The organism is Vibrio tubiashii ATCC 19109, from assembly GCF_000772105.1.
GTDB lineage: Bacteria > Pseudomonadota > Gammaproteobacteria > Enterobacterales > Vibrionaceae > Vibrio > Vibrio tubiashii.
Genome location: NZ_CP009354.1, coordinates 1,843,079 through 2,765,824, shown reverse-complemented (window position 1 = coordinate 2,765,824; position 922,746 = coordinate 1,843,079). Strand labels below are relative to the sequence as shown.

General features: G+C 45.1%; 813 protein-coding genes, 31 tRNA genes, 2 other RNA genes, 2 pseudogenes, 2 riboswitches and 2 other annotated features (2 of these 852 only partly in view). Of the genes and pseudogenes, 496 read left to right on the top strand and 352 right to left on the bottom strand.

Features of this window, described 5'->3' with window-relative positions:
* The 4 genes from era to acpS form a co-directional block, all read left to right on the top strand.
* Positions 1-396, top strand: the 3' end of a protein-coding gene (gene era / locus IX91_RS12555) for a GTPase Era (RefSeq protein WP_004744755.1). Its footprint begins 582 nt before the window's first position; only the last 396 of its 978 coding nucleotides appear in the window; the start codon falls outside the window, past its left edge; the stop codon is at positions 394-396.
* Between the two features lie 151 nt (positions 397-547).
* Positions 548-1,270 (top strand): DNA repair protein RecO, encoded by a 723-nt coding sequence (recO, locus tag IX91_RS12550; protein ID WP_038197915.1) that lies wholly within the window; start codon positions 548-550, stop codon positions 1,268-1,270.
* On the top strand, positions 1,267-1,998 hold the full coding sequence (pdxJ, locus tag IX91_RS12545; protein WP_004744753.1) for a pyridoxine 5'-phosphate synthase: 732 nt from the start codon (positions 1,267-1,269) through the stop codon (positions 1,996-1,998). The genes recO and pdxJ overlap by 4 nt, the downstream gene beginning before the upstream one ends.
* Positions 1,999-2,000: 2 nt before the next feature.
* A complete protein-coding gene (gene acpS / locus IX91_RS12540; protein ID WP_004744752.1) occupies positions 2,001-2,381 on the top strand; it encodes a holo-ACP synthase in 381 nt (126 codons plus the stop codon).
* 35 nt (positions 2,382-2,416) lie between these two features.
* On the opposite strand, the gene barA is transcribed toward acpS, so the two are convergent.
* Complete coding sequence (gene barA, locus IX91_RS12535) at positions 2,417-5,206, bottom strand: two-component sensor histidine kinase BarA (RefSeq protein WP_004744751.1); 2,790 nt, start codon at positions 5,204-5,206, stop codon at positions 2,417-2,419.
* Between the two features lie 374 nt (positions 5,207-5,580).
* Between barA and rlmD the strand changes: the two genes are divergently transcribed.
* The 5 genes from rlmD to eno all read left to right on the top strand — a co-directional run bounded on the left by rlmD (position 5,581) and on the right by eno (position 13,488).
* Positions 5,581-6,900: a 23S rRNA (uracil(1939)-C(5))-methyltransferase RlmD gene (gene rlmD / locus IX91_RS12530; RefSeq protein WP_004744750.1), complete on the top strand. Its 1,320-nt coding sequence runs from the start codon at positions 5,581-5,583 to the stop codon at positions 6,898-6,900.
* Between the two features lie 72 nt (positions 6,901-6,972).
* Positions 6,973-9,192 (top strand): GTP diphosphokinase, encoded by a 2,220-nt coding sequence (relA, locus tag IX91_RS12525; RefSeq protein ID WP_004744749.1) that lies wholly within the window; start codon positions 6,973-6,975, stop codon positions 9,190-9,192.
* 320 nt (positions 9,193-9,512) lie between these two features.
* Entirely contained in the window at positions 9,513-10,325 is an 813-nt protein-coding gene (gene mazG / locus IX91_RS12520) for a nucleoside triphosphate pyrophosphohydrolase (RefSeq protein WP_004744748.1), read from the top strand.
* 146 nt (positions 10,326-10,471) lie between these two features.
* Positions 10,472-12,112, top strand: coding sequence for a CTP synthase (locus tag IX91_RS12515; protein WP_004744747.1), 1,641 nt, complete (start codon positions 10,472-10,474; stop codon positions 12,110-12,112).
* A 77-nt stretch (positions 12,113-12,189) separates the two neighbouring features.
* Positions 12,190-13,488: a phosphopyruvate hydratase gene (gene eno, locus IX91_RS12510; RefSeq protein ID WP_004744746.1), complete on the top strand. Its 1,299-nt coding sequence runs from the start codon at positions 12,190-12,192 to the stop codon at positions 13,486-13,488.
* 278 nt (positions 13,489-13,766) lie between these two features.
* Here the strand turns inward: eno and IX91_RS12505 are convergent, their stop codons facing one another.
* Positions 13,767-14,975 (bottom strand): multifunctional CCA addition/repair protein, encoded by a 1,209-nt coding sequence (locus IX91_RS12505; protein WP_004744745.1) that lies wholly within the window; start codon positions 14,973-14,975, stop codon positions 13,767-13,769.
* Between the two features lie 88 nt (positions 14,976-15,063).
* Between IX91_RS12505 and IX91_RS12500 the strand changes: the two genes are divergently transcribed.
* Positions 15,064-16,686, top strand: a complete 1,623-nt coding sequence (locus IX91_RS12500; protein WP_004744744.1) for an ExeA family protein — start codon at positions 15,064-15,066, stop codon at positions 16,684-16,686.
* Positions 16,679-17,482 carry a general secretion pathway protein GspB gene (locus IX91_RS12495; RefSeq protein ID WP_004744743.1) on the top strand — a complete coding sequence of 268 codons (804 nt, stop codon included), beginning with the start codon at positions 16,679-16,681 and terminating at the stop codon, positions 17,480-17,482. Before IX91_RS12500 ends, IX91_RS12495 begins: the two co-directional genes overlap by 8 nt.
* 65 nt (positions 17,483-17,547) lie before the next feature.
* On the opposite strand, the gene IX91_RS12490 is transcribed toward IX91_RS12495, so the two are convergent.
* From IX91_RS12490 to IX91_RS12480, 3 genes are all read right to left on the bottom strand, one after another.
* On the bottom strand, positions 17,548-18,159 hold the full coding sequence (locus IX91_RS12490; protein WP_004744742.1) for a TIGR04211 family SH3 domain-containing protein: 612 nt from the start codon (positions 18,157-18,159) through the stop codon (positions 17,548-17,550).
* A 174-nt stretch (positions 18,160-18,333) separates the two neighbouring features.
* Positions 18,334-19,593, bottom strand: a complete 1,260-nt coding sequence (locus IX91_RS12485; protein WP_004744741.1) for an inorganic phosphate transporter — start codon at positions 19,591-19,593, stop codon at positions 18,334-18,336.
* 132 nt (positions 19,594-19,725) lie between these two features.
* The gene (locus IX91_RS12480) at positions 19,726-20,406 is read right to left on the bottom strand and encodes a TIGR00153 family protein (protein WP_004744740.1); all 681 of its coding nucleotides are present in this window, start codon (positions 20,404-20,406) and stop codon (positions 19,726-19,728) included.
* Between the two features lie 206 nt (positions 20,407-20,612).
* On the opposite strand from IX91_RS12480, the gene IX91_RS12475 reads away from it, so the two are divergent.
* Positions 20,613-22,130, top strand: a complete 1,518-nt coding sequence (locus IX91_RS12475; RefSeq protein ID WP_004744739.1) for a CYTH and CHAD domain-containing protein — start codon at positions 20,613-20,615, stop codon at positions 22,128-22,130.
* Between the two features lie 15 nt (positions 22,131-22,145).
* On the opposite strand, the gene IX91_RS12470 is transcribed toward IX91_RS12475, so the two are convergent.
* Complete coding sequence (locus IX91_RS12470) at positions 22,146-22,913, bottom strand: potassium channel family protein (protein ID WP_004744738.1); 768 nt, start codon at positions 22,911-22,913, stop codon at positions 22,146-22,148.
* A 111-nt stretch (positions 22,914-23,024) separates the two neighbouring features.
* Here IX91_RS12470 and IX91_RS12465 point away from each other — a divergent pair, with 111 nt between their 5' ends.
* The 3 genes from IX91_RS12465 (at position 23,025) to hldE (ending at position 28,716) form a co-directional block, all read left to right on the top strand.
* Entirely contained in the window at positions 23,025-24,281 is a 1,257-nt protein-coding gene (locus tag IX91_RS12465) for a methyl-accepting chemotaxis protein (RefSeq protein WP_004744737.1), read from the top strand.
* Positions 24,282-24,392: 111 nt separating this feature from the next.
* A complete protein-coding gene (gene glnE, locus IX91_RS12460; RefSeq protein ID WP_004744736.1) occupies positions 24,393-27,233 on the top strand; it encodes a bifunctional [glutamate--ammonia ligase]-adenylyl-L-tyrosine phosphorylase/[glutamate--ammonia-ligase] adenylyltransferase in 2,841 nt (946 codons plus the stop codon).
* Between the two features lie 52 nt (positions 27,234-27,285).
* Positions 27,286-28,716, top strand: coding sequence for a bifunctional D-glycero-beta-D-manno-heptose-7-phosphate kinase/D-glycero-beta-D-manno-heptose 1-phosphate adenylyltransferase HldE (gene hldE / locus IX91_RS12455; RefSeq protein WP_004744735.1), 1,431 nt, complete (start codon positions 27,286-27,288; stop codon positions 28,714-28,716).
* A gap of 117 nt (positions 28,717-28,833) precedes the next feature.
* Here the strand turns inward: hldE and arcA are convergent, their stop codons facing one another.
* The gene (gene arcA, locus IX91_RS12450; RefSeq protein WP_004744734.1) at positions 28,834-29,550 is read right to left on the bottom strand and encodes a two-component system response regulator ArcA; all 717 of its coding nucleotides are present in this window, start codon (positions 29,548-29,550) and stop codon (positions 28,834-28,836) included.
* 326 nt (positions 29,551-29,876) lie between these two features.
* Here arcA and IX91_RS12445 point away from each other — a divergent pair, with 326 nt between their 5' ends.
* Together IX91_RS12445 and IX91_RS12440 are read left to right on the top strand one after the other, a co-directional pair.
* Positions 29,877-30,266 (top strand): DUF3293 domain-containing protein, encoded by a 390-nt coding sequence (locus IX91_RS12445; protein WP_004744733.1) that lies wholly within the window; start codon positions 29,877-29,879, stop codon positions 30,264-30,266.
* 37 nt (positions 30,267-30,303) lie between these two features.
* Positions 30,304-30,789 (top strand): putative 4-hydroxy-4-methyl-2-oxoglutarate aldolase, encoded by a 486-nt coding sequence (locus IX91_RS12440; RefSeq protein WP_004744732.1) that lies wholly within the window; start codon positions 30,304-30,306, stop codon positions 30,787-30,789.
* On the opposite strand, the gene IX91_RS12435 is transcribed toward IX91_RS12440, so the two are convergent.
* Positions 30,786-31,247: a hypothetical protein gene (locus IX91_RS12435; RefSeq protein WP_004744731.1), complete on the bottom strand. Its 462-nt coding sequence runs from the start codon at positions 31,245-31,247 to the stop codon at positions 30,786-30,788. The genes IX91_RS12440 and IX91_RS12435 overlap by 4 nt on opposite strands.
* Positions 31,248-31,531: 284 nt before the next feature.
* Positions 31,532-31,651, top strand: a sequence feature (Thr leader region).
* Between the two features lie 30 nt (positions 31,652-31,681).
* Here IX91_RS12435 and thrA point away from each other — a divergent pair.
* From thrA to thrC, 3 genes are read left to right on the top strand one after another with little or no spacing between them, the layout of a single operon-like run.
* Entirely contained in the window at positions 31,682-34,141 is a 2,460-nt protein-coding gene (gene thrA / locus IX91_RS12430; RefSeq protein WP_004749916.1) for a bifunctional aspartate kinase/homoserine dehydrogenase I, read from the top strand.
* A gap of 15 nt (positions 34,142-34,156) precedes the next feature.
* Positions 34,157-35,113 (top strand): homoserine kinase, encoded by a 957-nt coding sequence (thrB, locus tag IX91_RS12425; protein ID WP_004743205.1) that lies wholly within the window; start codon positions 34,157-34,159, stop codon positions 35,111-35,113.
* Complete coding sequence (thrC, locus tag IX91_RS12420; protein WP_004743206.1) at positions 35,110-36,393, top strand: threonine synthase; 1,284 nt, start codon at positions 35,110-35,112, stop codon at positions 36,391-36,393. Before thrB ends, thrC begins: the two co-directional genes overlap by 4 nt.
* A 224-nt stretch (positions 36,394-36,617) precedes the next feature.
* Here thrC and IX91_RS12415 read toward each other — a convergent pair whose 3' ends face one another.
* The 5 genes from IX91_RS12415 to IX91_RS12395 all read right to left on the bottom strand — a co-directional run bounded on the left by IX91_RS12415 (position 36,618) and on the right by IX91_RS12395 (position 40,254).
* The gene (locus IX91_RS12415; protein WP_004743207.1) at positions 36,618-37,238 is read right to left on the bottom strand and encodes a TRIC cation channel family protein; all 621 of its coding nucleotides are present in this window, start codon (positions 37,236-37,238) and stop codon (positions 36,618-36,620) included.
* Positions 37,239-37,312: 74 nt separating this feature from the next.
* Complete coding sequence (gene btuF / locus IX91_RS12410; protein ID WP_004743208.1) at positions 37,313-38,134, bottom strand: vitamin B12 ABC transporter substrate-binding protein BtuF; 822 nt, start codon at positions 38,132-38,134, stop codon at positions 37,313-37,315.
* Positions 38,135-39,088: a cobalamin biosynthesis family protein gene (locus tag IX91_RS12405; protein ID WP_004743210.1), complete on the bottom strand. Its 954-nt coding sequence runs from the start codon at positions 39,086-39,088 to the stop codon at positions 38,135-38,137.
* Between the two features lie 14 nt (positions 39,089-39,102).
* Positions 39,103-39,798 (bottom strand): 5'-methylthioadenosine/S-adenosylhomocysteine nucleosidase, encoded by a 696-nt coding sequence (gene mtnN, locus IX91_RS12400; RefSeq protein ID WP_004743211.1) that lies wholly within the window; start codon positions 39,796-39,798, stop codon positions 39,103-39,105.
* 234 nt (positions 39,799-40,032) lie between these two features.
* The gene (locus IX91_RS12395; RefSeq protein WP_038550558.1) at positions 40,033-40,254 is read right to left on the bottom strand and encodes a hypothetical protein; all 222 of its coding nucleotides are present in this window, start codon (positions 40,252-40,254) and stop codon (positions 40,033-40,035) included.
* Between the two features lie 134 nt (positions 40,255-40,388).
* On the opposite strand from IX91_RS12395, the gene rpsO reads away from it, so the two are divergent.
* From rpsO to IX91_RS12370, 5 genes are all read left to right on the top strand, one after another.
* A complete protein-coding gene (gene rpsO, locus IX91_RS12390) occupies positions 40,389-40,658 on the top strand; it encodes a 30S ribosomal protein S15 (RefSeq protein ID WP_004745010.1) in 270 nt (89 codons plus the stop codon).
* A 332-nt stretch (positions 40,659-40,990) separates the two neighbouring features.
* Entirely contained in the window at positions 40,991-43,123 is a 2,133-nt protein-coding gene (pnp, locus tag IX91_RS12385) for a polyribonucleotide nucleotidyltransferase (RefSeq protein WP_004745009.1), read from the top strand.
* Between the two features lie 133 nt (positions 43,124-43,256).
* The gene (nlpI, locus tag IX91_RS12380; RefSeq protein WP_004745008.1) at positions 43,257-44,186 is read left to right on the top strand and encodes a lipoprotein NlpI; all 930 of its coding nucleotides are present in this window, start codon (positions 43,257-43,259) and stop codon (positions 44,184-44,186) included.
* 107 nt (positions 44,187-44,293) lie between these two features.
* Complete coding sequence (locus tag IX91_RS12375) at positions 44,294-44,707, top strand: MarR family winged helix-turn-helix transcriptional regulator (RefSeq protein WP_004745007.1); 414 nt, start codon at positions 44,294-44,296, stop codon at positions 44,705-44,707.
* Between the two features lie 44 nt (positions 44,708-44,751).
* Positions 44,752-46,089, top strand: a complete 1,338-nt coding sequence (locus IX91_RS12370; protein ID WP_004745006.1) for an MATE family efflux transporter — start codon at positions 44,752-44,754, stop codon at positions 46,087-46,089.
* 49 nt (positions 46,090-46,138) lie between these two features.
* On the opposite strand, the gene IX91_RS12365 is transcribed toward IX91_RS12370, so the two are convergent.
* The 3 genes from IX91_RS12365 to IX91_RS12355 form a co-directional block, all read right to left on the bottom strand.
* Positions 46,139-47,017, bottom strand: a complete 879-nt coding sequence (locus IX91_RS12365; RefSeq protein ID WP_004745005.1) for a U32 family peptidase — start codon at positions 47,015-47,017, stop codon at positions 46,139-46,141.
* 34 nt (positions 47,018-47,051) lie between these two features.
* Entirely contained in the window at positions 47,052-48,065 is a 1,014-nt protein-coding gene (gene ubiU / locus IX91_RS12360) for a ubiquinone anaerobic biosynthesis protein UbiU (RefSeq protein ID WP_004745004.1), read from the bottom strand.
* A gap of 117 nt (positions 48,066-48,182) precedes the next feature.
* Entirely contained in the window at positions 48,183-50,222 is a 2,040-nt protein-coding gene (locus tag IX91_RS12355; protein WP_004749090.1) for a sensor domain-containing protein, read from the bottom strand.
* Positions 50,223-50,417: 195 nt separating this feature from the next.
* Between IX91_RS12355 and ubiT the strand changes: the two genes are divergently transcribed.
* The 10 genes from ubiT to truB all read left to right on the top strand — a co-directional run bounded on the left by ubiT (position 50,418) and on the right by truB (position 58,603).
* Entirely contained in the window at positions 50,418-50,945 is a 528-nt protein-coding gene (gene ubiT / locus IX91_RS12350) for a ubiquinone anaerobic biosynthesis accessory factor UbiT (RefSeq protein ID WP_004745002.1), read from the top strand.
* Positions 50,929-51,432, top strand: a complete 504-nt coding sequence (locus tag IX91_RS12345) for a GNAT family N-acetyltransferase (RefSeq protein ID WP_004745001.1) — start codon at positions 50,929-50,931, stop codon at positions 51,430-51,432. The genes ubiT and IX91_RS12345 overlap by 17 nt, the downstream gene beginning before the upstream one ends.
* A gap of 223 nt (positions 51,433-51,655) precedes the next feature.
* Positions 51,656-51,988 carry a preprotein translocase subunit SecG gene (gene secG / locus IX91_RS12340; protein ID WP_004744999.1) on the top strand — a complete coding sequence of 111 codons (333 nt, stop codon included), beginning with the start codon at positions 51,656-51,658 and terminating at the stop codon, positions 51,986-51,988.
* Positions 51,989-52,019: 31 nt separating this feature from the next.
* A tRNA-Leu gene (locus IX91_RS12335) sits at positions 52,020-52,103 on the top strand.
* Positions 52,104-52,159: 56 nt separating this feature from the next.
* Positions 52,160-52,236: transfer RNA gene (locus tag IX91_RS12330), tRNA-Met, on the top strand.
* A gap of 221 nt (positions 52,237-52,457) precedes the next feature.
* On the top strand, positions 52,458-52,913 hold the full coding sequence (gene rimP / locus IX91_RS12325) for a ribosome maturation factor RimP (RefSeq protein WP_004744998.1): 456 nt from the start codon (positions 52,458-52,460) through the stop codon (positions 52,911-52,913).
* A gap of 24 nt (positions 52,914-52,937) precedes the next feature.
* Positions 52,938-54,425, top strand: coding sequence for a transcription termination factor NusA (nusA, locus tag IX91_RS12320; protein WP_004744997.1), 1,488 nt, complete (start codon positions 52,938-52,940; stop codon positions 54,423-54,425).
* Between the two features lie 21 nt (positions 54,426-54,446).
* Positions 54,447-57,134: a translation initiation factor IF-2 gene (gene infB, locus IX91_RS12315; RefSeq protein WP_004744996.1), complete on the top strand. Its 2,688-nt coding sequence runs from the start codon at positions 54,447-54,449 to the stop codon at positions 57,132-57,134.
* Between the two features lie 114 nt (positions 57,135-57,248).
* A complete protein-coding gene (gene rbfA / locus IX91_RS12310; protein ID WP_004744995.1) occupies positions 57,249-57,656 on the top strand; it encodes a 30S ribosome-binding factor RbfA in 408 nt (135 codons plus the stop codon).
* On the top strand, positions 57,656-58,603 hold the full coding sequence (gene truB, locus IX91_RS12305; protein WP_004744994.1) for a tRNA pseudouridine(55) synthase TruB: 948 nt from the start codon (positions 57,656-57,658) through the stop codon (positions 58,601-58,603). Before rbfA ends, truB begins: the two co-directional genes overlap by 1 nt.
* A 197-nt stretch (positions 58,604-58,800) precedes the next feature.
* Here the strand turns inward: truB and IX91_RS12300 are convergent, their stop codons facing one another.
* The 5 genes from IX91_RS12300 to gltB (IX91_RS12280) form a co-directional block, all read right to left on the bottom strand.
* Positions 58,801-59,229: a DUF1499 domain-containing protein gene (locus tag IX91_RS12300; protein WP_004744993.1), complete on the bottom strand. Its 429-nt coding sequence runs from the start codon at positions 59,227-59,229 to the stop codon at positions 58,801-58,803.
* A 95-nt stretch (positions 59,230-59,324) separates the two neighbouring features.
* A complete protein-coding gene (locus IX91_RS12295; protein ID WP_004744992.1) occupies positions 59,325-60,737 on the bottom strand; it encodes an FAD-dependent oxidoreductase in 1,413 nt (470 codons plus the stop codon).
* A gap of 21 nt (positions 60,738-60,758) precedes the next feature.
* Entirely contained in the window at positions 60,759-65,222 is a 4,464-nt protein-coding gene (gene gltB / locus IX91_RS12290; RefSeq protein WP_004744991.1) for a glutamate synthase large subunit, read from the bottom strand.
* Between the two features lie 429 nt (positions 65,223-65,651).
* On the bottom strand, positions 65,652-67,121 hold the full coding sequence (locus tag IX91_RS12285; protein WP_004744989.1) for a glutamate synthase subunit beta: 1,470 nt from the start codon (positions 67,119-67,121) through the stop codon (positions 65,652-65,654).
* Positions 67,121-71,668: a glutamate synthase large subunit gene (gltB, locus tag IX91_RS12280; RefSeq protein ID WP_004744988.1), complete on the bottom strand. Its 4,548-nt coding sequence runs from the start codon at positions 71,666-71,668 to the stop codon at positions 67,121-67,123. The genes IX91_RS12285 and gltB (IX91_RS12280) overlap by 1 nt, the downstream gene beginning before the upstream one ends.
* A 532-nt stretch (positions 71,669-72,200) precedes the next feature.
* Between gltB (IX91_RS12280) and IX91_RS12275 the strand changes: the two genes are divergently transcribed.
* From IX91_RS12275 to IX91_RS12260, 4 genes are all read left to right on the top strand, one after another.
* A complete protein-coding gene (locus tag IX91_RS12275) occupies positions 72,201-73,148 on the top strand; it encodes a TIGR01212 family radical SAM protein (protein WP_004744987.1) in 948 nt (315 codons plus the stop codon).
* A 64-nt stretch (positions 73,149-73,212) separates the two neighbouring features.
* Positions 73,213-74,961 (top strand): diguanylate cyclase domain-containing protein, encoded by a 1,749-nt coding sequence (locus IX91_RS12270; RefSeq protein ID WP_004744986.1) that lies wholly within the window; start codon positions 73,213-73,215, stop codon positions 74,959-74,961.
* An 83-nt stretch (positions 74,962-75,044) separates the two neighbouring features.
* Positions 75,045-77,390 (top strand): aerobic respiration two-component sensor histidine kinase ArcB, encoded by a 2,346-nt coding sequence (gene arcB / locus IX91_RS12265; protein ID WP_004744985.1) that lies wholly within the window; start codon positions 75,045-75,047, stop codon positions 77,388-77,390.
* A gap of 17 nt (positions 77,391-77,407) precedes the next feature.
* On the top strand, positions 77,408-77,854 hold the full coding sequence (locus IX91_RS12260; protein ID WP_004744984.1) for a hypothetical protein: 447 nt from the start codon (positions 77,408-77,410) through the stop codon (positions 77,852-77,854).
* Between the two features lie 76 nt (positions 77,855-77,930).
* Here the strand turns inward: IX91_RS12260 and tolC are convergent, their stop codons facing one another.
* Positions 77,931-79,256, bottom strand: coding sequence for an outer membrane channel protein TolC (gene tolC / locus IX91_RS12255; protein ID WP_004744983.1), 1,326 nt, complete (start codon positions 79,254-79,256; stop codon positions 77,931-77,933).
* Positions 79,257-79,488: 232 nt separating this feature from the next.
* Here tolC and nudF point away from each other — a divergent pair, with 232 nt between their 5' ends.
* The 6 genes from nudF (at position 79,489) to parC (ending at position 86,362) form a co-directional block, all read left to right on the top strand.
* Complete coding sequence (gene nudF, locus IX91_RS12250) at positions 79,489-80,118, top strand: ADP-ribose diphosphatase (protein ID WP_004744982.1); 630 nt, start codon at positions 79,489-79,491, stop codon at positions 80,116-80,118.
* On the top strand, positions 80,106-80,546 hold the full coding sequence (locus IX91_RS12245) for a DUF1249 family protein (protein WP_004744981.1): 441 nt from the start codon (positions 80,106-80,108) through the stop codon (positions 80,544-80,546). The genes nudF and IX91_RS12245 overlap by 13 nt, the downstream gene beginning before the upstream one ends.
* 11 nt (positions 80,547-80,557) lie before the next feature.
* Positions 80,558-81,379: a 3',5'-cyclic-AMP phosphodiesterase gene (gene cpdA, locus IX91_RS12240; protein ID WP_004744980.1), complete on the top strand. Its 822-nt coding sequence runs from the start codon at positions 80,558-80,560 to the stop codon at positions 81,377-81,379.
* A gap of 9 nt (positions 81,380-81,388) precedes the next feature.
* On the top strand, positions 81,389-81,970 hold the full coding sequence (yqiA, locus tag IX91_RS12235; RefSeq protein ID WP_004744979.1) for an esterase YqiA: 582 nt from the start codon (positions 81,389-81,391) through the stop codon (positions 81,968-81,970).
* A gap of 225 nt (positions 81,971-82,195) precedes the next feature.
* Positions 82,196-84,076: a DNA topoisomerase IV subunit B gene (parE, locus tag IX91_RS12230; RefSeq protein ID WP_004744978.1), complete on the top strand. Its 1,881-nt coding sequence runs from the start codon at positions 82,196-82,198 to the stop codon at positions 84,074-84,076.
* A gap of 3 nt (positions 84,077-84,079) precedes the next feature.
* Positions 84,080-86,362 carry a DNA topoisomerase IV subunit A gene (parC, locus tag IX91_RS12225; protein WP_004744977.1) on the top strand — a complete coding sequence of 761 codons (2,283 nt, stop codon included), beginning with the start codon at positions 84,080-84,082 and terminating at the stop codon, positions 86,360-86,362.
* A gap of 52 nt (positions 86,363-86,414) precedes the next feature.
* Here parC and degS read toward each other — a convergent pair whose 3' ends face one another.
* The 3 genes from degS to zapG all read right to left on the bottom strand — a co-directional run bounded on the left by degS (position 86,415) and on the right by zapG (position 89,557).
* A complete protein-coding gene (gene degS / locus IX91_RS12220; RefSeq protein WP_004744976.1) occupies positions 86,415-87,479 on the bottom strand; it encodes an outer membrane-stress sensor serine endopeptidase DegS in 1,065 nt (354 codons plus the stop codon).
* Positions 87,480-87,607: 128 nt separating this feature from the next.
* The gene (locus IX91_RS12215; protein ID WP_004744975.1) at positions 87,608-88,975 is read right to left on the bottom strand and encodes a DegQ family serine endoprotease; all 1,368 of its coding nucleotides are present in this window, start codon (positions 88,973-88,975) and stop codon (positions 87,608-87,610) included.
* Positions 88,976-89,098: 123 nt separating this feature from the next.
* Positions 89,099-89,557 carry a Z-ring associated protein ZapG gene (zapG, locus tag IX91_RS12210; RefSeq protein WP_004744974.1) on the bottom strand — a complete coding sequence of 153 codons (459 nt, stop codon included), beginning with the start codon at positions 89,555-89,557 and terminating at the stop codon, positions 89,099-89,101.
* Between the two features lie 152 nt (positions 89,558-89,709).
* Between zapG and zapE the strand changes: the two genes are divergently transcribed.
* The 8 genes from zapE (at position 89,710) to sspB (ending at position 96,061) form a co-directional block, all read left to right on the top strand.
* Positions 89,710-90,816 (top strand): cell division protein ZapE, encoded by a 1,107-nt coding sequence (zapE, locus tag IX91_RS12205; RefSeq protein WP_004744973.1) that lies wholly within the window; start codon positions 89,710-89,712, stop codon positions 90,814-90,816.
* Positions 90,817-91,061: 245 nt separating this feature from the next.
* Entirely contained in the window at positions 91,062-91,490 is a 429-nt protein-coding gene (rplM, locus tag IX91_RS12200; RefSeq protein ID WP_004744972.1) for a 50S ribosomal protein L13, read from the top strand.
* 16 nt (positions 91,491-91,506) lie between these two features.
* Positions 91,507-91,899 carry a 30S ribosomal protein S9 gene (gene rpsI, locus IX91_RS12195; protein ID WP_004415472.1) on the top strand — a complete coding sequence of 131 codons (393 nt, stop codon included), beginning with the start codon at positions 91,507-91,509 and terminating at the stop codon, positions 91,897-91,899.
* 330 nt (positions 91,900-92,229) lie between these two features.
* Positions 92,230-92,823 (top strand): ubiquinol-cytochrome c reductase iron-sulfur subunit, encoded by a 594-nt coding sequence (gene petA / locus IX91_RS12190; protein WP_004744971.1) that lies wholly within the window; start codon positions 92,230-92,232, stop codon positions 92,821-92,823.
* Positions 92,823-94,088 carry a cytochrome b gene (locus tag IX91_RS12185; RefSeq protein ID WP_004744970.1) on the top strand — a complete coding sequence of 422 codons (1,266 nt, stop codon included), beginning with the start codon at positions 92,823-92,825 and terminating at the stop codon, positions 94,086-94,088. The genes petA and IX91_RS12185 overlap by 1 nt, the downstream gene beginning before the upstream one ends.
* Complete coding sequence (locus IX91_RS12180) at positions 94,085-94,822, top strand: cytochrome c1 (protein WP_004744969.1); 738 nt, start codon at positions 94,085-94,087, stop codon at positions 94,820-94,822. The genes IX91_RS12185 and IX91_RS12180 overlap by 4 nt, the downstream gene beginning before the upstream one ends.
* A gap of 97 nt (positions 94,823-94,919) precedes the next feature.
* Entirely contained in the window at positions 94,920-95,555 is a 636-nt protein-coding gene (gene sspA / locus IX91_RS12175; RefSeq protein WP_004744968.1) for a stringent starvation protein SspA, read from the top strand.
* 11 nt (positions 95,556-95,566) lie between these two features.
* A complete protein-coding gene (sspB, locus tag IX91_RS12170; RefSeq protein WP_004749088.1) occupies positions 95,567-96,061 on the top strand; it encodes a ClpXP protease specificity-enhancing factor in 495 nt (164 codons plus the stop codon).
* Positions 96,062-96,106: 45 nt separating this feature from the next.
* On the opposite strand, the gene IX91_RS12165 is transcribed toward sspB, so the two are convergent.
* From IX91_RS12165 to IX91_RS12150, 4 genes are read right to left on the bottom strand one after another with little or no spacing between them, the layout of a single operon-like run.
* A complete protein-coding gene (locus IX91_RS12165; protein WP_004744966.1) occupies positions 96,107-96,676 on the bottom strand; it encodes a BON domain-containing protein in 570 nt (189 codons plus the stop codon).
* A gap of 3 nt (positions 96,677-96,679) precedes the next feature.
* Entirely contained in the window at positions 96,680-97,270 is a 591-nt protein-coding gene (locus tag IX91_RS12160; RefSeq protein ID WP_004744965.1) for a phosphoheptose isomerase, read from the bottom strand.
* A gap of 3 nt (positions 97,271-97,273) precedes the next feature.
* On the bottom strand, positions 97,274-97,684 hold the full coding sequence (locus IX91_RS12155) for a YraN family protein (RefSeq protein ID WP_050809762.1): 411 nt from the start codon (positions 97,682-97,684) through the stop codon (positions 97,274-97,276).
* Positions 97,626-99,440 carry a penicillin-binding protein activator gene (locus tag IX91_RS12150; protein ID WP_038197144.1) on the bottom strand — a complete coding sequence of 605 codons (1,815 nt, stop codon included), beginning with the start codon at positions 99,438-99,440 and terminating at the stop codon, positions 97,626-97,628. Before IX91_RS12150 ends, IX91_RS12155 begins: the two co-directional genes overlap by 59 nt.
* 63 nt (positions 99,441-99,503) lie before the next feature.
* Here IX91_RS12150 and rsmI point away from each other — a divergent pair, with 63 nt between their 5' ends.
* From rsmI to lpxC, 16 genes are all read left to right on the top strand, one after another.
* Complete coding sequence (gene rsmI, locus IX91_RS12145; protein ID WP_004744962.1) at positions 99,504-100,367, top strand: 16S rRNA (cytidine(1402)-2'-O)-methyltransferase; 864 nt, start codon at positions 99,504-99,506, stop codon at positions 100,365-100,367.
* Between the two features lie 202 nt (positions 100,368-100,569).
* Positions 100,570-101,000, top strand: an RNA gene (rnpB, locus tag IX91_RS25590) — RNase P RNA component class A.
* A gap of 183 nt (positions 101,001-101,183) precedes the next feature.
* Positions 101,184-102,134, top strand: a complete 951-nt coding sequence (gene rsmH / locus IX91_RS12140; protein WP_004744961.1) for a 16S rRNA (cytosine(1402)-N(4))-methyltransferase RsmH — start codon at positions 101,184-101,186, stop codon at positions 102,132-102,134.
* A gap of 3 nt (positions 102,135-102,137) precedes the next feature.
* Positions 102,138-102,455, top strand: coding sequence for a cell division protein FtsL (gene ftsL, locus IX91_RS12135; RefSeq protein WP_004744960.1), 318 nt, complete (start codon positions 102,138-102,140; stop codon positions 102,453-102,455).
* Complete coding sequence (locus IX91_RS12130; RefSeq protein ID WP_004744959.1) at positions 102,452-104,176, top strand: peptidoglycan glycosyltransferase FtsI; 1,725 nt, start codon at positions 102,452-102,454, stop codon at positions 104,174-104,176. The genes ftsL and IX91_RS12130 overlap by 4 nt, the downstream gene beginning before the upstream one ends.
* Positions 104,177-104,187: 11 nt before the next feature.
* On the top strand, positions 104,188-105,672 hold the full coding sequence (gene murE, locus IX91_RS12125) for a UDP-N-acetylmuramoyl-L-alanyl-D-glutamate--2,6-diaminopimelate ligase (protein ID WP_038197142.1): 1,485 nt from the start codon (positions 104,188-104,190) through the stop codon (positions 105,670-105,672).
* A complete protein-coding gene (locus IX91_RS12120) occupies positions 105,669-107,027 on the top strand; it encodes a UDP-N-acetylmuramoyl-tripeptide--D-alanyl-D-alanine ligase (protein ID WP_004744957.1) in 1,359 nt (452 codons plus the stop codon). Before murE ends, IX91_RS12120 begins: the two co-directional genes overlap by 4 nt.
* Complete coding sequence (mraY, locus tag IX91_RS12115) at positions 107,024-108,106, top strand: phospho-N-acetylmuramoyl-pentapeptide-transferase (RefSeq protein ID WP_004744956.1); 1,083 nt, start codon at positions 107,024-107,026, stop codon at positions 108,104-108,106. The genes IX91_RS12120 and mraY overlap by 4 nt, the downstream gene beginning before the upstream one ends.
* A gap of 14 nt (positions 108,107-108,120) precedes the next feature.
* Positions 108,121-109,443, top strand: coding sequence for a UDP-N-acetylmuramoyl-L-alanine--D-glutamate ligase (gene murD, locus IX91_RS12110; protein WP_004744955.1), 1,323 nt, complete (start codon positions 108,121-108,123; stop codon positions 109,441-109,443).
* A 14-nt stretch (positions 109,444-109,457) separates the two neighbouring features.
* Positions 109,458-110,654: a cell division protein FtsW gene (gene ftsW, locus IX91_RS12105; RefSeq protein ID WP_004744954.1), complete on the top strand. Its 1,197-nt coding sequence runs from the start codon at positions 109,458-109,460 to the stop codon at positions 110,652-110,654.
* Positions 110,641-111,702, top strand: coding sequence for an undecaprenyldiphospho-muramoylpentapeptide beta-N-acetylglucosaminyltransferase (gene murG / locus IX91_RS12100; RefSeq protein WP_004744953.1), 1,062 nt, complete (start codon positions 110,641-110,643; stop codon positions 111,700-111,702). The genes ftsW and murG overlap by 14 nt, the downstream gene beginning before the upstream one ends.
* An 11-nt stretch (positions 111,703-111,713) precedes the next feature.
* Positions 111,714-113,174 carry a UDP-N-acetylmuramate--L-alanine ligase gene (gene murC / locus IX91_RS12095; RefSeq protein WP_004744952.1) on the top strand — a complete coding sequence of 487 codons (1,461 nt, stop codon included), beginning with the start codon at positions 111,714-111,716 and terminating at the stop codon, positions 113,172-113,174.
* A 185-nt stretch (positions 113,175-113,359) separates the two neighbouring features.
* Positions 113,360-114,142, top strand: coding sequence for a cell division protein FtsQ/DivIB (locus IX91_RS12090; RefSeq protein ID WP_004744951.1), 783 nt, complete (start codon positions 113,360-113,362; stop codon positions 114,140-114,142).
* Positions 114,135-115,397 carry a cell division protein FtsA gene (gene ftsA, locus IX91_RS12085; RefSeq protein WP_004744950.1) on the top strand — a complete coding sequence of 421 codons (1,263 nt, stop codon included), beginning with the start codon at positions 114,135-114,137 and terminating at the stop codon, positions 115,395-115,397. Before IX91_RS12090 ends, ftsA begins: the two co-directional genes overlap by 8 nt.
* A 30-nt stretch (positions 115,398-115,427) precedes the next feature.
* The gene (gene ftsZ, locus IX91_RS12080; RefSeq protein WP_004744949.1) at positions 115,428-116,663 is read left to right on the top strand and encodes a cell division protein FtsZ; all 1,236 of its coding nucleotides are present in this window, start codon (positions 115,428-115,430) and stop codon (positions 116,661-116,663) included.
* Between the two features lie 97 nt (positions 116,664-116,760).
* The gene (lpxC, locus tag IX91_RS12075) at positions 116,761-117,678 is read left to right on the top strand and encodes a UDP-3-O-acyl-N-acetylglucosamine deacetylase (RefSeq protein ID WP_004744948.1); all 918 of its coding nucleotides are present in this window, start codon (positions 116,761-116,763) and stop codon (positions 117,676-117,678) included.
* A 91-nt stretch (positions 117,679-117,769) separates the two neighbouring features.
* Here lpxC and IX91_RS12070 read toward each other — a convergent pair whose 3' ends face one another.
* Positions 117,770-118,228 (bottom strand): DUF721 domain-containing protein, encoded by a 459-nt coding sequence (locus IX91_RS12070; RefSeq protein ID WP_004744947.1) that lies wholly within the window; start codon positions 118,226-118,228, stop codon positions 117,770-117,772.
* A gap of 585 nt (positions 118,229-118,813) precedes the next feature.
* Here IX91_RS12070 and secA point away from each other — a divergent pair.
* The 6 genes from secA to IX91_RS12040 all read left to right on the top strand — a co-directional run bounded on the left by secA (position 118,814) and on the right by IX91_RS12040 (position 128,815).
* Positions 118,814-121,543, top strand: a complete 2,730-nt coding sequence (gene secA / locus IX91_RS12065; RefSeq protein WP_004744946.1) for a preprotein translocase subunit SecA — start codon at positions 118,814-118,816, stop codon at positions 121,541-121,543.
* 123 nt (positions 121,544-121,666) lie between these two features.
* A complete protein-coding gene (gene mutT, locus IX91_RS12060; protein ID WP_004744945.1) occupies positions 121,667-122,065 on the top strand; it encodes an 8-oxo-dGTP diphosphatase MutT in 399 nt (132 codons plus the stop codon).
* Positions 122,066-122,172: 107 nt separating this feature from the next.
* Positions 122,173-122,982, top strand: coding sequence for a 4-hydroxy-tetrahydrodipicolinate reductase (gene dapB / locus IX91_RS12055; RefSeq protein ID WP_004744944.1), 810 nt, complete (start codon positions 122,173-122,175; stop codon positions 122,980-122,982).
* Between the two features lie 482 nt (positions 122,983-123,464).
* The gene (gene carA / locus IX91_RS12050) at positions 123,465-124,604 is read left to right on the top strand and encodes a glutamine-hydrolyzing carbamoyl-phosphate synthase small subunit (protein ID WP_004744942.1); all 1,140 of its coding nucleotides are present in this window, start codon (positions 123,465-123,467) and stop codon (positions 124,602-124,604) included.
* A gap of 16 nt (positions 124,605-124,620) precedes the next feature.
* The gene (gene carB, locus IX91_RS12045) at positions 124,621-127,851 is read left to right on the top strand and encodes a carbamoyl-phosphate synthase large subunit (RefSeq protein WP_004744941.1); all 3,231 of its coding nucleotides are present in this window, start codon (positions 124,621-124,623) and stop codon (positions 127,849-127,851) included.
* A gap of 181 nt (positions 127,852-128,032) precedes the next feature.
* Positions 128,033-128,815, top strand: coding sequence for a TSUP family transporter (locus IX91_RS12040; protein ID WP_004744940.1), 783 nt, complete (start codon positions 128,033-128,035; stop codon positions 128,813-128,815).
* An 8-nt stretch (positions 128,816-128,823) separates the two neighbouring features.
* Here the strand turns inward: IX91_RS12040 and IX91_RS12035 are convergent, their stop codons facing one another.
* Together IX91_RS12035 and grcA are read right to left on the bottom strand one after the other, a co-directional pair.
* Positions 128,824-129,690 (bottom strand): LysR family transcriptional regulator, encoded by an 867-nt coding sequence (locus IX91_RS12035; protein ID WP_004744939.1) that lies wholly within the window; start codon positions 129,688-129,690, stop codon positions 128,824-128,826.
* A 96-nt stretch (positions 129,691-129,786) separates the two neighbouring features.
* A complete protein-coding gene (grcA, locus tag IX91_RS12030; protein WP_004744938.1) occupies positions 129,787-130,164 on the bottom strand; it encodes an autonomous glycyl radical cofactor GrcA in 378 nt (125 codons plus the stop codon).
* 323 nt (positions 130,165-130,487) lie between these two features.
* Here grcA and nfo point away from each other — a divergent pair.
* The 3 genes and pseudogenes from nfo to IX91_RS12015 all read left to right on the top strand — a co-directional run bounded on the left by nfo (position 130,488) and on the right by IX91_RS12015 (position 132,964).
* Positions 130,488-131,372: pseudogene (gene nfo, locus IX91_RS12025) on the top strand (deoxyribonuclease IV).
* A 253-nt stretch (positions 131,373-131,625) separates the two neighbouring features.
* On the top strand, positions 131,626-132,312 hold the full coding sequence (gene ung / locus IX91_RS12020) for a uracil-DNA glycosylase (RefSeq protein ID WP_004744937.1): 687 nt from the start codon (positions 131,626-131,628) through the stop codon (positions 132,310-132,312).
* Between the two features lie 100 nt (positions 132,313-132,412).
* Positions 132,413-132,964, top strand: a complete 552-nt coding sequence (locus IX91_RS12015) for a hemerythrin domain-containing protein (RefSeq protein WP_004744936.1) — start codon at positions 132,413-132,415, stop codon at positions 132,962-132,964.
* A 36-nt stretch (positions 132,965-133,000) separates the two neighbouring features.
* Here the strand turns inward: IX91_RS12015 and IX91_RS12010 are convergent, their stop codons facing one another.
* On the bottom strand, positions 133,001-133,183 hold the full coding sequence (locus IX91_RS12010) for a DUF3545 family protein (protein ID WP_004744935.1): 183 nt from the start codon (positions 133,181-133,183) through the stop codon (positions 133,001-133,003).
* A gap of 707 nt (positions 133,184-133,890) precedes the next feature.
* On the opposite strand from IX91_RS12010, the gene IX91_RS12005 reads away from it, so the two are divergent.
* The 10 genes from IX91_RS12005 (at position 133,891) to deoD (ending at position 144,018) form a co-directional block, all read left to right on the top strand.
* The gene (locus tag IX91_RS12005) at positions 133,891-135,321 is read left to right on the top strand and encodes an alanine/glycine:cation symporter family protein (protein ID WP_004744933.1); all 1,431 of its coding nucleotides are present in this window, start codon (positions 133,891-133,893) and stop codon (positions 135,319-135,321) included.
* 243 nt (positions 135,322-135,564) lie between these two features.
* The gene (gene yaaA / locus IX91_RS12000) at positions 135,565-136,338 is read left to right on the top strand and encodes a peroxide stress protein YaaA (RefSeq protein WP_004744932.1); all 774 of its coding nucleotides are present in this window, start codon (positions 135,565-135,567) and stop codon (positions 136,336-136,338) included.
* Between the two features lie 16 nt (positions 136,339-136,354).
* Entirely contained in the window at positions 136,355-136,501 is a 147-nt protein-coding gene (locus IX91_RS26485) for a DUF5363 family protein (RefSeq protein WP_004744931.1), read from the top strand.
* Positions 136,501-137,274 (top strand): TatD family hydrolase, encoded by a 774-nt coding sequence (locus IX91_RS11995; RefSeq protein ID WP_004744930.1) that lies wholly within the window; start codon positions 136,501-136,503, stop codon positions 137,272-137,274. The genes IX91_RS26485 and IX91_RS11995 overlap by 1 nt, the downstream gene beginning before the upstream one ends.
* 204 nt (positions 137,275-137,478) lie before the next feature.
* Positions 137,479-138,741 (top strand): NupC/NupG family nucleoside CNT transporter, encoded by a 1,263-nt coding sequence (locus IX91_RS11990; RefSeq protein WP_004744929.1) that lies wholly within the window; start codon positions 137,479-137,481, stop codon positions 138,739-138,741.
* Between the two features lie 358 nt (positions 138,742-139,099).
* The gene (locus tag IX91_RS11985) at positions 139,100-139,270 is read left to right on the top strand and encodes a XapX domain-containing protein (protein WP_004744928.1); all 171 of its coding nucleotides are present in this window, start codon (positions 139,100-139,102) and stop codon (positions 139,268-139,270) included.
* A 265-nt stretch (positions 139,271-139,535) separates the two neighbouring features.
* On the top strand, positions 139,536-140,312 hold the full coding sequence (gene deoC / locus IX91_RS11980) for a deoxyribose-phosphate aldolase (RefSeq protein ID WP_004744927.1): 777 nt from the start codon (positions 139,536-139,538) through the stop codon (positions 140,310-140,312).
* A 159-nt stretch (positions 140,313-140,471) separates the two neighbouring features.
* Entirely contained in the window at positions 140,472-141,800 is a 1,329-nt protein-coding gene (deoA, locus tag IX91_RS11975; RefSeq protein WP_004744926.1) for a thymidine phosphorylase, read from the top strand.
* 188 nt (positions 141,801-141,988) lie between these two features.
* Positions 141,989-143,209 carry a phosphopentomutase gene (locus tag IX91_RS11970; protein ID WP_004744925.1) on the top strand — a complete coding sequence of 407 codons (1,221 nt, stop codon included), beginning with the start codon at positions 141,989-141,991 and terminating at the stop codon, positions 143,207-143,209.
* Between the two features lie 89 nt (positions 143,210-143,298).
* Entirely contained in the window at positions 143,299-144,018 is a 720-nt protein-coding gene (gene deoD / locus IX91_RS11965) for a purine-nucleoside phosphorylase (protein WP_004744924.1), read from the top strand.
* Between the two features lie 247 nt (positions 144,019-144,265).
* On the opposite strand, the gene IX91_RS11960 is transcribed toward deoD, so the two are convergent.
* Positions 144,266-144,871, bottom strand: coding sequence for a YtjB family periplasmic protein (locus IX91_RS11960; RefSeq protein ID WP_004744923.1), 606 nt, complete (start codon positions 144,869-144,871; stop codon positions 144,266-144,268).
* A gap of 104 nt (positions 144,872-144,975) precedes the next feature.
* Between IX91_RS11960 and serB the strand changes: the two genes are divergently transcribed.
* Complete coding sequence (gene serB / locus IX91_RS11955; RefSeq protein ID WP_004744922.1) at positions 144,976-145,956, top strand: phosphoserine phosphatase; 981 nt, start codon at positions 144,976-144,978, stop codon at positions 145,954-145,956.
* A gap of 34 nt (positions 145,957-145,990) precedes the next feature.
* On the opposite strand, the gene IX91_RS11950 is transcribed toward serB, so the two are convergent.
* Positions 145,991-148,336 carry a PilZ domain-containing protein gene (locus IX91_RS11950; RefSeq protein WP_004744921.1) on the bottom strand — a complete coding sequence of 782 codons (2,346 nt, stop codon included), beginning with the start codon at positions 148,334-148,336 and terminating at the stop codon, positions 145,991-145,993.
* 154 nt (positions 148,337-148,490) lie between these two features.
* Between IX91_RS11950 and radA the strand changes: the two genes are divergently transcribed.
* Positions 148,491-149,870: a DNA repair protein RadA gene (radA, locus tag IX91_RS11945; protein ID WP_004744920.1), complete on the top strand. Its 1,380-nt coding sequence runs from the start codon at positions 148,491-148,493 to the stop codon at positions 149,868-149,870.
* Between the two features lie 194 nt (positions 149,871-150,064).
* On the opposite strand, the gene csdA is transcribed toward radA, so the two are convergent.
* From csdA to IX91_RS11925, 4 genes are all read right to left on the bottom strand, one after another.
* Positions 150,065-151,276 (bottom strand): cysteine desulfurase CsdA, encoded by a 1,212-nt coding sequence (csdA, locus tag IX91_RS11940; RefSeq protein WP_004744919.1) that lies wholly within the window; start codon positions 151,274-151,276, stop codon positions 150,065-150,067.
* A complete protein-coding gene (locus IX91_RS11935; RefSeq protein ID WP_004744918.1) occupies positions 151,276-151,875 on the bottom strand; it encodes a DJ-1 family glyoxalase III in 600 nt (199 codons plus the stop codon). Before IX91_RS11935 ends, csdA begins: the two co-directional genes overlap by 1 nt.
* Positions 151,875-152,762, bottom strand: coding sequence for a 2-dehydropantoate 2-reductase (gene panE, locus IX91_RS11930; protein ID WP_174329857.1), 888 nt, complete (start codon positions 152,760-152,762; stop codon positions 151,875-151,877). Before panE ends, IX91_RS11935 begins: the two co-directional genes overlap by 1 nt.
* Positions 152,763-152,867: 105 nt before the next feature.
* Positions 152,868-153,644, bottom strand: coding sequence for an outer membrane protein OmpK (locus tag IX91_RS11925; RefSeq protein WP_004744916.1), 777 nt, complete (start codon positions 153,642-153,644; stop codon positions 152,868-152,870).
* A 344-nt stretch (positions 153,645-153,988) separates the two neighbouring features.
* Here IX91_RS11925 and IX91_RS11920 point away from each other — a divergent pair, with 344 nt between their 5' ends.
* Genes IX91_RS11920 through IX91_RS11910 form a run of 3 tightly spaced genes read left to right on the top strand, consistent with a single transcriptional unit; the run spans position 153,989 to position 155,870 of the window.
* Positions 153,989-154,570, top strand: a complete 582-nt coding sequence (locus IX91_RS11920; protein WP_004744915.1) for an LON peptidase substrate-binding domain-containing protein — start codon at positions 153,989-153,991, stop codon at positions 154,568-154,570.
* A gap of 57 nt (positions 154,571-154,627) precedes the next feature.
* Positions 154,628-155,206, top strand: a complete 579-nt coding sequence (locus IX91_RS11915; protein WP_004744914.1) for a sigma-70 family RNA polymerase sigma factor — start codon at positions 154,628-154,630, stop codon at positions 155,204-155,206.
* 1 nt (position 155,207) lies between these two features.
* On the top strand, positions 155,208-155,870 hold the full coding sequence (locus IX91_RS11910) for a ChrR family anti-sigma-E factor (protein ID WP_004744912.1): 663 nt from the start codon (positions 155,208-155,210) through the stop codon (positions 155,868-155,870).
* Positions 155,871-155,920: 50 nt separating this feature from the next.
* Here the strand turns inward: IX91_RS11910 and IX91_RS11905 are convergent, their stop codons facing one another.
* From IX91_RS11905 to IX91_RS11890, 4 genes are all read right to left on the bottom strand, one after another.
* Entirely contained in the window at positions 155,921-157,312 is a 1,392-nt protein-coding gene (locus IX91_RS11905; RefSeq protein WP_004744911.1) for an AmpG family muropeptide MFS transporter, read from the bottom strand.
* Positions 157,313-157,385: 73 nt separating this feature from the next.
* Positions 157,386-157,931, bottom strand: coding sequence for a peptidylprolyl isomerase (locus IX91_RS11900; protein ID WP_004744910.1), 546 nt, complete (start codon positions 157,929-157,931; stop codon positions 157,386-157,388).
* Positions 157,931-158,500 (bottom strand): YajG family lipoprotein, encoded by a 570-nt coding sequence (locus IX91_RS11895; RefSeq protein WP_004744909.1) that lies wholly within the window; start codon positions 158,498-158,500, stop codon positions 157,931-157,933. The genes IX91_RS11900 and IX91_RS11895 overlap by 1 nt, the downstream gene beginning before the upstream one ends.
* Before the next feature lie 62 nt (positions 158,501-158,562).
* Positions 158,563-159,693: a methyltransferase gene (locus IX91_RS11890; RefSeq protein ID WP_004744908.1), complete on the bottom strand. Its 1,131-nt coding sequence runs from the start codon at positions 159,691-159,693 to the stop codon at positions 158,563-158,565.
* A gap of 137 nt (positions 159,694-159,830) precedes the next feature.
* Between IX91_RS11890 and bolA the strand changes: the two genes are divergently transcribed.
* The 9 genes from bolA to nqrM all read left to right on the top strand — a co-directional run bounded on the left by bolA (position 159,831) and on the right by nqrM (position 167,870).
* Positions 159,831-160,139: a transcriptional regulator BolA gene (gene bolA / locus IX91_RS11885; protein ID WP_004744907.1), complete on the top strand. Its 309-nt coding sequence runs from the start codon at positions 159,831-159,833 to the stop codon at positions 160,137-160,139.
* Positions 160,140-160,573: 434 nt separating this feature from the next.
* Entirely contained in the window at positions 160,574-161,914 is a 1,341-nt protein-coding gene (locus IX91_RS11880; RefSeq protein WP_004744906.1) for a Na(+)-translocating NADH-quinone reductase subunit A, read from the top strand.
* 5 nt (positions 161,915-161,919) lie between these two features.
* Positions 161,920-163,164: an NADH:ubiquinone reductase (Na(+)-transporting) subunit B gene (locus IX91_RS11875; protein WP_004744905.1), complete on the top strand. Its 1,245-nt coding sequence runs from the start codon at positions 161,920-161,922 to the stop codon at positions 163,162-163,164.
* A complete protein-coding gene (locus IX91_RS11870; RefSeq protein ID WP_004744904.1) occupies positions 163,154-163,924 on the top strand; it encodes a Na(+)-translocating NADH-quinone reductase subunit C in 771 nt (256 codons plus the stop codon). The genes IX91_RS11875 and IX91_RS11870 overlap by 11 nt, the downstream gene beginning before the upstream one ends.
* Entirely contained in the window at positions 163,924-164,556 is a 633-nt protein-coding gene (locus tag IX91_RS11865) for an NADH:ubiquinone reductase (Na(+)-transporting) subunit D (protein ID WP_004415330.1), read from the top strand. The genes IX91_RS11870 and IX91_RS11865 overlap by 1 nt, the downstream gene beginning before the upstream one ends.
* 7 nt (positions 164,557-164,563) lie before the next feature.
* Positions 164,564-165,160, top strand: a complete 597-nt coding sequence (gene nqrE, locus IX91_RS11860; RefSeq protein ID WP_004744903.1) for an NADH:ubiquinone reductase (Na(+)-transporting) subunit E — start codon at positions 164,564-164,566, stop codon at positions 165,158-165,160.
* A 33-nt stretch (positions 165,161-165,193) separates the two neighbouring features.
* Entirely contained in the window at positions 165,194-166,420 is a 1,227-nt protein-coding gene (gene nqrF / locus IX91_RS11855; protein ID WP_004744902.1) for an NADH:ubiquinone reductase (Na(+)-transporting) subunit F, read from the top strand.
* A 190-nt stretch (positions 166,421-166,610) separates the two neighbouring features.
* The gene (locus IX91_RS11850) at positions 166,611-167,615 is read left to right on the top strand and encodes an FAD:protein FMN transferase (RefSeq protein ID WP_004744901.1); all 1,005 of its coding nucleotides are present in this window, start codon (positions 166,611-166,613) and stop codon (positions 167,613-167,615) included.
* Positions 167,616-167,636: 21 nt separating this feature from the next.
* The gene (gene nqrM / locus IX91_RS11845; protein WP_004744900.1) at positions 167,637-167,870 is read left to right on the top strand and encodes a (Na+)-NQR maturation NqrM; all 234 of its coding nucleotides are present in this window, start codon (positions 167,637-167,639) and stop codon (positions 167,868-167,870) included.
* A 68-nt stretch (positions 167,871-167,938) separates the two neighbouring features.
* Here the strand turns inward: nqrM and IX91_RS11840 are convergent, their stop codons facing one another.
* Positions 167,939-169,153, bottom strand: a complete 1,215-nt coding sequence (locus IX91_RS11840) for a GGDEF domain-containing response regulator (protein ID WP_004744899.1) — start codon at positions 169,151-169,153, stop codon at positions 167,939-167,941.
* 153 nt (positions 169,154-169,306) lie between these two features.
* Here IX91_RS11840 and dinB point away from each other — a divergent pair, with 153 nt between their 5' ends.
* The gene (gene dinB, locus IX91_RS11835) at positions 169,307-170,374 is read left to right on the top strand and encodes a DNA polymerase IV (RefSeq protein ID WP_004744898.1); all 1,068 of its coding nucleotides are present in this window, start codon (positions 169,307-169,309) and stop codon (positions 170,372-170,374) included.
* Positions 170,375-170,386: 12 nt separating this feature from the next.
* Here dinB and IX91_RS11830 read toward each other — a convergent pair whose 3' ends face one another.
* On the bottom strand, positions 170,387-172,324 hold the full coding sequence (locus IX91_RS11830) for a RecQ family ATP-dependent DNA helicase (protein WP_004744897.1): 1,938 nt from the start codon (positions 172,322-172,324) through the stop codon (positions 170,387-170,389).
* Between the two features lie 79 nt (positions 172,325-172,403).
* Between IX91_RS11830 and IX91_RS11825 the strand changes: the two genes are divergently transcribed.
* The 4 genes from IX91_RS11825 to IX91_RS11810 all read left to right on the top strand — a co-directional run bounded on the left by IX91_RS11825 (position 172,404) and on the right by IX91_RS11810 (position 176,828).
* The gene (locus IX91_RS11825) at positions 172,404-172,880 is read left to right on the top strand and encodes a GreA/GreB family elongation factor (RefSeq protein ID WP_004744896.1); all 477 of its coding nucleotides are present in this window, start codon (positions 172,404-172,406) and stop codon (positions 172,878-172,880) included.
* Positions 172,881-172,935: 55 nt separating this feature from the next.
* Positions 172,936-173,679, top strand: a complete 744-nt coding sequence (locus IX91_RS11820) for a YggN family protein (protein WP_004744895.1) — start codon at positions 172,936-172,938, stop codon at positions 173,677-173,679.
* 119 nt (positions 173,680-173,798) lie between these two features.
* On the top strand, positions 173,799-175,352 hold the full coding sequence (locus IX91_RS11815) for a sensor domain-containing diguanylate cyclase (protein WP_004749087.1): 1,554 nt from the start codon (positions 173,799-173,801) through the stop codon (positions 175,350-175,352).
* Positions 175,353-175,463: 111 nt separating this feature from the next.
* Complete coding sequence (locus tag IX91_RS11810) at positions 175,464-176,828, top strand: sodium-dependent transporter (RefSeq protein WP_004744893.1); 1,365 nt, start codon at positions 175,464-175,466, stop codon at positions 176,826-176,828.
* Positions 176,829-176,903: 75 nt separating this feature from the next.
* Here IX91_RS11810 and IX91_RS11805 read toward each other — a convergent pair whose 3' ends face one another.
* The 4 genes from IX91_RS11805 to IX91_RS11790 form a co-directional block, all read right to left on the bottom strand.
* Positions 176,904-177,995 (bottom strand): succinylglutamate desuccinylase/aspartoacylase family protein, encoded by a 1,092-nt coding sequence (locus IX91_RS11805; protein ID WP_004744892.1) that lies wholly within the window; start codon positions 177,993-177,995, stop codon positions 176,904-176,906.
* Positions 177,955-178,860 carry a 30S ribosomal protein S6--L-glutamate ligase gene (gene rimK / locus IX91_RS11800; RefSeq protein WP_004744891.1) on the bottom strand — a complete coding sequence of 302 codons (906 nt, stop codon included), beginning with the start codon at positions 178,858-178,860 and terminating at the stop codon, positions 177,955-177,957. The genes IX91_RS11805 and rimK overlap by 41 nt, the downstream gene beginning before the upstream one ends.
* Entirely contained in the window at positions 178,860-179,300 is a 441-nt protein-coding gene (locus IX91_RS11795) for an ATP-dependent zinc protease family protein (protein ID WP_004744890.1), read from the bottom strand. Before IX91_RS11795 ends, rimK begins: the two co-directional genes overlap by 1 nt.
* Before the next feature lie 276 nt (positions 179,301-179,576).
* Entirely contained in the window at positions 179,577-181,049 is a 1,473-nt protein-coding gene (locus IX91_RS11790) for an aminoacyl-histidine dipeptidase (protein WP_004744889.1), read from the bottom strand.
* Between the two features lie 1,032 nt (positions 181,050-182,081).
* On the opposite strand from IX91_RS11790, the gene IX91_RS11785 reads away from it, so the two are divergent.
* The 14 genes from IX91_RS11785 to pgpA all read left to right on the top strand — a co-directional run bounded on the left by IX91_RS11785 (position 182,082) and on the right by pgpA (position 194,684).
* The gene (locus IX91_RS11785; protein ID WP_004744888.1) at positions 182,082-183,371 is read left to right on the top strand and encodes an NCS2 family permease; all 1,290 of its coding nucleotides are present in this window, start codon (positions 182,082-182,084) and stop codon (positions 183,369-183,371) included.
* A 237-nt stretch (positions 183,372-183,608) separates the two neighbouring features.
* The gene (gpt, locus tag IX91_RS11780; protein WP_004744887.1) at positions 183,609-184,073 is read left to right on the top strand and encodes a xanthine phosphoribosyltransferase; all 465 of its coding nucleotides are present in this window, start codon (positions 183,609-183,611) and stop codon (positions 184,071-184,073) included.
* Positions 184,074-184,173: 100 nt separating this feature from the next.
* Entirely contained in the window at positions 184,174-185,421 is a 1,248-nt protein-coding gene (gene frsA / locus IX91_RS11775) for an esterase FrsA (RefSeq protein ID WP_004744886.1), read from the top strand.
* A 103-nt stretch (positions 185,422-185,524) separates the two neighbouring features.
* Complete coding sequence (gene crl / locus IX91_RS11770) at positions 185,525-185,914, top strand: sigma factor-binding protein Crl (RefSeq protein ID WP_004744885.1); 390 nt, start codon at positions 185,525-185,527, stop codon at positions 185,912-185,914.
* A gap of 167 nt (positions 185,915-186,081) precedes the next feature.
* Positions 186,082-187,215, top strand: coding sequence for a glutamate 5-kinase (gene proB / locus IX91_RS11765; RefSeq protein WP_004744884.1), 1,134 nt, complete (start codon positions 186,082-186,084; stop codon positions 187,213-187,215).
* An 11-nt stretch (positions 187,216-187,226) separates the two neighbouring features.
* Positions 187,227-188,477, top strand: coding sequence for a glutamate-5-semialdehyde dehydrogenase (locus tag IX91_RS11760; RefSeq protein ID WP_004744883.1), 1,251 nt, complete (start codon positions 187,227-187,229; stop codon positions 188,475-188,477).
* 104 nt (positions 188,478-188,581) lie between these two features.
* Complete coding sequence (nrdR, locus tag IX91_RS11755; protein ID WP_004744882.1) at positions 188,582-189,031, top strand: transcriptional regulator NrdR; 450 nt, start codon at positions 188,582-188,584, stop codon at positions 189,029-189,031.
* 12 nt (positions 189,032-189,043) lie between these two features.
* A complete protein-coding gene (gene ribD, locus IX91_RS11750; RefSeq protein ID WP_004744881.1) occupies positions 189,044-190,150 on the top strand; it encodes a bifunctional diaminohydroxyphosphoribosylaminopyrimidine deaminase/5-amino-6-(5-phosphoribosylamino)uracil reductase RibD in 1,107 nt (368 codons plus the stop codon).
* 2 nt (positions 190,151-190,152) lie between these two features.
* Positions 190,153-190,803, top strand: a complete 651-nt coding sequence (locus tag IX91_RS11745; protein WP_004744880.1) for a riboflavin synthase — start codon at positions 190,153-190,155, stop codon at positions 190,801-190,803.
* A gap of 66 nt (positions 190,804-190,869) precedes the next feature.
* The gene (gene ribBA / locus IX91_RS11740) at positions 190,870-191,979 is read left to right on the top strand and encodes a bifunctional 3,4-dihydroxy-2-butanone-4-phosphate synthase/GTP cyclohydrolase II (RefSeq protein WP_004744879.1); all 1,110 of its coding nucleotides are present in this window, start codon (positions 190,870-190,872) and stop codon (positions 191,977-191,979) included.
* Positions 191,980-192,187: 208 nt separating this feature from the next.
* A complete protein-coding gene (gene ribH / locus IX91_RS11735; RefSeq protein ID WP_004415274.1) occupies positions 192,188-192,658 on the top strand; it encodes a 6,7-dimethyl-8-ribityllumazine synthase in 471 nt (156 codons plus the stop codon).
* Complete coding sequence (gene nusB, locus IX91_RS11730) at positions 192,658-193,125, top strand: transcription antitermination factor NusB (RefSeq protein ID WP_004744878.1); 468 nt, start codon at positions 192,658-192,660, stop codon at positions 193,123-193,125. The genes ribH and nusB overlap by 1 nt, the downstream gene beginning before the upstream one ends.
* A 74-nt stretch (positions 193,126-193,199) precedes the next feature.
* Positions 193,200-194,165: a thiamine-phosphate kinase gene (gene thiL, locus IX91_RS11725; RefSeq protein ID WP_004749086.1), complete on the top strand. Its 966-nt coding sequence runs from the start codon at positions 193,200-193,202 to the stop codon at positions 194,163-194,165.
* Between the two features lie 12 nt (positions 194,166-194,177).
* Entirely contained in the window at positions 194,178-194,684 is a 507-nt protein-coding gene (gene pgpA / locus IX91_RS11720; RefSeq protein WP_004744782.1) for a phosphatidylglycerophosphatase A, read from the top strand.
* Between the two features lie 264 nt (positions 194,685-194,948).
* Here the strand turns inward: pgpA and IX91_RS11715 are convergent, their stop codons facing one another.
* The 3 genes from IX91_RS11715 to map all read right to left on the bottom strand — a co-directional run bounded on the left by IX91_RS11715 (position 194,949) and on the right by map (position 199,072).
* Complete coding sequence (locus IX91_RS11715; protein ID WP_004744783.1) at positions 194,949-195,332, bottom strand: DUF3461 family protein; 384 nt, start codon at positions 195,330-195,332, stop codon at positions 194,949-194,951.
* 141 nt (positions 195,333-195,473) lie between these two features.
* Positions 195,474-198,095 carry a bifunctional uridylyltransferase/uridylyl-removing protein GlnD gene (gene glnD, locus IX91_RS11710; RefSeq protein ID WP_004744784.1) on the bottom strand — a complete coding sequence of 874 codons (2,622 nt, stop codon included), beginning with the start codon at positions 198,093-198,095 and terminating at the stop codon, positions 195,474-195,476.
* 98 nt (positions 198,096-198,193) lie between these two features.
* Entirely contained in the window at positions 198,194-199,072 is an 879-nt protein-coding gene (gene map / locus IX91_RS11705; RefSeq protein WP_004744785.1) for a type I methionyl aminopeptidase, read from the bottom strand.
* A gap of 352 nt (positions 199,073-199,424) precedes the next feature.
* Here map and rpsB point away from each other — a divergent pair, with 352 nt between their 5' ends.
* The 21 genes from rpsB to IX91_RS11600 all read left to right on the top strand — a co-directional run bounded on the left by rpsB (position 199,425) and on the right by IX91_RS11600 (position 221,883).
* The gene (gene rpsB / locus IX91_RS11700) at positions 199,425-200,153 is read left to right on the top strand and encodes a 30S ribosomal protein S2 (protein WP_004744786.1); all 729 of its coding nucleotides are present in this window, start codon (positions 199,425-199,427) and stop codon (positions 200,151-200,153) included.
* 131 nt (positions 200,154-200,284) lie between these two features.
* Positions 200,285-201,127, top strand: a complete 843-nt coding sequence (gene tsf / locus IX91_RS11695; protein WP_004744787.1) for a translation elongation factor Ts — start codon at positions 200,285-200,287, stop codon at positions 201,125-201,127.
* A gap of 152 nt (positions 201,128-201,279) precedes the next feature.
* On the top strand, positions 201,280-202,011 hold the full coding sequence (gene pyrH / locus IX91_RS11690; RefSeq protein WP_004744788.1) for a UMP kinase: 732 nt from the start codon (positions 201,280-201,282) through the stop codon (positions 202,009-202,011).
* 100 nt (positions 202,012-202,111) lie between these two features.
* Positions 202,112-202,669 carry a ribosome recycling factor gene (gene frr, locus IX91_RS11685; protein WP_004744789.1) on the top strand — a complete coding sequence of 186 codons (558 nt, stop codon included), beginning with the start codon at positions 202,112-202,114 and terminating at the stop codon, positions 202,667-202,669.
* A 96-nt stretch (positions 202,670-202,765) separates the two neighbouring features.
* Positions 202,766-203,521 carry an isoprenyl transferase gene (locus IX91_RS11680; RefSeq protein ID WP_004744790.1) on the top strand — a complete coding sequence of 252 codons (756 nt, stop codon included), beginning with the start codon at positions 202,766-202,768 and terminating at the stop codon, positions 203,519-203,521.
* Positions 203,522-203,532: 11 nt separating this feature from the next.
* A complete protein-coding gene (locus IX91_RS11675; RefSeq protein ID WP_004744791.1) occupies positions 203,533-204,375 on the top strand; it encodes a phosphatidate cytidylyltransferase in 843 nt (280 codons plus the stop codon).
* A 41-nt stretch (positions 204,376-204,416) separates the two neighbouring features.
* Positions 204,417-205,625, top strand: a complete 1,209-nt coding sequence (gene ispC, locus IX91_RS11670) for a 1-deoxy-D-xylulose-5-phosphate reductoisomerase (RefSeq protein ID WP_004744792.1) — start codon at positions 204,417-204,419, stop codon at positions 205,623-205,625.
* The gene (gene rseP, locus IX91_RS11665) at positions 205,622-206,980 is read left to right on the top strand and encodes a sigma E protease regulator RseP (protein WP_004744793.1); all 1,359 of its coding nucleotides are present in this window, start codon (positions 205,622-205,624) and stop codon (positions 206,978-206,980) included. The genes ispC and rseP overlap by 4 nt, the downstream gene beginning before the upstream one ends.
* 37 nt (positions 206,981-207,017) lie before the next feature.
* Complete coding sequence (gene bamA, locus IX91_RS11660) at positions 207,018-209,429, top strand: outer membrane protein assembly factor BamA (RefSeq protein ID WP_004744794.1); 2,412 nt, start codon at positions 207,018-207,020, stop codon at positions 209,427-209,429.
* 17 nt (positions 209,430-209,446) lie between these two features.
* Positions 209,447-209,956 carry an OmpH family outer membrane protein gene (locus tag IX91_RS11655; RefSeq protein ID WP_004744795.1) on the top strand — a complete coding sequence of 170 codons (510 nt, stop codon included), beginning with the start codon at positions 209,447-209,449 and terminating at the stop codon, positions 209,954-209,956.
* Between the two features lie 7 nt (positions 209,957-209,963).
* On the top strand, positions 209,964-210,995 hold the full coding sequence (gene lpxD / locus IX91_RS11650) for a UDP-3-O-(3-hydroxymyristoyl)glucosamine N-acyltransferase (protein ID WP_004744796.1): 1,032 nt from the start codon (positions 209,964-209,966) through the stop codon (positions 210,993-210,995).
* Positions 210,996-211,091: 96 nt separating this feature from the next.
* Positions 211,092-211,544, top strand: coding sequence for a 3-hydroxyacyl-ACP dehydratase FabZ (gene fabZ, locus IX91_RS11645; RefSeq protein WP_004744797.1), 453 nt, complete (start codon positions 211,092-211,094; stop codon positions 211,542-211,544).
* 1 nt (position 211,545) lies between these two features.
* Positions 211,546-212,334: an acyl-ACP--UDP-N-acetylglucosamine O-acyltransferase gene (gene lpxA, locus IX91_RS11640; RefSeq protein WP_004744798.1), complete on the top strand. Its 789-nt coding sequence runs from the start codon at positions 211,546-211,548 to the stop codon at positions 212,332-212,334.
* 91 nt (positions 212,335-212,425) lie between these two features.
* Complete coding sequence (gene lpxB / locus IX91_RS11635; protein WP_004744799.1) at positions 212,426-213,580, top strand: lipid-A-disaccharide synthase; 1,155 nt, start codon at positions 212,426-212,428, stop codon at positions 213,578-213,580.
* Positions 213,573-214,190, top strand: coding sequence for a ribonuclease HII (gene rnhB / locus IX91_RS11630; RefSeq protein WP_004744800.1), 618 nt, complete (start codon positions 213,573-213,575; stop codon positions 214,188-214,190). Before lpxB ends, rnhB begins: the two co-directional genes overlap by 8 nt.
* A 90-nt stretch (positions 214,191-214,280) precedes the next feature.
* The gene (gene dnaE / locus IX91_RS11625) at positions 214,281-217,760 is read left to right on the top strand and encodes a DNA polymerase III subunit alpha (RefSeq protein WP_004744801.1); all 3,480 of its coding nucleotides are present in this window, start codon (positions 214,281-214,283) and stop codon (positions 217,758-217,760) included.
* 38 nt (positions 217,761-217,798) lie between these two features.
* Positions 217,799-218,758, top strand: coding sequence for an acetyl-CoA carboxylase carboxyl transferase subunit alpha (gene accA, locus IX91_RS11620; RefSeq protein WP_004744802.1), 960 nt, complete (start codon positions 217,799-217,801; stop codon positions 218,756-218,758).
* Between the two features lie 93 nt (positions 218,759-218,851).
* Entirely contained in the window at positions 218,852-220,171 is a 1,320-nt protein-coding gene (gene tilS, locus IX91_RS11615; RefSeq protein ID WP_174329856.1) for a tRNA lysidine(34) synthetase TilS, read from the top strand.
* A 50-nt stretch (positions 220,172-220,221) separates the two neighbouring features.
* Entirely contained in the window at positions 220,222-220,536 is a 315-nt protein-coding gene (locus IX91_RS11610) for a c-type cytochrome (protein WP_004744804.1), read from the top strand.
* A gap of 101 nt (positions 220,537-220,637) precedes the next feature.
* Positions 220,638-220,976: a nitrogen regulatory protein P-II gene (gene glnB / locus IX91_RS11605; RefSeq protein ID WP_004744805.1), complete on the top strand. Its 339-nt coding sequence runs from the start codon at positions 220,638-220,640 to the stop codon at positions 220,974-220,976.
* Between the two features lie 55 nt (positions 220,977-221,031).
* Positions 221,032-221,883 (top strand): endonuclease/exonuclease/phosphatase family protein, encoded by an 852-nt coding sequence (locus tag IX91_RS11600; protein ID WP_004744806.1) that lies wholly within the window; start codon positions 221,032-221,034, stop codon positions 221,881-221,883.
* On the opposite strand, the gene IX91_RS11595 is transcribed toward IX91_RS11600, so the two are convergent.
* The 3 genes from IX91_RS11595 to gloB form a co-directional block, all read right to left on the bottom strand.
* On the bottom strand, positions 221,880-222,566 hold the full coding sequence (locus IX91_RS11595; protein ID WP_004744807.1) for a YIP1 family protein: 687 nt from the start codon (positions 222,564-222,566) through the stop codon (positions 221,880-221,882). The genes IX91_RS11600 and IX91_RS11595 overlap by 4 nt on opposite strands.
* Entirely contained in the window at positions 222,563-224,125 is a 1,563-nt protein-coding gene (locus tag IX91_RS11590; RefSeq protein WP_004744808.1) for a LysM peptidoglycan-binding domain-containing protein, read from the bottom strand. The genes IX91_RS11595 and IX91_RS11590 overlap by 4 nt, the downstream gene beginning before the upstream one ends.
* 70 nt (positions 224,126-224,195) lie before the next feature.
* Positions 224,196-224,954: a hydroxyacylglutathione hydrolase gene (gloB, locus tag IX91_RS11585; protein ID WP_004744809.1), complete on the bottom strand. Its 759-nt coding sequence runs from the start codon at positions 224,952-224,954 to the stop codon at positions 224,196-224,198.
* A 52-nt stretch (positions 224,955-225,006) separates the two neighbouring features.
* On the opposite strand from gloB, the gene IX91_RS11580 reads away from it, so the two are divergent.
* The gene (locus IX91_RS11580; protein WP_004744810.1) at positions 225,007-225,744 is read left to right on the top strand and encodes a class I SAM-dependent methyltransferase; all 738 of its coding nucleotides are present in this window, start codon (positions 225,007-225,009) and stop codon (positions 225,742-225,744) included.
* On the opposite strand, the gene rnhA is transcribed toward IX91_RS11580, so the two are convergent.
* Positions 225,741-226,205 carry a ribonuclease HI gene (gene rnhA, locus IX91_RS11575; protein WP_004744811.1) on the bottom strand — a complete coding sequence of 155 codons (465 nt, stop codon included), beginning with the start codon at positions 226,203-226,205 and terminating at the stop codon, positions 225,741-225,743. The two genes, IX91_RS11580 and rnhA, sit on opposite strands and share 4 nt — an antisense overlap.
* A gap of 56 nt (positions 226,206-226,261) precedes the next feature.
* Between rnhA and dnaQ the strand changes: the two genes are divergently transcribed.
* Complete coding sequence (gene dnaQ, locus IX91_RS11570) at positions 226,262-226,999, top strand: DNA polymerase III subunit epsilon (protein ID WP_004744812.1); 738 nt, start codon at positions 226,262-226,264, stop codon at positions 226,997-226,999.
* A gap of 8 nt (positions 227,000-227,007) precedes the next feature.
* Positions 227,008-228,258 (top strand): TIGR03503 family protein, encoded by a 1,251-nt coding sequence (locus IX91_RS11565; RefSeq protein ID WP_004744813.1) that lies wholly within the window; start codon positions 227,008-227,010, stop codon positions 228,256-228,258.
* 158 nt (positions 228,259-228,416) lie between these two features.
* On the opposite strand, the gene fadE is transcribed toward IX91_RS11565, so the two are convergent.
* Entirely contained in the window at positions 228,417-230,870 is a 2,454-nt protein-coding gene (fadE, locus tag IX91_RS11560; protein ID WP_004744814.1) for an acyl-CoA dehydrogenase FadE, read from the bottom strand.
* Between the two features lie 307 nt (positions 230,871-231,177).
* Here fadE and lpcA point away from each other — a divergent pair, with 307 nt between their 5' ends.
* The 3 genes from lpcA to IX91_RS11545 all read left to right on the top strand — a co-directional run bounded on the left by lpcA (position 231,178) and on the right by IX91_RS11545 (position 234,227).
* Positions 231,178-231,759 carry a D-sedoheptulose 7-phosphate isomerase gene (gene lpcA / locus IX91_RS11555; RefSeq protein WP_004744815.1) on the top strand — a complete coding sequence of 194 codons (582 nt, stop codon included), beginning with the start codon at positions 231,178-231,180 and terminating at the stop codon, positions 231,757-231,759.
* Between the two features lie 107 nt (positions 231,760-231,866).
* Positions 231,867-232,712: a class II glutamine amidotransferase gene (locus tag IX91_RS11550; protein WP_004744816.1), complete on the top strand. Its 846-nt coding sequence runs from the start codon at positions 231,867-231,869 to the stop codon at positions 232,710-232,712.
* Between the two features lie 117 nt (positions 232,713-232,829).
* Positions 232,830-234,227 carry a serine hydrolase domain-containing protein gene (locus IX91_RS11545; protein ID WP_004744817.1) on the top strand — a complete coding sequence of 466 codons (1,398 nt, stop codon included), beginning with the start codon at positions 232,830-232,832 and terminating at the stop codon, positions 234,225-234,227.
* 48 nt (positions 234,228-234,275) lie between these two features.
* Here IX91_RS11545 and IX91_RS11540 read toward each other — a convergent pair whose 3' ends face one another.
* Entirely contained in the window at positions 234,276-235,991 is a 1,716-nt protein-coding gene (locus IX91_RS11540; RefSeq protein WP_004744818.1) for a proline--tRNA ligase, read from the bottom strand.
* Between the two features lie 111 nt (positions 235,992-236,102).
* Positions 236,103-236,798 carry a tRNA (N6-threonylcarbamoyladenosine(37)-N6)-methyltransferase TrmO gene (tsaA, locus tag IX91_RS11535; protein ID WP_004744819.1) on the bottom strand — a complete coding sequence of 232 codons (696 nt, stop codon included), beginning with the start codon at positions 236,796-236,798 and terminating at the stop codon, positions 236,103-236,105.
* Between the two features lie 116 nt (positions 236,799-236,914).
* Here tsaA and IX91_RS11530 point away from each other — a divergent pair, with 116 nt between their 5' ends.
* The 4 genes from IX91_RS11530 (at position 236,915) to IX91_RS11520 (ending at position 240,281) form a co-directional block, all read left to right on the top strand.
* Positions 236,915-237,175: a type B 50S ribosomal protein L31 gene (locus tag IX91_RS11530; protein WP_004744820.1), complete on the top strand. Its 261-nt coding sequence runs from the start codon at positions 236,915-236,917 to the stop codon at positions 237,173-237,175.
* Positions 237,176-237,301, top strand: coding sequence for a type B 50S ribosomal protein L36 (gene ykgO / locus IX91_RS25830; RefSeq protein ID WP_004744821.1), 126 nt, complete (start codon positions 237,176-237,178; stop codon positions 237,299-237,301).
* Between the two features lie 388 nt (positions 237,302-237,689).
* Complete coding sequence (locus tag IX91_RS11525; RefSeq protein ID WP_004744822.1) at positions 237,690-239,276, top strand: AbgT family transporter; 1,587 nt, start codon at positions 237,690-237,692, stop codon at positions 239,274-239,276.
* A gap of 222 nt (positions 239,277-239,498) precedes the next feature.
* Positions 239,499-240,281 carry a substrate-binding periplasmic protein gene (locus tag IX91_RS11520; RefSeq protein WP_004744823.1) on the top strand — a complete coding sequence of 261 codons (783 nt, stop codon included), beginning with the start codon at positions 239,499-239,501 and terminating at the stop codon, positions 240,279-240,281.
* Between the two features lie 44 nt (positions 240,282-240,325).
* Here IX91_RS11520 and IX91_RS11515 read toward each other — a convergent pair whose 3' ends face one another.
* The 3 genes from IX91_RS11515 to metN are packed head-to-tail and all read right to left on the bottom strand — an operon-like array spanning position 240,326 to position 242,884.
* Positions 240,326-241,135, bottom strand: coding sequence for a MetQ/NlpA family lipoprotein (locus IX91_RS11515; protein ID WP_004744824.1), 810 nt, complete (start codon positions 241,133-241,135; stop codon positions 240,326-240,328).
* A 47-nt stretch (positions 241,136-241,182) separates the two neighbouring features.
* Positions 241,183-241,860: a methionine ABC transporter permease gene (locus IX91_RS11510; protein ID WP_004744825.1), complete on the bottom strand. Its 678-nt coding sequence runs from the start codon at positions 241,858-241,860 to the stop codon at positions 241,183-241,185.
* A complete protein-coding gene (gene metN, locus IX91_RS11505; protein WP_004744826.1) occupies positions 241,850-242,884 on the bottom strand; it encodes a methionine ABC transporter ATP-binding protein MetN in 1,035 nt (344 codons plus the stop codon). Before metN ends, IX91_RS11510 begins: the two co-directional genes overlap by 11 nt.
* A gap of 222 nt (positions 242,885-243,106) precedes the next feature.
* Here metN and gmhB point away from each other — a divergent pair, with 222 nt between their 5' ends.
* From gmhB to treC, 5 genes are all read left to right on the top strand, one after another.
* Complete coding sequence (gene gmhB / locus IX91_RS11500; protein WP_004744827.1) at positions 243,107-243,658, top strand: D-glycero-beta-D-manno-heptose 1,7-bisphosphate 7-phosphatase; 552 nt, start codon at positions 243,107-243,109, stop codon at positions 243,656-243,658.
* A 48-nt stretch (positions 243,659-243,706) separates the two neighbouring features.
* A complete protein-coding gene (locus tag IX91_RS11495; protein WP_004744828.1) occupies positions 243,707-244,051 on the top strand; it encodes an MliC family protein in 345 nt (114 codons plus the stop codon).
* A gap of 70 nt (positions 244,052-244,121) precedes the next feature.
* Positions 244,122-245,069, top strand: coding sequence for a trehalose operon repressor TreR (gene treR / locus IX91_RS11490; protein WP_004744829.1), 948 nt, complete (start codon positions 244,122-244,124; stop codon positions 245,067-245,069).
* 209 nt (positions 245,070-245,278) lie between these two features.
* On the top strand, positions 245,279-246,703 hold the full coding sequence (gene treB / locus IX91_RS11485) for a PTS trehalose transporter subunit IIBC (RefSeq protein WP_004744830.1): 1,425 nt from the start codon (positions 245,279-245,281) through the stop codon (positions 246,701-246,703).
* 74 nt (positions 246,704-246,777) lie between these two features.
* Complete coding sequence (gene treC, locus IX91_RS11480; protein ID WP_004744831.1) at positions 246,778-248,460, top strand: alpha,alpha-phosphotrehalase; 1,683 nt, start codon at positions 246,778-246,780, stop codon at positions 248,458-248,460.
* 306 nt (positions 248,461-248,766) lie between these two features.
* Here the strand turns inward: treC and IX91_RS11475 are convergent.
* The 4 genes from IX91_RS11475 to IX91_RS11460 form a co-directional block, all read right to left on the bottom strand.
* A tRNA-Tyr gene (locus tag IX91_RS11475) sits at positions 248,767-248,851 on the bottom strand.
* A 103-nt stretch (positions 248,852-248,954) separates the two neighbouring features.
* Positions 248,955-249,039: transfer RNA gene (locus IX91_RS11470), tRNA-Tyr, on the bottom strand.
* Between the two features lie 102 nt (positions 249,040-249,141).
* Positions 249,142-249,226 (bottom strand) — tRNA-Tyr (locus IX91_RS11465).
* 102 nt (positions 249,227-249,328) lie between these two features.
* A tRNA-Tyr gene (locus IX91_RS11460) sits at positions 249,329-249,413 on the bottom strand.
* A gap of 287 nt (positions 249,414-249,700) precedes the next feature.
* Here IX91_RS11460 and IX91_RS11455 point away from each other — a divergent pair.
* On the top strand, positions 249,701-250,771 hold the full coding sequence (locus IX91_RS11455; protein ID WP_004746255.1) for an efflux RND transporter periplasmic adaptor subunit: 1,071 nt from the start codon (positions 249,701-249,703) through the stop codon (positions 250,769-250,771).
* On the top strand, positions 250,771-253,893 hold the full coding sequence (vexH, locus tag IX91_RS11450; protein WP_004746254.1) for a vibriobactin export RND transporter permease subunit VexH: 3,123 nt from the start codon (positions 250,771-250,773) through the stop codon (positions 253,891-253,893). Before IX91_RS11455 ends, vexH begins: the two co-directional genes overlap by 1 nt.
* Before the next feature lie 260 nt (positions 253,894-254,153).
* Here vexH and IX91_RS11445 read toward each other — a convergent pair whose 3' ends face one another.
* A complete protein-coding gene (locus IX91_RS11445; protein ID WP_004746253.1) occupies positions 254,154-254,753 on the bottom strand; it encodes a YitT family protein in 600 nt (199 codons plus the stop codon).
* Between the two features lie 363 nt (positions 254,754-255,116).
* Between IX91_RS11445 and glyA the strand changes: the two genes are divergently transcribed.
* Positions 255,117-256,367 carry a serine hydroxymethyltransferase gene (glyA, locus tag IX91_RS11440; RefSeq protein WP_004746252.1) on the top strand — a complete coding sequence of 417 codons (1,251 nt, stop codon included), beginning with the start codon at positions 255,117-255,119 and terminating at the stop codon, positions 256,365-256,367.
* A gap of 154 nt (positions 256,368-256,521) precedes the next feature.
* Here the strand turns inward: glyA and IX91_RS11435 are convergent, their stop codons facing one another.
* From IX91_RS11435 to leuS, 13 genes are all read right to left on the bottom strand, one after another.
* Positions 256,522-256,848 carry a hypothetical protein gene (locus tag IX91_RS11435; RefSeq protein ID WP_004746251.1) on the bottom strand — a complete coding sequence of 109 codons (327 nt, stop codon included), beginning with the start codon at positions 256,846-256,848 and terminating at the stop codon, positions 256,522-256,524.
* A gap of 242 nt (positions 256,849-257,090) precedes the next feature.
* Positions 257,091-258,056, bottom strand: coding sequence for a lipoyl synthase (gene lipA, locus IX91_RS11430; RefSeq protein ID WP_004746250.1), 966 nt, complete (start codon positions 258,054-258,056; stop codon positions 257,091-257,093).
* A gap of 7 nt (positions 258,057-258,063) precedes the next feature.
* Positions 258,064-258,732: a lipoyl(octanoyl) transferase LipB gene (lipB, locus tag IX91_RS11425; RefSeq protein ID WP_004746249.1), complete on the bottom strand. Its 669-nt coding sequence runs from the start codon at positions 258,730-258,732 to the stop codon at positions 258,064-258,066.
* Between the two features lie 178 nt (positions 258,733-258,910).
* A complete protein-coding gene (ybeD, locus tag IX91_RS11420) occupies positions 258,911-259,189 on the bottom strand; it encodes a DUF493 family protein YbeD (RefSeq protein WP_004415161.1) in 279 nt (92 codons plus the stop codon).
* Between the two features lie 148 nt (positions 259,190-259,337).
* Positions 259,338-260,516, bottom strand: a complete 1,179-nt coding sequence (locus IX91_RS11415) for a serine hydrolase (protein ID WP_004746248.1) — start codon at positions 260,514-260,516, stop codon at positions 259,338-259,340.
* 90 nt (positions 260,517-260,606) lie between these two features.
* A complete protein-coding gene (locus IX91_RS11410; protein WP_004746247.1) occupies positions 260,607-261,389 on the bottom strand; it encodes a septal ring lytic transglycosylase RlpA family protein in 783 nt (260 codons plus the stop codon).
* Positions 261,390-262,511 (bottom strand): rod shape-determining protein RodA, encoded by a 1,122-nt coding sequence (gene rodA / locus IX91_RS11405; RefSeq protein WP_004746246.1) that lies wholly within the window; start codon positions 262,509-262,511, stop codon positions 261,390-261,392.
* 2 nt (positions 262,512-262,513) lie between these two features.
* Positions 262,514-264,400 carry a penicillin-binding protein 2 gene (mrdA, locus tag IX91_RS11400; protein ID WP_004746245.1) on the bottom strand — a complete coding sequence of 629 codons (1,887 nt, stop codon included), beginning with the start codon at positions 264,398-264,400 and terminating at the stop codon, positions 262,514-262,516.
* Positions 264,401-264,406: 6 nt separating this feature from the next.
* Positions 264,407-264,877 carry a 23S rRNA (pseudouridine(1915)-N(3))-methyltransferase RlmH gene (gene rlmH, locus IX91_RS11395; protein WP_004746244.1) on the bottom strand — a complete coding sequence of 157 codons (471 nt, stop codon included), beginning with the start codon at positions 264,875-264,877 and terminating at the stop codon, positions 264,407-264,409.
* A gap of 3 nt (positions 264,878-264,880) precedes the next feature.
* On the bottom strand, positions 264,881-265,225 hold the full coding sequence (gene rsfS, locus IX91_RS11390; RefSeq protein WP_408068355.1) for a ribosome silencing factor: 345 nt from the start codon (positions 265,223-265,225) through the stop codon (positions 264,881-264,883).
* Positions 265,226-265,270: 45 nt separating this feature from the next.
* Positions 265,271-266,284: a DNA polymerase III subunit delta gene (holA, locus tag IX91_RS11385; RefSeq protein ID WP_004746242.1), complete on the bottom strand. Its 1,014-nt coding sequence runs from the start codon at positions 266,282-266,284 to the stop codon at positions 265,271-265,273.
* A gap of 8 nt (positions 266,285-266,292) precedes the next feature.
* Complete coding sequence (locus tag IX91_RS11380) at positions 266,293-266,940, bottom strand: LPS-assembly lipoprotein LptE (protein WP_004746241.1); 648 nt, start codon at positions 266,938-266,940, stop codon at positions 266,293-266,295.
* 126 nt (positions 266,941-267,066) lie between these two features.
* Positions 267,067-269,640, bottom strand: coding sequence for a leucine--tRNA ligase (leuS, locus tag IX91_RS11375; RefSeq protein WP_004746240.1), 2,574 nt, complete (start codon positions 269,638-269,640; stop codon positions 267,067-267,069).
* 189 nt (positions 269,641-269,829) lie between these two features.
* On the opposite strand from leuS, the gene IX91_RS11370 reads away from it, so the two are divergent.
* Entirely contained in the window at positions 269,830-270,300 is a 471-nt protein-coding gene (locus tag IX91_RS11370) for a zinc ribbon-containing protein (protein ID WP_004746239.1), read from the top strand.
* 365 nt (positions 270,301-270,665) lie between these two features.
* On the opposite strand, the gene lnt is transcribed toward IX91_RS11370, so the two are convergent.
* The 5 genes from lnt to miaB all read right to left on the bottom strand — a co-directional run bounded on the left by lnt (position 270,666) and on the right by miaB (position 276,299).
* Positions 270,666-272,183, bottom strand: a complete 1,518-nt coding sequence (gene lnt / locus IX91_RS11365; protein WP_004746238.1) for an apolipoprotein N-acyltransferase — start codon at positions 272,181-272,183, stop codon at positions 270,666-270,668.
* Between the two features lie 36 nt (positions 272,184-272,219).
* On the bottom strand, positions 272,220-273,119 hold the full coding sequence (gene corC, locus IX91_RS11360) for a CNNM family magnesium/cobalt transport protein CorC (protein ID WP_004746237.1): 900 nt from the start codon (positions 273,117-273,119) through the stop codon (positions 272,220-272,222).
* Positions 273,120-273,195: 76 nt separating this feature from the next.
* Positions 273,196-273,660, bottom strand: coding sequence for an rRNA maturation RNase YbeY (ybeY, locus tag IX91_RS11355; RefSeq protein WP_004746236.1), 465 nt, complete (start codon positions 273,658-273,660; stop codon positions 273,196-273,198).
* Entirely contained in the window at positions 273,657-274,766 is a 1,110-nt protein-coding gene (locus IX91_RS11350) for a PhoH family protein (RefSeq protein WP_004746235.1), read from the bottom strand. The genes ybeY and IX91_RS11350 overlap by 4 nt, the downstream gene beginning before the upstream one ends.
* 108 nt (positions 274,767-274,874) lie before the next feature.
* A complete protein-coding gene (gene miaB, locus IX91_RS11345; RefSeq protein WP_004746234.1) occupies positions 274,875-276,299 on the bottom strand; it encodes a tRNA (N6-isopentenyl adenosine(37)-C2)-methylthiotransferase MiaB in 1,425 nt (474 codons plus the stop codon).
* A 286-nt stretch (positions 276,300-276,585) separates the two neighbouring features.
* Between miaB and IX91_RS11340 the strand changes: the two genes are divergently transcribed.
* On the top strand, positions 276,586-277,764 hold the full coding sequence (locus IX91_RS11340) for a 2-octaprenyl-3-methyl-6-methoxy-1,4-benzoquinol hydroxylase (RefSeq protein ID WP_004746233.1): 1,179 nt from the start codon (positions 276,586-276,588) through the stop codon (positions 277,762-277,764).
* A 62-nt stretch (positions 277,765-277,826) separates the two neighbouring features.
* On the opposite strand, the gene crr is transcribed toward IX91_RS11340, so the two are convergent.
* The 5 genes from crr to cysZ form a co-directional block, all read right to left on the bottom strand.
* The gene (gene crr / locus IX91_RS11335; RefSeq protein ID WP_004746232.1) at positions 277,827-278,336 is read right to left on the bottom strand and encodes a PTS glucose transporter subunit IIA; all 510 of its coding nucleotides are present in this window, start codon (positions 278,334-278,336) and stop codon (positions 277,827-277,829) included.
* A 104-nt stretch (positions 278,337-278,440) separates the two neighbouring features.
* Positions 278,441-280,165, bottom strand: coding sequence for a phosphoenolpyruvate-protein phosphotransferase PtsI (ptsI, locus tag IX91_RS11330; protein ID WP_004746231.1), 1,725 nt, complete (start codon positions 280,163-280,165; stop codon positions 278,441-278,443).
* Between the two features lie 137 nt (positions 280,166-280,302).
* Positions 280,303-280,560: an HPr family phosphocarrier protein gene (locus tag IX91_RS11325; protein WP_004415108.1), complete on the bottom strand. Its 258-nt coding sequence runs from the start codon at positions 280,558-280,560 to the stop codon at positions 280,303-280,305.
* 300 nt (positions 280,561-280,860) lie between these two features.
* The gene (gene cysK / locus IX91_RS11320) at positions 280,861-281,829 is read right to left on the bottom strand and encodes a cysteine synthase A (RefSeq protein ID WP_004746230.1); all 969 of its coding nucleotides are present in this window, start codon (positions 281,827-281,829) and stop codon (positions 280,861-280,863) included.
* Between the two features lie 333 nt (positions 281,830-282,162).
* Positions 282,163-282,900 carry a sulfate transporter CysZ gene (gene cysZ / locus IX91_RS11315; RefSeq protein ID WP_004746229.1) on the bottom strand — a complete coding sequence of 246 codons (738 nt, stop codon included), beginning with the start codon at positions 282,898-282,900 and terminating at the stop codon, positions 282,163-282,165.
* Positions 282,901-283,094: 194 nt separating this feature from the next.
* Here cysZ and zipA point away from each other — a divergent pair, with 194 nt between their 5' ends.
* The 4 genes from zipA to IX91_RS11295 all read left to right on the top strand — a co-directional run bounded on the left by zipA (position 283,095) and on the right by IX91_RS11295 (position 288,571).
* The gene (gene zipA / locus IX91_RS11310; protein WP_004746228.1) at positions 283,095-283,985 is read left to right on the top strand and encodes a cell division protein ZipA; all 891 of its coding nucleotides are present in this window, start codon (positions 283,095-283,097) and stop codon (positions 283,983-283,985) included.
* 151 nt (positions 283,986-284,136) lie between these two features.
* Positions 284,137-286,146 (top strand): NAD-dependent DNA ligase LigA, encoded by a 2,010-nt coding sequence (gene ligA, locus IX91_RS11305; RefSeq protein WP_004746227.1) that lies wholly within the window; start codon positions 284,137-284,139, stop codon positions 286,144-286,146.
* 497 nt (positions 286,147-286,643) lie between these two features.
* Positions 286,644-287,747, top strand: a complete 1,104-nt coding sequence (locus IX91_RS11300) for a porin (RefSeq protein ID WP_004749085.1) — start codon at positions 286,644-286,646, stop codon at positions 287,745-287,747.
* Between the two features lie 83 nt (positions 287,748-287,830).
* Complete coding sequence (locus IX91_RS11295; RefSeq protein ID WP_004748994.1) at positions 287,831-288,571, top strand: YccT family protein; 741 nt, start codon at positions 287,831-287,833, stop codon at positions 288,569-288,571.
* A 45-nt stretch (positions 288,572-288,616) separates the two neighbouring features.
* Here the strand turns inward: IX91_RS11295 and IX91_RS26655 are convergent, their stop codons facing one another.
* The 6 genes from IX91_RS26655 to IX91_RS11270 form a co-directional block, all read right to left on the bottom strand.
* Positions 288,617-288,790 (bottom strand): hypothetical protein, encoded by a 174-nt coding sequence (locus IX91_RS26655; RefSeq protein ID WP_004748993.1) that lies wholly within the window; start codon positions 288,788-288,790, stop codon positions 288,617-288,619.
* A gap of 329 nt (positions 288,791-289,119) precedes the next feature.
* On the bottom strand, positions 289,120-289,575 hold the full coding sequence (locus tag IX91_RS11290; protein WP_004748992.1) for an NfeD family protein: 456 nt from the start codon (positions 289,573-289,575) through the stop codon (positions 289,120-289,122).
* Positions 289,576-289,583: 8 nt separating this feature from the next.
* Complete coding sequence (locus IX91_RS11285; RefSeq protein WP_004748991.1) at positions 289,584-290,507, bottom strand: SPFH domain-containing protein; 924 nt, start codon at positions 290,505-290,507, stop codon at positions 289,584-289,586.
* Positions 290,508-290,648: 141 nt separating this feature from the next.
* Complete coding sequence (locus IX91_RS11280; RefSeq protein WP_004748990.1) at positions 290,649-291,503, bottom strand: co-chaperone YbbN; 855 nt, start codon at positions 291,501-291,503, stop codon at positions 290,649-290,651.
* 330 nt (positions 291,504-291,833) lie between these two features.
* Complete coding sequence (locus IX91_RS11275) at positions 291,834-292,661, bottom strand: SDR family oxidoreductase (RefSeq protein WP_004748989.1); 828 nt, start codon at positions 292,659-292,661, stop codon at positions 291,834-291,836.
* Between the two features lie 46 nt (positions 292,662-292,707).
* Complete coding sequence (locus tag IX91_RS11270; RefSeq protein ID WP_004748988.1) at positions 292,708-293,622, bottom strand: TIGR01777 family oxidoreductase; 915 nt, start codon at positions 293,620-293,622, stop codon at positions 292,708-292,710.
* Positions 293,623-293,852: 230 nt separating this feature from the next.
* On the opposite strand from IX91_RS11270, the gene IX91_RS11265 reads away from it, so the two are divergent.
* From IX91_RS11265 to yfcE, 5 genes are read left to right on the top strand one after another with little or no spacing between them, the layout of a single operon-like run.
* On the top strand, positions 293,853-294,587 hold the full coding sequence (locus tag IX91_RS11265; RefSeq protein ID WP_004748987.1) for a DUF1538 domain-containing protein: 735 nt from the start codon (positions 293,853-293,855) through the stop codon (positions 294,585-294,587).
* Positions 294,584-295,378 (top strand): DUF1538 domain-containing protein, encoded by a 795-nt coding sequence (locus IX91_RS11260; protein WP_004748986.1) that lies wholly within the window; start codon positions 294,584-294,586, stop codon positions 295,376-295,378. Before IX91_RS11265 ends, IX91_RS11260 begins: the two co-directional genes overlap by 4 nt.
* Complete coding sequence (locus tag IX91_RS11255) at positions 295,368-295,718, top strand: P-II family nitrogen regulator (protein ID WP_004748985.1); 351 nt, start codon at positions 295,368-295,370, stop codon at positions 295,716-295,718. The genes IX91_RS11260 and IX91_RS11255 overlap by 11 nt, the downstream gene beginning before the upstream one ends.
* The gene (locus IX91_RS11250) at positions 295,715-296,119 is read left to right on the top strand and encodes a CBS domain-containing protein (protein WP_004748984.1); all 405 of its coding nucleotides are present in this window, start codon (positions 295,715-295,717) and stop codon (positions 296,117-296,119) included. Before IX91_RS11255 ends, IX91_RS11250 begins: the two co-directional genes overlap by 4 nt.
* Before the next feature lie 50 nt (positions 296,120-296,169).
* A complete protein-coding gene (gene yfcE, locus IX91_RS11245; protein WP_004748983.1) occupies positions 296,170-296,718 on the top strand; it encodes a phosphodiesterase in 549 nt (182 codons plus the stop codon).
* Positions 296,719-296,778: 60 nt separating this feature from the next.
* Here the strand turns inward: yfcE and IX91_RS11240 are convergent, their stop codons facing one another.
* Genes IX91_RS11240 through IX91_RS11225 form a run of 4 tightly spaced genes read right to left on the bottom strand, consistent with a single transcriptional unit; the run spans position 296,779 to position 299,256 of the window.
* Positions 296,779-297,057 (bottom strand): SelT/SelW/SelH family protein, encoded by a 279-nt coding sequence (locus IX91_RS11240; protein ID WP_004748982.1) that lies wholly within the window; start codon positions 297,055-297,057, stop codon positions 296,779-296,781.
* 10 nt (positions 297,058-297,067) lie between these two features.
* A complete protein-coding gene (locus tag IX91_RS11235) occupies positions 297,068-297,823 on the bottom strand; it encodes a sulfite exporter TauE/SafE family protein (protein ID WP_004749084.1) in 756 nt (251 codons plus the stop codon).
* Positions 297,824-297,862: 39 nt separating this feature from the next.
* A complete protein-coding gene (locus IX91_RS11230; RefSeq protein WP_004748980.1) occupies positions 297,863-298,378 on the bottom strand; it encodes a regulatory protein ToxS in 516 nt (171 codons plus the stop codon).
* A gap of 11 nt (positions 298,379-298,389) precedes the next feature.
* On the bottom strand, positions 298,390-299,256 hold the full coding sequence (locus IX91_RS11225; protein ID WP_004748979.1) for a transcriptional regulator: 867 nt from the start codon (positions 299,254-299,256) through the stop codon (positions 298,390-298,392).
* Between the two features lie 265 nt (positions 299,257-299,521).
* Between IX91_RS11225 and htpG the strand changes: the two genes are divergently transcribed.
* The 4 genes from htpG to IX91_RS11205 all read left to right on the top strand — a co-directional run bounded on the left by htpG (position 299,522) and on the right by IX91_RS11205 (position 304,642).
* Positions 299,522-301,426, top strand: a complete 1,905-nt coding sequence (gene htpG / locus IX91_RS11220) for a molecular chaperone HtpG (RefSeq protein WP_004748978.1) — start codon at positions 299,522-299,524, stop codon at positions 301,424-301,426.
* Positions 301,427-301,742: 316 nt separating this feature from the next.
* Positions 301,743-302,387 carry an adenylate kinase gene (gene adk, locus IX91_RS11215; protein ID WP_004748977.1) on the top strand — a complete coding sequence of 215 codons (645 nt, stop codon included), beginning with the start codon at positions 301,743-301,745 and terminating at the stop codon, positions 302,385-302,387.
* Between the two features lie 133 nt (positions 302,388-302,520).
* Complete coding sequence (gene hemH / locus IX91_RS11210) at positions 302,521-303,480, top strand: ferrochelatase (protein WP_004748976.1); 960 nt, start codon at positions 302,521-302,523, stop codon at positions 303,478-303,480.
* Positions 303,481-303,958: 478 nt separating this feature from the next.
* Positions 303,959-304,642 (top strand): oligogalacturonate-specific porin KdgM family protein, encoded by a 684-nt coding sequence (locus IX91_RS11205; RefSeq protein WP_004746805.1) that lies wholly within the window; start codon positions 303,959-303,961, stop codon positions 304,640-304,642.
* A gap of 59 nt (positions 304,643-304,701) precedes the next feature.
* Here the strand turns inward: IX91_RS11205 and IX91_RS11200 are convergent, their stop codons facing one another.
* The 4 genes from IX91_RS11200 to IX91_RS11185 form a co-directional block, all read right to left on the bottom strand.
* Positions 304,702-306,201, bottom strand: coding sequence for a winged helix-turn-helix domain-containing protein (locus IX91_RS11200; protein ID WP_236642808.1), 1,500 nt, complete (start codon positions 306,199-306,201; stop codon positions 304,702-304,704).
* 145 nt (positions 306,202-306,346) lie between these two features.
* Positions 306,347-306,973 (bottom strand): outer membrane beta-barrel protein, encoded by a 627-nt coding sequence (locus IX91_RS11195; protein WP_004749083.1) that lies wholly within the window; start codon positions 306,971-306,973, stop codon positions 306,347-306,349.
* A 276-nt stretch (positions 306,974-307,249) separates the two neighbouring features.
* A complete protein-coding gene (locus IX91_RS11190) occupies positions 307,250-307,693 on the bottom strand; it encodes a DUF411 domain-containing protein (RefSeq protein ID WP_004746799.1) in 444 nt (147 codons plus the stop codon).
* Complete coding sequence (locus IX91_RS11185) at positions 307,690-310,386, bottom strand: heavy metal translocating P-type ATPase (RefSeq protein ID WP_038197128.1); 2,697 nt, start codon at positions 310,384-310,386, stop codon at positions 307,690-307,692. The genes IX91_RS11190 and IX91_RS11185 overlap by 4 nt, the downstream gene beginning before the upstream one ends.
* Before the next feature lie 479 nt (positions 310,387-310,865).
* On the opposite strand from IX91_RS11185, the gene IX91_RS11180 reads away from it, so the two are divergent.
* From IX91_RS11180 to IX91_RS11160, 5 genes are all read left to right on the top strand, one after another.
* Positions 310,866-312,011 carry a porin gene (locus tag IX91_RS11180; protein WP_004746795.1) on the top strand — a complete coding sequence of 382 codons (1,146 nt, stop codon included), beginning with the start codon at positions 310,866-310,868 and terminating at the stop codon, positions 312,009-312,011.
* 75 nt (positions 312,012-312,086) lie between these two features.
* A complete protein-coding gene (locus tag IX91_RS11175; RefSeq protein WP_004746792.1) occupies positions 312,087-312,728 on the top strand; it encodes a YccT family protein in 642 nt (213 codons plus the stop codon).
* A gap of 120 nt (positions 312,729-312,848) precedes the next feature.
* The gene (gene gltX, locus IX91_RS11170; protein WP_004746791.1) at positions 312,849-314,276 is read left to right on the top strand and encodes a glutamate--tRNA ligase; all 1,428 of its coding nucleotides are present in this window, start codon (positions 312,849-312,851) and stop codon (positions 314,274-314,276) included.
* Between the two features lie 270 nt (positions 314,277-314,546).
* Positions 314,547-315,515, top strand: a complete 969-nt coding sequence (locus IX91_RS11165; protein WP_004746790.1) for an OmpA family protein — start codon at positions 314,547-314,549, stop codon at positions 315,513-315,515.
* A 221-nt stretch (positions 315,516-315,736) separates the two neighbouring features.
* Positions 315,737-316,711, top strand: coding sequence for an OmpA family protein (locus IX91_RS11160; RefSeq protein ID WP_004746787.1), 975 nt, complete (start codon positions 315,737-315,739; stop codon positions 316,709-316,711).
* Between the two features lie 64 nt (positions 316,712-316,775).
* Here the strand turns inward: IX91_RS11160 and IX91_RS11155 are convergent, their stop codons facing one another.
* The 3 genes from IX91_RS11155 to IX91_RS11145 form a co-directional block, all read right to left on the bottom strand.
* Complete coding sequence (locus tag IX91_RS11155; RefSeq protein ID WP_004746786.1) at positions 316,776-317,282, bottom strand: hypothetical protein; 507 nt, start codon at positions 317,280-317,282, stop codon at positions 316,776-316,778.
* A 187-nt stretch (positions 317,283-317,469) separates the two neighbouring features.
* A tRNA-Arg gene (locus IX91_RS11150) sits at positions 317,470-317,546 on the bottom strand.
* 52 nt (positions 317,547-317,598) lie between these two features.
* Positions 317,599-318,735 carry a flagellar assembly protein FlgT gene (locus tag IX91_RS11145; protein ID WP_004746785.1) on the bottom strand — a complete coding sequence of 379 codons (1,137 nt, stop codon included), beginning with the start codon at positions 318,733-318,735 and terminating at the stop codon, positions 317,599-317,601.
* Positions 318,736-318,898: 163 nt separating this feature from the next.
* Here IX91_RS11145 and IX91_RS11140 point away from each other — a divergent pair, with 163 nt between their 5' ends.
* Both IX91_RS11140 and flgP read left to right on the top strand, forming a co-directional pair.
* A complete protein-coding gene (locus tag IX91_RS11140; RefSeq protein ID WP_004746784.1) occupies positions 318,899-319,534 on the top strand; it encodes a FlgO family outer membrane protein in 636 nt (211 codons plus the stop codon).
* An 8-nt stretch (positions 319,535-319,542) separates the two neighbouring features.
* Positions 319,543-319,974, top strand: coding sequence for a flagellar assembly lipoprotein FlgP (flgP, locus tag IX91_RS11135; protein WP_004746782.1), 432 nt, complete (start codon positions 319,543-319,545; stop codon positions 319,972-319,974).
* Positions 319,975-320,038: 64 nt separating this feature from the next.
* Here the strand turns inward: flgP and IX91_RS11130 are convergent, their stop codons facing one another.
* The 3 genes from IX91_RS11130 to flgA all read right to left on the bottom strand — a co-directional run bounded on the left by IX91_RS11130 (position 320,039) and on the right by flgA (position 321,629).
* Positions 320,039-320,464 (bottom strand): flagella synthesis protein FlgN, encoded by a 426-nt coding sequence (locus tag IX91_RS11130; protein WP_004746781.1) that lies wholly within the window; start codon positions 320,462-320,464, stop codon positions 320,039-320,041.
* A gap of 18 nt (positions 320,465-320,482) precedes the next feature.
* Positions 320,483-320,797: a flagellar biosynthesis anti-sigma factor FlgM gene (gene flgM / locus IX91_RS11125; protein ID WP_004746778.1), complete on the bottom strand. Its 315-nt coding sequence runs from the start codon at positions 320,795-320,797 to the stop codon at positions 320,483-320,485.
* 85 nt (positions 320,798-320,882) lie between these two features.
* Positions 320,883-321,629, bottom strand: coding sequence for a flagellar basal body P-ring formation chaperone FlgA (flgA, locus tag IX91_RS11120; RefSeq protein ID WP_004746776.1), 747 nt, complete (start codon positions 321,627-321,629; stop codon positions 320,883-320,885).
* Positions 321,630-321,709: 80 nt separating this feature from the next.
* Here flgA and IX91_RS11115 point away from each other — a divergent pair, with 80 nt between their 5' ends.
* The 15 genes from IX91_RS11115 (at position 321,710) to IX91_RS11040 (ending at position 337,969) form a co-directional block, all read left to right on the top strand.
* Complete coding sequence (locus tag IX91_RS11115; RefSeq protein WP_004746774.1) at positions 321,710-322,636, top strand: chemotaxis protein CheV; 927 nt, start codon at positions 321,710-321,712, stop codon at positions 322,634-322,636.
* A 12-nt stretch (positions 322,637-322,648) separates the two neighbouring features.
* Complete coding sequence (locus IX91_RS11110; protein ID WP_004746773.1) at positions 322,649-323,476, top strand: protein-glutamate O-methyltransferase; 828 nt, start codon at positions 322,649-322,651, stop codon at positions 323,474-323,476.
* A gap of 242 nt (positions 323,477-323,718) precedes the next feature.
* On the top strand, positions 323,719-324,117 hold the full coding sequence (flgB, locus tag IX91_RS11105) for a flagellar basal body rod protein FlgB (protein WP_004746771.1): 399 nt from the start codon (positions 323,719-323,721) through the stop codon (positions 324,115-324,117).
* Positions 324,117-324,533, top strand: coding sequence for a flagellar basal body rod protein FlgC (gene flgC / locus IX91_RS11100; protein ID WP_004746770.1), 417 nt, complete (start codon positions 324,117-324,119; stop codon positions 324,531-324,533). The genes flgB and flgC overlap by 1 nt, the downstream gene beginning before the upstream one ends.
* A gap of 15 nt (positions 324,534-324,548) precedes the next feature.
* Positions 324,549-325,259: a flagellar hook assembly protein FlgD gene (gene flgD, locus IX91_RS11095; protein ID WP_004746769.1), complete on the top strand. Its 711-nt coding sequence runs from the start codon at positions 324,549-324,551 to the stop codon at positions 325,257-325,259.
* Between the two features lie 39 nt (positions 325,260-325,298).
* The gene (gene flgE, locus IX91_RS11090; RefSeq protein WP_004746766.1) at positions 325,299-326,603 is read left to right on the top strand and encodes a flagellar hook protein FlgE; all 1,305 of its coding nucleotides are present in this window, start codon (positions 325,299-325,301) and stop codon (positions 326,601-326,603) included.
* Between the two features lie 215 nt (positions 326,604-326,818).
* Positions 326,819-327,568, top strand: a complete 750-nt coding sequence (gene flgF, locus IX91_RS11085; RefSeq protein ID WP_004746765.1) for a flagellar basal-body rod protein FlgF — start codon at positions 326,819-326,821, stop codon at positions 327,566-327,568.
* A gap of 19 nt (positions 327,569-327,587) precedes the next feature.
* Positions 327,588-328,376: a flagellar basal-body rod protein FlgG gene (gene flgG, locus IX91_RS11080; protein WP_004746763.1), complete on the top strand. Its 789-nt coding sequence runs from the start codon at positions 327,588-327,590 to the stop codon at positions 328,374-328,376.
* A gap of 25 nt (positions 328,377-328,401) precedes the next feature.
* On the top strand, positions 328,402-329,181 hold the full coding sequence (gene flgH / locus IX91_RS11075) for a flagellar basal body L-ring protein FlgH (RefSeq protein WP_004746762.1): 780 nt from the start codon (positions 328,402-328,404) through the stop codon (positions 329,179-329,181).
* 67 nt (positions 329,182-329,248) lie between these two features.
* Complete coding sequence (locus tag IX91_RS11070; protein WP_004746760.1) at positions 329,249-330,340, top strand: flagellar basal body P-ring protein FlgI; 1,092 nt, start codon at positions 329,249-329,251, stop codon at positions 330,338-330,340.
* Between the two features lie 10 nt (positions 330,341-330,350).
* Positions 330,351-331,259, top strand: coding sequence for a flagellar assembly peptidoglycan hydrolase FlgJ (gene flgJ / locus IX91_RS11065; protein WP_004746759.1), 909 nt, complete (start codon positions 330,351-330,353; stop codon positions 331,257-331,259).
* A 483-nt stretch (positions 331,260-331,742) separates the two neighbouring features.
* Entirely contained in the window at positions 331,743-333,617 is a 1,875-nt protein-coding gene (gene flgK / locus IX91_RS11055) for a flagellar hook-associated protein FlgK (protein WP_004746756.1), read from the top strand.
* Between the two features lie 10 nt (positions 333,618-333,627).
* Positions 333,628-334,821: a flagellar hook-associated protein FlgL gene (gene flgL, locus IX91_RS11050; protein ID WP_004746753.1), complete on the top strand. Its 1,194-nt coding sequence runs from the start codon at positions 333,628-333,630 to the stop codon at positions 334,819-334,821.
* Between the two features lie 370 nt (positions 334,822-335,191).
* Positions 335,192-336,337, top strand: coding sequence for a flagellin (locus IX91_RS11045; protein WP_004746752.1), 1,146 nt, complete (start codon positions 335,192-335,194; stop codon positions 336,335-336,337).
* A 498-nt stretch (positions 336,338-336,835) separates the two neighbouring features.
* Positions 336,836-337,969, top strand: coding sequence for a flagellin (locus IX91_RS11040; RefSeq protein WP_004746749.1), 1,134 nt, complete (start codon positions 336,836-336,838; stop codon positions 337,967-337,969).
* Between the two features lie 243 nt (positions 337,970-338,212).
* On the opposite strand, the gene IX91_RS11035 is transcribed toward IX91_RS11040, so the two are convergent.
* The 25 genes from IX91_RS11035 to lolB all read right to left on the bottom strand — a co-directional run bounded on the left by IX91_RS11035 (position 338,213) and on the right by lolB (position 345,269).
* Positions 338,213-338,297, bottom strand: a tRNA-Leu gene (locus IX91_RS11035).
* Positions 338,298-338,349: 52 nt separating this feature from the next.
* Positions 338,350-338,426: transfer RNA gene (locus tag IX91_RS11030), tRNA-Met, on the bottom strand.
* A gap of 2 nt (positions 338,427-338,428) precedes the next feature.
* Positions 338,429-338,513 (bottom strand) — tRNA-Leu (locus IX91_RS11025).
* A 25-nt stretch (positions 338,514-338,538) separates the two neighbouring features.
* Positions 338,539-338,623 (bottom strand) — tRNA-Leu (locus tag IX91_RS11020).
* A 49-nt stretch (positions 338,624-338,672) separates the two neighbouring features.
* Positions 338,673-338,749: transfer RNA gene (locus IX91_RS11015), tRNA-Met, on the bottom strand.
* A 3-nt stretch (positions 338,750-338,752) separates the two neighbouring features.
* Positions 338,753-338,837 (bottom strand) — tRNA-Leu (locus tag IX91_RS11010).
* Positions 338,838-338,963: 126 nt separating this feature from the next.
* Positions 338,964-339,038: transfer RNA gene (locus IX91_RS11005), tRNA-Gln, on the bottom strand.
* Between the two features lie 31 nt (positions 339,039-339,069).
* Positions 339,070-339,154: transfer RNA gene (locus IX91_RS11000), tRNA-Leu, on the bottom strand.
* A gap of 52 nt (positions 339,155-339,206) precedes the next feature.
* Positions 339,207-339,281 (bottom strand) — tRNA-Gln (locus tag IX91_RS10995).
* Positions 339,282-339,312: 31 nt separating this feature from the next.
* Positions 339,313-339,397: transfer RNA gene (locus IX91_RS10990), tRNA-Leu, on the bottom strand.
* Positions 339,398-339,524: 127 nt separating this feature from the next.
* Positions 339,525-339,599, bottom strand: a tRNA-Gln gene (locus IX91_RS10985).
* Positions 339,600-339,630: 31 nt separating this feature from the next.
* A tRNA-Leu gene (locus IX91_RS10980) sits at positions 339,631-339,715 on the bottom strand.
* 50 nt (positions 339,716-339,765) lie between these two features.
* Positions 339,766-339,840, bottom strand: a tRNA-Gln gene (locus tag IX91_RS10975).
* 31 nt (positions 339,841-339,871) lie between these two features.
* A tRNA-Leu gene (locus IX91_RS10970) sits at positions 339,872-339,956 on the bottom strand.
* Between the two features lie 51 nt (positions 339,957-340,007).
* Positions 340,008-340,082: transfer RNA gene (locus IX91_RS10965), tRNA-Gln, on the bottom strand.
* A gap of 31 nt (positions 340,083-340,113) precedes the next feature.
* Positions 340,114-340,198: transfer RNA gene (locus tag IX91_RS10960), tRNA-Leu, on the bottom strand.
* A 52-nt stretch (positions 340,199-340,250) separates the two neighbouring features.
* Positions 340,251-340,327: transfer RNA gene (locus IX91_RS10955), tRNA-Met, on the bottom strand.
* 78 nt (positions 340,328-340,405) lie between these two features.
* A tRNA-Gln gene (locus tag IX91_RS10950) sits at positions 340,406-340,480 on the bottom strand.
* A gap of 29 nt (positions 340,481-340,509) precedes the next feature.
* Positions 340,510-340,594, bottom strand: a tRNA-Leu gene (locus tag IX91_RS10945).
* A 39-nt stretch (positions 340,595-340,633) separates the two neighbouring features.
* Positions 340,634-340,710, bottom strand: a tRNA-Met gene (locus IX91_RS10940).
* 269 nt (positions 340,711-340,979) lie between these two features.
* A complete protein-coding gene (gene ychF / locus IX91_RS10935; RefSeq protein WP_004747089.1) occupies positions 340,980-342,071 on the bottom strand; it encodes a redox-regulated ATPase YchF in 1,092 nt (363 codons plus the stop codon).
* A 10-nt stretch (positions 342,072-342,081) separates the two neighbouring features.
* Entirely contained in the window at positions 342,082-342,672 is a 591-nt protein-coding gene (gene pth, locus IX91_RS10930) for an aminoacyl-tRNA hydrolase (RefSeq protein ID WP_004747087.1), read from the bottom strand.
* 139 nt (positions 342,673-342,811) lie between these two features.
* Positions 342,812-343,756 (bottom strand): ribose-phosphate pyrophosphokinase, encoded by a 945-nt coding sequence (locus IX91_RS10925; RefSeq protein WP_004747085.1) that lies wholly within the window; start codon positions 343,754-343,756, stop codon positions 342,812-342,814.
* Between the two features lie 29 nt (positions 343,757-343,785).
* Complete coding sequence (gene ispE / locus IX91_RS10920) at positions 343,786-344,658, bottom strand: 4-(cytidine 5'-diphospho)-2-C-methyl-D-erythritol kinase (RefSeq protein ID WP_004747084.1); 873 nt, start codon at positions 344,656-344,658, stop codon at positions 343,786-343,788.
* Entirely contained in the window at positions 344,655-345,269 is a 615-nt protein-coding gene (lolB, locus tag IX91_RS10915) for a lipoprotein insertase outer membrane protein LolB (RefSeq protein ID WP_004747082.1), read from the bottom strand. The genes ispE and lolB overlap by 4 nt, the downstream gene beginning before the upstream one ends.
* Positions 345,270-345,430: 161 nt before the next feature.
* On the opposite strand from lolB, the gene hemA reads away from it, so the two are divergent.
* The 8 genes from hemA (at position 345,431) to ybaK (ending at position 353,612) form a co-directional block, all read left to right on the top strand.
* Positions 345,431-346,687: a glutamyl-tRNA reductase gene (gene hemA / locus IX91_RS10910; protein ID WP_004747080.1), complete on the top strand. Its 1,257-nt coding sequence runs from the start codon at positions 345,431-345,433 to the stop codon at positions 346,685-346,687.
* A gap of 46 nt (positions 346,688-346,733) precedes the next feature.
* A complete protein-coding gene (prfA, locus tag IX91_RS10905) occupies positions 346,734-347,822 on the top strand; it encodes a peptide chain release factor 1 (protein WP_004747078.1) in 1,089 nt (362 codons plus the stop codon).
* Between the two features lie 4 nt (positions 347,823-347,826).
* Positions 347,827-348,681, top strand: a complete 855-nt coding sequence (gene prmC, locus IX91_RS10900) for a peptide chain release factor N(5)-glutamine methyltransferase (protein WP_004747077.1) — start codon at positions 347,827-347,829, stop codon at positions 348,679-348,681.
* 17 nt (positions 348,682-348,698) lie between these two features.
* Positions 348,699-349,082, top strand: a complete 384-nt coding sequence (locus IX91_RS10895; protein WP_004747076.1) for a SirB2 family protein — start codon at positions 348,699-348,701, stop codon at positions 349,080-349,082.
* 33 nt (positions 349,083-349,115) lie between these two features.
* Positions 349,116-349,925 carry a SirB1 family protein gene (locus IX91_RS10890; RefSeq protein ID WP_004747075.1) on the top strand — a complete coding sequence of 270 codons (810 nt, stop codon included), beginning with the start codon at positions 349,116-349,118 and terminating at the stop codon, positions 349,923-349,925.
* A 46-nt stretch (positions 349,926-349,971) separates the two neighbouring features.
* Positions 349,972-350,823 (top strand): 3-deoxy-8-phosphooctulonate synthase, encoded by an 852-nt coding sequence (gene kdsA, locus IX91_RS10885; protein WP_004747073.1) that lies wholly within the window; start codon positions 349,972-349,974, stop codon positions 350,821-350,823.
* Positions 350,824-351,392: 569 nt separating this feature from the next.
* Positions 351,393-353,054, top strand: a complete 1,662-nt coding sequence (gene ushA, locus IX91_RS10880; protein WP_004747071.1) for a bifunctional UDP-sugar hydrolase/5'-nucleotidase UshA — start codon at positions 351,393-351,395, stop codon at positions 353,052-353,054.
* An 84-nt stretch (positions 353,055-353,138) separates the two neighbouring features.
* Positions 353,139-353,612: a Cys-tRNA(Pro) deacylase gene (gene ybaK / locus IX91_RS10875; protein WP_004747069.1), complete on the top strand. Its 474-nt coding sequence runs from the start codon at positions 353,139-353,141 to the stop codon at positions 353,610-353,612.
* A gap of 221 nt (positions 353,613-353,833) precedes the next feature.
* Here the strand turns inward: ybaK and IX91_RS10870 are convergent, their stop codons facing one another.
* Positions 353,834-355,078: a uracil-xanthine permease family protein gene (locus tag IX91_RS10870; protein WP_004747066.1), complete on the bottom strand. Its 1,245-nt coding sequence runs from the start codon at positions 355,076-355,078 to the stop codon at positions 353,834-353,836.
* 260 nt (positions 355,079-355,338) lie between these two features.
* Between IX91_RS10870 and IX91_RS10865 the strand changes: the two genes are divergently transcribed.
* On the top strand, positions 355,339-356,598 hold the full coding sequence (locus IX91_RS10865) for a DUF2066 domain-containing protein (protein ID WP_004747064.1): 1,260 nt from the start codon (positions 355,339-355,341) through the stop codon (positions 356,596-356,598).
* Between the two features lie 177 nt (positions 356,599-356,775).
* Here IX91_RS10865 and IX91_RS10860 read toward each other — a convergent pair whose 3' ends face one another.
* The 10 genes from IX91_RS10860 to bepA all read right to left on the bottom strand — a co-directional run bounded on the left by IX91_RS10860 (position 356,776) and on the right by bepA (position 367,625).
* Entirely contained in the window at positions 356,776-357,273 is a 498-nt protein-coding gene (locus IX91_RS10860; protein ID WP_004747062.1) for a nitrous oxide reductase accessory protein NosL, read from the bottom strand.
* Between the two features lie 12 nt (positions 357,274-357,285).
* Positions 357,286-358,104 carry an ABC transporter permease gene (locus tag IX91_RS10855; protein ID WP_004747060.1) on the bottom strand — a complete coding sequence of 273 codons (819 nt, stop codon included), beginning with the start codon at positions 358,102-358,104 and terminating at the stop codon, positions 357,286-357,288.
* A complete protein-coding gene (locus IX91_RS10850; RefSeq protein ID WP_004747059.1) occupies positions 358,101-359,018 on the bottom strand; it encodes an ABC transporter ATP-binding protein in 918 nt (305 codons plus the stop codon). The genes IX91_RS10855 and IX91_RS10850 overlap by 4 nt, the downstream gene beginning before the upstream one ends.
* On the bottom strand, positions 359,015-360,388 hold the full coding sequence (locus IX91_RS10845) for a nitrous oxide reductase family maturation protein NosD (RefSeq protein ID WP_236642804.1): 1,374 nt from the start codon (positions 360,386-360,388) through the stop codon (positions 359,015-359,017). Before IX91_RS10845 ends, IX91_RS10850 begins: the two co-directional genes overlap by 4 nt.
* Before the next feature lie 70 nt (positions 360,389-360,458).
* Positions 360,459-362,351 carry a TAT-dependent nitrous-oxide reductase gene (nosZ, locus tag IX91_RS10840; RefSeq protein ID WP_004747054.1) on the bottom strand — a complete coding sequence of 631 codons (1,893 nt, stop codon included), beginning with the start codon at positions 362,349-362,351 and terminating at the stop codon, positions 360,459-360,461.
* A gap of 82 nt (positions 362,352-362,433) precedes the next feature.
* On the bottom strand, positions 362,434-364,581 hold the full coding sequence (nosR, locus tag IX91_RS10835) for a transcriptional regulator NosR (RefSeq protein WP_004747053.1): 2,148 nt from the start codon (positions 364,579-364,581) through the stop codon (positions 362,434-362,436).
* A gap of 230 nt (positions 364,582-364,811) precedes the next feature.
* Positions 364,812-365,240: a DUF2069 domain-containing protein gene (locus IX91_RS10830; protein ID WP_004747052.1), complete on the bottom strand. Its 429-nt coding sequence runs from the start codon at positions 365,238-365,240 to the stop codon at positions 364,812-364,814.
* A gap of 2 nt (positions 365,241-365,242) precedes the next feature.
* The gene (wrbA, locus tag IX91_RS10825) at positions 365,243-365,812 is read right to left on the bottom strand and encodes an NAD(P)H:quinone oxidoreductase (protein ID WP_004747051.1); all 570 of its coding nucleotides are present in this window, start codon (positions 365,810-365,812) and stop codon (positions 365,243-365,245) included.
* On the bottom strand, positions 365,809-366,153 hold the full coding sequence (gene arsC / locus IX91_RS10820) for an arsenate reductase (glutaredoxin) (protein ID WP_004747050.1): 345 nt from the start codon (positions 366,151-366,153) through the stop codon (positions 365,809-365,811). Before arsC ends, wrbA begins: the two co-directional genes overlap by 4 nt.
* Before the next feature lie 17 nt (positions 366,154-366,170).
* A complete protein-coding gene (bepA, locus tag IX91_RS10815; RefSeq protein ID WP_004747049.1) occupies positions 366,171-367,625 on the bottom strand; it encodes a beta-barrel assembly-enhancing protease in 1,455 nt (484 codons plus the stop codon).
* A gap of 245 nt (positions 367,626-367,870) precedes the next feature.
* On the opposite strand from bepA, the gene IX91_RS10810 reads away from it, so the two are divergent.
* The 3 genes from IX91_RS10810 to IX91_RS10800 all read left to right on the top strand — a co-directional run bounded on the left by IX91_RS10810 (position 367,871) and on the right by IX91_RS10800 (position 371,257).
* The gene (locus IX91_RS10810) at positions 367,871-368,113 is read left to right on the top strand and encodes a sulfurtransferase TusA family protein (protein ID WP_004747047.1); all 243 of its coding nucleotides are present in this window, start codon (positions 367,871-367,873) and stop codon (positions 368,111-368,113) included.
* The gene (locus IX91_RS10805) at positions 368,114-369,178 is read left to right on the top strand and encodes an AI-2E family transporter (RefSeq protein ID WP_004747045.1); all 1,065 of its coding nucleotides are present in this window, start codon (positions 368,114-368,116) and stop codon (positions 369,176-369,178) included.
* 207 nt (positions 369,179-369,385) lie between these two features.
* Positions 369,386-371,257, top strand: coding sequence for a methyl-accepting chemotaxis protein (locus tag IX91_RS10800; protein ID WP_004747042.1), 1,872 nt, complete (start codon positions 369,386-369,388; stop codon positions 371,255-371,257).
* 63 nt (positions 371,258-371,320) lie between these two features.
* Here IX91_RS10800 and bcp read toward each other — a convergent pair whose 3' ends face one another.
* Both bcp and IX91_RS10790 read right to left on the bottom strand, forming a co-directional pair.
* On the bottom strand, positions 371,321-371,791 hold the full coding sequence (bcp, locus tag IX91_RS10795) for a thioredoxin-dependent thiol peroxidase (protein ID WP_004747041.1): 471 nt from the start codon (positions 371,789-371,791) through the stop codon (positions 371,321-371,323).
* A gap of 12 nt (positions 371,792-371,803) precedes the next feature.
* Entirely contained in the window at positions 371,804-372,346 is a 543-nt protein-coding gene (locus IX91_RS10790; protein WP_004747040.1) for a glycine cleavage system protein R, read from the bottom strand.
* Positions 372,347-372,645: 299 nt separating this feature from the next.
* On the opposite strand from IX91_RS10790, the gene dapA reads away from it, so the two are divergent.
* Positions 372,646-373,524: a 4-hydroxy-tetrahydrodipicolinate synthase gene (dapA, locus tag IX91_RS10785; protein ID WP_004747039.1), complete on the top strand. Its 879-nt coding sequence runs from the start codon at positions 372,646-372,648 to the stop codon at positions 373,522-373,524.
* 58 nt (positions 373,525-373,582) lie between these two features.
* A complete protein-coding gene (bamC, locus tag IX91_RS10780) occupies positions 373,583-374,608 on the top strand; it encodes an outer membrane protein assembly factor BamC (RefSeq protein WP_004749442.1) in 1,026 nt (341 codons plus the stop codon).
* Positions 374,609-374,689: 81 nt separating this feature from the next.
* On the opposite strand, the gene IX91_RS10775 is transcribed toward bamC, so the two are convergent.
* Together IX91_RS10775 and rnt are read right to left on the bottom strand one after the other, a co-directional pair.
* Complete coding sequence (locus IX91_RS10775) at positions 374,690-376,015, bottom strand: Na+/H+ antiporter family protein (protein WP_004743388.1); 1,326 nt, start codon at positions 376,013-376,015, stop codon at positions 374,690-374,692.
* A gap of 26 nt (positions 376,016-376,041) precedes the next feature.
* On the bottom strand, positions 376,042-376,704 hold the full coding sequence (rnt, locus tag IX91_RS10770) for a ribonuclease T (protein ID WP_004743387.1): 663 nt from the start codon (positions 376,702-376,704) through the stop codon (positions 376,042-376,044).
* A 228-nt stretch (positions 376,705-376,932) separates the two neighbouring features.
* On the opposite strand from rnt, the gene motY reads away from it, so the two are divergent.
* Entirely contained in the window at positions 376,933-377,784 is an 852-nt protein-coding gene (gene motY, locus IX91_RS10765) for a flagellar protein MotY (RefSeq protein ID WP_415668817.1), read from the top strand.
* Positions 377,785-377,846: 62 nt separating this feature from the next.
* Here the strand turns inward: motY and IX91_RS10760 are convergent, their stop codons facing one another.
* The 14 genes from IX91_RS10760 to IX91_RS10690 form a co-directional block, all read right to left on the bottom strand.
* Complete coding sequence (locus tag IX91_RS10760; RefSeq protein WP_004743385.1) at positions 377,847-378,284, bottom strand: DUF2753 domain-containing protein; 438 nt, start codon at positions 378,282-378,284, stop codon at positions 377,847-377,849.
* 134 nt (positions 378,285-378,418) lie between these two features.
* Positions 378,419-378,835: a lactoylglutathione lyase gene (gene gloA / locus IX91_RS10755; protein WP_004743384.1), complete on the bottom strand. Its 417-nt coding sequence runs from the start codon at positions 378,833-378,835 to the stop codon at positions 378,419-378,421.
* A gap of 12 nt (positions 378,836-378,847) precedes the next feature.
* Entirely contained in the window at positions 378,848-379,489 is a 642-nt protein-coding gene (gene nth, locus IX91_RS10750) for an endonuclease III (RefSeq protein WP_004743383.1), read from the bottom strand.
* Positions 379,490-379,539: 50 nt separating this feature from the next.
* Complete coding sequence (locus IX91_RS10745) at positions 379,540-380,232, bottom strand: electron transport complex subunit E (RefSeq protein ID WP_004743382.1); 693 nt, start codon at positions 380,230-380,232, stop codon at positions 379,540-379,542.
* Positions 380,225-380,860 carry an electron transport complex subunit RsxG gene (gene rsxG / locus IX91_RS10740; protein WP_004743381.1) on the bottom strand — a complete coding sequence of 212 codons (636 nt, stop codon included), beginning with the start codon at positions 380,858-380,860 and terminating at the stop codon, positions 380,225-380,227. The genes IX91_RS10745 and rsxG overlap by 8 nt, the downstream gene beginning before the upstream one ends.
* 9 nt (positions 380,861-380,869) lie before the next feature.
* Positions 380,870-381,916 carry an electron transport complex subunit RsxD gene (gene rsxD, locus IX91_RS10735; protein ID WP_004743380.1) on the bottom strand — a complete coding sequence of 349 codons (1,047 nt, stop codon included), beginning with the start codon at positions 381,914-381,916 and terminating at the stop codon, positions 380,870-380,872.
* Positions 381,916-384,654, bottom strand: a complete 2,739-nt coding sequence (rsxC, locus tag IX91_RS10730) for an electron transport complex subunit RsxC (RefSeq protein WP_038550522.1) — start codon at positions 384,652-384,654, stop codon at positions 381,916-381,918. Before rsxC ends, rsxD begins: the two co-directional genes overlap by 1 nt.
* A gap of 8 nt (positions 384,655-384,662) precedes the next feature.
* A complete protein-coding gene (rsxB, locus tag IX91_RS10725) occupies positions 384,663-385,247 on the bottom strand; it encodes an electron transport complex subunit RsxB (protein WP_004748402.1) in 585 nt (194 codons plus the stop codon).
* Complete coding sequence (gene rsxA / locus IX91_RS10720; RefSeq protein WP_004748403.1) at positions 385,247-385,828, bottom strand: electron transport complex subunit RsxA; 582 nt, start codon at positions 385,826-385,828, stop codon at positions 385,247-385,249. The genes rsxB and rsxA overlap by 1 nt, the downstream gene beginning before the upstream one ends.
* Before the next feature lie 267 nt (positions 385,829-386,095).
* On the bottom strand, positions 386,096-386,755 hold the full coding sequence (locus IX91_RS10715; RefSeq protein ID WP_004748405.1) for an HAD family hydrolase: 660 nt from the start codon (positions 386,753-386,755) through the stop codon (positions 386,096-386,098).
* 75 nt (positions 386,756-386,830) lie between these two features.
* Positions 386,831-387,577, bottom strand: coding sequence for an SDR family oxidoreductase (locus IX91_RS10710; protein ID WP_004748407.1), 747 nt, complete (start codon positions 387,575-387,577; stop codon positions 386,831-386,833).
* A 2-nt stretch (positions 387,578-387,579) separates the two neighbouring features.
* Entirely contained in the window at positions 387,580-388,563 is a 984-nt protein-coding gene (locus IX91_RS10705) for a hypothetical protein (RefSeq protein ID WP_004748408.1), read from the bottom strand.
* A complete protein-coding gene (locus IX91_RS10700) occupies positions 388,556-389,605 on the bottom strand; it encodes an ABC transporter substrate-binding protein (RefSeq protein WP_236642802.1) in 1,050 nt (349 codons plus the stop codon). The genes IX91_RS10705 and IX91_RS10700 overlap by 8 nt, the downstream gene beginning before the upstream one ends.
* Positions 389,606-390,472: 867 nt before the next feature.
* A tRNA-Asn gene (locus IX91_RS10690) sits at positions 390,473-390,548 on the bottom strand.
* Between the two features lie 548 nt (positions 390,549-391,096).
* Here IX91_RS10690 and uvrB point away from each other — a divergent pair.
* The 3 genes from uvrB (at position 391,097) to luxU (ending at position 395,124) form a co-directional block, all read left to right on the top strand.
* Positions 391,097-393,127, top strand: coding sequence for an excinuclease ABC subunit UvrB (gene uvrB, locus IX91_RS10685; RefSeq protein ID WP_004748411.1), 2,031 nt, complete (start codon positions 391,097-391,099; stop codon positions 393,125-393,127).
* A 261-nt stretch (positions 393,128-393,388) separates the two neighbouring features.
* Positions 393,389-394,783, top strand: a complete 1,395-nt coding sequence (gene luxO, locus IX91_RS10680; RefSeq protein ID WP_038550519.1) for a quorum-sensing sigma-54 dependent transcriptional regulator LuxO — start codon at positions 393,389-393,391, stop codon at positions 394,781-394,783.
* The gene (gene luxU / locus IX91_RS10675) at positions 394,783-395,124 is read left to right on the top strand and encodes a quorum-sensing phosphorelay protein LuxU (RefSeq protein WP_004748414.1); all 342 of its coding nucleotides are present in this window, start codon (positions 394,783-394,785) and stop codon (positions 395,122-395,124) included. Before luxO ends, luxU begins: the two co-directional genes overlap by 1 nt.
* On the opposite strand, the gene IX91_RS10670 is transcribed toward luxU, so the two are convergent.
* Positions 395,110-395,997, bottom strand: coding sequence for a YvcK family protein (locus IX91_RS10670; protein WP_004748415.1), 888 nt, complete (start codon positions 395,995-395,997; stop codon positions 395,110-395,112). The two genes, luxU and IX91_RS10670, sit on opposite strands and share 15 nt — an antisense overlap.
* Positions 395,998-396,164: 167 nt before the next feature.
* Positions 396,165-396,300: riboswitch (molybdenum cofactor riboswitch) on the top strand.
* Between IX91_RS10670 and moaA the strand changes: the two genes are divergently transcribed.
* The 5 genes from moaA (at position 396,289) to moaE (ending at position 399,068) form a co-directional block, all read left to right on the top strand.
* The gene (gene moaA / locus IX91_RS10665; RefSeq protein WP_004748418.1) at positions 396,289-397,278 is read left to right on the top strand and encodes a GTP 3',8-cyclase MoaA; all 990 of its coding nucleotides are present in this window, start codon (positions 396,289-396,291) and stop codon (positions 397,276-397,278) included. It overlaps the preceding riboswitch by 12 nt.
* 76 nt (positions 397,279-397,354) lie before the next feature.
* Entirely contained in the window at positions 397,355-397,867 is a 513-nt protein-coding gene (gene moaB / locus IX91_RS10660) for a molybdenum cofactor biosynthesis protein B (protein ID WP_004748419.1), read from the top strand.
* Between the two features lie 15 nt (positions 397,868-397,882).
* Entirely contained in the window at positions 397,883-398,362 is a 480-nt protein-coding gene (gene moaC / locus IX91_RS10655) for a cyclic pyranopterin monophosphate synthase MoaC (RefSeq protein ID WP_004748421.1), read from the top strand.
* Positions 398,359-398,604, top strand: coding sequence for a molybdopterin synthase sulfur carrier subunit (gene moaD / locus IX91_RS10650; protein WP_004748423.1), 246 nt, complete (start codon positions 398,359-398,361; stop codon positions 398,602-398,604). The genes moaC and moaD overlap by 4 nt, the downstream gene beginning before the upstream one ends.
* 2 nt (positions 398,605-398,606) lie before the next feature.
* Positions 398,607-399,068, top strand: a complete 462-nt coding sequence (gene moaE / locus IX91_RS10645) for a molybdopterin synthase catalytic subunit MoaE (RefSeq protein ID WP_004748425.1) — start codon at positions 398,607-398,609, stop codon at positions 399,066-399,068.
* Between the two features lie 24 nt (positions 399,069-399,092).
* Here moaE and IX91_RS10640 read toward each other — a convergent pair whose 3' ends face one another.
* The gene (locus IX91_RS10640) at positions 399,093-400,070 is read right to left on the bottom strand and encodes a sensor domain-containing diguanylate cyclase (RefSeq protein WP_004748426.1); all 978 of its coding nucleotides are present in this window, start codon (positions 400,068-400,070) and stop codon (positions 399,093-399,095) included.
* Between the two features lie 84 nt (positions 400,071-400,154).
* Here IX91_RS10640 and nrtS point away from each other — a divergent pair, with 84 nt between their 5' ends.
* The 5 genes from nrtS (at position 400,155) to udp (ending at position 405,831) form a co-directional block, all read left to right on the top strand.
* Positions 400,155-400,358 carry a nitrate/nitrite transporter NrtS gene (gene nrtS, locus IX91_RS10635; protein ID WP_004748429.1) on the top strand — a complete coding sequence of 68 codons (204 nt, stop codon included), beginning with the start codon at positions 400,155-400,157 and terminating at the stop codon, positions 400,356-400,358.
* A gap of 126 nt (positions 400,359-400,484) precedes the next feature.
* Entirely contained in the window at positions 400,485-400,901 is a 417-nt protein-coding gene (locus IX91_RS10630; RefSeq protein WP_004748430.1) for a CBS domain-containing protein, read from the top strand.
* An 86-nt stretch (positions 400,902-400,987) separates the two neighbouring features.
* A complete protein-coding gene (locus IX91_RS10625) occupies positions 400,988-402,454 on the top strand; it encodes an MATE family efflux transporter (RefSeq protein WP_004748432.1) in 1,467 nt (488 codons plus the stop codon).
* 57 nt (positions 402,455-402,511) lie between these two features.
* Positions 402,512-404,812, top strand: coding sequence for a zinc/cadmium/mercury/lead-transporting ATPase (locus IX91_RS10620; RefSeq protein ID WP_004748433.1), 2,301 nt, complete (start codon positions 402,512-402,514; stop codon positions 404,810-404,812).
* Between the two features lie 260 nt (positions 404,813-405,072).
* Entirely contained in the window at positions 405,073-405,831 is a 759-nt protein-coding gene (gene udp / locus IX91_RS10615) for a uridine phosphorylase (protein ID WP_004748435.1), read from the top strand.
* Positions 405,832-405,918: 87 nt separating this feature from the next.
* Here the strand turns inward: udp and IX91_RS10610 are convergent, their stop codons facing one another.
* From IX91_RS10610 to metG, 3 genes are all read right to left on the bottom strand, one after another.
* Positions 405,919-406,398: a YehS family protein gene (locus IX91_RS10610; protein ID WP_004748436.1), complete on the bottom strand. Its 480-nt coding sequence runs from the start codon at positions 406,396-406,398 to the stop codon at positions 405,919-405,921.
* A gap of 176 nt (positions 406,399-406,574) precedes the next feature.
* Positions 406,575-407,387 carry a hypothetical protein gene (locus IX91_RS10605; protein WP_004748438.1) on the bottom strand — a complete coding sequence of 271 codons (813 nt, stop codon included), beginning with the start codon at positions 407,385-407,387 and terminating at the stop codon, positions 406,575-406,577.
* A gap of 200 nt (positions 407,388-407,587) precedes the next feature.
* Positions 407,588-409,648 carry a methionine--tRNA ligase gene (gene metG, locus IX91_RS10600; protein WP_004748441.1) on the bottom strand — a complete coding sequence of 687 codons (2,061 nt, stop codon included), beginning with the start codon at positions 409,646-409,648 and terminating at the stop codon, positions 407,588-407,590.
* A gap of 155 nt (positions 409,649-409,803) precedes the next feature.
* On the opposite strand from metG, the gene apbC reads away from it, so the two are divergent.
* The 4 genes from apbC (at position 409,804) to IX91_RS10580 (ending at position 415,035) form a co-directional block, all read left to right on the top strand.
* On the top strand, positions 409,804-410,877 hold the full coding sequence (gene apbC, locus IX91_RS10595; RefSeq protein WP_004748443.1) for an iron-sulfur cluster carrier protein ApbC: 1,074 nt from the start codon (positions 409,804-409,806) through the stop codon (positions 410,875-410,877).
* Positions 410,878-411,125: 248 nt separating this feature from the next.
* Positions 411,126-411,767 (top strand): uridine kinase, encoded by a 642-nt coding sequence (gene udk, locus IX91_RS10590; RefSeq protein ID WP_004748444.1) that lies wholly within the window; start codon positions 411,126-411,128, stop codon positions 411,765-411,767.
* A gap of 156 nt (positions 411,768-411,923) precedes the next feature.
* Positions 411,924-414,086 (top strand): AsmA family protein, encoded by a 2,163-nt coding sequence (locus tag IX91_RS10585; RefSeq protein ID WP_004748446.1) that lies wholly within the window; start codon positions 411,924-411,926, stop codon positions 414,084-414,086.
* A gap of 157 nt (positions 414,087-414,243) precedes the next feature.
* Positions 414,244-415,035, top strand: a complete 792-nt coding sequence (locus tag IX91_RS10580; protein ID WP_004748448.1) for a hypothetical protein — start codon at positions 414,244-414,246, stop codon at positions 415,033-415,035.
* A 48-nt stretch (positions 415,036-415,083) separates the two neighbouring features.
* Here the strand turns inward: IX91_RS10580 and cobO are convergent, their stop codons facing one another.
* Positions 415,084-415,689, bottom strand: a complete 606-nt coding sequence (gene cobO, locus IX91_RS10575; RefSeq protein WP_004748450.1) for a cob(I)yrinic acid a,c-diamide adenosyltransferase — start codon at positions 415,687-415,689, stop codon at positions 415,084-415,086.
* 111 nt (positions 415,690-415,800) lie between these two features.
* Between cobO and IX91_RS10570 the strand changes: the two genes are divergently transcribed.
* Positions 415,801-416,250 carry a low molecular weight protein-tyrosine-phosphatase gene (locus IX91_RS10570; protein WP_004748451.1) on the top strand — a complete coding sequence of 150 codons (450 nt, stop codon included), beginning with the start codon at positions 415,801-415,803 and terminating at the stop codon, positions 416,248-416,250.
* Positions 416,251-416,276: 26 nt separating this feature from the next.
* Here IX91_RS10570 and IX91_RS10565 read toward each other — a convergent pair whose 3' ends face one another.
* From IX91_RS10565 to sodB, 3 genes are all read right to left on the bottom strand, one after another.
* Positions 416,277-416,939, bottom strand: coding sequence for an SDR family oxidoreductase (locus IX91_RS10565; protein WP_004748453.1), 663 nt, complete (start codon positions 416,937-416,939; stop codon positions 416,277-416,279).
* Positions 416,940-417,143: 204 nt separating this feature from the next.
* Complete coding sequence (locus IX91_RS10560; protein WP_004748454.1) at positions 417,144-417,647, bottom strand: VC2046/SO_2500 family protein; 504 nt, start codon at positions 417,645-417,647, stop codon at positions 417,144-417,146.
* A gap of 132 nt (positions 417,648-417,779) precedes the next feature.
* Positions 417,780-418,364, bottom strand: a complete 585-nt coding sequence (gene sodB / locus IX91_RS10555; RefSeq protein ID WP_004748456.1) for a superoxide dismutase [Fe] — start codon at positions 418,362-418,364, stop codon at positions 417,780-417,782.
* Between the two features lie 303 nt (positions 418,365-418,667).
* On the opposite strand from sodB, the gene IX91_RS10550 reads away from it, so the two are divergent.
* Both IX91_RS10550 and IX91_RS10545 read left to right on the top strand, forming a co-directional pair.
* Complete coding sequence (locus IX91_RS10550) at positions 418,668-419,003, top strand: Grx4 family monothiol glutaredoxin (RefSeq protein WP_004748458.1); 336 nt, start codon at positions 418,668-418,670, stop codon at positions 419,001-419,003.
* A gap of 296 nt (positions 419,004-419,299) precedes the next feature.
* Positions 419,300-421,273, top strand: a complete 1,974-nt coding sequence (locus IX91_RS10545) for a DNA topoisomerase III (protein ID WP_004748460.1) — start codon at positions 419,300-419,302, stop codon at positions 421,271-421,273.
* Positions 421,274-421,300: 27 nt separating this feature from the next.
* Here the strand turns inward: IX91_RS10545 and IX91_RS10540 are convergent, their stop codons facing one another.
* The 12 genes from IX91_RS10540 to IX91_RS10485 form a co-directional block, all read right to left on the bottom strand.
* Positions 421,301-422,278 carry a DUF3080 domain-containing protein gene (locus tag IX91_RS10540; protein ID WP_004748461.1) on the bottom strand — a complete coding sequence of 326 codons (978 nt, stop codon included), beginning with the start codon at positions 422,276-422,278 and terminating at the stop codon, positions 421,301-421,303.
* Positions 422,275-423,093 carry an AraC family transcriptional regulator gene (locus IX91_RS10535; RefSeq protein WP_004748463.1) on the bottom strand — a complete coding sequence of 273 codons (819 nt, stop codon included), beginning with the start codon at positions 423,091-423,093 and terminating at the stop codon, positions 422,275-422,277. The genes IX91_RS10540 and IX91_RS10535 overlap by 4 nt, the downstream gene beginning before the upstream one ends.
* Positions 423,094-423,109: 16 nt before the next feature.
* Positions 423,110-423,658 carry a YbhB/YbcL family Raf kinase inhibitor-like protein gene (locus tag IX91_RS10530; RefSeq protein ID WP_004748465.1) on the bottom strand — a complete coding sequence of 183 codons (549 nt, stop codon included), beginning with the start codon at positions 423,656-423,658 and terminating at the stop codon, positions 423,110-423,112.
* A 175-nt stretch (positions 423,659-423,833) separates the two neighbouring features.
* Positions 423,834-424,514 carry an SDR family oxidoreductase gene (locus tag IX91_RS10525; RefSeq protein ID WP_004748467.1) on the bottom strand — a complete coding sequence of 227 codons (681 nt, stop codon included), beginning with the start codon at positions 424,512-424,514 and terminating at the stop codon, positions 423,834-423,836.
* 50 nt (positions 424,515-424,564) lie between these two features.
* Entirely contained in the window at positions 424,565-425,584 is a 1,020-nt protein-coding gene (locus IX91_RS10520) for a substrate-binding domain-containing protein (protein WP_004748469.1), read from the bottom strand.
* 130 nt (positions 425,585-425,714) lie between these two features.
* Complete coding sequence (locus IX91_RS10515; protein WP_004748470.1) at positions 425,715-426,809, bottom strand: ABC transporter ATP-binding protein; 1,095 nt, start codon at positions 426,807-426,809, stop codon at positions 425,715-425,717.
* Entirely contained in the window at positions 426,809-428,158 is a 1,350-nt protein-coding gene (locus tag IX91_RS10510) for a GH1 family beta-glucosidase (RefSeq protein ID WP_004748471.1), read from the bottom strand. The genes IX91_RS10515 and IX91_RS10510 overlap by 1 nt, the downstream gene beginning before the upstream one ends.
* 16 nt (positions 428,159-428,174) lie before the next feature.
* Positions 428,175-429,056, bottom strand: a complete 882-nt coding sequence (locus IX91_RS10505; RefSeq protein ID WP_004748472.1) for a carbohydrate ABC transporter permease — start codon at positions 429,054-429,056, stop codon at positions 428,175-428,177.
* A gap of 1 nt (position 429,057) precedes the next feature.
* Positions 429,058-430,047, bottom strand: a complete 990-nt coding sequence (locus IX91_RS10500; RefSeq protein WP_004748474.1) for a carbohydrate ABC transporter permease — start codon at positions 430,045-430,047, stop codon at positions 429,058-429,060.
* Between the two features lie 62 nt (positions 430,048-430,109).
* Complete coding sequence (locus IX91_RS10495) at positions 430,110-431,354, bottom strand: ABC transporter substrate-binding protein (RefSeq protein WP_004748475.1); 1,245 nt, start codon at positions 431,352-431,354, stop codon at positions 430,110-430,112.
* A 24-nt stretch (positions 431,355-431,378) separates the two neighbouring features.
* A complete protein-coding gene (locus IX91_RS10490; RefSeq protein WP_004748476.1) occupies positions 431,379-432,374 on the bottom strand; it encodes a LacI family DNA-binding transcriptional regulator in 996 nt (331 codons plus the stop codon).
* Between the two features lie 361 nt (positions 432,375-432,735).
* The gene (locus tag IX91_RS10485; RefSeq protein ID WP_004748478.1) at positions 432,736-434,064 is read right to left on the bottom strand and encodes a carbohydrate porin; all 1,329 of its coding nucleotides are present in this window, start codon (positions 434,062-434,064) and stop codon (positions 432,736-432,738) included.
* Positions 434,065-434,629: 565 nt separating this feature from the next.
* Here IX91_RS10485 and IX91_RS10475 point away from each other — a divergent pair.
* Positions 434,630-435,553: a histone deacetylase family protein gene (locus tag IX91_RS10475; protein ID WP_004748480.1), complete on the top strand. Its 924-nt coding sequence runs from the start codon at positions 434,630-434,632 to the stop codon at positions 435,551-435,553.
* Between the two features lie 10 nt (positions 435,554-435,563).
* A complete protein-coding gene (locus IX91_RS10470) occupies positions 435,564-436,046 on the top strand; it encodes an NUDIX domain-containing protein (protein WP_004748482.1) in 483 nt (160 codons plus the stop codon).
* Between the two features lie 160 nt (positions 436,047-436,206).
* Here the strand turns inward: IX91_RS10470 and IX91_RS10465 are convergent.
* From IX91_RS10465 to IX91_RS10450, 4 genes are all read right to left on the bottom strand, one after another.
* Positions 436,207-436,297: transfer RNA gene (locus tag IX91_RS10465), tRNA-Ser, on the bottom strand.
* Between the two features lie 260 nt (positions 436,298-436,557).
* Positions 436,558-436,634 (bottom strand) — tRNA-Pro (locus tag IX91_RS10460).
* A 54-nt stretch (positions 436,635-436,688) separates the two neighbouring features.
* Positions 436,689-438,494, bottom strand: a complete 1,806-nt coding sequence (locus IX91_RS10455) for a DUF3413 domain-containing protein (protein WP_004748484.1) — start codon at positions 438,492-438,494, stop codon at positions 436,689-436,691.
* 28 nt (positions 438,495-438,522) lie between these two features.
* The gene (locus IX91_RS10450; RefSeq protein ID WP_004748486.1) at positions 438,523-438,747 is read right to left on the bottom strand and encodes a YejL family protein; all 225 of its coding nucleotides are present in this window, start codon (positions 438,745-438,747) and stop codon (positions 438,523-438,525) included.
* Positions 438,748-438,831: 84 nt separating this feature from the next.
* Between IX91_RS10450 and yejK the strand changes: the two genes are divergently transcribed.
* From yejK to IX91_RS10435, 3 genes are all read left to right on the top strand, one after another.
* A complete protein-coding gene (yejK, locus tag IX91_RS10445; protein ID WP_004748487.1) occupies positions 438,832-439,833 on the top strand; it encodes a nucleoid-associated protein YejK in 1,002 nt (333 codons plus the stop codon).
* A 105-nt stretch (positions 439,834-439,938) separates the two neighbouring features.
* A complete protein-coding gene (locus tag IX91_RS10440; RefSeq protein ID WP_004748488.1) occupies positions 439,939-441,240 on the top strand; it encodes an Hpt domain-containing protein in 1,302 nt (433 codons plus the stop codon).
* A 68-nt stretch (positions 441,241-441,308) separates the two neighbouring features.
* On the top strand, positions 441,309-442,457 hold the full coding sequence (locus IX91_RS10435) for an MPN domain-containing protein (protein WP_004748490.1): 1,149 nt from the start codon (positions 441,309-441,311) through the stop codon (positions 442,455-442,457).
* Positions 442,458-442,512: 55 nt separating this feature from the next.
* Here the strand turns inward: IX91_RS10435 and nhaC are convergent, their stop codons facing one another.
* The gene (nhaC, locus tag IX91_RS10430; protein WP_004748491.1) at positions 442,513-443,949 is read right to left on the bottom strand and encodes a Na+/H+ antiporter NhaC; all 1,437 of its coding nucleotides are present in this window, start codon (positions 443,947-443,949) and stop codon (positions 442,513-442,515) included.
* Between the two features lie 448 nt (positions 443,950-444,397).
* On the opposite strand from nhaC, the gene asd reads away from it, so the two are divergent.
* Together asd and IX91_RS10420 are read left to right on the top strand one after the other, a co-directional pair.
* Positions 444,398-445,513, top strand: a complete 1,116-nt coding sequence (asd, locus tag IX91_RS10425; RefSeq protein ID WP_004748493.1) for an aspartate-semialdehyde dehydrogenase — start codon at positions 444,398-444,400, stop codon at positions 445,511-445,513.
* A 71-nt stretch (positions 445,514-445,584) separates the two neighbouring features.
* On the top strand, positions 445,585-445,995 hold the full coding sequence (locus IX91_RS10420; protein ID WP_004748495.1) for a hypothetical protein: 411 nt from the start codon (positions 445,585-445,587) through the stop codon (positions 445,993-445,995).
* Here IX91_RS10420 and IX91_RS10415 read toward each other — a convergent pair.
* Positions 445,992-446,840 carry an ion transporter gene (locus tag IX91_RS10415; RefSeq protein WP_004748496.1) on the bottom strand — a complete coding sequence of 283 codons (849 nt, stop codon included), beginning with the start codon at positions 446,838-446,840 and terminating at the stop codon, positions 445,992-445,994. The genes IX91_RS10420 and IX91_RS10415 overlap by 4 nt on opposite strands.
* 49 nt (positions 446,841-446,889) lie before the next feature.
* Positions 446,890-447,528, bottom strand: a complete 639-nt coding sequence (locus IX91_RS10410; RefSeq protein ID WP_004748498.1) for a YchE family NAAT transporter — start codon at positions 447,526-447,528, stop codon at positions 446,890-446,892.
* Positions 447,529-448,140: 612 nt separating this feature from the next.
* On the opposite strand from IX91_RS10410, the gene adhE reads away from it, so the two are divergent.
* Entirely contained in the window at positions 448,141-450,843 is a 2,703-nt protein-coding gene (adhE, locus tag IX91_RS10405; protein WP_004748499.1) for a bifunctional acetaldehyde-CoA/alcohol dehydrogenase, read from the top strand.
* A gap of 201 nt (positions 450,844-451,044) precedes the next feature.
* Positions 451,045-453,219, top strand: coding sequence for a CHASE3 domain-containing protein (locus IX91_RS10400; RefSeq protein WP_004748500.1), 2,175 nt, complete (start codon positions 451,045-451,047; stop codon positions 453,217-453,219).
* 709 nt (positions 453,220-453,928) lie between these two features.
* On the opposite strand, the gene minE is transcribed toward IX91_RS10400, so the two are convergent.
* The 3 genes from minE to minC are packed head-to-tail and all read right to left on the bottom strand — an operon-like array spanning position 453,929 to position 455,686.
* Positions 453,929-454,192 carry a cell division topological specificity factor MinE gene (gene minE, locus IX91_RS10395; RefSeq protein WP_004748503.1) on the bottom strand — a complete coding sequence of 88 codons (264 nt, stop codon included), beginning with the start codon at positions 454,190-454,192 and terminating at the stop codon, positions 453,929-453,931.
* Positions 454,193-455,005 carry a septum site-determining protein MinD gene (gene minD / locus IX91_RS10390; RefSeq protein WP_004748505.1) on the bottom strand — a complete coding sequence of 271 codons (813 nt, stop codon included), beginning with the start codon at positions 455,003-455,005 and terminating at the stop codon, positions 454,193-454,195.
* An 18-nt stretch (positions 455,006-455,023) separates the two neighbouring features.
* Entirely contained in the window at positions 455,024-455,686 is a 663-nt protein-coding gene (minC, locus tag IX91_RS10385; RefSeq protein WP_004748506.1) for a septum site-determining protein MinC, read from the bottom strand.
* A gap of 161 nt (positions 455,687-455,847) precedes the next feature.
* On the opposite strand from minC, the gene IX91_RS10380 reads away from it, so the two are divergent.
* The 4 genes from IX91_RS10380 to IX91_RS10365 all read left to right on the top strand — a co-directional run bounded on the left by IX91_RS10380 (position 455,848) and on the right by IX91_RS10365 (position 459,570).
* Positions 455,848-456,135, top strand: coding sequence for a YcgL domain-containing protein (locus tag IX91_RS10380; protein ID WP_004748507.1), 288 nt, complete (start codon positions 455,848-455,850; stop codon positions 456,133-456,135).
* Between the two features lie 43 nt (positions 456,136-456,178).
* Complete coding sequence (locus IX91_RS10375; RefSeq protein WP_004748508.1) at positions 456,179-457,144, top strand: lytic murein transglycosylase; 966 nt, start codon at positions 456,179-456,181, stop codon at positions 457,142-457,144.
* A gap of 56 nt (positions 457,145-457,200) precedes the next feature.
* Positions 457,201-458,142, top strand: a complete 942-nt coding sequence (locus tag IX91_RS10370; protein WP_004748509.1) for a LysR family transcriptional regulator — start codon at positions 457,201-457,203, stop codon at positions 458,140-458,142.
* A gap of 228 nt (positions 458,143-458,370) precedes the next feature.
* A complete protein-coding gene (locus IX91_RS10365) occupies positions 458,371-459,570 on the top strand; it encodes a NupC/NupG family nucleoside CNT transporter (protein WP_004748510.1) in 1,200 nt (399 codons plus the stop codon).
* A gap of 164 nt (positions 459,571-459,734) precedes the next feature.
* Here IX91_RS10365 and folD read toward each other — a convergent pair whose 3' ends face one another.
* Positions 459,735-460,595 (bottom strand): bifunctional methylenetetrahydrofolate dehydrogenase/methenyltetrahydrofolate cyclohydrolase FolD, encoded by an 861-nt coding sequence (folD, locus tag IX91_RS10360; RefSeq protein WP_004748512.1) that lies wholly within the window; start codon positions 460,593-460,595, stop codon positions 459,735-459,737.
* A 201-nt stretch (positions 460,596-460,796) separates the two neighbouring features.
* On the opposite strand from folD, the gene IX91_RS10355 reads away from it, so the two are divergent.
* The 4 genes from IX91_RS10355 to IX91_RS10340 all read left to right on the top strand — a co-directional run bounded on the left by IX91_RS10355 (position 460,797) and on the right by IX91_RS10340 (position 466,405).
* Positions 460,797-460,873 (top strand) — tRNA-Arg (locus IX91_RS10355).
* Positions 460,874-461,280: 407 nt separating this feature from the next.
* Positions 461,281-462,915: a response regulator gene (locus IX91_RS10350; protein ID WP_004749652.1), complete on the top strand. Its 1,635-nt coding sequence runs from the start codon at positions 461,281-461,283 to the stop codon at positions 462,913-462,915.
* 134 nt (positions 462,916-463,049) lie between these two features.
* Positions 463,050-463,658, top strand: a complete 609-nt coding sequence (locus IX91_RS10345; protein ID WP_004748517.1) for a DUF2913 family protein — start codon at positions 463,050-463,052, stop codon at positions 463,656-463,658.
* Between the two features lie 206 nt (positions 463,659-463,864).
* Positions 463,865-466,405 carry a beta-prism lectin domain-containing protein gene (locus IX91_RS10340; RefSeq protein WP_004748518.1) on the top strand — a complete coding sequence of 847 codons (2,541 nt, stop codon included), beginning with the start codon at positions 463,865-463,867 and terminating at the stop codon, positions 466,403-466,405.
* A gap of 74 nt (positions 466,406-466,479) precedes the next feature.
* Here the strand turns inward: IX91_RS10340 and IX91_RS10335 are convergent, their stop codons facing one another.
* Positions 466,480-468,477, bottom strand: a complete 1,998-nt coding sequence (locus IX91_RS10335; RefSeq protein ID WP_004748519.1) for a methyl-accepting chemotaxis protein — start codon at positions 468,475-468,477, stop codon at positions 466,480-466,482.
* A gap of 650 nt (positions 468,478-469,127) precedes the next feature.
* Here IX91_RS10335 and IX91_RS10330 point away from each other — a divergent pair.
* The 9 genes from IX91_RS10330 to IX91_RS10290 all read left to right on the top strand — a co-directional run bounded on the left by IX91_RS10330 (position 469,128) and on the right by IX91_RS10290 (position 479,234).
* Positions 469,128-469,850 carry a response regulator gene (locus IX91_RS10330; RefSeq protein ID WP_004748522.1) on the top strand — a complete coding sequence of 241 codons (723 nt, stop codon included), beginning with the start codon at positions 469,128-469,130 and terminating at the stop codon, positions 469,848-469,850.
* Positions 469,840-471,300, top strand: a complete 1,461-nt coding sequence (locus IX91_RS10325; RefSeq protein WP_004748524.1) for an ATP-binding protein — start codon at positions 469,840-469,842, stop codon at positions 471,298-471,300. The genes IX91_RS10330 and IX91_RS10325 overlap by 11 nt, the downstream gene beginning before the upstream one ends.
* A gap of 143 nt (positions 471,301-471,443) precedes the next feature.
* The gene (locus IX91_RS10320; protein ID WP_004748526.1) at positions 471,444-472,691 is read left to right on the top strand and encodes an ABC transporter substrate-binding protein; all 1,248 of its coding nucleotides are present in this window, start codon (positions 471,444-471,446) and stop codon (positions 472,689-472,691) included.
* Between the two features lie 117 nt (positions 472,692-472,808).
* Positions 472,809-473,732 (top strand): carbohydrate ABC transporter permease, encoded by a 924-nt coding sequence (locus tag IX91_RS10315; protein WP_004748527.1) that lies wholly within the window; start codon positions 472,809-472,811, stop codon positions 473,730-473,732.
* The gene (locus IX91_RS10310) at positions 473,729-474,586 is read left to right on the top strand and encodes a carbohydrate ABC transporter permease (protein ID WP_004748529.1); all 858 of its coding nucleotides are present in this window, start codon (positions 473,729-473,731) and stop codon (positions 474,584-474,586) included. The genes IX91_RS10315 and IX91_RS10310 overlap by 4 nt, the downstream gene beginning before the upstream one ends.
* Before the next feature lie 5 nt (positions 474,587-474,591).
* Entirely contained in the window at positions 474,592-475,707 is a 1,116-nt protein-coding gene (locus IX91_RS10305) for an ABC transporter ATP-binding protein (protein ID WP_004748530.1), read from the top strand.
* A 416-nt stretch (positions 475,708-476,123) separates the two neighbouring features.
* Complete coding sequence (locus IX91_RS10300) at positions 476,124-477,119, top strand: TRAP transporter substrate-binding protein (protein WP_004748532.1); 996 nt, start codon at positions 476,124-476,126, stop codon at positions 477,117-477,119.
* 78 nt (positions 477,120-477,197) lie between these two features.
* Entirely contained in the window at positions 477,198-477,869 is a 672-nt protein-coding gene (locus IX91_RS10295) for a TRAP transporter small permease (RefSeq protein ID WP_004748534.1), read from the top strand.
* 3 nt (positions 477,870-477,872) lie between these two features.
* Positions 477,873-479,234 carry a TRAP transporter large permease gene (locus tag IX91_RS10290; protein ID WP_004748535.1) on the top strand — a complete coding sequence of 454 codons (1,362 nt, stop codon included), beginning with the start codon at positions 477,873-477,875 and terminating at the stop codon, positions 479,232-479,234.
* A 326-nt stretch (positions 479,235-479,560) separates the two neighbouring features.
* On the opposite strand, the gene IX91_RS10285 is transcribed toward IX91_RS10290, so the two are convergent.
* Positions 479,561-480,907, bottom strand: a complete 1,347-nt coding sequence (locus IX91_RS10285) for a sigma-54-dependent transcriptional regulator (RefSeq protein WP_004748536.1) — start codon at positions 480,905-480,907, stop codon at positions 479,561-479,563.
* Between the two features lie 12 nt (positions 480,908-480,919).
* Positions 480,920-482,698 (bottom strand): ATP-binding protein, encoded by a 1,779-nt coding sequence (locus IX91_RS10280; RefSeq protein ID WP_004748537.1) that lies wholly within the window; start codon positions 482,696-482,698, stop codon positions 480,920-480,922.
* 514 nt (positions 482,699-483,212) lie between these two features.
* Here IX91_RS10280 and tig point away from each other — a divergent pair.
* From tig to pyrF, 13 genes are all read left to right on the top strand, one after another.
* Positions 483,213-484,517, top strand: a complete 1,305-nt coding sequence (tig, locus tag IX91_RS10275; protein WP_004748538.1) for a trigger factor — start codon at positions 483,213-483,215, stop codon at positions 484,515-484,517.
* Positions 484,518-484,622: 105 nt separating this feature from the next.
* A complete protein-coding gene (gene clpP / locus IX91_RS10270) occupies positions 484,623-485,249 on the top strand; it encodes an ATP-dependent Clp endopeptidase proteolytic subunit ClpP (protein ID WP_004748540.1) in 627 nt (208 codons plus the stop codon).
* An 89-nt stretch (positions 485,250-485,338) separates the two neighbouring features.
* Positions 485,339-486,622, top strand: a complete 1,284-nt coding sequence (clpX, locus tag IX91_RS10265) for an ATP-dependent protease ATP-binding subunit ClpX (protein WP_004748541.1) — start codon at positions 485,339-485,341, stop codon at positions 486,620-486,622.
* Between the two features lie 129 nt (positions 486,623-486,751).
* On the top strand, positions 486,752-489,103 hold the full coding sequence (gene lon / locus IX91_RS10260) for an endopeptidase La (RefSeq protein ID WP_004748542.1): 2,352 nt from the start codon (positions 486,752-486,754) through the stop codon (positions 489,101-489,103).
* 193 nt (positions 489,104-489,296) lie between these two features.
* A complete protein-coding gene (locus tag IX91_RS10255; RefSeq protein WP_004414742.1) occupies positions 489,297-489,569 on the top strand; it encodes an HU family DNA-binding protein in 273 nt (90 codons plus the stop codon).
* A 174-nt stretch (positions 489,570-489,743) separates the two neighbouring features.
* On the top strand, positions 489,744-491,603 hold the full coding sequence (gene ppiD / locus IX91_RS10250) for a peptidylprolyl isomerase (RefSeq protein WP_004748543.1): 1,860 nt from the start codon (positions 489,744-489,746) through the stop codon (positions 491,601-491,603).
* Positions 491,604-491,738: 135 nt separating this feature from the next.
* The gene (locus IX91_RS10245) at positions 491,739-492,032 is read left to right on the top strand and encodes a ComEA family DNA-binding protein (RefSeq protein ID WP_004748544.1); all 294 of its coding nucleotides are present in this window, start codon (positions 491,739-491,741) and stop codon (positions 492,030-492,032) included.
* 152 nt (positions 492,033-492,184) lie between these two features.
* A complete protein-coding gene (cmk, locus tag IX91_RS10240; protein WP_004748545.1) occupies positions 492,185-492,865 on the top strand; it encodes a (d)CMP kinase in 681 nt (226 codons plus the stop codon).
* 103 nt (positions 492,866-492,968) lie between these two features.
* Positions 492,969-494,639, top strand: coding sequence for a 30S ribosomal protein S1 (gene rpsA / locus IX91_RS10235; protein WP_004748546.1), 1,671 nt, complete (start codon positions 492,969-492,971; stop codon positions 494,637-494,639).
* 211 nt (positions 494,640-494,850) lie between these two features.
* Entirely contained in the window at positions 494,851-495,132 is a 282-nt protein-coding gene (gene ihfB / locus IX91_RS10230) for an integration host factor subunit beta (protein ID WP_004748547.1), read from the top strand.
* 141 nt (positions 495,133-495,273) lie between these two features.
* Positions 495,274-495,552 carry a LapA family protein gene (locus IX91_RS10225; RefSeq protein ID WP_004743675.1) on the top strand — a complete coding sequence of 93 codons (279 nt, stop codon included), beginning with the start codon at positions 495,274-495,276 and terminating at the stop codon, positions 495,550-495,552.
* Positions 495,553-495,578: 26 nt separating this feature from the next.
* Complete coding sequence (lapB, locus tag IX91_RS10220) at positions 495,579-496,748, top strand: lipopolysaccharide assembly protein LapB (RefSeq protein WP_004743674.1); 1,170 nt, start codon at positions 495,579-495,581, stop codon at positions 496,746-496,748.
* Positions 496,749-496,833: 85 nt separating this feature from the next.
* Positions 496,834-497,529, top strand: a complete 696-nt coding sequence (gene pyrF, locus IX91_RS10215) for an orotidine-5'-phosphate decarboxylase (RefSeq protein ID WP_004743673.1) — start codon at positions 496,834-496,836, stop codon at positions 497,527-497,529.
* A gap of 69 nt (positions 497,530-497,598) precedes the next feature.
* Here the strand turns inward: pyrF and miaE are convergent, their stop codons facing one another.
* Together miaE and IX91_RS10205 are read right to left on the bottom strand one after the other, a co-directional pair.
* Positions 497,599-498,411 (bottom strand): tRNA isopentenyl-2-thiomethyl-A-37 hydroxylase MiaE, encoded by an 813-nt coding sequence (gene miaE / locus IX91_RS10210; protein ID WP_004743672.1) that lies wholly within the window; start codon positions 498,409-498,411, stop codon positions 497,599-497,601.
* Positions 498,412-498,483: 72 nt separating this feature from the next.
* Positions 498,484-499,248: a hypothetical protein gene (locus IX91_RS10205; RefSeq protein WP_004743671.1), complete on the bottom strand. Its 765-nt coding sequence runs from the start codon at positions 499,246-499,248 to the stop codon at positions 498,484-498,486.
* Between the two features lie 297 nt (positions 499,249-499,545).
* Between IX91_RS10205 and cysB the strand changes: the two genes are divergently transcribed.
* From cysB to IX91_RS10175, 6 genes are all read left to right on the top strand, one after another.
* Positions 499,546-500,520, top strand: a complete 975-nt coding sequence (cysB, locus tag IX91_RS10200; RefSeq protein ID WP_004749651.1) for an HTH-type transcriptional regulator CysB — start codon at positions 499,546-499,548, stop codon at positions 500,518-500,520.
* Between the two features lie 45 nt (positions 500,521-500,565).
* Complete coding sequence (locus tag IX91_RS10195) at positions 500,566-501,759, top strand: methyltransferase (RefSeq protein ID WP_004748920.1); 1,194 nt, start codon at positions 500,566-500,568, stop codon at positions 501,757-501,759.
* A gap of 270 nt (positions 501,760-502,029) precedes the next feature.
* Entirely contained in the window at positions 502,030-502,995 is a 966-nt protein-coding gene (locus IX91_RS10190; RefSeq protein ID WP_004748919.1) for an ABC transporter substrate-binding protein, read from the top strand.
* Positions 502,996-503,063: 68 nt separating this feature from the next.
* Entirely contained in the window at positions 503,064-504,008 is a 945-nt protein-coding gene (locus tag IX91_RS10185) for an ABC transporter permease (protein WP_004748918.1), read from the top strand.
* Positions 504,005-504,799, top strand: coding sequence for an ABC transporter ATP-binding protein (locus tag IX91_RS10180; protein ID WP_004748917.1), 795 nt, complete (start codon positions 504,005-504,007; stop codon positions 504,797-504,799). The genes IX91_RS10185 and IX91_RS10180 overlap by 4 nt, the downstream gene beginning before the upstream one ends.
* A 140-nt stretch (positions 504,800-504,939) precedes the next feature.
* On the top strand, positions 504,940-506,400 hold the full coding sequence (locus IX91_RS10175) for a GGDEF domain-containing protein (RefSeq protein WP_004748916.1): 1,461 nt from the start codon (positions 504,940-504,942) through the stop codon (positions 506,398-506,400).
* On the opposite strand, the gene dusC is transcribed toward IX91_RS10175, so the two are convergent.
* Both dusC and IX91_RS10165 read right to left on the bottom strand, forming a co-directional pair.
* Positions 506,397-507,347, bottom strand: coding sequence for a tRNA dihydrouridine(16) synthase DusC (gene dusC, locus IX91_RS10170; protein WP_004748915.1), 951 nt, complete (start codon positions 507,345-507,347; stop codon positions 506,397-506,399). The two genes, IX91_RS10175 and dusC, sit on opposite strands and share 4 nt — an antisense overlap.
* Positions 507,348-507,415: 68 nt before the next feature.
* Positions 507,416-507,967: a prepilin-type N-terminal cleavage/methylation domain-containing protein gene (locus IX91_RS10165; protein WP_004748914.1), complete on the bottom strand. Its 552-nt coding sequence runs from the start codon at positions 507,965-507,967 to the stop codon at positions 507,416-507,418.
* 262 nt (positions 507,968-508,229) lie between these two features.
* Here IX91_RS10165 and IX91_RS10160 point away from each other — a divergent pair, with 262 nt between their 5' ends.
* From IX91_RS10160 to IX91_RS10140, 5 genes are all read left to right on the top strand, one after another.
* A complete protein-coding gene (locus tag IX91_RS10160) occupies positions 508,230-508,844 on the top strand; it encodes an SEC-C metal-binding domain-containing protein (RefSeq protein ID WP_004748913.1) in 615 nt (204 codons plus the stop codon).
* A gap of 103 nt (positions 508,845-508,947) precedes the next feature.
* Positions 508,948-509,544 carry an outer membrane lipoprotein chaperone LolA gene (lolA, locus tag IX91_RS10155; RefSeq protein ID WP_004748912.1) on the top strand — a complete coding sequence of 199 codons (597 nt, stop codon included), beginning with the start codon at positions 508,948-508,950 and terminating at the stop codon, positions 509,542-509,544.
* Between the two features lie 2 nt (positions 509,545-509,546).
* A complete protein-coding gene (locus IX91_RS10150; protein ID WP_004748911.1) occupies positions 509,547-510,893 on the top strand; it encodes a replication-associated recombination protein A in 1,347 nt (448 codons plus the stop codon).
* 219 nt (positions 510,894-511,112) lie between these two features.
* A complete protein-coding gene (gene serS, locus IX91_RS10145) occupies positions 511,113-512,420 on the top strand; it encodes a serine--tRNA ligase (protein WP_004748910.1) in 1,308 nt (435 codons plus the stop codon).
* Positions 512,421-512,638: 218 nt separating this feature from the next.
* On the top strand, positions 512,639-514,126 hold the full coding sequence (locus IX91_RS10140; RefSeq protein WP_174329878.1) for a M28 family metallopeptidase: 1,488 nt from the start codon (positions 512,639-512,641) through the stop codon (positions 514,124-514,126).
* A 57-nt stretch (positions 514,127-514,183) separates the two neighbouring features.
* On the opposite strand, the gene IX91_RS10135 is transcribed toward IX91_RS10140, so the two are convergent.
* The 3 genes from IX91_RS10135 to IX91_RS10125 are packed head-to-tail and all read right to left on the bottom strand — an operon-like array spanning position 514,184 to position 516,892.
* Positions 514,184-514,969: a sulfite exporter TauE/SafE family protein gene (locus tag IX91_RS10135; RefSeq protein ID WP_004748908.1), complete on the bottom strand. Its 786-nt coding sequence runs from the start codon at positions 514,967-514,969 to the stop codon at positions 514,184-514,186.
* A 13-nt stretch (positions 514,970-514,982) separates the two neighbouring features.
* Positions 514,983-515,858: an NAD(P)-dependent oxidoreductase gene (locus IX91_RS10130; RefSeq protein ID WP_004748907.1), complete on the bottom strand. Its 876-nt coding sequence runs from the start codon at positions 515,856-515,858 to the stop codon at positions 514,983-514,985.
* 14 nt (positions 515,859-515,872) lie between these two features.
* Entirely contained in the window at positions 515,873-516,892 is a 1,020-nt protein-coding gene (locus tag IX91_RS10125; protein ID WP_004748906.1) for a TauD/TfdA family dioxygenase, read from the bottom strand.
* Positions 516,893-517,052: 160 nt separating this feature from the next.
* Here IX91_RS10125 and IX91_RS10120 point away from each other — a divergent pair, with 160 nt between their 5' ends.
* Positions 517,053-518,393, top strand: a complete 1,341-nt coding sequence (locus tag IX91_RS10120; RefSeq protein ID WP_004748905.1) for an aminotransferase-like domain-containing protein — start codon at positions 517,053-517,055, stop codon at positions 518,391-518,393.
* 64 nt (positions 518,394-518,457) lie between these two features.
* On the opposite strand, the gene ansA is transcribed toward IX91_RS10120, so the two are convergent.
* The 5 genes from ansA to sppA form a co-directional block, all read right to left on the bottom strand.
* Positions 518,458-519,474, bottom strand: a complete 1,017-nt coding sequence (ansA, locus tag IX91_RS10115) for an asparaginase (protein WP_004749650.1) — start codon at positions 519,472-519,474, stop codon at positions 518,458-518,460.
* 257 nt (positions 519,475-519,731) lie between these two features.
* Positions 519,732-520,928, bottom strand: a complete 1,197-nt coding sequence (locus tag IX91_RS10110; protein ID WP_004746510.1) for an MFS transporter — start codon at positions 520,926-520,928, stop codon at positions 519,732-519,734.
* A 6-nt stretch (positions 520,929-520,934) separates the two neighbouring features.
* Positions 520,935-521,318, bottom strand: a complete 384-nt coding sequence (locus tag IX91_RS10105) for a VOC family protein (RefSeq protein WP_004746512.1) — start codon at positions 521,316-521,318, stop codon at positions 520,935-520,937.
* Entirely contained in the window at positions 521,288-521,803 is a 516-nt protein-coding gene (locus IX91_RS10100; RefSeq protein ID WP_236642799.1) for a hypothetical protein, read from the bottom strand. The genes IX91_RS10105 and IX91_RS10100 overlap by 31 nt, the downstream gene beginning before the upstream one ends.
* 355 nt (positions 521,804-522,158) lie before the next feature.
* Positions 522,159-524,009: a signal peptide peptidase SppA gene (gene sppA, locus IX91_RS10095; RefSeq protein WP_004746516.1), complete on the bottom strand. Its 1,851-nt coding sequence runs from the start codon at positions 524,007-524,009 to the stop codon at positions 522,159-522,161.
* Positions 524,010-524,209: 200 nt separating this feature from the next.
* On the opposite strand from sppA, the gene IX91_RS10090 reads away from it, so the two are divergent.
* On the top strand, positions 524,210-526,222 hold the full coding sequence (locus IX91_RS10090) for an NADPH-dependent 2,4-dienoyl-CoA reductase (protein ID WP_004746517.1): 2,013 nt from the start codon (positions 524,210-524,212) through the stop codon (positions 526,220-526,222).
* 65 nt (positions 526,223-526,287) lie between these two features.
* Here IX91_RS10090 and purU read toward each other — a convergent pair whose 3' ends face one another.
* Positions 526,288-527,121, bottom strand: a complete 834-nt coding sequence (gene purU / locus IX91_RS10085; RefSeq protein WP_038197727.1) for a formyltetrahydrofolate deformylase — start codon at positions 527,119-527,121, stop codon at positions 526,288-526,290.
* Positions 527,122-527,318: 197 nt separating this feature from the next.
* On the opposite strand from purU, the gene IX91_RS10080 reads away from it, so the two are divergent.
* From IX91_RS10080 to rnd, 8 genes are all read left to right on the top strand, one after another.
* Positions 527,319-527,522, top strand: coding sequence for a hypothetical protein (locus IX91_RS10080; protein WP_004746521.1), 204 nt, complete (start codon positions 527,319-527,321; stop codon positions 527,520-527,522).
* 91 nt (positions 527,523-527,613) lie between these two features.
* Positions 527,614-529,527, top strand: a complete 1,914-nt coding sequence (locus tag IX91_RS10075; RefSeq protein WP_004746523.1) for an ATP-dependent DNA helicase — start codon at positions 527,614-527,616, stop codon at positions 529,525-529,527.
* A gap of 84 nt (positions 529,528-529,611) precedes the next feature.
* Positions 529,612-530,313: a tRNA (adenosine(37)-N6)-threonylcarbamoyltransferase complex dimerization subunit type 1 TsaB gene (gene tsaB / locus IX91_RS10070; protein WP_004746525.1), complete on the top strand. Its 702-nt coding sequence runs from the start codon at positions 529,612-529,614 to the stop codon at positions 530,311-530,313.
* A 34-nt stretch (positions 530,314-530,347) separates the two neighbouring features.
* Positions 530,348-530,650, top strand: coding sequence for a hypothetical protein (locus IX91_RS10065; RefSeq protein ID WP_004746527.1), 303 nt, complete (start codon positions 530,348-530,350; stop codon positions 530,648-530,650).
* Positions 530,651-530,671: 21 nt separating this feature from the next.
* The gene (locus IX91_RS10060) at positions 530,672-531,226 is read left to right on the top strand and encodes a Slp family lipoprotein (protein ID WP_004746528.1); all 555 of its coding nucleotides are present in this window, start codon (positions 530,672-530,674) and stop codon (positions 531,224-531,226) included.
* Entirely contained in the window at positions 531,226-532,080 is an 855-nt protein-coding gene (locus IX91_RS10055; RefSeq protein WP_004749648.1) for an alpha/beta fold hydrolase, read from the top strand. Before IX91_RS10060 ends, IX91_RS10055 begins: the two co-directional genes overlap by 1 nt.
* A gap of 112 nt (positions 532,081-532,192) precedes the next feature.
* The gene (gene fadD, locus IX91_RS10050) at positions 532,193-533,881 is read left to right on the top strand and encodes a long-chain-fatty-acid--CoA ligase FadD (protein ID WP_004746532.1); all 1,689 of its coding nucleotides are present in this window, start codon (positions 532,193-532,195) and stop codon (positions 533,879-533,881) included.
* Between the two features lie 103 nt (positions 533,882-533,984).
* On the top strand, positions 533,985-535,100 hold the full coding sequence (rnd, locus tag IX91_RS10045; RefSeq protein WP_038197732.1) for a ribonuclease D: 1,116 nt from the start codon (positions 533,985-533,987) through the stop codon (positions 535,098-535,100).
* A 49-nt stretch (positions 535,101-535,149) separates the two neighbouring features.
* Here rnd and IX91_RS10040 read toward each other — a convergent pair whose 3' ends face one another.
* Positions 535,150-536,709, bottom strand: a complete 1,560-nt coding sequence (locus tag IX91_RS10040; RefSeq protein ID WP_004746536.1) for a SulP family inorganic anion transporter — start codon at positions 536,707-536,709, stop codon at positions 535,150-535,152.
* A 298-nt stretch (positions 536,710-537,007) separates the two neighbouring features.
* On the bottom strand, positions 537,008-539,959 hold the full coding sequence (rne, locus tag IX91_RS10035) for a ribonuclease E (protein WP_004746538.1): 2,952 nt from the start codon (positions 539,957-539,959) through the stop codon (positions 537,008-537,010).
* Between the two features lie 570 nt (positions 539,960-540,529).
* On the opposite strand from rne, the gene rluC reads away from it, so the two are divergent.
* Positions 540,530-541,474, top strand: coding sequence for a 23S rRNA pseudouridine(955/2504/2580) synthase RluC (gene rluC, locus IX91_RS10030; RefSeq protein WP_004746539.1), 945 nt, complete (start codon positions 540,530-540,532; stop codon positions 541,472-541,474).
* Positions 541,475-541,709: 235 nt separating this feature from the next.
* Here the strand turns inward: rluC and IX91_RS10025 are convergent, their stop codons facing one another.
* Positions 541,710-542,291 (bottom strand): Maf family protein, encoded by a 582-nt coding sequence (locus IX91_RS10025; protein ID WP_004746540.1) that lies wholly within the window; start codon positions 542,289-542,291, stop codon positions 541,710-541,712.
* Positions 542,292-542,439: 148 nt separating this feature from the next.
* Here IX91_RS10025 and yceD point away from each other — a divergent pair, with 148 nt between their 5' ends.
* From yceD to IX91_RS09945, 15 genes are all read left to right on the top strand, one after another.
* A complete protein-coding gene (gene yceD / locus IX91_RS10020; RefSeq protein WP_004746543.1) occupies positions 542,440-542,970 on the top strand; it encodes a 23S rRNA accumulation protein YceD in 531 nt (176 codons plus the stop codon).
* Positions 542,971-543,000: 30 nt separating this feature from the next.
* Complete coding sequence (gene rpmF / locus IX91_RS10015) at positions 543,001-543,171, top strand: 50S ribosomal protein L32 (RefSeq protein ID WP_004414666.1); 171 nt, start codon at positions 543,001-543,003, stop codon at positions 543,169-543,171.
* Between the two features lie 9 nt (positions 543,172-543,180).
* Positions 543,181-544,206 (top strand): phosphate acyltransferase PlsX, encoded by a 1,026-nt coding sequence (gene plsX, locus IX91_RS10010; RefSeq protein WP_004746545.1) that lies wholly within the window; start codon positions 543,181-543,183, stop codon positions 544,204-544,206.
* Positions 544,207-544,211: 5 nt separating this feature from the next.
* Positions 544,212-545,192, top strand: coding sequence for a beta-ketoacyl-ACP synthase III (locus IX91_RS10005; RefSeq protein ID WP_004746547.1), 981 nt, complete (start codon positions 544,212-544,214; stop codon positions 545,190-545,192).
* An 84-nt stretch (positions 545,193-545,276) separates the two neighbouring features.
* Positions 545,277-546,200: an ACP S-malonyltransferase gene (gene fabD / locus IX91_RS10000; protein WP_004746549.1), complete on the top strand. Its 924-nt coding sequence runs from the start codon at positions 545,277-545,279 to the stop codon at positions 546,198-546,200.
* A 27-nt stretch (positions 546,201-546,227) separates the two neighbouring features.
* A complete protein-coding gene (fabG, locus tag IX91_RS09995) occupies positions 546,228-546,962 on the top strand; it encodes a 3-oxoacyl-ACP reductase FabG (RefSeq protein WP_004746550.1) in 735 nt (244 codons plus the stop codon).
* Positions 546,963-547,268: 306 nt separating this feature from the next.
* Positions 547,269-547,502: an acyl carrier protein gene (gene acpP / locus IX91_RS09990; RefSeq protein ID WP_004406112.1), complete on the top strand. Its 234-nt coding sequence runs from the start codon at positions 547,269-547,271 to the stop codon at positions 547,500-547,502.
* 90 nt (positions 547,503-547,592) lie between these two features.
* Positions 547,593-548,834 carry a beta-ketoacyl-ACP synthase II gene (gene fabF, locus IX91_RS09985; protein WP_004746552.1) on the top strand — a complete coding sequence of 414 codons (1,242 nt, stop codon included), beginning with the start codon at positions 547,593-547,595 and terminating at the stop codon, positions 548,832-548,834.
* A 116-nt stretch (positions 548,835-548,950) separates the two neighbouring features.
* A complete protein-coding gene (gene pabC, locus IX91_RS09980; RefSeq protein ID WP_004746554.1) occupies positions 548,951-549,754 on the top strand; it encodes an aminodeoxychorismate lyase in 804 nt (267 codons plus the stop codon).
* Positions 549,751-550,767: an endolytic transglycosylase MltG gene (mltG, locus tag IX91_RS09975; RefSeq protein WP_004746556.1), complete on the top strand. Its 1,017-nt coding sequence runs from the start codon at positions 549,751-549,753 to the stop codon at positions 550,765-550,767. Before pabC ends, mltG begins: the two co-directional genes overlap by 4 nt.
* Positions 550,764-551,393 (top strand): dTMP kinase, encoded by a 630-nt coding sequence (gene tmk, locus IX91_RS09970; protein ID WP_004746558.1) that lies wholly within the window; start codon positions 550,764-550,766, stop codon positions 551,391-551,393. Before mltG ends, tmk begins: the two co-directional genes overlap by 4 nt.
* A 1-nt stretch (position 551,394) precedes the next feature.
* Entirely contained in the window at positions 551,395-552,357 is a 963-nt protein-coding gene (locus tag IX91_RS09965) for a DNA polymerase III subunit delta' (protein ID WP_004746560.1), read from the top strand.
* Entirely contained in the window at positions 552,348-553,115 is a 768-nt protein-coding gene (locus IX91_RS09960) for a TatD family hydrolase (RefSeq protein ID WP_004746561.1), read from the top strand. Before IX91_RS09965 ends, IX91_RS09960 begins: the two co-directional genes overlap by 10 nt.
* A 444-nt stretch (positions 553,116-553,559) precedes the next feature.
* The gene (gene ptsG, locus IX91_RS09955; RefSeq protein WP_004746563.1) at positions 553,560-554,990 is read left to right on the top strand and encodes a PTS glucose transporter subunit IIBC; all 1,431 of its coding nucleotides are present in this window, start codon (positions 553,560-553,562) and stop codon (positions 554,988-554,990) included.
* Positions 554,991-555,367: 377 nt separating this feature from the next.
* Positions 555,368-555,790, top strand: a complete 423-nt coding sequence (locus tag IX91_RS09945) for a hypothetical protein (RefSeq protein WP_004749335.1) — start codon at positions 555,368-555,370, stop codon at positions 555,788-555,790.
* 43 nt (positions 555,791-555,833) lie between these two features.
* Here the strand turns inward: IX91_RS09945 and IX91_RS09940 are convergent, their stop codons facing one another.
* A complete protein-coding gene (locus IX91_RS09940) occupies positions 555,834-556,427 on the bottom strand; it encodes an outer membrane beta-barrel protein (RefSeq protein WP_004746618.1) in 594 nt (197 codons plus the stop codon).
* A gap of 133 nt (positions 556,428-556,560) precedes the next feature.
* Between IX91_RS09940 and cydH the strand changes: the two genes are divergently transcribed.
* Complete coding sequence (gene cydH, locus IX91_RS26380; protein WP_004746619.1) at positions 556,561-556,653, top strand: cytochrome bd-I oxidase subunit CydH; 93 nt, start codon at positions 556,561-556,563, stop codon at positions 556,651-556,653.
* A gap of 7 nt (positions 556,654-556,660) precedes the next feature.
* Positions 556,661-557,812: a patatin-like phospholipase family protein gene (locus IX91_RS09930; RefSeq protein ID WP_004749334.1), complete on the top strand. Its 1,152-nt coding sequence runs from the start codon at positions 556,661-556,663 to the stop codon at positions 557,810-557,812.
* Between the two features lie 40 nt (positions 557,813-557,852).
* On the opposite strand, the gene pyk is transcribed toward IX91_RS09930, so the two are convergent.
* Positions 557,853-559,295, bottom strand: coding sequence for a pyruvate kinase (gene pyk / locus IX91_RS09925; protein ID WP_004746621.1), 1,443 nt, complete (start codon positions 559,293-559,295; stop codon positions 557,853-557,855).
* Between the two features lie 337 nt (positions 559,296-559,632).
* On the opposite strand from pyk, the gene mlc reads away from it, so the two are divergent.
* Both mlc and IX91_RS09915 read left to right on the top strand, forming a co-directional pair.
* Positions 559,633-560,850 (top strand): sugar metabolism global transcriptional regulator Mlc, encoded by a 1,218-nt coding sequence (gene mlc, locus IX91_RS09920; protein ID WP_004746625.1) that lies wholly within the window; start codon positions 559,633-559,635, stop codon positions 560,848-560,850.
* 131 nt (positions 560,851-560,981) lie between these two features.
* Positions 560,982-561,926: a chemotaxis protein CheV gene (locus IX91_RS09915; RefSeq protein ID WP_004746626.1), complete on the top strand. Its 945-nt coding sequence runs from the start codon at positions 560,982-560,984 to the stop codon at positions 561,924-561,926.
* A 284-nt stretch (positions 561,927-562,210) separates the two neighbouring features.
* Here the strand turns inward: IX91_RS09915 and IX91_RS09910 are convergent, their stop codons facing one another.
* The 4 genes from IX91_RS09910 to IX91_RS09895 form a co-directional block, all read right to left on the bottom strand.
* Positions 562,211-565,282 carry an error-prone DNA polymerase gene (locus tag IX91_RS09910; protein WP_004746628.1) on the bottom strand — a complete coding sequence of 1,024 codons (3,072 nt, stop codon included), beginning with the start codon at positions 565,280-565,282 and terminating at the stop codon, positions 562,211-562,213.
* 15 nt (positions 565,283-565,297) lie between these two features.
* Complete coding sequence (locus tag IX91_RS09905; RefSeq protein WP_004746629.1) at positions 565,298-566,698, bottom strand: Y-family DNA polymerase; 1,401 nt, start codon at positions 566,696-566,698, stop codon at positions 565,298-565,300.
* A gap of 2 nt (positions 566,699-566,700) precedes the next feature.
* On the bottom strand, positions 566,701-567,378 hold the full coding sequence (gene imuA / locus IX91_RS09900) for a translesion DNA synthesis-associated protein ImuA (protein WP_004746630.1): 678 nt from the start codon (positions 567,376-567,378) through the stop codon (positions 566,701-566,703).
* A 152-nt stretch (positions 567,379-567,530) separates the two neighbouring features.
* On the bottom strand, positions 567,531-568,274 hold the full coding sequence (locus IX91_RS09895; RefSeq protein ID WP_004746632.1) for a YciK family oxidoreductase: 744 nt from the start codon (positions 568,272-568,274) through the stop codon (positions 567,531-567,533).
* Positions 568,275-568,363: 89 nt separating this feature from the next.
* On the opposite strand from IX91_RS09895, the gene sohB reads away from it, so the two are divergent.
* Positions 568,364-569,425 carry a protease SohB gene (gene sohB / locus IX91_RS09890; protein WP_004746633.1) on the top strand — a complete coding sequence of 354 codons (1,062 nt, stop codon included), beginning with the start codon at positions 568,364-568,366 and terminating at the stop codon, positions 569,423-569,425.
* An 83-nt stretch (positions 569,426-569,508) separates the two neighbouring features.
* Here sohB and IX91_RS09885 read toward each other — a convergent pair whose 3' ends face one another.
* From IX91_RS09885 to IX91_RS09875, 3 genes are all read right to left on the bottom strand, one after another.
* Positions 569,509-570,135, bottom strand: a complete 627-nt coding sequence (locus IX91_RS09885) for a bifunctional 4-hydroxy-2-oxoglutarate aldolase/2-dehydro-3-deoxy-phosphogluconate aldolase (RefSeq protein ID WP_004746635.1) — start codon at positions 570,133-570,135, stop codon at positions 569,509-569,511.
* Between the two features lie 9 nt (positions 570,136-570,144).
* Entirely contained in the window at positions 570,145-571,101 is a 957-nt protein-coding gene (locus tag IX91_RS09880) for a sugar kinase (protein WP_004746637.1), read from the bottom strand.
* Positions 571,102-571,173: 72 nt separating this feature from the next.
* Complete coding sequence (locus tag IX91_RS09875) at positions 571,174-572,580, bottom strand: PTS transporter subunit EIIC (RefSeq protein ID WP_408068354.1); 1,407 nt, start codon at positions 572,578-572,580, stop codon at positions 571,174-571,176.
* A 285-nt stretch (positions 572,581-572,865) separates the two neighbouring features.
* Between IX91_RS09875 and IX91_RS09870 the strand changes: the two genes are divergently transcribed.
* Positions 572,866-574,065, top strand: a complete 1,200-nt coding sequence (locus IX91_RS09870; protein WP_004746639.1) for an enolase C-terminal domain-like protein — start codon at positions 572,866-572,868, stop codon at positions 574,063-574,065.
* Between the two features lie 34 nt (positions 574,066-574,099).
* On the opposite strand, the gene IX91_RS09865 is transcribed toward IX91_RS09870, so the two are convergent.
* The 3 genes from IX91_RS09865 to rrtA all read right to left on the bottom strand — a co-directional run bounded on the left by IX91_RS09865 (position 574,100) and on the right by rrtA (position 577,148).
* The gene (locus tag IX91_RS09865) at positions 574,100-574,816 is read right to left on the bottom strand and encodes a GntR family transcriptional regulator (RefSeq protein ID WP_004746641.1); all 717 of its coding nucleotides are present in this window, start codon (positions 574,814-574,816) and stop codon (positions 574,100-574,102) included.
* 222 nt (positions 574,817-575,038) lie between these two features.
* Entirely contained in the window at positions 575,039-576,475 is a 1,437-nt protein-coding gene (locus IX91_RS09860) for a DEAD/DEAH box helicase (protein WP_004746642.1), read from the bottom strand.
* A 106-nt stretch (positions 576,476-576,581) separates the two neighbouring features.
* On the bottom strand, positions 576,582-577,148 hold the full coding sequence (gene rrtA, locus IX91_RS09855) for a rhombosortase (protein ID WP_004746643.1): 567 nt from the start codon (positions 577,146-577,148) through the stop codon (positions 576,582-576,584).
* Positions 577,149-577,151: 3 nt separating this feature from the next.
* Here rrtA and IX91_RS09850 point away from each other — a divergent pair, with 3 nt between their 5' ends.
* Together IX91_RS09850 and IX91_RS09845 are read left to right on the top strand one after the other, a co-directional pair.
* Positions 577,152-577,763 (top strand): tRNA-uridine aminocarboxypropyltransferase, encoded by a 612-nt coding sequence (locus IX91_RS09850; RefSeq protein ID WP_004746645.1) that lies wholly within the window; start codon positions 577,152-577,154, stop codon positions 577,761-577,763.
* Positions 577,764-577,872: 109 nt separating this feature from the next.
* Positions 577,873-577,972, top strand: a riboswitch (purine riboswitch).
* 217 nt (positions 577,973-578,189) lie between these two features.
* Entirely contained in the window at positions 578,190-579,203 is a 1,014-nt protein-coding gene (locus tag IX91_RS09845; protein ID WP_004746647.1) for an adenosine deaminase, read from the top strand.
* Positions 579,204-579,250: 47 nt separating this feature from the next.
* Here the strand turns inward: IX91_RS09845 and IX91_RS09840 are convergent, their stop codons facing one another.
* From IX91_RS09840 to IX91_RS09830, 3 genes are read right to left on the bottom strand one after another with little or no spacing between them, the layout of a single operon-like run.
* Positions 579,251-580,567, bottom strand: a complete 1,317-nt coding sequence (locus tag IX91_RS09840; RefSeq protein ID WP_004746649.1) for an anti-phage deoxyguanosine triphosphatase — start codon at positions 580,565-580,567, stop codon at positions 579,251-579,253.
* 56 nt (positions 580,568-580,623) lie between these two features.
* Positions 580,624-582,171: a DHA2 family efflux MFS transporter permease subunit gene (locus tag IX91_RS09835; protein WP_004746650.1), complete on the bottom strand. Its 1,548-nt coding sequence runs from the start codon at positions 582,169-582,171 to the stop codon at positions 580,624-580,626.
* A 2-nt stretch (positions 582,172-582,173) separates the two neighbouring features.
* Entirely contained in the window at positions 582,174-583,232 is a 1,059-nt protein-coding gene (locus IX91_RS09830) for an HlyD family secretion protein (protein WP_004746652.1), read from the bottom strand.
* Positions 583,233-583,354: 122 nt separating this feature from the next.
* Here IX91_RS09830 and IX91_RS09825 point away from each other — a divergent pair, with 122 nt between their 5' ends.
* Complete coding sequence (locus tag IX91_RS09825; protein WP_004746654.1) at positions 583,355-584,263, top strand: LysR family transcriptional regulator; 909 nt, start codon at positions 583,355-583,357, stop codon at positions 584,261-584,263.
* On the opposite strand, the gene yfbR is transcribed toward IX91_RS09825, so the two are convergent.
* Positions 584,256-584,855, bottom strand: coding sequence for a 5'-deoxynucleotidase (gene yfbR / locus IX91_RS09820; RefSeq protein ID WP_004749332.1), 600 nt, complete (start codon positions 584,853-584,855; stop codon positions 584,256-584,258). The genes IX91_RS09825 and yfbR overlap by 8 nt on opposite strands.
* 71 nt (positions 584,856-584,926) lie before the next feature.
* Positions 584,927-586,141, bottom strand: a complete 1,215-nt coding sequence (locus IX91_RS09815; protein ID WP_004746660.1) for a pyridoxal phosphate-dependent aminotransferase — start codon at positions 586,139-586,141, stop codon at positions 584,927-584,929.
* Between the two features lie 220 nt (positions 586,142-586,361).
* Between IX91_RS09815 and IX91_RS09810 the strand changes: the two genes are divergently transcribed.
* From IX91_RS09810 to menE, 6 genes are all read left to right on the top strand, one after another.
* Complete coding sequence (locus IX91_RS09810) at positions 586,362-587,669, top strand: isochorismate synthase (RefSeq protein ID WP_004746662.1); 1,308 nt, start codon at positions 586,362-586,364, stop codon at positions 587,667-587,669.
* On the top strand, positions 587,670-589,400 hold the full coding sequence (menD, locus tag IX91_RS09805; RefSeq protein ID WP_004746664.1) for a 2-succinyl-5-enolpyruvyl-6-hydroxy-3-cyclohexene-1-carboxylic-acid synthase: 1,731 nt from the start codon (positions 587,670-587,672) through the stop codon (positions 589,398-589,400).
* Positions 589,390-590,169, top strand: coding sequence for a 2-succinyl-6-hydroxy-2,4-cyclohexadiene-1-carboxylate synthase (gene menH / locus IX91_RS09800; protein ID WP_004746665.1), 780 nt, complete (start codon positions 589,390-589,392; stop codon positions 590,167-590,169). The genes menD and menH overlap by 11 nt, the downstream gene beginning before the upstream one ends.
* 37 nt (positions 590,170-590,206) lie before the next feature.
* Complete coding sequence (menB, locus tag IX91_RS09795; RefSeq protein ID WP_004746667.1) at positions 590,207-591,073, top strand: 1,4-dihydroxy-2-naphthoyl-CoA synthase; 867 nt, start codon at positions 590,207-590,209, stop codon at positions 591,071-591,073.
* A 175-nt stretch (positions 591,074-591,248) separates the two neighbouring features.
* Complete coding sequence (menC, locus tag IX91_RS09790) at positions 591,249-592,235, top strand: o-succinylbenzoate synthase (RefSeq protein WP_004749327.1); 987 nt, start codon at positions 591,249-591,251, stop codon at positions 592,233-592,235.
* The gene (gene menE, locus IX91_RS09785) at positions 592,235-593,605 is read left to right on the top strand and encodes an o-succinylbenzoate--CoA ligase (protein WP_004748267.1); all 1,371 of its coding nucleotides are present in this window, start codon (positions 592,235-592,237) and stop codon (positions 593,603-593,605) included. The genes menC and menE overlap by 1 nt, the downstream gene beginning before the upstream one ends.
* A gap of 109 nt (positions 593,606-593,714) precedes the next feature.
* On the opposite strand, the gene nagE is transcribed toward menE, so the two are convergent.
* Entirely contained in the window at positions 593,715-595,169 is a 1,455-nt protein-coding gene (gene nagE / locus IX91_RS09780; protein WP_004748266.1) for an N-acetylglucosamine-specific PTS transporter subunit IIBC, read from the bottom strand.
* Between the two features lie 172 nt (positions 595,170-595,341).
* Here nagE and IX91_RS09775 point away from each other — a divergent pair, with 172 nt between their 5' ends.
* Both IX91_RS09775 and IX91_RS26650 read left to right on the top strand, forming a co-directional pair.
* Positions 595,342-596,220 carry a LysR substrate-binding domain-containing protein gene (locus tag IX91_RS09775; protein ID WP_004748264.1) on the top strand — a complete coding sequence of 293 codons (879 nt, stop codon included), beginning with the start codon at positions 595,342-595,344 and terminating at the stop codon, positions 596,218-596,220.
* A gap of 113 nt (positions 596,221-596,333) precedes the next feature.
* Positions 596,334-596,510: a hypothetical protein gene (locus IX91_RS26650; RefSeq protein WP_004748262.1), complete on the top strand. Its 177-nt coding sequence runs from the start codon at positions 596,334-596,336 to the stop codon at positions 596,508-596,510.
* Here IX91_RS26650 and IX91_RS09770 read toward each other — a convergent pair.
* From IX91_RS09770 to IX91_RS09760, 3 genes are all read right to left on the bottom strand, one after another.
* Positions 596,502-597,425, bottom strand: coding sequence for a YeiH family protein (locus IX91_RS09770; protein WP_004748261.1), 924 nt, complete (start codon positions 597,423-597,425; stop codon positions 596,502-596,504). The two genes, IX91_RS26650 and IX91_RS09770, sit on opposite strands and share 9 nt — an antisense overlap.
* A 133-nt stretch (positions 597,426-597,558) precedes the next feature.
* Positions 597,559-599,430 carry an MFS transporter gene (locus IX91_RS09765; RefSeq protein ID WP_004748259.1) on the bottom strand — a complete coding sequence of 624 codons (1,872 nt, stop codon included), beginning with the start codon at positions 599,428-599,430 and terminating at the stop codon, positions 597,559-597,561.
* Between the two features lie 7 nt (positions 599,431-599,437).
* Positions 599,438-600,028 carry a TetR/AcrR family transcriptional regulator gene (locus tag IX91_RS09760; protein ID WP_004748257.1) on the bottom strand — a complete coding sequence of 197 codons (591 nt, stop codon included), beginning with the start codon at positions 600,026-600,028 and terminating at the stop codon, positions 599,438-599,440.
* Positions 600,029-600,222: 194 nt separating this feature from the next.
* On the opposite strand from IX91_RS09760, the gene IX91_RS09755 reads away from it, so the two are divergent.
* Both IX91_RS09755 and IX91_RS09750 read left to right on the top strand, forming a co-directional pair.
* Positions 600,223-601,107, top strand: coding sequence for a Tim44 domain-containing protein (locus IX91_RS09755; protein ID WP_004749324.1), 885 nt, complete (start codon positions 600,223-600,225; stop codon positions 601,105-601,107).
* Between the two features lie 124 nt (positions 601,108-601,231).
* Positions 601,232-601,552 carry a DUF1244 domain-containing protein gene (locus IX91_RS09750; protein WP_004748255.1) on the top strand — a complete coding sequence of 107 codons (321 nt, stop codon included), beginning with the start codon at positions 601,232-601,234 and terminating at the stop codon, positions 601,550-601,552.
* Between the two features lie 95 nt (positions 601,553-601,647).
* Here the strand turns inward: IX91_RS09750 and IX91_RS09745 are convergent, their stop codons facing one another.
* Positions 601,648-602,715, bottom strand: coding sequence for a PLP-dependent cysteine synthase family protein (locus tag IX91_RS09745; protein ID WP_004748254.1), 1,068 nt, complete (start codon positions 602,713-602,715; stop codon positions 601,648-601,650).
* 123 nt (positions 602,716-602,838) lie between these two features.
* On the opposite strand from IX91_RS09745, the gene IX91_RS09740 reads away from it, so the two are divergent.
* Both IX91_RS09740 and IX91_RS09735 read left to right on the top strand, forming a co-directional pair.
* A complete protein-coding gene (locus IX91_RS09740; protein ID WP_004748252.1) occupies positions 602,839-603,306 on the top strand; it encodes an Lrp/AsnC family transcriptional regulator in 468 nt (155 codons plus the stop codon).
* A 97-nt stretch (positions 603,307-603,403) separates the two neighbouring features.
* On the top strand, positions 603,404-604,435 hold the full coding sequence (locus IX91_RS09735) for a YHYH protein (RefSeq protein WP_004748251.1): 1,032 nt from the start codon (positions 603,404-603,406) through the stop codon (positions 604,433-604,435).
* A gap of 41 nt (positions 604,436-604,476) precedes the next feature.
* On the opposite strand, the gene tesB is transcribed toward IX91_RS09735, so the two are convergent.
* On the bottom strand, positions 604,477-605,337 hold the full coding sequence (gene tesB / locus IX91_RS09730) for an acyl-CoA thioesterase II (RefSeq protein WP_004748249.1): 861 nt from the start codon (positions 605,335-605,337) through the stop codon (positions 604,477-604,479).
* A 194-nt stretch (positions 605,338-605,531) separates the two neighbouring features.
* Here tesB and IX91_RS09725 point away from each other — a divergent pair, with 194 nt between their 5' ends.
* Complete coding sequence (locus tag IX91_RS09725; RefSeq protein ID WP_004748247.1) at positions 605,532-605,960, top strand: YbaY family lipoprotein; 429 nt, start codon at positions 605,532-605,534, stop codon at positions 605,958-605,960.
* Positions 605,961-605,992: 32 nt separating this feature from the next.
* On the opposite strand, the gene IX91_RS09720 is transcribed toward IX91_RS09725, so the two are convergent.
* Entirely contained in the window at positions 605,993-606,295 is a 303-nt protein-coding gene (locus IX91_RS09720; RefSeq protein WP_004748245.1) for a DNA base-flipping protein, read from the bottom strand.
* Positions 606,296-606,344: 49 nt separating this feature from the next.
* On the opposite strand from IX91_RS09720, the gene IX91_RS09715 reads away from it, so the two are divergent.
* The 5 genes from IX91_RS09715 to IX91_RS09700 all read left to right on the top strand — a co-directional run bounded on the left by IX91_RS09715 (position 606,345) and on the right by IX91_RS09700 (position 611,978).
* Positions 606,345-607,085, top strand: a complete 741-nt coding sequence (locus tag IX91_RS09715; RefSeq protein ID WP_004748243.1) for a VP0952 family biofilm-associated protein — start codon at positions 606,345-606,347, stop codon at positions 607,083-607,085.
* A gap of 155 nt (positions 607,086-607,240) precedes the next feature.
* The gene (locus IX91_RS09710; protein ID WP_004748241.1) at positions 607,241-609,250 is read left to right on the top strand and encodes a GGDEF domain-containing protein; all 2,010 of its coding nucleotides are present in this window, start codon (positions 607,241-607,243) and stop codon (positions 609,248-609,250) included.
* Positions 609,251-609,377: 127 nt separating this feature from the next.
* An RNA gene (ffs, locus tag IX91_RS25640) (signal recognition particle sRNA small type) lies at positions 609,378-609,474 on the top strand.
* 181 nt (positions 609,475-609,655) lie between these two features.
* Positions 609,656-610,546, top strand: coding sequence for a LysR family transcriptional regulator (locus IX91_RS09705; RefSeq protein WP_004748239.1), 891 nt, complete (start codon positions 609,656-609,658; stop codon positions 610,544-610,546).
* Between the two features lie 58 nt (positions 610,547-610,604).
* Entirely contained in the window at positions 610,605-611,978 is a 1,374-nt protein-coding gene (locus IX91_RS09700) for a serine hydrolase domain-containing protein (RefSeq protein WP_004748238.1), read from the top strand.
* 64 nt (positions 611,979-612,042) lie between these two features.
* On the opposite strand, the gene IX91_RS09695 is transcribed toward IX91_RS09700, so the two are convergent.
* The gene (locus tag IX91_RS09695) at positions 612,043-613,020 is read right to left on the bottom strand and encodes a DUF6929 family protein (RefSeq protein ID WP_004748237.1); all 978 of its coding nucleotides are present in this window, start codon (positions 613,018-613,020) and stop codon (positions 612,043-612,045) included.
* 72 nt (positions 613,021-613,092) lie between these two features.
* Positions 613,093-613,866, bottom strand: coding sequence for a substrate-binding periplasmic protein (locus IX91_RS09690; protein ID WP_004748235.1), 774 nt, complete (start codon positions 613,864-613,866; stop codon positions 613,093-613,095).
* 221 nt (positions 613,867-614,087) lie between these two features.
* On the opposite strand from IX91_RS09690, the gene IX91_RS09685 reads away from it, so the two are divergent.
* The 10 genes from IX91_RS09685 to IX91_RS09640 all read left to right on the top strand — a co-directional run bounded on the left by IX91_RS09685 (position 614,088) and on the right by IX91_RS09640 (position 627,237).
* Entirely contained in the window at positions 614,088-614,465 is a 378-nt protein-coding gene (locus tag IX91_RS09685; protein ID WP_004749321.1) for a hypothetical protein, read from the top strand.
* A gap of 147 nt (positions 614,466-614,612) precedes the next feature.
* Positions 614,613-615,902 (top strand): TolC family protein, encoded by a 1,290-nt coding sequence (locus IX91_RS09680; RefSeq protein WP_236642878.1) that lies wholly within the window; start codon positions 614,613-614,615, stop codon positions 615,900-615,902.
* A gap of 17 nt (positions 615,903-615,919) precedes the next feature.
* On the top strand, positions 615,920-617,632 hold the full coding sequence (locus IX91_RS09675) for an efflux RND transporter periplasmic adaptor subunit (RefSeq protein ID WP_004749318.1): 1,713 nt from the start codon (positions 615,920-615,922) through the stop codon (positions 617,630-617,632).
* Entirely contained in the window at positions 617,629-620,799 is a 3,171-nt protein-coding gene (locus IX91_RS09670; RefSeq protein ID WP_004747449.1) for an efflux RND transporter permease subunit, read from the top strand. The genes IX91_RS09675 and IX91_RS09670 overlap by 4 nt, the downstream gene beginning before the upstream one ends.
* Before the next feature lie 62 nt (positions 620,800-620,861).
* Positions 620,862-621,398, top strand: a complete 537-nt coding sequence (gene copI, locus IX91_RS09665) for a copper-resistant cuproprotein CopI (RefSeq protein WP_004747450.1) — start codon at positions 620,862-620,864, stop codon at positions 621,396-621,398.
* A 220-nt stretch (positions 621,399-621,618) separates the two neighbouring features.
* Complete coding sequence (locus IX91_RS09660) at positions 621,619-622,752, top strand: efflux RND transporter periplasmic adaptor subunit (RefSeq protein ID WP_004747453.1); 1,134 nt, start codon at positions 621,619-621,621, stop codon at positions 622,750-622,752.
* Positions 622,745-624,016 (top strand): TolC family protein, encoded by a 1,272-nt coding sequence (locus tag IX91_RS09655; RefSeq protein WP_004747455.1) that lies wholly within the window; start codon positions 622,745-622,747, stop codon positions 624,014-624,016. The genes IX91_RS09660 and IX91_RS09655 overlap by 8 nt, the downstream gene beginning before the upstream one ends.
* Positions 624,013-625,227: an ABC transporter permease gene (locus IX91_RS09650; RefSeq protein WP_004747456.1), complete on the top strand. Its 1,215-nt coding sequence runs from the start codon at positions 624,013-624,015 to the stop codon at positions 625,225-625,227. The genes IX91_RS09655 and IX91_RS09650 overlap by 4 nt, the downstream gene beginning before the upstream one ends.
* Positions 625,228-625,229: 2 nt before the next feature.
* Complete coding sequence (locus tag IX91_RS09645; RefSeq protein WP_004747458.1) at positions 625,230-626,513, top strand: ABC transporter permease; 1,284 nt, start codon at positions 625,230-625,232, stop codon at positions 626,511-626,513.
* 19 nt (positions 626,514-626,532) lie between these two features.
* Positions 626,533-627,237: an ABC transporter ATP-binding protein gene (locus IX91_RS09640; protein WP_086017200.1), complete on the top strand. Its 705-nt coding sequence runs from the start codon at positions 626,533-626,535 to the stop codon at positions 627,235-627,237.
* Between the two features lie 26 nt (positions 627,238-627,263).
* Here the strand turns inward: IX91_RS09640 and IX91_RS09635 are convergent, their stop codons facing one another.
* The 4 genes from IX91_RS09635 to IX91_RS09620 form a co-directional block, all read right to left on the bottom strand.
* Entirely contained in the window at positions 627,264-627,494 is a 231-nt protein-coding gene (locus IX91_RS09635) for a hypothetical protein (RefSeq protein WP_004749316.1), read from the bottom strand.
* 10 nt (positions 627,495-627,504) lie between these two features.
* On the bottom strand, positions 627,505-629,547 hold the full coding sequence (locus tag IX91_RS09630) for an NHL repeat-containing protein (RefSeq protein ID WP_004747462.1): 2,043 nt from the start codon (positions 629,545-629,547) through the stop codon (positions 627,505-627,507).
* 172 nt (positions 629,548-629,719) lie between these two features.
* On the bottom strand, positions 629,720-630,928 hold the full coding sequence (locus IX91_RS09625) for an outer membrane protein transport protein (protein ID WP_004747463.1): 1,209 nt from the start codon (positions 630,926-630,928) through the stop codon (positions 629,720-629,722).
* Positions 630,928-633,237 carry a lipase gene (locus IX91_RS09620; RefSeq protein WP_236642796.1) on the bottom strand — a complete coding sequence of 770 codons (2,310 nt, stop codon included), beginning with the start codon at positions 633,235-633,237 and terminating at the stop codon, positions 630,928-630,930. The genes IX91_RS09625 and IX91_RS09620 overlap by 1 nt, the downstream gene beginning before the upstream one ends.
* A 618-nt stretch (positions 633,238-633,855) precedes the next feature.
* On the opposite strand from IX91_RS09620, the gene IX91_RS09615 reads away from it, so the two are divergent.
* The 6 genes from IX91_RS09615 to IX91_RS09590 all read left to right on the top strand — a co-directional run bounded on the left by IX91_RS09615 (position 633,856) and on the right by IX91_RS09590 (position 640,639).
* Positions 633,856-635,526 carry an ABC transporter substrate-binding protein gene (locus IX91_RS09615; protein WP_004747466.1) on the top strand — a complete coding sequence of 557 codons (1,671 nt, stop codon included), beginning with the start codon at positions 633,856-633,858 and terminating at the stop codon, positions 635,524-635,526.
* Positions 635,527-635,661: 135 nt separating this feature from the next.
* Positions 635,662-636,582 (top strand): oligopeptide ABC transporter permease OppB, encoded by a 921-nt coding sequence (gene oppB, locus IX91_RS09610; protein WP_004747468.1) that lies wholly within the window; start codon positions 635,662-635,664, stop codon positions 636,580-636,582.
* A gap of 15 nt (positions 636,583-636,597) precedes the next feature.
* Positions 636,598-637,500, top strand: a complete 903-nt coding sequence (gene oppC, locus IX91_RS09605) for an oligopeptide ABC transporter permease OppC (RefSeq protein ID WP_004747469.1) — start codon at positions 636,598-636,600, stop codon at positions 637,498-637,500.
* A 50-nt stretch (positions 637,501-637,550) separates the two neighbouring features.
* Entirely contained in the window at positions 637,551-638,522 is a 972-nt protein-coding gene (gene oppD, locus IX91_RS09600; protein ID WP_004747472.1) for an ABC transporter ATP-binding protein, read from the top strand.
* Positions 638,519-639,511 (top strand): murein tripeptide/oligopeptide ABC transporter ATP binding protein OppF, encoded by a 993-nt coding sequence (oppF, locus tag IX91_RS09595; protein WP_004747474.1) that lies wholly within the window; start codon positions 638,519-638,521, stop codon positions 639,509-639,511. Before oppD ends, oppF begins: the two co-directional genes overlap by 4 nt.
* Before the next feature lie 174 nt (positions 639,512-639,685).
* Complete coding sequence (locus IX91_RS09590) at positions 639,686-640,639, top strand: glutathione S-transferase family protein (RefSeq protein WP_004747476.1); 954 nt, start codon at positions 639,686-639,688, stop codon at positions 640,637-640,639.
* On the opposite strand, the gene IX91_RS09585 is transcribed toward IX91_RS09590, so the two are convergent.
* The 3 genes from IX91_RS09585 to IX91_RS09575 form a co-directional block, all read right to left on the bottom strand.
* On the bottom strand, positions 640,604-641,641 hold the full coding sequence (locus tag IX91_RS09585; RefSeq protein WP_004747477.1) for a GGDEF domain-containing protein: 1,038 nt from the start codon (positions 641,639-641,641) through the stop codon (positions 640,604-640,606). The two genes, IX91_RS09590 and IX91_RS09585, sit on opposite strands and share 36 nt — an antisense overlap.
* A gap of 139 nt (positions 641,642-641,780) precedes the next feature.
* Positions 641,781-643,946, bottom strand: coding sequence for a phosphate acetyltransferase (gene pta, locus IX91_RS09580; RefSeq protein ID WP_004747478.1), 2,166 nt, complete (start codon positions 643,944-643,946; stop codon positions 641,781-641,783).
* 119 nt (positions 643,947-644,065) lie between these two features.
* A complete protein-coding gene (locus tag IX91_RS09575; RefSeq protein ID WP_004747487.1) occupies positions 644,066-645,262 on the bottom strand; it encodes an acetate kinase in 1,197 nt (398 codons plus the stop codon).
* A 346-nt stretch (positions 645,263-645,608) separates the two neighbouring features.
* Between IX91_RS09575 and yfbV the strand changes: the two genes are divergently transcribed.
* Complete coding sequence (gene yfbV / locus IX91_RS09570; protein ID WP_004747489.1) at positions 645,609-646,061, top strand: terminus macrodomain insulation protein YfbV; 453 nt, start codon at positions 645,609-645,611, stop codon at positions 646,059-646,061.
* Positions 646,062-646,355: 294 nt separating this feature from the next.
* On the opposite strand, the gene ald is transcribed toward yfbV, so the two are convergent.
* Positions 646,356-647,480 carry an alanine dehydrogenase gene (gene ald, locus IX91_RS09565; RefSeq protein ID WP_004747491.1) on the bottom strand — a complete coding sequence of 375 codons (1,125 nt, stop codon included), beginning with the start codon at positions 647,478-647,480 and terminating at the stop codon, positions 646,356-646,358.
* 174 nt (positions 647,481-647,654) lie between these two features.
* Here ald and lrp point away from each other — a divergent pair, with 174 nt between their 5' ends.
* Positions 647,655-648,149 carry a leucine-responsive transcriptional regulator Lrp gene (gene lrp, locus IX91_RS09560; protein ID WP_004414493.1) on the top strand — a complete coding sequence of 165 codons (495 nt, stop codon included), beginning with the start codon at positions 647,655-647,657 and terminating at the stop codon, positions 648,147-648,149.
* 183 nt (positions 648,150-648,332) lie between these two features.
* Positions 648,333-651,278 (top strand): DNA translocase FtsK, encoded by a 2,946-nt coding sequence (locus tag IX91_RS09555; protein ID WP_004743166.1) that lies wholly within the window; start codon positions 648,333-648,335, stop codon positions 651,276-651,278.
* A 303-nt stretch (positions 651,279-651,581) separates the two neighbouring features.
* On the opposite strand, the gene dsbB is transcribed toward IX91_RS09555, so the two are convergent.
* Entirely contained in the window at positions 651,582-652,100 is a 519-nt protein-coding gene (gene dsbB, locus IX91_RS09550) for a disulfide bond formation protein DsbB (protein WP_004743164.1), read from the bottom strand.
* A 92-nt stretch (positions 652,101-652,192) separates the two neighbouring features.
* Positions 652,193-653,782 (bottom strand): Na(+)/H(+) antiporter NhaB, encoded by a 1,590-nt coding sequence (gene nhaB / locus IX91_RS09545; RefSeq protein WP_004743163.1) that lies wholly within the window; start codon positions 653,780-653,782, stop codon positions 652,193-652,195.
* 673 nt (positions 653,783-654,455) lie between these two features.
* Here nhaB and fadR point away from each other — a divergent pair.
* Positions 654,456-655,295, top strand: coding sequence for a fatty acid metabolism transcriptional regulator FadR (fadR, locus tag IX91_RS09540; protein ID WP_004743162.1), 840 nt, complete (start codon positions 654,456-654,458; stop codon positions 655,293-655,295).
* 69 nt (positions 655,296-655,364) lie between these two features.
* Here fadR and IX91_RS09535 read toward each other — a convergent pair whose 3' ends face one another.
* Entirely contained in the window at positions 655,365-656,537 is a 1,173-nt protein-coding gene (locus tag IX91_RS09535; protein WP_004743161.1) for a DUF1887 family protein, read from the bottom strand.
* Positions 656,538-656,680: 143 nt separating this feature from the next.
* On the bottom strand, positions 656,681-658,672 hold the full coding sequence (locus IX91_RS09530) for a methyl-accepting chemotaxis protein (RefSeq protein WP_004749314.1): 1,992 nt from the start codon (positions 658,670-658,672) through the stop codon (positions 656,681-656,683).
* Between the two features lie 224 nt (positions 658,673-658,896).
* Between IX91_RS09530 and hinT the strand changes: the two genes are divergently transcribed.
* From hinT to IX91_RS09495, 7 genes are all read left to right on the top strand, one after another.
* A complete protein-coding gene (hinT, locus tag IX91_RS09525; RefSeq protein WP_004746983.1) occupies positions 658,897-659,247 on the top strand; it encodes a purine nucleoside phosphoramidase in 351 nt (116 codons plus the stop codon).
* A 109-nt stretch (positions 659,248-659,356) separates the two neighbouring features.
* Positions 659,357-660,754, top strand: a complete 1,398-nt coding sequence (locus IX91_RS09520) for a COG3014 family protein (RefSeq protein ID WP_236642794.1) — start codon at positions 659,357-659,359, stop codon at positions 660,752-660,754.
* Positions 660,751-661,146 carry a YcfL family protein gene (locus IX91_RS09515; RefSeq protein WP_004746985.1) on the top strand — a complete coding sequence of 132 codons (396 nt, stop codon included), beginning with the start codon at positions 660,751-660,753 and terminating at the stop codon, positions 661,144-661,146. The genes IX91_RS09520 and IX91_RS09515 overlap by 4 nt, the downstream gene beginning before the upstream one ends.
* 39 nt (positions 661,147-661,185) lie before the next feature.
* Positions 661,186-661,776 carry a penicillin-binding protein activator LpoB gene (lpoB, locus tag IX91_RS09510; protein ID WP_004746988.1) on the top strand — a complete coding sequence of 197 codons (591 nt, stop codon included), beginning with the start codon at positions 661,186-661,188 and terminating at the stop codon, positions 661,774-661,776.
* 31 nt (positions 661,777-661,807) lie between these two features.
* The gene (locus IX91_RS09505) at positions 661,808-662,662 is read left to right on the top strand and encodes a phosphotransferase (RefSeq protein WP_004746991.1); all 855 of its coding nucleotides are present in this window, start codon (positions 661,808-661,810) and stop codon (positions 662,660-662,662) included.
* A gap of 100 nt (positions 662,663-662,762) precedes the next feature.
* Complete coding sequence (ycfP, locus tag IX91_RS09500; protein ID WP_004746992.1) at positions 662,763-663,305, top strand: alpha/beta hydrolase YcfP; 543 nt, start codon at positions 662,763-662,765, stop codon at positions 663,303-663,305.
* 397 nt (positions 663,306-663,702) lie between these two features.
* Entirely contained in the window at positions 663,703-664,992 is a 1,290-nt protein-coding gene (locus IX91_RS09495; protein WP_004746993.1) for an NAD(P)/FAD-dependent oxidoreductase, read from the top strand.
* Between the two features lie 56 nt (positions 664,993-665,048).
* Here the strand turns inward: IX91_RS09495 and IX91_RS09490 are convergent, their stop codons facing one another.
* From IX91_RS09490 to IX91_RS09475, 4 genes are read right to left on the bottom strand one after another with little or no spacing between them, the layout of a single operon-like run.
* Complete coding sequence (locus IX91_RS09490) at positions 665,049-665,588, bottom strand: GNAT family N-acetyltransferase (RefSeq protein ID WP_004746994.1); 540 nt, start codon at positions 665,586-665,588, stop codon at positions 665,049-665,051.
* Between the two features lie 33 nt (positions 665,589-665,621).
* Positions 665,622-666,392 (bottom strand): peptidoglycan binding protein CsiV, encoded by a 771-nt coding sequence (locus tag IX91_RS09485; RefSeq protein ID WP_004746998.1) that lies wholly within the window; start codon positions 666,390-666,392, stop codon positions 665,622-665,624.
* Positions 666,393-666,438: 46 nt separating this feature from the next.
* The gene (gene mfd, locus IX91_RS09480) at positions 666,439-669,900 is read right to left on the bottom strand and encodes a transcription-repair coupling factor (protein ID WP_004747002.1); all 3,462 of its coding nucleotides are present in this window, start codon (positions 669,898-669,900) and stop codon (positions 666,439-666,441) included.
* 8 nt (positions 669,901-669,908) lie between these two features.
* Entirely contained in the window at positions 669,909-670,475 is a 567-nt protein-coding gene (locus tag IX91_RS09475; protein WP_004747005.1) for a hypothetical protein, read from the bottom strand.
* A gap of 197 nt (positions 670,476-670,672) precedes the next feature.
* On the opposite strand from IX91_RS09475, the gene lolC reads away from it, so the two are divergent.
* From lolC to IX91_RS09445, 6 genes are all read left to right on the top strand, one after another.
* Positions 670,673-671,881, top strand: coding sequence for a lipoprotein-releasing ABC transporter permease subunit LolC (gene lolC, locus IX91_RS09470; protein ID WP_004749312.1), 1,209 nt, complete (start codon positions 670,673-670,675; stop codon positions 671,879-671,881).
* On the top strand, positions 671,874-672,560 hold the full coding sequence (gene lolD, locus IX91_RS09465) for a lipoprotein-releasing ABC transporter ATP-binding protein LolD (RefSeq protein ID WP_004747008.1): 687 nt from the start codon (positions 671,874-671,876) through the stop codon (positions 672,558-672,560). The genes lolC and lolD overlap by 8 nt, the downstream gene beginning before the upstream one ends.
* On the top strand, positions 672,561-673,805 hold the full coding sequence (gene lolE, locus IX91_RS09460) for a lipoprotein-releasing ABC transporter permease subunit LolE (RefSeq protein WP_004747010.1): 1,245 nt from the start codon (positions 672,561-672,563) through the stop codon (positions 673,803-673,805).
* Between the two features lie 108 nt (positions 673,806-673,913).
* On the top strand, positions 673,914-674,879 hold the full coding sequence (locus IX91_RS09455; RefSeq protein ID WP_004747012.1) for a DUF2157 domain-containing protein: 966 nt from the start codon (positions 673,914-673,916) through the stop codon (positions 674,877-674,879).
* Positions 674,876-675,919: a DUF4401 domain-containing protein gene (locus IX91_RS09450; RefSeq protein WP_004747014.1), complete on the top strand. Its 1,044-nt coding sequence runs from the start codon at positions 674,876-674,878 to the stop codon at positions 675,917-675,919. The genes IX91_RS09455 and IX91_RS09450 overlap by 4 nt, the downstream gene beginning before the upstream one ends.
* A 4-nt stretch (positions 675,920-675,923) precedes the next feature.
* Entirely contained in the window at positions 675,924-676,421 is a 498-nt protein-coding gene (locus IX91_RS09445; RefSeq protein ID WP_004747016.1) for a GDYXXLXY domain-containing protein, read from the top strand.
* A gap of 146 nt (positions 676,422-676,567) precedes the next feature.
* On the opposite strand, the gene IX91_RS09440 is transcribed toward IX91_RS09445, so the two are convergent.
* Entirely contained in the window at positions 676,568-677,098 is a 531-nt protein-coding gene (locus IX91_RS09440) for a DUF2062 domain-containing protein (protein ID WP_004747017.1), read from the bottom strand.
* Positions 677,099-677,179: 81 nt separating this feature from the next.
* Here IX91_RS09440 and IX91_RS09435 point away from each other — a divergent pair, with 81 nt between their 5' ends.
* Genes IX91_RS09435 through kdsB form a run of 5 tightly spaced genes read left to right on the top strand, consistent with a single transcriptional unit; the run spans position 677,180 to position 683,052 of the window.
* Complete coding sequence (locus IX91_RS09435; RefSeq protein WP_236642792.1) at positions 677,180-679,345, top strand: DNA internalization-related competence protein ComEC/Rec2; 2,166 nt, start codon at positions 677,180-677,182, stop codon at positions 679,343-679,345.
* A 33-nt stretch (positions 679,346-679,378) separates the two neighbouring features.
* Entirely contained in the window at positions 679,379-681,127 is a 1,749-nt protein-coding gene (gene msbA / locus IX91_RS09430) for a lipid A ABC transporter ATP-binding protein/permease MsbA (protein ID WP_004747020.1), read from the top strand.
* Positions 681,128-681,129: 2 nt separating this feature from the next.
* On the top strand, positions 681,130-682,140 hold the full coding sequence (gene lpxK, locus IX91_RS09425) for a tetraacyldisaccharide 4'-kinase (RefSeq protein ID WP_004747021.1): 1,011 nt from the start codon (positions 681,130-681,132) through the stop codon (positions 682,138-682,140).
* Positions 682,121-682,300, top strand: coding sequence for a Trm112 family protein (locus IX91_RS09420; protein WP_004747022.1), 180 nt, complete (start codon positions 682,121-682,123; stop codon positions 682,298-682,300). The genes lpxK and IX91_RS09420 overlap by 20 nt, the downstream gene beginning before the upstream one ends.
* On the top strand, positions 682,300-683,052 hold the full coding sequence (gene kdsB / locus IX91_RS09415) for a 3-deoxy-manno-octulosonate cytidylyltransferase (RefSeq protein WP_004747024.1): 753 nt from the start codon (positions 682,300-682,302) through the stop codon (positions 683,050-683,052). Before IX91_RS09420 ends, kdsB begins: the two co-directional genes overlap by 1 nt.
* A 48-nt stretch (positions 683,053-683,100) precedes the next feature.
* Here kdsB and IX91_RS09410 read toward each other — a convergent pair whose 3' ends face one another.
* The 3 genes from IX91_RS09410 to IX91_RS09400 form a co-directional block, all read right to left on the bottom strand.
* Positions 683,101-684,639: a SpoVR family protein gene (locus tag IX91_RS09410; RefSeq protein ID WP_004747026.1), complete on the bottom strand. Its 1,539-nt coding sequence runs from the start codon at positions 684,637-684,639 to the stop codon at positions 683,101-683,103.
* A gap of 9 nt (positions 684,640-684,648) precedes the next feature.
* Positions 684,649-685,920: a YeaH/YhbH family protein gene (locus tag IX91_RS09405; protein WP_004747028.1), complete on the bottom strand. Its 1,272-nt coding sequence runs from the start codon at positions 685,918-685,920 to the stop codon at positions 684,649-684,651.
* Between the two features lie 116 nt (positions 685,921-686,036).
* Positions 686,037-687,971, bottom strand: a complete 1,935-nt coding sequence (locus IX91_RS09400) for a PrkA family serine protein kinase (RefSeq protein ID WP_004747033.1) — start codon at positions 687,969-687,971, stop codon at positions 686,037-686,039.
* Between the two features lie 435 nt (positions 687,972-688,406).
* Here IX91_RS09400 and IX91_RS09395 point away from each other — a divergent pair, with 435 nt between their 5' ends.
* Positions 688,407-689,099 (top strand): MipA/OmpV family protein, encoded by a 693-nt coding sequence (locus tag IX91_RS09395; RefSeq protein ID WP_408068353.1) that lies wholly within the window; start codon positions 688,407-688,409, stop codon positions 689,097-689,099.
* Between the two features lie 182 nt (positions 689,100-689,281).
* Positions 689,282-691,168, top strand: coding sequence for a methyl-accepting chemotaxis protein (locus IX91_RS09390; protein WP_004749311.1), 1,887 nt, complete (start codon positions 689,282-689,284; stop codon positions 691,166-691,168).
* 60 nt (positions 691,169-691,228) lie between these two features.
* Here IX91_RS09390 and IX91_RS09385 read toward each other — a convergent pair whose 3' ends face one another.
* From IX91_RS09385 to pflA, 3 genes are all read right to left on the bottom strand, one after another.
* Positions 691,229-691,729 (bottom strand): YfbU family protein, encoded by a 501-nt coding sequence (locus tag IX91_RS09385; RefSeq protein WP_004743860.1) that lies wholly within the window; start codon positions 691,727-691,729, stop codon positions 691,229-691,231.
* Between the two features lie 128 nt (positions 691,730-691,857).
* Entirely contained in the window at positions 691,858-692,520 is a 663-nt protein-coding gene (locus tag IX91_RS09380; RefSeq protein ID WP_004743859.1) for an energy-coupling factor ABC transporter permease, read from the bottom strand.
* Between the two features lie 65 nt (positions 692,521-692,585).
* Positions 692,586-693,326 (bottom strand): pyruvate formate lyase 1-activating protein, encoded by a 741-nt coding sequence (gene pflA / locus IX91_RS09375; RefSeq protein ID WP_004743858.1) that lies wholly within the window; start codon positions 693,324-693,326, stop codon positions 692,586-692,588.
* 228 nt (positions 693,327-693,554) lie between these two features.
* Here pflA and IX91_RS09370 point away from each other — a divergent pair, with 228 nt between their 5' ends.
* Complete coding sequence (locus IX91_RS09370) at positions 693,555-695,435, top strand: methyl-accepting chemotaxis protein (protein ID WP_004749310.1); 1,881 nt, start codon at positions 693,555-693,557, stop codon at positions 695,433-695,435.
* A 4-nt stretch (positions 695,436-695,439) separates the two neighbouring features.
* Here IX91_RS09370 and IX91_RS09365 read toward each other — a convergent pair whose 3' ends face one another.
* The 3 genes from IX91_RS09365 to IX91_RS09355 all read right to left on the bottom strand — a co-directional run bounded on the left by IX91_RS09365 (position 695,440) and on the right by IX91_RS09355 (position 700,778).
* The gene (locus tag IX91_RS09365) at positions 695,440-696,447 is read right to left on the bottom strand and encodes a lipid A deacylase LpxR family protein (RefSeq protein WP_004748996.1); all 1,008 of its coding nucleotides are present in this window, start codon (positions 696,445-696,447) and stop codon (positions 695,440-695,442) included.
* Positions 696,448-696,629: 182 nt separating this feature from the next.
* The gene (gene pflB / locus IX91_RS09360; RefSeq protein WP_004748997.1) at positions 696,630-698,906 is read right to left on the bottom strand and encodes a formate C-acetyltransferase; all 2,277 of its coding nucleotides are present in this window, start codon (positions 698,904-698,906) and stop codon (positions 696,630-696,632) included.
* Between the two features lie 324 nt (positions 698,907-699,230).
* Complete coding sequence (locus tag IX91_RS09355; RefSeq protein ID WP_004748998.1) at positions 699,231-700,778, bottom strand: DUF3360 family protein; 1,548 nt, start codon at positions 700,776-700,778, stop codon at positions 699,231-699,233.
* 671 nt (positions 700,779-701,449) lie between these two features.
* Between IX91_RS09355 and IX91_RS09350 the strand changes: the two genes are divergently transcribed.
* The 4 genes from IX91_RS09350 (at position 701,450) to IX91_RS09335 (ending at position 704,570) form a co-directional block, all read left to right on the top strand.
* Entirely contained in the window at positions 701,450-702,220 is a 771-nt protein-coding gene (locus IX91_RS09350) for an ABC transporter ATP-binding protein (RefSeq protein ID WP_004748999.1), read from the top strand.
* Positions 702,221-702,290: 70 nt separating this feature from the next.
* Positions 702,291-703,061: an ABC transporter substrate-binding protein gene (locus IX91_RS09345; RefSeq protein ID WP_004749307.1), complete on the top strand. Its 771-nt coding sequence runs from the start codon at positions 702,291-702,293 to the stop codon at positions 703,059-703,061.
* 87 nt (positions 703,062-703,148) lie between these two features.
* Positions 703,149-703,889, top strand: coding sequence for an ABC transporter permease (locus IX91_RS09340; protein ID WP_004749001.1), 741 nt, complete (start codon positions 703,149-703,151; stop codon positions 703,887-703,889).
* A 3-nt stretch (positions 703,890-703,892) separates the two neighbouring features.
* Positions 703,893-704,570 carry an ABC transporter permease gene (locus IX91_RS09335; protein ID WP_004749002.1) on the top strand — a complete coding sequence of 226 codons (678 nt, stop codon included), beginning with the start codon at positions 703,893-703,895 and terminating at the stop codon, positions 704,568-704,570.
* 71 nt (positions 704,571-704,641) lie between these two features.
* On the opposite strand, the gene IX91_RS09330 is transcribed toward IX91_RS09335, so the two are convergent.
* The gene (locus IX91_RS09330) at positions 704,642-706,324 is read right to left on the bottom strand and encodes an aspartate:alanine antiporter (protein ID WP_004749305.1); all 1,683 of its coding nucleotides are present in this window, start codon (positions 706,322-706,324) and stop codon (positions 704,642-704,644) included.
* Positions 706,325-706,513: 189 nt separating this feature from the next.
* The gene (locus IX91_RS09325) at positions 706,514-706,780 is read right to left on the bottom strand and encodes a GrxA family glutaredoxin (RefSeq protein ID WP_004749003.1); all 267 of its coding nucleotides are present in this window, start codon (positions 706,778-706,780) and stop codon (positions 706,514-706,516) included.
* 267 nt (positions 706,781-707,047) lie between these two features.
* Here IX91_RS09325 and IX91_RS09320 point away from each other — a divergent pair.
* Positions 707,048-708,200: pseudogene (locus IX91_RS09320) on the top strand (iron-containing alcohol dehydrogenase); the annotation flags it as partial.
* Between the two features lie 155 nt (positions 708,201-708,355).
* Here the strand turns inward: IX91_RS09320 and IX91_RS09315 are convergent.
* The 5 genes from IX91_RS09315 to IX91_RS09295 all read right to left on the bottom strand — a co-directional run bounded on the left by IX91_RS09315 (position 708,356) and on the right by IX91_RS09295 (position 713,786).
* Entirely contained in the window at positions 708,356-709,210 is an 855-nt protein-coding gene (locus tag IX91_RS09315) for a MurR/RpiR family transcriptional regulator (RefSeq protein ID WP_004749005.1), read from the bottom strand.
* Positions 709,211-709,503: 293 nt separating this feature from the next.
* Entirely contained in the window at positions 709,504-711,150 is a 1,647-nt protein-coding gene (gene panP, locus IX91_RS09310) for a pyridoxal-dependent aspartate 1-decarboxylase PanP (RefSeq protein ID WP_004749304.1), read from the bottom strand.
* 142 nt (positions 711,151-711,292) lie between these two features.
* Complete coding sequence (locus IX91_RS09305) at positions 711,293-711,805, bottom strand: hypothetical protein (RefSeq protein WP_004749042.1); 513 nt, start codon at positions 711,803-711,805, stop codon at positions 711,293-711,295.
* 116 nt (positions 711,806-711,921) lie between these two features.
* Entirely contained in the window at positions 711,922-712,827 is a 906-nt protein-coding gene (locus IX91_RS09300; protein WP_004749041.1) for a lysine exporter LysO family protein, read from the bottom strand.
* Positions 712,828-712,865: 38 nt separating this feature from the next.
* Complete coding sequence (locus IX91_RS09295; RefSeq protein ID WP_004749040.1) at positions 712,866-713,786, bottom strand: HDOD domain-containing protein; 921 nt, start codon at positions 713,784-713,786, stop codon at positions 712,866-712,868.
* 355 nt (positions 713,787-714,141) lie between these two features.
* Here IX91_RS09295 and IX91_RS09290 point away from each other — a divergent pair, with 355 nt between their 5' ends.
* Positions 714,142-714,729 (top strand): TfoX/Sxy family DNA transformation protein, encoded by a 588-nt coding sequence (locus IX91_RS09290; RefSeq protein ID WP_004749039.1) that lies wholly within the window; start codon positions 714,142-714,144, stop codon positions 714,727-714,729.
* 107 nt (positions 714,730-714,836) lie between these two features.
* On the opposite strand, the gene IX91_RS09285 is transcribed toward IX91_RS09290, so the two are convergent.
* From IX91_RS09285 to IX91_RS09275, 3 genes are all read right to left on the bottom strand, one after another.
* Positions 714,837-715,403, bottom strand: a complete 567-nt coding sequence (locus IX91_RS09285) for a hypothetical protein (protein WP_004749038.1) — start codon at positions 715,401-715,403, stop codon at positions 714,837-714,839.
* Positions 715,404-715,569: 166 nt separating this feature from the next.
* On the bottom strand, positions 715,570-716,067 hold the full coding sequence (locus IX91_RS09280; protein ID WP_004749037.1) for a response regulator: 498 nt from the start codon (positions 716,065-716,067) through the stop codon (positions 715,570-715,572).
* Complete coding sequence (locus IX91_RS09275) at positions 716,068-718,017, bottom strand: ATP-binding protein (protein ID WP_004749036.1); 1,950 nt, start codon at positions 718,015-718,017, stop codon at positions 716,068-716,070. It abuts the gene before it with no gap.
* Positions 718,018-718,190: 173 nt separating this feature from the next.
* On the opposite strand from IX91_RS09275, the gene IX91_RS09270 reads away from it, so the two are divergent.
* Both IX91_RS09270 and serC read left to right on the top strand, forming a co-directional pair.
* On the top strand, positions 718,191-719,456 hold the full coding sequence (locus IX91_RS09270; RefSeq protein ID WP_004749035.1) for a DUF945 family protein: 1,266 nt from the start codon (positions 718,191-718,193) through the stop codon (positions 719,454-719,456).
* A gap of 123 nt (positions 719,457-719,579) precedes the next feature.
* Positions 719,580-720,662 carry a 3-phosphoserine/phosphohydroxythreonine transaminase gene (gene serC / locus IX91_RS09265; RefSeq protein WP_004749034.1) on the top strand — a complete coding sequence of 361 codons (1,083 nt, stop codon included), beginning with the start codon at positions 719,580-719,582 and terminating at the stop codon, positions 720,660-720,662.
* A 106-nt stretch (positions 720,663-720,768) separates the two neighbouring features.
* On the opposite strand, the gene IX91_RS09260 is transcribed toward serC, so the two are convergent.
* The gene (locus IX91_RS09260) at positions 720,769-723,063 is read right to left on the bottom strand and encodes a YgiQ family radical SAM protein (RefSeq protein ID WP_004749033.1); all 2,295 of its coding nucleotides are present in this window, start codon (positions 723,061-723,063) and stop codon (positions 720,769-720,771) included.
* A 206-nt stretch (positions 723,064-723,269) separates the two neighbouring features.
* Here IX91_RS09260 and IX91_RS09255 point away from each other — a divergent pair, with 206 nt between their 5' ends.
* The 5 genes from IX91_RS09255 to IX91_RS09235 all read left to right on the top strand — a co-directional run bounded on the left by IX91_RS09255 (position 723,270) and on the right by IX91_RS09235 (position 730,728).
* The gene (locus IX91_RS09255; RefSeq protein ID WP_004749299.1) at positions 723,270-725,735 is read left to right on the top strand and encodes a bifunctional diguanylate cyclase/phosphodiesterase; all 2,466 of its coding nucleotides are present in this window, start codon (positions 723,270-723,272) and stop codon (positions 725,733-725,735) included.
* 53 nt (positions 725,736-725,788) lie between these two features.
* The gene (locus IX91_RS09250) at positions 725,789-728,263 is read left to right on the top strand and encodes an EAL domain-containing protein (protein ID WP_004742978.1); all 2,475 of its coding nucleotides are present in this window, start codon (positions 725,789-725,791) and stop codon (positions 728,261-728,263) included.
* Positions 728,264-728,318: 55 nt separating this feature from the next.
* Positions 728,319-728,999: a hypothetical protein gene (locus IX91_RS09245; RefSeq protein WP_004742977.1), complete on the top strand. Its 681-nt coding sequence runs from the start codon at positions 728,319-728,321 to the stop codon at positions 728,997-728,999.
* An 86-nt stretch (positions 729,000-729,085) separates the two neighbouring features.
* Positions 729,086-729,286 carry a DUF4250 domain-containing protein gene (locus IX91_RS09240; protein WP_004742976.1) on the top strand — a complete coding sequence of 67 codons (201 nt, stop codon included), beginning with the start codon at positions 729,086-729,088 and terminating at the stop codon, positions 729,284-729,286.
* Between the two features lie 113 nt (positions 729,287-729,399).
* Positions 729,400-730,728 carry an IS4 family transposase gene (locus IX91_RS09235; protein ID WP_004742975.1) on the top strand — a complete coding sequence of 443 codons (1,329 nt, stop codon included), beginning with the start codon at positions 729,400-729,402 and terminating at the stop codon, positions 730,726-730,728.
* Between the two features lie 35 nt (positions 730,729-730,763).
* Here IX91_RS09235 and metR read toward each other — a convergent pair whose 3' ends face one another.
* On the bottom strand, positions 730,764-731,675 hold the full coding sequence (gene metR / locus IX91_RS09230; protein ID WP_004742974.1) for an HTH-type transcriptional regulator MetR: 912 nt from the start codon (positions 731,673-731,675) through the stop codon (positions 730,764-730,766).
* Between the two features lie 281 nt (positions 731,676-731,956).
* On the opposite strand from metR, the gene metE reads away from it, so the two are divergent.
* The gene (gene metE, locus IX91_RS09225; protein ID WP_004742973.1) at positions 731,957-734,242 is read left to right on the top strand and encodes a 5-methyltetrahydropteroyltriglutamate--homocysteine S-methyltransferase; all 2,286 of its coding nucleotides are present in this window, start codon (positions 731,957-731,959) and stop codon (positions 734,240-734,242) included.
* A 70-nt stretch (positions 734,243-734,312) separates the two neighbouring features.
* On the opposite strand, the gene IX91_RS09220 is transcribed toward metE, so the two are convergent.
* Entirely contained in the window at positions 734,313-734,735 is a 423-nt protein-coding gene (locus IX91_RS09220; RefSeq protein WP_004742972.1) for an organic hydroperoxide resistance protein, read from the bottom strand.
* Positions 734,736-734,846: 111 nt separating this feature from the next.
* Here IX91_RS09220 and IX91_RS09215 point away from each other — a divergent pair, with 111 nt between their 5' ends.
* Complete coding sequence (locus tag IX91_RS09215) at positions 734,847-735,308, top strand: MarR family winged helix-turn-helix transcriptional regulator (protein ID WP_004742971.1); 462 nt, start codon at positions 734,847-734,849, stop codon at positions 735,306-735,308.
* A 41-nt stretch (positions 735,309-735,349) separates the two neighbouring features.
* Positions 735,350-735,901 (top strand): GNAT family N-acetyltransferase, encoded by a 552-nt coding sequence (locus tag IX91_RS09210; protein WP_004749296.1) that lies wholly within the window; start codon positions 735,350-735,352, stop codon positions 735,899-735,901.
* An 11-nt stretch (positions 735,902-735,912) separates the two neighbouring features.
* Here the strand turns inward: IX91_RS09210 and IX91_RS09205 are convergent, their stop codons facing one another.
* Positions 735,913-736,599, bottom strand: coding sequence for a DNA-3-methyladenine glycosylase I (locus IX91_RS09205; RefSeq protein ID WP_038197449.1), 687 nt, complete (start codon positions 736,597-736,599; stop codon positions 735,913-735,915).
* Between the two features lie 97 nt (positions 736,600-736,696).
* On the bottom strand, positions 736,697-737,563 hold the full coding sequence (locus tag IX91_RS09200; protein WP_004743006.1) for a LysR family transcriptional regulator: 867 nt from the start codon (positions 737,561-737,563) through the stop codon (positions 736,697-736,699).
* Positions 737,564-737,668: 105 nt separating this feature from the next.
* On the opposite strand from IX91_RS09200, the gene IX91_RS09195 reads away from it, so the two are divergent.
* The 3 genes from IX91_RS09195 (at position 737,669) to IX91_RS09185 (ending at position 739,848) form a co-directional block, all read left to right on the top strand.
* Positions 737,669-737,965 carry a putative quinol monooxygenase gene (locus IX91_RS09195; RefSeq protein ID WP_004743005.1) on the top strand — a complete coding sequence of 99 codons (297 nt, stop codon included), beginning with the start codon at positions 737,669-737,671 and terminating at the stop codon, positions 737,963-737,965.
* Entirely contained in the window at positions 737,965-738,945 is a 981-nt protein-coding gene (locus IX91_RS09190; RefSeq protein WP_004749295.1) for a Gfo/Idh/MocA family protein, read from the top strand. The genes IX91_RS09195 and IX91_RS09190 overlap by 1 nt, the downstream gene beginning before the upstream one ends.
* Before the next feature lie 282 nt (positions 738,946-739,227).
* Positions 739,228-739,848, top strand: a complete 621-nt coding sequence (locus IX91_RS09185; protein ID WP_081469086.1) for a substrate-binding periplasmic protein — start codon at positions 739,228-739,230, stop codon at positions 739,846-739,848.
* Positions 739,849-739,916: 68 nt separating this feature from the next.
* Here the strand turns inward: IX91_RS09185 and IX91_RS09180 are convergent, their stop codons facing one another.
* The 9 genes from IX91_RS09180 to IX91_RS09140 all read right to left on the bottom strand — a co-directional run bounded on the left by IX91_RS09180 (position 739,917) and on the right by IX91_RS09140 (position 745,589).
* Positions 739,917-740,516 (bottom strand): thiol:disulfide interchange protein DsbA/DsbL, encoded by a 600-nt coding sequence (locus IX91_RS09180; RefSeq protein ID WP_004743003.1) that lies wholly within the window; start codon positions 740,514-740,516, stop codon positions 739,917-739,919.
* 89 nt (positions 740,517-740,605) lie between these two features.
* The gene (locus IX91_RS09175) at positions 740,606-740,977 is read right to left on the bottom strand and encodes a hypothetical protein (RefSeq protein ID WP_004743002.1); all 372 of its coding nucleotides are present in this window, start codon (positions 740,975-740,977) and stop codon (positions 740,606-740,608) included.
* Positions 740,978-741,055: 78 nt separating this feature from the next.
* Positions 741,056-741,355: a DUF2834 domain-containing protein gene (locus IX91_RS09170; RefSeq protein ID WP_004743001.1), complete on the bottom strand. Its 300-nt coding sequence runs from the start codon at positions 741,353-741,355 to the stop codon at positions 741,056-741,058.
* Positions 741,356-741,366: 11 nt separating this feature from the next.
* The gene (locus IX91_RS09165) at positions 741,367-741,963 is read right to left on the bottom strand and encodes a LysE/ArgO family amino acid transporter (protein ID WP_004743000.1); all 597 of its coding nucleotides are present in this window, start codon (positions 741,961-741,963) and stop codon (positions 741,367-741,369) included.
* 47 nt (positions 741,964-742,010) lie between these two features.
* Positions 742,011-742,559, bottom strand: coding sequence for a DinB family protein (locus IX91_RS09160; RefSeq protein WP_004742999.1), 549 nt, complete (start codon positions 742,557-742,559; stop codon positions 742,011-742,013).
* 65 nt (positions 742,560-742,624) lie between these two features.
* Complete coding sequence (locus IX91_RS09155) at positions 742,625-743,470, bottom strand: DMT family transporter (RefSeq protein WP_004742998.1); 846 nt, start codon at positions 743,468-743,470, stop codon at positions 742,625-742,627.
* Between the two features lie 105 nt (positions 743,471-743,575).
* Positions 743,576-744,553, bottom strand: a complete 978-nt coding sequence (gene trhO / locus IX91_RS09150; RefSeq protein WP_004742997.1) for an oxygen-dependent tRNA uridine(34) hydroxylase TrhO — start codon at positions 744,551-744,553, stop codon at positions 743,576-743,578.
* A gap of 306 nt (positions 744,554-744,859) precedes the next feature.
* A complete protein-coding gene (exsE2, locus tag IX91_RS09145; protein ID WP_004742996.1) occupies positions 744,860-745,135 on the bottom strand; it encodes a T3SS regulon translocated regulator ExsE2 in 276 nt (91 codons plus the stop codon).
* 7 nt (positions 745,136-745,142) lie between these two features.
* Positions 745,143-745,589, bottom strand: coding sequence for a CesT family type III secretion system chaperone (locus IX91_RS09140; protein ID WP_004742995.1), 447 nt, complete (start codon positions 745,587-745,589; stop codon positions 745,143-745,145).
* A gap of 473 nt (positions 745,590-746,062) precedes the next feature.
* On the opposite strand from IX91_RS09140, the gene IX91_RS09135 reads away from it, so the two are divergent.
* From IX91_RS09135 to IX91_RS09050, 18 genes are all read left to right on the top strand, one after another.
* The gene (locus tag IX91_RS09135) at positions 746,063-746,464 is read left to right on the top strand and encodes a YscW family type III secretion system pilotin (RefSeq protein WP_004742994.1); all 402 of its coding nucleotides are present in this window, start codon (positions 746,063-746,065) and stop codon (positions 746,462-746,464) included.
* 645 nt (positions 746,465-747,109) lie between these two features.
* Positions 747,110-747,970, top strand: a complete 861-nt coding sequence (locus IX91_RS09130) for a helix-turn-helix transcriptional regulator (protein WP_004749294.1) — start codon at positions 747,110-747,112, stop codon at positions 747,968-747,970.
* 150 nt (positions 747,971-748,120) lie between these two features.
* Positions 748,121-749,101 (top strand): T3SS regulon anti-activator ExsD domain-containing protein, encoded by a 981-nt coding sequence (locus IX91_RS09125; RefSeq protein WP_004745585.1) that lies wholly within the window; start codon positions 748,121-748,123, stop codon positions 749,099-749,101.
* A 13-nt stretch (positions 749,102-749,114) separates the two neighbouring features.
* A complete protein-coding gene (locus IX91_RS09120; RefSeq protein ID WP_004745584.1) occupies positions 749,115-749,543 on the top strand; it encodes a YscB family type III secretion system chaperone in 429 nt (142 codons plus the stop codon).
* Positions 749,540-751,393 (top strand): type III secretion system outer membrane ring subunit SctC, encoded by a 1,854-nt coding sequence (sctC, locus tag IX91_RS09115; RefSeq protein ID WP_004745583.1) that lies wholly within the window; start codon positions 749,540-749,542, stop codon positions 751,391-751,393. Before IX91_RS09120 ends, sctC begins: the two co-directional genes overlap by 4 nt.
* Positions 751,394-751,398: 5 nt before the next feature.
* Positions 751,399-752,700 (top strand): type III secretion system inner membrane ring subunit SctD, encoded by a 1,302-nt coding sequence (gene sctD, locus IX91_RS09110; protein WP_004745582.1) that lies wholly within the window; start codon positions 751,399-751,401, stop codon positions 752,698-752,700.
* Positions 752,687-752,896 (top strand): EscE/YscE/SsaE family type III secretion system needle protein co-chaperone, encoded by a 210-nt coding sequence (locus IX91_RS09105; RefSeq protein WP_004745581.1) that lies wholly within the window; start codon positions 752,687-752,689, stop codon positions 752,894-752,896. Before sctD ends, IX91_RS09105 begins: the two co-directional genes overlap by 14 nt.
* Positions 752,897-752,907: 11 nt before the next feature.
* Positions 752,908-753,159, top strand: a complete 252-nt coding sequence (gene sctF, locus IX91_RS09100) for a type III secretion system needle filament subunit SctF (protein ID WP_004745580.1) — start codon at positions 752,908-752,910, stop codon at positions 753,157-753,159.
* Positions 753,160-753,162: 3 nt separating this feature from the next.
* On the top strand, positions 753,163-753,522 hold the full coding sequence (locus IX91_RS09095) for a YscG family type III secretion system chaperone (RefSeq protein ID WP_004745579.1): 360 nt from the start codon (positions 753,163-753,165) through the stop codon (positions 753,520-753,522).
* A gap of 80 nt (positions 753,523-753,602) precedes the next feature.
* On the top strand, positions 753,603-754,148 hold the full coding sequence (locus IX91_RS09090; protein ID WP_236642791.1) for a YopR family T3SS polymerization control protein: 546 nt from the start codon (positions 753,603-753,605) through the stop codon (positions 754,146-754,148).
* An 8-nt stretch (positions 754,149-754,156) separates the two neighbouring features.
* Entirely contained in the window at positions 754,157-754,501 is a 345-nt protein-coding gene (gene sctI, locus IX91_RS09085) for a type III secretion system inner rod subunit SctI (RefSeq protein ID WP_004745577.1), read from the top strand.
* 3 nt (positions 754,502-754,504) lie between these two features.
* The gene (gene sctJ / locus IX91_RS09080) at positions 754,505-755,248 is read left to right on the top strand and encodes a type III secretion system inner membrane ring lipoprotein SctJ (RefSeq protein ID WP_004745576.1); all 744 of its coding nucleotides are present in this window, start codon (positions 754,505-754,507) and stop codon (positions 755,246-755,248) included.
* Positions 755,241-755,906 carry a SctK family type III secretion system sorting platform protein VscK gene (vscK, locus tag IX91_RS09075; RefSeq protein ID WP_004745575.1) on the top strand — a complete coding sequence of 222 codons (666 nt, stop codon included), beginning with the start codon at positions 755,241-755,243 and terminating at the stop codon, positions 755,904-755,906. The genes sctJ and vscK overlap by 8 nt, the downstream gene beginning before the upstream one ends.
* Positions 755,885-756,517 (top strand): HrpE/YscL family type III secretion apparatus protein, encoded by a 633-nt coding sequence (locus IX91_RS09070; protein ID WP_004745574.1) that lies wholly within the window; start codon positions 755,885-755,887, stop codon positions 756,515-756,517. The genes vscK and IX91_RS09070 overlap by 22 nt, the downstream gene beginning before the upstream one ends.
* 355 nt (positions 756,518-756,872) lie before the next feature.
* Positions 756,873-757,256: a type III secretion system chaperone gene (locus IX91_RS09065; protein WP_004745573.1), complete on the top strand. Its 384-nt coding sequence runs from the start codon at positions 756,873-756,875 to the stop codon at positions 757,254-757,256.
* A gap of 14 nt (positions 757,257-757,270) precedes the next feature.
* Positions 757,271-760,048 (top strand): ADP-ribosyltransferase domain-containing protein, encoded by a 2,778-nt coding sequence (locus IX91_RS09060; protein ID WP_004745572.1) that lies wholly within the window; start codon positions 757,271-757,273, stop codon positions 760,046-760,048.
* Between the two features lie 390 nt (positions 760,049-760,438).
* Complete coding sequence (locus tag IX91_RS09055; RefSeq protein ID WP_004745571.1) at positions 760,439-760,897, top strand: type III secretion system chaperone; 459 nt, start codon at positions 760,439-760,441, stop codon at positions 760,895-760,897.
* Positions 760,898-760,908: 11 nt separating this feature from the next.
* Positions 760,909-762,384, top strand: coding sequence for a hypothetical protein (locus tag IX91_RS09050; RefSeq protein ID WP_004745570.1), 1,476 nt, complete (start codon positions 760,909-760,911; stop codon positions 762,382-762,384).
* 54 nt (positions 762,385-762,438) lie between these two features.
* On the opposite strand, the gene sctU is transcribed toward IX91_RS09050, so the two are convergent.
* Genes sctU through sctN form a run of 8 tightly spaced genes read right to left on the bottom strand, consistent with a single transcriptional unit; the run spans position 762,439 to position 769,109 of the window.
* On the bottom strand, positions 762,439-763,494 hold the full coding sequence (gene sctU, locus IX91_RS09045) for a type III secretion system export apparatus subunit SctU (RefSeq protein ID WP_004745569.1): 1,056 nt from the start codon (positions 763,492-763,494) through the stop codon (positions 762,439-762,441).
* A gap of 9 nt (positions 763,495-763,503) precedes the next feature.
* On the bottom strand, positions 763,504-764,295 hold the full coding sequence (gene sctT, locus IX91_RS09040) for a type III secretion system export apparatus subunit SctT (protein WP_004745568.1): 792 nt from the start codon (positions 764,293-764,295) through the stop codon (positions 763,504-763,506).
* Positions 764,292-764,558 carry a type III secretion system export apparatus subunit SctS gene (sctS, locus tag IX91_RS09035; protein WP_004745567.1) on the bottom strand — a complete coding sequence of 89 codons (267 nt, stop codon included), beginning with the start codon at positions 764,556-764,558 and terminating at the stop codon, positions 764,292-764,294. The genes sctT and sctS overlap by 4 nt, the downstream gene beginning before the upstream one ends.
* A 14-nt stretch (positions 764,559-764,572) precedes the next feature.
* On the bottom strand, positions 764,573-765,223 hold the full coding sequence (gene vscR, locus IX91_RS09030; protein WP_004749292.1) for a SctR family type III secretion system export apparatus subunit VscR: 651 nt from the start codon (positions 765,221-765,223) through the stop codon (positions 764,573-764,575).
* A gap of 1 nt (position 765,224) precedes the next feature.
* Positions 765,225-766,184, bottom strand: a complete 960-nt coding sequence (gene sctQ, locus IX91_RS09025) for a type III secretion system cytoplasmic ring protein SctQ (protein ID WP_004745564.1) — start codon at positions 766,182-766,184, stop codon at positions 765,225-765,227.
* The gene (locus IX91_RS09020) at positions 766,184-767,320 is read right to left on the bottom strand and encodes a type III secretion system needle length determinant (protein ID WP_004745563.1); all 1,137 of its coding nucleotides are present in this window, start codon (positions 767,318-767,320) and stop codon (positions 766,184-766,186) included. Before IX91_RS09020 ends, sctQ begins: the two co-directional genes overlap by 1 nt.
* Positions 767,321-767,328: 8 nt before the next feature.
* The gene (sctO, locus tag IX91_RS09015; RefSeq protein ID WP_004745562.1) at positions 767,329-767,790 is read right to left on the bottom strand and encodes a type III secretion system stalk subunit SctO; all 462 of its coding nucleotides are present in this window, start codon (positions 767,788-767,790) and stop codon (positions 767,329-767,331) included.
* A complete protein-coding gene (gene sctN, locus IX91_RS09010; protein ID WP_038197446.1) occupies positions 767,787-769,109 on the bottom strand; it encodes a type III secretion system ATPase SctN in 1,323 nt (440 codons plus the stop codon). The genes sctO and sctN overlap by 4 nt, the downstream gene beginning before the upstream one ends.
* A gap of 190 nt (positions 769,110-769,299) precedes the next feature.
* Between sctN and sctW the strand changes: the two genes are divergently transcribed.
* From sctW to sctB, 12 genes are read left to right on the top strand one after another with little or no spacing between them, the layout of a single operon-like run.
* Complete coding sequence (gene sctW, locus IX91_RS09005; RefSeq protein ID WP_004745560.1) at positions 769,300-770,196, top strand: type III secretion system gatekeeper subunit SctW; 897 nt, start codon at positions 769,300-769,302, stop codon at positions 770,194-770,196.
* Entirely contained in the window at positions 770,177-770,461 is a 285-nt protein-coding gene (locus IX91_RS09000) for a TyeA family type III secretion system gatekeeper subunit (protein ID WP_004745559.1), read from the top strand. Before sctW ends, IX91_RS09000 begins: the two co-directional genes overlap by 20 nt.
* Positions 770,448-770,822, top strand: coding sequence for a type III secretion chaperone SycN (sycN, locus tag IX91_RS08995; RefSeq protein ID WP_004745558.1), 375 nt, complete (start codon positions 770,448-770,450; stop codon positions 770,820-770,822). Before IX91_RS09000 ends, sycN begins: the two co-directional genes overlap by 14 nt.
* Entirely contained in the window at positions 770,819-771,196 is a 378-nt protein-coding gene (gene vscX, locus IX91_RS08990) for a type III secretion system protein VscX (RefSeq protein ID WP_004745557.1), read from the top strand. Before sycN ends, vscX begins: the two co-directional genes overlap by 4 nt.
* A 6-nt stretch (positions 771,197-771,202) precedes the next feature.
* Positions 771,203-771,544, top strand: a complete 342-nt coding sequence (sctY, locus tag IX91_RS08985) for a type III secretion apparatus assembly chaperone SctY (RefSeq protein WP_004745556.1) — start codon at positions 771,203-771,205, stop codon at positions 771,542-771,544.
* Positions 771,528-773,654 (top strand): type III secretion system export apparatus subunit SctV, encoded by a 2,127-nt coding sequence (gene sctV / locus IX91_RS08980; RefSeq protein WP_086017193.1) that lies wholly within the window; start codon positions 771,528-771,530, stop codon positions 773,652-773,654. Before sctY ends, sctV begins: the two co-directional genes overlap by 17 nt.
* Positions 773,654-774,064, top strand: a complete 411-nt coding sequence (locus IX91_RS08975; protein ID WP_004745554.1) for an LcrR family type III secretion system chaperone — start codon at positions 773,654-773,656, stop codon at positions 774,062-774,064. Before sctV ends, IX91_RS08975 begins: the two co-directional genes overlap by 1 nt.
* A gap of 60 nt (positions 774,065-774,124) precedes the next feature.
* Positions 774,125-774,415, top strand: a complete 291-nt coding sequence (locus IX91_RS08970; RefSeq protein WP_004745553.1) for an LcrG family type III secretion system chaperone — start codon at positions 774,125-774,127, stop codon at positions 774,413-774,415.
* 11 nt (positions 774,416-774,426) lie between these two features.
* Positions 774,427-776,325 (top strand): virulence-associated V antigen, encoded by a 1,899-nt coding sequence (locus IX91_RS08965; RefSeq protein WP_004745552.1) that lies wholly within the window; start codon positions 774,427-774,429, stop codon positions 776,323-776,325.
* 11 nt (positions 776,326-776,336) lie between these two features.
* Positions 776,337-776,828: a SycD/LcrH family type III secretion system chaperone gene (locus tag IX91_RS08960; RefSeq protein ID WP_004745551.1), complete on the top strand. Its 492-nt coding sequence runs from the start codon at positions 776,337-776,339 to the stop codon at positions 776,826-776,828.
* Positions 776,829-776,831: 3 nt separating this feature from the next.
* Complete coding sequence (gene sctE / locus IX91_RS08955) at positions 776,832-777,947, top strand: type III secretion system translocon subunit SctE (RefSeq protein WP_004745550.1); 1,116 nt, start codon at positions 776,832-776,834, stop codon at positions 777,945-777,947.
* A gap of 12 nt (positions 777,948-777,959) precedes the next feature.
* On the top strand, positions 777,960-779,300 hold the full coding sequence (sctB, locus tag IX91_RS08950) for a type III secretion system translocon subunit SctB (protein WP_004745549.1): 1,341 nt from the start codon (positions 777,960-777,962) through the stop codon (positions 779,298-779,300).
* Positions 779,301-779,439: 139 nt separating this feature from the next.
* Here the strand turns inward: sctB and IX91_RS08945 are convergent, their stop codons facing one another.
* Positions 779,440-779,871, bottom strand: coding sequence for a CesT family type III secretion system chaperone (locus IX91_RS08945; RefSeq protein ID WP_004745548.1), 432 nt, complete (start codon positions 779,869-779,871; stop codon positions 779,440-779,442).
* A gap of 218 nt (positions 779,872-780,089) precedes the next feature.
* On the opposite strand from IX91_RS08945, the gene IX91_RS08940 reads away from it, so the two are divergent.
* Positions 780,090-781,631, top strand: coding sequence for a hypothetical protein (locus IX91_RS08940; RefSeq protein WP_004745547.1), 1,542 nt, complete (start codon positions 780,090-780,092; stop codon positions 781,629-781,631).
* An 86-nt stretch (positions 781,632-781,717) separates the two neighbouring features.
* Here the strand turns inward: IX91_RS08940 and IX91_RS08935 are convergent, their stop codons facing one another.
* Genes IX91_RS08935 through IX91_RS08925 form a run of 3 tightly spaced genes read right to left on the bottom strand, consistent with a single transcriptional unit; the run spans position 781,718 to position 787,146 of the window.
* Positions 781,718-784,525 carry an Hsp70 family protein gene (locus IX91_RS08935; protein WP_004745546.1) on the bottom strand — a complete coding sequence of 936 codons (2,808 nt, stop codon included), beginning with the start codon at positions 784,523-784,525 and terminating at the stop codon, positions 781,718-781,720.
* A gap of 57 nt (positions 784,526-784,582) precedes the next feature.
* Positions 784,583-786,514: an Hsp70 family protein gene (locus IX91_RS08930; protein WP_004745545.1), complete on the bottom strand. Its 1,932-nt coding sequence runs from the start codon at positions 786,512-786,514 to the stop codon at positions 784,583-784,585.
* Entirely contained in the window at positions 786,514-787,146 is a 633-nt protein-coding gene (locus IX91_RS08925) for a DUF2760 domain-containing protein (RefSeq protein WP_004745544.1), read from the bottom strand. Before IX91_RS08925 ends, IX91_RS08930 begins: the two co-directional genes overlap by 1 nt.
* A 321-nt stretch (positions 787,147-787,467) precedes the next feature.
* Here IX91_RS08925 and IX91_RS08920 point away from each other — a divergent pair, with 321 nt between their 5' ends.
* Positions 787,468-788,997 carry a sensor domain-containing diguanylate cyclase gene (locus tag IX91_RS08920; protein WP_004745543.1) on the top strand — a complete coding sequence of 510 codons (1,530 nt, stop codon included), beginning with the start codon at positions 787,468-787,470 and terminating at the stop codon, positions 788,995-788,997.
* A gap of 88 nt (positions 788,998-789,085) precedes the next feature.
* Complete coding sequence (locus tag IX91_RS08915) at positions 789,086-789,616, top strand: 3'-5' exonuclease (RefSeq protein ID WP_004745542.1); 531 nt, start codon at positions 789,086-789,088, stop codon at positions 789,614-789,616.
* A 50-nt stretch (positions 789,617-789,666) separates the two neighbouring features.
* Here the strand turns inward: IX91_RS08915 and IX91_RS08910 are convergent, their stop codons facing one another.
* The 4 genes from IX91_RS08910 to IX91_RS08895 all read right to left on the bottom strand — a co-directional run bounded on the left by IX91_RS08910 (position 789,667) and on the right by IX91_RS08895 (position 794,065).
* Complete coding sequence (locus IX91_RS08910) at positions 789,667-791,115, bottom strand: AGE family epimerase/isomerase (protein WP_004745541.1); 1,449 nt, start codon at positions 791,113-791,115, stop codon at positions 789,667-789,669.
* A gap of 134 nt (positions 791,116-791,249) precedes the next feature.
* Positions 791,250-791,717, bottom strand: a complete 468-nt coding sequence (locus tag IX91_RS08905) for a tellurite resistance TerB family protein (protein ID WP_004745540.1) — start codon at positions 791,715-791,717, stop codon at positions 791,250-791,252.
* A gap of 77 nt (positions 791,718-791,794) precedes the next feature.
* Positions 791,795-793,696: an alkaline phosphatase D family protein gene (locus IX91_RS08900; RefSeq protein WP_004749290.1), complete on the bottom strand. Its 1,902-nt coding sequence runs from the start codon at positions 793,694-793,696 to the stop codon at positions 791,795-791,797.
* Positions 793,697-793,699: 3 nt separating this feature from the next.
* Positions 793,700-794,065 carry a VC1380 family protein gene (locus IX91_RS08895; protein ID WP_004743343.1) on the bottom strand — a complete coding sequence of 122 codons (366 nt, stop codon included), beginning with the start codon at positions 794,063-794,065 and terminating at the stop codon, positions 793,700-793,702.
* 118 nt (positions 794,066-794,183) lie between these two features.
* On the opposite strand from IX91_RS08895, the gene IX91_RS08890 reads away from it, so the two are divergent.
* From IX91_RS08890 to IX91_RS08870, 5 genes are all read left to right on the top strand, one after another.
* Positions 794,184-795,509 (top strand): MipA/OmpV family protein, encoded by a 1,326-nt coding sequence (locus IX91_RS08890; RefSeq protein ID WP_004743344.1) that lies wholly within the window; start codon positions 794,184-794,186, stop codon positions 795,507-795,509.
* A 266-nt stretch (positions 795,510-795,775) separates the two neighbouring features.
* Complete coding sequence (gene hrpA / locus IX91_RS08885; RefSeq protein WP_004743345.1) at positions 795,776-799,612, top strand: ATP-dependent RNA helicase HrpA; 3,837 nt, start codon at positions 795,776-795,778, stop codon at positions 799,610-799,612.
* A gap of 102 nt (positions 799,613-799,714) precedes the next feature.
* Positions 799,715-800,206, top strand: a complete 492-nt coding sequence (locus IX91_RS08880) for a porin family protein (RefSeq protein WP_004743346.1) — start codon at positions 799,715-799,717, stop codon at positions 800,204-800,206.
* Between the two features lie 157 nt (positions 800,207-800,363).
* Positions 800,364-802,175: an ABC transporter ATP-binding protein/permease gene (locus tag IX91_RS08875; RefSeq protein WP_004749289.1), complete on the top strand. Its 1,812-nt coding sequence runs from the start codon at positions 800,364-800,366 to the stop codon at positions 802,173-802,175.
* A gap of 31 nt (positions 802,176-802,206) precedes the next feature.
* Positions 802,207-802,560 (top strand): VOC family protein, encoded by a 354-nt coding sequence (locus IX91_RS08870; RefSeq protein ID WP_004744048.1) that lies wholly within the window; start codon positions 802,207-802,209, stop codon positions 802,558-802,560.
* A 45-nt stretch (positions 802,561-802,605) separates the two neighbouring features.
* Here the strand turns inward: IX91_RS08870 and IX91_RS08865 are convergent, their stop codons facing one another.
* From IX91_RS08865 to IX91_RS08830, 8 genes are all read right to left on the bottom strand, one after another.
* Entirely contained in the window at positions 802,606-803,865 is a 1,260-nt protein-coding gene (locus IX91_RS08865) for a dicarboxylate/amino acid:cation symporter (RefSeq protein ID WP_004749288.1), read from the bottom strand.
* A 339-nt stretch (positions 803,866-804,204) separates the two neighbouring features.
* Positions 804,205-805,011 carry a tryptophan synthase subunit alpha gene (gene trpA, locus IX91_RS08860; RefSeq protein WP_004743949.1) on the bottom strand — a complete coding sequence of 269 codons (807 nt, stop codon included), beginning with the start codon at positions 805,009-805,011 and terminating at the stop codon, positions 804,205-804,207.
* Complete coding sequence (gene trpB, locus IX91_RS08855; protein ID WP_004743950.1) at positions 805,011-806,201, bottom strand: tryptophan synthase subunit beta; 1,191 nt, start codon at positions 806,199-806,201, stop codon at positions 805,011-805,013. Before trpB ends, trpA begins: the two co-directional genes overlap by 1 nt.
* A 50-nt stretch (positions 806,202-806,251) precedes the next feature.
* Positions 806,252-807,679 (bottom strand): bifunctional indole-3-glycerol-phosphate synthase TrpC/phosphoribosylanthranilate isomerase TrpF, encoded by a 1,428-nt coding sequence (gene trpCF / locus IX91_RS08850; RefSeq protein WP_004749287.1) that lies wholly within the window; start codon positions 807,677-807,679, stop codon positions 806,252-806,254.
* A 25-nt stretch (positions 807,680-807,704) separates the two neighbouring features.
* The gene (gene trpD / locus IX91_RS08845; RefSeq protein ID WP_004743557.1) at positions 807,705-808,703 is read right to left on the bottom strand and encodes an anthranilate phosphoribosyltransferase; all 999 of its coding nucleotides are present in this window, start codon (positions 808,701-808,703) and stop codon (positions 807,705-807,707) included.
* An 11-nt stretch (positions 808,704-808,714) separates the two neighbouring features.
* Positions 808,715-809,305 (bottom strand): aminodeoxychorismate/anthranilate synthase component II, encoded by a 591-nt coding sequence (locus tag IX91_RS08840; RefSeq protein ID WP_004743556.1) that lies wholly within the window; start codon positions 809,303-809,305, stop codon positions 808,715-808,717.
* Between the two features lie 7 nt (positions 809,306-809,312).
* Positions 809,313-810,875 carry an anthranilate synthase component 1 gene (locus IX91_RS08835; RefSeq protein WP_004743555.1) on the bottom strand — a complete coding sequence of 521 codons (1,563 nt, stop codon included), beginning with the start codon at positions 810,873-810,875 and terminating at the stop codon, positions 809,313-809,315.
* Positions 810,876-811,003: 128 nt separating this feature from the next.
* Positions 811,004-811,107: a sequence feature (Trp leader region), on the bottom strand.
* Positions 811,054-811,179, bottom strand: a complete 126-nt coding sequence (locus tag IX91_RS08830) for a hypothetical protein (RefSeq protein WP_004743554.1) — start codon at positions 811,177-811,179, stop codon at positions 811,054-811,056. It overlaps the preceding feature by 54 nt.
* Positions 811,180-811,261: 82 nt before the next feature.
* On the opposite strand from IX91_RS08830, the gene rnm reads away from it, so the two are divergent.
* The 3 genes from rnm to rluB all read left to right on the top strand — a co-directional run bounded on the left by rnm (position 811,262) and on the right by rluB (position 813,830).
* Positions 811,262-812,128: an RNase RNM gene (rnm, locus tag IX91_RS08825; RefSeq protein WP_004743553.1), complete on the top strand. Its 867-nt coding sequence runs from the start codon at positions 811,262-811,264 to the stop codon at positions 812,126-812,128.
* Positions 812,129-812,164: 36 nt separating this feature from the next.
* Positions 812,165-812,785: an L-threonylcarbamoyladenylate synthase gene (locus tag IX91_RS08820; RefSeq protein ID WP_004743552.1), complete on the top strand. Its 621-nt coding sequence runs from the start codon at positions 812,165-812,167 to the stop codon at positions 812,783-812,785.
* A gap of 106 nt (positions 812,786-812,891) precedes the next feature.
* Positions 812,892-813,830 (top strand): 23S rRNA pseudouridine(2605) synthase RluB, encoded by a 939-nt coding sequence (rluB, locus tag IX91_RS08815; RefSeq protein WP_004749286.1) that lies wholly within the window; start codon positions 812,892-812,894, stop codon positions 813,828-813,830.
* A 60-nt stretch (positions 813,831-813,890) separates the two neighbouring features.
* On the opposite strand, the gene IX91_RS25810 is transcribed toward rluB, so the two are convergent.
* The 4 genes from IX91_RS25810 to trxB all read right to left on the bottom strand — a co-directional run bounded on the left by IX91_RS25810 (position 813,891) and on the right by trxB (position 818,931).
* Positions 813,891-814,100, bottom strand: coding sequence for a DUF1289 domain-containing protein (locus IX91_RS25810; RefSeq protein ID WP_004749030.1), 210 nt, complete (start codon positions 814,098-814,100; stop codon positions 813,891-813,893).
* Positions 814,101-814,354: 254 nt separating this feature from the next.
* Positions 814,355-816,076 carry a heme ABC transporter ATP-binding protein/permease CydC gene (gene cydC, locus IX91_RS08810; protein WP_004749029.1) on the bottom strand — a complete coding sequence of 574 codons (1,722 nt, stop codon included), beginning with the start codon at positions 816,074-816,076 and terminating at the stop codon, positions 814,355-814,357.
* Positions 816,069-817,856 carry a heme ABC transporter permease/ATP-binding protein CydD gene (gene cydD / locus IX91_RS08805; RefSeq protein ID WP_004749028.1) on the bottom strand — a complete coding sequence of 596 codons (1,788 nt, stop codon included), beginning with the start codon at positions 817,854-817,856 and terminating at the stop codon, positions 816,069-816,071. Before cydD ends, cydC begins: the two co-directional genes overlap by 8 nt.
* A gap of 112 nt (positions 817,857-817,968) precedes the next feature.
* Complete coding sequence (gene trxB, locus IX91_RS08800; protein WP_004749027.1) at positions 817,969-818,931, bottom strand: thioredoxin-disulfide reductase; 963 nt, start codon at positions 818,929-818,931, stop codon at positions 817,969-817,971.
* A gap of 402 nt (positions 818,932-819,333) precedes the next feature.
* On the opposite strand from trxB, the gene IX91_RS08795 reads away from it, so the two are divergent.
* Both IX91_RS08795 and IX91_RS08790 read left to right on the top strand, forming a co-directional pair.
* Entirely contained in the window at positions 819,334-819,990 is a 657-nt protein-coding gene (locus IX91_RS08795; RefSeq protein WP_174329880.1) for a 2OG-Fe dioxygenase family protein, read from the top strand.
* Complete coding sequence (locus IX91_RS08790; RefSeq protein WP_004749025.1) at positions 819,974-821,206, top strand: cysteine desulfurase-like protein; 1,233 nt, start codon at positions 819,974-819,976, stop codon at positions 821,204-821,206. Before IX91_RS08795 ends, IX91_RS08790 begins: the two co-directional genes overlap by 17 nt.
* Before the next feature lie 47 nt (positions 821,207-821,253).
* Here the strand turns inward: IX91_RS08790 and IX91_RS08785 are convergent, their stop codons facing one another.
* On the bottom strand, positions 821,254-822,078 hold the full coding sequence (locus IX91_RS08785) for a DUF2797 domain-containing protein (protein WP_004749024.1): 825 nt from the start codon (positions 822,076-822,078) through the stop codon (positions 821,254-821,256).
* Positions 822,079-822,395: 317 nt separating this feature from the next.
* Here IX91_RS08785 and IX91_RS08780 point away from each other — a divergent pair, with 317 nt between their 5' ends.
* A complete protein-coding gene (locus tag IX91_RS08780) occupies positions 822,396-823,676 on the top strand; it encodes a GGDEF domain-containing protein (protein ID WP_004749023.1) in 1,281 nt (426 codons plus the stop codon).
* Here the strand turns inward: IX91_RS08780 and IX91_RS08775 are convergent.
* The 3 genes from IX91_RS08775 to IX91_RS08765 form a co-directional block, all read right to left on the bottom strand.
* Entirely contained in the window at positions 823,657-824,439 is a 783-nt protein-coding gene (locus tag IX91_RS08775; RefSeq protein ID WP_236642788.1) for a SanA/YdcF family protein, read from the bottom strand. The two genes, IX91_RS08780 and IX91_RS08775, sit on opposite strands and share 20 nt — an antisense overlap.
* On the bottom strand, positions 824,412-824,732 hold the full coding sequence (locus tag IX91_RS08770) for a DUF3392 domain-containing protein (RefSeq protein ID WP_038197444.1): 321 nt from the start codon (positions 824,730-824,732) through the stop codon (positions 824,412-824,414). Before IX91_RS08770 ends, IX91_RS08775 begins: the two co-directional genes overlap by 28 nt.
* Before the next feature lie 138 nt (positions 824,733-824,870).
* On the bottom strand, positions 824,871-826,559 hold the full coding sequence (locus tag IX91_RS08765) for an NAD-dependent malic enzyme (protein WP_004749020.1): 1,689 nt from the start codon (positions 826,557-826,559) through the stop codon (positions 824,871-824,873).
* A gap of 156 nt (positions 826,560-826,715) precedes the next feature.
* Between IX91_RS08765 and IX91_RS08760 the strand changes: the two genes are divergently transcribed.
* From IX91_RS08760 to IX91_RS08750, 3 genes are all read left to right on the top strand, one after another.
* The gene (locus IX91_RS08760; protein WP_038197424.1) at positions 826,716-829,061 is read left to right on the top strand and encodes a helicase-related protein; all 2,346 of its coding nucleotides are present in this window, start codon (positions 826,716-826,718) and stop codon (positions 829,059-829,061) included.
* Positions 829,062-829,276: 215 nt separating this feature from the next.
* The gene (locus IX91_RS08755) at positions 829,277-829,654 is read left to right on the top strand and encodes a hypothetical protein (RefSeq protein WP_004746154.1); all 378 of its coding nucleotides are present in this window, start codon (positions 829,277-829,279) and stop codon (positions 829,652-829,654) included.
* Between the two features lie 293 nt (positions 829,655-829,947).
* On the top strand, positions 829,948-830,601 hold the full coding sequence (locus IX91_RS08750) for an outer membrane beta-barrel protein (protein ID WP_004746155.1): 654 nt from the start codon (positions 829,948-829,950) through the stop codon (positions 830,599-830,601).
* Positions 830,602-830,660: 59 nt separating this feature from the next.
* On the opposite strand, the gene IX91_RS08745 is transcribed toward IX91_RS08750, so the two are convergent.
* The 3 genes from IX91_RS08745 to IX91_RS08735 all read right to left on the bottom strand — a co-directional run bounded on the left by IX91_RS08745 (position 830,661) and on the right by IX91_RS08735 (position 834,067).
* On the bottom strand, positions 830,661-831,851 hold the full coding sequence (locus tag IX91_RS08745) for an amino acid aminotransferase (RefSeq protein WP_004746156.1): 1,191 nt from the start codon (positions 831,849-831,851) through the stop codon (positions 830,661-830,663).
* A gap of 217 nt (positions 831,852-832,068) precedes the next feature.
* Entirely contained in the window at positions 832,069-833,559 is a 1,491-nt protein-coding gene (locus IX91_RS08740; protein ID WP_004746157.1) for an HD-GYP domain-containing protein, read from the bottom strand.
* A 208-nt stretch (positions 833,560-833,767) separates the two neighbouring features.
* Positions 833,768-834,067 carry a hypothetical protein gene (locus IX91_RS08735; protein ID WP_004746158.1) on the bottom strand — a complete coding sequence of 100 codons (300 nt, stop codon included), beginning with the start codon at positions 834,065-834,067 and terminating at the stop codon, positions 833,768-833,770.
* A gap of 187 nt (positions 834,068-834,254) precedes the next feature.
* On the opposite strand from IX91_RS08735, the gene IX91_RS08730 reads away from it, so the two are divergent.
* Together IX91_RS08730 and IX91_RS08725 are read left to right on the top strand one after the other, a co-directional pair.
* A complete protein-coding gene (locus tag IX91_RS08730) occupies positions 834,255-835,643 on the top strand; it encodes an aminotransferase-like domain-containing protein (protein ID WP_038197442.1) in 1,389 nt (462 codons plus the stop codon).
* Between the two features lie 81 nt (positions 835,644-835,724).
* Complete coding sequence (locus IX91_RS08725) at positions 835,725-835,934, top strand: hypothetical protein (RefSeq protein WP_004746160.1); 210 nt, start codon at positions 835,725-835,727, stop codon at positions 835,932-835,934.
* Between the two features lie 46 nt (positions 835,935-835,980).
* Here IX91_RS08725 and IX91_RS26375 read toward each other — a convergent pair whose 3' ends face one another.
* The 3 genes from IX91_RS26375 to IX91_RS08715 all read right to left on the bottom strand — a co-directional run bounded on the left by IX91_RS26375 (position 835,981) and on the right by IX91_RS08715 (position 839,496).
* Positions 835,981-836,172 (bottom strand): hypothetical protein, encoded by a 192-nt coding sequence (locus IX91_RS26375; protein ID WP_138922207.1) that lies wholly within the window; start codon positions 836,170-836,172, stop codon positions 835,981-835,983.
* A gap of 129 nt (positions 836,173-836,301) precedes the next feature.
* Positions 836,302-837,702 (bottom strand): asparagine--tRNA ligase, encoded by a 1,401-nt coding sequence (gene asnS / locus IX91_RS08720; RefSeq protein WP_004746161.1) that lies wholly within the window; start codon positions 837,700-837,702, stop codon positions 836,302-836,304.
* Between the two features lie 180 nt (positions 837,703-837,882).
* Positions 837,883-839,496, bottom strand: a complete 1,614-nt coding sequence (locus IX91_RS08715) for a methyl-accepting chemotaxis protein (RefSeq protein WP_004749284.1) — start codon at positions 839,494-839,496, stop codon at positions 837,883-837,885.
* Positions 839,497-840,253: 757 nt separating this feature from the next.
* On the opposite strand from IX91_RS08715, the gene IX91_RS08710 reads away from it, so the two are divergent.
* The 4 genes from IX91_RS08710 to IX91_RS08695 all read left to right on the top strand — a co-directional run bounded on the left by IX91_RS08710 (position 840,254) and on the right by IX91_RS08695 (position 844,710).
* A complete protein-coding gene (locus IX91_RS08710) occupies positions 840,254-840,721 on the top strand; it encodes a hypothetical protein (protein ID WP_004746163.1) in 468 nt (155 codons plus the stop codon).
* A 175-nt stretch (positions 840,722-840,896) separates the two neighbouring features.
* Positions 840,897-842,387, top strand: coding sequence for a SulP family inorganic anion transporter (locus tag IX91_RS08705; protein WP_004746164.1), 1,491 nt, complete (start codon positions 840,897-840,899; stop codon positions 842,385-842,387).
* A 125-nt stretch (positions 842,388-842,512) separates the two neighbouring features.
* On the top strand, positions 842,513-843,139 hold the full coding sequence (locus tag IX91_RS08700; protein WP_004746165.1) for a hypothetical protein: 627 nt from the start codon (positions 842,513-842,515) through the stop codon (positions 843,137-843,139).
* Between the two features lie 416 nt (positions 843,140-843,555).
* A complete protein-coding gene (locus IX91_RS08695) occupies positions 843,556-844,710 on the top strand; it encodes an amino acid permease (protein WP_004746166.1) in 1,155 nt (384 codons plus the stop codon).
* A 56-nt stretch (positions 844,711-844,766) separates the two neighbouring features.
* Here the strand turns inward: IX91_RS08695 and IX91_RS08690 are convergent, their stop codons facing one another.
* From IX91_RS08690 to IX91_RS08670, 5 genes are all read right to left on the bottom strand, one after another.
* The gene (locus IX91_RS08690; protein WP_004746167.1) at positions 844,767-846,374 is read right to left on the bottom strand and encodes an endonuclease; all 1,608 of its coding nucleotides are present in this window, start codon (positions 846,372-846,374) and stop codon (positions 844,767-844,769) included.
* A gap of 249 nt (positions 846,375-846,623) precedes the next feature.
* Complete coding sequence (tpdA, locus tag IX91_RS08685; protein ID WP_004746168.1) at positions 846,624-848,336, bottom strand: cyclic di-GMP phosphodiesterase TpdA; 1,713 nt, start codon at positions 848,334-848,336, stop codon at positions 846,624-846,626.
* A gap of 227 nt (positions 848,337-848,563) precedes the next feature.
* Positions 848,564-849,925 carry an L-serine ammonia-lyase gene (locus IX91_RS08680; RefSeq protein WP_004746169.1) on the bottom strand — a complete coding sequence of 454 codons (1,362 nt, stop codon included), beginning with the start codon at positions 849,923-849,925 and terminating at the stop codon, positions 848,564-848,566.
* Between the two features lie 94 nt (positions 849,926-850,019).
* Entirely contained in the window at positions 850,020-851,273 is a 1,254-nt protein-coding gene (locus tag IX91_RS08675) for an aromatic amino acid transport family protein (RefSeq protein ID WP_004746170.1), read from the bottom strand.
* Between the two features lie 289 nt (positions 851,274-851,562).
* Complete coding sequence (locus IX91_RS08670) at positions 851,563-852,171, bottom strand: CoA pyrophosphatase (RefSeq protein WP_004746171.1); 609 nt, start codon at positions 852,169-852,171, stop codon at positions 851,563-851,565.
* Between the two features lie 84 nt (positions 852,172-852,255).
* Here IX91_RS08670 and IX91_RS08665 point away from each other — a divergent pair, with 84 nt between their 5' ends.
* Positions 852,256-852,798: a heme NO-binding domain-containing protein gene (locus IX91_RS08665; protein ID WP_004746172.1), complete on the top strand. Its 543-nt coding sequence runs from the start codon at positions 852,256-852,258 to the stop codon at positions 852,796-852,798.
* A 5-nt stretch (positions 852,799-852,803) separates the two neighbouring features.
* The gene (locus IX91_RS08660; RefSeq protein ID WP_004746173.1) at positions 852,804-854,501 is read left to right on the top strand and encodes an ATP-binding protein; all 1,698 of its coding nucleotides are present in this window, start codon (positions 852,804-852,806) and stop codon (positions 854,499-854,501) included.
* A gap of 300 nt (positions 854,502-854,801) precedes the next feature.
* Here IX91_RS08660 and pabB read toward each other — a convergent pair whose 3' ends face one another.
* Complete coding sequence (gene pabB, locus IX91_RS08655; RefSeq protein WP_004746175.1) at positions 854,802-856,166, bottom strand: aminodeoxychorismate synthase component 1; 1,365 nt, start codon at positions 856,164-856,166, stop codon at positions 854,802-854,804.
* A gap of 169 nt (positions 856,167-856,335) precedes the next feature.
* Between pabB and IX91_RS08650 the strand changes: the two genes are divergently transcribed.
* From IX91_RS08650 to IX91_RS08565, 18 genes are all read left to right on the top strand, one after another.
* Positions 856,336-857,859, top strand: a complete 1,524-nt coding sequence (locus IX91_RS08650; protein ID WP_004746176.1) for a fumarate hydratase — start codon at positions 856,336-856,338, stop codon at positions 857,857-857,859.
* A gap of 122 nt (positions 857,860-857,981) precedes the next feature.
* Positions 857,982-858,167 (top strand): hypothetical protein, encoded by a 186-nt coding sequence (locus IX91_RS08645; RefSeq protein WP_004746177.1) that lies wholly within the window; start codon positions 857,982-857,984, stop codon positions 858,165-858,167.
* Between the two features lie 119 nt (positions 858,168-858,286).
* On the top strand, positions 858,287-859,663 hold the full coding sequence (locus tag IX91_RS08640; RefSeq protein WP_004746178.1) for a YcjX family GTP-binding protein: 1,377 nt from the start codon (positions 858,287-858,289) through the stop codon (positions 859,661-859,663).
* A complete protein-coding gene (locus IX91_RS08635; protein WP_004746179.1) occupies positions 859,660-860,709 on the top strand; it encodes a YcjF family protein in 1,050 nt (349 codons plus the stop codon). The genes IX91_RS08640 and IX91_RS08635 overlap by 4 nt, the downstream gene beginning before the upstream one ends.
* Before the next feature lie 100 nt (positions 860,710-860,809).
* Positions 860,810-862,354, top strand: a complete 1,545-nt coding sequence (gene tyrR / locus IX91_RS08630) for a transcriptional regulator TyrR (protein WP_004746180.1) — start codon at positions 860,810-860,812, stop codon at positions 862,352-862,354.
* Positions 862,355-862,933 (top strand): ribosomal protein S5-alanine N-acetyltransferase, encoded by a 579-nt coding sequence (gene rimJ / locus IX91_RS08625; protein ID WP_004746181.1) that lies wholly within the window; start codon positions 862,355-862,357, stop codon positions 862,931-862,933.
* Between the two features lie 2 nt (positions 862,934-862,935).
* On the top strand, positions 862,936-863,523 hold the full coding sequence (locus IX91_RS08620) for an HD domain-containing protein (RefSeq protein ID WP_004746182.1): 588 nt from the start codon (positions 862,936-862,938) through the stop codon (positions 863,521-863,523).
* A 19-nt stretch (positions 863,524-863,542) separates the two neighbouring features.
* Positions 863,543-864,016, top strand: a complete 474-nt coding sequence (locus IX91_RS08615; protein ID WP_004746183.1) for a DUF2947 domain-containing protein — start codon at positions 863,543-863,545, stop codon at positions 864,014-864,016.
* A 109-nt stretch (positions 864,017-864,125) separates the two neighbouring features.
* Entirely contained in the window at positions 864,126-865,085 is a 960-nt protein-coding gene (locus tag IX91_RS08610; protein ID WP_004746184.1) for a GGDEF domain-containing protein, read from the top strand.
* Between the two features lie 178 nt (positions 865,086-865,263).
* Positions 865,264-865,437, top strand: coding sequence for a hypothetical protein (locus IX91_RS26645; protein ID WP_004746185.1), 174 nt, complete (start codon positions 865,264-865,266; stop codon positions 865,435-865,437).
* A 160-nt stretch (positions 865,438-865,597) separates the two neighbouring features.
* Positions 865,598-866,245, top strand: a complete 648-nt coding sequence (locus IX91_RS08600; RefSeq protein WP_038197419.1) for a GTP cyclohydrolase II — start codon at positions 865,598-865,600, stop codon at positions 866,243-866,245.
* 168 nt (positions 866,246-866,413) lie between these two features.
* Entirely contained in the window at positions 866,414-867,676 is a 1,263-nt protein-coding gene (locus IX91_RS08595) for an imelysin family protein (RefSeq protein WP_004746187.1), read from the top strand.
* Between the two features lie 121 nt (positions 867,677-867,797).
* Positions 867,798-869,189 carry a di-heme oxidoreductase family protein gene (locus tag IX91_RS08590; RefSeq protein ID WP_004749282.1) on the top strand — a complete coding sequence of 464 codons (1,392 nt, stop codon included), beginning with the start codon at positions 867,798-867,800 and terminating at the stop codon, positions 869,187-869,189.
* Between the two features lie 9 nt (positions 869,190-869,198).
* Positions 869,199-870,230, top strand: a complete 1,032-nt coding sequence (locus IX91_RS08585) for an imelysin family protein (protein ID WP_004743662.1) — start codon at positions 869,199-869,201, stop codon at positions 870,228-870,230.
* Complete coding sequence (locus IX91_RS08580; protein ID WP_004743661.1) at positions 870,220-871,296, top strand: DUF1513 domain-containing protein; 1,077 nt, start codon at positions 870,220-870,222, stop codon at positions 871,294-871,296. The genes IX91_RS08585 and IX91_RS08580 overlap by 11 nt, the downstream gene beginning before the upstream one ends.
* A 108-nt stretch (positions 871,297-871,404) precedes the next feature.
* The gene (locus tag IX91_RS08575; protein WP_004743660.1) at positions 871,405-872,976 is read left to right on the top strand and encodes a L,D-transpeptidase family protein; all 1,572 of its coding nucleotides are present in this window, start codon (positions 871,405-871,407) and stop codon (positions 872,974-872,976) included.
* Positions 872,977-873,159: 183 nt separating this feature from the next.
* The gene (locus IX91_RS08570; RefSeq protein WP_004749281.1) at positions 873,160-873,702 is read left to right on the top strand and encodes a DUF882 domain-containing protein; all 543 of its coding nucleotides are present in this window, start codon (positions 873,160-873,162) and stop codon (positions 873,700-873,702) included.
* 77 nt (positions 873,703-873,779) lie between these two features.
* Positions 873,780-874,436 (top strand): MBL fold metallo-hydrolase, encoded by a 657-nt coding sequence (locus IX91_RS08565; RefSeq protein WP_004743871.1) that lies wholly within the window; start codon positions 873,780-873,782, stop codon positions 874,434-874,436.
* Positions 874,437-874,482: 46 nt separating this feature from the next.
* Here IX91_RS08565 and IX91_RS08560 read toward each other — a convergent pair whose 3' ends face one another.
* Positions 874,483-875,151, bottom strand: coding sequence for a DUF2982 domain-containing protein (locus IX91_RS08560; protein WP_004743872.1), 669 nt, complete (start codon positions 875,149-875,151; stop codon positions 874,483-874,485).
* 221 nt (positions 875,152-875,372) lie between these two features.
* On the opposite strand from IX91_RS08560, the gene IX91_RS08555 reads away from it, so the two are divergent.
* The 8 genes from IX91_RS08555 (at position 875,373) to IX91_RS08520 (ending at position 882,386) form a co-directional block, all read left to right on the top strand.
* Positions 875,373-875,747, top strand: coding sequence for a hypothetical protein (locus IX91_RS08555; protein WP_004743873.1), 375 nt, complete (start codon positions 875,373-875,375; stop codon positions 875,745-875,747).
* A 375-nt stretch (positions 875,748-876,122) separates the two neighbouring features.
* Positions 876,123-877,211 (top strand): TRAP transporter substrate-binding protein, encoded by a 1,089-nt coding sequence (locus tag IX91_RS08550; RefSeq protein ID WP_004749280.1) that lies wholly within the window; start codon positions 876,123-876,125, stop codon positions 877,209-877,211.
* Positions 877,212-877,322: 111 nt separating this feature from the next.
* Positions 877,323-877,856 carry a TRAP transporter small permease subunit gene (locus tag IX91_RS26755; RefSeq protein WP_004743974.1) on the top strand — a complete coding sequence of 178 codons (534 nt, stop codon included), beginning with the start codon at positions 877,323-877,325 and terminating at the stop codon, positions 877,854-877,856.
* 12 nt (positions 877,857-877,868) lie between these two features.
* Positions 877,869-879,152 (top strand): TRAP transporter large permease, encoded by a 1,284-nt coding sequence (locus IX91_RS08540; RefSeq protein WP_004743973.1) that lies wholly within the window; start codon positions 877,869-877,871, stop codon positions 879,150-879,152.
* Between the two features lie 89 nt (positions 879,153-879,241).
* Entirely contained in the window at positions 879,242-880,603 is a 1,362-nt protein-coding gene (locus tag IX91_RS08535; RefSeq protein WP_004749279.1) for a cache domain-containing protein, read from the top strand.
* Complete coding sequence (locus tag IX91_RS08530) at positions 880,596-881,234, top strand: response regulator (protein ID WP_004746224.1); 639 nt, start codon at positions 880,596-880,598, stop codon at positions 881,232-881,234. The genes IX91_RS08535 and IX91_RS08530 overlap by 8 nt, the downstream gene beginning before the upstream one ends.
* A 97-nt stretch (positions 881,235-881,331) precedes the next feature.
* Positions 881,332-881,670: a DOPA 4,5-dioxygenase family protein gene (locus IX91_RS08525; RefSeq protein ID WP_004746223.1), complete on the top strand. Its 339-nt coding sequence runs from the start codon at positions 881,332-881,334 to the stop codon at positions 881,668-881,670.
* A gap of 113 nt (positions 881,671-881,783) precedes the next feature.
* On the top strand, positions 881,784-882,386 hold the full coding sequence (locus IX91_RS08520) for a 2OG-Fe(II) oxygenase (RefSeq protein WP_004746222.1): 603 nt from the start codon (positions 881,784-881,786) through the stop codon (positions 882,384-882,386).
* 339 nt (positions 882,387-882,725) lie between these two features.
* Here IX91_RS08520 and IX91_RS08510 read toward each other — a convergent pair whose 3' ends face one another.
* Positions 882,726-883,592 (bottom strand): patatin-like phospholipase family protein, encoded by an 867-nt coding sequence (locus IX91_RS08510; RefSeq protein WP_004746220.1) that lies wholly within the window; start codon positions 883,590-883,592, stop codon positions 882,726-882,728.
* Positions 883,593-883,885: 293 nt separating this feature from the next.
* Here IX91_RS08510 and IX91_RS08505 point away from each other — a divergent pair, with 293 nt between their 5' ends.
* Both IX91_RS08505 and IX91_RS08500 read left to right on the top strand, forming a co-directional pair.
* Positions 883,886-884,107 (top strand): hypothetical protein, encoded by a 222-nt coding sequence (locus IX91_RS08505; protein WP_004746219.1) that lies wholly within the window; start codon positions 883,886-883,888, stop codon positions 884,105-884,107.
* A gap of 497 nt (positions 884,108-884,604) precedes the next feature.
* Complete coding sequence (locus IX91_RS08500) at positions 884,605-886,023, top strand: basic amino acid/polyamine antiporter (protein WP_004746218.1); 1,419 nt, start codon at positions 884,605-884,607, stop codon at positions 886,021-886,023.
* A gap of 46 nt (positions 886,024-886,069) precedes the next feature.
* Here the strand turns inward: IX91_RS08500 and rarD are convergent, their stop codons facing one another.
* Positions 886,070-886,960: an EamA family transporter RarD gene (rarD, locus tag IX91_RS08495; RefSeq protein ID WP_004746217.1), complete on the bottom strand. Its 891-nt coding sequence runs from the start codon at positions 886,958-886,960 to the stop codon at positions 886,070-886,072.
* A 123-nt stretch (positions 886,961-887,083) separates the two neighbouring features.
* Positions 887,084-888,043: an AEC family transporter gene (locus tag IX91_RS08490; protein ID WP_004746216.1), complete on the bottom strand. Its 960-nt coding sequence runs from the start codon at positions 888,041-888,043 to the stop codon at positions 887,084-887,086.
* Positions 888,044-888,281: 238 nt separating this feature from the next.
* On the opposite strand from IX91_RS08490, the gene IX91_RS08485 reads away from it, so the two are divergent.
* Positions 888,282-888,638, top strand: coding sequence for a PilZ domain-containing protein (locus IX91_RS08485; protein WP_004746215.1), 357 nt, complete (start codon positions 888,282-888,284; stop codon positions 888,636-888,638).
* Between the two features lie 77 nt (positions 888,639-888,715).
* Here the strand turns inward: IX91_RS08485 and IX91_RS08480 are convergent, their stop codons facing one another.
* Entirely contained in the window at positions 888,716-891,049 is a 2,334-nt protein-coding gene (locus IX91_RS08480; RefSeq protein ID WP_004746214.1) for an ATP-binding protein, read from the bottom strand.
* Positions 891,036-892,097: a cytochrome-c peroxidase gene (locus tag IX91_RS08475; protein ID WP_004746213.1), complete on the bottom strand. Its 1,062-nt coding sequence runs from the start codon at positions 892,095-892,097 to the stop codon at positions 891,036-891,038. The genes IX91_RS08480 and IX91_RS08475 overlap by 14 nt, the downstream gene beginning before the upstream one ends.
* Before the next feature lie 185 nt (positions 892,098-892,282).
* Here IX91_RS08475 and IX91_RS08470 point away from each other — a divergent pair, with 185 nt between their 5' ends.
* On the top strand, positions 892,283-892,834 hold the full coding sequence (locus tag IX91_RS08470) for a sugar O-acetyltransferase (RefSeq protein WP_004746212.1): 552 nt from the start codon (positions 892,283-892,285) through the stop codon (positions 892,832-892,834).
* A gap of 83 nt (positions 892,835-892,917) precedes the next feature.
* Positions 892,918-893,286: a VOC family protein gene (locus IX91_RS08465; RefSeq protein ID WP_004746211.1), complete on the top strand. Its 369-nt coding sequence runs from the start codon at positions 892,918-892,920 to the stop codon at positions 893,284-893,286.
* A 76-nt stretch (positions 893,287-893,362) separates the two neighbouring features.
* Here the strand turns inward: IX91_RS08465 and IX91_RS08460 are convergent, their stop codons facing one another.
* The gene (locus tag IX91_RS08460) at positions 893,363-895,261 is read right to left on the bottom strand and encodes a PLP-dependent aminotransferase family protein (protein WP_004746210.1); all 1,899 of its coding nucleotides are present in this window, start codon (positions 895,259-895,261) and stop codon (positions 893,363-893,365) included.
* 415 nt (positions 895,262-895,676) lie between these two features.
* Here IX91_RS08460 and IX91_RS08455 point away from each other — a divergent pair, with 415 nt between their 5' ends.
* Positions 895,677-897,569, top strand: a complete 1,893-nt coding sequence (locus IX91_RS08455; RefSeq protein ID WP_004746209.1) for a methyl-accepting chemotaxis protein — start codon at positions 895,677-895,679, stop codon at positions 897,567-897,569.
* A gap of 89 nt (positions 897,570-897,658) precedes the next feature.
* Here IX91_RS08455 and azu read toward each other — a convergent pair whose 3' ends face one another.
* The 7 genes from azu to IX91_RS08420 all read right to left on the bottom strand — a co-directional run bounded on the left by azu (position 897,659) and on the right by IX91_RS08420 (position 903,725).
* Positions 897,659-898,111: an azurin gene (gene azu, locus IX91_RS08450; RefSeq protein WP_004746208.1), complete on the bottom strand. Its 453-nt coding sequence runs from the start codon at positions 898,109-898,111 to the stop codon at positions 897,659-897,661.
* A gap of 126 nt (positions 898,112-898,237) precedes the next feature.
* Positions 898,238-898,663 carry a cysteine desulfuration protein SufE gene (gene sufE / locus IX91_RS08445; protein WP_004746207.1) on the bottom strand — a complete coding sequence of 142 codons (426 nt, stop codon included), beginning with the start codon at positions 898,661-898,663 and terminating at the stop codon, positions 898,238-898,240.
* A 5-nt stretch (positions 898,664-898,668) separates the two neighbouring features.
* On the bottom strand, positions 898,669-899,901 hold the full coding sequence (locus IX91_RS08440) for an aminotransferase class V-fold PLP-dependent enzyme (RefSeq protein WP_004746206.1): 1,233 nt from the start codon (positions 899,899-899,901) through the stop codon (positions 898,669-898,671).
* Positions 899,894-901,165: a Fe-S cluster assembly protein SufD gene (gene sufD / locus IX91_RS08435; RefSeq protein WP_004746205.1), complete on the bottom strand. Its 1,272-nt coding sequence runs from the start codon at positions 901,163-901,165 to the stop codon at positions 899,894-899,896. The genes IX91_RS08440 and sufD overlap by 8 nt, the downstream gene beginning before the upstream one ends.
* Positions 901,140-901,886 (bottom strand): Fe-S cluster assembly ATPase SufC, encoded by a 747-nt coding sequence (gene sufC, locus IX91_RS08430; protein WP_004746204.1) that lies wholly within the window; start codon positions 901,884-901,886, stop codon positions 901,140-901,142. Before sufC ends, sufD begins: the two co-directional genes overlap by 26 nt.
* Positions 901,887-901,890: 4 nt before the next feature.
* A complete protein-coding gene (gene sufB / locus IX91_RS08425) occupies positions 901,891-903,354 on the bottom strand; it encodes a Fe-S cluster assembly protein SufB (RefSeq protein WP_004746203.1) in 1,464 nt (487 codons plus the stop codon).
* Positions 903,355-903,356: 2 nt separating this feature from the next.
* Positions 903,357-903,725, bottom strand: coding sequence for a HesB/IscA family protein (locus IX91_RS08420; protein ID WP_004746202.1), 369 nt, complete (start codon positions 903,723-903,725; stop codon positions 903,357-903,359).
* 186 nt (positions 903,726-903,911) lie between these two features.
* On the opposite strand from IX91_RS08420, the gene nrdH reads away from it, so the two are divergent.
* From nrdH to IX91_RS08395, 5 genes are all read left to right on the top strand, one after another.
* The gene (nrdH, locus tag IX91_RS08415; RefSeq protein ID WP_004746201.1) at positions 903,912-904,133 is read left to right on the top strand and encodes a glutaredoxin-like protein NrdH; all 222 of its coding nucleotides are present in this window, start codon (positions 903,912-903,914) and stop codon (positions 904,131-904,133) included.
* Positions 904,133-904,531 carry a class Ib ribonucleoside-diphosphate reductase assembly flavoprotein NrdI gene (nrdI, locus tag IX91_RS08410; RefSeq protein ID WP_004746200.1) on the top strand — a complete coding sequence of 133 codons (399 nt, stop codon included), beginning with the start codon at positions 904,133-904,135 and terminating at the stop codon, positions 904,529-904,531. Before nrdH ends, nrdI begins: the two co-directional genes overlap by 1 nt.
* Positions 904,524-906,656 (top strand): class 1b ribonucleoside-diphosphate reductase subunit alpha, encoded by a 2,133-nt coding sequence (gene nrdE / locus IX91_RS08405; RefSeq protein ID WP_050809767.1) that lies wholly within the window; start codon positions 904,524-904,526, stop codon positions 906,654-906,656. The genes nrdI and nrdE overlap by 8 nt, the downstream gene beginning before the upstream one ends.
* A 13-nt stretch (positions 906,657-906,669) precedes the next feature.
* A complete protein-coding gene (gene nrdF / locus IX91_RS08400) occupies positions 906,670-907,641 on the top strand; it encodes a class 1b ribonucleoside-diphosphate reductase subunit beta (RefSeq protein ID WP_004746198.1) in 972 nt (323 codons plus the stop codon).
* Positions 907,642-907,981: 340 nt separating this feature from the next.
* Positions 907,982-909,523 carry an EAL domain-containing protein gene (locus tag IX91_RS08395; protein WP_004746197.1) on the top strand — a complete coding sequence of 514 codons (1,542 nt, stop codon included), beginning with the start codon at positions 907,982-907,984 and terminating at the stop codon, positions 909,521-909,523.
* A gap of 55 nt (positions 909,524-909,578) precedes the next feature.
* On the opposite strand, the gene IX91_RS08390 is transcribed toward IX91_RS08395, so the two are convergent.
* Complete coding sequence (locus IX91_RS08390; protein WP_004746196.1) at positions 909,579-910,793, bottom strand: CobW family GTP-binding protein; 1,215 nt, start codon at positions 910,791-910,793, stop codon at positions 909,579-909,581.
* A 341-nt stretch (positions 910,794-911,134) separates the two neighbouring features.
* On the opposite strand from IX91_RS08390, the gene IX91_RS08385 reads away from it, so the two are divergent.
* Positions 911,135-912,013 (top strand): 6-pyruvoyl trahydropterin synthase family protein, encoded by an 879-nt coding sequence (locus IX91_RS08385; protein ID WP_004746195.1) that lies wholly within the window; start codon positions 911,135-911,137, stop codon positions 912,011-912,013.
* An 84-nt stretch (positions 912,014-912,097) separates the two neighbouring features.
* Positions 912,098-913,807: a protein adenylyltransferase SelO gene (locus tag IX91_RS08380; RefSeq protein WP_004746194.1), complete on the top strand. Its 1,710-nt coding sequence runs from the start codon at positions 912,098-912,100 to the stop codon at positions 913,805-913,807.
* Between the two features lie 62 nt (positions 913,808-913,869).
* Here IX91_RS08380 and accD read toward each other — a convergent pair whose 3' ends face one another.
* Positions 913,870-914,739, bottom strand: coding sequence for an acetyl-CoA carboxylase, carboxyltransferase subunit beta (gene accD, locus IX91_RS08375; protein WP_004746193.1), 870 nt, complete (start codon positions 914,737-914,739; stop codon positions 913,870-913,872).
* Positions 914,740-914,842: 103 nt separating this feature from the next.
* Between accD and IX91_RS08370 the strand changes: the two genes are divergently transcribed.
* Complete coding sequence (locus IX91_RS08370; protein WP_004746192.1) at positions 914,843-915,742, top strand: LysR family transcriptional regulator; 900 nt, start codon at positions 914,843-914,845, stop codon at positions 915,740-915,742.
* A 143-nt stretch (positions 915,743-915,885) separates the two neighbouring features.
* Here the strand turns inward: IX91_RS08370 and rplY are convergent, their stop codons facing one another.
* Positions 915,886-916,164, bottom strand: a complete 279-nt coding sequence (gene rplY / locus IX91_RS08365; RefSeq protein WP_004746191.1) for a 50S ribosomal protein L25 — start codon at positions 916,162-916,164, stop codon at positions 915,886-915,888.
* A gap of 345 nt (positions 916,165-916,509) precedes the next feature.
* Between rplY and IX91_RS08360 the strand changes: the two genes are divergently transcribed.
* From IX91_RS08360 to IX91_RS08335, 6 genes are all read left to right on the top strand, one after another.
* On the top strand, positions 916,510-917,241 hold the full coding sequence (locus IX91_RS08360) for a glycosyltransferase family 2 protein (RefSeq protein ID WP_004746190.1): 732 nt from the start codon (positions 916,510-916,512) through the stop codon (positions 917,239-917,241).
* A 14-nt stretch (positions 917,242-917,255) separates the two neighbouring features.
* Positions 917,256-918,548, top strand: a complete 1,293-nt coding sequence (locus IX91_RS08355) for an LssY C-terminal domain-containing protein (RefSeq protein WP_004749276.1) — start codon at positions 917,256-917,258, stop codon at positions 918,546-918,548.
* A 137-nt stretch (positions 918,549-918,685) separates the two neighbouring features.
* A complete protein-coding gene (locus tag IX91_RS08350) occupies positions 918,686-919,336 on the top strand; it encodes a winged helix-turn-helix domain-containing protein (protein ID WP_004743961.1) in 651 nt (216 codons plus the stop codon).
* Positions 919,329-919,778, top strand: coding sequence for a hypothetical protein (locus tag IX91_RS08345; protein WP_004743962.1), 450 nt, complete (start codon positions 919,329-919,331; stop codon positions 919,776-919,778). The genes IX91_RS08350 and IX91_RS08345 overlap by 8 nt, the downstream gene beginning before the upstream one ends.
* Before the next feature lie 199 nt (positions 919,779-919,977).
* Positions 919,978-921,168 (top strand): efflux RND transporter periplasmic adaptor subunit, encoded by a 1,191-nt coding sequence (locus tag IX91_RS08340; protein ID WP_004749275.1) that lies wholly within the window; start codon positions 919,978-919,980, stop codon positions 921,166-921,168.
* Positions 921,155-922,746 carry the 5' portion of an efflux RND transporter permease subunit gene (locus IX91_RS08335; RefSeq protein WP_004749274.1) on the top strand. 1,477 nt of this gene lie beyond the right edge of the window, so 1,592 of the gene's 3,069 nt are visible here — the first part of the coding sequence; it begins with the start codon at positions 921,155-921,157; its stop codon lies beyond the right edge, outside the window. Before IX91_RS08340 ends, IX91_RS08335 begins: the two co-directional genes overlap by 14 nt.

The following is a 922,746-nucleotide window of genomic DNA, read 5'->3' as shown; positions in this document are numbered from 1 at the left end:
CATCTACCTAAAGCGACGCACCATTTCCCTGAAGAGTACGTGACTGACCGCTCTCAGCGCTTTATGGCTTCAGAGATTGTGCGTGAAAAGCTGATGCGCTTTACTGGCGAAGAACTGCCTTACTCGGTAACGGTTGAAATCGAGCGTTTCGATTACAACCCGGAGACTGACGGCTTCCACATCAATGCCCTAATTTTGGTTGAGCGTCTTGGTCAGAAGAAGATGGTGATTGGTAAGGGCGGCGAGAAGATCAAAACGATTGGTCGTGAAGCACGCCTAGATATGGAAGAACTGTTCGGCCGTAAGGTTTACCTAGAGACTTGGGTAAAAGTGAAATCAGGTTGGGCGGATGACGAGCGAGCACTACGCTCTCTTGGCTACATTGACGATCTATAAGGTTTGCGAGGCTCGTGCTTCGCTCCGAATAAGAAGAAATAAGGAGCCCTATGGCTCCTTATTTTTATTATGCTGATTATTTAGTAATTATTTAAGATACGATTAAGTCATCTCTCGTTAATATTGGTTTCATATTTGTCTGGCAGATTTTATGTCCTCTGAAGGTTTACAGCGTTGCTTTGTGTTACACCGCCGTCCTTACAGCGAATCGAGCTTAATTCTTGATGTGTTTAGTGAGGAGTATGGGCGGGTGACTTTAATGTCAAAGGGGGCTCGTAGCAAACGCTCGAACCTCAAAGGCGCATTGCAACCTTTTACCCCGTTGTTACTTAAATGGTCGGGGAATGGTTCAATGAAGACCTTGCGCCAAGCCGAGCCAATAAGCCTTGGGTTACCTCTGACCGGCATCAATCTCTATTCAGGTATGTACGTGAATGAGCTGGTTGGGCGAGTGCTGATGGCAGAAGTGGCCATGCCAGCGCTATTTCATGATTATCTACACGCCTTGACGGAGCTGGCACAGTGTGAAAACCCTGAACCCGCCCTGAGAAGATTTGAACTCGCACTGCTATCTGCGATGGGCTATGGCGTTGATTTCATGCACTGTGCTGGGACGGGAGAGCCAGTAGAAGCCAGCATGACTTATCGCTACCGCGAGCAAAAAGGTTTTATCGCTTCTGTGCGCAAGGACAACCTTACCTTCTATGGCAGTGAACTGATTGCAATCAGTGAACGTCGATTTACCACAAAAGAACAACTTAAAGCGGCAAAACGCTTTACACGTATAGCATTAAAGCCGTATCTTGGCGGCAAACCATTAAAAAGCAGGGAACTCTTTCTTAGCATGGTTCCCAAACGGAGTATTGGAAAATGAGCTCAATCTACCTAGGTGTTAATATCGACCACATCGCGACGTTACGTAACGCACGTGGTACTAAGTATCCAGATCCTGTGCATGCCGCTGAAATTGCAGAGCGTGCTGGCGCGGATGGTATTACGATTCACCTGCGTGAAGACCGTCGTCATATTGTTGATCGCGATGTTCGTATTCTGCGTGAAACGCTACAAACGCGTATGAATCTCGAAATGGCAGTAACTGACGAAATGGTTGAGATTGCGCTTAAGACCAAGCCTGAGTACGTATGTTTGGTACCTGAAAAACGTGAAGAGCTAACGACAGAAGGTGGTTTAGATGTTGCTGGGCATCTTGAGAAAGTAAAAGCGGCGACTCAAACACTCACTGAAGCTGGCATTAAAGTGTCTCTGTTCATTGATGCAGACCGCGAGCAAATTGATGCAGCAAAAGCGTGTGGCGCACCGTTTATTGAACTGCACACTGGTCACTATGCAGACGCAGAAACTGAAGAAGATCAGCAAGATGAGCTGAAGAAGATCGCAGCAGGTGCAAGCTATGCTGATGATCTAGGTATCACAGTAAATGCTGGGCACGGTCTGACTTACCACAATGTGGCGCCAATTGCTGCTATTCCGGAAATATTTGAGCTTAACATCGGTCACTCGATTATTGGCCGAGCAGTGTTCGACGGTTTACACAAAGCAGTGGCGGACATGAAAGCCATCATGGTTGAAGCGCGTCGCTAAACATGGCAATTGTAGGTCTAGGAACAGACATCGCGGAGATTGAACGAGTTGAAAAGGCTCTGGATCGAAGTGGTGAGCCATTTGCTAAGCGTATCTTGACTCAAGCTGAATTAGAGAAGTTTTCGACGCTTAAGCAGCAAGGAAGATTTCTTGCAAAACGCTTCGCAGCGAAAGAGGCTGCATCCAAAGCGCTTGGCACTGGGATTGCGTTGGGTGTGAGTTTCCATGACTTTGAAATAACCAACGACGAGTTGGGTAAACCAGTGTTAAACCTTACAGGTAAGGCACTGGAAATTGCCAAACAAAAACAGGTGGATCATATCCACCTGTCTATTTCTGATGAACGGCACTACGCAGTCGCAACGGTTATTCTAGAGAGTTAAATTTTAGCTCTCTAGCTTTCTAGCTTTCTAGCTTTCTAATTCTCCAAATAGGGCTGTGCGCTCGCAACCACTTTTTCCATCTCATCTTGCAGCTCGAATAACTCAGGTTCAATGTCCTCAACCGCAGCACCTGAACGAAGAGTTTTCTCTATCGTAGCACAGACATTTTTTAAGCGCGGAACTCCACAATAAGAGCTGCTGCCATGTAGCTTGTGTACGTGATGAATGAGCTGTTCGGTATCAAAATGATCATCTTCAAGAGCGCCTTCAACAATCGCGTTCACTTCAGGAATGTAATCAACCAACATCTTGAGCATGTCACGTGCTAGATCTTCTTTATTGGCAGACTGTTTAAGGGCGGCTTGCCAATCAATGATCATATTGCTGTGCTCAATTTGAGTCGTTTCTTCCTCCTGTGCTTCGATAGTCACAGGGCTTGAAGTAATTTCGAGTTTCTCAAGCTCTTGCTCGTTGGTATGAGGGTTCCAATGCATCAAGACTTGTTGCAGCACATGCTCTTCGATCGGCTTGGTGAGGTAGTCATCCATACCTGCCTGAAGTAAGCGGTCGCGCTCACCACTCATCGCATGAGCGGTTACCGCTATAACAGGCGTATATGCGTTGAGCTCAGTTTGTTTGATCTTGCCACACGCGGTCACACCATCCATATGCGGCATTTGGATGTCCATCAAGATGATATCAAAATGCTGAACTTCCGCTTGCTTGACCGCATCGACACCATTAGTGCAAGTAATCACACTTTCCACTCGCTCTTGGAGTAGGGCGCTGATCAGCTTCAAGTTAGCTGGGTTATCGTCGACTGCCATCACTCGCAGTGGCAATGTTTCGCGGTTTTCTTGTGGGCTTTCAAGCAGAGGAATACTCTCTTGATTAGCCGCTAGGGTTTGCAGCAGTTTTCGACGCGATAACGGTTTAGTAATACAGTGAATGTGGTATTTCTGAATCAAATGATCTGACAGTGCAAGCGTGGTACTTGGTGTACCCACGACCACATGAGGTGCGCAGCGCATGGCTTGCTCAACCATCAATTGAACTGACGAAGTATCGTTGTCTTTGCTTGGTGAAAGGTTGAGAAGCACATAGTCAAAGCTTTCCGCCTCTTCTGGCAAAGATGAGCGATAGGTCACTACCAAGCCCTCTTGTACCAAGGTTTGCTGAATAACAGACGCCGCTTGCATATTTGGCTCAACCAACAGCAAGGTGCGTTGGCGTAGCACTTGAGTTTCAATCAGGTCGCTGACAGGCATGTCTGTAGAAGAGAGTCGTAGCGTAAACCAGAACGTCGAACCTTGATGCAATCGGCTCGTTAGGCTGATTTCGCCCCCCATTTGGCTGACCAGTTTCTGGGTGATTACAAGGCCTAGCCCTGTACCGCCATAGCGTCTTGAAATGCTGGCGTCAGCTTGGCTAAAGGCTTGGAATAGCTGCGATTGCTGGCGTTCGGAAATACCGATACCTGTGTCGCGTACCATAAATTGCAGTTCAACCGAGTCATCTCTTTGTGAGCGTAGTTCGACGCTAATATCGATATTGCCGCGTTCAGTAAATTTAATCGAGTTACCGACAAGGTTAGTCAGAACTTGTTGAATACGTAATGGGTCGCCAACCAGTCCGGTTGGGATCTTAGGATCAACTTTCAGTGTCAGTTCGAGCCCTTTTTCATGGGCGCTGGTGGCTTGCAAGCTAACCACTTCTTCAAGCGAGCCTTGGAAATCAAATGGGATATTTTCCAGAGCCAGTTTACCCGCCTCAAGCTTCGAAAAGTCGAGAATATCATTGATGATATTGAGTAGGTTATTGGCCGATTTCTCGATCGTTTGTAGATAATCCGTTTGGCTATTAGTCAGGGTCGTTTTCAGCATTTGACGAGTGAAACCAATCACACCGTTAAGTGGCGTGCGTAGCTCATGAGACATGTTAGCTAAGAACTCTGATTTAACCCTTGCCGCTTCTTGGGCGCGCTTTTTCGCGATATCTAGCTCGACGTTTTGAATTTCCAACTGCTCTAAGGTTTCTCGCAAATCAGAAGTCGCTTGGTCAATACTGTGCTGCATTTCCACATGGTACTCTGATAGCGACACTGCCATCGCGTTGATACCGTTTTTCAGCGAGTCTAGCTCCCCGTGCATCTTGCCTTCGATACGTACATCGAGGTGACCACGACGAATCCGGTCAACCATGTTTTTCATATGCGAAATTGGTCGTGTCACGTCATACATCAAGCGATAAGCAAAGACGGCAGATAAACCTAAGCCAATCAGCAAGACTAAAAACGCAGAGAAAATTTCTTGATACTGTTGTAAACGCAGCGAGGATAAATCGAGCTCAATAGCCACATAGCCGAGAGCTGGGTTGGCGTTTGGCCCTTTCATCGTCGCGACAAGCCCTGATTCAGCAATGACAGGGGCGCGAAGAATGAGAGTGTTTTCTTGTAAATCTGAACTGACTAACAACGGAATAGGCGCATTGCGCGGAAACGTCAGTAATTCAAAGTTTGGATGGAAGTTAGAAGTAACAAACAGTTCGTGGTTGTAGTCAAACACCGCGATACTGCGAACAAATTTAGAATTCTTACGATGGGCGTAGCTTATGATGCGGCGTACCGATTCGCGGCTGTTATTCTTTAATCCATCTTCACTGGCGATCGCCAGCGGTTCGATAATACTTAATCCTGAATTGATAACCTGCTTTTCTAAGTCGTGATAGCGGTTGAAAGAGAAAAAAGCACTCAGAAGCAGTCCGATAATTAGCGTCGGCGCTAAGGTAAGAGTAATAACGCGGGCGCGTAAGCCATATCTTGTCATTATTGTCTAAACATCGTGGTGTGGATATGGGAAAATAACTTCCAAAATAAAAGAAGCCGTCGAATCGATAACCTTAGCTTGGGATAAGAAAGTCATAGAGATTTTCTTCCGTGAGCCCATGTTCTTACAGGCTAGTACGATAATTTTAGATGCATAACGAGGAAAAATCACAAGTCAATAGCTGGTCTATTGCGGTGATTTTGACAAAGTTAGGCGCTAAAAGGAGCGTGCTAGCAGGCTTAGGTTATTCCAAGCTAAGGTTACTAAGCATAATCAACTCAGTCGGCTCAGACAATGATTCAAGCGTAAAAGCTTGGGACACAAGCAGCAATTCGAGCAATAGGCCGTAAGGTCATCAATAGTAGGCACAAAGCATGGCGCGTTTTTTCCAACCAAAGAAGAAAACTCAACTGAATACCAAACACCAATCGCTGACGATTGAAAAGTTGGATCATCACGGCGCAGGTATGGCCTACCAGAATAAAAAGCCCATTTTTATAGAAGGTGCTTTGCCAGGTGAACAAGTTCTTGCTCAGCTGACAGAAAGTAAGAGCAAGTTTGCCCGTGCCAAGTTAATTAAGATTCAAAAAGCTAGCGAACAACGCATAGCGCCATTTTGCCAACATTACGCAGAGTGTGGCGGCTGTAATATGCAGCATTTATCTGTAGAGGCGCAGCAAGAGTACAAGCAGCAAACGCTGAGTCAATTGATGAGTAAATTTGCTGGGCAAAGCGTCGCACTAAGCGCGCCTGTTGTGGGAGATGAGCGTGGTTATCGCCGCCGTGCCCGCGTTAGCATCAAGCTGAACAAGAAAACTCGTCAGCTTGAGTTTGGCTTTCGCAAGAAGCAAAGCAAAGACATTGTCACTGTAACCCATTGTCCTGTTTTAGATACCGAACTGGATAATTTATTAGCGCCACTTTATGACCTGCTCAGTGGTTTCTCCAACCAAGAGAACATCGGTCATGTGGAACTAGTTAAAGGCGACAATACCAAAGTGATTGTACTGCGCCATCTAAAAGCCCTCAAAGAGAGTGAGAAAAAACTGCTGGAGCAGTTCGCGGCAGAAAATCAGGCGAGTTTATATCTGATGCCGGAAAGCGATCAGCTTAATCGAGTGGTGGGTGAATCGGCTCATTATATAGAAGCGGGTGTGACAATACCGTTTGAGCCAAACAACTTTATTCAAGTAAACCGGAACGTCAATCAAGCCATGGTAGAGCAAGCGTTGTCTTGGCTTGAGTTGAGTGAGCAAGATAGAGTATTAGACCTGTTTTGTGGTTTGGGTAATTTTAGTTTGCCAATGGCAAAACAAGTGGCGAGTGTCGTCGGGGTGGAAGGCGTCGATGTCATGGTTGAAAAAGCCGCCAACAATGCCCAAGTTAACGGTATCAATAACACCGCTTTCTACCAGGCCAATTTGGAACAAGATGTGTCTGGTCAGCCCTGGGCAGCCGAAAAATTTGATAAAATACTGCTTGATCCAGCAAGAGCAGGGGCAAGCGGTATCATCGAACAGATTTCTGTTTTGGGTGCGAGCCGAGTGGTATATGTGTCGTGTAATCCAGCGACGCTTGCCAGAGACTCACAAAGCTTGCTCAATCAAGGCTACAAATTACAAAAATTAGGTATGCTCGATATGTTTCCGCATACAAGCCATTTAGAATCTATGGCGCTCTTTGTAAAGGATTAAAACGAACTTCCCTACTAGTCGGCAGTCTGAACAGGGGCAGTTCGAAAATAGAAAAATAACAGGACGAAAATAATGGTTGCGGTAAGAAGCGCACATTTAAATCAAGACGAACAGTTTGAGCTAGATAAGTGGATTTCTAGCTTAGGGCAAGACCCTAAAGTGGCTAAGCGCTTAAAAGAAGTTTACCTCCAGGGTGAGGCGATTTTACAAGATAACGATCAAGGCCAGCTACTCTTGTGGCGCGGGCGTGAAATGATCGAAATCCTTATTACTCTGTCGATGGACAAAGCGACCCTTGTCGCTGCATTGTTGTTTCCGCTCGTGTCGAGCGGCGCGTATAGCCGAGAGCAGTTCGAAGAAGATTTCGGTAAAGAGACCATTAAGCTGATTGATGGTGTTGAAGAGATGGCCGCACTTGGTCAACTGAACGTGACCCTTGAAGGCAGTGCTGCCTCTTCTCAGGTCGACAACGTACGTCGCATGCTACTTGCGATGGTGGATGATTTCCGCTGCGTCGTTATCAAACTTGCTGAGCGCATCTGTAATCTGATTGAAGTGAAGAAAGCGCCAGATGAGGTACGCCGAGCAGCTGCTCAAGAGTGTACCAACATCTATGCCCCACTAGCGAACCGCCTTGGTATCGGTCAGTTAAAGTGGGAAATCGAAGATTACGCTTTCCGTTACCAACAACCTGATACCTACAAACAGATCGCTAAGCAGCTGTCTGAGCGTCGCATTGTCCGTGAGCAGTACATCAAAGACTTTGTCGATGACCTGACGTCTGAAATGAAAGGCTCTTCTATTAATGCAGAGGTAAGTGGGCGTCCTAAGCACATCTACAGCATCTGGCGCAAAATGCAAAAGAAAGGCCTCGCGTTTGATGAGCTATTCGATGTACGAGCGGTGCGCATTATCGCCGACAAACTGCAAGATTGTTACGCGGCACTCGGGACTGTGCATACCAAGTATAAGCACCTGCCGAGTGAATTTGATGACTACGTGGCTAACCCTAAACCTAACGGTTACCAGTCAATTCATACCGTGATTCTTGGCCCAGAAGGCAAGACGATTGAGATTCAGATTCGTACTAAAGACATGCACGAAGATTCTGAGCTAGGTGTTGCTGCGCACTGGAAATACAAAGAAGGTGGCGGCGGCCGCAGTGGTTACGACGAGAAAATCACTTGGCTGCGTAAGCTACTCGATTGGCAAGAAGAGATGTCTGACTCAGGTGAAATGCTTGATGAGCTGCGTAGTCAGGTATTTGATGACCGTGTGTATGCCTTTACCCCGCGTGGTGATGTGGTCGACCTACCAATGGGAGCAACACCACTCGATTTTGCTTACCACATTCACTCTGAAGTCGGTCACCGCTGTATTGGGGCCAAGGTCGCTGGGCGCATTGTTCCGTTTACCCACAAACTGGCAATGGGTGATCAAGTTGAGATCATCACCTCTAAAGAGCCCAATCCATCTCGCGATTGGCTAAATCCTTCGATGGGCTTTGTGACTTCAGGTCGAGCACGCGCGAAAATCAATGCGTGGTTCCGTAAACAAAGCCGCGAGAAAAACGTCGAAGCTGGGCGCGATATTCTCGAAGTAGAATTGCAGAAAATTGGTGCAACTTTAAAAGACGCCGAGCAGTATGCGTTGAAGCGCTTTAATGTCAACAGTACTGATGAGCTGTACGTTGGCATCGGAAGCGGTGATTTACGTATCAACCAAGTGATCAACCACATCAATGCCTTGGTCAATAAGCCAACCGCAGAAGAAGAAGATCAGCAAGCACTTGAGAAGCTTCAAGAGGCAGAAAGCAAAGCACCAGCGCAAAGTCGTCCAAAGAAAGATGCCGTTGTGGTGGAAGGGGTCGATAACTTAATGACCCACCTTGCCCGTTGTTGTCAGCCGATCCCAGGTGATGAGATCGCAGGTTACATCACACAGGGGCGCGGTATTTCAGTACACCGGGCAGACTGTGAGCAGCTTGAAGAACTGCGTCATCATGCACCAGAGCGTATTATCGATACGGTGTGGGGCAGTGGCTTTGTTGGCTCTTACATCTTAACCGTTCGCGTTGAAGCGATGGAACGCGGTGGGCTGCTTAAAGACATCACGACTTTGTTTGCTAACGAGAAGATCAAAGTGACCAGTATGAAGAGTCGCGTTGATTATCGTACTCAAATGTCGATCATGGACTTTGACTTGGAAGTGACCAACGTTGAGATTCTGCAGCGCGTTTCTAAACGAGTGGAACAGATTAAAGATGTTATGTCGGTCAAGCGCCTAGGCTAATTTTTACGTTGTATTTGGCTTTCTAGCGGCGTTAGTTGCACTTATATCGCTCCATCACATAGGCAAGCTATGCTCAGGAGTCTCATAAGTTTACTGCCTTGCTAGAATAACCAACTACTTAGTAAAAAAACAAACATCGTCATTCCCTATAGAGTGGGACGAACGTGATAGGGAATCTCTTCAAGTGATTAGATACTCCCAACTTGTTCAGTTTCATTCGTGAGGATGACAGATAAAAATGAAAGGTGAGTGGTTTGTACTGCTCACCTTTTTATTTGAATGAAAGTTCTTTAGACAGAAGATTTAAAGGAAGAAGGAATATGAGTCACCCGATTGAACAGTTAGAACAGATTATGGCGCAGCTTCGTGACCCAGAAAGTGGTTGTCCTTGGGATCTAAAACAAAGTTTCGACACTATTGTTCCTCACACCATTGAAGAGACCTATGAAGTTGTTGATGCGATTCAAAATCGCGATTGGTCAAACCTAAAAGAAGAGCTTGGGGATCTGCTCTTTCAAGTTATCTTCTACAGTCAACTGGCTAAAGAGCAGCAGCTGTTTGATTTCTCGGAAGTGGTTGAAACCGTCAATGAGAAGCTGACTCGTCGTCATCCGCATGTTTTCTCTGATGTCGAGTTTGAGTCAGATGAGCAGATCAATGCCAACTGGGAAGCAGAAAAAGCAAAAGAAAAAGCTCAAGTAGGCAAAAAAGAACAAAGTATTCTAGACTCAATACCAAATTCTCTACCTGCGTTATCTCGTGCCACAAAGATGCAAAAGAAATGCGCTAAATATGGTTTTGATTGGGACTCGCTTGGCCCGGTAGTCGGTAAGGTTCAGGAAGAGATTGAAGAGGTAATGGAAGAGGCACTGCAAGTCGCTCCTGATGAAGAAAAAATTGAACTTGAGCTCGGAGACCTGCTGTTTGCAACGGTCAACTTATCGCGTCATTTAGGAAAAGACCCAGAGGTCGCGCTGAGTAAAGCCAACCTAAAGTTTGCTAAACGATTTAAAGGTGTCGAAGCCATGGTCGCAGAGCAAGGCAAACAGCTAACAGATTACGATTTAGATCAGTTAGATGCGTTTTGGGACAGAGTAAAAGCGCTAGAAGTAGATAAAGGTAGTGGCAACTAATCCGTTACTCGAATTTGATTTGAAGCAAAAAATAAAAAATTGCAGTGTGATAGATTTCACGTTGTGGCGGTTAAGGGCTTCTGGTATATTTATATCCCGTCCAGAAGAAATCCATTTTCCCTCATTCAACCAATTTCAGGTTAAACATGACGACAAATTACATTTTTGTTACTGGCGGGGTTGTATCCTCTCTAGGTAAAGGTATTGCAGCAGCATCGCTTGCAGCTATTTTAGAAGCTCGTGGTCTTAAAGTGACTATGATGAAGCTTGACCCTTACATCAACGTTGATCCAGGCACGATGAGCCCGACTCAACACGGTGAGGTGTTCGTCACTGAAGATGGCGCTGAAACTGACCTAGACCTTGGTCACTACGAGCGTTTCATCCGCACCAAAATGACTAAGCGTAACAACTTCACTGCAGGTCGTGTTTACTCAGACGTTCTAGCTAAAGAGCGTCGTGGTGATTACCTAGGTGCAACAATTCAGGTTATCCCTCACATCACTAACTCTATCAAAGACCGCGTAATCGCAGGTTCTGAAGGTCATGATGTTGCTATCGTTGAAGTGGGCGGTACGGTAGGTGATATCGAGTCTCTGCCATTTATGGAAGCTATTCGTCAGCTAGCAGTAGAGCTAGGCCGTGAACGCGCAATGTTCATGCACCTAACTCTAGTTCCTTACCTAGCAGCAGCGGGCGAAGTGAAAACTAAACCGACTCAGCACTCTGTAAAAGAGCTGCTTTCTATCGGTATCCAGCCAGATATTCTTGTTTGTCGCTCTGATCGCATGATCCCAGCGAATGAACGTAAGAAGATCGCTCTTTTCTGTAACGTACAAGAGAAAGCGGTTATCTCTATGAAGGACGTAGATTCAATCTACAAGATCCCTCAACTAATCAAATCTCAAGGTTTAGACGACCTAGTATGTTCTCGTTTCGGTATTACTGCTCCTGAAGCAGATCTGTCAGAATGGGAACAGGTAATCTACGAAGAAGCGAACCCAACGGGTGAAGTGACTATCGGTATGGTTGGTAAGTACATCGAACTACCAGATGCTTACAAATCAGTAAACGAAGCACTTAAGCACGCAGGTCTTAAGAACCGTCTAAGCGTTAAGATTAAGTACGTTGATTCACAAGACGTAGAAAGCAAAGGTAATGAAGCGCTAGAAGGTCTAGACGCTATCTTAGTACCAGGTGGCTTCGGTGACCGTGGCGTAGAAGGTAAGATCCTTGCGGCTAAATACGCTCGTGAAAACAAAGTACCTTACCTAGGTATTTGTCTAGGTATGCAAGTGGCACTGATCGAATACGCGCGCAACGTTGCGGGTATGGAAGGTGCACACTCAACAGAATTTAATAAAGAGACTAAATACCCTGTAGTTGGTCTGATTACTGAGTGGGTAGACGGCGAAGGTAACGTTGAAGAGCGTACTGAGAAGTCTGACCTAGGCGGTACAATGCGTCTTGGTTCACAGCTATGTCACCTTGAGAAAGGGACGAAAGCGCGTGAACTATACGGTAGCGCGACAATCCACGAACGTCACCGTCACCGTTACGAAGTGAACAACAACCTACGTCCACAGATTGAAAAAGCAGGCCTGAAAGTTTCTGGTCTATCTGCTGACAAGAAACTGGTTGAAGTAATTGAGAACCCAGCTCACCCATGGTTTGTAGCGGCTCAATTCCACCCAGAGTTCACTTCAACACCTCGCGATGGTCACCCACTGTTTGCAGGTTTCGTGAAAGCGGCTGGTGAATACCAACGCGACGAATTAGAGAAGTAAAGGATACGGGCAGTAGCGTTAGTAGTGCTGCTGCCCTTAATTTTGACATTATATATTCAACGAGAAGGAAACATTCAATGTCTAAGATCGTTAAAGTTCTAGGTCGTGAAATCATCGATTCACGTGGTAACCCAACTGTAGAAGCTGAAGTACACCTAGAAGGCGGTTTCGTAGGTATGGCTGCTGCTCCATCTGGCGCATCAACTGGTTCACGTGAAGCTCTTGAGCTACGTGACGGCGACAAAGCTCGTTTCCTAGGTAAAGGTGTTCTTAAAGCTGTTGAAGCTGTAAACGGCGAAATCGCTGAAGCTCTAGTTGGTAAAGACGCTAAAGACCAAGCTGCAATCGACGCAGTAATGATCGAGCTAGACGGTACTGAAAACAAATCTAAGTTTGGTGCTAACGCAATCCTAGCTGTTTCTCTAGCTAACGCTAAAGCTGCTGCAGCGGCTAAAGGCATGCCTCTATACGAGCACATTGCAGAACTAAACGGTACTGCAGGTCAGTTCTCTATGCCTCTACCAATGATGAACATCATCAACGGTGGTGAGCACGCAGACAACAACGTTGACATCCAAGAGTTCATGATCCAACCAGTTGGTGCTAAGACTCTTAAAGAAGGTCTACGTATCGGTGCTGAAGTATTCCACAACCTAGCTAAAGTTCTTAAGTCTAAAGGCTACAGCACTGCAGTTGGTGACGAAGGTGGTTTCGCTCCTAACCTTAAGTCTAACGCTGAAGCTCTAGAAGTTATCGCAGAAGCTGTTGCTGCTGCAGGTTACGAACTAGGTAAAGACGTAACTCTAGCTATGGACTGTGCTGCATCTGAGTTCTTCGACAAAGAAGCAGGCATCTACAACATGAAGGGCGAAGGTAAAACTTTCTCTTCTGAAGAGTTCAACCACTACCTAGCTGAGCTAGCTAACCAGTTCCCAATCGTTTCTATCGAAGACGGTCTAGACGAGTCTGATTGGGCTGGCTTCAAGCACCAAACTGAACTACTAGGTGACAAGCTTCAACTAGTAGGTGACGACCTATTCGTTACTAACACTAAGATCCTTGCTGAAGGTATCGAGAAAGGCGTAGCTAACTCTATCCTTATCAAGTTCAACCAAATCGGTTCTCTAACTGAGACTCTAGCTGCAATCAAGATGGCTAAAGATGCAGGTTACACAGCAGTAATCTCTCACCGTTCTGGCGAAACTGAAGATGCAACTATCGCTGACCTAGCAGTAGGTACAGCTGCAGGTCAAATCAAGACTGGTTCTATGAGCCGTTCTGACCGTGTTGCTAAGTACAACCAGCTAATCCGTATCGAAGAAGCTCTAGGCGCTAAAGCTCCTTACAACGGTCTTAAAGAAGTTAAAGGTCAGTAATTCATAGCAATTTGCTGAATTATTCGCTTTAAAGCTTTCGAAGCGCTCCACTTAGGTGGGGCGCTTTTTTTATGGGAGATGAGAACGGGCTTCGCCCTATAGAACACTTCGTTTCGGGAAAACGGGATCGGGCTGCGCCCTGCTAGAAAACTGAGTTGCTCTCTCAATAATAGAGCAGTAATTTAGTTCTCCAGTTCTCCAGTTCTCCAGTTCTCCAGTTCTCCAGTTCTCCAGTTCTCCAGTTCTCCAGTTCTCCAGTTCTCCAGTTCTCCAGTTCTCTAGCCCTTTATCGCCTCAACCCGACGCTTTTCCATTTCTTCTTTTATTCCCGCGCCCTTAAACCCATCTTTGATAATGTCTTGCACATTCACAGCTAAAGCCGCTTGGTAAGCTTGCTCAAAGAGAGCTTTTTGCGGGTAGTCGATATCTTCAAACCCAGTGCGCCCACGGCTATCGGCCATACAGCAAACCAGAATGTCTTCTAAGCGCTCTGGCTTACGCCAAACATCAAACTTATTAAGAACCTTCAGCTTGGTTTCTGGGCGAAGCTCAGCAGCTCGATGAATATTGGAGTGCTGCTCACAGACCATCAATGCGAGGTCACGATATTCATTAGGAACTCTGACACGCTCGCACAGTGCTTTAATCAGCTTCAGCCCTGTATGACAGTGCATTTTATGACTTGGCCATTCAGACTCTGGCGTGACGCCTTTGCCAAGATCATGAACTTGAGAGGCAAATCTTACTGGAAGAGACTCGCTAAGCAGTGCAGATTGCTTTGCGACCATCAGCGTGTGGATACCTGTATCAATCTCGGGGTGCCACTTTTCGGGTTGCGGAACACCGAACAAAGCATCGAGCTCAGGCAAGACAACTTTTAGAGCATCACACTGCTTTAAGACGGATAGAAATACTTGCGGATTTTGGGTTGATAACGACTTATGCCACTCTTGCCAAACCCGTTCAGCGGTTAAGTGCTCTAGCTCACCAGACTCGGCAATGTGGCGCATTAACTCAATAGTTTCATCGGCAATGCTAAAGCCTAAGTGGTGAAGTTTAGCGGCAAAGCGCGCGACTCGCAGTACACGGAGAGGATCTTCAGTAAACGCCTGAGAAACATGGCGCAAGATCCGATCGTTGAGATCTCGTTGGCCATTAAAGGGATCGATAATATTGCCATCAGAATCTTGCGCCATCGCATTGATGGTCAAATCGCGTCTGAGCAGATCTTCTTCTAAGGTGACATCGGCGGCAAAGTAACATTCAAACCCGGTGTAGCCAGAGCCAACTTTACGTTCAGTTCTTGCCAATGCATGTTCTTCTTTACTCTCTGGGTGAAGAAATACTGGGAAGTCTTTACCAACCGCGGTATAGCCTTTGTTAAGTAGCTCTTCTGGGGTTGAACCGACAACAACCCAGTCTCTATCATAGACTTCAATATCTAGCAGTTGATCGCGAACTGCGCCGCCAACAAGGTATCTTTGCACCTAGCTCTCCCTTTTCATCAGTTTGGCATTGGCTAATTGTGCCAGCAATGGTACTTTTCTTAGCACTAAATTCCCAGAGAAGAGAGTTATGTATCAACAACATTTTGCACTGACAGAATTGCCATTTTCTATTGTGCCTAATTCTCGTTTCCTCTATCAGAGTCGACGCCATAAAGAAGCTATCTTCCAAATCCAAGCTGGGCTAGGTGAAGGTGGCGGCTTCGCTATGCTGACGGGTGAAGTGGGAACCGGTAAAACGACCATTGCAAAATCGATACTTAAAACTCTAGCAGACAACACGCGAGCAGGGCTGATCTTAAATCCGACTTTCTCAAATATTGAGTTGTTAGAAGCGGTGTGCGATGAGTTCGATATTGGTTATCAGGAAAACGCTTCTCTAAAGCAACTTAATCAGTTGATTCATCAATTTCTATTGGATAACCATGCTAATCGGGTTCAAACCCTATTGGTTATTGATGAAGCTCAGCATTTATCAGCAGATGTCCTCGAACAACTACGCTTACTGACCAACCTTGAAACGGAAAGCCAAAAGTTACTTAAGGTGCTGTTGATTGGCCAGCCCGAGTTACAGCAGAAACTGCAAATGCCACAGTTAAGGCAGTTAGCGCAGCGAATTACCGGTCGATATCATTTGTTGCCCCTCAATCAAGATGAGACCAGAGACTATATTAAGTTTCGTCTCGCTTTGGCTGGTGGTAATCCTGAGCTCTTCTCGGTTCAATCGATTAAGTATATTGCCCGGCAAACGCAGGGTATTCCACGTCTTATTAACTTGGTGTGTGATGCGAGCCTTAAGCAAGCTTATAGCATTGGAGAAGCGCAGCCGACGCACAATATCGTTGTGGCAGCCTGCGATGATGTGATGAGCTTTCAAACTGGCTCAGTGCCGCCTGCTGTGAGTCGGGCTTCTAGCAAAAAAGTTTCCCTTTCTCCGAGCGTACTTTCTATTCTCGTCGGGAGTATCTTGGCGATTGGTGGATACTACGCGACGCCGACACTTGTTACACCCGTTGTCGTTAATCAATTACAACAGCAATACCCAGCCGTTGAAAACGTACAGCAGCAAGAAGAGGTGTTCCCTCAAGCCTTGAAGGCGCAACTTAATCAAGCCAACAATCAAGAAGTAGCGATTGCCGCTTTATATAAAGTGTGGGGATATCGAGCTTCAGTGTTGGACCAGTTGTGTCTTGATAATGGCGAAGCTCTGTTTCGCTGTGCGCTTGAGAGCGGCTCTCTGGAACAGCTTGCTGAGAAAAATGTGCCTGTTGTGCTGACATTGAATATTGATCAACAACCTCGTTTCGCTGTGTTGTTAGGGTTATCTGGCACCCATGTTCAGCTCTTGGCTAACGATCAAGTATTCGAGTTTGAGCGTGAATGGCTAAGTAGTATTTGGCAGGGCGAATATCGCGAGATATGGCAGGGCTATTGGAACCAAACCTTAAAGCCGGGTATGAGTGGCGAAGCCATCGCGGTGTTGGATCAGCACCTTTCCCAAGTCTTAGGGGAACAATCTTCAGGAAAAACTCAATTTAATGAGCAGCTTAAACATAAAGTGGAGTTGTTCCAACGTTGGCAAGGGTTAACGGTGGATGGTATTGCGGGGCGTAAAACATTACGCCTTTTGGAAAAGCTTTCTCAGCCACAAGCGCCTACATTAACGTCTCGTGAGGTCAGTTCTAATGTCTAAAGTCATGCAAGCCTTAGAGCACTCTGAGCGCAGTCATCAAAATCTTTCATCTCTCCATCAAGCACCTGCTCATGCTGTCGAGCAACAGATAGAATCTCGCCGAGGACGCAACATCGCAATCGTGCTGCTTCCGCCTATATTGGTAGCAGGGGTCATGGCATTTCAAACCTATCAAGCAGAGAAACAGCGTTGGTTGGAGCATAATGTTGCCGAAACCGTTCTAGTTGAAATCCCTTTTGAATACACGGCTAGTCAAGCTCCTGATTTTGGCCCTTTGGCTGTCACTTATCGTGACAATAGCAGTTCGGCGCAGAGTGATTGGTTAAACCAGATTGAGCAGGATAACAGTTCGTTACCTCAAGAAGTTTTAGAGCAAGCGAGCACTGTTGGTAGTCAGGTTGATAGCAATGCAACAGAGAGTTATGGCTCTGAAGGCAGTGATGACCTGCTGTCTGGGCTTGATCTTTCGCAGCTCTCTCCTGAGCTAGCGCAACGGTTTGAATCTGCGCTGAGTAGTAATGCTAAACCAGAATCAGACAGACAAAACAGTGAAGCTTCGAACCTGTCTCAACAGGCGGAACGTTGGTATGGCAAGCTGCCAGCCTTAAATTTCCAAACTCACGTCTATTCGAGCAAATCAAGCAAACGATGGGTCAAGATCAACGGTGTTGAGTATAACCAAGGTGATTGGGTGAGTGACAATATTGAGCTGGTGGCCATTGAGCAGCAATCTTGCCTGATACGCTTTAAAGGCGAGTTAATAGAAGTGCCTGCTCTGTATGATTGGCAAGGATAGGATTTCAATGGATCAAAAAAGGTCACCTCGGTGACCTTTTTCGTATCTAACGTTTGTTGCAGCGATTACGCCCAGCCATTGTGAGAACGCTTTTTACGTGGAATGATGCTCGGTAGAATCAAACCGAATAGTAGACCTAGGCCAGCGACACCGCCGCCGTACATAAAGTATTTAAGTAGTAGGTCATCTTTTTGCGTATCTAGCTTAGCACGTAGTTTACGAACCTCTTCCTGAGATGCAGACAACTGCTTACTCATGTCGTTGTAGCCTTGCTCAAGCTCGCCAATCTGATTATTACGCGTAGCGAGAGAATCAATCAGACCCGCTTTTTCTTGGTCTGCATTTGAACGTGCATTGGCAAGCTTCTCTTTTACATCAGCTAGCTCTTTTTCTAGCTTAGGTAGACGGAGTGCCATGCTCTCTTGACGAGTAACGAAGCGGCTCTCAACCCAACCTTTACGACCTTTAGCATCTTCAATTTGTGTGTAGCCAGTATCACGATTTGTTGAAACTTGCTTCACCTTATCACCGGCATCGACACTGCCGATGATGCGGAATTGGTTGCTAGGACCAGAGTGCATGTAGGTAAATAGCTTATCAGAGATATAACGGTCTTGAGCCATTGCTGCAGGAACAGCAAGCATTGATGCTAGAACGAAGCAAACCAGTTTTTTCACGGTAAATCCTTTAACAGTCTAAGAGGGTCTGCAAACCCATAATCTATTTCTTTGCTAACGCCAAATAGTAAGTAGTTTCTAGGTTGACTGCAACAAAGAAGGGAGGCTGAGCCTCCCTTTATGCGGTTTTGAGTCAATAATGACAGTGAGTTAACACATCACTGACCTTATTGATTAAACGAACATTGCTTGAATCGCGTAGAAGAACACAACTGCAAGTAGTGCACCTGCCGGTAGCGTAACAATCCATGAAGCGACAATGTTACGTACCACGCCTAGGTTTAGCGCTGCGATACCGCGAGCAAAACCAACACCAAGAACCGCACCAACTAGAGTTTGTGTGGTCGAGATAGGAAGACCAGTACCAGAAGCGAGAACTACAGTACATGCCGTTGCTAGCTGTGCAGCAAAACCACGGCTTGGCGTAAGTTCAGTGATACCAGTACCTACGGTAGCCATTACTTTATGACCTAGAGTCGCAAGACCAACAACAATACCGAAACCACCTAGAGGTAGAATCCACCAAGCGATTGTGCTCTTACCTGTGATTTCACCCATGTGTTCAACAGTAGATACTACCGCTGACAGTGGACCAATCGCGTTTGCTACGTCGTTCGAACCGTGTGCAAAGGCCATCGCACACGCGGTGATAACCATAAGTACGCTGAAGATACCTTCTACACCAGCAAAGCCGTGATCATCTTCGCGGCTAGCGAATTTCTTCTGAATGTAGAAGTAACCACCTGCCATAACGAGTGCAGAGACAGCGGCAGCCCACATCCAAGCTTCACCATTTGAAAGGTGAAGACCTACGTGTTTTAGGCCTTTTTTGATGGTTACCAGAGCGATAACCATAGTGGTGATAAACATGTATACAGGCACAAAGCGCTTAGCATTAAATAGCGGCTTTTCAGTGTCGAAAATCAAACGTTGTGCGCTGACAAAGATTACGTAAGCAAAGAAACCTGAGATAACTGGGGTAATAATCCAGCTACCGACGATGCCTTGTACTGAGCCCCAGTCCACAGCTTCGGTACCAACAGATACACACGCAAAACCGATGATCGCACCGATGATTGAGTGAGTCGTTGATACAGGCCACCCCATGTAAGAGGCAAGCAGTAGCCAAGTACCCGCTGCAAGAAGTGCTGACATCATGCCGTAGACAAGTACGTCAGGTTGATGAGCAAATAGGGACGTTTCAATTACGCCTTTACGGATAGTGTCGGTTACTTCACCGCCTGCAAGATATGCACCCGCAAATTCAAAGATCATTGCGATAATGATCGCTTGTTTCACGGTTAATGCTTTTGAACCTACTGATGTACCCATCGCATTGGCAACGTCATTCGCGCCAATACCAATCGCCATCAGAAAACCGAAAGCTGCTGCAATAATGATCAGGACAGTGCCGTAGTTCGCAAGGATATCCATCGTAATACCTAGTTGTTGATAACAAGCGGAGCAAAAATTCAGCACGACAAAACCCCTTCAGCGAATCAGTATTTATCGCCTAGCAGGGGTGTGAACTAGTTAGATGCTCTTCGTTATTTGGTTAACTTATGTTTATGAGCGAGACAGCATCACTTCCAGACGCGCACCAACACGTTGCGCCTGATCAGCAATACCACCTACCCACTCTAGAATTTTGTAAAGGAACATCACGTCAATCGGATTCAGATCCGCTTCAATCGCCATTAGGTCTTGGCGAAGTTGAATCTGCATCGCGTCGGTGTCGTCCTCAATCACATCCAGTTGGTGGATCATTTCAGCCACAAGTGTTACTTCACGGCCTTTAAATCCAGTTTCCAATAACTCATCAAGCTCATTGATAACTTTTTGCGCTTGTTCTGCTGCGTCTAAACAACGTTTTACGTACGCAATGAAGTTTTCTTGAAGAGGTGCAGGGATAGTCAATTGGCGGCCATATACTCGGCCAGCAATGTCTTTTGCAAGGTTTGCTAGTTTGTCTTGCTGAGTAAGTAGTTCAAGCATATCGCTACGATCTACAGGCATAAACAAACCGCGAGGAAGTTTAAGACGAATTTCGCGCTTTAGTACGTCTGCTTCTTTCTCTAGGTGAGAAATCTGTGCACGAATTTCAGATGCTTTTTCCCAGTCTCCCGTTGAACTTACTTCAAAAAAGTTGACTAGGTGCGAGCAACATTCGTTTACACACACAACGTGGCGCTGCAAAGGTTTAATAGGGGACTTTGCAAATAACCCCATAATTGTATTTACTGGCATGGTCATTCAACCCAATTAATATAACCTAAAAACTAACATACACCATTTCATGGCGAAATGTTGAACGATGGCTATAAAGGCGCGCATGTTAACCCATTAAATCACTCATTAAAACTGTTTTAGATCATCATTAGCGCGATATTTCTTTCTTGCCGAGTAAGAAAATTGGCAATATCCTGTCTCTATCTGCTTTGAAAGGTATAACTATGGAAACCGAGATAGAACTGAAGTTTTTTGTTTCTCCCGAATTTTCAGAGACTTTGCGTCAGAAAATATCAGAAACCAAGGTACTTCAGCACAGTTGTCGAGAGTTAGGTAACACCTATTTCGATACGCCTGACCAATGGTTGCGTCAACACGATATTGGCCTTCGTATTCGTCGTTTTGACGATGTCTATGTGCAAACGGTGAAAACCGCCGGACGCGTAGTTGCGGGTCTACATCAGAGACCGGAATTCAACGCTGAACACGACAGCAACGATCCAGAGCTTACCCTTCATCCGCTAGATATTTGGCCAGCAGGAAAAGATGTAGCGACGTTACAAGCTGAGCTACAGCCACTGTTTGCCACTAACTTTACCCGTGAGCAATGGCTTATTGGTATGCCTGACGGCAGCCAAGTTGAAGTAGCCTTTGACCAAGGTAAAGTAGAAGCAAATGGTAAAGAAGACCCTATTTGTGAAGTGGAGCTTGAGCTGAAGTCGGGTCAAACCGATGCCTTATTTACGTTGGCAAGAAGTTTCTCTGAGCAAGGTGGGATGCGTCTCGGCAACTTAAGTAAAGCTGCTAAGGGCTACCGTTTGGCGATGGATTACCAAGGTGACGAAGTTAAGCCACTGCCTTTGGTTAAGACTGACAAAAGCGATACGGTTGAATCTTGCTTTATCAACTCTCTAGAGCATGCGCTATCTCATTGGCATTACCACGAGCAGATTTTTTCAGAGCGTGACTCTATTGAAGCGGTTCATGAAATCAAAAACTCGATCAGCTTTATTCGTCAGATCTTGACCGTTTATGGTGGTGTCGTCCCTCGTCGAGCCAGCGCCATCTTACGCCAAGAGTTGAAATGGCTAGAGCAAGACCTCGAATGGTTGCATGACTACGACTATTTAGATGACCTTCTAGATGACAAAGGCCATGCGTTGCGTAAATTAGATGCACGCAAATTCCTTGTTGGTGAGCTCAAACTGATGCAAGAGCAGTTACCAAGTCGCGAACAGATTTTAGAGCTGCTTAATTCTGCGCGCTACACTGGTCTACTACTTGATTTGAGTCGTTGGATCCTGACGCGCGGTTGGCAGCCTTTCTTAGATGAAAAATCCCGTGAGAAGATGTCACTTAATATTGAACACTTTTCCGTTCAGCAATTGGACCGTACTTGGGCTGAGTTAATGGAAGCGTTTCCGCCAGAAACAAGCCTAACGAGTGCCGACTATATAGAGCAGCAATACCGCTTGATGCGTAACCTTTATACTGGGGTGAGTTTTGCGAGTCTGTTTGATTTTGATGAGCGCGATAGTTTCCGCTTACCGTGGAGTGACTTGCTGCATGGTACTGACGATCTGCTTAAGCTAAAAACCTTAGAACAACTGGTTGAGAAGCTTGAAGGTGAAGAGCGTGAGCAATTAGAGCGCTGGTTAGCAAGACAAGAAAGCTCAATCTTACATGCGATGGAGCAGACGCGAGTCATCTGTATTGAAGCCGAACCATACTGGCAAGATTAATTGATAACGGGAACCTCAGGGTTCCCGTTTTTGTTTGTCTTGATTTCTTTCCAACCGATCTAAACGTTCAAGTATTTGGTTTTGTTTTTCGACTAACTCAAGCAGCAAGCGTTCTTTATTTTCCGAACGAGTGGTCTGTACTTTAGAGGGGGAGGTAATCATCGAGGTAACTAGGCCAGAAATCATACCAAACAAACCTACACCACAGATGATCAACCCCGCCGCTAAAATTCGCCCTGCGTTGGTGACGGGGTAGTGATCCCCATAGCCCACCGTTGAAATCGTCACTAGCGCCCACCACATCGCATCGCCACCATCATGAATATTGGCATCCGGTGAGTGGCCTTCAATAAACAGCATCATGCTTGATCCCGCAGTCAGTAAGATCACCATCAGCAATAAGATCGACGCTAATGTCGTTTCATGTTTGTTCTTGAGCAGTTGTTTGATCACGCTGCGGCTCGATCGAATAACTAAGATCACTCGCAAAATTGAAAATAACCTTGCATAGCGCAAAGGTTCAATCATCGGGATACTTGCCACAAAGTCTATCCAGTGGCGTTTCATAAATTGCACACGATCTGTAGAACGGATCAAATCTACACCGAGTTGCAGTAGGAATATGCTACAGATTATAAAGTCGAGGCCGATAAGGACTTGTCGAGTTTCAGCGCGCAATGGAAAAAACAGTAAGCCAGAGATCACAAATAGCGCCATAAAAGACAAGATTAGTGATAGCAAGCTCATCGGTTTTGTATCGTCTTTGATATTATCTCTATTCATACGAGGCTCGAAATAAATAAAATGCAGTGAAACCAGAGGATTGGGTCTCAGTTACGCTCACTCTAGTACAAAGCGCTGCAAAGATAAAATTGACGAAATGGAGAATGGACAATGACCAAGATGGCATTTAAGCCATGGGAACGCGTGATCACGGATATTCGCCTTGTTCCTAAAATGGTAATGCTGATGGTGTTCAGTACGTTATTGATCATCGGCAAGCAGTTGTGGGATGCGAGTACATTTTATGATGCATTGCTAGCAGCGACACAAAATGCGCAAGTAGCACAACAGCACTATGAAGCCTATTTAGTCCAGGTTGTATGGCAAACCGTCATCATGATCGTGGTCTTCGTTATCCTTCTGTTATTTGCTGCGCGCGTGATGCTGCGCCAGACCCAATACCTTAGCGACTCGATTAAAACCATGGCAGAGAAAGATTTATCAGTGCCAATCGAAATGGAATGTAAAGATGAGTATGGTGATGTCGCGCGCGAGCTAGAAAAAACACGAGTACAGCTGCAAGAGATGATCAAACTGCAGGTCGATGCTTCTCAAGAGCTTGCGGGACTGACTGAGGTGATGACGCTTAGCATGTCTGAAACCAAAGAATCAGCGCAGGAAGAATTCAATGAGATCGATCAGCTTGCAACGGCGATGAGTGAAATGAGCTCGACAGTGCAAACCGTCGCGGATCATGCTCAAAACGCGTCAACATTAACGGAAAGCGCGTCAGGACAGGCGGCAACAGGTCAGCGTTTTGTTCAAGATACTGTAGTTAAGATTAGTGAGCTGTCACAAGACATTTCGGCTTCTGCCCAAGCGGTGAACCAAGTCGAAGAGAGCGTTGACTCTATCGGTAGCGTGGTCGGCACCATTCAAGGTATTTCAGAGCAGACTAACCTATTGGCTTTGAATGCCGCTATTGAGGCTGCCCGTGCAGGTGAGGCTGGTCGCGGCTTTGCTGTGGTGGCCGATGAAGTGCGTAACCTTGCACAGCGAACTCAGCAAGCAACCGTAGAGATTCAAGAGATGATTACTCAGCTACAGTCGAGCGCAAACTCGGCAGTTGAGTTGATGGAGAAAAGCGTAGTAGAAGCGGCAGAAGGGGTAGAACTTGTTACTAATGCAGGCAGCGAACTGGATGGCATTGTTGGTCAAGTAAACCAGATCAATGATATGAACTTCCAAATCGCAACCGCAGCAGGCCAACAAAGTAGTGTGGCTGGTGAGATGAACCAAAACCTAACCAATGTTCGTGAGTTAGTTGAAGCCTCGGTTACTGTGGTTTCTGAGCTACTTGAAACGTCTGAAATTATGCAGCAAAACGCGGAAGAGTTAGATAAAAAGATCACTTCATTTAAAGTCTAGCTTCTCAACTTACTCCTAATAAACGCTCACTGGCTACTAGTGGGCGTTTTTTATTGGTATAAATAAGGGGTTACCCTTCTCTCGATTGGTATTTTTCTACAAGGAAGAATCATGCAACTGCCCGAAAGTCTTACTGCAATTTCTCACTCTGCTCTGGAATCACTCTCTACCTCTCAAGCGTTAAATAGCTGGCCAACGGATCTAAAAGAACAGCTTGGTTATGTGACTGGCTTGAGTAAGTTTATTAGCCAGACTTTAAGTAGCGATGAAGAACTGGTGCAAGCGCTTCCTGGCATGTTGGCTGAAGAGTCACGTTGCGAACAGTACCGACAACGTTTATCTCAGTTACTTGAATCGTGTAGTGATGAAATGCAGGGTCACCGTGTGTTAAGGCAGTTTCGCAACCGAGAGATGACTTACATTGCCTGGCGAGATTTCACCGCGTCATGGTCATTAGAGCAGAGCCTAGAGCATCTATCACAGCTTGCAGAAGCGATGATTTTTGAAACCTACCAATGGCAGTACAAAGCGTGTTGTGAGTTGTGGGGTACGCCGACCAATGCGCAAGGTGAAGCGCAACCTATGCTAATCATTGGTATGGGTAAACTCGGTGGTGGTGAACTTAACTTCTCATCGGATATCGATCTGATCTTTACCTATCCAGAAAACGGTGAAACCCAAGGTGCTCGTCGCAGTATCGCTAATGCTCAATTTTTTACTCGACTAGGTCAGAGAATCATCAAAGCGCTCGATCAGCAGACTTTCGATGGTTTCTGTTACCGAGTCGATATGCGCCTGCGCCCGTTTGGAGATAGCGGGCCACTGGTGATGAGTTACGCGGCACTAGAAGATTACTACCAAGAGCAAGGGCGCGATTGGGAACGTTATGCGATGATCAAAGCTCGTGTGATGGGGCGTGAGATGTACCCTGAATACCAAGAACTGCGCCAGATGCTACGCCCATTTGTGTTTCGTCGCTACATCGATTTTAGTGCGATTCAATCTTTGCGCCGCATGAAATCGATGATCAGTAGCGAAGTGCGTCGCCGCGGGCTAAGCAATAATATTAAGCTCGGTGCGGGCGGCATACGTGAAATTGAATTTATTGCTCAAGTATTCCAGCTTATCCGCGGTGGACGCGAACCAAGCTTACGCCAACGTGGCTTGTTAGATACACTTGATGCGATTGAAGAGTTAGAACAGCTTAGTGCCGAAGAAACAGACCACTTACGTATTGCGTATAAGTTTTTACGTCGCTTAGAAAACTTACTGCAGGCAATGGCAGATAAGCAAACACAGACCTTGCCAGAATCGGATAGTGAACAGCTTCAGCTAGCGGTGGCGATGGGCTATAGCCAGTGGCAAGATCTTATTGCTGAAGTGCAACAGCATATGGCCAATGTTCATGCCGTTTTTGCCACATTGATCGGTGAAGAAGAGGAAGAGCAGCAAGACATTGCCAAGCACTTTACCGAGCTGTGGGATATGGCGGCTAAGCAAGATGTAATTGAGCATATCTTAGAGCATGATATTCAAGCCGATGATCCGCAGCAAATGGCGCAAACCATTATCCAATTTAAGCAAGACCTGGCTAAGAAAACTCTCGGTCCGCGTGGCCGTGAAGTGCTTAACAAGCTGATGCCGAAGATCTTCTCGGCTATCTATAGCCATCAAGATGCCAAGTTTGGCCTGCCGCGCGTGTTGCATTTACTGCATAAGATTGTCACTCGAACAACGTATTTAGAGCTACTCGATGAGCACCAAGCGGCTCTAGTCCAGCTAGTTCGTTTGTGTACCGCAAGCCCGATGATTTCTGAGCAACTGGGTCGTTATCCAATCTTGCTTGATGAGCTTATTGACCCGCAGCAGCTATATAACCCAGTCCCACTTGAAAGTTATCGCACGGAACTGCGCGACTTCCTTGCTCGCATCCCAGAAGATGATATGGAGCAGCAGATGGAGGCGCTGCGCCAGTTTAAGCAGATCTGTATCTTAAGAATTGCAGCAGCAGATATTGCGGGTGTTTTACCTGTGATGAAAGTGAGTGATCACTTAACTTACCTTGCAGAAGCGATCGTTGAATCGGTAGTCAACCAAGCTTGGCTACAGATGACCGAGAAATATGGTGAACCGACTCATATTAAAGAGCGCGATGGCAAAGGCTTTGCAGTCGTGGGCTACGGTAAAGTAGGGGGTTGGGAGCTTGGCTATAACTCGGACTTAGATATCGTCTTTATGCATGACTGTCCGGTCCACGTTTATACCGACGGCAAGAAAGAGATTGATGGCCGACAGTTCTACTTACGCTTAGCGCAACGCGTGATTCATATCTTCTCTACACGAACCGCGTCAGGGATCTTGTATGAAGTCGACACGCGCTTACGCCCTTCTGGCGCTTCTGGCTTGTTGGTAAGCCCTACTGATGCATTTGATGAGTATCAGCGTGATGAGGCTTGGACTTGGGAGCATCAGGCACTTGTGCGGGCGCGTATGATTTATGGGGATGCTCCCCTGCAGCAAGCTTTTGCACAAACTCGCCACGATATTCTCTGCCTAGAGCGTGACGAAGCTAAACTGGTTAAAGATGTCTCTGAAATGCGGGTCAAAATGCGCGATCACTTGGGCGGCAAGAAAGCAGGGCGCTTTATGCTCAAACAAGATCCGGGCGGTATCACGGACGTTGAATTTTTAGCTCAATACCTTGTCTTACGCTACAGTCATCAAAAGCCTAAGCTTACTCGTTGGAGTGACAATGTACGTATATTTGAAAGCATGATGGCACAAGGCATTATGGATGAAGGCGCTGCGATGGCGCTCACTCATGCCTACACGACAATGCGAGATCAGATCCATCATCGCAACTTATTAAACCTCGATGCCGATGTGGCAGACGAAAAATTGGTCAAAGAGCGTGAGCTTGTGACTAAGCTATGGCACGAGTGGTTAGAATAACGTCGAGCCTTTATGCTAAACTCTTGCCCGAATTAGAATTTGGAGAACCACAATGAAGCCAATCCTACCGAACTACAGTGATTCTGGCGTGCTTATTATCGGCGACGTGATGTTAGATCGCTATTGGTATGGGCCGACAGGGCGCATTTCACCAGAAGCACCAGTGCCTGTAGTAAAAGTAGAAAACAATGAAGAGCGTCCTGGTGGTGCTGCCAACGTTGCGATGAATATCGCCTCTCTTGGTGGTCATGCTCATATTGTTGGTTTAACAGGGATTGATGAGCCTGCCAAAGTACTTAACGAGACGCTTTCAGCTCTAAAAGTAAAATGTGACTTTGTTGGACTGCCAAACTACCCAACAATTACTAAGCTGCGCGTATTAAGCCGTGGCCAGCAACTGATTCGTTTAGACTTTGAAGACAAATTTGAAAACGTTGATGCTGAGCTGATTCTCGATCGTATGGAACAAGCGTTACCAAAAGTGAAGTCAGTGGTGCTATCTGATTACGCTAAAGGTGCACTAGAGCATGTTCAGCAGTTCATCCAAAAAGCACGCGCCGCTAAAGTGCCGGTATTCATCGACCCTAAAGGTGCAGACTTTGAACGTTACCGTGGTGCGACGCTATTGACGCCAAACATGGCGGAATTTGAGCATGTTGTTGGTAAGGTAAAAACGGATGAAGAGCTAGTCGAAAAAGGCTTAGCACTGATTGAAGAATTTGACTTCGAAGCACTACTGGTGACTCGCAGTGAGCATGGCATGACACTACTACGCCGTGGTCAAGAGCCTTTCCACCTCCCAACTCAAGCGAAAGAAGTCTACGACGTAACGGGTGCCGGTGATACGGTTATTTCGGTACTGGCTGCCTCTGTCGCAGCGGGTAAGCCGTTGGATCAAGCTTGTGCACTTGCGAATGCTGCCGCTGGCGTTGTTGTTGGTAAGCTAGGTACATCAACCGTTTCAACTATTGAACTTGCTGAAGCGGTACATGGTAGTCAAGACACCGACTTTGGGGTGATTGGTGAGCAGGCGCTGATTGAGGCGGTTAAGAAAGCACAGTCAAAAGGCGAGAAGGTTGTCATGACTAATGGCTGTTTTGATATTCTTCACGCAGGCCATGTCTCTTACCTAAACCACGCTGCTGAGCTAGGCGATCGATTGATTGTTGCTGTTAATACCGATGAATCAGTGAAACGCCTTAAAGGTCCAGGCCGCCCGGTGAACCCTACCGATCGTCGTATGGCAGTATTAGCAGGTCTTGGTGCGGTTGATTGGGTAGTGCCTTTCGGTGAAGACACACCACAGCGCTTGATCTCTGAAGTTCTACCTGACTTGCTAGTAAAAGGCGGAGACTACAAACCTGAAGAGATTGCGGGTGGCAAAGAAGTGATCGCTAATGGTGGTGAAGTTAAAGTGCTTAACTTTGAAGATGGTTGTTCAACGACTGAGATCATCGATGCTATCAAAGGTGGTCGCGGCTAACCTAGGTCAACAGACCCTAACAACGAATGAACAAATGCTCGCTAAATAGCGAGCATTTTTATATCCAATACATACAAAAATGGAGCCGATTGGCTCCATTTTCTGATAAAGAGTCGATTACTCTTCTAGATCACCACAGAAGCGGTAGCCTTCACCGTGAATCGTTGCAATGATTTCTGGTGTACCAGAAACTGATTCAAAGTGCTTACGAATACGACGAATCGTTACGTCAACAGTACGGTCGTGTGGCTTAAGTTCGCGACCTGTCATTTTCTTCAGCAGGTCTGCACGTGTCTGAATCTTGCCTGGGTTTTCACAGAAGTGAAGTAGAGCACGGAACTCAGAACGCGGTAGCTTGTAGCCATCGCCGCTCGGGCTAACCAGTGAGCGACTGTTGATATCAAGTACCCAACCATTGAACTCGTATTTCTCTACGCTGCGCTTGTCTTCGCTAACTGCGCTTGAATTCATCGAGCGATTCAGTAGGTTGCGAGCACGGATAGTCAGTTCACGTGGGTTAAACGGTTTAGTGATGTAATCGTCAGCACCGATTTCTAGACCAAGAATCTTATCAACTTCATTGTCACGGCCTGTTAAGAACATTAGTGCAACGTTAGCTTGCTCACGCAGTTCGCGAGCGAGCAGTAGACCATTCTTGCCTGGTAGGTTGATGTCCATAATGACCAAGTTCACTTGGTTGTCAGACAGCACCTGGTGCATCTCTTCACCGTCACTGGCCTCAAAAACAGCGTATCCCTCTGCTTCAAAAATACTCTTTAGAGTGTTACGAGTTACTTGCTCATCTTCAACAATAAGAATGTGCGGGGTTTGCATTGGCGGTACCTAAACTTGTGAAAAATTTGTGCTAATAGAATAAATTCTAGGCAAAAACATAACATACAGGTAATGTGATGTTGATAATAAACCAAAGACTGTAAAAATACACTCTCTTTGATCGCCCGCCATCCTTGGTGCTGCTTTTCTACGCTGAAGAGGTCCCTAATCCTCTACATTCTACTAGTCTTTGAGGCGGATTCTATAATGTTAACAGCATGCTAACAACGTAGAAATGTTAATTCCAATCACTTTGTTGATTTATATCAAGAGTTAGAATGTAACAAATATTAATAGTATCTATTAAATGTATAACTTGTGGTTTTATGGCAATTGATTCTGACCTCTGGCAAGCCTACTGCGATCCTTACTTTCGTTTTGAGCGACAACTAATGTGCAGCCAGTTTGCTATTATTACAGCTTGGAACCCGAAAAGTATTTGGCTGTCAAAAAGTGATAATGACAGAAATAATCAACACTTAGCTCAAGAAGTGAGCCATACTTGTTGGTGTGGTGTCCAAGTGGGCAATAAGGATTTTACTTGGTTTGAAGAGAGTTTTGCTGTTCAAATTAGCCAACACGAGGCGTTAGAGTTAGGGCGAAAATACCAACAAAACGCCATCTATTATGTCGAAGGAGAGAGGCTATTTCTCCTTTCCTGCTTAGAAGAACAAAGCAAGGTCGCGCTAGGCAATTGGCGCAGCCGCTGTCGATAGGATTCGATTTTTAATTTTGGAAGTTCATGGAGGAAAAATGAAAGATATAACCCCTGATATTTGTGATAAGCATGAAGATAAGGTTACTCTGCTAGAGTTACCTCTACACAGCTTTGGTCAAAAGTTTGCCTTTTACGGTGAAATTGTCACGGTGCGCTGCTATCACGATAATTCAAAAGTTAGAGAAATGCTGAGCCAAGATGGTACGGGAAAAGTACTGGTTGTCGATGGACATGGCTCTTGCCAGAAAGCCTTGTTGGGCGATCAACTGGCGATCTTGGCTATCGATAATAACTGGGAAGGTGTGATCGTCAATGGTGCCGTTCGAGATGTCGGCATGATGGCCGAAATGGAGCTGGGTATTAAAGCCTTGGGGACTTGCCCATTTAAGACAGAGAAACGTGGAGCTGGCGAAGTGAATGTCACACTGACAATACACAATCAAATGATTCAGCCGGGTGATTATATCTATGCGGATTGGAATGGCGTTTTGATGTCAACTGAACTGCTAGATTGGAGTTAGAATCTAAAGCCCAGTCCTACTTCAACTCCTTTTTGCCACTCTTGATAGTCGAGAGTGGCATGCACATCCAAGTTATCAGTTAACTTCATACGGCTTGATACTTCTGCCGCAATACTGGATTCTCTTCCTTCTGATAAGGTCTCATCGCTGTAGGAATGCAAGGTACTTTGTACTGAGACTCTTGGTGTCAATTGGTAACTCACGCCACTAAGAAAACCTGTCTCATTGATCTTATCGTTATTGTTAAGTCGTGCCCCGACATAAAGATCGACTTTGTCGAACAGATTGTAAGAGTAGCCACCATCAATTTTCCAAGAATCAAAATCATACTGATCGTTTTCTGTCGATAAAAAGATCTTATGTGGCGAAGTGGATTGCTGAGAAGGTAAGGGAGGCAGTTCGGTTGCAAACAACGGGCAGGCGCATAGTAGCGCTGATAGGCTTAGGATTATTTTCATATGCCACTCCTTTGTTATTGTCTGCTTTCCACTGCAAAACTAATTAAAGCATAAAACGAACGAACTAGTTGCAAGTTTTATATAGCAATTAGTTATTATGATATGTGCTAATGGTTTCATTGGTTGTTGCAATCAATGATTAACATGGTGAGATGTTGTGAATGCGAGTGAGCCTGAGTGTGAACAAAAAATAGTAACTTTTCGTTGACGAGAGTGGGAAAAATAAGGTAAACGTATAAGTAAGCAAACACACATCGTAAAGATAATTAAGAATATGCAGCACCAACGCCTAGTAATGACCACAACCATTATTATTACCGACATCGCTATTGTTGGGGCAGGCTGCTAAGCGAAAGAAATTTTAAAAAAAGGCCTGTATCCCACCAGATACAGGCCTTTTTTTATGTCAATTTATGACCTATTTGGAGGAAGGGATGCGAGTTTTAAAGTTTGGAGGTTCATCATTAGCGGATGCTGATCGTTTTTTAAGAGCGGCAGATATCATTGCTAATAATGCCCAGCAAGAAGAAGTGGCGGTTGTGCTTTCAGCACCGGGTAAAACCACCAATAAGTTAGTTTCTGTAATTGAAGGCGCGTTAAAAAATGGTGAGGCTGAGCTGCAAATTGCCGAGCTCGAAGATTCTTTCCGCGACCTTTTCCAAGATATCAAACAAGTGCTGCCAAACATTGATGGCAGTGGTTACGACAACCAAGTTAAAACTTCTCTAACTCAGTTACGTCAGTTCGTTCATGGCATCAACCTTTTAGGCATGTGCCCAGACAACGTTAATGCTCGCATTATCAGTAAAGGTGAGCGCGTTTCTATCCAACTAATGAAGGCGGTATTGGAAGCGAAAGGACAAGCGGCAAGTCTGATTGATCCTGTTCAGTACTTATTTGCTCGCGGTGAGCATTTAGAAGCGATGGTTGATGTTGAAGTTTCAACGCAAAACTTCCGTCAAACCCCTCTTCCTCAAGGTCACGTTAACATCATGCCTGGTTTTACTGCGGGTAATGAAGATGGCGAATTAGTTACGCTAGGTCGAAACGGCTCAGATTACTCAGCTGCAGTATTGGCTGCATGTCTGCGCGCCGATTGCTGTGAGATTTGGACTGACGTAGATGGCGTCTACAACTGTGACCCTCGCCTAGTAGATGATGCGCGTCTACTTAAATCGCTCAGTTACCAAGAGGCAATGGAACTCTCTTACTTTGGTGCTTCCGTTTTACACCCTAAAACCATTGCACCTATCGCTCAGTTCCACATTCCTTGTTTGATTAAAAACAGCTTTAACCCACAAGGAGCGGGGACTTTAATCGGTCAAGATACAGGTGAAGATAATCTAGCGATTAAAGGCATCACGACGCTTAGCGACTTAACAATGGTTAACGTGTCTGGCCCAGGTATGAAAGGCATGGTTGGCATGGCGAGCCGAGTCTTCGGTGCAATGTCTTCAGCAGGTGTCTCTATTGTGCTGATTACTCAGTCTTCTTCTGAATACAGCATCAGTTTCTGTATTGAAGCACAAGACAAAGAAATTGCTGAGCAAGCACTGAGCGAGACTTTCGAGCTTGAGCTTAAAGACGGTCTACTAGAGCCTGTCGAATTTATCAGTGACGTGGCTATCGTAACGCTAGTGGGTGACGGTATGCGCACATCACGTGGTGTGGCTTCGCAATTCTTCTCTTCCCTAGCAGAAGTGAACGTCAATATCGTCGCTATTGCCCAAGGTTCTTCGGAGCGTGCTATCTCTGCGGTGATTCCGGAAGATAAGATCTCTGAAGCGATCAAAGCGTGTCATGAAAATCTATTTAACTCGAAACACTTCCTCGATGTGTTTGTTGTTGGTGTTGGTGGTGTTGGTGGTGAGCTGGTGGATCAGATTCAGCGTCAGCAAGCTAAATTGGCAGAAAAAGGCATTATCCTTCGAGTATGTGGTCTAGCGAACAGCAAGGGGCTACTGCTAGATAGCGAAGGGCTACCACTCGATCATTGGCGCGATCGCATGAAAGATGCTTCCGAAGAGTTTACTTTGGCTCGCTTGATCTCTCTTGTTCAACGTAACCATATCATCAACCCTGTGCTGGTGGATTGTACTTCAAGTGAATCTATCGCCAATCAGTACGCAGATTTCTTGGCAGCAGGCTTCCACGTTGTCACACCAAACAAGAAAGCCAATACGTCGAGCATGGCTTACTACCACCAATTGCGCGATGTTGCGCGTAGCTCTCGCCGCAAATTGATGTACGAAACAACGGTAGGTGCTGGTCTGCCAGTTATCGAAAACCTACAGAACCTTATTTCTGCAGGTGATGAACTTGAACGTTTTAGTGGCATTTTATCTGGTTCACTTTCTTACATCTTCGGCAAGCTTGATGAAGGCATGACACTAAGCCAAGCGACCAACATTGCTAAAGACAATGGCTTTACAGAGCCTGACCCACGTGATGATCTTTCAGGTATGGATGTCGCGCGTAAGCTACTTATTCTTGCGCGTGAAGCGGGTATGAACCTCGAGCTTGAAGATGTGATCGTCGATCAAGCACTGCCACCTGGCTTTGATGATTCAGGCAGCGTAGAAGAGTTTATGGCTCGCCTTCCAGAAGCGGACGCTTACTTTAAGGAGCAATCTGCTCAAGCCGCTGAAGAGGGCAAAGTACTGCGTTATGTGGGTGAAATTGCAGATGGCCAGTGCCGCGTAAGCATTGCTGCAGTAGATGAAAACGATCCAATGTTTAAGATTAAAGATGGTGAGAACGCACTGGCATTCTACAGCCGCTACTACCAACCTATTCCGCTTGTATTACGCGGTTACGGTGCGGGTACTGAAGTAACAGCGGCAGGCGTTTTCTCAGACGTGATGCGTACATTAGGTTGGAAGCTAGGAGTTTAGAATATGAGCCGTGGTATGGATGTAGCAGTTTACGCTCCAGCATCAATTGGTAATGTTAGTGTCGGTTTCGACGTGTTGGGGGCGGCTGTGTCCCCAATTGATGGCACTCTACTCGGTGATCGAGTTTTAGTGAAATCAGGTAGCGAACCATTCAGTTTGAAAACAGCAGGTAACTTTGTTTCTAAGCTGCCTGCTGATCCAAAAGAAAATATCGTTTATGACTGTTGGCGAGTATTTGCCAGAGAGCTAGACAAAAAAGGTGAAGCGCTGCTAGCGTTGGAAATGACGTTAGAAAAGAACATGCCAATCGGCTCTGGATTAGGTTCTAGCGCCTGTTCGATTGTTGCCGCGCTTGATGCACTAAACCGTTTTCATGGTGAGCCGTTAAATGAGACAGAACTGCTCGCACTCATGGGTGAAATGGAAGGCCAAATTTCTGGTGGCATCCACTATGATAACGTTGCGCCATGTTACTTAGGTGGCGTTCAGCTTATGCTAGAAGAGCTTGGGATTATCAGCCAAGAAGTACCATGCTTTGACGATTGGTACTGGGTAATGGCGTACCCAGGGATCAAGGTTTCAACCGCTGAAGCACGCGAGATCTTACCCTCTCAATATCGCCGTCAAGATATCATTGCTCACGGTCGTCACCTTGCTGGTTTTATCCATGCGTGTCATTCAAATCAACCTGAATTGGCAGCGAAGATGATCAAAGACGTGATCGCTGAACCGTATCGTGAGAAACTGCTACCAGGCTTTGCTGACGCACGTAAATATGCAGCTACAGCCGGGGCTTTAGCTACTGGTATTTCTGGTAGTGGCCCAACACTATTTAGTATTTGTAAAGATAAAGATGTCGCTGAGCGAGTTGCTCGCTGGCTTGAACAAAACTACGTACAAAATGAAGAAGGATTCGTCCATGTTTGTCGCCTCAACAAGCAAGGTTCGAACGTAACAGGAAGTGAGCTATGAAGCTGTACAACATAAAAGAAAATGATGAACAAGTATCCTTTGGCCAAGCCGTTCGCCAAGGGTTAGGTCGTAACCAAGGCCTTTTTTTCCCACAAGAGTTGCCTAAGTTCGATGATATCGACGCCCTGTTAGCAGAAGATTTTATTTCACGTAGTACAAAGATTCTTTCTGCGTTAATTGGTGATGAACTTGCGGAAGAGAAAGTGAACTCGCTAGTGGATGCTGCTTTCCAATTCCCAGCTCCAATTAACAAAGTTAAAGAGGGCGTATACGCGCTAGAGTTATTCCATGGTCCGACATTAGCGTTTAAAGACTTTGGTGGTCGTTTTATGGCGCAGTCACTCGCGGCTGTTTCTGATGGCGGTAAAATCACCATCCTAACCGCAACTTCGGGTGATACGGGTGCAGCAGTTGCTCATGCCTTCTATGGAATGGAAGACATCAATGTCGTTATCCTATATCCAAAAGGTAAGATCAGTCCGCTACAAGAAAAGCTGTTCTGTACGCTTGGTAAGAACATTCACACAGTAGCCATTGATGGTGACTTCGATGCTTGTCAGGCTTTGGTTAAGCAAGCATTTGATGATGCGGCACTGCGTGAAGAGATTGGCCTTAACTCAGCGAACTCCATCAACATCTCACGTCTAATGGCGCAAATCTGTTACTACTTTGAAGCGGCTTCACAGCTAAGCAAAGAGCAGCGTGAGAATCTTGTTGTTTCTGTACCAAGTGGCAACTTCGGTAACTTGACTGCAGGTCTATTGGCTAAAGCTCTGGGTTTGCCAATCAAACGTTTCATTGCAGCGACTAACGCTAATGATACTGTGCCGCGCTACCTAGAAACAGGTAACTGGGATCCTAAGCCAACAGTGGCGACAACTTCGAATGCGATGGATGTTAGTCAACCAAACAACTGGCCACGTATCGAAGAGCTATGCCGCGTAAAAGAGTGGGGCTTAGAGGCGCTTGGTAAAGGTGCGGTCACTGATGCGCAAAGTGCGGAATCAGTCAAAGAGCTGCATGAGCAAGGTTACCTGTGTGAGCCACACGGTGCGATCGCTTACCGCGTTCTAGACGAGCAGCTTCAAGAGGGCGAAACTGGCCTATTCCTATGTACCGCTCACCCAGCCAAGTTCAAAGAAGTGGTCGATGATATTCTCGGTTCAGATATCGAATTACCAGGACCACTCGCTAAGCACGCTGCAATGGAGCTTCTATCTGAAGACCTAGCTAACGACTTTGACTTGCTAAAACAAGTACTGCGTCGAGTGCAGAAATAATCCGCGCTTATTGAATACGAAAAAGGTCACTTCGGTGACCTTTTTTATTTGGGTCGTTACCTACTTGTCATTCCTAGACGTGTTATTACTGTCATCCTCAAGAGTGAGGAACGAACGAGTTGGGGATCTCTTAAAGCAAGTCGAATTGGATTTGGAGATTCCTTACTCACTCATTCTTCGTTCTAAGGAATGACAATTAAAGTAAACCTTTGGAAATAATCCCGCTATCGATTCAAAGCAAACGTTGGCAGTGACAAGTGCCAGCGAATGGCGCCAAGTCTAATGAGTAGAGTCGAGGCTACACCTGCGAGAAATGCGCTATCGCTACTGTGACCCATGGCTAAAGCGGCGGTGTGGAATGCTCCACCAATGATACATGCGGTCGCGTACACTTCACTTCTAAGAACCATAGGTACTTCACGGGCAAGTACGTCACGGATAATACCGCCACCGCAGCCTGTTATTACACCCATAATGATCGCTACAAGGGCAGAGTCTTGATAAGCCATGGTCTTTTCAACGCCAATGCCGACAAACACCGCGAGACCAATGGCATCACAGACAGGTAATATCCACCATGCGAGACGCTTAGGTCTTCTGACTATAAGCATGGTGAGCAAGCAAGTAATCAGGATGGTCCACAAATAGTTGGTATCGGTGATCCAGAAAACCGGCGTCGCACCCAGGGCCATATCACGGATGGTGCCTCCGCCTATTGCAGTGACACTACCAAGTACAGCAACACCAAAAGGGTCCATTTTTAATCGACCCGCTAATAGAACACCTGAAATTGCAAAAATAGCCGTACCGAACAAGTCGACGACATAAAGCAGCATGGAATCCATGACACTAAAATCTCTTACTTAAAAAAGGGAACAGAAAACGAAAAGGGATTGTACGAGATATCATCGTTTAACCGTTAGCGATTTCGCCTTACTGTTTCGAAATGCTCACAAACTTGCTCGATAGCTTTGAGCGTTCTTGGCGTTGGGCGATTTATCCAGTCTGAATTTAAAGACCAGATGTAGTTGTTCTTTACCGCCGAAAGTTGCTCACTCCACTGCGCCCAAATATTGCCATTGGCGATGGCATGCTGAGAAGTAAACATCACTTCTGGGTTCTGCAAGATGACTTGCTCTTTCCCTACTTGCGGGTAAGGCGCAGCACTGCTCTCAAAGATATTTTCACCGCCACAGAATGAAAACACTTCACTAGGCCATTTGCCTTGCGCCAAAGTGATAACAGGTTGCTCACTCAGTTGGTAGAAGTAACGAACTTTAGACTCTGTATCGTAACGATTTTTGAGTTCTGCTAGCTGATTTCTAAAGTCCTGCGCGTTCTTTCTTCCGACATTTGGATCTTGCGCATACTCGCTTAGCTGCTCAATGTTAGCGGCAATATCTTCTAGTGAATGAGTTTGAGAGTAGTAAATATTGAGGCCAAATTGCTTAAGCTTGTCGAGCTCTCCATTAGGATTACCAGAAGGCCACGCGATAATGAGATCCGGTTGTAGGGCGATGATACGTTCTATCTTGATCCCTTGATAGTTAGCGACTTTTTCTATTTTTTGCGCTTGTTCCGGGTAATCACTTCGTTCACTGACGGCGACGAGTTTGTCTCCAAGCCCTGCGGCAAACGCGAGTTCAGTCGCGTGTGGTGCCAAGCTGATCACACGCTCGGCAGGAGCTGAAACAGCAAAGTGAGAAACAAAAGCCGTCAGAAGCAATAAGGTGAAACGCATTTAGATTCCTTGATAGATTAAGCCCATGATAAGGCTTTGGATAATAATCCAAGCGAACATTCGCCACGCCAGAGTTTTTTGTACCTGAGCAATATGAATGGCTGATGGTGCAATGCGACCACCAAGTTTAGCGCGTACCGCTTTGTGACCATCATAAATCGCCGGACCACCTAGTGAGAGTTCAAGCTTGGCACCGACGGAAACCAATAGCCAGGCAGGTCCAGGAAGAGGCCACGATTTGGCTTGTTCTTGAAGTAGGTGAGCGGTTGCTTGTGCCCGATGACCTAATGTGATCATGATGGCAAACAGCCTCAGTGGGATAAAGTCTAATACTGCTACCGCACGAACTGCGGGAATACCGAATGGTGAAAAGCGTTGTCTGCTTGGTGACCATGCCCGAGCCAACTCTACACTCATGCGATACATGAACGCTCCGATGCCACCGCCAATGGCATACCAGAACAGCACGCCGATGACATTACGGCCGTAAGACATGATCAGAGTTTCTGCGCCCGCTTTACCTAGCCCTAATATTGATAAAGGCGCGGTCGAGCGATTGATGAGTGGCTTGATGAGCATTTTGGCATGCTCTTTATCTTCGCGTGCCATCGCAGCGACAAATTGGGCGGTAAATTTGTCGGTATTACGCCAATCAATCGCGAGCAGTAAAAAGGCCAATTCGAACAGTTCTGGCTGCCAAACCAGCGGTTTTAGTGCAATCAAGACAGCGAGCATCGGGAATAGCATGAGCAGCCAAGCTAGAGTGCCAGAGATAATGCTTTGCGAGTAATTGGAATTAACGTTGACCTTGTCCGCTAACTGTTCAGCAAACTTATGCCACAAGATGGCGGGATGTGCCTCACGTGGGAAGGGTAGGATTAGATGAAATAACAATGCGCCCCACAATACGAGGAGCGCGCCATTTGAGTAAAATTGATTGAAAATATCTTCCATGATATCGCTTCAGCTTACTTCAGCAGGTCAACCATTTTTACCACCATCTCTGATGAACTCTTAGCAGCTAGCGGTAGGAACTCATCAAAGCTCATGCCTGCTTCTTTATCGGCTACGTCAGAGATAGCACGTACGACAACGAATGGGACCTTGAATTGGTGACAGGTTTGAGCGATAGCTGAAGCTTCCATTTCAACGGCGATAACTGATGGGAAGTGCTTACGAATGAAGGCTTGACGCTCTGCGCTTGCTACAAATGCATCACCAGTACAGATTAGTCCACGTACCGCGTGTTTGTCTTCCATTTGCGCCAGTGCTTTTTCAGCCACATCCATCAGTTTTTCATCTGCCATGAAAGCCGCTGGTTGCTGTGCCATTTGCCCCATTTCATAACCAAATGCTGTTACGTCTGCATCGTGGTGACGAACTTCAGTTGAAATAACAACGTCGCCAAGGTTTAGGCTAGAGTCAAAGCCACCTGCAGAACCTGTGTTAATCACGACATCAGGCTTGTATTCGTCAAGAAGAATCGTCGTGCCTACCGCAGCAGCAACTTTACCGATACCTGATTGAAGCAGTACCACGTCTACACCATTAAGCTGACCCGCGTAGAAAGTACAACCTGCTTTAGAGACTTCTTGGCAGTTTTCAATAGCTTGCTTAAGAATAGAGACTTCTTGCTCCATTGCACCGATGATGCCGATTTTCATAAGGAATCCTGTTAATTCAAATAGGTAGGTTTGGATAAGCTAAGTGTAACAGAAAAGGGAAGGATGGGAACGGGCTGCGCCCTACGGAATTGGGAACGGACTTTGTCCTATGGAACACTTCGTTTCGGGAAAACGGGATCGGGCTTCGCCCTACGAGAGGTGACTGTTGAGACTAAGTTGATAGAGCCGATGGTTTGGAAGGTGTTGACAGAACTTGTCTTCTAGAAGACACAATCATCCAGTTTTCCAGTTTTCCAGTTTTCCAGTTTTCCAGTTTTCCAGTTTTCCAGTTTTCCAGTTTTCCAGTTTTCCAGTTTTCCAGTTTTCCAGTTTTCCAGTTTTCCAGTTTTCCAGTTTTCCAGTTTTCCAGTTTTCCAGTTTTCCAGTTTTCCAGTTTTCCAGTTTTCCAGTTTTCCAGTTTTCCAGCTTCCCGTAGGACGAAGTCCGTTCCCGCATCCGCCTCCCACGCGAAGCGCGCAAATACCTATTGCTTAACCTGTGTACATCCCCTATAATTCGCGCTTCTCGTGTCGGCTGAATCAGAGATTGGCTGGCACAAATATCAACCTACTCTTATTTAGGAGAGAATTATGTCTCTGAATGCAGAAACTAAAGCAGCAATCGTTGCAGAATACGCGCGCTCTGAAGGCGACACTGGTTCACCAGAAGTACAAGTAGCTCTACTGACTGCTTCTATTAACCACCTACAAGGTCACTTCAAAGCTCACAAAGGCGATCACCACAGCCGTCGTGGTCTTCTACGCATGGTTTCTAGCCGTCGTAAGCTTCTTGACTACCTGAAAGGCAAAAACCTTTCTCGTTACCAAGACCTAATCAAGCGTCTAGGCCTACGTCGCTAATCAGCGGCTGCATAGAACAGTTTGTCGAAAAAGGGGCTTTTAGCCCCTTTTTTGTTGCCCGTTAGTTATTTTGGTTGCTATAGCTTAGCCAAACCGAATTAATCCCGCTATACTACGGCGGCCGATATCTATCGGCATTTTCTATTTGCTCATTGCATTACAATTATATCGTATGCAGTTATAGAATTTAGTTTCTAGCTTCTCGTTTGATTCCGGTCGTAAGTGGTCGATTGGGAGCTACAAACTAAACTCTAGACTGTTTAAGCATCATGTAATGCCTTGGGCTAACACAATTGCTCTTATTAAACAGAGCTATCCCAAAAGGAATAACAATGTTCGAAAAACCAGTTGTTAAAACGTTCCAGTACGGTAACCACACAGTTACTCTAGAAACTGGCGTTATTGCACGTCAAGCTACGGCAGCAGTTATGGTTACTATGGACGATACGTCAGTATTCGTTTCTGTAGTGGGTAAAAAAGAAGCGGTAGAAGGTCAAGACTTCTTCCCTCTAACGGTTAACTACCAAGAGCGTACTTACGCAGCAGGTAAAATCCCTGGTGGTTTCTTCAAGCGTGAAGGTCGTCCTTCTGAAGGCGAAACGCTAACGGCTCGTCTAATCGACCGTCCGATTCGTCCACTATTCCCAGATGCATTCAAAAACGAAGTTCAGGTTATCGCGACAGTAATGTCTGTAAACCCAGACGTTCAACCAGACATGGTAACAATGATCGGTACTTCTGCGGCTCTTGCTATCTCTGGTATCCCGTTCAACGGTCCTATCGGTGCAGCACGCGTTGGTCACATCGACGGTCAACTAGTTCTGAACCCAAGCAACACTGAGCTAGAAACATCTAAGCTAGACCTAGTTGTTGCTGGTACTGAAGGCGCTGTTCTTATGGTTGAGTCTGAAGCAGACAACCTAACTGAAGAAGAGATGCTTTCTGCGGTTGTATTTGGTCACGATCAACAGCAAGTAGTAATCAAAGCGATCAACGAGTTCGCAGCTGAAGTTGCCACTCCTGCATGGGATTGGGTTGCTCCAGAAGAGAACACGACGCTTGTAAACAAGATTGCTGAGCTAGCAGAAGCGAAGCTTGTAGAAGCTTACCAAATCACTGAGAAGATGGCTCGTTACGACCGTATTCACGCGATTGCTGCTGAAGTAAACGAAGTGCTACTTGCTGAAGATCCAGAAGCAAACACAAAAGAAATCCACACTATCTTCCACGATCTAGAGAAGACAGTGGTTCGTCGTAGCATCATCGCGGGTAACCCACGTATCGATGGTCGTGAAAAAGACATGGTTCGTGCGCTAGACGTACGTACTGGCGTTCTTCCGCGTACGCACGGCAGCTCATTATTCACTCGTGGTGAAACTCAGGCAATCGTAACAGCGACTCTAGGTACGCAACGCGATGCTCAAATCATTGATGAGCTAACAGGTGAGCGTAAAGATCACTTCCTACTACACTACAACTTCCCTCCATACTGTGTTGGTGAAACAGGTTTTGTTGGTTCTCCTAAGCGTCGTGAAATCGGCCACGGTAAACTAGCTAAGCGTGGTATTGCTGCAGTAATGCCTTCTGTTGATGAGTTCCCATACACAGTACGTGTTGTATCGGAAATCACAGAATCTAACGGTTCTTCTTCAATGGCTTCTGTATGTGGTACTTCTCTAGCACTTATGGACGCTGGCGTGCCAATCAAGTCTTCTGTTGCGGGTATCGCAATGGGTCTTGTTAAAGAAGGCGACGATTTCGTTGTTCTTTCTGACATCCTTGGTGACGAAGACCACCTAGGCGACATGGACTTTAAAGTAGCAGGTACTAACACTGGTATCACTGCACTTCAGATGGATATCAAGATCGAAGGTATCACTAAAGAGATCATGCAGATTGCTCTTAACCAAGCGCAAGGTGCACGTAAGCACATCCTATCTGTGATGGATGAAGCAATCTCTGGTGCTCGTGAAGATATTTCTGAGTTCGCTCCGCGTATTCACACAATGAAGATCAGCGCTGAGAAGATCAAAGACGTTATCGGTAAAGGTGGTGCAGTTATCCGTGCTCTAACTGAAGAGACAGGTACAACTATCGAAATCGAAGACGACGGTACAATCAAGATTGCTGCAACTGAAGGTACAGCTGCGAAAGAAGCAATCCGTCGTATCGAAGAGATCACTGCAGAAGTTGAAGTAGGCCGCATCTACACAGGTAAAGTAGCGCGTCTAGCAGACTTCGGTGCATTCGTAACTATCCTGCCAGGTAAAGATGGTCTAGTACACATCTCGCAAATCGCTGACAAGCGTGTAGAGAAAGTGTCTGACTACCTAGCTGAAGGTCAAGAAGTTCAAGTGAAAGTTCTTGAGATTGACCGTCAAGGCCGTGTACGTCTAAGCATGAAAGAAGCAGTTGAAAAGACTGAAGAAGCAGCTTCAGAAGAGAAGCCAGCAACTGACGCATAATGCGAATTAAGTGAATAGGCAGGTTCTGTGAATTAGCCTATTTTGCTAAAAGCATGTTATAAAGGGAGCATTAGGCTCCCTTTTTTTATGCGGAAGACGCTAGCTAGCAGCCTAGCAACAGGAGTATTTATTTGTGAAATGGTTTCAAACCGCAACGCTTAGCCTTGCCTTGTTAGTGACAGCAGGCTGTGCATCAACATCGAACCAACAAGCTGAGTGGGTGCTGCCGCCTATGGTAGAAGCGCTTCAGCCTAGCTTGCAGCAAGAGGTTCAGATCGCACGTTTAAGCCAACTACTTGGCAGAACAGATCTACCTAATGAAACACGCGCTAAAATACTCTATGAACGCGGCAACTACTATGACAGTGTAGGTTTACGCAATCTAGCGAGATTAGACTACGAACAGTCTCTTGCTATTTATCCAGCGCAAGCGGATCTGTTCAACTTACTGGGTGTCTACTTTACTGAAAAGCGTAATTTCGATGCAGCTTACGATGCCTTTGATTCGGCTTTAGAGTTGGCGCCAGATAATAGCTATGCGGCACGTAACAGAGCCATTGCGCTCTATTATGGTGGTCGTTTTGATCTCGCTTTAGAAGAGATGCAGCAGCATTATAATCAAGAACCGAGTGATCCATTCAGCGCGCTGTGGCTCTACATAATTAAGTCAGAGATTTCACCGGAAATCGCTAGGCAAGAGCTTGAGCAGAGCTACCAAAATCGCAATGACAAGTGGGGTTGGATTATGGTCGCGATTACTTTGGGTGAGATTTCTGAAAAGCAAGCATTCAAAGCAATTGTCGAAAGCACACGCGATAAAGTTGTGCTTGCCCAACACCTGACGGAAGCATACTTCTATCTAGGTAAGCGCTACCAAGAAAGCGACTCAGAGCAAGATATCGCCAAAGCGATTTCGTTCTACCGTCTTGCTATCTCGTTCAACGTTTTTGAGTATGTCGAGCACAGATACGCAATACTAGAATTGACCAATATCTATGAAGACCTGCAAGCGCAAGTGATTGCTAGAGCGAAAGCGCAGCAAGCGGCAAATCCAACTCAATAGAACTATTGAACCTACGTAAAGAAAAGCGCTGATTCAGCGCTTTTTTATTGCTTGTTAATTAAACTGTCGTTAATATTGTTAGCTTGGCTAACTAAGTGAGCTTTCCTATGAATCTAGAAACTAGCCTGATTGAGCTTGAACGATTTTGTTCTAAAGCTTGGCGTATTTATGGAAAAGAAGATCCTTTGTCGCTGTTGAGCTTTAATGAGTTCGACTATTTGCGTGTCGTTCAAGCCTTTCCTGAAGGGATACGTATTACAGATTTAGCTGATGAAATGAAAGTGACCAAACCTTCTGCTTCAAACATGGTTGTACGACTAGAAAAGAAAGGATTGGTAAAACGCATCTCATGTATTGAAGATGCGCGTTCAAAGAAAGTCGTCTTAACCGAGAATGCGATACAAGATATGTCTCTTGAGCAGGTTGTCTATAAAGAGGTCGCTGAGGTGATGAACTCTAAGCTTTCTGAGCAAGAAGCTGAGCAACTCGTTAGCTTATTGAAAAAGTCGTTATCGACTTAAAATTTTAACTATTTAGTTAGCCTTGCTAACTAGAGCAGAGAAACATGCAAACATCCATTTATAAACAGTTTTGGAAATACACCATCCCAACCGTCGCAGCAATGCTAGTCAATGGTTTGTATCAGGTGGTGGATGGAATCTTTATTGGTCGCTATGTCGCTGCAGATGGCCTCGCAGGTATTAACGTAGCTTGGCCTGTTATTGGTTCAATTCTTGGTATTGGTATGTTGTTGGGCGTTGGAACAGGCGCTTTGGTATCCATCCGCCAAGGCGAAGGAGACACTCAAGGCGCGAAAAAGATACTAGCAACAGGTTTGCTTCTATTACTTGTTTTGGCACCTCTTGTTTCAGGCATCTTGTATTTCTGTTCAGAGTATTTCTTGCGCTGGCAGGGTGCTGATGGAAAAGTTTATGAACTAGGACTGCAATACCTACACGTGTTAATCGGCGCTTGTATCTTTACCTTAGGTTCCATCGCGATGCCATTTTTACTGCGTAATGATGATAACCCGAACTTAGCGACGATTTTGATGGTAATCGGCGCTGTGATTAACATTGCGCTAGATTACTTAATGATTGCAGTGTGGGACTGGGAGCTTACAGGAGCTGCGTTGGCGACCGCTATTGCTCAGGCCGTGGTGACATTACTTGGCCTTGCGTACTTCTTCTCATCTAGAGCCAACTTAAGGCTTAAGTTGAGTGATGTTCGTTTGAGCTTACCTGTCATTCCACAAATATTTGCCATAGGCACGTCAAGCTTCTTTATGTATGCCTATGGTGCAGTGATGGTCGCGCTACACAATAATTTATTCGCCCAGTATGGCGATGTGATGATGATTGGAGCCTATGCGATTCTTGGCTATATAGTGACTGTTTATTACCTTACTGTAGAAGGTGTCGCAAACGGTATGCAGCCATTGGTCAGCTATAACCATGGTGCGCGAAACAAAGAGAACATCCGAGCATTACTTAAAATTGCTATGACAACGGCTATCTTGATTGGTGTTGCCTTTGTATTGGTGATTAACTTGTTCCCAAGAGAGTTTGTCTCGGTGTTTAACTCAACCGATGAAAAGTTAATAGAGAACACAATACTAGGCTTTAGATTGCATCTATTCGCGCTTTTCTTAGATGGTTTCCTAGTGGTTGCGGGTGCTTATTACCAGGCAATTAATAAAGGCACTAAGGCGATGTTGGTGAATATTGGCAATATCTTAGTTCAATTACCTTTCTTGTACATCATGCCGAAGTTGCTTGGTGTTTCTGGAGTTTGGATTGCTTTCCCGCTTTCCAATATTGCACTGAGTGCCGTCGTTATAGTAATTCTGATGAAAGACCTGCGTCGTTATCGGACTCACCAAGCGGAACAAGCGATTGCTTAATAGAAAAGGGCTCAGTTGAGCCCTTTGTTGTATTTGTGACAATCGAGAACTAGAGAGTTTTCACTTCTAAACCGGCGAGTTGGTGCCAGTAGCCATTACACTGTCTGCTTTCGATTTGGCTAGGGTTGGCTCCTTGTTCATTCGCTCGGAATTTATCTACTTGCGAGAAGGTATCAAGACCAAGTGGACTTAAGCGAACCACGTCGACCAATCCTTGCATACTTGGTAAATCATTGATGAGGTTGTAACAGTAGCCTGACTGAGTCTGAATACCGTTGAGATTAAACACCTCTTGTCCTTCTTGGCTGCTTACCTGAATGCCCGTTGGGTATTTGATACAGCAAGTCTCGCAATCATCCTTGGCTTTATTTTCAGCTCGGGCAGTGAAGCAGCGCGCAGAGTAGGCAAGGGGGAGATAACCGTGGCTGAATACCTCAACTTCAAATTTGCCTTTAATACCGATCTCATCACATTGGTTAAGCACATTACCTAGCCACTCACGAGATAGCTCTACCGGCATACACCAACGAGTCATGCCTTGTTTTAAGAACAAGTTTAAGGTGTGCGCATTGTAGGTATTAACAGCAGGGCCGACAACGAAAGGTACTTTACGCTCAGAGGCAAGTTGAATCGCAGAGACATCGTTGGCTTCAATGGCGAAATCACCATTGTCGATGTACTTCTTCATCACGTTGACTTCGCTTGGGGCTTCGAGCAATGCCATTGTCGACAACACGACTTGCTTACCAGTCTTGCTGAGTTCCTTTGCAATCTCAAACCAGTGCGCTGGTTTCATCTCGCGGCGCTTTGAACAGACACTCTCACCTAGATAGATAATATCTGCCGAGCTGGTTTTCGCTTGCTCATAAAACGCTTCGACATCTTGCTTTGGCCAGAGGTAGAGTAGTGGGCCGAGTGCATATTTCATGTTGTTTTCCATTGTTATCTCTACAAGTAAAGCTCTACTGCCATTTACGGTGGTATGCGCCAAGTGTGGTTTGCGTACCTTCTGATACATTAGCGAGTGTTGCATTCCAGCTTGGCTCTACTTGATAGCCTTCTGGGTTCGCCAAGTAACGATCGATTGCGGCTCGCCAAGTTCGGGTCACTTGCTCAACGTAAGCTGGGCTGCGTTGGCGACCTTCAATCTTGACGGAAGCAACATTAGCGGCAAAGAGCTCGGGCAGCATAGATAGCGTATTCAAGCTGGTCGGCTCTTCCAGTGTATGATAAGCCTTAGTTTGCTCATCCAAGTCCGCAGTGAATCGCCCTTTACATAAAGTAGGGTAGCCCGCATTTTCACCGTCACTGTAGCGATCAATCAAGATGTCATTAAGGCGAGATTCGAGGCCGTTTTCCGTTTCTTGCCAGCGAACGTATTTAGCAGGAGAGCAAGCACCCACGGTATTAGGGGACTCACCTGTCATGTACGACGACAGATAACAGCGGCCTTCAGACATAATGCACAGGCTGCCAAAAGCGAATACTTCTAGCTCGACGTCACTGGTGATGTTGCGTGATAGCTGTTTTACCTGATGAATGGAAAGGACGCGTGGCAGGACAACACGCTTTACATTGAAATTCTGTTTGTAGAAATCAATGGCAGCGACATTGGTTGCCGAGGCTTGCACTGATAAATGAAGTTCAAGCTGTGGGTATTTTCGCGCGGCATATTCGAGTACGGCAATGTCTGCCACGATCAGAGCATCAACACCACTTTGCGCCGCTCGGTCGACTGCTTCTGTCCAGCGTTCGAATCCATCTGGATGAGCAAAGGTGTTTAAGGCAACGTGTATTTTCTTGTTGTTGTCGTGAACGTATTGAACGGCTTTTTCGAGTTTCTTACCCGTAAAGTTCAAACCAGCGAAGTGGCGGGCATTGGTGTCATCTTTAAATCCGATGTACACCGCATCAGCACCACAATCAATCGCCGTTTTTAAGGCAGGTAAGTTACCTGCTGGGCATAGGAGTTCCATTGCTCGCACCATGACTGTCTGTTCTAAATTTGCTGAGCATTTTATGAAGAAATATGAACGGCAAATTTGATGTACAGCAGGTTTGCGTGACTTTCTGGCCTAATTACTCAAATAGGGTTAGTTTTTGTGGCGGCGATTTTGTGCAAATAACTCTTCAACCTCTTGTCTAGGCTGAGGACGGTAGAAATGGAAACCCTGAATAGAGTGACAGTTGAGGTTAGACAGCAGGGTGGCTTGCTGCTGAGTTTCGACACCCTCAGCGACCACAGTGAGGTCAAGTGACTTACCAAGGTTGATAATGTTTTCGATAACAGTGATTTGTTTAGGAAGCGTATCAATATCAGAGATAAACGCGCGGTCGATTTTTAGCTCATCAATAGGGAAGCGAGCTAAGTAGGAAAGCGAGGAGTAGCCTGTACCGAAGTCATCAATTGACAACGCAAAGCCGAGCTTCTTAATTGCGTTTAGCATTTGTACGGTATGTTCGCTGTCACTCATGACCGCACTTTCTGTCAGTTCGAAAGTGATGCAACTTGGGTCAAGTTCAGTGGTACGTAGCAGTTTTTCCATGTAGTCGATAAGCTTTGGGTTACCGAACTGTTCTGGAGATAAGTTGATAGCCACGCGCCCAGGTAATATACCTTGTAGCTTCCAGCGCTTAACCGTGCTAAATACATCACGCATTACTACGCGACCTAAGTGCTCGATCAATCCTGCTCGTTCAGCTACTGGAATGAAAGCACCAGGGCTGATATAGCCTTCGACTGGGTGTTTCCAACGGATCAGGGCTTCAGCGCCATTGATGCTAAAATCACGAGCATTAACTTTCGGCTGATACCAAACCTCTAGGCCATTTTGCTGCAATGCTTTTTGCAGCTCGATTTCCAGCCACAGACGCATGCGAGCCTCTTTGTTCATCTGATCATTGAATTTAATCAGACGGTTACGACCGCGATCTTTCGCTTCATACATGGCCGTGTCGGCATTCTGCAGCAAAATGCGTGCGTCATTGCCATCTCCCGGATAAGCCACACTACCAATTGAACACGCTAAGCGTTTGCTAAAGTGGTGTAGATCAAAGGGCTGATTAATCAGAGAGATAATTCGCTCAGACAGCATTTCTGCCATGCGATTGTTTTCAGGCTCAGGCAAGATAATGCCGAATTCATCGCCACCTAAATGTCCTAACACGGCTTGTTGTGGTAGCAAACGTTTCAAGCGCGAAGAGACTTCTTTAATCACTTTGTCGCCAATATGGTGACCTAATGAGTCATTGATATTTTTGAAGTTATCAATGTCGAGGTAGAGCATGATTAAAGGGGTTTCGTTGTGGATCAGTTGTTCCAAACGCTTGGTAAAGCCAAAACGATTGTACAACCCTGTTAGCGAGTCAAGGTGGATATCTTCCTGTTTATTGGTTGCAAGCGTTGTAGGTGCTGCTTCCGCATCATGAATCAATATCAACTGTGAATCGCTACCCAGAATCATGGCAGCATCTGCCTGAAGTTGAACCTTACGCTCAAAACCACAGCGAGGACTCGTTAAACAAGTCAGTGGCGTTTCTCCAAGCATACTGGCTAACGATTCAGAAAAGACAGTCTTGGTTTTCTCATCAACAAATAAGCGCGATAGGCTTTCACCTAACACATCTTGAATCGAATCAAAGCCTAGTAATCGCAAAGCGGATGGGTTGGCTGACAGAATACAATCATCTTCAACAAGGAAGATGCCTTCTGGCAATAAGCTAGTCAATGTTGAAAATTTGCCTTCCGATTCCTCCAGAGAGCGAATCAGAATTTGTTTTTCAGAGGTATCAAGAGCGTGGAAAATGACATGCTCAATCTTGCCTTCGTTTTCGATAGGCGAGATGTTGAAATGGAGGCTCGTCTCTAGGTCGAGATCGCCCATGGTCATTTCAGCTTCGATGGATTCGCCTTTAAAGGCTCTATCGTAGTAGGGCTTGAGGTGGTCATAGAACTGCTGTCCCATGATCTGGTTGTCGCACATACCAACAAGTTCAGTCGGAGTTAGCCCTGCGATATCGCAATAGCGGCCATTAACCATTGCATAGTTATGCTGGTTATCCAAAATGGCGAAAAAAAACGGACTATTGGCCGTGATTTTTGTAAACCAGTGCTGTAATTGTTGCGATAGCATCAAGTTTTTTCCGACTCTCCAAAGAGCAACTATCCACGAAGTAGTGAATTTGAGTGATGTATTAACTATAACTGTCCTTGCCCAGACTTTAAAGAGTTAAGGCTTAGCGTAGATTCTTTGATAAATAACAGGAATCTCCAGTTAAACATCCTTTATGATGAGTAATTCTAGCTAACAAAGTAACGGATATCTCGCGTGATTAACAAGATTCGCACTCAACTAGTTCAAAATGCCGCATCAATTTTGCGATCTCCAGTCCACTTCTTACCTCAAACTGTTCAAAAAAAAGCCTTGCTTGAAGGGCTTAAAACTGTTTTTAAAGAAGCACTTGAGGAAGGCGATTTTGATTTTCTTGAAGATAAGTGGTTAAAAGTTGAGGTAAAAGATCTGCAACTAAGTTGGCTGATAAGTTATGAGGATGACCAAATTGTTGTCGCGGATAAGCCAGTTAAAGAAGATGTCTTGTTTAGCGGTAACCTCAATGACCTGGTATTGATTGCCGGACGCAAAGAAGATCCAGATACACTATTTTTTCAACGTCGCTTGACGATTGAAGGAGATACCGAGCTAGGCCTAGAAGTGAAGAACTTGATGGACAGTGTTGAGCTGGAGTCTTTACCTAAACCTCTACAAACCTTGTTAAATCAACTAGCCGATTTTGTGCAAAAAGGATTACAATCGCCTGCAACACATAATGAGGTTGTAAATGCTTATTCGAACTGAAGCGCCGGCAGACATACTTGCCATTGATCGATTACTGAAATCAACGTTTGAAACCGAAGCGGAAGCTGACTTGGTCATGAAGCTAAGAGAAAACGGTCGTCGTACCTTATCTCTGGTTGCTTGTAATGACGAAGGAGAGGTGGTTGGTTACGTTCTGTTTAGTCCAGTGACATTAGACGGTAATGACTATAATTGGCAGGGGCTTGCACCGCTAGCTGTCGATGAAAAGTATCGCAGACAAGGTCTGGCGGCTGACATGGTTAAGGAAGGGCTAGCTTCATTACGTGAGTTCGGCTACCCAGCTTGTGTTGTGCTAGGTGATCCTGCGTATTATGGCCGTTTTGGATTTGTGGATAGCGCAAATCAGCAAATGCATTGCCAATGGGAAGTCCCTCAAGGGGCATTCCAAGTCCTAGCGCTAGAAGAGAGCGAGTTTGACGGACGCTCTGGTTTGATAGAGTACAGCCCTGAATTTTCAGAGCTTTAATTTCAAATTCACCAATATAGAGTGCTTAATGTGTGGTTTTGTCCTTTTTTTGACCGCTTAGCTCTCAAGGTGTACTTTTTTGAAAAAATCTACTTGTCAGCGTAATCGGCTTTCGCTAGTATTGCTCGGCCTTCGGTAAGGAGGTCGCTAGCCTTGTTCAAAAACATCAATAAAAAGTTTTCGAGCGGCGCTGGCTCAACAATTTGGAACATAGGTGGAAATTATGTTTACAGTTCTACTTGTGATTTACCTGTTGGCAGCGGTTGGTGTAATCGGCCTAGTGCTGATTCAACAAGGTAAAGGCGCAGATATGGGAGCCTCATTCGGTGCAGGCGCATCAAACACAGTGTTTGGCGCAGGCGGCTCAGGTAACTTCCTAACTCGAATGACTGCAATTTTTGCAACAGTATTTTTCATCGTCAGCTTAGTGCTAGGCAACATGTCTACACACAAAACTGAATCTCAATGGGTTGACCCTTCACAAGGTCAAGTGATTCAGCAAGCGGATGATGCGAGTGAAATTCCAGCCCCTCAAGGCGACGAAATTCCTCAATAAGCTATTTTCTAGCTGATAAATAGAATTAGCTGCCGAGATGGTGAAATTGGTAGACACGCTAGCATGAGGTGCTAGTGCCTTAGGTGTGAGGGTTCGAGTCCCTCTCTCGGCACCATTGATTTACAAACTTGTAAAACACCTTGGAGAGCGTATAATGCTCGACAAGTCGGACGCGGGGTGGAGCAGCTTGGTAGCTCGTCGGGCTCATAACCCGAAGGTCGTCGGTTCAAATCCGGCCCCCGCAACCAAATCCCTTCTCTTCTATAGAGAGTGGATGTGGCAAGTTTGCGCAATAGCGATATTGCGAGTTAAGTGGCATCGATATCACTTAACGTATCAGGGTCCAGCAACAAAAAACCCCGACTTTTCGGGGTTTTTTGTTATCTAAATTTTCTCATTGAGAATTTAGAGCTTTGCTTGGAATTTAAATTGGGCTCTGAGCCCTTTTTTTGTTTCTGGAGTGGTTTAAATGACTGGTTTAGAAAGACAACTTACTGAAATGCTTGAAGCTCCTGTAGCGGCATCAGGTTATGAGTTAGTTGGATTAGAATTTGTTCGCGCAGGTGAACACTCAACATTACGTATCTTCATCGATCACGAGAATGGTATTAATGTTGAAGATTGTGCTGAAGTTAGCCGCCAGGTTAGCGCGGTAATGGACGTTGAAGATCCAATCACAGTGGCTTACAACCTTGAAGTGTCTTCACCAGGTTTAGAAAGACCACTATTCAAAGCTGCACACTATGAACAGTTTATTGGTCACGAGGTAAGCATCGTTTTGAAGATGGCTGTAGGCAACCGTCGTAAGTGGAAAGGTGTAATCCACTCAGTAGATGGTGAAACTATCTCAGTTACTGTTGAAGGTAACGAAGAAGAGTTTGCCCTAAGCAACATTTCAAAAGCTAACCTGATCCCTAAATTTTAATTAAAGTCTTAGAGGCTATTTAAAATGAGTAAAGAAATTTTAGCGGTAGTAGAAGCGGTATCGAACGAGAAAGCGGTACCTCGTGAGCGTATCTTTGAAGCCCTAGAAATTGCTCTAGCTACTTCTACCAAGAAGAAGCACGAAATGGAAATTGATGTTCGTGTTGAAATTGACCGTAAAACTGGCGAGTTTGAAACATTCCGCCGTTGGTTGATTGTTGAAGAAGTTGAGAGCCCAACCAAAGAAATCTCTCTAGAAGCAGCGAAATTCGAAAACGAAGAGCTGGACCTAGGTGATTACGTTGAAGACGACATCGAATCAGTAACGTTTGACCGTATTACGACTCAAACGGCTAAGCAAGTTATCGTACAGAAAGTACGTGAAGCTGAGCGCGCGCAAATCGTAGAACAGTTCATCGACAACGAAGGTGAGCTAGTGACTGGCGTGGTTAAGAAAGTTAACCGTGAAACAGTGGTACTAGACCTAGGTAACAATGCAGAAGCGGTCATCCTACGTGACGACCAACTACCTCGTGAAAACTTCCGTCCAGGCGACCGTGTTCGTGGCCTACTTTACAAAGTGGCGCCAGAAGCACGTGGCTTCCAGCTATTCGTAACTCGCTCTAAGCCTGAAATGCTAGCAGAGCTATTCCGTGTAGAAGTACCTGAAATCGCTGAAGAGATCATCGAACTTAAAGGTGCAGCTCGCGATCCTGGTTCTCGCGCGAAAATTGCGGTTAAAACTAACGACAAGCGTATCGACCCAGTTGGTGCGTGTGTTGGTATGCGTGGTGCACGTGTACAAGCTGTTTCTGGCGAGCTTGGTGGTGAGCGTATCGATATCGTTCTTTGGGACGATAACCCAGCGCAATTTGTTATCAACGCAATGGCACCTGCTGATGTTGCTTCTATCATCGTTGATGAAGACGCAAACGCAATGGACATCGCTGTTGAAGCAGACAACCTAGCACAAGCTATCGGCCGTAACGGTCAAAACGTACGTCTTGCATCTCAACTAACTGGTTGGGAACTAAACGTAATGACAGTTGAAGATCTTCACAAGAAACACGCTGAAGAATCTCAAGCTGCAATCGAAAGCTTCATGAAGCACCTAGACATCGAAGAAGACTTTGCTCAACTGCTTGTTGAAGAAGGTTTCTCTACTCTAGAAGAAGTGGCTTACGTACCTGTAAACGAGCTTCTTGAAGTTGACGGTCTAGATGAAGATCTAGTCGAAGAACTACGCAGTCGTGCTAAGAATGCACTAACGACTCTTGCTCTTGCACAAGAAGAATCTTTCGAAGGTGTTGAGCCTGCTGAAGACCTACTTGGTCTAGAAGGTCTAGAGCGCGAGATGGCATTTAAACTGGCAGCTAAAGGTGTTGCAACACTAGAAGACCTTGCTGATCAGGGTATCGATGATATCGAAGGTATTGAAGGTCTAACCGAAGAACGTGCGGGTGAGCTAATTATGGCAGCTCGTAACATTTGTTGGTTCGGCGACGACGAATAATTTTCAGCAAGGAGAAAGCGGATGACACAAATTACTGTTAAGGCACTGAGTGAAGAAATTGGTACACCAGTGGACCGCTTGGTTGAACAACTTGCTGACGCTGGTATGAAGAAAGCGAGTAGTGATCAAGTTACTGATGAAGAAAAGCAGAAACTTTTGACTCACCTTAAGAAAGAGCACGGCGACACTTCAGGTGACGCGGAGCCAACTCGCTTAACGCTACAGCGTAAAACTCGCAGCACACTAAGCGTTAACGCTGGTGGTGGCAAGAGTAAGGATGTTCAAGTAGAAGTGCGTAAGAAGCGCACTTATGTGAAGCGCAGCATTATCGAAGACGACGCGAAACGCGAGGCTGAGGAAGCAGCAAAGCGTGAAGCTGAAGAGCTTGCGAAGCGTGAGGCTGAAGAGCAAGCGAAACGTGAAGCTGCAGAGAAAGCAAAACGCGAGGCCGAAGAGAAAGCGAAGCAAGAAGCGGATGCAAAACGCGACGCTGAAGATAAGGCTAAACGCGCCCAAGCTGATAAGGCTAAGAAAGACATGAATGCAAAAAATGCGGAAGCTAATACGCAAGCGAAGAAAGAAGCTGACGAGCTGAAGCGTCGTCAGGAAGAAGAAGCCCAACGTAAAGCGGAACAAGAAGCAGCTAAGCTTGTTGAAGAAGCTCGTAAACTTGCTGAAGAAAATGAAGCTCGTTGGACTGAAGAAGAGAAGAAGAAGAAAGAGCTTGAAAACTCTGACTACCATGTAACTACTTCTACTTACGCTCGTGAAGCTGAAGATGCGGCTGACCGTAAAGAAGAAGGTGGCCGTCGTAAGAAGAAGAAAAAAGCTTCTAACAACGATGACCAAAATCGTGGTGGCCGTAACCAGCGTGGCGGCAGAAACCGCAACAAAGGTAAGCTAGCTAAACCAACTTCAATGCAGCAAGGTTTCGATAAGACAGCAACAGTTGCTAAAGCTGATGTTGTAATCGGCGAAACTATCGTGGTTTCTGAACTGGCAAGCAAAATGTCAGTGAAAGGCACGGAAGTTATCAAAGTAATGATGAAGATGGGCGCAATGGCGACTATCAACCAGGTTATCGACCAAGAAACAGCACAGCTTGTTGCTGAAGAGATGGGTCACAAGGTAATCCTGCGTAAAGAGAACGAGCTAGAAGAAGCGGTACTATCAGATCGTGATAACAACGCTGAAGCAGTTCCTCGTGCTCCTGTTGTTACTATCATGGGTCACGTTGACCACGGTAAAACGTCTACGCTTGACTACATCCGTAAAGCACACGTTGCATCGGGTGAAGCCGGTGGTATTACACAGCACATTGGTGCTTACCACGTTGAAACTGACAACGGCATGATCACTTTCCTTGATACTCCTGGACACGCGGCGTTTACAGCAATGCGTGCTCGTGGTGCTCAAGCGACAGATATCGTTGTTCTAGTAGTAGCAGCAGATGATGGCGTAATGCCACAAACAATCGAAGCGATCCAACACGCGAAAGCAGCTGGCGTTCCTCTGATTGTTGCTGTGAACAAGATCGATAAAGAAGACGCGAACCCAGATAACGTTAAGAATGAGCTAGCTCAGTACGACGTTATTCCTGAGGAGTGGGGCGGTGAGAACATGTTCGTTCACATCTCTGCAAAACAGGGTACAAACATCGAAGGCCTGCTAGAAACTATCCTTCTACAATCTGAAGTTCTTGAACTTACAGCGGTTGAAGAAGGCATGGCGTCTGGTGTGGTTGTTGAATCTCGCCTAGATAAAGGCCGCGGTCCAGTTGCTACTGTACTTGTTCAATCTGGTACGCTAAACAAAGGCGATATCGTTCTTTGTGGTCAAGAGTACGGCCGTGTTCGTGCAATGCGCGATGAGAACGGCCAAGAAGTGACTACTGCTGGTCCTTCTATCCCAGTAGAGATCCTAGGTCTTTCTGGTGTACCTGCTTCAGGTGATGAAGCAACAGTAGTACGTGATGAGCGTAAAGCACGTGAAGTAGCGAACTACCGTCAAGGTAAATTCCGTGAAGTGAAACTGGCTCGTCAGCAGAAAGCGAAACTAGAGAACATGTTCTCTAACATGGCTGCTGGTGAAGTTGCTGAACTAAACGTTGTTCTTAAAGCTGACGTACAGGGCTCTGTGGAAGCAATCTCTGACTCGCTACTTAAACTTTCAACTGATGAAGTGAAAGTGAACATCGTAGGTTCTGGTGTTGGTGGTATTACTGAAACTGATGCCGTACTAGCAGCAGCTTCTAACGCTATCATCCTAGGCTTCAACGTACGTGCTGATGCAACTGCTCGTCGTACTGTTGAAAACGAAAACCTAGACCTTCGTTACTACTCAATCATTTACCAATTGATTGATGAAGTGAAACAAGCAATGGGCGGTATGCTTGCTCCAGAATTCAAGCAAGAGATCATTGGTCTTGCTGAAGTTCGTGACGTATTTAAGTCACCGAAACTGGGCGCAATCGCAGGTTGTATGGTTACTGAAGGTATCATCAAGCGTAACAACCCAATCCGTGTACTACGTGATAACGTTGTTATCTACGAAGGTGAACTAGAGTCACTACGTCGCTTTAAAGATGACGTACAAGAAGTTAAGAACGGCTACGAATGTGGTATCGGCGTTAAGAACTACAATGATGTTCGCGTTGGTGACCAAATCGAAGTCTTTGAAATCGTTGAAGTTAAACGTACTCTAGACTAATTGACTAACATTGCTGGCTTACTTATTGATAGATAAGCAGTAATTGGTTGTTGAATACGCCATGGGGGGCTGGAATTTATCCATCCCCCCATTCTTTCTAATAAGAGAAAAGATATGTCAAAAGAATTTAGCCGCACGCAGCGTGTTGCACAGCAGCTGCAAAAAGAACTCGCAATGATCCTTCAACGCGAAGTTCGTGATTCTCGCCTAGGCATGGTGACGATTTCTGATGTGGAAGTGTCACGTGATTTAGCATACGCGAAAGTTTTCGTTACTTTCCTATGTGTTGGTGAGCAAACGCCAGAGTCTTGCCTAGAAGCACTACGTGAGCATGAAGTCCATATCCGTATGATGCTAGGCAAACGCATTCGCCTACGTCTAACACCTGAAGTACGTTTCCACTACGACAATACACTTGTCGAGGGTATGCGTATGTCAAACCTAGTGTCAGAGGTAGTTAACGAAGATAAGCGTAAACAGCATGACGCTGGCCGTGAAGAAGATCAGACAGGTGAAGAGTAATGGCTCGTCGTCGTAAAGGTCGTCCAATTAATGGTGTTGTCCTTTTAGACAAGCCAACAGGCATTTCATCTAATGATGCACTGCAGAAAGTAAAACGCATTTACTTTGCAGAGAAAGCAGGTCATACCGGTGCTCTGGATCCCCTAGCGACAGGTATGCTGCCAATCTGTCTTGGTGAAGCCACCAAGTTTTCTCAGTTCTTGTTGGATTCTGATAAACGCTACCGAGTGATCGCCAAGTTAGGTGAACGCACGGATACTTCGGATTCTGATGGTGAAGTGGTTGAGACTCGCCCGGTAGACGTTTCTCTCGACAAGCTTGAAGCCTGCATTGATAAGTTCCGTGGTGAATCTGATCAAGTGCCTTCGATGTTTTCGGCATTGAAATACCAAGGTAAGCCTTTGTATGAGTATGCACGAAAAGGTATTGAAGTGCCGCGTGAATCACGCAAAATTACGGTTTATGAAATCGTCCTGCATCGCTTTGAAGGTGATGAAGTCGAGATGGAAGTCCATTGTTCTAAAGGCACTTACATCCGCACTATCGTTGATGATCTTGGTGAGATGCTAGGCTGTGGTGCTCATGTTACTATGCTTCGTCGTACTGGGGTTGCTAAATATCCATACGAGAAAATGGTGACTCTAGAGCAACTTAACGAGCTGTTAGAGCAAGCACATCGTGATGAAATCGCACCAAAAGAGCTACTTGATCCGCTGTTGTTACCAATGGATACCGCGGTAGAAGATTTACCAGAAGTAAATCTTAATGCTGAACTGACCAACTTGGTTCAACACGGCATGCCAGTACAAGTGTTTGGTGCACCAGAAGGCACACCGCTGCGTATGACTTCCGGTGAAGAGAAGCTGTTCATTGGTGTTGCTGAAGTGAATGATGATGGCAAGGTGGCACCAAAGCGCCTAGTTGTCTTCCGCGAAGAAGCTGAGTAACAGACTATCGTTACTGAATACATTAAACCGAAGCTCAATGCTTCGGTTTTTTTATGCCAGTGTAGAGTAATGTCCGCGTATACATGGCCGCAATAGCAACAAAGTTCATCTCATCCAGTTGTTACCCTGTTGTAAGGTTTGCCAAGGCGTCGAAATCTCAAGCCTTGGCAAAGGAGCCTGGACACTAGTGTAAGAGGCTACTTAACCAGCTTAGCCTCAGTCAGTGCGGCTCTCAGTGTGTCAGCGCGTTTGCGGTTAACGCCAAAATCAGAGTGACCGGTGCGAGACTCAGAGCGAACAATCAGACTATTCCCTTCTATTCTTAATTCCAAATCATCGACGAAACGCATGATCTTACTGGTAAATTCTACTCGTAAATAATCAGCGCTTTTTTCCGCAGTTTTGGTTCTTGGCTCTTTTAGTACTACAGCTTCGATCTGATCTAAGGTCACGCCGTCATTGAGTTCAAACGGGGCGAGTTTATGCTCTGGTCGAGTGTCTTGTGTTGAAACGCAGTTAGGTTTGTCACCGCAAGGTGAAGCTGTACGATCTTGCATTTCTTGAACTCCTTGGCTACAAGCGGTTAAACCCAATAGGGTGATTGAAAGGAGAGCAGCGTTCTTCATTTTGAATACCTTGTCTTACTCTAATTGAATTCAATTATATGTTTTAAATAAAAAAAGGATCCAATTAATGGATCCTTTTGTGAGTTGAGCTAAGGCTATACCTCAAGGTAATCAAGTATGCCTTCAGCAGCTTTACGTCCTTCATCAATCGCAGTGACAACAAGATCAGACCCTCGAACGGCATCTCCTCCGGCAAAGATTTTCTTGTTGCTCGTCTGGAACATAAACTCTTGATCAGATGGTGCTTTGATACGTCCCCATTGATCGAGTTCTACGCCATATGGTTCAAGCCAACTCATCTGGTGGGGTTGGAAACCAAACGCCATGATAACGGCATCGGCTTCCAATACATGTTCACTGCCTTCTACAGGTTCAGGGCGACGGCGCCCCGCTTCATCTGGTTCACCCAATGCCGTTTTGACCACTTTGACACCGCTGACTTTGCCTGAAGTGTCGATTTCAAGTCCTAGTGGCTGAAGGTTAAACATAAAGTTTACCCCTTCTTCTTTGGCATTTTTTACCTCACGACGAGAGCCCGGCATGTTGGCTTCATCACGGCGGTAAGCACAAATGACGTTATCAGCACCTTGACGAATCGATGTACGTACACAGTCCATTGCGGTATCACCACCACCAAGGACGACCACTTTTTGCCCTGCCATATCAATAAATGGCTGGTCATCTTCCAAGTTCATTACCTTATAGGTATTTGATACTAAGAAAGGTAGAGCATCATACACACCTGGAGCATCCTCGTTGTCTAGACCCGCACGCATATTCTTGTAGGTGCCTACGCCAAGGAAGACCGCATCATACTCATCGACAAGCTCCTGCATTTGGATGTCTTTCCCCACCTCAATGTTGAGCTTGAACTCGACGCCCATTTCGCTAAAGACTCGACGGCGATTTTCCATCACCCCTTTTTCCAACTTAAACGACGGAATACCGAAAGTGAGTAGACCACCGATTTCAGGGTAGCGGTCGAAAACAACTGGCTTGACGCCGTTACGAACTAAGATGTCTGCCGCAGCAAGGCCCGCTGGCCCTGCACCGATAATGGCAACCTTCTTATCTGTCCACTCTACTTTAGACATGTCTGGTTTCCAGCCCATCTCAAACGCTTTATCGGTAATGTACTTTTCAATATTACCAATTGTCACGGCACCAAAGTCGTCGCTTAAGGTACAAGAACCTTCACACAGCCTATCTTGAGGACATACTCGACCGCACACTTCAGGCAAGCTGTTAGTTTGGTGAGAAAGCTCAACGGCTTCTAAGATGCGTCCTTCATTGGCAAGCTTTAGCCATTGAGGGATATAGTTGTGAACAGGACATTTCCATTCACAGTAAGGGTTACCACAATCTAAGCAGCGATCCGCTTGCGCTGTGGCTTGCTGCTTAGTAAAGGGTTCATAAATTTCGACGAACTCAATCTTACGAGTTTTAATTGGCTTTTTTGCAGGATCTACGCGTTGTACGTCGATGAATTGGTATACGTTCTGACTCATGATTCAAACATCCTCCATGAATTATTGGACTTGAACGCGCAGTTCTGCGGCACTGCGGCTTTGATGGCCTAGCAGGGTGTTTAAGTCTGCTGCTTGAGGTTTCACTAAGTAGAACTTTGGAATCCATTCATCAAAGTTCGCTAAGATATTTTCTGCGTGAGCAGATCCTGTCTCTTCTAAGTGTTCTGCAATTAAGCCACGTAAATGTTCCTGATGAATATAGAGTTCAGAAAGGGCAACTGCCTCTACCGATTCTTGGTTCACGCGACCTTGGAAGTCGTCGTTTTCATCCAAGACGTAGGCAAAGCCGCCAGTCATACCTGCGCCAAAGTTCACGCCAGTCGCCCCAAGAATGGCAACAATACCGCCTGTCATGTATTCACAAGCATTATCGCCAGCGCCTTCAATCACAGAGATGGTGCCAGAATTACGTACTCCGAAGCGCTCGCCTGCAGTACCTGCGGCAAATAGCTTGCCGCCTGTTGCGCCATACAAACAGGTGTTGCCTATGATGGTCGCCTCATTACATCTAAAGGCGGTACCTTGGTGCGGCTTGATAACAATCTTACCGCCAGCCATGCCTTTACCGACATAGTCATTAGCATCACCCGTCAGATAGAGTTCAACACCGCCCGCATTCCAGACGCCAAATGACTGACCTGCCGTACCATCGAGATGGAGTTTAATCGGTGTGGCAGCCATACCTTGGTTACCATAGCGTTTGGCGATTTCACCAGAAAGACGAGCACCAATTGAACGGTCAGTGTTAATGACGTTATAGAAGAGGTCTGCCCCTTGCTTGGCTTCTACAGCTGCTAAGGTATCTTCGACGATCTTTTGGTTGAGTTCTGCTTTATCAAATGGAGCGTTTGGCTCGGTCCAATACAGCGGATGGTTTTGTGGTGACACTGGTGCTTCAAGGATACTAGATAGATCGAGCTTGCTCTGTTTGGCTGTCATTCCTTCTACTGCTTCAAGTAGATCGGTACGACCAATGAGATCAGTTAGCTTTTCAACACCGAGTTCCGCTAACAGCTCGCGCACTTCATCAGCAAGACCGACAAAGTAGTTCATCACCATCTCAGGTAGACCTTTGAAGTATTCTTTACGTAAGGTGTCATCTTGCGTAGCAACGCCTGTCGCACAGTTATTTAAGTGACAAATACGTAAGAACTTACAACCCATCGCGACCATTGGAGCGGTACCAAAACCGAAGCTTTCTGCACCAAGAATTGCCGCTTTGACTACATCTAAGCCAGTTTTCAAGCCACCATCAACTTGGAGGCGAATCTTGTGGCGAAGACCATTGGTAACTAGAGCCTGTTGAGTTTCGGCAAGGCCGAGTTCCCAAGGGCTACCTGCATATTTTACTGAGGTGAGTGGGCTTGCTGCCGTACCGCCGTCATAGCCAGAAATGGTAATCAGATCGGCGTAAGCCTTGGCAACCCCTGTTGCGATAGTGCCGACACCAGGTTCTGAAACCAATTTCACCGATACCAGTGCACTCGGATTGACCTGCTTAAGGTCGAAAATAAGCTGAGCCAAATCCTCAATCGAATAGATATCGTGATGAGGAGGAGGGGAGATAAGGGTTACCCCTTGCACTGAATAACGAAGTTTAGCGATTTCAGCCGTGACCTTATGCCCCGGCAATTGACCGCCTTCACCGGGCTTCGCCCCTTGTGCGACCTTGATTTGCAAGACATCAGCATTAGTTAAGTAGTGAGGTGTTACACCAAAACGTCCTGAGGCAATCTGCTTGATACGAGAGTTACGTTCAGTACCAAAACGGCGTGGATCTTCACCACCTTCACCTGAGTTTGAGTAGCCACCCAGTCGGTTCATGGCGGCTGCCAGTGCTTCATGAGCCTCAGGGCTTAAAGCGCCGATAGACATCGCTGCTGAATCAAATCGTTTGAACAGTTCAGTGCTTGGTTCGATCTGTTCCAGTGGTAGCGGGGAATCAGACTTTTTCAACTGCATTAGGTCACGCAGCATCGCGACAGGGCGATCATTGACCTGTTTGGCAAAACTCTTATAGTCGGAAGAGTCACCGGACTTAACTGCGGTTTGCAATGTTCCTACAACATCTGGGTTGTAGGCGTGGTACTCACCACCATGGACATATTTGAGTAGCCCACCATGTTCGATAGGTTTACGCTTCGCCCAAGCTTTGCGAGAAAGGTTATATAGGTCTTGCTCAAAGTCTTCAAAGTTTGCACCTTGAATTCGGGTTGTAACACCATTAAAGCACAGTTCGACGACTTCCTGACTTAGGCCGACAGCTTCAAACAACTGCGAACAACGGTATGAAGCGACCGTTGAAATGCCCATCTTAGACATAATCTTGTACAGGCCTTTGTTGATGCCGTACTGGTAGTTCTGCATCACTTCGCGATAGCTCTTATCGATCGCACCATCGTCAATCACTTTGCCTAAGGCTTCATAGGCGAGATACGGGTAAACCGCGGTTGCTCCGAAGCCGAGCAGAACCGCAAATTGATGCGGATCACGCACCGTTCCTGTTTCGGCAATGATGTTAGCGTCACAGCGTAAGTTAGCTTCTATCAAGCGGCTTTGCACTGCGCCAACTGCCATCGCGGCTGGGATAGGTAACATGCCTTTGCGTAATGCTCGGTCAGAAAGAACCACGAGCACAGAGCCTTCTTTTACCGCCTGCTCGGCTTGAACACAAAGATCTAAGATGGCCTTTTCGAGATCTTTCTCTTGAGGATCGTAGTTAATATCCAGTACTGAGTTGCCATAATGTTGATCGTTTAGCTCAAGCAACTGCTTCATATCTGAGTAAAGCAGAACAGGAGAATCAAAGGTAACTCGGTGGGCGTGACCATCGGTTTCACAGAAGACATTCATCTCCTGACCAATACTGGTTGCAAGTGACATGACGTGTTTTTCACGCAATGGATCGATTGGTGGGTTGGTCACTTGAGCGAATTTTTGACGGAAGTAGTCAGTGACAAGGCGTTCTTTGGAAGAGAGCACTGCCATTGGCGTGTCATCACCCATTGAGCCAACGGCTTCTTGTCCCATATCACCCAGAACACGAAGGACCTGATCGACTTCCTCGTTGCTCATCGCAAACTGTTTTTGGTAGGTCTTGAGTTGGTCATCGTCAAAGCTACGTTCCCCAACCTGATCCTCTGCCAACTGCGAGAATGGTGTAAGTTTATGAACATTGCTATCCATCCACTCTTTATATGGATGGCGACCTTTAAGATCATTATCAATTTCGCTTGATTGCCATAGCTTGCCTTGGCGAGTATCCACTACGAGCAGTTCACCGGGGCCTACGCGGCCTTTTTCCGCGACTTCATCCGGTGCGTAATCCCAAATACCAACTTCTGATGCAAGAGTGATCAGCTTGTCTTTAGTGATCACATAACGAGCAGGGCGCAGGCCATTTCTATCTAAGTTACATGCCGCATATCGGCCATCGGACAGTACGATCCCCGCTGGGCCGTCCCACGGTTCCATATGTTTCGAGTTGAAGTCGTAGAAGGCGCGTAGATCTGGGTCCATATCCGGGTGGTTTTGCCACGCTGGTGGAACGAGCATACGCATAGCGCGGAAGATATCCATGCCCCCGGCTAAGAACAGGTCGAGCATATTATCTAAGCTTGATGAATCTGATCCCGTTTCATTGACGAAAGGTGCGGCCGTTTGCAGGTCGGGTAGGAGCGGCGAAGCAAATTTATAAGCACGCGCTCGCGCCCACTGCCTATTGCCTTGAATCGTATTGATCTCACCATTATGGGCGAGATACCTGAATGGCTGAGCCAGAGGCCAACGCGGTTGAGTGTTAGTCGAAAAACGCTGGTGGAACAGGCAGATAGCTGATTCCATTCGTAGATCGGCGAGGTCTAAGTAGAACCTAGGTAAGTCTGCGGGCATACACAGACCTTTGTACACCATGACTTGAGTCGATAAGCTACAAATATAAAACTCGTTATCGTCAACGATCTGTTTTTCAATTCGGCGGCGAGCGATATACAGGCGTCGTTCAATGTCGCGCTCACGCCACCCGGCAGGTGCTGAGATAAAAACTTGCTGAATATTGGGCAGTGAATCAGCCGCAATTGGGCCTAACACTGCCGAGTTGGTCGGCACTTCTCGCCAACCTGAGACGGTCAATGTCTCTTTTGCAAGCTCTTGATTAATAATGTCTTTAGCTTGTTGAGTTTTAAGAGGGTCTTGATTAAAAAAAATCATACCAACGGCATATTGTTTGCCGAGGTTGAAACCATTTTCTTCAGCGATAAGACGAAGATATGAGTCGGGCTTTTGTAATAAAAGACCACAGCCATCACCCGTTTTACCGTCTGCGGCGATACCACCACGGTGGGTCATGCGGTCAAGTGCTGAAATTGCGGTGCGTACCAGTTTATGGCTTGGCTCACCTTCCATATGTGCAATCAAGCCAAATCCACAGTTGTCTTTTTCAAGACGAGGATCATATAAAGCCATTGCAATTCTCCCTTTGCTTCTCTGTCATCCCGACAGAACTACCAACATCAAAAGGGTTGGTATGTATGACTAACTATGCGTTCTAATTGTTATATATCGGATAGATATGCAGTAAATGTTCTTAAAATATTTAACAAAATTGGACGAATTCATTTTCATCGACTTCACAACGTATAGGTTATTGTAAAAAAGGTCAAGTTCTTGGTGGAATATCACGTCAATATGCGATTTACCACTGAATACGCTGTAATAACCTATATAATTCAGAAGCTTAAGGTTTTTATTGTTACAATTTTGCAACAAAGGGTGTTTTGGAAAAATAAAAAAGACCAGCACAATGTACTGGTCAATCGGAAAAGTTTGGAAGGAATGATTGTTTATGCTTAACCACCTAGAATCTACTAAATGAGCTTCTTAGGTGGCTAATCATTATGCTGAGAGCATCAGTGAGTCAGCTTTTGCTTCAAGATTAGAATTACCCATTAGGTAATCATCAATCGCAATTGCACATTCACGTCCCTCATTGATGCAACGTACCACCAGAGACTGGCCAGTACGCATATCACCGGCTGCAAAGACACCTTTCTGGTTAGTTGCAAAGCCTTCAGTTGCTACGTTACCACGCTCATCAAGTTTGATATCAAGTTGAGCAAGCACACCTGTTGGTTCTGGGTGTAAGAAGCCCATTGCTAGGAAGGCCATATCACATGGGATAACACGCTCCGAGTTTGCTACTTCTTCAAAAGTAGGGCGCTCGCCTGGCGCTGCATCTTTCCATACGATATCAGCTATGCGTAGACCTGTTACCTGACCTTCATCGTTACCGATGAACTCTTTAGTCAGGATGTTCCAGTGGCGATCACAACCTTCTTCGTGAGAAGTGGTTGTTTTCATGATCATTGGGTATTGAGGCCAAGGCATGTTCGCAGGGCGTTTTTCTGGTGGGATCGGCATAATCTCAACCTGAGTAACGCTCGCGGCTTTATGGCGATTAGAGGTACCAACACAGTCAGAACCCGTATCACCACCACCGATAACCACAACATGTTTGTCTTTGGCGTGAATTTCTTCACCTTTAAGATCCATATCGTTGGCACGGCGGTTGTTTTGGCCTAGGAATTCCATTGCGAAATGAACGCCTTTCAGCTCACGACCAGGAACCGGGAGATCGCGTGGAACCGTTGAACCACCTGTTAGTAGCACGACATCATATTCTTGGCGTAATTGCTGAGCATTTACATCAACACCGATGTGTTGGTTTACTTTGAATTCAACGCCCGCTTCAGCCATTAGGTTGATCTTACGATCAATCACATCCATGCCCAATTTGAAATCAGGAATACCGAAGCGTAGTAGACCACCGACTTTCTCGTCACGCTCAAATACTGTCACTGAGTGACCGGCACTATTGAGCTGCTCAGCGGCTGCAAGGCCCGCAGGCCCAGAACCTATGATTGCAATAGTTTTACCTGTACGAGAACGAGGCGTTTTAGGTTTTGCGTACCCTTCACGGTACGCAGTTTCTACAATGGTTTTCTCGATGTTACAGATAGTGATTGGATCTTGGTTGATACCAAGTACACATGCACTTTCACACGGAGAAGGGCAGACACGACCTGTAAACTCAGGGAAGTTATTGGTAGAACTTAGAATGTTCCACGCTTCTTCCCAACTATCACGATAAACGGCATCGTTAAATTCTGGAATGATGTTGCCAATCGGACACCCGCTGTGACAGAAAGGAACACCACAGTCCATACAACGAGAAGCCTGAGTATTGATCTTATCGCCAAACTCTTCGTTTAAAACGAACTCTTTGTTGTCTTCAATACGAACCGATGGGTCGAGCTTCTTTGGAAGCTCGCGACCATGTTCTAAAAATCCAGTAGGCTTACCCATTATACTGCCTCCGCCTGTTCCGTTTGTGCTTGCTCTGCTTCAGCCTTACGCTTTTGAAGTACCGCTTTGTAGTCACGCGGCATCACCTTAACCATAGAGGCTAGGCTTGCTTCAAAGTTGTCTAGGAAAGACTGAGCAACTTCACTTCCTGTGAACTCAACATGCTTAGTAAGCATCTCTTTCAGTAATGCGCGATCTTCGGCTTCGATTGGATCGAGGTCGACAAGTTCTGGGTTGAGCTTAGTTTCAAAGTCTTCAGACTTATCCCAAACGTAAGCGACACCGCCACTCATACCTGCTGCAAAGTTGCGACCTGTTGAACCAAGGATTACTGCGACACCACCTGTCATGTATTCACAACCGTGGTCACCCACACCCTCAACAACCACTTTCGCGCCTGAGTTACGTACACAGAAACGTTCACCTGCCATACCGCGAATATAAGACTCGCCTGATGTTGCACCGTAGAAACAAACGTTACCCACTACGATGTTGTCTTCAGCAACGATGGTTGACTTCGCGTCAGGGTAAAGCACAAGCGTACCGCCAGATAAACCTTTACCCCAGTAGTCGTTCGCATCACCTTCCACTTCAAACTTCACGCCCTTAGCTAGGAAGGCACCGAATGACTGACCAGCAGAACCTGTGAACTTGACGTTCATCGGTTGTGGTAGACCTGTGTCTTTGTAAACCTTAGAGATTTCGTTCGACAGCATGGTACCTGCAGAGCGATCCGTATTGATAATAGGGAATTCAGCGTTAACTGCTTCGCCTTTTTCAAGGGCTGGGATAGCTGCTTGAATCAATTTACGGTCTAGAACTTCTTCTAGGTTGTGGTTTTGCTCTGTTTGGTTGTAGATGCCATCGCCTTCACGTGCTTGCTCAATGTGAAGCACAGGTGATAGGTCTAGGTTCTTGTATTTCCAGTGTTTGATGTCTTCACGAACTTTGAGTTTGTGCGACTGACCAACCATCTCATCGATAGTGCGGTAGCCAAGTTCAGCCATCACTTCACGTAGACCTTCAGCCATGTACTGGAAGAATGTCACTACGTCTTCTACGCGGCCATCAAAGCGCTCACGTAGAGTCTTGTTCTGGGTTGCGATACCAACAGGACAGGTGTTCTTGTGACACTTACGCATCATGATACAACCTTCAACAACCAATGCTGCTGTTGCCACACCCCACTCTTCAGCACCGAGTAGCGTTGCGACTGCAAGGTCGCGAGGTGTTTTCATCTGGCCATCAGACTGAACTACGATACGGTTACGTAGACCGTTCTTGATGAGAGTTTGGTGCGTTTCTGCTAGACCAAGTTCCCAAGGCAGACCTGTGTGTCGGATAGACGACATTGGTGATGCACCAGTACCGCCATCGAAACCAGCGATCAGGACAACGTCTGCTTTCGCTTTCGCTACACCTGAGGCGATGGTACCGACACCGGCTTCCGAAACGAGCTTAACGTTGACACGACCTGCGCGGTTGGCGTTCTTCAAGTCGTAGATTAGCTGAGCCAAATCTTCGATTGAGTAGATATCGTGGTGTGGCGGTGGTGAGATTAGACCAACACCCGGAGTCGAGTGACGTGTTGCACCGATCCAGTCATCAACCTTATCACCTGGTAGCTGACCACCTTCACCTGGTTTCGCGCCTTGAGCCATCTTGATCTGTAGCTCATCTGCGTTAGTGAGGTAGTAAGAAGTTACACCGAAGCGGCCTGAAGCAACCTGTTTGATTGCTGAGCGTTCCCAATCACCGTTCTCTTTACGCTCGAAACGAGTTGGGTCTTCACCACCTTCACCCGAGTTCGATTTCGCGCCAATGCGGTTCATCGCAACAGCCAGTGTTGAGTGTGCTTCGTACGAGATAGAGCCGAATGACATTGCACCTGTTGCGAAACGCTTAAGGATGTTTTCGATTGGCTCAACTTCTTCTAGCGGGATAGAACCTGCTGGGTTTTTAACAAAGTCTAGCTGGCTACGCAGTGTTGCTGCGTTATCGCCTTGGTCGTCTACCGCTTTCGCGTATTTCTTGAACTGAGAGTAGTCTTTGTTGCGCGTTGATTCTTGTAGCAGTGAGATAGTCTCAGGGTTAAACAGGTGTTTTTCACCACGCTGTTTCCACTGATAAACACCACCCACATCAAGCACTTGTACTGGGATTTCACGAGTAGGGAAACCAATGCGGTGACGCACTAGTACTTCTTTTGCGATATCGTCAATCGTTAGACCTTGGATGCGTGAAACCGTACCTGTGAAGTATTTATCGACAACGGACTTGCTGATACCTAGTGCTTCGAAGATCTGTGCACCGTGGTAAGACTGCAGCGTCGAGATACCCATCTTCGAGAAGATCTTCAGTAGACCACCGTTGATAGACTTACGGTAGTTCTCAAAGAGGTCGCGAATATTGGTTTCAGGATCAAGCTTCTTAGTGCGCTGCAGCTCAACCATAGTCTCGATAACTAGGTATGGGTTAATTGCATTAGCGCCGTAACCGACGAGTGTTGCGAAGTGGTGCGTTTCACGTGCATCACCTGTCTCAACTACGATGTCACACTTGGCACGTAGACCTTTACGGATCAGGTGGTGGTGAACAGCGCCAACCGCCAACATAGCTGGAATTGCGGCGTGGTTAGAGTTAACCGCACGGTCTGTCAGAAGGATGATTGAGTAACCATCGATGACGGCATCTTCTGCATACTGACAGATACGCTTAAGTGCGCGCTCTAGCTTGCCTTCGTCTTCGCTTGCTTGGAATACGATGTCTAGTGTCTTCGCTTGCAGGTGCTCGTTATCGATTGCACGTAGTTTCTCAAGCTCAGAGTTAGAAAGAACCGGAGACTCAAGCTCGACTTTTTGACAGTGTTCTGGTGACTCAGCGAGTAGGTTCTGATCTTTACCTAGGTAAGTGTTCAGAGACATAACCATGCGCTCACGAATCGGGTCGATTGGCGGGTTAGTTACCTGAGCAAATAGTTGTTTAAAGTAGTTTGATAGATGTTGTGACTGGTGCGAAAGAATCGCTAGCGGCCAGTCGGCACCCATTGCAGAAAGTGGTTCTTTGCCATCTTTCGCCATCGGTACGATGATCTCGTTAACTTCTTCAGAACTTACGCCAAATGCTTGTTGCTTGTGCAGTAGCTTCTCTGGCGATGGTTGGTTGAATTCGTTGCTTGCATCAGGCAGCTTCTTCAAGCTCAGGAGGTTTTCTTCAACCCACTTTTCGTAAGGCTGCGCCGACGCAATACCATCTTTCACTTCTTCATCAGAAATGATGCGACCTTGTTCTAGGTCAGCAACGAAGATACGACCTGGCTGAAGACGACCACGGAACTCAACGTTTTCTGGCTCAATCTCAACTACGCCAGATTCGGAAGCCATCACTAGGAAGTCATCTTTAGTTACTGTGTAGCGAGATGGGCGCAGACCGTTACGGTCAAGCGTTGCACCGACTTGTACGCCGTCGGTGAAACAGACTGATGCTGGGCCATCCCAAGGTTCCATCACATTGGCGTGGTATTGATAGAACGCGCGACGTGTTGGATCCATGTTTTTGTTTTCTTGCCATGCTTCAGGGATCATCATCATTAGCGCATGTGGCAGGCTGCGACCAGATAGAACTAGGAGCTCAAGTGCCATATCGAAGTTAGATGAATCCGAGCTACCTTCCTGACAGATAGGCAGTAGCATGTCGATCTCGGCCTGAGTGAACAGGTCAGATTCAATGATTGCTTCACGAGCTTTCATCCAGTTCAGGTTACCGCGAACTGTGTTGATTTCACCGTTGTGAGCAATGTAACGGAAAGGCTGTGCTAGACGCCATTTCGGGAATGTATTGGTAGAGAAACGAGAGTGAACCAGTGCCAGTGCGCTGACCATGGTTGGGTTCTGTAGATCTAGGAAGTACTGAGGTACTTGTTCCGTAGTTAGCTGACCCTTGTACACCACTGTCTTGTAAGACATAGAGTTGATGTAGAAGTCATCGCCAATGTTAGAAACGCTTTCCAGACATACGCGAACTGTGTAGTTTCGCAGTACGTAAAGTTTACGTTCTAGTTCTTCAGGTGTGATACCTGGACCGCCTGAGACAAATACATGCTCAAACTGAGGCTCGGTGCTTAGAGGATCTGCACCGATCATTGAGTTGTCAGTCGGTAGAACGCGGTAGCCAATAACGTCTAGCTCTAGACGCTTTGCATTACGTTCTAAAATATCGCGACATTGCGCGCGTTTGTGTTCATCTTTAGGGAAAAGTACAACACCGACACCGTATTTCTCAAAAGAAGGCAGCTTGATACCAAGCTTTACTGCTTCTTCTAACAGAAATTCATGGGGCTTTTGCAATAAGATACCTGCACCGTCACCACTACATGGGTCACAACCTTGACCACCGCGGTGTTCCATACGGGCTAGCATATCCAGTGCCTGAGTAACTACTTCGTGTGATTTACGGTTTTTAAGGTGAGCAACAAAACCGATACCACAAGCGTCATGCTCCAGTTCCGGAGTATATAGACCTTGGGCATTTTGCTCTCTATCTACCATAGATACATCCTTCCAGTTCAGTAGGCGCAAATGTGCTAGTCGAAACTAGTTCTACGTCCTGTCCTTTATAGTTTTGATTCGAAGTCAGCCTAGGTTGGCGACTTTGATTCCTTTCCGTATCTCGCAGAAAAATATTGCGAGAAAAACAATCCTTGGTGGAATCCCGTTTTTTAGTATCACAATCTAGTGATTTATATAGGTGGGAGTGGGATAACACCGACGTTTCACCGAGTTTTTATGTAAGTAAAATCACAAAAAACAGCGAAATCTGTAAGTATCCTACAATTTAGTAAGGATGAAATGCAATCAAAACTCGATGCTGTTGCCCACTTTTTTTGGGTTATAAATGAATATTATGTTTAACTTTTGCGTAACAATCTGGCTGAGGCACGTTATTTTTGCATGTTTATTGATATTGATTAATGCTTCGCCTGTTTGAAATCGCTACCTTTCCTCCTCCATTTTTTTCAGAATTGTAATTTAATTACATAGATCTTAATGAGATTCATTTCGATCTAATAAGAGGTTAGTCATGCAGCTTCACGAGTTGGTCAACACCATAGGGCAAGACCTTCAGCGCCGTTATGGAGAAAAAGTCCATAAGCTCACGTTACATGGTGGATTTAGTTGCCCAAATCGAGATGGGACGATTGGTCGTGGCGGCTGTACTTTCTGTAATGTTGCTTCTTTTGCTGACGAAGAGGCACAGATCAAAAGCATTCATGAACAGTTAACTGATAGGGCGGGAGAAATAGTTCGTGCCAAGCGCTATCTCGCCTATTTCCAAGCCTATACCAGTACATACGCTGAAGTTCAGGTGCTTAAGAGCATGTATGAAGAAGCACTTAAAGCGGCTGATATTGTCGGGCTCTGTGTCGGTACTCGACCTGACTGTGTGCCAGATGCTGTGTTGGAATTACTTTCTAGCTATGTAGAGCAGGGATATGAGATCTGGCTTGAGCTTGGGCTGCAAACCGCCAATAACCAAACTTTAAAACGCATTAATCGCGGTCACGATTTTGAGTGTTATGCTGAAATTACTCAGCGCGCGCGCGAGCTTGGTATTAAAGTTTGTACTCACCTTATTGTTGGATTGCCCAAAGAAACGCGTGAAGATAATATCGAGACGCTGAACAAGGTGCTTGACGTGGGAACCGATGGAATCAAGCTCCATGGGCTGCACATCGTTGAAGGTAGCACCATGGCTAAAGCGTGGAAAGCGGGTAAATTGGATGCGCCAGAGCTTGAAGAGTATGTCGCTATCGCGAGTGAAATGATCCGCATGACTCCCCCTGAGGTGGTTTATCATCGAGTCTCTTCTGCTGCTCGTAGGCCGACTTTACTCGCACCGCTTTGGTGTGAGAATCGCTGGTTAGCAATGACAGAAATTGGCCGAGCACTTAATCGTCAAGGTGCACAAGGGTCATTGTTAAATCAAACCTTTATATATACAAAACCAATATTAAAGGCTGATAATTAAGCAATAAGCTGATATCTTTTATACACTTACAAAAAGCGTGTCAAAGATAGGTTCGAGAAGCTGAATGGAGCAAGTATTAGTTTGGTTGTTGGACACCTCCCATGGGCATGGATTTGATCTTGTTGTCATTCTGCTCTCAATTCTTGCGGTCGTGTTTTTTTATAACCGCACTCAAACACATTTAGTTCAGCTTTTAAAAGACAATCCTACCGCCTTAATTATTGTCGACAGTAAAACTGGCGATCTTAAGTTAGCCAACGTAGCAGCAAATAAAGTCTTAGGTGTACGTAAAGTGGGCAAGAGTTATTTGTTGCCTGAAATGGTGACACCTCAATTCGTCCTTTCTATCTTTTCTCCTATCTCCGAAAATGTTTTCAAAGAGCAGAAACTAAGTTGGCCGATTTCACAAAGCCGCATCATTAAGTTAAAAGTCAGCGGTCGTAAAACCACTTACCGTCGACGAACCATGTGGTTACTCTACTTTACTCCCTCTCAAGTGACGGATCTTGAACTGAAGCGCGAGGTCGACTCACTTTCAATGATCAAAAGCGCATTCGATAATCTGTCGGAATTGGTGTTTATCAAAAACAACCAAGGTGAAATTATTTCCAGTAATCGCGCCTTTCAACGTTTCTGGAACAACAGGGAAGAGGAAGGAGCTGCAGATATCCAAAGTGTAATTAAAGGAAGAGCCAGTAAACGCCGCTGGACAACCAATCCTGATGGAAGAAGCTGTCTGTTAGAAAGCTACCAAAGGGTATTGATCTCTTCAGATGGGGAAAAGATTGGCACCTTGGGTATTAGCCATGATGTTACGGATTGGCACGATATGCAGCAAAACCTCCGCGATGAAATGGAGAAGCGTAAAGACACTGAAGTGGCGTTGGCACAAAGAGATACCATATTGCAGAACATCCTAGAATCGAGCCCAGACTCAATCGGGATTTTTAATGAGAATATGGTTTATCAAGCGTGTAACCCACCTTTTGTTAAAGCGTTAGGCATCGCCGATGTTGATGAGCTGATCGGTAAGCGATTGCAAGATGTGATTCCCAATGAAACTTATGCTCGTCTTTCTGAGACAGATAAGAAAGTGTTGTATGAAGGTAAGTCACTACGTTATATCGACCAAGTAATTAGTAGTTCAGGGCAATGCATTTGGTATGACGTCGTGAAATCACCTTTTAGAGATCCCGCATCGGGAACCAATGGTGTGCTGGTTATGGCGCGTGACGTCTCCGAGCGTTACCTTGCCGAGCAAAAACTAGAAGAGGCGAACCAAGAGCTTGAAAGGCTAAGCTTTGTTGATGGCTTAACCCAAATTTCTAATCGACGTCGATTTGATGAGCAGCTAGAAACATTGTGGTTCCTGCATATTCGTGAGCAGCAACCTTTAAGCGTGATGTTATGTGATATCGACTACTTTAAAGAGTACAACGATGCGTACGGACACCAAAGTGGTGATGAGGCTTTGATCAAAGTGGCTGAAGTGTTTAGAAAAGTATTGACCCGCTCCAGTGATTGTGTGGCGCGCTATGGAGGAGAAGAGTTTGGTTTTATTTTGCCAAACACAACCGTTGAAGGGGCGCTGCTGGTGGCTGAAAAAGTTCATGAGGAAGTGAAAAACTTAGCGCTTGAACATCACACTTCAAAAGTTTCTGATTTAGTGACGATAAGTATTGGCTTGGTATCCATCATTCCTCAACGTTTGGATCATAGCGACTCAATCGTCGCTTTGGCTGACAGCGCATTGTATCAAGCGAAAGCGGATGGTCGTAACCAAACCTGTGTGCATCACACATCCGAGAATTAAGCTTTTCTTATTTAAGGATTCTTTTAGCTGTCGTTTATGAAAACAGGTAGTATTTAGTCATATGTTTTCGTGCGGAGCTCTCAATGAAGCCGATTAAAAATCTTGCCCAATACTATGTCGATCTGCTAGTTAAGTTGGGCATCCTCCGTTTCTCTATTCTTCTCGCTCTAGCCCTCGTTGCTCTCGCTGTTGTGGTGCAGGTTGGTATTACCCTAGTCTTGAGTGGCCATGTCGATGATATTGATATTGTTCGCTCAGTATTCTTCGGTCTTCTGATTACCCCTTGGGCGGTCTACTTCTTATCCGTGGTCGTTGATCAACTGGAAGAGTCACGCCAACGACTTTCGAAGTTAGTGTCTAAGCTCAAAGATATGCGCTCGCGTGACCAAGAGCTCAACAATAAGCTGCAGCAAAATATCACTAAGCTCAATCAAGAGATCGAAGAAAGGATCAAGGCGGAAGAAGCTCGCGAAGAAGCGATGAAAGATCTTGAGAATGAGGTCTATCAACGTGAAAAAACTCAAGTCGAGCTTGCAGAAAGAACCGCACTGCTGCGTTCATTTATTGATGCCTCCCCCGATCTTATTTACTACCGTAATGCTGAGGGTGTTTTCTCCGGTTGTAACCGCGCAATGGAAGAGTTGACCGGCAAGAAAGAGAGTCAGCTGGTGGGCTTAACTCCTTGGGATGTCTACAGCAAAGAGGTCGCACAGCAAATTGTAGATACAGACCAAAAGGTCTTCTCCGATAATCAAGCCCTTACGTATGAACAGTGGCTTGAGTATCCAGATGGTCGCCGTAACTACTTCGAGCTGCGTAAGGTGCCGTTTTACAGCAAAGATGGTCGACATTTAGGGCTGGTTGGTTTTGGTCGTGATATTACCGAGCGTAAGCGTCATGAAGAGTCGCTTGAAAAGGCGAGCCGTGATAAGACCACCTTTATTTCTACAATCAGTCACGAACTAAGAACTCCGCTCAACGGCATTGTTGGTTTAAGCCGCATGCTACTCGATACTCAGTTGACTGCCGAGCAGCGCAATCATATGCAAACGATCAATGTCAGTGCGATTACGCTGGGTAACATTTTCAATGACATTATCGATATGGATAAATTCGATCGCCGTAAGCTAGAGCTTTTCCCTGCAGCGCTGAACTTCGAAGAGTTTGTCGCTGAAATGGAGAGTATTTCCGCACTTATGGCATCGCAAAAAGGGCTGAGATTTGATCTTGAGCGCTTGAGCGAATTGCCGACTGCGATTGAAGTTGACGCGACCCGTTTGCGCCAGGTGCTATGGAACTTGATCAGCAATGCGATGAAATTTACTAAAGAGGGCGGCGTTGTAATGACGGTCAGCTCTGAAGTAGATGAAGAGTATGCGCATATCACAATGGAAATCGAGGACAGTGGCATTGGTATCCCAGATGCTGAACTGGATAAGATCTTCGCGATGTATTATCAGGTGAAATCAGGCAAAGATAATCTTCATGCGGTTGGAACGGGGATTGGTTTAGCGGTTTCGAAACAGCTTATCAATATGATGGATGGTGACATTACCGTTTCAAGTGAAGAAGGCTTTGGCAGTACCTTCTCCGTCACGATTCGAGTGCCACTGGCAGAAAGCGAACAACCTACTGTGGATGTCGTCAATCAGTCGCAAGAGCTGAATATCTTTATGGTCGAGGATATTGAACTCAATATTACCGTCGCTCGTTCATTGCTTGAGAGTATGGGGCATGAAGTTTCCGTGGCGATGAATGGCGCTGAAGCGATGGAAATGTTCGACCCTGAAATCTATGACCTAGTGTTCCTTGATATTCAGCTACCAGATATGACAGGTTTCGATATTGCTGAGTACTTCAGACGTACCTATTCTGATTTACCGCCACTGGTTGCTCTAACTGCTAATGTGCTGAAAAACAAACGAGAATACCTTGATAGAGGAATGGACGATGCTATCAGTAAGCCGCTTTCGGTGACAGCGGTTCAAGACGTGTTAGCCAAATTTACTCAGCAAGAGGTGGCAGATAAGGTCGCTGAAGTTGTGATTGAGGAGCCTGTTACTGAGGGAGGAGAGATCTACTCTCGCGTACTTGACCTTGATATGCTTGAGTCGTACGTCGGCATTGTCGGTTCTCAGCCTGTGCTGGATAGCATCACTATGTTTGAAGAGATGATGCCTGACTACCTGCAAGTTCTCGACTCAAACATGATCGCTAAGCATCAAGAAGGCATTGTGTCTGAAGCGCATAAGATTAAAGGTGCGGCGGGTTCTATTGGGCTGAAGCACATTCAAAGCGTTGCTCAGAAAGCTCAATCACCTGATTTACCTGCTTGGTGGGAAAATATTGATGATTGGGTTGAAGAAATGAAGAATGAATATAAAAATGATATTCAAATACTTAAAGAATGGTTAGGACAACAGTCATAACGTCAGAGGTGAAAGAGATGAAAAAATTAGCATTGGTGTCATTAAGTGCCGCTCTACTAGCAGGTTGTGCTTCAGAGCCAGTTGGGTGGGAACAAGACAATCAAGTTGTTATTTCTGAGGCGACTGTATCGCTAAAAAGTAACCTTTGGCTGAATAAAATGCCAACCATAGGTGAGGTTCAAGATAACACCTTACATGGGGCTTTGTATCTTGAGTCTGATAAAACCCTTCCAGCTGAGCTTGATGTGGAAAGCATCTCTATTCAACAGGGTGAAGAAACGTGGCAGATTGATGGCGACTTACTTGAGCTACGTACACACAATCAAAATCAGTGGGAAGTCGCCTTTGTATGGCAGTTTCCTATTGATGCCGCTAAACCAGTTAATGTTGCTTTAATGCTCAACAATAACGGTCAAGTGGAATGGTTGGTAGAAAAGAACGTCAAGATTGATACGGTTTATTAGCGATTAACCTGTCCGCAGATAAATAAAAAGGCTTGCTCCAAATTGGAACAAGCCTTTTTTCATCCAATCAGCTAGATTAGTTGCTTGCTGTCTTTAGACCCGCATTCACATCTAGTACATCTTGCTCGCTCAGAGTACCGACAGCTTGACGTAGCTGCAGTACGCTTAGGATGTAATCGTAACGAGCGTTCGATAGGTTTTTGTTCGCATCGTATAGACGACGAGTTGAGTCTAGAACGTCAACGATAGTACGAGTACCTACATCGAAACCAGCTTCCGTAGCTTCAAGAGCTGACTGTGCAGAAACTACAGTTTGCTCGTAAGCGCGAAGTGCACCGATTGAAGCGCTGATGTTGTTGTTGAATGCGCGAACATCTTTAACAACGCTGCGGTAAGTTTTTTCTAGGTCTTGGCTTGCAGAGACATAGTTAAACTCAGCCTGTTTGGTTAGCGAGGTTGTTGCACCACCAGTGTATAGCGGAACATTTAGGTTTACGCCTACTTTGAAATCATTCGTCGTTGGATCTGAAGAAGTCGCGTTCGATACATCGCTATAGTTGTAACCACCATCGAGAGTTAGTTTCGGTAGGTGACCAGAACTTGCGTTAGAGATCTTATCTTTTGCGATATCTTGAGTGATTCGTGCAGACAGTAAGTTTAGGTTCTTTTCTTGAGCTTCGTTTACCAGTTCATCAATTGCTGCAGACGTTTTCTGTGCTGAGAAACGAGCAGTATCAAGAATATCTAAGTTAGAGTGTTCTTGACCTGTGATTTCGCGTAGACCTTCGTAGCTATTGACTAGGCTGTTTTGCGCTAGAACTTCATCGGCTAACACAGAATCGTATTGAGCTTGCGCGTCATGTACGTCGGTAATTGCAGATAGACCCACCTCAAAACGCTGCTTAGTTTGCTCTAGCTGACGGCCAACGGCGGCTTTTTCTGCTTGAACAAATACTAGATTATCTTGCGCGCGCAGTACGTCAAAGTAAGCTGTTGAAACGCGCAGAATGAGTGCTTGTTGTGCTGCTGCATAAGAAGCGTCGCTTTGACGAGCACTTTTTTCCGCTGTATCTAGCGTAATCCAGCTACTACGGTCATACAAAGCTTGAGAGAATGTCACACCAGCAGATAGTGCTTCGTTGTCATTATCAATTGTGCTGGTTGATTGTTCTGTTTCACCACGGGTAACGTTGTAACCAGCAGTTAAGTTAATTTGTGGCAATAGAGCTGCACGACTAGAAGTCACTGCTTCAAAGGCTTCATCACGCTTTGCTGCAGCGCTTAGTAGCGTTGGGTCGTTCTCTTTTGCTTGATTGTAGATGTCCGTCAGAGTGTCAGCGAAAGCGCTTGTGCTTAGGCTGCCTAGTGCTGCACTGATAATAAGTGGAAGCAGTTTTTTCATAGGTCCTATTCCTGCCAAATGCGAAAAATATTTGTCTTCAAGAGTTTAACTCAATTGATGGCAATTCACTCAAAAACTTTGCAAAGTTTTACACTTAACTGTCCGCTTGTGCAATAAAAATAATTCATCAATTTAACTTAAACTATAAAAATTGTATAAAAAGTTGAGCCATGTCCTTGGAAGTTAAGCTTTTGTCTGCGTAAACTATAAGATTCACTCAGAGAGGTGCCAAATGCAACAGTCTGACAACCAACATCAGCAGTTTACTCCCCAAGATGTGGAAATAATCTCAAAAGAAACACTGTTTCAGGGTTTTTTTAGAATGATTAAGTATCGCTTCAAGCATAAGCTGTTTGAAGGCGGGTGGAGTGAGCCGATAGAGCGCGAAATGTTCGAGCGTGGACATGCTGCTGCAATGTTGCCTTATGATCCAGTTCGGGATCAGGTTGTCATTATTGAACAGATCCGTGTTGGTGCCTTAGAGCACCGCAGTCCATGGCAGTTAGAAATTGTCGCGGGCATGATAGATAAAGGCGAAGAGGCCGAGGATGTTGTAAGGCGCGAAGCCGTAGAAGAAGCGGGCATTGAAGTGGGGAAACTGGAAAAAGTGACCTCTTACTACCCATCTTCGGGCGGCTGCTCTGAAAAATTAGATGTTTTTGTTGGTCAAGTGGATGCGAGTACAGCGTATGGCGTTCATGGTTTAGACTATGAAGGGGAAGATATTCGTGTACACGTTATTTCTCGCCAACAAGCGTATCAATGGGTAGTAGAAGGAAAATTTGAAAATGGTGCCTCTATCATTGCGTTGCAGTGGCTAGAGTTAAACCATCACAGATTACAGGAACAATGGCACAAGTAGCACTAAAGAAACCGTATCATGTTGATCTTGCTGATTTGATGCGGACATACGAAACAAATTACGCCAAGCTTAACGCTTTGTTGCCTAATCAACCGAGTGTGGGTGATGTACGTTGCTATCAAGCTGCTTATTTAACCTATCAGATTCAAGTGGTAGAAGTCACAAAGTACACAACTTTGGTCGATATTTGTCAAAGCGATGACGTTCCAGTATTTCCATTACCAACAATGTCTGTCAGGCTCTACCACGATGCTCGCGTAGCAGAAGTTTCTGCTTGTGACCACTTGAAACGTGTCAATGCCCGATATGATTACCCGAACGATAAAATGCTACAACAAGATGAGAAGGTACAACTTAACCGCTTTTTAGGTGATTGGCTTTCATTTTGTTTAAAGCAGGGTATTAGCCGCACTCCATTGAATATTTAGGTTTTTTTGTTTTGAAAGTAACGTCAAGTTCATCAAATAGCGACAGTATTAAGCTACTTCAGATTACTGACACTCATTTGTTTGAGCCAGTGGATGGTAGTCTGCTCAGCGTAAATACATTAGACAGTTTTAATGCTGTGGTAGCGGCGATCGTCGAAGAAAATCAAAGCTTTGATGCGGTTATCTCGACCGGAGATATCTCTCAAGATCACACCGCCGAGTCTTACCAGCGTTTTGAGCGCGGAATCGCTCCGCTGAAGAACACCTGTTTCTGGCTACCAGGTAATCATGACTTTAAGCCGAGCATGAGTTCCGTGTTGCCATCGACTCAAATTAAACAAGTTGAGCATGTTCTGCTTGGCGAGCATTGGCAAATGGTGCTGTTGGACTCTCAAGTCGTTGGCGTACCTCATGGTCGTTTAAGTGATCAACAGCTAGCTCTACTTGAAGATAAACTTTCTCAATACCCTGAAAGAAATACCTTGGTGCTGCTTCATCACCATCCAATCTTGGTAGGCAGCCGTTGGTTAGATCAGCACACACTAAAAGATGCTCATCATTTCTGGGAGGTGGTTGAAAAGCACAGCAACGTTAAGGCAGTACTGTGTGGCCATGTTCATCAAGATATGAATGTATTGCATCAGGGAGTGCGTGTTATGGCGACCCCTTCAACATGTGTGCAGTTTAAGCCAAATAGCGATGATTTTGCTCTGGATACGCTTTCTCCAGGTTGGAGAGAGCTAGAGCTGCATAGTGACGGCCAGTTAACCACGCAAGTCAAACGTCTGCCTTATGGCAGTTTTCAACCGGATTTTAACTCAGCGGGTTATTAAGGGAGCGCAATGAAACCGTCATTACTACTTTATATTCATGGTTTTAACAGCTCACCTTTATCGCATAAAGCCAATGTGATGAAGGAGTATTGCCTAGAAAATCGACCTGATATTAAATTAGTGACACCGCGTTTACCTTGCTTTCCACAGCAAGCTGCCCAGCACCTACTCGATATTGTAAATCAGTATAAAGATGACTATACCATTGGCTTGGTTGGCAGCTCTTTAGGCGGTTACATGTCAATGTGGCTCAATGCACAGTTTGGCTTTAAGGCCGTGGTGGTGAACCCTGCGGTGAAGCCCTATGAGCTGCTTGCCGACTACTTAGGTGAGCAAGAAAACCCATACACCAAAGAGCGCTATGTGCTTGAGGCGAAACATATCGAAGAGTTAAAAACACTTGATACGCCCAAAATAGCCACACCATCTGATTTTTGGTTGTTGCAACAAACTGAAGATGAAGTGTTAGATTATAAGCAAGCGGTTGAGCATTTTTATGGGGCAAAACAGAACGTCGAACAGGGCGGTGATCATAGCTTTGTTGATTTCGAACGCTATCCTGCTCAAATCATAGAATTCTTACAACTCTGACCCTCATTGAGGGAAGAGTCATAATTTTGCTTGTTACTTAGTTATCTCTCTTGACATAATTGGGTCTGTTCCAGACTATGTCTCACCAGTACTTGTGTGGGTTTGACGCAATTAGATAGTGGCCGCATGGACGACTGCCAACAGTCACTGCTTCCATTGTGAGCCAACGCCTTATCCATCACCCAACAAGTAACCTTTTTATTCTTTATAACGATATTCCGTATTATGACTGAACAATATAATGCTGGAGCCATTGAGGTTCTTAATGGTTTGGAGCCAGTACGTCGCCGACCAGGGATGTATACGGATACAGCGCGCCCAAACCATTTGGGCCAAGAAGTCATCGATAACAGTGTCGATGAAGCGCTCGCCGGACACGCTTCAAAGGTTCAAGTAATTTTGCATGCTGACCAATCACTCGAAGTGATCGATGATGGTCGTGGTATGCCTGTAGACATCCACCCAGAAGAGAAAGTCTCTGGTGTGGAGCTTATTCTATGTAAGCTTCACGCAGGGGGTAAGTTCTCGAATAAAAACTATCAGTTCTCTGGTGGTCTACACGGGGTCGGTATCTCCGTGGTAAACGCCTTGTCTAAGCGTGTGGAAGTGACGGTGCGTCGTGATGGTCAAGTGTACGAAATTGCATTTGAACACGGCGATAAAGTGTCTGACTTAACGGTTACCGGGACATGCGGCCGCCGCAATAAAGGCACCAGTGTTCATTTCTGGCCTGAGGCGAAGTATTTTGACTCGGCAAACTTCTCGGTTACTCGTTTAGTTAATAACTTACGCGCGAAAGCTGTCCTTTGTCCGGGCTTAGAAATTACCTTTACTGATAAAGTAAATGGCAATGACTACAAATGGCTGTATGAAGACGGTTTAAAAGATTACCTAGCGGAAGGCGTTAAAGGTTATACCGTTCTCCCAGAAGAACCATTTACGGGCGAATTCTCGGCAGAAACCGAAGCGGCTAACTGGGCAGTTATCTGGCAGCCAGAAGGCGGTGAGATGATCACCGAAAGCTACGTTAACCTGATCCCAACCGCGCAAGGTGGTACGCACGTTAATGGTCTGCGCCAAGGTTTGCTTGATGCTATGCGAGAGTTCTGTGAATTCCGCAACCTGCTGCCACGTGGTGTTAAGTTAACCGGTGACGATGTCTTCGACCGCTGTTCTTATGTTTTATCGGTTAAGATGCAAGATCCGCAGTTTGCCGGTCAGACGAAAGAGCGTTTGTCTTCTCGCCAAACCGCAGCCTTTGTTTCTGGTGTGGTTAAAGATGCCTTCAGTCTGTGGCTGAATGAAAAACCGCAATTGGCAGAGCAACTGGCTGAAGTGTGTATTGCAAACGCACACCGCCGAATGCGCGCAAGCAAAAAGGTGGTGCGTAAAAAAGTGGCTTCAGGCCCAGCTCTACCAGGTAAACTGACGGACTGTTCTGTTCAAGACTTAAACCGCACTGAAATCTTCTTCGTCGAGGGTGACTCGGCAGGTGGCTCAGCTAAGCAAGCTCGTGACCGTGAGTTCCAAGCGGTAATGCCACTACGCGGTAAGATTCTCAATACTTGGGAAGTCTCTCCTGATCAGGTGCTCGCTTCTCAAGAAGTTCACGATATCTCAGTGGCACTAGGTATTGACCCAGATAGCGAGAATCTTGAAGGCCTTCGCTACGGTAAGATCTGTATCCTTGCCGATGCGGACTCGGATGGTCTGCATATCGCAACGCTACTTTGTGCGCTATTTACGCGTCATTTCCGCTCTCTGGTTGAAGCGGGTCATATCTATGTAGCCATGCCTCCTCTCTATCGTATCGACTGTGGTAAGGAAGTGTTCTATGCCCTTGATGACGATGAGAAAGAGGGCATTTTAGAGCGCTTATCGAAGAAGAAAGCAAAAATCAACGTACAGCGATTCAAAGGTTTGGGTGAGATGAACCCACTGCAACTTCGCGAAACGACGATGGATCCAAATACTCGTCGCTTAGTTCAGCTAACCATTGATGACAACCAAGCGACCATGGAAATGATGGATATGCTGCTTGGTAAGAAGCGTGCTGATGATCGTCGCTCTTGGTTACAAAACAACGGCGACATGGCAGAGGTTTAACGGATGTCTACTGAAATTACATTTGATGGCGTTGAACAGTTGCCAATGCGCAAGTTCACCGAAGACGCTTATCTTAACTATTCGATGTACGTCATTATGGACCGTGCGTTGCCATATATTGGTGACGGTTTAAAACCGGTTCAGCGTCGTATTATCTACGCAATGTCGGAGCTTGGTCTTTCGGCAGCGGCAAAATACAAAAAATCGGCACGTACTGTTGGTGACGTATTAGGTAAGTACCACCCACACGGGGACTCGGCTTGTTACGAAGCAATGGTATTGATGGCTCAGCCATTCTCTTACCGTTATCCACTCGTAGATGGCCAAGGCAACTGGGGTGCGCCGGATGATCCTAAATCATTCGCGGCAATGCGTTATACCGAAGCAAAACTCTCTAAGTTTGCCGAAGTTCTGCTTGGCGAATTAGGCCAAGGCACCGTTGAATGGCAGCCTAACTTTGACGGCACGATGAAAGAGCCGCAAATGTTACCAGCGCGTTTACCTCACATCCTGCTTAATGGTGTGACAGGTATCGCGGTAGGTATGGCAACGGACATTCCGCCACACAACGTACGTGAAGTGGCAGAAGCAACGATTCATCTGATCGATAATCCAAAGTCTGAACTTGCGGATGTAATGAACTTTGTTCAAGGGCCAGATTACCCAACAGAAGCAGAGATCATTTCGCCTAAAGCGGATTTAGAAAAGATTTATCGTACTGGTCGTGGCAGCATTAAAATGCGTGCTGTATGGCACAAAGAAGGTTCAGAGATCGTCATTACCGCTCTGCCACACCAAGTGTCTGGCGCTAAGCTACTAGAGCAAATCGCTAACCAAATGCGCGCTAAAAAGCTACCTATGGTTGACGATCTGCGTGATGAATCCGATCACGAGAACCCAACTCGTATCGTCGTGGTACCGCGTTCAAACCGTGTTGACTGTGACCAGTTGATGAATCACCTATTTGCCTCGACCGATCTTGAAAAGAACTTCCGTGTAAACCTGAACATGATTGGTTTGGACAATCGTCCTCAGGTCAAAGGACTCGTTCAAATTCTCTCTGAATGGATCGAATTCCGCCGTGCGACTGTACGTCGTCGTTTGCAACACCGTTTAGATAAGGTCATGGCTCGCTTACACATCTTGGAAGGTTTGTTGGTCGCATACCTTAACCTTGATGAGGTGATTGAGATCATCCGTACTGAAGACGATCCTAAAGCGGTGCTTATGGAACGTTTTGGTATTACCGATATTCAAGCAGATGCGATTCTCGATACCAAACTTCGTCACTTAGCGAAATTGGAAGAGATGAAGATTCGCGGTGAGCAAGATGAGTTAGAGAAAGAACGTGAAAAGCTAGAGCAACTGCTAGGCTCAGAGCGTCGTCTTAATACGCTTCTGAAGAAAGAAATCAAAGCGGATGCTGACAAATACGGTGATGATCGCCGTTCACCAATGGTTGAGCGTGCAGAAGCTAAGGCACTAACAGAGCGTGACTTAGTTCCTAGCGAACCTATCACTGTTGTACTTTCTGAGAAAGGTTGGATTCGTCATGCTAAAGGGCATGAGGTTGATGCTGATGGCTTGAACTATAAGTCGGGCGATAAATACCTTGCTCATGCCCGTGGTAAGAGCAACCAGCAAGCGGTATTCCTTGGCAGTGATGGCCGCAGTTACTCGTTAGAGTCGCACTCATTACCCTCTGCGCGTAGCCAAGGTGAGCCAATTACAGGCCGCTTGAACATTAGCGCAGGCACTAATATTCGCCATGTTGTTATGGGTGAAGAAGAGCAACTGTGGCTAGTTGGTTCCGACGCGGGTTATGGTTTCGTTTGTAAGGGAAGTGACTTACTGTCGAAAAACCGCAGTGGTAAAGCTCTGGTGACACTGCCGCAGAACTCTGAAGTGCTTTCACCACAAACGGTGGGCAATTTAGATGCAGATGAAATCTTAGCGATTACTAACCAAGGTCGTATGTTGCTGTTCCCAATCAAGGATCTGCCGCAGCTTGGTAAAGGTAAGGGTAATAAGATCATCAACATTCCAGCGGCGAAAGCGAAAGAGCGTGAAGAGCTTGTTTCTCACCTTATTGCTTTGCCTCAGGGTAGTTCGGTAACTCTCTATGCGGGTAAACGTAAGCTTGGTCTAAAACCTGCTGACCTAGAGAACTTCCGCGGAGAGCGTGGGCGTCGAGGCGGCTTGTTGCCTAGAGGTCTTCAGCGCGTAACTCGTATTGAGGTTGAGTCTGGTTCAACCCCTGAGCCGGAAAACGAAGCGTCTGAATAGAACAAAAAACCCATGCCTAGCATGGGTTTTTTATTGTTCATCGTATTAAAGATTATTCGCGGGTATCTTCTTCAATGGTGACTTTAAGGACTTTTTCGACTCCTTTACGCAGTACTAGCACATCAACCGTTGTGCCTGGTCTTAACTCGGTCACTATGTCCATCACGCTTTGACGACCATTGATCTTCTGACCATCAATTTTCAAGATAATGTCTTGAGCTTCAAATCCAGCATCCGCCGCAGGGCCGTTGGGATCAATACCTAATACTACGATACCACCGAGATGTTCGTTACCTAATAGACGGGAGGTAACGGAGTTAATGTCTTGCCCATCAATTCCGATATAGCCGCGAATCACTCGACCGTCGGCAATGATTTTCTGCATGATTTTATTCGCGAGTGCATATGGAATGGCAAACGAAATACCGTAAGTTTCCAGCTCAGTGGCTTGTTGGAATGAAGCAGTGTTAATTCCAACTAGCTCGCCACGAGTATTGACCAAAGCGCCACCAGAGTTACCTTCATTGATTGCGGCATCGGTTTGGATAAACGCTTGGTGACCATCGGCGCTGATTGAAGAGCGGCCAGTGGCAGAGATAATACCGAAAGTGGTGGTTTGACCAAGGTTGTACGGGTTACCAATTGCCAGAACAATATCACCGACTTTCGGCGAGTATTCAGGATTAAGTGGAATAACAGGTAAGTTATCGCCTTCAACCCTCAGGATGGCGATATCGGTTCTACGGTCTTTACCAACTAATTGAGCGGCAGCCACTCGGCCATCTTGCAGCGCAACGATAATTTGATCGGCCTGTGCAACGACGTGGTAGTTGGTAATGATATAGCCTTTATCACTGACGATGACACCAGAGCCTAGCCCTTGGGTAAGCAGTTTGGAACGATCGCTCTCTTGGTACTTACGGCTATAAATATTCACCACAGCAGGAGCTGCTTTTCGAACGGCTTGATTGAATGACACCTGAACCTGTGAATAGTCAGTTACAGTGGATTGATTGGTTTGAGGAAGGATGTTGGACCGCAAAGACGGTACAGCGATTAATAACAGAGCAGCAGTTGCTAAGCCTAAGCCAATAGAACGCAACAAAAATTGCAGCATGCTTTCCTCGTCAAGGTCATAAAATGGATAAGTTGGTGAAGAATAGCACTAGATGAGAAAATAACAAAAGGACAGCGGGTTCTACCGCTATCCTTTCAAGCCAATATCGCGTTTTTTATCAATGGTGTTTATCGAATAACAAGATAGATACTACGCTCTCCTCGTTGGATATTGAGCGCAAGTACTCCCGATTGCTTCTCTACCACTTTTCTAAACTCTGCGAGATTCTTCACTCGTTGACGGTTAACGCCAATAATGATGTCATCTTTTTGCAGCTGATAAGCTTCTGCATTAGAGCCTTTTTCTACTGAGGTGACTTTAACACCTTGTACAGAGTCGCTGGCATTGGTGTTGGTTAGCTGCGCACCAGATAAGCCTTCATGTAGCTTATCAGCAGTCGTCTTGATGTTAGTCTGCTCACCTAAGGTGACATCGAATGATTTCTTCTTACCATCGCGCACGACGCCAAGTGAGATCTCTTTACCTGCCCCCAAAGTTGCCACCTTAGCTCTTAACTCACTAAATGAATTAATTGCTTTGCCGTTGACAGATACAATGACATCACCTGCCTCAAGGCCGGCTTTATCCGCTGCACTATCAGGTACAACTTGGCTAACAAAAGCACCTTTACTCGATTCGTATCCTAGGGCCTCGGCTAATTCAGAGGTGATTTCGCCACCTTGTACGCCGAGCATACCGCGTTTAACTTCGCCAAACTCTAGGATTTGCGCGGTCAAATTGGTCATCATGTTGGATGGGATCGCAAAGCCGATACCCACGTTACCGCCGTTAGGGCCTAAGATGGCGGTGTTAATACCAATCAGTTCACCATTTAGGTTCACCAGTGCGCCACCAGAGTTGCCGCTGTTGATCGCTGCGTCGGTTTGGATGAAGTTTTCAAAGTTCTCTAGGTTTAGACCACTACGACCTAGGGCAGACACAATCCCCGAAGTTACGGTTTGTCCGAGACCAAATGGGTTACCAATGGCTACGGTGAAATCACCGACGCGCAACTTGTCTGAGTCAGCGATCTTAATCTCGGTCAGGTTCTTCGCTTCTTCTAGCTTGAGCAGTGCCACGTCTGACATCTGGTCGCCGCCGACGAGTTCAGCATCGTACTCGCGACCATCTCGAAGTTTAACGCGGATTTTCTCTGCGCCGTTGATGACGTGGTAGTTAGTAACGATGTGGCCTTTCTTAGCGTCAACGATGACACCTGAGCCTAACCCACGGAATGGGCGTTCTTGGAGCTGTTCGGTTGGGAAATCAGGTCCAAAGAAAAAACGGAACTGATCAGGAATTTGTTGTTTGGATACTTGGGTGCCTTCCACTGAGATACTGACGACAGCAGGGGTCACTTTTTCAAGCATCGGAGCCAAGCTTGGTAACTGTTCGCCATCAACCGTAAACGGCAAAGCGGCCGTAGCCTGCATTGGTGTGATGATTGAACTTAGGCTTAATGACAGGACGGTTAAAGCAAGCAAAGGTTTTTTCATCGGATACTCCTAGTTGGTTAAGGACCTAATACTGACATTTGTACGAAAAATCAGATTTCAATGGTCACTTGTAGGAGTTATGACTTAAAAACCTTTGCAAAGTTCATCAAAGATAGATTTCAATTATGACGCTTTAGCTGAAACAACGTCTTGAGAATCTAAAATTTCTTTCTTCTGCTCTTTTAATAAACCCGTTGAACCTGACGCATAATCTTTAGGCGCTTCGCTTAACGGTTGAATATCAACATCGTTATTTTCAACTGATTCTGAATCAGACTGCTGAGCGATCTTCTTCACGAATGGGTTATCTTGCTCGGGAATGTTTGGTAAAAGTTCTGAAGACGTCTTCGCCATATGTTGATACAGCTTAGTGTACTCTTTACCTAGTGAATCCAACATTTCCGCTGTTTGCGCAAAGTGATCTGCAAGATCTTGTTTTTGCTGCTCTAATTCAAATTTTGCGTTGTCGAGATCTTTTTGAACGCTCTTTTGCTTCTTGTATCCTGGTGTTGTCAGGCGAGAAATCGCAACACCCAAAACCATACCAACAAGCAAACCTACGAGGGCATAAATCCAAGGCATAATTGCTCCTTATCATTGTTATTTAACATGTTTTTTACTGGTTAGTTACACATGTTCAAATGACATGGTACTATGAGAACTTAAGCCAATAAAGAAAAATGCATGTGCTCTACATAGCAGTTTGACAGTCTTCTTGAGTAGGTAAAGAAGCAATGACGCCATTAGAAATCTATAACAACGATATAAAACAACATGGTTTTCAAAAGGATGCCGCGCAGCTTCAAGCGGTTACAGCCTTAGATAACCTCTACCATGAATTCATCGACTACATTAACACGCCGGTAGAAAAGCCGAGCGGATGGAAAACTTGGTTTAGTAAAAAAGCGCCAGAGCTACCTCAAGCACCCCAAGGGCTCTATTTTTGGGGCGGAGTAGGGCGTGGTAAAACCTATCTGGTTGATACCTTCTTTGAGGCTTTACCCACAGAAAAGAAAATGCGCGTCCATTTTCACCGCTTTATGTATCGCGTCCACGATGAGTTAAATGCATTAGGTGATGTGAATGACCCACTAGAGTTGGTGGCTGACAAATTTAAGTCTGAGGCTGAGATCATCTGCTTCGATGAGTTTTTTGTTTCAGACATTACCGATGCCATGATTCTGGGCACTCTGTTCCAAGCTCTGTTTAAACGTGGTGTTATCTTAGTCGCGACTTCGAATATTCCACCGCAAGATTTGTATCGTAATGGATTGCAACGTGCTCGTTTTCTTCCTGCGATTGAATTGATCGAGAAAAACTGCCGCGTGTTGAATGTTGATAGTGGGATTGATTACCGCTTGAGAACTCTAGAACAAGCCGAGATCTACCACTCTCCGTTAGATGCGCAAGCCGATAAAAACCTTCGTCACTATTATGAACAGCTCGTTGGGGAAGGGAAGAAAGGGGCTAAGAGCATCGAAATCAACCATCGAGAGATTGACGTCATTCAAGCTTCTGAAGATGTGTTACATGCTAGCTTTGCACAGCTATGCCAATCTGCGCGCAGCCAAAATGACTACATAGAGATGTCGCGCATCTATCACACCGTACTGCTGGCGGATGTTCAAATAATGGATCGTACCATAGATGATGCTGCCAGACGTTTCATTGCTCTGGTCGATGAGTTCTATGAGCGTCATGTCAAACTAATTATATCTGCGCAAGTGCCGTTGGAAGCGCTTTATGCTGGTGGTCAATTGGAGTTTGAATTTAAACGCTGTCAGTCGCGTTTGATTGAAATGCAAAGCCATGATTACTTGGCGAAAGAACATTTAGCATAGCTGGCGGAAGCGAACTGTGCTCAATTGAAAAAAAATGAAATTTTCACGCGAAAAGAGGTGATTTTTTCTACTGACTTCTCTATAATCCTGCGACCCACCGTTACTGCAGACCTTATTATCGAAGGTATTTCGACATAACGGGTCGAGAGTGCCAATCACTCGAAGGGGTGTTAACTGGACTCTTAGTCAGTGGGAGCGAAAGCTCCTTAAGTGTAAATTTAATTATTGAACGGGTTATTATTAGCATGAAAACTTTCGTTGCTAAACCAGAAACTGTAAAACGCGACTGGTACGTTGTAGACGCTGAAGGTAAAACTCTTGGCCGTCTAGCAAGTGAAATTGCATCTCGCCTACGTGGCAAACACAAAGCTGAATACACTCCACACTGTGACACTGGTGATTACATCATCGTTGTTAACGCGGAGAAAGTTACTGTAACTGGTAACAAGGCTAAAGGTAAGATTTACTACCGTCACACTGAATTCCCTGGCGGCCTAAAATCAATCAGCTTCGAGAAGCTAATTGATCGCAAGCCAGAGATGGCTCTTGAGCTAGCAGTTAAAGGTATGCTACCACGTGGTCCTCTTGGCCGTGCTATGTACCGTAAGCTGAAAGTTTACGCTGGCGCTGAGCACAACCATGTTGCTCAACAACCTCAAGTACTAGACATCTAATCGGGGATTTCGAACAATGGCAGATAATCAATACTACGGTACTGGCCGTCGCAAAAGCTCAGCTGCACGTGTTTTTGTTAAACCAGGCAGCGGCAACATCGTAATCAACAAGCGTAGCCTTGATGAGTACTTCGGTCGTCCAACTTCTCGCATGGTTGTTAAACAGCCTCTAGAGCTAGTTGAACTAACTGAGAAACTAGACCTATACGTTACTGTTAAAGGTGGCGGTATTTCTGGTCAAGCAGGTGCTATCCGTCACGGTATCACTCGCGCTCTAATGGAATACGATGAGTCTCTACGTCCTACTCTACGTGCTGCGGGTTACGTTACTCGTGACGCTCGTTGCGTTGAACGTAAGAAAGTTGGTCTACGTAAAGCACGTCGTCGTCCACAGTTCTCTAAGCGTTAATCTTTTTTCGAAAAGATTCGCTTCCAATGTTTACATTGGAACGTGGTACCAAAAGCCTGGCTTCTTGCCAGGCTTTTTTGTTTCTGTCCGTTAAAAAAATCCTTTCCTAGCGCCACTTATCATTTGATTTCTCTTACTTATCCTCCTTTTGTGACCTCACTGGCGATTCGCTTCACAAATGTTACAAAAAGGTAGCTTTATCTTGTCAAAAAGTAGGGTTTTATTTATCATTTGGCATCAAATAAATACAACTAAATTCGTATTTTGTTAGCCATGCTCTTTAAGCGGAATAACAATAAATCCACAAGGAGCAAATGGGAGAATGTTTGGATGAGCAATGCGCCTTTAAATAACGGTCGCAGACGTTTCTTAACCGCTACAACAGCCGTTGTGGGTGGTTTAGGAGCAGCTGCTGTCGCCGTTCCTTTTATTAAATCTTGGAACCCAAGTGAAAAAGCCAAAGCTGCAGGTGCCCCTGTTGAAGTTGATATCGGTAAACTTGAAGAAGGGCAAATGGTACGTGTTGAATGGCGTGGTAAACCTGTATGGGTTGTCCGTCGTGCACAGTCTGTAGTTGAAGGATTAAAAGCTATCGATGGTCAGCTTCGTGACCCATCTTCAGCAGAAGAACAACAACCAACTTATGCTCAGAACGCTTATCGCTCAATTAAGCCAGAGTATTTTGTTGCGGTAGGTATCTGTACACACCTTGGTTGTTCTCCAACGTATTTGCCTGACAGTTTTAATGAGCAAGTTCAGGGTGTTAAATCAGGTTTCTTCTGTCCGTGTCACGGCTCTAAGTTCGACATGGCAGGTCGTGTTTTCCAAGGCGTACCAGCGCCATTAAACCTAGTTGTTCCAAAACACCAATACTTAAGTGATACCAAGATTATTATCGGTGTTGACGAAGAAGGGGAGGCATAATGCAAGCTCTACTTGATTGGGTAGAAAAACGCATACCCGCAATGAATGCGTACAAGAAGCACCTTTCTGAGTACCCGATGCCAAAGAACTTTAACTTCTGGTATCTATTTGGCTCGCTAGCGATGCTTGTCTTGGTTAACCAAATCCTAACCGGTATCTGGTTAACAATGAACTACGTTCCTTCTGGTGACGGAGCCTTTGCCTCAATCGAATACATCATGCGTGATGTTGAATACGGTTGGTTGCTGCGTTATATGCACTCTACAGGTGCGTCAGCCTTCTTCGTTGTTGTCTACCTGCACATGTTCCGCGGCCTTATCTACGGTTCATACCAGAAGCCTCGTGAGCTACTGTGGATCTTCGGTATGCTTATCTTCCTAGTGTTGATGGCAGAAGCGTTTATGGGCTACTTACTACCTTGGGGACAGATGTCTTACTGGGGTGCACAGGTAATCATCTCTCTATTTGGTGCGATTCCTGTTATTGGTGATGACCTAACGCTATGGATTCGTGGTGACTACGTTATCTCTGGTGCAACGCTAAACCGCTTCTTTGCACTACACGTAATTGCTCTGCCTATCGTTCTATTACTGCTAATCGTTCTTCACGTACTAGCACTGCACGAAGTAGGTTCAAACAACCCTGATGGTATCGAAACTAAGCTACCTAAAGGTACAATGGGCGATGACTACAAGACTCAGTTCCCATTCCATAACGATTACACTAAGAAATACGACATCATCGATTCTATTCCTTTCCACCCGTACGGGACTGTGAAAGATATGGTTGGTGTAGCCGGTTTCCTATTCTTCTTCTGTTATGTGCTGTTCTTCAACCCAGAGATGGGCGGTTACTTCCTTGAGCCACCTAACTTTGAAGCAGCAAACCCACTGAAAACACCTGAGCACATTGCTCCTGTATGGTACTTCACTCCGTTCTACGCGATTCTACGTGCGGTTCCGGATAAGCTACTAGGTGTTATCGCGATGGGTGCATCGATTGCGGTTCTATTTGTACTACCTTGGTTAGACCGTTGTCGTGTACGTTCTTACCGCTACCGCAGTAAGTTCCATTTATTCAATATCATCCAGTTCACGATCAGCTTTATCGCGTTGGGTATTCTTGGTGCGCTACCAGCAACACCAACATACACGCTATTAGCTCAGATCTTCAGCTTAGCTTACTTCATGTTCTTCGTACTGCTGTACTTCTACAGTAAGAACGAAGCGACTAAGCCACTACCAGAAAGGGTGACATTCAAATGAAAAAATGGATTGTAATTTTATTTGCAATGCTGCCTTCATTGGCGATGGCAGCGGGTGCGAACGTACCACTTGATAAAGCAAACAACGATCTGAGTGACCAAGCTTCACTGCAAAATGGCGCGAAACTGTTTATGAACTACTGTTTCGGTTGTCACTCAGCTCAATACCAACGTTATGAGCGTGTCGCTCGTGATATTGGTATCCCAGTTGAACTGCTTAAAGAAAACCTAATCTTTGACCCAGAAGCGAAAGTGGGTGACTTGATGGAAAACTCGATTCCTGAGAAGTCAGCAGCGAAATGGTTTGGTGCTCCACCGCCAGATCTAACACTGGTTGCTCGTGTCCGTGGTACGGATTGGCTATACACTTACCTACGTTCATTCTATGAGGACCCAAGCCGTCCGTTTGGCGTTAACAACATTGTTTTCCCAAGTGTTGGTATGCCTCATGTGCTAGAAGAGCTGCAAGGCATTCCTAAGCCAGTTTTTGAAACTCATGTCGTAGATGGCAAAGAAGTGACAAAAGTGGTTGGTATTGAAGCTGATGGAACCGGTGAGCTAAACAATGAAGAATACGACCAAGCAGTACGTGATTTGGTTAACTTCTTGGAGTACTCAGGTGACCCAGTGAAACTAGAGCGTCATGCGCTAGGTTGGTGGGTAATGGCTTTCCTAGTCATCTTCACGATTGTTGTTGTGCTACTGAAGAAAGAGTATTGGCGTGATGTGCACTAATTGTGCTATCATACTGTGCTAATTCCCAATTTTTGAACTTAACAATGGAGGCTTAGCCTCCATTGTTTTTATATTTGTAAGTGTGCTGGAGGGCTCCATGGCTGTAGCTGCCAATAAACGTTCTGTGATGACTCTATTTTCAAGTGCATCTGATATGTATAGCCATCAGGTACGTATTGTTCTAGCAGAGAAAGGTGTAAGCGTTGAAGTAGAACTCGTAGATGAAGCAAATCTACCTGCGGAGCTTATTGAACTTAACCCGTACAAGACAGTACCAACGTTAGTAGACCGTGAACTAGCGCTTTACGATTCAAAGATCATCATGGAATACCTAGATGAGCGTTTCCCTCATCCACCATTGATGCCAGTTTACCCAGTTGCTCGTGGTAACAGCCGTCTAATGATCTTCCGTATTGAGAAAAACTGGTACACGCTTGCTGAGAAAATCGTAAAAGGTAACGCAGAAGAAGCAGAAGCAGCACGTAACAAACTACGTAATGACCTGCTAACTCTAGGCCCAGTTTTTGCTGAGTACGAATATTTCATGAGCGAAGAGTTCAGCCTAATTGACTGTTACTTAGCACCGTTACTATGGCGTCTACCTCAACTTGGTATCGAGTTGGTAGGCCCAGGTTCTAAAGAACTAAAAGTTTACATGAACCGCGTATTCGAACGTGATTCATTCCTAGCTTCTCTAACTGAAGCTGAACGTGAAATGCGTCTAGCTCGTTAATTGGCGAGAAGATGGATATAGCAAACATGACACCACGCCGACCATACATGCTTCGTGCATTCTATGATTGGCTGGTGGATAACGATTTAACTCCACACTTGGTTGTGGCAGCAGAATTACCTGGTGTACGTGTACCTTTGGAGTTTGTTCAAGACGGTCAGATTATCCTTAATATCGCTCCGAGAGCGGTGGGTAATTTAGAGTTAGGCAACGAAGCGATTACCTTCAATGCTCGCTTTAGTGGTCGCCCTCACTCAGTGATTGTTCCTCTGTATGCAGTACAAGCTATCTACGCACGTGAAAACGGCGCAGGTACGATGTTTGAGCCTGAAGAGGCTTACATGGCTGAATACGAGGAAGAAGGCATTGAAGAGGTATCTGACGAGCCTCAACCATTGTCAGTTGCGACAGAGGTGGAGCCAGAACCAGAAACCGCAGATGCGACAGTGGGTGATGACGAGCCGCCAAGACCTAAAGGTCGACCGAGTCTTAGAGTCGTTAAATAATAAAAAAGCAGCGCCTAGCGCTGCTTTTTTGTATCTGCGATTCGCTTAGCTTCCCTGATGGAATGCTTTTACCACCTGTTTTACTCCAGATATATTGCGCGCCACATCGGTCGCGATATTCGCATGTTCATCTGAGACATAGCCAAGTAGGAAGACTTCTTTGTCTTCGGTGATGACCTTGATTTTAGTTCCACTTAATTCAGAGTTGGCAATTAAAGCGGATTTAACCTTAGTGGTGATCCAACTGTCGTGACTGATCTCGCCAACAGAGAGCGGCGCTTTAACGCGCAGCTGGTTATATATGTTCTCGACGCCTTTAATGTCACGCGCGCGACTTTCAATCTCACGCTTAAGCTGCTCGGTATTCGCTTGCCCCATTAAAACCACGTTGCCATTGTAAGAGCTAGCAGTAATACGTGCGTTGCCTCTGAACGGTGCTTTGTTGCCGATACCTGCAATTTCAAACTCAATGTTATTGTCGTCCCAGATCTCTTGAGTCGTTCTTGGATCAATCACAATGCTGGCTGTTGTTGCCGCACCTGCGACAAACAGACCTGCACAACCCGTCAGACTGAGGGCGAAAAATGACAGCAATAAGCCTTTAAACATCTTCATAACTTACTCTTCGTGCGCTGGGAACAATACTTGGTCGATAAGATCGCATAAGCAGTGTAGCGTCACCATATGAACTTCGTGAATTCTTGCGGTTCTGTGAGATGGGATACGAATCTCAACATCATTCTCACCTAACAAGCCAGCCATCTCGCCACCATCTTTACCAGTTAGGGCAATAATGGTCATATCTCGGGTTACCGCGGCTTCCATCGCTTTGATGATGTTTTTACTGTTACCACTGGTAGAGATAGCAAGTAGGATGTCACCCGTTTGACCAAAAGCACGCACCTGTTTGGAGAATATCTCTTCGTAGTGGTAGTCATTTGCCACTGCAGTTAAGGTGGTGTTATCCGCTGTCAGTGCCATCGCGGGTAAGCTTGGTCGCTCAGTTTCAAAACGGTTGAGAAGACAAGAAACAAACTGTTGCGCGTTTGAAGAAGAGCCACCGTTGCCGCAGCAAAGAATTTTGTTGCCGTTGAGTAGACTCGCTACCATAGCTTGCGCTGCATGAGTAATGGCATCAGGGAGCGCTTCGGCTGCTGCGATTTGAATTTGAATGCTTTCAGTAAAACTGTCTTTAATGCTATCTAGCATTGATTATCCTTGAGTAATTGCGTTTTTGATCCACTCGATTTGCTCGCCTTGCTGATGGATAGCCACTAAGTCAAAGCGAAAATCGGTTGAATAGATAGATAAGCCGTTTTTGCTCAGCCACAGCGTGGCGGTTTTGATGAGCTTTTTCATTTTGCTGGCGGTCACTGTTTCCGCAGCATGTCCATAAGTTTGGCTTTTACGGTAGCGAACTTCGACAAAAACGATCGTCTCGCCATCTTTCATAATCAGGTCGAGTTCGCCTCCTTTGATAAGGAAGTTTCTCTCAATTGGCGATAAGCCGCAACTGATAAGATGCTTTTCAGCTGCAGCTTCGTAATGTTGCCCCTGAGCGCGCTTACTGAGTAGCACTGTGCTCCGCCCAGCTGATTTCACGTTGGACGATGCAATCTTCATTGATGCTCAACACACCCGTGTTGCCATCAACCGTGTAATCATGCACGACTTTCATTTGTGGTAGGTGCTCCATTAAACGGTAAGCATCCATTCCCAATGCTTGAAGGCGCTTCTCGGCATTGGAATCTTTTGGCCAAAGTTGGTCTATTTGAGCTTTCAATGCGGCATCAGGTTGAATCAGTAGCGGGATATCGCTATACATCACACCCGAAAGATCTTCGTATTGCTGGCGACCACTGTTACTGCGTGAGTTCGAGTAGAGTTTAGGTGGCACTGTATCAGGGTTAATCGCTACTTCAATAAATGGCTTAATCAGCGTAAGTTCAGAGCCGTTTGCGACTATGTAAACCGCATCGATATCACGGCGGCTACGCGGTTGGCTTTCCAGTGGAATGCTGAGTAGTGATTCCATCTGAGCAATGTGTTGTTGGCTACTTTGCAAGCCAAATACTTTGTTGATATCGCGTTGGAGTTGACGCTTGTCACCGAAGAGGTTTACCGCAACCTTATTCTCACTGTGCTTATGCCACTCTTGCTCGAACGCTTCGACAACTCGTGACCCCAAACGCCCTTGTGGCGCAAGGATTAACGGGTATTGGTAGCCTTGCTGGGCTAAATGCTTAGCCGCTTGTGCCACTTCTTGCTCTGGCGATAGGGCTAAGTAGCAAGTGTTGTTACCCGCTTCAACTTCATCCGGAATGTTAAGTGCCAGCGTTGGGAGTGGGTTGGCAAAGCTGGCTTGAGCTTGCTGTAGTTTTTCTATGTTGCTTTTTAATAGCGGGCCGACCACTGAATCAATCTGTTTTTCTACCAATGTTGCTTCAAGCTCTTCGATAGAAGTAGCGTTGGTATCAATGACCGTTAGTGTGGCGTTTTCATCCCGCTCTCCGTCGTTCATCATTTCAAGGATAAATCCGTCGCGGATCAACTGAGCTTGCTTGGCAAACTTGCCAGAGAGTGGCAGTAGCAAGGCAGTGTTTACTGGTTTAGTGATTTCGAGCGCGAGAATATCAGTCACTGCTTGCGGTGTGTAGGTAGTGCCAGGGTGAGTTGGGTTGTCTAGCAGCCATTGTTCAAGGCCAGATTTTAGCTGTGGTAGATTGTTCGCCAAAGTCTTAGTCAGACCCGTTAACTCAAGCCAACCGGAGATTACCGGGTCAGACTCTTGTTGCTTTAGGGTTTCGATTTGCGAAGCGGAGTACTGAGTAAGGTTGTTCCAAATTCCTTGTGCAACAAAAGCTTGCTCACTTTCTGGAAGATATTGGCTACTCAACGAGAGCTCGCGTGTCGCGTTGAAGAAGTCACCCTGCTTGGTAAACAGTGAGGAGCGCAACTGGTGGTAGTTAAGCCATTGATCTTCGCCTAGCTGCCATGATGGTTTAAAGTTAAGTATTTGTAACGCTTCCGCATGGTTCCCTTGAGTGACTAGCAGTTCAGCACGGGCGAGTTGCCACTCAGCTTGTTGCATGTCGTTTAAAGACTGGCGAGCCAAACGCTTGATTAAAAGTTCAGATTGAACAAGGTCACCTGAGTCAATAGAGGCTTTAAGTGCCATGATTAGCCAATCATTTTGCAAGCTCCCCTGACTGCTGTCTGCGCGCATTAGATAGGTTTGCACCGATTGATTGGGATCTAAGGTAATATCGACACTTCGCGGCGTCTTAGGAGCAGAAGAACACGCTGCCAATGTGACAGCAAGTGCTACAGGAGTCAGTAAGCGTGTTACACTTAGACGCTTGTGGTTATTCATGGCCATGAGTTCTTTATTAATTCCGTATAAGATTGTGTCTATATTAATCGTTGAAGTGATGGTAAACAAATGACAGATAACAAAACCTTACCAACTGAGGTTCCAACTCTCTATATCGTGCCTACGCCGATTGGTAATTTAGGCGATATAACTCAACGAGCGATTGAAGTTTTATCCAATGTAGACCTCGTTGCTGCTGAAGATACTCGTCATACTGGTAAACTATTGTCTCACTTCAGTATTCAAACTAAAACTTTTGCCCTTCATGATCATAATGAACAGCAAAAAGCGCAAGTGTTAGTCGATAAATTGTTAGCTGGACACTCGATCGCATTAGTTTCTGATGCAGGTACACCTTTAATTAGTGATCCAGGTTACCATCTTGTGACTCAATGTCGTCAGGCGGGAGTAAAAGTTGTCCCTTTACCTGGTGCTTGTGCAGTTATCACCGCATTAAGTGCGTCAGGTTTACCTTCTGATCGTTTTAGCTTTGAAGGTTTTTTACCCGCTAAGAGTAAGGGCCGTAAGGACAAGTTCCTTGAAATCGCAAAAGTTGAGCGTACTTGTGTGTTCTATGAGTCTCCACACCGTATTTTAGACTCACTCGACGACATGCTTGAAATCTTAGGCCCAGACAGAGAAGTGGTATTAGCGCGAGAGCTGACTAAAACCTTCGAAACTATCCAAGGTATGCCGCTAGGTGAACTGGTTGAATGGGTCAAAGCGGACTCTAATCAGCAACGAGGTGAAATGGCGCTGCTGATTCATGGCTACCGCGCATCAGAAGATGACTCAATCCCTGAAGAAGTTAAGCGCACGGTGACCATTTTGACCAAAGAGTTGCCATTAAAGAAAGCGGCAGCGATGGCGGCAGAAATTTACAACCTGAAAAAGAATGCGCTGTATAAGTGGGGATTGGAGAACTTGGAATAAGATTCGAGAAATTAGAGTCGAGAATCGAGAAGATGTGTTCTCGGCTCTAATATCTACTTCTCGACTCTCGAAGGACGAAGCCCGATCCCGCTTTCCATAGCGCTAGCGTTCTCGTCTACTTTCTGACCACTTAACCCTCCGTTTGCAGCAAATCTGTGATCTCGCTAGACACTGCTCTCTGAACTCTATACAATCCGCCCTCGGAGTCGACTGGGTAGTCGCTGCTTTGTTGATGTCCTTCGGGAGACTGACGTTGAGGTCCTTTTAGGAGACTGACGTTGACGTCCTTCGGGAGACTGACAAAGGGGAGGAAAGTCCGGGCTTCATAGAGCAAGGTGCCAGGTAACGCCTGGGGGGCGCAAGCCCACGACAAGTGCAGCAGAGAGAAGACCGCCGATGGCCCGTAAGGGAACAGGTAAGGGTGAAAGGGTGCGGTAAGAGCGCACCGGACGACTAGCAATAGTTCGTAGCAGGGTAAACTCCACCTGAAGCAAGACCAAATAGGCCTCCACATTGCGTTGCTCGCGTAAGGAGGCGGGTAGGTTGCTCGAGCCAGTGAGTGATTGCTGGCCTAGACGAATGGCTACCGCCGCGCAAGCGGAACAGAACCCGGCTTATGTGTCGGCTCCACCTATTCGAGACCCATCGTAACTTTGTTATGATGGGTTTTTTGCTTTTTATTGACCAAATTTATTTTCTAACTATTAAACTTAGCGCAAAATCACGTGTTCTCACTCGCTAGTGGTGGCGATAAGCCATTAAATCAGTACACTGGAGAATCTGAATTCGTCAATGCGTCAGCCACATGAGATAACTATGACCGAAGCATTTAAACACATATCTGTACTCCTTCATGAATCGATCGATGGTTTAGCAATAAAACCAGACGGTATTTACATTGACGGTACATTCGGTCGCGGTGGTCACAGCCGTACAATTCTCTCAAAGCTCGGTGAAAACGGTCGCCTATACAGTATTGATCGCGACCCACAAGCTATCGCCGAAGCGAACAAGATTGATGATCCGCGTTTTACTATTATTCATGGTCCATTTTCGGGTATGGCTGAATATGCCGTTGAGTACGATCTGGTCGGTAAAGTTGATGGTGTATTGCTTGATCTTGGTGTGTCGTCACCCCAGTTGGACGACGCAGAGCGTGGCTTTAGTTTTATGAAAGACGGGCCGCTAGATATGCGCATGGACCCGACCTCAGGCATTCCAGTTTCTCAATGGCTATTGGAAGCTGACCTTGATGATATTACTTGGGTGATTCGTGAGTTTGGTGAAGATAAACATGCTCGCCGCATTGCTAAAGCGATTGTTGCTTACCGTGAAAACGAAGAGAACGAACCGTTAACTCGCACAGGTCAACTGGCTAAACTAATTTCTGAAGCTGCACCAAAGAGCTTTAAAGAGAAGAAACACCCAGCAACTCGTGCATTCCAAGCGTTCCGAATCTACATCAATAGTGAGTTAGAAGAGATTGATACGGCACTTAAAGGTGCAGCAAGTATATTGGCTCCTCAAGGTCGCCTATCAGTAATTAGCTTCCACTCGTTAGAAGATCGTATGGTTAAGCGCTTTATTCGCAAAGAGAGTAAAGGGCCTGAGGTACCTCATGGTATTCCTATGACGGAAGATCAAATTAAAGCGTTAGGCAGTGCCAACCTGAAACCTGTAGGCAAAGCGATCAAACCTTCTAAACAAGAAGTGGAAGTGAATGCTCGCTCACGTAGTTCAGTGCTTCGCTTGGCTGAAAAGCTATAAACCATGAGTAAGCCTGCTCCTAATCTCGCAAAACTGATAGCACTCGATCTTTTGAGTGTTGGTCGAGTGCCACTGATTTTATTGGTACTGATTTTTAGTAGCGCGATGGGGGTGGTTTTTACTACCCATCACACTCGTCAGGCAATTACCGAAAAGGATCAGGCACTGGTTGAGCGTGAAAGATTGGACAATGAGTGGCGTAATCTGCTTATCGAAGAAACAGCCTTAGCGGAGCATAGCCGCGTACAAGCTGTTGCTAAGAAGGAGCTAGAAATGAAGCGCCCAGATTCAGATAAAGAAGTCATTATCAACCTTCCATGAGCAAAAAAGTTAAACCTGTCGAGTCTAAAACCGAGCAGCCGCCAGCGACGTTAATCCGTTGGCGCTTCTACTTGGTGCTATTTTTCGTATTCTGTGCTTTCGCAGCGCTTGCTGGCCGTATTGCTTACATCCAAATAGTTGAACCAGACAACTTAATCAAGCAGGGTGATCTGCGCTCAATCCGAGCAAAGACACTCCATTCGGCACGAGGCATCATTTCAGATCGTAATGGCGAGCCTTTGGCAGTAAGTGTTCCGGTTGAAGCCGTTTGGGCTGATCCGGTTGCCATTTTTAAAGCTGGCGGGTTAGTAGATGTCGACCGCTGGCATGCTCTCGCAGATGTTCTTGGTCTAAAGCGCCAAGGCTTAATCGACAAAATAAACCGTAACAAGAGCAAGCGATTTATCTATCTGCAGCGTCAAGTAAGCCCTGCTATGGCGCACTACATTCGTGAGTTAAAGCTATCCGGCGTAGGTCTGAAAGCCGAATCGAGACGCTACTATCCAGCAGGTGAAGTTAGTGCTCACTTAGTTGGTGTGACAGGGATTGATGGCCATGGCCTTGAAGGCGTTGAGCGCAGTTACGATAAGTGGCTCACGGGCGAAGCGGGTAAGCGAATTATACGTAAAGATCGCTATGGTCGCGTAGTGGAGAACATCTCTCTTGAAGAGCGTGAAGAAGGCAAGCCGTTAGAGCTGACCATTGATCAGCGTATTCAGGCGATTGCTTACCGCGCGATAAAGCAAGCGGTCGCTGACTATCGAGCGACGTCTGGCTCTGCGGTAATTCTTGATGTAAAAACAGGTGCAGTGTTGGCGATGGTCAATGCTCCTTCATATAACCCAAACAACCGCGCAGACCTTCAGTCAGCAAAAATGCGTAACCGAGTGATTACCGATGCATTTGAGCCGGGTTCAACGGTTAAACCTTTTGTTGTGCTTGCTGCGTTAGAAAATGGTGTTGCTGATGATGATACGGTGATTGATACCGGCAACGGTATTATGCAAATTGGCGGAAGCCGTGTACGTGACACGTCCAAAGTCGGCAAAGCTGACCTAACAACCATTTTAAAGAAGTCGAGTAACATTGGTGTGGCGAAACTCGCCTTAGAGATGCCGCTTGAAGCTTTGCTAGGTATGTATAGCTCTGTCGGCTTTGGTGAAGTTTCTGGTCTGAACTTGGTCGGTGAAACGCAAGGTATTTTCCCTAATCGTCGCCGCTGGTCGAAGTTTGAAATTGCGACACTGTCGTTCGGCTACGGGTTGACCATTACTCCTCTTCAGCTTGCTCACGCCTATGCGACGCTAGGTAACCTTGGTGAGTACCAGCCAATTCATATCATCGAAAACAATCAGCAAGATTTATCTAAGCAGGTCATTGATCACGACAATGCGCAAAAAGTCCTCAATATGCTTGAGACAGTGACTCAACCGGGTGGTACTGCGACTAAGGCTGCGGTACCTGGCTACCGCGTTGCGGCGAAAACAGGTACTTCACGTAAAGCAATTGCTGGTGGCTATGGTGACGAGTACTTCGCCTATACCGCAGGTGTCGCTCCAGCGAGTGACCCGAGGGTAGCGCTAGTGGTGGTAGTCAATGAACCACAAGGTGATAACTACTATGGTGGTTCAGTGGCAGGCCCTGTCTTTGCTGAAATTTTGAAGGGCACGTTGCAAATTCTCAACGTGGCCCCTGATGAGAATAGATTTAAACAAGATTAAGTGAGTTTACTATGTCGAAGGAACTGACCTTAGCCATGTTACTTTCTCCGTGGGTGGATATCTCTAACCGCCCAGGGGCAAGTGTGATTGTTCAGAGCCTAGAACTTGATAGCCGAAATGTCTCGCAAGGTTCAACCTTTGTGGCGGTAAAAGGGCATGCAGTCGATGGACGACATTTTATTCCAATCGCTATCGAGCAAGGCGCAAATGCAATTATTGCTGAGGCGTGTGAGTCTCATCCACATGGTCAGGTTGAACTGCAAGGTGATGTTCCTGTGATCTATCTTGGCAACTTAGGGCAGCATTTATCTGCGCTTGCCAAGCGTTTGTATCCGTTGACTAACAATAAGCTCATTGGTGTCACTGGCACCAATGGTAAAACCACCATTACTCAGTTAATTGCTCAGTGGCTTGATCTTGTCGAGAAAAAAGCGGCGGTGATGGGTACCACAGGCAACGGTTTTCTTGCCGATCTTAAAGTGGCGAAAAACACCACGGGCAGTGCGATTGAGATTCTTCAAACGTTACATTCGTTGGAGCAACAAGGCGCTGACTATACCGCTTTAGAAGTCTCTTCTCATGGTTTGGTTCAAGGGCGTGTTAGAGCCGTGGAATTTGAGGTTGGTGCTTTTTCTAACTTAAGCCGTGATCACTTAGATTATCACGGTACGATGGAAGAGTACGCAGAAGCCAAGTTCTCGCTATTTAGCCAACATATCTGCAAGCAAGCGGTGCTCAATATTGATGATCCGGTTGGAGCAGAGTGGTTCAATCGCCTAGACAATGCCATTGCGGTTACCCTTAAGCCGAGTGATCATCCACGTACAGTGTGGGCAGAGCAAGTTAGTTACTCTGAATCGGGTATTACCCTCGATTTTGCAGGCGCATTTGGTTCAGGCACGATCAGTGTTCCTCTTATTGGGGAATTCAATGCCAATAATGTCTTACTCGCTATGGTGACTTTGCTTTGTCTTGGTATTGATAAGCAAAAGTTGATTGCAACGGCACGTTCACTAAAGCCTGTGATTGGCCGTATGGAGCTGTTTGCTAGCAAAGAAAAAGCCAAGGTTGTCGTTGATTACGCTCACACACCAGATGCACTTGAAAAAGCCCTGCAAGCACTCCGAGTTCACTGCCAAGGTAGGCTTTGGGCTATTTTTGGTTGTGGCGGTGATCGCGATACTGGTAAGCGCCCGATGATGGCGGAAATTGGTGAGCGCTTAGCGGACCATATCATTCTTACCGATGACAACCCTCGCAGTGAATCACCGCAACAGATTGTCCAAGATATGCTCGCAGGCATGACTAACCCTGACAGCGCAATCGTACAGCACAGCCGGTTTGATGCGCTGAAATATGCTTTAGAGAATAGTCAGTCTGATGACATCATTTTACTTGCGGGTAAAGGTCATGAAGATTATCAAGTAATGGCTAACGAAACGCTTCACTACTCCGATCGTGAATCAGCACAGCAACTGTTGGAGAACAATGCATGATTTCTTTGATGTTAAGCCAGATTGCCGAATCGCTGGACGCTGAACTGATCGGTAATGATTTAGTGATAAATTCAGTATCAACCGATACGCGCGCCATTGAAACTGGCGCATTGTTTATTGCTTTAGTTGGCGAGCGATTTGATGCGCACGATTTTGCCGCTCAGGCAGTGGAATCAGGTGCAGGAGCTCTATTGATGAGCCGCATTGTTGAAGCTGATGTACCTCAATTACTCGTTAAAGATACTAAGCTTGCTCTTGGTCAACTTGGTTCTCTGGTGCACCACACTTGCTCAACGCCAACCGTTGCTATTACGGGGAGCTGCGGTAAGACCACAGTAAAAGAAATGGTTGCCAGTATTATGGAGCAGAAAGGCCGCGTGTTATTCACGGCTGGAAACTTCAACAACGACATTGGTGTTCCGCTGACCTTGCTACGTTCAACGCCAGAAGATGATTTTGCTGTGATTGAGATGGGGGCAAATCACATTGGTGAAATTGCCTACACCACCCAACTGGTTCAGCCTGATGTCGCACTGGTTAATAATGTTGCCGCTGCTCACCTTGAGGGCTTTGGCTCGATGGATGGGGTAAAGCAAGCTAAAGGTGAAATCTACCAAGGTTTAAAAGCGGGTTCTGTTGCGATTGTTAACCTTGATAGTCATGGTGGTGACTATTGGCAAGCCGTATTAGCAGACAAAACCATCAAGACTTTCTCGGTCAAGGACGCTTCTGCGGACTACTTTGCCAGCAACATCTCACTCAATGAAGTGGGTGAGGCGCAGTTTACGCTTGTGGCACCGATTGGCAGTGTTGAAGTTAAGCTTGGCATTATTGGTCAGCACAATGTGGCGAATGCGCTATCTGCAACCGCACTAGCGTTAGAACTTGGTGCATCGCTTGAGTTGGTTAAAAGCGGGTTGGCTCAACTCAGCAAAGTAAAAGGCCGTGTTGAGTTAGTTGAGTTAAGTGAGACGGTCAAGCTTATCGATGACAGCTACAATGCCAGCGTACCTGCTATGAAAGCGGCTGCTGATCTCCTTTCTGGCTTTAGCGGAGAACGTTGGTTAATTTTGGGTAATATGGCCGAGTTAGGTGATGAAAGTCTTGCACTTCATCGTCAAGTCGGGGAACATGCTGCCCCATTCAAATTTGAACACGTGCTTACTTATGGTGCTGACGCAAAAGCGATCAGTGAAGAGTGTGGTGGGATTCATTTTGAAGATCACCAAAGCATGATTGATTATATAAAACAGCAGATTGAACAGAGTCAACAAGCTCAAACACTGTTAGTCAAAGGGGCTAATAGTGCAGGAATGAGCAAAATTGCTACTGCTGTCAAGGAGATGCATACATGATTATTTGGCTTGCTGAGCTGCTACAGCCATATTTTTCATTCTTCCGATTATTCGAATACCTGTCGTTCCGTGCGATTGTCAGTGTGTTAACCGCACTCGGCATTTCACTCTGGATGGGCCCGATTATGATCAGACGTTTGCAACTGCTGCAAATTGGTCAGGTTGTGCGTAACGAAGGGCCAGAATCTCACTTTAGTAAACGTGGTACGCCGACCATGGGCGGTATCATGATTTTGACCGCCATCGTGACCACGGCACTGCTTTGGGCTGATTTGTCGAACCCTTATGTTTGGGCTGTACTTGCGGTACTGCTTGGCTATGGGGCGATTGGTTTCGTTGATGATTATCGCAAAGTGGTGCGCAAGAATACCGATGGATTGATTGCCCGATGGAAGTACTTTTGGCAATCGGCGATTGCGCTAGTGGTAGCCTTTGCTCTATACGCTCACGGTAAAGATACCGCCGCGACTCAATTAGTGGTGCCTTTCTTTAAAGAAGTGATGCCTCAATTAGGACTGATGTACATCGTTCTTACCTACTTCGTTATCGTAGGTACCAGTAATGCAGTGAACTTAACCGATGGTCTCGATGGGCTAGCGATTATGCCGACCGTACTGGTTTCCGCAGGTTTTGCCGCCATTGCTTGGGCGACAGGTAACGTGAACTTTGCTAACTACCTGCATATACCACACATTCCGCAAGCCTCTGAATTGGTGGTTGTGTGTACGGCAATTGTTGGCGCCGGATTAGGGTTCTTATGGTTTAACACCTACCCAGCTCAAGTATTTATGGGTGATGTGGGTTCATTAGCCTTGGGCGGCGCACTAGGCACTATCGCGGTACTGGTTCGTCAAGAGTTTGTTTTGGTTATTATGGGCGGTGTTTTCGTTATGGAAACTCTGTCTGTGATTCTTCAGGTTGGTTCATACAAACTACGTGGTCAACGTATCTTCCGCATGGCGCCTATCCATCACCACTACGAGCTAAAAGGCTGGCCGGAACCACGAGTGATTGTACGTTTTTGGATCATCTCTATTGTTCTCGTGCTTATTGGTCTAGCGACTCTTAAAGTTCGATAAGGAAATCATACACAATGACCATTGACCGCTGGCAAGGTATTGAGAAAGTGGTGGTTGTAGGGCTCGGTATTACCGGGCTCTCTGTCGTTAAACACTTGCAAGAATTACCTAAAACACTTGATATTCGAGTTATCGATACCCGAGATAATCCTCCGGGCAGAGACTCTCTGCCTGAAGGTGTTGAACTGCACTCAGGGGGCTGGAATCAAGCGTGGTTGATGGCCGCAGATTTGGTAGTGACTAATCCAGGTATAGCGCTTGCGCTGCCAGAGATTGAGCAAGTCATTAATGCCAAGATTCTCGTCGTTGGTGATATCGAACTGTTTGCTTGGCAAGTCAACAAGCCAGTCATTGCGATTACTGGATCAAACGGTAAAAGCACTGTGACTGACTGGACTGGTCAAGTTGCTCAAGCGACTGGTTTAAAGGTTGGAGTTGGCGGCAATATTGGTGTGCCTGCTTTAGATTTGCTAAGGCAAGACGCTGACCTTTATGTATTGGAGCTTTCGAGCTTCCAACTTGAAACCACCTCATCTCTCGCTCCGAGAGCGGCGGCTTTCCTTAATCTTTCCGAAGACCACATGGATCGCTACCAAGGGATGGAGGATTACCGTCAAGCTAAGCTGCGTATTTTCAATCATGCTAGTGCTTGTATTGTGAATGCTGATGACCGAGCTACCTATCCTGAGCAGGCCAGTAATTTAGTCGAGTTTAGTCTTAACCAAGCGACGCGCTTCTCACTCCTAGAACACGAAAAGACAGAATATCTAGCCATCGATGGCAAGCCTATTTGTGCCAGTAGTGATCTTTCCTTAGTTGGTCGACATAACGTCGCCAATGCTTTAGTCGTTTTAGCTCTGCTGACCGAAGCTGGAGTTGATGTGGCGAAAGGGCTATCCGCACTTAAGTCTTACAACGGTTTGACACACAGATGCCAGGTTGTTGCCGATAATCAAGGTGTTAAGTGGGTCAATGATTCTAAGGCGACCAATGTTGCTAGCACAATGGCAGCGTTAGCAGGATTAGAGCTTGAAGGTAAACTCTACTTGTTAGTTGGTGGTGTCGGTAAAGGTGCTGATTTCTCTGAACTTGCCCCGATTTTAAAGTCGCTCAACGTACAGCTGTGCTGCTTTGGTGAAGATGGCGAACAGTTTATGCCGCTACACAGTAGTGCGAAACGTTTTGATACCATGCACGAAATCATCAAATGGGTTGCCACTCAAGTTTCATCCGGTGATATGGTGCTATTATCACCTGCTTGTGCGAGCTTTGATCAGTTTAATAATTTTATGGCTCGCGGCGATGCCTTTACCGAGCTTGCAAAAGCTTACGCTTAAATTCACCGAGATATATGCAGATTCAAAACGTCTTTGGCAGTATTAAACGTTGGGTGACTTCAGCTTCACCCGAGGCTTTGTATGACCGTCAATTGGTATGGATTTCATTAGGCCTAATGCTAACAGGTTTAGTGATGGTGACTTCTGCTTCTTTCCCAATTAGCTCACGCTTAACAGATCAACCGTTCCACTTTATGTTCCGCCACGCCATCTTTCTGGTTTTGGCGCTGTCGACATCTGCGGTAATCCTACAAGTACCTACTAAGCGGTGGGCGCAATACAGCACTTGGTTGTTGCTGCTATCGATATTCCTGCTCTTCGTTGTGCTGGTGGCGGGTAAATCGGTAAATGGGGCATCACGTTGGATCCCTCTTGGCTTGTTTAACTTACAACCCGCTGAGGTGGCTAAGTTATCGCTGTTTATCTTTATGTCCGGTTATCTGGTACGTAAAAATGAAGAAGTGAGGTCGAGCTTTTTCGGTGGCTTTATTAAACCTATTATTGTTTTTGCTACCTTAGCCAGTCTACTGCTACTGCAACCAGACTTAGGTACAGTGGTCGTAATGTTGGTGACTCTGTTTGGCATGCTGTTTATCGCCGGCGCTAAACTCACTCAGTTTCTGGCTTTGATGGTGGTTGGACTGCTCTCGGTTGCCACTCTGATTTACATCGAGCCCTATCGTATGCGCCGCGTCACCTCATTCCTCGACCCGTGGGAAGACCCGTTCGGCAGTGGCTACCAGTTGACCCAGTCGTTAATGGCGTTTGGTCGTGGAGAGTGGTTTGGTCAAGGTCTTGGTAACTCAATCCAAAAACTTGAGTACTTACCAGAAGCACATACTGACTTTGTATTCGCCGTTTTGGCCGAAGAGTTGGGTTATGTGGGTGTGGTTTTAATCTTGATGCTGATTTTTAGTTTGGTGCTGAAAGCGATATTTATTGGCCGCAAAGCTTTTGACAACAACCAGCTGTTTGGCGGTTACCTAGCATTTGGTATAGGTATTTGGTTTGCTTTTCAAACCTTAGTGAATGTTGGCGCTGCGGCAGGTATGGTGCCAACCAAAGGTTTAACACTACCACTGATCAGTTATGGTGGTTCAAGTTTGATCATTATGTCAGTCGCTGTATCGATATTGCTGCGCATTGATTATGAATGCCGTATAGCCAGTGCAGAAACACAACAAAACACAGATAACGATGAAAAAGAATAAACGATTAATGGTGATGGCTGGTGGTACTGGCGGTCACGTATTCCCAGGTCTTGCGGTTGCTAAACAACTTCAATCTCAAGGGTGGGAGATTCGCTGGTTAGGCACCGCAGACAGAATGGAAGCCGACCTAGTGCCCAAACATGGCATTGAGATCGACTTTATCAAGGTAAAAGGTCTACGAGGTCAAGGTATTGCTCGCTTGATTAAAGCACCCTTTCAGATCCTAAATGCAATTATGCAGGCTAGGGCGCATATGAAGCGTTGGCAGCCAGATGCTGTGCTAGGAATGGGCGGCTACGTTAGCGGGCCGGGTGGTATTGCTGCTTGGCTACTGGGTATTCCTGTGGTGCTGCATGAGCAGAATGCTGTCGCGGGTTTAACTAATCAGTGGTTGTCTAAGATTGCCAAGAAGGTTTTTCAAGCGTTCCCAGGAGCATTTCCTAATGCTGAGGTTGTTGGCAACCCAGTGAGAGAAGATTTGGTTGCAATTAGCGAGCCTGAGCAACGCATGGCTGAGCGTGATAGCAAAGTACGTATTCTAGTCATGGGTGGCAGCCAAGGCGCGCAAATACTTAACCGCACCTTACCTGATGTAATGGCTAAGCTAGGCGATGAGTTTGAGATTCGCCACCAAGCAGGCAAGAACAACCGCGATGAAGTGACGCAGGCATACCAAGCAAATAATGTGCAAAATGCACAAGTAACCGAGTTTATTGACGATGTCGCCAAGGCGTATGACTGGGCAGATTTACTGGTTTGCCGCTCAGGTGCGTTAACGGTATCAGAGGTCTCTGCTGCTGGGGTAGGTGCAATCTTTATCCCATTTATGCATAAAGACCGACAACAAGCTTTAAATGCTGACCACTTGGTAGAATGTGGCGCAGCAAAAATGATTGAGCAGCCTGAACTGACGGTTGACAAGCTAGTGTCTGAGATTAAGGCACTGGATCGAAGCAAACTAAAGGCTATGGCGAGCGAGGCTCGTAGGGCTGCTAAGTTAGATGCAGATAAAGTGGTGGCTGAAGCCATTGTTGCACTGACGAAATAACGAGAAGATTCATGACAATTCAACATACTCAAGATTTAGCTCAAATTCGCGCTATGGTGCCAGAGATGCGCCGCGTGAAATGTATTCACTTTATCGGCATTGGTGGTGCAGGGATGAGTGGCATTGCAGAAGTGCTGCTTAACGAAGGCTACCAAATCTCAGGTTCAGATATTGCTGAAAACCCGGTGACAGAGCGTTTAACGCAAAAAGGTGCCACTGTCTATATCGGCCATGCAGAAGAGAACGTTGCTAAAGCAAGCGTTGTTGTCGTCTCAACAGCGATAAACGAAGAGAACCCAGAGATTATTGCCGCGCGAGCAGCGCGTATTCCTGTGGTTCGCCGTGCTGAGATGTTGGCAGAGCTGATGCGATTCCGCCACGGTATTGCGGTTGCGGGGACGCATGGTAAAACCACCACCACAGCACTAGTTACTCAGATCTACTCAGAAGCTGGTCTCGATCCAACCTTCGTCAACGGCGGATTGGTTAAGAGTGCAGGTACCAATGCGCGCTTAGGTTCTAGCCGTATCTTGATTGCGGAAGCAGACGAGAGCGACGCGTCCTTCTTACACCTTCAACCTATGGTGAGCATCGTAACTAATATCGAAGCGGATCATATGGATACTTATGGTGGGGATTTCGAGACCTTAAAGCAAACTTTCATCGATTTCTTACATAATCTGCCATTTTACGGCCAAGCGATTGTTTGTATTGACGATCCTGTTGTACGAGAATTAGTGCCGAAGATCAGTCGCCAAGTGATTACCTATGGTTTCTCTGAAGATGCGGATGTACGCATTGATAACTACCGTCAGGAAGGTCAGCAAGGTAAGTTCACGGTTATCCGTCAAGGTAAAGCTGACCTCGATATTACGCTGAATATTCCGGGACGCCACAATGCCTTGAATGCTTCAGCCGCGATTGCGGTTGCGACCGAAGATGACATTGCAGACGAAGCGATTTTGAATGCGATGGCGGGCACACAAGGCACAGGCCGTCGATTTGACCATCTGGGCGAGTTTGACACGGGTAATGGTCAGGCAATGTTGGTTGATGACTACGGACACCACCCGACAGAAGTCGATGTGACCATTCAAGCAGCACGTAATGGTTGGAAAGATAAGCGTCTAGTGATGATCTTCCAACCTCACCGCTATAGCCGAACGCGCGATCTTTACGATGATTTCGCCAATGTTTTAGAGCAAGTGGATGTTCTGATCATGCTCGATGTTTATTCGGCAGGTGAGAAACCAATTGCAGGGGCAGATGGTCGGGCTCTATGCCGTACGATTCGCAGTCGTGGCAAGCTTGATCCAATTTTTGTCCCTGAAAGCAAGGCGTTACCTTCAGTTCTCGCTAATGTTTTACAAGATGGTGACTTAGTACTAACTCAGGGTGCGGGTGATGTCGGTAAAGTAGCTAAACAGCTTGCTGCTTTTGAGTTAAGTATCGATAAGATGACTCAGGCCTAGTTAAAACATCGAATTTTGGGTATTTGCGTCACTTATTGCATTTTAAGTAGCGATTTATCACTTTCAGTGTTTGATACTTTCTAGGACGCCAGTATAATCCGAAGGTTAAAGTAAGTGCTTTTGCCTCTATTATACGAATTGGGATAGGGAAAGAATAAGCGAGCTAATGGCAAGGACTATGGACTTTGATTAAAAGTGCTTTTAATGAAGGCCGTCGTTTAACCGCTATGCCACTAGTAAAAGAGCATGCCCTCGGTGGTAGTTTCTTGCTGGTGGTCTTGTTGTTAATTGGCTCTCTCCTCTACTCAACGATTACTTGGATGTGGGACGACCAACGTCTACCCCTTTCAAAAATCGTGCTTCAGGGCGAATTACACTATGTATCTGCTTTAGATGTTCAACGAGCTTTTGCTCGTCTTGAGCATGTCGGTACATTTATGTCTCAGGATGTGGATGTATTGCAGAACATGGCGGAATCGATCCCTTGGGTTTCTCATGCCTCTATTCGTAAGCAGTGGCCAGACACGGTTAAAGTTTTTCTGACAGAGCACCATGCAGAGGCGATCTGGAATGGGAATGCTTTGCTCAATGATTACGGTCAGGTTTTTGATGGTGATATGGGCAAACTGGAAGAAGAACGCGTCAAGCTATACGGCCCACAAGGCACTAGTGAAGAAGTTCTTCAGGTATGGCGAGACATTAGCCCGCGATTTGAAGCACTTAACCTAATGATCACATCGTTAGTTTTAAATGATCGTCGAGCGTGGCAAATCATCCTCGATAATGGCATTCGTTTAGAGCTAGGCAAAGAGTCGTTAGAAGAGCGGATAGAACGCTTTATTTCGCTTTACAAGAATTTGGGTAGTGACACTCAGCGAGTGAGCTACATAGACCTCAGGTATGATACGGGAGCATCAATAGGATGGTTCCCAGAACAAGAGTTAGCACAAGAGACTTCAGATGACTAAGACCGCTGATGACAACATTATTGTTGGTCTTGATATAGGCACTGCTACCGTATCGGCTCTCGTAGGCGAAGTATTGCCTGATGGTCAAATTAACATTATTGGCGCAGGCAGTTGCCTATCCCGTGGGATGGATAAAGGTGGCGTAAACGATCTTGAATCGGTGGTTAAGTCCGTCCAGCGAGCTGTAGATGAAGCTGAGCTGATGGCCGAGTGCCAAATTAGCAATGTTTTTATTTCGCTTTCAGGGCGCCACATTGCGAGCCGTATTGAAAAAGGCATGGGAACTATCTCTGATGAAGAGGTTTCTCAAGAAGATATGGATCGTGCAATCCATACGGCAAAATCGATCAAAATAGGTGACGAACAGCGCATTCTGCATGTAATTCCTCAAGAATTTACGATTGATTACCAAGAAGGGATTAAAAATCCGCTAGGTTTATCAGGAGTGCGCATGGAAGTCAGCGTACACCTAATTTCTTGTCACAATGATATGGCAAGAAATATTATTAAAGCGGTTGAGCGCTGCGGGCTTAAAGTTGAACACTTAGTTTATTCCGGTTTAGCAGCAAGCAATGCTGTGATTACCGAAGATGAGCGTGAGCTCGGTGTATGTGTGGTAGATATTGGCGCCGGTACGATGGATGTTTCCATTTGGACTGGCGGCGCGCTACGTCATACAGAAGTGTTCTCTTATGCCGGTAATGCGGTGACAAGCGATATCGCTTTTGCTTTCGGTACACCAGTGAGTGATGCGGAAGAGATTAAAGTTAACTATGGCTGTGCTCTTAGTGAGCTAGTCAGTAAAGATGACACGGTTAACGTTCCTAGCGTTGGCGGGCGCCCATCACGCAGTTTGCAAAGACAGACACTGTCTGAAGTGATTGAGCCTCGTTATACTGAGCTTATGGGACTGGTTAATCAAACCATCGATACAGTTCAAGAAAAGCTGCGCGAAGAAGGGATTAAACATCACCTAGCAGCAGGTGTGGTGCTCACCGGTGGAGCGGCAAAAACCGAAGGGCTTATCGAGTGTGCGGAACGCGTTTTCCGCAACCAAGTCAGAGTCGGCAAACCTCACGGGGTAATCGGCTTAACAGAGTATGTAAAAGAGCCGTATCATTCTACGGCAGTTGGTTTACTTCATTATGCGAGAGACAGTCAAATTGACGACGATACTGAGTACAACGAGCCAGCGCGTTCGTCAGTAACGGGGTTGTTTGGTCGTTTGCGTAATTGGATACAAAAAGAGTTTTAACCTGAGCGGCAGGAAAAACGGAGATAACACATGTTTGAACCGATGATGGAAATGTCTGACGACGCAGTTATTAAGGTCGTTGGGGTTGGTGGCGGTGGCGGTAACGCCGTTGAACACATGGTACGTGAATCCATCGAAGGTGTTGAGTTCATTAGTATTAATACTGATGCTCAGGCGCTTCGTAAAACCAGTGTGAATAGTGTTATTCAGATTGGTGGTGATATGACCAAAGGTCTTGGTGCTGGTGCGAACCCTCAAGTAGGACGTGACGCAGCTCTCGAAGATCGCGATCGCATTAAAGAAGAGCTAAACGGTGCCGATATGGTATTTATCGCAGCTGGTATGGGCGGTGGTACTGGTACAGGTGCAGCTCCTGTTATTGCAGAAGTGGCAAAAGAGCTAGGCATCCTAACGGTTGCTGTAGTTACTAAGCCATTTAGCTTCGAAGGCAAAAAGCGTTTAGCTTTTGCTGAGCAAGGTATCGAAGAGCTTTCTAAGCACGTGGACTCGTTAATTACGATTCCTAACGAGAAGCTTCTTAAAGTACTTGGCCGTGGTATTACACTACTTGAAGCCTTTGCTAGCGCGAACGATGTATTAAAGAATGCAGTACAAGGTATTGCAGAACTGATTACTCGTCCAGGCATGATTAACGTCGACTTTGCTGACGTAAGAACAGTGATGTCAGAAATGGGTCATGCCATGATGGGTAGCGGTGTTGCTAAAGGCGAAGATCGTGCTGAAGAAGCGGCAGAAATGGCAATTTCTAGCCCACTTCTAGAAGATATCGATCTTGCTGGAGCACGCGGTGTGTTGGTTAACATCACGGCAGGTCTAGACATGCGTCTAGATGAGTTCGAGACCGTAGGTAACACAGTTAAAGCGTTTGCTTCAGATAACGCAACAGTCGTAATCGGTACTTCATTAGATCCTGATATGGCTGATGAAATCCGTGTGACCGTTGTTGCTACTGGTATTGGCAACGAGAAGAAACCTGACATTACTTTAGTTGCGGGTGGCAAAGCGAAAGTCGCTCCTGTTGCCCAACCGCAGACTCAACCACAAACGGCACCTGCTCAGCAGACTGTCAATAAAGTGGAAGAAAAAGCGGCACCAACTTTGCAGGAAAAACCTCAGGTAACTCCTCAGCCAACGACATCAACACCGTCTGGTTCGGGTGCGGGTCAAAGTGCAGCAGCGCCTAAGGCAGATAAAGAAAGCGGCTATCTTGATATCCCTGCGTTCTTACGTCGTCAAGCTGACTAAAAAAACTACAATTTGACACTGTTCAATTTTGTGGTAGCATGCACGGTCAATGTCACAATTGACCGTGATTTGTAGCATTTTTACTGAGGCAAAGTAGATGATCAGACAACGTACTCTGAAAGAAATAGTGAAAACAACTGGTGTGGGTCTCCACTCTGGTCGTAAAGTCACGCTTACTCTGCGCCCTGCTGCTGCAAATACTGGCATCGTTTATCGCCGTACCGATGTGAATCCTCCAGTTGATTTTCCTGCGGATCCTGAGTCTGTACGCGATACAATGCTATGTACAGCACTGGTTAATGACGAAGGTGTACGTATTTCTACTGTTGAGCACTTAAACGCAGCTCTAGCGGGAATGGGTATCGATAACATCGTCGTAGAAGTTGATGCACCAGAAATTCCAATCATGGATGGCAGTGCTAGCCCGTTCGTATTCTTGCTTCAACAAGCAGGCATCGAAGAGCAAAATGCACCAAAACGCTTTATTCGAATTAAAAAGCCAGTGCGCTTTGAAGATGACGATAAATGGGCAGAGTTTGTACCATTCAACGGTTTCCGCATGGATTTCGAAATTGAGTTCAACCACCCAGCGATTGAATCTGATGAACAGCACCTACTGTTTGATTTCTCATCGCAAGGTTTTGTTAAAGACATCTCTCGTGCACGTACTTTTGGTTTCATGCGCGATATTGAGTACTTACAGTCACAAAACCTATGTCTAGGTGGTAGCTTCGATTGTGCAATTGTTTTGGATGAATACCGCATTCTTAACGAAGAAGGTCTGCGCTTTGACAATGAGTTTGTTACTCACAAAGTGTTGGATGCTATCGGCGACCTTTACATGTGCGGCCACCCAATCATTGGTGAGTTCCGTGCGTATAAATCAGGTCATGGCTTGAACAACCAATTGCTTCGTTCAGTACTTGCAGACCAAGAAGCATGGGAATGGGTAACCTTCGAAGAAGAAGCAACATCTCCAGTTGCATTTGCAGAACCAAACATGGTTATGGCATAACAAGATTGATTAAGAAAGCCAGACGAAAGTCTGGCTTTTTTGTTTTCTGGCCTTTCCTAAATAAACTTTAGGCTTTGCTTGCCTGTCTCGGCTACTCTTGATCTTTTTTAGCCAGTTTTGCCAAGCTCTCTAATCTCGCTTTGACTTTAGGCGACGCACCTGTTGCGATCATTTCTAGATACTGCGCTGCGGTACCGGATATTGGGTCACGAGGTTTTGGCTTATCTTCACTGCGATTCTTACTTCGATACAGTTCAGGGTTGATCTGAACGCTTACCGCAATCAAGCGAGCAAACCCTTTTGATCTTAGTTGATTCAAGATACTCAATCGCTCGTAATCAATTTTCATCTTGATCCCGGCGCTTGCTACTTCGAGGATCAATTGGTTATCGCGAATGTTTGCCACCCGGCAATGATCTTCCGTTCCTCTTGGTAGGATCGATTTTAGTTCTTTGTTGATCAACATGATCTCTTTGGCATGTTGTTGCAATTGAGATAGTCGCGAATCCCCGATTATCTCATCCCCTAACGTCGGGCGGTGATCTCTCATGTTGAGCCTCTAATCAAATCGACAACTCTATTTTAGTCAATGCTCTAGAGCGAAGATAGAGCTTAATGCGAATAAACTTCCATCATATAACGAGAAAAAATAAAGAATGCTTCAAACAAATCACCTTGTTATTGGTTGTAAGAGGCAAAATTTCATAAACTATGCGCCACTTATAGTGATATAAGCCTTGAAATCTATAGTTGTCATCACAATATCTGAGGAAAGTGATTTATCTCAGTATTGCAGGGCGAACTTACCTTTCGAGATGATTTTTGCAGTAGTTTGTAACTTTATTATGCAAGGCAGAGCTTGCGCATAGTAGCTAGCCTACATAAGCAAGCGATAACGCGGCAGAATGAAGTTACAAACACTGCCCAAAGGGTTCGGCTAAAAGCGTTTTATTCTTTGTTGCAAAAAACTAATTTAGAGTACTAAACTGCGTTTCTTGCGCCGCGACTAAAACGTTTTTAGCTCGAACAAAATTTTACCTCGAAAGGTAAGTTCGCCCTATGTTCAAAACTGTTAGAGACTGAAGGCATTAAAAGTAGATCGGGCCCGATCTGGATAAAGAGAGATTCATAGCAAATGATAACTAAGCTACTGACAAAAGTGATTGGTAGTCGCAATGACCGAACACTGCGCCGTCTGAGAAAGATTGTAAAAGAGATTAATAACTACGAACCAACATTTGAAGCACTTTCTGATGAAGAGCTAAAAGCGAAAACTGTTGAGTTCCGTCAGCGTTTAGAACAGGGTGAAACTCTAGATAAACTACTACCAGAAGCGTTCGCGACTGTGCGTGAAGCGTCTAAGCGTGTTTACGGCATGCGTCATTTCGACGTTCAGCTTATCGGTGGTATGGTACTGAACGCTGGTCAAATTGCAGAGATGCGTACAGGTGAAGGTAAAACGCTAACTGCAACACTTCCTGCTTATCTTAATGCGCTGCCTGGTAAAGGCGTGCATGTGGTTACCGTCAACGACTATCTAGCGAAGCGTGACGCGGAAACCAACCGCCCTCTATTCGAATTCTTAGGTATGTCCGTCGGTGTTAACGTACCTAACATGCCACCTCAAGAGAAGAAAGAAGCTTACCTAGCGGATATTCTTTACGGTACAAACAACGAATTTGGTTTCGACTACCTACGTGACAACATGGCATTCCGCGCTGAAGACCGTGTACAACGTGAACGTTTCTTCGCTGTAGTCGATGAAGTGGACTCGATTCTTATCGATGAAGCGCGTACTCCGCTAATTATCTCCGGCCCTGCCGAAGACAGCTCTGAGCTATACATTCGTATCAATACTTTGATTCCTCATCTGCAAAAGCAAGATCAGGAAGACTCAGAAGAGTACCGCGGTGATGGTCACTACACGGTTGATGAAAAATCAAAGCAAGTTCACCTGACAGAAACTGGTCAAGAGTTTGTTGAAGAGCTAATGATCAAAAATGGTCTGATGGAAGAGGGCGATACGCTTTACTCTCCAACAAACATCAGCCTACTGCATCACGTGAATGCAGCACTTCGCGCCCACGTACTGTTTGAAAAGAACGTAGATTATATCGTAAATGAAGACGGCGAAGTCGTTATCGTTGATGAACACACGGGCCGTACTATGCCTGGTCGTCGTTGGTCTGAAGGTCTTCACCAAGCGGTAGAAGCGAAAGAAGGCGTTAAGATCCAAAACGAAAACCAAACGTTGGCATCGATTACTTTCCAGAACTTCTTCCGTCTATACGAAAAACTGTCAGGTATGACAGGTACGGCAGATACAGAAGCGTTCGAATTCCAGTCTATCTACGGCTTGGAAACGGTTGTTATCCCAACCAACAAACCAATGGTTCGTAATGATATGCCAGATGTGGTTTATCGTACCGAAGCAGACAAGTTCAACGCGATTATTGAAGATATCAAAGATCGCGTTGCCAAAGGCCAGCCATCTCTAGTGGGTACAGTGTCTATCGAGAAATCTGAGCTTCTTTCTAATGCACTGAAGAAAGCCAAGATTAAACACAACGTACTTAACGCTAAGTTCCACGAGAAAGAAGCGGAAATCGTTGCAGAAGCAGGTACACCTGGCGCAGTAACGATTGCAACCAACATGGCCGGTCGTGGTACCGATATCGTGTTAGGTGGTAGCTGGCAGGCTCAGGTTGAGAAGCTAGATAACCCGACTCAAGAACAAATCGATAAGATTAAAGCTGACTGGAAAGTGGTTCATGACCAAGTGCTAGAAGCGGGTGGTTTGCACATTATTGGTACAGAGCGTCACGAATCTCGCCGTATCGATAACCAGCTACGTGGTCGTTCTGGTCGTCAAGGTGATGCGGGTTCATCTCGTTTCTACCTATCGATGGAAGACTCACTACTGCGTATCTTTACCTCTGATCGTATGGCAAGCTTGATTCAAAGCGGTATGGATGAGGGTGAGGCAATCGAATCTAAGATGCTGTCTCGCTCAATCGAAAAAGCACAACGTAAAGTAGAAGGTCGTAACTTCGACATTCGTAAACAGTTACTTGAATACGATGATGTTGCCAACGACCAACGTAAAGTAGTGTACGAGCTTCGTGATGAATTGATGGTAGTTGAAGACATCAGTGAGATGATCGAGCAGAACCGTCAAGATGTTCTAACTTCAGTTATCTATGAGTACATTCCGCCGCAATCTCTAGAAGATATGTGGGATGTTGAAGGTCTCCAAGAGCGCTTGAAGAACGACTTCGATCTTGATGCGCCAGTGAAACAGTGGCTTGAAGAAGATGACAAACTTTACGAAGAAGCACTGCGTGAGAAGATCATCGAAACAGCGATCACTGTTTACAAGCAGAAAGAAGAAGTGGTTGGCGAGCAAGTGCTGCGCAACTTCGAGAAATCTGTGATGCTACAAACGCTAGATACGCTTTGGAAAGAGCACCTAGCAGCAATGGACCACCTTCGCCAAGGTATTCACCTACGTGGTTACGCGCAGAAGAACCCGAAACAAGAGTACAAGCGCGAGTCGTTTGAACTGTTTGAAGGTCTACTTGATGCGTTGAAGTCAGATGTGATTACCATTCTGTCTAAAGTTCGCGTACAGCAGCAAGAAGAAGTAGAGCGCATGGAAGAGCAGCGCCGTGCTCAAGCTGAAGAGGCGGCTCGCCGTGCTCAAGCGCAACATGCATCAGCGCAAAGCCAGCTTGCAGATGGTGAAGAAGAGGCCGAAGGCGCGCACCAACCTATGGTTCGCGAAGAGCGTAAAGTTGGTCGTAACGAGCCTTGCCCATGCGGTAGCGGTAAGAAATACAAGCAGTGTCATGGTCAGATTAACTAATTAGATCATCACTGTATAGAGATTGAAGAGTCGCTTAGGCGGCTCTTTTTATATCTAATGGTTATCTTAAAAATAGTCAGCCACAATGCAGGGCATGACAATGGAAAGTAAATAGGAAGTCTGATGAAACGAATTCATATCGTCGCCGGAATTATCTTCAATCAAGATAAATCTCAGGTGTTTATTACTAAGCGCCCTGATGACAAACATAAAGGCGGCTTTTGGGAGTTTCCTGGTGGTAAGGTCGAGCAGGGCGAAACGATCGAGCAAGCCATGGTTCGCGAACTTGAAGAAGAGGTTGGTATTACCACGACTGAGCAAGCGCTGTTTGAACACCTTGAGTTTGACTACCCTGACAAGTCGTTGAAGTTTGATTTTATGACGGTGACACAGTTTGAAGGTCAGCCTTATGGCAAAGAAGGGCAACAAGGAGAGTGGGCGGCGATCGCTGATCTCTCTAACTATGCGTTTCCTGAGGCCAATGTACCGATCCTAGAGCGAGTGATTAAAGAGTTTTCCTAAACGATCAAATTTTCTTAAACGATCAAAGCCCCCTAGCCAGCGATAGTGAATGCTGTTAGTTTTAACGGATTGGCTAAAAAAACGATTATTCGAAACGGAGATATGCAATGGTACGTATTGCAGTTGCAGGAGCAGCAGGCCGAATGGGCCGTAACCTAGTTAAAGCAACTTACCTAAATCAGCAGGCGCATGTTGGCGCGGGTTCAGAGCGCCCAGAATCTTCACTCGTGGGTGTGGATGTCGGTGAACTGTGCGGCGAAGGTAAGTTTGATGTTGTTCTGACTGACGACCTAGCAAAAGAGATTGAAAACTTTGATGTCATCATCGACTTCACGGCGCCAGCAAGCACGCTTGTTAACTTGGAGCTGTGTCGTCAACACGGTAAGAGCATTGTTATTGGCACGACGGGTTTCACCGAGCAAGAGCGAGAGCTCATCGATACGATTGCCAAAGAAGTACCTGTAGTGATGGCACCGAACTACTCGGTTGGCGTTAACTTGGTCTTTAAGCTTCTTGAGAAAGCGGCCAAAGTGATGGGTGATTACTGCGATATTGAAATTGTCGAAGCACACCACCGTCATAAAGTAGATGCACCTTCTGGTACGGCTATTGGCATGGGTGAAGCGATTGCCGATGCGATGGGTAACAAGCTCAATGATGTGGCTGTCTATGCTCGTGAAGGTATTACCGGTGAGCGTACTAAAGATGAGATAGGCTTTGCGACGATTCGAGCGGGTGACATTATTGGTGAGCACACGGCAATGTTTGCTGATATCGGTGAGCGTGTTGAGGTGACCCATAAAGCGACTGACCGTATGACCTTTGCTAATGGTGCTGTTAAAGCCGCCGTTTGGCTAAATGAGAAGCCTGCAGGCTTCTATACCATGACCGATGTGTTAGGGCTCAATGAGCTGTAAATCAATAATTATGCGCTGGGCTTGCCCGGCGCTTTTTGTATCTAGCCAGTAATGCTCGTTCATTAAACCAGGTGGAGTACGCTGGTTATATGGTTTTTGAGTGCCTATTTTGGCTGTTCTGATGTGTTTTTTATTTTAACTGCTTAAAAGTCCAAGTTAACTTGGTTTGTTCAACGTTTGCGCAAAAAGTGAAAACAAAACTGTGATCTGTAATGAGTGAAAAATGACACAATTCATAAATTTTTCATCTCACCCTCCCAATGCTCTGACTAAACTTTGTTTTTTAGCCATCTAAAACCCTTTTTTGATTTAACTGCCCTAAATATCCAACTTATTTTCACGACTCTGTTGACACAAATCACAACCATCATTAGAATACCGCCAATTTGTCTAATTTCCATAAACACGCACTTTTGAGTGTTGCAGGAAGGTAGATTTGCAAATTAAATCAATTTTAATGCATTTTTATTCCGGAGGTTGTCTTGAGCAAGTCAGCACTGCTAGTCCTAGAAGATGGGACAGTATTTCACGGTGAATCCATTGGCGCAGATGGTTCTGCTGTCGGTGAAGTCGTTTTTAACACCTCGATGACGGGGTACCAAGAAATCCTCACTGATCCTTCCTATTCTCAACAAATTGTTACTCTTACTTACCCTCACATTGGCAATACCGGAACCAATTCCGAAGATGAAGAATCCTCTTCAATCCACGCACAAGGCCTTGTGATTCGCGACCTTCCTCTTATCGCTTCTAACTTCCGTAACGAACAATCCCTTTCTGACTACCTTAAATCGCAAAACATCGTCGGCATTGCTGATATCGATACGCGTAAGCTCACGCGCATTCTGCGTGAGAAAGGTGCACAGAACGGTTGTATCGTAGCAGGTAACAACCTAGACGAGGCTCTAGCGCTAGCTAAAGCGAAAGAATTCCCTGGCCTAAAAGGTATGGACCTTGCGAAAGAAGTTACAACAAAAGAAGCGTATCAATGGAAACAAGGTTCGTGGACGCTTGAGGGTGGACTTCCTGAGGCGAAAGACGACAGCGAACTGCCATATCACGTTGTTGCCTACGACTTCGGTGCAAAACGCAACATCCTGCGTATGCTTGTTGACCGCGGCTGCCGCCTAACGGTTGTTCCTGCTGAAACTTCAGCAGAAGAAGTATTGGCTCTTAACCCAGACGGTGTGTTCTTATCAAACGGCCCGGGTGACCCAGAACCATGTACTTACGCGATTGAGGCGACAAAAGTATTCCTTGAAAAAGGCCTACCAATTTTCGGTATCTGTCTTGGTCACCAAATCCTAGCGCTTGCTTCTGGCGCTCAAACGGTGAAGATGAAGTTTGGTCACCACGGTGCAAACCACCCAGTTAAAGACCTAGACCGTAACGTTGTAATGATTACTTCACAGAACCACGGTTTTGCTGCGGATGAAGCAACACTGCCTGAGAATCTACGTGCCACTCACGTATCGCTATTTGATGGTTCACTGCAAGGTATTCACCGTACAGACAAGCCAGCGTTTAGCTTCCAAGGTCACCCAGAGGCGAGCCCAGGTCCAGAAGATGCGGCACCGCTATTTGACCACTTTATCGAACTCATTAAACAACACAGCGCTTAATTCGGAGTAGTAGAGAATGCCAAAACGTACTGACTTAAAAAGTATTCTAATTCTAGGTGCAGGCCCGATTGTTATCGGTCAGGCATGTGAGTTTGACTACTCTGGTGCTCAAGCATGTAAAGCACTGCGTGAAGAGGGTTACCGAGTTATCCTTGTAAACTCTAACCCTGCAACCATCATGACTGACCCAGACATGGCGGATGCAACTTACATCGAACCAATCCAGTGGGAAGTAGTTCGCAAGATCATCGAGAAAGAGCGCCCAGATGCGGTTCTACCAACTATGGGTGGTCAGACTGCGCTTAACTGTGCTCTAGACCTAGAAAAGCACGGCGTACTTGAAGAGTTCGGCGTAGAGATGATTGGTGCAACGGCTGACGCTATAGATAAAGCAGAAGACCGTTCTCGTTTTGATAAAGCGATGAAGTCTATCGGCCTTGAGTGTCCTCGTGCTGATACGGCGAAAACCATGGAAGAAGCTTACGGCGTCCTAGAGATGGTTGGCTTCCCTTGTATCATTCGTCCTTCATTCACTATGGGTGGTACCGGTGGTGGTATCGCTTATAACAAAGAAGAGTTCGAAGAGATTTGTCGTCGCGGTCTAGACCTTTCGCCAACTAACGAGCTTCTCATCGATGAATCACTAATCGGTTGGAAAGAGTACGAGATGGAAGTGGTTCGCGACAAAGCGGATAACTGTATCATCGTATGTGCGATTGAAAACTTCGACCCAATGGGTATTCACACTGGTGACTCAATCACAGTAGCGCCTGCTCAGACTCTAACGGATAAAGAGTACCAGTTGATGCGTAATGCTTCTCTAGCGGTACTACGTGAGATCGGTGTAGAAACAGGTGGTTCAAACGTACAGTTTGGTATCAACCCGAAAGATGGCCGTATGGTTATCATCGAGATGAACCCTCGTGTATCTCGCTCTTCTGCACTAGCGTCTAAAGCGACAGGTTTCCCAATCGCTAAGATTGCAGCGAAACTGGCTGTAGGCTTTACTCTTGATGAGCTACAGAATGACATCACTGGTGGCGCAACTCCTGCATCATTCGAACCTACTATCGACTACGTAGTGACTAAGATTCCTCGCTTTAACTTCGAGAAATTTGCTGGCGCTAACGACCGTCTAACGACTCAGATGAAGTCAGTAGGTGAGGTTATGGCAATCGGTCGTAACCAACAAGAATCGCTACAAAAAGCACTTCGCGGCCTAGAAGTTGGCGCGACTGGCTTTGATGAAATGGTTGACCTAGATGCGCCAGACGCACTAACAACTATTCGCCACGAGTTAAAAGAAGCGGGCGCTGAGCGTATTTGGTACATCGCTGACGCATTCCGTGCAGGTATGTCAGTTGATGGTGTATTTAACCTAACGCAAATCGACCGTTGGTTCCTAGTTCAAATCGAAGACCTAGTTAAGCTTGAGCAAGAGCTTAAAGTGAAAGGCTTCGCTGGCTTGAACAAAGAAGAACTGAAAAAGCTTAAGCGTAAAGGTTTTGCAGATGCTCGCCTATCTAAGATTCTAGGTGTGTCTGAAAGCGAAATCCGTCGCCTACGTGACCAGTACGATATCCACCCAGTTTACAAGCGCGTAGATACCTGTGCGGCTGAATTCTCTTCTGATACCGCTTACATGTACTCATCTTACGATGATGAGTGTGAAGCGAACCCAACGGATAAAGAGAAGATCATGATTCTTGGCGGTGGTCCTAACCGTATCGGCCAAGGTATTGAATTCGACTACTGTTGTGTACACGCATCACTAGCGCTACGTGAAGATGGCTACGAAACCATCATGGTTAACTGTAACCCTGAGACAGTTTCAACAGACTACGATACTTCTGACCGTCTGTACTTCGAACCAGTAACACTGGAAGACGTACTCGCAATCGCTCGCGTCGAGAAACCAAAAGGCGTAATCGTTCAGTACGGTGGTCAAACGCCACTGAAACTGGCTCGCGCACTTGAAGCAGCAGGCGTGCCAATCATCGGTACTAGCCCAGATGCTATCGACCGTGCAGAAGACCGTGAACGCTTCCAAGTGGCTGTCGACCGTCTAGGTCTTCTACAGCCAGAGAACGCGACAGTAACGACAATGGAACAAGCGGTAGAGAAAGCGCGTGAAATTGGTTACCCATTAGTTGTACGTCCTTCATACGTACTGGGTGGTCGTGCGATGGAAATCGTATACGACGAGCAAGATTTACGTCGCTACTTCAACGAAGCGGTAAGCGTATCGAACGAATCTCCAGTTCTTCTTGATAGCTTCCTAGACGATGCAGTTGAAGTGGATATCGATGCTATCTGTGACGGTGAGCGCGTAGTTATCGGCGGTATCATGGAGCACATCGAGCAAGCGGGTGTTCACTCAGGTGACTCAGCATGTTCTCTTCCTGCATACACGCTAAGCCAAGAAATCCAAGACGTAATGCGTGAGCAAGTTGAAAAGCTAGCGTTCGAGTTGGGTGTTCGTGGTCTGATGAACACGCAGTTTGCCGTTAAGAACAACAAAGTATACCTAATCGAGGTTAACCCTCGTGCTGCACGTACTGTACCGTTCGTATCGAAAGCAACAGGCGCACCAATCGCTAAGATTGCGGCACGTGTTATGGCGGGTCAATCTCTAGAAGCTCAAGGCTTCACTAAAGAAATCATCCCACCATACTACTCTGTAAAAGAAGTGGTGTTACCGTTCAACAAGTTCCCAGGTGTTGACCCACTGTTAGGCCCAGAAATGCGCTCTACAGGTGAAGTAATGGGTGTCGGTGCAACATTCGCAGAAGCTTACGCAAAAGCAGAGCTAGGTTGTGGCAAGGTATACCCAGAAGGTGGTCGCGCACTACTGTCTGTTCGCGAAGGCGATAAAGAGCGTGTTGTAGACCTAGCGTCTAAGCTGTCTAAGCTTGGTTACCAGCTAGATGCTACTCACGGTACAGCGGTTATTCTAGGTGAAGCGGGTATCAACCCACGTCTAGTTAACAAGGTACACGAAGGTCGTCCACACATTCTTGACCGTATCAAGAACAATGAGTACACCTACATCGTTAACACGGCGGCAGGTCGTCAAGCGATTGAAGATTCAAAAGTCCTTCGCCGTGGCGCACTAGCAGAGAAAGTGAACTACACCACAACGCTAAACGCAGCATTTGCAGCTTCTATGGCTCATACTGCTGACGCGTGTGCATCTGTAGCATCGGTTCAAGAGCTACACGCAAAAGTGAAAGCGAACGAAGCGTAATAAAAATCAGTAAGCTCAACTGAGAGCTTATATGACAAACTCATCGCCCACTCATTTGAGTGGGCTTTTTTTACTCTTATCGATGAATAATTAGAATGAATTAAAGTCTAATCTTTCTCTAAGAGAATTATTAACTTAGTGATATTTTGGCTGATAGAAACTGATAACCGATTGATTGAGAATGGAACTGACACTCGAAATACTGACGATACTTTTCTTCGTGGCGACCGCAGCGGGATTCATTGATGCCATGGCTGGGGGAGGGGGGCTACTTACTCTGCCCGCGCTTCTCGCGGCTGGTGTCCCTCCGACTCAGGCGCTCGCGACAAACAAGCTGCAGAGTTCGTTTGGCAGCTTTTCTGCCAGTTGGTATTTCGTGTGCAATGGTATTGTCAGCATTAAAGAGATGCGCCTTGCGATCGTTTGTACTTTTATTGGCTCGGCGGTGGGTGCAGAAGCCGTCCAGTACATAGACGCTGGGGTACTGACGAGTCTAATTCCGATTTTGTTGGTTGCTATCTCGCTCTATTTCCTAATGATGCCTAAAGCGAAACAACATAAAGGTGAGGCAAAGCTATCTGAAGCCATGTTTGCTTTCTCGGTTGGTGGAGGTGTCGGCTTTTATGACGGCTTCTTTGGCCCGGGCACTGGGTCAATATTCACTGTCTGTTTTGTTGCACTAGGTCACTTCTCGCTGGTGGATGCGACAGCGCGTACTAAGGTACTTAACTTCACCTCTAACATTGCGGCGCTGCTGTTCTTTATTTTTGCCGGATTGCCGATTTGGGAGTTGGGGCTTGTGATGGCCGTCGGCGGATTCATTGGGGCGCGGCTCGGCGCTAAAGTTGTGGTGACTAAAGGACAGCAATGGATTCGCCCATTGGTGATTACGATGTCGATACTGATGGCAGCAAAGTTATTGTGGCAAGAGCATTCACAGTGGTTACTCTCTTTTATTGCTTAGTGTTTTAGTTAGTGAGTATTAGGTGATGTATTTGCTGACTTAGCTACCGAAGCAACCACTTTATCAACTAGGGCTTTGATTCGTTGATTCTTATACGAAGATGCGCGCAGGCATACATGCAGCGGGCGATAGAGTGGCTGCAACTGCTCAAAGTGATGGTAATGCTGTTGCTCGATCTTTAGCGTTTGGATGACGGATAAGGGCACCAAAGCAGGGGCAATGCCAGAAAGGGCAAGCTGGGCTGCCGCAGCATAAGAGTCCATCTCCATCACTGGTGTCATAGCCAGATTTTTGAGGATCTTTAGCTGATAGGTGTTGGCGGTATTGGCAAGATCATTGGTAATGATCTTGCTCGGCAGCTGCTTAAGAGGCGTATCGGCGACAATAAAAAACGGCTCGTCAACTAGGTGAAATGTTTTGAGTCCATGCTGCGGAGGAAGCAAACCCGCGCATATACCTAAGTGCGCTTTGCCAGACTGAACATGCTCAACGATACGCGGTGTATGATTGGTGGTGATGCGAATGTAAGGATCGGTTTTAAAGTGTTCGCCAAGGATATCCGCAAGGTAACTGGCAACTAACGTTTCAGAGCAATCGACGCTTATTGTGCTCTGCTCCTCCATTGATTGCTGCTCATAGATACGCCCTCTCAGTTCATTGAAGGTGGGGCCAATACTCTCGATAAGATTGAGCGCATCTTGTGTCAGCTGAACATTCCTTCCATCTGGAACAATCAGCTTTTTACCTAGTTTCTTCTCAAGGTTGGCAATGCGTTTGCTGACCGCTGATTGACTGATATAGAGTTGGCTACCAGTACGGCTCATGGTTTTGGCCTTACTGAGCGCTAACAGTGTTTCTATACCTTCTAACAGCATGTCATCGTATCCCTAAGAGTCGAACAGGTGTGATACTGTACCCAATAAAAAAGCGGCGCTCAATGAGCGCCGCTTTTAAAATCGATTATCTGAGAATTATAGAGACTCAGTAAAAGTACGTGCGATTACGTCGCGTTGCTGCTCTTGAGTTAGAGAGTTGAAACGTACTGCATAGCCAGAAACGCGGATAGTTAGCTGAGGGTAGTTTTCTGGGTTAGCCACTGCGTCTTCTAGAGTTTCACGCTTAAGAACGTTCACGTTTAGGTGCTGACCGCCTTCGATACGTGGTGCTGTTTCGATAGCAACTTCACGGCTTTCGTATTCGCCTAGCTCGTTGATCGCAACAACTTGATCAGCTTCGAAGCCAGAGTTCGCTGCTACACAACGCGCTTCGTTCTTCTCGCTGTCTAGAAGCCAGATTGAGTTCAGTAGATCGTCGTTAGCTGCTTTTGTAATTTGAATACCTTGGATCATCACTATCTCCTAGTCCACTTTAGTGGTTTATTGGTGTTAATTTTCGAATTTTATTGAGCTACGTATTATATAGCGAATATCCCTTATGATAATATTGATTTAAGTCAAAAAACAACCAAAAACATCAATTTTCTAAAGGTTATTTTCTTGTTCTAAATCAATAAAATCTTTGAAAACAATATAGTTACAATATATTTGATAATATAAAAAATATTTAATAACTCATTTTGTTGTAATTTTACTACAAAATGAGACTAAAAATTGAACTTGGTCATCTAAGTGACTGTAAATAGGTTCATAGTCTGAAAGTATAAAGTGATTAAATGACAATGCGTAAAAATCAGTTTGGTAATAAGTATATTGGTGCCCATGTTTCTGCTGCTGGTGGTGTCGATCAAGCGCCGCTAAGAGCGAGAGAAATTGGCGCGAATGCGTTTGCTTTATTTACTAAAAATCAACGCCAATGGGTGGCAAAACCGTTAGAAGAAAAAACCATCCGAGCATTTCGGGCAAATTGCCAAATGTTAGGTTTCAGTAGTGAGCAGATACTTCCGCACGATTCCTACCTCATTAACCTTGGTGCTCCCGAAGAAGAGAAACTAGCCAAGTCTCGCGCGGCTTTTATAGATGAAATGGAAAGGTGTAATTAGTTGGGTTTAACCCTGCTCAATTTTCATCCTGGGAGTCATTTAAAGAAGATATCTGAGAAAGAGTGCTTAGCGCGAATAGCGGAGTCGATTAATCTTGCCCATCAAGCGGTGCCTAATGTTATTGTTGTGATTGAGAACACCGCAGGACAGGGAACGAATCTTGGTTGGCGATTTGAACATCTGGCGGAGATTATCGAGCAGGTAGAGGATAAGTCTCGCGTCGGTGTTTGCATTGATACTTGCCATACCTTTGCCGCAGGCTATGACTTGAGCAGCTTTGATGCCTGCGAGGCAACATTTGCTGAGTTCGACCGAGTTGTCGGTATGCATTATTTAAGGGCAATGCACATTAACGACTCAAAGATTGCCTTAGGCGGCAAGGTCGATAGGCACCACGCACTAGGTAAAGGAGAGATTGGTTGGGACTGTTTTGAGTACATCGCAAAAGATCCTCGTTTTGATTCTATCCCATTGATCTTAGAAACAATTGAGCCTGAGCTTTGGCCTGATGAGATCGATCAATTACGTGCTTTTCACGCACAAGCGCAAGCAGAATAGCTATCTAAGTAAAAGGTGGCATCAATTTTTCATAGTCATTAATGAAGTTGATAATATGAGGATGCCACTATGCCATATTCATACCGAAATATTAGTGTACGCCCAGCGCGCTTACCTGCGCCGAATCGCCACATTACCGGTCAAGGTCACTATCGCACCCCACAGAGAAACTAGTTAATTTAGCTCTAAATACCTTGTTCCTTTTACATATTCTGCCAAAATCGAGGCTGGCATACAGTAAGAGGAACAGAACATGGGTGCGTCTTTAACTTGGCAAGATGTTATTGGAGCGGAAAAACAGCAGGAATACTTTCAGCAAACTCTGGCGTTTGTTGAGCAAGAAAGAGCTGCTGGTAAGGTCGTTTACCCGCCTGCGAAAGATGTCTTTAATGCGTTTCGTGCCACTGAGTTTGGAGACGTAAAGGTCGTAATCATCGGCCAAGATCCTTATCACGGCCCAAATCAAGCGCATGGGCTCTGTTTCTCGGTTCTACCTGGTGTTAAGACGCCACCATCTTTGGTCAATATGTACAAAGAACTCGCACAAGATATTGAAGGCTTTCAAATTCCGCAGCACGGCTATTTACAAAGTTGGGCTGAGCAAGGGGTGCTGTTGTTGAATACTGTCTTGACCGTAGAGCAGGGCAAAGCGCACTCACATTCTAAAACAGGCTGGGAAACCTTTACTGATAAAGTGATTGAAGCGCTTAATCAGCACCAATCGGGCGTGGTGTTTTTACTTTGGGGAGCGCATGCACAGAAAAAAGGGCGCTTTATCGATCGCGACAAACACTTTGTACTTGCAGGTCCTCATCCTTCTCCACTCTCTGCTCACAGAGGTTTCTTTGGTTGTCGTCATTTTTCGCAGACCAATCAAATTTTGCAGCAACAAGGTAAATCAATCATTGAATGGCGACTGCCTTTACATATAGAAGGGTAACTCGCTTTCTATGATGTTTGCCTAATTTTCGAACAAGCTCAAAGCACATCAGTAGTATCTCTTATACACTTAATAAAAGTAGGTGTTAAGGAGAAACGCTATGATGATTGAAAGGATTAGGCGTGAGCACGGTTATATGGTGCGTTTATTAGCCGTGTTACGCCATAAACTTACGATGCTCAAGAGTGAGCGTCAGGTGAATTATGGTGTGCTTAGAGAGCTGGTCGATTATCTCGCCAATCATTCTGAAAAAGTGCACCATCCTAAAGAGGACATCCTTTACCGCTATTATCTTGAGCACTATGGTCACCACCATGAGATTGATAATCTAGAGCTTGAGCATCAGACCCTATCGGAAAAGACTCATGGCTTTTTAAACGTGGTAGATATGGTGCTGCAAGATGCGGTTGTTCCACAAGATATGTTTATCGAACAACTTGAGCAGTTTTTAGAAGCACAGAAGCGCCACCTTGAGACCGAGGAACAACGTGTCTTTCCTTATTTAATAGAGAAGTTCACGGTCAAAGATTGGCAAGCAGTAGAAGAGCAATGGAGCGTTTGTGAAGACGACCCAGTGTTCGGTGAAACAATCGCAGAGCAATATGCTCAGCTAGCGGAGCGAGTCCACCAAACTGAGCATGAATGTATCTAGCGAAAACAAAAAAGAGGCGAACAATCGCCTCTTTTTTTAGTATTCGAGTTTATCTAGATCATCAAAGCCGATATCCATGTCCATCAGCTCTTTTTGAAGGCGCTGACGGTCTTTTATCGCCTCAATTTCGCGCCATTTGCGCTTCACGGGTTTCGAACGAGCCGTGCGTCCTTTGGGAAAGTCCTGTTCCAATAGTTCTTCAAAGTTTAAGCCTTCCATAAGCTACCTCTTTATGATTTTTATCCCTCTAAATGGGGTAGGTTTTTAATACCATATTCAAAACAACAGTAACTTTGATTCGTTTCTCATTTGTTACGTTTCAATGAAGTTTTTACGCATATTGTGCGAGCAAGTCACAAATTTTTGCTATCGGATTGGCGCTTTTTTGAACACTTGAACTGACGGAAACGATTAAATTGAACATTTGAGAATGTTAACTCAGTGTGCACATCACTATCACTATTGTGGATATTCAATCAGGCGAGCATCCTTGGTCATCAAGTTAGCCTATTTTACAGGCATTGGTTCTGTAATTGAGGTTTGACACCTTATCTAGCAAGGGGATTCGATTGGTTAGCGACGCATATGAAATTATGTTTCGTAATGTGCGTGATGTTGTAATCTCTTTTATTGTTTGTTTGTTGTTTGTTGGTTTTTTGTGTTGTTGCGTGTTAATTGGTGGTGATGATATGGTGAAAAATAACAATTATACGCAGTTATTTTCATATTGATTTTTCCACATCTTCACTGCATTATCCGCCCGTCAAAAAATACGCTGACACGTAAAATGGAAGCACGAAGCGAGTTTTACAGGTCTAAACTGCATAAAACAACAAAATCAATGCTAAGCAATCTTGACACTTAGTCGAGCAGTTAGATGGATGGCTTGGACGCAGAGGTCAGCGAAAACTCACTATGAGGATGTTATGACAGACTTAATCAATTTAATGAATGACCTTCTATGGGGTTCTATTCTTGTTTACCTTCTGGTCGGTGTGGGAATCTACTTTACAGTCCGTTTGGGCTTTATTCAGTTCCGCCACTTTGGCCATATGTTCTCTGTTCTAAAAAACAGCCGCAAAGCAGATAAAGCTGGTATCTCTTCTTTCCAAGCACTTTGTACAAGCTTAGCTGCACGTGTCGGTACTGGTAACATGGCAGGTGTTGCTGTCGCTCTGACCGCGGGTGGCCCAGGCGCCATTTTTTGGATGTGGCTAATTGCTATGTTAGGTATGGCAACATCATTCGCCGAAAGTACCTTAGCGCAGCTGTACAAAACCAAAGATGATGATGGCAACTACCGTGGTGGCCCAGCGTACTACATGGAGAAAGGTCTAGGTATGCGTTGGATGGGCGTACTGTTCTCAGTATTCCTAATTATCGCTTTTGGCCTTGTTTTCAATGCAGTACAAGCTAACTCAATTGCTAATGCGATGAACAATGCCTTCGGTTGGGAAGATACCTACGTAGGTATCGCAGTCGTGTTGCTTTCATCGATCGTGATTTTTGGTGGTATCAAGCGTATTGCTAGAGTGGCTGAGCTGGTTGTTCCGCTAATGGCACTGGCTTACTTACTACTAGCAATGTTCGTCATGCTGACCAACCTAGAGAAGCTTCCAGCCGTTCTTACTCTGATCTTTAAGAGTGCGTTTGGCCTGCAAGAAGCGGCCGCTGGTGGTCTTGGCTATGCAATCGCGCAGGCGATGATCAACGGTATTAAGCGCGGTCTATTCTCAAACGAGGCAGGTATGGGTTCAGCACCGAACGCAGCAGCTTCTGCGACGCCATATCCTCCACACCCGGCATCACAAGGTTACGTGCAGATGTTAGGTGTGTTCATGGATACTATCGTTATCTGTTCAGCAACCGTGGCTATCATCCTAATGTCAGGTGAATATGTACCACACGGTGAAGTAACAGGTATCGAACTAACGCAAACGGCTTTGAGTTCTCAAGTCGGTGAGTGGGGCGGTATTTTTGTTGCAGTGGCGATCTTCTTCTTTGCCTTTACCTCCATCATTGCTAACTACTCTTACGCAGAAACCAACCTAATCTTCTTAGAGCACAACCACAAAGCGGGTCTTGGTATCTTCCGCATCATCGTTTTGGGTATGGTGATGTTTGGTGCCGTGGCTTCTCTACCAGTTGTATGGGCTCTAGCAGACGTTTCTATGGGTCTAATGGCGATTGTTAACTTGGTGGCGATTATTCTGCTATCAGGCATCGTTATTAAACTAGCGAAAGACTACAACCGTCAGCTAGACGAAGGTAAAGTGCCGACGTTTGATTCAAACGATTTCCCAGAGCTGAAGTCTCAACTTGAGGATGGTATCTGGGATCAGAGCAAAAAAGATTAATATAACCGTCATACTTGAAGCCGTAGCGTCGTTGGCTGCATAAATCCACCGGAGCGCCGGCCGCCCTAATCACATAGGAACACTATGCTCATAGGGCTGAATTGATTTGCCGCCTAGCTACAGCTCCAATTATTTACGTTATAACTTTTGCCTATTAAAACGATTCAAAAAGCCATGCAGACATTGCATGGCTTTTTTTGTAACCTATATCTAACAACATAATTAAACAGATAGAGTTAAGTCATGCTAATCGTCGTTTCACCTGCGAAAACCTTAGATTATGAATCGCCACTGGCAACAGAGAAGTCTACTCAACCGGATTTAATTGAGTACTCTAAGCAGCTTATTGATGTTTGCCGTAAACTGACCCCGGCTGATGTTGCGAGCTTAATGAAGGTTAGCGATAAAATCGCCGATCTGAACGTTGGCCGTTTTCAAGAATGGAGCGAGACATTTACCCCAGACAACTCTCGCCAAGCGATCTTGGCTTTTAAGGGTGATGTCTACACAGGGTTAGATGCGCAGTCATTATCTGAGCAAGACTTTGATTACGCGCAGAATCATTTACGCATGCTATCTGGTTTGTACGGTTTACTTAAACCACTCGATTTAATGCAGCCTTACCGTCTTGAAATGGGGACTAAACTTGCTAACGATAAAGGCAGCAATCTCTACCATTTTTGGGGCAATGTGATCACCGATAAGCTTAACGAGGCGATTGCTGATCAAGGTGATAATGTATTGGTTAACCTAGCGTCGAATGAGTACTTCAAAGCGGTTAAACCCAAAAACCTCGATGCCCAAGTGATTACGCCGGTATTTAAAGACTGCAAAAATGGTCAATATAAGGTGATCAGCTTTTATGCCAAGAAAGCCCGCGGCATGATGGCGCGCTACATTATTGAAAATCGCATTTCGAGCGTCGCTGAACTGACTAAGTTTGATACTGCGGGATATTACTTTGTTGAAGAGGAATCGACACCGACAGAATTGGTCTTTAAGCGCGAAGAGCAATAATTGATAGGAGTAGATGATGCTCAAATGGTTTAAGCGATGGCTAGCGAAGTATGACGCTTGGTGTCAGTCAATGGGGCTAACACCAGAAAATAAACGCAGTTGTGTTCCCTATCGTAGCGACTCTACTTCATCAACAAGCAATAACAACAAGGCGCAGCGTTAATGCGCCTTTTTGATACCCACTGTCACCTCGACTTTGACGTATTCGCAAACGGTTTAGAGAATCATATCAAGTCAGCGAATCAAGTTGGGGTTGAGCGCTTTCTGATTCCCGCTATTGGTCCATCAAACTGGAACAGGGTTGAGGCCCTTGCACAGCAGTACTCCTCTATTTACTACGCATTAGGAATACATCCTTATTTTCTTAGTCCCGACAGCCACACTCATCGCGATCAGTTAGATGCACTGCTCAGTCAGCGCTCTGGACAATGTGTTGCGGTAGGGGAGTGTGGGCTAGATGCTATGGTTGATGTTGATAGCCAGATTCAAGAGCGTGTTTTTATTCAGCAGCTTGAGCTGGCGCAAACTTACCAACTGCCACTTATCCTTCATTCTCGGAAAACTCACAATCGCCTACTACAATTGCTTAAACAGAATCGTTTCTCGTATGGAGGTGTGTTACACGCTTTTTCTGGCAGTTTTCAACAAGCGAAACAGTTTACAGACTTGGGTTTTTACATTGGTGTTGGTGGAGGAATCACCTATCCAAGAGCGAATAAGACACGTCAAGCGATCACTCAGTTGCCGCTTGAATACATCGTCTTGGAAACCGATTCGCCAGACATGCCACTAAATGGGTATCAAGGCAAGATGAATCAGCCAAAGATGTTAGCTCAAATATTGTCCTGTCTCGCATCCTTGAAAGGAATGCCAGAGCAAACGATTGCTGAAAACGTTTGGAAAAATAGCAATTCAGCGTTCGGTATTTGTGAATAAATTCTAAATAAATTGTTCTTTTGATGATTACGAAGAGGATGAATGGTGATCGGCTTCACGTTAATGAGTGAACACATGATGAATCTTATTAGAAACTGTGAGGACGGCATTACTTTATCAATGGACGGATGAGTATAATTGCCTCCGCTTTTGAGCTCCATTTTGTAACACGCCAACAAATAACATATAAGGAAATCATAAACTATGAGCCTGTTTATGAGCCTAGTCGGTATGGCAGTATTGCTAGGAATTGCATTACTACTGTCTGATAACCGCAAAGCTATCAATCTAAGAACTGTGGGTGGCGCATTTGCTATCCAATTCATCATCGGTGGTTTCGTTCTTTACGTACCATGGGGTCGTGACCTTCTAGCTGGTTTCTCAGCTGGTGTACAAAACGTTATCGACTACGGTAAAGACGGTACTGGTTTTCTATTCGGAAGCCTAGTTAACTTCTCAGTTGACGGTATTGGTTTCATCTTTGCGTTCCAAGTACTTCCAACGCTAATCTTCTTCTCTGCACTTATCTCTGTACTTTACTACATTGGTGTAATGCAGTGGGTTATAAAGATTCTTGGTGGCGGTCTACAAAAAGCACTAGGTACTTCACGTGCCGAGTCTATGTCTGCAGCAGCTAACATTTTCGTAGGTCAAACAGAAGCGCCTCTAGTGGTTCGTCCGTTTGTTCCTAAAATGACTCAATCTGAGCTATTTGCAGTAATGTGTGGTGGTCTAGCGTCTGTTGCTGGTGGTGTACTAGCAGGTTACGCATCTATGGGTGTACCTCTAGAGTACCTTGTAGCAGCATCATTCATGGCAGCACCAGGTGGTCTACTGTTCGCTAAAATCATCAAGCCTGAAACAGAACAGGCTAACGAAGATCTAGGCGCAGACATCGACGGTGGTGACGACAAGCCTGCTAACGTTATTGACGCAGCAGCTGGCGGTGCTTCAGTTGGTCTACAACTAGCTCTAAACGTTGGTGCAATGCTTCTAGCGTTCATCGGTCTAATCGCTCTAATCAACGGTATCCTAGGTGGCGTTGGCGGTTGGTTCGGTATGCCAGAGCTAACTCTAGAAATTCTACTAGGTTACCTATTCTCACCTCTAGCATTCCTAATCGGTGTGCCATGGGCTGAAGCGACAGTAGCTGGCTCGTTCATCGGTCAGAAACTGGTTGTTAACGAATTCGTAGCTTACCTAAACTTTGTACCTTACGTTGGTGACGGCGCTCAAGTTGTTGCAGCAACAGGTCAAGTAATGTCTGAGAAGACTCAAGCAATCATCGCATTCGCTCTATGTGGTTTCGCAAACCTATCTTCTATTGCGATTCTACTAGGTGGTCTAGGTGGTCTAGCTCCAAACCGTCGTCACGACATCGCTCGTATGGGTGTGAAAGCGGTTTGTGCAGGTACACTGTCTAACCTAATGGCGGCGACAATCGCTGGCTTCTTCCTATCTTTCTAATTGATTAAGCGAAAGATTATATAGACGCCGTTTTATAAAGCCCCGTAGTTGCATAGCTTGCTATGTACTACGGGGCTTTTTCGTTTTTTCTTTCGTCGTCTTTTGCCCGCTAACTGCGTTAACTGCGAACAAATGACTTAGAAAGAATTAAACTTGACCTACGAAGAGTAGAGCTCTGTTTGATAGGTCTGGAATGAGTTCGGACAACGAGATTCATAACGTTTGTGCCGTCGATTAGATTGAGCAAACGTTAAGCAGAATCTTTTTTGAGATACAAACCGTTTGCGCTCTATGAGCCACTACAGTTCTGCGACAAATATCTATAATGTAGGTATCTATAGAAAGTAGGGTAAAACTCATGAATGAAGTTTTCCTCGCAACCTTAGCCGGTTTTGTCGTTGGAGTCCTGTTTTCCGCTATCAAGTTACCGATACCGGCCCCGCCTGTATTAGCAGGTGTTATGGGCATCGTTGGTGTTTATCTTGGTGGCGTAACTTATCAATGGATTATTGAGAAGTTTTTTAGCTAGCGATAATTAATACAAGGAGTATGATTGGCGCTGGCAGCAACGATACCGTTGCTTGGGCGTTTGCCCATATACGTTAGACACCGCAATCGCAGATTGTTGTGCCATAGACCAAACTGGTACTGTGCGGTGACAAGGATAGCAATTGGCATATTAAAACTCGCTGTATATGCCGAGTCTTCAGGGAACCAAGTCCGTTCATAAATGACTGCAGTTCTAAAAACGTTTTTAGAACAGTAACTTTTTTGAATATTGATCGGAGATAGAAATGAGCGATTTAAAAGCAGCAGCACTACGTGCACTTAAACTAATGGACCTAACTACGCTGAATGATGATGACACTGATGCGAAAGTTATTTCACTATGTCATGACGCAAAATCAGCAGTAGGTAACACAGCTGCAATTTGTATTTACCCTCGCTTTATTCCTATTGCTAAGAAGACACTTCGTGAGCAAGGTACGCCAGAAGTTCGCATCGCAACTGTAACTAACTTCCCACACGGTAACGACGATATCGAGATCGCTGTTGCTGAAACTAAAGCGGCAGTAGCTTACGGTGCAGATGAAGTAGACGTAGTATTCCCTTACCGTGCTCTAATGGCAGGTAACGAAGAAGTGGGCTTCGAGCTAGTTAAGCAATGTAAAGAAGCTTGTGGTGATATTCTTCTTAAAGTAATCATTGAAACTGGTGAACTAAAAGAAGAAGCACTAATCAAGAAAGCATCTGAAATCTGTATCAAAGCTGGCGCAGACTTCATTAAAACTTCAACGGGTAAAGTGCCAGTAAACGCAACACCTGAATACGCTCGTATGATGCTAGAAGTGATTCGTGATATGGGTGTTGCACAAACTGTTGGTTTCAAACCAGCTGGTGGCGTTCGTACTGCTGAAGATGCAGCGGACTACCTAGCAATGGCTGATGAAATCCTAGGCGATAACTGGGTTGATGCTCGTCACTACCGTTTCGGTGCGTCAAGCCTGCTAACAAACCTACTAAATACATTAGAAGTAACAGACGAAACTGCTGATCCAGCAGCATACTAATTTTCTCGTCATATTTGACGCCTCAGCGTTGTTGACTGCGTAACACCAAATATTTAGAGAAATGATAACAACAAAGTCTGTTTGGTGGAGTAGCGAGCCGCTGCTCCACATTACCTCTTTACCTTATAACCATCGCTTGCTAAAGCGTGGGAGGATCTAATGTACTTACCTCAAGAAATCATTCGTAAAAAACGCGATGGCGAAGTGCTTACCGCGGAAGAAATTAACTTCTTTATCCAAGGCGTAGCGAAAAACACTGTATCTGAAGGTCAGATTGCAGCGTTTGCTATGACTATCTTCTTTAATGAAATGACGATGCCTGAACGCATTGCACTCACTTGTGCCATGCGTGACTCTGGTATGGTTATTGATTGGAGCCACAAAGAGTTTGGCGGTCCTATCGTTGATAAACACTCAACGGGCGGTGTCGGCGATGTAACGTCTCTAATGCTTGGCCCTATGGTCGCTGCATGTGGTGGCTTTGTACCGATGATCTCAGGTCGTGGTCTTGGTCATACTGGCGGTACGCTAGATAAGCTTGAGTCTATTCCTGGCTACAACATTACCCCAACTAACGAAGTGTTTGGTGATGTAACCAAAGAAGCGGGTGTGGCAATCATCGGTCAAACCGGCGACTTAGCACCAGCCGATAAGCGCGTATACGCGACGCGTGATATTACTGCGACGGTTGATAACATCTCGTTGATCACCGCTTCAATTCTTTCTAAGAAACTAGCAGCAGGTCTTGAATCACTAGTGATGGATGTAAAAGTCGGCTCTGGTGCATTTATGCCAACTTACGAAGCGTCCGAAGAGCTAGCAAAATCTATTGTTGCCGTAGCAAACGGTGCAGGCACGAAGACAACGGCTATCCTTACCGATATGAACCAAGTATTGGCTTCTTCGGCGGGTAACGCAGTTGAAGTACGTGAAGCCGTTCAGTTCTTAACGGGTGAATACCGTAACCCTCGTCTACTTGAAGTGACTATGGCGTCATGTGCGGAGATGTTGGTTCTAGGCAAGCTTGCTGATAACACTGAAGATGCGCGCGCCAAGTTGATGGAAGTGCTCGACAACGGTAAAGCGGCAGAGTGTTTCGGCAAGATGGTTGCTGGCCTTGGTGGCCCTGCTGATTTTGTTGAAAACTACGATAACTACCTTGAAAAAGCGGACATCATCAAGCCTGTATACGCTGATCAAAACGGTACTGTCTCAGCGATGGATACTCGTGCAATTGGTATGGCTGTTGTGTCTATGGGTGGTGGTCGCCGTGTTGCAACAGACGTTATTGACTATGCCGTGGGCTTTGACAGCTTCATCCGCTTAGGTGAAGAGGCATCAAGTGACAAGCCTCTAGCGGTTATCCACGCTCGCAATGAAGAGCAGTGGCAAGAAGCAGCGCAAGCACTGAAAGCCGCGATCACGATTGGTGGTGAGTACACACCAACGCCAGAGGTGTATCGTCAGATTCGCGCTGAAGATCTTTAAACTCTTCATATTTGAACTTGCAGCGGCGTTAACTGCGCTCGCTCCCCCCAGTCACATAGACGAGCTATGCTCAGGGGATTCGCTTGCTTGTTGCCTTGCTGCAAGTCCAACTATTTTGAGTTGAATTACTATTATTATTAGATTGGTCGATTGAGCTGTTGTTCTTGACCAATCAAAGGAAGAGAGCAATGAAAAGAGCATTTATTTTAGTCTTAGACTCATTTGGTATCGGTGCGACAGCTGATGCGAAAGACTTTGGTGACGTTGGTTCAGATACCCTAGGTCATATTGCTGAACAGTGTGATAAAGGCTTAGCGGATAACGCTGATCGTAGCGGCGCACTAAAACTACCGAACTTATCTAAGCTTGGCCTAGCAATGGCACACAAAGAGTCGACAGGTAGCTTTGCACCAGGTCTTGATGCAGACGCGGAAATCATCGGTGCTTATGGCCACGCGGCTGAGCTTTCTTCTGGTAAAGATACGCCATCAGGCCACTGGGAGATTGCAGGTGTACCTGTACTGTTTGATTGGGGCTACTTCACTGACAAAGAGAACAGTTTCCCTAAAGAGCTAACTGACCGCATCCTTGAGCGTGCAGGTCTTGACGGTTTCCTAGGTAACTGTCACGCATCGGGTACTCAAGTTCTTGATGATTTGGGTGAAGAGCATATGAAGACTGGCCAGCCAATCTTTTACACTTCTGCTGACTCTGTATTCCAAATTGCTTGTCACGAAGAGACGTTTGGTCTTGATCGTCTACTCGAGCTTTGTCAAATCGCGCGTGAAGAACTTGAAGATTACAACATCGGTCGCGTTATCGCTCGTCCGTTTGTTGGTCCAGGTAAAGGTCAATTTGAGCGTACCGGTAACCGTCGTGATCTATCTGTTGAACCACCTTCAGCAACGATTCTTCAGAAGCTAGTTGATGAGAAGGGCGGTGAAGTTCACTCGATTGGTAAGATCTCTGATATTTACGCTGGCTGCGGTATTACTAAGAAGACCAAAGCAACAGGTATTCCTGCTCTATTTGAAGCAACAAAAGAGGCAATCAAAGAAGCGGGTGACAACACTATCGTATTCACCAACTTTGTTGACTTCGATTCTGCTTATGGTCACCGCCGTGACGTTGCGGGTTATGCAGCGGCGCTAGAGTACTTTGATGGCCGTATCCACGAAGTCATGGAGATGATGGAAGAGGACGATGTACTGATCCTAACTGCTGACCATGGCTGTGATCCTACTTGGCCAGGTACTGACCACACTCGTGAGCATATTCCAGTGATTGTTTACGGTCAGAAGGTGCCTGCAGGCTCGTTAGGTCTTCGTGAATCCTTTGCTGATATTGGCCAAACTTTGGCTAGCTACTTTGGTACTTCACCAATGGATTATGGCAAAAACTTCTTGTAATCAAAATCGACTAAATTAGATAGAGGGCTTAGCCCTCTATTATTTTGTCCATTCTCACTAATATCCGATTAATAAAAGGAAATTGAATCATGGCAACTCCACATATCAACGCAGAAATGGGTGCATTTGCAGACGTTGTACTCATGCCGGGTGACCCGCTACGCGCAAAATACATTGCAGAAACCTTCTTGGAAGAAGTTGTACAGGTATGTGATGTACGCAATATGTACGGTTTCACGGGCACTTACAAAGGCCGCAAAGTATCGGTAATGGGTCATGGTATGGGTATCCCATCATGTTCTATTTACGCCACTGAGCTAATCAAAGACTTCGGTGTGAAGAAGATCATTCGTGTCGGTAGCTGTGGTGCGGTAAGTGAAGATATCAAAGTGCGTGACGTAGTCATCGGCATGGGCGCATGTACCGATTCGAAAGTGAACCGTATTCGTTTCAAAGGTCATGACTTTGCGGCTATCGCTGACTACAAAATGGTTCGCGCAGCAGAAGATGCAGCAAAAGCACGCGGCATTGAAGTGAAAGTCGGTAACCTATTCTCGGCAGAGCTGTTCTACACGCCAGATCCAGAGATGTTCGACGTAATGGACAAATACGGCATCGTAGGTGTTGAAATGGAAGCGGCAGGCATCTACGGCGTATGTGCTGAGTACGGTGCAAAAGCGCTAACCATCTGTACTGTGTCTGACCATATTAAGACAGGCGAGCAAACTACATCTGATGAGCGCCAAACAACGTTCAACGATATGATGATCGTTGCTCTAGACTCTGTTCTTTTAGGTGATGCGGAGTAGGGGCGGACTACGTCCTTGAGATCGCTTCGCTCGGGAAAACGGGATCGGGCTTCGCCCTTCGAGAACACTGCGTTCCGAGAATTGAGATAGGGCTTCGCCCTTCGAGAGTTTTTGGTTCCCGCATCCATAGCGAATCGTTTCTAAATAAACAGGGTTGACGCATTCACGTCAACCCTGTTTATTTTATCCAGTTATCTGTAGGACGAAGTCCGTTCCCGCATCTAGGAGCGAAGCGTTCTAAAAATCTCTACATATCCTTAAGCAACAGATTCTCACCTTTTCGCTTGTTCGGCTTACGGCGAACAATCAGAGTAAGCAGTAAACCTGCGATAAAACTCAGGCCAACCATGGTGTACATGTATCGGTCACTCTTTCGGTAATAGTGATCGGAGAAGGCGGTAAGTTTACCGGTTTCAAAGGTAACTCGGACAAAGCCTATTACTGACCCATCGTGTAGAACAGGTTCCACCAATTGTTGCTTGCCGATGCGTGCGGTTTGTAGCGGGGTGTCTAGACCAAGCATCTCTCGTACGGATTTTGCTTCCTGACTGGCGGCCAGTTTCACCCCTTCAGAGTCATAGATGGTGGCATCGATTACCAGCTCATCTTTTGCCAGTTGATTCGATAGTTTGAGTAAGCGTTCTTGGTCTTGATTGATGATCATATCACTAGCCGAAAGTGATGCCTGTGAGATCAGAATATTGGTCAGCGTCTCTAGTTGGTTAGCCTGAATCTCTTCGTTCCCCTTCGTAATTTTGACGCTGTTAATCCCAATGGTTGCCACCATAGCAATCAAAGAGATAATCGCGAGTACTTTCATCGCAGTACGAAAAGAAAACAGAGATGAGTCCATTTTTCACCTAAATAGAGCTTAATTATATTTTAGAGCATATTGAGACTTGCGCACCCAAATTGCAATAGGTTAACGTGTTGAGAGACTTTTTAGGAATAGTAGACATGGACACGTTAAAGACTCTCTCTATACGTAAACACATCCCCCTCATTAACCGCCTACCAGAATCTCGACTTGCTACCCAGTTTGATAAAGCCAATGCAGGTTGGGTTGTTTTTGGTGAGTACCTCTGCCCAAGTCAGTTTGAAGACATCGACTTCTTCGTTGGTTACTACAATGCTGTGGTCGACGTTTGGAAGGTTGGGCGTTATGAAGTGGCCTTAATGGCTGGCGAACTAACGCCTGAGCATGAAGAGATTTTACAAGGCTTAGAGCTAGATTACTCAACACTGGTCGATATGCCAGACCTGTCTAAACCGGGTTTGATCGTATTGGATATGGATTCGACCGCGATTCAAATCGAGTGTATTGATGAGATCGCTAAACTCGCGGGTGTGGGTGAAGAAGTAGCGGAAGTCACTGAACGTGCGATGCAAGGAGAGCTTGATTTTGAGCAGAGCTTACGCCAACGTGTGGGCAAGCTTGCAGGCGCTGATGAGTCAATCTTGAGTGAAGTGCGCGCCGAGTTACCTCTGATGCCTGATTTACCCGAGCTGATTGGCACACTAAAACAGTATGGCTGGAAAACGGCGATTGCATCGGGCGGCTTTACCTATTTCTCAGACCACCTCAAGCAGATGTTAGCGCTTGACCATGCTCAGTCCAACCAACTTGAAATCGTTAAAGGTAAACTGACCGGTAAGGTGCTTGGTGACGTAGTCTCAGCGCAAACGAAAGCGGATATTCTGGTAGAGCTGGCAGAGCAATACGATATTGAGTCTCACAATACGATTGCTGTCGGCGATGGAGCCAATGATTTGGTGATGATGGAAGCGGCGGGCTTAGGCATTGCTTATCATGCGAAACCGAAAGTTGAGCAGCAAGCTAAGAGTGCCGTTCGCTATTCTGGCTTAGGTGGTATTGTGTGTATTCTTTCTGCACTGCTAGTGAAGCAAAAGCGGGTCAGCTTTAAACCTCAACCATAAGCATTCAAAGCGAGGCAGCCAATGCCTCGCTTTTTTATTGGGTTAAGCCTAAACGGATTAACACTTCTTCGGTGATGTCAGTCAGTTCGCCATAACCAACAATATTGTGGATGTCTTTTTCAAGGTTGCGTGCATGGTGCAAACTGATATGAGTTAGCTCGTCGAGGTCTTTGCGTACCAAGGCAGTAATCGGATCAAACACGGGTGCGCCACAGATTCTAATCGCGTAGAACTCTCCCATTGCTTGGGCATTTTTGACAAAGTTCATGCGCTCTTTCAGGCTATCGAAGTCGCTGCTCAATTTCGAATCAACCGATTGGATACGTGTTCCGAACTTAACTGCAGTGAGATAGAGCTCGTGATATTGAGGCTGAGCACCTTCAATCCGCTTCATCGGTTGAGCGAGCAGCGTATTGGTGCGGCCTTTGTATATTGGCCCAAGAGAGAAGTTTTTCTCATCACCCAGTTTGGCCAAAATGGTTAAGTAAGGTTTGAGCGGGTAGTTAATACCAATCGCTTTTGGTCTCAGGCTATTGCCTTTCTTCTCGATAAACAGTGGCGAGCTGACCATTTTATCGAGCAAGATATCATGCAGACCTTCGAGTAGCTCATTGCTTGGCAGCAGTTCTTTTTTAGCGATCAATTTATCTTGGTTATGATCGATCAAAGTGCCAAAGAAAGCGATAGTGCGCATAATCTGACTGTCTTCAATGATCGCCAGTTGCAACTGCTTCCCTCCGGGGCTCACTCTAATCACGCGATAAGGCACTTCGCCAAGAGGGAGCTTCTTGTCATAGAGTTGAAGCTCTTTGAAATTGACTGAACAAGTTTCGCCCGCTTTCAATTTACACGGCGCCGCCAGAGCGACGCTAATGCCATGTTTAGAGATATCTATGCTGATGCCTTCATAAGTCGTTGTGTCAGGCTCAGAGAGCATTATCGGCGATTTAAACTGGTATCGCGGTTCTCTACGACGCGACTGAGCATCGAAATAGATACATACCGGATTGTTTTCTGGGTTTCGGGCATGTCTAAATTGGTTAAGTTCACTGCTCGCTAAACGAGGTTTCTCTGCCAATAGATAGTCTTGGCGACTGGTGTCATCAGCGATTTCTTGCAAGATGCCACAATGAGTCAATGAAGAGGTTTCAAGCCCAAGTTCGTTGGTATGCTCTGAAAGTTCGAGCCTCTCTTCTGCAGACAGTTCAAACACCGACAATCGGAATACTTTCCAACTCTCTTTCTTTGCACCAATGTGCCAAAACAGCTGACGCAGTTCACGTGTCGCTTCCGGCATCATCATGGAGAAGAACAAGGTTTTGTCTTGATGCTCATGAGTGAAGGAGTAGATCACATTACTGCTTCCTCTCATGCCTTCCGTAGTGAGCAATGACATACGCTGGTTGTTGAATAAGTTAGTTAAGCTCTGCTGATTGCGCTCATCATGCCAGTACTGCCAAATCTTCTGGTTGTTTTCTGTCATTAGGGCAAGTTTTAACTCATTACCGCTAAAGAACACCGGTAGATTACAGGTGTGTTTTAAGTAGGTATGCTCAAAACCACGTGAACGAGCACGAATGATCTTATCTTGATTGTCGTGGCGAGTCTTTTGTCCTTCACTTTTTAGCAGTTGCTCAATCACATCTTCGATAATATTGGTGGTATCAAGCTTGAGTAGCCGTAGATACTTAACCGCATCGTTCTCGTAAGACTCATCGATGCCAACAATACGATAAGGAATGACGGAATGTATCCCTTCCACTTCAACGGTTTTGCTCAGTTCAACCAGACGAACGTCAATGACTTCACCAAGTTTGTAATTGAAGGCTGAGGGTACTTTAAATTTAGCGCCGGAAGGAGAGAGATCGACAGTCACGGCATGGACAATCTGTCCGCTCAGCAGTTCAATCTCGATCTGGGAAGAGATTTTTAGACGGTTCTCTTTGCGTTTCAGGTCATAACCCATTACTACCGCTTCGACATCAATACCATTGATATCGGTGGTGATCTCGGTTCCTAGTGGTTTGCCACGTTTTTGCATCACTCTGAAATTGTTATGAGTATTGCAAAGTGCTTCCCAAACCCCTTCGGTATAACCACCAAACTTGCGCGTGTTCTTGTGGTAGGCATTAAATGCAACGTCATCGAGCCAATGTTTAAGGCCATCGAGCTCGTATTCTCTACATTCACCTTTGACTCGTCCGCGGAGGTCGATAGGTTTAGTGCACGGTGCCATAACTCGGTTAAGTTCCATCTTAACTAAGATTTTGACAGACGGTGGGTCTCCCTCAGTCATTTGACCAAGAAGAAATTCGAAATCTTCCGAGTTGTAAGCAGGAATCAAACGTTCCGCAAGAGAGAGTATTTCTGGCTGCTGCATATTTTTTTGTTAGAGTATCCCTTACTCAAAATATCGACCTTGATATAAAGATCTTTAGTGATATGTTACTGCGAATCAAGTAGAGATGGTGAGATACGCAAGCGTAGACGATGTTTGCGTCACAAATACAATATTTTAAGAGGCCTGAGGTTACATGGCAAAAGCGAAGAGAGCATACGTTTGTAATGACTGCGGCGCAGATTTTCCCCGTTGGCAAGGACAGTGTAATGCGTGTGGAGCGTGGAATACCATCAGTGAGGTTCGTTTAGCGGCATCACCGACAGTAGCGCGCAACGAGCGTCTTGCAGGTTATGCAGGGACAAGTACAGAAGCGAAGGTTCAAACGCTTTCTGAGATTGATCTGCAAGAGGTTCCGCGTTTTACGAGTGGATTCAAAGAGCTCGACCGAGTGCTAGGCGGAGGTGTGGTTCCCGGTGCTGCGATTCTCATCGGTGGTAACCCCGGCGCAGGTAAATCGACACTCTTGCTACAAACCATGTGCTACTTGGCATCGCAAATGCCAACGCTTTATGTCACGGGTGAGGAATCTCTTCAGCAGGTTGCAATGCGCGCCTCTCGACTTGGCTTACCCAAAGACAATTTGAAGATGTTGTCAGAAACCAATGTTGATCGTATCTGTCAAATTGCTGAAAAAGAACAGCCTAAGATTATGGTGATTGACTCGATTCAGGTTATGCACGTCTCAGACGTTCAATCTTCACCGGGCAGTGTGGCTCAAGTAAGGGAAGCGGCAACGGCTCTGACTCGTTATGCCAAGCAAAATAACGTCTCGGTGTTTATTGTTGGTCACGTAACTAAAGATGGCACCTTGGCTGGCCCTAAGGTACTTGAACACATTATTGACTGTTCTGTGTTGCTAGACGGTGGTACAGACAGCCGTTTTCGTACCCTTCGCAGCCATAAAAACCGTTTCGGCGCAGTAAATGAACTGGGCGTATTTGCAATGACTGGCCAAGGACTCAAAGAGGTCAGCAACCCTTCGGCTATTTTCTTATCGCGCGGCGAGGAAGAAACTTCCGGCAGCTCGGTTATGGTGGTGTGGGAAGGTACGCGCCCATTGTTAGTAGAGATCCAAGCCTTAGTTGATTATTCGCAATTGGCTAACCCGCGCCGAGTCGCGGTTGGTCTAGAGCAAAACCGATTGTCGTTATTGCTTGCCGTACTGCACAAACATGGCGGTCTGCAAATGGCTGATCAAGACGTATTTGTTAATGTCGTCGGTGGGGTAAAAGTAACAGAAACCAGTGCTGACCTAGCCTTAGTGATGGCGCTACTATCAAGCTTTAGAGATAGACCACTACCTAAAGATGTAGTTGTGTTTGGAGAAGTTGGTCTAGCAGGAGAGATTCGCCCTGTACCAAGTGGACAAGAGCGTTTAAACGAAGCCTTCAAGCATGGTTTTAAAAAGGCAATAGTTCCTGCCGCTAACATGCCAAAAGGCGGTATCCCAGGTATGCAGATCCACGGCGTGAAAAAGCTCTCAGAGGCGATTGAAGCATTTGATGAGTTATAGGGAGGCGGGAACGGACTTCGTCCTATGGATCGCTTCGCTGCTGGAACGGGCGTTGCCCTATGGACACTTCATTTCGAGATAACTGGATCGGGCTTCGCCCTGCTTGAAAACTAGAGTTATCCAGCTCTCCGTAGGACGAAGTCCGTTCCCAAATCCCTAGTCCCGCATCCATAGCGAAGCGTTCCCGCTCTTGCCTAAAGCATATCCACTGCTTTCTCAACCGCAGCCACTAATCTATCAACGTCTTCCATGGTGTTGTATACCGCAAAAGAGGCGCGGATAGTGCCTTTCATACCTAACGCATCCATTAGCGGGTGAGCGCAGTGATTACCTGCTCGTACAGCGATACCTTGCTGATCTAACAAGGTGGCGACATCTTGATGATGTACACCGTCAATCACGAAAGAGATAACCGATGCGCCTTGCTGAAAGCCTAAGATTTGCACATCTTCGATTTGGCTGAGTTTTTGGTGTGCACGTTCGACAAGCTGGTGGATATGTTGCTCAACTTGACGCTGATCTAATGATGAATACCAATTGATCGCAGTAGCTAAAGCGATTGCTCCTGCCACATTTGGCGTTCCAGCCTCAAATTTCCCTGGAACACCAGTGAAGGTTGTGCCGCTGAAAGAGACTTTTTCAACCATCTTCCCGCCACCATGCCAAGGCGGCATGGACTCTAGTAAGCTAAGTTTACCGTAGAGCACGCCAATCCCCGCAGGAGCAAAGAGTTTGTGCCCTGAGAAGACATAGAAATCCGCACCAAGATTTTGCACATCAACTTTCTCATGCACGACTCCCTGTGCACCATCAACAACCACAATGGCATGGTGTTGGTGGGCAAGTTCAATGACTTGCTCGATAGGCTGTCTTGTTCCAGTTACATTGGTGATATGGGCGAGTGCAACGATTTTGGTTTTATCCGTAATCAGTTGTTGATACGCGGCAAAGTCAAACTCACATTCCTGAGTCATCGGTACTTTGACTACTTTTGCTCCGGTCTGCTCAGCAACAATTTGCCATGGTACTATGTTGGCGTGATGTTCCATTTCACTGACCAGTATCTCGTCATCTGGGTTTAGTATTGAACGAGCATAAGTCTGAGCAATCAGATTGAGGGCTTCTGTCGCACCGCGAGTCCATATAATCTCGTTAGCCGATGTGGCACCAACAAAGTTGGCTACTGTTTCGCGTGCGGCCTCAAATTCACTGGTCGCTTTGGCGGTCAAGCTATGACTGCCACGATGGACATTGGCATTTTGCTGGCTGTAGTAATCAGAAATCGCTTTGATAACACACTGAGGTTTTTGACTCGTCGCGGCGCTATCAAGGTAAACAAGTCTCTGGTCATTAATTTGTTGCTTTAAAGCGGGAAACTCATCGGCAATAAGCTTGGCGTCGAACATTATTCATCACCCAGTTTATGGTATTGCAGGGTAGGGATGGTGACCATAGGCTCTGCGACTGTCCACGCGTGAGCTTTGCCAGATAAATTAATGATAATCTCCATCGCAAATTCGAGAGCAGTGCCCGGCCCTTGGCTAGTCAGCAAATTATGGTTTACATCATAAGTGACGCGTTTAACTCGCCAGTTTTTCTTTTCAATATGACTTTCGAAGCTAGGGTGACAAGTCATTAAAGCTTCTGAGTACAGACCATGATGAGCTAACACTAAAGCAGGTGCCGCGCAGATTGCGGCGACCAGCTTGCCTTCGTACATCTGCTGACGAACTATCTCGACCAAAACGGTACTATCTCGGAATACCTCAGCGCCGCCAACGCCACCCGGTAAAATGACAGCATCAAATTCATCATCAGCAATGTCGACTAGCTTACAATCAGCACTAAGAGTGACATCTCGTGATGCTTTCATGGTGAGGTTGCCATCAAAATCAGCGCTAGCCACAACAACTTGATAGCCCGCGCGCACCATCATATCTATGATGGTAATAGCTTCCATTTCTTCACTACCGGGCGCGATTGGGACGAGTACTTTTTTAGTCATTATGAATTCCAACTTTGTTCTATGTTTTTGATGGCTTGATACAGTTTGCTGTTTTTGGGCGTCGAGATGCCATGGTGCTGCGCACGCTCAAGTAAGTATCCAGTAATAAAGTCTATCTCGCTTGGGCGGCGATGGAAAATATCTTGCTGCATAGAAGAGTGATTTGCAGCGGTTGCCTCTATAACGTGATTGACTGTTTGCGACAGTTGCTCACGTGAAAGCGGGATCTGTTCAGCGGCTAGCACTGGATAGATTTCATCCAGTAGCGCATTCACTTCAAGTAGGTGCTCTTGGGCGGCAAGCTGACCATTTTTGACTTGATGAATGGCCGTGAGAGGGTTTATTGCACAATTTATCGCGAGTTTAGTCCATAGCGCGTGGTGAATATTGTAATTCCAAGCTGTGACAGGAAGTGCATGAGTAAAGATTTCCTCCAGAAATGAACACTTGTTGCCGAGTGAATTGAAACCACCTAGCTGTGTTTGACCTATGCCTGTATGCAGAACTTGTTGTTTACTTGGCTTATACGCGCCGTGGGTGGTTGTAGCCAGTACTAACGGGTTGTTAGGCATTTTATGCACTACGGCTTCTGCTGTGCCCATGCCGTTATGCATTAGCGCTAGGATGGTCTCTGGGCTTATGTGTGGCATTAGTGGGGTCAGTGCTGCATCAACTTGCCACGCTTTTACCGTAATAAGAATCAGGTCGGCTTGCTCAATACTGTTAGTGTCGCGGTTAGAAAAGGTTTGCGGCGGTAGCTGATCAAGTTGAAGGGTGAGTCTTGGTTCGATAGAGGTCGACCAGAGAGAAACATTGTGCCCTGCTGCTTGAAACTTGGATGCCCACAATGAGCCAATTGCTCCCGGGCCTAGGATAAGAATATTCACTGAACGCTCGCAAGTAGATAACTTTGCACCAAGGATAATGTCAGCGAAGGGGAAAGCAATAAAAATGGCACCCAAAGGTGCCATTTTTAGTCAATACATCAACAATTAGAAGTTGTATTGTACGCGGTAGATTACAAGATCTTGGTAATCTTTACGTGCAAGTTTGTTAACTGTGTAACGGTATAGGATACCTGTTGACCAGTTTTGTGTGACATTCCACATTGCATTTAGGCTACCGTTTAGACCCCAGCTTTCTGAGCTTTCATTAGAGCCAGCAGTTGTGCTTTGAAGAGTAGAGTACGCATCGTTACGTGCAAATTCTAGCTCATTCCAAGTAGAGAAGGTAAAGTTTTGACCTGCAATATCTGTATTGTAGTAACCAACGTAGCCAAACATACCGCCGTTGCTGCCTTTGATATCACCAGAATTGATTTGGTGTACACCAATGAATGGAGTGAAGCCCCAACCATCGCCTTTAAGGCCTGTGTAACCTAGACCTAACACGCGGTTTTGCTCGTGGAAACCTTTGTCTGTATCTGTGTTGTATACTTGAGCGTATAGAGAGATACCTGAGTCAGTTAGGTTGTAGTGGATTGTACCTTTAGTAGATGCACCACGATCATCACCTGCACGATCTACACCTTCGTAATCGTAGAAGCCGTAGATTTGGCCCCAATCGAATACCGCACCACCTTCAATACCGATAACCGCTTGGTTACGATCTTCGATTTCGCCGCCAAAGTTGTCTTTATCGTTACCGATACCGTGGTTCCATGCTTGGTAGTCAACATACATACCACCGAAACCGAATAAGTATTCTGCTTGTGCTGGTACAGCTGATACCGCTGCAACAACACCTAGAGCTAAAAGTGATTTACGCATAATGGGAACTCTCTATGTTTGTTAATTTAAATATTCAGTAGATATTTACTTGGTTGCACAATCTTAGCTGTGCTTTATGGGAGGGAATAATATCGATAAAAATCTCAAAAGCCATGTGCAACCAATGTAAAAAAACATAAATCTGGTGATCGGGATCTCATTAACAGACTAAAATTTTAAATGTAACGGAACTTTCATTGCATTGCACAGAAAGTGATATAGGTATCGATTACGCAAACGTTGGCCTAAATTTTTATGCTTATCATGTATTCAACATATTCGGTGAATGATCGGGTTGGTGTGTTGTAACGTAACTGTTAATAAAAAGATGGGGAGTTACATTTATGCCTGAGATTATGCTTTTTCCTTTGAGCTCTTTTGTGTTGCCAGAAGGGAAAATGCGCTTAAGGATTTTTGAGCCACGATATAAAAGATTGGTTTCTCAAGCGATGAAAGCCGATGGAACCTTTGGTGTGTGTCTGTTTGAAAAGCGTGATGAGCCTGATGGCAGTGAATTGTCTAAAACCGGAACCCTAGTTAAGGTGATTGACTTTGAGCAACTTGACGATGGTTTACTCGGGATCTCAGTCACCGGTATAACTAAGTTCGAGATCAAGCATGTCAGAGTTGAATACGATGGTTTGCGATATGCCAGAGTAAAATGGCTACCAAGTTGGGAGTATTCTTCAGTTGATAAAGAGGTTGAGCCAATCTGTCATTATTTAAATCGCGTTTATCAGCAGTTCCCTGATATTGGCAATCTCTACGAGCAAAAGTTTTTTGATGATGCCAGTTGGGTCAGTCAACGTTGGTTAGAAATACTCCCTCTGACCAATCAGCAATTTGATCGTTTAGTCGGGCAAAAAGATTGCACAGGTGCTGTTCGTTTTCTTACAAAAACCTTAGGAGATGAGCTGACACAGTGATCCAAATAGTTTGTCAGACGTATTAATAAGTTCAGGGGCGTTATTAAGGATATCGAAATGGCCAACATAGATACCCAAGCTTTTAAAAAGAATGACTGGGCGTCGTGTATGGAGAAGGTGAAGCAACAAGACAAACAAGCATTTGCTCTAGTGTTTTCTCATTTCTCCCCACGTTTAAAACAGTTTGCCTATAGGCATATGGGCAATGAACAGGTGGCTTTAGAAATCGTGCAAGAAGCGATGGCAACCGTGTGGCAAAAAAGTGCATTGTTTGATGGTAGTAAAAGCTCGCTTTCTACTTGGATCTATACCATTGCTCGTAACCTCTGTTTCGATACCCTGCGCAAACAGAAGGGGAGAGAAGCGCATATCCACTCGGAAGATATTTGGCCTAATGACTACTGCCCACCTGATTTGGTTGAACACTACTCTCCTGAAACGGAGCGCTTGAAGCAGCAGATTATTAAGTATCTCGATATTCTGCCTGAAGCGCAGAAGAAGGTGGTCAAAGCCGTATATCTTGAGGAACTCCCCCATCAGCAAGTCGCAGATATGTTCGACATACCTTTAGGCACCGTTAAATCTAGATTGCGATTAGCGGTAGAGAAATTACGCAATTCAATTGAGGCAGAGTAGTATGAGTTTCCATCCACAAACATCAATGTTGCAGGCTTACGCTCAAGGCATTCTTGATGATGTGAGTGCCTTTACAATTGCCACTCATATCGAGAGTTGTCCTAAATGTAGGCAGCTAGTTCAACAGTTTGAAGCCGAGTGTGGAGAAGAGCTAGTTAGTGAAAGCGTTGATTCCAACTTAGATTTGGATTCAATGTTTGATCAGATTGTACGTTTAGAGCAGAACAGCGAGCCACTGAGACCGCCGCGATTACCAACTTTTATCGAAGTAAATGACAAAACGTTTAGGCTTCCTCTTTCGTTATCTCGCTTTAGAGACAAAATAGGCGAGTGGAAAAGCTATGGAGGTAAGGTCTACAGCGCTTCGATAGATATTTCCGAGCAAGCGCGAATCAATCTGATGTACATCGCAGAAGATGTCACCATCCCTCAGCATACGCACAAAGGTTTAGAATCAACACTAGTGCTGCATGGAGGTTTTAGTGATGAGGATGGCCACTATGAAGTGGGTGATTACTTACTTAAAGATGGTTCAGTGAAACACAGTCCGTTCACCCGCGTCGGCGAAGATTGCTTATGTTTGACCGTGCTTACAGAGCCGATGCTCTTTACCCAAGGTGTAGCAAGAGTGTTTAACCTGTTTGGCAAAGGTATGTATCCTTAAACGCAGATAGAATGAAAAAGGCTTGGTTTTTTGAACCAAGCCTTTTTTGATCAACTATTTTCTGTGCTTTGCGTCTCTAATTCCTGTTTGTCCCGTTCCCTTGCTTTATCCAACATATCTGAAAAATAATGCCTTAGTGAATAGAGCATAATTAGGCTTGGAATCACCATCACTGCGGTCAAGATAAAGAAGGTTGACCAGTCGTTGAGGTAATCGACCAACTCCCCCGAGAATGAAGCAAGTGTCGTTCGACCAAAATTGCCTAATGAAGCGAGCAGGGCGTACTGAGTCGCCGAGAAAGCTTGCCCTGTGACTACGGTTAAGAAAGAGACAAAGGCGACCGTCGAAAACGCTGAGGTAAAGTTATCGACTACTAGTGTGGCTAAGAACAGTTGCTCATTTGGTCCAACCTTAGCGATCCATGCAAACATCAGATTACTCGACGCCATAGCAATGCCGCCGATCATCAGACCGCGCACAATACCAAACTTCACATTGACCATACTGCCAACGAGAGTGAACAAGATTGTTAGTCCCCAGCCGATTAACTTAGAGTAATAACCGATCTGTTCGTTACTAAAGCCAATCTCTTTGTAGAAGGTAATTGACATTCGGCCAAGGAAAGCCTCACCAATCTTAAATAGGAAAACGAACAGTAGTAGTGTCAGTGCGACGCGGAAGCCATTTCTTTTGAAGAAATCTAAGAAGGGTTCCACCACGGTTACCGTTAGCCATGCAACGGCTCGATTGCCGACCACCTTGCTATGGCGTTGTTCCGCTTGCGCTTGCAATGAATCACGCTGGGTTTTTGGCTCACCGACGAGCAAGGTGAAGACCATCAGAATGGCGACAATGGCGGCCATACCGTAGTAAACGCCATTCCAACCGACGGAATCGGCATTGATAAAGGCAAGGTAACCAGGCACTGAGTAGCCCGTCCACCAACCAATCACTGCCATCGCAGAAGCTTGCGGCAGTTTTGAAGGTTCTGATTTAGGGAAAGTATCGATACGAAACGCATCGATAGCAATATCTTGCGTCGCTGACGAGATAGCAATCCCCAGAGCTAACATTGAAGTGAGCATCAGGTTTTGCGATGGATCGACACCCGCAATAAATAAGGTGCAAACGAGAACCACTGACTGACAGAGGAATATCCAACTTCGGCGCTGACCTAGCATTGCGTGCAATAGTGGCAAACGTACCCTGTCGACCAGCGGTGCCCAGAGAAAGTTAATTGCGTAGACAGCGAAAACACTACCAAAGTAGCCAATTGCTGCGCGAGTCAGCCCGGCATCTTTGAGCCAGCCTGACATATTCGAACCAATCAATACCCAGGGAAAACCACTTGAGCAGCCGAGCATGAACACCCACATCAGGCGTCTATCCATGTAGCTTTGAATTGTTTCTCGCCAAGACAGTGAAGGGGAGTCAGAAGACATACACTATTCCTTGTTTGAGTTTCCGGTATGCAAGAAGAAAGGCTCTAACCTTGGAGATTAGAGCCTAAGAGGATTATTTTAGAAGAGTTGCTTTTGTAATTATGATTGGCTCAACAGGAACGTCGCGGTAGCGTCCTACTGAGTGGGTCGGTTTTTTACCCATCTTTCTAATTACGTCAAAACCTTGCGTTACTTTACCAAACACTGCGTAACCTGGTGGGCGTTGGTCATAGTCAAGGAAGTTATTGTCGACGAAGTTGATAAAAAACTGACGAGTTGCAGAATTTGGGTTGTTGGTACGCGCCATTGCAATCGTTGCCGTATTGTTCTTCAACCCATTCGACGCTTCATTCTTAATCGGCGAGTAAGTCGCTAGCGGCTTCATCTCTTTATCAAAACCACCACCCTGAGCCATAAAGTTAGGGATCACGCGATGAAATTGAGAGCCAACATAACTGCCATCGTCGACATACTTTAAAAAGTTTGCCACCGTGATTGGGGCTTTCTCTTGGTTTAGCTCAACAGTGAAAGAGCCTAGGTTGGTTTCGAATTCTACCTTTGGACCTGCAAATGCGAGACTGCTAACTAACGCAAGTGAGGCAATTGCTGTTTTCCACATTAGAATCGCTCCTGCATGTAGTTTTGAAGTTCGCGGTCGTTAGAGACTTCTTGCAGCACTAGGTTGATGACATCATTAAGTACTTCTTCGATCTCTTCGTTTGAAGCGCTAAGTGCGCCTGTGCGTTTTGCTGTACCTGTGTAAGTCTTAACAAGTTTGCCCTGTGGTGTTTCTGCGGTAATTTCCAGAACGACTTTTCCATCCATCTGGTTTTCCATTACGGTGTGCTTAACAGACACTAGCGCTTCTTGAACTTCCACTTCCACGGAGTTTTCGCTGTTAACTGTGCTACGGAAACCTTGCGACTTGAACTGATCCAACAGTGCGTTTTCGATTGAGATGCGAACATTTTGCTTAGAGTGAATCGGTTCAATGTTTGAACGTCCACTGTCTACCAAAGCAACATATTGCGCGGAACGCATGTCTTTACTGGTCAGAGTAAAACTTGCATCTTGAACAATATCACTGTTGCTCAATACCGCTTTAGGCATGAAGTTGATTTGCTCTTGCTGCGGAGCTGAACACGCAGTGAGTAATGCCATTGACGCGGCTAGAACCAGTTTTCTCATTGTAATTTCCTTTCTTGTTAACTCTGCGAGCCTACTGAAACGTATAGACAGATAATAGTGGACTATTTAGTCGCTTGTAAAATAACAAATTTCTTATTGGAAGCGACAACTTTTACGTTCGACTTGCCAAACAGTCTAGATAGCTTTCCATCGTAGCCGAGGTGACGGTTACCGATAACTAATAATTGTCCACCGACACTAAGAATTTGCTTTGCATCACAGAACATCTGCCATGCAATGTGATCCGTAATCGCTTGTTGCTGATGAAAAGGGGGATTACACATTACCAAATCAACATCTTTCGCCGGCATTCCATCGAGGCAGTTATTGGCGATACAATCGATTTCTCTCTCTTTTCCTAAGTTTGCGATAAGGTTTTGTTGCGCGGATTCCACCGCCATAAAGCTCTCGTCGACACAGGTCAGTTTTATCTGAGGATTCAGTTGGCCCATTTTTACTGATAACACGCCATTACCACAGCCTAAATCGAGTACGTGTTTAAGTTGTGAATTTTGCGGTAAGTGTTCAAGCATAAAGCGAGCACCGAGATCTAGACTCTCTCCAGAATAAACATTTGGCAGATTGTTAAGCTCAATCTGTTCATTATCAACGGACCAACGAGTGTCAGGGGAGACTTTGATTGGTGTTTGACTGTTGGCATTGCTAAAGACAAGGCGGTGTTTTTTCCACGCCAACGATGTCTTGGTTTCGCCAAGGTATTTTTCGAACAGTTTGAGTGTCGAAGTGTGGATCTCTTTGGCCTTGTTGACCGCAATCACCGGGACAGAGCTCTTTAGCGAATCGCGCAACTGACTGAGTAGCCAGACTAAGTGGCGATTACTCTTAGGTAACTGAAACAGCACCAAATCGACGTCACTTGGAATCTTGTCCATGGTGGTCAAGTTAGTGATCGTCGGGCAGCTGTTTGCTTTGAGGTTGGCGTTTGCCCCTTGATGAGAGATAAACGAGTCACTCATCAATGTAACTTTATGTCGTTGGCTAAACCAACAGCTCAAAGCGCCGAAGTGATCGTTAATAATTAGAATGTTCTGATTACTTGGTAACTCTAACTCTTCAACATGATTGATGAGATATTCGTCTCCAGCATCCCATGCTTGCAGGGTTTCATTATTTCTTTTTGGGTATCGGTACAAAGAAAGAGTACGCTCGTGCAAAGTAAGCTCAGTTTTCATATTTGGAATGCTAGCTAGTCGTTAATCGCTAAATTGTCGCAAAACCGGAGGGGAGAGGAAACTAAAACCTTTAGCTTTATGATAGAGGCGATTATTATCTAACCTTATTAAGTTGTTCATATCTGATGGTGAAACAGATGATCCAAGAAGTCATTGAAAGCAAGCTCAAAGAGGCCTTCAATCCAGACCACTTAAGCGTGATTAACGAAAGTTACATGCATAACGTTCCGCCAGGCTCAGAAAGCCACTTTAAGGTGGTTATTGTCAGTGAAGCATTTGAAGGGGCGCGTTTGATTGCACGTCACCGCCAAGTGAATCAAGTGCTTGCTGAAGAGTTAGCCAACCAAATTCATGCTTTGTCTATGCACACCTATACGGCTGATGAATGGAAAGAGCAGAATCAGCTCGCGCCAGATAGCCCGATGTGTTTAGGCGGTTCAAAATAAGTCACAAAAAGGGGTAGCGTTTGCTACCCTTTTTATTGGTAGCGATAGTCTAGATGTTAACAAGGTAGAAACAAATAAATGCAATGGTTAGTTTTAAAACAGAATGTTTCACGATGTGAATGAATTAGAAAAATAGGAAATAGGGTGCGGATTTATGTTTGTGCGGTGGCTCAAAGTTATGACTATTCTATCGCCTTTTAAACCCTATTCACTCGAAATATCTCTGTTAATCATAGCATTCATCATGGCATCACCTTCTAAAAAGATGATAGACTACCGCACCTGATAAATCCCGCTTAATTCTTGTAGCGAGATTTTTAATAGGATGTTGCGATTTTGGTGTTTAAAACTTCACCAAAACCGGACACTAGTGTCGTGTCTAAAAGTTACGCAAACAAAGAATCTTTTTCCCGATAAAAGTAGTGCAAGTGCGTATGATTACAATAAAGAAGGGTTTGGACCTTCCTGTTGCAGGAACTCCTACCCAGGTGATTAATGATGGTAAGACCATCAAAAAAGTCGCCTTGCTTGGCGAAGAGTACGTCGGCATGCGTCCTACTATGCATGTCCGCGTAGGCGATGAAGTAAAGAAAGCTCAAGTTCTTTTTGAAGATAAGAAGAACCCAGGTGTGAAATTTACTTCACCAGCAGCTGGTAAAGTGATCGAGATTAACCGTGGTGCTAAGCGTGTACTTCAATCTGTAGTGATTGAAGTGGCAGGTGAAGAGCAGGTGACATTCGATAAGTTTGAAGCTGATAAACTAGCAGGTCTTGACCGTGAAACGGTGAAAACTCAACTAGTTGAATCAGGCCTTTGGACCGCTTTACGTACTCGTCCGTTCAGCAAGGTTCCAGCAATCGAATCTTCTACTAAGGCTATTTTCGTTACTGCTATGGATACCAATCCATTGGCGGCTCAGCCTGAGTTGATCATCAATGAGCAACAAGAAGCGTTCGTTGCAGGTTTAGATCTGCTTTCAACTCTGACTGATGGCAAGGTTTACGTATGTAAATCTGGCACAAGTCTTCCTCGTTCTTCTCAATCAAATGTTGAAGAGCATGTATTTGATGGCCCTCACCCAGCAGGTCTTGCTGGCACCCACATGCATTTCCTATACCCAGTGAATGCAGAAAATGTGGCGTGGAGTATCAACTACCAAGACGTTATCGCGTTCGGTAAGTTGTTCCTAACTGGTGAACTTTACACTGACCGTGTTATTTCTCTGGCTGGCCCAGTAGTGAATAACCCTCGTCTAGTTCGTACATCTCTAGGTGCATGCCTTGATGACGTAACGGACAGCGAGCTAATGCCAGGTGAAGTTCGTGTGATTTCTGGTTCAGTACTAACTGGTACTCATGCAATTGGTCCTCACGCATACCTTGGTCGTTACCACGTACAGGTTTCTGTATTACGTGAAGGCCGTGAAAAAGAACTGTTCGGTTGGGCAATGCCTGGTAAGAACAAGTTCTCAATTACTCGCTCATTCCTTGGTCACGTATTCAAAGGTCAGTTGTTCAACATGACAACGACGACTAACGGTAGTGATCGTTCAATGGTTCCAATCGGCAACTACGAACGCGTAATGCCTCTAGATATGGAGCCAACTCTGCTACTTCGTGATCTATGCGCAGGTGATACTGACAGTGCAGCAGCACTAGGTGCGCTAGAGCTAGATGAAGAAGATGTAGCATTGTGTACCTTTGTGTGTCCTGGTAAATACGAGTACGGTGAACTCCTTCGTGAATGCCTAGATACCATCGAGAAGGAAGGGTAATTTTCATGGCTCTTAAAAAGTTTATTGAAGACATCGAGCATCATTTTGAGCCAGGTGGTAAGCATGAGAAGTGGTTTGCTTTATATGAAGCAGCAGCAACACTTTTCTACACGCCAGGCTTGGTAACGAAAAAAAGCTCGCACGTTCGTGATAGCGTTGACCTAAAACGTATCATGATCATGGTTTGGTTCGCGGTATTCCCAGCAATGTTCTGGGGTATGTACAACGCGGGTGGCCAAGCTATCTCAGCACTTAATCACATGTATGCTGGTGATCAGCTAGCGGCTGTAGTTGTTGGCAACTGGCACTACTGGCTAACGGAAATGCTTGGGGGCACTTTAGCCGCCGATGCAGGCGTTGGCAGTAAGATGATCCTAGGTGCAACTTACTTCCTACCTATCTACGCAACGGTATTTATCGTTGGTGGTTTCTGGGAAGTACTGTTCTGTATGGTGCGTAAGCACGAAGTTAACGAAGGCTTCTTTGTTACTTCTATCCTATTTGCACTTATCGTTCCACCAACACTTCCTCTATGGCAAGCGGCGCTAGGTATTACCTTCGGTGTTGTAGTTGCCAAAGAGATCTTTGGTGGTACGGGTCGTAACTTCCTTAACCCAGCACTTGCTGGCCGTGCATTCCTATTCTTCGCTTACCCTGCGCAAATCTCAGGTGACGTAGTTTGGACTGCAGCTGATGGCTTCTCTGGTGCGACGGCGCTTAGCCAATGGGCACAAGGTGGTAACGGTGCACTAGTGAATACAGTGACAGGCGCTCCAATCACTTGGATGGACGCTTTCATCGGTAACATTCCTGGTTCTATTGGTGAAGTTTCGACACTGGCTCTAATGATCGGTGCAGCAATGATCGTGTACATGCGAATTGCTTCATGGCGCATTATTGCGGGTGTGATGATCGGTATGATTGCAACAGCGACTCTGTTCAATGTTATCGGTTCTGACACTAACCCAATGTTCAACATGCCATGGCACTGGCACCTAGTTCTAGGTGGTTTTGCATTCGGTATGTTCTTTATGGCAACGGACCCTGTATCCGCTTCATTTACTAACAAAGGTAAATGGTGGTACGGCGCGCTAATCGGCGTGATGTGTGTACTAATCCGTGTAGTAAACCCAGCTTACCCAGAAGGTATGATGCTGGCGATTCTATTCGCGAACCTGTTTGCACCTCTGTTCGACCATGTAGTTATCGAGAAGAACATCAAGCGGAGACTAGCACGCTATGGCAAGTAATAACGACAGCATTAAAAAGACGCTGGGTGTTGTTATCGGGTTGAGCCTTGTTTGTTCAATCATCGTATCAACAGCAGCTGTAGGTCTACGTGACAAGCAAAAAGCTAACGCTGTACTAGATAAGCAAACTAAGATCGTTGAAGTTGCAGGTATCGACGCTACAGGCAAGAAAGTACCAGAGCTATTCGCTGAGTACATCGAGCCTCGTCTAGTTGATTTCGATACTGGTGCTTTCGTTGAAGGTGACGCTGCGTCATACGACCAACGTAAAGCTGCAAAAGATCCTGCTGAGTCTATCAAGCTAACCGCTGACCAAGACAAAGCGAAGATCCTACGTCGCGCAAACACGGGTGTTATTTACCTAGTGAAAGATGGCGATGCAGTATCTAAGATCATCCTACCTGTTCACGGTACGGGTCTATGGTCAATGATGTACGCTTTTGTTGCAGTAGAAACTGACGGTAACACTGTCTCTGCAATCACTTACTACGAACAGGGTGAAACTCCTGGACTTGGTGGTGAAATTGAGAACCCTTCTTGGCGTGCTCAGTTTGAAGGCAAGAAACTGTTTGATGAGAACCACAAACCAGCAATCAAGATTGTTAAAGGTGGCGCTCCAGCAGGTTCTGAACACGGTGTTGATGGCCTATCAGGTGCGACACTAACAGGTAACGGTGTTCAAGGTACATTTGATTTCTGGTTAGGCGATATGGGCTTTGGTCCATTCCTAGCAAAAGTTCGTGACGGAGGTCTGAACTAATGTCTAGCGCACAAAACGTTAAGAAGAGTCTATTAGCGCCAGTATTGGATAACAACCCAATCGCGCTTCAGGTTCTTGGTGTTTGTTCTGCATTGGCAGTAACAACTAAACTAGAAACGGCTTTTGTAATGACACTAGCGGTTATCTTTGTAACTGCACTGTCTAACTTCTTCGTTTCAGTCATCCGTAACCACATTCCTAACAGTGTGCGTATCATCGTTCAAATGGCGATCATCGCATCTCTAGTAATCGTGGTAGACCAAGTGCTAAAAGCTTACCTATACGATATCTCTAAGCAGCTATCGGTATTCGTAGGTCTAATCATCACGAACTGTATCGTTATGGGTCGTGCTGAAGCATTCGCAATGAAGTCTGAGCCTCTTCCATCACTTATCGATGGTATTGGTAACGGTCTTGGTTACGGTTTCGTTCTTATCACTGTTGGTTTCTTCCGCGAGCTATTTGGCTCAGGCAAATTATTTGGCATGGAAGTTCTACCTCTAGTGAGCAATGGTGGTTGGTACCAGCCTAACGGTTTGATGCTACTAGCACCATCTGCATTCTTCCTAATCGGTTTCCTTATCTGGGCAATCCGTATTCTGAAACCAGAGCAAGTAGAAGCGAAGGAGTAAGGACGTCATGGAACACTACATTAGCTTGCTAGTTAAATCGATTTTCATCGAAAACTTAGCACTATCGTTCTTCTTAGGTATGTGTACATTCCTTGCTGTATCTAAGAAAGTTAAGACCTCTTTCGGTCTTGGCGTTGCCGTTGTTTTCGTACTGACTGTTGCAGTACCTGTGAACAACCTACTTTACAACCTAGTTCTTAAAGAGAATGCGTTACTTGAAGGTGTGGATCTTAGCTTCCTAAACTTCATTACCTTTATCGGTGTAATCGCGGCTCTTGTACAGATTCTAGAAATGATCTTAGACCGTTTCTTCCCACCTCTGTACAACGCACTAGGCATCTTCCTACCGCTGATTACAGTAAACTGTGCGATCTTCGGTGGCGTATCTTTCATGGTACAACGTGACTACAACTTTGCAGAGTCAGTAGTATACGGCTTTGGCTCAGGTGTGGGCTGGATGCTAGCTATCGTTGCTCTTGCAGGTATTCGTGAGAAGATGAAGTACTCTGATGTACCTCCAGGTCTACGTGGTCTTGGTATCACGTTCATCACAGTTGGTCTAATGGCGTTAGGCTTTATGTCTTTCTCTGGTGTTCAACTGTAAGTCGGGTAAACGGCAGCAATTAAAGGAATAGTCATGAATACTATTATTTTTGGTGTAGTGATGTTTACCCTGATTATCTTGGCGCTAGTTTTAGTGATTCTATTCGCTAAATCTAAACTAGTACCATCAGGTGACATTACAATCTCTGTGAATAACGACCCAAATCTGGCGATCGTTACACAACCAGGCAGTAAGCTTCTGGGTGCTCTAGCTGGTGCTGGTGTATTCGTATCTTCTGCTTGTGGTGGCGGTGGCTCATGTGGCCAGTGTCGCGTAAAAGTTAAATCAGGTGGTGGCGACATCCTACCTACCGAGCTTGACCACATTACTAAAGGTGAAGCGCGTGAAGGTGAGCGTCTAGCGTGTCAGGTTGCAATGAAAACTGACATGGACATCGAACTTCCTGAAGAGATCTTCGGCGTTAAGAAGTGGGAATGTTCAGTTATCTCTAACGATAACAAAGCAACATTCATCAAAGAGCTTAAGCTACAAATTCCAGATGGCGAATCAGTACCTTTCCGTGCTGGTGGCTACATCCAGATTGAAGCTCCTGCTCACCACGTGAAATACGCTGACTTCGATGTACCAGAAGAGTACCGCGAAGATTGGGACAAGTTTAACCTGTTCCGCTACGAGTCTAAGGTAAACGAAGAAACAATCCGCGCTTACTCTATGGCTAACTACCCAGAAGAAGAAGGTATTATTATGCTAAACGTGCGTATCGCTACGCCGCCGCCTAATAATCCTGACGTACCACCAGGTATCATGTCTTCGTTCATCTGGTCTCTTAAAGAGGGCGACAAGTGTACTATTTCTGGTCCATTTGGTGAGTTCTTTGCGAAAGACACAGACAACGAGATGGTCTTCGTTGGTGGTGGTGCTGGTATGGCGCCAATGCGTTCGCACATCTTCGACCAGCTTAAGCGTCTTAACTCTACTCGTAAGATGTCTTTCTGGTACGGTGCGCGTTCTAAGCGTGAGATGTTCTACGTTGAAGACTTCGATGGCCTACAAGCTGAAAACGAAAACTTCGTGTGGCACTGTGCACTGTCTGACCCTATGCCAGAAGATAACTGGGATGGTTACACAGGCTTCATCCACAACGTACTGTACGAAAACTACCTGAAGGATCACGAAGCGCCTGAAGATTGTGAGTACTACATGTGTGGTCCACCGATGATGAACGCAGCTGTTATCGGCATGCTGAAAGATCTCGGTGTTGAAGACGAAAATATCCTACTGGATGACTTCGGCGGCTAAATTTCGGTAAGTTGGGGCTGTAGCTTGATAAGTTAATCTGCTGAGCTACAACTCCAACTACTTGAAATTACGTATATAAGATGGCTGGCTGCTTTAAGTCAGCCATTATTTTTTAAAGAGTGGTAATAGTCGATACGTTCTATATAAAACGTATGTGCTATTCCCGTTTCGAATTTAAGGAGTCTAACAAGTGAAAAAGTGGCTTGTTGCATTTGCTTCTCTACTCGTTTTAGCTGGCTGTGAAAAGCCCGCAGAGCAGGTTCACCTAAGCGGCCCAACAATGGGGACGACTTACAATATTAAATATATCTCAGCGGAAGGTATCCCTTCTCCACAGGCGCTTCAGCAGGAAGTCGATCGTCTGCTTGAAGAGGTGAATGACCAGATGTCGACCTATCGCAAAGATTCTGAGTTAAGTCGCTTTAACCAACTGCAATCTTCTGAGTCATTCGAAGTGTCGCCTCAAACTGTCACTGTAGTGAAAGAAGCGATCCGTTTAAACGGTCTTACTCAAGGTGCGTTAGATGTGACAGTTGGTCCATTGGTTAACCTTTGGGGGTTTGGTCCTGAAGCTCGCCCTGAGGTAGTGCCAAGTGACGAAGAGTTGGCAGCACGTAAAGCGATGACGGGTATTGAACATCTTTCTGTTGAAGGCAATACACTCAGAAAAGATATTCCTAACCTTTATGTTGATCTATCGACAATTGCAAAAGGGTGGGGCGTAGATGTGGTTGCAGACTACATTCAATCTCAAGGCGTTAAGAACTACATGGTTGAAGTCGGCGGTGAAATGCGTCTGAAAGGTTTAAACCGTGAAGGCGTGAAATGGCGAATCGCCATTGAGAAACCATCGACTGACGAGCGTGCAATTCAAGAGATTATTGAACCAGGCGATATGGCGGTAGCGACATCGGGTGATTACCGTATCTATTTTGAGCGTGATGGCGTACGATACTCGCACATCATCAACCCGCAGACGGGTAAGCCTATTCGCCATAAGGTGGTGTCAGTCACTGTACTGGACAAGTCATCCATGACGGCAGATGGTTTGGCGACTGGCCTTATGGTTCTTGGTGAAGAGCTAGGTATGCAGGTGGCCAATGAAAACAATATTCCTGCGTTTATGATTGTTAAAACCCAAGATGGCTTTAAAGAGTTAGCTTCTGAAGCTTACAAGCCATTTATGAATCAATAATAAGATTACGAGCATGTCATTATGAGTACATTTTTAATTACCTTTGGTGTGTTTATGGCTGTGATTGCCGCTATGTCAATCGGCTATATTATCCAAAAGAAAGTGGTAAAAGGCAGCTGTGGCGGCCTGGGTGCAGTTGGTATCGACAAAGTATGTAATTGCCCTGAACCATGTGATGCACGTAAAAAGCGTGAAGCGCGTGAAGCGGCTAGAGCTGAAAAGCTAGCAGCATGGGAAAAAGATCGTATCGCCTAATGTAAGCGCTTTATTCCAAGTTAAACACCGACGTTATGTCGGTGTTTTTGTTTGTAGAGAAACTAGTTTTAGCTATAAATTGTGCAGTTTCTTCCTGCTGCTTTTGCTTCATAAAGCCTGTCATCTGCCAACTTTATTTGCTCGTTTAAGCTCGCGTTACTGTTACATACTCCAATACTGACAGTGACTTGAATACTATTGGAGTCATGCTTGATGAGCGTTTTTTCGATACGTAACCGCACATTTTCAATCCGGGTTATGAACTCATCAAAGGGGATATGAGATTGAATACAGAACTCTTCTCCACCGAATCTTGCCACTACTTCATCAGGGAAATAGATCTTTAGAATATTGGCAATGACTTTCAGTGCAGCATCTCCCCCGTCATGACCATAGGTATCATTAACTGCCTTGAAATGGTCAATATCCAGCATGGCGATGCAACGATCTGTGCACGTAGAGCAAGCTTGAGCAAACAGGAAACGTCGATTCCAAAGCCCGGTAAGCGCGTCTTGGTTGGCGAGCTTATACAGCTCTTCCGTAGCCTCTCGCATATTGAGCAGCTGATGTACCCGGCAATAAAACTCTTCTTGATTAAAAGGTTTAGTTAAAAAGTCATTGGCACCTGCTTTTAGAAACTGAGCTGTGAGGGTTTTAGAGTTGCTGCCCGATAAGCCTATGATGCCCAAACTATTGTTGTCATAAGATTGACGTATTTCTTGGATCATCTTGATGCCATCTTTTTCAGGCATATCATGATCTGTAATCACAAAGGTAATGGTAGGATCTTGCTTTAACCTTTCTAGTGCGATTTGGCCATTTTCCGCTTGAGTCGTTTTTATGTACTGGTGCTCTAATAGCTGGGTAACATGTGCACGAACGGTGGGAGAATCATCAACGATCAAAGCGTGATGCTTATCGTTGTTGAGTAGGCGTTTAGCGAGAGGAATTAGGTAAGCAACTGAAGCCATACTATTTTTCAGCAGGTAGTCGACAACGCCTTTTGCGAGAAAACGCTCTCTGGCATCTTCATTGAACGTAGCCGTAAGGACGATGGCTTTATGCTTGTGCTCCAGTACGAGGTCGATAACTTCTCCATCCTGAGCATCAGGTAAACAATAGTCTAAAACGGCAAAGCGGAACTCTCGGTGTTGCTGCAGGATATGCTTGGCTTCAGCTAGGGTTTCGGCGCTATAAACCTGACAACCAATAGCGGTTAACTGCTGTGTCAGGTAGTTTTGGTACGCACGGCTATCTTCCACAACCAGTACTTTATTGTTCAAAGTCGTGCCTCTTAATTTGTCGCTATAGTTTTAATAATAAACCCATCTATCGATCTTGCACGGGTAATTGATCGACAATTTTTTCTATGAGAACCAGCTAAGATAAATTAAACTGTTTTTATATACAGTTATCTTTCAGGTGTATTGTCGGTAATGTCAGGTGAAAAAGTACGAAAAATCATCCATGTCGATATGGATTGTTTTTATGCTGCGGTAGAAATGAGAGACAACCCTTCTTATCGTGGGCGACCGCTTGCTGTAGGTGGCCATGAGAAACAGCGTGGTGTCCTGAGTACCTGTAATTATGAGGCAAGAAAATTTGGTATTCGTAGCGCTATGCCAACGGCTCGTGCATTGCAACTATGCCCACAGTTACTTGTCGTGCCCGGTAGAATGCAAGTCTATAAAGAGGTTTCAAAACAGATCCGCGAAATCTTTTCCCGCTACACTTCATTGATCGAGCCTTTATCTCTGGATGAAGCCTTTCTCGACGTGACAGAAAGTACTCAGTGTCAGGGTTCAGCCACTCTGATTGCCGAAGCAATACGTCGTGACATCTGGCATGAACTTTCGTTAACCGCGTCGGCTGGTATTGCTCCAGTTAAATTCTTAGCCAAAGTCGCCTCTGACATGAATAAACCCAATGGACAATTTGTGATCCCGCCAGATAGCGTGCAAGAAGTGGTCGATAAACTTCCTTTAGAGAAGATACCTGGCGTCGGCAAAGTGAGTTTGGAAAAGCTACACCAAGCTGGCTTCTATACTGGTGAAGACATTAAAAACAGTAACTATCGCGATTTGCTACTTAGGTTTGGTCGATTGGGTGCTTCACTGTGGAATAAGAGCCACGGTATCGATAACCGCGAAGTGGTTGTCGAACGAGAGCGTAAATCGGTCGGCGTCGAGCGAACCTTTAGCCAAAATATTTCTTCCTATCAGGAGTGTTGGCAGGTGATCGAAGAAAAGCTCTTTCCGGAGCTCGAAAAACGTTTAGAAAAAGCCTCGCCTGACAAAGCCATCATTAAGCAAGGTATTAAGCTGAAGTTCGCTGATTTTCAATTAACCACCATTGAACATATTCACCCGCAGCTTGAACTGGAATATTTCAAGCAGCTATTGAGTGATATTTTGAAGCGCCAACAGGGCAGAGAGATTCGCCTGTTGGGTTTAAACGTTATGCTTAAACCGGAAGAGCAGGCGAAACAACTTAGCTTCTTTTAGTCTTAAATGCCTCTAGTTCTCTATGTGCTCAACTTGCGCTAGGACATCAGCGAATGGAGTCGACTCCAGTTTGGCAAATCCAGACAAAGAGCGAGCTTTGATCTTAGTGAATAGTGGCGTGGTGATGCCGCAAAGGAACTTAGTTTTCAGATGAGGTGAGAGTTTTTGTTTGGCTTTATCTTCGAGCGTCTTTAACCACGTCGATACCTGCTCAGGGTTGTACTCTTCTACGACTGGTTGAGGCAAAGTGGCGATAGCACCACGACAAACACTACAGTGACCGCATTCAGCAGGGGCATTGTAATCTGCGAAATAGTGTGCGAGTCCTGCACTTAAACATTGCTCAGATTGAAAGTAGTTAAGTAGATTGTGAATTCGCTCTACATCACTACGCTCTTTATCTTTAAACAGTGACCACAAGTTTTGAGAGAGCACATCGAGGCTCTGCTCGGGGCTATTGACTGTATAGACCTCGGTCATCAGCTTACTTTCGAGCTCAATCCATCCTTTTTCGTTAAAGTAGTCGAGGGCAGCAACCGCGCGATGGCGTTCACCTTGGAAGTGGTTCCATAAGGCATCAAAATCAACCTGACACCAGACCTTAGCTTGGCTTGAACAGTCAAACAGAGCGGAGACAAACTGCTGGCGAGTTGGATCAAACTGACTGATGATAAATTGTTTATCTTTAATAAATTTGAATCGATAATCGGCGAAGTAACTGAACTTGGCTTCTACAAGACCCGCCATCTCCATGTAAACCAACAGCGTTTTTAATGGCAACTGACGAATATTGGTTTCCGTAGACAGTCTCGAAAGGACCACTTCCCACTGTGGTGTATTCTCTATAGCCTGCTTGAGTACCGAGTCGATATCCCCGAGCTCTGGGGTATCACCGTAAACAAAGTTTTCTAGCGTGCTGAGACCGTTTTGATTGGCGAGCAAAATACACTGAGATGGCTTGCCATCTCGACCCGCTCGACCAATTTCTTGAGCGTAGTTCTCGATGGATTTTGGCAGATCAAAGTGGATGATACGGCGAATATCTGATTTATCGACACCCATGCCGAACGCTATAGTGGCAACAATGCAGTCGATCTCACCACGCATAAATTGGTCTTGGATAGATTCACGAACATCGGGTTTCATCCCCGCGTGATAAGCGTGAGCATTGACACCGCCTTTGAGTAGCTGTTTGGCAACTGTTTCTGCGGTTTGCTGTAAAGTCACATAAACCACCGTCGGTGCGGTAGGTTCAGGGCCAATAAGGTTGAGCAACTGCTCTGCTTTGTCGTCCTCTTCACAAGGAACAACGCTGATATCTAAGTTTGCTCGGTAGAAGCCAGTCACAACGAGATCTTGCTTAGCGATCGAAAACTTGTCTCGCATGTCCTCAATCACTGACTGAGTCGCCGTTGCAGTCAACAGCAAAGCTTGAGGAATTTGAAACTCTTTTAAGTACTGAGGCAGTTTTAGGTAATCGGGACGAAAGTTGTGACCCCATTCTGAAATACAGTGCGCTTCATCGACCACCAACAGCGAAATGGGTACTTGAGAGATAAACTGACGAAACCGCTCGTTCTTCAGTCTCTCAACAGAGATCATGAGGATTTTAATCTCACCACGCCTAACTTGTTCCATCACTTGCAGCGTCTCTTCGCGGCTTTGGCTTGAATCGATTGAAGCTGCGGGTATTTGCTTGCTGTGTAAAAAAGCGAGTTGGTCTTTCATTAGCGCGAGCAGAGGGGAGACGACCAAAGTTAGATTTGGCAGCAGGGTAGCCGGTAGCTGATAACACAGAGATTTCCCTGAGCCAGTAGGGAAAATCGCTGCGCAGGATCGTCCTTCTAAAATGGTCTCAATCGCTTGTTGCTGTCCGCCTCTTAGGCTATCGAAGCCAAATGTGTGTTGAAGGGTGTATGCTATGTCTGACTGGTGGGGCGAACTGTCCATCGGGCTATTCCTGCTATTCTCTTCTGCGTCGGTCACAGGTATTCTAATGGCTATCAGAGCAATGGAACACGATTTTAGTATGAATAAATTAGAGCTGCGGCAAGTAATACTCTCGCAACTGCAAAGTAAGTTAGAGATTGCAGTGAGCTCAGCACAAAGAGCGATCGAGTCCGCGACCGACGAAGAGACGGTCCCTGAGCACAAATATGATACGTTAGCTCTAGAGGCGTCTTATTTAGCGCATGGCCAAGCGATGCGGGTACAGGAGTGTGAACAAGAGATTCATGCTCTGACCAATTTGGTACTACCGCAGGAACCGCAAGCCGTCGGGTTGGGTTGTTTAGTGTCACTGCTTGATGTAGAAGATGATCGCCACTGGTTCTTTCTTTCCCCTTGTGCGGGTGGCCTCAAAGTCGAGTTTCAACAACATGTAATCGTGCTGGTTACATTTGACTCCCCGCTTGGACAGGCTCTAAAAGCGAAACAGGTGGAAGATGAAATCAGTTATAGAATTGGTGACATCGAGCATAGCTACGAGATAGAAACCATCTGCTGACAAACTTTGAGCCATTTTTGATATGCTCGTGACCAATCAATTGAGTGGGATGACAATGAAGAAAGTAATACTTGCCTTACCGATACTGCTTTCAAGCCAAGCGTATGCTGCGCAATGTAAAGTGGATTTAAAAAATGAGATTCATCTCAATGGTGAGCGAATTGAAATCGTGCAGACCAGTGGTGAGAAAGCGATTGTCGATGCTGACAATAACTTACTTATTCACGGTGAGAAGATAGAACTGAACAATGAGCAGCAACAAGCGATTGCTCAGTACCGTGACAATCTGAATGATTACTTACCGCGCGTGAGAAAGATCGCTCAGGACGGTTTAGCGCTTGCCAATGATATCGTTGATGACGTGGCGGTGAGCTTTGATGCTCCAGAAGCGTTTGATAGCGTGAAGCAATCTATGAAGCAATTTTATGCAGATATGGAAGCGCGCTACTACAATGATGGCGATCTCGTACTGCCAGCAGATACTTTTTCTTCACTACGCGAAACATGGGCTGAAGATTTTGAAAAAGCGAAAGCGCTGTTTAATGAAGAGTTTATAGCTAGCGCATTCAATGCGATGTCGGAAAAGATGAAGGCGGAAGGCGGCTTAAACTTAACTGAAATGGCGAATGCGATGAGTGAGCTGAAAGAGCGTATCGCGGAGCGCTTAAAGCAACATGCGGTTGAGGTTGAGCAGCAAAGCGAAGAATTTTGTGACTCGCTGGATCAGATGGCAGAACAAGAGCAGCAACTGCATAAGAAGATACCTGAACTTAAGGATTATCAGCTTTTTACGATCTAAGGTAACGATTGCTCAAGGTATGCGATCACATAACAGAGTGCTTATGGCACTCTTGTTATAGACAACTTGGTGAATAATGTGTTTAATTCTGGCTCTTGCTTTTAGGGTATGACGTTTAGATGCAGATATCCCACCTATCTCTCAAACAGTTAACGATTATTGCTTCGCTGATGATGGCGAGTGTTTTTGTTTTTTGTTATCTCTCTTTCCGCTATATCTGGACCTATGATGAGGCGGTTGAGCGTTTTGAGTTTCTGCAATCCGAGGAAGTGAATCGAGTTAAAACTGTCATCGATCTACAGAAATCTGAACTTGCCCGTTCGTTAATCAACTATGCGGCATGGGAAAGTATCACTGACTTTATTCATTCACCTAATCAAGCGTTTACCGATCGCAGTATCAGCCCTCATACCTTTACCTCTCAGCAACTGAGTGGTGTATTCATTTTTGACCCCAATGTGAGTTTAATCTGGGGTCGTCATTACGATGTAAAGGCCCAGCAGGATCGTTCTTACGATGAAATCCGTTATAAATTTGGTGCATTGTTAGCCGATAGTTTGAAATCCAGAACCGACAAGATCACTCCGTTTGTTAAGTTTCTTGTTTTTGATGATCAGCCCGCTCTCCTCGCAACGTCAAGGATCTGTGATAGCGATGGTGCGGACTGTGACCGCGGTTATATGATGTTTATAAAGCCGATTGGCGGTAGCTTTGTACGAATGCTAAAGCAAGCAACGGGCATCAATGTCGAAATTTACACCAAGCAACAAGCAGAAGCTGCGGAGGTTGCTAATCGAGAGAATATAACCATTCTCGAACGGTTGGATTATCAGAACAATTCAACGGTTTGTATTGTGATTAATCACTCGGTCACTATGCCTTCGTTTATCACATGGGGAGAGCTTTCTGCCGTTCTCGCGTTTGCCGTATTTATGTTTGGTTTTAATTTGTGTGTTGTGCATGTGATGATTAAACCGATCAAGCAAGCGAGATTTGCGCTGTGTAATCTCAATAAAGATAGCCAAACTATCACTGAAGAAGATCAGTTTATTTCCCATGAGATGCGTGATTTTGCTAGTCGAATCAATGAGGTTTTTGGTGAGTTAGAACAGAGTAGAAGTGAGCTGGAATGGTTATCGACTCATGATGCGTTAACTAAAGTAGGTAACCGACGCAAACTTCAAGCTTATTGGCAGCAACTCAAGTCATGTTCTCAAAATCAGCATGTGAGTGTTGTCTTGATCGATATCGACCACTTTAAATCTTTCAATGATAACTATGGTCACCTTGAAGGGGATTTTATTTTAAGTGAAGTGGCAACCCATTTATCTAACGCCAAATCGAGTTGTGACAAGTTTATTGCTAGGTACGGGGGAGAAGAATTTTGTATCCTCCTTTCCTCCGAGCAACCAATCAACAATAAGCGGGAAGCGGATGCGTTGCTCTCGGCGATAAATAGCCTCGCCATTACCCATGAACACTCGCCTACTGCGCAATATGTCACAATATCTGTGGGGGTTGCGGATTGTGCGAGTCAACCTCTCGACCGTCAGCACGATATTTTCCTTGTGGCCGACAGTGCGCTCTATGAAGCTAAACACAGTGGAAGAAATAGAGCGAAGATCAAGCCTTACTTAGTAGAGTCAACGCGTAAACTGAACGTTACGAGTTAAATCGGCTATAACGTAACCTTATCTACCTAACGATTTGCTATTTTAATTGTGAATATTGGTGTTTTGTATTAATGTACTAGCCAACTAGTTCATTGGTGCGATTTAAGTGGTATGGCACAAGTAGACAATTCTCAATCTCGCGAACATTTTGGTTCGCGTCTCGGATTTATTCTTGCCGCAGCAGGTGCCGCGGTTGGTTTAGGCAATATATGGGGTTTCCCAACTCAAGCAGCAAGCAACGGTGGCGGTGCCTTCTTACTGGTTTATCTAGTGATGATCCTAGTGGTCGCTTTTCCTATGTTGGTCGTTGAAATGGCGATAGGTCGTCATGGTCAGGCTAACCCTGTTGACAGTATGCGCTCTTTAACGGCGAATCCAGCAGGAAAAAGAGTAGGCGCAGCTGTTGGTTGGATTGGTTTGAGTGTGCCAAGTGCCGTGCTTGCCTTCTACAGTATCGTCGGCGGTTGGTTGATTTGCTTCTTACTTGGTGCCATTACAGATGTTTTAGGTATGGAAGCTGCGACTGCTTGGTTTAAAGGCTTTAGTGTCGAGCGCAATCTTTTCGGTACGATTACTTTTTACGTTCTCACTGTGCTCATTGTTCAAGGTGGTGTTAAGCAGGGGATCGAAAAGTGGTCAACTCGACTGATGCCCGCGCTATTTGTTTTGTTTGCTCTGCTATTCATTTACATCATGACGCAAAACGGTGCGACGGAAGGCTTGAAGCACTACTTGATTCCAGATTTTGAAAAAGTGATGGATCGTAAACTAATCTTAGCGGCGATGGGGCAGGGCTTCTTCTCGCTAACTATCGGTGGTTGTTCGATGCTGATCTACGGTTCTTATCTGAGCAAAAAAGAGAACCTGCCTAAGATGGCAATGAACGTTACCTTAGTAGATACCGCAGTCGCCTTTATTGCAGGTCTTGTTGTTATGCCTGCTATGTTTGTCGCGATGCAAAAAGGGGTAAAGATATACGCTGAAGATGGCTCATTGCTTAGTTCCGATACCCTAGTGTTTACCGTATTACCACTCATGTTCGATAGCTTAGGCTTGCTTGGCCAATTGTTTGCGATTGTATTTTTCTTACTACTGACCATTGCTGCACTAACATCATCTATCTCTATGCTGGAGTGTCCGGTTGCTTTAGTGAGTGAGCGTTTTAACACCAAGAGAACACCAACAAGCTGGGTGCTAGGTGGTTTGATTGCATTGTTCAGTGTGGTGATTGTCTACAACTTTGCGGCCATGTTTGGCTTGGTGGCGATGGTCGCAACCCAGTACCTTCAGCCAGCAGCAGCGCTGTTATTCTGCCTATTTGGCGGTTGGGTATGGAGTCGTCACTCTAAGATTAAAGAGCTAGAGCAAGGCTGTCCTGAATTTACTCAAGGCTGGTTTGGCAAACTGTGGCCTGCCTATGTGAAGTTCGTTTGTCCTATCTTAGTCGCCACAGTGATTTGGGCCTCTTTTGGCTAAATGAATCGAAATTAAGGTCAACAGACCCTAGATAGCCCGCAAAAATGCGGGCTATTTTTTTACTCATTACACAGATTAAGACGGTGAGTTAATCTGACCAGTGGTTAAGGGCTCCAAATCAGCATCGATCACTTCTTCGATAAACTCTTCAACCACTTGCTCAACTTCTTGATCGTCTTGTTCAAAGTAAGCCAAATGGAAGATGGCGTCACCTTCGTTAACCAAAGGTAAAGTTTGCTGACCGATAACAATCCCGCCTTTGCGTGCGGTGAGTTCAATCTCACTGTGGCCTAATGGCGCACTGATGTAAGCCAGCACCTGACCTTTTTCTACTTTTTCGCCTAACGTCACCACAGTCCGAAGAATACCGTCACTTTCCGCGCGCAACCAGCTGGTGGACTTAGCGATCATCGGTGTTGGCAACTTTTTGCGACTTGAACGCAGCATACCAATTGCCTGCATGACACGCTGAACCCCGATAAAGCCAGCACTGATACAAATAGGCTCAAACCTTAGCGCTTCTCCCGCTTCATAGGTTAAAACCGGAATGCCCAGGCGTTCAGCCTCGCTACGCAGAGAGCCGTCTCGTAGTGGAGCATCAACGATCACTGGCGTAGCGAACGCCTGAGCAATACGAAGTGTTTCTGGATTACTTAAATCTGCCCGAATCTGTGGCAGGTTGGTGCGGTGAATGGCACCTGTGTGTAAGTCCAAAATGTAGTCACAGCGCTTAGCGACCTGAGAGAAAAAGGTGTTCGCCATGCGTGAAGCAAGCGAACCCTTTTCGCTACCCGGGAAGCAGCGGTTTAAATCTCGTCTGTCTGGCAGATAACGAGACTTATGAATAAAGCCGAACACGTTAACAATGGGTACAGCAATGATGGTGCCTTTGAGCTTGTTAGCATCAAGGGTGTTGATTAACTGTCTAACAATCTCAACGCCGTTAAGCTCATCACCATGAATTGCTGCGTTGACCATAAGAACGGGCCCAGCTTGTTTACCGTTTATGATCTCGACCGGGATCGATAACGGTGAATGGGTGTAAAGCTTTGCCGCTTCTAACTCAATCACCTTACGCTCTCCCGGCGAGGTAAACTCGCCGAGAAATTCGAATGCGCTATTCTTTTTAGCCTTTGCCACGAGTTTTAGTCCTTTTGCTTGCCGCATTTTTCTCAATAAATTCGACAATCATTCCAGCAATGTCTTTACCAGTTGCGGCCTCAATACCTTCAAGACCTGGAGATGAGTTTACTTCCATGACTAATGGACCGCGTTCTGATCTTAGTAGATCAACCCCAGCCACATTTAGCCCCATTATTTTCGCAGCCGCGACCGCAGTGCGTCGCTCTTCTGGAGTAATCTTAATTAACGATGCGCTGCCACCACGGTGGAGGTTAGAGCGAAACTCGCCCTCTGCACCTTGACGTTTCATCGCAGCGATCACTTTGTCACCAATCACAAAGCAACGAATGTCAGCACCACCCGCTTCTTTAATGTATTCCTGAACCATGATATTGGCTTTCAGGCCCATAAAGGCTTCAACAACACTTTCTGCCGCCTTACGAGTCTCAGCCAGTACAACGCCGATGCCTTGAGTCCCTTCTAGTAGCTTAATTACAACAGGCGCACCGCCAACCATTTCAAGCAGGTCTTTCACGTCATCAGGTTTACTCGCAAAGCCAGTGATTGGCATGCCGATACCCTTGCGAGATAGCAGCTGCATAGAGCGTAACTTATCGCGAGAGCGAGTGATGGCTACCGACTCGTTGACGGGGTAAACGCCCATCATTTCAAATTGACGTAGTACCGCTGTGCCATAGAAAGTGACAGAAGCGCCAATACGAGGAATGATGGCATCGAAACCAGACAGCTCTTCACCTTTAAAGTGAATTTCAGGCGCGTCTGAGTTGATGTTCATGTAGCAACGAAGTGCATCGATGACTTTTACCTCATGGCCACGGTTTTTTGCCGCTTCAATTAAACGCTTGGTTGAGTACAAGCTAGCGTTACGAGATAAAATACCAATTTTCATTATTTGCTTTCCTCGAAAGGGACTAAAAACGATTCAACAGGGTCAACAACGATGCGGTTGTGCATTGCTGTACGGCCTAACAACATACGAAAAGCCATGTTTTCGCGATTGGTTAAAGTAATTTCAATTGGCCAAGTTTCGCCACCGATGCTCAAATCAGAGCTGATCACATAACGCGATTCTTCATGGCCACCTGAGTCGCGAACGATACGCTCATCAATGACTTCAGATTCACACATAATTTCTACGTCCGTATTATGCTGAATTGGGTGGATCCAGAAGCGAACCCATTGAGCTTCGTCCTTCTTAAAGCTCTCTACTTTGAATGCGTGTAAACACGAGGTCTTGGCTCCGGTATCGATTTTTGCATTAATTTTCTCAATACCAAGGCTCGGTAGGCTGAGGGTTTCTCGCCAACCAACAAGTAGTTTTTCTTTCATCGCAGTAATAATAATTTAGAGAGTATTTAAGATGCTCGATTGAAGTGAGCATCCCCAACTTAACACGGTCGTTTTATGCCGAGTGTAGTGCCTGAAGAGGGCAGAGAATTTACCCTTAGGTGCTTCAAGGAGGGCGACTGTAGCAACCATGATTCGCGCTGACTAACGAAAAGAAATCACCGTGACGACAAAAAATATTTATGGTTTAGTGAGGAGCGAAAATAAAAAAGCCAGCTAATGCTAGCTGGCTTTTAGGATTAGATTTAGTAATGGAAATTACGCTTTTTCAGGAATCGCTTCTAGTAGAGCAACCATTTGATCCCAGAATAGGGCAACCGTATCAATTTTCACTTTCTCATCTGGTGAGTGTGGGAACTTGATGGTTGGGCCAAATGATACCATGTCCATATTCGGGTAAGGTTCTTTGAACAGACCACATTCAAGACCAGCGTGAATAACCATGATGTTTGGCTTATGGCCGTAGATGCCTTCGTACATGTCACGGAAGATAGCCATGATCTCTGAGTCTGCGTCTGGTTTCCAACCTGGGTAAGCACCAGAGAACTCAATTTGAGCGCCTGCCAGTTCAGCAACAGAAGTCAGCATGCCTTCTACTTGTTGACGGCCAGAGTCAATCAAAGAGCGAACTAAGCACAACACTTGGATTTGGTTTGCTTCAGTGGTCACGACACCCACATTTAAAGACGTTTCAACTACGCCTTCAATTTCATCGCTCATGCGAATCACGCCGTTAGGGCATGCATTTAATGCGGCGATGAAACGTTGCTGGTCGGCAATCGCTAATACTTGTGTCTCTGTGTCGATCGCTTCGTTGAATGAAACGATGTCTGTTTCTACTTTACCTAGTTCAGTGCGAAGTAGGTTAGTGTAGAACTCGAACAACTCAGCAAGCTTAGCTTCATTTTCTGCTGGTACAGCTACTGTTACGAACGCTTCACGAGGAATAGCGTTACGCAGGCTACCACCGCGGAACTCGACAAGACGAAGGTCAAGTTCTTGTGCGTGACCTGCTAGGAATCGAGCAAGTAGTTTGTTGGCATTGCCACGACCAGTATGAATGTCACAGCCCGAGTGACCACCTTTTAAACCTTTTAGGATCAGTTGGCGAGTTGTAAAGCCTGCTGGAAGCGCTTCGCGTTTGATATCGAAAGTCATTTCACCATCAATACCGCCAGCACAGCCCATGTAGACTTCGCCTTCTTGCTCTGAGTCAGTGTTAAGAAGAATATCACCTTCTAACCAACCCGCTTCAAGACCGAATGCACCTGTCATACCTGCTTCTTCGTCTACCGTTAGCAGCACTTCAATTGGACCATGCTTGATTTCTGTTGAAGCCAGTACCGCAAGACAAGATGCCATACCCATACCATTGTCGGCACCGAGTGTGGTTCCTTTCGCTGTTACCCATTCACCGTCAATGTACGGTTGAATCGGATCTTTTGTGAAGTCATGATCTGTGTCTTCATTCTTCTGTGGCACCATATCGATGTGTGCTTGCAGAACGACACCTTTCTTATTTTCCATACCCGGTGTAGCTGGCTTCTTGATGAAAACGTTGCCTGTTGGATCACGGCGAACATCTAAGCCTTGCTCTTTAGCCCAATCAACGATGTATTGTGCTAGGGCTTCTTCGTGTTTTGAAGGGTGAGGGATAGAACAGATCTTATCGAAAAATTGCCAAATTGGAGCAGGTGATAAGCTGCTGATTTCAGAATGGAATTCAGACACGGATGACTCCTTAAAAAGAACAACGCCAGATTATGTGTTTGGTTTCTGCCATTAATCTGGCACAAAAACCTAAATCTGGCCTATTGGGTAGAGGAGCACAGAATAGCACTCCCTGACTAAAGGGTGTAGTAAAAGCGGCAAGCAAATGTTTCGGTGCAATCACAAATTGTAGATTCTGGTTGACACGCCCTGTGCAACTGAATGGGTAGTGTTTGTACTAAATCCAAACAATAAATTGATATAACTGTAATTAAATTACAATATTCATTTGATCTAAGTCAGTTTTTAAACTTTTTGTGACTTTTGTCACTTTAATGCTTGTAATTAAATTTCTTTGGGGTATATTTGTAACCAACTTCGAAAGCGAAGAGAAAATGCTCAAAGGATGAGTCCGATTTGTCGCCTCCACGGAACTGAGAAATCAATATTTGTAATCTGTTTTAATTGATTTAGAAGGTGATAGTTATGAAAGGTTTACCAAGTGCAGCGTTCTGGCTAAACAGCTCTGTTTACACAGGCAGCTTTACTTACCCAACAAGCTTCGGTTACTAAACTCTAGCTTGTGACACTCGAACAGTTTGTTCACCCCTATTATTGGAATTTTTTTACAGCCTTTAGTTGCTGACATGATTCAACCGCCACTCAAATTGAGTGGCGTTTTTTTATCTAAGCAAAAGTGCGCTCACAATTTGCCCACAAACTCTGTGGTTTCCCGTCGCTAACTCCTATCTCTCTATTTTATTCGCATAAACACATATTGCCTTACGCATAAATATCCCAAATGCCATTGAAAGTTTATGACATGGTATAAAAAAACACCTTTTTGAAATTCAAATCATCAATGATTTTACTTTATGAAATATAAAGTATTTTTCTTTATGCCATCATCTGGCACTTGTTTGAAAGCGGCAGTGAACAGCAGAAATATTGATTAGAGTCTTAATTCTATCTGGAATTTACTATTTGATGACTTTATAATTCGAGCCAATCGATTACGCAACCGTTTACTTTTTACCCTTTTAGGATTCGATTATGTTCGAAAAACTGTTCAAACTCAGTGAAAACGGCACAAACGTCAAAACTGAGATCATTGCAGGTGTGACCACCTTCTTGACGATGGCTTACATCATCTTTGTCAACCCTGCAATGCTTGCAGACGCTGGTATGGATAAAGGCGCTGTATTTGTTGCAACCTGTCTTGCTGCGGCGATTGGCTGTTTCATCATGGGCTTCGTTGCTAACTACCCAATTGCACTAGCACCTGGCATGGGACTGAACGCCTTCTTTACCTATGGCGTTGTTCTCGGTATGGGTCATTCATGGCAAGTCGCTTTAGGTGCCGTTTTTGTTTCCGGTATCATTTTCATGGCTTTGAGTATTTTCAAAGTTCGTGAGTGGATCATTAACTCGATTCCTATGTCATTACGTACGGGTATCTCGGCTGGTATCGGTTTGTTCCTTGCGTTTATTGGTCTACAAAACTCAGGCATTGTGGTTGATAACCCAGCGACTTTAGTTGGTCTTGGTCATATCACAGGCCTGCAACCTGCGTTAGCGGCATTAGGCTTCTTCCTAACGATTGGCTTGGTTTACCGTGGTGTACGTGGCGCGGTAATGATTGCGATCCTCGCGATCACAGCTTTGGGTTTGATCGTTGGTGACGTTCAATGGGGCGGTATTATGTCAGCGCCACCAAGTGTTGCTCCGACCTTTATGCAAATGAACATTGCTGACGTCTTCGAAGTTGGCATGATTTCAGTTGTATTCGCTTTCCTATTTGTTGACCTATTTGATACAGCGGGTACTTTAGTTGGCGTTGCGACAAAAGCGGATCTGATTAAAGAAGATGGCAAACTGCCTCGTCTAAGCAAAGCGCTACTTGCTGACTCGACTGCAACGTCTGTTGGCGCAATGATTGGTACCTCTAGCACCACTTCTTATGTTGAGTCTACGGCAGGTGTTGCCGCGGGTGGTCGTACGGGCCTGACTGCTGTTGTCGTTGGTGTACTATTCCTTCTGGCTCTGTTTTTCTCACCACTGGCTGGCATGATTCCAGCGTACGCAACCGCAGGCGCACTTTTCTACGTTGCTATTCTGATGATGTCTGGCCTGGTTAGTGTTGACTGGCGCGACTTAACAGAAGCGGCACCGGTTGTCGTGACCTGTTTACTTATGCCACTGACTTACTCAATTGCAGAAGGTATTGCGCTTGGCTTTATCTCTTACGCTGCAATCAAACTACTGAGTGGCCGTGGTCGCGAAGTATCAATCAGTGTATGGGTACTATCAGCAGTATTCATCATTAAGTATTTAGTGGCTTAATTTCCGCCTTAGCGAATTCGTTCGCTAAATGTCGGCAGTACACTATTTTTCGCCATAACGGAGTCTCTGTTATGGCGATTATTTTTGCCACAGGGATAAATTCCCCATTGGTATTGTATAGCGCCTGCGTTAAAATAAACGTTTGCGTAGCTTTTCCCCAGACTTGCCTGTTGCAATCGTCCAAACTTCAATGACGTGTTGAGGGGATGCAGATTTTAAAACTATTAGGTTATTACAATGAGTAAAAAATTCATTATCACTTGGGACCAAATGCACACACTTTGTCGTGAGTTGGCGGAAAAACAGATGCCAGCAGAGCAATGGAAAGGAATTTGGGCGGTTAGCCGTGGCGGTCTAGTACCGGGCGCAATCTTGGCTCGTGAGCTAGGTATTCGTCATGTAGATACTATCTGTATCTCAAGCTACGACCATGACCATCAACGTGATATGACTGTTGTAAAAGCGCCAGAGGGTGACGGTGAAGGCTTCCTAATCGTTGAAGACCTAGTAGATAGCGGTGATACAGCACGTAAACTGCGTGAAATGTACCCGAAGGCAAAACTGATCGCAGTATGTGCTAAGCCAGCAGGTGTTGAGCTACTTGACGACTACGTGGTTGATATTGCTCAAGACACATGGATCGAGCAGCCATGGGATATGTCAATTCAGTACATTGAGCCAATCAATCGCAAGCAAAAGTAACTGATTGAGCAACATAGCGACACTTTCTTGATAAATGACCCTTTCTTGGGTCATTTTTTTTATTACTATTTAATAAACGTAATTATTTAGGTCATCGCCCATGTCTGAGGAAGTCAGTAAGAACCTCTCGGAGTCTCTGTTTGCTAATCATAAACAAGCCAAGGAGACTTCGGCGCTCACGCAATATATGCCAACCAGTGAAACCTTCTTAGATCAAAAACGAGAAGAGGATGGCTTCAAGTGGTATCGCAATTTGCGTCGTATGCAATGGGCTTGGCAGGGCCTTGATCCTATCGAGATTGAAGCTGTGCTAGCTAAAATTGCCGCTTCCAAGCATTCACGTACCCATGATGAGTGGCTCGATACCGTGATGGGATACCACAGCGGTAACTGGACTTATGAGTGGATTAAACTGGGCATGCTGCACCAAAAGCGGTCCGCTAAGCTAAAAGGTGAAGAGGCCGCTGATGAAATGTTTAATGCTTCTTTGTGCTTTAGCATTGCTGGTTACCCACACTTAAAGAATGATAACTTGGCGATTCAGGCTCAAGTGTTGGCGAGCAGCGCTTACACTGAAGCGACAAATAGAACCAAGTACATCGTTAAACGCATTGAAATCCCTTATCAGCGTAAAACTATCGTCGCTCACTTGCACTTAACCAGTACAGATAAGCCTCAGCCTGTGGTTATGGTGAGTGCCGGCTTAGATAGCTTGCAAACGGATCTTTGGAACCTGTTTAAAAACTACCTCGCTGAAAAGAACATCGCGATGTTGACGGTTGATATGCCGTCGATAGGTCATAACACTCATTGGAATATGACCGAAGATACCTCATGTCTTCATCAAGTGGTATTAAACGAGTTGTACAATATCCCATGGGTTGATCACCATCGTGTAGGCTTGATTGGCTTTCGCTTTGGTGGCAATGCAATGGTGCGTCTATCGTTTATCGAGCAAGAGAAAATTAAAGCCTGTGTCTCCCTTGGCGCGCCTATTCATGATGTGCTCTCTTCACCAGAAAAACTTAAGAAAATGCCCAAAATGTATTTAGACATGTTGGCATCACGTATAGGTAAGAATGCGGTCGATATTCATAGCTTAGCTGGGCAGCTAATGGCTTGGTCACTCAAGGTGCAAGGCATTCTTGGTAGCCGTAAGACGCGCGTGCCGATCTTAGCGATGAGTTTAGAGAACGATCCTGTGTCACCCTACAGTGATAACCAAATGGTGGCGCTGTTTAGTGACTATGGTAAAGCGAAGAAAATTAGTTCCAAGACAATTACACAAGGATATGAGCAATCCCTCGATTTAGCGATCAAGTGGTTGGAGGAGGAGCTAATTAGATGACATTTCGACTAATTTAGACAACACTTAAATATACGAGCTACCCAGACTTTCTAGTCCTAAGTCGCTCTGTATAAAAATAAGTAAATGAATATGGAGATTCATTATGTCTGAACAGACGAAAAGTCCGACCCATTACCGCTTATTGTCGACACTGAGAGCTATTGGTCCTTACTTACGAGAATCACAAAGTAAGGAAGACGCGTATTTATTTGACTGCTTATCTGTATGCGTCAATGACAAAAAATCACCAGAGCAGCGTGAATTTTGGGGCTGGTGGTTAGAGCTGGAGCGCAATGGTGAAGCGTTTGAAGCGCGTTATCGCTCTGGCTTATACGATTCAACCGGTGAGTGGCAAGAGAAGTCTCTGCCCAAGAAAGCGGTTGAAGATGTGACTCGAACTCAAGAGGTGTTTCACCAGAAACTGGTTGATACACTAAATAGCGAGTTTGAAATCGCCGTCAATATGCACGAAGAATCTGTCGAATTCGTCTAAATTTCTTTGCTTATCATTCTTCTTGACCAAAAAGGCGCTTTTTAGCGCCTTTTCTGCTTGTGAATTTATCAGTAGATTGCTAAAACATCAGGTCTAATCAATCTTTCTCGCCAATGAATGCGATTCTTGATTGTGACGATTTTTATTTTTTTCATAGTAGAAAGGCAATGACTAAACAAAGCGGAAAAGCCTCTCAGTCTCAGACTGTGGTGGTTAAACTAGGTACTAGTGTTTTAACTGGTGGCACATTGGAGTTGGATCGCGCTCATATGGTTGAGTTGGTTCGTCAATGTGCTGAGCTGAAAAAACAAGGCCACTCAGTGGTTATGGTTTCGTCTGGTGCAATTGCAGCCGGACGTGAGCACCTAGGATACCCCGCACTGCCCAACTCTATGGCAAGTAAACAGTTATTGGCGGCGGTTGGCCAAAGCCAGTTGATTCAAACTTGGGAATCACTGTTTGCTATTTATGGTCTAAAAATCGGCCAAATGTTGCTAACTCGCGCCGATCTTGAAGATCGTGAGCGATTTTTGAATGCACGCGATACGATCAATGCACTGGTAGAAAATGACATTATTCCAGTAGTTAACGAAAATGATGCGGTCGCAACCAGTGAAATTAAGGTCGGTGACAACGACAACCTTTCTGCATTGGTTGGCATCTTATGCGGTGCAGACAAGCTGCTGTTGTTAACTGACCAGAAAGGGCTATTCACCGCGGATCCTCGTAAAGACCCGAATGCAGAGTTGATAAAGGAAGTAAAAACCATCGACGATACCTTACGCAAAATTGCCGGTGGTAGTGGTACTACGTTAGGTACAGGCGGTATGGCGACGAAACTGCAGGCGGCAGACATTGCGCGTCGTGCAGGGATTGAAGTGATTATCGCTGCGGGTAGTGCACCAAATGTGGTGTTTGACTCACTGGGTGACAATCCACAAGGTACACGCTTCTTGCCTTGTGCTGAAGCATTAGAAAACCGTAAACGCTGGATTCTTGCAGGCCCTGCGGCTTCGGGCGACATCGTGATTGACGATGGTGCGGTTAATGCTGTGGTGGGCAAAGGAAGTAGTTTACTTGCTAAAGGCCTAACTAAAGTCAGTGGACAGTTTGCTCGCGGTGATGTTGTACGTGTGACCGATAACAAAGGCACCTTGATCGCTCGCGGCATTGCAAGCTACTCAAGCCAAGATATGGCGAAGATAGTGGGTAAGCATAGTAAAGATATTATTGGAATTTTAGGATACGACTACGGCAATGAAGTGCTTCACCGTGATGATATGGTCGTAATCCAAGAGTAAGGAAAGAGAAAGTGGAACTGATTTCAATGGGTAAAGCGGCTAAAGAAGCGGCTTTCCAACTAGCAACAGCGTCAACAGCGCAAAAGAACCAAGCTCTGGCAATTATTGCTGATGAACTAGAAGCGAATGCTGAGACTATCTTAGCCGCTAACGCAAAAGATATTGAGAAAGGTCGAGAAGCAGGGCTGACGGAAGCGCTACTTGATCGCTTATTGTTAAATACAGAGCGTTTAACAGGCATCGCGAATGATGTGCGCAATGTAATTAGCTTAAATGACCCAGTAGGCAGTGAGCTAGACAGTAAAGTGCTTGAAAATGGCATGTCCTTGTCTCGCCGCCGCGTGCCACTTGGCGTGGTTGGGGTTATCTACGAAGCACGTCCAAATGTGACAATTGATATCGCGGCTCTGTGTTTGAAAACTGGTAACGCCAGTATTCTTCGTGGCGGCAAAGAGACCTTCTTCTCCAACATGGAGTTGGTTAAGGTTATTCAATCTGCTTTGGCAAAAGCGGAACTGCCAGCGGCTTCGGTTCAGTATATTGAGAAACCAGACCGTGAACTGGTGTCTCAGCTACTAAAACTGGATGACTACGTGGATATGATTATTCCGCGTGGCGGAGCAGGCCTGCACAAGATGTGTAAGGAAAACAGCACGATTCCGGTGATTATTGGTGGATTTGGTATCAGTCATATCTTCGTTGATGAAAGTGCTGATCTCGCTAAATCTTTAGAAGTGGTCGAGAACGCAAAAGTACAGCGTCCTTCAGCATGTAATGCACTCGATACCTTACTTGTTCATGAGCAAGTCGCGGTAGAGTTCTTATCTATGTTAGCGGCACGCTTAAATGACAAGGTGGCATTAGTCGCAGAGCCAAAAGCTAAGGCTCTACTTGGCGATGCGAAAGAGTTGCGTGATGCGGCTGAAGGTGACTTCGATACTGAATGGTTAAGTTTCACTTTAGGCGTAAAGGTCGTTTCTGGCGTTGAGGAAGCGATTGATCATATGCGCGTACACAATGCGAGCCACTCTGATGCGATCATGACTAACAGCCTAGAAAACTCAGAGCTGTTTATTAACTCGGTTGGTTCTGCTGCCGTTTATGTCAATGCATCAACACGTTTTACTGATGGTGCTCAATTCGGTTTAGGTGCTGAAGTCGCGGTATCTACTCAGAAGCTTCATGCTCGTGGTCCTATGGGTTTAGAAGAGTTAACCAGCTACAAGTGGGTAGGTAAAGCGAACTACTTGCCGCGCAGTTAACAAATCTTGCTACACATTGGTTGAAAAAGGGGCTATCTAGCCCCTTTTGCTTTTGCTAGCTTTGTTTAATCCGGTAAACTGTCTGTCACTTATATGGAGGTGATATGCATTGTCCTTTTTGTTCCGAGAATGACACCAAGGTGATCGATTCTCGTTTGGTGGCTGATGGCCATCAGGTTCGCCGTCGTCGTCAGTGCTTAGCGTGTAGTGAACGCTTTACGACTTTTGAAACGGCTGAATTAGTGATGCCAAGAGTGATCAAGTCTAATGGCAATCGCGAGCCGTTTAATGAAGATAAAATGGTCGGTGGTTTGCAGCGCGCTTTGGAAAAACGCCCTGTGAGTGCTGATGCTGTAGATGTTGCCATTAGCCTGATTAAATCTCAGCTACGAGCAACAGGTGAGCGTGAAGTGCCGAGTGAAATGATTGGCAACCTTGTGATGGATCAGCTTAAAGAGCTCGATAAAGTTGCCTATATTCGTTTTGCATCGGTATATCGTAGCTTTGAAGATATCCGCGAATTTGGTGAAGAGATCGCCCGACTCGAAGATTAGACACGGACTCTTATGGCACAGTTTACTCCCCAAGATATTCAAATGATGTCGCGCGCGATTGACCTTGCGAAAGGCGGCATTTATACCACTGCGCCTAACCCTAATGTGGGCTGCGTGATCGTTAATAATGATCAGATTGTTGGCGAGGGCTTCCACTTCCGAGCCGGTGAACCTCACGCCGAAGTCCATGCAATGCGAATGGCGGGTGAAAAAACAATTGGTGCAACTGCCTACGTGACTTTAGAGCCTTGTTCTCACTACGGACGTACTCCTCCATGTGCTGAAGGTTTGATCAAGGCGAAAGTGGCGAAAGTCATTTGCGCGATGCAAGACCCTAACCCTGTTGTTGCAGGACGTGGGATCAAAATGTTGCGCGATGCCGGTATCAAGGTTGAGGTTGGGCTTTTAGAGCAAGATGCACTGGCGCTTAATCCTGCTTTTATCAAGAAGATGAAAACAGGCATGCCATTTGTACAGCTAAAAATGGCTGCCAGCTTAGATGGTCAAACTGCTTTGAAAAATGGTCAAAGCCAGTGGATTACATCGCCTCAAGCGCGTCAAGATGTGCAAAAATTTCGTGCTCAAAGTGGCGCTATCTTATCGACGAGTAAAACAGTGATTGAAGATAATGCTTCACTCAATGTTCGTTGGGATGATTTATCTCCTTCTCTCCAATCTCATTATGACCAAGCAAACCTACGCCAACCTGTTCGTGTTATCTTGGATCGACAGCAAGCCCTGACTCCCGATCTAAAACTGTTTAAGGTCGATGGAGAGATCATCACAGTCGCACCAAAAGGAGAGCTCACACCTGAGCTTGACGCGAATCAGCAGTTGGATTTGAGCGCGACGTTTAAAGCACTTTCTCAGCAGCATAATATCAACCACTTATGGGTTGAGGCTGGGGCAACATTGGCAAGCAGCTTGATTAAACAGAACCTTGTTGATGAGCTAGTTATTTATCTCGCACCTAAAATAATGGGAAGCGATGGTCGAGGTCTATTTGGTGCTCTAGGCTTAGAGTCTATGGAGCATGTCCTTGACCTAAATATTCAAGATGTAAGGCAGGTGGGGAAAGATATCCGCATCATTGCCACGTTAAACAACAAAGAATCGTAATCATGTTTACAGGTATTGTAGAAGCAGTAGGCACTCTAACTGCGATAACGCCAAAAGGCGAAGACATCAGTGTGACGGTTGAAGTCGGCAAACTGGATATGTCAGATGTAAAATTGGGTGACAGTATCGCAACCAATGGCGTTTGCTTAACCGTGGTCGACTATAACGCAACAAGTTATAGCGCTGATTTGTCGCTCGAAACCTTGCAAAAAACAGGTTTTACTGACTATCAGGCCGGCGACAAAGTGAACCTTGAAAAAGCCATGCTGCCAACAACACGATTTGGTGGACACATTGTCTCTGGTCACGTTGATGGTGTGGGTGAAATTGTTGAACGTAATATGGTTGGCCGCGCGATTGAGTTTTGGGTTGCGATGCCAGCGGACATAGCTAAATACGTTGCCGAGAAAGGCTCAATCACTGTTGATGGTATCAGCCTGACGGTCAACGATTTACGTAAAAACGCGTTTAAGCTGACCATTGTTCCACACACTGGTGAAGAGACAACTATTGCGGACTTCCATGTTGGGCGTAAAGTTAATCTAGAAGTAGATGTACTTGCACGCTATATGGAGCGCCTGCTAACAAGCCAACAAGAACAATCTGAGTCCCGTATTACCATGGACTTCTTACAACAGAACGGTTTTGCGTAAAAGTCGGTGTAACTGCTGCCGACAATAAAACTTATTCGCTCAAGCTATAACAATAGGAATACCCAGATGCCAATTAGTACGCCGCAAGAAATTATCGAAGATATCCGCTTAGGGAAAATGGTCATCCTAATGGATGATGAAGATCGTGAAAACGAAGGCGATCTGATTATGGCTGCCGAGCATGTTACCCCAGAAGCGATTAACTTCATGGCGACCCATGGTCGTGGTTTGATTTGTTTAACCATGACTAAAGAGCGTTGTGAGCGTTTGGGCTTGCCGCCAATGGTGCAAGACAACAATGCTCAGTACACAACCAACTTTACGGTATCTATTGAAGCGGCTGAAGGTGTTACCACGGGTATTTCTGCTGCCGATCGCGCGCGTACTGTGCAAGCGGCCGTCGCGAAAGATGCGAAGGCTTCCGATCTTGTACAGCCGGGTCATATCTTCCCGTTAGCAGCGCAAGAAGGTGGCGTGCTAACTCGCGCAGGTCACACTGAAGCGGGCTGTGATCTGGCAAAACTTGCTGGTTTGGAGCCTTCAGGGGTGATTGTTGAAATCCTAAATGATGACGGCACTATGGCGCGTCGTCCTGACTTAGAGATCTTTGCAGAAAAGCATGACATTAAGCTCGGCACGATTGCTGACCTTATCGAGTACCGCAATAACACTGAAACAACCATTGAGCGCGTAGCAGAGTGTAAACTGCCAACAGAATATGGTGAGTTCGATCTTGTGACTTACCGTGACACTATTGATAACCAAGTTCACTACGCCCTGCGCAAAGGTGATGTGGAAAATGAAACACCACTAGTCCGTGTGCACCTGCAAGACACCTTTACTGATTTACTGCGTAGTGACCGCAATGCTGAGCGTAGCTGGACACTAGATAAAGCCATGACTCGTATTGGCAAAGAGGGTGGGGTACTGGTCATTCTTGGTAATGAAGAGTCAACGGATCTACTTATTCATCGCGTTAAGATGTTCGAAGCTCAAGATAAAGGCGAAGCGCCAACACTGGCTAAGAAACAAGGTACGTCACGTCGTGTCGGTGTCGGTTCGCAGATTCTGCAAGACCTTGGTGTACACGATATGCGTCTACTTTCGTCAACCAATAAGAAGTATCACGCATTGGGTGGCTTTGGTCTCAACGTTGTTGAGTACGTTTGCGAATAACAATTTACTTAAGGGAGCTTCGCGGAATCAAAACTTTAGCCGAAGCTCTAATTTTGTTGCTTCATTGTTAGGCAATGAAGCGAAACTTAATCTCTCGCTTGGAATTATTCGGCAACCCCATTTGTGCTAATTTCTATTAGATATTGCTCACAGATTTGTGCTAGAATCCGGCGATTCTCACTTGATGAACATAGTTAAAGGAAGGCTTATGAAAGTGATCGAGGGTGGCTTCCCAGCGCCAAACGCAAAAATTGCTATCGTTATTTCTCGTTTCAACAGTTTTATTAACGAAAGTCTATTGTCTGGTGCAATCGATACTTTAAAACGTCATGGCCAAGTTAGCGAAGACAACATCACTGTTGTTCGCTGCCCAGGTGCAGTAGAACTACCACTTGTTGCTCAACGCGTAGCTAAAACAGGCAAATTTGATGCAATCGTATCTCTTGGCACTGTTATTCGTGGCGGCACTCCACATTTCGACTATGTTTGTAGTGAATGTAACAAAGGTCTTGCGCAAGTTTCACTGGAATACTCTCTTCCAGTTGCTTTCGGCGTACTGACTGTTGATACAATTGACCAAGCAATTGAGCGCGCAGGAACCAAGGCTGGTAATAAAGGTGCAGAGGCTGCACTAAGCGCACTTGAGATGATTAACGTTCTTTCAGAAATCGATTCCTAATGGGGGCCAGTGTGAAACCAGCCGCACGTCGTAATGCACGTCGATTCGCTCTACAAGCGATCTACTCTTGGCAAATTACTAAAGAAAATGTTGCTACTATCGAGGAGCAATTTTTGTCAGGTGGTAAGTATGATGAAGAAGAACATCATGCTTCAGAGCCGGCACTTTCTACTCCAGACACAGACGTTGCATACTTCCGTGACCTGCTAACAGGTGTTGTGCTAAGTCACACAGAGCTAGATTGTAAGATTCGTCCATACACAGCGCGTCCAATGCAAGATTTGGACATGATGGAGCTAGCATTGCTTCGTCTTGCTATGTACGAAATGACTCGTCGTGAAGACGTACCTTACAAAGTGGTAATCAACGAAGCGATTGAACTTGCAAAAGTATTCGCTGCAGAAGAGAGCCACAAATTCGTCAATGGTGTGCTAGATAAAGCTGCGCCACACGTACGTAAGAAATAGTCGATTCAGATTATGAAAAGGTCAGCATTTGCTGACCTTTTTTATATGCAAAACTAATTCAGAAAAAGAAAGATATGTCAGGTGAGTTTAATTTAATCGACAAATACTTTGTTGGTCGCCAGAGTCAGCGTAAAGACGTCTTGCTGGCCGCAGGTGATGATTGCGCTTTGGTTAAAGTGCCACACGATCTTTCTGTCGCTATTAGTACCGATACTTTGGTGGCAGGAACTCATTTTCTTGCCAACGCAAACCCTGCATGGGTAGCGCACAAAGCACTTGCTTCAAATATTAGTGATTTAGCTGCGATGGGAGCGACGCCTGCTTGGGTTTCATTTGCCCTGACAATGCCTGAACCTGATGAAGCTTGGCTAGCGCCATTTTGTGACGCCTTCTTTGCGCTGGCTGATTATTTCGGTATTCAGCTGATAGGCGGTGATACGACCAAAGGCCCACTGAGCTTAACCTTAACGGTACAAGGCTTGGTTGATGCGGATAAAGCACTGCGCCGGGATGGGGCGCGAGTTGGCGACTGGGTTTATGTAACAGGAAATTTAGGTGATAGCCAAGCTGGGCTAGATGTTATTCTTGATTCCAACCTGCGCAGCAAGCCCTTTGCGCAAGAGCTAGAACAGCGTCATTACCTGTCTGAGCCAAGAGTGCTGGTCGGTCAGGCTCTGCTTGATCTAGCCAGTTCGGCGATCGACATTTCTGATGGTGTTATCTCAGACATCAAACACATTTTGCAACGCTCTCAGGTTGGCGTTAGTCTTGACGTTTCAAGCTTGCCTATTTCTAATGAACTTGTTCAATTCTTGGGTTCGGATTCTCAAGCTCAACAATATGCGCTGTCGAGCGGTGAAGAGTATGAGCTGTGTTTTACCGTACCAGAGCAGAACAAGGGTTCAATTGAGAGTGCTTTGGCTCACTGCGGCGCTAAGGTTACCTGTATTGGGCAAATTCGCCCACAAGGAACATTTGAACTCCATAACAGCGGCCAACCGATTGATTGGGATCTGAGTGGCTATGATCACTTCAAGTAAACAGTATTAACTATGACTAACCCTTTAACTCTTATTTCTCTAAAGAATCCGTGGCACTTATTGGCAACCGGATTTGGTAGCGGATTATCGCCAATTGTCCCAGGCACAATGGGTACCTTAGCAGCTATCCCTTTTTATTTACTACTTGTTCAGCTGCCACTGCCACTGTATGTAATTGCTGTTATTGCCTCCTGCTTTATTGGTATCAAGATTTGTCAAATCACCTCTGATGATATGGGCGTGCATGACCATGGCTCGATTGTCTGGGATGAATTCGCAGGGTTTTGGATCACTATGCTGGTGGTGCCACTGTTTAACCTTTCTGCGACTGATTGGAAGTGGTTACTGACAGGCTTTGTTTTCTTTCGTTTCTTCGATATGGTAAAACCTTGGCCTATTGGCTGGCTAGACAAGCGTGTTCACGGCGGTTTAGGCATTATGCTTGATGATATCGTCGCAGGCGTGATGGCAGGCGTGGCGCTTTATCTGGTCGGTAAATACGCGGGTTGGTTGGTTTAGACCGACGGAACGTCGGGAACGGACTGCGTCCTATGGAACGCTGCGCTTCGAGAATCGAGACCGGACTTCGCCCTGTTGGAAACTAGAGTTGATTCCTTAACAACATCGGAGCAACGTTAGTTATCCCGTTATCCCGTTATCCCGCTATCCATAGCGAAGCGTTCGCAAACAAAAAGGGTTGATGCTCTTACATCAACCCTCTGAAATAATTAGATTTCTCGAAGCGAAGCGCTCTCGAATCTCGGAGCGCAGCGTTCTTTCATCCTATTTTAGCTTATCTAAATCCGCTTCAATCTCTGCTATCTTACTTGAAACGACTTTCTCTAGATGACGTAGGTCAGACAGTATCTTCTCTTTAACATCAACTTCGACCGCTTTTTCAGGTTTCGTCAGTTTGTTTAGCTCATCGATAACGAGAGTGAGGTTACGGTTAATTTCCGTGACTTCTTTGTACTTGTGACTGCCGCTGTCGACGAGGACATTCTTCACCTGTCGCGGGTACTTGAACTTGACGCTTTTCGCAAACAGCTCACCTTTTTGCTTACGAAAATAGATTTTTAACACATCCTTGTGCGCTTCTTGACGAAGGGAATAGCGCTCAATTTGTTTAGGATCGTGAATACCTAAACCAGTGAGGTGTGGATACATAGGCTACCTCTATTGTGTTGCAGTAATTATCCCTACCCCAAAAATGAGCAGGGAATGAACAATTCACTATTAATGTAGCAGCCTATGATCGTGGTAGATAGCGCTTTTTGAAACAAGTTAGCAACTTGTGGTCGAGATCGCTTAAGGTGCTAGTTCTGCGACATTTTTTATGAGCTTATCTCTGAGCTCTTGTTGCTGCTCTTCACTCAACTTACCGCCACTTTCACTGGTGATGATAAATAAATCTTCAGCGCGTTCACCTATGGTGGTGATTTTCGCGGCATGCAGGTGAACGCCAGAGTCGGCAAATGTTGCACCCACAGTGGCCAGTAAGCCCGGTGTATCTAAGGCAACGAACTCAAGCAGGGTACGTTTCTTACTCTTAGTCGGTAAGAAATCGACCTGAGTTTTGACCTTAAAGTGCTGTAAGTTTCTAGGGACACGGCGTGTCTTGATTTTGGTAGGTCGACCATCTTCAAGCACATGAGCAAGATGTTTTATAACCGCTTTATGTCGGCTTTCATCAACCACATCACCATTTTGGTCGAGCACCATGAAAGTATCGAGGACATAGCCATCTTTACTGGTCATAACTTGTGCGTCATGGACGTTAAAGTTTCTTCGGTCGAGCTCTGCAACCACAGTGGCAAACAGCGCGTGCTGATCTTTGCTATAAACAAACACTTCCGTACCGCCGCGCGTCGCTTTCTTTGAAATTAAGATCAGAGGTTGTGAGTGATCGTCGTGGCGTAGTAGATGAGAACAGTGCCAAGCGATCTGCTTATGGGTATGGCGCAAGAAGTAATCAGCCTTAAACCTCTGCCACAGCACTTCAATTTCCCGCGCGTTAAAACCTTCTTTGCGTAATAGCGCAGAGGCTAAGTGCTGGTTGTGGCGAATACGCTCTCTAACATCAACAGGGTTTTCTAAGCCGCGGCGAAGCGCGCGTTGAGTTGAATAGAAGAGCTCTGCAAGCAAGGTTCGCTTCCAACTGTTCCACAGTTCAGGGTTGGTCGCGCAGATATCAGCAACAGTTAGACAGACCAGATACTCTAAGTATTCCTCATCGCGAACTTTTTTGGCGAACTCAGTAATCACCTCAGGATCGTAGATATCACGGCGTTGAGCGGTCACTGACATCAACAGGTGATGCCTAACCAACCAAGCGACTAACTTGGCTTCCGGTTTAGATAACCCATGCTCGATACAGAAATCGTAGGCTTCACCTTCACCAATCACCGAGTGGTCGCCGCCGCGACCTTTACCAATATCATGGAAAATAGCTGCGATGATCAGCAGTTCTTTTTTCTGAATACGCGGGTAGACCTCGCAACAGATAGGGTGCTTACCATGGTTGTTCGGATCGCTAAAAGTATTTATGTGTTTGAGCAGGCGAACACTGTGTTCATCTACGGTGTAAACATGGAACAGGTCGAACTGCATTTGACCGACGATTTGACTCCACTGAGGCAGGTAAGCAGCTAGCACCCCAAGTTTGTGCATCAAGCTAAAGGCTTTATGCAGCGCATTAGGGTGACGACACAGGTCGAGAAATTTCTCTCTCGCTTCAGGAATGGTATGCAGGAACTTATTCAGTCTTCGCCTTGCAGTACGTAGCTGACGCATAGTAGGAGGTGCGACCCCTTCTATGGTGGAATCGTTGGCAATATGTAGGAACATATCCAAAATTGTTTCCGGGCGAGCTTGGAACAAGGCAGGTTTGCGCGCTTCAATCAAATGACCACGGCGCTGGAAATCTTCGCTGAGAACGACTGGTTCTGCCTCGACGCCATTTTCTAAGATCGCTTGGTCAAACAGTTTGAGCAGCATTTTGTTGAGCTCTGCCACGCGGCGCAACGTGCGATAGAACTCTTTCATCATCATCTCAACGCCACGGTTTCCTTCACCAGCAAAGCCTAAGCTTTCGGCGACTTGTGCTTGGTGAGCGAAGGTAAGGCGATTATCGTAACGTTTAAGCTCAATGTGCAGTGCAAAACGGACTCGCCACAGGAAGTCCTGGCATTCAACGAGCTCACGATATTCTGCATCGGTTAGAAAGCCGTACTGGCTCATCTCAAGTAGTGATGTAGCCCCAAAATGGCGGCGTGCAACCCAGCTTAGCGTATGGATATCGCGTAAGCCTCCCGGCGTGGATTTGATGTCAGGCTCAAGGTTGTAGGTGGTGTCATGGTATCGCGCGTGACGGTCACGCTGCTCTCTGACCTTCGCTTTGTAAAACACCTCACTTGGCCAAAACGACTCAGAGTGAATAACCATCCTCAGCTGGTGGAAGGTATCTTCGCAACCACAGAGTAGGCGAGCTTCCTGTAAGTTAGTTGCTACGGTTAAGTCGTCTTTACCAATCTCGGCACACTCTTCAACGCTACGAACGGCGTGACCAACCTCTAGTCGCAAATCCCACAGTAAGGTGATGAACTCACTAACCTTGCCTTTTAGTGAGTCAGGAAGTGCTTTACGAGAGACGACAAGAATGTCGATGTCAGAAAGAGGGTGTAACTCACCTCGGCCATAGCCACCAACTGCAACAAGACTGATGTTCGGCAGGTTAGAAAAACCAAAGTGGTCCCAGAGGCGGTTGAGCAGTAAATCAATATATTCGGCCCGACCGAGCACTAAATTGGTCACAGGGTGATGAGCGAGAAACTCTTGCTTCTGATAGTTGGCAAAATTTTCGAGTTGGCTTTTTAGCTCACCAATTGAAATTTGTTGTTCTTCGAGTGTGAGAGGCGATTGAAAGGGCATACAGCGAATCCATGCAAAATAGTCCTAGTGAGAACTAATCTAACAAAATGGCATCAATAAAAAAATATCCCCGACGATGCGGGGATATTGAAAGGAGGTTAAGCGTTGTTCATCATTCGTGGGATAGTGTCATCGCTACGCAGCGTTAGTACTTCACAACCTGTCTTGGTGATGAGAATAGTGTGCTCATACTGAGCTGATTTCTTACCGTCGCCTGTGTAGACTGTCCAGTCATCTTCGGCATCTACGCTCACACCGAACTTACCTGCGTTAATCATTGGTTCAATGGTAAAGCACATGCCTTCTTTTAGAACGCGGCGGTCGTTGTTCTTGTAGTGAACGATTTGCGGTTCTTCATGGAACTCGTTACCAATGCCGTGACCACAGAAATCTTTAACAATAGAGAACTTATTACGTGGGTTCTTCTTGTTGTTTTCTTTGATGTACTTTTCAATCGCAGTGCCGATATCACCCACAGTTGCGCCAGGTTTTACCTTACGCATACCAACATACAGTGCCTCTTGAGTCACCAGACATAGGCGCTTATCTGCTGGAGAAACATCACCAACAAAGAACATCTTTGACGTGTCGCCGTGGTAACCTTGTGGACGAACACTTAGGTCTGCACCTTCTTCATCTGGAATGATAACCGTAATATCGACGTTGATGATGTCGCCATTTTTAAGGATCGCAGGCTTTAGTTGACCGTTGCTACCCACTTCATCCGCAGAGGCAGGGATTCCGTGGCAGACGATATGGTTGATTGAAGTACAGATTGATTTTGGAAATCCGTGGTAATCAAGTGGGGCAGAGTAGGCGCCTTTTTCAATCCCGTAATCGTGACAAATCTGGTTCAATTCATCTGTAGTCACACCCTCTTTGATGTGAGGTTCGATCATCTCTAGGATCTCAGCGGCCAAAGCGCCCGCGAGTCTCATACGTTCGATTTCTTCAGCTGTTTTAATCTTGATTGACATTGGCTTTCTCTACTTAATTTAGTTGCACTCTAAGGTGCGAATGGGCGCATTCTATCAGGAACACCTCATAATGAGAATGATTCTTCTAATACGTGCCGTATTGGCAATAGTGCACTCAATAGAGGTGGAAAAGTTTTTTTACTAGCCAGGATGGGTGAAAATATGGTATAAAGCGCGCCGGAAATGTGGTCAGTTCTCTCTGCTAAGTTTATCTCAGTGGCGAAGCTGGTTACTTCCAACTAACTTATATCTTTAAATCACACACATTCCGTCACATATTCCGGGGTGCTGGGCAGAAGCCTAGTCGGAGTTATGGGGGATGTGGAGGCCTAACCCCATAGAGGATTTTAAAATGGCAACTGTATCAATGCGCGATATGCTAAAAGCTGGTGTTCACTTCGGTCACCAGACTCGTTACTGGAACCCAAAAATGAAGCCATTCATCTTTGGTGCTCGTAACAAGGTTCATATCATCAACCTAGAAAAAACTGTACCAATGTTCAACGACGCTCTAGCTGAACTAGCTAAAGTTGGCGAGAAGAAAGGTAAAGTTCTATTCGTTGGTACTAAGCGCGCTGCATCTGAAGCTGTTAAAGAAGCTGCAATCGCAAGCAACCAGTTCTACGTAAACAACCGCTGGTTAGGCGGTATGCTTACAAACTACAAAACTGTTCGTCAGTCAATCAAGCGTCTAAAAGATCTTGAAGCTCAAGCTCAAGACGGTACTTTTGATAAGCTAACTAAGAAAGAAGCTCTAATGCGTACTCGTGAAATGGAGAAGCTAGAGAAATCTCTTGGTGGTATCAAAGACATGGGCGGCCTACCAGACGCTCTATTCGTAATCGACGCTGACCACGAGCACATTGCGATTAAAGAAGCGAACAACCTAGGTATTCCAGTTTACGCTGTAGTAGATACTAACTCTAACCCAGACGGCGTTGACTACATCATCCCAGGTAACGACGATGCGATCCGTGCAGTACAGCTTTACCTAAACGCTGCTGCAACTTCAGTAACTGAAGGTCGTAACAAAGACGTAGCTGTTGCTGCTGAAAAAGATGGTTTCGTAGAAGCTGAATAATAGCGGCTCCGAGTCACACTTAGATTATGTGCAACCCAGTTGTAGCATAAACTGAGTTATAGTTATCAGCAGGGGCCGAAAATGTAGGCCCCTGTTTTTTACCAAATACAGAATCAACTGAGGAATAGAGAATGGCTGTTACTGCTGCTCTAGTTAAAGAACTGCGCGAACGTACTGGCGCAGGCATGATGGAATGTAAGAAAGCGCTTGTTGAAGCAAACGCTGACATCGAACTAGCAATCGAAAACATGCGTAAATCAGGTGCTGCTAAAGCTGCTAAGAAAGCAGGTAACGTAGCTGCTGAAGGCGCAATCATCATCAAAGAAGAAAACGGTGTTGCTGTTCTTCTTGAAGTTAACTGCCAAACTGACTTCGTTGCTAAAGATGGTAACTTCACTGCATTTGCAGAGAAAGTTGCAGCTGACGCTCTAGCATCTAAAGCTTCTGTTGAAGAACTAGTAGCTAAATTCGAAGAAGAGCGTGTTGCTCTAGTTGCTAAGATCGGTGAAAACATCAACATCCGTCGCGTTCAATACGTTGAAGGTTCTGCTATCGCCTCTTACCGTCACGGCGAGAAGATCGGTGTAGTTGTTGCTGGTGAAGGCGATGCTGAAACTCTTAAGCACGTTGCAATGCACGTTGCTGCTTCTAAGCCAGAGTACGTTAACCCAGAAGACGTACCAGCTGACGTAGTTGCTAAAGAGAAAGAAGTTCAAGTTGAAATCGCTATGAACGAAGGCAAGCCTGCTGAGATCGCTGAGAAGATGGTTGTTGGCCGCATGAAGAAATTCACTGGCGAAATCTCTCTAACTGGTCAAGCGTTCATCATGGAGCCTAAGAAATCTGTTGGCGAAATGCTGAAAGAAAAAGGCGCTTCTGTTGCTACATTCGTTCGCCTAGAAGTAGGTGAAGGTATCGAGAAAGCAGAAGAAATGAGCTTCGCTGAAGAAGTAGCTGCTGCTCAAAAAGGTTAATCCTTAGAGATACGCACAAAGTTTAGACCGTAGCCAAGGCTGCGGTCTTTTTACGACTAAAGGCACCACCTTTAGCTGTGATGGATGCAGACTTTTGATAAGTCTTTATCCATGACTGTTAATCAACAACTCTCTTTTGGAAGGTAAACTCCATGACTACGAACCCTAAACCAGCATATCAACGTATTCTGTTAAAACTAAGTGGTGAAGCACTTCAAGGCGAAGAAGGTTTTGGCATCGATCCAGCAATCCTTGATCGTATGGCCCAAGAAGTAAAAGAGTTGGTTGAGCTTGGTGTTCAAGTTGGTGTTGTTATCGGTGGTGGTAACTTGTTCCGTGGTGCTGGCCTAGCTGAAGCGGGCATGAACCGTGTTGTTGGTGACCACATGGGTATGCTAGCGACGGTAATGAACGGTCTTGCGATGCGTGATGCGTTGCACCGTGCTTACGTAAACGCTCGTGTAATGTCAGCAATCCCTCTAAAAGGTGTCTGTGACGACTACAACTGGGCAGATGCGATTCGTGAACTGCGTCAAGGCCGCGTTGTTATCTTCTCTGCAGGTACTGGTAACCCATTCTTTACCACAGATTCTGCTGCATGTTTGCGCGGAATCGAGATCGAAGCGGACGTAGTTCTAAAAGCGACAAAAGTAGATGGCGTATTTACTGCTGACCCAGTAGCAAACCCAGACGCAGAGCTGTATGATAAGCTTTCGTTCAATGCTGTTCTTGAAAAAGAACTGAAAGTAATGGATTTGGCAGCATTTACACTAGCACGTGACCACAAAATGCCAATCCGTGTATTCAATATGAATAAGCCAGGCGCACTACGTCGCGTGGTGATGGGTGAAGCAGAAGGCACGCTAATCAGCGACGCTGAGTAATTCTAATCGCCGCAGCATAAATCAATTGTGCTGCGGTATTGCCTTTGAAGACTCCCTATTAAGCTTTCTTGAAGAAAGATTTACACATTAAGGTGATATTGTGATTAACGAAATCAAACAAGACGCTCAAGAGCGCATGGATAAGAGCGTTGAAGCGCTAAAAAACAACCTTTCTAAAGTTCGCACAGGCCGTGCACACCCAAGCCTACTTTCTGGCATTTCAGTCGAGTACTACGGTGCACCAACGCCTCTAAACCAGGTAGCAAACGTCGTTGCTGAAGATGCTCGTACGCTTGCAATCACAGTATTTGATAAAGAGCTAACGCCTAAAGTTGAAAAAGCGATCATGATGTCTGACCTAGGTCTAAACCCTATGTCTGCGGGTACTATCATTCGCGTTCCACTTCCACCGCTAACGGAAGAGCGTCGTAAAGACCTAGTTAAAATCGTTCGTGGCGAAGCTGAAGGTGGCCGTGTTGCTATCCGTAACATCCGTCGTGACGCTAACGGCGAGCTAAAAGCACTACTAAAAGACAAAGAAATCTCTGAAGACGAAGATCGTAAAGGTCAAGACGAAATCCAGAAAATCACTGACGCAGCTGTGAAACAAGTTGATGAAGTGTTAGCGGCAAAAGAAAAAGAGTTGATGGAAGTCTAATTCTCCATAAACTTTCTCCATATAGAGCGCTGTGCTCGCTGTACAGCGCTTTTTTATGCTACTCTCTGTCCCCTGCTGATTAATAATCAACGTTTTATGCAAAACTCACAACTCTCTCCTGATTTACTCCCGAAACATATCGCAATCATCATGGATGGCAATGGTCGTTGGGCAAAAGCTCAAGGTAAGCCGCGCGTCTTTGGTCACAAGAATGGTGTCGCTGCTGTTCGTAAAGCGATCTCGACGTCTGCAAAACTTGGTATCAAAGCGATCACACTGTTTGCGTTTAGTAGTGAAAACTGGCGACGTCCAGAAGAGGAAGTGGGTGTCTTGATGGAGCTGTTTATTACAGTTCTCTCTACAGAAGTTAAAAAACTGCACAAGAACAACTTACGCTTACGCGTTATTGGTGACACTTCGCGCTTTAATGAGCGCTTACAAAAGAAGATTGCTCAAGCTGAGGCTTTGACCGAAGGCAATACGGGCATGGTGATCAATATAGCAGCCAACTATGGTGGTAAGTGGGATATTATGCAGGCGACGAAAGCAATTTCAGCTAAGGTTGCCGCTGGTGAGCTCTCTCAAGATGAGATTAGTGAAGAACTCATCACAGAGCACCTCACAATGGCAGATTTACCTGAAGTTGATTTAATGATTCGAACCAGTGGCGAATGCCGCATTAGTAACTTTATGTTGTGGCAGATGGCTTACGCGGAAATGTATTTCACACCGATTTACTGGCCAGAGTTCGATGAAAATAGCTTGATAGAAGCTGTGACTTGGTTTGTTAACCGTGAGCGCCGTTTTGGCTGTACCGGTGAGCAAGTTAAAGCTCTAATGGAAAGCGAATAAAGGATCAAAGTTTGAAACAAAGAATTATAACGGCACTTATTTTAGCGCCATTGGTAATATTAGGGATATTCAAACTTTCTCTCCCTCTATTTATGATTGCCATCGCGGCAGTGACCTTGATTGGTTTTTGGGAATGGACTCAATTTGTTGACGCTCCTTCGCGAATGATCGCACTGATTCCAACCGTATTAGTGAGCGCTGCGACAATTTGGTTAGTGCCCTCAGATGCACTGAGTCTGAATCTTATCACTCAACCCCATTACATCATTTTAGCCTTGGGCTGCATTTGGTGGTTGGCTGCCAGTGCGCTTGCCATTACTTATCCTAAATCGTCGAGCCTATGGCAAAACTCCAACTTGCTTCGCTATAGCTTTGGTATTTTGACTCTATTGCCGTTTTTCTGGAGCGTACTCATGTTACGTGCAGAAGCGATTGAGGCTGATCCTTATCACGGTGCTAGACTGGTTTTATACGTTTGCTTTATCGTTTGGGCTGCAGACAGTGGTGCTTATTTTGCCGGTAAGAGTTTGGGCAAGAACAAAATGGCGCCACATGTAAGTCCAAATAAAACCATTGAAGGTTTAATCGGCGGGATTATTACGGCAATTCTCGTTGGTTGGGGAACGGCTTATTGGTTCGATATTCAGTTTGCCAATGGCTGGGTCATGGTCGGTATTACACTTGTAACTGTCGTGATTTCAGTGCTTGGAGACTTGGTTGAGAGTATGTTCAAGCGAGTGGCTGGTATTAAAGACAGCAGTAACATAATCCCAGGGCATGGTGGCGTTCTTGATCGTATAGACAGCTTAACCGCCGCTTTCCCTGTGTTTGCATTCCTCTACTTCACATTTTAAGGCAAGCTTCGGCTTGCCCTATTCATTAACGGTTTCTTGCTATGCGTAAGTTAACGATTTTAGGTGCGACAGGCTCAATTGGAGCAAGCACATTCAAAGTCATCGAGCAAAACCCTGAAAAGTTCTCTGTGGTAGCGCTTGCTGCTGGGCAGAACGTCGAAAAAATGCGTCAGCTGTGTCAGAAATGGCAACCTAAGTATGCAGTGATGGCTGATGAACAAGCTGCATTGAAACTAAAAGCTCAGTTAATCGATCTAAAAATTAACACCGAAGTGAGATCGGGTGTTGATGCCATGTGTGAGATTTCATCTTGTGATGAGGTTGATACCGTTATGGCGGCGATTGTCGGTGCGGCTGGCTTATTGCCGACTATGGCTGCGGTCAAAGCCGGTAAACGTGTACTGCTTGCAAACAAAGAAGCGCTAGTGATGTCTGGCAAGTTGTTTATCGATGCAGTTGAAAAGCATGGCGCTGAGCTTCTCCCTGTCGATAGCGAGCACAATGCTATTTTTCAGTGCTTACCTAGTGATATTCAAACCAATCTTGGCCGTTGCGATCTAAACGCACATGGTATCTCTCATATCTTGCTGACGGGCTCTGGTGGGCCATTCCGCTATAGCGATATTGATTCGCTGTCTAGTGTGACTCCGGAGCAGGCGATTGCTCACCCTAACTGGTCAATGGGGCCAAAGATCTCGGTAGATTCTGCGACCATGATGAATAAGGGTCTTGAGTACATTGAAGCTAAGTGGTTATTCAATACCGCTCGCGAGCAGCTTAAAGTCTTGATTCACCCTCAGTCAGTGATTCACTCTATGGTGCAGTATCGAGATGGCTCGGTACTCGCTCAAATGGGCGAGCCAGATATGGCAACACCTATTGCACTAACGCTCTCTTATCCTGAGCGCGTGAATGCAGGTGTAGCGCCATTAGATTTCACTAAAGTAGGTGATCTGACCTTCCTTGAGCCTGATTTCGCTCGTTACCCTTGCCTTAAACTGGCGATTGATGCTTGTTACGAAGGACAACATGCGACCACATTGCTCAATGCGGCGAATGAAGTGGCTGTTGAAGCTTTCTTACAACGCCAACTTAAATTTACCGATATCGCAGTGGTTAACGAACAAGTGTTAACCAAGCTGACCGCATCTGTTAGCCCGTCACACTGTCGTGACTTGGAAAGCATTGTTGAGCTAGATAGAATGGCAAGAGAGTTAGCAGCCAATACCATAAGTGAGCGTAAGCTATGACGGGTATCATCTGGAATTTTGTTTCTTTTATCATTGCTCTTGGCATTTTAGTTGCCGTGCATGAGTACGGTCACTTTTGGGTGGCCCGCCGCTGTGGAGTTAAAGTAGAAAAGTTCTCGATCGGTTTTGGTAAATCCATTTGGAGCAAGGTCGGGAAAGACGGTACTGAATACAGTATTTCAGTCATTCCGCTAGGCGGCTATGTAAAAATGCTCGATGGCCGTGTTGATGAGTTGGCACAAGGTGAGCATGAGTTTGCGTTTGACCGTAAACCACTTTGGAAACGTACGGCTATCGTTGCAGCAGGCCCTGTATTTAACTTTTTGTTTGCGATCTTTGCATACTGGCTAGTTTTCTTGATTGGCGTGCCTGCGGTTAAACCTGTGGTTGGCCAAGTGACCCCTTATTCAATAGCCGCTGAAGCAGGTTTAGAGTCTGGGATGGAACTAAAAGCGGTTTCTGGCGTCAAAACTGCGGATTGGGAATCGGTCAATATGGGTTTGATTTCTCATATTGGTGATAAACAGTTAACCATGACGGTTGCTCCGGCAGATGGTATCGGCGTCGAGCAAACTAAGGTTTTTAACTTAACCAATTGGAACTTTGACCCTGAGAAAGAGTCTGCTATGTCAGCGCTTGGGTTTGTTCCCTTTACACCGCAAATAACCGCTAAGCTGACCAATGTTTCAGAAGGTGGAGCAGGCGAAAGGGCGGGGCTGATGAGTGGTGACTTACTGACCAAGATCGATGGTGTAGAAATCACTCAGTGGCAGCAAGTGATTGAGAGCATTCAGAACAACCCTAACACTCCGCTATCGCTTGAAATTGAGCGTGACGGAGAGCGTTTAGACTTAACGATTACACCCGATAGCCGTGAGCTATCAAATGACCGAGTGATTGGTTTTGCTGGAATCACACCTGAGGTCGCAGAATGGCCAGAAAATTATCGCTTCGATCTTCAATTTGGTGTAATTGAATCAATCGGAAAGGCGGTTGAGAAAACTGGGCAAGTCATCGATTTAACCATCAGTATGTTGAAGAAACTGATTGTTGGGGATGTCGGACTGAATAATTTAAGTGGGCCTATTTCGATCGCGAAAGGAGCCGGAACAACAGCCGATTATGGCTTAGTTTACTTCCTAGGGTTCCTGGCATTAATCAGTGTGAACTTAGGGATTATTAACCTTGTACCGTTGCCAATGTTGGACGGCGGACATTTATTGTTTTTTGCTATTGAGGCTGTAATAAGACGTCCAGTTCCAGAAAAAATTCAGGAAATGGGTTACCGTGTAGGCGGTGCAATTATCTTCTCTCTTATGGCAGTGGCAATTTTCAATGATTTTGCCCGTCTGTAATCGGGTAAAGGTTGAAGAAAGGAATAACTAGAACAAAATGGCGATGAAAAATATTCTGTTTGCGACCCTGTTAGCGACAAGCGTGAGCGCAAACGGTGCCGAAAACTTTGTAATTCAAGATATTAAAATTGAAGGCTTACAGCGTGTGGCACTTGGTGCTGCGCTATTGAAAATGCCAGTACGTATTGGTGACTCTGTTGATAGCCAAGATGTCTCTGAGGTGATTAGAGCCCTGTATGCGACGGGTAACTTTGAAGACATTAAGGTACTTCGTGATAACGACGTGCTAGTTGTACAGGTCAAAGAGCGACCGACCATTGCCAGTATTTCATTTTCGGGCAACAAGGCAATCAAAGAAGAGCAGTTACAACAAAACCTCGATGCTTCCGGTATTCGTGTTGGTGAAGCGCTTGACCGTACAACGCTGTCGACAATTGAAAAAGGTCTAGAAGATTTCTACTACAGTGTGGGTAAGTACAATGCGACCGTTAAAGCGGTTGTAACGCCACTGCCTCGTAACCGTAGCGACCTGAAGTTTGTCTTCACTGAAGGCGTATCTGCCAAGATCAAACAAATCAACTTTATCGGCAATGAAAAATTTGCTGACGAAGAGCTACTAAGCCGATTTGAGCTGAATGTGGATGTGGCATGGTGGAACTTCCTTGCTGACGACAAGTACCAGAAGCAAGTCCTTGCGGGTGATATCGAAGCACTGAAATCCTACTACCTAGACCGCGGTTATCTTAAGTTTCAAATTGACTCAACTCAGGTTGCGATCTCGCCAGACAAGAAAGGTGTTTACATCACACTTGGTTTGAACGAAGGACTGCCTTACACAGTTGAGGATGTGAAATTCCGTGGTGAGCTGCTGGGTAAAGAAGCTGAATTTGAACAATTAGTGACGTTTGAGCCGGGTGAAACCTACAACGGCTCAGCGGTAACAAGCCTAGAAGAAAACGTTAAGCGACTGTTAGGCGAAGCGGGTTACGCATACCCTCAAGTACGTACTATCCCTGAGTTCGATGATGAAAACCAGTCAGTATCACTGGTGGTTAACGTTGAAGCGGGCAAGCGTATCTATGTGCGTGATATTCGTTTTGTGGGTAACAATGCCACCAAAGATGAAGTTCTGCGCCGTGAAATGCGTCAGATGGAAGGCAGTTGGTTAAACTCTAAATCGATCGAAACCGGTAAGAACCGTCTTAACCGTTTAGGTTACTTCGAAACCGTAGACGTACAAACCGTGCGAGTACCGGGTAGCGAAGACCAAGTAGATTTGGTTTACAACGTTAAAGAAGCCAACTCGGGTAGTATCAACTTTGGTGTTGGTTATGGTACTGAATCAGGTATCAGCTTCCAAGTTGGTCTACAGCAAGATAACTTTGCCGGTAGTGGTAACCGCGTAGGTATTAACGCGATGATGAACGACTACCAGAAAAACATCAGCTTAGACTACCGTGATCCATACTGGAACCTCGATGGTGTCAGCCTTGGTGGTAAGATCTTCTACAATCAGTTTGAAGCATCTGAGGCAAACATTGTTGACTATACCAATGAAAGTTATGGTGCGAGCTTAACTTGGGGCTTCCCATTCGATGAGCTAAACCGTTTTGAATTTGGTGTGGGCTTGACCCATAACAAGATCGGTAACGTACCAACATACGACCAAGCGCAACTGTTTGCACAAAGTATCGGCCAACCAAACGGCGATATCATTACCAACGACTTTGATGTGAACGTCTCATGGACACGTAACAACTTAAACCGTGGTTACTTCCCTACAGCAGGTAACTATCAGCGTGCCTTTGCTAAAGCGACTGTACCAAGCTCTGATGCGCAGTACTTCAAGCTGCAATATGATGTTAGACAATATGTACCGCTAACCAAGAAGCATGAGTTCACCTTACTGATGCGTGGTCGTTTAGGCTATGGTAATGGTTATGGCAAAACTGATGGCAACGATAACTTGTTCCCATTCTATGAAAACTACTACGCAGGTGGCTTTACTACACTACGTGGTTTCCGTTCCAATAGTGCTGGCCCTAAAGCGGTGTACACGGTTAACGGCAACCCAGGAAGTTGTAATACAGACTCTTGTTTGACCGCGACTGATGACTCAGTGGGTGGTAACGCAATCGCGTTGGCAAGTATGGAGCTGATTGTTCCAACTCCGTTTGTTTCGGATGACTTTAGAAGTCAGATTCGTACCAGTATGTTTGTTGACGCAGCAAGTGTTTGGGATACTGAATTTGTCTACGATCCTAAATACGCTGGTGATCGCTACTATAACGACTACTCAGATCCAATGAACTACCGCGCATCATACGGTGCTGCGCTACAGTGGATGTCTCCAATGGGGCCGTTAGTCTTCTCTATTGCGAAACCAATTAAATCTTACGAAGGTGATGATGAAGAGTTCTTCACTTTCACCATCGGCAGAACCTTCTAAATTTAAAGGAAAATACAGTGAATAAAACAATTAAAGCGGCTGGTCTTGGCCTTCTAGTAATGACGTCTTCTTTCTTTGCTAATGCTGCTGAAGCTGCGCAGAAAATTGGTTATGTAAACACTGCTCAAGTATTCCAAGCTCTTCCACAACGTGAAGTGGTAGCGCAAAAGCTTCAAGATGAGTTCAAAGACAAATCTTCAGAGCTTCAAGCGATTCAAGCTAAAGGTAAAAGCAAGGTTGAAAAGCTAAAGCGTGATGGTGAACTAATGAGCCAAGATGATATCGACAAGCTACGTCTAGAAATTGGTCAATTAGAGAATGAACTTAAGCTAAAAGCGCAGTCTTTCGAAAAGCTAAGACAGCGTCGCCAAGCAGAAGAAGAGCAAAAACTGTTTAAAACAATTCAAGATGCAATTAACAAAGTTGCTGAGAAAAAAGGCTTTGATATGGTTCTAGAGCAACAAGCAGTGCGCTTCTCTAAGCCAGAAAACGATATTTCTAAAGCTGTAATTGACTCACTAAAATAAACGATTTATGACGACTCTTTCTTTGGCCGAATTGGCTACAATTACTGGGGGCGAGCTACATGGTGACGCGACAGCCGTTGTCACTATGGTAGCGCCGATGGACGCTGCGCAGGAAGGTCATGTGACTTTCCTGTCCAATCCAAAATACGCCAAACATCTTGCTGAGTGTAAAGCGACACTTGTGATGGTGAAAGAAGCACAACGTGAGCTTTGTTCAGGTAATGTACTTGTGGTTGATGACCCTTACGTTGCTTTTGCTAAAGTAGCGCAAGCCCTTGATACTACACCATCGCCAGCCGAAAACATTACTCCTTCAGCGGTCATCGCTGCTGACGCTAAACTGGGCGAAAATGTTTCAATTGGTGCCAATGCCGTAATTGAATCGGGTGTCGAGCTAGGCGATAACGTTGTTATTGGTGCGGGCTGCTTTATTGGCAAGAATGCTAAGATCGGAGCTAACACCAAGCTGTGGTCAAATGTCTCGGTTTACCATCAAGTGTCGCTCGGGTCAGACTGTCTGGTTCAAGCGAACACAGTCATTGGCTCTGATGGCTTTGGTTACGCCAATGAAAAAGGCGAGTGGATTAAAATCCCTCAGCTTGGCTCTGTACGCATCGGTAATCGAGTAGAAATTGGCTCATGTACGACGATTGATCGCGGTGCGTTAGACGATACCGTAATTGAAGATAACGTTATTCTTGATAACCAACTGCAAATCGCTCACAACGTACACATCGGATATGGCACAGCTATGGCGGGTGGTACGATTGTCGCGGGCAGTACTAAGATTGGTAAGTACTGTATTATTGGTGGTGGTGCCGTGATCAATGGTCACATTGAGATTGCCGATGGTGTGACAATTACTGGCATGGGCATGGTCATGCGTGGCATTGAAGAGAAAGGCATGTACTCGTCTGGTATCCCACTACAGCCAAACAAAGAGTGGCGCAAAACAGCTGCGCGTGTTCATCGTATTGATGACATGAATAAACGTCTTAAGGCGCTTGAAAAGCAGCTTGAGAGCGATAAAGACGCTTAGCTCTAGGTTGGATCAAAAAGGCTCGCGTATTGCGGGTCTTTTTCATCTATAATGCCCGCCAGATACAAAATTAGCATTCAACATAGGAATATGACTTTGACTACTGAAAACAAAACGATGAACATCACTGAAATTCAGGAATTGTTGCCGCATCGCTACCCATTCTTACTAATTGATCGCGTGATTGATTTCCAAGAAGAGAAATACCTAACGGCGATTAAGAATGTTTCAGTGAATGAGCCTCAGTTTACAGGTCATTTCCCTCAACTACCTGTATTTCCAGGTGTACTGATCCTTGAAGCAATGGCACAGGCAACTGGTCTATTGGCATTCAAATCATTCGGTGCCCCTTCTGACAACGAGCTATACTATTTTGCAAGTGTAGACGGTGCTAAATTCCGCAAGCCAGTGGTTCCTGGTGACCAGTTGGTGATTGAAGTCGAATTCTTAAAAGAGCGCCGTGGCATTGCAGCATTCAAAGGCACAGCAAAAGTTGACGGTGATGTAGTATGTTCTGCTGAACTTAAATGTGCTCGTCGAGAGTTTTAATATGATTCATGAAACGGCTCAAATTCACTCTTCTGCTGTCATTGAAGGTGATGTAAAAATCGCAGCAAATGTGACTGTTGGTCCATTCACCTATATCTCGGGAACGATCGAGATCGGTGAAGGTACTGAAGTGATGTCACATGTTGTGATCAAAGGTCATACTACCATAGGTAAAGGGAACCGTATTTTCCCCCATGCTGTGATTGGTGAAGAGAACCAAGACAAGAAGTATGGTGGGGAAGAGACAACGGTAGTGATCGGTGATCGCAACGTAATCCGCGAAGCGGTACAAATCCACCGTGGTACAACTCAAGATAAAGCAACCACTGTGATTGGTAATGATAACCTGCTGTGTGTTAATGCGCACATCGCGCATGACGTTATTGTTGGTAACCATACTCACGTTGGCAACAATGCTATCCTTGGTGGTCACGTTACCCTTGGTGACTATGCCGGTGTTATGGCTCTTTCAGCGATTCATCCATTCTGTAATATTGGTGCTTACTCATACACAGGCGGCTGCTCTGCTGTTGTTCAAGACGTGCTTCCGTACGTACTTGCGCAAGGTAACCATGCAACACCATTTGGTTTAAACCTTGTTGGTCTTAAGCGTAACGGTTTTGAGAAGCCAGAAATTCGTGCTTTGCAGAAAGCGTATAAAGAAATTTACCGTTCGGGTAAAACGCTGGAAGACGCAAAAGCAAGCCTAGTTGAAATGGCGAAAGAGTTTGAATCAATCAAACCTATGCTAGAGATGCTAGAGATTTCTGAGCGCGGCATTATTCGCTAATAACACTTGTGAAGCTGCATAAAAGATCGCAATCTTACGGTTGCGGTCTTTTTTACTTTTTAAAGCAACATATTAGGTAGGTCATTCAGCAATGGAAAAACCACTACGTATTGGCATTATTGCCGGCGAGCTGTCAGGAGATACTTTGGGTGAAGGCTTCATCAAAGCGATAAAAGTACAATATCCAGATGCAGAGTTTGTTGGCATTGGAGGCCCGAAGATGATTGCTCAAGGCTGTGAGTCTCTTTTCGATATGGAAGAGCTCGCTGTTATGGGTTTGGTTGAAGTGTTGGGACGACTACCAAGGCTGTTAAAAGTGAAAGCTCAGTTGGTAAAGTATTTTAGCGATAATCCACCGGATGTCTTTGTCGGTATCGATGCGCCAGATTTCAACTTGCGCCTTGAACTAGATTTGAAGAAAAAAGGCATCAAAACCGTGCATTATGTCAGCCCTTCAGTCTGGGCATGGCGTCCAAAACGTATCTTCAAAATTGATGCAGCGACCGATCTTGTGCTGGCCTTTTTACCGTTTGAAAAAGCCTTCTACGATAAGTACCAAGTGGCGTGTGAGTTTGTTGGTCATACCTTAGCGGACGCTATCCCGCTTGTGCCGGATCAACAACAGGCGAGAGCCTTGCTTGGCATTGAGCAAAACAAGCAGTGGTTAGCGGTGCTGCCTGGCAGTCGTGGCGGTGAAGTCGGCCTAATTGCGGAACCCTTCATTCAAACCTGTCGTGAAATAAAGCAAAAGCATCCGGACATTGGCTTTGTCGTGGCTGCGGTGAATGATAAACGCCGTCAACAGTTTGAAGAGATATGGCGATCTGTGGCGCCAGAACTCGATTTCGTCATCGTACAAGATACAGCACGTAATGTTATCACTGCCTCTGATGCTGTGTTACTCGCCTCAGGTACTGTGGCACTGGAATGCATGCTGCTCAAGCGGCCGATGGTGGTGGGTTACAAAGTCAACCGCTTAACAGGTTGGTTAGTACAGAAACTGGCGATTACCAAATACGTTTCTTTGCCTAACATCTTGGCTGGAGAAGAGTTGGTGAAGGAATTCATTCTTGATGAATGTGAGCCTGAATACTTAGTTCCTGCCGTCGATAAGATGCTAAATAGTGATAACCAAGAACTTATCGATCGCTTTACTGATATGCACAAACTGATTCGCAAAGATGCCGATGTACAAGCCGCTAACGCTGTACTTAAGCTCATCGGCAGAGATAAACAAGATGACTAAACAAAACAAAGAATTACCGCCTTTTGAATGTCTTGAGGGATACCTTCATATCGCTGGTGTTGATGAAGTAGGGCGCGGTCCCTTGGTCGGTGATGTTGTGACCGCAGCGGTCATTCTAGATCCAAGTAATCCGATTGAAGGATTAAACGACTCGAAAAAATTGTCTGAGAAGAAACGTCTGGCGTTACTGCCTGAAATTAAGCAAAAAGCGCTAGCTTGGTCGGTAGGTCGTTGTTCTCCTGAGGAAATTGACGAACTGAATATTCTTCAAGCCACTATGGTCGCAATGCAAAGAGCTGTCGCAGGCCTAGAAGTTCAACCCGATTTGGTATTGATTGATGGCAATCGTTGCCCACAATTACCTATGCAATCGCAAGCGGTGGTTAAGGGAGATTTGCGCGTTGCGGAGATCAGTGCTGCTTCGATTATTGCTAAAGTGGTTCGTGATCAAGAGATGGAGGAGCTGGATAAGCTTCACCCTGAGTTTGGTTTCGCCAAGCACAAAGGCTACCCAACTAAGGCGCACTTTGAAGCGATTGAGCGGCACGGTGTTATTGAGCAGCACCGTAAGAGTTTCAAACCCGTTAAGCGTGCGCTTGGCATTGAGTAGCAATACTGTTTCAGGGGTATATAAGTCGAAGTTTTTCACTTAAAATACCCCAAATATCTCCATCAATTATAACCGTTCCGGACTCTATCCATGTCAGACCCTAAGTTTATCCACCTTCGAGTTCATAGTGACTTTTCCATGGTCGATGGCCTTTCAAAAGTGCCACCCTTGGTTAAGAAAGTGGCCGAGTTGGGCATGCCTGCGATGGGACTGACTGACTTTACTAACTTATGTGGTCTAGTGAAGTTTTATGGCACCGCCCACGGTTGTGGTATCAAGCCGATCATAGGTGCTGACTTCGTGATGCAATCACCGGAGTTTGGTGATGAGCTGACTAAGCTGACCGTGATTGCTGCGGATAACGTCGGTTATAAGAACCTGACTTTACTGATCTCAAAAGCCTACCTACGAGGCCACGTTCAGCATCAACCAGTGATTGATAAAGAGTGGCTGGCTGAGCTTTCCGAAGGGGTAATTATACTTTCCGGGGCTAAGAGTGGTGAAATAGGCAAAGCGCTGTTGAAAGGCAACCAGAATGTTGTCGAGCAGTGCGTTGAGTTCTATCAAACTCATTTTCCAGACCGTTTCTATCTTGAATTGGTTCGCACTGGCAGAGCTGATGAAGAAACCTATCTTCACTTTGCGTTAGAGCTGGCAGAGCAACATGACCTGCCGGTTGTTGCCACTAATGATGTGGTGATTCTTGATGAGACACTGTTTGATGCGCATGAGATTCGTGTTGCGATTCATGATGGTTACACGCTAGAAGATCCTCGTCGACCAAAAAACTACAGCGCTCAGCAATATCTTCGTACTGAAGAGGAGATGTGCGAGCTATTCTCAGACATCCCTGAAGCATTAGAAAATAGTGTAGAGATTGCTAAGCGTTGTAACGTGACAGTCCGCTTGGGTGAATACTTCCTGCCCGCGTTCCCAACCGAAGGGATGGAAGAAACCGAGTTCTTGGTTAAAAAATCTGAAGAAGGTCTGGAAGAGCGACTGGAATTCTTATTCCCCGATCCGGCGGTGCGTGCAGAAAGACGACCTGAATACGATGATCGTCTTAAAATTGAACTGGAAGTAATCAATAACATGGGATTCCCAGGTTACTTCTTGATCGTAATGGAGTTCATCCAGTGGTCAAAAGATAACGCCATCCCTGTAGGCCCTGGCCGTGGTTCAGGTGCCGGTTCTTTGGTGGCTTACGCGTTAAAAATCACTGACCTCGATCCACTAGAGTACGATCTTCTGTTTGAGCGATTCCTTAACCCAGAACGTGTTTCCATGCCCGATTTCGATGTCGACTTCTGTATGGATAAACGTGACCAAGTGATTGATCACGTTGCAGAAATGTATGGTCGTGATGCGGTATCGCAGATCATCACTTTCGGTACTATGGCAGCGAAGGCGGTAATTCGTGACGTAGGCCGTGTACTTGGTCATGGTTTTGGTTTTGTTGATCGCATCTCGAAACTGGTTCCGCCAGATCCGGGCATGACGCTAGAAAAAGCATTCAAAGCAGAACCTGCTTTACCTGAGCTGTACGAAAACGACGAAGAAATTAAAGAGCTGATCGATATGTGTCGCATCCTTGAAGGGTGTACACGTAACGCAGGTAAGCACGCGGGTGGTGTTGTAATATCGCCGACCACTATCACTGACTTTGCGCCGATTTATGCTGATGCGGAAGGTCACTTCCCGGTGACTCAGTTCGATAAAAACGACGTTGAAACCGCGGGTCTGGTTAAGTTTGACTTCTTGGGCTTGCGTACGCTGACCATTATTGACTGGGCGTTGGGCTTGATTAACCCACGCCTAGAGAAGGAAGGCAAAGACCCAGTCGCCATTGAGTCTATCCCTTTGGAAGACCAAGCTTCCTTCAATCTGCTGCAAAATTCAGAAACCACTGCGGTATTCCAGCTTGAATCGCGTGGTATGAAAGAGCTGATCAAACGCCTTCAGCCAGACTGTTTTGAAGATATTATCGCATTGGTTGCTCTGTTCCGTCCGGGGCCGCTTCAATCAGGCATGGTAGATAACTTTATCGACCGTAAACATGGACGCGAGGCGGTTTCTTACCCAGATGAGCAGTGGCAGCACGAGTCGCTAAAAGAGATTCTAGAGCCAACCTACGGCATTATCCTCTATCAGGAGCAGGTAATGCAGATCGCTCAGGTTCTTTCGGGTTATACGCTTGGCGGCGCTGACATGCTGCGTCGTGCGATGGGTAAGAAAAAGCCAGAAGAGATGGCCAAGCAGCGTGCGACGTTTGAAGAAGGCGCAGTCGCCAACGGCGTAGACGGCGAATTGGCGATGAAGATCTTCGACTTGGTAGAAAAGTTCGCAGGTTACGGCTTCAATAAATCGCACTCGGCTGCATACGCACTGGTTTCTTACCAAACGCTGTGGCTCAAAACTCACTTCCCAGCGGAATTTATGGCTGCGGTAATGACCGCCGATATGGATAACACTGAGAAAGTCGTCGGTCTGGTCGATGAGTGTTTCCGTATGAAACTCAAAGTGTTGCCGCCAGATATCAACGCAGGTTTGTATCGCTTTAATGTCGATGAAGATGGGGCGATTGTGTACGGTATCGGTGCTATCAAAGGGGTGGGTGAAGGTCCAATTGATGCCATTCTCGAAGCACGCAACAAAGACGGCCACTTTAAAGACCTATTCGATTTCTGTGCTCGCATCGACCTGAAAAAGGTTAATAAGCGAGTCATTGAGAAACTCATTTACGCAGGCGCGTTGGATCGCCTTGGTCCGCATCGTGCTGCAATGATGGCTTCACTGAACGATGCAGTTAAAGCGGCGAGCCAACATCACCAAGCAGAAGCCTTTGGTCAAACCGATTTGTTTGGCGTGTTGACCGAAGCACCTGAAGAAGTTGAGCACAAATACACCAAAGTTGAACCTTGGCCAGAAAAAGTGTGGCTCGAAGGTGAGCGCGATACTTTAGGTCTTTATTTGACCGGGCACCCAATAAATGCCTACATAAAGGAACTTGGTAAGTACACCAGTTGTCGATTAAAAGACGCAACACCAACCAGACGTGATCAAAGTGTTACTGTCGCAGGCCTGGTAATCGCGGCTCGTGTGATGACGACTAAGCGTGGAACACGTATTGGTATTATGACACTGGATGATCGAAGCGGGCGTATGGAGGTGATGTTATTCTCCGATGCGTTAGATCGATATGCAGAATTGTTAGAAAAAGATAAAATTTTGGTTGTTTCTGGACAGGTCAGCTTTGATGATTTCAATGGTGGTCTTAAAATGTCCGCGCGCGAGGTTATGGATCTCGGGACTGCTCGTGAAAAATATGCACGGGGATTATCAGTTTCCATCGATCAATCTCAAATCAATGACCGATTTTTTGAGCGTTTTAGTCAAATACTAGAGCCTCATCGGGCGGGGAGCGTTCCTGTCCATGTATACTACCAACGCTCTGATGCACGAGCGCGTTTGACGTTGGGTACAGAATGGCGAGTGACGCCAAGTGACGCATTATTAGATGATTTAAAACAACTACTTGGGAAAGGCCAGGTAGAACTCGAATTTAACTAAGTTCGGTAAAACGCCACCGAATCATAAAGGATCTATAGATGAGCCTGAATTTTTTAGAATTTGAAAAGCCAATCGCAGAGCTAGAAGCAAAAATTGAAGCACTTCGTGACGTATCTCGTCATGGCGGTGAGTCTGGTGTTGATCTTGAAAAAGAGATTGAACAGCTAGAGAAGAAAAGCCTAGAGCTTAAAAAGAAAACATTCAGCGATCTTGGTGCTTGGGAAACTGCCCAGCTTGCTCGTCACCCACAACGTCCTTACACGCTTGATTACATCGAGCACGTATTTACAGAGTTTGATGAGATGGCGGGTGACCGTCACTACGCAGATGACAAAGCGATCGTAGGTGGTATGGCACGTCTTAATGGCCGTCCAGTAATGATCATTGGTCATCAAAAAGGTCGTGAGACTAAAGAGAAAGTAAAACGTAACTTCGGCATGCCTAAGCCAGAAGGTTACCGTAAAGCACTACGTTTGATGCAAACGGCAGAGCGCTTTAACATGCCAATCATTACTTTCATCGATACAGCGGGTGCATACCCAGGTGTTGGTGCAGAAGAGCGTGGTCAATCAGAAGCTATCGCGACTAACCTAAAAGTGATGGCGGGTCTTAAAGTACCAGTTATCTGTAACGTTGTCGGTGAAGGCGGTTCTGGTGGTGCACTTGCTATCGGTGTAGGCGACTACGTCAACATGCTGCAATACTCAACCTATTCTGTTATCTCTCCAGAAGGCTGTGCTTCAATCCTATGGCGTGATTCAGATAAAGCGCCACAGGCAGCAGAAGCGATGGGTCTGATTGCTCCACGTCTTAAAGAGCTAGAGCTGATCGATGAGATCATCGACGAGCCTCTAGGTGGTGCACACCGTGATCACCTGCAGATGGCGCAGAACATGAAAGCGACCCTAGTTCGTCAGCTTGAAGAGCTAGAAGCGTTTGATAACGACACCTTGCTAGAGCGTCGTTACCAGCGTCTAATGAGCTACGGTTACTGTTAATCGGCACAAATGTTAGAAAAAGGCTGAACTTAGGTTCAGCCTTTTTTATTGCCAGTGATAAACTAGCGCTAACAACTACAAATGTTACTCGCTATGAAGCTCGAATCTATTTTTCAACACTCTCTAGACCAACACTATCAAGCCGGTAGCCGAATTGTCCTTGCCCTAAGTGGTGGGCTTGATTCTCGGGTTATGCTTGAACTGATGGCAAGCTACTGTAAATCGCGCAAGCTCGAATGTCTGGCTGTCCATGTTCACCATGGCCTAAGCGAGAATGCAGACAGTTGGGCTGAGCAATGTGAACATTGGTGTCAGGAGCTTGGTGTCGCATTCGTGTTAGAAAAGGTTCAACTGGCGACTCAAGGCAGAAGTATTGAAGAGAGTGCTCGTGAAGCTAGATATACAGCACTTAAAAAACATCTGCAGGATAATGATTTACTACTCACCGGTCAGCATGCTGATGATCAGCTCGAAACTTTTTTCCTTGCTCTCAAGCGCGGCAGCGGCCCGAAAGGTTTGTCCTCAATGGCGCAGAGTATGCCATTTGGTCACGCGAATTTGCTCCGTCCGCTGTTGACTATCTCACGTCACGAAATTGAAGAGTTTGCTCACGCTAAGCAATTGGCTTGGGTAGAAGACGAGAGTAATCAAGACCAGAGATTTGAGCGTAATTTTGTTCGTCACTCACTAACGCCATCTTTAGTGGAGCGTTGGCCTCATATTAGGCAAGCAGTTCAACGTACAGCCGAACTCTGCTCTGAACAGGAACAGTTGTTAGATGAACTCTTGGCTGAGAAGTACCAGCAATGTATATGTGACGATGGAAGCCTATCTATTGCGATGCTGGAAAGTGCCTCAACTCTGATCCGCAGTCGATTAATTCGCATGTGGCTTGAGCAAAATCACCTGCGTATGCCTACTCGTGAGCAATTGAGTAAGGTGTGGTTAGAGGTAGCGATGGCGAAAGCGGATGCCAATCCGCAGCTTCAGCTTCCTGAGGTGCAAGTACGCCGCTATTTAAACAAGCTCTACATCGTTAGAGATTGGCAATCACTGGCCGAGTGGCAGCAACCACTCGATATTGATAAGCCTTGTCCTTTGCCTGATGGATTAGGAAGCTTGGCGCTCGTCCCTTCGAGTAAGGGGAGATTGTCTCAACAGGCGTTAGCTCAGAGTCCGCTGCGCGTCACTTTTAACCCAGAAGGACTAAGCGCGCACCCAGCAGAGCGTGGGCATAGCCGTAAACTGAAAAAGCTGTTCCAAGAGTATGGTGTGCCAAGTTGGTTGCGACGTAGAACCCCTATCTTGATGTGTGGTGATAGGGTCGTTGCCGTAGGGGATTTGTTTATTGATCGCCACTTTATAGGTCAAGATTGTGAACTTGTCTGGGACAAGGGATCACGCTTTATGTAAAATTGTATACATAAAAACGCACAAATAGCATGGAATTATAAGGAAGAGCAATGAAGAAAATCGCTATAGGACTGGTAATTGGAATGGGTCTACTCAGTGGTAACGCGCTGGCTGCGGGTGATGTTGCAGCGGGTCAAGCAAAAGCGGCTATCTGCGCTGCTTGTCATGGTGCTGACGGTATCGCTGTGATCCCAGGTTATCCAAACCTAAAAGGTCAAAATGAGCAGTATCTTGTTACCTCGATCAACGCATATAAGAACAAAGAGCGTAACGGTGGTCTTGCGGCCGTAATGCAAGCGCAAGCAGCGATGCTAAGCGATGCCGATGTTGCTAACCTAGCGGCTTATTACGCTAGTTTGAAGTAGTCGATAAGATAGATTGCGAGCCCGAGCAACAAAGCTCGGGCTTTTTATTAGCCATTGAACATGGGATAATGACGCTAGTTACAATAGTTTAAGGGAAGAACATGAAAAAGATTGAAGCCATCATTAAGCCGTTTAAGTTAGACGACGTACGTGAAGCACTCGCTGAAGTGGGCATTACAGGTATGACAGTGTCTGAGGTTAAAGGCTTTGGTCGTCAGAAAGGTCATACAGAGCTATACCGTGGTGCCGAGTATATGGTTGATTTTCTACCTAAGGTTAAGCTTGAAATCGTAGTTACGGATGACGTGGCTGATCAATGTGTTGATACCATCATCGAAACGGCGCAAACTGGAAAAATCGGTGACGGTAAGATCTTTATCACTGATGTGGAGCGTATTGTCCGTATTCGTACTGGCGAAGAAGACGAAGACGCTATCTAACCCATAAGTATTGTTTAAAAAGAGCCGTAAGGCTCTTTTTTGTTTAGGTAATGCAATGAAGAAAAGCGCTTACTTCATCACCTTGTCTCTGGTCATATCCTTAGTGGTCGTTGTCGGCTATCAATCAATCTTTAGCTTTACTCAGCAAGCTCAGATCGCGTCTATTTCAGGCAACAATGTCGCGTTATCTTTGCAATGCTATCGTAATGAACAAGCGCCTGTTTTGGATAATCGCGGTGAGCTCGATCTACTGGTCTGGAACATCTATAAGCAAAATCGAGAAAACTGGCAGCAAAGCTTAACTGAACTGTCGGATGGAAAGCAGTTGGTCTTACTGCAAGAAGCCAGTATGACACCTGAACTCATCGATTGGGTGGCGACACAGGGTTGGTTTGGTAGTCAGGTTGATGCGTTTAAAGCGTTTGATACTTCCGCAGGGGTATTGAACCTGTCTATGAATACGCCAAGCAAAGCTTGCGCGTACACTGAACTAGAGCCGTGGCTACGTTTACCTAAATCGGCACTATACGCACTTTATCCACTCTCTTCTGGGGAGCAGTTAGCTGTGGTCAACATTCATGCGGTTAACTTCACCTACGGCACTAAAGAGTACCATCGTCAGTTAACGGCGTTGACTAAAGAGCTGAGTCAGCATCACGGCCCGATAATTGTTGCCGGAGACTTCAATAGTTGGAGCGAAGAGCGCTTTGCTGTGATGTCAAAAGCGCTAACGTCACTAGGATTAGAAGAAGTCGATTATCAACCAGACAATCGCACTCAGTTTGTGACTGGCTTGCCACTCGATCATGTCTTTTATCGTGGCTTAACGCTAGAAACAGCAGAGGCGCCAACCTCTGACGCCTCTGATCATAATCCAATTTTAGTTAGCTTTCGCTTAGCTCTTTAGAATATCAAATTGTAAAGTGCCCAAATTAGATAGTAAGCAAGCCAAGGCAGCGCGGAAATAACCAGTGCCTGACCGCGTTCAAATTCAGTCCAAGTTCCTACCGCGGCGTAACCTAAGGCAATGTACCAAGGCAGTAATAGTGGGAATGAGCTAGCAAACTGTGACCATTCGTTAGTCAGTGGCAGCTTTAACAACCCGTTGAGGCTATTTAAATCAGCGGCGTACACCATGACTTGGCCATGTTTTAGTAGCGCACTCACATAGCTTGCCAAGTCACCGATAATCGCAGGGAAAGTGATCACTGCGCTAGCGGCGAACCATTTCCAGAAACCGTGTTGGTGCTGGCTTGGTTTTGTCGCAAGGTTAAACCAGAAAGCGAGCATCAGAATGGTCAACGTTCTACCGGCAATATCACTAATGATTTCACTCGCCATCAAGGTATTGGCATCAAGCAGTTCTAACTGTTTTGGATTGGTTTCTGCCAGTTGCGCTGCAAGTCCTTGCCTTAGCCACTCGAAATCAACCATGTCGAAGTAAGCGCCCCAGAAAAGAAACGGCGAGAGCACTAAGAAAATGTACGGCTGCCAGCCCCAAGCTCCACGTTGGTAGAGGGCTAAGAAACAGGCGCTAGGCGAACGGAAAATGTCGACTAGCATAATTAACGGGTTACTTGACGGGTTCATACACTTACCTTAGTGACGTCTACATACAGCTTAAGTTTCTGACCTGGCTTAAGGTACTTTTGTCTGCTGAGATCGTTCCATTTTACGATGTCGTTCGATTTGACTTTAAATTTGCTCGCAATGCCACTGATAGTGTCACCAGTGCGTACATTGTAGAACACAGTGCGGATGATCGCGCCGTCAGAGCTGTTTTTCCAAATCACCAGCTTTTGACCAACGCGCAAGGTGTCTCTTGGCCCCATGCCATTCCACTTCGCCAATGATTGGTGTGATACCTTGTTGGCGCGAGCAATCGACCACAAGCTATCGCCAGAGCGAACTGTGTGCGTGAGCTTAAATTGACCACGAGACTTAGCTTGTGTCTTAGCTAAACGGTTCGAAGCGCTAAGAGCATAGGCTTTGTCGTCACGTGTCGAAGTTGGGATCATCAAGTGCTGGCCGACACGAATGTTGTTGCCACTGAGGTTATTCGCGGTGCGAATGACGTTAGCAGTGGTATTGTATTTTTGTGCCAAGACACTCAGGCTATCGCCGGACTTCACCTTATAGCGAACGACCTTCATTCCTTTACCACGGTTTTCTGTTACCGCTTTATTGAACTTAGCGACGCTATCTTTTGGAAGAAGCAATTGGTGAGGCCCGTCCGGTGCTGTCGCCCATTGGTTGTATGCTGGGTTGAGGCCTTGCAGCTCTTTAACACTGATCCCCGCGTAGTTAGCAGCTATGGCGAGGTCAAGTTGCTCTTTAGGGTCAACAAGTTCAACGACAGGCTTGTTAGCAATCGCTGGAATATTGATACCATACTTTTCTTGGTTAGCGACAACGTCTGCTAGAGCAAGCAGCTTTGGTACGTAACCACTGGTTTCTTTAGGCAAATCAAGCGAGAAGAAATCTGTAGGCTTGCCAAGTTTGGTGTTTTTGCGAATTGCACTAGACACTCGTCCGCCACCACTGTTGTAGGCAGCAATGGCGTGAGTCCATTCGCCATCAAAACGTTTGTTGAGATAGGTTAGGTAATCTAGCGCGGCATCAGTTGAGGCAGCGACATCACGACGTCCGTCATACCAAAAGTTTTGCTTAAGGCCTTGCTGTTTACCTGTTCCCGGTACGAATTGCCATAAACCCGCAGCACTGCCATGCGAGTAAGCGAAAGCATCAAAAGAGCTTTCTACCACAGGCAAAAGCGCGAGTTCTAACGGCATATCACGCTGCTCGATCTTCTCGGTAATAAGATACAAGAAAGGTTCGGCACGTTGTGAGACAGTTTTTAGGTGGTTAGGGTGTTTCAGATACCATGTACGGTAGTAATCAACGAGCTTGTGGTCAGGGATAGGCATCTCTAATTGCATAGCGATACGCTTCCAGACATCTTGTTGTGTCTGTGGAGTCACCACTGGCTCGGATTTGACGATAGGTTTTGCTGGTTGAGCGCTTGGCTCAGTTTGCTTAACTGTTGGATTGTTTGTTTCCGGAGAGACGGCTTCTCCAGAGTCAGTCGGCTGGGTAAGCTGACAACCTGATAATAATAGCGCTAATACCCAGCTGTGTTTCACTCGCATTGCACAGCCCTTTTTTTAATTGGCTGCTGATAATACTTGCCTCAATTAGTAGGTGACAAGCGGCAAAACGTTAAAATTCGTTCTTCCACTCACGTAATGCGCTAAAAATCGCGAGTGAGTCGCTTTGAACTGTACGATTTGCGACAGAACGGATGACAGTTTGCTGATCGGTACGCAGAAAAGGGTTGATCCATTTCTCGCGTCGAATCGTGGTCGGTAAGGTGGGCTTGTTCTGCGCTCTGAGTCGATTAACCTCGTCACGATACTGCTGTAGGAGCTCATTGTCTGGCTCTACCGCAAGAGCGAAAGCGAGGTTACTTGCAGTATATTCGTGTGCGCAGTAGACCTCGGTTTCTTCTGGCAGAGCGGCAAGTTTGGTGAGGGAAGTGTGCATCTGTTCCATCGTACCTTCAAAGACACGTCCACAACCGGCTGAAAACAGCACATCACCACAGAAAAGTTTACCATCCCCTACATAACCGATATGGCCGCGAGTATGACCTTCCAAGCCAAGCACAAAGAAGACCTCATCAAACAGCTCTATCTGGTCACCGGCATCAACGGCATGCGTCAAGGTAGGTACGGGCTCATTAGCTGGGCCGACAACGTCCACATCTGGAAACTGTCTTACTAGTTCCGGGACGCCGCCAATATGGTCATTGTGATGGTGGGTAATTAGAATCGCTTCTAAACTCAAGTTATGCGCTTTGAGATACGCCAAAACAGGCGCAGAGTCACCTGGATCGACAACAGCACAACGGCGATCGCTATTTTCGATCAGCCAGATGTAATTATCATTAAATGCAGGTATGCTTTTGATATTCAACATGGTTGTGTCTCCAGTATATCGGTCAACAGACGCTTGGGTGAAGCAGGTAACTATGAAGCCAGCACGTAGCAGCAAAAAGCTTGAAAAGCCTCATTCATGGTCTCAGCTAAAAAATGGTCAGTGGGTGAATGAATCGATTCAAACCCGCGTTGACGAATGGTGCCCTAAGCTGTTCGGTTATCATTTGCTAAAGCTGGGAGGCTTGAGCTGCGAGTTAACCAGTTTCAATTGTAATATTCAACATCAAGTTCATCTAGATATCCAGAACCCGTTGCATAATGTCATCGCAGATGGCTACGATTTGCCCTTTTTAGAAAAAAGTTTCGACGCGGTTTTGATGGCACACCAGCTCGATTACTGTAATGACCCGCATCGAATGTTACGCGAAGTTGATAGGGTGATGATTGATGATGGCTATTTGATTATCACTGGATTCAACCCAATCAGCTTTACCGGATTGGCGAGCTTGATGCCGTGGAGAAGGAACAACCTTCCGTGGAGTGGCAGGATGTTTACGCCAAATCGGATTAAGGACTGGTTAGGGTTACTTAATTATCAAGTGATTGAGTGCGATAGTTATGCCCTGTTCCCGATGCAGAAATATCGCACGATGTGGACATGGCTTGAGAATAGCTTGGGTGATTGGGCATCGCCGATGGGCAGTTTGTATTTTATCGTCGCACGTAAACGAACTTATCCACTTAAGCCGATTAAGCCACATTGGAAGTTAAAAAGAAAATTGACGCCAGTTAGCGTCAATTACAAAGTGTCGAATAAGCAGAGTCATTAGTTAGGCTTGTAGCCGCTGTCTTCTTCAGTCGGATTTTCTGCAGCAGCTCGCGCTAGCTCGTCACACATTTCGTTTTCGCGATGACCAGCGTGACCTTTAACCCAACGCCAGTCAACGCTGTGACGTTCGGTTTCTTTGTCGAGTGCTTGCCAAAGATCGGCGTTCTTGACGGGTTTTTTATCTGCAGTTTTCCAGCCGCGTTTTTTCCAGTTATGAATCCACTGGGTAATGCCTTGGCGAACATACTGGCTATCTGTGGTGAGAATCACATCGCATGGCTCTTTAAGAGCTTGCAGCGCAACAATGGTCGCCAACATCTCCATGCGGTTATTGGTCGTGAGCGTATAGCCTTTAGCCAAAGTTTTCTCGGTTTGCTTGTAGCGAAGAACCACACCGTAACCACCAGGGCCAGGATTGCCTAAGCAGGAACCATCAGTGAAAATTTCCACCTGTTTCGTCATGATTTGATACTATTGGGTTAAGCACATTATTGGCATAGTCTGACACACATTTTGTTATGAATACTAGCAACAATTCTAAGCAACACCGTATCGTGGTACTCGATACCGAAACAACCGGTATGAACCGCGAAGGCGGGCCTCATTACCAAGACCATCGTATTATCGAGATCGGTGCGGTTGAAATTATCGACCGCAAGCTGACTGGGCGACACTTTCATGTGTATATTAAGCCAGATCGAGACATTCAACCTGATGCGGTAGAAGTCCACGGTATTACCGATGAATTCTTGGTCGACAAGCCAGAGTACCAAGATGTTCACGCAGAGTTTCTTGAATTCATCAAAGATGCTGAGCTGGTGGCGCACAACGCGCCCTTCGACGTCGGCTTTATGGATTATGAGTTTGGAATGCTCGATCCGCAGATTGGTAAAACGGTCGACTACTGTAAGGTGACCGATACGCTCGCCATGGCGAAGAAGATCTTCCCAGGCAAGCGAAACAACCTTGATGTGTTATGTGATCGATACGGCATTGATAACTCGCACCGTACGCTCCACGGGGCTTTGCTCGATGCGGAGATTCTGGCCGACGTATACCTGTTAATGACAGGTGGGCAGACTTCTTTGCAATTTAATGCCGGAAATGGCAATGAAGAGGGCGGTGAAGCGATAAAACGTGCAGCAAGTGGACGAAAAGCGCTAAAGATTTTGCGTGCAAGCGCCGATGAAATAGAAGCCCATCAAAGTAGATTAGATATCGTCGAGAAAAGCGGAAGCTGCCTCTGGCGTCAATAGGAGAAAGGATGTTGAGGATTTGGATTGCCATAGTCGCTATGTTGTTTAGCGCGTTAGGTTATAGCGCTGAAGAGTCCTCAATGTCGTTATTGGATAACCGTTTTAGAGTTGATCCCTCGATCAAACAGATTACCTTTGTTATCTATCGCGCAAAAAGCTCTCAGCCAGTGGTCCTTGTTAGACCGGATGGTAAAAAGTATTACGCGTGGCGTAGCCCAGATAATGTCCGTTGGTATCAAGAGTCCTCAATGGATATCGTCTCGATTGATAATCCAATGCCAGGACCGTGGCAAGCGATTGGTCGAGTCACACCGAAGAATAAAATTAAGCTCATCTCTCACCTTGAGTTGACTACCGACCAACTCCCTAATCGCCTTTTCCAAGGGGAGTCGATTAAGTTTAACGCCAGATTGACGTCAGATGACCAACCTTTGGTACTGCGTGACTTTCTTGACCGGGTCAAACTTAAAGTGACCTTTACCAAATATATTGAAAATGAAGATGAGCTGATCAAAGAAGCTAAACCTATCCCAGAAGTGATTGGCGAATTTGCCGATGATGGGCAAGGGCTTGATGAAGTTGCGGGTGACGGTATATTCACTGTCTCTTTGCCGATTACGAGTGCTCCGGGTAAGTATCGGGTAAGAATTACTTCGGGCAATGGCGTATTTCTGCGTGCTCAAGAGCAAGAAGTGCTAGTTTATCCTACACCTTTGCAAACCACCTTTATCCAGTCTCGCGACGCAATGAGTCCTAACCGTATTGTTATGGCTGGCGAGCAGGGGATGATTTTGCCAGGTTCAATCGCAGGCCATGTTGAGCATACTTCCCCTAGTGGTGAGCTGACGTCAGTGCAAGGTTCAGCACAAGCGGAAAGCAATAAGCTTGAACTGGAAATTCCGTACAGTGAGGCGATCGGCCTTTACTCATGGACTGGCGAAGCGTTTGCGACGGAGATGGGGTCTGAGCGACCGCTGATTTTCCCTTTAACAGATCACACCTATAGTGTGGTGGCGGAAGTTGATATGGCGGAGACGCGCCGATTGCAGGAAGAAGAGCGCCTTAAGCAGCAGAAGCTGTTAGAGGAAATGCAACTGATTCAAATGCGCGAAGAAAAGCGTACTCGTACTATGATTGTTATTGGCGTCGGTAACGTTGTGGTGGTTATTCTCGGCTTAGTGGTCTGGTTTGTTAGACGTAAGCTTAAGGCGAGTAAGCAAGCGATACCTGAGATGCAATTGGAAATGCCGAAGAAGTAATCTGTTTAGCGACTCAAGCGCCGTGTTCAATAAGTAAAACCTGAAGTGGTTAGTTGCACGTTCAGTTGAAATGATAAACGTTAGGGTTTACTGACTAAAAAGGGCTGCAAAAAATGCAGCCCTTGTTCGTATTGATGTGTTTCGTTTTAAGTGAAGGTTTACGCGACTTCATCCATTGCTGAAGAAAGCTGCGGTTGAGGCTTTGCTGCTAATTCCTCAGGACTGAAGTCATCAACATTGATGACATATAGTCGTTGCTCTTCAGCTTCACGCAGCAGTTTCGCTTGGTTAGTATCGATAATCCCTTTTTCTAGCCCGATTGCTGCAACCTCATCTAGACGCAAGAATGGGCGGCGTTTACCTGTCTCTTTACAAATCTTATCGAAAACTGGCTCTGCTTTAAGGATGATTTCAAGCGCTTGCTCGATACGACCAACGGCATTGAATTCACTCGCTTCAAAATACTGGTAACGACCAATACGAGAGCGAGTTTCACTTGGCGTTTGTAGGATCTGAGCTACTTGGCTATCTAGCTTGTCGCTTGGCGCTTTGCGTACTCGACCAAATGGCATAATTAAAACGCGCAGTGCTTTGCCTAACCATTTATTCGGGAAGTTGGCTAAGAACTCATCGACAGCGATTTCAGTCTGTTTCAGGCTATCTTGTAGACCCCAATGTACTAGCGGAAGGTCTTCGCTAATACGACCGTCACTTTCATAGCGTTTTAGCGTTGCCGAGCTTAAGTACAGTTGGCTTAGAATGTCGCCTAAGCGTGCAGACAAGCGCTCTTTACGTTTCAGTGAGCCACCTAGAACAGCCATTGAAATATCAGATAGGAAAGCGATGTTAGCGCTGTAGCGGTTCAACTGCTGGTAGTAACGAGTGGTTGAATCTTTCACTGGCGCATCAGAGAAACGACCATCGGTCAGACCTAACCATAGGCTGCGAATAAGGTTACTCATGGTGAAGCTCACGTGGCCTGCTAACGCACTATCAAACTTGTCTAGGGCATCGGATGCATCTGAGTAGGCGGCATTCATTTCTTCGAGTACATATGGATGGCAGCGAATCGCGCCTTGACCATAGATAATCATAGAGCGGGTTAAGATATTTGCGCCTTCAACAGTAACGGCAATTGGTGCACCTTGATAGCCACGCGCAAGGAAGTTTGCTGGCCCCATACAGATACCTTTACCACCAACAATGTCCATCGCATCAATAACGCTACGCTGCATTCTGTGAGTACAGTGATATTTGACGATCGCTGAGATAACTGATGGTTTTTCGCCAAGGTCGATACCTGCAACGGTCAAAGTACTTGCTGCATCCATCACGTAGGCATTACCACCTAAACGTGCTAACGGCTCTTCAACCCCTTCCATGTGACCAATAGGTTGTTTGAACTGACGACGAATTCTTGCATAAGCTCCTGTTGCTAGTGCAGCTGTCTTAATCCCACCGGTAGAGTTTGACGGTAACGTAATACCACGACCTACTGACAGACACTCAACCAGCATACGCCAGCCTTGTCCGGCCATTTTGGGGCCGCCAATGATAAAGTCGAGTGGCACAAATAGGTCTTCACCGCGCGTTGGACCGTTTTGGAATGGAACGTTAAGCGGGAAGTGACGATTACCGATTTCAACACCTTTTAGATGAGTCGGGATCAAAGCACAGGTGATGCCTAGATCTTGTTGCTCGCCAAGTAATCCTTCAGGATCGCGCAGTTTAAAGGCTAGACCTAGAACAGTCGCAACAGGCGCTAAAGTAATGTAACGCTTGTTCCAAGTCAGGCGCATACCTAACACTTCTTTGCCTTCCCATTGTCCTTTACATACCACACCGAAATCAGGAATAGAGCCTGCGTCTGATCCAGCTTCAGGGCTGGTCAAAGCAAAACATGGAATCTCTTTACCTTCTGCAAGACGAGGTAGGTAGTAATCTTTTTGCTCTGTTGTACCGTAGTGTTGCAGCAGTTCGCCTGGGCCTAATGAGTTAGGTACACCAACTGTCGAAGAGAGCACGCTAGAGACACCTGTTAGCTTTTGCAGTACTAGAGACTGAGCGTAAGCAGAAAACTCTAGGCCGCCGTATTTCTTCTTAATGATCATCGCAAAGAACTTATTGTCTTTTAGGTATTGCCAAACTTCAGGCGGTAAGTCGGCTAGCTCGTGAGTCACTTTGTAGTCATTGACCATAGCGCAGACTTCGTTCACTGGGCCATCTAAGAAGGCTTGCTCTTCGGCGCTTAGCTGAGGCTTTTGAATGTCGTGCAGCTTTTTCCAGTCAGGCTTACCTTTGAACAGCTCTGCTTCCCACCAAACGGTACCGGCATCAAGCGCTTCTTTTTCTGTCTGCGACATAGCAGGAAGCACTTTCTTAAATAGAGCTAGGGCTTTTTTACTGATTAGTGACTGTCTGATGGATGGTACTGCTAGGGTCGCAATGGCAGCGATGAATAAGATCCAGCTAAGAGAGCCAGCACTACCAAAGATAGAGAGCACAACCATTGTGGCAGTTAATGCAGCGATGGAGAGCAGCAGTGAACTGCGGTGGTATAAGCAGATCGCGAGAACTGCGGTAAAGCCAAGTAGAGAGAGCAAGATGTCCATATTTATGTTCCTTATTACGGCGGAATTTAATCTGTTTTATGCCGATAACATGTAAGAGGTCTAACCAGTTAAGTGTAATCAAAATATTAATAAAATGTAAAACCGGTATTTGCTTAAAAAGTGATCTAAGTAGAGTGAAAAGTCTAAAAATGATGGGCTATGCGGTTTTTGTGAACCAAGATTTGCAACAAAGCGGGAATTGTTATCAGCAAGCTATCGACAGTGAGAATTGTTTGAGTAAACTCTGTAGGTAACGTTTTCTGTATTTCACACAGAACTATTTATTACAAAAATTAGAGATTAACCTATGTACCAGGACCTAATTAAAAACGAATTGACCGAAGCTGCTGACGTTCTGAATAAATTTTTAAGCGATGAAAACAACATTGCGCAAATAGAAGCGGCGGCGAAGATGCTGGCTGATTCATTTAAGCAAGGTGGTAAAGTGCTTTCTTGTGGTAACGGTGGTTCACATTGTGATGCTATGCATTTTGCAGAAGAGCTAACAGGTCGCTATCGCGAAAATCGTCCAGGTTTACCAGGTATCGCTATATCTGATCCAAGCCACCTATCATGTGTAAGTAATGACTTTGGTTACGACCACGTATTTTCTCGTTATGTTGAAGCCGTGGGTGCCAAAGGTGATGTGCTATTTGGCCTATCAACCTCGGGTAACTCAGGTAACATCTTAAAAGCGATAGATGCAGCTAAAGCAAAAGGCATGAAAACCATCGCCCTAACGGGTAAAGATGGCGGCAAAATGGCAGGCCTAGCGGACATTGAAATTCGTGTTCCTCATTTTGGTTACGCAGATCGAATTCAAGAGATTCACATTAAGATCATCCACATTGTGATTCAACTGATCGAAAAAGAGATGGAAAACGCTTAATTGCCGTTAATGTTTTTATCTTATAACTATAAGCGCTAGCGAATTCGCTGGCGCTTATGCTATTAAAGAAGAAACCGCACGCAAGGATTAAGGGAGTTTAGTAAACCATGTGTGAACTGCTCGGAATGAGCGCCAATGTGCCAACCGATATCTGTTTTAGTTTTACCGGGCTGATGCAGCGCGGCGGTAATACCGGTCCGCACCGTGATGGTTGGGGAATCACTTTCTACGAGGGCAAAGGCTTTCGTAATTTCAAAGATCCGAACCCAAGTTGCGATTCAAAGATCGCTGAGCTGGTACAGAATTATCCGATTAAAAGCTGTGCGGTGATAAGTCATATTCGTCAGGCGAATCGCGGTGCAGTGAATCTTGAAAATACCCACCCCTTTACCCGTGAACTGTGGGGACGTTATTGGACCTTTGCTCATAATGGTCAATTGAGCGATTACCAAAATTTAGTAACGGGTAGACATCGCCCCGTTGGGCAAACAGATAGTGAACTCTCATTTTGTTGGTTGCTTAAGCAGATGGAAGATGAGTATCCAGAACCACCGCAAGATATGGTGGGGGTGTTTCGTTTTGTTGCCGAGTGCTGCGACAAGCTGAGAGAGAAGGGCGTGTTTAACATGCTGCTTTCAGACGGTGAGTATGTCATGACCTACTGTACTAACCATCTTTATTGGATCACCCGTCGTGCGCCATTTGGTAAAGCTGCGTTACTTGATGAAGATGTGGAAATTAACTTCCAAGAAGAAACAACGCCCAATGACATTGTGTCTGTCATTGTGACTCAACCGCTGACGGGCAATGAAACTTGGCACCGAATGAAGCCGGGCGAGTTTGGCATTTTCCATTTTGGTGAGCTGATCGATGGTAATGCCGATGAACTGGCTGACGTCGCATATGCGCCCAAAAAAGTGGCCAGTCAGGCACCTACCGAACCGTTAGAGTAATAAACCAAATTTCGAGATGTGCTTCTAAAATCATTGAGAACAAGTCGAAAGTTTATATTTAACCCATTGATATAAAAATAATATCAATGGGTTTTTTATTATTTAAGGTAGGTGTTTATGAGAGGCTTTTTACTGTCCATTGTGCTGTTAAGCTCGTCGGTACTGGCACAGCAGCCAGAGGCATTTTCTAACTTAGTCGCCAGTTATAAGTATGCGTCTAATCCCGAGTTACGTTACTCATTAGATGAACGAATGGCGTTTTGGCAGATCCCCAGTGTGAGTGTTAGTACATTCAAAGAGGGTCAAAAAGAGTGGCAATTCAGCCATGGTTTGAGTCATGAATCAGGTCAACTAGTTAACACTGATACCAGGTATCAAGTGGCCTCAATGAGTAAGCCAGTCACCACTTTGATCACTTTGAGAGCCATGGAGAAAGGTTTACTAACATTAGATGAGTACATCCAACCTATGCTTGCACCAGAGTTTGCAAAAGTCGTGACGTCTCCTGTTACGCTGCGTCAGTTATTGTCACATAAAGCGGGTTTTAACCATACAGGTTATATGGGGGTCGATAGCGATCAAGCGCTCCCTAAGCTGAATATCTTTACTCGTAGCGATTCCAAGCTTGGTGTTTTAAAGCAAGAGTTTGTAGTGGGGGACTATCATTACTCCAATGGCGGTTACATTCTCGTCCAGCACATTCTTGAACAGGTTTACGATAAGCCGTTCGAAGTGATAGCGGATCAGGAGGTGTTTGAGCCATTAAAAATGGTCAACTCTAGTTTTGTTCAGCCTACAGAAAATCAAGAGAACACAAAGTTTGCCCACGCTCACCGATATGGCGAATGGGTTGCAAAAGGGTGGCACAAATACGCGGCTAAAAGTGCGGCTGGTTTGTGGACAACACCTACAGATCTGACTCGTATGCTTCTGGCTGTTCACCAAGCCTACATTAGAGACGATGAGTCCTGGCTAAGCCAAGAGAGTATCCAGCAAATTGATTACCCTGGGACAAGCTTTATGGGACTTGGCTTTTTCCGTAATCATAGTAGCAAAGAAGGCTATGTATTCCACGGCGGCATCAACCACGGCTTTGAAGGGCACTTTGTCCTCTATCCGAAGCTTGGTACCGGGGCGGTAGTTTTGACCAATGGTCAAAGAGGCGATCAGCTTGCGCAAGAGATATTACGCGCGGTTTCGCTTACAGAAGGTTGGATTGACTTTCCACTCTATCAAACTGAAGTGTTGAAAGTGGATCTTGAGGAGTTAAAGCCATTGATTGGAAGATATCAATACAGTGAGGACTTTTATGCTGATGTCTTTATTCGCAATGGGTTGCTCTATATTCAAGGTTACAAGCAAGACGCCTATGCGTTACACAAAGTAGCAGAAAACCATTTCAAGCCTTTGGAGTTTGAATCGACGTTTTACTTTAAGTTCAGCAAAACAGGCAAACTGACAGGGCTAACCCAAGAGGCGCCGTTTTATAATGGCTTTGCCAAGAAAGTAAAATAGAAAAAAGGCCGATGTCTCCATCGGCCTTCTGTATTTCTAGGGGCTAACTTACGCTAGCTGAGCTTTAACATGCTCAACGATATCAGCCATCGCGACAGCGGTTTTCTCACCAGAGCGGCGGTTCTTGTACTCGAAGTTGCCTTCTTTCATTGAACGATCGCCAATGACGATAGTGTGAGGAACGCCGATTAGCTCCATATCAGAGAACATTACGCCAGGGCGCTCTTTACGGTCGTCGAATAGAACTTCGATGCCCATTGCCGTCAGTTCAGCGTACAGCTTCTCAGCTGCTTCTTTCACTTCTTCTGACTTGTGCATGTTCATTGGTACGATCGCGACTTGGAAAGGTGCAAGTGCATCTGGCCAGATGATGCCGTACTTGTCGTGGTTCTGCTCAATTGCAGACGCAACAACACGAGAAACACCGATACCGTAACAACCCATCTCTAGGATAACGTTTTTACCGTCTGGACCAAGAACGCCACAGTTCATTGCTTGAGAGTAAACATTACCAAGTTGGAAGATGTGGCCTACTTCGATACCACGTTTCAGTGCGATGGTACCTTTACCACAAGGGCTTGGATCACCTTCAACCACATTACGTAAGTCTTCAACTTGGCCAAGCTCAACATCACGACCCCAGTTGATACCGAAGTAGTGCTTGTCGTCTACGTTAGCGCCTGCGCCAAAGTCACTCATTACAGCAACAGTGCGGTCAACGATGAATGGCAGTTTAAGACCAACAGGGCCTAGTGAGCCAGGGCCAGCGCCGATTAGGGCACGGATTTCTTCTTCTGTTGCCATCTCTAGAGGAGCTGCAACTTGAGGAAGGTTTTCCGCTTTCACTTCGTTCAGTTCGTGGTCGCCACGCATGATAAGCGCGATTAGGTCAGCGTCAACTTCATCAGATGCTTTAACAAATAGCGTCTTAACCGTCTTCTCGATTGGCAACTCAAACTGTTCAACAAGCTCAGCAATTGTCTTTGCGTTTGGCGTGTCAACTAACGTCATCTCTTGAGTTGGAGCCGCAGCTTCGTCAGCCAGAGCAAGTGCTTCGGCTTTTTCGATGTTCGCTGCGTAGTCAGACTCAGTAGAGAAGGCAATTAGGTCTTCACCACTTTCCGCAAGTACGTGGAACTCTTGAGAACCGCTACCACCGATAGCACCTGAGTCAGCCAGTACTGGGCGGTACTCAAGGCCCATACGGTCGAAGGCCTTACAGTAAGCATCGTGCATTGCATCGTAAGACTTCTGTAGACCTTCTTTATCAATATCAAAGCTGTACGCATCCATCATGCAGAATTCGCGTGCACGCATTACGCCAAAACGTGGGCGACGCTCATCACGGAACTTAGTTTGGATTTGGTACAGGTTTAGCGGTAGCTGTTTGTAAGAGCTCACTTCATTGCGTACTAGGCTAGTGATCACTTCTTCAGCTGTTGGGCTAAGAACAAACGGACGAGTATGTCGGTCAGTAAAGCGAAGCAGCTCAGGACCCATCTTCTCGCTGCGGCCTGTCTCTTCCCATAGTTCAAACGGCTGAACAACGGGCATCAATGTTTCGACTGCGCCTGCATTGTCGATCTCTTGACGAACGATGTTTTCGACTTTACGCAGTACACGTAGACCAGTAGGTAGCCAGGTGTAGAGACCTGAAGCCAGCTTACGGATCATACCTGCACGTAGCATGAGCTGGTGGCTCACTACTTCTGCGTCGTTTGGAGTCTCCTTCAGAGTAGAAAGAAGATAATTACTGGTACGCATTTAACTTATCCGTTTATTAAAGTTAGATACTCAAGCCGGAATGGACAGGAGTATGGAAGTCCCACGAGGGGAAAATTGTTAGCCGCTTATAATATCAGCCAAATGCCATTGTCAAAAGCTTTCAATCGCAGTAACCGTTATTAAGTTATCGTTAACGGTGAACTTCACATTCATATCGAACAAATTTACCGCATATTCTTTACTATCAGGCTTGTTCTTTTTGTACGCAGGGCGAGGGTCTTGTGCTAAAACCTGCTCAATTACCGTCTTTTGATAGTCAAGATATCCGCGGGTTTCTAACTGCTCTGTGGCTAATGGCGAGAATAGGACTTGAGACTTTTCAGGTTCCGCGTCTGCGTAGCTTCCTAGTGCTTGAGGAATCGAGTCGGAATAAGGGATATACGGCTTAATGTCGATGATGGGAGTGCCATCGACTAAATCGACATTGCCAAGATCGAGATAGATCTGATCGCCTTGTTTTGTGATCCCTTTAATTTCAACCGCAGACATACCAATCCCATTGGGTCTAAACGTCGAACGAGAAGCAAATACACCTACACGCTCATTGCCACCCAGTCGAGGTGGTCTGACAGTAGGCTTCCATCCTGCCGCTAAATTCTGGTCAAACAGAAACAACAACCAAGCATGGGAGAATTGCTCCAACCCGCGTACCGCTTCGGGACTATTCGCCTCTCCAACTAGTTTTACTCGCGAGCGAGCAGCTGGCACTAAGCTCGGCTGCCGAGGAACGGCGAACTTCTCTTTATATGGGCTTTCAATAAAACCGATTGGCTCTATGGAATACATCTCTTTTCTCTCAATTTGGTGATGAGGAAAAAGTATCACAAAAAAGAGTAGTAAAACTTGGTGATAATGATTATTATTTAAAATGTTATAACATAACAGTTTCTATTGAGGTAATTATGCAACCCAACATTCACCCTGAATACCGAACCGTGGTTTTCCATGATACAAGCATTGATGAGTACTTCCTTATCGGTTCAACATTGCAAACTGACCGCACTATTGAGTGGAAAGATGGCAAAACCTACCCGTACTTTACGATTGAAGTTTCTTCTAAATCTCACCCTTTCTACACAGGTAAGCAGCGTGTCATTCATCAGGAAGGTCGTGTCGCTAACTTTAAGCGTCGATTTGGTCAATTTTCTAAAGGGGACAAGTAAATGAAGGTCGTAAAATCTCTTAAGAGTGCTAAAAATCGCCATCCTGATTGTCAAATCGTCAAAAGAAGAGGGCGTTTGTACGTTATCTGCAAAACCAATCCAAGATTTAAAGCGGTGCAAAAGTAGCCTCCAATCTCAATCGGATAAAGCTCTCATTTTTGACTATCACAGTTTGAGGCGTTTCCCCCTCTCTTAAACCATCAGAGTGCTCGGTTATAGATAAGCGTAATTTATGCCTCTCTTTGGTGGTTGAGTTTCCTCCTTATACCAATCAACGACTTAAAGGTCATTAAATAAACAGAATGAATGTATTTATATAAATTATAATTCTGTTATTTGGTTTTGTTTTGGTGATATTTGCTAATTATTTGTGCAAAATGCGTTAAATGATATGATTTGTTACACACTTTGTAACATTTTGCATTTCTAATTGAGTATTTTGTCGAGTACCCTGCGCTGGCATTTGGAACATTTTTGTCACATTTGCGCAGGAATAACTACAAGGAGGGAACAGATGAGTTCATCTGCTTCAATTAAACAAAATTCACCTAAGAAGCCGCTATTTACGCGTTTCTTAGACGCTGTTGAATATTTGGGGAACCTATTACCCCATCCTATCACTCTATTCGCCATCTTCTGTTTAGCTATCTTAGTGCTATCTGGTATTGCAGGTTACTTTGAAGTATCTGTTATGGACCCGCGCCCTGAAGGTGCGAAAGGTCGTGCAGCAGACGGCATGATCCACGTTGTCAGCCTTTTAAATGCTGATGGTTTGGAGCTAATCGTTACTAACTTAGTGAAAAACTTTGTTGGTTTTGCACCGCTAGGTACTGTGCTAGTCGCTATGCTAGGTGTCGCTATTGCTGAACACTCTGGTCTATTGTCGGCAGCAATGCGCGGTATGGTAATGGGCGCATCTAAGCGCATGGTTACAGTAACGGTTGTATTCGCAGGTATCATTTCTAATACGGCATCTGAGCTAGGTTACGTGGTACTTATCCCGCTAGCGGCAATGCTATTCCACTCTTTAGGTCGTCACCCTCTAGCTGGTCTTGCTGCGGCATTCGCTGGTGTTTCAGGTGGCTACTCTGCAAACCTGCTAATCGGTACTGTTGATCCACTTCTGTCGGGTATTACAGAAACTGCTGCGCAAATGATTGACCCAACTTACACGGTTGGACCTGAAGTTAACTGGTACTTCATGTTTGTGTCGACTTTCTTCATTGCGATCACTGGTGCGTTTGTTACTGAAAAAATCGTTGAGCCTAAACTAGGTAAATACAATGATGAAGAAGCGTCAGAAGACCTATCTCAAGACAAGATGGGTGGTCTAACTGCTGTAGAGAAAAAAGGTCTTAAGCTTGCGGGTCTTGCGGTACTAGCGGTTTCAGCGCTTCTTGCATGGACAGTCGTTCCAGCTGACGGCATCCTTCGCTCTGACGCAGGTACCATTGCTGGTTCACCATTCCTGAAGAGTATCGTAGCCTTTATCTTTGTATTCTTTGCTGTACCTGGCTTTGTTTACGGTAAAGTTGTTGGCACGATGAAGACAGATCGCGATGTTATCGATGCAATGTCTAAGTCTATGTCTTCAATGGGCATGTACATTGTACTGGTATTCTTCGCTGCTCAATTTGTAGCATTCTTCAAGTGGACTAACTTTGGTCAAGTCTTCGCTGTTGCAGGGGCAAGCTTCCTACAAGAGATTGGTCTAACTGGCCCAATGCTGTTCTTCGCCTTCATTCTTATGTGTGGCTTCATCAACCTAATGATCGGTTCAGCGTCTGCACAATGGGCAGTAACAGCACCAATCTTTGTTCCTATGTTGATGCTAGTTGGCTACGCGCCAGAAACTATTCAGGCGGCTTACCGCATCGGTGATTCTACTACTAACATCATCACGCCTATGATGAGCTACTTCGGTCTTATCCTTGCTGTAGCAACGCGATACATGAAGAACCTAGGTATCGGTACGCTTATTGCGACCATGCTACCTTACTCAATTGTGTTCATCGTGGGTTGGAGTTTACTGTTCTACGTTTGGGTGTTTATCTTGGGTCTACCTGTAGGTCCTGGTGCGGCGACGTACTACACGCCTTAATCACACGTACTTTATTGAACGATTTAGCCGGAGCTCATTGCTCCGGCTTTTTTGTACCTATAGATTTTCTGAACAGTCTGAGGAGTTGACAAGTGGTAGGGGTGAACTTTACTTATCGGTAGAGCGCTATGCCTTGGAGGTAAAATGAATCAACAAACTCAGCTCTTTCCAATACAGAGCTTTCTTCAGGCTCATATCATTCCGTAATTCAAGCCAACGAGCATGGGTAAGCTTTGGGCTTTGACGCTATTGATATGGTTGTGCTCTCTTCCCGCAGTCAGTGCAACCACAGTGCAGTTAGTCACGCTTGACTATCCGCCCTATATCGTCCATCGCGAAGGGGAGTTATCTGGTGTGGCCGTCGAGCTTGTTGAGGCCGTGTTTGATGAACTCGATGTCCCGATATCAATAGAAGTTTTACCTTGGGCACGAGCTTTGAGTAATGTTCAGTTTGGTCGTGCTGACGCTATCTTTACCGCATTTAAAAATCCAACACGTGAAAAGTTTGCCGATTACTCTAATGAGATCTTGTTTACGCAGAATATAAGCTTAGTGGTAAAAAGAAGTAGTAAGATAAGTAGCTACGACTTTTTATCCCGTGATGTTTCGGCGGTCGCTATCTGCGCTGTCAATCGAGTCAGTTATGGTAAGCAGATGGATGCTTTATTGGCGGATGGGCGCTTTAGGCTAGTCTTTTGGCGCAACCGAACTGAAGATTGCGCTCGCTTGGTCAGGACGGGGCGTGCTGATGTGTGGGTAAATAATGATTTTGGTGCGCGAAGCATTCTGGCTAGTGAACAAATGGAACAAGCACTGGAAATACTCTCGCCGCCAATCGAGGCCACGCCCAGCTATATCGCGTTTTCTAAGCTGAAAGAGCATCAGTGGCTTAGAGACAGATTTGACCAAGTGCTAAGAGAAATGAAGGATGATGGACGCTATGAAGCCATCATTGATGACTACTTCGATAGTCTAAAAACAGTGCCACCAAAAGAAAAGGGCTGACATTACGTCAACCCTTGAGAGCTTATGTTAGCAAAAGTAAGTGATTACCAACCTTTAACTACGCCACCTTGGAAGATATCAGAAGCCGCTGTGTAAACTTCTTCAGTCTGGTAAGACTTAACAAAGTTTTGGACGTTTTCCGCTTGTGCGTTGTCTTCACGCGACACGATTAGGTTTACGTATGGAGACTCTTTGTCTTCAACAAATACACCGTCTTTTTGTGGTGTTAGGTTGATAGAGCTTGCGTAAGTTGTGTTGATAACAGAAAGCGCAACGTCATCTAGAGAGCGTGGTAGCTGCGCAGCATCTAGCTCTACGATAGTGATGTTTTTCGGGTTTTCAACGATGTCACGTACAGTTGCTAGCAGGCCAACGTTCTCACGAAGTTTCAGCAGTCCTTGTTGCTCAAGTAGAATCAGTGAACGACCTAGGTTTGTTGGATCGTTAGGTACAGCGATACGAGCACCTTCTTCAATTTCGTCGACCGCTTTCACTTGCTTAGAGTAACCCGCGATTGGGTAAACAAACGTGTTACCCGCGATAGTCAGTTTGTAACCACGGTCGGCAACTTGCTGATCTAGGTATGGCTTGTGTTGGAACGCATTGATGTCGATAGAGCCATCATCTAGTGCTGCGTTTGGTGTTACGTAATCAGTAAAAGTAACCAGCTCTACATCTAGGCCGTATTTTTCTTTAGCGACTTTAGCAGCCACTTCAGCCACTTGTGCTTCTGCACCAGCCATAACACCAACTTTGATCTTGCTAGTATCTGCTTCTTTTTCTCCACAACCTGCTAGTACCAATGCTGATGCAGCAGCTGCGATAGTTAATAGACCTTTAAGACTGAATTTCATCACTATCTCCTTATAAATTAAATCTGTGAGTATTCTTTATTGTATTCTTAGCGGTGATCGACACGACGAACAATCGCATCACCAATGGATTGAATGATCTGAACTAGTACGATAAGCATTACTACAGTCACGGCCATAATGACCACGTCATAGCGGTGGAAACCGTATCGAATGGCGACGTCACCTAGGCCGCCACCGCCAACCGTTCCTGCCATTGCTGAGTAACTGACAAGCGTGACGAGTGTAATGGTTACCGAGTTAACGATGGTTGGCATCGCTTCAGGAAGCAGTACCTTAGAAATAATTTGAATCGGGGTTGCGCCCATCGACTGTGCTGCTTCAACTAATCCCGTTGGGACTTCAAGTAGAGCACCTTCGATAAGACGAGCAACAAATGGGATGGCGCCGATTGTAAGAGGCACGATGGCTGCTGTTGTACCGATGAATGTGCCAACTAATAGCTTGGTAACTGGAATAATGGCGACCATCAGCACTAGGAAAGGTACGGAACGACCCACGTTAACAATAGCGCCGAGTACACTGTTTAGTTTCGTGTTCTCAAGTAAACCACCTTTCTTGGTGATATGCAGAATCACACCGAGTGGAATACCAACGGCAAAGCCAACAATGCCCGCCACAGCAACCATGTAGATAGTATCCCAAGTCGCGCCGATAAGTAGATTGCTGTTTAAGCTCAGCCACTGTGAAATTTCATTAAAGGACATAGCCTAGCACCTCTACTTTTACCTTGTGCTCACGCAGGAACTCAATCGCTGCATTGTCATCTTGTTCATTACCAAATAGTTCTGCGACCATCATGCCGAATTTCACACCACCGGCGTAATCGAGGTCAGAGCTGAGAATGCTGACATCAATGTTGAATTTACGGGCAATTTGCGTCATCAAAGGAGCATCGACTGTTGCGCCTGTGAACTCTAGACGAACCAATGGGTAACTGCCTTCAACACGCGTTGCTTGCAAGCGAACTTGGTAATCTTCTGGAATCGACAAGTCGAGTGTAGAACGAATGAATTGATGCGCCAGTTCTGTTTTAGGATGAGCGAAAATTTCACCGACAGTCCCTTTTTCGACCAGCTCGCCATCGCCAATGATCGCTACTTCGTGACAGATGCTTTTTACAACGTCCATTTCGTGAGTAATCAAAAGCATAGTGATGTTCAGCTTGCGGTTGATCTCTTTTAGCAGATCTAGAATCGACTGAGTGGTGGCTGGATCCAATGCGCTAGTCGCTTCATCACACAGAAGAACCTTTGGATCAGAAGCAAGAGCACGTGCGATCGCAACACGCTGCTTTTGACCACCACTTAGGTTTGAAGGGTAGCTTTCATGCTTATCTTCAAGGCCGACCAGTTTCAGCAGCTCAGTCACTTTAGTGCTGATGTGCGCTTTATCTTTGCCTGCTAACTCAAGTGGTAGAGCAACGTTGTCAAAAACCGTACGCGATGACAGTAGGTTGAAATGCTGGAAGATCATACCGATGTTACGGCGAGCTTCGCTAAGTTGCGATTTACTGAGTGTTGTGAGATCGACACCATCAACAACAATCGAGCCTGTTGTCGGTGCTTCTAACATGTTTACACAACGAATAAGCGTACTTTTCCCTGCTCCCGATGAGCCAATAACACCAAAGATTGTTCCTTGTGGAATATGAAGGTTGATCTCCTTTAAGGCATGTATTTCCTTACTGCCTTGGTAGAACACCTTATTTACTTGATTAATTTCAATCATCGAGAGACCCGCTATCAGATTAGATGAAGAGCAGCAGATAATGTTGAGCTACATCTCATTTAGTAGATGATGCTATGGTCTTACATGTTTTCTGTCAATAGATATTTTTACGTCTAGACGTCTAAACGTATCTTTTGCTCAATCGATTAGTAATTAGATAGTGATGAAAGAAATAAAGCGTGCAATAATTCTTGTAAAGCAAAGTACATAGAGAAGCATATTTTGGCAAAACCAGCAGTCTTTTTAGACCGAGATGGCGTGATTAACATCGATCACGGCTATGTTCATGATGAGCACGATTTTGAGTTTGTTGATGGCGTATTTGAAGCGACCAAGAAACTGAAAGATATGGGCTACCAACTGGTATTGGTGACAAACCAGTCGGGGATTGCTCGTGGTAAGTTCAGTGAAGATCGTTTCCTATCTTTGACCCAATGGATGGACTGGAACTTTGTCGATAACGGCGTTGAGTTTGATGGTATTTACTACTGTCCGCACCATGCTGAACACGGTCAAGGCAAATATAAGCAAGACTGTGACTGCCGCAAGCCAAAGCCTGGTATGTTTATCTCAGCGCGTGACTTCTTGAAAATTGATATGGCGAACTCTGTTATGGTGGGCGATAAAGCCGAAGACATGATGGCAGCCGAAGCAGCCGGTGTTGGCACCAAAATCCTTGTCCGTACAGGCAAACCTGTCACAGAGAAAGGCGAAGCTATCGCGTCTGTGGTACTCGACAGTATTAAAGAAGTCCCAGCGTATTTAGCAAAATAAACTGAAAAAGGCTGCCTAGGGCGGCCTTTGTTTTGTTTGGAGGGAATCATGAGATATCGGTTGTTAATTGCACTCGCAGTAGGGCTGAGCGTGTCAGCGTGCTCTTTTACTTCGATGGAACGTGAAAACCACTACCAAGGTGATTTTCTATTCTATCAATGTAGTGGTGGCGAAACCTTCAAGCTAGCCTTAATGCCCAATGATTATACGGCACTGCTAAGGTTACCAAAGAAAGATTATCGCATGATCCAGGTTCCCTCTGGCTCTGGCACTAAATACATTCTCGACGATGGCACCGCAGAAATACAAAACCCAGTGACCCTCTATACCAAAGGCAAAGAAGCCCGCTTAGAACTTAGCCACTTGGTGTATAAAAATTGCATTACCCAATAGATCTTTTACGATAGCGTGTCTGGAGGCGTATCGCCTCCTTGCAACGTTCAACTACTAGACCCACGACTTTATGAGCAAAAAACTAACCATTCTTGATATTGCCCGGTTATCCGGCGTAGGCAAATCGACCGTCTCTCGTGTTCTGACTAACGATCCTAAAGTTAAGCCAGAAACACGTGCTAAGGTCGAACGGGTGATTCAGGAATCTGGTTATGTTCCTTCAAAATCAGCACAAGCGATGCGTGGAGGAAGTCAAAAAGTGGTGGGGGTCATTATCTCTCGTCTCGATTCTCCATCAGAAAACAAAGCCGTGGGAAGTATGCTTAATACCTTATATAGCGCGGGCTATGATGTTGTCATTATGGAGAGCCAGTTCGACCGAGCAAAGACCAACGAGCATTTGGATGTGCTGAAAAAGCGTAATGTTGATGGCGTCATCGTGTTCGGCTTTAGTGACTTTGATATTGCTAAGCTCGCGAGCTGGCATAATCGCACTGTGGTTATCGCGATGGATACAGATAAAGTTTCGTCAATCAACTACGACAATAGACAAGTCATTGTTAAGGCGTTGCAATTCTTAGAACAAAAGAGCCTCAAGAACGTCGCATTTATTGGCGTCGATCCTAGTGATAAAACCACAGGTAAATTGCGTTTAGACGCTTATCTGGATTGGTGCCAATCTCACTCTATTTCACCAAACTATCAGACAGGTCAACTAAACCACGAGAGTGCTTATTTGCTGGTGGACGAAGTTTTGACTCAAGGCGTTCAAGCGATTGTTTGTGCCAGTGACACCTTAGCTTTAGGGGTCATTAAGCGTTTACAAGAGCTCAATCGTGAAGATGTGGTTGTCACTGGCGTGGGTGGAAATGAACTGCTTTCCTTCCTATTTCCCAAAGTATTTAGTATTGACCCAGGTTACTCTTTAGCCGGTGAAAGGGCTGCTAAGTTGCTGATTTCTCAAATTAATGGTGAGCTTGAGCAAGTTCATATCACTCAAGAACCTATCTCAATCTAAGCCATTATTTTCAAAGTGATTTAAAATTATACTGTGATCTCTTTCAATTAATGGGACTGTTCCCATTTTTATCTGTAAGTAGATCTGACAATATAATAAGTACATTTGGGAATGTTCCCATAAATAGAAAAACAACAAGCTTAGTCAGTTTGAATCGTCAACATTGTTGACAACAGATGAATGAGAATCCAATTAGGGTGGACATGGATATGAGTAAGATTGCGAAACAAGAAGTTGAGCGTCTGATTGAATTAGTTGGTGGCCGCGAAAACATCGCGAGTGTAAGCCACTGTCTAACTCGCCTTCGCTTTGTACTGAATGATACCGATAAAGCAGACGAGACAGCGCTAGAGGCGTTGCCAATCGTAAAAGGTTGCTTTACCAATGCGGGTCAGTTCCAGGTAGTGATCGGAACTGAAGTTGATGAAGTGTATAAAGTGCTGATTGAGCTATCAGGTAAGAGCGAAGCGTCAAAAGACGAAGCGAAGCTTGCTGCTCGCCAAAATATGAATGTATTGGAACGTGGTATTTCCCATCTTGCTGAAATCTTTGTACCGCTACTTCCAGCAATCATCACTGGTGGTTTGATTTTAGGTTTCCGTAATGTGATTGGTGACATCAAGATGTTTGATGGCCAGTCGCTAACTGAAATTAGTCAGTTCTGGGCAACGGTTCATAGCTTCTTATGGTTAATTGGCGAAGCAATCTTCTTCTTCCTGCCTGTTGGGGTATGTTGGTCAACAGTGAAGAAGCTAGGAGGCACACCAATTTTAGGTATCACTCTAGGTGTGACTCTGGTCTCTCCGCAGTTGATGAATGCCTATCTTATCGGTAAGCAAGCCCCAGAAGTGTGGGACTTTGGCCTGTTCGTGATTGAAAAAGTCGGTTATCAAGCTCAGGTGATTCCTGCGATGTTAGCGGGTATGGCGCTGGCGTTTATTGAGACTAACCTGAAACGTATTGTTCCTTCTTACCTTTACTTAGTTGTTGTTCCTTTCGTTTCTATCATTGTTTCTGTGGTATTGGCTCACTCTCTAATTGGTCCGTTTGGCCGTGTATTAGGCGATGGTGTGGCATTTGCAGCGAAAGCGGCGATGACTGGAGACTTCGCGGTAATAGGTTCGATGGTATTTGGTTTCCTATACGCACCACTTGTTATCACTGGCATTCACCACACGACTAACGCCGTCGATCTGCAACTAATGCAAGACCTAGGTGGTACGCCAATTTGGCCATTGATCGCTCTATCAAACATTGCTCAAGCTTCAGCGGTTGTCGGCATTATCATCATCAGTAAAAAACATGGTGAGCGCGATATTTCAGTTCCAGCGGCGATTTCTGCTTACTTAGGTGTAACTGAGCCTGCGATGTACGGTATTAACTTGAAGTACAAGTTCCCAATGCTAAGCGCAATGATTGGTAGTGCAATTGCAGCAGCGATCTGTGGTAGTGCGGGCGTTATGGCGAACGGTATTGGTGTGGGCGGTCTACCGGGTATCTTATCTATCCAACCACAGTTCTGGGGCATTTTTGCAATCGCAATGCTAGTGGCAATTGCCGTACCTGCCGCATTGACCCTGTTCTTCTACAAGCGTGCGCAAATGAAAGGCGAGTTAGAGCCAGCGAACGCGTAACCCATCATTTTTTGGAGCGGCATTCCGTCGCTCCTTTTTCAAAGTTTATTATTTTTTGGTAAGTGAGTTTAGCAATGACAACTATCGCTAATGATGCAAATTGGTGGAAAACCGCCTCGATCTATCAGATTTACCCTAAGAGCTTTTGCGACAGTGGCAGTAAAGGAACAGGGGATATTCAAGGCATTATTTCTAAGCTTGATTACTTGAAACTATTGGGTGTTGATGCGATTTGGCTAACACCTGTTTATCAGTCTCCAATGATTGATAATGGTTACGATATTTCGGACTACTACGCAATCAATCCAGATTTTGGCACCATGGATGATTTTGACCAGCTTCTCGCTGAAGCTCATCAGCGTGGTATTCGCATTATTATGGATATCGTAGTCAACCACACTTCGACTGAGCATGAGTGGTTCCAGTCTGCGCTCGGTGATAAAAACAGTCCTTATCGTGATTACTACATTTGGAAAGATCCGGTTGATGGCGGAATCCCTAACAACTGGCAATCAAAATTTGGTGGCAGTGCTTGGGAGCTTGATGAAAAAACGGGTCAGTACTTTTTGCATCTCTTCGCCAAAGAGCAGGCCGACCTAAACTGGGAAAACCCGAAAGTTCGCGGCGAAGTCAAAGAAGTGATCAGCTTCTGGGCTGAAAAAGGTGTAGATGGCTTCCGTCTGGATGTAATCAACCTAATTTCTAAACAGCAGGACTTCCCCAATGATCGCCTTGGCGATGGTCGATGCTTTTATACCGATGGACCTCGCGTACACGAATATCTGCAAGAGATCAGCGAAGCGGTATTCCAGAAGTACGGCAGTGTGACGGTGGGTGAAATGTCTTCAACGACCCTAGATCATTGTCAGCAATATTCATCGCTTGATAATAAAGAGCTGTCGATGGTGTTTAATTTCCACCACTTAAAGGTCGATTATCCAAATGGTGAAAAATGGACCAAAGCGCCATTCGATTTCTCTCAGTTGAAGCAGATCTTTAATCATTGGCAGACAGGTCTAAATGGCAAAGGGTGGGGCGCGCTATTCTGGTGTAACCATGACCAGCCACGAGTGGTAAGTCGATTGGGTGACGACAAACACTATCGTTTAGAATCCGCCAAAATGCTTGCAGCTTCTGTGCATATGATGCAAGGGACGCCATACATCTACCAAGGTGAAGAGATCGGTATGACCAACCCAGGTTATACCTCCATCGATCAATATCGTGATGTAGAAAGCACCAATATGTATGACATCATGGTGAATGAGCAAGGTGTTGAACATCAAGAAATGATGGCGATTCTGGCACAAAAATCTCGCGATAACTCTCGTACGCCGATGCAGTGGAATGGGGAGCAGTATGCTGGCTTCTCAAAAGCGCAACCTTGGCTTGAAGTGGCAAGTAACTATGCGGAAATTAACGCAGATAAAGCGGTAGCTGATAAAAACTCAGTATTCTATTTTTATCAGCAGTTGATTCAGCTACGTAAAGAGATTGAAGTGATCACTACAGGTAGCTATGTCGATCTCTATCCTGAGCATAAGGCGGTGTTCGGTTATCAGCGTCAGTCACAAAGTCAGACTCTAATTTGTTTGAATAACTATTACGCAGCCGAAACAGAGTGCGTCTTACCTGAAGAGTTTGATTGCGATAAAGCACAGTACGTTTTGGGTAACTATGAGCTTTCTGGTGACAAGGTATCTCAGCATCAAGTGCTTCGCCCTTATGAAACACGCATTATTCTTTTAGAAAACTAACCCCCCCTAATACCAACCAGAATAAATATGTGTTCATTCTTGCTGGTTAAAATCGCTTATAGCGTCGTTATAGATTTTGTAGGTAGAGCAACTAGCTAGCTGTAATCTATGCCTTGCTCTAAGCGATTTTTCCTGCGCAATTATTTGAACACCTATTCATCCCGATTGGTATCGTTGTTAGTTTAGCCCTGCTTTGCGGGGCTTTTTTATGCTTGCGAGAATAGAGAATAGAGAATAGAGAATAGAAGTGTGCTTAGATTTTCGATAGGTACAAAAAACCAGCTCAATGAGCTGGTTTTCTGTGTATGGTGGAGGGGGACGGATTCGAACCATCGAAGGCAGTGCCAGCAGATTTACAGTCTGATCCCTTTGGCCACTCGGGAACCCCTCCAGGGTATTTTTATACTTGGTAGCGTTTTCCCAACACACTATTCAAGTGTTTCTCACAACTTATTGAATGGGTTATCCACTCAGAGCAGTCATAAGAAGAAATATGGTGGAGGGGGACGGATTCGAACCATCGAAGGCAGTGCCAGCAGATTTACAGTCTGATCCCTTTGGCCACTCGGGAACCCCTCCAGGGTATTTTATACTTGGTAGTGTTTTCCCAACACACTATTCAAGTGTTTCTCACAACATATCTAACGGTTTATCCACCGAGCAGACTATTATAAGAAAATATGGTGGAGGGGGACGGATTCGAACCATCGAAGGCAGTGCCAGCAGATTTACAGTCTGATCCCTTTGGCCACTCGGGAACCCCTCCAGGGTATTTTATACTTGGTAATGTTTTCCCAACACATTATTCAAGTGTTTCTCACAACTTATTGAATGGGTTATCCACTCAGAGCAGTCATAAGAAGAAATATGGTGGAGGGGGACGGATTCGAACCATCGAAGGCAGTGCCAGCAGATTTACAGTCTGATCCCTTTGGCCACTCGGGAACCCCTCCAGGGTGTTTTCCTATTCTCAATCAAGGAATAGGCTTAAGTGATGTTTTCCCAACACATCTCTCAAGTGCGGAGCGCATCATAGCAAACTCGTAAAAGCTGTAAAGCGTTTTCTTATAATTTTGAATTGAATGATGCCTTTTTGGGCAAAGATGGCAGGAATTAACCATAAAGCTCAAACAATCAACGGCTTTACTTACATAATATTTCTCGCTCTTTACATTAGTTGACGTTCAGAATGCGAATTACCGGATACAATATGTCTAGTTTATCTATGCAGAATCTAACCATGAAAAATAAAATTGTTCTGAGTTTATTGTCTCTGTCTATTTTGGCTGCTGCTCCTGCATCGTATGCCAAGAGACAAGGTCCATCGAAGGTAACTGTTGTCACTGAGCAAGTACAAACCCATCAAGTATCCCAGTCTCTTGTACTCGTCGGTAAATTGGATGCAGAGCAGTCCGTTATCATTTCTCCTGAAGTGGCTGGTAAAGTTGACGTGATTGCCGTTAAAGCCAATCAAGTTGTTCGAGAAGGGCAACTGTTGATTCAACTTGATGATGACAGAGCTAAGGCTTCAGTGGCTGAAGCGAAAGCATATCTCAAAGATGAGCAACGTAAACTTAAAGAATTTGAGCGTTTGGTTAAGCGTAATGCGATTACTCAAACAGAGATCGATGCGCAAGAGGCAAGTGTCGACATCGCCAAAGCGCGTTTAGATGCTGCTAATGCTGATCTTAACGATTTACATATTAGCGCGCCGTTTTCAGGAACGGTGGGCTTTATTGATTTTAGCCGCGGTAAGATGGTGAGCGCGGGCACAGAGCTGTTGAGCTTAGATGATTTATCGATCATGCGCTTAGATCTGCAGGTGCCTGAGCGTTATTTGTCGCAACTTTCTAATGGTATGCAAGTCACCGCAACGACGGCAGCGTGGCAAGGCCAATCCTTCAGTGGTGAAGTGGTCGGTATAGACTCTCGAATTAACCAAGAAACCTTGAATCTTCGGGTTCGCATTCACTTCTCTAACCCAGAGCAGCAGTTAAAGCCGGGTATGCTAGTTTCGGCTGCAATGGACTTTCCTGCCATTGAAGCACCTATCATTCCGGTTCAAGCTCTCGAATATTCGGGAACCAAGCGTTTCGTCTATGTCGTAACTGAAGAGGGTACGGCGACACGCACAGAAGTTATTTTGGGTGCGCGTGTCGATAACCAAGTGGTGATTGAAGAAGGGCTTTCTATCGGCGATAAGATAGTTGTGCAAGGTATCGTCAATATGCGTGATGGTGTCGCTGTGTCTGAGTTAGGCAGCGATGGCCGCCCTAAAAACGCGCAAAAGAGCCAAGAAGGGTCTAACTAATGCTGTTATCTGATGTTTCAGTAAAGAGACCTGTTGCTGCGGTTGTACTCAGCCTTCTACTGTGTGTGTTTGGTATTGTCTCATTTAGCAAGCTTGCGGTACGTGAGATGCCAGATATCGAAAGCCCTGTAGTCTCGATCAATACGCGTTACGATGGGGCCTCGGCAACCATCATTGAAAGCCAAATAACGTCGGTACTTGAAGATCAGCTTTCGGGTATCAGTGGTATCGATGAAATTTCCTCAACAACGCGTAATAGTAGTTCGAGAATCACTATCACATTTGAGCTTGGCTACGATCTGAACACGGGTGTCAGTGACGTTCGAGATGCGGTAGCAAGGGCTCAGCGCGCATTGCCTGATGAAGCCGATGACCCAGTTGTTTTTAAGAACAATGGCTCCGGTGAAGCCTCTCTTTATATAAACCTAAGTTCATCGGAGATGGATCGGACTCAGCTAACCGATTACGTTGACCGAGTGCTACTTGACCGCTTTAGCCTTATCTCAGGGGTGAGCTCGGTTGATGTTTCCGGCGGCTTGTACAAAGTGATGTACGTCAAGCTTAAACCTGACCAAATGGCAGGGCGTGGTGTGACGGCATCGGATATTACAACCGCCTTACGCAGTGAAAACGTTGAAAATCCGGGTGGAGAAGTGCGTAACGATCAAATCGTTATGTCTGTACGTACTGCTCGCAGCTATAACCAAGCTGAAGACTTTGAGTATCTGGTCGTCAAGCGAGCTTCAGATAACTCGCCAATCTATCTGAAAGATGTGGCGGATGTTTTCATTGGCGCAGAGAACGAAAACTCGACCTTTAAAAGTGATGGTGTCGTTAACGTAAGTATGGGGATCGTACCTCAATCGGATGCGAACCCGCTTGAAGTTGCAACTAGAGTGCACAAAGAAGTCGAGAATATTCAACAGTTCTTGCCTGAAGGAACGCGCTTAGCCATCGATTATGATTCAACGGTGTTTATCGAGCGTTCAATTGCGGAAGTCTACAGCACGCTGTTTATTACCGGTGGTCTCGTTATCTTGGTGCTGTACATCTTTATCGGCCAAGCAAGAGCGACGTTAATCCCAGCGGTAACCGTTCCTGTTTCTTTGATCTCATCATTTATCGCCGCTTACTATTTTGGTTTTTCAATCAACCTGATCACTTTAATGGCCTTGATCCTATCGATTGGTCTGGTTGTGGATGATGCGATTGTGGTCGTCGAGAACATCTTCCACCATATTGAGCGTGGTGAGAAACCCCTGCTCGCTGCTTATAAAGGGACACGTGAAGTGGGTTTCGCAGTTGTAGCGACGACCTTGGTGCTAGTCATGGTTTTCCTGCCCATTTCCTTTATGGATGGCATGGTCGGCTTACTGTTCACGGAGTTCTCGGTACTGTTGGCGATGTCGGTGATTTTCTCCTCGTTGATCGCGTTAACCTTGACGCCAGTTTTAGGCAGCAAGCTGCTAAAAGCCAATGTTAAACCAAACCGCTTTAATCTGTTTATCGACAATATGTTTAGCCATCTTGAATCAGGCTATCGTAAGGTTCTGAAAGGAGCTCTGAGTTGGAAATGGGCGGCGCCTCTTGTCATCATGGCGTGTGTCGGTGGTAGTTGGGGACTCATGCAGCAGGTTCCTGCTCAATTAGCGCCTTCAGAGGACCGCGGCGTTATCTTTGCTTTTGCTCGCGGTGCTGATGCAACCAGTTACAACCGTATGGCAGCGAACATGGATATCATAGAGGAACGCTTGATGCCTCTGCTTGGGCAAGGTTTCCTCAAATCCTTTAGCATTCAATCGCCAGCATTTGGTGGTAATGCTGGCGACCAAACGGGCTTTGTTATCATGATCCTTGAAGATTGGAATGATCGTGATGTCACGGCACAGCAAGCTTTGGGCGAAGTTCGCAAAGCGCTAGCGGGTATCGCTGATGTTAGAGTATTCCCATTTATGCCAGGTTTCCGTGGTGGCTCTAGCGAACCTGTTCAGTTTGTTCTCGGTGGTTCTGATTATGCTGAACTTAAAACTTGGGCGGAAAAACTAGAGCAACTTGCTGAAGATTCGCCATTTATGGAAGGCGCAGACATTAACTACTCAGAAAGAACGCCAGAGCTGGTTGTGTCAGTAGATAAACAGCGCGCAGCCGAGCTTGGGATTAGCGTGGAAGCGATCTCTGAAACACTTGAGATTATGTTGGGTGGTAAGAGTGAGACGACCTTTGTTGAGCGCGGTGAAGAGTATGACGTTTACCTGCGTGGTGATGAGAACAGCTTTAACAATGCCGCGGATCTGAGCCAAATTTATATGCGTACGGCTTCTGGTGAATTGGTCACTCTTGATGCGGTCACTAAGATTGAAGAGGTTGCCTCATCGATTCGTTTATCGCACTACAACAAGCAGAAGGCAGTGACGATTACAGCCAACCTTTCTGACGGTTATACCTTAGGGGATGCGCTTGATTTCTTAGACCAACAAGCGATAGAGCTATTACCGGGTGACATTTCGGTGAGCTACTCTGGTGAGTCAAAAGACTATAAAGAGAACCAGTCGAGTATCTTAGTTGTGTTTGGTTTAGCGCTGCTGGTGGCTTATCTCGTTCTGGCTGCGCAGTTTGAAAGCTTTATCAACCCGTTAGTTGTTATGTTTACCGTCCCTATGGGGGTATTTGGTGGCTTCCTTGGGCTGTTTGTGATGGGACAAGGCCTCAACATCTATAGCCAGATTGGTATGATTATGTTGATCGGTATGGTAACTAAGAACGGTATCTTGATTGTCGAGTTTGCTAACCAACTTCGCGATCGCGGCATTGAGTTTGAGAAAGCTATTGTTGATGCGTCTGCGCGTCGCTTGCGCCCAATCATGATGACAGCATTTACCACTCTTGCTGGTGCTATACCGCTGATTATGTCGACGGGAGCGGGCTATGAAAGCCGCGTGGCTGTGGGCACGGTGATCTTCTTTGGTATGGGTTTTGCGACTTTAGTAACTCTGTTCGTTATCCCTGCCATGTACCGCTTGATTTCAGCAACGACTCAGTCGCCGGGTCATGTGGAAGCAGAGCTAAACAAAGAACTAAGCCACGATGTGAAAGCACGTGTCTCGCACGGGGAGTTGGAGTAAAGGGCCCGGAACGGGCGTTGCCTTCGGGAATTTGGAACGGGCTTCGCCCTTCGAGAGTTTTTCGTTCCCGCATCCCGAATCCATAGCGAAGCGTTCCTAAATAAAAAGGGTTGATACCATGTATCAACCCTCAAAAACTTTCCAGTTATCCAGTTATCCAGTTATCCAGTTATCCAGTTATCCAGTTATCCAGTTATCCAGTTATCCAGTTATCCAGTTATCCAGTTATCCAGTTATCCAGTTATCCAGTTATCCAGTTTCTAACCGTAATTCACACTATAACGCGTTGGTTTGTGGTTCATAGCCAACACTAGGTTTAACGCAATGGCACCAATGATTGAAAGCACGATGATTTGCGGTGACACGAAGAAAAACGATGCGACTAAAATAGTAAAATCGATAGCTAGCTGAGATTTTCCAACCGAAATGCCGAATTTATCTTGGATAAATAAGCAAAGTACATTGAAGCCGCCCAAACTAGAGCGATGACGGAAGAGAATCAACATCCCCAATCCCATCAAAAGACCACCGGCGACCGCACAGTAGACTTCGTTGATGGTATCTAAGCTAATCACTAAATAGAGGTGATCGGCAAATACAGAGACCAAGGCGCCAGAAATCGCACTATTAAAAGCAAAGCGCGAACCGAATCGTTTCCATGCCAAAAGGTAAAAAGGGCAATTGGCAATAAAGTAGAGAGTACCAAAAGAGAACGAAACAAATTGGCTAGCTAACAGTGCCAGTCCGGTAGTGCCGCCAGTGAGCAATGACGCTGATTGTAAAAAGAAAACCCCTTGGGCAACCAGAAAAGTCCCGGTCAAAATTGCGATCCAGTCTTCTCTTCTTGAGTGTTTTTCCATCAATTTAAAATTTAACTGCTGAATATTGGCGTGCATACTATTTAAAAAATGAGGATTTCGGTAGCTTGAGAGGGAAAATTAAGGTAAACCTATGTAATTATCGTTTTACGGAGTGTAAAGGATAAAATTGACACTTTTCTAAGTCATCATTTGGAGAAATGTTCAATATGACATTCCTTGTAAAGCATTATGAAAAAACTGCATGAGAAAAATTTCAATTTTCTCTTTATGACCTAGATCAAATTATGTAGAATGCGCGTCATTAGCTTAATGCAAACGTTTGCGTCAGGTAAAAACGTCGGTATTGAGGTCATAAATCAGTTTTTTAAAACTTTAAGTCTTAATCTGAGTCAGGAGATACAGATGCTAAAGCGTGATATGAACATCGCAGATTACGATGCGGAACTGTTCGCAGCAATCCAAGAAGAAACTCTTCGCCAGGAAGAACACATTGAACTAATCGCTTCTGAAAACTACACAAGCCCACGTGTAATGGAAGCTCAAGGTTCTCAGCTAACTAACAAATACGCTGAAGGTTACCCAGGCAAGCGTTACTACGGTGGTTGTGAGTACGTAGATAAAGCAGAAGCTCTTGCTATTGACCGTGCATGTGAGCTTTTCGGTTGTGAGTATGCAAACGTACAGCCACACTCTGGTTCTCAAGCAAACAGTGCTGTTTACATGGCACTTCTAAACCCAGGCGATACCGTTTTAGGTATGAGCCTAGCGCACGGTGGTCACCTGACTCACGGTTCACCAGTAAACTTCTCTGGTAAGCACTACAACGTTATTCCTTACGGTATCGACGAAGCGGGTCAAATCAACTACGACGAAATGGAGCAACTGGCTCTTGAGCACAAGCCTAAGATGATTATCGGTGGTTTCTCAGCTTACTCTCAAATCGTAGATTGGGCTCGCATGCGTGAAATCGCAGATAAAGCGGGTGCCTGGTTGTTTGTTGATATGGCTCACGTAGCAGGTCTCATTGCTGCAGGTGTATACCCAACGCCAGTGCCACACGCTCACGTTGTGACAACAACGACGCACAAAACGCTAGCAGGTCCACGTGGTGGTCTAATCCTGTCTAACGCTGGCGAAGAGATGTACAAGAAACTGAACTCTGCTGTATTCCCTGGTGGTCAAGGTGGCCCTCTAATGCACGTTATCGCGGGTAAAGCGGTTGCATTTAAAGAAGCAATGGAGCCAGAGTTCAAAGAGTACCAAGCACGCGTTGTTAAGAATGCGAAAGCGATGGTTGCTCAGTTCCAAGAGCGCGGTTACAAAATTGTTTCTAACGGTACAGAGAATCACCTGTTCCTAGTTGATCTGATCGACAAAGACATTACAGGTAAAGATGCAGATGCAGCACTAGGTGCAGCAAACATCACAGTAAACAAAAACTCAGTACCAAACGACCCACGTAGCCCATTCGTTACTTCTGGTATCCGTGTAGGTTCTCCAGCAATCACTCGCCGTGGTTTCACTGAAGACGATGCAAAAGATCTAGCGAACTGGATGTGTGACGTTCTAGACAACATCGGCAACGAAGAAGTTATCGAAGCGACTAAAGCTAAGGTTCTTGAAATTTGTAAGCGTCTACCAGTTTACGCTTAATCAGGTTTCTGCTTAATCAAAAACACCTCCAGCTTGGAGGTGTTTTTTTATGTCTCCAATACCAACCAGAATCAATGTCTTAGCACCTGTTTTTAGATAGGTATAAAACAAAAACGGCAGCCTTTTGGGCTGCCGTTTCAAATCTTAGTTCAGCTTATTTGTTTACGCTGATTGTCTCACCAGATTTACAACGGAATTGGTAGTACTTAGTGCTTTCGTTGAACTTAGATAGACCTTCACCACTACAGTAGTCTGCGTTGATATCACGCATGGTGTCTAGAGTTGCTTCAGTGCGAAGAGTAAACTTAGAGCCATCAGCACATACAATGCGTACACGACCATCGTCACTGACTGAGTAAGTCTTTACTTCTGTGTTGCAAAGTTCGAAAGAAGCGTCCATGTAGTTGTCTTGCTGAGTGGGTTCAGATGCACAACCTGCAAGAGTAATAGCCACAACAGCGGCAGCAAAAATGTTTTTCATGCGTCTATCCAATATTTCGAGTATTTAAAGCCAATCCCATCATTTATCTGAACATAACGTTATTGGTATGAATAAAGTTTGATTTAGGTATTATATCAAACCTAGAGTTTCGTTCTAGTATCAAAGTTGTTTCAATACTTGATATGGTAGTGGATTGTGGCGGGTGAGTAAAATCGCTACAAATAAAATATGCCTCACGTTCAAAAACGAGAGGCATAGATAAGTGATTGTCTTACTGTAATTTAGCTTACTTCTACGCCTTGAGCTTGTAAGTCAGCATGGTACGAAGAACGTACAAATGGACCACAAGCTGCGTGAGTAAAGCCAAGCTCTAGAGCGATTTCTTTTAGCTCATCAAACTCTGACGGTGGAACGTAACGTTCAACCGGTAGGTGATGACGGCTAGGTGCTAGGTATTGGCCTAACGTCAGCATGGTGACACCGTGAGCACGAAGATCTTTCAATACTTCGACGATCTCTTCTTTTGTTTCACCTAAGCCCATCATAATGCCTGACTTAGTCGGAATGTTTGGGTGCTGCTCTTTGAATTTTTGTAGCAGCTGCAATGACCACTTGTAGTTCGCGCCAGGGCGAGCTTTACGATACAGGCGAGGTGCTGTCTCTAAGTTGTGGTTGAAAACATCCGGCGGATTGTCTTTTAGCAGCTCAAGAGCCACGTCCATACGACCACGGAAGTCTGGTACAAGTGTTTCAATCTTAATGTTCGGATTTAGTTCGCGGATTTCACGGTTACAGTCGGCAAAATGCTGTGCACCACCATCACGAAGATCGTCACGGTCAACGGAAGTAATAACCACGTACTTCAGTTTCATGTCTTGAATAGTTTTAGCCAGTTTCTTCGGCTCGTCTGCTTCAGGAGTCAGTGGACGTCCATGAGCAACGTCGCAGAATGGGCAACGACGGGTACAAATTGCACCCAAAATCATAAAGGTTGCAGTACCGTGGTTAAAACATTCTGCAAGGTTAGGGCATGAAGCTTCTTCACAAACGGAGTGTAAGTTGTTTTTACGCATTGCCGATTTTATATCTTGAATGCGCTGGCTGTCCGCAGGTAGCTTGATCTTCATCCAGTCTGGTTTACGAAGAACTTCTTTTTGCTCTGTAGGCATGTTCTTTACTGGAATCAGTGCCATTTTATCAGCGTCGCGGTACTTAACGCCTTTTTCCATTTGGATTGGTTTACTCATGCTTCTCTTACTTCTCGTTATTGTTGGTCTTGTGGCCTGCTTGTGTGTCGACACTAACCTGTTCATAGTTAAGTAAATCAACCAGTTCTTCGACTAGTTTTGTCTCTACTTGAGTCATGTCGTCAGGTCCGCCAAGTTGGCTGACTTGAACCATTTCCATTCCAGCGTAACCACAAGGGTTGATACGTAGAAATGGCGTAAGATCCATATTCACATTTAGTGCTAAGCCGTGGAACGAACAACCTTTACGGATTCGTAATCCTAAGGAACAGATTTTCTTCCCATCTACATAGACACCTGGTGCATCAGGGCGTGCAGCTGAGTCGATATTGTATGCTTTTAGGGTATTAATTACGAGATTCTCAATATGAGTAACAAGATCTCGTACTCCCATTTTTTTACGACGAAGGTTAATCAGAAAGTACGCAACAAGCTGACCTGGCCCGTGGTAGGTGACTTGGCCACCACGATCGCTCTGAACAACGGGGATATCACCTGTATTAAGTAGGTGTTCCGCTTTGCCTGCTTGCCCTTGTGTGAAGACTGGATTGTGCTCAACAAGCCACACCTCGTCAGCGGTGTCTTCTGTCCGGTTATCTGTGAAGTCATGCATTGCTTGCCAAATTGGCTTGTAATCTTGTCTTCCTAGATGTTTCACAACAAGCTGGTTTTGCATTCCGCTTTCCATCGTCGGTTAATAAAGTTAACGGATTATAAACTGCTTCTGGTCAAGGGACTATATACCAGTAACACATTTTTAACCCTAGACTTTTTGCAGGATAATTATCTGTTTGATATCTAAAAAGAAAGCAGCTTTCGCTGCCTTCAAAAAAAATTGAATTAACTCAAATTTTTTATAGCACCATGCGTACAATGTCGATCTCACCGAGCTCTTTGTAAAGCGTTTCAACTTGCTCGATAGAAGTTGCGGTGATATTGACAGATACTGAGTGGTAATTGCCCTTAGCACTTGGCTTTACGGTTGGGCTGTAATCACCTGGAGCATGGCGTTGGATGACTTCAAGAACCTTTTCAGGAAGCTCAGGCTTAGCATAGCCCATTACCTTGTAGGTAAACGAACAAGGGAACTCAAGCAGGTCTTTCAGTTTTGCATCTGAATTAATGTTCAGCATTTTGAAACTCCAAGTTGGGAAGTCGTTGTTAGCAGCGCGGAATAGTACTGTCTATCGAGGATGAACTCAAGATACCCTCTGCGCTATGTCGAAAGCGTGAAAAACAAAAAAGCCGCACTAGGCGGCTTTTCAAAGCTAAGTACTCGAATTACAAGAAGCTTTTGAACAGCATTACAATGTAATCCCATAGGCGGCTGAATAGGCTACCTTCTTCCACATCCTCTAGAGCAAGAAGTGGGTACTCTGCAATATCTTCACCTTCTAGTTGATAGTATAGCTTACCAACTACGTCACCTTTCATAATTGGGGCTTCTAGCTCTTTTTCAAGGATGAAGCTTGCCTTAAGGTTTTTCGCTTGGCCGCGAGGTAGGGTTACATAGGTATCTTGGTCAAGACCTAGCGCCACCGTATCTTTGTTACCCATCCAGATCTTTTCTTCAACGAAGGTTTCACCGGCTTTGTGAGGAGCAACGGTTTCGAAGAAGCGGAAACCGTAGCTCAGAAGCTTTTTGCTTTCAGATTTACGCGCATTCGCATTTTTAGTTCCCATAACTACCGCAACTAGGCGCATTTTGCCTTCTGTCGCAGAGCTAACTAGGCTGTAACCTGCGTTGCTCGTGTGTCCAGTTTTGATACCGTCAACGTTCATGCTCTTATCCCAAAGCAGACCGTTACGGTTGTATTGGGTGATGCCGTTGTAAGTGAACTTTTTGTCGGAGTAGATACGGTACTCGTCTGGCACGTCACGGATCAGTGCGCTACCCAGTAAAGCCATATCGTAAGGCGTTGAGTATAGGTTCGGGTTATCTAGACCATGCACGTTAGCAAAGTGCGTGTCTTTCATGCCGATAGTGTCAGCCCAAGCGTTCATAAGATCGACAAATGCGTCTTCTGAACCAGCGATGTGCTCTGCCATGGCAACACAAGCATCATTACCAGACTGAACAATGATACCGCGGTTTAGGTCTTCTACTTTTACCGTAGTACCGACTTCGATAAACATCTTTGAAGAGTCAGGGAAGTTTTTCGCCCAAGCATTTTTACTGATAGTGACATCATCTTGAAGTGAGATGTTGCCACGCTCTAATTCTTGGCCGATGACATAACTGGTCATCATCTTAGTCAAGCTTGCTGGAGATAACTTAGTGTTCATCTCTTTTTCAGCAAGTACTTTACCTGAATGGTAATCCATCAATACGTAGCCTTTAGCTGCGATTTGAGGTGCGTCAGGAACCACAATTGGTGATGCGAATGCAGAAGATGCGAAAGTTGCAGAAAGCGCAATAGAAGACGCAAAAGCTGATTTAATTAGCGTTGTTTTTTTCATATTGACTACAGAATTATCGTTTACTGTCCATATCTTAACAGAATCAATCTCTCAAGCCAGTGTAGGTGTTTGGATACACTGGATTGAGGACTAGTGGGATTTTATGAAAGCACTGGTGTAACCCAAGTCTTTCACTTGCTCAAGTGCTTTTTGGCTATGCATATAGTCGCTAAATGGGCCTAAAAACACTCGGTGAAGCTTGTCGCCAGAACTGACATAACTCTTAACCGAAAGCTTTTGACTCAAATCTTGCGCTAAAGTTTCAACTCGGTCTTGATGTTGTGATGAAGCTACCTGAACGACAAACTTTGGTAAGGCCTCTTGTTTGTGTGCTTGGGTCGGTCTGTCGACAGTTATCACTTCAATGGCAACGTTGGCGGTGCCGGTGCGAATGACATCGAGTTTTAGCGCCGCCGCGTAGCTAAGGTCAATGATTCGCCCTTCATGAAAAGGACCGCGGTCATTGACTCGGACAATGGCAGTTTTGCCGTTATCCTTGTTGGTGACTTTGACGTAGCTCGGAATCGGCAACTCTTTATGCGCAGCCGACATTGAGTACATATCATAGATTTCACCGTTAGAGGTTAAATGGCCGTGGAATTTCTTGCCATACCAAGAGGCGATACCTTGTTGTTGAAAGCCTTTTGGCTCTTTTATGATGGTGTAATCTTTACCTCTTAGGGTGTAATTACTGTTCCCCCCAAGGCTGTATGATTCATACATAGGTGTGGCATCTTCAATATGCTCAACACTGATTGGTGCATCAGGGGCAATGTCGTCGTCAATGGTGTAGCGCTTTGACGGCGCTGAAGAGCAGCCAGCCAAAATGAAGCTGGTGGCTGCTGCTGTGAGCAATAATTGCTTGTTTATCATTTATATTGCCTTAGAGAATGCTTTTCTATGGGTATGGATCGACATCAAGATGCCAAAGCCTGCCATGAGGGTCACCATAGAGGTACCGCCATAGCTAATAAGAGGCAGTGGGACACCTACCACGGGTAATATGCCACTTACCATGCCGATGTTGACAAAAACATAGACGAAGAAGCTGAGAACGATACTGCCCGCCATCATACGACCAAATGCCGTTTGAGCTTTACTTGCGAGCACAAGTCCACGTCCAATGATAAATAGGTAGAGGCTAAGGAGAATAAGGATACCAATCAGTCCCCATTCTTCTGCTATCACTGCGAAAATAAAGTCGGTGTGGCGTTCAGGTAGAAACTCCAACTGGGATTGCGTCCCTTGAAGCCAGCCCTTTCCAGAGATACCGCCTGAGCCTATAGCGATTTTACTCTGGATAATATGGTAACCCGCGCCCAGAGGATCGGACTCTGGGTTAAACAGAGTCCTCACGCGAACTTTCTGATACTCGCGCATCAAGAAGAACCACAGAATAGGGAGGAAAGCGCCTAATCCACAAGCTGCAGCAAAGATGATTTTCCAGCTAATACCCGCTAAGAAAATAACGAAGATTCCCGATGCGGCAATAAGGATTGAAGTACCTAAATCTGGCTGCTTCGCAATCAAGATGGTAGGGACGAACACCATCACCAACGACATGACTAGAGTCTGGAAAGTTGGTGGAAGAGGGCGCTTACCAATGTAGCGCGCAATCATTAATGGCACCGCGAGCTTTAATAGCTCGGAGGGCTGAAAGCGAACAAAACCTAAGTTTAGCCAACGCTGTGCCCCTTTGGAGGCTTCACCAAAGAACAGCACCCCAAGTAGCAAAATAACGCCACCGACAAACATTAGGGGCGCAAGAGCCTCATAGGTTCTCGGCGGGATCTGAGCAAGGATTAACATGACACCAAGTGAAAGCGCCATACGCATAGCTTGTCGGTCCATCATGGCTAAACTCTGTCCGCTCGCACTGTACATAACGACAAGGCCAAAGCCCATTAGCACCAATATTCCCAGTAACAGAGGGAGATCGAGGTGGAAACGTTCAAATAGAGCGCGGTTTTGACCAGTTGCTGGGTTCAAATCCATGGTTATTTCGCCTCTTCATTATCTACGAGAACATGATCAAATATTCTTCTCACTACAGGAGCAGCTTGAGAAGAACCACCGCCGGCATTTTCTAAAACGATAGTGACGATTAGCTCTGGGTCTTCAATCGGAGCGAAGCCGGTAAATAGAGCGTGATCGCGTAGGTGCTCTGCAATTTCATCGGCGTTGTATTCTTCGTCTTCGCCGAGACCAAAGACCTGAGCTGTTCCCGACTTTCCTCCACTCATATAAGGTGTTTTGTAAAACGCCCTACGTGCCGTTCCTTTTTTGCCATGGTTTGCTAAGCGCATGCCTTCAATGGATAAGTCCCAAAAGCGATCTTTCACGCCTTCAATCGGAGGATAGGTATATGTTTCTAATGTAGACAGTTCGTGCTTATCGAACTTTTCACCATTAACTATGGTCGCCCTGAGAAGGTGTGGTGCAACGCGCGTTCCTCGGTTAACCAAAACAGACGTCGCTTTGGCTATCTGCATTGGTGTCGCAGTCCAATAGCCTTGCCCAATACCAACAGGAATAGTGTCACCTTGATACCATGGCACACGGTGGCGAGCCATTTTCCATTCACGGGTTGGCATATTGGCTTTGCTCTCTTCGTGGATATCAATGCCCGTATAGTCTCCAAAACCAAACATCATCATCCAACGAGATATACGGTCAATGCCCATGTCATAAGCGATTTGATAGTAGAAGGTATCGACAGATTCCTCGATCGACTTAACGATATCCACTTTGCCATGCCCCCAACGTAACCAGTCGCGGAAAGGTCTTGTTTTTGAGTTTGGTATTCTCCAATAACCAGGGTCGTTACGCGTTGTATAAGGCGTGATGACCCCTTCTTCCAAAGCTGCCACAGCCATAAACGGTTTGATGGTTGAGGCCGGAGGATAAATACCAAGCGTCGCGCGGTTAACCAGTGGACGGTTTTTGTCGTTTAAGAGAGCACTGTAGGCCTTACCCGAAATACCATGTACAAACGCATTAGGATCGTAGCTTGGGCTCGATACCATTGCTAAAACACCATTGTCTTTAGGATCTAAAACAATTGCGCTGCCACGACGATCGGCAAGCAGTTCATGAATATAGAGCTGTAAATCAATATCGAGGTTTAAAACGATATCTTTGCCTGGTACAGGAGGTTCATACTTAAGCGTTCGAATCACTCGGCCACGGCTGTTTACTTCAACTTCTTGGTAGCCAGCTGTTCCATGCAGTAAGTCTTCGTAGAAGCGTTCAATACCTAGCTTACCGATGTCACGTGTCGCTTGATAGTTTGCTTCTTTTTCTTCACGGATCAGGCGTTGAATGTCTCGGTCATTGATTCGAGAGACATAGCCAATCACATGAGTAAGTACTTCACCATAAGGGTAGTGACGCTTAAGGGCGGCATTTATCGATACCCCAGGGAAGTTGTGCTGATTGACCGAGAACTTCGCTGCCTGTTCTTGAGTCAACTGAGTCAGGATAGGAACGGATTTAAAGCGACGTGTCTGACGACGTTCACGCTTAAAACGTTCTATCTGCTCGGGGGTAATGGTTAGGATCTCTTGTAGACGACGGATTGTGTCGTCCATGTCCTTAACTTTCTCTGGGGTGATCTCAAGACTAAACACTGGGCGGTTTTCTGCCAGTAGCTTGCCGTTGCGATCATAGATCAGCCCTCGGTTAGGGGCGATAGGCACAACTTTAATGCGGTTGTCATTAGAGCGAGTTTTATAGTCTTGGTATTGATTTATCTGGATGTTGTATAGGTTAGTAATCAACACGCCAACTAATGCCACAATACCAATGAAAGCGACGATAGCACGACTTGTAAAAAGTCGTGCTTCTTCATGGTAATCCCTTATCCGGGTACGCTTCCTTAACATTAATCGTTATTCTCGATGGTAAGGGTGGTTAGCAGTGATGCTCCACGCTCTATATAAACTCTCAGCCATGACAATGCGTACTAATGGGTGAGGCAAAGTTAATGCTGATAAAGACCAGCTTTGATCGGCTGCTGCTTTACATGCTGGGGCGAGACCTTCAGGACCACCGATTAGAATCGACACATCTCTTCCGTCCAGCTTCCAGCTCTCTAGTTGCTGCGCTAATTGTGGGGTATCCCACTTTTTGCCAGGGATGTCGAGAGTAACAATTCGATTGCCTTTTGGCACGGCTGCCAACATGGCTTCGCCTTCTTTTTGCAGAATTCTTGCAATATCGGCATTTTTTCCGCGTTTTCCGGCGCTTATTTCGACAAGCTCTAGTAGCATATCATGAGGAAAACGGCGGCGATACTCTTGGAAGCCTTCTTCGACCCACTTGGGCATCTTGGTTCCAACGGCAACGAGCTGTATTTTCATCGCTTAGCCCCAAAGCTTTTCCAGTTGGTAAAGCTCACGATGCTCTTCTTGCATCACATGAACAATGGTGCTGCCCATATCTACTACGACCCATTCGCCTTCGGCTTCACCATCAATACCTAGTGGCTCCAGACCTGCTAGTTTTGATTCTTTAGCAACATGCTCGGCGATAGAAACAACGTGGCGCTTTGATGTGCCAGTACAAACGATCATGAAGTCTGTAATACTTGATTTGCCCTGAACATCGATGGTTTTGATATCTTGAGCTTTCATGTCGTCAGCTTTGTCAGCAAGGAAGTTGTTTAACTCTTCAAATTGCAAGGTGTTGTCCTCGTTGGTGTTGTGCATATACATAGGGTTGATTGTTTGCGGCGGCGAAGTATATCACGCTTTTTAAAGCTTCACTTGCGGCAAGCAAATCTCAGTACTCAACTGGTGTAATAGTGGCCAGCTAGACTGGTCGTATTGTGTTTTTACCAATAGCTCGATCTTGGCGAGCAACTGGAGAAGCTGCATGATTTTTTCGGGCTGCAAGCGGTTTAAAGCTGACGAGTACAGTGGGCGTTTTGATTGCCAAATACGGTAGCTTTCAAAAACTTGGCCGATTGGCTTAGTTTTAATTTGGGTCGCCATGTTGAGAAGCTGAGTGAGCTCTTTTTGTATCGTCCGCGCGAGTATCACGCTCTCAATTCCTTCCGCCTCAAGTTGGCGTAAAATACGTTGTGAGCGCTTGGCCTTACCCGCTAATAAGGCATCTACCCAATGAAAAGCGGTGAAGTGGTTGTGGCGGCTAAGAGATTCCTCTAAACGCACCAAATTCAACACGCCGTCAGGGTAAAGTAATGCGAGCTTATCGAGGCTTTGTGTCAAAGCAAACAGGTTGCCCTCATGCCATTGGGCGAGCATCTGTACTGCTTCTTGATCTGGCTTAAGGTTGAGTGCTCGGCAACGCGCTAGTACGAATTGCGGTAATCTTTGGATATCAGGAGTTAAGCAATTCACCCAGCAACCTTGGGTAGACAGCGCTTTAAACCATTTTGCGTTTTCTTGAGCTTTGGTCAGTTTGCTACCAATGACAACTAACAACACATCACTGTGAAGCAGTCCAGTAACAGCAACTAGCTCTTTAGCGATCGCGGCATTGACTCCTGACTCAGGCAGTTCCAGTTCAATGACTTGTCTGGCTGAAAACAAGCTCATGGCCTGACAGCTGTCATAAACAAGATTCCAGTCAAATGAACTATCGATAGCAAAGCGGTGTCTTTCTTCGAATCCTTGTGCAAAGGCGGCTTTTTGAATCGACTGGCGAGACTCTTGGATAAGGAGTGGTTCGTTGCCAAAGATAAGGTAAGTAGGGTGGAGCTGCTTGTTAAGCTGCTCCACTAAACGGTCGGCGAAGATTCGCATAATGGTAATTAGTTAGCTGGGACTTCAGAAGTGACGTTACCCTGAGCATCTTCAGCGTAAAATGTTTTTACGCGGTATTGCTCTTCTTCCACTTTGAGTAAAGCTTCTTGTTCTTCTTCCAACAGCTCGTTTGCTTCGATATCTGCTTTCAGGCGCGCCATTTGACGAATGATCTGTGAAGCGGCTAGCTTACGCATTTCATCTTCAATCATGTCTCGTTCTACCGACTTAGCAAGTGCGGTTAACGGGTTATCTAGGTAGCTACGCGTTACACTGGTAGAGAAGGTCTTTGAGCCTAGCTCTGGAACCGTCACGCGGTAAGAGGCACGGAAGGTAAGCTCGATTTCCGCTGCGCGAGTGTTTTGGTAAAGCGATAGTGTACGCTCACCCACACCTTCGCTAAGTAGGTGTAAGTTAGGGATATTAGCGGCTGGTGGAACGACATCAATTTCGCTCATACGCAGTTGCCCTTTCATCATACGTGTAAAGCTGCTGTATTGGTCGTAGCTGGTGAGAGACATGGTTTCTAACTCTTCAGGAACCGAGTAGTCACCACGTAGATGGAAACCACAAGCAGACAATAAACTTGCCATTAGAACAACACTGGTGAGTTTTACAGAAGAAAATGAAATAAGGCGCGACGCACTACGAAACATGGATTTAGGGCTCTCGATTATTGGAATACTTATCTTAGGGTTCTAATACCTAGAATAGCTGATAAAACACTAAGATAAGTAAAGCAGGGTAACAATATACCCTGCTTATGACTTAAGAAGCGACGATTAGTTCGCAACAATGTTTAGAAGTTTACCCGGTACGTAAATCACTTTACGAATCGTTTTATCTTCTGTGAACTTAGTAACGTTTTCATCGTTTAGACCTAGAGCTTCAATATCTTCTTTAGAGATATCCGCTGGTACAGTCAGTTTCGCACGTAGCTTGCCGTTTACTTGAACGATGATGAGCTTCTCGTCTTCAACCAGTGCTTTCTCGTCGTGAGTTGGCCATGCTGCGTTGTCGATATCTTCTTGACCCAACGCTGCCCACATTTCGAATGAGATGTGCGGAGTGATTGGGTAAAGCATTGCAACAACTGCTTTCAGAGCTTCGTCAAGGATTGCACGATCTTGCGCTGATTCTTGAGGCGCTTTCGCTAGCTTGTTCATCAGTTCCATGATTGCTGCGATTGCTGTGTTGAACGTTTGACGACGAGCGATATCGTCAGTCACTTTGGCGATAGTCTTGTGAACGTCACGACGAAGTGCTTTTTGGTCGCCAGACAGTGCCGATGCATCAACAGCTTCTGCAGCGCCTTTCGATGCGTGCTCGTTAACAAGTTTCCAAACACGTTTTAGGAAGCGGTTAGCACCTTCTACGCCAGATTCTTGCCACTCAAGCGTCATGTCTGCAGGTGAAGCAAACATCATAAATAGACGCACTGTGTCAGCACCGTACTTGTCTACCATCTCTTGTGGGTCGATACCGTTGTTCTTCGACTTAGACATCTTGATCATGCCTGAGTGTGTTACGTCACGGCCTTCGTTGTCTTTAGCAGAAGTGATGCGGCCTTTACCGTCACGCTCTACAGCAACGTCAGTTGGAGCAACCCACTCTTTACCGCCTTTGTCGTTCTCGTGGTAGAACGCATCTGCTAGTACCATGCCTTGACATAGTAGTTGCTTGAACGGCTCGTCAGATGTTACGTAACCTGCGTCACGTAGCAGTTTGTGGAAGAAGCGCGAGTACAGTAGGTGCATACAAGCGTGCTCGATACCACCGATGTACTGGTCTACTGGTAGCCAGTAGTTCGCTTTTTCTGGATCTAGAATGTCGTCAGCTTGTGGTGAACAGTAACGTGCGTAGTACCAAGAAGACTCCATGAAGGTATCGAACGTATCTGTTTCACGTAGAGCAGGTTCGCCGTTAAATGTTGTCTTCGCCCACTCTTTGTCTGCTTTGATTGGGCTTGTTACGCCGTCCATTACCACGTCTTCAGGAAGAATCACTGGTAGTTGGTCAGCTGGTACTGGGTGAACTTCACCATCTTCAGTGGTTACCATTGGGATTGGTGCGCCCCAGTAACGTTGACGAGATACCCCCCAGTCACGTAGACGGAAGTTAACTGTCTTAGTGCCTTTGCCTTCTGTTTCTAGCTTGGCTGCGATTGCATCGAATGCTGCTTGGAACTCAAGACCGTCGAACTCACCTGAATCGAACAGTACGCCTTTCTCGATGTACGCTTCTTCAGAGATGTTCAGCTCGCTGCCGTCAGCAGGCTTGATCACAGGTACGATATCTAGACCGTACTTAGTTGCGAATTCGTAATCACGTTGGTCGTGTGCAGGTACTGCCATTACAGCGCCTGTACCGTAGTCCATCAGTACGAAGTTAGCGACGTAAACTGGAACTTCACGACCGTTCAATGGGTGAATAGCAGTAAGGCCAGTCGCCATACCTTTCTTCTCCATTGTCGCAAGCTCAGCCTCTGCTACTTTATTGTTCTTACACTCTTCGATAAAGGCTGCAAGCTCAGGGTTGTTCTCAGCTGCGATTGCCGCTAGAGGGTGACCTGCTGCGATACCCACGTAAGTCACACCCATTAGTGTGTCAGGACGTGTGGTGTAAACTTCTAGGTCTTGTTGCCCCTTAACTTCAAACTTAAGCTCAACACCTTCAGAGCGACCGATCCAGTTGCGCTGCATGGTCTTAACCATTTCAGGCCAGCCATCTAGGTTGTCTAGATCGTCTAGAAGCTCTTGAGCGTATTCAGTGATCTTGATGAACCACTGTGGAATCTCTTTTTGCTCTACTGGAGTATCACAGCGCCAGCAGCAGCCATCTTCAACCTGCTCGTTTGCAAGAACAGTTTGGTCGTTTGGACACCAGTTAACTGAAGAAGTCTTCTTGTAAACTAAGCCTTTGTTGTAAAGCTTAGTGAAGAACTCTTGTTCCCAACGGTAGTACTCAGGCGTACAAGTAGCGAACTCACGGTTCCAGTCGTAACCAAAGCCTAGAAGCTTAAGCTGGTTTTTCATGTACTCGATGTTTTCGTAAGTCCACGGTGCTGGTGCCGTGTTGTTTTTCACAGCTGCGTTTTCTGCAGGTAGACCAAATGCATCCCAACCGATTGGTTGCATTACGTTTTTACCTTGTAGGCGTTGGAAACGAGAGACTACATCACCGATAGTGTAGTTACGCACGTGACCCATGTGCAGTCGGCCACTTGGGTAAGGGAACATGGATAGACAGTAGAATTTTTCTTTATTTGGGTCTTCACTTACAACAAAGGTCTTGTTGTTGTCCCAGTGCTGTTGAACTTTTTGTTCAATATCTTGCGGGTTGTATTGTTCTTGCATCGATGATGTCCGGTTATCTTGGAATTTGTGAGTTCGGTTAGAACAGACTTAAATAGATCGTCATAGAATACCTAAAGGAAAGGTGCACAACAATAGCCAATCCATACTCTCCTTAGCTTTAAATGGTTAGGGGGCGACCTTGAGTCGACATATCGAGTTTGTTTGTGAGATTCATTACGGAGGTCAGCGATGCCAAAAAGAAAAGCAGGTTATGAAGAGATGCTTGAAGACGTTGTGGAAACGCTCAAGCACAGCCCAGATGAAGTTAATCATGTTATTGAAACTTCAGGGAAAGTAGCGCAAGCCGCCAATGATCTCACCAAAGATGAGTTGGCTTTGGTTTCGGCGTACGTGAAGTCGGATTTAAAAGAGTTCGCTGATAACTACGAAGAATCCAAAGGTGGGCCATTCTATTTGATGGTCGCTGACTCGATTTGGCAGGGGCTGTTAGATATTACTGACCGGACGAAAGTGGAGTGGGTAGAGCTGTTCCAAGATCTCGAACACCAAGGGCTTTATCAGGCTGGTGAAGTGATTGGATTAGGGGTATTGGTCTGTGATGAATGTGGACATAAGACACAATATAACCACCCAACGGTGATCATCCCTTGTACCAATTGCGGACATAAAGGGTTTAGTCGTCAGGCGCTTAAGCCTTAGGTGGAGCCGGAAACGGACTTCGTCCTACGGGATGCGGGAACGCTGCGCTCGAGAGTCGAGACCGGGCTGCGCCCTTCGAGAGGGCAGCGACGCTATATACCGTCATTCCCTAGACTGACGAAGGAAGGAGTAGGGAATCCCTTAATGTATTCGACTCGCTTCTAGAGATCCCCAACTCGCTCGTCCCTCGCTCTTGAGGATGACAGAGTTATTTATTGAAAACAAAAAAGGGTTGACGCACGCGCCAACCCACAAAATTCTCTAGCTCTCTAGCTCTCTAGCTCTCTAGCTCTCTAGCTCTCTAGCTCTCTAGCTCTCTAGCTCTCTAGCTCTCTAGCTCTCTAGCTCTCTAGCTCTCTAGCTCTCTAGCTCTCTAGCTCTCTAGCTCTCCACCCAATAACCAAACTCAGCACTACCCAAAAATACATCGGCCATGTACCAAACTGACGGTAAGGGGTTTCGCCGGATGTCGATGGGATCTCGGCGCGTAAAACAGCGGTTTCGAATTGCGGTACTTGAGCTGTGATATGACCTTTATAGTCAGTCACTGCTGTGACACCGTTATTGGTGGCGCGAATAACAGGTTTACCAAGCTCAAGCGCACGCATACGGGCGATTTCCATATGTTGCAGCGGGCCAATTGAGTGCCCGAACCAAGCGTCGTTCGACAGAGTGAGTATAAAATCTGTGTCTTGATTGACGTTTTGTCTTACCTGCTCATTGAAGATGATTTCATAACAAAGAGCTGGGGCCATTTGTTTGCCATTGGCATCAATGTTGGGCTGGACAAAATCACCACGGCTAAATGAAGACATCGGTAGATTAAAAAACGGCGCGATCGGTCGCAGCACTTCTTCAAATGGGACAAACTCACCAAACGGCAGTAGGTGATGTTTATGGTAACGAAGGTTCATGTCGTAGCTGTAATCCCCATTCGGGTTTTTACCGAGTGTGAGAATGCTGTTGTAGAACTTCTTATCTTCGCCTTGATTGACGATTCCGGTTATCACTGCACTGTTATTCATACGCGCTGCGGAATCGAGATTACTTAGGAAAGAGGAAATCTCGTACTCAAGCGCTGGTATCGCAGCTTCCGGCCAAATGATGATGTCCGCATCCCAGTTCTCACGAGTAAGGTCGGTGTACTTCAGAATGGTTGGCCATCGTTGGCTTGGCTGCCACTTTAACTCTTGCGCGATGTTACCTTGAATGAGGGCAACTTTGGTGGTTTGCTCTGGGTTTGGTGTTACCCACTGAGCAGACTGCAAGCCAAAACCTGTCATAAAGATCACTGATGGGATGAGCAGCAGTAACCATTGGCGATGTAAGCTGGCATAAGCGATCGCTCCTGCGCTTACAACCATTAGTAAGGTTATAAACTCTACGCCGCCAAGTGGAGCGAAATTACCCAATGGGCTGTCTATTTGGCTGTAACCTAGCCATAACCACGGGAAACCCGTCATGACCCAACCACGGAGCCAGTCACAGATAAGCCAGAGAGCAGGTGCGACTAACATGTATCGAGTACGTGTTGACGCAGGGAAAAAGCGATTAAGACTCCAAGTGAATAGGGCTGAGTAGATGGCTAAGTAACCGACTAGCAGCGCCATGAGAAAGACACTAGCAATTTTCGGCATACCGCCAAAATTATCGATGCTGACATGAACCCAGCTGATGCCAGTCGCAAATTGACCAAGCCCCCATGCATAACCAATCCAAAGTGCACGTTTCGCTGATTGCTGGTGGATGAGTAAAAGAAGAATGGCAGGGCTAACAATCGCTAGCGGCCATAATTGATAAGGTGCAAATGCAAGTGTGGTTAAAGCGCCAACAAAAACGGCCGCAAGCGGCCGTTTTAGGCGATGAAAAAGGGAATTTATCATCGTATATATTATCTCTTCCCCTAAGGGAGGTTAGCGTTACTCTTCAGTAGAGTCTGCAATGAGCTCTTCGTCAGGAATGGTAACTTGTAGCTGCACAACACGACGGTTATCTGCTGAAGTCACTTTGAAGTTATACCCTTCAATTTCTACCACCTCGCCACGAGAAGGTAGATGACCAAATGCTGTCATAACCATACCACCTACAGTGTCGACTTCTTCGTCGCTGAAAGAGGTTCCAAACGTATCGTTAAATTCTTCGATAGTGGTTAGAGCCTTCACTGCAAAAGTGTGTTTGCTTAGCTTGCGAATATCCAGTTCTTCTTCATCGTCAAATTCATCTTCGATTTCTCCAACGATTTCCTCAAGGATGTCCTCGATGGTGACAAGACCAGATACGCCGCCAAATTCATCAACAACGATAGACATATGATAACGTTCCTCACGGAACTCTTTGAGTAGGCGATCGACACGCTTACTCTCAGGAACAACGACCGCTGGGCGGATAACTTGCTCGATATCAAATGGCTCGCTGCCAGAACCTAAGTATTTAAGTAAGTCCTTCGCTAACAGAATACCTTCAACATGGTCTTTATCTTCACTGATTACTGGGTAGCGAGAGTGCTGAGCATCAGTGATAAGGTTGATCAGTGCGTCTAAATCGTCACTGCGGTCAACCGTAACCATTTGCGAACGCGGTAACATGATGTCACGCACACGCATTTCAGAGATCTCCATAACACCTTCAAGCATGTCTCGGGTGTCGTGGTCGATCAGGTCATTTTCTTCAGAGTCACGGATCACATCCACAAGCTCTTGGCGATCTTTTGGTTCACCTTGAAAAAGTTGACCTAGGCGTCCGAAGAAGGACTTTCTACTCGGACCTTCAGATTTTTCTTTCTTACCTTCTAGAGAAGAGGGCGAATTGTCTTCGTTCATTGTTTCTCATTTAAGTAACGCTATCAGATGTGTGATAGCTCACGTTGGTAAAAGCGAGTTGAAAACAGTCTCGATTTTACGCTTTCTCATCAATGTAGGGGTCTTCGAAACCCATACCTTGCATGATTTCTGTTTCGAGTGACTCCATCTCTTCAGCTTCGTCATCATCGATATGATCATAACCTAGCAGATGCAGGCTACCATGTACAACCATATGCGCCCAGTGAGCCATTAGAGGTTTGTTTTGCTCTACCGCTTCACGTTCTACAACTTGTCGGCAGATGATCAGATCGCCGAGCAAATCCATCTCAATGCCTGGAGGCGCTTCAAATGGAAAAGAGAGCACATTGGTCGGTTTATCTTTGCCCCGATAGTCATGGTTAAGTTGGTGACTTTCTTGTTCATCAACCAAACGCACAGTAACTTCAGCTTGAGGTTGGAATTTTGTCACCGCTGAGCTTAACCAGAGATGAATATCATCAAAACTTGGTAAGCCTTTTTCATCTTCGACCGCTAATTGTAGATCTAGTTCGATACTCATGACTTACCTTCAGCGGTTTCTGCTTGTACTTTTTTTGAAAGCTCAGCTTTAGCCGTTTCGATCAATTGTGCTTCGCGCTCTTCACGACGTTTCTTTTCGAACTCTTTGCGTTCTTTTTGATCTTTCGCTTCCCATTTCTCATACGCGTTAACGATACGTGCAACAACTGGGTGGCGAACAACGTCGTCGGACTGGAAGAAGTTAAAGCTGATGTCATCGACTTCACTCAACACCTCAATAGCATGGCGTAGCCCAGATTTAGCACCACGCGGTAAGTCGATCTGGGTGATATCACCTGTGATCACGGCGCGAGAGTTAAAACCAATACGCGTTAGGAACATTTTCATCTGTTCCACTGTGGTGTTTTGGCTCTCGTCCAAAATGATGAAAGCATCATTGAGCGTACGACCACGCATATAAGCCAGTGGCGCAACTTCAATCACGTTGCGTTCAATCAGTTTTTCAACCTTCTCGAAGCCGAGCATTTCGAATAGGGCATCATAGAGCGGACGAAGGTACGGGTCGACTTTCTGGCTCAAATCACCCGGTAAGAAGCCGAGTTTCTCACCCGCTTCAACCGCAGGGCGAGTCAGTAAGATGCGACGAATTTCTTGACGCTCTAAAGCGTCTACCGCAGCCGCAACCGCCAGATAGGTTTTACCTGTACCCGCAGGACCAATGCCGAAAGAGATGTCATGAGTCACCATGTTCATCAGGTACTGACCTTGGTTTGGTGTACGTGGTTTGATGACACCCTTTTTGGTCTTGATGAACACTTCTTTACCGTGCTCGAAGCTTGACTCAAGGTCTTGCTCTAAAACACCTGTCTCTTTGATCGCAAGGTGAATTTCATCGGGTTCTACGTCTGGGATATTGCCACGAACAGGAGCGGTATTGACGTAGAGTGTTTTGATGATTTCAAGTGCTGCAGCGCTAGTATGTGGTTTACCAACGATAGTAAAGAAGTTGCCACGGTAGCTGATTTCGACGCCTAAACGACGCTCTAAGTGCTTGATATTGTCATCGAAAGGACCGCACAAACTGGCTAAGCGGCGGTTATCAGAAGGTTCTAGATTGATTTCTAGAGTTACAATTTTATTGCTCAAAGTTGCCTCTCAAAATATGCCATTCGAAAGAAGCCCGATTTAGACCGGGCTTCTAATGGCGATCGTTACCTATCTCTAAGATGGTAACTTATACAGCTATTTTCAAGCTTAAGGCGTAAAAGTCGCTACACCTAGCTCATCTTCACGTTTGGTGCGAGCCATCATTTGCGTTGGTGAAATGATAGATCGTAGGTCCATATCCTTTTCAGTACGAACCAATTCGCCACGTAGTGAGTTAGCGAAAACGTCAGTGATCTTCACATCAACGAATTGGCCGATTAGGTCTGCGCTGCCTTCGAAGTTAACCACGCGGTTGTTCTCTGTACGTGCGCGAAGTTCCATTAGATTCTTTTTCGATGGGCCTTCAACAAGAACGCGTTGTTCAGTATCGAGCATCAAGCGTGAGTAACGCATAGCTTGCGCGTTTACGGTTTGCTGCAGTTCGTATAGACGTTCTTTCTTTTCTTGCTCTGGTACGTCACATGGGTAGTCCGCCGCTGGCGTGCCCGGACGAGGAGAGAAGATAAAGCTAAAGCTCATATCAAAATCAACGTCTTTGATTAGCTTCATCGTATCTTGGTGGTCTTTCGCTGTTTCGCCAGGGAAGCCAACAATGAAGTCAGAACTGATCTGAATATCAGGACGCGCTTTACGCAGCTTACGAATGATCGACTTGTATTCAATCGCTGTGTGTGGACGCTTCATCATCGTCAGAATACGGTCACTACCACTTTGTACAGGTAGGTGCAGGAAGCTCACAAGCTCTGGTGTATCTTCGTAGACGGCGATGATGTCGTCAGTGAACTCTAGTGGGTGGCTAGTCGTAAAGCGAATACGGTCGATGCCATCAATAGAAGCAACAAGGCGCAGCAATTCTGCAAAAGAGCAAATATCGCCTTCATGGGTTGGACCACGGTACGCGTTAACGTTTTGACCTAGTAGGTTCACTTCACGTACGCCTTGATCAGCAAGCTGCGCGATTTCGAATAGTACGTCATCCATTGGACGGCTAACTTCTTCACCGCGAGTGTACGGTACTACGCAATAAGTACAGTACTTAGAACAGCCTTCCATAATTGAAACGAACGCTGTTGCACCTTCAGCACGAGGCTCTGGTAGACGGTCAAACTTCTCGATTTCAGGGAAAGAGATATCCATAACAGGCGCTTCATTTGACTGTGACTGTTTGATCATCTCTGGCAAACGGTGCAGTGTTTGTGGGCCAAAGATAACGTCAACAAATGGCGCACGCTCGCGGATGTGGTCACCTTCTTGAGTAGCAACACAGCCACCAACACCAATAACCACACCTTCTTTTTTATCTTTTAGCGTTTTCCAACGACCAAGCTGGTGGAATACTTTTTCTTGCGCTTTTTCGCGAATTGAACAGGTATTAAGAAGTAGTACATCTGCCTCTTCTGGTTCTTCCGTCAGCTCATAGCCGTTAGCCGCGTTCAGTAGATCCGCCATTTTTGATGAATCGTATTCGTTCATCTGGCAGCCCCAGGTTTTAATTAGCAGTTTCTTACTCATTTTGTTCGCTCGATCGTTAGTTTAAATTAAGGGAGCAAATCGCCCAATGTTTCCAGTAAGTCATCCATTTGAGTTTAATGTATGACTAAATTTTGTGCCTATAGATTGGCAAGCGGCGTATTGTACTGGTTTAAAAACCTACTGACTAGTGTTGCTGTAAAATCTATTCAAAGCGTTATCAATCAAGGGATTTGCCCATAGTGCGCTTGAGGTTTTTCGTTACATTTTAGTAATGAAAACGTACAATAAAAAACAGCCAAATAATCAATATGATGAAGTATAAATTATGACCAAGTTTGATGTTGCAGTGATTGGTGGTGGCATGGTTGGAGCGGCTACCGCTATCGGGTTTGCCAAGCAGGGTAGAAAAGTCGCGCTTGTAGAAGGTTACGCGCCAAAAGCTTTTTCTCCAGAGCAGCCAATGGATATTCGTGTTTCTGCTATCTCTGAGCACTCTGTTTCCATACTCGATGAACTTGGCGCTTGGCAAAAGATTGAGCAAATGCGCGTCTGCCCATATCGCCGCTTAGAAACGTGGGAACACCCTGAGTGCCGCACTCGTTTTCACTCTGATGCTCTAAACATGCAGCAACTTGGTTATATCGTTGAAAATCGACTGATCCAGCTTGGTTTGTGGCAACAACTAGATCAGTTCGAAAATATTACGCTGTATTGCCCAGATACGTTAGAAAGCATCAAGTTTGATGAGGTCAATCGAGTCGAACTCACTTCTGGAGAGTGCTTTGACGCCGAATTGATCGTTGGCGCTGATGGAGCTAATTCTAAAGTACGTCAATTGGCAGGAATCGGTGTTACCGCTTGGGATTACAGGCAGCATTGTATGTTGATTAATGTCGAAACGGAGCTTGCTCAGCAGGACATTACTTGGCAGCAGTTTACCCCCCATGGGCCTCGCTCCTTTTTGCCTTTAGCAACATTAGCTTCTCAATCACAGGGAACAGGACAAGGTTCATTAGTCTGGTATGACAGCCCGAAGCGCATAAAGCAGCTCTGTTCGCTGACGCCAGAACAATTGAGGGAAGAAGTCTTAACTCATTTTCCTGCTGAACTTGGCGATATTAAAGTGCTGCAGTTTGGCTCTTTTCCTTTAACTCGTCGTCATGCGCAAGCCTATTTCAATAAGAACTGTGTGCTGGTGGGTGACTCTGCACATACCATTAATCCATTGGCAGGGCAGGGCGTCAATCTTGGATTTAAAGATGTCGCAATCTTACTGGCGGAGTGTGAGGGTAAAACCTCTATTGATGGCTCTGTACTGAAACAGTATGAGCGCAAACGCCGACCAGATAATCTGTTGATGCAATCAGGAATGGATCTGTTCTACAAAGGGTTCAGTAACGATATTGGCCCACTAAAACTGGTTCGTAATGCGGCACTTAAAATCGCAGAGAATACCGGGCCTCTAAAAACACAGGTTCTCAAATATGCCTTGGGTTTGAAGTGAGAGAGATAGAAAACAAAAACGCAGCCATTTGGCTGCGTTTTTTGTGCGTTGCTAAGTAGGAATTACTTAGTTACACGTAGTACTGGAGTTTCACCAACAGTTACAGAACCAGAAAGCTTGTTCAGCTCTTTGATTTCGTCCATGTTAGAGATAACAACAGGAGTTAGAGTAGACTTTGCCTTCTCTTCTAGTAGCGCTAGATCAAACTCGATGATAGTGTCGCCAGCTTTAACTGATTGACCTTCTTCAGCGATACGCTTGAAGCCTTCGCCTTTTAGTTCAACTGTGTCGATACCGAAGTGAACGAATAGTTCAACGCCATCGTCAGACTCGATAGAGAATGCGTGGTTAGTTTCGAAGATCTTACCGATAGTACCGTTTACAGGAGCTACCATCTTGTTGCCAGCAGGCTTGATCGCGATACCGTCACCAACGATTTTCTCAGCGAAAACAACATCTGGCACATCTTCGATATTTACGATTTCACCAGATAGAGGTGCGATAATTTCGATTGCACCTGCTTCTGCGCTGTCGTCAGATACTAGCTTCTTAAGTTTGTCAAACAGACCCATTGTGTCATGCTCCTAACGTTTTATTTAATTCTGTCGAATTATAGTATACCAATCTCAGAAGATAGACGACAATTTTTGCCGCCTATCTTATTGGAATTAGCTGATTATTGAGTTTTCTCTGCGATGAATTTTTCTACAACCGCTTCAATCTCTGCTGCTGTTGGTAGTGAAAGCGCTTCTTCAGCCATTGCTTTCACTTCAGCAAAGTTAGAGTTACGGATGACTTTCTTCACTTTAGGAATAGAGATGCCGCTCATTGAGAACTCGTCTAGACCCATACCTAGTAGAAGAAGCGTTGCACGTTCATCACCTGCAAGCTCACCACACATACCAGTCCATTTACCTTCTGCGTGTGATGCGTCGATCACTTGCTTGATTACAGTTAGTACTGCTGGTGATAGTGGGTTGTAAAGGTGAGAGATCATCTCGTTACCACGGTCTACCGCTAGCGTGTACTGAGTTAGGTCGTTAGTACCGATAGAGAAGAATGCCACTTCTTTTGCTAGGTGGTGCGCGATAGCCGCTGCTGCTGGAGTTTCAACCATTACACCGATTTCGATTTCTTCATCGAATGCGTGGCCTTCAGCGCGAAGCTCTGCTTTGTACTCTTCGATTGCTTTCTTAAGCTCACGGATTTCTTCTACAGAGATAATCATTGGGAACATGATACGCAGTTTACCGTGTGCAGAAGCACGTAGGATGCCACGTAGCTGGTCACGAAGAATTTCACGACGGTCTAAGCTGATACGTACTGCACGCCAGCCTAGGAATGGGTTCATCTCTTGTGGAAGATCCATGTATGGAAGATCTTTATCACCACCGATGTCCATTGTACGGATGATTACTGATTCACCGTTCATTGCTTCCGCAACTTCTTTGTACGCGTGGTACTGCTCTTCTTCAGTTGGTAGAGCATCACGGTCCATAAATAGGAACTCAGTACGGTACAGACCAACACCTTCACCACCGTTACGGATGATACCGTCACAGTCTTTAACAGTACCGATGTTACCGCAAACTTCTACGCGGTGACCGTCAGTTGTTTCAGCGTGTAGGTCTTTCAGCTTCGCTAGCTCTTCTTTTTCAGCGATGAAGGCAGCTTTTACTGCTTTCGCTTCTGCTAGTTCGCCTTCAGAAGGGTTGATAACGATCTTGTTGTTCATCGCATCAAGAATCAGCATGTCGCCGTTCTTAACTTGTTTAGTGATGTCGTTAGTACCCACAATCGCTGGAAGCTCAAGAGAGCGTGCCATGATAGAAGTGTGAGAAGTGCGACCGCCGATATCACAAGCGAAACCAAGAACGTAGTCTAGGTTGATTTGTGCTGTTTCAGATGGCGTTAGGTCGTAAGCAACTAGGATAACTTCTTCGTTAATATCGCTTAGAGAAACGATATTGATACCTAGTGCGTTTTTAACAAAGCGCGTGCCGATATCACGGATATCTGTTGCACGTTCTTTTAGGTATTCGTCGTCTAGAGATTCTAGAGCAGATGCTTGCTCTTCGATAACTGTGTGGATAGCGTTATCTGCGTGCATCTTGTCATTTTTGATTAGCGCTAGGATTTCTTCCTCTAGCTCTTCGTCTTCAAGAAGCATGATGTGACCTTCAAAGATCGCTTCTTTTTCTTCACCGAAGGTTTCAAGTGCTTTCTGCTTGATAGTTTCAAGCTGAGCAGATGATTTGTTACGCGCGTCGAAGAAACGGGCAACTTCTGCTTCTACTTGATCATCAGAAATAGTATTTGTGTTTAGGACAATTTCATCTTCTTGAAGTAGTAGTGCTTTACCGATAGCAATACCAGGAGATGCTAGGATGCCTGAAATCATAGCCTTACCTTAAATTGGTCAACTTTAAAACGGGAGAATAATGAGTGCGCTAACGAATATTTGTAGCTTATATTTGGCCCTATTTCCAACAAAGCCATTTTGCTTTCACAAAATGGCTTTGAAAATAGGAGACCGGATTAGTGTAGTTGATCCATTAGAGCAACTAGGTGGTCAACAGCTTGTTGAGCTTGTGGGCCCTCAGCTGAGATAGAAACTACTGTACCTTTTACTAGGCCAAGAGTTTGTAGCTTGAAAAGGCTCTTCGCGCTAGCGCTTTTACCGTTAGAAGTCACAGTGATGTCCGCGTCGAATGCTTTAGCTTCTTTAACGAACTGTGCAGCTGGACGAGTGTGAAGACCGTTTTCTGCAGTGATTTCTACTTGCTTCTCGTACATGTTATATACCCCAATTGATTTATATTTTGATAGTTTCTTAACCAGATTTAGCTTAACGGTAAATGTACTATTCTGCTAGGCGCATAACGTTCATTTCGTGTCAGAACTGATACTGGTTGTAAATTTAACAATCGCGCCGCCAGTCTATGCTGTTGTTCGCCATTGAGAGAAATTCTCATCTAGCTCTTTATTTTGATGCTAGAAATAAAACAGTCCTGATATTACCAAAGGTGAGGCAGGGATCAACAAAAAAGCCCCTGAATGGGGCTTTTTTAGACGAAAAATTGATTTGAACACATATTACTGTTCGTTCTCTTTCTCGGTAAAGATGCCCGCAAACAGGGCTGTGCTTAGGTAACGTTCACCTGAACTTGGAAGAACTGTAACAATTGTTTTCCCAGCAAATTCAGGGAGTTCTGCTAAGCGGTTTGCTGCAACAACAGCTGCACCTGATGAGATACCGGCTAGGATACCTTCTTCCTCCATTAGGCGACGAGCCATCGCAATTGCTTCTTCTGATGTCACAGCCTCAACACGGTCTACAAGTTCTAAATCTAGGTTGCCAGGGATAAATCCAGCACCAATACCTTGGATTTTGTGCGGAGCAGGTTGAATTTCGTCGCCTGCAAGCGCTTGAGCAATCACTGGCGACTCTGCTGGCTCTACCGCAACAGAAACAATGTTTTTGCCTTTTTCGCCTTTAATATATCGGCTTGTACCTGTGATAGTACCACCTGTACCAACACCTGCTACGAATACGTCAACTTCACCGTCCGTTGCATCCCAGATTTCAGGACCAGTCGTCTTCTCATGAATTTGTGGGTTTGCAGGGTTGTTGAACTGTTGTAGTAGTAGGTATTTTTCAGGGTTGCTAGCAACAATCTCTTCTGCTTTAGCAATCGCGCCTTTCATACCTTTTGCTGCTTCTGTTAGCTCAAGGTTTGCACCTAGTGCTTTAAGTAGTTTACGACGCTCTAGGCTCATTGACTCAGGCATTGTTAGCGTTAGCTTGTAACCACGCGCAGCAGCAACGAAAGCCAGTGCCACACCAGTGTTACCACTTGTAGGTTCAACAAGCTCTACGCCAGGCTTAAGTGTGCCAGCCTTTTCCGCTTCCCAAATCATGTTGGCACCGATACGACATTTAACGCTGAAGCTTGGGTTACGTGCTTCAACTTTTGCTAGTACTTTGCCGTTACTAACTTTGTTTAGGCGTACAAGAGGTGTGTTACCAATAGTTTGAGAATTGTCTTCGTAGATTTTACTCATGGTGTGATCCTTCATCTCTGTTCTGTTTCAAATCTATTTCAAAGCAAACGCTTCAAATAGATGCAGTTCTAGTGAATTGATTTGTAGGGTAGAGATTAGGCTAGGTTAAAAAACGAGAAAAGGATTAAATAGTTATATGATATGAAAGGGTGGTGGCTGGGAACGGGCGTTGCCCTATAGAACACTTCGCTTCTGGAGAACGGGTTCGGGCTTCGCCCTGCAGGAAAACTAGAGTTGACTCCTTAACCATATCGGAGCAACTTTAGTTATCCAGTTATCCAGTTATCCAGTTATCCAGTTATCCAGTTATCCAGTTATCCAGTTATCCAGCTCTTACTTCTTAAACTCTGCAACCCACATTGAGGTAGCACCGCAGACGGCAATTGGCATCACAAACAAGTTCAAAATTGGAATTGTGGTGAAAACAGAGACCAAAGCACCAAAGCTATAGGCTTTGCCTTGTTTTTGTTTCAAATTGTTTCGCATGTCATTAAACGGCACTTTGTGATTATCAAATGGGTAGTCACAATATTGAATCGCCAAAATCCACGCCGTGAAGATAAACCATAGAAACGGACCGATGGTTTGACCTAACGCTGGGATTAGAAGTAGCAGAAAGAGACCAATGGCTTTAGGTAGAACGTACACCAGTTTGCGCCATTCACGAGCCATGATTCTTGGCGTGTCTTTAATGACGGCCATCATGCCATCTTCATTGACTTTCTGCTGGGTTAGATGCTCTTCAACTTTTTCAGCCAGTAATCCATTGAATGGGGCAGCAATAAAGTTGGCCAAGGTACTGAAGAAGTATGAAAACGTTGCGAGTATTGTCAGGACTAACAGAGGCCAGAGTAGGTAACTAAGCCAAGACAAAAACTCGGGTAACTGTCCCATCAGCTGTCCGATCCAAGCATCTAGGTTGGAGAACAAGTAGTAGAGAGCTCCACCAACTAGGATAATGTTGGCCAGTAGTGGCAATATAACAAATTGGCGAATGCCCGGAGTGCGTGCCAGTTCTAAACCGTGGAAGAAGTAGCCAAAGCCAGAACGCTGTCTAATCTGTGTATTCATATTTTGCTTTTGTGGTGTAAAAACGAACGTTTTCTATCTTAACAAGAAAAAAGCGTGTTCAAAATCACAACATTTCAGGAACTTCTCACATTAAGTTGTTCTAAAACAGGGGCGAGTTTTGGTAGAGTAACTCAAAGTTAGGTTTAAACAGATTCGATGTAACCCGTTTACTATCGAGCAAATGAGAGCTAAAAATGCAGGAACTGCGATTTGTACTCATAATTGTTGGAGCTTTGGCGATTGCCGCTTTGCTGTTCCACGGTTTATGGACGAGTAAAAAAGAAGGGAAAGCCAAGTTTGGTAGCAAACCGATTGGCAAGCTGGATGTCGACAATGAAGACTCGGACCTAGTCCCTGAGCGCGCTTTTGCTCCAGAAGATGATTTTGAAATCATCAAGAAAGAGCGTAAAGAGCCCGGCTTTATAGACCGAGATGAAGTCATCGCAGATCCGCTCATCGATACTTACCAAGAAGCATCACCAGAAGTTAATCCATCTACTACTGATAAAGATGACGTAGATTTGGATGTGCCTTCTTTCTCAAGTAAGTCATTGGATGAAGTTGAAGAGGTCGTCGAAGCCGCACACGAAGAAGTGCTTGAACCTATTGTCGAACCATCACCTATTCAAGAGCCTGAAACGCAACCAGCGGAAGAAGAAGCGCCGTTAGAAGTCATTGTCCTCAATGTACATTGCTCCGGTGAAGAGCCTTTTGTTGGCACTAAACTGTTCGACAGTATGCAACAAAACGGCTTGATCTACGGTGAAATGGATATCTTCCATCGCCATGCCGATCTATCAGGTACAGGCAAAGTCCTGTTTAGTGTTGCCAACATGATGCAGCCGGGCACGTTAAAGCATGATGACCCTGCTGAGTTCTCTACTAAGGGTATCTCTTTCTTTATGACGATGCCTTGTTTCGGCGATGCAGAACAAAACTTCAAGCTGATGCTTAAGACTGCTCAGCAAATTGCTGATGACTTAGGTGCCAATGTTTTAGATGATGCGCGTAACTTGATGACGCCAAATCGACTAGACAGCTACCGAGCTCAGATTCAAGAGTTTAAAGCGGCGCAACAAGCCTAATCATTCCTATTCGTTAGAAAGGCTCCGTACGGAGCCTTTTTTCATTCATTCTCAGTTGCGAACGTTGTAAGGCGTGTTCATACTGCCTGCATTGGCCGCTAAGAACGAGCCGTTCTTAGCACCGTTAGAAGTAATAATTATAGAGTTAGCTATGTCCACAGAGATTCAAGAGAAGCTTAATCAATTGCGTAAAACGCTTCACTACCATGGAGTGAAGTACTACGTCGAGGATAATCCAGAAATACCGGATGCTGAATATGACAGGCTCATGCGTGAGCTTATGGAGCTTGAGTCTCAAAATCCAAAACTTATCACCATAGACTCACCAAGCCAACGAGTCGGCGGAGCGCCATTAGACGGTTTTGACTCGGTCACGCACGAGATTCCAATGCTTTCATTAGATAATGCTTTTGATGATGGTGAGCTAGAAAGCTTCCATAAGCGTATGGGCGATCGTATTCCAAGCGCGAAGTTTGATGTTTTCTGCTGTGAACCAAAGCTAGATGGCCTTGCGGTTAGCCTGCTGTATGAAAACGGGGTACTGGTCCAAGCTGCCACTCGTGGCGATGGTGCAACAGGTGAAAATATCACCGAGAACGTTCGTACTATCAAAGCCATTCCATTGAAGCTTCAAGGTGAAGGTTGGCCAGCGCGCATTGAAGTGCGTGGTGAAGTATTTATGCCTAAAGCGGGTTTTGACAAACTTAACGAGCAAGCACTAAAGAAAGGCGAAAAAGTTTTCGTTAACCCGCGTAACGCAGCGGCAGGTAGTTTGCGTCAATTGGATTCACGTATAACAGCAACTCGCCCATTGAGCTTCTATGCCTACAGTGTCGGTGTGGTTGAAGGTGTTGAGCTCTCTTCGAGTCACTATCAACGATTCATCCAGCTGAAAGGCTGGGGATTGCCAATGTGTCCAGAGACGAAGCGCGTAAACAATCTCGATGAAGTGAAAGCTTATTATCAAGATATCCTCGAACGCCGTGAGTCATTAGCGTACGAAATCGATGGGGTGGTGATTAAAGTTGATCAGATCACTCTTCAAGAACAACTAGGCTTTGTCGCTAGAGCGCCACGTTGGGCGATTGCATACAAGTTCCCTGCTCAAGAAGAAATCACCACGCTAAATGATGTCGAGTTCCAAGTTGGACGTACAGGCGCTATCACGCCTGTTGCTAAGCTAGAGCCTGTCTTTGTGGGTGGCGTCACCGTCAGTAATGCAACCCTTCACAATGCCGATGAAATTGAGCGTTTGGGCGTCATGGTTGGCGATACGGTTGTGATACGAAGAGCGGGTGACGTGATCCCTCAAATTGTTTCTGTGGTGACTGATCGTCGTCCAGAGAGCGCTCGTGAGATTGTTTTCCCGGAAAACTGCCCTGTGTGTAAATCACAAGTGGAACGAGTAGAAGGTGAAGCGGTTGCTCGTTGTAGTGGTGGTCTCGTTTGTCAGGCGCAACGTAAAGAAGCGTTGAAGCACTTTGTATCGCGTAAGGCGCTAGATGTTGATGGGCTAGGTGAGAAAGTGATTGAGCAGCTTGTTGATCGCGAAATGGTAGAAACACCTGCCGACCTGTTTAAACTATCTGCTGGTGTGATTACTGTACTTGACCGAATGGGACCAAAATCTGCGCAAAATGTGGTTGATGCTTTGAACAAAGCTAAGCAAACAACCTTAGCTCGGTTCTTATATTCGTTAGGTATTCGTGAAGTAGGTGAAGCAACGGCGGCAAATCTTGCGCAACATTTTAAAACTTTGGACTTAGTTAAAGCTGCAAACCATGAAAAGCTGGTCGAAGTTCAAGATATTGGCGATATAGTTGCGAGCCATATCACGGCATTTTTTACTCAAGACAAAAACCAAAGCGTGATTGATGAACTGATCGAGCAAGGGGTGAGTTGGCCTGATATCGAAGAGAAAGATGAAGATGCTCCTCAGCCGCTAGAAGGTAAAACTGTGGTCTTAACTGGCTCACTATCTCAGCTTACTCGTTCAGATGCAAAAGCTGCTCTGCAAGCACTAGGTGCAAAAGTAACCGGTAGTGTTTCTAAGAAAACAGACATTCTTTTTGCTGGTGAAAATGCGGGCTCTAAGCTTGCTAAAGCGCAAGAGTTGGGCATTGAAATTCGTACCGAAGAAGACCTTATTTCGTTAATGTAACCGACTAAACCCTATCTTTAAGCCACCACTTTTGGTGGCTTTTTTTTGTCATGAATAAAGTGCTTTTTTGAACCTCATAATATGCTCAGATCTTCTGTGATGAGGATCTTGTTAGATGTAATTATGTGAATCTTAAATAAAATTATGCGACGCACTTCAATGTGATTTAGAAGTTTTTTATCTTTAAGTGTTTGTTTTTATTGTTTTAAATATTTTTTGAACTTGTAAGGAGAGTGATTGTCGATCTGGATCACTGGAATTATAAAAATTTGTAGCGGGTCATATTTTTTTACATGAAAATTAAGTTCTGGTTGATGTTTTTTGTCGCGAAGTTAGTCTGAGACACATGGATACACGGTGTGTATGCAGGAAATCGAAAACTAAGAATTAATGATTAATCCAAGGTTTTCACATAGGAAATGATTTCTCCCTTCGGCGGCCAACTTAAGGTGAGAAAAATAAAAAGACAGCTATATCCATTTTTAGGAGTTTTTTCCATGGACAAAATGTTTAAACGTACGCTTTTAGGTGCAGCAGTGGCAACAGCTGCGGTTTCAGGCTCAGCTAACGCAGCAATCGAACTAGCTGGTGAAGCGGTACAATTCTACGGTCAAGCAGCGGGTTTTATTCAGTTAGTTGATAACAATATCGATGATACAACGAGTGCGGGTTCTGTAATGGAGTCACGTGTTGGTTTCCGCGGTAAAGTTAACTTTGAAGACTTCGGCCCTACATTCCTTTGGCAAATTGAAGGTGGTAACGCTGACAACACTGCTAAATCAGGTCAGTTAGGTGCTCGTGATACATTTATCGGTCTTGAGTTTGACGGTGTTGGTCAGTTCAAATTTGGTCGTCAGTTAGTTGCTGCATACAACTACGTTGACTGGCCTCACACAAACCCTGGTCTAGGTAATGTGTTTGATTGGAACAACGATATTGGTGCATCATTCCAAGACCGTGCTGATAGCGTATTCCGTTACGATTCTGCGACTTGGAATGGATTTAACTTCCAAGCAACACTAAGCGGTATGACACAAAACACAGATCAGTTAGTGACAAGTTTAGGTACTTCTTTTACTCGTGATATGTTTAGCCTACATGCTGGTTACTACAAGCAAAAGTCTTACGAGCAAGGTGTGGATGAGCCAGAAAAATACGTACTAAACGATACTAACTCGTCAGTTATCGTTAACCCTGAGTGGACTAAATGGTACAACAACGGTGGTGCAAACCAGAAAGAAACTGTTGACTCACAAAGCTACTACATTGTCGGTGGTAGTGTCTTCCTAGGCGACTTGACTCTGACAGGTGCTGTGAAGAAGATGGAAAAAGGCAACGTTGACCAAACAGCTTACTCTACAACTGCTCAATATGTCATTGACGGTAAGTGGGTTCTTAAAGCAGGTTATGCAGCAACAAACGATGCTGATGGCCTTACAAACTCAGGTGATACAGCAGTTACTGCGCGTTTAGGTTACATTCTTCCAAGTGCTTACCTATATATAGATTCGCGTAACTACAAGATGTCTAACAAAGACAACAGCTACCAAACTAGTGACTGGAGTAACAACGTACTTGTTGGTGCTGAGTACTACTTCTAATTCGTTAGAATATACGATTTAAATAAGCCATATGGAGCATTCTTTAGCTAAAGAATGCTCTTTTCACTCAAGGAGAGCGATAAATGAAAGTAATGAATACGTTGTTAATGGTTGGTGCTGTGATTACTTCATTTGCTACCCAGGCTGATGTGGAATTAAAGTTCCACAGAGATATTTCACCTATCGTGATTGATGGCGAAGAGCTAGGTTATAGTCTCTTTTCTAAAGATAGCTACACTGTTCCAAATGGCGTCAACCAAGTGGTGTTTCGTGTCTCTAAGCTCGTTGAAAGACAGGGAGAGAGAGAGAAGTATAACTCACCAGCGTATGTGCTCACATTTGAACAATCAGATACTTCGTTGTTATTTGAGCCAGGGGTAAAGATTACTCGCTCTGAACATGTTGAAGCATTCAACGAATCCCCGAAATTTAATGTCATTGATAAAAATGGCCGCACTGTTAACTTTAAATATGCAGTTTTGCCAGCTTCTGACGGGTTGACTCGGGATTATGAAAAAGAGCTTGCTAAATACAACTCGAAACATTATCCAGACTTGGGAACAGCAGCTGTAGTTGCAACAAATAATGCACCAGCACCGAAGAAACAGTCATCGCAACAACAAAATATGTTTGACTACTGGCTAGAACAAGCTTCGTCAGATGAAATAAACATGTTTACAGAGTTAGCCTTTGATGCTCGTAATAAAGGTGGACTATCGGTACCAGAAAATGCTAGTCAGCCAGTCCAAATGTTAGGATATTGGTATAACAAGGCTAGTGTTGAACAGAGAAAACAAATTCTGTCACACCTAATTACCCTTTAAAGAATTCAGTGAATCGCACCCAATAAATAGGGTGCGATTTCAACATTAGTAGAGTTTCATTCCACCCTTCATTTTGCAAATCTCACTTGGGATATAATCCATCGAACCATCTTTAAATTTACAATCTACAAATGGCCCCATTTCTGTAGACCCAGTAGATCCCGCAAAAGCTGAAAAAGAAAGTAATCCGGCAACTGCTAGCGCTAGTAAAGTTCTCATAACATTTCTCCTTGTGTCTCTAAATCTCCTAGTCAGAGATATTGACTAGTATGGCAATAGACCACGAAGGATCAAAAATAATTGCAAGAAATCAAATTTTTTAAAGTTTATTAAGTTGAAGGTCTAAAGAAGAAGCTATTTTTAAATGTATGAAAGGTTTGGTTATTATTTTTAGGGCTTGATGGTTCTGAAAAATGTATTTATATGTTTTGGCAACTAGCTAAATACTTAATTTCTCGAATTAAACGTAAAAAATAGAGTTTCTTTAACTAGTTACCGATTTAATTTTACTTAAAAACGAATAAAACGCGTCAATTGAAGTGATTAGTCTAATTATCTCGTGGTTTTATGGTTAAAATAATTCCGCTCACTTTGGTAATTTCAACCTGTTGACCTGCACTAATCGCGCTTTCTGCCTGAGCACTCCATGTGGTGTCACCCACCTTTAAGCGTCCTTTCCCGGCTGGAAAATCCTCATCAAGACGAATGATTTGACCGACTAACTGCTTACTTTTCTGATTAAGTTCACGGTTAGCGTCGGATTGTCTGTCTGATCTAAATTGTCTGCGCCACCACAGCCAAGTGGTTACTAAAGTAAATGCTGCGAAAGCAACCCACTGTAGTTGCCAACTCAATGGAATAAATGTGAGCAAAATACCCACGATTAAGGCTGACAGCCCAAGCCATAAAAAATAGCCTGCGGTGCCAAGCAGCTCGATAGCAAGTAAAGCTAGCCCGAAGGCTAGCCAATGCCAATGATTGATACTGTCTAGTAATTCAAACACATTAGCCTCTACTTAGTTGACTCTTTCGACTGCTTAAACATTTCGGCGATACCTGCGACAGAGCCCATTAGGCCGGAAGCTTCAAGTGGAAGCATGATGATCTTGCCATTCTCAGCTTGGCCGATTGACTTAAGTGCGTCGGTATAGCCTTGCGCAATAAAGTAATTAACGGCTTGCATGTCACCCTTAGCGATCGCTTCTGACACCATAGTCGTTGCACGAGCCTCGGCTTCAGCCGCACGTTCCCGAGCTTCTGCTTGAAGAATTGCTGCTTGCTTGTCGCCTTCCGCTTTAAGGATCTCTGATTGCTTGTGACCCTCTGCTCTTAAAATCTCAGCCTGACGAATGCCTTCCGCTTCGAGTACTTCTGCACGCTTGTTTCGTTCTGCCTTCATTTGTGCGTTCATTGCTGCGGTAAGGTCTGACGGCGGCTGAACATCTTTGATTTCGATACGCGTGACTTTTACCCCCCAAGGGTTGGTCGCTTCATCAACAATAGAGAGCAGTTTGGTGTTGATCATATCGCGCTGACTGAGCATTTCATCGAGTTCCATGGAACCCAGCACTGTACGGATGTTCGTCAGCGTTAAGTTACGAATTGCATGCTCTAAGTCGTTAACCTCGTAAGCCGCTTGGGCTGCATCAATCACTTGAACAAAGCAGACCGCGTCGATAGTGACATTAGCGTTATCTTTAGAAATAACTTCTTGAGCGGGGATATCAAGTACTCGCTCCATCATATTGATTTTATGACCAATACCGTCAATAAATGGAATGATGATATTTAAGCCTGGCTTTAGGGTGTGGGTATAGCGACCAAATCGTTCAACGGTCCAGTTGTTGCCTTGAGGGACGGTTTTTACACCAGCGATAATCAGTGCAATCACAACAACGAGAAACACGCCGATAGTAATCAATGAGTCAATAGCCATATCTGAGTTCCTTATGAGAATAGTCTATTGATTGTTGCCTATAGAGTCGCTTATGACAATGGCAGAAATGAGAACTTTAGCGAAAATCGGATAAAATAAAAGCCGGTTACTACCGGCTTTAAGTCTATGATTTAGAATGAACTAATAAAGAATGGAGTAAAGTTGACGGCGGTATTTACCTGCGATCGGATTACCTTGCCCAAGCGCGGCAAGTATATCCATAAATGACTTTTTCATTTCGCCATCTAGCGCGTTCAAGTCAGTACGTAAGACGTTCCAAAGTATCTCAAGTGCTTCTTCGTCGCGATTCACTTGGTGGTAGTTAAGCGCCAGTTCGTTAGCCAGTTTTAGGTCACTTGGGTTTTGTGCCAACGCTTCTTCTAAAGATTGAATCTCAGGGCTGTTTGCTGCTTGTGCATGAAGCTCTAATTTAGCGACTAAGCCTTTGTAGTAATTATCTTGGTACTCAAGAGGAATATTTTCTAGCAGCAATTTAGCTTGGTCAAAATTCTGTGTTTCTAAATAGCAATCTGCTAGAGCAAGTTTTACATCGCCTTTTTGTTTCCATTCCTCGGCGATAGCTTCTAGAAGTGGCAGAGCCTGGGCATGTTGACCTGCTTGGATGAGCTCAAGCGCTTGCTTTAAGTTTAGTTCGTCTTGGCTAGGGAGATGTTTCGCTAGCATTTGTTGAATAGCAGCAATTGTTTGTGGACCACCAAGACCATCGACAGGCTGGCCATTTACGAATAGGGCAATGGTAGGCAAGGCTTGAACACCAAACTGGCTTGCAATCGCTTGTTCCTGCTCGCAGTTCAAAAGAGCTAATGTAAAGGCTCCGTTATATTGCTGCGCTAGCATTTGCAGGTCAGGTATCACTTGCGCACTTTCTTCGCTCATTGGCGCCCAAAAGTGGATTAGCACTGGGGTCTGCATTGACCCTTCTAGTACTTGGCGGAAGTTTTGTTCGTTTAGCTCAACAATAAATGGAGACTGCATCTATGAATTCCTTGCGACTTATTCTATGGATCAAAGATATGGGCTAGGAGAGGAGAGTTCAAGGTAAGAGCTTGAATTTGAGATTATATTGTTGGCAGAAACAAAAACACCGCCTGCTGTGGCGGTGTTAATGTTCTCCCGAAAGGGTAAGCGAAGGTGTCTATAAAACGATAAACAGCGTTAGCGCAACACCCACACTCAGCCAGTTTAACTGGTTTAAAGTCATATTATTATACCGAATGTAGCGCTTGAATTTTATAACTAGGGCTTGCCCTAAGTATTAATCTAACGTCTTATTGTTACGGAATAATTACAAACTTGCAGAAAATATCATGCAGCTTGTCGCAATATCTTATCCAGTACTCGTGTTGGCAGTAGGCGTTTTAAGACAGCAAACACCTTAGTCGGCGTAGTAATACGGTAACGAATCTTAGGCCTTTTCGCTTCTAGCGCATGAACAAGGGGATCTATGCACGATTCTGCTGGCAAAACAAACGCGTTGCTTGAGGTGTCGTTGTTCAGCCTTTCCATTTGCTGACGGTACTGTTTTTCGTGGGCGCTGCCTTCAACAGTGATCCATTTCTTAAAGGCGATAAGGGCATTAGAACGAAACTCGGTTTCAATTGGACCTGGTTCTATCAGGCTTATGTGGATATCGGTATCCATTAGTTCGAGTCTTAACGTGTCGCTCCAACCTTCAATCGCAAACTTAGAAGCATTGTATGCACCGCGATACTTCATCGCCGCAAAGCCGAGCACTGAACTGTTTTGAACAATTCGGCCATAACCTTGTTTGCGCATGGTTGGAAGGAGTTCGCATACCAATTGGTGCCAACCAAAAAAGTTGGTTTCGAACTGTTCTCTTAAACCATCGGTAGGCAGGTCTTCTAGAGCTCCAGGTTGGCCATAAGCCCCATTATTAAACAGAGCATCAAGCTTGCCATTGGTAAGTGCTAATGCTTGCTCTACCCCTTTGGTAATGCTCTGGCTGTCAGTGAGATCTATCTGGATGCAGGTGAGTCCTTCTGCTTGCAGTCTTTCAACGTCTTGTTGTTGGCGACAAGATGCAATGACTTGATAGCCTCGCTTATGTAGAGCGTGGGCACAGACATAGCCAATTCCGGTTGAACAGCCCGTAATTAATATCGATTTATCCATCGCTATCTAACCCATTGATTCTTTTAATTGGAGTTAGGTTACTGGATTATTCATGGTGTTGTAACAAGTTTTTTAGTGCAGGTTCAAGGCGTGAGTAACTGAAGCGAAATCCGAGCTCAGTTAACTTCTTCGGTTTGGCTCTAATACTGTCGAACAGTAGTACTGAGCTTTCTCCCATCGCCACTGACATTATCCATTTAGGCGTGAAAAGAAGGTGTGGACGCTTGAGTGTTTTAGCCAATGTTTGGCTGAACTGCTTATTCGACACAGGGTGCGGCGCACAGAGATTAAACTCCCCGTGAGCATGGGGGGTTTCGAGCAAGTAGATAATACCGCGGACCATATCCAACATATGAATCCAAGGCATATATTGGCGACCATGGCCCAATGGTCCACCTAAACCCAAACGGTAAGGAGGAAGCATTTTCAGCAGAGCTCCTCCTTGAGGAGCGAGTACCACACCTGTACGTAAAATGCAGACACGCGTCATCTCAGAGCGGGCACGGTTAGCAATTTGCTCCCATTTGCTGCACACATGGTGTGGAAAGCCTTGGCAATTCACATGAAGGCTTTCGTCGAAAGGATGTTCTTGTTGGTCTCCGTAGTAGCCTACCGCAGAACCACTGATAAAGACTTCAGGTGGGGTAGTACTGGCATGAACAAGTTCGACCAAAGTTTCGGTCAGTTTCCAGCGGCTATCACAGATGTTTTTTTTCTGCTTTTTAGTCCAACGCTTATTGGCTATTGGCTCGCCTGCGAGGTTGATGACGGCGTCAAAATCATTGAGGTGATGAAAATCATCCAGTGAAGAAATGTAAGTTACGTTGCCCATGTCGGTATGGCTTAGGAGCATTTTGGCATGTCTAGGCTCACGAGTAAGCAAGACTACTTCATGAGTAGTTAAATGCTTAAGCAACTCTCGGCCGATAAAACCGGTTCCTCCAGTGAGCAGTACCTTCATTTCTAATCCTCTTATTTATGCAGAGCAGACAAGTCCAATTTTAACCATAGTGAACTATTGTTACTAATTATAGTTACTTAGCAGCAAATGTGATCACTCGTGGCAATATCACAAAATTCACATTTTGTTACGTTTATCCTTATCGACGTTGCGAGTATCACATCCGAAAACGAAATTGTTTGCCATGCTAGATAAAAGATTAGCGATTAACTGACTTGCAAGGAGGTTCAGTGGAAGCAGCGACGGCGTTATTTAAAGCGCTACTAGGAAGTTTACGGGATCTTTTACCCATCATTGTTGTCATTGCTTTTTTTCAGCTTGTTGTTTTACAAGAGCCTCTCCCAAATTTACTGTCTATTTTGTTTGGTCTTGTATTAGTTGTCTTTGGCTTAACGTTTTTTATCTTTGGTTTAGAGATGGGCTTGTTCCCCATCGGTGAAACCATGGCTCAAGCTTTTGCTCGTAAGGGAAGCGTATTTTGGCTGCTCATCTTTGCATTTTGTTTAGGTTTTGGTACCACCGTCGCAGAGCCTGCATTAACTGCTGTTGCCGATGAAGCGGCAGAAGTGGCTGCAGAAGGAGGAATGATTGCCCACAATGAAGAGTCAATGGAGGACTACGCTAATGGACTTCGCTACACCGTCGCTTTATCCGTTGGGATAGCGATATTGCTGGGTGTGTTGCGTATTCTCAAAGGGTGGCCCATTCAATATATGATCATTGGCGGCTACATCGGTGTGGTGGTTCTTACTATGTTTGCGCCACAGAGCATTATTGGTGTGGCTTATGATTCTGGTGGAGTGACGACCTCAACCATTACTGTACCATTGGTGACAGCACTCGGTGTCGGTCTTGCTTCAGCGATTAAGGGGCGTAATCCAATGATAGATGGATTCGGTCTGATTGCTTTTGCCTCACTGTTACCCATGATGTTTGTAATGGTCTATGGAATGGTGGTGGCATGATCGAGTGGACTCATTTCTTAGATACCTTTGTTGGTACGATTACCGATGTTTTGCCGATAGCTACCATCATTTTTGGTTTTCAGTTTGCCGTTCTTAGACGCCCTGTAACCAACCTGCCGAAAGTGATTCTCGGTTTTTTCTATGTCATTCTTGGCTTATCGCTTTTTTTAATCGGCCTCGATTTGGCGTTGTTTCCTCTTGGCGAGACGATGGCTGAGCAGCTTACCGCTCCAAGCTTTATTCAGCAGTTCAAGCTCTCTGCTGGAACTGTGTTTGAATGGATGGATTACTACTGGGTTTATCTGTTTGCCTTCTTCATTGGCTTTAGCACCACGATTGCAGAACCCTCTCTGATAGCTGTTGCGATTAAAGCCAATCAGGTTTCTGGTGGGAGTATCAGTGTCAATGGATTGAGGATTGCAGTGGCGATTGGCGTTGCGGTGGGGATTTCTTTGGGCAGCTACCGGATTGTCGTTGGCGATCCCATTCATTACTACATTATCGTCGGTTACATCGTAGTAGTAATACAAACCTTTTATGCACCAAAGCTTATTATCCCACTTGCTTACGACTCCGGCGGAGTGACGACTTCTACGGTCACAGTTCCGTTAGTCGCGGCGTTAGGTTTAGGGTTAGCCTCGACGGTTCCGGGGCGTAACCCAATGATAGATGGTTTTGGATTGATAGCATTCGCTAGTTTATTTCCCATGATTTCGGTCATGGGGTATGCACAAATCACTCAGCGACTAAACAAAGGTGCTGAGCGGGAGGATGAAGAAAATGCGCTTTAAATTGTTATTGGCTTTCGTTGAAGACAGTAAAACAGACGTGGTGCTTGATGCCGCTCGTAAGGCTGGAGCGACAGGCGCAACAGTGATCAATAACGCGAGAGGGGAGGGGCTGAATCAAAAGAAAACCTTTTTTGGTCTCACCCTAGATGTACAGAAAGACGTTTTGTTGTTTGTTGTTGAAGAGCATTTATCCCGACACATTTTAGAGACGATTGGCGAAGTCGGAGAGTTTGACCAAGAGTCAGGCCAAGGGATTGCGGTTCAGATTGATATTGAAGATGCCGTTGGAGTCGCGCATCAAGTCGAGAAGTTAACCAAAGTGGTAGAGGATGAGTTATGAGCACACACAAGAAGGTTCGAGTTCGGGATGTAATGACCAACAACTATGTCGTCATTGATGGCTTAACAACGGTAAAAGAAGGGATTCAGCTAGCTCGTAGCCACGAAGTTAAAGCGCTGGTGGTGAATAAGCGTAATGAAGATGATGAATACGGATTGGTATTGATGAATGACATTGCTAAAAAAGTGCTTGCGCAAAACCGTTCGCCCGACCGTACTAACATTTATGAGATCATGACTAAGCCCGCATTATCGGTCGATCCTGATATGAATGTAAAATACTGCGCCCGTTTGTTTGAGCGCTTTGGTATTAGCCGAGCACCAGTGATTGAAGCAGGTAAAATCATCGGAATGGTCAGTTACAACAACATCGTCATTAACGGCATGGTACATGATGACTAACAGCCGAAGAGTGCGTAGAATCTCCTCATTATTTTTGAGGAGATGATGTCGTGAAACTCTTTTTTGCCTCTGACCTGCATGGCTGTTTGCCTGCAACCCAGCAAGTTCTTGCTGAATATGAAAAATCTGGAGCTGAGTCGTTAGTAATACTTGGTGACATACTAAACCATGGCCCACGTAATCCTGTCCCTGAAGGTTACAATCCGCCAGCGGTGAGTGAGCTGCTCAATCAATATGCTGATCAAATCATTGCGGTGCGTGGCAACTGTGACAGCGAAGTTGATCAGATGCTGCTCTCGTTCCCAATGATGATGGATTATGCTTGGGTGTTATTAGAATCCGGACAACGACTGTTTTTAACTCATGGTCATCTCTACAATTCCAGTAAGCGTCCTGCGCTAAAGCAGGGAGATGTGTTGGCTCACGGGCATACCCATATTCCTGTTGCTCAGCGAGAGGGGGAGCAGTTTATATTTAACCCGGGCTCAATAACCTTTCCGCGCAATGGTCATGCGCCGAGCTATGGCTTATTTGAAGGGAATGAGCTCAAAGTCGTGACTTTCTCCGGTGAGGTACTGGCCTCGGTACTAATTAATTAAGTACTCAGCCAAAATGAAACAAAGGCAGCTCAGTGAGCTGCCTTTGTATTTAACTTCGCACTATTTCGAATCTGAATGACCTAAGTCTCTTTCTGGGTCGATGATATCGCGCACTTTTTGCTTCAGTACTTTCGCTTCTGGGAATCCACCGTCGCGTTTGCGTTCCCATATAAGCTGACCATTACAATGAATTTCAAAGCGGCCCCCTGTGTCTGGGTGGAGAGAAACAGTCTCTATCTCTTCACTAAAAGTGTGCAGTAGCTCTTGAGATAGCCACGTTGAACGCAGCATCCAATTACATTGGCGGCAGTAGTAAATATCAATGATGGCTTTATCCATGAAAATTCCTTTAAAACAAAAGCTTGATACCAACGGCGAAGGTCAGTAATTCAAAGCATACCTTGATGAATTGGTTGCTGTAACGAGTGGTTAGGTAAGCCCCTAAACTACCGCCAATGAATGAGCCTAGTAGAAGAGCAGGTAACCAAGGCCAATATACGGGAGCGCCTGCCTGAACTATTGCAATACCGCCAATACCATTCCAGAACAGGCCGACACACAGCATGGTGAGCGCAACAGCCTGCTTATAGCTGTAACCGAACCAGCGCACTAGAAATAGTGTAACCAATAAGCCCGAGCCTGCCGTCAGTGAACCGTTAATCACCCCGATGAGCATTAAGCCTAATCCACCAATTATCCAACCCTTGGTGTCGCGATTTAACGGCAGTTCTTGTTGTCCAAGCTGCTTTTTAAAACGTGAATAGATACCAAGGCACAATATCATGCCACCAAGCAATTTCTCTGCAATATCACCGGGAATAAGCAAGACAATGTTAGCACCAATGATGACCCCTATGCTTCCCACACCAATAAGATACAAAGCTACTTGGTAGCTGAAGCTTTTCTGTTTGATGTGGGTGTAGGCAGCCCCGAGACCAAGGGCGACACTGGCGATCTTATGGGTGGCCAAAGCGATCGAGAAAGGTAGGCCAAAGAAAATCAGTAGTGGGAATTGCAGTAACCCGGCACCACCACCAGAGAGTGAGGCGAGCGTATTAGCAATAAGTGAGCCCAACAGCAGGCCGAGGGTGTTAATCCAATCCATATGAAAAAAGAAAAGGGGCATCATGCCCCTTTATTGAATCTAGTTAGAAAATAGAACGGTAGAACCGTGACTTAAGCTCGTCAGCAGCAGTGTTTTCTCGTTAACAATATCGATACGACGGCTTTGTTGAGCGTCCATCTTAAAGATCTGAGTAATCAAGTCTAACTGCTCTGCGGTAAAGTCTTTGCTTTGTGCAGAAGAAACATCTTTAAACTCTGTAGGAGAGACCAGCAGGTAGTTATCACTGATGTCCCACTCGCCAGTTTCGGAGATGTTTATCACGCTCTCTGTCTTAGCATCGAAAGGGTACAAACGCACTGTCGCAACACGAATGTAAGTGTTGTTTGGCAAGTACTTAACGTTTGACACCACGTCGACTTTACGAAGTGAGCCAACAGACTCTTCTTGAAGCGGCTCAGTGATAACAGTCACCATTTTAGATTGCCATTCTTTTGAAGTAAGAACCTGTTCAACTTTAAGATCGCTGCCCCAGTATAACCAAGCGCTAAATACAGCGGAGATAACAAGTAGGCTAGCTGCAATTTTTTGATTCATCGGTGTTCTTCCTACTGGCAAACTTTACTGAGATCTTGCTGCTCTGCGAATATTCGCAAAGTAATATTTTCACCTGAATTATCCAAAGAGTGGATGTAGTTCAGGATAAGTTGATTGTTCTGACCACCTGTTGCGATCACTTCCACTGGAGCCAGTGCTTCAACATGTGTTTCATTGTACTTCTTCACACACTGCTCGATGGACGGGTACCATTTGCTGAGATCTGGATGATTCATAGGTGCTTTGACAACCGTGTTATCGAACACAGCTAACTGTCTGAACTTAGACTCAGCTGGGTTAGTGAATAAGATGACACATAAAGGAATCAAGAACGCTACTACAACTAGTAGTTTAGATAGCAATGAGCTTGGCTTACGAACCTGAACTTGTGTTTCTGCTGTTTCATTGACGGAGCTAACTGCTTTTGGAGCGGCAGGTGCTTCAACTGTCTCTTCAACTTTGATTTGCTCGGTAACTTCAACAGCTTCAAGCTCTGAGTTTTCTTCCTCAAGGGATTCACCACTCATTAGTGTGGTTGCGCGCTCTACAGAACAAATCAATTGATAACCACGTTTTGGCACCGTTTTAACGAACATCGGTGACTTTGTAGAGTCTTTTAGTAGTTTTCGCAGCGTAGAGATTGCTTGAGTCAAGCTTGAGTCATCAACTTCGAAGCCTTGTTTACGCCAAACAAAGTCATGCAGATCGTTACGAGAGACAATCTCGCTTGGCTTCTCACACAACAACAGCAGGATACGGCTTTCGTTGCTACCTAAACGAATTAGCTCGTTGTTATTCTCTTTGTCGACGAGAGAGTTAGTGTTTGGGTCAAAGGTAAATCTATTATCAAGATTAAACTTAGTACCTATGTTACTCATTAATTGCGGCCACTATATTAGAGGTTTCAGACAGTTAAGTTGTTAAAGCGCTCAATACAACCAATTTCGGTGAAATCAGTTTATATTTTTTGATTTTTTGGCGTGGCAAAGGATAGTCAAAATAAAACAAAAAAAACACTGTTTTTATGATTCTTGACCTTGAATTTACATTTGTCACCCTCATGTTAATTGGCAGATTTAGGCCAAATAGACATCATTATTATGAATGTATTGGCTTGATAAGTATAGAACTTATGGAGTTATCATGAGCGATACAGCAACTCAAAACAAAGAAACTCGTGGCTTTCAGTCTGAAGTAAAACAATTACTTCACCTTATGATTCACTCTCTTTACTCAAACAAAGAGATTTTCCTTCGTGAGCTAATTTCAAATGCGTCTGACGCTTCTGACAAACTGCGCTTTCAAGCTTTGTCAAATTCAGAACTGTACCAAGGCGATGCAGACCTTGGTGTGAAACTTTCTTTCGACGAATCAGCGAATACACTGACAATCTCTGACAACGGTATTGGTATGAGCCGTGAGGATGTGATTGAGCATTTAGGTACTATCGCAAAATCAGGTACGGCTGAATTCTTCTCAAAGCTGTCTGAAGATCAATCGAAAGACTCGCAGCTAATTGGTCAGTTTGGTGTTGGCTTCTACTCTGCATTTATTGTGGCTGATGCAGTCACGGTTCGTACGCGCGCTGCAGGTTTAGATGCTCAAGAGGGTGTTCAATGGCACTCGGCGGGCGAAGGTGAATACACCATTGAAACTATCTCTAAAGAGAGCCGTGGTACAGACATCATTCTTCACATGCGTGAAGAGGGCAAAGAGTTCTTAAACGAGTGGCGTCTGCGTGAAGTGATCAGCAAGTATTCTGATCACATCGGTATTCCTGTGGCTATTCAGACCGCTGAGCGTGATGAAGAGGGCAAAGAAACCGGTGAGAAAAAGTGGGAGCAGATTAACAAAGCTCAGGCACTTTGGACGCGCAATAAATCGGATATCTCTGAAGAAGAATACCAAGAGTTTTACAAGCATGTTTCTCATGACTTCGCTGACCCATTGGTATGGAGCCACAACCGCGTAGAAGGTAAAAACGACTACACAAGCTTGCTGTACATCCCAGCGAAAGCACCTTGGGACATGATGAACCGCGACCACAAATCTGGTCTTAAACTGTATGTGCAGCGCGTATTCATTATGGATGATGCTGAGCAGTTTATGCCTTCATACTTACGCTTTGTTCGCGGTCTAATAGATTCAAACGACCTGCCACTCAACGTATCGCGCGAAATTCTGCAAGACAACAAAGTCACCCAATCGCTACGTAATGCTTGTACTAAGCGTGTTCTTACTATGCTTGAGCGTATGGCGAAAAACGATGAAGAGAAATACCAATCGTTTTGGAAAGAGTTTGGTCTGGTGCTAAAAGAAGGCCCAGCAGAAGACATGAGCAACAAAGAGAAAGTCGCAGCATTACTTCGTTTTGCGTCTACTGAAGTTGACTCTGCTGAGCAAACTGTTGGTCTAGCGTCTTATGTAGAACGCATGAAAGAAGGTCAAGACAAGATTTACTACTTGACTGCAGACAGCTACGCAGCGGCTAAGAACAGCCCGCACCTAGAGCAGTTCAAAGCCAAAGGCATCGAAGTCATTCTGATGTTTGACCGCATTGATGAGTGGCTGATGAACTACCTGACTGAGTTTGATGGCAAGCAGTTCCAATCAATCACTAAAGCGGGTCTTGATCTGAGCAAGTTTGAAGACGAAGCAGAGAAAGAAAAGCAGAAAGAGACGGAAGAAGAGTTTAAGTCTGTCGTTGAGCGTACCAAAGAGTACTTAGGTGAGCGCGTGAAAGAGGTTCGCACGACCTTTAAGCTAGCCAATACTCCAGCGGTTGTGGTAACGGATGACTTCGAGATGGGCACACAAATGGCTAAGCTACTTGAAGCAGCAGGTCAGGCAGCACCCGAAGTGAAGTACATCTTTGAAATTAACCCAGAGCATGCACTTGTTAAGCGTATGGCCGACGAAGTAGACGAAGAAGCGTTTGGTCGCTGGGTAGAACTGCTGTTAGGCCAAGCGATGTTGGCTGAACGCGGTTCGATGGAAGATCCTTCGCAGTTCTTAGGTGCAATCAACACGCTTTTGACTAAGGGCTAATAGCCTAAAAACACCAAAAAGCTCGCATCTTGCGGGCTTTTTGATTTATTTGCGTTAATCATGAATAAAACCGCGAGAAGTTGCAGACTTGTGTGAGTGTTTAAGCATTCTTTAGTCGTAATTCGCGCTTTGGTTTTAAATTGTATGATAGAATGCAACCTTGAAACCCAATGAGCAGGCGTGTAATGTGCACGCCTGCTTTATTGTTAACTGTAGAACAGTTATACCGAAACTTACCGTGAGCGCTAGATGTGTTCATTTGGTCACCCCATAGTGAGCTTCGGTATAAATCATTATTATCTTAAGAGGATTCAACATGCGCATCATTCTTCTAGGTGCTCCAGGTGCAGGTAAAGGCACACAAGCTAATTTCATCATGGAAAAATACGGTGTTCCGCAAATCTCTACTGGTGACATGCTACGTGCTGCTATCAAAGCAGGTACAGAGCTTGGTAAACAAGCTAAAGCTGTTATTGACGCTGGTCAGCTAGTTTCTGATGAAATCATCCTTGGTCTAATCAAAGAGCGCATCGCTCAAGATGACTGCGAAAAAGGTTTCCTACTAGATGGTTTCCCTCGCACTATTCCTCAGGCAGATGGCCTGAAAGAAATGGGTGTTGACGTAGACTACGTAATCGAATTTGATGTTGCTGACGACGTAATCGTTGAGCGCATGGCTGGTCGTCGTGCTCACCTACCTTCTGGTCGTACTTACCACGTTGTTTACAACCCGCCTAAAGTTGAAGGCAAAGACGACGTAACTGGTGAAGATCTAGTTGTTCGTGATGACGACAAAGAAGAGACAGTACGCGCTCGTCTAGGTGTATACCATGAGCAAACTGCACCGCTTATCTCTTACTACGGTAAAGAAGCAGAAGCAGGTAATACCAAGTACCTTAAGTTTGACGGTACTAAGCAAGTTGCTGAAGTTAGTGCAGATATCGAGAAAGCACTAGCATAAATAGCTAACTGCGAATTTTGAAAATTTGCTATAGTGAAGCGATCCTTTTTAGGGTCGCTTTTTTTTATGCTCTTAGTTTGATCCATTTCTGAGATAGGTACGTAGAGAGCCTTTTTAGTGTCGATAGGAAGCTATGCAAAATAACAAAAAACAAGGTGTACTCCTGGTTAACTTAGGTACGCCCGATGAGGCCACCGCACCTGCGGTTAAGCGCTTTTTAAGTCAGTTTCTGCATGACAAGCGTGTCGTCGATATGACGCGTTGGTTATGGTGTCCAATCTTGCATGGTGTGATTTTGCCAATTCGCGCACCAAAAGTAGCGAAGCTGTATCAAACCGTATGGATGGAAGAGGGCTCTCCACTTCTGGTTTACTCTAAGAAGCAAGCTGAAAAACTTCGCCAACAGGTTAGTATGCCTGTTGAGTTAGGGATGACTTATGGTAACCCTAGCCTAAAAGTTGGCGTAGAGGCATTACTGGCTCAAGGGGTAGAAGAGATTATCGTCTTGCCTTTATACCCTCAGTATTCCGGAACAACGTCGGCTGCGGTATCTGATGGATTGACTAAAGCATTCAAGCAGATTCCTGTAATGCCTAGTTTTCAGTTTATTCGTGATTACCACGAGCGCCCTTTGTATATCAAAGCACTGGCTGAGAGTGTTAAGCGTTCTTGGCAAGAGAACGGTCAAGGTGATTACCTGCTTTGCTCATACCATGGTATTCCTAAACGCTTTGCCGACAATGGCGATATTTATCCGCAACATTGTGAGCGAACGACTGCGCTTCTTGGCGAGGAACTCGGTTTGTCACCCGATAAAATTGGTATGACATATCAATCGCGTTTTGGTCGCGAGGAATGGTTGCAGCCTTATACAGACAAAACATTAGAAACCTTACCAGCCAAAGGGATCAAAAAACTCGACATTATGGCGCCGGCTTTCTCAGCAGACTGCTTAGAAACATTAGAAGAGATTTCAGAGCAGTGTTGTGAGCTGTTTATGGAGCATGGTGGGGAGAAGTTCACTTACGTCCCATGTCTTAATGACGATGAGCTGCATATTCAAATGATGGTGGACTTGATATCGAGCCGTTAAAGGCATGACTGGTCATCTCGAAAGGTCGCAAAAGCGGCCTTTTTTATTGCTCGCCCCTGCCTCTGTAACGTCAAACACACATAGAGCCCCGTTAAAACTCTCTGATTAAGTTATTCGTCTGATCGATATTTTGGTGATCAGGATCGGATTATTATTATCGAAAATTAATAAAAAGCTAAAAGCTGTGTGATCTCGATACTGTTAATCTGGTTAATAGGGAATCTCTAGGTGATAGGGATCACCAATTTCTATTTTATTAATTTTTTTGTTTTTGTAAGAGTATGAAAGTTAAGAATTAAATTACTTTTCTCTTTTTTACGTTGAAGTGCGTCGCACAAAAAATGGATTAATTTTTTATCGTGAATTAAATCCGACATTATGACTGCCAAGCCAGGGAGGCAAACCTATTTAGCGGTTAACGGTGAAGAACTACCAAGATACAGCCGCAACACATTTTAGTAATTAAAGGCAGACTATAATGAAAAAACTACTAACTCTTAGCGCAATCACGCTTGCTTTCGCATCAACTGCATATGCGGGTTCTTCTTACGTAACAGGTAACGTTCAGTTCCACAGTGAAAACAAAAACCCTAACGCGACTTCTACACTAGAAGCGGGCCACACATTTGATACTGGTACAACACTACTAACAGAGTTTGATGGTATTTCTCTAGGTAGCTACGAAGACAACTACCAAGGCGATAAGGCGACTCCATACATTACACTAGGTATCGAGCAAAGCTACTCAATTAATGACAACCTATGGGTTGCTGCGGGTTACCACCACCTGCTAAATGATGGTAAAACTGTTCAACATCGCCCTCTAGTTAAAATTGGTTACAACTTCGACAACGGTATTGCGATCAGCAACCGTACGCGTTACCACGACATGAAAGAAGGTGACAATGACCAACTGCGTTTTGACAACCGTATCGGTTACGCAATTGCGGATATGCCTCTAGCTCTTGCGTACAACAACGTATACGTACGTAACGACAAATCTGAAAACACAATGGACCACGAGTTCCGTGCAACTTGGACCCGCGAAGGCGTTCAACCATACTTCGAGCTACGTAGCCAAGGCCACGGTGCGAAAAATCTAGACGGTTCTGATAAGAAAGAGAACACTGCATTCGTATTCGGTGCTTCTTACGGTTTCTAAGCCAACCTAAAATTACTGTCCTAACACTAAGGCCCAGTTGTTACTGGGCCTTTTTCGTATCATGCTGTTTTGATTGGTGCGCAGAAGCGTTCTACACCTTGCCAAAGTATACTATCCGGCATTTGCATGTATTCTATGTTTGATAGGGCGTCTTTCCATAAACCTAAGCAGGCGGCTTGCTTATTGTCACTCGTATAGTGCGCTAAGACTTGCTTAGCCGAAATGCTACTGGTGAGCGCTGCTGTCGCTTTTAGGTAGTTACTTAAATATTGCTCTATATTGCGTTTTTTACGGCTAATATTGGCTTGCAGCATTAAAATAAGCGCGTTATTGGGAATTTCTGCCACATACTCCCGCTGTAGCATCTGTAAGCTTTTCTCTATCTCACCAGATCGATAGGTAAGTAGTGCTAGCAACATATGCAGCTCAGGAGAAGGTGTTGGCGTACTTTGTTTAACCTTGTCAATCCAATGGCGAAGCACATCAGAGGGTTGGTCGCTAAATAGTAGCTCTCGGGTATAGAAGCTAATCTCTGCGCCACTCATATTTTGCTCAATTAACTTATCGAACTCAGCTTCAGATAGTTGAGTTAGACTGGTTTTAAGTTCCTGATCGATGCGCAAAATAGGCGTTGGTAGCTTAAAGTATTCGGTCAAATCAGAGTTTAATTCGTTAACTGTTGCAACCAACTCACTGTCTTCAAGCGAATATAAGTTACGCCACGCAACACGAGCGGACGCCGAATGGTAAAGGATGACCTCTAGTGTATCTGTTGCCTCTTTGTCCTTTATCAGGTTAAACGTCAACTTATAATCCGAATCATTGATTGCATCTGAACCCGGGAAGTGATGGTGCTCGCTTAAGCTCATCAAGTAGTAACTCGGTGAGCGCATATTGGCCAAGTGGATATAAGGAGAATGGCTGTAAGCATGGAGTAACAATACTTTGAGCTTTAAAGCATCTTCCTGCATTGATTGTCGTGACGAAGAGATTTGATCGAGTAGCAAACGAACCTGAGGTACGTACAAAGCCTGATCTTTGGATTCGACCTTTACGTCAAAGAATGTATTGACCAAAGTTACTGCCGCTAAAAGAGCTGTAATAACAAAAGCAGAGCTCCAAAAAGCAAACTTTGATGGTTTTAGCTTTAGTTTATGATTTACAGAGGTCTGTTTGTCAGAATCTAGGTTTACGCGAGATGAACTGACCAGTTTCACATGACTATTGGGAATGTAATAGCCTCTTTTAGGATAGGTCACGATCAATTTGGTCGAATCAATTTCCGGGACATGTTCTCTTAGCAGGTTGCGCAGCAAACTGATGCGGTTTGTGACCACATTTTTTGAGATGTACTGGTTCTCCCAAACTTGCTCAATAAATTGCTCGATGGAGGTTGGCTCACCGACATTAGACAGCAATACTTCTAACAAGGCGACATTACGCGGCTCTAGCGCGATTTCATTGCTGCCATTGGTTAGCGTTTTATGTTCAGGATCATAGAGTAAGTGAGCAATAGCGATGAGTTGGCCGCTTTGCTTGGCTTGAGTGAGTAAATTCATACGAGTCACAGGGGAGCGAAAAGACGCCGCGCATTCTACAAAAATATTCTTTCGACTTATAGATCCCTTCATAAGTTAGCTTACTTGTATCATTTTTGAGAAACTCGGTGTGCAAGGGGAGTACACACCGAGTCAACTTCAATAATTAGAACTTGTAAGTAGCGTTGATGTAGCCTTGGTTTGAAGACTTAAACTTACCAAGCACTTCGTCATCTACTTTATGCTCGTTGCCGGTAAAGTAGTTGAATCGGTAGCCTGCTTCCATACCAAAATGGTCTGTAAACATGTAACCCAAACCTGTATTTAGACCATACGTTAAGCCTGAGTTTTTGCTCGTAGTTGAAGCGCTCAAGCCCATAGCTGGTGTCACTTTAGTTTCTAGCTCACTGTTGTAGTAACCTAATGAACCGCCAGCTAGGACATAGAAACTTTTGTCAATGTGATATACGTAGTCAGAGCCCGCACCAAATTGGTATCCATCTAACTGAAACTTAACTTGAGCATTTTCTTCAGTATCGATGATGCTTAGTTCTGACTCACCATTGTATTGCAAGTAACCATAAACACGTACATTCTCAGTTAGGTAAGAGCCGCCTTTAATTGCAAAAGAGCCTGCGTTATCAAGTTTATCAACGACAGTTTTGCTTTCGGCATCCGCTGCTGAGGTGCTGTATTTACCGCCAGCAAGTTCAACCGCAATGTAAGGTGAGTTAGCGAAAGTTGGTAGTGAAACCACAGCAGCCGTTGCTGCAATCAGTAGATGTTTACGCATAGTACTTCTCAGTTTTGTTAGGTAACGAGTACTCATTTGCTGCGTTTCTATTAAATAGGCGTAATGCAGCTAGAGTTGATTGAACGCCATTTGCTCGGCGTCGTTAAGTTGGTGAGAAAGTTATCTGAGAGAGAGAAATAATGCGAAAAACAAAAGTAAACGTAGTTACACTTGATGTTAATTTAGATCTATATCTATGATTTAGATGGATCTTTATTGCACTTTAATCCGCCAGAGTGGATTAAAGTGCAATACAAGTAGAATCAACAGAATCCGTTATTTGTTACCTTCGTAGTGTCGGTAAGTGAATACCTGCCCCTTCTCATTAAACGCATAGACGGAATACTCATCTTTGTCATTGCCATATTCCATACCTGGTGAACCCATCGGCATGCCTGGAACCGCGAGCCCTTTTGCATTACGTGGTGGGTTTTCTAAGAAGGCCTTAATGTCTTCGGCAGGGATATGCCCTTCAAACACATAACCATTGATCTCAGCAGTATGGCAAGAGGCAAGCTCTGGTGTAATCCCGAGTTTCTGTTTAATTGGGTTCATGTTTTCATGCAGTTTTTCATCGACATTAAACCCAGCATCTTGCATGTGTTTGGTCCACTCCGTACAGCAACCACAGTAAGGTGATTTATGGTTGATGACATCAGCAGCTAACGCTTGACCAGACAAAAGTGCAAGGGTAGCCAAAGTTAGAGCTTTTCTATTCATAGTGACCTCTCGGAAGTGTTAAATAGTCTTAGGCGGTTAGCGTTACTCACCACCGTTATTGATGATAGGGCCATTGCTGCACCTGCGATAACAGGGCTGAGCAAAAAGCCAAAAGCTGGATAAAGTACCCCAGCAGCAATTGGGATACCTAGTGAATTGTAGATGAATGCGCCAAACAGGTTCTGTTTCATGTTACGCAGTGTTGCTTTTGACAACTCAATAGCCTTGATAACAGAAACTGGCGATGAGTTGAGCAAGGTAATTTGCGCGCTTTCAATTGCGACGTCGCTGCCGCTGCCCATTGCTATACCGATATCAGCTAAAGCGAGAGCGGGTGCATCGTTGACACCATCACCAATCATGGCAACCTTACGGCCTTCACTTTTAAGCTGTTCAATATGGCTCGCTTTCTGATCTGGTAATACTTGGGCGATGACGCGTTCAATACCTAATTGAGTCGCGATGGCTTGTGCGACGGACTGGTTATCTCCCGTGAGCATAACAGGTGTAATACCCATTGCTTTTAACATGGATACCGCTTGCTTTGCGTCTTCTTTAATCGGATCGGCAATAGCGATCGTGCCGACGACTTCAGCGTTCACTGCGATAACAACTGGAGTCCAAGCATTGTTTAGGTAATGACGAATTTCTGCCTCTATTGAGGACATTTCCCACGACTGCGCCTGAGCATAGTTGAGTGAGACAATCGCAACTTCTTCCTGTTGATACTGGGCAAAAACACCTTGCCCACGGCGATTCTCAAAGTTCGCTACATCAACGAGAGTGAGTTGATTCTCGTTAGCTTGATTAACAATGGCTTTCGCCAGAGGATGCTCTGAGTGTTTTTCAACCGAAGCGGCCAAGGCAAGTAGGCGGTCAAGGTCATTGGAGACTGAATGAACGGCTTGAACTTGTGGCTTCCCTTTGGTCAAGGTTCCGGTCTTATCAAATACAACCGTATCTATTTTGCTTGCGGACTGAAGGACATCAGCATCTTTGATTAAAATACCCATCTCAGCAGCTTTACCTATTCCAACTGTAACTGACAATGGTGTTGCTAGCCCTAGCGCACAAGGGCAGGCGATGATCAGCACAGTGGTAGTCACTACTAACATATAACTGGCTTTTGGCTCTGGACCAAACATAAACCACACAAGTGCAGAGACAATAGCAATGGCAACCACAACCGGTACGAATATCGATGAAATTTGATCGGCGAGCTTGGCAATAGCCGGTTTACTGCTCTGAGCTTCTCGAACCATAGTGATGATTCGCGACAGCATGGTATCGCTACCGATGCCTGAAGCGGTTATCACTAAGCTGCCATCTTGATTGATGGTACCTGCTGACACTGTCTCACCTAATGCTTTGTATACTGGAACCGGCTCACCAGTGAGCATAGATTCATCCAGATAAGACTCGCCACTCTCGACCACACCATCTACGGGCACCTTCTCACCGGGTTTGACTCTTAATCTCATGCCTAAGGTGACTTGCTCAAGCGGAATCTCACGTTCACCATCCTCAGTGACTAGAGTGGCGTTCTGCGGTTGAAGGTTCACTAAGGCTTGAAGTGAGCGGGTCGTTTTGGCTTTGGCTTTGGCTTCTATATAGTGACCGAGTGAGATTAATCCGACGATCATCGCACTCGCTTCAAAGTAAACGTGCCTTGAAGCAAGTGGAAACCATTCGGGGATAGTGACTACTAACATGGAAAACAGCCAAGCTGCACCTGTACCAAGCGCGACTAAGGTATCCATCGTCGCTCGTTTGTGAGTAAGCGCTTGCCATGCATTAGTAAAGAAGCTTCGCCCTGCTGATGCTAATAGCCAAAAGCAGACGACACCAATGACTCCCCAAACCAGTTGATCTTGGCTGTTACGAATCATCATGTTGCCACCAAACACTCCCCAGAGCATCAGTGGTGCACCGACAACAATACCGGCTAACGCACTTTTTCTATGTTGTGCTTGCGCTTGCTCTTGTTGTTCAATCTGTTTTTGTTGCTGCGTTGCTGGGTCATCAATGATTTGTGCCTGAAAACCTGCTTCTTTGACTGTGGTAACAAGCTCGGCTTCAATCTGCTCTTTTGGTTCTGTACTAAAAACTGACGCGCTTTGCTCTGCTAAATTGACCTGAGCTTTTTGAACGCCTTTAACAGAAATCAGAGCCTTCTCCACGGACGATACGCAACTCGCACAGGTCATGCCGGAGATAATTAAATGAAAAGAGTGAGCCGATACTTCTTCTATCGGGCTGACAGGTTGAACTACCTCAGTGTTAGCAGGCTCAATTTCATCAAGTTCGATTGTCTCTTGGTTAGCTTGATAGCCAAGTGATGCAACTAACTGTGTAACTTCTTCAGCTGTTCGTAGGGTAGTAATGGCTAATTCTGTTTTCGAAACTGCAAATGTGCCATTGAGCGGATCTTGTGCCAATGCTTGCTCAAGCTTGGCCACGCATTTACCACAATTTAGTCCAGTTAAGAAAAAATGATGCTGATTGCCCGCTGAATAGCCAAGTTTCTCAACCACTTTTGCGATCGATGAAAATGAGCTGTCAGTTTCCAACGAGATAAAGGTTGGGGACAGTTGGTGAATCTGTACTTGGTGTTCTGCGGTAAGGGCTCGCTCTACATTACGTGCGCATCCCATGCAGTTTAATCCTGCCAATGGAATATCAAACTTAGACATATCAACACCTCGAAAAATGGAACTGTTGCTTAGCCTAAACCTTACCTCAAGGGTAAGGTCAAGCCTTTAAACCAAAACGTCAAAATTAGAATTATTTGAAACTTGTTAGCTCAGATGATTGCGAGAGATTTCAAACTTTTACTGGGAAACTTGTTAATACCTATAAAGGAATAAAAATTTACGGTGATCTGCGCCGAAAATTTCCCTGAGTTAACTGGGTAATTTGATTGTAACTGAGTGTTTTGACGTTTTTGTTTATTGATTTGTGATTTTAACCTGTTGTTTTTATTTGTTTTATCTTGTTTGTGTTTTTTTTGATTTGAACGTAGTCAGATTATTTTTCGCCTCATTTCTTGCAGCAAAAAAAGTTTGTCACCATGCCCCTGTCCATAAATAGTCCCCCTCGAACACCAATTGATAAGTGTGAGAGGGGTACTAAGAAAAACGACCAAAATGAATAATTACTAGGGGTTAATACTATGTCTATGTTCAAAAAGACACTTCTTGGCGCAGCGGTTTCGACCGTTGTATTAGGTTTCTCTGGCATGGCCGCCGCAGATACGAACCTGAATCCCGCAGAAGCTAAATATGAGCAAGGTATCTATGGTTTGATTGCTATGCAGGTAGCAAACCGTGATTACGACAACTCACCACAGAACGATGGTGTTCAGTTCAACAACGAGTCTCGCCTTGGTTGGCGTGGTACAGCGAAGTTCGATAGCTGGGATAACTGGACATTCTTGTGGCAAATCGAGTCAGGCTACGTTGATGAGTCATTTGCAGGTGAAGATGGTGGTAATGGCTATCTAGGTCGTCGTGATACCTTCGTCGGTTTTGAACATGACACGATTGGTAAAGTTCGCCTAGGCCGCGTACTAACGCCAATTTACGAATTGATTGACTGGCCTGCAACCAACCCTGGCATGGGTAACGTTTGGGACTGGGGTGGCAACATTGGCGGTAACAACTTTAACGACCGTCAATCCGATACCATTCGCTGGGATACGAATGAGTTGTGGAAAGGCTTCACCATGGATATCGCAGCGGGTGCAGGTCAAGACCGAGCGGGTGGTACAAGTAGCACAAAAGCGGGTAGCAACTACTGGCATGGTATGGCCGCGCACCAGCAGTTCAACGGTGACTGGGGTTGGGTTCAGCTCGATTTAGCATATGAAATGAACTACGACACAATGGAAGGCGATAATGCTAAATATTGGGACAACCAAACCTACCTATTGGGCTCTCAAGGTGGTTTCACTAACGGCTTAGGCTATTTCGCTTACTACCGTATTGCTGAAGCACAAGATACTAAAGGCAGCGATGAGACAGAGCACTCTTACTCTGTGGGTCTAACCTACAACTTTGGTGAAGGTAACAAGTGGCAAGCGAAGATCGCTCGCGCTGAAAACCTTGGCCTAGAAGTTGATGGCAAAGATATTGAAGGCACTAAAGATAAAGTGACTTCCATGCAGTTAATGTACTCGGTTGATACTAACGCGGTTGTGTACGCTCGTTACGCAATGAATGACCTAGAAAACACTGGAACTACTGGTGAAGGTTACCAAGGTCGTTGGAAGTCAGACAGCTTTGATGAAGCGTCTGTCGGTATCGAATACTGGTTCTAATTATTAATTAAAATTATATGGGCGGCTTTATGCCGCCCTTCGTTGTTTACTATTCGCTTTGACGTCGAGGAATCTATGAAAAAACTAACAAGCGCACTTTTATTCGCTGCGATGGCTCTGCCAGTGGGAGCGACCGAGCTTACCATTATTAACGAGATTGAGCCGTTAGTGCTAAATGGAAAAGAGCTGACTCGTAATGATTATAAAAGCGCCCAAGTGATTAATTTGAAAGAGGGTGAAAACCAGCTCTTATTCGCCCTTGACCAACTGGTTGTTGAAGATGGCCGTCGCAATAAATTGGTGTTTCCGTCAGTCGTAATTAAATTTGATGCAGCGTCTGCTCCGGCCACGCTTAGCTATCCGGTTTTCCGTCATGTTGATCAAGCGAAATCGTTCCGCAAAGCATTGGACTTCTCACTACTCGATGCTCAGGGTAAGGCTGTGGATTACCAGGTTGATCTGTTACACATCAAAGGCTTTTCCCAGTTCAATGATTATGAAGCGGCAGTGGCTGAGTATAACCAAGTTGGGGGCATTGCCTCTATCTCCCACACAGATGCTGTGACATCTCAAGTAGATAGCAATGAAAGTGCTCAAGCAGATATGAAGGCAGCTATTGCGACTTCAAGCGGCTCAATTAAAAGCGACTTTTTGTCTATGACGCCGACTCAGCGCCAAGAGTTTATCTCTTGGGCAGTCAAACACATCAATGAATAAATAAAACATGGTGTAGATGGATTGTAGATTTGCATATCGGTGCTAAAATAACGCGCAATTTTGGCACCATCCTCATTTGAATAGAGTGGTGCGGTCATTTAGACAATCAAGGTATTTTACATGACGGTTAAAACTCGTTTTGCTCCTAGCCCAACAGGCTACCTACACGTTGGTGGTGCTCGTACTGCACTTTACTCTTGGCTTTACGCTAAAAACCAAGGTGGTGAATTTGTTCTACGTATCGAAGATACAGACCTAGAACGTAACTCTCAGGAAGCGGTAGATGCGATCCTAGAAGGTATGCAGTGGATGGGTTTAGAGTGGAATGAAGGTCCTTACTTCCAATCTAAGCGTTTTGACCGTTACAACGAAATGGTTGATAAGCTGCTAGCTGAAGACAAAGCATACAAATGTTACGCATCTAAAGAACTATTAGATGAGATCCGTGCTGAGCAAGAAGCGGCGAAAGAGATGCCACGCTACGATGCAAACCATCCAAAAATCGTAGCTGCAAACACAGAAGCGAAAGAGGGTGATGCATTTGTTATCCGTTTCCGTAACCCTAAAGAAGGCAGCGTGGTATTTGATGACCAAATTCGTGGGCGCATTGAAATTGCTAACAGTCAGTTAGATGATTTGATTATTCGTCGTACAGACGGAGCTCCGACATACAACTTTGTTGTAGTGGTGGATGACTGGGATATGGGCATTACTCATGTTGTTCGCGGTGAAGACCACATCAACAACACGCCTCGTCAAATCAACATTTATGAAGCACTAGGTGCACCTGTACCAACATTTGCACACTGTGCGATGATTCTTGGTGATGATGGTGCCAAGCTGTCTAAGCGCCATGGTGCGGTCTCTGTGATGCAATACCGCGATGAAGGTTACCTACCGAATGCACTGAATAACTACCTAGTACGTCTAGGTTGGTCTCACGGTGACCAAGAGATCTTCTCAGAGCAAGAGATGATCGATCTATTTAGCTTGAACGCGATTTCGAAGTCAGCATCTGCCTTCAATACGGAAAAGCTACTTTGGTTGAACAACAATTACATCAAAACTTCAGCTCCTGAGTATGTAGCTGAGCATCTGCAATGGCACCTAGATAACCAAAACCTAAACGTTGAAAACGGCCCAGCAATTACGGAAGTGATCACCTTAGTAGGTGAGCGCTGTAATACACTTGTGGAGCTAGCTGAGCAAATCCGTTACTTCTACGAAGACTTTTCTGAGTTCGAAGCGGGTGCAGCGAAGAAGCACCTTCGCGGTGTAGCGAAAGAGCCACTAGCATTGGCACTCGCTAAAGTGGAAGCACTAGAAGAGTGGACAACGGACAACATCAAACAAGGCGTGATCGCTGCGGTTTGTGAAGAACTAGAGATCGGCATGGGCAAAATCGGTATGCCACTGCGTGTTGCGGTAACTGGCGGTGGTCAATCTCCATCAGTTGACGCAGTAATGGAACTCGTAGGCAAAGAGCGCGTTATTGCTCGCATCAAGATGGCACTAGAGTTTATTGCTGAGCGCGAAGCTAACGCATAACAAGTTCGCCTGAATCAAAACCGAAACCGCAGCAAATCGCTGCGGTTTTTTATTGCCTAAACATATTGCCTCAGCTTTCTAGTTAGCCGCATGTTTCCAGTTGATTTTCCTGAAAACCTATAAATCCATGAATTAAAATAAAAATTGGAAAAGAAAATTGTTATTGATTAAATATATGTGTATTTTTTGCTCCTTAATTACCGATTAAGTTATTGTTTTATTGGAATGTCAGCCAAGTAATGGCCACATTCAATAATTAAGGATTAGAGAATGAATAAAAAAGTGGTGGTTGCGTCTAGTCTTATCTTGCTTGTTTCAGCTTCCGCTAACGCTCAAATCTATCTTGGAGCGAAGGCAGGTGCAAGTTGGGTAGATGATCTATGTACTTCTGGAAGTCAGTGTGATGAAAATTCTTGGGCACTTGGTTCGTTTTTAGGTTATGAATTTAACGATCATTTTGCCTTAGAGGCAGGCTTAGATACGTTGGGTAAAACAACAGGTGCTGGATATACCGACGCTGGCCTAATTTCTTATTCTCTAGCGCCGCGTTTCAATATTCCGCTAACCAATAGTCTTGATGTGTTTGCAAAAGCTGGTGGTGCTTATGTGGAGTATGGAAATAAAAGTGACTCCACGTTGATGGGTTCTTTAGGTCTTAGCTACAACGTTCTACCAAACATCGATATTCAACTAGAATATCAACGTCTGGCGGATATAGATATCGAGTCTCATGGAATTTCAGGTAACGCGGTTACATTAGGCTTTACCACTAAATTTGGCAGCTCGGCAAATACGGTCAATGAGCCTGTTGTTCAAGAAGAGATGCAACTACAAAACGTTGCTGTTGAAGAAGTCATTGTTAAACCAGTGATGAAAACATACGAAACTCAGGTCGTGTACTCGGTCCAGTTTAAGTTTGATAGTGCAGAGTTGACGGATAGCAGCAAGGTTGCTCTACAAGAAGTGTCCGAGTTTATGCTTCAATATCCAGAATCGAGCGTTGATGTTATAGGGCATACAGATATCAGCGGACCAGCAAGTTATAACTTGACGCTGTCTGAACAAAGAGCGCAATCTGTCGCTGACGTGATTAATAGCTTTGGAGTGAACAACTCTCGCATTAACGTTAAAGGCGAAGGGGTAAGTAATCCGGTTGCCTCAAATGAAACCCGAGAAGGTCGAATTCAAAACAGACGTGCAGAGGTAGTTATCAACGAATTCGAGTATCAAGTGAACTAGCAGTTTCTCTTCCTCATGCAAAGCCTCAACCATTGGTTGGGGCTTTGTCTTATTTGTAAGACAGGTAAGCCCATTATAATGGCGCTTTCTATCTGGCTTGCGAAATATTTCGTTTGGCATATGCAATAGTAGTGCTATCTTCTAGTTCTAAGACTAAACTAGAGCTGTTGGTCTAAAGTAGTTTGACTAGCATAAACATAATGAAAAATGGGGAAGGACTCATGAAAAAGTTAGCAGTGGTAATTTCAAGTACGCTTGCACTGGCATCAATGAATGCAAACGCAGATTTCTATTTAGGTGGTAAAGTCGGTAAGTCATGGTTGGATGACGCTTGTACTTCAATTACGGCCAATTGTGATGATGATTCAATGGCGGTAGGTGTTTTAGCGGGTTACCAATTTATGGATTATTTGTCGCTGGAAGCGGGCTATGACTATCTGGGCGAGTTTACAGCAGATGGCTTAGCCGATGACAAAGTAAAAGCCTTCACTATTGCTCCAAAGCTAAACCTGTCTTTGACTGAAGATATTTCTCTTTACGGTAAGTTTGGTGGCGCACGAGTTGACTACGGCAACAAGAATGACAACTCATTTCTTGGTGCGGTTGGTTTTGAGGTAGATTCGCACAAAAATGTGTCAATTCGTCTTGAGTATCAGCGCCTGACTGACGTAAACAACGACTATGTACGTGCGGCAGTGAACTCAGCTACGTTAGGATTCGTCTATAAGTTTGGGGCAAGTGAGCAGCTAGCATCTGAGCCTTATGTGGCAGAAGAGAAAGTGGTAGAAGAAGTTGTCGTTGAAGAGGCTGTGGTTGTCACACCAGTGCTGAAGACTTTTGAAACTAAGGTTGTTGATTCTGGTGCTTTTGCTTTAAATAGCGCCGAACTAAAGCCTGAAAGCTTGCCAATGCTAGAGGAACTGGTTCAGTTTATGAAGCAGTACCCTCAGTCAAATGTAGAAATCACCGGTTACACAGACTCAAGTGGTGCGGCTGCATACAACCAGAAACTGTCTGAAAAGCGTGCTAAATCGATTGAGAGTGCATTGCTAGATGCAGGTGTTGATAGCTCACGTATCACGGCGAAAGGTGAAGGTGAGAATAATCCAGTCGCTTCAAATGACACCGCTGAAGGTCGAGCTCAAAACCGACGTGTTGAAATCATTGTCCCTGCGTTTGAATACGAAGTAGAGTAATCTCAATAAAATCCAAAAAGCCTTGGCGTTGTACCAAGGCTTTTTGATTGAACTTAGTTGGATATCACTTCAAATCGATACTATTTAATCGCCCCATAAACTCTAGAATTTCTAGATTCTCCTTGTTCGCTGCCAATAAGGCTTTTTTCGTTTTCGAGTAGGCGGCTAATCGACCATGTTTTTTGATTGAACAAACCACGCTCTTATAGATCAGCTTGCCGTTCTCATCATAATTACGCCAAGCAGCGATATAGCATTCGTCTTTCGCCGTTGGGTTCTCTTTCGTTGGTCTAGGTTTAAAGATGATCTTAGGCTCTAGCGAATGCGGCAAGCGAGTCATTAAATAAGGGTCTTTGAGTAACTTACGCCAAAACTTGCCCCACATTTCTGAACCAAGTTCGTTGCGAAGTTTGATCGCTTTCTTCAAGCCCTTTTTTTCACCAATACGTACGTATCCCACTGAGCGATGAAGAACTTTGTCATCAGGAGTGTGGATATGAATCTTAAATGCTGTCTTGGCTTTTGAAATAAAGCGGTGACCAGTGTTAGTGGTCAAGTTACTTTTGGTCATTCATTTTTTATAAATAGTTTTATTAATAGCTATTTTAGTTGAATGTCCACAAATGTAGAAGGTTTGATTTTTAATAGCCGCTTTTTTGTATCATCTTAGCTACGAACTTGCTCGCAAAATTGTCGTTGCTGCGCCTGACAAAAAGCAAAAGGGGCTAAATAGTGATTATTTAGCCCCTTATAAGTTCTGGCGCTCCCGACAGGATTCGAACCTGTGACCTATCCCTTAGGAGGGGACCGCGCTATCCAGCTGTGCCACGGGAGCTTTAATCTTATGATACTGATTTCAAATCATAAGTTAAGTCCGAAGTGGTTTTTTATAGTAGCTTGTGCATGACGTCGCCGATTTGAATGCTCCCTGAAAGCTCTGCTTGGTCAACAGTAAGCTCCGCTTCGTTTTCATACACGCGAGATACCGTTAGCGTAATATCGGTTTCAGTGACCTTGTTTCGTGGCAATCCACGTTGGTCGATGAACGAACCTGTATGCCACAATTGCAGTTTGTCGCCTTCCATCACACCATGAATGCGCCCGAGGTCGATTGTGATGGTGTTATCCCATTTGGCCACCACTTCTGGCAGCGTGATTTTACAAGAGACCTCTGACTCTAGGTCTAACATAATATTGCGGCTAACGCGCAGCATCATGTCGCCATAGGTCGAAGCCCAAAAGCGCGCACTACGAGTGTCGACTTGACTGGTTTTAGCAAACGGCCAACGTGCGACTTCGCGGTAATTGCGGTTATAGACTTCGTTGCCTGTCTTTCCATCAAATACTAGCATCTCTAAAGCAAACTGGCGGTTAATCACGTCATCACTGAGTAAACCACCTGCTTCAATGGTGGCAGTTAAATCTGTAATTACGCCCCCAATGATGTATTGAGCACCGGTATCTTCAGCGATCATTTTTAGCCGTTCTGGATAGCGCTTGTTAATTTCGAAATCGGTGGTACCGACAGAGACGAAGTTGGCAGACTGCTGATCTAGCTGACGATTGATTACGTTAGCGAAGTCATCGCCCACGCTATAGATTTGCCCCATTACCGCTTGTTGAGGAGAAGCAATATCGATATTGCCGACCAGAAAAGTCTTCTTATACTGGCTAACGTGGCAACCCGTTGCCGATGGGTAAATATCAATGCGGGCTTTGACAAACATGACGCCACTGCGAGTTTTCTGCTCATCAACCAAGATATAGCGCACTTCGCTGTTGGTAAATTGATATTCCTTTCTGTCGCTTTCTAAAAGAGGGCGTAGATTCGCAATACTGCCTATATCTGCACCAGAGAAGCTAACGGCTTTGAACAGAGCATCTTCCAAGGCATGGATACGTGCGACTTCTTCCGAAGAGACAACAGTGGCAGTCCCTGTCACTTCAAACCATGCCGCAGATGCCGTGGTAGCAAATACGCTTAGGTAAAGTGTGGAGAAGAAGAGAAGAAGCGATTTTTTCATATCTAGTTACCAAGTTGGTTCATTTCTTGCTTGTTAAATCTTAGCTGATTTAGGCATTGCCTTTCTAAATAGTTGCAAACTTAGAAAAGCAAGGAATGTTCCACTTTTAGAAGAGAGCTAAAAGATCTGACATTTTAAGCCTTAATGTATCGGAGATTTGAGAATGAAAAAATGGCTATCGCTAGTCCCAGTGGTGTTTCTCACTGCTTGTGCCTATGCTCCAATATATAACGGTAAAGAACCGTACCCAGGCTCGCAGTTTATGCTTATGGAGAGCCCGCGTCATACTCTTGACTTCTTTGTAGAGAGTATGACAGAAGACTTAATGGTTTCGAACACCAGTGTGTCTGCACGTACGCCAATTGCGGTTACCTCGTTTGTTGACCTACAAAACATGGATGCGACCAACTGGTTAGGTAACTCCGTGTCTGAAGGTTTTATCCATCAGTTCCAACGTCGCGGCTTTAAAGTGGTAGACTTCAAAACAACGGGGTCTATACAGGTAACGCATCAAGGTGATTTTGCCTTTAGTCGTGATTGGAAAGATTTGGCGCAAGAGCAAGATATTCAATACGTACTAACGGGTACGATGTTACGCCAAGAAGGCGGCGTATTGGTGAACGCTCGTGTTGTAGGCATGCAGTCGCGTGTTGTGGTTGCTACGGCGCAAGGCTTCTTACCAGCGGATCGTATTGGTCGAGATCTTGATACCCTTAATAGTATTCGTACCCAAGATGGTGTATTAATCCGTTCTGATCCAACGATTACTCAGCCTTACACGGTTATATTGCGTCCATAGGAGACAAGATGAAAAAGCTACTACTGCTGATTGTTGCTTTAGTTATGGTCGGTTGCCAACCTCTAACCGATATGCGTAAAGATGACTGGTTAACAGCCGTTGGTTATGCAAGCATCAGCGAACAAAAAGGCCGCAATGAAGAAGAAAAGCAAGTTCGTGCGATGCGTGCGTCTAAAATCGATGCTTATCGTGAGTTAGCCGAGCAAGTCTACGGGATGCGCGTAAGTGGCCGTGCTGACCTGCAAGACCAACGTCTAGGCACTGAACTGACATCTGGCGCTGTTGATGGTGTGATACGTGGTGCCGAAGTTGTGCGTAGTTATAAAGTCGGCGATAGCTATGTCACAGAGCTAAGACTAGATATTCAGAAAATGAATAAGCTACGTGATTATGGTGAGGTGCAAACCGTTCCTGAAAAACGTCAACAGACGCTCTTTTAAACCCCCAATCTCCGAACAAACAAAAAGCGGCAACCATTGGTTGCCGCTTTTTTGATTCCTATTGCTAAGCCTTGATATTAGTGCCTAACGTGGTGACATTCTTGGTTTGGCCTTCAGCAGTATAGGTCATACCTAATTTGCCTTGAGATTGCTGCATTAGGTTATTGAGTTTGTTAAAGCTAAGCTGTGCACGTTGCAGCGCTTGGCCATTTACTTCGTTGGCTTGTTGGCAATCACTGACTAAAGCGCGAATCTGATCAACCAGAGGGCTCAACTCTGGATCACTCGATAAGTTGTCTACTTCAGGGTGGCGACGAAGACGTTCGTCAGTGCTCTGCAACTGCTCAATTAACACTATCTTCTTTTTGGCGATGGCTTCGATATCTTTTGATACTCGATTCGCAATCGCAGCTCTTTCTTGCTCAAGAACTTCTGTCAGCTCTTGGGCATTTTTCAATTGAAATTCGATCAAACTTAGAATTGCAGCCATGGTCAACAATCTCGCAGATTACAGTCCGCCAAGCTCTTTTTCGAACTTAATCATATTGTCGGCGAGTTTTTGAGGATCGACATTGTATGAGCCGTTGGCAATCGCTTCTTTGATCGCGGCTACTTTTGCTTTGTCAAAGCTAGGTTGGCTAGCCATTTGATTATGCATTTCTCCCACCGCCTTGCCGTGTGAGCTGAGTGAAACTGAATCCTGAGCGACATCAGATTTTTTTGCTGAGTCTGAACTGCTTGTTGGACTGCTTTCGTTACGAACAGAACTACGCGTCGAAGTCGATAGCGTTTGCCCTGAGCGTATATTGTCAATACCTGCCATAATTGTTGAGCCTTTTGAAGATTTATCGATATGTACTGTCAATATCGACGAACACGGTTAAAACTTTAGCTTTTTTTAAAAAGTTCTAAAAGATGACCGTCACTTCTGAAATTCCAGTTACACGTCCTTCAATTATACGGTTGGATTTACTATTTTTCACCCTTATCTGTTCACCATGTGAACCATCTGTGAGCGCAACACCTTTTGTGGTAATCGTCATACCAGACTTGACGGCTTTAATTGTGACGGTTTCATTGCGACATACGACGCATATATCTCTAGCTTCTATAATGTCACCAGAGCGAAGGTTTTTCTTTGCTTTTGCGCCTATTACTGCATCAATTGTGGAAAAGCCTTGCCGCCTAAAGCGTTGTAAGTCTACCATATTAATAGTGATATCATGAGCAGCAATGATTTGCCCGCGTGATAGTGGCGTAGTGAGTACAACTTGGGGGCCTGTGCGAGTTAAACGTACAGGTACGTAGACTCGCCAGTCATCGTCGGGACATTCCACCAGTACGGTGATATTACTGGCGTTGGGGTTGGTCGATGAAGAAGAACTATTAAGTGCGGTAGGACAGTCAGTCGCAAAAATTCGGCTATCTAAATTTGCCGCTTTGGCCTCTAGTGTGCCACCTGAAGGCCACTCAATAGTTGCAAGAATGTACTCTTCTGCAGCTTGTTGAATAAGTTGAATTTGGTTTTCTGTTGCAGATGTCGCTGAAAAACTAAAGAAAAACAACAAAAAGCCGATAGACTTATAAAACTTTTTATAGAAAGCTCTACAATTAGTTATGGAAAATGAGCATAAGTGTGATTTGAAGTATGTCATTCTGTTTCTCTAAAGTTTTACATGGCCGTTAGTAGACTACCATTTTTTTTAGCATTAAAGTTTGAGATGGAGATGAGCTTATGTCGGGTATTCTTGATTCTGTGAATCAGCGTACGCAACTCGTCGGACAAAACCGATTAGAACTCCTAACTTTTCGCCTGATGGGGCGTCAACGTTATGGAATTAACGTATTTAAAGTAAAAGAGGTACTTCAGTGCCCTAAGCTTACTTCAATGCCAAACTTACACCGACTCGTCAAAGGTGTGGCTCATATTCGTGGCCATACTGTTTCTGTTATTGATTTAAGTCTGGCGGTGGGGGGCAGACCTACTACTGACGTCGAAAAAGCTTTTGTAGTTATTGCTGAATTTAACCGCACTATTCAGGCCTTTTTGGTTACTTCTGTCGAGCGTATTATTAATATGCACTGGGAAGCAATTTTGCCACCACCTGAAGGGGCTGGTAAATCCAATTACTTAACGGCTGTCACCAACATTGATAACGAGCTAGTTGAAATTCTCGATGTAGAAAAAATTCTTGCAGAAATCGCGCCAGTTGACGAGACAATGGATGCATCAATAGGCGAAGAGATTGCTCAGGTTGAGGCAGAAAAAGAGATTGTACGTCGTATTCTCATTGCGGATGACTCGACGGTTGCACGTAAGCAGGTTGAGCGCGCAATTACATCATTAGGATTTGAAGCCGTTGCTGTTATTGATGGTAAGCAAGCTTATGAGAAGCTAGTAGAAATGGCAGCTGAGGGCAGTATCTATGACCAGATTTCTTTGGTTATCTCAGATATCGAGATGCCGGAAATGGATGGCTATACACTAACAGCCGAAATAAGGCGTAACCCTGATCTTAAAGATCTTTATGTTATTCTTCACTCATCACTTAGTGGTGTATTTAACCAAGCGATGGTTGAGCGGGTAGGAGCTAACTCCTTTATTGCGAAATTCAACCCTGATGAGCTTGGTAATGCAGTAAAAGCTGCACTTACAGAATAAAAAGAGAAGTTAATGACAGCGATAACTATAAGCGATCAAGAGTATCGTGATTTCAGCCGATTCTTAGAGTCACAATGTGGTATTGTGCTTGGTGATAGTAAGCAGTACCTAGTCAGAAGCCGACTAAGCCCGCTCGTCACTAAGTTTAAGTTAGCGACTCTGTCTGACTTGCTTAGAGATGTGGTGACTGGGCGTAATCGTGAACTGCGTGTTGCCGCTGTTGATGCCATGACCACCAACGAGACACTGTGGTTTCGTGATACCTATCCATTTGAAGTGCTTGCTAACAAGTTGTTGCCAGAAGCGGCAGCCAATAAGCGCCCAATCAAAATTTGGTCAGCGGCAAGCTCTTCAGGTCAAGAGCCTTATTCTATGGCGATGACGATACTTGAGACTCAACAGCGCAAACCTGGCATGCTGCCTAGCGTGTCTATTACCGCTACTGATATCTCAGCGAGCATGCTTGATATGTGTCGTGCCGGTGTTTATGACAATTTGGCGTTAGGTCGAGGTCTTTCCCCTGAACGCCGACGCAACTTCTTTGAAGATGCCGGCGATGGCCGAATGAAGGTCAAAGACAATGTGAAGCGTCTGGTTAACTTCCGACCGCAGAACTTAATGGACAGTTATGCGTTACTGGGTAAGTTCGACATTATTTTCTGTCGTAACGTACTTATCTACTTTTCGCCAGATATGAAGTCGCAAGTATTGAACCAGATGGCAAATAGCTTAAACCCTGGTGGCTACTTGCTGTTGGGTGCGTCTGAATCTTTGACTGGCCTTACTGACCGGTTTGAGATGGTTCGATGTAACCCAGGTATTATTTACAAGCTCAAATAATCGAGTCTTAATCTTTCAAATGCCCAGCTTTATGCTGGGCATTTTTGTACTTAATCCCTATTTAACTTGTATACTTTTTTACGAGTCATTCCAAACTCTCTAGCATGATGTCGCCATATGAGTTGGCGTACTTATTGCTAATTATCCAATTGAAAGCAACCGCGGAACAAGTTTTTCTAAAGTTGGTACGCTAATTGCTTTTACATTTAATAGTAACGGTCAGTTCTTGAGTAGAGGTTAACATGGCTATTTCTTTCGACAACGCATTAGGTATCCACCAACACACGGTGGGCGTACGTGAGCGCAATGCTGAGGTGATTTCCACCAACATTGCTCAAGCGAACACTCCAGGCTACAAATCGAAAGGAATGGACTTCCAAAAGGCCTTGCAGGCGGCAACATCAGAGGCAAGCATCGGGCTTAGCCGTACTGATAGTCGGCATATTCCTGCCTCTACTAGGGTGACAGGGGAAGTAATGTATCGTCTTCCTACACAACCTGACACAGGTGACGGCAATACGGTTGATGTGGATTTAGAGCGTAACTTGTTTATGCAAAATCAAATCAGACACCAAGCCTCACTTGACTTCTTAGGAAGTAAATTCAAGAACTTAACTAAAGCAATTAAAGGTGGTAACTGATGAGCTTATTTAACGTTTTCAATGTAACTGGTTCTGCCATGAGCGCTGAATCTGTTCGTCTAAATACGACCTCAAGTAACTTAGCCAATGCGGACAGTGTCTCTAGTTCTGCGAAAGATACTTATAAAGCCCGCCATGCTGTGTTCGGTGCGGAGTTAAGTAAGGCAAAGTATGGCCGCGACCATACGGTGCCAGTGAAAGTGATGGGTATTGTAGAAAGCGATAAGCCGCTAGATGCGGAGTACAACCCTGACCATCCACTCGCAAATGATGAAGGGTATATCTACAAACCTAACGTTAATGTGATGGAAGAGATGGCTAACATGATTTCTGCTTCACGTTCTTACCAAACGAACGTTCAAGTAGCAGATGCAAGCAAACAAATGCTGCTGCGTACGCTGCAGATGGGTCAATAAGGATAGGAGGTAACTATGGCCGATGGCATTAATAATGTTGGTCAAAGCGGCTTGTCCTATGTAGACCAGCTTAAACAGCTTCAGGACAAGAACAAGCCCAACGAGACAACAGGTAAGCAGGATCTTAAACAAGAAGACTTCTTATCTCTGCTCACTAAGCAACTTGCCCAGCAAGACCCATTTAAGCCGGTTAGCAATGACCAGATGATTGCACAGATGGCGTCATTTGCGACGGTGGACGGAATCGGCAAGATGAACAATCAGTTTGAAACACTGAATGCGTCGATGACTTCTAACCAAGCACTTCAAGCCTCTTCTCTTGTCGGCCGAGACGTTCTCGTCCCAGGCGCAGCAGGGGTTAAGGCTGATGACGGCTCAATGGCTGCCATGGTGAAACTCCCTCAATCTGTCGATAACTTGATGGTGAGAGTGGAAGACCAAATGGGTCAGCTGATCCGCACCTTCGATGTAGGCTCTAAACCTCCGGGTGACAGCCGAATTGAATGGGACGGTAAAGATCAAAACGGTAATCCATTGCCGGCAGGTAAATACAATGTGAAAGCATCGGGTTTACTAGATGGCAAGGCCAAAGAGTTTGAGGTTTCGACCTACGCTAATGTAAACAGCGTTCTCTTAGGTAAAGGCGATGGTAACGTACTACTCAATCTGGCTGGCTTTGAGTCGCCAGTTCGACTTGCTGAAGTACTAGAAGTTGGCAAAGCGTAACTCTTAAGTAGATATGCTAGCTAGATAGGAGATTTTGGAATGTCATATGTTGCACTAAGCGGTTTGTCCGCAGCTCAGTTAGATCTGAACACAACCAGTAACAACATTGCGAACGCAAATACATTCGGCTTTAAAGAGTCACGTGCAGAGTTCGGCGATGTTTACTCAAATTCACTGTTTACTCATGCGAAGACAACTCCTGGACAAGGTGTTCAAGCGGCTAAGGTTGCTCAGCAGTTTCACGAGGGTTCTAGTATTTATACTAATAACCCGATGGATTTGCGGATTAGCGGCACTGGCTTCTTCGCGGTGGCAAAAGATCGCCTAACGCCAACGACCAATGAGTTAACCCGTAATGGTGCTTTCCATCTTAACCGTGATAACTATATGGTTACGGCGAACGATGAGTTTTTGCTAGGTTATCAGGTGAATAAAGATACTGGTGATGTTCTCTCTTACGAGCCATCGCCAATCAACATTCCAAAAGAGTTCGGTAAGCCAAAGCAGACATCAAACATTGATGTAGGTGTTAACCTTCCTGCTGGTGGTGATCTAAAAGATCCTGCGTTATTTGATTACACCGACCCTGAAACTTACAACCGTTCGACTTCATCGACTATTTATGACTCTATGGGTCAATCGTACAAGCTGACGACTTACTACCTAAAAGATCAAACTCAACCAAACACTTGGCAGACTTACTATACGGTCACCGACAGTGCGGGTGAGAAGCCGATCAATATTGTGGGTGGTGATGCGACAGCACCTACAGGTCATATTGGTCACACCATGAAGTTCAATAATGATGGTACCTTAGCCAGCCTTAACAATGGTCAAAACATTGTGTCTGAGGCGTTAGGCACAGGTGCTAACCCAATTGAACTGAATGGTGCGGATGTCAATCAGGTTCTGTCATTTGGCCTACAAGATGCGACTCAGTTCGCTGCTCCGTTTGAATTAACTAAGTTTGATGAAGATGGTGCAACGACAGGCTTCCTGACCAAGGTTGACTTTGATGAGAATGGTAGCGTTTTGGGTACATATTCTAATGGTGAAAACATCGTTCTTGGCCGTGTTTCATTGGTTCGTGTAGCGAATGAGCAAGGTCTAGATAAGAAGGGTGGCACTCAATGGGATTCTACTCAATTCTCTGGTGATAAGATCTGGGGTGAATCTAACAAAGGCTCTTTCGGTACGATCACTAGTGGTACTCTAGAGCAGTCGAATATCGACATGACCCAAGAGCTGGTTGACTTGATTTCTGCGCAACGCAACTTCCAAGCTAACTCTCGCTCGTTAGAAGTGCACAACCAAACGCAACAGAACATCCTACAGATTCGCTAATCTTTGTAAGGTATTCTTAGCGAGATGTCGCAATCATCTGAATAGCAAGCTGGTGGCAATGATCAGCTTGCTATTGTTGCCCCTACGGCAAATCCTTCCGAAAATCCTCTCATACCCTTGCCGTTTTTTTACTTAATGACTTGATTTTTAAGTAAAAATAAAACTGGCACGCCAATTGCTTTTATTGATCTGAATTGTGATTTTTGGAGCAAATTATGGATCGTGCACTGTTTCTCGCTATGAGCGGCGCCAAGCAAAATATGCAGGCTTTGCAGCTCAGAGCAAACAACTTGGCGAACGTCAGTACCACGGGCTTCCGTGCTGATTTGGCGCAAGCTCGCTCAATGCAAGCGTATGGCGATGGTCTACCAAGCCGTGTGTTTAGCATGACAGAGCGTCCGGGACATAATTTCCAACAAGGCAGCGTGATTACCACTGGGCGTGACTTAGACGTCACTCTCCAAGGTGATGGCTGGATCTCTGTACTGGATAAAACGGGTAAAGAAGGTCTTACGCGCAACGGTAACCTAAAGATTGATGTCAACGGCTTGTTGGTCAGCGGCAACGGTAATCTTGTTCTAGGTGAAACGGGTGCACCAATCACATTGCCAATCCCAATTAGTAAAGTTGAGATTGGTAACGACGGCACGATTTCTGTTGTTCCTCAAGGCGCTCCAGCCGATGCAATTGAAGTGGTTGACCGTATTAAACTCACTCGCACCAACAATCAATCACTATTCAAAGATATTAACGGCTTGTTCCGTGCAAAAGATCCTAATGCGGCATACGAAGCGGATGCCAGTGTAAAACTGCTCACAGGCGCAATTGAAGGTAGTAATGTCAATGCTATTGGCGAGATGACCAATTTAATTGACTTGCAACGTCAGTTTGAAATGCAAGTAAAAATGATGAGCACAGCAGAAGATATGGACAAAGCGTCTGATTCTCTGCTTCGTATGAGCTAACAGATTCTAGGAGAGAGCTATGCATCCGGCACTATGGGTAAGTAAAACGGGCTTAGACGCTCAACAAACCAACATTTCAACCATTTCAAACAACTTGGCGAACGCTTCAACCGTTGGTTATAAAAAGAGCCGTGCGGTTTTTGAAGATTTGTTTTATCAGAACATCAATCAGCCAGGTGGTCAGTCTTCTCAGAATACTGAATTGCCAAGCGGCTTGATGCTAGGCGCAGGTTCTAAAGTTGTCGCGACACAAAAAGTCCATACTCAAGGTAATACTCAAACAACTAACAATAGCCTTGATATGATGATTGAAGGTGACGGCTTCTTCCAGATTCTGATGCCAGACGGCAACATCGGCTATTCTCGTAACGGTCAATTTACTGTTAACGACGAAGGGGTCATTGTGACTTCAGGTGCAGGTTATGCCCTTGAGCCTGAAATTGCTATCCCAGAAGATGCGATTAGCATTACGGTGGGTACGGATGGTGAGGTATCTGTTCGCGTTCGTGGTCAGCAAGACAACCAAGTGGTTGGTCAGATTGCGACGGTCGATTTCATTAACCCAGGTGGTTTAGAGCCAATTGGTCAAAACCTTTACCTACCAACAGGTGCGAGTGGTGATCCACAAGAGGGCGTACCAGGCTTTGACGGTTTTGGTGAAGTCAGACAATCGATGCTAGAAACCTCCAACGTTAACGTGACCGAAGAGCTAGTGAATATGATCGAAGCTCAGCGTGTGTATGAAATGAATTCTAAGGTCATCTCTGCTGTCGATAAGATGATGAGCTTCGTGAATCAGCAGCTGTAATCACTGCTTAGGGTGGAGATAAAAAATGAAACGCATAATCGCACTTTTTACAGTGGCAGTGGTGTCTGGATGCTCGATGTTAGAGCCGCCAATTGAAACCCCAGATGTGACTCAAGGCACGACGACTGTCGATGCTGTTGAGGGGGATAAATCGGAGCAGGAAAGTTCTGGGCTAATTGATTCTCTACGTAATCGTACAGACCCTGTTTCAGGTGATCCAGCTTGGGCTCCAATTCACCCTAAGCACAAACCTGAGCACTATGCAGCGGAAACGGGCTCACTATTCAATACGGCAAGCACCAATAGCTTATATGATGACTCTAAACCGCGTGGCATCGGAGATATCATCACAGTAACACTTGATGAGAGCACCAAAGCGGCTAAAAGCTCTGATGCAGATCTATCGAAAAACAATGATGCGTCAATGGACCCATTAGAAGTTGGTGGGCAGCAACTGAATATTGGCGACTATAATTTTTCGTATAACTTAAGTAATGACAACAAGTTCAAGGGCAGTGCGGCAGCCAACCAGAGCAACAGTATTTCTGGCTCAATTACAGTTGAAGTTATCGAGGTACTGGCCAACGGCAACTTGATTATTCGCGGTGAAAAGTGGCTAACACTTAATACTGGCGATGAGTACATTCGCTTAAGTGGCACTATCCGTCCAGATGACATTAAGTACGATAATACAATTGCGTCGAATCGAATTTCTAATGCTCGTATTCAGTACTCAGGCACTGGAACGCAGCAAGATATGCAAGAACCGGGATTCTTGGCACGATTCTTTAATGTCTCCCTATAAATCCATCTGATGCCGCTTTTTTGGCAGCGTGTAAAGTGGGCATAGAGATTAGAGCAAGGGTATGATCATGAAAAAGTTGTTTCTCTTTTTAACCAGTATGATGTTTGTCGCGACGTCAGTTCAGGCCGCGCGTATCAAAGATGTTTCGCAAGTCGCTGGTGTGCGTAGTAACCAATTGGTTGGCTATGGTTTGGTCACAGGTTTACCTGGTACTGGAGAATCAACACCTTTTACCGATCAAAGCTTTAATGCAATGTTGCAAAACTTTGGCATTCAAATGCCACCGGGCACAAAGCCAAAAAGCAAGAACGTTGCTGCCGTGATTGTAACTGCTGAGCTGCCTGCCTTTTCAAAGCAAGGTCAAACCATTGATGTGACCGTGTCTTCGATAGGTTCGGCTAAAAGCCTACGAGGCGGGACGCTAATGCAAACAATGCTAAAAGGTCTCGATGGGCAAATCTATGCCGTAGCACAGGGCAACCTTGTCGTTAGTGGTTTTAGTGCAACAGGGGCGGACGGCTCAAAAATTGTCGGCAATAACCCGACAGCGGGCATGATTTCTAATGGCGCTATGGTTGAGCGTGAGATACCCACTCCGTTTAGCCGTGGTGACTACATCACGTTTAACCTGCTTGAATCTGATTTTACCACTGCGCAGCGCATGGCTGATGCGGTAAACAATTTCCTTGGTCCTCAAATGGCATCTGCGGTTGATGCGACGTCTGTGAAGGTTCGTGCACCGCGTGACATTACTCAACGCGTGGCTTTCTTATCTGCGATTGAAAATATCGAATTTAATCCTGCCGAAGGCTCGGCAAAAATCATTGTCAACTCACGCACTGGTACGATAGTGGTGGGTAAGCATGTGCGTTTGAAGCCTGCGGCGGTCACCCATGGCGGCATGACAGTGGCGATTAAAGAAAACCTCAATGTTAGTCAGCCTAACGCGTTTGGTGGCGGAGAGACTGTTGTCGTGCCAGATACGGATATCGAGGTAACGGAAGAGCAAGGTAAAATGTTTAAGTTTGAGCCGGGTCTGACATTGGATGATCTGGTTCGAGCGGTGAATGAAGTTGGTGCAGCACCTTCGGACTTAATGGCAATTCTGCAAGCGCTTAAGCAAGCAGGGGCGATTGAAGGTCAACTGATCGTTATCTAAGGAGTAGAGCATGATTAACAATGGCAATGACATCGGCTTTATTCACGATATTGCAGGTTTAGATAAATTACGTAAGCAAGCAGTGGAAGGTGACGAAGGTAGTGAAAAAGCAGCGCTAACCGCGGCAGCAAAGCAATTTGAAGCGATTTTTACCTCGATGCTGTTCAAATCCATGCGTGATGCCAACTCGACTTTTGAGTCTGGTTTGATGGACAGTCAAAACCAGCAGTTTTATCGACAAATGATGGACGAGCAGATGTCCAGTGAGCTAAGCGCTTCTGGCTCACTTGGCTTAGCCGATATGATTGTCGCTCAACTTTCTACAGGCAGCGTTGAAAATCAGAGTGCCAAAGCGCGCAATGAAGATTTTGAAGCTGTTATGGAGAAAATTGACCGTATTCGCCATGAACGCGCTGATGCAACCAGCGTTGAATTACCTTCACAGTCGCAACCTTCTCGCTTTGAGTCGCCGGAAACTTTCGTGACTTCAATGAAGCCTTATGCTGAAAAAGCGGCAAGAGCGCTTGGCATCGACTCATCGCTTCTATTAGCGCAGGCTGCGTTAGAAACGGGTTGGGGGCAGAAAGTAGTTAATAACTCTCGTGGCAGCAGTAATAACCTATTCAATATTAAGGCAGATCGAAGCTGGTCAGGTGATAAAGTCTCTACGCAAACTTTAGAGTATCATCAAGGCGTACCGGTTAAAGAGAACGCAGCTTTCCGCTCGTATGCTAACTATGAAGAGAGTTTTAACGACTACGTACGTTTTCTTAATGAAAACCCTCGCTATACCACAGCTTTACGTCATGGCGGCAACAACGAAGACTTTATTCGTGGTATCCATCAAGCAGGCTATGCAACCGATCCTAGATACGCAGATAAAGTTCTTAGCGTAAAAGCGCGTATTGATCAGATGTAAGGAAGGGGTGGACTTCGTCCTGAGATGCTGGAACGGGCTTCGCCCTGTGGATCGCTTCGCTGCTGGAAAACTAGATTGGCGAGCACAAACAAAGCAGTTTAAATTTTCTAGTTTTCCGTCATTTCCTAGACTGACGAAGGAAGTAGTAGTGAATCTCTACAGGTTTTCTACCTGCTTTTCGAGATCCCCAACTCGTTCGTGCCTCACTCTTGAGGATGACAAATTAACCTGTTGAAATAAAAGGGTTGACACTAATTGCCGACCCTCAAAAATTTCTCCAGCTCTCCAGCTCTCCAGCTCTCCAGCTCTCCAGCTCTCCAGCTCTCCAGCTCTCCAGCTCTCCAGCTCTCCAGCTCTCCAGCTCTCCAGCTCTCCAGCTCTCCAGCTCTCCAGCTCTCCAGCTCTCCAGTTTGGCATACATATTGCAAAATCTAAGTCAGATGTTCAGTTAACGCTGATTTTAAAAGGTTTCTTGGGGGCAATATGTCGTCTGATCTTCTGAATCTTGGTTCGCAAAGCGTTCTCACAGCTCAGAGACAACTAAACACCACCGGTCATAACATCTCTAATGTGAATACAGAGGGTTATAGCCGTCAGTCGGTGATACAAGGCACAAATATGCCACGCCAATATGGCGGGGAAACCTATGGTATGGGCGTTCATGTGGAAAAAGTTCGCCGCTCGTGGGATCAGTTTGCCGTTAATGAACTGAATGTTTCCACCACCAATTACGCCCATAAAGTCGATGACGAAGCTAATTTGGAAATGCTTTCCAATATGTTGTCGTCGGTTGCTTCGAAAAAAATTCCAGAAAACCTCAACGAGTGGTTTGATGCCGTGAAGTCATTGGCTGATAGCCCGAATGATGTGGGTGCGCGTAAAGTTGTGCTTGAAAAAGCAAACTTGATTACTCAGAACCTAAATGACTTCCATGAAACTGTTCGTCGTCAGTCGGATGTGACTAACAAGAAGCTTGATTTGGGTATCGAGCGTGTAAACCAGCTTGCATTAGAGATCAGAGATTTACATCGCCTTATGATGCGTACGCCTGGTCCGCATAATGACTTGATGGATACGCATGAGAAGCTTATCGCTGAACTCTCTGAGTACACCAAAGTTACCGTAACACCGCGCAAAAACGCAGAAGGTTTTAATGTTCATATTGGTAACGGGCATACCTTGGTGTCTGGTACCGAAGCCAGTGAACTAAAAATGATTGATGGCTATCCAGATGTTCATCAACGTCGCTTAGCCATGATTGAAGGTAAGGGCATCAAAGCGATCACCACCAAAGATATTGATGGAAAAATCGGTGCCATGCTAACAATGCGTGACGAGAAGATTCCTCAGTTAATGGATGAGCTTGGTAAGCTTGCAACTTCCTTCTCTTATGAAGTCAATAGCTTACAGTCCCAAGGTCTAGATTTACGCGGAAACATTGGTGGGTTGATGTTCACTGATGTGAACTCCGATTTTATTGCAGAGTCCCGTGTTGTCACGTCCTCTAACTCAAAAGCGGACTTGGCGGTTTATATCGAAGACACCAGTCAGCTCATTGGCGGGCAATACTCTTTGCAATATGTGGGGGGGGACTATTATGTCACTCGTCCATCAGGAGAGCAGTTTATTGTTCCGGTTGTCGATAATGCTATCGCTTTAGATGGTTTGAGAATTGATATTCGCAACGGTTTAGAGGCCGGTGAAAGAGTACTTATTCGCCCTACTCGAAGCGGTGCTGCTCAGATGCAAATGGCGACCAATGATCCTAGTGATATTGCCGCGCAAAGTTATGAAGCCTCTACAACCTTTGCTCAAGGTAGTGCGGAATTTAGCATTGCTAAAGCAGGTGATTTACGAGAGTTTGAAGTGATTATTTCACCTGATGGTCAGCAGTTTGCTGTAACGGATACTAAAGGGAATATTTTACTTCAACCACAAGCTTATCCACCTAGTGGTGCTGTAACAGTCCAGGGTACCTCATTTGAGCTTACTGGAGGCGCTCTGCCGAATGATAAGTTTACGGCAAACCTTGTCCCCTCTGAAGGTGACAACGGCAACCTACTAAAAATGCAAAACATCCAAACGGATAAAAAGCTTAATGATGGTGAGTCGACCATTCTCGACATTTACCACAACCTCAATACCGATGTCGGTCTTCAAATGTCTACGGCTTCGCGCTTAACCGATGTTTCTCGTTTGGAGAAAGAAGCCGCCCAAGAAAGAGTTGCATCGATTTCAGGTGTTAACTTGGATGAAGAAGCGGCCAACATGATGAAGTTTCAGCAAGCTTATATGGCGTCGTCGCGCATCATGCAGGCGGCTAACGACACTTTTAATACCATTCTTGCGCTGAGATAAGGAGGCATAAATGATGAATCGTATTTCTAGCTTCCATAATTATCAGTCGGTGCAGAACGACTTACGTCGCTCGGAAGCAAAAGTGCATCACAACCAAGCGCAATTAGCATCGGGTAAAAAATTAATGAAAGCGAGTGACGATCCACTCGCAACGCATTACATACAGAACATTGGTCAGCAGAAAGAGCAACTGCGTCAGTTTACTGATGCAATTACCCTTTCCCGTAATCGCCTAGAGCATCATGAAGTCATTATCTCTAATGCGGAAGATTATGCTGATGAAGCAAAACGAACCGTAATGGAAATGATCAATGGTTCACTATCACCGGAAGACCGTTTCGCTAAACGTCGTGAATTGCAGGAAATCGCGGATAACTTCTTGAATTTGGTAAACGTTCAGGATGAGTCTGGGAACTATATTTTTGCTGGAACTAAGCCAAAGAATCAGCCTTTCTTTCGTGATAAAGATGGTGATGTGGTGTATGCCGGCGATGATTATCAACGCAAGATGAAAATCTCTAACAGTTTAGAAATGCCAATTAACGATCCAGGCAGCAAATTGTTTATGGAGATTGATAACCCGTTTGGTGATTTCGAGCCTAAATACAATCTAAATGAGACTTCAGAGCTTTTACTCGAGCGCGCGAACAACATCAACCCAGATGACACCTCTACTTATAAGGTGACGTTTGTTGATATGCCCGATGGAAAATACGGTTATCAACTTGAGCGTGATGGTGCAGTGGTAAAAGCCGATACCTTCGACCCTGCCGTGGGTATTAAGTTCGAAGATGTGTCTATTCAGGTTAAAGGGCAAATTACTAAAGGTGATCAAATTACTTTAGAGCCCAAACGCACATATAGCATTTTTGAAACCTTTCAAGATGCGATGGCATTGTCGCAAGGTTCTGTGTCTGACACATCCAACACCGCCCAGTTACACCGAGTTGTGGAAGAATTTCACTCTGCTTTTATTCACTTGAACAAGGCACGTACAGATGTGGGTGCTCGATTAAGTACGCTAGACATTCAAGAAGAGCAGCATGATGACTTCAATATGACATTGGCCAAATCCAAAAGTAATTTTGAAGATCTTGATTATGCTGAAGCGATCATTGAGTTCAATGAGAACTCGCGTGCGCTTCAGGCATCTCAACAGGCATTTGGTAAAACCAAAGACCTAACACTATTTAATTACATCTAAGCTCAAAGCCTTATGTGCTATGCCGTAAGTGCGAGATAGAAACAGCTATTGGAAAAACGACCACAGTAGTAGTGGCAATCTAGTGGCAAAAGGGCGGCAATGAGTTTGCCGCTTTAAGTGGGTGATATTTGTTCAATGCGAGCAAATTATAAACTTACCTTTTAAGTTACTAATAAATATAAGGAAATTAATTTATTTAGTAACCATTTTAAAACTGGCACATAACTTGAATTGAGTTAGGGCAGAGTTAAACAAATTAGTTTTAAGTAGGCAATAGATCTACTTAGCAAGTCATTTACGGTCAGTGCTTCCAAATGAGACAAAGCTGGCCGCTTCGCAAGCACTTGCGAACTCAATAGGAGAGCAAAGTATGACCATTACAGTAAATACTAACGTGTCGGCGATGACCGCTCAGCGTTACCTGAATAAGGCGACTGGAGAGTTAAATACCTCCATGGAACGTCTATCTTCAGGTCAAAGAATTAACAGTGCGAAAGATGATGCGGCGGGCCTACAAATTTCGAACCGATTGACTGCTCAGTCTCGTGGTTTAGATGTGGCGATGCGCAATGCAAATGACGGCATCTCGATCGCTCAAACAGCGGAAGGTGCGATGAATGAGTCGACTTCGATTCTTCAACGTATTCGTGACTTGTCACTGCAATCGGCTAACGGTACTAACTCGGCATCTGAGCGCCAAGCATTGCATGAAGAAGTCTCTGCTCTGCAAGATGAGCTTAACCGAATCGCAGAAACAACGTCATTTGGTGGCCGGAAGCTACTAAATGGTTCATTTGGTGAAGCATCATTCCAAATCGGCGCAAGTTCTGGTGAGGCCATTATTATGGGCTTGACTAGTATCCGTGCGGATGATTTCCGTATGGGTGGTCAGTCTTTTATTTCTGCGCCTGAGCAGGCAAAAGATAAAGACTGGGGAGTTCCTCCAACGGCTAAAGATCTGAAGTTTGAGTTTACAACTAAAGATGGTGAAGCTGTGACGTTAGATGTTATTGCCAAAGAGGGTGATGATATTGAAGAGCTAGCAACCTACATCAATGGTCAAACAGACAAACTAAAAGCATCTGTAGACCAAGACGGTAGACTGCAAATCTTTGCCGCGGAACCAAACCTTCAGGGTAACTTGAATATTTCAGGTGGTCTTGCAGGGGAACTTGGTCTAAGTGGCGGGCCGGGTGTTCAAACCTCAGTACAGAACATTGATGTTCGCTCAGTAGGTGGTGCGCAAAATGCGGTCGGCATTATTGATGCGGCTCTTAAGTATGTGGATTCACAACGTGCGGACTTAGGTGCGAAACAAAACCGTCTGAGCCACAGTATCAACAACTTAGCTAACATCCAAGAAAACGTTGAAGCATCGAACAGTCGAATCCGCGATACAGACTTCGCGAAAGAGACGACGGCGATGACCAAAGCACAAATTCTGCAACAAGCGGGTACATCAATACTTGCTCAAGCAAAACAGTTGCCTAACTCTGCAATGTCACTATTGCAGTAATAGTCAAATTTTACACTGACAATAACCTAGACGTAGGGTCTGTGTGATTTTGACGGCAAACATAGGTGATCAGGTAATGGAGCTCTCTCTCACACCTGCTCCATAACTGGAGTCACTTATGTAGCACGGCAGCCAGGCTGTGATCATTTCTCTCGATCTCCATATTGGCATTGGCTACCAAATAGCCCCGGTTCTCTCAAAGGAAAGGGGCTTTTCTTTTGCCTAAAGAAAACTCTACCTCCTTTTTCTTACTCCCATCTATTTCAAAGTCGCGCATTATCGGCTGAAATCAAAAAATCTTTAGCAATTGATTTCATATCTGTCGGTTGTGTCAATATCTCCTTCTAATCGTTAGGTTTTTAAAATATTTGCCAATTTAGCTCTAAAGATAATCAATTTAACGTCGTTAATAAGGTTACTTTGAGAGAACTAATTGGTTTACCGAGACGTCGGAAACCCTTTACCTCCGGTGTACGGAAATCAATAGGAGAAACCACTATGGCGGTTAATGTAAATACAAACGTTTCGGCAATGACAGCACAACGTTATTTAAACAGTGCGACTACTGCCCAACAAACGTCGATGGAAAGACTTTCATCTGGCTTTAAGATTAACAGCGCAAAAGACGATGCGGCAGGTCTTCAGATCTCTAACCGTTTGAATGTGCAAAGCCGTGGCTTAGATGTCGCAGTACGTAACGCGAATGATGGTATTTCGATGGCACAAACCGCTGAAGGTGCGATGAACGAAACGACTAACATTCTGCAACGTATGCGTGACTTGTCACTTCAATCTGCTAACGGTTCTAACTCTAAGTCTGAGCGTGTTGCTATCCAAGAGGAAGTAACGGCTCTAAACGATGAGCTAAATCGTATTGCTGAAACCACTTCATTTGGTGGTAACAAGCTACTGAACGGTACATTTGCTACCAAATCATTCCAGATTGGTGCGGATAATGGTGAGGCAGTAATGCTAACCATGAACAACATGCGTAGTGATAACACTATGATGGGTGGTAACACCTACGTAGCGGCTAATGGTCAAGATAAAGATTGGGGGGTGACGGCCGGTTCAAATGATCTAACGATTGCACTTACTGACAAGTTCGGCCAAGCTCAAAACGTTACCATTAATGCCAAAGAAGGTGATGATATCGAAGAGCTAGCCACTTACATCAACGGTCAAACAGACCTAGTTACAGCATCTGTTGACGAAGATGGTAAGCTACAGTTGTTCACGGATAACAACCGAGTTGAAGGTGTTGCGACTTTTGGTGGCGCACTTGCTGGTGAGCTAAGTATTGGTGCAGCGCAAGCAGTTACAGTCGACACGATGGATGTGACAACTGTTGGTGGTTCGCAACAAGCCGTCGCGATTGTCGACTCAGCACTTAAGTTTGTTGATAGCCACCGTGCTGAGCTTGGTGCATTCCAAAACCGTTTCAACCATGCGATTAACAACTTAGACAACATCAACGAAAACGTGAACGCGTCTAAGAGCCGTATCAAGGATACAGACTTTGCGAAAGAGACAACGGCACTTACTAAGTCTCAGATCCTATCGCAAGCATCAAGTTCTGTTCTTGCACAAGCAAAGCAAGCGCCCAACTCAGCGTTGGGGCTTTTAGGCTAAAGAGTTAGTCTCTTAGCACAACAAAAGTCATGACTTAATTAAAATCCAGCTTCGGCTGGATTTTTTATGCTTGCAGTTGTTCAAAACGCGTTGTGTAGGATACGTAATGGCGGTTAGCAGAATAGTGGTGATACCAACCAGAATAAATATCTGATCATCTATCAGGAATAGGTCTGAAATGTAGCGGTGAGTATGTTGCAGATAAAGGAAAACCCAGCTAAATAGCCGGGTTTCTTTAAATAATGGTGCGGAAGGAGAGACTTGAACTCTCACACCTTGCGGCGCCAGAACCTAAATCTGGTGCGTCTACCAATTCCGCCACTTCCGCAACAAGTCTGTATTCATATTGCTAATTGGTAAAAGCAATACGAAGTTGTAAATGGTGGCTACGACGGGATTCGAACCTGTGACCCCATCATTATGAGTGATGTGCTCTAACCAGCTGAGCTACGTAGCCAATGGTGCGGAAGGAGAGACTTGAACTCTCACACCTTGCGGCGCCAGAACCTAAATCTGGTGCGTCTACCAATTCCGCCACTTCCGCATAAATATGGCTGTAGTCTTCAGGATGGTGCGGAAGGAGAGACTTGAACTCTCACACCTTGCGGCGCCAGAACCTAAATCTGGTGCGTCTACCAATTCCGCCACTTCCGCATCTTGAAACTACATGATCATGTGTATAACTACAGACGATCGAAATAAATGGTGGCTACGACGGGATTCGAACCTGTGACCCCATCATTATGAGTGATGTGCTCTAACCAGCTGAGCTACGTAGCCAAATGGTGCGGAAGGAGAGACTTGAACTCTCACACCTTGCGGCGCCAGAACCTAAATCTGGTGCGTCTACCAATTCCGCCACTTCCGCATCAATTTTGTGTTCATCCCGCTAATTGGTAAAAGCGTAATGAAGTTGTATGGCAGGCTACTTAGAGCCGAACCAGGGACAATAGACGAGGCATCAAAAGATGTTATCCACTGAACCTATAAATAGTGGCAGGTCTACCTGGATTCGAACCAGGGAATGGCGGCATCAAAAGCCGCTGCCTTACCGCTTGGCGATAGACCTGCAGTGCTCTAATTAAAGAGACTTCAAATAATGGTGCGGAAGGAGAGACTTGAACTCTCACACCTTGCGGCGCCAGAACCTAAATCTGGTGCGTCTACCAATTCCGCCACTTCCGCATCAATTTTGTGTTCATATCGTTCAATTGGTGAGAACCATATGAAGTTGTAGTGGCAGGTCTACCTGGATTCGAACCAGGGAATGGCGGCATCAAAAGCCGCTGCCTTACCGCTTGGCGATAGACCTGCAGTGCTCTAACTAAAGAGACTTCAAATAATGGTGCGGAAGGAGAGACTTGAACTCTCACACCTTGCGGCGCCAGAACCTAAATCTGGTGCGTCTACCAATTCCGCCACTTCCGCATCAATTTTGTGTTCATATCGTTCAATTGGTGAGAACCATATGAAGTTGTATGGCAGGCTACTTAGAGCCGAGCCAGGGACAATAGACGAGGCATCAAAAGATGTTATCCACTGTACCTATAAATAGTGGCAGGTCTACCTGGATTCGAACCAGGGAATGGCGGCATCAAAAGCCGCTGCCTTACCGCTTGGCGATAGACCTGCAGTGCTCTAATTAAAGAGATTTCAAATAATGGTGCGGAAGGAGAGACTTGAACTCTCACACCTTGCGGCGCCAGAACCTAAATCTGGTGCGTCTACCAATTCCGCCACTTCCGCATCAATTTTGTGTTCATCCCGCTAATTGGTAAAAGCGTAATGAAGTTGTATGGCAGGTCTACCTGGATTCGAACCAGGGAATGGCGGCATCAAAAGCCGCTGCCTTACCGCTTGGCGATAGACCTGCAGTGCTCTAACTAAAGAGACTTCAAATAATGGTGCGGAAGGAGAGACTTGAACTCTCACACCTTGCGGCGCCAGAACCTAAATCTGGTGCGTCTACCAATTCCGCCACTTCCGCAACAAGTTTGTGTTCATCCCGCTAATTGGTAAAAGCGTAATGAAGTTGTAATGGCAGGTCTACCTGGATTCGAACCAGGGAATGGCGGCATCAAAAGCCGCTGCCTTACCGCTTGGCGATAGACCTGCAGTGCTCTAACTAAAGAGACTTCAAATAATGGTGCGGAAGGAGAGACTTGAACTCTCACACCTTGCGGCGCCAGAACCTAAATCTGGTGCGTCTACCAATTCCGCCACTTCCGCATCAATTTTGTATTCATACCGCTAATTGGTAAAAGCCATATGAAATTGTAAATGGTGGCTACGACGGGATTCGAACCTGTGACCCCATCATTATGAGTGATGTGCTCTAACCAGCTGAGCTACGTAGCCACTCGTGAGCGAGACAATATAAACTCTCTAGCTCTTAGTGACAAGCCCTTTTTTAATTAGGCTCGACACCCTGAATAGTGGCAGGTCTACCTGGATTCGAACCAGGGAATGGCGGCATCAAAAGCCGCTGCCTTACCGCTTGGCGATAGACCTGCAGGTATAGCTATAAAAGCTATAAAATATGGTGCGGAAGGAGAGACTTGAACTCTCACACCTTGCGGCGCCAGAACCTAAATCTGGTGCGTCTACCAATTCCGCCACTTCCGCATCAATTCCTAACGACTTTAAAAGAAAAGTGTTTAGGAATGGTGGCTACGACGGGATTCGAACCTGTGACCCCATCATTATGAGTGATGTGCTCTAACCAGCTGAGCTACGTAGCCATACCATATTTTTGTTCTCTCCGATTCGTTGCCTTATCGTTGGGAACGGCGCGCATTATGCGAAGTTGAGGCAAAGCCGTCAATAGTTTTTTTGAATAAATCCTCAGAAATCAACCGTTCGGTTTCTTTTTAAACAAAGAGGCGTGTTAATGATCGAAAACTGATAACAAATTGACATCACTTGGAAGAGTTAATTTGTTTCTTTGTTAAAGGGCAATAAAAAAGCCAGCGTAAGTGCTGGCTTTTAAAGTCAATGACTTGGACGCAAATTAAACGTTGAAACGGAAGTGAACAACATCGCCATCTTTTACGATGTAATCTTTACCTTCTAAACGCCATTTACCTGCATCTTTCGCACCGCTTTCACCATTAAACTGGATAAAGTCATCGTAACCAACAACTTCAGCTCGAATGAAGCCTTTCTCGAAGTCAGTGTGGATCTTACCCGCTGCTTGAGGCGCTGTTGCACCTACAGGGATAGTCCATGCACGAACTTCTTTAACGCCAGCAGTAAAGTAAGTGTGTAGCGTTAATAGCTCGTAGCCTGAACGGATCACGCGGTTAAGGCCCGGTTCTTCAATGCCCATATCTGCAAGGAACTCTTCACGATCTTCATCGTCAAGCTCAGAAAGTTCAGATTCGATTGCTGCACATACTGCAACAACGACGTTGTTCTCTTTCTCTGCGTATTCACGTACAGCGTCTAGGTACGGGTTGTTCTCGAAACCATCTTCGTTAACGTTAGCGATGTACATGGTTGGCTTAAGCGTTAGGAAGTTTAGGTAACCCACTGCTGCAAGCTCTTCTTTTGATAGCTCAACGGTACGCGCCATGCCACCTTCAGTTAGAACTGGAAGTAGTTTCTCAAGTACGGTCAGTTCAAACTTCGCGTCTTTGTCGCCACCTTTGGCTTTCTTAGCATTACGCTGAATCGCGCGCTCACAAGAATCTAGGTCAGCCATTGCAAGTTCTAGGTTGATCACCTCGATGTCTTCGATTGGTGATACTTTACCTGCAACGTGAACGATGTTTTCATTTTCAAAACAGCGTACAACGTGACCGATCGCGTCAGTTTCGCGGATGTTTGCTAGGAATTTGTTACCTAAACCTTCACCACGTGAAGCACCAGCAACGAGGCCCGCGATATCAACGAATTCCATTGTGGTTGGTAGTACTTTTTGTGGGTTAACAATCTTTGCTAGTGCGTCTAAGCGCAGATCTGGCACAGGTACTACACCTGTGTTTGGCTCGATAGTACAAAACGGGAAGTTTGCCGCTTCGATACCTGCTTTAGTGAGTGCATTAAACAGAGTTGACTTACCTACGTTTGGTAGACCAACGATGCCACATTTAAAACCCATGATAGTAACCTTATTCAGCTTTGAACGTGTGTAAACGATTTTGCGCTTTTGATAGACCATCCTTAATCAGGATGTCTAAACAACGAACAGATTCATCTGCCGCTGCATCAAGAAGCTCTTGTTCTTTTGCTGGGGCTTTGCCTAAAACAAATCCAGCAACTTTGTCTTTGTGCCCAGGATGACCAATGCCGATCCTAAGGCGATAGAAATCTTTGCAATTACCAAGCTTACTAATGGTGTCGCGTAAGCCGTTATGTCCACCGTGGCCACCGCCTTTCTTAAACTTTGCGACACCTGGTGGTAGATCTAGCTCATCGTGCGCAACCATGATCTCTTCAGGTTTAATTTGATAAAACTTCGCTAAAGCAGCAATAGATTTACCTGAGAGGTTCATAAAAGTGGTTGGGATAAGCAAACGGAGATCCTGACCGTTAACCATAATTCGCCCTGTCATTCCAAAGTACTTGGCTTCGTTCTTTAGAGTGACGTTGTGAATACGTGCGAGTTCTTCTACTACCCATGCCCCCGCATTGTGACGGGTTCTGGCATATTCAGGCCCAGGATTAGCAAGGCCGACAAGAAGTTTAATTTGTTGACTCAAGGTTAGGATCTCTCTTGGAATCTCAAAAAGCGCAGTATGATAGCATACAATTCTTGTCTCGGGCGAGACGAGCAATAAGCACAAATAAAAAAACACCCCAAGAAGGGGTGTTTTCAATTCGATTTAACCGCAGTGGCGATTAGTTGAACATCGCTGAGATTGACTCTTCATTGCTGATGCGACGGATTGCTTCAGCAAGCATGCGAGAAAGGCTTAGACAAGTCACTTTACCTGTCGCTTCCATCTCTTTTGGTAGTGTGATTGAGTCAGTCACGATAACTTGGTCTAGCACTGAGTTACCGATGTTTTGAGCTGCGTTGCCTGAGAATACAGCGTGAGTTGCGTAAGCGAATACACGCTTAGCACCGCGCTCCTTTAGCGCTTCAGCTGCTTTACATAGCGTACCGCCTGTATCGATCATGTCATCAACGATCACACAGTCGCGACCTTCAACATCACCGATTAGGTTCATCACTTCAGAAACGTTAGCACGTGGACGGCGCTTATCAACGATAGCAATATCGATGTCACCTAGTGCTTTTGCAGTTGCACGAGCACGAACAACACCACCTAGGTCTGGAGATACCACTACTGGGTTCTCTAGGCCGCGAGCTTCCATGTCTTCTAGCAGTACAGGTGTACCGAAGATGTTGTCAACTGGAACATCGAAGAAGCCTTGGATTTGCTCAGCGTGAAGGTCGATTGTTAGAACGCGGTCAACGCCAACGTTAGAAAGGAAATCTGCAACAACTTTAGCAGTGATTGGCACACGAGCAGAACGTACACGACGGTCTTGGCGAGCGTAACCAAAGTAAGGGATAACTGCTGTAATACGGCCCGCTGAAGCGCGGCGCATTGCGTCAATCATCACTACAAGTTCCATTAGGTTGTCGTTAGTTGGTGCACAAGTAGATTGGATGATGAAAACATCACTACCACGTACGTTTTCGTTGATTTGAACAGCGACTTCGCCATCAGAAAAACGAGAAACAGTAGCATCACCAAGAGAGATGTATAGACGATCAGCAATACGTTGGGCTAGTTCAGGTGTAGCGTTACCAGCAAATAGCTTCATATCAGGCACGGTGGAAACCTCAGGGTTGCGTCCAGTTTTTAAATAGATTGTGAGTGGGCTAAGCGATACTTAGCCAGTGTCTCGTATAAAGGCGAAATATTCTTGCCTTTAGCGACAAATGCGGAGACAGTGTCTGGCAGTTTCCCGAGAGTAGTTTCAGCTTCATTTTTGCTCGAAAACTCGGCAAAAACGCATGATCCCGTCCCGGTCAACCGCGACGGCGCGTATTGTAGCAGCCAAGAAAGTTGCTTATCAACCTCTTGGTACAGCATTCGAACAATTTTTTCGCAATCGTTTCCGTAATTACCCTCAAGAAGGGCTGCTAGCGTACGTTTTGGCGTGTTTCGCGTTAAACCAGGGTGAGTGAAAATATCGACAGTGGCAATCGAAACATTAGGTCTGACGACTAAGTACCATTTTTCATCAGGCTGTGCAGGAGTCAGCTCTTCACCGACACCTTCCGCAAAGGCCGCAAATCCGCGTGTAAAGACGGGGACATCCGCCCCAAGCTTTAATCCGATCTCTGCCAGTTCATCTTCAGAGAGGTCTGTTTGCCAAAGATGATTCAGGGCGACAAGCGTCGTTGCAGCGTTTGATGACCCGCCACCAATACCGCCTCCCATTGGAAGGATTTTGTTAAGTTTAATATGAGCACCGAAAGGACAACCTGACTTTTGCTTCAGAGCGGTTGCGGCTTTCCAGATTAGATTATCTTCAAGCGCAACACCTGGTATCTGTGGGGATAGGGTAATGTCGCCCTTAATGTTGGCGGTGATGGTGAGATCGTCGCCATGATCAAGGAACTGAAATAAGGTTTGCAGTTCGTGATAGCCATTGTCACGGCGTCCGGTGATGTAAAGAAACAGATTGAGTTTTGCTGGAGAAGGCCAGTGAGTGGTTTCCGAGATCATTGGTTTGTATTCCACTTCGAAATAATGATGTTTATAGAGATATCGCCTTGTATGAGCTTCATCTTTTTCGGTAATGGGAGAGCAATACCGTCGATTAGCACATCTTGATAACTGGCGTAATTAAGCTGCCATACTTGGGCGCCCACTTGCTTGGTTAAAGATGCAAGGGTGTTGGTTTGGTTCAATTGGTAGTCATCGGCTTGAGTTGGTCGACCTAACATCCAATCATTGAGTTGCTCTACAGGAATGTTTAGCCCCGTCAGCTGCTTTATCAATGCTTCTGGGCTGGAAGCGTAAAAGGTTTGATCATCATAAGTTTCGACGCTAGCACCATCCAGAGTGGATTTTAGGTTAAGCGCAGTTTGACCGAGAAAGGTGGTCATTCTTAAATGGGTTAATGTCGGAGAGTGAGCCCATTGGAAGTTAAGTGACTGCCGTTGCTCAGGGGCAATGTAGCCGAGTTTGCCATTGGCTCGGTAATCTTGAATGGTGGCTAAACGTTGTTGGTGAGTTTGCCACTCGACATTGGTGGTGCTGTCAATGGTTGCACAACCATGCAAAAACAGTGTGCCGACGAGCAAGAGAAAAATAGATCGAAAATGTTTCACCATTGCTGATTATTTATCCAGTTTTAGCCAAAGTATCTGCTCACTATATCATTGAAATCACGAACTCAAGAAAACATATCCTGATTCCCCTTTCAATAAACGGGGGCATCAAGTAAAATTCCGACCTTATTTGTCCATTGTCTGATTCAGAGAACCAACGATACATGTCTTTGCTTGCTATAGGTATCAACCATAATACGGCCTCAGTCGAACTTCGTGAAAAAGTCGCGTTTGGTCCGGAAAAGTTACCTGAAGCGTTAGACCAGCTCGGCCAAAACCAAAACGTAAATGGAAGTGTGATTGTTTCTACATGTAATCGCACCGAAATCTATTGCGATGTGAAAAGTGGTGGCAAGAGCAAAATCATTGATTGGTTAAGTCAGTTTCATCAAGTTAGTCCTGAAGATCTCAAACCCAGTCTTTATATCCATGAAGAGCAAGCTGCGATTCGTCATTTAATGCGAGTCTCGTGTGGCTTGGACTCTTTGGTACTGGGTGAGCCTCAAATCTTAGGACAGGTGAAACAAGCCTATTCTGACTCAAGAGAGAGTAAAGCAGTGGATGCGGCAATGGAGAAGCTGTTTCAAAAAGCTTTCTCGGTTGCTAAGCGAGTTCGCACTGAAACAGACATTGGTGGCAACGCCGTTTCTGTTGCTTATGCAGCATGTACTCTCGCAAAGCATATTTTTGAATCGCTAGAGAAGTCAACAGTGTTACTGGTTGGCGCGGGTGAAACCATTGAATTGGTGGCCAAGCACCTTGCGGGCAATGGTTGTAGCAAGATGATCGTCGCAAACCGTACTAAGGAGCGCGCGCTTCCTTTAGCCGAGCAATTTGGCGCTGAAATTATTGGTTTGCCTGAAATTCCTGAGCATCTGCCTCGTGCAGATATCGTTATCAGTTCAACCGCCAGCCCACTACCTATTATTGGTAAAGGGATGGTCGAAACGGCATTAAAAGCGCGTCGTTTCCAACCTATGCTGTTGGTCGACATTGCTGTCCCTCGTGATATTGAATCGCAAGTGGGTGAGCTAAATGATGCTTACCTTTACTCTGTTGATGACCTGCAAACTATTGTTGATAGCAACATGGAGCAGAGAAAAATCGAAGCGATTCAGGCGGAAGCGATTGTCAGTGAAGAAAGTGCGGCATTTATGTCGTGGATGCGTTCTCTACAAGCTGTTGACAGTATTCGAGAGTACCGTCAGTCAGCGAACGACATTCGAGAAGAGCTTCTCAATAAAAGTTTACAGTCTCTCGCAGCGGGTGCGGATGCAGAAAAAGTTCTGCTAGAGCTAAGTAATAAATTAACTAACAAGTTGATTCATGCTCCAACCCGCGCACTGCAAAGTGCCGCCGAGAAAGGCGAGCCTGCAAGGCTTGCTACTATTAGACAAAGTTTAGGTCTTGATCATTCTTAGGCATAAGAGTGACAGACTTCATTAGACCCCTGAGTTAAAGAAAACTATGAAAGCCTCTATTTTAACTAAGCTAGAAACCCTGGTTGAGCGTTACGAAGAAGTTCAACATCTACTTGGCGATCCTGATGTGATCGGTGACCAAGATAAATTCCGCGCGTTATCAAAAGAGTACTCTCAGCTAGAGGAAGTCACTAAGTGTTTCCAAGCTTATCAGCAAGCCCAAGAAGATCTGGTCGCTGCTGAAGAGATGGCAAAAGAAGATGACGAAGAAATGCGTGAAATGGCTCAGGAAGAGATCAAAGAAGCGAAAGAGACGATTGAGCGTCTAAATGACGAACTGCAAATCTTACTGCTACCTAAAGATCCTAATGATGACCGTAACTGTTTCCTAGAAATCCGCGCGGGTGCGGGTGGTGACGAAGCGGGTATCTTCGCAGGCGACCTGTTCCGCATGTATAGCAAGTTTGCTGAAAAGAAAGGTTGGCGCGTCGAAGTGATGTCTTCAAATGAAGCAGAGCATGGCGGTTACAAAGAGATGATCGCGAAAGTCTCTGGTGATGGCGCTTATGGCGTATTGAAGTTTGAGTCAGGCGGTCACCGTGTACAACGTGTTCCAGCAACCGAATCGCAAGGCCGTGTTCATACTTCTGCGTGTACCGTAGCGGTTATGGCAGAGATTCCAGAAGCGGAAATCCCAGAAATCAAAGCAGCAGACCTTAAGATCGATACATTCCGTGCATCAGGCGCGGGTGGTCAGCACGTTAACACCACTGACTCGGCGATTCGTATTACTCACTTACCAACAGGTACAGTTGTAGAGTGTCAGGACGAACGTTCACAGCATAAGAACAAAGCGAAGGCGATGGCTGTTCTCGCGGCTCGTATTATTCAAGCAGAAGAAGCGAAACGCGCGGCTGAAGAGTCTGATACACGTCGTAATCTTCTAGGCTCTGGTGATCGTAGTGACCGTATTCGTACCTATAACTACCCTCAAGGCCGTGTTTCAGACCACCGTATTAACCTAACCATCTATCGCCTAAACGAAGTGATGGAAGGTGAGGTAGCAAGCTTGATTGATCCGGTTATTCAGGAGCACCAAGCGGATCAGTTAGCTGCGCTAGCAGAGAACAACTAAACCAATGTCGGCTGACAACAGTGTTGAAAGCACACTAAAAAAGGCCGTACAGCAACTTCAGGAGAGTGGCAGTGATTCGCCCTCTCTTGATGCCGCGGTGCTTCTTTGCCACGCCTTAGATAAACCCCGTTCGTTTCTGTTGACTTGGCCAGACAAAATTCTCGAGGCTGAGCAGCTTAGTGACTTTCAAAATCTATTGCAGCGTAGATTAAACGGTGAGCCGATTGCCTATATCACGGGTGAACGTGAATTTTGGTCATTGCCGTTAAAAGTCTCCCCGACGACTCTGATTCCAAGACCAGATACAGAGCGCTTGGTTGAGGTTGCTTTGGATAAAGCGTTATTAAATCAGGGTGATATCCTCGATTTAGGAACGGGGACAGGTGCGATCGCTTTGGCGTTAGCCTCTGAACTTCCAAGCCGGAATGTTTGGGGGGTAGATCTTAAAACAGATGCCCAGCAACTCGCTCAATCTAATGCAACAGCCCTCAACTTAACCAATACCCAATTCTTAGCCGGTAGTTGGTTTGAGCCTCTACCCAGTGGCACAGAGTTTGCTCTGATTGTATCCAATCCTCCTTATATTGAGAAAGAAGATCCGCATCTGACTCAAGGAGATGTGCGCTTTGAACCGTTAAGTGCTTTGGTGGCTGAAGAGAAAGGTCTCGCAGACATCAGACACATCGCAACACAAGCGAGATCCTATCTCATCAATGAGGGGTGGCTGATGTTCGAGCATGGATTTGAACAGGGTGAGGCGGTAAGGAACTTATTATTATCACTTGGCTACGACCAAGTGGAAACCTACAAGGACTATGGTGACAACGACCGAGTAACTATCGGCCAATACCACCACTGAAGTAAGAGAGACTATCAATGTACGAAGGTTTAAAACATTTTCACCTGCTCACTATCGCCATCAGCGCTACATTATTATCGGTACGATTTGCCATGATGATGGCGAATTCACAACTGTTAGAAAAGAAGTTCTTCAAAGTATTCCCGCACATTAATGATACGTGCTTACTGTTATCAGGTATTGGCTTGATCTTCATTACTGGTTTTATTCCATTTACCCCAGCTGCACCTTGGCTGACAGAAAAGATTACTTGTGTCTTGGCTTATATTGCACTTGGTTTCTTCGCCCTAAAACTTGGCAAGAATAAGCTGCTAAGAACCTTCTCATTCTTTGGTGCATTAGGATGGCTTGCGATGGCAGGTAAAGTTGCTGTCACTAAGACGCCGATGTTCTTTGGATAATATTTTTTGGTTAACGAGGTTATGACAACCCATATGCTTGAGTTATTTGATGAAGACTTTGACGCCATGGAGCTTGCTGAAGGTGCACTGGCGTTAAATAAAGCGATCAATCCTCAAACCCAAGTCCATTGGGCAGAAGCAGAGTTAAGTCGGCTGGTACAAGAAGCTGAACTTGCTCTGGTTCATGAAGTGAACGACAAGCAGCGCTTTGAATCCCTATTGCGTCTCTTCTACTACGAGTGGGGGTTCCAAGGGGATAGAGAAAGCTATTTTCATTCAGAAAATGGTTTTGTCGATAAAGTGCTTGAAACCCGTAAAGGCATTCCTGTCAGCTTAGGGGCAATTTTACTCTATATTGCCCGTAAACTCGGCTTTCCTCTGGTAGGGGTAACTTTCCCAACTCAGTTTCTTGTTAAGCTTGAGTGGTATGGTGAGAAGCCGCTGTACATTAATCCATTCAATGGGGAGTATGTGACGGAGCATACGCTTGGTGCTTGGTTAATCGGTCACAAAGGCCCTCTTGCTAAGCTAGAATCGAAGCACCTATTAGAGACGGATAACCCAACGGTCATTGGTCGATGGTTAGCCTTACTGAAAAGTGCTCTGCTTAGAGAAGAGCGCTATACTTTGGCGTTAAAGTGTACCGATCTTGCGCTGACCTTCGTCCCTGATGACCCATATGAAATTCGCGATCGTGGATTTATTTATCAGCAGCTTGATTGTCATCAAATTGCATTGAGTGATTATCAGTATTTTATCGACCAGTGCCCTGATGACCCAGCAGCCGAATTGCTCAAAAATCAAGTCAACGCCATGAGTGAAACTCAGGTGACCTTACATTAAGTCCATCTCTTCGGAGCTGGCACGACATCGAAATAGAGAGAAGAACATGGAACAGAAAATTGTTCACGTTGGTGATATTCCAGTAGCGAACGACAAGCCATTCACGCTGTTTGCAGGCATGAACGTTCTAGAATCGCGCGATCTTGCAATGCAGATTTGTGAGCACTACGTAAAAGTCACAGAAAAGCTAGGTATTCCTTACGTATTCAAAGCGTCATTTGATAAAGCAAACCGTAGCTCTGTGCACTCTTATCGTGGTCCTGGCTTAGAGGAAGGGATGAAAATCTTCCAAGAGCTGAAAGACACCTTTGGCGTTAAGATCATCACTGATGTTCACACTGAAGAACAAGCGCAGCCAGTGGCTGATGTGGTTGATGTTATTCAACTTCCTGCGTTCTTAGCTCGTCAAACTGACCTTGTTGAAGCAATGGCAAAAACAGGTGCAGTGATCAATGTTAAGAAGCCTCAGTTTATGAGCCCAGGTCAGGTTGGTAACATCGTCGACAAGTTCAGCGAGTGTGGTAATGAGAACATCATTCTATGTGAACGTGGCTCTTGCCATGGTTACGACAACCTAGTCGTTGATATGCTTGGCTTTGGCGTCATGAAGAAAGCGTCTAACGGTAGCCCAATCATCTTTGATGTAACACACTCACTTCAGATGCGTGACCCTTCTGGTGCTGCTTCTGGTGGCCGCCGTGAGCAAACTGTTGAGCTAGCAAAAGCGGGATTAGCGACAGGTATTGCAGGTCTGTTTATCGAAGCACACCCGAACCCAGATCAAGCCCGTTGTGATGGTCCATCTGCTTTGCCGCTGGATAAACTAGAGCCGTTCCTAGCGCAAATGAAAGCACTTGATGATCTGATCAAAGGTTTTGACCATATCGATATTAAGTAGTGCTCAATATTGAATTTAAACAAGCCAGCTAATTTGCTGGCTTTTTTGTTCTTGGTTCTTCATCAATTAATAGCCCATAATCACCTGTCTACAATCAAATAAATTAAAGTTGTTATAATATAACAATTGTGCGCTCGTTTAGCTCCTGATTATCCGATGAAAATTCTAATCCTGTTGCCCTTGCTAAATTAATTTCTCGATATTTGTTTTGTTATAACATAACGAAAAGTGGTCGTGTTTGGTTGTTAACATTCACGAAGTTCGCCTTTTATGTTGATTAAATAACCTAAGTCACAATAGCGCTTAAAACGTTATTTCTCTCAGACAAACGTTTGCTTGTGATCTTATATTTGCGCCTGTGTAATTCTGGGCATTTATTACATGATTAATGGTTATTAAGAGTGATCCAGTCATCATAAATATGAAATTCAAGTGTCACTTTCGTCACCTTAATTTAAACTAGTTCAAGTTTTACTGCTCTCTCAGCCTGTTATTTTCCAAGTCTGTCTATTCACAGAGAGCAGTATAAAAAAGCAGTGGAAACCCCTAAAAGTTCAAAAGGTATGACAATGAAGCAAGGCCTGATCGTAAAAAGCGCTATTAGCGCAGCTATCCTGGCAACTCTAGCTGGTTGTGCAACGGCACCACAACACGAGTGGGAAGCAGACAAAACTTATAAGTTGACTGTTCTACACACTAACGACCACCACGGTCGCTTCTGGCAGAACAAATACGGCGAGTACGGCATGGCTGCTCGTAAAACACTGATTGATGAGCTTCGCGCAGAGATCGCTGCAGAAGGTGGTAGCTCGCTATTGCTATCTGGTGGTGACATCAACACTGGTGTTCCAGAGTCAGATCTACAAGATGCTGAACCAGATTTCAAAGGTATGAGCAAAATTGGTTACGATGCAATGGCACTTGGTAACCACGAGTTTGATAACCCTCTTGAAGTTCTAATGAAACAGAAAGAGTGGGCGAACTTCCCAATGCTTTCTGCAAACATCTACGACAAAGAGACTGGCGAGCGTATGTTCCAGGCTTACGAGATGTTTGATCTACAGGGTATTAAAGTTGCCGTTATCGGTCTAACGACAGAAGATACGCAGAAAATCGGTAACCCAGAATTTATCGGTGGCATCGATTTCCGTGACCCGAAAGAAGAAGCGAAGCAGCTAATCGCTGAGCTTGAGAAAACTGAAAAACCAGATCTTATCTTCGCGGTTACTCATATGGGTCACTACGAAGATGGTAAGCGTGGCGTAAACGCACCTGGTGATGTAGCACTAGCTCGTTACCTAGATGAAGGTTCTCTAGATATGATCGTTGGTGGTCACTCGCAAGAACCTGTATGTATGGAAGCGCCAAACGTTGTTAAGAAAAACTTCAAGCCTTCTGATGAGTGTAAGCCAGACCTACAAAACGGCACCTACATTGTTCAGGCGCACGAGTGGGGTAAATATGTAGGCCGTGCTGATTACGAATTCCGTAACGGCGAGCTACAAATGGTGAGCTACGACCTAATCCCAGTTAACCTGAAGAAGAAGGTTAAAATTGACGGTAAGAAGCAGCGTGTTCTTATCGAAGATGAGATTGCAGAAGATACAGAACTGCTAGAATTCCTACGCCCTTACCAAGAGAAAGGTAAAGCGCAGCTAGACGTTAAGATTGCTGAAACTAACGGCAAGCTGGAAGGTGACCGTAACGTGGTTCGTTTCCAACAAACTAACCTAGGTCGTCTAATCGCAACGGCTCACATGGAGCGCGCGAAAGCTGACTTTGCTGTTATGAACTCTGGTGGTGTGCGTGATTCTATCGCTGCGGGTGAAGTGACATACAAAGACGTACTGACGGTACAACCATTTGGCAATATCCTGACTTACACAGACATGTCTGGTCAAGAAGTGATGGATTACCTAAACGTTGTTGCAACTAAGCCGGTAGACTCTGGTGCATATGCTCAGTTCGCAGGTATCTCGATGACAGTTGCTGATGGTAAAGTTTCAAACGTGTTCATCGGTGGCAAACAGCTTCGCCTAGATGAGACGTACCGCTTTACAGTGCCTAGCTTCAACGCATCAGGCGGTGACGGCTACCCTAAACTAATGGGTCACCCAGGTTTTGTTAACACTGGTTTCGTTGATGCAGAAGTACTAAAAGAGTACCTAGAGTCAAATAGCCCTATCGATGTGAACAAATACGCACCATCAGGTGAGATTGTTTACAAGTAAGTTGACACCAACTTATAACGGTCTTTAAGCTAAAGCGCTGCTCAAATGAGCAGCGCTTTTTGTTTGTCTAAAGTTGGAGGGAATATGACTCCTGCAATAAATCTCGCTAAGAAGAAAAAAATTGCTCACACCATTCACCAGTACCATCATGACCCTAGAGCTGTAAGCTATGGTTTAGAGGCGGTAGAGGCTCTTGGGCAAAACCCTGAACAGGTCTTCAAAACCTTGCTATTTTGCTTAAATGGAGAGCCGAAAAACCTCGCGGTGGCGGTGATCCCCGTTGACCAGAAGCTCAACCTAAAGCAGGCAGCCAAAGCGGCAAAAAGCAAAAAGGCAGAGATGGCTAATCCGGACATAGCGCAGAAAACCACAGGGTATGTCGTGGGGGGCATCAGCCCACTTGGACAAAAAAAGGCTCTACCAACGTTTATCCATCAAAGTGCCGTTGGACAAGAAACGATTTGTGTCAGTGCAGGTAAGCGAGGTTTGGAAATTGAATTATCACCGCAAGATTTAGCAAGCCTAACCCGCGGTCAGTTTGCCGAGTTGTGTGGGTAGGGGGTTAGGGAACGGACTTCGTCCTTCGGGATTTTGGAACGGGCTGCGCCCTATGGAACACTTCGTTTCGGGAAAGCGGGATCGGGCTTTGCCCTGCTAGAAGTTCTATAGAGTGTTGACAGGACTTGTCCTTTGGAAGACACAGTTTTCCAGTTTTCCAGTTTTCCAAAAAAGGGTTGACGCAAAATGCCAACCCTGAAAAAACTCTCCGATTCTCGAATCTACTTCGTTTCTTCTTCCATTTGCGCATTATCCACGACGTGGTTCTCGCCTAAATCTTTTGGTAGAACTAGGTTAAGTAGAATCGCCACGATACCACACAGGCTAACACCTTGTAGGCTGAACTCACCGATACCGAAAGCCATGCCACCGATACCAAACACCAGGGTAATTGCAACGATGACTAGGTTGCGAGACTTGTGAAGGTCAACATTGTTCTTAATCAGCGTGTTTAAACCTACCGTCGCAATCGAACCAAACAATAGGATCATGATGCCACCCATAACAGGCATAGGGATGGTTTGTAGCACAGCACCGAGTTTCCCAACTAACGCGAGAACAATGGCACTTACTGCAGCCCATGTCATGATGACTGGGTTAAACGCTTTGGTCAGCATGACTGCGCCAGTTACCTCAGAGTAGGTGGTATTTGGCGGAGCACCAACCATTGACGCAGCGATAGTCGCCACCCCGTCACCGGTAATCGTGCGATGTAAACCTGGTTTCTTAATGTAGTTTTTGCCCGTCACGTTCGAAATTGCCAGCATATCGCCAACGTGTTCTACAGCCGGAGCAATCGCGACCGGAATCATAAATAGGATCGCGTTGATGTTAAATTCAGGCGTTGTAAAGTTTGGTAGAGCAAACCAAGCCGCTTCATGTACTGGTGCAAAATCGACAATGCCGTAGCCAAGACTCAGTGTGTAGCCAACAACAATGCCGCCTAGAATAGGGGTTAGTTTTAGGAAACCTTTGGCGAACACACTTAAAACAATCGTGGTAAGCAGCGAAGCCACTGAAATAACCAGTGAAGCGTCTGCGTCGATCACTTGAGATCCGTCTACCTTACCCAGCGCCATGTTGACTGCGACTGGAGCCAGACCCAAACCGATAACCATGATTACAGGGCCGACCACAACCGGTGGAAGTAGTTTGTGAATGATTTCAACGCCACGTACTTTGATCAGTGCACCCATCGCAACGTAGACAAAACCTGCTGCCATTAGGCCACCCATGGTCGCAGGGACGCCCCAAGTTTGCACACCGTAAAGGATAGGAGCGATAAAAGCGAATGAAGAAGCAAGGAAGATAGGAACAGAGCGGCGGGTTACAAGTTGAAATAAAAGGGTTCCGACACCTGCACCAAATAGAGCAACACTAGGATCTAATCCTGTCAGCAATGGAACTAATACAAGAGCCCCAAATGCGACAAACAACATCTGAGCACCTTGAATGGCGTTTTTCATGGGTTATTCCTTTAAGTGGCAAAGCTAAAAGCAGTATGAAACTGCTCAACAAAAATAAAATTCGCGGGATTTTATCATTATGCCAAACGTTTGCAATCTGAACTGGATCAAATAATTCACTATTTATCTATTCGTCAATGTGATGGCTTTGTGAAGGGAAATTTAGAATCAAGCTAAGTTTCTAGACCTTTAGTTGCTCCGGTCTCGATAGTTGCTTATCATCAACGTTTAACGTGTAAGAAACTGATCTTAGGAAGTGTATGCGTCATCTAGCTTTGTTCATTTTGGGTCTGGTCGCTCTACCTGCATTGGCTTTAACCAATGTCAACCTATACCAAACGGAAGTTGTATTAGACCAAGCGGCTGACAATGCCGATGCCAAAGCGCGAGCTGAAGGCATGAAAGAAGTGATAGTGCGTGCTTCTGGCGACCGTAATGCGGTGTCTAATGAAGTGGTTCAAAAGGCGCTTAAACAGAGTTCTCAATACGTGGCTCAACTTAGCTACGGTCAAGTTAATGAGCAGCAATCATTACGCATGGTGTTTAGTGCGCCTCATATTCGTTCACTATTGAGTCAAGCTCAGTTGCCGATTTGGCCTGCCGCTCGTGCGAATTTATTGGTTTGGTTAGTCGAAGAAGGGCAAGCGGATCGCAACATCATTTGGGAGCACTCACCATCATTGGTGTTAGACCAAATGAAGCAGCAAGCAGCAAAGCGCGGCCTGCCACTCACCGTACCTGTCGGTGATTTCGATGATATCACTGGTGTTGCAGTCTCCGATTTGTGGGGTGGTTTCATCCAACCTGTTGGCCAAGCCAGTCAGCGTTATCCAGTTGATGGTGTGCTGGTGGTGAAAGCGCAAGGCAATAGCTTAAGATGGACCTTATATGATCAGCGTCCTGCTTCAATTGGTGTTACTCGTCAGGCTCCTTTAGCAGGGTCTAACAATGGTATCGATGCTGCGGATAAAATGATCAACCAGATCAGTGATTACTATGCTAAGAAGAGCGCGGTTGTTGTTGCAAGTGAGTCTTCTGAAGCGGTAAAAGTTCGCTTTACTGAACTCAATGATGCAGTGAGCTTTTTTACTTTAGAGAACCAACTGAAGAAGCTAAGTTCAGTGGCATCGATTGATATCCTTAAAATTCAAGGCAATCAAGTGACATTCAACGTGCACCTACTGTCTACTCAACAAGAGTTTGAACAAGAAGTGCGCCGTATGCGCGATGTGACTCAGCTAGAAAGTGTCACTGATGAGCCGCAAATTATCGCTCCTGAAGTGATTGAGCCTTCTATTGAGACATTACCTGTTGAAGGTGACAACTTAGCTCAAGGCAACGAGGTAGAACCTTTTGAGCCAGTACAGGCTATTGAAGCTGCGCCAGAAGTGATTCCAGCGGAGATGATTTTACTGTTTGAGTGGCAAGGTAAACCTTACGTTGCTCCAGTATCGGACACGTCAGATGTTACCGCACCTATTGAGAGTGAGACCTCTGAGGTAGAGGTTAGCACTCAGTAAGCTTACTAAGTATGATGTCCAGAGCCCGCTATTGAGCTTTCAATAGCGGGCTTTTGCTTATACCAAGCAGAATAAATATCTGATCACTTATTAGTCCTGATTAGCATTATTGTGGTTCACAATGTAAAAGAATTTTGTTGCTGTTTAGACCATAGACTCAGATATGTTGTACCTGAATTACATAATGAGTTCTAAGGTAATGTCTTCGTATTGGTAGACTTTCCCACCGAAGCTTTTGCTAAAAGCTTTGGCGTCATTTTCTTCACTAAAACTTGCGAGAGTACTTCCCATCGCGCCTTTTTGGTTTGACCCGATAACATACCAGGCTGTTTTAGCATCGATAAAGTGCTCATCATTGGGTTTATTCCAAGGTGACTGGCTCATATCATGTACATAGACTTCTTGTACTAGGCGAGCGTTTTCAGGCTGGAAAAGAAAAGCAAACAGATCCCTTGTGGAACAAAACTTGTTGATGTCTTGTTTATCCTTCTGATACGACTCACCTTTTGGCCCTGGGAAATTGCTGATAATCATCCCGCATAAATGGCACTCATCAGCACTTTCTATTGCTACTGCGTCGCGTAACATGGTTTGCTGCGGATCTTCACCACAGCCAATCAATAGTATCGGGAGAAGTAGCAATCCGCACCATTTGGTTAAAAAACGTTTGGTCATTGTTTGCCTCGCTTATAGTTTTTTCTGTCTAAAAATGGCCATGGCAATTCCTAGCGGAACGAGGACCCATGCCACCATAGTGATAAGTAAAGTTTGAGTGGAATAGCTAGAGTTTATTACCACGGCGAGTACGCCACTGACATCAGAGGTATTGAGTGCTGATAGGTTTACTAATCGAAATAGATCTGCCGGGTTCAGCATCATTATTTGGACAAGGCTATGTTGTGAAAATCCTTCATCAACGCCAACAAGTAAGGCAAGCAGAGTAAGGTCAAACACCAATACAAAGAATAGCCATACCAGCAGAGCGGCTCCTGCGGCTTTAGACTTTTCGGCGGAGAGTAAGCTAATCACATAGGCTAAGCAGATGAAAACTAGCCCAAGCAAAATCGAGCTAAGGATAAAAAGTGCAAACGCACTAACAACGGCTTGCAAAGAGCTCGATAGGCTAAGTAAGACACCGGCACTGCCAAAGCCGATAAAAGTTGCTAATGAAATTATGCTGCCTTGACCGAGAAACTTGCCCAGTAATAATTGCGAGTGGCTAATTGGATAGGTCATAAGCAACAACAAGGTTCCTGATTCTTGTTCCCCGACAAAACTGTCATAGCATAGCAGCAAGGCAATGAGTGGGATAATGAACACCGACAAACTCGACAGGCTTGCGATTGTGGTTGAAAGCGAAGGTGTGCTGATTTGACCAGACGCGGCACTGCCATAATAGCTAAGACCTATGGCCAGCAGTGAAAAAATCAATGTTATTGAAACTAACCAACGGTTTCGTAACCCATCTTGAAATTCTTTTATTCCAACGGCGATGATTGGGTTCATAGTTTTACCTCCTTTTGCAAGCTATCGGAATGGCTAAGAAAGTACTGATATATCTGCTCAAGATTGGCTGGGGTGACTTGAATATCTTGTAAGCTCTCGTGGTTTACCAACTCTTTCACTACGGTCATTGTCTCTGACTCTGGGATGTGTAGGCAGTTAGGAGTTGTCATAAAACCTGTAAGTCTTGGGTGAGCCGCCAACGCCCCATTTAGACCTTGGGTTTTGATCGTCACAGGGAGTTGAGCTTGCTGACGTAGACTTTCCAATGTACCAGTTGCAATGCATGTGCCTTGCGAAAGAATCATGGCTCGGTCGATATGCTTTTCAACACCGGGTAAAACATGTGAGCAAAGTAAAACGCTGGCACCTTTGTCTTTAAGTTGGTCAACACTGGTATAAAAGTCTTGTGTTGCTATGGGGTCCAAGCCTACGGTGGGCTCATCGAGCAGCAATAGTTTCGGCTCTCCCAAAAAGGCTTGCGCAAGACCAAGTCGTTGCCTCATACCTTTTGAGTAATGCTTAACCTTCTGATTTCTGGCGTCGTGCAGCCCAACGTCTTGAAGCAGAGATTTAACTTGTCCCTTAGGTACAGATTTAAGGCGAGAAAAATATGTCAGTACTTCTAAGCCAGTGAGCTGATCATAGAAAGAGACGTTTTCAGGAAGATAGCCAATTGATTTGCGACTATGCCAAGCCTGCTTCGAGCACGGATCAGTATCAAAAACGCGCGCGGTTCCAGAGGTCACATCAATAATCCCCAGAATGACCTTCATCATGGTTGTTTTCCCGGCGCCATTGTGACCGAAAAGCCCTAGCGCCTCTCCTGCCTTAAGGGTCAGATTCACTTGATTGAGTGCTCGAAGTTGTTTGTATTGCTTAGAAACATTGTCGAGTTGAACAATAGCTAGACTCATGAATGACTTTCCTCTTGGTCAGAGCAGGTGGAGATAAGTGTTGAACTTGATTCGGAATTAGTGAGACAGGCAACAGCGGGGTGGCTCTTTGTTTGTCCGTCTTTTTGGTGTATCGGAGACATGAGTGGGTGAGAATCTTTTACTCCGGCCGGTTTTAATAGGGGAAACTGCTTCTGAATCCAGCGCAGCATCAACACCGCAGGACTATCAAGCAGGACTCTAGATTCAGGGTATTGCCATACTAGCTTGTCGATACCATCATTTGGCTCAAAGGGAGTATCGCCGATATTGTCATTATCTAAGTCCCATCCAAGATAATTGCTCCAGAAGTTACCAACGCTTTGTTGACTCCACTCTTGCTCGCGGGTGGAGACGTATTTAACTTGTGTAGGGTTATTGATGAAACTGTTACCGAAAATTTTCCCATTCTCAGAACCCGCAGTGAGGTGAATGCCAATTTCTGCGGTGTTAATGGTGTTGTAGCTCAAGGTGTTGTAGCTCGAGTTGTAAACGAATATCCCTTTCCCTTCGCGACCAACCACTTTGTTTTCTGGTTTGGTCCAAACATTGTTTAGTGTGTTGTAGGAGATGTCTGAGTAAGTAATAAAATTCATCAAAATTCCGTAGTCCTCGCTACTCAGGCTACGGTTTCCTTTGACAGTTAGCTGTTTTGAACTCATTAGGGCATAGCCCGCTCGAGTATTGTAGGCCAGATTATCGATGACTTGATTGTGATGAGAGTACATATAGTGCACGCCGTAACGCAGGTCATGCATGGTATTGCTTCTAAGTTCGCTATCGGTACTTGATATGATGTATAAGCCATCTCGAGTCTGGCTAACTTGATTGCCAATAACGCGTGCGTTCTTCACGCCGGAGAGTTGGATACCATTACCGCGGTCAGCGGAGCGAAGCTGAGGGTTGCCAACAATGGTGTTGTTCTCAATCAAGATTTGTTGAGCACGTTGGGTCCAGATTCCAAACCCGTCACCTTGAAGGAGGTTATTGCGGATCACTAAGTGACTAAGAGACTTATCGCTATACACTCCGGCATTTTGCTCTGTTAGATCATCACCCCAGTTAACGATTTTTAAGCCATCGATGGTTACGTTTGAAGATAATAGTGTGAGGGCATTGCCCGTTCCCTGTGCATCAATGATAGCCTCATGAGTGCCGCGCAGAGTCATTCCATGCTTGATGGTGAAGTTGCCTAGATAGCGACCATTTGTCAGCGTGACTATATCGCCTTCGCTAAGGTTATTGAGCACACTCTGTAGGTCATCCTCGGTCGTGACGGTAAATTCACTACTGCGAGTAATGTGGCTAAAAAGTATTGCGATGAGGAACAATAGCGAACAAGTTATTTTCAATGGCTTTCCCTTCTGGACATTGGCATCGTGGGGGAGCCTTGCCTCTACTGCTAGAGGCAAGGACTTAGTGTTACGCTTCTACTAGCATTCGACCGCGCATCTCCATATGGAGAGCATGACAGAACCAGTTACAGTAGTACCACTGAACGCCCGGCTTATCAGCGACGAAGGTAATGGACGCGGTTTCCTGTGGACTGATCTCCATTTGAACACCGTGGTTCGTCATACAGAATCCATGGGTCACGTCTTCAATCATATCTAGGTTAGTGACGACTATGGTGACTTCATTACCCACTTTGACTTTAAACTCGTTCATGCCAAATGTTGGTGCCACTGAGGTCATGTAAACGCGTACCTTGTTACCATCGCGGATAACTTTGTTGTCTGTCATCACGTTCACGCCATCTTTTTTCGCCATTGCGACGGTTTCGGCGAAGATAGGGTCGTTACGATCCCAGATCTTATTAGGTTTCACTTTACTGCGATGAATAATGGTGCCGTCATGTGGTTCGGCAAAGGTAGGTCCATCGTGTACCAACTTCATTTCGTCGCCAGAGATATCAATCAACTGGTCATTTTCTGCTTTCAATGGCCCAACAGGTAAGAAGCGGTCTTTAGAGAATTTACATAATGATACCAGCCACTTACCATCAGCATCGCGTGTTTCACCGCTAGAAGTGCTGTTGTGTCCTGGTTGGTAATGAACATCGATTTTTTGACGGATGTAATTGACCTTTTCGCCGTTGTAAGCGCGGATTGCCTCTTCGATGTTCCATTTTGCCACCTGACTATCGAGGAACAGAGTGGTGTAAGCATAGCCATTTTGGTCAAATGCGGTATGCAGAGGACCTAAACCTAGCTCTGGTTCACCTACAATAGTGTCGCGAGGTTTAATTTTGTCTTCGAATAGATCGTCAAGCTTAGCGATAGAGATGATTGAAACTGTTGGCGAAAGCTTACCATTAGCCATGAAATACTTACCGTCTGGCGACGTGTTCATGCCGTGGGGTGATTTAGGTACTGGGATATAGCGAGTTAAATCTGAACCTTTTCGGCCGTCGAGGACAGGGACTTTGTTGCCATTGTAGGTTTGGAATTTACCCGCTTTAAGGGCTGCTTCACACCGAGCGAGGTTGAAAACCACCACATGATCGCGTTCGGCAGTGATCATTTCTCCAAGATTCATTCCCATTTCAGAGTTGTAACAAGTAGAGGCAAAGTATTTACCATCGTAGTCGGCATCGGTGTTATCCAAGTTACCGTCCACCATTACTTGGAAAGCCACTTCCATACTTTCGGCATCAATAACGTTAAATAGGGAGCGGTAGGTGCTGACATCTTCCAGTGTCGCCTTACCATCGTTGTTCATTGGAATCTCAAATTCACTATTGCAGATGACATACTTAGTTTCAGGGACTTTTTGTACACGTAAGCCATGAATCGCCTGCACATTTGGGATAGTAATCATCTTGTCGACTTTCATTACATCACAGCGAATGCGCGCCACTCGAGAATTTGCTTTGTCGTTGATGAATACATACTTTCCGTTATAACGGCCGTCCGTCATACTCATATGCGGGTGGTGAGAGTCTCCTGACATGATATGAGCGCTATCGCCTTTGATGCGTTTACTTTCATCGGTAAACCCCCAACCAGTGGCACTACAACTGTTGAATACGGGGATGCGCATTAACTCGCGCATAGAAGGAATACCCAGAATGCGAACTTCTCCGGAATGACCTCCACTCCAGAAACCATAGTATTCATCTTGTTCACCAGGGTGAACAAACGGGCTATTAGCCATCTCCTCAGCTTGGGCTTTGGCCATAGAAGCAAATACGGCTGCTGTCATAGGGGCCGTGGCAACGCCTAACCCCAGTGCCGCACTCTTACCGAAAAATTTTCGGCGCTCAGAGTTGATTGGCAAGTTGTTATCCTCATATTTACTCTTATCATCGCTCATTGGTAAATCTCCGTTTTACGTTATTGTTCACTGATATTGGGTAACGGCTAGAACTTGCTCACCAATCACTTCTCTTGGCGGTTTACAATTGTGTTACTGGTATATCAGAACTCATTTGTTGACGTTTTTTACGTGCCATTTTTTTCAATGGTGGGCACTTACCATCGTTGGAATAGGTAATTTGACAGTCGAGGCAATAGTGACATTCGCGCATGTTGATCACGCCATCTGGATGGATAGCTTGGATCTCGCACTCTTTCGCACATATTTTGCAGGGTGAGCCACATTCTGGACGACGCTTAAGCCAGTCAAACAGGCGAACGCTGTTAGAGATCGAAAGTGCAGCGCCCAAGGGGCAAAGGTAGCGGCAAAAAGTTTTTCGGTTAAAAAGGTTGAGAGTGAGCAAAAATACGGCCCATGCAATAAAAGGCCACTCTCGGTCAAACTTAAGTAAAAAGGTGGTTTTAAACGGTTCGATTTCAGCAAACTGCTCGGCCAAAGCGAGCGAATCCAGTGAAATGGCAAAGAGTGCCAGTAAGATTAAGTACTTTATGGCCCAGAGTCTTTCATGCACTGCCCAAGGCAGCTCAAATTGAGGGACTTTTGCGTAACGAGCCACTTGGTTGATGAGTTCTTGTAATGCACCAAAAGGGCATAGCCAGCCACAATAGACAGCACGTCCCCACAGCAGCATGGTTACGGCAGCCGCGCACCAAAGAATAAAGATAATCGGGTCGAGGAGGAATAAGTCCCACGAGAATCCTTTGAACAACGATTGTAAGAAAGTAAATACGTTTACGACAGAGAGTTGTCCTCCCCATGTCCAGCCTATGAAAACAACAGTAATGACTAGAAACCCATGGCGCAAGCGGTGCATAAAGGTCGGGTGTTTGACTAATATATCTTGGAAGAACAGGATCAGAATAAGCACGCCAATTAAGCTTAACAGTGTTACTACTTCCCACTGGCGCTCCTGCCAAACCTGTTCTGTTAGGCTGAGCGGTTTAGGTGGAACAATGGCTGGTGGTGTATCCACATAGTGTTCGAGAACATCATAGTCACCTTTAAAACTGGTAAAGACACTATCTATTGGACCGGTTTGTCTTCTGACTAACAACTCTATCTGCCAACTGGCACCAGGATCAAACTCGTGATGTGCTTGGACTTTGAAGATCGACATCTCCTTGAATCTGGGTACACCTAGTGCATACAAGTCCGTGACTCGGGTGTGGTCTAAGTCGCGAAATGAGATTTCATTGTCTTTCTGGTGTACTTGCAGACGATCGAAGATCCCACCGCGAACATATCCTGAACCTTTGTAAGAATACCCATTGCCGAATACGGCTATCAGGTGTTCGCCAGGTTGGAGATCTTTGGTCAGCCATTGGTACTCTGATTCGCCAAATAAGTTGATGCCTATGCTCGGGATATCAGCTAAGGCGTAATAGACTTCGGAAAACATATCCTTGCTTTCTGACTCTGGTACAGTGTCTATGTTTTCGGCTTTGGTACCATCAAACGCTTCCTGAACCGTTGCATTGGTCAGGTACAGTTTTCGAATTGAGCCATCGCCAGTGAGATCTAACCAGCTCTTTTTTTCGAAGATATCTTTTTTAATCGTCGAAATAGGCTGAATAATGCCGTTTGTGGGAGTGATGATCCCCAGTGATTCCGCCGCTTTAGTTGCCGCTTTAGTGATGGCAACGTTCATTACCATGACGGTTACCGTTGCACCTGACAAACCATCTATAGGGACATATCCTTGCTCGGTTTTTCCACCGACTTTGATTCTGTCTTTGACCGAAAGGCCGACATATTGATCGCTAAACTCCCCAAGTTTACTTTCAGGTATGCCCGCTAAGATTATCGGCTCATGATGCTCAAGCACTTTTGACGCAAGATACTTTCCTTCTGGGTCGATAACCACAAGCATATTGACAGGCTCGCCTGAGTAAGCTGGAATTCTCGCAATATCGTCGGTTTCAAATGCATAGCCTAAAACACCTTCGGCACCTTCTATAGTGCGGATTAGAGGTTCACCTTGCTTATCGGATATCGATGTTAAATTGGGAAAGACTTCTTGAATTAGTGGGATTGGATCTTTTGGCGGACTAACGAATAAAGCTTGAGCAGAGAGAGAGAAGAAAAACAGCGCGCAGCAACAGAGCGATATGATTCTGGAGACAAACCATGCTCGGCTCGCATTAACTAACTTAGCTTTGTGTTCCATTTCAGGCTCCCTGCGAAGCAGAACAAACAATGCACTGTAGGTTAATGTATGAACAGTAGAAGAAATTGATTTAAATCATTAATAGCTAATTAACGACTTATTGACTTGGTAAACTTTAAGCTTAGTCACGTAAACAAAATGTTTTTATTTGTTTAATAGAATGTCATTATTTTTTATTGTGGTTATTGCGTGCAGAGAAGCTATCTCTGCACTAAGTTTATCTAAAACGGTTACTCACTCTCGCCAAATCGAGCTTTTTCTTCTTTCTCGACTTTAGACAATCTTTTCAGTTTCATGCCCAGTTCTTTACCTCTTGCTCTGGCGTAAAGAATATTGCCGAAGAAAGCGAGTGTAGTAAGAACAAGCTCAACAACTGCTAACCAACGTTCACCGTCATCGACGTACAAAATCGTAAATCCATGCAGGAAGTAGAGCATTAAAACGAAGTTGGCCCATGCATGAGTGTATGGCTTTCCGGCTAAAATGCCTGGCAATGGAAGCAGAAGCGGCACTGCCCAAGCAATCGCTAGCGTAGTACTACTGATATGTGGATGCGGAGAAAGCGATAGCTGCCACATCATGATCCAAGCGAGTAGAGCAAGATTACCAAACAGAGCCAATAGGCGATAAAGCTTAGTTGTTGATTGCATCTCTTGCATGTTTATTGATCCTTCAATTTTAAAGCAGTTTGGGCTAAGCGCTTGCCGAGTTGTTGCGATAGTTCAATTTCATCTTCGCTGAGTGTCGAACCAGAAGAACTTACTGATGTTGCTCCGTAGGGAGTTCCACCGCTTTGCGTGGTATGAAGCTTAGGTTGCGAGTATGGGATCCCCATAATCATCATGCCGTGGTGCAACAACGGAAGCATCATGCTTTGCAGCGTAGTCTCTTGACCGCCATGCAGGCTAGATGAGGAGGTAAACACACACGCAGGCTTGTCGATCAGGTCTCCAGATATCCAAGCAGAGGTGGTTTTATCCCAGAAATGCTTAAGCGGAGCCGCCATATTGCCGAACCAAACTGGGCTACCCATTGCTAGGCCATGGCATTGCTTTAATTCGCTGAGTGTGATGATCGGATCATCCGCGGAGCTTTCGCCCTCAATTTCATCAACCGTGCGCAAAATCGCTTCACACTGAGGGATGGACTCCACCCCTCGCGCTATCTGCCGAGCAATAGCTTGTGTCGAACCATGTCGACTGTAATACAAGACGACGATTTGGCAACTCATAGAATGTCTAGTACTTGCTCCGGTGGTCGACCGTGCTTCGCCTTACCATTCGCAACAACAATCGGGCGCTCAATCAGTTTTGGGTTTTCAACCATGGCTTTAAACAAGGTCTCATCATCGGCAGACTTGAGTTCCAGTTCTTTGTAGATATCTTCTTTGGTGCGCATCATATCGCGGACTTCTGAAACACCTAGTTGAACCATCAGTGTTTTCAGTTCATCGATACTCGGTGGTGTCTCTAGATATTTAACGATTTCTGGCTGAATGTTTTTTTCTTCTAACAGAGCCAGTGTTTGACGGCTTTTAGAGCATCGAGGGTTGTGATAAATCACGACTGACATAGAGTTTTCTCCATTTATTATTGTAGAGCAAAGAAACGATCCCTTTGAACCATGAGCTGGTCAATGCGGGCATCATATCTTGCTTGCTTCAAGCTTCCTAGCTCAGCGATTTGGCTAGCTTGGGTGTAATACTGAATGGCTTTGTTCCAATTTGCTTTTAGCGCGAGGATTTCAGCGCGTGCGGCTAAGTCTTCGTCACTGACACCTAGGTGAATATTGGCTTCAGATAGTAAGTGCCAGCCATTCACATCTTTTGGATTATCATGGGTGTAACGCTGCAGTACTTTTATCGCTTCTTCGTTTTTATCTTGCTCCATCAAAACGTTAGCGTAGTTGATCGTCAGTACCGCATTGTTAGGTGCCGATTTTAAAGAGCGCTCAAGCATTTGTTCTGCTTTTTCTGGTTGTTTCATTGCGATGTAGAGATCAGACATCGCATCCAGATAAAAACGGTTATAAGCATCAAGCTTTAATAGGCTTTGTAAAATGGTGTGCGCTTCTTCGAGTTGATTATTGTCTAAGTAAACTAAGGCTTTACCATATTGAAGAGACGGCTTGATATTCTCTGGTGCTCTTTTCTCTTTACGATTCATCCAATCGAGGGCAGCTTTACCTTCGATACCCGTATAGCGAGCCACTACTCTAGCGCGGGCAAGGTGGTAATTTAACGAAGGGTCGACTCGACGAGCAGGGTAGTTTTGCGCGCGGGCACGGCTGTCGGTAATACGATCTTCAGGTAGTGGGTGGGTCAGCAGCATTGGCGGTGGCTTACTCGCGTAGCGGAACTCATCGGCTAGGCGGCCAAAAAATCTTGGCATGGCATTTACATCAAAGCCCGCTTTCGCCATGGTGCTGATGCCAAATCGGTCAGCCTCTTTTTCGTTGCTGCGAGTATAGTTGATTTGCCCCTGCATATTACCCGCGGTGGTTGCAGTAATTGCCGCCATACCGGCTTGCGGTGATGCGATCGCTAATAGTAAAGAACCCGCTAAAGCGGCTAACGTAGCAGGGGAACGTCTTGCTTGCTCTTCCATACTTCGCGCTAAGTGGCGTTGGGTTACGTGAGCAATTTCGTGTGCGACAACAGAAGCCAGTTCACTTTCACTTTGAGCGTAAAGAAACAGACCGGAATGAAGCGCGACATAACCACCGAAAAACGCAAATGCGTTGATATTACGGTCGCGAATCATAAAGAAGGTAAACGGCGTTTTCACATCTGACGCATTGGCGACAAGGCGATGGCCTAAGCTATCAACATATTCATTCAGTACCGGGTCATTAATGATTGGCGAACTGCTACGAAGCATACGCATATAGGCATCGCCGTATTGCAGCTCTTGAGCGATAGTCAAAGTGCCGCTAGCCGCCGTGCCGATATCGGGAAGATTGAGGTTGTCTGCTAGCGTTGGAGCCGGAGTGCTTAAAGCGGTGGCAAGACAAAGACAAACGAGTGAGCGCGTATGTTTAAACATATTGGACAGGTAATACTCCGTTGATTTTTTCATCCTTGCTAAGCTTATATTAGCAAGACGGGTATACGCTTGGACACCATATCGCAGAGATGGTTTCCAATTCGTTAAGTGATTCATTCAGTGAATGTAAATACAACCATTCACTGTTAGGTAACAGTCGTGAGCTTGCCGCCATTATTTGCACTGACGCCTGCAAAAAAACACTATACAATACCTACCCGTAATAATAAGCATCGAGCGAAAGAATGGAACCGAATATTTTGGATTTACGCCAAGAACGTTGCCCTATGGCACTGTTACTTGCTAAGCGTCACACAAAAGATTTGGTTGCTGGAGAGCAAACTCTACTGCTAGTTTCTGATTCAAGTTCTTTCGCAGATATTACTCAGTATCTTCAAAAACACTTATTTGAACTAATCTGTGAAGAGAAGGATGGTTATTATCGAATGCAAGTCAGTCGAGCTACAAAACCAAAGGAAGTATGTTGAATGTTTGAAATGGTAAGTCGCTGGTATAAGCGACGTTTTTCTGATCCACACGCCGTAAGTCTTGTTGCGATTCTTCTTTTCGGCTTTATTACGATCTACTTCTTCGGCAATTTAATTGCACCGTTGCTGGTGGCAATCGTGCTTGCTTATCTGCTTGAGTGGCCTGTGGTGCAGCTTTCTCGCTTAGGTATTCCAAGAACACTGGCGGTTATTCTTGTTATCCTCGGCTTTAGTAGCCTAATGCTAGTCGCCATTTTCGGTTTGGTGCCGACGATCTGGGAGCAGGTTGGTAACTTAATCAATGATATCCCAACCATGTACGGCGGGTTGCAAGCCTTTATCGCCGAGTTGCCACACCGTTACCCAGAACTAGAAAACTTTCAAATCGTAGAGTCACTTGTCACAAATGCCAAAAACCAAGTGATTGTGATGGGCGAGACTGTTGTGAAGGGCTCACTTGCGTCACTGGTAAGCTTGGCCACCTTGGCGGTTTATTTGATTTTAGTGCCACTTTTAGTCTTTTTCTTACTCAAAGATAAAGACGAAATGTTGGATATGACCAGTGGTGTTTTACCGCGCAACCGTCGTTTGGCAACTAAAGTTTGGGATGAGATGAACGAGCAAATCTCCAACTATATTCGCGGTAAGGTAATGGAGATTCTCATTGTCGGTGGTGTCAGTTATGTCACCTTTGCCATCCTTGACCTTCGCTACTCAGTACTACTGGCTGTTGCAGTCGGATTCTCTGTATTGATCCCTTATATTGGTGCTGCGGCGGTAACTGTGCCTGTGGCAATTGTAGGCCTGTTCCAATGGGGCTTAACGCCACAGTTTTATTGGCTGCTAATTGCTTATGGCATCATTCAGGCTCTTGATGGTAACGTTCTGGTTCCCGTTTTATTCTCAGAGGCGGTAAACCTCCACCCTGTGGCAATTATTGTTGCGGTCCTCGTATTCGGCGGTCTATGGGGATTCTGGGGTGTGTTCTTTGCTATTCCACTCGCAACTTTAGTTAAGGCGGTTTGGAATGCTCTTCCAAGCCACGATGATGAAGTCCCGACATAGATAGTTTTGGCAACTGCAAACGATTACATAAAAAGCCCTAAAGTTGACCCTTTAGGGCTTTTTGTTTGTGCGCTAGTTGGCATTTTTGCCAGTATTGGAATTTACTTAAGCAGAGAATTGTAAGAAATTTCTTAAGTAAACGTTATCCGGGACGATAACTATACTAATTACAATAACAAAAAGCTTGCTGACTAATTGAGGGAAAATATGAAATTTAGCCAAAAGATCGTTGCGGCTTCATCAGCGCTATTGCTGGTAACTGTAACCCTGTTGTCGATTCAACAGCTAAGCACGGTAAAGCAGGAAGTCGAGGCACTCGTCGATACTAGTCTCACAGAGATGGTAAAAGGGGTGAAAAATACAGTGGTGTCAGAGATGGAGAGTAAAAAATCTCTGGCTCAATCTACGACAGAGGTTCTTGAGCTCGATCCTCAGAATCGACAGCTTGTGAAACAGATTCTTGAAAAACCAGAGCTAAAGGGAAGTTTCCTCGCAGTGGGCTTTGGTTACGAGGCAGATGGCTTCGTTGTCGAAAATGATGATGGCTGGGAAGCTGGTCCTGACTATGACCCTCGTGTACGCCCTTGGTTTAAAGATGCGAAAGCACAAGGTAAGTTAGTTGTTACTGACCCATATGTAGATGTCTCGTCGAAGAAAGTGATCATTTCTATTGGTACGCCAGTGAAAGAGAATGGTCAGTTTATGGCTGGCATGTTCTACGACATGGAATTGGGTGGTTTGGCTGACCTTGTCAACAGCGTGAACCTCCTTGATGCCGGTTACCTATTCATTGTTACCGCAGACGGTACGACGATTGCTCACCCACAAGCGGAAAATAATGGTGAGAACCTAACCAAATACCTGCCGCAAGCAAAAGTTCAGGAAGGCAACCAGAAGTTTGAGCAAGATGGTCAACGCTTACTTGTTCACTTTACTAAAGTCCCTTCAGAGAACTGGTACATTGGTGCTGTGGTTGACGAAGACATCGCTTTTGCTGCCGTAGACGACATGCGTAACAGCTCAATCCTTTACGTCGTGATTGGCGTGATATTAAGTGTGGTTGTCTTAAGCTTCCTAATCAAAGCACTGATGAAACCACTTGCGACTCTAAACGATGCTATTCAGGATGTTGCATCAGGTCAAGGCGATCTAACTAAGCGTTTGGATACCAATACTGATCAAGAGTTCGCCCAGTTAGCGGAAGGATTTAACACCTTTACTGAAACTTTGCAGAAACAGATTCAACAATCGAAAGCGATTGGTGCAGAAATCTTACGTGGCACTGAGATGACCGTCGTCGGCGCGCAGCACTCTGCTGGGGCAATGCGTAGTCAACTTGAAGAGCTAGAGCAATTAGCGACCGCGATGAACGAGATGGCGGTAACGGCGACCGAAGTAGCAAATAATGCGCAAGGTGCAGCTGCTGCGGCAAAAGAGGCTGATGATGCGACTCAAGATGGCTCGTCAGTAGTGAGTGATACTACTAACTCGATAGATATGCTCTCCTCTCGTATTGACCAAGCTGTCGAAGAGGTTCAAGGCCTTGAGTCGGCAACTGCAAACATTGAGACCATCTTGAAAGTGATTAATGACATTGCTGACCAGACCAACCTATTGGCACTGAATGCGGCAATTGAGGCAGCTCGTGCCGGTGAATCAGGACGCGGATTTGCGGTAGTAGCAGATGAAGTTCGCACCCTAGCGCAGCGCACTCAAGAATCAACGACAGAAATTCGTAGCATGATCGAACAGCTCCAAGCAGGTGCGAGTTCGGTATCTGCCGCGATGAATGAAAGTAAAAACACTGCAGTGGATGCGGTAGATAAAGCGCAAGCGGCCGATGGTGCATTGCAGCGCATTCGTGAAGCGATTCAACGTATCAGTGACATGAACATGCAGATCGCATCTGCAGCTGAAGAGCAGAGCTTGGTTGCTGAAGAGATCAACAGCAATACGGTGAAGATTAAAGATCTATCCACTCAAGTCGCTGATTCAGCAGAAGAAGCGAACATGGCAATGCAGGTTCAAACAGAAAATGTTCGTGAGCAAGACGCCATCTTAAACAAGTTTATTGTCTAGCAAGTCTAATGCTCCCAAGAAGCAAAAACGCCAGCGATGCTGGCGTTTTTTATATCAAGTAATTTACTTGTTTTCGTTCAAGTAATCTAACACCACCTCATGGTGTGTCTTTGTCTTGAACTTATTGAAGACATGCTCAATGACGCCTTCTTCGTTGATCAGGAAGCTAATACGGTGCAGACCATCGTAAACCTTACCCATAAACTTCTTCTCGCCCCACACGCCAAACTGGTCGGCAACTGCATGGTCTTCATCAGAAAGAAGCGTGAAGTTAAGTTCATCGCGTTCAATAAACTTTCCTAAGCGTTTTACAGGGTCGATGCTAACACCTAAAACCACAACGTTGTGAGCGTCAAGCTCAGCTTTAACATCGCGTAGGCCTTGTGCTTGAACAGTACATCCCGGAGTCATGGCTTTAGGGTAAAAGTAAAACAGTACTTTTTTACCTTTGAAATCACCGAGAGAGATAGTTTCGCCATTTTGGTCAAGTAAAGAGAAGGCAGGCGCTGGTGCACCGGCTGTGAGCGTGTTCATTGAGATTCCTTTTTATTGGCTGTTTTTTAAGAAATTTAGCGAGCCTTGTACGTTTAGCTTTTGACAAAGAGTATCGAAGTCTTCTTGCAGCTGCATCAGATTGCAACCAGAGTCTACTGAAGCAGTAATCGCGATATGAAATTGGTCGTTATCTGAGCCGATTTTTTCTTTATCAATGGTTTGCGCACTGAGTGACGAAAGCCCAATGTTCTTCTCAGCGAAAAAATTGGTGAACTTTTCAGTCAGCCCGGGTCTGTCATCTGACTCGACAAACACTTCTAAGGTGTAGGTATTATCAAGATGAGCGTGAGTAGAAGTACGCTTCATAATGGTGATCAGATCATGCTCTTGACCAAGAAGTGGCAAAGTGGTTTCAACGCGAGTCACTGCCGCGTTGTTGCCCGTGAGTAACATGATAAGGGTAAATTCATTGCCAAATAGGGCGATACGACTGTCAACAATATTGCATCCAGACTGAGTGACCAGGTGTACAACTTGATTGCATACGCCTGGGCGATCTGTTCCTACCGCAGTAATCACCAGATGTTGAGTCATAAGGTCACTTCTATCAAAATTAGGTTTATTAATGAGATAGCTTAGCACAGTTGCTTGGCAGAAAAATGGCCTCTGTGCGCTTTTCTATCTAGCTTTGAACGTATTTTAGTCTAACTCGTCGCACTCGGTTAATTCCTAACTTGATACTGACACGGACTGAAATGAAAGGAGTAAGTTGCCAAAGTTCTAACATCTGATAAATATTCATTCATTTAGGTGATTTAAGCGGCTTTAAGTGCTTGTCTTCATCAATCGCCTTACAGTACCATGCGATTAGTATCTAAATTAGGGAGAAAGACATGTTTTCAGGAAGTATAGTAGCGTTAATTACACCGTTTAATCAGGATGGCGAAGTAGACTACGTGAGCCTGAAGAAACTGGTGGAGTATCATGTAGCAGCGGGCAGTGATGGCATCGTTGCAGTGGGTACCACTGGTGAATCGGCGACGCTGACGATTGAAGAGCATGTCAAGGTGGTAATGAAGACGGTTGAGTTTGCAGAAGGCCGTATTCCTGTTATTGCAGGAACAGGAGCAAATGCGACTCATGAATCGGTGACGTTCAGCCGCCTATTAAACAATTCTGGCATTGCAGGTTGTTTGAGCGTGACTCCTTACTACAACAAACCGACTCAAGAAGGTTTGTTCCAACATTACAAAGCGATCGCAGAAGAGAGCGATGTACCACAAATTTTGTACAACGTACCGGGCCGAACTGCGGTAGACTTACTGCCAGAAACAGTAGCTCGCCTTGCAGAGATTGATAGCATTGTTGCACTTAAAGATGCGACAGGTGATTTAAGCAGAATTGCAATTCATCGTGAACTTTGTGGCGAAGATTTTATCTTACTAAGTGGCGATGATTCTTCAGGTCTAGATTTTGTTAAGCAAGGTGGTAATGGTGTTATTTCTGTTACCAACAATATTGCCGCTGAAGATATGGCGAAAATGTTCAGACTTGCGAGCGAAGGTAAGTACGAAGAAGCGGAAATCATCAATCAGCGTTTGATGCCGCTGCATAAAAACCTGTTCGTTGAATCAAGCCCAATCCCAGTGAAATGGGCTGCGCACAAACTAGGCCTAATTGATCACGGTGGTCTGCGTTTACCACTGACAGAGCTATCTGAAAATGCTCGTCCAATTGTGGCTCAAGCAATGACGGAAGCTTGCATTTACTAAATTTAAAGATGGATTGCCGGAGTGAAACCACTCCGGCATGTACGTATCAGGAGTTTCAATGAAATTGTCTCACCAGCTAGTCGTCAGTTCACTAGCTGTTTTTGTTTTAAGTGCTTGCTCAGGCAGTGCAGCGCAGCGTCGTCAGGCGAAGGATGACTTCGAATATTTAAACACACCACCTTTGAAAGAGTGGCAGCTAGCCGAGGGCGCGACGCCTCAGTTCTACACCAACTATGATATCCCACAGGGGAACTTTACTGGTGGAGTTGGCACCGAGGTGGATATTCGTTCCCCTCAGCAAATTCTAGAGCTTATACCTGGCGCGCGTGCTGAACGCAAACAAGGTGAAACAACGCTTTGGTTACTTCGTGAAGATGAACTGAATAAAGTTTGGCAAACTGCATTGAAGATGCTTCAAGAGCAGGGAATTACGATTCGTGAACAGACAGACACACGCCTAGAAACGGATTGGGTGACATGGACGGGAGAAGACGAAGAGGTTGAAATCGGTTCACGTTATGCCATCGAACGTATCTTGGTTGGTGGTCGTCATGGTTTCAAGATTTCCCTGATCGATTGGCGTGAAGGTGGTAAACAGGTGCCTGTTACCGCGACTAACAAAGAGCGTTATAACGCGTTGATGACTAACTTAGTGACTGCACGCTATGACCAAGACCTTCGCGAAGAAGCGGCGCGTAAAGCTCAAGAGTTAGTGAAGCAGATCCCTATTTCTATGGGCTCTGACCGCAGTGGCTTCCCAGTTATTATTGCTCGTACACCATACAATGTACTTTGGTTACGTCTGCCAACGCTACTTCCTGAAATGGGCTTTACTATCGAAGAGCGTAATCAGTCTCAAGGTACAGTGAAAGCCAAGTACGCGGCACCAGACGACGAGTTCTGGACTAAAATTGGCGTTAAACCAATTGGACTTGAGTCGGGAACTTATACTTTCCTACTTGGTGACCTTGGTAACCGTACTTCAATTAACGTCACTGACTCAGCGGGTAAACCGGTAGAAGAAGCTTTACTAGAAGATATGGTCCCTGTTATTGCGGCAGTTGCTGAACAAACAGAACAGTAAAGCGCTGATAGAACCCACAAAAAAAGCTGACACGATGTCAGCTTTTTTTATACCTATCCACCACAAGGTGGAGAAGATGAATTACAGCACCATAGCGGCAATCCAGCCAAATACAATCAATGGAATATTGTAGTGGATAAAGGTAGGTACTACCGTTTCCCAAATGTGCTCGTGTTGACCATCAGCGTTTAGACCTGATGTTGGGCCTAGCGTTGAGTCTGAAGCTGGAGAGCCAGCATCACCAAGTGCTGCTGCTGTACCAACTAACGCGATGGTTGCCATTGGCGAGAAACCAAACGCTGCCGCTAGAGGCACATAGATGGTTGCAAGGATTGGAATGGTCGAAAATGAAGAACCAATACCCATAGTTACCAGTAGACCAACAACCAGCATTAGCAGAGCCGCTAACGGTTTGTTGTCACCAATGCTTGTCGATAGTGCTTCAACTAGCGACTCAACGCCACCTGTTTGCTTCATTACCGCGGCAAAACCCGCTGCTGCGATCATAATAAAGCCAATCATCGCCATCATGTGGACACCCTTGGTGAAGACATCGTGCGTCTCTTTCCACGCAATAACGCCACCAAAAGTAAATACCATAAAGCCTGCTAAGCCACCGATGATCATCGAGCCAGTAGAAAGCTGTACGCTCAATGCGGCGACAATACCTGCTGCTGCAACAAGAATGTTCTTCTTGTTGATTGATTTCGGGTTTTCTTCTACATGAGTCAGTTCCGTTTCTTGGTACTGACGAGGTTTACGGTAGCTAAAGAAAATCGCTGTAAGCAGACCAAAAATCATACCTGCAGCCGGCAGTAGCATCGCGACTGGTACTTGGCTAGCCACTACGTTGTCTAAACCGTTCTCGTGCAGGTTTTTTAGCAGAATGTTGTTGAGGAAAATACCACCGAAGCCAATTGGTAGAACCATATAAGGTGTCACCAAACCGAACGTGAGTACACACGCAATCATACGTCGGTCTAGGTTAAGCTTGGCAAACACGCCCAACAGTGGCGGAATAAGAATCGGGATAAAAGCAATATGGACAGGAATAACGTTTTGCGACGACATAGTGACAAGCACTAAAGCGATCAGCACTGCGTATTTTAGACCAGTAGAAGCTGATGCATTCTCTTTGCCGTGGATACGTTTGATAACGCTATTTGCTAAAAGGTCGGTAATTCCAGAGCGAGAGATAGCAACAGCGAAAGTACCAAGCATGGCGTAGCTAAGTGCGATAGTAGCACCGCCTCCAAGTCCGCTTTCGAAGGCTGCAACCGCTTGATTAAGTTCCATGCCAGAAACCAAACCACCTACAATTGCGCTAAATGTCAGTGCAACGACGACATTCACGCGCATCAGTGCTAAGGCAAGCATGACACATACAGAAATGACAACAGGGTTCATAATTTACTCGTGTGTTGTGTTTACATTTATTCTTTTATTTCTTCTTCAGTAGCATCAATCAACGGCCAACCACCTAGGGCTTTCCATTTGTTGACGATACCGCAGAAGAGCTCTGCCGTTTTTTGGGTATCATATAGAGCAGAGTGGGCTTCTTTATTGTCAAACTCCATCCCAGCGGTCTTGCATGCTTTAGCCAGTACTGTTTGACCATAGGCCAAACCACTTAACGTTGCAGTATCAAACGTTGCGAAGGGATGAAAAGGGACGCGTTTAAGCTTGCTACGCTCGCTCGCTTCCATCACGAAGCTGTGATCGAAATTTGCATTGTGAGCTACCATAATTGCACGGCTACAATCTGCGGCTTTTTGCTCTTTGCGCACCAACTTATAAATCTCTTTGAGAGCTTCAGATTCTGTCACTGCGCCACGAAGTGGGCTAAACGGGTCTCGAATACCGTTAAATTCGAGAGCTTCTTTTTCTAAGTTAGCGCCTTCAAATGGCTCGACATGAAAGTGAATGGTTGAGGCAGGGACAAGATCGCCGTTTTCGTCCATTTTTAAAGTAACGGCGCAGATTTCGAGTAGCGCATCGGTCTTAGCGTTGAACCCGGCAGTTTCTACGTCAATAACGACAGGAAAGTAGCCGCGAAATCGTTTTTTTAGCGTCAATGCTTCGTTTTCAATAGTCATGTGTGCTTAAAATTATGTGACAGGGCAGGCATTATTGCAGATTCTTTAAGCGAGAAAAACCGTTAATGCTGATTGAAAATGAATCATTGGTAATTTGTCCTATACAAATCAGTTGGCGGGATTTTTGCATTGATATTTGTGAAGGTAATCGGGTGGCAAAAATAGCGGCCCAAATAGAGTTAAGAGATGAAGTATTCTATGAAGAAGTGGTTGGCTCCTAGTATTGCAATGGCAATAACAGCGTTTACTCCCAATGCGTTAGCGTTGGAGAAACACTATGTGGCCAAACCTCAGCAGTCCATGTGGCAAATGGTTGCCAATACGCCACTAGAATGCCGTCTTGTTCATCCTATTCCGAATTATGGCGATGCGGTTTTTTCGTCGTATGCGAGCAAAAAAATCAACCTCGATTTTGAGCTTAAGATGAAGCGCCCAATGGGACAGACTCGCGATGTAAGCTTGATCTCCATGCCACCCGCTTGGAGACCTGGCGACAGTGCTGATAGATTGACCACCATCCGCTTCTTCCAACAGTTTGATGGCTATGTTGGTGGTCAAACCGCTTGGAACATTTTGGGTGAGCTGGAGAAAGGTCGTTATCCAACGTTCAGCTATCAAGAGTGGCGAAGTCGTGATCAACGTGTAGAAGTCGCACTTTCTTCAGTGCTGTTCCAACAATCGTATAATGTGTTTAGCGACTGTGTTGCCAACCTGCTTCCATACAGCTTTGAAGATATTGCCTTTACGATTCTTCACTATGATCGTACTAGTGTTGAGCTCAATAAACAGTCGCAGAAGCGATTGGCACAAATAGCCGAGTATATTAAGCATAATCAAGACATCGATCTGGTCTTGGTGTCGACCTATACCGATGCAGAAGATGGTAAAAGTGTCAGTCAAAGTCTTTCTGAGCGCCGCGCTGAAGTTCTAGAAGAGTACTTTAAATCTCTTGGTTTACCTGACGACCGAATTCAGGTCCAAGGCTATGGTCGTCGACGTCCAATCGATGACAATGCTTCACCAATTGGCAGAGATAAAAACCGACGAGTGGTTATTTCGCTCGGTAGAACGCAAATTTAATTTCTATCGGATATGAGAAAGGCCAGATACTCTCTGACCTTTTTTTATTCCGTTTGGCGTGCTTAGTTCAAACGGAATTTAGCAATGAGGTTACAGTTGGTCGCGGTATCGATATCTTGTACCAACTGGGCAATCTTGGGATTGGGATGTCTTTTCATAAACTCAATCAGAGCCTTCTTACAGCAGCCCATAGAGTCGATAAACGCGTCGCAGTCTGTATTCGGACATTGTGGTACTAGCGTCAAAACTTTCTCAGAAGCGAGTTGGAGATATTTTAGTTCATACTTTACATCACCGACGTTGCGCCAAAACATCGCCATATTGTGGCAAGAAATCACAGAAATCATCAGACGATCTTCGACATCGATCTCTTCAGTGTCTCCAATGCGTTCACTTAGCGTAAGCGCTTGCTGATAATGAAGGATACCTCTTAGGTGATCTTCATCGTTCATTGCCATGTCTGCTAGTAAGGTATGTTTCTCCCACTCTTGGATGCCCATTGTTCTAATCTCCTAACCGCGAATAGGCTTGAGATTAAATGATAATTATTATCAAGTAAAGCTAAAAAAATAGGACAGTGTGATACTGTCCCATTTTCAACATCACTTGAAGTGATAATTAGGGTCAACAGACCCTAGCCTTCTAAGCCCGCGGATGCTTGCTTGTTCTGAATAAGTTCTAACATGTAGCCATCAGGGTCTTTAACGAACGCAATATGAGTTGTGCCGCCTTTAACTGGGCCTGGCTCACGAGTCACATTACCACCCGCAGCTTTGATTGCGTCGCAAGTTGTGTAGATATCATCAACTCCAATAGCGATATGACCAAAGGCACTGCCTAAGTCATACTCTTTTGTACCCCAGTTATACGTTAGCTCAATGACTGCACCTTGAGACTCATCACCATAACCAAGAAAAGCCAGAGTGTATTCATACTCTTTGTTTTCGTTAGTACGAAGTAGCTGCATGCCCATCACATCAGTATAAAATTGAATTGATTTGTCTAGATCACCGACGCGAAGCATGGTGTGCAGGATACGTCCATTTGACATTGTCGTGCTCTCCTAATTTTCTGGATAAACTTTTTCTTTGTATTCGCAAAGGTCTTCAATGATGCAGCTGCCACAGCGAGGTTTACGCGCAACACACGTATAGCGACCATGTAGGATTAGCCAGTGGTGTACATCTAACTTAAACTCTTTAGGTACGACCTTAAGCAGTTTCTCTTCTACTTGGTCGACATTCTTACCCATTGCAAACTTAGTACGATTTGAAACGCGGTAGATATGCGTATCCACAGCGATAGTTGGCCAGCCAAAAGCGGTATTTAGCACCACGTTTGCGGTTTTACGTCCAACGCCGGGTAATGCTTCGAGAGCTTCACGGTTTTCAGGGACTTCGCCATTGTGTTGTTCGAGTATGATCTTACAGGTCTTAATGACGTTCTCAGCTTTTGAGTTAAATAGACCGATAGTTTTAATATACTCTTTGACACCATCAACCCCTAAGTCAAAAAGACCTTGTGGGGTGTTAGCGACAGGATAGAGCTTGTCTGTCGCTTTGTTCACGCTTACGTCAGTGGCTTGAGCTGAGAGAAGTACCGCAATCAGTAATTCGAAAGGTGTACTCCAATTTAATTCGGTTTGAGGGTTTGGGTTATTTTCCCTCAGTCGCTCCAGTATTAATCGTCGTTTATCTTTGTTCATTTGAGGCTGCTTTCCAGTGCTCCGTTTGATGCGATACGCTCAAACTGTTGTTATTGATTGGTCACCCGAGCTCGCTCAATGGCTTGTTTTTGTTGTTTCGGCTGGCGAGCTTCTAATTGTTTATCTATGACATTTTTCGCGGCAATGAGCAATCCGACGCCGATGAAAGCACCTGGTGGAAGCAGGGCGAGAAGGAAGCTGTTGTCGAACTGAAACACCTCGATTCGTAACGAGGTTGCCCATTCACCGAGTAATAGGTCAGCACCGTCAAATAGCGTTCCGTTCCCAATAACCTCACGCATTGCTCCTAAGACGACCAGTACGCTGGTCATTCCGAGTCCCATCCAAAAGCCGTCTTGTGCAGCAGGAAGTAGGTCGTTCTTAGACGCAAAGGCTTCGGCGCGACCAATGATGATACAGTTAGTTACGATCAAAGGAATAAAGATACCTAGAGAAAGGTACAGGCCGTACGCGTAGGCATTCATCAACAATTGAACGCAGGTAACCAGTGCGGCGATGATCATGACGAATACAGGGATACGTACTTCTTTCGGTACATAGTCACGCACCAATGAGACGGTCACATTTGAGCCGACCAGAACGAGTAGGGTAGCAATTCCCAACCCAAGTGCATTGGTAACGGTCGATGACACTGCAAGTAATGGACACAAGCCTAGTAATTGAACTAGAGCAGGGTTGTTGTCCCACATGCCGTTCTTAATTAAGGTCTTATGCTCACTCATGGTTGCCTCCACAGTTTAGTGGCTGTGCTAATATTTTTTCGCGATGGGTATTAACGTACTCAACAGTATTTTTTACCGCTTTTACCACAGCGCGAGGAGTAATGGTTGCCCCTGTGAATTGATCAAACTGACCACCATCTTTACGCACTTTCCAATCGGATAGATTATCTTCGCTGACAGTTTTACCTGCAAAACCGAGGATCCAGTCGGTAATACGTAAATCTATCTTATCACCTAATCCCGGTGTTTCCTGATGGCTTAAGACCCGCGTTCCGGTAATGGTTCCATCTTGCTGGATACCGACAATAATCTTGATAGCACCATTATAGCCGTCCGGTGCAATCGCTTCGATGGCTAAAGCCGATGGTTCATTATTGATGGTTGCCATATAAACAGGCATCGGTGAGTCGGTGCCAAGTGCTGGGTCACTGACTAAGGTACAAGCTTGATAAAGATCGTTATCGTGCATTTCGTGAGGAATCACTTGATTGAGCACCGAAAGCAGCTGCTTTTGTTCCTGCAGCTGAATCTGATCTTTAGTTAAATAGTTGGTCAGCGCTACTACACCTGTCGAAGCACAGGCAAACACCGCTAGAACCACACCATTTTTTCTAATCGCATTTAACATGATGAAACCTTAGTGACCGTACGTTCTTGGTTTGGTGTAGTAATCGATAAGAGGTACACACATATTACCCAGCAATACCGCAAAGGCCACACCATCAGGGAAGCCGCCCCAACTGCGGATGATAAATACCATTGCCCCAATAAATGCGCCAAACACCAATCGCCCTTTAACTGTCGTTGAAGCCGAGACTGGGTCAGTGGCTATAAAGAAGGCACCCAGCATGGTTGCACCAGACAGAAGATGAATAAGCGGTGACGCCGTCGTTCCTGGAGTCAAAATCATGAATAGGCTGCTGATTAGCGTCAGGCTCAGCAAAAAGCTCACCGGAATATGCCAATTGATCACTCGTACTTTGATCAGAATGAGACCACCAACAAGATAAGCAAGGTTGACCCACTCCCAGCCGATACCGGCTAGGCTACCAAATTGTGGCTGGGTTAAAGCTTCACTAGCTGTGTTGCCCGTCGTCAACGCGGTCTTAAAGGCATCCAAAGGTGTTGCCATGGTGATGCCATCAATGCCGGTGCGGATTTGCTGGAGAGAAAGCCCCTCTAGGTTAAATCCGGTAAAGATCAGCGAAAAAGCATCTCCACTCGAAATCGCCGTTGCTTGCAGTTCATTGGGAGAGATCCAGCTTGTCATCTGTACTGGGAAAGAGATCAGCAATACCACATAAGCGACCATCGCTGGGTTAAATAGGTTTTGACCAATACCACCATAGAGATGCTTGGCAATCACAATCGCGAAAATAAGCCCGATGGCAATGATCCACCAAGGTGACAGCGGAGGAATCGCAATAGCAAGCAACCAAGCAGTGACTAAGGCACTGTTATCGCGTAGTGCTGACATCGGGTGACGTTTTCTGGCCAGCATGACCAAGGCTTCTAAACCCAGACCGATCACAATCGCAAGAATAAGCTGGATTATTGTACCCCAGCCAAAGAAATAGGTTTGTGCTGCCAATCCTGGCAAAGCGCAAAGCGCTACCCATTTCATTAGATCAGGAGTGCTTCTGCGACTATGCGCATGGGGTGAGCTGGCAATAAAGAAGGCCACTACTCTTTCTCCTCAAATTGTTTTTGTTGTTCTTTTTCGGCTTTACGTGCTTTCGCGCGTGCAATAGCGGCGGCAACAGCAGCTTTCTTAGGATCTTCCTCGGTTGCCTCTGTAGTAGGCGCTTGCTCCACAGGCTCAGATTGAGCTTGCTGCTCGGCTTTGCGTGCTTTTGCTCGTGCAATAGCGGCGGCAACGGCAGCTTTCTTCGGATCGTCGTCAGTTTCTTCTGCAGCGGGCGCTTGTTCAACAGGCTCAGATTGCTCTTGCTGCTTGGCTTTACGTGCTTTAGCGCGAGCAATAGCGGCAGCAACGGCAGCTTTCTTAGGATCTTCCTCAGCTACTTCTGCAGTAGGTGCTTGCTCCACAGGCTCAGATTGAGCTTGCTGCTCGGCTTTACGTGCTTTTGCTCGGGCAATAGCAGCGGCAACTGCAGCTTTCTTCGGATCTTCTTCAGTTGCTTCTGCAGCAGGCGCTTGCTCAACAGGCTCAGATTGCTCTTGCTGCTTGGCTTTGCGTGCTTTTGCTCGTGCAATAGCGGCAGCAACGGCGGCTTTCTTAGGATCTTCCTCAGTTATCTCTGTAGCAGGTGCTTGTTCAACAGGCTCAGATTGCTCTTGCTGCTCAGCTTTACGCGCTTTTGCTCGGGCAATAGCAGCGGCAACGGCGGCTTTCTTCGGATCTTCTTCAGTTGCTTCTGCAGCAGGAGCTTGTTCAGTAGTTTCAGATTGAGCTTGCTGCTCGGCTTTGCGCGCTTTCGCTCGTGCAATAGCGGCAGCAACGGCGGCTTTCTTCGGATCTTCGTCAGTTGCTTCTGCAGCAGGCGCAGGCTCAACAGGTTCAGATTGAGTTTGTTGCTCGGCTTTACGTGCTTTCGCTCGCGCAATAGCGGCAGCAACAGCAGCTTTCTTATCTTCAACTGGTGGCGCTTGGTCAGTTTCTTCTGTTTGTGCTTTCTTCGCTTTAGCTCGCGCTATCGCAGCAGCGACGGCATCTTTTTTGTCGTCTGTTGACGTGTGTTCAGATTGCTGGGCTTTCTCTGCTTTGCGCTCTCTCGCTTGACGTTTACGCTCTTCACGCAGCTTGGCCATTTCACTGTTATCAGGTTCAGCTTGGCCGCTTTGCATCGCTTCAGCCTGTTTTGCTTTCGCTTTTGCAATTGCCGCTGCAACAGCAGGTTTAACGGCTTTCTCTTCTGTGGCAGGCTGGGCTTTTTGTGCCTTAACTCGTGCAATGGCGGCTGCAATCGCATCATCGCCACCAGAAGATTTCATCTCTTTACGGCGGTCATCTGCGGCTTTCTTGAAGCGATTTTCGCGAGCGGCTTTATCTCGCTCTAGACGCGCTTTCTTCTCTTCAAAACGAATCTTCGCGCGCTCTGCCGCTTCTGCTTCTTCTTTACGAGTACGGATCTCAGCTTTTGCCTGGCGATAGTATTGAACCAGTGGGATTTCACTCGGACAAACGAAGGCACAAGCACCACACTCGATACAATCTTTAATGTTCAGCTCTTCACATTTATCAAGCTCTTCTGCTTTGGCATGCCAAACCAGTTGCTGAGGGAGAAGAGAGGCAGGGCAGGCTTCGGCACACTGACCGCAGCGGATACACGCCATTTCATATTGATTTGGTGAAATCTCTTTGCGAGTGGGAGCCAGAATACAGTTGGACGTTTTGGTGATTGGCACCTGCGCATGAGGCAGAGTGAAGCCCATCATAGGACCACCCATAATTAGGCGCGGTAATTTCTTATCTGCTTTGTAACTAAATTCATCCAACAGAGCTTGCACTGGCGTGCCAAGTAGCGCCCAAACGTTTCTTGGCTGCTTAAAGGTATCACCGGTTAAAGTTACGATGCGTTCTACCAGTGGTTCGCCATCGCAAACTGCTCGTTTAATCGCATGCAATGAGCCAACGTTTTGCACCAATATCCCGATATCTGCAGGAATACCGCCGTTCGGCACTTCTTTGTTGGTCAGGATTTTGATCAGCTGCTTCTCACCACCTGAAGGGTATTTGGTCGGGATAACACGGATGACAATGTCTTTGTGCTCGGCGGCTTGTTGTAGCGCTTTGACTGCTTCAGGTTTGTTATCTTCAATGCCAATAACCGTTAGTTTCGGCTTGAGGATATGCTCAACGATCTCTATCCCTTGAATGATCTCTTCGGCATGTTCACGCATTAACATATCATCGGCAGTAATGTAGGGCTCACATTCTGCAGCGTTGATGATCAGAATCTCTGTTCTTGCCAGACCCGATTGAATTTTCTTCGCTGTTGGGAAGCCTGCGCCACCCATACCAGATACACCTGCTTGACGAATCTTTTCAATCAGCTCGTCAGGAGTGCGCTCAGCATAATTAGACCAGCCATCGCGTTCGATCCAGCTGTCTGCCATATCAGGCTTAATAACAATACAGGTTTCACTTAAACCAGAAGGGTGAGCAGTGGTTCTTGGTTCAATAGCAACCACAGTGCCTGAAGTTGGCGCATGCACAGGTAGCATAAAGCTAGTGTCGTACTTAGTCAGTGACTGACCTTTAAGTACTTGCTCGCCAACTTCAACCGTAATAGTGCCAGGCTTACCAATGTGTTGTTTGACCGGCAGGACAATTTCTTCGGCAATAGCCACGCGTGAAAGCGCATGACTGACCGACTGAGATTTGTTTTCAGCAGGGTGAACGCCACCAGGGAAAGTCCACAAGGCGCCAGTTTTGATTTGTTCGATTAATGACAGCATACCAGTCCTTAACTCCCGCTGTTCTGCTTGACGGCAGAATCGGTAATATCAACAACAGGAATGGCGTCCATCTGCCACTTCCAGCTCGCTGTAGTGGTTTCTACAGGAATCATTTCAATACAGTCTGTTGGGCAAGGAGCAACACATAAATCACACCCAGTACATTCGTCCTTAATCACGGTATGAAGTGCTTTTGTCCCACCCACAATGGCGTCTACTGGACAGGCTTGAATACACTTAGTACAACCAATGCACATATCTTCGTGGATATAGGCGACGGTTTTTACTGCGTTTTCAAGGTCGTGTGCCGAGTCGGTTGCTTCGACTCCCATTAGGTCCGCAAGCTTTTCTATTGTTGCCTGACCACCCGGAGGACATTTGTTGATTTCATCACCATTGGCGATAGCCTCAGCGTATGGTCGGCATCCTGGATAACCACATTGACCACATTGGGTTTGCGGTAGAATACTGTCGATTTGATCAACGATAGGATCCGCTTCTACTTTAAAGCGAATCGAAGCGAAACCAAGGATCGCACCGAAAATAGCGGCGAGAACCGCGATGGCGATAATTGCGATTACTATTGAGCTCATTACAGCTTCACCAAACCAGTAAAGCCCATGAATGCGAGAGACATTAATCCAGCGGTAATCATCGCAATTGATGCGCCTTTAAATGGCATAGGGACGTCAGCAGCGGCAAGGCGTTCGCGCATAGAGGCAAATAACACCAGCACCAATGAAAAGCCAACCGCTGCGCCGAAACCATAAATGATCGATTCGATAAAGTTATGGTTTTCGTTAATGTTTAGCAGTGCAACACCCAGAACCGCACAGTTAGTGGTGATCAGGGGAAGGAAAATACCCAATAAGCGATACAGAGTCGGGCTAGTTTTATGTACCACCATCTCTGTAAATTGAACCACAACCGCGATCACCAGAATAAAACTCATGGTGCGCAAGTATTGCAGGTTGAGTGGATCTAAAATGTAGTTCTCTACGAGATACGCGCACACGGAGGCTAAGGTCAAAACGAACGTTGTCGCTAACCCCATTCCAATAGCGGTTTCTAGTTTTTTAGAAACACCCATAAATGGACATAAGCCCAGAAACTTCACCAGTACAAAGTTGTTGACCAGCACAGTGCCGACCAACAACAAAAGATATTCGGTCATAGTTATATAATTTAGAAATTCCGATCCCGACATTATCCTGCTTTGCTTGTTCAATAACAACCAAGGAAAGATAAGGTTTTATATTGTTGAATAAAAATTATACGAGATTGTGCTAAAAAAGTTGAATAAATACTACTTAGTAAAGGAAAACCGGCATTTAGATTTTGCCTAGTGAATGTTTGGCTGAGGAGAGAGAAAAGAGCAACACTAGGTTGCTCTTTGAATTTGGGTTATTCCATTGTGATGTGTTCAAGCAAAACCTTGGCGTTAACCCCAATTAAGTATGGTCCAATTTGGTTGGTTCGCGTGTGCTTTCAAACGAGGGCATGGATTGACCAAATAAGCGTGATCCGCGTATTGGCACAGCGGCAAGTCATTGATTGAGTCAGTGAAAAAATGCAGTTCAGAATACGACTCAGAATGTTCTTTTAACCACTGTTTTAAGCGAGTGACTTTACCTTCACGATAACTTGGTACACCTCGTATCTTGGCGGTGTAATGATCGGCCTCTGAAACGAGATCGATACCAAGTGCGGTGTGAATGCCTAAGTGACGTCCCACCGCTTCAACTAAGAAAGTCACACTGGCAGAGATAATCAGCATATCAATACCATCACGAGATAGTTGCTCGATTAAGGTTTTAGACTGAGGAAACTGTTTATCTAGAATACGAGTTTTTACACATTCTTCTACCAACAGATTAACCTGTTCAACAGGTATGTCAGCTAACGGTGCCATAGAAAAGGTTAAGTAGTCTTGCATATCTAACTTGCCTTCGGCATACAAACTCATTAAACGTTGGTCTTCTTCGATGAAGTTCGGCTCAGTCGCGATACCCTTGTCAACCATAAACTCATTCCAAATCATCGCACAATCGGCATTGATTAAGGTCTCGTCTAGATCGAATACGTACAAAGGTTTGGACATGGTTAGGTTCCCTTATTCTGATACGGCAATTTCTCGCGACACTAGCAGCAAACAATGTCGAAAATGTGACAGACCCTAATAACCTTTGAAGAACCCGCCATCCAATAGAATATTCTGTCCTGTCATATGATTGCTTAGTGGGCCAAGTAAAGCGTTAACAGCGTCAACGACGTCTTGAACAGATGCGTATTTCTTTAGCGGAATATTGCTGACTTCTTGTGTTATTTGCTGGTCAAAACTGACACCGTTTTGTTGCGCTTTGTTGTGCATCTTATTGGTATAGCTTTCAGTCATAACTCCGCCTAGTGAGAGCGTATTGACTGATACTCCTTTTTCTCCGAGGACGAGCGCCATGGTTTTAGCTTGCCCTAGCCAAGCGGAGCGAAGACAGTTATTGGTACTATAGTTTGTAAGTGCGCTTTTGCTACTTAAACCCGATATCAGTACGATCTTAGCGCCATGATTAAGGCGATCATTTTCCACCAGATATTTTATTAAACTTAATGGGCGGATAAAGAAGTTTTGGTATAGGGTTTGCCAAGTCTCGTTGTCAGGAAATAGCTCTGAAGAGGGAGGGATTCTGGGGATGATAAACACGATCTGGTCGAGCTTCTCATGAGTTGAGATTGCGAAAGCCGCTTGCTTAATGCTCTCGTCACAAGTGAAATCCAGAGGCACCGCTTCACAAGGGGTCTTTAGACCAGAACTTAGTGCGCCTAGTTTTTCTTGATTTCTTCCAGTAAGAATGAGCTTTCCAGACATTGATTGAGCAATAGCGCTGCCCATTCCACTCGTCGCGCAAGTAATTAAGGTTGTTTTCAAGTTTAGGTTCCTCTTGAAATTAAATGCATTAGGTTGTCTTGATAGTGACTACTTACTTTAAGTTCATGTTCCTTACCTTTGATCCAAATGCTCACAGTGTGGCCATCTTTATTGGTTTTGATATCGATATTTTCATCGCTCTCAAAAAGCTCTTTCTTGACCAGAGTCGAGCGGTTTAGCCGAACCAAAGGAATTGGAAACGACTGCTCAAGATCGGTGAGTGAACATTTAATTTTGGTTGATAGACCCGATTTGTAGATCACCTCAGAGTAAGGATGCTTGTAGTTAACTAACGTAATGTCTTCGTTAATTGCGAAAGCCCGTTTGTTACTGTTAATTATCTTCAGTATGTTGTTTAGATTCTGCTTTTCACTCGGTGTGTCTAGGGGAGGAGCAGTCTCTTTTGGGCGGTTGTTGTTACCTTGACTGAGCAAACATTTTGCCACCCAAACCAATGAACCAATTAGCAGCATTTCAGCAAATACTATGGATGTGATAACTGAGCTGCTGACTCCTCTGTACGTCAAACCTTCACCTTGACTCAAGTAGTAGCTAACGGCAGCAAGCTGTTTGCTTGCGACAGTGATCGGAACGGAGCCTGAGTGAAGGGTTATCTGAGAGGCGTTCGAAGTAAGCTCAGCGATTGAGGTGCCTTTGGTACAGTGCTCAGAAACGTCCCGGTCATCAACAGAAAAGCTACTCACAGCGACCTGTATACACATCTTTGCATTGATGTTTGATTTCTCATAAGCGGTTAGGAAGTTTTTGAGGCTGGATTTAATACCAGGAATATTGAATGTATAAACATCATCTAAAAATGAATCTGTTTTTGTCCAAGCAACGATTAATGCGCCGGCTAAATCGTGATTAGGCGCTTGCTTTTTTGCTAGTTGTAAACTGCTGATTATCAGCCATAGTTGGCTGACTAAGATTAGAGTCCCAACGACTGCCAGCAATTGAGAAACCGTGAATCGTCTATTAATCATCTGAGCTCTCATTGACATAAAGTGTGGTTACTTTTTGATTGCCTTGGCTAGTAACCTGATAAAGGTACATTGGCTTTTTATTGTGGCCTGTGTTGCTAATATCAATGGATTTACCATCCATCGCGGTTTTGTATTTCGAACTTTTAAGCACACTTATTGCCTGTTTTTTATCTTGCAGTGTCGAGAGCTGGTCAATTTGGCTCTCGACGAGTTGGATTAGATCAAAAGAGTAGGCACTGAGAAATGACGTATATTCGAATGGACAGTAAGTATTGGCATAGGAATTAAACAGTTTTTCGTTGGGGCCTTTAACTTCTCCATCCCAGTTCTTTAGGAACTTTACGCTTATGTTCGGCGAAACTTGCTCAATGATGTCGTAAAACTCTTTCCTTCCGCCAATGGAGTCGGGCCCTAAAATAGTTAGGCTTTCTTTGTCGGTCACCGCCAGTTCATGATAGAAAGAGGCAATGTGTGGATTAAAGAGTGGAGCGAAAATAACATCTCCAGAGTCTATTTTCTGAGCAATCTCTTTTTGAGACTCAAAGGTAAACTGATGAACTTGTACATCTATTTCGGGATTTTGTGTCAGCACTAAGCGTAAGAACTCTTTTGATACCTCTGTTGAATATCGGTTCGCTTGAGCATTGACGATATGCAGAGTATTCATGTTGCTCTGAGCCAAGTAATAAGATGCTAGAACTTCTGCCTGATATAAGTTTGATGGCATTATAGACAGACCTAAACTCGTGTCTTTAATGACCTCCATTGCTGTTGCGGAAGTGATATATGGAATCTTAGCTTCAGTCAGAAAGGCTGTAGCCGCTTCAGCTTCTTTTGATAGCAGTGGAAGAACGGCTATATCCACATCTTTATCTATCAACTCTAAGGCAGCCTGCGCACTACCACTTGCTGAACGGTTGTTTTCTACAAATATTACAGAAATATCTCTAGACGTATTAGTTAACGTATCTGTTGTACTTTTAAGGATGCATATCTTTTCTGTGTTGGACTTGGAGCTGTTTTTTGAGGTATGTCCTACCATAACTCCAATTTTATATATGTCGTGTTGACTCGCGTGTGTATGAAAAGCAAGCAGAAAGAAACACATCAAACCCATAGCGTTGCATATTAGCCTGATGTGTAGAGGGGAGAATTTAATAAAATTCATCCAAGTGTCCCTGTATTTAGTTAAACTAAAACTTATGTGGTTTTAAGCTTATGTTTCTGTTTTAAAAAGGAATTGTTTTAGTTTTGATATTTTTTTATTTTTTTAATTAATATCGAGGATGATTATAATTGAACTTATTGCTGACTGAAATATTATTAGTGCACGCAATGAGACTGACTGATTAGTAATTAGTCACCTTTACAGGTCATATTTAAAATGCATTTTTACTGGTGATGTTTATACAAACACAAAAATGAACGACTGTTGCACCAAGATAATAAAAACACGTCTGGCTAGGCGTTAGACTGGGAAATAATTCTCAGCAAACAGATAAAGCCCGAACATATGTTCGGGCTTTATCTGTTTTGGGTGCTTTCGTGTATTCAGTTTGTTCAGAGCGGGCGGCCAGGTCTGAAGCATTGTTTGGCACAAACCGGGAGCAATAGATACGAAAAAGCTGCGTCTTACGACACGGCTTTTTCTAAATTTGGTGTTGTGCTGTCGGGACTCAACGCGGGCGGCCAGCTCTGAGACATTAGCTTGGAACAAGCAAGTCGCAGTTGAAAACGAAAAAAGCTCAACCTTTCGATTGAGCTTTTTTCTGAATTTGGCTCCCCTCTGGCGGGACTCAACGCGGCCGGCTAGGACGGTCCGACGCTTCGGCTGAGACATTGGTTTGGCACAAACCAGGAGCATTAGATACGAAAAAGCCGCGTCTTACGACACGGCTTTTTCTAAATTTGGCTCCCCCTGCGGGACTCGAACCTGCGACATACGGATTAACAGTCCGCCGTTCTACCAACTGAACTAAGGGGGAATTGCTTTGAGCGAGGCGAATATTAGCGATCAGCTAGAGTAGTGTCAACACGAAGAGTGCGATTGTAACGAAAAAAAACACATAAAAAATACTTTACTTTCCTGAAGCCCTTACCGAATAAGGGGTAGATTTACTTATCCACCAAAATTGTGGATAACTATGTGTGTGAAATTTGAGTAAGTCAGGGAATTGTAAAAATAGCAGTCATTCTCATTGAGCAGGGGTGGGGGATTCTGGCCAGTAAAGTGTTGTTATATAGCGGTTTAGGCGTGAAAATGATCACGAAGTTATCGACTCGACGATATTCGAATTGTGTGGATTAAACTAAAAATAAGATAAAAATGTGGATAAGCTGTGGGCTTGTTTTGGTCTGTTTTCGAGGTGGATCTCTAGCAGGGCGAAAGATAATATCAGGATTAAAGGTAATGATCTAGCGGCAAAATGCCACTTTATGCAAAACAGAGATTAATTTTTCCGTTATCGCTTGAGTCTGTATATATATACAGCCACAATAGAGTCTACAACGTATGACTAGACAGAGATGAAGTATGAGTAAAGTTTTTGATTTAGTGTCTGATTATAAGCCCTCTGGCGATCAGCCTACCGCGATTGAGCAACTGCTTGATGGTCTTGATTCAGGTTTAGCCCACCAAACTTTACTTGGCGTAACTGGTTCAGGAAAAACTTTTACACTTGCCAACGTAATTGCCAGCGCTCAGCGTCCAGCTATTCTACTTGCTCCGAATAAAACGCTAGCGGCTCAGCTTTATGGTGAGATGAAATCTTTCTTCCCTAATAATGCCGTTGAATACTTTGTTTCTTACTACGATTACTACCAGCCTGAAGCTTATGTGCCCACGACTGATACCTTTATTGAGAAAGATGCCTCCGTTAACGCGCATATTGAGCAGATGCGTCTCTCTGCGACCAAAGCCCTGTTAGAACGTAAAGATGCGATTATTGTCGCTTCTGTGTCGGCGATTTATGGTTTGGGTGATCCTGAATCTTATCTGCAAATGATGCTACATATCCGCCGTGGTGATGTGATGGATCAGCGCGATATTCTGCGCCGCCTAGCTGAGCTGCAATATAGCCGTAATGACGTCGCATTCGAGCGTGGTCAGTTCCGCGTGCGTGGCGAAGTGATTGATATTTTTCCGGCTGAATCCGATCAAGACGCAGTGCGTATCGAGATGTTCGATGATGAGATTGATTGTATTAGTGTGTTTGATCCGCTGACAGGAGCAGTCAAACAGCGTGACTTGGCACGTTACACGATTTATCCCAAAACCCACTATGTCACGCCAAGAGAGCGAATTCTTTCTGCGATAGAGAAAATTAAAGTGGAGCTTGAAGGGCGCAAGAAACACTTACTTGATAACAACAAACTACTTGAAGAGCAGCGTATTTCGCAGCGTACTCAGTTTGATATTGAGATGATGAACGAGCTGGGATTTTGTTCAGGTATCGAAAACTACTCACGTTATCTAAGTGGCCGTAGCGAGGGCGAGCCGCCACCAACCTTGTTTGATTACTTGCCTCACGATGGTTTGCTGATCATTGATGAATCCCACGTTACCGTGCCTCAGATTGGTGCCATGTACAAAGGTGACCGCTCGCGTAAAGAGACGCTGGTGGAGTTTGGTTTCCGTCTACCTTCCGCACTCGACAATCGACCAATGAAGTTTGAAGAGTTTGAATCCATTTCGCCTCAGACAATATTTGTCTCTGCAACGCCAGGAAACTATGAGCTAGAGAAGTCGGATGGTGAAATTGCGGATCAAGTTGTTCGTCCTACAGGCTTGCTCGACCCTCAACTTGAAGTGCGCCCAGTGGCAACTCAGGTGGATGATCTGCTGTCAGAAATTCGTATCCGCGCTGCTAAAGATGAGCGAGTTCTGGTGACTACTTTAACTAAGAGGATGGCGGAAGACTTAACCGAGTATCTCACTGAGCACGATGTTAAGGTTCGCTATCTTCACTCTGATATTGATACGGTCGAAAGGGTCGAAATCATTCGCGACTTGCGTCTTGGAGAGTTTGATGTGTTGGTGGGAATCAACTTACTCCGTGAAGGCTTAGATATGCCAGAAGTCTCCTTAGTGGCGATTTTGGATGCTGATAAAGAAGGTTTCTTGCGTTCAGAGCGATCGCTTATCCAGACGATTGGCCGTGCAGCACGTAATGTGGCGGGTAAAGCGATTCTTTACGCTGACAGCATTACTAAATCAATGGACAAAGCGATGGGAGAGACCAACCGTCGTCGTGAAAAACAGCAAGCTTACAACGAGAAGATGGGCATCGAGCCTCAAGCACTAAAACGTAATGTTAAAGACATTATGGAGCTAGGTGACATTACCAAGAGTAAGAAGCAGCGCGTTAGCAAGACTGTACCATTGTCTAAAGTGGCTGAGCCTTCGCAGAGCTATGATGTGATGACGCCTCAACAACTTGATAAAGAGATTAGCAAACTAGAAGCGCAGATGTATCAACATGCCCAAGACTTAGAGTTTGAACTTGCAGCGCAGAAGAGGGATGAGATAGATAAGCTTCGCAAGCAGTTTATTGTTAACAGCTAACACGAATTTAAGACGAAAAAATAGCCAGTAGAAACTTGGTTCTACTGGCTGTAATTTGTGAATACTAAGTTCACTAACAACGTCAGTTGGCTAGGTGACCCATGAGGGTCATAACAGATTTAGCATATAGCGTGCCAAATTAAACTGGCCTCAAAATGCGTTATTCATCACCCTATTCAGGTCTATTTCGTGTTTTAAATTGCATAATGCAAAGCGCAATGCGATTATTTATATAAATGCGAAGAAGACCTTGGCTAGGTTATGCAATATAATACACAAGCAAAAAACTCAAAGTATTTGTTGATGGTTGAAGATACCGCCTCTGTAGCGGCGTTGTATCGTTCTTATCTCACACCACTTCAAATTGATATCAATATCGTCGGCACTGGCCGTGATGCCATTGATAGCCTCAATTTCCGAACCCCTGACCTTATCCTGCTCGATCTACGATTACCTGATATGACAGGTATGGATGTCTTGCACGCGGTGAAAGAAAAGAACCCGGATGTGCCCGTTATTTTTATGACTGCGCATGGTTCGATTGATACCGCCGTAGAAGCAATGCGTCATGGCGCGCAAGACTTCCTAATTAAACCCTGTGAAGCTGATCGACTCCGTGTAACGGTTAACAACGCTCTGCGTAAAGCGAACAAGCTGAAAAACGATGGTGATAATCCGGGAAGTCAAGGATATCAAGGTTTTATCGGCAGTAGTCAAACGATGCAGGCGGTATACAGAACCATTGACTTGGCGGCGACGAGTAAAGCCAGTATCTTTATCACTGGTGAAAGTGGAACGGGTAAAGAAGTGTGTGCTGAAGCAATTCACGCGACCAGTAAACGTGGTGACAAACCGTTTATTGCCATCAACTGTGCTGCCATCCCAAAAGATCTGATTGAAAGTGAACTATTTGGTCACGTTAAAGGCGCATTTACCGGTGCTGCGACGGATCGACAAGGCGCGGCGGAGCTTGCTGATGGTGGTACGCTTTTCCTTGATGAGCTGTGTGAAATGGACTTAGATTTGCAGACTAAGCTGTTACGTTTTATTCAAACCGGTACCTTCCAGAAAGTTGGTTCGTCGAAGATGAAGAGCGTGGATGTACGTTTTGTTTGCGCAACCAATAAAGATCCTTGGAAAGAAGTCGAAGAAGGGCGCTTCCGCGAAGATTTGTACTATCGTTTGTATGTTATTCCTCTTCATTTGCCACCTTTGCGTGAGCGCGGTGACGATATTATTGAAATTGCCTACTCACTGCTGGGTTTCATGTCGAAGGAAGAGGGTAAAGATTTTGTTCGTTTGGCCGCTGAGGTCGTTGACCGTTTCTCGCGCTACGAATGGCCGGGCAATGTGCGTCAGTTGCAAAATGTCTTACGTAATGTGGTGGTGTTAAACAATGGCCGTGAGATTGATTTAGCCATGCTGCCACCGCCGCTCAATCAACCATCAAAAAATGAGATTCGAGTGACTAGACCGCAAAACGAAACAGTCTCAGTACAAGATATATTCCCTTTGTGGCTTACTGAGAAAAATGCCATTGAACAGGCAATAAAAGCGTGTGATGGTAACATACCGAAAGCCGCAGGCTATTTGGATGTAAGTCCATCAACCATATACAGAAAACTACAAGCGTGGAATGCCAAGGAAGTACAATAGTGGACATTTTAGATCAAAGTAAAATCGACCGACTCGCTAGTGAAATTGGTGCTGAAAATGTCCCTGTTTTGCTTGAGATATTTTTAAACGAGTTGCAAATGTATATCGATAAGCTCTCGCAAATCGAAGGCCAAGAGCAAGAGCAATACTTGAAAGAGATCAGTCACGCATTAAAAAGCAGTGCAGCCAGTTTTGGCGCAGAAGCACTGCGCGCGTATTCTGCAGAGGTGGACTCTAGTGCTAAGTCTGGTACTTCTCTTGAATCAGAAAGCAATAAACAGCAAATGTTATCTCTACTGAGTGAAACCCAGCAGAGATATCAGCAACTATTCAACCAGTAACCACTCAATCGCTTGTTGCAGCTTGGCCCTGTCGTGACGCCAGTCGCGATTGGGTGAGGCTAGCGGTGTTGTGACACAATTCCATTCTTCAAGCTCTGGATGAGGTGTTTCACCTAGAACCACGTCTATTTTGCGACCTTGGCAAGAGCGCTCACACCATTCCAATTTTTCTTGCAATGTCATTTGCCCAGCGGGGCCATACTCAGGTGAAAGGTTCTCGACAAACACTAGTTTAGCTTTGCGGTTATTGGCAATCGCCCGACCGATCTCTGGGAGCAGCAGTGGCGGCATAATACTGGTCAGAAAACTGCCCGGACCGAGAATAATCGCGTCAGCTTCCTCAATAGCTTGTACACCTTCTTTCGTGGCTGGGACTTCGGGTTCAAGATCGAGTCGAATCAACTTTTCGGGCATCTCATCAACACTGGTCTCTCCTGTAACCCAACGTCCATCTGGCGCAAGCGCTTTTAGATCTGAAGGGTGTTCTGACATCGGGATGATATTGACATCGACCTTAAGCATATTGCGAATTAGGTTTGTGGCATCTAGAGGGCGAACTGACAGGTTGTCGAGGGCGGTGAGCATCAAGTTACCCAGATTATGCCCATCAAGTTCTCCAGCACCTTTGAATCGGTATTCAAACATCATCGAACTGATGGAAGGGTCAGTGATAAGCTGATTGATACAGTTGCGTGTATCTCCCCATGCAATGCCGCCTTGGCAATTGCGAATGCGACCTGTTGAGCCGCCGTTATCTGTGGTAGCAACAATCCCCGTTGCATTTGAGCCAAAATCTTTGAGTGCCGCAAGCATACGTCCAAGGCCGTGGCCTCCACCGACAGCGACCACTTTATTGCTAGCGTAAATTGTCATGCTGAGCTTCTTTTTATTCATAACCAACTACAATTTAGATTATTGCATTAACAACCAATACTCAATATTGGGTAAATTGGGCTCCAAGCACGATTTTTTCAATTTGAGGGTAGAATCACACACAATTATTAAGTATTTTATTTATCAGCACTACCGAAAATGATAGGTAGTTGCCATAACTCCGAGCTCTATAAGCTAAGTCCAGAGTGATAAGCCTATTGAGCCAGTGACATGTTGTCACAAGGGCATACTTGGAAATGATTATGCCTCCCGTGTTTGGAAAGGTGTTCCGTGGCGCAACAATTCGAAGATAGATTCCATCGCAAGTTTTATTACTTGCGACTTTCCGTTACAGATGTCTGTAACTTCAAATGCACATATTGTCTGCCTGATGGCTATAAGCCTTCCGGGCAAAAAAACTCGTCTTTTTTAGCTCTACCAGAGATAAAACGTGTCGTTAGAGCGTTTGCTGATTGCGGTACCTCAAAAGTACGTATTACTGGCGGTGAGCCGAGCCTACGCAAAGATTTCAACGATATTATTCATACCGTTGCTTCAACACAGGGTATTCGTAAAGTCGCGACGACAACCAACGGCTACCGGATGGAAAAACAAGTCGCCGATTGGAAAGAGGCGGGGCTGACACATATTAATGTCAGTGTGGATAGCTTAGACCCACGCATGTTCCATCAAATCACAGGTGAAAATAAGTTTACCCAAGTGATGGCGGGCATCGACCGCGCGTTTGAAGTGGGTTACGATCAGGTCAAAGTCAACGTTGTATTGATGAAGGATCTGAATGCGCACGAGTTACCCGCCTTTCTAAACTGGATTAAAGACCGTCCAATCCAACTTCGCTTTATCGAGCTGATGCAAACCGGAGAAATGGATGAACTGTTCCAACGTCACCATGTTTCCGGTGTCGCGATTCGCAATCAGTTGATCGCCAATGGCTGGCTACTCAAAGTGCGAGATAAAAACGACGGTCCTGCTCAGGTTTTTGTCCATCCTGATTACCAAGGTGAGATCGGTTTGATCATGCCGTATGAAAAAGACTTTTGTGAAAGCTGTAACCGCTTGCGTGTATCCGCTAAAGGTAAGCTTCACTTATGTCTGTTTGGTGATCATGGCGTAGAGTTACGCGATTTACTTCAACAAGATGCTCAAGAACCAGAACTAATCGAACGAATTCAACAGCAGCTGCAAACCAAGTCGGTGAGCCATTTCCTCCATGATGGAAATTCAGGCATGACTCCGCACTTGGCCTCGATCGGCGGCTGATACACATCATTAATCAAACTTCGTGTTCACGTATGAGTGAGCATGAACTGACTTTGACAAAACTATAGGTGAACAAATGGGTCACGCAGAAAGCAAATTTCAACCAGCAAATATCGCAGTTCTAACCGTTTCTGACACGCGCACTGAAGAAAACGATACTTCAGGTGGCTACTTAGTTGAGAATGCTAAAGAAGCGGGTCATAACATAGTCGATAAGAAGATTGTTATTGATGATATGTACAAGATTCGCGCTATCGTCTCTCAGTGGATTGCGGATGAAAATGTACAAGCTGTAATGATTACTGGCGGTACAGGTTTTACTTCTCGCGACAGTACGCCTGAAGCGCTAAAACCTCTATTTGACAAAGAAGTCGAAGGCTTTGGTGAACTATTCCGCATGGTCTCTTATGAAGAGATTGGTACTTCTACCATTCAATCTCGCGCAATCGCGGGTTTTGCTAACCATACTGTAATTTTTGCGATGCCGGGTTCTACGGGCGCGTGCCGTACTGGTTGGACAAAGATCATCAAGCAACAACTTGATGCAAGTCACCGCCCATGTAACTTTATGCCTCATCTAGCGGTTTAATCTTAGGAGCAGCTAATGAGCGAATTCACTCATATCAACGCTTCTGGTGAAGCAAACATGGTAGATGTCTCGGCCAAAGCAGAGACGGTGCGCGAAGCTCGCGCTGAAGCTTTTGTGCATATGGCATCTGAGACATTGCAATTGATTGTCTCTGGCTCTCACCATAAAGGTGACGTGTTTGCGACCGCGCGTATTGCTGGTATTCAAGCAGCGAAGAAAACGTGGGACTTAATTCCACTTTGTCATCCGCTACTGCTATCTAAAGTTGAAGTACAGCTAGAGGCAATCGAAGCTGAAAATATGGTTCGTATCGAGTCTGTATGTAAGCTAGCGGGTAAAACTGGGGTTGAAATGGAAGCCCTGACTGCCGCTTCTGTTGCTGCGTTAACCATTTACGATATGTGTAAAGCAGTACAGAAAGATATGGTGATTGGCCAAATTCGTTTACTAGAAAAAACCGGTGGTAAATCTGGACACTTTAAGGTGGAGTCATGATTAAGGTTCTATTTTTCGCTCAAACTCGTGAATTGGTCGGGATGGACGAACTTCAGCTTGAAGGCGACTTCGCCACTGTGGAAGAGGTTCGTAGCCATCTAGTAGAGCAAGACGGTAAGTGGGATCTCGCTTTAGAGCCAGGAAAATTACTCGCTGCGGTGAACCAATCTATTGTTCCTCTAGAGCACCCAATTCAGTCAGGTGACGAAGTTGCGTTTTTCCCGCCGGTAACAGGGGGCTAGTCATGGACAATCGCGTTTCAGTTCAATTTGAAGACTTTTCTGTTGGCAGTGAGTATGAAGCTCTCGCGCAAGGTACGTCCGCAGGCGCTGTCGTCACGTTTACTGGTAAAGTACGTGATATGAACCTTGGTGATAACGTTACTGGTTTATCTCTTGAACACTACCCAGGCATGACAGAGAAAGCACTTGGTGAAATCTGTAATGAAGCGGAGCAGCGTTGGCCGCTTCTCAATATTCGAGTCATTCACCGTGTCGGCGACTTAGATATTGGCGACCAGATAGTCTTTGTTGGTGTTTCAAGTGCTCACCGAGGTGCGGCGTTTGAAGCGTGTGAATTCGTGATGGATTACCTAAAGACCAAAGCGCCATTTTGGAAGAAAGAGCGAACGACAGAATCGACTCGTTGGGTAGATTCGAGAGATTCAGATGCGAAGGCCGCTGAGCGTTGGCAACAGAAATCTTAAACAAGTTCAAATCAAAAGCTCCTATCAACAGGAGCTTTTTTCATTGTCTGTTAGTTGGTGAATTGAGCCACGCTGACGCCCTTTGGCGTAGAAGAGTGCTTTGTCCGCTATCGAGATAAATCTTTCTGCGTCCATATCTTGTGGAACTAAGTGACAGTGGCGAATGCCTATTGTGATTGAAAATTGCGAGCCGACGGAAGAGGAAGGGTGAGGGATTGCCAGTTGTTTTACCACCTCTTGCAGTAACTCTGCACGATCGATACTTTCGCACTCCGCCACGTTGGGCATAAACACCAAAAACTCATCCCCTCCGTAACGGAAGCAGAGATCATCATTTTTTGCCCAAGCCCGAATTGCACGGCTTAGTGCTTCAAGTGCTTTATCACCTTTCAAATGACCATAACTGTCGTTGTATTGCTTAAAACAGTCAATATCGATCATCAATACAGCTGAACCAATTAGCTTTAGCTTTGCCAGTTCAATCGCCTCAGGCAAAAGTACGTCTAACGCGTAACGGTTATACATTTGGGTGAGATGGTCGATGTAAGTCAGTCTTTCGAGCTCTAGCTGCTGGATAGCCAGTTTATCCAAAGCCCTTTTATATTCAGTGATGTTTCTGACTGTCCATAGCACTAATGAAGTATTCGGCAATGGGATCACAAGCGCACTAAAGTGTTGCACTTGTTGAGGACCTTCAACGCCATCAAAGCAGCGTAAATCTTTTGGGTCTAAACTGTATTCAAGTTCGGAGGCGGTTTGGCTGTCAATGACGTCAACAATAATTTGGCTAAACCAAATAGCTTTGTCTGCTGGAAGCACTTGGTACTGATTGAGACCGACCACTGCGGCAGGATCATGATGACGTTTTTTATCCCTTCCACCCCAAGCTTCAACATAGGTACCTGACTTGTCGATAAGAAATGTCGGTTCTGGGAGTGATTCAAACACCACGTGCATCATATCTGGGTTATTGGCGATCTGAGCTGAAAAAGTAGAGTTCACGTCTTATCCCCCGCGTATTTTATGATGCAACTACTTATAGTTTAGACAGTTAATCTTGGAACGCATGTCACTAAAGGATGAAAGATGAATTACATCGTGTTTAAAAGAGCCATCATCATTGCCTTGGTGGTGGGAACCTTGCTCAATATCATCAATCAATATGACGCCATTTTTGGAACCTCAAGCGTAAACTGGCTCAAGGCTTGTCTGACGTATTGTGTGCCTTTTAGTGTTTCATTGTTTAGTAGTTGGTTAGCGAATCGTGATGCTAAGGCTCAATGCGATTAGTGAGGGTTTGTGAAACGTGATAGTCAGCACCTATTGTAAAAATTGTTGTTTTCCATTTAGTAAAATCAAGAAATTAGACAACAATTACAATATATGCAGCGTAGCTTGCACGTTAAGGAGACACAGATGGAATCATTGAAAGTAAAAGACTATATGACATTGCAAGCGGTAACCTTTACGCCGGAGATGTCGCTCAGTGCCGCTTTAGATAAGGTTATGAACTCAAAATATTTGGGTGGTCCGGTTCTCAACGACAAAAAGGAAGTGATTGGTTTCCTCTCTGGTCAGGACTTGCTCGATAAACTCCTCAAGGTCAGCTATTACTGCCAAGACACCCATATCGTCTCGGACTGTATGCATCCAGAAGTGCTGTCAGTTACCTCAGAGACCTCGATTATTGAACTTGCAGAGATGATGAAAGTAGGCCGACCAAAAGTTTATCCTGTGATTGACTCCGGTAAGCTAGTAGGAATCATCACACGTAGAGATGTTTTGCGTGCTATTGGTAAAAATATCGAAGATTGCTTTAAGCATCCGGTGTGACATATTGATTTGCTAAACAGGTAAGAGGTGCAAATGAGCACCTCTTCTTTTTTGTTGCTAAGCGCAAAGCCTAACAGGAGAGCTGAATGTCTGAACAAAGTGCCAAATTTGTTGAAGGATCAACCATGCGACATATTTTGGTTATGTCGGGGGCAGGGTCGGTTGGTCTAATGGCACTATTTGTGGTCGACCTTATCGACATGTTGTTTATCAGTATGCTGGGGCAAGTGGAACTCGCCGCTGCGGTAGGCTTTGCAGGAACGTTAGTTTTCTTTTCAACCTCCATCTCGATCGGTACTTCTATTGCAATGGGGGCGCTGGTATCTAAAGCCATTGGTGCCAAGCAACAGCAACATGCGCGTGAACTGAGTACAAGTATTATGTTCACTGCGGTGACGATCAGTGTAATAGTCGCGGCGGTGATGTTTGCCTATATTCCAGAGCTGCTTCAAGCCATCGGTGCGCATGGTGTCGCCGCTGAGAGAGCAGAAGCCTACTTAAGAATAATCTTACCTAGCGGCCCTGTTATCGCAGTCGCTATGGCTGCGGGGGCGGGGTTACGTGCCGCGGGCGATGCAAAGCGTTCGATGTGGGCAACACTGGCTGGTGGCATTGTTAATGCGATTCTAGATCCAATATTCATCTTCGGTTTTGGTTGGAATGTAGAAGGTGCAGCACTTGCGTCTGTATTTGCTCGCTTTACTGTGCTGTTTTTCTCAATCTACCCACTTATCCGTGTACACAAACTCGCCGCGAGATTTAACTACGCAGTGTGGTTAAGCAACCTGAAGATTATTATCGCCATTGCGATACCCGCAATTATCACCAATATTGCAACGCCAATTGGTAATGCGATTGTTACCTCAGCTATTGCCCAATTCGGTGAGAACTATGTTGCTGGGTTTGCAGTGATAGGTCGACTCACACCAGTCTGTTTTGCGGTAATTTTTGCACTTTCAGGGGCAGTTGGGCCGATCATCGGTCAGAACTACGGCGCAGAGCGTATGGATCGAGTTAAAGAGACACTCAATAACTCTTTAATTGTCACAACTCTTTACACCATCGTTGTTTGTATCATTCTCTACTTCGCTCAAGATTTGATTATTCGTATGTTCAGCCTAAACGGTGATGCACAAGTAATCGTTGCGGCGTTTTGTACCTATGTCGCGGTGAGCTTTATTTTCAACGGTGCGCATTTCGTTGCCAATACCTCGTTCAACAATCTAGGTAAGCCGCTGTACTCAACGGCACTGAACTTAGGCAAAGCAACATTAGGCACTTTACCCTTTGTTCATTTAGGGGCGTTTTGGTTTGGCGCTCTTGGGGTGCTTTACGGTCAGGCAATTGGTACCGTGGTATTCGGTTTGATTGCGATTGTTGTGCTGCGTAAGCATATTTCGGACTTGATGCGTTCAAGTTGCCTTGAGCATGAAGCCTCAGATCCTTCGATTACCAGCGTAAACAGCCAGCCTTTCTGTAGTCATGATGCGGTATTGATTGATGACGTCGCTTCAACAACAGAAATTTCGCAACAAACGGCAGAAAAAGTTTGACCTTGGAGTAGGCTCCAAGGTTTACACTCATAGTGTACAGTGAATGGAGATAAACATATGTGCACTAAACATCAAGCATGCCGCTCAGACAAAGTCGCGGCTAACCCTTCTCAATCAGGCTCTTGCGCTAGCCCTAAAATCTCAACCATTAAAATGGCAGAGGTTGCCAGTGCCGAGTCGAGTTGTTGTAGCTCAAATAGTTGCAGTAGTGGTGCAGACCCTGCTGACGAAGAGGGCGAGCCCAGTTCCTCTGCGCGTTACACCCAAAGTTGGAAAATTGAGGGAATGGATTGCCCAGCCTGTGCTCGAAAGGTGGAAACAGCCGTTAATCGAGTCGATGGCATTGTTGAGGCTAAAGTCCTTTTTGCAACCGAAAAACTCATAATCACTTCTGATAATGTTGGTGTTGCCCAGTTAGTCGAACAAACAATTCTTGATACTGGATTTACCTTTACTAGCCCTAATTCAAAGTCTTCAAAACAAGTATCCACAGGTTGGAAGTCTGTGCTTCAACAGAATGCGCAGATTATCGCTATTGCTTCTGCTATGGCGATCGCCGCTGCGATTAAACCAGCACTTCCACAAATTAGTGAATGGATGTTTGTCATTACCTGCTTGGCGGGACTATACCCCATAGGTAAAAAAGCCATCAGCCTTGCGCGTTCAGGGACGCCTTTTGCGATAGAAACCTTGATGAGTGTTGCAGCACTTGGGGCGCTCTATTTGGGAGAAACCGTAGAGGCCGCAATGGTGTTGCTATTGTTCCTCATTGGTGAACGATTAGAAGCCTTTGCTGCTTCACGTGCCCGTAGTGGTGTCCAAGCATTAATGGAGTTGGTTCCTGAAAATGCGATTAAAATCGTTGACGGTCAGCGCGTTGAAGTCTCGGCAAGTGAGCTACACCCTGGTGATGTCATTGAAGTTTCACCGGGCGCAAGATTACCGGCTGACGGTAAGCTTATCGGTGATGTAGCGAGCTTTGATGAAAGTGCCCTCACAGGTGAGTCGATACCTGTTGAACGTTATCAAGGTGACTCAGTCATGGCAGGCGCCGTGGCGGTCGATAAAGTGGTGAGATTCACCATTACTTCAAAGCAGGGCGAGAATGCCATCGATCGTATTCTCCATTTGATCGAAGAAGCAGAATCTCGTAAAGCGCCATTAGAACGTTTTCTGGATAAATTTAGCCGCTGGTATACGCCTTTGATGATGCTGGTGTCACTACTGGTGATCATTACGCCGCCATTGTTGTTTGCTCAGCCTTGGGAAACTTGGGTTTATCGTGGCCTGGCACTGCTTCTGATTGCTTGTCCTTGTGCACTAGTGATTTCTACGCCAGCCGCGATCACTTCTGGCTTAGCCGCTGCCGCTCGTCGAGGAGCTCTGATTAAAGGTGGCGCAGCGTTAGAGCAGCTAGGCCGCGTTGAAACCATAGCTTTTGATAAAACAGGAACGCTAACCAAAGGCAAACCTGAAGTCACTGACATTATTGCGTTAGAGGGCTGGACAGAGCAGTCGCTATTGGAAAAAGTTGCCGCCATTGAAGTAGGTTCAAGCCATCCACTGGCGGTATCGCTAGTGAACAAAGCCAAACAACTTGAGTTAGAGATTGTTGAGGCAGAAGACAAGCAAGCTCTGGTTGGGAGTGGTGTGCGCGGTGTGGTATCAGGTGTTGAGTATCAGGTGAGCGCACCAAGTAAAGTGGATATCACGTTACCTAGTGCTTTGGTTGAGACTATTGAGCAACTCGAAGGTCAAGGAAAGACGGTTGTCGTTGCTATCGAAGCGAAGCATAAAGCGATCGGTCTGGTCGCGTGGCAAGATACTCTGCGTGACGATTCTGCCAAAGCAGTGAAAGCGCTTAATGAGTTGGGTATTCACTCGATTATGCTCACTGGAGATAATCCGCGCAGCGCGCTAGCCATCAGTTCTATGATTGGCATCGACTATAAGGCGAGTCTGCTTCCCCAAGATAAAGTCAGCTATGTCGAGCAACTTTCTGCAAACGGTAATGTGGCCATGGTCGGTGATGGCATCAATGATGCGCCTGCAATGAAAGCCTCAAGCATTGGTATTGCGATGGGAGGTGGTACTGACGTCGCGTTAGAAACCGCTGATGCAGCGATTACCCACAATCGCCTGATTGAACTTGCTGGAATGATAGAGCTTTCGCGGGCTACCTTGAACAACATTCGCCAGAATATTGCTCTCGCGCTTGGCTTGAAAGGCGTGTTCTTGGTAACGAGTTTGTTAGGTATTACTGGACTTTGGGTTGCGGTGTTGGCTGACAGTGGGGCGACTGCCATTGTGACTCTCAATGCATTAAGACTGCTGAAATTTAAGTCAAAGCAAGATTAGATAAATCTACCCAGTAAAAAGCCCCTGCATTGTTGATGTAGGGGCTGTTTTTTATGCAACTAATGAGTTTATATTGCGTAAAAGTGTGATGTAAACCGTTTTTATGTGCAATGGTGATGTTTGTTGCGGTTGTTGTTGTGAAGGTGATCACTCTAATGCTTCAAGGAGTTCGCTAGAGTATGTCCTGTACCCGATGAATTTTATAGAGCGTATCGGTTGTTTAATGTACAACCCAACTACGCCACAATAAGGAGCCCCCTATGTCTCAAGCTGTATTCCACCTTGGTGTTACTGAATCTGATCTTGCTGGCGCAACACTAGCGATCATTCCAGGTGACCCTGCGCGTGTACAAAAGATTGCAGAAGAAATGGAAAACCCAGTATTCCTAGCAAGTCACCGCGAATACACGCTTTACCGTGCTGAACTAGACGGCAAGCCAGTTGTTGTTTGTTCAACAGGTATCGGCGGCCCTTCTACTTCAATTGCAGTAGAAGAACTGGCGCAGCTTGGTGTTCGTACTTTCCTACGCGTTGGTACTACAGGTGCGATTCAACCACACGTAAATGTCGGTGATATGATCGTATCGACGGGTTCGGTTCGTCTAGATGGCGCGAGCCTGCACTTTGCTCCAATGGAGTTCCCAGCTGTGGCAGACTTTGAAGTGGCAACAGCTATGAAAGCGGCAGTAGAAGAGTCTGGTGCAACCGTTCACATGGGTGTTACGGCATCAAGTGACACTTTCTACCCAGGTCAAGAGCGTTACGATACCTTCTCTGGTCGTGTTGTTAAGCGTTTCCAAGGTTCTATGCAAGAGTGGCAAGACATGGGCGTTCTAAACTTCGAAATGGAGTCTGCAACGCTACTGACTATGTGTGCGAGCTCAGGTCTTAAAGCTGGCTGTGTAGCAGGTGTTATTATCAACCGTACACAGAAAGAGATTCCAGACCACTCTACGCTAAAAGAGACAGAAGCACGCTCTATTAAAGTGGTAGTTGAAGCAGCACGTAAAATGCTTTAACAATTCGCCTTCTTTAAAAGAACGGCCTTAGATACTAAAAACCTCAATCATAAGATTGAGGTTTTTTTGTGCGCTTAGCATTTATAGCTAGGCGATAAACTCTTCAGAATCAGGACGGTTGGTGAACTGTACGCCATTTAAGAAATCACAGAGCATTTGGTCTTCACACGCCTTGTAGTTCTTATTGTTTGGTTTACGGAAGTAAGCACCGATTTCATACTTACTCAGGCTAATACCAACGACTTCAAGCACATCCAAAACATCTTCAGCTTTCATGTTCAACGCAATTCGTAATTTCATGAAGATCATGTTGTTGGTTAGCTTCTGTTCTGGCTTAGGCTGTTCACCGTCCTTTTTGCCGCGTTTCAGGTTGATAAAACCATTGAGAAAAAGCGCCAGTTCCTTATCTTTCATTTTAGAGACTGACTTGTCAGAGTCGGCTTTCAGCCAGTCATTCACTTGGTTTGGAGCAACTGCGAAGTCTGCTTGCTCAAAAGCTTTAATAATTTGGCTGTTTTTTAGATTTAGCGAATGCTGGATACGACGCAAGATTTCATTGTTAGTCACTGGATCTGCTCTTTTTAACTAGGGTCAAGGTTGACCGGATATTGTCGAACGCGACTTTAGCAAATAAGCGCTATCGGTGATAGAAATAAAACGTCCTTGAGCAAATGACATGTCTATAGGCTCAACAGTTTAGTTAAGGGCACTTAGAGAGTGCCCATTTCAACTGATGATTTTCTTTATGCTAGGGCGACTTTAGGTAACGGCTGATACAAGCTTTCTGTCATATCTGACAGCATCTGATCGTAGACTTGCGAAATGATCAGTGAAATATCTGTCGTGAGCTGATAAAGCTCTTCATTCGTCATTAAAATGTCGTCGCTAGCATTAATTTCTGAAAGTGAATGCATTGCCTTTGAGCTTATTGGCGAAGCAATAGACAGCGGACTGATGAGTGATAGCTGATTAAGCTTGCGCCTAGTTTTATCGCAATAGTATTTAACTCTCAGCATACCTTCCGGATAGTGGAGGTCCTGAATCGAAATTCTTAGTTGGGTAAGTACCTCCATGCTATCGAGTACCTGCTGCCAATTCATATGGTACTCATCGCTGATATCTTCTCGCCCTGACTCGATCAACCAAGCAATGGCAATTTCATCCATTAAGAACATACAGTGTCTGATGGTTTTACCATGAATCACCTGATTACGAGCCACGGTCCGCTGATCCCATTCCTTGTGTAGCTTTTTCAGCTTCAATTGCAGAATCCGGTACATAGGCTTGTTTTCAAACTGAGCGCTGGCAATGAGTTCATTCGAACGTTCCATCATAGCGTCATAGCTTTCTTCTAGCTGACTCTGGTGCATGTCAAAGTGGTGATTGGTCAACGCCTGATGGGTGATTGCCCTGTGTTGACGACTCAGTAGCAGTAACTGGCGCAGCAGGATTAAAATCTCAAACTTTCTTTCTAAACCTGAATGACGCTTTTTGGAAAAGTAGAATAAAGTCGCTAGCACGACGAATGAAATGATGATTGAAATGAGCACAAACATAACCAACTCCTTGTTATGGATTACCTATAAAGTGGTAGAGCAGGTTTGATGCCAAAAATAATCCATATACAATTCAATGGTTTATGTTTTTAGTGTTCACGCATATGAACTTAACTGGTGCAAGATAGCACTGAAAGTGTGAAGAAGAACACAAAAAAGCCCCGCTGAATCAGCGGGGCTTTCGATAAGCGTAATGCTTTTTACATTACACGCATACCTGGCTGTGCGCCTTCGTGCGGCTCAAGAATCCATAGGTCGCTACCACCCGGGCCAGCTGCTAGGATCATGCCTTCAGACATACCAAACTTCATCTTACGCGGCTTAAGGTTTGCTACCATTACCGTTAGCTTGCCTTCTAGCTCTTCAGGTTTGTACGCTGACTTAATGCCAGAGAATACCTGACGAGTTTCGCCACCGATGTCGAGTTGGAACTTAAGCAGCTTGTTTGCTTTTGGCACTTCTTCACAAGAGATGATACGTGCGATACGCATATCAACGGCTGCGAAAGCGTCAAACTCAATCTCGTCTGCGATTGGATCTTTATCTAACTCCGTTTGGCTCGCTTTGTTCTTTTCAGCTTCAGCTTTTTCTTTCGCTGCAACTTCTGCTGCTGCATCTTCTTTAGATGCTTCAACCATAGCTTCAACCTTCTTCGGATCGATACGGTTGAATAACGCTTTGAACTTAGTGATTTCGTGATCAGTTAGTGGCGCAGCAATGCCTTCCCAAGTCAGCTCTTCGTTTAAGAATGCTTCAGTACGCGCAGCAAGCTCTGGCATCACTGGTTTTAGGTAAGTCATCAGAACGCGGAATAGGTTAATACCCACAGAACAGATATCTTGCAGTTCTTGGTCTTTACCTTCTTCTTTTGCTACAACCCACGGTGCTTTCTCATCAACGTATTGGTTCGCTTTGTCTGCTAGTGCAGTGATCTCACGGATTGCACGACCAAACTCACGAGTCTCAAAAAGCTCTGCGATACGATCAGCGGCAGCAGCGAACTCGTTGTAAAGTTCAGGCTCTGCGAATTCTGCAGATAGCTTGCCTTCAAAACGCTTAGTGATGAAGCCAGCGTTACGAGAGGCTAGGTTAACAATCTTGTTTACCACGTCAGCGTTTACGCGCTGAGTGAAGTCTTCAAGGTTAAGGTCTAGGTCATCGATACGGCTGTTTAGTTTTGCCGCGTAGTAGTAGCGTAGACATTCTGGATCTAGGTGATCTAGGTAAGTCGCTGCCTTGATGAATGTGCCTTTCGACTTAGACATCTTCGCGCCGTTTACGGTTACGTAGCCGTGGACGAATACGTTGTTTGGCTTACGGAATCCAGCACCTTCTAGCATTGCAGGCCAGAATAGTGAGTGGAAGTAAACAATGTCTTTACCAATGAAGTGGTAAAGCTCAGTGGTACTGTCTTTCTTCCAGTATTCGTCGAAATCTAGACCTTCAGTTTTGTTACATAGGTTCTTGAATGAAGCCATGTAACCAACAGGTGCGTCTAGCCATACGTAGAAGAATTTGTCTTTTTCACCTGGGATCTCGAAGCCGAAGTAAGGCGCATCACGAGAGATATCCCACTGCTGAAGGCCTGACTCAAACCACTCTTGCATCTTGTTTGCCGTTTCAGCTTGAAGTGAGCCAGAGCGTGTCCACTCTTGAAGCATGCTTTCAAACTGAGGTAGATCGAAGAAGAAGTGCTCAGAATCTTTCATTACTGGCGTCGCGCCAGAGACTGCTGATTTAGGTTCAATCAGTTCAGTTGGGCTGTACGTTTCACCACAGCTATCACAGTTGTCGCCGTATTGATCTTCTGACTTACACTTAGGACACGTACCTTTTACGAAACGATCCGGTAGGAACATCTCTTTCTCAGGGTCAAACAGCTGAGAAATTGTACGGCTAGAAATGAAGCCATTTTTCTTAAGTTCAAGGTAGATGTGCGAAGCCAGCTCGCGGTTCTCTTCAGAGTGCGTGCTGTGGTAGTTATCGAAGCTAATATCGAAGCCAGCGAAGTCTTTTTGGTGCTCTTCACTTACTGCAGCGATCATCTCTTCTGGCGTAATTCCCATCTGTTGTGCTTTTAGCATGATTGGCGTGCCGTGAGCATCGTCAGCACAGATGAAGTTTACAGTGTTGCCACGTAGGCGTTGGTAGCGAACCCAGATATCAGCTTGAATATGCTCAAGCATATGACCTAGGTGAATCGAACCGTTAGCGTACGGAAGGGCACAAGTGACCAGTAGTTTTCTTGGATCAGTCGCCATACTTAATATTCGCTTCTAATGATGTATAAAAAATAGAGAGTAATACTACCTCATCAGACTAGTGACTCCAAGACGGAACGACTGGAATACCTTAGTTTTTTCAGGGTTCAGTATCGGCTGGTGGAGTGTTACGATTAGATGCATAAGGAGGACCTATGCGTCAGTTCACTTCAAAGCAAGATTTCTGTGATTGGTTAAATCAATTTGAGCACCCAAGCCTCGCCCCAGATTGGGCGTTTACGGCAAACTTTGTTTCAGTTGAAGCCAATCAGTTTACTATTGAAATTCCTTTTGCAGCCAATACGTTAACTCAGGATTTGGCTGACTGGATTGAGGCTTCCCAAAGCAAAGGTGAGGTTGCTTCATTTTCGTACAAAATTGTAGTTGCGCCGAAACCTCTCGAAACCCATGTTTCTGCAACAGTTAAAGGGGTTAAGAACGTTATTGCGGTGACGTCAGCAAAAGGTGGGGTCGGCAAGTCGACAACCTCGGTTAACTTAGCACTGGCCTTGTCAAAGTCCGGAGCTAAAGTAGGGTTATTGGACGCCGATATTTATGGTCCTTCAGTGCCACTGATGCTTGGCCAAACCAATGCACAACCTGAAGTTCGCGATAACAAATGGATGCAGCCTATAGCGGCCCATGGGATTTATACCCATTCTATCGGCTACCTTGTGTCGAAAGATGAAGCGGCAATTTGGCGTGGACCGATGGCAGCTAAGGCGCTCGCTCAACTGCTGAATGAAACCGAGTGGCCTGAACTGGATTACCTAGTGATTGATATGCCACCGGGCACGGGTGATATTCAACTGACGCTAGCTCAGCAAGTTCCGGTTACCGGAGCGGTCATCGTGACAACGCCTCAAGACTTGGCTTTAGCCGATGCACGTAAAGGTGCGGCAATGTTTAACAAGGTTGATGTGCCTGTCGTTGGTCTTGTTGAAAACATGAGCTATCACATCTGCAGTCATTGTGGTGAAAAAGAACATATCTTTGGCGCGGGTGGTGCTGAGAAAATGGCTACTGAATATGGCCTTGACCTTTTGGCTCAAGTTCCACTTCATATTCAGATGCGTGAAGATATCGATAAAGGCATTCCAACGGTTGCTGCGAGACCAGAATCAGAACACGCTCAGCAATATCTTGCTTTGGCGGAAGCGGTCAGCTCCAGGTTGTATTGGCACGGGAAAGCTAAGCCAGACTCGATCATGTTTACCATGGTCGAATAACCACCTTTATGCACTGCAATTAGAGCGCCTAATGAGCGCTCTTTTTTATTCTTATTCTGTGTAATCGATTGCGCTGAAATCTTTTATTCCATTTAAGTAAATCAAGGCAATCGCGACTGGCAACCGATCGCTGAACTCCCTATAATCAGGCGGTTTATCTAAATTTATACTAATACGCAGGTCTCACTTCGAAAGGCACTGCTAGTATTAGCATATGACACCAATCTAAATCATCGGGTGCAAGAATAATGTCTGATAATAATCAATGCGTCATCGTAGGTATTGCTGGCGCGTCTGCTTCTGGAAAAAGTTTAATCGCGAGCACTATTTACAATGAACTACGTGAAAAAGTGGGCGATCATCAAATTGGTGTGATTACGGAAGATTGCTACTACAACGATCAAGGCCATCTTAGTATGGACGAGCGTGTAAAAACCAACTACGACCACCCAAGCGCACTAGACCATGATCTATTGTGTGAACATCTAGAGCAGTTAGTTAAGGGACAAGCGGTAGAAGTACCTGAGTACAGCTACACAGAACACACCCGAACTGACAACACAACGACAATGACACCGAAGAAAGTCATTATTCTTGAAGGTATTTTGCTGCTTACTGACCCACGTCTGCGTGACTTAATGCATGCGACGGTATTTATGGACACGCCACTGGATATCTGTCTGCTTCGTCGTGTTAAACGTGATGTTGAAGAGCGCGGCCGTACTATGGACTCTGTTCTGAAGCAGTACCAAGAAACGGTTCGTCCTATGTTTATGCAGTTTATCGAGCCTTCAAAGCAATACGCAGACATTATTGTTCCACGTGGTGGTAAAAACCGCATCGCGATCGATGTATTAAAAGCCCATATTGCAAAACTTTTGAAAGCTTAACGTTGAAAAGACGCTTAAGACTTTATTTTTTATGAGATAAGTGGCACTTTTAGTGCCACTTTCTTTTTATGGTCGCCATAAATATTTACCTGATCATTTATACTTGGAGCTAACCCTTAGCAGAAGAGGCGTGCTCACCAAGCAAGGATAATGCTGATGAAGAAACTGTTCCTAATCATAGCAATCCCAGTGGTTGTTATTCTCGGTGCTTTAATTGCACTGGTTACTTTAGTTAACCCAAACCAATTTAAACCACTTATCGTTGAACAAGCGAAAACCCATACTGGTCTTGATCTTGTTATCGATGGTGATATCAGTTGGCAATTTTTCCCGTCGATTGGTTTCGAGCTAGGTCAAACCGAGCTTCGTAACCCGAAAGGCTTTGAACAACTGAACATGTTCAAGGTGGATACGGTCGGTGTGGATGTCTCCGTGATGCCACTGTTCAGCCAACAGCTTGAAATTGGTAACATCACGCTTGATGGCGCAGCTTTCTCGCTGGAAACCTTACCTGATGGTAGTAAGAACATCGACGCGCTAACTCAAGCGCAAGCGGCTCAAGCTGAGACGACAACTGCGCCAGCAACTTCAGAAAGCAGTTCGCAGCCAGTAACAGAAGATGCGCCTCAAAGTAGTGGCGGCGCTTCGGCTTGGACAATCAACTTGGCTGGAGTCACTGTCTCTAATGCGTCGGTCGAAATTCAAGATAAACAAGCAGGGTCATTTACCAAGCTGTATGACGTTTCATTGAATCTGTCTCAGTTTGCTGTTGATACTTGGACTAAAGCGGACTTTGCCGCCAAAGGTGAAGCGAATCAGCAGAAATTTACCGCCAAAGGTGATGCTGAGTTTAAGCTAGCAAAGGGCTTTAAAGAGTACGCGCTACGCAACATTAACCTTGATGCGACATTTAGCGATCCTGCAACAAAAATCGATAGCGCTAAAATTGGGCTAGAAACGTTTGAGTTCGATAAAGCCAATGCGCTGAGCTATGCCGTTGTGGGTAATGCAGCTGGTCTGGATATCGATATGAAGGGTTCGGCGTCTTTGCAAGTCGATCAAGCGATCAGCAAAGTACTGATGAACCAAATGGTTCTAAATGCCACGTTCAAAGGAGACTCACTACCTCAGTCACCTATGAAGGTAGATATGGCATCTGACTTGACGTTTGACCTGACTAAGAACCACCTGAGCTTTGTGCTAGAAAAGCTAACCGCAAATGCATTGGCGTTTGATGGTAAAGCTGATGTGACGCTAGGTGATATTCCTAAAGTTCGATTTGCTTTGCATAGCCCGAATATAGATTTGGACGAGTTTTTAGGATTGGGCAAAGCGGCTCCGGCGCAAGCGCCATCTGACACAGATCCAGCTTCAGAAGCACCGCAGCAAAAGCCTGAACAAACTTCGCCACAGAAACCTGCTCAAGAAGTGGAACCTGATCTCTCTGCGCTGAAAACGTTGGATGTGAAAGGTCAGATTACTATCGACAAGTTCAAAGCTAACAACGCCAAAATGCAGAACGTAAAGGCGAGTTTCTCAGTTAACCGAGGAGTGGCAGAACTGACTTCATTTACATCAAACCTATATCAGGGCTCTATCAGCGCTACGGCTCGATTAGATGCGCGTAAGTCACCAGCAAGCTACACCGCGAAAAAACGTATCAAAGGTGTAAAAGTACAGCCTCTGCTGATTGATGTGGCAAACAACGATATGCTTGAAGGCACGGGCAATATTGATGTCGACGTTAAAGGTAGCAGCTTAACCCCAACAGGCATTAAGAAGAATCTAGTCGGTACAATAGTCATTAACTTTGAAGATGGCGCAGTGAACGGCATTAACGTTGCTCAGTTAATTCGTGAGAATTACTCCAAGATCAAAGGTGAGAAGCTAGAAGGTGGTGATGAAGTCCAGAAAACGGACTTTAGTGCAATGAAAGCAACCTTGAAGCTGAACAAAGGCAATGTGTCTACTAATGATCTTCATATGCAGTCACCACTATTACGCATCCGTGGTAACGGCAGTGCCAATTACCTCAACGAAACAGTCGATTTCACGGTCAGCACCTCTATCGTTGGTTCACTGAAAGGTCAAGGTGGCAAGGACATTGATGAACTGAAAGATGTGACAATTCCAATCAATATCTCGGGTTCTTGGGCACAACCTAAGTTCAAACTCATCTTTGATGATGTACTTAAGCAAAAAGCCGAGAAAGAGATCGATCGTGGATTGAAGAAACTCGATGAGAAACTTGGTGAAAAAATCAAAGATGAGAAGACCAAAGAAGCGGTTAATAGCTTAATCAAAGGGCTGTTTAACTAAACGTCTTTCCAATGACAACTTTAAACGCGCCATTTATGGCGCGTTTTTTTTAACTCTGTTTTTCCTCTGTCAGTCTCACTTGGACAAAGTTACGACACATTCATACAGTCAATGATTTTCGCCATTGATAAGGTGTACTTTCAATAGAGGAGGGAGCATGAAAGCATTAATATATTCATCACTACTGATGACAGCAGCGTTGACGTCTACTGCATCGGCAGGCGAGTTTGATACCACATCTGCACACGTCGATGGGTGCCCAGCAGCCTTTTTTACTCATAAAGCGATCGTATTTGATGCAGTCACTCTATGTGCAACGCAGAAAGTCAATTCAGAGAAGCTCGCTTATGCGGCAAGCGTAACTGCGCAATGGTTAGATAATGATCAGGATGGGGTTATCGATGAACCCGCTCTACTGGATCACTTACGCCGAAATCAAGCAGTTTTGGTCATGAGTAAAAGCGGATTTAGTGAAGAGGCTTTCGATGCAATGGATATTGAAGGGCGCGTTGGTCAAGATCTTTCAGCCGATGAGACCAATCCAAGCGATCGCCGTGATGCCTCGCAAGAAGAAATCCATCATCTAATCGTCAATGCGGGCTGGCAATCTTTGTATCCCAAACTGTTTAGCGATCAAAAGCGAACCAACAGTGTACTCTACAAACAGTGGAAAATTGCCGATGAGCACGGCTACTATCAGTATGATGATCCAACGTGTGATAGTGCATGTAAAACGGTTGAGTTTTTCTACTTGAGTACGGCAAGTTATTTGGGTTCAAAAGCCGATCTGTATTCCGATGAACTGAGCCTTAAGACAAGAGCAGAGCTCACAGATAAGCTACCTGGGGTGGTGGCCTTAATGGAATCTAAAGATTATCACTATCCGACGCATAAGTGGCCGGATGGACACTACCCCCACAAACAAAACATCAAAATCATAGGTCAGTAGTATCGGTGTAGCCACTAGAATAGTAAGCCTCTAGTGGCTAAAACTGGATTACCAATCAACACCTTTTAGAGCTTTCACACCCGACTCAAAAGCGTGCTTGACGTTACGAACTTCGGAGACAGTGTCAGCCAACTCGGTCAAGGTGCGATGAGCGCCGCGACCCGTGATGATGACTGATTGCATTTTAGGACGGTTGTTTAGCGCTTCGACCAGTTCATCTAATTCGATGTATCCATAGTTGACCATATAGGTCATCTCATCAAACAGTACGACATCAATCGATTCGTCTTGCAGCATACGTTTACACTCTTGCCACACTTTTTGCGCCGCTTCGGTATCTTGTGCTTTACTTTGGGTTTCCCAAGTAAAGCCAGTTCCCATGACTTGGAACTCAACCCCAAGTTTCTCCAGCAGATTACGTTCACCGTTGTCCCAGGTGCCTTTAATAAATTGAGCCACCGAACATTTCAAACCATGTCCAACAGCGCGTGCAACCGTGCCAAAGCCAGAAGTAGATTTGCCTTTACCGTTACCAGTGATTACTAGGAATAGGCCCTTCTCTTCTTGCGCAGCGGCAATTCGAGCATCGACTTGCTCTTTCACTTTTTGTTGTCGCTCTTTGTGACGCACTTCTTTGTTGGTTTCAGAGGTCATGGTAAATCCTTTTTTATTCAATAAATCTGTGTCTATGATAGCTCAATCAAAGTAGTGCAAAAACCTATGATTTTCATGGGAAAGCACCTGTAAATAGAGAGTGAATAGGAAATGAAGAAGCTATTGGTTGTGTGTATGGGAAATATCTGCCGCTCTCCTACCGGAGAAGCCATTCTTAGATCAAAATCTCAGCAACTCGGTATTCCTGTGGAGGTGGATTCGGCAGGAACAATTGGTTACCACCAAGGAAACCCACCAGATTCAAGAGCAAAAGCAGCAGGTGAGCACAGGGGGTACTCTTTTAAAGGGATTCGTTCGCGTAAAGTGGTTAGTGGTGATTTCGAAGATTTTGATTTGATTTTGGCAGCAGATAGAGACAACTTTGCCGATTTAATTCAACAATGTCCTCAGCATTTGCAGCACAAAGTAAAACTGTTTCTCGACTATTCCAATTCTGAATATGAAGAAATCCCCGACCCATACTATGGCGGGGATGCAGGATTTGAACTGGTATTGGATCTTATAGAAGAAGCTTCAGAGAATGTGTTGAAATCACTTTGAATGTGAGAGTCGAATGGCGGTGTCTGTTACGCCGCCATCACTCTGCCACTAAAGTAATCATTAGAGACGATATATTCCGTATTACGAATCAACTCATCCTGCACTTCTGCCCAGTGCGAGTTATCGTGTTCAATAGCAGGGACAACGCCTCCAACGCGAATGTTGAAAGGGGTGAGTTCTTTAGCCCAACTTTGGGTAAACCCTGCCACCATCGACGTTGCATTGTCGAAGCCTGACATATCCTGATAGTCAGGATTAGAAATTACATTAACAATTACACCGTTTTTCTGTTCTTCACGCATTCTTTCTGCGGTTGCTTGACCAAAGCTAAACAGTGTCGCAGCCATCAAAGAGAGCCTTTGGGTAAACAAGTCACTGCCTTGATGATCAAAAATATTCGGCATCGCTTCTGCGGTGAGCGTGTTGATCAAAACGTCGGGGGACCGCTTGATCGTTTGATCCATGAATGTGAATAAGTATTGGATAGAACTGAGTGAGTGATCATCTATAGGGCATTGATAGACGCTGTCTGATATCTCTCGGCACAGTTGATAGGTTTGCGCGAGTTGAGGTGTTTTTCTGTCACACAAAACCAGCGTCGCACCAAGCGAGGCAAAGTGATAAGCGAGCGTACTTCCGATCTGAGAACCGGCTGATGTCACTAAAATTACAGCATTTTTTATATCCATTGGCTTACCCCCATAAGCAATGCATGCTCTAAAAGATGTCCACATAGCATGGTAGATTAGCTGTGTTTTAGTTGTGAATAACGTCAAATAACTCTTCGCTCAGTATGACAATGTTCGATTATTTGGCGCTATTCACATTATGCAGGCCTATTGTTAAGCAAGTCCGAAAAATGAGACACGAAAAGTGTGATCAAAAACGATCCTTTAAGCTTGGGCTTGGATCTGGAAGGTGCGCTGAGCTTTTATGAGCTGATTATAAAGATCGATTGGCATCAACTCTTTTGGCTCTTTCTCTCCCATTGCACGACGTTGGTGTCCAGACAAGTTGTGATACACCTCTTCAGGAAGATTGTGTGTGTCTTCTGGCAGGTAAGTTAACGCGTCAGGGGTAAGGTAATGGCTCAGTTTGGTACTGGGGAGCCCTGAACTATGAAATAGGGAAGCTTGTGTTGCCGATACTTGGTAAGAGCTTTGATCGGAGCGAAGCTGTTGCGGCGCTTGCAACTCAAACTTTTTACGCAGTGCTTGTTCGCTCGTATCTATTTCATCGACCTTTTCAAGCGGGGTATTGTCACGAACATCGTCAGAAAACATCGACAAAATGAGCGCGAAGTCAGCTCTGCGTCCTTCATGTACGGCATGGTTAATACCCGTGCCAAACTGAAGCTCGCTGATGATGGCTGCTTTGTCTAAAGTGTGAATTTGCATGATGTTCCTCGTTCGTTGCTTTTATAGCGACTTAGTAGCGAGAAACTTTAGGTAAATCATAGCTTGAAATGAAAAAAAGCCAGCAAAGTGCTGGCTTTTAAAATGACTAAATTTAAATCCTAGGGAGGAGGATTATTTTGCTAGGTTTTCTGCAACGAAGTCCCAGTTAACTAGTGCCCAGAATGCATTCATGTAGTCTGGACGAACGTTACGGAAATCGATGTAGTAAGCGTGTTCCCATAGGTCAACAGTAAGAAGTGGAGTTGTACCTTCTTCTGTTAGAGGTGTTGCTGCGTTAGACGTGTTAACGATCTCTAGAGAACCGTCTGCTTTCTTAACAAGCCAAGTCCAAGAAGAACCGAAGTTGTTGATCGCTGAGTCTGTGAATTTCGCTTTGAACTCTTCGAAAGAACCGAATGCAGCGTTGATAGCGTCAGCTACTGCACCTGTTGGCTCGCCACCCGCGTTTGGCGCTAGACAGTGCCAGTAGAATGTGTGGTTCCAGATTTGTGCAGCGTTGTTGAATACACCACCAGTAGAAGTCTTGATGATTTCTTCTAGAGATTTGCCTTCAAACTCAGTGCCAGGAATAAGACCGTTTAGCTTAACAACGTAAGTGTTGTGGTGCTTACCGTGGTGGAAATCTAGAGTTTCAGCTGAGATATGTGGTTCTAGTGCGTCTTTCGCGTAAGGAAGAGCTGGTAGTTCAAATGCCATTGCTCGATTCTCCATTTATATGAAAGGGTTGCCCCTCTCGATTGCTTCCAGTGTTATTTATAATTCATGGCTCGCAGTGCCAACCATGGTCATTTTGCTGACTTGCGCTCTAGTTTAGCAAGTTTTTACTTTATTAAAAGCTCAGGCTGTAAATTTCTATATGAAAATTCTTTATTAGATAATGACAGTTAATCTCAAAAAAGCACGAAGTCGATTATAACCTTACTCATATTAGGCTTTTTATTCTGTGCTAATGGTTTAGAATGTGCAGAATATTTGCCGTAACTCCATTAAGAGGAAGCAATGGAAACTATCGATAAAATCAAACAGCAGATCGCAGAAAACTCGATCCTTCTTTACATGAAAGGTTCGCCTAAACTACCTAGCTGCGGTTTCTCTTCTCAAGCAGCTCAAGCTCTTATGGCTTGTGGTGAAAAATTCGCTTACGTAGATATTCTACAAAACCCTGATATCCGTGCAGAGCTACCAGCATACGCACAGTGGCCAACTTTCCCTCAACTATGGGTTGAAGGTGAGCTGATCGGTGGTTGTGACATTATCATCGAAATGTTCCAAAAAGGTGAACTGCAGCCTCTAGTTAAAGAAGCAGCAGAGCGCGCAGGAACAAGCGAAGAGTAATCTTTCTTCATTAGAAGTACTGTTTAAATTTACAGTTTTTCTTGATTTCTAAGGGCCACATTCGATAATGTGGCCCTTATTGTATCTGTCTGACTCTAGGGTCTGTTGACCTTTTGAGCTGATTTTTGCAGCAGAAAGGAACCACAAACGCTGCCCGAAGGGTTCGGCTAAAAGCGTTTTACTCTTTGTTGAGAGGTGTTTTGCTTAGAGTGACTAGGCGACAAACCTCTCGCCGCGACTAAAACGCTTTTATCTCGAACAAAATTTAACCGCAAAAGGCCAACAGACCCTATCTTATGTCTCGTCTCTTTATCGCTGAAAAACCAAGCCTTGGCCGCGCAATTGCCGCTGCACTCCCTGGACCGAAGAAAAATGATCAGGGTTTTATTCGTTGTGGTAATGGCGACGTAGTGACTTGGTGTATTGGGCACTTACTTGAGCAAGTTGAGCCTGATGCCTACGATGAGCGCTATAAGAAATGGAATCTGGCTGATTTACCTATTGTCCCTGAGCAATGGCAGCTAAGGCCAAGAAAGTCGGCGAGTAAGCAGCTTACAGTAGTACGAAAGCTTCTAAAGGAAGCGAATCATATCGTTCACGCCGGAGACCCTGATAGGGAAGGGCAACTGCTGGTGGATGAAGTGCTCGATTACTGCAAGGTAAGCAAAACGAAAAAAGAAACGACGCAGCGTTTGCTGATTAGCGACTTGAACTTGCCAGCGGTTAAGCGTGCTTTAAGCCAAATGCGCAGCAACCGTGACTTCGTGCCGCTGTCGGTTTCTGCCTTAGCGCGCTCTAGAGCAGACTGGTTGTATGGCATGAACATGTCTCGTGCCTATACGCTACTAGGCCAAAAGGCGGGCTATCAAGGCGTTTTGTCAGTCGGTCGAGTGCAAACTCCAGTGCTTGGCTTAGTGGTACGCCGTGATGAAGAGATAGAGAACTTTATCCCTCGTGATTATTTTACTCTTCACGCTCTTATTCCGTATCAAGATGGCTCAAGCGCGTTTGATATACGCGCTCGTTGGAAGCCGAGTGATGCGTGTAAACCTTGGCAAGACGAAGAGGGGAGAGTCCTCAATCGTAAGCTGGTGGAAAATGTCGCTAATCGAATCGCTAACCAACCAGCAAAAGTCGTTGAATCGGAGCAAAAGCAAACCAAGCAATCGGCGCTACTGCCCTATTCGTTATCTGCTCTGCAAATTGATGCTGCAAAGCGATTTGGTATGAGTGCGCAGCAGGTACTTGATACTTGTCAGTCTCTGTATGAAAAGCACAAGCTGATTACTTATCCGCGTTCTGATTGCCGCTATTTACCGCTGGAACATTATTCCCAAGCGAGTAGTGTTTGTGATGCGATCAGCAATAATGCCAAAGAACTTGGCAGTGCAGTATCAGGGGCGAATCTGAGCCTTAAATCCAAAGCATGGAATGATAAAAAAGTCGATGCTCACCATGCGATCATCCCGACACCGAAAAAAGCGTCGGTGAATGGGCTGTCTGGCAATGAGATGAAGATTTATCAGCAGATTGCGCGCCAATATTTGATGCAGTTCTATCCGGCAGCAGTGTATGCAGAAGCCAAGCTGGTATTTGATATCGCAGGTGGAACCTTCATTGCCAAGGGGCGTCAGCTTGTATCGGCAGGCTGGAAAGAACTGATGGGTAAAGTTGATGATGAAGACGCGAGTGTTGATGCGGTTCCTCCTTTACCTGAAGGGAGCGTTCTAACCTGCCGAGAAGGCGAGATTAAAGACCGCAAGACAGAGCCGCCGAAGCATTTTACTGAAGCGACATTACTTCAGGCAATGACGGGTATAGCCCGTTTTGTGGAAGACAAAGAGCTGAAAAAAATACTCAAAGAGACCGATGGCTTAGGGACTGAAGCGACGCGCGCAGGCATCCTTGATACTCTGTTTAAGCGTCAGCTTTTGCAGCGCCAAGGCAAGTCTATTCTCAGTACACCTGCTGGAAGAGGCTTGATACATGCACTGCCATCTGAATCGACCTTTCCAGATATGACAGCAAACTGGGAGCACCAGTTGCAGGGTATGGCAGAGCGTAACCAAGCCTACCAGCCTTTTATGCAGGCTCTACAGCAGCGAATTGATGGTTTAATGCATCAAGTCCGTAGCGGAGAGGTTCCTGAGTCTTTACGTCACCTACCTAAAGTAGAGCGCCCGGCATACAAGCGCAAAAAAGGTGGCTATCGTAAGAAATCTTCCGCCAAGTCGACATCTAAAAAGTCTTATAACAATCGGAATAAATAGCTGCTCAGATATTTATACTGCTTGGTATCAACCTACTTTGCGCCCACAGCGTTTAAACAGCTGTTGCCAATAATCGACGTGACGACGTATAGCTTGACGAAACTCCATATGGTGATTCTTTAGTGGATACACATACCTATGAATGTTTGGCTTGGGGTCAAACAGATTTAGGTTTGATGACAGGGTCTGATAATAGCCGTCGAGCTGAGCCATATAGGGTTGAACCTTACCCACAAATTGCTGTTCAAAGACATTGTTTAGATATTTGAACTTAGTGGTATCGCGATTTTGAGCGCAGATTATATTGTGGTCATATTCTGTGAGTTGCTGGGTGACGTGGTTTAGTTTGCTCGTTGCCATCGCGAGAGAGTAACTTAGATTGCCCACAATAACCTTTTTCTCAAGAACCTCTTGAACGTCAATCACTTGGTTACTTACGCTGTCAGAAGCGCGATTCAAAGTTGCTAACGCTTGATTGATTTCAACCACTGTTTGGCCAAGGTTGGGTTCTAGCCACTGAGTTCCGCTGAGCTGCTTTTGCATCGCATCACTAGCAAATATTAGGTTCCAGTGATGCACCTCAAACTGAGACTGCTTTTGTTGTTGAATCTCGACAAGTTTCATTACTAGATCTGGTTCTAGGCCGTTACTGTTTATGCACTGAGAGAGGCCATCCAATAACGCTGTTTGGTAGTCATAATTACGAAACTCGTCGGCAACTTTTCCTAAAACAGAGTTCTTCTCCGCTATCAGATTAAACAAACCACACTGCCTTAGTTGGTAACTGTCGAGCAGGCCGATAGAGACAGAAGGCACGTCAACGTATAAATCGCGCTTTCGGGGCAACTGAGCGTAGCTCACTGTATCTTTATTTACTTTGGGTGCGTCTTGCACTCTTGCAACGCGAGTTAAGTAGTCATCAAAAAGGTGGCTTGGGCTGTCTGTTTGACAAGCCACGAGAGTAAGCAAAATAACTGATATCAACACTGAGCGCGCTTTTGTCATACCAATGCTCCGTCAGTTACCTCTGATGGTTCTGCATGTCCTCGAATTGTTCGCATATACTCTATTGGTGTTAAACCGAACTTAGACCTAAAACGCTGGCTGAAGCGTTGCTCAGACTTATAGCCACACATATACGCTAATTGAAGCACACTTAATGATTGGTCTTGCATCAAACTGAGTGCATGACTAAGCCGTACATCACTAAGAACCTCTCTATATCGGACATCTTCTTTCTTGAGTCGGCGAATGAAAGTAGCTCGACTAACTGCAAAATGAGCCGCCACCTCTTCTAAAGGGTGAGCTTTACTAGGTGAAAGTGAGAGGTAGCGGGTAAGTTGTTCGCTAAAGGAAGTATGGTGGCTGACAAAAAGATGATGCAGAGCGCCGCGCTCAGCTAGTTGTTGATACAGAGGGGCTAACCAAAGACGTTGGGTCTCTGTGCTCATGGGCGACAGATTGAGTGAAAAGAGGATGTTCAAAGTCTGCTCAAGAGCTTTGTCGCTGTTAGTCCATTGCCTATTTTGTCCTGCTGAATTTTCCTGACTGAGCAATATTTGGCTTTCTTCTGGCGCTTGGTGAAAGCTGAACACCCGAGAAAGGAACGCGCCTTTTTCCGGGGAGTTCTCGAAACTAAAGCGCGATGAACGACTGCAAAGTAGCAGTTTCGAGTGAGTAAGTGCGATGTTTCCACCGCTCTGGAACAAACGTTTACTGCCAGAAATTATTTGGATGATGCTCGGAGAATGAATCGTCACATTGCGCAGTTTTTGTGAATGCTGAGCTCTAAATGTTGCAATTTGATATACGTGATTCATCACTTCTCCTGACTGTTTAACGTGTGTATGTTGCGGTCAAGGTTGCTTTGTCTAATGCAATACTATTAAGGGTAAACCCAACGACAGCAGCTGGTGTGTTTTTATCGAGTCCGAGTTTTGCTTTTGGCAGAGCCCACACTGTAAATTGGTAACGGTGCATACCGTCTGCAACAGGAGGACATGCACCTCCAAATCCAGCAGAACCATAATCTATACGAACTTCGCGACCACCAAGCTCAGTGATGTTTACGCCTCTTGGCAGTTGAGTTGTTTTGGCTGGAACATCTAATGCAATCCAATGCCAAAAGCCGCTTTCTGTTGGCGCATCAGGATCGTAGGCAGTAATTGCAAAGCTTTTTGTACCTTCCGGGATATCCTTCCAACTCAGTTGAGGCGATAAGTTATCTCCTGTGCATCCCCAACCTGAATATTCAAAGGTCTTAGCCATCGGATGGCCTTCTTGAATGTCATCACTATAGATTTGAAGTGCACTAGCTACGCCAGAAAAAGCGATGCCAGCAATAGATAGTAGTGTGAAACCAAGTTGTTGTTTGATCGTCTTCATTGTGACTTTCCTTATTTTTAATCTGTTTATCTAATAGCGTTAAGCCAATTCAGATTAAGGAAAGAACAGCAATTTTAATCAACAAAAAGTATCAAATTTGTCTTCAAAAGTAGTTTATTTGATACTTAGTGTTTTTGGGAGTTTTTATTAAACCAGTAAGTGGTCCACGTGTTGATTACCAAGGTAAACGATCACCGTTGTAGTTAATAAACTCACCAGAACAGGCTTGATCTGTTTGTTCAATCACTTTGATTAAACCCTTTGCGGAAGTGTCGGTATCAATCAACGCATTAGGCCCGCCCATTTCAGTTTGTACCCAGCCAGGGTGAAGTGCTAACACGGTAAAACCTTCAGCTGTCAGATCGTTGCTTAAGCTTTTAACTACAGAGTTGAGGGCTGCTTTTGATGAGCGGTAAATGTAGCCACCACCTGAAGTATTCTCAGTCATGCTGCCGACTTTAGACGAGAGGCAAGCAATTTTCTTTAGCTGTCCTTTTTGCAGGTTAGGGTATAAAGCCTCTACCAGTTTCAACGGCGCAATGGTGTTGATTTCAAAGACTTTTCGCCACTCATCAACATCGGTATTACCAAAGCCATAACCTTTTGGTCCGTAGTAGCCTGCGTTGTTGATCAGCAAATCGATAGCGGGTAATGCATTGGCAAATTCACTCAGTCCTTGATAATCCGTTATATCTAATGGGTGGCAGGTTAGGTTGTTACCTTCCAGTTCCAGAAGCTCCAGCGAACTACTTTCTGAGCGATAGGTGGCGTGGACTTGCCAGCCTAGAGCAAGATAGTTTTTCGCTAAGCTTAATCCTATACCACGGTTCGCTCCGGTGATTACAACAGTTTTCATCGCAAGTCCTTTAGATATTCTCAGAGTGTTTATTGAAGAATATCAGAAAGCTAACGGTAAAGGGACTTGGTCGATTGCCTGATAATAAGCTCGATAGGTGGCAGGCGAACTTGATGTCTGTTACCACTTAACAAGTTAAGAATTGACTCTGCACAGACAACGCCGACTTCTTCTACGGGTTGACGCATCGTGGTGAGCGCAGGGGTAAAGTAAAATGAGGTCGGGAGATCATCAAAGCCTACCACTGAGATATCTTCTGGTACTCGATAGCCGTGGTCATGCAGGGCTTTGATCGCCCCATAGGCCGTTTGGTCATTGGCAGCGAAAATGGCACTGAAGTGACTCTTAGAATCAATCAATTCCTTAGTCAGTTGATAGCCACATTCACTGCTGAAATCGCCTTGTTTAATCAGTTTTGGCTGAACCTTGATTCCTGCCTCTTGCAACGCTTTCTTGTAGCCAACAAAGCGTGCGACCGCGTCGGGTTGGTTGAGCAAACCTTTAATATGGGCAATGTTTAAGTGACCTTGTTGAAGTAGGTGTAAGGTCGCCATGTAACCACCAAGTACATTATCGATGTTAACGCAGCGCACCCGTTCGCCAATCACATCATAGCCAACAGCGACAACAGGGATGTTTTCTGCATATTCAAGGATTTGTTTCTCGGTGAGACTACCTGTGACAATGATGACGCCATCGACATTACTTTTGGACAAGTAGTCTAGAGCATGAGATTCAAGTTTGTTTTTCCAGTGTCCGGTCGCGATAACCAGAGAATAGCCTTGTGCATTGAGGACTTTCTCCATGTCATTCAGAATACGGCTTGTATGAGGGCTTTCGGGGTTTTGTACCAGAACGCCAATGGTCATGGAGCGTGTGTTGCTGCCCTGATTCATGGTGTAGTTAGGCTTATAGCTCAGCGTTTTTATTGCTTGCTCAATGTTGTAGCTTTTTTCATCAGAGACGTAAGTTGTCCGATTGAGAAAGCGGGAAACAGTACTGGGTGAGACACCAGCAAGTTTGGCGACATCATAGATCGAGGGGGATTTATTCTTCTTTTTTGATTTCATCGAACCAACAACAAAGCAAGCCAAATACTGAATATAGAAAACACCCAGTCAGAGCTCAATACAGCTGATAGGGAAGTGAGAGGTCTATTAATAAGCCGATGCTTAAGTGAGCATCGGCTTACTCACGCTTTTAGAAGGTGGCCAGTGAATTTTCACTCAAGGCATCAAACAGGTGAACCGCATCTAAATCGAGATACAGAGTCAGTTCATTGACATCAACTTCCGCCGCTTGTGTTTCTACCATCAGTGGCTGCCCCGCTATTTCCGTTTTTAGCAGTATGCTTGCGCCCAGCAGTTCTTTGTCCTTGATCTTGACCGGTAACGGCAGAACCCGATCATGGTCCACCTGTTCGGCACGCAGGTGGATATCCGTTGGTCTAACACCGAAGTGAAGTGATAGATTTTTAGAGGCATGCGCGTGGAAACGCTGTGGAAGCGGGATGCGCACATCACCAAGCTCTATCTGCCAATTGCCTTCATCGCCAACTAATTGTGCGTCAAGCATGTTCATCGATGGGTTACCAATGAACTGAGCAACAAACTTATTAGCAGGTTGCTGGAATACTTGTGTTGGTGTACCAACTTGTGCGACATAGCCATCTTTGAGAATGACAATACGATCAGCCAGTGTCATGGCTTCTATTTGGTCATGGGTGACGTAGATAGTGGTAGTTTGTAGTTCTCGATGAAGCTGCTTGATCTCTTCGCGCATGGTACCGCGCAGCTTGGCATCTAAGTTTGAAAGCGGCTCATCAAACAAGAACACTTTTGGTGTACGGACCATAGCTCGCCCCATTGCAACTCGCTGACGCTGTCCACCAGAAAGCTCTTTAGGTTTGCGATCGAGAAGTGGCTCTAGTTCCAACATTTTTGCTGCTTTACGCACTTCAACATCAATCTGGCTTTTTGCCATGCCTTTGAGCTTGAGGGCAAATGCGATGTTTTCGTATACCGTCATATGTGGGTAAAGTGCATAGCTCTGGAATACCATCGCTAAGTCTCTATCTTTAGCATCGATTTTATTCATCAGCTTATCGCCAACAAGTATCTCGCCAGCAGTGATGCTTTCTAGGCCAGCCAGCATGCGCAGCGTGGTTGACTTGCCGCAACCAGATGGACCGAGGAAAACCACAAACTCACCATCGTTGACGGTGAAATCGAAGTGTTTCACTACCTCGACATCGTCGTAAGATTTCTTGATGTTTTTGAATTCAACTTTAGCCATTACAAATTCTCCTCTCGGCGCTCAAGTAGCATGTTACGGTAAGCAATGGCGCTCTGTTTTAGCGTACGTTTTTGGGTTTCATACTCAACGTGCACGATACCGAAACGCTGCTTGTAACCAAATGCCCACTCGAAGTTATCCATTAGGCTCCATGCGAAGTAGCCTTGTACGTTGACACCAGATTTAATAGCGCTATCCACCGCTTCTAAGTGTGCTTGGAAATAGTTAACACGTTGGGTGTCATTCACTTCACCATTGATACAATCGTCTTCTCCTGCAGCCCCATTTTCAGTGATGTAAAGTGGCGGCAGGTTGTCGTAACGGTCGTTAAGACGGAGTAGTAGATCAGTGAGTGCTTGTGGGTAGATCTCCCAGCCGATAAAGGTATGTTCATTTTCTGGCTGAGGCACGTCTTTGATATCACCATTTTCATCAAAGCGAACCACGCAGCGGGTGTAGAAGTTAATACCGATAAAGTCCAAGTCGGTGCGGATAATGTCGAGATCGCCCTCTAAGATCATCGGCATATTGTGAGATTGACGCTCAAGAACTAACTGCGGATATTCACCTTTCAGCACTGGGTCCATAAACCAGTGGAAACCTTCTGCATCTGAATACTCGGCAGCAGCCACATCGCTATCATTTAAAGGGTACGCTGGTGTGGCATTGAACACACAACCATGCATGGCGTTAGGGGCATTCTTACGCATGTGAGGAATCGCTAAGCCATGAGCTAGCATTAGGTGGTGAGCCGACAAAAAGCCCTCGCGTTCGCCCTTTATACCCGGCGCATGGATTCCCCAACGATAACCTAGATACGAAGAGCAAAACGGTTCGTTAAGCGTGGCGTAGGAGTCGATTTTATCGCCGAAGTACTCACTGACTATGTTAGCGTACTGCTCAAATTTGTAAGCGGTTTCTCGGTTCAGCCAGCCCCCTTTATCTTCAAGGTACTGAGGAAGGTCCCAGTGATAAAGTGTGACAAAGACTTTTAAACCCCGCGCGTGACATTCATCGATGATCTGTTCATAGAACTTTAGCCCTTCTTGATTGACTACACCGTCTTGAGGAATGATGCGGGGCCATGCCATAGACAGTCGGTATGCGTCGACACCTAGCCCTTGAATCATCTCAATGTCTTGTTTCCAAAGATGGAAATGGTCACAGGCAACATCGCCGTTGTCTGCGTTATCTACTGCACCTGGCTTATTGCAGAAGGTGTCCCAGATAGATGGGCTTCGTCCACCAAGTTGAGCACCACCCTCAATCTGATAAGAAGACGTGGCGACGCCAAACAAGAACTCTGGGCTGCGTAATTTAGAATCAGTAGGAAGTTGGAATTTATTCATTGTTATTTAAACCTTTTTAGCCTTTAACAGCGCCTGACGTCAGGCCGCTAATCATTTGTTTCGACGCGAATAGATAAGTAACAACCAGTGGAAGAATCGAAATGGTTGTACCTAGCATGACCGCTCCCCAAGGGGTATTTGGGATACCTTGGACGCTGCGTAGCGCTTGGGTAATGACATAGTTTTCTGGAGTAGTGAGTACAACCAGAGGCTGCATAAACATGTTCCAGAAGAAAACGAATTGAACGATAGCAAGTGTTGCTAGAGCGGGTTTCATCAGTGGTAGGACAACACTCCAGTAGGTTCTAAACTCGCCTGCGCCATCGAGCTTAGCCGCTTCTAACAACTCCTTAGGTACTGACGCAACGACATGCTGTCGCATCAGGAAAATACCAAATGGTGTAGTGGTAAACGGCAGCCACACAGCTAGATGGTTATCGAGCAAGCCAAGGAATTTGACGATCATGAAGTAGGGGATCAAACTGAGCACTGGTGGGATCATCATCGAGCCGACCAACATACCAAACAGCAAGGTTTTGCCTTTGAACTTGTAGACAGCAAACGCATAGCCACCCATGCTACAAAACAGTAATGAAATCGTGGTGCCCAAAAACGCGATGTAGATTGAGTTAAACATCGCTTGCCAGAATGGCATGATTTCCAATAGCTTGGCGTAGTTAACCGCTAAGCTGTCGCCGATAGCGAAGCTGATCCCAGAGCCAAAGATCTCCGTTCTATCACGCGTGGATAGCAGTGCAGACCACAGGAAAGGGAACACGGTCATAATCGCAGAAACGATCAGGACTACAGCAAGTAATGCCATCAGCAGCTTGGTAAATATCTCTAGGCTACGATCACTTGGTCGCCAGCGAGGAGAAGTTATCGAGTTTGTCGTCATCTTATTGCTCTCCCAGACCTTTTTTACCGAAGAAGAAGAATTGAATTGCGGTACAGCCAGCAATCAACATAAACAGCAGCCAAGAGATCGCTGAAGCGGTGCCCATTTCAAGCCATTCCCAACCCACTTTGTATAAGTACATTGAGATGGTTAAGCCAGATTGGCCGGTACCACCCGTGCCACGTGTTAACACGAACGGTTCTTCAAACAGCTGCAGGTTGCCGATGATGGTCATGGTGACTGCAAAGAAGATAAATGGACGAATCATAGGTAATGAAATGCTCCAGAATCGACGCCAAGCGTTAGCACCATCCATACGGGCGGCTTCAAGAATATCTTTTGGAATTGTCATCAAACCGGTTGTGTAGAGCACAATGTTGAAGCCGGTGTATTTCCAGAACACCATAATTGCGATAGACGGTTTCACCATGGTGGCGTCATCAAGCCAACGGATTGGTTGGTAGTCATTTACCCAAGCAAATGCCCAGCCAAACAAAGAGCTATCCGCTAATGCCATCAAGCTTTGGTTAATGATTCCTGAGTTGGGCGAATACATGTTGAAAAAGATCAGCGATGCCGCAACCGTCGAGGTAATGAAAGGAAGAAAGTACGCGGATGTTAACCAGTGGCGAAGACGATCCCCCATCGAGACCAAAATGTAGGCAACGGGCAGAGCGACTAAGTGCTGTGCCACACCTGACGTAATCGCAAGCCAGAGTGTGTTTTTTAATGAGCGCCACAACCAAGGGTCGGTTAGGGCAATGTGGTAGTTCTCTAGCCCCACATAGTCCATAGCGCCAAGGCCTTCGACCGGGTTCCACTCATGAAAAGAGAGATAGATAGAAAAAAGCAGTGGGAAAATCCCAAATACCGAGAAAATAATCAAAAACGGCAGTAGGAATCCATACGGTGTAAGCGCTTTCAAACTCAGGCGAGAAAAAAGGCTTTCGCGTTGTGATGTTTCCATAACCTTGCTCGCTGCATGATTCATAGTAACGACCTCTAGTCAGGAAGGCGCAGTACGCCTTCCTTTCTTACCAAATATGTAACCAATTAAAGATTGCGTGTACGACGCTTAATCATGCGTTCTGCTTCTTTGAGTGCAGTTTTGATGTCTTTACCTTCATCAAGCACTTCCATCAGAGCATTTTCTAAGATTATCGAGCGAGCAACATGGTCACCTTTAGCCGGAGCGACAGGCTTGATGTTTTTCGCCACATCAGCAAACAGCAAACGGGCTTTTTGACCACCGAGGAATTCGACTTCCTCTTGGAACAAAGCGTCATCGTAGGTTTGGGTGTTGGCTGGGAATGCCGCAATGGTTTCAAAGTGCTTAAGTTGAATATCACGACGCGTTGTCATGTATTCAATCAGTTTCCACGCTTCATCTTGGTGTTTTGACTGAGTTGGAATTGAGAGGAAAGAGCCACCCCAGCTACCATAGATACCATCTGGTAGGTGAGAAACGCCCCAGTTACCTGCGGTTTCAGGTGCGATCCAGTTATTGAGGTGACCAAGCAGCCATGCACCAGATAATTGAGTGGCAAAGGTGCCATTGCGGAAACCTTCATACCATTCGTTTGACCACGCTAAGATTCGCGCATCTAAGCCTTTTTCACGGATCTCTTTTGCCACTTCGAATGCATGTACAAAGCGTTCAGAGGTGACCACAGGGTTACCGTCTGTATCGAAGTAGAGCCCTTCTCCCTCAGGCACAGTGGTGAAGATAATCGCTTGGGCAACGTCGGCCGCAGAGGCAATCAGGTAAACGTCTTTTTTCTTCAGCTCTTCACCCGCTTTGATGTAAGAATCCCAGTCTTTGATCGCTTGGTTTACATCAATGCCCGCTTTAGCAAACACATCACTGCGGTAGTACATTACCCCAGGGCCTAGGTCGACAGGCATACCATAAACATCACCGTCGGCACCTTTACCTTGCGCCCAAGCATAAGGAGCAAAACTCTCGGCAAACTTATCGGCACCATAGTTTTCAGATAGGTTAACTAAACCGCCAGAAGCGACAAAAGGGCCAATTTTTTCAACATCAACGACAATAACATCGCCTGCACCTGAGCCTGTCGCAAGGTTAGTGGTCAGTTTGGTGTGGTGGTCGCCATGATTGTTCATCAGATAATCGACCTTGATTCCTGTCTCCTTTTCGAAGTCAGGCAGTAGAACCTTGAGACTGCTATCGAAATCTGGGAAGCCGTCAAAGCGAATATTTGAGTCGGCGGCGTTGACTGTCGTAGCAAGTCCAAGTGCGGTGACAGTGGCAAGCGTCAAAGTTTTTAGTTTCATCTTCTTGTCCTTAAATGACTTTATTTAGAGTTGTTTTACTGAGCTTCGAGGCACTAGGGTAGGTGACAGTTTGAAGCTCACATCTCGCTTGTTTTTGTTGAGTATTTGAATAACCAGTTGAACCGCTTCGGCACTCATTTGCTCAATGGGAAAATTCACGGTTGTAAGAGGCGGCGAAATATAACGAGCGAACAAAATGTCATCGAAGCCAATCAGTGACACCTGTTCTGGGACCTGAATTTTGTGCTCTTTCAATACCTCAAAAGCGCCGAAAGCCATATGATCATTACTGGCAAAAACGGCTGTAAAAGGGCGTTCACGCTTGAGCAGCTTACGCATTGCGCTTATTCCAGACTCTTCGGTAAAACCGGCCTCTGAAATCAGTGCTTCGTCGAACAGGAGTCCCGCTTCTTCAATCGCTTTGCGGTAACCCTGCAGACGCCCCCGTGCATCTGATTTGTCCAGAGGGCCGGTAATACATGCAATGTCGCGATGCCCCATTCGCAACAAATATTCGGTTGCCAGTTGGCCCCCTAATTCGTTATCAATTTCGATACAGTTCTGCGCTAGTTCTGGTACGAAACGATTGACCAAAACCAAAGCCACTCCTTTTGCTTCAAGCTCTGTGAGGTAGTCATCTGAGAGGTGCTGAGTGTGCAAAATCATTGCATCGACTCTACGCCCAAGTAGAAATTCCACCGACTCACGTTGGCCCTGTTCGGTATTTGAGCCAGCAGTGACGATTACGTGATAGCCAAAACGGCGTAGCCTTTTTTCAATACTATGCAGGATGCCAGAATAAAACGGACCACCGAGCTCAGGGACTATGATGCCAATGCTGCCAGTGCGGCTAGATGCGAGTGCCTGAGCAATTGAGTTTGGGCGGTAACCCAGAACTTGAATGGCTTTCTCAACCTTGAGCTTTTTGTCATGGCTTACTCGACTCGTGCCATTGATGACGCGAGATACTGTCGCTTGAGAAACGCCTGCATACTCAGAAACATCTTTTATGGTTGCCACAACTTACCTCTACAACTGCTTTTCACCTAAACGCATGAACGTTTTCGAAACCGCTTTCATGAGGCTTAGTATTAAAGATCTTAGTTAAAGCCTATGTGAGAAAAATCACACTCAAATAAGCCCTGAAAAGCCTTATTGTTCAAAGGATGAAGCGGTATGCAGTTTCTATCTACCTCATGAAACTGTTTCATGAAATGGTTATTTGATGCACAAATGTATTGCTGAGATGATTGAATCTAGGTTTTGCTACCGACAAAAAAAGAGCCGCTAAAAAGCGGCTCAAATGGTTTGGAGTTAAGTTGAAGCGGCTAGCGGAATATTGTTAGATTGCTAGCGAAATAGTTGGACAGTATTGTGCTGATTACCACCAGGCTTCCCACATGGCGCCTAGGCTAAAGGTATCTTGCTTAGCGGTTGTTGTTGCGGTTGCTTTATTGTCGACTTCACCTGCTGTTGCGTAGAAGCGGAGCATTGGACGTGCACCAGATCCCCAATCAAAGGCGATGTTTTGTGAAAGCGTCACTTTCCAACCAGAGTTGTCATCAGAGGCTCTGGCGTAGTCTACTACTTGATAACCTGCTTCCAACCAAGTCGAGTGGACATCATTCCAGAAGTACATAGGGCGAACGATGGCACTGTAGTTGGTTCGCTCATCTTCGACCTTTGAAGAGCCATCGACTGAATAATCGTGGTAGGCAAGCAAGTACTCAACAGCGGCACTTTCACCAAGAGTAGAATTACCTTCAAAGCTCGCATAGAGCGTCGTCAGATTATCGGTTTTCCAGAAAACACCATTATCCGCGTTATCAGAGTATCTTAGTACCAGTCGGTTAGAGCCATTGTTATTTGGGCGAGAGAAAACCGCTCCTAGTTGGTACGCATTAATGCTCTTTGCATCATCAATCGCTTCTGAATCAAATCCGTAGTTAGCGTACAGCTCAAGGTCGGCGAAGCCAAGATTGATACCATGCAGTTTAGAAGTGAAAGCGTAAGCGCCACTGTCGCCAGTACCCGCACCACCAGTACAATTGATTGAAGGATTAGCACCTGGTTCTATCGTTGGGCTACAGCTGTCAACGGCACCGACTACGCCAAAATCAAGTTTGACCGAGCCAAGTTCTAGGTTGTTGATCCCCCCTCCTTGGCCATCGTGCATCATCCAGAAGTAATCATTAATGCCTTGTTGTGGACGCTGGTGGAAGTCACGCCCTGCCCATACATAAGCGTTGGGCTGGCTTTCAAATACATTGGTTGCACCTGCGTAGGCTTTTTTGATGTTTACCTCATCGCCCCAATGGTCGAACATCACTACAACATCCCAGATAGCGCCGTTGTCACTTTGAAAGACCTTTGCCAACTGGAACTCTCCGCCATTGCCTTCGTTGCCTAAACGACCAATCGCTGACGAGCCATTAAATGAACCATCGACCTGAACATATTTCTGGTCTCCGGATTGGTAATGTGCGCCATAGCGAGCATAGCCAGAGAAGACCACTCCAAGAGGAACCTCAATATCAGGTGATAGCACGGCAGGTTGCTGGTCATTGACGTAATCGGTCTGCATCCGGCTTTCCAGTTCTTGGATGCGTTGTTCGAGAGCCTGTAGTTCAGTTTCAGTAGCAAAAGAGGTGACGGAAGCAAGCGAAGCTGCCACTGCAATTGAAATAGGCAATAGCTTAAGTTTTTTCATGATAATTCCCTATATGACATTGTGTTTTTGTTCTATTGGGAATCTTAAAAAATGAAATGGATGAAAAGGTTTGAGCGCTTCACACCACGCCTAGGAGGAGACTGTCATGAAACTACACTCTAGAATTATGAGTCGTTTATTAATATTAAAAACAATTGGATATCTATTTTTCTCACCGGTGATGAATTCAATGAAATCGCTTTCATTTCATGATTTTCTATAAGGTATATCACGTTACATTCAAATGCTTTGCGCTTAAAAAAGCCTCTTGCTTTGAATGCTTTCACTATGCTGAAAGTTTTCATAGAACGTAAAATTCTTACAATCTAGGACGTTCTATACGGCTAGGAAAGAACCATTTTTATCAAAAACCAACTGCTTAATAACATCGCTAGAAACAAAAACAGGGCAGATAAAGTTCCAGCCGCAACCCCTAGTAACAAGTAGTATCGAGTATTCAAAATTAGCCCTCTACATGGTATTGGTAACCATTATCATTTAACTTGTTTTGCAACCGCAAATCAAGCTGATACCATGAATCCAACCTTATGGACTTTGTGTTGTTATGATTCCTCTGATTTACCACTCTCTCTATTCTGAGCTGCCGCTGCCTGACGGGCATCGCTATCCAATCAATAAATATCGACTGCTGTTTGAAGCAATAGAACAGCAGCGAGCTGTAAACCCGGTATGGCAGCAGGCTTTTCAATATGTGCAGCCAGCCCCAGTTGATCAGGTGGAAGTGAGTCAAGTTCATTGTCCTGACTACATACAACTTCTTACGTCAGGTGAACTACCTGCGCCAAAGATGCGTCGTATAGGGTTTCCATGGAGCGAGACACTGATTACTCGGACGCTGACGTCTGCTGGTGGAACCTGCGAAACGGTTCATCAGGCTGTTAAGCATGGTGTCGCTATCCATTTAAGCGGTGGATATCACCATGCGCACAGAGATTTTGGTAGTGGCTTCTGTTTAGTTAACGATCTGGTGTTGGCGGCCAAAAGGGCACTGACTTTTGAAGGGATAGATAAGGTTTTGATTGTTGACAGTGATGTACATCATGGAGATGGCACGGCAACACTGTGTGAAGAAGAGGACGCGATAGTTACGCTCTCTTTCCACTGTGAAAAGAACTTCCCTGCGCGTAAGCCAGATTCTGATCTCGATGTACCGTTAGGCAGGGATACGGGGGATGCTGAGTTTCTTGAGGCATTCACCTCGGTGGTTGAAATGGCTGTTAATCTACATCAGCCCGATCTCATTCTATATGACGCAGGCGTTGATATTCATGAAGATGACGAGCTAGGGTATTTGAGCATCTCTAGTGACGCTATCTACACGCGAGATGTGTTTATGTTTCAACTGGCTCGGAAAAAACAGTTACCGATAGCGTGTGTGGTTGGAGGTGGGTATTGTACAGAACATCAAGCGCTTGTCCCAATCCATATGCAGCTTATTCGCGCTGCGCTGAACGTATACGTAAGTTAAAGGATCTATCATGGAACACAGAATTCGCGCTGCAGGGATATTGATTAAAGACGGTGCAATGCTACTTGTTAAAGTGAAAGACTTTACCGGTGAGTATTGGATTCCACCCGGTGGTGGTATGGAGCCAAGCGATCAAAGCTCGAAAGCCTGTGTGGTTCGTGAGTTTAAAGAAGAGGCGGGCATAGATGTTCAAGTTGGCGAGCTTATCTGCGTAAGGGAGTTTCTCGAAACGCATAAACAGCGCTACCACGCTGAGTTCTTCTATTTGATCGAATCTTATAGCGGTGTTCCAAGTCTCGATAATCTATCGGGCTTGAACGATGAGGAATACATTCAGGATGTCGAGTGGCTACCACTCACTGAACTCGCAAGTAAAAGAATGTATCCGGCAGAACTCAAAGATAAGCTTATCGAGTTGATTGAGGCTAAACGCTTTTCAACTCACCTTGGCAGTTATGTTCAGGGAGAGCATGAAGATATCGATTATCTTTAGAATGATTTAAAACGAAAAAAGCCGCTAATTGCTTAGCGGCTTTTTTACAGAATGTGGCGAAGTGCCGGGGTTGCGCCCAACTAGGGATTTAATAAATCCCTATCGCGTTTTCTTGCTTAAAAACGAGAAAACCCCAGTCTTTCGACTAGGGTTTTGAATGTGGCGGAGAGATAGGGATTTGAACCCTAGATACGCTATTAACGTATGCCGGTTTTCAAGACCGGTGCTTTCAACCACTCAGCCATCTCTCCGTTGTTGAAGCGAATAATATAGAGGTTGAGAAAAGTTGTAAACCCCTAATTTTACTGTTTGCTTTAATAATGAGCGTTTGGCGGTAAAAACTTGAATAGACGACGATTTATTATGCTTTTATAACGTTTGGCAGAGTGAAAACAGCCATTTGCTAGCAAGCCTTTATGAGGAATGGGGAGGGCGTCAATTGCTACTAGAAGCGAATTACTAGGCAAAAGAAAAGCCTGTTGCTTATAAAAACAACAGGCTCTAGGTGTAATGGTCGGACTGACAAGATTTGAACTTGCGACCCCCGACACCCCATGACGGTGCGCTACCAAGCTGCGCTACAGTCCGATGCCTTTAATCTAAACTTAAATGATTAGAGGGTCAATCCTATAAGGCTATGATTTAGTTACTTTTTGCGTAAAAACGCTGCAGCTCAGTCAAACCTTGCATCAACACAGGTAGTGTCGGATTTTCATCTTTTAAGCGTTGGTAATTGGAATCGTACAGTTTGTAATTGCCAAATTTATCAATCACCGTGGTGTTTTTCGCCGTAATCAAAGCAAGTTCACGAGAATCACCCGCTAGAATCCAACGACGTTTGCGCTCATCGAATAGATTACGACCGCTGCTAAAGTCTGTTGGGTTAGATGAAACCCCAAGCAAATCTTGGAGTAGGGTCACTGACATATCTAGGTGGCTGGTTCTGTGCTTGTATTCACCTGCAAGCTTGCCAGGCCAATGAATAACCATAGGAACTTTTAGCTGGTACTGGCTGTAGTTGGTGTTTGAACCCCAGCTGTTAGTTTTGGTTTCATTAAACTCAGTGGCGTGGTTAGAGGTAATGACAATTACTGTCGACTCATCAAGCTCTAGCGCGTTTACTTGCTCAAGCAAATTGCTTAGCTCAGTGTCTGCTTGACCAACCGAGTTTTTGTATCCCGCTTTTAGCTTCTCACCAGTCGGTAGCTGTTGGTCACTGTCGTTGTAGGCGCTGAAATTATCTACGGTTGTCAGTTCAATATAACTAAACCAAGGTTTCTTACCTTGCTGCTGTACCCAATCAGACCACGCATCTATTGCTTGGTTATCAGCCGATTTAGCATCGTTAAACGCGATACCATTAAAGTTCATGCCGCGGAAAACGGTTTCACCGTATAGAGGCTCGTCGAAGTTATCTGCACTAAACAGACCAAATTGGTACTGTTTTTCAAGCAAGGTATCGATAAGGATTGGCTTTGAACCTTGAGCTTTAATGCTACTTGAGTAGCTGCTTGGTAAACCATAAAACAAGCCAAATACACCAAATGAGTCGTTGCTTGAACTGTAGTGGTTGGTGAAGTTCAGGTTGTTCTGCGCAAATTCGTAAGTTGCCGGCATGGCCTGTTCGGTCAGCATATCCGAGCGCAGATTATTAACACTTACGACTAGGATATTGAGCGGATTAGCACGGCGATTAAACTCGATGGTTTCGAGCGGGTAGCTTACCAACTCAATGCTATCTTGGCTTTGCTCAAGGCGTTTGAGGTATTCTTCGCGATCTAATAAGCCATGTCTTTCCATAAATGACTTAGCGGTCATTGGGTAGGAAAGTGGGAAATTGGCGCGCTGAGCGGTGATCGGATTGTAGAAATAAGCATCCGCCCACACATAAATAAGGTGGCTAGCAATAAAGCTAACAAAAAACAGCGCCGATAATGGGCGACCAACATGTTTGTGTGACAGTTTACGTTGTTTACGCCATACCCACTCAGACAACGCGAGTTGGAGTAAAAATATCAGCGGTAAGACAATAAACAAGTGCTGCAGATCAACGCTGATTGTCGAACTTTCATCACTAAACAACACTTCCCAAACTACGGGCGTTAGGTGCAAATTAATGGTTTGGTAGGCTTGCGTGTCGATAAGTAGGATCGTCAATCCTACAGTCGCAAAACAAACCGCCACTAAACGGAACAGTTTTCGTGACGGTATAACAAACGTGAGTGGAAATAGAACCAATAGGTATAAGGCGAAAACCAGGAAGCCAAAATGACCGACCCAAGAAATCATCAAGTAGAATTGACCAAGTAGGGTCTCTGGCCACGGAGACTGAGAGATATAACGGGTACCGATCAGCATTGCAGCGATGATGTTGAAAAAGGCGAACCAGTGTCCCCATCCCACTAAACGCGATACGCGTTCACCGTATGTATTTCCGTTATCGACCATGTAAGTGTTCTATTGTCCGTTATTATTTTTAGTGTTTTTTATCTTCAATTGAAGAAACAAGCGCTTCTGCAAATTTTTCAGCAATTGCTTTGCGTTGTGAAGCAGCAACATCTTGATTTAAGACATTGGTAGCGATATTTCCAGCAATCATTAACGCAAGCTCTGGACCCGCTGCATGTTTTTCAAGTACCGCAGCTACTTCAGTAAGGATTTGTTCTACTTGTTCGTCGCTGTATTTAGATGTAATCGGCATAAAGACTCTAATGATGATAGTAAAGCGGCTTATGATAACCTACAATGCCACGCAACTGAAACCTACGCGGCGATAAATTTCATCATGAGCCTTCATCTTTCAAACGTTATCCTACATCAATTACAGAAAAACGACGCAGATGAACTAGTTGTTAACTTTCGTTCAGAGTCTCTATCTAATGATACTTCGACCGAAGACCTAGTTGCCGAGCTTCATCGTGTGTTCAACTCGAAAGCCGGTAAAGGCTTTGGTTCTTTTAAGTCTGACAGCGAATTTAACAACTGGTTGCAAGATCTTCGTCAAGGAAATCAAAACTTTTACGATTTCTCACAGTTAAGTGCTAACCGCCTTAAAGATGAATTATCAAAATACCCGTTTGCTGACGAAGGTATCTTAGTTTTTGCTGAATATCAGTCACTGGCAACAGATTATCTTTTTGTGGCGATCATTCCATCAAATCAAAGCCTTAAGGTGACAGAAGGTCTAGAGATCAGCGCAACGGACTATCTTGACTTAAGCAAGATGGACATCGCAGCGCGAATCGACTTAACCAGCTTCGAGACTGACAAAGAGTCAAATCGCTACTTAGCTTACATCAAAGGTCGTGTCGGTCGTAAAGTGGCTGACTTTTTCCTCGATTTCTTACAAGCAGAAGTCGGTTTAGACACCAAAGTACAAAACCAAGTGTTGATGCAAGCGGTTGAAGATTTCTGTGCCGACTCTAAGTTAGAGAAAGACGAAGCTATCAGCTACAAAAAGCAAGTCGCTGATTACTGCAATGAGCAAATAAAATCAGGTGATGAAGTTCAAGTTCGTGAACTGTCCGGTGAACTGCCTCCTTCTCAAGATGGCACTAGCTTCTTGGATTACACTCAAGAACAAGGCTACGAACTAGAAGAGAGTTTCCCTGGTGATCGCACTGCCGTACGCAAGCTGACTAAGTATGTAGGTGCGGGCGGTGGCCTGAATGTAAGTTTTGATAGTTTATTGCTTGGTGAGCGTATTTTTTACGATCCAGAAACCGATACGTTAACGATCAAAGGCACACCACCAAATCTACGTGACCAGTTAACACGTAATAAATAGCCTCTCTAGAATAGGACTGACTGCAACATTTTGCTAGTTAGTCCTCCACTTCTGCTTGATAGTGTATATTCTTGTATTACTAGGGATTTATCTACAGGCAAGAGCATGGATGGGAAAGCGCTTAAAATTGGCTGGATATTGTTAGCAGTATGGGTTGTGAGTATTGCTGTAATCGCGAGCAGTTACCGTTCAATCGAATCTACTAAAGAACAGGTCTATGAATTAGGCACGAGCATCCAAGAATTGCGTGATGCTTTTTCTTTTGATTCGCCATATAGAGAAAACATGGCGGATTCTCAATCTCTTAACTTGCAGCTTATCTACGCCCTGCGTCTTCAGCTTGATGCCCACTATCAAAGCAGTTGGTTATTGCCAGACATTAACCGATTATTGTTTACCACTGATCGCTTTATCGAGCAGTCCCAAGTCTATCTAGATAACAACCTTGATCTCCTGAGCTTGGTCGACCAGATTGGTACCATGCGTGAGCGCTATCAGGGACAGAGCACAGAAGTGGTTTACTTCCGCCTTAGTACCAACATGCTTGAAGCCGTGTTTGGTGATAGCGCCTCTAGCCCCCAAGTTTATCGAGACCTCGACAATATATACTCTCAATCTAATCAATTATCGGCTAAAGAGCGCCAAGACCTACAACAGGTATTGGCACAAGTCTCTTCTGTCTTAGGTGGCTACGCGCAAGGTCGATATATTGTAGAGAAACTGCAAACTCACGATGTGCTGAATCAGATCAGTGTGCTACGTGGGGAGTTTGATCAACTGCTTATTCGACATGTTATTCTCGGGGTCTTACTGACCTTGGTTATTCTGGGCGGTTATTTATCACTCCTGCGTGCCAGTGAAACCAAACCAACTCGAATTCCAACTCTACAGGACGAAAAAGAGACAAAACCATCAACACCTGAACCTGAAGAAAGTGCAGCAAGTCCGTCACCAGTTGCCAACAGTGTCGTGACTGCACCGCAAGCGCCTATTGAGCCCGTTATCGAGAGTCCGAACGCTCAAGCGGAACCTATACCGCCAATATCGGAAGCGAACGAAAGTGAAATTGATTTCGACAAGATGCTTGAGTCGTTAAACAACGATATGGAATCGGTGTGTATGTTGCTTGAAGTCTTTATTGAAGATCACACCGGAGATGCGGATAAAATCGTTCAACTAGTTAACGAATCTCCTGAAGAAGCACAACGAAAAGCCCATAGTTTAAAAGGGGTAGGAGGCAACCTAGGTGCGACTAAGTTACGTGAAGCAGCGGGTAAAGTTGAAGTCGCGCTCAAAGATACCAAAAACGTCGAGGCAAGCACGGTTGAAGAGCTGAAAGTTCGCCTAGATCGCGCTATTGAAGAAGCCAGAGTTTTCTTAAAAGAGCGTAATACTATCAATAGTTAACTGTATTCTGACTTTTAAGGTATAGAATATCGCGCGTATTTTATGTCTATTTGAGGTTGAAAATTCAAATGAGCCGTTTTGCTAAAATTTGGCTTCTAACTGCTATTTTGTTGAGTGGTGGCTGTTCATTACTCGAGGTTAAGTTTGATAGCCAAACTACGCCGCTAACCCAACAAGAGCTGAACATGCGTTTGCTGACGCGTGAGTATACCCAACAGTTTTTTTCTCAAGTCGAGCAAGCCGCAGATGCTATCTCTGCCAGTTATGACTCACAGGATAAAGTGCACCAATCCTACGTCTTACTATGGAAAATAAATGCGGAAGAGGGTATCCAGCAATCGACTTACCAAGTCAATCCAACTGCCGCTCTGGTCGATGCTTGGGTGTTTACCGAGCAGATGAATCAGTTTTTCGCATCGGGTGCGGGTAAAGAGCTATTTAGCACACCACATGCTCAGCAAGTATCCAATCAGTTAACCAATGAAATCGATAAACTGGCGAAATCATTATTTAAAGGGACGCACTATAAATCGACGAAGCAGTTTGTGACGGATTTCGCTCGCGCTCATCCATTTGAAGATCTCTCTTTCATCCGTACTCCGGCTTATCGAGCTTGGTTACAAGCGCATGAAATTAGTGAAGATGAAGCGGTTTCAACCCTCGGGACTATGCCAGAAGCGTTAGGGGATGTGTCTGACCGATTAAGTTTAGTCTCTGAGCAGACGCCTAAACTCATGACTTGGAAGGCGCAGCTTATCGCGATGAACAGTAGCGTTAGTGGTGAACAACTGACAGAAACGCTTAAGAGTATTCAGCTCACGTCTGAGTCGTTCCAAGATTTCGTTAACAACAACCCTCAGTATATGGAAGACCTTGCTCGTCAAATGTCGATTCAACTTAAGCCGCTGGTGCAAGAGATTGACAATCGTACTGCAGATAGGTTGGAGCAATTAAGTTCTGAGCGTCAGGCGTTGGAGCAGATGGTCGCCCGTGAACGGGCTGAAATTGCTTTAATCATTAGTGCCGAAAGAGAAAAGTTTGCCCGAGATATTGATAAAGTTTCGCAAGACGTTGTTGCTCTTGCGATGGATAAGCTCGTGGTATTGATTAAGAGCACTATCATCTACTTTGTGTTGTTTATCGTTGCTATTTTCTTCGCGCCGTTAGGCTTAGGTTACCTGTTAGGTAAACGGAGCGCGGCCAAGAAGGTCGATTAGATAAGCAATAAAAAAGCGCCTCAGTTGAGGCGCTTTTGCTATTTGTTGAGTGGGTTTAAGCTGTTTGCTTAGCTAACTCTGTTTCTTCGTCAGCAACTTCTACGGTCGCCGTCGGTTCACACTTATCAACAAACCAACCCATGTAAGAAGTGATTATGGTGACGATGATACATACGAAGCTCAACCACATAAACGGCGCGTAAGAGAGGGTTGCGACACCAAGAATACTCGCCATGTAGATACCGTTGTCACTCCATGGCACCATACCTGAAGTCAATGTGCCACCAAACTCTGCATTACGTGACAGGTTCTTGCGTTTGTAACCCAAACGGTCGTAGTTCTTAGCACAGATCTTAGGCGTTAGGATAAGAGATACGTACATCGCTGAGCCAAATACGTTACCCATAAATGCAGTACCAATGGTGCTAGTTGCTAGAGAACCAGCGCTTTGAACGCGACGCTCAAACAGTTTAGCAATCGTTTCTAGTACACCGACTTTATCTAGTAGGCCGCCGAAACCTAAACCAAATACGATAACCGCCACTGAACCAAGCATTGATGACATGCCACCACGGTTAAGAATCGAATCTATGAAACCAACGCCTGATTCAATCTCAAAAGGTGCCCAAGCGGTATTGAATGCTTGTAGGAAGTCTACGTCTTGAATCATCACTGCCCAGATAATACCCAGCAGTGAGCCAAAGCTGATGACCGGGAAAGAAGGCATGCGCATCGCGAGTAAACCAAGCACGATAACCACAGGCACAAAAGAGTAAGGTGTAATGTAGAACTGTTGCTCCATCGCTTGGATAACAGATTGCACCTGAGACATATCAACATTACCCGCGTAGTGGAAGCCAAACGCAGTAAACATGATTCCGGTAATAATGTAACTGATCAGGGCAACTGGCAGCATGCCTTTAATGTGCTCAACTACTTCAACGTTAGACATTGATGAAGCCAAGATAACTGAGTCTGACAGCGGAGACATCTTATCGCCGAAGTAACAGCCTGATAGCACTGCACCTGCGGTAATTGGAGCAGGAACACCAAGACCTTGACCGATACCCATCATCGCGATACCAGCAGTACCCGCAGCGCCCCATGATGTGCCTGTCGCCAGAGCGGTTAGGGAACAGATGATCATCGTGGCTAAAAGGAAAATTGAAGGATGGATAGCTTTCAGACCATAGTAGATGATAGTTGGAACAATACCACCTGAGATCCAGGTACCGACCAAAGCACCAACGGCAAGTAAAATGAGTACGGCACCTAGTCCGTTAGAAATTCCGTTCAGAGCTGCTTTTTCTAACTCTTTGTATTTGTGACCTAAACGGATACCTAAAACGATGATAATGAACCAGCCAATGTATAGAGCTAGCTGAATGGGTAAATCAAGTTTGGCGGTGAACGAAAACGCCATTAGCAAGAATAACCCAAGGGAGACAACAACCTGCATCAAGCTTGGCAGACGGGGAGTATGTTGTGTCATACGGAGCCTCTTAATTGTTTATTAGCAAATGTAAACAGGGGAACAGTTCTGCTTACGAAGGAGTGTTAACCCCTTTTTAAGGACGTAGGGCACTCTACATTAGATAGAATAATATTTCGATAAATTGTCGCTTTCGTGTGAGTTGTGTCTGTTGATTAAATTATTGCTAGTTAAAAATGTGGTTAAACGTTAAATCTTATCGTGATAGTTGTTTCTAATTGTAAATATTGTGTGGCACGAACTTTTCGTTGTTGTTTTGTCTGTGGCGTGTTTTTGTAGAGGTAAATAACAAGTGGTGAAAAAGTCTACAAAACAAGGCTTCTGGTCGGCATTAAGGAAATAAGAAATAAAAGTTACAGATTTGATGCAATTTTCTCTTGAGATTTTGCTGCGAAAATTGAATATTGAGCTATTCCCTTTTTAAAATTGAATACACGGAGAGTTGAGAATGAGAGTAGGTTTAGTCGGTTGGCGTGGCATGGTGGGTTCTGTGCTAATGCAGCGAATGGTTGAAGAGAAAGATTTTGACCTTATTGAGCCAGTTTTTTACAGCACATCTCAGATCGGTATTCCTGCACCTAACTTAGGTAAAGAGGCAGGCCTACTTCAAGATGCTTTCGATATTGAGAGCCTAAAACAGCTAGATGCAGTGATCACTTGTCAAGGTGGTAGCTACACGGAAAAAGTCTACCCAGCACTACGCCAAGCAGGTTGGAAAGGCTACTGGATTGATGCCGCATCAACTTTACGTATGGCGCAAGATTCGATTATTACATTAGACCCTGTCAACCTAAGCCAGATCCAACAAGGTATCCACGGTGGTACAAATACCTTTGTTGGTGGTAACTGTACAGTGAGTTTGATGCTGATGGGTTTAGGTGGCCTATTTGAGAAAGGTCTGGTTGAGTGGACAAGCGCGATGACTTACCAAGCGGCTTCGGGTGCGGGCGCTCAAAACATGCGTGAGTTGATATCGCAAATGGGTGTGATCAATGATTCCGTCAGCTCTGAGCTAGCTAATCCTTCAAGTTCAATTCTAGATATCGACAAGAAAGTCGCTGACACCATGCGCGGCGGCTCTTTCCCAACAGATAAGTTCGGTGTGCCACTAGCAGGCTCTCTGATCCCTTGGATTGATGTTAAGCGCGACAATGGTCAAAGCAAAGAAGAGTGGAAAGCAGGAGTTGAAGCGAACAAGATTCTTGGTTTCAGTGATGCACCAGTGCCAATTGATGGAACCTGTGTTCGTATTGGCGCGATGCGTTGTCACTCTCAAGCTCTGACTATCAAGCTGAAGCAAAATGTGCCTATGGACGAGATCGAAGAGATGATCGCAACGCACAACGACTGGGTTAAAGTGATCCCGAATGATCGCGATATCACAGCGCAAGAGCTAACGCCTGCGAAAGTAACAGGTACCTTGTCAATTCCAGTAGGTCGTCTACGTAAGATGGCAATGGGAGATGATTTCCTAAACGCGTTTACGGTTGGTGACCAACTGCTGTGGGGCGCAGCTGAGCCGTTACGTCGTACGCTACGTATTATCTTGAATGAAATAGCTTAACCTCAATTAGATTTGCCTTTATCAATCAAGACCCTACTCTTTTAGTAGGGTCTTTTTTATTAAGGTAATCAATGAGTATCCCACGTATCTTTCTTGCTGTCGTTGCGGCGATCGCAGCATGGATCGTTACCCATATGTTGGTTGGCGAGTTAATCTCATGGGCCGCGATACTGTTCTGCCCAGAAGAGTTTGGCAGTGGTGGGGTTTGTTATGTCGGCTGGTGGACAGATGTCGTCTTCATTTCTGATGTAATCGGTGTTGGTCTGTCAGCATGTGCAACCATATTAGCGGCTGTGTGGGCTGCGAATAGTCATAGCCTAAGAGTGTCGAGGGTGACGTACTGCATAGGTATGCTACTGGCGAGCGGGCTTGTTATAAGCACTTGGTTAAGTTGGCTTGCCGTATCGTCATGGTTTAGCGCGCTGATCTTCGGTTGGTTAACCGTCAGATACTTAGACCAGCGATACGCTATTCAAAACTAAGTTGACTTTTCAACAGGCACCACACGCAGATCAGGGTCAGCTAATTCGCTACCACAGTGCTTACAGTGTAGGGCGTCACTATCATGTCCCGTTTGCATACAGTTCGGACATTTAACCAGTGTCTTGTGTGAGCTCATCTCTTGGTTTAGTTCAGCCGTAATAATACCAGTAGGTACCGCCAGTATTGAGTAACCCAACAGCATCGTCATCGAGGCGATGGCTTTACCCAGAGCGGTTTGCGGCACTAAATCACCATATCCGACCGTGGTAATGGTCACGATCGCCCAGTAGATGCTTTGTGGAATACTGGTAAAGCCGTTTTTTGGTCCTTCAATTACATAAATCAGTGCACCAAAAATAGTGACCAAAATGGCAACTGTGGTAAAGAAGATAAAAATCTTACGCTTTGCCATCAGCAGAGATCTAAGCAAGATATTCGAGTCTTGTAGATAACGCACCAGTTTTAAGATGCGGAAGATGCGCATTATCCTCAACGCTCGGATCACACCCATAAACGAAGCCGCCGGGAAGAAGAAGGCTAAATAGGTGGGGAGAATGGCCAGTAAATCAATCACACCGTAAAAGCTTTTCGCATAAGCGGCTGGCTTTGGAGAGCAGTAGAGTCTTAACAAGTACTCCAGTGTGAACAAAGCAGTAAAGGTGTACTCAACGTATCTAAGTTGTGTACCCCAGCTTGCTTTAACAGACGGAATGGACTCTAAGACCAGTACGATCAAAGAAGACAAAATCGCCACAATAAGCGCGAGATCAAATGCTCGCCCAGCTTTAGTGTGGGTACCAAAGATAATAACGTAAAGGTGATGCTTTAAAGAGTGTCTCGGCATGATAGAGCGATATTGATTTAGGTCGCTCTATCATACTCGATTAATTTGATTAGGCTAACCCAGGGAAGAGATTGCGTAGGCCGTTAGCAATAAACTCAATGCCTAGAGCGCCCAGAATAAGACCCATAATACGCGTGATGACGTTAATACCGGTTTGACCTAGGAAGCGCACGATAAGTGGTGCAGAGCGAAACAGAAGCCACGTGCATAGTGCGAACAGTACGATGGTGACTATGATTCCAACGGTATCAAACATACCTGGATAACGCGAGCCATAAACAATCGTTGAGCTGATTGCACCGGGGCCTGCCATAAGGGGCATCGCTAATGGCACAACACCAATCTGTTCGCGACTGACGTATTCCGACTTTTCTTGTTTGTTCTGTTTATCTTCACCGAGCTTACCACTCATCATCGAGAAGGCGATACTTAGCAGCAGCAACCCGCCTGCCACACGAAACGAGTCTAACGAGATGCTAAACATGTCGAGCAGCATTTGGCCTGCCATTAAAGAGACAACCAAAATAATAGCCACTGCTAAGTTGGCGGTCACTGCCGTTTTGTTTTTCTCTTCTTGAGTCATATGACCGGTTAAAGAAACGAACACAGGCATGATACCAACAGGGTTAACTGCTGCGACTAAGCCAAGAAAAAACTGCAAAAAGATTGCGATTTCGAACGTTTGCATTCGGTGTGCCTACACAAGTAAAAGAGGAAACGGATTACATGCGGAATATAGTTGAAAATTTGCCCATGAACGAATGAAAAAAACTAAAGTTAAAACGATGCCATTACTGAGAAAATCTTATTATTGAAAAAAACGTAAATACTAATGACATACTTTGTTACGTAGAATGTGGTTGAAAAAATGAGCGTTTTACATAAACGTTAACATTCGCACATTTTCAGTAAAAAATAAGTCCGATTATAGAGAGATAGTTCGCTTTGGATATACTCTCAGTAGCACAAAGTTTATGGATTACATGTAAGTCTGTGGTCAGAAAATGAAACTTTTTTACAAAATATGGTCAGATTGCAAGTTTAGTTGTTCAATTGATGCAAAAATGCTCAATGATATTTTGTGATTTAAGTCTATGATAAATATGGATTTAAACGAAAAATTGAGATTCTTGTACCACTAAGTGGGTAAATAGTTTTTCAGAACTGATCTGGGTCAATTTTTTTCATAACCTGAAATAATATACTCAGTCCTGAAAGCGATTTACTAAGAACTCTGTTCTAACAATCACAGTGGCCTTACTAAAAAGTTTTTAATATTTATCAATTTAGGAGATTCACTATGCCTGTAACTAATATGGCTGAACTAGATGCAATGGTTGCTCGCGTTAAAGCGGCACAAGCAGAGTTTGCAACCTTCTCTCAAGAGAAAGTAGACGCAATCTTCCGTGCAGCATCTTTAGCAGCTAACCACGCTCGTATCCCGCTAGCACAACAAGCGGTTGAAGAGTCTGGCATGGGTATTGTTGAAGACAAGGTTATCAAAAACCACTTCGCGTCAGAGTTCATCTACAACAAATACAAAGATGAAAAAACTTGTGGCATCTTAGAAGAAGACGACAACCTAGGTACAATGACTATCGCAGAACCTGTAGGTATCATCTGTGGTATCGTACCAACAACTAACCCAACATCTACTGCAATTTTTAAATCACTAATCTCACTAAAAACTCGTAACGGCATCATCTTCTCGCCACACCCACGTGCGAAAAACTCAACCAACGATGCAGCGAAACTGGTTCTAGATGCAGCAGTAGCAGCGGGTGCTCCAAAAGACATCATCGGTTGGATTGATCAGCCATCTGTAGAGCTTTCTAACGGTCTAATGAAGCACGACGACATCGCTCTTATCCTTGCAACTGGTGGTCCAGGTATGGTTAAGGCTGCTTACTCTTCTGGTAAGCCAGCAATCGGTGTTGGTGCAGGTAACGTTCCTGTAGTAATCGACGAAACTGCTGACGTTAAACGAGCAGTAGCTTCTATCCTAATGTCTAAGACTTTCGATAACGGCGTAGTATGTGCTTCTGAGCAGGCTGCAATCGTAGTTGACGAAGTATACGACGAAGTGAAAGAGCGTTTTGCAACTCACAAAGCCGTTGTACTTAGCAAAGCTGACGCAGATAAAGTACGTAAAGTCCTTCTTATCGACGGCGCACTTAACGCTAAAATCGTTGGTCAACCAGCAGCAGCAATCGCTGAGCTAGCAGGTGTTAAAGTTCCTGCAGACACTAAAGTTCTTGTTGGTGAAGGTCTAGGTAAAGTTTCTTACGATGACGCATTCGCTCACGAGAAGCTATCTCCAACGCTAGGTCTATTCCGCGCTGACGACTTCGAAGACGCAGTAGCTCAAGCGGTAACTATGGTTGAAATCGGCGGTATCGGTCACACATCTGGCCTATACACAAACCAAGACACAAACGCAGACCGCATCCGTTACTTCGGTGACAAGCTAAAAACTGCACGTATTCTTGTAAACATCCCAACGACTCACGGTGGTATCGGTGACCTTTACAACTTCAACGTTGCACCTTCGCTAACTCTAGGTTGTGGTTCATGGGGTGGTAACTCTATCTCTGAGAACGTAGGTCCTAAGCACCTTATCAACAAGAAAACTGTAGCGAAGCGAGCTGAAAACATGTTGTGGCACAAACTACCTAAGTCTATCTACTTCCGTCGTGGTAGCCTTCCAATCGCTCTTGGCGACCTAGAAGGTAAGAAACGCGCATTCCTAGTTACTGACCGTTTCCTATTCAACAACGGTTACGCTGATGAAGTAGTGAAACTACTGAAAGCTCAAGGCATCGAAGTTCAAGTATTCTTCGACGTAGAAGCGGATCCAACTCTATCTGTTGTTGAGAAAGGTGCTGAAGCAATGAAGAGCTTCCAGCCAGACGTTATCCTAGCGCTAGGTGGCGGTTCTCCAATGGATGCGGCTAAGATCATGTGGGTAATGTACGAGCACCCAGAAACGCACTTCGCTGAACTAGCAATGCGCTTCATGGATATCCGCAAACGTATCTACAAGTTCCCTAAAATGGGTAAAAAAGCTGAGCTTGTTTGTATCACTACCACTTCAGGTACGGGTTCAGAAGTTACTCCATTCGCTGTTGTTACCGACGACAAGACTGGTGCTAAGTACCCACTAGCTGACTACGAAATCACGCCAAACATGGCTATCGTAGATGCGAACCTAGTAATGAACATGCCTAAGTCTCTAACAGCGTTCGGTGGTTACGATGCAGTAACTCACGCTCTAGAAGCTTACGTATCTGTTCTAGCGAACGAATACTCAGATGGTCAAGCTCTACAAGCGCTTAAGATGCTTAAGGAATACCTACCATCAAGCTACGCGAACGGTGCAAACGACCCAATCGCTCGTGAAAAAGTACACAACGCAGCAACTATCGCTGGTGTGGCATTTGCGAACGCATTCCTAGGTGTTTGTCACTCTATGGCTCACAAGATTGGTGCTGAGTTCCACCTACCACACGGTCTGGCGAACGCACTACTAATCTCTAACGTTGTTCGTTACAACGCGAACGATAACCCAACTAAGCAAACTGCGTTCTCTCAATACGACCGCCCACAAGCACGTCGTCGTTACGCTGAAGTTGCTGACCACCTAGGCCTAAGCCAAGCTGGTGACCGCACTGCTCAGAAGATTGAACGTCTACTAGCATGGTTGGATGAGCTTAAAGGTAACCTAGACATTCCAATGTCTATCCAAGCGGCGGGTGTTTCGGAAGCTGATTTCGTAGCGAAACTAGACGAGCTAGCTGTTGAAGCGTTCGATGACCAGTGTACAGGTGCTAACCCACGTTACCCTCTAATCACTGAGCTGAAAGAAGTTCTACTTGCTTCTTACTACGGTAAAGCGTTCGTTGAAGGTGAAACTTTCGAAGGTACTACAGTTATCAAGAAGAAAGCAGACCAAGAAGCAGCGAAAGCAGCACCAAAAGCTAAGAAAGCAAAAGCTGAAGCATAATAAGTAAGATTCAGCATGAGATAAGTTTTCGCTAGCACGACACTTATCTATCGGGAAAAGACCAAAGCCCCAGTCGAAAGACTGGGGCTTTTTTCGTCTACTTGGTTAGGGTTAATTGTTCGATAAACTTTTTATTTATGTCTATACCTATAGTTAAGTAACGCTCCATATGGAAGAAGATTACTCGTCAAGGATAGAACCATGAATTTTAATAATATTCCCTTAAGGTTCAAAATCGCGCTAGGTACAGGGGCTCCGCTCATTCTCCTCGTGTTTTTGGCCTTTGTTGCAATCACAAGTTCACGTTCCCAGGTCCAAACTAATGCCATGGTTGACCATACTCACAATGTTATTCAGCAGGCGATGAGGATTGAAGCGGCTGCTGTGGATATGGAAACAGGTATGCGTGGGTTTCTTCTCGCAGGTAAGGAGGACTTTTTAGCTCCTTACCTGAATGGTCAACAGAGATTCACTAAGCTGGTGGCTGAGCTTAAGAGCACGGTTAATGACAACCCAGTTCAGGTCAAGCGTTTAGAGGATATTGAACAAACGATCAATGATTGGCGAGTCAATGTCACTGAACCTATCATCGAACTTAGGCGTGAGATTGGGCACGCTAAAACCATGGATGATGTGTCAGACCTCGTCGGGGAGGCGCGCGGAAAAGTCTATTTCGATAAGTTTCGCGGACAAATTGCTTTGTTTACGGAGCGTGAGGTTCAGCTCTTAGAGCAGCGACAAAAAAACAATAAAGATAAGTTTGATAACAGTGTTTTCTCCCTTGTCACCTTGAATGAGCAAGGTTATTTAGAAAAGTCAGAAACAGAAGAGCTGCTTAGTTCGTTTTCCCAACTCAGTGAATCTACAGATTGGGTCAACCATACCTATAAAGTGATGGCTTCTGCCCAAGACGTTCTTGCGGCCGCTGTTGATATGGAAACCGGAATGCGCGGTTATCTGCTCGCGGGCAGAGATGATTTTCTCACCCCGTATAACCAAGGCAGTGGAAAGTTTAAGCAACTGATGTTTAAACTTAAACAAACCGTCAGCGATAACCCTCAGCAAGTTAAGCTGTTAGAAGAGATGAACGAGACCATCAGTGAATGGCAAGCTGAGGTTGTTACCCCCATCATCAATTTGAGACGAGAGATTGGTGACGCCAAAACGATGAATGATATGGCAAAGCTTGTCGGTGAAGCGCGAGGCAAGGTCTATTTCGATCAATTTCGTAGCCAAATTGCTGAGTTTGTTGCAATGGAAGATGGCTTGATGGATGAGCGTCAAGCGGCGGCCGAGTCGGCTGCTAAAACAACAGAAACGACTTTAATGCTTGGTACGTTGATAGCGATTGGTTTAGGTTCTGTAATTGCTTGGGTGGTGCTTAAAGCGATAACTGTCCCGGTTAGACAAGTAGCAACCGGTCTTGAGCGTTTAGCCGAGGGGGATTTAACCAATACTATCGATATCGATTCTAAAGATGAATTAGGCGCGATGGCCGCTAGCTACAATCAGGCTGTGAAAAAAACCAATGGGGCGATTCTCGAAGTATTGCGCACTACGGACGAGGTAGTTGACGGCACAATGTCGATCACGCAGGCCAATACGAACATGTCACATGAGTTAGGGGTTCAATCTGAGAAGATTGCTCATATTTCATCATCTATTGAACAGATGAGCCACAGCATTCAAGAGGTGGCGACGAAATCTTCAGAAGCCACGGCAAATGCACAAGCTGCAGGTGTTACCGCTAACTCAGGTGGTGAAGTTGTTCAAAATACCATTGAGGGAATGAACGCCATCAATGAGGCGGTTACAGCGTCTTCGAATAGCGTTGCAGAACTAGGAAAACGCGGTTCTGAAATTGGCGAAATTATCAGCGTGATTAATGAAATTGCTGAGCAAACGAATTTGTTGGCACTTAATGCGGCAATAGAAGCTGCACGAGCTGGTGAAGCTGGGCGAGGTTTTGCTGTAGTTGCAGATGAAGTTCGTGCATTGGCAGATAGAACCACATCAGCAACGAAAGAGATCGGACAATCGATTGAAGCGATTCAAAACGAAACCTCACTTGCGGTTGAACGCATGGAGGTAGGGGCGACACAAGTCACTGAAGGACTAGAGTTAGTCAAAAGAGCTGGGGTCAGCCTTGATGAGATTGTCGATGGGGCGCAAACCGTGGCTAATATGATCGATAGTATTGCGGCGGCTGCCGAACAGCAATCAGTAGCCAGCGGGGAAGTCTCAAAGAACGTTGAAAGCGTGTCTGAAGTGTCTGTTGCTGCCAATGAACAAGCTAACTTGGCCGCGAGCTCTGCTCAAACTCTAGAGCAGAAGGCTGAATCTCTGAAACATCTTGTTAATCAATTCAAGGTGTAAGAAAGGGAACGGACTTCGTCCTCGGGAATCTGGAACGCTGCGCTTTTGGAAAGCGGGATCGGGCTTCGCCCTGCTAGAAAACGAGTGTTGAATCTATAAATAGTTATCCAGCTCTCTGTCATTTGATAGAACGACGAAGAAGTGAGTAGGGAATCTCTTTGGGTATTCGACTTGCTTCAAGAGATCCCCAACTCGCTCGTGCCTCACTCTTGAGGATGACAAAATAATTTAGTGAACAAGAGTTGTCAGTTGGTTCTAACCTAGCAAACTTTCTCCAGTTCTCTGTCATTCCATAGAACGACGAAGGTGTGAGTAGGTAATCTCTTTGGGTTCAAGAGATCCCCAATTCGCTCGTGCCTCGCTCTTGAGGATGACAAAATAATTTAATGAACAAGAGTTGCTAGTTGCTTCTAACCCCGCAAATTTTTTCCAGTTTTCCAGTTCTCCAGTTCTCCGTAGGACGAAGTCCGTTCCCGCACCCCGCATCCATAAGCGAAGCGTTCACAAATAAAAAGGGTTGATGCTCTCACATCAACCCTCGAAACTTCTCTAGCTCTCTAGCTCTCTAGCTCTCTAGCTCTCTAGCTCTCTAGCTCTCTAGCTCTCTAGCTCTCTAGCTCTCTAGCTCTCTAGCTCTCTAGCTCTCTAGCTCTCTAGCTCTCTAGCTCTCTAGCTCTCTAGCTCTCTAGCTCTCTAGCTCTCTAGCTCTCTAGCTCTCGTCTTCTGGTAACTTAACGTTGAGCTCTAGTACCGAGATGTCGTCATCTTTGTGCTCGAATGACAAATCAACCATAGAAGGGTCGACAGCGACGTACTTACTGATCACCTTAAGAATATCTTCTTTTAGCTGTGGTAAGTAAGACGGTGCAGGGTCACCTTGGCTACGGCGCTCGGCAACAATAATCTGTAGACGCTCTTTGGCTAAATTTGCAGAGCTTTTTTTCTGGGGACGGAAAAACTCAAGTAATGACATTTAGCCTCCGAATAGTCGTTTAAAGATTCCTTTCTTCTGTTCAGTCAGGAAGCGGAAATCCACTTGCTGACCTAGCAGGCGCTCAACGGTGTCGTTGTATGCCATACCTGCGTCAGACTGCTCGTCAAAAATGACTGGCACGCCTTTGTTCGAAGCATTCAGTACCGCTTGGCTCTCAGGGATAACACCCAGTAGAGAGATATGTAGAATCTCTTCAACGTCTTCGACGCTTAGCATCTCACCTTGGTTCACTCGCGCTGGGTTGTAGCGCGTTAGCAGTAGGTGCTGCTTCACTGGTTCTAAACCTTCTTCTGCTCGGCGAGACTTAGAGTCTAAGATGCCCAGAATGCGGTCAGAGTCGCGTACAGAAGAAACTTCAGGGTTAGTGGTAACTATCGCTTCATCTGCAAAGTATAGCGCCATTAATGCACCTTGCTCGATGCCTGCTGGAGAATCGCAGATAATAAAGTCAAAGCCCATTTCGTCTAATTCATCTAAGATGCGACGAACGCCTTCTTTCGTCAGTGCATCTTTATCGCGAGTTTGAGAGGCAGGGAGAATGAATAGGTTCTCTGTGCGCTTGTCTTTGATCATCGCTTGGTTCAATGTCGCTTCGCCGTTGATTACGTTGACGAAGTCGTAAACCACGCGGCGTTCACAGCCCATGATAAGATCTAGGTTACGCAAACCAATATCGAAATCGATAACTGCCGTTTTCTTTCCTTTTACAGCAAGGCCTGAAGCGATTGCGGCGCTTGAAGTGGTTTTACCCACACCACCTTTACCTGAAGTGACAACAATAACGCGTGCCATTATGTGTTCCTTATAAGATTAAATCGTTAACAACTCGAACTTAAGTGAGTCGTTTTGCAAGCTGAACATAACTTTTTGCTGCCAGAACTCGTCGGCGAACTGCTCAGTGAGCCAGTAGTGTCCTGCGATCGACATAAGTTCGGCATTGAGCTTATTGCAGATTATGACTGCGCCAGTGTTTCCACTCGCCCCTGCTATCGCGCGGCCGCGTAGAGTACCGTGGATATGAATAGATCCATCTGCAATGACCTCAGCTCCCTCGCTAACATGATTGAGTACCACAAGATCGCTGTCCTTGGCATATATCTGCTGCCCAGAACGCACCGGAGTACGAATGATTTTGGTTGGTGCCATTTTCGCAGGAGCTTGAGCTGGCGATTTACTTGCCGACATCACGGCAAACTTTGCTTCAGAAGCTAAGTTTTGTGTTCGCTTGTCTTTGCATCCTGTGACGCCTACCGGAATCATACCAGCTTGGGAAATACCTTCTTTCAGTCTCATAAAGTCAATGTCACCATCGACTTTTGAAATATTGATGACAACAGGTGCATGAGCAAAAAATGCCGGCGCTTGTTCTACCTTTTCTTGTAGGAAATGAATAGTTTTATCAATATTGTTGTCAGAAAGGTGCAAAACTGACAAAGTAAAGCTGCTGCCTTTTAGGTCTGGGGTCTGTGACATCTTTTACTTACAACCTCTTAAGGGCGTTGCCTGAGACTAGGGGTGTCATGTTATATTCCCAGAATAAGCACAGCAAGTTATCTTGCGCTCAATTGAGTGTTTTGCTTGAAAAAATAGCGAAACATTGACGTTCCAACGATTAAACGGACAAAAGGCTTCCAATGCTTTGTGCAATTTACAAAAGTTCTAAAAAAGAAGGCGCTTACTTATATATCCCGAAAAAGGATGATTTTTCACAAGTTCCTGACACTTTAATGCAGATGTTTGGCAAACCTATTATGGTTATGGTGGTCAAAATGGAAGGGCGCACACTGGCACAAGTTGATGTCGAGAAAGTAAAACAGTCTTTAATAGATGATGGCTTTTTCTTGCAGTTGCCACCGCCACCAAAAAACCTACTCGATGAATATAAAGAGCAAAAACAAGCTCGTCAGCAATCTGAAGAGTAAATAATAATTAGATTGTTGGTTTCTATTGCTCAAGGAGGGCAATGTGAAAAAACTACTGTCAGTCGTTCTAGGATTAACACTCTCTACCTCTATTTATGCGAATGAGGTCAGTTTTGAGCAATATGTTGAAGGCTTAAAACAAGAAGCTCGAACCAATGGTATTTCGGAGCAAATTATCAATCAGGCTTTTGACAATGTGACTCATAAGCCTCGTGCTGTAAAAGCGGATAAGAACCAACCGGAAAAGAAGTTAACACTGGATGAGTACATTCCTCGTGCAGTCCCTGATTGGAAGGTAAAACAAGCGAAAGCGCTATACAAAGAGCACTATGCTGAGTTAAGCCGAATTGGTGAAGAATACGGTGTACAGCCACGTTTTATTGTAGCGCTTTGGGGAGTTGAGAGTAACTTTGGTAAGTTCACTGGTAACTACCCAGTGATCGATGCACTATCGACGCTCGCTTACGACGGTCGCCGAGAAGCCTTTTTCCGCAAAGAAACCATGGCCGCGCTGCAAATCTTGCAAGAAGGACATATCTCAGTCGGCGACTTTAAAGGCTCTTGGGCCGGGGCGATGGGGCAATGTCAGTTTATGCCAAGCTCGTTCCTTTCTTATGCTGCTGACGGAAGCGGTGATGGTAAGAAAGACATTTGGAATACAGAAGCGGATGTATTTGCTTCAGCCGCTAATTATCTGAGTCAATCTGGTTGGAATGACAAGTTCACTTGGGGACGTCAGGTTAAGCTACCGCAAGGTTTTGACATGGACCTAGAAGGCCGTGTTGAAGGTAAAGAGAAAACCCTAGCGGAATGGAATCAACTTGGCATCACTAGATACGATGGCAGTTCACTGCCACAAGTGGATGTGGATGCATGGTTGACCGCGCCAGACAATGCCAACGGGCGAGTCTATCTGGTTTACAACAACTACAATGTACTGATGAAGTGGAATCGCTCTTACTACTTCGCTTTAGCTGTCAGTCATCTCGCTGATAGAATTACGTTGTAGACAAACAATTTAATCAAAAGGAGCTCTCTTGAGCTCCTTTTTCTTTTGGAGATCCTGTGCTTTCAGAACGTGCTGCGCAAATGGTAGTGTTTGCCGCTTTGCTCAAACATAAGAATTTTACCTTGGCTGCTAAAAGCTTAGGTGTCTCGGTATCTCATGTGAGTAAGCAATTAGCTCAGCTTGAATCATCGCTGGGTGTAAAGCTTGTACAACGTACCACGCGAAGCTTTACGCCTACCGAGGCTGGGCAAAAATTTTATAAACATTGTGCTCAGTTGGTTTCGATAGTTGGGGAGGCTCAGCTAGAGGTTGAAAGCCAGCGTGATGAGGTAGCAGGGCTAGTGAAAATTGGTTTGTCGCAATCTTTTGGTACTTTGCACATCATTCCTGCAATTGATGAACTGCGCCAGCAATATCCTAATCTTCAGGTTGAAGTGCATTTGTTCGACTACAAAGTAGATATGCTAGAAGAGGGGTTGGATCTGTGGATTACCAACAATGAACATCTTCCAGAAGGCTATGTGGCTCAGCGCTTAGCGGACTCGCAGTTTGTTGTGGCAGCCTCTCCTGATTATTTAGTTAAGCATCAAACCCCAAGTCACCCAAGTGAACTGACGGAGCATAATTGCCTGATTTATCGAAGCTGGGAAAGGGATTATACACGATGGTCATTTAGCAGCCCTCAAGAACAGTTGAGTATTAAAGTCTCTGGGAATTATTCGGTCGACTTAGCAGAAGCGGTACGTGATGCCGCGGTTGCAGGGTGGGGCATCGCTTATCTAGCGACTTATCTTATTGGTGATGAGTTTAAAACCGGGCAACTTATCCAGCTGTTTCCCGATTGGAACGCTTCGCAGAGCATGCCATTTTACGCAGTCTATCCAAGTCGTCGTTTCTTACCTAAGAAGACGGTAGCCGTGATCGATTTTATAAAGCAGAAAATTGGCAACCCGTGCCATTGGGATAAGAAACTAGCGCCCTATATTCAAAGGCCCTGACTGCGGCATCTTGGCAAGAATACTTTTTCGTACTCCATAAACATAATTTCCATTTGGAAAATATAGTAATAAGCAAACGTTTATATGCTTAACTATCAATGAGTTATCTGTGTGGTGGTTTTTTAAGCTATGCAGAATACATCCAGTTAACAACTGTGACTTGCATCTCATTTTTAGATGGCTAGACTCCGACGCCATTCTTGTTCCCCCTTCTGTCGGATTCATGTTATGAACTCAATTCTTGGTGTTGTAGCCATTCTATTTACCGCTTGGCTGCTCTCTACAAATAGAAAGAAAATTAATTTTAGAACAGTATCGCTCGCGTTTGCATTGCAAATTACCTTTGCGCTATTGGTGTTGTACGTACCAGCAGGCAAAGAAGCGCTGAACAGCGTGACAGGCGCCGTCTCCAACCTTATTAACTATGGTCAAGAAGGTATCGCTTTCTTGTTTGGCGGCTTGGCAACAGGTGGCTTTACGTTTGCAATCAACGTTCTTGGCATCATCATCTTTTTCTCGGCGCTGATTTCTGGCTTGTACCACATTGGGCTTATGCCAAAAGTGATCAACCTCATTGGTGGTGGGCTGCAAAAGCTATTGGGTATTGGTCGTGCTGAGTCTTTGTCTGCAACAGCAAACATTTTTGTCGGCATGATTGAAGCACCGCTAGTGGTAAAACCGTACTTAAAACAGATGACGGACTCGCAGTTTTTCGCTGTTATGTGTGGTGGTCTTGCTTCCGTCGCTGGTGGCACCTTAGTTGGTTACGCGTCGCTAGGTGTGGATCTCAACTACCTGATTGCCGCGGCGTTTATGTCGGCTCCGGCAGGTTTACTGATGGCAAAGATCTTAGTACCTGAAACGGAAACCATCAGCCCAAGCACTGAGCTTGATAATGCCGAGATGCCGAAAGCGACCAACGTCGTTGAAGCCATGGCTGACGGCGCAATGTCTGGTTTACGCATTGCCGTCGCTGTTGGCGCAACCTTACTTGCCTTTATCAGTGTGATAGCGATGCTTAACGGCATGCTAGGGTGGGTTGGCAGTCTAGTTGGAGTAGAGCTGAGTTTTGAGCTAATCCTTGGCTACCTGTTCGCGCCAGTGGCGTGGCTACTCGGCATTCCTTGGAATGAAGCAATCACTGCAGGTTCGTTAATCGGTAATAAAATTGTTGTGAACGAGTTTGTCGCCTTTATCCAATTAATGGATGTCAAAGCACAACTAAGTGAGCACTCACAAGCTATCGTAACCTTTGCACTGTGCGGCTTTGCTAACATCTCAACTATGGCTATGCTCATCGGTGGCTTAGGAAGCCTAGTGCCTGAAAAGCGTCCATTCATTTCCAAATACGGCTTCCGCGCCATTGCGGCAGGTGTCATGGCAAACCTAATGAGCGCATCAATTGCTGGTGTGATTCTTAGCCTTTAAGAGGCGAGGGCGGACTTCGTCCTTCGGGAACGGGCTTCGCCCTATGGAAAACTAGACGGGACTTATTAACCACAGCGGAACAACTTTAGTTATCCAGTTACCCAAAACAAAAAGGGCAGATATCACTCGATATCTGCCCTTTGATTATTTATGGCGTCTTAGTACTACTTCTTAGTATGAAACTGCTCACAAGCAAGCATGGTGTTCTCAATTAGGCTTGCTACCGTCATTGGTCCCACACCGCCTGGTACTGGGGTAATAAAGCTTGCGCGCTCTTTTGCGTTGTCATAATCAACATCACCAACTAGCTTGCCTGAATCTAAGCGGTTAATACCCACATCGACCACTACTGCACCTTCTTTGATCCAATTGCCAGGAATAAAGTTTGGTTTACCTACTGCAACCACAACTAAGTCAGCTTGGCGAACATGACCTTCTAAGTCTTTAGTGAATCGGTGACAGGTTGTGGTCGTGCAGCCTGCCAATAGTAGCTCAAGCGTCATAGGGCGGCCGACAATGTTTGACGCACCTACAACAACCGCATGCATACCACGTAGGTTGATGTTGTAGCGCTCTAGTAGAGTGATAATGCCTTTAGGCGTACAAGAGCGGAGTTTAGGAATACGTTGAGCCAAACGACCTACGTTGTATGGGTGGAAACCATCGACGTCTTTTTCAGGGTGAATACGCTCAAGGACATGTGTCGCATCAATACCAGCAGGAAGCGGTAGCTGAACAAGAATCCCGTCGATCTCAGCGTCACCGTTTAGCTCATCAATAAGAGCCAGTAGCTCTTCTTCTGTCGTCGTTGCAGGAAGGTCAAAAGATTTTGAGACAAAGCCAACTTCTTCACATGCACGACGCTTACTGCCGACATAAACTTGAGAAGCCGGATCTTCGCCGACAAGAACCACTGCTAGGCCAGGAGCACGCAAGCCAGCTTCTTTACGAGCTTTTACGCGGGCAGCAACTTCTGAGCGAACAGTTTGGGAAATTAGAGTTCCATCAATATTTTGAGCGGTCATGACTTTCCTTTAATAAGAATGGCGAATTATTTGCAGCGCATTGTCGCAAATTATTTGACGAACATCTATAAGCAAACGTTTGCTTTGTGGTGTTTTTAATCAAAATAGAATTCTGTGACCTTTTTTTAGTCAGTCAGATCATAATGTTACTAAAAGCCCTTGTTTTAAGAATTCGAACTCGTATAATCCTTTCCCTGTAGCGCGCCCTTAGCTCAGCTGGATAGAGCACGTCCCTTCTAAGGATGTGGTCGTAGGTTCGAATCCTACAGGGCGTGCCATTTATTCTAGAAACCCGATAGCTCATAGAGTTGTCGGGTTTTTTCGTTTTGGTGCTTTCCAACTTGTCTTTCTCACGTCATTAGGTAGTCGATTACCGCCATTTTCAGCGCTTGATATCGAGTCAATGTTGATACGTGAATGCTCTTATTTTTCAGTTGTTTGCTCAAGTATCGTTCAATGTACATCTCTTTAATGAATGTCTGCTGTTTTAGGTTTGGTTTTGTGAATGTTTATAAAGGTTTGTTTTTGTCAGTAATTGTTTGATATATAAGCATAAAATGGATTTTTATAATGATTAATTTGTAACAGCGTTTAGGCTCATGTATCTAATTCTGCGGCTAGTGATAGGCTTTAATATGTCAGCCTTTTAGCTTCCAATCGAAAATTAGATGACAGATGTAGTTAGATGGCGGACAAAAAAGATTTAAGTGACAAGCGAATACTTATCGTGGAAGAGAACAGTATGTTGTCCTCGTCGATAAAAAACATGCTGAAAAAAATGGGTGGTGCAGAAGATAAGTTGCACAAGGCACAAAATGTCATGACCTTTAAGCAGCTTGTTAACCAGCATCGCTTTGATCTGATCATCTGTTCTTACGCGAGTAAGAAAAAAATAGTCGGCCCTAAATATCACTACTTGTATCAGCAAAGCCGAGCTTACTCGCGTGACTGCTCATTTGTTGTGATTGCCAACAGTGGCGATGATGAACAAAGCCGAGGGGCAGAGGAGTTAGAGCCGGACAATATTCTTGGTCACCCTTTTAACTACAATCAGTTTAAGCACCTTATTGCTAGCAGCTTAATTAAACGCTCGATTTTGGCGACTGTGCATAAGAAGCTCGAAATTGGTTTATATGATGACGTGATTGAAATTTGCAACCGACAGTCAAAGCGTAAGGGGATTGAGTGGCTAGACTTTCACAAAGTCGTTGTTGATTGTTACGTAAAACAGAATAAATATGACTCAGCTTTACTTGTTCTTAAGCAGCTAAGCAAACAAGTAAAGCATCGTTGGCCACTTGTAAAACAGATTTCGCTTCATAATGAACTGGGAAATGAGGTGGAAGCGCTAACCTTAGCTCACGAATATGAGCTTCTTGGCTATCCTGATGACCCTTTGGTTTCGCAGATCACCGCTCGTCATTCATTGCTTGATTGTGATTTAGACAAAGCGGTTAGGGTAATGATCAAGCTTTCAATCCGCTACCCACATATTGTGCATCTAACACTTAAGTGCGTGATGCTATGTATTATGCTCTCGGACTATCGAAAAGCGTCGATGTTTCTCGCCAAAATTGACTATGACTCGGTGCTAGATGACGAAGAGTTGGTGTTTATTGAGGAACTGAGACTGTTTCTCGAAGCACTTATTGCCATCAAAACACGCAACAAAATGAATCCGGCGACATTGAAAACGTCTCTAAAGGCAATTTTGGCTATTCAAGAGAATGAGTTAATCGATAGCCATAAGTTTTCAAAAGGCCTGTATCAGCTCTTACTGCAAGTCAATGGATTGAATCCTGTTTGCTCGCCAAAGCGTCTTGAGTTGCTGTACAACCAAACTAAGCTAGAACATCGCAAGTTTGCTCTACTTGCAGTAGCACTTCATATTGGCTGCTTAGACTTAGCCAGAACTTGGTTGAATGAGCTAAGGCTACTCAATTCAAGCAAGAAAGATATTGCGATGACGATTAGCTGCATTGTGCTTGATAAAGCCGAAGCAATATTGAGTGTTAAGGCGCAAGCAATGCAGCAAGCGACAGAAAAGGCGTCGTTAGGTCGTGTGATTGATGCTTTAGCGATAAAGGCCAAAGAGGCGCCTTATTTTATCAACCATCACTCTCATTTTATTAACGCCATGCTGAAGTTTAAGGTGTCTGATAGCAGCAATATCGAGTTGCTTAAAGAGCAATTTCCTGTGAGTGTAGGGATTGTTATCGAGAACTTGATAAAGCAAGACCCGATGCACCCGAAAGTCACACAGATCCAAAAGGCAAAGCGTATTGTGCAGAAACGCCTTCAGACTCCGCTTCACGCTTAATCTTGAAGTTTGGTGAATAGTTGCTCAGACATCGATTGAATACTGTACTTACGTAAGGCTTTTCGGTAGCATGTCGTTCCTTTAACAAATTCTAATAGACTAAGCTCAAGCTTGGCACCTTACGCTCAGAGAACATGCGCAGTATCCATACCAAAATTAAACCTGAATTCGAGCCGTTACTGGCGGAGCTCGCTCTTCATGCTTTACTCCATTTGCGTACTAACCATACTGCGATCGTTTTAGGTAGCAAATCTCGCTCTCAAATCAACGATATTCTTTCTGCATGGCTAAACAAAGCCGCCAACAGCAAGAAATATAAGCCTTTCAAAAAGAAGGTGAAATCGCTGGTCAGTCATGCGCGTTCTCAGCGACTGGACATGGAAGCCATGTTGGGCAATTTGCTGACACCCATAGAAGGGGATGAACTGCCACACCTTGATAGCTTTTTGCTGTTGGTTAATACGCTCGAAAAAGAGCTCAACACCACAGTGCTTGTCTCAAGCCCTGAAGCTGTCGACTTACAACACAACAGCAAAGGGTGCTTGCTTTGTGTGCTTTCTGCTGATCTCAATGCCCATTTCAATAATCGTAATCGCTTAGTCGCGAATATTTCGATGCTGTTTCGTGGCACTCACGGAGAGAAGCACTCTTTCCTCCGCACAATATATTCTTCATCTCTGTTTGATCACCATATCGAGTTTGAAGATGGTGACTTTGTCAGAATTACCCTCTCGCTTCGCTAATCGCCTCTTTCTATTTTTAATAGTTCTAAAGTTTATAATTTCACGTATTAGAGACTTTTTTGTCCCTAATTAATCTCGTGACTTATTGAGATTTGTTTTAATAATGAGATATCTCATTATTGAACAGTTGATTTCTTTATAAGTTATTGAACTTATCAATTTGTAAGAAGATATTTAGCGCTCCAATAACTAGAGGGAAAAACCGTATGGAGCGCAAACTGATTTCATTGGCGACTGTGCTAGTGTCATTAAATGCAACATCCGCTTTCGCAAAAGCTGCGGAAGGAGAAGGGTGTATTGTTAGTTTAGAAACAGGTGAAAAGTATTGTTTAAAGGTTGGTGAACGTTCAGGTTACTCGTTACCAGCATTCATATATCAGCATGATATTGATGTTTATGCAGCTCCAGGTACAGCAGTCATGCTCAGCGACTGGGACAACCTGTCATACAATAGACTTGCCGTTTTTCAGGGCTTTACGCCTAATCAAGAGCTTGAGTCTGTTACTGCATACAATGGCAAGATCATCGACTTTTCCGCTCCGCGCTCAATGCGTGTTGTTGCAAAAGATGCAGAAGTAGAACCAGAACTAACGTGGTCGTGGCAAGAAAGTGACTTTATGCCGCAATATAACCAAGTTATGTCTTCACCAGTGATCGTTCAATTAAATGATGATAACGGTGATGGGAAAATTAATAACAGAGACATTGCCGATATTATTGTTACGACATTTTCTGGCTCCAATTATAGCCAGAATGGCATAGTTCGAGCGTTAAGTGGTAAAGATGGGGCTGAATTGTGGGATTATCGTGAGGGGTCAATTTTCGCTGACCCTCGTTATTCTGTTGCTGCCGCTGATCTCGATGGTGATGGAAAAATTGAGATTGTTTCTGGCGCGATTGACTCGAATTACATCACTATTCTTGATCATCAAGGTCACCAGAAAAAACAGATAGAAATTATTTCGACAGGCTATCCTGCTGGTCAATTTGCTATTGCAGATATTGATAATGATGGTAGTGCGGAAATATTAGGTGCTGACGGCGTATATAATTACCAAACAGGCTTATTAAAATTCTCATACGCTTGGAGTCCTGCCCCTATCCCAGTAGATGCTGATGGCGATGGAATCCAAGAAGTTTTCGCCGATACGTCATTATATGATGCGAATGGCGCCGAAGTTTGGTCTTACCCAACACCTTATCGTGCTTGGTTCTCATCGGTGGCAAATTTAGATGATGATGCGAGTCCAGAATTGATCGTTTCAATTCCAAGAACGGCAAGTGAGCCGGATAGAAGCTCATTCTCGGTATTGGAGCACGACGGCTCTGTTAAATGGAGTGTGACCAATGTAAGCAATCCAGGCGGTGGTGTTCAGGCTGTATCTAACTTTTTGGGTAAACCCAATACATCCGCAATCTCTCAGTCAGACACCTTTGGATTTAAACATCGTAAAAGTGCAAAACTCGCCGTTGAAGACGAGCAGCTTCTATACGTGAACTCAGGTTTAGCCATTGACGCAATTGGAACTAATGAGGGCAACTTGGTCGGTGGCGATGGTGGTCACGTCAATACGCCGATCGACCTCAGTAAAGTCACGGAAGTGGCCATTACCTCCGGTAAATACTTCTGGGGTGGAAAGCATCTATTGGCACTTGAGTTCTACTATGCAGATGGCTCATCAACAATGTTTGGGTCGAAGAGAGCCGCATTCTGGCAAAAAACTGAGCATTTCCAATTGCCTAAAGGCAAAACGATCAGTGCAGTCAATGTTTGGTCAAAAGGTTGGTTAGTGGAAGCGCTACAGTTTGAGCTGACCGAATCCGCGGGCAATGAAACGCTTGGGATTGTTTATGCCGGCTACAATGCCGTCGATATGTACAACCGTCATGGTGAACTTGTATGGACAGTACCAAATGATGACTCGACCAGTGGCAAGATTGGTGTTTCGGCATTTGATTTCACTGGCAACGGTATCGACGAAGTGCTTGTTCAGGACCAGTCTAAAGTACGAATCCTTGATGGTCGTAGTGGTTTAGCGCTTGCTGAAATAGCAAACTCAACTGGTAGTTTGTGGGAGTTCCCTGTGGTGGCCGACCTCGCCGGAGACAATGATGCTGAGCTGGTTATTGTTGCGAATGACTATGACGAAAGATACTCGACCAATCATGGTGTTTATGTTTACAACTCCGACGACGACGATAAGCCATGGAAGAATGCGACCCGTATTTGGAACCAACATGCATTCTATCTGAGCAATATTAACCAAGATGGAACACTGCCAGATAAGTATGAGCCTAGCTGGTTAACGCACAATACCTATCGCTCAAGTTCGTATATTGCTGAAGAAAGTGAAAGTTCTAAAATTTATGGTTTTCCAACTGGACAGGCTACTGAACTCAATCTAGATGACGAACTATTCGTTCGCTCTAGTTGGATGATCGACGCCCTAGGGGCTGATGAAGACGAGATGGTAGGTGGTCACGGTGGCGTGCTAGGAATTCCCGTTGATCTGGAACGAGTGGCATCTGTTGAAGTGACGTATGGCACCTTCTATTGGGGCGGCGATCATGTTGTCGCGCTTACCTTTATCTACCACGATGGTACGGTGCTATTTTATGGCTCTAAACACTATGCCTACGCGAAGAAAACAGGCAAGTTCGATGTACCTGAAGGTAAGGAAATTGAAGATATGAACGTATGGGCCACAGGCAACTACGTTGATGCGGTTCAATTTATATTTGATTAGAGTTTAACTCTCTAAATAGAGATAAAACGCCAACCGGTACTTTGTGAACCGATTGGCGTTTTTGTTTTGAACGATTATGCCAGCTTAAACTTCTCTAATTGGTCACTCACTTCACTCACTTCATGACGATAGCTTGTGACAATTTGGTTCATGCTATCGGCAAGTTGCCCTGTATTTTGCGCAATATCAGAGAGGACATCGACATCTTGGTCGACCGCTTCGCTGGCTTTAGACTGCTCGACCGTAGAGTTGGCGATACTGGTAATGTGTTCATTAACCGTTTCAATCAATACTTCAAGTTGAGAGACGCTATTGGTGACTTCAGAAACTGAGTTGAACGTTGAGTCGGTCGCTTCTCGGCTTTTATCCATATTACTCACCGCAGTTTGCGTATTATTGGTGATGTTTGAAAGCAACTGAGAGATGTGTTCGGTTGCTTCTTTACTGCGCTGAGCGAGATCTCTAACTTCAGAAGAGACAACGGCAAAGCCGCGGCCATGTTCACCAGCGCGAGCAGCCTCAATGGCAGCGTTCAATGCTAATAAGTTGGTTTGCTCGGAAATACCATTAATCGTTTCAACAATTTTACTGACACTTTGTGCGTCTTGCTCTAACTGCGACATACACTCTTGGGTTTGCTCTATTTGATTGACCAAGGCCTTCACAATCTCATAAGAATCTTGGCTTTGCTTTTGACACGTGAGCACCTTATTGGTCATTTGCTCCGTTTCTTCTAATGCGCGCTCAGAAGAAGAGGCGATCTCTAGACTTGATTGAGAGAGCTGAGTCATGGCGGCAGCGATGTTGCCACATTTGTCAGAGGTTGCTCGACTGCTGTCTCCAAGGTCATTGGCCCCTTGAACCATTTGATCGAGTCGCTGATGGCTGTGCTCATTGGTTTCGGTGACGTTAATCAACAACCGTTTAATGCTGGAAACCAAGCCATTCACACTTGATGATATTTGCGACAGTTCATTTTTTCCTTCATCTCTCAGCACCATGCTAAGGTCGTTAGATTTGGACATACTCGCTAAGTTGCTAGTGAGTTCACCTACTCGGTGCTTAATACTTGAAAGGCTGGTAACCAGTCCACCGACCAAAATAGCACCTAAACAGACAATCGCAGCGATCATCATACTGAGTGACCACTGCGCAGAGCTTGCTTGAGTTGAAACTACATCAGTCATTGTGGTCGCTAGCTGATTACGTATTTTATTAACCAGCTTGATTCTCTCCGTGGCTAAACCGAACCAATCTAAAGCAGAAGGACCTTGTAGGTTTTTTAGTTGATCTTTCTGACCTAAGTATTGGTTCTGAATATCAACAACCTGTTTCCAAGTTGGGCTGTTTTTTGCTCTATCGAGTTGGTTTAAGAACTCACTTGGCATGGCTAGGCTCGCTAGTCTTTCTGCGTATTCACCGGACTTGAGATAATTCTCTATTGCGGTGTACTGACCAAGCGAGGAGTTTTTACGAGCAAAAGCCCCGTTAAGTGCGCCGCGAACTTGTCCGGCCCTTTCTTTAATAACCATCACTGAGGTTAAAGAGTTACCTAGTCTGATAATCTCAGAGTTACTCACGCCAGAAACCAGCAGAACAGCATTGTCGATCGCGAGCTGATTAAGATTGGAGTAGTAAGCGAATGGAGAGCGCTGAGGTGAAAGTTGGTCAACTTGGTTGCGGATTTGATTGATATCCGCAAGCTGAGTAGCCAAAGACTGTTTCAAATTATTCGCCAGTTCTGAAGAGATATATTCAGGTTTAAATGCGTTAAATGCCGCGATGTGCTGATCGGCATTTTTGCGCTGCTCTTTGAGCTTAGCGACTTGCTCTTGTGCGCCTTTACTTCCAAGCACCCCAGCCGTTAACCCTCGTTCTACGGCAAGGTTATGTGCCAAGTTATCGTAGAGCAGTGTCAACTTGATGATCTCCTGATCGCGATTGGCCTGTTCTACGGTGGTCTTTTGAAAAACGGCGAGCTCTACGGCCATTAGCATAGCTAAGATTAAGGGAATGCCAGCTAGGGCGGTAAAGATATGGTGAAGTGAAAAGCGTTTTATGAGCGATCGCATAAATGGCCTCCTAACGTCGAATTTATAATTATGATGTATTGATAATAGTTGAAATGACTTGCCCGTAGAGTGACCAAAGCCAGATTGTGTGCGTTAAACTCAGGGTTATTGATTAATTTGGAAATAAAGCTAATCGTTGTCATAAAAATTTAATCTAAGTATGCATTGAGAAAGTCTCTAAATTTCATCATATTGTAATGACTATGTAACAAAAGAGAGACTAGCCTATGCAGCACCAAGAAATGATTCAACCTTCCAACTTTGGCCTAATAGGCCGTACTTGCTTATTTTCTTTGATCGGTATTGTGAGCGTTTTTACCTTGTTATAGAAATAAGCCCAGAGGCATGCCTTGGTTTGTGAATGAATGCTTATTTATGTTTACGCATTTCCAAGGTGCCCTCACTCTAGCGCAACGTCCAAATCCTTTTGACCTCGCTTGACTGCTCTGCTTGATTTCATGTTGTTCAACTAGATCAATCTTTCGGCTATATAACCTCGAGCGCCTTTGAATGATGGTTAATTGTTATTTTGTTAATAAGATGTGATGTGTGTCCGCAAGAGGTTCAAATTCTTTGGAATCTTCATTCATTACGACTATAAGAAGTGATTACACTCGCTCTATCAATACAGAGCAGTAATAGGTAAGGGTATGTCAGCTAAAATTCTCGTTGTCGATGACGATCAAGAAATTTGTGAGTTATTGGAAGAGTATCTGACCAAGCAAAGCTATCAGGTTTCGGCCGTTAATGATGGTGAGCAAATGAAAGCCTATATAGAGCAGCAAGGCTATCCAGACCTGATTTTACTCGATGTGATGCTACCTGGAGATGATGGGTTTACCCTGTGCCAGCAAGTGCGCCGTCACTCGTCTGTGCCTATTATTATGCTCACTGCGGTGTCTGATGATACTGACCAGATTATTGGTCTAGAGATCGGTGCAGATGACTATATCGCCAAGCCATTTAACCCTCGACACCTTAACGCACGTATCAAAGCGGTTTTGCGCCGCGTCAATGTAACGGAAGAGATCCCAGCTAGCGCCAATGCTAAGTCGATAGTGTTTGGTGACTGGCAGCTTGATCCGTTAGCGCACCGAATTACTCACTTGGAAACCCACCAATCGCATGATCTATCAGGGAGTGATTTCGCTTTGTTGATGCTGTTTCTCAAGCGTCCTAATGAAGTGTTAGATCGCGATACCATCTCTTTTGCGACTCGTGGGCGTGAAGCGCTCCCATTTGAACGTGGGATAGATGTTCAGCTCAGTCGATTAAGACAGCGACTGGGTGATAGTGCCAAGTTCCCTCATTATATTAAAACGATGCGTGGTAATGGCTATTTGTTGGCAGTACCGGTGAGCTATGAGAGCTAGAGTTTGGAACTGGTTTCGACAGTTTAAGCCCAACTCATTAGTCAGCCGAACATTAGGCTTAACCTTACTGGCAGTCATTCTCGCGCAAGGAGTTGCTACCAGCATCTGGTATACGGAATCGAAACACAAAGAGCTGGCAGGGATTCGGGACGCTTCAGAAAGCATGGCCAACATGTTCGCGTCTACAGTGACCTTTTTTCAATCTCTGCCTGTTCGCTACCGCCATATCGTGCTGGACCAAATCCGTAATATGGGCGGAACACGCTTTTTCGTTTCTTTCAATAAAGAGCAACTCATTGTAGAACCAATCGAAGATACGCCGTTGAAACTGGCATCAATTGAGGCGATTGAAGGGGTATTGCAAAACAAACTGCGCAAAGCAGAAAGTATCTCTGTCGATTTCTCCCATCCAGATAACCTACGTTTACTGAAAAACGATATCTATCTGCATGATCTACCAAAATCATGGGCGCACCATACCCTGACGTTAAATCCTATCGACCCGCCAATCTTAGTGGTGCAGATCGAGCTTGCCTCGCATGAGTGGGTTTACATAGCGGCTCTGCTGCCAGCGCCTTACGTTACGCTAGATGACACCTTAATTGGCCGTGAGCAGATTCTGTTTCTGATTTTCTCGACTACGATTTTGCTTGCTCTGACCTATCTATTGGTTCGCCGCCAAGTCAAGCCACTTAAGCGATTAGCCAAGGCCGCCAATGAAATGAGTATGGATATTGAACAGGCGCCGCTGCAAGAAGAGGGGGCAAGTGAGCTTATCACTGCCACCCGAGCATTTAATCGTATGCAGCAACGAATCCGACGCTATGTTGCCGATCGTGAACATCTTTTCTCGGCCATTTCACATGATTTAAAAACGCCTATCACACGTTTGAGGCTGCGCGCTGAGCTTCTGGAAAGTGATACCAAACGCGAGAAGTTCAATCGTGACCTTGATGAGTTAGAGATGATGGTGAAAGGGGCTCTGCAATGTGTCCGTGATACCGATCTGCATGAAAACAACGCCTATATTGATTTAAGTGAAATGATACAAAGCGTCGCGGAACCTTATAACCAGTATCAAACCCAAGTCGAGTTTAAGCCAAAAGAGATGGATCCGATTGTCGCTAAGCCACTTGCGATGAAACGTGTGCTAAGCAATTTGATTGAGAATGCGGTCAAGTATGGTCAACGTGCTGAAGTGAACGTCATGGTTGATGATGAATGGATAACAGTGGTCATCTGTGATCATGGCCCTGGTATTCCTGAAGAAAAGCTAGAAGCCGTGTTTGAGCCTTATTATCGCTTGGCAAATGATGAAGATGGGCATGGTTTAGGCTTAGGAATTTGCCGCAATATCCTCCATGGACATGGCGGAGATCTCATTATTGACAACTTGCCAAATAGAGGCTTAAGAGCGCAAGTCTTTATCCCACCGAGTCTTGAGGTGTAATGTAACATTGTTGTTACATTGGTTTTACGGTTTGTTTCAATCAAAAAATTCTAATTGGATAGACTCCCTTATGTACAAGCAAGAACGCTTGGGGTCATTAAGCAGTTGGCCTGAATGTCTAATCCAATACATGGAAGATAATAATGAAACTTAATAAAACCCTACTTACCCTCTCTCTACTTTCTGCTGCTAATTTTGCTAACGCTGGTGAAGTTGAAGTTCTTCACTGGTGGACAGCGGGTGGCGAAGCAAAGTCTGCCGCTGTACTTAAAGATATGCTAGAGCAGCAAAACCATACTTGGAAAGATTTCGCGGTTGCTGGTGGCGGCGGTGAGTCGGCAATGACTGTACTGAAAACGCGTGCCGTATCAGGTAACCCACCGTCTGCAGCGCAGATCAAAGGTCATGATATTCAAGAGTGGGGCGGTCTTGGCTTCCTAACGTCACTAGACAGCACGGGTCAGCAAGAGAAATGGGATGAAATCCTTCCTTCCGTTGTAACTAAAGTGATGAAGTTTGACGGCGAGTATGTAGCGGTTCCTGTTAACGTTCACCGTGTAAACTGGATTTGGGCAAACCCAGAAGTACTTAAGAAGTCGGGCGTAGAACTACCAACAACCCTTGATGAGTTCTTCGTAGCCGCAGACAAAATTAAAGCAGCAGGTTACGTGCCTTTAGCGCACGGTGGTCAGCCATGGCAAGACGCAACGGTATTTGAAGCAGTAGCACTAGACGTTCTAGGCAGTGAAGATTACAACAAGGCATTTGTTGAATTGGATATGGATACACTGTCTGGCGACAAAATGGTTGAAGTGTTCACTAAGTTTAAGAAAATTCGCGACTACATTGACGCCAACTCTCCGGGCCGTGACTGGAACGTAGCCACTTCAATGGTCATCAACGGTGAAGCGGCAATGCAAATCATGGGTGACTGGGCGAAAGGTGAGTTTACCGCTGCGGGTAAAGTCCCAGGTAAAGACTACATCTGTGCACCAGCACCAGGTACTAACGGCCAGTTCACGTTCAACATTGATAGCTTTGCGTTCTTTGAACTGAGCGATAAAGCAAACCAAAAAGCGCAGCAAGATCTAGCGCGCACCATCCTAACCAAAGACTTCCAAGAAGTGTTCAACCTAAACAAAGGTTCAATTCCAGTACGTTTAGATATGGACATGTCGAAGTTTGACCAATGTGCATTGGACTCAATGGCGACCTTCAAAGCGAGTGCTAAGTCAGGTGACCTAGTGCCAAGTATGGCGCATGGTCTATCGACTACAAGCTACGCTCAAGGCGCGATCTATGACGTCGTTACTAACTTCTTCAATGACGACAAAGCGGATCCACAACAGGCAGCACAAAAGCTAGCGAAAGCGGTTAAAGCTGCGATCTAACTTCTCGTAGTTAAATCACACCCCCAAAGGGCGTTCAGGCTTGTGGGGAGCCTGTTCGCCCTTTCCTCTATTTCCGATCAGGATATTGATCGGCGCGTTATGACGTAAGGACTCGTTATGGAGCATGTTGTAAATCGGTATGAAAAGAAGTCGACAACTAAGGTCAGTTTGGCCGACCGACTTCAACATTGGCTGCCGAAAATCGTTCTTGCCCCGACCGTTCTTGTAACTGTGGTTTGTATCTATGGTTATATTTTCTGGACAGCGGCACTCTCAATGACCAACTCCCGTTTTCTCCCTAGTTTTAATTTTGTTGGCTTCTCTCAATACGAAAAACTGATGGATAACGACCGTTGGATCACTTCTATTACCAACCTAGGTGTTTTTGGCCTGCTGTTCATGCTAGTGGCGATTGGACTTGGTGTTGGGCTAGCGATCCTTCTTGACCAAAATATCCGTCAAGAAGGGGCAATTCGTACCATCTATTTATACCCAATGGCCTTGTCATTCATTGTTACAGGTACGGCGTGGAAATGGATTCTTAACCCAGGTCTTGGTATCGAAAAACTGATGCAAGATTGGGGTTTTACTGACTTTAAATTTGATTGGCTAGTGAATTCCGATATGGCGGTCTACACCTTAGTGATTGCGGCTGTATGGCAATCTTCAGGTTTCGTCATGGCAATGTTCCTTGCAGGTCTGCGTGGTATAGATTCTTCGATTATCAAAGCTGCGCAGATTGACGGTGCGAACTTACCAACCATCTATTGGCGTATCATTATGCCGTGTCTAAGACCGGTGTTTTTTAGCGCCGTGATTATTACCTCCCACATTGCGATTAAGAGCTTTGACTTGGTCACAGCAATGACAGCTGGCGGGCCAGGGTACTCTTCCGACCTTCCTGCGCTGTTTATGTACGCGCACTCATTCACACGTGGTCAAATTGGTTTAGGTGCAGCCAGTGCGATGATGATGTTAGCGGGAATACTCGCGATTTTGGTGCCTTACCTCTATTCAGAACTTAGGGAGAAAAAGTCATGATGCAAGGAATCAATTTCTCTCGACTGTTTATCTACTCAACGCTGGCATTTTTCTGTGTGGTTTACTTGATGCCGCTGTTCGTGATGGTGATTACCTCTTTTAAAACTTTGCCAGATATTAAAGCCGGTAACTTAATGAGCTTACCAACCGAGTGGGTGTTCGATGCTTGGCTTAAAGCTTGGGACAGCGCTTGTACCGGTGTGAAGTGTGAAGGGGTGAAAGGGTATTTTTGGAATTCGTTCCAAATGGTGATACCTGCAGTAGCCATCTCTACCTTGCTCGGCGCGTTCAATGGTTACGTTGTGACCAAATGGCAATTCCGTGGCTCGAACCTGTTCTTTAGTTTGCTACTTTTTGGCTGCTTCATTCCGTTCCAAGTTGTTCTTTTACCAATGGCAACGGTATTAGGTAAGCTTGGCTTGGCGAATACTACTGCTGGACTGGTGATTGTTCATGTTATCTACGGTATGGCATTTACTACGCTCTTTTTCCGTAACTTCTACATCAGTATTCCGGATGAGTTAGTTAAAGCAGCCAAGCTTGATGGTGCCGGTTTCTTTACCATCTTCTTTAAGATTTTACTGCCAATATCGACGCCGATAATCATGGTGACCGTCATTTGGCAGTTCACCGCAATCTGGAATGATTTCTTATTCGGCGTCGTTTATTCAGGTTCAGAGACTCAGCCGATTACGGTGGCACTCAACAACTTGGTCAACACCAGTACTGGGGTGAAAGAGTACAACGTTGACATGGCAGCCGCGATCATTGCCGCACTGCCGACACTCTTAGTTTACGTATTAGCAGGGAAATACTTCGTTCGCGGCCTAACGGCTGGATCGGTAAAAGGATAATTATTATGGCAACACTAGAACTTAAACAAATCCGTAAAACCTATCCAAAGGCGGACCAAGAGACGCTGAAAGGCATCGACATCAATATCGACTCAGGAGAGTTCCTGATCTTAGTTGGGCCGTCGGGCTGTGGTAAATCAACTTTGATGAACACCATTGCGGGGCTAGAGAACATCAGCTCAGGTGAAATTGTGATTGATGGCAATGACGTGTCTGAAGTTGAACCGAAAGACCGTGATATCGCGATGGTATTCCAGTCTTACGCGCTGTATCCCAATATGACGGTGCGTGGCAATATCGAGTTTGGCCTCAAGATACGTAAAATGCCAAAGCAGGATATTGATGCAGAAGTAGAGCGCGTTGCGGCAATGCTGCAAATTGATCACCTGCTAGATAGAAAACCTTCGCAGCTATCCGGTGGTCAGCGCCAACGTGTGGCGATGGGGCGCGCTTTAGCTCGTCGACCTAAGCTCTATTTGTTTGATGAACCACTATCCAACCTTGATGCGAAACTGCGTGTTGAAATGCGTCATCAAATCAAACGTCTGCATCAGCAGCTCAACACCACCATTGTCTACGTGACTCACGATCAGATTGAAGCGATGACTCTGGCGGACAGAATCGCGGTAATGAAAGATGGTGAACTGCAGCAACTGGGTACACCGCAAGAAATCTACAATAAGCCCAACAACATGTTTGTGGCTGGCTTTATGGGGTCTCCTTCGATGAACTTTATTAAGACCATGGTGGATCTCGATGGCGAAGATAAGCCGGTTATTAAGGTTAAGGGCAGTAATGGGCAAGAACACCACATTAATTTACCTGCTTCAATGCGAGAGCAAGATGGCAAAGAAGTGGTGATTGGTCTTCGCCCTGAGCACATTACTGACAGTGAAAACCAAGAATCTGATGCGACGACTCAGTTAGATTTAACCTTAGAGGTGCTTGAACCAACCGGGCCAGATACTATCGCGATGATCAAGGTGAACGAGCAGGAAGTGGCATGCCGTCTCTCGCCTGAGTTTGATGTAACAGCGGGTCAAGTTGCGTCTTTACACTTTGATCTATCCAAAGCGGTATTTTTTGATGCGGCGACCGAGCAACGTATCGAATTTCACTAATGGGTGATTTAATTGATATGTTTATTAGTAACTTTGGGTGAAGTCGACTAAGCTTAGTAGCATAGCATGAAGTGAGTTTCATGCAGAGTGAGTCGAAGTGGGCAGTCATGTCTCCTTACTGCTCATCTCATCTCTAGTAACGAAAATGGCAGCTACTATAGCTGCCATTTGTTTTTCTATTTTTGCATGCTTGTTAAATATGTGTAAATTCACCCGTATTGAAATTTGTGATGGGTGGAATTCCCCCCATTTTAAAAATCTTAATGTGATCTCGATAACGTCATCGATTTATCAATAATCTTAACTATTTGAAAAATAAGAAATAATAATAAGTAATTCAATTTGGCGCGGTTATTGCCCTTATTAAGGTATCAACTCCCAGTGATGGGGTTGTTCATTTAACAAGGAGAATAATAATGTTTAAGCCATTGACCCTACTATCTGCATCGATTCTTGCTGTGACCAGTTTTAACGCTGCGGCGAACTGTGATCCGGGCGAGACAGTGATTAAGTTCAGTCACGTAACGAATACAGATAAACACCCGAAAGGTATCGCGGCTTCATTACTGGAAAAACGTGTTAATGAAGAGATGAACGGAAAAGTGTGTATGCAGGTTTTCCCTAACTCGACTCTTTATGATGATAACAAGGTTCTAGAAGCACTGCTCAACGGTGACGTGCAACTTGCTGCCCCTTCTCTATCAAAGTTTGAAAAGTTCACGAAAAAGTACCGTATTTTCGACCTGCCATTCCTATTTGAAGACGTAGAAGCGGTTGACCGTTTCCAAAACTCTCAGGCTGGTGAAAAGCTGAAGAATGCAATGCGCCGCCGTGGTCTGCAAGGTCTAGCGTTCTGGCACAATGGTATGAAGCAGATGTCAGCGAACAAGCCGCTTATCTCTCCTGATGACGCAAAAGGTCTTAAGTTCCGTGTTCAAGCCTCTGACGTACTGGTTGCTCAATTTGAACAGCTAGGTGCTAACCCACAGAAAATGTCGTTTAAAGAAGTGTACGGTGGCTTACAGACTAAAGTTATCGATGGTCAAGAGAACACTTGGTCAAACATCTACGGTAAGAAGTTCTTCGAGGTTCAAGACGGTATTACTGAAACGAACCACGGTATTCTCGATTACCTAGTCGTGACGTCTAAAGACTTCTGGAAAGGCCTACCGGATGACCAGCGTAAGCAGCTAAACAAGATCATCCAAGAAGTGACTGAAACGCGTAACTCTGAGTCTTCACGAGTTAACCTAGCGAACAAAAACAACATCATCGAAGCTGGTGGTGAAGTTCGTACGCTAACACCAGAGCAACGTCAGCAGTGGGTGACTGCGCTTCAACCAGTTTGGAAGAAGTTTGAAAAAGACATCGGCTCTGACCTCATTGAAGCGGCTCTAGCTTCAAACAAATAATAACTAAAACCTAGAAAAACATTGGCCCTCTTGTCGGGAGGAGGGCCTTTCTTTACCTGCGATATAGTGAAGTAACTTATGGAACAGTCAATTTTTGCCAGAATTGGGAAGGTGACAGACGCAATTGAAGAGACATTGATTGCGTTCTTTTTGGGAGCAATGACCTTGCTCACGTTCGCCAACGTTGTATTTAGATATGTCTTTAACGACAACATTTTATGGGCACTGGAACTTACCGTGTTCATGTTTGCTTGGATGGTTCTTGTCGGCGCTTCGTACGGCGTTAAAAAGCATTTTCACATCGGTGTCGATGTGGTGATTAACCTTGCTCCAGAGCAACTACGTAAAATCTATGCCTTGATTGCTGCGGCATGTTGTTTGGCTTTCTCAATTCTGCTGTTGATTGGTTCATGGAACTACTGGTATCCGTTTGCAACCGAGCGCGCTTGGTACGAAACAGACGATATTCCAATGCCAGAAATGCTGCAATTCCTTGCTGATTGGCTTAATGAAGGCGAGCGCTACGAAAAAATGCCGCGCTTTATTCCTTATATGGCGCTGCCGATTGGCATGGCGCTACTCACATTCCGTTTTGCTCAAATTACGCTGCAAATCATCTCAGGTAAATTGGACCGCTTAATTGCTGGTCATGAAGCGGAAGAAGAGTTAGAAGCGCTAAAAGAAGAGCTCAAGGATGCTGGTGAAGCGATGGAGCCGAAGAACAACAATAACCAGAACAAGGAAAGCTAAACCATGGAAATCTTATTCTTATTCGTCATGGTGATTGGTTTTATGCTTGTTGGCGTGCCAATCGCAATTTCACTGGGCCTATCAAGTATTGTCTTTTTGATGATGCATTCAGATGCGTCGTTAGCCTCTGTCGCTCAAACTCTATTTAATGCCTTTGCTGGACACTACACCTTATTGGCAATCCCGTTTTTCATTCTCGCTTCAAGCTTTATGTCTACCGGTGGGGTAGCAAAACGTATTATTCGTTTCGCTATCGCAATGGTGGGGTGGTTCCGCGGCGGTTTAGCCATGGCTTCTGTTGTGGCGTGTATGATGTTCGCCGCGCTATCTGGTTCATCACCTGCAACGGTAGTAGCAATCGGTAGTATCGTTATCGCTGGTATGATCAAAAATGGCTATTCAAAGGATTTTGCGGCTGGGGTTATTTGTAACGCTGGTACATTGGGTATCTTGATCCCGCCTTCAATCGTAATGGTTGTCTACGCCGCGGCGACGGATGTGTCTGTAGGGCGTATGTTCCTTGGTGGTGTGATTCCTGGTCTTCTTGCAGGTGTGATGTTGATGATTGCCATTTACATTGCAGCGCGGGTGAAGAACCTACCTAAACAGCCATTCGTTGGTTGGGGAGAAATGTTTGCAGCGGCAAAAGATGCGAGCTGGGGTCTATTGCTGGTGGTTATCATCCTCGGTGGTATCTATGGCGGTATCTTTACACCAACAGAAGCGGCAGCAGTAGCAGCTGTGTACTCTTTCCTTATCGCCAACTTTATCTACAAAGATATGGGGCCGTTTGCCGATAAGAAAAACACCAAACCTGCATTAGTGAAAATCTTCCAAGCGTTCATCCACAAAGACACAAAGCATACCTTGTATGAAGCAGGTAAACTGACCATTATGTTGCTGTTTATCATTGCTAACGCTCTGATTCTAAAGCATGTACTAACGGAAGAACGCATTCCACAAATGATCACCGAGTCTATGCTATCAGCAGGTCTTGGCCCGATTACCTTCTTGATTGTGGTTAACGTTCTACTACTGATTGGCGGTCAGTTCATGGAGCCATCGGGTCTGTTGATTATCGTTGCACCGTTAGTGTTCCCGATCGCTATCGCGCTCGGTATCGACCCAATCCACCTAGGTATCATGATGGTGGTGAACATGGAGATAGGTATGATTACTCCTCCGGTCGGGCTCAACCTATTTGTAACCGCTGGGGTAGCCAAGATGTCGATGATGCAAGTGGTTAAAGCCGCACTGCCTTGGGTAGCGGTGATGTTCCTCTTCCTCATTATCGTGACATACGTGCCTTGGGTTTCGACATGGCTTCCGACCACTCTGATGGGACCAGAGATAATAACCAAGTAACGTAATGAACATAAAAAGCCCCAGATAGGCAGTTATCTGGGGCTTTTGTTTTTAGGACATTTCTATTTATGGACAGTGGAGTTGATACCAACCAGAATAAATATCTGGTCATTCTTGCTGGTTAAAATCGCTGATAGCTGCGTTATAGATTTTGTAGGTAGAGAAACTAGCTAGCTGCAATCTATGCCTCGCTCTAAGCGATTTTTCCTGCGCAATTATCTGAGCCCCTATTTATCCCGATTGGTATAACAAGACAACTCCATTCATCACTTCCGTTTGATGAGTCCAATATAGGCGGTCAAAGATGAACTAAAGATGAATAGACCCTAATCACCTTTATAGTTACTCTTATCCAAGCCATATTTTTGCATTTTGTCGTACAGGGTTTTGCGGGCAAGTTGCAAATGATCCATCGTCTTCTTAATGCTGCCTTCATTCTGGTTGAGTGCTTGTTCAATGAGGCTTTTCTCAAACTCGGCAACTTGTTGGGCTAAGCCTAACTCTCGGTTGGTATTTTCAGCGCTATCAGAACCAAACTGAGACAGTCTACCAAGAAGCACAAACCGTTCGGCTGCGTTTCTTAGCTCCCGTACATTGCCCGGCCAGTCATGGCTCATGAGTTGATGAATTTGCTGTGATTCAATTGCTGGCGCTGACTTACCGTAGCGCGAAGCAGCAACCAGTAGAAAGTGGTGAAATAGAGTAGGGATATCCTCTTTACGTTGTCGCAACGGTGGTAAATCGAGAGTGACAACATTGAGTCGGTAGTAGAGATCTTCACGAAATGTCCCTTGTTCGGCAGCTTGTTTTAAATCGACCTTGGTGGCAGCGATGACGCGAATATCAATCGGGATAAGCTCATTGGAGCCAACTCTCTCAATAACGCGCTCTTGTAGTACGCGTAACAAACGAATTTGCGCCTGCAGAGGCATAGACTCGACTTCGTCTAAGAACAGTGTTCCCCCTTGAGCATGTTCAAATTTACCCACGCGTTTAACATCGGCCCCTGTAAAGGCGCCTTTTTCGTGACCATAGAGTTCACTTTCAATCAAATTCTCTGGCACCGCACCACAGTTGATGGCGACGAAGTTGTTATCTCTACGTGGGCTCTGCTCATGAATAGAACGAGCGAAGAGTTCTTTACCGGTTCCCGTTTCTCCAAACAGCAGTATGTCCGCATTGGTGTCAGAGATATGAACTATGGTATCGCGCAGCGCTTGAATAGAGGGCGTATCACCAATAATCCTAGGACCAAGGGTTTGACTCGCTTTCAGGCTACGTTTGAGCTCTTGGTTCTCTATCGTTAAGTCACGTTTCTCCAATGCTCGGCGCGTTGTATCGATCAGCCGATCGATTGGAAACGGCTTCTCGATAAAGTCATAGGCTCCGTTTCTCAGGGCGTTCACTGCCATAGAAATATCGCCGTGCCCGGTGATGAGTATCACCGGAATATCAGGGTCCTGGTGCAAAATACTCGATAGAATATTTTCGCCGGAAAGTCCGGGTAAACAGATATCCGTAATCACTACTTTTGGCAAGCCGTCTTGCTTGATCGCGAGCAGCGCTTCTTCGGCACTTGCAAAAAAGCGCGCTGGAATTTCTTCTAGTTCAAAACTCTGCTCTATCGCAAGGCGAATATCACTTTCGTCATCAATGAAGATTACATCGTACATCTGCATTCCTCGTTATTCCTTAATTGGCAGAGAGATAGCGAATCGCGCCCCGCCCATTGGGGACGTCGAAACCTGGAGTGTGCCACCCATAGCTTGGGTGATCTGCTGCGAAATCGACAACCCCAGACCTAGTCCGTTTTTCTTGGTGGTATAAAAAGGCTCGAACAGTGACTGCTGCTTGTTACTGTCAATTCCCGGACCATTGTCATCGACAAATATGGACAGCTCTTTACCGCCTACGGAGGTAGAAATGGCGACCTGACGCTGTGTTTGGTCTTCGACGGCTTGCATCGCATTGGTCATCAGATTGATAAGCACTTGCTCGAATTGAATGGGGTTCAGCTCCACTTCTGGCAAAGGTTGTTCGAGCTGAATCTCAAGCGCAACTTGTTTAGATTTAAATTGTGGTGCCAGTAACTCTTTAGCGGCGATGATCAGCGGCACAACATCTAGCTGGCTGGTCTCGTTACTGTCACTTTTACGTGCAAATGAACGTAGCTGATTGCTAATTTTGGCCATGCGTTCAGTTAAAGCTGAGATGCGCGACAAGTTATCTTCAACACGGTCATACTTATCTCTCTCTAAAAAGCGTCGACCATTGTCCGCAAAGCTACGAATTGCTGCGAGTGGATTGTTTAGCTCATGGCTAATGCTAGCTGACATCTGACCGAGTACAGCGAGTTTAGCGGCTTGAATTAGTTCATCTTGGGTCTGGCGTAGAGCGTACTCAGTTTTGCTGCGCTCATGGATTTCGGCTTGCAGTTCTGAAGTCCTCTCCATAACCAAGAACTCCAACTTTTGCTTTGCTTCTGATTGCAACTGCTCGAACTGGCGTTTCTTCAGGTGACGTTGATAAGTGAGCTGTAGTGAAAGATAAGCGATGACAAACAGCAGGGTCACAACCAAAGAGAAACTCAGTGTTGACCAAAGTAAGGTCGCTTTTGGAGTGAGTACACGCAATGTCAAATCGTGCTTGGTGAGTGGGCGTGATGAAACTAAGTATGAGTTCTCGAAACCAGAAGCGAGCGGGTTGCTAAGCTCGGTATGGGGTAGGTTCAACTCGCCATCTAGGCCAAAAGAGCGTATGGGTGAATCTAAATACTGGCGACTGTTCAGAATGGCTTGTCGCTGCGCCTCTGATAATGTCGTCAGGCTTTTAAATAGCCAATCATCATTGCTCGACATGAAAATTACGTTGTAGCTGTCGGTGGCGACAAAGGTGTTAGTTCTGTTTTGCCAGTTCGCTTCGATAGCGGTGAGATCCATTTTGATAACGATAACGCCAATGATCTCCGCCGCATAAGTCACCGGGTAAGAAAAGTAATACCCTCTCTGCTTCGAACTGGAGCCTAACGCGAAATACTGACTAGGTTTACCTTGAATCGCATTAGAAAAATAAGGGCGCCAAGCATAGTTCCGACCAAGAAATGAACGCTCGAGGTTCCAGTTGCTTGAAGCGATGGTGTTGCCGAACTCGTCTAACAAGTACGCATCTGTCGACTGAATGGTTTCGTTGACTTGCTCAAGGTAGCGATTGGTAAGCTCTATTTGAGCGCTATTGTGTGGGTGTTGTAGCGCTGCGATCAGCTCTTTATCTTTGGCTATCAGCTGAGGAAGGTGAGCGTACTTATCGAGCTTGCTTGAAATAAATTCTGCAAAACGTTCAAGCTGCTCTTTGTGTCTCGAAAATTGGCGGCTTTCGCTTGAATTCCATATCCAGCTCGAACCGACAAGAACGGTGAACAGGTAGAGTATGAGCAGATAAAACTTGCTGCGCCTGAACGTTAACATCACTTTCCCTGTGAAACTTCCTTAAACATCCATAGCGTAAAGGTTTTTGTTACAAATGTGTGTACTCTGCGCGACAAACTGAGGGATAAAACCGGACTTAGATCTTGTTTTGATCTTTAAATGAAAAAAAACATTAGTTTCTCTTGAAAAAGGCATTAATGTCCCCATTTCTGGAAACAAAGACTGCTTTATTGATGTTTTTTTTAGCAGTTAAGTGAGTTTTTAGGGTAATCCCGCAGTGATCGTGGGGATCGGCTCGACAGCTACCGATCTGCTCGGTAGAATGCTGCGTCTAAATTTTTATCCTGAGGCTAATCGGAGATACCTTTACCGGACTAGATTCTAAACAACTAGCTCGAAAGGATATCGCTAATTAGTCCGATAATTGAATTGCTCGGTTATCGATACTCGATTTACAAGAGTACTCATAGAGTACAAACAAGGATGGGTCCTTTTCCTGTTGATTAGGGCACATACGCTCAGTTATCTGAGCCAGTTTTGAGGTTAATGAATAATGCAAGTTACTGTTGAAACGCTAGAGGGCCTAGAGCGCCGTCTAAACATTACTGTTCCTGCTGCAAACATCGAAGATGCTGTAACAGCTGAACTACGCAACATCGCAAAAAACCGTCGTTTCGATGGTTTCCGTAAAGGCAAAGTGCCTCTAAAAATGGTTGCGAAGATGTACGGCAAAGCAGTACGTCAAGACGTAATGGGTGAAGTAATGCAACGTCACTTCATCGAAGCGATCGTTAAAGAGAAAATCAACCCAGCAGGCGCACCAACTTTCGCTCCAGTTGAGACTAAAGAAGGTGAAGACCTAGTATTCAACGCAACTTTTGAAGTTTACCCAGAAGTTGAACTAAAAGGCCTAGAGAACATCACTGTTGAAAAACCAACAACTGAAGTTCAAGACGCTGACGTTGAAGAGATGATTGAAACTCTACGTAAGCAACAAGCTGGTTGGGTTGAAGTAGAAGAAGCTGCTGAAGAAGGCAAGCGCGCTACTATCGATTTCGTTGGTTCTATCGACGGTGAAGAGTTCGAAGGCGGTAAAGCTGAGAACTTCCCTCTAGAAATGGGCGCAGGTCGTATGATCCCTGGTTTTGAAGACGGTATCGCAGGCAAGACTGCTGGTATGGAATTCGAAATCGACGTAACTTTCCCAGAAGATTACCACGCTGAGAACCTAAAAGGTAAAGCTGCGAAATTCTCTATCAAAGTAAACAAAGTTGAAGCGCGTGAGCTTCCAGAACTAAACGACGAGTTCGTTTCTAAGTTCGGTGTTGCTGAAGGTGGCGTTGACGCTCTTAAAGCTGAAGTTCGTAAGAACATGGAGCGTGAGCTTAAGCAAGCTGTTAAGAACCGTATCAAAGAGCAAGCGCTTGACGGTCTAGTTAAAGAAAACGAAATCGACGTACCTGCTGCACTAATCGATCAAGAAATCGGTACTCTACGTCAGCAAGCTGCACAACGTTTCGGTGGCAACCCAGAAGCAGCTGAGCAGCTTCCACGTGAGCTTTTCGAAGAGCAAGCTAAGCGTCGCGTAGTAGTAGGTCTTCTACTAGGTGAAGTAATCAAGTCTGAAGAGCTAAAAGCTGACGATGAGAAAGTGAAAGCACTTATCGAAGAAATGGCTACTGCATACGAAGATCCAACAGAAGTTGTTGCTTACTACGAGCAAAACGAGCAGATGATGAACAACATGCGCAACGTTGCTCTAGAAGAGCAAGCTATTGATGCAATCATCGCTAAAGCTCAGGTTTCTGAAACAGAAGTTAGCTTCAACGAGCTAATGAACCAGCAGCCAGCAGCGTAATAAGCAATAAAGTGCTTACAAGGTTGACTTAGCGTTAACTATTCTGCTAACAATGGTCCGTATGATAAGTATCATCCGGGCCATTTATTTTAGGGACATAAGAATATGAGCTACCAAGAAAAAAATGCAATGTCGCCAATCCTAAACGCGCTAGTACCAATGGTGGTTGAACAGACTTCCCGAGGTGAGCGTTCTTACGATATTTACTCTCGTTTACTTAAGGAACGTATCATCTTTCTGACAGGCCAAGTGGAAGACCAAATGGCTAACCTAGTTGTTGCTCAGCTGCTATTCCTAGAGTCAGAAAATCCTGATAAAGATATCTTCCTCTACATCAACTCACCGGGAGGTAGCGTGACTGCAGGTATGTCTATTTATGACACAATGCAGTACATCAAACCAAACGTAAGCACAGTATGTATGGGACAAGCTTGCTCTATGGGTGCATTCCTCCTTGCTGGTGGTGCTCCTGGTAAGCGTCATGTATTGCCAAACTCTCGTGTGATGATTCACCAACCGCTAGGTGGCTTCCAAGGTCAAGCATCGGATATTCAGATCCATGCGCAAGAAATTCTGACTATTAAGCAGAAGCTAAACAAGTTGCTTGCAGAGCACACAGGTCAGCCTCTAGAAGTGATCGAGCGTGATACAGACCGCGACAACTTTATGTCGTCAGATCAAGCGGTAGAGTACGGTTTGGTTGACTCAGTTTTGACTCATCACAAAGAGTAATACCATATCGCCAAAAGATGCAGGCGAAATTTGGTCAAAATTGATATAAACTCAAAGCAAGACAGTGAAAGCTAATAAGAGGTTAGCGAATGACAGATAAAAGCAAAGAGAGCGGTAGTAGTAAGCTTCTTTACTGCTCTTTCTGCGGCAAGAGCCAGCACGAAGTTCGCAAGTTAATCGCTGGTCCGTCAGTCTACATTTGTGATGAATGTGTCGATCTATGTAACGACATCATCCGTGAAGAAATCAAAGATGTTCTACCGAAAAAACAATCTGAAGCACTACCAGTGCCAAGAGAGATTCGTGAGCACCTTGACGACTATGTGATTGGCCAAGATTACGCTAAGAAAGTGTTAGCAGTAGCCGTTTATAACCACTATAAGCGTTTACGTAATGGGGACACCACCAGTGAAGGTGTTGAGCTTGGTAAGAGTAACATTCTACTCATTGGTCCTACTGGTAGTGGTAAGACGCTATTAGCAGAGACGCTAGCTCGTTTCCTAGACGTTCCATTTACAATGGCTGATGCGACAACGCTAACTGAAGCGGGTTACGTGGGTGAAGACGTTGAAAACATCATTCAAAAGCTTCTTCAGAAATGTGACTACGACGTAGCGAAAGCAGAGCGCGGCATAGTATACATCGATGAAATCGATAAGATTTCTCGTAAAGCTGAGAACCCATCTATTACACGCGATGTGTCAGGTGAAGGCGTTCAGCAAGCGTTGCTGAAATTGATTGAAGGTACGGTTGCTTCAGTACCGCCACAAGGTGGTCGTAAGCATCCACAGCAAGAATTCCTACAAGTAGATACTTCTAAGATTCTATTTATTTGTGGTGGTGCATTTGCTGGCCTAGATAAAGTGATTGAACAACGTGTTGCGACAGGCACGGGTATCGGCTTTGGTGCAGATATTCGCTCTAAAGACGAAACACGCACTATCGGTGAGCTGTTCTCTCAAGTTGAGCCAGAAGATCTTGTTAAGTACGGCCTGATTCCAGAGTTCATTGGTCGTCTACCAGTTACAACGACGCTAACTGAACTTGATGAAGACGCACTGATTCAAATCTTATGTGAGCCTAAGAACGCGCTAACTAAGCAGTATGCAGCGTTGTTTGAGCTTGAAGATTCTGAGCTAGAGTTCCGTGAAGATGCACTACGCGCAATTGCTAAGAAAGCGATGGAGCGTAAAACAGGTGCTCGTGGTCTACGCTCAATTCTTGAAGGCGTTCTACTTGAAACCATGTATGAACTGCCATCAATGGATGACGTGAGCAAAGTTGTTATCGACGAGTCAGTAATTAAGGGTGAATCTGATCCACTGCTTATTTACAGCAACTCTGACAACCAAGCAGCAGGTGCAGAATCATAATCTGATTCACATAAATTAATGTACGTAGAAAGGGGGTAATCAATTACTCCCTTTTTTTTATTCTTTCATTGAATCCAACCAATTAGCCCCCATATACTGCTCATAGGACAAAGCGGAAGAGAGAATAATATGAACTTGGAACGTTCCGAACGTATCGAGATCCCCGTACTACCTCTACGAGATGTAGTCGTTTACCCGCATATGGTTATTCCATTGTTTGTTGGACGTGAAAAATCTATTGCTTGTCTAGAAGCGGCAATGGACAACAACAAGCAAGTATTGTTGGTAGCCCAAAAAGAAGCGGATACTGATGAGCCAACTCAATCGGACTTATTTGAAGTTGGTACCGTAGCGACAATCCTGCAACTACTGAAACTTCCTGACGGCACAGTTAAAGTGCTGGTAGAAGGTCAGCAGCGCGCGAAAATTAACCACTTTATTGAAAATGAATTTTTCTTTGCTGATGCAGAGTATCTAACCACTTCTGAGTTAGATGAGCGTGAGCAAGAAGTTATCGTGCGCAGCGCTATCAACCAATTTGAAGGCTTCATTAAGCTCAACAAGAAGATTCCGCCAGAAGTTCTGACTTCGCTAAACGGAATTGATGAAGCTGCTCGTCTCGCTGATACCATTGCCGCGCATATGCCGCTTAAATTGGCAGAAAAGCAGAATGTGCTTGAGATTCTAGACGTAACAGAGCGTCTTGAGTTCCTAATGGGACAGATGGAATCTGAAATTGACTTGCTTCAAGTTGAAAAGCGCATCCGTACTCGCGTTAAAAAGCAGATGGAAAAATCTCAGCGTGAGTACTATCTGAATGAGCAAATGAAGGCAATTCAGAAAGAGCTGGGTGAAAGCGAAGACGGCGTCGATGAGTTTGAAACTCTGAAGCAGAAGATCCTCGATTCTAAAATGCCGCAAGAAGCGCGTGAGAAGACAGAACAAGAACTACAAAAGCTGAAAATGATGTCTCCTATGTCGGCAGAAGCGACGGTTGTACGTGGCTATATCGACTGGATGCTTGGTGTGCCTTGGGCTAAACGTTCTAAAGTTAAGAAAAATCTAGCTAAAGCTGAAGAGGTTCTTAACGAAGACCACTACGGCCTTGAGCGCGTTAAAGAACGTATCCTTGAGTACTTAGCGGTTCAAAACCGTATCAACAAGCTCAAAGGTCCGATCCTATGTCTTGTTGGTCCTCCTGGTGTAGGTAAAACCTCTCTTGGTCGCTCTATTGCGGCAGCGACAGGTCGTCAATACACGCGTATGGCATTGGGTGGCGTACGTGACGAAGCGGAAATCCGTGGTCACCGCCGTACTTACATTGGTTCAATGCCAGGTAAGCTTATCCAGAAAATGTCGAAAGTCGGTGTGAAAAACCCACTATTCCTGCTGGATGAAATCGATAAGATGTCTTCAGATATGCGTGGCGATCCATCGTCAGCATTACTGGAAGTGCTCGATCCAGAGCAGAACAACGCGTTTAACGATCACTATCTAGAAGTGGATTACGATCTGTCTGACGTTATGTTTGTCGCGACGTCGAACTCAATGAACATCCCAGGCCCACTACTAGACCGTATGGAAGTGATTCGTCTATCTGGCTATACAGAAGATGAAAAGCTGAATATCGCTAAGCGTCACTTAGTTGAGAAGCAAATTAAGCGCAATGGTCTTAAACTTGGCGAGATTGAGATCGAAGATTCGGCAATTATCGGCATTATCCGTTACTACACGCGAGAAGCAGGTGTACGTAGCCTAGAGCGTGAGATTTCTAAGATCTGTCGTAAAGCAGTGAAGAACATCCTGCTAGATAAAGAACTGAAGAGCGTGACAGTGACGATGGACAACCTGAAAGAATACTTGGGTGTGCAGCGATTTGATTACGGCAAAGCTGACGACAGCAACCGCATTGGCCAAGTTACAGGTCTTGCTTGGACGGAAGTAGGCGGTGACCTACTGACGATTGAAACCGAAGCAATGCCGGGCAAAGGTAAGCTAACGCAAACCGGTTCTCTAGGCGATGTGATGCAAGAGTCGATTCAAGCGGCAATGACAGTGGTACGTTCGCGCGCCGAGAAACTGGGCATTAACTCAGATTTCTATGAAAAACGCGATATTCACGTCCACGTGCCTGAGGGTGCAACGCCAAAAGATGGTCCAAGTGCAGGTATTGCGATGTGTACTGCCCTTGTTTCAAGCTTAACGGGTAACCCTGTAAAAGCCGAAGTGGCGATGACGGGTGAAATTACCCTGCGTGGTGAAGTTCTTCCGATCGGTGGCTTGAAAGAAAAACTGCTTGCAGCACACCGTGGTGGCATCAAAACGGTACTTATTCCGAAAGACAATGAACGTGATCTGGAAGAGATTCCTGATAATGTTATTGCAGATCTGAAGGTTATTCCGGTGCAATGGATCGATGAAGTATTGAAAGTTGCATTAGAAAAAGAGCCGTCAGGTGTCGAGTTTGCAGCCGTAAAATAGTGATGTGCAGCAAAAATAAGTAAAAGATTACGCTGATAAGCATAAAAAGGCTTGTCAGCGTTTTTTTTGGGCGCTAACTTTAGCGACTATAGCTTCAAGCCTTGTAATATAAGGGTTTGTCGCTAATTTGAAATGAAATGGAACGTAAAGCTACCGACAAAAATAAAATCAGGTGGCACAAAGGGGAATCACAGTGAATAAAACACAATTAGTAGAAAAAATCGCAGAAAATGCAGATCTATCAAAAGCGTCTGCTGGTCGTGCTCTAGACGCATTCATCGAAGCAGTAGGTGACACTCTACAGTCTGGTGACCAAGTTGCTCTAGTTGGCTTTGGTACATTCAGCGTACGTACTCGTGCAGCGCGCACAGGTCGTAACCCTAAGACTGGTGAAGAGATCCAAATCGCAGAAGCTAAAGTTCCTGCGTTCAAAGCTGGTAAAGCTCTGAAAGACTCTTGTAACTAATCAAAAAATCGCCAGTTAGGCGGATTTTTTCGAACCTTTTTAAATTATGCGCATCATACTGATGCGCATTTCTTTTTCTGGTATTATCGCGCTATTCAATTTTTATTTTAATGAAGTGTATCGTGCACAGCTGTTGGGCTTAAGTACGGTGCATAAGCGGAGAGTAGTTTAAGTATGATGGACCGATTACGCGAAGGCGTTAACAGCATCGCGGTTAAAATTATCCTAGGACTTATCATCCTATCTTTCGTATTTGCAGGTGTGGGCAGCTACATTGTGGGCGGTTCAAACAACTCTGCAGCGAAAGTAGGCAATGTGGAAATTGGTCGTGGTGAGTTTGAACAAGCTTACCAAAACGAACGTAATCGTATGCAAGCGCAATTGGGCGATTACTTCTCAAACCTACTGGCTGACCCAAGCTATGTAGAATCTTTCCGTAAATCTGTTCTTGACCGCATGGTGAATGACTTGCTTCTAGAACAACACGCAGAATCTTTAGGTCTACGTGTAAGTGATACGCAAGTGCGTACGCTGATTCTAGAAATGCCTCAGTTCCAAGTTGACGGTAAGTTCGACCAAGACATCTATCAAACCGCTCTTCGTCGTGCAGGCTTTTCGGCAGAGAGTTTTGCTGAGTACCTACGTCGTGACCTAGTTCGTAATCAGCTACTGACAGCAATTCAGGGCAGTGACTTTTCTCTACCGGGTGAAGTTGAAGCGCAAAGCAAGCTTCTGACTCAAACTCGCGATATCAAAAAAGTAACGCTATCTCTTGCAGATTTCGCAGCGAAAGCAGAATTGTCTGAAGAAGAGATTAACGACTACTACAAACAGAACCCTGAGCGTTATACGCGTCCAGAACAAGTGAAAGTAGCCTACATTGAGTTGTCAGCTCAGCAGCTTAAAGATTCGATTGAAATCTCAGATGAGCAAGCTAAGCAATACTACCAAGAGCACCTAGATAAGTACTCTTCGGAAGAGCAACGTCGTGTAAGCCATATCCTAGTTGAAGGTAATGATGAAGCGAAAGCTCAAGCAATTCTTGATGAGCTTAATGCTGGTGCTGACTTCGCTACGCTAGCGGAAGAGAAATCGGATGACTTTGGTAGTGCCTCTGAAGGTGGTTCTTTAGGTTGGATTGAACGTGACGTGATGGACCCAACATTTGAAGAAGCGGCGTTTGCTTTAACTAAAGTGGGTGAAACAACAGGTTTAGTTAAGTCTGAGTTCGGTTACCACATTATCAAGCTTGATGAGCTAAAAGATTCTGTAGCTAAGCCATATCAAGAAGTTGCTGCGGAAATTAAGCAAGAGCTTAAAGATCAGCAAGCGATCGATCAGTACTACGAGCTGCAAAGCGAGCTAGAGAAAGTGGCGTTTGAATACCCAGATTCGCTGGATGATGCAGCTAAAGCTATCAGCGCGAAGATTCAAACTACTGACTTTATCTCAGAGCGTGATGCTCCGGAACTGCTGAAAACGCCTGCTGTATTGCAAGCGATTGTTAGCCCTGAAGTGAAAGAAGACGGCCTAAACTCAGAAGCGATTGAAGTGGCTCCTGAGCATATCGTGGTAGTTCGTGTTGAAGATAGCCGCGATGAAACAGTACTTCCTTTAGAAGATGTTCGTAGTGATGTGGTTAAAGCACTGGCGAATGTTAAGGGCGAGCAAACGGCTATTGAACTAGCACAAAATCTGGTTGAAGAATTAAAGCAAGGTAAGCAAGAGCTACTTAGTGAAAATGGTTTGGCTTTTGGTGAAGTAGAAACACTTGACCGCAGCTCACCACTTGCTGATGTTGTGTTCTCGATGACAAAACCAGAAGAAGGCAAAGTTGGCTTTGCTCAAGCGAAAGATCTGAATGGTGATATCGTTGTGGTTGAACTGACAAAAGTTGCGTCGGATTTTGACCCTCAATACAACCAGCAAATCGGCTCTCAATTGACGCAGGTTAATGCTCAACAAGACCTATCTGGCCTAATCAATATCTTGCGTAAAACAATTGATATCGAGTACTACGTTGTGACTCAATAAGCACAGTTTGTGTAATTGATACATATCTTAAAACGGACTGCTTCTGCAGTCCGTTTTGTTTTTAGTGGTCTCTGATTGGCAGGTTGGCGTTTAAACGTATGCTGAGCAAGTCCCCCAATAAACTAGGAAGCCAATATGCTAAAACAGATAATTCTCATTGCGGCACTGATATGTGCTGCGCCTTTCTCTATTGCCAACGATGTTAAATCTGATCCCAAGTATGACGGCATTGAAATTACGGTGAACATAAACACCGCTAGTGCGCAGGAGTTGGCAGATTTACTCAATGGAATTGGCATAAAGAAAGCTCAAGCGATCGTCGAGCATCGAAAGCAACATGGTGAGTTTGCCAGTGCAGAGTCTTTAACCGAAGTGAAAGGAATTGGCGCTGCAATTGTTGCCAAAAATCAATCTCGGATCCAACTGTAATTTGCTATTTAGTTACGATAGAGCGCATCAGCGCTCTTTTTTCCAATTACTGTCATTCCCGCCTAGAACCAAATAGCGTTTCCCTCTATAATTTGTCGCCGAATTAAGGTCTACGCTTTGAGCGTTGATCTGCAACCAACACGGAGTAAAACATGTCGTCTCATACACCGGTTGTGACCGTTGATGGACCGAGTGGTGCGGGTAAAGGCACTCTTTGTATGCTTATAGCGAACAAGCTAGGCTTCCACCTATTAGACTCTGGCGCGATCTATCGCGTACTTGCACTTGCTGCAATCCACCATGGCGTGGACTTAGAGTCTGAAGATGCACTTGTTCCGCTCGCCACTCACCTTGATGTTCAATTTGTCGCTGAAGGTGACCTAGTTAAAGTGATCCTTGAAGGCGAAGACGTCTCCGGAGAGCTACGCAAAGAAGAAACGGGTATGGCAGCATCAAAAGTTGCAGCACTACCGCGAGTGCGTGAGGCTTTGTTGCGTCGCCAACGAGCATTTGCCGAAGGGCAGGGCTTGATTGCTGACGGTCGTGACATGGGCACGGTTGTTTTCCCTGAGGCTGAAGCGAAAATTTTCTTAGACGCAAGCGCTGAAGAACGCGCTCAGCGCCGCCTTAAACAGTTGCAAGGCAAAGGGTTAGATGTTAGATTTGACGACCTTTTGCGCGAGATCCAAGAGCGTGACGACCGAGATCGTAACCGCCCAGTGGCTCCATTACGCCCTGCTGAGGATGCGCTTTTGCTAGATTCTACTACGATGAGTATCGACGAAGTGGTAGAAAAAGCACTACAATATATCGAATCGAAGCTAGTCGCTTAGGCGGCTAGGTAAGAGCGTTGGTCGCAAGGATGATGACTGGCGAATTTAATAACCCCACGCGGTAGGACACCCGTGGACGTTTAATTTATTGAAGATTAAATAAATGACTGAATCTTTTGCTCAACTCTTTGAAGAGTTTCTAAACGAGACTGAATTCCAACAAGGTACTATCGTTAAAGGTACTGTAGTAGCTATCGAGAACGGTTTCGTTCTTGTTGACGCTGGTCTAAAGTCTGAGTCTGCAATCCCTGCTGAACAGTTCAAGAACGCTGCTGGCGAACTTGAAGTTGAAGTTGGTTCTGAAGTAGACGTAGCTCTAGACGCTGTAGAAGACGGTTTCGGTGAGACTCAACTTTCTCGTGAGAAAGCGAAGCGTCACGAAGCTTGGATCGTACTTGAGAAGGCTTACGAAGAAGCTGAAACTGTTGTTGGTATCATCAACGGTAAAGTTAAAGGCGGTTTCACTGTTGAACTAAACGGTATCCGTGCTTTCCTTCCAGGTTCACTAGTAGACGTGCGTCCTATCCGCGACACTGCTCACCTAGAAAACAAAGAGCTAGAGTTCAAAGTTATCAAACTTGACCAGAAGCGTAACAACGTAGTTGTTTCTCGTCGTGCAGTAATCGAGTCTGAGAACAGCGTTGAGCGTGATGAGCTTCTAGAAACTCTACAAGAAGGCGCAGAAGTTAAAGGTATCGTTAAGAACCTTACTGACTACGGTGCATTCGTAGACCTAGGTGGCGTTGACGGCCTACTACACATCACTGACATGGCTTGGAAGCGCGTTAAGCACCCTTCTGAGATCGTTAACGTTGGTGACGAGATCCAAGTTAAAGTTCTTAAGTTCGACCGTGAGCGTACTCGCGTATCACTAGGTCTTAAGCAGCTAGGCGAAGATCCATGGGTAGCAATCGCTAAGCGTTACCCAGAAGGTCACAAACTATCTGGTCGCGTTACTAACCTAACTGACTACGGCTGTTTCGTTGAAATCGAAGAAGGCGTTGAAGGTCTAGTACACGTTTCTGAAATGGATTGGACTAACAAGAACATCCACCCATCTAAAGTTGTTAATGTTGGCGACGAAGTTGAGGTTATGGTTCTTGAAATCGACGAAGAGCGTCGTCGTATCTCTCTAGGCCTAAAACAGTGTAAAGCTAACCCATGGCAATCTTTCGCTGAAGCGCAAGCTAAAGGCGACAAAGTTACTGGTAAGATCAAGTCTATCACTGACTTCGGTATCTTCATCGGTCTAGAAGGCGGCATCGACGGTCTAGTTCACCTATCTGACATTTCTTGGAATGTTGCTGGTGAAGAAGCGGTACGTGAGTACAAGAAAGGCGACGAAATCTCTGCAGTAGTACTAGCAGTAGACGCTGAGCGTGAGCGTATCTCTCTAGGCGTTAAGCAAATGGAAAACGACCCATTCAACGCTTACGTTGCTGAGAAGAAGAAAGGCACTCTAGTTAACGGTACTGTTGTTGCTGTTGACGCTAAAGGTGCAACTATCGAGCTTGAAGAAGGCGTAGAAGGTTACATCCGCGCTTCTGAAGTTTCTCGTGACCGCGTAGAAGACGCTTCTCTAATCCTAAGCGCTGGTGACAGTGTTGAAGCTAAGTTCACAGGTGTAGACCGTAAGAACCGCGTAATCAACCTATCTATCAAAGCTAAAGACGAAGCTGAAGAGCAAGAAGCAATGGCTTCACTGAACAAAGCAGACGATGCTTCATTCGGTAACGCTATGGCTGACGCTTTCAAAGCAGCTAAAGGCGAATAATTAAATCGCTTTTAAGAAAAAGGAGCCGAAAGGCTCCTTTTTTATGTTCGATAGATCACTAGTAGTAATACCAATCTCTTCAAAGTGTTCTAAAAAAAGCAATTTTTCATTACACATATTGCTCAATTATTGTCTAAAATTGAAAGCAAGTGTTTGTTGGAACTGGTATTACTTACTATAATAAGTGATAAATTACTCTACGAGGGCAACTATGACTAAGTCTGAATTGATTGAAAGACTGTGCGCAGAGCAGACGCACCTTTCAGCGAAAGAGATAGAAGATGCTGTAAAAGATATCTTAGAGCATATGGCGTCGACACTAGAAAGTGGTGACAGAATCGAGATTCGTGGCTTTGGTAGCTTCTCTTTACACTTCCGCGAGCCTCGTGTTGGCCGTAACCCTAAAACAGGCGACCGAGTGGAGCTAGAAGGAAAATTCGTTCCTCACTTCAAGCCAGGTAAAGAGTTACGTGAGCGAGTGAATATCGGTTAGATATTTGTAAAAGACTGATAAAAAAGCGGCATACATAGCGTATGCCGCTTTTTTATCATTGGAATAACCGAGATAACCATGGTTTGTTTGTAGCTTTTACTGCATAATCGTAACGGCAGAACTTATCTTAGGTGATGGACTATGAAAATTATAAAAATCGTTCTTGTACTGGCCCTATTCTTAATTGCATTGGCATTAGGCTCTCAAAATCAGGCAGTCGTTAATTTCAATTATCTAATTGCTCAAGGTGACTTCCACCTGTCTACGTTGCTTGGTGGCGTGTTTATTGGTGGCTTCGCAGTAGCATGGATCATTTTCGGCAGCTTGCACCTTAAATCTAAGTTGCAGGTGCGTAAACTGAAGAAGCAGCTTAACAAGTTATCTCCGTCAGTGAGTGAAGCAAGCCAAGGTAAAGCTTAAAGTAGTATTAGGTAGGCTGTTACTTGATGTTAGAAATTCTCTTCTTGTTATTGCCAATTGCCGCCGCTTACGGTTGGTATATGGGTAATCGAAGTGCCCAGCAAGACAAGCAGAAACAATCAAACCAAATATCACGTCAGTATGTGACGGGTTTGAACCTTCTTTTGTCAGATCAATCTGACAAGGCCGTTGATCACTTTATCGAACTTCTTCAAGTTGATAATGAAACGATCGATACCCACTTAGCGCTAGGCAACTTATTCCGTTCTAGAGGTGAAGTTGATCGCGCCATTCGTATCCACCAAAACTTAATTTCCCGATCTGGTTTGACGATTGACCAGAAAAACATCGCGCTTCAGCAGCTAGCAAAAGATTATATGGCGTCAGGTTTCCTTGACCGCGCGGAAAAAATCTTTGAGCAGTTGGTTGAAGAACCTGATCATCGTGAAGCGGCTTTACAACAACTTGTCGCGATTTATCAGCAGACACGTGAGTGGAACAAAGCCATTCATTATGCGTCTTTGTTGGTCAAGATGGGGCGCAAAAGGATGCGAACCAGTATTGGTCACTTTTGGTGTGAGCTGGCGATGCAAGAAAAAGCAGACGGCAATCATGCGGTCGCGATGCAGAATTTTAAGCGAGCACTGTCTGAAGATCCAAAGTGTGTCCGTGCAAGTATTGCTCTAGGTAAGTTGTATTTAGATGACGAAGATTACCACAATACCATTAAGTATATGGAGATGGTGTTAGAGCAAGACAGTGATTTTGTCAGTGAGGTATTACCTACCTTAGCAGAGTGTTACCATCACTTGGGTCAAGAAGACGAGTTACTTAATTTCTTACGCCAGTGCATTGTTAACAAAGCAGGAGTATCTGCTGAGTTGATGCTCGCACAACTTGTCGCACAACATGATGGTGCCGGTGCTGCTCAGGAGCTGTTGACTCGTCAGCTGGTTAAAAACCCAACCATGAAGGGCTTTTATCGCCTGATGGACTACCATTTAGCTGAGGCTGAAGAGGGTAGAGCTAAGGCCAGTCTTGGTACACTACAGAAACTGGTTGGGGAACAGCTTAAGGTTAAGCCTCACTATCGATGTCGTAAATGCGGTTTCTCGACCCATTCCATGTATTGGCACTGCCCTTCATGTAAAGGGTGGGGGACGATCAAGCCAATCCGAGGATTGGATGGTGAATAGTTTTTATGGGGTAATCCCATCACAAAATGGCAGCGGTGATCCCGCTGCTTTTTTTCGATTTGTTTAAAGTAAGTTAGGAGATGAAATGATCGACCAAAAAGTAATAGTTGCACTTGATTACGATAACCAAGCTGATGCACTCGCTTTTGTAGATAGAATTGACCCAAGCTCATGCCGACTAAAAGTAGGTAAAGAGATGTTTACGCTATTTGGTCCTGATTTCGTCAAAGAATTGCACAAGCGCGGCTTTTCAGTGTTCTTAGATCTTAAGTTCCACGATATCCCAAATACTTGTTCTAAAGCGGTTCGCGCTGCGGCAGAGCTTGGTGTGTGGATGGTAAACGTACATGCCAGTGGTGGCGAGCGCATGATGACAGCATCTCGCGAGATCCTAGAACCGTATGGTAAAGATCGTCCGCTGCTCATTGGTGTGACAGTGCTAACTAGTATGGAACAAAGTGATTTAGCAGGCATTGGCTTAAACATTGCGCCACAAGAGCAGGTTATTCGCCTAGCAAACCTGACCAAAAACTCAGGTCTAGATGGTGTGGTTTGTTCAGCACAAGAGTCTTCAATGCTTAAGAACGAGCTAGGTAAAGAGTTTAAACTGGTGACACCTGGCATTCGCCCGGCAGGCGCAGCGGTTGGTGACCAAAAACGAATTATGACGCCAGTTGATGCGATTCAAGCAGGGTCTGACTACTTAGTTATTGGCCGCCCGATTACTCAAGCTGCCGATCCAGCGGCGGTCTTAGCTGACATTAACGCGACTCTCGCGTAAGTCCCTTTCTAAAGCCAGCGCTCGCTGGCTTTTTTATCCCCAATTTGCAAATCAATTGAGGTAGCAACTTTAATCACTCTTTTTAGGTTGGTGAGGTGCTTTGTCAGGTTGTGATACCGGAACTCCGCTATGAAACTTAAAGTCGCTATCAGGTGAAGAAATTAACTCTGCTTCTAGTTTACCGAAGTAGTCAACGCGCTCAGTGATATCTTTTCCTGCTATATCTTCAGCGAGTGTGAGATAGTCTTGATAGTGCCTAGCCTCTGAGCGTAATAGGGATACGTAGAACTTAGCGATGTCTTCATCCATATGTGGTGCCAGCTTGGCAAAGCGTTCGCATGAACGAGCTTCTATGTAGGCGCCGATAATAAGCTTATCAATCAGGGTTTGTGGCTCGTGAGTAGCCATCTTAGCGATCAAGCCTTTGGCATAACGGCTAGCTTGAACTGGCTCATAGGCGATATTTCTGTTGTCCATGATTTCGAGCACCTGATAGAAGTGGTGGAGCTCTTCTTTAATCAACAAAACCATTTTATCGATCAGATCTTGGCTATATGGCGAGTCAGATTTCGCCATTATCGCTTTAGAGATATTGCTCTTACCTTTGAGCGTTTCTAGGCTGCCCGTCTTACGATAAGCAAAGTCTTCATAGGGTTTAAACCAATCAAGCAGACTATGCGCGCTTTGTTTATCTACTGCGTACTTGCGAATCAGGTACATGGCCGACTGACCAGCCTTAAGCTCACACAGCAAATGGTCAATCAAAACGACTTTAAGGTTTTCAGGCTTGCGAGCTTCTTCTACCCATTTATCTGGCGTTGAGCACTGTAGGAAACCATTAATCGGTTCCAGTAAGCTTTGATATTGTTCTAGTTCAATCATCGTGTTTTACAGCTTATTTAAAAACAAAAGGCCGCAATTGCGACCTTTTTTGATAGGTTGAGTGGGATTATATTACCACTTTTTCTTTTCGCCAAAGAGCGCATCCATATCGTCTTTGCGTTGATCTTCTTCAATTTGATGAAGCTCTTCAGCATTGCGACTTTGACGTTTTGTTTCAAGCTCATCGTACATGGTCTGTAGCTTCTCGCGAGCTTGTGTTGAGTAACTATCATTCTTGGTACTTAACGCATCAAGACCTTTTTTCAGCAACTGAATAGCGGTACCAGGCTGACCACGAACGATAGCATCATTGGAACGCTTAATGACGTTCTCAATATTGATGCGAATCTGAATGGTTTCTAGTCGAGCATTCTCAGCAACATACGCTTGAGTTTCGAAGCGACCTTTGTTGTGTTCGCTGCGAATAGTATCGCGCAAGCGCTTAACTAACTTGAGCATAACAATTGCTTGCTTATCACTTGAAGGAACTTTAAAGGTCGCGCTTTCGCCACCTTTGAAATTCTCTTCAAGCTGCTTGATCTGTTGCTTTACGTGTTCAACTCGTTGTTCTAATTGCTTATTTTTCGGGTCGAGTTCGTGCATACTCTGCAGTGCGTCTAGAATACGGGTATTGAGACACATCAGTAGCTCTTTACTGTAAGGCATATGATGTGCATGCCCAATGAGTTCTTCGGTCGCATCTATGATCTGTAAGTAGCGTGAACTTTCCTGTTTTCGTGCTGTTTCAGCTTTAACTTTATACTGGAGCATAATGTTATAGCCAAGGATCAAGACGAGTAAGATGGCAACTAAAGCTATGATTAAACCAATATTCATAAATTCCGTATCTTATGTTTTTTAATGGCTAGCAGATAAGCATACACGATTCCGCTAAGCTACTGCACCTGTTTTGTATTATCGCCCAATTGATAAATTTTATTAATGAAAACTCGGATTGAAAAGCTCATTCTGAGTAATTGATTGCAAAATGGGCAATCAAGCGCAAAAACAGCCTGTATTTCCTTACCTTAATCGCGATTGGACTATCAATTTAAACCTATTGGCGTTATAACTAAATATTATAAACTATATTTGCTCACTATGGGGCGTCGATAAGGGATTGCGAGGTCGAGAATGAAATTACAACAATTGAAGTATATTGTTGAGGTTGTTAATCATAACCTAAATGTATCAGCAACCGCAGAGAGCTTATATACCTCGCAACCGGGTATCAGTAAACAAGTACGTTTATTGGAAGATGAACTTGGTATTCAAATCTTTGAACGTAGTGGTAAACATTTAACCCAAGTGACCAGTGCAGGGCAAGATATTATTCGTATCTCCCAAGAGATCTTAGCTCGTGTAGAAAGCATTAAAGCGGTTGCAGGTGAGCATACTCACCCAGAGATGGGCACTCTCAATATTTCGACCACTCACACTCAAGCTCGTTACGCCTTACCAGATGTGATTAAAGGCTTTACTGCGCGCTATCCAAAAGTATCGCTGCACATGCACCAAGGTACGCCCTCGCAAATGTCTGAGGCCATTGCGAAAGGGACGGCAAACTTTGCTATCGCGACAGAAGCGCTGCACTTGTATCAAGACGCCATTATGTTGCCTTGTTACCACTGGAATCGTTCAATCGTTGTACCTAAGTCACACCCATTGGCGCAAAAAGAGAAGGTCACGATTCAAGATTTAGCCAGCTACCCGCTTGTCACCTACGTTTTTGGCTTTACTGGCCGCTCTGAGCTTGATACTGCCTTTAATAAATATGGCCTAACGCCGCGAGTGGTGTTTACTGCCACTGACGCTGACGTGATTAAAACCTACGTGCGCATGGGAATTGGTGTTGGTGTCATTGCGAGTATGGCGATTGACCAAGAACAAGACACTGATTTAGTCGCGATAGATGCAAGCCATATCTTTGGTGCGAGTACAACAAGCATTGGCTTTAGACGCGGTACTTTCTTGCGTTCTTACATGTTTGACTTTATGGAGCGATTTGCCCCTCACTTGACTCGACCTGTGGTAGAGCAAGCTTTATCACTTAAATCAAACGCCGAAATTGAAGAGATGTTTAAAGACATCGATCTACCGGTACGCTAGCATCTCGATTGGCTTCCCTCTAAAATACCCATTCAGGGGGAAGCCATGTTAAACCAATTCCAATTACTCAATCAGTTCTTGATTGAGCATCAAGCCTACTGGCGCTTCGAACCATTTTTTCTATCTGACCAACAATCTTTGCCTTGGCTTAGTCAAAGTTCCGCGTTGTGCGGCTGGTTAGAGAGTCTTTCCCCAGAGCAAATTACCTCCTATAAGCAAGACAACGCTTCATTGCTTAACGATATGTCATGCTACCTACCTTGTCTTGAGCAGATTAGTGGCTGGACAACATTGCCACAAATTGACAGCAAAGGTCTTGAGTTAGCGCGAGGGGTTGAAAGTGGCGTTCCCGGGCGGAAGTTAGCGCAAATTCTCTCGATGGGAGAAGCGGCTATCAACAACCATCATGGTGGTGAGTGGCTTGAGTGGTGCTCAGGCAAGGGGTTTCTAGGGCGAATTCTTGCTAGCCAAACTCAGCAAAAAGTCACTAGTTTTGAATATCAGCAAGCGTTGTGCGAGTCTGGCCAACGTGAGGCAGACAAACAAGGTCTCGCGATGCAATTCATTCAAGGTGATGCGCTGAGTGAGCAAGCCGAAGCGGCATTCAACAGTAATCAACATGCGGTTGCCTTGCATGCATGCGGTGATTTGCATGTTTCACTGATCAACCACGCAACGCGAAAGCAACTTCCTGCGGTGACCTTGTCGCCATGTTGCTATCACTTGGTAAACTGTGACACCTACCAAGCATTATCTGAGCTTGGTCGAGCTTCGATACTAACTCTAACGCGCCAAGAGCTAAGAATCCCTCTACAGGAAACGGTGACGGGTGGTGAGCGTGTCAAACGCCATCGTATAGAAGAGATGACTTTTCGTCTCGGCTTCGACCTATTGACGCGCGAAATCACGCAAACTGACAGGTATCAACCTGTTCCTAGTATTAAAAAGTCTCAGTTGGCAGAAGGGTTTGAAGCTTTTTGTCGCTGGGCCTGTGACCAGAAGGGAATCAATTTGCCCGAAGTAGATTTTGGCTACTACGAAAAGTTGGGCTTAAAAAGATACTGGCAGATGGAGCGTATCAGTTTGGTACAGCAACCTTTTCGCCGCGTGTTGGAACTCTGGCTGGTGCTAGATAAGGCGCTGTATCTGCAAGAACAAGGCTACACGGTGACTTTATCTGAGTTTTGCTCTAGAGAGACAACTCCGCGCAACTTATTGATTCATGCTGTGAAACAGTAAACGACAACGCGTCTCTCCTTTTGTTGCTTTAATGTTAAAAGTTGCTTTTCTTTTGAACAGCATGTTGGTAATAATATTGATGTGCACATAATTTGTGCAATAACAACAATACTAAATATACCCTCACACAACATTATTGCTTATACCAAGTTCAATGAATGGGCTCACGTTATAGCTTCTAAGAAAACGGCTGACTGGGTTAATGCCTAGCAGGCTTAGAGATAGATGTTTGAGCGAACAAGGACGTTGGTATTACATCAAGGAGTTAAGATGAAAGCAGCAAAAGTCATTGCAACAGCCGCTCTTGCAGGTGTCACATTACTCTCATCCGCTAGCATTATGGCGAAAACAGCGAAAGTTGCCGTGTCACAGATCGTTGAGCACCCAGCTTTGGATGCCACACGCCAAGGTCTAATCGATGGCTTAAAAGCTAAAGGTTACGAGCAGGGTAAGAACCTTGAGTTTGATTATAAAACTGCGCAAGGAAATCCAGCGATTGCAGTGCAGATTGCCCGCCAATATGTTGGAGAGAAACCTGATGTCTTAGTTGGTATTGCTACGCCAACTGCGCAAGCATTGGTTTCTGCAACGCGCTCTATTCCGGTTGTCTTTACAGCGGTAACTGACCCTGTAGGCGCGAAACTAGTTAAACAACTAGAGCAACCGGGCAAAAACGTTACCGGGCTTTCTGACCTCTCTCCAGTGAGCCAGCATGTCGAGCTGATCAAAGAAATTTTGCCAGACACCAAGTCTATCGGCGTGGTGTTTAACCCAGGTGAAGCGAACGCAGTCACACTGGTCGAGTTACTTAAACAAAGTGCATCTGCGCAGGGTATTGAAGTGATTGAAGCAACGGCGTTGAAAAGTGCTGATGTACAATCGGCGACTCAAGCCATTGCTGCAAAATCAGATGTTCTTTATGCGCCAACGGATAACACAGTCGCGAGTGCAATCGAAGGTATGATTGTTGCGGCGAACCAAGCGAAAACCCCAGTGCTTGGTGGTGCGACTTCTTATGTTGATAAAGGTGCCATTGCAAGCTTAGGCTTTGATTACTACCAAGTGGGTGTGCAAACCGCAGATTATGTCGCTGCTATTATAGAAGGTTCGAACCCAGGTTCACTGGACGTAAAAGTCGCTAAGGGTTCTGATCTTGTGGTCAATAAGAGCGCAGCAACTAAACTAGGTATTTCTATTCCTCAATCTGTTCTAGATCGTGCAACAAGCGTGAAATAAACCTCAGCCTCAAGTGTATTCAACACATGCTTGAGGCGTCTTGATCTCTAGCAGAAAAGGGAGTTGGTATGTCTGCTTTTGCATTTTTTGGCGCTCTAGAAATTGGCTTGCTATATGGCCTTGTTGCTCTGGGCGTTTATCTCACCTTTCGCGTACTTGATTTTCCAGACTTAAGTGTTGACGGTAGCTTTCCTATGGGGGCGGCTGTGGCTGCGACGGCGATAGTGGCGGGGATTAACCCTTGGCTCGCGACCCTTATGGCTATTTTAGCAGGGGCCGCAACGGGGTGGGTCACCGCGTTCTTAGCGGTTCGTTGCGGTATTCTACATTTACTTGCTTCTATCTTAACTATGATCGCAGCCTTCTCAATTAACATCAGAATTATGGGTAGGCCTAACGTTGCTTTACTTGGGGAAGAGACCATTTTGACCCCGTTTGAAGCCATCGGTGATCCTATGCTGATTCGCCCTTTGATTGTCGGAATCTTGGTTTTGATATCGGGCTGGCTAGTGGTGCGGTTGTTAAACAGTGATTTTGGCCTCGGGCTTAGAGCGACAGGTGTCAATGCACGTATGGTTTCGGCTCAAGGGGCGAGTACAGCGTTTTATACTTACTTTGGTTTAGCGCTATCAAACGGTTTTGTGGGTTTTGCGGGTGCCTTGTTTGCTCAAACCAATAGTTTCGCCGATGTCACGTCTGGGGTAGGTACTATCGTTGTTGGCCTAGCCGCAGTGATTCTTGGGCAAACTTTGATACCTGGCAGAAAAATATGGGTTGCAGTCGTTGCGGTTATTGTTGGCTCAGTTCTCTACCGCTTAGCGGTGGCCTTCGCGTTGAGTACTGGAATGTTTGGCTTACAAGCGTCGGATTTAAACTTAGTTACCGCAGTCTTGGTAGCGGCAGCCCTTATCGCACCAAAGATTAAAGGAAACCTCAAATCAAAAAAGCTTAGCCCTCCTGCTGATGGTCAAAGAGCAATCAAGCAGGATAAAGAGTCAGGAGAAGTAGCATGATTCGTTTAGAAGATATTCAGGTGACTTTTAATCCGGGCACTATCTTAGAAAATCGAGCCTTACGCGGCGTGAGCTTAGAGGTGCCAGAGCACCAGTTTTTAACCGTGATTGGCTCAAATGGTGCCGGTAAATCCACACTGCTTGGCGCGGTGACGGGAGAAACCCCAATGGTTGGCGGCAGCGTCATTATTGATGATTTAGATGTGACCAAGCGTACTGTTGACCAGCGAGCTCAGCAATGCGCTCGGGTTTTCCAAGATCCACTAGCAGGCACATGTGGTGATCTCACTATTGAAGAGAACATGGCACTTGCCTATATGCGTGGCAAAAAACGTGGCTGGAGCTTGTCGCTATCAACCAAGCGTCGCAAGTTGTTTCAAGAGCGGATCAGCATTTTAGGGCTAGGGCTAGAAGATCGTTTAGGTGACAGTATTGGTCTCCTTTCTGGTGGTCAACGACAAGCAGTGAGTCTAGTTATGGCGACCTTATCCGATAGTAAACTGCTGTTGCTCGATGAGCATACCGCCGCACTAGACCCTCGCATGGCTGCGTTTATTATTGATTTAACGAAGAAAATTGTTGCCGAGTTTAACTTGACGGTGATGATGGTGACGCACTCAATGAAGGATGCGTTAGCGTGTGGTGATCGCACTGTGATGCTCCATCAGGGTGAGATTGTGCTGGATGTGGCGGGTGAACAGCGCGCCAATATGCAGGTACCTGATCTACTTGAGATGTTCACCAAAGTGCGAGGAGAAGAACTGGCTGACGACAGTTTGTTACTAAATTAGGTATTTACTGACAGTCATTAACCAACTTATGATGCTGATTTGTGACACAATTAGCGTTAATTTGTCTACTAAGCCTATCTGCTGTTATACAGTATTGATGGGCTTTTTAATTTAAAATTTCTAATATGAGTGGTAAGGGAATGCAAGTTAACAGGCATTTCAGTTTAAAGTTTGTCTTCTTGATGCCCTTGGTCATCGCTTTGATCGTTTTGGCACTTACGATCAAAAACTACTACGACTCAGTAAATCGAGACATTAATGACGAGTATGAGCGAATTAATGCTGCTTTATCCAGAGCGGCGAAAGTTATTTCGGCTCTTGATTACAGTTTTTCCAACTACTCAAAATCCAACTATATTCTGTTAGTCGAGCATAATCGACAAATCAAAGGTGATTTATGTCAGATGTGGCCGATCGATGCTGCTTTGCTCTCTGATGGGCGTCATCAAGAAATACCAGCGGTAGATATCAACTACATGTTGGTGGGCGATGTGTCGTTGTGCGATCCGTCAAGCGCCGACTACCAAAGAGTCTCAGGTCAGGTCTCATTAGCGCCCGTACTTTCTTTCTTGCATGATATCGACTCCTATTTGTTGGGGATTCACTACATCGATAAACAGGGCTATATCATGTCCTCCCCAGACACCTACGCAAAGAGCATTACGTTAGAGCTACTCCAGACCATTAAAGCGCGTCCTTTCTGGCATCAAACGGCTCATAACCGAGACTTGGTGACGCTCACGGGCCCAGCCCCCATTGCCACGACGAGCGATTTAGTGATGAGTATGACCATGCCTGTGTTCAATAAAGGTGTTCATCAAGGGATGCTGTCTGTTGATATCGCTTATGATGAGTTGCTTGATAGCCAAGGAACACTGGCGGGAAATCTTAGTATTATTGATAGTGCGAGATTAGCGCCACCTCAGAATGCACTACGGCTAGAAACGATTGATATTGATGGAGTCGTTGGCGAGCACTCACTGTACTACTTGCTTGATTTACCGAAAGAAATTGGCAACTTTTTTTCATTTGAACGTTATAGTTTAATCGTCACTCTATTTATCTACGTTTTCTCGGTCATCGTTCTATTCTTCATTAATACACGAGTCGAGCACGGCTACTTTAAGGAGCTTGCTGCTAAAGACCCAATGACGGGTTTACTTAACCGCCGTGGCTTAGAAGATTTTCTGCAGGGTGGCTCCAATGCCTCGTATGCGGTTTTATCCGTGCTCGATATTGACGACTTTAAGGCCATCAATGATACCTATGGGCACGATGTCGGGGATCGTGTGATCACCTATATGGCAGAGACTATTTCACTCAGTATCCGGGATAGTGATGCCGCTGCGCGAATTGGTGGAGAAGAGTTTGTTATCTATTTATCTGGTAACAACATCGAGGCGCTGAAGAAGAGCATCAACCGAGTTCATCACGCCATTTGTTTTCAGTCTCATCAGGCTGTAGAAGGTGGCTTTACTGTATCTGGTGGTGTCGAAGTGATTCAGGGAGATGTACAAAGCAGCTTTGATAAATTGTTCAAAGCTGCGGATGAAAAGCTGTACCAGGCGAAAACCAGTGGTAAAAACAAGCTGGTGTTTTAAGCGGCTAGCTCGTCACGATAGCGAGTGATGTGTTCAACAATCGGAGCTGCCTTATTAAAAGTGCGAATCTCTCTAAACAGGGCATCGGCTTGTGGGTATTGGTGGCGCAGGTAAGAAAACCATTGCTTAACGCGGTTCGGGTAGTAGAGCCCTTTATCACCTTTCATCTCATATTGTGAGTAAACCAATAGTAGCTCAACAACTTCAGACCAAGGCATCACAGTATGGTTGTGTTTTACCACGTTCCCTAGATTCGGCACATTGAACGCGCCGCGACATACCATGAGTGAATCGACACCCGTCGTCTCCATACAAGCTTGACCATCTTGGTAATTCCAAATCTCGCCATTGGCGATCAACGGAATCGAAAAGCGCTCACGAATTTGATTGATGTATTCCCATTTGATTTCACTCGCTTTGTAACCACCGGTTTTGGTTCGAGCATGCACTGTTAATTCGTTGGCGCCCGCAGATTGGATAGCATCAACAATCTCAAAACAATCTTCAGGGTTGTCCCATCCTAGGCGGATTTTTGCAGTCACGGGAGTGTGTGACGGGACAGCGTTACGACAAGCTTTTACGACGTTGTGAATCAGTTCAGGGTGTTGCAATAGTGCCGCGCCACCTTTGCTCTTGTTGACTAACTTAGCAGGACAACCAAAGTTTAGGTCGATCCCTTTTGCGCCTAATTGCGCCGCTTTAATGGCATTTTCTGCCATCCAGTTTGGATCTTGTCCGAGCAATTGAACATGAACAGGTACACCAGACTTAGTTTGTGAGCCTTGTTCTAGTTCGGGACATAAGCGATGGAAAACATGATCTGGGAGTAGCTGATCAACAACGCGAACAAACTCAGTAACACATAAATCGTAGTCATTGATATCTGTTAAGATTTCGCGCATCAAATGATCTAACACGCCCTCCATTGGGCCCAACACTAGTCGCATAACGCTCTTCTCACAACATCAGTCTTCAAATTAAGAGGCGTGATTTTAGAGATTTAGTACTCAGAAGTCTAATTACTCGGCGCATTATTTCTGCCGGTGGTTTTTTCGATAACACCAGTTAGTGGAGAATAAAGCAATAGAGGCATTTCCTCACCATTACTATAGCCAGTGGTGTAATAGTAAGTGCATTGGTTGCTGGTGGTATACCAAGAGACGATATCGGTATCTGATGGGAGTATGGTGCCAGTTAACGGACGAATGGTTAGGTCGACTTGCATTAGTGCATTCCACATTGCAACACAGTCACTACCACGAACCGGCCCTACCGTTGGGTCAATGGGCGCACTACCGACTGACATTGGGTAGCCCGGAGTGGAAGGGTAAATAGTGCCAGAGCCATAGCTAACAGGTGTTTCTGGTTCACCCTGAGTTAACCATTTAGCTTGATAGAGTTGTACGGAGTTCGCAAAAGCGCCAAACGCAGCATCGGCACGGGCAACATGGGCATCACGCTGATAATTGAGGAATCTTGGTGCCGCTGTTACAGCCAGCACGCCCAAAATCACAATCACGACAACCAGTTCAATCAGCGTGAAACCGCGTATTCTAGATCTTTTCATATTGATGACCGCAACCTATCAATAGGATGTAAGGAAATGTTTCATTGGCGAATGATGCACCTAATGAGCAAATTCTCAAAGAGAAATAAGTGCTAGTAAGAAAAAGGGCTAGTTACTAAATCAAATAGCTAGCCGTGACGGGAAGAGTGTCGAATTACCACAAGGAGAGGTTATCAAATCAGGGAGTAAAGTATCGAAGTGACCCCAAGCCTTGCTTAGGGGTATAATGCGCCCAAACTATGGTTAAAACTAGATTAAGATAATGAAGTATCAATTACTGACACTCGAAGGCTCAATTACTGAAGAATCACCACTGTTTATTGAAGGTCTTACGCTGGCCGCAAACCTCGCAACTCAGCCTTTAGCACCTGAAACATGGCTGCCGTCTGTGTTTGCAGAGCAGGCTGATAAAGCACGAGCAGATGTCGAAACCCATATTAACCAGCAATATAGCTATTTAAAACGTAATGAGTACTCGCTTCTCGCTTTGTTGGATGAGTCGAGCCAGCGAGACCAGTTAGCCGATTTTGCAGAAGGGTTTATGACGCTTTGGCCTACGGTTGAAGAGCAGTGGGCAGAGGTGAACCTTGGCGATGGTACACTGCGGATGCTTCAAGCTCTGCTGACTACGTTAATGCTAGCCATTGATGAAGAACAAACTCACGAACAGATGAAAGCGTCAGGTATAGAAACACCACCAGCGCTTGAAGAGATGTCTCCGCAAATTGACTTGATGATATCTGAAGTCGCGCAAGCGGCAGACGAAGCAATGATGGGGGCTAAATCTCAAAGCGTTAACCCGTACAAAGACATTGGCCGTAACGATATTTGCCCGTGTGGCAGTGGTAAGAAGTTCAAACAGTGCTGCGGCTGTTAAGTTATTGAATTCTTAAATCGAACCAAGTTAACTTTATTCGGTCAAACTCGTTATTCAATTGCGATATAACAAAGCTAAACGCGCACAACTAGGAAGAGTTTTAATGAAAAAATTTGCCGCATTACTACTGATGAGTTTTTCAGTGATGGCAGCGCCAAAAGACGAATTGAGCCAACGATTACAGAAAAATGAAGGTTTTAGCGCTGACTTTTCTCAGCAGCTAATTAGCCCAGAAGGTGACGTCGTAATGGAAGGTGAGGGCAATGTTGAAATTGCTCGCCCAAGTTTGTTTCGTTGGACAACAACAACGCCTGACGAAAATGTCCTTGTTTCAGACGGTAAATCTTTGTGGTACTACAGCCCGTTTATCGAGCAAGTGAGCATTTACTGGCAAGAACAAGCAACCGAGCAAACGCCTTTTGTTCTGCTGACTCGTAATCGTGCCAGCGACTGGGATAACTACAACGTTGAACAGAACGGCGATACATTCACGCTAACGCCAAGCGCAGTGGACTCTAATCAAGGTCAATTCAAGCTGAAGATTGATGCCAAGGGCGCGGTACAAGGTTTTAGTGTTGTAGAGCAAGATGGTCAGCAAAGTAACTTTGTCTTCAACAACATTGTTCTTAGTAAGCCAAAACCAGAAAGATTTACTTTCGTTGTGCCAGAAGGTGTTGAGGTCGATGACCAAAGGAATTAAATGTGAGTAACTACTCATTGGACTTTTCTGGGGATGAAGATTTTCGTCCCCTTGCCGCAAGAATGCGCCCAGAAACGCTAGATCAATACATAGGTCAGCAACATATTCTGGGAGAGGGGAAGCCACTTAGACGAGCGCTAGAAGCGGGCCATATTCACTCAATGATCCTTTGGGGGCCACCTGGCACAGGAAAAACCACGCTGGCGGAAGTGGCTGCTAACTACGCCAATGCAGAAGTGGAGCGAGTCTCTGCTGTGACGTCTGGGGTTAAAGAGATTCGGGCAGCAATTGAAAAAGCGCGCGAAAACAAATTGGGTGGTCGTCGGACTATTTTGTTTGTAGACGAGGTACACCGTTTTAACAAGTCCCAACAAGATGCATTCCTTCCCCACATTGAAGATGGCACGGTAACCTTTATCGGCGCGACAACTGAAAACCCTTCCTTCGAGTTAAACAACGCACTGTTGTCTCGCGCTAGGGTGTATAAGCTTACCTCCCTATCGACAGAAGATATTCATTTGGCTTTGCAGCAAGCGATTTCCGACTCAAATCGTGGCTTAGGCAAGATATCGGCGAAATTTGCCGATAACGTTCTCGACAGACTAGCGGAGCTGGTTAATGGTGATGCGCGAATGTCTCTTAACTATCTTGAGCTGTTATACGATATGGCTCAAGAAGATGACCAAGGCGACAAAGAAATCACTTTGCAGCTATTGGCTGAAGTTGCCGGGGAAAAAGTCTCGCGTTTTGATAATAAAGGCGACATTTGGTACGACTTGATTTCCGCGGTGCATAAATCTATCCGCGGGTCAAATCCTGACGCTGCGCTTTACTGGTCAGCGAGGATGATTGCTGCAGGTTGTGACCCGCTTTATATTGCCCGTCGCTTGCTGGCGATTGCATCAGAAGATATTGGTAATGCAGATCCAAGAGCGATGCAGGTAGCACTATCGGCTTGGGATTGCTTTACTCGTGTTGGGCCTGCGGAAGGTGAACGAGCGATTGCACAAGCGATTGTGTACCTTGCCTGTGCACCAAAGAGTAATGCGGTCTACACGGCTTGGAAGCAAGCACTTCGCGACGCGCACAATGAGCCTGAATATGAAGTTCCGCCACACCTTCGCAATGCGCCTACCAATTTGATGAAAGATCTTGGCTATGGTGCCGAATATCGTTATGCCCATGATGAGCCAGGCGCGTATGCGGCGGGAGAGCGTTACCTACCACCTGAAATGGCAGCAACGCGCTACTATTATCCGACCAACCGCGGCTTAGAAACCAAAATTGGCGAAAAGTTAGATTACTTGGCTAGTTTAGACGCAAAAAGCCCACAAAAGCGCTATGAATAAGCTTCCATTTTAGATACATTTATCCAATTATCCCTTCATACTTGAAGCCGCAGCTTTGTTAACTGCATCAATTCACCCTAATCACATAGAGATCCTATGCTCATAGGGCTGAATTGGTTTGTTGCCGCGCTGCAACTCCAACTATTTTGGGAACTATTTTTGGCGCTTGAGCACGATGCTTAAGCGCGATTTCACTACTAAAAAAGCATAGGATTAACAATGCTGGATTCTAAATTACTTCGTACAGAGCTGGATGATACAGCTGCAAAACTAGCGCGTCGTGGCTTTAAGCTAGACGTAGAGACAATCCGTACACTTGAAGAGCAACGTAAGTCGATTCAAGTAGAAGTTGAAAATTTACAATCCACGCGTAACTCCATCTCCAAGCAAATCGGCAAAAAAATGGCGGCTGGCGACAAAGAAGGCGCTGAAGAGATCAAGAAGCAAATCGGTACTCTAGGTAGCGATCTTGACGCTAAAAAAGCTGAACTTGATGAAGTAATGGCTAAACTTGAAGAGATCACTCTTTCTGTTCCTAACCTACCAGCTGACGATGTGCCAGCAGGCAAAGACGAAGATGACAATGTTGAAATCTCTCGTTGGGGTGAGCCAAAAACTTACGATTTTGAACTGAAAGATCACGTTGATCTAGGTGAGCTTGGCGGTGGTCTAGATTTTGCTAGCGCGACAAAAATCACTGGTGCTCGTTTTATCGTGATGAAAGGTCAGTTTGCGCGTCTACACCGTGCAATCGCTCAGTTTATGCTTGATCTTCACACAGATGAGCATGGCTACACAGAAATGTACATGCCATACCTGGTGAACTCTGACAGCCTATTTGGTACTGGTCAGCTACCTAAGTTTGGTAAAGACCTGTTCCACACTGAGCCGCTAGAAGAGAAAGTAAACGATGAAGAGCCACGTAAACTGTCTCTAATCCCTACTGCTGAAGTGCCAGTGACGAACATGGTTCGTGACACTATTTCTGATGAAGCAGACTTGCCACTGAAGATGACGGCGCATACGCCATGTTTCCGTTCTGAAGCGGGCTCTTACGGTCGTGATACTCGTGGTCTGATTCGTATGCACCAGTTCGACAAAGTTGAGCTTGTACAAATCACTAAGCCAGAAGATTCAATGGATGCACTTGAAGAGCTAACTGGTCACGCTGAGAAAGTTCTGCAACTTCTAGAGCTTCCTTACCGTAAAGTGGTTCTATGTACGGGTGACATGGGCTTCGGCGCGCGTAAGACTTACGACCTAGAAGTTTGGGTTCCGGCTCAAGAGACTTACCGTGAGATCTCATCGTGTTCAAACATGTGGGACTTCCAAGCTCGCCGTATGCAAGCGCGTTTCCGTCGCAAGGGCGAGAAGAAGCCAGAGCTAGTGCACACACTAAACGGTTCAGGTCTAGCAGTAGGTCGTACAATGGTTGCTATTCTAGAAAACAATCAAGAGGCAGATGGTCGTATCGCAATCCCTGCTGTACTACAGAAGTACATGGGCGGCGCAACGCACATCGGCTAATAGCCAAAGTTAGTAATGAAAGGCGGCTCAATGAGTCGCCTTTTTTGTATCTATTTCATGTTAATTATTCAACTTATCTATTGATAAAACGGTGACAACTTTTCTCTACAAACTGATGAAAAAGCAATATTTCTCAATGTTTGAATAATTATTCTAACTTTTTAGGGCTTAAAACCCCTTTGGAGAGGATAATGAAATATACAAAAACGCTGTTGGCGATGGCATTAACTACGGCATGCTTAAATGTTTATGCAGAAGATAAAGTTTGGATTTCTATTGGTGCCGATGCTGCTAGTACCGTCGCGAAAGCGCAAGCAGAATCTATTCTGCCTCACTCAATTGCGAGCAGTGGTGACGTGTGGGTTGGTCAAGTTGAGACTGCTCAACTGGCTGAGCTTTCGCATAACATGCATGAAGAGCATCACCGATGTGGCGGCTATATGGTTCATGCTTCAGCGCAAAGCGCCATGGCCGCGAGCGCAATGCCACAAAGCAGGGCTCAGTTCATATTACCCAAGCCTTCTCAGCAGTCGACCCTTAATACTTGGATACCATTGGTCAGTGCATCGCAACTTACTAACACAATCCGCTCTTTAACAAGCTTCAATAACCGTTTTTACACTACAACATCAGGAGCGCAAGCCTCAGATTGGATAGCCAATGAATGGCGTAATTTGTCTTCGTCGATGACAAAGGCAAACGTAGAGCAAGTTGCTCACTCAGGATACAACCAAAAATCGGTTGTTCTAACTATCGAAGGTAGTGAAAAGCCAGATGAGTGGGTGATCGTTGGTGGACATCTAGATTCTACAATTGGCTCGCACACCGATGAACACACAATTGCTCCAGGGGCGGATGATGATGCTTCGGGGATCGCTAGTGTGAGTGAAATTATTCGAGTGTTAGCTGAGAACAACTTCAAGCCCAAACGTTCCGTTGCCTTTATGGCATATGCGGCAGAAGAGGTTGGTTTAAGAGGCTCGCAAGATATTGCAAATCACTATAAAGCTCAGGGCAAAAATGTCGTCTCTGTATTGCAGTTGGATATGACTAACTACAAAGGATCTGCAGAAGACATTGTCTTTATTACAGACTACACCGACAGTAACCTGACTCAGTTCTTAGCTAGCTTAATTGATACCTATATTCCAGATTTGACTTATGGATATGATCGATGTGGTTACGCATGTTCAGATCATGCCTCTTGGCATAATGCGGGTTACTCTGCGGCAATGCCTTTTGAATCTAAGTTCAATGATTACAACCCTAAGATTCATACTTCTCAAGATACATTAGAGAACTCTGACCCAACGGGTGGTCACGCGGTGAAGTTTACAAAGCTTGGACTGTCGTATGTGGTGGAACTAGCGAATGCCACCGATATTGAGCCTCCCGTTGACAATGTACTAAAAGATGGCGTGCCGAAAACAGGGTTGTCTGGAGCACGCTCAAGTCAGCAAAGTTACACCTTCGAACTTGCCACTCAAAAGAGCTTAACCTTTACAACTCAAGGAGGCAGCGGTGATGTTGACCTCTATGTTAAGTACGGCTCTCCTGCATCGAAGTCAAATTGGGATTGTCGACCTTATCGCAATGGCAACAGTGAGACTTGTCGCTTCGACCAAGCTGCGCCAGGCACTTACCATGTCATGCTTGATGCTTACAGTGCTTATACTGGTGTGACGCTGCAGGCATCTTCAAACTAGTTTCAAATTATAAGCGGCCGATGGGCCGCTTAGTTTGACGCGAACCTTATACATGGATTACGCGACTAAAAATTTATAGCCAAGTGAGCACATGAGAAGCGTCAACGAGAGTGAGATTGTTCGTTGGATAAGCTTTGCACCATATTTCATTGCAGAAGCGCTTCCAAAGTGATTTCCTAGTAAGTTCATTGCAACCAAAGGCAATGCCAACGCATAGAGGACGTTACCTGCCAGCATAAACGCAATCAGCGCACCAATATTGGAGGCAAAGTTGAACAACTTTGATGTTGCTGATGCAGAGACTAAGTCAAACCTTAAAAGGTAATGTAGCGCAAGGATTAAAAAGCTTCCGGTCCCTGGTCCGAAGAAGCCATCGTAAAAACCAATGACAAAAACAGCCGAAGGAACGCCGAACAAAATAACATGCTTATTGATTGGTTTCTCTTCAGATGAAGCGTTGTTTTTCTTGGGAATAAACGATAAAACGATACCAATAGGCAGCATTCCCAAAATGATTTTACCAATAGTCTCTGGCTCGAAATATAAAATAGCCTCAGCACCGAAGTAAGCCCCAGCAAGCCCTGCGGGGATACCCGTTGCAACAGCGGTCCAAACGACGCACTTATTTCGCATGAAATTACGTATCGCAGCTATAGTGCCTAGAGTGCTGACAATCTTCTCTTGGCCTAAAGCGATCTGAGGCGGTAACCCCGCCAATATAAAAGATGGAACTAATATAAGACCACCACCTCCCGCGACACTGTCAATGAAACCAGCAGCAAACGCTGAAATCATCAGAGCAATTAAAACCCAAAGGGTAATATCATTACCTAGCCATTCCATAGTATTTTGCTCCTTATTGTTTTTGGTATGCTTGTATTAAAACGGATGTATCCATTCGACCAAACCCTTGCTCTTGAAGTGTTTGATACATACCGTCCACCTCTTTAGTCATTGGGAGGCGAAGATCGTTTTTCTTTGCTTCGTTTAGGCAGATGCCTAAATCTTTGCGCATCCAGTCAATGGCAAAGCCAAAGTCGAATTCATTATTAGACATGGTGACTGCGCGGTTTTCCATTTGCCAAGAACCTGCAGCGCCATGCTTGAGTACATTGACGACTTGCTTTACGTCTAAATCTGACGATTGAGCAAGTTGAAGTGCTTCGCTTAAGCCTTGCAATATCCCAGCGATACAAACTTGATTCACCATTTTGCAACGCTGACCTTGCCCATTTTCTCCTAGCAACACAGATTGTTTGCCGTATGTATTAAGTAAGGGAGATAGGCTTTTGAACGTATTTGAATCTCCTCCGCACATAATGGTCAGCGCACCGTTCTCTGCACCTGCTTGACCACCTGAAACAGGAGCGTCAATGAACTGTACTCCTTTAGCCGAGCAGGCGTCTGCGAGTTCAAGGGCTAACTCAGCAGAAGTGGTTGTATGGTCAATCAGCACTGCCCCAGCTTCCATGCTGACTAGTACGCCATCTTTCCCAAAGACTACACTTCGAACGTCGTCGTCATTCCCTACACAGATTGCAACCACATCGCAGCCTTTCGCAGCCGCAGCGGGTGTAATGGCAAATTCACCAGAATATTCAGTCGCCCATTTTCTCGCTTTGGTTTCCGTACGGTTAAAAACGCGAGTGTTAAATCCGGCTTTAGAAATATGCCCGGCCATTGGGTAACCCATAACACCTAAGCCAACAAACGCTACATTTTTTATTTCCATGATAATTTTCCTTTTTAGTCTTTTCCTATGTGTTTTACGTCAGGGTAGGCTTGCACTAGTCGTGATAGTGACTTCATACCAAACAGACGCATTAGCCAGCGATCGGTACCGTCGTCACGTGGAGAGAATCCTTCTCTGCTATGAAGCAATCTTTGATTCTTAATAATCAGTAGGTCTCCTGGCTGATAAGTAATTGAATTTTGCAAGCTAGTCTCTTTCAGCTGTGCATCTAGCATCACCAATGCAGCAGCAGCTTGTTCATTGAGCGGCGTTGTATTTTCCTTGTCGTAACGGCAAAGTGCGATCCCAGACTTATCGTAAGTGAGGAGAGGCAATACAGTGCGAATGTCTTGTCCAAATGAATCAGGTCGAGCTATCTGGAATTGAGGTAAGCTCAGTGCCTCAATGACTCCTTGACTTAGGTTGCTCAGGATGTCGTCTAACAGCACGAAGTTAGAGCGAACTCTTAGATCTGTGCGAAGGGCCATAAGTGATAGGTATTCAGGACAACCACTTTTCTGACTTATGTTTTCACTCAATAAGGGGAGGTCTGGATTGTCTACATGATGGCCAAAAGTATGTGTTGAACCGTGAGAAGACTTTTCGTTCCTAGAATGAATGGAAGGAACAACATGCCTAAATAGAAATCCATTGTTTTCGGTCTTATAAGCAATAGGTTCGATTTTGGCCAATTGATATATGCCAATATGACAGGCACTTGCTAAAGGCGTTTTACTTGGAGGTAGGTAGCCTTGGTAAGGAGTTGAACACAGGTCAGCATCGACAGGAAGCCCTCGAATGATTAACGCTGACTGTTGTTCTGAGCGGGTGAAATCTTCAATGGTCTCCACAATATTATTGGGGAGGCTGTGTTTAACAGTACTTCCTAACCACTCTTTAGAATTTAACCATGCACTATCATCACTCATTCGTAGATGTGAAAATGCGCTTTTTAACCTCTGAGCAGAGTCGTATGGGATGTAGATTTCCTGTATTTCGAGCGTTTCTTGGGGCTCTTTTTGTAAATGTAACATTTTCCGTATGCCTAGTTTGACGTTGTTATTATTTATTTGGCTAATGTAATTGCTTGTAATGACATATGTCAATATTTTTGTTTTAAAATGTTAATTGAATTTCAATACCAATTAAACTAGGTCATAATGTTCTTAACCGTGAGACAGAGAGGAATTCAAGGTGAGTGAGAATAAGTTTAATCAGATAGCCGAGGCAATTGAGCTAAGAATTGACCGAGGTGAATATCCAGTTAACTTTAAATTGCCACCGCATCGTACTCTTGCTGATGAACTTGATACCACGCCAGCGACAGTAGCGAAGGCTTACAAGTTGCTTGCTGAAAAAGGAAGAGTGGAGTCTTTTGTAGGAAGAGGCACATTTGTGTGTGGTGATGTAACGCTAAATCAAGCGATTCAACCGCCAGAAGATGAGAAGGATTACAACTTTTCGATTCTTCAGCCTTGTCTATACAAAAATGTTCCACAACTAAAGAAGGCGCTAGAAGTGGCGAGTCAAACGCTGTCTGCTGATTTGATTGGTTATACGGAGCACTCGGGACATGAAGAACATAGGCGAGCAGGTGTTGAATGGGCGAAATACTTTGGGCTTGAGGGTGGAAACACGAAAAATACTCTGCTCACTAATGGGGCGCAGCATGCCTTATCTTTGCTAATAAACGCACTAACGAAACCTGGTGATGCAATTGCTGTTGAGGCGCTTACTTATCCGGGGATTTTAGCGATAGCCAGTTTGTCTGGAAGACAAGTGGTCGCCATACCTATGGATGAAGCAGGGATGTCGCCTACGGAACTAGAGAATTCAATTCTTCAGCATGATATCAAGGCTGTTATTGTCGTTCCTTCTCACCAAAACCCGACAGGGATAACAATGCCAGAGTCTCGCCGAAAAGAGATTGCTAAAGTAGTCAAAGACAATGAAGTTTGGCTTATAGAAGATGATATTTATTGTTTTTTGGATCAAATGACTTTGCCAGCAGTGAGTAACTTTGCACCAGATTATGCCTTTCATATTTCGGGACTTTCCAAAGCAATTAGTCCCGCAATGCGTTGTGGGTATGTCAAAGTGCCCGATAGACAGGTGGCGTTGATCAATGCTCATATACGCGCAAACATCTGGTTATCTTCTCCGATTAATTATATTGCTGCCACAAATATGATCGAATCTGGCGAGGCGTTCGAAATCGCTGCAACTCAAAGAAGCGTTGCCCAGAGGCGGCAAAAAATAGCACGAGAAATTTTGACTGACGTTGATAGCTCGGCGGCGGGGTATCATCTATGGGTCCCTTTGCCAAAATCGTGGCCACAGGAAAGGTTTATGATGGAAGCCAAAAATCGTGGTGTTATTGTTAGCAGTGGAAGTTACTTTGACGCGAGTGGAGAGGGGACAAACCATATACGTTTATCACTGATGTCGGTCAGTACTGATGAACGTTTAGAGGAAGGGCTCTTGAAGCTAAGAGATTTAATGTCATCCAATATGAATACGGTATTTCCTTTCTAGTATCGAGTTGACCTAACTACAAAAAAACCGGCATAGTCGCCGGTTTTTTTATAGAACTTGGTACCTAAATACTCATTTCACCGCGCAGAACTTGCTGCATCTTAACTTTAACTTGCTCGTAGCTAAGCCCTTGGCTGAGTAGGAAGTGAAGTTTTGCAAGCGCGGCTTCTGGTGTCATGTCGTAGCCGCTGATAACCCCTGCTTCTGCAAGAGCACAGCCTGTTGCATAACCACCCATGTTAACCTTACCCGCCAAACATTGAGTGAGGTTGACGACGATAACGCCACGTTCAGACGCATCCTTCAGGTGTCCTAACAGCTCAGGGTTCTGCGGTGCGTTACCTACCCCAAACGTTAAGAGAATCATGGCATTAACAGGTTGCAGTAGCGTATTGCGGATTACTTCGTGCGAAATGCCAGGGTACATAGTAATGACACCGATTGGCTGCGGTGTGATGTCATGAACTTTGAACTCACCTTCAGGCTTAGCACCCACCTCAATCTCACTACTAATTTGGATGTTGATACCCGCTTCAAGCAGTGGTGGAAGGTTTGGTGACGTAAAGGCGTTAAAACCATCAGCATGAGATTTAGTGCTGCGGTTGCCACGCATAAGCTTATTGTTGAAGAACAAGGTCACTTCATTGATCGGGTAGTTAGCAGCAATGTGCAGCGCGTTAAGCAGGTTTGCTTGACCATCAGAACGAAGTTCTGCCAGAGGAATCTGCGAGCCAGTGACGATAACAGGCTTGCCAAGGTTTTCGAGCATGAACGAAAGTGCAGAGGCGGTATACGCCATGGTATCGGTGCCATGCAAGATGACAAAACCATCGTACTTATCATAGTTAGCGCGGATGTCGTCAGCAATTTGCTGCCAATCTGCTGGTGTCATATCCGATGAGTCGATAAGTGGGTCATACTCATGAATGGTAAACTCAGGCATTTCTGGACGGTGGAACTCTGGCATACTTGCTAGTTGTTTTTCCATGAAGCCAGCTACTGGGACATAACCGTGATCATGGGATTTTTGCATACCAATGGTACCGCCAGTGTAGGCGATATAAATATGTTTTCTTGCCATTGCTTTGAAACCAGTTAATTGTAGGGGGAACAGAGCGTGGGATTATATATTAATCCAAGCCAATAAAAAGGGGGCTCCCGCACAGGAATCCCCCTATCTTGATACTCAGTATTGTAGTCGTTGCGAAACTAATCTAGGTCTGACCAGAGTTGGTCACTCTTTGTCTGGATGAAAAGAATAATCGTCAGACACACCAAGGCTCACGGATAAGACCGATGAGTCTAATAAGTTGATTAAACAATAGTGTGTCAGCGTTGCTATGCTTCTACTGGTTTCTGAAGCCTTTGGGTATTGAAACGATATAACACGGTTAATCCTGGTATTGTGGCTATCGCGACGTAAATACCTACATAGGCAGGGCTAAATAACATCGCTTCTGTGACGATCAATGGTGTGAGTCCTCCAAAAATAGACAGCGCGATATTGTAGCCAATACCTAAGCTCGTGGTTTGGTTGTCAGACTGCTGCCATAAAAGAGCCGCCAAGTTACCGAGTATGATAGCCGATAAACTGCTGATTCCTAACACCGCTAATGCTTGCCAGACAAATTGATTCGAACCAAGCAGAGCAAACAGTGGAACGGCAGAAAACAACATTAGCAGCGCACCGGTCTTAAATGCTTTTGTCGGCGAATAGCGTTTATCAACAAACACCGCAAAGGCAAATAGCATGACTACGAGGATTGAAGAGTTGATGAGTGCAAGGTTGTCGATGTTCATTGCTTTACCTAGAATTCCACTCGCTAAGTTTTGTACATAGAAGACCACCGCACCAAGAATTGAGATGCAAAATACTTTGGCAATGATTGCGCGGCTAGATTTACTTGCTACAGCGTGTGCTTTAGGCAGCTCAGGCAAAGAAAGGCGCAGATAGAGGCTAACTATGATGTTTGCTACTCCAACCAGCAATGGCACTCTCCAGCCCCATTCGCTCATCTCTTTTGCGCTTAACACACTCTCTAATCCCGCGACAATCAAGAGTGAGATGATAACGCCGACGATTGAGCTCGCCACTATTAAGCTACTCACTCGTGATCGCTCTGTTTTCTTTGCATCATACAGTAGGTAGTTAATCAGAGTAGGGTACTCGCCACCAAAGCTAAATGATTGAATCATCTGGAAGAACAGAAAAACCACAACCACATATTGTCCAACAATTTCGACAGGGACGAATGCCATGGCCACGGTTGCGATACCAGTGAGTAGGTTACAGAATACTAATGCTCTTTTACGTCCGTACTTATCAGCGTAGCGACCAATGATAATGCCACCAAACGGTCTAACCAAGAAACGTAGGGCAAACACTCCCCAAACTACAAATTCTGAATGCTCAATACCTTGAGTGGCAAACAACTGGGAAATGTAGATCGATATCGATGCGAATACCGCGATATCGTAGAACTCCATAGCATTTCCAAGTACAGTACTGCTGCGCTGTTTCCAAGTGAGTGACATTCTGTTTTACTCCTCTATAACTTCGATTTGATTTCCATCGGGATCTGAACAGAAAAAGTAACGGAAACTACCTAGCCTAGCGTTGTATATAGTAGTGATGTTGGTGACTTCCGATAATTTTCTATGAAAGGTTTCAAGTCCGCTCACTCGTAAAGCAAAATGAGTAATCCCCATTCTTCTTAAAGTCATGAGTGGCTCGGGTGTTGGGGTAAAGGCTTCCCCATTAAAATGAAAAAGCTCAATTCTTGAGCCTTGGTTTTCCAACATGTGAATAGTGACTTGTTCATCTTGGAAATTGCGCTCAAGCTGATAACCAAACAATGCGTAGAACTTTTGGCTCACGATCAAGTCGCTCACGGTTAGCGAGATATGATGAAACTGTCCAGACATGCGACGGTTACTCCTAGCTCTACCAGTTTGTTAAAAAAGAAGGAATCGGGCTGGTTTTCGCAGCCAAGTTTGTATCGGATAGTGTTAAGGCGGTGCGCTTCTTTCGCTTCGGTACAACCTCTAATGACTGAGACTTCATAACAGGTTTTCATTTCAAGAAAGTAACCTACGCTGGTGAGCTCGTCTTGAGTCAAAGTAATTTCACCAAATACATACTCTTTTGGTTCAGCAAGCACTGAGTTTGATGTCGATAGATTATCGATAGGAATCTGAATCTCTTTGTCGCTCCAGCACTCCAAAGCAAGTTGGTTAATCTTAGATCTGATAGCAATCGTCTGGCCGACCAAATCACATGGTTGGGGGGTCGTAGGAAGAGAAATTGAAAGAATGTCATAATCAAAACCGTTCTTGGTGACAATATCCACTCGATTGTGACTTGCTTTACACGAGCCACTAAAATTCTGCACTCTTTGACTGTTCCACATGTTTATCCCGGGTTTGAGCCGCGAATGGAGATTTTTGTACAGTTCATCTCCCCAATAAGCGAGATGCCAAGAATAGTTGGTGGATACGGTTTTGACTTGGTGAAGATGAGTGTCAACTCGAGAGTAAGATACGGTCTGATCAACCCCCATATATTCGACGTAGCGTCTGAATACATGGCAGATTGCCTCCATATCGCTATTGCGCACATCCATGGCTTGCGTTCGTTAAGATTAATAATGATATGCGCATTGTATACTATGTGATTTGTTGCATCATTAGAAAAAGCGAGCGGTTGATCTAAAAAGCGCACCTAGTGTTGCCAATAGGTGCGCTTTAATAGCTCAGTCTAAGGTTTTACTGAACCTGACAGTTTAAACAGAAAGCATACTGACCTTTAGGGTCGTTGTAGCTTTGCAGCATATTGGCATCTTGAATCACTTGTGTCGCAACAGGTTGCAATGCTGCGGGCAGTAACGCTGTTGCGTCGATACCTAATGATGCACTGACTTGGTTCATAAAGTCTTGTACAATTTGTTGCGCAGGTGAAAGTGGTTCTTCAACCCAGTACAAGTTGTAGTTCTCGACCTCTGCCATTTTAGCGGCTAATGCCACGGCATCATCAAAGTCGCCAATTTTATCTATTAAGCCAAGTTCTAATGCATCTTGTCCTGTCCAAACTCGACCTTGAGCAACACCATCTACTTTATCGAGAGGGATTTCGCGCGATTGACTCACTAAGCCGACAAATCGGTTGTAGCCATGCTCGATGCCCATTTGGAAGGCTTGCGAAGCACCTTTTGAAAGCCCGGTGGTAACACCAACGTCAGAGAATGGTGATGTGCCAACTCCGTCAGTGTAGATACCTAGCTTGTTAAGGCCTTTTTCAAAGGTAGTAATAACACTAAAGATACCAATGGAGCCGGTTAGCGTGGTTGGCTGTGCAACAATGCTGTCAGCACTCATCGAGATCCAGTAACCACCAGAGGCCGCTAAGCTCGACATAGAAACTACCACAGGTTTCCCTGCTTCTTTGAGCGCGTCTACTTCATTACGAATCACTTCGGAGGCAAATGCACTGCCTCCAGGGCTGTCTACACGAAGCACTACGGCTTTAACTTTGTCATCGTTGCGCGCTTGGCGCAGAAGGGCTGCTACCGTATCACCACCAACCGTACCGCGTGGCTGAGAACCATCCATAATAGAACCACTTGCCACTACCACAGCAATGTCGTCCGCTGCTAAGTCAAAGCTTGGGCTCATGGTTGATTGATACTCGTAATAATCAACGTAGTTGTAGCTGTCTTCTCCATTGCTACCGAAGACATCGATTAGCCGTTTACGAACTTGCTGGCGTGTTGCGAGCTCGTCAACTAAGCCGACGTTGAGTGACAGAGCAGCAAGGTCGCCTTGGTTTTCTTTGAGTAGAGCTAGGAACTCATCCATATCTGGAGTAAGCGCATCAGCAGAGAGCTGACGATTTGTTGCAACGTCATCTACATAGGCTCCCCAAAGCTGTCCAAGCCAACGCGAGGCTGACGCTTTGGCTTCTTTAGACATGTCGTCGCGGACAAACGGCTCGATAGCAGATTTGTAAGTACCGACTCGGAAGACATGCGTATTCACGTCCAGATTTTCTAGCAAGGTTTTATAGTACAGAGTATAAGCACTGTAGCCTTTGAGCATCACTGCGCCGTCTGGAGCGAGGTAGATTTTATCTGCGTAGCTTGCAAGGTAGTACTGGCTTTGGTTGTACATATCGCCCACGGCATAAATAGGTTTGCCTGAGGCTTTAAACTCATTCAATGCTTTCGCAATGTAACGTAGCTTAGTCAGGTTTGTTTCTGGCATATCACGCAGTGCTAGGACAATACCACTCACTTGTGAGTCATCTTTGGCGTGACGAATGGTGTCTACAATGTCGAACAAGACGTTTTCTTTAGGCAGGCTTTGACCAAAGAAAGATCCCGTTAATGAATCCATAGGGTTTACATAGGTTGGCTGTTCGACGATAGGCCCTGAAATATTCAGAATCAGTGCCGACTCTTTTGGCACTGTTGGCGTTGGTGTATCTGCACTGGTGTAGATGAAATAGATGACGCCGATACTCGCTAAAAAGATCAGGTTGACGAGGGCAAGACGAATGAAAGTGATGAGCTTCCAAATCCCTTTAAAAAACAGGCCAACGAATTTAAATATTTTTTTCATTTTTTCTCCGCTACGGAAACCGCAGATTAAGGCTTATCCGCTCTATGAGCATTTAAGTTCAGATAAGTTCCATCCTACTTAAACTAGTATACCCAAACAACCAGAAGATTGATCGGTGTTACAAAAATGTAAACAGGTGTTTGATTTTTATTTAAGCTCTTCATATTGTGGTCAGACCACAACAATAAAAGAGTAAAGTGATGTCTACCATGTACCCGAATTTACTTCAGCCACTGGATCTAGGATTTACCCAACTACGCAATCGAGTGTTAATGGGTTCTATGCACACCGGATTAGAAGAACATAAAGAAGGGCTGGGTAAGCTCGCAGCCTTTTACGCAGAACGTGCAAAAGGTGGAGTAGGGCTCATTGTAACAGGCGGATTTTCACCGAATCTACGTGGTAGATTACACCCGTTTAGTGCTGAATTTAGTAAAGCGAAACATGCAAAAGCACATAAAGTCGTTACTGAAGCCGTGCATCAACATGGTGGTAAAATCGCGCTTCAGTTACTTCATGCGGGCCGATACGCGATGCATCCTTTTGCCCAAAGCGCGTCTTCGATTAAGGCCCCAATTGCTCGCTTCGCCCCAAGTGAAATGAGTACTCGCCAAATCAAAAAGACCATTGATGCCTTTGCCAACAGTGCGGCCCTTGCGCAGCAAGCAGGTTACGATGGCGTTGAAGTCATGGGCTCAGAAGGTTATTTGCTGAACCAGTTTATCTGTAAGCGTACCAATACACGTTATGACGAATGGGGCGGCAGTTATGAAAATCGCATTCGTTTCCCTCTTGAGGTGGTGAAAGCGATACGCCAAGCAGCAGGAAAAGAGTTCATCATCATTTTCCGCCTTTCAATGCTGGATCTGGTTGAAGAAGGCAGTACTTTTGATGAAGTGGTTATGCTGGCAAAAGAGCTAGAAAATGCAGGTGTGACGATTATCAACACGGGTATTGGTTGGCATGAAGCTCGGATTCCAACCATCGCGACTCAGGTGCCTCGCGGGGCATTTACTTGGGTAACAGAAAAGGTACGCCCTCATGTCAATGTGCCTATCGTGACCTGTAACCGTATTAATACTCCAGAAGAAGCCGAAAATATTCTCGCCAGTGGCCATGCTGATATGGTTTCGATGGCACGACCGTTCCTCGCTGATCCACACTTTGTAATCAAAGCTGAGCAGAATCGCTCTCAAATGATTAATACGTGTATCGGTTGTAACCAAGCGTGTCTAGACAATGTGTTTAAAGGCAAGCGAGCTGGTTGCTTGGTGAATCCACTTGCCTGTCGAGAAACAGAACTAACGGTGACACCGACCGATGTGAAAAAGAACATTGCCGTTGTTGGTGCAGGACCAGCTGGATTGGCGTGTGCGACAACATTAGCTGAAAGAGGGCATCATGTTGACCTGTTTGAGCGTAATGACAGGATTGGTGGACAGTTCCGTTTAGCAATGCAAATTCCGGGTAAAGAAGAGTTCAGAGAAACGATTCGCTACTTTGCCAATAGAATTGATGAGACAGGGGTGAAGCTTCACCTTGAAACCGATGCTAATTACGACCTTCTTGCTGAATATGATGAAGTGGTGATGGCATCAGGGGTAGAGCCTCGTAAAGTCAATATTGATGGTATCGAAACGCCAGAAAAAGTGGTCGACTACCAAACGCTTATCAAAGAGAAGACTTACGTTGGTAACAAGGTTGCGATTGTTGGTGCTGGTGGTATCGGTGTTGATGTGGCGACCATGTTGACTGAACCTGCTGGACACAATTTGGATGATTGGTTGCATGAGTGGGGTATTGATAAAGAGATCTCTCACCCAGGGGGACTATTCCCTTATCCTGACTCAATGAGTGATAAAACCGTTTGGGTACTCCAGCGCCGCAAAGGTCGCGTAGGTAAAGGGCCGGGTAAAACAACGGGCTGGATTCATAAACGTACTTTAGAGAAACGTGGCGTGAACTTACTAGGCGGCGTGAGCTATGACAAAATAGATCAGCAAGGCTTACATATCAGTGTCGATGACAAGCAACAATTGCTAGATGCCGATACGGTTATCATTTGTGCGGGTCAGGAATCGGTTCGACCATTTGAAAATCAATGGCACCTATTAGGCGATAAACTCCATGTGATAGGTGGTGCTGATTACGCAGGTGAATTGGATGCGGTGCGTGCGATTAAGCAGGGTGTAGAGCTCGCAGTTAAGCTGTAATTTACGATCTGATTATCATAAAAAAAGGTCTCTTTTCGAAGAGACCTTTTTCGTATCTGTGCGTCTTAAAGGATTACGGTCTTATTGCCGTAAACAAAGACGTGATCATTGAGTACTTTGTTGAGGGCTTTGCTCAATACGTTCTTTTCAACGTCACGACCCGCTTGCGCCATATCTTGCGCGCTAAAGTTGTGATCCACTGGAATAACGTCTTGCTTGATGATTGGACCTTCATCGAGATCGTTAGTTACAAAGTGCGCTGTGGCGCCAATGATTTTTACGCCGCGCTCATAAGCTTGCTGGTATGGTTTAGCACCAATGAAAGCAGGCAAGAAACTATGGTGAATATTAATAATCTTGTGGTGGTACTTTTCGACAAAAGAAGGAGTCAGTACACGCATGTATTTAGCAAGAACTAAGTAATCTGCTTGGTACTGGTCGATAACTTCCAGCATCTTTTTCTCGTGCTCTTCACGATTCAACCCTTCATGAGAAACGTAGTGATAAGGGATATCAAATTTCTCAGTTAGGCTCTGCAAAGTATCGTAGTTACCCACGACAGCAGCGATTTCAACATCCAAGCTTCCGTCGTAATTCTTCATTAAGATATCACCCAAGCAGTGGGCTTCTTTGGTGACAAGAATGACGACTCGCTTGCGATTTGAACCTATCAATTTACGCTTAGCACCCTCTGGCAAAGCTTGGTCGAGGTCGGCTAAAAAGGTCTGATCATTGAAGTAACCTTCAAGCTCAGTACGCATAAAGAAGTGACCGCTAGTGTTATCTACAAACTCGTTGTTGTGAATAATATTGAGTTGGTGTTTGTAACAAATGTTGGTGATCTTTGAAATAAGACCTGGGGCGTCAGTGCAGTGTGTCAGTAGTGTTTTCTTTTCCATTAGGTTCAAACTTCCGTGAATTATTTTTTTTGTATTGTGAATTTTTTACGGGCATCCGAACGGTGAGGTCACCCGCAGTATTGAAGCTACAATTAAACTAATATCGAGTTGGTTTCAACAATTAATCTGAGTTAACCGATTGGCTGAGGTTATTTGAAGAGTGTTTGTTCTCTTAGCGTGTCTTTTAGGTGGTATGTATGGATAAAGAGCTACTAGCCCGTAAATTGTATTCTGAACGAGTAAGCGCCTTAACTGGTGGCAAAGAACTAGACGAAGAAATCTTAGATGAAATGTGGGAAAACCGTGCCTCCCCAAGTGAAGCCGCACGTGCCATGATGGATGACCAACAAGACGGATTTTCTGGTCCTGCTTGGTTAAACCGTTACCTCAATAAACGCTAATCTCTGAGGCTGCTTAGGCGCGAAAATCTCATTCGCGCCTTGGTGCAAAAACTGCCATAATCTCTCCCCCTTTATTAACTCTCTGTTGTGCATGATTTCAAAGACCTTCTCCTCTGAGGGAGCGCTAGGTAAAGCAATACCTGGCTTTCAACCGCGTCAAGCTCAGCTCGATATGGCTGAAGCGGTGGCAAGTGCAATCAAAAGCCAAAGTCAGGTGGTCGTTGAAGCCGGAACAGGGACAGGTAAAACTTTCGCCTATTTGGTGCCAGCTCTGTTAAGTGGTAAGAAAACCATTATCAGCACGGGCTCGAAAAACCTCCAAGAACAACTGTTTCACCGTGATTTGCCGTTAATGACTAATGCGTTAGGTTTTTACGGTCAGGTTGCATTGTTGAAAGGTCGGGCAAACTACCTTTGTTTAGACCGCTTGAGTCGTCAGATGGTTGAAAGCCACAACCAAAGTGCGGATCCAACTTTGCTTAGTCAATTGGTAAAGGTGCGCAGTTGGTCGTCAGAAACCAAAACTGGCGATCTTGGTGATTGTGATGCCATCGCTGAAGACAGTCCGGTTATTCCAACCATTACCTCAACCAACGACAATTGCCTAGGTAAAGAATGCCCGAGTTACCAAGAGTGCTTTGTACTTAAAGCGAGAAAAAAGGCGATGGATGCTGATGTAGTTGTGGTCAACCACCACTTGTTTCTAGCCGATCTAGCGATTAAAGAAACCGGCTTTGGTGAGTTGATTCCTGAAGCTGAAGTGTTTGTTTTCGACGAAGCGCACCAGCTCCCGGATATCGCCAGCCAATATTTTGGTCAGTCGCTGTCTAGCCGCCAGATTCAAGAGTTATGCAAAGATATTGAGATTGCTTACCGAACCGAAGTAAAAGACATGCGTCAATTGCAAAAAGCGGGAGAAAAGCTATATCAAACCGCAATGGATTTGAGAATCGTATTAGGAGAGCCAGGTTTTCGTGGCAACTGGCGTGAGGCGGTCACTTCTCCATCTATTGGCCGTGAGCTGCGACGTTTAGAAGACGCACTCGACTTTGTTATTGAGGTCGTCAAACTCGCTCTGGGTAGAAGCCAATTACTTGATAGTGCGTTTGAAAGAGCAAATACCATAAAGGCGCGACTGGATAGGGTATGTGATGTCTCCATTACAGGATATTCCTACTGGTACGAAACTACACCGCGCCATTTCACCTTGCACATTACGCCGCTTACGGTTGCCGATAAGTTCCATGAACAAATTGAGTTGAAGCAGGGAGCTTGGATATTTACTTCGGCGACGCTTGCTGTAAATGATGACTTCGGTCATTTCACGTCCCGTTTAGGTTTGAAACCTCAGGCGCAAATGTCACTGCCAAGCCCTTTTGACTATCAAACTCAAGCGCGTTTATGTGTACCAAGATACCTCCCAGAGCCCAATAGCCCAGGTATGGCGGATAAACTGGTCAATATGCTAACGCCAGTGATTGAGCAAAACCAAGGCCGATGTTTCTTCCTTTGCACGTCTCACAGCATGATGAAAGAGCTGGGAGAAAGATTCAGAGAACGCTTAACTGTTCCTGTATTGATGCAAGGGGAGACCAGCAAACAGAAAACCCTCGCTGAGTTTATGGAACTAGGTAATGCCTTGCTCGTTGCGACAGGCGCGTTTTGGGAAGGGATAGATGTTAGAGGTGACGCACTGAGCTGTGTTATCATCGACAAATTACCGTTTACTGCCCCCGATGACCCGCTGTTAAAGGCGCGAATCGAAGATTGTCAGCTTAAAGGCGGTGACCCGTTTTCTCAGGTACAAATTCCGGATGCGGTCATCACTTTGAAGCAGGGGGTAGGGCGACTTATTCGAGATAAGAACGATAAAGGGGCGCTAATTATCTGTGATAATCGGCTAGTGACCCGTGAATACGGTGGCGTTTTCCTTGCGAGTTTACCACCGATACCTCGTACCCGAGATTTAGCTTTGGTGCAGGATTTTCTCGAACATAATCAATGATGGTATGTGACATGCTAACGACTCGCTTGAGCCGTTTGTGCCCACAAGCCGACAACCAATACAAACGAATAACCAGAGATATCAATGAGTGTAAAGATCCTTGCTCTAGATACAGCAACCGAGAACTGTTCTGTTGCTCTTTTAGTTGACGATAAAGTTTACGTGCGCAGTGAAGTTGCACCTAGAGACCACACCAAAAAAGTACTCCCGATGGTGGATGAAGTACTAAAAGAAGCTGGGGTTAACCTTACTGAGTTGGACGCGCTCGCATTTGGTCGCGGCCCGGGCAGCTTTACGGGTGTTCGAATTGGCATTGGTATTGCACAAGGTTTAGCGTTCGGTGCAGATTTACCAATGATCGGTGTTTCTACGTTGGAAGCAATGGCACAAGGTGTATACCGAAAACAAGGTGTAAGCCATGTGGCAACAGCGATTGACGCACGTATGAGCGAGGTTTACTGGGGACGTTTTACTCGTCAAGAAGATGGCACTTGGCATGCTGTAGATGCTGAATGTGTCACTCCCCCTCAATTAGTTTCGGACAACAGTGCCGCGGATGACCAGCAATGGTTGACGGCAGGTACAGGTTGGGATGCGTATACAGAACAACTTGCTGGTGTAAAATTTACCACAGAGAAGAGTGATGTTTTATTCCCCGACGCGGAAGACATTGTTCAACTGGCGAAGTTTGAACTAGTGAAAGGCAATACGGTTGATGCGGAAGAGGCAAGCCCAGTTTATCTGCGTGATACGGTTGCTTGGAAAAAACTGCCAGGTAGAGAGTAGTTTAGACAGGACAAATAAGGCATAAGCGGAAAGTATGGTATCAATCAACGGATTACCTCCTTCGGTTCCCGGACCAAATAGGGCCAACAAAGCCAATAAGAAGAACGAGGTTAAAAAATCTGGCGATAAAGCTGCGGTTAGCCAACCCACTAAGGTGGCTAACGCGGTGGCGCACTCTATCCGTCATGTCAATGAATCCGAGATTCATAAAGCGCAAGTCCAATATGATCTTCCTGAAGGCCGCAGCCGTAAAGCGATGGAAGAATATATGGACGTGATGAACCAAGCTAAGCGCGAGGAACTTTCACAGCTGCTGGGTGTCGATATCTATATCTAAATTAAGACTTTGTGTGACGTTATGACTCAACGACCTTTTCGTTTTTTGTGTGCGCTGGCTGCCGTAGTTTTGCTTTCCGCTTGTAGCTCTCTACCTGAAAACCTCAAAACCGAAAACCCAGATGTTGTTACCAGTTATCAAGAGTGGCAACCGGAGGCTCAAGCTAACGCTGAGGTAAGACTGGGCGGATTGATCGCTGATGTAAAGAACCTTAAAGATCAAACTCGTATTGAAGTGGTTAATCTGCCGATAAATTCTGTGGGTAAACCAGATATCAACCAAGAGCCACAAGGCCGTTTTGTCGCCTATGTTGATGGTTTTGCTGATCCGGTAACCTTGTCTGAGGGGCGTCTTATCTCGTTACTTGGAAAAAGCCAAGGCCGAGAACAAGGTAAAGTTGGTGACTATTCTTATGACTTCCCAGTGATGAAGGCGAGTGGCTTTCATTTGTGGCGTATTGAAGAGCGTATCATAGTCCATGATTTCGACAGCTACCTCTATCCTTGTCGCGGTCTCTACTGTAGCGATGTTCGTTATGGAACCAGACAGGGCAAAGTGATTCAAGAAGTGAAGTAATGCGCGACGAACGAAAACGCGAGATCCTTAATGGACATATCGCAACCATCGAATATGGATACAGTGAAACGGCCGAACTTTCGGTCGTTTTTTTACATGGCTGGTTAGACAACGCGGCGAGTTTTGAATCCGTGATGGCCTCTCTCCACACTCTTAAACCGGATTGGCACTTATGCGCAATCGATTTACCGGGTCACGGCCTTTCTAGCCACAAGGAAGCCAGTAATTTCTATCCTTTTCACGACTATATTGACGATGTTTATCAGTTTTTGGCTAACTTATCACCAAACAGACTGGTACTAGTAGGGCATTCTCTTGGTGCTTTGATTGCAAGTTGCTATAGTGCCGCCTTTCCTGAACAAGTCAGTGGCTTGGTTCAGATAGAAGGATACGGACCTTTGGCTGAAAAAGCGCAAGATACGGTTTCTCGTTTAAGAGAAGGCGTGCTGAGTCGTCAAAGAATTCGTAGAAAGCCAACTCGCGTTATGTTGTCTGAACAAGAAGCGATAGAGAGGCGAGCAAAGGTAAATCAGATACAGTCTGAACTAATTGCTCCAATTATACTGCGTGGGCTTGAAGCTCATCAGTCTGGCTGGATATGGCGGCACGATGTAAAGCTGCAAAGCCAGTCTCTTTATCGAATGTCATTTGAACACGCCGAGTCTTTTCGCCTACAAGTGACTTGCCCACAACTTGTCATTCTAGGCAACGAAGGCTTTTCTTATTTGCAGTCTTTTCAGCTTGATGCTTCAGATTCCACTCATTTTGAGATGATCGAAGGAGGTCATCACTGTCATCTGCAAGCTCCTTCTAGAGTATCTAACCTAATTTTTGGTTTAGTTAACAAAATTTAAACAAGTGTTTGAGACTTTCGTGCTCAAGGGCTTCGCCTGTGCTGTAATAGACGACGTTGAAAATAGAGCTTTTCACTCAGATGACAGCCAGTTAATTTCGAGGAGTTTTACCGTGGATAAACCTTGGTTATCACGCTATCCAGAAGATGTGCCAGAGCATATCGACCCAGATCAATACCCATCATTAGTGGAAATGTTTGAACAGTCAGTTCAAAAGTATGCCGACCAGCCTGCTTTTATGAACATGGGCTCGGTGATGACATTTCGCAAACTGGAAGAGCGTAGCCGAGCGTTTGCAGCTTACTTGCAAAATGAACTGAAGTTACAAAAGGGTGATCGTGTCGCTTTGATGATGCCTAATCTGCTGCAATATCCAGTTGCCTTGTTTGGTGTGCTACGTGCAGGGTTAATTGCGGTCAACGTGAATCCGCTATACACCCCGCGTGAGCTAGAGCATCAGCTAAATGACTCCGGCGCAAAAGCGATTGTTATCGTATCGAATTTTGCCAATACGCTTGAACAAGTTGTTGATAACACGCCTGTTAAACATGTGGTGTTAACCAGTCTCGGGCAGATGTTACCTCGTGCAAAAGGTACTTTGGTCGACTTCGTCGTTAAGTATGTTAAAGGCATGGTGCCTAAGTATGACCTACCTGGCGCAATCTCCATGCGTAAGGCACTTCACAATGGTCGTCGTCTACAGTATGTGAAGCCTTTCATGTCTGGTGATGATATCGCCTTCTTGCAGTACACCGGTGGCACAACAGGGGTCGCAAAAGGTGCGATTCTGACTCATCGCAATATGATTGCTAACGTTTTACAAGCAAAAGGCGCTTATGGCCCTGTTTTATCTGAAGGTCGTGAACTGGTTGTTACTGCATTACCGCTCTATCATGTGTTTGCACTGACGGTAAACTGTTTGCTGTTTATTGAGATGGGTGGGCAGAACCTGCTGATCACTAACCCTCGTGATATTCCTGGCTTTATTAAAGAGCTACAGAAATACCCGTTTACGGCAATTACCGGCGTTAATACCCTGTTTAATGCACTTGTGAACAACGAAGATTTCCAAGAGCTCGACTTCAGCAAACTCAAACTTTCTGTGGGCGGTGGTATGGCTGTGCAGCGTGCAGTCGCAGAACAGTGGAAAAAGACCACAGGGATTCACTTACTTGAAGGTTACGGGCTAACAGAATGTTCTCCATTAGTTACAGGTAACCCGTACGATCTTACTGACTACACGGGAGCAATTGGCTTGCCGGTTCCTTCTACCGAAGTTCGTATTGTTGATGACGAGGGTAATCCAGTGGCAAATACTGAAGTCGGTGAACTTCAGGTTCGTGGACCTCAAGTTATGCAAGGTTATTGGCAGCGCCCAGAAGCGACCAAAGAGGTGATCAATGCCGAAGGTTGGTTATCGACGGGTGATATTGTTAAGTTTGACGATGAAGGCTTGATCCACATTGTTGATCGTAAGAAAGATATGATTCTTGTCTCTGGCTTCAACGTCTATCCAAACGAGATAGAAGATGTTGTCGCGCTTCATGGTAAAGTGCTAGAGGTCGCAGCCATCGGTCAGCCACATGAAGTGTCGGGTGAACTGGTTAAGATCTATGTGGTTAAGCGCGATCCTAGCTTAACTAAAGAAGAGATTATTGCTCACTGTCGCGAACATTTAACAGGCTACAAGGTGCCAAAAATCGTTGAGTTTAAAGATGACTTACCAAAGACCAATGTAGGCAAGATCCTACGCCGTGTATTGCGTGAAGAAAATGACGCAAACCTAGCTAAGTCAAAGTAACTCGATGAGAGTTAAGCACAGTTAAATGTTTGATGGTAGAATGCCGACTATATCCAGTCGGCATTTTTTATGGCCGCAAGAAATCGCTCATGGTGAGAAGTTAGTGAATTATCAGATTATTACTCAAACGGCGCAGCTCGATACCGTTTGTCAAAGTGCACGACAAGCTGATGTTGTTATGTTGGATACAGAGTTTGTCCGTACCCGTACATACTATCCACAGCTTGGCCTTATCCAGCTCTTTGATGGACAGAACCTTTCTCTTATCGATCCAACGGTAATAGAAGACATGGCTCCGTTTGTTGAGCTGCTTAAAGATACGTCTGTACTTAAGGTGCTTCATGCCTGCGGTGAAGACTTGGAAGTGTTCCATAACAGCTTTGAGTGCTTGCCATATCCTATGGTCGACACCCAACTTATGGCTGCTTTCCTTGGCCATGGTTTATCGACAGGTTTTGCCGCTTTAGTCGAAAGCTATTTAGGTGTTGAGCTAGATAAGAGTGAGTCTCGTACCGATTGGTTGGCGCGCCCACTCACAGACAAACAGCTAGAATATGCAGCCGCAGATGTTTATTACTTACAGCCTTTGTATGAGCAGTTATTTGAGAAAATTACTCAAGCTGGCTGGTGGGATGCCGCGCAGCAAGAGAGTGATTTACTCGCTTCCAAACGCATTAAAACTGTCAACCTAGAGATGGCGTATCTTGATGTGAAGGGCGCTTGGCAACTTAAACCAAAAGAGCTTTCAATTCTTAAGCCTTTGGCTACATGGCGTTTGAAAGAAGCATTGCGTCGAGATCTAGCACTTAACTTTATCTTTAAAGAAAACGACCTACTCACTGTGGCGCGTCTGGGTATTCAAAACCATAGCCAGATGGAACAAGAAGGGATGGATTACCGCTCGGTACAGCGTCACAGCGCACGTATTATCTCAATTGTAAAATCGGCCAAGAAGACACCCGTCGACGAGTATCCAGAGAAGATTGAACGCCTTATGGATATGCCGGGTTACAAACAGAAATTCAAAGTGTTGAAAGATGAAGTAAAACGCGTTTCGCAGGCTAGTGGATTAGCTACTGAGTTTCTAGCCTCTAAGAAGCAGCTTAATCAGCTAATGAGTTGGGTGTGGAAAAAGGACAGAGATCCCGCCAAGCTACCTGATGTGATGCAAAGCTGGCGATTAGAGCTGTTTGGTGAAAAACTAAATAAGCTTCTCTAGAAAACAAAAACGGGCTTCCAATTGGAAGCCCGTTTTATATTCGGTTTAATTAACCCGCCAGAACGTCGGTCGCTACCTTGTAGCTTGGATCTTCTTTAACGTTAATTTCTACTAAGCTGCCTGCTTTGTCGAGTAGTTTACGACAGTCTGGGCTTAGGTGACGCAAGTGAAGTGTCTTACCTTGAGCTGAGTAGCGCTCAGCAAGCGTTTCGATTGCTTCAATGGCTGAGTGGTCAGTCACACGAGAGTCAGCGAAATCGACAATCACATCGCTTGGGTCTTCGTGTGCGTCGAAGATCTCTAGGAAGTTAGCCACTGAGCCGAAGAAAACAGGACCGTGAATTTTGTACTCTTTTGAGCCTTCTTCATTGATGCTGGTATCAGCGTAGATGTGCTTAGCGTGTTGCCATGCAAACATAAGTGCAGAGGCGATAACACCAACGAATACCGCAATCGCAAGGTCAGTAAGAACTGTCACTACTGTTACTAGAACAATAACGAAGAAATCTTGTTTTGGTACGCGGCGAGCCAATTTGAATGTTGCCCACTCAAAGGTACCAATCACGACCATGAACATGACGCCCACTAGTGCTGCCAGAGGGATCATTTCTATCAGCGATGAAGCAAACAAGATAAACATCAGTAGTGCCACAGCAGCAACGATACCAGATAGACGACCACGACCACCTGAGTTTACGTTGATCATCGACTGACCAATCATCGCACAACCACCCATAGCGCCAAACACAGAACACGTCATGTTTGCCATACCCTGACCGATACATTCGCGGTTCGATTGACCACGAGTGTTAGTCATTTCATCAAGCACCGTTAGAGTCAATAGAGACTCAATTAAACCGATTGCAGCAAGAATAATCGCGTACGGAAGAATGATCTGTAGCGTTTCTAGTGTTAGTGGAACGGTAGGGATAGAGAACGTCGGTAATGAACCCGCAAGTGTTGCTGCTTCGTCACCTGACATAGTGCGTAGGAAGTCAACTACTGTACGAGTTTCTAGATCTAAACCAACCACTAGCGCAGTGACAGTTACGATAGCCACAAGAGATGACGGTACAGCAGTGGTGAACTTAGGTAAAAAGTGAATGATTGCCATGGTTAAAGCAACGAGACCAAGCATTAGCATCATTTGGTCTGCTGGTAGCCATGTTAATGCGCCAGTTAAGTCCGGTGCCTTAAATTGGCCTAACTGAGCGAGGAAAATAACGATCGCTAAGCCGTTAACGAAGCCAATCATAACTGGATGAGGCACGATACGGATGAATTTACCCAGTTTGAATATGCCTGCAGCTATCTGGAGGATACCCGCCAGCATAATTGCGGCAAACAGGTACTGTACGCCATGTGAAGCAACCAGTGACACCATAACAACAGCCATGGCACCCGTCGCACCTGAAATCATACCAGGGCGACCACCGAAGATTGAGGTAATCAAACCTACAATAAATGCAGCGTAAAGACCAACCATAGGGTCAACGCCAGCAACGAAGGCAAAAGCGACGGCTTCAGGGACAAGAGCGAGTGCAACGGTCAAACCTGACAACACATCGTTCTTCACAGAGTGTTTAGAAAATTGGGGAAATTCAAACATATTTGCTCAGTTTGGCTAAGTGTTTAAAAGTATTCTGAATTGTATTTAGTCCCCACCGGGCAAAAATGCAATGTAAAAGAGCAGAAAGACCAAATTCAACAATTCAGATCGAGTCGGCGCATGCTACCGAAAAGTGTGATTAAGTTCAAGATTGATACAGGTATTGACTAATATTTGTGACAAATAATTGCTCTCAATATAACTAGCAGCGTGATAACGGTGTGTTTACTTAATTGTTTTAAATAGACATAAAAAAACAGCCTCACGAGGAGGCTGTTTTTATTCGAAAAGCGAATGGCTAAAACTGAGGTTTAGTCATTGCTGCACCAGCTTGGTTGCGAGCGACTTGGCTACCAGCGCCGCGCGACTCGTAACGCTGCGCTTTAAACGGAGCTGCTATTACAGTGATCTCTTTCATCTCTGTGCTACCAGGCGCTTTTGCCATAGCGGCAGACGCGTGACCTTTAAAGCTTGGCGCAACAACAATGTCTGAAGTTTCAGCTTTTACTTCTTCAGTCGGCTGCTTAACGTCAGTTGCTTCAACTTTAACTTCAGCTTGAACTGGTTGCTCAACGGTTTCAGCTACCGCTGCAACAGGTTCTGAGACAACTGCCGCTTGTGGTACTTCTACCTGTTCAGGTTGAGTTGCCGCTACAGTTTCTTGTACAGGCTCTTCAATGATAGGCTGCTCACGACGGACAATCACTTTACCCATCGCCATTTCTGGACATGCAAAACCACCCAATGAAGTCACTGTCGTCTCTACAGGCGCTTCTACCTTGTCAGCTTTTGATTGCTGCTTCGGTGCTGGTTTAGTAATACCGTAACTTGGCATCACTTTACCCATCGCCATTTCAGGAGATGCAACACCACCTTTACGTAGACGGAATGGGTTAGGGCGACGATCACGACCACGACGGCGACGTTGACCACTTGCACGTAGGTGACGTGGAGAACGACGGTTGCGGCGTTGCTTCGGCTGTTCTTCAGCGTTATCCGCTTCAGTATTCAGTGCTTTTTCTTCAACCGCGTCTGCTTTAGCTTCTACTGCAACTTGCTTCGCTTCTTCATCCGCTTGAGCTTTTGCAGCTTGGTCTTTAACTCGAACCTGCTTAGACAGCTTGCGACGTTGACGGCGCTCTTTAACTTTTGCCGCTTTCTCTTCTGCGCGCTCTTTGCGTGCTTCAGGTTTGTCGCCTTGCTGAGCGTCAGCCGCTAACTTAAGACCTTCTTCAGCTACCTTACTCGGTTTAGCTTCGTCACGCTTATTACGGCGATCTTGCTTAGGTTTGCGATTCTGCTGCTTACGTTCGTTAGGTTTCGCTTCCGTTGCCGCTTCATCACGTGTGTTCTTACGCTTGTTATCGCGTTTGTCTTCACGGTTATCGTTGCGGTTGTCACGATTGCCACGACGGCGGTTATCGTTACGGTTGCGACGATTGCGGTTGTTACGGTTACCTTCTTTACGCTCTTTAGGTTTTTGCTCTTCTTGCTTCTCTTCTTCTTTGGCAGAACCAAATAGGAAGCCACCTAGAGCTTTGAAGAAGCGACTTACAAGACCTTCTTGAGGTTCTTGTGATTCTTTCTTCTTCTCTGGTGCTTTCGGCGCTGGTTTAGCCGGCGCTGGAGCAGAGTTGCTTGGAGACGCAAAGCCTTTTAGAGCTGGCTCTTCAATCTTCTTAGGTTTGGCTTCAGTTTCAACCGCTACCTCTTTACCTTCAGCTTCCTTCATCGCATCAAGCTTTTTAGGAAGTAGGTAAGAAAGTAGGTCAAACTCTTCACCTTCACGGACACGAATTACATCGAAATGCGGTGTTTCCATGTCTGAGTTTGGCACAACCGTGATCTTAACTTCTTGGATACGCTCAATGTGATTGATTGAACGACGCTTTTCGTTAAGTAGGTAAGAAGCAATAGGGACAGGCACAACTGCAAGAACTTGAGCTGTGTTGTCTTTTAGCGCTTCTTCTTCGATTAGGCGAAGTACAGAAAGTGCCAGAGATTCGTTGTCACGAACAACACCCGTACCACTACAACGCGGACAGATGTGGTGACTTGCTTCTGCCAGTGATGGACTTAGACGCTGACGAGACATTTCTAAAAGGCCAAAACGAGAAATTCGACCAATTTGTACTCTAGCGCGATCCATACGAACAGAATCACGTAAGCGGTTTTCAACTTCACGTTGGTGACGAACTGGCGTCATATCGATGAAGTCGATAACCACAAGACCACCTAAGTCACGCAGGCGAAGTTGACGTGCAATTTCTTCTGCTGCTTCTAGGTTAGTGTTTAAAGCGGTTTCCTCGATATCGCCACCCTTAGTTGCACGGGCAGAGTTGATATCGATAGAAGTCAGGGCTTCTGTTGGGTCAATAACGATAGAACCACCAGAAGGCAGACGAACTTCGCGTTGGAACGCAGATTCGATCTGACTTTCAATCTGGTAGTGGCTAAACAGCGGCACTTCACCATCGTATTTCTTAACACGGCTTACAAAATCAGGACGAACTAGGCGGATATGGTCTAGTGCGCGCTCGTAAATTGTATTGCTGTCGATAAGGATTTCGCCAATATCGCGACGTAGGTAGTCACGAATTGCACGAACAATCACGTTACTTTCTTGGTGAATCAAGAAAGGTGCAGCGTTTGAGTCAGAAGCTTGCTTGATTGCGCCCCAGTGGTTCAGAAGTACGTTTAAATCCCACTCTAGCTCTTCAGCACTTTTACCAACACCTGCAGTACGTACGATCAAACCCATACCTTGAGGTAGTTCTAATGTGCTTAGAGCTGCCTTAAGTTGAGTACGCTCGTCGCCTTCGATACGGCGAGAAATACCACCGGCACGAGGGTTGTTAGGCATAAGAACAAGGTAACTACCCGCAAGAGAAATAAACGTAGTTAGAGCTGCGCCCTTACTACCACGTTCTTCTTTCTCAACTTGTACGATTACTTCTTGGCCTTCAGTTAGCACTTCTTTAATGCTAGGACGGCCTTGGTAGGTGTAACCTTCAGGAAAGTATTCGCGGGCAATTTCTTTAAGAGGGAGGAAACCGTGTCTTTCTGCACCGTAGTCAACAAAAGCCGCTTCTAGGCTTGGTTCGATGCGTGTGATACGTCCTTTGTAGATATTTGCTTTTTTAGATTCATGTCCAGGGCTTTCGATATCCAAATCATATAAGCGCTGACCATCAACCAAAGCAACACGCAACTCTTCTTTTTGAGTTGCGTTAATTAACATTCTTTTCATTGATAAATCTCGTTGTCATTCTTTTGTTTTTCTTGTCACTGCGATCGCTTTCAAGGTGCCTGATCCCATGGCTTAATCGGTGCAGCCTCCCGGCTGGAGGGATGCTCTGGGGCACTTCAGTCTCACAAACTTTTCTCGTTCAGCTTGTGCGCCGCATCGGCGGCGGTAAACACTCAACATGATGAGCGACGAGTAGGGTGACAAGTTTGTTAATCCCGAAAATGTCTTACGCCGTGTGCTGCATTTTGGTAAATTAACGGGCTACTCAATTTATTGCTCAAATATGAGGTGGTTTGTATAAAATGCAACCAAATCATATATTGCAGGTGTGAACTATAGCAGTACCCACTAAACTCAGCAATCTGCTTTATAATAAAACGCTAAAAAAGCTGATTTTATTTTTTGTAAGTGACTGTTTTATTTGTTTAATTAGAGATATTTTTGAAAATTGTAATAAAACTGATGGATTTTTATTCGTAGCAGAATTTGAATCCACTCTTATCGAGCAATTTTCCATTTTGTTGCGAAGAAAATGTGAATCTGCGCAACTTAGAGTGTTAGAATAACTTCATGAGTGAAATTAGAACAAAAGTCCAATTCGTCGACATTGACGACGACATGGCAGGGCAGCGTATTGATAACTTCTTACGCAACCAATTGAAAAGTATCCCTAAAAGCATGGTTTACCGTATTTTGCGTAAAGGCGAAGTGCGAGTGAACAAAAAGCGCGTAAAAGCGGAATATAAGCTGCAGGCTGGTGATCTTGTCCGAATTCCACCGGTTACTATTGAAGAGAAGCCTGAAGAAGTCGCGCCGAGCACTAAGCTAAATAAGGTCGCAGAGCTTGAAAATATGATCATCTATGAAGACGATCATATGTTAATCCTTAACAAACCTTCAGGAACGGCTGTTCACGGTGGTAGTGGATTAAAGTTTGGTGCGATTGAAGCACTTCGTGCACTGCGCCCTCAAGCAAGGTTCCTAGAATTAGTGCATCGCATTGACCGAGACACATCAGGCATTTTACTGGTGGCAAAGAAGCGTTCGGCACTGCGTCACTTGCAAGCACAGTTTCGTGAAAAGACGGTACAGAAGTACTATTTTGCTTTGGTGATGGGCGAATGGAAAGCAAGCTGCAAAAAGGTCAATGCGCCATTACTTAAGAACGAAGTGAACAGTATTGTGCGAGTAAATCCTAATGGTAAAGCTTCGGAAACAAGATTTAAGATCATTGAGAAGTTTGCCAATGCAACGCTGATTCAGGCGAGTCCGATTACCGGTCGTACGCACCAAATTCGCGTTCATACCCAATACACGGGTCACCCAATTGCATGGGATGATCGCTATGGTGACCGACGTTTTGACGCCTATACGGGCAAAGTTGGCTTAGACCGCTTATTCCTTCATGCGGCTAACATTAAGTTCCAACACCCATCAAATGATGAGTGGATGGAAGTTAACGCGCCAATGGAGCCGAAGTTAGAGAAAGCGCTAGCGGGGCTGCGTAAGCTATAGGAATGGGAACGGACTTCGTCCTATGGTTCGCTTCGCTAATGGAACGGGCGTTGCCCTATGGAACACTTCGTTGCGAGAGGCGAGATCGGAGAGCTCCGCTCTAGGGAAAGCTAGATCGCTACGCTGCTGGAAAACTAGAGTTGCCCCCACAATAGAAGTGGAGCAGTTTTAGTTCTCCAGTTCTCCAGTTCTCCAGTTCTCCAGTTCTCCAGTTCTCCAGTTCTCCCGCATCCCGCTAAAGCACCTCTACCCCTTGTGCTGCGAGCATAGCAATCAAATCAATCAGTGGCAGTCCAACTAAGGTGTTTGGGTCTTTACCTTCCAATCGTTCAAATAGAGCAATACCCAAGCCTTCACTTTTAAAGCTTCCCGCACAGTAAAAAGGCTGCTCTTTATCTACATAGTTTTCGATCTGCTTTTTGCTTAGAGCTCTAAAGTGGACCGTGAAGGTATCGACTTTTATGTCGGTGAGCCCGGTATGAGTATTGTGCAGAGCTAAGCCGGTATAAAACTGAATAGACTGACCGCTTTGGTCAAGTAGCTGCTCAATCGCCTTTTCGCGTGTATGCGGTTTGCCGATGATGTTGCCGTTAATTACGCAAACCTGATCGCTACCGATAACTAAACTTGGCTGACTCACTGAACAAGACTCTGCTTTGCCTTTGGCGAGTCTTCTTACTAATTCGATAGGCGCTTCATTCTCTAGTGGAGTTTCATCGAAATCGGGAGAAGCTGTCACAAATTCTATCGCTAGTTTATTGAGCAGTTGTTTACGATATGGCGATGTAGAGGCTAAAACTAGTTGGTAATTCGGCATTTTTCTTTACAATCAAAACAAGAGTTGGTGAGAGCTTAATTCATATTATGTCTTCTATACTAGCTCTCAAGCTGATAAGGAAAAAAAGTACATTTTTTTGCCCTTTTTCTTTGACTATAAACGATTTGGAAGATAGAATTCGCGCCCTATGCAAAAGGTAAAAATACCGCGTACGATTGATCCGTCACGCGCTGCTCAGAAGCGACTAGATGTTGAAGGTATTATTCAAGTTAGTCTCTTTAAGCGCTTAGATGAATCAGTTGAAGGCGTTAAACGCGACGCCCAAGTGTCACTGTCATTTGACTTAGATGAGCAGCGACTCGTTGTTATCTCTGGTAAAGCTAACATCGAAGTCGACTTAGAGTGTCAGCGCTGTAATGAGGTTTTCGCACATGAGTGCGAGGTCCAATTCACTTATACACCTTACAAAGGTGAGAAGACTGAAGAGGAAGCACCGGAAGAGTACGATTTGGTAGATCTGAACGAGTACGGTGAGTTAGACCTAATACAGTTAGTTGAAGACGAGTTCATTCTAAACTTGCCTCAAATAGCAATGCACGATGAAGCGGACTGTAGCGTTGATTCAGATAATATGGTGTTTGGTGAACTTCCAGAAGAAATTGTGGAAGAAGAAAAGAAGCCGAATCCATTTGACGTTTTAAAAAGCTTAAAGAAGTAATTCTTTAATACTTACATAGGAGTAGGGTCAATGGCCGTACAAAAGAGCAAGAAATCTCGTTCAATGCGTGGTATGCGTCGTTCACACGATGCCCTAACTACAGCTGCACTTTCTGTAGACGCAACTTCAGGTGAAACTCACCTGCGTCACAACGTAACTGCTGAAGGTTACTACCGTGGCAAAAAGGTTATCAACAAGTAAGGTTGACCTTTGCAAAATATAACCGTTGCACTTGATGCAATGGGCGGGGATTTCGGTCCTCGCGTCACAGTGCCTGCCGCCGTGCAGGCACTGTCGCATTTCCCAGAGCTAAAAGTGATCCTTATTGGTGATCAAAACGCGATCACATCTCAATTATCTTCTCTTGGTTACCAGCCAGATGCTCGTTTGAGTATTGAGCACGCAGACCGAGTGATTTCCAACACAGAAAAACCTTCCCTCGCACTCCGTAACAATCAAGGCAGCTCTATGGGCATGGCTATTGATCTTGTCGCCGACAGTCAAGCCGATGCATGTGTTAGCTGTGGAAATACGGGTGCTTTGATGGCCTTATCGCGATTTAAGTTGAAGCTGTTACCGGGTATCGAACGCCCTGCGCTTATCTCTGCCTTACCGACAGCTTCCGGTGGTCGAACTTGGATGTTGGACTTAGGGGCCAATGTATCAAGTGATGCGGATTCGTTGTTTCAATTTGCCGTTATGGGTAGTGCACTTGTAGAGCAGTATGTAGGTAAGCCACCCCGAGTAGCCATTCTCAACATAGGCGCTGAAGAAATAAAAGGTAATGACCTCGTCAAGCGCTGTGCAGAAATGTTGGAAAATACTCGTTCGGTGAACTTTGTTGGCTATATTGAAGGTAATCAATTACTCCATGATGCCGCAGACGTCGTTGTTTGTGATGGTTTTGTGGGCAATGTTTGTCTAAAAGCATGTGAAGGCACAGCACAACTTTTTATCGATAAGTTGAAATCGAGTATGATGACCTCATCTATAAAGGGTTGGATTGCAAGAAAATTGTTTTCCGGACTATTTAATGAACTAAAAACATTGAACCCCGACCAGTATAACGGCGCAAGTTTGCTAGGATTGCGCGGCATTGTCATAAAAAGCCACGGAAGTGCTGATGTAGAGGCAGTCATCAATGCAATTGGTGAGGCACTACATGAGGTCAAACGACAAGTACCAAGCCGTATTAGCGATCGTTTGGAAGCGGTTTTACTCGAGAGGCATTATTAGTCTTCATGTATAGCAAAATTTTAGGTACTGGCAGCTACCTGCCATCTCAGGTGCGTTCAAACGCAGACTTAGAGAAAATGGTAGATACAAGTGATGAGTGGATTGTAACTCGTACTGGTATTAAAGAGCGTCGCATTGCAGCTGAAAACGAAACAGTTGCAGACATGGGCTACCAAGCGGCGAAGAATGCTATCGAGATGGCAGGTATCGATAAAGACGATATCGACATGATTCTTGTAGCGACGACTAGTGGTTCTCACGCATTCCCATCAGCGGCATGTCAGGTTCAAGCGCTTCTGGGCATTAAGCATTGTCCTGCGTTTGATATGGCGGCGGCATGTTCAGGGTTTGTATATGCCTTGTCGGTTGCCGATCAGTACATCAAAACAGGTCACTGTAAGAACATCCTAGTGATCGGTGCTGACGCTTTGTCTAAAACCTGTGACCCTAACGATCGTTCAACGATTATTCTCTTCGGGGATGCTGCGGGTGCCGTTGTCGTTGGTGCGAGTGAAGAGCCTGGTATCTTATCAACCACGATTAACTCTGATGGCCGCTTTGGTGAGCTATTAAGCCTCAAATTCCCAGATCGCCATGAGAAAGTACAAAGCGAATCTGAGCATAGCGAAGATATCAATAGCTGGCTGCATATGGCCGGTAACGAAGTATTTAAAGTTGCCGTTACTCAGCTTTCTCGCCTAGTTAAAGAGACACTTAAAGAGAATGATATGGACAAGTCAGAGTTAGACTGGCTAGTTCCTCATCAAGCAAACCTACGTATTATTTCCGCAACTGCTAAGAAGCTTTCAATGCCGATGGAACAAGTGGTCGTTACATTGGACCGTCATGGCAATACTTCTGCGGCAACCGTACCAACAGCACTGGATGAAGCGGTGCGTGATGGGCGAATTAAGCGTGGTCAAACACTGCTGCTTGAGGCATTTGGTGGTGGCTTTACTTGGGGCTCAGCTCTCGTTAAGTTCTAAGCTATAGAATTCAAAATTAAGATGCCTTGATAGGCATCTTTTCTTTCTTCTTTTAAATAAAGAAACGGTTTTAAGGAAAAGAAAATGAGCAAGTTTGCTATCGTATTTCCAGGTCAGGGCTCACAAGCTGTGGGTATGCTTGCTGAACTTGGCGAACAATTTGAAGTCGTTAATCAAACATTTGCAGAAGCATCGGAAGCACTAGGCTACGACCTATGGGCTCTAGTTCAGAATGGTCCTGCAGAAGATCTAAACCAAACACACCGTACTCAACCTGCATTGCTAGCATCTTCTGTAGCGATCTGGCGCGTATGGCAAGAGCAAGGCCTAGAGCAACCAGCTAATTTAGCGGGTCACAGTCTAGGTGAATACTCTGCATTAGTATGTGCTGGCGTGATTGACTTTAAGCAAGCGATCAAACTGGTTGAACTACGTGGTCAACTAATGCAAGAAGCGGTTCCGGCTGGAACAGGCGCAATGTATGCGATCATCGGTCTTGATGATGATGCTATCGCAAAAGCTTGTGAAGAAGCAGCGCAAGGCGAAGTGGTTTCACCAGTAAACTTCAACTCGCCTGGCCAAGTTGTGATTGCCGGTAGTAAAGATGCAGTAGAACGTGCGGGCGCACTATGTAAAGAAGCCGGTGCTAAGCGCGCGCTTCCACTTCCTGTTTCTGTACCTTCTCACTGTGCACTGATGAAACCTGCAGCAGACAAGCTAGCAGTGGCACTAGAAGAAATCGAATTCAACGCACCTCAGTTCCCTGTTATCAATAACGTTGACGTAGCTGCGGAAACCGATCCTGCGAAAATCAAAGATGCGCTTGTTCGTCAGCTTTACAGCCCAGTTCGTTGGACTGAGAGCGTGCAACTGATGAGCGAGCAAGGCGTAGAGAAGTTACTAGAGCTTGGCCCTGGTAAGGTTCTATCTGGCCTAACAAAACGAATTGTTAAGACACTAAGTGGCGCTGCAGTGAATGATACTGCATCTCTAGAAGCTGCTAAGTAATTAAAGGACATAGGAATAAAGAACATGATGAACCTAGAAGGTAAGATTGCTCTAGTCACTGGCGCAAGCCGTGGTATTGGTCGTGCAATTGCTGAACTATTGGTTGAGCGTGGCGCGACAGTAATCGGTACTGCGACTTCTGAAGGCGGCGCGGCTGCAATCAGCGAGTACCTTGGTGAAAATGGTAAAGGTCTAGCACTTAACGTTACTGACGTTGAGTCAATTGAAGCGACACTAAAAACAATCAACGATGAGTTTGGTGCAATTGATATCCTAGTAAATAACGCAGGCATCACTCGTGATAACCTTCTGATGCGTATGAAAGATTCAGAGTGGGATGACATCATTGATACCAACCTAACACCTATCTTCCGTATGTCTAAAGCTGTACTTCGCGGTATGATGAAGAAACGCGCTGGTCGTATCATCAACGTAGGTTCTGTTGTCGGTACTATGGGTAACGCAGGTCAAGCTAACTACGCAGCAGCAAAAGCGGGTGTTATTGGTTTCACTAAATCTATGGCACGTGAAGTTGCTTCACGTGGCGTAACAGTTAACACTGTTGCACCTGGCTTTATCGAAACAGACATGACTAAAGCGTTAAACGAAGAGCAACGTGCATCGACTCTTTCTGCAGTTCCTGCAGGTCGTTTAGGTGATCCACGTGAAATTGCATCGGCAGTGGTATTCCTTGCTTCTCCTGAAGCGGCATACATTACTGGCGAAACTTTGCATGTAAATGGCGGCATGTACATGGTGTAAATCGCTTACCTTGCAGAATTAGTGAACTTTTTCATTAAATTTCATTCAAATTTCTGCGGGTAGAGTGAATTTGCACTTAATGTCACCAACTTGGCTATTTATTGTCATTAAAATGGCCTATAGTTTGAGATTCTTGATATGAACGTGCGCAAGATTTGTGCATGATTTAAGTCAAAAATGTATTGAATTTCGGTTAAAATCGCTAAAATTGTGGTTTGACCAGCAAGGTCCCTCTTGCAACTTTTGGTAGTTCGAATAAACTACTGAATCATCGCATTAGGCGAAATCTGTAAAGGAAAAGAAAAAATGAGCAACATCGAAGAACGCGTAAAGAAAATCATTGTTGAACAGCTAGGTGTAGACGAAGCTGAAGTTAAGAACGAAGCTTCATTCGTTGACGACCTAGGTGCTGATTCTCTAGACACTGTTGAACTAGTAATGGCTCTAGAAGAAGAATTTGACACTGAGATTCCAGACGAAGAAGCTGAGAAAATCACTACTGTTCAAGCTGCAATCGACTACGTAAACAGCGCTCAGTAATATCTCTCCCAGGCGGCCTTCTGGCCGCCTGTGTTCTCTTTAACCCTTCTATCCTTCCATAGAATCATTTCAATTCCGGAGAATAATATCGTGTCCAAGCGTCGTGTTGTTGTCACTGGCATGGGTATGTTGTCACCGGTAGGCAACACCGTAGAATCATCTTGGAAAGCCCTGCTAGCAGGTCAAAGCGGTATCGTGAATATCGAGCACTTTGATGCTGAAAACTTTTCTACTCGCTTTGCGGGTCTAGTAAAAGATTTTGACTGTACTGAATACATGTCTAAAAAAGATGCACGTAAAATGGATCTATTTATCCAATACGGCATTGCAGCTGGTATCCAAGCTCTAGATGACTCTGGTTTACAAATTAACGAAGAAAACGCTCCTCGTGTTGGCGTTGCAATCGGTTCAGGCATTGGTGGCCTAGACCTTATCGAAGCAGGCCACACAGCGCTTGTTGAGAAAGGTCCACGTAAAGTGAGCCCATTCTTCGTACCATCAACCATCGTAAACATGGTTGCAGGTAACTTATCTATTATGCGTGGTCTTCGCGGTCCAAACATCGCGATCTCGACGGCGTGTACAACAGGTCTACATAACATCGGCCATGCGGCTCGTATGATTGCATACGGTGATGCAGAAGCTATGGTTGCAGGTGGTGCAGAGAAAGCATCTACACCTCTAGGTATGGCAGGCTTTGGTGCCGCGAAAGCACTTTCTACTCGTAACGACGAACCACAAAAAGCTTCTCGTCCATGGGATAAAGACCGCGATGGTTTTGTTCTTGGTGATGGCGCGGGCATGATGGTTCTTGAAGAATACGAACACGCAAAAGCTCGCGGTGCAAAAATTTACGCTGAGCTTGTCGGTTTCGGTATGTCTGGCGATGCTTACCATATGACGTCTCCAAGTGAAGACGGTTCAGGCGGTGCACTAGCGATGGAAGCGGCAATGCGTGATGCAGGTATCACTGGCACTCAAGTAGGCTATGTGAATGCTCACGGTACTTCTACACCAGCCGGTGATGTCGCTGAAATTAAAGGCGTTAAACGTGCGCTAGGTGAAGAAGGTTCTAAGCAAGTTAAAGTGTCTTCAACTAAGTCTATGACTGGTCACTTGCTTGGTGCTGCAGGTTCTGTAGAAGCGATCATCACGGTGATGTCTTTGGTTGACCAAATGGTTCCACCAACAATCAACCTAGACAACCCTGAAGAAGGTTTAGATATCGATTTAGTTCCGCATACTGCTAAAGAAGTTTCAATGGATTACGCAATCTGTAACTCATTCGGCTTCGGTGGCACTAACGGCTCACTAGTATTTAAAAAAATCTAAACAAGCGCCTGAATTAGACTAAATAAACGGCTTAATGCTTTGGCATTAAGCCGTTTTGTTATTTAATGGTCTCTCAAAACTCGGCGCTCAAGCAATGGTGATAAAAAGGAATTCGCATGTTCATAGTCAATGGTGTCTGTTGTGAGTCAATCTCGGTGACAGATCGTTCGTTTCAATATGGTGACGGCTGCTTCACCACTATGCTGACGCGAGAAGGGCACATTGCTCATTGGTCAAAGCATATTGACCGCATGAACGCTTGTTTGGACGCACTATTCATCTCTCGTCCTGATTGGACTCAAGTCGAAAGTTGGCTAGCTCAGGCAGTTCGCAACGACCGAAAAGCGGGGTTAAAACTGCATATCAGCCGAGGTGAGGGAGGAAGAGGATATAGCCCTACTCATGTAGCCTCACCAAATGTTACTATTAGCGACTTTATTTATCCTGCTCACTATGAACAATGGAGTGAGCAAGGCTTAAAACTGGGTGTCTGCGAGCGACGACTTGGTCATAGCCCTTTACTGGCGGGACACAAACATAACAACCGTCTTGAGCAAGTGTTGCTTAAAGCTGAGTTAGAGCAGCATTCGTTTGCTGACGGGATCGCGCTTGATATTGATGACAACGTGATTGAAACCACCATGGCAAACTTGTTTTGGGTAAAGGGGTCAACACTGTTCACCCCTAGCTTAGATAAAGCAGGTGTCAGCGGAGTTATACGACGCGTTGTATTGGAATGGGCGCAGGCAGAGGGGATTGAAACTCACATAGGGGAGTATAAACTCTCTGATTTGCTTAACGCTGATGAAGTGTTTATGACAAACTCTATCTTAGGCGTAGTGCCGATTTGTGCTATTGATTCACACCAGTTTGATATTGGAAAAACAACTAAACGAATTCAGGAGATGATCGACTCGTGATTAAAAAAATCACGCTCTTTTTGTTGTTAGTGGCTGCATTGGCAGCGGGCGGCTATGTGTATGTCGCTAAACAAGTAGAGCAGTATGTAAACCAACCTCTTCAAATCGAGCAGTCACAGATATTTACCATCGCTTCCGGAACGAGCTTTAATCGCGTCCTCGAACAGCTTACCGAGTCTAAAATGATCACTGGTAGTGATGTGGTTAAGCTTGTTCGTCGATTCCACCCTGAGCTGACACAATTACGCGCCGGAACCTATTTACTGGACTCAGGTTCGACTCTGAAATCGACACTAGAGCAATTTAAACAGGGTAAGGAGCACCAGTTTTCGATAACTTTCGTCGAAGGTTCTACGTTTAAAGAGTGGCAGCAAATCATCAACAATGCACCTTACTTGGAGCATGAGTTAGACGGATTAAGCGAAGCTCAGATCGCAGAAAAACTCGGCGTACCACACGAAAAGTTAGAAGGGTTATTGCTTGCCGAAACCTATCATTACACCTTCGGTGCATCTGATCTTGATATTTTGAAGCGCGCCGCTGACAAACTGCAAATGGTGCTTGATGAGCATTGGGCAACTCGCCAAGAGAAACTGCCACTAAAATCTTCTTATGAAGCGCTTATCTTAGCTTCCATCATTGAGAAAGAAACCGCAGTAGAGTCTGAACGTGAGCGTGTTGCGGCAGTATTCGTCAATCGTTTAAACAAGCGGATGCGTTTACAAACCGACCCAACCGTCATTTACGGAATGGGGGATAAGTACGATGGGAATATTCGTAAGAAAGATCTTCGTACGCCAACACCATACAATACCTATACGATTTTCGGCTTGCCACCAACACCTATCGCTATGCCAGGGGAAGCTTCAATTCAAGCTGCTCTTAACCCAGAAGACAGTAATTACCTTTACTTTGTCGCAAGTGGTAATGGTGGACATGTATTTTCTAAAACATTGGCTGAACACAACCGAGCAGTTCGTGCATATTTAAAGCAATTAAGAAGTAAGAAATGAAAAACGGCAAATTTATCGTCATTGAAGGCCTAGAAGGCGCAGGCAAAAGTACAGCGATTAAGGCAGTACTCGAAACGCTAACAAATGCCGGTGTTGAACGCATCCAAAACACACGTGAGCCGGGTGGAACCGCCTTAGCTGAACAACTACGTACTTTGGTTAAACAAGAGCACGAAGGCGAAGAGCTGCAAGATATGACAGAGCTGCTATTGATGTATGCAGCACGAGTTCAATTAGTTGAGAACGTGATTAAACCTGCACTTGCTTCTGGTAGCTGGGTAGTTGGTGATCGCCACGACATGTCTTCGCAAGCTTATCAAGGCGGCGGACGCCAGATCCCGCGAGAAACCATGACTGCGCTTAAGCAGACGACCTTAGGTGAATTTAAGCCTGATCTAACGATCTATCTTGATCTTGACCCGCGAGTTGGCCTAGAACGTGCTCGTGGCCGCGGAGAATTGGATCGTATAGAGAAAATGGACATGAGCTTTTTCGATCGTACACGTGCGCGTTACCTTGAACTTGCAGAGAGTGATGACTCCGTCGTTGTGGTCAACGCAGAGCAAAATATTGAGCAGGTTGCTGCAGATATCTCGGCTGTCGTGACCAATTGGGTGAGCGCATAGCATGAATGAGCTATACCCATGGCTCTCTCCATTATGGAAAGAGTGGCAATCAAACCTTCAAGCTGATCGGTTTTCCAATGCCGCTTTATTGATTTCTGATGAAGGGATGGGTTCTGAGCGCTTAGTCGAACATTTTAGCCGAGCGGTGATGTGTCAGAACTATCTCGCTGAAGCGTGTGGCTTTTGCCACGGTTGTCAACTGATGGAGTCTGAAAGTCACCCAGATTTCCATGTTGTTAAACCAGAGAAGCAGGGTAAGGCTATTACAGTCGAACAGATCCGCCAGTGCAATCGAATCGCTCAGGAGTCTTCACAGCTTTCCGGGTTAAGGCTATTTGTCATTGAACCAGCGGAAGCCATGAACGAATCGGCTGTAAACGCCTTGCTGAAAACGCTTGAGGAACCTTCGGCAACTTGTATGTTCCTACTGGTTACCCACCGTAACAACGCTTTGTTGCCAACGATTACTAGCCGATGCCAACAATGGCACCTTACTGCGCCCGAGTCCTCATCGGTGGCTAGTTGGTTAAGTGACCAAGCAAATAAGCCAGTGCCTGCTTACGCTTCTCATATAAATGGTAATGCGCCGTTAGCCACGCTTGATTTCGTTAATCAAGATAAAGTATCGCAGTATCTTTCAATCGAGTCGCAGCTTATCGCACATTGTCAGAATCAAGCGGATGTGACTAAGCTTGCTAAAGAGTTAGCGTCAGAGCCGACTGAATATTTAAGTTGGTTATGGTACTTACTCACTGATGCGCAGAAAGTGCACTACGGCTTGGCGATGCCATTCTTTACACCTGGCGCTGATCAGTTAGCTGAGGTTGTTGGTTACCAATCTTTGTATGTTCAAGCTCAGGAGTTGTTAAAGCTCTCCGAACAATTGAGAACACACACAGGGCTAAATGCAGAGCTTCTGATTTTAGATTGGCTTTTCAAATTTAACGGGGAAACATGTTTGTAGATTCTCACTGTCATCTAGACAAATTAGACTATCAAGAGCTTCATCAAGGTATAGAAGATGTGGTTGCTAAAGCCAAAGCGGCCAATGTCACGGAGTTGCTCTCGGTCGGCGTGACTCTAGATTCTTTTCCTAACATGCTGGAAATGATCGAACCTTATGACAACATTTACGCTTCGTGTGGTGTCCATCCTCTTGATGTGGAGAGTGACTTTGCTCTCGACCGCTTACATGAGTACGCATCAAATCCGAAAGTAGTGGCGGTAGGCGAGACAGGCCTCGATTACCACTACCAGCCAGAAACGGCGGAACTGCAAAAATTGAGGTTTGAGCAACAAGTCGATTTGGCAGTTAAGTTGAACAAGCCACTGATTATCCACACGCGCAATGCGCGACAAGATACGCTAGATATTCTAAAAAATGGTAATGCTGAACAGTGCGGTGGCGTGATTCATTGTTTTACAGAGGACTTAGCGTTTGCTGAAGCGGCAATGGATCTAGGGTTCTATATTTCAATTTCAGGGATTGTCACCTTTAGACAAGCAACTGAACTGAAAGAGGTAGTGAAAGCACTGCCGCTTGAAAGATTGCTTATTGAAACTGACTCGCCTTACCTTGCACCAGTGCCTCACCGCGGGAAACAGAACCAACCTGCGTATGTTGTCGAGGTTGCCGCCTATATTGCGCAGCTTAAAGGACGTTCTTTGGGCGAAGTTGGAGAAAAGACCAGCGAAAACTTCAGAAATCTTTTTTTGAGATAGAAAATGAGTTTTGGATAAAAAAGGAGCTTCGGCTCCTTTTTTTTGTAATCAGCATCACAGGCAAACGCTTTCTGGGCGTTGTTTACTAAAAATGTTGAAGTTGAGAGCTATAAAAAGTGCCTATGTAATTTTGTTACATAAAATAACAACTGCATCTATTTTATTTACCCATCAAAATTAATCGATAGATTTAATATTATCAATAAAAACAGCTGGTTGTAGGCTTGAAATGCATTTCACACTTCGTTTTTGATTGTGATCTAGCTATTAGTTTGAAACTAAATTTCGTAACTCGGTAGAAAGATTGATCACCAACAAGATATATTTAGAGGCAGAAAATATAGTGACATAAGTGGTTACATTTTTTCTGGGTGCTAACATTTAAGGCTACGGGGGTGTGCCGTTAGAGCCCAATAATTCTTATAACTTTTCAGGAGCATAAACATGTTTAAGAATCTTTTTGCTAACCTGCAAAAAGTTGGTAAAGCTCTGATGCTACCAGTATCGGTTCTACCAGTTGCAGGTATTTTACTAGGTGTCGGTGCTGCCGACCTAAGCTTCATTCCAGAGATCGTTTCGAACCTAATGGAACAAGCGGGTGGTTCAGTATTCGGTCAAATGGCACTGCTATTTGCTGTGGGTGTTGCACTTGGCTTTACTAACAACGACGGTGTAGCAGGTCTTGCTGCTATCGTTGGTTACGGCATCATGACTGCAACACTAGGCGTTATGGCTGGTGTTATGGGCGTTGAAAAAATCGATACAGGTGTACTAGGTGGTATCCTTGTCGGTGGTGTGGCTGCTTGGGCATTCAACCGTTTCTTCAAAATCCAACTTCCAGAATACCTTGGCTTCTTCGCTGGTAAGCGTGCTGTGCCAATCATCACTGGTTTCACTGCTATTGGTCTTGGTATCGTTCTTTCTATCGTTTGGCCACCAATTGGCGGCGCGATTGCATCTTTCTCTGATTGGGCTGCTCACCAGAACCCACAAGTTGCATTCGGTATCTACGGTATCGTTGAGCGTTCTCTAATTCCATTCGGTCTACACCACGTATGGAACGTACCATTCTTCTTCGAAGCAGGTACTTGTGTTAACGCTGCAGGCGAAACTCAAAACGGCGTACTTACTTGTTACCTAGTTGCTGATGAAGCATCTCGTGCTGCTGGTAATGGCTTCGGTCAGCTAGCGGGTGGTTACATGTTTAAGATGTTCGGTCTACCAGCTGCTGCTATCGCTATTGCTCACTCTGCTAAACCAGAGAACCGCGCGAAAGTAATGGGTATCATGGCTTCTGCTGCACTGACTTCATTCCTAACAGGTATCACTGAGCCAATCGAGTTCTCATTCCTATTCGTAGCTCCTGTACTATACGGTATCCACGCTCTTCTAGCGGGTTCTGCATACGTTGTTGCTAACACTCTAGGTTTTGTACACGGTACTTCATTCTCACACGGTCTAATCGACTTCCTAGTTCTTTCTGGTAACTCTCAGAAAATCGGCCTAATGGTTGTGACTGGTCTTGTTTACGCAGCAATCTACTACGTAGTATTCCGCGCTGTAATCAAGGCAATGGATCTTAAGACTCCTGGTCGTGAAGACGAATCTGAAGAAGCAGTTGTTGCTGCTGGTTCAGACATGGCAGGTGAGCTTGTTGCAGCATTCGGCGGCAAAGCAAACATCACAGGCCTAGACGCATGTATCACTCGTCTACGTGTCGCGGTTGCTGATACAGAAGCTGTTAACCAAGACAAGCTAAAACAGCTAGGCGCAGCAGGCGTAGTAGTTGTAGCAGGTGGTGTTCAGGCTATCTTCGGTACTAAGTCTGACAACCTGAAAACAGAAATGGATGAGTGGATCCGTAACCACGGTTAATTCCCACTGACTCATCTAATTTGATAAAGGAGGCTTCGGCCTCCTTTTTGTTTTTGGAACGGGAGCGCTTCGCTTATGGAACGGGCTGCGCCCTTCGGGAAAGCCGGATCGCTACGCTGCTGGAAAGCGAGATCGGGCTTTGCCCTTCTGGAAAATGAGAGTTGACCACTTAACTTCAGTGGAGCAACTTTAGTTCTCCAGTTCTCCAGTTCTCCAGTTCTCCAGTTCTCCAGTTCTCCAGTTCTCCAGTTCTCCAGTTCTCCAGTTCTCCAGTTCTCCAGCTCTCTATTTTTCCTCATCCTCACCTTTCTCTGACATCTTTTCCCTACAAATACGGACAATTGCACGCTGTTTTATTTGTATTAGATGGCATTAGCATGAAGAAATATGGAATCTCTGGTTTGGTTGGCGTTTTAGCGGTAGCAAGTGGTGTTGCTGTCGCGGCAGAAGAGCCTAAATCAACAGACTTGTCGGTAGGAATGGCATTGGACCAAGGGCTTAGTGTTGTTGTCGAACTTGATAATCAGTACCGCTTTATTGCCGGCAATGATGGCGGCGCATTTGATTATATTCTTAAACGTGGCTCTTTTGAGGCCAATACGCCGGTAACTTGGTATGTTGGCGCTGGTGCGTGGAGTGAGTGGGATGGTAAAGAGTTTGGTGCTCGCGTCCCTCTAGGGCTGAATTGGAACTTGAGCAAAGGCTGGAATATGTACGGTCAAGTACACCCCGAGCTAAACCTATATGGCGGCCCTGAGCTACAAATTGGTGGCGCACTTGGTGTGAAATACTCGTTCTAAGTACTAAAACAGGCGTAGGTTTAACGGTCTGAGCAGAGGAGACTCAAAAACGGACGGTTAAACCTAGGTTTGCTGAAAACTGATTCATCCAATCGGTTTTGAACTTGATGACACACGAACCCTCGCCAGTCGTTGGCAAATTACATACCCCGCTGGTGTCATTGTCAACGACCGTTCCCAACCAACGTAGCTGAGTATTCAGCGCGACCGTATCGGAAAACTTGTATTCAAAACCGCCAAAGATACTGGCTGAAAATCCTAGCTCCTTATCGACCCAATCTGCATCGATATACGATCCTCCCAAACCAATTCCTAAGTAAGAAGAAAACTTATCTTCGATGGGGTAATAGACACTACTCTGAAAGTGTAAGTAATGGATGGTGCTACTCGCATTGGTGTTTTCTACGTCTGTGCTTTGCGTAGAGTAGAATAAGCCAAGTCGCCCAGTATCAAAGTCGGTTTCAACTGACAGTGCCAAACTCTCAGAACCTTTCAGGTCGAGCTCTTGTTGATTTTGGGTTTCAACGCTGCCGCCAGCTGTGTATCCAACCCAAGGAGTGAGATAAACCTCGGCAACTGCCGTAGTGCTAATGGCCGATAAAGCTAACGTTAAAGATATATGCTTCGATGCGTTCATTTTATATCCTTTATTTGATAACCATATGCTACTAATTGTGACGCTAACGCCATAATTCCGCACGGAAAATAGGTATTAATTGAAGATATCTCACAAGGATGTTATTACTTTGTTACACAATAAGGAGGTGTCTATGGAACACAATCTAAAATTTGCGCTAGTGATTACGGCTGTTATCTTCGCTGTTTTACTAGGTTTTGGCATTACAGCGATTACTACTGCGTAGCCTATCAATGAAGAATTGCGGTGTTATTACCAACGCTGCTGTACAACTTGATGCTCAACGACTAAAAAAGTACACCGGCGGTAAAAATGCATTGGTTGCTCAAGGGGGCGGCCAAAGAGGGATTTTTACGTCTGGTGTGCTTGATGCATTCCTTCTCTCTAATTTCGATCCGTTTCATTCTTTCTATGGTACTTCGGCAGGCGCGCTTAATTTGTGTGCGTTTCTCTGTCGCCAAAGAGGAATAGGGCAGTCCTTCATTCTCGACCTCACCACTGATCCAGAGTTTTTCCATCTGTTTCGTTATATACGACATAAAAAATACATGGGACTGGACTGGGCGCTCGATAAAATTTGCGATTATCCCTATCGACTTGATATTGATATGGGTAAGAAAGTGCTTGCTAATCGTCAGGCTTATGCTGCAGTTACAGATACTAATAGGCTATCTGACCATTACCTCCCTATGCTGCAAGATGACTGGAAAAAAGTACTGATCGCCACCTGTGCGATTCCCCGCCTGTACGATCAACCCGTTCAGTTTGACCACGGGGAGTATGTAGACGGTGGTGTTTCTGCTTCGATTCCAGTTCAGGAGGCATGGCGTAAAGAAGCCCGTTGTATTGTCGTGATTCGTACCGAGGGAGAGGATTTGGCGACGGATACGGTTGAGGTGAATCAAGAGCCTCCTGTCGAGTGGTTACGTGATTCATTCAATGTGATCCAAGATCACTGGCAAGAAAAGTTAACTCGGTGGAAGCAAGACTGGAGTTTGTTTTTTAGTGACCAAGTACAGAAATCTCGGCAGGAAAAAACCGAACAAACACACCTAGAAGCCCTAAATGGCGGGCGCTGGTTGTTTGGTGCTGATGATATTTATCGTCTGAGTCATTTGCTGGGAGATAAGTTTGATTCCGGTTTAGCAGACATGCTGATGGTGCATTATCAGACTTATTCATTGACTCAAGACTTTTTGCACTCACCGCCAGATGATTGCTTTATTGTTCAGATCAAACCGGACCAACCTCTGCGTTCTAGCTCCTTGATGAGTGAGAGAGAGGATTTACTCCACGATTATCAAATGGGGCTCGATGCTGGTTTTCGTTTTGTCGAAACTTTCTCTCAGTGTATTGCTAAATCCACTTTCTCCCTAAAATGCTAAAGGGAGCACAATGCTCCCTTTGTTGTCTTGAGGCTTTAACTTATGCGGCAAGAATTCGCATACAGTTAGTCGAGCCGACGACGTCCATCACGTCCCCTTGGGTGATGATCACTAGATCGCCGTCATCCAGAAGTCCTTTCTGTTTTAGGGTTGCAACAGCCGCTTCGGCAGTTTCTAGCCCAATATCTGACTTATCATCAAAGAACACAGGGAAAACACCTCTATAAAGCGCTGAGAGGTTCAGTGTGCTCTCATTGCGAGATAAGGCAAAGATAGGTAGTCCTGAACTCAAACGCGACATCATTAGCGCTGTACGGCCTGATTCAGTGAGAGTAACGATCCCTTTAACTCCACGCATGTGGTTAGCGGCAAACATGGTCGACATGGCTATGGTTTCTTCGCCTGTTTCAAACACGGAATCCATTCGGTAGCCCGAGCGGTTAACGGCCGACATCTTCTCTGCGCCCAAGCAGACTTCTGCCATAGAACGTACTGTTTCCAATGGGTATTTGCCTGCTGCGGTTTCGCCAGAAAGCATCACCGCATCGGTGCCGTCCAATACCGCGTTGGCTACATCCATAACCTCTGCACGGGTCGGCATTGGGTTTTCCATCATCGACTCCATCATCTGAGTTGCGGTAATGACAGTTCGATTGAGGGCGCGAGCGCGGCGAATCAGCTGTTTTTGCACCCCGATAAGTTCTGGGTCACCAATTTCTACCCCCAAGTCGCCACGCGCAACCATCACAGAGTCTGAGGCAAGAATAATGTCGTCAATATTCTCTTGGCTTTCTACGGTCTCTGCGCGTTCTACTTTTGCAACCAATCGCGTTTGCAGCCCGGCATCTGTAGCTAATCTGCGTGCGTATTTCATGTCTTCGCCATTGCGTGGGAAAGAGACGGCCAGATAATCGACTTTGATTTCAGCCGCGAGCTTAATATCATTCTTATCTTTTTCGGTCAGGGCTTCTGCGGACAAGCCGCCGCCTTTTTTATTGATTCCTTTGTTGTTCGACAAAGGCCCGCCAATAATCACCTTAGTTCTTACTTGCGACTCGTTAACGCCCATGACCTGAAGCTGAACGCGGCCATCATCGAGTAGTAATATATCGCCCGCAGAGACATCGTTAGGTAGTTCTTTATAGTCGAGCCCGACGGCATCTTTATCGCCTTGACCGGCTTCGAGTTTATTATCTAGGGTGAAAATATCGCCAATGCTAAGCTGAACTTTACCCTCTTTGAACGTAGATACGCGGATTTTCGGGCCTTGAAGATCGCCAAGAATGGCGACATGAGTGCCTAATTTTGCGGCGATGTTGCGAACTCTCGTAGCACGTTCTCTATGATCATCAGCGGTTCCGTGAGAGAAGTTCATTCTTACCACGTTGACGCCAGCTTCGAGAATTGCTTCAAGTACACCAGGTTTATCGGTAGAAGGTCCAAGAGTAGAGACAATTTTTGTTCTTCTTTGGATTGAGGTCATTCGGATCTCCTTGATTGATATTGCCGCCAGATAAAATTGGGAGCGGCTATGATTCGGTTTCCATTCCTAAATGCATTAGCATTAAGTATATACTGGCGTAGCATCTGTGCTGATAATTCAGATGACATTCTTATGTGCGCCTTTGAAAAGGTGATGGAAGACATATTTATTAATGCAAAAAAATAGGAATGGATTTGTGATAAATCCTTCGCTATTTGATTAGGTACACAAACAAACATGTTTATACGTGACACTTGTCACGGCAATCTATCAAAGCTCTTCACAATTACTTCGCAAAGTAAAAAAATTACCAGGTTGTTGATATTCGGAGCACTCCATGTACATGGCTCAACCTGGCCATATTGATCATATCAAGCAGGTCAATGCTGGCCGTGTATATAAACTCATTGATCAAAAAGGCCCAATTTCTCGTATCGATCTCTCGAAACAGAGTGAGCTTGCGCCTGCAAGTATCACCAAAATTACCCGAGAGCTGATTGAGGCACACCTTATTCATGAAACGACGGTTCAGGAAGCGACCAGCCGTGGCCGTCCTGCTGTCGGTCTGCAAGTGAATAACGAAGGTTGGCAGTTTTTGTCGATGCGTCTGGGGCGCGGATATCTGACGATTGCACTGCACGAACTTGGTGGTGATGTACTGATTGATACCAAGATTGATATCCATGAAGTCGACCAAGATGATGTATTAGCCCGCCTATTGCATGAAATCGATGAGTTTTTTCAAACCTACTCAGAGCAACTTGACCGCGTGACCAGTATTGCGATTACGCTGCCTGGCTTGGTTAACTCAGAAAGTGGGGTTGTATTGCAAATGCCTCACTACAATGTAGAGAATCTACCCCTTGGCCCTGAGATCTACAAAGCGACAGGTCTTCCGGTCTTTATTGCTAACGATACGCGCGCTTGGGCATTAGCAGAGCGCCTATTTGGGCATTCACAAGAAAACGAAAACTCGGTACTTATTTCCATCCACCATGGTTTAGGTGCAGGTATTATTCTTGATGGCCGCGTTCTGCAAGGTCGCCACGGCAATATTGGTGAACTCGGGCATATCCAAATCGATCCGAATGGTAAGCAGTGCCACTGTGGTAACCGAGGTTGTTTGGAAACCGTCGCCAGTTCGCAAGCGATTCGAAATGAGGTCGCTGAACGAATTGCTCAAGGAGAGGCGTCATCATTGGCTGAAATTGAAGAAATTTCGGTAGAAGATATTTGTGAAGCGGCGGCGAATGGCGATCCATTAGCGGTTAACGTAATTGAAAAGCTGGGTGGTTATCTTGGCTCGGCCATTGCGATTGTGATTAACCTGTTTAACCCTGAGAAGGTGTTGATCGGCGGTGCGATTAATCAGGCCAAAGAGGTGCTCTATCCAGCTATTCAGACTTGTATCGAAGAGCAGTGCTTACCCGTTTACCATCAAGACTTAGAGCTGGTGGAGTCGCGTTTCTACAAACAAGCCACTATGCCTGGTGCTGCTTTGATTAAGCAAGCCTTGTATGACGGCCTGCTATTGATGAAAGTAATTGAAGGATAGTGTTTTCTGAGCTGTCGCTCTCCTTTATCTTTCTAGTAAACCCATATAATCTTGAATGATATATGGGTTTATTTTTATCTTAGTCTTGCTATAGACTACTTTTGTTATATACACATTTGTTGGGAAGCAGTATGTCTGGAGTATTAAATACCGTCGATCAGCGAACTAACCTTGTCGGTGAAAACCGTTTAGAGTTGTTGCTGTTTAGTTTGAATAGCCGACAGGTCTTCGCCATCAACGTATTTAAAGTGCGTGAGGTCATTAAAGTTCCACCACTGACTAAAATGCCAGGCTCTCACCACCATATCACTGGTGTTGCCTCTTTACGTGGCGTTTCTGTTCCTGTGATTGATTTACGTGCTGCAATCGGTTTTCCGCCATCTCGCCTAGATAACCAAGAAGAGAACCTAATCATCACTGAGTACAATCGTACCGTTCAGGGTTTTCTTGTGGGTCAGGTTCGAAACATCATCAATACTGCGTGGACAGAGATCCAGCCGCCGCCGAAAACAGCAGGAAGAGCGAACTATCTCACTGCAATTACGCAAATTAAAGACGGCAAAGGCTCTGAAATTGTCGAAATTATTGATGTAGAGAAGGTACTCGCACAGATTATTGATTACGATATTTCAATTTCTGAAGGCGTTTTAGACAACAACTTAGTCAATGAGATGGTAGGACGTAATGTCCTTATTGTTGATGATTCTTCAACAGCCCGCTCTCAGGTGAAGGGCACGCTTTCTCAGTTGGGGCTTAACATCATTGAGTGTCGAGATGGGCTTGAAGCTTTGAATTTGCTTAAGTCTTGGAGTGATGAAGGGAAGAATGTGGTCGAAGAGTTGCTACTTATGATCACCGATGCCGAAATGCCAGAAATGGATGGTTATAAGTTGACGCATGAAGTGCGCTCAGACCCTAGAATGAAAGACCTCTATATCACTCTCAATACGTCACTGAGTGGCAGCTTTAATGAGGCTATGGTAGAGAAGGTAGGCTGTGATCGCTTTATCTCGAAATTCCAGCCAGACTTGCTTGTAGAGGTCGCTCAGGATCGATTAAGAGATATATTATCCTGATAATACTTGTTAACACTTATTGCTGATGCTTATTCATTGCATTGCTGTTATAGTAACCAAGTTATTTTGCAGTGCGAAATGACTAGAACGATTAAATACAACTGTTCATCAGAATCTTAAGGTTGTTTCTATTCATGATATGGTTTACGTCTAAGGTTGTTATGACCTTATGCATGTTACTGTACAGGGAATACAAGAAAAGAAGTATGGAAGCTGAAGACGAGTTGTAACTTGTCAGCGTTAATTCAAAAGGGAGCCTTCGCTCCCTTTTTGCTTTTATCGCTCTAGTGAAAGTCGCGAGATTTACTTCTGAGCCCTTGCAGTTTATCTGTCATATCAATCAGCCTTCCTGCAATCACATGATGAACCTCGCCTTCTTTTTCCAAAATCCCTTTGACTTGCAAGATCTTGGCTGTGAGATAAGCTTCCTTTTGCGCCCGAGCCGTTGCTTTCCACACCACGACGTTGATGTTGCCAGTATCATCTTCTAGCGTGAAAAATGTCACGCCAGCAGCCGTCCCCGGCGCTTGTTTTCCAGTCACAACGCCAGTCACAGTGACTAAAGATTGGTGATCTTTTTGCACCAAATCTTTCATTCGCGTAAATCGCCCCAACTCACCGGCGTCATCGAGCAAAGTGACAGGGTGTTTAGCGAGTGACAATCCAGTGGCAGCATAATCTTCAAGTAATGTTTGGCTCTCTGAGGGAGTGGCAATAACTTGGCTTTCAGGCTCTTCGATGTCTTGAAACAGAGGTAAGTCCGAAAGCGAATCCATCATTGCCCAGCGGGTCTGATAACGATTGTGGCTAAGTGAATGCATGGCATTGGCTGAGGCGAGCAATTCGACATCTCGCTTGGATAAACCGATATGTTTGATTTGCCCTGCATGGGTAAATTGGCCTTTGTCTCTGGCGTGTAATAGTTGTTGTGCGCTCTGCTGACTGAGTCCTTTCACTTGTCTTAAACCCAATCGGATCGCCAATTTACCTTGCTGATGGACAACTTGGTGGTCGTACATGGAAGCATTAACGCAAACAGGTAACACGATGACCTTATGTCGCCGCGCATCCTGTACAAGCTGTGAGGCGCTATAAAAACCCATCGGTAGGCTATTGAGCAGTGAAGTATAAAAGGCTTCAGGGTAATAGTGTTTGAGCCAGGCGGAGCAATACGCGAGCACGGCAAAGGAAGCGGAATGACTTTCTGGAAAGCCATATTCACCAAAGCCTAAGATTTGGTCAAAGATGCGTTCAGCAAACTCCAGTTGATAGCCACGGCTGAGCATACCTTCTACCAGCTTGGTTTTAAATTTGACTAGGTCGCCACTCTTTTTCCAAGCTGCCATCGCTCGGCGCAGTTGATCCGCTTCACCGCCACTAAAACCGGCAGCAACCATGGCTATCTTGATCACTTGTTCTTGGAAAATAGGTACGCCAAGGGTGCGCTCTAGCACGGCACGAACCTCTTCGGAAGGGTAATCGACCGCTTCTTCTCCATTTCTCCGCTTCAGAAATGGGTGCACCATGTCCCCCTGAATCGGGCCTGGGCGGACAATGGCGATTTGAATCACTAAGTCATAGTAAGTGGCGGGTTTTAAGCGTGGCAGCATGCTCATCTGCGCTCGTGACTCTATTTGAAACACGCCGACCGTGTCTGCACGTTGGATCATCTTATACACCTGCTCGTCATCTTGGCGGCGAGTAATCTCAGCAATCGTTAGTGTTTGGTTATGCAGACGCTGCACTAAATCAAAGCATTTACGAATAGCCGTGAGCATGCCTAAAGCCAGTACATCGACTTTAAGCAGTTTGAGAGATTCGAGATCGTCCTTATCCCATTGAATGACGGTGCGATCGGGCATTGACGCATTTTCAACTGGAACTAGCTCATACAAAGGCCCTGCAGCAATGATAAAACCGCCGACATGCTGTGAAAGGTGACGCGGAAAGCCAAGAATCTCGTTAACTAGATTAATGAACTGTTCGCCTTTGAGAGAATCAGGCTGTAGCCCGAGTTCGACGATTTGAGCTTGCCAACCAAGTGCTCGGTCACGGCGATTAACATTTTTAATAAAGTAATCGAGCTGACTCTCTTCAATGCCTAGCGCTTTGCCCACATCACGCACCGCGCTTTTGAAGCGATAAGAGATCACGGTTGCTGCTAGAGCCGCACGCTCTCGACCATACTTTTGGTAAATGTACTGGATGACTTCTTCACGGCGTTCATGCTCAAAATCGACATCAATATCGGGCGGCTCATCGCGTTCGGCACTGATAAATCGCTCGAATAGCACTGAAATTTGTCTAGGGTCTACAGAGGTGATTTCAAGGCAATAACACACCACGGAGTTGGCCGCAGAACCGCGCCCTTGGTAGAGGATTCGGCGACGTTTAGCGAACATCACAATGTCGTGGATGGTGAGAAAATAAAACGGGTAGTTAAGCTCATCAATCAGCTTAAGTTCTTTGTCTATTGTTGCCTGAATATCGCTTGGAACGCCTTCAGGAAAGCGCAGTTTCTTGCCATATTCGACCAAAGCGGTGAGGTAGCTCATTGGAGTATAGCCATCGGGAACCAGCTCGCTAGGGTATTCGTATTGCAGATGGCCTAAGCTAAATTCGCAGCGCTCGGCGATTTTTACGCTCTCTTGCAGCCATTCAAGTTTAAATAGCTTGGCGAGTTTTTCCTGACTACGCAGGCTTCTCTCTGTATTGGTTAGTCGCTGTTCGCCTAATTCATTAACGCTACAACCGGACTGAATAGCGGTCAGCGTATGCTGTAGAGGCAAACGGGTTGCAGTATGCATGAGCACGCCACCGCAGGCGCTAATCGGTAGTTGTATCTCTTGAGCGAGTTGCTCACAGTGCTCAAGGTATCGCTTATCATCAGATTTGAGGTGACGCTGAATACCTAGCCACAGTCGGTGTTGATGATGCTGAGCAAGCCAGTTTCCCCATTTATGGTCACTGGATGTATGACTGGGTAACCAGAGAATGAGGCAGTGCTTGGCAGACATTAAGTCCCATTCAGAAAGTTGATAGCTGCCTTTCTCGGAACGCCTTCTCGCATTGGTGATGATACGGCAGAGCTCAGCGTAAGCCTCTCGGTTTGGGCACAACAACACGACCTGACACTCTTGGTTAAGCCAGAACATACTGCCGACAATAAGCTCAATATTAAGCTCATGCTTCTTGCTTGCCGTGTAAGCACGTACCACACCAGCAACTGAGCATTCATCTGTGATCGCTAAGGAGTGATAACGCAGAAAATCTGCTTGCAAGATCAGCTCTTCAGCATGTGAGGCGCCAGTGAGAAAAGAGAAGTTACTTTGACAAAAAAGCTCAGCGTAAGACATCACATTCGCTCCGGACTAACAAAACAATCCATGGACAAACCAGTGCTTGTCTTGATTACGAAATACCCATAACCAGCGCCCTTGCTCACTACGAGCGACAAAGTAATCGCGGGTCATATCATCACCGTCCCACCAGCCTGTTACGAAGCGTTCAGGGCCTTGCATGATGGAGACTTTCTCTTGTAAAGGTTCTGGCGCAGGCAAAACAATATTCGGTCGCAGTCTTTGGCTTGCTGCCTTGGTTGGAATAGGCAGGGTAGGGTCACAGAGAAAGGTGGCTTTTTCTGGACGAGGGTCGTGACTATGCGCCACTTTACGCACCTTATCTTTGCCCAATTTTGCCTGTAGTAAGCCAATTAGCTCTAACTCAGTTTGCTCGCCTTGAAAGCCTTTAAATAGGTCTGCGCTGGTGGACTCAAGCTCTCCACTGCGAATCAAACGCAGCGTCAGCCCCTGCACGGGAGCATCGAGCTTTAATGATTCCATTGTTAACTGGCAGAACGTCATCCAACGAGTGGCAAGGTAATCGCCACTGGCAGAGTAAAATGTCACCGACGCATCGTCTTTGTCTCTTTGATGTAAGATCAGCTCTAACTCATAGCCAACTTGGTTACGTAGTGTCAGAAACCATTCTAGCTTGGTGAGTAGTTTAGCGAGCGGTTTTTCTAGCCACTGAATGTTTTCAATATCAAAGAGCAACTCTTGATAGTTTTCGAAGTGCTCTGGTGGGTGGTAGAAATCAATAGGGTGCTTAAACTGTCCCATCAATTTGCCAACATAGTTGACCAAATCAATATCAAAGCGGCGAGCGAGATCTTTGATTGGGATATCGAGCAAGTCGCTTAGTGTTGTGATGCCAACCCGCTGGAGCTTTTCCACCGTCTTGTTATCAAGCTCGGTTGCCGTAAGAGGAAAAGGCTTGATGATCTTGATAAGTTGCTCTTTCTCTAGAGTCAGTAGCGCAGCATTGGCTTTTCCTAAGGCGATAGCCGAGAAAGGAGAGAAGCCGCTCGAATAAGAGTAGTTAAGCTGAAGTTGCGTTAAATGCTGTGAAACGCGTTGCCAATAGGGTTCTAGCCCACCGTAGAGTGACAACATATTGGTGGCTTTGAGTAACACGCCTTGCGGTGGCAACAGACAAATATCTGAGGTGACCATATATAGCCACTGGGCAATATCAAGCAGAGTTTGCTGCTCAACCTTTTCATCATAAGGGTGAACTTGAAGCTGGTGACACATCGCACTAGCGCTGCCTAACCCCATGCCCGTTTGTACCCCTTGTTGACGGGCGATCTCATTACATTGGACGATCTTAAAGCGCTTAGATTCAACAATCGCCAGTGGTAAAGATGCCTGCTCTGAGAAAAGTGCATCAAGTTGTAGAGTTGGAAAGTGTAGGTAGATCCAGCTTTGCATAACTACCCTTGCTGACGAATTGGGAAAGGGATAATTACAGGCGGTTTAGGTTGCAACGTAAGGCTAGGCCAAGCTGCACTCATATCAATCACAAAGCTGCCTTGAGGCCAACCACCTTTACGTTTGGTGATGGTAATTTCTACTCCCAACGCGTGTGGAAGGAGTGTCATACTTAAACTGACAGGCAGTGAAAACAGACTTTTTTTGGCCATTTTAAAGATAAAGTGCAGGCAGTTTCCATGTTCGCTGGCAACCTGTAGGCGTCTTGCTTGATGAACTTCTAATTCGGGATGCCAAAGCAATACATTGCTGCATGCACCGCTGCGTAAACATTGTTCGGCAGCCCAAAGTGCCTCTTTATCATTTTGTGGGTAGATGAGTAGGACTTTATTGTTATCTAAACCTTCATTATTAAGCTGCTCAGCACACAGGTAACCAGGAGGTTGAATGAAAACAGATAACCTCTCTTGGCTGGTGTTTTTTAGGTGCGGCAAAAGTAGGCGTAATTCACCAATACTGGAGGCACCTTGCAGTTCGACAACCCCATGCTTAGGAAAGCCGCCTTCAAGCTTTTGATCCAAAAGATCATGCCCAGTTGAGTAGTAGTCTCCGCTGTCAGGTGTTTGAGAACCCGACCAAAGCCATTGTTTTTGCTTAAGATGTTCGATTAATTCATACATAACAAAATACCTGTATATATATACAGTATAAATTATTATTAATTATCGGCAAGGGGATGAAAGATCGAATGGATAAAAAAACGCCTTGTGTTTCTATTTTGAAAACACAAGGCGTTGAATTTTATTGGGGTTTGTCACCTAGAAATTAGGAGCTATTTTTTAGGCTGAGCATCGATACACTCGCCATTGACTGCTTTACCTTCTGGTGCCATCAGGTAAAGGTAGAGAGGCATAATATCCTGTGGTGTTTTGAGCAAGTCTGCATCTTCAGCAGGGTAAGCTTTAGCACGCATACCTGTACGAGTTGCGCCAGGGTTAATCGCATTGACGCGGATTGTGGTATCGCTAAGCTCATCAGCAAGGATCTGCATCATGCCTTCAGTGGCAAATTTCGACATAGCATAAGTACCCCAGAAGGCACGACCACTGTGACCAACCGTTGATGAAGTAAAGACAATACGCGCGTCTTCAGATTTATGCAGTAGAGGCAGCAATGCTTGAGTCATCAGGAACTGAGCCTTGACGTTGACCTGCATAATATCGTCATAAGTATCTTCACCGATTTGATCGAATGGACTAATCACACCAAGTAGGCTTGCGTTGTGTAAAACGCCATCTAAGCGACCACATTGACCTTCAATGGTATCAACCATATCAAGGTAGTTTTGCTTAGTCGCGCCTTTCATATCGAGTGGGATAATTGCTGGCTGAGGGTATCCCGCCGCTTCAATTTCGTCGTAAGTCTGTTCCAGTTTTTTCACTGTACGACCAAGTAAAATCACTGTTGCACCGTGCTCAGCATAAGAGAGAGCAGCTTGCTTACCAATGCCAGCACCTGCGCCAGTCACCAGTATGACTTTACCTTTCAAGGCATCTGAAGAAACAGCATATTCCACGATGTGTATCCTTATTGTAATGATTTACTTTATGATTCCGTAAGATGGTGGTTACAATACACTAATTCGCACAATAGAGGATGCTCACATTGGAATTTTTGTTGGACTATGGGCTGTTTTTAGCCAAGATTGTGACTGTTGTGGTCGCGATTGTAGCGATTTTAGTGGTTGCTAAAGCCGTTGGTGGTAAAAGCGGTGGCGCGAAAGGTGAGTTGGAAATTACTAACTTAACGGATCAACACAAGCAGACCGTTGAGCAGTTAGAGCACCATCTGCATGATGAAGCGTTTATTAAAGCGCGTGATAAAGCAGAAAAGAAACAAGAGAAAGAGAAAAACAAATCTCGCGAGAAAGAGATCAAGAAAGCCTCAAAAGAGGGCGATCTTGATAGTAAACGTGAACCTCACCTGTTTGTTCTCGACTTTAAAGGCAGTATTGATGCTAAAGAAGTCGCTTCATTACGTGAAGAGGTGACGGCAATCTTAGCTGTGGCTCGTGAAGGTGATGAAGTGCTACTGCGTTTAGAGTCTGGTGGTGGCATGGTGCATGGTTATGGCCTTGCATCATCACAGCTAGATCGTATTAAAGCAGCCAATCTGCCCCTGACTATTGCGGTAGATAAAGTCGCGGCAAGTGGTGGTTATATGATGGCATGTATTGCAGACAAAATTGTGTCAGCACCCTTTGCCATTGTTGGCTCCATCGGTGTGATTGCCCAGCTACCAAACTTCAATAAAGTGCTGAAAAAGTATGATATTGAGTATGAGCAGCTCACAGCGGGTGAATATAAGCGTACTTTAACCATGTTTGGTGAGAACACGGACAAAGCGCGTGACAAGTTCAAACAAGAGCTAGAAGAAACACATGGCCTGTTTAAAGACTTTATTCGTGAACGTCGTCCTGACCTTGAGTTGGATAAAGTGGCAACAGGTGAGCACTGGTTTGGTACCCAAGCTCACGGTCTAGGCTTGGTTGATGAGATCAAAACTTCAGATGATCTTGTAGTTGAAGCGTGTAAAGACAAAACCGTACTTGCGATTCACTACGTAGAGAAAAAGAAACTGACCTCAAAGCTTGCTGGATTAGCAGGTGAAGCGGCAGACAATGTATTAATGAAGCTGATTGATCGCGGCCAACGTCCGATTGTCTAATTCACTGCATACTGAATACTAAAGCGCCCACCTATTTTGGTGGGCGCTTTTGGTTTTTCCGAGCTGAAGCAATAACAGGATAGTTATTTCACTAGTTCAACTGCTTCACGTGTGAGCTTGGCAAGCTCATCCCATCGACCTTCAGCGATAAGCTTTTTATCAACCATCCAAGTCCCACCGCATGCTAAGACGCGAGGAACAGCGAGATAATCTTTGATGTTGGAAGGGTTGATGCCACCTGTCGGCATAATATGAACGTCCCCGTAAGGAGCAAGCAGTGCTTTAACCATATTGATACCACCTGATGCTTCAGCAGGGAAAAACTTTAATGTAGTTAAGCCCATTTCGAGAGCGGCTTCAATAGTACTTGGATTGTTGACGCCAGGTACGATATCAATACCGATCTCTTGGCATGCGCGAACGGTATTTGGGTTAAAGCCCGGCGAGACAATAAAGGTAGCGCCGGCTTGTTGTGCTGCCAGTGCTTGCTCTTTATTTAACACTGTGCCTGCGCCAATTAACATCTCAGGTTGCGCTTCTCTTAGTAATCGAATTGCTTCAACCGCAGCATCGGAGCGGAAGGTAATTTCAGCGGCTGGTAAACCATTTTCAACTAACACCTTACCTAAAGGCAAAATATCCTCTGCGTTATCGACAGCGATGACTGGGATGACTTTGAGTGCTTTTAGCTGCTCGTTTAAGTTAGACATTGTTTTTTCCTATCTAAAGTTTTGCTTTGCGGTATTCGTATGTGATTTAGAAATGATAGCGCCTTTATGCTGAATGACTTCTCCAGCAAGTTGATTGCCATTGTGGCACGCACGTCTAACATCTCCATCTTCGAGATAAGTAGCAAGGAAGCCACCGTTAAATGAGTCTCCGGCAGAGGTAGTATCGACAACGTTTTCAATTAAAGTCGTTTCAACATGATAAGGTTCAAAAGTGCTGTGATCTGAGACTAAACAGCCTTTAGGCCCAAGTTTTATTACTACAGTTTTGACACCAAGAGACTGTATGCGAGTAATAGTGTCTAGTGGCGTTTGATCACCCCAGATGAGTTGTTCATCATCAAAGGTGACTAAAGCGAGATCTGTGGCTTGGTACATCGATTGGTATACAGACTTAACGGTTGAGTGTTTCTCACTTGACCACAATGAAGGGCGGTAGTTACTGTCAAACACCACTTCAGTTCCAGACGCTCTGAGCTCATTCAGCAGTTGGATCATTTGCTGCCTATCTTGAGTTGGCAATATGGCTAAGCTAATACCGCTTATCATTACCATATCAGCTAACTTAAGTGATTGTCGAACATAAGAAAAGTCTTGGTGCTGAAGTAGGTATTTTGCAGCAGACTGTTCACGCCAATACAGGAATGTTCTTTCACCCTTGTCATCCAGTTGAATCAGATAGAGTCCAGGAGAGCGATTGTTGTCTGTTAGCACCAAGTTAGTGTCGATACCTTCCTGCTCCCATCGAGCTTTCATTTCTTTGCTCAGCGGGTCACTTCCTAGCGCAGTGACATATTGTACTTTTGGAGCGGGCCTCAAGCCTTGATGGCTTCGGCAAAGATAAATGGCGGCATTGAGTGTGTCGCCACCGAACGTTTGTTGCATATGACTAAATGGTTTGCCATTGAGTTCAATCATACATTCGCCAATGATTGAGATTGTCTTCATAGTATAAATTCTTATAAAGCGCATCAGGCCTGCTTGTGTTGGGGGAGCAGACCTGATGGTGACTTGAAGCGATTACTTATTGTCTAAGCGAACGAACATCATAGTTAAAGCGAAAGATAAGGCGAAAACACCACATACACCAATAATCGCTTGAATGAAGTTTTGGGTACCACCTGCTAGGTAAGCCGGTAAGCTAAATACAGACGATAGAATATAGCTGGTTAGGTGAGTATCAATCGTCACTGAGATTGCGCCAAAGATACCCGCTGCCAAACTCGCCATGAACAGAGCTTTTGTGTATTTGGTTAAAACACCGAATAGAGCGGGTTCTGTAATACCGAGAATCGCAGTGATACCCGAGCCAGCCGTGATCGAAGATTGCTCTTTCGTTGCTGTTTTGCGTTGTTTGTACCAGATAGCCATAGTGGCTCCAGCAATAGCGAGGTTGCCAAGACACATGATTGGCATGAGTAAATCTTTGCCGTACAACGCGAAATTGTTCAAGCTGATTGGTGTCATGCTGTGGTGAATGCCGAATACAATAGTAATTGGTCGAGTTAAGCCAAATACAAAGCCAGTAAGCGTAGGTGAGACTTCCAGTAGGGAACTCACAACCCAGCCAGCACCATTACTAAGCCACATGCCTGCTGGAGCAACGACTGATAAAACAAGAGTTGAAGTCACGGTAAAGGCAAGTAGCGGCGTAAATACAGGCTTAGCAGAAGCAGGTACAAGCTTGTCGACCAACGGGGTTATTTTTGATAGAACCCAAACTGCTAGAATAGCCGGGACAATAGCGCCGCCGTAGTTAAGTAGTTCAATAGGCAGCATGCCGAACACATTAAGCTCTGCTTTGCCCCCAGCTTCTGTTAGCAGCGTGGCTTTTTCAAGTAGCTTTGGTGACATCATAGCAGCAGCAACAGCAAGCGCTATATACTCGTTGACCTTAAACACCTTCGCTGCCGAGAAAGAGACCAGCATAGGTAAGAAAAAGAAGACGGCAACGGAGATGGACCTGAAGAAAAACACCGTGTCAGAAGATTCAGAAATGACATTGGTTGCAATAAGCCCCGATAGCAGTCCCATTAACATCCCCGCACCTGCGATAGCAGGAACCACAGGGCCAAAGATTCCAGCCACTATGCGCATGGCGTTTTGAAACAGCTTGCCTTTCTCTTGTTCAATATCGGCGTCTATGGGGGCGGCACTTGCCCCGGAAAGAGCTAGATACCATTTCTCAACATCGACACCTATGATGACTTGAGTTTGTCCCTGTGCGAGAACAACGCCTTTCACCCCTTGGATAGCTTCAAGTTTGACTTTATCTGCTTTGGACTCATCGACCAGCTTAAAGCGTAGGCGAGTCATACAGTGGGTAATGTTTGCGATGTTCTCTTCACCACCAAGTGCGGCGACCAATTCTTGTAGTTTCATGCTAAAGCTGTCTGCTTTGTTTGGGGCATTATCGCCAATAGCCATGTTGGTTTCTGTCAATTGCATCATACTTTCCTATGTGCTTGTCTGCTCGTTTATTGCAATCATCTTAGCGGTTGAGGATTTTAAGCCAATCGACAAAAAAGTGATAAAACTCACATTAAAACAGCTGAAAAATTATTTTTGGCTATTTTGGGGCAATTGGTTCGTTTTTGTTTGCGAAAGTAAATCAGGAACGAACCAGTCATTTTTAAGTATAATTTACCCCTTGAAATCTGCATTTTTTCACTGTTAGATAAAATAAATCCTGTTATCTAGAGATAGTTCAAAGTGAACAAAAATATCATTTCAAATATTGAGTGTGTGATTACCAAACCTGACAGACATAACCTAATAACGGTAATTGTCGAAACTCAGTCAGGACTGACTGGTTATGGTTGTGCGACTTTTCAACAGCGACCTTTAGCCGTTAAGACAATGGTTGATGAATATATCAAGCCATTACTAATTGGAAAGGATGCTAATAATATTGAAGACCTATGGCAAATGATGATGGTTAATTCTTATTGGCGTAATGGACCTGTTATCAATAATGCTATTTCAGGTGTTGATATGGCACTTTGGGATATTAAAGCTAAGCAAGCTGGTATGCCGCTACATCAATTGTTCGGTGGTAAGTCTCGCGATGCTATTCAAGTATATACGCATGCTACTAGCGATACGATGGAAGGGTTATACGAGCAGATCGATAAATATCTAGATCAGGGCTACAAACATATTCGTTGCCAATTGGGTTTTTATGGTGGCGTCCCTGAAAATATTCATACAGCGCAAGTTCCAACATCTGGCTCATACTATGACCAAGATCAGTATGTTGATAACACGTTGGCAATGTTTAGGCAGTTACGTAGCAAATACGGAAATGCATTCCATATTCTGCATGACGTGCATGAAAGATTGTTCCCTAACCAAGCTGTTCAATTTGCCAAAGAGGTCGAAAAATACAAACCATATTTCATTGAAGATATTCTGCCACCAAACCAAACTGAGTGGTTGGATAACATTCGCAGTCAGTCTAGTGTTTCATTGGCGTTAGGGGAGCTATTTAACAACCCAGAAGAATGGAAAGCGTTGATTATTAACCGTCGGGTAGACTTCATTCGCTGCCATGTTTCGCAAATAGGGGGGATCACCCCAGCTCTGAAACTTGGCCATTTATGCCAGAGCTTTGGGGTACGTATTGCATGGCACTGTCCGCCAGATATGACACCCATTGGCGCCGCGGTAAATACACACCTTAATGTTCACTTGCACAATGCCGCAATTCAAGAACATGTTGAATACCAGCCAAATACCCAAGCAGTTTTTCCTAATGCTGCTGAACCGGACAACGGTTACTTGTATGCTTCGGAACGCCCTGGCATTGGTGTTGAGATGAATCTAGAAATGGCGAAAGAATTTCCAGTGACTTATCGACCACATGAATGGACACAAAGCCGTTTACCAGATGGTTCGATTCATACGCCGTAAGATAAAATTGTGTAAGACAGATAAGAAACGACCGCTACTCGCGGTCGTTTTGATCTCGGTAACTCAAGCTCTCAGAGTTAAATTTTGTGTGGTATGTGCACTGATAATCGATATCGATGATATCGCTGACGACGAATACTTCACCTGACTTTAAGAATCCACGATTGGTGATATTCATTGCCGATTTTGAACGTTTGCAACCAAGTAAATCGGCGTCTTCCTTAGATAAGTTGATGGCTCGGTAAGTGGTTAAGTAGCTGTCGATCTCCAGTCCTAGCGAGAGGACATGCTTTTGCAAAGAGCTTTCAATAACAGCTTCATCAATTTTAGGGAAAATGCGGACGGGTAGGCGAGTTTCTTCGACTTGAGTTACTTTTCCTTGAATTAACCGTAACCTTTTTATATGCCAAAGATATTCATCATCTTCAATTGAAAATACTTGAATTTCATGTGGGGTTGGTAACCTTTTATTCAGCTTTATTTTCTTATAAGAAATTTCACCAAATTTATTCTCAGTCACGGAATTATATATAAGTGGTGAGCCAATTATAGATGTATTAACGAAGTAACCAGAACCTACTTTTGATTTTACAATACCGATGGCTTCAAGTTTAGCAAGTGCTTTTCGTACTGAAAATCGAGATAGCTCATATTTGTCCGCCAATTCCCTCTCTGAAGGTAGCTTTACAGAAATAACACCTTGGCAAACTTTGCTTACTATATCTTGAACTAGTTCTTCATATTTTTTCATAATAATTAGGGGTGATTATTTTCTTCACAAGACCACTTTACTGGTTAATTGTAACCTAATTAAATACTTTTTATTGAGGTTTTGATGATCTTCAATTATTTCATCAGTTCAAGGCATATCAAATTGAAGCTATTGGAATGGCAAGTAACAACATGATATGTAGGTACTATGTATTCGATAAAACTAGCCCCACGGAATGTGGGGCTAGTTTATTCGTTGTTACTAAGCTTTGGGCTGCGCGCCTGTAGGCTTGCGATTAGCAGGACGGCGAGGCTTGTTATTCGCGTTGCCTGAACGAGGTTTCGCTTTACCTTCTCCGCGTTGGCTGTTGCCATTTTTGCTCTCGCCCTTTGGCTTACTGTGACCAAAGTGACGTTTGTTCTTGCTGGCTGGCTTATTACCGCGAGCGTTATCACCAGAGCGCTGACCGTCCTGATGTTCGGCTTTTGGTTGCTTAGGTTTTTTCGGCTTCTTAGGTTTCTTTGGCTTAATTGGGCGAGTATCTAGCTTTGACTCAGGCAGCTCGTTGACCGGTTTGAAGCCTTCTAGCTCTAGTCGAGGTAGCACTTGCTGAATTAGGCGCTCAATACCAAATAGCTCACTCGCTTCGGCAGCTTCAACCAATGAATATGCCTTACCGACTTCACCTGCACGGCCAGTGCGACCAATGCGGTGGACATAGTCTTCAGAGACGTGCGGCAGTTCGAAGTTGACCACCTGAGGAAGCTGAGGAATATCGATACCACGTGCGGCAATATCAGTCGCAACTAACACGCGAATATCGCCTGATTTAAAATCTGCTAACGCGCGAGTACGTGCGCCTTGGCTTTTGTTGCCGTGAATTGGCGCTGCTGTAATGCCTTCTTTATTGAGGAAGAAAGCTAAGCGGTTCGCACCATGCTTAGTGCGGCAAAAAACTAGCGTTTGTTGCCAATTACCATCTTGAATAAGCTTGGCTAGCATTGGCGCTTTCTTGCGTTTGTCTGCTGGGTAGATGCTTTGCTCGATGGTTACTGCTGTTGAGTTCTCTTTGCTCACTGAGACTTCTACTGGGTTGTTGACCAAGCCTTTTGCTAGCTCGCGGATCTCAGGTGAGAAAGTCGCAGAGAACAACAAGTTTTGGCGCTTCGCAGGCAGCAAGTTGAGAATCTTACGGATGTCACGAATAAAGCCCATATCCAACATGCGGTCGGCTTCATCGAGTACCAAGACTTCAAGTTGGTCGAACTTAATCGCATTCTGTTGGTAGAGGTCGAGTAGGCGACCCGGAGTGGCCACTAACACGTCACAGCCTTTACGCAGCTTCATCATTTGCGGATTAACTTTAACCCCACCAAACACAACTTGAGAGGTCAGTTTTTGGTGGCGACTGTATTTAAATACGTTTTCCTGGACCTGTGCGGCAAGCTCGCGTGTTGGGGTCAATACTAAGGCGCGAATATGATTGCCTTTCACGCGTAGACCATTGTCCAAACGTTCAAGGATCGGTAGTGTGAAGCCTGCGGTTTTACCTGTACCCGTCTGCGCTGCTGCCATAACATCTTTACCTGCTAGTACGGCAGGAATTGCTTGCTCCTGAATTGGAGACGGTTTGTCATAGCCTTGTTCTTCAATAGCTTTGAGGATTGGGGCAGAAAGGCCTAAAGAGGTAAAACCCATATATTGTTCTCTGTAAGTGGTGTGTGATCGGGCAAGACATCAACAAAAGGTGTCGCCACGAAAAAGGGCGCCATTCTGAGCCCTTTAGCGGTGAACATCAACCAAATTATGACTTGGTTGAAGAAAGTACGCCTTTTTTTGTTAGCAGAAAAACCGTCATCGCCAAGATAAGACCGGATAGAGCACCAAATAGGTGAGATTCCACTGCCACGCGTGCATTGATTATCTCACTTGTCGAAGCTGATGCACCCATTGTCATCTCCCAGCCAACTTTTGCTAGTACGCCAACGACCAACAGCCAGCTACTTTTTCTGTTGTTTAAAGCTTCCTGAAGGGCAAAATAAGCGAATAACCCATGCAGAACGCCAGAGAGACCGACATAACCATTCATGCTACTTAGGAAGTTCAGCCCGCCTATGGCTAGACTAACGATAATCAGGCAAAAAAGGAGTGCCTTGGGGGACGGCTTGAAGATAAAACTGATCACCCAAAGACCGGCGAGATTCATCCCTAGATGGGCAAAGTTGGTATGAGTGAAGTTTCCTGTTAGGATTCGCCACCACTGACCTTCAAGAATAAAATAGCGTTGCCAGTTAACTTGGGAAGCGAAAGGTTCGAACTGAAGGCCTAGGCAAACTAAGCTGATAGCAATTAACAGAAGTAATAAGCGCACACTATGTCCCGATACTGTTCTCAATGTGGAAAGTCACTCAAAGCTTGTATCTGTGAGTGGATACAAAGCCTAACATCGAATGTCGAGTTGGTCATCCTACAACACCACAGTGAAACAAACAGACCAATGGGAACGGCGCGAATACTCAAGCTGTCACTCGCCAATAGCTATTGCTTTGAAGGGGAAGACTTTTCTGTTCATGATAAGCTCAACCAATTGCTGTACGACGAGTCCTATCATCACTTTGTGCTCTATCCGGGAGAAGGCTCTGTGAGCCATACACAAGTCGCCGAAAAGTTATCTGCCGAGCAAAAGGTAAGGGTGATCCTGTTAGATGGCACTTGGAAAAAAGCCTATAAGATGTGGCAGCTATCAACCAATTTACACGCTCTGCCGTTAATTCACTTACCTGATGACTTGCAAGGTAATTACCGTATTCGCAAAGCGCCAAGCGATAATAGCCTCTCGACAGTCGAGGCAGGCTACCACATTCTATCGCTACTGGAACCAGAGACAGATTTCCTACCTTTAATCGATGCCTTCAACCAAATGATCGAGTTTCAAATTCAGCAAATGCCACCGGGCGTGTTTGAAAAAAACTATCGCGCGGATTGAACAGGCGAATTGGGAATAAGCGGCAAAACCCAACAAAGCGACTACACTTGATCCAAGTGCGATGTTGTCAATGAGTACTTTATCCAAGTACAATGCCGCGCAATCGTTTAGTTACTACTAGGCGAAGCTTCGTATAATCCCGCTGATAAGGTGTGGGAGTCTCTACCTGAAACCTCAAATTTCAGATTACGAAGAGTTAAGTGCATGGCGCTTTTCTCTTTGTATGTCAGAAAGCTAATTTAGAGAAAAGTGCTTGTTTACCCTTCATATTTGAAGCTGCAGCGTTGTTGACTGCATAAATTCACCGGAACGCCGGCCGCCCGAATCACATAGAACTTCTATGCTCATAGGGCTGAATTTATTGGTCGCCTAGCTGCAACTCCAACTATTTTGGGTATCTCGGTTGATATGAATGGAGAGACAAGCATGAACCAAACCCAATTTATCCAACAACTTCCAAAAGTTGAGCTGCATTTGCATATAGAAGGCTCCCTTGAGCCAGAAATGATGTTTGAACTCGCTCAGCGCAATAATATCGCGTTACCTTTTACTACCCCAGAGGAAGTGAAGGCCGCGTATCAGTTTACTAACCTTCAGTCCTTTTTAGACATCTATTATCAAGGTGCAAATGTTCTTATTCATGAGCAAGATTTCTATGATCTGACTTGGGCTTACTTGTTACGTTGTCAGCAAGATAATGTCATCCATACTGAGATATTCTTTGACCCGCAAACTCACACTGAGAGAGGGATTGCGTTTGAGACCGTGATCAGCGGTATTCACCGCGCACTAGAAGATGGCCGTGAGCAACTTGGTATTACTAGCCAGATCATCATGTGTTTCCTACGCCACTTAGACGAAGAAAGTGCCTTTGATACCTTATTCCAAGCCCTTGAGCATAAAAGCAAGATTGTTGGTGTCGGTTTGGATTCTTCGGAGCTTGGTCATCCGCCAGAGAAGTTTGCCCGCGTATTTGCTAAAGCGATAGAAGAAGGATTCTTAACGGTGGCTCATGCAGGGGAAGAAGGTCCTGTAAGTAATATCTATGATAGCTTAGAGCTATTGAAGGTAAGCCGTATTGATCATGGTGTGAGATGCTCTGATGACGAAAATTTATTGCACGCTTTAGCACAAAGCCATATGCCACTAACGGTATGCCCACTATCTAATACTAAGCTCAAGGTGTTTGAAGATATGCATGAGCACAATATTGTTGAGCTGCTAAGGCGTGGTATTTGCGTGACGATCAATTCTGATGACCCTGCTTACTTTGGAGGTTATATGACAGATAATTTCTTGGCTGTCGCCGAAGCACACTCAATGACCAATCAAGAGCTAGCGAAGTTTACCCGCAATGCGATTGCCGCCAGTTTCATCAGTGATGAAGAGAAGCAAAAACTAAGAGAAAAGCTGGGCGAATTTATTAGTTCGGTGAGTTAACTCGCTGGTATGAATCAAGAGGGCAGCGATAACGCTGCCCTTTATGTTTAGTGAGAGGAAAACAGTTGCTGGTGGAGCCTTTGTGCGTGTCCATCTGTCATCGAAGATATGTAATCAGCAATGACTCGAAAGCCCGCACTCTCACTCTCTTTGTCTAACCACTTCTGGCGTACATTGATGGGCAATAATCGCTCTGGGTCAGCGCTGAGTGCCTCGAAAATATCCATAATGATCTGCTGACCCTTGTATTCCACCACTTGAACGTGAGGCACTTGTATTACATAGTCACTGACAAACTTCTTCAATACATCGAGTGCTTTTGCCATCGAAGGTTCTAATACGGCATTGAAAGCCAACAGTTCGCTTTGGAACGGGGCATCAATTGGTTTGATGGAAATACTAGTCAGCAGCGCGTTAACCATGCCACCAATCGCATCTTTGCGCTGGTAATGAGTTCCGGCAAAAAGCATCTCGGTAATTGAGGCAATGTGTTTTTCAAACCAAGGATCACCGCATTCCGACAAGTGGCTAGAAGCACCTTCAATCCACTGGTGGCGATTAACCATTCCCAGAACAATCGCATCTTCAAGATCATGCACACCGTAAGCAATATCGTCCGCGAGTTCCATGATTGAACAATCAATCGATTTATAGCGAGTTTTGCTATGCTGGATGTCACTGACTTTCTCTTCACGCATCTGGCTGAATAGCAATTTATCTTGTTCACTTAAAGGCTCGACAACCCAGTCAAACAAGGTTTTATCGCAGTCGTACAGCCCTTTTGCCGGCGACCAATCTTTCGCTTTTAGCTTACGCTGGTGGGAAACACTGTCTGGAACCTTTGCGGCGCGAGTCTGGCTAATCATCGCAGGGTATTTGATTAAGCCAAGCAAAGTACGGCGCGCCAGATTCATACCAAATTGTTCGGTGTAAGGTTCCAGCTTGGTCACGATGCGAAAGGTTTGGGCATTGCCTTCAAAGCCGCCATGTTCCCGCATCATATAATTGAGTGCCACTTCGCCGCCGTGACCATAGGGTGGGTGACCAATGTCATGAGCAAGGCATAACGAATCGATCAGGCTGTCACTGGGTAATAAGTCTCTAAACTCCGGTTGTTTCTTTTTCAACTGGGCGACTATACCTGTGCCCAATTGAGCGGCCTCTAATGAGTGAGTTAAGCGAGTCCGGTGAAAGTCGTCGAAGCTATTACCATGTACTTGGGTTTTTGCTTGTAAGCGGCGAAAAGCGGCAGAGTGCAGGATGCGCGCCCGATCCCTTTGATATGGACTGCGGTGGTCATCACGACGGATTTTATGCTCATCATCGTGGCGTTCATGCCATAAATCGCTGATTTTAAACGTCATAGGCTACGCTCCCCTGTTTCTTCTTACCGTACACGTATACGCTAGTGACTGCAAGATCAGTCGCGCATCGTCAGAATCAGCATTGCTGCGACAGCGAGAAAGCCAGTCATCATCAGAAACACATCGTTATAAGCCATAATCGCCGCATCTCTTTGCATTGTAGCAACCAAACTGGCTTGAGCTTGCTGCAACGCTGTTGCGCTATCACTGCCTGCTTGAATAAAGAAGCTCTGTTGTTGTTGCAGAGTTTGCCAGCCTAACTGACTGACAGTGGGTAGCGACTCTTTGATATGAGCCAAATGTTCGCGCGTTTTGTTATCAAGCAAAGTAGCAATCACCGCGATACTGAAAGCACCACCCAAATTGCGCATAACGTTAGTGAGGGTGGAAGCATCAGGCGTCTCATGCTTGGCGATGTTCTTCATCGCGACTAAAGATAACGGGACCATGATAAATGGGCTACCAATGGCACGCAGTACCATGGATAAAATCAGTTGCTGACCACCAAAATCAACGGTCATATGAGTGTTGACGTAACAACTTAAGCCAAACATGGCAAAGCCAAATGTCACTAAGTATTTGGGCTTAATGATTTGGGTTAACTTTGGTACGAGCGGAAAAATCAGCAGCTGCGGAAAGCCCATCCACATCAACACTTCACCGATCTCCATCGCGTTGTATTGCTGAATCTGGGTGAGGTACATCGGCAGCACATAGATCGAACCTAATAGCGCCATACCAAGAATCAGATAAGCGATACAAGACATCGCAAACTGTCCATCACGTAGCAATCGTAAGTTAACTAATGGTTTTTTGTGCTGCAGTTCATTAATCACAAAATAGACTAAGCTCACGGCGGATATGATCGCCAAGGTGATGATAAAGCTAGAGCTGAACCACTCCTCGCGATTGCCTTCTTCAAGTACGACTTCTAGGCAACCTAAGCCCAGTGCCATAGTTGCTATACCAAACCAGTCTGCATTTTTGAGTGTTGCTAGCTCTAGAGGCTCATCATCCAAACCATAGCGAATCATTGCGATCACTAAGAAAGCGGGCGGAATGTTGATATAGAAGATGTAGTGCCAAGAGAGATTTTCCGTCAACCAGCCACCAAACGTTGGGCCGATAGAGGGTGCAAAAGTGGCAGTGACACCAAACAGTGCCATACCTACCGCCCGTTTATTGAGAGGCAAAAGCTGCACGACCAATGAAAAGGCAAGAGGGATCAGAGCGCCACCGCTAAAGCCTTGCATCGCGCGGAACACGATCATTGAGGTCATATTCCATGAGAAAGAACATAACAGTGACGAAAGGGTAAAGATCGCGGTTGTCCAAGTGAGATATCGGCGTTTTCCCAGTGCTTTTGATAGCCAACCGCTGAGCGGAATGGCGATCATTTCTGCCACGAGATAAGAGGTTGAGATCCAAGAACTCTCATCCAATGTCGCAGAAAGTGCTCCTTGAATATCTTTTAGCGAAGAGTTGGTGATTTGAATATCAAGAATTGCCATAAATGCGCCAATGAGACCACCAAACAGGGCGATCCAGTGGCGCGTCGGCACTTGTTGCTCTTCAACATTGGGACTAATTGCAGCATCTGCCATGACTAGCCTCGCGTATCAATGGTCGCGATAACAGACAAACCTGGAAGCAAGCGGCCTTTTAGCTCTTTAGCATCAGGAATCGTGATTTTGACGGGGACACGTTGAACGATTTTGGTGAAGTTGCCTGTCGCATTTTCAGGTGGCAGTAGAGCGAACTTCGCACCAGTGGCGGGAGAGAAGCTATCAACAACGCCTTCTAGATGCTTGCCAGGAAAAGCATCCAGCTCGACTTCGACTTTTTGCCCTTTATGAATGCCGCTCAGTTGAGTCTCCTTGAAGTTGGCTTCGATCCACACTGCGTTATTTGGTACTAGGCTCATCAATGGTGCGCCCGCCTGAACTAACAGACCTTCGCGAACGCTTCGTTTGCCTATGATGCCATCCGTTGGTGCGTAAACTTTGGTGTAATCCAAGTTTAACTGAGCTTGTTTTAGCCCTGCTTGCGCTTCTGTTACTGAAGCACGTGCTTGTTCAATTTCACTGGCAATGACATTCAATTGTTCGTTTGCTGCATCTAGGCTAGCTTTCGCTTCGTCAAGTTGTGCCATTGTAACTTTTTGCTGAGCGAGCATGCTGTCTACTTCATCTTGAGAAGCGTAGTTGCGTTTTAACAGGCTGCGTGAGCGTGCCACTTGCTGAACGGCGCGATCGTACTCTGCTTGCGCTGACTCAACTTGGCTCTCAGCTTGGTGAATTTGGCTGCGTTGCAGTTTTTGCTGAGCAACGAGGTTGTGCTCACTCGCTTCGGTGACGGTTAGGTGTGCTTTAGCTTGCTCTAGAGCCGCTTGATAATCGCGGTCATCTATTTGTACTAGTAGGTCACCCTGTTTTACCGCTTGGTTATCAGTGATGTAAGACTTAGCGATATAGCCTGAAACTTTAGGACTGATACTGGTGATATCACCTTGCAAATAGGCATTATCGGTAGACTCGAAGTATTGACCATAAGTGAGCCAGTAACCACCACCCAGCAAGCCTAGTGACAGCATAATTGCGGTGGCAATTAATGGGGCTTTGTTGCGTTTGCGAGGCATGGCTGGGGCGTTATGGTTTTCGGTCATAGTGATTCTCGTTGGGGGAATAAGGATGTAACAAATTGTAAAGGAATTGGATTGGTTGATAAGATAGGAAAAAATGAAAACACTGTTGCACAAATTGTTCTAATTAAGAGAGAGGAAATTCAATGGACTTAAACGCTATAACCGTTTTTGCACAAGTGGTTGAGTGTGGAAGTTTCACCCACGCGGCAGAGGCATTGAATATGACTAAATCCACGGTCAGTCGAAAGTTAGGGGAGTTAGAACAACACTTAGGTGTGAGATTGATCACTCGCTCCACACGTAGCCTAATGTTAACGCCGGAAGGGGAACGCTTTTATCAATCTAGCCAACAGATGCTGGAGCTTCTCAATCAGGCAGAGCTGGAAGTGAGTGCTAACCAAGACTTAATCAGAGGACCGCTCAATGTCGTCTTTCCCGTCGAGCTTGGTCAACAAGTGTTAAGTAAATACATTCACCAGTTCTTGGCCGATTATCCTCATGTAACGTTAAATCTGGAGCTGACGAATCGTGAAGTAGATATTATATCTGAGGGCATTGATCTTTATGCGCAAATCGGTGAGCTAGAAGACTCGAGTCTTATTTCAAGGTATCTGACATCATCAAAGCGGGTTTTGGTTGCTAGCCCAGAGTATCTAGGGAAATTTGGTCAGATTGATAGCCATCTCGATCTCACTGAGCCTCATCGAGTGATTGAGGTGTTTAACAAAGGTGCACGTTTACCAAAGTGGCAACTCAGTTTAGAAGATGGATTCTCTTATTTGATCGACTTACCGTATCAATTAAGAGTGAATACCATTACATCTTGCCTTAATGCCTGCATTGACGGATTAGGTATCGCAGTGCTTCCAGAGTTTATCTGTTTAGAGCATTTTAACAGTGGCAAATTAAAACATCTCCTGCCTCAATACTCGATGCCGGAAGTCAGTGTTAGCTTGGTTTATGCCGACCGACAGTTAATACCAAAGCGTAAGAAGGTGTTCATCGACTACTTGTTAGATGCTTTCCATAAAGAGCATCTACATACTAGCTGATTTCATCTAATGATAGCTCAAAGCTAGGCGCAAAGGTATGGAGGAAATAGTCCATCTCTGGTGTGCGGCGCTCTTGCAAAGTGATATCAAGACGCTTCTTGGCTAACGCATATTCATGGTTTCCTGCACTGAGTTCCTCTAGACACTTCAAGTAGGCACAGATGGTGTCTGCTTGCTTCACTATGGCGGCATCTTCGGTATGGGCAGACTGAGAGACTAGAAAGGGCGCGAAATCATCGCGAAACTCTTCAGGCAGCATAGAGAGCAGTTTTTGCTCTGCCGCAGCTTCGATCTTTTTGTATTCTTTGGCTATCTCTGGGTTGTAGTATTTGACGGGGGTCGGTAAATCCCCAGTAAGCACTTCACTGGTGTCGTGATACATACCAAGGATAGCGATTCGCTCCGGATTTAACGTTCCACCAAACTTTTTGTTTTTGATCACGGCTAGCGCGTGGGCAACAAACGCGACCTGCAAACTATGCTCTGAGATGTTTTCCGTCGAGACTGAACGCATCAAAGGCCAACGCTGAATCAGCTTCATACGCGCTAGGTGAGCAAAAAAGTGACTTTCCTTTGGATTACTGTTTGGCATTTGTTCCTCCCTAAACGAAAAAGGACACTCGATGAGTGTCCTTTAAGCATATGAAAGTTCAGCGCTAATTACTACTGACTATAAGTTGATAAGAAGCGTTCAAAACGACCTATCGCCATTTCCAAATCTTCGACATGCGGCAAGGTCACAATGCGGAAGTGATCCGGTTTCGGCCAGTTGAAGCCTGTTCCTTGGACCAGCAGTACTTTCTCTTGAATCAAGAAGTCGAGCACCATCTTTTGATCGTCTTTGATGTTGTACATCTTGGTGTCGATTTTCGGGAAAAGGTACATGGCACCTTTTGGCTTAATGCAAGAGACGCCAGGAATTTGATTGATTAGCTCAAAAGCTTTGTCTCGCTGCTCTAGCAAACGCCCACCAGGCAGGATCAGTTCGTTAATACTCTGATAGCCACCTAATGCGGTTTGGATAGCATGTTGCATCGGCACATTGGCACACAGGCGCATCGATGAAAGCATATCGAGACCATTGATGTACCCTTGAGCTTGATGCTTAGGTCCTGTAAGGAACATCCAACCGCCACGGAAACCACAAACACGATAAGCTTTTGATAAACCGTTAAAAGTCACGACTAGCACATCTTCTGTTAAGGTCGCTACCGATGTGTGTGTCGCACCATCATAGAGAACCTTGTCGTAAATTTCGTCGGCAAAAATGATCAGCTTGTGCTGGCGGGCAATCTCAATGACTTCTAGTAAGAAGTCACGACTGTAAACCGCACCTGTTGGGTTGTTTGGGTTGATCAGAACAATGCCGCGAGTTTTTGGCGTTATCTTGCTTTTAATGTCGTCTAGGTCTGGATACCAATCCGCTTCTTCATCACACATATAGTGAATGGCTTTACCACCGGATAAAGCAACAGATGCGGTCCAGAGTGGGTAGTCAGGCGCAGGGACGAGCATTTCGTCACCATTGTTTAGCAAAGCCTGCATTGCCATAACGATAAGCTCTGATGCACCGTTACCTACGTAGACGTCTTCGACATCAAGAGAGCGTATACCTTTACGTTGGTAATGTTGAACCACCGCTTTACGGGCAGAGTAGATACCTTTTGAATCACAGTAACCTTGCGAAGTTGGCAGATTACGGATTACATCAACCAAAATTTCGTCTGGGGCGTCGAAGCCAAATGGGGCAGGGTTACCGATGTTCAATTTCAGTATTTTATGCCCCTCTTCCTCCATGCGCTTAGCATGTTTGAGTACAGGACCCCTAATGTCATAGCAGACATTGTCGAGTTTTGACGACATCCCGATATTTTGCATTGATTAAAACCTAAATATTATTGAATTTCTTTATTAAAGTACCTGAAAAAGAGGTTCTTTAGAATAAAAATCTGATTAGATAACAACATTTAATGCCTTGTAGCACGCCCGTTATCACAGGATTTTGCAAAACATTGGTTTCAACCTTGATTTGAGTAGGGTCTATAAATAGAGTAGCGACATATAATAAAATAATAACCCCCATGCATACGAGGCTGATTTGTCATACTTTCATCAAGCCGTAGCTGAACTGATTGAACGCGTAAAGGAAGCAGAAGATGGTGTAAACCGTCTGGTTCAAGTTCTTGAGGAAAAACCTGACTTTGCATTTATAGATTGGCTGGAAGCGCAGCCGCTATTTCCAAAGTTTTACTGGCAATCTCGTGATACTAGAGAAGAGGTTGTTGCACTAGGACAGCTGCATACGTTTGTCGAACCTGCGCCTGCCTATACTATTCTCGCCGACGATCAGCGCATTTGGGGAGGTCGTTCCTTTGATGGTCATACAGGTAAGAATCACCGTTGTATGTCCTCTTTTTTCTTCTTACCGCAAATTGAACTGATCCGTTTTGATCAGCAATGGTCACTCGCGGTGAATCTTAACGCCGAAAAACATCGCACTTTGGCGAGCTTATATAAGCTGCAGCTTGAGGTTTCCCCTATATTGCCAGTCTCTTCGCATATAGAAACGATCCAGCATACGCCTGAAAAAGAGCAGTGGTCACAGTTGGTAGATAAGGTACTGACTGGCATCAAAAATGATGAATTCAAGAAAGTGGTTCTTGCGCGTAAAACCGAGGTGAATCTCGATAGACCGCTGTGCGCATCTCAGCTACTGAAGGCTAGCTATCTGCAAAACCATCACAGTTTTCACTTTCTACTCTCACTAGATAAGAAACACAGCTTTTTAGGCTCGACCCCAGAGCGTTTGTACGCGCGTCAAGGTCAGGAGCTTTATACTGAAGCGCTTGCAGGCACCATTGGGCGCGGCACTAATGCCAGTCAAGATATGGAGCTGGCGAACTGGTTGTCGAATGACATTAAGAACCTTAATGAAAATCAGTATGTGGTCGACGATATTATTGAGCGCCTAACTCCACATTCTGAGCATGTTGAAGTAGAGCAAGAAGCAAGGTTAGTTCGCTTACGTAAAGTGCAGCACTTAAAACGCAGTATTCATGCTCATCTCAATAAAGGGGTTAACGGGGTGCAATTGCTTAGCGCTTTGCAGCCAACTGCTGCCGTTGCCGGATTACCACGTGAAGAATCCATGGCGTTCATTCAAGAGCATGAACCGTTTGCTCGGGGCTGGTATGCAGGTTCAATGGGCTTTATTAGTCATCAAAGGGCGGAGTTTTGCGTCGCTATACGCAGTGCGCTAGTACTCAACGATCAAGTTCAGCTTTTTGCTGGAGCTGGAATTGTTCCTGGTTCTATTGCTGAAAATGAATGGCTGGAGCTCGATAAAAAAATGTCGACGTTACTGTCTTTAATTTCTGACAATCCTCCATTGGGAGTAGCTTCATAGATGAGTGGTAGTCCATACTCAATCGAGCAGGCGGTGGTAAATCGCATTTGGTGTCAGACTATTTTGGAAGAGCTATCGCGCTTTGGGGTCAGTGAGGTTTGCGTTGCTCCAGGCTCACGTTCAACTCCATTGACCTTAGAAGCCGATGAAAATCCTAATCTGACTTTGCATACCCATTTTGATGAGCGTGGTTTGGGCTTTCTTGCGCTTGGATTAGCGAAAGCAAGCCGAAAACCTGTTGCTGTGGTGGTAACTTCCGGTACAGCTGTCGCGAACTTGTTGCCAGCGATTGCAGAGGCGAAGCTCACTGGTGAAAAACTGGTGGTGTTAACGGCAGATAGACCGGTCGAGTTGGTTGGATGCGGAGCTAACCAAGCGATTAATCAATCGGGGATATTCTCGTCGCATGTCACTGCATCGCTTGAGTTGCCAAGTCCCTCTTTGACAACACCTCTGAAGTGGTTACTTACTTCCGTTGATAACGTCATGCACAGTCAAGCGAAGGTAGGCTGCGCAGTGCATATCAACTGTCCTTTTCCTGAGCCCTTGTATAGCGCTCAAGACAAATCAATTTATCAAGATTATATAGAAACGGTTTCGAGCTGGTGGCAGAGCAATACCACCTATACTCGCCAGTTGTCAGCTGGTATTGAACAACAGATCCACTTTAGTGATTTCGCTGATAAAAAAGGCGCGATTGTTCTTGGTAGCGTTACCTTAAGTGAAGCGCGATTAGCAAAGCAGTTAGCCGAAAAGTTAGGTTGGCCGCTATTGAGCGATCCTCAATCGGGGGTGACTTCCGCTTGGGCTCATTACGATCTATGGCTCCAAAATGGCGAACGCTCGGAACTACTTAATCAATGTGAATTGGTATTGCAGATCGGTTCAAGAATCGTGTCGAAGCGCTTAAACCAGTGGCTTGTTGATCAGGTTGAGCAGCGTAACGCGCAGTATCATTACCTTGCGCCAAGTGCCGATAGAAACAACCAATCGCATTTGATGCAAACTCATCATGTTGCTGATATTAAATCTTGGCTACAGGTCTGTATTGAGTCAATTCCAGTACTCTGTAACACGGAATCTGGTTGGGCGAATGAGCTGACGGAAGTGTCTCAGCAGGTTGCAAACCTAGCTGCGCTCCATCTCAATGCCGATTCCTCACTCGATGAGATTGAACTTGCGTTAAGCGTTAACCTAGTTGCCAAGCAGGCACAGATCTTTCTAGGCAATAGCTTGTTTGTACGTTTAGTCGACATGTTTAGTGGTCTTGATGATTATGCTGTCTATAGCAATCGCGGCGCTTCTGGCATAGATGGGCTAATTGCGACGGCATCAGGTGTAGTGCGAGCCAACCAACAACCGACCCTAGTGTATATTGGGGATACATCGCTGCTTTACGATATCAATTCACTTGCGCTGCTTACTCACGAAAAAACACCTGTTGTGGTGGTTGTGACTAACAATGATGGCGGTGCAATCTTTGATTTACTGCCTGTACCAGAGCAGCAAAAGCAGTCACTCTATCAAATGCCACATGGCTATGATTTTGAATGTGCCGCCAAGCAGTTCAAACTGAGTTACAGCAAGCCAGAAACCTTAGCTCACTACACGCATATGGTAAATGACCACTTACGTCATGGTGAGGGAGCATTGCTGGTTGAAGTGCAAACACCTCCAGAGCAAGCGTCTTCTCAATTGAAAGAGTTTATCCAACAAATTCATGCTTTATAGTCACGCTAGCTCAAACCTCAATCCAACAAGCACAGTGATCGTATTTTTACATGGCTTGCTGGGTTCTGGTTTGGACTGGAAAGAAACGCAATCTTACTTATCTCACTACTCTGTTATTTCCATTGATCTTCCGGGACATGGACACAGCGCATTAGAAAATTGTTGCAATTTTAAGCACTGCTGCGATCAAATATCTGACACTCTTCTTACCCATGTGACGCCACATCAGCCTATAGTATTGGTTGGCTACTCAATGGGCGGTCGTATTGCGATGTCTGGTGTAGCTAGTGGCTACTTTTCTGCCCTGAATATTCAGTCGCTTATTGTTGAGGGTGGCAACTTTGGTTTGCAAAACGATTCTGATAAGCAGCAAAGGTGGCAAAACGATAGCCAATGGGCAAATCGATTTTGCAACGAGCCTATTGAGCAGGTATTAAGCGACTGGTATCAACAGCCAGTATTTAGTTCGCTAAATCATGCGCAAAGACAAAAACTGATAGATAAACGCAGTGCTAATCTAGGCCCATCGGTAGCGAACATGCTCGAGGCTACATCGCTTGCGAAACAAGACTATTTACTCGATGCCCTGAAGCATTCAGGGATCAAAACTCATTATATATGTGGCGAAAAAGACAATAAGTTTAGTCAGTTGGCCAAACGAAGCGGTTTGTCTTTTAGCCAAGTTGCGAAAGCGGGGCACAATGTTCATATTGAGCAGCCACAAGCTTTCGCAAATATTGTTAAAACTCAGCTGAACACCATTGGTTAGTATGCTGAGCCAATAAGTAAACAAACTAGGAATCACCATGGCAAAAACAGTCGGTATCTCAGAAGAAGAACTATACGCTCCAGTTAACTGGAATGACTGCACAGGTGAATATGAAGATATTCAGTACCACAAATCCGAAGATGGTATCGCTAAGATCACTATCGCTCGTCCTCAAGTACGTAACGCTTTTCGTCCTCAAACCGTTAAAGAGATGATCAATGCTCTGGCAGACGCACGTTACGATGAAGGGGTTGGCGTTATTATCCTTACCGGCTTAGGTGAGAAGGCATTCTGTTCTGGCGGTGACCAGAAGATTCGTGGCGACTACGGCGGCTACCAAGATGATTCAGGTACTCACCACTTAAACGTTCTTGATTTCCAACGTCAAATTCGTACGTGTCCAAAGCCAGTGATCGCATCGGTTGCAGGTTGGGCAGTGGGTGGCGGTCACGTACTACACATGATGTGTGACTTAACGATTGCTGCAGAAAATGCTCAATTTGGTCAAACTGGCCCTAAAGTAGGCTCATTTGATGGCGGTTGGGGCGCGTCATACATGGCTCGTATCGTCGGCCAGAAGAAAGCTCGAGAAATTTGGTTCCTATGTCGTTTCTACGACGCGCAAGAAGCACTTGATATGGGGCTAGTTAACACAGTTGTCGCAGTAGAAGATTTAGAGAAAGAAACGGTTCGCTGGTGTCGTGAAACCCTACAACACAGCCCAATGGCACTTCGTTGCTTGAAAGCGGCGCTGAATGCAGACTGTGATGGTCAAGCAGGTCTTCAGGAGCTAGCAGGTAATGCAACTATGATGTTCTACATGACTGAAGAAGGTCAGGAAGGTCGTAATGCGTTTAATGAGAAGCGTCGTCCTGACTTTAATAAATTTCCACGCAACCCTTAATTTGTTCTTGATATCGTCGCTTTAGCCTCAATAACCGTGTCGAGGATGCTCATATAGGCTTCTATATTCCGCGCCCTCTCCTTGTTCTTGAGGCTACAGCTTATATATCAACGTACAAATGGGTGAAATATCCAATACAAGCTACATTTATATCAACAAAGAAAGGGATATTGCTATGAGATCAGCCAAACTGTATCGCTATGAATTGCCGATGGACAGTGGCGTGATACTGCGTGAACAAAAGCTCAAGCAGAGAGAAGGATTTGTCGTTGAGCTAACTCTTGATGGTGAGCTTGGTCGAGGTGAGATTGCGCCTTTGCCTGGTTTTAGCATGGAGACGATGGACGATGTCTACTCGCAATTGGTCGAACAACTGGCTTTGTGGCAACAAGGGCAAGCGTTCAACTTTGATGAGCTCTACCCATCGGTCGCCTTTGGCTTATCAATGGCGGAATTAGAGCTTAACAAACAGCTGCCAGAACAAGGCTGCTTTCAAGCTGCACCGCTATGTTCTGGTGATCCAGACGAACTCCTGCCTAAGCTGAATGCCATGACGGGTGAGAAAGTGGCCAAGATTAAGGTCGGTCTGTATGAGCCGATTCGTGATGGGATGTTGGTCAGCCTTTTCTTAGAGTCGATTCCAGATTTAACACTTCGTTTGGACGCTAATCGAGCTTGGACAGCTGAAAAAGCACAGCAATTTGCCAAGAAGATTGCCCCTTCGTTGCGTGGCCGCATCGCCTTTATCGAAGAGCCATGCCAAGCACCGGGAGACAGCTTTTCTTTTGCGATTGATACAGGCATTGCGATTGCTTGGGATGAAACGCTGCAACATGCGATCCGCAAAGATGACTTCAAGCTAGAAGACCTCAATGGTGCGAAAGCGATTGTGATAAAGCCGACTCTGATAGGTTCGATTGAGCGCTGTATTGAATTGATTGATAAAGCCAAATCACTGGGCATTAAAGCAGTAGTCAGTTCTAGCATTGAATCTAGCCTTGGTCTAACTCAGCTAGCAAGGTTAGCGCACTGGCAACTTCCAGAAGAAGTACCGGGACTGGATACCGTGGGGCTGTTTGCTCAGCAGTTAGAAGTTCCATGGCCGGGTTGTGAACTGCCTGTCGCAAGCTTGTCTGATCAGGCTTTAATCTGGCAGTCGTAATGAGTCAGTTATCTCCTCTACGTCAATGGGCTCAATCGAGCCCATCTTTATATGCTCTCCATACCCTCAACCAAAGTTACACTTGGGCTGAGCTTGAAAGTTCAGTTGACCAAATGGCAGCTTCGTTGGCAAGTCAAGGTGTTGGCGCTGGAAGTGTGCTTACATGTGTTGGTAAAAACAGTGTTGAACTGATTTTGGTTTATCTCGCCTGCTTGGAGCTAGAAGCAGTCTGTGCGATAACCATGCCTCAAACAAAAGCAGAGTTTAACCATAAACTCGCGACATTATATTCCGAGCCCAAGCAGGCAAAAGTGTGGCTATCAACAGACGTTCCAGACTTGCGTAGCTTGCAAAATATTGTGCTGAAGCCTTCGATGACTGAGCTTAATCAGAGCAAGTTTAGCAGCGAGGCGCTTGCTTCGATCGTATTTACGTCAGGTTCAACAAGCGCTCCTAAAGCGGTTGCTCATACCTCAAAGCAACATTTGGCTTCGGCTCAAGGATTACTGCAGCGCTTTGCGTTTAAGCAGGCAGACACTTGGTTACTGAGCCTCCCTATGTACCATGTCTCCGGGCTGGCGATTATCTATCGCTGGCTGCATAGTGGTGCTAGCTTGAAAATGGGCAAAGGGGAACTGGCAGAGGATATTCAGGGCGTCACTCACGCTTCTTTAGTTTCGACTCAACTTAAGCGGCTTCTCGACAATGAAGTGAAGTTGTCACTCAGCCATGTCTTACTCGGTGGCAGTCATGTACCTTTGGCGCTCAGTCAACAAGCTGAAAAGCTAGGTATTGAAACATGGCTCGGTTATGGAATGACCGAAGCTGCGTCAACCGTGACAGCAAAACGTATTGACGCCGAATACACTGCTGGTGAGTTGTTACCAAAGCGTCAGCTTCGTCTGGAAGGGCAAAGAATTTATATTGGCGGTGAGACGTTAGCCTCTGGTTACTATGTACAAGGGGAGCTATTGCCAATTACTGAACAGGGTTGGTTCGATAGTAAAGATTTGGGCGAGATGGTCGGGCGAGAGCTAAAGATCATCGGCCGTGCAGACAATCTGTTTATCTCCGGCGGTGAAAACATCCACTGTGAAGAGATAGAACAAGCGCTGAATCTGATTCCTTTTATCAGCCAGTCGGTCATTGTACCGATACCAGATAGCGAATTTGGTCACAGACCTATTGCCATTATCAAGGTAGCAGATGAGATTGATGAGTTAGCAATAACAGAGCATCTAAAAGGGTCATTAACCAAACTCAAATGGCCTGTTGCCTACTATGCTATGCCGGATGAACTGTTACAGGGTGGGATTAAAATCTCAAGACAGAAGGTAAAGCTGTGGTTGTTGGAGCAACTCGCTCAATAACCAAAAAGAAGTGCAGACTCGGTGACTAAGCGAAAATGCACTTCAGGGGGATGCGGTGAAGGTGAAATCACCGCAATTCTTTATAAACTAGTTTGCAGTAAACCTTGGATTAGCTAGCAAGGATGGTTTTCATCTGCTCTGCAACTTTGTCCACTTTGCCAAGGCCAACGATAACTTGCAGACCGCCTTTGCCAACAGGAACTACCCCTGCCGCACCAAGCTTCTTAAGTTTTTCACTGTCTGCGACAGCGGAATCTTTTACTGTTAGGCGTAGACGAGTAATACAGTTGTCCACTTCAAGGATATTTTCAGCACCACCAATAGCCTGAATGTACTCTTTCGCAAGACCTGCGATGTCTTCATTTGACTCACTAGCCATATCTTCGCTGCGACCCGGTGTCTTAAGGTTAAACTTAACGATAGCGAAACGGAAGATGGCGTAGTATAGGCAGAAGAATACCAAGCCTTGAAGAATTAGCATGTACCAGTTGGTTGCTAGCGGGTTCTGGCTCGATAGAACGAAATCAACAAAACCTGCCGAGAAGCCGAATCCTGCCATCCATTCCATTGTCGCAGCGATGTACAAAGACAAACCAGTTAGCACTGCGTGGATTAGGAACAACACAGGTGCAAGGAACATAAAGCTGAACTCTAGTGGTTCTGTGATACCTGTAAAGAAAGATGCCATTGCTGCGGCAAGCATGATCGCAAACACTTGGTTCTTGTTTTTAGCATCAGAGCAGTGGTACATAGCCAGAGCAGCAGCCGGAAGGCCAAACATCATGATTGGGAAGAAGCCTGCTTGGTACATACCTGTTTGACCAGGAATACCTGTACCGTTAGCGATCGACTGAGCACCGCCCAAGAAGTTAGGGATATCGTTGATGCCGACGACGTCAAACCAGAACACTGGGTAAAGTGCATGGTGCATACCGATAGACAGGAATAGGCGGTTGAAGAAGCCAAATAGACCAGCACCTACCGCGCCCATGCTTTCCAGTTTAATACCAAATTGGATCAGCGCGTCATATACCGCAGGCCAGATGTAAAGCAACGCAAAAGAGAGTGCCATACCAGCAAGAGAAGTTAGAATTGGGACTAAGCGTTTACCACTAAAGAAAGCGAGAGCTTGAGGGAGTTCAACGCTTGAATAACGGTTGTAAATCTCAGCAGAGATAATACCGATAATAATACCAATAAACTGGTTACTGATTTTACCAAATGCAGCGGGTACTTCATCTGCGTTGACACCAATCAACTGAGCCACAGAGCCCGGTGCCAGTAGAGTTGTCACGACCAAGAACATAACAAAGCCCGATAGTGCAGCCGAACCGTTTTTGTCTTTACTTAAACCAAAGGCAACACCGACAGCAAACAGCACTGCCATGTTATCAATGATAGCTGCGCCTGATTTAATCAGAAAAGCGGCGAGAATGTTTTCTGAGCCCCAGCCGACAGGATCGAGCCAGTAGCCAATCCCCATTAGTATTGCGGCTGCAGGTAAGGTCGCGACTGGCACCATCAGTGCCTTACCGACTTTTTGCATGTATCCGAGTATGTTCATTTATGCCCCTAGATTTTGATTATTGATTTTTTGATGAGCTGGCACAGTGAGAGTCACTCTTAGCGCTAGGTCACACTTAATAGATTTGGGACTATTTTATGACTTATTTCATGATGCGAACAAACGAATCAGGTAGTAGGATGAATTAAAAATTTTAATCCATAGGCGCAATATGGCAAACCAACAGCTGCTGCTTAGAAACCTTCATACCTTTGACATGGCGGCGAAAACGTTAAGCTTTACCATTACCGGGAAACAGCTTCATCTTACACAAGGAGCCGTTAGTCATAGAATTAAAGTGTTAGAAAAAGAGTTAGGCTTTAACTTGTTTGTCAGAGGAACTCGCCAGCTTGAACTGACTGAAGAAGGGGCTAGATTCCACAGCACCTTGTCAAAAAATTTGCATGGGATTTTCTCTGAAATTGAAGAGATAAAGTCAACAGACATGGTGGGGGAGCTAAACATTGCAACCTCGACAGGCTTTGCAAATGGATGGTTGCTGCCAAGATTGTCTGATTTTAAAAACAAGTATCCCAAATTCAATCTTAATATTTGGGGCTACCAAGAGCAGGAAGATTTCCACAAGAATAATATTGAAGTGGCGATATATTATGACTCTGCCAGTATGAAAGATGTGTACAGAAAACGTTTGTTCGGCGATGAGTACATTCCTGTCTGTACGCCGCAGTATGCGAAGAAACATCGCCTGTATGAAGATGGTTTAGAATCGCTGAAACGAATTAATTTTATTCATGCAGTAGGTTCAGATGTGTGGCAGCGGTGGCGTGACTATATGCAACTCGATATTGATATTTTTAATCAGTTTTACTGCGTAAGCCACCGAGAGATGGGTTTTATCAGTGCGCTTCATAATCTTGGTGTTGGTATGGGCAAATACCACTTTGTCAAAGATTTGATTGAATCTGGTGAGCTGGTCACTCCATACCCAAGTATGCCTACGAGCAAGAGTTATGACTTGCTTTGCCCTTTGGGAACCGAAGATCGGCCGAAAATTCGCACCTTTATTAATTGGATTGAAGGGCAGTTGTAATAGAAAAAGCAACTTAGTTAATTTAGCAATTTCATAGTCCAAATCTGAATTTAGCTTTCTTATAACCCTAACTCATAATATCTCAAGAAAATTATGAGTTAGGGTATAAGGATATGAGAGCGATTTTGGTTATTGCGGTGATCTTACAGATCATTGTTGCCGTTCAAAGTGAGGGTCTAACACGAGCGTTAGCCGAGCTTTCAGCATTCTTGCTCGTGTTAGGGATCGTATTTAGCTTTAAACAGAAAAAACGAGCTCAAGCTGCGAAAGACATCGGCCGCTTAGGCTAATAACAACCAAGCTAAAGATGTGGTTGAGATTAGAACCCACAGAGTAACACCAAACATCAAAGGTTTCGGGCCTGAAGACTTAAGCTTTTCCACTGAAATTCCGCATCCAATCAAGAACAAACAAACGACAAGCGCTCGCTTGGCAATATCGAATATGCCTTGATAAATGACTTCAAATTGCGGCAACAAGTCGCTCACAGCAATAGCGACGCAGTAAAACAAGATAAAGTAAGGGATGGTGATTTTTTTCGACTCACTGCGAAATAGGAATGCACTGACAAAGGCGACAGGAATGATCCATAACGCACGCGCTAATTTAAGTGTCGTTGCCGTGGTTAATGCTTCTTCACCATAGGCTGAAGCGGCTCCCACCACTGAAGAGGTGTCATGGATCGCAATCGCGGCCCATGTACCAAAAGTGTGTTGATCGAGGTTAAGTGCATGTCCAATCACGGGGAAAACAAATAACGCGATAGAGTTAAGCACAAAAACTGTTGCGAGAGATAAGCCAATTTGCTCGTCGTTGGCTTTGATAGCTGGAGACACCGCGGCAATCGCACTACCTCCACAGATAGCCGTTCCTGAAGAAATAAGATATCCAGTCTGCTTGTTTAACCCTATCGCTCTCGCAAGCCACCATCCAATAACCAGCGTGCCAACAATGGTCGCGATGATGAGCCCAATGCCATCAGAGGTTACGGCTAACGCTTGTTCGAATTGGATCCCAAACCCTAAGCCAACGATTGAGTAGGCCAGTAGCTTTTTGGTGAGCTTTGCGAGGTTGAACTTTTTTGGAACTAAACCAAGCGAAGCGAGTAGAAATCCAATCACCAAAGCGGTAGGGGAGGTGATAAATGGAGTTAAGCAAATCGTGAGTGCAAGCCAAAAAGGGAGTTGCTTGTTGAAGTCATTCATTATTTTTATTGAGGTAGGGGGAGATCAAATAGGAAAGCACTATTTTAGCGAACCCAAAACGATAAAGAGAGTTGAATGAATTGAACATGCGTTAAGAAAAACTTAACGCACGTTCGAAACTTCATTATTGGGTTTAACGCCAATCGCCTCGTAATGTCGCTACTTTATCATGCATAACGGAAGTCGAAGCATTTGCTGGGTCAACCGGTTCGCCGACTTCAATTTCAATTTTCGACCAAAAACGTGTTGGTAACCCTTTGCATGCAGAACCTTTGTGACGACTGAAGTAACTCCCCCAAAGTCCTTTAAGTGCAATTGGAATGACAGGCACAGGACTGCGCTTAATAATGATATCCATCCCGCGCATGAACTCATTCATCTCACCGTCGGAAGTGAGGCGTCCTTCAGGGAAAATACACACGATATGGCCTTCAGACAGCGCTTGTTCAACATCATTAAATGCTTTGACGATTGAGCGACGGTTGCTGGCCGAAATAGGGATAACTCCAGCACGTTGTAAGAATCGTTTTAGTGGCGGCAAGTTGGCGTACTCTTCTTCCATCACAAAACGGATCAGCCTTGGACACACCGCGCTGAGCAGCAAGGCATCCATATAACTCACGTGGTTGCAAACGAGTAAAGCGCCACTTTTCTCTGGTAAGTTTTGCGTATTCTTATGGTTGACTCGATACATGGTATGAGTGATAACCCACATTAAAAAACGCACCACGAAAATAGGCACTTGTATAAACAAGTAGCCCGCCACTAAAAGGTTAAGTACTGCTAGCAGTAAGAAAAGCTGCGGAATGGTTAGCTCAATAATGGTTAGGCAAACAATGCCTAACACTGCGCTTCCAACCATAAATAGCGAGTTATAGATGTTTAGTGCAGCGATAACCTGCGCTCGCTCAGTGACTTTTGCTCTTTGCTGCATGAGAGCATACAAGGGAACAATAAAGATACCACCTGAAGCCCCAAGTAACAGCAGGTAAGAAAACACGGACCACAAAGGTTTGTGCATGACAAACTCGCTAAAGCTTGCAAACTCGGGTAACTGCTGAGGAACGGACGTTGCCATCAGCGCACCAAAAATGGTGATCCCTAAGCTACCTAGCGGCACAATACCGACTTCAATTCTATGGTTAGACAGCTTGTCACAAGCTAATGAACCAACCGCAATACCGACAGAAAATAGCGCGAGTAAGAAAGATACCGCGCTTTCGCTACCGTTAAGGTAGAGCTTAGTGAAATTCGGGAACTGAGTCAGGTAAGCTGCACCTAAGAACCAAAACCAACTGATTGCCATCAGTGCGCGAAAGATAGTTTTATCCGCTTTAGCAATAGCGATGGTTTTCTTAGTTTGCTTAACAGGTTGCCATTTGAATTTAAGATCCGGCGCACAGGCGGGTGCTTCAGGAATAGAACGGCTAGAGATGTAACCAAACACGGAAAACAGTACTACACAAGCAGCTGCAACATACTTGGCGTTTTCTGCTGACGCAATCACACCGGCGCCAAGCGTACCTAACAAGATCGCGAGGAAAGTACCGGTTTCGACTAGTGCATTGCCTGGAACCAACTCGTTAGGCTTTAACTGCTGAGGAAGAAGAGCATACTTCACTGGGCCAAAAAATGCCGATTGTGTGCCCATAAGAAACAGCAATATCAGCAAGATCACGTAGCTTTCAGTAATAAAGCCGATCGCGCCCAAGCACATAATGCCAATTTCAGCGAGCTTCACTTTACGAATAAACCAAGACTTTTCGTATTTATCAGCAAGAACACCAGCGGAGGCAGAGAAAAGGAAAAAGGGAAGAATGAACAGCCCTGCCGCTAGGTTGATAAATAAGTTGCTGGAAATAGGCAGTGCTCCAGCACCTGCAAATGCAACGAATAGCAATAATACATTTTTGAAAATATTATCGTTAAAGGCACCAAAAAACTGAGTAACGAAGTAAGGCAGAAAGCGCTTCTGTCCTAACAGGGAAGTTTGGCTATTCGACATTCGCAGATCACCAGTTGCTCAAATAATTAGAGAGTAGGTTTTCGATCAGCTCTTTTCCATCAATCGGTTCAGCAGCAAAGAATTTATCGTCGACACTTAACAGCGTAATACCGTGAACGCCAGACCATAATACACGACTTGCTTGAAGCACTTCTGCTTGACTGCGTTCAGGTCCAATCAATTGCAATAGTTGTTCAAGCATACCTGTCATGGAATCAATACGCTGGGCTTGCCATTCTGGCAGCGTCTCACCATTCATGTTGTGCTCAAAGATTAGCTGCCAGCGATGTGGGTGACGCTGAGCAAAATCATGATAACAGTAGGCGAGTTCATACAGCGCTGATTTAGGATCTTGGCACTGAGAAACCACTTCTTTTGCTTCTTCCGAAAGCTCATCTAGGGTTTGAGCCACAGCGTGGAGTAGCAATAGGTTATAGCTGCCAAAGACATTGACTAGAGTACTTGGAACATAGCCGATCATTGTCGCTACCTTTCGCAAGCTCAACTCATGATAAGTGTTGCTTGCCAAAAATTCTTTAACAGTGTTTAGCGTAAGCGCGATAAGTTCTTCTCGCGTATGATCGTTTCTTCGGGCCATGGTGAGTAATCTAAAATGAACAATGTTCAATATTCTAATGAGCCTCTACCCATATCGTCAACAACCGCATGGGTAATTTGCAATATTCTGATACATGTGTCGGAGACGTTTTGATTTGAATATGGGGCTGCTAGAGTTAATATAGTGTAATAAGTATAAGTTTATAACCTTGACAGGAACCTCAAAGGAAGAATATGAAACGACTCTTTTCCCTTGTTGCTCTACTGATGGTATCCGTTGCGATTACGCCAGTAGCAGAAGCGAAGAAGTTTGGCGGCGGTAAATCGTTCGGCAAGAGCTTCAAAACGGCGCCAGCGCCTAAGCAGCAACAGCAAAACACAAACTCTATTGGTAAAGACCAAGCGGGTAAAACACAAAGCTCAAGCAAAAAAGGTCTGATGGGCGGCTTGCTAGGTGGTTTACTAGCAGGTGGTCTACTTGCTGCCTTCTTTGGTGGTGCATTTGAAGGTATCCAGTTTATGGATATTCTTATCATGGGTCTGATTGCATTTGTTATCTTTAAACTAATGCGTGGCATGCTTGGCGCTAAGCAGGGCAGCATGAATCAGAATCGCCAACAACCGGCTTTTGGTGGTTCTTCAGCGCCTAAGTTTGAGCAACCTAATGTTCACAACTTTGAACAGCCACAAAATAGCGGTGCTCAAACGGGTGGTTTCGGTTTTGGTGCACAAACAGATGTACCACATAACTACCCACCGGGTTTCGACCAAGCGGCTTTCGTTAATGGTTCTCGTGAGCACTACCGTATTTTGCAAGGTGCTTGGAACCACAACCAACTTGAAACGATTGAAGAATACGTTTCGCCAAGCTTGTATCAAGACCTTATCTCAGAGCGCGCTAAGCTTGAAGGTGAGCAGCACACTGATGTGATGTATGTTGATGCCGAGATTGTACGTGCGGATTACGATGCGAGCAAAGCTCAGCTAAGCCTTCAGTTCAGCGGACGTTACCGTGACGCAGTTGAAGGTATCGAAGAAGATATTACCGACGTATGGCACTTAGAGCGCGATCTAACTGCACCAAACGCACCTTGGTTAATTGTTGGTATCCAAGCTTAATCAGCATTGAAATTGAAAAACGCCTGAGCTTTTTGCTCGGGCGTTTTTGTATTGAGGTTACTCCAATTAGACTGATACAATCCTAGAACAAAAACAACGAAGAAACGATGAGAAGGTAAGTAAAGTGGCTGAATTTAAATACAAAAATCTATCCCAAGAAGAGCAAGATAAACTAGACGCAGCGGTATTTCGTCGTCTGCTTACACATCTGGATGACAACAAAGATGTGCAAAATATCGATCTGATGATTTTGGCAGGTTTCTGTCGTAACTGTTTCAGTAAGTGGTACAAAGCTGAGGCGGAAACGCAAGGTCTTGATTTAGACATTGATGACGCTCGCGAACGCGTTTACGGCATGACTTACGATGAGTGGAAGCAAAACCATCAACCGAAAGCGACACCAGAGCAATTAGCGGCATTCGAAGCGCGTCAAAACAAAAAGTAATCGTTAGGTCCACATACCCTAGATTTAAAAAACCGCTACTCAATGAGTAGCGGTTTTTGTATATCTAGCCAAAGGATATAGAGGCATGGCTGAAGTTAGCTAATCTGGCCTGTCGTTTCAAACTGTTCTAGTTTGATAGAGTATGGCTGCGTATCACCAATATTCTCTTTAACCCATTCTGCGTTGTAGTAAGTATCTAAGTAACGCTCACCGCTATCACATAGCAGAGTAACGATAGAGCCTTTTTCTCCACGCGCTTTCATTTCGCTAGCAATTTGTAGAACGCCGTAAAGGTTTGTTCCGGTAGAAGCGCCCACCTTACGACCTAAAATTTTCTCTAGCCAGTGCGCCGTTGCGACAGATGCTGCGTCTGGAATGGTGCGCATCTCATCCACTACGCCAGGAATAAAGCTTGGCTCTACGCGTGGGCGACCTATGCCCTCAATTTTGCTTCCATTGTTGCCGGTGAGATTTTTATCGCCGGTTTTGAAGTAGTCGTGGAATACTGAGTTTTCAGGATCGACTACGCACAATTTGGTGTCGTGTTGTTGGTAACGAATGAAACGACCAATAGTTGCTGAGGTACCACCAGTACCTGGACTCATCACGATCCAAGCGGGTACTGAGTGATCTTCCATTTCCATCTGACTGAAAATTGAGTTGGCAATATTGTTGTTACCGCGCCAGTCGGTTGCTCGCTCGGCGTAGGTAAACTGATCCATATAGTGGCCATTTAACTCTTTTGCTAGGCGGTGTGACTCTGCATAAATCTGATCTGAGCGATCTACAAGGTGAGCCTGACCACCGTAAAATTCGATCTGCTCGATTTTCTTACATGCTGTAGATTTTGGCATCACAGCAATAAAAGGCAGACCAAGCAAGCGAGCAAAGTAGGCTTCTGAGACGGCAGTGCTTCCCGAAGAAGATTCGATGATGGTTGTCTCCGGCCCTACCCAACCATTACAAATGGCATACAGGAACAGCGAGCGCGCTAAGCGGTGTTTTAGAGAACCTGTTGGGTGCGTGCTTTCATCTTTCAGATAGACGTCGATCCCTTCAATACTTGGAAGATCAAGCTTGATTAAATGAGTATCTGCGCTGCGTTGGTAATCGGCTTCGATTTTACGAACTGCATTGTTAATCCAGTTATGATCAGTACACATAGAGGTTCTCCTTCAATTCGGTATGAGGTTAATTTACCTATTTGTAGAGAGAAAAGCTTTGCCAATTTTATTGTCTTTTGCTTAATATGGAGAAAATTTTTCTATTTTGAGAAGTGTGTGGATATGGATATTGATAAAATTGATCGCAAGATGCTCGACCTATTGCAAAACGATGCGACCTTGTCTCTCAACGACCTCGCGGAAGCGGTTAATCTAACCACGACACCATGTTGGAAGCGGCTAAAAAAGCTTGAGGAAGCGGGCGTGATTCAAAAACGAGTCGCCTTGCTTAACCCAGAAAAACTCGATCTGTCATTCACTGCGTTTGTGTTAGTTAAGACGAGCGACCATTCTCACGAGTGGTATAGCCAGTTTGTATCCACTGCGTCAGAATTCCCCGAAGTGATGGAGTTCTACCGCATGGCAGGGGAGTACGATTACATGATGAAAGTGCTGGTTAAAGATATGCAGTGCTTTGATCATTTTTATAAAAAACTGGTGAATTCCGTCGAAGGTATTTCTAACGTGACCTCTACCTTTGCCATGGAACCTCTTAAATACACCACAGCTCTTCCAATATGCCATACGTAAAGGAGTGTATGGCAGGGTAAAGCCAAGTAAAGCTCATTTTGAAACTTGTTAAGTGTGACTAATCTGACAGTAAATACACATAACAAGGATGAATAAAATGTCAGTATTACCATCAACTCATGTCTTGAGTTTAACCATTGCAGCGACACTACTTAGTGGCTGCAATGGCGGAGATGACTCAAGCAGCACCACATCAACGCCTTCGGTATCAGGCAATAACATCACTAACCTTTTATTTGCAAATCTTTCAGGTGATTGCCAACAATATCTGGGTACCTTCTTTTCTACCGTGAATGACATCCAACGCTCACTCATTTACACCGGTCAAACGCAGATAACGTCGAGCGGTAGTAAGTGCATTATTCAGTCGAATGCGATTCCGAACCATGACTTCAATGATGTGACGGCTTCATTTGCCACCAACGTCTCCGAGCAATCGACCTACTATGAGTTTACCGCTTCACCTAGCTTTGTAGGTTCTACTACTGCGTTAAGCTTAGGGACGTCAGAAGCAGTTCTACTTAACGGCGTTAAGGTCGATCTGTTGGCGGCTGCTTGCTACGGTGTGGGGGATGAACGTACGGGCTGTGGTCAAAGTGAAATCAATAATCCGTGGCGCTACGATCCGATGTCGTCTCTAAACGGCTTTGGTACCGATATTCACAATGCACATGTCCAGCCTACCGGGGAGTATCACTACCACGGCAATCCCGTTGCCATGTTCGTCCAAGATTGTGCGGGGGGAGAGGCCTCTCCAGTAATAGGCTTTGCTGCTGATGGGTTCCCAATTTATGGCAGTTGTTTCCTAGATAGTTCAACCAGTCAGGTTCGTAAAGCGACCTCAAGCTACCGCTTGAAAACGGGGGCTCGTGTTGATGTGGGAAGCTATACGGCTCCCGTTGTAGGTGGCAACGTTGCGAGCAGCAATTATGACGGGCAGTTCCGAGGCGACTGGGAGTACTCAGCAGGGTTGGGAGACCTCGATGAATGTAACGGCATGACGGTGAATGGTCAGTACGGTTATTACGTTACCGACGCATTCCCTTGGGTGATTAATTGCTTCAAAGGTAGTGTAGATTCTAGCTTTAGTGGCTTTAGCATTGAACGGTCACATGGACATACACATTAAAAAAGCCTCCGTTAGGAGGCTGTTCTTGAAAGGTGGAGAGTCTACTCAGTAAAGCGCATGACGCCTTCTTGTACCGCAGAGGCGACCAAATCACCATTGCGATTGTAAATCTCACCACGCACTAGACCACGTGTATTGCTCGCGGTTGGACTTTCAATGACGTACAACAACCACTCGTCCATCTTGAATGGGCGGTGGAACCAGATCGAATGATCGATAGTGGCGACTTGGAATTTCGGAGTCATTAAAGAGACGCCGTGAGGGTGAAGAGCCGTCACTAAGAAACCCCAATCAGAGGCATAGCCGAGCAAGTACTGATGGATCAATTGATTATCTGGCATTTCGCCGTTTGCTCTAATCCACAGATACTGTTTTGCTTCGACTTTCTCTGGTTTTAGAGGGTTAACGACAGTGACGGGACGCATTTCAATTGGCTTTTCACCACAGAAGGTCTTCTTTAGTTTTTCTGGTAAAAAGTCAGCAATACGTTCCGCTAACTCTGACTCTGAGGCATAGTTTTCAGGTCCCGGAATATCCGGCATGGTGTTTTGGTGCTCAAACCCCGGAGCTTCACCGTGGTAAGACGCGGTTAAGTAGAAAATCGGGCGACCATTTTGAATGGCTTTAACACGGCGCGTACTAAAACTGCGCCCATCACGTAGATTTTCTACGTCATAGATAATCGGTTTCTCAGGATCACCAGGGTAGAGGAAGTAACTATGGAACGAGTGAACAGTACGGTCTGCATCAACCGTATAACGCGCTGCGGATAAGGCTTGGCCAATCACTTGACCGCCATAGACTTGAGGAAGCCCTAAGTTTTCACTTTGACCTCGAAACAGGCCCTCTTCTAGCTTTTCAAGTTGGAGCAAGTCTAGCAATTCACTTAGAGGTTTACTCATTTTCTCTACCTTATATTCTTTGTATCTAGGTGGTATTTTACCCAGTTTAGTGACAAATAAAACAGTTGTTTGATTTCTATGTCAGGCAAAACTCAACATAGTTAAAGTCTTGTCAATAATCATCGAATTGCAATGACAAGCTAATAGAGGCTACTTATAATTCTCGAAAATCTAATAAGTTAAGAGAGTATTCAATGAAGAAAATATTCGCGCTAGTCGCTACAGCAGTACTAGGTTTGGTACTTGTGGGCTGCCAATCTGCCGAGACAACTCAATCACAAAATAAAGTCGAAAGCGTGACAGGAACCGTCTCTTACCGAGAGCGAATTGCATTGCCAAAAGGTTCATTGATTACCGTGACTTTGCAAGATGTCTCTTTGGCTGATGCTCCTGCTAAGGTTATCGCTAAACACCGCTTTGAGACCAATGGCGCGCAATCGCCGTTTGAGTTTGATTTGGCTTACCATACCTCAAAGATTGACCCACGCCATCGTTATAGCGTCAGTGCTCGTATCGAAGTGAATGGTAAGCTGCGCTTTATCACTGATACCATTTACCCAGTGATCACGGATGCTGACAAGACCAGTGAGGTGGATTTGCGTCTTGTTGGAGTGCGTCACTAGGTAAGCAAACCTCAATAGATAAGGTGGTAGCGTTACGGCTGCCATCTATATTTTTTTAACTTCACCTTTCCATCGTTGCTAACTTCGATCCCCTCTGAGAGCAGCGCTTCACGTTGGCGTACTAAATCTTGCCCTTTAAGTGAGATCTTACCCTGACTATTAATCACACGAAACCAAGGCAATTTACTGTCAGCAGGCAAGTTTCCCAACGCTTTTCCTACGTGGCGTGCGTAACCGGGATAACCCGCCATTTTTGCGATCTCACCGTAAGTACTGACTTTTCCTAAGGGAATTTGGTGAATTACTGCAAAGATTTGCATTAAAAACTGGTCCATAATGATTGTGTCCTAGTACAGATTTCCAAGGAATGGATAAGGAGAGGGCATGGTATTTTCTACATTTCAGTTCTTAGTGACAACTCTGTTAGCTGTAGTTTGTGCTAGAGCTATCAGCATTAGTGAAGGCGATATTCCGGTCTTAGCCTTGGTAATCCCTGCATTGTGGATTTTCCCTCAAGGCGGTCTTGTTGGCTTGGTATTAATGGCCGCGATGACAACCTATGGTTTAACCCTTCCTCATCAACCTATCACACTTTCAGTTAGCCTGTGGGTCTTATTTCCTTTGTTAATGGTGGCTTTTTCAAGACGCAGTAGTCTCGGTGTGGTACTCACTAGCTTCTTAATCGTCGCGACCTTACTGATAGGTATTATGGTCACGCAAGCCGGAGATAAGCTAGCAGGAGAGCCGATTGTCACTCTCGTTCAAACCCTATCGGTTGCGGTAATCTGGTGGGCGGCTTCACATTGGAAACCATCAAATAATCATAGCTGGTGGGCGCTTGGATTGATTCTTCCGCTCTGGATCGCTGACCTCTCTTATGCTGCATTAATTGCTTTATGTATCACGGGTATCATGGCTTCGATGGAGAGCTTGTCTCAGCTGAAAACCTTTCGTTGGAGTAAGCTGCTTTGCTGGACACTGCCAACGGTTGGCTTTGCCGCCTTGGTTGTTTCACCCAATATCGAAGTACCGAATCCGGTGTTTGTGGTATGGATTTGCCTACTAGGTACAGCTTGGATGACAGACTACATTCTGCGCAGTGTAGAAGAAAATCAAGATATATAATAAATCCATTTTTATGATTGAACATGCAGGCTTGGCATATGTAACTTGTTGTGTCAAAATTGCCGAAAATCTGCTCTAGTCAGTCAAGGAAAGGCTTACACCAATAGGGCAGTTTGCTGACCTATTATAACTATTCAAAAGGGATTTTGGGCGAAATGGGCCTTATCTGGCGAACGACTCTTCTCATCATTACTATTTTCAGCGCGCCCGTGGCGATGAGTAATGTTGCCTATAAAGTAGGGATTGAGGCCGATGATTTTGTTACGCGCACCCTTTTTGATTCGGTTTCTGAACGCTTTGGGATTGAGATTGAATACGTCTATTACCCAAGCTTCAATGACATTCTTGAAGCTGTTAAGTTAGGGAATGCAGATTTTGCTGCTAACGTGACTTTTACCCCAGAGCGTGCTGAGTATTTTGATTTCTCAAGCCCAACCAATATTGAGTTCACTTACCTATATAGCTTACAAAACGCCACTTTGGCTTCTGCAAAGGTTATTGGTATTCCGCAAGGCACGATCTACGGTGAGCTCATTTCCGTCAACTATCCAGATATCGCCCAGATTGAATACACTGGGCATGATCACGCTAAAGCACTCCTTGAACAGAATAAGGTTGATGGCATCGTGGATGCGATCAATCAGTTAAAACCGATGTTGCTGGCGGGTTACGATGCTCAACTGCTTAACAATCAATTGTCGATTAAACCTGTTTCAATCATTGCGCCCAAGGATGTGCATAGGGACTTACTTGCGACTATCGAAGCATACATCCATACCGCGGAAATTCAGAAGCGCTTAAGGGAGTCGGTGAAGCAATATCAGTTTGAACTACGTCAACAAGCTTTACGTCAGTCTGTTATTGATAGCAATTTGAATCTCAATCGAACCTACAAAGTTAAGCTAGAGAATGTTGGTCAATACACGGTTTACCATAAAGATGGTCAGGTGACGGGGATAAGCGCCGATGTGGTCATGCAGTCTTGTCAAATATTGATGCTTAACTGCCAAGTGGTAAGTAATGCCGATGAAACTTGGGAGAGCATGTACCAAGATTTTGTTGCCAAGCGGATTGATATTATTGCCCCACTGATTGTTTCGGAGCCAAGAAAACAGATTGCCGAGTTTAGTGACCCGTACTACTTCCCTGAAGTGGTAATGATTAAACGTGAAGGGTACAAGGATAATGTTTACAGCAATGTATCAGAGCTGATTGTTGAGCAAATCGGTGTGTTAAAAGATGACTTTTTTGCAGATCTGCTTTCTCAGCTCTTACCTAATAAAGAGCTCAAGTCATTCTCGACCTCCCAGCAACTTTATACCGCGCTGCTAAACGGTGATATCGACTACATGGCAACCAGCCGGGCAAGCTTCAATAAAAAGTTACGCGAATCGAAAGATTTACTCCCGCTCGAAGAGGATCAGCTGATTGGCAGTTTTTACCGCTCAGATGTCGCGATTGGATTTGTTAAAAACGAAGTCGGTGCCGAGCTCGCCCCTCTATTTAGCCGAGCGATAAAAATGCTTGATATCGCATCTACTGTCGAACGGTATGATTATCAACCCAATTGGCGCGCGACACTGCAAGCTGAACAGGCATTCTCACGAAAAAGCCATATTCTGTTCGTAATGGTGATTGGCTTTATGCTGATCGTCTCAATGTACCTGCACAGTCAGTCAAATACTGACCCTTTAACACGCTTAAAGAACCGCCGTGCCATGCATCAACGATTTAGCAGTGGTGTTAGTGCCGATATGACGGTCATCTATCTTGATGTGAACCATTTTAAGCACATCAACGACACCTATGGTCATGAGGTAGGGGATTTAGTGCTGAAAAGTGTCGCCGAACATATTGAGCGAGTATGGAAAGGGCGCTGCTATCGAATCGGTGGCGATGAGTTTATTTTGGTCGGCAAGGTTGAGAAACAAAGTGTGTGTACCATGCTAGAAAAGCTCAAGGTGGTTCCTTTCTCCTCGCAAGCGTACAAACTCTCTTTCGATATTTCCGTTGCTATCGGTATTTCGTTACCGCGGCGCACCTTTATGAGCCTGCAAGAAGTGCTTAACGAAGCCGACGAAGCCATGTATCAGCATAAACAGCAGTCAAAACAGTGCGCTAACGAAGACATCAATGAGGGTAAAAACGTCCATTATCTCAATTAATGGTTACTGACTAAGCAGTTGAAACGAAAAGAGGCGTTTTATTCGGTGTTAGACTTGAAATACCCCATCGGATGTTTGATAATCCTCTCACTCCTTAGCGATGCTAAGGAAACAGAATCTATGGAGGCCCTGGTCCTCCCGCAACAATAGCTCGTGAACTCGGTCAGGTCCGGAAGGAAGCAGCCGCAGCGTGTGACTTGTGTGCCGGGATGTGGCTGGGGCTTCCACCCATCTAAAACGCCGCTTTTATTAGCGGCGTTTTGCTATCTGCTTACCTAACTTTTCTATTCGTAGTTTCATTCAAACCTCCGATGTTTGCCATTGTAGCTTTATTGCAGATAGGGGGACATTAGCATTATTGTTATAAATAATATTTTCAATCAATGCGTTATGGTGAGAGATAGAATGATCAATTTGGAACAAACCATCGCTTTTGTTACTACGGTAGAAGCAGGCTCTTTTTCAGCCGCGGCGAGAAAGCTCAATAAAAGCCAGAGTTCAGTCAGTATTGGGGTAAGTAACTTAGAAGATGAGTTAGGCCTTAGTTTATTTGATCGTCAAACCCGTAAGCCCACTTTAACCAAGGCGGGTGAAAGACTTTATCAACAGGCCAAACTTTTACTCCGTCAGGCAGATAAGATGAACAGCTTTGCTCAAGCGGTTTACAATGAGGTCGAAACCAAGATAGTTATCGGTGTTGACCCTATGGCACCGCTATCTTGTTTAGACTCTGTCTTGATTGGATTAGAAGAAAAGTTTCCTAACACCGAAGTACAAATTCAGCTTCTCGACCACATAGCCTTGCAGCAAGCGCTACTCAATCATGAGATTGACCTCGGTGTACACTTTGGTGCTGATGCTTACCCTCAGTACCTCAATTTTATCACCATTCATCAATATGAATGGCAGTGCGTATGTAGTCCTGACTATCCACTGGCTGATTTATCAGAAGTCTCCAATGAAGAGTTACTCGCTGCGCGGCAAATCATCGGCCGCTCACTCAGCAGTCATCCCGTGTTAAGTAAAACTTCTATTTTTTCGCAAGATACTTGGCAAGCAGATAACTTGGTTCAATGCAGTCATCTTATTGAACTCGGTATGGGGTGGGGAATATTACCATCAGATTGGTGCCACGAACGTATCGAGTTAGGGTCACTTGTTTCCATAAAGCCAGAGTTCAATCAAACTAAGATGTACTCAGGCTTAGACTTGGTATGGGCAGCGAACAGAGATATGGGCAGAGTCGGTCAATTTATCATTGATTCATTTAGTATTCGAAAATCGAATAGTAACTAATTTAAACTATTCGATGCTCGCAAGTAAGATTAGGACAACTTAATAAAGGAACTTTCACATGAAGAAGACACTACTTGCACTAACCCTACTATCTAGCGTCGGTATCACTGTTCCAGTACAGGCTGTGACATACCATGAGCCCAATGCAAAAATGGAAGCAAACCTTAACCATTACGGAGCGGGTGTTGAGAACTGGGAAGAGAAGCGTTTTGTCCAGTTTACCATGGCAGATGCGCATCTTTATCATCACTGGGCTCAGGTAGAGAATAACCCAAATAAAGCGATGCCTATCAAGGTGTTAAACAGCTTTGATCCAGCTAAAGTAATGTTGGATGATGTGATTCCGGGACATAAAATCTCGTTGTACGATGTGATGCGTGATCGTGCCAGTATCCAAAACTACGTCATCATGAATAAAAAAGGTGAAGTGATCGCAGAAGACTATTGGAATGGTACCAATAAAGATACGCTGAACCATATTATGTCTTCGACTAAGTCTTTTTCGAGCATGGCTGCATTTATTGCTGAAGAAGAAGGCTTGCTCAGTATGAATGACCCTATCGGTAAGTATGCACCTGAACTGAAAGGTAGCGAGTGGGCGAACATTCCTCTTCATTACTATGCTGATATGACTGCGGGTGTCGTGAAGCTACCTAAGAGCCGAGACGGGTACCACTGGTCAAATTACGCTGCTGGTGCAGATGGTTCATGGGATAGTTCCATGCCGTCAGCTATGGGGTATAACGGCCATGTAGAGAAAGATGGCAAGCTAATCCCACGCCCAGATGCGAATGGTGAGATAAATTCTTTTAGCGAGTACCTATCAAAAGTTTTCGTTAAGCAAGCCAAACCAGAAAACCCACCTGGCTTTGGCTATGAATATCGTGATATCAATACGGAAATGTTAGGCCTGGCAATTTCACGTGCAAGTGGCATGACACTTGCTGAGTTTTACGAAAAGTACCTATGGAAGAAAGGTGGCTTTACCAGCGATATGGCGATGTATACTAGTGTGAATAAAGAGTCGATGGCATCTGGTTCTGCGAACATGACCACACGCGACTTTGCTATCGGTAGCTTGTTAATGGTCAACGATGGTAAAAACTTTAAAGGTGAGCAAGTTCTGCCTAAAAAGTACATCGAGCAAGTTAAGAATGGCGATGCTGAAGTAAAACAAGCTTGGGGTCGTATTTCTTACGAACATCTATTAATGCCAACGGCTTTCTACAAAAACCAATGGCGCACCGTTGAGTTTGGTGGGCGCAAGTTCTCTACCATGATTGGCGTGAACGGTCAGTTCTCAGCGTTTGACCACAAAACAGGTAACATCATTGCATTGACAGGTGCATATCGTGAGCCGTCTGGCCAGGCTATGGTTCTGCTTTACGTCGAGCAAGTTATTCTTAATATCTTCAATCAGTTAGATAAGTAAGATTTTCAAAAAAGAGCCCCTTAAGCATCATGGCTGCTTAGGGGCTTTGTTTGTAGAATCACTCCTAGTGAGTTAACTCAAAGTGAAATAGCTCGCTCGTTCCATCATCATTGTCACTCAGCAATACACCTTTGATTTTATCGCTACTACTTTCAGTGATAGCAACGGTTTCCACTTTTGTGATAACTCGCTGACCATTTTTCATTACCGGTATGGTTGCTTCGGTCAGGTCTAGTTTGCTGCCATGAACGCCGAGTTGATTTACAGGCACTGTGCCAACAAAGCTACCCCAAATATCTCCGTCGTTGTAAGCATCCCCCGTGGCTTCTATTGAAGCGGTAAAAACAAGTTGCTCAGCCTCAGGCCAATATTCTGCACCTGATAATGTCGCTTCGTAACCCTGATAGATAGGGAGCTGAACATGGGTAACAGTAATCTCGTTGACGCTATCGGTTTGACCTTCTAGATATTGGACAAACTCATCGAGACGTAGACGGAAAATGACATTAGTGCCTGAGTTACCGCGATTGAGTACGAAAACGTACTTATCGGTACTTGCAAGCCCTTCAATGTTGAGCTTTTGCTTACCGCTAAAACCACTCTGCTTATAGAGCTGCTGGTAAAGAGGTCTTAATGATCGCTCAATCTTGGTCTGTTGATCTTGGGTGAACAAAAATGCCCATTCACGTTTATGCGCTTTGCTTCCGGAACCTAAGATCACGAACGCAGGTTTACCATAAAAATCCACTTCATCCATGGCTTCAAAATCAGGCTTAACCTTCTTTGCGATGCGACCGTTTTTGGCGATAGGGTAGTGTTTGATGAGCTGCTTGTCTTGAATGGTTAGATCAGCGTCCAATTCAAAGAGGTAGGGAGAATCATCCCCAATCGCATAGACTTTGTTATTGCTAAATACCGCGCCTGAAGCGGAAGGAAACTCTTTATTTAATATGGGGTCAGACACTTCAAGCTGCATGCCTTTAGCATGAAGAGGTGAGGAAATAATCAGTGAAAGTAATGTGGCAGAAAATAGCGATTTCAAAAGGATAGCCTTTATTGTTTTATATTAAACAATGTCTTTTACGCCAAGATTACGACAGAAATATGACAAAGACTAATTCTGCACTGAGGACTCTGTTCTAATTTGCTTCTCTACATCAATGATTTTCTGATACTCCCCCGATTTTATTAACTGCTCAATCCCTAAACGAAGCGCCTCTTTGAGTTCTTGGCTGCGGCTGAGGTTTTGCTTTGAGAACATCACATACATATCATTTTCGATAATCGGTTTGGGGTGCACCTTGAGCTGATTGATTTGCATGGCTGGAAGTAAATTGCCAAGCATATAGTAGCCACGTTCTAGCCCTGCGGGGTAGGCGTCAATTCTATGCTTGCCAAGCTTAATGAAATTGACGTCATCAGAGTTTGAGATTTCGAGCTTTACCCCGTTAGATCGCATTAAGCGGGTTACTTCATATTCTTGAGTCGCACCGATTTGATATTGGTTGAGGTCGGCTATGTCTTGCCAGTCAAATTGGCTATTGCTGTGATAAAAGAACACGATCTTCTGCACAAATAATGGTGATGAGAATAGGAATAATGCTTCCCTTTCACTGTTTTTAAACCAAGGGAAAGTCCCGTCGTATTTGTCTGTTTGGGCGTAGCGATAAGCGCGACTCCAAGGGTGATACTCAATTTTGACTTGATAACCCTGTGTGGCAAAAGCGGCGCGGACTAGCGTCTCTGAGATTTTATAATTAGAGTTGTCTTGGCTGCTGGTGTAGGGCTCCCAATCGCCGACCACAAGGTTAACGGATTTGTTAACGACCTCTGCGCTGCAAAACGATGAGTAACTCAACAACAGTAGTAATGCGACAAGCTTACCCATAATGTGCACCTTGATTATTCCTACCTACAAATTTAGATGACAATTTACTTAATAAGTAGTTTGGGACCTCAATATGACGTTTTTGTTTCATTACAAGCGGTTTAAGCCGCAGAGTTTTGGCTTAGGGTCTAAGTTTTTGTCATTGGATAGGTAAAGAGTGATTGACCCTCCCCTTAGGGTAAGGTTTAGCATGAATGAGATTGTTCATTATTAGGTGCGTTATGACGTTCAGAGTCAGCCAAAAAATCTGGATTGTTGCGATCAGCATGCTTTCGATGCTGTTTTCGACCTTATCTAGTAGTGCGCCTTTAATGAGCTTTGAAATGATGGACGCAAGCTCAATGCATCATTCTCAAAGTGCATGCAATATGCCGATGAAATCTAATCTAGAAGAACATTCCCCGATGATGATGGAGGAATGTGAGTCCGAGCCTAGTCAGCACATGTGCTGCGACGTGATGTGTATGACAGTCTTTGCCTTGCTCAATCACTATCAGCCAGTCAACTCGACTTCTAGTCACCTTGCTCTTATTGTCCGTGACGATAGAAGCGTGCCGATCAACCAAACGTCCTCCCTGTATCGCCCCCCAATAGCGTAACTCGTTTTCTATTACTTCATCTCTTTGCGATTTGTTCGTGAAGAGGCGCCTTTATGCCTTTTTAGGCACATAGAAACGGATTACTACGTGAAGACTAAACCAACCTGTCTGGCACTTACGCTAAGTGCAGCGTTGTGGTTTGCCCCGATTGCTGCATTGGCTAAGGCCGATATAGCAACTCAGCCACATCGCGATTTACTGGCGCAGATGATTGATACTGCGTTAAACAATGACACCAATCGTAAGCAGCTCTACGCCCAATCACTCGCAATGAGAGAAACGGGTATTGCTAATTCAACCTTAATGGACCCAAAACTGAAAGTGGGGTTTGGCGGTTTGCCAACCGAAAGCTTTAAGTTTGATGAAGACCCAATGACCAACATCTCAGTCGGTTTGATGCAGCAGTTTGAACGGGGCTCGACACTCGAACTGCAACGTAAGAAAGCGAACCAACAAGCAGATGGCGTGACACTGCAATTGCAATCGCGTGAACTAGAGGTTGCTAATGCGATGACTCAGCTGTGGTTAGAGCTGGGTTATTTGCAACAAGCTGAGCAGATTCTGCAAGAAAACAAACAGTTACTCGTCGAGCTACAGGGCTTTATTCAAACCAACTATTCAATTGGTAAGAGTGAATCTCAAGACTTACTCAATGCCCAGCTTCAAGTCAGCAAGCTTGATGAGCAACTGCAAGCCAACAGCCAAATGCAAACTCGATTGATCTCTCAATTCTCTGAGTGGCTAGGCATTGGCTGGCTCAATCAACACGGTGATTTGCGAGCGAGCAATCAGTTAGATTGGCACAGACTGGCTAATAAGCTAGATAGCAGCGCAAACCAAACTGACCACTTCGAGTTACTTAAACGACATCCAATGGTGCAGATGATCGATGCTTCGATAGCTGTGAATGAAACTCAGGTCAATATCGCCGAACAAGCTTATACACCTCAAGTTGGTGTTGAAGTGATGTATGCCTATCGACAGGCAAACAACATGATGGGTGAACCTGCCTCTGATCTTGTCAGCGCCTATTTGACTGTCGATGTTCCGCTGTTTACGGGCAATCGACAAGATAGAAACCTAGCCGCCGCGCAGTATCAAGTTGGGGCGACTAAGTCTCAGAAAGACACTTTGCTAGCACAGATGAATGCCAAAGTGAACGCGTTGCTGGTTGATGAGCGCAATTTAAATCAACGACTTGAACGCTACCAAACCACCTTACTACCTCAAGCGCGAGCAAGAATTCTCGCCGTCGAGCGGGGTTATCAAAATAACACCGCGCAGTTTAGCGACGTGATAAGCGCCACGAGAGATGACCTTGCTTTGCAATTAGAACAGCAACGCTTATTGACCGATCTAAACATCGTCAAGAGTAACTTAGCGACGCTATTTAGCGCTTTCGAGTTTCAGGTCTCGCTACCTGAAATCACTCAGTAGAACAATAAGGAATAATGATGAAAACATTTAAGGTAGCGACGATCGCACTATTGATCGGTGGTGGTATTGGCTTTGGTGTGAGCCAGATTTTGCCTAGTCACTCTTTGATGAAAATGGCGGATGCTGTGGCTCCAAGTAAAGACTCAAACGAGCCTTTGTATTGGGTGGCACCGATGGACCCAAATTACCAACGCGATAAACCGGGTAAATCGCCGATGGGGATGGATCTTATCCCTGTCTATGCCGAGAATCTAGCTTCAGACGCCAACAAGCCGGGCACAGTGACGATAGACCCATCGGTAGAAAATAACCTAGGAGTGAAAACCGCGGCAGTTGAGAAGCAGCGCTTGTCACCAAGGATTGAAACCGTTGGTTACGTTGCATTTGATGAAAGTCGTTTATGGCAAACCAATGTGCGTGTTGCTGGCTGGGTAGAAAAACTCAATATCAATGCGGTAGGAGAAAAAGTCGCGAAGGGTGAAGTGTTATTTACGCTCTACTCTCCAGAGCTAATTAAAGCGCAAGAAGAGTTACTCAACGCTTATCGAACCGGTCGAAGTGGTTTGGTGACAGGGGCGACCGAGCGCTTGGTGACCTTAGGGGTCGATCGCACGCAAATTAAAGCAATCAAGAAGCGAGGTAAAGCGTCTCAATCTATCGAGATTAAAGCTCCGGCGGATGGCGTTATCGCGAGCTTGAATATTCGCGAAGGGGGGTACTTATCGCCAGCGCAAGCGGTGATCAGTGCTGGCCCGCTGGAAGAAGTCTGGGTCGATGCGGAAGTCTTTGAGCGCCAAGCCCATTGGATGCAAGCAGGCAGCATCGCTACGATGACACTTGATGCGATACCCGATGGTCAGTGGCAAGGAGAAGTGGACTATGTCTATCCCATTCTTGATCCGAGTACGCGTACTTTGCGGGTACGTCTGAAGTTCCCTAACCCCAATGGTGAACTCAAACCGAATATGTTTGCCAATATTGCGCTGCAGCCCGTTACCCAAGAGTCGGTATTAACTGTCCCTAAATCTGCCGTAATTCGTTCAGGAGGTATGACCCGCGTAGTACTTGCAGAAGGCAACGGAAAGTATCGTTCTGCGCGCATCAATGTGGGTCGAGAAGCAGGCGAAAGTGTCGAGGTACTTGGAGGACTCACCCTAGGGGAAAGTGTCGTGACGTCGGCGCACTTTATGTTGGATTCAGAATCGAGTCAATCTGCCGACCTGTCGCGAATTAATGGCACTGAGACACCTGCTGAGACTGTTTGGGCTCAAGGTGAAATTACCGATGTGATGGCAGGGCATCGAATGCTAACCATCAATCACCAAGCCGTTCCTGAGTGGCAGTGGCCGGGTATGGTGATGAACTTTACTGTAGCTGAACAGCTAAACATGCAAGAGCTGAAATCAGGCCAAGCTATAGAATTTGAGATGCAAAAAACGCCGGAAGGTCAGTATCAAATTGTTGATTATCGAGTCGGTGACAGTGTTGTCGCCAATGAGGTGTGGGTAAGCGGAGATATCACCATGTTGATGGCGGACTTCGGCATGATTACCTTACAACATTTACCCGTCGCGGAATGGGATTGGCAGGCGGGAGAGATGAACTTCTCGGTGGGTGATGAAGTGGATTTATCCGGGTTTGAGGAAGGTCAGAAAGTTCGATTTCTAGTTGAAAAGCAAGGGGCGGATTACCTACTTAAGCAAATCACGGTGAGTGAGGAGCCAGTATGATTAGTGCGATTATTCGATGGTCGATCAGTAATCGTTTCTTAGTACTGATTGCGACTTTAGCTTTAACCTTGGGTGGTCTTTATAGCCTGAAGAACACCCCAGTGGACGCTATACCCGATCTTTCCGATGTTCAGGTGATCATAAAAACCAGCTATCCCGGTCAGGCGCCTCAGGTGGTGGAGGATCAAGTCACCTACCCACTGACAACGGCCATGCTTGCTGTTCCCGGTGCAGAAACAGTGCGGGGTTATTCATTCTTTGGCGACTCATACGTCTATATCATTTTTAACGATGATACCGATATGTATTGGGCGCGTTCACGAGTGCTGGAGTATCTCAGTCAGGTAGCGCCTAATCTTCCTTCCGGGGCGAAACCCACACTAGGGCCAGATGCCACAGGGGTAGGTTGGGTATACAGCTATGTGCTGCAAGACAAAACAGGTCAACACGATCTGGCTGAGCTACGTTCGCTGCAAGACTGGTTTTTGAAGTATGAGCTGCAAACAGTTGATGGTGTGTCTGAGGTTGCGACTGTTGGCGGTATGGTCAAACAGTATCAAGTACAAATTGACCCGGCCAAACTGCGCGCTTACAACCTGACGTTGCAACAAGTCAATAAGGCGATTCAGCAAGGCAACCAAGAAACAGGTGCTTCAGTCATCGAAGCGGCGGAAGCGGAACACATGGTACGTACTACAGGTTACCTATCGAGTGTTGAAGATATTCAATCCTTACCACTTAAAGTGACAGACAAAGGAACGCCTCTGCTACTCGGTGATATCGCAGATATTAACCTAGGCCCTCAAATGCGCCGGGGTATCTCTGAGTTTAATGGCGAGGGTGAAGCGGTTGGCGGCGTGATCGTGATGCGATTTGGTGAAAACGCCAGTGAAGTGATCACTAACGTCAAAGCCAAACTCGCAGAATTGCAGCGAAGTCTGCCTTCTGGTGTTGAGATTAAAGCGACCTATGATCGCTCGACATTGATTGATTCGGCGGTAGAGAATTTATGGAAAAAACTGGCAGAGGAATTCATCGTCGTTGCGATTGTATGCGCCCTGTTCCTGTTCCATATCCGCTCGTCGTTGGTGATTGCGCTGAGCTTACCTGTGGGGATTTTGTCAGCCTTCATTGTGATGCATTGGCAGGGTATTAACGCCAACATCATGTCGTTGGGCGGTATTGCGATTGCGATTGGCGCAATGGTCGATGGGGCGATCGTGATGATCGAAAATGTCCATAAACACATCGAGCGTACGCCTCTCAATGATAACAACCGATGGGAAGTGATAGGTAAGGCTGCGCAAGAGGTGGGTGCGCCGCTGTTCTTCTCACTGCTGATCATTACCTTGAGCTTTGTTCCCGTGTTTGCGCTAGAAGGTCAAGAAGGCAAGATGTTCTCACCACTTGCGTTCACCAAAACCTATGCGATGGCGGCTTCTGCAGGTTTAGCGATTACGCTAGTGCCCGTGCTGATGGGCTATTTCATTCGTGGCAAAGTGCTGCCAGAGAGCAAAAACCCAGTAAATAAGGCGCTCATTGCGCTTTATCGTCCGCTACTCAACTTAAGCTTAACTTATCCTAAAGCCATGATTGTATTGGCATTAGGTCTGCTTGCCTCTGCTTACTATCCAATGAGCAAACTCGGCAGTGAATTCATTCCGCCTCTAGATGAAGGTGACTTAATGTATATGCCGACCACCTATCCGGGGATCTCCATTGGTAAAGCGCGTGAGCTATTACAACAGACCAACAAGTTAATTAAGTCTGTACCTGAGGTTGAGACGGTATGGGGCAAGATTGGTCGGGCAGAAACTGCCACTGACCCGGCGCCGCTGACCATGATCGAGACTGTGATTCAACTTAAACCCAAAGCGCAATGGCGCGAAGGGATAACAACGGAGTCATTACGTAAAGAGTTTGATCAACTGGTTCAATTCCCTGGTTTAACCAACGCATGGGTCATGCCGATCAAAACGCGTATCGACATGTTGGCGACGGGGATTAAGACACCGATAGGCATCAAGATCGCCGGGCCTGACCTTAAGGTGATAGAGCAAATCGGTGGCGAGCTTGAACCGCTTCTAAATCAAATCAATGGAACGGCGTCAGTCTACGCTGAACGTGTCGCTGGTGGACGTTACGTGACGATTGATATTAAGCGTCGTTCAGCTGCTCGTTATGGACTCAATATTCAGGATGTCCAGCAAGTTATCTCGACGGCGATTGGCGGAGTGAATGTCGGCGAGACAATTGAAGGGTTAGAGCGTTACCCAATCAATGTTCGTTACCCGCAAGACTACCGTGATTCGGTGGTGAAACTGCAAAACCTCCCACTAGTGACATCTAATGGCGCGCGTATTGCGTTGGCGGATGTGGCTGACATTCGTTATGAAGATGGCCCTCCTATGATCAAAACCGAGAATGCTCGTCCAAACGGCTGGGTGTTTGTTGATATTGATGGTCGAGATTTAGGTTCTTACGTTAACGAAGCACAGGCCATCGTCGGTGAGCAGCTCCAGCTACCTGCGGGTTACTCGCTCACTTGGTCCGGTCAATATGAATATATGGAACGTGCTAAGCAGCGCTTGAGCGTAGTAGTGCCAATCACCATTGCCATCATTATGTTGCTGCTCTACTTCAGCTTCCGCCAAGTAGGAGAAGTGTTGGTCATCATGTGTACTCTGCCACTGGCGATGGTAGGTGGACTATGGCTGATGCACTACCTAGGGTACAACTTTTCTATCGCGGTCGGTGTGGGCTTTATTGCTCTTGCTGGGGTGGCGGTAGAGATAGGCGTCATCATGCTGGTTTACCTCAATCAAGCTTGGCACCAACGTAAACTCGACGCCGCGCAAAACCTGCAGTCGCTACACAAAGGGGATTTGACGGACGCAATTCGTGAAGGTGCCGGACTTAGGGTTCGTCCGGTGATGATGACGGTACTAACAGTCATCATAGGCTTGGTGCCAATTATGTACGGCGATGGAACCGGCTCTGAAGTCATGCAACGTATCGCAGCGCCGATGATTGGCGGCATGGCATCAGCGCTACTGCTGACTCTGCTGGTACTGCCTGCAATCTTCAAGCTTTGGAAGCAAAGAGAGCTTTCAAAGCCATCTAATGACAAACAACCGGCTTCAAATCAACAAGTTCCAAACCAATAACTTCAATTGTAGGTGGCAATGTCATTGTTGCTGCCTACAACCTAATCGTAAGGATATAAAAGATGAAAAAGACATTCGCATTGATCACAACAGCCTTGGTTAGTTCATACGCTTTCGCTCAGATGGACCATTCGATGATGAATCATGGAGATACGGATCATGGTCAGATGATGGCAATGGATCACTCCAACATGGATCATTCAAACATGATGAATATGGAAGGCATGTCAGACGTTGGTATGCCTGCGACAGGTGCTAAACCCGACAAGGTCGTCCACGTTGTTCTAAGCGATGATATGACTATTCGTTTTAAGAAAGAGGTCAAGATTGAGCCTAATGATGTGGTCCAGTTTGTGGTGATGAATACAGGCAAGATAGATCATGAGTTTTCAATTGGTTCTGCAAAAGAGCAGCTCAAACACCGCGAGATGATGAAAACGATGGCGGGTCATGCTCATGATTCTGGCAGCACAGTGACCGTAGAACCTGGAAAAGCCAAACAGTTACTTTGGCATTTCCATGGTGACAATAAGGTGGAATTTGCCTGCAATATTCCGGGACACGCTGAAGCTGGCATGGTAAAAAGCGCCACCTTATAGACCCATTAGCTTAGCAAAAAACGGCCAATTTCAATTGGCCGTTTTTTATTGTCAATTTAGCACGACAAACTCATACAAACTTCATATGTATAACTTCGTTTTACATACGATAAGATCACTGAAACTTTATAATAAATTATTTTACATACGGTACTATTACCGGAACTTTATAATATTACGGTAGTCAGATGGCTACAAAAATAATAACTGGATGTAAATCATGGCTAAACGTTGGCTTTTATCTGCTGTCGGTGTCGCATTGCTTGGTGGCGGCGCGTATTTTTATCTGCAATCTTCTTCTGAACCACAAGCTTTTCCTATGTTGGCGGTCGCAAAAGGAACCATTGAGAAACAGGCGGTTGCGGTAGGTAAAATTGTTCCGGCGCACTCAGTATCGATAAAGTCACAAATTGATGGGATTGTTGGAGAAATCTATGCGCAAGTGGGTGAGAAAGTAAAACAGGGCCAACCTCTGATCAAAGTGCGCCCAAACCCAACGCCTAAAGCCCTGACGGATGCCTCAACGGAATTAATGCGTAGCGAAGCGGATCTGGAGTCGGCGAAGCAAAAACTCGCCAACTTAGAGAGCTTGGTTAAGCAAGACATTATTCCACGTAATTACGATGAATATGTTACTGCGCGTTCGGTCGTTAAGTCAGCTAAAGCCAATGTGTTACAGAAACGCCAAAACCTTGAGCTGATCCGAAGTGGTGAGGCTTCAATAGGTAATGCTCGTTTAACCTCTACCATCTATGCACCGATTGACGGCACTGTGCTGAATCGAAAAGTTGAAGTCGGTGAGCCAATTATTTCCACCGAATCTAGCCAAGCTGCGACCGAGATGATGTCACTGGCAGACATGAAAAGCCTGATTTTTAAAGGCAGTGTCAGTGAGCATGATGCGGCTCAGCTGTCACCGGGTATGCCTGTGATTCTTACGGTAGCTCCATACCCTGAAGTTGAAATCGAAGGTGTGCTGACTAAGGTGGCGATCCAGTCAGAAAACCTTAATTCTCCGGGTTCGACTACGGCCAAGAGTTTCGATAATGGCTTCGGGGTAGAAGTCGGTGAACTGAAAATTCCTCAAGATATTATGCTGCGTTCAGGGTTCTCTTCAACCGCACAAATCACGCTTAAAAAGTCGGAAAACGTACTGACTCTACCAGAGCGTGTACTTCAGTTTGAGGGCGAGACGCCCAATGTTCTGATTCCTGATAATTCGGAGCAAGGTTTCCATAAACAGAAAGTGAAATTAGGTCTTTCAGACGGCATTAATGTAGAAGTGCTCGATGGCGTTGAACTGGATGAAGAGATCATTGATAACAGCATGATGATGGGGGCTGCCCATGGCTAAGTTGCGCCTATCTAAAATCAGTGTTGTGTTACTGGCAACAACCCTCAGTTTGCCGAGTTACGCTATATCTATTGAGCAGGCGTGGCAACAAGCAAAGCAGAGCGATCCTAATTACGAAAAAGCCAAGATAGGTGTTCAGCTAGGTGAAACGGGCATTTCATCCAGCCGTAGTTCGCTGCTGCCTTCATTAAGTGCCGATGCTTCTGCTAATTGGAACGAAACGACACACAATACCAACAGCTATGGCGCCAACCTTTCCCAAACGATTTGGGATAGCCGCTTGTGGTCAGATTTAGACCGAGCCGAAGCAAATTTACTAAAAGCCCAATTAGAGCTGTCTCAAACACACAATGAGCTTGCGCAAAAACTCCTTTCTAGTTATCTCGATATGGCCAGTGCTCAGGGTGACCTTGTGTTGGCGCAAAACAAACTAGAAGAAGGGGCTAAATTACTCAAGATCATCGAGAAACGATACAAAGCGGGCAAAGTGAAATCCATTGATGTGGAAGAAATTAGAGCCACTCAAGTTTCGGAAAAAGCCGCCATTCTCAAGGCTCAAGCTCAGCTGCAAAGTAAAAAAGCAGAACTTGCCGCACTGATCAATCAGATGCCTGAAGAGGTAGACCAAGTCCGAACAGACTCGCTTGTTCAGCCACCAATGTTAGTCGATTCTCAAGAACAGTGGCTCAAGCTAGCCAAAGACAGTAGCCCAGAGTTACTGGTTGCCATGCAGAATGTGAAAGCGCGTGAATTTGCTAAAGACTCTGCTCAAGGGGGGTATTACCCGACGGTTAAAGGCAAGCTAGGCTATAGCGATGACGATAGACGCTCAAGCGGTGAATTCAATGCCGGGATTACACTCAGTGTGCCGATTGATCTTAATGGGGCGACGCGCGCTAAAGTTGATGAAGCATCGCTTAATATTTTAAGTGCCAAACAAGATTTGCGTCGAGTAGAAATAGATATCCAGAAACGCATCATCCAACGTTTTACTCAGGTTGATATCAACTGGAGTCAGGTATTGATGGCGGATGAACTAGTTGAATCACGAGCTAAGGTGCTACGCAGTAAAGAGAAGCTCTATGATGCGGGTCTTCTCGAAGTGTCGGAAGTCATTAACGCGCACAACAGTATGTTTGCTGCGAAAAACAGCCTAAAAACGAACTTGTATAACTACTGGCGTCAGAGAATAGGTTTACTGCACACGGCAGGAAAATTGGATGATGACACTATCGCTCTGATTTCTAGGGCTTTTGATTCATGAGTAGTTTGTTACAGCAAACTTGGCAGACCTTATTAGCGCATCGGCTCAAAAGCATGTTAGCGATTATCGCCATTGCTTGGGGGGTAATTTCCGTGGTTGTGCTGATTGCGCTCGGTGAAGGATTTTATCGGCATCAAACTCAATCATTGTCGTTTATGGTCAATAAGGTCCAGCTGGCTTTTCCTTCCAGCACCAGTCAACCTTGGAACGGATTACCCGCTAGGCGCCAGATAACCATACCGCAAGGCAAAGTCGATATGCTCAAACAGTCAGGTTTTGCAGAGCAGGCATCAAGTGTTTACGCCAAATGGGACGCCAGCGTGACCAACATAAAAGGGCAGAAGTTGTCTAGTTTTGTCAGCGGCATTGACCCTTCTTACTTCGCATTAGTTCAGCGTCAGCTTGAGCCTGGGTCACGTAATATTTCACCAAGTGATATCGCTAACCACTCTCGAGTTGCGGTGCTTGGAGACCAAATTGCCAAAATGGGTAACATTACTATTGGTGAACAAGTCAAAGTCAACGGCATTCCTTTTTTGGTTATTGGTGTCATTAAAGATGAAGATGTAAGCCTTTCATTTGGTGATAGCCGCAAGGTGTTTGTCCCGCAAACGACTTATCTCGATTTGTGGAATGCAAAACCTTGGATGCTCTTGCTAACTTCGACTGACGGTATGGATAGTGCTTCATTTAGACAAAGCATCGTGTCCTTTTTTGCCAAACAACTGCATTTTGACCCTAATGATAAAGAGGCGATAAAACTGCTCGACTTTAGTGAAGGCGGTGCATTGATTACAGGGATTTTCCGTGGAATTCAAATTTTTCTTGGCTCGAGTGGGGCAATGACGATGGCCGTTGGGGCATTAGGCGTGGCTAACATTATGTTTTTATCTGTGACTGAAAGAACGCGCGAGATAGGGGTTCGATTGGCGATTGGTGCAACCCAAAAATCGATATTGGGTCAGTTCATTCTCGAAGGGCTAATCTTAGTTGCCGTTGGGACAGGGCTGGGGTTAACTGTCTCTTACGCAATGGTTTCTCTGTTAAGCACCATGACTTTACCTGATTGGCTTGGCTCACCGGTGATTACGCCAGATTCAATTGCTTGGTCACTGTTGGTAACGCTTGTTTTGGCTCTGCTAGCCTCATACTTTCCCGCGAGGAGAGCGTCACGCTTGACTCCGGTTATCGCTTTGAGCGCGAGGGCTTAATGATGCTGTTACCGATGAGGCAAATCTTTCAAGAGATGGCAGCAGAAAAGCTCAGGTTGGGTCTGACAATTTTGGCAGTGGCTTGGGCGACACTTTGTATTGCAGCGATGCTATCTGTCGGCGAAGGGATTCGTCAGGGGGTGTTGAGGACGGCACAAAATGGTAACGGTAATCTAATCTATCTGACTGGTGGTATGGCTACCGTCGATTACGGTGCTTTTCATCAAGGTAAGTTCTTAACCCTTAAAGCACAAGATGCGGACGTGGTTCGCGCGTTACCTGCGGTAAGGGGGGTAGTACCCACTGCAAGATGGAACGAGCGTATTAGTGCTGGTGATCGAGAATCATGGCAAGAGCCGTTAGCGGTGACGACGGAATTTGCTTCGCTGACTAATTTGCAACCTTTAGCTGGTGGTCGCTGGCTCAACCCTCTCGATCAAAAAGAGATGCGTAAAGTCGTGGTTTTAGGTTACTCGTTAGCCGCTGAACTATTTAATCCCGTAGAAGACTTTAGTTGGTTTGCAGCGGTCACGTTGCAAACCAACCCGGTAGGGAAGAAGGTTAAGATTGGTAAGGAAGAATTTACTGTGGTGGGCGTCTTGGAGAAAAACAGCGCGCGAGTTGAGCAAGGCGATCAAATCAACCATTCCAGCTTTATACCATTAGCGACTTGGCGGCGATTTCACCCCAATGGCGAAATTGGCGGAATTAATGTTGAACCGAAAGCAAATGCAGATAGGGACAAGCTTGCAAAATCTATTCGGCAGGTGATTGCTCGCAAACATGGAGCAAGTGTTAGTGACGAGCAGGTCGTTCAAGTGGAAGATATGTTCCTCAAGCAAAAAAGCATGCAGCAGTTCCTAATTGGTCTACAGAGTTTCCTTGGCATTATTGGCTTTGTCACGCTCGCTGTAGCGGGGGTAGGCATTGCCAACGTTATGTACGCGACAGTGAAACGCTCGACCCGTGATATCGGAGTGAGAATGGCGGTTGGAGCAACCCCGACCGCAATCCGTTTGCACTATCTGGTGCAGTCACTCATGACCATGATGCTAGGGGGAGTGCTCGGTCTTGGCGTGACTTATGTGCTGGTATCCGCACTTAGTGCAATCAGCTTGGAAGGCAATGTGTTTTACGAGCAGCTAGGCAAACCGGTTCCTGAACTGTCTTGGATTGTGGTGCTGGTGGTGATCACGACCTTAATCATTATTGGTGTTGCTTCAGCCTGGTTGCCAGCGAATCGAGCAGCGAAAGTCAGTCCGTTGGAGGCATTACAAAGTGAGTAAGAACAATAGTGAAGAGAACATGTCACACCAAGCGCTCGTCGAGCTGAATAATATCTGCAAATACTATTCGAGCGGAGAAGCGGAAGTTCGCGCGCTTGATGGCGTAGAGCTCAAGATTAATCAAGGTGAGTTTCTATCTATTTTAGGTCCATCTGGCTCGGGTAAATCGACCCTGATGAATATGCTTGGCTGTTTAGATAAGCCGACAGCAGGTGACTATCAGTTAGCGGGGCAAAACGTGGCGAGTTTAAGTGCAAATGAACTTGCAGGAATTCGCAATCAAAGAATAGGCTTTGTCTTTCAGAGCTTTAACTTGCTCGAATACGCGACAGCGCTCGACAATGTGGCGTTGCCTCTTGTTTATTCGGGCGTGAAAGCCAAAGAACGCCGGAGACGAGCAGCAAAATTGCTTGAACAAGTTGGACTGGGTGATCGCCTTGATCACAAGCCCAATCAATTATCGGGTGGTCAAAAGCAGAGGGTGGCGATTGCCAGAGCCTTAGTCAATGATCCGCAAATTATTCTCGCCGATGAACCGACTGGGGCATTAGACTCTAAATCTGGTGCAGAGATTGAAGCCCTATTTAATCAGCTTCATGCTGAGGGCCGAACATTGATCATCGTGACGCACGATAATGCGCTGGCAGAACGCACCAAACGCATTATCACGATTAAAGATGGCAAAGTGATTTCTGACCGAAAAACTATTGCACAAGTTGCATGAGTAAGCGAGCCATTTGGCTCGCTTTTTTAGTTCTCGTGAGGTGGAGACATAATGTGGTGATTGGCGTGCTCTTGATGAGCTTTGTGCCACTGTTCCAGTTTTTCCCGTGTCTGATGAGAAGAAGGTTGCTCTAAACAATACTGAGTCACGCATTGATACTGATTGGCAAGCTTTTCGCTCGCCTCCGTTGCTTGCTGAGAGATAGAACTTGTCTGCTTTAAGCGTTTCGCTTTGGCTTTATCGAATATTGATGTCATCACTGACTCCTTAGCTAATCTTATAAACGTTAACTCGGTTAAGAGCGCAGTCGGGTAGGTAGAGGGTATGATTATGTGCGTGAAGCAGGTATGGCATCCATAGCTGGCCTTTACTTGGGTCGGCACCAAAGCCACTAAAACTATCAATGAAATGCCCTTGTTGGTCAAAGACCTTGATAGCTCGATTAACCAAATCAGACACAAACAACTTACCATGGTCAAAGTCTATACTGGTCGGTAGTAGGAAGTTGTCATTGTTCGTTCCGTAACCCTGCTGACCGAAACTGCCAACGTATTGATCATGACGATCGTAAATCACCACGCGATTGTTGTTTTGATCGGTTATGTACTTTTGACCATCCGGTGTAATCGTGATGTCGGTTGGTGTGAAAAACTCATTATCGCCATGACCTTTTTCACCAAAGGTAGTGACTAAGCCAGCGATTCCTTGTTGGTTGAGCCGCCAACGACCAATGCGATTATTGCCAGAATCAGCAATATAGATATCGCGGCTTATCGGGTCGACGGCAACACCTTGAGGCTTAAATAACTGCCACTCTTGATGACCCAAACCTCCAAAATAGCTAAACGGTACTAGCTCGCCAATTAACTCGTCATATTGATAAATCGTCACAATACCGCTGATGTAATTGCTGACAACTAGTAAGGGTATGTCTGGGTTGAGTTGTCCGAGCAATGGCGACGAAGGAGTTAAAGAACAGATGCCAAGTGATCCGGGTAAAAGAGGCAAGCTGCCCGGTCTAGCCGCATCGGGTTGAGAGCTTTCTGTCGCTTGCAGTTGATAGTTGCCAGCGTCAACCAGCCAAAGCAGTTGATTTGGGTCATCAAACTTATCGCCAAGGAATATTCGTACCCAGGTTTGTTGCCATTTTTGCGTCCACTCCATCTGGGTACTTAAGGTCATTGAGACCCATGAAGGCACATCGATTTGGTGAATAGAATTGAGCCACTTATCTTGCTGTTCAAAGTGCTTTTCCCACCATTCGCTGATAATAGGGTAACGACTTTCGGAGTTGTTTGTCGAAACGGGAGAGGTATCGCCAGCCACTGAGGTGACAAAGTGCAACTGTCCTTTTTTATCTCGCTCATCGCCCAATTGATCAACCACTAGTGTCGATATAGGCAGTTGAGGTGATAATTCTGCCCAGTCGATCTGATGAATCTGCAAAGAAGCCAAAATGGGCTCGGTAATCAACAGGCGATTTTGGTCAAGTTTGGTGATTTGTATTGGCGAGAAGAAGCCCGTTAGGTTACCTGAAAAATGGCCATCAATATCGTAAACAGAGACTGAATACTGTTTGGCTCCTGGGATAAGAATTCGGTTATCAATGATTGAGACATCGCGTGCTAGGTCGATACCATCTAGATAAGTTTTACCATTCGAGAATGGGACAGGCTTTCCCTCCCAGTCACAGCGAACTACAGTCGCAAAGCCAGTATTGGCGATGTATAGATGCCCGTCGAGATCGCAACTCAGCCCTTGAGGCCATAAAAAGTGAACCGGCTCCTTGGCTTGGATGACTGTGATATCTCTTAACCATTTGCCGTCCTCATTGAAAATCACTAACCGGCTTTCACCGTTTTCACCTTCGTAAAACTCATCAGCGACACACAGCTTACCCTGATAGAAAGCTAATCCGTTTGGACCCTGTAAGTTGATGGGCGCCCCGCTGCCAAAATTGCTGATTGAACGGATGCTGAGCGCCTGATTGTATTCAAGGATATGGATACGTTTGTTGGCAATGTCGCTGACGTAAATCCAAGGTTTATTCGGGTGAGGCAACAGGCGAAAGGGCATATTGAACTGTTGGCTACCGTTGCCAACACTGCCAAAGCTAGCTAACAACTTGTCCATCTTTCGGTCGAAGACAAGTACGCGATTATGTGCTGTATCCGCCAACCATATTCGACCAAATTTGTCGACACAGTTGCCGACAGGGGTATTGAGTGAAACATTGCCTGCCGCACGACAGGGGAGGTTAGGTAATTGCGTTACCTGCTTACCAATATATGTGTGATATGCGATTCCCATAATAAGCCTTTATGACGTTAATATATATGTAATTAGATGTATAAATGTAGCAGGCTTAAATGACAGTTCCACGAAGTGTCATTGTTACATTGAGAATTGTGCGCGAGATTCGGAACTGATTGATAATAAACGGCCTTCCGAGTCAGAAGGCCGTTTCTTTACGTAGGAAAATTTAGAAAGCGTAGTTAAGCTGAAGACCTGCTAACCAAGCGCTAGTGTTGACGGTAGAAACAACATTGAAAGGTTCTGGGTTAGCAAGAACCTGTGATTCATTAATCGTCGTTTGTTCACCTGTTAAGTAGCCTAACGCTAAATCGACGCTTAAGTTTTCGGTTGCTTTATAAGTGCCACCAAAGGTAAACCAATGTCTGTCAGTATCAGGAATCGACAGCGAACTGATTTGATCTACGGGTGACAAGTCATACATATAGCCCGCTCTTAGCTCGATAGAGTGATTCAGATAGTGAGTAACACCAACTGAAACGTGTCCGGCATCTTGCCATTGGTAGTCTTTAATTGATGTTGCGTAACTTTCTGAGGTCAAGCTATCAAATTCAGACCAAGCGACATACTGCAAGCTGTAGTGTGCTGCCCATTTAGGATTGAGTCGGTGATAACCAGAAAACTCAATGATATCGGGCAGCGGTATGTCTAAACTGTCAGTTAATCCTTGGCCTTCTCCCGCTTGGTAGACTTGGCCTTCAGCTCTAAGTTCGGGGCTGTAGCGATAAGATAAACCAAAGCGGTTGTTTTCATCGAGGACATAAGCCACCCCCAGATTGAATCCCAAACCAAATCCGTCAGCATCAATAGATAGCAGTGGCGCGTTGTTGTGCTTACGCGCGATATCGCCCTCTCCATAGATAATATCGAGACCGCCACCGATTGACCATGCATCATCAATTTGATAGCTAGCGGAAAAGCCCGCATTGATGCTACTTAAGTAAGTTTTGCCGCCAAAGATTGGCGCGGCAAACTCCTGTTCAAATTCAACGTCGGTACCAAAGTTTGAATGTACGGTAGCGCCAAGCGTCCAAGGGGTTCCTTCTATCGGAAACACCATATTCGCGTTGGGTACTAAGGTATTGTTGTCGAGAGTTGTGTCATCGAGCGATTGAGTGACTGTGTTTGGCGTTGTGTAACGCATATCACTAAACTCAACTTGGCTAGCTATGTTCACTGCACCCACTGATATCATCGGTTGGTCGATTAGACTCATCGCCGCCGCGTTTTTTGATACCACGGCAGCGTTGTCTGCAATAATCGCGTCTCCAGCGAATGCACGACCTAAACCCGTCGCCGATTGCGCATTAAGTTGAAAGCCTGCGGCGTGTGCCTGAATAGCTGTAGCAACGCTAAGACTAAGGATTGTCTTTTTCATTATTGTGCCTCGTCGGTTTCATCTTCAATGTTTATCAGGTCGTCAGAGTCAAGGTAAATTGCTCGCGCGTTGGTTGCGACCATATTACGAACCGCCTCTTGTTGAGTTATGCGTGAATTGTTTCCTGCTTCCATATGTTTCGGGTCTTGAGACGGTAATCCTGTTTCATCCATTGGTCCCTCGTAAGGGAAGAGAAATGTTCCATGACCACCAACGGTCGCTCTGATTACTCCTCTGATTGGAGCATCTGTTGTGGAACTAGTTATGTCATTTAGCTCTAGCGCATGGATTAATGGGTCCGTCCCTGTCATGACATTATTTTCTGCATTATTCGGTACTACGGTGTCGGGCATATACTCTCCGATTTCACAGGTTTCTCCGCAGTCACCAACAGCTTCAATAAGGAGGGTTGGTTGCTGAGCTTGTACTTGTCTTGAAACTTTTCCTGCTGGATCCGAACCATCAATAGTTTGTTGGACGCCTTGCTTTAAAATAGGGATTAGGGCTGAATAGATTTCGTTCTCCAACATCTCAATACTGTCTTCTAGTTCCGCACTATGAGTTTGAAGTGAGGTGATACAAGTTTCGTTACTTACACCTTCGTAACATATGCTTGGCAATAGAGTTTCGGCGATTGCCCTTTGCACGTCAGCTGACTTCTTCACTGAGGTTTCCATTTCGGAACCTAGAGTGAGAGAAGATAATGTAAGGTTTACTAGTCCCTGGCCTGGTACAACGTAGCTGGAGGTAGCTAAGGCCAAGCCTTCTATTGGTTGGGCAATTGGTGATTCCGGCTTATAAGTTGCCTCAGTGGTCATTACGGACATGATGCCTCCAAGAGAGACTCCAATTAAATGTACCTCTCTATCAGCTCTATCATTGCCGAAATTAAGCGCCCATCTTAAGCCAATAAAGTCACTAACAGATTGGTGAAGGTTAGATCGTAGTGTTAGAGGGGAAGTGATATTGATGAAGTAAGACTTGTCTGCACGAGCACTAATGGGTTTTCCGCTATCGCAGTATTTTAGTGTTGTTTCATCACTATAATTCGAACTATCACAGACAATTCTAGCCCCATGATAAGGCATATCTATTGCTGTAAATATGTATTCCTTTCCGTCTGTAACATATTCCTTAGCAACCAGTGAAGCGGACTCTTTGTCACCAGTAACGCCATGGATAAAGATAACCGATGGGTTGGTTGTATCTTTAATGAATTTTCTGGCTCCGGCTTTTGAATCTGTAGTTCCGAAAATGTAAGGTAAGTAAAAATCGACAGGGATAGTGGTAGTCGAATCATTATACTTGGCTATTTTTCCTTGATTACTGAAGAAAGAGTGGGTTAGGTGTTCTCCATTTTCACCTGTTGTCCAATTGTACATTGACGGGCAGTTTGCTATTGGGTCGTAACTGTCCAACAAACATTTTTCCCTATCGGCGATGTTTTGTGTAAAAGGAAGGTAATTGTTTGTCTCTAGTGTCGCGCCAGAAACGATGACATAAGCTTTACTTGGACGAGAAGAGTTGACCTCAGTGACTTCAATATTCGTCAGGTCAAGTGTCGGTGGATTTGTTGGATCAGATATTGTTTGTTGGACAATATTGTCGATGACGGAATAACTATTTTGAGTAGTGAATGTAGAGGCGTATACGACTTCGTTCGGCTTACCTAAGTCACTATACGCAGAAACGGCGTTTTTTGTCTTCTGTTGGAGATTACGTTGTTGCTCATCTAGCTCATTGGGGTCTGCACTTAAAAGTTGTCCAAAGGCTGGCGATGATTGTAGATGAAAGCCTTCTACTGTCATTACGCCGTTCGAGACGGCAATGAAATACTCCGTCCCTGGTTGAAGAGCAGCGCCGCATTCGATGATGAGTTTGCGACCATCACTAGATAGTTTGGTATTTGGAACCTCTTGCCTAGTTGTCCCGTCGATGAGCACAACGTTTCCTTGCAGAGACGTTGGTTCTAGAGCAATAACCTGCTCAGAACCTACGCTGCTAAGCGGAATCTCAATCGGTTCGACACACAAGCCCCAACCGTCAACAGCGGCGAAACTGGTCTCGAAATTTTGGTAATAAGCGTCATATTCAGCGTTGGTTGAATATGCATTGGGTGAAGAAGGTTCACCCGGCAAAGAGATTGTCCCGTCAGCATCATAGCCATAACCGTCATTCGGCATAGGAATGCTACTCAACGAAAAAGGTACTTCTACAGCGATATTATCAGAAGTGCTTTCCTCGCTCCCACACCCGCTAAGTAGTGTGATAGCCGAAATAGCTAAAGATAGAGAATGAAATCCTCTCATAGGAGATACCCGTTTAGTTGCTCAAATTGACCTGATATATCGAGCGAATAAGGGGTTATTTACAAATGTTTAACACTAAAAAAATCTAAAGGCTTGTGGGAATGGTGATTTAGATAGTGTGTCTCAATGAGTTTCTGGATAGAAATTTGTTGCAGACATGCTTTGTTTTGGGGAGAAGATCGCTATTTAAGTGCACCTGAGTGACTAAGTTCACAGAACGCCGTTTTTTCGGAGATGAATGTAGCTAACTGTTAGCTAGATTACATTACTTTTGTTAATTTTTCCGCACAATATCTAGCATAAGATGCTAAAAAATGGTGTCTTATTAGATAATTTGGCACTTCAGTCTGCTGGTTGAGGGAAATATAAGTTAATTAACTGACTATTTTGTCTTTACTGGTGTTTTTTACCATTTTGTTGAAGTAACCGTGGAATTATACGATTTTTTGCTACATTTTTATGGCAAATTACTTCAATGATTGATACTGTGTGCCGCAATCTTTGTACGGTTTTAGATTTTTATGCTTAAAAATTGAGCTAAACAGATCTAAATCACTGTCCGTTCTAGTACTGTACAAAGAAGTCATGGATGCAAATGAAAAACTTGGAGTTTTACGCATGTATAAGAACAAAATCACACGCGCTCTATTTATAGGCGCGGGCCTTTCTTTAGCTTTAACTGGTTGTGGCGACAAACCAGAAGAAAAGCAAGCTGCACAGCCAGCACCTGCTCCTGAAGCTAAATCAGACTCTCAGAAAACAGAACTTGCTGACGTACAAGAAATTGTTCGTGGTAACGGTACTGAAGTTGCGACAATCGACCCGCACAAATCTCAAGGTGTACCAGAGTCTCACGTAATTCGTGATCTTCTAGAAGGCCTAGTGAACCAAGATGCTGACGGTAACACTATCCCTGGTGTTGCAGAGTCTTGGGAAACAACAGACAACAAAACATTTACCTTCCACCTACGTAAAGACGCAAAGTGGTCTAACGGCGATCCTGTAACTGCTGGCGATTTCGTATACAGCTTCCAGCGCGCAGTTGATCCAAATACGGCTTCTCCATACTCTTGGTACATGGAATACACCAAGATGGCGAACGCGAAAGACATCATCGCAGGCAAGAAAGACAAGAGCGAGCTAGGTGTTAAAGCCGTTGATGACCACACTCTAGTTGTTGAACTAGACGCAGCTGTTCCTTACTTCGTAATGATGATGGGTCACACAACAGTGAAACCTGTTCATAAAGCGACAGTTGAGAAGTTCGGTGACCAGTGGACTAAGCCAGAAAACTTCGTTGGTAACGGTGCATTCGTTGTCGACAACTGGGTTGTTAACGAGCGTCTAGTACTTAAGCGTAACGAGCAGTACTGGGATAACGCAAACACCAAGCTAAACAAAGTAACTTTCCTACCTATCGAAAACCAGGTAGCGGAAATGAACCGTTTCTTAGCAGGCGAAATCGATATCTCTTACGAACTACCTGTTGAGCACTTCAAGCGTCTTAAGAAAGAGCATCCAGAAGAAGTATCGGTAACGGGCAACCTATGTACTTACTATTACATCTTCAATACTAAGAAAGCGCCATTTGATGACGTTCGTGTACGTAAGGCGATCTCTTACGCAATCGACCGTAACATCGTTACTGACGCTATCCTAGCGCAAGGCCAAAAACCAGCTTACTTCCTAACGCCTGAAATCACAGCTGGATTCAATCCAGAAATGCCTGCTTACGGTCAAATGACTCAAGCTGAGCGTGATGCAGAAGCAGCTCGTCTTCTTGAAGAAGCAGGTTTCGGTTCAGACAACCCACTTAAGTTTAACCTTCTTTACAACACATCTGAGAACCACAAGAAAGTTGCTGTAGCACTAGGTTCTATGTGGAAGAAGACACTTGGCCTAGACGTTACTCTAGAAAACCAAGAGTGGAAAACATACCTATCTACTAAAGATTCAGGCGACTTCGAAGTGGCACGTGCCGGCTGGTGTGGTGACTACAACGAAGCATCTTCATTCCTAACTCTAATGAAGAGTAACAACACGACTGGCGGTATTCACTACGACAGCAAAGCTTACGACGAGATCATGACTAAAGCGATTGCCGCTCAGTCAGAAGAAGAGCGTCAAGCGCTGTACCTAGAAGCTGAGAAGCTACTAGCGAAAGACATGCCTATCGCACCTATCTACCAGTACGTGAAATCACGTCTACTTTCTCCTAAGGTTGGAGGCTTCCCAGCAAACAACCCAGAAGAGAAGATCTACTCTAAAGATCTATACATCATCAAGTAAATCTTGAACTGATAGAACTATAAAAATATTGGCCTGCATGTGAGAAATTACATGCAGTGCCTTTATACAATCTAAATTCGTAGAAATTTGATTGATTCTTAATTTTTAATTGTCACAGACTGAAAGAGTGAGTTTATGCTTAAATTCATCGCTAAAAGGATATTTGAGGCGATCCCAACTATGTTGGTTTTGATCACCGTATCTTTCTTTCTTATGCGCTTCGCACCGGGTAACCCATTCTCGAGCGAGCGTCCATTACCGCCAGAAGTTATGGCGAACATCGAAGCCAAATACGGGCTTGATAAGCCAGTATTTGAGCAATACACCACTTACCTAACAAACGTTATTCAAGGTGATTTTGGTCCTTCATTTAAGTACCTTGATTACTCAGTAAACGAACTGATCTCGGTGGCACTTCCAGTGTCGGCTAAAGTTGGTTTTATCGCGTTTGTCTTTACGGTCATTATGGGGGTCACGGTCGGTACCATTGCTGCCTTGAAGCAAAATACCTGGGTCGACTACACCATAATGTCCACCGCCATGTTAGGGGTCGTGATGCCATCATTTGTATTGGCACCCGCGCTTATCTATCTATTCTCCCTGCACTGGAACTTATTCCCAGCAGGCGGTTGGCATGACGGTGGCTTCAAATATTTAGTGTTACCTGTAATCGGTATGTCACTACTCTACGTCGCGACTTTTGCACGTATCACTCGTGGTTCGATGATCGAAACATTAAACAGTAACTTTATTCGTACCGCTCGTGCGAAAGGTCTAAGCTACCGTTACATCATCATCAAGCACGCACTTAAACCAGCGCTTCTTCCTGTTGTTTCATACATGGGCCCTGCGTTCGTAGGTATCATCACAGGTTCAGTTGTTATCGAAACTATCTTCGGTCTACCAGGTATTGGTAAGCTATTCGTTAATGCTGCATTTAACCGTGACTACTCGCTAGTAATGGGTGTAACCATCTTGATTGGTTTCCTATTCATTCTATTCAACGCGATTGTAGATATCCTACTTGCAATGATTGACCCGAAAATTCGCTACTAACAGGGACGTTTGGTTATGTTAACGAAAAAAGAAAACCTAGAAGCGATTGAAAAGTTCTCTGAAAACTTAGAGATCGAAGGTCGCAGTCTATGGCAAGACGCTCGTATCCGCTTTATGCGTAACAAAGCGGCGATGGTGAGCTTGTTTATCCTATTCTTAATGACGCTAGCGGTAATCGTTTTACCGACTATTGCGCCATTCACTTACGATGATACTGACTGGTACGCGATGCACGTTGGTCCAAACGCAGAGCACTGGTTTGGTACTGATAGTTTAGGTCGTGACCTTTACGTTCGTACCTTAATTGGTGGCCGAATCTCTCTGATGGTCGGCGTGATGGGTGCGTTTGTAGCGGTATTGATTGGTACGCTTTACGGTGCAGCTTCTGGCTTCATTGGCGGTAAAGTAGACCGAATCATGATGCGTATCCTTGAGATCCTTTACGCAGTACCGTTTATGTTCCTAGTTATCGTACTAGTAACCTTCTTCGGTCGTAACATCATTCTTATCTTCGTCGCTATCGGTGCGATTGCATGGCTAGATATGGCACGTATTGTACGTGGTCAGACACTTAGCTTACGCAGTAAAGAGTTTATCGAAGCAGCGCACGTTTGTGGTGTGAGCAAGTGGAAAATCATCACTCGTCACATCGTGCCAAACGTACTGGGTATTGTAGCGGTTTACTCAACGCTTCTAATCCCAAGCATGATTTTGACTGAATCATTCCTATCATTCCTTGGTCTTGGTGTTCAGGAGCCGATGACAAGTTGGGGCGCACTTCTGCAAGAGGGTGCTCAGACAATGGAAGTAGCAATCTGGCAGCTCGCATTCCCTGCAGCATTCATGGTTGTGACTCTCTTCTGTTTCAACTATGTCGGTGACGGCCTGCGCGATGCGCTGGATCCAAAAGACAGATAATCAAAAAGCAATAAATTACAAAATCTATAAAAAAGATTAAGGAAGCAATGATGAGCTTATTAGATGTCAAAGATCTGCGTGTCGAATTTACCACTCAAGATGGTATCGTCACCGCAGTAAACGATTTAAATTTTTCTCTGAATCAGGGCGAGACTCTAGGTATCGTAGGTGAATCTGGTTCAGGTAAATCTCAGACTGTATTCGCTATCATGGGACTACTGGCAAAGAACGGTATTATCTCAGGTAGCGCAAAATTCGAAGGTAATGAAATTCTTAACCTTCCAGAAAAAGCACTCAACAAAGTACGTGCAGAACAGATCGCAATGATCTTCCAAGACCCAATGACGTCGCTTAACCCTTACATGAAGGTGAGTGATCAGTTGATGGAAGTACTTATGCTTCACAAAGGCATGGGTAAAGCGGAAGCGTTCGAAGAATCTGTACGCATGCTTGAAGCGGTGAAAATTCCAGAAGCGCGTAAGCGTATCACTATGTACCCGCACGAGTTTTCAGGCGGTATGCGTCAGCGTGTGATGATCGCAATGGCTCTGTTGTGTCGTCCAAAACTGTTGATTGCGGATGAGCCGACAACGGCGCTAGACGTAACGGTACAAGCTCAGATCATGGATCTACTTAACGAGCTGAAATCGGAATTTAACACTGCAATTATCATGATTACTCATGACCTTGGTGTGGTCGCAGGTTCATGTGACAAAGTACTGGTAATGTACGCTGGTCGTACAATGGAATACGGTACGGTCGATGAAATCTTCTACAACCCAAGCCACCCATACGCTGAAGGTCTGCTAAAAGCGATTCCTCGTCTGGATACAGAAGGTGAAATTCTACCAACGATTCCAGGCAACCCGCCTAACTTACTTCGTCTACCACAAGGCTGCCCTTACCAAGAGCGTTGCCACCGTGTAATGGATCGTTGTAAGCAAGAAGCGCCAATCTTGACGCCATTTGGTGATGGTCGTCAGCGCGCATGTTTTTCTGAATGGGAGGCTTGGAGCAAATGAGTGTAGATAAGAACCTAATCCTAGATGTTAAAGATCTTAAAGTTCACTTTAGTATCGCGTCAAAATCTGCTTGGCCTTGGTCAAAGCCTGCAAACCTTAAAGCAGTAGACGGCGTTAACGTCCGTTTATATGAAGGTGAAACCTTAGGTGTAGTAGGCGAGTCTGGCTGTGGTAAATCGACTTTCGCGCGTGCAATCATTGGTCTTGTCGAAGCGACTGACGGTGACGTAATGTGGCTTGGTCAAGACCTGACTAAGATGCAAGAAATCCAGCGCCGTGAAACGCGCAAAGAAATTCAAATGATTTTCCAAGATCCTTTGGCATCGCTAAACCCGCGTATGACAGTAGGTGACATCATTGCTGAACCTTTGGAAACTTTCTATCCAGAGCTTTCGAAAGATGAAGTGAAAACTCGTGTTAAAGAGATGATGGCGAAAGTAGGTCTACTACCAAACGTAATCAACCGTTACCCTCATGAGTTCTCAGGTGGTCAGTGTCAGCGTATTGGTATTGCTCGCGCGTTGATTCTTAAGCCTAAGATGATTATCTGTGATGAACCTGTATCGGCGCTAGACGTGTCAATCCAAGCTCAGGTTGTAAACCTACTTAAAGAGTTACAGAAAGAACTGGGTCTATCACTAGTATTCATCGCCCACGATTTATCGGTAGTGAAACACATCTCTGACCGAGTGTTAGTTATGTACCTTGGCAATGCGGTTGAGCTTGGTGAAGCCGAAGCCCTGTTCGCGGATCCTAAGCACCCGTACACTCGCGCGCTGATGTCTGCAGTACCGATTCCTGATCCAAAGCTTGAGCGCAACAAGCACATAGAGATGTTAGAGGGCGACCTTCCATCACCAATCAGTCCTCCTTCAGGTTGTGTGTTCCGTACGCGTTGTCCTCAGGCGACTGAAGCGTGTGCGCAAACTAAGCCAGCTATCGAAGGTAACGACGTTCATGCCGTGTCTTGCTTGCACGTGAGCGTATAATTTCAGCCTGTGACGGGCTTAAGCGCGGCATCCTTACGGGGTCGCGCTTTTTTTGTATTGCTGCCTTTCTACTATTCAAATAATTCGAACAACTAAGCCAACTGTCTCTAACCACCTGTGTAGAGTATTTATTTATACTCAAACTGTTCAAAGAATGTGGGTTGGGAGACAATAATGGGTAAACTAGTTGAAGGCGTCTGGCATGACGTGTGGTACGACACCAAATCGAGCAATGGTAAGTTCGTTCGCGAAGATGCCGGGTTTAGAAATTGGGTAGAAAACAAACCTGATGCTCAGTTTCAGCCGGAATCAGGACGTTATCATCTTTATGTCTCGCTTGCCTGTCCTTGGGCTCATCGCACTCTGATCTTTAGAAAGCTAAAAGGGCTTGAAGAGCATATCGACGTTACGGTTGTTTGTCCTGATATGATGGGTGAAGGTTGGCAAATGGGGCTGCCTGAGCCTCTGTTTGGTCATACACGTATGCACCAAATCTATACGCAAGCCCAACCAGACTACACGGGTCGCGTAACGGTACCAGTACTTTGGGATAAGAAACATAACACCATCGTCAGCAATGAATCTTCTGAAATCATTCGCATGTTTAACTCTGAGTTTAATGAACTCACGGGTAATACAGCTGATTATTATCCGCAAGAGAAGCGTGAAATCATTGAAGAATGGAACGCTTATGTCTACCCCCATGTTAACAATGGCGTCTACCGCTGTGGGTTTGCCACAACCCAAGATGCCTATGAGGAAGCCTACAACCATCTGTTTGAGTCGCTAGACAGATTGGATGCTCATCTAGCGAAAAGCCGTTACCTTGCTGGTGACAGTATCACCGAAGCCGATTGGCGTTTGTTTACCACGCTGATCCGTTTTGATGCCGTTTATGTTGGACATTTTAAATGTAATAAGAAACGTATCGCGGATTACGGTAATCTCAACGGTTATATGAAAGAGTTGTATCAGGTACCCGGTATCAAAGAGACAACCGATTTCTACCACATTAAACGCCATTACTACTTTAGCCACACAGGGATTAACCCGACACAAGTTGTTCCTCTTGGTCCTGAGCTAGATTTAACTTCACCCCACGGCCGAAATTTGCTTGGTAGTGCTTGATAACACGATTTGATCTCTGCCCTGTGCCTTTGCTCGGTATAGGGCTTGATCCGTTTCTGCCATTGTTTGATCGAGTAGAATGCTGTCGTTCACCACGATCAAAGCTCTCAATCCCGCACTGAAAGAGACGTGAATCTCTTGATGATTGAAGTCGATTTTAAGTTGCTTTACCGCGAGTCGAATTGATTCGCTCATCTCCATTGCTTGCTCTTCATTCTTTGCGCACAGCAAAACGCAAAACTCCTCACCACCTACGCGGTAAAAATATTCAACATTAGGTAGTGAAAGCACCGCTTTACTCACCGACTTCAATACTTCATCCCCGCATGCGTGACCGTAATTGTCGTTGACTTGTTTAAAATGGTCGAGGTCAATATGCAGTAAGTAGTGATGACTCAGAAACTCAGGATGATGGGAGAAATCATTCTCCATGCACAGTCGATTCCTCGCGCCAGTTAAAGGGTCAAGTAGAGCAGCATCGCTGAGCTTTTGCTGTGTTTTGGCTCTGACATCTTCATGCACAAAGGCGATAGCCCAAATCAAAATATAGGGGATCGCGAAGTTAAACGTCGTGTGTGCGGTTGAATGAACGATAGGCGGATAGGACAGGAATATAGAGACAACGATAAGGAAAAAAGCGAAAGTGACCGCTGAACCGACATATCGATTTAATAAAATGTGGAAGACGGGCGGCATACAAAACGTCCAGAAAACTAGTATCGAGTAGCCCTTCGCCACCGCTAAGCTATAGATCAAAATCAGGCTCAAACCGCAGATCAATAAAGCCGAATACCAAGGTTTGTAATGGCCAAATTGAATTCTCAGATAGATAAACAAGCAAAGTAGGGTATAAGCAAAGTCTATGTAGCCAAACTTTGGTACATCCCAAATAAAAAAGTTAACTATAGTGAAGCCAGCGCCAGTAATTGCGAGGAAAAAGCTGGTGGTCTTAAGGACGCTCTTTTCTACGGTATCTTTAGTGGAAAATAGCTTGAGCTCCATTTGAATTCCTTTTCAATCGATGAACCTAAAGTGTAGCAATAAGTTATGAAAAGGTGGACATATCAGCGAGATAGGGAAAACCGTAGATATAAAAAACCCTCGCAAGGTGCGAGGGTTTGATTTACTCAGATAGGAGAGATTAGTTAACTACTTTCTCTTCTGCTTGAGCCGCTTGGTCTGCTTGGATTGCAGTTAGAGCCACTGTGTATACGATGTCGTCAACTAGAGCACCGCGAGACAGATCGTTTACAGGCTTACGCATACCTTGAAGCATTGGACCGATAGACACTAGGTCAGCTGAACGTTGTACTGCTTTATAAGTCGTGTTACCAGTGTTTAGGTCTGGGAATACGAATACAGTCGCTTTACCTGCTACTGGAGAGTTTGGTGCTTTAGAAGCAGCAACGTTTTCCATGATAGCCGCGTCGTACTGTAGAGGGCCGTCGATAACAAGATCAGGACGTTTCTCTTGAGCAAGCTTAGTTGCTTCACGTACTTTATCTACGTCAGCACCTTTACCAGACTCACCCGTAGAGTAAGAGATCATTGCAACGCGTGGCTCAATACCGAATGCAGCAGCTGAATCAGCAGATTGGATAGCAATTTCAGCTAGCTGCTCAGCAGTTGGATCTGGGTTGATCGCACAGTCACCGTAAACCAATACTTGGTCAGGTAGTAGCATGAAGAATACAGAAGATACGATAGACGCATCAGGTGCAGTCTTGATGATCTGGAACGGAGGAACGATAGTGTTCGCAGTTGTGTGAACAGCACCAGAAACTAGGCCGTCAACTTCGTCGTTCTCAAGCATCATTGTGCCTAGGAATACTGAATCTTGTAGCTTCTCACGAGCAACAACTTCAGTCATACCTTTCGCGCCACGTAGTTCAACTAGACGAGCAACGTAGTTTTCACGTACTTCATCAGAGTTGATGATCGTTACGCCAGCACCTAGCTCAACGCCTTGCTGTGCTGCAACACGTTTGATCTCTTCTGGGTTACCTAGAAGCACACATTCAGCGATGCCGCGCTCAGCACAGATAGCTGCAGCTTTAACTGTACGTGGCTCGTCACCTTCAGGAAGAACGATACGCTTACCTGCTTTACGAGCGAACTCAGTTAGCTGGTAACGGAATGCTGGTGGGCTTAGGCGACGAGACTTCTGAGTACCCTCAGTCATAGACTCGATCCAGTTGCCATCGATGTTGCCAGCAACGTGCTCGTTGATGAACTCGATACGCTCTTTATCGTCTGCAGGTACTTCGATAGAGAAGCTCTGTAGATTTAGAGACGTCTGCCAAGTGTTACCTTGAGCTTTGAAGATCGGTAGACCTGAATCAAATGCTGGCTTACATAGGCCTGCGATTTCTTCTGGAATGTCGTAACCGCCAGTTAGAAGTACTGCACCGATTTCAACACCGTTCATTGCTGCTAGCGCCGCTGCAACGATTACGTCTGGACGGTCTGCTGAAGTTACAAGTAGAGAGCCTGGTTTGAAGTGCTCAATCATGTTTGGCAGAGAACGTGCACAGAATGTGATGCTCTTAATACGACGCGTGTTGATGTCACCAGCGTTGATAATATCAGCGTTTAGGTGCTCAGCCATGTCGATTGCACGCGTTGCGATTAGGTCGATGCTCCATGGCACACAACCTAGTACACGAATTGGAGAAGTGTTGAAGATTTCCATCACTTTCATTTCGTTTTGCTTCGCGCTATCCGCATCGTCAAAGATTTCAGATAGGTCAGGGCGAGTACGGCCCGCTTCGTCAACAGGAGCGTTTAGCTTGTTGATGATAACGCCAGAGATGTTTTTGTTCTTAGTGCCGCCGAAGTTAGAACATGCTACTTCGATACGTTCTTTAAGTTGCGCTGGGTTATCTGTGCCAGGAGTCGCTACAAGAACGATCTCTGCGCCAAGTGTTGCAGCAATTTCTGCGTTCACTTGGTTAGCAAATGGGTGTTTACGAGTTGGTACAAGACCTTCGATTAGCGTAACGTCCGCATCTTTGTTGATTTGGTTGTAACGCTCAACCACTGTTTCAAGCAGCTCATCCATGTTGTCGTTACCGATTAGGCTTTCAGCAACAGACATCATCATTGGTTGGCCGATCTTCACATCGCTGTTCGCGCCAACGATAGTTGAAGTTAGATCAGGTTGATCGCCGCCAGAACGTGGCTGACAGATTGGCTTGTAAAAAGAAACTTTAACGCCTTTGCGCTCCATTGCGCGAAGAACACCCATGCTTACGCTAGTAAGACCAACACCAGCACTTGCAGGGATAAGCATAATAGTACGAGACATTCGTAGAGTACCTATAGCTATTGGGATAAAAGCTTAACTGCGTATTCCTTACTGTGTGGAATAGGAGTTAAGCCCCTTAGTTAGAAAACCGGCTGACGATTGTCAGCCGGTTAAGTCAATTAAAGACCTGCTAGTTCTGCAGTGTCTTCAGCGATAACTAGCTCTTCGTTAGTAGAGATAACCATTGCTGGGATACGGCTGTTTTCAGTCGTGATAGTACCTTCGCCGCCGAAACGTGCTTTCAGGTTAGCTTCACCGTCAACTTCGATACCGAAGATACCTAGGCGGTTTAGAACCATTTCACGGATAGGGCCAGAGTTTTCTCCGATACCACCAGTGAATACGATCGCGTCTAGGCGACCTTCTAGAGATGCAGTGTAGCCAGCAACGTATTTCGCTAGGCGGTGGCAGAATACGTCCATCGCGCGAGTTGCTTCTTCTTTTTCACCGTAGTTGTCTTCAACGAAACGACAGTCAGAAGTCACTTCAGTAAGGCCAGCTAGACCAGATTCTTTAGTTAGCATGTTGTTGATTTTCTCAACAGAGTAGCCAAGAGTGTCGTGTAGGTGGAAGATGATCGCAGGATCGATGTCACCACAACGCGTACCCATTACTAGACCTTCTAGTGGAGTTAGACCCATAGAAGTATCTACTGACTTACCGTTCTTAACAGCACAAACTGAAGCACCGTTACCTAGGTGACAGTTAATGATGTTTACTTCGTCAACTGGTTTGCCAAGGATGTTAGCAATTTCACGAGTGATAAATAGGTGAGAAGTACCGTGCATGCCGTAACGACGGATACCGTGCTCTTTGTACAGGTTGTATGGAAGAGCGTATAGGTAAGACTCTTCAGGCATTGTTTGGTGGAAAGCAGTGTCAAACACAGCAACGTTTTTCAGTGCTGGGAAAGATTTTTGTGCTGCTTTGATGCCGATGATGTGAGCAGGGTTGTGAAGAGGTGCAAGTGTTGCACAGTCTTCGATGCCTTTAAGCACGTCGTCAGTAATTAGTGCAGACTGAGTGAACTTCTCGCCGCCGTGTACAACACGGTGACCGATTGCTGCTAGGTTCTCAGAAAGCTCTGGCTTAGAAGCAAGAATAGTTTCTACCATGAACGCTAGAGCTTCTTCGTGAGCTGCGCCGTCGCCTAGTTGAGCTTCGTGCTTACCATCAAGTTTCCACTTGATACGAGCTTCTGGAAGGTGCAGACATTCTGCAAGACCTGTTAGATGCTCATCACCGTTTTCTGCATCAACAACAGCAAATTTAAGAGAAGAACTACCGCAGTTTAAAACTAAAACTAGCTTTGACATGAGTGACTACCTGTAATAATCAGTTAGGATAAAAATTAATCACAAGAATAGACGATGCTATAGAAGCTGCGTACTAATCTTGGTCAAAAAAACTTCGAATTCCGTATAAAAGACAGTGATGATCCAAATCACCACTCTTGCATCCGCTGCAGAAAGGTCTCAAGAGTTGCTTAAATTGCAAATAACGGCAACAATGAGATTGTGGGTCCGCAAAGGATAACGATAATAAGCAATGATAACAAAAAAAATTTGAAAGAATATTAACTTTCATCAATTTTTTGTCCGTTTAGTTGAATCTTTCAACTAAATTTTAGTTTAGGACCCTGTACTGGAGTGAGAGAGCCCTATGAGTAATAAAGCCGGTTTAGTTCATAGTCTACGAGATGGACAAAAGTACATGGATACTTGGCCAATGCGTAAAGAGCTTAATTTGCTGTTTCCAGAGCAGCGAATCATTAAAGCGACGCGTTTCGGTGTAAAAGTGATGCCAGCGATCGCGGCAATCAGTGTCTTAACTCAAATGGCGTTCAACAATTATCAATCTATGCCTCAGGCAGTCATCATTGCACTGTTTGCTATCAGTATGCCTATTCAGGGTATGTGGTGGCTTGGCAACCGTGCCAACACGAAACTTCCACCTGCCCTTGCTGGCTGGTATCGCGAAATCTACCAAAAGATAGTTGAAAGCGGCTGCGCGCTAGAACCAATGAAATCCCGCCCTCGTTATAAAGAGCTCGCTCAGATCCTTAACCGCGCTTTTCGTCAGCTTGATAAAAATGCTTTGGAGCGTTGGTTCTAAGAGAAGGAACGGGCTGCGCCCTGTGGGTTTTTGGAACGGACTACGCCCTATGGAGAGCGGGAGCGCTTCGCTTTTGGAAAACTAGAGTTGACTCCTCAACTATAGCGCGGCAACATTAGTTCTCCAGTTCTCCAGTTCTCCAGTTCTCCAGTTCTCCAGTTCTCCAGTTCTCCAGTTCTCCAGTTCTCCAGTTCTCCAGTTCTCCAGTTCTCCAGTTCTCCAGTTCTCCAGTTCTCCAAAACAAAAAAACGCCCACCGAAGTGAGCGCTTTCTCTTATTTAATACTATTCAACATTAGTTGAACATTGCGATAGCGTCAGCTGGGTCTACGTATTCTAGATCGAAGCTTTCTGCTACTTCTTTACAGGTTACTTTACCGTGGATTACGTTTAGACCTTCTAGGAAGCCGTTATCTGCTAGAAGTGCTTCACGGTAGCCTTTGTTCGCAAGCTTAACGATGTAAGGTAGCGTAGCGTTGTTTAGCGCGAACGTAGAAGTACGAGCAACAGCGCCTGGCATGTTAGCAACACAGTAGTGAACTACGTCATCAACGATGTAAGTAGGGTCTGCGTGTGTTGTTGCGTGTGAAGTTTCAAAACAGCCACCTTGGTCGATTGCAACGTCTACGACTGCTGCACCTGGCTTCATCTTAGCGATGTGCTCTTTTGTAACGAGTTTAGGTGCTGCAGCGCCTGGGATTAGAACTGCACCGATCACTAGGTCAGCTTCTAGAACATGCTTCTCAATAGCATCTTCTGTAGAGTAAACCACTTTTGCGCGACCTTGGAACTCTTCGTCAAGACGACGTAGTGTATCAACGTTGCGATCAAGGATAGTTACGTCTGCGCGAAGACCAACAGCCATACGAGCTGCGTTAGCACCAACAACACCGCCGCCAACAACGACAACTTTTGCTGGTTCAACGCCTGGTACACCACCTAGTAGAAGACCACGACCACCGTGAGATTTCTCTAAAGTTTGTGCACCTGCTTGAATAGACATGCGACCTGCTACCTCAGACATTGGAGCAAGTAGTGGCAAGCGACCCATATTATCTGTTACAGTCTCATATGCTATACAGACAGCTTTGCTCTTGATTAGCTCTTCAGTTTGTGGAAAATCTGGTGCTAGGTGCAAATAAGTAAATAAAATTTGCCCTTCTCGAAGCATAGCTCGCTCGACAGCTTGAGGTTCTTTAACCTTTACAATCATTTCTGCTTGCGCAAAAACGTCAGCAGCGGTAGGAAGAATGGATGCGCCTACAGCGATGTAATCATCGTCTGAAAAACCGATGCCTGAACCGGCATTAGTTTCAACAAAAACTTGGTGACCTTGAGACACTAGCTCGCGAACGCTCGCTGGGATCATGCCAACACGGTATTCGTGGTTTTTGATTTCCTTAGGTACGCCAATGATCATCCTGACTCCTCATTTTATATTGGTTGTATAAACTATATTAGTTGTATTAACTGTGTGTAGGGTAATTCTGTCGAATTAATATCTAGTATAGATATGATTGGATAAAATTTGATACTGAATATTAAAAAGTTGTAGTATATTTTTTTGCAAGGAAGTAATAAGGTGGAATAAAAAATGGCAGACAACAATAAAAAGCCGTCCAAGGATCTAGATCGCATCGACCGCAACATTCTTAATGAGTTGCAGAAAGATGGTCGTATTTCGAATGTAGAGCTTTCAAAACGAGTGGGTCTTTCTCCAACTCCGTGTTTGGAACGTGTGCGTCGCCTAGAGCGTCAAGGTTATATTACGGGCTATACAGCATTGCTAAACCCGCAGTACCTAGATGCTTCGCTTTTGGTATTCGTAGAGATCACACTTAACCGTGGTGCGCCAGATGTGTTTGAACAGTTCAACACAGCGGTTCAGAAACTTGATGACATTCAAGAGTGTCATTTAGTATCGGGTGACTTTGACTACCTACTTAAGACTCGTGTATCTGACATGAGTGCTTACCGAAAATTGTTGGGTGATACGCTTCTACGCTTACCAGGGGTAAACGACACACGTACTTACGTGGTTATGGAAGAAGTGAAACAAACGAACCAGCTGGTCATCAAAACTCGCTAATTCAAGCATGAGTTTGGCTTAAAGTCTTAATAGCTTTCCATATTCTGACTTTAAGCAATTGGGTTTTGTCCCTTGATATGGTTAAATCGATAGTCCGAGTAGCATAGCTGCTCGGACTATTTTTTTCCGACCAATCAGGATGACTTCTGAATCGATTGGTGTTTTATAAAGATAAAGTTGGTTATGTTCAAAGAGACCAAAAATAAAGTAGAAACGATCATTAAGACGGGAGAAGAGTCTCAGCCGTCCCGCCTGAGCGGTCCTCAGCGCCTTCAAGAATGCAGTTTGATCGTAATCGTTCTTGCCTCAATTTTGCTTTCAGTCGCACTTTTCACATTTAGCGCTGCCGATCCGTCATGGTCTCAAACCGCTTGGGGTGGGGAGATCAATAATGCTGGTGGTCTAGTTGGGGCTTGGCTAGCTGATACACTCTTTTTTACCTTTGGCTCATTAGCGTATGTGATTCCTTTCGTGGTAACCGGTACAGCTTGGGCAATGCTGCGTAACCGTGATGAAGATGAATCAATCGACTTTATGCTTTGGGGAACGCGTTTACTCGGATTAACAATTCTTATTCTGACTAGTTGTGGTTTAGCGGATATCAACTTTGATGACATCTGGTATTTCTCTTCAGGTGGTGTGATTGGCGATGTACTGACCAGCCTTGCGCTACCGACTCTAAATGTGCTCGGCTCCACGCTTGTCTTTCTATTTCTATGGGGAGCGGGTTTCACGCTCCTGACTGGCATCTCTTGGTTATCCATTGTCGATTGGTTGGGTGAGGGCGCGATTCGATTGTTCACTAGCCTGATCAACAAAATACGCGGACACGAAGATGAAACGCTAGAAGCTGAGCTCAACAACTATGAGTATGAAACCGAAACGACGCCAGTCTTCAGTGAAGAAAAGCTTGAAGCTAACGAATCTGTAGAGCAAATAGAAGAAACCAGCGCAGAACGACGTCGTTACAACATTCATATGCCTGAAGCAGCGGCTACCTCAGCGTTAGCGGCCAACGCAATCGCCCAACCAACGGCAGAAGAAGTGGCTGAGATTTCCCCTGAGCCCGTTTATGCAGGCGAAGTCCCTAATAATGTGGTTGAAGAGTCTGTTGAGCCAGATTTTGAGCGTAGTAAGCATCTTGGGGCGACTATTGAAGATCTAGAACGCGCCGCGATGAACGGTGATGAGCTTCCTCAAGTTGCGCAGCCTCAACAGCCAGAAGATGTTTTTGCTCAGCCGCAAGTTGAAGAGGTTGTTGCCAGCGAGCCACCTGCATCAAACCAATCAGAGCCAGTTCCTTCAGAATCAGTCGCCGAGGTTGACCCTAATGATTTGCCTTGGATTGAAGAGGTAACTGAAGAAGAAATCGTCCAACCAAGGATTAATCCATCTGAACTGGAACAGATCTCATCGGATATTGAACCTGAAGATGACTATCAAGAACCAGTAATTTCATCATTTGATGTTGCTGAAGAAAGTGCAATTGTGACCGAGGAGGTCGAGTCGACGTTACCTGCGGATGAAGATGCGGCGGCATTACACAATATGGTTGCAGAAGCGCAAGCCAAAGTCGTCGCTCAGCAAAACCCATTCTTGGTGCAACAAGAAGCGAATCTGCCAAAGCCTGTTGAGCCAATGCCAACTCTTGAGTTGCTGTACCACCCTGAAAAGCGCGAAAACTTTATCGACCGAGAAGCGTTAGAAAATATTGCTCGCTTGGTTGAAGCGAAACTGGCGGACTATAAGATAAAAGCAACAGTGGTTGATATCTTCCCAGGGCCAGTAATAACAAGATTTGAACTCGATCTCGCACCTGGCGTTAAAGTGAGCCGTATATCCGGTCTATCGATGGATTTAGCTCGCTCACTCTCAGCTATGGCGGTTCGTGTCGTTGAAGTCATACCGGGCAAACCTTATGTCGGACTTGAGCTGCCAAACATGAGCAGACAGACGGTGTTCTTCTCAGATGTTGTCGGCAGTCAACAGTTTATAGAAGCCAAATCGCCAACAACGGTTGTCCTTGGCCAAGATATTGCTGGTGAAGCTGTGGTCGCTGATTTGTCTAAGATGCCACACGTGCTTGTTGCGGGTACAACGGGCTCGGGTAAGTCAGTGGGTGTAAACGTGATGATCTTGAGTATGCTCTACAAGGCAACACCAGAAGATGTTCGTTTCATCATGATTGACCCGAAAATGCTTGAGCTATCGGTGTACGAAGGTATCCCACATCTACTCTCTGAAGTGGTTACTGACATGAAAGACGCGTCGAATGCACTGCGTTGGTGTGTTGGTGAGATGGAACGTCGCTACAAGCTGATGTCTGCTCTGGGTGTTCGTAACATTAAAGGCTTTAACGATAAGCTTAAGATGGCGGCTGAGGCTGGTCATCCAATACACGACCCATTATGGCAAGCAGGTGACAGCATGGATGAACATCCTCCTCTGCTTGAGAAGTTGCCTTACATTGTTGTGATTGTCGACGAGTTTGCCGACTTAATGATGGTGGTCGGCAAGAAAGTCGAGGAGCTGATTGCTCGTCTAGCGCAGAAAGCTCGCGCGGCTGGTATTCACTTGATCCTTGCGACTCAACGCCCATCTGTTGATGTTATTACTGGTTTGATTAAAGCGAATATTCCTACCCGTGTTGCGTTTACCGTATCAACTAAAACGGACTCGCGCACTATCCTTGACCAAGGCGGCGCAGAATCGCTACTGGGTATGGGTGATATGCTCTATCTCCCACCGGGTTCTAGCCATACAGTTCGTGTGCATGGCGCATTTGCCTCTGATGATGATGTACATGCAGTCGTCAACAACTGGAAAGCACGCGGTAAACCAAACTATATCGACGAAATCACCAATGGTGACCAAGGCCCAGAAGCACTCTTGCCGGGTGAGAAGCCGGAAGGTGAGGAAGAGATGGACCCACTATTTGACCAAGTTGTTGAGCATGTTGTGCAGTCTCGCCGTGGCTCGGTATCAGGGGTACAACGCCGCTTTAAGATAGGCTACAACCGAGCTGCACGTATCGTTGAGCAACTAGAAGCTCAAGGAATTGTGAGTGCTCCAGGTCATAACGGCAACCGTGAAGTATTGGCTCCAGCTCCTGGACGTGAGATGAACTAACGGCAAAGCCGTTAGGAACGGGCTGCGCCCTCGGGAAAGCGGGATCGCTTCGCTACTGGAAAGCTAGTCCCGGGCTTCGCCCTTTGGAAAACTAGAGTTGACTCTTCAAACATAGCGCGGCAACTATAGTTCTCCAGTTCTCCAGTTCTCCAGTTCTCCAGTTCTCCAGTTCTCCAGTTCTCCAGTTCTCCAGTTCTCCAGTTCTCCAGTTCTCCAGTTCTCCAGTTCTCCAGTTCTCCAGAAATCAAAAAGGGCTGACATAATATGTCAGCCCTTCTTTCTGTTGCGTGCTTTCGCCTCTCGCTACTTGCTCTTCACAAACTGCGAGATGACAAAAGGTACCAGTGCGATTAGGTATGCAGAGAAAATGATCACTAACCATTGTGGCATTGAAAGACCTAGGAATTGCCACACGACCTTGCCACAATCACCGAACGCTTCAAATAGCCATGGTGCCCACTGATTTAGAGGTGCCCAGTCTGGGAAGGTAACGAACAAGTCACAAGTCTTAAAAGGTGAAGGGTTGAATTGGTAATCAACATGCTCTAGTGAAAGCATCAGGCCTTGATAGGCGCTTGCACCCCAAGCAGCAAAGCCAAGCCAACGAAATGCTGGATTATGCGGAGCGATCAAACCAATTAATGCAGCGCCGCCAACACCAAACATGGCGACACGCTCATAAATACACATCACACAAGGTGAAAGCATCATCACGTGTTGGAAAAATAGGGCACATGCTTCGAAGAAAACAATTGAGATAAGGAGCAGCAACCAAGACAGTCGCCCCTGAGAAAATGTTTTTAGAGTGGAAAGAATGTTCACACAGATATCCTGTAATAAAAAAGCTCTGAGTAATCAGAGCTTTTTATCGTGTAAAAGTTTCGGTATCAACTAAAACTTTTAAATAAATTAGATTAGTGTCCGCTAGAGACTGCTGGAGTTAACTCTCCGACATGGGCTGAAATCCAACCCGCGTCATAGAACCAAGCGGTCATAGGCTCGACAAAGAACACGATGCCAGCAAGACCAACAAGAGCCAGTACCACGGTATAAGGCAGCGCCATAATTACCATGCGACCGTATGATAGGCGAATAAGAGGTGCTAGGGCAGAGGTCAATAGGAATAGGAATGCAGCTTGACCATTTGGCGTTGCAACTGAAGGTAGGTTAGTACCTGTGTTGATAGCAACGGCGAGTAGGTCGAACTGGTCACGAGTGATAACGCCTTCAATCAGTGCCGTTTTCACTTCGTTAATGTATACCGTGCCGACGAATACGTTATCGGAAACCATCGAAAGTACGCCGTTTGCCACATAGAAGAGTGCTAGCTGAGTACCTTTGTCTTCTACGTGTAGAACAGCGTCGATAACTGGCTTGAATAGCTGTTGGTCGATGATGACGGCTACAACAGCAAAGAACACGGCGAGAAGTGCGGTAAATGGTAGCGCTTCTTCAAACGCTTTACCCATTGAGTGCTCTTCGATTACACCGGTAAACGCTGTCGCCAAGATGATAACAGATAGACCAATTAGACCGACGGCTGCAAGGTGAAGCGCTAGACCAACGATTAGCCATACTGCGATGAAACCTTGAACCCAAAGCTTAGCAACGTCTTGCTTAGTACGTGTTTTACGCTCTTCACGGTCGAAGTCTACTAGGATTTGACGAACGTTCTCAGGAAGGCGAGCACCGTAGCCAAAGACTTTTAGTTTTTCGACCAATACACAGGTAATCAAACCGCAAACAAACACAGGCGCGGTAACGGGTAGCATACGAATGATAAACTCACCAAACTGCCAACCCGCTTGGTCTGCAATAATGAGGTTTTGTGGTTCACCAACCATGGTCATAACACCACCGAGTGCCGTACCCACACCAGCATGCATTAGTAGTGAACGTAGGAAAGCACGGTAGTCTTCTAAGTCATCACGGGTAAGTTCGGATAAATGGTCATCTTGGGTATGGTCGTGCGAGGAGTTAGGGCCTTGACCAGAAGCGACTTTGTGGTAAATCGCGTAGAAGCCAACCGCAACGCTGATAACAACCGCAATGACGGTTAATGCATCTAAGAAAGCCGATAGGAAGGCCGCAGCAAAACAGAAGGCAAGAGAAAGCATGCTCTTAGAGCGAATACCTAGCAGTATCTTGGTGAAGATAAACAGCAGCAACTGCTTCATGAAGTAGATGCCTGCAACCATAAACACTAATAGAAGCAGCACTTCGATGTTTGCGACAAGTTCGTGTTTAACTTGTTCCGGGCTGGTCATGCCGATGGCGATGGCTTCGATGGCGAGTAAACCACCTGGCTGAAGAGGGTAACACTTAAGTGCCATTGCGAGGGTGAAGATAAACTCTGCGACTAGCAGCCAACCTGCAACGAATGGATCGACAAAGAAGAAAACAATTGGGTTAATAATTAAAAATGAAATGATGGCAACTTTGTACCAATCTGGGGCCTTACCAAGAAAATTCTTAATAAATGCATTTCCGAGTGACATCGGCATGATTTAGATACTCTTAATGTTGTTATGAATAGACACTGCACGTGCTTGTATCCATTTAATCGGAAACTGAGAATTTCTGACCAGTGGAAATATACCCGTAGGTAGAAAACAAACCCGATTCAACAGTGACTTAGAAAAACAACATTCCGTTCACGATCATGTGGTCTTGCCAAGTCACTCCCTGAGAAAGACAAGCACTCCTTACTTTGGTCGCCACTGTACTCTTCAAAGCAATTTAGTCAACGAGAAAATTGGTTTGAGTATTCTATTCGCTTACTTTTGTTAAAAAACGCGATCAAAGTGGCGTAAACATATCACGAGAGTTGTGAAAAACAATGGTTAATGCAAGCAAAACGACGAAAGCATAGAATAAGAAAGAATATGTAATTATATTGAATGGAAATGACAGTTTAATTATGTAATTTTACAAACTTAAATTTTGCGGCTGAAATGCCTTGTGGTGGGCTCTGCGGGATGTTTTTGATTTGTTAAATATGAAAATAAGCCTATTTCATATCCCAATATGTTTCAATAAAATCTGCATAGCGTTAGAGTTAATGCTCTATTGTGGTTTTGCCGCACGTTTACTGTGTGGTGGTTTCCGATATAGAAAAACTAGTGGTATGATGAGTTCTATTAGACCCATAAAAATACAAGTTTGGATAAGATATAAATGGTCATTAAGGCAAAGAGCCCAGCGGGATTCGCAGAGAAATACATTATTGAAAGTATTTGGAAAGGGCGATTCCCACCTGGTTCTATTTTACCAGCAGAACGTGAGCTCTCTGAACTAATTGGCGTAACGCGTACCACTCTACGAGAAGTACTCCAACGTTTAGCCCGTGATGGGTGGCTAACGATTCAACATGGTAAACCAACGCGTGTTAACCAGTTTATGGAAACATCTGGTCTTCATATTCTTGATACGTTAATGACGTTGGACGCAGATAATGCGACTTCAATTGTTGAAGATTTGCTTGCAGCACGTACAAACATCAGCCCTATCTTTATGCGCTATGCGTTTAAAGCGAACAAAGAAAACTCTGAGAAAACCATTTCTAGCGTTATTAACTCATGTGAGGCTTTGATTAACGCCGAGTCTTGGGATGTCTTCATGGAGTCGTCACCGTATGCTGAAAAAATTCGTCAGCACGTCAAAGACGATGGTGAGAAAGATGAGTTAAAGCGCCAAGCCGTTCTGGTTGCGAAAACGTTCAACTTTTACGACTACATGCTATTCCAACGCTTAGCATTCCATTCAGGTAACCAAATTTATGGTTTGATCTTTAATGGTTTGAAGAAACTGTACGATCGCGTTGGTAGCTACTACTTCTCGAACCCTCAAGCTCGTGACCTTGCACTGCAGTTCTACCGAGACTTGCTTGAAGTATGTGAAACCGGTAATCGTGACCAAATACTGATTGTCGTTCGCCACTATGGTATGGAGAGTGCGCAGATTTGGAATCAGATGAAGACGACTCTGCCAACAAACTTTACTGAAGATGACAGTTAAAAAGAGTCTGTCGCTTTCGTATTAAAAAAAACCGCCAACTGGCGGTTTTTTATTGTTCAGAGTTTACTCTTAGCAGTCAGAGCATGCTTCATCTCGTCCGCCTGCTTCAGTGAACCAAGTCGCCAAGTGCGATTTAAGGTCCTTAAGCTCATCTGGGCCTATAAGTGCCAAGCCTAAGTCTTCAGCGCGAGTGATGTCATTGTGGCGAAGAGGACGGAAGCTAACTAGCATGGCACGAGCTTGCAAGCCACCAAGTAAGTCACGAAGCGATTCAAGCTTATATAAGGTATCGTCACCATCATCGCGCATTCCTTTGGTCTTACACTCGATGATGTGAAGTTTGTTGTTAACGACTGAAGCAACATCCAGTTCGTTACGCACTTCGCGCTCCCCAAGCTGACGGTAAACTTGAACATTGAGAGAGCGGTCTTGAATGGTTGGCATATCTTGCTGGATCTGACGAACTGTGCTGTGAACGAGCGTTTCAAGCCATTCACCGTTTGAGAAGCGGCGCGCGTCTTCATTGGCGAAGGTTAATACGCCGTTTTGATAGGTCGCTATTTCAGCTTCAACCAAATCACTAAGAAGCATATTTAGCTCGCGATAACCCTGCTGCTTTTCCGATAGTTCAACATCGAGACGCTGCTCTTTGCGGCAAGTCGTCGCTAGATAGTTGAGTGTGGCAAGGCCAGGACCTAACTCTAACGCATTGCTCGCCCAACGTTCGCCAAGCTCATACAGCTTTTGGTCAAGTTGAGGAGGGAGTTCTTGGTCGCTAAATTCACCACGAGCACCGAACACGGTGAGATAATCATCGATGGTAATTCTGTCTTGAACCTGAGTATCTTCTTTGCCGTCAGGGTAAAGCCAACATAGACGGTCACTATTAGGTTCAACAACGAAAATAGGCCAGTGATAGGTGCGGAAAATCTCGTAGACTGATAACAGGCGGTGGCGAAGTCCACAGCTCGCATTCAGCTTAACTTCTTCGCCTCTTGCTTTTAGGTCTTCTGCAAGAATAGAAACAGCTTGCTTAATCTTTGATGGATTCGCGACGTTAGGAATTTCAAAAAATTCCGAGGTGATGTTTCTTTTGCTCAAGACGCTGTGAAGACGCAAATACATATCTTCTTGAGCAGGGACTCCAATGAAGACGATATGATCGCTTACGGTGCGATTATCAAGAAGCGGAGTGACCAAGCGAATTGGGTCTTGATCGATGATGCCAACATGAACAGCCATAGTTTTTCCTCATGTTTGGCTTGCGAGAGAGTGAAAGAAAAGTGGGCAAGCCTATAAACCATATAATGACATGGGATATAAAAAACAAGGGCGGCTATAAAAAATAGCCGCCCAATCTCAATAAATTACATTGTTCTGACTTTCTAGAGTTTAAACCTATGGACCAACTCACCTTGTTGATTCGCCAGCGAGGAAAGGTTGTCGCTCGTCTGGGCTATTTGTGCCATCGCTTGATAGCTAGAGTCGGCAATCAGGTTGATCTCTTCAATGTTACGAGCAATATCGCCCGTCGTCTCACTCTGTTCAGCCGCGGCTTGAGAGATATGGCCGCTCATTTGGCTGATCTCCATAATAAGTCCTTGGATCTCTTCCATAGCACTATTGGCGTTAGACGCTTGTTCTACTGAAAGCTCCATATCATCCATACAGCTTTGAATCACCTTATTGGCTGACGTTGAGCTGCTTTGAAGATTACTGATCATATTTTCAATTTCAGAGGTTGATTCTGTTGTGCGTTGAGCCAACACTCGAACTTCGTCAGCGACTACCGCAAAGCCGCGGCCTTGTTCACCCGCACGAGCTGCTTCGATAGCGGCATTGAGCGCCAATAGGTTGGTCTGTTCGGCAATATTGCGGATAACGTCAAGGATACTACCGATTTGGCTACTCATTGCTTGCAGCTCTTTCACCGCATCAACAGACTGAGTGAGGCGCGTTTCAAGTTGATTGATGGTAGTGATGTTGGTCCCCATGATATGGCGACCGGACTCTGAGGCTTTTTCAACCTGTTCAACCATCTGCTGCGAGCTTTGAGCGCTTTGCGCGACTTCTTGAACAGAGTGCGCCATTTCGGTCATTGCGGTGGCAACATTCGCCGTTTGCTCACGTTGCTGGCTAAGCTGTGATTGCGCTTGCGAAGAAGTTTGCTGATTGGTTGTTGCTGTTTGAGTCAGATCATCGGACGCGTCATTGAGTTTAACCAAAATGCCATGAAGATTATCTGCAAGCGAGTTAATGTGGTTGCTAACGCGGCTGAACTCATTGTTGTAGCGAATCTCGATACGCTTGGTCATATCGCCTTCAGTAAGAGACTCAAGAGTGCCAAGAATGCGAGTGAGTGGGTCACGCACGCTGTGAGCAATGTGATATCCAATCGCTATGGCCATTAAGATAACGATCGCGCCAATTGCAATTGAGCGAACCACCCCCTGTTCGTATACATCACCGGCTTCTTGTAGCGACGCATTTAAGCCTTGTTTTGCGACTTCACTGAATGAGTCAAGTACGGCCATGGTCGCATCAACCTGCTGAGTCAGACTCGCGATATTGGCGTACAGGGCATCTTTAGCCAATAGGTAAGCACTATGTTGGTCTAATACGCCTCCTTTCTTACCGACATCACGAGTAAACTGCTGAACTGATTCGTCAAACGCCTTTTTTATTTCCGGCATTTGCGTTGTTAATCCGCGGTAAGCGTAGTTAAGATGGGTAACGGCTTTCTTATTCTTCGCTACCGCTTTAGTCACCAACTCTGTATCACTGCTTGCTAAAGCATCTGAAGTGGTGAGTTCAGCATCTTTTAGTTTGATAAAATAGCTTTTGGCCATCACTTTAACTGAAATGCTGCTTTGGTCATCAACATACTCTTTCATTCCGACACTTAATTCAGAATGCAGGCGTTGGAAGCGTCGAGTAGACTGTTGTACTTCCTCTTGCGCGGTAAACATCGCGCGATAATTGCCCATCGCTTGTTCCGCTTCAGCGAAGTAACTCAGTTCCATCTCTTTGAGTTGGACAATTGATTGCTCTAGTTCAGCTTGGCCGACGCTTACTTGTTCTAACGCTAATAGCTGTTGGTTATATGCTTCTTTCATTTGAGCGAATTGCTCTGAAAGTTGATCCATGCGTTCAAAGCTTTGAGTTGTCAAAAAGTCTTTAAAAAGTTTGTCGGCAGACAATAAAGCAACGCTGGTTTGGTTTGATTGTGAAACTAGTGGCAGCGAGGTGTTTGAGACACCTTCGAAGTTTTGGTGGATTTGTTGCATTCCTCGCATCATCATCAACGTCGTAACGATGAACATAATAATGATCAATGCAAACCCAGCGTACATGCGCCTAATCACTGAGCCCTTCATAGATCTCTCCCTGTAATTATAAAGTCTTAAAAAATTAACAAAAAGAAAGCCATTGTATTGATACCGAGACACACATTTTTTGACGCACAATACAAATTTAGCTAGCGGGTAATAACGGATTGTCGAATAAGTGAACTGAACAGCGTTTTTTATTGTGATTTTGCGAAGCTTGACGCATACTCGTTTCAACTTAATCAACAATAAATGTCCCTATGGAGCCCTTCATGGCAGAAGAAACCATTTTCAGCAAAATCATTCGCAAAGAAATCCCAGCAGATGTTGTCTATCAAGATGATTTAGTTACCGCATTTCGAGACATCAATCCGCGTGCTCCAAGTCACATTTTGATCATCCCAAATAAACTGATTCCAACCGTAAATGACATCGAAGAAGAAGATGAACTCGTCATGGGACGTATGTTTACCGTGGCACGCAAACTGGCAAAAGAAGAAGGTATTGATGAGGATGGTTACCGTTTGATCATGAACTGTAACTCTCATGGTGGACAAGAGGTTTATCATATTCATATGCACTTAGTGGGTGGTCGTCCGCTTGGCCCTATGCTAATGAGCTAAAAATTTTTGATATTAATGGAACTTTCTAAAAAGTTTGATGTCGAACGTTAAATTTTTTAAAATGTGAGACATGTCCTCGTGTCAAATAATACAAAAATTGGGGTAGAAAGTGCATAAACACATTCGACTCATGTTTGCTTTAGCAAGTAGCTTGGCTCTTTCCGCTTGTGCCAATTTATCTGTAGGCAATCTTTTTAGTCATTACAGTGCGCAAAACAGTGAGTTGCACCAAACCGTTAAGAATGGCCGCTATTACGAAGCTGAAGAGGTGTTACCTGAGGAGATAGCAGGCGACATTCTCGATAATATGGAAAAAGGCAGAGTTTATCTGCTCAACCAACAGTACCCAGAAAGTAAGGGCGCGTTTGAAGCTAGTGACCGAGCGGTTAGGGTACAGCAAGATCAAGCAACGATCTCTGTATCAGAAACAGCAATGAGCTTAAGTGCACTGGCGGTTAATGATAACTTGAAAACGTATCAACCTGCTGATTACGAACTGGGTTTCTTACATCTTTATTTAGGTCTTAACTATCTTAAAAAGAATGACCTAGAAGGTGCGATTATCGAAATGCGTCGTGCGAATCAAGTGCAAGAACGCGCGCGCAAAGATAGAGAGAGTGAGCTTGAATCGGCTCAAAGCCAAATGCAGGCTCAAGGTGTCTCACCAAACTTGGGTAGTATTCTTGCTAACTATCCAGATGCCGGCAAAAAGCTGCAAGCAGTACAAAGTGGTTACTTACTCTATTTGTCTGCACTGCTGTATGAAGCAGACAACGATCTCAACGGCGCTTATGTTGACTATCGTCGTGCGTTAGCTGTGATGCCTGACAACCAGCAGGTGATTGATGGAACTAAGCGTGTTGCTAAACGTTTAGGTATGCGCGAAGACTTGGTTAAGCTTGAAAAGCGTTACGGCAAAGCGAGCTACCTAGATGCTAACAAAGGTCGGGTAATTGTTATTGATGAGCGTGGTGTGGTCGATGCGATGAACGGGTGGACACAAACACTTCCGATCTCGCGAGGCAGTAACCGTGGTCTCTATACTGTTTCTCTGCCTTATTACGAAAACGTACCAGCGGAAAAATTTAGCCCTGTAATACTTAATGACAGCAGTGTGTCGGGAAGCTTACTCACAGACGTCAATCTGATGGCTAAGCAGAATCTGACCGAGCGAATGCCATCTATCATCATTCGCCAAGCGCTTCGAGTGTGGGCTAAAGAGGAATTGCGTCGAGAGGCAACCAAAGACAACCCTGACGACTTAGGTAATGCGCTGTTTAACGTGTGGAACACGCTGACGGAGCAACCAGATACACGCAGTTGGATAACATTACCTGGTGAGATTTACAGCGCAAGTTCTGTGGTTGAACCAGGGGAACAATCTGTACAGGTTGCTGGTCAAACTCATACATTCAATGTTGAGTCTGGTCGTACAACTCTTGTTTGGCTTTCGCGCCAAGGTAACAACGCAACCATTTGGCATAAACAACTAGGAAATATACGATGAAAAAATGGCTTATTTCAATCGCGGCAGCACTGACCTTAATGGGATGTGCGAGCAACAGCAACACGGCTGGGCTGCGTATCGATGGTGCCTCTCAAACGGTTCTGTTTGGGGATAACGTGCTAGCAGGGCGTGTGAGCATCGAAGATATTTCAACGATTGATGTAGATGGTCGCGCGCGAGGCATAGTGCGTTTGGCGAATCAAACCAAAGGCGACCAACACATTCAATACCGTTTCTATTGGTATGACGATCAGGGGCTAGAAGTGAACAACAAGCTTAGCCCATGGCGTCAAGCTATTCTTCGCGGGGCTGAAGAGGTTTCTATTTCAGAGATTTCTATCAATCCAAATGGACGCCAATTCCGCGTTCAGATCCGCGAACTAGACAACTAATTTAAAGAAGTAACTAAAGGATATCCTAAGGAACCGACAATGAAAAAAAGTGTAATTGCATTACTTGGTTTGGCTGTAGTGCTTGGTGGCTGTTCTAACCAAGTAAGCTATGGTGACGCTCAAGCTGTGGAAACAACAACAATTGATTTTGGTTCAACAGACTTGCAAAAAATTGCCGGTGAAATGGTCGACAGCATGATGATGTCGGGCTCTGTTGCTGCCATCACGCGTGATTCACGTCCGATCGTTTTTGTTGAACGTATCAAGAACAAGACAAGCGAACATATCGATACTGAGTCAATTACCGATTCTATCAGCACTAAGATGCTGAATTCTGGTAAGTTCCGTTTTGTAGATATGGATCGTGTCGAAGCAGTACGCGAACAGCTAAACTTCCAAAATAATGATGAGCTAGTGAACCAAAGCACAGCAATTCAGTTTGGTAAGATGGTTGGTGCTCAATACATGCTTTACGGTAACCTATCAAGCATTAACAAGAATGCCGGTAGCGACAAAGACGTATACTACAAAATGACCATGCGTCTGATGGATCTAGAAACTGGCTTAATCGAATGGGCTGATGAGACTGAGATCCGTAAGCAAGAATCAAAAAGCTTTTTAGGCCTATAAGCTGAGCTTTATGTAACAAAAGGAGTGTACTATGGCGCGAATGTCGTGGAGTGAAGCATGCCAACTCGACCGTTCATTATTGTCACTAGAGCACTTCTTTGCTATCCCCCCTGACTATGCTCAAACGCTAACAGGGGGACTGACCAACCGTTGTTGGAAAGTGGTCACTTCAGATGGGCAATCATTTGTCTGGAGGCCAACAACCAACATCACTAAAGCCTTCTCAATATCTCGCTTCCAAGAGTATCAGATACTCTCAGCAATCGAACCTAGCGGTTTATCTCCGCAAGCCGTTCACATCAATGACCAAGGGCTGTTAGTCACTTGGGTTGAAGGGGAGTCACTCACACAAGGGCTACCATTCGACTCACTACTCAAGACTATGATCTCGATTCACGATATGGACACTCAACGTGTTCCTGTCGCGCCTTTCAATTTCACTGCACGTGTTGATCACTATTGGATGCTGCTCGACGATGAGCACAAAGTTGAACCTTTTGTGTCGATTTACAATCAGTGGCGTTCCTCGCCGAGCTTAGCGGATGTCGGTCAAACCTTGTGCCACTTTGACTTAGCGGGTTACAACATGGTTAAAACAGATGTTGGCAACAAGGTTATTGATTGGGAGTACGCTGCGATAGCGGATCCGCGCTTAGACCTGACACTTTCCATTGATGTTTGTGGTGAAAAGCCATTAGAAGCCGTCTATCGTTATTGTCAGTTAAGAGGAGTGGAAGGCGTTGATGATTGGGTTGAAGGGGTAATGGCTTGGCAACCACGCGCAATGATGATGGCCATGCTTTGGTACCTGCTAGCCCATCAGTTGTGGGGAGATGAACAATATTTGACCCAAGCGCATAAACTGCAAGAAACAATTTGCAGTTAAGATCACTGTTTGATAGTTCAGGGCGCTTAAAGTTACGCGGTGAGCTTTTAAACCTTATTTTTCATGGTAGATTAAAATCACAAGGATCGAGGGATTTACAATGATTATCTATTTACACGGTTTTGATTCGACCAGCCCAGGCAACCATGAAAAAGTACTTCAACTTCAGTTTATTGATGATGACGTACGTTTCATTAACTACAGTACTCTCCATCCAAAGCACGATATGCAGCACTTGCTCAAAGAAGTGCACAAAGTGATTGAGCAGTCAGGTGATAAGAACCCTATCATTTGTGGTGTCGGTCTTGGTGGCTATTGGTCAGAGAGAATTGGCTTTTTATGCGGTATTAAACAGGTTATTTTTAACCCGAACTTGCACCCAGAGTTAACGATGCAGGGACGTATAGACCGACCTGAAGAGTATGAAGACATTGCGACTAAGTGTGTTTCAGAGTTTAGAACCAAGAACAAAGCACATTGCCTGGTGATTCTGTCGAAAGACGATGAGATCCACGACAACAGTAAAACTGTCTCAGAGTTAGAGAGCTACTACGACATTATCTGGGATGAAACTCAGACTCATAAGTTCAAAAAAATCTCGCAACATCTGCAAACAATGAAAGCGTTTAAAGACGCAAATTAATCGCTAGTTTTTATCGATTTCTAATATCTAGGCGACAGAGTAGGCTCTGTCGCTTTTTTATTGTTCAATCAACTCTAATCCTTACAAAATTTAGTGGGATCACGCGAATCTTTAGTTGCGTGTCATGTTTTGCTCTATATAATGAACTCACTACAAATTTTTTGATAAATATCAAAAAAAATTGAGAGCGAGTAAAAAACTTGCCCAATAGTGAGCTACATCAAACCTGTAGCATTGAGTGATTCGGCTCTTTTATCCAATAAGCGTGTCATATTTGTTGGCCCTCTATGTCTAGACTGTGTGCGAAGAAAAATCGCCCCTAGACCAAAAATACAGAATTCCATCGAGTCGACTTTCGGCTTGATTCAGTTTTATTTTATTTTTTGAGGAAGTTGCTGTGACACGAATTATCGTAGTAGGCGGCGGTGCAGGCGGACTGGAGCTTGTCACCAAACTAGGTCGTACACTTGGCCGCAAAGGTCGTGCTAAAGTCACTTTGGTTGACCGCAAGGCGAGCCACTTATGGAAACCCCTTCTGCATGAAGTTGCGACGGGCTCTCTTGATGAGGGTGTGGATGCACTTAGCTACCGCGCACATGCCAAAAACCACCACTTTGATTTTCAAATGGGCAGCCTAGAAGATATCGATCGCGAGCGTAAAGTGATTAAACTGCGTGAGTTGAAAGACGATAACGATGAGCTGTTGATGCCTAGCCGCGAGCTTGAGTATGACATTCTAGTCATGGCAATTGGCTCTACTTCTAACGATTTCAATACTCCTGGCGTTCGCGACAACTGTATTTTCTTAGATAGCCCGGAACAAGCGCATCGCTTCCGTACTCAAATGAACAACGAGTTCCTTAAGCTGCATGCCAAAAACGGTAATGGCACAGTGGATATCGCGATTGTTGGTGCGGGTGCAACAGGTGTAGAACTGTCTGCAGAACTGCACAATGCGGTAAAAGAGCTACGTACTTACGGTTTTGGTGATCTTGACTCAAGCAAGCTTAACGTCAACCTAATTGAAGCAGGCGAGCGTATTTTGCCTGCGCTTCCACCGCGCATTTCTGGAGCTGCTCATCAGGAACTGACTAAGTTAGGGGTGAACGTCCGTACTGCGACAATGGTGACTCAAGCTGATGAAGATGGCTTAGTGACCAAAGATGGTGACAAGATCCCTGCTCAGATAATGGTTTGGGCCGCGGGTATCAAAGCACCTGACTTTATCAAAGACATTGCTGGCCTAGAAACCAACCGCATCAACCAACTTGTGGTCAAAGACACACTGCAAACCACGCGTGATGACGATATCTTCGCTATTGGTGATTTGGCTCAGTGTACTCAAGCGGATGGTTCGTTTGTTCCACCGCGCGCCCAAGCTGCGCACCAGATGTCGAGTCGTGCTTTTGCTAATATCGTTGCTAAGCTTAATGGCCGTGAAATGAAGCCTTATATCTACAAAGACAAAGGCTCTTTGGTGTCATTAAGTCGCTTCTCAACTGTGGGTAGCTTAATGGGCAACTTAACTAAGGGCTCTATGATGGTAGAAGGGCGTATCGCACGTGTTGTGTATATTTCTTTGTACCGCTTGCACCAGATGGCGCTTCATGGCGTGTTCAAGACAGGTTTAATCATCCTAATGGGACGTATCAACCGAGTACTAAGACCAAACCTTAAACTTCATTAATCAATGAACGAATACTAAAAAGAGCGCTTCGGCGCTCTTTTTTGGTTTGGGCTAGATTAATCAGGTATGACTGAGTATATAAGGCCTGTTTTAGGTTTACCGTTGAAGATAAAGCGATTGCGAGCTTTAGCTTCCAACAGACCACCACAAGACTCTATCAGCTTTTGGCTAGGCAGGTTATCTGGATCGCAGACCACTTCTACTCGCGTCAATTTAAATTGGGCGAAGCAAAATTCGATTAAAGCATTGACGGCTTTTACACCGAACCCCTGACCTTGATGTTCATCGGCAATCCAATAACCAATACTCGCCATGTTAAAGGTGTGGTAGAGCTCATTAATCGCGACCATGCCAAGTAACTTGTCACTCGAACGGCAAAATACACCAAAGCCATAGGCCTCAGATTTCACCCAGTTTAAGCGGGTGGCTAGGATAAATCGTTCGGCGTCATCTAAAGAGAAATCGGCATTGCACCAATCAATCCAGCGGTGAAGGCTAGGTGAGTTAATCACACAGCCCTGTAGAGACTCACTTTCTTCACTGGTGATTAGCCTAAGGACTAAATCTCGGGTGATGATTTGATAATCTGGACTCATAAATAAAAAGCCCTCGTTTGAGGGCTCTCTCGATTATTGATTTACTCGACGGACTTGGATGATCACGCCCATTAAAGGGTGATCGAGGAAGTGCGTTTCCGTACTACGCATACGGCGTTTTTGGTCGAATCGATAGCTTTTCAAGAACTCAACCTTATGGACAGTAGGTGTTACATCTTCCATTAAGCCGACTTGAACTACTTGATTGTCCGCGACTTCTTCTGTTGGCAACAGTTCTGGTTGATGCTCTTGTAAAGTCACTTCTTTTACACTTGGTGCTTTAAGATCAAGCTCCACGTCGGCATACAAATAGTGCTCAACGTAGATTTGTAGCTTACCATCAAGCTGATACAAAGGTTTTGGAATGCTTTCTTCGGTAATACCTTCAATGACTTGGCTTTGGCTTTCCTCAATCATAGAGCCGTCAGGATTAAACTTGCCTGAATAATCGCGACCTGCTTGGACGTGGAAGATAGGCGCTCCGAAGCGACCTTGATCACCTTGGCGCCACGCTTTGTGCATTAATACTTGAAAACCCGCATGCTGATTGAGCTTTTTAACTTCGCCATTCAGGGCATACTCAGAAGCGGGCAGCATTTCGACTCCCTTCTTTGCGCGGTAACTAGCATCAGCAAAAGAGCCGGCTCTTTTTAAATCTACTTGAGTGACGTTGGTTGGCCAAGACTCGGCAGTTTGCTCGGCATCGACGGCACGTTTAAAAATGATCACTTCGATATCGAATTGACGCTGCGCCATAGAAGGCATTGCAACAAGCATGAGCAGCAGCGGGATCAGTTTCTTCATTACAACTCCATAGTGAGGTGCGAGGCACCTCCATTTGATTTTGGCTTTACGCTTTTGGCAATAAATTTTGCTGGAATTCACCCAACATGTCACTAACAAACTGGATGCGCTTACGTCTATCTACTAATGGTATCGTAAACTTGAACTTAGTGGGTCCATCCATTGCGAATTTTTGTGGCTGAGATTGCAATAGTTTAACCAAATACATAGGGTTAATGTCAGCATCTGGATAGAATTCGATAAAGCCACCTTTGTCGTGAGCTTCAATCTTCTTCACTTTCAGCGCCGCTGCTTGCAGTTTCAACTTAGCTACTGAGAGCAGGTTCTTAGTGGCATCAGGCAATAAACCAAAACGGTCTATCAGCTCAATCTTAAGTTCACCTAACTCATCTTCACTTGTCACACTAGCAATTTGCTTGTACATCGAGAGCCTAGTGTTGATGTCTGGGATGTAATCATCCGGCAGTAGGGCAGGTAAGCGCATTTCGACTTCAGTTTGCTCTCGAAGTAGCTCGTCGAGTGAAGGCTCTTTGCCTTCTTTCAGCGCTTCAACTGCTTGCTCTAGCATCTCCATATATAGAGTAAAGCCAACCGACTGAATTTGGCCACTTTGCTCGTCACCAAGTAGTTCACCGGCACCACGAATTTCCAAATCGTGAGTAGCTAAGGTAAAGCCCGCACCGAGATCTTCCAATGACGCAATCGCATCGAGACGTTTAATCGCATCTTTGGTCATAGCTTTTGGATGGGGCGTCATTAAGTAAGCATAGGCTTGGTGATGCGACCGACCGACACGACCACGCAACTGGTGAAGCTGAGCCAAACCAAGATTATCTGCTCTATCCATAATAATGGTGTTGGCTGTTGGTACATCGATACCCGTTTCAATGATGGTGGTACACACTAGCAAGTTAAAGCGCTGGTGGTAAAAGTCATTCATAATGCGTTCGAGTTCTCTCTCGCGCATTTGGCCGTGTGCGACGGTTACGCGCGCTTCAGGAATCAACTTCTCCAGATCGGCCGCGACTTTTTCTATGGTTTCAACTTGATTGTGTAAGAAGTAAACCTGACCACCACGCATAATCTCACGTAGCACAGCCTCTCGCACTACTGCGTCATCGCTCTGTCTGACGAAGGTTTTGATTGCGAGACGTCTCGCTGGTGGCGTCGCGATAATCGACAGATCACGCATGCCACTCATGGCCATATTCAGGGTGCGAGGAATAGGCGTTGCGGTAAGGGTTAAAATATCGACATCGGCGCGCATCGCTTTCATCTTTTCTTTCTGACGTACGCCAAAACGATGTTCTTCATCAACAATCAGCAGACCAAGATCTTTGAACTTAATGTCGTTTGATAGAAGCTTGTGGGTACCGACCACTAAGTCAACTTTACCTTCTTCAATATCTTGCAGTACCTGCTTCTGCTCTTTGGCTGTTTTGAAGCGAGACAAGACTTCGACTCGAATTGGCAAGTTAGCAAAGCGATCGCGGAAGTTCTCAAAGTGCTGCTGGGCAAGTAGGGTAGTTGGAACAAGAACTGCGACTTGCTTACTATTGTCGGTAGCAACGAATGCTGCACGCATTGCGACTTCAGTTTTACCAAAGCCAACATCACCACATACCAAACGATCCATCGCTTTAGCCTGACACATGTCAGACATAACGGCGTTGATCGCCATTGATTGGTCATCTGTCTCTTCAAATGGGAAGCCCGCTTTGAATGTCGCGTATTGGCCGCGGTCTAACTCAAACTTGTAACCCGGCTTAAGTTCACGCTTGGCGTAAACATCCAAAAGTTCAGCCGCGACATCACGCACCTTCTCAGCGGCTTTACGTCTTGCTTTAGCCCAAGCTTCACCGCCAAGCTTATGGAGTGGCGCGCTATCTTCTGCGCCACCAGAATAACGGCTTATAAGGTTGAGAGAAGCGACAGGCACGTAGAGTTTGGCCTCATTTTGGTACTCAAGCGTAACGTACTCTGTCGTCATACCACCAGCTTCTAGGGTTTGCAGCCCTATGTACCTACCGATACCGTGGTCGATATGCACCACAGGCTGTCCCGGTTGTAGTTCGGCAAGGTTACGAATGACCGCATCGCTATTGGTGGCTTTGCGATCTTTGCGTCGGCGCTGAATAACACGGTCGCCAAGTAAATCACTTTCACAGATGAGTGCGACTTGCTCGTCGCCAAATACGAAACCGTGCTCAGCAGCGCCAAGGATCAGATTGAACTTGTTACCACCACTTAGTGCTTGCTGTAAGTCGCCGCTTTCTTGCGGTTTTAACTTAATTCGCTGGAGTAATTCAAGCAAAGCCTCACGGCGACCTTCAGACTCAACCGAAAAGACAATCTGACCGGTAAAGGTTTCGCTAAATTGGCGCAGAGCGGCCATCGGTTCTTTGTTTTGGTGCTGTACCGCAAGCTCTGGCAAGGAAGAGATATTAGGATTGCAACGACCCTGTTTTTCACTTACTGGCTCAACATACAGCTGAACTTGAGGTAACTGTTTAAACTGGCTAAACAGTTCATCCTTCTTAAGCCATAGCTCTTCAGGCGGCAGCAGTGGGCGCAGCGGATCGACTTTGCGTTGATCGTAGCGATAGTCAACGTCATCTAAGAAGGTGTCTATCGCGGGCTCTAATTGACCAACCGTTAACAGTTGCGTGTTTTCTGGGATGTAATCAAACAAAGTCTCCGTTTGTTCAAAAAACAGTGGCTGCCAGTATTCAATACCTGCTGGCCAAGTCCCTTTAGAGACTTGCATGTAAACGGATTCAGGTTCACGGCGAGCTTCGAAACGCTGACGCCAGCGAATACGGAAGTCTTCAATTGCGCTCTCAGAAGTTGGAAATTCATGCGCTGGAAGTAAACGTATCTCTTGTTTATCTTCGATTGAACGCTGATTCTCAGGATCAAAAGTACGTATCGTATCTATTTCATCATCAAAGAAGTCGATACGAAATGGATCGTTTGAGCCCATAGGGAAGAGATCTAAAATCGAGCCTCGGCTTGCATATTCGCCTGGACCAAATACTTGGTCGACGTGGCGATAACCCGACTTTTCAAGTTGAATGCGCAGCTTTTCTAGTGAGAACAGATCACCGACTTTTACCATCAGCGTATGCTGCATCAAGTAGTCGCGCGGGGACTGGCGTTGTAACAACGTATTCACGGGAACGATAGTGATTCCGCTCGATTGCGTTGGCAGCTGATAGAGTCGAGAAATTCGGTCTGAAATAATCTCCTGATGGGGAGAAAAGCTATCGTATGGCAAAGTTTCCCAGTCGGGGAACAAGGCGACTTCTTGAGTGGCGAACTGCTCTAGCTCTTGTTGTAGTTTTAACGCGGTTTGCGGATCAGGAACGGCGAGCAGAGTGTGAGAGCCGTGCTGTTGTGCGAGTTCAGCAATGGCAAGGGCTAAACTTGCCCCTTGAAGGTTACCAATCTGCTTTTTGTCTCCGGCGCGATCTGAGCACGCCAGATTAAGTAATGATGTGTTAGACATAGTTCTGTTTATTTGTCGCGATTAAGTGAGCGCTGACGAAGGAGCTTTTGTTGTTGGAATAGAGCGGCTTTGATAAGGAGATCTTCATCGAGATCACGCAGTAAATCGTATTTCACGGTGACGAGATGAGTGTCCTCGGTCACCTCTACTTGCGATATGTGGCCGTAACAATATATTGCTGCGGCGGGGTGCTCTAAGAATAATTTTACACGAACTTTGGAATCAAGGCTCACTGCCGCATCAGAAATGTAGGTAAATTGACTGGCGCCAAATGAGTGAGTTTTATGACGCATAGATGGGTCATCTTGCTGAGATAGCATAAAGGTCAACAGTAAATTGAGTTTAGAGTTTTGCGTATCTAGCAGTTGAATCACATGCTTAAAGTCACTATTTTTCAATTCATTACGCGCGCTGTCATTCAATAAATCAAGATTGCTAAACTCGCTCGCAACAATGAAAGGTGCTGGGATTTCCCCTTCGAATTTTTCATAACTTGGGAAAACCACACCCTCAGCCAAAGCTTCGACATTGACTGTCATTGTGTGGTTGACGGTAAAGAATTCTTGATCGGCCATGCTTGATTCCTTTTACTTGATAACTTTGATTATCGTTATAGCTGACAAGTAATCAAGCTATCCCTTTGTTTATTACATATTTTAACCACTAATTGGCAATTAAACACTACACGCCAAGGGATTTAATCGGTAGAGTAAGCACCATTACCAGAGTCAACAGACCCTGAGGTCATCAAACCCTAATATTGGTTTCTACTATGTTTCATCCAGTCTCAACCTTCATCGGTTTGCGCTACTTACGAGGTCGCTCCGGTGATAGGTTTAGCCGCTTTGTCTCTTATATGTCGACGGCGGGCATTACGATCGGTGTAATGTCGCTTGTGACTGTGCTTTCCGTTATGAATGGATTTGAAGCGCAGCTTAAAGGGCGCATTCTTGGCGTTCTTCCCCAAGCCATCGTTTCTCAAGTTGACGGTAAAACGGAGAAAACAGAACGTGCTCCTGAATTTATCGCGCAACTTTCTTCTGCAGGGCATCCAGAGCCAATTGTGCAGAGTGAAGCCGTGATCCAAAGCCCAAGTCAACTTAACGCCGGCTTACTGATTGGTATTAAGCCTTCAGAACATGACCCTATTGAGCGTCATTTAATAGCGGGTCACTTATCTAACTTACAAGCGGGTGAGTACCAGTTGTTTATTGGTCATTCGCTCGCCCGTTCAATGGACGTATCGGTCGGTGACAAAGTCCGCTTGATGGTCACCAGTGCGAGTCAGTTTACGCCACTGGGTCGAATCCCAAGCCAGCGTTTGTTTACTGTGGCGGGTATCTACAATACAGGCTCAGATGTTGATAAACAGCTGATGATCACGCATATCTCAGACGCTGGAAAATTGATGCGTTTGAAGCCGGACACCATGACAGGGTGGCGCTTGTTTTTTAATGACCCATTTGTGGTTGGTGAACTGAGCCAAAATCCACTGCCGAATGGTTGGCAATGGCAAGATTGGCGTGATCAAAGAGGCGAGCTTTTCCAAGCGGTAAGAATGGAAAAGAACATGATGGGCTTAATGCTCGGTCTCATCGTGGGCATTGCAGCGTTCAATATCATTTCTGCGCTGATTATGGTGGTGATGGAGAAACAATCTGAAGTCGCGATCTTAAAAACTCAAGGTATGACCGACAGGCAAATTCTTTCGATCTTCATTGTTCAAGGCGCAAGTAGTGGCGTAATAGGTGCCATCATTGGTGGTGGGCTAGGTATCTTGCTCGCAAATAATATTAATCCACTACTTGAAAGTGCAGGCGTCGCGCTATTTGCTGTGGGTGGTGAGCTGCCGATATTAATCAACCCTGCTCAAATTTTTGTTGTTGTGGTATTGGCTATTGCGCTAAGCCTTGTCGCGACTTTGTTCCCTTCATACCGCGCATCATCAGTAAAACCAGCCGAGGCTTTAAGATATGAGTAGTCTTCTTCAATGTCACAACGTGTGTAAAACTTATCATGAGGGTGCATTTGATACTCAAGTTCTTAAAGGTGTGAGCTTTGATATCGAGAAGGGCGAACTAGCCTCGATTATTGGTACCTCCGGTTCTGGTAAAAGTACGCTGCTGCATATCTTGGGTGCTCTGGATGATGCGACCGAAGGCCATGTCGAGTTTTTAGGCCAAGACTTATCGAAACTGAGTTCGAACCGTCAAGCTAAGCTGCGCAATCAGCACCTAGGCTTTGTTTACCAGTTTCACCACCTCTTGTCAGATTTCAGCGCAATAGAAAATGTTGCAATGCCTTTGCTTATTGGTGGTGTCAAAGTGAACCAAGCCAAGTCGGCTGCGAAAGCACTGCTAGATAAAGTGGGGTTGAGTCACCGAATTGAGCACCGACCAGCGGAGCTTTCAGGCGGTGAGCGTCAACGTGTGGCGATTGCACGAGCATTGGTGAACAATCCCTCTCTCGTTTTGGCTGATGAACCGACTGGTAACCTGGATCATAAGACGGCATTAGCGATTTACGATCTGATGCGCGAGCTTAATCAAGAGTCTGACACCGCATTTTTGGTTGTTACCCATGATGGCGAGTTAGCGGCGAAAATGGATCGCCAGCTACATATGCAAGACGGTTTGCTACTCAACATTGAGGGGGCGTAAGTGTTTTCATCCCTGTCTCTGTTTATTGGCGGGCGATTTAGCCGAGCCAAACAACGAAATAAAATGGTTTCGTTCATTTCAATGTCTTCAACCATAGGTATTGCTGTGGGCGTGGCGATGATCATCATTGGACTGTCTGCGATGAACGGTTTCGAACGCGAGCTTAATAACCGCGTCCTATCCGTTATCTCTCACGGTGAGTTTGAAGGTGTGCGAGGACCACTGGTTGAGTGGCAAAATGTCGTGTTACAAGCCGAAAAACACCCTAAGATTGAAGCAGCGGCTCCCTATGTGAAGTTTACTGCCCTAGCTGAGAAAGGCTCGCAGCTCAAAGCCCTTGAAGTACGAGGTATTGATTCGCAACTTGAAAGCAAGGTTTCTAACTTAAGTGATTTTATTGACTCTGAGGTATGGGACGGTTTCCAAGCGGGGCAACAACAGGTAATTCTGGGTAAAGGGATTGCGGATCTACTCAAGGTAAAAAAAGGCGATTTTTTGACTTTGATGATCCCTACCTCGGGTGCGACGACAAAAGTTCAGGCGCCAAAACGTGTGCGCGTAAAAGTTGCTGGCTTACTCACTTTAAATGGTCAGATTGACCATAATTTGGCGCTTGTGCCGCTTCAAGATGCGCAGAGTTACGCAAAACTGGGCCAAGGTGTGAGTGGTGTCTCCGTGCGTGTTACCGAAGTACTTAATGCGACTCAAATTATTCGTGAAGTAGGTAACACACTGGATGTCTATGTTTACTTGCGTAGCTGGCAACAGAAATACGGCTTTCTTTACCGTGATATCCAACTGGTGAGAACCATTATGTACCTGGTGATGGTTTTGGTGATTGGTGTGGCGAGCTTTAATATCGTATCAACTCTAATGATGGCGGTAAAAGATCGTGCCGCTGAGATTGCGATTTTGCGCACGATGGGCGCGACAGATGGATTGGTCAAACGGATATTTGTTTGGCAAGGGGTATTTTCTGGTGTGCTCGGAAGCGTTGCAGGTAGCGTGTTTGGCGTTTTGATAGCGTTAAATCTTACCCCTATGATCAGTGCGCTAGAAAATCTCATTGGACATAAATTCTTGTCTGGTGATATTTATTTTGTTGATTTCCTTCCATCTCAAGTCAACCCTAGTGATGTCATTGTTGTCTCTTTGACCGCTATCACTCTGAGCCTTTTTGCTACTTGGTATCCCGCTTCTAGAGCCAGTAAGTTGAATCCAGCTGCTGTGTTAAGCTCTAAGTGATAATGAGGCAAATCCGTTTGCCTCAAATTTGATGTTTACTCAGCCAGATAGTGCCTCTGAGTATTTGGCTGAAGAGACATTGCCAATAGAGCAAAAGGAATCAAATCAATGAGAAAAGAGCTTGTTGATCTTGTTGAGAGTGGAATCGTTACTTCCGACACTATTGAACGAGCGAAGGAGCTCGCTGAAATAAAGCCTGCTCCCCAAGCTTGGGTTCACTTTTTTAATCAATTGTTTGTTTGGCTAGGTAGCTTAGCTTTCAGTCTGTCTTTGATTTTCTTTTTCGCCTACAACTGGGCCGATCTAAGTCGATTCGCCAAGTTTGCTCTTGTCGAAACTTGCTTAATAGTATCTGTTGTCGTCTATATCAAAGCTGAACAACACAAGCTGGTTGCCAATGCAGCAATGATTACTTCGTGTCTACTAGTAGGTGCCTTGCTGGCTTTATTTGGCCAAACTTACCAAACAGGTGCCGATACTTGGCAGCTTTTCACCAGCTGGTTGGTGATTACTACCCCTTGGGTTGTGGTCGCACGGTTTATCCCTGCGTGGGTACTGTGGCTTGCTTTAAGTAATATCTCGATTGCCCTCTACCTCAATACCTTTTCAGCTAATCACTTTTTGCTGTTCAGCTTCTCAGATAGTGATTCGTGGGCGCTGTTTTTGTTAAACACGGGCGCCTTGTGCGTGTGGCAATTTCTGAGCGCGTCACATGCGTGGATGCAGAGAAAATGGATGCTGCATCTACTCGGGACAGCATCTGGCCTCATTATTACCTATATCGTTTGGTCTTCTTTACTTGACTCAGGCAGCGATATTGCTATGCCGATGTTAGTTTGGGGCGCTTCACTTGCTAGCGTCTACTACTTTTATCGTAGGCGTAACTTAGACCTATTTATGCTCGCTGGTGGATGCTTGTCCCTGGTTTTGGTTACGGTCACTTTTGTCGCACAAAGAATGCGAGGAATTGATGACCTGGCTTATTTCTTAATTCTCACTGTGGTTGTGATTGGGTCTGGGCTAATCGCTGCGGTTTGGCTCAATAATGTTCAACGGGAGGAGCGACGACCATGAGTAAGCAGTTAAAAAATCAGCTGATTGATCGGGGCGTCGTATCTGAAAGTATGTTTAATGAGGCCCCCAGTGGTTTTGCTTGGCCTATCAAACTATTACTGGCGATCTCTGGCTGGCTAGGCGGACTCTGTTTACTGGGCATTTTTTTCGGCGCGTTTACTCTATTTTTCCAAAGCGCAGTGGCTTCCGCGGTAGTGGCTTTGATCATGTTTGTCGCCGCTCAGCGAATACTTTCAGCACGCAATAATGAGTTTTTGGAACACCTTGCCCTCGCGTTAAGCTTTTCGGCGCAAGTGCTATTTGTTTGGGCACTAATGCCGCTCGATCAACTGCAGGTTATCTTATTCTTGTTTGCACTGTTGCAAGCAGGACTGGCAGTCATCATGCGAAGTATGATTCATCGAGTCTGGTCTACCCTAAGTTGCTGCTTAGCTCTGTCAGCGTTACTCATTTCTTGTGGATTTTCATATTTGTTGAGTAGCATTTTGCTAGCACCTATGGTTTGGCTCTCACTTAATGAATTTCGTTTTCCGGCACTTTATCGGCTCGTATCAGGTATAAAGTACGGGTTGGTGATATCGATAGTATTGCTGATGTGTATTCAGATCTTTCGAGCGGAAGTAGAGAGTGCTCTGGTTTCAATATCGGACACCACATTTTCTTTTCCGCTCTGGGTTGCTCCCATCACCTATGTTTTGAGTATTTTTGTTACTGCGTGGTACTTATTTCACTTCCACCAAGTGCGGCTCAACTCAATTGTGGCTAAATTAGGCGGGATCTTCACTATTCTGGTGGCCGTATTAACCTGTATGGCTCCCGGTATAGGAGCGAGTTTGATGATACTCATCACTGCCTTCGCAAACAGCGACCGAGTGATGATGGGGTTGGGCGCGACAGCCTTGCTTGCGTATAGCTCGACATACTATTACATGATGGAAACGACATTGCTGTTTAAATCCGGGGTACTCATGTCAGTCTCCTTAATCATGTTATTTAGCTACTTAGTGTTCAACAAAGTGCTAAACCAAGCAAAGGGGTAGTAGTATGCGAAGAAATATCTATATCGTTACGCTTGTTTTAGCGTTAACCGCCATCAATTGGTCCATTTATCAAAAAGAGCAGCTTTTGGAGAATGGGCAGGTTGTTCTACTCAAGCTAGCCCCAGTAGATCCTCGTTCTTTGATGCAGGGTGACTACATGACACTCAATTTTGAGCTAGGTGAAGATGTCATCCGTGAATTAGCTGACAAGGGAATGAGAGACAGGTACAGTGCTGCGGTTGATGGCTTTGTGAACATCGAACTCGATAGCAATCGTGTCGCGCAGTTTGTGTCGACCTCGACAGAGCGTTCGCCTAGTTCTGAAATCGCGTTGCAGTTTAGACTAAGGTCGGGGCAAGTTAAATTCGCTACCAACGCGTATTTCTTTCAAGAAGGGAAAGCTGACGAGTTAAATGCTGCTCAATATGGGGAGTTCAGAGTAGCAGAGAGTGGGGAATTAATACTCTCAGCCCTACGGGATGCTAAGTTTAATCCGTTATAAAACAAACCATTGTGATTAACAAAAAGGGAAAAGCCTTAGCTTTTCCCTTTTTGGTTTAATTCTGGTGGTTAACCTCGCATGTCACACTCTCGTTTCATAACTTTTCAAGCAGATATTAACTGAGCCGAAAGTGTGCGTGCTGGTGTTTACTTCTTGAGTAGGTTGCCTATTCTGATTTTTCTTTGTTGCCAACTTCGTACTACAGAATAACGCCACAGAGCCCTGATTCCAAAATACCCGATCATTGCTGACAAAACGCCACAGATTAGGCAACCGAGTAGGAATGGAGGACCTATAGTACTCATTTGATGCAGAATGAACTCCCAAGAAAGCTCAAAGTGGAAGTGCTGAGGAGGAACATGCATGGCCCAAGCACCAACTTTGTACGCAAAGTAAAACAGCACTGGCATGGTGACAGGGTTGCTCACCCAAACAAGTGCAACAGAGAGTGGTAGGTTAACACCGCAGGCGATAGCGAGCCCAGCGGCCATAATCATCTGGCTTGGAAGGGGAACGAAAGCCATAAATAAACCGACGGCGAAGGCACCAGATGCGGAGCGACGGTTAAGGCACCATAGGTTTGGGTTATACAGCACATTGCCAAAAATCTTTAGTGCCTTTTGACGTTTAATTACTTCGTGGTCAGGCATAAAGCGCTTAATAAATTTTCTTGGCATAGGGAAATGACTCTCTACTTACATTACTGGACGCTAATTTCTTTCTCTTTGCTGATCACAACTAGTCCGTATTGGCCGATAATGCCGAAATTAGATTATTTGCCTTTAGCTTTGGCTGTACTGGTTGTTTCAACCAAGTATAGGAGAGCAAGAGGCTGTCTGGGACTAGCTTTAGCGTGTGTTGTCATCCTGATGCACGGCAACTTATTGCGATATCAAACAGAAGCACTTTTTCAAGCTGGTCAGGATATTACCATAATCGCTGACGTTGACAGCCTTTTTAAACCAATAAATTTTGGCTTTCAAGGTATTGTTGTAGTCAGATCAATCAATGGTGAAGCCTTGACCACTTTTCACCAACCTAAACTGCGTTTAACCAGTCCAATCTCTTTGAATCCGGGTGACCAAGTGACGGCAAGTGTCTCGGTGAAACCGATTTATGGTTTGATGAATGGTGTTGGGTACGATGCTGAGCAGCATGCACTTATCCAAGGAGTTGTAGGCACTGGCTCAGTCGATAGAAAGAAAAGCTTCTCTATAACTAGTCAGCCTTCGCTTCGAACGCGGCTGATTGAATCAGTTAAAGAGAAAACACAGTTACTCGAACATCAAGCGATGATAATGGCTCTTATGTTTGGTATGCGTGAAGGGCTTACTCAGCAACATTGGGAATTGCTTAAAAGTAGCGGTCTTAGCCACCTTATTGCGATATCTGGCCTGCACGTCGGAATTGCATTTGCTATCGGTTGGTTTATTGGATTTAGCCTACTTAAGCTCCATGTCTTATTTTTGCACGCTCCTGTTTTGTTGGGTTTAGCCTTTGCTATTGGCTATGCGTGGCTCGCTGGTTTTTCTATCCCAACGGAGCGAGCGGTCACTATGTGTTTGCTGTTGTGTATTTTAATGCCGCTTGCAGGTCAGCTCCCCAACTCGTTTAAGTGGCTGCTTGTTTTAAGTCTGCTGCTTTTTCTTGATCCTTTTTCTGCTATTTCTCCTAGCCTTTGGATGTCGATGGTCGCGGTTGGGGTGATTTTCCTTTACCAAGTCAGTGGGAAAACACGCGGCAATCTGGTTGTGCAGGCAGTAAAAATTCAGCTTTTTCTGGTGGTTTTGATGGCTCCCATCGTTATGTATCTGTTTCATGGTGTGAGCCTGGGAGCTATTGCCTACAACCTTGTGTTTGTTCCTTGGTTTACTGTTTTAGTCATACCGCTCGTCTTTTTCTCCTTTGCTAGCCACCTTATATTTCCTTGGTTTGAATTCCCTTGGGAGTTGCTAGAGCTTAGTTTAGAGCCAGTGAATTGGGCGATGGAATATTCTCTCTGGACTTGGTTTGATGTTTCGAGACAAACACAGTTATGGCTTCTTTGCATCTTAGCAGCGCTGACGATAAGTCGCTTGCTATCGAGGCGAATCATTACCTTGCTGATGCTTAGTACAGGCCTAAGCCTAGTAGAGTGGCGGGACTCGCCATTGTGGCAAATTGTGGTACTAGATGTTGGTCATGGCTTATCTATCCTTGTTCAGCAACAGAATAGGGCACTTGTTTACGATACCGGTGCCGCTTGGCAAACCTCTAGTATGGCTGAACAGGTTGTGACGCCATTAATGATCTCAAGGGGCATCACCCGACTAGACTATCTGGCTATCAGCCACTTCGACAATGATCATTCGGGAGGTTTGCAAGCAATTAAGCAGCAGTGGAGTCCAAGCAAGATACTGACTAGTCAATCAGGGGAGTCTTTTGAACCGTGTGTAGTAGGGCGTTCTTGGCAATGGGGAAACATCATCATTGAGTCATTATGGCCACCCAAATTGACCAGAAGAGCCTATAACCCTCACTCATGTGTGTTTAAACTCCAACACCAAGAGAGTTCAACAACGCTGCTGTTGGCGGGAGATATTGAATCTATCGCGGAATGGATCTTGGTTAGGGAGGGTGAAAAACTAGATTCGGATATCTTGATCGTTCCCCATCACGGCAGTAAAACTTCATCAATTCCTGCATTTATTGCAGCGGTTAGGCCTGAAGTCGCAGTTGCTTCTCTGGCTAAGGGCGGACGATGGAAGTTGCCTGATGAAAAGGTGGTTAAGAGATACGAAAAAGCAGGTGCGAAATGGTTGGATACCGGGCATTCTGGTCAAGTGTTGTTCGATGTTTATCCGCAAAGTTATCAGGTTAGTGCGCTAAGGACGCGCAAAGGTAAGACTTGGTATAGGCAGATGCTACGTAACGGAGTAGAATAGCCGCAATATTGTAAAAGAAAAATAAGCAACTCTATGTCTCTGAATCAAGACGAAACCACGTGGCAAACCTTTCAACGCCTGTGGATTTATATTCGACAGTACAAAGCGGGCCTTGCTGTAGCTGTTGTTGCTCTCATTATTAATGCTGCTGCTGACACTTACATGATGTCGTTGGTCAAACCCTTGCTTGATGAAGGTTTTGGCGATGCAGAATCTAACTTCCTAAGAATTCTCCCTTTTATTATTTTCGGTATGATGGTGGTGCGAGGCCTGAGTGGGTTCGTTTCAACATACTGTTTAAGCTGGGTTTCCGGCAACGTGGTTATGGAGATGAGACGCTCTATCTTTAACCAATTCATGCATATGCCAGTTTCTTACTTTGATAAAGAATCCGCTGGTGGTCTGCTATCTCGCATTACCTATGACTCTGAACAAGTTGCGGGGGCAACGAGTCGAGCATTGGTGAGTATTGTACGTGAAGGTGCCAGTATTATTGGCTTGCTTATCCTTATGTTCTGGAACAGTTGGCAGCTATCACTGGTATTGATTGTTGTTGCTCCGATCGTGGCATGGGGAATCGGTTTTGTTTCGAAACGCTTCCGTAAAATCTCCAAAAACATGCAGGAAACTATGGGGCATGTCACCTCGTCTGCAGAGCAGATGCTAAAAGGCCATAAAGTGGTTTTGAGCTACGGTGGACAACATGTCGAAAGCGAGCGTTTTGATTCAGTGAGCAATCAGATGCGTCAGCAATCGATGAAAATGGTGGCGGCTCAAGCTATTGCTAACCCGGTGATTCAAGTGATCGCATCTATCGCCTTGGTTGTGGTTTTGTTCTTAGCGAGTGTCGATTCAATCCGTTCGGAACTTACACCAGGTACTTTTACTGTCGTGTTTTCTGCCATGTTTGCTCTAATGCGACCGCTTAAAGCGTTGACCAATGTTACCTCTGATTTCCAACGTGGCATGGCAGCAAGCCAAACTTTGTTTGCTTTGATGGATCTAGAAACCGAGCAAGACAACGGTAAGTACCAAACTGAGAAAGTACGTGGTGATATTGAAGTGAAAGAAGTGACCTTTACCTATGAAGGTAAAGAAAAGCCAGCACTGAATAATGTCAGCTTTAAAATTCCGAAAGGCAAAACCATTGCGCTTGTGGGTCGTTCCGGTTCGGGTAAGAGCACCATTGCTAACCTATTTACCCGTTTCTACGATGTAGATGCAGGCAATATATGTCTTGATGAGCATGACATCCGTGATTACACCTTAAGTAATTTACGTTCACATTTCGCTTTAGTATCGCAAAACGTTCACTTATTTAACGACACAATCGCCAACAATATTGCTTATGCTGCAACTGAGCAATACAGTCGTGAGCAAATCGAAGAAGCTGCGCGTTTAGCTTATGCCATGGACTTCATTGAGAAGATGGATGATGGCTTAGATACGGTTATTGGTGAAAACGGCGCAAGTCTGTCTGGTGGTCAGCGTCAGCGTATCGCAATTGCACGCGCACTATTACGTGATGCACCTGTACTGATTCTCGATGAGGCGACATCCGCACTTGATACCGAGTCGGAAAAGGCAATTCAGTCGGCGCTGGACGAACTGCAAAAGAACAAAACAGTATTGGTCATTGCACACCGTCTTTCTACAATTGAAAATGCCGATGAAATTTTGGTTGTGGATGAAGGTGAGATTGTCGAACGTGGTAATCACAGTGAGTTGATTGAGAAAGATGGCGCTTACGCTCAGCTTCATCGAATTCAATTCGGTGCCTAGCTTTGATTGAAAAGATCTGGTTTGAGAATCATCCACTAAAATATTTATTGTGGCCGCTATTGTGGCCACTCAGTGTTCTGTTTGGATTGATCAGTCGTTCTCGCCGTAACAAGTATCAAACAGGTAAAAGCGTAAGCTATCGTGCTTCCGTGCCTGTCATCGTGGTGGGGAACATTACCGCTGGTGGTAATGGTAAGACGCCAGTAGTCATTTGGTTGGTTGAGCAACTCCAAGCACTTGGTTATAAGCCTGGGGTGGTGTCACGTGGTTATGGGGCGAAAGCGCCGCATTATCCGCTCTTAGTGGACAATGAAACGTCAACTAAGCACTGTGGCGATGAGCCTAAGCTCATCTTTAAACGCACAAGCGCGCCAGTAGCCGTTTCACCAGTTAGAAGTGAAGCTGTAAAGGCTTTGCTACCGCTAGGTGTTGATATCGTTATTACCGATGATGGTCTTCAACATTATGCACTACAGCGTGATATAGAGATTGTCGTGGTTGATGGCGTGAGACGTTTTGGTAGTGAGTCCCTGATTCCGTTGGGCCCGTTACGCGAGTCTACTAAGAGGTTAACTGAGGTAGATTTTATCATTACCAATGGTGGTCAAGCGTTACAAAATGAAGCGGCTATGGTGTTAAAGCCGACTCAAGCGGTCAACATGAAAACGGGTCAACGTTCGAGTGTCACGGAGCTGAAAGATAATCTCGTCGCGATGGCGGGGATCGGCCACCCTCCACGATTCTTTAAGACACTTGAACAGTTAGGTGCAAAGCCTTCTTATCAACAAGGCTTTGCCGATCATAAAGATTTTGAACTGTCTGATTTAGAGGCGCTCGCTGCCAAAGGCGAACACTTGATTATGACAGAAAAAGACGCGGTAAAATGCGCGCAGTATGCGAAAGAGAACTGGTGGTATTTACCTGTCAGTGCCGAGTTTGAAGCTGCAGATAAAGCGCGCATCTTAAATAAGATTAAAGAGGTTAAGGAACAGTATGGATCATCGTCTGCTTGAGATTGTTGCATGTCCAGTATGTAAGGGAAAACTAACGTTCGATAAGGATAAGCAAGAGCTAGTGTGTAAACTAGACCGTCTTGCATATCCTATCAAAGAAGGTATTCCGGTGCTTCTAGAACCTGAAGCGCGCAAAGTTAGTATGGACGAGGGCAGATAATGTCGTTTACGGTTGTTATCCCCGCGCGTTATCAGTCAACTCGTTTACCTGGTAAGCCGCTGGCGGACATCTGTGGTAAGCCTATGATTCAATGGGTTTATGAACAGGCAATCCAAGCGGGTGCTGATAAGGTAATCGTTGCAACTGATGATAGCCGAGTAGAGCAAGCGATTGAAGCTTTTGGTGGGCAAGTTTGTATGACTTCTCCAAACCATGAATCAGGCACTGAGCGCCTTGCTGAAGTGGTTGAGAAAATGGCTATCCCAGACGATCATATCATCGTCAATGTTCAGGGGGATGAACCCTTGATTCCACCTTCTATCATTACTCAAGTTGCAGAGAACTTGGCGAATAGCCAAGCACCTATGTCCACGTTGGCAGTTGAGATCAGTGATGAAGCGGAAGTCTTTAACCCGAATGCGGTTAAGGTGCTGACGGATAAAGATGGTTATGCGATGTATTTTAGCCGCGCAACGATTCCTTGGGATCGTGACAGCTTCGCGGACGATGCCAAAATCATTAAACAACCACTGATGCGCCATATCGGTATTTATGCTTATCGCGCAGGGTTTATAAACACCTATATCAACTGGGAGCCAACAGCGCTTGAAAAGATAGAGTGTTTAGAGCAGCTACGTGTGCTTTGGTATGGGGAAAAGATCCATGTTGAAGTAGCTAAGGAAGCACCAGCTGCAGGTGTCGATACGCCAGAGGACCTAGAAGTGGTTCGAAGTATTATCGCTAAACAATAAGATAGAGCGTAAAAAAGGCCCCTCGGGGCCTTTTGTCATTGTTGAGTTTTATATTTTGCCATCATAGTCGTTTCGTTTAGGACAAGTACCGAGAATCTCTCGGCGACCGCTGTCTTTCACTTCTTCAAGAATGACGTCAAATCCCCATAAACGATAAAGGTGTTTGAGAACTTCGTCGTAGCCCTCATCAAGCGGAATACGGTCATGTGGTACGTATTGTAGTGTGAGCGAGCGATCGCCACGCACGTCAACGTTAAACACTTGGATGTTTGGCTCTAAGTTACTCAAGTTATATTGCGCCGCAAGTTTTTCCCTGATTGCGCGATAGCCACTATCATCGTGAATGGCACTTACCTCGATGTAGTTTTTACGGTCGTCGTCGACGATGGCAAACAGTTTGAAGTCGCGCATTAGCTTAGGCGACAAGTACTGGCTGATAAAGCTCTCGTCTTTGAAGTTCTGCATAGCGAAATGCACCGCTTCAAGCCAGTCTGTTCCGGCTAAGTCTGGGAACCATTCTTTGTCCTCGTCAGTTGGTTCTTCACAGATACGTCGAATATCGCGGAACATGGCAAAGCCTAATGCGTAGGGGTTAATACCGCTGAAGTAAGGGCTGTTGTAGGCCGGTTGCGCAACGACGCCAGTATGACTGTGGAGAAACTCTAAGATGAATCTATCCGTTACTAAGCCTTCATCGTACAAGTGATTGAGAATGGTGTAGTGCCAGAAAGTTGCCCAACCTTCGTTCATTACCTGAGTCTGTTTCTGTGGATAGAAGTACTGGCTGATCTTACGTACGATACGCACGATTTCTCTTTGCCACGATTCAAGTAAAGGTGCGTGTTTTTCTATGAAGTAGAGGATATTTTCCTGTGGTTCAGTCGGAAAACGTATTTTTTGGCTTTCAGGTTCTACGGTGGATTTCGGAACCGTGCGCCATAAGTCATTAACCTGCGACTGAAGGTAAGCTTCACGTTCTTCTTGACGAGACTTCTCTTCAGCAATCGAGATCTTTTCTGGTCGTTTATAGCGGTCGACACCAAAGTTCATTAACGCATGGCAGGAGTCGAGTAGATCTTCAACCTCTTGAACACCGTATTTTTGCTCACACTCCGCAATGTAGTTTTTAGCAAACAATAGATAATCAATGATTGAACTTGCATCGGTCCAAGTCTGGAATAAGTAGTTGCCTTTGAAAAATGAGTTGTGACCGTAGCAAGCATGGGCCATGACTAAGGCTTGCATCGTAACGGTATTCTCTTCCATTAAGTAGGCGATACATGGGTTTGAGTTGATGACGATTTCATACGCCAAACCCATTTGACCATGTTTGTAGCCTTGTTCCGTTTGAATAAACTTCTTACCAAATGACCAATGATTGTAATTGATAGGCATACCAATACTTGAATAGGCGTCCATCATTTGCTCAGAAGTAATGACTTCAATTTGGTTAGGATAAGCATCAAGCTTATAGTGATCAGCAACGCGTTTTATTTCAGTGTGGTATTGGTCAAGCAGATCGAATGTCCAATCAGGTCCATCTGGCAGCGCCTTACTCTTTGTTGGCTTTTTCGTTTTCGTTGTCATACAGCCTCCCTAAGCAGTCTCTTTTTTGAAAAGCTCTCTAAAGACAGGGAAGATATCCTCAACGCTGCGAATGTTTTTCATCGCAAAGTTAGGGAATGCTCCCTCAAGCTTTTCGTACTCATGCCACAAGGTTTGATGAGAGCGGCGAGTGATTTCGATGTATGAGTAGTATTGGCAGTTTGGCAGTAAGTTTTTGGTGAGAAGCTCACGGCATCGCGGTGAATCGTCTGCCCAGTTATCACCGTCTGAGGCTTGAGCTGCGTAGATATTCCACTCTCCAACAGGGTAGCGGTCTGCAACAATTTCGTTCATTAGTTTTAGCGCACTTGAAACTATGGTTCCCCCTGTCTCTTGCGAGTAGAAAAACTCATGTTCATCGACTTCTTTTGCTTGGGTATGGTGACGAATGAACACTACTTCTACGTTCTCGTAGGTGCGAGTTAGGAATAGGTAAAGAAGCACGTAAAAGCGCTTGGCGATGTCTTTGGTTGCCTGGTCCATAGAGCCAGACACATCCATAAGACAGAACATAACCGCTTGGCTAGATGGCACTGGGCGGCGCTCATAGTTCTTGAATCGTAAATCGAAGGTATCAATGAATGGAACAGTATCTAACTTACGACGCAGAGCTTTTATCTCTTCTTGAAGACGCTTCTCTTCGAGCATTTGTGCTGGCTCAGACATTTTAACGCGATCGAGCTCTTCTTCGAGTTCACGCAACATGCGCTTTTTGCCTGCCGTCATTGCGGTTCGACGCGCAAGTGACTGTTGAAGCGATTTCACTATCGCGATATTTGCTGGCACCCCCGCGGTTTGATAGCCGGCGCGATGGGTTTTCCATTCGGTAATTTTGGCGATTTGGTTTTTTTCTAAATTAGGCAACTCAAGATCTTCAAACAGAATGTCTAAGTACTCGTCTTTAGAAATCTGGAATACAAAATCGTCTTGGCCTTCGCCGTCAGCACTGGCTTCGCCCTCGCCAGAACCTCCGCCTTGTCCACCACCTTTAGGTCGTTCGATTTTGTCTCCGGTAATGAACTGGTCATTGCCTGGATGGACACGCTCTTTTAAGCCACCTTTGCCTTGATGAAAGACGGGCTCTTTGATGTCTTTATGCGGAATGGATACGTCTTCACCGGTTTCAGTGTTGGTGATTGAACGGCGATTTACCGCATCCGCCACAGATTCTTTAATCTGCTCTTTATGGCGGCGTAAAAAGCGCTGACGGTTTACCGCACTTTTATTTTTGCCGTTCAGTCGTCGGTCAATAAATTGCGCCATGAGTCACCCCTTATCTCTTATGCACCTGCCGTTACATGTCGACAGACACTTATTCATCCAATCTCCTACCAGAGCGTTATACTCTGGTAGGGATTTCATGGGCTAAAACACTGCTATTACGAAGATTTACGAACGCGTAGATACCATTCAGATAGCAAGCGTACTTGTTTCTCTGTGTAGCCTTTTTCCATCATACGAGCGACGAAGTCATCGTGTTTCTTCTGATCTTCAGAAGAGGTTTTAGTGTTGAAGGAGATAACTGGTAGCAACTCTTCTGTATTTGAGAACATTTTCTTCTCAATCACAGTGCGCAGTTTTTCGTAGCTTGTCCAAACTGGGTTCGTACCATTGTTGTTGGCGCGAGCACGAAGCACAAAGTTAACGATTTCATTACGGAAATCTTTCGGGTTGCTTATACCGGCTGTTTTTTCGATTTTTTCTAGTTCATTGTTTAATGCAGAGCGGTCGAATAGCTGACCAGTTTCTGGATCGCGGTATTCTTGGTCTTGAATCCAGAAATCTGCGTAGGTTACATAGCGGTCAAAGATATTTTGACCGTACTCGGAGTAGGACTCTAAGTACGCAGTCTGGATCTCTTTACCGATAAACTCGACGTAGCGTGGCACTAGATATCCTTTCAAGAACTCTAGATACTTCTCTGCTGTTTCTTGAGGGAATTGCTCACGTTCGATCTGCTGCTCGATAACATAGAACAGGTGAACAGGGTTTGCTGCTACCTCTGTCTGATCGAAGTTGAATACGCGCGATAGAATCTTGAACGCGAAACGGGTTGAAAGACCTGACATGCCTTCATCGACTCCCGCAAAGTCACGATACTCTTGATAGCTCTTCGCTTTAGGATCTGTGTCTTTGAGCGTTTCACCATCGTAGACTCTCATCTTGGAGAAGATCGATGAGTTCTCTGGCTCTTTAAGTCGAGACAGAATACTGAACTGTGAAAGTAGCTCAAGCGTGCTTGGTGAACATGGCGCTTTCGATAGTTCTGAATGGTCGAGCAGTTTTTGGTAGATCTTTACTTCTTCCGCAACGCGTAGACAGTATGGCACTTTGACTATGTAGACACGGTCAAGGAATGCCTCGTTGTTTTTGTTGTTGCGGAATGTTTGCCATTCTGATTCATTCGAGTGGGCGAGAATCATGCCATCAAATGGTAGGGCTGATAGGCCTTCGGTACCATTGTAGTTACCCTCTTGGGTTGCAGTAAGTAGCGGGTGAAGCACCTTGATTGGCGCTTTAAACATCTCGACGAATTCCATCAAGCCTTGGTTTGCTCGACATAGTGCGCCTGAGTAACTGTATGCATCAGGATCGTCTTGCGAGAAATGCTCAAGTTGTCGAATGTCGACTTTACCAACCAACGACGAAATGTCTTGGTTGTTTTCATCACCTGGCTCAGTTTTAGCAATCGCTAGCTGGTCTAGAATGGAAGGTCTAACTTTAACAACTTTGAATTTTGAAATGTCGCCACCGAACTCATGGAGTCGTTTTGCCGCCCATGGGGACATAATCGAACGCAAGTAACGTTTTTCTATGCCGTACTCTTGTTTAAGTAGCTCACCATCTTCACTGACATCAAACAGACAGAATGGGTGATCATTAACAGGGCTGCGTTCACCGTTAGCGGAAAGCACATAAATTGGAACTTGTTGCATCAACGCTTTTAGTTTTTCGGCTAAAGACGATTTACCGCCACCTACCGGACCAAGTAGATAAAGAATCTGCTTGCGTTCTTCAAGCCCTTGGGCCGCATGTTTGAGGTAGGAAACAATCTGCTCGATGGCATCTTCCATACCGTAGAAGTCTTTAAATGTGTCGTATCGAGAAATCACGCGGTTGGAGAAAATACGACTCAGTTGTGGGTCTTGCGCTGTATCAATGACCTCTGGCTCGCCAATTGCCATTAATAGTCGCTCAGCTGCGTTGGCATAAGCGCTTTTGTCATCCTTACATAGAGCTAAAAACTCTTGCAGTGATAACTCCTCATCCTTTGAGGCTTCGTAGCGCGCTTGGAAATGGTCGAAAATACTCATAATGAATTCCCCTCTGAACCTGTCAAACTGACAATAAACCCGCATAGAAAAGCAAATCCTTTCTTACTTAAGATTAGTTGGTTTTTAGAATTTTGCTTAAAAAATATGTGTTTAATTACAATTTGTGACCAAGAGCTAGTTGTCAGACCACACTCAGTTGTAACGTGCAGAATCAGGCATTTGTGGCAGTTATTATTGAGTGTCTTGTGCGATCGTGTGCTTATGCAAATTAATCGTTTTGCTAGCTTAAGTAATACTAGTCAGTTGTTGTTAAGGTTGGTGTAATTATTGCTGTGAATATGAGTTGTTGCGTAAATGTATGGCGTTCCATATAATTGCGCCGTTATTCACTCAAGTTATGTATTAGGTGTTGTTTTGAAATCACTCTGGCAAAGGTTACTTCCCGCTGCGATCTTATTGGTTGCCCCACAGGCTATGGCAAAAATTTCCCAGTGGTCAATTGGTGCCGCTGCTTCATACTCGCCGGCTGTCTATAAAGACACGCCATCGAATGAAACCATTATTCCCCTTGTTGGCTATGAAGGTGAGCATCTATTCTTACGTGGCTTTACTGCCGGATATCGCTTATACCCACTTGGTTCACCGCAAAACATTATCTTTAGGGCTGCATATGATCCTCGTACGTTAAAACCTGGGGATTCAACTAACCCTGATATTAGATTGATGGATGAACGACAAGCGACTGTGCTGGGTGGGGTAACCTACCAAGTAATCACTTTAGTTGGTTTGTTTGAAGCGACGGCAGGCAGTGACATCTTACATCGTCATAGCGGCATTTATGCAGAGGCCGTTTGGCGGTTACCGATTCGAAGAAACGGCTGGGGCATCACACCTTCAATGGGCTTTGCATACAACAGCGAGCGATTGAACAATCATTTATACGGAGTGAGCTCTGAAGAAGCGGCGCGCTCTAACTTCGACGAATTCGATGCAGACTGGGACGGGCAGTTTTTCATTGGCGCTTCTGGTTATATGCATATCACACCTAAAATACGCGTTACTGGAGGAGTGCGATACACCAATATTGAAGGTGGAATTGAAGACAGCCCGTTAATAGAAAGTGGCGTTACGACTTCAGCAAACCTTGGTGTTGCCTATGTGTTTTAAACTCTTCGTAGTAAATCGAATCAGCTAGCGAAGTCGTCAAAGCATGCTTTGGAGTGCTGTTATCGCTATCGATAGAAATTTGTTAACTTTCGAGCTGGATCATTATTTATTTCTATCCTCAAAATATAATGGTTGCGACTCATAGAAGTTCAATACATAAATAAAACAAAAGCGAATAAAGCATGCTAAAAAAACTATCACTCAAAAATAAGCTCGCAATTTCGGCGAGTGTTGCCATAGTCATCGGGGGACTTTTGGTTGAGGGACTTTCATTCCGAGCTTCACTAGAAAGATTAAATGTTGAAGTGGAACAACGCTTAGAGAGTACGGCCTCCTCATATAATCAGTATGTTTCCGATTGGATTTTGTCAAAAGAGAGAGCACTCACTTCGCTATCTCAAGAATCTAAGAAGGAAGATATTGTTACTCACCTCAAGCAAGTTAAAAACTCAGGAAACTTCGACAATATTTTTCTCGCTTACCCAGATGGTGGGCAAGATAATGCCAATGGTGTAGTTTTGCCTCCGGGTAACGATGACCCGAGAGAGTGGGGTTGGTATAAAAATGCAGTCAAACAACCTAGCAAAGTCTTTATGGACAACCCGACCGTTGCCGCAGCAACAGGCGCAAACGTTGTTTCATTGGGTAAGGCTCTAGAATTGCATGGGCAGCAAGTAGTGCTTGGTGCGGACGTTGAGATTACCGATATCTTAAGTGGGATGGAGAAAGTTATTCTTCCTGGTGAAGGCTACATGTTCATTGCTAACGACAAAGGAAATGTCTTTGCCCACCAAGATACGAAGTTACTTAACAAGTCACTGCTGGAACTGGGTTTAAATGAGAGCTCAATTAAGGAGGCGGTAAATTCTGGCCACGATATCTATGTAGATGTGCTAGGAAAAGAGTCTGTTATCTATGCGAAGTCTATTGATAACAGCGGATTAACCACTGTTATTGTTGTTGACTATGACTCATTAGTTTCACCGTTGTTTAGTGCGGTCTGGGGACAGTTACTTGTCACCGGTATTGTTGTGGTTATCTGTACTATTCTGTTTAACCTTCTTTGTAACATGCTTTTCCGTCCGTTGAACAATGTATCTAACGCGTTAGAGCAGATTGCGAATGGCAGCGGTGACTTAACTCAGCGTATTAAAGTCGAGTCCCACGATGAAGTAGGCAAATTAGCCCATAACTTCAATACTTTTGTTGGCAGCTTGCAGCAACTGATAGGACATATAAGGGAACAGTCTTCGCAGCTTACACACCAGTCAGAGTCCAGTGCTCGTAGAGCTCAGAGTGCGGTGGATGAAATCCATCACCAGCAACAAGAGATTACTATGGTTGCGACCGCAGTTACTGAATTAGCGAGTGCGACGCAAGAGATTGCGTCTCACGCGGAGCAAACGGCGCAAGCTGCTCAAGAATCTACAGCGAGTACGGAAAATGGTCATGAGTTGGTTGAAAACACGAAGGGTTCAATCAACAAACTTGCTAACGAACTACAAAGTGCCAGTGATATTGTTGGTGAGCTAGAACGTCACGGTCAAGAGATCTCGACCGTACTCGCCACCATTCAAGGTATCGCTGAACAAACCAACTTACTTGCACTAAATGCTGCGATTGAAGCGGCACGTGCGGGTGAGCAAGGAAGAGGTTTTGCTGTGGTAGCGGACGAAGTTCGCGTCCTTTCGCAACGAACTCATTCTTCGACAGAAGAGATTAAAAACACGATTACTGTGCTGCAAGAAACAACTGGCAGAGCAGTCTCAATCATGCATAGCAGTGCTGGTTTGGCAGGGTTGTCAGTACAAGATGCTGACCGAGCTGCGAATGCGCTTGGCGAGATAAATCAAGCGGTGACATTAATCAGCGATATGGCAACTCAAATCGCCACTGCGGCTGAAGAGCAAACGCATGTGACCAGTGAAATCACTCAAAACATTACGTCAATAAAAGATGTGGCTGATCAATTGGTGGTTGGCGTCAATCAAAGTTCAGAGGAGTCTTACCAAGTTAAGAGCCAGGCTGATGAGTTAAGTGCGAAAGTTGCTACATTTAAGTTGTCATAAAGACAGACGCAAAGAAAAAGGGACCGCTTGGTCCCTTTTTTTTGTGTATTCACATCGTTATTACGCGTTAAAAATCTGCTTTAACTCGTTAGCACACAAGTGGTACTGGCGAGGGCAGTTACGCCATGTGTTTAGCATACGGCGATATTTTTCTAGCATTGGCATTTGCGCGTTGAAGTGGTGTTCGCCCTTACTGAATTGAGGGTATAGACCTTCAGAATCAACTAAGAAGCGTACGTAGTTAACAAGTTGCGCTTCAGAAGCAATATCAAATCCTAGGAAGGTTAGTCGGCGCTGGTCAACCTCACCTTGTTCTTGTTCAGAGAGCATTTTGTTTGACTCTTGCATCGCATGGTACATTTCCATGATGTCGATGATTTCTCGGCATTCTGCTTCGACTAAACAACCAAAGTCTTTGTTGAGCTCACGCATTTGCAGTTCATAGCCACGCTCTACAATGGTTTGTAGGCGTTGGTACTTTGCCGCATTTTCTTGGTCAAGTTGCGACATTAGGTAATACTGATTCGAAAGGATCAAACGTTGAGCGTTAGTCATTTCCATGGTGGCCTCACTAAAATAATCTAATACATTTTTAATGTGCTTAGGTTATCTGTTCTTTGCGGGCTGAAACATGATCTCAACACATATTTAATATGAAAAGCACAAAGATTGGACAACAAATTTCGTTACTATTTGTGATAGTGATTGTAGATGTAGTCGCGATCGGAAAATACTCGTAGTAATTCTGGCTTAAACACAGTTAATACCGCTGCTGTCATCCCATTAAGGAGCCCTTCAGGGAAAGCAAGTAGAGGAGTAAACACTAGGTAATTGTCAAAAATCGTTTGCCAGTCGTAATCGCTAACGATCAGAAAATAAGCTGAGTTGATGACTAAGTGAAAAGTCCCAGTTAGGCCGCCATTGAGAAACCCCGCAACGAAAATAAACACGAATATGTTCCTTGGCAGATAGCGATAACTGGCGAGGAATACGCTGTAGCTGATAAGGATAGGGATTAAGCAGGAGAAGAGCAGGTACTCTGGAACTGCATAGAAGGTAAATTCACCAAACAGAGCCATGAGCAAAGCAACGACAGTAGAGAGGGCAAACGCACTTTGCCAAACGTACATCAAAGTCAGTGCCGTTATGCCGAGAAAGTGGATTGATAACCCTTCTTTCACCCCAGCATCTGCTGACCAGAGTACGAACAACGCAAATGTGATTGCAAAGGTAATGTGCTGAAACGTACGTTCATTGACTAATTTCGGTAGGAATACTTCTTTGACATCACGCCATACAAAGAGCAGGGCAATTAGCGCAATGAAGAGCGCTAGTAGTTCGTTCAACTCCATTTAAACCTCAAAAAAATACCAACCGAGTGGGTTGGTATTTTTTACGAATTAGACGTTAAGTGGTATCAGTATTTAACGTTTGAGTGATACTGCTCAAGAATTGATACGATATTGTCCATGGTTTCTTTGGAAGGTGGGTTAGTCCCTTCTAGTGGATACTCGATACCTAGAGCTTCCCACTTATGAGCACCAAGCTTGTGATAAGGGAGCAGCTCAATCTTTTCAATGTTGTCCATGTCTTTAATGAAGTCACCTAGCATATGTGCTGCTTCTTCATCATCCGTATAACCAGGAACGACGACATAGCGAATCCACGTTTTTTGCCCAATCTTATGCAGGTAACGAGCAAAGTCTAATGTTCTTTTGTTCGAGACGCCGATAAAGTCATGGTGGATCTCATCTTTCATATGCTTAAGATCAAGCATGACTAAGTCTGTCGCTTCAAGCACTTCGTCAATGACGTCAGTGTGTTTACGAATATAGCCATTGGTATCAAGGCAAGTGTGAATACCTTCAGCATGGGCTGCGCGGAAAAAGTCGCGGACAAACTCAGGCTGAAGCATGGCTTCACCACCGGAACACGTCACACCACCACCTGAAGCATTCATAAAGTGACGATAAGATTTTGCTTCATTAATGATTTCTTCAACGGTCACTTCCTTACCACCGTGAGTATCCCATGTGTCGCGATTATGACAGTACATACAACGCATTAAGCAACCTTGCAAAAAGACAATAAAACGAATACCAGGTCCGTCTACTGTCCCACAGGACTCGAAAGAATGAATACGACCAGTTGTTGACATGTGCTCATCTCGTATTTAGTAATTTGCCTGTTATTTTATTACAAAAAGTGGGGTTTAAATAGGGTTAGAGATTCCGAGAAACAACATTTTGCGAAATAAGAAAAAAAAGCGTACTTGGACTAAAATGTATGTTATAAAATTGTTGCAAATATAAGAATATTAATAATAAAAAGATAATTGTTGGCTAGGCAAGTATTAACGCATACCACTGATGTTAAGGGATTATTTATGGATATGCTTGCACTTTCGCAAAAGCAAAAGGTGATGCTATTTTTGGTTGTATTAGCATTAGGCTTTGTCGCTTTAGCAGGATTTACTTCATCAAGATTGACCCAAATGAGCGACCAGTATCATTTGAGTAGTGATATATCTACGGGGTCAATGTCTATCTACCAAACGCAGAGTAAGATTCTTACGCTGAGCAGTAACTTGGATAATTTAAGTGGATCCCAAGTTTCAACGGCAACACAAGAGATCTCGGCAATAGTCGCTGCTGTTAATAAAGATGCTGAATTTCTCTCCAAGCTTGAACTGACCCAGCAAGCAGACAAACTTACCCGAAATGTGAATGATTTTGAGTCTGCGGCTAACCCATGGCTAAATTTGAAACAAGAACTTGGTTTCACCATTGATGAAGGAAAACTTGGTGAACTAAAACAATTGGCAGATACGATTGAAAAGAAAATCGAAGAGACTGGAATGGTGACGCTTAACTCCGATTTTCAGGCAATGGTGAAGTCTCAACAAAATTATTTGCTCCAACCGAATGAAGAGAATTTGAAATTGTTTAATCGCGCTATGGGCAGCTTTGAAAGTATGTCGAATGTTTATGCGATGTTGGAGCTATATGAAAAGGAAATCGAACAATATAAATCTACCTTTGTCAGGGTCAGTGAATTATCGCAGCAGTTAGGTAGCGTTGAGCAGCAATTGCTGACTTCTAAAGCACAGCTGACACAATTAATCGCCTCTATTACTGATGAGCTCGGTTCGATTTCTCAGCAGTACCAATCATCAGCCGAAAACACTTCAGAGCAAACCTTGTGGTCAGTGCTGGTGGCTTGTGTATTGTTAGCTGTCTTTACTGTCGCTATTTTTGTTATGCAAAGCACATCTTTGGCTAAATCGCTAGCGAGAACTCGACAGGTGTTGCACGGGGTATCGAGTGGTGACTTATCTCAACGAATGGCGTTGACCAAAAACCCTAATGATGAATTTAATCAATTGGCCAGCAGCATTAACGAAAGCTGTGAAAATCTGGGTGGGCTAGTTCGTGGCGTCCAAGACAGTAGTCAAGCGTTATCGGGTAATGCCGCTGAATTAAACCAAGGCCTAGATATGTTGGCTCATCATCAATCAGAGGTATTAGGGCAGACTCAGCTCTTGGCATCAGCCACGGAAGAAGTGAGTGTCACGACTCAAGAGGTATCCAATTCGTTGGAGTTTGTTTCTGAAATATCGCGTTCTTCAACGGACGCGGCTGAAGAGGGAGCCAAAGTTATTGGCGCTGCGATTGGTTCCCTTGAAGAAGTCGGGACGATATTAACGTCTGCTGCAGGACACATTCAATTGCTTGAAGAAGCGTCTTCGAAGGTCGACTCTGTAATGGAGATTATCAATGGTATCGCTGAACAAACTAACTTACTCGCGTTGAATGCGGCTATTGAGGCGGCAAGGGCAGGGGAGCAAGGGCGAGGCTTTGCCGTGGTGGCAGATGAGGTTCGCAGCCTAGCCGTTCGTACCGTCGATGCAGTAACGGAAATTTCCGGCACTATAGACACCATGAAGAAAGAAAGTGCTGAAGTGATTCAATATATTGGTCAATCTGAATCTTCAATGGCAACAGGGCGGGCTCGTGGTCAAGAGGCAATGGATGCGCTTAAGCTGATTACTGAAAAAGCAGATGAAGCATCGCACCAAACCGAAGTCATTTTTTCTTCAATCAAAGAGCTTGCGACGACCAGTCAGTCCATGGCAGATAATATGACGCAAATTTCTTCGGCTATGAAAGAGTTAGAGCAGAACAATGAACAACTACGAAGTGTCAGCGGAGTGGTTGAAGAAAGGTCTGGCAGCTTGAATCAAGACTGCCAGAAGTTCACAATTTAAGGCTTTAGAAGAAAGCGTATAAGGCAATGCCACCTGTGCCATACATGCTTTCTTTTGCTTCTTTGTAGTCTGGCGTTTTCGCGGTAGCGGTTAAGGTTGCGCCGAAGCTTTGGTTGTACCAAGCAAAACCTGCCACTGCGGTTGCTTGATTGTGTTCTAACGTTACGTCGTAGATGCTTGGATCGTCACCTTTTTGAATTGCGTAATCTCTCACGCCAGAACGATCTCCTTCAACGGTAATATCGTTGAAGCGATAGCGAGCTTCAATACCTGTAAAGACAAACCATCCGCCTTGAGAGCCTCCAAGCATGCCGGCTCGAAACGGATTTTCGTTATCGATATTGGCCGCGCCCATATTTCCACCTAAATCTGAACCCCAGCGGAACATAAAGCCAGTGGAAACATCGCTTCGGAAGTTACCCGCGTTGATTTCTGAGACGTTAGAGATCTCCCAGTCAGTGTTAGCAATAGAGCGCTGACGCCATAAGTTGAAGTGAGTAAGGTAACCCACACTGCCAGCAAAGCTATCGTCGACCTGAAATGCCCAGCCATTGGGCTCGTCGGATTTGGTGATGGAATGCACTAATTTTTGCGCATCTTCTGATAGCGCTTTATCACCGGTAACACCCAGAGTCAGATTAAAGCGTTGTGCTTGCTGTGGGTGTAAGCTGATGTAGTTGAATTCGGTATGAAGAAAACCTGCGTAAGGCCTGTCATTTACCATAGGTGTCGTCGACTCAATGTCTGACGGTGTATACATCTTATGGCCAAGTACAAACTCAAATTTGTCCAATGAAGCTCCACCCCAAAATGAGAGGCTGAGAGGCTCGAAAATTGGGTAGGGTGTAATCGCGCCAGTGGTATAGCTGAGAAACAGGCCGTTGGTGTAGTCTTGGTCGACACCGAAAATGCCATCGTTGTCGAGAGAGAAAGAAACGGTCGATTTTTCTGAAGCTAGGCCCGTCGTAGAGACCAGCAGTAGAGGCAGAATTAGAGTTCGATTTAACTTCATAGGCTTGTTGCTTAGCTCAATTAGAGTTCTGATAGTACAGGATTAATTGAATTAAACGTTAGCAATAAGTATACCAGTGAAGTGAAATGTGCACCGTATCTCTGAATACGTAGTAAATGATTGATAGAAAAAATAAAGCCCCGCATCAAGCGGGGCTTTTTCAATCATTCGTTAATCTGAGATTATAGAGACTCAGTGAATGTACGTGCGATTACGTCTTTTTGCTGCTCAACTGTTAGAGAGTTAAAGCGTACAGCGTAACCAGATACACGGATTGTTAGCTGAGGGTAGTTCTCAGGGTGCTTAACTGCGTCTTCTAGAGTTTCACGGTTAAGAACGTTCACGTTTAGGTGTTGACCACCTTCAATGCCTTGCTCGTGGTGGAAGTAACCATCCATAAGACCAGCAAGGTTAGCACGCTGAGAGTTCTCTTCTTTACCTAGTGCATTTGGCACGATAGAGAAGGTGTAAGAGATACCATCTTTCGCGTCAGCAAACGGTAGTTTACCTACAGATGTTAGAGATGCTACCGCACCTTTCTCATCGCGACCGTGCATTGGGTTTGCACCTGGAGCGAATGGAGCACCTGCTTTACGACCGTCTGGCGTAGTACCTGTCTTCTTACCGTATACCACGTTTGAAGTGATAGTCAGGATAGACTGTGTAGGTACTGCATCACGGTAAGTCTTAAGCTTACGGATCTTGTTCATGAAGATAGTCACAAGTTCACAAGCCATGTCATCAACACGTGCGTCGTTGTTACCAAATTTCGGGTAGTCGCCAGAGATGTCGAAGTCGATCGCGATGCCGTCTTCGTCACGGATTGGCTTAACTGTACCGTACTTGATTGCAGACAGAGAGTCAGCAGCAACAGATAGACCAGCGATACCACAAGCCATTGTACGACGTACGTCACGGTCGTGTAGAGCCATAAGCGCTGCTTCGTAGCTGTACTTGTCGTGAGAGTAGTGGATTGCGTTTAGCGCAGTCACGTATTGCTTCGCTAGCCAATCCATGAAGTTGTCTAGACCAGCCCAAACTTTGTCGAAGTCTAGAACTTCGTCAGTCATTGCTTCAGTCTTAGGACCAACTTGGATCTTAAGCTTCTCATCTACACCGCCGTTGATAACGTAAAGTAGAGTTTTAGCTAGGTTCGCACGAGCGCCGAAGAACTGCATGTGCTTACCGATAACCATTGGCGATACACAACAAGCGATAGCGTAGTCATCGTTGTCGAAATCTGGACGCATTAGGTCGTCGTTTTCGTACTGGATAGAAGACGTATCGATAGATACTTTCGCACAGAACTTCTTGAAGCCGTCAGGTAGTTGCTCAGACCAAAGAACAGTGATGTTTGGCTCTGGAGAAGGACCCATAGTGTAAAGCGTGTTTAGGAAACGGAAGTTAGTACGTGTTACTAGTGTACGACCGTCAACACCCATACCACCCATAGATTCTGTTGCCCAGATTGGGTCGCCAGAGAATAGCTCATCGTACTCAGGAGTACGTAGGAAGCGAACCATACGTAGTTTCATTACGAAGTGGTCGATCATTTCCTGAGCTTGTTCTTCAGTGATGATGCCAGCTGCGATGTCACGCTCAACGTAAACGTCAAGGAAAGTCGAAGTACGACCTAGAGACATTGCTGCGCCGTTTTGAGATTTAACGGCCGCTAGGTAACCGAAGTAAGTCCACTGGATAGCTTCTTGAGCTGTAGTCGCAGGACCAGAAATGTCGAAGCCGTAAGACGCAGCCATTTCTTTTAGTTGACCAAGTGCGCGGTGCTGCTCTTGAAGCTCTTCACGCAGCTGCATAGTCATCTGTAGATCGTCGCCAGCTTCTAGTTTCTCTTGAGTAGAGTGGAACTGAGCAACTTTGTCCTTCATTAGGAAGTCTACACCGTACAGTGCAACACGACGGTAGTCACCGATGATACGTCCGCGACCGTATGCATCTGGAAGACCAGTTAGAACACCAGACTTACGACATTTTAGGATATCAGGAGAGTACACATCGAAAACGCCTTGGTTGTGCGTTTTGCGGTACTCAGAGTAGATTTTAGATACTTGCGGATCTAGTGTACGGCCGTAAGCTTTACAAGAACCTTCGATCATACGTACACCGCCGTTAGGCATGATTGCACGTTTTAGAGGCGCTTCAGTCTGAAGACCAACGATAGTTTCAAGGTCTTTGTTGATGTAACCAGCATCATGAGAAGTGATGGTAGAGATAACAGAAGTATCGAAATCAACAGGTGCGTGAGTAGAGTTCTCCTGCTTGATGCCTTCCATTACTTTAGCCCAAAGCGTATTAGTCGCTTCAGTACCTTCAGAAACTAGGAAAGATTCGTCGCCTTCGTACGGAGTGTAGTTCTTCTGAATGAAGTCGCGAACGTTAACTGTGTTTTGCCAATCACCTTCAGCAAAACCTTCCCAAGCTTTAGCAAATTGCTCTGCCATGACATACCTACCTTTTTAGTAGAAAAAACACGTACCTATCTGATCCGTTGAGCGAGTCAGACTCCCAATCATGGGGCGGTACACTCTTATGAATAACAATATGTATAGTCTTTAAAATCGATCACTGAAAGGACATAAAACTATAAATATTGTCACTACTTTTTATATGGTGATCTATTAACTTGGTTTCAAGGATAAACTAAAAAAATTTTGCAAACCTTAAACTAAATCAATAAATCGCCCTTTATCTAAAGTTTTTTTTAGTATTGATACAGATATTAAAAAAAAGTTGAGAGCCGTTGTCGACTCTCAACTTGGTGTTGGTTATAGGAATGCAGGGATGCCGTATTGGCCTTCAAGCATGCCTACCGCTAGCATTGCCACTAGACAGATAACAAGTACGCCAACTGGAATCACGATTTTATCGACAAATGATAGGCGTGATGCACGCTCTTTATCACCAATCAGACCGTTGTTATCCAGTAGCATAGTCAGTGCCCAAGCAAGAACTGGGTTCACAACTGCAGAGCCGAAGATACAGATACCTGCTGCTTGTGAATCTTTTGAGTCTTTCACCATCTGCATACCAGCTTCAAGTAGAGGAAGCGATACACCAACTAGCAGGGCGACGCGCATTACTGGCGGCCATACTGCGATATCCATCGGGAAACCTAGGATAGCGATGATCATAACCAATAGACCAAGAAGGATAGCACCCGCTGGGATAGGACGTTTCGCGATCGCTGCTGGGATCATGTATGTACCCCAAGATGACGTGATGTTACCACCACCGACTGCTGTACCAACCATTTGACGGATTGAACACATCGTCATTGTGTCATCAACGTCCATGAGTACTTTTTCAGTCTTTTTAGGGTAGTTCAGCTCTTGGAAGATACGGTGACCTAAGAAGTCAGGAGACCACATTGCTACGGCAAGAATCGCAAATGGAAGAGATGCAATAAAGTGTTCTACGTTTGGTAGACCTAGCATCCAACCTTCTTCAGTGCTGCCCCACCAGTAAACAGGGTTTAGGTTTGGTAGACCTGTTTCAGTCACGAATTTGATGTCGAACCCTGCACCAAGAACGAGAGCAATCACGAGACCAGTAAAGGCACACACTGGGATGGCTAGCCAACGCTTGTTCACTTTCGCTAGGTAGGCGTAAAGTGCAATAGTGACGGCTAGAACGATAAGGCCAACATAACCCATGCTGCCAGCGACAACAGTGTCTGACTGCAGACCGACTGCCCAAGACTGGATGGAGTTAATTTGGCTCATGGTACCGGTTAAACCAAGGAAAATAAGCAAGCCGCCCGCGGTTCCTTGTGAGGTCAAGTTAACTAGCTTAGAACCGCCTTTAAGGAAGCTAAGTAGCAGACCGAAGATACCGATTAGGATTGCCAATGCAAGAGGGTGAGCACCGGCTAGAGCGATCGTGCCGATAAGAGGGATCATTGGGCCGTGGTTACCGGCAAGGTTTGCTTTCGGGTTAATGAAACCAGAGGCAAGAACACAGAATAGCAGCGCAGGGATAAGCATCTCTACACGCGCGACTTCAATCGCAAATTCTTTACCTAGGTTAATATGGTCCCAAGCGGCCGTAAGCCCCTCAGCCCAAGACATCATTACCGCAGAGTACATCGCGATAATACCGATAGTACCTGCAAGTGCTGGAACTAGGTCTTCAAGCTCGAAACGGAAGTCGCGACCAGGAAGGTTCAAACCAAAGCGACGTGGCTTCATGATTTGTAGTTCGTGGTCTAGATAGTCTGAACGGCTTTCAAACTCAGAAGCTGGACGATGCAGCTCTTGATAGCTCTTATTTTCGATATCCGAATCAGAGTGCGGTTTATTGACTGCGTCTGACATAGATTCCTCATATTCTAAAAAGTTAATGATTCTTCAAAGAGTGACCCGATTATTATTCTGTGTCGGTCACTCAGTAAAAACCCGGCATAGCTTCCTGCCTTTGATTCCCGGTCTACCTCATGTGGCGTGCACTTGATGTGCTATAGCATAGAGGATTTAAAGACAAAAAGTACGACTATTGAGGCTTTTATCTTTGACGCGAGTTTAACGTGCTAACCCTTAAGAGTGATTGATTTAGATCACTTTATGAAAGGTTGTGAAAGAAAACTACACAACATCGACGAGTCGGCAAGACAAGATAAGTTTTGATTGAAATTTAGTTTCATAATGTGAGTTTTATTAGCGCATAACAAGGAGTTAAATCGCGACCAATATCAAACTTGAGATGGTTTGTTGAGATAGATCTTGTTTTTATAAAATTGTTAATTAATAGATTTGGTTTATTGTTTGGTTGAGGAAGTGTTTTATGCGAATTTTGGAGCTTTTTTGACTGTTGAATGCATTATTAGTCATATAAAGTGGCTAGATATTGCTGATTTGTAGGTTAATAATTTGTTGCAAGTTGGGCGGGGTAGTGCTAGTTTGTATCGCAATGTGGGTGGAACCCAGCAGTCAGCCAAGAGCGTTTAGACAATGCAATTGGTCATAATAAATACAGGGAGTAAAAGCGCATGAAAGATGTACCAGCGCTGGACATAAAAGAACTGCACAAAACATTCGGACAAAATGAAGTTTTAAAGGGCATCTCGTTAGAAGCTCATAAAGGGGACGTCATTTCTATTATCGGTTCATCAGGTTCCGGTAAAAGTACCTTTCTTAGATGTATAAACCTTCTTGAAACACCAACCGAAGGCGAGATTTGGGTTAACGGTGAGTTAATTCAAATGAAAAACAATCGCCAAGGTGAGGCGGTTCCTGCCAATGAAAAGCAAGTTCAACGCATCCGTTCGCGTCTTGCTATGGTTTTCCAAGGATTCAACCTCTGGTCACACATGACAGTGCTCGAAAATGTCATCGAGGCACCTGTACATGTATTGGGTGTACCTAAAGCTCAAGCGATTGAAAACGCAGAAATCCTATTAAAGAAAGTGGGTCTGTACGAGCGCAAAGATTATTACCCAGGTCACTTATCAGGTGGTCAGCAGCAACGCGCTGCTATCGCCCGTGCGTTAGCGGTAGACCCTGAAGTCATGTTGTTTGATGAACCTACATCAGCGCTTGACCCAGAGCTCGTTGGTGAAGTGCTTGGCGTTATGCGTGACTTGGCTGAAGAAGGTCGAACCATGTTAGTGGTGACTCACGAAATGGCCTTTGCTCGTGACGTATCGAATCATGTGATGTTCTTACACCAAGGTTTAGTGGAAGAGCAGGGTGATCCAGCTAAACTCTTTACTAATCCGGACTCAGAGCGTCTGCAGCAGTTTATCTCATCAATTTATTAATCGCCGCTTAGCGGCAAACACAACCAACAACTAAGTTAAAAATAAGAATCACAATCACAGGAGTATGGAAATGAAAAAGTGGTTATTAGCAGCAACACTGGCAGCGACTGCGGTATCTGGCGTAGCGCAAGCGAAAGAATGGAAAACAGTTCGCTTCGGTATTGAAGGTGCTTACCCTCCGTTTAGCTGGACAGAGGCTGATGGTTCTCTAAAAGGCTTTGATGTAGACATGGCGAACGCGCTTTGTACTGAAATGCAGGTGAAATGTAAGATCGTTGCTCAGGATTGGGATGGCATCATTCCTTCACTACTTGCACGTAAATACGATGCGATCATTGCTGCAATGTCAATTACTGAAGAACGTAAGAAGAAAGTTGATTTCACTGGCAAATACGCGCTTATCCCGAACAAATTTATCGCTAAGAAAGGCGCAGGCTTAGACTTTGACAACCTAGCTGGCCAAAAAATTGCGGTACAACGAGCAACAACTCACGACAAGTACCTAACTGATAACTACGGTGACAAAGTAGAAATCGTTCGTTACGGCTCTTTTGATGAAGCTTACCTAGATCTTGCTAACGGCCGTGTTGCTGCAGTATTGGGTGATGCGTCAGCGCTTGAAGAAGGCGTACTGAACAAAGCAGGTGGTGAAGCATACGAATTCGTTGGTCCATCGCTAACTGATCCTAAGTGGTTCGGTGACGGCTTCGGTATCGCTGTACGTAAGCAAGACAAAGACCTAACTAAGAAGTTAGACGCAGCTATTCTATCTCTACGTGAGAAAGGTGTTTACCAGGACATCGCTGCTAAGTACTTCAACTACGACGTTTACGGTCAGTAATCGTTGCTAAGCGACCGTTGGTTCTTGTTCCTAGGAGTAGTAGCCAACGGTCGAATTTTATAAAGTTTAGGGATCAGGAACTTACCTATGCTGGATCTACAAGGATATGAAGCCTCGATATTAAAAGGGGCCGTAGTGACCATCGAAGTCGCGCTGTTATCGCTATTGTTAGCGATGATTTTAGGCATGCTAGGTGCATTAGCTAAAATGGCCCCATATCGCTGGGCTAGAGCAATCGCGACGCTTTATACCACAGTGATTCGTGGTATCCCCGACTTAGTCCTCATGATGTTGATTTTCTTTGGTGGACAAATTCTTCTTAACAACAGTTTGTACTCCATCAACGAAGCATTAAATGAATGGTTTGCTTCGAGCGATCCAAACCATGAATGGACCTCATATTTACCTGACTACATTGACGTCAGCCCATTTGTCGCAGGTGTGCTTACCATTGGTTTTATCTTTGGTGCATACATGGCGGAGACCTTCCGTGGTGCAATAATGGCCGTCGATAAAGGTGAATTGGAAGCCGCTAAAGCCTACGGCATGAGCCCAGTGCTTGCGTTTCGTCGCATCCTGCTACCGCAGATGATCCGTCACGCGTTGCCAGGCTTTGGTAACAACTGGCTAGTTCTGCTCAAAACAACAGCGCTTGTTTCAATTATTGGCCTTGAAGATATGGTGCGTATGAGCTCGCTTGCCGCTGGCTCGACCAAGATGCCATTTACCTTCTACATGGCAGTAGCAATTATTTTCTTATTCTTTACCAGTGTCTCGACAGGGTTCCTGAAAATGGTAGAGCGCAAATTCAGTATTCATGCGAGGTAAAGAATGGACTTTTCACTGATTTTAGAAAGCTTCCCGATTTATCTAGATGGCTTGTGGACCACCACATGGCTAGTTGGGCTAGCGCTTATTATTGGATTAGTTGTCGCTATCCCACTCGGTGTGGCGCGCAATAGTCATAACTATTTGTTTAACGGACCGAGCTGGGCATTTATCTACTTTTTCCGTGGTACGCCGTTGCTCGTGCAGTTATATCTGATTTATTACGGTATGGATCAGTTCTTCCCAGTGAAGGATACTCTTTGGGAAAACGCTTGGTTCTGTGCGCTAGTAGCATTCGTGCTTAACACTTCTGCTTATACTGCTGAGATTATTCGCGGTGCAATCAACGGTCTACCTAAAGGTGAAGTGGAAGCAGCGAAAGCCTATGGTATGAGTACATTTAAAACTTATCGACGCATTATTTTGCCAAGCGCATTGCGCCGTGCACTTCCAGCGTACAGTAACGAAGTGATCTTTATGCTTCACGGTAGTGCTGTAGCGGGTATCGTTACCATTGTCGACCTAACAGGTGCTGCTCGCCTAGTAAACTCACGCTACTACGCGCCGTTTGAGTCGTTTTTGACCGCAGGCCTGTTCTATATGGCACTGACTTTCATCATTCTTGCTTGTTTCAAGTTTGCAGAAAAACGATTCTTAGCTTATCTCAGACCGCTGAGCTAACAGAGTTCAATATGACAAACACAGAAAAGGCTTCCAATCGGAAGCCTTTTTTATTCGCTGAGATTCAGAGGTTAGCTCAAGATAATGAGTACGGTACCAGCAAGCGTCATCAGGATATTGGCTATCGCATAAGTACCCGCATAACCCAATGCAGGAATGGTAGACTTAGCGTAGTCGTTAACAATGTCCATGGCTGGTGCGCAGGTGCGTGCGCCAATAATTGCGCCAAACAGCAGTGCACGGTTCATCTTGAGTAGATAGGCTCCGACTAAGTAGGCGACAACAACGGGCACCACACTGATCACGAAAGAGAGGCCAATCACCTGTAAGCCCACCTGAGAGAGGTGCTCAAACATTTTGCCACCTGCACTCAGTCCGATCCCGACCATAAAGAACATTAAGCCAAGGTCTTTGACCATGTTTAGCGCCCCCTGAGGCACATAACCAAAGGTCGGGTGGTTGGCACGTAAAAAGCCCAGTGTAATGCCGGAAAGTAAAAGGCCTACCGCATTACCCAGTCCAAAGGAGACTTGACCGAATGTCATGGTGATCAAACCAAACATAATGCCTAGGATGAAGAAGCTACAAAACGCCAGCAAATCTGCCATTTGGCTATGTATCGAAATGAAACCAATTTTTTCAGCAAGACCATGAACACGGCTCTTTTCGCCGCTGACTTGTAGGATGTCCCCCTTAGCGAGAACAATGTCCAGATCCATTGGCATTTCGATTTGAGCGCGGACAACGCGGTTCAAGAAACAGCCATATTCAGATAGGTTAAGATCTGACAGACGTTTACCCGCAATTGAGTCGCTCTTTACGACGATCTCTTCTTCAACAATACGCAGGTCAAGAAGGTTACGGTCGAAAACCTCTTTACCGTTGCGGAAGCTTGGATCCAGACGTGCGTGGCTATCCGGGAAGCCAACTAGTGCGATTTCGTCTCCTTGTTGCAAAATCGCGTCCCCGTCTGGGTGGGCTAGAATACCATTGCGTCGAATTCGCTCGATATAGCACCCTGTTTGACGGTAAATACCAAGCTCGCGTAAGTTTTTGCCATCAATCCAATCGATCAGCTCCTGACCGACTCGGTAGGCACGAATGATAGGTAAGTAAACTTTGCGTTGTCCTGAGCTACCCAGTCCTCGCTCTTGCGCGATTTGCTGCGCGGAGTCTGATAGGTTTTGCTTTTGTAGTTTTGGCAGAAGCTTGGCGAACATAATCATACTGATAAGGCCAATCAAATAGGCCATCGCATAACCAACCGACAAGTTTTCGATGACTTGGTTAAAGTCCATATTACGTGGCGTAGTGGCAAGTCCTGAATTGAGAGCATCTTGAGCGCCTACCAGTACGGGCGTTGAGGTTAACGCTCCGGCCATCATACCGGCTGATAAACCAAAATCGAGGCCCATATAGTGACTCGCATAGTAGGTAATACACAAGGCAGTAGAGAGCACGACTAAGCTTAAGATGAAGTAGTGTTTACCATCGCGGAAAAAAATACCGAAGAAGTTTGGGCCTGCTTCGATACCAACACAGTAGATAAATAGCATAAAGCCGATAGTCAAAGCTTCAGCATTAAAGCTAAAACCCAGGTGGCCCATCACGAGCGAGGTGATTAACACGCCGATGGAGTTACCTAACTGCAAGTTGCCAAAGCGAATTTTGCCGATGCCTAGGCCGATCGCTAATACAACGAAGATGAGAAGAATAGGGTTTTGTTCGAGCAAGTGTACGACGTCAATGTTCACGGGCAATTCTTGTCTTGGTGCCGGGGAATAGGTTAAGTGTGCGAATTGTATCTGAATATTGCAAAAAGATAAGTGAAAATTTTTATAATTTACTATTAGCTGACTTAGGCAATGAAATGAGTAAATTGGTTTAAATTCAGACACAAAAAAGCCGCCTATTGATAAGCGGCTCTTATAGAATTTGGGCGATTACGCGTCAAATAGACCTAGATGCTCTTTTGCGTAAGCTTCGAAGTCATCACAACCACCGATGTGGTCTTGATCGATGAAAATCTGAGGAACAGTTTCTACAGGCTTACCTACAGTTTTCTCTAGGTCCGCTTTAGAAATTCCTTCTGCGTGAATGTCTACGTAGCGGTAGTTGAAATCATCGCGTTTAGCTTTTAGTGTTTCAGCGTGCTCTTTTGCACGAACACAGTAAGGACAAGCTGGGCGACCAAAGATAACTACGAACATATTCTCTTTCTCCTGTATTTTGTTAAGTGCAACTATGCCCGAATCATTGGCGGAAATAAAGGGTGATTTGCCTCTTGTTCTGATAGGTAATTCCTATTGAACAAAAAGTATCCTTTCACACTGTCAATAATGCTATCAGTTTGTGCTGCAAGTCGAGAAAGCCCTACAAAAATAAAGGCTTTTGCCGACAAGTTGCACTATGTCATGTTTATTTCGTTTGATTCCGTGCAAGCTTAATATTCGGTTGTCACAGGGAGTGTGTTGAGTATGTTCCAGTTTATGACCTCGACTCGAATTATTTTCGGTGAAGGTGCTTTACAATCCTCGTTATCCGTTATCAACCAGTATGGTTACAGTGTCCTTCTTGTTACTGGCAAAAATACCGACCGCGCTTCCCCAATCGTCCATTACATTAAACAGCAAAATATGCGCTATCAACACGTCGCGATAAGTGGTGAGCCTAACATTACCATGATCGAAGAGACTGCTTTGGTGGGGCGAAAATTTAAACCTGACATGGTTATCGCGATGGGCGGAGGAAGTGTTCTCGATATGGGCAAAGCGTTGGCTGCAGTTATCCCTAACCAAGGCGATGTCTATGATTATGTTGAAGTAGTGGGGCGCAACGTACCGCTTAAGTCTAAGCCAATTCCATTTATTGCTATTCCAACCACTGCAAGCACGGGTTCTGAAGTTACTCGCAATGCTGTGCTGCGTTCGGGACAAGACCAAGTCAAAGTCAGTCTGCGCAGTCCTGATATGCTTGCCGATGTGGCGATCATTGATCCCACATTAACTTATGGAACCGATAAGTTAACGTCTGGACGCGGAGCTATGGATGCGTTCACCCATTTAATGGAAGCGTATGTGTGCGGCGATCCCAACCCGTTAACCGACATGATTTGTGAAGAGGGATTACGCAGGCTAAGTCAGTCGATACTTCCCGCTTGTTTACAAGATGACTATAAGGCGAGAGCTGATATTTCTTTTGCCGCCATGCTTGGTGGCATGGCTATTACGAACGCTAAACTTGGAGCTGCCCACGGGCTAGCCTCAGCTTTGGGTGGTAAGCTTGATGCTCCGCATAGTGTGATTACAGGCCGACTCGCTCCATTTGTGATGACTGAAAACATCAAAGCAGCAAAACGGGCAGGAAGAGGGGACGTGCTACATCGATATTCAAAAGTAGCGCAAATCTTAACTGGAAGGGTTAACGCTTGTCGTGATGATGCTATCTTGTGGGTCAATATGATGTTAGAGAAACTGGCATTGCCCAAACTTGATAGTTTCGGCATATGTACGACTTCTTTTGAAGAAGTTGCTGATGACGCGCTTAAATCAGTTGCCATAAAAGGCAATCCACTGCCACTGACCAAAGAACGCTTAACCTATATCTTACGCCAAGTTTGTCAGTGTCAAGATAGCTGCAATACCGCTGAAAGTCGTAAGGCAGAATCAAATGCGAGAGTGGTTTCACTGGGTGACAAAAAAGATCAGGGCAGTTATCAAGACAGTTGAGCATGCTTGATTCACAAGTTGAAGAAGTAAAAACGGAGCACTAAGTGCTCCGTTTTATTAGAATTGGGAAAGCTTGTCGTAACGAGAATCTTTCAAGACGTCTTTAACACGCTTCAGGTTCTCTCTAAATCCTGTCCCTCGGCGTAGAGTGAAACCTGTTGCTAGAACGTCAATCACCGTCATTTGAACAACACGGCTCGCCATCGGCATATAAACGTCAGTATCTTCTGGCACGTCGAGTGAGATAGACAACGAGCTCGCTTTATCTAGCGGTGAATCTTTAGCGGTGATCGCGATAACTGTTGCACCGTTCTCACGTGCTAGATTGGCAATCTCGACTTGGCTCTTAGTTCGACCAGTGTGAGAAATCAGTACAATCACATCGTTGTCAGTACAGTTAATACAGCTCATACGCTGCATGACGATGTCTTCAAAGCAAGTAATTGGGATGTTAAAGCGAATGAACTTGTTTTGCGCATCTTTCGCGACAGCAGATGAAGCACCTAAACCAAAAAATGAGATGCGCTTAGCTTGAGTGAGCAAATCGACGGCACGATTAACCTGCATTGGATCTAGGCTGTTCTTAGCGACATCCAAACATGCCATCGTAGATTCGAAAATCTTATGCGTGTACGCATCAGGGCCATCATCTTCTTCAACATTTCGGTTAACGTAAGGAGTACCGTTAGCCAAGCTTTGAGCAAGATGAAGTTTAAAGTCTGGAAAACCTTTGGTATCCAAACGACGACAGAAGCGGTTAACAGTTGGCTCACTTACATCAGCCATTTTTGCCAGTGTAGCAATACTAGAATGGATAGCAGTTTGTGGCGATGCCATGATGACTTCGGCAACTTTACGCTCAGACTTGCTAAAGTTTTCTAGGTTTTTTTGAATTTTTTCTAATGTGTTCATAGTGTTCACGAGGGTATAGAGAACAACTCACTGGATATACCCGAATATTAGTGATGGGGAACAAAGTGTTACCCAAAAAGGTAAGTGCAATCCAGCGCCATGGAACCAGTATAAACCTAAGCAAAAGGTTTACGGCAACTTTTCTACAAGGCAATTGGCTATTATATGACAAGCCTCAAACAAAATTTTGTCTAAACTACAGAATTACGAATTCCGTGGCGCGAAATTTCATCTTTGAGCCTTGTCTTGATAGAGAAATTACACTTTTCTAGAAATAAAATTTCAGTTTCAGATTAAGCAGCAAGGATACGCTCTGCTAAGTTCTCAATTCTTGCCATTAGCTTGGGGGCTTGCTTAGCAATTTCTCTTTGCTCTTCAAGCACGGCACTTAGAATATCGCAGCCAGTCAATGGGTTAGCCAACACCACGCGGAAGACAATCGTATTCAAACGATCCCACTTTTCCGGATTTAAGCGGGTACGCGAGACAAAAGATTTGCCCGTTTCGCGCTGGCGCTTCTGGATAAACTTAGTTAGCTCGTTAAGCAATTCGTTGAGTTCTTGCGTCTGCTTGCCTGTTGAGCGTTCGAGTGCGATACGAATATTTTTAGGTAGATAACGATAAGTCAGTAGGCAAAGCTCTGGTTCGGAAACCAGTTCAAAATCAGGTTGTTGCTCAACGTGGTTAGCGAAGAACTTCGCCTTCTCGATACTTTGATCGATGAGTAGTTCGTAGCCCGGGCGACTAATGATATGCATTGCCGCGTACACCAGCATAGCCATTCCTGAACGAGATCCTTCAAGAGTATGGCTCCCTAGATCTTTTGAGCCTTTACGCAGAATATATTGAGCATGATGCTCAATCGACTTCATCGCGTCAGGTTGTTTGAACAGCACCATGCCTGCGCCCATTGGGATGTAGAGCTGTTTGTGCGCATCGATAGTGACAGAGTCTGCCAGCTCAACACCATCGAGTAGGTGGCGATAGTTGTTTGACATTAAAGTCGCACCACCCCATGCCGCATCAACGTGGAAGTGACAATCTTCCTTTTGGCAAATCTGAGCGATTTCTTTAAGTGGGTCGATGCTGCCTGTTTCCGTCGTTCCCGCTACACCAATCACAGCAAATGGTTTGATGTTTTGTGCTTTAAGCTCAGTGATACGCTGTTGTAAAGATTGCGGGCAAATTCGGTTGTTATTGTCTGTTTTGACTGCCACTAAGCCTTCTTGACCAATGCCTAGCACATCGGCCGCTTTCTTTAGCGAATAGTGACCACGCTCTGAAACCAATACGGCTAATCCTTCATAGCCGTAATGTTTCATCGCCTTGAACAAGCCTTCTTTTTCTACACCTTTGAACTCGCCGGTGGCTTTTAGTGCATTATTTCGAGCAACCCAAAGCGCGGTGATGTTGGCGATGGTTCCGCCGGAGCAGAATGCGCCTAACGAGTGGTTAGCACTGTGCATCCATTGGCTGTAAAAGGCGTCGCTTTCGCCGTAGATTAAGCGATGAAGCATGCCTAAAACTTGACGTTCAAGAGGTGTGAAAGCTTTTGAGGTCTCTATTTTTACCAAGTTTTGGTTTAGCGCGATCATGATTTTCGACAACGGCATTAAGAAGTAAGGCAGTGCCGAAGTCATATGACCAATAAAGCTTGGCGCAGAGGTATGAACGGAATGGGAGACTAATGTATCAAGCAGATGCTGCGTATGATCTGATACGAATTCAGGTTGCTCTGGAATCGACGCATGTGAGAAGTCTTTTTCGATATCGCGCAGCGGTTTTTCTTCTGCCACGATGTGCTCGCGCAAAAACTTATTCAAGTTGCGCGACAACTTCTCTTCGATCTTGGTTAGCGTTGAGTCTGGTCCTTCTGGGACGGTGAAGATTCGGAGTAAACTCTCGAAACTCACGTCAGCCGTTTTATGTTCCGATGTCATACAGCTACATTGCTCTAATCATTTTTATTGCAGCGGGACAATCTAAACGAAAACGGGAACAAAGTCCCGTCTTAATTATCGAATCTTAGATTTTACCGGGCAGAAGTTGGTCGAAAAGTTAATGCCCCTACAAGCCTTGTGATTACTTGCAGTTAATCGCTTCAACTTCTTTGATCGATGCGTTATAGCGTTTTAATGCTGCATCGATCTTAGTCGGATGGCTGAGAAGATCTGCAAATGCAGAGCGAAGTTCGTAATTCTTCTCATGCGGCTTAGCTTGGCGATCACCAAAAGTGACTTTTGCAAGTTGACCAAGCTCGTCGCTGCGTGAGGCAAGCACTTTAATGTCTTTCTGTTCAAGCTGTAGCCAAGCTTCTACCGCCTGGTTAGTCGCAACTTTTGCTGGGTCTTGCTCTAGGTAGTAGTGAACTGCTGCACGATTTAGTTCGAAATGGTTTTTGCGTCCTTCTAGGAACCACTTGCTAACTTCTTCAAGCTCTGGGTATTGCTCTGAAGTTAGTGTCGACAAATCTTCGTACCAGTGCAGTGAGGCATCGATGTAAGCGTCGTATTTTTTTGATAGGCAAGCATTGTCAGCAGCGGCCGCAAAGGTTGAGGTTGCGGCTAGCAGTATTGCGACGATAGTGCGTTTCATAGTGATTCCTTTTAAAGCTAATTCTTATAGTTTCTAATTATCTAATTTAGCGTTCGCTAAATTTATTGGGCTTGTAAGCGCATAATATAGAGCTTTTGAATGACAATTCCTGCGATCTAGCCTGCAAGAGAGACAAAGAACAACATTAAAACAGGAACCAGTAAGCTCAATATGAAACCGCTAACAATGGCAATAGGGACACATCGCACCCCACCCGTGGTTTGGATGACAGGTAGGGTAAAGTCCATCGCGGTTGCGCCAGCATAGCCGATAGACGTACAAGGTTTAGTACGGATAAAGAGAGGGATAAGTACCAATGCAACCAGCTCTCTCAGTAGCTCGATCATAAAAGAGGCGCCGCCATACACAGGGCCGAAAGCGTCACCCATCAAGATTCCGGCTAATGAATACCAACCAAAGCCAGAAGCCATCGCCAAGCCACGGAATACATCGATATCTAAGATTAACGCAGAGATAATGCCACCGATTAATGAACTCGCGATGATCACAATGGCAATCACCATACCATGCTTATTGAGCAGAATCTGACGCAGCGTGAGACCACTGTTGCGTAGTTGGATACCAATAAAAAACAGCAGCAGAAACAAAATCCATTCACTGGCGGTATCGACCCAGCTCAGATCAAAGGGCACCAATAGCCCAACAATGAGACCGCCACCCACGACGAGGATCAGCTTGGCTGACTCCATCGCCATTTCAGACAATGGCAATTTGGTATTGCTGGCATCGGTTTTGATTGGTAGCCATTTATCAATGAAAGGCAAAACGGCTAGGTTGGCTAAACTCAAGCAAATAAAAAACACAGCAGTTGTTTTGAGGATCAACTGTAGGTTCTGACCCAGATTATCCAGTGCTGCTAAGCTCAAACCCATCAAAGCCAAAATCACGTAAATGAGATTGGATGTGGTTGAGTTTATCGTGTCGAGTAGAGCTTTTTTGGATATAGAAATGAAATACCCCACAACAAGTGGGGCAAAGATAAATAACATCCCTGAAAACATGGTACATCCTGTCTAGGGCCTGAATTTCCTGCGTGGATTTACAGACCACTCGCGCTTATAAGTTCATCTATCTGTGTATTGAACTCAATATCACTTAAATTACTGAGTTTGTACAGTATATCTGCGCCTGTAATGTCAAATTCAACCGTATGTTCAGTGATCTGCTCGTCTTGGCGACGGAACATCAGGATATGATTGGCGATGCGCGCGACGTCAAGATAACTTACTGACACATCTGTTTTGTCAATCACCTGGTTACAAGCGACGGCGAGGAAGTCGTTATCAAATCCCCAGCTCTCTAACACCAACTTACTTGCGTGTGAGCACTGACGATCGAAAATTTGGAAGGCAATTTCTTCATTGAGGTAATTACCTTGTTCTAAATAGTTGTGATACTCATTGACAATACAGAACAGGCCAATATCCGCGAGTAGGCCTGTCAGGAGTGCTTTGTCGGTTTCCAAATGGCTGTAACTTGGTGAGCCAGATTCTTTAAAGCCGCGTACGACCAACACCATAGTGGCAGCTAGCTCGCGTGAATTGGTTGCACTTTGGACCAAGACTTGGTTACACGATTGGCTCAAATTGACAGAGTGTTTGAGCTGCTCTATTGCTTGGGCAGTGACTATGTCTCGCACTCTTAGAATGCCGAGTCGAGATACTGCAGTGACGAGATCGGTACAAGTGATGTTACGACGATTAAAAATGACGGAGTTGGCGACGCGAATGACGATGGCTGCAAGGCCAGGATCTTCGAGTAAGCTATCGGCGACATCAGAAACCGTAGTGGTGTCTTGGGTACAAAGTTGTTGAATCTTTAGTACTACGTCAGAAATCGGAGGAAGAGAGATAGTATGTGACTTGATTGAGTGTTCAATCAAGGTTGAAAACTCAGATTCAATACCTTTGAGTAATAGCTCGCCATTCTCTGGCAGCCAATAGAAGGATAAGTGGTTCATATACACTATAGGGTTATGCTACTACTGACAGTGTAACGTCTTACTGCATATATTAGCAAACAATTGATATTAGTTATTGATAATTCGCGCAGCATTTTATCTCGTTATTCCAGCTAGTTTGCAATTAAGTTAATATATTAACTTGTGATAACGTTCACGATATGAGATTGATTGAGTGTCATTGGTGTGACAAATGCACAGACTTATTTTGTTTCGTTAACTATCATTCTTAGTACTTGTTATCAATCAAACTAAACAATAACTAACACCATAGTTTGGTTGAGTTTTAAATTTTTCGCTTATTACTGCTGCTATCTGGTGATCATAACTAATCGGGGTATTTGATTAAGGATCAATGGATATGACAGAGCAACAATTTATTCAATACGTACAAAAGTTTGGCGACTTTCAAAAACGATCTATGTTTGGTGGTACTGGGTTGTTTAGAGACGAAGCTATGTTCGCACTACTAAGTGCAGACAAAATATTCATCAGAGGTGGAGAAGCATTAGATGAAACGCTTAACCAGCTAGGTTGTGAGAAATACCGCCATGTTAAAAAACAGACCACAGCGACGGTAAATTATTACGACATAACCCAGCTTTTTTCGAGCCAACATCAGCGACTGAGTGAGCTAGTAGAACAATCTATAAATTTTTCCGTATCGCAGCGTGAGTTCAAGCGTTCATCGGCGAACAGACGCCTGCGTGATCTGCCTAATATGCAACTGACCTTAGAACGTATGGTGAAAAAGGCAGGGGTAGAGGATGTAGATACCTTTTTAGAACTTGGCGCACCTGCAGTCTTCTCAAGAGTGAAGCAAGCCTATGGCAGTGATGTAGATGTAAAGCTGCTGTGGAAATTCGCTGGTGCAATCGAAGGTATTCATTGGAAGCTCATTCAAGAGCCACATAAACGCCAACTATTGGCGAGTTGTCACTAACCTCTCATCGCTTCGGAGTTGAATTAAGAAGCGTACTGCTCAAATGCAAAAGGATTTGCAATAAAAAACCGAGGTATTAACCTCGGTTTTTTCGATCTTGGACTCGATTAGAATTTAAAACGAGTTGTGAACATCAGTTGGTCACCGTAGAAGTCGTTGATACGAGCTTCAGCACCCAGAGAGAATAGTTCAGTTGAATGGAAGCGCGCGTATGCTGAGCCTGCCCATTCTTTCTTATTATCGATGGAAATGTAGCTACCTTTACCACCAACCTCTAACTGAGGACCAAGCCATTGACGAACGCCAAGGTTTAGCTCCATTCCCGTTTCTGTACCGCGATCCAAGCCGAAACGGCTTTCATTACCCGTATCGACCAGACGTAAAAGCATCTCACCAGTGAAATCTGCCCAGTTGTTGATTGGCGCATGGAAGCCAAAGCCGGCTGCTGCGTCGTAATCGCCTTCAAATTCAGAATCGACGCGACCGATCACATGTGCATTAGGGTGAATAGACTTGCTCATCGCGGCACCAAAAGTGACTGGGCTAGCACCGATTCGAGCCTCTACGTAGTCATAATTGAAGTTGCTCATTACAGAAGGACTGTTAGGGTCGGTTTGAGCAATTGTTTGACCAGATGCAAGCACAAGGGCTGCAGCTAAGATTGTTTTACGCATATGGACGATAAACCTATATCTCGTTAATTTCCTTGGTCTTAAGCGACATCAGCGCCATGACATTAGTTACGACATGATAATGCATCATAGCAATAGTCACTATAAAAATGTCATTGTTTTGTCGTTAATTATTGATTTAAGCAATTCATATGCCACATATGGTCATTTACTCACCGTAATAGAGTCGATTTTTAGCCATGGCTTCAAATACTCGCTCGGTTTCTAAAGCCGATGCCCAAGGCATTAAGTCCGGCTCGTGTTCAATCATATAAGTGGTCAGTTGGTTTTTTAGTACTTGGCGAAGCTCATCACCTTGCCAAGGTTTCGCAATATAGAAGTCTAGGCTTGAATGATTAACCGCTTCTACCGTGTCTTCTAATCCTGCTTGTCCGGTAAGAAGAAGTTTTCTCGTGGGTTTTGTTGACTCATCTTGATTCAGTTCGATCAAAAACTGAATACCAGTTTGCTCGGGCATAATATGGTCGCACAGAATCAGCGCCAATTTTACGTCTTCGCGTTCAGACTCTGCAATGAGTTCCTTGGCTTCTTGGACGGATTCCGCGGCTTCAACAATGAAGTGCTCTTCAAAACAATCAAGATCTTGCATTACGCTGTCTAGCACTTCTCGCTCATCATCGACACATAAAATAAGGTATTTGTTCATTTAGAGCTCCTTGACGATCGGTGGCACTTGGCAAAAGGGTAACCAAACTGACATCTTAGTAAATTGACCAACCACAGAATCAACCTTAATCTGCCCTCCATGCTGGTGGACAATTTGTTGACACACGGAAAGGCCGATACCTAAACCAAAGTTGCCTTCTTTCTTGGTGGTAAAATTAAGGGTAAACATTTGCTGTTGAGTGGCAGGTGTAATACCGCAACCATTATCGGTAAAAGAGACCACCACCCAATCATGTCCACAGCGGGATAGTTTTTGAGTATGGACTTTAAGCTCGCCTTTGGCTGGAAAAGCATCAATGGCATTGGAAATTAAGTTGGTCCACACCTGCTGCAAGGCGATAGGTTGGCACTGTATTTGAGGGATGTCCTCATAAAGACGTTCAACCGTATGAAACTTTAGGCGGTTTTCAAAAATGACTAAGGTATCTTCAATGCCTTCGTGAATATCGACTAGATGAAGTTTTTCGTCGTCAGGTCGCGCATAACCTTTTAGGCTTTTTACCATATCGGCAATTCGTCCCGCGCAGACGTTAATCGAGCGCAGTGTGGCGCCCGCTAAATGGTAATCCTCTAAGCGTTCAAGTGTTTGCTGGGCTTGCTGCGGCTGGTTTGTCGCAAGCTCTATCCATTTAGTGTCACATTCAAGTCCTAGCTTAACCAACTTCTTCGCGACGCGACGATCTTGTATCTGTTCATCTAGTATCTTAGTGAGTTCACGTTCTTTCGCCGTTGAACGAGGTCTTTGGGTGAGGCCATCTTTCAGCACTGAGATACCATCCATACCGACTTCCTCGATAGAACGGTCATCAACCAGCTGTTGGATTTTGTTAGTCAGCGTCTCTGTGCCTCTTAAGATGGCGGCAATTGGGTTATTAAGCTCATGGGCAACCCCAGCGACGAGTTGACCAAGCATGGCCATTTTCTCTCGCTCAATTAGTTGCTGATGAGCCGATTCAAGTGACTCAAGCGTTTTCTGCAGCTCTAGCTTGGTATTAATGCTGCGTTGGAGGCGACGGTTAAAATGTCTCAGCAGTAAGTTAGTGAAAAGAGGCAGCAACGTCATATTGGAGTGCATGACTTTGGAGAAGACTTCGCGGTCTAGTTTAATAACCTCAGTTTGCGAAAGTGTTACTGCAGTAGAAAAAGAAGGCTCACCTGTGACAAACGACATGCCACCGACAATGTTGCCTTGGGTATGTCTCACCACCTCACGTTGCATGCCGACATCGTCTTTCTTATACAGAGCTACTTCGCCTTTGGTAATAAACCAAAGAAATTGGTTCTCTTCGCCCTCGATGGTAAGCAAATGCTCTGGAGAGTAGGTGCGACACGCTTGGGTCTCATCTTCTTGGGCAAAAAAATCGAGCAATGCAGAGGTGACTTTCTCAACAAGTTCTTGATCAGACAGACTGTGATGATCAGAAATAAATCCTTCACGATAACTTCGCATTTTTTGCTCAATATGAGCCCGAAGCAATCGGTGTTGGTCGAGCACTTGGCTATAGGACAGTAAGTTCTCTTTGTCATGTTCGAGGATGAAAGTAGTGAGCTCTTTTTGCGCTGTTTTATGCACTAGATTGTCTTGCAAAGGTTTGGTTAGACAGTGATCTAAACGGCCTTCATTAACCGCAGACAAAATCGCTTGAATGTCTTGTCCGCAACTTATCAGCACTTTACGTGCGCTTTGGGTATGGGTATTTCTGTCGAGTTGAACCAGAAAGTCGGCGCCGTTGAAATTCTCATGATGACTTGCGATGACTAGGGCAACGGTTTGTTTTTGCTCAAAACAATACTCTAACGCAGCGTGCGCATCTTCGATGCTATCTGCCGTATGAAGGTCAAACTTAGATGAAAGCGGGCTTAACTCTCGCCTAAGCTGTTCTACGCTTATTGGATTGTTATCTAAACAGATTACAGAGAATGGGTTCACGACTAGGCTACAATTTAAACATCGACAATTTCTACTCTACCAAGGACGGCGCAAGAGTATTGGGAGCTAAGTACGAGATTTACGTATGATTTACGGAGAAAGCCAATACTCTGATTTAACTCAATGTTTTTTGGTGTAGACTTAATGAAATCACAATATAAGACGTTATTACCATGGATTTGAAAAAACTTGGCGCCATTGGTGGTGCTATTTCGCTTGCGTTATGTTGGCCACTTGCTGTCGGACAGATAGGACAGACTGTTATTCAAGACGGTGTTGCTCATCTATCTAATGACTCACTACAAGCGGAGATTGTTGAATATGACCGTGGATACCTTTCCTCAACGGTTAAAACTCGCTACACAATTGTTGATCCTGTACTAGCAGAGCAGCTTGCCATTGACGGCTTACCATCCGAGGTGATTGTGAGCAGTAGCGTTAGTCATGGTCTATTTAGCCTTTCTGCTGAATCCGTGATGGATAATGCACCAGACTTACCGCTCACACTCAATACCGTCACTCAGCTTAACGGTAATACCGATTACGTGCTTAGTCTGGCGAATTGGAATCAAGTCACTGAAGGGCCTGATGGCGCAATTGTCTCTGTCACTCCTTCTACTTTGAAAGGGCACGTTAGCGTACTGGGTGATGTTACCTATGATCTTGATATTCCTTCGGTGGAAATTGATTTTAATTCGGGTGAGAAGATGCTGTTGTCTGGCCTCACTGGGCAAGGTCAAGGCAAGAAGATGAACAGCTTCTGGATTGGCGAACAAACATTAAATCTAGCTGAAGCGTCAGTCCTGAATGTTGACCAATCACCACTGTTTTCTTTAAGTGACAGCAAATACACCTTCTTAAGTTCATTTGACGAGATGGCAAAGACCGTAAGCAGCCAGCATATCGTCGATATGAATAAACTGGTTATGGAAGACGGCAACGTTGATAGCGTCTCTATCGATCTCTCTTTTGGTGATTTAGACAGTGTCGCTTTTGAACACTTGGTGAACCTTTACCAGAATAATCCGATGCCAACTGATGCCGACATTGAAGAAGCGATACCTTATGTAGAAAGTCTATTTTCTAAAGGTTTCTACTTTGCTATGAATAAAATGGCGGTCAAGCTAGGGGAAGAGAGTGAATTTGAATCTAAGTGGAAGATCACTGTCCCGCAAGGCACTGACAATGTGACGCAAAACCCGGCGATGATTTTGCCAGCGTTAACGGGTGATCTCGATACTTTCTTCTCCAGTGGACTCGTGACTCAATACCCATTTATTAAGCAGGGTGTCGACGAAGCGATGGCGATGGAACTGGTTCAGGAAACGGATAAAGGGTATCAGATTCAAGCAGAGCTAAAAGAAGGTAATTTGGTGTTTGGCAATGGTCAACAGATCCCTCTAATGGCGCTACTTTTACCCGCGCTAATGCAGCCTTAATTACTATATTTACTTACTTAACCAAGAAAAGAGGTCTAAAGACCTCTTTTCTTGCTTTTTATCCTCAATAAAACATGCTATTAATCGAGTAATCTCTTAAAAGCATGCGCAAGGAAAGACTAGATGAGCAAGGTTTATAACTTTAGCGCAGGTCCAGCGGGCCTACCTAAAGCAGTGATGGAAAAAGCACAACAAGAATTCGTTGAATGGAATGGTTTAGGCACTTCTGTAATGGAAATTAGCCACCGAAGTAAAGAATTCATCCAAGTTGCTGAAGAAGCAGAGCAAGATCTCCGTGACCTTCTTAATATCCCAGACAACTACAAAGTGTTGTTCTGCCAAGGCGGAGCACGTGCTCAGTTTGCCGCAGTGCCACTGAACCTATTGGGCTCATCGAAAAAAGCGACATACATAGACGCAGGTTATTGGGCTGAAAGTGCGGTCAAAGAAGCGAGCAAGTACTGTGAAGTCGACGCGTTTGTTGCCAAAACAGAGTGTGAAGGAAAAACGGCCGTTGTCCCTGCAAGCGAGTGGAAAGTTGCTTCAGATGCCGCTTATGTTCACTTTTGCCCTAATGAAACCATCGACGGCATTGAAATTAGCGAACTTCCTCAAACAGATAAACCTATTGTTGCGGATATGTCTTCAAACATTCTATCGCGCGAAATTGACGTGTCTAAGTATGGCGTTATTTATGCGGGTGCGCAGAAAAACATTGGCCCCGCTGGGCTTTGCATCGCGATCGTTCGTGACGATTTGCTTGAGCTAGCAAGTGATCTAGTTCCTAGCTTTATGAACTACAAAGTTTTGGCAGAGAAAGACTCTATGTTTAATACGCCGCCAACCTTTGCTTGGTACCTCTCTGGCCTTGTCTTTAAGTGGTTAAAAGAGCAGGGTGGGGTTGCGGAAATGGAGAAGATCAACAAAGAGAAAGCGTCACTACTCTACAACCAGATTGATGGCTCAGACTTCTACATTAACAACGTGTACCACGTAAACCGCTCGCGAATGAACGTGCCATTTCAGCTTGCAAAACCTGAACTGGATGCATTGTTCTTAGAACAGGCTGAGCAGCGTGGATTAGTTGCTCTGAAAGGGCACCGCGCAGTAGGCGGTATGCGTGCTTCAATCTACAACGCAGTACCACTTGAAGGGGTACAAGCCTTGGTTGAATTTATGCAAGAGTTTGAATCTCAACACGCTTAATTGTCACTTCTTTCTTCAAAGGCTCAACGGGATAAGTTGGGCCTTTTTTATTAGTAAGAAAAAATCGCAGCTGATTAGCTGCGATTTTATTCATAGTTTTTATAAGTTAACGGCGTTTAGGCTTACGTGCTGCTGGTGGCTTGCCTGAACCATTGCCCGTCGGCTTGCCGCTACGACTATTGGTCGGTTTACCGTTGGTTTTTCCACCACGAGACGCTTGTCCACCGTTACTGCCTTTAGCGTTGCCGTTCTTGCCTTTACCTTTGTTATCGCCGTGCATTTTTTCAAAACCAGGTTGGCTCTTGGTATGCTTGGTCGCAAAACGTTGTGAGCCATGACGACCAGACTTGCGGCGTTGAGCGGGTGTTTTTGCATCTACATCTTCAGCAGGGACTAAGCAGCTTGTCTTATCACCAATAAGGTGCTTTTTACCCATGTTGATTAGCGCTTCACGAATTAGTGGCCAGTTAGCAGGATCATGGTAACGCAGCAATGCTTTATGTAGTCTTCGCTGACGTTCACCTTTAGCCACAGGCACCTCTTCACGCTTCTTGTATTTCACACGTTTTAGAGGGTTAGTTTCTGAGTAATACATAGAGGTAGCATTACACATAGGTGATGGGTAGAAGTTCTGTACTTGGTCACACTCGAAGTTATTTTTCTTCAGCCATAGGGCCAAGTTCAGCATGTCTTCATCTTCAGTGCCCGGGTGCGCAGAGATAAAGTAAGGAATTAAGTACTGCTTTTTACCCGCCTCAGCACTGTACTTCTCAAACATCTCTTTGAAGCGATCATAGGTGCCCATGCCCGGCTTCATCATCAGATCCAGTGGGCCCTTTTCAGTGTGCTCTGGAGCAATCTTCAAGTAACCGCCAACGTGATGAGTCACCAACTCTTTAACGTACTCTGGAGATTCAATCGCTAAATCGTATCGCACGCCCGATGCGATCATGACTTTCTTGATGCCATCCACTTTACGCGCTTCTCGATACAGATCGATGGTGTGCTTGTGGTCGGTATTGAGTTTGTTACAGATGCCTGGGAAGACACACGATGGGCGTCGACAGTTTGCTTCTGCTTTTGGATCGCTACAGCCAAGACGATACATATTTGCCGTTGGGCCGCCAAGGTCGGAAATGGTGCCGGTGAAGCCAGGTACCTTGTCACGAATCTCTTCAAGCTCAGTCAAAATCGATTCTTTCGAGCGGTTTTGGATGATGCGACCTTCGTGTTCAGTGATCGAGCAGAATGAACAGCCCCCAAAACAGCCACGCATGATGTTAACCGAGGTTTTAATCATGTCGTAAGCAGGTATCTTGGCTTTGCCATACATAGGGTGAGGCACACGTGCATAAGGCAAACCAAATACGTAGTCCATCTCTTCAGTAGACAATGGGATTGGGGCTTGGTTAACCCAAAGTTCGCGATCACCGTGACGTTGAATCAGCGCGCGACCCGAGTATGGGTTGGTCTCTAGGTGCATGATTCGACTGGCGTGCGCGTAAAGAATACGGTCGTTGTTCAGCTTTTCGAACGGAGGAATGCGTACTGCGGTTGTCGCTGCATCATGGCGTGACGGGCGAATGGTAATAGGTTTCGCTTCAGTCTCTTCTGCCTTGGCTTTTGTGTCACATTGCTCTTCAACCGCGTAAGGGTTTGGCGGAACAAACGCTTCTTTGCGCGGTTTTTCTATGCGAGAAGAATCAATTACGTTGTAGCCTTCTGGAGCCGCAGGGAGATTAACCGCCGTACCACGAATATTGGTTAGGGAGGCAATTTCTTCGCCATCCGCTAGGCGATGGGCAACTTCAACAAGCGCTCGCTCGGCGTTACCAAATAGAAGAATGTCGGCTTTTGCATCAAATAGTACAGAGCGACGTACTTTGTCTGACCAGTAATCATAATGCGCGAGGCGACGTAAGCTCGCTTCAATACCACCCAAGACAATAGGGATGCCTTTGTAGGCTTCGCGACAACGTTGCGAATAAACCAAAGTTGCACGATCTGGTCGTTTGCCCCCTTCGTTATTCGGTGTGTAAGCATCATCATGGCGCAACTTTCTATCCGCGGTGTAGCGGTTGATCATTGAATCCATGTTGCCTGCGGTAATACCAAAGAACAAATTAGGTTTGCCGAGGGCGGTAAAAGTGTCTTTGTTGTTCCATTCTGGTTGAGAAATGATCCCAACACGAAACCCTTGTGCTTCGAGCAAGCGGCCAATAATCGCCATACCAAAGCTTGGGTGATCAACATAAGCGTCACCCGTAACAATAATAATGTCACAGCTATCCCATCCTAAAGCATCCATTTCTTTACGATTTGTCGGGAGAAATGGCGCAGTGCCATAGCATTCTGCCCAGTATTTTTTATGCTCATGAATAGGAGTGATATTGCTGTACATATTTTGTTCTCTGTTCCAGGGAGCGCGAATTATAGCGACTTGGACGATGACTATCTACCTCAATATGATTCTGGTTATTTCGACAATATTTGCCTTAATCAGTGATAGGAAGGATACGTGGTACTAAAGTGTTAAATGAGTAACGATCATATGCCGCTCAATGACCTATAATATGCATATTATTGTTATGGCGTTGGTTGGTTATCATGACAACAGTATTAGAAGAAAGGCTCGATGAGAGGCGGGTCGAAGGGCGCAAACCTAAATACTCGGTTTATGATTGGTATTTAAATCTTAAAACTCATGTATTTGAATGCGATGACGAAGCAAAATGTTTATTGGTAGGAGAGCCATCAAGTTCTCTGACAGCAAAAGCGTTGTTTGACTTGTTGCCAAAATCGCAAAGAAAGGTCGTTAAAAACGCTTTTCAAGCTGCGTTGGACTCGGGAGAACGAACGTACACCCATTGCTGTTTGCTAAACTCAGTCAGCTTATTTGTCTATGTCGAAATAGTGATTGATCGCGTTAGTGCGTTTGAGCTAAAAGGTACAATCTCTCCTTGCTTGAACATTGCTTCGCGCCATGAAGCCGCAGAAGTATTCTATTCTGTGTTTGAAAATCCTCACCACGGAATCATAGTGACGGACTCGGATACACGAATATTAGCTTGCAATCATCATTTTGAAAATTTGACAGGCTATCTTAGAAACGAAATCGTAGGTTTAAAAACTCAGTTATTTAACGCGGGTAAGCACAGTAAAGCTTATTACCAACAGCTATGGAAACTAATAGAGTTAAATGGCTATTGGAATGGAACGATATTGTCGCGAAGAGCCAATGGGACGGTATTTCCTCAAGATTTGACCATCCACAGAGTTAGGCCAGGTAATGGTGAAACTTACTTTGTTGGCTTTTCTTCCGATTTATCCAGCCAACTGGATCGAATCGAAGACATAGAGTCGGGTGGAATTGACCTACTTACGCAACTGCCAAGCAAGGAAACATTTCTAGAACAGACGGATGAAGTGTGCCGTCAGTTGGAAAAAGGTCAGGGGGTAGTTGTTTTAGCGATACAAGCTGCTTTCTCACAAGATTTGAGTCAAGAGGTTAAGCGTCAGTTTGCGGCATACTTGAAAGATAATACCAAGGTGCTGTGTACAGGTTATATTGGCCATGACTGTTTCGTCGTCGCTCTAGCCTATAGTTACCAGCAACCGACTCAAGTCGTATCCGCTATTGGTCGCTCAATCAAAAAGCTCTTCCACAGCTTTAAACATGCACCGGCTTCAGTTGCCGCAGCGCTAAAAGAGGGGGCCTCTGGGGTATCGGTGTTTGATGTCGACGCTACCAATCCCAACCAGCTTGTATCGCATGCGTATCAGGCTGTTCTCGAACTTCATTCTGGTCAAACGCGTCGCATCAACTTCTATGACCGTCATATTCACAATCAAATTGAAAGGAAAAAATCACTGGAAGAGTTCGTGTTACGAACTTTGGAGAATAAGGAAATTGAAGTCTATTTTCAGCCGATTGTCGATATCAATCAAAACAGAATTGATAAATTTGAAGCACTTTGCCGTTTTCCAAATGCTGAAGAGTATGCAGCGTCAACACAGGAGTTGATCGGTGTTGTAGAGGATTTAGATAAAGTGGTTCAGCTCGATGATATCGTTATGTCTATCGCCATTGAACAGCTGCCAGAGTTACGAAGGCTTTTCGGATCACAGGTAAAACTATCGCTCAATCGTTCCCTAAAAACATCAAATGAAATGAATCAAATCTTGGAACGAACCGCGATGTTGCTTGATATCGCCAAGGTTAATCCGGAGGCAATCACGCTTGAGTTTACAGAAAGTGCTTACTTTGAGAGTACTAATAAAAACAAACAAATAGTCTCTGTTTTGAGAGATGCAGGTGTCGCAATAGCTGTAGATGATTTCGGTACAGGTAGCGCGTCTTTTCGTTATCTAAAAGAGTGTTATTTTGACATTCTAAAAATAGATCGCGACTTTATCCGCAGTATTACTTTTCAGTCTCGCCAGTATCATATAGTCCAATCTGTTATTCAGTTGGCAAAAAGATTAGAGCTTAAAGTGGTTGCGGAAGGGGTGGAGACTGAAGAAGAGCTCAAGATCCTAAGTAATTTAGGTGTAGATTACATTCAAGGCTATTACTTTTCTAAACCTTTGCCCATATCAGAGCTGCAACAAGTGACAAACTACTGTCAGCTTTCTCTAGGTGAAACCGAAGTCAAAGCCGATTCTCTAATTCACCTTGTCGAACATAGCCATCACGTTGATGCAGGTGAGCCTCTATCTTTGGTTTATCAGTACTTCGCAGATGGATTCAACGACTATTTACCTGTGGTAGAAGATAAGGTGTGTGTTGGCTATATAGATAGAGCCAATATGAATCTTCACTTAACGCCTAACATGGGTACAGATCATGAATCCAACAAAGAGAATGCCTATTGGCATAAGCCCGCAAACAGGCTGATGTTACCGGTCAAAACCAAGGTCGCTTGGGAAACCTCACAATCTGAAATCCCTTGCTTAGTGGCAAAAACAACGCCATTCCCTTGGGTATTAGTTGATGAACAGGGGTTATTTAAAGGCATTGTGAGCTCGAAAACTGTACTAGAGTATTTGGTTAATAATAATTCTGTCACTTAGGGGATCTTGTTCTAACTTTAATACTAGGGATTACTAAACTAAAGGATGATCCTATGTATAGGGAGTTAGGTTCCACTCAGCTTTCATCGAGCTGTGAAGATTCAAGTGCCGAAAAGTCACTGGATTGGGTGTGGGACTTAGAACATCACCAACTCACTATAGATGAGGCTCTGTGCGGGCAGATTTTAAACTCGGAGCTTCCATCGTTAACTGGCAACGCTCTGTTACCTTGCATGAGCTATCACGACCAAACAGAGTTACTTGCCTTGTTAGCGCAGTCGGGAAGGATTCGTTCTAAAGAACGATTTTGCTGTTGTTTACAACTGAGTGATGATCAATGTTGTTATGTCGAATTGACTTTCCAAGGTTTAGATCGCTACACAGTGACAGGCAGTATTACTCCTTTGTTATTTGTTCATGCCACGACCTCTACACTGAGTGCTTTATTTGAACAACTTTTTAATAACCCTCATCATGGGGTGGTACTTGCAGACAGTTCACGCAAAATTGTCGCATGTAATGACTACTTTCTTACCCATACCCATTACTCCAATCAACAGTTGGTGAATCAACCCATGGACTTGCTTAATTCCACAAAGCATAGTGACGGGTTCTATCAGAAAATTTGGCAACAAACCGAACAAGAGGGCAGCTGGTCTGGTGTTGTGCTCATTCAAAGTGCCCAAGGCAAAACGTATCCTCAGGATTTAACATTACAGAAGATAAACTTGGTCGAAGGGACATTTTATGTTGGTGTTTACCTTGACCTGTCAAATAATCTCTATCGTATTGCTGATGTAGAACTCGGTGGAGTGGAACTACTTACGCAATTGCCAACAGAGAAGCAATTCACGCGTTCAGTAGCCAATCAGTGGATGGATGCGGCCGAGCCCAATATCAGCATGGTGGTCGCGTTTCACCCGAACTTCTCTCAGGTCGATGATTTTGAGCTGAAATCGATGCTCTCTGAACACCTGAATAAGAACAAAGTCGCCAAGTTTGTCGGTTATCTTGGTAGTAATCATTTCGTTGCTTGTTTGGAATGCGATAAGGTTGCGGGTCCATCTCAAATCAGAATGATTCATCAAACTATTAGACGTTTTTTTGCGACTCTCAATCAGGATGCGGGCAAAACCATCCACAATGCCATCATAAATGGGCGAGTTGGCGTCTCAGTATTGGGGCATGATACACACAGTCCTAAAAAACTTGTCTCCCATTCAGTGCAGGCGATGCTAGAGCAGTCCAGCGCACAACGCGGTCAAATTACCTTTTATCACGGAGCACTTCATAAGGAAGTATTGCGCCGAAAAGAGCTAGAGGAGTGGGCCGAGAAGTTAATTAAGTCTCAAGCTATCGAAGTGTATTATCAGCCAATTGTCGATGTGAAAAATTGGGACATTGTGAAGTTTGAGGCGCTAAGCAGATTTAAAGACCAGAATGGAAAGATTCTCAATACCCAAGAGATGGTGATGATTGCTGAAGATTTGGATTTGGTGTCAGACTTAGATTGGTGCGTGGGTAAAAAAGCCTTGCAAGATCTCAAGAAAATTCAAGAGCGTTTTGGTCCCAATTTGGGAGTGACTATAAATCGTTCTTTAAATACAAAGCTTGAAGTCGATGAGGTGCTGCAAAGTGCGAATTCATTGGTTCATCAATATGCTTCAAACCCAGAAACCGTCACTATCGAATTGACCGAAAGTGCTTATTTTGACAGTGAATCGCGTCAATCAAGTTTGATCCGAAACATCAGGCGTAGGGGAGTCAGCGTGGCGATTGATGATTTTGGTACAGGCTATAGCTCGTTCGCCTATTTGAGTGATTGTAACTTCGACATCCTTAAAATTGACCGCGAGTTCGTTAAGGACTTGAAAGAAGGCTCGCACAAATTTCACATCGTCAAAATGATCACGCAACTTGCACATACTTTGAACGTTCAAGTCGTTGCTGAAGGGGTCGAAACTCGCAATGAGTTAGAAGTAGTTTGTGGCTTAGGTGTTGACTATATCCAAGGGTATTATTTTTCTAAACCACTGCCTTTTGATGAGCTAGAGAGTGCCTGGGGATACTATGAAAAACTCGACAGTTTCTTATCTAGTGCCGGGCATGCGAGACAAGTTGGGATTTTGAATATGACTCAAGTTCATATCCCGACGTTGGCACCAGATGACACGCTTGATAAAGCAAGATCATTGTTCGACTCTGAGCAATATCGACTTGAGGTAATACCCATTGTCGACCGAAAAGAGTGTGTCGGAATCGTTGGTAGGGAGGAGTTAAACTACCATTTGTCACCCACTTTAGGCACTAAGCTGGAAACGAGCAAAGACCAATCGATTAGTCGTAAACGTCTCAATCAAGTCATGCGGACTAACGTATTCAGCGTGTCACACCACTCTAAGGTGTCCAAAGTGAGTGAAATCATTAAGTCAGGTATTAAGCCACCTTGGCTAGTTGTGAATGATTCCGGAGAGTATCTCGGTATTGTCACCAATCAAGATATTTTGGAACATTTCGCCAATGGCTAAAATTGCTCAATCTGCTATTATCCGCACCCTATAATTCATTCAAATCAATGACACTATGGTTCAGCAATTACTTACGGTGTTCGCACCTATGTTACTGGGTGCGCAGCTCATTCTTACTTTAATTCTCGTCAAAGGTGATATCTGCCCTGGGCAAAGAGGCCGCATTCACAAAGTCCTCCCGCCTTTAGCAATTATGTGGCTTGCTGTAGCGTCTCTACGCATTGAAGCTATGATGATTGTCTTCGCTATTGCCTATTTTTACTCCCAAGTACAGACGAAAAAAACACGAGTTCAAGGGCCGATTTGGGTGATGTATTTAGCAAATGGTCTGGCGTTAGCCTATGTCGGTATTGAGATTAGCTCTCAGGCGTCTTTGGCTGGTGGGGTAAGTGTGTTTGTGTTAATCACCCTTTTAGGGGCTTTGCTTGCTCATTTACTACTTACCATCGCGCGCACGCGCCTGCAGGCTTTTCATCGCATTCTTCCCGTTTCTGGCGTTGTCTCTGCTATGTTGATGTGCTTGGCGATTTTACTCAAAGCAAATGGCCTAGACGATGGAGCCTTAGCCGCAGTTGTGCAGCCTTTGCTAGTAGGTTTTGCTTTGATGATTAGTTCCGTTGTTGTGTGGTGTTGGCACATGCTAGCCTCTAAAGAAATCAACAAATTGCAGCTTGGTATTGCTTTGGCGTTTATGCTGATAGCGGCAACATCTAATCAGGCCGTGTTTGCTCTATAATTTGCTTAGAGTTTAGAGCTGGTTCACTTCAAAACCGCCAATTTGTGTCTACGCTTGTAAGAGCGATGGCGTTAAAGGAGGCGGTGATGGATCTCAGCAATGTAGGACGCTTAGATAGCGCAATTTTATTGGGAATCGTGAATGAAAAGTTGCGCTTAGAGTGTGATTCTTTTGAAGAACTCGTCTCTATGTATGAGATGGATGTTGAAGCGGTGATTGGTAAACTTGATGTACTTGGTTATCAATATGACCCTTTAACCAATCAGTTCAAATCGTATAACAGATAAATCAAAAAGAGGCGTTTAGCTAATGCCGTTCAGTTAAGCCTAAAATGATCGGTTGAACGATCCTCCACAGACGTTATAAAGGTCCTAACTTTTGATAGTTAGGACCTTTTCTTTTGCAACTCACAACCGCTCTTGCGATGGCTAACGGCTACGCACCTAATACCGATAAACTCGGACAGCTTTCAGATATTCTTTGTCCCAACTTTATTAATCAATGCCTTGAAGCTACCGGTGTGGCAACGGTTAGAAAGCGCCGCATTCCTTTAGATATGGCCGTATGGACAGTCATCGCAATGTCCCTCTATCGACAAGAGCCCGTTTGGAGCATTGTGAGTAAGGCGCAGTTAATGCTGCCAGGCAAGAAGCCTTTAGTTGCCCCGAGCGCTGTGGTTCAGGCTCGCCAACGGTTGGGAGCTGACGCGGTGAAAGAGGTTTTTCATCGTAGCCAGCAGATGTGGCACCAACAGGCCGAACATCCCACATGGTCTGGATTAAAACTCCTTGGTGTCGACGGTGTCGTTTGGCGTACACCAGACACCCCAGAGAACAGAGAGCGGTATAAAGCGCCTTCTAATCAAAATGGCGATGGTTCATTTCCCCAAGTGCGAATGGTCTGCCAGATGGAACTAAGCAGCCATATGATGATAGCCAGTGCGTTTGACAGTTATAAGACGAATGAGATGGTTTTGGCAGAACGTCTTATTGAAACAACTCCCGATAATAGCCTGACCATGTTTGACCGGGGCTTCTACTCTCTGGGTTTACTTAATCGTTGGCACCAAACCGGTAAAGAACGTCACTGGTTGATGCCAATGAGAAAAGACACACAATATACCGTCGTCAGGAAGTTAGGGCGTAATGACAAAGTGGTTGCTCTGAATGCTAGCCCACAAGCAAAGCGGAAGTTCCCAGACCTGCCAGAAACAGTTGAAGTTAGGTTATTAACCAAAAAGATTAAGGGAAAAGAGGTAAATATCCTAACCTCGATGACAGATGTAATGCGCTTCCCATCAGCGGAGATAGTCGATCTGTATAGTCATCGTTGGGAAATAGAAGTCGGTTATCGGGAAATCAAATCTTCTTTGCTAAACAATGAGTTCACGCTAAGAAGTAAGCTTCCAGAGATGATAGAGCAAGAGTTGTGGGGAGTACTGCTTGGCTATAATATCATTCGGTATCAAATGGCAAATATGGCTAAGACGATACCGGGTATCCATCCAAATCAGCTGAGTTTTACCACAAGCGCAACCGCGATAATCCATCTGATATATGGATTCTGGTTGGAAGCGGCAGGCACTATCCCGAAACGCATCAATCATCTACTCGATGAAACACCACACCATGTTTTACCACTAAAAAGAGAAGACCGAATATACCCAAGATGTGTGAAACCCAAGAGCAAAAAATACCCTAATAAGAAAAAAGCCAGTCAGCTTAACTGACTGGCATTAGGCGTTTAGCCTCTTTTTTTGATCCTCTAAACCGTTTTTATTCCATCTAAGTGGCTTTGAGACTGAACTCTCGCGGTGTTGAAAAACGCCTGCAAATAGCGTTTGTTTTTATCTGTGTTCCGTGTTGCGGCAAATAGGCGGCGCCATAAACCATTGCCGAGAGGGATACTGGTAATCAAGCCTTGCCTTGAAAACTCACTGATTGCCCAGTTGGGCAATGCAGCCACGCCAAGTCCGGCAGACACCATCTGAATTAGCATTAAAGTATTGTCCGCCTGTTTCCATTTTGCTGGCTCTATCCCTGCAGGTTGCAGGAAGTGTTTTACAACATCGAGTCGCGACTTTTGTACTGGGTACGAAAGCATGGTTTGCTCTGCGAGATCTTCCGGCTCAATACACTCTTTGTTCGCTAAAGGGTGAGAAGTCGACGTGACCAAACGCATTTCAAAATCAAACAGAGGTTCGTAGTGCACTTCTGAACGAGGCTGAATGTCTGAAGTGATAACCAAATCAAGCTCTCCAGCCATTAGCGCCGGCAATGGCTCGAATCCAAAACCGGACGAGAAGTCGAGTGTTACGCTAGGCCAAGCCACCTGATACTCTTTCAGTGCAGGCATTAACCACTGGAAACATGAGTGGCATTCAATCGCCATGTGCAATCGACCGTTCACATCCTCTTTCAAGCTCGCAATTTCATTTTCTGCTTTGGCAATTTTAGGCAACACATCATCAGCCAATTTTAGAAAGATCTCCCCCTCGGAAGTGAACTTCACTGGGCGAGTTTTACGCAAAAATAGCTGTCCACCAATTCTTGCTTCCAGATCTTTGAGCTGATGTGACAAGGCTGACTGGGTTAAATGCAGTGTGGTTGCTGTCGCGGTTAGCGATCCAGTATCACGCAAAGTAGTCAATGTTTTCAGATGCTTGAGCTCAATCATGAATTTCCCTCAGATGATGTGTGAACAGCATGAATATTTATAACCTACCTTGTTTTTATAGGGGTGTAAACATCTAGACGTCTATCATGCTAACTATTTTTGTTGATTAAGTTATTGAAACAGGTGTTTTGCGATTATGAAATTTTCTAATAAACAAGTTGAATATTTGGAAGTTGTCCAAATCTGTTTAAGACGAGATAGTTTAGCCATCCAGACATCTTAAGTGGTGTTCTGCACTGAATGAATAAATTGCAAAATTAAGAATGACAAGGATCGGCAAGATGACTACAACAACACATATACTAGGTTACCCTCGCATTGGTGAAAAACGCGAACTCAAGTTCGCGCTAGAGAAATACTGGCGTGGAGAAATCGACCAAGCTGAGCTGAAAGCCGTGGGCGCTGAGCTACGCAACAAAAACTGGAATACACAATCTGAAGCTGGGTTAGAGTTTGTGACTGCAGGTGATTTTGCTTGGTATGATCATGTGCTTACTACCACCTTGCTACTAGGGCACGTTCCAAAGCGACATCGCGAAGGTTTCCCAGACCTTGATACCTTATTCAAGGTGGGACGTGGTCAATCTCAGGCAGGATGTGGTTGTAGCGGTCACGCGGCTTCAGACATGACGAAGTGGTTTAACACTAACTACCATTATATTGTGCCGGAGTTCAGTCAGGAAGATACGTTTGAAGTGAGCTGGCCTCAACTGTTTGAAGAAGTGAACGAGGCGGTTAAAGCTGGTCATAACGTCAAACCTGTATTACTTGGCCCTCTGAGTTATCTGTACCTTGGTAAAGAAGTCGAAGAGGGATTTGATCGCCTCTCCTTGCTACCTCGTCTATTAACTGCTTATCAGGCAATCTTAGCTAAGTTAGCGAAACAAGGTGTCGAGTGGGTACAGATTGATGAACCGATTCTCTCTCTTGAGCTGAACAAGCCTTGGCAAGACGCCTTTAAACTCGCCTATCAAGTGATTCGCAGTGATGTGAAAGTTCTGCTTACTACGTATTTTGATTCGGTTAGCGATACGCTTGATAAAGTTGTCGAGCTAGCAGTCGATGGCTTACATATTGATTTGTCGGCAGCACCTGAACAACTAGACGCTGTTGTCGAAAAACTACCTGAACATTGGGTGCTGTCTGCTGGTGTGGTTAATGGGCGCAACGTTTGGCGCGCAGATTTGAGTGCTCAACTGGCGTTACTGCAACCGCTTAAAGATAAGCTCGGTGACAAGTTATGGGTAGCGAGCTCGTGTTCACTACTGCATAGTCCGGTGAATCTAGAATTAGAACCTGCTTTGACGGAAGAAGTGCGCAGTTGGTTTTCTTTTGCTAAGCAGAAAGTAACGGAAGTGGCGCTGCTGGGTAAAGCGCTAGATGGTAGCCAAGAAGCCATTCTTGCTTGCGATACTTACAGTGCGCCGATCCAAGCACGTAAAACCGCAACGCATGTCAATAAGCCACAAGTTCAAGCGCGTTTAAATAGTATTACTAAGTCTTTGGCAGAGCGTAGTGCTCCCTATGCCGAGCGTGCAGCGCACCAAAGTGAAGTACTAGGGCTGCCACTGTTTCCAACCACGACCATTGGTTCTTTCCCACAAACGAGCGAGATTCGAGTTCAGCGCAGCGCTTATCGCACAGGTAAGTTGTCACAAACGGAATACGATCAAGCGTTAAAAGGCCATATTGCAGATGCAGTTAAACGCCAAGAAGCGTTGGATCTGGATGTCTTGGTTCACGGTGAAGCTGAACGTAACGATATGGTGGAATACTTTGCAGAAAACTTAGCGGGCTTCCAAACCACTAAATTTGGTTGGGTACAAAGCTACGGATCTCGCTGCGTTAAGCCTGCCATTGTCGTTGCAGATATTGAACGAGAAAAACCGATGACGGTGGAGTGGTCTACCTATGCGCAGTCTTTAACATCGAAACAGATGAAGGGCATGCTAACGGGGCCAGTGACGATTCTTTGTTGGACATTCCCACGTGAGGATATCACTCGCAAGCAAATCGCGGATCAACTTGCACTCGCACTGCGTGATGAAGTGTCAGACTTACAAGATGCGGGCATTAATATTATCCAAATTGATGAGCCAGCGATTCGTGAAGGCTTGCCACTTAAGAAGCGCGATCATAAAGAGTACTTAGAATGGGCAGTGGATGCATTTAAGATTTCAGCGGCAAGTGCTAAACCAGAAACTCAAATCCACACTCACATGTGTTACTCAGAGTTTAATGAGATCATTGAATCTGTCGCCGCGCTAGATGCTGACGTGATTACCATCGAAACATCGCGTTCAAATATGGAACTGCTTAAAGCATTTGAAGACTTCAACTATCCAAATGAGATTGGCCCTGGTGTCTATGACATTCACTCACCAAACATTCCAACTAAAGAATGGATTGAAGGCCTACTCAACAAAGCAGCAGAGAAGATTCCTGCGCAGCGCTTATGGGTGAACCCAGATTGTGGACTGAAAACACGTAACTGGGCAGAAACGGAAGCGTCATTAGCCAATATGGTGTTAGCCGCTAAAGAACTGCGTAAAAGCTACCAAGCGTAATCTAGAGTTGTAAAACAACAAATGCCGACCCTTTTTGGTCGGCATTTTCGTCTATACCAATCAACAATAATTAGATTGCTTGGCCATTTACCGTGACTTCTACGTCGATGTTACCGCGCACAGCGTTTGAGTAAGGGCACACTTGGTGCGCAACTCGCACGAGCTCAAGCGCTTGTTCTTGTGGTAGATCGATTGATGAAGCAAGGCTTACCGTTAGCTCAAAACCGCCTTGTTCTTTCGGACCAATCCCAACCTCTGCTGTCACTGGTGCTTCTTTTAAAGCCACTTTACCTTCGCGGGCCACATGCAAAATAGCATTTGAAAAACAGGCTGAGTAACCTGCGGCAAATAGTTGTTCTGGGTTGGTTGCAGCGCCAGTACCGCCCATTTCTTTCGGATAAGCAAGCTCGAGTTCAAGTAAACCATCGTCTGTTTTAACCAAACCATTTCTGCCTGCTAGTGCTGTTGCTTGAGTTTTGTATAGTGTTGTCATGTTTGCATCCTTATTTTAAGTTGTACGCAATCTAATTGTTTGCAATATTAGATCGAAACAAAGTTTGAATGCAAGTATATTGTGCGCAATTTAATTTAAAAGGGTGGTGGAATGAGTTTCTGCGATAGCGACAAACAGCTAACTGAAGAAGAGAGTTTATTGTTAGAGAATCAGGTTTGCTTCCCGCTCTACAGCGCTTCCAATGCGGTGATTCGAACCTATCGCCCGTTATTAGACTCACTAGAGCTCACTTACTCCCAGTATCTTGTCATGATGGTGCTGTGGGAAAGTGATGGGATTAGCGTCAAGGACATAGGTGCAAGATTACACCTCGATTCTGGCACTTTAACCCCTTTATTGAAGCGGCTTGACGCGAAGGGCTTTGTAGTGAGAGGAAGAAGCGAACTAGATGAAAGGGTTAGGGTGCTCAAACTCAGCGAAGAGGGCAGAGCGCTTAAAGCTAAAGCCCTTACTATCCCTACTGAGATGAAATGTAAGATTCAGCTCGATCTTGATGAGCTAATCCTATTGAAAACATTGTGCGAAAAAGTAATGGTTAAGCTAGAGCAATAACGGCAATTTTAATGGGTTTACCAACAGACGAAGGAACATCAATGCTAGAAACTAAAAGACTTCAGCTAAGACAATGGAAAGATTCAGATATTGAACCTTATTGCCAGATAAATGCTAGCGAGCAGGTGATGCGTTATTTCCCGTCGGTGATGACAAAGGAAGAGAGCAGAGCTCAAGTAGGCCGTGCACGCAGCTACATTGACAAAAATGGCTATGGCTTTTGGGCAGTTGAGCTAAAAAGTACCCAAGAGTTTATTGGCTTTGTGGGTCTGCTTGCGCAAAGTGAAGAAAGCGGTTTACCCAACACACCATTTGTTGAAATTGGTTGGCGACTAGATAGCAAACATTGGGGCAAGGGCTACGCGCCAGAAGCGGCTCAAGCCGCCTTGGAGTTTGCTTTCACGGAGTTGAAGTTAGAGCAGGTCTACTCATTTACTGCTTTGCCCAACTTACCTTCACAAAGGGTGATGGAAAAAATTGGCATGAGCAACACAGAACAAGACTTTGACCATCCCAAGTTAGCGAAAGGTCACGAGTTAGAGCGCCACTGCTTATTTAAAATCACTCGCGAGCAGTGGCAATCAGTTCAATAACTGTTAAGGGCCTATACGCGGTTATCACCCGTGCTAAAAGCGATAGTTTGGCTGATTTCTGTCAGTGAACGTCCGCTTTCTTGTTGCCAGTGAGAAAAAGCGCTATTGGCTGCTGCAAGAGAGCGTTTGGTGTCTTTGCCCCCTTCAATGATTTTGTAGTTACGTAGGTAGCTTTCGACATCGCCTGAAAGGATAAAGGTATCGACACCCATTTGGCGCAAACTGTACGGGCCTGTGTTACCACCAAGACGGTTACCATGTTTCTTGAGATAACTCCAAAGCCCAGTAATGTCTTCACTTGGCCAATTGGTGACCATGTTGGAAAATGAACCATGTTGTAGAGAAGCTTCGTGGAGCATTTGAGCATTCGCTTGAATGGATTTCACTTTGGCGTGATGGCGAATAATTCGAGTATCGGACGCTTTGTTGTCCCATTGTTCGTCAGAAAGCATCAAGAGTGGTTCAATCTTAAAAGCAAAGAACACCTCTTCAAAGTTAGGCCATTTGTTTCTCACTACCTTCCAAGAAATGCCACTTTGAAACACCTTCATACTGAATGCGGATAGCCAGCGATCATTGGAAATCTGTCTCAGCTGATCCAATGGCAATGGCTTAGATAGTAATGACTCTAGGTTTGCTTCCCCACCTTTACGCTCTGCTGCGCGTTGGTAAATATCGTCGAACTTTTCTAGTGCCACAGTGAGGCTCTCCATAATATCTTTATCCACTTTAGCGAACATACTAACTTTCTAGCTATTGTTTGTCTGTAGTAAAAGCAGATTGGAGAGCGTATTTTCAAGGCCTTAAAGCGCTTAACAGATAGTCGGCAAAGGTGCGGTCTTTTAGCGATAACTGTTTGTCTTTATAGACAAGATGAATCGGTTTTGTTGGCAGAGGAAAGCTTTCTAGCACTTGCTCAAGTGCGCCAGACTTCAGATCTTGCTCAAGTAAAATGCGAGGCTGCATAACAACCCCAACACCTTTCAAAGCGGCTTGCCGGAGCACCTCTCCATTGTTCGCCATCAACTTGATATGTTGCCGTGAATCCGCTTTCGTACTCGGAGTCTCTGAAATATCGTGATAGCGGAAACCAAGGCAAGAGTGATGAGTCAGGTCGTCAGGCTGAATAACTTTGGTATGCCTAGCAAGGTAATCGGGTGAAGCGCAGTAGATAAGCTCATAGTCTCCTAAATACCTTGCTACCAAGCTAGAGTCTTTTAGCTGACCAATTCTAATAATAAAGTCAGCTTCACTTTTGTATGGGTCGATAACACTGTTGTCTAGCTCTAGATCAACACTGATATCTGGGTATTGAATGATAAAGTCAGACAAGATCGGAGCGAGCGCTTGAGTCCCAAAAGTGACTGGTGCGTTGATTTTTACCGTGCCTTTAGGTTTGTTTTGCAAATCGTAGATTAGGCTTTCAGTATTGCTGATATCTTCCAGTATTCTTTGGCACTCTTTAAGGTAAATTCTTCCAGAGTCGGTTAAGGTTTGCTTTCTTGTCGTGCGATGAATCAGCGGTGTGTTAAGTAACCCTTCAAGATGTTTTATGTGTCTGCCAACCATAGTTGCTGACATAGAAAAATAGTCTGCGGTAAGGCGAAAGTTGCCTTGTTCGGCGACATGGCAAAAAACCTTCATACTGATGAGCTTGTCCATTAAACACTCTGAGTTGCTAAATAAAAAACTTTGACCTAGTTTAACAATCTGAGCGCTGTAATAACATGGTTAGCTTAACGTGAAGAAAACAAGGTTTACTGAATAATGGATTCAACAATTTTTGTCACTGCGGAGCTAAGAGTAAACTCTGATGTTGACCTGGCCGTGGCAAGGAAAGCAATTGAACAGTTTTGCTCGGATATGGAGTCGGAGTCAGGCTGCCAACAGGCGACAGCAACGTTTGATGTCAACGACCCTAGACGTGTCATATTGTGGGAGCGATACGACGACCAGTCAGCGATTGAGGCGCATTTTGTTATGCCGCATACACAAGCGTTTATCGCCCTAGGTATGACAGAGTTGGTCAGTGCAACTAACAGCCATAAAGCGGGAGAAGCATAATGAAGTGGGGCATTCTAGGAACAAGCTTTATCTCTGATGTGATGGCAGCAGCGATTGCGGGAGACAGTGAAAGCGAGCTTTATGCCGTTGCAGGCCGAAACCCACAGACGCTTGCAGAATTTGCCAGCAAGCACTCTGTTGCCAAGACATACCTTTCAATGGACGAGTTGATAGAAGATAGTGACGTTGAGGTGGTTTACATTGCATTGCCGAACCATCTTCACCATGACTATGTCATCAAAGCAGCGCAGAAAGGCAAAGCGATACTGTGCGAGAAATCCCTATCTATCGATATGGAAAAAACTCATGCCGCGTTAGATGCGGTTCGTGAGCATGATGTTTTTTTTGCAGAAGGGTTAATGTATCTGAATCACCCGTTGATTGAATCCATTTTAGAGACGCTAAAGCAGGGTACAATTGGAGAGGTGCGCAGTATCCAAGGCTCGTATATTGCTGCTATTAGCCAGTTTGTTAACCCGGAGAGTAAGGGGGCACTGTATAACTTAGGCTGTTATCCTGTGTCACTGATGCATCTTGTCCTGCAAAATCATTTTGGAGACAGTATCTTCGAAAATAGAGAGATTCAAGCCATTGGGCGCAAAGGGCAAGATGGAAACCTTTGTGAATCTAGCGCCATCTTCAAATTTGGCGAAAATGTGACAGCTCAAATGCACACAGCAGAAGATCACGGCTTAAAGCATGGTTTCACCATTCATGGTTCAAAAGGCGCAATCAGTCTTACAACCAACCCTTGGCTACCTAGCGAAGAAAACCAATACAGTGTCGAAGTTTATGAAACCTCGCAGCAAACAGTTACTGTACCGGCTAAAGGAGATGGGTTCTATTATCAGGTAAGAAACATTAGACAGGCTGTGGATCTGGGCCGCAAGTCACTCGATAGACCGAGTGCTACGCCAGATGATTCGACGCAGATAATGAAATTGCTGACCGATTGGGAGCGAGCAGCGTCTGAACAATGAGTGGCACCTGTGCGCTAACCACAAAAGCCAGAGCAACTTGCTCTGGCTTTTGTGTCTCTATATCACGATTTGGGTCTAGGTGCTTACTTATGGGTAGCGAATAACCGCAATAGCAAAAGTTGCTAGTGAGGTCATATCGCTAGATTGGTGAACACTTTCGGATGAGCCTATATTAAAGGTATGGATTCTTAATAGCTTAGTTTGATGATTAGTAGGACTTTATACGCTTGGATATTCGCTTGGCTGTGCTTTGGCAGTAGCTACGTACACGCACAGTATAAAATGCACTTCTTTTGTCCAGATTTTCCACCCTATACCACCGTTGACAGCACAGGCAGTCATAGTGGAATTGGGTTTGATAAAATGAAGTCGATACTGGACTCAGTCGGCGTAGATTACACCATTGAAATTAACTCTAATCACGGGCGTGCATTGGCTGAGCTAAAAACTGGACGCTCAGATGGTTTCTTTATGGCTTCTCAGAACGATGAGCGTGACAAATATGCGGTTTTCTCTGAGTCAGTGATGACCAATCGTTGGGTTTGGATTGTGTTGACCAGTCATCGTGAAGAATTTTCCTCTCTCCCCAAGTCAGGGTATACAGTTGCTAGCTTACTAAACACCAATACAAATCGCTGGCTGACGAAAACCGGTTTCAACTTGGCACATCCGGCCGAGAGTATTACATCGTTAATTAGTATGTTAGATAAGCAAGAAGTGAACGCTGTATTGGTGGCAGAAGAAGTTTACAATCACAGGTTCAAAAACGACCCCAGATACAAAGTTTTCTTACAGGAAGAGAAAGAGTTTGGCGTTTACATCTCCAAATCATTTCTCAACCGTCATCCAAAGTTCATGGAAAAGCTCAATAAAGCCATCCAAGCTAGTCAAACTAAGAGGTGATAAGTTGCTGGGGGGAGACTAAAAGCCAGAGCAAGGTGCTCTGGCTTTGATTTATCTAGAGATAACGCTTAAAGAGTCAGAAGGTAATTCACCAACTGATTGTACTCTTCATAAGAACGAATCTGATCCGCCTTGACGATGTACTTGTTGTTCACGACAACTCCCGGAACACCTGTGAGCGTGCTGTTTGCGAATTGCTTGTCGAATCCGCGTTGCATAGAGTTGACCACAAAGCTGTTGTAAGTCGCATCAAACTTCTCTGCATCAATGCCATTATCAATAAAGATTTGACGTAACGCTTGCTCATCTTTAGGTGCTTTTCGTAGTTCATGGATTTGTTTGAACATAGCTGGAACCATAGTTTCTTCTGCATCTAAAGCAACCATGGTGGCGTAAGACTTCGCCATTGGCACAGCCATGTTTGCGCCCATAAAGGCAACGTGAACTTTTTCTAGCTTGGCATTGTCAGGCAGAGAGGCTTTTAGGTTCTCAACCACAGGTTCAAACTTGTAGCAGTGAGGGCAGTAAAATGAGAAAAACTCAGTCACCTTCGGTGTTGCCGATTTATCTGTGTCTAATACCTTGTAGTGTGTTCCTTCTTCAAACTGCGCAGCCTGTACCGACAAGGCAAAAATCAATGAAGAGAAAAGAGTAAATAGCTTTTTCATCGCTTATTCCTATATAAATTCCGATTATCAAATAGCGTTAATACTCCCAATGCGATCAACACAATGAGAGGTGTACTTAGAGTTAGGAATTAAGCAATAGGAGGACGAAACAGAGTACGAGAGCGGGTGATGGCTTTACCAATCGCTTCTAAACCTAATGGCGCGAGGATCGGTAGGGAGATTTGTTCTGTAGAGATGGATTGGCTGTTGGTCAGTTTCAGTAGGCAACTTGAGCCACAACAGTGATGGGTAGATGCTTCACTGTAGTTTTGTAACTTCGGGCATTCAATTGGGCTTAGTTGGTACTGATTCTCGCTACTTAGTCGTTGCGGTGAGATCTGCTCGAAAATTTGCTCACTGGCTTGCACGCTCAACGCTGCACTACTGATAAGCAGCAGGCAGGTTACGGCAAAAACAGAGAGTATCGAACGACTAAATAACAACTGAGCAATCCATGGCATTGAAGTAACAACAGCTTAACGGAATTTATCATGGAGATAAATGCTTTGTTATCACTGCGAGATTCTTATAGCTAACCTTTATTTGTGCTTTAAATAGAGATAGAGCGGTAAGCCAAATGAAACACCGGCAGTCAAGGTCCCGACAATCGCCACAAAGCGTCCTTTAACATGGTTCTGTTTCCCATCGACCAGAATAAAACCGATCAAGGCCACAGCTGCAACCACCACGTCAAGCCATGCCATGACGCTAATTGGATTGGCTATCGCCTGTTCAAACAAAAGTGGCAGGTTTAAGCCATTAGTGAAAAGCCAAGGTAGAAACGCTGCGTATGGAGCAGCAATCCCCAATACAGTGAGTACAAGATAAAATCGAGACATTGTGAACCTTCCTATAAAATCAATGACAGAGCTATCGCTGACATGATGATTCCAACCAAGAACTCAAGTACTTTCCAAGCTTTTGGTTTATTGAATAGTGGGGCTAAGAATCGAGCGCCAAAGCCCAAGGAAAAGAAAAAGACGAACGATGCCGTGATTGCACCATAAGCAAATAGACTCTGATTGGGTTGATATTGAGTTGATATCGATCCGAGTAGAACAACCGTATCTAGGTAGACATGTGGGTTTAGCCAAGTGAAGGCTAAACAGATTGAAACGGCTTTGAGGAGTGAGGTGTCGCTACCGTTACTTGTGCTCATGCCATGGTGAGACGTAAATGCCGATTTAAAGCTAAGAAAAGCGTAAACGGCAAGAAAAATCGCCCCTCCCAAACGGGTGAGACTCTCTATCTGAGGGTACTGTTTTACAATTGCGCCAAATCCCGCAACCCCAAAACTGATTAATATAGCATCTGAAATCGCGCATACTGCGCATATGACAAACACGTGCTGATTCCTAAGCCCTTGTTTCAACACAAAAGCGTTTTGCGAGCCAATGGCTAAGATAAGTGATAAACCTAGAGAGAAGCCTGCTAGATAAGTAGACATTGTCGTTCTGTTCGTCCTTTAGCGAAGAAAAATTATGACATTGTGGGTTAGGCTAATGCGCTGGAGCCTTCTGGTACTATGACAGGTAAGTCGGTACAGCCGAAGTCCCAGCCAAGTTGCGCCAATATTGCGGTAAGCTGACCGCGATGGTGGGTTTGGTGGTTGAAGATATGTTGGCAAAACTCACCGACATTGCGCCTCATTTCTCCCCCTTCGGTGGTAATATAAACCACCGTTTTTGCACAAGTCTCGGCATTAAAACCCTTCGTCATGTCGATGTAAATCTGGTCAACGAGCGAGCGAAGCGCTTTCAATTCTTCGATGCTTGTTACAAAGGTATCGTCTACGGCTTTTGCAATGGGCAGCGCGTTAACTTGCTGTGGAGTCAATTGATGGATTTGATTGGTGATTAAACGTTGCAGCATGATTAAATCACCAAATAAAATATGGTTCCAATGGGCCATCACGGATGGAAAAAAGGAGTGAGTTTCTTGGTTAAGTTGCTGTGAGCTAAGCTGCTCACAAACGCTAAGTAACTGTTGGTTCATACGCTGGTTGTAGAGCGCCAGCATTCTAAAATTTGCAGATAAATCCATTTGTCTCTTTCCTTGCTCTAATCCAGTGACGTAAACCTAATCCTTAGTTCTACTATTTTTGTTTTTTATTGGGTCTGATTACGGCTCTTTAGCAACGGTTTGGGAGATGAAATACCGATCAAATTGCCCAACAGCATCAAGGCTGCGCCAAGAAACAGACTAATCTCGAAGGGTTCAGAGTAAAGTAAAACGCCGACTAAGGCGATCATTGGCAAGCGTAAAAAGTCCATAGTGACAACAAATGAGACTTCAGCACACTGCATTGCTTTGGTCATGCAATAATGGGCAGACAAGGAGGTAAATCCAATCACCAACAGCCACAACCATTCAATGCCCTGAGGGGTGTGCCAATTAACAATACTGAAGGAAAAACCGATAGGTAGTTGGATTGCACACATAAAGAACAGAATGGTAAGCGGGTGTTCGCTACTTGCTAAAGACTTAGTTGAGGCGTGGGCGACGGCGTAGCAAAATGCCGCTATAAGTACGATGAAAGAGGCGGGCGAAATAATATCAAAGCCAGGTTTGACGATTACCAACACGCCACAAAAGCCCAGTAAAGCAGCGCAAAGTTTGTTGCGGGTTAGACGCTCACCTAAAAAGAGATACGCGATCAGTAGAGTCCACAAAGGAACGGTAAACTCCAAAGCGAACACTTCGGCAAGTGGTAGCAAGCCAATACCTAGAAACCAGCCGTATTGCCCGGCAAAGTGAAATAGATTTCGGCCCAAATGCAGCTTGAAGCGTTCGGTACGTAATAGACTGCGTCTCTTAACTCCAATAATCACAACACTGACGATTATCAGTGCAATGACAGTACGAAAAAAGAGTATTTGAAAGGTGTCTAGCTGCTGACTAAGCTCTCTCGCTCCTATAGCCATCAAGCAAAACGAAACGATAGTGCCAAACATCCATGTGATTGCGCTAAAACTCGCTAGGATAAGCTTCCTCCCGTAGCAAAAAATCGATATCAAAAAGGGAGCAAAAGCTCCCTTCAATCTCAAAGAAACGGAAGCTTAACCTTTTCTTTGCGCCGCTTTGCGATCAAGTTTTTCCTGTCGACGTTGAGCAATAGTCTGTTTCGCATCGCCACCGACATGAACATCACCTCGTTCTATGGCTAATTTAACTTGCTTTTCGCGTTCACGGAAGCGTGATTTTTGCTCATCCGTATGCTTATCTGCACACTTTGGACAACTAACACCTTCTTCATATTGCGCTGAATTGATGTCTTCTTCTGTGATAGGTAAGCGGCAAGCTTTACACATTTCATAACCGCTTTTTTCAAGCTGATGATTAACCGCAACGCGATTGTCAAACACGTAGCAGTCGCCTTGCCATAAGCTTTCCTCTTCCGGCACTTCTTCTAGATATTTGAGAATACCGCCCTCAAGGTGATAAACATCATCAAAGCCTTGCTGTTTCATATAAGCAGTGGATTTTTCGCAGCGAATACCGCCAGTACAGAACATCGCGACCTTTTTATGCTTGCTTGGGTCCATGTTCTTAGCAACATACTCAGGAAACTCTCGAAATGTGTCTGTCTGAGGGTTGACCGCGTTTTGGAAAGTGCCAATTTCAATTTCGTAGTCATTACGTGTATCGACGACAAACACTTCAGGATCCGAAATCAGTTCATTCCAATCTTGAGGCTTCACGTAAGTGCCAACAACATGGCGTGGGTCGATACCTTCTACGCCTAAGGTTACGATCTCTTTCTTGAGCTTAACTTTGCTGCGATTAAATGGCTGTTTAGTATCGAAAGACTCTTTATAGACAATGTCAGCTAAGCGCTCGTCTTGCTTAAACCATGCAAGAAGCTCATCGATACCTTCTCTGCTCGATGCGACTGTCCCGTTGATGCCCTCGCTCGCAAGCAATAAAGTACCGCGGATACGATGCTTATCCATAAGAGCAATCAAAGGTTTTTGAAGTTCGGTATAGTTTTCAAGCTGCACAAATTTATAGAGTGCGCACACTACGTAGTCAGTCATATCTTGCCTTAGTTTAACTTTCTCAATCTTGAGTTTGCGCTGAGTATAGCGAAGAGTGAATGTTACAAATACCGACAGAAGATAGGGTTAAGCTTTGGTTGAATGACATCAGAGGAAGGTAAAGAACTTCATTAGAATTGCAGGCAGATCAATAAAACACGATTTAGGTGTTCATGGCACTAGCGATGTATGAGAAACATGAGCTAGCGAGATACCGGAAATCGTTGCCATGGAGAATGCTTCGGCTATGGTTAAAAGCGTAGAACGTTGGTCATTCATGCCAGCTTGAAAATCTGCCTAAAGTTCTTAGAGTACTTCTACTTTTCGTTTATAGAGCGAGTCGATCGCAGACTGCTTATTATTACTAAGTACTGCATTGCTAAGTGCAATATTACTTAGTTGATTTAGTTGTTTGTTCAGTGTGATTTTTGCTTGAGCTTTGTGTTGTCGATGTTCCGAAGAACCAAGTAAAGAGACTGAGCACCCACAAAAGGTTTTCTTTGATACGTTATTACTCTCTGTTGACGAGTTTACGGTATAAACATGAGCGTTGTTGCTCGTGGGTTGAATATCATTTGGCATAGTATTCTTACACCCTTAAGTCAGCAGTATTCGGCAAGCAAAGGTTTTGCTCTGGAGTCTCAAACGCTGTCAATAGTGACTCCCAAGATTCACACTGTGTAATAAGTTCAGCAAGTGCTGACTCGAAGTATGCGTACTCAAGCTTTTCATTAGTTAGAAGTTTATGTAGACACAAAACGTTTCTATTGTTGTCGAGACTAAAAAATAGTTCGTACTCCGGCCAATGATGATTGAAAGCCAGTAAAGAACGGCAAAGATCGCTACTCAGCACGCTTAGGTTAACCACTTCAGCTTCCAATTGAAGTGTCTCCTGCTCAGGGTGAAATAGAAAGTGAACTCGTATTGCGTCATCAAATGCAAGGCTGAGTTCATTGTCAGTTAAGCGTAGTTCAGGCAAGCCTATTTGATGAGCGAATTGGGTTAGCACCTCATCTATTTTTTGGCGCGCTGACATATGTTGGATCCTTATTCTGGTTTTTCTCATTGAACATAAGCGAGACTGCGGATTTGGTTTATCATTATCCGTTGTGATTTTTTATATTTTGGCCGGAATTAACTGTTTTTATAGGAAGTAATCAGCAATTGTGCACCGAAGTTCATTACTCAACTAGTGATTTCAATGAGTTAAGAACAATCTCTAATTATTGTATGCGTGCTATTATTAATTGAATTCTTTATTAGAAAAAACTTATTTGTTGATTGAGGATATTTTACTCTAGTGCAATCAGAAATTCGGTATGTACAGAGTGGGGATATTATTGAGAAATACAAAGAACTGACAATCACTTATACTATTAAACAATAGGCTGACTTTTTTAAACGCGTGCAATTTTTTAAAATATATACTCTTAGAGGTTGATTTTAGCTATGCGGCTGTATAAATTTACGCCAATTTATTCTGGTTTATTTAAATTTGGATCTTTTTGAATGAAAAAGCCTTTATGGTCCGGTCTAATATTTCTGGTTGCTTTGAGTGGATGCAGTCAATCCATCTCAAATTCAGATTTTAGTAAGAAATCACAAGCACAGGTGTACGGTTGGATCTCTATAGATGACTACTTTTCTCCTGTCGCAACAAGAGTAGAAGTTGATATGTGCCAAGTGATTAATAATCAATGTTTGACGTCGGCAGCGCAAGAGTATAAAGGGATACAACTGCCAATTCAGTATTCATTTTTGATTTCGCCTCTTCAGGCCGGTGATGGAAGTATGAAAATACGAGCAAGGTTGTTGGATAAAGGAAACGTAGTTGCTCAAAGCTTGGTTGAATATCATTTTGAACCTGGTGAAATGCGTGTTGATATAGTGTTAAGTTCAGTAAAAAATTAACAACAAAACTGAGACAATGAGATCCTGTTTATTTGTCTTTTCTTAATTAGGGCCTACTAAAATAGGATTCTCTTATAGTTAATATACGGTCATATGACATGGTTTTCACTCTTCACGGGTGATATACATTGAACTTTTCAGCTCATCGGGACAGTGAAATTTATCACCTATGATTATTGCCTAAACTGCTATTTTTGTGATTATAATTCAGCTCTCCAATAGGTTGGCTTGACTGGAATGAATGTTCTAGGGCGCACTGGCGCTTGTATACATAGTGTCTCAAGTTTGAGAATGTAGTGTTAAGTATATTCATTCTGTTCTAATAATAAATCAAAGTTATTAATATAAAACTCAGTAACTACAACTTTAGTTATTACTAATTAAATACAAAAATTAGCGTTCTCTGTAATACCAAAATTCTAACTCAGGGAACTCGTATATTTAGTTTTATTTACCTTGCTTTAATGCGAGGGTTTTGAGCATTTTGCTTTAAATACGGGGGGGTATAGTTGGTTACTAACTTACTGTGCTCTTTTCTTTTCTTCTTAAATTACTAATGCATTATTAGGGTGTTATCGCTGATTGATAGTGCTTTGGAACTCTCACGCTTTAAAAGCAGGGAGTGAATATGACGAAGGTTAGGAAATGAATGTGTCAGGCCAATTAAACACGGACAAATTCGGCGCTTGTTTTGAGAAAATTCATAGATTTTCAACTCGAGAAAGCTTTGATGAGGTGCTTCATTCAGATCATTCTCAAATTGTTATTATTCGTAGCGGTCAGTTAAAAATACAGACTGGAGATTGTACAGTTAATATTCTTGCTGGCAGTGGTGTTTTTTTGTCTCAGGGCGATTATTTGTTTGAATACTCGGCTCTTGGGGAAGAGTACCAGTCGATGATTATAGAATTTGAAAATGAGCTGGTGAGTCAGCTATTGCAAAAACATAGCGATTTGTTGATGACATTGCCTAAATCGGATAAGGCCATTATGGGACTTTTTCCATTTGACTTAAATATCCTGCTCGAGCAAGTTATTTCAGGCATGCAAGCGTTGGAAGAGCAATCTTATCCAAGTGCAATTATGCGCTTAAAATACGAAGAAATGTTGATCTTGCTATTGCATAGTGCAGGTGGAGAGCAACTTTATGCTTTACTCTCTCAACAGATGAATCGCACGTCGGAAAGACTGCGTAGATTTATGGAATTGCATTATCTGAAAGAATGGAAACTAAATGATTATGCTCAGGAGTTTGGCGCAAGTCTTACGACGTTCAAAGAGCTTTTTAATGAGCATTATGGAATGTCTCCTCGGGCATGGATCAGTGAACGCCGCCTCTTATTTGCGCATAAGTTATTGCTAACAAGTAAGATGAGTATTGTCGATATTGCAATGGAAGCGGGGTTTTCCAGCCAGTCTTATTTTACTCAGAGCTATCGCCGTCGTTTTGGTACGACACCGAGTAAAGTACGATCAGGTGAAGAAATGGTAGCTATCGCTGAATGAAATGACTTATGACTAAAATTTTCTGACTTTTATTACAAGTGTCGGTTCGCGAGTCATTATATTATCATCAGCATAGAAACGAATACTCAATGTTAATTTTACCTCTTTCGTTCAGGAGTGTACGAAAGAAGCGCGGAGAAAGAAGACAAAATGAAAAAGCAGCATTGGCGACGCCGTTCGCTTTTTCCAGACAACTCTGTGACAAAAAGGAAGGTCACAGTCTTGCAGAGAGGGGCTCGATACCAAGAGACCGCTAAACAAACGCAGGGTAAAAATGTTGTTAATGTCAGTCACCGTCAGCTCCTAAGCGAAGGTGTCTTAAGTTCGGAACAGTTATCTCTACTACAAAGGTTGTTGAATAGAGATGTGATTGATGCTTTGTGCTCAAGTCAGCTAGTTAAGACTTATGAGAAGCTTGGTGCACCGTTAGATCGATTTGCGATGCGCTTGTTTTTGGAAATTGGTTCAAGGTTAGGTGCAAGTCAGGCTTTAGCAACTCACGAACAGCGAGTGGCATACATCAATCAACATGTAGGTTATCGATATAATCTGGCTAGCCCCAAATCACTGACACTATGTCTGCACTGTGCTATTGCCGAATGGGTAAATCACCAATCTGACCAAGGCGTGTTATTGGATGTGGTGGAAATTGAGCAACTGGCGAATCAACTGCAGATTCAAGGTAGCTATTGGGAAAAACTTCTGGGTCAAGAAGCAAGTGCGATTTACGTAGAACAGCAACTCGAACTGATAAAGTCTCAACAACAACAGGTGAAAGAGCAACTTCGAACCCTTGAGGAAACGCACAAAAAAGCTGCAGAGTCGCATCGCGTTTTGATGGAAAAATGGCAACCTTGCCTTAATACACTAAAAGCCTTGTCTGAGTTTGCACTGACTTCTCCGGAGTTCTTCACTGCCTGGCAGACTTGGTGTGAACAGGCAAGACAACTTGCCCCTGAGCTTAGGGAAGTTTGGGAGGCCTGTGACCACATATATCGCGATCTAAATGCGGTTGCAAAATTGTGGCAATGGTTCCAAGACATGCAATCGGTAGGTGACGTAGACCTGTATTACTTTGATGTTCAAAGTGGTCAGTTTGGTCAAGCTTACAATCACATGAGTCATATTTAATAAAGGCATAACGATGCTAAATCAAATAATGAAATCTCTAGCAAATACGCTAGAGGTTAGGACTTTTACGCCCAATGAAAATGGCATTTACGAGATTGAAGTCGATCAGTTCAACGTCGAAGTTAAACAACACTCGTCTTGGATTTTATGGGAAACCGAATTGCCTTTCCACTTTGACAAAGACTTAGATTATCAAAGTGAACAGATGCTTAAGCGTTGTATGCAGTTATCTTTAAAAACAGTACGTGATGGTCAAGAGACGTTAACTCTAAACAAGGAGCAGCGTTTAGTGTTACAAGGTAAGGCTCCCTTTGACCAAATGTCTTCAGTGATCTTTCCTTCACTGCTCTCCCAACACGTTAATATGTGTGAATATTACAGTGAAATACTAGAGCATGAACGTGTAAACCGAGCAATTAACCATACAGTGTGGCTGCCATGAGAGCATTGCTTACCAAGTTCAGCTTAGTTTTTATTGTGCTATGTGCTAGTTCGACAAGTTTATTGGCTGCTCCTCTTGATTGGCCACAACGTCCATTTCGCTATTTTGCTGATAACGACTCTCTAAAAGAACTACTTAATAACTTTGGCGCAAACTATGGTGTGTCAGTTGCTGTAAGTGAAAAGGTCAGTGAAAAAATCAGTGGAAGATTCACACCAGAAAAGCCTGCTGAGTTCCTAGATTATTTGGCACAGATTTATAACCTGATGTGGTACTTTGACGGTGCTGTTCTGCACGTATACAAGGCAACAGAAACACGTTCACGGCTTCTGCAACTTGAACTACTAACAGCACGGGATTTGCGCAGTACTCTAATTTCGACCGGGGTCTGGGACTCACGTTACCGCTGGCGCGCTGTAGAGAATAAAGGTCTTATTTATCTGGCAGGTCCACCTCGTTATGTAGACCTCATTATACAGACAGCAGAAGCATTAGAGAGCCGTTTGCTACAGAAAGCAAATTCTACCGATGAACTTTATGTTGAGTTGATCCCGCTAAAATACGCTTCCGCCACTGATAGAGAGATCTCTTACCGTGATCAGAAAGTTATTGTACCTGGCATAGCAGCAGTGCTTCGTCGATTGGTATCTGGTGTGCAAACGCAAGTAGTTGACTCAAGGGAACAAAACCTCGCAGAAGATAGTGAAGGTCAAGAAGTTATTACAAAGCCTGCCTCTGTTCACGGTGGCGCAACAGTTGAAGCTGAGCCCGGATTAAATGCGATCATTGTGCGAGATACACAATCAAGGCTTCCCTTATATCGCAAGCTAATTGCCCAGTTAGATCAACCGCAATCACGAATCGAAGTTGCAGTTTCAATCGTAGATATAAGTGCAAATGACATTAGTCAGCTAGGTGTAGATTGGCGAGCGGGAGTATCTGTCGGTAACAATAGCATTATCGATATAAAAACAACCGGTGATGTTGCTGGTGGCGATGTTACTTTAGGTAGCGGTGCGACCTTTAAATCCCTGCTGGATGCGAGTAACTTGAACTATTTGCTCGCTCAGATTCGTCTATTGGAATCTCAAGGGAGTGCCCAAGTGGTTTCCCGACCGACACTATTAACGCAAGAAAATGTAGAGGCTGTCCTAAACAACAGCAATACATTCTACGTGAAACTGCTTGGTAAAGAAACGACGGCTCTTGAAGAAGTGACTTATGGAACCTTGTTGAGAATTGTGCCGCGTATCGTAGGTGATCGTTTTGCCGAACGTCCAGAAATTAACTTAAGCCTGCATTTGGAAGATGGTTCTGAGATCCCTGATGGAAGTGTTGACGATTTGCCTTCAGTACGAAAGACCGAAATCAGTACCTTAGCGACCGTGAAGCAAGGACAGAGTTTGCTGATTGGTGGTGTATATCGTGATGAAGTCAGCCATCAGCTACGCAAAGTACCACTCCTTGGTGATATTCCATTTTTAGGAGCATTGTTCAGAAGCAACACCAACACAACACGTCGCACTGTTCGAATGTTCATCATTGAACCACGTATCGTAGTAGATGGCATTGGCGACAGTGTGCTTATTGGCAATGAACACGACCTGCGCCCTCATATTGGACAGCTAAATAATATCTCCAATAACAGTACACAGTTCAAATCCGCTGTAGAGCTATACAGTTGTTCGACCCTAGAGCAAGCACAGCGTCACCAAAAGTATTTGCTGGAAAGCGATCAGTCTTCACTATTGTCAGAATGTGAATTGCCAACCGGTCAAGCAGGTTGGCGAGTTAAAGTGACACAGTGCGATTCAGAGCCACACTGTATGCGCCCGGCTAAGGAGCCTTGATAAGAATGCAACAATGGAAAATTCGTATCTTATCCGGTGTGCATTCCGGAGTGGAGGTCCCTTTACCTCAAGGTACATTAGTATTAGGAAATGACGACTTTGGTGCTGACCTTGTACTTTCAGATGCTGGGGTTGAGAGTCATCATCTGACGCTTGAGTGTACGTTAGAGAATGTCATCTTGAAAGGCTGTAGCGAAGCTTCGCTACGGGGTGAGCAGGTTGATGTTGTTAAAGACGGTGTTGAGCTAGAGCGAGGTAGTTTGGTTTCTGTTGGGGTAGTTCAGTTTGCTGTCGGACATGCAGACGATGATTTGGCAATCTTGGGCAGTGAAACAGAAGTTGTGACCAAAGATATATCCAACAAGGTGGTGAAATCTTCCACTTGGAAACGCTCTCTTTTGATTGGAGCGATGTGCAGTATGCTGCCTAGCGCTATTCTTGCGGGTATGTGGTATAGCCAGGTGAATAGCAATGCCAACGAGATTACCACGGAAGCAGAGCCGATTGTTCAAGTTAGGGATATTTTGAAGGAACTTGGGTTAGACGATGTACGTGTTGAATGGAATGCGAACGTTCACCAAGCGGTACTAGAAGGATATGTGGACGATAGTGCTCAAAAACTACAACTATTGCGTCGAATTGACTTACTAGGGATTAACTACAAAAGCGATTTACGCACCATGGAAGAGATTCGTCGCGGAGTTCGCTTTATTCTTCGAAATTTGGGTTATCACCAGGTCAAAGTTGAGAACGGTGATGAAACAGGGACCGTGCTGCTAACAGGATACATTGATGATGCGAGCCGTTGGAGTCAAGTAGAACAGATTTTAGAAAGGGATGTCCCCGGTCTCGTCGCGTGGAAGGTTGAGTTGCAGCGGGCAGGAGCGTACATGGATACGCTGAAGCAGTTGCTTGAAAAAGAATCCTTACTCAAAAAAGTCCAAATCGTCACTAGTGGTGATCGCGTGGAAGTACGCGGTGAGCTAGATGATATTGAGACGACACGCTTTTACAGCGTAACTCGAGAGTTTAGGGAACAGTATGGTGAAAAGCCGTACTTGGTTTTGAAATCTATCCCAAAAGTTAGCAAAGGAAGTAACGTTGACTTCCCATTTCGTAGTGTGAATTTTGGTCAGGTGCCTTATGTAATTTTGACAGACAATGTTCGCTATATGGTGGGTTCCCGAACTCCTCAAGGTTATCGCATTTCAAGTGTAACACCTGACGGAATTGAACTGGTGAAAGGTGGACAGGTCATCAATATTGAACTCGGATATTCAGAAGAGAATAACAATGACAGATCTTGAACAAATTTTAGATAACGATCCAACTGGAGCAGAAGTGAAGAAGCTTAAGGAGACACTTTTCCAGGCACAAACTTCGGTCAAACGAAAGCTAGATCTGGGGTGTAATCCTCAGCAATATCAATTATTAACCAAGCAACACGAAGCGTATATAGCAGCACAGGCTGTCCTTGAACAGTACGTTTCCCAGCAAAGTTAAGGAGAAATACTATGACATCTTTTTACAATGGTACTAGTACAGTCAATCTCGACGAAGTTAAAAGTAAACTTACAAGTCAGGCTACAACGGCGAATAAAAATGTGACCGACGCTATCGCAAATCTCTCAGCCAATGCAGACGATCCATCGAAATTAGCTGAGTTGCAGCACACCATCAACCAATGGTCAGTTATCTACAACATCAACTCTACAACGACCAGAGCAATTAAAGATGTGATGCAGTCCATTTTGCAAAAGGTATAACTAATGGATAGAGAAATGCGTCAGCTTTTGGCTGCAGTGGCCTTGATGGCTACAGGTATGCACTGCCATAAAGAAGCTCAATCAATCGTCGAATGTCTCGAACAAGAAGAAGGGACTGAAGAGGTGGTCGCGATGATTTTGGCGATGAGCTTAATGAATAGGGGCATGTATGAACAAGCTGAGCAGCATCTAGCTTCATTGTGTTCTGATCATGCATCTCTTATCCCTCTTGCTGCCCTGGCTGCGGGTAAAGCGGGTTTGTCTAGTAAGGCAGAGCTTTGGCTGCAACAAGCAGCGAATGGAAGTTCACAGAGTAAAGCGTTTGCTGAAAGCTTTTGTCATGATCTTAGGAACTTTGGATGATCATTGACTCAAGCTTGCAAGCTGCTGACCTAAAGAGCAGAAATGAGTTAAGCGTACATCGGCGCCAAGATGAAGCGCGAATGAGTTCATTGATGAGGGAATCAACCCAGCAAGAAATAAACGCCAAAAAAGAAGTAAATCCGCCTGTTGTTGAAGCTTCTAGTGACGTTTCCATGGTTAAAGCTTGGTATGAGAATATTAAGACTCAGCAAAATATTACTCGTCAAGCTTTGATCTCGGAACTAAAACAAGCTTTCCCCGAACTTGCTTCGCAGAAAGAAGCTATGTGGTATGCCTATAACAAAGAGAAGTCAATAAAAGGGACAGACGAAGCAAACTCGAATTTACTCGATGCGCTTAAGCAGGAGCTTGTTGGGGATTTCGCAAATGAACTTAGAGCTGTACCTCCTTCCGATAACGATCAGCTTAGGCAAATGCTATCTGAAAAATATTCACTGAGTGCTCATAAGGAACAAGCCCTTTGGCATGCTTGGGAGGATCTAAAAGCTGTTCCGGAGATGAAACCCGTTGTTGATTTGGTTCGCCAAGAGTTGAGTCTAGTTATTTCAAAAAATGCCATTGTTAAAAACATGCTCACCCATAGCCATAAGTTAGATTTGTCGTAGGAGGTCATATGATCAACACGCAATACACTGAAGTAGTACAAACAAGCCTAGAACAGGTGCAAGACGCCCAAATAGAAGACGGACTAAGTGAACGTTTCGATCAAGCGATGTCATTACCTGAAAGCAACAATGGTCTTGAAGGTGGGCTGTTGGAAAACATCAGTGAACTAAAGTCAAATATCGACAATGCTAAAAGTTCATTACAAGACAGCATGGAAGCTGTAGGAGATAACCCTGCGAAACTGCTGGAAATGCAATGGGCGCTAACGCGTATTACTTTCCAAGAAGAGTTGATTGCCAAGACTGTAGGCAAAACCACTCAAAATGTAGAAACCCTATTAAAGGCTCAGTAAGAAATGATGAATAAATTGCGTGTATTCGCCTTGGCTATGGTTGTGTTTCTTGCTGGTTGTCAAACAGAGCTTTACACCAATATAAGCCAGAAAGAAGGTAATGAGATGTTATCTATTTTGCTATCTGAAGGTGTCGTAGCAACCAAAGAGCCGGGTAAAGACAACACCGTAAAATTGATGGTGGATAGTTCGCAGATTGCGTTCGCGGTGGATGCGCTTAAGCGCAAAGGCTATCCACGTGAAGAGTTTTCAACACTAAAAGAAGTATTCCCTAAAGATGATCTAATATCATCACCATTGGCTGAACGCGCTCGTCTTATCTATGCAAAGTCTCAGGAATTATCGTCGACACTTTCTCAGATTGATGGTGTTCTTGTTGCACGAGTGCACGTGGTTCTCGAAGAAAAAGATTTACGTCCTGGAGAGCGTCCGACGCCAGCTTCAGCTTCTGTGTTCATCAAGCATGCTGCCGATGTGGCGCTAGACTCTTACGTTCCGCAAATAAAGTTGCTAGTGAACAACAGTATAGAAGGTCTTAATTACGATCGTATTAGTGTCGTAATGGTGCCGTCTGCTGAGGTTCGAATCACTCCTCAGGGGAATCAATTTGAGAGCATCCTGTCTGTTCAACTAACCAAAGACTCGGTAGATAATTTTATTGTCATTCTTCTTTTCATGGTGGCGTTAATGATTGGAACGAATGTAGCAACTTATCTTTGGTGCCGTAGGAATGTAAAACGTGGCTAACCCAGAAACACCGCTTAGTCAGGTTGTTCACCAGTTCAACTATTGTCCATGTCAGTACATGGACAGTAGCTGGCTTACTGACAAGCAGTCTTGGATAGAAAACCTAGATGGTTGGAGACATAGACCAATGCTTAACAACTGGGTGCTAAAAGAGTGGGAATTAACGCCTATTTCCGAGTCGACTTTTAACATACCGACAAACAGCGTAGCACTTTTGCCACCTGAATCCCTTAGGAAACTATTGGTCATGGTTGGCGGTGTGCTGCATTGTATATCGATGCGTCAAGTTATACTCAAGGAGCCAAAGCAACATCTACATACAGCGTTTGGGTCTGAAGGGATGCAATTCTGTATTCAGCAAGGTCCAATGCTACTTTCTGATTGGCCGGAAGGATGGCAACACAAGTTACCTAGTCAATTCGACGGCGTGAGCATTCAGGAGCAGGCGTTAAAGCTTGGCTTGATTTGGTTTAGCTTCATTCTAAAAAACTCTCCAGACAATATTCAACAGCGATGGCGTTTTAAGCTCAAACAGTCAGATTTCGCATTCTCATCAAATGTTGCTTGGTTAGAAGAAACTCAGCGTGATTTGGCATATCGACTAACTAAAAAAATCGCAAAGCAGGTTATTCCCCAATGGTTTCATTTGTTGAAATAAAAACAGACAACTTACAGCTTGCTCCGGGTTTGAAGGTACTAAAAGCTCGAGAGTACTTGAGCTACTTAGACTCCCAGCACTTGGTTGAAGCTGCCCATGCTAAAGCAGGCACCATTGTCGAGAGTGCTCAACAGGCTTACGAAAGTGAAAAACAACGTGGTTACCAAGATGGGTTACAAAAGGCGGAAATTGAAAACGCCCAGACCATGATTGCGACCCTAGCCAAATGTAATGATTACTACCTTCAGGTAGAGCAAAAAATGACCGGTGTGGTGCTTGATGCTGTACGCAAGATCATCGATACCTTTGATGACGTTGATACGACGGTCAGTGTTGTGCGTGAAGCTTTACAGTTGGTCAGTAACCAAAAGCAAGTGATTTTGCATGTTCATCCAGAACAAGTCATTGACGTTCGAGAAAAGGTTTCATCGGTATTGAGTGACTTTCCAGAAGTAGGATACGTTGAAGTGGTTGCCGATGCGCGTTTAAAAAACGGAGGCTGTATCCTTGAAACGGAAGTCGGCATCATCGACGCAAGTATTGATGGTCAGTTGCAGGCATTAAAGCAGGCTATGGAAAAGCAACTCAGTGAACGTCAAAGCTCGTTGTAACTAAACCTCTTTATTATTGCTCTCGCCAAGCTTGAGTGTGACGATTTATTGGATTGGATAAACCTATTCAATCTGACGGCAACAGTTGCTTGGTAACAAAGTCTGGCACTAAGAATTGAGAGCAAAATAGAGAGTGGCAGTCGCCACTCTTTTTTTTGTCTGCAAAACCAAATAATGCCAATTTTTTTGTCATTCAATGTAGCGCTATATCTTCACTAACATGATGAATGTTAAGTGCTGACCACCATAATGTTCGTGCTGCAAAAGAGGTTCAAGTTGATAAAAAAGGCGACTGATTCTTATATAGGCGTGTAGAGGCTGCGCTTAAACTAATAAAAAACAGAGGGTATATGCTATGAACAGAGAAGAAATTATTAACCAGTGGCTGTTAGATATATCGGAAGGTCAGTGGCAACTATTAAATGATCAGTGCAACTTAGTTGGTGACGATGGCCGCCATTTCGCCTCAATCAACCTGCTACAGAGTCGGACATTGATTATGTTTCCGTTGCACCCCTCAGAGCAGCTGGAATCAGACAGTCTTCAGCTCAAGTTATTACAGCTTAACAGCCATCCTGACGTTGTTGGGATAGCCGCTTTTTCTCTTGCTGAAGATAACGCCACTATTGTGCTTAACTTTTCAGTTTCCGATGAAGCCTTGCCAGCAACTGATCTTCAGGCTTTCTGGCAAAGCAGTCTTAATTTGCGCAATTCGCTCTTTGAAGTTCTCTCCCGATAAGCTGAGTGATCAATATGGTTTATACATATAATAATGTTACTCAGCATACATTGGGGGTATCTGTACAACCTGTGCAGGTGCAGGCGAGTACGGCAGCCAATCAGCTTTCTCAGGTTCAGTCCGTCTCGGTAAATCTAACGGGTCAGAATCTTCCCCCTTTACCGAAAGGTAATCACGAGCCCGTTGCACTCAAGCAGGTTGAAGCTGAGTTTAATAAAGCGGTGATGCGGGTCGCCGAATACGAAGGCAGCGTAGTAGACAGCATTCTCACCAAAGTGAAACAGCAGTTTCCGCAAGAAGCGCCTGCTATGCAGATGCATATTGCTTCCACTGCCGCTGATAAAGTCAAAGCGGCCAACCATAGCTTCGAAATGAATCACCTTGGCAATAAATTACTCACAATGCCCGCGGTAGAGTATATGTCCCAGTCGTATCTCAGGCGTGTTTTAGAAAATGCAGAAAAGCTTGAGAATGCAGGCGTGAAACTTCATCTCGGTGATGAGGGAGGAGCTGGGTTTTTAGCAGGTTGGAATACTAGCGATGATCAGTTGTGGGGCGAGCAGATGAACAAGCTGGTTAACGGAAAAGTGAATGCCCGTGTTCTGACAACTGCTGGATATATGTTTCAGGAGAACTTCCGGCTTCATTTCGACAAAATTGCTGACTCGATTAACACACCGCTCTGGAATGAGAAGAACAGCCCTGAAAATGCGCGTGTTGATATTTTCAACGGAAGTAGCCTGAAAAAGGGCCCTCCAGTCACGGTCCAGCCTCACGGTACTGCATGGTTGAAATACGCCACCTGGAACTTGACTGAAAACATGGGCCATGAACGACATCAGCAGATAGTCGCTTCCCGTAATCATGATACGTACGATACGAGCGAGCTGTATAAACACGTTGAACCTGCCTTGTATCGTGATGAAAGCAGCGGTTTAACGGAGCGCGAGAAGGCTACCCCTGGTTTTTCTGTTTGGGAGGTGCGTGATTCTGAAGTAAAAACCGTCGGTCAGGATAACGAGGTTTCGGTCAACTGGAAGAAGCAGAACCTTGATAAAGGTCTGCCTATGTTTTCTGGGCCATCAAGTACAACCAGTTATATGTATGAGGTAGTGCGCTTACTGGATATACCAGACAATGAAGTACAGTCATTCCGCGCGATGCTGCTAGGCTGGATGATACAAGGCCGAGATCACAGTTTTACCGAGATCATGGGCGCGTTTGATGCTTATGCGCAGGAAAGAGAGGAAGGAGGGGTGGCCACGACAAGGGGCGACGCGAAACTGGCCTGGGAAATGCGCAAAACTAAGCAGTGGGAAACGGCTTACGAGAACCTTTTCACCGAAGACATCAACCTTCCGGCGCAGGAAGCAAAAACAGTCCGGGTCAAAGGCCAGGAGATCCGTTTGCCGGCGATACCCGCGGTGCATATGACAAAGGCTGAGTTCGATCGGAAGATCACTGGTGGCGACGGCTACCCATCGCAGTACGCATCGAGCGATAACCTTAAAGTTATCCGCGATGACCTCTCGAACAAGGGTTTTTCTACGGTGCGTTCCGGTTTGGCTGCTGAAAAGGTGATGTATGGCGCATACAACCCGGTGACGAATGCTCTATTCGACTCTAGCAGCGAGGCTCGGCCTGTCTCTATCCCTGAACATGCAGGAACTGATATGTCGGCGGCTTTTTTTGATGCCGATAAAGATAAGGCTATGAATGATTGGCTGAGCCAGCAGTCTCCGGATGAGTACGAGAAACTGCTAGATGACGCTGCTTCTCTCTTCGCGGAGTCGTCTCAAGAGCAGTCTTTGGGACACATATATACACGCGAAAACAGCCCAAATAACTATGTGCTGGAGGCGTTTCTTCTCGACAAGAGAACCAACATGCTGCTGCATAGCGATGCGCTTAATCTAGATAATTCAGGTGAGAGTAACGTGTCAGCTTTGGTTAAACTGGCTGGAAAGGAGGCCACTCAGGAGGCCCGTCAGCAAGCCGTTCTGGGAGCTGTAGGGGATAACCGTACTGCCCAAGATGCACTGATTAAAGGGATGCTATTAGCAGTTCAGCGCTTCTGGACGGGTGAGCCGACCGAAGCTTTTAACCCAGGCTATTCATCGCAGTACGGTTCACCTAAAGACGACATTGAGTTTAACTTGCGTTTTGAGGGGGCAATGCGCAACCTCAAAGGGGGCCCATCTGTTGATAAGCTTGATGATGTACGTGAAGAGGCTATTAAACTACGTAATATGTTGAGGGCTGCTATCCATTCCCCACTATTTGAAGGAACAACAGAGCCGGTCTACCGGGGTGTTTCTCAATATGTTGGCCAGGAACTACTAGCTCTTAAACCTGGCGAAGAGTACAAATTCCCTGGATTTATGAGCACCTCCAGAGAGCCGGGCGTCGGCTTAGATTATGCTAATGGAGCTTTTGTTGTTATTAATCCGCCCAAAACGGGTTCTCTTGGTGCAGATATAGTGGGTATAAGTAAGGCGCCTGCTGAGAAAGAGGTACTTGTGGCTGATGATACAGTGCTTCAGTTGGATAAGACATTTACTCTTAATATAACGAAAGAGATCCCAAGTACGGCGACCGGAATCAGAAGGCGTCAGTATGAAATGGGCTTGAGGCAGGCGCCAATCAAAATAAATGTTATGACGCCAGATGGCCAGGCTTCACCTGAAGGTGAAGTACTTCTCAAGGATGTGATTGCGGATATAAAAGCTAAGCCCAAAGCCAACTACTTTGGTGAGCCGATCAAGGTGGCGGTACTCAATGTAAAAAGCTAGATGAATCATGCTTATAAACGACATCATTAATTTATGAGTCATTAATCGGGCCTGCTCTCATTATCAATTTAATGGGAGCAGGCTCGGCTATTTCATGTCCCTCATAACTTTTAGGGTCTGCTGACCTTTTGCGGTTATATTTTGCCCGGACTCTACGATCAGCATTTGTATACCTTTTCTACTGCGTTACCCGTTCATTGGTTACGGCTGCGCCATTTCAAAAATTTTCCTTGTATAAATAACCTACAAACTGCTGCAAAAATCAGCTTGATAGTTTTGTGGTAAGTATCACAGCGCATTGACGAAAGTAACAAAATTAGAGCTATTTACGACATCGTTCAATAAGTAATCGTTGTTCAATAGATTTCAGTGAAACAAAAAGGAAAAACAATGAAATCAATACAACGTTTACTTGATGAATTCTGTTCTCTCAATGAGCTTCCACCACTGCATATTGAAAATAATGGTCGTTGTCAGTTGCTTGTCGACGATCGCACACTGCTCTATTTTATCGCCACAGAAGACAATGAACTTTTGTTATCTGCTCGTGTGGGTGCATTGCCAAAGCAGGGTAGCTTAAGGAGCCGAGGTTTAGAGCTGTTGGCAAGAGCAAATTATTATGGGTTAGGTTGCGGCGGTCTGAATCTCGCCATATCACCAGATGGACGTCAAGTCATTCTGTTTGGTCGAAAAGCTCTAGAATTGCTAGATGCAGCAAATCTCACCCAGTGGTTCGATGAATTCAATCAACAAAGCTCGGAGTGGTCAGCGCGATTTTCCATGTTAGACCGTGATATTCCGCTCAGTGAATCAAATCAACAAGCCTTTGCTCAGCAACTACGTGTATAGAGGAAGATATTATGGTGAATCCAGTAAAAGTTGGCCAAGCTAGTGTGCCAGATTTAGACCAGTTCCGTGCGGTTGCGGCTGCCAAAGATGACCGTGTAATCAGTAAAAAAGGTGAGGTTAAAGAGCCATCGACCTTCCATAAAGGGCATAAATACGCTGCGATTAGCGAAAATGTGCTTAAGCAAAAATACAACAAGTACTTTCAAGAGAATATAAAAACCCATTTAGACTTAAAGCAAGCGCTGATAAAGGAAGAAAAGTACGACACAGCTATGTTGGCCTACTCTCTTGTTAGCCCTTCAGGGTATAGAGGGGAGCCTCTGACAGAACGAAAAATCTTAGAGGTTGTCAGTCTTTTAGATGAAGTTAAAGTTGATGGAAATACTTACCAAGAGCTCAAAAACAATTTTGATGCAATAAGCAAAGATGCTCGACTTCAAGCGAGCTTAGAGACCCAATATCCGGGTAAGATGGACGGATTTGGTGCTGAGCTGCTCGAGATGGCGAAAGACAAACTAAAAGGGCCTGGGGTTAACGCGGCTATTAACCTGCTACTACCGGGGGTGGGGTTGATTGTCGCTACCGGTCGAGAATTGCACAAGGCTTCTATCAACGGGGATGCTGAGGCATATCATCACCAACTAGAGCAGGTTTCGCACTTGCCAGGACGAGACCAACGTTTATCTTTACCAATGGAGCAAGCGCTTGCCATTGGTCACGCAAAACTGTCTGCTGAAGGAGGGATAGGTGCCACGTTAGGAATGGCAACAGGAGGACTAGGTACATTTGGCGTAACTCCAGTGGCTACAGCAGGTGTGCTTCCTTTAGCTAAGGAAGCAATCGGAACTGTTGCGGCGTCGGGTATTATTAGCGGTGGCGGCTTTGTTGCGGGGCAGGCTGGTAGTTATGTTCTAAACAAAGAAGCAACTGAGTCATTGGCTGAGGAGGCCAACTCAGGTGTGTTGCCAAGGCTTGAGGTTGCCAATACAAAAGGAAACTTCACTTTTAGTATGCAAGACGCCGCATCGGTAAGAGCTCTTATGGTTTATCTAGGGCCAAAAGAGGACACAAACTTGACGGGCCCGGACGCTCCAGTAGAAGCTAAAGAGATGGAGAATGCTCGGTTAGCATTAAAGAAAATGCTCGGCTCGGCACCTAGTGAGCATTTGGTCCCAGACACCGACGCTATATTGAAGCTTAGCGAAGAAGATGAACCTAGCGAAACAGAGAAAGTGGCGACGGGCGCACTGAGAAAACTTCTCAACGAAGATTGGAACTGGTTGATGCCAGCAGTACGTTGCTTAGACGAAGGTAAGGCAGATCAGATCAATAAAAAGTTGACCTATAAATTGCCATTAGACGCCCCCAATGGCCGCGTAATGCTAGATAAGAGTCCTAACTTAAAAGATGAGCAAATTGATGCACTGGAGAGAATGGGTTCACCAAGCCAATTAAGGTTGCTCTATTTAGCAGAAGGCTGGGTATAATAAAAGGAGCGCAAGCTCCTTTTTAATATATGTAACTGTATGTTTTAACGGTTTTTATTGGTTGGTTTCTACTGAATCTAAAGAAGCTACCCACCTTAGAATCTCTGCTGTTGCCTCAATCAGATCTCCGGGGATGTATTGATCAAGTTGGCCATCGGCGTAAAGTGCCCGAGCTAGAGGAACCTTCTGCATTACCGGAATTCCTTCTTCCTGTGCGATTTTAATCATACGTTTTGCCATGGCATCGGTTTCTTTCAAAGTGATGATTGGAAGAGGGGTTTCCCCTTTTTTGTAGTAGAGACCGATGGCGATGTGGGTAGGGTTTGTTACTAATACGTTGGAACGCTTAACATTTTCACGTTGGTTAGATGCTTGAAGTTCTTGGTGTAATTGACGGCGTTTGCTTTTGATTTCTGGACTACCTTCCATTTCTTTATATTCGCGCTTAACTTCGTCTTTAGTCATTTTCAGTTTCTTAGTGTGATCGTATTTTTGGTAGGCAAAATCAGCTGCAGCAATCACAATAAACCCGACAGAAGAGATAATCATAAGCTGCTTAATCAACACGCCAGCTATGGTTGGAACGCAGTTTAGTCCACAGGTAGGGACTTGTAACAATGTATTCAGGTTGCCGCGAAGGGTAACCCAAATAATGCATGAAAGCAGACTGACTTTAAGTATCGATTTAATAAATTCGATAACACTTTTGAGTGAAAAAATCCGTTTTGCCCCCTCGACAGGGTTCACTTTTTTGATTTCAGGTTTAACAGATTCTCCGGTAAACAGAAAACCAAATTGGCCCATGTTGGCGAAAACTGCAACGAGTGCTGCAACAAGAATGATTGGAGCCAAGAGATAAGCCATTTCTTTAGCAATCGAGATGGCGACATCAAGCAACGCATCTTGAAAGCCTTGATAGGCCAGTTCACTGGGAAGTAGCAACAGGGCGGAAATGTGTTCAAGGTAATAATCTGAAAATGCAAACAGTACAGCAATGAGCACCAGTATCAATGAGGATGAGACGATTTCTTGGCTTTTTGCTACCTGGCCTTTTTGTCTCGCGTCACGAAGTTTTTTCGGGGTGGGTTGTTCAGTTTTTTCACCGCTCATATCTCAATCCTAGTGGCTTAGCCAAATGGGGTTTAGTAATTCGACAAACAAGGTGATATTGGGGAACAGGTCTTGATAGTGGTCCATCATCAAAGCGAGATAAAAAATCAGTAAAACACTCGCAACGGCACTTTTAATTGGCATAGCGAGGAAGAATACGTTGAGCTGAGGAGCAAATCGGCTAATGAGTGCAAGCCCAAACTCTGATAAGAACATCGCTAATACTAATGGTGCAGACATTAAGACTCCAAGCCATAACATTTGCTGGAACTGCCCGTAAAAGAATGTTACCCAAGCGTCGGTTACCGTTGGAAAGAAATCAATAACGGGCCATGAGTTATAACTTTTGAAAATCGCGTACATAAATGCGATATAGCCACCACCAGAAAAGAAGAGGGTTATGAGCGTTTGCGTCAACAGAACGGCTGTTGGCGTCGATTGTGACCCTAGTGTAGGGTTAAACATTCCTGCCATTGCAGCTCCGCGTTGGTTGTCGATCAAGAAACCACTAGCTTCCACTGCCCAAAATGGAATCGCTGCTATAAAGCCGATCAAAAGGCCCAATAAGATCTCTTTGCCAAGGATAACCATAATCCACAGCCCGTCAATCTCGGTAGGTAAGGCGTGCTGATTTATGATTGGAAAAATAAATAGTGCCAGTGAGCACAGGACACCATTGCGGACCATAGTGCCACCTAACATCTGTTTGCTCAAAATAGGCAAAAAGATAAAACACGCCATCATTCGAGGTAGCGCTAAGCTGTAGACAAATAAAGCTTGATGGAGATCTTCGTAGTTCATCGTATCTGCGGGATCTTATCCATTGTAAGCGCGGCAAATGAATGCAGCTCGGCACCTAACCATTGGGTAGTGACAAACAGAGTAATGATGACCGCAATCAGCTTAACGACAAATCCGAGAGTCTGCTCTTGGACCTGAGTCAGCGCTTGTATCAGTGAGACCAAAGTACCGACAAAGGCAGCAACTAAAATGGGAGGCAGCGATAGTACCAAGACAAGTGTTAGTGCTTGTGTCGTAAAGTGAATGATTTCTGAAGGGTTCATAGCTAAATACCTTGTCAACCGTAACTCAACACGAGACCGTGAGTTAACTTGGTCCAGCCATCAAGTAGTACAAATAGCAGCAGTTTAAAAGGCAGCGAAATGGTCATAGGGGATACCATCATCATCCCCATTGCCAACAGAATGTTTGACACAATCAAATCGATGGCGATAAAGGGAAGATAAAGTAAAAAACCTATTTCAAAAGCCCGAGTGAGTTCACTGACGGTAAATGCAGGCAATAAGAGCAATAAGCTGTCAGATTCAAGTCGGTCGACGTACTTTTGCGGCCATAAAGTTCGCGCAGCATCGGTGAAAAATGCGGCTTCTGTCTCTCGAATATGTTTTTTTAAAAACTCGCGATAGGGCTGCATCCCACTTTCAATTAGTCCCTCAACACTTGCTGAATCCTCTAGAGAAATCTCGTTTGCCTTCACATAGTCATAGGTTTCGAAGCCAACGGGTGCCATGATAAAAATAGATAAAATGATCGCAAGACCATACAACGCCATGTTAGGCGGTATTTGTTGCACGCCTAATGCATTTCGCAACAATGAAAAGACGACCGCAAGTTTGACGAAAGAGGTGGCCATCATTGCGATGAAAGGAATCAACGCCAGTAGCGCAAGGCTGACGATGAGATTGAGTTCGTCTGGCAGCTGAATCATATTAAGCGTTCTCGCCGATAAAAATTTCTAACAAGCGAACACCGAGCTTATCGTTAACATTAACAAGCTCACATTGACCTATCACTTTGCCATTGGCTCTTAATGTCACCGGTTTGGTTATGGGTTGGTCTAACTCAAAAACATAGCCAGGTTGAAGCTGAGTAAGTTGCTCTAAGGTTATCGCCTGCTGGCCAACATCAAAAGTAAGGTCAACTGGAAGTTGTTGATGATCGGTAATCGGCTCTTGGTTATGTAAATCGTTCATAGTTGGTTCTTTTTCCAGTATTTGAATGGTTTGGTCTTCAAGCTTGCATCGCCATAGATTTTTGCCCGATAGCTGAAAAACAACTTGCTGTTCAGCAACATAGCAGTGATCAAAAAAGACAACATCGCCTTGTTCAAGTGCAGTGAAGTCGCTAACCGATAATTGAGTGGTGCCAAGGCACAACCAGATTGGCAGAGTGATTTTCTGATTGATTTTGGAGGATAGAGGTGGCAGAGCTTCGACGAGAACGTTGTTGCCTTGGCTCAGCCAAAGGCAAAGTGTATTGTTGTTGTCCTTGGCAGTTAACATCAAGGTTTGACCTTGAGTGCTTTCTATCGTAATGGGTTCCAACTTGCTTAGAACCGGAAGCTGCCCAAACTGCTGTTTTAACTCACGCACATATGGCTCCAACTGAGCACCCAATAGCTCGAGCTGAAGCGAATCTGGTAGTGAGTCGAAAGAAGTCTCTTTAAGGATATCGCCAAGCCATTGCTGTAATTGTGCCGATGCCAAGTCGATGTGTAGAGTTTGACTACCAATTATCGCTGTGAGTCGATACCCCGAAAACTGCGGCTTTTCCGCGATAGTGATTGATAAGCTCCCTCCATTATTGCCATGGAAGTAACATTGTTTTGTGCAAAGGCGATTAATCAGTTCAACGCTTTCGGCTTCGATTTTAGGAAACGCTATTTTCATCAGTTTTCCTCCGGCTGCCATTCTTCATAAATGCTGCGCTGTTGACGTGAATGCTGCTGGTCATGCTGTTGGTCTGCTTGTTCTGTGACGGTGATTCTAATCGGTTGATCTAAGTTAAGACGATTAAGCCTTTCGGATAATTCTTGGCGTGCCTGCTGGTTAATGACTGAAAGAGCGTTATCTTGACGGATTGTCACACTATAACCTTGGTTATCTAACTTAATTTGGATCTCCCCACCTTTTAGCTGACCGTCATTGAGAAGTAAGCGCACCTCTTTCGATGTGGTGGCATTCGGTAGCGATACTTGGATCTGCTCTACAAGTTGTTTGACGAGGTGAGACAGCTCGTGTTGAGTTGGCTGAGAAGCTTGATTGGTCATGCTCCTTAATATGAGTTCCCCCTGAGTCATCACATTAGAGGACTGAATTTGAGTTGTTTCTGTTTTAGGTGTTGAAGGTGTCTCGAGTCGTTCAAAAGTAATCTCTTTTACTTCAGTACTGGATGCTCCACGGCCTAGAACTGAGAGATTTGATTCACTTTTGCTATTGCCTAAAGAAGCAGAGCTGCCCTCTATTGGATTTTTGTGCTTTTTATCCTTTGGTGACAAATCAGAATCTTGTCTTTGACTATTACTTTGAGCAAGTGGGAGCTCCACTCCTCGATTTGACGAGAGCTTGCCCTTATCGGCAGGGAGGCTTTCTACAGCATTCGTTTGTGCAGAATCTTTATCGACGGTTTTCTTCTTGTTTGATTGTTTTTTGTCGGTTACAACTTCTTCAAAATGAGATTGTAAGATACGAGCATCTTTAGTTTCGAACTCATTAAGAGTTTGCTCCGATTGCATCCCATCCGCTGAAGCGTTCTTAATCGATTGGTTTGTAGAGTCAATTGAAACTTCAATATCAGAAGGCAAATGGTAGACTTTTTCACTTTTTGAGTTGAGATGGGCTTCATCCATACCAGTGGGAACCGAGCTATTGGTAATCTCTGCTTTTCTTTTGGTCTGTTTTTTGTCAGCCATCGCATTTTCGAAGCGAGATTGCAGGCGATTTGGGTCCTGCTCTAAAGCTTTTCCAGAGTGTATTTTTTGAGATGGATTTAGGGTCTGACCGTCAATGTTTTGCTTAATTTGCATTGTTCCCTCTACATTACCGCGACAGTGCGAAATTCTTCTTGTTCCAGTTCTTCTTGATGTTGTGCTAGCAGTTCTTTCTCTGCTCGCTCTTGTTCATATAGCTGAACAAACTTTTCGGTGGTTTTGTGTGCTTGTAAGGCGGCTTTTTTCTTGTCTTGCAAGAGTCGCTGTTCTTCTTCAAGTGCTTTCTTTGTTTCTGCAGATTTTTGCTTGAGCTCGGCTTCGCGTTCTCGTAACAGAGCAATTTCTTGTCGTAACGTTTCCAATTCCTTGAGCAAGACAGTACTTTGCTTGGCTTTGGCAAAGCGCCGTTCTTCTTCTTGCTCGCGCCAGTGATGGTATTCTTTGACCGTTTGTTCTGCTTTTAACGCGAGCGCGGAGGCGCGGGAAACTCGGTACTCTTGCTGCTGGACGGCCTTATCGGCTTTGTCAGCACGAATTTTTTTGATGTGCAGAAGCTGGGCAATCATTGGTTAGCAATTCCCGTAAGTTGTTCAACCGCGCCTGTTAAGTCGCTTGGCTCATGAGTACCCTGACGAAGAAAAGTGCGGATGTTTTCGCTTTGAGCAATTGCCATATCTGCTCTAGGGTCTGTGCCTTGTTGGTATTCACCAATCTTAATTAGCAACTCGACTTCCTCGTATTTTGCTAACATTTCACGCATATGAGCCGCAGACTCTTTGTGCGAATCATCAACTATCTGATTCATTACGCGACTTGCAGAGCGTAGTACGTCAATCGCGGGATAATGGTTGGTTGCCGCGAGCTTCCTAGACAGAATAATGTGCCCATCGAGTATTGAACGTGTTTCATCGGCGACGGGCTCTGTCATGTCGTCACCCTCGACTAACACAGTATAAAGAGCCGTAATTGAGCCTTTATCTGATTGTCCAGCACGCTCCATCAACTTAGGCAATGCTGCAAAAACTGATGGCGGATATCCACGTCGTGTAGGTGGCTCACCGGCCGCTAAGCCAATCTCTCGTTGAGCGCGGGCAAAACGAGTGACTGAATCCATGAGTAGAAGAACGCGTTTTCCTTGGTCGCGAAAATACTCGGCAATAGACGTCGCCACGAAAGCAGCTTTTGCACGCTCCATCGCAGGGCGATCTGATGTCGCGACGACCAGTACAGAGCGCGCCATACCTTCTTCACCAAGGTCATGTTCTATAAATTCTCGAACTTCCCGTCCACGTTCACCTATAAGAGCAAGTACAGTGACATCGACGTCAGCAGAACGAATAAGTTTGGCTAGTAAGGTGCTCTTACCGCCACCAGCAGCAGCAAAAATACCCATCCGTTGGCCTTCACCGCAGGTAAGTAGGCCATCAATTGACCGGACACCTAGTGAAATGGGTTTTTCTATCAATTTGCGTTGCATCGGTGGTGGTGCATCTTGATAGACGGGATACCAAGAGGTAGGTTCTTGCATTTGCCCGCCATCAAACGGACGGCCAAGCCCATCAAGAATCTTACCTAGCAAATGTTCACCGACACCAACTTCGTGCATTTTACCTAATGGGCTAACTTCAGTGTTGGACGAAATACCAAACATGTTGCCAAGCGGGGTTAGCAGTGCGTGGTGTTGTTGGAAACCCACAACTTCGGCTAACAAAGACAAAGTTTGGTCAGGATTACGGAGTTCGCAAAGCTCTCCCACGCGTACCCCTGGAACTACAGCTTTGATGATCGTACCAGTCACTTGAGTAACACGCCCTCGGATCTGGATCAGTCGCGTTTGTTTAATAGCGGATTGCTGAGTATCGGTAATATAGGAAAACTGGTTCAAACTAAAATTAATGCACAATGATTGATGATTGCGAGAATAGGTTTTAGGGCGTTCTATTTATAGTGACTATTAGTCGGGAGTTTTTAGAAAACTAAAAAAGGGCTAAAAAAACGCGTCTGATTTTGACAGCTTGGAATGAGGGTGCTCAATATAATCGCTCTATAAATTGGGAAAATTGGAGCGTGAGTGAATGAGTACGATCAACAATCAAGTCACTACAAATTCGAAATTTGATGCGTCCGTAAGAGTTAGCCAAGATAGTGGTCGTCATGATATTGCTAGTAGCAAAGGTACCTATCGAGGAGAAACGGTCAGAGTGCACAATGCTACTCAGTCGCTATTCGATGCGATGGAGGAGTTGACGTCACTCGGCTCAGAAAAAGCAGAAAAAGACCTTAGCAAACGTAAAGTCAAAGATAGTGGCTCACGTGTTAATGAAGTTCACGAATTGGTCTCTGAGTATCTAAAGAAAGTTCCTGATTTAGAGAAAAACCAAAAAATTAAAGACCTTGCTGCCAAGATGGCAGGTGGCAATATTTCGACGATTGCACAATTGCAAGCTTATCTAAATGGTTTTTCAGAAGAAAAAAGCCACCAATACCTCGCATTGAAAGCGGCGAAGGAGTACCTCAAAGCAGGCCCAGACAATAAGCACCTGCTGGCGGTTATAGATCAAGCCTTAACGAAGATGGAGCAAAGTCCGGATTCCTGGTCTCAGATCGATACCGAAATCCGCGTTTCGCAATTTGCAGATGATTTTAGTCGGGAGCAAGAGTTCAGCAGCTTGCATCAGTTGCGAGGTTTCTATCGGGATACTGTGCATAGCTATCAAGGATTAGGAGCTGCATATCAGGACGTCGTCGAGCGATTCGGTTCACAGGAAGTATCGACCGCTGTGGAGTTCATGTTGCAAGGCATGAGTGCAGATTTGAGTGTTCAAGGTAGCACGATTGACTCGGTAAAACTGCAACTACTGATGTCTGATATGCAGAAGCTAAAAACCTTAAACACGCTTCAGGACCAGGTACGCGGTCTGTTTCAAATGTTTCAACCGCAAAGGATGAGTCATGGCTTATCAGGATTCTGACTTAATGGCTGACATCATCGCTTTGGTTGAACAACGATGGGTGGGTGCTGAAGCGGTTTGGAAGTTAGCTGAATCAATGGGTTTAATCTTGGTTGAACAAAAAATAGGTTTCTTCCGCGAGTTACACAAGTTGGTTCGACATATACCTGTAGACGTGTTCGCAGACGATGAGCAAAGACAAAACTTAATTCGAGCAGTGCAAACGGCACTCGATGAAGCTGTTGATAAAGAAGAAGAGGAAGCATGGGAAGATGAATTGGATTGACTCATCAGTGGATGATTTTTGTCGAGGAATGGGTCTAGATACAGTTGATTTTGCATCAACTGGTCGGGTGCAGTTGACATTCCAACTGAGTGGAACTCTCCATATAGAAAGACATCAGGACAACCTATTTTTGATGCTTTCAAGGGGGATCTCATGGCATCAATCGAGCGACCTGCTTAAAGATGCATTAGCACTGTGTAACTTTGATAATGGCTGGCCGTTTTCGGTTCGTACGGGATTGTTAGGAGAAGAAACTCTCGTATTCTCAGCACAAATCAATGGTGAGGAGGTGACAATACCGTCCTTAGAACAAGCTTTTGCGTTACTGATTCGACTTCATAATGAAGTGGTTGGACAATGAATAAAATAAGCACACTAAATGTTGGAATAGAAGCATTTAGTCATCTTACAACTGAACAAGCTGAACACGACTTTCCGCAACGTTTTCAACTGTTGCCCGATGGCCAAGCGATAGCAACACACTTAGAACGTTTATATGATCTCCGTCCATCTGACCAATACCTCTTAAAGTTGGCTAAGCCAAAGTTAACGCAATCTGATCTATTGAGGCCAGAAAAGTATCGTGAACAGTTTGACCAAACTTTAGACACTATCAAGGTGTTAGCAGTTCAGCAGGATTCTAAAACACTAACTTCAGCAGCAAAAACGCTAGAGAGCAGCCAACTAGATCAACGTTATCTAACCATGGCGCTTAATCTATTGATTCAGGTCTAACGTGCAATGATAAGTAAAAAAGAATCAGAGCTATTGCTTGTGCATGCCGCGCTTCAAATTCAGTACCAACAACCAGAGAACGCGATCTCTTTGCTCGATGCACTACTGGAGCTTAACGCTGACAATTGGGAAGCAAAACGTCTGCTCGCTGTTGCTTGTCTCCAGACAGGGCGATACACCCGTTCAACCATGTTGTGCGAAGAATTACTACAGGTCGATTCAAAAGACCATGAGCCGGGACTTTGGTTTTGCCTCAGTCAGGCCAGATGGAAACTGAATAATCAAGATGGGGCACGTCAGGCTCACAGACGTTACCTACTATCACTAAATAGTGAATCCAATGAATAAGTTGATTGATATACTAAATAAGGTCGGTCAGCGTAAAGATATTATGCTAGCAGTTATGTTGCTAGCGATAGTCTTTATGATGATTTTGCCGCTCCCGACAGGGCTTGTAGATGTCTTGATCGGTGCGAACATGAGTATTGCGGTGGTGCTACTTATGTTGGCGATTTACATTACCACGCCGCTAGAGTTTTCCGCTTTTCCTGCTGTTCTCCTAATCACGACGTTGTTCCGTTTATCACTGTCTATCACAACGACACGCCTTATTCTTCTACAAGGTGATGCAGGCCAAATTGTCTATACCTTTGGTAACTTCGTGGTGGGTGGCAACTTAGTTGTCGGTATTGTCGTGTTCCTAATCATCACCGTAGTTCAGTTTATGGTAATAACCAAAGGTTCTGAACGTGTTGCTGAGGTTAGTGCGAGATTCTCGCTTGATGCTATGCCTGGTAAGCAGATGAGTATCGATGGTGATATGCGCGCTGGGGTGATTGATGTCAATGAAGCTAGGCACCGCCGCTCTCTGATTGAGAAAGAGAGCCAGATGTATGGATCGATGGACGGCGCAATGAAGTTCGTAAAAGGAGATTCAATTGCGGGTTTGATCATCATCGTAGTCAACATCCTTGGTGGTGTAATGATCGGGGTCACTCAGAAAGGTATGAGTGCTTCAGAAGCGTTGGAATTATTTGCGATTCTAACGGTTGGAGATGGCTTAGTTTCACAGATCCCTGCGCTATTTATCGCTATTACTGCTGGTATCATTGTTACGCGCGTGTCTCATGAAGAGTCATCAGACTTAGGCTCAGATATTGGTGGGCAGGTAACGGCTCAACCAAGGGCCTTGCTTATTGGTGGTGTTCTTCTGATTCTGTTTTCTTTGATACCTGGTTTTCCAAAGATAACTTTCCTTGTTCTAGCCGCAGTGGTTGGGGGAGGGGGAATGTTTCTCTTTTACCAACAGAAAAAGCAAAATGAGACTGACACCTCTGACCTATCTACCTTTGTCGCTCAAGGAGCGGGTTCACCTGCAGCGATGCCAAATAAACCATCTCAGTCTCGAGTGAGTAAAGGTAAGTTAACCGAACAAGAAGAGTTCGCGATGACTGTGCCGTTGCTTATTGACCTCGATTCAAGCTTGCAGGTACACCTAGAGGCGGTGGCACTTAACGATGAGCTTGCGCGGGTTAGGCGCGCTCTATACCTCGACCTGGGCGTTCCTTTCCCTGGTATCCACCTGCGCTTCAATGACGGAATGAGCAACGGAGAATATTTAATTCAGCTACAAGAAGTACCAGTTGCAAGAGGTCGAATAGAACAAGACAAATTACTCGTGACAGAGGGAGCAGAGCAGCTCGAGTTGCTCGGGATACCTTATGAAGAAGACGAAGATTTCCTACCAGGGATCAAGAGTAGGTGGGTGGCAAACAGCCATCGGGAAAAGCTAGAGATAAGCCATGTCGGTTTCTTAACTCCGGATCGAATCCTGACGTTCCATTTATCACACGTGTTGAAAGACTATGCACAAGACTTTATTGGGATTCAGGAAACTCGTTACCTACTTGAGCAAATGGAAGGCAGTTATGGCGAGTTGGTGAAAGAAGCACAGCGAATCGTACCTTTGCAAAAAATGACGGAGATCCTCCAACGTCTGGTTTCGGAGGACATATCTATCCGAAACCTAAGGGTTATTCTCGAAGCGATGGTTGAGTGGGGACAAAAAGAAAAAGATGTTGTTCAGCTCACTGAATATATTCGTTCAAGTTTGAAGCGATACATTTGCTACAAATACGCCAGTGGGCAAAACATGCTCCCTGCTTATCTGCTAGATCAAAGCCTTGAAGATACGATTCGCAATGGTATTAGACAAACATCAGCAGGCAGCTATTTGGCGTTGGATCCTTCGGTTACTCAGCAATTTGTCAGCGATGTAAAGCAGACGGTGGGGGATCTTAGCAGAATGCCTAATAAGCCAGTGCTCGTCGTCTCGATGGATGTACGTCGATACGTCAGGAAGCTGATTGAATCAGACTATTACGAGTTGCCAGTGCTTTCCTTCCAAGAGTTGACACAGCAAATCAACATTCAACCACTTGGTCGGGTTGGAATGTAATGGACAAACTAATTCGCTCTTTGCAAGACGCAGGGATAGAGACGGCGCCTTACTACTGGCAAAAAAGCGCCATCAAGCTCGGTGACCGTATTGAATTTGATGGAATGGAGCTTGTATTTCGGGTTGAAGAGGGAGAGATCGTTATTGTTTTGCTTAGAAGAACCAGCATCAACCAAGGACTTCGAAACCCATTCTCCTGCCTGTTCATGCTTGCTGAACATGCGGTTAGGCTCTACCCACCAGACTGGGTGATTCGAGGCAATGTCGATGTGTTGCGTGGTAGTAACATGAGTAACCAACGGCTTGCGCAATTTTATCTAACGGCTTGTGGCGCCAGCCATGATGCAGAAGCTGACTGGTATTTACTGCGTTTAGCTGACTATAGGTCGTTGAAAAATAGAAAAAAGTAAAAAGTCTCGGCTGTTACTGACAGCGCGCGACGTTTTACTGCCTTTATGATGGAAAACAAGATGAAACAACCCTTTACCGACACGATAGACCAAGCCGAACTAGCGATCCAAAGTGCCGGAGATCGTAGTGATGTATTTAATGAACTGTTGGAAGGGCTTGGGGTCGGGCCTGTAGCCGGTGAAATCCTGCTGGGAGGGATCAGTGCCTCTCCACAAACTATGAAACATGCAGAGCAGGAACTGGTAGAAGAGGTGATGCGCAGGCGTCAGCAGTTGAATGCTGTACAGGCACCGGGTGAAAAAGGCAAAAGAAGAAAACGTCCGACCATGATGCGCGGAATGGTGATTTAAGGTTTTTTGATATGACAGATATGCGAACAACGACAGACTTAAACGCGGTTGCAACGAGTGGCACTGGTGATGTAGACAACCCTCAGGTTCCTCTTTCCTTTCAGGCTGAACTGGAAGCAAAGCTTAAAAAGAATCTCTCCGAAGACCAGTATACTCTAATCGCCCCACTTCTTACTCAACTGCAAGGGCTGCCTCCTATCAATGGCTTAGCGGCTGCAGAAGAGATTGCACAACAGTACGCGATAGCTATTGAGACACTGATTGAGAAGCAGGCGGCTTTTTCTGATATGCCGCTTCAGGGTGCTCTGACTCAGTGGATTGATAACCTTAAAGCTAAAGTTCCCACTGAAGGTGATGCGAAGGGCACGGTTGCGCAGAGTGAGTTGAATACACAACTGAATATTACTCTAGCAACTCAGTTTGAAAGCTGGTTTACCAACCTGCTAAACCAGAGCGTTGGGCCGGGTATGCCGACGGAGTTTATCCGCAATATTCAGCTGACGGTTTCAGGTTCTTTGTCCTTAGCTGAGCAGATGCAGGATTTGGACGCTGTTGGCCTGAAAAGCAAAACAGAAGAGCTCAGTACTTTTTTTGCTGGTATCAAAGCTCGGTTACCGCTTTCAGAAAATCCTGTTGAGGGCACTCAGTACCTGCGAGCTATGTTTGAGCGACTGGGAAAAGAATCTTTCCCGCTATCACAGTTGCTGTCAGAGAATCTTTTACTGACGAAAGAGCAGTTTACAAACAAAGTAACCGAGCTTCTACAAAGTTCGCTGCTAATCAGTAAAGAGGATGCAGAGGCGATAGCCGGCCGGTTTGTAAGAGCTGGTATTGGCAGTATGTCAATGACTGAGCTGGAGAAACTCTTTAGCAATCTTGACGGGCAGGTTGAAGGGATATACACCTATGCCCGCGTTAAGGGGCAGCTATCAGGAGAAGTGACACTTACCAAAGGTGTTGCGGATATGGTTAAGCTGCTGAAAGATGACCCAAAAATAGAGATCTCTATTTCCACTTTCTTTGCCGGTATTGCAAAGCCGTTAACGGATTTGCAGATTGATACTCTTGTTAGTGGACTGAAGGATAAGAAGCAGAGTCAGGTTTCGGAACAGGAGCTCGAAAGGATTAAGGAAAGCGCTGGAAACGATATAGAGGTCCTGTTTCAAAAATACGAGAGTGGGCAGGAAATGTCCGGTGACAAAACGCTTTTGCAACGCTACACGACGCTGACTGAAAATCTCGAAAAGTTAAAAGCTAGGCTTGGCAACGTTAGCCAGAAAGAGCTTGACGACAATAAAATCTTGGCTGAACACGCTTTGACCGCCCGGGATCTGTTGTCGATTACCGATGCTAGTCTCGCCAACCGTTTTGACGAGCAGGTGCTGTTAGCACTGAATGAGCGACGGGTAAACCGCCTTGAAAAGCGTAATGAGGTAAAAGACGACCTACAGGATCTCACCGCTCGCCTGAAGGTTTTTGGAGAGGTTCAATCGAAAATTCATACTCAGCAGAGTAATAACAGTGGATACAACCCTGCTAGCTACAAATTTTCTCATAGTGACTTTGGTTATGGTTCAGAAGAGGCATTTAAAAAGTCACCTGAATACGCATATCTGCACAGCATAGCTCCTGATAAACAGGTGAGCGAGATAAGTCATATGGACTTTCTTAAAAAAGAGGGTGTAGATGCTCAGAACAAGACCTACCAGAATAAAAAAGATGAACCCACTTATTTAACTGACTTCTCAAGCTCAATCAGCGATAAGTCCAAACTGCTGAATGACGAAGTTCAGATCAAAACAACCACACTGAATGATCTCAGCTCTCAATATAACTCAACTGTTGAGGCGATGAATAAATTCGTTCAGAAATTTCACAGTATTTTAGAACAAATCCTACGAGCTATTTAAGGATAAGCACAATGACTACAGAACACGCGACTACCGATGCATCTCAATTTGATGCTAATGACTTGTTTTCTTTTTTGGAAGAGGGCGGCACGATTAAGATGCTCCATGATGTATCTCCTGACACTATTGAGCACATCTATGCCGTGGGCTACAACTTCTTTCAATCCGGTAAGACTGACCAGGCAGCGAAGGTTTTCCAATTACTCTGCATGTTAGATCACTATCAGGCGCGTTTTTTTGTAGGTCTTGGAGCGGCTCGTCAGGAAATGGGTGAATATCTGGAGGCGATTGACGCCTACAGCTATGCGGCACTGGTGGATATTAACGATCCGCGTCCGCCTTTCCATTCGGCCGAGTGTCACTTAAAGCTTGAACAACTGACCGAAGCGGAAAGTGGATTTTACAGTGCAAAGGAGATGTCTGCCGGGAAATCAGACTATGCAGATTTGCATAAACGTGCAGACATCATGTTGGAAGCGGTGAGAAATAAAAGGAGTAACTAGAATATGAATTCTATGCTAATTGACCGCTCCCAGGGCACGGGTTATACCCAGGGCCCTGATGAAACGAAGCTGGAAAAAAACCAGCAGAAGACCACCGGACAGACTAATGTTGCGGCGGGAAATGTTCAGAAAAATGGTGCAGAACTGCCAAGCTCTGACAAGGTTCTGCCTCAGCTGAATGTGCCACAGGTACAGGTGACAGAAAAAAGTACCCCACTAACTCTGGCTGAGATCGCAACACTTCAGCAAGCTGTTAGCGCTTTATCTGGAACCATGCGAGCAACAGATCAGGAAACGACAGCAATTGCTGTAAAGATCATTTCAGGCTCTGCTGATGATTTTGAAGTTGAGCTAGCAGCGTTGACTGACAAACTGAAAAGTGCCCAGAACAAACTCAAAATTGAGGAAGTGAAAGTCGCTAAAGCTAAGCATGAGCAGGAAATGGCTGAAAACCTTGAGAAGATCAAAGAGTCTCAGGAAGCTGCGCAAGAAGCTAAGAAGTCTGGTCTTGCGTCTAAAATCTTCGGTTGGATCAGTGCAGTTGCCTCGATTATTGTCGGTGCCATTATGATCGCGACAGGTGTTGGTGCAGCTGCGGGCGCCCTGATGATTGCCGGAGGTCTGATGGGGGTCATCAGTCAGGTGACGCAGATGCCAGAAGTTCAAAAAGCGATGGAAGCTGCAGGTGTCGATGTAAAGGCCTTTGGCTATGCCATGATGGCTATACAGGGAGCACTAGCTATCGCAAGTGCTGGTGTTGCGATAGGCAATATCGTTAATGCATTGAAGGGCGCGGTGGATGTAGCGGCTAAAACACTGTCCACAGCTGTCAAGGTAACTCGTACCGTTGCAGAAACCGTCGATACTGCGGCAAATCTTGGCTCAAGTGCTGCAGACATTGCCAACGGAGTGAATCAATCGAAAGTTGCTAACATTCAGGCTGATCTCGCTGACATTCGGGCTGAAATGACTCTCGATCAGTCGGTAATAGACAAACTCAAAGAAGAAATTGAGAACATCCTGCAGGGCTTCCAAGAGCTGATGGAGATTATTATGCAGATGATCCAGGCTAAAGGCGAAACTATGCAGACAGTATTGAACCGTCCGGCTACGGTCTAAGGGGGAATTGCAATGGCAAATGAAGTGAATAATATAACTGCAGGTTATACAAAGATATTTGATCTGGTTGACAACTTTAAGACTGAAGCTGGTGAAACGCGGGCTATCACGAAGCAGGAAGCGGCAGAACTGAAAACAACGGTTCAGAGCTGGGCAAACGATCTTAAAAACTATCAGCTTTCGGTTCCGTCAGGTCAGGTAAATGGCCAGATGGCGATGGCTGCAGAAAAGTTAGTTGGTGAATTATCTACTGCATTGAGTAATATCAACTCGGTTGGTTCTCTGGCTACTGGTACGCTTTCAGGCTCGTTGCTGATAAGTTCGCTCGAAAAAATCAAGCCAGTTGCAGACTTTGTTCTTGGCCGTATTGATACGGTACTAGCGGGTAATCCTGTCTCTGAAAAGCTAATGGCTCAGATGGCTCCTTTGATGGATGATCTCGTGACTGCGATCGTTCAGAGTGCTGCAGGGGAAGCAAATAAATCAAACAACCTAGATGATATGCTTCCACGCTTAACTCAGGCTGTTGAGTCTGTTAAAACAATGCTTAATGGTACTGAAGAAGGCAGGAAGCTAACGCAAGAGCTAAATAGTCTGATCGGAAAAATGACCAACAATGCTGGACAGGTAGCCGACGCAGAAGATAGTTCCAACTCTATCGCTGATGGTCTGGCTCTGATTGTTCTGCTGTACACTCTTTCCAAACTTAGCCGTCAACAGCAGGTACAACAGCGTGAAATTGCTGTTGATGCGACAGTGACTAGCCAGAAAAACCAGGCTGATGAGCAGAGAAGTGCCGCTTGGGCAATGATCGGTATGGCTATCGTTGCGGGCGTAATGGCGGGGTTAACTGTAGCCGCGGGCGCGTTTGGCGCTTTTCAGTCTGGCAAGAAAATTGGCAAAGAGATGTCAGCAAACGCGCAGGTAAATACCCAGCAGAAAGGTATGAACCAGGTAGATGAACTATTGAAGAAAACTGACCTTCCTGAGCATGAGCGCGTTCAGTTGACGAAACTCAAGGAGGAAGGTACTAAGAACCTGACAGAAGGCAATCAATACTTGCAGACTAACAACCACAAGTTTGATCGTATGACGGGTATCAACCAGGCGCTGACGGCTTTTGTTCAGACTCTGGGTCAGTTTGGTAACGCGATTGCCAATTATTCACAGGCCGAATCTCAGGCACGAAGTAAGGAAGACGAAGTTCAGGCCACCCAGGCTCAAGCAGAAAAACAGAAAGCAGACGAAAATGTCAGCTTCCAAGAAGGTCTGCTTAAAGAGCTTCGTGACTTGTTCCGCTCTATTGCTGATAGTGAAAACCAGGCATGGCGGGCTTCGGCTCCAACGGTTTAACTTAAAATCGTTCTAACCTCAAGGCGCTACATTGTGGCGCCTTTTTTTGTAAATTTTCTTATTGGTTACGTACACAAAAAAAGCAAAGCCAGAGTGACTTTGCTTAGATTCGCGATGGTTCTTTGTTAGTGAACGATGATTACACTCGAAATGCAGCTTGGCTAAAATTAGACTTCTCTTTGGCTTCTGGTTCAGCCAACTCTTGTAAGTCACTTTGCACTTGATCGTAATATTGGCTAAGAAGCTCAAGTTGCTGATAGAGGCTATGACGGTCAGCCTGTACCAGAGATTGCTGGTTCCAGAGGATCACGTTATTGCTGTTGCTATCAAAGCCAACAACGGGCTTTTTCTCTTCTTGGCTGAACATACCTATCTCAAGCAGAGGTTTCGCATTGTCAGAGGTTAACTCACCAAGATTGCTGAACATAAGTAACCGTCCGGCAGGGTGCTCTGTAATGTGGCATTCCTGCTCTCCTACCTTGAAGCTGACAACGGTATCAATGTTACCTGAAAGTGTTAGGTTTAACTCCTGACATAGTATTTCAATTGCCTGAGTGTATTGTTGACTCATTCGTTACTCTTATGTTGGTCTGAAAATCTGACGGCAGTACAACAAAAAGCGTCTGGCTCAACTATCAGTATCGGCAGGAAGTTTTTATATTGTTTGGTGTGAGTGAATGAGATAGCTGACTGGTATTTGTCAGTTATATATTTCCGACCGATCCTGATATTTTCTCCTGCAGCAAGCTCCTAAACTGCTTAGCGTGTTAAACAATAAAGAAAAGCAGTATGACTCATTTAAATGCAACTCACTCAAGCGCAACACAGGTTGCCAATGTTTCAAATCATCAGACAGAGATGTCAGCTCAGACTGGCGCACTTGGTGATAAACCCGTCACTTCAATCGCAACACCAAAAGAAGTTCAGCAGTTAGCAGAAAGAACGGAGAGTAGTCCGAGAACGTCGCTAAAAGACAAGGTTATTAGCTGGTTGAGCGGTGCGGTAAACGCCATTAAGGGGTTGTTTGTATCAAAAGATAAGCCTATATCAAGCATGACCCCGACAGGTCAAACACAGCAACTATCTCGTGAAGAAATGGGTAAGGTAGCTCTAAAAGAGTCTCTAAATGGCCTAACTCAGTTAGATACTTTATCGAGCCTTGATGGAGAGTCACTGAAACAGCAGCATAGAGAGCTTGCGACAAACAATGGCGCTCTACGTTCAACAGTCACAGCACTTCAGACCATCAAACTGTTCGGAACCGAAACTCAGAAAACGGCAGCAAGCAACATATTAAGCGATATGGTGGGTGGTCAGCCTTTCCAGCAGTGGGCGACAACAGGTAGTGGTGAGGCTAAAGATGCTTCAACGTTTTTGAACGATGCCTTATCCGAGGAACTACAAGCCGCTAGCGACAAGATCAATCAACTTTCCGTACAAATCAGCAAGCTTAAAGATGAATTAATTGATTACTTACAGCCTCAACAGACTGCTTCGGCAAGTGAAGAGAAGCCCGCGAACTCAATTGAATCTCGCTATGAAGCGGATAACGATCTTGGGATTGGAGGCGGTCGCTCTGCTAAAGATAACAGTGTTAAAACTGCACTGGATGCAGTTAGCTTTCTTGCTACCAGAATAGCACCAAGTACAACCCCTACACTGTCTAGCGAATCGATTAATGCACTGCAAGATGCAATCGCCGACGGGACTGTTTCCTTTAGTATGATACAGAATGACGCTCTTAATAAGGGAGACTTAGTTATGATCCGGGAGCTTGCACTGTCAACAGTTTCAAACCAAGATGCATCATATACTGGCGAACTAGGCTCGATTGTAGACTCGTTAAGTCATAGTCGGCCAAATGCAGGAACAGTAATGCAAGGTATTCAGGGCTTCATTGATATGTCAGCCTCTCAGTGGCACGCAAAAACAGCGGATAAGCCGGAAGACGCTATTGACGCAAACGCTCATGCTAAGTTTGACAGAGAGTTAATGAAATCAAGCTTTGATGGTATGTCGCAAAGCGATCTTAAGCAGGCCTTAGCTCAGTTGGAAGGCGATTTTGGCCAGAATCTTAGGGGTATTATGGGCTTAGTTGCTGAAAAAGTGCCGGTTTCTGATGATGCGCAGGAAAATCCGGTGCTTATATCTAGTGCGATGCGCTACGGTAATGTCATCGAAGGACTGATTACTGCTCTAAAGGAAAAGTTAGGTGAGCCAACCGATACTCGCTTTGCTGATGCACCAATGATTCGGGATATTTCTGAGCTGACTGCTTTTGAGAAAGCTGCGCTGTTAAGGGTGGGGATTACGGAAGAGATGATGGCTTAACCCACGTCTACATGCTTTGTTAACACTAAAAAATGCCCTTCGATGAGAAGGGCTTTTTTGTCTTAGGATTATAATGCTTTCCAGCATTAATGATTTACAAGAGTCAACCCACTAGGCAGAGCATCACCAAACACGCGCTTAGATTCGCTTTCTGATAGTTCTTTGACCTCATCTACCAGGCTAATCCAAGATTCCGGCACCTTGCTTTGTTTTAGCTTAGCAAGAACTTGGCTTCTAAAGTCATCAGAAATATCAAACAGGCGATCGCCTGTTTTTCGACAGATCATGACCGCGGCAAAAGCAATCATGGGTTCTTTTTGCCAGTTTTGTTCAAGCAACTTAGGTAGCCATTGCTCTGCTTGTTCACGAGGAATCACGCTGTGCTGACTGCCATACAGAGGAGTACGTGAGGCAAGTCTGCCTAATGCCCACCAATGCGCTTGTTCGAACTGGTTATGGTTGATGGCTTTACTTAAGCACCAAGAAGCGAGCAGCACTTTATCTTCAACTTCAAGATGCTCTAGTGAAGCGGCAAGTCTAACCATAGACTCATAACCCATATCTTGTGCCGCTTTGGCTGACTGAGGGTTTTTCATAGCCCCAGGGTGCAGATATTTAGCAATATCGGCGAGGATAGTCTCTTGCTGTTCTTGGCTGAGACCTCCGGCAATTCTACGCCAGAAAACCCACCAGTCAGTCCAACCTTGATGGTTTTTAAACTGAATTCCCTGTTGATAGAGCCCCCAAACCTGCTCTATACGCCATGAATCAGTAGCTTCGCCAAAACCAGGGCGCAGTGAGAATCCAGCTAAGCGCAGCCAGTTTTTTTCGTGTGGCTCAGAGCGGCGGCGGCGCTTGCGTCCGAGTGCAAAAGCATCGAACAGCTGACGCAAAGTCGTGAAGTCCCACTCATCACGCTTGCCAAGTTTTCGCTCTAGCTCTTTAGCTAGGGTTTTGATTTCTTTAGAATCCGCGCTTTTCTTGTTGCCACTATAGATACGAGATATCAGCTCTTTACATTCGGGCAGGCGAGGGTGAAGACTCTCTTCAACTTGATCTTCTGCTTGTTGGTTACGAACTTCAAATTCTAGTTCCCAACGTTTTGTGTCATCTTCGACATGGACACATTCCATTTTCAGCGTGCCGACTTCGGTTAGCTGACAGGCGAGCTGAACTTCAACTTGCTCTTTCTGGTTGGCTTGCAGTTCGATTCCTTCACCTTGCAATGTCGAGATGTAAGGCGGTAGCGGCGCGAATAGGTCTGGGTCAATATCAACCATGACGCCATTTTGAATCGCGGTGTTGTTAGAAAGCGTGTCGTGTGTCGTCGTTAGAAGATTAAAACGAACAGGTTCGCCCAAAGTTAACGAGAATCGGCGACCGCTTAGCCTAATTTCGTGTCCTTCCTCGGTGCCTTTTGATAGCAGGCAGAGTGCTTTGCCCATTTTGTTCTTTTCTTGAAGATGTAAGAAGTAAGAACGTGCTGCGCCACCACCGATCTTAAGTTGTGCGCCTCGGCGAGCTTTACTAAAGGCAACAGCACCAAGTGCGACTGACCAATCTGGATGAGGGTTATCGAGCACCGTGACATCGTCACCGCGCCAGTTGCCAAGCAATTGAGTAACACGCTGTGTGACGAGGTCACTATTGAACACCCCACCGTTGAGCAGTATACCAACAGGGATAGCAGGCTTGTTGGAATCGTCTTGATTGAGCGCCGCCATTGAAACTTGCTGATGTTGGCTCAAAAACTCGGCTACGTGTTTACTGACCGCAGGATCGGCCACGTAAGGCAGGCCAAACTCAACGACAGCACTGCGTCTTTTATCTGGTGTGTCTGTAAAATCAGACAGTGGGAAGAATCCATCCAACGCAATTTGATGAACTTCTTGCTTTGAAAGGCCGATACTCTTCGTGCCGCCTAGCAATTTAGAACCGCTACCGAGCATAGTGATCTTCACTTCTTCAGGTGCATCGGCCGAAAGTAAGTTTTCTTTTGCTTTACGTGTTTGCTGAATCAGCTTAGTTAAGCTGGCTGCGTTGAGCTTTTTACTTTGATTGAAGCGTTGCTCTGCCAGATGCGCTAACGCAAGGTCGAGGTTATCACCACCTAGCATTAAGTGATCGCCCACACCAATGCGATCCAAAGAGAGTTCACTTTGATCGAATTTAGCTTCAATCAAACTTAAATCGGTTGTACCACCACCGACATCACAGACAAGAATTAACGGCAGGTCTTTTAGCTCTTCTGCTGCACTTTGCTGGTGGCGCGCATACCAGTCGTAACAAACCGCTTGAGGCTCTTCGAGAAGGACAATTTTGTTTAACCCTGCGAGCTGCGCGGCTTCAAGGGTAAGTTTGCGTGCCGTTTCGTCGAATGAAGCAGGGACTGTTACCACCACTTCTTGGTCTTCAAGCTTATTACTTGGATTGCGATAGTTCCAAGCCAGTCGAATGTGGTTTAGGTAGCTTGCGCTAGCGATAACAGGCGAGACTTTATCAACATCCGTTGCGCCAGCCCAAGGCAAAATATCGGAGCTTCGATCCACGGCTTGGTGTGAGAGCCAGCTTTTGGCACTAGAAACTTGGCGACCTTCCACTTTAGCACCGAGCTCTCGTGCCCATTCGCCAACAATCACTTGGCTAATGTCACCAGCGACGGGTTGATTGTCCCATGGCAGTATTAAGTCTGATGGAGATACTTGACCTGCAGCAGGGTGATAACGGAAAGAGGGCAGCAATGGCTTGCGGACGACTTCACCTGGGCCGATTAACTGGTCTATTTCAAATAGGGAAACGGCAGAGTTTTGTAGGTCGTCGGTGATTTCACAGAATGCGACAACCGTGTTGGTTGTACCTAAATCAATACCGACTAAGAATCGAGGAGATGCCATAGATAACCTTATTTGCGGACAACTTAAAACAACGGCACCCAGAGGTGCCGTTAATCGTTATGCTTGTTCTGAGCTCGAGTTTACGTCTTCGCGGACATCAAACTCAACATGCCATTTCTGCCCATTGTCAGCAGCGATAGCTTCAAGATACAAAGTACCGAGTTCAGTGACGCGTGATGCAAGAGTCACCGGAACGACTTCACCTTCACGGCGCCCTTCAGATACAGGCAGCGTGACTTGAATCTCAGGTAATTCGTCTAGCTCTTCAGGAGCCCAATGGTCTAGATGAGTACCAGCGATATCGTCACGACGAACGGTAGAACCAAAGAACTGGAAGTTAACCGGTTGACCAATGATAAGTCCAAACTCTTGGCTTGGAACATCAGCGCTAGAGCCTTCTTCCATGCCAAATGGAGCTACACACAGTGCCTCCATCGGTGGTGCCATACCTGGGATAGCGGGCATAGCACTCTCAATTCCTACGTAGTAGCTAGACGCAATACCGCCTCGAATTCGAACGCCTTGTCCGCGGCGAACACTGCCGTAGTATGAAGCTCCGCTTGCTACTGCAAGATCGAGATCAACGCCAGTTAAACGCTTCGCCATTTCGCTATCTGCGTCAATCAACCATTCGTTGAGCGTTTCTTCAAGACGATTAGCAAGCAGGGTTGACTTCAGTACGCCACCGTTAAATAAAATCGCCGTTGGCTTGATGAAATCAGAAGATTGAGCTGCGTCACCACCCGGCATGCCTGGCATGTTGGCAAATGGGTTGTACTCTTGCTGTGCTTCAGAACCAGAAAGCGCGTTGGCTTGTTTGGTTAAGAATGCCGCAATATGGCGAGTAATACCTGCGTCTTGTGCGTAAGGCAGACCCATTTGAGTCAGTGCGCCACGGTTGCGCTGAACAGGATGCTCGCAAACAGCAACTTTCGGGAAGAATCCATCAACAAGAGTTTGTTGAACTTCTTGCTGAGTAAGCTCTGTTTTAAGCGTTGCCCCTAGCAGCTTAGAACCACGACTCGGTACAACGATAGGCACCGATTGAAGCTCGCTATCGTTTAGTAGGGCTTCTTTAGCATCACGACATGCATGAGTCATTGCTTGAACTTGCCATGGCTGAAGCTCTTTACCTTCTTGAGCAAGCTTCATCTTAAGGCGATAAGCCAACGCAAGATCCATATTGTCGCCACCCAATAGGATATGTTCACCGACTGCAATACGATTAAGTGTTAGGTTACCTTCTTCCTCTGTCACCTCGACAAGAGAAAGGTCGGTAGTACCACCACCGATATCAACAACAAGAACAATATCGCCAACAGAGACTTCATCGCGCCATTTGTCGTTGCTGTTATCGATCCAGTTGTAGAGTGCAGCTTGTGGCTCTTCAAGTAGCGTTAAATGAACAAAGCCTACATTGCGCGCAGCTTCTGCAGTCAGATCGCGTGCTGCAGGATCAAATGATGCCGGAACAGTGATGGTTACATCTTGCTTGGCAAGCGGATTATTTGGATTTGAATGATCCCAAGCTTGTTTTAGGTGTTCTAAATAAAGCTCAGTGGCACGCAGTGGTGACACCTTCTCTACTTCTTCAGGACTGCCAGCCGGCAGAAACGCGTCGCGACGGTTGACGCCACCGTGACAAAGCCAAGATTTCGCACTGGCAATCAGACGAATCGGAGTTTTAGCACCTAAATTACGCGCGATAGCACCAACAAGAGCCGTTGGCTCAGATGACCAAGGCAAAACACGCGATGCCGGGTTCATTTCGTGTTCGTGCGGTTGGTATAAAAATGAACCGAGTTGGCTGCGGTTTTCTACTGTACCTGGTGCCGTTAATTGAGGAATAGCCATTACCTCAACGCGTGCATCTTCAACGCTAGTATCTACATAGGACAGCACGCAATGTGTGGTCCCTAAGTCGATACCGACGCTAAATTTAGGAGGGTTAGATTCTGTGTTTTGCGGTTGGTTATTCTGGTGTTCCATTACAGCTCAACCTCTGCTGGAGCAATAACAGACGCATCATAGTTCTCTGCAAGTTTTGGTAGATTCATCGATCTTGCTTTCCAACCTTTGTGAATCAGAGTACCGTTAAACGGTGCATTACCTGTAACGTTACCCGTTAGGCGAACTTGCTGTGGGTTGAAGCCTTCTTCAATAGTGATGCGCGTTTCTTCGTCTTCGTTACGAATATGCTCAAGCGTTACATGGTCACTTAGTACCTTTTGACCACCGGTGTGTATAACACGAGCAGCTGCCCCCACTTCTTCGTCAGAGAATGAGGTTAAGTCTTCTTGCAAGAAGTCGATTAGACGCGCTTCTTGCTGCATAATTGATAGCAGTTGCATTGCTGAATCGGTAGAGGCAGTTGCCAGTTTTGATTCAACTTCAACCACTTTTTCGATGACTTTTTCTACTTCGACCACTTTTTCTACTTCAACGATCTTTTCGACGGGCTTTTCTACTTCAACGATTTTCTCAACTGGTTTCTCTACCACTTTCTCAATGACTTTTGACTTGCGAGAAGTCGCAATAAGTAGCAGCAATACACTTGAAGCAGCAAGACCCGCGTGAAGCATATCGAACGTTTGAGGGATCATTTGTAAATCGAACGTCATGACAATTCTCTTAATTTTTAGTGTAAGGAGAGATGAAGTAAATCTCTGCTTTGGCTCAGGTGACAGTTTGAGCCTATTTGTTCTGATAAATTGGGGCGAATAGTACCATAATCAAGTCACCATTCTGCTACTAAAAGCGTTTTAATCCGGTGTTTTAAAGTTTAAGTGATGAGTTTTCATTCAATTACTCTCGCAAAAAGAGGCACACAGCACGGAACGTGAATAGGCTTGTATGTAATCGCCGATAGTTCTTTATGTAACTAAATGGATAGGGCTAGAATACTGCGCTTATTTTGATGCGCTGTTCCATAAAAATGCCTTATGCAATATTTGACTAAAAAGAAGTATTTATACCCGTTCTTTGCGTTCATTTTTTCCTTATTGGTCACCTTGTACGCGGTCTATTTTGTCTATCAATCACAGTTTAAATACACGGTTTCTTTGGTAGATAAACTTGCAGAGCAACAAGCGGATAACTTACAGCAAGTGGTGGAGAGTGATTTACAGTTCATAGGTGCTGGAGCCAATTTTTTCCATGCTACTCAACCGGAAGACTGGCACCGCTTTCCAGTATTTGCCGATCAAATCGTTTCCTCTTCTCAAACGCTTATCGCGCTGCAATGGATGCCGCGCATTGAACATCATCAAGTCGCTGCCCATGTTGAAAAGGTTAAGCGAACCTACCCGTTTTATGAGATTTACACAGTACCCAAAGACGGACCAAAGACGCTTGGTTACATCATGCGTAACGATGAACCCATCTACCCAGCATCCGATGTGTATCCCCGAAATCAGGCGAACTTCAATGCGCTCGGCTATTACTCGTCTCGGTTGCGTTTTCAGTTAGTGCTTGATGGTATTCGTGAAACCGGGCAGCCAAGCGTTTCTGACAAAATTCGTTTGCTGCAAGATGGCTTTGATAGAAGCTTAGCAAAAACAGGATTACTGGTTTATCACCCAGTGTTTAGTGCGGAAAATGCTAAAGAGCTCGTTGGAGTGGTAATCGGTGTTATTCGTTCAACCAAATATTTTGAATCGATAGTAGTACGCACGGCGACTGAACAAGACTTGCTGGTCAAAGTAACCGATAAGGGCTTTGATGCTGAAGATGATCCGATCCTATATGAAAGTAATAACTGGGATGTAACCAGCGGCATTGAGATTACCAAACGCGTCGTGTTACCAAATCGAGAATGGATTGTTGATTTCAAACTCGACAGAAAGGTCACTGATAATGATCGTTTTGTGTTGATTGGCATTTTTATGGCCGGGATTGTTATCGCTTGTCTATCGAGCTATATCGTCCTGCTATTAATTCGCGACAAAGAGCACCTTGAAGTGTTGCTTGATGAACGAACCGAAGAGCTCCAGTTCTTAGTTGATCACGATACGTTAACCGGGATATACAACCGCCGAGCGTTCAGTCGCTATTTGACCGCTAAAGTAAGCAAGCAAGAGTCTTTTGCTCTAGTGGGATTTGACGTGGATAAGTTTAAGCTCATCAATGATCACTACGGACACGTCGCTGGAGACGAAATGCTCTGCCATGTCGCTAGAATTGTTCAAGGTCATCTTGAGCCCGGTGATGTCTTTGTTCGTATGGGAGGCGATGAGTTTTGTATCATCTCTCATATCACCGATCGCTATAAGCTGTTTAACTACCTAGACAGAATTGGTCGCTCAGTCGCAACCTCAGAATATGAGTTCGATGGAAGAATGATCCAATGTTCACTCAGCATTGGCGCTGCGATTCGTCGCCTGGAAAACGAAGAAGATATTATGCAAGCTTCCGATGCTCAGCTTTATAAGAGTAAGCAGGCGGGTCGAAACTGCGTTTCAATTGCAGAATAACTCGCCAATCAGTGTACTGAAATTCGAGTTTTCACGTATTCTATTGTAGAATTTTGCGCTTTCAGATTATTTTGAACAAAGGCGAACCATGAACCATAACCGTGTTGTTTGTTTCGATCTAGAAATGTGCTGTTGGAATGAAGGCGGTGTCGGTACCACTGGCGAAATTATTGAAGTAGGGCTTGCAGAGATTGACCTTGTAAAAGGTGAGATCGTTAAGCGGGCACAGTACTACGTAAAACCAGAGACAGATGAAGTCTCGCTGTTTTGTTCTCAGTTGACAGGAATCACGCCACGTAAGATCGAAAAGCAGGGACGTCCACTAGAGGAAGTCCTGAAATCTATGGTGAAAAACTTTGGTGGCACAAACAAAATTTACGCGGCTTGGGGTCGCGATGATCTGGTACTAAAGCAAGAGTGTCTAGATAAAGGCATTGATGCCCCATTCAATGAATTTATTAACTTGGCGACCTTATTCCGAATCCAAAATCGTCTTAAAGACAAACGAATCGGGCATAAAGCAGCACAAGAGAGCAAAGGTATCGAGTGGGAAGGACGTCAGCACTCCGGTTATGTCGATGCCTATAACCTTGCCAAACTTGCCCTGACCATGCTTTAGCGCTCTATTTTCTTGTTCAAGGCCCGATGAATAAACATCGAGCCTTGTCATTAAGGTCGAATCTCTTCAAAACTCACTTGCTGTATTTTCTCGCCTGATAGGCTAGTCACTTTTTTAACTTCACCTCGATAATAATACGGTGCGAAGGCTAATGTGCTATTTTTAGGCCTTGCGTAATAGAGCTGCGCCGCTTGGCGACTAACCTGCTGGGCGAACAAATAGCCGACCAGAGCATGTTCAAATTGATGGTAGCCATTACCCCAATGAAAAGCTTTGGTACTCTTTGGGTCGAGCCCAACACCACCATATTTATGATCAACCCAAGCGTCATGGTATGTAGGTAAGGTAAACTCAAGGACGTCGTTCATTGAGTTATCAACCATAGAGACCGTCATTGCAGCTTGGTCAAGCTCTGCCCATTCCCATGATGAACAAGCATCGGTATACGGTCGGCTTCGCCATGCGATGATATCTTCTCTCTGCCAATGAGTTGTGAGTGGTTCGTCGAAAAGGTAAGCAACAGAGCTGAAATTACGTGTGTTTTTTGCTTGTTGTAAAGTCTGCTTCATACCATTGAAACCAAACTCTTTCCATTGGGTATTGCCAAGAGTTTGCCCTGTTAGATAAGTCATCCAATACGCTTTGATGGTGTGACCGAAGTCATTGTGCTTGGCGTCGGCCATCATGACGGCTTTATGATGAATAGCACCATAGAAGCGTTGCTCTTGATCAGAATGATAATGACTTACTAATACCTGAGTGAGCCAAGATAGATCTGCCAACCATTTTGACTTTGCGGGTTCAGGGAGTAGGGGAGCGACTAACAGTAAATAGCCGTTGATTTGGTCAAGTTGAGCGACTAACTCTCGTTGACGTGCACTCTCTCCGTCACCATCCTCTAGTACCCAAGCCAGACCTTGATCATCCGCTAGTCGATATTTATCAAAGATAAAGGCTTGCTGTTCAATCAGCGCACGCTCAACATTTTTGTCTTGAGTTAGGTAGTAATACATTGCAAGGCCGACCAAAGCATAGGCTTGGTCTTGGGATGTGCGTTGTTTCCAGTTTAATCCCGGGACACCTTGTTTGGTGAAGCTTATGAATCCACCATTTTCTTTATCTTGTAGATGGTTAATTAAGTAGTAAGCCCCTTGCTTAGCGAGCGTTAATGCTTTTGGGTCGCCACTCATGTGAAACAAAACCCCATAAGCATAAGTTTGCCGAGATTTCATCCGCGTGTAGTCACGATCGAAGTTTGGGCGAATCCAACCTCTGTCTAGTTCAGGGCAAACATTATTGACGTCAAGGAGAGTGCCGTCATCGCAGCGAAATGTTGGAAAGTTACCTACTGGCTCTCCTTGCGCGGTTGGCATCATCCAATATGGAGCTAAGCCAAGCGTGGCGTGATTGATCCAATCTTGTCCAGAAGGTAAATGGTTGTCAGCGTAAGAATTAAAGGCAAGCGCGGTAAGTAAAAGCGCTGATTTGTGTAGCTTCATGTTTAATCAGTATCATATTGAATTTGCTCCAATATAAACAAACATGATTACGCATTGTGCCAACACAATCACAGAGTTCCTTGTCGATTTAAATTGCCGGACTAATCCGCACAAAAACACTTTGTTTCAGAGAGTTAAGTTTCTTTATTGTCGTTTGTATCGTTAATGACAGCTAATTTGGCACGTATAAACTCACTATGGTCAACATACAGTAGTTCTGCGGTTTTCCTAATCACAGAATCTTCTATTGGGTCAATCTCACCATCAGCATTCGCGACTTCCCACATTGCTTTGATCAGCGCGAAGCGGGTTTCTTGGCTCAACTCTCGAAGTTGGGAGGTGAAATCGTAGAGAGAAGTCGAGTCTTTACTGCGCATTTCTGCCCGGCTCAACAGGGTTGTTGCAGCGGTTTCATCTAAATCGAGTAAACGCGTTAACAGGTGGCGTTTCGCTTCAATTTCAACCTGTTCTATTTGATTGTCCGCACCGGCAACTTCACAAAGTAGGCAAGCGATAGCAAGATTGACATCAGGCTGGGTGTTGTGACTTAAGTCGTGGCCCTCAAGTAACTGTTTGAAAAGCGACGTGATTGAATTGAGCATATTGAAAACCTTTGCGATAACACTATTTTTATAAATAGTGCTTATCCGAGAACATCTCAAGGGTCTTTACAAAAACCTTACTTTTCTTTTATCGGAGGGAACTCCCATTCGACTCCATTGCCAGTCAGTATCGAAATCCGTCTTGGTTTGCCATGTTCATCCAGTTTTAGCTCGCCCACAGCACTGGTGTTGACTAGGCGACGCACGCCTTCCGTATTGGGATCGCGTTTTTTGACTTTAAGGCGCTTACGCTTAGTCAAAAAGTTAAGCGGCGACCGCGGAGAATAAAGCAGCCTATCTGCATGGTCACAGAAGCCCAGAAGTGGTTCGGGAAACTGATTTTTGAATCCACTACAGGTGATTTGAAAAATGTTTGGGCTACTGCGTCTAAACCTAAGTTTAATGTCGTAGGCGAACGAGTAATGCACATCACCCGATAAGATCACAAAGTTGGTTGGCGTTTTGGTATGAGTAAAGATACTCAAAAGTGTATTGGCGCTGCCGGGGTGAGCCATCCAGTTTTCGGCATCAATGAGTAATGGCTGACCAAGCATCGTTGCACCTTTCTGTAGAGCCTCGATAAATTTGACCCCGAACATAGGTGCCGCAGAGACAATAACGACTTTATCTTGATGCATGAGTTCTTGTTGAAACTCAACCAATGCCTCCCAATCCATGAGACCTGAAGGTTTGTTCATACGAGATTCTGAGCGCCAACGGCGAGTGCGGGTATCAAGCACAACCACTTTAGGAGAACTATGAATTGTGTAGTGCCAACGCTCAAAGGTATAGAGGTACTGGATAAAGTTGTCTTGCTGTTGGCCGCCGGGTTGGCTTAAGAACTGCTCAGCGATAGCGAGGAACTCTTGATTGAAGTTGTCTGGTTCGTTTCCCCAGCCTTGGCAGAGCCAATAAGCAGCCAGTCCATTGCCAATGATGCGGTTAGAGAACGGATTGCCGTAGGCCGCTTTTTCCCAACCTATGGTTAGGTTCCAATCGTCCGTTACATCATGATCATCAAAAATCATATAAGTCGGGATGTGAGCAAACAGTCTTTGGACTTGAGGTAAACCCGCGACGAATTCATCGATTACCGCTTTTTCTTCACGCCACTGTTGTTGAAATAGCGGGGGAATGGGCTTATTCCCGTGAATAAACTTGTTATCAAGTAAGTTGTTGGTATTGAGGTAAGACCACAGAGTGGGAGACCAGACCAACAAATACATGGCGAAGAACTCTGAAAAAGTCACTAAGTGGTTTTCTGCTTCGCGAGAACTAAAAATAGGGGTATTGCGATGTGGGAACAGTTTCGTTAGCCATGTGCCATCGTCAACATGATGAGGCAGTATTTTGTCTCGACCATAATAACAGTCAGGGTGGGCGTACAATTCTTGGCTCGAACCGATGGGCGCTTGCTCAAACTGCTCATCTGGCAGGCCAAGCAATTTGATGGTCTGTAAAATAGCATCAAGAGTTGGCCCTGCAACATGATCCGCATAGATCTGATCACCACTCATCATGAGCAGATCTGGGCGATCTTCTAAAGCCTGACTCGCCACCTTCTCGTTAATCTGAATCAGTGCATCTTTGCTGGGGTGATGTGGGTTACGACACGACCCGTGAAGAATATAGTCTGCTTTAGTCGATATCTTAAACGTCACGCTCTGTTCATCGCTGTAAAGTAACTCAGGATAGAGGGAGGTAAGCGCGCCATGTTGAGTAATAAACTCATAGCTGAGCGCGACATTGGTCGGGAACTCGCCTTTGAACTGGGCAAGAGTTAAATAACAGTGTTTACCAATGGCAAGTTGCTGGCATTCGCTAAGGTCTTGCGAAAAAAGCGTCCCTAACTGCGGTTCTAAATTGAGTTCAAAATGACCACTAAGCGGTTCGCTTGTAACGAGCCAAAAAACAAGCTCTTTAGAAGTGGTTTTACGTAAGATAGGTCCGGCAATTAGGAAAGGTAAACTGCTATTCATTGACTACTCAGTTGGTGGCTCAGGGACTTCGGGATCTTCTAGGATTTCGATGATTTCTGAACTGGAAAGTTCATGTCCCATCAAAAATAACGCCAGCATGGCATCTGCTTTGGTCTTTGTATCAGATTGCTCTTCTATAATTTGCTCGAATCGATGGCGAATCATTTCAATTTCATGTTCAACAAACCCTCTACCTTCTTCTTCACCTTGCGTCTCTTCAGGCGCGCTATCGAATGAAAGAAACATCATATCGCCGTCGAGACTAGCATCGAGTAGACGCTCAGGTAGCCAGCACTCTCCAGTGACTATGTCTGGATCGGCGTTATCTGGTAAGGACTCGAGTAATCTTTTTAGTTCTGAGGCTTTCACAATTTTTTGATTTAAGAGATCATATCTTTATATTTTAACGACGAATGACCGAGAAACATAAGTATTAACTGTTTTAATTGGTTAGTTTTTGAGTGCTTTAGTCACTTTTGGGCAAAAAATGATAACTAGTAAACGTCTGCCAGCGTTAGCTTTTGCTGTCAGTAGCTTAATGTCAACTTCACTGAGTGCAGAAGAAAGCACAGCGATAAGTGAACAAAATTGGGGAATAGCGGCGGTATATCGAACGGCAACCATTCCGTTCGACACCCATGATGGTGATCATACAGTAAGTACATTTGTTCCCATGATGTACTTCAACAATGACTATGTATTTGTAAACGGTCTTGAAGGTGGGGCTTACCTTCATCAAAGTGAAGACGAACAGTTTCAGCTCAATGCTCTTATGAGACTACGTTTTGTCGATATTCCCGCTGCGGTACAAAATGCTAATGAAGGTGACTCGTTCGATTTTGGTGGTCAGCTGAGATATAAGCTAGATGATAAGTGGTGGCTAGATACTGAGCTAATGAGCGATAAAGATTTGCGCTTTCATGCCAACTTACGCGCATCTGCAAAGTATGAATATGGCGATTGGGAGCTAGAGCCACACGCGACGCTACGTTACAAAGGTGCAGATTTTAACAGTGAGTATTACGCATTTTCTGCGACAACTAAGCAAACTATTGGCGCCGGGATTGATGCAAAAGTGGGTCTAAAAGCACGTTACCACGTGCATTCTAATCTTTACCTACTCGGGGCTACCAGTGTGACACGTCTAGACCATAGTGCTTATCACTCCGATGCAGTCGAAGATAGATATCAAGGTGAGTTCTATATTGGTTTTGGTTTCTTTAATGACAAGGCCAAAGCGCCAAAATCTGAGCTAACTAATAAACGGTATGTTCGCTTTGCACATGGTTGGGCGACGCCATCGAATATCGGTGACATCATCACATTTAATGCCGAAAAAGATCCGTACAACAACCAGATGACTTCGGTGTTTTATGGTCATCCATTAACCGATGAGCTGTTTGGTATTCCTCTCGATATCTATTTTACACCGGGTATCGTTCATCATTGGTCATCAGAGGTTCAGTCCAGCGCAACAGAATATATTGCAGCGATTAAGGCGTATTACACGTTTGATTGGCCAACTAAGTGGCGTTTTGGTGTTGCAGAAGGCATGTCATACATCGACAGCATGACTTATGTCGAAAACGAAGAGATGAAATCCAAGGGCTACACCCCGAGCCACTTGCTTAATTACTTAGATTTCTCGTTTGATTTGAATCTTGGTGATCTTATCAACAATCGAGACTTCGATAACATGTGGTTGGGGTATTCTATCCATCACCGTAGTGCGATATTTGAAAGTGCTTCCCAATATGGACGTATCAAAGGGGGCAGTAACTACAATACCCTCTACCTTCAAATTGATTTCTAAGTCTACAAATTCGAGCGGCAGTGCAGCCGCTCTTTTATTCAATCAAACAGCGCTTGAAAGCCGTTCGTATAAGCCTTTGTTGGCTATAAATAAAGCGCTTGCAGACTCAACCAATCGCGAATTTGTGTGATACAATTCGCGCGTTTTAGATCAAGATAAGAATAGGAAACGCTTTGACTTCGTCACAGCCAGAAAACTCAAAAGCAGCGGATAGCCAAGTTCAGGCTAACACTGCTGCTTCTCTTCGCAAAGCGCTAAACCAGTGCATGCTGAAAGATAGATTTCGTCTAAGCAAACGTATCTCCGGGGCAAATAAAATTAAAAAAGAAGCCTCACGTAATGCGGTGTTTGACGAGATCGCGCTTGATATTGCCAAATCTATGATGGAAGCAGAGCAGCGCACCAATTACATCCCTAAGATTGAATACCCTGAAATTCTGCCTGTTAGCCAGAAGAAGGATGACATTGCGCAAGCGATCGAGCAAAACCAAGTGGTTATCGTTGCGGGTGAAACGGGGTCAGGTAAAACGACTCAGTTACCTAAGATCTGTGCGGAGCTAGGTCGTGGCAAGTTTGGCTTGATTGGTCATACACAGCCTCGTCGTTTAGCGGCGCGTTCGGTGGCGAATCGAATTGCTGAAGAGATGGAAACCAAGCTTGGCGAGTACGTCGGCTACAAGGTTCGTTTTAACGACCAAATCTCAGAGAACACTCAAATTAAACTGATGACTGATGGTATATTGCTGGCAGAGATCCAACACGATCGCTATCTCAATCAATATGACACCATCATTATCGATGAAGCACACGAACGTAGCTTAAACATCGATTTTATCTTGGGGTATTTGAAAGAGCTTTTACCGCGTCGTCCTGATCTAAAAGTGATCATCACGTCAGCAACTATCGACCCAGAGCGTTTCTCGAAGCATTTTAGCAATGCACCGATTATTGAAGTGTCGGGGCGTACTTACCCAGTGGAAACGCGTTATCGCCCACTGCGCGGTGAGGACGATGTCGATCGCGACCAATTAGACGGTATTTTTGAAGCGGTTGATGAGCTATGCGATGAAGGTCTGGGTGATATCCTGATCTTTATGAACGGTGAGCGTGAAATTCGTGATACTGCAGATGCGTTAGCTAAACGCAACCTAAAGAGCACGGAAATTGTACCGCTTTACGCGCGATTGTCTGCGGGTGAGCAGAACAAGATATTCCAACCCCATGCGGGTCGCCGAATTGTATTGGCAACCAACGTGGCAGAAACCTCGTTAACGGTACCGGGTATCAAGTATGTCATTGACCCAGGTACAGCTCGTATCAGCCGTTACAGTTACCGAACTAAGGTACAGCGCCTGCCGATTGAACCGGTTTCTCAAGCGAGCGCAAACCAGCGTAAAGGTCGTTGTGGTCGTGTTGAAGAAGGTATCTGTATCCGTCTTTACTCGGAAGACGATTACAACTCCCGCCCTGAGTTTACCGATCCAGAGATTCTGCGTACCAACCTAGCGTCGGTCATTTTGCAGATGACTGCACTCGGTTTAGGCGATATTGAAGCCTTCCCATTTGTTGAAGCGCCAGATAAACGCAACATCCAAGACGGTGTAAGACTGTTAGAAGAACTTGGTGCGATCAACGAAAAAGCCAAAGATCCGAAAAAACGCCTCACTTCAGTCGGTCGTCAATTAGCCAAGCTGCCAATTGACCCGCGCTTAGCTCGTATGGTGCTTGAAGCGCCAAAATACGGTGCACTGAAAGAGCTGATGATCATCGCTTCTGCCTTGTCTATTCAAGACCCGCGCGAGCGCCCAAGCGACAAACAGCAATCGTCGGATGATAAGCATCGCCGCTTCTTCCATGAAGAGTCTGACTTTCTAACGTTTGTAAACTTGTGGGATTACATTCAGAAACAGCAGAAAAAGCTGTCTGGTAACCAGTTCCGTAAGCAGTGCAAACAAGATTACTTGAACTACTTACGTGTGCGTGAGTGGCAGGATGTTTATTTCCAAGTTCATCAAGCGATGCGAGAAATGGACTTCAAACTGAATGATGAGCCAGCTAGCTATCAAGGGGTACACAGTGCGATCCTTGTTGGACTGCTGTCCCACATTGGTATGAAAGATGCTGAGAAGAATGAATATCAAGGCGCTCGCAATGCTCGTTTTCATATCTTCCCTGCTTCAGGCCTTTTCAAGAAGCAGCCGAAATGGATTATGTCCGCAGAGCTGGTGGAAACCTCAAAGCTGTGGGGTAGAGTCATTGCTAAGATTCAACCGGAGTGGATTGAACCTTTAGCCAAACACCTGATCAAGCGTAGCTACAGTGAACCACATTGGTCGAAAAAGCGCTCTGCGGTCATGGCACACGAGAAAGTGATGCTTTACGGGGTACCAATTGTGCCTAAGCGTCTGGTGAACTACGGCAGCATAGACCAGACCGTAAGCCGAGAAATCTTTATACGTAGCGCGCTAGTTGAAGGTGAATGGGAAACCAAGCACGCGTTCTTCAAGCAAAACCGTAAGCTATTGCAAGAAGTTGAAGAGCTTGAACACAAATCTCGCCGCCGTGACATTCTTGTTGATGACGATGAGTTGTTTGACTTCTACGATCAGCGTGTCGGTACAGAAGTTGTGTCTGGCAAGCACTTTGATACATGGTGGAAAAAGGCATCTCGCGATAATGCGGAACTGCTTAACTTTGAAAAAGAGATGCTGTTTAAGGGTGATGCGAGCCATATCACCGACCTCGATTACCCGAACTTCTGGCATCAGAGCGGACTTAAGCTCAAGCTTAGCTATCAATTTGAGCCGGGAGAAGATAACGATGGTGTGACAGTGCATCTCCCGTTACCGATTTTGAATCAGGTTGAACAAGCAGGATTTGACTGGCAGATTCCAGGTTTACGCCATGAGTTAGTGGTGAGCCTAATCAAGTCCTTGCCGAAAACCATTCGTAAGAACTTTGTTCCAGCACCGAATTACGCGGATGCGTTTTTAGCGCGTGCGACACCAATGGAAGCGCCGCTGCTTGATTCGCTAGAAAAAGAGCTGCGCAGAATGACGGGTGTTGAAGTTCTGCGTGAAGACTGGAACTTAGAGCAAGTGCCAGACCACTTGAAAGTGACTTTCCGTGCCGTTGATCATCGCAACCGGAAACTGAAAGAAAACCGTGATTTGCATGAGCTTAAAGAGAGCTTAAAAGACAAGGTGCAAGAAACTTTATCTAAAGTGGCAGATGACGACATTGAGCAGCAAGGGCTGCATACATGGAGCTTCGGCGAGTTGCCAAAAGTGTACCAGCAAAAACGCGGTGGTTACGATGTGAAAGCCTATCCAGCCATTGTTGATACCAAAGATAGCGTTGAGATTAAGCTGTATGAAACCGAGCACGAACAGGTTTCAGCGATGCAGGCAGGGCAACGTAGACTGATCTTGCTTAACGTACCTTCGCCAATTAAGTATCTGCATTCTAATTTGCCGAACAAATCGAAACTCGGTTTGTACTTTAATCCGTACGGCAAAGTGCTAGACCTTATCGATGACTGTATCGCTTGTGGTGTTGACAAGCTGATTGAAGAGAAGGGCGGATTGGTTTGGCAGCCTGAACAATTTGAACAGCTCAAAGAGCATGTTCGCGCTGAATTAGGTGATACTGTGGTAGAAATTGCTCAGCAAGTTGAGACAATTCTGACAACGGCATTTAACATTAACAAGAAGTTAAAAGGTAAAATTGACTTTACGATGGCGTTTGCTCTGTCTGATATCAAAGCGCAAATCGAAAGTTTAATTTTCAAAGGTTTTGCGACTGAATGCGGATGGAAGCGACTGCCTGATATTTTGCGTTACATGAAGGCGATCGAGCGTCGTATGGAAAAATTACCTATCGACCCGAATAAAGATCGCTTACACATGCTCAAGATAGAGTCAGTCACTAATGATTACAAAGAGTTACTGAACAAAATTCCAAAAGGTATGGTTGTGCCTGATAACGTCAAAGACGTACGTTGGATGATAGAAGAGCTAAGAGTGAGCTACTTTGCTCAACAGCTTGGTACACCATACCCAGTATCGGACAAGCGTGTAAAAATGGCGATTGATGCTTGTTAGGTATGTAAATTGCATAAATAACTATACAGTTCATAATTTTGACGAATACGGCAGGGACTTGCCACACTGGTTCCTGCACCTTGAAACTAGAGAAGGTTTACTATGAAAAAGACACTACTAGCGCTAGCTCTGATTGGCGCATCTGCTACAGCTTCTGCGGACTCTTGGATCTACGGTGGTGCAAGTGTAGGTCAAGCTGATCTAGCGAATGATTCATCGACTTCTTACAACGTTCACGTGGGTACAGGTATTCTGCCGCTAATTGGTCTTGAAGCGGGCTACCAGAACTTTGGTGAATTCGACAATATCACTTACGGAAACTTTACAGGTAAGCTTGAAGGTTCAGGTGTCTACTTTGCGGCAAAGCCAAGTATCGATTTCGGTCCTCTTCATGTTTATGCGAAAGCAGGCTTGCACTCTTACGAGCTAACAGGTACGAATTTTAAAGAAGACGAAATCGATATGATGTATGGCGTTGGTGCTGAGTACTTCGTGATGGGTCCTATCTCAATGGGCGCAAGTTACAGCGTATTCAGTATGAAAGAGAAAGACGTTAAAAACTTCTCTCTAAATGCGACTTTCCACTTCTTCTAAGCGAGAGAAGAGACATTTCAATTTCTAAGCCTGACTTCGGTCGGGCTTTTTTGTATCCGGTGACCTCTCGGGTTGCTATTTATTCATTAAACCCCAATACCTTATGGTAGGTAGGCGTCTTTGTTACAAGTCGCCAATTAGAAAATAAGGTACAACTATGCAATCAACGAGTGCTCCAAATCTTGAGCAGTCTAATCCGGCTCAAGAGTTACCAAAGAAAAATTTGGGGATATTGTTAGAACTGGTCAACTTTATCAAACCTTATAAGTTGAAGGTTGCCGCTGCTTTGATTGCGTTAATTGTCACTGCCTCATTAACACTGTCGGTCGGTCAAGGGGTGAGAATCTTGATTGACCAAGGTTTTGCTCAGCAATCGGTTCAAGAACTAGGTAGTGCGATTGGATTTATCCTTGTCGTTACCTTGCTGATTTCCATTGGCACATTTTTCCGTTTCTATCTCGTATCCTCGGTAGGGGAGCGAGTAAGTGCTGACATTCGGCTCGCGGTATTCAACCATATCATTACTCTTCATCCGAGCTATTTCGAGACCAATGGTAGTGGCGACATCATGTCGAGAATCACGACTGACACGACGTTGCTCCAGAGTATCATTGGCTCATCGTTTTCTATGGCGATGCGCAGTGCGCTGATGTGTATTGGCGCGGTAATCATGTTGTTTGCTACCAACATTAAACTCACCCTTATCGTTTTGGCTTCGGTGCCATTTATTCTAGTTCCTATTCTGTTTTACGGGCGACGAGTACGAGCTTTGTCTCGCCAAAGCCAAGATTCGATGGCAGATGTGGGTAGCTATGCCGGTGAGGCGATAGAGCATATTAAAACAGTGCAAAGTTACAGCCGTGAAGCGCAAGAAAAACGCTTTTTCTCCAACGAGGTAGAGCGAGCGTTTGAGATAGGGCGTAAACGTGTATTACAACGCGCGATTCTCATCTCAGGAGTGATTGTGATTGTATTTAGCGCCATCTCAGGAATGCTATGGGTTGGTGGTAGTGACGTGATTAATGGTGTTATGTCAGCGGGTGATTTAGCGGCCTTTGTTTTCTACGCGATCATGGTTGCCTCTTCACTGGCGACAATTTCCGAAGTACTCGGCGAATTGCAACGCGCGGCTGGTGCCACTGAACGCTTAATCGAAATTCTACAAGTAGAAAGCCGCATTACCGCGCCAGAATCAATAAACCGAAGCACTGATAAACTGAAAGCAGAAGTCTCGTTCAATGACGTTTCCTTTCATTATCCTTCACGACCTGACCAACCTGCGATGCAAGACCTTAACCTTGTGGCCGAAGAAGGAAAAATCCTTGCGTTAGTAGGGCCTTCAGGCGCAGGGAAAACAACCTTATTTGAACTTTTGCAGAGGTTCTATGACCCTCAGCAGGGCAGTGTTTTGTTGGGGGATATGGATGTGAGGGAGTTCGCCCCGCAAGATCTAAGAAATCAGATGGCCTTGGTGCCTCAGCAACCCGCTCTGTTTAGTCATGATGTCTTCCATAACATTCGCTACGGCAACCCAGAGGCGACGGACGAACAAGTGATCGAAGCGGCTAAGAAAGCACACGCTCACGACTTCATTATGAACTTGCCGGAAGGATACAACAGTTTCCTTGGCGAGCGCGGAGTCCGATTATCGGGTGGGCAAAAACAACGCATCGCAATTGCTAGAGCGATCTTGAAAGACCCGAATATCCTCTTACTTGATGAAGCGACCAGTGCCCTCGATAGTGAAAGCGAACATCATGTACAGCAAGCGCTTGAAGAGTTGATGCGCGGCAGAACGACAATCATCATTGCGCACCGGCTCTCTACCATTAAACATGCCGATAAAATTGCAGTTTTGGATCATGGTCGGTTAGTCGATGTTGGCGACCACCAATCACTGCTAGAAAGTTGTGAACTCTATCAGCGTCTAGTCGAATTGCAGTTTAAACACCTTGAGAGCCATCGCTGACCATGTGTGGCACGTTTATAGGAGAGATGGGATGACACCTGCTGCATTGCTTGTCCATGTGCCCGATGTGGAAGCTGGTCTTGATTGGTACCAGAAAGCGTTTCCGATGGCTGAACTTGTCTATTTACCCGATTACGATTTTACTTTGTTGCGCCTAGGGGATTTTGTTATCGAATTGGTACAAGCGGATGCCAAGGTCTCTAATGGGAAAAGTGGTACAGTGCTTTATTGGCTTACCGATAACTTACAAACTCGAATCGAAGAGCTGTGTGCTCTAGGTGCAAAACTTTATCGAGGCCCACTCGACATTGAAGATGGCATGATCATGCTTCAACTTGAAGACCCATTCGGCAATCTAATCGGGTTACGCGGTCGCAAAAAATAAAAAAGCCACTCAATCGAGTGGCTTCAATTTCAAAACTATCAGCGATTAAGCTTGCTGCTTTTGCAGTTCAGCTTCTTGCTCTTCTTCTTCAATTAGTGCATCAACAATGACTGCACATGCAGCGTCACCCGTGATGTTCAGTGCGGTACGAATCATATCGAAGATACGGTCAAGAGCGAACAGTAGCGGTAGACCTTCAATTGGAATACCTGCTGCTAGAAGTACGGCAACAACAAGGAAAGATGGGCCTGGAACACCAGCCTGACCAACAGCACCAAGTGTTGATGTTACGATGATTGCGATGTACGCGCCCATGCCTAGGTCGATGTTGAACAGCTGAGCAAAGAAGATTGCCACTAGGCCATAGTAAATCGCATTACCTGACATGTTAATCGTTGCGCCTAATGGCAGAACGAATGATGCTGTCGAGTTCTTAACGCCTAACTCGTGCTCAACCGTGTCCATAGTCACTGGCAGAGTTGCCATTGAAGAGGCGGTAGATAGTGCCACGGCTTGAGGCTTCTTCATTGCTGTCAGGAACTTCTTCGCTGAAGTCTTAGTGAAGATATGTACCATCAGTGGGTAAGCGACGAAACCAAAGATAAGGATAGCAGCGACGTATACAACGAATAGCTTGAATACGACCATAAGAGCGGCAAAACCAAAGGTGCCAACCGCTTCTGCCATAAGACCGAATACACCGATTGGCGCGATGATCATTACCTTGTTGATCATCCAAACCATAGCATCAACGATACAGTTTACACCGTTCATGATTGGCTCACGGCGCTCTTTTGCTTGCTTAGAAATTGCAATACCAAAGAACATACAGAAAACTAGGATCTGTAGGATATTTGCTTCGTTCAGTGATTGGAAAACGTTGGTTGGGATCATACCAGTGATGGTTGCCCAGAAAGTAGGAAGTTCACCTTTAGAAGCGTACTCAGCCGAGAACATGCCCTCAACACCAGACACATCAATGCCAAGACCAGGTTTGAATACTTCACCCATAAATAACGCTAGCGCTACAGCTAGAGCTGAAGTCAAACCAAAGTAGCCCAGTGTGACCAAGCCAACTTTACCAGCAGATTGGCTGTTACCTAGGCCAGCAGCACCAGAAATTAGTGCAACGGCAACTAGTGGGATAACTAGCATCTTAATTAGATTGATGAAGATCGCGCCCAGTGGAGCGAACATAGTTGCGCTGTTCCCCATCAAGGCACCGACGGCAGTACCTAGGATCATAGCTATGACAACTTGAACACCAATGTTGTTTAGCAAACTCTTTTCTTTTAACACTTCCATAACCTCTGTGCTAACAAAATTTAAAATCCAAGAATTACCCACCATTTTATTTATTAACAATGGATAATAATATCGTCTTGCTTTGTACACTTTAATTTTACATTTAGCAATATGCGTTATAGATGGTTCGAATAATTAATAAACGATTTATTGATTGGCGCTAAGTTTTTGTACAAAAGAAAACGTTTGCTATAAATCAAGGTTATCTATTTTTAAGAGCTATTTGTTGAAAGAGGGGCGGTCGAAGGGGCTTGAATACGCGGATAGATGTTAAAAAAAAGATCAGATTCTTACACTCAATAAGAATCTGATCTCATAGATGTTTAGATGGCTAACACGTTACTTCTGTGTTGCAGCCTTCATTGAAGAAACAAAGTTTGCGAGCTGATTTAACATTTCTGCTGGGTTTTCAGTATTGTTTTCAATGATTTTGACTACGGCTGAGCCAGAAATCGCTCCCGCAGCGCCTGCTTCGAGCGCCTGCTTAACTTGTTCTGGCTCAGAAATACCGAAACCTAGCAGTGCCGGAGGTGCATCAAACTGATTCAGTTTGCTTAGCATATCACCGACAGGCATATTTGCTTTGGTTTCAGCACCAGTTACACCTGCACGAGACAGTAGGTAAGTATAACCACCACCAAGCTGAGAAACTTGCTGAAGTGTTTCGTCACTTGCTGTTGGCGGTGCGATGAAGATTGGGTGAATACCGTGCTTTTCTGCCGCCGCGACGAACTCTGCGCTTTCGTTGGTTGGAACGTCAGCAATCAAAACGGAGTCAATCCCGGCTTGAGCGCAGCGCTGGTAGAAGTTTTCGATACCGCGTGAGTAAACCAAGTTAGCATACATCAGTAGGCCGATTGGCAGTTCTGGGTATTTAGCACGAATTTTACCGATTTGTTCGAAACAGATATCAGGTGTCGCGCCAGAATCTAGAGCGCGAATATTAGCACCTTGAATAGTTGGGCCATCTGCTAAAGGATCAGAAAACGGAATACCTAATTCAAGCGCATCTGCACCTGATTCAACGAGTGTTTCCATGATCTTGTAAGACTGCTCTGCGTTTGGATCGCAAACCGTTACAAAGGGTACAAATGCGCCTTGGTTTTTCTCGTTCAGGCGCTCAAACATCTTCGCATAACGACTCATTAGATCACTCCTTTTTCTTCTAGGATGGCGTGTACGGTGAAGATGTCTTTGTCACCACGACCGGATAGGTTAACAACCAATAACTGTTCTTTCTCTGGGTTCTCGCGAGCCATGCGCAGTGCGTGCGCTAGTGCGTGAGAAGACTCAAGCGCAGGAATAATACCTTCGCTACGCGCAAGCTCTTGGAAAGCGTCTAAAGCTTCGTCGTCGGTGACATTGTCATACTCTGCACGGCCAATGGCATTAAGGTGTGCGTGCTGTGGACCAACAGAAGGGAAGTCTAATCCAGCAGAGACTGAGTAAGATTCTTCAACCTGGCCATTTGGATCTTGCATCAATGGCGCTTTCATACCGAAGAAGATCCCCGTTTTACCATGCTTAAGAGGAGCACCATGTTGGTCGGTATCAATACCTTTACCTGCTGGCTCAACACCAATTAAACGTACGCTTTCTTCTTCAATGAAATCTGCAAACATACCAATGGCGTTAGAACCGCCGCCAACACAGGCAATAACTGCATCAGGAAGACGACCTTCGCGAGCAAGGATCTGGTTCTTCGTCTCTTCACCGATCATGCGTTGGAAGTCACGAACGATAGTTGGGAACGGGTGAGGGCCTGCTGCTGTACCTAATAGGTAGTGCGCATCCTCGTATGTTGCAGACCAATCACGTAGCGCTTCGTTACATGCATCTTTTAGCGTCGCAGAACCTGAATGAACAGGAATGACTTCAGCGCCCATCAGTTTCATACGGAATACGTTCGGGCTTTGACGTTCAACGTCTTTAGCACCCATGTAGACACGACACTTAAGACCGAGCAAAGCACAAGCGAGTGCTGTTGCCACACCATGTTGACCTGCACCAGTTTCAGCGATGATTTCATTCTTACCCATTCGCTTAGCCAGTAGTGCTTGACCCAATACTTGGTTGGTTTTGTGCGCGCCGCCGTGAAGTAGGTCTTCACGTTTAAGATACAGTTTGGTCTTGGTGCCTTTGGTCAGGTTGCGGGTCAGTGTAAGCGCCGTTGGGCGACCTGCATACTCTTGTAGCAGTGACATAAATTCGCTACGAAACTCTGGGTCTTCTTGAGCATCAATAAACGCTTGTTCCAACTGCTCAAGGGCAGGGACCAAAATCTGTGGTACGTACTGACCACCGTATTCGCCGAAGTAGGCATCTAGCTTTGCCATGTTAAAATTCCTTTCACTTTGAGCGCGTCTATAACGCGCTATACAAATTCTTAATAATTTCTGATTGCTGCAAAAGCTTGTGCTAGCTTTTCGCCATCTTTCTTACCCGGGGAGTGTTCGACACCCGAGTTGAGGTCTAATCCTAAACAGCCTTGAGCCGCGGCCTTTTGCGCATTAAACGGTGTAATGCCGCCGGCCAACATCACCTTCGAAGGGTCGCCGATTAATGACCAATCAAATACTAAGCCTGTACCACCGACTTGAGAGCCGACTTTAGTATCAAGCAGGTGACGGTCAACGTTATTCTCGATAAGTGCAGGGACATTCTCGCTTACGCCATACGCTTTCCAGATTTCAACACCAGAAGGTAAAGATGCCTGTAATGTGTCAACAAACGCTTGATCTTCCTTGCCATGAAGTTGAACGGCAGAGAGGCCTAGTTCGTTGACAGTTGTGATGATTTGCTCATGTTGGTGGTTTTGGAATACACCCACATACTTAAGCGGTGCGCCACTCATTGTGAGTCGTGCTGATTCTAACGACACAAAGCGTTTAGATTGCTCGACAAAAATCAAACCACCAAAAATAGCGCCTGATTGATAAGCTTTCGCGGCATCATCTTGATGAGTCAAACCACATACTTTGTTTTCACCCAATGTCACTTTACGAACAGCGAGCTCGAGGTTTTCTTCTGCCATTAAAGAGCTTCCGATGAGGAAGCCGTCAGCGAACTCAGCAAGATCTCTCACTTGTTGGTGAGTGTAGATTCCAGACTCAGAGATCACGGTTGCATCAGGTGCAAGCTGACGAATGGTTGGGGCCAATTCTTTGGTGCGATTTAGGTCGGTCGAAAGGTCACGTAAGTTACGGTTGTTGATGCCAATGACTTTCGCTCCTAGCTCTACAGCGCGATGAAGCTCTTGCTCATTACTAACTTCAGTCAGTACGCCCATATCGAGTGAATGAGCCACCTCAGCCAGCTCACGATATTCTTCATCACTGAGTACTGAAAGCATTAGCAAAATCGCATCGGCACTATAGTGACGTGCCAAATAAACCTGATAGGTATCAACCATAAAGTCTTTACATAGAATTGGCTGTTTCGCTTGCTTTCTTACCTGAGGTAGGAAGTCGAAGCTGCCTTGAAAGTACTTCTCGTCGGTTAACACCGAAATGGCGTTTGCATGGTTGTTGTAAACCGATGCGATGTAATCAAGATCAAAGTCATCGCGAATTAAACCTTTGGAAGGAGAGGCCTTTTTACATTCGGTGATGAAAACAGTGTTGTCTTGTTTTAGCGCTGTATAGAAGCTGCGGTCTGATGGCGTTAAATCACTTTTGAATGTCTCAAGTGGCTGTGATTCTTTACGCTCAGCAACCCATTGGTACTTGTCGCGAACAATCTTAGCTAAGACTTCTGCCATCTCAGCTTCTTTAACAGAAACGTGTTCGGATAATTTTTCTTTTACCTGAGTCATTTTCATAACCTTATTGTTCGAGGTGTTAAGCGTGAGCCGCTAATTTCTGCACTAGCTCATAAGCCTTGCCAGAGTTCATCGCTTCAAGAGCTTGCGCTGCGTTTGCTTTAAGGTCTTCGTGACCAAATAGACGCATGAGTAGTGCCACATTGACGGCTACCGCCCCCGCTTGAGCTTCTGTGCCTTTACCCGTCAAGATATTAGTCGTGATAGCCTTGTTCTCTTCAGGTGTGCCGCCCTTAATTGCTTCGAGTGGGTGTTGGCTTAGGCCAAAGTCCGCTGGCGAAACTGTGTATTCATGAATAGCTCCATCTTTGATTTCTGCTACTGTAGTTTCACCGTGAATCGCGACTTCATCTAAGCCACTACCGTGGACAACCGCTGCTCGCTTCATACCCATCTTAAGCATGGTTTCTGCGATAGGGCGAACCAACTCTTTACTGTATACACCCATAAGCTCGATGTTTGGACGGGCAGGGTTAATTAGTGGACCAAGGATATTGAAGATCGTACGCGTTTTCATCGTTTGACGAACAGGCATCGCGTGACGTACACCACTGTGATATTGCGGCGCAAACAAGAATGCGACGCCGATTTCGTCGACCGCATTGCGCGTGTCTTCAGCACTCATCGCTAGGTTAATACCAAATTTATCGAGCAGGTCTGAAGAACCAGACTTACTTGAAACGCTTCGGTTACCATGTTTCGCAACTTTTAAACCACATGCGGCTGCGACAAATGCAGATGTGGTCGAAATATTGATGGTGTCATGACCGTCTCCGCCTGTTCCTACAATATCAGCAAAGTCATAATCTGGTCGTGGGAATGGGTTCGCATTGGCTAACAAGGCTTTTGCTGCGCCAGCAATCTCGTCTGGGGTCTCGCCTTTAATTTTTAGCGCAGTTAGGGCTGACGCCATTAGAATTTGGTCTAACTCACCGCGGATAATAACGTCAAAAAGCTGTTGGCTTTCTTGCTCGCTCAGTGACTCTTGCTCGTAAAGTTTGTTGATAATCTGTTCCATGACCTTGTTCCTTATTTGTCGTTCTTCTTTAGAGCCCACTCAATGGCATTAGCTAGCAGCGTTGCACCGTAGGTAGTCATAATTGATTCTGGGTGGAATTGGAAACCACACACCTTATCTTGCTCTTGTACTACAGACATCACCAAATCATCAACTTCAGCCGTGATGGTTAAAGACGATGGTACTTCGGTTGCGACTAATGAATGGTAACGAGCAATGGCAAGAGGAGAAGGTAGCCCAGCATAGGTGTCGTGGTTTTGGTGTTCCATCATCGATACTTTACCGTGAATGATTTCACCCGCACCAGCAACGGTGCCGCCATAGGCTTCGACGATTGCTTGGTGACCTAAACAAATACCAATCATAGGTACTTTGCCTTTAAGACGCTGGATAATCTCTGGCATTGAGCCCGCTTCTGACGGAGCCCCTGGACCTGGAGAAAGGAGCACCACTGGGTTATCTAAGTTAGCGACTGTCGATTCAATGACCTCTGCCGCGATGTTGTTACGGTAAATCATAACGTCGTGACCTAATGAGCGGAATTGATCCACCAGGTTATAGGTAAACGAATCGAAGTTGTCGATAAAAACGATATTTGCCATCTCGATGCTACTCCTTATGTGCTGATTGAATAGCAGAGATTACTGCTTGAGCCTTACCGCGGGTTTCGTCAGCCTCAGCTTGTGGATCTGAATCGAAAACAACCCCAGCGCCGGCTTGAACTTGCGCGATGCCATTTTCTACGTAAGCAGAGCGAATCACGATACACGTATCTAATGTTCCTTCTCCAGTAAGATAGCCCACTGCGCCGCCATAGCTGCCGCGGCGGGCTCCCTCGACATCTCGAATCAATTGCATTGCGCGGATTTTCGGTGCACCAGTTAGCGTGCCCATGTTCATACAAGCTTGATAAGCGTGTAGGGCATCTAAGTCATCACGTAGTTGACCTACTACTCGTGAAACTAGGTGCATTACATGGCTGTAGCGGTCGACTTTAAGTAAGTCCGCAACGTGGCGAGTGCCTGCTTGAGAGATACGAGCCACATCATTGCGTGCTAAATCGACCAGCATCATGTGCTCAGCATTCTCTTTTTTATCTGTGCGCAGCTCTAGTTCAATACGGCTATCTAGATCAAAGTCGATCTCGCCATTTGCTCTTTTGCCACGACGGCGCGTGCCTGCAATAGGGTAGATCTCAACTTGGTTTGATTGAGTTTCGTACTTAAGCGCACTTTCCGGCGAAGCGCCGAACAGAGTGAAAAGCTCATCTTGCATGTAGAACATGTAAGGGCTTGGGTTACTCTGTTTTAGCTCTTTATATGCCGCCAGTGGAGAAGGGCAAGGCAAGGTAAAGCGACGTGATGGCACGACTTGGAAAACATCGCCTTTAACCACAAACTCTTTTAAGTCGCGAACAATCTGGCAGAAGTCAGTGTCAGAAATGCTTGGCTCTGCGTGAGTATCAGCAACTGGTATTGCTTTTGGTAGCGTTTTTAAATTGGCACAGGCAGCACTGATCTCTTCGATACGAGCTGTTAATTCAGGCTTGCAAGCGTCGGTAGCGAACAGGGCAGCTTGAAGCTCGCAAGACTGCTTTTGATGATCGACAACCAGTAAGGTCTCCGCAACATAAAAAACGTAGTCAGGACATTGGTTTGATTGAGCTGCATCACCCAAAGGCTCAAAATTAGCCACTAAATCATAGGCAAATAAACCACCGATAAAGATCGCGTGCTTGTGCAGCTCTGCGATATCGAAGCTGTGCTGAATCAAGCGCAGTGCATCAAAAGAAGAGGCTTCACGTAGTCGGGAGTCTTCATCCAAGGTGTTGCACGGTTCACTGTATTCCAGTACCAGTACGCTGCCGTTAAATGTATGTTGAATACTCGGATTAATGTTGTGCGTAAGGTGAGAAAGCAGGTTTTTACCATTGTCGGTTAACGCGGTCATTGTCACCGTATGTCCGTAACAAACGATGCGCACCGCTGAGTCAACAATAAGAAGGCTTTGTAGGTCCTGCTTTGAGTCGATTTCAGCAGATTCCAATAGCAGGCTGTCGGTTTTGTTCTCACATAGTGTGTGGAACAGCTGCGTAGGATCTTGGGCATACGGGGCCGTACTTCGAATTAACTCGATGTTACCTAGCTTCTTGATTTCAATGGCCTTGTTCACAAGACCTCCTTTTCTCTAAAATTTTTACTTCCTGCCGTACATAGTCGCATAAAGCAAACGGTCACCCAATCAGGATTTGGTTAAATTTGACGATTGTTTAAGCACTTAGATGTGAGACAGATTACAAAACAAAAAAGCCCGCTTTGGTAGCGGGCTTTTGAAACTTGAATTCTATGAATTAGAAGTACACGTTAGCCCACCAAGAACTTGTCCAAGTGCGCCACCAAGCAAGATCAGCTGAACTATTATTCATAGTGCCAGCAGCAACTTTTGCTTTATGGTTTTGGTTAATGTCTTGTAACATAGTGAGCCTTAAGTCAGGTACTTCGTATTTGTGTACTAGTTAACTAGTGCAGGGGTAAAAAGTCAACTAAAAAAACAAAATTATGAGAATTGATTTACACAGTCATACGACCGCCTCAGATGGAAGACTGCCTCCACATGAATTAATAGATAGAGCCCTTGGCTTTCAGCTTGATGTGTTAGCGATCACCGATCACGATACTGTCGACGCATTAGCGATTGCGCATCAGTATGTCCAAGACAATAATCTGCCTTTGAAGATCATCAACGGAATTGAAATTTCTACCGTTTGGCAGAATAAAGATATTCACATTGTGGGTTTGAATATCGACCCAGAGTCTGAAGCACTCAATGAACTGATCGTAAAACAGAAAAACCATCGAGTAGCACGCGCTGAAATGATTGCTCATCGCCTTGAAAAAGCAACGCAAGAAGGTGTGCTCGAAGATGTCAAAGTGATTGCTGGTGACGCGCCAATCACGCGAGCTCATTTCGCTAAATGGCTGGTCGATAACGGCTATGCGAAAACGATGCAGCAAGTGTTTAAGAAATACCTAACGCGCAATAATCCGGGTTATGTGCCGCCAAACTGGTGCACAATGAAAGAAGCGATTGAAGCCATACATGCTGCTGGTGGGCAGGCTGTACTGGCTCACCCAGGGCGCTACGATCTAACCGCTAAATGGATAAAACGGCTAATCAGTGCGTTTGTTGAAGCAGGAGGAGATGCGATGGAAGTTGCTCAACCTCAACAAGGGCAACAAGAAAGGCGCAACTTGGCGGATTATGCTATACAATACAATCTATTAGCCTCTCAAGGCAGCGACTTTCATTATCCTTCACCTTGGATGGAGTTAGGACGAAATTTATGGCTTCCATCGGGCGTTGAACCTGTATGGAAAGATTGGGGTATTGAGCCTTCATCAGTGGATTCGAACAATACCAATTAACTATAGAGTCGTGAGACTCGATAATGAGGAATTACAATGAGCCAGTTTTTTTACGTACACCCAGAAAACCCTCAGGCTCGCTTGATCAATCAAGCTGTAGCAATCATTCGTAATGGTGGGGTAGTGATTTACCCTACGGATTCGGGCTACGCATTGGGTTGTCAGCTTGAAAATAAACAGGCACTGGAGCGTATCTGTCAGATTCGTCGTTTAGATGATAAGCACAACTTTACTCTGTTGTGCCGCGATTTATCTGAGCTTTCTCTTTATGCTCGTGTGGATAATACGGCATTTCGTTTGCTGAAAAACAATACGCCAGGGCCATACACCTTTATTTTTAAAGGAACTAAGGAAGTGCCGCGTCGCTTAATGAACGCCAAGCGTAAGACGATCGGTATCCGCGTGCCAGATAACCAAATTGCCCTCGACTTACTCGAAGCGCTTGGCGAGCCGCTGATGTCAACATCGCTTATCTTACCGGGCAACGATATGACCGAATCTGACCCAGAGGACATTCGCGACAAACTAGAGCATGCGGTTGATTGTATTCTTAATGGTGGTTATCTAGGCGAGCAACCAACAACAGTGGTTGATTTCAGTAATGATGAACCAATCATTGCCCGTGTTGGTTCAGGTGATCCTGCTCCATTCGAATAGTCAAAAGTGCGTGATTTTCACCACACTTTTTGCGATAATGTGCGACCGCGATTTTGGGTCGCACTTGTTTATTCGACGTCTGAGAAGACGACACATAGGTAGATAAATGAACGAAAAACTACAGAAAGTATTGGCTCGAGCTGGTCATGGCTCTCGACGCGAACTAGAAGCTTTGATTAAAGCGGGTCGCGTGAGCGTGAACGGTATCGTTGCTAAACTTGGCGAACGACTAGAAGATGAAAATGCAGTTGTGCGTATCGACGGACACACTGTTTCTGCTAAAGCGCAGGAAGAAGTGATTTGTCGCGTATTAGCGTACTACAAGCCTGAAGGTGAACTGTGTACTCGTCATGATCCAGAAGGTCGTCGTACTGTTTTTGATCGTCTGCCAAAAATCCGCGGTTCTCGTTGGATTTCAGTTGGCCGCCTGGATGCGAACACTTCGGGCCTACTGCTATTTACCACTGACGGTGAATTAGCTAACCGTTTGATGCACCCAAGCCGCCAAGTAGAACGTGAATACCTAGTGCGCGTATTTGGTGAAGTGACAGAACAGAAGGTGAAGAACCTAGTTCGTGGCGTTGAACTTGAAGACGGCATGGCTCGCTTCGAAGACGTTGTCTACGCGGGTGGTGATGGTATGAACCACACTTTCTACGTAGCGATTAACGAAGGTCGTAACCGTGAGGTTCGTCGTTTGTGGGAATCTCAAGACACCACAGTTAGCCGCTTAAAACGTGTACGTTACGGTGACATTTACCTAGACAAGAAACTGCCTCGCGGTGGATGGATGGAACTTGATCTTAAAGAGGTTAACTACTTACGTGAGCTAGTTGAACTTCGCCCAGAGAAAGAGACATTGCTTGATGAAAACAAAGCAAACTCATCTCGCAAACGCGAACGTTCACGCAGCCAAAAGATTCGCCGTGCAGTTAAACGTCACGAAGAACGCGTAAACAGTGGTGGTGGTCGTAGCAACAACCCATCACGCCGTAAACCGAAAAAAGGCGCAGGCCAGCCGAACGCGCGCAATAAGCAGCGTTAAGCAAAAGCATAGTGATTTAAAAAGCAGCCAGTTGGCTGCTTTTTTCGTTTTGAGCTGCTCTTAACTCCAGCGACCCTTTCGCTCAGATTTGCGTTGAGCACACACATCAAGAATGTTCTGCTTTTGCTCATTGGATGACTGTGACCATCTTAATATTTCATCCAACGAACGATAGCAACCCAAGCAAATGTCATCCTTATCTAAGCAGCAGTGACGGATGCAGGGGTTAGGAATAGAGCGATTTGAAGGTTGCGCACGTTGAGCTGCCATAAGTCATACCAAAAACACCTTTTATATAATACCAACCAGAATAAATATCTGGTCATTCTTGCTGGCTAAAATCGCTGATAGCTGCGTTATAGATTTTGTAGGTAGAGCAACTAGCTATCCGCAATCTATACCTTGCTCTAAGCGACTTTTCCTGCGCAATTATCTGATCAGCTATTCATCCCGATTGGTATAAGTATACAAAAAGCCCCGGCTTACGGTATTTGTAGGCCGGGGCTATGTAAGATTTTTATCTATTAAAGCGTTTGATTGAGAGCAAAGTAACGACCTTGCTGCTCTATCAATTGTTGATGAGTGCCATGCTCAACAATCTCACCTTGCTCGATTAAACAAATTGTATCCATCTTGTCTAAGTCAACCAAACGGTGGGTAATAAACACCACTGTTTTACCGACGAAATGCTGCTCGAACAATTGCATTATTTGCTGCTCTGTCTGTTTATCTAAACCTTCAGTAGGTTCATCAAGTAACAGAATTGGCGCATTATGTAGCAGCGCACGTGCGATACCAATTCGGCGCTTTTCACCACCAGACAGCTGTCGACCACCGTCGCCAAGCCATGTGTCTAAGCCTGTTTCGTCGAGAAGTTTAGCCAGTCCGACTTTAGACAGCACCTGAGCAAGCTCATCGTCCTCTGCTTGCGGTTTAGCCATGACTAGGTTGTCACGCAGTGAGCCATTAAGAATATCGACACGCTGGCTCACAACGCTAATGGCTTGACGAAGCTGACTTTCACTCCATTCTTGGATTGGCTTACCCGCAATTTCGATGCAACCTTGTTGAACATCCCAATAGCGGTTGAGCAACTGTAGAAGGGTAGATTTGCCAGAGCCAGTTTGACCGACAATTGCAATTCTATGTTGAGCTGGAATCGCTAACTCGATGTTTTTAATGACATCGTTGTTCGCATCAGGGTAGTGGAAAGAGACCCCTTTATACTCGATTGAGAACTGCTGCTCATGTTCTGTCTCTTGGTCTGGGAAACAGACATCTGGTTCAGATTGAGTAATGTCGTTGAGCCTGCGAGCTGAAGTCAGTGTCTGGCCTAGGTGTTGGAAGGCACCAGCAATTGGCATTAACAGTTCAACACTCGCCATTGTGGCAAATGCGACCAGAGCGATCATAGGATCTGGCGTATTGCCACCGACACCGTCCGCCGCTAGCCAAAGCATGAGTACAATCGTCCAGCCGTTAGCCAGTAACAGTAAAGCTTGCGCCAATCCAGAAAAATGAGCATTAAAGAACTGATTCTTTAGTAGCTTTTGCTGTGTATCTAGGATCGCATTGCGATAGCGCTCTTCCGCACCAAACAGTGTGAGTTCACTGTAGCCCTGTAACCAATCTAGGGTAGCGATACGTAAATCGGCTTTGTTTTGAGTGAGCTCACCACCGTTGCGCTTACCCAGTTTGTAAAACAGTGCAGGCCATGTCAGCAGTATTGCAAACAGAATAGCGCCCAAAGTTAAGCCGAGCTCTGCATCGAACCAGCTAATAAGAGCAGTTAGACCTAAGATACCTAACGTACCGACAACCATTGGGCTGACCAACCTTAGGTAGACATGGTCCATCGCATCAATATCGGCTACGAGGCGGTTGAGGAGATCGGCGTCACGAAGGTTAGATACGCGACCGGGGATCAACGGTGCTAGCTTGGAAAAGAAAAAGATTCGCAGATCAGTAAGCAGCTTGAAAGTTGCGTTATGGCTGACCACACGCTCACCCCAACGTCCGGCAGTTCGACCCATGGCAAATCCACGCACAAACGCGCCTGGTAGCATGTAATTAAAGGTTTCTCTTGCGATGGTGAGACCAGCAACGGCAGCTGCAGATAAGAACCAGCCTGATAAGGTCAAAAGACCAATAGAAGCGGCTAAAGTTAGAAACGCCAATAGCATACCGAGTGAAAGACCAAACCAGTGCTTCTTATACAGTTTTAGGTAGGGAAGTAATTCACGCATCTAAGTTCCCCTTATTGGTTTGGTTAAGTGCTTGGTTAGCAGAAAGCATTTCTTGGAACAGTCCTTCACAGTTAGCGAGATGTGCAAATTGTCCAGACTGAACGATCTGACCGTCTTTCATGACAAGAATTTGTTCGACATTTTTAAGCGGTGTTAGCTGGTGGGTAACCATCAGGGCGGTTTTACTTGTGATCTGGTTTTCTAAACCTTGCATCACAAGACGTTCACTTCGTGCATCCAAGCTTGCCGTTGGTTCATCAAGCAGCCAGAAGTGGCCGTTTTGCACCATAGCTCGTGCTAAAGCAAGGCGCTGCGCTTGTCCTACCGATAAACCACCAGAGCGGTCGGAGACAGCATAATCAAGACCATGTTGATTAACGAATTCTGCTGAGAACGACTCTTCTAACGCTTGACTGATGACTTGGTCACTGACGTTTGTTTTACCCAGCGTAATGTTGTCACGTATTGAGCCGTGCAGTAGCAGTGGGTTTTGACCAACCCAACTGATTTTCTCACGCCAACTTTCAAGATCGAGCTCAGTACGTTCAATGTTGTTAATCGTCAGCGACCCTTTGTAAGGCAAGAATCCCAAGATTGCGTTTATCAGGGTCGTTTTACCTGCGCCGCTTGGGCCAACTAAGGCTGTGGTTTGCGCGGAAGAAAGCTCAAAGCTTACAGGCCCTAATAGTTTTTGCCCTTCTGGGGAGTATACTTCGAGATCTTTTGCTGTGATGGATATGGAGTCTGTGTCGCCCAGTTTGGTTGAGCCTGAGCGAACGGTTTCTACGTCAGTCTCGATAAACTCAACAATACTTTCTGCAGCGCCTACCGCTTGCTGTTTCGCGTGGTAGAAAGTACCTAAGTCGCGTAGCGGCTGATAAAACTCAGGAGCTAAGACCAGAATAAATAATCCTGCAAACAGAGTAACACCCACACCGTAATCACCGAAGTTGAGCTCTCCGATGAAAGCGAAGCCAAAGTAAACCGCTGTTAATGCAATTGAGATAGAAGTAAAAAACTCAAGTACCGCAGAGGATAGAAACGCTATTTTGAGTACATCCATAGTGCGCACTCTAAACACTTCCGATGCGCCGCGCATCACTTCCGTCTCTGCGGCGGTTCTATCAAACAGTCTGATGGTTGTCATTGACTGTAGGCGGTCATAGAAGTGACCGGATAAACGTTGCAAGGCTTTAAAGTTCTTACGGTTAGCGTCAGCGGCTTTCATTCCCACTAACGCCATAAACATTGGAACTAATGGCGCGGTAATCAAGAAGATCAAACCCGCTGCCCAGTTGACCGGGAAAACAACGATCAAGATGACAAAAGGCACTAAGACAGAAAGCGACATTTGAGGTAAGTAACGAGCAAAGAAGTCGTGCATATCTTCTACTTGTTCTAGCAACAAGGTTGCCCAAGCACCTGCGGGTTTTCCCTTGATGTATGCAGGACCAAGCTCACGCAGTTTATCAAGAATAAGTTGGCGAATATAAACTCGAATCTGTTCACCACAGCGATAACCAGCGATTTCTCGACCCCATGAACAAAGAGCACGAGCACCAATAACGGCAACTAAACCAAAGAAGTAAGGGACTAATTCATATTTATCGACATGTTCGATAATGAGTTGGTGCATGATCGTTGCAAGCAGAGCGGCCTGAACTAAAAGGAATATGCTTGAAAGAACACCTAGACCGACAGCAATCATAAGCCAGCGCTTGGCGAGCTTACTTTGCTGCTTGAGCCATTGATTCAAGCTGCGTTGTTTCTTTTTATCCATCGTGAAGGCTTAATGAGAATTATTATAAAGTTTTAGAACTGGGCATTATACAAAAGAAAGCCCCGCGGGAATACCGCAGGGCTTTAAGGTTTTGAGCTAAAAATGAAAAATATTATTTACTATCAGCAAGAGCGTCGAGGTAACGTTCGGCATCAAGAGCTGCCATACAACCACTACCTGCAGAAGTAATCGCTTGACGGTAGTTATGGTCCATCACATCACCCGCTGCAAAAACACCCGGTACGCTTGTTTGCGTTGCATTACCTTCTAGGCCCGATTGAACGATGATGTAACCATCTTTCATCTCTAGCTGACCTTCAAAGATTGAGGTGTTTGGCTGGTGACCAATCGCAATAAAGGCGCCCATCACATCAATTTGTTCGATATTGTCTGATTGAGTATCTTTGATTCGCACGCCCGTTACACCCATGTCGTCACCGACGACTTCTTCTAAAGTACGGTCTGTATGAAGAACGATGTTGCCATTCTCCACTTTATCCATTAGGCGTTTTACTAAGATTTTTTCAGCGCGGAAGCTGTCACGGCGGTGAATTAAGTGAACTTCAGAAGCAATGTTCGAAAGGTAAAGGGCTTCTTCAACTGCGGTATTACCACCACCAACAACAGCAACTTTTTGGTTACGGTAGAAGAAACCATCACAAGTTGCACAAGCAGAAACACCGCGACCTTTAAATGCTTCTTCAGACTCTAGACCTAAGTACTTAGCTGAAGCACCGGTTGAAATAATAAGCGCATCACAGGTGTACTCTCCGCTATCACCTTTAAGGCGGAAAGGGCGCTGGCTGAAATCAACTTCATTGATGTGATCAAAAAGAATTTCTGTTTCAAAGCGTTCAGCATGCTCTTTCATTCGATCCATTAGACCAGGTCCGGTCAAACCTTCAGGATCACCAGGCCAGTTTTCCACTTCAGTGGTTGTCGTTAACTGACCACCTTGTTGCATACCTGTCACCAGAACAGGGTTTAAGTTTGCGCGGGCAGCATAAACTGCGGCAGTGTAGCCAGCAGGACCAGATCCAAGGATTAAAAGATTGCTGTGTTTTACGTCGCTCATTTGTGCTCCATTAGCGGTGACGCTTCTTCATTTATTTGATTCGATTGTATGGAATATATGGGGCCATTTAAAGGGTTAGCAAGGGAGAAGAATGTAATTATTGGTTATAGATTAGAACGCAAACGTTATCTGTTGATGTGCCGTCTATATTTATAACTCATTGATGTTGATAAGAAAATTAATTGGCTCTAGTGAAGTCATCTAGTTTTTGAACACGTGTCTTTTTAAATGCAGACTTAATCACTGCTATTGTTGATATGTATAGGTTAACATTCCAAAATATACAAAATGATGGATTGAAATGCTAAAAAAAGTTGATCCGGCAATACAAGTGCGCAAATAATGAATGTGAATAAGATGTTAATCACATTATAGGTATGTACATTCATTAAGGAGATGATGATGTTACATCAGCGCGAAACTACCCTACAACTGACCAAATTAAGTGATGCTGCGATTTCACAGTTGGCCCCTTCGTTTACTCAACTGCCTCATACCGAGCATGCTGATGGCCAGTATCGTTTAAGACGCTACTCTGTAGTGACATTGCAAGATGGCAACGTGGTCGATTTGAATAAGAGTGAGTTCGTTCAAAGTGACGATATTAATCGCTTTCAGGGTAACGTGGTTCGCCAGTTTGAACCGATTGAAAAGCCGATCATGAATAGTGACGGTATGCGTGAAATGTGTCAGCTATTTGCGCAATCTAATCATCTTACTGATGGTCATGAGATCGAGATTCACCAAATTCGTATCTCGGCTGTTTATGACGAGACTCAGGTTGCACCAGAAGGTGTTCACCAAGATGGATTTGAACATCTCGCAGTAGTAGGTATGGGGCGTCACAATATTGAGGGCGGCGATATCATGGTTTACAGCAGCTTCAACGAAGCCCCATTCTTCCGTAAAGCCTTGCATAGTGGTGAAGTCGCCATGCTAGCTGACGACAAACTTTGGCATAATGCGACACCAATTCGCTCGGTTATTGAGGGTGAAGCGGGGCATATGGATGTATTTGTGTTAACCGCAAAGGACAGTGTGAATGAGCTTCACTCCTAATTTAGCAAGAGCGCAGTTCAGCGCTCTTGGTCAAACACATAATGATCTGCCAGTTATCTTTTTAGATGGCCCTGGCGGCTCTCAAGTACCAAAGTCTGTACTTGAAGCGATGCAGGCTTATTTGGGTTTCTTTAACTCTAACTTGGGTGGTCATTACTTTTCGAGTCAGCAAACGACTGATTTAATGAAGCAAGCACGTGAGTATGCTCAAGCCTTGGTCAATGCAGAATCAAGCAGCAACATAGTGTTTGGCGCAAATATGACGTCATTAACCTTTCAGTTAAGCCGTGCAATCAGTCGAGATTGGCAAGCCGGTGATGAAGTGATTGTTACGGCTCTCGACCATTATTCGAATGTCTCAAGCTGGCAACAAGCCGCAGAAGACAAAGGGGCGGTTGTTCACCAAGCTCGTGTTGACGAAAGCGACTGTGGTCTTGATATCGACCACTTACTTTCGCTGATCAATGATAAGACCGCGCTTGTTGCTTTGACCTATGCGTCGAACACAACAGGTTCAATTGTTGATGTTCAACGTGTTGTCGAAGCCGCTCATAAAGTGGGTGCAAAGGTTTATGTAGACGCTGTTCATTATGCGCCGCATCACTTAGTTGACGTGCAAAAGCTTGGCTGTGATTTCTTAGCCTGCTCTGCGTACAAGTTCTTTGGTCCACATGTCGGTATTGCCTACGTAGCACCGAAATGGCTACAGAGTTTGAAACCTTACAAAGTTGAACCCGCAAAAGATGAAGGTCCGGGGCGCTTCGAAACGGGTACACAAAGCTTTGAAGGTTTAGCTGGCGTAATTGCTGCTGTGAAATATCTGTCGCAGTGGGGTAAAAGCAACGCTTCGCTTAGGGAAAGATTAGTCGACTCATTTAAGCAGTTTAATCAGCACGAATCAGCGATTAGCGAACGCTTTCTTAGCCGATTATCTGAACTCGAAGGGGTGAAACTGTTTGGTAAGTTGGAAGCCAACAGCGAGCTAAGAACGCCAACCTTCGCTTTAACTTTTGATAACCATTCACCTGAGTTTATTGCTAAGAAGCTCGGAGAAAGAAATATCTGTGTTTGGAATGGACATTTCTACGCACTTGGGCTAGTTCGCCAGCTTGATTTAGAAGCGAGTGGTGGTGTAGTGCGAATTGGCTTTATGCATTACAACACATTAGAAGAAGTGGATATTCTGTTTGATGAGCTGAAGATTATTCTCGAATAATAACCTCATAGAAAGACCTCCCGAGTGGAGGTCTTTCTTTTTCACTATTAGGCGCTGACTTCTACCTCATAAGAAGTGAACTTACGGATATTGATTACTCCGGTATCAAAGATCATGTACTGACCTTTAATTCCTTGCAAAATCCCCGTGACTTCTGGGTTTTTGTCAAAATTATGAGAAGTGATTTTTGTAGGGTGTTGCTCCACTGGGTAGCTAATGGCAGTGATACTCTCACTTAGGATCTCAATCGCGTCCTCACCGTACAGCTGTTTAATTTCAGCAATTTTGTCTTCAACCAAAGGCAAGAGTTCAGCAAATCGCTCTTCTAGCGCCATTGGCTCTCCATCACCTTTTAACAGGGTGCGCCAGTTGGTTTTATCCGCGATGTGTTTTGCCAGTTCAACTTCGATAAGGCCTGAAATGTGGCGAGTCTTCACTTTGAAAATCGGCAAGCCTTGAGTAGCGCCTTGATCGATCCAGCGGGTTGGGATCTGGGTGTGACGAGTGATGCCCACTTTCAAACTTGAAGTGTTTGATAGATAGACGAAATGGTCGACCATGCAGTTTTCCTCTCCCCATTGAGGTTCGCGACAAGTCCCCTGATCGTAATGACACGTTTCAGGCTTCATGATGCACATATCGCAACTGGCGAGCTTTTTCATACAAACAAAGCAGTGCCCCTGCGAATAGCTTTTTTTGGTTTTTTTACCACAAGAACTACAAAAGATATTCCCAGTATGAGTGAGTGTGAGGCTCTTACCAATGAAAGGGGATAGGTCAACTAACTCGTCACCGACTGGAAGGCGATAATGAACCGTATTTTCGAGAGAGGCGCGCATTTTACTTAGCGTACCTTTAGCTAATAAAGACATGACAGTGCTCTTACTTTAATGAGGGTTAACCCTCTTTGTTTTTAGACCCCCATTGTAGCAGTTTTTACCCAGACTCGGGCAAATCTATGCCAGTAAGCAATAATGTAACTGTCGTGGTTTAGTTTGGTTATATTTAAGTCAATAAGCACTAAGTTTATGAGTCAGATCTAATATTTACCTGCTGTCATATACCCAAAACGCGATAAAATGGAACCAAAGTCGTATTATTAATTGGTATTGTATTCTGTTCGCTGTTTTTCAGCACAATAATTGGTTGGATTCTAGTATTGAAAGTTGTTCATAAGGTCACCTTTTTCATGGTCGTTGTGACCATATTGGTTGTGCAGTTATATTGGATGCACGGAGGTGGTCACGTCTTTAAAATTTTCCCCAGTCAGTTTACCTTTTTGGCCACAGACGACCAAGCTTTAGGGGGCGTCAGTACCGCAAGTTTAGAGCTATCTGAATCTGAAGTGGTATTAAATTGTAAGTTAGATAAATCAGATGCTTATCCTTGGCCTTATTGTGGTGTATCAATACAACTTGGTGACACCATGCAGCAAGGTATCAACTTAAAAAACTACCATACGGTTAGATTGAATATTGACTTTGAGCAACTCGATAGCGCCACTGAACCTACGCTACGCTTTTACCTTCGCAACTTTAATCCAGCGTACTCTTCTGCTGAGGATGAATACACGCAAAAATACAATGGGCTGGCATACTCCCCTGGGGTAGGAAACGGAATCATTGAGATCCCGATTGCTAATTTGCAGGTGTTAACGTGGTGGTTAGCGGATAACCAGATACCAATTGCTCATTCTGCACCGGAGTTCACAAACGTGACTAAGTTGGAGTTAGCGACTGGCTCGGGTCATTTTACTGGTGAGTACAAGATGACTATCAAGAGCATCGAATTCATCGGAAACTATATTGATGGTGAAACACTCATGTTGGCCTTGCTGGTATTTTGGGTTTCGCTAGCGCTTGTATACAGTATTGTGGAGATAAAACGTAGCCACCACCTGATTCTTCAGTCTCATTTTAGACAGGAACACCTTCGCAAACTAAACAAAGAGTTACAAGAGCAGAATATCCACTTTGCAGAATTGGCAAATCGCGACGCACTGACAGGGGCTATGAATCGTCACTCCATTCGGGAGTGGCTAGAGAAGCATTTTGAAGGAAAATTAGGACGCGAGAAGGCATTAGCGGCGCTATATCTTGATATTGACCACTTTAAGGACGTCAATGACAAATATGGACACGCGATGGGTGACGATATTCTGCGTGAGTTCACTATGGTGATATTAAGTATGCTTAGTCCAAGTGAACGCCTCGTCCGTTGGGGGGGAGAAGAGTTCGTGGTTTTTTGCCCTGGATTGAATTTGGAAGAGGCATCTGAGCTCGCGGAACGAATCCGACATCGAATTGAATCTCATATCTGGGTACATGGGGACCCGCTGACAACCAGTATAGGGGTTGCTTCTCGCTCTAGGGAGCGCACTAACGCAATGATCACTCGTGCCGATGAAGCTTTGTATTTGGCGAAGCGACAAGGAAGAAACCAGGTTGTGGTTAGCTCTCAGACTGACTAATTAAAGGTTGTTCGGCTAACTCTGGTTTTGCTTCGGGTTCAGGAAGTTGTTCGATCCGGATGGGCTCCTTGGGGCCCAGAAACTTTGGTTTCGCATTGGTAATATAGATGTCCAAAACCGCTTTTGCGCGTGCAAATACTTCTCTCATTCTGACCTGAAATCCAGAGTGTTTCGAAGGCCCTGCAACCGCAAAACATTTCGCATCAATATTGTGTGAATTGGCGATAAATATGGCTCTCTCGCAATGGAACTTTTGAGAAATGATTAGGAAGTTATTGGTATCAAAAATTTCTTTTGCTCGAACAACGGAGTCCAAAGTTCTAAACCCCGCATAATCTAAAAAAATACTCTCTTCGGGTACCTCTGCCTTAAGCAAGTCACGTTTCATCGTCCAAGGTTCATTGTAAGAGCGATGCGCGTTATCGCCACTCAGAAGAAAGTTGTCCACCTTGCCTTGCTGATACAGTTCTATCGCCGCGTCGATACGATGGGTGTAATACTCATTGAGAATTTTGCCTAAATACTTGCTGGTTCCCAGAACAACCGCAACATCAAAAGACTCGATCTGTTCGGTGTCGGTAAATAGCTGGTCTCTGGCTTGGTAAGAGACCCATCGATCAATTGCGAATAAAGACACGGCAAGGATCGCTAACGCGACAGGCAGCCACGCTAACGCTCTTAGCGCCAGCTTAAGCCAAGTTTGTTGTCTGGTTTCGTGGTGAAATAATCTTCGCACTAAATTTGTCGATTCCGCTGCGCCCATAGACCTATAAAAATAAAGCAAAACAATACGATGGAAAACATGATGCCAGCCTCTAGGCCACGCAGTGTCCGAGATAGGTAAGGTGTTGCTTTGACAATGATTAAGCCGTAACCAAATGCGTTAATCAAGACAAACGCAACAGTTCTGAGGGCAAAGTTGGTGTTTCTTAACAATCTCCTCAGTAATGCGTTAATTTCTCCACCTGCCATGACCAAAATGCATGCGATTAAAGCTGTCGAAATTTCTGTCAGATAGGGGCGTAGGTATCCACCCATAAGGTCTAGGTATTCCATGAAAACTAATGTGATTGTCATCGATTGAGTAACGATATCATGAAGCTGGCGTGTAAGGCAGTGCAGTCTGTCGTCATGAGATCTTTGTGGCAGGAATAAAAAACCCAGCGTGTGCTGGGTTTTGAATAAACAGTGCGTTTAGAAAGCGGTGCGCTTGTAACGGCGATAAACAGGTTGCCAGAATGAAGCATCAATCGCTTCTTCTAGCGCTTCGTCTGTGATCTCAAGTGCGACGCCTTGCTCAATCGCTTTTTTAGCAACCGCAAAAGCAATCTTCTTAGAAACAGAATGAATCGCTTCTAGTGGCGGTAATAGAGCGCCTTGACCATTAATCGCTAATGGCGAACATGTTGCTAGGGCACGGCTAGATTCCATAAGCATCTCGTCAGTCACGCGTTTAGCTTGAACCGCCAATACACCTAAACCGATACCTGGGAAGATGTAACTGTTGTTACATTGTGCGATAGGGTAGGTCTTACCGTCATGTACCACAGGATCAAATGGACTACCTGTAGCAACCAGAGCTTCACCGTTAGTCCAACGAATAATGTCGTTAGGTGTCGCTTCCACACGGCTTGTTGGGTTAGATAGCGGGAATACGATTGGGCGAGCGCAGTGTTTGTGCATCTCTTTGATTACGTCTTCGCTAAACAGACCTGGTGCACCAGATACGCCAACAAGAACCGTTGGTTTAGCATTGCGCATGACATCAAGAAGTGAGTAGCCGTTACCTTCTGCTTCCCAATCTGCCGTGTTTGAATGCTTCTGTACCAAACGTTGTTGGAAGTCGAGCAGGTTAGGCATGCCTTCTTGCAGAAGACCCCAACGGTCAACCATGAAGACTTGCGAACGAGCTTGCGCATCGCTAATGCCTTCCGAAACCATTTGAGCAATGATGGCTTCTGCAATACCACAACCAGCAGAGCCTGCACCTAAGAAGGTGACACGCTGTTCAGAAAGCTTACTTCCTGCAGCCTGACAAGCTGCAAGCAGTGAGCCAACAGTTACAGCCGCAGTGCCTTGAATGTCATCATTGAAGCAGCAGAAGCGATCTTTGTAACGCTCTAGTAGCGGCATCGCGTTTTTCTGTGCGAAGTCTTCGAACTGAATGAGCGCGTCAGGCCAACGGCGTTGAACAGCCTGCATGAATTCTTCTAAGAACGCATCGTACTCTGTGCCGGTAATACGTGGATGGCGCCAGCCCATGTACATTGGGTCAGCAAGACGTTGCGGGTTATTCGTACCCACATCAAGTACGATTGGCAGTGTGTATGCTGGGCTAATACCACCACAAGCGGTGTAAAGCGCCAGTTTACCGATTGGGATACCCATACCACCGATACCTTGGTCGCCTAAACCAAGAATACGTTCACCGTCTGTCACTACGATAACCTTCACGTTGTGACTTGAAGCATTATTCAAAATGTCATCAATGCGATCGCGGTTAGCGTAAGAAACAAAAAGGCCACGGCCACGGCGGTAGATGTTCGAGAAGTTTTCACATGCTGCACCAACGGTCGGTGTATAGATGATTGGCATCATCTCAGAGATGTGGTTCTGAACAAGGCGGTAGAAAAGTGTTTCGTTTGTGTCTTGGATGTTGCGTAGGTAGATGTGCTTATCCATATCGCTTTCGAAGTTACGATATTGTAAGTAAGCGCGTTCCACTTGTTCCTGAATAGTTTCAGTGTTTTCTGGTAGCAGACCTTCAAGGTTGAATGAGCTTCTTTCCTCAGCTGAGAAAGCACTGCCTTTGTTAAGAAGAGGAGTACTGAGAAGCGCAGGGCCTGCATATTGGATATATAGAGGGCGTTTATCGTTATTCATCACATGCCTTAGTAGGGTGTTAGGGTCAACAGACCTTTGGGAACAGGAACATAAAAATGATAGGGATTCGTTGTCGTATTGTAAACTGAATATTCCTGCATTCTGGCAAAGATTGCGTATATAATTTCATGCTTTAGCACTACCCACGCGTAAATCATGACTAGCCTACCCATAGATACCCTGAAAACCGAATTTTTATCCCAGCTTTCCGCTCATCATCTCATCGTAGAAGCAGAGACAGGATCGGGTAAGTCGACGCGTTTACCCATTTGGGCGGCGCAGCAAGGCAGGGTTCTAGTGATTGAGCCACGACGCATCGCTTGTACCTCATTGGCTCAGTTTCTCTCTGAGCAAAGTAATCAACCTCTGGGACAGTCAGTTGGTTATGCGATTAAGCTGGAGAGCCGCTTTGATGAAAACACGCAAGTCGTGTTTGTGACGCCTGGTGTGGCGTTGCGTTGGTTTTCTGAGAACAAGCTTGAGGGCTTTAATACGGTTATCGTCGATGAATTCCATGAGCGACGCTGGGATACCGATTTGTTGGTCGCTTTGCTTAAAGATAGCCAGACACACAGATTAGTCGTCACATCCGCCACCATTGAGGGTGAAAAGCTGGCCAATTACATCGGCGCGAAGCGTATGTATGCCGAGGGGCGTAACTTCGATGTCTCAATAGGGTATCGAGCAGGCGACTCAAGGCAGCTTCCTGATGCAAGAAGCCTTGATGAAAAAGTAAAGCAAGAAGTGTTGGCGCTCAGCGATATTGACGGTGACATTCTAGTGTTTCTGCCGGGTAGAAAAGAGATCAGTCAATGTCAGAGTAAGCTGGCGGGAATTGAAGGCTTAGTTGCCGTTCCACTTCATGCCTCGGTGACCGATGAGCAGCGAGAAGTCGCACTTAATACACAAGCCTATAAAAAAGTCGTCTTGGCGACCAATGTTGCCGAGACGTCACTGACTATCCCCAACATAGTAGCGGTAATTGACTCAGGGTTAGAACGAAGAACAGAACAGCGTAATGGGCGAACAGCTCTAAGTTTAAAGCATATCTCCAAAGCAAGTGCGAAGCAGCGTAGTGGGCGTGCCGGTCGAGTTATGGATGGTATCTGTATTCGTTTATATGGTGAACACGCTGCTTTGACAGAAGTGACACCGCCAGAGATGCATCGAGAGTCGCTAACCGAAGCCATGCTAGCGTCTGCAAGTTGTGGTAAGGCTTTAGCGCAGCTAAATTTCTTGGAGTTACTGCCTGAGCGCTCTCTCAACCAAGCAAATGAAATACTCACTGCGATGGGGGCAATCAATGATGTGGGAACTGCCACCGAACATGGTCAGCGGATTTACCCTTTACCTATTGACGCACTATACGCCGACTTAGTCACTCGAATGCCTTCTAAACCTCTCCAAGAGGCGATGGTTGATCTCACCTCTGTATTGGCTACGCCAGCCAACTTGTATCGCCTGTCTAGCAATGAAGAAGAAAGAGAAAAGTTAGAGAAAGAAGAGCCTTGGGGCTGTGATGGTCAACTTGCTATCGGAATCCTTAGAGGAGAGCAGTTCTCTGGGATCAAGGTAGACGCAGATGTTGCAAAGGAAGCAAGAGCACTCTCAGCTCAAATGAGAGAAGTATTTGAATTACCTCAGCTCAGTGTCGCTTCTCGTTATTCACATCAAGAACTGGTTGAGGCAATTGCTCGCTTGCATCCTGAACTCGTTTTTGTGCGCAGATTGAAGCGAAAAGAAGCAATGGGTAATGGTGAGATGGAAGTTGTTTTGGGTCGAGAGAGCCGTTTCCCATCTAAAAAAGAAGCCGCCCTTGTCCTCGATACTCATAGCTTGCCGGGCAGAGGCGTGAAGCAAACCCTCAATTTAGCCACCTTTACTATGCCCATTGCACTTAACGCGCTCAGTGAGATTGGCCTAGGTGAGTGGCAACAGGGAGAGGTGATAACGGTTGATGCACAACCAATGGTCGAGATGAGATTGAACTATGCGGGAAGGGTCATTGCCACTCGACATGAAATGGCTCAAGGTGAACTTGCCATTCAGCCCATGCTTGAAGCCGTCATTGCTAATCAGTTACTACCCGGGTTTGCAGAAACTCGTCACAAGCAAATTGAGCACTGGAAACTGTATCTCGCGCTAGGACTTGGGAGTTCGGATGCTAACCTTGATGAGCTAAACTTTGAAAGTTGGTTTACAGAGCAGCTTACTTTACTTGAGTTGGATGATATCAGTGAACTTGAGCTGTTTAGCGCCGATGATTTTGTCTTTGAAGGAATACCTTATTGGGAGTACGAGGACTTTGCTAGTGCGTATCCTTTTGAACTCGCATTGGGTGATCTTAATCTCGATGTTGAATACCACGCTAAGAAAAAGCTGGTTTATGTCGTACACAGCGATGGACTGCGTAAAGGGTATCCAAAACGTTGGGAGTTACCGAACTGGAAGGGCTGGAGAATTCAGTACAAAAAAGCGAGCAAGATTGTTGATATAAAATAGTGTTTAGGGAACAAGATATTATTTGGTATCTAAAATATTAAGCAACCGGTTCCTTATATCATTTTATTGTACGCATTTTGTTACCGCATTGGTTTTTATATAGCTTTTTAAAACAGAATTAGGGTATAAAAGACCATTGTTTTATATCCTATTGCTATAACCAGTTTGATCTAGGATATTGAGTACACTGTGTTGCCGATATTACGGGGGATGATATGGAACATCTAGGCAAGACAAGTGTTGTATTCGACTATACTTCTTTTCTCGGTGCTTCTTGTAGTAAGAAATGGACTTTCTTGGAAGCGATGAGCACGTTTGCTCCGATATTCAGCCTTGCTTGGAAGAATACGATAAAAGATACGCTATCGGTTGAAGATCGCTTGTGGGATCAAGCTATGAAATCGCTATCGGCGAATCGTAGTGATGAATCAAATATTGCTACGCTGCTTCAGCTAGCAAAGAGTGAAGGTGTCGAAGAGCTCAAAATCGTTATGCCTTACGAGTTGGATGTAGAGCTACTAGAACGACTGAAAACCAAATCCAAAGCAGACATCAGACCCTTGTCCCAAGACGAGCTAATTATCAGACTGTAGTAAGACTATTTTTCAACAAACCATCACTAGTCTCGATTGCTCATACTTTTCGGAAAAAGATCTCACATGAGATCTTTTTCGCTATCTGAGCATCTGAATTCGTACAAGATCATAATTCTCACAATTTATTCAGTAACTTGACGTTTACTTGTTCTATATTTTCTTATCAATATAAATCACATACCCAGTATCTAACGTGGATTCTGGTTGAAAAATTTGGCCGTTAATCTTACCTCGACATAGGAAAGCTTGCCGCCGTTAATTTGTGCAGTATATGGACTTAAGAGGTCATAATGGAATTGAAGTACCGTTGGATATTAGCCCCTTTACTCTTTGCTAGCTCGGTGCATGCCGCAGAACCCAATAAAATAAACGAACTAAACTATGATTTCCTCTACGCAGATTTAAGTTCTGGGTCGCTGAATGAAAGTTTGGGTAGTGACAACAATGCTACTGCTCTTGCGGTGGGTGGTAACTATGTATGGAGTGATAACATTCTATTTACGCTCGACTACTCTGCAAGGTTTATACATCCGAAAGATGTCACGACAGAGCTCTATACTTTGTTACCAGGCGTTGCTTATCGTTATCCGGTGACGGACAAGCTGGATGTGGTTGCGGGTGCTAAAGTCGGTTATTTGTGGGCAAAACAGACTCTTGATAGTACCGAAGAAAAACTATTTAGTGATAGCAAGCCTTCGATTGGTGCGAGTTTAGAGCTTAAGTATGCGCTGACTGAGAAATGGGAGTTGGCAGGGCGAGGAGAGTTTAACTACACAGACTTGCTAGAAGAAACGCTGTTTAACGTAAGAGCTGACTATCAATTCGCAGAACGATTTACGGTTGGCGCTTTTTATACCCATCGTGACGGGGACTTTGAAACCGCTAGAATTAAGGGTAGCGCCACCACCAATGAAGGTGGGATTTCTCTGAGATATCTTTTCTAAACCAATAAAAGTAAAAAGCCAGCTAAATAGCTGGCTTTTCGGTATTTGAAGGTGAGCTGTTATAGAACCGCTGCAATACCTTTACAAAGTGGAAGCATGTTAGCTTTCGTCATACCCGCTACACTGATACGGCCAGAACCTACGATGTAAATTGCGAATTCCTCTTTAAGGCGAGTAACTTGCTCTTTGGACAGACCAGAGAATGAGAACATGCCGTTTTGACGTTCGATGAAGCTAAAGTCAGCGTCAACGCCTTGCTCTTTAAGTGTTGCCACGAACAGTTCACGCATTTCCTGAATACGATCACGCATCTCTTTCACTTCCGCTTCCCACTCTGCACGTAGATCGGCATTGTTCAGGATGTGAGTTACGACTGCGCTGCCGTGTGCTGGTGGGTTAGAGTAGATTGAGCGGATTATTGCTTTCACTTGTGAGAAGGCTGTCGTTGCCACTTCTTCCGACTCTGCTACTAGTGTGAATGCACCTACGCGCTCATTGTATAGACCGAAGTTCTTTGAGAAAGAGCTCGCAACTAGAATCTCTTTGTTGTATTGAGCAAAGATACGAAGACCCGCTGCGTCTTCTTCGACGCCTTTCGCAAAACCTTGGTAAGCAAAGTCGAAAAGTGGAAGAAGTTTTTTGTCTGCAACAAGCTTAGCCAGTGTTTCCCACTCTTCTGCTGTTGGGTCGATACCCGTTGGGTTATGACAGCAGCCGTGAAGAAGAACGACATCGCCTTCAGATGCTTGCTCTAGATCGGCAACCATAGAAGCGAAATCTTTGTCTTTAGTTTCAGCATTGTAGTAGCTGTACTGCGCAGTCTCGATACCTGCTGCGGCAAACACACCGTTGTGGTTAGCCCAAGTTGGGTTACTGATCCAAATCTTTACTTCACCCAGTTGGCGTTTAATAAACTCGCCAGCAACGCGAAGTGCACCAGTACCACCTGGAGCTTGCGCCGTTTTACCACGCTTGTTAGCAACGATTTCAGCGTCATTGCCAAAAAGAAGTTTTTGAACTGCTAAAGCATACTCAGCAGTACCTTCGATAGTTAGGTAAGACTTGGTCTTTTCTGTTTCAATAAGTGCCGCTTCCGCTTTTTTAACGGTTGCTAGAACAGGGGTTTCACCTTGTTCATTTTTGTAGATACCCACGCCAAGATTAATCTTTTCAGCACGAGCATCTTTCTTAAATTCTTCAGTTAGGCCAAGAATAGGGTCTGCGGGAGCAGCGACTACTTTTTCAAACATAATGGTCATCCATGTTTATCGAAGGGATAGGTATAAGTAACTCGGTTATTTATACCTTTCTACGTAGAGTGAAACAACAGCGAAAGTGAAGAAAATTTAAAAAAGCGTCGTAATTTGGTGTGGATTTTGTTTAAGCCAAGTTTTTTATATGAAAAGTCCCTTTATTTTCGAAGTAAAGGGACTTTAAATGCACGAAAATGAAGAGGTCTAGTACCGCCTATGCGTGCATCAATTGCTCTAGCTCGTTTTCCTTAGCTTCTAGCTCTCGATATTTATGAGCGATGGCGACAAACTCGTCTTCAATAGCGAGGAATGCATCAACGATTTGCGGATCAAAGTGGACTTCGTTGCCTTCGAGAATAATAGACTTTGCTTTCTCATGGCTAAACGCTTTTTTGTATACACGTTCAGAAATGAGTGCATCATAAACATCCGCTAGTGCCATCAATCGCCCTGAAAGCGGTATTTCTTCCCCTTTAAGCCCGTTAGGGTAACCACTGCCGTTCCATTTCTCATGGTGAGTTAAGGAGATCTCTTTAGCGAGCTGTAGGAATGAGTTGCTACCAAGCTGTCCTTCCGCCATTGAGAGGGCTTTGGCTCCGATTTCGGGATGACGCTTCATTATTTCAAACTCTTCATCAGTGAGTTTGCCCGGCTTGAGAAGGATATTGTCAGGGATACCGACTTTACCTACATCATGCAGTGGAGCGGACTTGTAGAGTAGCTCGATATAGTTCTCAGTCAGTAAAGGTTTGTGTTCTTCAAACTGAGAAAGATGTTTTGCCAGCGCTCGGACATACTCTTGAGTACGAAGAATATGGGCACCGGTTTCATTGTCGCGTGATTCAGCAAGTGCTGATAGGCTTACAATGGCGACGTCGCGCGTAGTTTTTACTTCATCTTGCGACGACTCTAAGCTATCAAGCATCTGGTTGGTCAGAGAAGCCATTGAGCCCAACTCATCGTGCTCGAAAATAGGAACACGTTTAGAAATGTTTCCCTTAGCGACCTCTATGAGAGAGCATTCCTGAGCACTCAACACTTTTCGCATTAACTTGCTCCATTGAACCATGATAGCGATGACATAAGCGCCAAGCACAATGGAGATATAAATAAACTCTTTGATGACGCTGACCTTACCAGTGCCATCTAATACTCGCTCGGGATTATGCTCAAGCCAAAAGATGTCTTTAACGGCAACCATAGCGAGCATTGAGGTCAATGTGATTAACAGCAGGCTAATGAGAAAAATCATCTGCTTAACCATGGATTGTCGTTCACCACTGAGTTCAAATTGATAACGCTCCGCACTGTTTAAGCTATCGAAGCATTTGATTTTAGAATCTAATTGCAGCAGTAAGCCGGTAAAGAAACCGAACAAGCTCATTCCAAACAGAACTTTAAGATTGCTGTCGAGAGGAAAGTCGTAATAGACGTTATAGAAGGCAGCGAGTATTAAGCTAGCGAAAAACATCAATGTTGTATCGAGTTGCGCATGTTTTTGTTCTTTAACAAGTGTGTGCTGGTGAAGGACAAAATGACGTAACAGATAAACAGCACCGAATGTGATTGCTACATGTGTAAATAGCTCTTCAGATGTCAGCGTTTCCAACATCGGACAGACGCGCCCGCCATAAAGACCGAAAACCACAGCTGCAAGTGCATACAGCTTTAGGGTCAAAGACGCATTGTAATGTGAGTTAACCATGTCAAAGCCTTTATATCATTATCAATATGACGAAAACTAGCCTGTAGACAAACATGAAAACGGAGTAATAGATTTGTCTATGTAATAGATGACCGAGTATTCTATCGATTTGTTTCGTCTATTGATACATTTTTGCAACTTTAGTACTAGGTTTAGGATGTGAGCGGGTAAGAAGCAAGCGCGCACCCTTCGAGGTACGCACTGAGGTTTACTTTTTAAGGTCCATCTGAGATTCAATGGCGTTTGTTTCGATGTCCGGATTTTTGCCCAGTTTGTCTGCTGCCCACTTGTTTAGGTAGGAGAGAATCGCTTTCGCAGCGTGCTTCTCAGTCGCTTGTTCACCATCTGTCACTTCAATGTCTTGCTTTGGGTGTGAGCCAGTCGCATCTTCCGCAATGTGTAGCCAATCAGGGTGCCAGTAATACGGTTGGCCAGAAGGTGTTGTCCAACTATGTACACCGTTGCTTTCGCCTTTGTACTCGATATGTGACGAATCGTATTTTTTCATTATTATCATCCCTTATTTAAGGTTGTTTGGATCACTATTACCTGATAAATGTAACAGAGTTTTTAATATTTAATGTGATTAAACTCTACAAACAGGGTTCGCTAAAAACAAAGTCTTAGAGTGAGAAGCTTGTAAGCCCATGATTCTTCTGACTATGGTATCTTTGCTGGGCAATGATGAGGGAACTATGAATCGCTACCAGCAATTAGCAGAAAAATTAAAGCAACAGATAATCGATAACACGTGGCGTCCCGGGGAAAAAATCCCGTCCCTTCGTGCAGCAAGCAAAAGCTTTTCGGTCAGTTCAGCGACCGTGTTGCAAGCATATCAGCTGCTTGAATCAGAAGGGTGGATCAAGGCGAAACCGCAGTCTGGCTACTTTGTTACGTCAGCCATCGAAAATGGTCAACGAGAAAGATCTCAGCCGACTGTTCGAAGTGAATACAATGACGAGCTCTACGAGTTTCTAAAAAGTAACAATCAAGCCGCGGTCGCATTTGGCTCCGCATTTCCCACACCTGATTTGTTTCCTCTTCAATCGCTCAACCGCCATTTAGCCAGTGCGGGTAGAAAAGTCCCAGCAGAAAGTGTGATACAAAATTTACCACCTGGTAATGAAGCGTTAAGGAGAATGATTGCTCAGCGCTACATAACTCATGGTGTTGCGGTGTCCCATGAAGATATCGTGTTGACTTCGGGAGCCATGGAGGCGCTGAATCTTAGCTTGCAGGTTGTCTGTGAGCCAGGCGATACGGTTGTGATTGAAACGCCTACCTTCTATGGCGCTTTACAAGCGGTAGAGCGGTTGAAGCTCAACGTGATGCAAGTGCCCGTTAATCCTTCAACTGGGATAGATTTACCACAGCTTGAGCAGGCATTTAGCCAAAATGATGTGAAAGCCTGTTGGCTAATGGCGAATTATCAAAATCCGACTGGTGCCTCATTGAGCGATGCGTCCAAACGATCAGTGGTTGAGTTGGCTAATCAATATAGTGTCTACCTGATTGAAGACGATGTCTATGCAGAATTGCATTTCAAGGAGCGTAAACCGTACCCACTCAAATATTGGGATGACCAAGACCAAGTGTTGCTGTGTGGTTCCCTGTCTAAATCACTTTGTCCCGGCTACCGAATAGGGTGGGTGGTTAATAGAACTTTGAGTGACAGGTTACAGAAGCAACAGCTTACCTCGACGTTATCGGCGAGTTCACCTATTCAACAAGGTGTTGCTCATTACCTTCAATTCGAAAGTTATGACAATCACTTACGAAAACTTCGTAAGCAATTGCATGCGAGGCAGAAAGAATATCTTAGTTGGATAAATAGGTGTTTACCGGGTGTCGTTTCCGTGCAGAAGCCCGAAGGGGGGTATTTTCTCTGGCTTGAGTTTGAGTCGATGATTGACACTTACCTTATCTACCAAGAGCTGAAGAAATCCGACATCTCAATCGCCTATGGCAATCTGTTTGCCGCCAACAATCAATTTCAGAATTGTATGCGTATCAACATCTCCTTCGAACTGACTGATAAGGTTAAGAACGCGCTCATAAAAATAGGGCAGTTAGTTAACTGCTAGGGCGTTTTTCGGCTCAACTGTACCGTTAGGCATGAAGCAAACTGTGGTGAAATAGCCTCATTGCTATTGCGAGGGTTAGTTATGGAAAAACGACGTTATAAACATGAGTACCGTTTGGTGTTTGTTGCGATAATTTGCGCGAGTCTACTGGTGTTTGGTCACCTAATTTTGGCGAAGTCTTTTGCCACTTTAGCGTGGACTGAATACACGGCAGCAGCCATACCATTTGTTATGTTTGCCATCTGTTTATATGGAATTCGATACGCAGCCAAAACCGATAGCATTGAGTGAGTTGTGAAAGGGCTAACCCAAAAATGGTTAGCCCTCTTTTTGGCCGTTAGTTTCTGACATTGTCCGGATGGCTAACAGAAGGATCTGAGTCGCTAGGATAGATTCCCATTAGGTCCTCGGCATTTTGTAGCCAGTCAGGGTGCCAATAATAAGGTTGGCTTCCAGAGGGATGATCCCAATCCATTGAATGTTCGTGTCTTCCGTTATAAGACAAGTCATCGAGTCTGAATACTCTCATAACAATCTTCCTCACTGTGATCATACTGCGTCACAGTATTAATTATGATCCAAGCAGGGAAGGTTTGCGTATTTGATAGATACAAAAAAGCCTCCGATTTCGGAGGCTTTTGCTGTTGTTAACTTCGATTTAGAAGTTTGCAGAGCGTGGCGTACGTGGGAATGGAATCACGTCACGAACGTTGCCCATACCCGTTACGTAAGAGACTAGACGCTCAAAGCCTAGACCGAAGCCAGCGTGTGGCACAGTGCCGTATTTACGCAGGTCACGGTACCAGCTCATGTGTTCAGGGTCGATACCCATTTCGCGCATACGAGCATCCAGTACGTCTAAACGCTCTTCACGTTGAGCACCACCGATGATCTCACCGATGCCTGGTGCTAGAACGTCCATCGCAGCAACTGTTTTACCATCGTCGTTAGAACGCATGTAGAAAGCTTTGATGTCTTTCGGGTAGTTCTTAACGATAACAGGTGCTTTGAAGTGTTCTTCTGCTAGGAAACGCTCGTGCTCAGAAGACATATCGATACCCCATTCAACAGGGAATTCGAACTCACGACCAGAATCCAGAAGGATTTGGATTGCGTCAGTGTAGTCAACTTGAGCGAAGTCAGAAGAAACAAACTGCTCTAGACGAGTGATTGCTTCTTTGTCGATACGTTGAGCAAAGAACTCAAGATCGTCACGACATTCAGCAAGCACTGCTTTGAATACGTATTTCAGCATATCTTCAGACAGCTTAGCGATATCTTCTAGATCAGCGAATGCAACTTCAGGTTCAACCATCCAGAATTCCGCTAGGTGGCGGCTAGTGTTTGAGTTTTCAGCACGGAACGTAGGGCCGAATGTGTACACTTTGCTTAGGGCACAAGCGTATGCTTCTGCGTTTAGCTGACCAGATACTGTTAGGAAGGTCTCTTTACCGAAGAAATCTTCATTGAAATCTACGTCGCCTTTTTCAGTGCGAGGCAGGTTTTCCATGTCTAGCGTAGATACGCGGAACATTTCACCAGCACCTTCCGCATCAGAAGCAGTGATTAGCGGCGCAGATACCCAGAAGTAGCCTTGCTCGTGGTAGAAGCGGTGAATCGCTTGAGACAGGCAGTTACGAACACGTGCAACAGCACCGATTACGTTTGTACGTGGACGTAGGTGTGCTACTTCACGTAAGTACTCGATAGAGTGACGTGTTTTTGCCATTGGGTAAGTTTCTGCGTCTTCAACCCAGCCAACAACTTTTACGTCAGTTGCTGCTAGTTCAAAGTCTTGACCTTTCGCAGGAGACTCAACAATCTTACCAGTTACTTCAACAGAGCAGCCAGTAGTCAGCTTTAGTACTTCGTCTTCGTAATTATTAAGATTATTAGGGACCACGGCCTGAATCGGGTCGAAACAAGAGCCGTCATAAATGGCAAGGAAAGAGATTCCAGCTTTGGAATCACGACGTGAACGGATCCAGCCACGAACAGTTACTTCACTGTCTACTGCTAGCTGACCTTTCAAAACGTCTGATACAGGCGCGTAAGTCATGTTTTCAATATTCTCCATTGAGGTAAAAATTCAACCCAATGTTGCAATACTCACCGAATAAATAATGAGCAAACATTGGGTTGGATAGAATTCTATAGATTCAATGGAACATATTACCTTTCAAATATTATGCTTCAACCTTTATTGTCATTTAGTCGAACAAAAATACCCATTATTCGCTTATTTCTTTGTTGAAAGGGTAAATTGTGCCAACAACTGCTCTAGGTGTTCAGAAAGTTGCTCAAGATTCATACTGATGTCTCTTGTTTGCGCCGCTGACTCGGTAGTTTGGTTCGCATGTTGGTTTATCACTTGAACTTTACCTTGGACCTCATGACTTAAGTGCGCAGTGCTACTCGATTGTTGCTGGATACTGTTTGCATGAGCAAGCGCTTGTTTCATCTCATCTACTACTTCATTCATTGCTTGTGAAAGAAGCTCAATTTCATTTGAACGTTGATGTGCTGTGCCACAAACGGTGTCGACGGAAGAGAGTGACGCTTCGCTGTCTTTTTGGAACTGGGCGATGATGTTTTCGATACTACCGGTTGCTTCAGCGGTGCGACTTGCAAGGTTGCGCACTTCGTCTGCGACTACGGCAAATCCGCGGCCCTGTTCACCCGCACGCGCTGCTTCGATAGCGGCATTTAGGGCGAGAAGGTTGGTTTGCTCGGCAACGCCTTTAATCACTTCCAAGATGCTCGATACTTCAGCAGTTTGATCGTTAAGTTCAACAATGCTTTCTTTTACTTGCTCAATATCGGTCACTAAGCTCTTAATCTCGTCACTTGCGCCATGCGCCTGACGGGCACTTTGTTCTGCAATATGAGTGGTGTGTTTGATCAGAGTTGAAGCTTCTTCCGTTGCGGATTCTACTTGTACTTGTTGCGACTGCATCTGTTCAATATTGCCGTGAACTTCCGCGGTTTCCGCTTGCTGGTTACTTGCTGCAGAGTCAGTGACTTGTGCGACTTGCGTCAGTTCACTGGCACTTGCAGCGACCTTGTGAGAAGTCGACTGAACCTGCTCAAGGCTATGGTTAACGGTATCCATAAATGAGTTGATGGCACCTGATAGCTGACCAATCTCATCGGTTTGTTTTGTTACGAGTCGTTGAGAAAGATCTTTTGTTTCACTGACGCTTTGCATAAAGCCGGAAGTCTTCTGAATTGGACGAACAATGATCTTTCTAATTAAGCCCATTGTGACTAAAAAGCCGACAAAGCCGAATGCAGACATGATAGCCAAAGCGATAAAGGCGCGTTGGCTAATGAGTTGGTTAACATGAGATAAGTTGTACTCTAGGCGAATCGCCCCTAACACTTCACCTTCTGGTGCCATATGACAAGCGACACAGTTAGTTCCACGATAGTTTTCGCTTGATTTCATCGGCAGAGCGACCACGATTCCTTTGCCCCATTCAGCGTTAATAGGTTCAATGATCATTTCACCAGCAAGAGCACGTTTATCGATGTCATCGATAGGGTTTTGGTTTTCTTGCCCAGGTCCGTAGAGCTTACTGACTGCGTCTGCTCGAAGAACTTTGACTTGTTCAATGCCATCTTGAGCGAGGGCTTTTTGCCTCAAAGTTTCTTTTTGAACCATGGTACCCGTCAGCATCATCATGTTTAGGCTGTCAAAATAGTTACTCGCCTTGTCGTGGAGTTGTTCGCTCAAGACGGAGTTTATTAATTCTCGTTGCTGCAAGTATTGGTATGTTGTTGACGCTACAAGGACTAAGCCAAAAACCGTTAACAATGTAATGAGCAACTTTGTAGTAATAGTTAGGCGCATTATTGGATATAAATTTATAATATTGGAATAGACATCAACATATTCTCCTATATGCAAATAGGAAGAAAGGCGTCAAATTTTATACTGTGACCGCACTCTCTGTAAGGGTATTGTAAATGTGATGTAAGGTACGTGTAATCAAATCTTTGACGTAGTGACGTAAAATCGACGTGCTTGAGACGCGATGATAAGTTGTTTAAATATAGTGGCTTATAAGCAGTAGCGGTCAAGGAATACTTTTGCTCATGTAGAGTCTTTTGATGGGATAGAACTTAGGTAAATCCGGGGTTGGCAAAGAAGAGATTGCGCACAAAGATCGACGATACGAGAGAGGCTATCAGACGATAGTTATTTCGTTGATTCTGAATATTTATTTTCTGATGCGCCGTGCGTATGTTAATTCGACTTAATGAGATTAGAAAAGTGCAATCATTGTTTTTGAATTTCGCAATGTATAAAAACCTAGCAACAGATTATATTGGCGCGGAAGTCGTACTTGGCTTAATGTTTTGAATCTATCATAGGAGTTTAACGTCACGTGTTAATTACGCCGCCTTAAGTATCAATTCTCTCCCAACCTACACCTAAGCCGAGCGCCCGCTCATCTGAACTACGAGTGAACTTTAAGATGTCTGTATTGGCAGGGTTTACTGTACGCGTAAAAAGAGAATTTTATGATCATATATCCAATTCAAAAACAGTTATGCATGGATAGAGGAGCCTTAAGAAAACAAACATCGACACAAGGATGTTAGTAATGAAGTTGCTGATAACTATTGTTTTATTCGTATTGCTTGCTGGCGCTAGCGCATTAGCAAAGTGGAATGAAGATGAACGATTCTGGAAGAAGCATGCCCTTGCTAATCCAGATGTCGATGAACAGCGAGCGAGGTTCGTTGCTAAACGCCTTTCACAAATACCTACCGATGAAAGGGAACAATTGGAATCTGAGCTGGAACATTTAGAGCAGCTTGGTGAACAGTTAACCCCCCAACAAAATGCACGTTGGTGCGATATCTATCTTTACCTACAAGGCGAGTCTAGCCTTAATCCTACTCTCAATGACGGTGAGCGAGCTTTGACGATTGATGAGCTGATCGATGAGGCGAATTTATTAGCTGACTTACTCGAGCAGCAAGGTCACTCCCAAACCCTATTAGCAAGGTACCGACAACTTTCGTTCAAGATAGATTTGCTTAGTACTAAGTACAACTCTGAGCTGTAAGAGTTATCTGGTAGCCCGAACAATGAAAAGAGGAGTTAACCCTAGTGTTAATTACGCCGCCTTAAACAACACGATTCTCTAACTTTCACTTAATGAGCTGAGGCTCATCGATTTAACAAACTAACTGATACCTGAAACAGGGTAGGGTTAGTGACATCATTACAAAGAGAATTTCATGATAAAAACACTACAAACACATTGGCTTTCAAACATCAAAGGAGACAGTTTAGCAGGCATTGTTGTCGCGCTTGCGCTTATCCCAGAAGCGATCGCTTTTTCAATTATTGCAGGGGTTGACCCAAAGGTGGGGTTGTACGCGTCATTTTGTATTTGTGCTATTACCGCCTTGGTGGGGAGTCGGCCAGGAATGATATCTGGCGCAACTGGGGCGATGGCTCTGCTAATGGTAACCCTTGTTAAAGAACACGGTATTCAATACCTGTTTGCAGCGTCTTTTTTGACTGGGGTGATTCAAATTGCTATAGGTTATTTGAAGCTAGGCAATCTGATGAACTATGTATCGAAGGCGGTCATTACTGGCTTTGTTAATGCTTTAGCGATTCTCATTTTCTTAGCTCAATTACCAGAGCTCACAGATGTTTCAAGTAGTGTCTATGTACTTGTAGCGCTAGGGCTCGGCGTTATTTATCTCTTTCCTTACTTCCCGGGGTTAGGTCGTTCGGTTCCTTCTCCTTTGGTCGCGATTGTTGTAGTGACGACCATTGCCTTAGCGTTGAGACTCGATGTGAGAACGATAGGCGATATGGGCAAATTACCTGATTCTTTACCCACTTTTCTCATTCCAGATGTTCCGCTTAGCATAGAAACATTAACTATTATCTTGCCCTATTCCATTGCCCTATCGATAGTGGGTGTACTTGAGTCACTGATGACAGCAACTATAGTCGATGATTTAACGGATACTGAAAGCAACAAAAACAATGAATGCAAAGGGCAGGGGATTGCCAACCTTGTTTCGTCGCTGTTTGGAGGCATGGCAGGGTGTGCGATGATCGGTCAGTCGGTGATAAACATTAAGTCTGGTGGGTTAACCCGTTTGTCTACCTTAGTTGCAGGGCTAGGTTTACTTTTGATGGTTGTCTTTCTGTCTGATTGGTTGACTATGATCCCAATGGCAGCGTTAGTTTCGGTAATGATCATGGTCTCTATTGGCACTTTCTCTTGGCGCTCGATAGCTGAGCTCAAAGATCATACATGGCCTACCAATGTGACCATGGTTGTGACTGTAATAACCGTCGTCCTGACACACAACTTAGCGATAGGCGTCCTAGTTGGCGTAGTTTTGTCGGCTTTGTTTTATGCACATACGAGCAAGTCTATGGTGTTTATTTCAGATACGGTGATTGTTGAAGATGTCCAATCGGTTCATAAAATCAGTGGAAACGTATTTTTCGCCTCGTCAGATGCATTTATCGATATGTTTGATTTTGAGTCTGCTACACCGAAAGTCACCATTGACGCAACTCACGCCCATTTCTTAGATAACACAGCGGTAGAAGCGTTGGACAAGGTTGTATTTAAGTTCAGGAAAAAGGGTTCTAAAGTCGAAGTGACAGGGATGAATGAAGTCAGCGAGCGGCTGATTAGAAAACATGCCATGTTCCTCAAGCATGAAGAGTTAATGGCGGTCTCAATTACTCACTAACTTAAAGCCAGCGTATTCGCTGGCTTTTTTTGTTTCTAAAACAAGCTATTATCTATATATCCAAACAATATATACGTGTAAGCTCATCGAATTAAAGCGTAGCGAGTAACAAACAGGGTAGGCATATGGCATCAAAGATCGGTTCGGCGATTCAACTTGTATTGGCGCTTTCAATCTTCTATTTGGGCTATACCATTCATAGCATGACCACTAAGGTCGGTGAAATTGTTGAAACTTACCCTCAAGTCATTGAGGACATCAGCACGCTTTCAGACAACCTGCAGATAAATGAGTGGTTAGCCATCGCAGATACGCTTGAGCAGCTTGTTCCGAATGCTTTGAAAAGTATTGATGATGTCACCGCAGCGGTAAACGCAACCAATAAAACCGCCGCTTCTATTGACGCAAAAATTCCGTCGATTGTTGAAGAAGTGAGTTTGTATCGCCAGTCTGTGATTCCGTCGGTCATTGATGAAACCAAACAGTATCGCACTCATGTCATCCCCAAAGTACTGGTGGAGAGTGAAGGATACAGGCTAGAAACCGTTCCTCTCGTGGTGGCGGAGTCTCAAGCTCTGCGTAAAGAAATTCCGCCTGTTTTAGTCAAAGCCGATCAGATCGTCGAAAAAAGCCAAGATATTGTTCAGCAAGCAACGCAGGGAGCAGTAAAAGGCGTGATTATGTCGCCCATTGATCTGATTCGTGATGCGGGTAATGAGATAAAGGGAAGAGTAGCGCCAACGGAAGAATAGTATTTCTAGCAGGCGTAAATCTAATGAGTGGGTTAGGTTGTTATTTGACCAGTTGAAAACTAACCCATTGCAATCATAGCTTCAGCCTATAAGATGAGGTTATCTCAGATCGAGATAACATAGCGCAGGATTTGCTATGCTTTTCCCAACGGATTGTCTTTTACTTAGGACATCTTAATGATTTTCAAAATTACTACCCCGATTCTGGAGCCAACAGAAGGGTCGCCGCATAAGGCTTCAAACAACCTAACCTCTCTTTTTTCTTCTTTAGCACTCTTCCGCTTTTGCAATACCCTCTTGCAGCCTTATTCATTTTCTCGATTTTATTTTTCGTATTGATTCTCCCTTATCTCAGTACGTCTGCGCACCAAGCGCATAGCTTCAAAATTTAAATAATATTTACGGTTTTAGAGAAAATGAATACAAAACTTCTGGGCAGCGCGCTCATTATTTCTGGTACAGCGCTTGGCGCTGGTATGCTTGCAATTCCTATGGTACTAGCCCAATTTGGCTTATTGTACGGAACCCTTTTAATGGTACTGATTTGGTTTGGTACCACATATTCAGCATTACTTTTGCTCGAAGCAACCATCAAATCTGGTGGCGGGTTAGGACTTAACTCGATAGCTCGCAAAACGTTAGGCAAGGGCGGACAACTTGTCTCCAATGGTCTGCTCTATGCTCTGCTCATCTGCCTATTGATGGCATACATTCTTGGCGCAGCAGACTTGTTGTCTCAAGGCCTTTCCGCTCTTGGATTGTCGATTAGCTTCACTCAAAGTCAGATTCTATTTACTTTGATTGCTGGTGCGATTGTTGCGTGCGGTACAGGCGTGATCGATAAGCTTAACCGAGCGCTTTTCTTTGTTATGATCGCAAGCTTGGCGGTTACTTTACTGGTGCTTCTGCCAGAGTTTTCAACGCAAAATCTTGCTCAAGTGAGCAACAACGATCAGATCGGTTTGATTCAAACCAGTGCAGTGCTGTTTACCAGTTTTGGCTTTATGGTTGTGATCCCAAGTTTGGTGACTTACAACAGTGAGGCGACAGACAAGCAGCTAAGAAATATGGTTATTCTTGGTTCTTTGATCCCTTTGTTTTGCTACCTGTGTTGGTTGTTTGCTGTCGTCGGTAACTTGCCGCCAGAACAGCTCAAAGAATTTGCTAGCGTTTCTGAGTTGATGGCAGGCTTTGAGCATGACGCACCTTGGATTGGCACAGTGTTGTCTCTGTTTACAGGCTTAGCGCTGCTGACATCTTTCTTCGGTGTTGCAATGTCACTGTTCCACCAAAACAGCGATACCTTCAAACAAAATCGTGTAGTCACTTATGTGCTGACCTTCGTATTGCCGTTAATCGGTGCGATCATGGCTGCTGATCAGTTCTTATCTGTTCTGGCTTACGCGGGAATTATCTTGGTATTTCTGGCCGTTTTCGTTCCTCTTGCTATGGTCTACAAACTAAGAATAGCGAACACCTTAAGTGAGCGTTATGCTGCTGAAGGCGGTAATGCAATGATGTTATTTGGGCTGGCTTTTGGTGGGTTCTTGCTTGTATCGCAAGTAATATAGTCTCTTGTTAGAGAGATGGAAATAGGCGCTTAATAGCGCCTATTTTTATATAGGGGTTAGTTTCCCCAAATTTGCGTGACAAACTCAGGATGGTCGATAAATGGGTTTCTATTTCCTTGGAACTCAAATACGGCTTGATTGCGATTCACTTCCTTAGTACTGACAGGATCCTCTTTGTGCCAACGCTTTAACATCGAAAGAAGCCAAGGTTCAAATACCGTAGTGCTGTTACCGTTTAGCACTGCGTCTGAATTAGAGCTATTGTTTTGCCAGCTTCCAATCACATTTTCATAGCGAGTTGCCATATAGAAATACGCACGAGCAAAGTCCCCTTTGAATTCATCTATAGGTTCAAACACTGTACCGCTGTAGCCTAATGAACTGCTAGCGCTACCAAGTTTTGAACCATTGCTTGAGACATAAGTGGTACTTGCCACCTCACCAAAAGGCCAGTTACTGCGTTTCGCATTAACGTAACCGTCGGTAGCGAACAGGTGATGGGCATCGGAGTTCATTGGTTCTACCTTGCCACCAAACCAGCTTTTAGGGAACGAGTGTTCTCGGTTATAGCAATCGCCTTCCTTGCTATATTGCCCGCACTGGTCAGTCACTTTAGTGAAGTTGATGGAGTCCGATGTTTCTGGTTTTTCGGAATAGACGTCGAGAATTGAACCATCTTTCTCGTAGTAGTTATCTATGTCGGCGTCTTTAACTAGAGTCCAAATGGCGGAATAGCCGCGACTGTTGTGATCCTTGATGATGTTATACAACGAGGTTTTTAGCTCAAATCCGGATTTCCCTTGTGCAGACTTATAGTAGTCGCTGGTTGGCGGTGGGGTAGTAGTGCCAAGAGTAAAGTTAGTGGTTTGGCTGTTTTGGAATTGACCGCCGGACGCGATGACTTCTTGACCATTTTTTAACGAATAAGCACCATTACCAGAGTTACAGCAAATCCCATCTCCGTAGCTATCTAGGATTGTGAATTGATAGCTGCCATCGTCGAGACAAATATCCTTGGTATAGGTGGTAGAGTTGCTGTAACCCTCTCCGGAAGCGACAACGGTCGAGCCACTGTTTTTGATGTTCCAAGAAGTTTCTGAACCATATTGATCGGTAGTCAATGAGAGGGTGAGATTAGTCTTATCGCACGTCGATGGCTGAGGGGTAGAGGAGTTTGTTGGTTGGAAATTGTCAACGTAAACCGCTTCTGAACCGTCAAAACCAGATACATCGTAAAATCTGAGTCCAACCTGAATGTCTTTATTAGTGGTGGCAGTATACGTATAGGTGAGATCTTGCCACTGGTTTGTTTTGGATGGATCTGAATAATTCTGGTATCCGTCTACGATAAGCCTCGCTTTCACCTTGCCTTCTGTATGAAAGATAGCGGCCGAGATTGGGTACGTTTTTCCTTGCTCTACAGAGATTGTTTGCAAAAAGTCGGTGTTACTCTGAGTAGCCGTATTGATGGTGATAAGAGCGGATAAACCACCACTTTTTATCTGGACACTCGATGGGGCAACAGATATACCAGAGTCGATAGTTGTCCAGCTAGCGGGTGTGCTTCCATTCCACTGTTCAAAGTCGCCATTTTGTATTTGTGCTAAAGCCATAGGGGAACACATCAATGCGACTAGGGTGAGTTTATTCATTTTTATTGTCATAGGTTTTCTCATTGGATTAAAAAATCACAACTAAGATAGGTATTTACTATGTCAATAAGTTTAAGTTGTGTCGCATTTTTATTTGTTTGAATGATTTGATTTTGCAAAATTATGCTGAATATCTCACAAACAACAGATTGGGGTGATATAAACGTCAACTGATATCTGCTGGGTTTAAATTGGAAAGGCGAGTCTTTGGCGGAATATATGCAGAGAATAAAGGTGGCTAAGCCACCTTTGTTTTGAGATTTAGGCGAGAGCGTAATAAAAGCCCTGATGTATTTTGGCTCCAAGCTTTGTTAGCAGGTGCGCACATTCCGCCGTTTCAACACCTTCAACAATGATTGTACATTGGTAGGCTTTACCCATAGCAATGAGTTGACGAACCGTTTCAATTTTCTTTTCGTCTTGGCGCATGCCAATAACAAAGTCTCGGTCAATTTTGAGGTAATCAGGCTTAATTTTTCCGATCAATTCGACGTTGTTATTGCCAGTCCCAAAATCATCAATGCTAATTTTACACCCAAGGGATTTGATCAGACGGATATTGTGGTAAATCTCATCGGTATAATACATCGAAGCGTTTTCAGTGATCTCGATGGTTAGATAATGGCAATCGTATTGGCTTAAACATTGGTATAGCGAGCGAAAATTGTCGCCTTTCAATAGAGAAGGGCAAACATTGACACTGACCGGAGCAAGCAAGTTAGTTTCTTCGGCATACAAGGTCTTGATAACCAACAATGTGTGAGTGAGCAGTAAGTCCCTTGCTATCAGCGTTTCAATAAACTTCTGTGTATTCGAAGTCGTGAAACGGGAAAGGGCTTCATAGTGCAGATTTACGTGTCCCTCAGTGTCATAAATAGGTTCTAGTTTCATGCTAAATCGCCTAATACCTAGGAAATATTGGCTAATTGCAATCAGGTTTTTGTAGCGCAGCATTATGACCATTAACACGGTAAATAGCAGGATATTACGTATAGGGTTGGATATGTAAAAAAGCTCCGTATAGCCTGCATCTGTTTCCTTGCTTATTGATGGTCGCCCATCTGTTTTACCCACCTTGAGTGATGTACCCGTGTTGGTGCAGATCTTAATGCCTTTAAGAAAGAAACTTGATAGATGGCCCTCTATACTTCGAGATAGGTTAATGTTCTTTACTCGCACCACCATAGTCGTTCCTTTCTTTTCGAACTCATGCATGATGTAGTTGCTGTTCTCAAGCCATTGATCATATTGTTGTTTGCTTACAGGCATAACATGTTCTGGCGTCACTAAGCAGCGAGTATTGTATCGATCGATCATCATACTCGATTCAACTAGCTCTACTTGATCGAACATAGAACTCAGTGTTGTTTGATCTGTAAAACAGCTTTGCTCAGCGAGAGCGTCTGTGAAGTCGTTAACGTCATTGAAGTAGCTTTGCTTAATAAGGGCATTAATAGTGATATAGCAAATAAAAACGAAACCAAGACTCGATAGCATTAAAACAAGCCCGAGATCAAAATAGAGTTTTCGATTGGTTAGGCAATATTTAAGCGCAGTGACGACAGCATGCTTAGCGACTTTATTGACTCTTTTTTGTTGGTCGGCTCCATTTTTCTGGTTGTCGTGACTTTCGAAAGGAACGAAATATCCGACCCGATGGATGTTTTCTATGATGTTTTTTCTTGTTTCCAGATGAGGCTTGATCAGCTTTTTAAATTTTTTACGCAATGAGGCGATAACATTCTTAAAGCCGTTTTCTGGCAATGTTACCTGATGATTTTGCGTGAGCTTATTCTCGATAGCTCGTTGGCAGATTGGTGAGTTTAATGTTCCGTATGCGGATATAGTGCTTAATATTAGATATTCGTTGTCAGTAATGGAAAGGGATGCATGTCGTTGGTGATCGATCTCGATTAAGAGTTCGTCTTCCGACAGGCACACACAGATTTGACTTCCAAGTTCAAACCTAATCATTCGAATAATAACCCCTGAGTTGAAAAGGGGATGAAGTTATCAATAAATGAAGCGTTTGGATGTGATTAAATGCGAGCATATCCAAAGTATTTGGATATAGCGACATATTTATATTTTTTTATAAACTAAACCAAACGATGTATTTATTTCGTGAATGGTGTTGTTTGGAGTGATAATAAAAAAGCCCGAGCAATAGCTCAGGCTTTATTTTATAAGGTTTGGCGCGATTAGCAGATGACTTTAACTGCTAGGCCACCCTGAGATGTTTCACGGTATTTAGCATTCATGTCTTTACCCGTCTCTAGCATAGTTTCAATTACTTTATCCAGAGAAACTGTTGGCGCTGAAGAGCGGCGTAGAGCCATACGAGTCGAGTTGATTGCCTTAACAGCAGCGATACCGTTACGTTCGATACATGGTACCTGAACTTGACCTGCAACTGGGTCACAAGTCAGACCTAGGTTATGCTCCATTGCGATTTCGGCTGCCATACATACTTGCTCTGGGCTACCACCCATAAGCTCAGCAAGACCCGCTGCCGCCATAGAACATGCCACACCAACTTCACCCTGACAGCCAACTTCAGCACCAGAGATAGAAGCGTTACGCTTGTATAGACCACCGATTGCACCAGAAGCTGCAAAGTAACGGATGTAGTCTTTCTCTGTGACTGTTTGAATGAACTTGTCGTAGTAAGCCAATACCGCTGGAATAATGCCACAAGCACCGTTAGTTGGCGCAGTCACAACACGGCCACCCGCAGCGTTTTCTTCGTTAACAGCGAAAGCGAACATGTTTACCCAGTCTACAACAGACATAGGATCGTTCGTTGTTTTCTCTGATGTTAGAAGCTGCTGGCGTAGTGCTGCTGCACGGCGAGGCACACGTAGAGGACCAGGCAAAATACCTTCCGTATTCATACCGCGATCCATACACTCACGCATGGTTTTCCAGATGTTAGCAAAATAAGTGCGAGACTCTTCGTCAGAATGAAGTGCAGCTTGGTTTTTCATTACCAGCGTGCTGATAGAAAGACCGCTTTCCTTACACTGATTCACTAGCTCTTCAGCCGTAGTGAACTCGTAAGGAGCTTTCACTGGGTTTTCTTCTTCTTTACCGAAGTTCTCTTCATCAACGATGAAACCACCGCCGATAGAGTAATAAGTCTTAGAGTAAATCTTCTCTTCACCGATCCAAGCATGAATTTGCATGCCATTTTCGTGAAGTTCAAGGTTAGTAGTATGGAAGTTCATACCACCCTCTTTAGGGAACGATACTGTGTGACAGTGCATGCCAACAGGAAGGCGCTCAGTTTCTTCTACGCGAGCGATAAAGCCCGGAATAGAGTCAATATCAACTTTCTCAGGGGTATTGCCTGCAAGACCCATGATGATAGCAATATCGGTGTGGTGACCTTTCCCTGTCAGTGATAGTGATCCATAAACGTCGACGGTAATTTTAGTGATGTCGCGCAATTTTCCCATTGAGCGTAAATCATCAATAAATTCTTTACCTGCTTTCATTGGGCCTACAGTGTGTGAGCTAGAAGGACCAACGCCGATCTTATAGATGTCAAAAACACTAATCATATCGATTACCTCAGAACAAAGCCTCCCAAGGGGTGGGGAGGCTTATTTATTATCGTTATATTCTTGGTTTAATCAGACTTTATAAAGCCTTGGATTAAAGAGCGCCGTAGATTACAGAAGTAATTGCCGCAATACCACAGATTGCTGTGAAAATCTGTACAGGTGCAGAAGTTTTGTACTTCGCCATAGCTGGCACTTTCTGCATTGCGAATACTGGCATTAGGAATAGGATTGCCGCAATCATTGGCGCACCCATTGTTTCAATCATACCTAGGATGCTCGGGTTAACGATAGCCACGATCCAAGTAGTGATAACGATGAACAGTAGAGAACCTTTTTCAATCTTGCTTACTGGCGCTTCAGAGCGAGATTTGATTAGACCTACTAGACCTTCGTGTGCACCTAGGAAGTGACCGAAGTAGCTAGATGTGATCGCTGCGAATGCCACTAGTGGACCCATGTAAGAGATAAGTGGTGATTCGTGAACGTTCGCTAGGTAAGAAAGAACTGAGATGTTTTGCTCTTGCGCCATTGCTAGTTGCTCTGGAGACAGAGATAGAACAACTGAGAATACGAAGAACATTACAAAACCCATTAGCATCATCGCTGCGCCGCCAGTGATAGTGTCAGTTTTCTGAACTGCATTTTCACCGTGAACACGACGTTGCTCTTTAGAGAACTGAGAGATAACAGGGCTGTGGTTGAAAGAGAATACGATGATTGGAATTGCTAGCCAAACAACAGATGGCATAGAAGACCAGTCAGGTGCCACTTCTACCATTGAGCTGTTCCAATCTGGAATTAGGTAGAAAGAAAGCGCAAGTAGGATGAACACTAGTGGGTATACCAGTGCAGATGTCGCTTTCAGCATTAGCTCTTTACCAAACACTACGCCCGCAGTCATTGCAGCGATTAGTGCGCCTGACAGGATTGGACGAGGAATTGATTCCATACCCATTTGGTTAACTAAAAAAGAGTCAACCGTGTTTGTGATACCAACACCGTAGATAAGAACGATTGGGTAGATAGCGAAGAAGTAGGCAAAAGTAATAAGGTTTGCGCCAGTCTTACCAAAGTGTTCTTCAACAGTGTCAGTGATATCAGCTTCAGGGTTTTTCGCAGAAAGTACGAAGCGAGCAAGAGATTTGTGAGCGAACCAAGTCATTGGTGCTGCGATTAGAGCAAGGATAACTAATGGCCAAAAACCACCTGCACCTGCTTTAATAGGAAGGAAAAGTACGCCAGCACCTACAGCGGTACCGAAAAGTGATAGACACCAAGTGAAGTCTTTGTAAGTAAACTTACTAGACGATTGTGCGGTCGAAGCCGCAGTAGTTGTAGTATTCATTTTGTGATACTCATTTTTGGGAACAGGAAATAAGTCGGGGGCAATTTTGCATAAAAACCTTGCACGAAAACTAGATCTAAATCATGAATTGATTCAAGTTATAACATGATATGTCAAAAACAGGTTTTTGCTCACGAAAATGATGTGCTACTAGTGATTTATGCTAATGCGATGCATTAGTAAATCTAATGTTGTTATGAATTTGTTTAATGTATGTCTCAGAAAACGTTTCCGTTATTGATAAACAATTTAACTAATGTGAATGGATTTGTTTCATTTACCAGAGTTATTAATGCTGATTCATAATGTGATTTTGCATCGCTTGTATGATTTGCGCGGTCATACCCCAGATAAAATGAGAATTGTAGGAAAGCCCAAACACTCGATGTGAAAAATTGTTAACTCGAAATTGCTGACTGTGTAATTTTTCTCTATCTAAAACTACAGTAGCAGGCACTTCAAAAACTTCATCGACTTCATTTTTGTCAATGCGTGTTTGATAATTAGGAGAAATGAATCCCAAGAAGGGGGTGACTGTAAATCGACTTATTGTTACCAGTTCTGGCATTTGACCAAATATTTCAATTTGGCTTTGCTCTATTCCTACTTCTTCATAAGTCTCTCGTAACGCTGTGTGGGATAAGTCGATATCACTAGATTCGAATTTCCCACCTGGAAAGCTGACCTGACCGGGGTGATGTTTCAGATGCTTGGCTCGGCGAGTGAAAAGAACATTAATGCCGTTTTCGCGTTCGACAAAACCAACCAACACAGAGGCTTTACGTAAGTGGGTTTGATTGAGGTGTGAGACACGGTTGAGAGCTTCTTGGTGATAGTCAACGGTTTGGTGCATTTGAAATCGCTGGATCAAGTGATTTTTATTTAGCTCAGACAACACGTTAGCTCCTTTTGATATTTGAAAAAGCCTTCAATATGGCTCATGCTTTCTACTACACCCATTAGCGCAAGGATGGCGTAATTAATGAAAGGTATTATCTTTACTGAGTTTATGGACTTGGTTGAACAAAAATTTGGTTTAGAAGAACTGGATAGCTTGCTTTCCGCTGTGGGTGATGATGGCGTCTACACTTCTGTGGGCAGTTATGACCATCGCAACTTGGTCAAGCTCATCATGCAGCTCAGCGTTCGGACGGGTATCTCACCAGAAGATCTTCAACGAGTTTTTGGTCAGTCAGTTTTTAATAACCTTTATAACACCTTACCTGATAATAATAGCTTACAAGAGTGCAAGTCGACGTTTCAATTTATTAAATTGGTCGAAGACTATATCCATATCGAAGTTAAAAAACTTTATCCCGAAGCCAACCCTCCTTCCTTCATATTTATCTCTGAGGCGGAAAGCGAGATGGTCTTTGACTATCATAGTGCCCGTTGTATGTCTCATGTCTGTTTAGGTTTAATCGAAGGTTGTGGTGAGTTTTTTGATGAGAAGATAGCAACGACGATGGAAAACTTGGCGGAAGATGGCAGTCAAGTTCGGTTCAAGGTGAGTGTAGTAGGATAGCCTAAATGGATAAGGACACCCCTTTAGAAAGAAAGCTAGCCAGAGAAATAGCTGCTCGTAAACAAGCCGAAGCGTTATTGGAGCAAAAAAGTTTAGAGCTGTACGAGTCTAATCAGCATTTGAAGTTGGTGCTAACGCAGCTAAAAAGGCAAACCCATAGTGATCTGCATAAGCTTGAATTCGAACAGCATATCAGTGAAGCGTTGATCCACTTCGGCAGGGCATTTTTAAGCCGAACGCTTGATGATGGCTTGATTGCCAATTTACTCGAAAGACTCACGGCTTCTTCGGCATTGTCTGGTGTAGGTTTGTACATTGAGCCCGAGCTGATGAACTCGGTTATCGGCAATGTATTTGGTTCGGCGGAAGAGAAAGATTTAAGCTTAGTGAAACCCTATGCGATCTGGCACAGCAATTCATTGAAGCTACCGATCGAAGTAGAGCATAAAATTGTCGGTGAACTGACTGTTGACTTGACTAGTGAAGATATCGACCGAGAGTTTGTGGTTAATCAGTTATTACTGGTTGCCGAGTTATTATGCAGCGCGATCAGTCGCCAACTGATTGTGACAAGCAACCAAGAAGCGAGAGCGAGGGCTGAAGAGTCAGAACGCTCGACCAAAGAGTTTGTTGCCATGATCAACCACGAACTCAGAACGCCTCTCAACGGTTTATTAGGCAGCGCTGAACTGTTAGCCGGAACTCAGTTAGATGAAGAGCAACAAACCCTGCTAAGCAACCTTTCGCATTCAGGCGACCTGCTTCGCCATATCATCAATGACATCCTCGACTTTAGCAAAATGAGTGCAGGGATGATGCAGTTGATTCCCTCGCAATTCTTATGGTCAGAAATGCGAGAAATGGTGTTAGGTATCTTCGAAACAAAAGCGCTAGAGAAAGGGGTCGGCTTTGAGATCATTGAACAAAACACGATTCCAACGGCTCTGATTGGTGACTTTGAACGTATTAGTCAGATTCTGATCAATTTGGCGGGCAATGCGATCAAGTTTACCTCGCACGGTAAGGTGATAATCAAAGTTAAGTGGGAAAACGAAAACTTAATCTTCGCTATCTCTGACACTGGGATAGGGATCAGTGAAGAGTCGCAAGCGCAATTGTTCACACCATTTGTTCAGGCTGATAGAACCGCGAAGCGAAACTTTGAAGGGACAGGGCTAGGTCTCGCGATCTGCAAAAATCTTGTCGAGTTGATGTCTGGCGAAATATCGCTCTCTAGTGAAATCGGAAAAGGAAGTACGTTTGAAGTGCTTTTGCCGCTTAAAGAAACCGCTGAGTGGACGGTGAGCGCTGGTAAAGCAGAACAGAAAACCCAATTTAAGCCGCTAGATGAGCTATCCATTCTTGTGGTTGATGATATTCGTATGAACCAAGTCATCATCAATCAAATGTTAAAGAAGCTCTCAATTACTCCTGATATGGCAAATAATGGCCTTGAGGCGATCAAGGCGTTTAATTCTGCTAGCTATGACCTTGTCTTTATGGATTGCCGTATGCCCGAGATGGATGGCTTTGAGGCTACCGCGTACTTAAGAGAGCAGGCGTATACATTACCCATCATTGCGTTAACGGCGGGAACCACGCTTGAAGAACGCGAGAAATGCATCCAGTGCGGTATGGATGATATTTTAACTAAGCCCTATACGGCCAAAGATCTAAAACTGATGCTCGAAAAATGGAGCTAGCCTGCACCAAAGTTGCGGGCACTTGTTTAAATAAATTTGATGGCATAGAGAGCGAGCAAGAAATGCTTCCTTTTATTATTGTTATGTTATAACATTTCTTAATGCCCGAGCTTGTAGCGCTTACTATAAATTAGAGTTGGTTAAGCTAAGAGCAGAATTTCAAATTGTTGCATGGGCTGTTAATTCTCAGGCTTTGGTGTTGAAGGGGTTCTCACTGCTACGTCTATGGTAAGGCTGCCCATGCGACTCTCTCCTTACAGAAAACGCTGCAGACAGTCAGCCTGTGCCCCTTACCATTGTTTACTCTAAGATCGGCAGGATCTTACTCAACTTATCAAGCGTCTCTTGGTACTCCGCTTCACACTGGCTATCAGCGACTAGACCGCCTCCCGCCCATACGTGGATGTTCCCATTTTCAGCGACTAGCGTACGAATTGTAATACTGGTGTCCATACGACCATGTCGGCTTACATAGCCAATACTGCCGCAGTAAGCGCTTCGACGGTGTGGCTCTAGCTCTTCAATAATTTCCATTGCGCGAATTTTAGGTGCCCCTGTGATAGAACCACCCGGGAATGAGGCTTTCAATAAGTCCGCTGCGCAATATTGGTCATCGAGCTTGGCACAAATGGTACTGACTAAATGGTGTACCGCAGGAAAGCTCTCTATATCAAAAAGTTTGGGTACGTGTACGCTGCCAGGTTTCGCCACTCGGCCAACATCGTTTCTTAGTAGGTCAACAATCATCAGATTTTCGGCTTGATCTTTTTCTGCGTTAGCAAGTTCATAAGCCGCATTTCGGTCTGCTTGTGGATCAGCAGAGCGTGGGCGAGTTCCTTTAATAGGCTTTGTCTCAATTTCATTGTCTTTCACCTGTAAGAAACGTTCAGGGGAGACACTTAGAATCGCGCCGTGCTCCGTTCTAACGAAAGCAGAAAATGGACCTTGGTTTACCCCTTCAAGCCTTTGATAAGCTTGCCACTCACAACCTTGGTAAGGCGCACTGAATCTTTGTGCCAAGTTAATCTGGTAACAATCTCCAGAGCGCAGGTATTCTTGAACTTGAGCAAACTTGCTGCTGTATGACTCTTTGGTCATATTAGATTGCCAACCACCACTCAGTGCAAACGCTTCAACTTTATTCTCTTGCTGACTGGTCAGCCATTGCCATTTCTCTTCAGTGTCAGAGCCGACGACATAAGCGGATTTCTCTTTATGGTCGACAATCAACGCCCAATCATAGAGACCAATCGCCATGTCAGGGGTGACGAGATCTTGTTTGGCAAGAGATGGCATTCGCTCAACTTGGCGACCTAAGTCATACGAAAAATAGCCCAAAGCACCGCCAATAAAAGGTAGTTCACCACAATATTCGAGGTTAGGCAAAACTTGAGCTTGCACTCGCTTAAGCAGTTCAAATGGGTTGTCGCTTGAGGTTTCCTTTACGCCTTCAGTAACGATATAGCTCTCGGCACCAAGGGTGGTAATCGTTGCTATTGGATCTGCCACTAGGATATCAAATCGACTATCAACGTGCGTTCTGGAAGGAGAGCGCAATAACATGGCCCAAGGTCGCTGGTGAATGTTAGCAAAGTGTTGGGCTGCAAGGTCTAGCTGATAAGGAATCGGTTTGATTTCTAAGCGATTTGACTTGATGTTATTCATTTGTTTAATTTGTGACAAAGAGATCGTTGATTACGTGGCGTGTTGAGGAAAGCAAGAGTATCATAATGACCACAAAGGTCGCTACACCAGTGTTTTGCAAATATAAAATCAACAAGCAAACGTTTGTGTTCGACCATAAAAAGGAAGCAAAAATATAACGAGGCATGCAATGACCGTAATTCGCCAGCAGGATGTGATCAGCAGTGTTGCTGATGCACTCCAGTACATTTCTTATTACCATCCATTAGACTTTGTCCAAGCCCTAGAAAAAGCCTATAACCGTGAAGAGAGTCAAGCGGCGAAAGATGCCATTGCTCAAATCCTAATTAACTCTCGTATGTCTGCAGAAGGCCATCGCCCGATCTGTCAGGACACTGGTATTGTGACCTGCTTTGTGAATGTGGGCATGGGTGTTCAGTGGGACTCAACGGAGCTGACTGTTCAGCAAATGGTTGATGAAGGTGTGCGCCAAGCATACAACAACCCAGACAACCCGCTACGTGCCTCGGTTCTTATGGATCCAGCAGGTAAGCGAATCAACACTAAAGACAACACTCCTGCCGTTGTTCACATCAATATGGTGCCGGGCAACAAGGTTGAAATTCAAATTGCGGCGAAAGGCGGCGGCTCAGAAAACAAGACCAAGATGGTGATGCTTAACCCATCGGATGATATCGCTGAATGGGTAGAGAAAACACTACCTACAATGGGCGCAGGTTGGTGTCCTCCAGGTATGCTTGGTATCGGCATTGGTGGTACAGCAGAAAAAGCGGCGGTACTGGCGAAAGAGTCTCTGATGGAGCACATCGACATTCAAGAGCTGATTGACCGTGGTCCACAAAATGCAGAAGAAGAGCTTCGCCTCGATATTTTCAATCGAGTTAACAAGCTTGGTATTGGTGCTCAAGGTCTGGGCGGTTTGACTACCGTTGTTGATGTTAAAATTAAAACGGCACCAACTCACGCCGCTTCTAAGCCAGTGTGCTTGATTCCAAACTGTGCCGCGACGCGTCACGTCCATTTCACGCTTGATGGAACTGGCCCTGCAGATCTTCAACCACCTAAGCTTGAAGAGTGGCCGGATATCACTTGGGAAGCCGGTGCGAATACTCGCCGTGTTAATTTAGATGAAGTGACTCAAGAAGAAGTAGAAAAGTGGAAAACAGGTGAAACCGTTTTACTTTCAGGCAAAATCCTAACAGGTCGTGATGCAGCACATAAACGCATTCAAGGCATGCTGCAAAGTGGTGAAGGCTTGCCTGAAGGCGTCGACTTCAAAGGCAAATTTATCTACTACGTAGGTCCAGTTGATGCTGTGGGTGATGAAGCGGTTGGTCCTGCTGGTCCTACGACTTCTACGCGTATGGATAAGTTTACCGATATGATGTTAGAAGAGACGGGCATCATGGGCATGATTGGTAAAGCCGAGCGCGGGCCTGCAACAGTTGAGTCGATTAAAAAGCATAAAGCGGTGTACCTAATGGCGGTAGGCGGTGCGGCTTACTTGGTTGCTAAAGCGATTAAGAAAGCGCGCGTGGTTGCATTTGAAGACCTAGGCATGGAGGCGATCTACGAATTTGAAGTAGAAGATATGCCTGTGACTGTCGCGGTTGACTCAAACGGTGCAAACGCTCACCAGATTGGTCCAGACACTTGGAAAGTAAAAATCCAAGAAATGGAAGACCAAGCTTAATTGTCACTGTTTAGCTTGTGAGAAATCACTGATTTAATTAGTGAAAATTTGACAAAGGTGGAGCGAATGCTGCACCTTTTGTCTATATAGTTTAGAGTTGTAACCCTAAGTCAGGAGTAAAAATGCCACGCTTTATTCAAATCTTACAGATCATCATCGCGGTGGTTATTGGTGCTTTCGTCGGATATGACCTTATTCTCCATGGCATCAGTATCTTCGATGAAAAGTATGTCACCATTAGCTGTGCTCTGTTTGTGCTGTTAGAAATCGCTCTGTTTGTCATCTACAAATTGATCGAAGACGACTAACGTTTATCGTTTTCGCTGATACACTAAGCCTCTGATTTTTATCAGGGGCTTTTTTGTTCATCTAGGATTAAGATTAGAGCCGCTAAGCTAAAAGTGTGATTGAAACAAAGAGAACGTGAATGAAGCAAATTACTCAAGAAGTTAATGATTTACTTAGCCGTACTATGGACTCCCATGTTCGTATTGCCGTGACAGGTCTTTCTAGAGCGGGTAAAACCGCATTTATTAGCTCGCTCGTTAATCAGCTTCTCCATACTTCAACTCATGAAAATCTACCGTTATTTTCCGCAGCGCGAGACAAGAGATTAGTCGGCGCCAAGCGTGAGCCGCAAACCAATATGCTTGTTCCGCGTTTTGCCTATGATGAGGCAATGCAGCATGTACATTTAGATCCGCCGATTTGGCCGGAACCAACTCGCGACGTGAGTGAGATCCGACTGGCAGTAAAATATCGTCCGCAGAAAAAGACCAAAAAGTTGTTCGGCAGCACATCTACTTTACACATCGATATTATCGATTACCCGGGTGAGTGGTTACTTGATTTACCTCTGCTTGATATGGACTTTCATCAGTGGTCGCAAAGTCAGTTCGAGGCATTGAAAGGTAAGCGTAAAGAACTGGCTCAGCCTTGGCTAGAACGGCTTAAACAAATTGATTTAACTGCGGAGTTAGATGAAAACCTTCTTGCAGAAGTCTCTGTGCTTTACACCGAGTTTCTTCATAACTGTAAAGAGCAAGGTTTGCACTGGGTGCAGCCGGGCCGGTTTGTCTTGCCCGGAGATTTAGAAGGTGCCCCGGTGCTGCAGTTTTTCCCTTGTCAGTTTGAACAACAAAGCAAAGCAGAGAAAGGCTCTAACTTAGCCATGCTCAAAGCACGCTATCAAGAGTACCAACAGAAAGTGGTTAAGGCGTTCTACAAACATCACTTTTCGACTTTTGACCGTCAAATCGTGCTGGTGGACTGTTTACAACCGCTTAATGCGGGCTATGAATCATTCCACGATATGCGTCATGCCCTAGAACAGATCATGCACAGTTTCCGCTATGGTCGAAGCAATATCTTGAAGCGCTTGTTTGCTCCTCGAATCGATAAGATATTGTTTGCCGCAACTAAAGCTGACCATGTAACGCCGGAGCAGCACACCAATTTGGTTTCTTTGCTCCAGCAGATGGTGCATCCGGCATGGCAAACCGCGTCGTACGAAAATATTGAAATGAACTGCATGACCATGGCATCGATACAGGCAACGCAAGCAGGCTTTATTAGTAAGGGCGACCAATCTTACCCTGCGATTCAAGGGGTCACTATGGATGAGCAAGCACTTACAGTGTTTCCCGGTGAAGTACCCAAAAAGCTGCCCGCTCAAGACTACTGGCATGAGAAAGGCTTCGAGTTTACTGCCTTTAGACCCCAACAATCTTCACCGGATGAGCCTTTGCCGCATATTCGTATGGATAAAGCACTGGAATACTTAATCGGAGATAAGCTGAAATGACAAACAGTGATAAAGCGCAGTTTAAACAAAAGCAGGTCTTCGATGATGCTTTGCACAGCGAGCAAGAAGACGTACAACCGGATCTAACGGCACATATGCACTTTCAGCAGTCCGAGCAATTCATGCCTGTTGAAATCGATAATGAGCAGGAAGATACCGCTGCAGAAGCTGAGCTAGAGCAGGTCATAAGACCAAAATCAGGTTCTAAATGGCTAGCGACAACTCTGGTCGGTACATTTGCGGGTTTGGTCGGTTGGCAAGCAGTAGACAACGTTGTTACGGCGGTTCAAACCGCAGACTGGCTCGCCTTGGGTTGGTCAGGTTTTATCGCGACGGTTTCATTACTTGGTGTTGGTGCGATTGGCAAAGAATTGTTCAAACTACGCAGGCTCCGTAATCACTTCAGTGTTCAGGAACAAAGTGAAGCGCTCATCCATTCAGACAGTGTAGGGCAAGGCAAAGCTTTTTGTGAATCGGTAGCAAAGCAGTCTGGTATTAAGCGAGAATCACCGAGCTATGACCGTTGGGTGAACAGTATCAATACGTCACACAGCGACGCAGAAATCCTCGATATGTATGACGCTATGGTTGTTGCTGAGCAAGATAAAGTCGCAACAAAAATCGTTTCTCAACATGCAACGGAATCCGCTGCTCTGGTCGCCATTAGCCCACTTGCAGTGGCTGACATGATGCTAGTTGCTTGGCGAAATTTCAAAATGATCGACAATTTAGCCGAGGTGTACGGAGTAGAACTCGGTTATTGGTCGCGCCTGAAGTTATTTAAAGCAACATTGGTCAATATGGCGGCCGCTGGTGCGAGCGAACTTGCGGTTGATGCCAGTATGGATCTGATGTCTATGGATCTGGCTGGAAAGGTTTCAGCTCGTGCAGGGCAGGGGTTAGGTGTAGGTATTTTGACTGCGAGGTTAGGTCTAAAGGCAATGGCACTGCTTCGCCCAACTCCTTGGCATAAAGAGAGACAAGTTAAACTGGGGGCAATACGCAAGAGGATTGTAGAAAAAGTCGCCGCAATAACAATCAAATAGTGCGAATGTGAAGCAGGTAATATCTGTTTACTTGACGAGGATCTAGGCTTAAGGGAAACTACTGTCAACTTTTCGTGACACCTTATTTAAGGACTTATCCGTGCGTCTTGAAGTTATCTGTGAAGACAGACTTGGTCTGACTCGTGAGTTACTCGATATTCTTGCTTCTAAAAACCTTGATCTTCGAGGCATCGAAATTGATGTCTCTGGGATTATCTACTTAAACTGCCCTGATATTGATTTCGATACTTTTAGTGAATTGATGGCAGAGATTCGCCGTATTTCGGGTGTTAAAGACGTTCGCAAGATCCAGTTCATGCCAATTGAACGTCACAATAATGAACTGATCTCTCTTCTTAATAACCTTCCAGAGCCAGTATTAGCCATTGACCTAAAAGGTAATGTTGATATGGCAAACCATGCAGCACTGTCGCTGTTTGGTTGCGAAGAAAGCGAAATGATTGGTCACCTCATCACCAATTTATTGCCTAATTTCAATTTTGCAAAGTGGGCTGAAGGCAATATCGCGCGTCAAAGAGAAGAGATCGTGATCAGTGGGCTAGATTACACGATGGAAATCATGCCGGTATACATTTCGGATGAGACCAATGAGTCTGTGCTAGCAAGTGCGGTAATGATTATTCGCTCTACTCAAGAAAAACCGCTGTTTGACGACTCGCTTCCTCTACACAATAACCTTGGGTTTGAACATTTTGTTGGCGTCTCTAACCGTCACAAAGCACTGATCAGTCAAGCGAAGAAACTTTCTATGCTTGATCAGCCTCTGCTAATTCAAGGTGAAACTGGGACAGGCAAAGAGATGCTCGCTAGAGCGTGTCACAACCGTTCCCATCGAGCTGCGAATCCTTTCCTAGTATTGAGCTGTGCTTCAATGCCAGATGGTGTTGCTGAAACCGAGTTGTTTGGTCACGCGCCAGGCTCATTTAACCATGAGCAAGGCCACAAAGGGATCTTTGAACAGGCGAATGGGGGAACGGTATTTCTCGATGAAATCGGTGAGATGAGCCCGCACCTGCAAATCAAGTTACTTCGTCTACTACAAGACGGCACGTTCCGCCGTGTGGGTGAAGAAGATGAAATTCATGTTGATGTGCGCGTCATTGCGTCAACACGTCATCAGTTAGCGGATTTAGCCGAATCAGGTTCGTTCCGTGAAGACCTGTTCTACCGCCTAAACGTACTGACCTTGTTAATTCCACCGTTAAGAGAGCGTTCGAATGACATAGCGCCGCTACTGGAATTGTTTGTGGCGAAGTACGTTAAGCAGCTTGGCATCAATAAACCTTCCATTGATGAGACTTTGGTTGATCAGTTGGTGAGCTATCAGTGGCCGGGTAACATGCGTCAGTTAGAGAACATGGTGCTGCGCGCGTTAACAGAAGTTGAATCCGATACCCTGACCGCGGATTTGTTCCACTTACCGCAACTTGAAAGTGCACCTTCAAATGCACCAACTTTGAATTTAGACGGTTCGTTAGACGAAATCATGAAAGAGTACGAATCTCAGATACTCGAACGTCTTTATCAATCTTTCCCATCAAGTCGAAAGTTAGCTAAGCGCCTTAACGTGTCTCACACATCTGTGGCGAATAAGCTGCGTGAATATGGAATTAGAAGAAACTAAATGGAAAGAATTAGCACTCCCACGTCAGTTTATGAAGTGGATGACGACATTGTACTTCGCACTGCGGAGCCAACTGATGGTTACTTAATCTCTGAGTATTTTATTGCTAACCGACAGCACCTTAAAGAGTGGGAACCAAAGCGTGAAGAGGGCTTTTTTACGTTATCAGGCTGGACACAGAAACTGATTAAGCTCAATGAGCTACACAGAATGGGACTTGGTTACTATCTGTTGATCATCGACAAAGAGAGCAATGAAATGTTGGGGACGGTGTCGTTTAGCAACATCTCCCGTTTTCCCTTTCATGCTTGTAACGTTGGCTACTCGTTGGCTGCGAATGCGCAAGGCAGGGGAGCGATGACACGTGCTCTTAAGCTTGCTGTGAACTACATGTTTAAGGTGCAGAATATTCATCGAGTAATGGCCAGTTATATGCCGCGCAACCATCGTAGTGAAGCTGTTCTTGAACGCGTCGGTTTTACCAAAGACGGCTTTGCTAAAGATTACTTACTTATCAATGGAAAATGGGAAGATCATAATCTTACGTCGCTCATCAACCCAAACTGGAAGGACGCTTAACCGTGGACAGATTAGAAAAGCAGCTAGCGCTACTTATGGAGCTTGATCAACTCAAATCGGTGTTAAGACGTACGCGGGTAAAAAGTGCCGAAGGACGTTTAGAAAATAGTGCAGAGCACAGTTGGCATGTTGCTTTAATGGCAATATTAATGGAAGAGCATGCTAATGAGCCCGTTGATATCGCCCGGGTTGTGAAGATGCTGCTTCTCCACGACGTTGTAGAAATTGATGCAGGTGATACCTTTGTTTATGATGTTGCCGCAACCGCTGAACAAGAGCAAAAAGAACTCGATGCCGCTCACCGTCTGTTTGGCATGTTACCTGAAGAGCAAGGGCAATCGCTGTTACAATTGTGGTTAGAGTTTGAATCCGCGCAATCCGCCGATGCAAAGTTTGCTAAAGCCTTGGATAGAATTATTCCTATGTTGCTCAACTACCACAATCAGGGGCAAAGCTGGCAAGAGCATGGCGTCACAAGGCACCAAGCTTTGACCATTAATCAAAAGATTGAATTTGGCTCGCAGGCACTGTGGGACAAAGCGAAACAAATTATCGACGACGCCACAAATAAAGGTTGGCTAAAAGCGTAATGCTTTAAGAGGAAAATTAATGTCTTACCTAACTTTGGATGAATACCAAAGAAAATGGATTTTCACCCATCAATCTATGCCAGTGCCAGAGGAGGATTTGGCGGCAATTAAGCCAATGACACAGGCACGTGCATCTCAATTGTGGAAAGAGAACATTAGTGCGCAAAGCCCGGACGCCGATCGTTTAAGTTCGAGTGATTGGCCAATGAAAGAGTCTAACTGGAAACAGGAAATTGACTGGATGGCAGCTTGGGAAGCGGACGATGAAGCAATGCCGCTTGAGCTGACAGAGTTTATTGATTGGCAAGATGATGTGACCGTGTATTTTTGCTACGAAAAGTACAACGTCATCGAAACGAAATGGTCTGTGTTTAAAAAGCATTGGAAAAACTTCTTATTCTACGATGATGGCCCGATCTTAATCGGGCGTCGCCGAAAAGAAGCGCTGTGGTTTGATACAAAAGGTACGGTCAAGCTGGGCTTTAGAAACTAACTTTTAGAATATTAGAGAGCGGCATTGCCGCTCTTTTTTATGAGATCTGTATCATATTTGACCTTGCTGTCTATACTTTCGTTATGAACGTGATGAGACGGGATAAGTCATGGAAGACAAAATAATCCAATCCGTTGTAGAAATTACTGAGCAGAGGAACTCTGTATCTTTAGGCCATTGTCTTGTTGCCACACTCGCAGAAATGACTCCCGCCCAATCGATTGAACTAACTTACTTTATCAATAATACCGCTAAGACCGTTGCAAAGATAACACGCTCACCGGAGCAAAAAGAGTTTGATTGGATCTACGATTCTATCTCTGCCTATAGTGGTCATCGTGCTCACCTAAACGACAATGCCACAACATCTGTCGATGAAAAAGGTCGATATGTATCGACACATCCCATTCCCGTCTCCGAAGATAGCTCAGCGGAACTAACCGTAATTCTTCAAGAGTGCCCAAGCAGCTACGCGTTATTGATTGATGGGTTTGCGAAAATCTATCGTAATTATTTGGCAGTGTTACACGATAGTGAGCGAGACAAACTGACGGGATTGTTGAATCGCAAGACACTAGAAGAGCGCCTAGCGCGCTGTTTTAACGTTATGCCTGACACTCCAGTAGAAATTACTGCTTGGGTTTCCATCATTGATCTGGACCATTTTAAGCAAGTGAATGATCGTTTTGGCCATATGATCGGAGACGAAATATTATTGATGTTTGCTCAGCAAATGAGTAACTACTTTATCGGACACGAACAGTTGTTCCGTTATGGTGGTGAAGAGTTTGTTGTCTTGTTACCTCAACAAAGCATTGAGGAGTGCAGAGCAACACTTGAGGGATTTCGTCGTCATATAGAATCCTTCAGATTTCCTCAAATTAACAACCTAACCTTTAGCTGTGGAGTTTGCGGTATTACACCTCATGAGTACTTGCCGACGATACTAGATCACGCAGACAGTGCGCTCTACTACGTTAAAGAGCATGGAAGAAATCAAGTGCACTTCTTCGATGCAGAATGTCTAGATCGATATGATAACGGAGAAAATGACGTAGAACTGTTCTAAAAGATCAACTTGATCAAGCTAACTTTAAGAAAAGTAAAGATTAAAACCACAGTAATTATGTGATTTTTAGCCCAATAATTTGTCTATTTTTTGCGACAAATGTGTATTTTGTTATCATTGGTTTGACAAATGCTTCTAACACTTACTTTTTAAAACACTAGAGTCTTAGGGAAAAGCAGTGGCTTTAAACGTATCTCAACTTCGTGATGATTTTTATGCACATCTCAGCGCCGTGCAGGCGTACGCACTTCCGCAAACAAAGCCAACTTTGTCATTACTGACTGATGAAGAATTAAGAGAACTGGAAGCATGTTGGATAGCACTTTCCGTATGGAAAAACCAACAAGACTAAATGCTTAACCTAGTAAGATAAGATTCAGTAACCTCGATAATTAAGTTATCGAGGTTTTTTATTGCCTCGGTGTTAAAATGTTATATTATAACATTTTGTGATCTAATCATTGAAAAGATGAGTAATAGTCCCCATAGTTAAGTTCATAGCGGAGCATTTTATGAATGCAGCGACAGATATAATAAAGACAGAGATTCAAGTGAGTAAAAATATGGCGGAAGTAAGAGCCAGAGTCGACTTCAAAGTAGGTACAAAGAGTAACATTGATGCGGAGCTACTTTCCTTTCACGGTTTGAAGACTGATAAAGAGCATGTTGCCGTTATCTTCAAACAAGCGGATCAAACCCAAGCGACACCACTTGTCCGCATGCATTCTGAATGTCTCACTGGGGATGTGTTCCACTCATCTCGTTGTGATTGTGGCGAGCAGCTAGATGAAACTATCAATCGTATGGGTGAATCTGGCGGTATCATTTTGTACCTACGACAAGAAGGTCGCGGCATTGGTCTTTATAACAAGATTGACGCCTACAAGCTGCAAAGTGAAGGTATGAACACTTATGAAGCGAACAACCATCTAGGTTTTGGCGATGATCTGCGTGACTTCACGGAAGCGGCGCAGATGTTAAAAGCCTTAGGTGTCGATAAGATTCGCTTAGTAACAAATAACCCGAAAAAGATTCGCGACCTTAAAGAACACGGCATACAGATTGAAGAGGTTGTCAATACTCTAGCCCACGTCAAAGATGGCAACGAGAACTACCTTAAAGCGAAAATATCACACGGAAAGCATAATCTTGACGTGTAAGCCATTGAGCTATCTATGTTGATAAAAGCCTCACTTTTGTGAGGCTTTTTTGTTTCCTGCTTGCAAAAAAATTGTAAGTTTGTATTATTCGGAACTAATAGTGCAAATGAGAATAATTAGCACTAATAATAAAGAATAATTATTAAGCTCAACAAGGATGCTTTTTCAATGAATGTAAAATCTCTATTAGCTCAATCGGTAGCAGCTTCACTACTTATCGCTAGCGGCTCAGCTTTCGCGGCAAATGTAACCAAAGAACAAGTGGTTGAGCACTATGCTGATGTTGCTCACGCAGTTTTTGCTGACTCCCTTACGACAGCTAAGGCTCTGGATAAATCTGTAGAGTCATTCCTAGCTAACCCAACAGCAGCAAAGTTTGAACAAGTGAAGCAAGTATGGCTTGCATCTCGCGTTCCTTACCAACAGTCTGAAGTATTCCGTTTTGGTAACGCGATCGTAGATGATTGGGAAGGCCAACTAAACGCATGGCCTCTAGATGAAGGTCTAATTGATTACGTATCTTCAGATTACCAATATGAACTTGGTAACGAAGGCGCAAATGCAAACATCGTTGCTAACCAAAAGCTAACCATTGGCGCTTCAACGCTAGATGTTGCGAAAATCACTCCTGAGCTAATCGCAGACCTAAACGAAGTGGGTGGTTCAGAAGCGAACGTTGCTTCAGGTTACCACGCGATTGAATTCCTACTATGGGGTCAAGATCTAAACGGTACTAATGCTGGTGCAGGCCAACGTGCGTACACGGACTTTGTTGTTGGTGCAGAGTGTACAAATAACAACTGTGACCGTCGTGGCGAGTTCCTTAAAGCGGCAGCAGAGCTTCTAGTACAAGATCTAGAGTGGATGGAAAAGCAGTGGTCTTCTGATGTTAAAGGTAACTACCGTGAAGATCTTCTAAACGAATCGGCAGACAATGGTCTTCGTAAGATGCTATTTGGCATGGGTTCTCTATCTCTAGGTGAGCTTGCGGGCGAACGTATGAAGGTTGCTCTAGAAGCAAACTCAACAGAAGATGAGCACGATTGTTTCTCTGACAACACTCATAACTCTCACTACTACAACGAGCAAGGCATCTACAACGTTTATACAGGTATCTACAAACGTGAAGATGGTACGCTACTTTCTGGCCCAAGCATCAACGATCTTGTGGCACAAAAAGACAAGCAAGCGGCAAAAGAGATTCAAAAGCAGTTTGATGTAACACGTGCTCAAGTAGGCCAACTTGTGACTTCAGCTGAGAAGAAAGGTCAGTACTTCGACCAACTTATCGCAGCGGGTAACACGCAAGGTAACGCACTTGTGAATGAAACGATTATGTCTTTAGTCGCTCAAACAACTCAGATTGAGCGTGCAGCTAAAATCGTTGGTATTAACAGCTTAAATCCAGATACAGCTGACCACGAGTTCTAATCCAGAACGAACAAAAAACAAAGGGCTCAATTGAGCCCTTTTGCTGTTTCTTATTAGCGGTGTTTTTGAGAATTATTCCCATTTAAAATGTCGGGTTATTCCCTTTTTTGAGAGTCCTCGTATGAAGTTGTACACGAAAACTGTCCTAGCAAGCCTTCTCGCTATTAGCGCCTCTTCTGCCATTGCCTATGATGTTAAATCGGGTGGCGGCACATCCGTCAAAAAAGAGGGTGCGAACGCTTTCTCTCTTCCTGCTGGAAACCTACCTATGTCTAAGCGTTTGGATTTTAGCGTAGGTAACAGCTTCTTCCGTAACCCTTGGGTACAGGCTCCAGCCTCAACAGATGCGCGTGATGGTTTAGGGCCTCTGTTTAATACCAATGGTTGTCAAAACTGTCATATCAAAGATGGTCGCGGACATCCACCAGAAGAAGGCGATATCCACGCGGTTTCCATGTTGGTGCGTTTAAGCATTCCAGCCATGACGCCAGAACAAAAGAAAGCCTTTATCAAAGATGGCGTCATTCCTGAGCCGACCTATGGTGGTCAGCTACAAGATTTTGCACTGCAAGATCAAACTCCAGAAGGTACGATCGAAATTTCCTATACTGATGTCCCGGTGACATTTGCTGATGGAACTGTGGTCACGCTACGTAAACCTGACCTAGCGATTACGAACCTTGGCTACGGAGAGATGCATCCGGATACGCAGATGTCGGCTCGCGTTGCACCACCTATGATAGGTTTAGGTCTTCTTGAAAGCATTCCAGATGAAACATTGAAAGCTTGGGCAGACGAACAAGACAAGAATGGCGACGGAATTTCAGGCAAGGTCAATGTTGTTTGGGATGTACGTGCTAATGATTTTGCCATTGGCCGTTTTGGCTGGAAAGCGGGACAACCAAACCTAATGCAGCAAAATGCCGCAGCATTTAATGGGGATGTGGGCCTAACCAGTAACTTGTTCCCCAACGAAAACTGTACCTCTAAACAGACTATCTGTGATGATCTCCCTAATGGTGGCTCACCTGAAGTCAGCGATAATATTCTTGATTTTGTCGAGTTTTATTCTCAGCACTTAGCTGTGCCAATTCGTCGTAATGTCGACAAACCAGAAGTGAAGCTTGGTCAAGAACTGTTCGCTAAAGTAGGCTGTGATAGCTGCCATAAAACCAATGTGAAAACTGGCAATCGCGAAGGTTTACCTGCATTGTCTAACCAAACTATTCACCCTTATACCGATATGTTGCTGCACGATATGGGGCCGGGCTTAGCGGATAACCGTCCAGAATATCTAGCAAATGGTCAAGAGTGGCGTACTCAGCCACTATGGGGCATTGGTTACACTAAAGAAGTCAATGATCACACCTATTTCTTGCACGATGGCCGAGCGCGCAATTTAATGGAAGCTGTGCTTTGGCATGGCGGTGAAGCTGAAGTAGCGAAGCAGAAAGTATTGAAGTTCAACCAGAAAGAGAGAGAAGCACTGATTGCTTTCCTCAACTCTTTATAGGATTCAATGATGAAACAAAAGCATTATGTATTAGTAGCTGCGGCTGCAATCGCTATGAGTGGTTGTCAAACTTCACAGCCAGAAGACGCACAGCCACAAAGCACCAATCATCTTAGCCAAGGTGTGTATGAAGTAGAATTTGCATCAGCGCACGCCTTTAAAAATGAATCGGCTAAGCTGGCACAGTCTGTTTCAGGCTACTGCGCTTCTAATTCTGATCTGAACATGGTTAAAGAGCAGTGGCATCAAACCATGCTTGCGTGGATGGCGTTGCAAGGGCAGGAACGTGGGCCAGAAGCGGCATTGGCGCAAAGTTGGAATATTCAATTTTGGCCAGATAAGAAAAACACCACAGGTCGCAAGATGAGCAGCCTGATCAAGCAACCTAAGGCTTGGACTCAGCAAGATATTGCTCTTCAGAGTGTGACAGTGCAAGGTTTGGGCTCTATTGAGTGGTTGCTGTATGACAAAGCATCAAACCTGACGGGGAATCCACAGACATGTGAAACGGCCCAAGCTATTAGCGCTAACATTGAGTTGAATGCGGGAAAAATCGCCCAAGCGTGGGTAACGAACCCTTGGGTCGGTCTTGATGAGAAACAGTGGGAATCAGAGTATATCGCGCTGCTATCGAATCAGCTTGAATACAGCATGAAAAAGATGAGTCGTCCGCTGGCTAATTTTGGCAAGCCACGTCCTTACTTTGCTGAGTCATGGCGCTCAGAAACTTCCATGCAAAACTTGAAGGCAAATGTTGAAGCGATGCAAGCACTCTATTTTGCCAATGGAAAGGGTTTAAACGCGTTGTTGCGTGAAAAAGGCAAAGCGACGCTAGCAGACAGCATTTCCAATCAGTTTGCGATGACAGTTGAAACTTGGCCAAGCGATGAAAGTCTGTTCGATATGTTGCAAACCAAACAGGGCTACCAGAAGGCTTACTCACAATACAACAAGCTAGAACAGCTTAAGTATTTGATCCACGAAGAAGTCGCGATTGAATTGGGCGTCATTATAGGTTTTAACGCAACCGATGGTGACTGATAACACAAGACGTTCACTACTTAAAGCCGCTCTTTTGGGGGCGGCTTATCCGTTGGCTGGCTGTGTTTCGACGTCGACGCAAAGCGCTACGCCAACGTTAATTGGTTGTTCAATCTCTGGCCGCGACCGTTTTAATGCGGTCGTCGCCGATCAAAATGGGTTGCCGATTCGTCAAGTGCCGTTGCCTGAACGTGGTCATGGTGTTGCTTCGAATTCGGCGCTAAGGCATGCAGTCGCTTTTGCACGCAGACCAGGTACTTACTTCCAAGTGTTTGACTATCAGACTGGAGAGTCAATAAAGCTCAGACCTGCCGATAATAAACGCCATTATTATGGTCATGGTGTGTACTCCAATGACGGAAAATGGCTCTACGCGACCGAAGGTGAGCGGGGGACAAGCCGAGGTATTATCGGTGTTTATGATGTCATCGCAGGATATGAAAAGGTCGCGGAGTTTACTGGGTTCGGATTAGGGCCCCATGAAGTGATTGTCATGCCAGATGACTCACTCGTAATAGGGGTGGGTGGTGTTCATACCAATGGAAGAGCGCCACTCAACCTAGATTCAATGACCCCGAGCCTGAGTTATCTTGACCGTAATGGAGAGTTGGTTGAGCAAGTGGGTTTGAGTGACCATAAGCTGAGTATTCGTCACTTAGCGCATGATGGATCTGAGACGGTTTTGTGTGGCCAGCAATACCGAGGAGAGCCTGACGAGTATCCTTCTCTACTTGCGATGCATACCAAAGGAGGCGAGTTAGTCTCACTTGAAGCGGAACCGGAACAGTGGGCACGTTTTAATCATTACATTGCAAGTATCGCCGCAACAGAAGACTGGATTCTAGCCACGTCACCTCGCGGAAATTGCTACGGTATTTGGTCTAAACATACCCAACAGCTAGTTGAGCTTTCTCCATTGCCTGACGCTTCGGGTGTTGTAGTGCAAGGCGAGACCTTTAAGGTCAGTTCGGGTGCAGGGGGAGTCGTTAGCCAACGCCAGCCTGGTGATAAGCAGGTCGTCCGCTCTGGAATCCAGTGGGATAATCATTGGTCGGTAATTAGTTAATAAATAGAACAAAAATAGAGAGACCGACAAAAGTTTCAAAAACAAGTCACACTCACGGTCTTGAACTCTGCCATACTTTATATTCTGAGTATGGCGGAGGGCAAAGCAATGGGAAAATGGACTTGTTGGTTGTTAGTGTTGTGCCTTGCGCCTTCGACGACCTTTGCAACACAATACTTTAACCAAATTGGTTGGCTTGAGCCTGATAGCCAACTGCATCGCTTACTTCAATATCCCGCTGTCGTCGAAGATATATACCGCAACAATGATTCTCAGATGATCTGGTTTGATCTTCAGCAAAGCAGCAAGCTGGAGTTTCAACTCGAAGTCATTCATCACGCCAGTTTTAGTTCTCTGTTTTCCCGTCAACTTAGTTATTTGCAATTTTATCGTAAGAGTAACCGTTGGTTTGAATATGATGTACTGGCAACGGACACATTGCTTCTCTACCTTAGCTATGCGGAGAACTCTATAACCAGCGGTAATAAATGGTTCTTTGACAAGAAGATGGCTCATAGCTTACCACTGCCACCAAACAGTTCACTGATTGCTACTCATCGCGCAATCGCACAGCAATCATTAGGCGATCTCATTGACCGTTACACCCCTGACTCTGCTGGTTACCAATATCTGATCGATACCTACCTCCACCTAATCAAGTTTCAGAAGTTGGATACCCCCTTGTACGTGCAACAAGGGTTAAAGCAAGTCGGAGACAAACTCACTAATAGAGAGGCTTTGCTTCAACGATTAGAAGTTGTCGATGTTGATCTGATCGATGTCAGAAAGGATGTGACTTGGTTTGATAGCACACTAGAGACCGCTATTAAGCAATTTCAAAGACTGCATGGCCTAAAGGAAGATGGCATTATTGGCCCTGATACGATTAAGTGGTTAAACCTACCCATAGAAAAGCGCTTGTCAACACTTGCTATCAATGCGGAGCGGATTCGATACTGGCCAAATCAGCGTGACACTATCATCGTAGTGAATGTACCAAGCTTCGAGATGAAGTACTGGGCGCAAGGGGAGCAACTGTTTGAATCGAAAGTGGTGGTGGGTCGCAAAGGTCGACCGACACCTGTTATGAATACAAAATTAGACTCACTTATCTTGAATCCAACCTGGAATGTACCGTGGAAAATCATGGTGGAAGATATTATTCCAAAGGTGAAGGAAGATGTTGAGTATCTCACTCGCCAAAATATTAAGATTGTGCCTAAATGGGGTTCTAGCGAGGTGATTAACCCTGAAGAAATTGATTGGGAGAATCTAAGACCGAGTTCGTTCCCGTATCGAATGACACAGTTGTCGGGTAATGCCAACGCGTTGGGGCTGTATAAATTCAATACGCCGAATCGACGTGCCATTTACCTTCATGATACACCGAGCAAAGGGTTATTCGATGAAACGCAAAGGGCATTTAGTTCAGGGTGTATCCGAGTAGAGAATGCGGATCTCTTTGCGGTGACACTGCTTGAATCTCAAGGACTAAACATGGAAGAGGAAGAAACTGCGCAAGAGAGTGAGCCAGTAGAACCTATACCGAATCAATCGATTCCCCTAAAAAGCCGTATCCCGGTACATATCATTTATCAAACGGCATGGTATGAGGAAGGGAATGTCCACTACAGGGAAGATATTTACCGCCTAGACAGATTTCGTTACACAAAGGGCTAGAATTGACAGACTCTTTACGTTTATTTTCCAAAAACAATTTTATTAATAGGTTCAATAGTTAAGCAAAAAATAGCGAATACAATGCGACTTTGAGCATGTTTTATGCATTTGCACTTCACAATAGAGTTCGGTAGTGTCGCCGTTTGACACGTTAGGGCAACAAGATTGTGAAGGAAATTTAAAGTGGCATTATCCCGACGAGATTTTATTAAGCTGGCCGGAAGTGGTTTAGTCGTAGCGAGTTGCGCACCAAGTGTGGCTTGGGCATCTTATCCTGATCAACCTCGCTCATTAGCCTTAACCAACCTACATACCCGCGAAGCGCTTGAAACGTGTTATTTCGATGGCAGCAACTATATCGACAAAGAGCTTGGTCGTTTGAATCATCTATGCCGTGACTTTAGACGCAACGAAGTGCACGCGATGGACAAGCGCTTGTTCGATCACATCAGCCAAATTCAAAAAGAACTTGGCGTCGAAGCTGAAGTACAGATCATCTCTGGTTATCGTTCGCCTGCGACAAACGAGGCACTACGTGGCCAGTCGAGCGGTGTGGCAAAGAAGAGCTACCACATGCTAGGTCAAGCGATAGATTTTCGTCTTGATGGAGTTAACCTAAAACAAGTTCGAGATGTCGCACGTGAGCTTAAGTTTGGCGGGGTGGGCTATTATCCCAAGAGTAACTTTGTTCACATCGATACAGGGCCAGTTCGCTACTGGGCGTAAACTTCTTGTTCAGAGTTGTCAAAATGGCGGGCAAGTGTCATAGTTCAGCCAGTTTAGATTTATATCAAGGTTAAGCTATGTCACTTAAGTACCAAGTCGTTCCTGTTACTTCTTTTTCTCAGAACTGCTCCATTGTTTGGTGTGATGAAACCATGGAAGGCATTGTTGTCGATCCCGGCGGTGATGTTAAACAGCTAGCAATGCTGATCAAAGAGCTTGGTGTGAAGGTTGTTAATCTTGTTTTAACTCATGGTCACCTCGATCATGTTGGCGGAACAGAGCCTTTATCTCGTGAGTTGGGTGGCGTGGAGATCGTCGGTCCTCATAAGGATGATAACTTTTGGCTACAAGGCCTAGAGGGGCAGAGCCAGATGTTTGGCTTCCCACTAACAGAAGCTTTTGAACCAAACCAATGGCTAAACGATGGCGATCAAGTCACGTTTGGTAATCAGGTTATGGATGTTATTCATACGCCGGGTCACACGCCAGGTCATGTGGTTTTATTTAGTGAGGAATCTAAGCTCGCTTTTGTTGGTGATGTTCTGTTTAACGGCTCTGTTGGTCGTACCGATTTCCCTAAAGGTGACTTCGATACTCTGATTGCGTCGATTAAAGGTAAGTTATGGCCGCTAGGTAGTGAAGTTCGCTTCGTGCCAGGACACGGACCAGAGTCAACCTTTGGTCGTGAGCGTGCATCAAACCCATTTGTTGCTGATGAAATGCCTCTGTATTAAACAGTAGAAATGATCTTTCGAACTGGGCCACTTTTTGTGGCCTTTTTTATACCTCAGTTTCCGCCGCTGCAAGATATCGGCGCACTAAGCCAACAAATTCTTCTGGTGAGCGGTCAAGGTCATTGGCTGAGATAAAAATATCATAGTCATAATACTCTCGCTGATATCTCATTCTGTTCGCTAACATAGCTAACAGCCCTTTAAACTCTTTTCCGTCAGAGTTGCGATAGGCGTGTGAGTCGAGCACGATGTCCTCGAACTGCTCACCCTGCTGATGTTGACGAGCGCCAAGGTATAAAAGCGCACGCTGACTGAGTAAGATTTCTGTAGCAATTCGCGGGCAGATACTGGTTAAGTAGGGTGAGTAGTGTTTGAGTTTAATGCCAATCCAAGGCAAAGGTTGATGCCATCCATCTTGCTCAAAGGTACAAATACCAATCTTTTGCACGTTGCTCCACTGTATGACCCAGCCTCCTTTAAACAAATGTTGCTGAAAATGGGTTGCGGTAAGGGTGAACTTGACGGTGCTTTTTAGAATAAGCACATAGCCAAATCCAATTAGTGCCGCGACAGCGACGGCGGTCAGTAGAGCTTGTTGCCAACCTGGTGCGTAAAGTAGCAAAAACAGACAGCCAATCGTGAAAATTCCACTAAGCCATCTCACTGTGATAGATGAAAAAACAAAGGGTTGATTGGTTAGGTGTACGGTTTGCATACAGGCTTTTCTCACAACAACAAATACATCTGTTTATATAATCAGTAGTTGAAGATTCGATCACTTGGGTTATTGATTAAATTGTAGTCGCATGTCGCTGTATCGCGTATTTTTGTGGCATAAAGCCGCTCATACCCTGTAAATGCGAGCAAATTTTTGGTATAAATCGCGCTTCAAATTTTCACCACTGCTCCGTATGCAGTGAAATGGAGAAATACTCGATGAGACTTGCTCATAAGCGTAAAGTGCAGCTTAAACTGCAAAAACGCATTAAAGCGACAGTTGCGAACGTTGAAGCAACAAAGAAAGCTAAGCCTGCAGTTGAGAAGAAAGTAGCTGTAAAAGCAGCAGCGGAGAAAGTTGTAGCAGCAGCTAAAACAACTGACGTTGCGCTTACTCCAAAGCAGCAACAAGTTCTAGATATCGTTGTTAACAACGCTGAAGGTATCAACCCGAAAGGTATCGGCCTAGCGGCTGGTCAAGAAGACGCTAAAGCAGCATCTTGGGCAACAGGCGCTCTTAAGAAACTTCTAGAAGAAAACCTAGTGGTTAAAGAGCAACTAGCTGGCAACAAAGTTATCTATAAAGCAGTTTAATTGCCACTAGCAAATCCATTTAATTGGATTCTAGCACCTTCGGAGCCTCGACAGTGTCGGGGCTTTTTCATTTCTATAAATTATGTTTAATACTTTTGTCACATTTTTCATCAATTCCTTCTTGTGCACATAACTACGTATAATCTGTAAGCATCAACCTTGGTGGTTGATTTTATCTGCCTGATTTATATAGCTATAAGATTCTTGTTGTCCTATTTTCTACGTATTACTACGTAATTCTTTCGTCTATGCGCCATCTTAGTTGTTAAAACCAGTCCGTGTTCGCGCCTATTTCATATTGGTTATTGATGAACCACTCTGTATGAGAAATAGAACATGCCTAAAAAGTATGGCCCGTTAACAAAGGACGTGAACATGAGTCTTATCAAACAATCTCTAAAAAGAGTGTTAAAAGGAACCGCGATGGCGGCTGCTTTGGTTATGGCAGCGACTTCGGCTACTGCAGCTGAAAAAGTGTATCGCTTGAAGCTAGCTGAAACTTGGGGACCAAACTTCCCAGTATTTGGTGATGCGACTAAGAACATGGCTGCAATGGCTGAGAAGATGTCTAATGGTCGATTGCAAATTCGTATCGACTCGGCAAACAAACACAAAGCGCCGCTCGGTATTTTCGATATGGTGAAATCCGGGCAGTACGACCTAGGTCACTCTGGCTCTTACTACTGGAAAGGTAAAGTACCGAATACGCTTTACTTCACTTCTATGCCGTTTGGTATGACCCCAGCAGAGCAATATGCATGGTTCTATCACGGTGGTGGTATGGAGCTGATGGAGCAAGTTTATTCTCCACACAACCTTCTTTCTTTCCCAGGTGGTAACACCGATATCCAGATGGGTGGTTGGTTCCAAAAAGAGATCAACTCGGTTGAAGATTTACAGGGTCTGAAAATGCGTATCCCTGGTTTCGCGGGAGAGATCTTGGCAGAGCTAGGCGCTAAGCCAACCAACATTGCACCGGGTGAGCTTTATACTTCTCTAGAGCGTCGTACGATTGATGCTCTGGAGTGGGTAGGTCCATCTCTTGACCTTCGTATGGGCTTCCACAAGATTGCACCATACTACTACACAGGTTGGCATGAGCCAGGTTCAGAGCTGCAGTTCCTAGTTAACAAGCGTACCTATGAGCGTCTTCCAGAAGATCTTCGTGAAATTCTACGTGTCGCAATGCGTACCGCCGCTTATGATATGTACACTCAAGCAACTCACGAAAGTGGTAAGAACTGGGTATCTATTAAGTCAGAATATCCTGACGTACAGGTTAAAGACTTCCCGCCAGAGGTGATGAACGCGCTTCGTGAAGCAAATGATCGCCTACTAGCGAAACATGCGGAGAAAGATGAGTTAGCGAAAGAGATTCAAAAATCTCAAGCTGATTACCTCAAGCAAGTACGTTCGTGGACTGATATTTCTCACCGCGCGTATCTAAACAGCCAAGCTCAATAACAATAAATAAGATAGGTGACATTGTCACCTATCTCGAAGCCCAAGAAAATTTGTTTTATAAAGCGCCACAAACTCATAGTGGCGCATATTCAAAATTCCATGGAGTAGGGAATGAGAAGCCTAATCTATATCGAGCGAGTATTTAATCGTTTTGGTGACTTCCTAGGGTGGTTATCAAGCATTTTATTTATCTTGCTACTGGCGAATGTCGTCTACGACGTTGTGATGCGTTATGTGTTTAACGACGTTTCTATCGCGTTTCAGGAAATGGAGTGGCATCTGTTCTCAGCAGTATTCCTACTTGGTGTTCCTTATGCAGTAAAAGCAGGCGGCCATGTCCGAGTCGATCTCTTCTATGAACGTCTCTCGAATAAGGCTCAAGCGATTATCGATTTACTTGGAACTCTTATATTTCTTTTACCGTTTTGCTTATTGGTGGCTTACTACGGGATCGATTTTGCTAAAGAGAGCTATGCATTAGGCGAAACTTCAGGTGATCCGGGTGGCTTACCTTACCGCTGGATTATTAAAGCAATGATCCCGCTGTCATTCTTCTTTATGGCAATCAGCGGCGTCGGCTTACTGCTGCACTCGTTAAATAGAATCGTCAATCCACACCTTGTCTACTCGCAAGAACGCAAATAAAGGAGGCTAAAAATGGTCGGTATAGTAATGTTTTTCGTCGCCTTGTTTGCACTGCTACTTGGCTTTCCCGTTGCGTTTACCTTCGGTGGTATCGCGTTAATTTTTGGTGTTTGGGCAGAAGGCATGGATATGTTTGCTTTCATGCCTTACCGTATCCAGTCCATTATGGAAAACACGGTACTCATGGCAGTACCGCTGTTTGTATTCATGGGCTTGGTTTTGCAAAAGACTCGATTGGCGGAACAATTGCTTGAGTCTATGGGCAAGCTGTTTGGTGGTGTAAGAGGTGGTTTAGCCATTTCAACGGTTTTGGTTGGAGCGCTTCTTGCTGCATCGACTGGTGTTGTTGGCGCATCGGTTGTGGCTATGGGGCTTATCTCGTTGCCAGTGATGCTTAAATACAACTACGACAAAGGGTTAGCGTGCGGCACTATTTGTGCGTCAGGTACTTTGGGTCAAATTATTCCACCTTCTATTGTCCTTATCTTACTCGGCGATGTATTGGGTGTGCCAGTCGGTGACCTATTCCAAGCAGCGGTTTGGCCAGGGCTAGTTCTGGTTGGTGCCTATGTGGTTTATATCCTTATCTACGCCAAACTTAACCCTGAAGCAGCGCAGCCAATGCCAAGTGATGGCAACTTAAGCCGTAAGCAAGAAATCATTGCAGCGCTTAAAGCGGTTGTTCCACCACTAGCACTTATTGTCGTGGTACTGGGTTCCATTTTCGCGGGTGTAGCAACGCCGACAGAGTCAGCTGCTCTAGGTGGAGCAGGTGCTATTGTGCTGGCGATCTTGTACCGTCAGTTTAGTTGGTCGATGGTGTATGAGGCATCAAAAGAGACGGTTAAAGTGACTGCGATGGTATTCGCTATTCTACTGGGTGCAACGGCATTCTCTATGGCATTTACCTATACAGGTGGCGATTACTTAGTCGAAGAATGGATGCTACAAATTCCGGGTGAGAAATGGGGCTTCTTAATTATCACTATGCTTGTGATTCTGATCCTTGGGTTCTTTATCGATTTCGTCGAGATCTGTTTCATCATCGTGCCAATACTTGCACCAGTGGCTGAGATCATGGGTATTAACATGACGTGGTTTGCGATTCTGATTGCAATGAACCTACAAACTTCGTTCCTGACCCCACCATTTGGCTTCAGCTTATTTTATTTGAAAGGTGTGGCACCAAAAGGCGTGACGACGAGAGATATTTACCGTGGCGTAATGCCATTTATCGCGATTCAGATTCTGGTACTCGCTTCGTTGCTCGTGTTCCCTGAATTCTACGGAATGTGATCCTTTAGTTACGTAATATTAACAACTCCTGTTAAAGTGGGGCTGCTTGCCATTCGGTGAGCAGCCTCTGTTGTCATTGGGGGAAAGGGATGCCTCTACAAGCCAAACTAATACTACTTAGCCTGCTGCCTTTGCTGCTGGTCACCGCGTTAACAAGTTGGATTTCGATTCATCAGGCGAAAACGTTAGGTGAAAAAGAGATTCAAATTTTTGAAGACGGGTTGATTCGCTCTAAGGAAACGGCACTCAAAGATCACGTAGATTTGGCATTTGATGCGATTTCACACATCTACAATGATGAGAGCCTTGATGAAGACACTGCGAAACAACAAGTTAAAGCGGTGTTGTCGAAACTTCGTTACGGCAAAGATAAAGACGGCTATTTCTTCGCTTATGACGAGCAAGGAACTAACCTAGTTCACCCGATTATGCCTGACCTAATTGGTAGAAACTTGATTGATCTTCAGGATGAAAATGGCGACTTGCTGATAGAGGCGCTATTGCACCAAGCGCAAAGTGGCGGTGGCTTTCATCGCTACCTGTGGCAGAAACCCTCTACTGGGGAAAATGTGACTAAATTAAGTTACGCTGCATGGCTTGATAAATGGAATTGGATGATCGGCACTGGCTTATACATTGAAGATATCACCTATGAGGTCGCCAACCTTAAGTCTGAGGTGAATAGAAACATCGAAACTACTTTCTTCTCTGTGATCGTGATTATGATAGTGACGGTAGGGGTGATCGTAGTCATCACGTTAGCGGTGAACCTGCATGAACATCGTCTTGCAGACAGAAGTTTAAAAGAGTTAGCCCACAAAACAGTGATGTTTCAGGAAGACGAAAAGAAACATCTAGCACGCGAACTGCATGACGGAATCAATCAGTTGTTAGTGTCGAGTAAATGCCATTTAGAGCTGCTATCAAGCAAGATTACGGACGCACCCTTGCAACAGCATTTAGCTAAGTCTCAACAATCCTTGATGACAGCGATTAATGAAGTGAGGCATATTTCTCATAACCTACGCCCGAGCGCACTCGATGACATTGGCTTACAAGCCGCCATGAACACCTTACTGCAAGATTTTAAATCCCACTCTGGTGTTGAGGTGGAAGCTTCTTTGACGACTCAGCCAGGAAAACTAAAATCAGAAGTAGCGACCACATTGTATCGTGTTGCTCAAGAATCATTGACTAACATCGAAAAACACGCCCATGCCAATACAGTAAGCGTGATACTACATCAGATGGGTAATATGCTTCAGCTGATTATTCGCGATGATGGCGTGGGCTTTGACGTAAACGCATCGCTGCGAAAAAGTGGTATTGGGCTACGCAATATGCGTGAGCGAGTTGAGTTTATCGGTGGCGACTTTGAAATAGAAAGTGAACCGGGCTTTGGTACAGAGATTACCGTATTACTGGAATTGGATGGATTAGTATATGGATGAACCAATTAAAGTGGTGATTGTTGATGATCACCAAGTTGTCTTAGATGGATTTATCGCGCGACTTCAAACAGAGCCTGAGATTGAAGTGATTGGTTCAGCCAGTAATGGCCTAGAAGCGATAGACGTCGTTAAGTCATTGCAGCCGGATGTAGTGCTGATGGATGTCAGTATGCCAATGATGAACGGTATCGATGCGACTCGCGTCATTAAGGAGTCCATGCCTGACGTTAAAGTGTTAATGCTCACCATGCATGATAACCGCGAATACATTATGAAGGTGATGCAAGTAGGGGCTGTAGGCTATATGCTCAAAGAAATTTGCGCGCGACGCATGGTGCAAGCCATCAAGACGGTCTACCAAGGTTCCACTTATTTTTGTGAATCAGTGACGCAAACGCTTTTTTCTCAAGAGGTGGTGCCCGTTGCACAAAAGCCGAATCCGCTTAGTCGCCGTGAAGAAGCGATACTTAAACTTGTTGCCGAAGGAAACAGCAGCAAGAAGATCGCCTCACTACTAAATATCAGCTACCGAACGGTTGAAACTCACCGTCAAAATATCAAACATAAACTCGATCTTCATAGTACCGCAGAGTTAGCTAAATACGCGGTTGAGCAGGGGATAGTGGCTTAGAAGCCTCGTAACTTTTGTAATGATTGTAAGTAGGCGCGAGTCTTATCCGCGACAGTGATAGGATAGCGCCATGATCCACTCAATAGGTTAACTGCCTGTGTCTTATCCAAAAAATATTCATCAAAATTACCATGCTCATGTTTACTTTGATCAACAGACTTGCGAGTTCGCTCGGCAAATCCGAGAGCAAGCGTTGAGTCAGTTTGATTTGCCAGTAGGTAGATTTAACGAGAAGCGAGTTGGCCCCCATACCATGTGGAGCTTTTCAATCACGTTTACAGCAAGTGAATTTGAGTCAGTGGTGTCATGGCTAGATAACAAGCGTGAAGGCTTAACGGTATTGGTTCATGCGCTCACTGACGATGATATCAAAGATCACACTGAATACGCCTATTGGCTTGGTGAGCCTGTCAAAATTGATTTGTCTCGCTTTTAACGACTAGGTCAGCGCGCCTTCGATTGTCGTCACGACAATTAATCTGATTTGTTGGTTCATGGTACGCTTGTGTATAAGGCGTCTTTTGATTTAATCACTGGACTCCAACACCTATGAACCAATTGATTGACGCCTTGTTTACTCAGGGTTACTACGTTTGGGACGATTTTCTTTCAAGCCAAGAAGTGGCTGAGCTACGCGACTGTATTCCTCAAGACTGGAGCAAGGCGCGGATTGGGCGCAATGACGAATTGACACGAGAAAGCGCCATTCGTAGCGATAAAATCCAGTGGTTACACTCTGATATGGGAGCGCCAGTAGCCAGCTTTCTGTCCAAAATGGAGCAGATTCGCCTAGAAGCTAACCGCCATTTTTTCTTAGGCTTGTTTGAGTATGAAGCGCACTTTGCCAAGTATGAAAAAGGTGACTTCTATCAGAAGCATTTGGATTGCTTTAGAGGCAACGAAAACCGTCGCCTCACCACGGTTTTCTATATGAATGAAGCTTGGTCGGAGCAAGATGCCGGCGAGCTGGTGGTTTATGATCTGGCCGACAAGCATGTTGCGACGATTCCGCCAAAATCGGGACGACTGTTTGTATTTTTATCAGAGCAGTTCCCACATGAAGTATTGCCAACCAATACCGAGCGCTACAGTATCGCTGGTTGGTTTCGAGTCAATGGCGTCAAAGACAATTCATTAGATATTGCGCATTAAGAAGGTCGCCTAGTGCGACCTTTGTTGATTTCGAGACTTTATTAATTTGGGAACAAGGCCTTTATAGCCAAACCGATAGACAGACCAACATTGATAGAGGATGAAAACCGCGTATACCACGTTTATCATTAGCTCGTCTCGTTGAATCTCCTCTATGGTTCCATCATAACCCGCGCCAAAAATAGCAATTAAGATGATAGAAATGTAGGCGAGCTCGACGCCAATGAAAAAGTGGAGCAGTAACCAACCTAACGGTTTTAAAGCTTTAATTAGTTTCATACAGATGGAAATAATAGGATGTAGCCCGTAGAGTCTAACATAATTCGTTTTTCCTAAGCTTTACAAACAGAAATGACAGTTTTCTTCTGTTAACCCATAGACCCCATCGCGACTTGCGAGGTGTTTATCTCCTTCAAGAACTCCCATTTGGTAGCCTTTGTCGAGCAACTCTTTTTTCATGGTTAAGCGCTTAACGGCAAAATCTTCTGGTGGAGCAATCACGCGAACCGTGACATCTTTCGGTGGACGACGAATAAACTCTAGTGACTTGTTGTAACTTGTCGCTCGATTTGCCATCGCTTTACCAATCATGGGGTATTTGGCGAGCAACCTTTTGAGTAACCAAGATGCTCTTGTTTGAGGCATTTCATAGCTTAAAGGATGCGACAAAACCACCGTAATTTCTTTTGCTCCGCGTCGATATGCCTCCATTACGGGAATAGAGTCCGCTACGCCTCCGTCGGTATAGCATCCGCCCGAAAAGCAAGGTGTTTGCTTATAGGCGATGGGTAACGCGCTGGTTGCTTCAAGTGCCAAGTTGAGGTTGCCGGGGGTGACTTGGTAATAATCCGCTTTTCCGGTCTCAATGTTTGTCGTTGTTGCAACTAAAGGTGTACTCGAAAAAAGTTGTTCTTTATTCAATGGAAACAGCTTGTCTGATTCTGAAACAAGCCATTTCACATCCACTAAGTTTCCCCCCTTGATAAAGCGTTTGGGGTTAAAGAATTCGCTATTGGTCGCTAGCTGGGTAATGACCTGATAACTACGTTTGTGCTGCTGTGCCAAGTAACCTACAAGGTTAGACGCCCCAGCAGATACACCAATGGCAAAATCAAACGGTTGATAGCCATTTTCAATAAATGAGTCCAAAACACCTGCGGCAAAAATACCGCGCATTGCTCCACCTTCTACGACGAGCGCTTTCATAACTTTATCCAATTTCTCGATTTGCTAGGCATCTTATCGAGCTAGATTGGTGGTGAGAAATGGATGTTACTAATCACTGTAATAGCTCTTAACTATGAATAGCTCTTAGTTATCAATAGGTATGGGCTATTGAACATATAGAGATTGGCGCTTTTACCTATGGGCTACCTAAGAGTATTGTTATTGATAACAAGAGATTAAAGTTAGTTCATGTTTTTATATACAGTATTTTCTTGATTTGAAACATCAAAGAACTATACTGGTTATAGATACAGGTAATTGGGAGGTGTATTATGTTGTTAGAAACCATCGAACGCGTTAACCGCCTACGCCAACAAGCGTTGTCCGATCCAGAGTTTATCCAGTCGGCAAAAGCCCATGAAAAGGCGCTGAAAGATCAAAGTTACCATTATGCCGCCAAAGCAAAGAGTGCGAAGCAGAGAAAAGATCGCAGTCTGGCAGATATATATCAACAAGCTGAGTTCGGGCATAGGCCTGAAAGCTCTAAACATTAAATCGTAGAATTCTAAAAGCAGCCTCGGCTGCTTTTTTGTTGTTTGCAACATAGAGCAGGCACAAAAAAATGGTCGCCTTTCAGCGACCCCACAAACAGGAAGTAATGGATATCATAGAGAGGTGATGTGCGGAACAATCACTGTCACCTCTTAATAGCTTAGTTGAGTTTGCTAGGAATGCTTAGGTTTATGCATAACTTACATGAATTCAGGGATAATTAGTCGTTACTGTTGTTAATTGATATGTGTATTATGTGTTTTATATTGTTTTAAAATAAGTGTTATATTCTGGTTTTATGTGTATTTATTGGTGTTTGATGCTAATTTGTTTTCTCTATTAATTGTAAAGATATTATAATGCGCACTCTGAATTGATCGGTGACAATGAAATCTACGATTTGCCAATCATATGTGCGACTTAGCTCACATCAGCTCTGCCTTATGAATCTGTTTCGGCGTAGTATTGCACCTCCTAAACGGTTGTACCGGAAACTATAATGGATAATAAACTCGGCTTGAGTTCACTAACTGCGATCGTCATCGGTTCGATGATCGGCGCAGGTGTTTTTAGCTTGCCTCAAAATATGGCATCGGTTGCCAGCCCAGCAGCAGTAATGATCGGTTGGACGATAACGGGTGTAGGCATGATCTTTCTCGCCCTTTCTTTTCAAAAGCTTGCGTCACATAGGCCGAATGTCGATAGTGGCGTTTTTGGCTACGCAAAAGAAGGTTTTGGTGATTTTGTTGGTTTTTGCTCTGCGTGGGGGTACTGGCTAAGTGCCATGCTGGCTAACGTTTCTTATCTAGTGATTGTTTTTAGCACGCTTGGAATGCTGTTTGATACACCAGACAACATCATTTTCGGCCAAGGGAATACGATTGTTTCAATTGTCGGGGCTTCATGTCTACTTTGGATGGTTCATGCCTTGGTGCTACGAGGCGTTCAAACCGCAGCACTGATTAACATGGTGACGACCTATGCTAAGTTAGTGCCTTTGTTTATCTTTATTGTCTGCGCTGCTTTTGCTTTTCAGTGGAACACTTTTACTTTGGATTTCACCGGGCTTCACTTTGGTGAAGGGCATGATTTGATGTCTCAAGTAAAAAGTACCATGTTGGTAACGGTTTGGGTGTTCATTGGTATTGAAGGCGCTGTCGTTGTCTCTGGTCGTGCAAGAAATCGTAAAGATATTGGCCGAGCAACGATCCTTGGTCTCCTGACTGCGTTAGCGATTTATGTATTTGTAACTTTGCTATCTATGGGGGTGATAAAACCTGTTGAGCTGGCAGGCTATCAAAATCCATCTATGGCGAAAGTGTTAACCGAAATCTTAGGGCCTTGGGGTCAGTACATTATCAGTGTCGGGCTACTGATCTCAGTCTGTGGTGCATTTCTTAGTTGGACGGTTTTAGCATCCGAAGCGCCTTATTTGTGTGCGAAAGAGAAGATGTTCCCTAAACGCTATGCTGAGTTAAACGAAGCGGGCAGCCCTGTTAAGCCACTTACTTTGACCAATGTTTGGATTCAAATCTCGCTCGTGTTCGTTATGTTTGCTGGCAGTACTTATGACACCTTGTTGATCATCGCTTCAGAAATGATCTTAGTGCCGTATTTTCTCGTTGGCGCTTTCGTCTTAAAGATAGCGATCGAGGAAAAAAACAGAGGAAGCTTATTGCTCATTGGTGCAGGAGCAACTCTCTATGGTATCTGGCTACTTTATGCGTCGGGCCTAAACTACTTACTGCTGTCGGCAATTCTTTATCTACCAGGTCTCTACTTTTACATACAGGCGAAAAAAGAGCAGGGGATTAATCCATTTGAAGGCCGTGAGAAGCTAGGTGCTGGGATACTAGGTGCGATAGCCATGTTGGCCTTTGGGATGATCTGGCAAGGTAGCCTGAGCTTAGCTTTCTAAACTAATAAACTTAGAAATCCCCTGCCCATTATGGCAGGGGATTTTTCTATCTGTACTTGGCGGTATATTTAAAGCGTAAACTGTCAAAAATGGTAAAGATTAGCCCCGCCCATATAAAGCTAAAGCTGACTAACTTCACCTCATCAAAGGCCTCTCCAAACAAGTAAATCGCGATGAAGAACTGAATAGTCGGCTCGATGTATTGCATTAGTCCAATAGTCGACATTGTGGTCAGTCGAATCGCAATTGAGTAAAACACCAAAGGAAGTAGAGTGGCAGGGGCTGCACCCAAATACAGCGCAAGCGTGGTTGCTCCTTGATGCAAAGACTCAGTACCCACTGTCACTTCTTTGTAGCCCATATAGAGAAGAGCAATAGGCAACAACACCAAGGCTTCAACATACAGTCCTGTACTCCAGTTATAGTTGATTTTCTTTTTACACCAACCATAAAAGGTAAAGAAAATCGCCATTGTTAGCGCAATATAAGGGATCTCGCCATAGTGGATGATTTGATAGGTGAGACCAATACAAGCGAGCACTAGAGCGACTTTTTTGCCAATGGACAGCGACTCCTTCAAGAAAAACACACCGAGTGCCATCATAGTAATCGGACTGATAAAGAAGCCTAGACTGGCATCAATGACTCGATCATTGGTCAGCGCCCACGTAAATGCACACCACGAAATCGACATCATGATTGTGGCCGCAGTGGTATAGGCGAGGGAACGCTTGTCTGCCCAGATCGCACGTATGTCAGGTAGACGCTTTGTCACGCCTAGTACAATCAACGCTCCGAGCGGTACCGAGGCAATCAAACGCATCGCGAGCAATTCATCAGTCGCCGCGTTGGGCAAAAATTGATAATAAAGTGGCAACAGGCCCCATAGCAAAAATGAAAAAGCGGCCATTCCATTGCCTAAACGCTGCTCAGGCATAGTAGTCTCAAAAAGGGTAATAATTGAGCGAAATCTAAGCCTAAACCTTCTAAAAGTAAAGCAAAGATTTTGTTACTTTATTTAGTTATTAAAGTGCTTATATAACAGTGTCTTATATTGATTCTATGTATGCATTAGATCTAAGCCAAGAAGCAGCAAGACGCCCACTGTGCACGTTATAGTGGATAGCACGGTGGATAAAGCAATGATGTTGGCGGCTAAAATGGAATTCCCTCCCATTGAGCGAGCCATCACGTAGCTTGCTGCGGCAACGGGGGCAGCATTCATAAAGAACAATACACCAAGTTCAAGGCCGCGAAAGCCAAGCCAATAACCAGCAGCTGTGATGAGTAAGGGGGCTATCACCAACTTATTGCTGCAGGCAAACCAAGAGGGGCCGGGCTCCGTTTTTAATGAACCTAAGTTTAGTGAACCGCCAGTACACAATAATGCGAGGGGGAGGGTCATTTTAGCGAGGTAGTTACCCGCATCCACTGCGATATCAGGAACAGGAATGGAGAGCAGGTAAACGACGAGTCCAAGAAGGATAGATATGATTAACGGGTTCTTTGTCAGGGTGGAGATCATCATTTTTCCAACGCTCTCACCAGACTCGGCACCTTTGGGTGTCAAACAGATCACCGCCAGAATGTTGTAGGTAAGAGTGATGGCGGCAACGTAGATCGCGCCCAACGCGACGCCTTGTTCTCCGAAGGCGTTAGCCACATAAGCTATACCTATGATGCCCGTATTGGCTCTGAAACTGCCTTGGACAATAACGCCTTTATCTGGCGATTGGGAAAAAAGACCTTTGACGGCAATGGAGGAGAAGATAAAAAACAACACACTTGAGACAACCCCAAAAGCAATAAAGCTACTGGCCGCATAAAAGTCGTGTTCAGAAACCACTATGCTCAAAAACAGCATCGTTGGGAGAGTCACTTTGAAGACCAGCTTTGAGCCGACATCAATAAAGTTTTCGTTTATCAAACCAATGCGCTTAAACACGATTCCCAATATAAGCATCAAGCAAATAGGTCCGGTAATTGAGAGAGAAAATTGCAATTGGTTAAGAATATCCATCAGTTCCATCTAGTCTAAGCACAACCTAGGTTACACCATACCAGACTGTAAGTGATTGGTGGATAATAATCACACTCTAACAACATCACCTAACACAAACCTTCAAAAAACCAATTCATTGCCGATATAGTAAGGTGAAAGTAGAATAACGAGTGGTTATTTACATCATTTATTGCGTAGAAAGGGTATACTTAGGGATTATACCTAGCTATGAGTAGCACGGAGCAGGATCAGGACCATGAGTAGCTATATACAGAAACGACAGTATTACCGTTTAAGATACCCGAAACGCGCGAGGCCTTTTGTTAGGCTCGGAGATGAGCTGTTTCAGGTTGCGGAGGTTTCTGAAGGTGGTATTAGAATGGTGGTAGCCAACTCTAATACCATGTACAAAGGGCTTGAGATTAAAGGAATGCTTAACCTTAATGACGAAAGTCGCGTAGAAATTGAAGGCGCAGTCTTGCGTTTTGATCGTGATGAAGTGATTGTTCAATTGCGTAAAGGGCCGACCTTTAAGATTATGGTTGATGAACAAAGAAAGATCCGTAGCAAGTATCCTGTTTTCTTTGCTCGGCTAAGAGAAGCCGCTGCCTGATCTCACTAGTAATTTCTAAACGGAGCCTTAAGGCTCCGTTTTTCGTTCAAGGGCCTATGTACGTTTTGTTCATGAGATTATGCTTGTTTTGTTGAGTGACTTAATTCCAAAGTAAGCCGCTGTGCCTGATGGAGGTTAACCAACATCCGGTTGATCAGTTGCTGCAAGTGTTCAACGTTGGGTAGCTCGCTGTTTTCACAACTCTCTTTTGCCACTTTAGCCAGAGCAAGCACTTCTTCAAGCTCGAGCTCTGACGCAGATGTCTCGATTTGACTTAAAGCTTCAATTAGCAATTCTAAGCTTGAACTTGAATAGGCTTCAATAAGTTGGTCAGTTAAAGCATTAAGCTTCGTTTTTAAACCGATTAATAGTTCTAGCTTAGTCACGCGACTCAATGACGGGTCATTAAAAGATGAACTGGCAGACAACTCTTCTTCTGTAAGCGCGAGTTGGCTTGCGGGGTGACGAATTAAAGGTACAACCGTGCTTCCCTCAATTTCTTGATGCGAACTCGCCATAATTTCACGAGAAAACTGTTTTAATGCGAGCTCTAGACTCGGTTTTTGAAGGGGTTTTGTGAGTACGAAATTAGCGCCCGCGTCAATTAGCGAGTCGTGAGCTTCTTTGAAGACATCTGCCGTATATGCGAATATCACTGTATCGAGTTTGAGTGTCTCTCTTATACGTTTGATGGTTTCAACACCACTGAGGTTGGGCATGTGGTTATCAATAACAATGAGATCAAACTGTTCGTTCTCTAAAACCTCAAGGGCTTGCAATCCGTCTTCTGCCCACGTGATGTCCTGTGCGTAGTCTTTAAGGAAACCTTTCGCGACAACGGCGTTGACCCGGTTGTCTTCAACCAAGAGTATTCGTTTTTTATGTAAATGTTCAGTGTTGTTCAGAGAGGCTTCTTCGATATTACTTAAGTCCACGCGGTCTTGTTGGACTTCGAGAGGGAGGAAAATATCGAATTTAGAACCATAGCCAACTCGGCTAGAGACTGAAATCTCGCCCTCCATTAAATCGACTAGCTTCTTCACAATCGAAAGGCCTAGACCTGTGCCGCCGAATTTTCGGGTAGTAGAGAGCTCTGCTTGCTCGAAGGGAATGAAAATATTGTTTAGCTTGTCATCTTCAATACCGATACCCGTGTCCGTAACGGTAAACAGCACACCGACTGAACCCGAATCGTTTATTTGGATATTGACCTCAACTTTGCCTTGTTGAGTGAACTTAATGGCGTTTCCAATCAGGTTGAATAGCAGTTGCCTTGTACGAGCCACATCCCCAACCAGTTTTAAATCGTCGGATGGGTAATGTGGAATAGTCAGTGTGATGTTCTTTTTCTGAGCCAGTGGTAGTAAGGTGCTTTCTAAAGGCTGAACAAGCTCTCTCAACGAAAATGGGGTATGTTCGAGTTCAAGCTTACCTTCTTCTACCTTTGAAAAGTCGAGAATGTCATTAAGCAGTGTGACCAAGTGATTACCAGAGTTAATAATTATATCAGCGTGTTCTTTGGTTCTAGATTCGTTGGTGTCGTCACGAATCATCTGTGCGACACCGAGGACACCACTCATCGGCGTTCTTAGTTCGTGACTCATCGTGGCTAAGAAAATAGATTTGGCGTGATTGGCCTTCTCCGTTCTATCAATTGCCTCTTGATAGGCGTGGTTGTTCCGTTTTAACTCTTGTAAGCGATGTACATAGGTGTAAATCACAAATGCGGAAACAACGATAGCTAGAGTAGCGAGTAACTGAAACACTTTATTCTGAACACTGATCGCTTGTTGCCTTAGTTGTTTCTCGGTATGTTCGACAAACTCTGAATTTTGGGGCGATAGTAGTGCTGTAAAGAGTTCACGTCTTTGTGTGTCTACTTGTTTAAAGGTTGAAACCGTTGATTCCAATTTGGCGGGAATGTTATCCAGTTTCGAGTTTTGATGTATTTTCTTGGCCATGGCATCTCGCTCTAAACTAGAACTCTCGGTGCCGAGTTCTATATGTTCTAGAACTGATGTGAGTAAGGCATCTTTAACAATAATCAGCCCGACTACCTTATCCAGCGTTTCTGACAAACGCAGCAAAGACTGGTGGAACAGGGTCATGACTTCACTTGTTTGTTTTTTGTAGAGGCCAAATTTGGACGTTTCTTGGTAGTGAGTGAGCAAATCTTTACTCTCCTTTTCCAGATTGACGATTTCAGCATTTAGAAAGTACGGGTCTAGCTGGGGAGAGAGGGCATGATTGATTACTGCGTCACGAACTTCAATGAGTTCATGACCTAATGCGCTAACAGAAGAGGAGTATTGACTAATCTGCTTATGTTCTTGGTAGAGAAAGTACACTAGAGTGCCAATTGATAAAGACAATACTGAAGCGAGCGAAAACAAGATTTTAGTAAAGTTCATTTTCAAACTCCTCAAGGATGGCAGGCCGTTCGGCCGTCAAGGTATTTAAAAAAGCACTAATAGCGTCTACTTCTTTCGCTGTCAGTGAAAGTCCAAGCTGACTGCGCGCCATAATCTCAATAGCGTCTTCAAGGTTGTGTGTTTGCCCATCGTGAAAATAGGGTGGGGTTGTGGCGACGTTCCTTAGACTTGCTACCCTAAAGATATACATGTCTTCCGGCTTATTAGTATGCATATGACGGCCAGTATCAGCGGAACGCTCTTGTCCGTTGTACTCCTGTCCATACAAGCCAAATTTCATCACCATACCACCTCCGATATTGGTGCCACGATGGCAGCGAATACAGCCGTGCTGTTGGAAGAGTTTCCATCCTTCTATTTGCTGCGTGGTTAAGGCACTTTTATCGCCGGATAGATACTTGTCAAAAGGAGAGTCTGGTGTGACAAGGGCGTTCATAAACTCGACGAGCATAGATTTAATTGTCGCTTCATTGACTTCGACTTGCTGCTCATCAAAGAGTTGGGAATATTGAGGGGAGGTTGCAACATATTCGCTGATATCTTTCCAATTAGAGTTCATCTCTACGTTGCTGTGTATAGGGCCATCAATTTGAGCATTCAAAGAGTTAGCTCGTCCATCCCAAAAAAAGCGGTAGTTCAATGCTGCATTAAAAACGGTAAGAGAGTTTCTATCTCCGCGCCCTTCGACACCAGTAGACACTGCGGTTGGCTCTGCCCCATTACTACTCAAATCATGGCATGATTCACAGCTGATTTGCCCATTGGAAGAGAGTCGCGGATCTTTGAATAGTAGCCAGCCTATTTTTGCTTGAGCCTTATCCACTTGATGGTCTGAAGGGATTGGAGACACAAGATTTGAACTTGGAGATTGGTCTTTCCGAATATTTGCTGAAAGAGTGTGATGCTGGTGCTCATCGTCGTGGCTATGAGCGTTTTCTCCGCTATACAGTATTAGCCAAAATAGCGGAGCGATACCTACCAATGCTATGGCAAGTATTATGGCAACTGACCTTTGATTTTTTGTCATTTTTATTAGTCCGTACTTTCTAAGCCAAAGGTATTTTTTATGGTTATAGCTATAAATATAGTTTCATATTGGCGTTGTGCTATAAATTTCGACTGAAAATAGGAAAACTGTTTCTCTGTCTTTACTCTTTTTAAGCTTCTATAAAGCTGTTAGCTTCGCAGTGTCTTAATCAAAGAGTAGTTGTCATGTCTGAACTAGAAAAAATGATGTCAGGTCAGCGGTTTGATGGTGCTGATCAAGAAATCGATACGCTTCGAAATCATGCTTTAAATACATTGAAAAGCCTTAATCTAGAGATAGAGGCAAGCGAGAGGCAGAAGCTTCTCAAATCTCTATTTGCAGGCTTTGGTCATAGCGTTGTCCAATCTCCGTTTCATTGTGAATTTGGTAAAACCGTCGAAATAGGCGACAACACCTTTATCAATATGAATGTAGTTATGCTAGACGGGGCAAAAATTACTATTGGTGATAACGTACTGGTTGGCCCTAGCACGCAGTTTTACACAGCGTCACATTCGTTGGATTTTAATAAGCGAAGAGAGTGGCAAACGTACTGCAAACCGATTGTCGTTGAAGACGACGTTTGGATTGGTGGTAATTGTGTGATTAATCAGGGAGTAACAGTAGGAGCACGTTCGGTAATAGCGGCAAATTCAGTGGTGAACAGCGATGTGCCAGCAGATTGTTTATATGGCGGTACGCCAGCAAAACTGATACGGCGTTTAAATCAGGATTAATAATATTTGGCGGGTTTGACTCCTACTTGAACAAGTTCCAATATGCGCGAGAGCAAGCCGGAGTCTAATAAGAGAAGGAACTTATGATTAGTCACATAGACCATATCGTGCTGACAGTTTCAGATATCGACGCGTCAGTGGCGTTTTACCAGCGCGTACTGCTAATGAAGGAGCTTACTTTTGCTGGTGGGCGTAAAGCGGTTCAATTTGGTAACCAAAAAATCAACTTTCAATTACTTGGGCAAGAGCCAAGAAACAGGGCAAGAGTAGGCTCTGGAGATCTGTGTTTGATCTCTTCATGGAAAATGGAAGAGATCATCAATCATCTTAAAGCAGAGCAAGTAACCATCGTTGAGGGGCCTGTAGAGAAGTCGGGAGCGACTGGCGCGATTGAGTCTGTTTACTTTCTCGACCCTGACTCAAACCTGATTGAGGTCAGTATCTACCTTTAAATGGATAGATTAACAGTTGCTTAGCTCACTTTAAGTGAGCTAAGCATATTACTAATATTCCAATGTTTCGAGCTCTCTAACGAAAGGACCGCCCCTTAAGTGGAAGCTGAATTTGTCTCACAGCGTTCTTCACTCTAGGTTTATGTACAGTCGTATGTTTAATCTTTTTAAACAGTCGAGTATCAAACGCTCCTTCCTGCTTTAAGTCTTCACATAAACTGTCTATGAGCTGTTTATCTACATCCCACATCGTAAAAAGGTGGACATAGTGTCGAACTTGATCAATCTCCTTGCCGTTCTCGTAAGTCGTCACTGTGGTGCTTTCTTTTGCCAAAGAATAGCGGAAGATAATTTCTTCGTTCGGCTGGCAAAATATGAGTGATAACGAAAGCGGTGTACGTTGCAACCATAGCCCTTCAGGAAGAGGTGATCCTTTTTCGGCCCAATAATCAGCAACCAGCGCAAGTTGCTCCTGAGCATATTGGGCGACTTCTTGAGCTTTCATTGTCAGCCTAATTTGCTCTTTGTAGCTATTGCGGGCGAAGTATTCCCATAACACTAATGGCGATAGCCCATTTCGCGAGCCTGCAAACGTCGTGTCTGGTGAACCAATATATTCTGGGTTATCCGGAGGAGAGACCATATACTGCTGCTTGGTCATATAGACACCCGTTGGCCACGGTGCTCCGGGAAATTTATGCCCACTGGTTACAATTGAATGCACCATAGGGTTAGTAAAGTCGAAATTAGGACCAGTATAGTCACCATGCTCTTTAAAGAAGGATTGGTACTCATCACAATCTTTCGCCATTTTTATGAAGGGGACATAACTTCCTCCAAGCGCTCCGTCAATATGAAGCCAATAGCCAGTCCGAGTCTCATATCCATGAGATGGGTCGTCTGGATCGATAGGTACTTCTCTTTTCCATAGTCCATTTCTTTCAAGGATTGGTTTTAGCCTGGCGGTAATTGTCGAAACATCATCATATGCGCCTTTAAATGTTGTTCCGCAATTGAGGACTAGAAGTATTGGGTATCCTCTTTCAGCAAAGAAAGTGACGTATTGGATTAGTTTATCCACGTCTATTGCACCAGAGCCTGCAGGCAGCGCAGCGGTTGGTCCTTCTGATTCTACTTCAGTAGGCCAAGGCTTACCCGGATTGACCGGGTTCTCATCAGGATAAAGCCGATTACCAAGTTCACCAAAGGTCTCTATTTTCTCTACAGCCATTGCTTTGACGATGGAGTAGTGAGTGTCTTCAGAGAAAAACGCCACCGGAGTGTATGCGTGAGGGGTGTGGATTGGTGGAGAAGGGTGGTGTGCATACACTTGGCAATTTGAAATTGTTTCACCATCGTCGGTTTCAGCGCGTATTTCCTCTTCTAGCAGCATCACTCCGCTGAGATAATCTCGCGCATTTAACATGCCGTATAAATTGCCTTCTGTACTCCCCATAGTGAGTACATAGCCCCAATAGCTTTCGCCTACTCCTTTTTGGAAGTTGCCATCTTCATCTATGTAAGGGCCTTGCGATGGCCACTGAGCGTTCCAAAGTGAAGCGTAATAATCGAGGACAGAGCGCTCGACGCACTTAGAGTTGATCGTATAGTTGCCATTGACGAATGGGTCACCAACATTGTTTAAGCTGACGTTAAGAAAAGGCGCTAAGCGGTTTTTATAGCTAATATTCTCTTCCGTCTGATAGCCTAAAAACCTTTCCTTCTGTGAATCGACATAGGCTTGTATCTGTTCATAGACATTGTTTTGCTCACCGCAGTTTTGGCCTGTCGGTGGTAATTCAACGTCAAAGCCATTAATTGCCTGTTCGGTATAGTGAAAGTCATAGTTTCGCTCTGCGTATACCTCTATAGGATCAGCAGAAGGTGCGGTTATTTTACCTACAGCGAACTCTGGAACTTGTTCAATCCAAGGTGTTCGTTTCGGACCATAGTTTATATTGTTATCGTTACTCATAATTTTGCTCCAAGATTTAAGTACTTAGTATCAGGAACAAGCAGCGAGAGTGTTTTTCGCTACCTAGCCAACACGAAAACTCGTGTATAGGTGAATATAGACACTGAGTAGGGGCTCTATATTTATAGATCTAAAAGTATCTATGAGATCTCATATATTCAGCATATAAATGAGTGAGTGGTAAATAAGAATGATTATTTATACATTTCGCTAGTTAAATATTGAAAATTCACTCATCTGCAACTAGATGTTCTATTGATAACTCAGTTGCATACTGTGCAGGAAAGTTATCGTTGGCTGGGTGATGGGTTGATTGCGCGCATACAATAACAATATGGCGCCGCTACATAACAACTAAAACAACCGAATGTCATTCATAATTCCATGTTAGCTCGCTTAGCAAGTGAGGTTTATGATGAACTTAGGCTTTAAATCAAGGATTTACATTGGCGTTGGCACTTTGGTTGCTGTGTCATTGATCGTATTAGGTACGCTGAACATCTTAGCGATGAGAGACAAGATGATTGGCGGCCTTGTTTCTAAAACATCAGACAAACTGAGTTTTCACGTATCAGAACTCGAGCAAATGATGCAATTCAAAACAAATGCCATTGCTCAAGGTGCCAAGAGCTTTAATTCCCGGCTTAGTGACACGGAAAACCAACACCTTGTTACTTTACTGGCAGAGAGCAGCTCTATTTCAAACGTCATTATGACTTATGATGATGGACGCACTTATATGTCATTAGATGGGACCAAGTTTGATTTTCGCACCAGAGACTGGTACCGAGCCGCAAAGAATGCTTCTGGTGTTTCACTAACCGATATCTACCAAGATCAAGTCACTAAGCAAAAAGTGGTGAGCGTAACCATGCCAGTGGTTGAAAGTGGTCAGTTTATTGGAGTTCTTCTGGGGGACGTCCAGTTAGGTGATGTTGTAACGGCAGTAAGTAACATGCGGTTTGCTGGTGGAGCGGCAACGCTCACCGATAGAAATGCAGTCTTTTTTGCCAGTGATGATCCTAATGATATTGGGCGAACGCCATCTCAAATTAGTCCTAATTTTCAGGAAATGGAGCAGATGTTCTTTGCCGAGCAGTCAGGGCATTTAACTTTCCCATATTTAGGTATTCAATTTGACGGCTACTTTGAGCGAGTGAATCTAGCTTCAGGTATGTACTGGACGTTAATGGTGTTTGTCGATCAGGAGTCTGCCCTGACCGATGTTTACAGTGCTATGTACGAATCTTTCGTAACTGGCGGACTATTGCTCCTTATCAGCTGTGGCGCTATTTTCCTCATCCTCCGTTACGCATATCGTCCGTTACTGAAGCTCAAATCAGCGGTTCTCGATCTTTCTCATGGTAATGGTGATTTGACTCAAAGATTGGATGTTAATGGCGATGATGACTTGGCGCAAATCAGTGCGGGATTCAATAAGTTTGTAGAAAACCTGCAACAAATGATGCTTCATATTTCTCATGCGAGTGAAAACATCTCTGTAAGTGTTGAACAGCTTGGTTCTACGGCTAGAAGCAATGAGTCCAAGCTCATCTCTCATTCGAAAGAGACTGAGCAGGTCGTTACCGCGATTACAGAAATGAGTGAGAGTGCGCGAAATGTGGCAGAGAACGTTAATCAGTCAAATCGTATTACTGATGAAGCCAGTAAAGAAGCCATATCGTCTTTGAAAATAGTAAATAATGCAGTTGATACGGTAAGTGCACTCGTTTCAGAGGTTGATGAGATGTCCAACAGCATCATGCGCATGAATCAAGACGCAAATAAAATCAGCAATGTGCTCAATGTTATTGGGGAAATTTCAGAGCAAACAAATTTGCTTGCTTTAAATGCCGCAATTGAGGCCGCTAGAGCAGGGGAGCAAGGACGAGGATTTGCCGTGGTTGCGGATGAGGTTAGGGCACTTGCAGCAAGAACTCAGAACAGCACGATGGAAATCTCAGATATGCTCAGCCAACTACTAAGTGGGACGGAGAGCGTCGTTACTGCCATGGACGCAACGAAAAACCAATGCCAAGAAACGGCAGATAAAACCTCAGATGTTTCTCAAAGCCTCTCCATGATGAGCGACTCCGTCAAAGAAATTGATGATGTGAGCACTCAGATAGCCGCCGCAACAGAAGAGCAAAGTACCGTGGCCGAAGAGCTAAGTAGAAACATGTTGTCTATAAGAGATATTGTCGAGTCACTTGTCGATAGCGGACAAGAAACGGTACAGGCAGCAGAAAGGCTCAATGATACTAACGACGATCTTAAGCGTCAGGTAGCCAACTTCAAACTTAGTTAACTAAAAAATATAGCTGGGAGAAGTACTCCCAGCTTTATCGATATTACGCTTAGCTAAGCGTAATGTTCTAACAAAGCTTGAGTAGATATTTACTTAAATTCGAATTTACCCTTCATGATTGCCCAGTGGCCAGGGAAAGAGCAGAAGAATGAGTAGTCTCCACCAGCTTTCATTCTTTCTGTACTAAAGGTAATGGTTGTTGACTCGCCACCACCGATGACCTTTGTGTGTGCATAGACACGCTCGTCGTTTGGCTTAACATAGTCGTTGCTTGCTCCAGCAGACATACCTTCCGTACCAACTGCTTGAAGTGCAGCAGTGTCGGTGATAACGACGTTATGGCCCATTGATTGAGCTGGCAATTTACCCGTATGGTTGAGTGTCAACTTAACCTCTTTACATGTTGCTGGAACACTAAGAGTGCTGGTTGAAAACTGCATCATATCGTTGGCATCAACAGATACTTCACACTCGCTATTGGCTTGAGCTCCAAAACTTAAAGTCGCAAGGGCTAGAGCTGCAGTAAGGTTACGAAAAGACATATTTAGATTCTCCATTATATTGTGTTTTGTTTACATCCGACCTTTTCTCAAATAGCTCTTATTATCAATTGTCGATCGAAAAAGTGTGCGATTCTTTAAATAAATGTCTACAGATCTGGATTAACTTCAAAGAGTTGGCACACCTTGTTGGTAAGTGAAAGCTAGACTACGAACGGATTTTACTATCGCCTCTAAACCCTGAGTTCGCCCAGGAGTCAGATGCGATTTGATATCAAGTTGTTCGAACCAGTTGTGAATATCAAAAGAAAGAACATCCTCAGCGCTTTGGTTGTTATAAGCGACTAAGACCAGTGACAGGACACCTTTAACGATAGAAGAATCACTGGTCGCCTTAAGAGCAATTTTTCCGTGTTCATCTAACTTGCTACACACCCAAACTTGGCTTTGACACCCTGCTACTAAATGGTCGTCGTCTTGCTTTTCAGCGGGATATTCATCTAGTCGTTCACCAAGTTCGATAAGGTACAAGTAACGCTCTTCCCAATCTACGCAGCGGTTAAAGTTTCGGATCACTTTTTCAGGTGTCATCATATTAATCACCTTAGCAATTGGTTGATTCGACGCAGAGCTTGGCAGAGCTGGTCGATATCATGGGGTTGACTGTACATACCGATAGATGCACGACATACAGAAGATTGCCCAAGTCGTTTGATTAATGGCATCGCGCAATGGTGTCCGGTGCGAATGGCAATGCCATATCTGTCTAAGAAGGCACCAACGTCAAATGAATGAAGCCCATTGAGGTTAAAAGAAACTAACCCTGAACGATTATTTGTGTCGCCGTAGATCTCGATGCCGGGAACTTGCGATAATGAATGATCCATGTATTTCATCAATTGCGTTTCATAGACAGCAATGTTTTTTAGACCAATACTGTCTACGTATTCGATGGCAGCGCCTAGGCCTAATATTCCGGCAATATTGGGCGTACCTGCCTCAAACTTCCATGGAGCTTGACCATAAGATGTCCCAAGAGGCAAGGTGACTTGGTCGATCATTGCGCCACCACCTTCCCAAGGGGCCATGCAGTCTAGGTGCTTTGATTTTGCGTATAAAACACCAGTCCCTGTAGGGCCGTAAAGTTTGTGAGCTGAGAAAGCATAAAAATCACAATCAAGGGCAGTCACATCGACTTCTTGGTGCATAACCGCTTGAGCGCCATCAACAAGCACAGGAACGTTCGCTTTATGTGCCAGTTTGACCACCTCTTTAATCGGGTTAATCTGGCCTAAGACATTTGATACGTGGCTAATCGCAACCAAGCGAGTTTTGCGATTCAAAAGGGTCTTTAGTTCAGATAGATCAAGATGACCTTGGCTGTTCATTACCCAGACTCGAATTTTAACGCCGCAGATGTCAGAAAGAAGCTGCCATGGCACCAAGTTCGCGTGATGCTCCATCTCTGTGACGATGATTTCGTCTTCGGCATCCACTTTAGGTCTAAGGTAGCTGTTAGCCACTAGGTTAATCGCTTCGGTTGTCCCTTTAGTGAAGACAATATTGCTCGCCTCTTTTGCATGTATAAAATCTGCGACTTGCTTGCGTACCAACTCCATATCTTCCGTTGCTTTAGCACTTAAGTAATGGGCTCCGCGGTGCACGCTGGCATATTCACGTTGATAGAATTGAGTCATGCGCTCGATAACAGAGTTTGGTGTTTGTGCTGTGGCTGCGGTATCTAAGTAGACGAGCGGTTTTCCATAGACTTCAGTTGTTAGGGCAGGAAAATCACTTGCCCATGGGCTTTCAAGATAACGCAAATCAACCATGACGGATTTCTCCATGTAATGAGTTGTGTAGCTGAGAGATAACGTAATTTCGCAAGCTCGGATGGTGAATCTTATCTGCAACTTCGCAGACGAACGCGGACATCAACATTTGCTCGGCATTAAAGCGATTGATGCCTCTCGCTCTCATATAGGCGATTTGGTTTGGGTCTAACTGACCAGTCGTTGCACCATGGCTACATTTCACATCGTCAGCATAAATTTCAAGTTGAGGTTTGCAGTTGACTTGTGCGTTGTCGCTGAGCAGTAAACTATGTGTGTCCATTTGACCATCGGTTTTCAATGCAGTTGGATCGACGTAAATCATCCCGTCAAATACGGCGTTGGATTGATCACGACCAATAATCTTGTGCATTTGCTCACTTTGACAGTGAGGGGCGTTGTGCTTGAGATAGGTCCTTGTATCAAAGGTTTGCTTATCGGTAGGCAGCGAGATACTGTTCATGGCAATTTCGCCATTGTCTCCACAAAGCTCACTGCTGGTTTGGGTTCTTAGCAATAGACCTGAAAGCAATAGCGAGGTTGAGGTAGCTTTTGCATCTCGCTGAAGGCGAATGTCGTTGTGCCCCAAATGATGCTGTTGAGGTGACTCTTCGATCAGCTTGGTGTGATGAAAACAAGCACCTTCTCCAACGTAGTTGGTTAAACGTGACAGCGTTACTCCACCACCTTGAGCGAGCGATATGTGATGCTCAACAACCTCAAGCTCTGAAAGTGGTCCCATTTCTATGTGATGACGATAACTGCACACTTCACCTTTCTGACCAGAGCTAATATGCAGTAGGTAGATTGGTTTATTGACTTGCGTATTGGGCTCAACTTCAATCAAGACTCCGCCAGTTGTGGTGGCATCGTTGAGATGAATGAATGCGTCTGGGCGAACTGATCGCGATAGCTCATACGTTTCCACTGAAGTCAGAACGTTGAGAGGAGTGACGCGAACTTTAGGTATCCAATCAGAGCACCTTGCAGAGAAATGTCCGTCGAAGAAGACGAGTCGGTAGGCGTCTATTCCTAAGCTTAATCCTTCATAAGAGATATTATCGGCCGATTGAAGCATCGCTAATTGGAGTGGCAAGGCATTAAAATCATTGAGAGAAGTATATTTCCACGCCTCGTCTTTTGAAGTAGGAATTCCTAATTCAACGGCCTTACCAAACTGCTTTTTTTGCCACTCTTGAGGTTGTACTAGATGCGCCAAAGATTCAAAACCGTGTTGGTTACTCTTCACCAGTAATCCACCCATAGCCTTTCTCCTCAAGTTCGTGTGCCAAAGTATGATCGCCAGATTTGACAATCTTGCCGTTATAAAGAACGTGCACATAGTCGGGCTTAATGTAGTTAAGAATGCGCTGATAATGAGTCACTAGAATAAAAGCACGTTTGCCATCTTGTAGGGCATTTACACCTGATGAGACTGCCTTTAGAGCGTCAATGTCTAGGCCAGAATCAGTTTCATCTAGAATACACAGGTCGGGAGAGAGCACTGCCATTTGCAAAATGTCATTACGCTTTTTCTCTCCTCCAGAGAAGCCTTCATTGACCGAGCGTTGAAGGAGGTCTGTTGGCATTTTCAGCAGTTGCGCTTTTTCCTCTAGCAAATCTTCAAAATCGAAGCGGTCTAGAGGAGGTTGGTCTCGATACTCACGGATTTCATTTAAGGCAGTATTAAGAAATAGCTTGTTACTTACTCCAGGTATTTCAACTGGGTATTGAAACGCGAGGAACACCCCTTCGCCAGCGCGTTCCTCCGGATCGAGTTCAGTCAGATCCTTGTCTTTAAAGACAATTTGTCCGGAGTCGACTCGGTAATCATCTTTACCTGCGAGCGTGGAAGAAAGGGTACTTTTACCCGAGCCGTTTGGCCCCATAATGGCATGTACTTCGCCTGGTTTTACCGACAGGCTAATGCCTTTTAGAATCGGGCTGTCTTCTACACTGACGTGCAAATCTTTAATTTCTAACATTGGATTATCCCACGCTATGTTCGAGGCTGATTGAAAGCAGTTTCTGTGCTTCAACAGCAAACTCAAGGGGTAGTTCTGAAAATACGTCTTTACAAAATCCGTTTACGATCATTGAAATAGCGTCATCTTCGCTGATGCCGCGTTGCACACAGTAAAAGAGCTGATCTTCACCAATTCTTGATGTCGTGGCTTCGTGTTCAACTTGTGCTGACGGATTTTTAACTTCGATGTAAGGGAAGGTGTGAGCACCACAATCTGTACCAATTAACATGGAATCACATTGCGTGAAGTTTCTTGCGCCTTCTGCTGTGGGTAATATTTTTACCAAGCCTCGGTAACTGTTTTCGCTCTTACCCGCAGAGATCCCTTTGGAGATGATAGTTGAACGGGTGTGCTTACCAATATGTATCATCTTGGTACCAGTATCGGCTTGTTGGCTCCCGTTGGTTAAAGCAACTGAGAAGAACTCACCAACGGAGTAGTCACCCTTAAGAATGACGCTTGGATATTTCCAAGTGATAGCGGAACCTGTCTCGGACTGAGTCCATGACATTTTGCTTTTTCGACCTTCACAAACTGCTCGCTTAGTGACAAAGTTTAAGATGCCACCTTGGTTATCTTCTTTGCCAGAGAACCAGTTTTGTACTGTTGAGTATTTCACTTCTGCTCGGGCATGGATAATTACTTCTACTACTGCGGCGTGCAACTGATAGGTGTCGCGCATTGGTGCAGAGCAGCCTTCTATATAGCTGACATAGGCACCTTCATCGGCAATTAAAATGGTACGCTCGAACTGGCCTGTTTTGGCTTGGTTGATTCGAAAGTAAGTCGATAGCTCTCTCGGACAACGTACCCCTTTAGGAATGTAAACAAAGGTACCATCGGAGGCGACGGCTGCGTTTAGTGCAGCAAAAAAGTTATCTTCTGCTGGTACGACTGTCCCCAAATATTGCTGGACGAGTTCCGGGTGTTCTTGAATCGCTTCACTGAATGAACAGAAAATAATCCCGAGCTCTTTTAGCTCATTCTTGTAGGTGGTTGTGACTGAAACAGAGTCAAAAATGGCATCAACCGCAACTTCAGCCCCTTCACGAACTGGCACACCTAACTGCTCGAATGCGGTTTCAACTTCTTTGGTCAGGTATTCATTTGATCCGTCATCATCACAGTCAGAATCACAACTGGCGCAGCTTGGTGCTGAGTAATAGCTGTAGTCTTGATAATCGAGATTAGGGTAGTCCGCTTTGAGCCAGTGTGGCTCCTCCATTTGTTGCCATTTCCTAAAGGCATCTAGCCTAAATTGAAGCATCCAATCAGGCTCATTACGTTTGGCTGAAATAGCTTTAACAACTTGTTCGTTTATCCCTTTGGATAGCGTGTCGGAGGAAAGCTGCGTATAGAAACCCTCCTTATAGTGACTGGTTTGGAAGAGTTCTTCTACTTCAGGCTGTGTCTCAACTGCACACATGATTAAACTCCAAAACTTTCACCGCATCCGCAAAGATTTTTTACGTTGGGGTTGTTGTAAACAAAAGTGCTGTTTAAGCCCTGACGGACGAAATCGAGTTCTGTGCCGTCTAACATTGGCATCGCAGACAGAGAGACATAAAAAGGCGTGTCATGTGACTCAAATCTCAAATCTTCACTAGAAATCTCTTCTACCAACTTCACTTCATAGGCAAAACCAGTGCATCCAGACGGTCTCACACTGAGGTAAAAGTGATGCCCATCTTGCGTCAAAAGCGCAACTCTTTTGGCTGCGTTCTCGGTCAGTGTGACACCTTGCCACTCCATGTCATGAATAGATATTTGAGTGGAATCTGAACTTGGAATACTCATTACGAAGTTCCTTTTGTTCTTAAATTTACGAGAATGATATTGATTATCATTTCATTATCAACCATGAATTTAGTGTGGAAAATGCTAGTCTGCACTACATATTGACAAAGTAAGATCTAGCAATACTATATATGGATGTAATTGATAATGGTTATCATTACAGAATTTAACAAAAGGTAATCAAATATGGATATCATCGTATACTCTAAGCCCCAGTGTGTTCAGTGCACCGCTACGGTTCGAGCGCTACAAGCGAAGGGTATTGCTCATAGAGTTGTAGACCTAACATTAGATGACTCGGCGATGGAGTCGGTGCAATCCATGGGCTATAGGCAGGCGCCTGTCGTCGTAGCAGGTGAACGTCATTGGTCTGGTTTTCGCCCAGATATGATCAGCCAGATCGCGTAATGATTGTTTATTATTCCAGCGCTTCGGGTAATACCCAGAGATTTGTTGAGAGGTTAGATGTTGAAGCGATTCGACTTCCTATCAGCGAAGACGAACCCACGCTGCTTATCGGTCGGCCTTATGTTCTTATCTGCCCGACATATGCTGACGGGAAAGGGCGTGGTGCCGTACCAAAATCGGTGATCAAAGTACTCAATCAAGCGGAAAACCGTGCTCACCTAAAGGGTGTCATTGCCTCTGGTAATCGAAATTTTGGTGAGTTGTTTGCTCAGGCTGGAAAAATAATTGCGAATAAATGCCATGTCCCAGTGCTTTATCGCTTCGAACTTTCGGGAACCCTGCACGATGTCCAAGCCGTGCAGCAGGGATTAGAACAATTTTGGAAACACCATGGATAACCAATTCAGCACCGAGCCGTTGGACTACCACGCGCTCAATGCCATGCTTAATTTACTTGATGATCAAGGCGGTATTCAGTTCGATGCTGACCGACAGGCCGCCCGCCAATTCTTTTTACAACACGTCAACCAGAACACAGTCTTTTTTCACAATCTAGGTGAGAAACTGGATTACCTCGTCAACGAGGGCTATTACGAAAAAGAAGTTTTACAACAATACGATAGAGATTTCTTGCAGCAAATATGGGATAGCGCTTATCAAATTAAATTCCGCTTCAGAACATTTCTTGGAGCTTACAAATTCTTTACTTCTTATGCGCTGAAAACGCGCGATGGAAAACGTTATTTAGAGCGTTTTGAAGATCGTGTTGTGATGACAGCGCTGACACTTGCTCGGGGTGACAAGGAATTCGCACTCGATCTCATGCAAGAGATCATTTCTCAGCGTTTTCAGCCAGCGACTCCTACTTTTATCAATTCGGGTAAGAAGAGTCGTGGCGAGTTGATTTCCTGCTTTTTACTGCGCATCGAAGACAATATGGAGAGCATCGGCAGGGCGATTAACTCTTCATTACAACTATCCCGCCGAGGGGGAGGCGTTGCACTCTTATTAAGTAACCTGCGCGAGCAAGGGGCTCCGATCAAAGGTATTCTTAATCAAAGTTCCGGCGTTGTGCCTGTTATGAAGTTGCTAGAAGATAGCTTCTCTTATGCGAATCAGCTCGGTGCTCGCCAAGGTGCTGGAGCGGTGTATTTGAATGTGCACCATCCTGATATCATGCAGTTTCTGGACACCAAAAGAGAAAATGCAGACGAAAAAATCCGTATCAAAACGCTAAGTCTAGGCGTTGTGATCCCGGATATTACTCTAGAGTTAGCCAAACAGAACAAAGATATGTATTTGTTCTCACCACATGATGTCGAGCGTGTCTATGGTATGCCTTTCTCTGAAATCAGCGTGAGCGAGAAATACCATGAAATGGTCGACGATCCTCGCATTCGCAAGAGCAAAATTCCTGCACGAGGCTTATTCCAAACGCTGGCCGAAATTCAGTTCGAATCTGGTTACCCTTACATCATGTTTGAGGATACGGTAAACGCTGCCAACCCGATTGAGGGACGTATTAACATGTCGAATCTTTGTTCCGAGATTTTGCAAATTAACGACGCTTCTCACTTTAATGATGATTTGAGTTACCAGCATTTAGGGCGAGACATCTCCTGCAACTTAGGTTCGGTTAATATTGCTAAAGCACTAGATGGTGGGCAATTAGCTCATACCGTTGAGGTTTCAATTCGGGCACTCAATGCCGTTTCTGAAATGAGTGCGATAGACAGTGTGCCGTCGATACGCAGAGGGAATGATGAAAGCCATGCTATCGGTTTAGGTCAGATGAACCTGCACGGATTTTTAGCGAGAGAGCAGATTCATTATGACAGCGAAGAAGCGATCGACTTTACCAGTGCTTACTTTGCCGCCACTCTGTTCCATTGTTTAACGGCTTCGAACAAGTTGGCTCAAGAGAAACAGCAAGTATTTGTTGGCTTCGAACAATCTCAATACGCCAACGGAGAGTTTTTCACCAAGTACCTGCAGAAAGACTATTCGCCTAAGACGGATACCGTCAGAGAGATGTTTGAGCGACTCGATATGCGCGTGCCTGCTGTTGAAGAATGGCAGCAACTGCAGGCCAAGGTTGTTGAGTTTGGATTGTACAATCGCAACCTTCAAGCGATTCCACCAACAGGGTCAATCAGTTACATCAACGATGCGACGGCTTCGATTCACCCGGTGACAGCGAAAGTTGAGATTCGTAAAGAGGGTAAGATTGGGCGCGTTTACTTCCCTGCACCATACCTCAATAACCAAAACCTTGAGTACTTCAAAGATGCTTATGAGATTGGTCCTAAAGCCATTATTGATGTTTACGCTGCAGCAACAGAGCATGTCGATCAGGGCTTGTCCTTGACGCTCTTCTTCAGTGATGAAGTCACGACTCGTGATATCAATAAAGCGCAAATTTATGCGTGGACGAAGAAGATCAAAACGCTTTACTACATACGTATGCGCCAAAAAGCGCTCGAAGGTACGCAAGTTGAAGGCTGCGTCTCTTGCTCTCTGTAAACAAGGAATCACCATGAATACTACATACGCTGAACCGGTTCGCGCTATCAACTGGAACCGAATGCAAGATGATAAAGACCTCGAAATATGGAACCGATTAACGGTTAACTTTTGGCTTCCAGAAAAGGTGCCTTTATCCAATGATATTCAGACGTGGAAACAACTGACTGAAGAAGAGCAGACGTTAACAATTCGAGTTTTTACTGGCCTAACTTTGCTTGATACGATTCAGAATACGGTGGGTGCCCCAGCTTTAATGGCAGATGCCAGAACGCCCCATGAAGAAGCTGTGTTAACGAATATTGCCTTTATGGAAGCTGTGCATGCTCGCAGCTATTCGTCGGTCTTCTCGACCTTGTGCACTACACCACAGATCGACGAAGCATTTCGTTGGGCTGAAGAGAATCCGTTACTGCAAAAGAAAGCTCAATTAGTGCTTGAAGACTATTTGGTTGAAGGCGATCCACTGAAGAAAAAAGTGGCCAGTGTATTTCTTGAGAGCTTTTTGTTCTATTCCGGTTTTTATCTACCGATGCACTGGTCGAGCCGAGCGAAATTGACCAATACAGCGGATTTGATTCGCCTGATCATTCGTGATGAAGCGATTCACGGCTACTACATTGGCTATAAGTTCCAGTTAGCGTTTAACGAACTGGCGGAACAAGAGCAAGCTAAAGTCAAGGATGAAGCCTACTCCTTAATGTTCTCTTTGTACGAAATTGAAAGTCAGTACACGGAATCACTGTATGACCAAGTTGGCTTAACAGAAGACGTAAAACACTTTCTGCATTACAACGCGAATAAGGCTTTGATGAACCTTGGGTTTGAACCTCTATTCCCTGATGAGTTATGTCAGGTTAATCCTGCCATTATGGCTGCGTTGTCTCCAAATGCAGACGAGAACCATGACTTCTTCTCCGGTTCTGGCTCGTCTTACGTTATAGGTAAAGCTGTCGCTACTGAAGACGAGGATTGGGATTTTTAGACAGGAAAAGTCTGTATTGTGAAAAGAATATAGTCGCGCGCTTAGGTTTTACTCAAGTAAACCCGATGAATTAAGGGAATAAATTTTTGTTCCCTTTAGCTATTACCACCTTTATTAGCCTATCAACCAAAAGTGGTAGTTCTAGCTCTAGCGTTAGATGTTAATGAGCGACTATTTTGTGATTGCGATTCGGGTGTTGCACATAAATTGTTAACTTTGGTTGAATAAATAAATATGCATATATAATTTGTATGAATGATTATTTATAAAATCAACACTGAATGTTGTTGATACATACACTGATTCTATGTGTTACCGTGCATTATTAAGTCGAATACCGGTGTTTACTAATAAAGAGTCTAAGCCATTGTGGCTGGATATCGTCTTTATATACGCTGTTTTTGTTTTGTTTGGGCTTGTGATTTTGAAGCCTGTTGCTGATCGCCACATTGTAAGTACGGCCAAATATGAGTTGACAGCGATTGAACATGTAATGGATCAACTGAGAGAAAAGCTTGGTTATCTAACTAGTGCTCGTATTACATCGCTATCATGTGAAGAAGTAACGACTTTGCTGAGAAGCGAGGTATTCAAGTCTGATGTTATTAAAGAGATCGGGCTTTTTCGACCGTCTGGTGAAGTCTATTGCACCAGTAGTGATCTTGGTAATTCGTTTTACCTGTATAAAACTATCATGGATAGGCTTCATGAGAATGGAGTCACTTTGTCATATACCAAGAGTAAAATGACGGATGAGCGTTCAGTGTTTTTGATGTTCTTAGGAGAGTCGAAACATGGAGTGAGCGTTGTTATTCCACCGCGCTATATTCAAAGATTATTAGAACGCTCAGAAGACGGTGTTTTTTACGATGTTGAAGTGATATCAAGAAAGATTGCTGAGCGCTCAGATGACTCTTTGGGAATTGATGTCTTTGCGCAAGAATCCAAATACTATCCACTTGGAATTAAGCTCCATACATATACTGGCTATTATATACACTATTTCGTGACCCACATTTGGATAGGATTGCTACTTGGGGGCATTGTGAGTGTTGTCCGTGTACGTTATCGGCAGAGCAAAGTATCGGATGCAACGTTAGAATCTGCTTTGCAGAATGCACTTATTGATGGTGAGATTGAAGCCTACTATCAACCTATAGTGAATAGCCAAGATCGGACCATTGTGGGGTGTGAATCTTTGGTGCGTTGGAAAAGCGCTTCGCAAGGCATGATTTCTCCAGGTATTTTTATTCCTTTGGCGGAAGAATTAGGTTTAGTTGATGATATTGCTGACTTAGTACTCGCAAGCGCCATAGATATGCTAACAAAAAATCCGGAGTTGTTTGAACAGCGTTACATCAGTATCAATATCAGTCGCAGTCAGATTTTAAGAAAAGAGTTTGTGTATAGAATTTTACACGATCTGAAACCCCAGCCTCACATTGCGCGAAAGCTTGTCTTTGAAATTACTGAGGAAATTAACTTTTCTTCCGAAGAAAGACAAATTCTCAGAGAACATTTAGAGCAGATTTCAAAAATCGGTCTTCGTGTTGCCATAGATGATTTTGGGACAGGATATTCAGGTCTAGATTTCATCAGACAGTATACGTTCGATGTGATTAAAATTGATCGAGTCTTCGTCAACAGTTTGGGCTCTGATTCAACACTAATACCTTTACTTCAATCAATGAAAGGGATCGCGAACAGTTTCAACATGAGTGTTATTGTTGAAGGGGTAGAAGAAGAGAGGCAAGTGAAGATACTGGCGGAGCTAGGCTTTAACCATATCCAAGGTTTTTACTATTTCAAACCAATGCCTAAACAGGAGCTGCTCACGTTACTCGGTCAGTCGCCACTCAATGAAAGTCACAGTAAAAAGTGACCAATTTTAGAGAGGTAAGTGAGCGGCCATAAAGTCAATTTTGTTCAGACTATTGTTAGTAGCAAAGGTGCTGTTTTAGCTTTGTCGCTTTGTTTGGCCAAGGATCTTCGAAACTGGCGCCGTTCCTCCATTGCTTAAGCTCTTGCTCATTGAGGAAGCAAGCTTGCAAAGCATCTATGAAGTTATCGACTTCGTTTTCTTGTCCAATAACCGTCAGTCGGCAGCGACGGTCACCAAATCGACTTTCAACACTATCAATTTTATCCTGCAGCCGCTGTTTGTGTTCTATTGTGAAGTTTTGAGATTCATCTTCAATGACAGATGCTCGCCAAAAACCAGTGACTTCGAGTCCAACATTGCCATTTGCTTGGCTCCAAAGAAGCGACACATCATCTCTAGTCGGAAACCAGAAAAAGCCTTTGCTGCGAAACACACCCTTGGTTAAGTGCTGGTGGCATGCCTCCCACAGACGCATTGGATGGAATGGGCGGTCATCTTTAATCACTTTGGCGGTGATTTGTTGGTCTTCCTTACCAGATAAATTAAGTGGCCGGTTAACGTTACCTTTAAGCTCATTGAGAAGTTGCTCTACCAGATGGAAGTTATAGTCGGTTTGGCTTTTCAACGAAGCAATGTTGATGTTTCCCCATGAGGTTTTGATGATTTCAGCGTAGATGTTAAGCGGGTGGATAGCTTGTGCGATGTTTCCAATAGTTCTATCGTCAACCTTATCTGTTTTGGTCAAAAAAATTCGATTCGAAAACATGATTTGTTCGACCAACAGATCCTCCACACCGCGAGTTCCTTGCTGCATGTTTTGTTGCCATTTCGGTATCAGGTCAACCCCTTGTCGGTAATCATCACGTAACCAAGTCGCGTCGACAAGGGTAACGACATCTTTCAATGAAAACTGATTTTGATCCTTGAAGTATTCGACTAAGGGCAAAGGGTGGCTACTACCTGAAGTCTCAATCACTATCCAATCTGGAGACTCGTCTTGGCATAGCTGGGTTAGAGATGCATCAAGCTGTTTTATACCTTCAGGGCTACTGATACTTTGTCCGCTTAGAGTGACAAAGTTGCCTTTGTCTTCACTGACGGCATCGGTATTGGCGATGAGTACCCCATCGACATCTAACTCGCTCATATCGTTTACAATGACAGAGAGCTCGATACGTTTAGATTCTGCCTGTTGAAGAATGCTGCGGAGTAGCGTGGTTTTACCCGAACCTAGAAAGCCATGCAAAATAGTAACTGGAACCGATGCCATGTAGAAAGCCTATCTCAATGAAAATATCACAATGTTATAACATAACAATTCCTGCTTTTCAGGAAGCTTTTGTTTGTCTAACAAATATGTCAATCTGACTAGGATCTTCATACGCTATGACCCTAGTAAGCTAGCGGTTATTAAAGGCAATTGAACCAGTTACAGTGGCAACTGTATAGACTTTGTTCTTTTCTTAATAGGTAGCAATGAAAAAGGTGGACTTTATATAGTCGTTGATACATTCTGCCACTCCATTTTATTCACCCTAAACAATGAGACGAAGTGCCTGCTGACATGATAATCAGCCTCCCGTATCTCATTAAAGCAGTAAGGAGTTCAACTTGAACCTATTTGTAAGAGATCTCACCGTTATCGATTCTTCATACATCTGTGAACAGAGAGGAGTCGTCGGAGACAGCTGGATAGTCGATGTCATCATGTCTGGTGAGCTTAATGAAATGAGTATGGTGTTGGATTTCGGTAGGGTGAAGAAGCAAATCAAACAACTCGTTGATGAGTTTGTCGATCATCGTTTGCTTATCCCAGTGCAAAACGCGGCTATCGTTTACAAACCAAGTAAAACGGGTTACTCCACACTTGACGTTCTGCGTGGTGAGAAGAGTATCCACCTAAACTGCCCGAATGAAGCGTATTGCTTGATTGATGCTGAAGCCGTCACCATCGAGAGCATTACTAAACACGTATACCAGATTCTGCGAAACAACCTGCCTAGCAATGTGACAGGGCTGGAAATTACCCTGCGTCATGAGAATATTGCAGGTGCCTTCTACCATTACACGCATGGTTTGAAAAAGCACGATGGTAACTGCCAACGTATCGCACACGGACACCGTTCACCAATCGAAATTATTCTCGATGGGGAGCGAGACAACGACAAAGAAGTGGCTTTTGCCAAACGCTGGGAAGATATCTATTTAGGTTCAAAGGAAGACCAGGTTTCTGTTTCAACGCTGAATCTAAGCGAAGGTGCTAAGGCAATTTCCGACGAAAGCCATTATGGTTTCCGATACACAGCGCCGCAGGGTGAGTTTGAACTTGCCATCGCCAAAAGTGAAACTGAAATTCTGCCAACGGATACAACGGTTGAGCTATTAGCGGGTTACATTGCTGGTGAAGTAAAACCAACGGTTGCAGAAGGTCAATCATTACAAGTTATCGCTTATGAAGGTGTAGGTAAAGGGGCAATGGCTTTTCGATAAAATCTTGAACTAGCGTTGATACTCTTTGCTGGTGACGGACGTATCATCACTTTTGGTCTTTAAAATACATGGAGTAGTAGCGCAATGAGTAATAAAGCAGGTACAGAGACCTCGGCACGCATTTTTGATCTGAATGACCTTGCGAAAGCCGCAGATTATTCATTGTTGGATACGCTTGTGCCAGATCCAGATGCAACGGAAGATGGTCAAGACTTTTATCCGAGACAGGTCTTTTCTGGGCATTATGTACCCGTTAAGCCAACACCGATTGCAGATCCTGTTTATGTTGCTCACAGCCAACATTTTTTTCGAGAGTTAGGCCTTGATGATAGTCTGGCAAAAACAGAAGCGTTCAAACAACTGTTCTCTGGAGACGTAACTAACGTGCCTGCACCGATGAGAACGACAGGGTGGGCGACGGGTTATGCGCTTTCTATATTTGGCAATGAATACATAGATCAGTGTCCTTTCAAAACGGGGAACGGTTATGGCGATGGTCGCGCTGTATCGGTTTTCGAAGGGGTATTGAACGGCAAGCGTTGGGAAATGCAGCTTAAAGGTGGCGGCCCAACGCCGTATTGTCGCGGAGCGGATGGCAGAGCAGTACTGCGTTCAAGCGTTCGTGAGTTTTTAGCGCAAGAGTATATGAATGCGTTAGGGGTCCCAACATCACGCTCATTGAGTCTATTTGCTTCCCAAACGGAAACGGTTGATCGCCCTTGGTACCGTGAAGGCTCGCGGTCAGAGAATCCAGATATTATGATCGCCAACCCTGTCGCAATCACAACTCGTGTAGCGCCTTCATTTTTGCGAGTAGGGCAACTAGAGTTATTTAGCCGCAGAGCGCGCGTTAACGAACATCCTAACGCGATGGCTGAATTAGAAATGATGGTATTGCATATCATCGAAAGGGAGTACAAGCAGCAAATTGACTCTAGCCTTCCTTTGGCTGAAAAAATATTGATTCTAGCTAATGAGTTTAGAGACAGGCTTACTTCTCTAATCGCTAACTGGCTGCGTGTCGGTTACTGTCAGGGTAACTTTAATAGTGATAACTGCTCAGTGGGCGGATTTACCTTAGACTACGGGCCTTTTGGATTCTGTGAGTACTTTGAACCATTTTTCCAACCTTGGACTGGTGGTGGTCGTCATTTCGCCTTTCTTAACCAATCTCAGGCAGCCGAGAAGAATTTCGAGACATTCTGTGGTGCCTTAAAGCCTCTATTGCAATCGGAACCAGATGCGTTAGAAAAGCTGGAACAGATTGTTGAAGGTTTTTCTTCAGTTATGCAGGCGAAAGCGAGTCAGATGTGGGCATCTAAGCTTGGTTTAGAGGAACTAAACAGCGACCTATTTAACCAACTGCTTGCTTTGATGATCAAAAGCCACGTTGACTATACTATCTTCTTCCGCGAACTTTCTAAGATCCCAACAGAAGTGTCTGACTTATCTGCATGCTTCTATGCGCAATTAAGCGAGGAGTTAGAACTGACGTGGAATCAGTGGCTCAAATCTTGGCGTGAGTTACTGAGCTCGGCTGGGGAGAAAAGTATTGAGGATGTTTCGAGCCAAATGAAACAGATGAACCCTAAGTATACTTGGCGAGAGTGGTTAATTGTTCCCGCTTATGAACAAGCACAGAAAGGGGACTTTAGCCTAATCCAAGAACTGCAATACATTCTGGCTAACCCGTATGACGAGCAATCAGAAGAAGTTGAAGCTAAGTACTATCAGCTTAGACCGATGGAGTATTTTGCCGCTGGTGGTGTGTCTCATTACAGCTGTTCTTCGTAGTTACCGATCTTAGCGCCAGTTATCGCTTTACTGGCGCTGTGGGAACTTTATCAATTACGAAGTTAAGAGAGTTTTTCGCGGGCTGGATTATAGGTCATCTTGGCAAGCAGTCCTGCTATTTTCTCACGCATTTCTCGTCTATCAACAATCATATCTAGAGCACCGTGCTCTAGAAGAAACTCACTACGTTGAAAGCCTTCAGGCAGTTTCTCTCGAACCGTTTGCTCAATGACACGACGACCAGCAAAACCGATTCTGGCATTTGGTTCGCCGATATTAATATCGCCCAGCATCGCTAGGCTGGCGGAAACACCACCGAAAGTTTGATCAGTGAGGACAGAAATATAAGGTAGCCCCTTTTGGGCTAAGCGATCTAATGCGGCACTTGTTTTGGACATTTGCAGTAAAGCCATCAAAGATTCTTGCATTCTAGCGCCTCCGCAAGCGGAAAAACACACGAGCCCACAGTGGGCATTGATTGCCTCCTCAATAGCGTGAACGAAGCGTGCTCCCGTTACGCAGCCCATTGAGCCAGCCATAAAATTAAACTCGAAAGCACAGGCAACAACCGGCAAACCAACAAGAGTGCCTTTCATCGCGATCAACGAATCTTTTTCTCCCGTCTCCCTTTGCGCAAGGTCGATACGCTCTTTATAGCGCTTACGATCTTTAAAATCGAGTATGTCTTTGGGTTCTAAGTCAGCCGCAATTTCCATGTGGCTATCACTATCTAGAAATGTCTCTAATCGTCGTCGGGCGCTCATTCTCATATGGTGATGACACTTAGGGCAGACGTCCAAATTCGATTCGAGCGCTAAATGGTAGAGAACCTGTTCGCACTCAGGACACTTTTTCCAAACACCTTGTGGAATCTGTGCTTTTTGCGCACTTACAATGCGTTTCTTATCGAGCAGCTTATCTAACCAATTCATAACCAACCTTATTAAGTACTAATCAAGCTCATATTGTATAAACCTAAATATGGTAATAAAGTGGCTAAATTGGGATTTAATATCCAACAATTTGGGATAATGAATGTTTGAGAAGATCGAGCAGAAATGGCTAAAGAGTTTTCACTGCGTATATGAAAGCAATAGTTTTAAAAGAGCTGCTGAGTTTTTAGATTTACCAACATCAAATGTTAGCCGCCATATTGCTTTACTTGAGGAAAGTCTCGCCACTCGTTTGTTTGACAGAACGACACGTCGAATCTTTCCTACTGAAGCTGGAGAAGGACTCTACCTACGAACTCAACCGCTTGTAGAGAAGTTGAACGACGCTTTAATAGAGGTCATGCAAACGTCCAATGATGTGATGGGTGAACTCAGAGTATTAATGCCAGATTCGCCAATTTTATCTCAGGTGGTGGCATCGTTTTGTGCAGAGCATCCAGCTATTTCACTATGCTGCGACACGAGCGTCAGCCCAAAAGAAGACTTACTTGATGGTTTTGATGTTGTGTTAACTTTCAATCGAGGAAAGCTAACAGACAGCAACTGGATAGCAAAAGAGATTAAACGCTGGTCAAGTGTTGTTGTTGCTTCGCCCAAGCTGTTACAAACCTGCACGAGACCTTATGAAATCACGGACTTAAAACATGTGCCGTGTATCAGTAGTTTGTCGGCTCTCAACGGGACGCCTTGGACTTTCAAAAAAGGTGACGGTGACTTGTTAACGCAAAAAGTCCAATCATCGTTTAAGGTAAATAGTGGCAATCTCGCTAAAGCAGGGGCATTATCTGGATTGGGTTTCGCGATACTCGCAGAAGAGTCTTGCGCGAGCGAGATCGAGTCAGGAGCGCTTGAAATAGTCGAGCTAGAATACGAACCTGAAGATCTTGTTCTGTATGCGTTCTACGCGTCTAGAAAACATGTCGCCAAAAAGATCCCTGTGTTTATAGAGTATTTACAACAACAAGCAAGAGGGTCGGAGTAAGCGGGGTTTTGAGGGCTCAAAAACGGTGAAACCCCGATGTTGGTAGCATCGGGGTTTCGAATTTTTAGATGTCTCGGATGGTAAGGCCGATAATCTTTATGCAAAAGGCTGGATTTAATCCGAATTAATTCCTTGGTAGGGAATTAGATGCGGATGAAGTCCATGTGCTCAACTTTTGGCTTGTAAGCGTGACGTTGAACGTCTTGTGGCTTAACTTTAACTTCAGCGCCGTCGATCACTAGAACGATGCCTTCGTAGAACTCAGGCTTGTCCATTTGGTTAACAACGTCATCGTGGTTAAGAACGATAGATACTGCTGCTTCTTCACCGCCGTATACAACTGCAGGGAATTTACCAGCGTGACGTAGGCGGCGGCTCGCACCTTTACCTAGTTCAGTACGTACTACTGCTTCAAATTTCATAGTATTACTCTCAAAAATTAAGATATTCATGTTCACACTAACAATGCGACCTTGTTAAGTGTGCTAAACGCTGAAAAGAAATTGGTAGTAACTCTTCAAGCGAGCGCGGATACTATCACTCAATCGTTTTTCTAGCAACTCAAAATCATCTAAATCAGCGATTTTAAGAGCAATTATAATCAATCGGTTAAGATTGATTCAGCCAAGTCAAAATCAAGGTTCAAATTGCGCTCAAATCGCATGAACCGAATCTGAATAGAAACCTCACTATTGGTTAAGCCTTACGACCTTATTCTGTATCTCAAGTTAACAAAACAACGTTATTCATTGAGAGAGGAACACACTATGGGACCAGTAAGCATTGTAGTTATTACGCTAAACGAAGAGAAGCGCATCGGTCGATTAATGGAAGATCTTAGTAAGCAGACTCACAAAGAGTTTGAAGTGATCCTTGTCGATTCAAACAGTGATGACGCAACGCGTGATGTTGCCGCCGCGTATGAGGCATCACTGCCAGCCCTTACTATCCATAAAATGGAAACAAGAGGTGTTAGCTTAGGTCGCAATACCGGAGCAAACCTAGCGAAGCACGAGCGTCTATTATTCCTTGATGCCGATGTTCAATTATCGCCAAACTTTCTTGCTAACGCATTAAGCCAGTTGGAAGAAAAGCAGCTTGAAGTGGCGGGCGTCTACATGGGGGCAAAAGATCTCGCACTGGTACATAAGCTTGGCTATGGCATGTTCAACTTAGGCTTATTCATCACTCAGTTTGTTTTTCCAACCGCAGTCGGTGCGTGCATTTTCTCGACCAAGCGCGTGCATCAGCAACTGAACGGTTTCGACGAACAAATCGTCCTTTGTGAAGATTGTGACTATGTGAAACGCGCGAGCAAAACATGGCGATTCCGTTTCTTGCCGCTGACTTTTGGTTTTGATCCAAGACGCTTAGATGAAGACGGCGCTTTCAAAATGGGGGCAACCTATCTTAAAGCAAACGTGCGACGTTTCTTTTTTGGTGAAATGCGAAACAACGAAATGGAATACAAGTTCGGTCACTACAAAGAGCAGCAATAACCGAGTAACCCAATATGTTTGAAGGATTCAGCTTATTTGTCGGGGCCTTGCTAGATGCGTTGATTGGCCCCAATTTGTTTGTACCGGGCGAGCCGTTCTTGCTCGCTGCGGGGTATCAACTCCAGCAAGGCATTATTACCGGAGTGATTGCGGTTTTACTCGGTGGTTTTATCGGTGATCAAGTGAGCTACTTTATCGGTCGAAGGCTAGGTAATCCCGCCCAGAGAAAACTGATTCGCTGGCAATCCAAAACACGCCGCCCAATTGCAAGATGTCGACAATTGATGGCTAAAAAAGGTAACTATGTGCTGGCGTTTGCGCGTCTGCTTGGGCCCATCGCTTGGGTTGTTCCGTTTATTGCAGGCTCGCAAAAAATCAGTTGGGCACGATTTAGCCTGTATTCCACCATTGGTTTGTTTCTTGGGGTAGGTCAGTTTGTTGCTTGGGGCTATTTACTTGGTTATGGAATAGATAACTTCCCAATACTCAACGAAGCTAAAATATTCCTAGTTGAACATAAGGCTATCTTAATCGCTGTAGGGGCGAGTGTCGGCTTCTATCTTATCGGTAGGAAATTACGTTGGCGTTTAATGTTTACCAAGTTCACTGCGTTCTTGTTGGCATCGGTTTTGTACGCTAACTATGCCCATTTCTTTTTCTATTCAGACGACTTTGCGAATAAAGTGAGAGTATCTGAACAGAAAGCTGGGAATGAGTTAGTAACAATTGGCGAGCTGCCTCTCAAGGCGTATCCGGGGAAATCTGCCGTGTTTGATGCTCAGGTTATTAACGTTGCGTATGTTGGTGAAGACCCGCGGACCTTAATGGCCGAGTTAGGTTGGATTGAGAACAAAACCTTCTCTAGAAATGATTTAGAGATAAGTGACTACGTTGAATTGCTTAAACTTAATACACCGCCAGTCTCAGATCTGTTCTGGAATGGTGTGCCGCAAGAGTTGGCGTTTCAACTACCAGGCAATTTATTAAAACGCAGTCATATCCGCTGGTGGCAGGCTGGAGTGGATTCATACACAAACCAAAACCTATGGGTAGGGGCGCTAAGCTACGATGATGGTCTTCAGATAACACCATATTCAGGTATTGTGACGATTCTGCACAGCATTGACCCTAATGTCGACCTTGAGCGAGACAAGCTTGCTGAACAAGTCATAAGTACGACAGCTGATGTATCTATAGACATGGCCGCCTATCATCCCCCAACCATTTTAGATGGCGAGCATGATTATTACACAGATGGCCGAGTACTGGTTATTAGGAGTGAGCTAGCTTCTCGGTCAGAAATATAATTATTGCTTACCAGCCAGATGAGCCTTGGTGAGTATAGAATTTTGAACTCAGAGCCCAGCATTACGCTGGGCTCTTCCATTTTATGAATTTTAAGATATGGTTAAGGTAATAATATAAAGAATTCAGATTATTACCTATGTTGTTGATAAACAATAAATACATTCTTAACGCTTTAACAGGGACGTTAGAAGAGCGACACAGTGGTATCAAAGTTGCGCTTGGCAGCAACGAAGTTGCTCTGTTGCAGTTTATGATTGAGCACCCTCATAAGCCACTCTCAAAGGCTCAGCTTCTCGATGAAGTCTGGTACAAGAAAGGCGTGGTGGTAGAAGAAAGCAGCTTACTCCATGCGGTATCGACTTGTCGTAAAGCACTAGAAGACCGCGGTGGTGAAATCATTACCACAGTCCGCGGTGTCGGCTATCAGTTTAATGGCCATGTAGAAAGCTACCAACCGCAAGAAATCGATTCTCCGATTATTACTCGAGAGTCGAGCCCCAGCGAACCAAAGCAGCTTAAACGCAATAATACGGCTTACCTCATTGCCTTTACACTTAGTGCAGCAGTCGGTTTTACGGCTTATAGTTGGTTGAGCACACCATGGGTAGAGGCTGATTATCAAGAGAGCCGATATGTTGGCTGCGTTATCCCTCAATCTGGTAGTGACAAGTCACTAGTGATGAACAACGTTCGCGCTTTTACTTCTGAAAACCAAACTATCTTGGTCGATCAAGAGGGGAATTCAATCAGCTTTATTCCTTCTGAAGTGGAGGTGGATTGTGAATAAGAAAATTCTAGCGGGTAGTATTGCTTCGGGGTTAATTATTGGCGTGTTGGCTGGCGTAGTAAACTCGCCCACTATCGCTCAAGCGTTGCAAAGTGATACCAGTCTACTGGTTAAATCGGATGACAATACCCACATCATTAAGATGAAGTCGGCAATCAATCTCAAACGTTCTGGTCAGTACGAGATGTTCTTTTTGACGGAGGGAGATGTCGGCTTTAACTCGGCGGGAGAATACCACTTTACCCGCTATGGGCTTTCACTAATGCCAACCACATCTGAACAAGTCCTGCCTTCTTCGCAAAACGTCTCTCTGTTGGAAACGATGTTTTCACAGCGTGGTATGCATTCGTTAGAAGAGCTTAAAATGATCCCCTATTCGCAGGAACAGATGATTTTGGTGGCTCCTAGGTACTCATACTTGTTTTCAAAGCGCGCTGAATAACGTCATTAATCACTTTTAAATCGCCGTAGTACTTTGCAAGTTACTGCGGCTTTTTTGTATTTAAATCCTTTAAAAACAATAACTTGATATTTATTAAGGTTCGTTAAGGATTAATCATTCTCTGGCTGACAAAACGATAACTTTGTCAGAAAAATCTTAGGTATAACAAGCGACAACTTCCATCAATCAGAGTCGCACTATGAAAAATACTAAGACTTTATCCCTGTCTATTTTCTGTATTGGAACCACTATTATCGGTTCAACTGCTTTTGCAGAGACTATGGAAAGTGTCCCTGTTACCGTTGAGATCGCGAAACAGCAAATGACCGCTTCAACTATTGAAGAAGTCGGTAAGCTGAAAGCGACAGACTCCGCAGCATTAACATTTAGTGCTGGTGAAAAATTAAAGCAACTCAATTTCAATGACGGCGATGTTGTTAAGAAAGGGGAGCTCATTGCTCAACTTGATGACTCGCAAGCGAAAGCTGAATTAGACAAAGCAGAAAGCTCGTTGGCGCTCGCTGAATCAAAACTTGCTCGTGTATTAGCTTTATTAAAGAAACAACCAGACTCCATGTCAGCTCAAGATGTTGAAGAGCTAAAGCAGCAAGCAAGTTTGGCAAAAGCGGATTTCAGTCAAAAGAAAACTGACCTACAAAATTACCAACTTGTTGCACCATTTGACGGGCAACTCACTAACTTTACCCATTCAGTTGGCAGCCGCGTTGAAGCTGCGACAGCTTTGGTTAGCCTTATCAAGCTTGATCCAGTTGAAGTGCACTACTCAATTTCTCAGGCAGAAGTCGGCAAAGCGCAACTTGGTCAGCAAGTGTCGGTAAAAGTGGATGCTTATGGTGAAACAGAGTTTACCGGTACAGTCGATTATATTGCTCCATTAGTTGACGAGAACTCAGGTCGAGTCGAGGTCCATGCGCACTTAGATAACAGTGATAACAAACTGGTACCAGGAATGTTCGCTAAGGTTTCGCAAAGTGTCGGAGACACGTCAGATGATGTCGTGGTCTCTCAAACTGCAGTGGATACGTCAGGTGATCAGCGATTTGTTTGGGTAATCGAAAACAACAAAGCAACCAAGCGTTCAGTTGAGTTAGGGCAAAACACCAATGACGGCTACGTTGTGATCGTGTCTGGATTAAATGCTGGAGAGCGTGTTGTTGTCACTGGTCGTCAAAACCTACATCAAGATGTTCAAGTGGCTATTCAGCAAACCAAGTCTCCCGTAACTTTGCCAGCGAGAACCCTACCGGCTCAGCCTGAGAAGAAAGAACAGCCGGTAAAGCCAGTTGCTGAAACGCCTAACAAAGAAGCAAGCAAAATCGCCGAGCCTAAAGCGGACAAGTCGACGGAGGTAACGAATGAAGCTGCCTGAAATATGTATCAAGCACCCGGTACTTGCTTCGGTGCTAAGTATCGCGATTGTGTTACTTGGTATCGTCTCTTACCAGAAACTGGCTATTCAGTACTTTCCTGAGCGTCAAACGGCCTCTGCCACGGTGAGTGCTTCAATCACAGGAGCGAGCGCTGAGTTCATGTCGCAAAACGTAGCGGAAGAACTCATTACTGCCGTTACGGGGTTAGACAAAATCAAAACGATGACAACCGACTGTCAGGAGGGGAGTTGTTCATTAAAGATTCAATTCGAAGACGGCATTAGTGACGTTGAATACGCGAGTTTGATGAACAACCTGCGTAGCAAGGTAGATGGAATCTCTGATTTTCCGCCTGCTATGACAGACAAACCAACGGTTACCGATGACTCATCTGATACTTCAATGCCAAGTAACATCATTACGTTTGTTAACAATGGCTCGATGGACAAACAAGAGATGTTTGACTTCATCAATCAGCAAATCTCGCCACAGTTCAAAAATGTTCTAGGCGTTGGCGGAGTTTGGGGGCCTTATGGTGGTTCGAGCCGCGCAATTCGAGTGTGGTTGCAGCCTGAGCGCATGGCGGCACTGAATGTCAGTGCATCCGATGTGGTTGGAACACTAAGCACCTATAACGCAACTTTTACTGCTGGTACGATTAAAGGCGAAGTGCGTGACTTCTCCATTAACCCAGTCAACCAAGTCACTACCATTGAAGATGTTCGCGACCTTGTACTGCGCGTTGATAATGGCAAAATCATTCGTGTTAGCGACATTGCTGATATCCAAATGGGTGAAGAAAGCCTAGAGCCAAGTATGCTTAATGTCGATGGCGATATGGCGATGTCTCTGCAAGTATTACCGCTTAAGACTGAAAACCCAGTGACAGTAGCGAACCGCGTTAAAGCGGCGATGGAAACGATGCAGATACCGGAAGGTATCGAGATGAAGATGGTCTACAATCAGGCCGACTTTATCGAAGAAGCGATTGATCAAGGTTTTATGACTTTAGTTGAGGCCATTGTATTGGTTTCCGCAATTGTTGTGCTCTTTCTTGGCTCGCTGCGTGTGGCGGCGATTCCCCTGATTACCATTCCTGTATGTGTGATTGGTGTGTTTGCAGTCATGGCAATGCTTGGTTTCAGCATTAATGTATTAACCATTCTCGCGATCATCCTTGCGATCGGGTTAGTTGTCGACGATGCGATAGTCGTTGTAGAAAACTGTTACCGTCACATTGAAGAGGGATTATCCCCGTTTCAAGCAGCGCTGAAGAGCTGTAAAGAGATCGTATTCCCAGTTATCGCAATGACGTTAACACTCGCGGTTGTATATCTTCCAATTGGTTTAATGTCTGGCTTAACTGCAGACCTGTTCAGGCAGTTTGCTTATACGCTTGCTGCATCTGTGATTATCTCAGGCTTTGTTGCGCTGACTCTATCTCCGATGATGAGCGCGTACATGCTTAAATCAGTGACAACGTCACCAAAGTGGTTCCAGTGGGTTGAAACCAAGTTAGATGCGATGACTGAAAAGTACATGCTGTATCTCAATGCTTGGTTCAAACGTCCGCGTAT

What these genes read in the sequence shown, in the direction of transcription:
- IX91_RS10175 (WP_004748916.1), top strand. Translation starts at nt 504,940, where the DNA reads ATGCAAGTTAACAGGCATTTCAGTTTAAAGTTTGTCTTCTTGATGCCC.
- IX91_RS11950 (WP_004744921.1), bottom strand. Translation starts at nt 148,336, where the DNA reads ATGCAGCAGCCAGAAATACTCTCTCTTGCGGAACGTTTGATTCCTGCT.
- truB (WP_004744994.1), top strand. Translation starts at nt 57,656, where the DNA reads ATGGCTCGTCGTCGTAAAGGTCGTCCAATTAATGGTGTTGTCCTTTTA.
- mazG (WP_004744748.1), top strand. Translation starts at nt 9,513, where the DNA reads ATGAGTCACCCGATTGAACAGTTAGAACAGATTATGGCGCAGCTTCGT.
- IX91_RS09815 (WP_004746660.1), bottom strand. Translation starts at nt 586,141, where the DNA reads ATGCAAAATATCGGGATGTCGTCAAAACTCGACAATGTCTGCTATGAC.
- deoC (WP_004744927.1), top strand. Translation starts at nt 139,536, where the DNA reads ATGAGCGATTTAAAAGCAGCAGCACTACGTGCACTTAAACTAATGGAC.
- IX91_RS08875 (WP_004749289.1), top strand. Translation starts at nt 800,364, where the DNA reads ATGCAATCAACGAGTGCTCCAAATCTTGAGCAGTCTAATCCGGCTCAA.
- IX91_RS12160 (WP_004744965.1), bottom strand. Translation starts at nt 97,270, where the DNA reads ATGCTAGATAGCATTAAAGACAGTTTTACTGAAAGCATTCAAATTCAA.
- IX91_RS10055 (WP_004749648.1), top strand. Translation starts at nt 531,226, where the DNA reads ATGCGCGACGAACGAAAACGCGAGATCCTTAATGGACATATCGCAACC.
- IX91_RS08725 (WP_004746160.1), top strand. Translation starts at nt 835,725, where the DNA reads ATGGAAAAACGACGTTATAAACATGAGTACCGTTTGGTGTTTGTTGCG.
- IX91_RS11600 (WP_004744806.1), top strand. Translation starts at nt 221,032, where the DNA reads ATGAAGAAAAGCGCTTACTTCATCACCTTGTCTCTGGTCATATCCTTA.
- flgF (WP_004746765.1), top strand. Translation starts at nt 326,819, where the DNA reads ATGGATCGTGCACTGTTTCTCGCTATGAGCGGCGCCAAGCAAAATATG.
- IX91_RS09345 (WP_004749307.1), top strand. Translation starts at nt 702,291, where the DNA reads ATGAAAAAGTGGTTATTAGCAGCAACACTGGCAGCGACTGCGGTATCT.
- folD (WP_004748512.1), bottom strand. Translation starts at nt 460,595, where the DNA reads ATGACCGCTCAAAATATTGATGGAACTCTAATTTCCCAAACTGTTCGC.
- deoD (WP_004744924.1), top strand. Translation starts at nt 143,299, where the DNA reads ATGGCAACTCCACATATCAACGCAGAAATGGGTGCATTTGCAGACGTT.
- sppA (WP_004746516.1), bottom strand. Translation starts at nt 524,009, where the DNA reads ATGAAAAAAATATTTAAATTCGTTGGCCTGTTTTTTAAAGGGATTTGG.
- IX91_RS09490 (WP_004746994.1), bottom strand. Translation starts at nt 665,588, where the DNA reads ATGAGTCCAGATTATCAAATCATCACCCGAGATTTAGTCCTTAGGCTA.
- IX91_RS11255 (WP_004748985.1), top strand. Translation starts at nt 295,368, where the DNA reads ATGCGCTTTAAATTGTTATTGGCTTTCGTTGAAGACAGTAAAACAGAC.
- IX91_RS10040 (WP_004746536.1), bottom strand. Translation starts at nt 536,709, where the DNA reads ATGTTTGAATTTCCCCAATTTTCTAAACACTCTGTGAAGAACGATGTG.
- IX91_RS09165 (WP_004743000.1), bottom strand. Translation starts at nt 741,963, where the DNA reads ATGTCTACTTATCTAGCAGGCTTCTCTCTAGGTTTATCACTTATCTTA.
- IX91_RS11250 (WP_004748984.1), top strand. Translation starts at nt 295,715, where the DNA reads ATGAGCACACACAAGAAGGTTCGAGTTCGGGATGTAATGACCAACAAC.
- sufE (WP_004746207.1), bottom strand. Translation starts at nt 898,663, where the DNA reads ATGATGACACCTGAAAAAGTGATCCGAAACTTTAACCGCTGCGTAGAT.
- IX91_RS26655 (WP_004748993.1), bottom strand. Translation starts at nt 288,790, where the DNA reads ATGAGAACTTTACTAGCGCTAGCAGTTGCCGGATTACTTTCTTTTTCA.
- infB (WP_004744996.1), top strand. Translation starts at nt 54,447, where the DNA reads ATGACACAAATTACTGTTAAGGCACTGAGTGAAGAAATTGGTACACCA.
- IX91_RS09020 (WP_004745563.1), bottom strand. Translation starts at nt 767,320, where the DNA reads ATGCAAATTAAGCAAAACATTGACGGTCAGACCCTAAATCCATCTCAA.
- IX91_RS10830 (WP_004747052.1), bottom strand. Translation starts at nt 365,240, where the DNA reads ATGCAAGAGATGCAATCAACAACTAAGCTTTATCGCCTATTGGCTCTG.
- murE (WP_038197142.1), top strand. Translation starts at nt 104,188, where the DNA reads ATGTCGAAGGAACTGACCTTAGCCATGTTACTTTCTCCGTGGGTGGAT.
- IX91_RS09185 (WP_081469086.1), top strand. Translation starts at nt 739,228, where the DNA reads ATGCACTTCTTTTGTCCAGATTTTCCACCCTATACCACCGTTGACAGC.
- IX91_RS09725 (WP_004748247.1), top strand. Translation starts at nt 605,532, where the DNA reads ATGAAGAAAATATTCGCGCTAGTCGCTACAGCAGTACTAGGTTTGGTA.
- thrC (WP_004743206.1), top strand. Translation starts at nt 35,110, where the DNA reads ATGAAGCTGTACAACATAAAAGAAAATGATGAACAAGTATCCTTTGGC.
- rarD (WP_004746217.1), bottom strand. Translation starts at nt 886,960, where the DNA reads ATGCCTGAGCAGCGTTTAGGCAATGGAATGGCCGCTTTTTCATTTTTG.
- IX91_RS11510 (WP_004744825.1), bottom strand. Translation starts at nt 241,860, where the DNA reads ATGTCCTTTAATGAAATTTCACAGTGGCTGAGCTTAAACAGCAATCTA.
- crr (WP_004746232.1), bottom strand. Translation starts at nt 278,336, where the DNA reads ATGGGTCTGTTTGACAAACTTAAGAAGCTAGTATCTGACGACAGCGCA.
- IX91_RS08675 (WP_004746170.1), bottom strand. Translation starts at nt 851,273, where the DNA reads ATGAATACTACAACTACTGCGGCTTCGACCGCACAATCGTCTAGTAAG.
- tmk (WP_004746558.1), top strand. Translation starts at nt 550,764, where the DNA reads ATGAAAAACGGCAAATTTATCGTCATTGAAGGCCTAGAAGGCGCAGGC.
- IX91_RS09315 (WP_004749005.1), bottom strand. Translation starts at nt 709,210, where the DNA reads ATGAACACATTAGAAAAAATTCAAAAAAACCTAGAAAACTTTAGCAAG.
- IX91_RS10320 (WP_004748526.1), top strand. Translation starts at nt 471,444, where the DNA reads ATGAAACTTAATAAAACCCTACTTACCCTCTCTCTACTTTCTGCTGCT.
- IX91_RS09535 (WP_004743161.1), bottom strand. Translation starts at nt 656,537, where the DNA reads ATGGCTGTTCATGTTGGCATCATCGATCAAGACCCAATTCGCTTGGTC.
- carB (WP_004744941.1), top strand. Translation starts at nt 124,621, where the DNA reads ATGCCAAAACGTACTGACTTAAAAAGTATTCTAATTCTAGGTGCAGGC.
- bolA (WP_004744907.1), top strand. Translation starts at nt 159,831, where the DNA reads ATGATCCAAGAAGTCATTGAAAGCAAGCTCAAAGAGGCCTTCAATCCA.
- IX91_RS09180 (WP_004743003.1), bottom strand. Translation starts at nt 740,516, where the DNA reads ATGAAAAAGCTATTTACTCTTTTCTCTTCATTGATTTTTGCCTTGTCG.
- sycN (WP_004745558.1), top strand. Translation starts at nt 770,448, where the DNA reads ATGAATTGGATTGACTCATCAGTGGATGATTTTTGTCGAGGAATGGGT.
- recO (WP_038197915.1), top strand. Translation starts at nt 548, where the DNA reads ATGTCCTCTGAAGGTTTACAGCGTTGCTTTGTGTTACACCGCCGTCCT.
- rpsA (WP_004748546.1), top strand. Translation starts at nt 492,969, where the DNA reads ATGACTGAATCTTTTGCTCAACTCTTTGAAGAGTTTCTAAACGAGACT.
- IX91_RS09940 (WP_004746618.1), bottom strand. Translation starts at nt 556,427, where the DNA reads ATGAACGCATCGAAGCATATATCTTTAACGTTAGCTTTATCGGCCATT.
- IX91_RS11340 (WP_004746233.1), top strand. Translation starts at nt 276,586, where the DNA reads ATGACCAAGTTTGATGTTGCAGTGATTGGTGGTGGCATGGTTGGAGCG.
- sspB (WP_004749088.1), top strand. Translation starts at nt 95,567, where the DNA reads ATGGATATAGCAAACATGACACCACGCCGACCATACATGCTTCGTGCA.
- IX91_RS09590 (WP_004747476.1), top strand. Translation starts at nt 639,686, where the DNA reads ATGGGTAAACTAGTTGAAGGCGTCTGGCATGACGTGTGGTACGACACC.
- IX91_RS09630 (WP_004747462.1), bottom strand. Translation starts at nt 629,547, where the DNA reads ATGGGAATCGCATATCACACATATATTGGTAAGCAGGTAACGCAATTA.
- degS (WP_004744976.1), bottom strand. Translation starts at nt 87,479, where the DNA reads ATGCTGCAATTTTTGTTGCGTTCTATTGGCTTAGGCTTAGCAACTGCT.
- crl (WP_004744885.1), top strand. Translation starts at nt 185,525, where the DNA reads ATGTCTGAACAGACGAAAAGTCCGACCCATTACCGCTTATTGTCGACA.
- IX91_RS08350 (WP_004743961.1), top strand. Translation starts at nt 918,686, where the DNA reads ATGTTGTTGATAAACAATAAATACATTCTTAACGCTTTAACAGGGACG.
- IX91_RS09335 (WP_004749002.1), top strand. Translation starts at nt 703,893, where the DNA reads ATGGACTTTTCACTGATTTTAGAAAGCTTCCCGATTTATCTAGATGGC.
- IX91_RS08715 (WP_004749284.1), bottom strand. Translation starts at nt 839,496, where the DNA reads ATGCGCCTAACTATTACTACAAAGTTGCTCATTACATTGTTAACGGTT.
- flgM (WP_004746778.1), bottom strand. Translation starts at nt 320,797, where the DNA reads ATGGCAGGTATTGACAATATACGCTCAGGGCAAACGCTATCGACTTCG.
- rsxA (WP_004748403.1), bottom strand. Translation starts at nt 385,828, where the DNA reads ATGACCGAATATCTTTTGTTGTTGGTCGGCACTGTGCTGGTCAACAAC.
- lon (WP_004748542.1), top strand. Translation starts at nt 486,752, where the DNA reads ATGAACTTGGAACGTTCCGAACGTATCGAGATCCCCGTACTACCTCTA.
- IX91_RS10305 (WP_004748530.1), top strand. Translation starts at nt 474,592, where the DNA reads ATGGCAACACTAGAACTTAAACAAATCCGTAAAACCTATCCAAAGGCG.
- purU (WP_038197727.1), bottom strand. Translation starts at nt 527,121, where the DNA reads ATGGAAAAGAAAACACTACTGACACACTGCACTGACGCCCCAGGTCTT.
- accD (WP_004746193.1), bottom strand. Translation starts at nt 914,739, where the DNA reads ATGAATTGGTTAGATAAGCTGCTCGATAAGAAACGCATTGTAAGTGCG.
- IX91_RS08500 (WP_004746218.1), top strand. Translation starts at nt 884,605, where the DNA reads ATGGATAATAAACTCGGCTTGAGTTCACTAACTGCGATCGTCATCGGT.
- lipA (WP_004746250.1), bottom strand. Translation starts at nt 258,056, where the DNA reads ATGAGTAAACCAATCCAAATGGAAAAAGGCGTTAAGTACCGCGACGCT.
- IX91_RS09455 (WP_004747012.1), top strand. Translation starts at nt 673,914, where the DNA reads ATGAGAAAAGAGCTTGTTGATCTTGTTGAGAGTGGAATCGTTACTTCC.
- panP (WP_004749304.1), bottom strand. Translation starts at nt 711,150, where the DNA reads ATGACATCGGAACATAAAACGGCTGACGTGAGTTTCGAGAGTTTACTC.
- IX91_RS10810 (WP_004747047.1), top strand. Translation starts at nt 367,871, where the DNA reads ATGGAACCGAATATTTTGGATTTACGCCAAGAACGTTGCCCTATGGCA.
- IX91_RS08600 (WP_038197419.1), top strand. Translation starts at nt 865,598, where the DNA reads ATGAATGCAGCGACAGATATAATAAAGACAGAGATTCAAGTGAGTAAA.
- metE (WP_004742973.1), top strand. Translation starts at nt 731,957, where the DNA reads ATGACTACAACAACACATATACTAGGTTACCCTCGCATTGGTGAAAAA.
- gltX (WP_004746791.1), top strand. Translation starts at nt 312,849, where the DNA reads ATGACGGTTAAAACTCGTTTTGCTCCTAGCCCAACAGGCTACCTACAC.
- IX91_RS11825 (WP_004744896.1), top strand. Translation starts at nt 172,404, where the DNA reads ATGAATAAATTAGAGCTGCGGCAAGTAATACTCTCGCAACTGCAAAGT.
- IX91_RS09675 (WP_004749318.1), top strand. Translation starts at nt 615,920, where the DNA reads ATGAAAACATTTAAGGTAGCGACGATCGCACTATTGATCGGTGGTGGT.
- lpxC (WP_004744948.1), top strand. Translation starts at nt 116,761, where the DNA reads ATGATCAGACAACGTACTCTGAAAGAAATAGTGAAAACAACTGGTGTG.
- udp (WP_004748435.1), top strand. Translation starts at nt 405,073, where the DNA reads ATGTCTCAAGCTGTATTCCACCTTGGTGTTACTGAATCTGATCTTGCT.
- IX91_RS10550 (WP_004748458.1), top strand. Translation starts at nt 418,668, where the DNA reads ATGGAAACTATCGATAAAATCAAACAGCAGATCGCAGAAAACTCGATC.
- IX91_RS11070 (WP_004746760.1), top strand. Translation starts at nt 329,249, where the DNA reads ATGAAAAAGTTGTTTCTCTTTTTAACCAGTATGATGTTTGTCGCGACG.
- IX91_RS08580 (WP_004743661.1), top strand. Translation starts at nt 870,220, where the DNA reads ATGGTGACTGATAACACAAGACGTTCACTACTTAAAGCCGCTCTTTTG.
- cysK (WP_004746230.1), bottom strand. Translation starts at nt 281,829, where the DNA reads ATGAGTAAAATCTACGAAGACAATTCTCAAACTATTGGTAACACACCT.
- menE (WP_004748267.1), top strand. Translation starts at nt 592,235, where the DNA reads ATGAGTCAGTTATCTCCTCTACGTCAATGGGCTCAATCGAGCCCATCT.
- IX91_RS09050 (WP_004745570.1), top strand. Translation starts at nt 760,909, where the DNA reads ATGGTGAATCCAGTAAAAGTTGGCCAAGCTAGTGTGCCAGATTTAGAC.
- sctC (WP_004745583.1), top strand. Translation starts at nt 749,540, where the DNA reads ATGAGAGCATTGCTTACCAAGTTCAGCTTAGTTTTTATTGTGCTATGT.
- IX91_RS12480 (WP_004744740.1), bottom strand. Translation starts at nt 20,406, where the DNA reads ATGCCAGTAAATACAATTATGGGGTTATTTGCAAAGTCCCCTATTAAA.
- IX91_RS08370 (WP_004746192.1), top strand. Translation starts at nt 914,843, where the DNA reads ATGTTTGAGAAGATCGAGCAGAAATGGCTAAAGAGTTTTCACTGCGTA.
- menC (WP_004749327.1), top strand. Translation starts at nt 591,249, where the DNA reads ATGAGATCAGCCAAACTGTATCGCTATGAATTGCCGATGGACAGTGGC.
- mrdA (WP_004746245.1), bottom strand. Translation starts at nt 264,400, where the DNA reads ATGTTAAGGAAGCGTACCCGGATAAGGGATTACCATGAAGAAGCACGA.
- IX91_RS11230 (WP_004748980.1), bottom strand. Translation starts at nt 298,378, where the DNA reads ATGAATCAAAAAATTGCAGCTAGCCTACTTGTTATCTCCGCTGTATTT.
- IX91_RS10290 (WP_004748535.1), top strand. Translation starts at nt 477,873, where the DNA reads ATGGAAATCTTATTCTTATTCGTCATGGTGATTGGTTTTATGCTTGTT.
- IX91_RS08760 (WP_038197424.1), top strand. Translation starts at nt 826,716, where the DNA reads ATGACTAGCCTACCCATAGATACCCTGAAAACCGAATTTTTATCCCAG.
- mfd (WP_004747002.1), bottom strand. Translation starts at nt 669,900, where the DNA reads ATGTCTAACACATCATTACTTAATCTGGCGTGCTCAGATCGCGCCGGA.
- IX91_RS09370 (WP_004749310.1), top strand. Translation starts at nt 693,555, where the DNA reads ATGGATATGCTTGCACTTTCGCAAAAGCAAAAGGTGATGCTATTTTTG.
- IX91_RS12440 (WP_004744732.1), top strand. Translation starts at nt 30,304, where the DNA reads ATGAAAGATATAACCCCTGATATTTGTGATAAGCATGAAGATAAGGTT.
- IX91_RS12395 (WP_038550558.1), bottom strand. Translation starts at nt 40,254, where the DNA reads ATGCGGGAACGGACTTCGTCCTACGGGAAGCTGGAAAACTGGAAAACT.
- vscR (WP_004749292.1), bottom strand. Translation starts at nt 765,223, where the DNA reads ATGATTCAGCTGCCAGACGAACTCAATCTCATCGTCAGCCTTGCGCTA.
- IX91_RS09655 (WP_004747455.1), top strand. Translation starts at nt 622,745, where the DNA reads ATGGCTAAGTTGCGCCTATCTAAAATCAGTGTTGTGTTACTGGCAACA.
- IX91_RS10505 (WP_004748472.1), bottom strand. Translation starts at nt 429,056, where the DNA reads ATGACGACAAACTCGATAACTTCTCCTCGCTGGCGACCAAGTGATCGT.
- metN (WP_004744826.1), bottom strand. Translation starts at nt 242,884, where the DNA reads ATGATTGAAATTAATCAAGTAAATAAGGTGTTCTACCAAGGCAGTAAG.
- IX91_RS09255 (WP_004749299.1), top strand. Translation starts at nt 723,270, where the DNA reads ATGACAACAGTATTAGAAGAAAGGCTCGATGAGAGGCGGGTCGAAGGG.
- IX91_RS08540 (WP_004743973.1), top strand. Translation starts at nt 877,869, where the DNA reads ATGGTCGGTATAGTAATGTTTTTCGTCGCCTTGTTTGCACTGCTACTT.
- IX91_RS10470 (WP_004748482.1), top strand. Translation starts at nt 435,564, where the DNA reads ATGGAACACAGAATTCGCGCTGCAGGGATATTGATTAAAGACGGTGCA.
- IX91_RS09410 (WP_004747026.1), bottom strand. Translation starts at nt 684,639, where the DNA reads ATGACAACGAAAACGAAAAAGCCAACAAAGAGTAAGGCGCTGCCAGAT.
- IX91_RS08665 (WP_004746172.1), top strand. Translation starts at nt 852,256, where the DNA reads ATGAAAGGTATTATCTTTACTGAGTTTATGGACTTGGTTGAACAAAAA.
- IX91_RS11175 (WP_004746792.1), top strand. Translation starts at nt 312,087, where the DNA reads ATGAAAAAACTAACAAGCGCACTTTTATTCGCTGCGATGGCTCTGCCA.
- IX91_RS10065 (WP_004746527.1), top strand. Translation starts at nt 530,348, where the DNA reads ATGGTATCAATCAACGGATTACCTCCTTCGGTTCCCGGACCAAATAGG.
- tsaA (WP_004744819.1), bottom strand. Translation starts at nt 236,798, where the DNA reads ATGTATTCCATAGAGCCAATCGGTTTTATTGAAAGCCCATATAAAGAG.
- moaB (WP_004748419.1), top strand. Translation starts at nt 397,355, where the DNA reads ATGGGTCACGCAGAAAGCAAATTTCAACCAGCAAATATCGCAGTTCTA.
- IX91_RS08890 (WP_004743344.1), top strand. Translation starts at nt 794,184, where the DNA reads ATGATAACTAGTAAACGTCTGCCAGCGTTAGCTTTTGCTGTCAGTAGC.
- IX91_RS11445 (WP_004746253.1), bottom strand. Translation starts at nt 254,753, where the DNA reads ATGGAAAAACACTCAAGAAGAGAAGACTGGATCGCAATTTTGACCGGG.
- IX91_RS09295 (WP_004749040.1), bottom strand. Translation starts at nt 713,786, where the DNA reads ATGAACCACTTATCCTTCTATTGGCTGCCAGAGAATGGCGAGCTATTA.
- IX91_RS09105 (WP_004745581.1), top strand. Translation starts at nt 752,687, where the DNA reads ATGACAGATCTTGAACAAATTTTAGATAACGATCCAACTGGAGCAGAA.
- IX91_RS08645 (WP_004746177.1), top strand. Translation starts at nt 857,982, where the DNA reads ATGCCACGCTTTATTCAAATCTTACAGATCATCATCGCGGTGGTTATT.
- IX91_RS11435 (WP_004746251.1), bottom strand. Translation starts at nt 256,848, where the DNA reads ATGAAAAACATTTTTGCTGCCGCTGTTGTGGCTATTACTCTTGCAGGT.
- yfbR (WP_004749332.1), bottom strand. Translation starts at nt 584,855, where the DNA reads ATGCCAAACAGTAATCCAAAGGAAAGTCACTTTTTTGCTCACCTAGCG.
- IX91_RS08920 (WP_004745543.1), top strand. Translation starts at nt 787,468, where the DNA reads ATGCAATATTTGACTAAAAAGAAGTATTTATACCCGTTCTTTGCGTTC.
- nagE (WP_004748266.1), bottom strand. Translation starts at nt 595,169, where the DNA reads ATGAACATACTCGGATACATGCAAAAAGTCGGTAAGGCACTGATGGTG.
- serS (WP_004748910.1), top strand. Translation starts at nt 511,113, where the DNA reads ATGCTGGATTCTAAATTACTTCGTACAGAGCTGGATGATACAGCTGCA.
- IX91_RS09770 (WP_004748261.1), bottom strand. Translation starts at nt 597,425, where the DNA reads ATGAATGACTTCAACAAGCAACTCCCTTTTTGGCTTGCACTCACGATT.
- IX91_RS10400 (WP_004748500.1), top strand. Translation starts at nt 451,045, where the DNA reads ATGAATTTTAATAATATTCCCTTAAGGTTCAAAATCGCGCTAGGTACA.
- cydC (WP_004749029.1), bottom strand. Translation starts at nt 816,076, where the DNA reads ATGCGTGAATTACTTCCCTACCTAAAACTGTATAAGAAGCACTGGTTT.
- fabD (WP_004746549.1), top strand. Translation starts at nt 545,277, where the DNA reads ATGAGCAAGTTTGCTATCGTATTTCCAGGTCAGGGCTCACAAGCTGTG.
- nrdF (WP_004746198.1), top strand. Translation starts at nt 906,670, where the DNA reads ATGAATACTACATACGCTGAACCGGTTCGCGCTATCAACTGGAACCGA.
- bepA (WP_004747049.1), bottom strand. Translation starts at nt 367,625, where the DNA reads ATGTTTAAACATACGCGCTCACTCGTTTGTCTTTGTCTTGCCACCGCT.
- ribD (WP_004744881.1), top strand. Translation starts at nt 189,044, where the DNA reads ATGGCACAGTTTACTCCCCAAGATATTCAAATGATGTCGCGCGCGATT.
- hemH (WP_004748976.1), top strand. Translation starts at nt 302,521, where the DNA reads ATGCAAAATAACAAAAAACAAGGTGTACTCCTGGTTAACTTAGGTACG.
- IX91_RS09705 (WP_004748239.1), top strand. Translation starts at nt 609,656, where the DNA reads ATGATCAATTTGGAACAAACCATCGCTTTTGTTACTACGGTAGAAGCA.
- IX91_RS08590 (WP_004749282.1), top strand. Translation starts at nt 867,798, where the DNA reads ATGAAGTTGTACACGAAAACTGTCCTAGCAAGCCTTCTCGCTATTAGC.
- IX91_RS09755 (WP_004749324.1), top strand. Translation starts at nt 600,223, where the DNA reads ATGAAACGACTCTTTTCCCTTGTTGCTCTACTGATGGTATCCGTTGCG.
- lapB (WP_004743674.1), top strand. Translation starts at nt 495,579, where the DNA reads ATGTTAGAAATTCTCTTCTTGTTATTGCCAATTGCCGCCGCTTACGGT.
- sspA (WP_004744968.1), top strand. Translation starts at nt 94,920, where the DNA reads ATGGCTGTAGCTGCCAATAAACGTTCTGTGATGACTCTATTTTCAAGT.
- IX91_RS09530 (WP_004749314.1), bottom strand. Translation starts at nt 658,672, where the DNA reads ATGAAGGGCTCAGTGATTAGGCGCATGTACGCTGGGTTTGCATTGATC.
- ycfP (WP_004746992.1), top strand. Translation starts at nt 662,763, where the DNA reads ATGATTATCTATTTACACGGTTTTGATTCGACCAGCCCAGGCAACCAT.
- ihfB (WP_004748547.1), top strand. Translation starts at nt 494,851, where the DNA reads ATGACTAAGTCTGAATTGATTGAAAGACTGTGCGCAGAGCAGACGCAC.
- IX91_RS09445 (WP_004747016.1), top strand. Translation starts at nt 675,924, where the DNA reads ATGCGAAGAAATATCTATATCGTTACGCTTGTTTTAGCGTTAACCGCC.
- IX91_RS08690 (WP_004746167.1), bottom strand. Translation starts at nt 846,374, where the DNA reads ATGACAATAAAAATGAATAAACTCACCCTAGTCGCATTGATGTGTTCC.
- IX91_RS10060 (WP_004746528.1), top strand. Translation starts at nt 530,672, where the DNA reads ATGACTCAACGACCTTTTCGTTTTTTGTGTGCGCTGGCTGCCGTAGTT.
- IX91_RS10190 (WP_004748919.1), top strand. Translation starts at nt 502,030, where the DNA reads ATGAAAGCAGCAAAAGTCATTGCAACAGCCGCTCTTGCAGGTGTCACA.
- IX91_RS08820 (WP_004743552.1), top strand. Translation starts at nt 812,165, where the DNA reads ATGAGCCAGTTTTTTTACGTACACCCAGAAAACCCTCAGGCTCGCTTG.
- IX91_RS08840 (WP_004743556.1), bottom strand. Translation starts at nt 809,305, where the DNA reads ATGGCAAATATCGTTTTTATCGACAACTTCGATTCGTTTACCTATAAC.
- IX91_RS08900 (WP_004749290.1), bottom strand. Translation starts at nt 793,696, where the DNA reads ATGAATAGCAGTTTACCTTTCCTAATTGCCGGACCTATCTTACGTAAA.
- IX91_RS11275 (WP_004748989.1), bottom strand. Translation starts at nt 292,661, where the DNA reads ATGGATAAATCGATATTAATTACGGGCTGTTCAACCGGAATTGGCTAT.
- IX91_RS09325 (WP_004749003.1), bottom strand. Translation starts at nt 706,780, where the DNA reads ATGTTCGTAGTTATCTTTGGTCGCCCAGCTTGTCCTTACTGTGTTCGT.
- flgD (WP_004746769.1), top strand. Translation starts at nt 324,549, where the DNA reads ATGGCCGATGGCATTAATAATGTTGGTCAAAGCGGCTTGTCCTATGTA.
- rnt (WP_004743387.1), bottom strand. Translation starts at nt 376,704, where the DNA reads ATGACTATTGAAAACGAAGCATTGACGCTAAAAAAACGATTTCGCGGC.
- IX91_RS11495 (WP_004744828.1), top strand. Translation starts at nt 243,707, where the DNA reads ATGAGATATCGGTTGTTAATTGCACTCGCAGTAGGGCTGAGCGTGTCA.
- lrp (WP_004414493.1), top strand. Translation starts at nt 647,655, where the DNA reads ATGGCAGACAACAATAAAAAGCCGTCCAAGGATCTAGATCGCATCGAC.
- glnD (WP_004744784.1), bottom strand. Translation starts at nt 198,095, where the DNA reads ATGCCCTTTCAATCGCCTCTCACACTCGAAGAACAACAAATTTCAATT.
- IX91_RS08935 (WP_004745546.1), bottom strand. Translation starts at nt 784,525, where the DNA reads ATGGCATCTCCTCGATTCTTAGTCGGTATTGATTTAGGTACAACCAAC.
- IX91_RS10380 (WP_004748507.1), top strand. Translation starts at nt 455,848, where the DNA reads ATGCTTTGTGCAATTTACAAAAGTTCTAAAAAAGAAGGCGCTTACTTA.
- tpdA (WP_004746168.1), bottom strand. Translation starts at nt 848,336, where the DNA reads ATGATTAGGTTTGAACTTGGAAGTCAAATCTGTGTGTGCCTGTCGGAA.
- IX91_RS09650 (WP_004747456.1), top strand. Translation starts at nt 624,013, where the DNA reads ATGAGTAGTTTGTTACAGCAAACTTGGCAGACCTTATTAGCGCATCGG.
- IX91_RS08640 (WP_004746178.1), top strand. Translation starts at nt 858,287, where the DNA reads ATGAAGCAAATTACTCAAGAAGTTAATGATTTACTTAGCCGTACTATG.
- arsC (WP_004747050.1), bottom strand. Translation starts at nt 366,153, where the DNA reads ATGTCAGTCGTGATTTATCACAACCCTCGATGCTCTAAAAGCCGTCAA.
- IX91_RS10025 (WP_004746540.1), bottom strand. Translation starts at nt 542,291, where the DNA reads ATGCCGAATTACCAACTAGTTTTAGCCTCTACATCGCCATATCGTAAA.
- ald (WP_004747491.1), bottom strand. Translation starts at nt 647,480, where the DNA reads ATGATCATTGGCGTACCTAAGGAAATCAAAAACCACGAATACCGTGTT.
- ansA (WP_004749650.1), bottom strand. Translation starts at nt 519,474, where the DNA reads ATGGCAAGAAAACATATTTATATCGCCTACACTGGCGGTACCATTGGT.
- IX91_RS09070 (WP_004745574.1), top strand. Translation starts at nt 755,885, where the DNA reads ATGGTTTCATTTGTTGAAATAAAAACAGACAACTTACAGCTTGCTCCG.
- IX91_RS08785 (WP_004749024.1), bottom strand. Translation starts at nt 822,078, where the DNA reads ATGTCTTTATTAGCTAAAGGTACGCTAAGTAAAATGCGCGCCTCTCTC.
- IX91_RS08680 (WP_004746169.1), bottom strand. Translation starts at nt 849,925, where the DNA reads ATGATTAGTGTTTTTGACATCTATAAGATCGGCGTTGGTCCTTCTAGC.
- btuF (WP_004743208.1), bottom strand. Translation starts at nt 38,134, where the DNA reads ATGCGTTTCACCTTATTGCTTCTGACGGCTTTTGTTTCTCACTTTGCT.
- trpA (WP_004743949.1), bottom strand. Translation starts at nt 805,011, where the DNA reads ATGAGTCGTTATGCGAAGATGTTTGAGCGCCTGAACGAGAAAAACCAA.
- IX91_RS10205 (WP_004743671.1), bottom strand. Translation starts at nt 499,248, where the DNA reads ATGAATATTGGTTTAATCATAGCTTTAGTTGCCATCTTACTCGTCTTG.
- IX91_RS09140 (WP_004742995.1), bottom strand. Translation starts at nt 745,589, where the DNA reads ATGTCAGCGCGCCAAAAAATAGATGAGGTGCTAACCCAATTCGCTCAT.
- flgP (WP_004746782.1), top strand. Translation starts at nt 319,543, where the DNA reads ATGAAAAAGCTACTACTGCTGATTGTTGCTTTAGTTATGGTCGGTTGC.
- IX91_RS11165 (WP_004746790.1), top strand. Translation starts at nt 314,547, where the DNA reads ATGAATAAAAAAGTGGTGGTTGCGTCTAGTCTTATCTTGCTTGTTTCA.
- IX91_RS09175 (WP_004743002.1), bottom strand. Translation starts at nt 740,977, where the DNA reads ATGCCATGGATTGCTCAGTTGTTATTTAGTCGTTCGATACTCTCTGTT.
- pdxJ (WP_004744753.1), top strand. Translation starts at nt 1,267, where the DNA reads ATGAGCTCAATCTACCTAGGTGTTAATATCGACCACATCGCGACGTTA.
- IX91_RS10110 (WP_004746510.1), bottom strand. Translation starts at nt 520,928, where the DNA reads ATGTCACTCACTTGGAAACAGCGCAGCAGTACTGTACTTGGAAATGCT.
- IX91_RS08775 (WP_236642788.1), bottom strand. Translation starts at nt 824,439, where the DNA reads ATGGGCGCAGCGGAATCGACAAATTTAGTGCGAAGATTATTTCACCAC.
- luxO (WP_038550519.1), top strand. Translation starts at nt 393,389, where the DNA reads ATGCAATATAATACACAAGCAAAAAACTCAAAGTATTTGTTGATGGTT.
- rsmH (WP_004744961.1), top strand. Translation starts at nt 101,184, where the DNA reads ATGACCGAAGCATTTAAACACATATCTGTACTCCTTCATGAATCGATC.
- nrtS (WP_004748429.1), top strand. Translation starts at nt 400,155, where the DNA reads ATGAATTACATCGTGTTTAAAAGAGCCATCATCATTGCCTTGGTGGTG.
- IX91_RS11960 (WP_004744923.1), bottom strand. Translation starts at nt 144,871, where the DNA reads ATGGACTCATCTCTGTTTTCTTTTCGTACTGCGATGAAAGTACTCGCG.
- IX91_RS11875 (WP_004744905.1), top strand. Translation starts at nt 161,920, where the DNA reads ATGGCTCTTAAAAAGTTTATTGAAGACATCGAGCATCATTTTGAGCCA.
- IX91_RS08780 (WP_004749023.1), top strand. Translation starts at nt 822,396, where the DNA reads ATGGTCGTTGTGACCATATTGGTTGTGCAGTTATATTGGATGCACGGA.
- IX91_RS10525 (WP_004748467.1), bottom strand. Translation starts at nt 424,514, where the DNA reads ATGAAAACTGTTGTAATCACCGGAGCGAACCGTGGTATAGGATTAAGC.
- rimK (WP_004744891.1), bottom strand. Translation starts at nt 178,860, where the DNA reads ATGAAAATTGGTATTTTATCTCGTAACGCTAGCTTGTACTCAACCAAG.
- IX91_RS10760 (WP_004743385.1), bottom strand. Translation starts at nt 378,284, where the DNA reads ATGGGCATCCAAGAGTGGGAGAAACATACCTTACTAGCAGACATGGCA.
- IX91_RS11680 (WP_004744790.1), top strand. Translation starts at nt 202,766, where the DNA reads ATGCAAAACTCACAACTCTCTCCTGATTTACTCCCGAAACATATCGCA.
- parE (WP_004744978.1), top strand. Translation starts at nt 82,196, where the DNA reads ATGACTGAACAATATAATGCTGGAGCCATTGAGGTTCTTAATGGTTTG.
- IX91_RS10570 (WP_004748451.1), top strand. Translation starts at nt 415,801, where the DNA reads ATGAAGAAGCTATTGGTTGTGTGTATGGGAAATATCTGCCGCTCTCCT.
- lolC (WP_004749312.1), top strand. Translation starts at nt 670,673, where the DNA reads ATGTTTCATCCAGTCTCAACCTTCATCGGTTTGCGCTACTTACGAGGT.
- IX91_RS08870 (WP_004744048.1), top strand. Translation starts at nt 802,207, where the DNA reads ATGACACCTGCTGCATTGCTTGTCCATGTGCCCGATGTGGAAGCTGGT.
- IX91_RS26650 (WP_004748262.1), top strand. Translation starts at nt 596,334, where the DNA reads ATGAGAGCGATTTTGGTTATTGCGGTGATCTTACAGATCATTGTTGCC.
- proB (WP_004744884.1), top strand. Translation starts at nt 186,082, where the DNA reads ATGACTAAACAAAGCGGAAAAGCCTCTCAGTCTCAGACTGTGGTGGTT.
- moaE (WP_004748425.1), top strand. Translation starts at nt 398,607, where the DNA reads ATGGACAATCGCGTTTCAGTTCAATTTGAAGACTTTTCTGTTGGCAGT.
- IX91_RS08695 (WP_004746166.1), top strand. Translation starts at nt 843,556, where the DNA reads ATGAATACAAAACTTCTGGGCAGCGCGCTCATTATTTCTGGTACAGCG.
- IX91_RS09845 (WP_004746647.1), top strand. Translation starts at nt 578,190, where the DNA reads ATGAACCAAACCCAATTTATCCAACAACTTCCAAAAGTTGAGCTGCAT.
- ptsG (WP_004746563.1), top strand. Translation starts at nt 553,560, where the DNA reads ATGTTTAAGAATCTTTTTGCTAACCTGCAAAAAGTTGGTAAAGCTCTG.
- IX91_RS10285 (WP_004748536.1), bottom strand. Translation starts at nt 480,907, where the DNA reads ATGTACGATGTAATCTTCATTGATGACGAAAGTGATATTCGCCTTGCG.
- rsxC (WP_038550522.1), bottom strand. Translation starts at nt 384,654, where the DNA reads ATGCTGTCATTAATCGAACAAATCAAAACTGGCGCCTTGTGGACTTTC.
- lpcA (WP_004744815.1), top strand. Translation starts at nt 231,178, where the DNA reads ATGTACCAGGACCTAATTAAAAACGAATTGACCGAAGCTGCTGACGTT.
- rodA (WP_004746246.1), bottom strand. Translation starts at nt 262,511, where the DNA reads ATGGATTTGAACCCAGCAACTGGTCAAAACCGCGCTCTATTTGAACGT.
- IX91_RS09960 (WP_004746561.1), top strand. Translation starts at nt 552,348, where the DNA reads ATGTTTGTAGATTCTCACTGTCATCTAGACAAATTAGACTATCAAGAG.
- IX91_RS10105 (WP_004746512.1), bottom strand. Translation starts at nt 521,318, where the DNA reads ATGTCTGGACAGTTTCATCATATCTCGCTAACCGTGAGCGACTTGATC.
- oppF (WP_004747474.1), top strand. Translation starts at nt 638,519, where the DNA reads ATGAGTGTAGATAAGAACCTAATCCTAGATGTTAAAGATCTTAAAGTT.
- IX91_RS12300 (WP_004744993.1), bottom strand. Translation starts at nt 59,229, where the DNA reads ATGAAGAACGCTGCTCTCCTTTCAATCACCCTATTGGGTTTAACCGCT.
- IX91_RS11970 (WP_004744925.1), top strand. Translation starts at nt 141,989, where the DNA reads ATGAAAAGAGCATTTATTTTAGTCTTAGACTCATTTGGTATCGGTGCG.
- IX91_RS09875 (WP_408068354.1), bottom strand. Translation starts at nt 572,580, where the DNA reads ATGGCTATTGGCGATAATGCCCCAAACAAAGCAGACAGCTTTAGCATG.
- IX91_RS09720 (WP_004748245.1), bottom strand. Translation starts at nt 606,295, where the DNA reads ATGGACCAGTTTTTAATGCAAATCTTTGCAGTAATTCACCAAATTCCC.
- udk (WP_004748444.1), top strand. Translation starts at nt 411,126, where the DNA reads ATGTCTGATAATAATCAATGCGTCATCGTAGGTATTGCTGGCGCGTCT.
- IX91_RS11520 (WP_004744823.1), top strand. Translation starts at nt 239,499, where the DNA reads ATGGGTAAGCTTTGGGCTTTGACGCTATTGATATGGTTGTGCTCTCTT.
- IX91_RS10895 (WP_004747076.1), top strand. Translation starts at nt 348,699, where the DNA reads ATGTACGAAGGTTTAAAACATTTTCACCTGCTCACTATCGCCATCAGC.
- IX91_RS11910 (WP_004744912.1), top strand. Translation starts at nt 155,208, where the DNA reads ATGAGTTTCCATCCACAAACATCAATGTTGCAGGCTTACGCTCAAGGC.
- IX91_RS10160 (WP_004748913.1), top strand. Translation starts at nt 508,230, where the DNA reads ATGAAGTATCAATTACTGACACTCGAAGGCTCAATTACTGAAGAATCA.
- IX91_RS09915 (WP_004746626.1), top strand. Translation starts at nt 560,982, where the DNA reads ATGTCTGGAGTATTAAATACCGTCGATCAGCGAACTAACCTTGTCGGT.
- IX91_RS08595 (WP_004746187.1), top strand. Translation starts at nt 866,414, where the DNA reads ATGAATGTAAAATCTCTATTAGCTCAATCGGTAGCAGCTTCACTACTT.
- IX91_RS11145 (WP_004746785.1), bottom strand. Translation starts at nt 318,735, where the DNA reads ATGAAAAAATCGCTTCTTCTCTTCTTCTCCACACTTTACCTAAGCGTA.
- IX91_RS09745 (WP_004748254.1), bottom strand. Translation starts at nt 602,715, where the DNA reads ATGTGTACTGATCATAACTGGATTAACAATGCAGTTCGTAAAATCGAA.
- IX91_RS12005 (WP_004744933.1), top strand. Translation starts at nt 133,891, where the DNA reads ATGACAGACTTAATCAATTTAATGAATGACCTTCTATGGGGTTCTATT.
- IX91_RS09685 (WP_004749321.1), top strand. Translation starts at nt 614,088, where the DNA reads ATGACGTTCAGAGTCAGCCAAAAAATCTGGATTGTTGCGATCAGCATG.
- frsA (WP_004744886.1), top strand. Translation starts at nt 184,174, where the DNA reads ATGTCTGAGGAAGTCAGTAAGAACCTCTCGGAGTCTCTGTTTGCTAAT.
- IX91_RS09660 (WP_004747453.1), top strand. Translation starts at nt 621,619, where the DNA reads ATGGCTAAACGTTGGCTTTTATCTGCTGTCGGTGTCGCATTGCTTGGT.
- IX91_RS12355 (WP_004749090.1), bottom strand. Translation starts at nt 50,222, where the DNA reads ATGCTATCGCAACAATTACAGCACTGGTTTACAAAAATCACGGCCAAT.
- flgG (WP_004746763.1), top strand. Translation starts at nt 327,588, where the DNA reads ATGCATCCGGCACTATGGGTAAGTAAAACGGGCTTAGACGCTCAACAA.
- IX91_RS09400 (WP_004747033.1), bottom strand. Translation starts at nt 687,971, where the DNA reads ATGAGTATTTTCGACCATTTCCAAGCGCGCTACGAAGCCTCAAAGGAT.
- menB (WP_004746667.1), top strand. Translation starts at nt 590,207, where the DNA reads ATGGCAAAAACAGTCGGTATCTCAGAAGAAGAACTATACGCTCCAGTT.
- IX91_RS09240 (WP_004742976.1), top strand. Translation starts at nt 729,086, where the DNA reads ATGGATCTCAGCAATGTAGGACGCTTAGATAGCGCAATTTTATTGGGA.
- apbC (WP_004748443.1), top strand. Translation starts at nt 409,804, where the DNA reads ATGCGTCAGTTCACTTCAAAGCAAGATTTCTGTGATTGGTTAAATCAA.
- rpsO (WP_004745010.1), top strand. Translation starts at nt 40,389, where the DNA reads ATGTCTCTGAATGCAGAAACTAAAGCAGCAATCGTTGCAGAATACGCG.
- IX91_RS11115 (WP_004746774.1), top strand. Translation starts at nt 321,710, where the DNA reads ATGTCGGGTATTCTTGATTCTGTGAATCAGCGTACGCAACTCGTCGGA.
- IX91_RS09055 (WP_004745571.1), top strand. Translation starts at nt 760,439, where the DNA reads ATGAAATCAATACAACGTTTACTTGATGAATTCTGTTCTCTCAATGAG.
- IX91_RS26755 (WP_004743974.1), top strand. Translation starts at nt 877,323, where the DNA reads ATGAGAAGCCTAATCTATATCGAGCGAGTATTTAATCGTTTTGGTGAC.
- asnS (WP_004746161.1), bottom strand. Translation starts at nt 837,702, where the DNA reads ATGACTTACGCGCCTGTATCAGACGTTTTGAAAGGTCAGCTAGCAGTA.
- IX91_RS12180 (WP_004744969.1), top strand. Translation starts at nt 94,085, where the DNA reads ATGAAAAAATGGATTGTAATTTTATTTGCAATGCTGCCTTCATTGGCG.
- vscX (WP_004745557.1), top strand. Translation starts at nt 770,819, where the DNA reads ATGAATAAAATAAGCACACTAAATGTTGGAATAGAAGCATTTAGTCAT.
- IX91_RS11155 (WP_004746786.1), bottom strand. Translation starts at nt 317,282, where the DNA reads ATGACCAAAAGTAACTTGACCACTAACACTGGTCACCGCTTTATTTCA.
- glyA (WP_004746252.1), top strand. Translation starts at nt 255,117, where the DNA reads ATGCTAAAGCGTGATATGAACATCGCAGATTACGATGCGGAACTGTTC.
- IX91_RS10855 (WP_004747060.1), bottom strand. Translation starts at nt 358,104, where the DNA reads ATGAACCCAATCATCGCCGTTGGAATAAAAGAATTTCAAGATGGGTTA.
- parC (WP_004744977.1), top strand. Translation starts at nt 84,080, where the DNA reads ATGTCTACTGAAATTACATTTGATGGCGTTGAACAGTTGCCAATGCGC.
- IX91_RS10870 (WP_004747066.1), bottom strand. Translation starts at nt 355,078, where the DNA reads ATGAAAAACGCCATTCAAGGTGCTCAGATGTTGTTTGTCGCATTTGGG.
- IX91_RS08830 (WP_004743554.1), bottom strand. Translation starts at nt 811,179, where the DNA reads ATGTTACAAGACATTAACCAAAACCATAAAGCAAAAGTTGCTGCTGGC.
- kdsB (WP_004747024.1), top strand. Translation starts at nt 682,300, where the DNA reads ATGTCGTTTACGGTTGTTATCCCCGCGCGTTATCAGTCAACTCGTTTA.
- IX91_RS09735 (WP_004748251.1), top strand. Translation starts at nt 603,404, where the DNA reads ATGTCAGTATTACCATCAACTCATGTCTTGAGTTTAACCATTGCAGCG.
- IX91_RS10865 (WP_004747064.1), top strand. Translation starts at nt 355,339, where the DNA reads ATGCGTCATCTAGCTTTGTTCATTTTGGGTCTGGTCGCTCTACCTGCA.
- ptsI (WP_004746231.1), bottom strand. Translation starts at nt 280,165, where the DNA reads ATGATTTCAGGCATCCTAGCATCTCCTGGTATTGCTATCGGTAAAGCA.
- IX91_RS09250 (WP_004742978.1), top strand. Translation starts at nt 725,789, where the DNA reads ATGTATAGGGAGTTAGGTTCCACTCAGCTTTCATCGAGCTGTGAAGAT.
- gloB (WP_004744809.1), bottom strand. Translation starts at nt 224,954, where the DNA reads ATGTTGAATATCAAAAGCATACCTGCATTTAATGATAATTACATCTGG.
- IX91_RS10185 (WP_004748918.1), top strand. Translation starts at nt 503,064, where the DNA reads ATGTCTGCTTTTGCATTTTTTGGCGCTCTAGAAATTGGCTTGCTATAT.
- IX91_RS09880 (WP_004746637.1), bottom strand. Translation starts at nt 571,101, where the DNA reads ATGAAGACAATCTCAATCATTGGCGAATGTATGATTGAACTCAATGGC.
- cysB (WP_004749651.1), top strand. Translation starts at nt 499,546, where the DNA reads ATGAAATTACAACAATTGAAGTATATTGTTGAGGTTGTTAATCATAAC.
- IX91_RS10330 (WP_004748522.1), top strand. Translation starts at nt 469,128, where the DNA reads ATGTCAGCTAAAATTCTCGTTGTCGATGACGATCAAGAAATTTGTGAG.
- csdA (WP_004744919.1), bottom strand. Translation starts at nt 151,276, where the DNA reads ATGTTCGACGCCAAGCTTATTGCCGATGAGTTTCCCGCTTTAAAGCAA.
- gpt (WP_004744887.1), top strand. Translation starts at nt 183,609, where the DNA reads ATGAGTAAAAAATTCATTATCACTTGGGACCAAATGCACACACTTTGT.
- IX91_RS10350 (WP_004749652.1), top strand. Translation starts at nt 461,281, where the DNA reads ATGGCGGACAAAAAAGATTTAAGTGACAAGCGAATACTTATCGTGGAA.
- hemA (WP_004747080.1), top strand. Translation starts at nt 345,431, where the DNA reads ATGTCTTTGCTTGCTATAGGTATCAACCATAATACGGCCTCAGTCGAA.
- IX91_RS11865 (WP_004415330.1), top strand. Translation starts at nt 163,924, where the DNA reads ATGTCTAGCGCACAAAACGTTAAGAAGAGTCTATTAGCGCCAGTATTG.
- IX91_RS12435 (WP_004744731.1), bottom strand. Translation starts at nt 31,247, where the DNA reads ATGAAAATAATCCTAAGCCTATCAGCGCTACTATGCGCCTGCCCGTTG.
- secG (WP_004744999.1), top strand. Translation starts at nt 51,656, where the DNA reads ATGTTTACAGTTCTACTTGTGATTTACCTGTTGGCAGCGGTTGGTGTA.
- lipB (WP_004746249.1), bottom strand. Translation starts at nt 258,732, where the DNA reads ATGCAAAACCAGCTTGTTGTGAAACATCTAGGAAGACAAGATTACAAG.
- asd (WP_004748493.1), top strand. Translation starts at nt 444,398, where the DNA reads ATGAGAGTAGGTTTAGTCGGTTGGCGTGGCATGGTGGGTTCTGTGCTA.
- pyrF (WP_004743673.1), top strand. Translation starts at nt 496,834, where the DNA reads ATGATCGACCAAAAAGTAATAGTTGCACTTGATTACGATAACCAAGCT.
- fadR (WP_004743162.1), top strand. Translation starts at nt 654,456, where the DNA reads ATGGTCATTAAGGCAAAGAGCCCAGCGGGATTCGCAGAGAAATACATT.
- IX91_RS10450 (WP_004748486.1), bottom strand. Translation starts at nt 438,747, where the DNA reads ATGCCGATTACATCTAAATACAGCGACGAACAAGTAGAACAAATCCTT.
- IX91_RS09965 (WP_004746560.1), top strand. Translation starts at nt 551,395, where the DNA reads ATGAATGAGCTATACCCATGGCTCTCTCCATTATGGAAAGAGTGGCAA.
- IX91_RS11285 (WP_004748991.1), bottom strand. Translation starts at nt 290,507, where the DNA reads ATGGCTATTGACTCATTGATTACTATCGGCGTGTTTCTCGTTGTTGTG.
- IX91_RS09825 (WP_004746654.1), top strand. Translation starts at nt 583,355, where the DNA reads ATGGACTTAAACGCTATAACCGTTTTTGCACAAGTGGTTGAGTGTGGA.
- IX91_RS11935 (WP_004744918.1), bottom strand. Translation starts at nt 151,875, where the DNA reads ATGACTAAAAAAGTACTCGTCCCAATCGCGCCCGGTAGTGAAGAAATG.
- rne (WP_004746538.1), bottom strand. Translation starts at nt 539,959, where the DNA reads ATGAAAAGAATGTTAATTAACGCAACTCAAAAAGAAGAGTTGCGTGTT.
- ybeD (WP_004415161.1), bottom strand. Translation starts at nt 259,189, where the DNA reads ATGCTGAACATTAATTCAGATGCAAAACTGAAAGACCTGCTTGAGTTC.
- IX91_RS08960 (WP_004745551.1), top strand. Translation starts at nt 776,337, where the DNA reads ATGACTACAGAACACGCGACTACCGATGCATCTCAATTTGATGCTAAT.
- IX91_RS10005 (WP_004746547.1), top strand. Translation starts at nt 544,212, where the DNA reads ATGTATAGCAAAATTTTAGGTACTGGCAGCTACCTGCCATCTCAGGTG.
- clpP (WP_004748540.1), top strand. Translation starts at nt 484,623, where the DNA reads ATGAGCTACCAAGAAAAAAATGCAATGTCGCCAATCCTAAACGCGCTA.
- sufC (WP_004746204.1), bottom strand. Translation starts at nt 901,886, where the DNA reads ATGTTAGAAATTAAAGATTTGCACGTCAGTGTAGAAGACAGCCCGATT.
- nqrF (WP_004744902.1), top strand. Translation starts at nt 165,194, where the DNA reads ATGAATACTATTATTTTTGGTGTAGTGATGTTTACCCTGATTATCTTG.
- tesB (WP_004748249.1), bottom strand. Translation starts at nt 605,337, where the DNA reads ATGAGTAAACCTCTAAGTGAATTGCTAGACTTGCTCCAACTTGAAAAG.
- metR (WP_004742974.1), bottom strand. Translation starts at nt 731,675, where the DNA reads ATGATTGAGCTCAAGCATCTGAAAACATTGACTACTTTGCGTGATACT.
- IX91_RS09090 (WP_236642791.1), top strand. Translation starts at nt 753,603, where the DNA reads ATGAGTTCATTGATGAGGGAATCAACCCAGCAAGAAATAAACGCCAAA.
- IX91_RS12500 (WP_004744744.1), top strand. Translation starts at nt 15,064, where the DNA reads ATGTATCAACAACATTTTGCACTGACAGAATTGCCATTTTCTATTGTG.
- IX91_RS11915 (WP_004744914.1), top strand. Translation starts at nt 154,628, where the DNA reads ATGGCCAACATAGATACCCAAGCTTTTAAAAAGAATGACTGGGCGTCG.
- IX91_RS12010 (WP_004744935.1), bottom strand. Translation starts at nt 133,183, where the DNA reads ATGGAAGGCTTAAACTTTGAAGAACTATTGGAACAGGACTTTCCCAAA.
- IX91_RS10560 (WP_004748454.1), bottom strand. Translation starts at nt 417,647, where the DNA reads ATGCAAATTCACACTTTAGACAAAGCAGCCATCATCAGCGAGCTTCAG.
- IX91_RS09190 (WP_004749295.1), top strand. Translation starts at nt 737,965, where the DNA reads ATGAAGTGGGGCATTCTAGGAACAAGCTTTATCTCTGATGTGATGGCA.
- IX91_RS10410 (WP_004748498.1), bottom strand. Translation starts at nt 447,528, where the DNA reads ATGCAAACGTTCGAAATCGCAATCTTTTTGCAGTTTTTTCTTGGCTTA.
- IX91_RS08790 (WP_004749025.1), top strand. Translation starts at nt 819,974, where the DNA reads ATGAGCTTCACTCCTAATTTAGCAAGAGCGCAGTTCAGCGCTCTTGGT.
- IX91_RS10670 (WP_004748415.1), bottom strand. Translation starts at nt 395,997, where the DNA reads ATGACAATTTACGCTAGCAATAAAGTGGTCGCTGTCGGTGGAGGCCAC.
- ispE (WP_004747084.1), bottom strand. Translation starts at nt 344,658, where the DNA reads ATGATCTCGGAAACCACTCACTGGCCTTCTCCAGCAAAACTCAATCTG.
- rpsI (WP_004415472.1), top strand. Translation starts at nt 91,507, where the DNA reads ATGGCAGATAATCAATACTACGGTACTGGCCGTCGCAAAAGCTCAGCT.
- IX91_RS10080 (WP_004746521.1), top strand. Translation starts at nt 527,319, where the DNA reads ATGGATAAAGAGCTACTAGCCCGTAAATTGTATTCTGAACGAGTAAGC.
- map (WP_004744785.1), bottom strand. Translation starts at nt 199,072, where the DNA reads ATGTCAATCAAGATTAAAACAGCTGAAGAAATCGAACGTATGAGACTC.
- IX91_RS09835 (WP_004746650.1), bottom strand. Translation starts at nt 582,171, where the DNA reads ATGGCAGATGCTGCAATTAGTCCCAATGTTGAAGAGCAACAAGTGCCG.
- IX91_RS09575 (WP_004747487.1), bottom strand. Translation starts at nt 645,262, where the DNA reads ATGTCAAAGCTAGTTTTAGTTTTAAACTGCGGTAGTTCTTCTCTTAAA.
- IX91_RS09060 (WP_004745572.1), top strand. Translation starts at nt 757,271, where the DNA reads ATGGTTTATACATATAATAATGTTACTCAGCATACATTGGGGGTATCT.
- sctY (WP_004745556.1), top strand. Translation starts at nt 771,203, where the DNA reads ATGATAAGTAAAAAAGAATCAGAGCTATTGCTTGTGCATGCCGCGCTT.
- IX91_RS12245 (WP_004744981.1), top strand. Translation starts at nt 80,106, where the DNA reads ATGGCACAAGTAGCACTAAAGAAACCGTATCATGTTGATCTTGCTGAT.
- IX91_RS12165 (WP_004744966.1), bottom strand. Translation starts at nt 96,676, where the DNA reads ATGAAGATGTTTAAAGGCTTATTGCTGTCATTTTTCGCCCTCAGTCTG.
- IX91_RS12415 (WP_004743207.1), bottom strand. Translation starts at nt 37,238, where the DNA reads ATGGATTCCATGCTGCTTTATGTCGTCGACTTGTTCGGTACGGCTATT.
- wrbA (WP_004747051.1), bottom strand. Translation starts at nt 365,812, where the DNA reads ATGAGTTGCCAAATCGTCGTCTTGTATTACAGTCGACATGGTTCGACA.
- nrdE (WP_050809767.1), top strand. Translation starts at nt 904,524, where the DNA reads ATGGATAACCAATTCAGCACCGAGCCGTTGGACTACCACGCGCTCAAT.
- thrB (WP_004743205.1), top strand. Translation starts at nt 34,157, where the DNA reads ATGGATGTAGCAGTTTACGCTCCAGCATCAATTGGTAATGTTAGTGTC.
- IX91_RS10455 (WP_004748484.1), bottom strand. Translation starts at nt 438,494, where the DNA reads ATGGTCGATAACGGAAATACATACGGTGAACGCGTATCGCGTTTAGTG.
- IX91_RS12285 (WP_004744989.1), bottom strand. Translation starts at nt 67,121, where the DNA reads ATGGGTAAGCCTACTGGATTTTTAGAACATGGTCGCGAGCTTCCAAAG.
- IX91_RS10245 (WP_004748544.1), top strand. Translation starts at nt 491,739, where the DNA reads ATGCTAAAACAGATAATTCTCATTGCGGCACTGATATGTGCTGCGCCT.
- msbA (WP_004747020.1), top strand. Translation starts at nt 679,379, where the DNA reads ATGTCTCTGAATCAAGACGAAACCACGTGGCAAACCTTTCAACGCCTG.
- flgH (WP_004746762.1), top strand. Translation starts at nt 328,402, where the DNA reads ATGAAACGCATAATCGCACTTTTTACAGTGGCAGTGGTGTCTGGATGC.
- IX91_RS08550 (WP_004749280.1), top strand. Translation starts at nt 876,123, where the DNA reads ATGAGTCTTATCAAACAATCTCTAAAAAGAGTGTTAAAAGGAACCGCG.
- IX91_RS08915 (WP_004745542.1), top strand. Translation starts at nt 789,086, where the DNA reads ATGAACCATAACCGTGTTGTTTGTTTCGATCTAGAAATGTGCTGTTGG.
- glnE (WP_004744736.1), top strand. Translation starts at nt 24,393, where the DNA reads ATGCAACTGCCCGAAAGTCTTACTGCAATTTCTCACTCTGCTCTGGAA.
- IX91_RS12515 (WP_004744747.1), top strand. Translation starts at nt 10,472, where the DNA reads ATGACGACAAATTACATTTTTGTTACTGGCGGGGTTGTATCCTCTCTA.
- imuA (WP_004746630.1), bottom strand. Translation starts at nt 567,378, where the DNA reads ATGTATGAATTAATCGAACATCTTAAGCAAAAACAATGGCTTTGGTCG.
- IX91_RS08965 (WP_004745552.1), top strand. Translation starts at nt 774,427, where the DNA reads ATGACAGATATGCGAACAACGACAGACTTAAACGCGGTTGCAACGAGT.
- IX91_RS10580 (WP_004748448.1), top strand. Translation starts at nt 414,244, where the DNA reads ATGAAAGCATTAATATATTCATCACTACTGATGACAGCAGCGTTGACG.
- IX91_RS09270 (WP_004749035.1), top strand. Translation starts at nt 718,191, where the DNA reads ATGGATTTGAAAAAACTTGGCGCCATTGGTGGTGCTATTTCGCTTGCG.
- IX91_RS08650 (WP_004746176.1), top strand. Translation starts at nt 856,336, where the DNA reads ATGACCGTAATTCGCCAGCAGGATGTGATCAGCAGTGTTGCTGATGCA.
- IX91_RS08465 (WP_004746211.1), top strand. Translation starts at nt 892,918, where the DNA reads ATGATTAGTCACATAGACCATATCGTGCTGACAGTTTCAGATATCGAC.
- IX91_RS10530 (WP_004748465.1), bottom strand. Translation starts at nt 423,658, where the DNA reads ATGAAGACGATCAAACAACAACTTGGTTTCACACTACTATCTATTGCT.
- IX91_RS09065 (WP_004745573.1), top strand. Translation starts at nt 756,873, where the DNA reads ATGAACAGAGAAGAAATTATTAACCAGTGGCTGTTAGATATATCGGAA.
- IX91_RS09120 (WP_004745584.1), top strand. Translation starts at nt 749,115, where the DNA reads ATGCTAAATCAAATAATGAAATCTCTAGCAAATACGCTAGAGGTTAGG.
- pabC (WP_004746554.1), top strand. Translation starts at nt 548,951, where the DNA reads ATGTTCATAGTCAATGGTGTCTGTTGTGAGTCAATCTCGGTGACAGAT.
- IX91_RS12150 (WP_038197144.1), bottom strand. Translation starts at nt 99,440, where the DNA reads ATGGCCATGAATAACCACAAGCGTCTAAGTGTAACACGCTTACTGACT.
- IX91_RS10335 (WP_004748519.1), bottom strand. Translation starts at nt 468,477, where the DNA reads ATGCGATCGCTCATAAAACGCTTTTCACTTCACCATATCTTTACCGCC.
- petA (WP_004744971.1), top strand. Translation starts at nt 92,230, where the DNA reads ATGAGCAATGCGCCTTTAAATAACGGTCGCAGACGTTTCTTAACCGCT.
- nusB (WP_004744878.1), top strand. Translation starts at nt 192,658, where the DNA reads ATGGGGGCCAGTGTGAAACCAGCCGCACGTCGTAATGCACGTCGATTC.
- IX91_RS10100 (WP_236642799.1), bottom strand. Translation starts at nt 521,803, where the DNA reads ATGTGGAACAGTCAAAGAGTGCAGAATTTTAGTGGCTCGTGTAAAGCA.
- glnB (WP_004744805.1), top strand. Translation starts at nt 220,638, where the DNA reads ATGAAAAAGATTGAAGCCATCATTAAGCCGTTTAAGTTAGACGACGTA.
- IX91_RS12295 (WP_004744992.1), bottom strand. Translation starts at nt 60,737, where the DNA reads ATGAGTCAGAACGTATACCAATTCATCGACGTACAACGCGTAGATCCT.
- kdsA (WP_004747073.1), top strand. Translation starts at nt 349,972, where the DNA reads ATGGAACAGAAAATTGTTCACGTTGGTGATATTCCAGTAGCGAACGAC.
- dapA (WP_004747039.1), top strand. Translation starts at nt 372,646, where the DNA reads ATGTTTTCAGGAAGTATAGTAGCGTTAATTACACCGTTTAATCAGGAT.
- miaB (WP_004746234.1), bottom strand. Translation starts at nt 276,299, where the DNA reads ATGAGTAAGAAACTGCTAATTAAAACCTGGGGCTGCCAGATGAACGAA.
- IX91_RS09260 (WP_004749033.1), bottom strand. Translation starts at nt 723,063, where the DNA reads ATGTACAGCAATATCACTCCTATTCATGAGCATAAAAAATACTGGGCA.
- tsaB (WP_004746525.1), top strand. Translation starts at nt 529,612, where the DNA reads ATGAGTGTAAAGATCCTTGCTCTAGATACAGCAACCGAGAACTGTTCT.
- rpsB (WP_004744786.1), top strand. Translation starts at nt 199,425, where the DNA reads ATGGCAACTGTATCAATGCGCGATATGCTAAAAGCTGGTGTTCACTTC.
- rnhA (WP_004744811.1), bottom strand. Translation starts at nt 226,205, where the DNA reads ATGACGAAACAGGTGGAAATTTTCACTGATGGTTCCTGCTTAGGCAAT.
- IX91_RS11715 (WP_004744783.1), bottom strand. Translation starts at nt 195,332, where the DNA reads ATGTATCCACACCTCACTGGTTTAGGTATTCACGATCCTAAACAAATT.
- IX91_RS11805 (WP_004744892.1), bottom strand. Translation starts at nt 177,995, where the DNA reads ATGCGGCAAGCAAAAGGACTAAAACTCGTGGCAAAGGCTAAAAAGAAT.
- IX91_RS09640 (WP_086017200.1), top strand. Translation starts at nt 626,533, where the DNA reads ATGTCACACCAAGCGCTCGTCGAGCTGAATAATATCTGCAAATACTAT.
- lpxD (WP_004744796.1), top strand. Translation starts at nt 209,964, where the DNA reads ATGACGACTCTTTCTTTGGCCGAATTGGCTACAATTACTGGGGGCGAG.
- tsf (WP_004744787.1), top strand. Translation starts at nt 200,285, where the DNA reads ATGGCTGTTACTGCTGCTCTAGTTAAAGAACTGCGCGAACGTACTGGC.
- IX91_RS09245 (WP_004742977.1), top strand. Translation starts at nt 728,319, where the DNA reads ATGGTTCAGCAATTACTTACGGTGTTCGCACCTATGTTACTGGGTGCG.
- oppB (WP_004747468.1), top strand. Translation starts at nt 635,662, where the DNA reads ATGCTTAAATTCATCGCTAAAAGGATATTTGAGGCGATCCCAACTATG.
- IX91_RS09160 (WP_004742999.1), bottom strand. Translation starts at nt 742,559, where the DNA reads ATGGATTTATCTGCAAATTTTAGAATGCTGGCGCTCTACAACCAGCGT.
- IX91_RS11880 (WP_004744906.1), top strand. Translation starts at nt 160,574, where the DNA reads ATGATTACAATAAAGAAGGGTTTGGACCTTCCTGTTGCAGGAACTCCT.
- IX91_RS09885 (WP_004746635.1), bottom strand. Translation starts at nt 570,135, where the DNA reads ATGTCTAACTTAAACGAGCAGCTAAAAGCACTCAAAGTCATCCCAGTC.
- minC (WP_004748506.1), bottom strand. Translation starts at nt 455,686, where the DNA reads ATGTCACAGACCCCAGACCTAAAAGGCAGCAGCTTTACTTTGTCAGTT.
- IX91_RS09440 (WP_004747017.1), bottom strand. Translation starts at nt 677,098, where the DNA reads ATGCCAAGAAAATTTATTAAGCGCTTTATGCCTGACCACGAAGTAATT.
- IX91_RS11195 (WP_004749083.1), bottom strand. Translation starts at nt 306,973, where the DNA reads ATGCGTAAACATCTACTGATTGCAGCAACGGCTGCTGTGGTTTCACTA.
- deoA (WP_004744926.1), top strand. Translation starts at nt 140,472, where the DNA reads ATGTACTTACCTCAAGAAATCATTCGTAAAAAACGCGATGGCGAAGTG.
- cmk (WP_004748545.1), top strand. Translation starts at nt 492,185, where the DNA reads ATGTCGTCTCATACACCGGTTGTGACCGTTGATGGACCGAGTGGTGCG.
- IX91_RS08735 (WP_004746158.1), bottom strand. Translation starts at nt 834,067, where the DNA reads ATGAAAAAATACGATTCGTCACATATCGAGTACAAAGGCGAAAGCAAC.
- sctW (WP_004745560.1), top strand. Translation starts at nt 769,300, where the DNA reads ATGAGTACGATCAACAATCAAGTCACTACAAATTCGAAATTTGATGCG.
- hinT (WP_004746983.1), top strand. Translation starts at nt 658,897, where the DNA reads ATGGCAGAAGAAACCATTTTCAGCAAAATCATTCGCAAAGAAATCCCA.
- motY (WP_415668817.1), top strand. Translation starts at nt 376,933, where the DNA reads ATGGCAATAACAGCGTTTACTCCCAATGCGTTAGCGTTGGAGAAACAC.
- IX91_RS08470 (WP_004746212.1), top strand. Translation starts at nt 892,283, where the DNA reads ATGTCTGAACTAGAAAAAATGATGTCAGGTCAGCGGTTTGATGGTGCT.
- IX91_RS10310 (WP_004748529.1), top strand. Translation starts at nt 473,729, where the DNA reads ATGATGCAAGGAATCAATTTCTCTCGACTGTTTATCTACTCAACGCTG.
- IX91_RS09850 (WP_004746645.1), top strand. Translation starts at nt 577,152, where the DNA reads ATGTCCCGATACTGTTCTCAATGTGGAAAGTCACTCAAAGCTTGTATC.
- ftsW (WP_004744954.1), top strand. Translation starts at nt 109,458, where the DNA reads ATGCAGATTCAAAACGTCTTTGGCAGTATTAAACGTTGGGTGACTTCA.
- pyk (WP_004746621.1), bottom strand. Translation starts at nt 559,295, where the DNA reads ATGACCTCAATCCAAAGAAGAACAAAAATTGTCTCTACTCTTGGACCT.
- IX91_RS11225 (WP_004748979.1), bottom strand. Translation starts at nt 299,256, where the DNA reads ATGAGTAACATAGGTACTAAGTTTAATCTTGATAATAGATTTACCTTT.
- exsE2 (WP_004742996.1), bottom strand. Translation starts at nt 745,135, where the DNA reads ATGCCAAATGATATTCAACCCACGAGCAACAACGCTCATGTTTATACC.
- IX91_RS09830 (WP_004746652.1), bottom strand. Translation starts at nt 583,232, where the DNA reads ATGACCGAAAACCATAACGCCCCAGCCATGCCTCGCAAACGCAACAAA.
- IX91_RS09420 (WP_004747022.1), top strand. Translation starts at nt 682,121, where the DNA reads ATGGATCATCGTCTGCTTGAGATTGTTGCATGTCCAGTATGTAAGGGA.
- IX91_RS09135 (WP_004742994.1), top strand. Translation starts at nt 746,063, where the DNA reads ATGAAAAAGCCTTTATGGTCCGGTCTAATATTTCTGGTTGCTTTGAGT.
- IX91_RS11895 (WP_004744909.1), bottom strand. Translation starts at nt 158,500, where the DNA reads ATGAGAAAACTGGTTCTAGCCGCGTCAATGGCATTACTCACTGCGTGT.
- yqiA (WP_004744979.1), top strand. Translation starts at nt 81,389, where the DNA reads ATGAAACCGTCATTACTACTTTATATTCATGGTTTTAACAGCTCACCT.
- IX91_RS25810 (WP_004749030.1), bottom strand. Translation starts at nt 814,100, where the DNA reads ATGGCAGCTCAACGTGCGCAACCTTCAAATCGCTCTATTCCTAACCCC.
- IX91_RS09350 (WP_004748999.1), top strand. Translation starts at nt 701,450, where the DNA reads ATGAAAGATGTACCAGCGCTGGACATAAAAGAACTGCACAAAACATTC.
- IX91_RS08355 (WP_004749276.1), top strand. Translation starts at nt 917,256, where the DNA reads ATGTTTGAAGGATTCAGCTTATTTGTCGGGGCCTTGCTAGATGCGTTG.
- IX91_RS11140 (WP_004746784.1), top strand. Translation starts at nt 318,899, where the DNA reads ATGAAAAAATGGCTATCGCTAGTCCCAGTGGTGTTTCTCACTGCTTGT.
- IX91_RS10165 (WP_004748914.1), bottom strand. Translation starts at nt 507,967, where the DNA reads ATGAAAAGATCTAGAATACGCGGTTTCACGCTGATTGAACTGGTTGTC.
- IX91_RS08705 (WP_004746164.1), top strand. Translation starts at nt 840,897, where the DNA reads ATGATAAAAACACTACAAACACATTGGCTTTCAAACATCAAAGGAGAC.
- trpCF (WP_004749287.1), bottom strand. Translation starts at nt 807,679, where the DNA reads ATGACTCAGGTAAAAGAAAAATTATCCGAACACGTTTCTGTTAAAGAA.
- tolC (WP_004744983.1), bottom strand. Translation starts at nt 79,256, where the DNA reads ATGAAAAAACTGCTTCCACTTATTATCAGTGCAGCACTAGGCAGCCTA.
- mutT (WP_004744945.1), top strand. Translation starts at nt 121,667, where the DNA reads ATGAAACGAATTCATATCGTCGCCGGAATTATCTTCAATCAAGATAAA.
- IX91_RS09365 (WP_004748996.1), bottom strand. Translation starts at nt 696,447, where the DNA reads ATGAAGTTAAATCGAACTCTAATTCTGCCTCTACTGCTGGTCTCTACG.
- IX91_RS11045 (WP_004746752.1), top strand. Translation starts at nt 335,192, where the DNA reads ATGACCATTACAGTAAATACTAACGTGTCGGCGATGACCGCTCAGCGT.
- IX91_RS10625 (WP_004748432.1), top strand. Translation starts at nt 400,988, where the DNA reads ATGTCTGAACAAAGTGCCAAATTTGTTGAAGGATCAACCATGCGACAT.
- IX91_RS12370 (WP_004745006.1), top strand. Translation starts at nt 44,752, where the DNA reads ATGCAAACATCCATTTATAAACAGTTTTGGAAATACACCATCCCAACC.
- IX91_RS09775 (WP_004748264.1), top strand. Translation starts at nt 595,342, where the DNA reads ATGGCAAACCAACAGCTGCTGCTTAGAAACCTTCATACCTTTGACATG.
- mlc (WP_004746625.1), top strand. Translation starts at nt 559,633, where the DNA reads ATGTACATGGCTCAACCTGGCCATATTGATCATATCAAGCAGGTCAAT.
- IX91_RS09405 (WP_004747028.1), bottom strand. Translation starts at nt 685,920, where the DNA reads ATGGCGCAATTTATTGACCGACGACTGAACGGCAAAAATAAAAGTGCG.
- IX91_RS11785 (WP_004744888.1), top strand. Translation starts at nt 182,082, where the DNA reads ATGTTCGAAAAACTGTTCAAACTCAGTGAAAACGGCACAAACGTCAAA.
- IX91_RS09395 (WP_408068353.1), top strand. Translation starts at nt 688,407, where the DNA reads ATGGCAAAAATTTCCCAGTGGTCAATTGGTGCCGCTGCTTCATACTCG.
- IX91_RS09710 (WP_004748241.1), top strand. Translation starts at nt 607,241, where the DNA reads ATGGGCCTTATCTGGCGAACGACTCTTCTCATCATTACTATTTTCAGC.
- IX91_RS09340 (WP_004749001.1), top strand. Translation starts at nt 703,149, where the DNA reads ATGCTGGATCTACAAGGATATGAAGCCTCGATATTAAAAGGGGCCGTA.
- oppD (WP_004747472.1), top strand. Translation starts at nt 637,551, where the DNA reads ATGAGCTTATTAGATGTCAAAGATCTGCGTGTCGAATTTACCACTCAA.
- IX91_RS12070 (WP_004744947.1), bottom strand. Translation starts at nt 118,228, where the DNA reads ATGAGAGATCACCGCCCGACGTTAGGGGATGAGATAATCGGGGATTCG.
- sctI (WP_004745577.1), top strand. Translation starts at nt 754,157, where the DNA reads ATGATCAACACGCAATACACTGAAGTAGTACAAACAAGCCTAGAACAG.
- cydH (WP_004746619.1), top strand. Translation starts at nt 556,561, where the DNA reads ATGGAACACAATCTAAAATTTGCGCTAGTGATTACGGCTGTTATCTTC.
- IX91_RS26485 (WP_004744931.1), top strand. Translation starts at nt 136,355, where the DNA reads ATGCTCAAATGGTTTAAGCGATGGCTAGCGAAGTATGACGCTTGGTGT.
- flgB (WP_004746771.1), top strand. Translation starts at nt 323,719, where the DNA reads ATGGCTATTTCTTTCGACAACGCATTAGGTATCCACCAACACACGGTG.
- dinB (WP_004744898.1), top strand. Translation starts at nt 169,307, where the DNA reads ATGTCAGGTGAAAAAGTACGAAAAATCATCCATGTCGATATGGATTGT.
- IX91_RS11995 (WP_004744930.1), top strand. Translation starts at nt 136,501, where the DNA reads ATGCGCCTTTTTGATACCCACTGTCACCTCGACTTTGACGTATTCGCA.
- mraY (WP_004744956.1), top strand. Translation starts at nt 107,024, where the DNA reads ATGATTATTTGGCTTGCTGAGCTGCTACAGCCATATTTTTCATTCTTC.
- IX91_RS10890 (WP_004747075.1), top strand. Translation starts at nt 349,116, where the DNA reads ATGCTTGAGTTATTTGATGAAGACTTTGACGCCATGGAGCTTGCTGAA.
- IX91_RS08930 (WP_004745545.1), bottom strand. Translation starts at nt 786,514, where the DNA reads ATGGAACACCAGAATAACCAACCGCAAAACACAGAATCTAACCCTCCT.
- IX91_RS11815 (WP_004749087.1), top strand. Translation starts at nt 173,799, where the DNA reads ATGCAGATATCCCACCTATCTCTCAAACAGTTAACGATTATTGCTTCG.
- IX91_RS09195 (WP_004743005.1), top strand. Translation starts at nt 737,669, where the DNA reads ATGGATTCAACAATTTTTGTCACTGCGGAGCTAAGAGTAAACTCTGAT.
- rlmH (WP_004746244.1), bottom strand. Translation starts at nt 264,877, where the DNA reads ATGAAAATACAGCTCGTTGCCGTTGGAACCAAGATGCCCAAGTGGGTC.
- IX91_RS08880 (WP_004743346.1), top strand. Translation starts at nt 799,715, where the DNA reads ATGAAAAAGACACTACTAGCGCTAGCTCTGATTGGCGCATCTGCTACA.
- IX91_RS11280 (WP_004748990.1), bottom strand. Translation starts at nt 291,503, where the DNA reads ATGCAGTCTCCATTTATTGTTGAGCTAAACGAACAAAACTTCCGCCAA.
- nth (WP_004743383.1), bottom strand. Translation starts at nt 379,489, where the DNA reads ATGAACAAAGATAAACGACGATTAATACTGGAGCGACTGAGGGAAAAT.
- IX91_RS11370 (WP_004746239.1), top strand. Translation starts at nt 269,830, where the DNA reads ATGCCAAAAAGAAAAGCAGGTTATGAAGAGATGCTTGAAGACGTTGTG.
- IX91_RS08485 (WP_004746215.1), top strand. Translation starts at nt 888,282, where the DNA reads ATGAGTAGCTATATACAGAAACGACAGTATTACCGTTTAAGATACCCG.
- vexH (WP_004746254.1), top strand. Translation starts at nt 250,771, where the DNA reads ATGCTGTTATCTGATGTTTCAGTAAAGAGACCTGTTGCTGCGGTTGTA.
- IX91_RS10715 (WP_004748405.1), bottom strand. Translation starts at nt 386,755, where the DNA reads ATGTCCAAACCTTTGTACGTATTCGATCTAGACGAGACCTTAATCAAT.
- prmC (WP_004747077.1), top strand. Translation starts at nt 347,827, where the DNA reads ATGTCGGCTGACAACAGTGTTGAAAGCACACTAAAAAAGGCCGTACAG.
- IX91_RS10545 (WP_004748460.1), top strand. Translation starts at nt 419,300, where the DNA reads ATGTCTCGTCTCTTTATCGCTGAAAAACCAAGCCTTGGCCGCGCAATT.
- IX91_RS11920 (WP_004744915.1), top strand. Translation starts at nt 153,989, where the DNA reads ATGCCTGAGATTATGCTTTTTCCTTTGAGCTCTTTTGTGTTGCCAGAA.
- IX91_RS11820 (WP_004744895.1), top strand. Translation starts at nt 172,936, where the DNA reads ATGAAGAAAGTAATACTTGCCTTACCGATACTGCTTTCAAGCCAAGCG.
- IX91_RS12470 (WP_004744738.1), bottom strand. Translation starts at nt 22,913, where the DNA reads ATGAATAGAGATAATATCAAAGACGATACAAAACCGATGAGCTTGCTA.
- IX91_RS11795 (WP_004744890.1), bottom strand. Translation starts at nt 179,300, where the DNA reads ATGAAAGAAAAACTACTTGTTGGTTGGCGAGAAACCCTCAGCCTACCG.
- IX91_RS11590 (WP_004744808.1), bottom strand. Translation starts at nt 224,125, where the DNA reads ATGCGAGTGAAACACAGCTGGGTATTAGCGCTATTATTATCAGGTTGT.
- relA (WP_004744749.1), top strand. Translation starts at nt 6,973, where the DNA reads ATGGTTGCGGTAAGAAGCGCACATTTAAATCAAGACGAACAGTTTGAG.
- IX91_RS10705 (WP_004748408.1), bottom strand. Translation starts at nt 388,563, where the DNA reads ATGATTAATAGACGATTCACGGTTTCTCAATTGCTGGCAGTCGTTGGG.
- holA (WP_004746242.1), bottom strand. Translation starts at nt 266,284, where the DNA reads ATGCGAATCTTCGCCGACCGTTTAGTGGAGCAGCTTAACAAGCAGCTC.
- tig (WP_004748538.1), top strand. Translation starts at nt 483,213, where the DNA reads ATGCAAGTTACTGTTGAAACGCTAGAGGGCCTAGAGCGCCGTCTAAAC.
- IX91_RS11200 (WP_236642808.1), bottom strand. Translation starts at nt 306,201, where the DNA reads ATGAATTTACTCACTCAAGCCAAGCAAAGCGGCCAACTCATCGCTATT.
- bamC (WP_004749442.1), top strand. Translation starts at nt 373,583, where the DNA reads ATGAAATTGTCTCACCAGCTAGTCGTCAGTTCACTAGCTGTTTTTGTT.
- IX91_RS11990 (WP_004744929.1), top strand. Translation starts at nt 137,479, where the DNA reads ATGAGCCTGTTTATGAGCCTAGTCGGTATGGCAGTATTGCTAGGAATT.
- IX91_RS08770 (WP_038197444.1), bottom strand. Translation starts at nt 824,732, where the DNA reads ATGGAATACCTAGACCTTATGGGTGGATACCTACGCCCCTATCTGACA.
- IX91_RS09125 (WP_004745585.1), top strand. Translation starts at nt 748,121, where the DNA reads ATGAAAAAGCAGCATTGGCGACGCCGTTCGCTTTTTCCAGACAACTCT.
- IX91_RS12155 (WP_050809762.1), bottom strand. Translation starts at nt 97,684, where the DNA reads ATGAAGATTGCATCGTCCAACGTGAAATCAGCTGGGCGGAGCACAGTG.
- IX91_RS09170 (WP_004743001.1), bottom strand. Translation starts at nt 741,355, where the DNA reads ATGTCTCGATTTTATCTTGTACTCACTGTATTGGGGATTGCTGCTCCA.
- rbfA (WP_004744995.1), top strand. Translation starts at nt 57,249, where the DNA reads ATGTCAAAAGAATTTAGCCGCACGCAGCGTGTTGCACAGCAGCTGCAA.
- hrpA (WP_004743345.1), top strand. Translation starts at nt 795,776, where the DNA reads ATGCTGAAAGATAGATTTCGTCTAAGCAAACGTATCTCCGGGGCAAAT.
- IX91_RS11745 (WP_004744880.1), top strand. Translation starts at nt 190,153, where the DNA reads ATGTTTACAGGTATTGTAGAAGCAGTAGGCACTCTAACTGCGATAACG.
- pta (WP_004747478.1), bottom strand. Translation starts at nt 643,946, where the DNA reads ATGTCTCGTACTATTATGCTTATCCCTGCAAGTGCTGGTGTTGGTCTT.
- IX91_RS10135 (WP_004748908.1), bottom strand. Translation starts at nt 514,969, where the DNA reads ATGGAATGGCTAGGTAATGATATTACCCTTTGGGTTTTAATTGCTCTG.
- IX91_RS11610 (WP_004744804.1), top strand. Translation starts at nt 220,222, where the DNA reads ATGAAGAAAATCGCTATAGGACTGGTAATTGGAATGGGTCTACTCAGT.
- gltB (WP_004744991.1), bottom strand. Translation starts at nt 65,222, where the DNA reads ATGGCTTTATATGATCCTCGTCTTGAAAAAGACAACTGTGGATTTGGC.
- IX91_RS08475 (WP_004746213.1), bottom strand. Translation starts at nt 892,097, where the DNA reads ATGACAAAAAATCAAAGGTCAGTTGCCATAATACTTGCCATAGCATTG.
- minE (WP_004748503.1), bottom strand. Translation starts at nt 454,192, where the DNA reads ATGTCATTACTTGAGTTTTTCCGTCCCCAGAAAAAAAGCTCTGCAAAT.
- pnp (WP_004745009.1), top strand. Translation starts at nt 40,991, where the DNA reads ATGTTCGAAAAACCAGTTGTTAAAACGTTCCAGTACGGTAACCACACA.
- IX91_RS08740 (WP_004746157.1), bottom strand. Translation starts at nt 833,559, where the DNA reads ATGGTTAACTCACATTACAATGCGTCTTTGACCCTAAAGCTGTATGCA.
- IX91_RS09715 (WP_004748243.1), top strand. Translation starts at nt 606,345, where the DNA reads ATGGTATTTTCTACATTTCAGTTCTTAGTGACAACTCTGTTAGCTGTA.
- nrdH (WP_004746201.1), top strand. Translation starts at nt 903,912, where the DNA reads ATGGATATCATCGTATACTCTAAGCCCCAGTGTGTTCAGTGCACCGCT.
- IX91_RS09860 (WP_004746642.1), bottom strand. Translation starts at nt 576,475, where the DNA reads ATGGGTTTTACCTCTTTAGGCCTTTCTGCCCCAATCCTCAAAGCTATT.
- rsxB (WP_004748402.1), bottom strand. Translation starts at nt 385,247, where the DNA reads ATGAGCTCAATAGTAATCGCAATTATCGCCATCGCGGTTCTCGCCGCT.
- IX91_RS26375 (WP_138922207.1), bottom strand. Translation starts at nt 836,172, where the DNA reads ATGAGAGTATTCAGACTCGATGACTTGTCTTATAACGGAAGACACGAA.
- IX91_RS11380 (WP_004746241.1), bottom strand. Translation starts at nt 266,940, where the DNA reads ATGTTTCGTAGTGCGTCGCGCCTTATTTCATTTTCTTCTGTAAAACTC.
- IX91_RS09865 (WP_004746641.1), bottom strand. Translation starts at nt 574,816, where the DNA reads ATGAAAAAATATGAAGAACTAGTTCAAGATATAGTAAGCAAAGTTTGC.
- rnm (WP_004743553.1), top strand. Translation starts at nt 811,262, where the DNA reads ATGAGAATTGATTTACACAGTCATACGACCGCCTCAGATGGAAGACTG.
- ftsL (WP_004744960.1), top strand. Translation starts at nt 102,138, where the DNA reads ATGAGTAAGCCTGCTCCTAATCTCGCAAAACTGATAGCACTCGATCTT.
- yfbV (WP_004747489.1), top strand. Translation starts at nt 645,609, where the DNA reads ATGAGTAATAAAGCCGGTTTAGTTCATAGTCTACGAGATGGACAAAAG.
- IX91_RS09220 (WP_004742972.1), bottom strand. Translation starts at nt 734,735, where the DNA reads ATGACAACACTATACAAAACTCAAGCAACAGCACTAGCAGGCAGAAAT.
- IX91_RS12185 (WP_004744970.1), top strand. Translation starts at nt 92,823, where the DNA reads ATGCAAGCTCTACTTGATTGGGTAGAAAAACGCATACCCGCAATGAAT.
- IX91_RS10805 (WP_004747045.1), top strand. Translation starts at nt 368,114, where the DNA reads ATGTTTGAAATGGTAAGTCGCTGGTATAAGCGACGTTTTTCTGATCCA.
- acpS (WP_004744752.1), top strand. Translation starts at nt 2,001, where the DNA reads ATGGCAATTGTAGGTCTAGGAACAGACATCGCGGAGATTGAACGAGTT.
- grcA (WP_004744938.1), bottom strand. Translation starts at nt 130,164, where the DNA reads ATGATCCAAGGTATTCAAATTACAAAAGCAGCTAACGACGATCTACTG.
- IX91_RS08535 (WP_004749279.1), top strand. Translation starts at nt 879,242, where the DNA reads ATGCCTCTACAAGCCAAACTAATACTACTTAGCCTGCTGCCTTTGCTG.
- IX91_RS09155 (WP_004742998.1), bottom strand. Translation starts at nt 743,470, where the DNA reads ATGTTTGGCACTATCGTTTCGTTTTGCTTGATGGCTATAGGAGCGAGA.
- IX91_RS08520 (WP_004746222.1), top strand. Translation starts at nt 881,784, where the DNA reads ATGAACCAATTGATTGACGCCTTGTTTACTCAGGGTTACTACGTTTGG.
- flgL (WP_004746753.1), top strand. Translation starts at nt 333,628, where the DNA reads ATGATGAATCGTATTTCTAGCTTCCATAATTATCAGTCGGTGCAGAAC.
- IX91_RS12120 (WP_004744957.1), top strand. Translation starts at nt 105,669, where the DNA reads ATGATTTCTTTGATGTTAAGCCAGATTGCCGAATCGCTGGACGCTGAA.
- IX91_RS12405 (WP_004743210.1), bottom strand. Translation starts at nt 39,088, where the DNA reads ATGGAAGATATTTTCAATCAATTTTACTCAAATGGCGCGCTCCTCGTA.
- IX91_RS11525 (WP_004744822.1), top strand. Translation starts at nt 237,690, where the DNA reads ATGAGTTCATCTGCTTCAATTAAACAAAATTCACCTAAGAAGCCGCTA.
- serB (WP_004744922.1), top strand. Translation starts at nt 144,976, where the DNA reads ATGGACACGTTAAAGACTCTCTCTATACGTAAACACATCCCCCTCATT.
- treR (WP_004744829.1), top strand. Translation starts at nt 244,122, where the DNA reads ATGAGCAAAAAACTAACCATTCTTGATATTGCCCGGTTATCCGGCGTA.
- trhO (WP_004742997.1), bottom strand. Translation starts at nt 744,553, where the DNA reads ATGACTGACTACGTAGTGTGCGCACTCTATAAATTTGTGCAGCTTGAA.
- IX91_RS10420 (WP_004748495.1), top strand. Translation starts at nt 445,585, where the DNA reads ATGAGTATCCCACGTATCTTTCTTGCTGTCGTTGCGGCGATCGCAGCA.
- IX91_RS08440 (WP_004746206.1), bottom strand. Translation starts at nt 899,901, where the DNA reads ATGGTTGATTTGCGTTATCTTGAAAGCCCATGGGCAAGTGATTTTCCT.
- ftsZ (WP_004744949.1), top strand. Translation starts at nt 115,428, where the DNA reads ATGTTTGAACCGATGATGGAAATGTCTGACGACGCAGTTATTAAGGTC.
- ppiD (WP_004748543.1), top strand. Translation starts at nt 489,744, where the DNA reads ATGATGGACCGATTACGCGAAGGCGTTAACAGCATCGCGGTTAAAATT.
- IX91_RS11235 (WP_004749084.1), bottom strand. Translation starts at nt 297,823, where the DNA reads ATGGATTGGATTAACACCCTCGGCCTGCTGTTGGGCTCACTTATTGCT.
- IX91_RS08945 (WP_004745548.1), bottom strand. Translation starts at nt 779,871, where the DNA reads ATGAGTCAACAATACACTCAGGCAATTGAAATACTATGTCAGGAGTTA.
- cysZ (WP_004746229.1), bottom strand. Translation starts at nt 282,900, where the DNA reads ATGAATACACAGATTAGACAGCGTTCTGGCTTTGGCTACTTCTTCCAC.
- IX91_RS08750 (WP_004746155.1), top strand. Translation starts at nt 829,948, where the DNA reads ATGGAATTGAAGTACCGTTGGATATTAGCCCCTTTACTCTTTGCTAGC.
- uvrB (WP_004748411.1), top strand. Translation starts at nt 391,097, where the DNA reads ATGAGTAAAGTTTTTGATTTAGTGTCTGATTATAAGCCCTCTGGCGAT.
- lpxB (WP_004744799.1), top strand. Translation starts at nt 212,426, where the DNA reads ATGGAAAAACCACTACGTATTGGCATTATTGCCGGCGAGCTGTCAGGA.
- IX91_RS10295 (WP_004748534.1), top strand. Translation starts at nt 477,198, where the DNA reads ATGGAACAGTCAATTTTTGCCAGAATTGGGAAGGTGACAGACGCAATT.
- clpX (WP_004748541.1), top strand. Translation starts at nt 485,339, where the DNA reads ATGACAGATAAAAGCAAAGAGAGCGGTAGTAGTAAGCTTCTTTACTGC.
- IX91_RS08865 (WP_004749288.1), bottom strand. Translation starts at nt 803,865, where the DNA reads ATGGAAGTGTTAAAAGAAAAGAGTTTGCTAAACAACATTGGTGTTCAA.
- rluB (WP_004749286.1), top strand. Translation starts at nt 812,892, where the DNA reads ATGAACGAAAAACTACAGAAAGTATTGGCTCGAGCTGGTCATGGCTCT.
- IX91_RS11830 (WP_004744897.1), bottom strand. Translation starts at nt 172,324, where the DNA reads ATGGACAGTTCGCCCCACCAGTCAGACATAGCATACACCCTTCAACAC.
- IX91_RS09625 (WP_004747463.1), bottom strand. Translation starts at nt 630,928, where the DNA reads ATGAAAAAGACAATCCTTAGTCTTAGCGTTGCTACAGCTATTCAGGCA.
- zapG (WP_004744974.1), bottom strand. Translation starts at nt 89,557, where the DNA reads ATGCCTTGGATTTATGCCCTCGTAGGTTTGCTTGTTGGTATGGTTTTG.
- IX91_RS10605 (WP_004748438.1), bottom strand. Translation starts at nt 407,387, where the DNA reads ATGTTTGTGCTCATTTCAATCATCATTTCATTCGTCGTGCTAGCGACT.
- rpmF (WP_004414666.1), top strand. Translation starts at nt 543,001, where the DNA reads ATGGCCGTACAAAAGAGCAAGAAATCTCGTTCAATGCGTGGTATGCGT.
- IX91_RS10775 (WP_004743388.1), bottom strand. Translation starts at nt 376,015, where the DNA reads ATGAACCCTGTTGTCATTTCTGTATGTGTCATGCTTGCCTTAGCACTG.
- rlmD (WP_004744750.1), top strand. Translation starts at nt 5,581, where the DNA reads ATGGCGCGTTTTTTCCAACCAAAGAAGAAAACTCAACTGAATACCAAA.
- ung (WP_004744937.1), top strand. Translation starts at nt 131,626, where the DNA reads ATGGGTGCGTCTTTAACTTGGCAAGATGTTATTGGAGCGGAAAAACAG.
- pgpA (WP_004744782.1), top strand. Translation starts at nt 194,178, where the DNA reads ATGACTAACCCTTTAACTCTTATTTCTCTAAAGAATCCGTGGCACTTA.
- IX91_RS08635 (WP_004746179.1), top strand. Translation starts at nt 859,660, where the DNA reads ATGACAAACAGTGATAAAGCGCAGTTTAAACAAAAGCAGGTCTTCGAT.
- thrA (WP_004749916.1), top strand. Translation starts at nt 31,682, where the DNA reads ATGCGAGTTTTAAAGTTTGGAGGTTCATCATTAGCGGATGCTGATCGT.
- IX91_RS09300 (WP_004749041.1), bottom strand. Translation starts at nt 712,827, where the DNA reads ATGTTTTCAGGGATGTTATTTATCTTTGCCCCACTTGTTGTGGGGTAT.
- IX91_RS10510 (WP_004748471.1), bottom strand. Translation starts at nt 428,158, where the DNA reads ATGAATAAATTCCAACTTCCTACTGATTCTAAATTACGCAGCCCAGAG.
- pflA (WP_004743858.1), bottom strand. Translation starts at nt 693,326, where the DNA reads ATGTCAACAACTGGTCGTATTCATTCTTTCGAGTCCTGTGGGACAGTA.
- IX91_RS10440 (WP_004748488.1), top strand. Translation starts at nt 439,939, where the DNA reads ATGGATGGGAAAGCGCTTAAAATTGGCTGGATATTGTTAGCAGTATGG.
- IX91_RS09385 (WP_004743860.1), bottom strand. Translation starts at nt 691,729, where the DNA reads ATGGAAATGACTAACGCTCAACGTTTGATCCTTTCGAATCAGTATTAC.
- rplY (WP_004746191.1), bottom strand. Translation starts at nt 916,164, where the DNA reads ATGAAATTTGAAGCAGTAGTACGTACTGAACTAGGTAAAGGTGCGAGC.
- IX91_RS10485 (WP_004748478.1), bottom strand. Translation starts at nt 434,064, where the DNA reads ATGAAAAAACTTAAGCTATTGCCTATTTCAATTGCAGTGGCAGCTTCG.
- IX91_RS12015 (WP_004744936.1), top strand. Translation starts at nt 132,413, where the DNA reads ATGATGATTGAAAGGATTAGGCGTGAGCACGGTTATATGGTGCGTTTA.
- IX91_RS08560 (WP_004743872.1), bottom strand. Translation starts at nt 875,151, where the DNA reads ATGCAAACCGTACACCTAACCAATCAACCCTTTGTTTTTTCATCTATC.
- IX91_RS08420 (WP_004746202.1), bottom strand. Translation starts at nt 903,725, where the DNA reads ATGAGTATTCCAAGTTCAGATTCCACTCAAATATCTATTCATGACATG.
- dnaE (WP_004744801.1), top strand. Translation starts at nt 214,281, where the DNA reads ATGTCAGACCCTAAGTTTATCCACCTTCGAGTTCATAGTGACTTTTCC.
- IX91_RS09095 (WP_004745579.1), top strand. Translation starts at nt 753,163, where the DNA reads ATGGATAGAGAAATGCGTCAGCTTTTGGCTGCAGTGGCCTTGATGGCT.
- IX91_RS09645 (WP_004747458.1), top strand. Translation starts at nt 625,230, where the DNA reads ATGCTGTTACCGATGAGGCAAATCTTTCAAGAGATGGCAGCAGAAAAG.
- ybaK (WP_004747069.1), top strand. Translation starts at nt 353,139, where the DNA reads ATGACTCCTGCAATAAATCTCGCTAAGAAGAAAAAAATTGCTCACACC.
- rsmI (WP_004744962.1), top strand. Translation starts at nt 99,504, where the DNA reads ATGACAGATAACAAAACCTTACCAACTGAGGTTCCAACTCTCTATATC.
- IX91_RS09290 (WP_004749039.1), top strand. Translation starts at nt 714,142, where the DNA reads ATGGATATGACAGAGCAACAATTTATTCAATACGTACAAAAGTTTGGC.
- leuS (WP_004746240.1), bottom strand. Translation starts at nt 269,640, where the DNA reads ATGCAAGAACAATACAACCCGCAAGATATTGAACAAAAAGTTCAACAG.
- nosZ (WP_004747054.1), bottom strand. Translation starts at nt 362,351, where the DNA reads ATGAGCGATGATAAGAGTAAATATGAGGATAACAACTTGCCAATCAAC.
- IX91_RS08555 (WP_004743873.1), top strand. Translation starts at nt 875,373, where the DNA reads ATGAGACTTGCTCATAAGCGTAAAGTGCAGCTTAAACTGCAAAAACGC.
- lnt (WP_004746238.1), bottom strand. Translation starts at nt 272,183, where the DNA reads ATGATAAATTCCCTTTTTCATCGCCTAAAACGGCCGCTTGCGGCCGTT.
- IX91_RS11185 (WP_038197128.1), bottom strand. Translation starts at nt 310,386, where the DNA reads ATGTCTAAGTTTGATATTCCATTGGCAGGATTAAACTGCATGGGATGC.
- arcB (WP_004744985.1), top strand. Translation starts at nt 75,045, where the DNA reads ATGAAGCCGATTAAAAATCTTGCCCAATACTATGTCGATCTGCTAGTT.
- yejK (WP_004748487.1), top strand. Translation starts at nt 438,832, where the DNA reads ATGAGCCTTCATCTTTCAAACGTTATCCTACATCAATTACAGAAAAAC.
- pabB (WP_004746175.1), bottom strand. Translation starts at nt 856,166, where the DNA reads ATGAATAACATCAAGTCAAATCGCTTAGAAATCAAACCGATTCCTTAT.
- IX91_RS12130 (WP_004744959.1), top strand. Translation starts at nt 102,452, where the DNA reads ATGAGCAAAAAAGTTAAACCTGTCGAGTCTAAAACCGAGCAGCCGCCA.
- IX91_RS09760 (WP_004748257.1), bottom strand. Translation starts at nt 600,028, where the DNA reads ATGGCCCGAAGAAACGATCATACGCGAGAAGAACTTATCGCGCTTACG.
- copI (WP_004747450.1), top strand. Translation starts at nt 620,862, where the DNA reads ATGAAAAAGACATTCGCATTGATCACAACAGCCTTGGTTAGTTCATAC.
- lolB (WP_004747082.1), bottom strand. Translation starts at nt 345,269, where the DNA reads ATGGTGAAACATTTTCGATCTATTTTTCTCTTGCTCGTCGGCACACTG.
- IX91_RS11240 (WP_004748982.1), bottom strand. Translation starts at nt 297,057, where the DNA reads ATGGATAAAGCCATCATTGATATTTACTACTGCCGCCAATGTAATTGG.
- IX91_RS09215 (WP_004742971.1), top strand. Translation starts at nt 734,847, where the DNA reads ATGAGTTTCTGCGATAGCGACAAACAGCTAACTGAAGAAGAGAGTTTA.
- IX91_RS11160 (WP_004746787.1), top strand. Translation starts at nt 315,737, where the DNA reads ATGAAAAAGTTAGCAGTGGTAATTTCAAGTACGCTTGCACTGGCATCA.
- minD (WP_004748505.1), bottom strand. Translation starts at nt 455,005, where the DNA reads ATGGCACGCGTTATTGTTGTCACTTCAGGTAAAGGTGGTGTGGGTAAA.
- IX91_RS11040 (WP_004746749.1), top strand. Translation starts at nt 336,836, where the DNA reads ATGGCGGTTAATGTAAATACAAACGTTTCGGCAATGACAGCACAACGT.
- lolA (WP_004748912.1), top strand. Translation starts at nt 508,948, where the DNA reads ATGAAAAAATTTGCCGCATTACTACTGATGAGTTTTTCAGTGATGGCA.
- IX91_RS10565 (WP_004748453.1), bottom strand. Translation starts at nt 416,939, where the DNA reads ATGGATATAAAAAATGCTGTAATTTTAGTGACATCAGCCGGTTCTCAG.
- IX91_RS11565 (WP_004744813.1), top strand. Translation starts at nt 227,008, where the DNA reads ATGTTGAGGATTTGGATTGCCATAGTCGCTATGTTGTTTAGCGCGTTA.
- IX91_RS08505 (WP_004746219.1), top strand. Translation starts at nt 883,886, where the DNA reads ATGTTGTTAGAAACCATCGAACGCGTTAACCGCCTACGCCAACAAGCG.
- sctE (WP_004745550.1), top strand. Translation starts at nt 776,832, where the DNA reads ATGAATTCTATGCTAATTGACCGCTCCCAGGGCACGGGTTATACCCAG.
- IX91_RS09945 (WP_004749335.1), top strand. Translation starts at nt 555,368, where the DNA reads ATGAAGAAATATGGAATCTCTGGTTTGGTTGGCGTTTTAGCGGTAGCA.
- secA (WP_004744946.1), top strand. Translation starts at nt 118,814, where the DNA reads ATGATAACTAAGCTACTGACAAAAGTGATTGGTAGTCGCAATGACCGA.
- IX91_RS12345 (WP_004745001.1), top strand. Translation starts at nt 50,929, where the DNA reads ATGCTTATTCGAACTGAAGCGCCGGCAGACATACTTGCCATTGATCGA.
- IX91_RS10860 (WP_004747062.1), bottom strand. Translation starts at nt 357,273, where the DNA reads ATGACCAAACGTTTTTTAACCAAATGGTGCGGATTGCTACTTCTCCCG.
- IX91_RS10125 (WP_004748906.1), bottom strand. Translation starts at nt 516,892, where the DNA reads ATGTTACATTTACAAAAAGAGCCCCAAGAAACGCTCGAAATACAGGAA.
- rnhB (WP_004744800.1), top strand. Translation starts at nt 213,573, where the DNA reads ATGACTAAACAAAACAAAGAATTACCGCCTTTTGAATGTCTTGAGGGA.
- IX91_RS08390 (WP_004746196.1), bottom strand. Translation starts at nt 910,793, where the DNA reads ATGGCATCGGTTCCAGTTACTATTTTGCATGGCTTTCTAGGTTCGGGT.
- bamA (WP_004744794.1), top strand. Translation starts at nt 207,018, where the DNA reads ATGGCGATGAAAAATATTCTGTTTGCGACCCTGTTAGCGACAAGCGTG.
- adhE (WP_004748499.1), top strand. Translation starts at nt 448,141, where the DNA reads ATGCCTGTAACTAATATGGCTGAACTAGATGCAATGGTTGCTCGCGTT.
- nhaB (WP_004743163.1), bottom strand. Translation starts at nt 653,782, where the DNA reads ATGCCGATGTCACTCGGAAATGCATTTATTAAGAATTTTCTTGGTAAG.
- yceD (WP_004746543.1), top strand. Translation starts at nt 542,440, where the DNA reads ATGCAAAAGGTAAAAATACCGCGTACGATTGATCCGTCACGCGCTGCT.
- gloA (WP_004743384.1), bottom strand. Translation starts at nt 378,835, where the DNA reads ATGTCAAATGGACGTATCCTGCACACCATGCTTCGCGTCGGTGATCTA.
- IX91_RS11325 (WP_004415108.1), bottom strand. Translation starts at nt 280,560, where the DNA reads ATGTACGAGAAGCAAGTAGAAATCACTGCAGAAAACGGTCTTCACACT.
- IX91_RS08925 (WP_004745544.1), bottom strand. Translation starts at nt 787,146, where the DNA reads ATGACGTTCGATTTACAAATGATCCCTCAAACGTTCGATATGCTTCAC.
- IX91_RS08940 (WP_004745547.1), top strand. Translation starts at nt 780,090, where the DNA reads ATGACTCATTTAAATGCAACTCACTCAAGCGCAACACAGGTTGCCAAT.
- IX91_RS10500 (WP_004748474.1), bottom strand. Translation starts at nt 430,047, where the DNA reads ATGAATCATGCAGCGAGCAAGGTTATGGAAACATCACAACGCGAAAGC.
- IX91_RS11300 (WP_004749085.1), top strand. Translation starts at nt 286,644, where the DNA reads ATGGACAAAATGTTTAAACGTACGCTTTTAGGTGCAGCAGTGGCAACA.
- accA (WP_004744802.1), top strand. Translation starts at nt 217,799, where the DNA reads ATGAGCCTGAATTTTTTAGAATTTGAAAAGCCAATCGCAGAGCTAGAA.
- arcA (WP_004744734.1), bottom strand. Translation starts at nt 29,550, where the DNA reads ATGCAAACCCCGCACATTCTTATTGTTGAAGATGAGCAAGTAACTCGT.
- moaC (WP_004748421.1), top strand. Translation starts at nt 397,883, where the DNA reads ATGAGCGAATTCACTCATATCAACGCTTCTGGTGAAGCAAACATGGTA.
- IX91_RS08360 (WP_004746190.1), top strand. Translation starts at nt 916,510, where the DNA reads ATGGGACCAGTAAGCATTGTAGTTATTACGCTAAACGAAGAGAAGCGC.
- sctO (WP_004745562.1), bottom strand. Translation starts at nt 767,790, where the DNA reads ATGATTGCCCAGCTTCTGCACATCAAAAAAATTCGTGCTGACAAAGCC.
- eno (WP_004744746.1), top strand. Translation starts at nt 12,190, where the DNA reads ATGTCTAAGATCGTTAAAGTTCTAGGTCGTGAAATCATCGATTCACGT.
- sctS (WP_004745567.1), bottom strand. Translation starts at nt 764,558, where the DNA reads ATGAACCCTTCAGAAATCATTCACTTTACGACACAAGCACTAACACTT.
- IX91_RS09450 (WP_004747014.1), top strand. Translation starts at nt 674,876, where the DNA reads ATGAGTAAGCAGTTAAAAAATCAGCTGATTGATCGGGGCGTCGTATCT.
- IX91_RS10300 (WP_004748532.1), top strand. Translation starts at nt 476,124, where the DNA reads ATGTTTAAGCCATTGACCCTACTATCTGCATCGATTCTTGCTGTGACC.
- yaaA (WP_004744932.1), top strand. Translation starts at nt 135,565, where the DNA reads ATGCTAATCGTCGTTTCACCTGCGAAAACCTTAGATTATGAATCGCCA.
- IX91_RS11580 (WP_004744810.1), top strand. Translation starts at nt 225,007, where the DNA reads ATGAAGCCAGCACGTAGCAGCAAAAAGCTTGAAAAGCCTCATTCATGG.
- IX91_RS09765 (WP_004748259.1), bottom strand. Translation starts at nt 599,430, where the DNA reads ATGTCGAATAGCCAAACTTCCCTGTTAGGACAGAAGCGCTTTCTGCCT.
- lpxA (WP_004744798.1), top strand. Translation starts at nt 211,546, where the DNA reads ATGATTCATGAAACGGCTCAAATTCACTCTTCTGCTGTCATTGAAGGT.
- ispC (WP_004744792.1), top strand. Translation starts at nt 204,417, where the DNA reads ATGCGTAAGTTAACGATTTTAGGTGCGACAGGCTCAATTGGAGCAAGC.
- IX91_RS10850 (WP_004747059.1), bottom strand. Translation starts at nt 359,018, where the DNA reads ATGAGTCTAGCTATTGTTCAACTCGACAATGTTTCTAAGCAATACAAA.
- ligA (WP_004746227.1), top strand. Translation starts at nt 284,137, where the DNA reads ATGTCCACAGAGATTCAAGAGAAGCTTAATCAATTGCGTAAAACGCTT.
- IX91_RS10075 (WP_004746523.1), top strand. Translation starts at nt 527,614, where the DNA reads ATGATTTCAAAGACCTTCTCCTCTGAGGGAGCGCTAGGTAAAGCAATA.
- IX91_RS08910 (WP_004745541.1), bottom strand. Translation starts at nt 791,115, where the DNA reads ATGAAGCTACACAAATCAGCGCTTTTACTTACCGCGCTTGCCTTTAAT.
- IX91_RS08565 (WP_004743871.1), top strand. Translation starts at nt 873,780, where the DNA reads ATGTCACTTAAGTACCAAGTCGTTCCTGTTACTTCTTTTTCTCAGAAC.
- treB (WP_004744830.1), top strand. Translation starts at nt 245,279, where the DNA reads ATGAGTAAGATTGCGAAACAAGAAGTTGAGCGTCTGATTGAATTAGTT.
- IX91_RS12475 (WP_004744739.1), top strand. Translation starts at nt 20,613, where the DNA reads ATGGAAACCGAGATAGAACTGAAGTTTTTTGTTTCTCCCGAATTTTCA.
- lolD (WP_004747008.1), top strand. Translation starts at nt 671,874, where the DNA reads ATGAGTAGTCTTCTTCAATGTCACAACGTGTGTAAAACTTATCATGAG.
- rsfS (WP_408068355.1), bottom strand. Translation starts at nt 265,225, where the DNA reads ATGCACAACACCAACGAGGACAACACCTTGCAATTTGAAGAGTTAAAC.
- IX91_RS11180 (WP_004746795.1), top strand. Translation starts at nt 310,866, where the DNA reads ATGTCTATGTTCAAAAAGACACTTCTTGGCGCAGCGGTTTCGACCGTT.
- IX91_RS08765 (WP_004749020.1), bottom strand. Translation starts at nt 826,559, where the DNA reads ATGAATAACGATAAACGCCCTCTATATATCCAATATGCAGGCCCTGCG.
- IX91_RS11595 (WP_004744807.1), bottom strand. Translation starts at nt 222,566, where the DNA reads ATGAACCCGTCAAGTAACCCGTTAATTATGCTAGTCGACATTTTCCGT.
- IX91_RS11110 (WP_004746773.1), top strand. Translation starts at nt 322,649, where the DNA reads ATGACAGCGATAACTATAAGCGATCAAGAGTATCGTGATTTCAGCCGA.
- pflB (WP_004748997.1), bottom strand. Translation starts at nt 698,906, where the DNA reads ATGGCAGAGCAATTTGCTAAAGCTTGGGAAGGTTTTGCTGAAGGTGAT.
- ribH (WP_004415274.1), top strand. Translation starts at nt 192,188, where the DNA reads ATGAAAGTGATCGAGGGTGGCTTCCCAGCGCCAAACGCAAAAATTGCT.
- sufD (WP_004746205.1), bottom strand. Translation starts at nt 901,165, where the DNA reads ATGGGTGGATTACTGGTGAAGAGTAACCAACACGGTTTTGAATCTTTG.
- IX91_RS10700 (WP_236642802.1), bottom strand. Translation starts at nt 389,605, where the DNA reads ATGGTAGGACATACCTCAAAAAACAGCTCCAAGTCCAACACAGAAAAG.
- sctD (WP_004745582.1), top strand. Translation starts at nt 751,399, where the DNA reads ATGCAACAATGGAAAATTCGTATCTTATCCGGTGTGCATTCCGGAGTG.
- nusA (WP_004744997.1), top strand. Translation starts at nt 52,938, where the DNA reads ATGAGTAAAGAAATTTTAGCGGTAGTAGAAGCGGTATCGAACGAGAAA.
- IX91_RS09200 (WP_004743006.1), bottom strand. Translation starts at nt 737,563, where the DNA reads ATGGACAAGCTCATCAGTATGAAGGTTTTTTGCCATGTCGCCGAACAA.
- IX91_RS09380 (WP_004743859.1), bottom strand. Translation starts at nt 692,520, where the DNA reads ATGGAGTTGAACGAACTACTAGCGCTCTTCATTGCGCTAATTGCCCTG.
- IX91_RS10435 (WP_004748490.1), top strand. Translation starts at nt 441,309, where the DNA reads ATGAGCCGTTTTGCTAAAATTTGGCTTCTAACTGCTATTTTGTTGAGT.
- htpG (WP_004748978.1), top strand. Translation starts at nt 299,522, where the DNA reads ATGAGCGATACAGCAACTCAAAACAAAGAAACTCGTGGCTTTCAGTCT.
- zapE (WP_004744973.1), top strand. Translation starts at nt 89,710, where the DNA reads ATGACGCCATTAGAAATCTATAACAACGATATAAAACAACATGGTTTT.
- IX91_RS08745 (WP_004746156.1), bottom strand. Translation starts at nt 831,851, where the DNA reads ATGTTTGAAAAAGTAGTCGCTGCTCCCGCAGACCCTATTCTTGGCCTA.
- IX91_RS08700 (WP_004746165.1), top strand. Translation starts at nt 842,513, where the DNA reads ATGGCATCAAAGATCGGTTCGGCGATTCAACTTGTATTGGCGCTTTCA.
- IX91_RS10340 (WP_004748518.1), top strand. Translation starts at nt 463,865, where the DNA reads ATGGAGCGCAAACTGATTTCATTGGCGACTGTGCTAGTGTCATTAAAT.
- rseP (WP_004744793.1), top strand. Translation starts at nt 205,622, where the DNA reads ATGACGGGTATCATCTGGAATTTTGTTTCTTTTATCATTGCTCTTGGC.
- IX91_RS08905 (WP_004745540.1), bottom strand. Translation starts at nt 791,717, where the DNA reads ATGCTCAATTCAATCACGTCGCTTTTCAAACAGTTACTTGAGGGCCAC.
- IX91_RS10515 (WP_004748470.1), bottom strand. Translation starts at nt 426,809, where the DNA reads ATGGCTAAAGTTGAATTCAAAAACATCAAGAAATCTTACGACGATGTC.
- IX91_RS09615 (WP_004747466.1), top strand. Translation starts at nt 633,856, where the DNA reads ATGTATAAGAACAAAATCACACGCGCTCTATTTATAGGCGCGGGCCTT.
- IX91_RS10090 (WP_004746517.1), top strand. Translation starts at nt 524,210, where the DNA reads ATGTCTACCATGTACCCGAATTTACTTCAGCCACTGGATCTAGGATTT.
- IX91_RS09910 (WP_004746628.1), bottom strand. Translation starts at nt 565,282, where the DNA reads ATGTCTTACGCTGAGCTTTTTTGTCAAAGTAACTTCTCTTTTCTCACT.
- IX91_RS08710 (WP_004746163.1), top strand. Translation starts at nt 840,254, where the DNA reads ATGAAGTTGCTGATAACTATTGTTTTATTCGTATTGCTTGCTGGCGCT.
- sctB (WP_004745549.1), top strand. Translation starts at nt 777,960, where the DNA reads ATGGCAAATGAAGTGAATAATATAACTGCAGGTTATACAAAGATATTT.
- IX91_RS09905 (WP_004746629.1), bottom strand. Translation starts at nt 566,698, where the DNA reads ATGCAAAGCTGGATCTACCTACACTTTCCAACTCTACAACTTGATGCA.
- tilS (WP_174329856.1), top strand. Translation starts at nt 218,852, where the DNA reads ATGAAGCTCGAATCTATTTTTCAACACTCTCTAGACCAACACTATCAA.
- cobO (WP_004748450.1), bottom strand. Translation starts at nt 415,689, where the DNA reads ATGACCTCTGAAACCAACAAAGAAGTGCGTCACAAAGAGCGACAACAA.
- sctU (WP_004745569.1), bottom strand. Translation starts at nt 763,494, where the DNA reads ATGAGCGGTGAAAAAACTGAACAACCCACCCCGAAAAAACTTCGTGAC.
- IX91_RS09280 (WP_004749037.1), bottom strand. Translation starts at nt 716,067, where the DNA reads ATGAACAAATACCTTATTTTATGTGTCGATGATGAGCGAGAAGTGCTA.
- flgK (WP_004746756.1), top strand. Translation starts at nt 331,743, where the DNA reads ATGTCGTCTGATCTTCTGAATCTTGGTTCGCAAAGCGTTCTCACAGCT.
- lpoB (WP_004746988.1), top strand. Translation starts at nt 661,186, where the DNA reads ATGAAAAAAAGTGTAATTGCATTACTTGGTTTGGCTGTAGTGCTTGGT.
- IX91_RS10130 (WP_004748907.1), bottom strand. Translation starts at nt 515,858, where the DNA reads ATGGAAATAAAAAATGTAGCGTTTGTTGGCTTAGGTGTTATGGGTTAC.
- IX91_RS10630 (WP_004748430.1), top strand. Translation starts at nt 400,485, where the DNA reads ATGGAATCATTGAAAGTAAAAGACTATATGACATTGCAAGCGGTAACC.
- IX91_RS11205 (WP_004746805.1), top strand. Translation starts at nt 303,959, where the DNA reads ATGAAAAAACTACTAACTCTTAGCGCAATCACGCTTGCTTTCGCATCA.
- IX91_RS12260 (WP_004744984.1), top strand. Translation starts at nt 77,408, where the DNA reads ATGAAAAAATTAGCATTGGTGTCATTAAGTGCCGCTCTACTAGCAGGT.
- IX91_RS09635 (WP_004749316.1), bottom strand. Translation starts at nt 627,494, where the DNA reads ATGACATCAATATTCGATAAAGCCAAAGCGAAACGCTTAAAGCAGACA.
- murG (WP_004744953.1), top strand. Translation starts at nt 110,641, where the DNA reads ATGAAAAAGAATAAACGATTAATGGTGATGGCTGGTGGTACTGGCGGT.
- rplM (WP_004744972.1), top strand. Translation starts at nt 91,062, where the DNA reads ATGAAAACTTTCGTTGCTAAACCAGAAACTGTAAAACGCGACTGGTAC.
- IX91_RS10475 (WP_004748480.1), top strand. Translation starts at nt 434,630, where the DNA reads ATGATTCCTCTGATTTACCACTCTCTCTATTCTGAGCTGCCGCTGCCT.
- treC (WP_004744831.1), top strand. Translation starts at nt 246,778, where the DNA reads ATGACAACTATCGCTAATGATGCAAATTGGTGGAAAACCGCCTCGATC.
- IX91_RS09210 (WP_004749296.1), top strand. Translation starts at nt 735,350, where the DNA reads ATGCTAGAAACTAAAAGACTTCAGCTAAGACAATGGAAAGATTCAGAT.
- oppC (WP_004747469.1), top strand. Translation starts at nt 636,598, where the DNA reads ATGTTAACGAAAAAAGAAAACCTAGAAGCGATTGAAAAGTTCTCTGAA.
- IX91_RS10225 (WP_004743675.1), top strand. Translation starts at nt 495,274, where the DNA reads ATGAAAATTATAAAAATCGTTCTTGTACTGGCCCTATTCTTAATTGCA.
- IX91_RS09505 (WP_004746991.1), top strand. Translation starts at nt 661,808, where the DNA reads ATGGCGCGAATGTCGTGGAGTGAAGCATGCCAACTCGACCGTTCATTA.
- IX91_RS12275 (WP_004744987.1), top strand. Translation starts at nt 72,201, where the DNA reads ATGCAGCTTCACGAGTTGGTCAACACCATAGGGCAAGACCTTCAGCGC.
- IX91_RS08615 (WP_004746183.1), top strand. Translation starts at nt 863,543, where the DNA reads ATGTCTTACCTAACTTTGGATGAATACCAAAGAAAATGGATTTTCACC.
- IX91_RS09690 (WP_004748235.1), bottom strand. Translation starts at nt 613,866, where the DNA reads ATGGGTAAGCTTGTCGCATTACTACTGTTGTTGAGTTACTCATCGTTT.
- nqrM (WP_004744900.1), top strand. Translation starts at nt 167,637, where the DNA reads ATGAGTACATTTTTAATTACCTTTGGTGTGTTTATGGCTGTGATTGCC.
- IX91_RS08795 (WP_174329880.1), top strand. Translation starts at nt 819,334, where the DNA reads ATGTTACATCAGCGCGAAACTACCCTACAACTGACCAAATTAAGTGAT.
- IX91_RS09700 (WP_004748238.1), top strand. Translation starts at nt 610,605, where the DNA reads ATGAAGAAGACACTACTTGCACTAACCCTACTATCTAGCGTCGGTATC.
- IX91_RS08975 (WP_004745554.1), top strand. Translation starts at nt 773,654, where the DNA reads ATGGACAAACTAATTCGCTCTTTGCAAGACGCAGGGATAGAGACGGCG.
- ykgO (WP_004744821.1), top strand. Translation starts at nt 237,176, where the DNA reads ATGAAGGTCGTAAAATCTCTTAAGAGTGCTAAAAATCGCCATCCTGAT.
- IX91_RS09485 (WP_004746998.1), bottom strand. Translation starts at nt 666,392, where the DNA reads ATGAAGAAACTGATCCCGCTGCTGCTCATGCTTGTTGCAATGCCTTCT.
- IX91_RS11415 (WP_004746248.1), bottom strand. Translation starts at nt 260,516, where the DNA reads ATGAAAAAAACAACGCTAATTAAATCAGCTTTTGCGTCTTCTATTGCG.
- IX91_RS11410 (WP_004746247.1), bottom strand. Translation starts at nt 261,389, where the DNA reads ATGATAAACAAGCAATTATTGCTCACAGCAGCAGCCACCAGCTTCATT.
- murC (WP_004744952.1), top strand. Translation starts at nt 111,714, where the DNA reads ATGACAATTCAACATACTCAAGATTTAGCTCAAATTCGCGCTATGGTG.
- acpP (WP_004406112.1), top strand. Translation starts at nt 547,269, where the DNA reads ATGAGCAACATCGAAGAACGCGTAAAGAAAATCATTGTTGAACAGCTA.
- IX91_RS08575 (WP_004743660.1), top strand. Translation starts at nt 871,405, where the DNA reads ATGGGAAAATGGACTTGTTGGTTGTTAGTGTTGTGCCTTGCGCCTTCG.
- nqrE (WP_004744903.1), top strand. Translation starts at nt 164,564, where the DNA reads ATGGAACACTACATTAGCTTGCTAGTTAAATCGATTTTCATCGAAAAC.
- IX91_RS08660 (WP_004746173.1), top strand. Translation starts at nt 852,804, where the DNA reads ATGGATAAGGACACCCCTTTAGAAAGAAAGCTAGCCAGAGAAATAGCT.
- pyrH (WP_004744788.1), top strand. Translation starts at nt 201,280, where the DNA reads ATGACTACGAACCCTAAACCAGCATATCAACGTATTCTGTTAAAACTA.
- IX91_RS09305 (WP_004749042.1), bottom strand. Translation starts at nt 711,805, where the DNA reads ATGAAACGCACTATCGTCGCAATACTGCTAGCCGCAACCTCAACCTTT.
- IX91_RS11530 (WP_004744820.1), top strand. Translation starts at nt 236,915, where the DNA reads ATGCAACCCAACATTCACCCTGAATACCGAACCGTGGTTTTCCATGAT.
- nhaC (WP_004748491.1), bottom strand. Translation starts at nt 443,949, where the DNA reads ATGACACAACATACTCCCCGTCTGCCAAGCTTGATGCAGGTTGTTGTC.
- trxB (WP_004749027.1), bottom strand. Translation starts at nt 818,931, where the DNA reads ATGAGCGACGTAAAACACAGCAATCTTTTAATCCTTGGATCTGGTCCT.
- IX91_RS11270 (WP_004748988.1), bottom strand. Translation starts at nt 293,622, where the DNA reads ATGAAGGTACTGCTCACTGGAGGAACCGGTTTTATCGGCCGAGAGTTG.
- IX91_RS10535 (WP_004748463.1), bottom strand. Translation starts at nt 423,093, where the DNA reads ATGAATCACGTATATCAAATTGCAACATTTAGAGCTCAGCATTCACAA.
- ybeY (WP_004746236.1), bottom strand. Translation starts at nt 273,660, where the DNA reads ATGAGTATCGAACTAGATCTACAATTAGCGGTCGAAGATGAAAAAGGC.
- sufB (WP_004746203.1), bottom strand. Translation starts at nt 903,354, where the DNA reads ATGTGTGCAGTTGAGACACAGCCTGAAGTAGAAGAACTCTTCCAAACC.
- nrdI (WP_004746200.1), top strand. Translation starts at nt 904,133, where the DNA reads ATGATTGTTTATTATTCCAGCGCTTCGGGTAATACCCAGAGATTTGTT.
- IX91_RS10195 (WP_004748920.1), top strand. Translation starts at nt 500,566, where the DNA reads ATGTTAAACCAATTCCAATTACTCAATCAGTTCTTGATTGAGCATCAA.
- adk (WP_004748977.1), top strand. Translation starts at nt 301,743, where the DNA reads ATGCGCATCATTCTTCTAGGTGCTCCAGGTGCAGGTAAAGGCACACAA.
- IX91_RS08460 (WP_004746210.1), bottom strand. Translation starts at nt 895,261, where the DNA reads ATGAGTAACGATAACAATATAAACTATGGTCCGAAACGAACACCTTGG.
- IX91_RS11455 (WP_004746255.1), top strand. Translation starts at nt 249,701, where the DNA reads ATGAAAAATAAAATTGTTCTGAGTTTATTGTCTCTGTCTATTTTGGCT.
- sctQ (WP_004745564.1), bottom strand. Translation starts at nt 766,184, where the DNA reads ATGAAAATAGCGTTTCCTAAAATCGAAGCCGAAAGCGTTGAACTGATT.
- IX91_RS11545 (WP_004744817.1), top strand. Translation starts at nt 232,830, where the DNA reads ATGAGAGGCTTTTTACTGTCCATTGTGCTGTTAAGCTCGTCGGTACTG.
- IX91_RS10180 (WP_004748917.1), top strand. Translation starts at nt 504,005, where the DNA reads ATGATTCGTTTAGAAGATATTCAGGTGACTTTTAATCCGGGCACTATC.
- rluC (WP_004746539.1), top strand. Translation starts at nt 540,530, where the DNA reads ATGAGTGAAATTAGAACAAAAGTCCAATTCGTCGACATTGACGACGAC.
- IX91_RS10415 (WP_004748496.1), bottom strand. Translation starts at nt 446,840, where the DNA reads ATGCCGAGACACTCTTTAAAGCATCACCTTTACGTTATTATCTTTGGT.
- rsxG (WP_004743381.1), bottom strand. Translation starts at nt 380,860, where the DNA reads ATGTTAAATGCGATTAGAAAAAATGGTGTGGTTCTAGCGGTGTTTGCC.
- IX91_RS09555 (WP_004743166.1), top strand. Translation starts at nt 648,333, where the DNA reads ATGTTCAAAGAGACCAAAAATAAAGTAGAAACGATCATTAAGACGGGA.
- dapB (WP_004744944.1), top strand. Translation starts at nt 122,173, where the DNA reads ATGGTACGTATTGCAGTTGCAGGAGCAGCAGGCCGAATGGGCCGTAAC.
- IX91_RS11900 (WP_004744910.1), bottom strand. Translation starts at nt 157,931, where the DNA reads ATGTGGAAAACAGCAATTGCCTCACTTGCGTTAGTTAGCAGTCTCGCA.
- sctT (WP_004745568.1), bottom strand. Translation starts at nt 764,295, where the DNA reads ATGAACTACGAAGATCTCCATCAAGCTTTATTTGTCTACAGCTTAGCG.
- IX91_RS10540 (WP_004748461.1), bottom strand. Translation starts at nt 422,278, where the DNA reads ATGACAAAAGCGCGCTCAGTGTTGATATCAGTTATTTTGCTTACTCTC.
- ribBA (WP_004744879.1), top strand. Translation starts at nt 190,870, where the DNA reads ATGCCAATTAGTACGCCGCAAGAAATTATCGAAGATATCCGCTTAGGG.
- sodB (WP_004748456.1), bottom strand. Translation starts at nt 418,364, where the DNA reads ATGGCATTTGAACTACCAGCTCTTCCTTACGCGAAAGACGCACTAGAA.
- IX91_RS11810 (WP_004744893.1), top strand. Translation starts at nt 175,464, where the DNA reads ATGGCACAAGTAGACAATTCTCAATCTCGCGAACATTTTGGTTCGCGT.
- IX91_RS09130 (WP_004749294.1), top strand. Translation starts at nt 747,110, where the DNA reads ATGAATGTGTCAGGCCAATTAAACACGGACAAATTCGGCGCTTGTTTT.
- IX91_RS09585 (WP_004747477.1), bottom strand. Translation starts at nt 641,641, where the DNA reads ATGGAGCTCAAGCTATTTTCCACTAAAGATACCGTAGAAAAGAGCGTC.
- IX91_RS12270 (WP_004744986.1), top strand. Translation starts at nt 73,213, where the DNA reads ATGGAGCAAGTATTAGTTTGGTTGTTGGACACCTCCCATGGGCATGGA.
- nrdR (WP_004744882.1), top strand. Translation starts at nt 188,582, where the DNA reads ATGCATTGTCCTTTTTGTTCCGAGAATGACACCAAGGTGATCGATTCT.
- IX91_RS09435 (WP_236642792.1), top strand. Translation starts at nt 677,180, where the DNA reads ATGCCGAAATTAGATTATTTGCCTTTAGCTTTGGCTGTACTGGTTGTT.
- IX91_RS12040 (WP_004744940.1), top strand. Translation starts at nt 128,033, where the DNA reads ATGGAACTGACACTCGAAATACTGACGATACTTTTCTTCGTGGCGACC.
- bcp (WP_004747041.1), bottom strand. Translation starts at nt 371,791, where the DNA reads ATGAACACGCTCACAGCCGGTGCACCAGCGCCTGCCTTCTCTTTACTT.
- flgJ (WP_004746759.1), top strand. Translation starts at nt 330,351, where the DNA reads ATGATTAACAATGGCAATGACATCGGCTTTATTCACGATATTGCAGGT.
- sctF (WP_004745580.1), top strand. Translation starts at nt 752,908, where the DNA reads ATGACATCTTTTTACAATGGTACTAGTACAGTCAATCTCGACGAAGTT.
- sctJ (WP_004745576.1), top strand. Translation starts at nt 754,505, where the DNA reads ATGATGAATAAATTGCGTGTATTCGCCTTGGCTATGGTTGTGTTTCTT.
- IX91_RS08730 (WP_038197442.1), top strand. Translation starts at nt 834,255, where the DNA reads ATGAATCGCTACCAGCAATTAGCAGAAAAATTAAAGCAACAGATAATC.
- IX91_RS09285 (WP_004749038.1), bottom strand. Translation starts at nt 715,403, where the DNA reads ATGCGTAAAACAATCTTAGCTGCAGCCCTTGTGCTTGCATCTGGTCAA.
- IX91_RS10325 (WP_004748524.1), top strand. Translation starts at nt 469,840, where the DNA reads ATGAGAGCTAGAGTTTGGAACTGGTTTCGACAGTTTAAGCCCAACTCA.
- IX91_RS10365 (WP_004748510.1), top strand. Translation starts at nt 458,371, where the DNA reads ATGAACTCAATTCTTGGTGTTGTAGCCATTCTATTTACCGCTTGGCTG.
- IX91_RS11190 (WP_004746799.1), bottom strand. Translation starts at nt 307,693, where the DNA reads ATGAATAGAAAAGCTCTAACTTTGGCTACCCTTGCACTTTTGTCTGGT.
- IX91_RS09670 (WP_004747449.1), top strand. Translation starts at nt 617,629, where the DNA reads ATGATTAGTGCGATTATTCGATGGTCGATCAGTAATCGTTTCTTAGTA.
- corC (WP_004746237.1), bottom strand. Translation starts at nt 273,119, where the DNA reads ATGAACGAAGACAATTCGCCCTCTTCTCTAGAAGGTAAGAAAGAAAAA.
- flgA (WP_004746776.1), bottom strand. Translation starts at nt 321,629, where the DNA reads ATGACATACTTCAAATCACACTTATGCTCATTTTCCATAACTAATTGT.
- IX91_RS10620 (WP_004748433.1), top strand. Translation starts at nt 402,512, where the DNA reads ATGTGCACTAAACATCAAGCATGCCGCTCAGACAAAGTCGCGGCTAAC.
- flgE (WP_004746766.1), top strand. Translation starts at nt 325,299, where the DNA reads ATGTCATATGTTGCACTAAGCGGTTTGTCCGCAGCTCAGTTAGATCTG.
- ftsA (WP_004744950.1), top strand. Translation starts at nt 114,135, where the DNA reads ATGACTAAGACCGCTGATGACAACATTATTGTTGGTCTTGATATAGGC.
- trpB (WP_004743950.1), bottom strand. Translation starts at nt 806,201, where the DNA reads ATGGCAAAGCTAGATGCCTACTTCGGCGAATACGGTGGTCAGTACGTA.
- IX91_RS11295 (WP_004748994.1), top strand. Translation starts at nt 287,831, where the DNA reads ATGAAAGTAATGAATACGTTGTTAATGGTTGGTGCTGTGATTACTTCA.
- IX91_RS12215 (WP_004744975.1), bottom strand. Translation starts at nt 88,975, where the DNA reads ATGAAAAAACCTTTGCTTGCTTTAACCGTCCTGTCATTAAGCCTAAGT.
- IX91_RS11905 (WP_004744911.1), bottom strand. Translation starts at nt 157,312, where the DNA reads ATGTCTTCTGACTCCCCTTCACTGTCTTGGCGAGAAACAATTCAAAGC.
- fadE (WP_004744814.1), bottom strand. Translation starts at nt 230,870, where the DNA reads ATGGACATCTTGCTCTCTCTACTTGGCTTTACCGCAGTTCTCGCGATC.
- menH (WP_004746665.1), top strand. Translation starts at nt 589,390, where the DNA reads ATGCTTTATAGTCACGCTAGCTCAAACCTCAATCCAACAAGCACAGTG.
- IX91_RS10280 (WP_004748537.1), bottom strand. Translation starts at nt 482,698, where the DNA reads ATGTTAACGTTCAGGCGCAGCAAGTTTTATCTGCTCATACTCTACCTG.
- IX91_RS10495 (WP_004748475.1), bottom strand. Translation starts at nt 431,354, where the DNA reads ATGAAACTAAAAACTTTGACGCTTGCCACTGTCACCGCACTTGGACTT.
- rimP (WP_004744998.1), top strand. Translation starts at nt 52,458, where the DNA reads ATGACTGGTTTAGAAAGACAACTTACTGAAATGCTTGAAGCTCCTGTA.
- IX91_RS11870 (WP_004744904.1), top strand. Translation starts at nt 163,154, where the DNA reads ATGGCAAGTAATAACGACAGCATTAAAAAGACGCTGGGTGTTGTTATC.
- barA (WP_004744751.1), bottom strand. Translation starts at nt 5,206, where the DNA reads ATGACAAGATATGGCTTACGCGCCCGCGTTATTACTCTTACCTTAGCG.
- IX91_RS08970 (WP_004745553.1), top strand. Translation starts at nt 774,125, where the DNA reads ATGAAACAACCCTTTACCGACACGATAGACCAAGCCGAACTAGCGATC.
- IX91_RS08490 (WP_004746216.1), bottom strand. Translation starts at nt 888,043, where the DNA reads ATGGATATTCTTAACCAATTGCAATTTTCTCTCTCAATTACCGGACCT.
- cydD (WP_004749028.1), bottom strand. Translation starts at nt 817,856, where the DNA reads ATGGATAAAAAGAAACAACGCAGCTTGAATCAATGGCTCAAGCAGCAA.
- IX91_RS11925 (WP_004744916.1), bottom strand. Translation starts at nt 153,644, where the DNA reads ATGCGTAAATCACTTTTAGCTCTAGGTGTTGTTGCAGCGGTATCAGCT.
- fabG (WP_004746550.1), top strand. Translation starts at nt 546,228, where the DNA reads ATGAACCTAGAAGGTAAGATTGCTCTAGTCACTGGCGCAAGCCGTGGT.
- nosR (WP_004747053.1), bottom strand. Translation starts at nt 364,581, where the DNA reads ATGGAACACAAAGCTAAGTTAGTTAATGCGAGCCGAGCATGGTTTGTC.
- dusC (WP_004748915.1), bottom strand. Translation starts at nt 507,347, where the DNA reads ATGCGACTAGTGTTGGGCCCAATGGAGGGCGTGTTAGATCATTTGATG.
- IX91_RS12485 (WP_004744741.1), bottom strand. Translation starts at nt 19,593, where the DNA reads ATGGATATCCTTGCGAACTACGGCACTGTCCTGATCATTATTGCAGCA.
- trpD (WP_004743557.1), bottom strand. Translation starts at nt 808,703, where the DNA reads ATGGAACAGATTATCAACAAACTTTACGAGCAAGAGTCACTGAGCGAG.
- IX91_RS09840 (WP_004746649.1), bottom strand. Translation starts at nt 580,567, where the DNA reads ATGACGTTTAAAATCAGCGATTTATGGCATGAACGCCACGATGATGAG.
- rimJ (WP_004746181.1), top strand. Translation starts at nt 862,355, where the DNA reads ATGGAAAGAATTAGCACTCCCACGTCAGTTTATGAAGTGGATGACGAC.
- IX91_RS09930 (WP_004749334.1), top strand. Translation starts at nt 556,661, where the DNA reads ATGAAGAATTGCGGTGTTATTACCAACGCTGCTGTACAACTTGATGCT.
- IX91_RS10520 (WP_004748469.1), bottom strand. Translation starts at nt 425,584, where the DNA reads ATGAAATCAAAAAAGAAGAATAAATCCCCCTCGATCTATGATGTCGCC.
- IX91_RS11515 (WP_004744824.1), bottom strand. Translation starts at nt 241,135, where the DNA reads ATGAAATTCAGTCTTAAAGGTCTATTAACTATCGCAGCTGCTGCATCA.
- IX91_RS08610 (WP_004746184.1), top strand. Translation starts at nt 864,126, where the DNA reads ATGGAAGACAAAATAATCCAATCCGTTGTAGAAATTACTGAGCAGAGG.
- IX91_RS10790 (WP_004747040.1), bottom strand. Translation starts at nt 372,346, where the DNA reads ATGACTCAACATCTGGTGATTACTGCGGTAGGAACAGATCGCCCAGGC.
- IX91_RS11260 (WP_004748986.1), top strand. Translation starts at nt 294,584, where the DNA reads ATGATCGAGTGGACTCATTTCTTAGATACCTTTGTTGGTACGATTACC.
- IX91_RS08340 (WP_004749275.1), top strand. Translation starts at nt 919,978, where the DNA reads ATGAAAAATACTAAGACTTTATCCCTGTCTATTTTCTGTATTGGAACC.
- IX91_RS12365 (WP_004745005.1), bottom strand. Translation starts at nt 47,017, where the DNA reads ATGAAATATGCACTCGGCCCACTACTCTACCTCTGGCCAAAGCAAGAT.
- IX91_RS08755 (WP_004746154.1), top strand. Translation starts at nt 829,277, where the DNA reads ATGGAACATCTAGGCAAGACAAGTGTTGTATTCGACTATACTTCTTTT.
- IX91_RS10140 (WP_174329878.1), top strand. Translation starts at nt 512,639, where the DNA reads ATGGCATTAACTACGGCATGCTTAAATGTTTATGCAGAAGATAAAGTT.
- hldE (WP_004744735.1), top strand. Translation starts at nt 27,286, where the DNA reads ATGAAGCCAATCCTACCGAACTACAGTGATTCTGGCGTGCTTATTATC.
- IX91_RS10315 (WP_004748527.1), top strand. Translation starts at nt 472,809, where the DNA reads ATGGAGCATGTTGTAAATCGGTATGAAAAGAAGTCGACAACTAAGGTC.
- IX91_RS08510 (WP_004746220.1), bottom strand. Translation starts at nt 883,592, where the DNA reads ATGAAAGCGCTCGTCGTAGAAGGTGGAGCAATGCGCGGTATTTTTGCC.
- IX91_RS09390 (WP_004749311.1), top strand. Translation starts at nt 689,282, where the DNA reads ATGCTAAAAAAACTATCACTCAAAAATAAGCTCGCAATTTCGGCGAGT.
- radA (WP_004744920.1), top strand. Translation starts at nt 148,491, where the DNA reads ATGGCAAAAGCGAAGAGAGCATACGTTTGTAATGACTGCGGCGCAGAT.
- IX91_RS11890 (WP_004744908.1), bottom strand. Translation starts at nt 159,693, where the DNA reads ATGAAAACTGAGCTTACTTTGCACGAGCGTACTCTTTCTTTGTACCGA.
- murD (WP_004744955.1), top strand. Translation starts at nt 108,121, where the DNA reads ATGACCATTGACCGCTGGCAAGGTATTGAGAAAGTGGTGGTTGTAGGG.
- IX91_RS12445 (WP_004744733.1), top strand. Translation starts at nt 29,877, where the DNA reads ATGGCAATTGATTCTGACCTCTGGCAAGCCTACTGCGATCCTTACTTT.
- IX91_RS09475 (WP_004747005.1), bottom strand. Translation starts at nt 670,475, where the DNA reads ATGGCCGATCAAGAATTCTTTACCGTCAACCACACAATGACAGTCAAT.
- IX91_RS11550 (WP_004744816.1), top strand. Translation starts at nt 231,867, where the DNA reads ATGTGTGAACTGCTCGGAATGAGCGCCAATGTGCCAACCGATATCTGT.
- azu (WP_004746208.1), bottom strand. Translation starts at nt 898,111, where the DNA reads ATGTCTTTTCGTAACCTTACTGCAGCTCTAGCCCTTGCGACTTTAAGT.
- IX91_RS08455 (WP_004746209.1), top strand. Translation starts at nt 895,677, where the DNA reads ATGAACTTAGGCTTTAAATCAAGGATTTACATTGGCGTTGGCACTTTG.
- moaD (WP_004748423.1), top strand. Translation starts at nt 398,359, where the DNA reads ATGATTAAGGTTCTATTTTTCGCTCAAACTCGTGAATTGGTCGGGATG.
- menD (WP_004746664.1), top strand. Translation starts at nt 587,670, where the DNA reads ATGAGTGGTAGTCCATACTCAATCGAGCAGGCGGTGGTAAATCGCATT.
- IX91_RS10585 (WP_004748446.1), top strand. Translation starts at nt 411,924, where the DNA reads ATGAAGAAACTGTTCCTAATCATAGCAATCCCAGTGGTTGTTATTCTC.
- IX91_RS12495 (WP_004744743.1), top strand. Translation starts at nt 16,679, where the DNA reads ATGTCTAAAGTCATGCAAGCCTTAGAGCACTCTGAGCGCAGTCATCAA.
- nudF (WP_004744982.1), top strand. Translation starts at nt 79,489, where the DNA reads ATGCAACAGTCTGACAACCAACATCAGCAGTTTACTCCCCAAGATGTG.
- metG (WP_004748441.1), bottom strand. Translation starts at nt 409,648, where the DNA reads ATGGCGACTGATCCAAGAAAACTACTGGTCACTTGTGCCCTTCCGTAC.
- dnaQ (WP_004744812.1), top strand. Translation starts at nt 226,262, where the DNA reads ATGAATACTAGCAACAATTCTAAGCAACACCGTATCGTGGTACTCGAT.
- IX91_RS08380 (WP_004746194.1), top strand. Translation starts at nt 912,098, where the DNA reads ATGAGTAATAAAGCAGGTACAGAGACCTCGGCACGCATTTTTGATCTG.
- IX91_RS11130 (WP_004746781.1), bottom strand. Translation starts at nt 320,464, where the DNA reads ATGGCTGCAATTCTAAGTTTGATCGAATTTCAATTGAAAAATGCCCAA.
- ubiU (WP_004745004.1), bottom strand. Translation starts at nt 48,065, where the DNA reads ATGGAACTCCTATGCCCAGCAGGTAACTTACCTGCCTTAAAAACGGCG.
- flgC (WP_004746770.1), top strand. Translation starts at nt 324,117, where the DNA reads ATGAGCTTATTTAACGTTTTCAATGTAACTGGTTCTGCCATGAGCGCT.
- prfA (WP_004747078.1), top strand. Translation starts at nt 346,734, where the DNA reads ATGAAAGCCTCTATTTTAACTAAGCTAGAAACCCTGGTTGAGCGTTAC.
- miaE (WP_004743672.1), bottom strand. Translation starts at nt 498,411, where the DNA reads ATGATTGAACTAGAACAATATCAAAGCTTACTGGAACCGATTAATGGT.
- IX91_RS10345 (WP_004748517.1), top strand. Translation starts at nt 463,050, where the DNA reads ATGCGCAGTATCCATACCAAAATTAAACCTGAATTCGAGCCGTTACTG.
- IX91_RS12465 (WP_004744737.1), top strand. Translation starts at nt 23,025, where the DNA reads ATGACCAAGATGGCATTTAAGCCATGGGAACGCGTGATCACGGATATT.
- IX91_RS12375 (WP_004745007.1), top strand. Translation starts at nt 44,294, where the DNA reads ATGAATCTAGAAACTAGCCTGATTGAGCTTGAACGATTTTGTTCTAAA.
- IX91_RS09000 (WP_004745559.1), top strand. Translation starts at nt 770,177, where the DNA reads ATGGCTTATCAGGATTCTGACTTAATGGCTGACATCATCGCTTTGGTT.
- ychF (WP_004747089.1), bottom strand. Translation starts at nt 342,071, where the DNA reads ATGGGTTTTAAATGTGGCATCGTTGGTCTACCAAACGTAGGTAAGTCA.
- IX91_RS11985 (WP_004744928.1), top strand. Translation starts at nt 139,100, where the DNA reads ATGAATGAAGTTTTCCTCGCAACCTTAGCCGGTTTTGTCGTTGGAGTC.
- IX91_RS09740 (WP_004748252.1), top strand. Translation starts at nt 602,839, where the DNA reads ATGGATATTGATAAAATTGATCGCAAGATGCTCGACCTATTGCAAAAC.
- thiL (WP_004749086.1), top strand. Translation starts at nt 193,200, where the DNA reads ATGTCAGGTGAGTTTAATTTAATCGACAAATACTTTGTTGGTCGCCAG.
- IX91_RS08480 (WP_004746214.1), bottom strand. Translation starts at nt 891,049, where the DNA reads ATGAACTTTACTAAAATCTTGTTTTCGCTCGCTTCAGTATTGTCTTTA.
- IX91_RS09620 (WP_236642796.1), bottom strand. Translation starts at nt 633,237, where the DNA reads ATGAGAGGATTTCATTCTCTATCTTTAGCTATTTCGGCTATCACACTA.
- ushA (WP_004747071.1), top strand. Translation starts at nt 351,393, where the DNA reads ATGAAGCAAGGCCTGATCGTAAAAAGCGCTATTAGCGCAGCTATCCTG.
- zipA (WP_004746228.1), top strand. Translation starts at nt 283,095, where the DNA reads ATGCAGGAACTGCGATTTGTACTCATAATTGTTGGAGCTTTGGCGATT.
- IX91_RS09515 (WP_004746985.1), top strand. Translation starts at nt 660,751, where the DNA reads ATGAAAAAATGGCTTATTTCAATCGCGGCAGCACTGACCTTAATGGGA.
- IX91_RS11540 (WP_004744818.1), bottom strand. Translation starts at nt 235,991, where the DNA reads ATGCGTACCAGTAATTATCTTCTTTCTACTCTGAAGGAGACTCCAAAC.
- gltB (WP_004744988.1), bottom strand. Translation starts at nt 71,668, where the DNA reads ATGGTAGATAGAGAGCAAAATGCCCAAGGTCTATATACTCCGGAACTG.
- IX91_RS10800 (WP_004747042.1), top strand. Translation starts at nt 369,386, where the DNA reads ATGAAATTTAGCCAAAAGATCGTTGCGGCTTCATCAGCGCTATTGCTG.
- IX91_RS08585 (WP_004743662.1), top strand. Translation starts at nt 869,199, where the DNA reads ATGAAACAAAAGCATTATGTATTAGTAGCTGCGGCTGCAATCGCTATG.
- IX91_RS09355 (WP_004748998.1), bottom strand. Translation starts at nt 700,778, where the DNA reads ATGTCAGACGCAGTCAATAAACCGCACTCTGATTCGGATATCGAAAAT.
- IX91_RS08530 (WP_004746224.1), top strand. Translation starts at nt 880,596, where the DNA reads ATGGATGAACCAATTAAAGTGGTGATTGTTGATGATCACCAAGTTGTC.
- serC (WP_004749034.1), top strand. Translation starts at nt 719,580, where the DNA reads ATGAGCAAGGTTTATAACTTTAGCGCAGGTCCAGCGGGCCTACCTAAA.
- IX91_RS12035 (WP_004744939.1), bottom strand. Translation starts at nt 129,690, where the DNA reads ATGCTGTTAGAAGGTATAGAAACACTGTTAGCGCTCAGTAAGGCCAAA.
- IX91_RS10745 (WP_004743382.1), bottom strand. Translation starts at nt 380,232, where the DNA reads ATGAGTGAGCATAAGACCTTAATTAAGAACGGCATGTGGGACAACAAC.
- mtnN (WP_004743211.1), bottom strand. Translation starts at nt 39,798, where the DNA reads ATGAAAATCGGCATCATCGGTGCAATGGAGCAAGAAGTCTCTATTCTT.